Source organism: Xanthomonas sp. NCPPB 2250, from assembly GCF_056725265.1.
Map to the genome: position 1 here is coordinate 4,172,321 of NZ_CM161520.1, position 907,131 is coordinate 5,079,451.

A 907,131-nucleotide genomic window follows, 5' to 3' on the forward strand; every position below is an offset into this window, starting at 1 on the left:
GAAAGCGCGTCGCCACCGAACTTTTGCTGAGCTGCACGATCTGATCCAGCGGCGTGTGCGGCACGCCCTAGAAATTGATCGTGACCTGGACCAGAGAGCCGTTGGCCCAGTCGAAGCCGACCGCTGGCTTGCTGCCGACCGATTTCTCCAGGTCGGCAGCCACCCGCAAATGCGCGTACGCATTCATCACCGTGTCGACCGCACCGCATGCAGTGAACGCCAGCTACACCGGCGCGCAGAGCAAACGCGATGTCATCGTGCGCGCCAGGTCGGCCGACTACTGCGTCTTCGCCTTGTCCGCCGACGCCGCACGCGGCGGCGCCTGCTTCACGTAGCGATCGAACCACTCCAGCATTTCCGCCACCACGTCCTCGTTGGATTCGCGCGCGGTGTACCAGTGCGGTTCGAACGGCAGCAGCACCAGCCGCGCGGTGCCGCCGAGGCCGCGGATGGCCTGGAACATGCGCGGGGCCTGGGTGGTCTCGGTGCCGGGGTTGGCATCGTCCATGCCGTGCACCAGCAGCAGTGGTTCGTTGATCTTGTCGGCGTGGAAGAACGCCGAGGCCTGCGCGTACACCTCCGGCGCGGCCCAGAACGAACGCCGCTCGTTCTGGAAGCCGAACGGGGTCAGGGTCTTGTTGTAGCTGCCGCTGGTGGCCACGCCGGCGCGAAACAGGTCGGTGTGCGCCAGCAGGTTGGCCGCCATCAGCGCGCCGTGGCTGTGGCCGGTGACACCGATGCGGTCGCGGTCGACCACGCCCAGCGCCACCGCCTTGTCCACCGCCGCCTGCGCGTTCTCCACCAGCTGCTGCAGGTAAGTGTCATAGGCGGTCTTGGGATCGCCGACGATCGGGAACGCGGCATCGTCGATGATCGCGTAGCCGGCCAGCAGCAACAGTTGGTAGGAATGCAGGCGGGTGAAGTCGCGGTCGTTGGCGCCGCTGACCTGGCCGGCCTTGGAGGCATCGGCGTAGTCAAGCGGATAGGCGTAGAGGATCGCCGGCACGCGCGTGCCTTCCTTGTACCCGGGCGGCGTGTACAGGGTGAAGGACAGTTCCACGCCGTCCTTGCGCTTGTAGGTCACCAGACGCTTCTGGATCTGCCGCACCACCGGGGTCGGATCGGGGAAGCGGGTCACCGGCGCCAGGGTGGAGGCGACCACCGCCTCGCCTGCCGCCACGGCCGGCTGCGCCTGGCCCAGCGTGCGCAGGTAGACGTTGGGCGGGTCGCTCGGCGACTGCCGCCAGGTCAGCAAGCGGGTGGTGTCCTCGCCGGCAAACCCGGCGAAGGCCTCGTCGACATCGGCGCCGCTGCGGAACAGACGCTGGGTCTTGCCGCTGGCCAGGTCGTAGCGGTCCAGGAACGGCCGGTCGCCGGCCGGGGTCGCACCCTGCCCGCTCAGGAACAGTGCGCCGTTGTCCTCGCGCAGCACGTATTCGCCGTTGGCCAGGCGACGCAGCTCGGGCGTGCCGGGATCGGCGTACAGGTCGTCGGTGGACAGGTCGAACAGCACTCGCCCAGCGCTGCCGGGGCGGTCCGCATCCAGCAGCGTGGTGCGGCGCCAGTGGCGGTTCTCGTCGTACTCGTCCAGCAGCGCCTGCCCGCCCTGCGCGAACCAGCTCAGGCCGGCGTAGCGCTGGGTCACCTTGGCCAGCTCGCGCGGCTTGCCGGTGAACGGCGCCGACAGGGTCAGCAGCTTGTCGCGCGCAGGAACGCTCGTCTTCCAGTCGCCGCCGTCCATCGCCTCGGCCCAGACCAGGGTGGCCGGCTGATTGGCGCGCCAGCCGTAGGCGCGCGGCCCGGTGGGCACGCCGTGTACCGGCACGCGGTCGGCCACCGGCAGCTTCGCCAGCACCCGCTCGCTGCCGTCGGCCAGGTCCAGCACCGCCACGTCGTGGGCGAAGCGGCCGTAGGTGGTGACGTAGGAATACGGACGCTGCAGGCGCTCCACGCGCACGTGGCGGCCGTCCGGCGCACCGTCGACCACCGAGTACACCGCCGGCTTGCCGACCGTGCGCAGTTTGCCGCTGGCGGCGTCCACGGTGACCAACTGCGCCGTGGCGTAGTAGGTGAACTGGGCCTCGTCCTCGGGGCTGGACAGGGTGTCGCGGGCCTCGTAGGTGCTGCTCTCGCCCTTGCCGCGGATCGCTTCCTTGACCTCCGGCCCCGGCGGCACCGCCGCCTTCACCGGCGCCGGGCCCAGGTCCTGCGGTACCGCGCGCACCAGCAGCGTATCGCTGCCGCCCAGCCACTGGATCTCGCCGCCCAGTACCGGGTTGAGCTGCACGCCGTCGATGCGACGCACCGCGCCGGTGGCGACGTCGCCCAGCCACAGTTCGACGCGGTCGGCCGCGGTGTTGTTGAAGGCGAAGCGGCGCCCGTCCGGCGACCACACCGGCTGCGCCGGGCAGGCGCCGGCCGGCAGGGTCACCGCGGTCTGCTTGCCGCTGGCCACGTCGACCAGGCTGAAGCCGTCCAGGCAGGCGCGGATGCCGTAGCCGTTGGACATGTCGTGGCGGGCATGGGTGCGCGGTTCCACGCGCACCCCGGCCAGCTTCAGGTACGGCTCGGCGACGCGCGCGATCGGCGGGTAGGCCTGGCGCTCGACCAGCAGCAGGGTGTGCCCGGTCGGGTCCAGCCGCGGCGTCGGATTGAGCGGGGCGCGCATCACGCCCAGCAGCGGCTCGGGCGGTTGCCGGTAACCGCTGTCGGCGGTGGCGGCGTGGGCGGCGACGGGCAACGCACTGGCGAGCGCCAGCGCGCCGATCCAGCGGAACGGCATGAGCATGGTCGAAATCCCCTTTCGAATGACCCCGGCAACCTAGCACGGCCGCCGCGCCGCGGCCGAGCGCCGAAGGTCATGCCCTGCCCGCCAGCGCGCCGCGCTCAGGCCGGGCGCAGCGCCTGCTCGGCGGCCAGCGCCGCCGCCACGCTGGGACGCTGCGCGATGCGCGCCGCGTACGCCGCCAACGCCGGATGCGCGGCCAGCGACAGGGCGAACCGCGGCAGCCAGCCGAGCACGGTGAACAGATAGGCATCGGCCACGCCGAAGCGCTCGCCGAGCAGGTACGGCTGCGCGCACAGCGTGGCCTCGGCATGGGCATAGCGCTGCAGCAGGCGGGCGGCGACCGCGGCACGCCGCTCCGGCGCCAGCCCGGCATCGAACAGCGGCACGCTGCCGGCATGCAGTTCGCTGTTGATGAAGGCCAACCACTCGTACAGGCGATAGCGCGGCAAGGCGTCTGCGTCCGCGGGCGGCGCCAGTGCCGCCTGCGGGCAGCGGTCGGCCAGGTACAGCAGGATCGCCGGCCCTTCGGTCAACACCTGGCCGTCGTCCAGCTGCAGCGCGGCCACGTAGCCCTTGGGATTGAGCGCACGGAAGTCCTCGCCATCGGCGGTGCGCTTGCTGCGGTTGTCCACGTGCACCAGCCGGAACGGCAACTGCAGTTCGCGCAGCACGATGTGCGGCGCCAGTGAACACGCACCAGGAGCGGCGTAGAGATGCATCGAAATGGTCTCGCAGAGGCGCCGGACAGTCGGCGCGCGCAGTGTGCGCGGCACGGCGCCCTGCGGAGAAACAAGAATGTCAGGACGGGTCAGTAGCGCCGCTAATGGCCTCGCCCAGGAACCGGCGCAGTTGCAGCGCGGCCGGCGCCGCGTGTACAGCAGCGACCAGCGCGAAGCGGCGCTGCAGCCGCGGCTGCAACGGCAGCACCTGCACGCCGTCGCGCTCGGCCGGCAGCACCGACGCCGGCAGCAGGCTGGCGCCCGCGCCGTCGCGCACCAGCACCCAGGCGCTGGACCAGTCGCGCACCTGCAGGCGCAGGTCGGCGATCGCCAGCCCGGCGCGTTCGGCCAGGCGCTGCGCATGCAGCCAGCAGCCGCCGGTGGCCAGCACGAACGGCAGCGTCAGCAGTTCCGCCAGGGCGATGTCGCGCGCCTGCGGACGCGCCAGCGCCGGCGGCAGCACCGCCAGCCAGTCGTCCGTGCCGAACACCATGGCGTCGCGCTCCGGCGCCGGATCCAGCACCACGCCCAGGTCGACCGTCCCGGCCGCCAGCCAGGCTTCGACCTCCTCGTCGCTGCCTTCCAGCCAGACCACGCCCGTGTCCGGATGCGCCCGCTCGAACGCGCGCAGGCGCGGCGCCAGCCATGGCCGCGACGAGGCGAAGCCGGCGACCCGCAGCGAGGCCGCCCCCGGTGCACGCTGCGCCGTGGCCAGGGCCTGGATCTGCCCCAGCTCGGCCAGCATCGCCCGCGCATGTTCCAGCGCACGCGTCCCGAATGGGGTCGGCCGGATCCGCCCGCGCTCGCGCAGCAGCAGCGCCGTGCCCAGCACGTGCTCCATCTGCGCGATGGCCTGGCTGGCGCCGGACTGGGTGATGCCGCAGCGCGCGGCGCCGGCGCTGATGCTGCCGCATTCGACGACAGCGACGTACAGCCGCCAGTGGATCAGATTCATCATGTCGGGTTCCCCACAACGCGAAACGCCGGGCGGGGCCCGGCGTTCCGTGACGACGCGATCGCGTTGGCGATCAGCCCAGCAGGTGGGCCACGCCGCTGCGCTCTTCTTCCAGCTCGGCCAGGGTCTTGTCGACGTACTTCTTGCTGAAGTCGTCGATCGGCAGATCCTTGACGATGGTGTAGGCGCCGTTCTCGGTGGTGACCGGGAAACCGAAGATCACGCCTTCCGGGATGCCGTAGGAGCCGTCGGACGGCACGCCCATCGTCACCCACTTGCCGTTGCTGCCCAGCACCCAGTCGCGGACGTGGTCGATGGCGGCGTTGGCGGCCGAGGCGGCCGAGGACAGGCCGCGCGCTTCGATGATCGCCGCGCCGCGCTTGCCCACGGTCGGGATGAAGGTGCCGGCATTCCATTCCTGGTCGTTGATCGCATCGGCGATGGAGGCGCCGTCGGCGGTGGCGAAGCGGTAGTCCGGGTACATGGTCGGGCTGTGGTTGCCCCACACCACCAGCTTCTCGATGCCGCCGACCGGCTTGCCGAGCTTGAGCGACAGCTGGCTCAGCGCGCGGTTGTGGTCCAGGCGCAGCATGGCGGTGAAGTTCTTCGGGTTCAGGTCCGGCGCCGACTTCATGGCGATGTAGGCATTGGTGTTGGCCGGGTTGCCGACCACCAGCACCTTGACGTCGCGCTTGGCCACCTTGTTCAGCGCCGCGCCCTGCGCGGTGAAGATCTTGGCGTTCTCCAGCAGCAGGTCCTTGCGCTCCATGCCCGGGCCGCGCGGACGCGCGCCGACCAGCAGGGCGATGTCGGCGTCCTTGAACGCGACTTCGGCGTCGTCGGTACCGACCATGCCGGCCAGCAGCGGGAACGCGCAGTCTTCCAGCTCCATCATCACGCCCTTCAGCGCGGCCTGGGCCTTCTCCATCGGCAGTTCCAGCAACTGCAGGATCACCGGCTGGTCCTTGCCGAGCATTTCGCCGGAGGCGATGCGGAACAGCAGGGCATAACCGATCTGGCCGGCGGCGCCGGTCACGGCAACACGAACGGGTGCTTTCATGGGGGATTCCTCTGCTAAGAAAGTGGGTGGGGTGGATCAGTAGACGCGATAGCCCAGCGGCTGCAGGTGCAGGTCCAGGGCGGCGGTGTCGTAGCCTTCGACCACGTGCTGGCCGATCACGGTGATCGGCACGCCTTCCAGGCCCAGCGCGGCGGCGGCCTGGCGGCCGGCCTCCTGCTCCACGTCCAGGACCGTGTAGCGGACCTGGGCGCGGGCGAAATCGGCCTGTTGCCGGCGGCAGTAGCCGCACCAGTCGGCGGCAAGCATGACGATGCCGGCCTCGCCGGTCAGATGGCGCGGGTCGCCTGCGGCCAGTGCCGCCGACGGCGCCGTGGCCGCGCTGCGCCACCATGCATGCACGCCGCCGCCGATGGCGAGCAGCAGCAGGCACAACACAAGGGGGCGCATCGTCATCGGCGGTCGGGTGCGGCAATCAATCGGGAAAATGGTAGCACGCAGGCTCCGCGCGCCCGGCCGCAGGACCGGTCGCGCGGACAGCGCCGGATCAGGCGTCGAGGGTGCGGTTCCACTCGGCGACGCGGTCGGCCTTGGCCGCCAGCACCGCGTCGGCGTCGCCTTCGATGGTGATCTTGTTGATCACGTCGCCCTGGGCGACGCTGTCGACCACGTCCAGGCCCTCGAGCACCTTGCCGAACACGGTGTGCTTGCCGTCCAGCCACGGGGTGGCGGTGTGGGTGATGAAGAACTGGCTGCCGTTGGTGCTGGGGCCGGCGTTGGCCATGGACAGCACGCCGCGGTCGTGGCGCACGCCGTTGTTGGTCTCGTCCTCGAAGCGGTAGCCCGGGCCGCCGCGGCCGGAGCCTTCCGGGCAACCGCCCTGGATCATGAAGTCGGCGATCACGCGGTGGAAGTTCAGCCCGTCGTAGAAGCCGCGCTTGGCCAGGTTCACGAAGTTGGCCACGGTCAGCGGGGCCTTGTCGGGATACAGCTCGATCTTGATCGGGCCGCGGGCGGTGTCGAAATGGGCGATCAGGGACATGGGATTCCTTGGAAACGGGGGCGTCATGAGGGGCGCATAGGATACACGTCGCCTTGTTCAGGCTTTGCCCGCGCCCGCCGCCGGCGCCTGAATGCCCCCGCCCGGCCCACCGCCGCCGGCCGCCGGCAGGCGTCACGGGATCCGGGTATACTAGGTGGCTTCCTTTCCTTCCTTCTGGCGCCGGCTGGCCCCCTTTCGCATGTCCATCGAAAATCTTCGCAATATCGCCATCGTCGCCCACGTCGACCACGGCAAGACCACCCTCGTCGACTGCCTGCTGAAGCAGTCCGGCACCCTGTCCGAGCGCACGGTGCTGGCCGAGCGCGTGATGGACAGCAACGACCAGGAAAAGGAACGCGGCATCACCATCCTGGCCAAGAACACCGCCATCACCTGGCAGGGCAACCGCATCAACATCGTCGACACACCCGGACACGCCGACTTCGGCGGCGAAGTGGAGCGCGTGCTGTCGATGGTGGACACCGTGCTGATCCTGGTCGACGCGATGGACGGCCCGATGCCGCAGACCCGCTTCGTGACCCAGAAGGCGTTCGCGATGGGCTTCAAGCCGATCGTGGTGGTCAACAAGATCGACCGCCCCGGCGCGCGCCCGGACTGGGTGATCGACCAGGTGTTCGACCTGTTCGACAAGCTCGGCGCGACCAACGAGCAGCTCGACTTCCCGATCGTCTACACCTCGGCGCTGAACGGCTACGCCTCGCTGGACGACAGCGTGCGCGACGGCGACATGACCCCGCTGTACGAAGCGATCATGCAGCACGCGCCGAAGCCGGACGTGGATCCGGACGGCCCGTTCCAGATGCGCATCAGCCAGCTGGACTACAACAACTTCGTCGGCGTGATCGGCATCGGCCGCATCCAGCGCGGCGTGCTGAAGAAGAACATGCCGGTGGCGGTGATCGACCGCGAAGGCAAAAAGCGCCAGGGCAAGGTGCTGCAGGTGCTGGGCTTCCTGGGCCTGGAGCGGATCGAGCAGGACAGCGCGCAGGCCGGCGACATCGTCGCCATCTCCGGCATCCAGGAACTGACCATCTCCGACACCGTGTGTGCGCTGGAAGCCCCCGAGGCGCTGCCGCCGCTGACCGTGGACGAGCCGACCATCTCGATGACCTTCCAGGTCAACAACTCGCCGTTCGCCGGCAACAAGGACCTGTCCGGCGGCAAGTTCCTGACCAGCCGCCAGCTCAAGGACCGGCTGGAGCGCGAGACCGTGCACAACGTGGCGCTGAAGGTGCAGCAGCTGGAAGACGCCGACAAGTTCCTGGTCTCCGGCCGCGGCGAACTGCACCTGTCGGTGCTGATCGAGAACATGCGCCGTGAGGGCTTCGAGCTGGCCGTGTCGCGCCCGGAAGTCATCATCAAGGAGATCGACGGCAAGCTGATGGAGCCGGTCGAGCAGCTGGTGGTGGACATCGAGGAGCAGCACCAAGGCGGCGTGATGGAGAAGCTGGGCACCCGCAAGGGCCAGCTGAAGAACATGGAGCCGGACGGCAAGGGCCGCGTGCGCCTGGACTACATGATCCCGGCGCGTGGCCTGATCGGCTTCCAGAACGAGTTCCGCACCCTGACCCAGGGCTCGGGCCTGCTGTTCCACGTGTTCGACCACTACGGCCCGAAGGAACAGGGCGCCATCGCCAAGCGCCAGAACGGCGTGATGATCGCCAACGCGCCGGGCGCCACCCCCGCCTACGCGCTGGGCCCGCTGGAAGAGCGTGGCCGCCTGTTTGCCGCCGAAGGCGACAACGTGTATGAAGGGCAGCTGGTCGGCATCCACTCCAAGGACAACGACCTGACCGTCAACGCGATCAAGACCAAGCCGCTGACCAACATGCGCGCCTCGGGCAAGGACGATGCGATCAAGCTGACCCCGGCGATCAAGTACACGCTGGAGCAGGCGCTGGACTTCATCGAGGACGACGAACTGGTCGAAGTCACCCCGAAGGAGATCCGCTTGCGCAAGAAGCACCTGACCGAAAACGAGCGCAAGCGCGCCGGTCGCGCGGGCTAAGGGATAGCGTACGCCCATGGCCGCCGACAAGGCGTACAACCCGGATCCGCACGCGCATCCGGGTCTGCACCTGATCGCACTGCTGGAGGCCGGCAAGGGCCTGCTCGCGGTGCTGGCGGCCACGGGGCTGGAACTGATGGGTCCGGCCCCGCTGCGCGCGGGGGTAGACAAGCTGATCGTGCGCTTCAGCCTGGACCCGGACCACGGCGCCCTGCCCTCGCTGCTGACCATGATCAGCCCCGGCGCGGTGCACCTGGCCGCCGCCGGCATGCTCGCCTACGGCGTGCTGCACATCATCGAGGCCTGGGGCCTGTGGCGCGCCAAGGCCTGGGCCTCGCTGCTGGGCTGCATCTCCGCGGCGATCTACCTGCCGTTCGACGTCTACGCCATCGTGCGCCATCCCGGCTGGGCGTCGTGGGCGGTGCTGGCGATCAATCTTGCCGTGGTCGGCATCCTCGCCCGCGACCTGGTGCGGCGGCGGCGACATTCTCCGGCAGCCTAGCCGCACCCCGCGCCGCGGCGGTGCCGGCTTTCTTCAAGCGATACGCGCCTGCCAGTCACCGGTGGGAGCATTGGTGTTCCTGGCATTTGGCGGGCACCGCTGGCGGTCGCGCAGAGAATCCGTCCCACGCAGCATGACCATGCGGCAGCACCGCTCAGCGATCAGCGGGACGCGCGTGCCTCGCCCGCTGTCGCATTCACTGCCGGCGCCCCATCCTCCGCACCCGGCGAGCGCATCGCCTCCGAGTCGCTGGCGCGCACCGGCGGGTGCGATAGCCGCACTGGCTCCGGCGCCACTTCAGCGCGCAGCAGCGGCAAGGCGTAGGAATGCTCGCGCACCAGGAAATCCAGCATGCGTTCGCGCACGATGCAACGCAGGTCGAAGGCATCGCCGGAGTTGCGCGCACTGACCAGCAGGCGTACCTGGATCGTGCGCTCGCTGGTGTCGGTCACCTGGGTCACGCAGACCCGCCCGTCCCACAGCGGCTCGCTCTTGCAGATCCGCTCCAGCTCGGCGCGCACCTGCGCGATCGGCGTGCGGTAGTCCAGCCACAGGAACGCGGTGCCGAGCAGGTCGGCGCTGTTGCGCGTCCAGTTCTGGAACGGGTTCTCGATGAACCAGGTCAGCGGCACCACCATGCGCCGCTCGTCCCAGATCCGCACCACCACGTAGGAGCTGCCGATCTCCTCGATGCGGCCCCACTCGCCTTCGACGATGACCACGTCGTCGAGCCGGATCGGCTGGGTCAGCGCGATCTGCAGGCCGGCGATCAGGTTGCCGAACACCGGCTTGGCGGCGATACCGGCGACCAGGCCGATGATGCCGGCCGAGGCCAGCAAGGTGGTGCCGATCTGCCGCACCGCCGGGAAGGTCAGCAGCACGATCGAGGTGCCCACCAGGATGATCGTGCCCATCGCCACCCGCGCCAGCACCCGGGTCTGCGTCTGCACGCGGCGTGCGGTGAGGTTGTCCGCCACCTCGATCGGATGGCTGCGCAGGATCGCCGTTTCCAGCGCCGCCACGCCGCGCACCAGCAGCCAGGTCACGCAGCCGATCATGCCGATGTGCAACAGATGCTGCAGGTCGGTCAGCGCCTTCTCGTCCAGCGGCGTGGATTCGAGCGCGAAGCTGAGCATCAGCATCGGCAGCAGGAAGGCGACCGGCACGCTGATCAAGCGCACGATGCGCGCACGCCGGTAGTCGCGGCCGCGCATGCGCTGGGCGATGCGCAGCAACAGCCACCAGGCCAGGAAACCGAGAATCAGCGCGGCGCCGATCGGCACCGTATAGGCACGCCAGGGCACCCAGTGAAGATCGAGGGTCACGTTGCGCTCCTTTGTCGGGGGAGGAGTCGCGACAGTCTGGCAGTGCGGGGATTAGCGCGATGTCGAGCACGCGCGCTGCGGCGCCTGGCGATGACAGCCGCATGGCATACAGGCGCGCACTGCAAGCGCTTCCGAAAAGTGGCGCATGCGGCCGGCGACGCAAAGCCGGCGCGAGGTATCGCACGCAGCGAGGCCGCAGCCCTCAGGCCACGGCACGACGAGGCGCCGCACATGCGGCAGCGGCACGCGCCGCGGACTACACCAACCGACTACGCCAGCGGCGTGGCGACGTTGCGTCCGTTCTGCTTGCGCACGATCGCCATCGCGATCTCCAGCGACTGCTCGTAGTTCAGGCGCGGGTCGACGCTGGAACGATAGGCCCGCTCCAGGTCGCGCTCGGTGAGTTCGCGTGCGCCGCCGGTGCACTCGGTGACGTCCTCGCCGGTCAGCTCCAGATGCACGCCGCCCAGGCGGGTACCGGCCGCGGCGTGGATGTCGAACGACTGCTCCACCTCGCCCAGAACGTTCTGGTAGCGCCGGGTCTTGTAGCCGTTGCTGGTGCTTTCGGTGTTGCCGTGCATCGCATCGCACACCCACAGCACGCGGCGGCCGTCGCGCTTCACCGCGTCCAGCAGCGGCGGCAGCTTCTCGGCGATCTGCGCCGCGCCCATGCGGTGGATGAAGGTCAGCCGGCCGGGCTCGTCTTCCGGATTGAGCACGTCGATCAGGCGCAGCAACTGGTCCGGCTGCGCCGACGGCCCGACCTTGATCGCGATCGGATTGCGGATACCGCGGAAGTACTCCACATGCGCGCCGTCCAGCGCCGCGGTGCGCATGCCGATCCACGGATAGTGCGTACTGAGGTTGAACCAGCCCCACTGCCGCGGCACCTCGCGGGTCAGCGCTTCCTCGTAGGGCAGCAGCAAGGCCTCGTGCGAGGTGTAGAAATCGACGCGGTTGAGGTTGTACAGCTGCGCGCCGGACAGGGTCTCCATGAAGCGCACCGCATCGCCGATCGAGGCCACCATCTTCTGGTAGTCCTCGGCCAGCGGCGAGCAGCCGACCCAGCTCAGGTTCCAGTACTCGGGATGGTGCAGGTCGGCGAAGCCGCCGTCGATCAGCGCGCGCACGAAGTTCATGGTCATCGCCGAACGCGAGTGCGCGGTGATCATGCGCCGCGGGTCCGGCACCCGCGCCTGCGCGGTGAACTCCGGGCCGTTGACCACGTCGCCGCGGTAGCTGGGCAGGGTCACACCGTCGCGGGTCTCGGTATCGGCCGAGCGCGGCTTGGCGTACTGCCCGGCATAACGGCCGACCCGCACCACCGGCAGGCGCAGGCCGTGCACCAGCACCAGGCTCATCTGCAGCAGCACCTTGAGCCGGTTGGAGATGGTGCCGGATTCGCAATCGCTGAAGTTCTCCGCGCAATCGCCGCCCTGCAGCAAGAAGCGCTTGCCTTCCTGCGCCTCGGCCAACTGCTTCTTCAGCGCGAAGATCTCCCAGGAGGTCACCAGCGGCGGCAACTGCCGCAGTTCCGTCAGCGCGGTCTCCAGCGCCTGCAGGTCCGGATACACCGGCATCTGCAGCGCCGGCCTGTCACGCCAACTGGCAGGTGACCAGGACGACGAGGCGGATGCGGACACGGCGGCGGCGGACAGATTCATGAAAGGACTCCTTGGCAGTGTGCGATGTTCGCAGAGCCGGGGCGCGCCGCATAGCGCCGCACGCCGGTCACGCTGGCAGCGCCAGGACATGAACGGCAAGCAACATCGCGATGCCACCATGACTTCCGGCCTACGCCGGCGTTTTTGCGAAAGCACACTGTTATTAAGTAACAATTCCTTTCCATTCGGTCCACCTCGCCATGACACCTCGCCCCCTCTCCTCCGCCATCGCCCTGATCCTTCTGGTCGCCCCCGGCCTCGCCCTCGCTGCGGATGCGGCCGCCGACAGCAGCGCTGCCGCCGAGCCGACCGTCGATCTCGATCCGGTCACCGTCACCGCCAAGCTGGAAGCCGCGCGCAACGCGCTGTCGCCGGACATCGGCAGCAGCCAGTACGCGATCAGCGCCGAGGACATCGCGCGCCTGCCGCTGGGCGCCTCCACCCCGCTCAACCAGGTGCTGCTGCAGGCACCGGGCGTGGTCCAGGATTCCTATGGCGGCATCCATGTGCGCGGCGACCACGCCAACCTGCAGTACCGCATCAACGGCGTGATGATCCCCGAATCCATCTCCGGCTTCGGCCAGACCCTGGACCCGCGCACGATCAAGAACATCCGCCTGCTCGACGGCGCGCTGCCGGCGCAGTTCGGCGACCGCACCGCGGCGGTGGTCGACATCACCACCAAGAACGGCGTGGAACTGGGCAACGGCGGCAGCGTCGGCATCACCGGCGGCTCCTACGGCACGCTCAACCCCAACGCCTCGTGGTGGGGCAGCGACGGCCGCTTCAGCTGGTTCGCCAGCGGCAACTACCTGCAGAACCGCATCGGCATGGAAAACCCCACCGACAGCGACAACCCGATCCACGACAAGACCCACCAGGGCAAGGGCTTCGCCGACCTCAGCTACCTGCTGAACGAGAACACCCGGCTCAGCCTGCTGGTCGGCTACGCCAACAATCGCTTCCAGATCCCCAACAACCCGGGACAGACGCCGGCGTTCACCTACCAGGGCATCAGCACCTTCGATTCCTCTCAGCTCGACGAGAACCAGCGCGAGAACACCCGCTTCGGCACCCTGGTGCTGCAGGGCGCGCTCGGCGACACCAGCTACCAGCTGTCGGCCGGCCAGCGCTACAGCAGCGTCGCGTTCTCCCCGGACATCGCCGGCGACCTGATCTTCAACGGCATCGCCTCGCAGGTGCAGCGCGCCAACCGCGCCAGCACCCTGCAGGCCGACTTCTCCACGCCGTGGGGCAGCACCCACACCTTGCGCTATGGCGTGTACGGCAACTTCGAGCACGCCAACGCCAGCAACAACGCCTACGTGTTCCCGGCCAACGACGACGGCAGCCAGAGCAGCGACGTGCCGCTGTTCATCCCCGACGCCAGCCGCTTCCACGCCAGCACCTACGCGGTGTACCTGCAGGACGAGTGGCAGCCGAGCGACGCCTGGACCATCAACTACGGCGTGCGCGGCGACCGCTACAAGGCGTTCGGCACCACCGAGGGCCAGCTCAGCCCGCGCCTGGGCGTGGTCTGGCACGCCAGCGACAGCACCACCCTGCACGCCGGCTATGCGCGCTACTTCACCCCGCCGGCCACCGAGCTGATCTCCACCAGCGACATCGCCCTGTACGACGGCACCACCAACCAGCAGTCGGCGGCGGGCGGCCCGACCAAGCCGCTGAGCGAGCGCAGCGACTACTACGACCTGGGCATCTCGCAGATGGTCGGCGACCACCTGACCCTGGGCCTGGACACCTACTACCGCAAGGCCGATCGCCTGCAGGACGAAGGCCAGTTCGGCGCCGCCTACGTCTACTCCACCTTCAACTACCGCTACGGCCGCATCCGCGGCGCCGAGTTCAGCGCCGACTACAGCAACGGCCCGATCAACGCCTACTTCAACGCGGCCTACAGCAAGGCCATGGGCAAGCGGGTGATGACCAGCCTGTACAACTTCGACCCGGACGCGCTGGCCTACGCCTACGACCACTGGATCCACCTGGACCACGATCAGAAGCTGACCTCCTCCGGCGGCATCAACTACGCCTTGGCCGACGACAGCCGCATCGGCGCCGACTACCTGTTCGGCAGCGGCCTGCGCACCGACGCCGACGGCGTGCCCAATGGTGGCGAGCTGCCGGCGTACTTCCAGCTCAACCTCAGCGCCGGCCACGACTTCGCCCTGGCCAGCAGTCACCCGCTGCACGCACAGCTGGCCGTGCTCAACGTGCTCGACCGCCACTACCAGTTGCGCGACGGCGGCGGCATCGGCGTGTTCGCGCCGCAGTGGGCGCCGCGCCGCGGCGTCTACCTGAGCCTGCAGCAGGATTTCTGAGCAAGCACGCCCGACCCGCCTGCGGCGTGCCATCCGGCGCGCCGCAGGCCCGCTCAGCAGGACGTGACGAGCCCGGCATTGCCGCGGCCCGTCCGGCATCACAGCGAAGCCGCGCGCCGCGTCGTGGCCATGGCGTCGCCCCGCTCGAGGGAGGCGTGCCGCAGCCGCATCCCCGCGCTCCTGACCGCCACGACGCGTTGCCACGCATTCGTCCAGGCAGCCCCCCCCATGCGTCGACATCTGTTCGCCGCCGCCCTCGCGGCCGCGATCCTCATCCTCGCCGCACCGCCACCGGCACACGCCGAACGCGTCACCGACTTCCGAATGCCGGTGGTCGTGCAGGGTGTCGACTACGATCTCGCCGCCCGCGTGTATCGACCGACAGGCCCCGGCCCGTTCCCGCTGATCGTCATCCATCACGGCACACCGGCGGACAAGCGCAAGCTCGCCGACACCCGGCTTGGTTTCGCCCGCGCCGCGCGCTGGTTCGCCGCCCGCGGCTACATGGTGGTGCTGGCCTTGCGGCCTGGCTACGGCAGTTCCAGCGGCACCTACCTGGAAGGCGCCGGCAACTGCCACGACGTCGATTTCGTCGTCGCCGGGCGCAAGATCGCCGCGGCCGAGGCGGCGATCGTCGACGCCGCCGCACGCCTGCCCGGCGCGGACCCGCAGCGCATCGTCGTGGTCGGCCAGTCCGCCGGCGGCCTCGGCGCGGTGGCGCTGGCCGATGCGCCGCCGCCGGGCGTACGTGGCGTCATCAGCTTCGCTGGCGGACGCGGCAGCAATGGCAAGGAGGTCATCTGCGCGGGCGAGGACCGCCTGGTCGAGGCGGAGAAGACGCTGGGCGCAGCGAACACGCTGCCGCAGCTGTGGCTGTACGCCGAGAACGATCACTTCTTCCGGCGCGACCTGGCGCACCGCATGTACGCCGCCTACCGCGCCGGCTCGACGCCGCCGGTGACCTTCGTCGACCTGCCGCCGTTCGGCGACGATGGCCACAAGACCTTCGCCCAGGCCGACCCGTCGGTCTGGGCCGGGCCGGTGGCCGCTTTCCTCGCCCAGGTGCTCCCGCAGGCTACAAGCACGACGGCGCTGCCACAGGCCAGCGCGGCGCACTGAGGCACAGGGGGAATTACGGATCGCCAGCGGCGAGCGGCCAACCGGACGCTGCACGGATCGAATGGGCAACATCAGTGCGCGATGACGACATGCGCCACGCGCCCCTTTGCGCAGCCACCTCAGCCCACCTCAGCGCCCGGCGGGGTGCCGACGGTCGCCATCAGACCAGGCGATCGAGCGCGGCAGCAAGACGGTCAGATCAGCGTGCGCCGACGGCTCTTGAAGCCGCATACAGTGCGAACACCGCCAGCAGCACGAAGCAGATCAGGCACCACATCGGCATCGACAGGCCGAGGAAGCGCCAGTCGATGTTGCCGCAGTCGCCGGTGCCGGTCAGCACCCGGCGCAGCACTTCGAACGGCCCCATGGTCTCGCGCAGGAAGCTCAGCGGCGGGCCGCAGGACGCCATCGGGTCCGGAAACAACTGCACCGAGACGTGCTTGGTGGAGATGCCGGCGCCCACGAGCGCGGCAAGGAATGCCAGGACGCCATAGATCTTGCGCCCGCCGACGCTGCGCGGTCCGTGCAGGGCGCCGAGCAGGAACAGCACGCCCAGCGCCGCGAACGCGATGCGCTGGAAGATGCACAGCGGGCACGGCTCGATGCCGAGCTGCAGCTGCACGAAGATCGCATAGCCCAGCAGGCCGGCACAGATCAGAAAGCCGAGCAGGAACTGCGCGCGGAAACCCCAACGTAACGGATTCATCGGACTCGAACTCGCATCGACGATTCGCGCATTATCCGCGATCGTGCGCTCCATCACCATGTGTCATGGCGCTGTCGGCCGCCCCCAGCCCGCGCCGCGACCGCGCTCCACCCATCCCCAATCCCGCCTCCCCAATCCCCGCCCCAAAAACAAAAAGCCCGGACATGCCGGGCTTCTTGCTGCTGCAGGGGCGAACCGATTACTCGGCCACTTCCTCGGCCACGGCCGGGCGATCGACCAGCTCGACGTACGCCATCGGCGCGTTGTCGCCGGCACGGAAGCCGCACTTGAGGATGCGCAGGTAGCCACCCGGGCGCGCCTGGTAGCGCGGGCCCAGCGTGGTGAACAGGGTGCCGACCGCTTCCTTGTCGCGCAGGCGGGCGAACGCCAGGCGGCGGTTGGCGACGTTGTCGACCTTGGCCAGGGTGATCAGCGGCTCGGCGACGCGGCGCAGTTCCTTGGCCTTCGGCAGGGTGGTCTTGATCAGCTCGTGCTTGATCAGCGACGCCGCCATGTTCTTGAACATCGCTTCGCGGTGGGCGCTGGTGCGGCTGAACTTGCGGCCGGATTTCTGGTGACGCATGGGTTGGGATTCCTATGGAAGAGTGTGACTGTTGGAGATCGCTGTCGCCGTCGTGGCGTTGAAAGTGGACTGCGGATGGTCCGTGCCGGCCGTCCCTGACCGGGCGACGCCGCGGGCTTGGCGACCCGTCGACGTGGTGATGCGGATGAAGCGAACGACACGCGGCCGATGCCTTGCGGCACCGGCCGGATGCGCAATACTCAGCCGAGCATGCCGTGCTGGGCGACGCCGGCCGGCGGCCAGTTCTCCAGCTTCATGCCGAGCGACAGGCCACGCTGGGCCAGCACTTCCTTGATCTCGGTGAGCGACTTCTTGCCCAGGTTCGGGGTCTTGAGCAGCTCGACTTCGGTCTTCTGGATCAGATCGCCGATGTAGTAGATGCTCTCGGCCTTCAGGCAGTTGGCCGAACGCACGGTCAGTTCCAGATCGTCGATCGGACGCAGCAGCACCGGATCCACGCCGTTGCTGGCCGGCTTGGCCGCGCCACGGTCGCGATGGGTGAAGTCGCCGAACACCGACAGCTGGTCGCTGAGGATGTCGGCGGCGGTGCGCACGGCTTCCTCGGCATCAATCGTGCCGTTGGTTTCGATGTCCAGCACCAGCTTGTCCAGGTCGGTGCGCTGCTCGACGCGGGCCGATTCGACCGCGTAAGCGACGCGGCGCACCGGCGAGAACGAGGCGTCCAGAACCAGGCGACCGATGGTGCGGGTCTCTTCGTCCGGACGGCGGCGCGCGGCGGCCGGCTGATAGCCGAAGCCACGCTCGATCTTCAGACGCATGTTGATCGCCGTGTCCTTGGTCAGGTGGCAGATCACGTGGTCGTTGTTGAGGATCTCGACGTTGTGGTCGGTCTTGATGTCGGCGGCAGTGACCGTCCCCGGACCCTGCTTGGACAGCGACAGCGTGGCGCTGTCACCGGTATGCATGCGGATGGCCACGTCCTTGAGGTTCAGCAGGACTTCCAGCACGTCCTCCTGCAGCCCTTCGACCGTGGTGTACTCGTGCAGCACGCCGTCGATCTCGACTTCGGTGATCGCGAAGCCGGGAATCGAGGACAGCAGCACGCGACGCAGGGCGTTGCCCAGCGTATGCCCATACCCGCGCTCCAAGGGCTCGATCACGACCTTGGCGCGGTTGTCGGTAAGGCGTTCGATCTGCGGCCCACGCGGGCGCAGAACCTGGTTGGCGGTAACCGTCATGTTGCGGGTTCTCCTGACGAGCCTCCGTGGACCGGAGGCTCTCCGATGTGATTACTTCGAATACAACTCGACGATCAGCGCTTCGTTGATGTCGGCAGGCAGGTCCGCACGGTCCGGCACGGCCTTGAAGATGCCGCTGAACTTCTTCGAATCGACCTCGACCCACGACGGGTTCAGGTCGTGCGTTTCGGCAACGGTCAGCGCTTCCTGCACGCGAAGCTGCTTCTGCGCCTTTTCCGACAGGGCGATCGCGTCGCCGGCCTTGACCTGGTACGAGGCCAGGTTCACCGACTTGCCGTTGACCAGCACGCCACGGTGCGACACCAGCTGGCGCGCGGCCGGACGGGTGACGGCGAAGCCCATGCGGTAGACGACGTTGTCCAGGCGGGTTTCCAGCAGCTGCAGCAGGTTCTCGCCGGTGTTGCCCTTCTTGGTCGAGGCCTTCTTGTAGTAGTTGCGGAACTGACGCTCCAGCAGACCGTAGATACGCTTGACCTTCTGCTTCTCGCGCAGCTGGGTGGCGTAGTCGGACAGCTTGCCCTTGCGGGCGGTCGCGCCGTGCTGGCCGGGCTTCTGCTCCAGCTTGCACTTGGAGTCCAGCGCACGCGCCGGGCTCTTGAGGGAAAGATCGGCGCCTTCGCGGCGCGCGAGCTTACAGGTAGGACCGATATAACGAGCCATTTCTTATCGCTCCTTTAGACGCGACGCTTCTTCGGCGGACGGCACCCGTTGTGCGGGATCGGCGTCACGTCGATGATGTTGGTGATCTTGTATCCGACGTTGTTCAACGAACGGACGGCGGACTCGCGACCCGGACCCGGGCCCTTGATGCGCACTTCCAGCGACTTCACGCCGTAGTCGAGCGCAGCGCGCCCGGCCTTCTCGGCGGCCACCTGCGCCGCGAACGGCGTGGACTTGCGCGAACCGCGGAAACCGGCGCCACCGGAGGTCGCCCAGGACAACGCATTGCCCTGACGGTCGGTGATGGTCACGATGGTGTTGTTGAACGAAGCGTGGACGTGGGCGACGCCGTCGGTGACGACGCGCTTGATCTTCTTCTTGGTCTTTGCTGCTGCGGGCTTAGCCATGTCGGTCCCTTACTTCTTGATCGCCTTGCGCGGACCCTTGCGGGTGCGGGCGTTGGTACGGGTGCGCTGACCGCGCAGGGGCAGGCCACGACGGTGACGCAGGCCGCGGTAGCAGCCCAGGTCCATCAGTCGCTTGATGGCGATGCCGATTTCGCGACGCAGGTCGCCTTCGACGATGTACTTGCCGACTTCGAGACGCAGGCGCTCGATTTCCGGCTCGGACAGGTCGCGGATCTTGGTGGTCGAGGTCACGCCTGCGGCTTCGCAGACCTTCTTCGAACGGGTACGGCCGATGCCGTAGATGCTTTGCAACCCGACCCAGACGTGCTTCTGGGCTGGCAGGTTGACGCCTGCAATACGCGCCATGACGCGGTTCTCCAACTGAGTGATGGCCCGACGGCGCACCACGGCGCCATCCGGCAGGATGGATCAAAAAGTGAACTTGTAAGTCTAGCAAGGTCTCGGGTTACATGGAAGCCCGCGGAACCGCAAGGTTCCGCAAGCCCGGCATGGGGAGTGTGCCCATGCTCCGGCGCCGGACGTCGTTGGCGAGGCGATGTGTCCACCTTGCCGCCCGCGCTACTCCAGCGCAGGACCACCACGTCTCACCCGCGCACGAGACCGCTGCACGGGCCGCCCTTCAAGTCGGAAGACTGCGCCCGGGAGCCGGGGGCGTCTTCGCGGAAGGATTCAAACAGTATAGCAATCAACCGCGGGCAAAACCGCCGCCGCGCGAGCCACCCTTGAGGTTGGCCTTCTTCAACAGGCTCTCGTACTGGTGCGACATCAGGTGCGCCTGGATCTGCGCGATGAAGTCCATCACCACCACGACCGCGATCAGCAGCGAGGTGCCACCGAAGTGGAACGAGGTGCCGAGCTGGGCACGCATCACTTCCGGCAGCAGGCACACGATCACCAGGTATACGGAGCCGGCCGCGGTCAGGCGGGTCAGCACGCCGTCGACATAGTCGGCGGTGGCCTTGCCCGGACGGATGCCCGGAATCAGCGCGCCGGACTTCTTCAGGTTGTCCGCGGTTTCCTGCGAGTTGAACACCAGCGCGGTATAGAAGAACGCGAAGCCGATGATCAGCGCGGCGAACACGATCATGTGCACCGGCTCGCCCGGGCCCAGCGCGTTGGCGATGCGCTGCAGCCACATACCGAAAGTGCTGTTGGAAGCGGCCTGGCCCGACCACATCGACAGCGTCGCCGGGAAGGCGAGGATGCTCGAGGCGAAGATCGGCGGAATCACGCCGGCCATGTTGAGCTTCAACGGCAGGAACGAGGTCTGGTTCATGTACGCGTTGCGACCGCCCTGGCGGCGCGCGTAGTTCACCGTGATCCGTCGCTGCCCGCGCTCGACGAACACCACGAACAGGGTGAAGGCGAGAATGGTCAGGATGATCAGCAACAGCGAGATGAAGCTCATGTTGCCGTCGCGGTAGGCTTCCACGGTCTGGATCGCCGCCGCCGGCAGGCCGGCGACGATGCCGGCGAAGATGATCAGCGAGACGCCGTTGCCGATGCCGCGCTCGGTCACCTGCTCGCCGACCCACATCAGGAAGATGGTGCCGGCGGTCAACGCGATCACCGCGGTGAGCACGAAGCCCATGCCGGGCGCGTACACCACCGGCGCGCCGCCCGGTGCGGTCTGGTTCTGCAGCGCCAGAGCGATACTGCCGCCCTGCACCACCGCCAGCAGCACCGCGCCGATGCGCGAATACTGTGTGATCTTGCGCCGGCCCGACTCGCCTTCCTTCTGCATCGCCTTCAGCGACGGAAAGATGTGCGTGGCCAGCTGGATCACGATCGATGCCGAGATGTACGGCATCACGTTCAACGCGAAGATGCTGAAACGGTGCAGGGCGCCGCCCGAGAACATGTTGAACATGTCCACGATGCCGCCGCCCTGCGCCTGCATCAGCGCAAGCATGGCTTCGGGATTGACGCCCGGCACCGGCACGTAGCAGCCGATGCGATAGACGATCAATGCGCCGAGAACGAACAACAGGCGCTGGCGAAGTTCCGTGAACTTGCCGAGCCCGCCGCCGAGGTTACCCATGCCAGCCTGCGCCATCTGCGTGTTACTCCTGCACGCTGCCGCCGGCAGCTTCGATTGCCGCCTTGGCACCGGCGGTCGCCGCAACGCCCTTCAGCACGAACTTCTTGGTCAGTTCGCCCTTCAGGACCACCTTGGCCTTCTTCGCGGTGCTCGGGACCAGCTTCGCGGCGCGCAGCGCAGCGAAATCGATCTCGCCGGCCGGCAGGTTGTCGAGCTGGTAGGACAGCACTTCGGCAGTGTCCTTGGCCATCTTCGAACGGAAGCCGATCTTCGGCAGACGGCGCTGCATGGGGGTCTGGCCGCCTTCGAAGCCAGCCTTGATCTTGCCGCCGCCCTTGCGCGCGAACGAACCCTTGTGGCCGCGGCCGGCGGTCTTGCCGAGGCCGGAACCGATGCCGCGACCGACGCGGGTGCGCTCGGTACGCGCGCCCGGCGCGGGCTTCAGATCATTCAGATGCAAAGTCATGGTCGATTACTCCTCAACCTGGACGAGGTACTGAACCTTGTTGATCAGGCCGCGCACTTGCGGGCTGTCCTTCAGTTCGCGCACATCGTTGAGCTTGTTCAGGCCCAGGGCACGCACCGACAGGCGGTGACGCGACTGGGTACCACGCAGGCCGCGCACCAGGCGCACCTTGACGGTCTTGGTGGATTCATTAGCCATGGGTCAGATCCTCCACCTTCTTGCCGCGCTTGGCCGCGATGCGGGCCGGCGACTGCATGTCTTCCAGGCCGCGCAGGGTGGCGCGCACCAGGTTGATCGGGTTGCGCGAACCGACGGCCTTGGCCAGCACGTTCTTCACGCCCACCGCTTCCAGCACGGCGCGCATGGCACCGCCGGCGATCACGCCGGTACCTTCCGAGGCCGGCATCATGAACACGCGCGCCGCGCCGTGGCCGGACTTCACCGGGTGCCACAGGGTGCCGTTGTTCAGATCGATGTTGAGCATGCCCTTGCGCGCATACTCCATCGACTTCTGGATCGCGACCGGCACTTCGCGCGCCTTGCCGTAACCGAAGCCGATCTTGCCGTTGCCGTCGCCGACCACGGTCAGCGCGGTGAAGGTGAACTGGCGACCGCCCTTGACCGTCTTGCTGACGCGGTTGACCGCGACCAGCTTCTCGATCATGCCGTCGTCGACTTTCTCTTCGCGGTTGCGGTCGCGATCACGACCCCGCGGTGCACGCTGTTCTTCAGCCATTGTGATGTCCTTGATAGAGGAAAAGATTTACGGCTTCGTTGCCGCTTGTGGTTGTGGTCTGGAGCCGTGTTCCCCGGACGCGCGCAGAAGGCGCGCCAAGGTCCGATGCAGCCCGCATCGGCGGGACGGGCGCGGCTTCGCCGCACCCGCAAGGATCAGAACTGCAGGCCGCCTTCGCGCGCGGCGTCGGCCAGCGCCTTGATGCGGCCGTGGTAGCGGTAGCCCGAGCGGTCGAACGCGACCTTCTCGACGCCCGCGGCCTTGGCGCGCTCGGCGATCAGCTTGCCCACCTTGGCGGCGGCGTCGCTGTTCTTGCCGTTCTTCAGGCCGTCCTTGACGTCGGCCTGCAGGGTGTTCGCCGCGGCGAGCACCTTGGAGCCGTCGGCGGTGAAGACCTGCGCGTACAGGTGCTGGCCGGTGCGCAGCACCGACAGGCGGGCGACGCCGAGCTCGCGGATGTGGGCGCGGGTCGACTTGGCGCGACGCAGGCGGGCGATGTTCTTGTTGATGGTCATGTCTGTGTCCTAGGAAAGCTGAAGGAAGCGAGGCGTTCGTTCGGAAACCCGGCCCCGCAGGGCCGGAATCCTGATGGAAGCGCCGGGCTTAGGCCTTCTTGGCTTCCTTGCGAATGATGGCTTCACCGGCGTACTTCACACCCTTGCCCTTGTAGGGCTCCGGCGGACGGAAACCGCGGATCTTGGCGGCGACTTCGCCGACGCGCTGCTTGTCGGCGCCCTGCACCAGGATCTCGGTCTGGGTCGGCGCGGTCAGGGTGATGCCCTCCGGCGCGACGAACACGATCGGGTGCGAGAAACCGAGCGCCAGGCTCAGGTCCTTGCCCTGCATCGTGGCGCGGTAACCGACGCCCACCAGCTCGAGCTTGCGCTCGAAGCCCGCGGACACGCCCTGCACCATGTTCGCCAGGATGGCGCGGACGGTGCCGGTGATCGCGATGTGCGACGGATCGTTCGCCGACAGCGTGGCGACACCGTTTTCCTGCTTGATTTCGACGCCGGCCGGCTTGGCCAGCGACAGGGTGCCCTTCGGGCCCTTGACGCTGAACTGATCGGCCTGGACGGTGAGTTCGACGCCCTTCGGGAGGGTGATCGGCTTCTTGGCTACGCGGGACATGTGAGTGCTCCTTCCCTTAGGCCACGAAGCACAGGACTTCGCCACCGACGCCGGCCTGACGGGCCTGCGCATCGGTCATGATGCCCTTGGACGTGGAAATGATGGCAACGCCCAGACCGCCGAGAACCTTCGGCAGCTCGGTCTTGCCGCGATACTGGCGCAGACCCGAACGCGACACGCGCTTGAGCGTATCGATGACCGGACGGCCCTCGAAATACTTCAGCACGATTTCCAGTTCGGACTTGTTGTTCTCGATCGCGTTGACGCGCAGATCGCTGATGTAGCCTTCGGCCTTCAGCACTTCGGCGATCGCAACCTTGATCTTGGAGGACGGCATCTTCACCGTCGGCTTGCCAACCGCGGCCGCATTCTTGATGCGGACCAGCAGGTCGGCGATGGGATCAGTCATGCTCATGGTGTCTACCTTTGAGTGCACCGATATCCGCTTTCGCGAAAATCTTGTGTGGTGGAGCGGTGGAATGACGCAGGGGGTGAAGCGCGCAATCGCCGGAGGAATCCGCGGCGGCTGCCATACCCGTCCCTGCCGCGAGGCAAGGAGCGGGAGTATACGACAAAAAGTCCGACTTGCGTCGGACTCGTTGTTTGAACGACACGCGGGCGGCTACACCGCCCTGCCCGGCCCCGCGAACGGGACCGGTGCCGCTGGCATTACCAGCTTGCCTTGCGCAGGCCCGGAACGTCGCCGTTCATGGTCGCCTTGCGCAGCATGTTGCGGCCCAGGCCGAACTTGCCGTACACGCCACGCGGGCGGCCGGACAGTTCGCAACGGGTCCGCTGGCGGCTCGGCGACGAATCGCGCGGCAGCTTCTGCAGCTTGGTCACGGCCTCGGCCTTCTCGTCGTACGAGGCGGTGCCGGAGGCGATGATCTTCTTCAGCGCATCACGCTTGTCGGCGAACTTCTTCGCCAGCTTCTTGCGCTTGATGTCGCGGTTGACCATGGAGGTCTTTGCCATCTGTAAATCCTCGGGGTTCGAGAGTGGGGATGGAGATTTCCAGAACCCGGGATGTGGCGGGCGCAACGCCCTTCCATCCCGGATCCCGAATCCCGAATCCCGGCTGTCAATCAGTTACGGAACGGGAACTTGAACGCTTCGAGCAGCGCCTTGGCTTCGGCGTCGGTCTTGGCGGTGGTGGTGATGGCGATATCCATACCGCGGATCGCGTCGACGGCGTCGAAGTCGATTTCCGGGAAGATGATCTGCTCCTTCACGCCCATGTTGAAGTTGCCGCGGCCGTCGAACGAACGCCCCGAGACACCGCGGAAGTCGCGCACGCGCGGCAGCGAGATGTTGATCAGGCGGTCCAGGAACTCGTACATCTTGGCGCGACGCAGCGTGGTCTTGCAGCCGATCGGCCAACCATCGCGGATCTTGAACGACGCCACCGAGATGCGCGACTTGGTCACCACCGGCTTCTGGCCGGAGACCTTGGCCATGTCGGCAACGGCGTTTTCCAGGATCTTCTTGTTCGTCGCCGCCTCGCCCACGCCCATGTTCAGCGTGACCTTGACCAGCTTCGGCACTTCCATCGGATTGGTGTAACCGAACTTCTTCATCAGAGCCGGTACCACTTCTTCCTTGTAGATCTTTTCGAGACGGGAAGTCATTGTGTCATTCCTCAGGCGTCGAGCGCCTCACCGCTGGAGCGGAACACACGCAGTTTGCGTCCATCCTCCAGCACCTTGAAGCCAACGCGGTCGCCCTTGCCCGTCGCCGGGTTGACGATCGCCACGTTGGAAATATGGATCGACGCTTCGCGCTCGACCACGCCGCCGGCGACGCCCGCCTGCGGGTTCGGCTTGGTGTGGCGCTTGACGATGTTCGCGTTGGAGACGACCACGCGGTCGCCGTCGACGCGGACGACTTCGCCCTGCTTGCCCTTGTCCTTGCCGGTGGTGACGACGACCTGGTCGCCCTTCTTGATACGGTTAGCCATGTGTATGTCCTCCGCTCACAGCACTTCGGGAGCGAGCGAGACGATCTTCATGAACTTCTCGGACCGCAGCTCGCGGGTCACAGGCCCGAAGATGCGCGTGCCGATCGGCTCCTGCTTGTTGTTGAGCAACACCGCGGCGTTGCCGTCGAAGCGGATCAACGAACCGTCCGGACGACGCACACCCTTGCGGGTACGCACGACGACGGCGTCGTAGACTTCGCCCTTCTTGACCTTGCCGCGCGGGATCGCGTCCTTGACGGTGACCTTGATGATGTCGCCAATGTGCGCGTAGCGGCGCTTGGAGCCGCCGAGCACCTTGATGCACATCACTTCCTTGGCACCGGAATTGTCGGCGACGTCGAGGTAGCTCTGCATCTGGATCATGATTCAGATCTCCCTTATTCGGCCGCGCGGGTGACGATTTCCACCACCCGCCAGTTCTTGGTCTTGGACATCGGCGCAATCTCGGTCACGCGCACGACATCGCCTTCGTTGCAGGCGTTGTCGGCGTCGTGGGCGTGGAGCTTGGTCGAGCGCTTGATGTACTTGCCGTACAGCGCATGCTTGACCTGACGCTCCACCAGCACGGTGACGGTCTTGTCCATCTTGTTGCTGACCACACGGCCTTCGACCGTGCGCAGCGTCTTGCTTTCGTTATTGTCGCTCATCGCGGCCATCCTTACTTCGTGCTGCCGAGCAGGTGCTTGACGCGAGCGATCTCGCGGCGCACCCGGCGGGTTTCGTGAGTCTTCGGCAGCTGCCCGGTGACCTGCTGCATGCGCAGGGCGAACTGCTCCTTGCGCAGATCGGTCAGGTGGGCCTTCAGATCGTCGGCCGACTTCTCGCGGAGTTGTTTGATGTCCATCAGCGTACCGTCCGGGTCACGAAGGTGGTGGTCACCGAAAGCTTGGCAGCGGCCAGGCGGAACGCCTCGCGCGCGACATCTTCGCCGACGCCTTCGATTTCATAGATCATGCGACCGGGCTGGATCTGCGCGACCCAGTACTCGACGTTACCCTTACCGGAGCCCATTCGCACTTCGATCGGCTTCTTGGTGATCGGCTTGTCCGGGAACACGCGGATCCACATCTTGCCGCCGCGCTTGACGTAGCGGCTGATCGAGCGGCGCGCCGCTTCGATCTGGCGCGCGGTCAGCTGACCGTGCGCCGTGGCCTTCAGCCCGTACTCGCCGAAGCTGACGGCGTTTCCGCTCCACGCCAGGCCGTCGTTACGACCCTTGTGCATCTTGCGGTATTTGGTTCGCTTGGGTTGCAACATTGCCGTTACCTCGCTTCACGGGCCGGACGCGACGGACGGTCGCCACGGTCGCCGCGATCGTTACGATCGTTGCGCGGGGAATCGTCCTGCTTTTCCTGGCCAACCTGGGAGAAATCGAAGATCTCGCCCTTGTAGATCCAGACCTTGATGCCGATGATGCCGTAGGTCGTCTTGGCTTCAGCGAAGCCGTAGTCGATGTCGGCACGCAGCGTGTGCAGCGGCACGCGGCCCTCGCGGTACCACTCGGAACGGGCGATTTCCGCACCGTTCAGACGGCCGGCGACGTTGACCTTGATGCCCAGGGCACCCAGGCGCATCGCGTTGCCGACCGAGCGCTTCATCGCGCGGCGGAACATGATGCGACGCTCCAGCTGCTGCGCGATCGACTCGGCGACCAGCTGCGCATCCAGCTCCGGCTTGCGCACTTCGGTGACGTTGATGTGGGCGGGGACGCCCATCATCTCGCTCACTTCCTTGCGCAGCTTCTCGATGTCCTCACCGCGCTTGCCGATCACCACGCCCGGACGGGCGGTGTGGATCGTCACGCGCGCGGTCTTGGCCGGACGCTCGATCAGGATCTTGCTGATGCCCGCCTGCGCCAGCTTCTTGCGCAGCATTTCGCGGACCTTGAGGTCGGCTGCCAGGTAACCGGCAAACTCGGCCTTGTTGGCGTACCACTTGGAATTCCAGTCCTTGGCGATACCCAGGCGGATTCCGATCGGATGAACTTTATGACCCATCGTCTTTTCCTTTCCGCTTACTTGGCGGCGCCCACAACCACAGTGATGTGGCTGGTGCGCTTGAGGATGCGGGTACCGCGGCCTTTCGCCCGCGCCATGAAACGCTTCAGGGTCGGACCTTCATCAACCATGATGGTCTTGACCTTCAGCTCGTCGACATCCGCGCCTTGATTGTTCTCGGCATTGGCGATCGCCGACTCCACCACCTTCTTGATCAGGTGGGCAGCCTTCTTGTCCGAGAACTTCAGCAGGTTGACCGCCCGCTCGGCGGAAAGACCGCGCACCTGGTCAGCGACCAGGCGGGCCTTCTGCGGGGAGATGCGCGCGGTGCGCAGGATTGCTTTCGCTTCCATCGTCATCTCTCCTTACCGGCCCGACTTCTTGTCGCCACCGTGACCCTTGAAGGTCCGGGTGACGGCAAATTCGCCGAGCTTGTGACCGACCATGTTCTCGTTGACCAGCACCGGAACGTGGTTCTTGCCGTTATGCACGGCGATGGTGAAACCCACCATCTCCGGCAGGATCATCGAACGTCGCGACCAGGTCTTGATCGGACGCTTGCTGCCGGCCGCGGCCTCCACCTTCTTGACGAGGTGGTGATCGACGAACGGGCCCTTCTTGAGTGAACGTGCCATGGTCGATTAGCCCCTACGATCGCGGACGATGAATTGTTCGGTGCGCTTGTTATGGCGCGTCTTGTAACCCTTGGTCGGGACACCCCACGGGGTGACCGGATGCGGATTACCCTGACCGGCCTTCGCCTCACCACCACCGTGCGGGTGGTCGACCGGGTTCATGGCCGCACCGCGAACGGTCGGACGCACGCCGCGCCAGCGCTTCGCGCCCGCCTTGCCCAGCTTCTCGAGGTTGTGCTCGTCGTTGCCGACTTCGCCGATGGTGGCGCGGCACTCGGACGGCACCTTGCGCATTTCGCCGGAGCGCAGACGCAGGGTGGCGTAGATGCCTTCACGCGCGACCAGCTGCACCGCGGCGCCGGCGGCACGCGCGATCTGCGCGCCCTTGCCCGGCTTCAGCTCGATCCCATGGACGGTGGTACCGACCGGGATGTTGCGCAGCGGCAGGGTGTTGCCGGTCTTGATCGGCGCATCCGAACCCGCGATCACCTGATCGCCGGCCTTCAGGCCCTTCGGCGCGATGATGTAGCGGCGCTCGCCGTCGGCGTAGCACAGCAGGGCGATATGGGCGGTGCGGTTGGGATCGTATTCGATCCGCTCCACGCGCGCCGGGATACCTTCCTTGTTGCGCTTGAAGTCGATGACGCGGTAGTGCTGCTTGTGGCCACCGCCGACGTGGCGGGTGGTGATGCGGCCGTGGTGGTTACGACCACCGGACTTGCTCTGCTTTTCCACCAGTGCAGCGTGCGGGGCGCCCTTGTGCAGATCGGGCGTGACCACGCGCACGGCCGAACGACGGCCTGCGGAGGTGGGCTTGAATTTCATCAATGGCATGGGATGTACCTCAGGCCTTGGCCGTTACGTCGATGGACTGGCCTTCGGCCAGACGCACGTACGCCTTGCGCCAATCGCCGCGACGACCGCTGCGCGAACGGAAGGACTTGTTCTTGCCCTTGACGTTCAACACGTTGACCGACTCGACCTTGACGTCGAACAGCTGCTCGACCGCGGCCTTGACATCGGCCTTGGTGGCTTCGTTCGAAATCTCGAAGACGTACTGATTGGAGAGTTCCTGCAGGCGCGCGGTCTTTTCGGAGACACGCGGAGCGCGCAGCACGCTGAAGATTTTTTCGTTGCTGCTCATGCCAGCCACTCCTCGACCTTCTTGACCGCATCGGCGGTGATCACGACCGTATCGGCCCCGACCAGCGACACCGGATCCAGGCCCTGCACGTCGCGCACTTCCACGTAGGGAAGGTTGCGGGCGGACAGGTACAGATGCTCGGACGCTTCTTCGGTCACGATCAGCGGGCGCTTGCCCACTTCCAGACCCTTCAGCTTCTCGACCAGGCCCTTGGTCTTGCTGGCCTCGACGTCGAACGCGTCGACGACCATCAGGCGGCCCTGGCGGTTCAGTTCCGAGAGGATCGCGCAGATGGCCGCGCGGTACATCTTGCGGTTGACCTTCTGCTCGAAGCTGCGCGGCTTGGCCGCGAAGGTCACGCCACCGCCGACGAAGATCGGAGCGGTCAGCGCGCCGTGGCGAGCGCCACCGCCCTTCTGCTTCTTCGACTTCTTGGTGGTGCCGTTGACTTCCGAACGCGTCTTCTGCGCCTTGGTGCCGGCACGGCCGGCGTTGCGATAGGCGACGACGACCTGGTGAACCAGATCCTCGCTGAAATCGCGGCCGAACACGGCGTCGGAGACCGAGACCTTGTTGTTGCTACCCGTGATAACGAGTTCCATCGTCATCTCTCCTTATGCCTTGCTAGCCGGACGCACGATCACGTCGCCACCGGCAGCGCCAGGCACAGCGCCGCGAATGGCGATCAGGCCACGCTCGACGTCGACCTTGACCACTTCCAGATTCTGCGTGCTCTGCTGCACCGCGCCCATGTGGCCGGACATCTTCTTGCCCGGGAAAACGCGACCCGGGGTCTGGCGCTGACCCAGCGAACCCGGCGCGCGATGCGACAACGAGTTACCGTGGGTGGCATCGCCCATGCGGAAGTTGTGCCGCTTGATGGTGCCCTGGAAGCCCTTGCCCTTGGTGACGCCCTGGACGTCGACCTTCTGGCCGACGGCGAAGATGTCCGCCTTGATTTCGCCGCCGACGGCGAACTCGCCCAGCTGCGCGTCCTCGACGCGGAACTCCCACAGGCCGCGACCGGCTTCGACCTTCGCCTTGGCGAAATGGCCGGACGCCGGCTTGTTGACCAGCGCGGCGCGACGGGCGCCCACGGTGATCTGCACGGCGCTGTAGCCGTCGGCTTCGACGGTCTTGAGCTGGGTGATGCGGTTCGGGGTCGCTTCGATCAGGGTGACCGGGATGGAGCGGCCGTCTTCGGTGAAGACGCGGCTCATGCCGGCCTTGCGGCCCACGAAGCCCAACGAATACTTCTTCGTCATGGTCGTAGTCCTCAGGTCAACTTGATCTGGACATCGACGCCAGCCGCGAGCTCGAGCTTCATCAGCGCGTCCACGGTCTTGTCGTTGGGGTCGACGATGTCGAGCACGCGCTTGTGCGTGCGGGTCTCGTACTGGTCACGCGCGTCCTTGTCGACGTGCGGGGAAACGAGGATGGTGTAGCGTTCGATCTTGGTCGGCAGCGGGATCGGGCCACGCACTTGCGCGCCGGTCCGCTTGGCCGTCTCGACGATCTCGCTGGCCGAACGGTCGATCAAACGATGATCGAACGCCTTCAGCCGAATCCGGATCTTTTGGTCCGCCATGACGGTGGGTTCCTTCGTTAAAAGAGCGACGGGCAAGGCCTCTGGGATACCTGCCCCGGTTGTTTCCTGATGTCGTACCGCAGAGCATCCGGCTCGGCGGGGGCATTCCTCCGCCCCAAAAACTGGGGCAGACCAGTCGACCCGGCCTGCCCAGACGGAAAAGTATAATGCGCAGCTAGAGCAGCGTCAACAACCAAGGGCTGTTGAGTGCTCCATGCGACGCGACCTTCCCGGTCCTGCGAACACGAGCGGCGTCCTGCCTCTCTTTTCGCTGTCTTACCGGCGCCCTACCCAGGAACGCCGAGCCGCGCATTATAGCGACGACTTCACGCCTCCGCAACACCTCGCGACGACAAATCGCCAGCACGTTCGCCTGCCCAAAAACGACGAAGGGCCGGCGTGCGCCGACCCTTCGCGATGCCGGCGACCGAGGTCGCTGGCGATTCCAGCCGGCGGCCTTCGCCGCCGGAGGGCATTACTTGATGATCTTGGCCACCACGCCGGCGCCGACGGTACGGCCACCTTCGCGGATCGCGAAGCGCAGGCCTTCGTCCATCGCCACCGGGTTGATCAGCGTCACCACCATCTTGACGTTATCGCCCGGCATCACCATTTCCACGCCTTCCGGCAGCTGCACCGCACCGGTGATGTCGGTGGTGCGGAAGTAGAACTGCGGACGGTAGCCCTTGAAGAACGGAGTGTGACGGCCACCCTCGTCCTTCGACAGCACGTACACCTCGGCTTCGAACTCGGTGTGCGGCTTGATCGAACCCGGCTTGCACAGCACCTGGCCGCGCTCCACGTCGTCACGCTTGGTGCCGCGCAGCAGCAGGCCCGCGTTGTCGCCCGCCTGGCCCTGGTCCAGCAGCTTGCGGAACATTTCCACGCCGGTCACGGTGGTCTTCTGCGTCGCACGGATGCCGACGATTTCGATTTCGTCGCCCACCTTGATGATGCCGCGCTCGATACGGCCGGTCACCACGGTGCCGCGGCCCGAGATCGAGAACACGTCTTCCACCGGCATCAGGAACGGCTTGTCCACGTCGCGCTGCGGCTCCGGGATGAACGAGTCCAGCGCGTCCACCAGCTTCAGGATCGCCGGCACGCCGATCTCGCTCTGGTCGCCTTCCAGCGCCAGACGGGCCGAACCGTGGATGATCGGGGTGTCGTCGCCCGGGAAGTCGTACTTGCTCAGCAGCTCGCGCACTTCCATCTCGACCAGCTCGAGCAGCTCGGCGTCGTCGACCATGTCGGCCTTGTTCAGGAACACCACGATGTGCGGCACGCCGACCTGACGCGACAGCAGGATGTGCTCGCGGGTCTGCGGCATCGGGCCGTCAGCGGCCGAGCACACCAGGATCGCGCCGTCCATCTGCGCCGCACCGGTGATCATGTTCTTGACGTAGTCCGCGTGACCCGGGCAATCCACGTGCGCGTAGTGGCGCGTCGGGGATTCGTATTCCACGTGGGCGGTCGAGATCGTGATGCCGCGCGCCTTCTCTTCCGGCGCCGCGTCGATCGCGTCGTACGCCTTGAACTCGCCGCCGAAGCGCTCTGCGCCGATCTTGGTCAGCGCCGCGGTCAGCGTGGTCTTGCCGTGGTCGACGTGACCGATGGTGCCGACGTTGACGTGCGGCTTGGTGCGCTCGAACTTACCCTTTGCCATGTTTTCTCTGCCTCGTGATTCGTATTGGGGGAACAGAGAGCGGGATGCGGCGCGGACCTGGTCCGCCGCACGCATCCCGCCGCTCTAGTCTCAGCTCTTCTTGATGACCGCTTCGGCGATGTTGGCCGGCGCTTCGGCGTAGTGGTCGAACTCCATCGAGAAGGTGGCGCGACCCTGCGACATCGAGCGCAGCGTAGTGGCGTAGCCGAACATTTCGCCCAGCGGCACCATCGCGTTGATCACCTTGCCCGACGGGCTGTCGTCCTGGCCCTGCAGGATGCCGCGACGACGGCTGACGTCGCCCATCACATCGCCCAGGTAGTCTTCCGGCGTCACCACCTCGACCTTCATGATCGGCTCCAGCAGCACCGGGTTGGCCTTGTTGAAGCCTTCCTTGAAGCCCATCGAGCCGGCGATCTTGAACGCCATTTCCGAGGAGTCGACGTCGTGGTACGAACCGTCGATCAGGCGCACCTTGACGTCCACGATCGGGTAGCCGGCCATCACGCCGTTGGCCACCGCTTCCTGGATGCCCTTGTCCACCGCCGGGATGTATTCCTTCGGCACCACGCCACCGACGATCGCGTTCTCGAAGGTGTAGCCCAGGCCCCGCTCCTGCGGCTCGATCTCGAGCACGACATGGCCGTACTGGCCCTTACCGCCGGACTGACGCACGAACTTGCCTTCCTGCTTGACCGCCTTGCGGATGGTCTCGCGGTAGGCCACCTGCGGCTTGCCGACGTTGGCTTCGACGTTGAACTCGCGCTTCATGCGGTCGACCATGATTTCCAGGTGCAACTCGCCCATGCCGCGGATGATGGTCTGGCCGGATTCCTCGTCGGTGTTGACGCGGAACGAGGGATCTTCCTGCGCCAGACGGCTCAGCGCGATGCCCATCTTTTCCTGGTCCGACTTGGTCTTCGGCTCGACCGCCATCGAGATCACCGGCTCCGGGAACACCATGCGCTCCAGGATGATGATGTTGTCCTGCGCGCACAGCGTGTCGCCGGTGGTGACGTCCTTCAGGCCCACCGCCGCGGCGATGTCGCCCGCGCGCACTTCCTTGATCTCTTCGCGGTTGTTGGAGTGCATCTGCAGGATGCGACCCACGCGCTCCTTCTTCGACTTGACCGGGTTGTACACCTGGTCGCCGGAGTTCAGCGTGCCGGAGTAGACGCGGAAGAAGGTCAGCGAGCCCACGAACGGATCGGTCATGATCTTGAACGCCAGCGCCGAGAACGGCGCGGTGTCGGTGGCCGGACGGCTGTCTTCCTTGTCGTCCTCGTCGATGCCCTTGACCGGCGGACGGTCGCTGGGCGACGGCAGCAGCTGGATCACGCCGTCGAGCATCGCCTGCACGCCCTTGTTCTTGAACGCGGTACCGCAGTACACCGGCACCACTTCCACCTTCAGGGTGCGCTCGCGCAGGCCGTTGATGATCTCGGCTTCGGACAGGTCGCCCTCGTTGAGGTACTTGTCCATCAGGTCTTCGTTGGCTTCGGCGGCGGCCTCGACCATGAACGCACGCGCTTCGGTGGCCTTGTCGGCCAGGTGCGCGGGAATCTCGCGGTACTCGAACACGGTTCCCTGCGAGGCGGTATCCCAATGGACCGCCTTCATCTTGATCAGGTCGACCACGCCCTCGAAACCGTCTTCGGCGCCGATCGGCACCTGCATCGGCACCGGGTAGGCACCCAGACGCGACTTCAGCTGCTCGACGACCTTGTCGAAGTTGGCGCCGGTGCGGTCCATCTTGTTGACGAAGGCAAGGCGCGGCACCGCGTACTTGTTGGCCTGGCGCCACACGGTCTCGGACTGCGGCTGCACGCCACCGACCGCACACAGCACGAACACCGCGCCGTCGAGCACGCGCAGCGAACGCTCGACTTCGATGGTGAAGTCGACGTGCCCGGGGGTATCGATGATGTTGAAGCGGTGCTGCGGCAGCGACTTGTCCATGCCGCTCCAGAACGCCGTGGTGGCCGCGGAGGTGATGGTGATGCCGCGCTCCTGCTCCTGCTCCATCCAGTCCATCGTCGCGGCACCGTCATGCACCTCGCCGATCTTGTGGCTGACGCCGGTGTAGAACAGGATGCGTTCGGAGGTGGTGGTCTTGCCGGCATCGATGTGGGCCATGATGCCGAAATTGCGGTAACGCTCGATGGGAGTGGTACGGGCCACAGGGAGCCTCTCAAATTTCTTGGATTTCGGATGGCCGAACGCCGCCTTGCGGCGGCCTTCGGATTTGTGCCGCGCGCGACGGCGCAGCTAGCAGCACTTCTAGATAGTGCTGACGGGCCCCGTTTCCAAGGCCCGGAAGGTCACCAGCGGTAGTGCGCGAACGCCTTGTTCGCTTCCGCCATGCGGTGAGTCTCTTCGCGCTTCTTGATGGCGCCACCACGGTTTTCCGAGGCGTCGACCAGCTCGGCCGCCAGCTTGCGCGGCATCGAGTTCTCGCCGCGCTTGCGCGCCGAGTCGATCAGCCAGCGCATCGCCAGCGCCATGCGACGGGAGGAACGCACCTCGACCGGCACCTGGTAGGTGGCACCGCCGACGCGGCGCGACTTGACTTCGACCGCCGGAGCGACGTTGTCCAGCGCCTTCTGCACCAACTCGACCGCGTTGGGGTTCTTCTCGCCGATGACGTCCATCGCGCCGTAGACGATCTTTTCGGCAACCGACTTCTTGCCGCTCAGCATCACCATGTTGATGAAGCGGGCGATGGTCTCGCTCCCGTGCTTGGGATCCGGGAGAACGGCGCGCTGCGGCGTATTACCTTTACGTGACATGTGTGCTTCCCTTAGCTCTTCTTCGGACGCTTGGCGCCGTACTTGGAACGACCCTGGCGACGCTTGGCGACGCCGGCGGCATCGAGCGAACCGCGCACGGTGTGGTAGCGCACGCCCGGCAGATCCTTGACGCGACCGCCGCGGATCAGGACCACGGAGTGCTCCTGCAGGTTATGGCCTTCGCCACCGATGTAGCTGATGACCTCTTCCTGGTTGGTCAGGCGCACCTTGGCGACCTTACGCAGGGCCGAGTTCGGCTTCTTCGGGGTGGTGGTGTACACGCGCGTGCAGACGCCACGGCGCTGCGGGCACTTGTCCAGCGCCGGAGAGGCGCTCTTGTAGGTGGTCGCCTGCCGCGGCTTGCGGACCAGCTGGTTGATCGTCGCCATCAGTGGATTCTTCTGATTGAGGCCGTCGGGCCTGGATGCGTGAAAACGAAGGCAGGCCGAAGGACGGCCTGCCGAGACAGGAAAGTATAGCGGGCAAGTCAAAGCGCCGTCAACACAACGGAATTTTTACTTGCTGGCCCATCCGGGGCCGGAATACGGGGCGCTTCCGCTGCGCCCCCTTTCGCTTGGTAGACCGGCCCCGCGAGCGGGACCGGTCCGGCTTGCTGTTTTTACTCTTCGCTGCCCGCAGCCGCCGGCGCGGAGGTCTCGACCGCCGGCTCGGCGCTGCCGCCGGACAGGGTCTGCATCTCCGACTCGGTCAGGCCGCTGGCATTGCGGCGGCGCGTGTTGTGGTACGCCAGGCCGGTACCGGCCGGGATCAGGCGACCCACGATCACGTTTTCCTTCAGGCCGCGCAGCGTATCGCTGGTGCCGCGGACCGCCGCCTCGGTGAGGACGCGGGTGGTCTCCTGGAACGACGCGGCCGAGATGAACGATTCGGTCGCCAGCGAGGCCTTGGTGATGCCCAGCAGCACCGGCTCGTACTTGGCCGGCAGCTCGTTGCGGGTCACCAGGCGGGCGTTCTCCTCGATGACGCGCTGGCGCTCGGCCTGCTCGCCGTTGAGGAACTTGCTGTTGCCCTGGTCGGTGATCTCGACCTTGCGCAGCATCTGCCGGGTGATGACCTCGATGTGCTTGTCGTTGATCTTCACGCCCTGCAGGCGGTACACGTCCTGGATTTCCTTGACCAGGTACGCGGCCAGCGGCTCGACGCCCAGCAGACGCAGAATGTCCTGCGGGCTCGGCTCGCCGTCCACCACGGTTTCGCCCTTGGCCACGTGCTCGCCTTCGAACACGATGATCTGGCGGTACTTCGGGATCAGCTCTTCGTGCTCCGACCCGTCGGTGTCCTTGATGATCAGGCGCTGCTTGCCCTTGGTGTCCTTGCCGAAGCTGATGATGCCCGAACGCTCGGCCAGGATCGCCGGATCCTTCGGCTTGCGCGCCTCGAACAGGTCGGCCACGCGCGGCAGACCACCGGTGATGTCGCGGGTCTTGGACGCTTCCTGCGGGATCTTGGCGACCACGTCGCCCACGCCGACCGGCGCGCCGTCCTGCAGGTTGACGATCGAGCGCGGCGGCAGCAGGTACTGCGCCGGCAGATCGGTGCCCGGGATGGTCAGGTCGTTGCCCTTGCCGTCGACGATGCGCACGATCGGGCGCAGGTCCTTGGCCTGGGTGCCGCGACGCTTCGGATCGGTGATCTCGCGCGAGGCCAGGCCGGTCAGTTCGTCGGTCTTCTCGATGACGGTGACGCCGTCGATGAAGTCGATGAAGCGGATGAAACCGGCCACTTCCGACACGATCGGGTGGTTGTGCGGATCCCAGTTCGCCACCGACTGGCCGGCCTTGACGGCGTCGCCGTCCTTGGCGGTGATGGTGGCGCCGTACGGCAGCTTGTAGCGCTCGCGCTCGCGGCCGTGGCCGTCGAGCACCGACAGTTCGCCCGAACGCGACACCGCCACCAGCGAACCGTTGGCGTGCTCGACCGACTTGAGGTTGTTGAACTTGATCGAACCGGTGGTCTTGACCGTGATGTTGTCCACCGCCGCCGCACGCGAGGCCGCGCCGCCGATGTGGAAGGTACGCATGGTCAGCTGGGTACCCGGCTCGCCGATCGACTGCGCGGCGATGACGCCGACCGCTTCGCCGATGTTGACCAGGTGGCCACGGGCCAGGTCGCGGCCGTAGCAACGCGCGCACACGCCAAACGCCGATTCGCAGGTGATGGTCGAGCGGACCTTGACTGACTGCACGCCGGCCTCTTCCAGCTTGGCCACCCACTGCTCGTCGAGCAGGGTGTTGCGGGTGACGATCGGATCCTCGTCGTTGCCCGGCAGGAACACGTCCTCGGCCACCACGCGGCCGAGCACGCGGTCGCGCAAGGGCTCGACCACGTCGCCGCCTTCCACGATCGGGGTCATGGTCAGGCCGTCGGTGGTGCCGCAATCCGGCTCGGTGATCACCACGTCCTGCGCCACGTCGACCAGGCGACGGGTCAGGTAACCGGAGTTGGCGGTCTTCAGCGCGGTATCGGCCAGACCCTTACGGGCACCGTGGGTGGAGTTGAAGTACTCCTGCACGTTCAGGCCTTCGCGGAAGTTCGCCTTGATCGGCGTCTCGATGATCGAGCCGTCCGGGCGGGCCATCAGGCCGCGCATGCCGGCCAGCTGACGGATCTGCGCCTGCGAACCACGCGCGCCGGAGTCGGCCATGATGTACAGCGAGTTCATCGACTTCTGGTCGATGGTCTCGCCCTTGGCGTTGACCACCTTCTCGGTGCCGATGGTGTCCATCATCGCCTTGGCGATGCGCTCGTTGGTGCGCGACCAGATGTCCACGACCTTGTTGTAGCGCTCGCCGGCGGTGACCAGACCGGACTGGTACTGCTCCTGGATTTCCAGCACTTCCTGCTCGGCTTCGCCGAGGATGCCCTTCTTCTCCGACGGGATCAGCATGTCGTCGATGCCGATCGACACGCCGGCGCGGGTCGCGTAGGCGAAGCCGGTGTACATCAGCTTGTCGGCGAACACGACGCTGTCCTTCAGACCCAGCTGGCGGTAGCTGGAGTTGATCAGGCGGCTGATGTTCTTCTTGGTCAGCTCGGTGTTGGCCAGCGCGAACGGCAGGCCTTCCGGCAGGATCTCGGCCAGCAGCGCGCGCCCGATCGTGGTGTCCACGATCGAGGTCTTCTTGCTGCGGTTGCCTTCTTCGTCGATCACCGTCTCGGTGATGCGGACCTTGACCTTGGCGTGCAGTTCGACCGCACGGTTGTCGTAGGCGCGCTTCACTTCGGCGATGTTGGCGAACACCATGCCCTCGCCCTTCTTGTTCTCCAGGGCGCGGCTCATGTAGTACAGGCCCAGCACCACGTCCTGCGACGGCACGATGATCGGCTCGCCGTTGGCCGGCGACAGGATGTTGTTGGTGGACATCATCAGCGCGCGCGCTTCCAGCTGCGCTTCCAGCGACAGCGGCACGTGCACGGCCATCTGGTCACCGTCGAAGTCGGCGTTGAACGCGGTGCAGACCAGCGGGTGCAGCTGGATCGCCTTGCCTTCGATCAGCACCGGCTCGAACGCCTGGATACCCAGACGGTGCAGGGTCGGCGCACGGTTCAGCAGCACCGGGTGCTCGCGGATCACCTCTTCCAGGATGTCCCAGACTTCGGCTTCTTCGCGCTCGACCAGCTTCTTGGCGGCCTTGATGGTGGTGGCCAGGCCGCGACGCTGCAGCTTGGCGAACACGAACGGCTTGAACAGCTCCAGCGCCATCTTCTTCGGCAGGCCGCACTCGTGCAGACGCAGGGTCGGGCCGACCACGATCACCGAACGGCCGGAGTAGTCCACGCGCTTGCCGAGCAGGTTCTGACGGAACCGGCCCTGCTTGCCCTTGATCATGTCGGCCAGCGACTTCAGCGGGCGCTTGTTGGTGCCGGTGATGGCACGGCCGCGACGGCCGTTGTCCAGCAGCGCATCGACCGATTCCTGCAGCATGCGCTTTTCGTTGCGCACGATGATGTCCGGCGCGTTCAGCTCGAGCAGGCGGCGCAGGCGGTTGTTGCGGTTGATGACGCGGCGGTACAGGTCGTTCAGATCGGAGGTCGCGAAGCGGCCGCCGTCCAGCGGCACCAGCGGACGCAGATCCGGCGGCAGCACCGGCAGCACGGTCATCACCATCCACTCCGGACGGTTGCCGGACTCGATGAAGGCCTCGATCAGCTTGATGCGCTTGGTCAGACGCTTGAGCTTGGTTTCCGAACCGGTGCTGGCGATCTCTTCGCGCAGACGGGTCATTTCCGACTGCAGGTCGATGGTGCGCAGCAGTTCGTACACGGCCTCGGCGCCCATGGCGGCGTCGAAGTCGTCGCCGTGCTCCTGACGCGCGGTCAGGTACTGCTCTTCGGTCAGCAGCTGGCGGCGCTCCAGGGCGGTCAGGCCCGGCTCGGTCACCACGTAGGCTTCGAAGTACAGCACGCGCTCGATGTCGCGCAGGGTCATGTCCAGCATCAGGCCGATGCGCGACGGCAGCGACTTCAGGAACCAGATGTGCGCGACCGGCGAGGCCAGGTCGATGTGGCCCATGCGCTCGCGACGCACCTTGGCCAGGGTCACTTCGGTGCCGCACTTCTCGCAGACCACGCCACGGTGCTTCATGCGCTTGTACTTGCCGCACAGGCACTCGTAGTCCTTGATCGGGCCGAAGATGGCGGCGCAGAACAGGCCGTCGCGCTCGGGCTTGAAGGTACGGTAGTTGATGGTTTCCGGCTTCTTCACTTCGCCGAAGGACCACGAACGGATCAGGTCCGGCGAGGCCAGCGCGATCTTGATCGCGTCGAAGTCCAGCGTCTGGCGCTGCTGGTTGAAGAGGTTGAGCAGGTCTTTCATTTGATTTCTCCGGGAATCGGGAATAGCGAATAGGGAATCGTTGGAAGCGGAGAGTCGGGACAGGAAACGCGGGCGGCCTGTCGGCACACGCCCGGGCGGCTTCCTAGTCCCGACTCCTCATTCCCTGCCCTCAGTCTTCCAGTTCCATGTTGATCGCCAGCGAGCGGATTTCCTTCACCAGCACGTTGAAGGACTCCGGCATGCCGGCGACCATCTCGTGCTCGCCGTCGACGATGTTCTTGTACATCTGGTTGCGGCCCTGCACGTCGTCGGACTTCACCGTCAGCATTTCCTGCAGGGTGTAGGCCGCGCCGTAGGCTTCCAGCGCCCAGACTTCCATTTCGCCGAAGCGCTGGCCGCCGAACTGCGCCTTGCCGCCCAGCGGCTGCTGGGTGACCAGCGAGTACGGGCCGGTGGAGCGCGCGTGCATCTTGTCGTCGACCAGGTGGTTCAGCTTCAGCATGTGCATGTAGCCGACCGTGGTGTGGCGATCGAACGCCTCGCCGGTACGGCCGTCGTACAGCTGGGTCTGGCCGCTGATCGGCAGGTCGGCGAGCTCGAGCATGTGCTTGATCTCGGCCTCGGTCGCACCGTCGAACACCGGGGTGGCCATCGGCACGCCGTCGGTCAGGTTCTTCGACAACGCCAGCAGTTCCGCGTCGCTGAACTGGTCCAGGTCCACGCGGTCCTCGCCCAGCTTCTGGTCGTGGTTGTAGATCTGCGCCAGGAACTTGCGCAGGTCGGCCACCTTGGCCTGGGCCTCGAGCATGTTCTGGATCTTGCGACCCAGGCCCTTGGCGGCCCAGCCCAGGTGCACTTCCAGCACCTGACCGATGTTCATACGCGACGGCACGCCCAGCGGGTTCAGCACGATGTCCACGGTCTCGCCGTTGGCCATGTACGGCATGTCCTCGATCGGCTGGATCATCGACACGACACCCTTGTTGCCGTGGCGACCGGCCATCTTGTCGCCGGGCTGGATGCGGCGCTTCACCGCCAGGAACACCTTGACCATCTTCAGCACGCCCGGGGCGAGGTCGTCGCCGGCGGTGATCTTGCCGCGCTTGTCGGCGAAGCGACGCTCGAACTCCTTCTCGTGCGCCTGGATCTGCTTCTGCGCGCGCTCGATCGCCTCGGAGGCGTCCTCGTCCTTCATGCGCAGCGCGAACCAGTCGGACTTCTTCAGGCCGTCCAGGTAGGCGTCGCTGATGGTGTCGCCCTTCTTCAGGTTCGGACCGCCATTGGCGACCTTGCCGATCAGCTGGCCACGCAGACGCGCATAGATCGCGCTTTCCAGGATGCGGAACTGGTCGTCGAAGTCCTTCTTGACCCGCTTGATCTCGTTTTCCTCGATCTGGCGGGCGCGCTTGTCCTTCTCGATGCCGTCGCGGGTGAACACCTGCACGTCGATGACGGTGCCGTCCATGCCCGGCGGCACGCGCAACGAGCTGTCCTTCACGTCCGAGGCCTTCTCGCCGAAGATCGCGCGCAGCAGCTTCTCTTCCGGAGTCAGCTGGCTCTCGCCCTTCGGCGTGACCTTGCCGACCATGATGTCGCCGGCGCGCACTTCCGCACCGATGTACACCACGCCGCTCTCGTCCAGACGGTTCAGCGCCTGCTCGGACACGTTGGGGATGTCGGCGGAGATTTCCTCCGGTCCCAGCTTGGTGTCGCGCGCCACGCAGGTCAGTTCTTCGATGTGGATCGTGGTGTAGCGATCCTCTTCCACCACGCGCTCGGAGAGCAGGATGGAGTCTTCGAAGTTGTAGCCATTCCACGGCATGAACGCGATCAGCATGTTCTGGCCCAGGGCCAGTTCGCCGATGTCGGTCGAGGGGCCGTCGGCCAGCACGTCGCCGCGCGCGATCACGTCGCCCACGTTGACCAGCGGACGCTGGTTGATGCAGGTGTTCTGGTTGGAGCGGGTGTACTTGATCAGGTTGTAGATGTCGACGCCGGCGTCGGTGCCGCCGCCGATCTCGGCCTCGTTGACCTTGACCACGATACGGCCGGCGTCGATCTGCTCGATCACGCCGCCACGGCGGGCGTTCACGGTCACGCCCGAGTCGCGCGCCACGGCGCGCTCGATGCCGGTACCGACCAGCGGCTTCTGCGCACGCAGCGTCGGCACGGCCTGGCGCTGCATGTTCGCGCCCATCAGTGCGCGGTTGGCGTCGTCGTGCTCCAGGAACGGCACCAGCGCGGCCGCGATCGACACGGTCTGCATCGGCGACACGTCCATGAAGTGCACTTCCGCCGGCGGCTTCAGCAGCGACTCGCCCTGGTAGCGGCACGGCACGAACTGCTCGGTCAGGCGGCTCTTGGCATCGTGCAGCGCGTTGGCCTGGGCGATGACGTACTCGTTCTCTTCGATCGCCGACAGGTACTCGACTTCGTCGGTGATCTGGCCGTCCACGACCTTACGGTACGGCGTCTCGAGGAAGCCGTACTGGTTGGTGCGGGCATACACCGCCAGCGAGTTGATCAGGCCGATGTTCGGGCCTTCCGGGGTTTCGATGGTGCAGACGCGGCCGTAGTGGGTCGGATGCACGTCGCGCACTTCGAAGCCGGCGCGCTCGCGGGTCAGACCGCCCGGACCCAGCGCGGAGACGCGACGCTTGTGCGTCACTTCCGACAGCGGGTTGTTCTGGTCCATGAACTGCGACAGCTGCGAGGAGCCGAAGAACTCCTTGATCGCGGCGGCCACCGGCTTGGCGTTGATCAGTTCCTGCGGGGTCAGGCCTTCGGACTCGGCCATCGACAGACGCTCCTTGACCGCGCGCTCGACGCGGACCAGGCCCACGCGGAACACGTTCTCGGCCATTTCGCCGACCGAACGCACGCGACGGTTGCCCAGGTGGTCGATGTCGTCGACCACGCCGCGGCCGTTGCGGATCTCGGTCAGGACCTTGATCACGTCCAGGATGTCGGAGCTGTCGGCGTGCTCGGCGACCAGGCGCTTGGACTCCTCGTCGTTGCGCTCGCCGAAGTACTTCTTGTCGTACAGCACCGACTCGCCGGTGACTTCCTTGCGGCCGACACGGCGGTTGAACTTCATGCGGCCGACCGTCGACAGGTCGTAGCGCTCGAAGGTGAAGAACAGGTTGTGGAACAGGTTCTGCGCGGCGTCCTTGGTCGGCGGCTCGCCCGGACGCATCATGCGGTAGATCTCGACCAGCGCCTCGAGCTGGGTCTTGGTCGGATCGATGCGCAGGGTGTTGGACAGGTACGGACCGCGATCCAGGTCGTTGACCCACAGCGTGCCAACGGCGTCGACGCCGGCCTTGCGGAACGCGGTCAGCTGATCTTCGCTGATTTCGTCGTTGGCGCTGGCCAGCAGTTCGCCGGTCGAGGCATCGACCACGTCATGCGACAGGATGCGGCCGACCAGGTACTCGTCGGGCACGGCCAGCGCGGCGATGCCGGAGGCCTCGAGCTGCTTGACGTGGCGCGCGGTGATGCGCTTGCCGGCTTCGACGATGACCTTGTCGCCGTCGGCCAGGTCGAAGTTCAGGGTCTCGCCGCGCAGGCGCTCGGGCACCAGCTCCAGCTGCACGCCTTCCTTCGGGTCGATGTGGAAGGTGTTGATCTCGAAGAACTCGGACAGCATCTCCTCGTTCGAGTAGCCGAGCGCGCGCAGCAGGATCGACACCGGCAGCTTGCGGCGGCGGTCGATACGGGTGAACAGCGCGTCCTTCGGGTCGAACTCGAAGTCCAGCCAGGAGCCGCGATACGGGATGATGCGGGCGCTGTACAGCAGCTTGCCCGAGCTGTGGGTCTTGCCGCGGTCGTGGTCGAAGAACACGCCCGGCGAGCGGTGCAGCTGCGAGACGATGACGCGCTCGGTGCCGTTGACGATGAAGGTGCCGTTGTCGGTCATCAGCGGGATTTCGCCGAGGTAGACCTCCTGCTCCTTGACGTACTTGATCGCCTTGGTCGAGGACTCGCGATCGTAGATCACCAGGCGCACGGTCACGCGCAGCGGCGCGCCGTAGCTCATGCCGCGCTGGCGGCATTCACGCTCGTCGAACACCGGTTCGCCGAGCTTGTAGCCGACGTACTCCAGCGCCGCGTTGCCGCTGTAGCTGGAGATCGGGAACACCGATTTCAGGGCCGCGTGCAGGCCGTGGTCCGAACGCTTGTTCGGGTCGGTGTTCTCCTGCAGGAACTCGCGGTAGGAATCCACCTGGATGGCGAGCAGGAACGGCACTTCGAGAATCGAGCGCTGCTTGCCGAAGTCCTTGCGGATACGCTTCTTTTCGGTGAACGAATAAGACGTCATGAGGTATCACCTTGGCTGATGCGGGCCACGCGTCCGCGGCCCTGAGTGAACATAAATTGTCAGTTGGAAGTCGCTGGTATTGCCGGCACCAGCACGCCTTCTCCCGCTACTTCCAACTACCAACTCGATGAGAACGAGATTGGGGATGAGGGGATTCGGGATGGGTCGACGACCGCCTCTCGAATCTCCGATGCCGAATATCCAATCCCGGCATTGCAACAACGGCCAAAGGCCGGGGGCTTTCGCCCCCAGCCTTCAGTGCATCGCCTTGAACGGCTGGCGATGCAAGGGACTGCTTACTTGACTTCGACCTTCGCGCCAGCGGCTTCCAGGTCCTTCTTGAACTTGTCGGCGTCTTCCTTCGACACGGCTTCCTTCAGGACGCCGCCGGCCTCGGTGAGGTCCTTGGCTTCCTTCAGGCCCAGGCCGGTGATGGCGCGGACGGCCTTGATGACGTCGACCTTCTTGGCGCCGGCGTCGATCAGGATGACGTTGAACTCGGTCTGCTCTTCGACCGGCGCGGCGGCCACGGCCGGACCGGCAGCGGCGACCGGGGCGGCGGCGGAGACGCCGAACTTGTCTTCGATGGCCTTGACCAGCTCCATCACTTCCATGAGGGTCTTTTCGGCGATTGCGTCGACGATCTGCTCGTTAGACAGGGACATTGTGATTACCTTTGGAATTTTTTCTGGATGAGGTTCTAGTGAACCGTTTCAGGTGTCGCGAACTTAAGCCGTTTCGGCCGGGGCTTCCGCTTCGGCGTCGGCGGGCGCGGCGTCGCCGCCACCCTGCTTGTCGCCCACGGCCTTGACCGCACGGGCGAACATGCTCGCCGGCTCGGCCAGGACGCGTGCCAGCATGGCCAGCGCCTGCTCGCGGGTCGGCAGCGACGCCAACACCTCGAGATGAGCGGCCGGATACAGCTGACCACCCAGCGACACGACCTTGGCCTGCAGCTTGTCGTTACCCTTGGCGAATTCCTTGATCAGACGACCGGCAGCGCCGGGTTCTTCCGTCGAGAACGCATACAGCAGCGGACCGACCAGCGCGTCCTGGACGCACTCGTATTCGGTACCGGCAACGGCACGCGCGGCCAGGGTGTTCTTGACAACACGCAAGTACACACCGGTTTCGCGCGCCTTCTTGCGCATCGCGGTCATTTGCGAGACCGTGATGCCGGCGTACTCGGCAGCAACCAAGGAGTGGGCCTTCGCGGCGACGTCGGCCAGTTCGGCGACGACTTCTTGCTTCTGGGACAGATTGAGAGCCATTGCACTCCTCCGTTAAAGCCGGGAGTTGAAATGCGCGACCTGGGATGCGTCAGGAGCGATACCGCCGCTCTTGCCAATCCCCAATCCCGAATTCCGAATCCCTGCTTCAAACTTACTCCGCTCGCGGCTCCTGCCGCTTGCGGTCCTGGGCGGCCTCCATCCTGGATGCCGGGGATGCCGCATGGCATCCCAGTTGGTGGCCGTTCCAGACCTGGAGTGAGCGCGCCCGGAACACCGGGCTGGCCTGCACCAGAAAAACTCCAGAAAGGCGGCACCATCTACGCCGGCGCGTCCCCGAGGGGACTGGATTAAGCGATCCCGCTGTACCGACGGCGACTCCTTGCCGTGTCGAGCTTCCGTGCCCGTCGTCGGTGTGCGCAGACCGCGCCTGCGGTCTTTGACGGCTTCGCGTCGGGTTGCCCCGGGCGACGCCTTCAAAAGGGTGAAACCGGCGCCGCACCTCGCGGGCGGCGCCGTGTTGCGATTACTTCAGGGACAGCGACGCCTGATCGATGGTGACGCCCGGACCCATGGTCGAGCTCACCGAGATCTTCTGCAGGTAGGTGCCCTTCGAGGTCGCCGGCTTGGCCTTGACCAGGTCCAGCAGCAGCGCCTGCAGGTTGCTCTTCAGCGCGTCGTCTTCGAAGCTGGCCTTGCCGATGGTGCAGTGGATGATGCCGGCCTTGTCGGTGCGGTAGCGCACCTGGCCCGACTTGGCGTTCTTGACCGCTTCGGCCGGGTTGGCGGACACGGTGCCGACCTTGGGATTCGGCATCAGGCCGCGCGGGCCCAGCAGGGTGCCCAGCTTGCCGACGACGCGCATCGCGTCCGGGGTGGCGATGACCACGTCGTAGTTCAGGTCGCCGCCCTGCATCTTCTCGGCCAGGTCGTCCATGCCGACGGCTTCGGCACCGGCGGCCAGCGCCTCATCGGCCTTGGCGCCGGCGGGGGCGAACACCGCCACGCGCACGCTCTTGCCGGTACCGGCCGGCAGCACGGTGGAACCGCGCACCTGCTGGTCGGACTTCTTCGCGTCCACGCCCAGGCGCACGGCCACGTCGACGGCTTCGACGAACTTGGCCTTGCTGGTGGTCTTGACGATCTTCAGCGCTTCGTCGATCGAATACGCCTTGCCCGGCTGCACGGCAGCACGGATCGCTTTCTGTCGCTTGGTCTGTGCCATTGCTTAACCCTCCACCGTCAGGCCCATGCTGCGGGCGGAACCCGCAATCGTGCGTACCGCCGCTTCCAGCTCCGCCGCCGTCAGGTCGGCTTCCTTCGCCTTGGCGATCTCTTCGAGCTGCTTGCGGGTCACCTTGCCCACCTTCTCGGTGTTCGGGCGCTTGGAGCCGGAGCTGACGCCCGCGGCCTTCTTCAGCAGCACGCTGGCCGGGGTGCTCTTGGTGACGAAGGTGAAGGTACGGTCCGAATAGGCCGTGATGATGACCGGAGTCGGCAGGCCCGGCTCCAGCTTCTGCGTGGCGGCATTGAACGCCTTGCAGAATTCCATGATGTTCAGGCCACGCTGACCCAGCGCAGGACCGACCGGCGGCGAGGGGTTGGCCTGACCGGCCTTCACCTGCAGCTTGATGTAACCGACGACTTTCTTTGCCATTTTAGTGTCTCCGGGTGCTAGCGCCTAAACCGCAGGCTCCCCATCGCGACGGGAAAATCACGTGTCCCGCCATCACGTTTTTGAAGTGCGCAGAAAGCCGCCTCGCGGCGGCTTCCGTTCTGCCCGGCGGCTTGCCTGGACAGGGAGCCGCGCAGTATAGCAGAGATTTTGGCGCCCGGCGCAGCCGCGCCGGGGCGGGCTCAGGCCTTCTCGACCTGGCCGAATTCCAGCTCCACCGGGGTGGAACGGCCGAAGATCAGCACCGCCACGCGCAGGCGGCTCTTCTCGTAGTTGACTTCCTCGACCACGCCGTTGAAGTCGTTGAACGGACCGTCGGTGACGCGGACCATCTGGCCCGGCTCGAACAGCACCTTCGGACGCGGCTTCTCCACGCCATCCTGAACGCGCTGCAGGATCGCATCGGCCTCTTCGTCGCGGATCGGCAGCGGACGATCGGCGGTACCGCCGATGAAGCCCATCACCTTCGGCGTTTCCTTGACCAGGTGCCAGCTTTCGTTGTCGATGCGCGGAATGCCGCCTTCCTCGTGGGTCTCGATCTGGACCAGCACGTAACCCGGGAAGAACTTGCGCTCGGAACGGCGCTTCTGGCCGGAGCGCATCTCGATCACTTCCTCGGTGGGCACCAGCACGTCACCGAAGCGCTCCTGCATCTCGTCACGCGCAATACGGTCGCGCAGCGCTTGGGCCACGGACTTCTCGAAGCCTGAATAGGCGTGAACGACATACCAACGCTTCACTGCTGCACTCTCCTCAACGGCTCACGAACCACTGCATCAGCTTCTGGATCAGGAAATCGAACCCGCCCAGCAACAGACTCAGAATGATCACCACCACGATCACCACCCAGGTGGTGCGGATGGCTTCCTGGCGGGTCGGCCACACCACCTTGCGCAGTTCGAAACGGGATTCGGACAGGAACTCGCGGCCCTCGCGACCCTTGGCGGTCAGCAGGAACACCGCAGCACCGGCGACCAGGCCGGCCACCACCGCCAGTCCGCGCAGCGGACCGGACCAACTCCCCAGCTGTGCAGCACGGCTCGCATCGCCGAACCAGAACCAGACAAACAGGCCGGCGACCACCAGCAACGCAGCGATGACGTACTTGACGATATCGCCACCGACAGAGGCGGCGGGGCCTTTGGAATGCTCGATCTTGCTGTTCATCCGACTCTTGCTGCTATGCGACCGAGGTCACTGGATAGGGAGCGGCAGATTGGCACGCCAGGAGGGACTCGAACCCCCAACCTGCGGTTTTGGAGACCGCTGCTCTGCCAATTGAGCTACTGGCGTGTAGTAAGAACGACTGCACTTCCCTGAGACGGCGAAGGCGGACCGAAGGTTCCGGCCCGCCCTTCGCTGAACCCGACGGCCGTAGCCGCCTGCACCTCGTCGGATTCCGGCGACCGAGACCGCCATCCTGCCGTCGAGCCCGGCGGCCTTCGCCGCCGGAGGGCATTACTTGATGATCTTGGCCACCACGCCGGCGCCGACGGTACGGCCGCCTTCGCGGATCGCGAAGCGCAGGCCTTCATCCATCGCCACCGGGTTGATCAGCGTCACCACCATCTTGACGTTGTCGCCCGGCATCACCATCTCCACGCCTTCCGGCAGCTGCACCGCACCGGTGATGTCGGTGGTGCGGAAGTAGAACTGCGGACGGTAGCCCTTGAAGAACGGGGTGTGACGGCCGCCCTCGTCCTTCGACAGCACGTACACTTCGGCTTCGAAGTCGGTGTGCGGCTTGATCGAACCCGGCTTGCACAGCACCTGGCCGCGCTCCACGTCGTCACGCTTGGTGCCGCGCAGCAGCAGGCCCGCGTTGTCGCCCGCCTGGCCCTGGTCCAGCAGCTTGCGGAACATTTCCACGCCGGTCACGGTGGTCTTCTGCGTCGCACGGATGCCGACGATTTCGATTTCGTCGCCCACCTTGATGATGCCGCGCTCGATACGGCCGGTCACCACGGTGCCGCGGCCCGAGATCGAGAACACGTCTTCCACCGGCATCAGGAACGGCTTGTCCACGTCGCGCTGCGGCTCCGGGATGAACGAGTCCAGCGCGTCCACCAGCTTCAGGATCGCCGGCACGCCGATGTCGCTCTGGTCGCCTTCCAGCGCCAGACGGGCCGAACCGTGGATGATCGGGGTGTCGTCGCCCGGGAAGTCGTACTTGCTCAGCAGCTCGCGCACTTCCATCTCGACCAGCTCGAGCAGCTCGGCGTCGTCGACCATGTCGGCCTTGTTCAGGAACACCACGATGTGCGGCACGCCGACCTGACGCGACAGCAGGATGTGCTCGCGGGTCTGCGGCATCGGGCCGTCAGCGGCCGAGCACACCAGGATCGCGCCGTCCATCTGCGCCGCACCGGTGATCATGTTCTTGACGTAGTCCGCGTGACCCGGGCAATCCACGTGCGCGTAGTGGCGCGTCGGGGATTCGTATTCCACGTGGGCGGTCGAGATCGTGATGCCGCGCGCCTTCTCTTCCGGCGCCGCGTCGATCGCGTCGTACGCCTTGAACTCGCCGCCGAAGCGCTCTGCGCCGATCTTGGTCAGCGCCGCGGTCAGCGTGGTCTTGCCGTGGTCGACGTGACCGATGGTGCCGACGTTGACGTGCGGCTTGGTGCGCTCGAACTTACCCTTGGCCATGGCTGCTTCTTCTCGGTGATCGTAGAAAGATTTGACGACTGAATATGGTGCTCACGAAAGGAATCGAACCTTCGACCTCCTCCTTACCAAGGAGGTGCTCTACCGACTGAGCTACGTGAGCGTTGTTCTATTGTGACACAAGCGCGTTCAATGGAGCGGGAGACGGGAATCGAACCCGCACCATCAGCTTGGAAGGCTGAGGTTCTACCGTTGAACTACTCCCGCTACGGGATGCCGCACTGCCACAACAAAATAACTGGTGGAGGGAGGTGGATTCGAACCACCGAAGGCGTAAGCCAGCAGATTTACAGTCTGCCCCCGTTGGCCGCTTGGGTATCCCTCCAACTTACCCACTCGGAGCCGGCTGCGAAGCCGAAATCAGAGAGGGGTGAAACAGCCCGCTATTCTTCCCTGACATCCCCGCCTTGTCAACAGTATTTTGACGCGATGTCGCAGGAAATCGTCGTTGCTTGCGCGCGCCCGGCCAGGACACGCGCACGCATCAGACGTTGAAGCGGAAATGCAGGATATCGCCTTCCTGCACGCGGTACTCCTTGCCTTCCAGACGCAGGCGCCCGGCTTCCTTGGCACCGGCCTCACCCTTGTACTTGATGAAGTCGTCGTAGGCGATGGTTTCGGCGCGGATGAAGCCCTTCTCGAAGTCGGTGTGGATCACCGCCGCGGCCTGCGGCGCGGTCGAACCGGCCTTGACCGTCCAGGCGCGCACTTCCTTCACGCCGGCGGTGAAGTAGGTCTGCAGCCCCAGCAGGGTGTAGCCGGCGCGGATCACCCGGTTCAGACCCGGCTCGCTCAGGCCCAGATCGGCCAGGAACGCATCGCGGTCGGCGTCGTCCAGCTGCGACAGCTCTTCCTCGATCGCCGCCGACACCGGGACCACCTCGGCACCCTCGGCGGCGGCATGCGCGCGCACCGCATCCAGGTGCGGATTGTTCTCGAAGCCGTCTTCCAGCACGTTGGCGATGTACATCACCGGCTTGAGGGTGAGCAGGAACAGGTCGCGCACCAGCGCCTTCTCTTCCTCGTCCAGCCCGGCGTTGCGCCCGGCCTTGCCCTCGGCCAGCGCGGCCTGCAGCTTGGCCAGCACCGGCTTGCGCGCCGCCGCGTCCTTGTCGCCGCCCTTGGCCGAACGCTCGGCGCGGTTGAGCGCCTTCTCGACGCTGTCCAGGTCGGCCAGGGCCAGCTCGGTGTCGATGGTCTCGATGTCGGAGACCGGATCGACCTTGTTGTTCACGTGGATGATGTCGCCATGCTCGAAGCAGCGCACCACGTGGGTGATCGCATCGACCTCGCGGATGTGCGCCAGGAACTTGTTGCCCAGGCCCTCACCGCTGGCCGCACCGGCGACCAGGCCGGCGATGTCGACGAACTCGACCGCGGTCGGCACGACCTTCTGCGGATTGATGATCGCCGCCAGCGCGTTCAGGCGCGGATCCGGCACCGGCACCACGCCCACGTTCGGCTCGATGGTGCAGAACGGAAAGTTGGCCGCGGCGATGCCCGCCTTGGTCAGCGCATTGAACAGGGTCGACTTGCCGACGTTGGGCAGGCCGACGATGCCGCATTTGATGCCCATGTTTCAGATTCCGGGATTTGGGATTCGGGATTGGAGATTCGCCCAGCCGCGCGGCCGCGAATCCCCAATCCCCAATCACGCACCCCTGCTCGTATGCAACCGCTTCATCGCCTCGTTGAAATCGCCCTGCACGGCCAGAGGCAGCACGTCGATGGCATCGTCGATGGCGCGATCGATGAGCAACTGGTCGTCCTTGCCGGCGCGTCCCAGCACCCACGGCACCACCTTGTCCTTGTGGCCGGGATGGCCGATGCCGATGCGCAGGCGGTGGAAGCCGGCATGCCCGAGCAGGCGGATGGTATCGCGCAGTCCGTTCTGGCCGCCGTGGCCGCCGTCGAACTTGAGCCGCGCCGTGCCTGGCGCCAGGTCCAGCTCGTCATGCGCCAGCAGCGCCTGCGCCGGTTCGATCTTCCAGAAGCGCAAGGCGGCCGTGACCGACTTGCCGCTGAGATTCATGAAGGTGGCCGGCTTCAGCAGCCACACCGACTGCCCCGCGACCTCGACCCTGGCGGTCTCGCCGAACAGCTTGGCGTCCACGCTCCAGCGCGCGCCGGCCCGCTCGGCCAACGCGTCGACAAAACGAAACCCGGCGTTGTGCCGGGTGTTCGCGTGTTCGGCGCCGGGATTGCCCAGGCCGACGATCAGACGCAGACCAGTCATGCGCAATGCATCGCCGCGGCGCCCGGACCGATGGGCCGGACGCCGCGCAGGCGATTACTTGCCGTCCTTCTTGGCCGGCTCGGCGGCAGCCGCCGCGTCGGTGGCTTCCGGCTCTTCCTCGACACGGCCGTGCTTGGCGATGACCACCGCCACGTCGTGCTCCTTGCCCAGCTTCAGTTCCGGCAGCTCGACGCCGGCCGGCAGCTTCAGGTCGGACAGGTGGATCACGTCGCCGACCGACAGCGCGGCCAGGTCGACTTCGACGAACTCCGGCAGGTCCTTCGGCAGGCACACGACCTGGATTTCGTTCAGCTCGTGGGTGACGACCACTTCGGCCGACTTGCCGGCCGGGGACACGTCCTCGTTGATGAAGTGCAGCGGCACCGAGGCGTGCAGCGCCTCGTTGTCGTTCACGCGCTGGAAGTCGATGTGCATGATCAGCTGCTTGAACGGGTGACGCTGCATATCGCGCAGCAGCACCTTCTGCACGTCGCCGTTCAGGCTCAGGCTGAGGATGGACGAATAGAACCAGTCGTTCTGGCTGGCCAGCCAGACTTCGTTGTGGTCGAGCTGGATGTTGACCGGCTTCAGATCGCCACCGTAGACGATCGCCGGGATCAGGCCGTCGCGACGGAGGCGGCGGCTCGCACCCTTGCCCTCGACTTCGCGGCGCTGAACCTTGATTTCATGCGTGGTTGCCATTTGCGTTTACTACCTTGGTTGAATGAACCGCCTCGCGGCGGTTTTGATGACTCTTCCGCGACCAGAAGAGTCTGTGTGGAGCAGGGATTGGAGATTCGGGATTGGGGATTGGCCGAAGCGGCGCTGTTGCGAATCCCGAATTTCGAATCCCCAATCCCCGCCCTGAATCAGTCGACGTACAACGAACTCACCGACTCGCCGAAGGCGATGCGGCGGATGGTTTCGGCCAGCAGCTCGGCGACGCTGAGCTGGCGGATCTTGCCGCAGGCGCGGGCAGCCTCCGACAGCGGAATCGTGTCGGTGACCACCAGTTCGTCCAGCTGCGAATTGCTGATGTTGCTCACCGCCGGGCCGGACAGCACCGGGTGTGTGCAGTACGCGGCGACCTTCAGGGCGCCCCGCTCCTTCAGCGCGGCCGCGGCGGCGCACAGGGTGCCGGCGGTGTCGACGATGTCGTCGACCAGCACGCAGGTCTTGCCCTCGACGTCGCCGATGATGTTCATCACCGTGGACACGTTGGCGCGCGGACGGCGCTTGTCGATGATCGCCAGGTCCGCATCGTCCAGACGCTTGGCCACCGCGCGGGCGCGGACCACGCCGCCCACGTCCGGCGACACCACGATCAGGTTGTCGGTGCCGTAGGCGCGCCAGATGTCGGCCAGCAGCAGCGGCGAGGCGTAGACGTTGTCGACCGGGATGTCGAAGAAGCCCTGGATCTGGTCGGCGTGCAGGTCGACGGTCAGCACGCGGTCGGCATTGACCGCGCTGAACATCTTCGCCGCGACCTTGGCGGTGATCGGCACGCGCGAGGAGCGCATGCGCCGGTCCTGCCGCGAGTAGCCGAAGTACGGCACCACCGCGGTGACACTGGCGGCGCTGGCGCGCTTGAGCGCGTCGATGATCACCAGCAGCTCCATCAGATTCTCTGCGCTGGGCGCGCAGGTCGGCTGGATCACGAACACTTCCTGCCGGCGCACGTTCTCCTCGATCTCCACCTGCACTTCGCCGTCGGAGAAGCTGGAGACCATCGCCTTGCCGGGGCGCACGCCCAATTCGCGGCAGATGCTTTTGGCCAGGGGCTTGTTGGCGTTGCCGGAGAACACCAGCAGGTTGCGTTGGTCTTGCATGAGGGGTCTCTCGGGTGGCTGCAAAGAGCGTGTGGCGACGAAAAGAGGGTGAATCGGAACGCGAGGAGAAGCGATGCCTTTCCCGTTGAATCCCCGCACATGGACGTGCGGGCTCTTGCAGAGGGATCTGCATACCTAAATGGCAGGGGCGGTAGGATTCGAACCTACGAATGCCAGGATCAAAACCTGGTGCCTTGGGCCTCTTGGCGACGCCCCTGCGTAAACCTGTGTCAAGCCTCCAGCGCGTCGAGCAGCGGCGAACGCGGGACGCCACCTGCCACCCAGGCGCGCATCCCGTCCGGCAAGTCCGCCAGCGCGCGCACGGCGGCAGCGCGATCGGCGAACTCGACGAAACAACCGCTCCCCGACCCGGTCAGGCGTGGCGTGCCGATCCGAGCCAGCGCCTGGAACGTGGCCTGGACGGCCGGTTCGCGGCGAAGCAGGACCGGCTCGAACGCGTTGCCGAGCAGGAAACCTGAAACGAAGTCCGCTATTTTCGCGGGCGCAGCATCCCGCGTCAAATCCGGGGACTGAAACAGGGCCGCGGTGGGCACGTGCACCCCCGGATCGGCCAGCACATACCAGGCCGGCGGCAGGGTGATCGGGGTCAGTTGCTCGCCCACTCCCTCGGCCCAGGCGTCGCGCCCGCGCACGAACACCGGCACGTCCGCGCCCAGCGACAGGCCGAGGCCGGCCAGGGCGTCTTCGTCCAGCCCGGCGCCCCACAGGGCGTTCAGCGCCACCAGCGCGGTCGCCGCATCGGACGAACCGCCACCGAAGCCACCGCCCGCCGGAATGCGTTTTTCGACGCGGATATCCACACCTTGGGCGACATTCGCCACTTTTTGCAGCAGGCGCGCGGCCCGCACCAGCAGATCGTCGGCCTCGGCGACGCCGGCCACGGACGGACCGATCCGCGCCACCACCCCGTCCGCACGCGGCCGCAGGTGCACCGTGTCGCCCCAGTCCAGCAGGCGGAACACGGTCTGCAACTGGTGGTAGCCGTCCGGCCGGCGGCCGGTGATCTGCAGAAACAGGTTCAGCTTCGCCGGGGCCGGCCAGGACGACCAGCCCCCGTCGGTGCCCCCACTCATGGCGCAGGCACGGTCCAGGCGTCGACCAGCAGGCGCACCTTGGCGTCGCCGTTGCGCGCCTCGATGCGCCGCGGCAGCGCCGGACGGCCGTCGCTGGGCGGATACCAGTCCTGGAATTCGATGTCCCAGCCCATCTGCCGCAACGTATGCGGCCGGCCCTGCGCGTCGTAGTCGACCCGCTCCGGCGCCTGCGCGTCGGTCGCCACCAGCCCGCGCACCCAGTCGGGCAGCAGGTTGACCGGGATCTCCCAGCCGGTCGCCTCCAGCAGCAGCTGTTCGGCGTTCTCGCCATCGCGCGGACCGCCCTCCAGCCCCTCCAAGCGCCCGGCCTCGGAGTGGCTGTCGCCGGTCAGGCGCCAGCTCTGCCGGGTCACCGGCGCGCTGAGCTGCACCTCGTACTGGCGCTGCCGTTGCGCCCAGTCGATGCGGCCGCTGCCGCCGTTGCGCCCCTTGGTGATCGCCACCCGGCCCTGGAACGACCAGTCCGGATGCGCTTGAAGCCACTGCGCACGCGCGGCTTCGGCCTGCTGCGCAGCGGCGTCGGGGGCGGCGACGGCGACCGGCGACGGAGTGCGGGTCGGCAGCGCGCTGCAACCGGCCAGCAGCAGCCCGGCGGCCAGCGCCCAGGCGGTGCGCAGGCCGGCCGTCACGGCGCCACCTTGTCCAGGGCGCGGCGCAGCGCGCGATTCTCCGGATCGAGCTTGCGCGCCTCGTCGAAGTACTTGTTGGCCTCCTCGTGCTTGCCCTGCTCCCACAGCACCTGGCCGATGTGCGCGGCGATCTCCGGATCCTTAACCAGGCTCCAGGCACGGCGCAGTTGCACCAGCGCCTCCTGGGTCTTGCCGAGCCGGTACAGCACCCAGCCGTAGCTGTCGATGATCGCGGCATTGTCGGGATCGGCGGTGCGGGCGCGGTCGATCAGCTGCTGCGCCTCGCGATAGCGCTTGGTGCGGTCGGCCAGGGTGTAGCCGAGCGCGTTCAGCGCCGCCACGTTCTCCGGGTCGGTGACCAGGATCTTGCGCAGGTCGGCCTCGGCGCGGTCGATGCGGTCGCGACGCTCCCAGGACAGCCCACGCGCGTACAGCAGCGCGTTGTCGTCCGGATATGCGGCCAGGCCGCGTTCGAACACCTGCAGCTCGCCGGCGTCGTCGCCGCTGCGCTGGCGCAGTTCCGCCTCCAGCACGTAGGCATCGCGGCGCGCGGCATCGTCGGCCTCGGCATCGTCCTGCAGCGCGCGCGCCTCGGCGAAGGCCGCGTCCTTCTGGCCGAGCGCGTACAGCGCGCCGGCGGCGCGCAGCCGCGCCTCGCTACGCAGCGGGCCGCCCGGCACGCCGCGGTACCAGTCCACCGCTTCCTGATTGCGCTTGAGGAACTCTGCGATCTTGCCGAGCAGCAGGCGCCGCTCCGGATCCGGCCGGTCGGCGCCCTTGCGCAGCTCGTCGTACAGCGCAGTCAACGCCGCATTGTCCTGCAGCTTGGCCAGCATCGAGGCGCGCAGGCCGTAGTTCTGGGTGGTCTGCGGCCCCAGCGCCAGCACCCGCGCCGCGGCGGCGGTGTCGCCGGTGGCGTCGTAGGCATAGGCCAGCGCGGTGCGCAGTTCCGGGTCGCCGGACACCTTGGGCTCCACGCCCTGCAGCAACGCGCGCGCCTGTTCGGTCTTGCCCGCCTGCTGCAACTGCGTGGCATGCAGCAGCGCCACGCGCGGCTCCTGCGGGAAGCGCTTGACCAACTGGTCGACGATACGCTCGGCCAGCTTGGGCTGGTCCAGGCGCAGCGCCAGGCGTCCGAATTCCTGCCAGGCCTCGAGCTGGTCGGGGATGGCATTGGCGTCGAGCAACTGGTCCAGGGCCTTGGCCGCCACTTCCGGATCGCGGTTGCCGCTGACCAGGGCGATCAGGGCGAAGCGCCAGCCGCGCGGGTCCTTGTCGCGCAGCAAGGCCACCAGCAGGCTGCGCGCCTGGCGCAGGTTGCCGTTGCGCAGGGCCAGCGAGGCCTCGGCGCTGCGCATGGCCAGCGACTCCGGCGCGCGCTGCCGCCACAGCGCCAGCGCCTGGGCGGCGGCGGCGGTGTCGTTGGCCAGCATCGCGATGCGGGTGGCGCGCTCGGCCAGGCCGGCATCGCCGGGGCTGTCGTTGGCGGCCTGCAGGTACCAGCGCGAGGCGTCGGCCAGTTGCCCGGCCTGCAGGGCGAACTCGCCGGCCAGCACCGGGGTCATCACGCCCTGGGCGGGGCTCGGTGCCTTGGCCGCGGCCGGTGCGGCCACGGCGGCGATTGCGGACAGCAGCAGAATGGTACGGATGCGAATCAATGCGGGCATCGGAAGCGGCCGGGCCGTAAAATGGGGCCCTGAATGGCCAGCAGCTTATCGCAAGCAACTGAACAGATGACGTTGTGGGTGCTCGGATTGAACCACCAGACCGCGCCGGTCGACCTGCGCGAACGGGTGGCATTCGCCGGCGACGCATTGCCGCGCGCGCTGCAATCGCTGCGCGGGCTGCCCGACGTCGCCGAGGCGGCGCTGCTGTCCACCTGCAACCGCACCGAGCTGTACGCCATCGCCGGCGATGCGCAACATCTGGCCGACTGGCTGGATTCGCATGCCGCCGGCCTGCACGGCTATCTGTACCAGCATCAGGACGCGGACGCGGTGCGGCACCTGTTCCGGGTCGCCACCGGGCTGGACTCGATGGTGCTGGGCGAACCGCAGATCCTCGGCCAGGTGAAGGACGCCTGGTCGCTGGCGCGCGAGCACGGGGCGATGGGCAGCCGCCTGGACCGGCTGTTCCAGCAGACCTTCTCGGTGGCCAAGCGCGCGCGCACCGATACCCGGGTCGGCGCCAATCCGGTTTCGGTCGCCTCCACCGCGGTGCGCCTGGCGCAGAGCTCCTTCGCCCGGCTCAGCGAATCCACCGTGCTGCTGGTCGGCGCCGGCGAGACCATCGAGCTGGCCGCCAAGCATCTCAGCGAAGGCCGCGTGCGGCGCCTGCTGATCGCCAACCGCACCCTTGCCCACGCGCAGGAATTGGCCAGCCGCCACGGCGGCGTGGCGCTGCCGCTGAGCGAGCTGGAGCGCCACCTGCACGAGGCCGACGTGGTGTTCTCGGCCACCGCCGCGCGCGAGCCGGTGGTGACGCGGGCACAGGTCGAGCAGGCGCTGCGCGCGCGCAAGCACAAGCCGATGCTGCTGTTCGACCTGGCGGTGCCGCGCGACATCGAGGCCGGCGTGGCCGACCTGGCCGACGCCTACCTGTACACCGTCGACGACCTGGAGCGCGCGGTCGAGGACAACCGCCGCGGCCGCCGCGAGGCCGCCGAGGCGGCCGAGGCGATCATCGACCTGCAGGTCGTGCGCTACATGGAGGCGCTGCAGGCCAGCACCCGCCAGGCGCCGCTCAAGCGCCTGCGCGCGCACGGCGACAGCACCCGCGACGACGTGCTGGCCAAGGCGCGGCAGCAGTTGGCGCACGGCAAGCCTGCCGACGAGGTGCTGGAATTCCTCGCCAACACCCTGACCAACCGCCTGCTGCATCCGCCCACAGCCGCGCTGCGCGAGGCGGCGCTGCGCGGCGACGCCGACCTGGCCCGCGCCGCCGAGCGCCTGTTCCCGGAGAAGCCGGGCTATTTCCACCCCATTCTGAAGACCGATGACACCGACCCTGCGCCGTAAGCTGGAGGCGCTGGCCGAGCGTCGCGAAGAACTCGAACGCCTGCTGTCCGACCCCGAGGTGGTGAGCGACAACACCCGCTTCCGCGACTACTCGCGCGAGTTCGCGCAACTGGAGCCGGTCGCCGCCGCGCTGGCCGCCGAGGCCGCGGCCAAGGCCGACCTGGCCTCGGCCGAGGCGATGCGCGCCGATCCGGAACTGCGCGAACTGGCCGAGGAGGAAATCGCCGCCGCGCAGGCGCGCCTGGCCGAACTGGACGCGGAACTGGCGCTGCTGCTGGTGCCGCGCGATCCTCGTGACGACGGCAACCTGTTCCTGGAAGTGCGTGCCGGCACCGGCGGCGACGAGGCGGCGATCTTCGCCGGCGACCTGTTCCGCATGTATGCGCGCTATGCCGAGCGCCAGGGCTGGAAGGTGGAAGTGGAATCGGACAGCCCCGGCGAGCACGGCGGCTACAAGGAGGTCGTGGCGCGCATCGTCGGCCGCGGCGCCTACTCCAAACTCAAGTTCGAATCCGGCACGCACCGCGTGCAACGCGTGCCGGCGACCGAGTCGCAGGGCCGCATCCACACCTCCGCGGCGACGGTGGCGATCATTCCCGAGGCCGACGACGTGGAGGAGATCACGATCAACCCGGCCGACCTGAAGATCGACACCTTCCGCTCCTCCGGCGCCGGCGGCCAGCACGTCAACAAGACCGAGTCGGCGATCCGCATCACCCACGTGCCCAGCGGCGTGGTGGTGGAGTGCCAGACCGAGCGCAGCCAGCACGCCAACCGCGACAAGGCGCTGAAGCGGCTCAAGGCGCAGTTGCTGGAGGCCGAGCGCAGCAAGCAGGCTGCGGCCGAGGCGCAGGACCGCAAGCTGCAGGTCGGCAGCGGCGACCGCAGCCAGCGCATCCGCACCTACAACTTCCCGCAGGGCCGCATCACCGACCACCGCGTCGAGGGCCTGACGCTGTACGACCTGCCGAACGTGATCGAGGGCGACCTGGATGCGCTGATCGGACGGCTGAGCCACGAGCATCAGGTCGACGAACTGGCGCGCCTGAGCGACAGCCCGTGAGCGTGCGCGTGCGCCAGGCCGATGCGCACGACCTGCCGGCGCTGGCAGTGCTGTTCGACGCCTACCGGCAGTTCTACGGGCAGGCGCCGGATGCGGCGACCGCGCACGCGTTCCTGGCTGCGCGCCTGGCCAATGCCGAGTCGGTCGTGCTGCTGGCCGAGCGCGATGCGCAGGCCGCCGGCTTCGTGCAGTTGTATCCGTCCTTCTCTTCGGTGCGGGCGGCGCGGCTGTGGATCCTCAACGACCTGTACGTCGCCCCGGCGCACCGCCGCCATGGCGTGGCGCAGGCGCTGCTGCACGCCGCCGAGCGCCATGCCGCGGACGATGGCGCGGCGCGCATCGTGCTGGAGACGGCGCAGGACAATCTCGCCGCGCAAGCCCTGTACCGCGCCTGCGGCTGGCAGCAGGACCTGGGCGCGCAGCACTACGTCAAGGCGCTGGTGCCGTGAGCGTGCACCGCCCGCGATCGGTCGCGGCCGCCACGGCCGCATGAACGGCGGCGGCGCCGACGAACGCCTGCAACTGCAGGCCGCGGTGCGGCGCGATCCGCAGGATTTCCTGGCCTGGGTGATGCTCGCCGATGCCGAACTCGGCGCCGGCGCGGTGGCGGCCGGCGAACAGGCCGCCGTGCGCGCGCTGCAGTTGCGCCCGGGGCATCCGGAGGCGCTGGCGCGGCTGGGCCGGGTGCGCTGGACCCAGGGCCGTCATGCCGAAGCCGCGCAGGCATTGCGCGAGGCACTTCGGCAAGCGCCGCAGCACCCGGGCATCGCGGTGTGGCTGGGCCACGCCCTGGAAGACAATGGCGAGGCCGAAGCCGCGGCACAGGCCTATGCGCATGCGCACGCCTTGCTGCCGCAGGAACCGTCGATCGCCGCCTATCTGCTGAACTGGCGCCGCAAACTGTGCGACTGGCGCGGACTGGACGCGCTGTCGCAGCAGGTGCGCAGCGCGGTACGGCAAGGACACCCGGCGATCGAACCGTTCGCCTTTCTCAACGAGGACGCGGGCGCGGACGAACAACTGCGCTGCGCACGCAACCGTGCCCAGGCGCTGGCGCGCTCCCTCGCACCACTGCCCGCTGCGCAGGTGCGTGGCGATGGCCCGCTGCGCGTCGGCTTCCTGTCCAACGGCTTCGGCGCGCATCCGACCGGCCTGCTGACCGTCGCCCTGTTCGAGCACTTGCGCGCGCATGCGGACCTGCAGGTGCACCTGTTCGCGCTCAACGGCGACGACCGCAGCGCGCTCCGCGCGCGGCTGCAGGCGGCTGCACATGCCTGGCACGACGTGGCCGGGCAGCCGCATCGGCAGATCGCCCAGCGCATCCGCGATACCGGCATCGACCTGCTGTTCGATCTGCGCGGCTGGGGCGGCGGCGGCACGCCGGAAGTGCTGGCACTGCGCCCGGCGCCGGTGCAGGTGAACTGGCTGGCCTACCCCGGCACTTCCGGCGCCCCCTGGATCGACTACGTGGTCGGCGATGCCTACGCGTTGCCGCCGGCGCTGGCCGCGCACTACAGCGAGCGGGTGCTGCGGCTGCCGCGCGCGTTCCAGCCGTCCGACGACACCCGCCCTATCGGCACCCCGCCCACGCGCCGCGACTGCGGCCTGCCCGAGCACGGCACCGTGTTCTGCTGCTTCAACAACAGCTACAAGCTCGGCCCGCGCAGCATGGCGCGGATGCTGGAGGTGCTGCGGCAGGTGCCGGACAGCGTGCTGTGGCTGCTGTCCGGCCCGGGCCAGGCCGATGACCGGCTGCGTGCCACCGCCACGGCGGCCGGCGTGGCACCGACGCGCCTGCGCTTCATGCCCAAGCTGGCGCACCCGGACTATCTGGCGCGCTACCGACATGCCGACCTGTTCCTGGACACGCATCCGTACAACGCCCACACCACCGCCTCCGATGCCTTGTGGGCCGGCTGCCCGGTGCTGACCTGCCCCGGCAGCACCTTCGCCGCACGCGTGGCCGGCAGCCTCAACCATCACCTCGGCCTGGACGACATGAATGCCGCCGACGACGCAGCGTTCGTCGCCACCGCGGTGCGCCTGGGGCGCGATCCCGCGGCGCTGCAGACGCTGCGCGAGCGGCTGCAGGCGCGGCGCGCGGACAGCGGCCTGTTCGACATGCAAGGCTTCGCCGACGACTTCGCCGCGCTGCTGCGCGACACCGCTTCGCGCCATGGCTGGGACGGCGCGGCCTCGAACTGAGCGATCGCTCACGGATGCGCCACAAGGCCGCGGCGGCACCTCAAGCAACGGACGGCGTGGCGACATATCGCCTGTCAACGTCGCCACCCGCATCACCGCACGTACATCCGCATCGCAGCCTCCCGTCGCCGAGCGCGCTCGCGTCACAGCGCACGCGTGGTGTGGACGACCATCGCTGCAGGTCGCAGCTACGCGTCCAACGGCAGCCTGTGAAGCGCAGGTGCGCAGTCGCCAGCGTGCGAGTCGAGCTACCGAAGCGCTTGACCTCAAGCGAACTTGAGGTCCGACACTGCGCGCACGCTCCTCGTGCAGATCCCGCAATGTCGCTGCCGCTCCCGATTCCGACGCCCGCTCCTCCCGCCCCCGTGCACAGCATGCTGCTCGCCGAATCCCCCCTTCCGGATCGCGCCGCGCTGCTCGACTGCATGCGCGGCCTGTGCGACCACCGGCTGCATGCCCTGACCTGGATGGAATCGCTGGGCGACGCCCCCGACCTGCTGTACGCGCGCTGCTGCTGCGACGCGGCGCCAGCGCTGCATGGACTGCTGCGCGCACGCCTGCCGGCGCTGCGGCGGACGCTGCGGCGCTACCGGCGCATCCGCAGCGGCGTATCCGATCCGCACCGGGCAGCGTCCTGCGTGGTGATGACGCGGGTCCCGACCCGCAATGCAGCGCAGGCGCAGGGCCGCGCCGATACCGCCTTCGCCGCCCTGCAGGATGGCGCGCATGCGCTGCGCGGCCTGATCGCCGCGCACCTGTACCTGTCCGACGACGGCCGCACCCTGCTCGAATGCACCGAGTGGCACAGTGCGGAGGCACAGCGACGCGCCCTGCAGCGCGAACCCGAGCGCCTGCCGCTGGCCGCCGATCGTGCCGCCAGCGTCCGTCGCTTCCGGCCACGTACCGTGGTCCTGCCATGCGACGGCGCGACCCCGGCCCACCTCCACGCCTGAATCGACAGTCGCGCGCCAGCAACGTGCGCGGACGCGACTCCTAGCCCGAGGCCGCGGTTCCAGCGCGCGACCACCACGCCCAGGCGCACGCTTCGGCGGCCCGAAGCGCCCCATTGCCGTCGTCCACGACGACCCGCCAACCCCGCCGTAGCCGCGGCTGAAGCGCCGGGGCGTCCAGGCTGTACGCCGGCCGGGGGAGCCGCTAGGCTGCCGGCATGACCGCCAACGCCGACTTCATTGCCTTGAACCTGTGCGTGCTGACCGTCTCGGACACGCGCACCCTCGACCAGGACAGCTCCGGCGACTACCTGGTCGCCGCGCTCGGCGGCGTCGGCCATCGCCTGCACGCACGGGAACTGCTGCCGGACGACCGTTATCGGATGCGCGCCACGGTCTCGGCCTGGATCGCCGATCCGGAGGTGGACGGCATCCTGGTCACCGGCGGCACCGGCTTCACCGGCCGCGATTCCACGCCCGAGGCGCTGCTGCCGCTGCTGGATAAGCAGATGCCGGGCTTCGGCGAACTGTTCCGCGCGATCAGCGTCGAGGAGATCGGCACCTCCTCGCTGCAGTCGCGCGCCTTCGCCGGCCTGGCCAACGCCACCTTCCTGTTCTGCCTGCCCGGCTCCACCTCGGCCTGCCGCACGGCCTGGGAGCGGATCATCGCTGCGCAGCTGGACGCCCGCACCCGCCCCTGCAATCTGGCCACGCTGCGCCCGCGGCTGAAGGAATGAACTGGACTCCCGCATGCCCCTGGACACCACGTTGCGCCTGCTGGCCAAGGCCAGCGGCATGAGCGCCGCGGACATCGCCGCGGCCATCCCGCGCGCCGGCGCGGCCACGGTCAAGGCCTGGATGGCGGGCGAAAAGCTGCCCGGACGCGCCCAGCTCACCGCCCTGGCACGCACCTTCGGCGTCCCCGCCGGCGCGCTGCTCGGCGAACTGGCCAGCCAACTGGACCCGGCACGCACCCGCGGCGAACACGATCTGCTGCAGGCCTACCGCGCCCTCGACACCCGCCAGCAGGGCGCGCTGCTGGAAGTGGCGCGCAGCATGGCCGGCACCGGTACCCGCAAGCGGAGCAGCAAATGAGCCATCTCAAGCGCAAGCAGTACAAGGCCCTGATGCAGCCGCTGCAACTGGAACTGACCGCGATGGCGCAGGCGGTGCAGCACAGCGGCGAGCGCGTGCTGGTGCTGTTCGAAGGCCGCGACACCGCCGGCAAGGGCGGCGCGATCCAGGCCATCGCCGAACATCTGAACCCGCGCCAGTGCCGCGTGGTCGCCCTGCCCAAGCCGACCGACCGCGAAGCCACGCAATGGTATTTCCAGCGTCACATCGCGCATCTGCCGGCCGCCGGCGAGATCGTGCTGATGGACCGCAGCTGGTACAACCGCGCCGGCGTGGAGCGGGTCATGGGCTACTGCAGCGATGCCGAGTACCACGCCTTCCTGCGCCAGACTCCGCTATTCGAGCAGTTGCTGGTGGACGATGGCATCCGCCTGTTCAAGTACTGGCTGTGCGTGGACCAGGCGCAGCAGGAAAAGCGCTTCGCCGAGCGCCTGCACGACCCGTTGAAGGGCTGGAAGCTGTCGCCGGTGGACCTGAAGTCGCGCAGCCAGTACGCCGACTACACCCGCGCCCGCGAAGCGATGCTGGAAGCCACCCACCGCGACTACGCGCCGTGGACCCTGGTCGACTTCAACGACCAGAAGCGCGGCCGCCTGACCCTGATCCGGCACCTGCTCGACCAACTGCCGGAAACCCGCCTGCACGAACCGGACATGGACCTGCCGCCGCTGAAGCAGAAGCTGCACAAGGAAAAGTTCGGGCTGCTGCAGCCGATTCCGTCGTATGAGGCGGGGAGTGGGGATTAGGGGTTGGGGATTGGGGATTGGGTGAAGCCTGCGGCGCGCAGTCGTCGCCTTGCGACAGCACCTCGCTGGGCGCGTCCACCCACAGCCATTCCAGGGATAGTGCTTCGCGGCTGAAGCCGCTCCTACAGCGAAAGACGCCTGTTTGTTGGTGTACGAGCCGAGACCATCGCAGGAGCGGCTTCAGCCGCGACGAGCGAAGCCATCCCCTCCTCCCGTCGCGCAAGGCGTCGGGACTGAAGTCCCTCCCACAAGGACTGCGCTCCGTTCCGGACGCATCGGATGGAGGTCGGTTTAGCCGCGGCACCATCATCGTCAACCTTCCGGGTCGCGGCTGAAGCCGCTCCTACGGCAATTCGACAGTGATTCGACGGCAATCTGATGGCGACCTGATGGCGCTTCCGCACGCACGGAAGCGCGCCTTCCAATCCCCAATCCCGAATGCCCAATCCCGGGCGGCGGCGGCCACGCCGCCTAGCCCGACACCCTCACCCCGCCGCCTTCCCCTTGCCCTGCCCGGGCGCCGGGCCACCGGCGGCGGCGATCGCGGTTTCGATGTCGTGGGCGGTGACCGGCCCCAGGAACTGCTTGGCGAGCTTGCCATCGGGCGCGATCAGGTAGGTCATCGGCAGGCCGCGCGGGGTGGCGAAGTCGGCCGGCGGCGCATAGGTGTCGACGATGACGATCGGGTAGGCGACCGGGTGCTGCTTCAGGAACGCCTGCATCTCCGCCGGCTCGATGTCCTCGTAGGCCAGGCCCACCACCTCGATGTTGTCGCGCATCACGTGCAAGGCCGACAGTTCCGGCATCTCCTTCAGGCACGGCGCGCACCAGGTGGCCCAGAAGTTCACCACCACCCACTGCCCGCGGTGCGCGGCCAGGTCGTACTCGCGGCCATCCACCGCCTTCATCTTCAGGGTCGGCTCGGGGCGGGTCTCCTGCACCACGGACGGCCCGGCCGCCGGCGCGGCGGGCGCCTCCGGCGCTGCCGGGGCGGGCGGCGCCTTGGGCGCGGTGGACGACGCGGGGGTCGCGGCGCCGTCGGCCGGCTTGGGCGTGGGCTGGCGGTCGCATCCGGCCAGCAAGGCGGCGGCGGCGAACAGCGGGAACAGCAGGCGCATGGCGGTCATGCAAGGTCTCCAATCTCGGTGTAGAGGTCGCCGACGCGACGCTTGAGCACGTCGCGCAACGGCAGGCGCAGTTCGTCCAGCGCGCGGCACGCCGCCTGGCCCAGGGCGTCGTCGCGGCACGGCAGATAGGTCTCGACGACAGGGATGCGCAGCTGGCAATTCTCGTACAGCTCGGCCACCGGCACGTCGCTCAGGTCGCGGGCCAGCATCCAGTCGCCCTGCTCGGTTCGACTGAGCAGGCGGATGCGTTCCAGCTCGCACAGCAGTTCCTGCACCAGCGAATCGGTCAGCATCGGCTCCAGTTCCAGGAGTTGGTCCTCCTGCAGCCCCCTGCCCTGCCTGCGCGCCTGCGCGAAGCGGCCGAGCAGGCGCAGCAGGCCGTAGATCTCATAGCCGGCCGGCAGGCGCATCGAGGCCGGCTGGTAGCGGAAGGCGGCGATCGAAGACGACACCGAGGCGCCGAGCAAAATCGCGATCCAGCTCAGGTAGATCCACAGCAGGAAGATCGGCACGAACGCGACCGTGCCATAGATGCGCTGGTACGACTGGAAGCTGCCCAGGTACAGGCTCAGGCCCCACTTCACCAGTTCCAGCAGCAGCACCGCCAGCAGTGCACCCGGCACCGCATGGCGCAGCTTGACCGTGTGGTGCGGCACCACTCGGTACACCAGGGTGATGCAGACGAATTCGATCAGCACCGGCGCCACGCTCAGCACCACCTGCGCCAGCAGCCGGCCTTCGCTGGTCTTGAACAGCGGCAGCGCGAAGAACCGCGCCGACACCGCCAGCGAGGCCGCGGCCAGCAGCGCGCCCAGGGTCAGCACGGTCCAGTACACCAGGAAGCGGGTCAGCTGCGGCCGCGCCGAGACCACCCGCCAGATCTGGTTGAAGGTCTGCTCGACGCTGTTGAGGGTGATCAGCAGCGAGACCACCAGCGCGATCACGCCGGCGGTGGTCAGTTGTCCGGCGCTGGCCGAGAACTGCCGCAGGTAGGCCTCCACCGAGCGCGCCGCGGCCGGCACGAAGTTGGAGAAGATGTAGTCGCTGAGCTGGTCGCTCCACTTGTCGAACACCGGGAACGCCGACAGCACCCCGAACACCACCACCGCCAGCGGCACCAGCGCGAAGATGGTGGTGTAGGCCAGCGAGGCCGCGGCCTGGAATAGGCGGTCGTCGAGGAAGCGCCGCCACAGGAAGCCGGCGAAGCTGCGCATGCGCGCGCGGTCGCGCAGGCGATCGGCCCAGAGATTGACGGTGTCCAGCGGCTGCATCGGGCAAGGGTACCCGATGCGCATGGACGCCGGCATCGTCGATACTGGCGGTCGTTTCGATCCACGAGAGGGCCGCATGGCCGAGATTCTGGTCCTGTACTACAGCCGTGGCGGCTCGGTGGCGCGCCTGGCGCGGCAGATCGCGCGCGGCGTCGGCGAGGTGCCGGGCATGGCCGCGCGCCTGCGTACCGTGCCGCCGGTGGCGGCGGTCACCCAGACCAGCGCACCGCCGGTGCCCGACAGCGGCGCGCCGTACGTGGACGCCAGCGACCTGCGCGAGTGCGTGGGCCTGGCGCTGGGCAGCCCGACCCGCTTCGGCAACATGGCCGCGCCGGTCAAGCACTTCATCGACGGCCTCGGCGCCGACTGGGCCAGCGGCACGCTGGCCGGCAAGCCGGCGGCGGTGTTCACCTCGACCGCGTCGCTGCACGGCGGCCAGGAAGCCACCCTGCTGTCGATGCACCTGCCGCTGCTGCACCACGGCTGCCTGATCGTCGGCATTCCCTACACCGAACCGCTGCTCAGCAGCACCCGCAGCGGCGGCACGCCGTACGGCGCCAGCCACGTCGCCGGCGCGGAAGACGATCCGCAGCCCAGCGAGGAAGAAGCGCACCTGGCGCGCGCGCTCGGCCGGCGCCTGGCCGACATCGCGCAGCGACTGGCGGCGCCATGAGCGGCGGGCGCCTGCGGGTGGCGCTGGGGGCGACGCTGCTGGCGCTGGCGACACTGTTCGCGGCCTGGTTCCACGACGATCGCCACCGTCTGGCCGCCCTGCTGGTGTTCGCGCTGCCGCCGCTGCTGCTCGCCGTAGGCGTGCTGCGCGGCTCGGCAGTGGCACGATTCTGGAGCGGCGTCGGCGCGCTGCTGTGGTTCAGCCACGGCGTGATGACCGCCTGGAGCCACCCGCCACAGCGTGGCTACGGCTGGGCGGAACTGCTGCTGGCGCTGCTGGTGGTAGGCCTGTCCAGCGCCCCGGGCATCCGCGCACGCTTCGCCCGCCGCCGCGGCGCGGCCGGGCGCGACTGAGCGGCCGCCCCGCCGCGCCCGGTATCATGGACGGCCTGCGCGGCCACGGCCGCGCCCCGACATGCTTCTAGGAACGGCAATGGAAGAGCTCCTGATCGTCACCACCGGCGGCACGATCGACAAGATCTACTTCGACGACAAGTCCGACTACCAGATCGGCGACCCGCAGATCGGCCAGATCCTCAAGGAACTGGGCGTGACCTTCCGCTTCACGGTGATCCCGATCATCCGCAAGGATTCGCTGCACATCACCGACGAAGACCGCGAACTGATCCGCGCCACCATCGCCGCGCAGTCCGCACGCCATGTGCTGATCACCCACGGCACCGACTCGATGGTGCAGACCGGCAAGGTGCTGCAGGCGATCGAGGGCAAGACCATCGTGATGACCGGCGCGCTGAACCCGGCGCGCTTCCGCGGCTCCGACGCCGAGTTCAACATCGGCTGCGCGGTCGGCGCGGTGCAATCGCTGCCGGCCGGCGTCTACATCGCCATGAACGGGCGCATCTGGGACCCGCAGAAGGTGCGCAAGAACGTGGCGGCGAACCGCTTCGAAGCGGCCTGAGCGGCGACGATGTCCAAGGCCACGCGCGCAACCAAGGCGCTGGATGCGGCCGGCATCGTCTACCGGCTGCATCCCTACGACTACGAAGCCGAAGCCGGCGCCAAGGGCCTGCAGGCCGCACAGGCGCTGGGCCTGCCGCCGGAGCGGGTGCTGAAGAGCCTGATGGCCTGGGTCGACACGCGCGCGGTCTGCGTGGTGGTCCCGTCCGACCGCCGCGTGCAGTTGAAGAAACTGGCCGCCGCCGCGGGCGGCAAGGCGGCGCGGATGATGGAGGCCGCCGAGGCCGAGCGCCGCACCGGCTACAAGGTCGGCGGCATCAGTCCGCTGGGCCAGCAGCGGCCGGCGCCGGTGCTGATCGAGCAAACGGCACTGGGCGCAGGCAGCGTCTGGTTCAACGCCGGGCAGCGCGGCCTGCTGCTGGAAATGGAGGCCGCGCAGGTGCTCGACGCGCTGCAGGCGCGTGCCTGCGATCTGTGCGAGTGAGGCGCGTCAGTAACTCGCGGTCGCACTCACGCCCGCCACCGCGGTGATCGCCTTGATCCGCACGTAATAGAGCCCGGCCGGCAAGGTCAGCGTGCAGCGCTCGGTGGTCCCGGCGGCGACCGAGCGGCAACCGTATGCGGTATCGGTCGGCAGGGCGCCCGCGCGCAGGTACAGATCGGCATTGCCGCTGCCGCCGCTCAGGGCCAGGGTCAGCGCCGACGTGCCGGCGGGCACGGTGATCTGGTAGTACAGCGACGTTCCCGCCTTGAGCGACAGGTTTCCCAGCGGCACGCCACGCACCAGCGTCTGCGCCTTCACTGTCGCCGCCACCGCCGCCCCCGCATTGACCAGCCCTGCACCGCAGCCGGCGGTGCACGCCACCGGCAGCGGGCTGGCGGTGGCCTTCAGCCGCGCCTCCAGTACCGCCGGCGTCAGTGGATTCAGCGCTGCCGACAGCACCAGCGCGGCGACGCCGGCCACGTGCGGCGCCGCCATCGAGGTGCCGCTGTAGGACGCATACGCCGGCGCCCCCGGCCCCAGCGTGCCGGTATTAAGCGTGGACAGGATGCCCTGTCCGGGAGCGGCAATGTCCACGCCCGCCCCATAGTTGGAAAAACTGGCACGGGCGCCGGCGGAAGTGGTCGCGGCCACCGCGATCACGTTCGGACAGTTGGCGGGCACGCTGCCGGCGACATCGCTGCTGCTGTTGCCCGCAGCGACGACGACGCTGGTCCCGCGCGCAACCGCACTCGCGATCGCCCCTGCCATCGTCGGCGAACAGCTTCCGGCGGCACCCAGCGACAGATTGATGACCTGCGCCGGCGTCGGGTTGGCGGGAACGCCGGCGATGGCGCCGCCGGACGCCCAGACGATGGCGTCGGCGACATCGGAGAGATAACCACCGCATTTACCCAGCACGCGCACCGGCAGCAGCTTCGCGTTGAAGGCGACGCCGGCGACACCGGCGGCATTATTGGTGACCGCGGCGATGGTGCCGGCCACATGCGTGCCGTGCCAACTCGAACTCGCCGCCGGCGTACCGGCACCGCAGGTATTGGCGGGATAGCCATCGCCCGGATCGGCGGCGTCACGGTCGCGGCCGCCGCCATCGCCGGCCACCAGGGGATCGCTGATGAAGTCGTAGCCCGGCAACACGTTCGCGGCCAGATCCGGATGTGCGGTGATGCCGGTATCGAGCACTGCGACCACCACGCCCTTGCCCGTCGCCAGATCCCAGGCCGGGCGCACATTGATCGCCGCCGTACCGGTTCCGAACGCCCATTGTTGGGACAGGCCAGGATCGTTCGGGACCAGCAGGGGGCGCAACAGCATATCGACCTCCACGCGCGCGACGGCCGGATCGGCGGCCAGGCGCCGCATCAGCGTTTCCGCCTCGACGCGATCCAGGCTGCGATCGGCGGCAATGACGTCGGCACCGGTCGCCAGGCGCCGCAACGATGCCAGGCCGAGGGCACGGCCGCGCCGGGCCGGCAACATGCGTGCGGCCTCCGCCAGCGGTGCCGCGCGCGAGGCCAGCGCAGGCGCGGCGCCATCGCGATAGGTGACGATGAAACGCTGTGGATTCGGCGTCGTCGCCAGCGCCTGCAATCCGATCTCGCCGGCAGCGGCGGTGCCGGCGGCCGCCAGCAGCAAAAGGCACGCGGCGCTGCGGCGCCGAAGCACGCTGTACTTGAACATGAGACTCCCCCCCGAGCTGTACACATGGCGCAGTCGGCCGTCCACCGCGCAGGGTCGAACGTGGCGGCGCAGGCCGCGGCCACCGCGTACGCGACAGCCGCAGGACGGCCCTGCACTGCGGATAGCGGCAAGGCGCGGGTCGGGGAGAGGGCGCGAGCGGCGCAATGTGCAGATCTGTGATCGGCGACGAGCCCTGCTGCGGAGTGCATCAAGACGACCGGGCCAGGGCAGCCGGAAACGGACGCGGCACCAACAAAAAAGCCCCGCGCCGAAGCGCGGGGCGACCGAGAGTGGCGGCGGCGGCGTCCTGGCCGACCGCTGCGATCCGGCACCGGGAGGTGCGCGGCGGGCATGGCGCGGCCGCCGCGACGGAGTGCCTCAGTAGTCGGCCTTCAGGCTGACACCGGAGAACGTGCTGTACGCCTTCACCCGCACGTAGTAGGTGCCGGCCTGCGGGGAGTTGAAGGTGCAGCTCTCGTTGTTGCCGTTCTTGTACGGACGGCAGTCGTAGGCCGAATCGGTCGGCGCGCTGCCGAAGCGCACGTACAGGTCGGCATCGCCGCTGCCGCCGGAGGTGGTGACCACCAGGCTGCTGGCGCCGGACGGCACCTTGACCGTGTAGTTCAGCGAGGAGCCGCTGTTGGCGCTGAGGTTGGTGACCGCCACGCCGTCCTGCAGTTCGTTGCTGCTGCCGCCACCACCGCCACCACCGCTGCTGCCGCCGTTCAACGCTGCGGTGACCGCCGCGTTGGCGTCGAGCAGGCCGGCGCCGCAGCCCTGCGAGCAGGAGAAGCTGGCGGCGGTGTTCTTGATGGTGCTTTCCACCTGCGCCGGGGTCAGCGCGGTCGGCGCCACCGACTGCATCAGCGCGACCACGCCGGCCACGTGCGGGGTCGCCATCGAGGTGCCGTTGTACGAGGCGTAGCTCGGGTTGCCCGGGGTGGTGGTACCGTCGTTGAGCGTGGACAGGATGTTCGAGCCCGGCGCGGAGATGTCGATGCCCGCGCCGTAGTTCGAGTAACTGGCCTTGGCCCGCGACGAGGTGGTCGCCGCCACCGCGATCACGTTGTTGCAGTTGGCCGGCACCGAGCTGGACACGTTGGTCGAGCTGTTGCCCGCCGCCACCACCACCGTGGTGCCGCGGCTGACCGCGCCGTTGATGGCGTTCTGGTAGGTGCTCGAGCAGGTGCCGCTGCCGCCCAGCGACATGTTGATCACTTCGGCCGGGGTGGTATTGGTCGGCACGCCGCTGACGGTGCCGCCGGAGGCCCAGGTGATCGCATCGGCGATGTCGGAGGTGTAGCCGCCGCACTTGCCGAGCACGCGCACCGGCAGGATCTTGGCCTTGAACGCGGTGCCGGCCACGCCGGTGCCGTTGTTGGTGACCGCGGCGATGGTGCCGGCCACATGGGTGCCGTGCCAGCTGGAATTGGAGGCGGGCGAACCGGAGTAGCACTCGCCGGCAGCGGCCCAGTCGCCTTCGTCGGCCGGGTTGCTGTCGCGGCCGTTGCCGTCGCGCGCCGAATCCGCGTCGCTGATGAAGTCGTAGCCCTGCAGGACGTTGGCGTTGAGGTCCGGGTGGCTGGTGATGCCGGTGTCGATCACCGCCACGACCACGCCGTCGCCGCTGGCCTTGTCCCAGGCCGAGCGCACGTTGATGCCGGCATTGGTGGTGCCGAAGGCCCACTGGTCGCCCAGGCGCGGATCGTTCGGCGTCAGCGCGATGGTCATGCGCTGGTCGACCTCGACGTACTCGACGTTCGGGTCGGAGGCGATCTGCCGCATCAGCGTCTCGGCCTCGGCGCGGTCCAGCGGACGGCTGGCCTTGACCACTTCCGGACCCACCGCCAAGCGGCGCAGGCTGGTCAGGCCGAGCGCGCGGCCGTTCTTGGCCGGCAGCACGGCGGCGGCCGACTGCAGCGTCGCGCGCAGCGCCGCCGAAGGCGCCGCAGCGGCGGCGGACGCGCTGGAGATGCTGACCGGCGCGGCATCGCGGGTCTTGACGATGAAGCGCTGCACGGTCGGTTCGGAAGACAGGCCGGAGAGGTTCACGTCACCGGCGAAGGCTGGGGTGGCCAACAGCAGCGAGGTGAGAGCGGAGGCGCCAAGCACGACCAGCCACGGACGCTGGCGCGACCCACGATGCGACATTTCGGACATTCGGACTTCCTTTCGGTTGAGTAGCCGCCTGATGGCGGTGTTCCGCGCCGCACCGGTCCGGTCGAAACCTGAACCTGGCGTGCATTGCGAGCCCGGTCGGATGGCGTGTTACCGACCATTCATCGACGCTAGCTCAGTACAAGCGCGTATGGAGCAGGGTGTGACGGAAATCCGTTGTACAAAACGACGAAATGCAATCACCGTCGATGTCACAAAGAGAACTACACCTCATTTTTGCTGCAATGCAGCATGGAAAGACGCCAGACTTGGCAAATCAGGGGCAGATTTTTGGCTCCCGCGCGACACACGGGACAAGAAAAGGAGACAGTGGATACAGACGACAGAGGTCGCCTGCAGGGCGGCGCCACATCGGAACAGACACGGAATGTCCGGGGGGCGGACTCCCGGAGAGACGGGGAAGGCGCGGTGCGGAGGCGGGGCGGCGACACCTCGCACGCCCCCGGCTCACAGGTGCGGACCTCGCCTGCAATGGCCGACGCCACCATGTCGGACCATGCCCACCGGGCATGAGGTCCATTCGCCAGGGCGGCCGACAGCCGCCCCAGCGTTGGGCGTTCGGCTCAGCCCAGCCGCACCAGCCAGCCGTGGCGGTCGGCCACGCGGCCGTACTGGATGTCGGTGAGTTCCTGGCGCAGCGACAGCGTCACCGGGCCGGCGGGCGCGCTCAGGTCGCCGACCGCGAAGTCCTTGCCCTTGAGCTGGCCGATCGGGGTCACCACCGCGGCGGTGCCGCAGGCGAACACCTCGGCGATCTCGCCCGAGGCCAAGCCGTCGCGCCACTCGTCGATGCTGACCTGCCGCTCCACCACCTGCATGCCGCGGTCGCGGGCCAGTTGCAGGATGCTGTCGCGGGTGATGCCTTCCAGGATGCTGCCCGACAGCGCCGGGGTGACCAGGCTGCCGTCGCGCATCACCAGGAACACGTTCATGCCGCCCAGTTCCTCGATGTACTTGCCCTCGACCGGGTCGAGGAACAGCACCTGCGAGCAGCCCTGCGCCTGCGCCTGCTGCTGCGGCAGCAGCGAGGCGGCGTAGTTGCCGCCGCACTTGGCCGCGCCGGTGCCGCCCTTGGCGGCGCGCGCGTAGTCGGTGGACAGCCAGATCGCCACCGGCGCCACGCCCTTGGCGAAATAGGCACCGGCCGGACTGGCGATGACGTAGTAGCCGGCCTTCTGCGCGGCGCGCACTCCCAGGAACGCCTCGTTGGCGATCATGAACGGACGGAAATACAGGCTGGTCTCCGGCGCCGACGGCACCCACGCGGCATCTACCGCGATCAGCTGCCGCAGCGACTCCACGAACAGGTCCACCGGCAGCTCCGGCAGCGCCAGGCGCTGCGCCGAGCGCTGCAGGCGCTTGCCGTTGGCCTCAGGGCGGAAGGTCCAGATCGAGCCATCGGCATGGCGGTAGGCCTTGATGCCTTCGAAGATCTCCTGGCCGTAATGCAGCACCGAGGCGGCCGGGTCCAGCGCCAGCGGGCCGTAGGCGCGCACTTCGGCGTCGTGCCAGCCCTGCTCGCGGCTCCATTCGATGGCGACCATGTGGTCGGTGAAATAGTTGCCGAAGCCCGGCGCGGCGAGGATCTGCGCGCGCGCCTCGGCGCTGCGCGCGGCGGTGGACGGGGTCAGGCGGAACTGCGTGGACGGCTCGGTAGCGGACACCGGGAATTCCTGTGGTAGTCGAGGGATGGCCAGGGCCGCCGGGCGTGGCGGCCGCAGCGGCGACGCCCGATCCGGGCTCCGGCACGACGCACGGGGCGTCGCGCGCGGGTCAGAGCATGCCGGTTTCCAGGCGCGCGGCCTCGGACATCATATGCCGGCCCCACGGCGGATCGAACACCAGCTCGACGTCGGCCTCGGCGATGGTCGGGATCATTTCCAGCTTGCTGCGCACGTCGTCGACCAGGATCTCGCCCATGCCGCAGCCGGGCGCGGTCAGGGTCATCTTGACCTCGACGGTGCGCTGGCCATCCTCGCGCGCGTGCATGGTCACGTCGTAGATCAGGCCCAGATCGACGATGTTGAATGGGATCTCGGGATCGAAGCAGGTGCGCAACTGCTGCCAGATCAGGGCTTCGACCTGCTCGTCGCCGGCGTCCTCGGGCAGTTCCAGCCCCGGCGGCGGCTCCTTGCCGATGGCGTCGCCGTCCTTGCCGGCGATGCGGAACAGATTGCCCTCCACGAACACCGTGTAGCTACCGCCCAGGGCCTGGGTGATGTAGCCGTAGCTGCCGGCGGGCAGGGTCACCGCGTCGCCCTGCGGCACCATCACCGCGGCGCAATCGCGTTCGAATTGGACAGGTTCGCTGCTGCGTGAGTACATGGGGGCGATATGGGGACAGGCCCCGCCGGTGCAAGTCGTGCAGTTTATCCGAGTGCGCGGGGCGCGCGCCGGAAGTATCCTGTACGCCTTCTCCGGGAACATCGAATGCCGCCTTCCTCCACGCCGGCCAGGCCCTCGCACTGGCTGTGGCCTCTGTTGCTCGCCATGGGCTGTTTCACCGCGTTGATCGCCTGGTTGCTGGTGGCGCTGTCGCTGGGTCGCCAGGCCGGCTGGATGGCCGTGGTGGTGGCGCTGGAGATCGCCTGGATGCTGCGCCTGGGCAACCTGCCACGCGGCCCTCTGCGCATCGCCGTGGCGATGAGCGCCACGGTGCTGGTGATCGTCGCCGCCAACTGGGGCATCGCCGCTGCGCAGATGGGTGCGGGGCTGGGCCTGAACGTGTGGGATTCGTCGCTGAAGATGGGCGCCTACTACGCCTGGACCCTGACCCTGCTGGCCAACAGCCCCGGCGACCTGCTGTGGCTGTGCATCGGCGTGGCCACGGCGTATTTCAGCGCGCGCTGATCACGGCGCGAGCGCGGCGGACGCCGCTGGCGTGGCGCGGCCTGAGGGCATCCCGATCATCCGCCCTCGCGCTGAAGCGCATCGCTTTTTGTAGGAGCGGCTTCAGCCGCGATGGGCGTTACCGGTAACGTCTGGTCGCGGCTGAAGCCGCTCCTACGACGCCTGCTTTCGCGACGTCACCCCTGCCCTGCCATTCCGCCCGCAACGGCTCAATGCCCGCCGCCATCCAGCGCCTTCAGCTCGCTGACCAGCGCGCCGGCCGCCTCGGCACCATCGCCGTACAGCATGCGGGTGTTGTCGGCATAGAACAGCGCGTTCTCGATGCCGGCGAAGCCGGTGCCCTTGCCGCGCTTGATGACGATGACGTTCCTGGAATTGACCACGTCCAGGATCGGCATGCCGTAGATCGGGCTGGCCGGGTCGGTCTTGGCGACCGGGTTGACCACGTCGTTGGCACCGATCACCAGCGACACGTCGGTGCTGGCGAACTCGGGGTTGATGTCGTCCATGTCGGCGATCAGGTCGTAGGGCACGCCGGCCTCGGCCAGCAGCACGTTCATGTGCCCGGGCATGCGCCCGGCCACCGGATGGATCGCGAACTTGACCTTGACCCCGCGCTCGATCAGCCGCTGCGCCAGCTCCCAGATCTTGTGCTGCGCCTGCGCCACCGCCATGCCGTAACCGGGCACGATCACCACCCGTTCGGCGTAGGCCATCATCGCCGCCACGTCGCCGGCCTCGATCGGCTTCTGGCTGCCAGCGATCGCCTGCGCCTGGCCGCCGCCGCCGAAGTTGGAGAACAGCACGCCGCGGATCGGCCGGTTCATCGCCTTGGCCATCAGCCGGGTCAGCAGGATGCCGGCCGCGCCGACCATCATGCCGGCGATGATCAGCGCCTCGTTGCCGAGCACGTAGCCCTCGAAGGCCACCGCCAGGCCGGTGAAGGCGTTGTACAGCGAGATCACCACCGGCATGTCGGCGCCGCCGATCGGCAGCGTCATCAGCACGCCCAGGGCCAGCGCCAGCACGAAGAACAGCACGATCGCCAGCGGACTCAGGCTGATCGCGGCCCACGCGCCCACGCCCAGCATCGCCACGCACACCAGCAGGTTGAACGCCTGCTGCGCGGGGAACGTGACGCGCTTGTCCAGGCGCCCGTCGAGCTTGGCCCAGGCGACGATCGAACCGGACAGCGACACCGCACCGATCGCCGAGCCGATCACCGCCAGCGCCAGCGTGGTCGCATCCGGCTGGCGCGCGGCCAGCGCGGCGATCGCGGCCTCGCTCCAGTGCGTGGTATCGCGGCGCATCAGGAACGAGAAGCGCAGCAGCTCCACCGCACCGATCGCCGCCGCCGAGCCGCCGCCCATGCCGTTGTACAGCGCGACCATCTGCGGCATGTCGGTGATCGCCACCTTCTTGGCGGAGATCCACGCCGCGGCAGTACCGAGCACGATCGCCAGCACGATCAGCGGCAGGTTGTGCAGGCCCGGCAGCAGGAAGGTGGCGGCAGTCGCCAGCAGCATGCCGAAGCCGGCCCAGCGGATGCCGCTGCGCGCGGTCCTGGGCGAGGCCATGCGCTGCAGGCCGAGCAGGAACAGGGTGGCGGCGACCAGATAGCTGCTCTTGATCAGGATCGGCAACAGTTCCATCAGCACGCGTGCTCCGAAAAAGGACATCTGCCCGAGCGGCAGCAACTACGAGAGGACGCCCGGCGCGAGGCCGAGCAGTGCGAGCAGGACGGCCACGGCCAGCGCCGCGGCGGTGCGCCGAGGCCGCGCATTCAATCCTTCGCCTTGGTCTTGGAAGCGTCCGGCTTGCTGGACTTGAACATGTCCAGCATGCGCTCGGTCACCACATAGCCGCCGGCGGCATTGCCGGCGCCGAGCAGCACCGCGACGAAGCCGATGGCTTTCTCCAGGGTGGTGTCGGCATGCCCCAGCACCACCATCGCGCCGATCAGGACGATGCCGTGGATGAAGTTGGAACCGGACATCAGCGGGGTGTGCAGGATCACCGGCACCCGCGAGATGATCACATGCCCGGCGATGGCCGCTAGCATGAAGATGTACAAGGCCACGAACCCGTCGCTCATCGCACTGTTCTCCCGGGCGCCGCGCCCGTCCGCCGCATCATAACCGCGTGCTGAACCGCTGTGCGATGCCGTCATGCGGTTGCGCGGCGGGCGCGAGGCCCGGCCGGTCAACCACGCCCGCCACCGCGCGTTAACCACGGCATCCCCCTGCCGGAAGCTAAGCTGTGCTGGTGAGCACGCCCGCCCTCGCACCGCCATCGACCGATGCCGACACCGAACAGCGCCCGCTGCCGGCGTCGCTGGACGCGTTCCTGGCCGAGATCGGGCCGCGCGCGTTCCGCTTCGCCGAAGCCGGACTGCGTCAGCGCGAGGACGCGCTGGACGCGGTGCAGGACGCGATGATCAAGCTGCTGGCCTATCGCGAGCGCCCGGCGCAGGAATGGACGCCGCTGTTCTGGAGCATCCTGCGCCGGCGCATCATCGACCTGCAGCGCCGCCGCACCTTCCGCCTGCGCTTCTGGGCGCCGACCAGCGAGCGTGACGCGGACAGCCCGCCGGACTGGGCCGACGACGGCCCCAATCCGTCCGAGCAGCACGAGCGTCGGCAGACCCATGCGCGGCTGGTGACGGCGCTGCGCGCATTGCCGGCCCGGCAGCGCGAGGCCTTCACCCTGCGCGTACTGGAAGAGCTGGACGTGGCCACCACCGCACGCGCGATGGGCTGCTCGGAAGGCTCGGTAAAAACCCATCTGTCGCGCGCCCGCGAGGCGCTGCAGAAACATCTGGAGGACGTCCGATGACATCCGATCCCACCCGCCCGGCGGATTTCGACACGCAGATGCGCGCCGTCCACCAGGCCGGCTTGCAGGCCCTGCCCGCGCCGACCCTGGCGCGGCTGCGCGCCGCACGCCAGCAGGCCAGCCATGCGCACGCGGCGCCAAGCCGGCGCTGGGGCTGGCTGCTGGCGGCGGTCCCGGCGCTGCTCGGCGCGGCGCTGGGCGTGCACCTGCTGCTGCGCCCCGCACCATCGATGCCGACCACCACCGCCAGCGTCGCCACCGCCACTGCCACGACCGTGGCCACGACCGCCTCGGCGCGCGCCGGCGCGGCCACCGACAGCGACCAGGCCGCGACCGCGATGCTCGACGAAAATCCCGACCTGTACCTGTGGCTGGGCTCCGATACCTCGCTGGCAATGGAATGAACCCGATGACTCGCCTGATCCGTCTCTCCCTGGCGCTGGCGCTGCTGGCCGGCACTGCCGTCCCGGCGGCCTTCGCCGCCCCGCCCCCGCCCGGGCCGCCGCCACCGCCGAGCGCGGCCGACCGCGACGACGACTCCGGCCCGCCGCTGCCCGACTGGGAACACCTGAGCCCACAGCAGCGCGAGCTGCTGATCGCGCCCCTGCGCCAGCGCTGGAACGATGCCCCGCAGCAACGCCGACGCATGTTCGAGCACGCGCAGCGCTGGCAGTCGATGACCCCCGAGCAACGCGACCGCGCACGCAAGGGCGCCCGTCGCTACGAGGACATGACCCCGCAGCAGCGCGAGGAGGCGCGGGTGCTGTTCGAGCGCATGCGTACGCTGCCGCCGGACCAGCGCAAGGCGCTGCGCGACCGCTGGGAAGCAATGACGCCGGCGCAACGCGCCGCCTGGATCCGTGCCAATGCCGGCCCGGACAACCTGCCGCCGCCGGATGCTGCCAGGTAGGCGAAACGCGGCGCCGGTTCAAGCCTGATGCGCATGGCGCGCGCGCCCTCGCATCGTCGGGTGCTGCGCATGGAGTCCAGCGCCGCGGAAATCACCTCGTAGGCGCGGCTTCAGCCGCGACCGGGTTTACCGGGAAGGCTATCGCGGCTGAAGCCGCTCCTACGGAAGTCGCCCTCCGGTCGCGACGCGGCGTTTTGGGTAGCGCCCGTCGCGGCTGAAGCCGCTCTTACGCGGGCTCACCTTGCCAGCAGATCAGCGCCGCCCGAGCCGGCGCCCAACCATCGCGGCCGCACTCACGCCGTCCAGCGCGTCTTCGCCAACAGTTCGTCGTTCCAGTCGTAGGCGATCGCGCCGTCCTTCAGGAACAGAGCGACGAAGTTGTAGACGTTGCGCGCGTACATTTCGCTGGCATGCACCGCGCCCATGCTGGCCAGATCCAGCGGCCCGGCGATGGTCACGCCGGCGTGTTCGATGGTCTCGCCCGGGCGGGTCAGTTCGCAGTTGCCGCCGGTCTCGGCGGCCAGGTCCACCACCACGCTGCCCGGCTTCATCCCGGCGACCATCGCCGCGCTGAGGATCTTCGGTGCCGGCCGTCCCGGCACCGCGGCGGTGCACACCACCACGTCGATGCCCTTCAGGTGCTCGGCCAGGCGACGCTGCTGCTCCGCGCGTTCGTCGTCGGTGAGTTGCCGCGCGTAGCCGCCCTCGCCGGCGGCGCTGACCCCGAGATCGAGGAACTTGCCGCCCAGCGATTCGATCTGCTCGCGGGTTTCCGGGCGCACGTCGAAGCCCTCCACCTGCGCACCCAGGCGCTTGGCGGTGGCGATGGCCTGCAGGCCGGCCACGCCGGCGCCGACGATCAGCACCTTGGAGGGGCGGATGGTGCCGGCCGCGGTGGTCAGCATCGGGAAGAAACGCGGCGCCAGCTGCGCGGCGATCAGGGTCGCCTTGTAGCCGGCCATGCCGGCCTGCGAGCTGAGCACGTCCATCGCCTGCGCGCGGGTGGTGCGCGGCAGCCGTTCCAGCGGGAAGGCGACCAGTTGCCGCGCCTGCAGCGCCGCCGCGCGCGCCGGATCGGCCTGCGGCTGCAGGATGCCGACAACGCCGGCGCCCTCCTTGAGCTGCTGCAGCGCCACCGCCGGCAGCGGCTGCACGCACAGCACCAGATCCGCCTGCGCCGGGCTGTCGGCATCGGCCAGGCTGGCGCCGGCGGCCAGGTAGGCCGCATCGACGAAGCCGGCCGACACGCCGGCCTGCGGCTCGACCCGCACCTGCGCGCCCAGGGCGACCAGTTTCTTGACCGTCTCCGGCGTCGCCGCCACGCGGCGTTCGCCCTGCGCCGATTCCTTCACCACCAGCACCTGCACTGCCATGCGATTCCCCGTGCCTTGCCTGTCGTCCGCGCCGATCCTACAGCGTCCGCACGCCAGGTGGAGGCGTCGCGCACGCCAAGTGGGCACCGGCGACCGGGCGCGTCGGCGCCCACGACCCAAGGGCGCACGCCGCGCGCCGCGTCGGCGAAGGCGGGTTCTTCGCCGAGGCGGCCAGGGACATGGCCAGGTCGGGAAGGACATGGCTTGCGAGGAACACCTGCATCGCCGGAAAGCGCTTGCCAACGCGGGTCATGCATAGGAGCGGCTTCAGCCGCGACCGGCAGTCCGAGGAAACCGCGCCGCGGCGGAGGAAACCTCCTGATCCAGCCAAGGCCCACAGACCGGAAACGGCGTCAGCCGGGACGGGGGCTCCGAGTAACGCCCCTTGCGGCTGAAGCCGCTCCTACGGTCGCGATGGCATAGCGACCAACGGCCGCCAGAACGCATCGCTGGTGATGCGCTGACGCCGCCAGTACGCGCAGCCGAGCAACACGTGACACGCGCAACGCCACGGCAGCAATCGCCGGCGCCGCCGCGGTGCTCTCAGTGCAAGGTCGCGCTATGCGGATCGAGACGGTCGATGACGCCCTGCATGGCGCTGTCGAAGGCGCCGTCGTCGACGTGCGCGCGCAGCCGGCCCAGCCGCACCATCACCGCCAGTTCTTCCGGCGAGGCCACGCAGAAGCGCACGCCTCGGCGGTTGACGAACAGCAGCCGCGACGAGATCGGGCTCACCCACGACAGCTTGCCGGCCTGCATCTTGCCGTCGCGGTCGACGAAATCCAGCCAGGTGCCGATCTGCATCGTGCGGAAGCGGTCGGCATCGGCGTTGTCGAAATCGTCCATGGTCTGCGGCGGCGCCACGTCCACCGGTTGCGCCTCCTGCACCGGCGGCTGCGGCAGCGCCACCTGCGGCAGTTCCGGCAGCGGCCGCTCCAGTTCCGGGCGCAGCTCGGCCACCGCCTGCAGCGTGTCGTGCAGCGCGTCGATCGCGGCCGTGGCCGCCTCGGCATGCAGGCCGACGCTGGCGAAGACCCGCTGCAGCGCGCCCTGCCAGGCCTGCAGCCAGGGCTTGCCGACGATGTGCCGTTGCGCCTCGGCGGCTTCCTCGAGCAGGCCGTCGGCCAACGCCAGCGCATCGCGCACGCCGGGCCCGCCCTCGCCTTCGCGCAGCATCGCCATGGTCAGGTGGTGCTGCCACGGCTGGCGCAGGAAATCCTGCAGCGCCTGCGGCAATTGCCGGCCCTGCAGGCGCACCTGCAGTTCGGCCTCGGCGCGCTGCCGCGCCAGTTCCAGCTTCTCCTGGCCGCGCTGGGTCTCGGCGGCGCGGCGCTCGGCGATCTCGATGCGGCGGCGGTGCTGCACCAGGAAATCGCGGAATTCCTCCTCCAGGGTCAGGAAGATCGCCAGGTTCTCGTTGAACTCGGCCACCAGCCGGTCGATGATCTCCTCGACCTTGCCCATCAGCACGCGCTCGGCCTGGCTCTCGCCGGTGTTGCCCTCGCAGGCCTCCGCCAGCGAGTTGAGCAGGCGCCGCGCCGGATGGGTCTTCTGCACGAACATGCGCCGGTCCAGCAATGCGACCTTGACGAACGGCACCACCAACCGGCCGATCAGTTCGCGCGAGCGGCCCTCCAGGTCGCGCTCGTCAAGCATCACGTCGAACAGCATGCCGACCAGGTCGATCGCGTCCTCGTCGACCGGATCCAGCCGCGCATGCGCCGGGTCCACGCCGAACTGGGTGGCGTTGGACAGCACCTCGCTCTTGAGCCGCTGCGCCAGCGATTCGCTGTCGTCGCCGATCGCCGCGCGCAGCGTCGCGCTGGGCGTGGCCTGCAGCAGCGACAGCACCGACATCATCTCGCGCTGGCTCAGCGGGCGTTGCTGGCCGACCGCCGCGGTCGCCGCGGAGGTGGCGCTCTCGCGCGCGTTGCGGGTCTGCTGCAACAGTTCGTGCAGCGCCTCCAGCAACACGCCCTGGCTACCGCCGGGCAGGCGCGCCTCGCCGTCGTCGTAGCGCTCGCCGGCCTGCAGGCTGCCGCGGCGCTCGGCCCAGCGGTTCACGAAGCGGTTGGCCCAGGCCGGCGCGTAGTGTTCTTCGTCCTCGCCCAGCTCGGCACCGACGCCATCGGCGGCGGCGCCGGCCTCGCGCGGCGGGCGCTGCTCCGGCGGCGGTGGGCGCCGCGGCGGCGGCGGCGGTCGCGGCCGCGAGATCTCCGGCATGATCCCGGCCTGGGCGAGGCTGTCGTCCAGGTCCTGGTAGAGCTTGCCGACCCCGGCGGTGAAGTCGCGTTCGCACAGCTTGATCAGCACCAGCCGCACTTCAGGCGCCAGGTCGCTGGTGGAAAACGCGGCATGCACGGCCACGCCGATGTGCTCGGGGCCGATCGGGTTGGTGTCCGCGTCCAGCTCCAGGCCGCCGGCGATCCAGCCCAGGCGCCGGTCGATGCGGGTCAGCACCGGCTTCCATTCGCGCAGCAGCACGCTGGCGAGGTTGCGTACCGCCAGCCGCGATTCCAGCTCGTGTTCGGAGATCAGGCTCAAGCCCTGCCCATAGCCGGCCAGGGCGACTTCGGCCGAGAGCGGCGCGCCGGCCTCCAGCGCCTCCCAGGCGGTATGCAGCTGGGCGCGGAAGCGCGCGGCGATCTCGTCGCGACGACGGCGCAGCTCGCGCATGCCGTCGAGGAACAGCAACTGCGACGCGCCGGCACTCTCGGCGCGGTCGAACAGCACGTCGTCGAAATGCGCCAGCGCCGCGGCGAAGGCCTGGCCCAACACTGGCAGCATGCCCTCGCGCGCCTGCGTCAACAGGCGCGGGTCACGCGCCGGGTGTGCGTGCGGGCTGGGGCTGAAACTCATGCGCGACGGCTCCGCGCCATGGACGGCGCCAGATAGAAGGAAGGTGGAAGACGATCGGACGCGGCCCCTGTTTCCGCTCCTGCATGGTAGGCAAGGTGTCTGAACAGCGACCGTGATGCGCTGCGCATTTCCGGCTCCAGAACGTGACCTCGTGCAGGATCGTAGGCATGGAAGGCGTCACGACGGCGGCAATGCGGCATGAATACGGCACGCCCGTCGAGGTTCAGGCCGCCACCGCCACCCGTTCCAGGCGGTCGACCACGCCCTGCATGGCGCTGTAGAAGGCATCGTCGTCGCGATGCAGGCGCAGCCGGTCCAGCCGCGCCATCACTGCCAGCGCCTCGGCCGAGGCGACGCACAGCCGCCCGCCGCGGCGGTTGACGAACAGCAGGCGCGCCGAGATCGGGCTCACCCAGGTCAGTTTGCCGGGCTGCACACGGCCTTCGCGGTCGACGAAGTCCAGCCAGGTGCCCAGCGGCAGGGTGCGGAAGTAATCGGCGGTGATGTGGTCGAAATCGGTGGCCTGGGCCGGTTCCGGCAGTGCCGGCACGGTCTCGGCGGCGGGCGGCTCGGGCACGTCCACGCCCGTCGCGGGCAGCGCGGCCTGCAGCGGCCGCGCGTGCGCCAGGTCGTCCAGCGCGGTGTGCAGGGCCTGCCAGGCGGCTTCGGCCGCCGCCGCGTCCAGGCCGATGCTGGTCCACAGCCGGGTCAGCTCGGCATGCTGCGGCTGCAGCCACCCCTCCGCCGGTACCGCACCGTTCTGGGCCTGGCGGCACTGCGCCAGCACCGCGTCGCCCAGCGCCAGCGCCGCGGCGAGCGCGCTGCCCTGACCGTCGTCGCGCAAGGCCGACTGCTGCACGTACTGGCACCAGGACTGACGCAGGAAGGCCTCGATGGGAAGCGGCACGGTCAGGTCGTCGCCGGCCTGTTGCAGTAGATCGTGCAGCGCCTGCGCGGCGCGCTGCCGGGCGACCTCGCGGCGCTCCTCCGCCCGTTGCAGTTCGGCCGCGCGGCGCTCGGCGATCTCCACCCGGCGCCGATACTGCTCATAGGCGCTGCCGAACTCGGCCTCCAGCGCCAGGAACACCGCCAGGTGCTCGTCGAAATCGCGCACCACCCGCTCCACCGCCGCCTGCGCCTGCGCCAGCAGCGCCTGCTCCGGGCCGGTGCTGCCGGCATTGCCGTCGCAGGCGTCGGCCAGCAGGTTCAGCAGGCGGCGCGCCGGATGCCCGTCGCGCACGAACAGGCGCCCGTCGATCAGGGCCACCTTGGCCATCGGCACCAGCATCTGCCCCAGCAGCTCGCGCTGCGCGGGTTGCAGCACGCATTCCTCCAGCATCACGTCGAACAGCAGGCCGACCAGATCGAGGGTGTCGGCATCGGCGGGATCCAGGCAGGTGCTGGCCGGGTCCAGGCCGAGCGAGGCGCCGATACCGGCGATCTGCCGGCGCAGGCCCAGGGCCAGCGGGCCGCCGTGTTCGCCGACGACGGCGAATCCGGCCAACGGCATGGTCTGCAGCAACGACAGCACCGACAGCAGCTCGCGCGGCGACAGGCAGCGCCGGCCGTCGCCCGGGCCCGGCTCCGGCTGCGCCTCGTGCAGCAGCGCGCGCAGCGCCGGCGGCAGCACCTCCTGCTCGTTGCGCGCATGCGCGTCCAGGGCGCGCGCGGCGCGGCGCTGCGCCGCCGAGAGCGGCGCGGCGGTGTCCCAGTTCTCGAAGAAGCGGCTGATCCAGTCCGGCGCCGCCTCGTCCTCGCTCGCGCCCAGGCGCGGGATCGCACGACGGCGCGGGCGCCCGCTCGGCAGCGCGCGGGCGCGCGCGACCTCGTTCAGGCGCTGCTCCAGTTGCGCATACAGTTCGCCCACCCGCTCCTGCAGTTCCTGCTCGCAGATCTTGACGATCGCCAGTTGCACCTGCGGCGCCAGCACCAGCCCGTGCAGCGCCGCGTACACCGCCGCGCCCACGTGCTCGGGGCCGAACGGGTTGTTGTCGGCATCGATGCGCTGGCCGCCGGCGATGAAGCCGAGGAACCGGTTCAGCCGCATCAGCTCCGGTCGCCAGCGGTGCTGGATCGCGCCGGCCAGGTTGCGCACCGCCAGGCGCACGTCCAGTTCCTGTTCCGAGACCAGGCTGAGGTCGCCACGCTCGCGCGCCAGGCTGCGCTCCACCGACAGCGGACGGCCGGCTTCCAGCGCCTGCCAGGCCTGGGCCAGGTGCGCGCGGAAGCGCGCGGCGATCGGCTCGCGCTGCTGGCGAAGCAGCTGAATCGCCTCGAAATAGTCGTTCTGGGTCGGCCCGGCGCGCTCGGCCATGCGGAACAGCGCTTCGGCGAGCACATCCAGCACTTCGCCGAAGGCACCGGCGAGCGGAACCGACACCACATCCCGGACCTGATCGAGCAGATCCGCGTTGCGGCTGGGCGACAACTCTTCAGCGTATTCAGCAAGGGTCATGGCAGTGTGATACGCAGGCAGCAGTGAGACCGACGTCAATTCGGAAGCTAGCGGCAGATCAGCAACACAACGTGATTGTCCGTGTAACTGCGGCATCCGCTGCCGCCTGCGAGCGCCCGACTATAATTCCGCGCCCGCCCCACGGAATCGAGACTATGCGCACAATTCATTCGCTGCAAGCGCTGGATGCGCGCCGTTCAGTGCCATCCAAGCAACTGGGCGAGCCGGGACCGGACGCGGAGACGCTGCTGGCCATGCTGCAGTCGGCGGTCCGTGTCCCCGATCACGGAAAGCTGGTGCCGTTCCGCTTCCTGCGCATCGCCGGCCCGGCGCGCCAGGCCCTGGGCGACATCCTCGCCGCGCGCACCCAGCAGCGCGATCCCGGCGCGGCCCCGGCAGCGGTGGAGAAGGATCGCGAACGCTTCGCGCATGCGCCGGTGGTGATCGCGGTGATCGCCTGCCTGCAGCGCGGACACAAGGTGCCGGAAATCGAACAGTGGATGACGGCCGGTTCGGTGTGCTTCGCGCTGCTGCAGGCCGCGCAGGCCTACGGCTTCGGCGCGCAATGGCTGACCGGCTGGATGGCGTACGACGAAACGGTGTCCGCGCGGCTGGGCCTGGCCGAGCACGAGCACGTCGCCGGCTTCATCCACATCGGCACCGCCCGCCTCGATGCACCGGAGCGCGAGCGGCCGGATCCGCGCGCCCTGCTCAGCGACTGGACGCCGTGAACGCAGGGCTGCCCCTGTCGCGGCCGCTGTACCTGGTCGACGCCAGCCTGTACGTGTTCCGCGCCTGGCACTCGATTCCCGACGAGTTCCAGGACGCGCAGGGCTGGCCGACCAACGCGGTGCACGGCTTCGCCCGCTTCCTGCTCGACCTGCTCGAGCGCGAACGCCCGCAGCACATCGTGATCGCCTTCGACGAAGCGCTGGACAGCTGCTTCCGGCATCGCCTGTACGCCGCCTACAAGGCCAACCGCGCGCCGGCGCCGGACGCGCTGCGCCGCCAGTTCGCGCACTGCAAGGCGCTGTGCGCGGCGCTGGGCCTGGGCGTGCTGGCGCACCACGACTACGAGGCCGACGACCTGATCGGCAGCGCCCTGCACCGTGCGCGCGGCGACGGTTTCCACGGTGTGATCGTTTCCGCCGACAAGGATCTGTCGCAGTTGCTGCTGGAGTTCGACGAACAGTGGGACTACGGCCGCGGCCAGCGCTGGGGCGCGGCCGGGGTCAAGGCGCGCCACGGCGTGCATGCGCACCAGATCGCCGACTACCTGGCGCTGACCGGCGATGCGATCGACAACATTCCCGGCGTCACCGGCATCGGCGCCAAGTCGGCGGCGATCCTGCTGGCGCATTTCGGCGACCTGGACACGCTGCTGGCGCGGGTCGACGAAGTGGCGTTCCTGCGCCTGCGCGGCGCCGCGCAGATGGCCGTGCGCCTGCGCGAGCAGCGCGAGCACGCGCTGCTGTGGCGGCAGCTGACCACCATCGCCCTGGACGCGCCGCTGCACACGGCCGCACCGGGGTTCGCCCGCGGCGCGGCCGATGCCGACATGCTGCACGGCCTGTGCGAGGCGCTGCGCTTCGGGCCGCTGACCCGACGCCGGCTGCTGCAGGCGGCCGGCCTGGAGTTTGTGGCCGGCTGAGCGCTGGCCTTCGCCACGGGCAGGCGATACCGCTGCCCGAAGCAGGCACGCCCTCGCGCGCGCCGTGTCGGTTGCACCGTGCCGTCGCGACCGGTGCCGAGCGACTCGCGCGGCGCCAGCGACACCGGGCACGACCTGGCGCGCATCAAAAACACAACGCACGCTCTACACTGCACCGCATCGCCGGACCGCGCCGCGCGCGACCGCGCCTTCTTCCTCCGCTACCTGCGAGATGCCCATGCCCCGCCACGATTCCCCGCCCCGCGTCGTCTACGAAGGCAAATACCAGCGCATGGTCGTGCGCGGCACCTGGGAGTATTCCGAACGCGTGCATGCCGGCGGCCTGGCCGCGATCATCGTGGCGGTCACGCCGGACGACGAGGTGCTGTTCGTCGAACAGTTCCGCGTGCCGCTGCAGGCGCGCACCATCGAGATGCCGGCCGGACTGGTCGGCGACATCGATGCCGGCGAATCGATCGAAGTGTCGGCGGTGCGCGAACTGGAAGAGGAAACCGGCTGGACCGCCGAGCACGCCGAGGTGCTACTGATCGGCCCGACCTCGGCCGGCGCCAGCAACGAGAAGATCGCCTTCGTCCGTGCCAGCGGCCTGCGCAAGGTCGGCAACGGCGGCGGCGACGCCAGCGAGGACATCACCGTGCATTCGGTGCCGCGCACGCGCGCCGCCGCGTGGCTGGTGCAGAAGATGGGCGAAGGCTACGCACTGGATGCGAAGCTGTGGGCGGGGCTGTGGATGATCGAACACGAACTCGACGGCACGCCGCGTGGCTGAGGGTCTCAGCCACGCATTGCCGCCGCTGCTGGGCACGGACGACCCGGCGGTGTTCAGCGTCCATCGCCCACACGGCACCTCCCCGTTCGTACTGCTGGCGGACCACGCCGGCCAGGCGGTACCGCGCGCGCTGCACGGCCTCGGCCTGGCGCAGGCGGAACTGGATCGGCACATCGGCTGGGACATCGGGATCGCCGGCACCACCCGCGCGCTGTCCGCGCTGCTCGACACCTGGGCGATCGAACAGACCTATTCGCGGCTGCTGATCGACTGCAACCGCCCGCTCACCTCGCCGACGCTGATCCCGTCCGTCAGCGACAGAACCGTGGTGCCGGTCAACGCCGCATTGACGGCGGCGCAGCGGCAACAGCGCATCGACGCCGTGCATGCGCCCTACCACGCGCGTATCGCCGCCGAACTGGATGCGCGCCGCGCCGCCGCCCGGCCCACGGTGCTGGTGATGATGCACAGCTTCACCCCGGTGATGGACGGCGTGCCACGGCCCTGGCATGCCGGCGTGCTCTACCACCGCGACACCCGCTTCGCCCACGCGCTGCTGCAGGCGCTGCGCGCGGAAGACGACCTGCTGGTCGGCGACAACGCGCCGTACGCGGTCAGCGACAGCAGCGACTACGCGGTGCCCGTGCACGGCGAAGGCCGCGGCCTGCTACATGTGGAACTGGAGATTCGCCAGGACCTGATCGCCGATGCCGCCGGCCAACAGGTCTGGGCGCAGCGGCTGGCACGGATCTTCACCGCGCTGCAGCCGCGGTTGCTGGCGTTGGAATAGGCCGAGGCGGACGCAGGCCCGGCCGATCGGTCATGCCTCGCGCGGCGGAGAGGGTGCACGCCATGCGCATGCGGCCCGTCGCCCTATGCCAGCGTCGGCACCGGCATCCACGGAAACGCCTTATAGCCTCGTACTTGCAGCGGAGCGCCAAGCGCGGCGAACTCGGCCGCGATCGCCGCGGCACGGCGACGGTCCAATCCCTCGCCCAAGCTCAGCGGCCCAGCGCGACAGGCGGCCAACGCCTTGCCCACCGGCCAGTCCAGCAGGCGCGCGACCTGCTGTGCCACCGGCTTCACCCGTTCGGGCAGGCAGGTCGCAAGCAGCAGATCGAACGAGGCGAAGATGCCGGGGCCAACACCAACCGCGTGGGCCGCGTCCCAGGCGTCCTCGTCCGCCTCGCCCAGGGCTTCGTCCACGCCCTCGACCTGCAGGAACGCGTCGTGCTCGGCATAGTGGGCGAGCGCCTGCGCGTAGTCCTGCAGCGTCGACAGTGGGCACTGCCGCTTCTGCACGTCCAGCACGTCGGCGAACGTCGCCGGTTCCAGGTAGGGCGCCAGGCCAAGCGCGCGCGCCGCCGCGGGCACTGCGCCAGCGTCGTCGAACGCGGCAGCTTCGTCGGGCGGTAAACAGAAGCGCGCCTGCAGCGGATCCTCGCCTGTGGCATGCACCCAGCCGAACGCCTCATGCACATGGCCCTCGTCGTTGCAGGCGGCAAAGGCGTCCAGCGTCTCGCGCAGGGTCAACAGCGGCGTCATGTGTCGTCGGGCAGGCAGCACACGGCGGTGCAGTCTACGCCAGGCATGCAGGTACAGACGTGTGCGAGACCAGGGAGAGCCCTGCGGTCCCTCACCAGCCCCACCGCGTGCCCGCGATCGACAACGTATCTTCGCGCCGCGCCAAGCCGTTCGCGACCGGCAGTGGCGCCGGCACTGCGTTGCCGGCACCGCGGCAACGGCTTGGCATGCGTCGCGCGTGCACTACGCAATGCCTTGATTGCCGCATCAGGCGTCTGCCTTGCACTGCCCGCAGCGCCGCTCAGCATGCTGAAGCACGTGGTGCCGGTCTTCACGCCAAGCTGAGCGCGGCATGCGCACGCTCGGGCTTGACCGGTCCGCGCCGGAAACCCGCCCCGCATCGGACCCCACATGCTCATCCGCCTCGGTTACGAGATCCGCTACCGTTTCGCGCAGGCGACGCCGATGCTGGCGATGCTGGACATCCACGACAGTCGCCGCGACGACATCGTTGCCGCCACCGCCTTGCACAGCGTGCCGGCGCTGCCGTTGCACCGTTATCGCGATGGCTTCGGCAACCGCTGCACGCGCCTGCACGCGCCTGCCGGCGCGCTGACCCTGCGTGCCGACGCGGTGGTGCGCGACAGCGGGCTGCCGGACCAGTACCGCTACGACGCGGCACAGACCCCGGTGGACGCGTTGCCCGACGACACCCTGGTGTACCTGCTCGGCAGCCGCTACTGCGAGACCGACCTGCTCAGTGGCATGGCCTGGGAGCTGTTCGGCGGCACTCCGCCAGGCTGGGCACGGGTACAGGCGATCTGCGACTACGTGCATACGCGCATCGCCTTCGGCTATGCCCATGCCTGCGCCACCAAGAGCGCCGCGCAGGCGCTGCAGGAAGGGCGCGGCGTGTGCCGCGACTTCGCGCATGCGGCCATCGCGCTGTGCCGCTGCATGAACATCCCGGCGCGCTACTGCACCGGCTATCTGGGCGACATCGGCGTCCCGGTCTCGGACGAACCGATGGATTTTTCCGGCTGGTTCGAGGCCTTCCTCGACGGGCGCTGGTACACCTTCGATGCACGCCACAACCTGCCGCGCATCGGCCGGGTGCTGATCGCGCGCGGCCGCGACGCCGCCGACGTGGCGATCAGCACCACCTTCGGCGACAACGTGCTCGAATCGTTCGTGGTGTGGACCGACGAGACCATGCAGGCACAGCTCGACACGCGCCCCTCCGCGGAGGCCGGTGCCATCACCGCCGCCGGATGCGAACCGGGCGACGCGCTGGCCTGCTGAGTCATTGCAGTGGACGGTGCCGCCATGCGCAGCACCGTCGTTCCGTGAACCCGCGACGCAGCCCTGCGCGAACTCAGGCGAAGCCGTCGGTCGCGCGCACCAGCGCGTCGACGTTCTCCGGCTCGAACGCGGAATGGCCGGAGGCCGGGGTGATCTGCAGCGTCGCCTTCGGCCAGGCCTTGGCCAGGTCCCAGGCGTTGGCCAGCGGACAGACCACATCGTAGCGACCGTGCACGATCACCCCCGGGATGTCGGCGATGCGGTGCGCGTCGCGCAGCAACTGGTCCTCGACCTCGAAGAAACCGCCGTTGACGAAGTAGTGGTTCTCGATGCGGGCGAAGGCCAGCGCGAAGTGCGGGTCCTCGTGGCTGTCGACGAAATCGGCATCCACGTGCAGGAAGCTGGTCGCGCCTTCCCACACGCTCCAGGCCTTGGCCGCGGCCAGGCGGGTGGCCTCGTCGTCGCTGGTCAGGCGCCGGTGGAAAGCCGAGATCAGGTCGGCGCGCTCCACCGGCGGAATCGCCGCGACGTAGTGCTCCCACGCGTCCGGGAACAGGCGGCTGGCGCCTTCCTGGTAGAACCACTCCAGTTCCCAGCGACGCAGCATGAAGATGCCGCGCAGCACCAACTCGGTGACGCGCTCCGGATGCGTCTGCGCGTAGGCCAGCGCCAGGGTCGAGCCCCAGCTGCCGCCGAACACCTGCCAGCGGTCGATGCCCAGGTGCGTGCGCAGCCGCTCGATGTCGGCGACCAGGTCCCAGGTGGTGTTGTCGACCAGATCGGCATGCGGCGTGGAACGGCCGGAGCCGCGCTGGTCGAACAGCACGATGCGGTACTTGGCCGGATCGTGGAAGCGGCGCATCTTGGCGTTGCAGCCGCCGCCGGGACCGCCATGCAGCAACACCACTGGCTTGCCGTGCGGATTGCCGCACTGTTCGTAGGACAGGGTATGCCGTGCGTCCACCGGCAACATGCCGCTGTCGAACGGCTCGATCTCGGGATACAGCGTGCGCATGGCGACTCCTGCAGGAAAACCGCGATTCTACCCATGCGCGCCACTTGAGCGGCGCTGACCAGCAACGGCCGGCCGCGAACGGACCTGGTGCAGCGCCGATCGGCCAACCGGGGTCGGGATCAACCGATCGCCGGCGCGCCTCTGCCGCCAGGGGCGTCCTGCAACCGCTGCTGCGCTTCCATGGCCAGGTGCTGCGCGCGCTGCTGGTTGAACGCCTGCGCCTGCTGCACCGTCTCGTGCATCGGTGCAGCGGCCTGCGCCACGTCCGTGGCGGCGCGGAAGCCCGGCGTGGTGCCGGACACCCACAGCGTGTCGCCGGCCATCTGCACCCGGTCGATCTTGTCGGCGCTGGCGATGCCGGCCTGCTTGGCGCCGAGCATCGCCTGCGCGACATGCGCATCGCCGATCTGCGCCGGCACGTCCTTGCGGATGCGCGCGAACATGGCCTGATCGGACGCAGACAGCGCACCCAGGGTCTGCGCACGCTCATAGGTTTGTGCGGCCGACGGTGCCATGTGGGCTCCGGAGGCAGGCGTCGCCGCCGCCCCATGCGGATGCGCCGCTGCTGGCGCCTGCGGCTGCGCGGGCGCGGCGGCCGGCGCGCTGCGCTGGAACCACTGCCCGGGATGGGTCAGCGTGTCGTAGGCCTTGCCCGCCGCGTGCTTGGCGGCATCGATGCCCTGCGTGGCGGTCTGTCTTGCGGCTTCGTACGCGTGCGTACCAACCCGCGCGGCGCTGTCGGCCGCTTGCTTCGCCGCATCATAGGCACTGGTGGCCGCACGTCCAGCTTGCGCAACGCCTTCGGTCACTACGTGTTTGGACGCGTCGTAGGTCTGCGTGACAGTGCGCTCGACATGCTCCACACCGTTTATGACCACGTGCTTCGCCGCACCGTAGGTTTGAGTGGCCGCGCGCCCAACCTGCTCCGCGCCTTCAGTCACCACATGCTTCGCGGCGTCGTAGGTCTGGGTGGCGGCACGACCGACCTGCTGGGCGCCTTCGGTCACCACGTGCTTGGTTGCGTCGTAGGTTTGCGCCACCGCACGTTCGGCCCGGTCGATCCCATCGGAGACCGCCTGCTTGCCGAGCTGATACGTCTGCGTGGCGGTTTGCGCCGCGACCCGCGCGCCATCGTAGGCATCGACGATGTGATTGGCGACGTTGGCCACGCCCGCCTGGAAGCGAGGATCATGGATCCGCTCCACCACGGCGTCGGCAGCCGCATGCGCGCCTCGCTCCACGGCGCCTTTGGCCGATTCCAGCCCGCCGCCCACCCACCGCGCCGCCGCATCCGCACCTTGACCGTGCAGACGGGCGGCTTCGCCCACCACATGTCCAGCCAGCGGCGCAACCGGGATGAAGGGCGCGGTAAGGCGCCCGCCCTCCCGCGCCACGATCGCGATACGTTCGTCCAGCGCTTGCACGTAGCGACCGCCGGCGCGCACGGCATCGGCACCGTGTTGCAGGCCGTCGGCAATCCCGCGCACGGGCGCGCCACGCGCGATGGTGTCGCGAATGGCGGGATCGGCGTTGAGCACGAGGTACTCGTTGAGTTGCCGCCGCAGATTCGGCGACAGTTGGCCCTGCCCGTCGTTCCCGCGCATCTGCCGCAGCGACTCGGACAGTTCGGCGCGTGCGAAGGACACATCGCTGCCGAAGCGGTCGATGGCGTCCTTGTTCGCCGCGTAGCGCTGCGTCGCTTCCTGGAAACGCTGGGGTTGCAGGATATTGTCCGGACTGTCGCTGCTGAAGTGCTGCTGGCCGCCGTGGTCGCTCAGCCGCATCGCGATCAGCGCGTTTGGCGGCGCCGACCCGGGCGGCGCATCCAGGTAGCGGCCGGCCCGCAGGCTCTGGATGTCCTCTTCGCTGGCCAGCGACACCACCTTGCCGACATGCGGACTGGCCGCGCTCACCACGTCGCCGGCCATGCGGTAGTTGGTGAGCTGGAAGCCCGGCTGCGGCGGGCCATCGATCATGTCCGCCGCGCCGAAGCCGTTGTAGGTGGCACCGCGCAGGCCATATTTGGCGGCCTGGAGTTCCGCCAATGCGCCGCCCAGGGAGTGGCCGGCAGCGAATATCTGGGTTTTCGGGATGCCCTGCGCAGCCGCTTTGGCGATCATCTGCGCTGTAAACGCGTCGGCCGCAGACTTCTGCGCGTTGACGGTATCTCGCACCATCTTTGCATCGACGGCGATGTCCTGCAGCGTCGTCAACGCGTGGTCCGCTTTTTCCGAAACACTCTTACCTGAAAATAGACCAGGATCAGTACCTCGGTACGCGACAATAACATTGTGAGGCGACGCAACGCTTTGATACGCAGTTGCGTGAAAGCCGGTAGCCGGATCACTGGCATAGCCAAATATCTTATAACCCTGGCCATCTAGAGAAACATATCTATTGTTATCGCCCACATCACGCTGTGATCGGTTGGCATACGAGTCATTACTTGCATCAGCTAACGCTTGATCAATGACTTTCATGACTTGACTTCCTTAACAGTGATCGTCACTGGGAAATAAGCATCAGGGTCTTTAAGAACCTCGGGATCGTCAGACTGGAACTCTAGCGCACCATAGGGAACCAAAGCAGGATCCCCATAAGAACTATTCTTGAAATAGCTTTTCCCACCACCCTCGCGCAAGATTTTTTCCAACAACCCTCCCCAACCGAATTTCACACCCTTGCCAATCGCGCTAACACCCACACTTGTCACATCCCAGTGGCAAACCCCGAGATTGAAATAATCTTCATCCAGCAGGGCATCGCGATAAAAATATCCCTTCCATGTGTGGTCATCCACCTGGACCATAGGAATATCGAGCCCGGTGTTAGGCACATGCTGCTCGCCAAGAACTGGCATCATCGGCACACAATTCTTATTGATGACGTCATATCCAATGTAAGCACCCTTGAAAGAATCCCACGGTCCCGGCGCATTTGACGTGGCGATGACCTCGTAGCGCTTGATCGGATGCGGATTCAGATGCCCGGTCGCACCGTCGTTGCCAACATCGATACCTTTCGAACAACCGGCGGCGGTCGCGGCCAGGGGCATAATGGCGGCAGCGGCCAGGTGGTGCAGTTTCATCGTATCGTCCTCGGGGGGATAGGCCGCAGGCAGCGCGGCAGTGGGGTCTGGTGGCAATGGCAGTCTCGGCTTGCGCCAGGGCGCAATCGGCACCCCGCCACGCGGCAGCGCGCCGAGCCTGGCGTAGACGTCCGCATTGATGCTGCCCATGTCGCGCAGGAGTTGCGCATCGCGCATCGTGCGGGCGCGTGGACGATAGGGATTGTCGCTGTACGTGCTCTTTTCGTCGCTCATCGCGCCACCTCTCCTTTATCAAGACTCCAAGTTGCGACTGCGATCTTACTCGCTGGAAACCATGTCGCCACTGCCCATCGCGCAAAGGGTACAAGTGAGATCCTGACCCACATCCATGGCCCGGATTTTCCTGATGAATCGCCATCGGGCTCTGATACCGGCATGCGGCAGCGCCAGGTACTGGTTACATAACTGACTGGAAGCCTGTAGCTGAGCCACTGGAAAAGCCGAGAACCCAGTAGCGCCTCTCACCTGAATGCACCTGCTTCTTGCAGCGATATCGCTTCGAGGACGATTCACATACGCGTCGTTGGCCGCATCGGCAACCGCTTGATCAATCCCCTACACGGCTGGGCCTCCCTGACAGCGAGGGTGACAGAGAAATACGCGTCCGGATGCTGTAGCACTTCAGGATCAGCAGGATCGAAATCCTGTGCCCCGTAAGGGACCAGGGACTTATCCCCATGCGCGACCTTCTTGAAATACCTGGTCCCTCCACCTTCGCGCAGAATCTTCTCCATAGAGCCGCTCCACGCAAACCTTAGGCCCTGAGCAATCGCACTGGCGCTCACGCTCGTGACGTCCCAATGGCACACCCCAAGCTTGAAGTAATCCTCATCCTGCAGCGCATCACGGTAGAAATACCCCTTCCACGTATGGTCGTCTACGCGGGTCATCGGAACGTCGAGTCCGGTATTGGGGACTTGCTGTTGACCAATGAAGGGGATCATCGGAACGCACTTCTTATTGACGACGTCGTATCCGATGTAAGCGCCCTCGAACGCATCCCACGGCCCCGGCGCATGGGACGTGGCGATGACCTCGTAGCGTTTGGCCGGGTGCGGATTCAGATACCCGGTTGCGCCATCGTTGCCGACGTCGATGCCGTTGGAGCAGCCCGCGCCAGCCACGAGGATGGCAGCGACAGCGAGTGCGCGCAGGATTCTGAGACGGGGCCTGCGACGAGCGGTCACACCGGCAGGGATCCACGCACCCTCGGCATGCCGCGCACCCGTCTGTGCCACGGCGGGCGTGGGCGGTACGCGCATCGCATTCGAAAGGCGACTGAGGGTGAACATTGCGGGTCATCCATGTCCGGCATCGTTACCCACGCACCATACCCCGGCGCCGGCGGGTCAGGCCAGCGGCTGGCGCCCCAGCGTGACCCGATCGCGCGCTTCCAGGTCCTGGTGGGTCGCCGCCTCGGCGAAGCCGGCTGCCTCCAGCAGCGCGCGCACCGCCGCGCCCTGGTCCCAGCCGTGTTCCAGCAGCAGCCAGCCGCCGGGCAGCAGATGCGCCGGCGCATCGGCGACGATCCGGCGCAGGTCGTCCAGCCCATCGGGGCCGGACGCCAGCGCGCTGGCCGGTTCGTAGCGCAGGTCGCCCTGCTGCAGGTGCGGATCGCCGGCGGCGATATACGGCGGGTTGCTGGCGATCAGATCGAAGCGCTGGCCGGCCAGCGGCGCCAGCCAGGCACCATGGACGAAGGCGACGTTGCCCAGGCCGTGCGCGTGCGCATTGGCCTGCGCGACCGCCAGGGCGGCTGTACTGAGGTCGGTGGCCGTCACCTGCGCCTGCGGGCGCTCGCTGGCCAGGGCCAGGGCGATTGCGCCGCTGCCGGTGCCGAGGTCGGCGACGCGCCGGCCCGGCGTCGTGTCCAGCCGCTCCAGGGCCAGTTCCACCAGCCGCTCGGTATCCGCGCGCGGGATCAGCGTGGCCGGCCCGACCGCCAGGTCCAGGGTCCAGAAGCCACGGCGACCGGTCAGGTAGGCCACCGGCTCGCCCTGTACACGGCGGGCGAGCAGCGCCTGGAACCCGGCGACCACGCCATCGGGCAGCGGATCGCGGGCGTGCGCGAACAGCCACGCGCGGTCGCGTTGCAGGGCGTGCAGCAGCAAGGCTTCGGCATCGCCGCGCTCGACCTGGGTGCAGGCGTCGCGCAGCAGGGATTCGGGAGTAGGCGCATTCATCGCTGTCACGATGACGCAGCGAGTCTGGAAAAGCCAACGTGGTAGAACGGACCGACGCCCATGCGCCCTGGGCGGCTGATGCGCATTCGCGCGGCAGTGCAGCAAAGAGCCAGGCTTGGGAATCGATAGAGGAAACCTATCTATTCAATTCCATCAATCGATTTGAGGGATCTATCGGCGCCCCCTATCATGAGCCTCGTTCCATCCCCCGACCCCTATTGCAACCACGAGGAAACTCCATGTCGTCTTTGATCAACACCCAGGTCCAGCCGTTCAAGGCCAACGCCTACCGCAATGGCGAATTCATCGAAGTCACCGACGCGGACCTGAAGGGCAAGTGGTCGGTGCTGATCTTCATGCCGGCCGCCTTCACCTTCAACTGCCCGACCGAAGTGGAAGACGCCGCCGAGCATTACGCCGAGTTCCAGAAGATCGGCGCCGAGGTCTACATCGTCACCACCGACACCCATTTCTCGCACAAGGTGTGGCACGAGACCTCCCCGGCGGTGGGCAAGGCCCAGTTCCCGCTGGTCGGCGACCCGACCCACCAGCTGACCCGCGCCTTCGGCGTGCACATCGAAGAAGAAGGCCTGGCCCTGCGCGGCACCTTCGTGATCAACCCGGAAGGCGTGATCAAGACCCTCGAGATCCACGACAACGCCATCGCCCGCGACGTCACCGAGACCCTGCGCAAGCTCAAGGCCGCGCAGTTCGTCGCCTCGCACCCGGGCGAGGTGTGCCCGGCCAAGTGGAAGGAAGGCGAGAAGACCCTGAAGCCGTCGCTGGACCTGGTCGGCAAGATCTAAGCCGCCCGCGCTCCCATCTCCGCCTTGCGGCGGGGGTGGGGGTGAACCGCAGCCGGCATCGCGCGCCGGCGCCGGCTGCGGTTCATCCCTCCTCCCCTCTTCGCAGCGCGCTGCCCCGGCAGCGTGCCTCCCCCTCGCTTTGCCCAACGTCAGGAGTCCGCCATGTTGGATGCCGATCTGAAAACCCAGTTGAAGGCCTACCTGGAGCGGGTCGTCCGGCCCATCCACATCACCGCATCGGTGGACGATGGCGCCAAGTCGCGCGAGATGCTCGACCTGCTCGAGGACCTGGTGCTGCTGTCGGACAAGATCACGTTGGACGTGCACCGCGACAGCGGCGAGCGCGCGCCCTCGTTCGCGCTGAACAGCCCCGGCCAGGACATCCACCTGCGCTTCGCCGGCCTGCCGATGGGCCACGAGTTCACCTCGCTGGTGCTGGCGCTGCTGCAGGTCGGCGGCCACCCGTCCAAGGCCACCGCCGAGCTGATCGAGCAGGTGCGCAACCTGCCCGGCGAGTACCGCTTCGAAACCTACTTCTCGCTGTCCTGCCAGAACTGCCCGGACGTGGTGCAGGCGCTGAACCTGGCTGCGGTACTGAACCCGAACATCCAGCACGTGGCGATCGACGGTGCGCTGTTCCAGGACGAGGTCGAGGCGCGGCAGATCATGTCGGTGCCCACCGTCTACCTTAACGGCGAAGTCTTCGACCAAGGCCGCATGACCCTGGAGCAGATCGTGGCCCGGCTGGACACCGGCGCGGCCAAGCGCGATGCGGCGGCGATCGCGGCCAAGGCGCCGTTCGACGTGCTGGTGGTCGGCGGCGGTCCGGCCGGCGCGGCGGCGGCGATCTACGCTGCGCGCAAGGGCATCCGCACCGGCGTGGCAGCCGAGCGCTTCGGCGGCCAGGTGCTGGACACCATGGCGATCGAGAACTTCATCTCCGTGCAGGAGACCGAAGGCCCGAAGATGGCCGCGGCGCTGGAGCAGCACGTGCGCCAGTACGACGTGGACATCATGAACCTGCAGCGCGCCGAACAGCTGGTGCCGGCCGGCGCCGACGGCCTGGTCGAGGTCAAGCTGGCCAACGGCGCATCGCTGAAGAGCCGCACCGTGATCCTGTCCACCGGCGCGCGCTGGCGGCAGATGAACGTGCCCGGCGAAGACCAGTATCGCAACAAGGGCGTGGCCTATTGCCCGCACTGCGACGGCCCGCTGTTCAAGGGCAAGCGCGTGGCGGTGATCGGCGGCGGCAACTCCGGCGTGGAAGCGGCGATCGACCTGGCCGGCATCGTCAGCCATGTCACCCTGGTCGAGTTCGACAGCAAGCTGCGCGCCGACGAAGTCCTGCAGCGCAAGCTGCGCAGCCTGGGCAACGTCGACATCCTGGTCAACGCGCAGAGCACCGAGGTGCTCGGCGACGGCCAGAAGGTCACCGGCCTGGTCTACAAGGACCGCGTCGGCGGCGATGTGCATCGCGTGGCGCTGGAAGGCATCTTCGTGCAGATCGGGCTGCTGCCGAACACCGAGTGGCTGCAGGGCACGGTGGCGCTGTCGCCGCGCGGCGAGATCGTGGTCGACGACCGCGGCCAGACCTCGCTGCCCGGCGTGTTCGCCGCCGGCGACGCGACCACGGTGCCGTACAAGCAGATCATCATCGCCATGGGCGAAGGTTCCAAGGCGGCGCTGAGCGCGTTCGACCACCTGATCCGGCACAGCGCACCGGTCGCCAGCGGCAGCGTGGCCGAAGCGGCCTGACGCGCACCCGTCCCGCGCCGCTTCGCCGGCGCGGGACCAGGGCGTGCGGCCTCCACCGCGCGCGCCCATCTGTCTCGCCGCCATGCGCGCCACACGCTCTATGCTGTGACCCTGCGTCACCTCCCGCCGCTGCGTTCCGAGGAACCCGCTGATGAACCTGCGTGATCTGAAATACCTGGTGGCGCTGGCCGATCACAAGCATTTCGGGCGCGCCGCCGCGGCCTGCTTCGTCAGCCAGCCGACGCTGTCCACGCAGATCAAGAAGCTCGAGGACGAACTGGGCGTGCCGCTGGTGGAGCGCGCGCCGCGCAAGGTCATGCTGACCCCGGCCGGGCGCGAGGCCGCCAGCCGGGCGCGCGGCATCGTCGCCGAGATCGAGCAGATGAAGGAGGCGGCGCGGCGCAGCCAGGATCCGGAAGCCGGCACCGTGCGCCTGGGCATCTTCCCCACGCTCGGCCCGTATCTGCTGCCGCATGTGATCCCGCGCATCCGCGCGCGCTTCCCGCAGCTGGAACTGCTGCTGATCGAAGAGAAGAGCGACGTGTTGCTGACCCGCCTGCGCGAGGGCCGGCTGGACGCGGCGCTGCTGGCGCTGCCGCTGCACGACGAGCAATTGCATGCCGAATTCCTATTCGAGGAACCGTTCGTGCTGGCGGTGCCCGAGCAGCATCCGCTGGCGCGGCGGCCGACCCCGCTGACCATGGACGAACTGCACGCGCAACGCCTGCTGCTGCTCGAGGACGGGCACTGCCTGCGCGACCAGGCGCTGGACGTGTGCCACCTGTCCGGCGCGCTGGAGAAGGCCGAGTTCCAGGCCACCAGCCTGGAGACGCTGCGGCAGATGGTCGCCGCCAACGTCGGCGTGACCCTGCTGCCGCTGCTGGCGGTGCAGCCGCCGGTGGCCAACCCGCCGAACCTGCGCCTGCTGCCGTTCGCGCCCGACGGCGGGCCGAGCCGGCGCATCGCCATGCTGTGGCGGCGCAGTTCGGCGATGGGTGCGTTCCTGCAGCAACTGGCGCACCTGTTCGGTGCACTGCCCGAGGAGCTGTTCACGCTGCCGGCGCAGGCGTCGCTGCCGGACCAGGCGCCGCGCCAGGTGGCCTGAACAGGCCGACCGGCCGCGGCGTCGCATCGGCGCCGGCTTGCTTGCACAATGGGAACGGGGGCGGCGCGGTGCCGCCCCCGTTCGTTGTGCCATCCAACCGGAGCCTGTCCATGACCTCGCAACACCACAGCGGCCTGCCGCCATCGTTGATCGTCTCGAGCCGCGACCTCGCGCGCCTGGAAGCCCTGCTCGACTCCCCTGCCTTGCACCAGCACCCGGCCGCGCAAGCGCTGGGCGCAGAACTCGACCGCGCCACCGTGATGGCGCCCGACCAGATTCCCCCCGGCATCGTCACCATGCATTCCCGCGTGGAGTGCGAAGACGAACTGCACGGCGAACGCCATCAGCTGACCCTGGTCTATCCGCACGAAGCCGATGCCGCGCATGCGCGCATCTCGGTGCTGGCCCCGGTCGGCAGCGCCCTGCTCGGCCTGGCCGTGGGCCAGTCCATCGACTGGCAGGCGCCCGGCGGACGCCCGCTGCGCCTGCGCGTGACCGCGGTGCAGCGCACCGACGACGACGACGCGCCCGCAGCGCGTTAACGTGCGCGGCCCTATCCTTGTCCCCACTCGTTTCCGAGAGATACCGATGACCTCTTCCGCCCCCTCCAAGCTCGCCCAGTTGCGCGAGTTGTCCGTGGTCGTGGCCGATACCGGCGACTATGACGCGATCAAGCGGCTCAAGCCGGTGGACTGCACCACCAATCCGACCCTGGTGAAGAAGGCGCTGGACCTGCCGGTCTACGCCGACCTGATCGACGAGGCGCTGGCCTGGGCGCGCGGCCAGGACGGCGACCATGCCGCCCTGGTCGACGAGATCGCCGACCGCCTGACCATCGGCGTCGGCGCCAAGCTCAGCGCGCTGGTGCCCGGCCGCGTGTCCACCGAGGTGGATGCCGACCTGGCCCACGACACCGCCGCCACCATCGCCAAGGCGCACAAGTTCATCGCCATGTACGCCGAGCGCGGCATCCCCAAGGACCGCATCCTGATCAAGGTCGCCGCGACCTGGGAAGGCATCGAGGCGGCGCGGCAGCTGCAGCAGGACGGCATCGACTGCAACCTGACCCTGATCTTCAACCGCACCCAGGCGCTGGCCTGCGCGGAGGCCGGGGTGTTCCTGATCTCGCCGTTCGTCGGCCGCATCCTCGACTGGTACGTGGCCAAGGGCCAGACCCCGGCGACCATCGACGAGGATCCGGGCGTGCAGTTCGTGCGCGGCGTGTACGACGAGTTCAAGCGCCGCGGTTCGCAGACTGTGGTCATGGGCGCCTCGTTCCGTTCCACCGCGCAGATCGAGGCGCTGGCCGGCTGCGACCGCCTGACCATCTCGCCGGACCTGCTGGAGAAGCTCGACGCCGACCACGGCCCGCTGCCGCGCAAGCTCTCCCCCGGCCAGGCCGACGGCGCCAAGATCGAGCCGATCGACGCCAAGCGCTTCGCCGCCGACCTGGCCGCCGACCCGATGGCCACCGAGAAGCTGGCCGGCGGCATCGACACCTTCGCCAAGGACTTGCAGGCCCTGCGCGACACGATCCGGCACAAGCTGATCGGCTGAGTGTTGTGCCTGCACCCCAAGCGCGGTGACGCTGCGCTTGGGGTGCCGGGAATAGGGAAACGGGAATGGGGAATCGGGAAAAGCGAGTCCCCGTTTCTCTGCGTCTCCCGATCGATTCGATGACGTCTGCACGCAGTCGCACTGCGCGAGCGCGAAGGCGCACGCGCCCACAAACGCCGAAAACAGACGTAGGTGCGGCGGACATCACCTGCGGCGCTTTCGACACCGCGTTGGCGCGGCCACAACTTTTCCCGGGCTATGCTGCGCGCCCGAGTGCAGAGGCAAGGCAATGGCAACGATCGCAGTGGTGATGGTGGACGGCGTGGCGGACTGGGAGATCGGCACCATCCTGCCGGCGGCGCGGGCCTGGTTCGGCGACACGATCCAGATCGCCAGCATCGACGGCAAGCCCATCACCTCGATCGGCGGCCTGGAGCTGCACCCCACCTATGCGCTGTCGGACCTGGCGCCAGTGGACGCCGACCTGTGGCTGCTGCCCGGCAGCGATCGCTGGCAGGCCGGCGAGATTCCAGGACTGAGCGCACTGCTGCAGCAGCGCCTGGAGGCTGGCCGCGGCGTCGCGGCAATCTGCGGTGCGACCCTGGCGCTGGCCTACGCCGGCCTGCTTGATACCCGTCCGCACACCAGCAATTCCGAAGCCTTCCTGCGCGAGCACGCCGGCGTCTATGCCGGCAGCGCGTATTACCAGGAACGCCGCGTGGTCAGCGCCGGTGGGCTGATCACCGCCCCCGGCACCAGCCCGGTCAGCTTCGCCGAGGAATGCCTGCGCCTGCTGCACCCCGAACGCGAGGAGCAGATCGCGCAGATGCGGCAGATGTTCGCGGCCGAGTTCGTCTAGCGCGACCAGTGCCACCTGTCATGCAGACGGCGGCGGCAACGCATGACTACACTTGTCGTCACGCCGTGAAGTACGCCATCGGCGGCTGAGCGCGGCGTCGCGGTTGCCCCATGACTCGGGCGCCGCGCTCCCAGGTTCCCCAGCAGGGTGCTTCCACGACTTCGACAGGAGAAGGCGCATGCGCGGATGGATGACGCGTCGTTTGTTTTCGCTGGCGCTGGCCGCCGCCAGTATCACCGGCATGGCCGCCACGCCCACGCCGACCAAGGTCGCGATCCTGGGCGTGGAGCACGCGGCGCAACTGGTCTCCGAACGCGACCAGCCGGGCGTGCTCGCGGCGTTCCTGGAGCAACTCGCGCCGGACGCGATCTGTATCGAACGCCCGCCGGAGCAGGCGGCGCGCGGCGACTACTACGAATACACCTACGAGGTGCAGGGCGTGATCCTGCCGTACGCTGCGACGCATCCAGTCGCTCTCTGTCCGATCGACTGGATGCCGCCGGTGGAGGACGCCAGACTCGGCTTCGGCATGGATCTGGACACGCCGCTGGAACTGCGCCGCGCGCAGGGGTTCCAGGGCTTCCTGTCGTTCCCCGACAAGGCCGCCCTGCAGCGCGATTTCTTCGCGGCGGACGCGGCCGAGAACGTGGCCGCGGTGCGGAAGTGGGCGCAAACCCCGGCGCCGCGCGCCGACCAGGACCTGCCGCGGCGCCTGTATCTGTACCGCACCTTCCTGCAGGCCCAGCGCATCCGCGCCGCGGCGCTGGCACACCCGGGCAAGACCGTGCTGGTGGTGGTTGGCTATTTCCACAAGCCGGACCTGGAGGCGATCCTCGCGCACGACCCGGCGATCGCGCTCGTACAGCCGTCGACGCTGGGGCGCCCCACCGCGGACGCGGTCGCGCGCGCCAGCACCGCGTCACAGCGCGCGGCGATCCTGGCCTTCAACCTGCTCGGCACCCAGGCCGAGACCGGCAACGTCGACTGGGCATGGATGCGCCGCGTCCTGGAGACGTACGCGACCGAGGCGCCAGCCGCCGAAACGGCGCTGTTGCGGACGCGCCTGGCGCTGCTGAGCGGCCAGCTCGCACCGGCCGAAGCACGGCGGCGCTACGCACGGCTCGCCGAGGACACGCCGGTCGAACTGGCGTTCGGCTGGACCGGCGTGCAGGACCGCACCCGCGTGGATTCATTCTTCGATCCCTTCGGCAACCTGACGGTCCGCCAGCGCGCGACGCTGGAACTGGCACGGACCGACTACGCGCTCGGCCGCAGCCGCGACGGCGATGCGGCGGTCGCACGGCTCAAGGCCGACCTGTCGCCACGCAAGGCGCTGCAGTTGTCCGGCTATGCGGCACGGCTGCGGCCTGCCCCCGACAAACACGACACGGGCATCGCCAAGTAGGCAGGTGGCGCCGGCCGATGGGCGCTGCTGCGTCCCGGCGCGGTTCAGTCTCGTTTCTTGAGAGCGTGCCGTGGCTTCATGCGGCCGAGTTCAGTCCAGAGGCGCGTCATGTCACTCGTCGAGTTCGCAAGCCGCTACAGCAACCTCGCCGGCGTCATCGCAGCTGCCGGAGCCCTTCCCATGTTTTTTCTGAAATGGAGGACCGGCTTTCTCAGTCTCTCCGTGAAACGCACGCAACGCCTTTACGAGCTTTCCCTGGATGGTGCCTGGCGCACTGCGGATGCGGCTGCGTTGCAAATCGCGGTCGGCAATGCCATCGGCGGCAATCTCGACGGCGACGAAATCAGGATCGCGTTGGAACGCAGCAATGCGGCGAAGGTGCTGACTTACTGCAAAATGGCCAAAGGCATGATCGGGGTGTCGAACGACAAGTCGCACTTCGTGCCCAAAGGGATCTGGAAATCAGCCGGGAGCTATCGAAAAGGAGCCATTGCGCTATATGCGGCCGCATTCGTCCCCTGGTTGCTTGCACCGGCCGCCTTCAATCTCTTTGCGCCATCCAACCAGAGTGCTGGTGGGATTGCGCTGGCGATGTTGCTATCGACCCTCGTCCTGGCATGGCTCTCCGCGTGTGCGGAAGCCGCTTACCGTCTCACGAGCGACTTTGATCGGAGATACCCCAGGCTCCAGCCACTCCCAGCCAGCAAAGGACGGACGAGGGCAGCGCGCAAGAAACGTGCAGGCGCGCCGCAGCCGAGCGCGGGTCGGCCGCGGCGCAACCTCCGCGTTGAGACTCAGGCCTCCAACCCGATCGGACAACTCACTCCGGTCCCGCCCAGCCCGCAGTAGCCGCCCGGGTTCTTGGCCAGATACTGCTGGTGCTCGTCCTCGGCGTAGTAGAACGGCGGCGCCGGGAAGCGGATCTCGGTGGTGATGGGGCCATAGCCGGCGGCGTCCAGGCGCTGCTGATAAGCGTCGCGGCTGGCCAGCGCGGCGTCGTACTGCGCCTGGGTGGTGCAGTAGATCGCCGAGCGGTACTGGGTGCCGGTGTCGTTGCCCTGGCGCATGCCCTGGGTCGGGTCGTGGCTTTCCCAGAAGGTCTGCAGCAGCTGCTCGAAGCGCACGGCCTGCGGGTCGAACGCCACCAGCACCGCCTCGGTGTGGCCGGTCTGACCGGAGCACACTTCGCGATAGGTGGCATTGGGCGTCTCGCCGCCGGCATAGCCGACCGCGGTGCTGAACACACCAGGCAGCGACCAGAACTTGCGTTCTGCGCCCCAGAAACAGCCCAGGCCGAACTGCACCTGCTCCAGGCCGGCGAAGGCATCGCGCAAGGGATGGCCGTTGACGAAGTGACGGTTGTGCAGCGGCAGCGGCTGCGCGCGTCCCGGCAGGCTCTCGCCCGGGCGCGGCAGGCGCTGCTTGAAGGCACCGATTCCCAACATGGCATGGACTCCTGGCAGCGACGGCGATGCCTTGTGGATGGCGCTGCCGGAGTCCGCTTTCAAGTGCGCCCGGCCACCGCGGCGGCGGTGACGGACGCGACGTTCACTTCGCTGCGGCGCTGGCCGTGACCGTGGCCGCGGCGACCGGCTCCGGCATCGCCGAGCTGTGGTGGTTGATGATCAGCCAGCGACCGTCGCGCTTTTCGTAGACGAAGGTGTAGCGCGCCTGCACCTGGCGGGTGCTGCCGTCGGGATTGTTCAGGGTGAAGGTGTAGACGCCGGCGTCGACCGCGCTGTCGTCGTCGAGCAGCCGCACCTGGCGGTAGTTGATGGCGCCGCGCGGCTTGGCGGCGAGGAAGTGGCTGAAGTAGTCCTCGATCTCGGCGCGGCTGGCGCGGACCCGGTTGGACACCGTGGGCAGCAGCACGCCGTCGCGGGCGTACAGGTCGGCCACCCGCTGCGGATTGCCGGTGGCCAGCGCCGCGTTCCAGCGGTCGAACAGGCCGGCGATCTCGCGCTCGGCGCTGCTGGCCGGTGTCGCCGGCTGGCCGTCGTAGTGCATCGCCGGCGCGGCCAGCGCGGTGGAGGTGGTGGTCAGGCCCAGTGCCAGGGCGAACAGGATGCGACGCATGGGAAGTCTCCGCTTGCTGAGGGAATGCCGTCTCGGGGCGAAGCGAGTATCGGCAGCGGCGGCTTGCGCAACATCCGCTGGGCGGCATATCCTCGAATATGCCGTTCGGCATACGGAGACGCGCCCGTGCACAGTCCTTCCAATGCAGGCCAGTGGCGTGAGGCACTGCGCCGCGATGCCGCCGACGCCGCGCGCTGGCAGGCCGTGGCCGCCGCCGCCACGGCGCTGCGCGAGGCCGGCGATGCCGCGCAGGCCGCTGCGCACGTACTGGTACCCGCCAGCGCCCTGGTCGCGGCACCGCACGCCGCGGTGCTGGCGGTGCGCGGCGAGCGCTGCCTGGTACTGGCCAGCCAGGGCGATGCCTTGCCGCCGGGCGCCAGCGTCGCCGTCGAGGCGCCGGCCCATGCCTGGCGCCTGCGCGGCAATCCCGCTACCGAAGCCGGCGAACTGTGCCTGCCGATCGCCACGCTGGGCGTGCCGCTGGGCACGCTGTGCCTGGGCTGGGACGCGCGCACCGTGCCGGCGCCGGAGGACGTGCAGGCGCTGTCCGCGATCGCCGGGTTGCTGGCGCCGCTGGCGGCCGAACCGCCGCGTGCGCCGCGGCGGCGCAAACCGGCGCAGGCCGACCGCCTGGCCGTGCTCAGCGCGCGCGAACGGCAGGTGCTGGCGCTGCTGTCGCGCGGACTCACCAACGCCGCGCTCGGCGCCGAACTGGGCATCAGCGCCGGCACCGCCAAGGTCCACGTCGAGCGCATCCTGCACAAGCTGCAGGTGGCCGACCGCACCCAGGCCGCGGTGGTCGCGGTGCAGGCGGGGGTGGCGCTGTGAGGGCGCTGGCGCGGCGCTGGAACGACTGGCCGCTGACCCGCAAGAGCCTGGCGCTGGTGGCGCTGCCGCTGTTGCTGCTGGTGGCGGCGCTGGTGGCGATCTACAGCGTGGAGCGGCAGAACATCGCCGCCGAGAACGACGTGCGCCGCACCCTGCAGTTGCTCAGCGACCTGCATGAAGCGCATGCGTTGCTGGCAGAGACCGCCGCCGGCGTGCGCGGCTACCGGCTGGTGCGCCAGGACGCGTTCCTGACCCCGTACCGCGACGCCGAGCCGCGGCTGAAGACCGTGGTGCAGCGCCTGTCGCAACGCATCACCGACCCGCGCCAGGCGCAGCGCTTCGCCCGCATCCAGCCGCTGTTCGAGGAGAAGATGCAGGGCTGGCGGCGGCTGCTGGCGCCGGACCTGAGCCGCGAGGAAGAGATCCGCCAGTTGCGCGAGGGCAAGGTCACCCTCGACATCCTGCGCGCGGAGCTGCGCGAACTGCGCAACTACGAGACCGCGCAGCTGCAGGTGCGCACCGCCAAGGCGCAGGCGCTGCGCCAGCGCAACCTGCTGATCACCCTGTGCGCGGCGATGCTGGGCGGACTCGGCGCGGTGCTCGCGGTGGCCTGGTTCGCCTCGTCGCTGTCGCGACGCCTGCGCCAGCTCTCGGCCAATGCCGACCGCCTCGGCGACGGCCGGCCGCTGGCGCCGCAGGCACCGGCCGGCGACGAACTGGGCCAGGTCGCGCAACGCCTGCAGCAGGCCAGCACCCTGCTCGCCGCGCGCGCCGAGGAAGCGCAGTCGGCGCGCCGCGAGGCCGAGAGCGCCAACCGCGCCAAGACCGAATTCCTCTCGCGCAGCAGCCACGAACTGCGCACCCCGCTCAACGCCATCCTCGGCTACGCGCAGGTGCTGGAGATGGACCTGCCGGGCGCGGCGCAGCGCGACCACCTGCAGCACATCCTCGGCGCCGGCCGGCACCTGCTGGGACTGATCACCGAACTGCTGGACATCGCCCGCATCGAGGCCGACCAGCTCGACCTGAGCCCGCGCCCGGTGCCGGTGCATGCCGCACTGGAAGAGGCGCTGGGCCTGGTCGCACCGGAAGCGCAGGCGCGCGGCATCGTGCTGCGGCCGCCGCAGTTGCCGTCGGAGTGGACCGTGCGCGCCGACCCGCAGCGGCTGCGCCAGGTGCTGATCAACCTGCTGTCCAACGCGATCAAGTTCAACCGTCCGGGTGGCGCGGTGTGGGTGAGCGCGGTGCCCGAAGGCCAGTCACTGGCGCTGAGCGTGCACGACCAGGGCCACGGTCTGACGCCGGCGCAGGTGGAACGATTGTTCACACCGTTCGAGCGGCTCGGCGCCGAGCGCTCGGCGATCGAGGGCACCGGTCTGGGTCTGGCGCTGAGCAAGCGCCTGACCGAGGCGATGGGCGGGCGCATCGCCGTGGACAGCGGCCCGGACGGATCGCGCTTCACCATCGCGCTGCCGCTGGACCGCCCACAGGCGGCGGCACTGCCGGACCCGGCCGTGATGGCGACGACGGCGAGCGGGATCCAGCGCCAGTTGCTGAGCGTGGAGGACAACCCGTCCAACCAGGCGCTGATCCGCACCCTGGTCGAACGCCGCCCGCACTGGCGCCTGCACGAGGCCGCCAGCCTGGCGCAGGCGCGCGCGCATCTGCAGCAGGCCAAGCCCGACCTGATCCTGCTCGACCTGCACCTGAGCGACGGCAACGGCGAGGAACTGCTGCAGGCGCTGCGCGCGCAGCCGCACACCGCAGCGATCCCGGTGGTGGTGATCAGCGCCGATGCCACCGCGACCACGCTGGCGCGCGTGCAAGGCGAGCCGGTGTGCGCCTACCTGACCAAGCCGCTGGACGTGGCCGACTTCTTCTCCATTCTAGACCGACACCTCGCATGACCCGCAACGATGTCCTCGCCGCGCGCATCCTGATCGTCGACGACGAACCGGCCAACGTGCGCCTGCTGGAAGAACTGCTGCAGCGCGAAGGCTTCCGCCAGGTGGTGGCGACCACCGACCCGCAACGGGTGCTGGGCCTGGTCGCGGCGTTCGCGCCGGACCTGATCCTGCTCGACCTGATGATGCCGGAACTGGACGGCTACGCGATCCTGGAGCAACTGGCGCGGCTGGCCAGCCCGTCCAGCTTCCTGCCGGTGATCGTGCTCACCGCCGACCCCAGCCGCAGCGCCCGCCACCGCGCCCTCGGCCTGGGCGCCAAGGATTTCCTGACCAAGCCGCTGGACACCTTCGAAGTGGCCCTGCGCGTCTGGAACGTGGCCGAGACCGTGGTGCTGTTCAAGCGCCTGCGCGCGTTGGCCGTGGCGGATGCCGCGCCGCCGGGGTGGCTGACAGCCGGGATTGGGGATTAGGGATTGGGGATTGGGGATTGGGGATTCGCAACGGCAGCCCCCCGCTTTTGCCAATCCCCAATCCCGACTCCCCAATCCCGACTCCCCAATCCCAGCCCCCCAAACTACATCGCCCGCGTCACCTGCCCGCCCAGGCCCAGCGTCATCAGCACTTCCTGGGCCTTTTCCAGCAGTTCGTCGGCCACGCAGACCTGGACCACGCCGAACGGCAGTTCGCCGGCGCCGCCGAGCAGGGCCTCGCCGAACACGAAGGCGGTGATGCCGGCGTCCTCCAGCGCGTGCTTGGCCAGGTGCGCATCGATCAGGTGCTGGGCGCGGTAGGCGATCTGCATGGTCGGTCTCTCAACCGCGAGCCGCGGCCCCAGGTATGACCTGGAGCGAAGACGGGCAAAACAGGCCCGTATACGGGTACGCCGACCGAGAAGGACGCATGACGCCAAGGGCAAGACGGAACGCCGGCATGCGGGCTTCTCTTGGGTGAATTGTTCCGCAGCCTACGCGCCAGGACGGCCGCCGACCAGCCCGGCCAAGCTAAAGCAGCGCTTTACTTACTATAAACTTGCGCTTTACTTATTCTCCGACGCGCGCATGTCCGACACCCCCGCCACCGACGCCTCCGCCCCGGCCGAGAAGAAAGACTTCATCCGCCAGATCGTCCGCGAGGACCTGGCCAGCGGCAAGCACACGGCCATCCGCACCCGCTTCCCGCCCGAGCCCAACGGCTACCTGCACATCGGCCACGCCAAGGCGATCTGCCTGGACTTCGGCATCGCCGCCGAGTTCGCCGGGCGCTGCAACCTGCGCTTCGACGACACCAATCCGGCCAAGGAAGATCCCGAATTCGTCGCCGCGATCCAGGACGACGTGCGCTGGCTGGGCTTCGACTGGGCCGAGCTGCGCCACGCCTCGGACTATTTCGAGGTGTACTACCTGGCCGCCGAGAAGCTGATCCGCGACGGCCACGCCTTCGTCTGCGACCTCTCCGCCGAACAGGTGCGCGAGTACCGCGGCACCCTCACCGAGCCGGGCCGCGACTCGCCCTACCGCACCCGCAGCGTCGAGGAGAACCTGGACCTGTTCCGGCGCATGCGCGCCGGCGAGTTCCCGGACGGTGCGCGCACCCTGCGCGCCAAGATCGACATGAGCAGCGGCAACATCAACCTGCGCGACCCGGCGCTGTACCGGATCAAGCACGTCGAGCACCAGAACACCGGCAACGCCTGGCCGATCTACCCGATGTACGACTTCGCGCACTCGCTGGGCGATGCCGTGGAAGGCATCACCCACTCGCTGTGCACGCTGGAGTTCGAGGACCACCGCCCGCTGTACGACTGGTGCGTGGACAAGGTCGACCTGGCCGGCCACCCGGAACTGCTGCAGCCGCTGCTGGACAAGGGCCTGCCGCGCGAAGCGGCCAAGCCGCGGCAGATCGAGTTCTCGCGGCTCAACATCAACTACACGGTGATGAGCAAGCGCAAGCTGACCCAACTGGTGACCGAAGGCCTGGTCGACGGCTGGGACGACCCGCGCATGTACACCCTGCAGGGCCTGCGCCGCCGCGGCTACACGCCGGCCGCACTGCGCCTGCTGGTCGACCGCGTCGGCATCAGCAAGCAGAACTCGGTGATCGATTTCTCGGTGCTGGAAGGCTGCCTGCGCGAAGACCTGGACGCGCGCGCCGCGCGGCGCATGGCGGTGATCGAGCCGCTGAAGCTGGTGCTGAGCAACCTGCCGGAAGGCCACAGCGAAACGCTGACCTTCTCCAACCATCCCAAGGACGAAAGCTTCGGCACGCGCGAAGTGCCGTTCTCGCGCGAGCTGTGGATCGAGCGCGAGGATTTCGCCGAAGTCCCGCCCAAGGGCTGGAAGCGGCTGGTGCCGGGCGGCGAAGTGCGCCTGCGCGGCGCCGGCATCGCCCGCGTCGACGAGGTGATCAAGAACGCCGCCGGGCAGATCGTGGAACTGCGCGGCTGGCTCGACCCGGAATCGCGTCCGGGCATGGAAGGCGCCAACCGCAAGGTCAAGGGCACCATCCACTGGGTCAGCGCCGCGCACGCGGTGGAGGCGGAGATCCGCCTGTACGACCGCCTGTTCTCGGTGGAGAAGCCCGACGACGAGTCCGACGGCAAGACCTACCGCGACCACCTCAACCCCGACTCCAAGCGCAGCGTGCGCGGCTACGTCGAACCCGCCGCCGCACAGGCCGCGCCGGAGCAGGCGTTCCAGTTCGAGCGTACCGGCTATTTCGTCGCCGACCGCTACGACCACCGCGCCGACGCGCCTGTGTTCAACCGCAGCGTGACCCTGCGCGATACGTGGAGCGGCGGCCAGGGCGGCGCCTGACGCAGTGCGCGTGCGGTCCTTGCGGCCGCACGCGCCAGCGCCCCGTTGGCCAGCGCCGGCCGATACGGCACCAGGTCTCCGCACCGCATCGCCGGCACCCGCCGCGATAAAACGCTTGAAGCGTCTGTAGGAGCGGCTTCAGCCGCGAGGGGCCTTACCGGGAACCCAGGGTCGCGGCTGAAGCCGCTCCTACGACGACAGCGCCCCATCCGGCTGTTGCGAATCTCAAATTCCGAATCCCCAATCCCGGCCCTTCCCCCGCCACCAGCCGCGCGCTAGCGTAACGGGCATGTCCCCCGTCCCGTCCTTCAGCCTGCGCAGCTACGGCCGCGATGGAGCCGCCCATCAGCATGGCCACGTGCAACTGGTGCTGCCGCTGCACGGCACGCTGGAACTGGAAGTGGACGGCCGCGGCGGCTATCTGGACCGTTTCCGCGCCGCGGTGGTCGCGCCTCAGACGCGGCATGCGCAATCCGCGCTGGACGCCAACCGTTTCCTGGTCGTCGATTGCGCCGCCGATGCCTTCGGCGACGATGCGCTGGAGCGCCTGCGGCAGCAGCCCTTCCTCGACCTGCCGCCACCCTTGCAGGAGCTGCTCGCCGCGCAGGCGCCGCATCCCAACCTCGCGATGGCCCATGCCCAGGCCGGCGCCGCCGTGCTGGCCTGGCTGCAGGCAGACACCGCGCCGCGCGGCTGGCAGCGACTGCAGGCGCTGTGCCGATGCATCGAAGCCGCGCCCGGCCAGGACTGGCCGGTGCGGCGCATGGCGCAGCTGGCGCACCTGAGCCCGAGCCGCCTGCACGCGCTGTTTCGCGCCGCGCTGGGGCGCACGCCGCAGGACTGGGCGGCGGCGCGGCGGCTGGACTGGGTGCGCCGGCAACTGGCGCACGGCGACCGACCGATCTCATCGCTGGCCCAGGACAGCGGCTATGCCGACCAGAGCGCGCTGACCCGCGCGCTGAAGCGCAGCACCGGGCAGACCCCGGCCGCCTACCGCCGCCGCCATCGCCCGGCGCCAGGACAGGAGTCTGGGACAAGCCGGCGCCCGCCGTCGGCGGCATGCTGAGCGCAACGGCTGGAACGGAACCGGAACGCATGCGCGAACGTCTATGGGCAGGGGTCGGCAGCGGCATGGCCGCGGGCGCGCTGTGGGGCCTGGTGTTCCTGGCGCCGCAATTGCTGAGCGCCTTCTCGCCACTGCAACTGGCGGTCTCGCGCTACCTGGCCTACGGCGCCATCGCCGCGGTGGTGCTGCTGCGGCGCTGGCGCGCCGCGACCGCGCCGTTGGGCGCCGCCGAATGGTGGGCGCTGGTGCGGCTGAGCCTGCTCGGCAACATCGTCTACTACGTGCTGCTGGGCAGCGCCGTGCAGTGGGCCGGTGGCGCCGCCACCGCGCTGATCATCGGCCTGTTGCCGGCGGCGGTCACGGTGATCGGCTCGCGCGCGGCCGGCGCGGTGCGGTTGCGCCGGCTGGCCGCGCCCTGCGCGCTGTGCGTGCTCGGCGTGGCGCTGGTCGCGGTGCAGACCCTGGCCGTGGCGCGGCCGCACATTCCCGCCAGCCTCGGCCTGCGTGCGGCGGGACTGGCCTGTGCGGTCGGCGCGCTGGCGTGCTGGACCGCCTATTCGATCAAGAACGCGCGCTGGCTGCGGCGGCGCCCGGACCTGTCCGGCCGCGACTGGTCGCTGCTGACCGGCGTGGTCACCGGCGCGCTGGCCCTGACCCTGGCGCTGCCGGCCTTCGCCCTGGCCGGCACGGTCCATGCCGGCGCCGAGTGGATGCGCTTCTGGGGCATGGCGCTGGTGCTGGCGCTGTTCGCCTCGGTCATCGGCAACGCCTGCTGGAACCACGCCAGCCGGTTGCTGCCGCTGACCCTGGTCGGGCAGATGATCGTGTTCGAGACCGTGTTCGCGCTGCTGTACGGCTTTCTCTGGGAGCAGCGCTGGCCGACCGCGCTGGAGCTGCTGGCGATCGCCTGCCTGCTCGGCGGCGTCCTGTGGTGCACCCTGGTGCACGCGCGGCCGCAACCGGCTGCGCATGAAGCCAAGCCCGGTTAAGCCGCGCTGCCTAGACTGGCGCAGATCCTCCCCACGGGAATCGCGCCATGCATACCGTCCTGCGCCGTTGCAGTCCCGCCCTCGTCCTGGCCATCGCACTGGCCGGCTGCAGCAGCGCCTCCACCGCACCGTCCGACGCGACACCGGATTCGGCCGCCGCCACAAGCGCACCGGCGGCGACTGGCAAGTGCGACGCCGTCCCCGACCATGCCTACGACCTGCCGGCCGGGCGCTTCGATGAGGTGTCGCAGCAACTGGCCCACGCCACCGGCTGCATGGTCGTGTACCGCGATCCCGGCCTCGCCTCGTTGCCGGTCAACGCGGTGAAGGGACAGGTCAGCATCCGTCAGGCACTGCATCAGGCGCTGGACGGCACGGCACTTCGGATCGCACAGGAAAATGCCGACGCGATGACCGTCGTGCGCCGCTGACCCGGCGGCGGCGCGGTGGGTTGCTACCATGGCCGCACTCCACCGCACGGAAGATCGCCATGCCCCGCCATTTCGCGTCGTTGCTGTGCTCCCTGTGCCTGCTCGCCGGCATGCTGCTGTCCAGCGCCTGCGCGCGCAGCGAAACCGCCAAGCCGTCGGAGCCGACACCGGCGCCGGCACCCACGGCATCCGCGCCCGGCCTGCCGGTGAAGGTCGACAGCAGTTGCCGCACCGATGCCGACTGCACGGTCAAGAACGTCGGCAACTGCTGCGGGGCGATGCCGGCCTGCGTCAACCGCGACAGCCCCACCGATCCGCAGGGAGTGATGGCGCAATGCCAGGCCAGCGGGCGCATGAGCGTGTGCGGCTCGCGCGCGATCGCCGGCTGCTCCTGCGTGGCCGGACAATGCAGCGCGCGCCCCGCGCAAGCCGATACACTGCGCGCCCCCCAGCCTGCCGAACCCGTCCGCTGATGCTCTACGCGCAAGTCCACCTCACCCTGCCCGCCTGGATCCACGACGCGGTCGATCCGCAGGCCGTCTACGCCAGCGACGCCGACAAGGTCGCGCTGGCGGTGGAACTGTCGCGGCTGAACGTGGACGCCGGCAGCGGCGGCCCGTTCGGCGCGGCGGTGTTCGGCCCGGACCACCGCATCATCGCCGTCGGCGTGAACCGCGTGGTGCCGCAGACCACCTCGCTGGCGCACGCCGAGAACATGGCCTACATGCTGGCCCAGCAGCGCCTGCAGACGCCGCGGCTGAACGCAGTGCTGTCGCCGGTGACCCTGGCCACCTCCTCGCAGCCGTGCTGCCAGTGCTACGGCGCCACCATCTGGGCCGGGATCGACCGCCTGCTGATCGGCGCCAGCGCCGAGGACGTGATGGCGCTGACCCCGTTCGACGAAGGCCCGCTGCCGGCGGACTGGGTCGGCGAGTTGCAGCGCCGCGGCATCGAGGTGGTGCGCGGCCTGCACCGCGACGCCGCCTGCGCGGTGCTGCGCCGCTACGGCGAACTCGACAGCCCCCGCTACTGACCCCGCCGGAAGGCTTGCCCATGTCCTTCGAGAACGGCCCGCTGGTCCATGGCCTGCTGTGCTACTGCCGGCCCGGCTTCGAACCCGAGCTCGCGGCAGAACTCAACGCCCGCGCCGGCGAGGCCGGGCTGGCCGCCTACGCGCGCACCGAGCGCAACAGCGGCTACGCGCTGCTGCTCAGCGACACGGCGGTACCGGCGCAGGCGCTGCCCTGGCGCGAGCTGATCTTCGCCCGGCAGAAGCTGCAGTTGCTGGCCGAACTGCGCGAGCTGCCGGCCAGCGACCGCATCGCGCCGATCCTGCAGGCCCTGACCGGGCAGCCGCGCTTCGGCGACCTGTGGGTCGAACACCCGGACTCGGATGCCGGCAAACCGCTGTCGGGGCTGGCGCGCAGCTTCGGCAACGCGCTGCGCCCGGCGCTGCGCAAGGCCGGCCTGCTCAGCGACAAGCCGCAGCCGCGGCTGCCGCGCCTGCACGTGTGCTTCGTGACCGGCACCCACGCCCTGCTGGCGGTGGCCGACAGCGAGGACAGCGCGCCGTGGCCACTGGGCATCCCGCGCCTCAAGCTGCTGCCGGAAGCGCCCTCGCGCTCGGCCCTGAAACTGGAAGAAGCGCTACTGGCGCTGCTGACCCCGCACGAGCGCGAGACGCTGCTGCGCTCGGGCATGCGCGCCGCCGACCTCGGCGCCGCCCCGGGCGGCTGGACGTGGGTGCTGACCCGCCAGCACCTGCACGTGACCAGCGTGGACAACGGCCCGCTGCGCCAGCACGTACTCGACAGCGGCCTGGTCGACCACCTGCGCGCCGACGGCTTCCACTGGAAACCGCCGCAGCCGCTGGACTGGATGGTCTGCGACATGGTCGAGCAACCGCGCCGCGTCGCCGAGCGCATGGCCACCTGGTTCCGCGAGGGCTGGTGCCGGCACGCGATCTTCAATTTGAAGCTGCCGATGAAGAAGCGCTGGGACGAGACCCGGCTGTGCCTGGACCTGTTCGCCGAGCGTGCCGAGCGTCCGCTGCAGTTGCGCGCCAAACAGCTCTACCACGACCGCGAAGAGATCACGGTGCTGGCGATCCCGGGCTGAGCGGTCGCGCGTCCACATCCGGTGTTTCGTAGGGGCGGCTTCAGCCGCGATGGGTTTCCCGGGAAACCCATCGCGGCTGAAGCCGCTCCTACGACGAGCGCATTGGCTGCGCCACCGCTACAGCACGATCCGCGCCCCATCCTCCCGCGCCGAGCGCTGGATGGCCTCGACGATGCGGATGTCGCGCAGGCCTTCCTCGCCGGGCACGCGCAGCGGCGTGCCCTGCAGGATCGCCAGCGCGTCCTCGTCCATCTGCAGCGCCTGCTGGTGGCGCACCCGCGCACCGAACAGGCGGCCATCGCTGGCGCGGCCGCGCACGCCATCGTAGGCCTGGAACGGCGCCAGTTCGTACCAGCCATTCGCGCACTCGGCGCGCAGCAGGTTCATGGTGCGGCCGAAGCTGGCCGCGCAGGTGGCGGTCACCTCGTGCGGGAACTCCAGGGTGAAGTGCATGTGCTCGTCGACCTCGTCGAACAGCGCAGGCCGCTCCGTGGAACGCCGCGCGCTGACCGCCAGCGGCTCGGCGCCGGTCGTGTAGCGCGCCGCGTTGAGCGGGTACACGCCCATGTCGTACATCGCGCCGCCGCCGTATTCCGAGCGCAACCGCCATGGCCGCTGCGCCGGGTCGGTGTCGCCATAGCCGGCATAGCCCGCCTCCGCGCGCACGCGGCGCATCGCCCCGAACGGGCGCTCGCCGGCCAGGGCGATGACGCGCCGGGTATTGGGCTCGTGCTGCATGCGGTAGCCGATGCTCAGCCGCACCTTGTTGCGCGCGCAGGCCACGATCATCGCCTGCGCCTGCTCGGTGTGCATCGCCATCGGCTTCTCGCACCACACGTGCTTGCCGGCAGCGGCGGCACGGATGCTCAGCGGCGCGTGCAGGTGCGGCGGCGTGACCACGTAGACCACGTCGATGTCCGGGTTGTCGGCGATGCGCTCCAGGTCGTCGTAGCTGTAGACGTTGCGATCCGGGATGCGGTAGCGCGCCTGCCACGGCGGGATCTTCTGCGGCGAGCCGGTGACGATGCCAGCCAGGCGGCAGTGCCTGGTCAGGGTGAGCCCCGGCGCGAGACGGCTGCTGGCGTACTCGCCCAGGCCGACCAGGGCCACGCCCAGCGGCTTGCGGCGACGCGCCGGCGTGGCCGCCCATGCGGACGCTCCGAGCATGCCGGCGGCGGTGGCGGACAGGCCGGCCAGCAACAGGCGGCGGCGATTCGGCGAGGACGGCTCCATGCGCAACTCCGACCGGAAGGATGCTTCACCCTAACCGCTCGTGCGGCATCGGCACTGTGAGCGCTATCGCGCGATGCGTCGGGGCCTCTGGCACACTGCCGCCTCCGCTTTTCCCGGAGACGCCGATGCGCTGCCGCCCACTGCTCGCCGCCCTCGCCCTGCTGCTGGCTGCCCCGGCCGGGGCGCAGGAGACCCTGTTCCACGCCCGCGACCTGGTCGGCGATGGCGTGTTCACCGACAAGATCGAAGGGCCTGCGACCGGCCCCGACGGTGCGCTGTACGTGGTCAACTTCGCCCACGACGGCAGCATCGGCCGGGTCCAGCGCGATGCCGACGGCCACGCGCAGGCCAGCCTGTTCGTGGACCTCCCTGCCGGCAGCATCGGCAACGGCATCCGTTTCGATCGCCGCGGGCGCATGTACGTTGCGGACTACGGCCAGCACCGCATCCTGCGCATCGCCCTGCGCAGCAAGCGCATCGAGGTCTACGCCACGCTGCCGGGCGCGTTCCAGCCCAACGACATCGCGATGGCTCCAGACGGCACCCTGTATGCCAGCGACCCGGACTGGAAGCACGACGCCGGCCAGCTGTGGCGCATCGACCGCGACCGCAGCGCGCATCTGATCGAGACCGGCATGGGCACCACCAACGGCATCGAGGTCAGCCCCGACGGCAAGCGCCTGTACGTCAACGAGAGCGTGCAGCGGCGGATCTGGGTCTACGACCGTGCCGCCGACGGCGCCGTGTCCAACAAGCGGCTGTTCGCCAGCTTCGCCGACGCCGGGCTGGACGGCATGCGCTGCGACGTCGACGGCAACCTGTACGTGGCCCGCTACGACGCCGGCAAGGTGATCGTGCTGGCCCCCGACGGCACGCTGCTGCACGAGGTCGCGACCAAGGGCCGCAAGCCCACCAACCTGGCCTTCGGCGGCGCCGACGGACGCGATGTCGACGTGACCCTGCAGGACCGCGGCGCGATCGAAACCTTCCGCAGCGACCGTCCCGGCCGCGAGCACGGACGCTGATGGGATGCGTATCGCAGCGGCGTCTCAGCCCGCGCAATGGCCCCCTGGCATCCTGGCTGCACTGACTGGAGGGCCGCGCACATGCAGCCGATCGAACTGAACAACCCGGCCGGCTTCGCCGACGAATTCCTGCGCCTGACCCTGCTGCAGGGCTTCCAGTCGCTGACCAAGCGCGACCTGGAACTGCTGATCTTCGTGTTGCTGGAACGCGACGGCGCGATCTCGCGCAGCGATTCCAACAACGCGGTGGCGATGCGCCTGCGGGTGACCCCGGCCAAGGTCAAGGGCCTGCGCCGCGACGGCTATGCGCGCTGGCGTGCGCTGGTGCCGGAGGACAACGAGGCGGCGCTGCAGCGCATCGTCGCCACGGTGCTCACCGAGGACAACCTGCGCGCCGGGGCCAAGCACGTCAGCGAGCGCAGCAAGAAGGACGGCTTCCTGGCGATCCGCATCGAGCACCCCGACGACCAGCAGCGCTTCGAACAGGCCATCGTCGACGTCGGCGCCATGCCCGTGTACGAGCGCAACCGCGACGTGATGGCGGTGCGCTTCGACACGCTGCTGAAGATCGCCGAGCGCTGGGGCTACCTGCAGCCGGAGCCGGAGAAGGTGACGCACGAATTGCAGAAGCTGGCGCCCACCGCGGAAGAGGTCGCCGACCTGTTGAAGAAGGACCTGAGCAAGCTACGCTGGGAGGACGTGCGCCGCGCGCTCAACAGCCTCGGCGCCAAGGCCGTCGCCAGCACCGCCGAGGGCGGGCTGAAGGGCCTGTTGAAGCTCGCGTTTCCATTCATCCCCGGCTGAGCGCCGGGGCCGTCATTCCATCGCCACTCCGGAGTTTCGTCGTGTCCATGTCCTGCCGTTCCCTCGCCCTGCTCTGCTGCCTGTGCGCCTGCGCCGCGCCGGCCGCGGCGCAGAATCTCAACAGCACCTCCAGCGCCACCACCGAGCCGCTGCGCGACGTGCCGGTCAACGTGCGCGCACAGCCGCTCAGCAACGGCGTGGTGACCCACCAGGTGCAGTTGCCGGCCACGCCCGGCGAAGCGCAGGTGACCGTGCGCAGCATCCAGCCCGACCGCGTCGCCGGCAGCTACCGCATCGACTTCGAGGCGCTGGACACCGACCACGACGGCTACATCAGCCGTAGCGAAGCGCAGGCCAACCCGTCGCTGGCCGACGAGTTCGACGCGCTGGACACCACCCGCAGCGGCCGCCTCAGCCGCGCGCAATTGGCCGGCTGGCTGTAACCGCAAAACATGCGCCCGGCGCCGCCATGAAGGCGCCGGCGCACCCTCGGTCGTGTTGCAGGGCGCATTGGAAACGCTTGCTAAACAGCGCCGGCACGCAGATAGGAATGCCCGATTTTTTTAGCGTCGATTAATTCGGCCAGGCCTATGTTCTTGACTCCTTCCCAGCAACAGGAGTCGTGCCATGAACCGCATCGTTCCTCGTCTCGTCCCGTTCGCGTTCGCGCTGCTTGCCGCGCCGGCGCTGGCCATGGCGCAGTCGGCGCCGGACGAAGTGACCCTGCACCAGAACGGCCAGATCATCAATGTCACCTCGGTCGAACCGAACTCGATCGTCGGCGACTACCACATCGATTTCGCCAAGCTCGACCGCAACCATGACGGCTACATCAGCCGCGCCGAAGCCAAGGCCGACCCCACGCTGTACGCCGAGTTCGACGCCGTCGACGTGCACCACCACGGCCGCCTGAGCAAGGCCGACCTGGAAGGCTGGATGTCGACGTGACGCGACCCACGCGTCGACCGACCCGCACCCTTTCCACCACGCGCGCCGCCTGCGGCCTTCCCGCCGCACGCGGCGCGACTGTTTTCTGAAGCGACAACACCGCAAACACCGGCAACGCGAGCGCCGCAGCATCGCGCAACCGCATCAACGAAGCTGCCGCCACCATCACCGCTGCATCGACCCGATCTCCTCGCAGCGCATGTCTTTCCACCACGCCACCTCGCCGCTCGGCCTCGCCCGCCGCGCCGACGACAGCTACAGCGGTCCCTCCTGCAGCGGCGCATCCTGAACCCCGCCCCAGGGATCGTCCAGCAGATAGCGCGCCGCGACCGGCTGCGCCGCCGGCACCAGGGTGAGTCGGTAATACACCTCGTCGTCGCCTTCGCAGACTTCGTAGTACAGCGCGTAGTCGCCAGGCTGCAGCGCCAGGGTCACATCGAAGGCCTCGGCGGCGGACGCCACCTGCACTCGCGCGTCCGGATTCACCCGGAACGGCACCTGCATGCGCCGCTGCGCGCGCGGATCGGGTGCGAACGCCGCGGCCAGCACCAGGTGCACCTGCGCGCCGAACGCGTCCTCGGGCAACGGGTCGAACACCACGTAGTCGCGATGCAGGATCGCCCCCTGCTCCAGATTGCGCGGCCCCCAACGGCAGGCCGCTTCGTCGAAGGCGCGGGCGCGCAACTGCAGCTGGCTGTGGGAAATCAACAGATTCACGGCCTGTGTCGCGTCTTGCATCGTCATCCTCCATGGCAGGGACGCGGCCTGCGTGCTGCGCTTCGCGCCCTACCCTCACCCCAACTCGTCTCCGAGGGGAGAGGGGCTCAAGCAAACCAGCCGAAGCTGGCTCTTCCTTCTCCCTCCGGGAGAAGGCGCCCCGAAGGGGCGGATGAGGGTACGGGCGCCGCTCGGCGCGTGGTCAAATAATGCGGCCGCCGCGTCCGGCCGGAGCATGCACCTACACGCCGGAAGCGCGCTTCCAGAAACCGTGCATCAACAACGGCAGCTTGCCGGCCAGGCCCAGCAGCGGGCCGCGCAGCAGAGTGAGGTGCAGCTCGTCGTTGGAGAACAGCCGGTTGATCGCATCGAAACCGTAGGCGGCCACGGTGTTGTCGCTGCGGCGGCCGCGCGCCCAGCGCGCCAGCCGCTGCGGCGCCGCCCAGTCGACCCGCTGCGCCTGCGCCTGCCGCACCAGCGCCGCCAGCGCGGCGACGTCGCGCAGGCCCAGGTTGACGCCCTGCCCGGCCAGCGGATGCACCACGTGCGCGGCATCGCCCAGCACCAGCAGGCGGCCGCGCTGGTAGGCCTCCACCAGTTGCCGGCGCAGCGGGAAGCCCAGCCGCGGCGACAGCGCGCGCACCGTGCCCAGGCGGGCACCGAAGGCCTGGGTCAGTTCGGCGCCGAACGCCGCATCGTCCAGCGCCAGCACCCGCGCGGCCTCGGCCTCGGGCAGGGTCCACACGATCGAGCTGCGGCCGTCGGCGAACGGCAGGAACGCCAGCGGGCCGCCCGGCAGGAAACGCTGCCAGGCCGTGTCCTGGTGCGGCTGTTCGGTCTGCACGAAGGCGACCACGCCGCGCTGGCCGTAGTCGTGCGCCGGCGCGTCCAGCCCGGCCAGGCCGCGCACCGTGGACTCGGCGCCGTCGGCGGCGATCGCCAGCCGCGCGTCCAGGCGGCTGCCGTCGTCCAGGCGCAGGCGCGCACGCTCGGCCGACGGCTCCAGCGCCTCCACCCGCGCCGGGCAATGCACCTGCACGCCGGCGGCCGGCAGCGCTGCCCACAGTTGTTCGACCAGCAGGTTGTGTTCGACGATCCAGCCGAGCTGGTCGCGGCCCAGGGTGTCGGCGTCGAAGGCCAGCTCGCCACCGCCGCCGGCATCCCACACGCGCATGCGCCGGTACGCGCTGGCGCGGCGGGCGACGACCTGCGGCCACACGCCCAGGCCCTGCAGCAGCGCCGCGTTGTCCGGGGCGAAGGCGTAGACGCGCAGATCCGGCGTGTCCGCCGACCAGCGCGGCGGTTCGCGGCCCTCGACCAGCGCCACCGCCAGGCCTTCGCCGGCCAGGGCCAGCGCACAGGCCGCGCCGACCACGCCGCCGCCCACCACCACCACATCCAGCACACCGCGCCGGCTCATGCGCGCGTCTCCCGGCAAAGCTGCGGCACATCGCCGCGGAAGCCCATCGCGCCGCCGACCAGGAACGACTGCAGCGGCGCGGCCTGCGCCGCGGCCAGCAGACCCAGGCTGCGCAGCGGGCGCAGCAGCGGGGTCGGATTGGCGGTCAGCCGCGCCAGCCCGCCGGAGAACGTCACCGTGCGCTGGCGATCCTGCTCGCGGCGCTGCGCGTACTGCTGCAGCAGCGCCGGCGCGCCAGGGTCGGTGCCGTCGCGCTCGATCAGTTCGGCCAGGGTCAGCGCATCGCGCAGGCCCAGGTTGAAGCCCTGCGCGCCCAGCGGGTGCAAGGTCTGCGCGGCATTGCCCAGCAGCACCGCGCGCGCATCGGTCAGCCGCTCGGCCAGCACCTGCACGATCGGGTAGGCGCTGCGCTCGCCGCTGCCGAGCAGGCGGCCGACGCGCCAGCCCAGCGCGTCCTGCAGCCGCTGCAGCCAGGCACCCTCGTCCAGCGCCGCCACCGCATCGGCGTCCTCGGCGGCCACCGCGTGGATCGCGCCGTAATGGCGATCGCCGCGCGGCAACAAGGCGGTCGGGCCGTCGTCGCGGAAGCGCTCGTAGGCGGTGCCGTCGGGCTGGCGGCTGCCGCGTACCCGCGCCACGAACAGGGTCTGCTGGAAATCGTGGCGCGTTGCGGCGATGCCCAAGGCTTCGCGCACCGCGCTGGCGCTGCCATCGGCACCGACCAGCAGGCGCGTGTGCAGGACCTCCTCGCTGCCGTCGCGCAGGATGCGCAGGCGGCGCACGCCTTCCTCGGCGTCGGCCTCCAGCGCCACGAACTGCGCCGGGCGGTAGCGGGTCAGCCGCGTGGTCGCCGCCAGGCTGGCCTCCAGCGCCTCGCCGAAGTCGCGCGCGACGACCACCTGGCCGAAAGCCTCGCGTCCATAGTCGGCGGCTTCCAGCCGCACCCGGCCGAAATCGCCCGCGCGGCTGACGTGGATGCGGCGGATCGGTCCGGTCGGCGCGCGCAGCCGCTGCATCACCCCCAACGCGCCCAGCGCGTTGACCGTGGCGGCAGCGAAGCTGAGGTTGCGCTGGTCGAACACCGGCGGCAACGCGCCCGGCGGTGCGGCCTCGACCAGGCCCACGTCCACCCCCAGCCGGTCCAGGGCGATGGCCAGGCTGGCGCCGACCAGGCCGCCGCCGACGATCACTACGTCATGTCGTTTGCTCATCCGGCCATGATACGACCCGCACCCGTCTGCCCGGTGAGCGCCGCCGCCCAGTTGGCGTGCCGTGGCGGCAGCGGCGCACAGCGCTCGCGCGCGCCGCGCTTCCAGTAGAATCCGGGGTCTTACGTGCCCCGGTGCCCGCCGTCATGACGCCTTCCACCCACCGCCTCCCCGCCCTGCTGCTGTTGACCGCGCTGCTGGCCGCGACCCGCATCAACCACTTCGGGGCGATCCCGGACGCGTCGTGGGCGGTGTTCTTCGTCGGCGGCTTCTACCTGCGCAGTTGGACCCGCTGGGCGTTCCCGCTGCTGATGGCGCTGGCGGTGCTGGTCGACTACCTGGTCATCCGCGGCCAGGGCCTGGATTTCTGGCAGCACTACTGCGTGTCGCCGGCCTACTGGTGCCTGATCCCGGCCTATTTCGTGCTGTGGGCCGGCGGCGCCTGGCTGGCGCGGCGCTACCACGGTGCCGACTGGCGCGCGCTGGGCCTGGCCGCCGCCAGCCTGCTGGTCGCGGTGGCGCTGTGCCACCTGCTGGCGCAGGGCAGCTTCTACTGGGTCAGCCGCAGCGTGCCGAACCCGACCCTGGCCGGCTGGTGGCAGAACTACAGCGACTGGCTGCTGCCCTACCTGGGCAGCGCCAGCCTGTACGTGGCGCTGGCCGCAGCGATCCAGGTCGGCGTCGAACAACTGGCGCGGCTGGGCCAGCGCGGCCAGCCGGTCGGTCACTGACCGGGATGGGCAACCGTCTCTCCAAGATCTACACCCGCACCGGCGACGACGGCAGCACCGGCCTAGGCGACGGCAACCGGGTCGGCAAGGACTCGGCACGGGTCGCCGCCTACGGCACCGTGGACGAGGCCAACTCGGCGATCGGCGTGGTCCTGGCCTGCCCGCTGGCCGAGGACGTGCGGCAGTTGCTGACCGCGATCCAGCACCAGTTGTTCGATCTCGGCGGCGAGCTGTGCATCCCCGGCCACGCCGCGATCCATGCCGCCGACATCGACGCGCTGGAACGGCATCTGGACCGCTACAACGACACCCTGCCGCCGCTGCAGGACTTCATCCTGCCCGCCGGCGGCGAGGCCGCGGCACGCTGCCACCTGGCCCGCACCATCGTGCGCCGCGCCGAGCGCGAAACGGTGGCGCTGTCGCGCCAGGACGCGGTGCGGCCGGAAGCGGTGCGCTACCTCAACCGCCTTTCCGACCTGCTGTTCGTGCTGGCGCGAGTGCTGGCGCGGGCCGACGGCCACGGCGAAGTGCTGTGGCGCCACGACCGGCGCCAGGCCTGAGCCACGCCCGGGCCACGGCCGCGCATGCTGATCTACACCCATCCTGCCTGCCTGGGCCACGCGCCGGGACCGGAGCACCCGGAACGGCCGGAGCGCCTGGAGGCGGTGACCACCGCGCTGCGCGAGGCCTTTCCCGCGCTGGAATGGCGCGAGGCGCCGCTGGCCAAGCTCGGCGACCTGGCCCGGGTCCATGAGCGCGAGCTGATCGATCGCGTCCTGGCCGACCTCGACGGCCCGCAGATGCTCGACGTGGACACGGTGGTCTCGCCCGGCTCGCGCGCGGCCGCACTGCGTGCCGCCGGCGCCGGCGTCGCCGCGGTGGACGCGGTGATGCACGGTGTCACCGACACCGCATTCTGCGCGGTGCGCCCGCCAGGCCATCACGCCACCGCCGACACCGCGATGGGCTTCTGCCTGTTCAACAACGTGGCCGTGGCCGCCGCCCACGCCCGCGACGCGCATGGGCTGGAGCGGATCGCCATCGTCGATTTCGACGTGCACCACGGCAACGGCACCCAGGCGATCTTCGAGCGCGAGCCGAAGGTGCAGTACCTCAGCACCCACCAGTCCGGGCTGTTCCCGCACACCGGCGGAGTCCACGACCGCGGCGTCGGCAACCTGCACAACGCCTTGCTGCCACCGGGCAGCGGCGGTTTCCGCTTCCGCAACACCTGGGCCGACCAGATGCTGCCGCTGCTGGACGCGTTCAAGCCACAGCTGCTGCTGATCTCGGCCGGCTTCGACGCGCACATGCGCGACCCGCTGGCCGATCTGATGCTGGAGACCGAGGACTTCGGCTGGATCACCGCCGAACTGCGCGCGTTGGCGCAGCGGCACGCGCGCGGCCGGGTGGTGTCCCTGCTGGAAGGCGGCTACGACCTGCAGGCCCTGCACGAAGGCAGCGTCGCCCACGTCGACGCGCTGCGCTGAAGGTCCGCGCTCACCCGGCGGCGGCCGAGGCGCGGCACGCCCGGATCGAAACCCCGCCCCGGCAGGCCGATGAACCCCGTCCCCTGCCCCGGGGACGCCTTCATTGCCCCTATGCACGGGATGGGGCAAGCTAGCGACCGTTTTCGCCCGATACCTGACGCGCGTGCGCCGAACCCTTCGCCTGCTCCCTCTTCCGTTCAGTATCGCCCTCTGCCTGCCGGCGGTGGCGGCTGAAAAGCCGCCGAACTGGGGCCTGTGCCCGACCCCGGACGTGCTGCCCAAGTTCGACGATGCGCAGCAGCCGGATCCAAAGCTGGCGCAGAACCGCGAACAGCAGCCGACCAATATCGAAGGCGATCAGCTGTCGGGCACCACCACCATCCCCAACTACACCGGCAACGTCGCGCTCAAGCGCGGCGACCAGTTCATGGGCACGGACAGCCTGCGGGTGGACACCGAGACCGGCAACTACATTGCCGAGGGTCACGTGCGCTACCAGGATTCGTCGATCCGCATGATCGCCGACCGCGCCGAGGGCAATCAGGACACCGACACCCACAAGATCACCAACATCCGCTACCAGCTGCTGGCCCGCCGCGGCAACGGCAAGGCCGACTCGGTCGACCTGCAGGGTGCGCTGGGGCAGATGCATCGCTCCACCTACACCACCTGCGACCCCTCGCAGCGGGTGTGGGAGCTGCACGCGCCGGAAATCGACGTCGACAACGACGAAGGCTTCGGCACCGCGCGCAACGCGATCCTGAAGATCTACAACTTCCCGATCCTGTACGCGCCCTGGTTCAAGTTCCCGATCGACGATCGCCGCAGCAGCGGCTTCCTGTTCCCGGCGATCGGCATGTCCAGCCGCAACGGCTTCGACTACACCCAGCCGTACTACCTGAACCTGGCACCCAATTACGACGCCACCCTGTATCCGCGCTTCATGGCCCGCCGCGGCCTGATGCTGGGCAGCGAATTCCGCTATCTCTACGATGGCGGCAAAGGCGAACTACAGGCGGCCTACCTGCCGGACGACAAGCTGCGCGACAAGGATCGCGGCCGCTTCGGTTATCAGGGCTACCACAACATCAATTCGCAGTGGCAGGCGCGCGCCTCGCTGGCCTGGGTCAGCGACGAGCGCTACACCGAGGATTTCTCCAACCGCCTGCTCGGCAATGCGGTGTCCAACATCCAGAGCACGATCGGCGTCTACGGCACCGGCGAGACCTGGACCGCGGGCGTGATGGCTGATCGCTGGCAGTTGACCGACTACACCCTGACCGAGGATGCGCTGCCGTACAACCGCCAGCCGCGCGCCTTCTTCAACTGGGACCAGTCGTTCGGCAACTATTTCGAAGCCGGTCTGTACAGCGAAGCGGTGCGCTTCGTGCACGACGATATCCATCAGAAAACCACCGACGGCACCTACGAACGCACCGGGGTGGTCACCCCGCGCCCCGGCGGCAGCCGCCTGGACCTGAAGCCCTACATCTCCATGCCACTGGCCGGCGCCGCCTGGTTCCTCAAGCCGACCCTGGCCTGGCGCTATACCGCCTATCAGCTCGACAAGGATCTGGCGGCCACGCTCGGCGGCGACACCACGCCCTCGCGCAGCCTGCCGATCGCCACGGTCGATGCGGGTCTGTACTTTGACCGCGATACCAAATGGGGCAACACCAACTATCTGCAGACCCTGGAACCGCGACTGTTCTACCTGTACACGCCGTACCGCGACCAGAACGACCTGCCGATCTTCGACACCCGCGAGTTCACCTTCAGCTGGGGCCAGTTGTTCCGCGATTCGCGTTACACCGGCGCCGACCGTCAGAACGACGCCAACCAGCTGACCATGGCCCTGAGCTCGCGCCTGCTGCGCCAGGACGATGGCAAAGAGAAGTTGTCGGTCAGCCTCGGCCAGATCCTGTATTTCAGCGATTCGCGGGTCAGCCTGCCCAACAGCGACACCACGATCGAGCAGGGCAAGTCGGCCTGGGTGGCCGATGCCAACTACATGATCAACGACCGCTGGAACCTGGGCGCCACCTACCAGTGGGATCCCAAGTACCGGCGCAAGGACCTGGCCAGCTTCCGCGCGCGCTACCTGATGCCCGGCGACGGCATCGTCAATATCGCCTACCGCTACCGCCGCGATCTGCTGGAACAGGCCGACGTGTCGTTCCTGTACCCGATCAATCCGACCTGGAGCGTCGTTGGCCGGCATTACTACTCGCTGATGGACAAGAAGCCGCTGGAAAGCATCCTCGGCGTGCAGTGGGACAGCTGCTGCCTGGCGGTGCGGGCGTTGGCGCGGCGCTACGTGCGCAACCGCACCGGCGCACTGGATACCGCCTTCCAGATCGAGTTCGTGCTCAAGGGGCTGTCGTCCCTGGGCCAGGACACGGACCGCGTTCTGCGCCGTGCTATTCTCGGCTACAACCGCGACGACCTGTACTTGGTCCCGCCCAGCAACACCACGACCGATCCGGACGCTTACGATCCGAACCAGATTCCATGACCAAGACCCTTTCTGTTTTTCTCGCCGCCCTGGTGGCGATCGCCGGCGTGTCCGCTCCGGCCGCCGCGCAACAAACCCAACCGCTGGACCGCATCGCCGCGGTGGTCGACGAGGATGTCGTACTGCAGAGCGAGCTGGATCGCGCCGTGCGCAACGTGAAGGCGCAGTATGCCGGCCGCGAGGCGCAGCTGCCGCCGGATAACGTGCTGCAGCGGCAGGTGCTGGAGCGCCTGGTGCTGGTCAAGCTGCAGGTCGCGCGCGCCAACAGCACGGGCATCCGTGTCGGCGACGACGAACTGAACCGCGCCATCGCCAGCATCGCCCAGCAGAACGGCACCGACGTGGACGGCCTGCGCAAGAAGCTGGCCGCCGACGGCATGTCCTACACCGATTTCCGCAACTCGGTGCGCGACGAAATCACCGTGCAGCGCCTGCGCCAGAGCTTTGCGCAGAGCCGCATCAACGTCAGCGAGGCCGAAGTCGACGCGGCGCTGGCGCAGCAAGCCACCACCGGCACCCAGTACCACCTGGCGCACATCCTGGTCGGCCTGCCGGAAGGCGCCACCGCCGAGCAGATCAAGACCGCCCAAGGCAAGATCGACGGGGTCAAGAACCTGATCGACAAGGGCGAGATCGATTTCAACGCCGCGGCGGTGCGCTATTCCGACAGCCCCAACGCGCTGGAAGGCGGCGACCTGGGCTGGCGCAGCCTGGACGAGATCCCCAACGCGTTCGCGCAGCTGATCCGCGACATGAAGCCGGGCCAGGTCGCCGGCCCGCTGCGCGGCCCCAGCGGCTTCCAGTTGCTGAAGCTGGTCGAAGTGCGCGACGCCTCGGCCAATCCGGAAAAGAAGACGGTCACCGAGTACCACGCCCGCCACATCCTGATCCGGGTCAACGATGCGCAGCCCGACGCGGCCGCCAAGGCCAAGATCGAGACGCTGCGCGCACGCATCGCCGGCGGCGCCGACTTCCAGGCCGTGGCCAAGGAAGCGTCGGAAGACACCAACAGCCGCAGCCAGGGCGGCGATCTGGGCTGGTTCCCGGCCGACGCGTTCGGCCCGGACTTCGGCCAGCACGTCGCGAGCCTCCAGGACGGCCAGATTTCGCAGCCGTTCCGCACCGAGGCCGGCTGGCACATCGTGCAGCGCGTCGCCGAGCGCCAGACCGACGTGACCAGCGATACCCAGCGTGCCCAGGTCCGCGAGACCATCGGCCGCCGCAAGCTGGAAGAGGAATACAACCGCTTCCTGCAGGAAATGCGCGGCGAAGCCTACGTCGACCTGCGCGTGGGCAACACCGACGCCGCCACTGCGCCGGCGGCCACGCCCGCGCCGGCGCCCGCCGCCAAGCCCTGATCCATGCGCCCCTCGCTCGCGCTGGTGCCGGGCGAGCCGGGCGGGATCGGCCCGGAGCTGTGCGTGCGGCTGGCGCAACAGCCGCGCCACGACTGCCATCTCCTGGCCTTCGCCGATCCCGACACCTTGCGCGCCGCCGCGGCGGCGCTGTCACTGCCACTGCAGCTGCTGCCCGAATCCAGCCCCGCCCTCGCCCCTGGCGACCTGCGCCTGCGCACGGTCGCCAATGCCGCGCCCAGCCGCTTTGGCGCGACCGAACCGGCCAACGCGGCCGCGGTGATCGCCGCACTGACCCAGGCCGCCGATGCCTGCCTGAGCGGGGAACTGGACGGCGTGGTGACCGGCCCGGTCCATAAAGCGGCGATCAACGCCGGCGGCATCGCCTACACCGGCACCACCGAACTGCTGGCCCAACACGCCGGCCGCGAGGTGGTGATGATGCTGGCCAACGCCATCGTGCGCGTGGCCCTGGTCACCACCCATCTGCCGCTGCGCGCCGTCGCCGATGCGCTCACACCGGCCCTGCTGGAACGCAGCCTGCGCATCACCGAAGCCGCCTTGCGCAATGAGTTCGGCATCGCCACGCCGACCATCGCTGTGCTGGGGCTGAACCCGCATGCCGGCGAGGATGGTCACCTGGGTCTTGAGGAAATCGAGGTGATGCAGCCGGTGCTGGACGCCTTGCGCGCGGAGGGCATGCGCCTGCTCGGCCCGTTGCCGGCCGATACCGCGTTCCTGCCGCAGAAGCTGGCGACCGTGGACGCGGTGCTGGCTATGTACCACGACCAGGGGCTGCCGGTACTCAAGTACAGCGGCTTCGAGCAGGCGGTGAACCTGACCCTGGGCCTGCCCTATCCACGCGTGGCGGTCGACCACGGCACCGCACTGGAGCTGGCCGGCCGCGGCGTGGCCGACCCGTCCAGCCTGTTCGCTGCCACTGCGCTGTGCGCGCAACTGGCGGCGCGCCGCGCGCAGTCCTAGGCGCATCTCCGGGCGGCGTTCGGCATCTGCCGCAACCAGGGCACGCCCGGTGATGCCGGTCGCGGCTGAAGCCGCTCCTGCGTCACTGCAAGCGCGCGCCACCCCGCGCATGCCGATAAAATGCCCGCCATGACTTCCTCTTCCGGCTTCGGCGCCCCGGCCAAGAAATCCCTTGGCCAGCACTTCCTCAGCGACCGCCACTACATCGACAGCATCGTCCGCGCGGTCGATCCCAAGCCGGGCGACCGGCTGGTCGAGATCGGCCCCGGCCAGGGCGCGATCACCTTCCCGCTGCTGCGCCGGCATGGCCAGCTGACCGTGATCGAATTCGACCGCGACCTGATCGCGCCATTGACCGCGGCGGCCGCCGACGTCGGCGAACTGACCATCCTCAACCGCGACGTGCTGTCGGTGGATTTCGCCGCCCTGGCCGAGGGCGCGCGCATCCGCCTGGTCGGCAACCTGCCCTACAACATCTCCTCGCCGATCCTGTTCCATGCGCTGGACCACGCCGCGGCGATCGCCGACATGCACTTCATGCTGCAGAAGGAAGTGGTCGACCGCATGGCCGCCGACCCGGGCAGCAAGGTCTACGGCCGGCTCAGCGTGATGCTGCAGGCCTACTGCGAGGTGACCTCGCTGTTCGTGGTGCCGCCGGGCGCGTTCCAGCCGCCGCCGAAGGTGGATTCGGCGGTGGTGCGGCTGGTGCCGCGGCCGCCGCAGACGGTGGGCATCGCCGATCCCAAGCGCTTCGCCGACGTGGTCCGCGCCGCATTCGGACAGCGCCGCAAGACCCTGCGCAACGCCTTGAACGGTGTCTGCGATGCCGCGCAGTTCGAGGCCGCGGGCGTGCGTCCGGACGCGCGCGCCGAGCAGCTCGAGGTCGGCGACTTCGTGCGCCTGGCCAACCTGCCCCTGGCCTGACGCGCCTGCGCCGCTCCCGCGGCGCCGGGCGCTCCACGAGCATGGAGGCGTGGCATCGATGCCGGCACCGACACGCCTCAGAGCGGCATTTGGACATAGCGACGACGCCTTTGCCGTCTGCTAATAAGACGCGCGAACGTCGACCTCGCACGCCACGCTCAGCCTTCCCGCAAGCCGACCGCCCGCGGCGCGAAGCCGCTCCACGCGGCGCGCCTGGGCCGTGGACAAGGCCGCTGGCGCACGCCACCCGCTTCGCAACGCGAACCGCTCACGCATCTCGCCTCAAACGGCAAAACACGCTCTAAACTGTGGGGATGAACGATGACGCCCACTATCGGATCGAGGTCGAAGTGTCGCCCCGATTCCTCGACGACCAATCGGCGCCGGAGGACGGACGCTACACGTTCGCCTACACGATCCGCATCCACAACCGCGGCCGCGTCGCCGCGCGCCTGATCGCTCGCCACTGGGAGATCACCGACGGCAACGGCCGCATCGAACGCGTCGACGGCGACGGCGTGGTCGGCGAACAGCCGCGGCTGCGCCCGGGCGAGGATTTCCGCTACACCTCCGGGCTGGTACTGGAGACCGAGCACGGCACGATGCGCGGCCACTACGACATGGAAGCCGACGACGGCACCCATTTCATCGCCGCGATCGCGCCGTTCGTGCTGTCCGTCCCGCGGACCCTGCACTGATGGCGGTCTGGGCGATCGGCGACCTGCAGGGTTGCTACGACATCACCCAGCAGTTGCTGGAGAAGATCCGCTTCGATCCGGCGGTGGACCGGCTGTGGTTCTGCGGCGACCTGGTCAACCGCGGCGGGCAATCGCTGGAGACCCTGCGCCTGGTGCACTCGCTGCGCGAGCACAGCGTGGTGGTGCTGGGCAACCACGATCTGTCGCTGCTGGCGATCGGCGAGCGCAGCCCGGACGAACAGCGCAAGGTCAATCCGGACCTGCAGCGCATCGTGCTGGCCGAGGACCGCGACGAGCTGCTGACCTGGCTGCGCATGCAGAAGCTGCTGCACGCCGACCGCCAGCTCGGCTGGATGATGATCCACGCAGGGCTGGCGCCGAAGTGGACCACTGCGCTGGCCGAGAAGCACGCACGCGAGGTGGAGCAGCAACTGCACGGCAACGGCTACCGCAAGCTGTTCCGCAACATGTACGGCGACCGCCCGGCCTGGTCGCCGGGCCTGACCGGCTACGACCGTTCGCGCGCGATCATCAACCTGTTCACCCGCGCCCGCTACTGCACCCCCCGCGGGCGCATCGCGATCGAGGAAAAGGGCACGCCCGGCACCCAGGCGCAGGGTCTGTATCCGTGGTTCGAGGTACCGGGGCGGGTCGAGCGCGACCTGAAGATCGTCTGCGGGCACTGGTCGACGCTGGGCCTGACCATCACCCAGGGCGTGCACGCGATCGACACCGGCGCGGTCTGGGGCGGCAAACTCACCGCCCTGCGCCTGGACAGCGAAGACCTGCAGGTCGTGCAGGTCCCCGGCCGGCCGGTGCAGGGACCGCCGCCGGCAGCGCGCACCGGCACGCCGCGGCGGCGCAGCGCGCCGAACCGTGGACAACCGGCGCCGGCTGCATCTGCGCCCGAGCAGGAGTGAGGTCTCGCGCTACGTGTGATGTCGTAGGAGCGGCTTTAGCCGCGATGAGCTTCCCCGGTAACGCCCCGTCGCGGCTAAAGCCGCTCCTACGGCAATCCAGGCGGTTGCGCCGGCATCCGCCAGCCGCTGCTTACACCGCGCCAGCCCGGCGCCGGTAATCCACGAATTCGAAGGTGAGCGCATGCCGCGCATCCGCCGGATGCGCCTGCCGTGCGACCACCTCCCATTGCGCCGGATCGAACGCGGGGAAATGCGCATCGGCGCCGTCGACCACGGTGTCGACATGGGTCAGGTACAGCACCTCGGCCAACGGTAGGGTCAGGGCGAAGATGTCGCCACCGCCGATCACCGCCAGCTCCGTGGCGCCGACCTCGCGCGCAGCGTCGATCGCCGCCTGCAGCGACGCCACCGCCTGCATGTCCGCGAACGGCACCTGCCCCGAACGGGTCATCACCAGGTTCAAGCGCCCGGGCAGCGCGCGCCCGAGCGACTGCGCGGTCTTGCGCCCCATCAGCAGCGGCTTGCCCAGCGTCAGTGCCTTGAACCGCTTCAGATCGTCCGGCAAGCGCCACGGCAAGTCGTTGTCGCGACCGATCGCATTGGCCCGATCCAGCGCCGCGATCAAGGAAATCCGGGGCCCGGGACCCGGGACCCGGGACTCGTCGCTCCGCATCTGCTCAGATATCGCTGCTTGCGCTTCCCCCGGGTCCCGGGGCCCGGGTCCCGGGTCCCGACCCTTCATACCGCCACCGGCGCCTTGATCGCCGGGTGCGGGTCGTAGCCCTCGATGGCGATGTCGTCGTAGGTGAAGGCGAACAGGTCGGTGACCGCCGGGTTCAGCCGTAAACGCGGCAATGGCCGCGGCGTGCGCGCCAGTTGTTCGCGCGCCTGTTCGAAGTGGTTGGAGTACAGGTGCGCATCGCCTAGCGTGTGCACGAAATCGCCCACGCCCAGGCCGGTGGCCTGCGCCACCATGTGGGTCAGCAGCGCGTAGCTGGCGATGTTGAACGGCACGCCCAGGAAAATGTCGCCGCTGCGCTGGTACAGCTGGCAGCTGAGCTTGCCGTCGACCACGTAGAACTGGAACAGGCTGTGGCACGGCATCAGCGCCATCTGCGGCAGTTCGGCCACGTTCCAGGCGCTGATCACCAGCCGCCGCGAATCCGGATTGCGCTTGATCTCGTCCACCAGCCACTGCATCTGGTCGATCTCGCGACCGTCGGCACCGGTCCAGCGTCGCCACTGCTTGCCGTACACCGGGCCGAGTTCGCCCTGCGCGTCGGCCCACTCGTCCCAGATGCTGACCCTGTTGTCCTTGAGATAGGCGATGTTGGTCTCGCCTTTCAGGAACCACAGCAGCTCGTGCACGATCGAGCGCAGGTGCAGCTTCTTGGTGGTGACCAGCGGGAAGCCGTCGTTGAGATCGAAGCGCATCTGCCAGCCGAACACGCTGCGCGTGCCGGTGCCGGTGCGGTCGGATTTCTCCGCGCCGCGCTCCAGCACATGCTGCAGCAATTCCAGGTACTGCTTCACTTGCTCACCTCCGGCGGCGGCACCGGCTGCAGCACCGGCGCGCTGCGCGAGCGCCACAGCAGGAACAGGCCGAGCAGGATCAGCGGGATGCTCAACTGCTGGCCGCGGGTCAGCCAATGGAACGCCAGGTAGCCGAGTTGCGCATCCGGCACCCGCACGAACTCCACGGCGAAGCGGAACACACCGTACAGCAACGCGAACAAGCCGGACACCGCATAGCGCGCGCGCGGCTTCATCGAGAACGTCCACAGCACCACGAACATCACCAGCCCTTCCAACGCCGCTTCGTACAGCTGCGACGGATGGCGGGCATAACGATCGAGCAGGCCGGCGGCGTATTGCTGCTGCAGTTGCGCGGTACTCATCAGACTTTCCAATGCGGGGGCGTTGGCCACCCCGTCCTGCACCGGCGCGTGCGGGAAGATCACGCCCCAGCCGGCGTGGGTCAACTTGCCCCACAACTCGCCGCCGACGAAATTGCCGACGCGGCCGAAGCCCAGGCCCAGCGGCACCAGCGGCGCGATGAAATCGACGGTGTCGAAGACATGCAGGCGCGCCTTGCGCGTCCACCACAGGCAGGCCGCCAGCACGCCCAACAGGCCGCCGTGGAAGCTCATGCCGCCGTCCCACACCTTGAAGATCAGCAGCGGATTGGCCAGGAAATCGGACAGCGCGTAGAACAGCATGTAGCCGATGCGCCCGCCCAGCACCACGCCAAGCATCGCGTAGAACAGCAGGTCGGAGAAACCGTCTTCATTTACCCCGGGCAGGCGCCCGGCGCGGATGCGGCGGCGGCCCAGCCACCAGGCCGAGATGAACCCGGCCAGATACATCAGCCCGTACCAATGCACCTTCACCGGCCCGAACGAGAAGGCGATGGGATCGATCTGGTGGAGATAGGTCATGCGCAAGCGTCGGCCGGGGGCAAAGAGTGCCTATTCTGCCACTGACTCCGCTAGTTGCCGCGACTACGGACGGCGCAGCAGGGTGGCGCTTCATCTGCTGGCAGGCGCGCGCGTCTGCCACTGACTCCGCTCCTTGCCGCGACTGCGGACGGCGCGGCTGGGAGGCGCTTCATCTGCTGGCAGGCGCACGAACCTGCCGCCGACCGCCCCCAAGACAATATGCTCAGCCCAGACGCCACGTGCCCCTCGTTGCTTGTGGGAGCGGCCCATGTGGCCTCCAGGCCATCAGCTGCAACGAGCAGAGCCATCGGGTTCACTCCGGCGCTATCGCGTCGGGACTGAAGTCCCTCCCACAACACCACCCGTCGCACCCACGCAGGAGCGGCATCACCCTAATGTAGGAGCGGCTTCAGCCGCGACGAGCAGACCCATCAGGCTCCAACCCGACACTCTAGCGTCGGGACTGAAGTCCCTCCCACAACGCCACCGCATCCCACCGATGCAGGAGCAGCCATTGCCCCAATGTGGGAGCGGCTTCAGCCGCGACGAGCATAACCATCAGTCCCCAGCCCGCCACTATCGGATCATCGGATCGGGACTGAAGTCCTTCCACAACACCGCCACATCCCGCCGATGCAGGAGCAACCATCGCCCCAATGTGGGAGCGGCTTCAGCTGCGACGAGCAGAGCCATCAGGCTCCAGTCCGGCGCTATCGCATCGGGACTCAAGTCCCTCCTACAACGCCACCGCATCGTGCCAACTCACGAGCGGCCATCGCCCCATGTAGGAGCGGCTTCAGCCGCGACGAGCAAAGCCATCAGGCCCCAGCCCGGCGTTATCGCGCCGGGACTGAAGTCCCTCCCCCAACTCCGCCGTCTGTGCTTGCAGCGCAAACCCACCACGGCAGCACACTCAGTCCAGCACCCGCGGCAGGTTCGGCAATTCGTTCTCGCCCGGTTGGCCCGGCTGCGCCGGAAAGTGCGCGGCCAGCAACGCGGACACCGCGCCGACGCCGGCGATCACCGCCTGCTCGGGCTGGCCCGCGCGCATGTCGCGCTCGATCAGCGCACAGACCTGGCGCCATTGTGCGGCGTCCACCCGCCCGTGCAGTCCACGGTCGGCGACGATCTCGATGTGGTGATCGGCCAGCAGCAGATAGATCAGCACGCCGTTGTTGGCCTCGGTATCCCAGGTGCGCAACTGTGCGAACGCCTGTTCGGCGCGCAGCCGCGGCGCCATGCCGCGCAGCACCTGCGCCGGCGCCAGGCCCGATTCCACCGCGAACATCACCTGCCCGCGGTGCAAGCGCTCGCCCTCGGCGATCGCCGCGCCGATGCGCTCCAGGCTGGCCGCCGGGAACAGGCGCTGTGCGGACGGCGCGAACAGGTGCCGGAGCAGGCGCATCACCAGCTCCCCGAGGCGCCACCGCCTCCGGAACTGCCACCGCCACCGCCCCAGCCGCCGCCACCGAAGCCGCCTCCGCCGCCACCCCAACCACCGCCACCGCCGCCCCAGCCACCGCCGAAGCCGCCGCCACCCCAGCCGCCCCAACCGCCGCCGCCCGCCGAACGGCCCGGTGCGATTCCGACGAACAGGCCCAGCAGCAGGCCGATCGCGCCGGTCAGCGCACCGACCAACAGCGACAGGCTCAGCAGCAGGCCGACGCCGCCGCCGACCACGCCGCTCAGCACGCCGCGCACCGGGCGCGACAGCCGCGCGAACAGCACCTGCGCGATCAGCGCCGCGAACAGGCCGGCGAAGAACCCGAATCCCAGGCCGCCGCCGCGCGAGGCCGAGGCGTGCGCGCTGACCGGCGCCGGCAACGCCTCGCCGTCGATCAGCTTGACCAGCATCGCGGTCGCTTCGGAAATCCCGCCGCTGTAGTCGCCGGCGCGGAAGCGCGGCACCAGGTACTCCTGGATGATGCGGTTGGCGGTGGCGTCGGGAATCGCGCCTTCCAGGCCATAGCCGGGCTGGATGCGCACGCGCCGGTCGTTCTTGGCCACCACCAGCAGGACGCCGTCGTCAACGCCCTTGCGGCCGAGCTTCCACTGGTCGAACACGCGCTGGGTGTATTGCTCGATGCTCTCCGGCGCGGTGCTGGGCACCACCAGCACCTGCAGCTGGCTACCCTTGCGCTGCTGCAACTGCACCGCCTGCCGGTCCAGCTCCAGCCGCTGGTTCGGCGTCAGCGTGCCGGTGGTGTCGACAACCGGCGCATCCAGCGGCGGGATCGGCGCCTCGGCCTGCGCCCAGGCCAGCCAGGGCAGCAGCGCCAACAGCAGCGCCAGCCAGACGCCGGCGAGCCGGCGGCGAGATGCACGGCGAGCGGTGCCACGCGACGCCGCCGATGCGGCAGCGCACTCAGCCACCACCGATGTGGAACGCATGGTCACGCCGGCCCGCGGCGGCGCTTAGTGCGCCGGCGCCGGCTGTTGCGGCGCGGATGCCGGCTGGCCGCCGAAGTTCACCGCTGGCGCCTCGGAAATCTGCGCTTCGTTCTCCACCGAGAAGTTGGGCTTCTCCTTGTAGCCGAACATCTTGGCGGTGAGCACCTGCGGGAAGGACAGGATGTAGGTGTTGTAGTCCTGCACCGCCTGGATGTAGCGGCCGCGCGCCACGGTGATGCGGTTCTCGGTGCCTTCCAACTGCGCCTGCAGGTCGCGGAAAGCCTGGTCGGACTTGAGGTTCGGGTAGTTCTCGCTGACCACCAGCAGCCGCGACAGCGCGCTGGACAGCTGGCCCTGTGCCTGCTGGAACTGCTGCAGCGAGGCGGCGTCGTCGGCATTGACCTGCACCTGGCCGACGCGGGCGCGGGCGTTGGTCACGTCGGTCAGCACCTGCCGCTCCTGGTCGGCATAGCCCTTGACCGTGTTGACCAGGTTCGGCACCAGGTCGGCACGGCGCTTGTACTGGTTCAGCACTTCCGACCAGCCGGCCTTGACCGCCTGGTCCTTCTGCTGGATCGCGTTGTAGCCGCAGCCGGACAGCAACACCGCCAGCGCGGCCAGGAACAGGGAGCGGGACAACAGGCGCATGCGAATACTCCGGCGGATGACTGCGCGCAGCTTGCCACGCCGCCGGTGAAAACGCAGCCGACCTCAGTGGTGGCTCACCACTTGCCGGCGCCGGGCACCTGGTGCGCGGCCGCGCGGCGGCGCATCAGCAGGTTCAGCCACTCCACCAGCACCGAGAAGCCCATCGCCGCGTAGATGTAGGGCTTGGGCACGTGCACGTCCAGGCCGTCCAGGATCAGCACCACGCCGATCATCAGGATGAAGGCCAGCGCCAGCATCTTCACCGTCGGGTTGGCGTCGATGAAACGCCCCAGAGGGTTGGCCGCCAGCAGCATCACCGCCACCGCCAGCAGCACCGCGGCGATCATCACCGGGATGTGCTGGGCCATGCCCACCGCGGTGATCACCGAATCCAGCGAGAACACGATGTCGATCACCGCGATCTGCGCGATCACCATCCAGAACACGCCCGACGCCTTGCTGGTGGTGGGGTCTTCGTCCTCGCCGCCGGTGATCAGCTCGCGGATCTCCATGGTGCCCTTCACCAGCAGGAACAGGCCGCCGACGATCAGCACCAGGTCGCGGATCGAGATGCCCATGCCGGCGACACTGAACAGCTCGCCCTGCATGCGCGCCAGGAACGCCAGCGACACCAGCAGCGCGATGCGGGTCAGGCACGCCACCGCGATGCCGAACTTGCGCGCGGCCGGGCGCTGCGCTTCCGGCAGCTTGCCCACCGCGATGGAGATGAACACCAGGTTGTCGATGCCCAGCACGATCTCCAACGCACTCAGCGTCAACAGCGTCAGCCAGGTGTTGGGGTCGGCGAGAAACTCGAGGGCCATGGCGTCGGATCCTTTAACAGAAGAAGAAACGGGCGGCGATCACAGCAGGCGCGGCAGCAGGATCAGGCCCCAGCACAGCACCACGTTGGCCAGCATCACGAAGACCGCGGCCGAGCCCATGTCCTTGGCGCGGCCGGCCAGTTCGTGATGCTCAGGGCCGTAGCGCTCGATCACCGCTTCGATCGCCGAATTGAGCAGTTCCACCGCCAGCACCAGCAGCAGCGAGCCGATCATCAGCACCTGCTGCACGGGCCCCTGCCCCAGCCACAGCGCCAGCGGCGCCAGGATCAGGAACAGGCACACCTCCAGGCGGAACGAGGACTCGTGCAGCCAGGCCGCGCGCAGCCCCTGCCACGACCAGCGTGCCGCCATCAGCATGCGGCGCGGCCCACGCGGCAGATGCCCGAACTGGTCGGCCACGGCTCAGCCCCGCCCCAGGGAACGGGGACGCGACGACGACGGCCGGAAGGAATCGGTCATGGGCAAGGCGCAGCGGGATAGGCGGCAATTTTGCCACAAGCCCCGCGGCACCGCCGGCATTGCCACGGATTTGCCTGCATGCGGCGCCTGCGGCACCATCGCCGATCCCCTTGCTTCGAGGAGGCGTCATGTCCCGTTCGCCGCTGCGCGCACCGCTGCTCGCCCTGAGTCTGTTCAGCCTGTCCCTGCTCGGCCTGTCGCAGGCACTGGCGCTCACCCCTCCCCCGCCGCCCAGCGTGCCCGACCAGGTCTCCAATGCGGCCTGGGAAGAAGACATGGCGCGCTTCGCCAAGGACGATGCCGCGCATCCGGTCAAACCCGGTGGCGTGCTGTTCGTCGGCAGTTCCTCGATCCGCTTCTGGACCTCGCTGGCCACGGATTTTCCGGGCGTGCCGACGCTCAACCGCGGCTTCGGCGGCTCGGAGATCCGCGACAGCACCTGGTATGCCGACCGCATCGTGGTGCCGTACAAGCCGCGCCTGATCGTGTTCTACGCCGGCGACAACGACCTCAACAGCGGCCGCAGCCCGCAACAGGTGCGCGACGACTTCGTGGCCTTCGTGACCCGCGTGCATCGCGACCTGCCCAAGACCCGCATCGTCTATCTGTCGATCAAGCCCAGCCCCTCGCGCGCGGCGCTGATGCCGAAGATGGCCGAGGCCAACGCGCTGATCCGCAAGGCCGCCGCCGGCCTGAAGCAGGTGCAGTTCGTCGACGTGTACACGCCGATGCTGGGCGCCGACGGGCAGCCGCGCGCCGAGCTGTTCGGCCCGGACAAGCTGCACATGAACGCGGCCGGCTACGCGCTGTGGCGCGACACCCTGCGGCCCTACCTGAGCCCCTGACACGCCGATGAGCGGCCTTGCGCGCCTGCATGAAGACCGGGGGCGTGCCGGCGCGGCCAGCACGCGCCGGCAGTCGCGCGTCGCCGTCTCCGGCCTGGAGTAAGCCCGGATGCCCAGAGCCCTGGTCATCGAAGACGATGAAGTGACCGCCCGCGACATCGTCGCGGAACTCGGCGCGCACGGCTTCAGCGCCGACTGGATCGCCGACGGACGCGACGGCCTGCAGCGCGCGCTGGCCGATGGCTACGACATCATCACCCTCGACCGCATGCTGCCGGGCATGGATGGCATCGACGTGGTGTCCGAACTGCGCAAGCATGCGGTGCAGACGCCGGTGCTGATGATCAGCGCACTCTCCGAGGTGGACGAGCGCGTGCGCGGCCTCCGTGCGGGCGGCGACGACTACCTGACCAAGCCGTTCTCGCCCGACGAACTGGTCGCGCGCGCCGAAGTGCTGGTGCGCCGCCACCGCAGCGCGACCGCGCCCGAAACCCGCCTGCGCGTGGCGGACCTGGAACTCGACCTGGTCCGCCACAACGCCTTGCGCAACGGCCAGCCGCTGACCCTGCTGCCCACCGAGTTCCGCCTGCTCGAATTCCTGATGCGCAACGCCGGCCAGGTGGTGACGCGACAGATGATCTTCGAGCATGTCTGGGGCTTCCATTTCGATCCGGGCACCAACGTGATCGACGTCCACATCGGCCGCCTTCGCCGCAAGATCGACGGCAACGGCCAGCCGCCGCTCATCCGCACGATGCGCGGCTCGGGGTATGTCCTTGGTCCCGCTGAGTGACGCCTGGCGGTCGGCCACCTCGCGGCTGATCCTGATCTACGGGTCGCTGTTCGCGATCTGGTGCATCGTGCTGCTGGGCATCGTCCAGTGGGAGTCCACCCGCTACCTCTCGCACGTGATCGACCAGATGCTGGTCGCGCGCATCCATTACCTGGAACACACCGACCCCAGGCGCCTGGCCGACACGGTGGGCCAGGCCAACGCCATCGACATCCAGGGCTTCATGTGGGTCGGCCTGTTCGACCCGCAGGGACGCCGCATCGCGGGCAACATCGCCGAGGTGCCCCGGGACATGGCCGCCGATGGCAGCGTCGGCGTGGTCAACGCCACGCTGATCGGCAGCGGGCGCAGCGGCCAGACCCGGGCGCGCGGCATCGCCCGGCAACTCCCGGACGGCCGTCGCCTGGTCGTGGCGAAGGCCAGTACCGTGATCGACGGACTGACCGCGATCATCTACCGCGGACTGCTGTGGGGCCTGTCGTTGACCCTGCTGCCCGGCGTGCTCGGCGGCCTGCTCATCGCGCGCGGCCCGGCCCGACGCATCCGCGCCATCCAGCAGGCCATGCAACCCATCCACCGTGGCGATCTCAGCGTGCGCCTGCCGGTGTCCCGGCGCGGCGACGAGGTGGATCTGCTGGCGGCCACGGTGAACAGGACCCTGGGCGAGGTCGAGCGACTGCTCGGCGAAGTGAAGGGCGTCACCGACAACATCGCCCACGACTTGCGCACCCCGCTGACGCGCATGCGCACGCGCCTGCACCGGCTGCAGCAGCAGTTCGCCGACCGCCCGGAAGGCGCGCAGCTGGACGAATGCGTGGGCGAGATCGACACCGTGCTGACCCGTTTCCGCGCGCTGCTGCGCGTATCGGAACTGGAAGACCGCCAGCGCAGCGCCTGCTTCTCGACGATCGACCTTGCGCCTCTGCTGCACGAGGTCCACGCCTTCTACGCGCCCTTGGCCGAGGACCGCGGCCAGACCTTCGACCTCGCCCTGGAGCCGTTGCCGGCCGTGCACGGCGATCGGCACCTGTTGTTCGAGGCGCTGGCCAATCTGGTCAGCAATGCCATCAAGTTCACCCCCGACGGCGGGACGATCCATCTGCGCGCAGGCACCGACCAGGACGGCAACGCCCGTCTCGAGATCGCCGACAGCGGGCCCGGCATCGCCCCCGACGAGCGCCAGACCATCTTCCGCCGGTTCTACCGCGTCGACCAGACCCGCGCCAAGCCCGGCTGCGGGCTGGGCTTGGCGATCGTCAGCGCCATCGTGCGCCTGCACGGCTACACGCTGCAGGTGGGCGGCGACGCGCGCGGAGCGGTGTTCTCGCTGCTCTGCCCGCCCGCCGCGGCCGCGCCGTCTGCCGGCTGCGCGCCCCGCCCTGCCTGAAACGGGGCACACCCGGTCCGCGGTCGCACGCCTCTCTCCACCTGCCCCCGCGCGCGCCCCGGCAGCGCCGGACACACGGCTCGCGGCCCACGCCCCGACCTGCGTACAAGTCGTTGAACCATCGAGCGTTTGCGGCCCTGGGGCGGCTGTCTAAATAAATCTTAATGCGGCCAGCAAGCGCGCCGCAGGCAGAATTCGCCGCGACGCAACATTCGCGCACGGAACCACTCCTCCAATGATTGGCCTTGTCCGGATCGCACTGACGCGACCGTATACCTTCGTCGTCCTGGCCCTGCTGATCCTGATCGTGGGTCCGCTCGCCGCATTGCGCACGCCGACCGACATCTTCCCGGACATCAAGATCCCGGTGATCGCCGTGGTCTGGCAGTACAACGGCCTGCCGCCCGACCAGATGGCCGGCCGCGTCAGCTCGCCGTTCGAACGCGTGCTCACCACCACCGTGAACGACGTCGAGCACACCGAGGCCACGTCGATCCAGGGCTTCGGCATCATCAAGATCTTCTTCCAGCCCAACGTCGACATCCGCACCGCCAACGCGCAGGTCACTGCCGTGGCGCAGACCATGCTGCGGCAGTTGCCGCAAGGCACCACGCCGCCGCTGATCCTCAACTACAACGCCTCCACGGTGCCGATCATCCAGCTGGCGCTGTCCGGCAAAGGGCTCACCGAGCAGAACCTGGCCGACCTCGGCCTCAACATCATCCGTCCGCAGCTCACCTCGGTGGCCGGCGCGGCGATCCCGTATCCGTTCGGCGGCAAGACCCGCCAGGTGCAGATCGACATCGATCCGCCGGCGCTGCAGGCGCGCGGCCTCTCGGCGCAGGACGTGGCCAATGCGCTGGCGGCGCAGAACCTCATTACTCCGGTGGGCACGCAGAAGATCGGCAAGTACGAATACACGCTGCAGCTCAACAACGCACCGTCGGACATCCAGGAACTGGGCAACCTGCCGGTGAAGACGGTCGACGGCGCCACGGTGTTCATCCGCGACGTGGCGCATGTCCGCGACGGCGCGCCGCCGCAGACCAACATCGTGCACGTCAACGGCGACCGTTCGGTGCTGATGACGGTGATGAAGAACGGCTCGGCCTCGACGCTGGCGATCATCGCCGGCATCAAGGACCGGGTCGCGGCGATGAAGGAGGCGCTGCCGCCGGACCTGCGCATCGTTCCCATCGGCGACCAGTCGCTGTTCGTGAGCGGCGCGATCGAGGGCGTGGCGCGCGAAGGCGTGATCGCCGCGGCGCTGACCAGCCTGATGATCCTGCTGTTCCTCGGCAGCTGGCGTTCGACGCTGATCATCGCCATCTCGATCCCACTGGCGATCCTCGGCTCGATCGCCGCGCTGTCGGCGATCGGCGAGACGCTGAACATCATGACCCTGGGCGGTCTGGCGCTCGCCGTGGGCATCCTGGTGGACGACGCCACGGTGACCATCGAGAACATCAACTGGCACCTGGAACAGGGCAAGTCGGTGGAGACGGCGATCCTGGACGGTGCCTCGCAGATCGTGACGCCCGCCTTCGTCTCGCTGCTGTGCATCTGCATCGTGTTCGTGCCGATGTTCTTCCTGGAAGGCGTGGCGCGCTTCCTGTTCGTGCCGATGGCCGAAGCGGTGATGTTCGCGATGATCGCGTCCTTCCTCCTTTCGCGCACGCTGGTGCCGACCATGGCCAAGTACCTGTTGCGTCCGCATGCGCCGCATACCGACATGCACGGCGACGGCCATGGCCAGCCGCCGTCACGCAATCCGCTGGTGCGCCTCCAGCGCGGTTTCGAAAAGCGCTTCGAGCGGCTGCGCGCCGGCTACTACGCTCTGCTCGAGACCGCGCTGCTGCGCCGCAGGATGTTCGTGCCAGGCTTCATGCTGTGCGTGGCGCTGTCGTTCCTGCTGCTGCCGATGCTCGGCCGCAACTTCTTCCCGTCGGTGGATTCGGGCCAGATCCTGATGCACGTGCGCGCGCCGGTCGGCACCCGCGTCGAGGAAACCGCGCACCTGTTCGCCGACGTGACCGGCGCCGTGCGCAAGCTCATTCCGCCGCACGATCTGGCCGGCATCGTCGACAACATCGGCCTGTCGTCCTCGGGCATCAACAACGCCTACAACAACACCGGCACCATCGGCTCGCAGGACGGCGACATCCAGATCGCGCTGAGCGAAGGCCACGCGCCCACCGCCGACTACGTGCGCACGCTGCGCCAGACCTTGCCGCGGCAGTTCCCGTCGGTGGTGTTCTCGTTTCCGCCGGCCGACATCATCAGCCAGATCCTGAACTTCGGCGCGCCAGCACCGGTGGACCTGCAGATCCGCGGCCCGAACCTCGCCGCCAATTTCGCCTATGCCAACCGCCTGCTGCGCGAGATCCGCCGCGTCCCGGGCGTGGCGGACGCGCGCATCCAGCAATCGCAGTCCAGCCCCGGCTTCGCGGTGAACGTGGACCGCAGCCTCGCGCAACAGGTGGGCATCACCGAGCGCGACGTCACCAGCAGCCTGGGCGTCAACCTCGCCGGCTCCAGCCAGATCGCGCCGACGTTCTGGCTGAATCCGCAGAACGGCGTGTCCTATCCGATCGTGATGCAGACGCCGCAATACAGCCTCGACAGCCTGCCCGACCTGCAGAACGTGCCGATCAGCCCTAGCGCGGGCCAGGGCGGCGCGCAGAGCCTGGGCGGGCTGGCGACGCTGTCGCGGACCGCGACCAATGCGGTGGTCAGCCAGTACAACATCAATGCGACCGTGGACATCTTCGCCTCCCCGCAGGACCGCGACCTGGGCGCGGTCGCGGCCGACATCCAGAAGATCCTCGACGCCGACCAGAAGTTCCTGCCCAAGGGATCCAGCACGGTGCTGCTCGGCCAGGTGCAGACGATGAACAAGGCGTTCGCGGGCCTGATCTTCGGCCTGCTCGGCGCGATCGTGCTGATCTACCTGTTGATCGTGGTCAACTTCCAGTCGTGGAGCGATCCGTTCGTGATCGTGACCGCGTTGCCCGCGGCGATCGCCGGCATCGTCTGGATGCTGTTCGCCACGCACACCACCCTGTCGGTGCCCGCGCTCACCGGCGCGATCATGTGCATGGGCGTGGCCACCGCCAACTCGATCCTGGTGGTCAGCTTCTGCCGCGAGCGCCTCGCCGAGCACGGCGACGCGGCGAAAGCGGCGCTGGAAGGCGGCTTCGTGCGCTTCCGCCCTGTGCTCATGACCGCGTTGGCGATGATCATCGGCATGGCGCCGATGGCGCTGGGCCTGGGCGAAGGCGGCGAGCAGAACGCACCGCTGGGCCGGGCCGTCATCGGCGGCCTGATCTTCGCCACCGTCAGCACGCTGTTCTTCGTGCCGATCGTCTTCAGCCTCATCCACCGCCGTGGTTCCCAGCCGTCCTCGCCGACGGCACACGCCTCCGGAGCGTCCCCGCATGTCGCCTGATCTGTCGCCCCCCGTTTCGCCGCGCCGTCTCCGCCTGGCCGGCGTCATCGCCTTGATCGTGGTCCTGGCCATCGTCGTCGCCGGCATCGCCACGCGCGCCGGCGACGCGCAGCGGCTGCGCGCCTGGACCGACGACCAGGCGGTGCCGACGGTCACCGTGGTGGCCCCGGACACCGAGCAGGGCGCCGGCGTGCTCAACCTCCCCGGTCGCCTGGAAGCGTATGCCCGCGCGCCGATCTTCGCCCGGACCAGCGGCTACCTGAAATGGTGGAAAGCCGACATCGGCGCCAAGGTGAAGGCCGGCGACGTGCTCGCCGAGATCGAAACGCCCGACCTGGACCAGCAGTTGCTTCAGGCCAAGGCCGACCTGGCCAACGCCCGGGTCAACGCCGCCCTGGCCCAGACCACCGCCAAGCGCTGGCAGACCATGGGCCAGACCGAAGTGGTGTCGAAGCAGGCGGTGGACGAGAAGAACGGCGACTACGACGCCAAGCGCGCCCTTGCCCAGTCTGCACAGGCCAACCTCGAGCGCCTGGAAGCGTTGAAGGGCTTCGCCAGGCTGGTGGCGCCGTTCGACGGCACCGTCACCGCGCGCGAGACCGATGTCGGCGCGCTGATCAACGCCGGCGGCGGCGGCCAGGAACTGTTCGTCGTGTCGGACACGCACAAGCTGCGCATGTACGTGAACGTGCCGCAGAGCGATGCGCCGTCGGTGCGCGCCGGCAGCACGGTGACGCTGACCGTGCCGGAGTATCCGGGGCAGACCTTCAGCGGCGTCGTCGACAGCGCGTCGGGGGCGGTCAACGCCGCCTCGGGCACCACCCTGGTCCAGGTCGCCGTGGACAATCAGGACGGCCGGCTGATGCCGGGCGGCTACGCCAGCGTGCGCTTCGATCTGCCGGCCGACGCGAAGCTGGTGCGGGTCCCGGCCAGCGCGCTGGTGTTCGACGACAAAGGCCTGCGCGTGGCGGTGGTCGACGCGCACGACACGGTCGCCTTCAAGCCCGTGACCATCGCCCGCGACTTCGGCAAGACCGTGCAGCTCGGCTCGGGCATCGCCGCCGGCGACCGCCTGATCGAAAGCCCGCCGGACGGCCTGACCGACGGCGACAAGGTACGCATCAGCGCGCCGAAGGCGGATGGCGGACACGCCAAGGCGTGAATACGACCGGCCGGCGGCCTCCTGAAGAACGCCGGCCGTTGCGGTGCGTTGAGCCGGCACAGGCCAGCACCAGGTTGCCGGCCTGCGCCGACACGGACCTGCGACACGGACCTGCCGTCGCTCACGCCGCCGGGGCGAACCGCACTGTGGCGAGAATGCCGCCGCCCTCCGCGCTTTCCAGCGCGACCTGCCAACCGAAGCGCTCGCACAGCCGGCGCACGATCGACAGACCCAGCCCCGCCCCTTGCGGGCGCTCCGGCTCGGCGCGGAAGAACGGCTCGAAGGCGTGCCGCAAGGCGTCCTCGGACATGCCGATGCCGGTGTCGCGGATGCGGATGCGGTCGGCCTCGACCTCGACCTCGATGCGCCCGGCGTCGGTGTAGCTGCAGGCGTTGCGCAGCAGGTTGCTGACCACCACATGCAGCACGCGCGGCGGCGCATGCAGTGTCGCCGAGGCCAGCACGCGCACGCTCAGGGTCACCGGCTTGCCCACCAGCAGTTCGCGCGCGTTCTCGGCCTCGTAGGCGACCACGTCGGCGATCTCGAAGAGTTCGCTCTGCGGCACCACGTCCGCTTCCCGCGCCAGGATCAGGAAGGCGTCGATCACCGCCTCCATGTCGCGACCGGCGCGCTGGATCCGCTGCAAGCTGCGCTGCAGGCGCGGCGGCAGTTCCTGCTCGGTCATGGCGATGTCGGTGGCGACCCGGATCACCGTCAGCGGCGTGCGCAGTTCGTGGCTGGCATCGCGGGTGAAGTTGCGTTCGCGGGCGACGTGGTCGGTGACACGCAGGGCCAGCGCATGCAGGGCGGCGGCCAGTTGCCGCGCCTCGCCCTGTACGTCGGCCGGCAGGTTTTCCGGGGCCAGTTCGGCGGCGGCTGGATGCCGTGGATCCCAGCGCGACACCCGCCGCGCCAGCCAGTTCATCGGCGACAGCAAGCGCCGCGACACCCGCCAGGTCAGCCAGGCCACCACCAGCACCGCGATCAGGGTGAGCAACGTCGGCACCACGCCGAACCAGAACGCCAGCCGCTGCGCAGGTGCGCGGAGGAACACCAGGTACAGGCGCCCATTCTCGGTCTGATCGACCAGGACCATCTCGCCGCCGGGGCGATCTTCGTGCAGGCCGGGCGCCAGCCCGCGCAGGTCGGCAGGCACCGCCGCATCGGATTGCCCGGCCGGCACCAGATAACCGCGCAGGCTGTGGCTATTGGGCGGCGGCTGCTGCGGCAGTTGCGCGCGCAGGCGCCAGTAGTAGCGCGCCTCCTGCTTCAGGATCGAGCCGACCAGCGAGTGCTGCACGATCGCGACCGCCAGATAACTGGCAAGCGTGACCGCACAGCCCGCAAACACGATGCGGGCGATCAGGGCGAGGCGAAGTTTGCGCGGCAACCCGTGCGGCATACGGCATCCGTGATCGTTGCCGCGATTATAGGAAGGCCGATCGTGAGCCTTTCGTGCAAGCGGCCCCGTTCACCGGGGCCGCTGCGGGGTCCACGATCGGGCGTTGCCTCAGCTCATCGGCTGGGCGATGTCGGCGATGCGGTAGCCGGCGCTCTGCACGGTGTGCAGCAGCGGGCGGTCGAACGGCTTGTCGATGATCTTGCGCAGGTTGTACAGGTGGCTGCGCAGGGTGTCCGAGTCCGGCAGGCCATTGCCCCAGATCTCGCGCTCGATCTCCTGGCGGGTGACCACGCGCGGCGATTCGCGCATCAGGATGGTCAGCAGGCGCAGGCCGATCGGCGACAGCTGCAGTTCGGTGCCGGCGCGGGTGGCACGCATGCTCACCGGATCCAGCACCAGGTCGGCCACCTTCAGCACTTCCGAGCCGACCTGGCGGCGCTCGCGGCGGATCAGGGCACGCAGGCGGGCTTCCAGTTCCTGGATCGCGAACGGCTTGGTCAGGTAATCGTCGGCACCGAAGCCCAGGCCGGTGAGCTTGTCGTCGAGCGTGTCGCGCGCGGTCAGCATCAGCACCGGGGTCGACTTGCGCGCGTCGTTGCGAAGGCGGCGGCACACTTCGATGCCGTCCAGACGCGGCAGCATCAGGTCCAGCACCACCACGTCGTAGCTGTTCTCCGCCGCCAGGCGGTAGCCGTCCAGGCCATCGCAGGCGTAATCCACTTCGAACCCGCGGCCTTCCAGATACTCGCCGATCATCTCGGAAATATTGCGGTTGTCTTCCACGACCAGCACGAGCCCGGATGTTTCCTTGGTCTGACGCATAACGCTTCCTCAGTCTTCAGCTTTGTGAAACATGCCGGATGTGCGGTGGTGGCGGCGTGAAGACCGCTTCATCTGCCTGAGCAACAAAAAAACTACTGCGCGATCAATGGCTTGAGCTGAGGCCAGACATTGTCCAGCACCTTCGGCTGGGCCGCGGCCGTGGGGTGCAGGCCATCGCCCTGCATCAGCGACGGATTCAGCGCCACGCCCTCCAGCAGGAACGGCAGCAGGCCGGTCCGGTACTGCTTGGCCAGGTCCGCATAGACCGCGCGCAGGCGCTGCCGGTAGCCCGGTCCGTAGTTCGGCGGCACGTCGATGCCCAGCAACAGCACCTTCGCACCGGCGTCACGGCTCAGCACGATCATCTTCTCCAGGTTGCCACGTAGTTCGGCCGGGCTCAGCCCGCGCAATGCGTCGTTGCCGCCCAGTTCGATGACCACCACCGACGGCCGATGCTTCTGCAGCAGCGCCGGCAGGCGGGTCAGCGCGCCGGACGAGGTCTCGCCGCTGATGCTGGCATTGACCACCGCCGGTGGCGCCCGCATCTGTTGTTGCAGGCGCTTGTCCAGCAAGGCCACCCAGCCGGACTGCACCGGGATGTTGTGCGCCGCGCTGAGGCTGTCGCCGAGCACCAGCACCGGCCCCGTCGCACCTTTGGCACAGGCGATGGCGGGCAGCAGCACCCACCATGCCAGCAGCAGCCAGGCGCGGCGCATCCAGGCCCGCTTGCTTCTCGTCTCGTCGCCACGCATTGGAGATTCCCTCATCGACAGTCAGGCCCCCACGCTTCGCGCCAGCATCGCCATCGACGTACGCGATGTCGGCAAATCCGTCAGCGGACCGGAGGGTACGGTCCACATTCTCGACAAGGTCGGATTGACCATCGGTGAAGGCGACAGCGTCGCCATCGTCGGCGCCTCCGGCTCCGGCAAGACCACCCTGCTCGGCTTGCTGGCCGGCCTCGACCTGCCCACGCGCGGGGAGATCGTGCTAGCCGGGCAGTCGCTCAATGCGTTGGACGAGGAAGCGCGCGCCGCGCTGCGCGCGCGCGAGGTCGGCTTCGTCTTCCAGAGCTTTCACCTGCTGCCGTCGCTGACCGCGGCAGAAAACATCGCGCTGCCGCTGGAGTTGGCCGGACGCGAGGATCCGGCGCGGGTGCGCGAGGTGCTGGAAGCGGTCGGGCTGAGCGCGCGGGCGCGGCACTACCCGCGGCAACTGTCCGGCGGCGAGCAGCAGCGCGTGGCGCTGGCGCGCGCGTTCGTGGCGCGGCCGCGGATCCTGTTCGCCGACGAGCCCACCGGCAGCCTCGACCAGACCACCGGACAACAGATCAGCGACCTGCTGTTCGCGCTCAACGAAGGCAGCGACACCACCCTGGTGCTGGTCACCCACGACATGCGCCTGGCGCAGCGCTGCGAACACCGCTACCGGCTCGACGGTGGCCGCCTGCGCGCCGCCGACGCGGCGGATGCCGCATGAACGTGCTGCGCCACGCCGCGCGCGCACTGCGCCGCGAGCTGTTCGCCGGCGATCTGCTGACCGTGTTCGCCGCGCTGGTGCTCGGCGTGGCGGTGATGACCGCGGTCGGCACCCTGGTCGACCGGGTGACCCTGGCGCTGACCGGCAGCGCGGCTGAAGTGATCGGCGGCGACCTCGGCGTCAGCGGACGCCAGGACATCCCCGCCGCCTTCGCCGAGGAGGCGCAGCGGCGCGGCCTGCGCAGCACGCGCATGGTCAGTTTTCCCAGCGTGCTGTTCCATGGCGACGCCAGCCAGATGGCCAACATCAAGGCAGTGGGCGCGGGCTACCCGCTGCGCGGCGAGTTGCTGGTCGCGCGCGACACCGTCGGCGCCGGCAGCGAACGCGCCGGGCCGCCGCCGCGCGGCGAGGCCTATGCCGATCCGCGCCTGCTCGAAGCGCTGGGGCTGAAGCTCGGCGACGCGCTGGAGTTCGGCGCCGGCACGCTGCGCGTGACCCGGGTGCTGCGCGCCGAACCGGATGCCTCCGGCGAGCTGATGCAGTTGTCGCCGCCGCTGCTGGTCAACCGCGCCGACGTCGATGCCGCCGGCCTGCTCGGCCCCGGCAGCCGCGCCTCCTATCGACTGATGTTCGCCGGCGCGCCCGGCGAGATCGCCGCCCTGCGCGAATGGCTGGCGCCGCGCGCCAAGGCCTACCGCCTGGTCGGCATCGAGGACACCCAGCGCGGCGTGCGTGGCGCCTTCGACCGCGCCGGGCGCTTCCTGGCCCTGGCCGCGTTGCTGGCGGTGCTGCTGGCCGGCGTCGCCACCGCGCTGGCGGCCAACCGCTTCGCCCTGCGCCGCATCGACCAGGTCGCGGTCTTGCGCTGCCTCGGCGCGCGCCAACGCGACATCCTCGGTGCGCTGGCGGTGCAGTTGCTGCTGCTGGCGATCCCCGCCTGCGCGCTCGGCGTGGGCCTGGGCATGCTGGCCCAGGTCGGTCTGGTCGAAGCGCTGGGCAGCCTGATTCCCGACCGCCTGCCGCTGCCGCAGGCCACGCCGGCGCTGGCCGGCGCCGGCATCGGCCTGTTGCTGCTGCTCGGCTTCGGCCTGCCGCCGCTGCTGCGCCTGCGCGACGTGCCGCCGATGCGCGTGCTCAACCGCAGCTTCGCCGCGCTGCCGCCGACCTCGCTGCTGGTCTACGCCGCAGCCCTGGTCGCCACCGTGGTGCTGGCGGTGTATGCCACCGGCGACGGCGTGCTGGCGGCCTGGGTGCTGGGCGGCCTGACTCTGCTGGCGGCGCTGGCCGCGGCGGTCGGCGGCGTACTGCTGGCGGTGCTGCGGCGGCTGCAGGGGCGGCTGCGCGGACCGTGGAAACTGGGCCTGGCGGCGCTGACCCGGCGCCGCGCGCTGAGCGTGGTGCAACTGGTGGGCCTGTCGCTGTCGCTGTGCGCCCTGCTGTTGCTGGCGGTGATCGGCCCCGGCCTGCTCGGGCAGTGGCGCGACCGGCTGCCGGCGGACACGCCGAACTACTTCCTGATGAACATCCAGCCCGACCAGGCCGACCAGGTGCTCGGCACCTTGCGCACGCTCGGCGTCGCCGATGCGGCGGTGGAGCCGTTCAGTACCGGCAAGCTGGTGGCGATCAACGGCAAGCCGCCGCAGCGCCGCGAGCAGGGTCCGGACGACGATGGCGACGGCAGCGACCGGCCGATCAACTTCTCCTGGCGGCACGAGTTCCCCGCCGCCAACCGGCTGCTGTCCGGACGCTTCTGGGCCGCCGACAGCACCGCCGCCGAAGCCTCGGTGGAGGAAGGCTGGGCGCAGCGCTACGGGCTCAAGCTCGGCGACCGCATCACCCTGCTGCTCGGCGACCAGCAGCGCAGCTTCACCGTCACCAATGTGCGCAAGGCCGACTGGGATTCGTTCCGGGTCAACTTCTTCCTGCTGCTCAACGCCGGTGCGGTGCAGGATGCCCCGTACAACCTGATTTCCGCCTTCCATCTGCCGCGCGCCTCGGCCGCGCAACTGAGCGGGCTCAGCCGCGCCTATCCGAACGTGTCGCTGCTGGACATCGACGCGATCCTGCAGCGCGTGCGCGAGGTCATCGACCGCGTCGCCCAGGCGGTGCAACTGGTGATGGGCTTCAGCCTGCTGGCCGGCGCACTGGTGCTGCTGGCCGCCCTGCAGGCCACCGCCGGCGAGCGTCGTTACGACAGCGCAGTGCTGCGCACCCTGGGCGCGCGGCGCGGGCAATTGCGCGGCGCGGTGCTGGTGGAGTTCGGCGCGCTAGGCCTGCTCGCGGCCATCCTCGCGGTGGGCGCGGCGGCGATCATCGGCGTGGTGGTGGCCAAGCAGGCCTTCGACCTCGCGCTGTCGCCGCCGTGGCCGCCGCTGCTGCTCGGCGGCCTGGGCGGCGTGGCACTGAGCCTGCTCGCCGGCTGGTCGGGGACGCGCCGCATTCTGCGCACGCCGCCGGCGCTGGCCTTACGCGAGCAGTGAAGGAGCCGGGAGTGGGGAATCGGGATTTGGGATTGGAGGAGCGCGACATGTGATGCTGTCGCCGCCGGCGCTCGACGGCAGTCCGTGGCGACGATGGCCGCAACGCGTGTCGTGCCTCGGAAAGGTGTATCGAAAGGACGCGACACGCGCAAGAAAAAAGGGGAAGGCGCCATCCCGGCCGCCTTCCCCACCCTGGCTGTGTCGCCGGCGCTGTGCTCAGCGCGCGGCCGGTGCCGGCGCCGTCCATTGCGCGAACACCGCATCGAGTTGCGCATCGCTGACCGGCTTGCCCTGCTGCACCGCCTCGGCCTGGCCGAACAGCGGCACGATGATCGCCATGCCGTCGACCTTGGTCTTCAGCTGCACGCCCGGCGGCTTGCCGAGCAGGCCGTCCCAGCGCGCGCGCACCCTGGCCCAGTAGCCCTGGGTGGCCTTCCAGTAGGCGTAGGCCGGGGCGAAGTCGACGGCCGTGGTCTTGACGTAGTCGTTGAAGCCGAACTCGCGGGCGATGGCCTGCTGACTGCCATCGGGCTTGCGCAGCACCTTGGTGTTGAACTGCTCGTGGGTCCAGCCGGCCGGGGTCAGCGTGTGCCGGTTGATCACCGCCAGCGCGTTGTAGTCGCTGCGCTTGGTGTACTCGCGGCGCGGCAACGGGCGCCAGCTCAGGTCGCTGGTCCATGTCGGATGGCCATCGGCGTAGTCCCAGCGCCCGGTGCCGCAATAGCGCGGCGCGTCGCTGACCTCGTACACGCACTGGGTCCAGGCGCCACGGGTGGTCGCGGCGTCGAGCGGGCGCACCTGCCAGGTCTGGTCGGCGCTGAACTCGAAGCGCTGCGGCGCCTCGTAGATCCAGTCCTGGCGCCAGTGCTTGGTCACGTGGCCGCTCTTGGGCTCCACCAGCAGATGCTGCAGCACCACCTTGCGCGGACTGTCCTCGACCACGATCACCACTTCGTCGCCACCGCTGCGCATCGGTGCGGCGCGCACGTAGCCGGGTTGCAGCAGCACGGTCTCGTCGAAGGCGAACGCCACCGTGTACTCGCCCTGCATCGCCAGGATGCTGGCGCGGTCGCGTGCCGGATCGGCGGTTTCGGCATGGACGGGAAGGCTGCCGGCAAGCAGCAGGGCGCAGAACAGGGGCGAGGCTTTCATCATCGAGAGGTGTATAGGTAGTGACGGGAAACGAGGAGACGCCATCGACCGCTCACAACCGCAGCAGCGGCCACGGCCGGTCGGGATCGGGGCGCGGCGCAGGGCGTCCGGCGCGGGCGCAACAGCAGTCGTCGACCAGCACATCGCCCTCGGCCGCCTCCAGGCGCGCGATGCGGCGGGCGATGCTGGCACCGAGCGGCGACACGCCGGCGACGCTGGCCGCCAGCACGCCATCGGCCGCGTGCAGGCGCAGCGCCCGCGCATGCCAGCCATCGCCGCGCAGGCGGCCGGCAACGCGCCGCCACAGCCGTTCGGCGACGCCGCCATCGGCGGCATCCTGCGCCGCGGGCAACGCCGACAGCAGCATGTCCCAGGCGACGAAATCGCTGTCGGGCAGCAGGTACAGGCGCCAGCAGCATTGGTGTTGGCGGTCGTAGAAGCGCAGGCTCTCCAGCACGCCATCGCTGTCCACGTCCAGGTGCGCGGCCACGCTGCAGGCGTGGCGCCAGCCGATCAGTTCGGCGCCGGTGTGGGCGCGGTACAGGCACAACACCGTGCCCAGTGCGGCCAGCTGCGCCGGGCGCGGCAGCGGCGCGGCGATCCGCTCCGGGCCGGTACGCGCTGGCGCGGCCGTGCGCATGTGCGGCTACCAGTCCAGCGCCAGGCTGACCGAGACGTTGCGCCCTGCGCCGGTGTAGCGGTCGAGCACGCTGCTGCTGGCCAAGGTCGCGCCTGGCAGCATGTTCCAGTCGATGTAGCGGCGGTCGGCCAGGTTGAACACGCCCACGTCGAGCCGCGCACCTTCGGTGAAGTGCCAGTGCGCGAGCAAGTCCAGCGTCGCGTAGCCGGCCGGCGTGTAGTAGGTCGGCAGTTCCGGCCGGCGCTTCTTCGCCACCGCGGTAGCGACCAGTTGCGCGCCCCAGGTGCTGCGGTCGTAGCCCAGGCCGAGCACGCCGCGCAGCGGATCCACCGAATTGAGCGGCGTGCCGTCGGTGCGGTTGTCGCCGCGCGCATAGGCCGCGCTGGCCTGCAGCGACCAGCCGCTCCAGCGCGCATCGAGTGCGCCGAAGTCGATGCCGGCCTTGGCCTCCACGCCGCGGATGGTCACCCGATCGACGTTGCGCGATTGATACAGCATCAGGCCGTCGGCGTTGAAGCCGACGAAGCGGTAGGACTCGATGAAATCGCGGTAGGCGTTGCGGTAGGCGCTCAGGCCGACGTAGACGGCCGGACCGGCGTAGCGCACGCCCAACTCCGCGCCGCGGCTGGTCTCCGGCTTCAGGTCGGGATTGGCGATCGCGGTGTAGCCGATCAGCAGGTTGGTGAAGCCGATATTGACGTCGTTGTACGGAGGCGCGCGAAAGCCGTGCGCATAGTTGGCGTACAGCGACCAGGCGTCGTCCAGGCGCCAGATCGCGCCGAGCTTGGGCGAGACGTTGCGGTCACTGATCTTCTTCGCTGCCACGCCGGGATTGTCGGTGGCGAAGATCGCATCGACCTGCGGCGACAGCCGGTAGTAGTCGGCACGCAGCGCCGGGGTCAGGCTGAAGCGGCCATCGGCCAGCGCGATCTCGTCCTGCAGGTAGGCGCCGGCCTTGAGCGTCTCGGTGATCGGGAAGTCGCGGACCGGGAAGGTCTCCATGCCCACGGTCTTGCTGATCGCGCCGGTGCGCAGGTTCAGCGTGTGGCCGTCGCGCTTTTCGTGGGTGTCGGTGTGCGACAGATCGATGCCGTAGCTGATGTCGTGCACGACGCGCCCCTGATCGACCCGCTTGTGCAGATTCGCCTGCAGCCCGTACAGGCGCTGGTCGAAGTCGTGCTCCATGTGCCGCTGCGTGCCGTTGCTGCGGCGTTCGTCGGTGCGCTGCAGGCTCTGGCTGTCCTGGCGGTACAGCTGCCACTGCAGGTCGTCGGCGAGCAGCGTGTCGAGCTGGTCTGCCGCGTGTCCCAGCGACACGCGGGCGCGGGTCTGATGGTCGCGGCCGCGCTGCGAGAGGATGCTGGCGGTGACGTTGCTCAGCGCATCGATGCGCGAGTAGTCCTCGTTGCCTTCCACGGTCAGCGTCCAGCGCTGGTTGGCGCTGGGCGCGTAGACCAGCTTGCTGAGCAGGCTGCGGCCGTCGCTGCTGAGCGGATTGGGCGCGGTGCGGGCGGCGCCGATGCTGCGGTTGTCGCCCTGGGTTTCGCTTTCCTGGCCCTGGCGATGGCTGACCGCGGCCATGCCGCTCCAGCGCTCGCCGCCGAAGGCGACCAGCGCGCCGGCGAACAGTCCCTTCCACTCGCTCTCGTAGCCGAACTTCAGGCCCACGTAGCTGTCCTTGCCCGGCGCCAGGTAGTCGGCCGGATCCTTGGTGACGTAGGCGACCACGCCACCGAGCGCATCCGAACCGTACAGCGCGCTGGCCGGGCCGCGCACGATCTCCACGCGCTTGAGCGTGTCCATGTCGACGAAGTTGCGGTTGGCGTTGAGGTAGCTGCCGAAGCTGAAGGTGTCCGAGACCGGGATGCCATCGGTCTGGATCAGCACGCGGTTGCCGTCGAGACCGCGGATACGGATGCCACCGATGCCGCTGAAGCGGCCGCTGTTGCCGGTGGCGGACACGCCGGGCGTGTAGCGCAGCAGATCCTTCAGGTCATGAACCAACGTGCGGTCCATCTGTTCGCGATCGATCACGTCGACGCTGCCGGGCACGTCGACGATGGCGCGCTGGGTGCGTGTGGCGGTGACCTGCAGGCGATCGAAATCGCGGGTGGCGGCCGCCGCACTGGCGGCGTCGTCAGCGTCGGAGGCAGAGGCGGGTGCGGGAGCGGCATGCGCGCAGGCGGCCAGGGCCAGCCACAGCGCGCCGGTGAGCGGGGCGGTACGGAACATGGGGAGCATCGGTGGTCGCGTAAGACCCTCGACCGGCACGGCGCGGGGTCCGCGCCTGGCCGAGGGGGAGAGAAGGATCGCGACTGCGAGGCGGCCGCGGCCGGCGCGCAGGGGCGTCGGCCAGGTGGCGGCAGATCGAGCGGGGAGACCGGCCGCGCGCGGCGGCCGGAGGGCATTACTTGGTCAGGATCAGCTTGTCGTTGCTGGTGTGGCGCAGACGATAGACGCGGTCGCCGTGCTGGATCAGCACTTCGCGGCGGCCCTTGAGCAGCGCCTGGCTGCTGATGGTTTCTTCGGCCGGCACGGCGCGCGGCACGGTGCGCTCGCGCAGGCTCAGGGTCTCGGGGTGACGCAACAGCACGGGTTGAGCGGTCATGGTCGAACTCCATCCACGGGGTGCATCGAGATGATAATGATTCTCAATACTTAGTCAAGACCCATTCTCGCCCGATTCGATTCGCAATCCCGAATCGAAAATCCGACCACGAAAGATTCCAAAGATCGTTGCGCACCACCACCCTCGCCGCCGCGCCGCCGCTGCACTGCGGCGGCGCAAGCGCCTGCCGTCGTCAGCGGACCGCGGCGTCGACCCGCTCCCACCACGTCGCGTCGTCGCGCGCGGCCAGCTCCAGCGCGTCCAGGTTCTCCAGCAGCTGCGACACCCGGCTGGCACCGAGGATCACGGTGGAGACGTGCGGGTTGCGCAGGCACCAGGCGATCGCCAGCGACGCCGGCGCCACGCCCTCGGCCGCGGCCAGCGCGGTGAAGGCGCGCGCGCGCTCGATGCGGCGCTGCGCCGGCGGCCCGATCACTTCCTGCTGCAGCCAGGCGTTGCGCTCCTGGCCCAGCCGCGAGGCCGGATCGATGCCGTCGTTGTACTTGCCGGTGAGCAGGCCCGAGGCCAGCGGCGACCAGATGGTGGTGCCCAGGCCGAGTTCGGCGTACAGCGGCGCGTACTCCTGCTCCACGCGCGCGCGGTGCAGCAGGTTGTATTGCGGCTGTTCCATCGACGGCCCGTGCAGGCCCAGCGCGCGCGCCACCTGCGCCGCCTCGAGGATGCGCTCGGCCGGCCACTCGGAGGTGCCCCAGTACAGCACCTTGCCCTGGCGGATCAGCGCGTCCATCGCGCGCACGGTTTCCTCCACCGGCGTGTCCGGATCGGGGCGGTGGCAGTAGTACAGATCCAGATAGTCCACCCGCAAGCGCTTGAGCGCGGCATGGCAGGCGTCGGTGACGTGCTTGCGCGACAGCCCGCGCTGGGTCGGGCGCGGCGATTCCACGGCGCCGAAGTAGACCTTGCTGGACACGCAGAAGCCGTCGCGCGGCAGCCGCAGGTCGGCGATCACGTCGCCCATCACCTGCTCGGCGCGGCCGTGCGCATAGACCTCGGCGTTGTCGAAGAAATTGATGCCGTGGTCCCAGGCGGCGGCGATCAGGTTGCGCGCTTCGTCGCGGCCGGTCTGCCCGCCGAAGTTGATCCAGGCGCCGAACGACAGCGCCGACAGTTGCAGCCCGGTGGCACCGAGGCGACGGTATTGCATGGCAACTCCTCCTGCTGAACAAACCCGCGGCACGGCCGGGGTGGCCGCACAGTGTAGCGGCGCCGCCGCAAGGCCTGTCGGCATCGCCGCACCTGCGGCAGCGGGGCGCCCCGCTCTTCCGTATCCCCAATCCCCACTCCCGAATCCCCGACTGAACACCGCTCGCCTTGCCGGCCGTCACCCCCTGCACTAGGCTTCCCGTCTTTGGTCGGGGACCGGGGACGCAGATGGTCGAGGGATTGGGAAGGATCGGCTTCGGCCTGTTCGGTTTGGCGGTGTTGATCGGGATCACCTGGCTGTTCTCCAACAACCGCCGGGCGGTGGACTGGAAGCTGGTCGCGACCGGCCTGGTCCTGCAGATCGGGTTCGCCTCGCTGGTGCTGCTGGTCCCCGGCGGCCGCGAGGTGTTCGACTGGCTCGGCCAGGTGTTCGTGAAGGTGCTGAGCTTCGTCAACGAAGGCTCCAGCTTCATCTTCGGCAGCCTGCTCGACACCAAGACCTACGGCTTCATCTTCGCCTTCCAGGTGCTGCCGACCATCATCTTCTTCTCCGCGCTGATGGGCGTGCTGTACCACCTGGGGGTGATGCAGGCGGTGGTGCGGGTGATGGCCTGGGCGATCACCAAGGTGATGCGCGTGTCCGGCGCCGAGACCACCAGCGTCTGCGCCAGCGTGTTCATCGGCCAGACCGAGGCGCCGCTGACGGTGCGCCCGTACATCCCGCGCATGACCGAGTCCGAGCTGCTGACGATGATGATCGGCGGCATGGCGCACATCGCCGGCGGCGTGCTGGCGGCCTACGTGGGCATGCTCGGCGGCGGCGACCCGGCGCAGCAGGCGTTCTACGCCAAGCATCTGCTGGCGGCCAGCATCATGGCCGCGCCGGCGACGCTGGTGGTGGCCAAGCTGCTGATCCCGGAAACCGGCACGCCGCTGACCCGAGGCACGGTCAAGATGGAAGTGGAGAAGACCACCAGCAACGTGATCGACGCCGCCGCCGCCGGCGCCGGCGACGGCCTGCGCCTGGCGCTGAACATCGGCGCGATGCTGCTGGCGTTCATCGCCCTGATCGCGCTGGTCAACGCACCGCTGACCTGGCTCGGCGACGTCACCGGCCTGGCCGGCGCCATCGGCCGCCCGACCAACCTGTCCACCATCTTCGGCTACGTGCTGGCGCCGGTGGCCTGGGTGATCGGCACGCCGTGGCCGGATGCGACCACGGTCGGTTCGCTGATCGGCCAGAAGGTGGTCATCAACGAGTTCGTCGCGTATACCGAGCTGTCGCGTATCGTCCAGGGCCAGGTGCCGGGCGTGAGCCTGAGCGCGGAAGGCCGGCTGGTCGCCACCTACGCGCTGTGCGGCTTCGCCAACTTCAGCTCGATCGCGATCCAGATCGGCGGCATCGGCGGCCTGGCCCCCGAGCGCCGGCACGACCTGGCCCGCTTCGGCCTGCGTGCGGTGCTGGGCGGCTCGATCGCCACCTTCATGACCGCGACCATCGCCGGGGTGCTGTCGCACTTCGCCTGATCCGGTCGCGGCATCCGCCGCACCCGTCTTTCTTTTTTCCAGTTCCAGTCGAGAAGCAGTACATGCCTATGAGTTCGGTCATCGTCGTCGGTTCGTTCAATGTCGACCATGTGTGGCGTTGCGAGAATCTGCCCGCACCGGGGGCGACCATCGCCGGCCGCTACAGCACCGGCCCCGGCGGCAAGGGCTTCAACCAGGCGGTGGCGGCGGCACGCGCCGGCGCGCGGACCAGCTTCGTCTGCGCGCTCGGCGACGACGCCGGCGGCGCGATGGCGCGCGGCCTGGCCGCGCAGGACGGCATCGCCCTGGTCGCCGAGGCCAGCACCGAGCCGACCGGCACCGGCGGCATCTACGTCGACGGCCACGGCCGCAACACCATCGTCATCGGTGCCGGCGCCAACGCCGCGCTGAGCCTGGACTTCGTGCAGGCGCAGCGTCCGCTGCTGAGTTCGGCGCGGGTGCTGCTGGCGCAACTGGAATCGCCGATCGAGACCATCGAGGGCACCCTGGCGCTGGCCCGCGAGGCCGGCCTGACCACGGTGCTCAACGCCGCCCCGGCCAACGCGCAGACCAGCATCGGCCTGCTCAAGCTGGCCGACGTGCTGACCCCCAACGAAACCGAGTTCGCCGCCCTGCTCGCCCGCCATGTCGGCGTGCGCGTGGACGCCGACGACGTCGCCGCCACCGATGGCGGCAGCCTGCACGCGCTGTGCCGCAAGCTGCTGCCGGGCGGCACCGTGGTGGTGACGCTGGGCGCGGTCGGTGCGTTCATCTCGCACCCCGAGGAGCGCCTGCTCGGCGACACCCAGCCCTACTACCGGATCGGCGCCGAAACCGCACATACCGTGGACACCACCGGTGCCGGCGACGCCTTCAACGGCGCCCTGGTGGCGTCGCTGGCGCAGTCGCCGAACGCCGCGTTCGCCACCCACGTGCGCTTCGCCAACCACTATGCGGCGCGCTCCACCGAGGCCGAAGGCGCGGCGGCGTCGATGCCGCGGCTGACCCCGGACGCCGGCTGAGTCTGTGCGCGGCGGTGCGAACCGCCGCGTTTGCTGCGTTCCCCGACGACACTCCGCCGGCCGCCGTGCCGGCCGCATTCCGACAAGGCGTTCCCGATGCCCCGCTCGTCCCTGTTGCCGTTCGGCGCGCTGTGCGCGTTGCTGCTCCCGCTGTCCGCCGCCGCCGCACCGCGCTGCGACTGGAACAGCCTGGCCGCCGATGCCGACCGCGCCGCGGTGACCGTGTCCGCCGAGCGCCTGCAACAGGTCATCGCACCGCATTACGACGATGCCGAGCAGGAAGCAGGCGCCGCGCTGGCGCGCAGCCTGCTGCAGCGCGCACGGACGCCGCAGCAGCCCGGCAAGCTGGAAGGCCGCTGGAAGCTGCGCTCGATCCAGGTCGACCCACGCTTCGCCTATGCGTACCCGTTCTTCAAGGCCGAGATCCGCCGCGATCCCTGCGGCTACCACCTGAGCAAGACCAGCGGCTCGCAGCGCCGCAGCGGCACGCTGTATCCGCTGTCCGCCGGCAGCCATGAGCTGGCCTTCCTCGGCGCCAGCACGGTGAACAGCGAGCCGGAAGCGGCCTACGCGCCCGGCCATGTTTCCGACGGCACGCACGGCAACAGCGTCGGCCGCCTGGTCGCGCTGGGTCCGGACGAACTGCTGCTGATCCTGGACGGCAAGGACAACGGCTTCGAGCTGTACCAGCTGATCCGCTGACGGCCGCGCGGGACCGTGCGGAGCCTCCCGCCACGGGCGCCGGCGCCGCCCGGCCCGCCAGCGCATGCGCCCCGCTACACTACGCGCATGCGTATCGGCCCCTACACGATCGAACCGAAGGTGATCCTGGCACCGATGGCCGGGGTCACCGACAAGCCGTTCCGGCTGCTGTGCAAGCGGCTGGGCGCCGGCCTGGCCGTGTCGGAAATGACCATCTCCGATCCGCGCTTCTGGCAGACCCGCAAGTCGCTGCAGCGCATGGACCACGCCGGCGAGCCGGACCCGGTCAGCGTGCAGATCGCCGGCACCGAACCGCAGCAGCTGGCCGAGGCCGCTCGCTACAACGCCGACCACGGCGCGCAGCTGATCGACATCAACATGGGCTGCCCGGCGAAGAAGGTGTGCAACGCCTGGGCCGGCTCGGCGCTGATGCGCGACGAGGCGCTGGTGGCGCGCATCCTCAGCGCGGTGGTGAAGGCCTCGCCGGTGCCGGTGACGCTGAAGATCCGCACCGGCTGGGACTGCGACCACCGCAACGGCCCGGTCATCGCGCGCATCGCCGAGGACTGCGGCATCGCCGCGCTGGCGGTGCACGGGCGCACCCGCGACCAGCATTACAGCGGCCAGGCGGAGTACGCGACCATCGCCCAGATCAAGGCGATGCTGCGCATTCCGGTGATCGCCAACGGCGACATCGATTCGCCGCAGAAGGCCGCGCAGGTGCTGGCCGCGACCGGCGCCGATGCGGTGATGGTCGGGCGCGCGGCGCAGGGCCGGCCGTGGATCTTCGGCGAGATCGCGCACTACCTGGCCACCGGCGAACTGCAGCCGGCGCCGTCGCTGACGTTCGTCCGCGACACCCTGCTCGGCCACCTGCAGGCGCTGCACGCGTTCTACGGCGAGGCGCAGGGCGTGCGCATCGCGCGCAAGCACCTGGGCTGGTATGCCAAGGATCAACCCGAGAACGCCGCGTTCCGTGCCGTGGTCAACCGCGCCGAGAGCGCCCAGGCGCAACTGGCGCTGACCGCCGAGTACTTCGATGCGCTGATCGCCGGCGTGCCGCCGGCCTTGTCCGCCGCCGCCTGACGTCCTCTTCTCCCTGGAGCACCGCCATGGGCACGTCTCCCGAAACTCCGACCTATCTGCACGGCTATTCCGACACCGAACAGGCACGCCTGCTGAAACAGGCCCGGCTGCTCGAAGCCACCCTGTTCAACCAGATCGACTACACCGGCGCGCGGCGCCTGCTGGAAGTGGGCAGCGGCGTCGGCGCCCAGACCGAAGTCTTGTTGCGACGCTTCCCGGAGCTGCACGTCACCGGCATCGACCTGAGCGAGGCGCAACTGCAGGCCGCGCGCGACAACCTGCAGCGCATGCCCTGGTGCCAGGACCGCTACACGCTGCAGCAGGCCGACGCCGGCGACCTGCCGTTCCAGCCGCGCAGCTTCGATGCGGCGTTCCTGTGCTGGGTGCTGGAGCACGTGCCGTCGCCGGCGCGGGTGCTCAGCGAAGTGCGGCGGGTGCTGGCACCGGGGTCGCCGGTGTACGTGACCGAGGTGATGAACGCCTCGTTCCTGCTGCATCCGTACTCGCCGAACGTGTGGCGCTACTGGATGGCGTTCAACGACTTCCAGTACGACCACGGCGGCGACCCGTTCGTCGGCGCCAAGCTCGGCAACCTGCTGCTGGCCGGCGGTTATCGCGACGTCAGCACCGAGATCAAGACGCTGCACCTGGACAACCGCGAGCCGGCGCGGCGCAAGACCATGATCGGGTTCTGGGAGGAACTGTTGCTGTCTGCGGCCGAACGGCTGCTGCAGGCCGGCGCGGTGGATGAGGAGACCGTGGCCGGCATGCGCCGGGAAATGGCCCAGGTGCAGAGCGACCCGGACGCGGTGTTCTTCTATTCGTTCGTGCAGGCGCACGCGACGGTGTATTGAGTTGCTTTCATGGCGCTCACCGCGTCGCTGGCGCTTGCGCGCGCACCGGCGCGGACGATGCCGGCTCGGTCCAGATCCACTGCCACATGCGCTCCAGCGCTGTACCGATCTGCCCGACCTACCGGCGCCCTGTACGCCGCCTGCAGTTGCTGCGGCGGAATCGCCTCCCAGCCATCGCCCTGCTGTCGCACAGCGAAGTTGAAGTCGTAGCGCGACACTATTTTGCTGGCGCGGAGAAAAGCTTGCCTCAGACCCCTCCAGAAGCACAGGTCGGCGCCGCGCCTGCACGCCAGGCACAGTGGCGACACGCCCGCATTCTCCGCGTGCCTAATGAAGCAAGGCGTCCCATCGGGAACGCCTTTGTCGATGTCAGCCGCACTGCCTGAAGCAAGATGATGCGGCAGATTCTAGTCTGCGTAGAGCGGGAAATATCCCAGCACAGCGAGTGTGCTAAAGCTTGCATAGGAAGCGGCAGACGCAAATGCGGGGTCGCTCGTTGCGATATAGCCTCCCGCATCAGCCGCTGCGACCATCGCCCAGCCCAGATGGGGAGGCGCCGCCTGTCTCGATGTGGTGCCGGCCGCAAGTTTGAACCAGTAGCGTGCGGAGTGTCTGAGCACGCTCAGCCCGCCCAGTACCAGCGCACCGTTCTTCGACGTGGGATCGAGCCGTGCGATGGCTTCCCGTTCCAGTTCCTCGAATTGCACCGCCGCCGCATCCAGGCCGCCGGCGTTCTGCACGATCTGGTCCATGCGCACGATGAACGAGAATTCGTAGGCACTCAGCTGTTGGCGCAGCCCGGCCAGGTTCTCGGTCATCGGCCGGGCCGGATCGATGGCATCGATCATGGGCTTGCGCGTGGCGATGAAGCGCTCCCGCGGCATGCCGGGGTTGTAGCCGCACTTCTCGACCAGCACGGCCAGGGCCTCGTCGGGCGAGGCGTTGGTGTCCATCAGGCAGCCCAGGTACATGTTGTGCTGGATGCCCGCTTGGTCCATCGGGTTCTCGGCCGCCAGCACAGGGGCGGCGCCGACGGCACTGCCGACCAGGAGGGTGGCGATTGCGATAAAGAGTTTTTTCGTCATGCGTGTTCCCATGCAATGGATGGAGGGTGGCCCAGGTCTCCCGACGTTCCTGCGGAGGATCCAGGCAAGGCGATCACCACCGCACCGGCACACGGCGCGATGCGACCGTTTCAGGCTAGGCAGATCTGCGGCGACGCACGAGGACGAAACCGGGTCGCGACGGGAACGAACCGGGTCGAATGGGCGAATCGATGGCGCCGTCACCGCATCGCAAACGCGACGCTGGCTTGCGGCGGACACTCCATGATCGAGGAATCAATGCCTTGCGCCGATTCGTTCCCGATCCATCGCCGCGGATGCACTGGAATCGCGGCGTCGCTACAACGCGGCTGTTGCGCGCCTTGTGGTTAGGAAGCTCACTTACTCACCAGCGTCGCGCCGTCCATGCCGTCGTCGTCGCGGCCCTTCGAGCTTGCCGTTAGCCGTCCACAGCCGAGACACCCCACCCTGCCACCGGACTGCTGCCTGGAGCAGGATCACAAGCCGGAGGTGGTGACAACGTTCGATTTCAACCGGGAATCACCGCGGCAGCTGACGGCCACGTGCGGGGCAGCCGAGCACGAGAAGTATGCGCGTAAGTCGTGGCAGCCAATGCCGCTTCGTGCGACCTGGCGCCGGCAATGAAGGCGCCACGCTCCATTGCGCCACGCTCAACCCGCCGCGGCAGGCACCTGCGCGCTCACCGGCGCGGGCGATGCCGGCTCGGTCCAGATCCGTTGCCACATCCGCGCCAGCGCTGCACCAATCTGCCCACGTGCCACCGGCGCCCGGTACGCCGCCTGCAGCTGCCGCGGCGGCATCGCCGCCCAGCCGTCGCCCTGCTGTCGCGCCACCGCGAAATTGAAGTTGTAGTCCGGCTCCAGGCCCATGCGCAGGTCGCTGAGCACCAGTTCGCCGTCCTTGACCTGCGCGCGCATGAAGCCGCGGTTGAACCACGTCAGGCGCTGCACCGCCGGCAGCGCGCGCACCTGCGCCAGCGCCTGGGTGTTGGAAGGATAGCCCTGGAAGCGCATCGGCCCGTGGTCGGCGACCAGCGAGCGTTCGCCGATCACATAGCCGCTCGGGGTCATCGCCACCACCCGCCACAGCAGCGTGTTGAACGGCATCGGCACCGAGAAGCGCGGCGCCTGCGCCAGTCCCATCGCCGCCAGCGCGCGGTCGGCCTCGCGGTCGACCAGCTGCTTGGCCAGCAGCGACCAGCCCAGGTAGGTAGTGCTCAACAGCAGTCCGACCAGCAACGCCTGCTGCGCCACGCGCCGCGCGCGGGCGAACCAGGCGATGGCGCAGGCCAGCAGCAGCCACAGCGTGTAGGCAGGATCGATGATGAACACGCTCGACCACATCGTCGGCGATGGCCGCAGCGGCCACCACAGCTGCGTGCCGTAGACGGTGAACGCATCCAGCAGCGGGTGGGTGATCAGCGCCAGCTGGATCGCCCAGAACCAGCGCCGCGGCGCTTCGGCCACGCGTCCATGACCGAAGCGCCGGAACAGCCACCAGATCAGCCAGCCGAACAACGGCAGCACGAACAGCGAATGGCTGACGCTGCGATGCACCGTCATCAACGTGACGGGATCGCGGGTCAGCGGCAGAAGGATCAGCGAATCGAGGTCGGGCACGGTGCCGAGTGCGGCACCGGCGAGCAGTGCCGCGCGCCGATGCGCAGCTGGCGCGATGGCGGCGGCAATGGCACCGCCGAGGACGATCTGAGTAAGGGAATCCATCGGCCGATGCTAGCAGCGATGCGGGGATGGGTGCGTGGCCGTGGCAGTGGCGAAAGACCGTCGACGCCGCGCCTTGACGAACGGACTGGCGAACACGCTTTGCCTGCCTGCCACATAGAACAGGCAAGGCGCCCCACCGGGGACGCCTGCCCTTACTCCATGCGCCGTTTGATCAGCCGCTCACTTGAACCATCCGTGGACAACGTTGGAAACGGTTGCCGCCACGCCGATGTTGCTTGAGAGCGCATAGCCGACCACGTCCGAGCCGATGGTGGCAAACCACTTCCAGAAGCCCTTCTTCGAAGTAGCTCCGCCAGCCGCGGACTCCCCATGCTCGGCCGCATACTTGGACCAGTACTGCGTGGAGTGCCTGGCCACGCTAAGCGCGCCCAGGACAAGCGCGCCATTCTTCGACTTGGGGTCGAGCCGCGCGATGCCTTCCCGCTCCAGTTCCTCGAACTGCAACGCCGCCGCGTCGAAGTCTTCGGCGTTTTGCACGATCTGGTCCATCCGCTCGATGAACGAGTATTCGTAGGCACTCAGCTGCTGGCGCAGCCCGGCCAGGTTTTCGGTCATCGGCCGGGTCGGGTCGACCGCGTCGACGATGGGCTGCTGCGTGGCGACGAATCGTTCCAGCGGCACGCCGGGGGCATAGCCGCACTTCTTGACCAGCAGGGTCAGCGCGTCTTCGGCCGTGGCATTCAGGTCCATCAGGCAGCCCAGGTACATGTTGTGCTGGATGCCGGCCTGGTCCACCGGGTTTTCCGCCGCCAGCGCAGGGGCGCCGACGACACTGCCCGCCAGCAGAGCGGTTGCGACAAGGAGCTTCTTCTTCATGATGAGCGTTCTCTCGCGATATGGAAGGGATTGGAGATGGCTGGGGTTGCGTGCATCGCCCCCGGGGGATGTGGCCACCGCCGCATCGGCACTCGGTGCGATCCGGCGATTTCAGGCTAGGCAGGCCGCCGCCGCGGCACGAGGGCAAACCCGGGTCGCCACGGGAGCGAATCGGGTCGAATTGCCGGGGCCACGGCGCAGGCACGGCGGGCCGCGGGCGCGCGAGCCGGCAGCGCGGCGCGACGCCACCATCGGAGAATCAAGGCCTTAGCCGGATTTGTTCCCGGTCTATACCCGCGGATGCGCTGGCATCGGCCGCAGCCCAGCTCGTAGGCTGCGGGCTCTTCTTCTGCGCATTGCGAGGTTCCGATGCCCACCCACCGTTCCCTCTTCCATGCCGCCCTCGTCGCGGTGCTGCTTGCCCTACCCCTGGCCGCCCACGCCCACGACACCCTGCCGCCGGACTGGTGTCTAGAGGAGAGCCAGGAACCGGAAGTGGTGGTGAAATTCGATTTCGACGGCGAGCAATTGCGGCAGACGATGGACAAGTGCGGCGTGGTCGATAGCCACGAGCCGTACACCAATACGCTGAACACCATCGCCGCCTATTGCGAGGTGGTGGCGCCGTCGCGCTCGGCCAAGCCCATCGTGCTCGGCCCGACGACCTTCCTGTCACGGGACCACCACAGCGCCTACCGCATGGAGCAAGGCTTGAAGGGCGCCTGTGTGGTCTGCCCGGCCAAGCGCGGGCGCTGACGCACCATGCAGGCGCGCGCTCGCCTCAGGGCGGCCAATGATCGCCAGCAGCGGGGCCAGACACGCTCAGCCGAGCGCGTCCCGGCGGGTGTAGGCCAGCACCGTGTCGATCCTGGACTGCAGGGCGGCGCGCGCCTCTGCCGACAGCCCCTCGCAGTGCGCGAGGACGAAATAGGCCGAGCGCAGCACATCCCGCCAGCGCGGGTTGCTGGGCAATTTGGAGACCGCCAGGTAGCGCTCCATCGCCCGCGCGCGCAAGCGGCCATCGTCGATGTTCACGCGCCAGATCCGGCTGCGCTCGGCCAACTCCAGGCGGCCGGTCGCGGTGGCGCGCTCCCAGGTGTCGATGACCGCGAGCATCAGGTCGACCAGCGCGCGCCGGAAGGCATCGCGCAACGCAGGCGCGGCGGCCTCCGCTGGCGTGTGTTCGGCCTGCGCAGTCTCCGCCACCGCGCCACGGTCGCGTTCCTGCAGCGCGAGAACGACCAAACCATCGCCGCCGCGCCAGGGCGCGAAGGTCACAGCGAGCGGCGTGCCATGCCGTGCGACGATCTCCAGGCGCTGCGCGGCACTGTCCTCCATCCGCTCCAGCGCCGCCTGCAACGCCGGGCGGTCGCCCTCGGCAACGCAGGCGAACACCGGCTGCCCGACCGGTTCGGCGTCGTCCGCACCGCCGAGCAGCAGGCGGCCGGCACGATTGGTGGCCAGGACCTGGCCTTCGGCATCGAGCAGGCACAGCGCGTCTTCGCGGCTGTCGAGCAGGGTCTGCAGCAGGCTGCGATCCTCGGCCAGCGCATCCGCCTCGCGCCGATAGCGGGCCAGTTGCTCCTCGTGGCGGACCTGCCGTGCGGCTTGCAGCAGGCGCTCGCGCTGGCGGCGACGCTGCAGCCACAGCCACAGGCCGAGCGCGGCGGCGACGCCGGACACCAATGCCAGCCACAGCAGCAGCGTGCGTTGGCGCAGTTGGACCTGGCGCAGGCGGTTCTCGCTTTGCAGGGCGTCGATGGTGCGTTGCTTTTCGGCGGTGTCGAAGCGGATCCGCAGCCAGTCCAACTGGCGATCGTGCTGCGCACGGACCAGCGCCGCGGCCTCCGCGTTCGCACGCCGCAGCGTGGCGATGGCCGCCGCCGTATCGCCGCTGCTTTCCTGCAGCCGCGCCAACTCCTCCAGCAACGGCACCCGCACCGGATCGCCGCCGGCGGCTGCCGCCAGCGCCGCGCGCACGCGGGCCGCGGCGGCAGCCGCGTTGCCTTCGAGGCGGGCGGTCCGCGCCAGCTGCAACTGCAGCGCGGACGGCAGCGGCAGCGCCCATGCCTCGGCGAGCGCCAGCGCACTGGAACTCCAGCGCTGCGCCTGCGCGACGTCGCCGAGCGCCAATGCCGCGCGGATCAGGCCATCGTGCACACGCAGTTCGTACACGCGGCGGCCCTGCGCGCGGTACACGGCAAGCGCCTCCTGCAGCCAGGCCAGCGCCTGCGGCGTGTCGCCGCTGTCGAGCGCCAGCTCGGCCATGGTTTCCTGCACGTGCGCGGCCTCGATGGCGTCGCCCTGCGCGCGGTTGGCGGCAAGCGCATCGCGGTAGTAGCGCATCGCGGTGTCGGACTCGCGCAGTTCGCGATACACGTCGGCGATATTGGTCAGCACGGACGCAGAGACCGCACCGCGCGCGCGCTGGATGTCCAGGCTCAGCGTCAGGTTGCGCAGGGCACCGCGAAAATCCCCGAGCCGGCGTAACGCCGCACCGACGTTGTTCAGATCGCGCGCCTCGCCCATGCGGTCGTGCAGCGAGCGGGACAGCGTGGCCGCACACTCGAAGCGCGCCAGCGCCTGCGGCAGGCGTTCGCGGCGGAAATCGAGAATGCCGCGGCGGCGGGTGAGCTCGTAGCGCAAGCGCGCGGCGCCGGCATCGCCGAGGTTGGCCTGCGCGCAATCCAGCGCCTGCTCGGCGGCGTCGAAGCGGCCGCCATCGAGTTGCTGCTTGGCACGTGCGAACAATGCCTCGACCCGCGCATCGCCCGCCGAGTGCGGCGTCGACACGCCCGCCTGCTGCACACACAGCAGCGGATCGGGAAGCGGACGCGGCGCCGCGGGCTCCGCGCAGCCATAGATCGTGTTCTGCGCAATCGCGGCCGCGCTCGCCGCGAGCAGGACGCCCAGGCACGCCCATCGCAGGCATGTCCGCGGCCGCATGCCAGGCGCGGTGACGTTCGCCTGGACGGAATCGCCAGAAACGGCGGACCCGACCAAGCCGAACCACGTCCCCATGGATCTGCGCGACCGGCCGCACAACGCCTTCCCTGGTTTCACGGTCTCCACAACTCCAGAACGGAACGGGATGCGGCGCACGCACGCCGCAGCGACATGGATCAGCGTGACGCCCGGGCGCGAACGTGGGTTCCTGCCCGGGCATGCCGCGCCGACGCATCGCAGTAGACCCGATGCCACGGAAGCCGGGCAAGCGCGCGCGGTGGTGATGCACACCACACACGGATCATCGTGGAATAGCGGTCACACCGGGTTCTACGCTTCCGTCCAGTGCAGGGACGGCGGCGCCACGCCCGGGGCGATTCGCGACAAGGACAACCGCACGACGCGCAGGCACCGCAGCAGTCGAACGCGCCGATCAGCCAGTCACGCACCAGGCTGTGCAGCGCCGCCTGGCACGATCGGCTGATTCAGGCCGCGCGCGGCCAGACGTTCTCCTGCACCAGCCGCAGGCGCGTCGGCAGTTCGCGCAGCACGTCGCCGCGGTGCGAGAGCAGGCGCAGGGTGCCGTCGGCCTCTTCGGCGAGCGCGGTGAGGTTTTCGACCCAGTCGCCGTCGTTGGCGTAGACCAGGCCGTCGCGCTCGAACAGCCCGGCGCGGTGCACGTGGCCGCAGATCACTCCATCCAGGCCGCGGCGGCGCGCGTCGTCCAGACCGGCGGCGACGAAGCGCTCGATGTAGCGCTCGGCGGCGCTGCTCTGCCGCTTCAGGTAGTCGGCCAGCGACCAGTAGCGCATGCCCAGGCGGCGGCGCACGCGGTTGGTCAGCTGGTTGCCGGTGAGGATGCGGTAGTACAGCCAGTCGCCGAACTTCTCCTGCAGGCCGCCGAACTGGGTCACGCTGTCGTAGTCGTCGCCATGCACCACCAGCAGGCGGCGTCCGTCGGCGGTGGCGTGCACCGCGCGCCGGCGCACCTGCATCGCCGGCAGCGCCAGCCCGCAGAAGCGGCGGATCGGCCGGTCGTGGTTGCCGGGCACGTAGATCAGTTCGGTGCCGCCGCGGGCCAGCGCGTGCAGCGCATCGATCACGCGCTGGTGCGCCGCGCTCCACACCGCGCGGCGCTGCGCCATCCACCAGAAGTCGACGATGTCGCCGACCAGGTACAGCTGGTCGCAGCGCAGGCCGCCGAGGAAGTCGGCCAGCTCGCGTGCGTGGCAATGCGGCGCGCCCAGGTGCACATCGGAGACGAACACCGCGCGGCGCGGCGCCAGGCTGTTGAGCGGACTCATGCCACCACCTCTGCTTCGTTGCGGGGACGTTCGAGGTAGCGCGCGCGCTTCTTGCTGCGGATGCGCTGCAGGTCCAGCTCGATCAGGCCGTCGACGGCGTCGTTGAACGCGGGATCCACGCCGAAGGCGAGGAAGCGTGCACCACCGGGTTCGCACAGATCGGTGTACTGCTTGTAGAGCATCGGCACCGCCGCGCCCAGCGCGTCGAGGTTGCCCTTGAGCACCTTGAAGGCCGTGTCGGCGTCCAGTTCGTCGAACGCCGGCGGGGCTTCCGGATACGGGAACGGCCGCGCCGAGGCGGCTTCGCCACTGGCGTCGCCGTAGTAGCGGGCGTAGTAGGCCACGATCTGCTCGCGCGCCGCGTACGGCAACGCGGCGCTGATCGACACCGCGCCGAACAGGTAGCGCACCTGCGGATGGTCTTGGAGATAGGCGCCGATGCCCTGCCACAGGTAGTCGATGCTGCGACTGCCCCAGTAATCCGGCACCACGAAGCTACGGCCCAGTTCCATGCCCGCAGCGATGCGCGGCAGCATGCCCTCGCCGTAGCGGAACAGCTCGGCGGTGTAGAAGCCGGCCAGGCCGCGCTCGGCCAGCACCGGCGCACCGCGGGCGACGCGGTAGGCGCCGACCACGCGGGTGGCGGCGCCGTCCCACAGCACGATGTGCTCGTACCAGGTGTCGTAGTCGTCCAGGTCCAGGCGCCGGCCGGTGCCCTCGCCCACCGCGCGGAAGGTCAGCTCGCGCAGGCGGCCGATCTCGCGCAGCAGCGCCGAGCCGGCGCGCAGCCGGCCAACACGGATCTGCTTGCCGTCCAGGGTGTGGCCGAGGCTGCGCAAACCGGCCACTTCCACGGCCAGTTGCGCCGGATCCTCGGCGGCGACCAGCGCCTCCTCGCTCGGCGCGGCCTGCCCGCCGCTGCGGCCGAGCGCGTACAGCTCGCTGCGCAGGCGCCGCATCAACTCGGCTTCGGGCAGGTCCTGCGGCAGCGCGCGGGCGCGGCCCAGGCTGAGCGCGATGCGGCGCTCGCGGCGGGCGAACATCTCCCGCGCCAGCAGCGCGGTGCCGGCGGGCTTGAACAGCGCCGAAGCGCCGTAGAACAACGCCGAATTGCGTGCGTGGATGCGCACCGGCAGCACCGGCGCGGCGGTGCGCAGCGCGAAGCGCAGGAAGCCGCGGCGCCAGCGCCCGTCGGCGACGCCGCCCCAGCCCAGCCGCGAGACCTCGCCGGCCGGGAACACGATCACGCATTGCTCCTGCGCCAGCGCCTGCTCGATCGCCCGCACGCTGGCCGGCGACGGTGCGCCGCCGAGGATGCGCACCGGCAGCAGCAGCTCGCGCAGCCCTTCCAGCGCCCACAGGAAATCGTTGGCGACGATCTTCACGTCGCGCCGCACCTGGCCCACGCAGTCCAGCAGCGCCAGCGCATCCAGCGCCCCGGAAGGATGATTGGCGACGATCAGCAGGCGCCCGCGCGCCGGGATGCACTCGGCCGCGGTCGGTGCGACCACGTAGCGGGCCTGCAGGAAATCCAGACCGGCCTGGACCAGGGCGAAGCCGCGCAGGTCGCGGTTGGCCTCCAGGAACGCGTCCAGCGCGTCCAGTCCCGACCATTTCTGCAGGCCGCGCAGCAATGGCCGGACCAGCCGCGAGCGGCGTCCGGCAAACCAGTGCGGGTAGCGGTCCTGAAGACGGCGTTCGAGTGCGAGCACGGCAAGCCCCCTTGCTGACTGCGCACAGCTTCGGCCGCGGCGGCGACACCGATCTTGCAATCTGACTACGGCAAGGTGACGGGCGCACCATGGCGCGCCAACCGGTTAACCTTGGGCAACGTCCGCCCCGGGCAGCATGCACGCCGCCCGGCGCCCGTGTATCATTCGCCTCCATCTTTTCATCCGAATACAAGGATATAGCCGCGATGTCCAGCTATCTCTTCACCTCCGAGTCGGTCTCCGAAGGCCACCCGGACAAGATCGCCGATCAGATCTCCGATGCGGTGCTCGACGCGATCCTGACCCAGGACAAGCGCGCGCGCGTGGCCTGCGAAACGCTGGTCAAGACCGGCGTGGCGATCGTCGCCGGCGAAATCACCACCAGCGCCTGGATCGACCTGGAAGCGCTGACCCGCAAGGTGATCCTGGACATCGGCTACAACAGCTCCGACGTCGGCTTCGACGGCGAGACCTGCGGCGTGCTCAACCTGATCGGCAAGCAGTCGCCGGACATCAACCAGGGCGTGGACCGCAAGAAGCCGGAAGAACAGGGCGCCGGCGACCAGGGCCTGATGTTCGGCTACGCCACCCGCGAGACCGACAGCTTCATGCCGGCCGCCATCCACCTGTCGCACCGCCTGGTCGAACAGCAGGCCAAGGTGCGCAAGAAGAAGAACTCGCCGCTGGCGTGGCTACGCCCGGACGCCAAGAGCCAGGTCACCCTGCGCTACGAAGACGGCGTGGCCACCGCCATCGACGCGGTGGTGCTGTCCACCCAGCACGATCCGGACATCAAGCAGAAGCACCTGGTCGAGGCCGTGCGCGAGGAGATCCTCAAGCCGGTGCTGCCGGCCAAGTGGCTGCACAAGGGCACCAAGTTCCACATCAACCCGACCGGCAAGTTCGTGATCGGCGGGCCGGTGGGCGACTGCGGCCTGACCGGGCGCAAGATCATCGTCGACACCTACGGCGGCTGGGCGCGCCACGGTGGCGGCGCGTTCTCCGGCAAGGATCCGTCCAAGGTCGACCGCTCGGCCGCCTACGCCGCGCGCTACGTCGCCAAGAACGTGGTCGCGGCCGGGCTGGCCGACCGCTGCGAAGTGCAGGTCTCCTACGCCATCGGCGTGGCCGAGCCGACCTCGATCTCGGTCACCACCTTCGGCACCGGCAAGATCGCCGACGACAAGATCGAGAAGCTGATCCGCAAGCACTTCGACCTGCGTCCGTTCGGCATCATCCAGATGCTCGACCTGATCCACCCGATGTACCAGCAGACCGCCTCGTACGGCCATTTCGGCCGCACCCCGAAGGCCTTCACCTACACCGACGGCACCGGTGCCCAGCACCAGGCCACCGCGTTCTCGTGGGAGAAGACCGACCGCGCCGAGGCACTGCGCGCGGACGCCAAGCTGAAGTAAGCCGGACAGCCGCGCTTGCAAGAAAGAACGGGCCGCATTGCGGCCCGTTCTGCGTTTGGGGTGATGGGAGGTGCTGAACCGTCGACGCAGACGCTGTCGCGAATGCGCCATCGTAGGCCACCGCCTCCGTGACTGGGCGTCACGACGAACGCCTGTCGCGGCTGAAGCCGCTCCTACAGGATCAGCGGCGCATCGCTGTCGCCGCGAGCAAAGAACACGGCATCGCAATGCCGGGCAACGCGTCATCCATTCACGCGCCAGCACGCCGTCCGTCGTAGGAGCGGCTTCAGCCGCGACCTGTATTCCTTGGATGACCTGTCGCGGCTGAAGCCGCTCCTACAGGATCAGCGGCGCATCGCTGTCGCCGCGAGCAAGGACACGGCATCACAATGCCGGGCACACGTCATCCGTCCACGCGTCAGCACGCCGTCCGTCGTAGGAGCGGCTTCAGCCGCGACGGCATTCCCGGGAAGGCCTGTCGCGGCTGAAGCCGCTCCTACAGGATCAGCGACGCATCGCTGTCGCCGCGAGCAAAGGACACGGCATCGCAACGCCGGGCAACGCATCATCCATTCACGCATCAGCACGCTGTCCGTCGTAGGAGCGGCTTCAGCCGCGACGGGTATTCCTGGGATGGCCTGTCGCGGCTTAAGCCGCTCCTACGACGAGCAGACGAGCAGACGAGCAGACGAGCTTCGCGCCGGCTCAGCCGCGCCGCTGCAGCGCCGCCTGCAGCAGCGACTCGAACTTCGGCAGCGGACACAGCCCGGTCGCAGGGTCGCTGCAACCCGGAATCTGCAGCGTCTGCAGCAACGGCGGATGACGCAGGCTCAGCGGTGCCAACGTGCGCAACTGGTCCAGCGACTGCGCCTGGTAGCGCACACGCACGTAGCGCTGGCCATTGCGCGGGTCGCGCACCTGCTCCACCACCAGCGCGCCGCCGGGGGGCGCGTCGTCGCGACCGAAACCGGGCAGGTGGAAGTGCAGGTCGAGCAGGCCGCTGAGCGCGGCGATGTGGGTGTCGCTGGCGACCAGCACGCTCAGCCGCGGCGCGTCGGCCGCGCTCAGGGTGTCCAGCAGGCGGTGCGCCAGCGGCGCGCCCGCGCGTGCGGCCATGTACCGCGGCCGCGCATAGATCTCGAACAGCAAGGCGTGCAGTCGCGACACCGCGGCGATGCGCGCCGGCGTCGCGCGGCCCCAGCCGACCTGGTCCAGCGGCATGCCTTCGGCGTACTGCAGGATGAAGACCTCGGCCGTGCCGGAGGTCAGGTCCAGCGGTCCATGCAAGGCCAGGCTGCGCCCGTTCGCGCCCGGGGTCAGCGACGAGGGCATGTGCACGAAGTCGCAACGCTCCGCGCAGCCGAGGATCTTCTGCATGGTGCGCAGTTCGCGCGCATACGGCGCCAGTACCGCGCCCGGGCCGCCGGTCTGGCGCTGGATCGAGGCCACCGCGGCGGCGGCATCGAAGTCCACCGCGCCGGCTTCCACCGGGCGGAACAGCGGGTCGTCGCTGCCCTCGGCCTGGTGGCCGGCCTGCAGATGGCAGCCGGGCGCGAGGGTATCGGCGAGCAGCTCCGCACTGACGATGGTGCGCTGGTCGGTGTTGGCGTAGATGCTGACCGTGCCGTCGGCCGGGCAGCCCTGGGCCGGCAGCACGCCATCGCGCAGCAGCCATTGCCGGGTGTAGTCGCCGCTACGCTCCACCGCCGTGCGGCCATGCGCGGTGAGCAGGCTCGGCGGCGTGTCCCACACCGGCCAGGGCTGCGGCGCCAGCGCGGCGGCCGCGGCCTCGCCCGGCAACGGCGCGCGCACGCCATGGCGGAACAGCATCCAGACCTTTTCGACCTGCAGCGCGGGCGCGGGCGCTGTCTTCGGCGCCGGCCGCGCCTGCGCGCACAATGCCGTCACCAGCAGCACGACCCACAGCATCCAACGCGTACCTGTTCTCATCATCGTCCCCAACATGGAAAGTCTCACGGTGCGGTCGTGCCGCACGCGGCCGTGACCCGGTCGCAGCGCAGGCCCGTGGCGATGCCGAGCCAGTAGCCCAGCCGCTGCGGATCCGGCGCGCCGGCGTAGTAATCGGTGCTGATCCATTGCGCGCCGGCCTCCAGTGCCGCCTGTGCGCGGCGCCGGTCGTGCGCGCGCGCCTCGCGGCCGTCGGTATCGGCACGGGTGCGCACCACGAAGCCCTGCGTCACCAGCGCGCGGATCCGCGGCGCCTCGGCCAGCGGATCCTCGATCGACAGCACGGCCGCTTCCGGCTGGTCCGGCGCATACCAGCCGAACATCATGCGGCCGCGCAGCGATGGATGATCCTGTCGGTACAGCGCCTCGTGCTGCGGATTGCCGTCGAGCACGAACAGCATGCGGCCACGCGCCTGCGCCACCCGCGGCCAGGCATGCGCCAGCACCGCGTCGCGCAGGCTCGGCGCGTCGCCGCGCACGTCGTCGGGCACGATCAGGTGCGCGCGCCCGACCACCTCGACGATGTCGCGGTCCAGCGCGTCCAGAGCGTGCGCGTCGAACGCGGAACGGTGCGGCCACAAGCCCGGCACCGGATCGAAATCCACCGCATTGACCAGCACCACCAGCGGCGCATGCCGTGGGTGCGCGCGCGACCAGGCGGCGAGGATCGCCAGGCAGTCGCGGAAGCGCAGGCAATGGCTGGCGTAGTCCAGGCCCGGCTGGTGCAGGACCTTGGCGCCCGGTGCGCGCATCCTGGCGCGGGTCGTTGCATCTGCGCGCGCATACGGCGCGGCATACAGGCCGCCGCGCGGATCGGCGGCCACGTCGAGTTCGAGTTGCCGCAGCCCCAGCGCGAGCTGGGCCTGCAGCGAAGGATGGCCATAGGCCAGTGCCGGCCATTCGGCCGCGTCGTGCGCCTGCAGGCGCTGGCGCACCTGCGCGGTCGGTACCGGTCGATAGCTGTTGTGCGAGCCGAGCAGTTGCACCTGGTCCAGGCGCAAGCCGTCGATCGGCACCGTCGCCGGCGCCTCTGTCGACCACGCCATTCCCGGCAGGATCGTCAGCGCCAGCCAGACGAGCAGCAGCGCGCGGCCGACAACGCCCCACCCGCCGCACGGCACAAGGCCGTGCGGCGGGTGGCGACGTCCTGCGTGCGCAAGCGCCCGCTTCAGAACGTGTACTTCACGTTCAACAACGCGGTGCGGCCGGCATCGACGATGTCGGAGATCGCGGTGCTGTTGTGGCCCACGTGCGCCCAGTAGCTCAGGCGGTTGGTGAGGTTGGCCACCGACAGGTCGGCGCGCAGGTGCTCGTTGAAGGTGTAGCCCACGTGCAGGTCCACGCGCGTGATCGGCTTGACCCACAGGTCGTCCCAGGTGGCGCCGCGGTTGTAGTAGTCGTAGACCGAGACGTATTCGCCGGAATAGTGATAGGCCAGGTTCACCGACAGCGGGCCCTTCTCGTAGAAGAGCTCGGCGTTGGCCATCAGGTCGGGCGCGTTCTGGATGCGCTCGTCGTGGAAGCCGTCCATGCCCAGGTCGACCCGGGTGGTCTGGCGGGTGAGGTTGGCGCCGATGCCGAAGCCATCCAGCGGTGCCGGCATGCCCTGCAGGGTCTGCCGCACCGCGGCCTCGAAGCCGAGCACCTTGCCGTCGCCGCCGTTCTGCGGACGCACGTAGCGCACATTGCCGGCGCCGGTGCTGGTGCCGGCGTTGGCCGGATCCGAGCCGCTCTCGTAGATATAGTCGGTCAGGCGCTTGTAGTAGCCGGCCAGCATCGCGTGGCCACCGTGGCCGTTGTCCCACTCGCCGGACAGGTCGACGTTGAGCGACTTGATCGGCTTCAGGTCCGGATTGCCCTCGGTGATGACCGTGGTGCCGTCGCTGGAGACGTCGTAGTTGGCGCCGCCGCCGAGCTGCACCAGCGCCGGCCGGGTGTAGCTGGTCCACACCGAGGCGCGGTACACCGCATTGCCGTTGCCCGGGCGGTAGTTCAGGAACACGCTCGGCAGCGGCACGTCGTAGCTGGTGTGGTTGCTGCTGAAGAAGCCGGGCAGCTCGTTGCCGTTGGCGTCTTCGGGCATGGTCCAGAAGGTGTTGCGGATGCTGGTGTGCTCGAAGCGCACGCCCGGGATCACTTCCAGGTCGCCGGTGCGGAACGTGGCCATCGCATACGCCGAGGTCACCGCCTCGTCGCCACGCATGGTCGCGCAGTTCTGGTTATTGATCGCCAGGCTGCCGCAGGTGTCGAAGCTGGCCGCGGTCAGGTGCTGGGCGATCATCGTCTTCAGCCCGCCGTTGCTGAGCTTGACCGTCGGCCATGCGTACTTGCCCGGGTACACCGAGTCGTACTGGCCGACCACCAGGCCGGTGTCGCGCAGCAGGGTGCCGTCGGTGAACTTGCTGTTGGTCCAGTCGCGCGAGGTGAAGTCGCGGGAGCTGTCGACGTACTTCACGCCGAACTGGATGTTGCTCAGCGCGCCCTGGTCGAAGTCGTAGCGCACGTCGAACTTGGCGCCGCCCTTGGTCTGGCCGCTGTAGGACTTGGTCAACTGGCCGTAGCGACGCGCATACAGGCTGCCGATGTCGCTGGCCTGGGCCTGGATCGCCGGGGTCAGCAGCGGCTTGGGGAAGCCGTCGCCGTCGTAGCCGGAGAAGGTGCTGGCGCCGCCGTACGGGAACTGGGTGGAGGCGTACTGGTCCACGCGCGCGGAGATTTCCACGTGGTCCGGGCGATCGTTGTCGCCGTAGCTGTAGAACAGGTTCGGCGACAGCGTCCAGTTGCCCAGTTGCTTGTCGGCGCCGAACTGGAAGGTGGCCAAGTCCGCCACTTCCGGGTTGGTCTCGTACCAGTAGCGCACCGCCACGCGGTTGATCTGCGGCTGGTACACGCCGGTGGTGCCGATCTGCGCCAGGCTCACGTTGGCCGGCACCAGCTGGGTGTAGCCGGTGTTCTGCTCGGTCTTGGCGTAGGCGTAGGTGGCGCGCGCGTACAGCTGCAGGCTCGGGTCGACGTGCCAGTCGAAGGACACGTTGCCGCCGTAGCGCTTGGTGTCGCCGGCGGAATAGCCGATGTTGGCGCCGGTGGCCATCAGCAGGTCCTGCGGATCGTAGCCGGGCGCCGGCTGGCCGCTGGCCGTGGTGCGCGAGAAGTACTTCTTGCCCCAGTCGCCACGCGAGGCGGCGGCGTTGGCCACTTCGCTGTTCACGTAGTGGCGCTCGTCGTAGTACGCGCTGGTGTACACGCCGAACTGGTTGTCGGTGCCGAACTTGGCGTGGAATTCGCCGGCCGCGCCCTTGCCCAGGCCGTCGTCGCCATAGTCGCGCGCACGGCTTTCCATGCGCCCGCTGGCGGTGACGCTGCCGCCCATCGCTTCGCTGTAGTCGAAGCCGCTGGGGGTGCGGTAGTCGATGGTGCCGCCGATCGCGTCGCCGTCCATCGCCGCGGTGGAGGTCTTGTTCAACACGATGGTCTGCAGGCCCGACGGCGGCAGCAGGCTCAGCTGCACGCTGCGGCTGTAGGGCAGGCCCTGGGCCACGTTGACGCCGTTGATCAGGTTGACGTTGTACTCGGCGTTGAGGCCACGCACCGAGGCGAACATGCCCTCGCCGCGCGCGGCGCCGTCGACGCCGCCGAAGTACGACTGCCCGGTGTTGACCACGTTGACGCCCGGCAGCAGACCCAGCGCCTCGGCGATGTTGTGCACGGCGGTGTACTTCAGGTCTTCGGCCGACAGCACGTTGGCCGTGTTGGTCGCGGCCATCTGCATGTCCGCGGCGTTGTAGCGGGTGACGGCGACGGTGATCTTGTCCAGGGTCTTGGCGCTGGCGTCGGACGCGGTGGTCTGCGTCTCCTGCGCATCCTGCGCCTGGGCCAAGGCCATCGGCGCGACACCGAGCAACGCGGCGGCGATCGCCAGTGACAGGCGTTTCTGAAGATGGATCGAGTGCGACATGAAAAATCCGAACGTAGGCGCGGCCAACGGAACGGGCCGCAGGCCGGGCATGGAGGGGAGAGAGGCCGTGATCGTGTTCACGGCGGCGCGCATTGTTCGGGTTGGCGGCTGCAATTTCGTGACAACGATGTCATCGGAAACCATCGACGAACGATTCGACGCCTTTCCTGCGCAATTCGGCACAATTGAAACCATTCGCGGTGCCGTCTTGCCGCTGCGCCACCGATGGCAGCGCGACATCCTGACCGCTTCCGTCCATGCGGCGGCCAACGCTCCCGCACGCGATGCCTTACCCAGACCCTGGGGTGCATGAGGCGACGACGCAACCCAGCCGGCGCTCCACGACGAACGCACACAACCGCCCGTCGCGGGCAGCGTCACCGCGGCGCGGCGGCGTCCACCTGCAATTGCGCATGCAGGATGCGGCGGATCTCCAGGATCGCCTGCGGCGTCTCCTGCACGCTGTGGCCGGAGGTGATCACCAGTTCGGACACCGCGCCCGGCAGATGCGCGCTGCGGTACGGCACCAAGCCGTCGTCCGAGTCAGCCAGCGGCACCGCCGGATCGCGGCGGGCGATGATGGTGTGGTAGCGCACCGCCGACGAAATCGGCAGGTCCGCCGCCGCGCGCACGAACGGATCGGTGTCGCGCAGGTTGTCGATGCTGTTGGGCACGCGCACCGGCGCGCCGTCGGGGCCGTCGATCCCCTGCAGCAAGGTGTTCAAGCGATCGAGCAGCGTCACCGGCAGGCGCACCAGGCGCCCGGCCAGGCGGCCGAGGCGCCCTTCGGCGAAGGTGGTGCCGCGTTGCGGCGCGGCGATGAAGATGGCGCGGTCCACCTCCGGCAACGGCGCGAAGCGCAGCAGCGGCTGCAACTGCGCCAGCGCCTGCGGGTCCAGCGGGCGCCGGTCGCCGCGCGCGCCGATCAGGTCGTTCCACAGCGTGTCGCCGGAGTCGCTGACCAACAGGCGCCCGATCACCCCGCCCATGCTGTGGCCGATCAGGACCATGTGCTGCGACGCCAGCGCCTGCCCCTGCGGATCGAAATGGCGCAGGGTCTGCTGCAGCAGCGTCTCGATCTGCGCGCGGTTCCAGGCGATCGGCATGTTGGTCGGGTAGTAGACCTGCCAGATCTGGTAGTGGCGGCGCAGTTGTTCGTCGCCCATCAACTCGTTGGCGACGTTGACCCAGGCCTCCGGACTGCTGGCCAGGCCGTGCAGCATCAGGATGATGCGTCGGTCCGGATCGTATGGCTGCATCAGGTACAGATGCGGCTGGTCGATGCCATCCTCGCGGCCGAGCATGGAGCGCAGCGACTGCCGCGCGAAGCCGGCACGGGCCAGCCACAGGCCGTAGGCCGCAGTGAAGTTGGCCGCCAGCGGCAGGCGCTGGCCGTGCACCTCGACCTCGCCGTCGCGATACGGATCGTAGGGGGCGACCACCACGCTGCGGGTGTCCAGCACCTGCGCCAGGCTGTCGCCGTCGAAGCGCAGCAGCACCGTGGTCGGCGCATACGGCATCTCGCTGAACGCGGGAGCGTGCGGGTTTGGCGCGGCCTTGGCGGCCGCCGCCGCGGTCGGGTCGCCGACCTTGGACGGCGCGATCTCCGCGACCAGTTCGGCGCCGAAGCCGTCGCGGCGGTAGGTGCTGCGCAAGCCATCGAAGCGCAGCGTCGACGCCGGCAGCATCGCGTCCGGACGCGCCACGCCGCCGGGCAGGCGGAAGCTGCCCATGTCCGCGCGCACCTGCCACCCGGCCGTGCGCAGCGTGTCGTCGTCGTGCAACTCGCCGCTGGCGCTGCCGGCGCGCCAGCGCAGGAACAATTCGCCGACCACCTGCTGCACGGCGTAATTGTAGTAGTCGCGCACCTGGGTCTGCCGGTCCTCGAAGGCGCGCGCGCTGGCCGGGCGCTGGGTGTAGAACAGGTAGGCGTAAGCGTAGCGCGCGGCTTCCAGCCAGGCCTGCAGCGTCGCATCGTCCAGCGCCCTCGCCTGCCGCGGCGTACGCACATTGGCCGCATGCACCCACAGCTCCGACAGGGTCGCCAGCCGCCGCTCCTGGTCCAGCCCCTGCAGGGCGCGCAGCTGCGTGGCGCAGGCCGCAACGTCCGCCTCGCAAGTCTTGGGATCGAGCGCGAGCACGCGCAACGTCTCCAGACTGGCATCGCTGAGTTTGCCCGTGCTGAGCACGTCGCCGCGCTGGGTGGCGATGTAGTCGGCAGCGCTGCGCGACTGCACGCTGACCATGGCGCAGCCGCTGCCGAGCAGCAGCCCGACAGCCAGCAGCGCGGCGCCGGCGCACCGCGCAAGACGTGAGTACCGGGTCATGGCGCGACGGCGGGATCGTCGCCGGGAATGCCGGCGCGGATGCGCGTGGAGAAGTCGTCGCCAACGCCAGCCGCGCGCGCGCGGTCGCCGATGCGGCCGCGCGTGCGCAGCGTGGCCAGGCTGTAGCCGGGCACGAAGCCGTGCTGCGCATAGACGTAGGACGGCAGGTAGCCGGACAGCAGCAGGCGCACATCGAGCGGCAGCGCCGGATCGAGCTTGCGCGCCAGCTCGAACACGATGGTGGTGCAGTTGCTGGTGGCGGTGTTGTAGAACCGCGGCGTGCGCTGCAGTTGCTGCGCCCGCGCCACGTAGCCCAGGAACAACTGGCGCAGTTGCGCACGCGACAGGTTGAGCCGGTACAGATAGACGTCCTCGCCGCGCACGTTGCTGCGCACCGCCAGGATGTCGCGTTCGTCGGCGGCGACCATCACCTGCTCGAAATTGCGGAAGAACCCGGCCAGCGCCGAAAACGCCTCGCCGCGCTCCTTGCGGATCTCCAGCGAGAACACCACGCGACGGCCGTCGTCGAAGCCGAACGAGACCAGGGTGTGGGCGATCGCCGGCCCCATCCAGTACGACAGCGCCAGGTCCGCCGAGGCCAGCCGCTCCAGGTCGTAGCGGCGGGTCTCCCAGCGCGGGGTGTAGTCGTGGTCGCTGCGCCAGGCGAAATTGCGCACGTTGTGTAGGGTCACCACATGCCCGTCCACCTGCGGCTGCAGCAGTTGCGCGACATCGTCGGCCCAGTCGCGGTTCTGCTGCGGCTGCAGCGCCGACCAGCCCACCGCCATGCCGGCGCAGCCGACCGCGAACAGCAGCGGCAGCACGCGGTACTCGCGCGGATGCCGCAGGCCCCACAGCGCCGCGCCGCCCAAGGCGGCCCACAGCAGCGCCGAGCCGTAGCGCACCACCGCGCCGGTATGCGGCAGATAGCTCAGGAACAGCGCGCCCCACAGACTGGCGCCGAGCACCGCCAGCATCGCCAGCGCGCGCGCCAGCCGCCATGGCCAGGCGCGTCGACGCGCGGCGCCGTCGGCGCTCACAACCCGGCCGCCGCCGCGGGCGTGGCCAGGGCGTGGCACAGCAGGCGGCAACAACGCTGCGCCAGCGCCTTGCGTTCGGCCTCGTCGCTGCCGCGCTGGCAGGCGCCGAGCATGTCCATCGCCAGGGCCAGGTCCTGCTCGCCCAGGTCCGCGCGGCACAGGCCGGCGGCGATTGCGCGCTGCAGGTAAGGCAGCAGGATCGCCATCGCCCGCGTATGCGCCGCGGCGATCGTCGGATGCTCGCGCGGCATCGACCGCCAGTAGTCGGCCAGCGGCGCCGACATCGCGATGTGTTCGGCGACGTCGTACATCAGCAGGAACAGCCCGTCCGGCCGCGTGCCGATCTCGCGCGCGCAGCCCTCCAGGCCGTCGAGGCCGCGTTCCAGCAGGGCGGCCATCAGTTCGGTGCGGTCGGCGAAATGGCGGTACAGGGTGGCGCGGCCGAGCCCGGCGCGCTCCACCACCAGTTCCAGCGGCGCCAGCACGCCGTGCGCGCAGAACACCTCGTCGGCGGCGTCCAGCAACAGGCGGCGGCGGTGGGCGGTATCGGCTCGCATTTCCATGCGCGGCATTATCGGACAATTTTGTCCGCTTGCAAGCGGATCACGGTCGGCCGCCGCCGATCCCCGCCGGCGGCGCCCTGCAAGCACCGGGCTCAGCCGGTGTTCTGCACGCCCTGGGCGACGCCGTTGACGCAGGCCACCAGCGCCCGCAGCAGTTCCTCGTCCTCGCCGTCGGTGGCGCGCCAGCGCTGCAGCAGGTCCACCTGCAGCACGCTGATCGGATCGATGTAGGGATTGCGCAGGCGGATCGACAAGGCCAGGCGCGGATCGTGCTGCAGCAGCGACGACTGCCCGGTCAGCGCCTTCACCCAGCCCTTGGTCAGCGCCAGCTCGTCGCGGATGCGCGGGAAGAAACGTTCGTGCAGCGGCCCGGACAGCCGCGAGAACATCTCGGCGATGTTGAGGTCGCCCTTGGACAGGACCATGGCGATGTCGTCGAGGAAGGTGCGGAAGAACGGCCAGTCCGCCGCCATCGCGCGCAGCGCGTCCTCGTGGCCGTCGTCCACCGCCGCCTGCAGGCCGCTGCCCACGCCGTACCAGCCCGGGATCACCGCGCGCGCCTGGCTCCAGGCGAACACCCAGGGAATCGCCCGCAGGTTGGACAGCGCCGCATCCTGGCCGAGCCGCCGCGACGGCCGCGAGCCCAGGGTCATGCGCTCGATCACGTCGATCGGCGTGGCCAGGCGGAAATAGCGCATGAACTCGGCGTCGCCGACGAAGCCGCGGTACGCCTGGCTGCTGTGCTCGGCGACCAGGTCCATCACCGGCCGCCAGCCGGCCTCGCGCGCATCGGCCGCACGCGGGCGCAGGCTCGAGAGCAGCACCGCGCCGGTCATCTGCTCCAGCGAACGCAGCGCCAGCGCGCGGATGCCGTACTTGCGGTGGATCACCTCGCCCTGCTCGGTCACCCGCAGGCGCCCGTCGACGCTGCCGCGCGGCGCCGCCTCCAGCGCGCGCGTGGTCTTGCCGCCGCCGCGCACGATCGAGCCGCCGCGGCCGTGGAAGAAGGTCAGGCGGATGCCCAGTTCGGCCGCCGCCTCCAGCAGTTCCACCTGCGCGCGCTGCAGGCCCCAGCGCGAGGCGGCGATGCCGCCGTCCTTGCCGCTGTCGGAATAGCCGAGCATCACCATCTGCACGTCGTCGCGCGCGGCCAGGTGGCGGCGGTAGACCGGGTCGGCCAGCAGGTCGCGCAGGGTCGCGGTGCCGCCGCGCAGGTCGTCCACGGTCTCGAACAGCGGCACGATGTCCAGCGGCACCGCGCCGTCGGCGTCGACCAGGCCGCCGCGGCGCGCCAGCGCCAGCACGGTCAGCACGTCGGCGCGGTCGTGCGCCATCGAGATGATGTAGCTGCCCAGCGCATCGGCGCCGTGCCGCGCGCGCGCATCGGCGAGCGCGGCGAACACCGCGTCCAGCCGCGCATTGCCTTCGTCGTCGGCGGCGGGCAGGGTCTGCTCGCCGCCGGCATAGGGACCGAGCAGTTGCGCGCGCTCCTCCACCGCCCGCGCGTCCCAGTCCTGCGTGTCCAGCGCGGCGGCGACCGCGCGTGCATGCACGCTGGACTCCTGGCGCACATCCAGCCGCGCCAGGTGGAAGCCGAAGCTGCGCACCCGCCACAGCAGGCGCCGCACCGCGAACCAGCCGGCGTGCAGGCCCTTGTTGGCCTGCAGGCTGTCCAGGATCAACTGCAGGTCGCTTTCCAGTTCGGCCGGCGCGGCATAGGCGCCCGGCGCGTCGTCCAGCGTGGCCTGCAGGCGCGCGCGCATCAGGTCGTTGAGCAGGCGGTAGGGCATGTCGCCGTGGCGCGGCCGCGAACGCGCCGCGGCCTCCGGCAACAGTTGCCGGTAACGCTCCAGTTGCGCCAGCAGCGGCGCGCTGACCGCGACCAGGGTGGTCGATTGGCTGAGCAGGCTGGCGAGCTGCCACAGCTCCTTCTGATAGCGCTCCAGCACCGCACGCCGCTGCGCGTCGAGGGTGGCGGTGATGGTGGCGGCATCGACGTTGGGGTTGCCGTCCATGTCGCCGCCGACCCAGGTGCCGAAACGCAGCAGCCGCGGCAGGCTCAGCGCCTGGCCGTAGGTCTGCTCGATGGCGTGCTCCAGGGTCTCGTACATCACCGGGATCACCCGGTACAGCACCTGGGTCAGGTAGAAGCCGACGTGCTCGCGCTCGTCCTCCACGGTGGGACGCACCGGCGAGGAATCGGCGGTCTGCCACGAGGCGGTCAGCGCCATGCGGAAGCGCGCCGCGTCGGTGGCACGTTCGCCCGGAGTGCGCAGGCCGTCGAGGTTGTCGACCAGGCTGGCCACCATCAACTGTTCCTTCTCCAGCAGCGCGCGCCGCACCGCCTCGGTCGGATGCGCGGTGAACACCGGCTCCACGTCGATGCGCGGCAGCCAGTCGCGCAGTTCCTCGATGCCGACGCCCTGCGCCTTGAGCCGGCGCAAGGCGTCGAGCAGGCCGTCCGGCTGCGGCGTGTCGGCGCTGCTGCGCTGGTAGTCGCGGCGGCGGCGGATGCGGTGCACGCGCTCGGCGATGTTGACCACCTGGAAATACGTACTGAAGGCGCGCACCAGCGCTTCGGCATCGCGCGGCGCGCGGCCGGCGAGTTGCTCGCTCAGCGAGGACAGCGGCGCGGCGCGCTCGCGGCGCGCGATCGCGGTGGTGCGGATGCGTTCGATCTCGTCGAGGAACTGCGCCGAGACCTGTTCGGCGAGCAGGTCGCCCACCAGGGCGCCGAGGCGGCGCACGTCGTCGCGCAAGGGAAGGTCGGGGGTGGCGAAGACGATGCTGCTGCGGGACTCGTTCATCGGGAAACGCATGGCTCGGCAGTGGGGGCGCCGCAAGCCTAACCGAAAAGGGATCGCGTTCCCGTTGGCCGCGCGACGGTTTCAAAGCGAACCATTTGCACTGCACAGCAGCGCCCTGCGCCACGGCGGCACGCACGTGCCGCCGTGGCGCAGGCGCGGCTCAGCGCGGCGTGGCGCCTGCCGCAGCCGGCGCGGACCTCGGCGTGGGCGCAGGCCCCAGATAGGTGCGCAGCCAGCGCTCGCTCTCGGCCAGCATCTGCAGCACCGACTCGCGCGCGCGGTAGGCATGCGCCTCGTTGGGCAGCATCACCAGCCGCGCAGTGCCGCCGTTGCCCTTGATCGCCGCGTACATGCGCTCGCTCTGGATCGGGAAGGTGCCGGAGTTGTTGTCCTCGGCGCCGTGGATCAGCAGCAGCGGATCCTTGATCCGGTCGGCGTAGTTGAATGGCGACATCGCCTGGTACACCGGCTGCGCCTGCCAGTAGGTACGCTCCTCGGACTGGAAGCCGAACGGGGTCAGCGAGCGGTTGTAGGCGCCGCTGCGGGCGACGCCGGCCTTGAACAGGCGCGTGTGCGCGAGCAGGTTGGCGGTCATGAAGGCGCCGTAGGAATGCCCGCCGATGGCGATGCGGTTGCGGTCGGCGACGCCGCGCCGCACCACCTCGTCCACCGCCGCCTGCGCATCGGCGACCAGTTGCTCGACGTAGGTGTCGTTGGGTTCGCGCGCACCCTCGCCGACGATCGGCATCGACGGATCGTTGAGCACCGCGTAGCCCAGCGCCAGGAACGCCTGCGGCCCCCAGTAGCCGATCGCGTTGAAGCGGTACGGCGAATCGGTGACCTGGCTGGCGGCGTCGGCGGATTTGAACTCGCCCGGGTAGGCCCACATCAGCATCGGCAGCGCGCCATCGCGCTTGGCGTCGTAGCCCGGCGGCAGCAGCAGGGTCGCGGTCAGCTCCACGCCGTCCTTGCGCCGGTAGCGGATCTGCTCCTTATGCACGTCGCGCAACTGCGGCGTGGGATGAGTGAAGTGGGTCAGCGCCACCGGCTCCGCGTTCGCAGCGTCGAGCCGATAGAAATTGCGCGGCTCCTGCGGCGTCTCGCGGGTGATCAGCAGGCGCTGGCCGCTGGCGTCGAGCAAGGCCTGCGGCACCGCGTAGTACGGCGCCTGCGACTGGAACAGGCGCGTGCTTTGCCGCGTGTCCAGATCGTAGCGATCCAGGAACGGCCGATCGCCCTGCGGCGAGGCGCCTTCGCCGCGCAGGAACAGGCTGTGACCGTCGGCGGCGATCAACAGGCGCGGATTGCCGGCCGCATCGCGCTCCGTCACCGGCGTGCCCGGATCCGCGTAGCGGTCTTCCTGCGAACGCTCTACCAGCAGCTGCGGTGCCTGCGCGGGATGGTCCGGGGCCACACGCCATTGCCTGGTCTGGCGCGTCTTCCACCAGAACTCGTCGATCAGCGCCAGGTCGCCGCGGCCCCAGGCGATGCCGGCGAAGCGCGACTGCAGGCGCGCCAGCGTCACCGGCGGCGCGGTGAACGGCGCCGCCTGCATCAGCACCGCGTCGCGCACGGCCGCTTCGCGCGCCGGATCGCCGCCGTCCTGGGCCTCGGCCCAGACCAGGGTGGCCGGCGCGTCGCTGCGCCAATCGATGTCGCGCACGCCGGTGCGCACCGCATCGTTGCCGGTCGGCAGGCCTTCCACCAGCGGCAGCTGCGCCACCGTGTGCACCGGCTTGCCGGCGCGATCCAGCACCTCGATGGTGCGCGGGAAGCCACTGGCCGGCACCAGGTAGGAGAACGGCCGCTGCAGGCGCTGCACCAGCAGATAACGGCCGTCCGGCGACGGCGCCAGCGACAGATACAGGTCGGGGCTGGCGATGCGCTGCACCTGCCCGTCGACATCGACCAGCGCCGGCTGCGCGCGCAACTGGTAATCGAACTGGCGCGCGTCGGCCTCGTTCTTCAGCAGATCCTGGTAGGTGCGCAAGGCGGTGGCGCCGCCACCGGCGGTCTGCTGCACCGCCGGCCCGGTCGGCACCGCGTCGGACGGCGGCGCCGCGCCCTGCGCCTGCGGCTGCAGCAACACCAGCAGCTGGCGGCTGTCGGGCATCCACGCATAGCCCTCGCCGGACACCGTGTTGAGCCGCTCGGCGACCCGCCGCGCGCGCCGCGCGGCGATGTCCACCACCCACAGTTCGTTGGCGCCGCTGCGCGCGTCGACCCGGTTGAAGGCCAGATGCCGCTGGTCCGGCGCCCAGGCCATGCCGGCGATCGACAGCGGCGACGGCAGGCCCTCGATCTGCAGCTCGCTGCCGTCGGCGATGCGCAGCAGCCACAGCTTGTCGCCGAAGGCGAAGCGGCTCTGCGAGCGGGTGCGCGGATGGATGCGCAGCCCGGCCAGCTTGAGTTCCGGCTGCGCGACCTGGGCGATGCCGGGCAGCGCAGGCAACTGCAGCATCGCCGCCAGATCGCGCCGCGGGCTCAACGACAGCTGCGGCGGTCGCGGCGCATCGACGATGGCCTGCAGCGGTGCCGACGGCAGTTGGTAGCCGCTGTCGGCAGGATCGGCGGCGGGCGCCGCCGCGGGTGCCGGGGCCGCGTTGGCGGCGGCGCTGCCGGCCGCGGCCAGGGCCGCGCACAGCAGGCCGCAGACCGGCCTGGCGACACGGCGGCGCCTACGCACTGTGATCTGGTTCATCTCTCCCCTCTCCTTCGCATCGATCGAATCAGCGACGGTAGCAGGGCCGGCGCGGCCCGCCCCCTGTCGATGGTTGGGCTTGTGCCTGCCATCCCCCGCCCTGCCCCCCGCGTTCAAGCGCCACACGCGGCAGCCGCTATAATCGGTCACCCCTTGCGCCGAGGGGCGCTGCGACCGGATCGAGACCGGATTCCCCGTCTCCAGATCCGGCCAGGCTCGGCGCGAGGCTTGAGCGACAACGGCGCCCGGACTTCGCGAGTTTCTCGCCATTGACCGGAGCTTTATCGATGAACGCTGCACTCAAGAGCTTTTCCACCGAGGGCGACTACAAGGTCGCCGACATTTCCCTGGCCGATTGGGGCCGCAAGGAACTGGACATCGCCGAGCACGAGATGCCGGGCCTGATGTCGATCCGCCGCCAGTACGCCACCGCCAAGCCGCTGGCCGGCGTGCGCGTCACCGGCTCGCTGCACATGACCATCCAGACCGCGGTGCTGATCGAGACGCTGAAGGACATCGGCGCCGACGTGCGCTGGGCCTCGTGCAACATTTTCTCCACCCAGGACCACGCCGCCGCGGCGATCGCCGCCACGGGCACCCCCGTGTTCGCCTGGAAGGGCGAGACCCTGGAGGAATACTGGGACTGCACCCTCGACGCGCTGACCTTCACCCTGCCCGACGGCACCCAGACCGGCCCGGAGCTGGTGGTGGACGACGGCGGCGACGTGACCCTGCTGATCCACAAGGGCTATGAGCTGGAGAACGGCGCCAAGTGGGTCGACGAGCCGTCCTCCTCGCACGAGGAGCAGGTCATCAAGAACCTGCTCAAGCGCGTGGCGGTGGAGCGCCCCGGCTACTGGACCCGCGTGGTCAAGGACTGGAAGGGCGTCTCCGAAGAGACCACCACCGGCGTGCACCGCCTGTACCAGCTGGCCGAAGCCGGCACCCTGCTGATCCCGGCGATCAACGTCAACGACTCGGTGACCAAGAGCAAGTTCGACAACCTGTACGGCTGCCGCGAGTCGCTGGCCGACGGCCTCAAGCGCGCGATGGACGTGATGCTGGCCGGCAAGGTCGCGGTGGTGTGCGGCTACGGCGATGTCGGCAAGGGCTCGGCGCACAGCCTGCGTGCCTACGGCGCCCGCGTCATCGTCACCGAGATCGACCCGATCTGCGCGCTGCAGGCGGCGATGGAAGGCTTCGAGGTCAACACCGTCGAGGACACCCTCGGCCAGGCCGACATCTACGTCACCACCACCGGCAACAAGGACATCATCCGCATCGAGCACCTGACGCAGATGAAGGACCAGGCCATCGTCTGCAACATCGGCCACTTCGACAACGAGATCCAGGTCGAGGCGCTGTACAAGCTGCCGGGCGTGCAGAAGATCAACATCAAGCCGCAGGTGGACAAGTTCGTGCTGCCCAACGGCAACGCGATCTTCCTGCTGGCCGAAGGCCGCTTGGTCAACCTGGGCTGCGCCACCGGCCACCCCAGCTTCGTGATGTCCAACAGCTTCGCCAACCAGACCCTGGCGCAGATCGACCTGTGGCAGAACAAGGACAGCTACGAGAAGCAGGTGTACCGCCTGCCGAAGAAGCTGGACGAGGAAGTGGCGCGCCTGCACCTGGAGAAGATCGGCGTGAAGCTGACCAAGCTCACCGACGCGCAGGCCGCCTACCTGGGCGTGCCGGTCGACGGCCCGTTCAAGCCGGAGCACTACCGCTACTGAGCCGTTGGCAGGACATCGCCAGGCAGACAGGAACGGGCGCCGCGAGGCGCCCGTTTTTTTGTGCGATCAGCGCAGCAAGCGTGTGGGGGTGGAAGCGAGCTGGAAATTCGTACGGAGCGAAAAACCGCAGACGTCGCCACCTTGCGCCAATCCCTGCTGCAAGCGGCCTTTTCCGGCCAGTTGGCCGACGCGCCTGTCCAGCCAGGCATCTGTAACACACCTGTGCTACATTGATTCCAAGCCAATCGCCTGGAGCTCTCCATGAGCACTACCACCATCCGCCTGCCGGACGCGCTCAAGGCCCGCATCGCCAAGGCCGCGGAAGCGGCCGGCACCACGTCGCACAACTTCATCCTGGAAGCCATCGCCGAGAAGGCCGAGCTGGCCGAGCGGCGCGTCGACTTCCATGCCCAGGCCGATCAGCGCTGGGCCGAGTTCCTGGAAACGGGTGAGACCATTCCCTGGGACGAAGCGCGTGCCTATTTCAAGGCACTGGCCGCAGGAAAGCCCGCAAAGCGGCCGGTAGCGCGCAAGCTGGAAGACTGAGGTGACGCGCGTCCGCATCGCTCCCGGCGTGATCGAGGATCTGGAGCGGATCGCTGTGTATTTGCGCGACCACGAGAGCCAGCATGCCGAGGCGAGGACCGAGGAGATCGTCAGCGCGTTCGACGTGCTGGCGGGTAATCCCTTGATCGGCCGCCCGGTCCATGGAGACAACCGCGAACTGGTGATGGGCCGCGGCTCGCATGGGTATGTGGCGTTGTATCGCTATGTGGATGTGACCGATACGGTGATCGTGATGGCCATCCGCGCACAACGGGAGGCGGGCTATGCGCGCGGCGGATGAAACCGAGTCGACGTCCGCACCACCGCATCGACGAATGCCGGCAGGAGCATCGTGGATCGCCCTCGGGCCATCGCCAATTGATTGGTCCTAACCTCGCCCTCGACGGCAACCAGTGCGGCATCTCGCTGTCGGCGGATTAGATACTGAATGACCTTCGGCGGGTACCGCCGGCATGGACACCGACCCAAAGGCGACACGGTCCTGCCGATACCGATGCCGCAATTTGTAGATAGGACACCGTCATCCAACGCCTGCAACGGCACGATCTTCAGGCCGTGCACTCACTGGCCGGCACGTACACCGAGATCTGGATGCGGCTGCGCGCGTGGTACGGCGTGCGTGCCCAATCGCTCCAGCGCGCCTCCAGCCGCAGGCCGGCGATCTGCGCCATCAGGTCCAGCTCCGATGGCCACACGTAGCGGCGGCGCTCGCTGAAGATGCGCGTACCCGATTCGCCCAGCACCACCACGCGCTGGTCGATGCGCTGCTGCAGCGGATCGGGCTGCGAGCACACCAGCATCACCGCCGCACCGTCGCCATCGGTATCCGGCACGTCCAGCACCTGGCTGATCTTGCCACCACCGTCGAATACCTCTGCGCCTGGCACCGCGGTCTGGATCAGCAAGCGGCCGTCGGGCGCCAGGCAGCGCGCCGCGTTGACCATGCAACGCAACTGCTCGGCCTGGGTCAGCAGATACCCGAATGCCGCCACCGCATAGATCAGACCGAACGGCCCGGACACCGGCATGTCGGCGAAATCGGCGCAGACCAGGTGCAGGCGTTCGCTGCCGGGTTTGGCACGCAAGGCCTCGAGCATCGCCGGCGCGTTGTCGATGCCGGTGACCGGCACATCGCAGTGCGCGAGCGGCAGGCCGAGGCGGCCGGTACCGATGCCCAGTTCCAGCGTCGCACGGCCCGCGGCCAGCTCAGCGAGGACGCCGACGCACTGCTGGGTGACGGCGGCGGGCCAGCGATCGTAGAAACGGTCGTAGATCGCGGCCAGGCGATCGTACTCGTGGGTCACGGGCATCCGCAGCCACTCGTTGCCGAAGTGGCGCGACGATAGCACGCAGCGATGGCGACGCAATGGCCACACGTGCAGGACGACACCCTGCATGGCAGGCACGGCGATGCACTGCAATCGCGTGCGACACACGCCACGAGACTGCAGATGACACGCGTATTGCAGTTGGCCGCGCTTCAGTCTTTTGCTTGCGCCGCCGCATCCAAGCGAGGATGCTTTTTCCGCGCCTGCCACGCTGAGGCAGGCGCGACAATCGCAGCAGATCCCCCGCTCAATCAGGAGTATCGCCATGAAACGCCTTTTTGATTCGCTGTCGCGTTGGGTGCAGAGCCTCGGTGGCCGCAAGCTCGGCTACATCTACACCTACTGACCTTCCCCGCCACCGTCGCGTGGCATGACCGTGCGAGAGGGGGCGATCCGCCCCCTCTCGCAGCGCTTCTTTTCTCTCGGCCACGCGTCCCCGCTCGCCATGCGATACCTGCCAGCTTCCGCATCGCGGTGCGCCATCACGCGGATTCTCGCGTGACGGATGCGCACCGACTCCCACCCGGTCCACGCGGTCATTGGGCGTTTGGCAATCGGCGGGCCTTCGCTGCCGATCCACTGCAATTCCTGCAGCACTGCGCACGCGCGCATGGCGATGTGGTGCGGATCGCCGAGCGCACCTATCTGCTCGCAGCACCAACCGTGATCGCCACGGTGCTCGGCGACGACGGCAGCCTCTACGCCAAATCCGATCCGGATCCACGTGCGCGACGCGCTGCATTTCCGGCATCGGTGATGAACAGCGAGGGCGAGGCCTGGCGGCACAAGCGCCAGGCGCTGCAGCCCGCATTCCGCGCCGGCCTGGTGCGCGACTACGCCGGAAAGGCGGCCGCCGCCACACAGGCGCTGCTGCGATCGCGCGACGACATCGACAACGTGCACGACCTGCGCCTGACCATGACCGCGCTCTGCGCGCAACTGGGCGCCGGCTTCCTGCTCGGCGATGCGGCACACGCGCCGGCGCTGCTGCGGATGCTGCCGATGGTCGATGCGATCCTGCAGCAGACGCGCACGCCGTCCGCGGCGCCGGCGTGGTGGCCGAGTGCCGGCAAGCGCCGCCTGCGTGCCGCGCGCGGCGCACTGGACACCGCACTGACGCAGATCCTGGCGTCGCCACGTTCGCCTGACGCAGACGCCTCGGTGCTGGAGCTGCTGCGGCGCGACGCTCCGCAGGGCGACGATGATTGGTGCCGCGACGAAGCGGCGGCGATGCTGATGTCGGCGCTGGAGCCGATGGCGGCCGGCCTGACCTGGACGCTGTTGCTGCTGGCCCAGCATCCATCGATCGCGCAGGCCGTGGCGGAGGAAGCCGATGCCCTGCCCGGTATCGACGGCGCATCCGCCACGACCTGCGCCGACGCGCTCGTCGAACGCCTGCCGCTGACCCGCGCCTGCGTGAAGGAAGCCTTGCGCCTGTATCCGCCGGCGTGGATGACCGCACGCATCGCGCAACGCGACACCACGCTGGGCGGCTTCGCGGTGCCGCGCGGCACCCAGCTGATCGTCAGCCAGTGGGTGGTGCAGCGCGATCCGCGCCACTTCGCCGCGCCGGAGCGCTTCCTGCCGGCACGCTGGCTGGACCCGGCGCAGACACCGGCGCGCTACACCTACTTTCCGTTCGGCGGCGGTCCGCGCAGTTGCATCGGCAGCCAGTTGGCAATGGTGCAGATGACCGTGGTCGTGGCCGGCCTGTTGCGCGAGCGCACGCTGCACCTGGCGGCGGATGCGCGGCCGCGACCGTATCCGGCGCTGGTGCTGCGCCCACTCGATGTCCGCATCGCCTTGCGCCCGCGCACGACAGCCCCGCCCCGCCAGTCGCCCGCGATGGCGCCCTTCCCCCGCACACCGGAAACCCCGCATGGCTGATTCCGCCGTCTTCGCCAAGACCCGGGAATACTCCAACCGCTTTTTCGATTCCGCCGCCTGGAACGCACTGAACTTCCGCGACGGCGACATCGTCATCGCCAGCTACGCCAAGGCCGGCACCACCTGGCTGCAGCAGATCGTCGCGCAGTTGCTGTTCGAGGGCGCGGCGGATGTCGACGTGTCGGCGATCTCGCCGTGGCTGGACGGCGTGTACCCGGACCGCGCAAGCAAGCTCGCGCTGCTGCAGGCGCAGACCCACCGGCGCTTCATCAAGACGCATCTGCCGGCCGATGCGCTGATGGTCAGCGATCGCGCCAAGTACCTGTACATCGGCCGCGACGGCCGCGACATCGCGCTCAGCCTGTACGACCACCAGTGTGCGGTCAGCCAGGATGCGCAGGCGCGGCTGGATGCCGGCGCGGCCGAACCGGGCAAGCTGCGCGTGGTGCCGCCGCCGAGCCTGCCGGTGGATGCCTACGTGGCGCAGTGGCTGGCCCACGACGGCGCGCCGTTCTGGCCGTTCTGGGAAGGCGTGCGCAGCTGGTGGCAGCAGCGCGCGCAGCCGAACGTGCTGTTGGTGCACTACGCCGACCTGCTGCAGGATCTGCCCGCACAGGTACGCCGCATCGCCGCGTTCCTGGAGATTCCGGTGCGCGAGGCGGCCTGGGAGACCATCCTGGCGCACTGCCAATTCGGCTACATGCGCCAGCACGCCGCGCGCTACGTGCCACAGGGCGCCGGGCTGTGGCGCGAGGGCGGCAAGGCCTTCTTCAACCAGGGCCGCAGCGGCCGCTGGCGCACGCTGTTGCCGGCGACCGTCGCCGCCGACTACGAGGCGCGCGCGCAGGCCGAACTGGGCCGCGAGGCCGCGCAGTGGCTGGCGCAGGGCGCAGGAGCATCGGCATGAGCCTGCGCGTCATCGGCGCCGGCCTCGGCCGCACCGGCACCCTGTCGCTGAAGCTGGCGCTGGAACATCTGGGCCTGGGCCGCTGCTATCACGCCATGGAACTGGCCGCGCACCTGCGCCAAGCCTTGCCGCTGTGGGACGCGGCGATCGACGGGCAGGCGGACTGGGAGTCGCTGTTCGCCGGCTATACCGCCACCGTCGACTATCCCGGCTGCTGCTTCTGGCGCGAGCTGGTCGCGCGCTACCCGCAGGCCAAGGTGATCCTGACCGTGCGCGATGCCGATGCCTGGTTCGATTCGGTGCGCGGCACCATCTTCGCCAGCGACGGCAGCGTGCCGGCCCTGTTCGGCCCCGACGGCCAACGGCTGAGCCGGTTCCTGCGCCGCGGGTTCGCCACGCGCATCGACGATCGCGGCTTCATGACCGATTATTTTCATCGCTGGAACCAGGCCGTCATCGCCAGCGTGCCGGCGCAGCGCCTGCTGGTGCTCGACACCGACGCGCAGAGCGGCTGGGAGCCGCTGTGCACCTTCCTGGGCGTGCCGGCGCCGGCGCAGCCGTATCCGCGCGTGCATGCGCGCAACAGCGGCGACACGCAAGCGCGCCCGCTGCCCAGCGACCCGGCGCAACGCGAGCAACGCCTGCGCACCTACCTGGACCGGCTCGCCGTGGAGGCGTTCGCGCCACCCGCCGACGGCTGAGCGCGCGTCCGGCTACAGCGCGAAATTGCGCTTGATGGTGAACGACCAGGCGCCGTCGATCGGGTTGGAGACATGCACCCGGCCCTCGCCATCCGCCACGCCGGTGGTGTAGCGGCGATAGACGCCGGCGCTGTTCCAGGCGCGTGCGTAGCTCAGGCCGAACTCGGTGCCGCGCCAGGTGCGGCTCAGGCCCACGCGCGCGTCGGTCCAGCCGTAGTCGGCGAAGTTACGCACGTGCTGGTGGCCGGCGTGCACGCTGGCCTGCCAGTCCGCCGCCAGCGGCAGCGTGGCGTCCAGTGCCAGATAGCCGGAGCCGCGCGAGTGCCGGCCTCGGCCGACGCCCAGCGTGGCGCTGTTGTAGCCGAAGTAGTCGCGCGTCCAGGTGCTGGCGTAGGACAGTTCCAGCGTGCGCCAGTGCCCGGCGACGATGGCTTCGCCATAGTCGTAGCGGGTGCCGCTGGCGCTCATGCGTGCGCCGGGATAGGCGTAGTGGTAGACGCCGGCGCGCCAGCCCCAGTCGCCATGGCTGGCCGCATAGCCGGCATACACGTCCCACTCCACGTGCCCGCCTTCAATGAAGTACGAACTCACGCCCGACGCCCAGGTGCCGGCATACCAACCGCTGTCCGCGGCCACGTCCAGCCCGCCCTGCAACACCGGCCGCCCCCAGCTCTGCTCGAATCCGCGCGAAACGTAGTTCGAGGTCGCCGCCAGATTGGCGCTGGCGGTGCCGGCCCAGGCCGGTGCGGCGACGCCCAGCGCCACCAGCAACGCCACGGTGCGCACGGCACTCACGACACCAGCTCCAGCCGCGCCCGGCCCGGCATGGCCAGGCCGCCCGACGAAGGTGCCGCGAGCTTGAACAGCGCCACCGCGCGCTGCAGTTCCGCGGCCTGATCCTCCATCGCCCGCGCCGCCGCCGTGGCCTCCTCGACCAGCGCGGCATTCTGTTGGGTGGCTTCGTCCATCTGCACGATGGTCTTGCTCACCTGTTCGATACCGGCGCTCTGCTCCTGCGAGGCGGCGGCGATCTCGCTCATGATGTCGGTGACCCGGCGCACGCTGGCCACGACCTCGCGCATGGTGTCGCCGGCGCCGTTGACCAGCGCCGTGCCATCGTCGATCTTGCCGACGGAGGCGTCGATCAGGCCCTTGATCTCGTGCGCCGCGGTCGCCGAGCGCTGCGCCAGCGCGCGCACCTCGCTGGCCACCACCGCGAAACCGCGGCCCTGCTCGCCGGCGCGCGCCGCCTCCACCGCGGCGTTGAGCGCGAGGATGTTGGTCTGGAAGGCGATGCCGTCGATCACGCCGATGATCTCGGCCATCTTCTTCGATGCTTCGGCGATGCCGGACATGGTGTCCACCACCTGCTCGACCACCGCGCCGCCACGCGAGGCCACGCCCGCGGTGTCCTGCGCCAGGCGGTTGGCCTGGTGCGCATGCTCGGCGTTCTGCTTCACCGTCGAGGTCAGCTCCTCCATCGAGGCCGCGGTTTCTTCCAGATTGGCCGCCTGCTGCTCGGTGCGACGCGACAGGTCGTCGTTGCCGGCGGCGATCTCGCTGGCGGCGGAGTTGATCGCGGTGGTGGCCTGCTGGATGCGGCCGACGATGCCGGTCAGCTGTTCTACCGTGGCATTGGCATCGTCGCGCATCTGCGCGAATACGCCGTGGAATTCGCCGTGCATGCGCGCGGTGAGGTCGCCCTGGGCCACGGCACGCAACAGCGCCGACAAGGCCGAGAGGTTGCCTTCGGTCAGTTCCATCAGCCGGTTCAGCCCGACCACCATGCCGCGGAAGTCGTACTGGAAGCGCTCGGCGTCGCCGCGCCGGGAGAAGTCGCCGGAAGCCGCAGCCTGCGCCAGTTCGGTGATGGCCTGGTTGATCGCCTGCAGGCTGCGCTTGGTGGTGCGCATCGCCTCGGTGATCGCCGCCTTCTCGCCCGGCAGCGGTTCCATGTCCACCTGCATGTTGCCGATCGCGTACTGCGACATGACCTCGACCAGGCGCCGCTGCACGTCCACGTGCGCGGCCACCAGTGCGTTGGTGCCATGGACCATGCGCCCGTACTCGCCAGGGAAACGTTCGGCGTCCATCCGGTAGCTCATCTCGCCGGCGTCGTGGCGCTGCGCCATCTCCGCCTGCGCCTGCATCACCGCCTGCAACTGCGTCTGCATGCTGCCCATCGCGTCCAGCAACTGGCCCAGTTCGTCGTCGCGACGATGCCGGACCTGGCTGTCCAGGCGCCCGGCGGCGACCGCCGAAGACACGCGCACGGCCTCGGCCAGCGGGTCGAGCACCTGCCGGCGCAGCAGCAGGTACAGCGCGCCGCTCAGCAACAACGCCGAGAGCAGGCCGACCGCGGCGATGGTCCACAGCAGCGCACGCGCCTTGGCCATGACCAGCGCGTACGGCACCGAGATGCCCAGCGCGAACGCCTGCGGCGCGTCGCCTATCTTCAGCGGCACGAACACGTTCAACGCATCCTCGCCGTCGGTGCGGCGATGGTCGAACACCACCTGGCCCTTGGCCACGCGCGCCAGCATGTCCTTGGACCAGGCATCGCTGCGGGTCTTGCCGACCTGCTGCGGATCGCGGCTGGCCATCACCATGCCCAACGGCGACAGCAGGCTGGCATGGCCCTCGCCCATCGGCCGCAGCGCGGCGATGCGCTGCTGCAGGGTATCGAGGGTGAAGTCGACGGTGACCACGCCCAGGAAACGGCCGTTCTCCAGGATCGGCGTGGCCAGCGTGGTCATCAGTGTGTCCTTGCCGGCCACCGGGTAGTAGTAGGGCTCGATCACCACCGGCTTGAGCGTGTTGCGCGCCAGCAGGTACCAATCGCCGTCGCCGGGCTTCTCGTAGTCGCGCAGCGCCTCGCGCACCAGTTGGCCGTTCTGCCGCGACCACCAGGTCATGTAGCGGCCGGTGGCGTCGTGGCCCTCGGTGCCGACGAAGGCCTTGTCGTTGCCGTCGAACGCGTCCGGCTCCCACATGGTGCTGATGCCCAGCCACTGCGGATGCGCGTCGAGCTGGCTGCGCAGCACCGCGGTGGCGGTGGCGCGCGACAGGCCAGCGGCATGCTGCACGCGGAAGCTGTTGGCCAGCGCGTCGCTGGCGTCGAAGGCCACGCCGATTTCGCGCGAGACGCGCTGCGCCTCCACTTGCGCCAGGTTCTCGATGCTGGTGCGCGAGGTCGACAGCAGCGCATCGCTGCTGCGCCAATAGATGATCAGCGCGGTCAGGCCGAAGCAGGCCAGCGCGAGCAGGCCGGTACCGAGCATCAGGCGTTTGGCGACGCTGCCGCGACGGCGCTGCGGCGACGGAGTGGACATGACGACTTCCTTGGCAGGGGGGAGGGAATACGGTCGCGGGGAACGCCCCACGCGGCAGCCCGCCACGGTGCGCGGCGCGAGTGCGCCGTGTCCGCTGCCGATGACCTGCCCGAGGCGCCTTCCCCACCGGGTCACGATGCGCTGCCGGACATTGCGTCCTGGCGCCGCTGCATGGCGACCCACCCTCTCGCTATCGTCCCGCCGTCCGCAAACTTGATGGTCATTGCGCGTCATGCCGATGAACGGACAGGGCGTCGCGGCGAAAACGCGCGGCAGCGCGCAGTTCTGTTCAGCACTTGTGCGCCAGTGAACAAACACGTGCACGGATGCAGTGCGGTACGCCGGCGGCGGCAACGTGCAGGGATGCGTGAAGACGGCTGCGCGAATGCGTGACCACGTCCGGGGCGATCACGCCTGCGCGCGGTCACGTGCGGCGCACGCACAGCCGCCGCACGCCACCGCGATGCATGCCCGGCGAGGTCGCTGCGCGCGGACCGCGTCTGGCCGCGCTTAGGGCCGCCAGTTGGCGTTGTGCTCCCAGAACGCCACGCTGCGCCGATAGGCATCGCGATCCAGCGGCACGCCCGAGCCGCCCTCCTCGACGCCCAGCGCATTGCGCAGCATGGTGATCGGCGCCATCGGAATTTCCTGCGGCTCGGCGGTATACAGGCAACCGACCACGCCCCAGTCCGCCTCGATCGGCGCGCCCTCGTGCGCGAGCTGTTCGCGGCTGTAGAGGATCGGCAGCAGGTACTCGGCCACCGGCGGCTCGACCCCTTCGAACCAGCGCACCAGGACCGGCAGTTCTTCGCGGCTGCGCGCCTCGTAGCCCGAGCGCAGCAGGCGCCGGTTGGCGTCGGTGATCGGCACGGTCAGGCAGCGCGTCGAGGTCCAGTTGCGGTGCACGTGCAACTTGCAGAACGATGCGTAGCCGTCCAGCACCTGCAGCGGTGTGTGCGCGTTGAGGTGCTGCTCGAACTGTTCGGGCGTGCAGTCCTGGATCGCATTGCGGCGACCGTCGCGCGGGAACAGACGCGTGCGGGCAAACGGCGTGAGGACGATGGACATGGCGTGATGGCGAACGAGGGCGGACAAGCGTAGCGCGCGGCAGGGTCGGTGCCCACCGCCGCCGGGGTGTTCGGAAGTCCTACGTAGGAGCGGCTTCAGCCGCGATGGGCGTTACCGGTAAGGCATCGCGGCTGAAGCCGCTCCTACACGATCATGCGGCCCCTTGCGACGACGGATGCGCCAACGCGTAGTCGATCGCCGCGCGTACCGCCGCCACCTGCGCGGCGTTGCACTGCTCCGGCGTCGCGCTGGCGCTGTCCGGATACACCTCGGTGGTGGTGGTGTAGCGCGCGTCGGTGATGCCCGCACACAGCCCCAGCCGCTTCACCGGGTAGTTGATGACCCCCGGCGCCGCCAGCGGCGTGCCGATGAGTTCGCCGGCGGCATCGGCCGGCGCGATATGGGTGACCTGCGCGACCGCGGCCAGCACCGCCTGCTGGAACGCGGGCTGCGGGTTCTCGCTGTCGCCGACCAGGTAGAAACCGTCGGGAATGCCGCCCGGCGCGTAGGCGATGCCATCGCGCGCGGCCAGCGCCGGCCGGAACTCGGACTCGTCGCTGTCGGTGGTCTCGTGCAGGTCGATGTGCATGCGCACCTGATCGCGCAGCGGCGCGACCAGGCGCAGCAGCGCGGCCGATTCCTGCGCCGGGCTGTCGGCGCGGAACGAACGGTTGGGATCCAGCGCATCGGCGTTCCAGCGGTGGATGCGCTCGTACGCCCACGGGCTCACGCACGGCGCCACCAGCACGTTGGCGCGGCCGGCGTAGTCCCCGGCATGCTGCTGCGCGAACTGCAGCGCGCCGTGCACGCCGCTGGTCTCATAGCCATGCACGCCGCCGGTGACCAGCATGCACGGCAAGGCGTCGTCCCAGTTGCGGCTGCGCAAGGCCAGCAGCGGATAGCGCTCCTGCGCGTACACCAGTTCCCCGTACGCGACCACGTCCCATTGCCCGCGCAGGCCTTCGATGACAGCGACCACCTCGTCCTGGTAGCTGCGCCGGCGCGGCTGACCCGCCAGCCAGGCCGCCTTCTCGGCGGCGCCCCAGGGCACGCCGGGGGTTCCGATCGGATAGAAGGCTGCGCTGGTCATGGTGCGGCTCCGCGTCGACAGGTGAGGCCGGCGACTGTAGCAAAGCGCATGGGCCGCGATGCGACATGTGCCATGAATGCAGCGCGCACGGCGCTCCCACGCGGAAGCGGATGCCGATCCCGCTTTCGTGCGCTGTCGCCATGAATACGTATGTAGCGCGCGCATGTTGCGCCGCGATGCGCGCTTAGCATCCTCCCGCCGCACGCCAGCCCCGCGGCGACGTCATGCCCCTGTCCTGCAGGCGTCCCTGCCTGCGCCCACGCAACGAGGAGATCGAACGATGCGCGTCCCATCCGCTGCAAATCGTCTGCTGCACCTGCACCGCTGGCGCAGCCTGCTGGTCGGCCTGCTGCTGCTCCTGGCCACCGCCAGCGCCCAGGCCGACGTCATCCTGCATGCCTTCAACTGGCCCTACGCCACCGTGGAAGCGCGTGCCGCGCAGATCGCCGCCGCCGGCTACCGCAAGGTGCTGGTGGCGCCGGCCTACCGCTCGCAGGGCGACGCCTGGTGGGCCCGCTACCAGCCGCAGGACATGCGCCTGATCGACAACCCGCTCGGCGACACCGACGCCTTCGCCAGCATGGTGCAGGCGCTGAAGGCGGTGGGCGTGGAAACCTATGCCGACGTGGTGCTCAACCACATGGCCAACGAAGCAGCCACGCGCTCGGACCTGAACTACCCGGGCAGCGCGGTGCTCGGCCAGTACGCTGCCAATCCGCAGCGCTATGCGTCGCTGCGACTGTTCGGTGATCTCTCGCAGAATTTCCTCAGCGCCAACGATTTCGGCCCGGCGCAGTGCATCACCAACTACAACGATCCCTACCAGGTGCGCACCTACCGCATCTGCGGCGGCGGCAGCGATCCCGGCCTGCCGGATCTGGTCGGCAACGACTGGGTGGTGCAGCAGCAGCGCAACTACCTGCTGGCGCTGAAGGCGCTGGGCGTCACCGGTTTCCGCATCGATGCGGCCAAGCACATGACCTTCGATCATCTGAACAAGGTGCTCGATGCGCAGGTCCGCTCCGGCGTGCTGGTGTTCGGCGAGGTGATCACCGGCGGCGGCAGCGGCAATTCCGACTACGACCAGTTCCTGGCGCCATACCTGCAGGCCACCCCGCACGCCGCCTACGATTTCCCGCTGTTCAACTCGGTACGCAACGCCTTCGCCTACGGCGGCAGCATGGACCTGCTGGTGGATCCGGGCGCCTACGGCCAGGCGCTGCCCGGTGCGCGCGCGGTGACCTTCGCCATCACCCACGACATCCCCAACAACGCCGGTTTCCGTTACGCGATCATGGACCCGGTCGACGAGACCCTGGCCTACGCCTACCTGCTCGGCCGCGACGGCGGCGTGCCGATGGTGTACTCGGACAACAACGAGAGCGGCGACAACCGCTGGGTCAACGCCTACCAGCGCGACGACCTCAAGCGCATGGTCGGCTTCCACAACGCCGCGCAGGGCCGCGACATGCAGGTGCTGGCGCACGGTGCCTGCTACCTGCTGTTCCGCCGCGGCGACCTGGGTATCGTCGGCATCAACAAGTGCGGCAATACCGTCACCGCCGCGGTACCGATGAACGGCAGCGTGTTGCGCTGGAACGTCGACTACACCGATGCGCTGGGCTCCGGCAGCGTGGTGCGTATTTCCAGCGGCAGCTACACCTTCAGCCTACCGCCACGGCAGGCGCGGATGTGGAAGCGCTGAGCGTGCACATCCGGTCGGCGCGCCCGCGTAGGGCGCGTCGGCCTGGTGCCGACCGGGCCATGTGTGTGACGCGCCGGCGGCGCGACGCCGGCCGGGCCGCTCCAGCGGCCCGGCCATTTCTTGCATATCCATCCGGATGAAGAGATATAATCGGCACACCACCCGCTGCGTTGCGCCCATGACCGCCATCAGCTTCGAGTTCTATCCGCCCAAGACCGACGAGCAGCGCGCGCAGCTCGACCGCACCGCCGCGCGGCTGAAGGCCTACGCGCCGGAGTACGTTTCCTGCACCTTCGGCGCCGGCGGCTCGACCCTCAGCTACACCTCCGAGACCGTGCGCCACCTCAAGCAGCACCACCGTTTCGAGGCCGCGCCGCATCTGTCGTGCGTGGGCGGCAGCCGCGAGGAGATCCGCGAGTTGCTCAAGCTGTACCGCGCCATCGGCTGCCGCCGTCTGGTCGCACTGCGCGGCGACCTGCCGTCGGGCATGGGCCACCCCGGCGACCTGCGCTATGCCGCCGACCTGATCGCCTTCATCCGCGCCGAGCACGGCGACGCCTTCCACCTGGAAGTGGGCGCGTATCCGGAAACGCATCCGCAGGCCAACGATGCGCTCAGCGACCTGCGCCACTTCAAGGCCAAGGTCGATGCCGGCGCCGATGCCGCCATCACCCAGTACTTCTACAACGCCGACGCCTATTTCCACTTCGTCGACGCGGTCCGCAAGCTCGGCGTGCAGATCCCGATCGTGCCCGGCATCATGCCGATCTCCAACTTCAGCCAGCTGCGGCGTTTCTCCGAACAGTGCGGCGCGGAAATCCCGCGCTGGATCGGCAAGCGCATGCAAGCCTACGGCGACGATGCCGAGGCCATCCGCGAGTTCGGCGCCGACGTGGTCGCCGCCTTGTGCCAACGCCTGATCGACGGCGGCGCGCCAGCGCTGCATTTCTATACGCTCAACCTGGCCAAGCCGACCACCAGCGTGCTGGCGCGTCTGCGCGGCGACGTCGCCGCCGGCTGAGTGTCGCGGCCGCTCGGGATTCGGGATTCGGGAATGGCAACAGCAGCGCGAGGCCTCGCTTTGGCGAATCCCCAATCCCGAATCCCCAATCCCCGCTCGTAGGGCATTCGCTCCGCGGTCACGCCGGCTGCGGCTACCCTGCGGCGATGCGCCTGCTCCCGCCGATGCTGCTGCTCTTGTGCCTGTGGGGCCTCGCCACGCCCGCCGCCGCGCAACGGGTGAACCGTTGCACCGGGCCCGACGGCACCACCGTGTTCAGCGATCGCCGCTGCGAGGACGTCGGCGCGACCGACCGCCTGCCGCCACCGGTGGCGCCCGGCAACGTCGGCGGCAACGCCCGCGGCCTGGCGCCGCCGCAGTGCGTGCGCCGGCTGAGCGTGCTGGTCCAGCAGATCCGCAGCGCCGTGGACGCCCGCGACGTCAATCGGCTATCGGCACTGTACTGGTGGAACGGCGTTTCCGACGACGGCGCGCAACGCATCTTCGAGCGGCTGGAGGCGATCGTGCGCCGCCCCCTGGTCGCGATCGTGCCGGTGTTGCCGGACACCAGCGGAACCAACGCTCCCGCAGCCGACACGTCGTCGACAGCCGCCTCCGCGACAACGGCCACGTCGGCTGTGGCGGATGCCGACGGTGGCGAGGCGCCATCGCGTCCGCATCCGACCGGCCTGCGTCTGCAGCAGACCCTCGCCGGCAGCATCACCCCCGCCTCCACCGTGCTGGACTTGCGCCGGCAGTACGACTGCTTCTGGATCAGTTTCTGAGGAGCCGGGATTGGGGAATGGGGATTGGGGAATCGTAGGAGCGGCTTCAGCCGCGACCTGTCGGAGATCCGATGTCGCGGCTGAAGCCGCTCCCACAGGTGCGGCACCGGCCTCGTCGAAGGATCACTGTGGGAGGGACTTCAGTCCCGACGCATTGCGCCATCGGAAAGCACGCCACTTCTTCTGAGGAGCCGGGATTCGGGAATGGGGATTGGGGAATCGCAGCAGCGGCTTCCGCGTACGCGCCTCCCCCTCGCGCAGGAGCGGCTTCAGCCGCGACCTGTCGGAGATCCGATGTCGCGGCTGAAGCCGCTCCTACGGGTGCGGCGCCCGCCTCGTCGGAGGATCACTGTGGGAGGGACTTCAGTCCCGGCGCATTGCGCCATCGGAAAGCACGCCACTTCGCGTTTCGCGGCTGCATGACAGTTGACCAGGGGAAGCTGTTGCTGTCGCCCCACTCACGCCACATCGGCCGCCAGCGGCCACAGCCCGCGGATCGCGGCGATGCCCTGGCCGCCATGGCGGCGCGCCTCGGCCACTTGCGTGGGCGCCAGGCCGCCGATCGGGTAGATCGGCAGGGCGACCTGCTCGCGCAGGCGCTCGAACGCCTGCCAGCCCAGCGGCGCGGCGCCAGGATGGCTGGCGGTGGGGGCCAGCGGCCCGACCACAGCGAAATCGCAGCCGATGCGCTGCGCTGTCTGCAATTCTTCAACGGTATGACAGGACGCCGCCACGGCCTGCCCGGCCGGCAATGGGCGCGCCTGCCACTGCGGCAGCTGCTCCGCGCCCAGGTGCACGCCCACACCCAGTTCCTGCGCCAGCGCCACGTCGCGGTTGAGCAGCACCTGCGCGCCACGCGTCGCGCATAGCGCAGCGGCCGCCCGCGCCAGCGGCACCCACTGCTCGGCCGGCAGGCTGCGCGCACGCAGCTGCACGCGGCGCACGCCGGCGTCCAGCGCGCGCTCCAGCGCCGCCAACCAGGGGCCTGGCTCGGCCGGCTCCGGTGTCACCAGGTAGCAGGCGGGCTGGCGCAGCATCGCCACCACCGGCTGGTCGGCCGGCGGCATCGCGTAGCGGCCCAGCTTGTCGGCGCTCACCCAGGTCAGCGCCTGGCCCTCGCGGCCACGCGGCGTGCCCTTCCACGCCGCCACCTGGCGCACCTCCAGGCGCAGCCGCTTGTCCGGGTAGCGCTGCGGCACTTCCATCAGCCACTCGCCGACGACGGCCTCGATGCCCAGTTCCTCCTGCAACTCGCGCACCAGCGCCTGCTCCGAGGTCTCGCCGGGCTCGCGCTTGCCGCCAGGGAATTCCCACAGGCCGGCAAGGTCGCGGCCCTCGGTACGGCGGGTCAGCAGGATACGGCCGCGCGCATCGGTGATGACGCCGGCGACGACATGAATGGATCTGAGCGGTTCGGACATGGCGCAAGCTTGCCGTTTCCGGCGGCGCCAGCGCAATCAACCAGGGTCACATTGGCACCGATCGGCCATGGAGAGTGGCGCCCAGCGCATCCACGCTATCCCGGCTCAGACGAAGGCCGGGCGGCCGCGCGTCCTGAACGCAAGGGCAACTGCGCCAACGCAGAGCATCATTGGGAAAAGCCTCGAGCGCGCGCTTACCACATGCCAAATGCGTGACGCACCACCCTCGCTGCGCTTCTGCGGCGCGCATCGCATCGGTTGGCGGAACGTCCGCAGCCGCCACCCGCTCAGGCATCCAGGCCGTGGCCAATCCGCCACAGCACGCCGCCGGGATCATGCAGGGTGAAGTCGCGCATGCCCCAGGGACGGTCCTCGGGCGCGCCCAGGCGCGCGCCGTAACGGCCGACCAAGTCGGCCGCGTGCAGCCGCCGCCACCAGGCGTCGGCGTCCTCCACCCACAGATGCAGCACGAGGTTGTGCGCCAGGCCCGCGTGGTAGAAATCCTGCAGCAGGAACGCGCAGCGGTCCCCATGGCGGAAGCAGATCAGGCCCTCGCCGAGCGGCTCGGGCGCGAAGCCTACATCCGCATAGAACTGCGCCGATAGCGCGAAATCCTGCGCCGGCACGAAGACCTTCAGTTCCCGGCTGGGAGAGGCATCCAAGGCGATTTCTCCAAGGTGTTCGAGCAATCCATGACCGAGCATGCCACGTCGCGACGGCGCACACGCCAGCAAGAACGTGCGCGCACGCGACGCTCTGCCCAGGCCCGCGCCGTCACACGGCCACCCGCGCGCGACCGTCATCGTGCGGCCGGGCTTGGCAAACGCGCCCAGCCCTCACAGAGGCTGCGTCAGATAGCGCTGCAGCGTCTCTCCCAACACCCGCACTGCGCGCGGCCGAGTCAGGCCCCTAGCAGGAAATTCCAGCACGTAGCGCACCAAGGCGAAGCCCAGCATCTGCGAGGCGATCAATGCGGCGCGCGTTTCCGCCGCCGCGCCCGGCCCCAGGTAGCGCCGCACCGCCGTGCGCAGCTGCTTCTCGAAGATCTCGGTCATCCGCGCCTTCGCATCGGCATGGCTTACCGCCGCGCGCAGCAAGGCCACCAGTTGATGACCTGAGGGCGCGTCCTCCCAGACCGCGAAGAAATGCGCCGCCAGGCGTTCGCCCACCTCCTCGGCCGGGACGTCGCGCAGGTCGGGCAGGTGCAGGTCGAACTCCACCGCCGCCAGGAACAGCTGCTCCTTGCTGCCGTAGTAGCGGATCACCAGCGCGACGTTGGCCTGCGCCTGCGCCGCGATCTGGCGCACGGTGGCGCCGTCGTAGCCGTGCACGGCGAACAGCGCCCGCGCCGATTCGAGAATGCGGTCCTTGGTGGCCTGCGCACGTGTCACTGCAGCGTCCCTGGAGGAAACAGGCTCGGCGCCTGTAAACGGGAGTTTACTCCACGCCGGAAACGGCGCAGGATGTAAACACACGCTTACATGGGAAAGGCGATGAACGCCCACGCAGACATGCTGTCCACGGACGTCCTGATCGTGGGCGCCGGCCCCAGCGGGCTGGCGCTGCGCCTGGCCCTGGACCGCCTCGGGATCGCCTCGCTCCTGGTCGACCGGCATCCGGCGGGACTGAACACCTCGCGCGCCGCGGTGATCCATGCACGCACCCTGGAGGTGCTGGAACCGCTCGGCGTGGTGCCACGCCTGCTTGCGGCGGGCGTGCAGGCCACCCGGTTCCGCGTACGCGACGGCGACCGGATCCTGCTGCAGATCGGCTTCGACGACCTGCCCTCGGCGCATCGGTATGCGCTGATGTGCCCGCAGAACGCCACCGAGGCGATTCTGGGCGATGGGCTGGCGCAGGACTCCGCCACGGTGTGGCGGCCAGCACGCCTGCTGTCGTTCGCGCAGGCGGCCGACGGCATCAGCGCCGACCTGAAACTGCCGCAACAGCGCAGGCAGCAGGTGCGTGCGCAATGGATCGTCGGCTGCGACGGCGCCCACAGCGTGGTCCGCCACTACGCCGGGATCGCGTTCGAAGGCGGGGACTACACGGAGACCTTCGTGCTCGCCGATGTGCGCATGGCATGGCCGTTGCCGCGCGAGGAGGTCAGCCTGTTCTTCTCGCCGCAGGGCCTGATGGTGGCGGCGCCGCTGCCGGAACCCGACGGCGCAGCGGGCGATCGCCACCGGATCGTGGCGACAGCGACGGACGTGGTTGGGCCGCCGACGCTGTCGCAGGTGCAGGCCTTGCTCGATGCGCGCGGGCCGCGCGCCGCGCACGGTCGCATCGACGCGTTGCTGTGGAGTTCGGACTTCCATCTGCAGCACCGCGTGGCCGCGCAACTGCGACGAGGACGGGTCCTGCTGTGCGGCGACGCGGCGCACGTGCACAGCCCCGCCGGAGGCCAGGGCATGAATACCGGCATCCAGGACGCGATCGCCCTGGCGCCGGCGCTGCAGCAGGCGCTACGCCAGCACGATGCCCAGGCCCTGGACGCCTGGGCGACCCACCGCCACCGTATCGCCCGCGGCGTGGTGCGCATGACCGACGCGATGACGCGCGCGGCCACCGCCACCGGGCCGCTGGCGCGCAGCGTCCGCAACGGCCTGCTCGGCCTGATCGATCATGCGCCGCCGATCCAGCGCAGGCTGGCCGCGCGATTGGCCGAACTGGGCAACTGAGCGTCGATCGGCCGCTGCTCCGCAAGCGTGCGGGAGCAGCGGATCCGGGATGCCGGGGCCCCTAGAAAGGGGCCGACGGCCGCAGCGGCTACGCGCGTGCGCAGCCCTGCGTGGAGGCCAGGCTCAGCTTAGCTGGCCGTGGCAGTGCTTGTACTTCTTGCCGCTGCCGCAGGGGCACGGATCGTTGCGGCCGACCTTCGGCGCTTCGCGGGTCACCTGCGCCACGGTCGGCGCACCCGCCTCGCCGCGCTGCACCTGCTCGGCTTCCTCGTCGGCGCCGTAACCGCCGGCGTCCTGGTGCTGGAACTGGGCCTGGCGCAACTGCGCCTCCACCTGCTGACGCTCCTGCGCCTCCAGCGCGGCCACTTCCTCCTCGCTGCGGATGCGCACCCGCGCCAGCAGGGTGACCACTTCGCGCTTGGCGTGCTCCAGCATCTCCGAGAACAGCTCGAAGGCTTCCTTCTTGTATTCCTGCTTGGGCTGCTTCTGCGCGTAGCCGCGCAGGTGGATGCCCTGGCGCAGGTAGTCCATGCGCGCCAGATGCTCCTTCCAGCTCTGGTCGAGCACGGTGAGCATCACGTGCTTCTCCAGCGCGCGCATGGTCTCGCCGCCGATCGCCGATTCCTTCTCGCGGAAATGGCGGTCCACTTCCTCGCGTACCTTCTCGACGATGCCGTCCGCGTCCAGTTCCTCGTGGCGCTTGACCAGGTCGGTGATCGACAGCGACAGGCCGAGTTCGCTGGCCAGGGTGGCTTCCAGGCCGGGCAGGTCCCACTGGTCGTCCACCGAGTTCGGCGGCACGAAGCGCGAGACGATGTCGTAGATCACGTCGTCGCGGATGCCGTCGACGTTCTCCTTGACCGACTCGGCGTCCAGCAGTTCGTCGCGCTGGGCGTAGATCACCTTGCGCTGGTCGTTGTTGACGTCGTCGAAGTCGAGCAGGTTCTTGCGGATGTCGAAGTTGTGCGCCTCGACCTTGCGCTGCGCCTTCTCGATCTGCCGGCTGACCAGCTTGTCCTCGATGACGTCGTCTTCCTTCATGCCCATCATGCGCATCGCCTTCTGCACCCAGTCGGAGGCGAAGATGCGCATCAGGTTGTCTTCCAGCGACAGGTAGAACCGCGAGGAACCCGGGTCGCCCTGGCGGCCGGAACGGCCGCGCAGCTGGTTGTCGATACGCCGCGACTCGTGACGCTCGGTGCCGATGATGTGCAGGCCGCCAGCGGCCTTGACCGCGTCGTGGCGCTCCTGCCAGGCCGCCTTCAGGCGCGCGCGCGTTGCGTCGTCAAGCTCCTCGCCCAGCGCATGCAGTTCGGCTTCCAGCGAGCCGCCGAGCACGATGTCGGTACCGCGGCCGGCCATGTTGGTGGCGATGGTCACCGCGCCCGGCTGGCCGGCGTTGGCGACGATCTGCGCTTCGCGCTCGTGCTGCTTGGCGTTGAGCACCTCGTGCTTCACGCCCGCCTTGCGCAGGTGCTCGGACAGCATCTCCGAGGTCTCGATCGAGGTGGTACCGACCAGCACCGGCTGGCCGCGCTTGGCGCAGTCCTCGATGTCGGCCAGCACCGCGTTGAACTTGCCCTGGCGGTTGAGGAACACCTGGTCCGGCCAGTCCTTGCGGATGGTCGGGCGGTTGGTCGGAATAACCACCACTTCCAGGCCGTAGATGCTCTGGAACTCGTAGGCTTCGGTATCGGCCGTACCGGTCATGCCGGACAGCTTCTTGTACATGCGGAACAGGTTCTGGAAGGTGATGCTGGCCAGCGTCTGGTTCTCGCGCTGCACCGGCACGCCTTCCTTCGCTTCCACCGCCTGGTGCAGGCCGTCGGACCAGCGGCGGCCCGGCAGGGTGCGGCCGGTGAACTCGTCGACGATCACCACCTCGCCGTCGCGCACGATGTAGTCGACGTCGCGCTGGTAGATCGCGTGCGCACGCAGCGCCGCGTTGAGGTGGTGGACCACGCTCAGGTTCTGCGCGCCGTACAGGCGGTCTTCCTCGTCGGTGAGGATACCGGCGGCGCGCAGCAGTTCTTCGGCGTGCTCCATGCCCGCTTCGGACAGGTGCACCTGCTTGCCCTTCTCGTCGACCCAGAAGTCGCCCTCGCCCTCTTCGGACTCCTGCTTGACCAGTTGCGGCACGATGCGGTTGACGCGGATGTACAGCTCCGGCGATTCGTCGGCCGGGCCGGAGATGATCAGCGGGGTGCGCGCTTCGTCGATCAGGATCGAGTCGACCTCGTCGACGATGGCGTAGTTGAGGCCGCGCTGGAAGCGGTCGGCCTTGGACAGCGCCATGTTGTCGCGCAGGTAGTCGAAGCCGAATTCGTTGTTGGTGCCGTAGGTGATGTCGGCGGCGTAGGCGGCGTGCTTGTCGCTGTGCGGCATGCCCGGGTACACCACGCCCACGCTCAGGCCCAGCCAGTTGTACAGCTTGCCCATCTGCGCGGCGTCGCGGCGCGCCAGGTAGTCGTTGACGGTGACCACGTGCACGCCCTTGTCTTCCAGCGCGTTGAGGTACACCGGCAGCGTCGCGACCAGGGTCTTGCCCTCGCCGGTGCGCATTTCCGCGATCTTGCCCAGGTGCAGGACCATGCCGCCGATCAACTGCACGTCGTAGTGGCGCATGCCCAGCACGCGTCGGCTGGCCTCGCGGCACACCGCGAACGCTTCCGGCAGCACCTTGTCCAGGGTCTCGCCGCCGGCGATGCGCCCACGCAGTTCCGGGGTCTTGGCCTGCAGCTGCTCGTCGGAGAGCTGCTCCATCTCCGGCTCCAGCGCATTGATCTTGGCGACGATACGGTGGAGCTGGCGCAGTTGGCGCTCGTTGCGGCTACCGAAAACGCGAGTAAGCAGACTGTTGATCATTGAAGGAACCGGTTGGAAAGGAACGCCTCGACGGCCCGATCCCCAGGGAATCGACGGGCCGCAAACGAAACAGGGCGCGAGGCGCCCTGTCGATGGCAAAGCACATTGTAGCTTGGGGCGGCGCCCGGCGATTCAAGCGCCGGCACGCCAGCCCCCGCGCGGCTCAGCCACGGCCGCGGCGGCCCACCGGAATGGCGCCATCGCCGAGGAACTTGGCCGGGTTCACCACCACCCCGTCCTTCCAGACCTCGAAATGCACGTGGGCGCCGGTGGAACGGCCGGTGGAGCCGGCCTTGGCCACTTCCTGGCCGACCCGCACCAGGTCGCCGACCTTCACCGACAGCCGCGAATTGTGCGCGTAGCGGGTGACATAGCCGTTGCCGTGGTCGACCTCGACCACGTTGCCGTAGCCGCCGCGCACGCCGGAGTAGCTGACCACGCCGTCGGCCACCGCCAGCACCGGGTCGCCGACGTTGGCGTGGAAGTCGATGCCCTTGTGGTTGCCGGTGCCGCGGCCGAACGGATCGGCGCGGCCGCCGAAGGCCGAGGTGATGTAGCTGTTGCGGATCGGCATCCGCGAGGGCACCGCGTTCTGGTCCAGCTGGTGGTCGAACAGCAGCGATTCCAGCACCGACAGCTGCTGGCCGGAGGTGGCGAACTGCTGCTGCAGCCCGTCCAGTTCCTTGCCGAGCTGCTGCGCGGGCATGTCGTGGCTGGGTTCGTCGTCGCCGCCACCGACGCCGACCGGCTGGTCGAAATCGAACTCGCCGTCCTGCAGCTTGCCCATGCGGGTCAGGCGATCGCCGAGCGCGTTGAGCCGGGTCGCCTGCGCCTGCAGTTCGCCCAGCCGCGCCGCCAGGGCGTTGACCTGGGTCTGCGCGTCGCGGCGCACCTGCGCCAACTCCTGGTCCTGCCGCTCGAGCTTGGCGCGCAGTTGCGCCGAACCACCCCATCCGGCTGCGGCGCTGACGCCGATGCCGAGTACCATGCCGAGGCCGAGCACCGCACCGAGCGCGGCGAGGGGGCGACGATCGGCGAATTCGCGCAATCGCCACGGCAACGTCTTGACCCCCTTTTCACTGGAACGGATTACGATCTTCTTGAACGTCATATGAGTTTTCATGTCTAAGCGAAAGTCCGGCGAAGGCCATACCGCCACGCCGCAGCCGGCGCTGGACGCCGCACTGGCGGACAAGGCGGGCGACCCGTTGCGCCGCGCCTTGTGGCTCGACGCGCTGGACCGGCAGTTACGCCCCCATTTGCCGCCGAACCTGGCGCCCCGTTGCCGGTTGGCCAATGTGAACGGCGAACAGCTCGTTTTTCTCGTTGAGTCTCCGGTCTGGCACGCCCGGGTCAGGCTGGCCGAGGCCGACATCCTTGCTGCGGCCCGTTCCCTCGGGCTGAAAGCCACCAAAGTGACCGTCAAGACTGCGACTGCGCCCGCGCATTCCCCAATGCATCAGGCAAGAAGCACGCCAGCTCCGGTTTCTGCGGCCACGCACAAGGGACTGCGCGAGGCCCTGGCTTCCCTGCAGGACGTCGTCTCCGCGACGCCTGATGCGACCACGGGCTCCGACCGTGGCCGTCGACGTACGTAGACACGCACGCCGCGACCGACGCATCCTAGCGGGCGTCGGGCGCGAGGTCGTTACCGATTCGTTAAATCGGCGTTAAGGGGAGAAGAAGGAACGGCCGATTGCCGATTCCGTGATACCCACCCGGCCGTCATCGGGTTGAACGGTTCAGGCGTAAGCCGCCGCCCCGTAAGCCACCGGCGCCTGCTGCGCGGCGGATTCGAAGCTGACCCACTCCCACGCCGCCTGTTCGGCGAGCAGCGCGCGGACCAGCTTGTTGTTCAGCGCATGGCCGGACTTGTAGCCCTCGTAGGCGCCGAGGATGGCACCGCCGGCGAGGTACAGATCGCCGATCGCATCGAGGATCTTGTGGCGCACGAACTCGTCGGCGTAGCGCAGGCCGTCGTCGTTGAGCACGCGGAATTCGTCGAGCACGATGGCGTTGTCCATCGAACCGCCGAGGCCGAGATTGCGCTCGCGCATGTACTCCAGGTCGCGCATGAAGCCGAAGGTGCGCGCGCGGGAGATTTCCTTGATGTAGGCCATCGTCGAGAACTCGATCTCCTGGCGCGACTGCTTGGCCGGGATCATCGGGTGGTCGAACTGGATGGTGAAACCGAGCTTGTAGCCGCCGTCGTAGGGCACGAAACGGGCGATCTTGTCGCCGTCGCGCACTTCCACTTCGCGCTTGATGCGGATGAAGCGCTTGGCCTTGTCCTGCTCGACGATGCCCGCCGACTGCAGCAGGAACACGAACGGACCGGCCGAGCCGTCCATGATCGGCAGTTCGGCCGAGGACAGTTCGACGATGGCGTTGTCCACGCCGAGGCCGGCCATCGCCGACATCAGGTGCTCCACCGTCTGGATCTTGGCCTGGCCGCGGCTCAGGCCGGTGCACAGCGTGGTCTCGGTGACCAGTTCGGCATCGGCCGGCACGTCCACCGCCGGATCCAGGTCCACGCGTCGGAATACGATGCCGTGGTCGGCCGGTGCGGGGCGCAGGGTCATGTAGACCTTGTCGCCGCTGTGCAGGCCCACGCCGGTGGCGCGGATCGTGTTCTTGAGGGTGCGTTGCTGGGTCATGGCAGACAGTCTGGGAACGTCTGTTCGCACGGGAACTGAACAGACAACGAGAATATCACGCGTTTAGCTAAATTTTAACAAAGCGGTCACAGCATCCCATCGGTGCAACGCTGGCCCGTGCCGGCGTCGCGGTCGCAAAAACCTGCCGGGTCGCGGGGACCCGGCAGCAAGGGACACGGCGCGCCGACCAGGGAGGCGCTCCTGGACGGCGGTGTTGCGGGCCGGCGCGCGCGCCGGCCGATGATGCAGACCTCAGTCGGCCTGACGGCGCAGGAACGCCGGGATGTCCAGGTAGTCGCTCGGCAGGTCGGCCGCGGCCGGTGCCGGGGCGGACGCCGCGGTGCTCATCGACTCGCCGCTCGGACGACGCAGGCCCAGGCCCATCGCACCGCCGACCGCCTTGGACACGGCATCGCCGCCGTGCTCGAAGTCGCCGAACTCCGGCTGGCCGGTGGTGGCGTTGCGCACCAGCTTGATCGGCGCGCGCTGCTCCGGACGCTGCGACTGGCGCGACACCGCACGGTTCAGGCCGGTGGCGACCACGGTCACGCGCACTTCATCCTGCATGTCCGGATCCAGCACGGTGCCGACCACCACGGTGGCGTCCTCGGAGGAGAAGCCTTCGATGGTGCGGCCGATCTCGTCGAACTCGGCCATGGTGAAGTCCGGGCCGGCGGTGATGTTGACCAGGATGCCGTTGGCGCCGGCCAGGTTGACGTCGTCCAGCAGCGGGTTCTGGATCGCCGCTTCGGCAGCGGCCTGTGCGCGGTCGTCGCCGCGGGCCGAGCCGGTGCCCATCATCGCCAGGCCCATTTCCGACATCACGGTGCGCACGTCGGCGAAGTCGACGTTGATCAGGCCCGGACGCACGATCAGGTCGGCGATGCCCTGCACCGCGCCCTGCAGCACGTCGTTGGCGGCGCGGAACGCCTGGATCATGGTGGCGTTGCGGCCGAGCACGGTGATCAGCTTTTCATTCGGAATGGTGATCAGCGAGTCGCAGTGCTGGCTCAGTTCCTCGATGCCCTTCAGCGCCACCTGCATGCGGCGGCGGCCTTCGAACGGGAACGGCTTGGTGACCACGGCCACGGTCAGGATGCCCATTTCCTTGGCCAGCTGCGCCACCACCGGCGCGGCGCCGGTGCCGGTGCCGCCGCCCATGCCGGCGGTGATGAACACCATGTCCGCGCCCTGCAGCGCGTCCATGATGCGCTCGCGGTCTTCCAGCGCGGCCTGGCGGCCGACTTCCGGGTTCGCGCCCGCGCCCAGGCCCTTGGTGACGTTGGTGCCGAGCTGCAGCTGCAGCTTGGCGCCGCAGTTCTTGATCGCCTGCGAGTCGGTGTTGGCGGTGATGAACTCCACGCCGTCCACGCTGCTGCTGACCATGTGCGCGACCGCGTTGCCGCCGCCGCCGCCCACGCCAACGACCTTGATCACTGCATTGGGTGCCATCTTTTCAATCAGTTCGAAATGCGCCATGTCCGTTTCCTCTTTGAGCCGGGATTCGGGAGTGGGGATTGGGGATTCGGAGAACTCCGATCCTTTTTCCCACCTCTCCGTCCGGCGAGTGTTGTTGTTTGGATGCCGGGATTCGGGAGTCGGGAGTGGGGATTCGCAAAAGCGAACACCCAGTTCCGTGACCCTCTCCGCAGCGGAATCACCGCAAAAAAACTATCGCCTACCTACCTACCTACCGCTCTCCACTCTCTCTCTACCTACCGCTGTTGCTCCCACCAATCCCAAATCTCCAATCCCGAATCCCAGCTCCATCAGAATTCGCCGCGATACCAGTTCTTCAATTTCTTGAACAAGCTGCCGGCGCGGCCGGTCGGCAGCGACGGGCGGCGCGGGTGTTCGATCTGGCTGCCCATCAGCAGCAGGCCCACGCCGGTGGCGTGCACCGGATTGCCGACGACTTCGCCCAGGCCGGTGACGTGCTGTGGAATGCCCACGCGTACCGGCATCTGCACCATTTCCTCGGCCAGTTCGACCACGCCTTCCATCTTCGAGGCGCCGCCGGTCAGCACCATGCCGGCGCGCACCAGTTCCTCGAAGCCGGAGCGGCGCAGTTCCGCCTGCACCATCTCGAAGATCTCCTCGTAGCGGCCCTGCACCGCCTGCGCCAGCGAATGGCGCGGCATGCGCCGCGGCGGACGGTCGCCGACGCTCGGCACCTGGATGCTTTCCTCGGCGGTGGCCAGCTGCGCCAGCGCGCAGGCGTAGCGCACCTTGATCTGCTCGGCTTCCGGGGTCGGCGTGCGCAGCATGTGCGCGATGTCGTTGGTGACGTGGTCGCCGGCGATCGGCAGCGAGGCGGTGTGGCAGATCGCGCCCTGCACGAACACCGCCAGGTCGGTGGTGCCGGCGCCCATGTCCACCAGCACCACGCCCAGCTCGCGCTCGTCGGCGGTCAGCACCGCCACCGAGGACGCCAGCGAGGACAGGATCAGGTCGTCCACCTGCAGGCCGCAGCGCTGCACGCACTTGCTGATGTTGGCCGCGGCCGACTGCGCGCACACCACCAGGTGCGCATGCACCTCCAGGCGCACGCCGGTCATGCCGACCGGGTTGCGGATGCCTTCCTGCGAATCGTCCAGCACGTACTCGCGCGGGATCGCGTGGAGGATGCGCTGGTCGGCCGGGATCGCCACCGCCTTGGCCGCTTCAAGCACGCGGTCCAGGTCGTTCCAGGTCACCTCGCCGTCGCGGATCGGCACGATGCCCGGCGAGTTCTTGCACTGCACGTGGTTGCCGGAGATCGACGCGTACACCGAGCGGACCTCGCAGCCGGCCATCAGCTCGGCTTCCTCGATCGCGCGCTGGATCGACTGCACGGTGGATTCGATGTCCACCACCACGCCGCGCTTGAGCCCGCGCGATTCGTGCGAACCGATGCCGATCACCTCGATCGGGTTGCCGGGCGAGTATTCGCCGACCAGCGCGACGACCTTGGAGGTGCCGATGTCCAGTCCAACGATGAGGGATTTGTCGCCTTTGCGGTTCATGTCTTGGAGCCGGGAATAGTGAATCGGGAATGGGGAAGGGAGAAGAGCGGGCTCTCGCGATGGGATGGAGGGTCGGCCAGTGCCGCGTGCCGCGCGGGCTGGGCCGGCGCCGCGGGCTTCTTCTCCTTGCCCGGCTCCTTACTCGGCTCTTTGCTCTCGGGTACCCATGCCACGGTGAATCCGTTGGTGTAGCGAAGATCGGCGCGCGCCAGCGGCGGCTGGCCCGGCTGCAGCAATTGCGGCAGCACCCGGGCGAAGCGCTCCAGGCGCGCGCGCGCGTCGTCGCGGCCGACCACCACCTGCACGCCGTTGCCCAGCGCCAGCGACCAGCTGCCGCGCGCGTCCAGGGCAACGCCCTGCACCGGCAAGCCGACCGGCGCGAACAGCGCGCGCGAGCTGTTGTACAGCGCGACCACGTCGGCGGCCTTGGCGTCCGGGCCGGCCAGATGCGGCAGCGCCACGTCGCGCAGTTCGTTGGGCAGGGCGAAGATGCGCCCCTGCTCGGAGAGCATGCGGTCCGCACCCCAGCGTGCGAACGGGCGGTGTTCGACGACGCGCACTTCCAGCACGTCCGGCCAGCGCTTGCGCACCCGCGCGCTCTCGACCCACGGCAGGCGCTCGATCGCGTCCTGCGCATCCTGCAGGCGCACCGCGAAGAAGCCGCGGCGCGCGTACGGCAGTACCACCTGGCGCAACTGCTCGGCGGACACGCGCTTGAAGTCGCCACTGACCTGCAGCCGGCTCAGCGGCCAGCGCTCGGCCCCGACCCAGCCGTTGAGCACGGCCACGATCGGCAGCGCGACCAAGGCCAGCGCCAGCAGCCAGGCGAGGATGCGCAGGGAGGCGTTCATGGGCGCACCTTCCGGTGCGCGGGATTGGGGATTGGGGATTGGGGATTGGCGCAATGCGCGCAGCAGACCGCGCCGGCAGCGCGCAGCGCCGCTCCTGCGAATCCCCAATCCCGAATGCCCAATCCCGGCTTCACAGCGTCTGCTCCAGGATGCGCCAGCACAGGCCGGCGAAATCCACGCCGAGCTGCGCCGCGGCCTTGGGCACCAGCGAGTGGCTTGTCATGCCCGGCGCGGTGTTGACCTCGATCAGCTGCAGGCCGCGCACGCGGTCGCGCATCACGTCGACGCGACCCCAGCCGCTGCAACCGGCGGCGGTGAAGGCCTGCAGGGCGAGCTGGCGGATCTGGGTCTCGTCCTCCCCCTCCATGCCCGGGCACAGGTACTGGGTGTCCTCGGCGATGTACTTGGCGTGGTAGTCGTACCAGTCGCCGGCCGGCACGATGCGGATCGACGGCAGCGCGACGTCGCCGAGGATGCCGACGGTGTACTCCTCGCCCTGCACCATCTGCTCCATCAGCAGCTCGCCGTGGTAGTCGGCGGCGAAGGCGCGCACCGGCGCCAGGTCGGCCTCGGACAGCACGCGGAACACGCCGACGCTGGAGCCTTCGCAGGCGGGCTTGACGAACAGCGGGTAGCCCAGCGCGGCGGCGGCCGCAGCCAGGTCGGCCTGGGCGTCGATGCGGGCGAAGCCCGGAGTCGGCAGGCCGGCGGCGATCCACACCTGCTTGGTGCGGATCTTGTCCAGGGTCAGCGCGCTGCCGAGCACGTCGGGGCCGGTGAACGGCACCTGCAGCGCGCGCAGCAGGCCCTGCAGCACGCCGTTCTCGCCGTCGCCGCCGTGCAGGATGTTGAACACGCGGTCGACTTCGCCCGCGCGGATGCGCTCCAGCAACGCGGGAATGCCGTCCACCGGCTGCGCGTCGACGCCGCGGCTGCGCAGCGCCTCGAGCACGTTAGCGCCGGAGTTCAGCGACACCTCGCGCTCGCTGGAGCTGCCGCCCAGCAGCACGGCGACGCGGCCGAACGCGGCCGGATCGGTGACGCGCGGCGGCGGCAGGGTCTGCGCGCTCATGCGTCGGCTCCGCCGGCGAAGCCGTGCTGGGCGATGTGCTGGGCCACGTAGCCGATGTCGCCCGCGCCCATCATCAGCAACAGGTCGCCGTCCTGCAGGACGTCCGGCAGTACGCTGTCGAGTTCGCCGACCTGGCCGACCACCACCGGTTCGCTGCGGCCGCGCGCGCGGATCGCGCGCGCCAGCGAGCGTGCATCTGCCCCGGGGATCGGCGCCTCGCCGGCCGGGTAGACCTCGCTGAGCACCAGGGCGTCCACTTCCGACAGCACCGCGGCGAAGGCGTCGAACTGGTCGCGGGTGCGGCTGTAGCGATGCGGTTGGAACGCGACCACCAGGCGCTTGTCCGGCCACCCGCCGCGGGCGGCGGCGAACACCGCGGCCAGCTCGCGCGGATGGTGGCCGTAGTCGTCGACCACGCGCACGCGCGCGCCGCCGGCGGTGGTCACTTCGCCCAGGTCGTTGAAGCGGCGGCCGATGCCGGCGAAGCTCTGCAGCGCGCTGGCGATCGCCTCCGGGGCCACGCCGAGCTGCCAGCCGATGGCGGCGGCGGCGAGTGCGTTGAGCACGTTGTGGCGGCCCGGCAGTGCCAGGGTCACCGGGATGCTGCTGCCTTCCGGCAGGCGCAGGGTGAAGCGCATGCGCGGGCCGTCCTGGACCACGTCCTCGGCGCGCACGTCGGCGTTCTCGCTGAGGCCGTAGCTCATCACGTGGCGCGGCGTCTTCGCCGCCAGCGCGGCCACTTCCGGATCGTCGATGCACAGCACCGCCAGGCCGTAGAACGGCAGGCGCTGCAGGAACTCGGCGAACGCGGCCTGGACCCGAGCGAAGTCGTTGCCGTAGTTCTCCAGGTGATCGGCATCGATGTTGGTGATGACCGAGATCAGCGGGTTCAGGCGCAGGAAGCTGCCATCGCTCTCGTCGGCCTCGGCCACCAGCCACTGGCCGCCGCCGAGCTTGGCGTTGGCGCCGGCGGCGAGCAACTGGCCGCCGATCACGAAGGTCGGGTCCAGCCCGCCTTCGCTGAGCACCGCCGCGGCCAGGCTGGTGGTGGTGGTCTTGCCGTGGGTGCCGGCCACCGCGATGCCGCGGCGGAAGCGCATCAGTTCGGCCAGCATCGCCGCACGCGGCATGATCGGGATGCGCTGGCTGCGCGCCTCCATCAGTTCCGGGTTGTCCTCGCGGATCGCGCTGGACACCACCACGCAGTCGGTGCCGAGCACGTTGGCCGCCGAGTGCCCGCGCATCACCCGCGCACCGAGCTTGACCAGGCGCCGGGTAGCGGCGTTGTCGGCGTTGTCCGAACCGGAGACCTCATAGCCCAGGGTCAGCATGACCTCGGCGATGCCGCTCATGCCGGTGCCGCCGATGCCGACGAAGTGCACGCGCGGAAACGCGCGAACCAGATCGCCGGTGTCGTGGAGACGGCGGATCATTGGGCACCTCCTGCGGAGGTGCCGGGATTGGGCATTGGGGATTGGGGATTCGTGTCGCCGGCGGCCGGTTGCCGCAGCGCTGCACGTTGTACGGGTGTCTGCATGGTGTCCTGCTTGTGCTCCTGCTTTTTGCCAATCCCCAATCCCGAATCCCGACTCCCGGCTTCTTCGAGCACGATGTCCGCGATGCGCTCGGCCGCATCCGGCTTGGCCAGCTGGCGTGCGGCCTCGGCCATGGCCAGGCGCTGCGCGGGCTGTGCCAGCAGGTCGCGCAGCACGCGCTGCAGGTGGCCGGCCAGGGCGTCGTCCTGCTTCAGCAGCACGGCGGCGCCGCGCTCGACCAGGTATTCGGCGTTGCGGGTCTGGTGGTCGTCGACGGCGGCGGCGAACGGCACCAGCACGCTGCCGATGCCGACCGCGCACAACTCGGCCAGGGTCGAGGCGCCGGCGCGGCACACCACCAGGTCGGCCCAGGCGTAGGCGGCGGCCATGTCGCCGATGAAGGCTTCCACGCTGGCAGCGACGCCGGCATCGGCATAGGCGCGCGCGGCTTCCTCGCGCAGCGCTTCACCGCACTGGTGGCGCACCTCGACGGCCGTGCCGAGCGCGGCCAGCGCCTGCGGCAGCGCCTGGTTGAGCACGCGGGCGCCCTGGCTGCCGCCCAGCACCAGCAGCCGCGGCGCGCCGTGGCGCCCGGCCAGGCGCTGCGCCGGCGGCGCCAGCGCGGCGATCTCGGCGCGCACCGGGTTGCCCACCGCTTCCTCGCGCGTGGCGAAGCTGCCGGGGAAGCCGGTCAGCACGCGCCGTGCGACCCGCGCCAGCACCTTGTTGGTCAGGCCCGGCGCGCGATTCTGTTCGTGCACCAGCAGCGGCAGCTTGAGCAGGCGCGCGGCCAGGCCGCCGGGGCCGGCCGCGAAGCCGCCGAAGCTGATCACCGCGCGCGGCGCCCGCCGGCGCAGTACGAAGCCGGCGGCGCGCACCGCGCGCATCACCCGCACCGGCGCGCCGAACAGGGCCAGCGCACCCTTGCCGCGCAGTCCGCCGATCTCGATGGTGTCCAGCTCGATGCCGTGTTCCGGCACCAGCCGCGTTTCCATGCGCCCGGCCGCGCCCAGCCACACCACCGGCACGCCGCGCGCGCGCAGCACCTTGGCCACGGCCAGCGCGGGGAAGATGTGCCCGCCGGTACCGCCGGCGAGGATCATCACCGGTGCCGCGGAAGCAGAAGCAGAGACGGACGCCGAGGCGCTCATCCGAGCCTCCCGAAGGTGGGTTCGACGCGCGGTTGCATGCGGCTGGTGCCGCGCCCCGGGGCGCCGCCCTGGATCGCTGCGGCGACCGCGCTGGCGCTGGCCTCGCGCGCGGCGTGCAGGTCCTCGGCGTTGTCCACGGTCTGCTTGACCGGCATCGCCGCGTCGCTGCGCACCAGCGCCACCTGGCGCTCGGCGCGGTTGAGTTCGTAGGACACGCGCAGCAGCAGGCCCATCGCCACGCAGGTCATCAGCACGCTGGAACCGCCCGCGGAGATCAGCGGCAGGGTCAGGCCCTTGGTCGGCAGGATGCCCAGGTTCACGCCGACCGAGACGAAGCTCTGCAGGCTGATCCACAGGCCGATACCGAAGGCGATGTAGCCGGAGAAGTGGCGCTTCATTTCCACGCAGCGCATGCCCAGCCAGAACGCGCGGCCGACCAGCAGCGCGTACAGGGAAATAATCAGGCACACGCCGACGAAGCCGAGCTCCTCGGCGATGACCGAGAAGATGAAGTCGGTGTGCGCTTCCGGCAGGTAATTGAGCTTCTGCACCGAGCCGCCCAGGCCGACCCCGAACAGTTCGCCGCGGCCCACCGCCATCAGCGCGTTGGACAGCTGGTAGCCGGAGCCGAGCTGGTCGGCCCACGGATCGAGGAAGGAGGTGATGCGGCGCAGGCGGTACGGCTCGAGGATCGCGATGAAGGCGAACACCGGCAGGCCGATCACGATCGGCATCGACATGCGCGGCAGGTTCACTCCGCCCAGCACCAGCATGCCGGCAGTGATCGCCAGCAGCAACGTGGAGGAACCGAAGTCCGGCTGCAGCAGCAGCAGGCCGACCAGCGCCACCGCCACGCCCAGCGGCTTGAGCATCGCCGGCCAGGTGGCGTTGACCTCGTCGCGGAAGCGCACCAGGTAGCTGGACAGCCACACGATGTACAACACCTTCACCGCTTCCACGGTCTGGAAGCGCGAGATGCCCAGGTTGATCCAGCGCCGCGCACCGTTGACGGTGCTGCCCAGGCCCGGCACGAACACCACCAGCAGCAGGCCGAAGCAGGCCAGCAGCAGCAACTGGTTGTACTGCTCGATGTTCTTCAGTTCGGTGCGCATCGCCCAGATCGCCAGGCCGACACCGCCGGCCAGGAACAGCAGATGGCGGCTCAGGTAGTAGAACGGGCTGGTGGTCAGCTCGATCGAGCTGGAGCCGACCATGACCACGCCCAGCGACGCCAGCGCCACCGCGGCGCCGAGCAGCCACGGGTCGTAGCGGCCACCGATGGCCTCCAGGCGGGTCGCTTGGCGGGCGGGGTCGTTCATCAGCGCACCTTCAACGTGGCCAGGCCGACCAGCACCAGCACCACCGAAATGATCCAGAAGCGCACGATCACCCGCGGCTCCGGCCAGCCCTTCAGTTCGAAGTGGTGGTGGATCGGCGCCATGCGGAACACGCGCTTGCCGGTGAGCTTGAACGAGGCGACCTGGATCATCACCGACAGGGTCTCGATGACGAACACGCCGCCCATGATCACCAGCACCAGCTCCTGGCGCACGATCACCGCGATGGTGCCCAGCACCGCGCCCAGCGCCAGCGCGCCGATATCGCCCATGAACACCATCGCCGGGTAGGTGTTGAACCACAGGAAGCCCAGGCCCGCGCCGGCGATCGCCGCGCAGATGATGATCAACTCGCCGGCGCCGGGGATGGTCGGGATCTTCAGGTAGGCAGAGAACACCGCGTTGCCCGAGGCATAGGCGAACACGCCCAGCGCGCAGGCCACCAGCACCGTCGGCATGATCGCCAGGCCGTCCAGGCCGTCGGTCAGGTTGACCGCGTTGGAGAAGCCGACGATCCAGAAGTAGGCGATGGCGACGAAGCTGATCCCGGCCAGCGGCAGCGCGATCGACTTGAACATCGGGATGTAGAAGGTGATCGCCGCCGGCACGTCGGCGGTGTAGTACAGGAACAGGCCCGCGGCCAGGCCGAAGATCGACTGCAGCAGATACTTCCAGCGCGACTTCAGCCCGTTCGGGTCGCGGCGCACGATCTTGATCCAGTCGTCGTACCAGCCGATCACGCCGAACGCCAGCATCACCGCCAGCACCAGCCACACGTAGCGGTTGCGCAGGTCGCCCCACAGCAGCACCGACAGCAGCACGGTGAGCAGGATCAGCGAGCCGCCCATGGTCGGAGTGCCGGCCTTGGAGAAATGGGTCTGCGGGCCGTCCTGACGGATCGGCTGACCACCCTTGAACTGCGCCAGCTTGCGGATCACCGCCGGGCCCAGCCACAGCGACAGGAACAGCGAGGTCAGCGCCGCGAGGATGCCGCGGAAGGTCAGATAGCCGAACAGCCCGAACATGCTTTCGAGCTGCTGCAGCCAGCGGGCGAGTTCAAGCAGCATGCGGCGCCTCCTGTGCCTGGTTCAGCAGCGCACGCACCACGGTGTCCATGGCGCTGCCGCGCGAGCCCTTGACGAGGAGCGTGGCCGGGACCCGGGACCCGGGACCCGGGACCCGTGGGAGCGCGCCATCGGACGGCGCGCTGGTGTTGTCATGCATCGATTCGGTTTCCTGCTCTTGATCCTGCTGTTCCCGGGCCCCGGGTCCCGGGTCCCGGATCCCGGCGACTGCGGCCAGATCGCGCTGCAGCGCCTCGATCAGCGCCGCATGGCTGTCGAAGACGCGGCCGTTCTCGCCGAACGCCTGCGCGGCGTGGGCGCTGAGCGGGCCGAGCGCATACAGCCGGGTCAGCCCGGCATCGCGCGCGCGGCGCCCGCCGCTGGCGTGCAGCGCCTCGGCGCCGGCGCCGAGTTCGCGCATGTCGCCCAGCACCAGCCAGCGCTCGCCGCCGGCCGCGGCCAGGGCGTCGATCGCTGCGGCCAGCGAGCCAGGGTTGGCGTTGTAGCTGTCGTCGATCAGCACCGCGCCGTCGGGCAGCGTGTGGGTGATCTGCCGGCCCGGCACCGGCTGCACCTGCGCCAGGCCGGCGGCGATGCGCGCCGGTGCCACGTCCAGCGCCAGCGCCAGCGCGGCGGCGGCCAGCGCGTTCTGCAGGTTGTGCCGGCCCGGCAGCGGCAGCGTCGCCTCGACGTCGCCGCGCGGGGTGGTCAGTACGAACTGGGTGCGGTCGGCGGCCATGCGCACCTGCGCGGCACCGACCTCGGCGCCCGGCTGCAGGCCGAAGCGCAGCACCTGCGGCCGCGCCTCGCCGGTCGGCAGGCGCTGCTCGAACCACAGGCCGAAGGCGTCGTCGGCATTGATCACCGCGGTGCCGTCGGCCGGCAGCGCGGTGTAGATCGCGCCCTTGGTCTGCGCCACGCCGAGCAGGCTGCCCATGCGCTCCAGGTGTGCGGCGGCGATGTTGTTGACCAGCGAGACCTGCGGCGGCGCGATGTCGGTGAGATAGGCGATGTCGCCCGGCTTGCCGGCGCCCATCTCGTAGATCGCGTAGTCGGCGTCGTCCGGCGCCTCGATCACCGCCAGCGGCAGGCCGATCTCGTTGTTGCGGTTGCCGGGATTGGCGTAGACGCTGCCGCCGTCGATGCGGCAGGCATGCTGCAGGATCGCCAGCAGCAGCGCCTTGACGCTGGTCTTGCCGTTGCTGCCGGTGATCGCGGCCACGCGGGTGGCACGGCCACGCTGCATGCCGGCGGCGATCCGCGCCAGCGCCAGCTCGGTGTCGGCGGCGACGATCTGCGGCAGTTCGATCTGCGGCTGCACGCGCTCCACCAGCAAGGCGCTGGCACCGCGCGCGGCGGCGTCGGCGACGAAGGCATGGCCGTCGAAACGCTCGCCGCGCAGCGCCACGTACAGGCTGCCGGCGGCCAGGCTGCGGGTGTCGTGGCTGATCGCATCGATCGCCACGTCGTCGCCATGCAGCTCGGCACCGGCCCAGTGCGCGATCATCGACAACGGCAGGCGCTTCATCGGGCCGCCTCCGCCGCATGCGCGCGCAGGGCCTGCGCGGCGACCTCGGTGTCGTCGAACGGATGGCGCACGCCGGCGATCTCCTGGTACGGCTCGTGGCCCTTGCCGGCGATCAGCACGATGTCCTCGGCGCCGGCGTCGGCGACCGCCATGGCGATCGCCTGCGCGCGGTCGCGCTGCACCTGCACGGCCTGCATGCCGTCGAAGCCGGCCAGGATGTCGGCGACGATGCGGTCGCCGTCCTCGCCACGCGGGTTGTCGTCGGTGACCACCACGCGCTCGGCCAAGCGCTGCGCGATCGCCGCCATCTGCGGGCGCTTGCCGGTGTCGCGCTCGCCGCCGCAGCCGAACACGCAGATGATGCGGCCCTGCGCGTGCGCGCGCAGGCTCTGCAGCGCCTGTTCCAGCGCATCGGGGGTGTGTGCGTAGTCGACCACCACCAGCGGCTGTGCGCCGTTGCCGCCGAGCCGGTTCATGCGCCCGCGGATCGGCTGCAGTTGCGCCAGGGTGGCGGCGATGCGCACCGGCGCCACGTCCAGCGCGTGCAGCGCGCCGGCCACGGCCAACAGGTTGTCGACGTTGAAACGGCCCAGCAACGGCGACTGCAGCGGATGCCGCTCCTCGCCGATCGCCAGGGTGAAGCCGATGCCGCGCGCGTCCAGGCGCAGCGCCTCGGCGCGCACCTCGGCGCCGTCCTGGCCGCGCGAGCTGACCGCGATGCGGCGCAGCGCCGGATCCAGCGTGCCCAGCAGCTCGCGACCGAACGCATCGTCCAGGTTGACCACCGCCGACTTCAGCCCCGGCGTGGCGAACAGGCGCGCCTTGGCCGCGCCGTAGCTCGCCATGTCGCCGTGGTAGTCGAGATGGTCGCGGGTGAGATTGGTGAACACCGCCACGTCGAAATGCACCGCGTCCACGCGGCCCTGGTCGAGCGCGTGCGAGCTGACTTCCATCGCCACCGCCTGCGCGCCGGCGTCGCGCAGCTGCGCCAGCAGCGCGTGCAGCGGCAGCACCAGCGGCGTGGTGAAGCCGGTCGGCTGCACCTGCCCGTACAGGCCGGCGCCGAGGGTGCCGATGCTGCCGCTGCGCGTGCCCAGCAGGTGCCAGGCCTGCGCCAGCAGTTGCACGGTGGAGGTCTTGCCGTTGGTGCCGGTGACCCCGACCATGGTCATGGTCTGCGACGGATGGCCGTGGAACTGGTCGGCCATCGCGCCCATGCGCGCGCGCAGGCCCGGCACCGCGATCGCATCGGCCGGCGCCGGCAGCTCGGCCGGGGCCGGCGGGTCGTACAGCACCGCGACGGCGCCGTTGGCGCGCGCCTGTTCGACGAAGCCCAGGCCGTGCGCGCCGAACCCGGCGATCGCGACGAAGGCATCGCCCGGGCGCACCGCGCGGCTGTCCATGACCAGCCCGGACACCTGCACGTCGTGCGGCAGCGCCACACCCGGCAGCAGTTGCGACAGCGACATCGCGCGGGTCACTGGCGGGTCTCCTGCAGCGGGGCCGGCAACGCGGCCGGCGCCGGCGGCGCCACCGCGCGCGCGCTGGGCAGCGCGGCATCGACCTCTGCGGCAGCGTCGGGCACGGTGGCCGGATCCGGCTCCACCGGCACCGGCGGCGGCGCATGGCCGCTCTTGCCGGCGGCCTGCGCGGCCAGCCACGACTGGATGTCGTCCGGCGGCACGTCCATCAGCCGCAGCGCGCCTTCCATCACGTTGTGGAACACCGGCGCCGAGACCAGGCCGCCGTAGTACTTGGCGCCCTGCGGGTCGTTGATCACGATGACCGTGGCGAAACGCGGGTTGCTCGCCGGCACCAGGCCCGCGAACAGCGCGTTGTAGTGGCCGCGCTCGTAGCCGCCGGGGCCGGCCTTGCGCGCGGTACCGGTCTTGCCGGCGACGTGGTAGCCCAGGATCGCCGCGCCCTTGGCGCCGCCCTGGGTGACCACGGTCTCCATCATCGCCACCACTTCCTTGGAGATCGCCGGGTCCAGCACCTGCTTGCTGTCCTCGTGCTGGCCCTTGACGAAGGTCGGCGTGACCAGGCGCCCGCCGTTGCCCAGCGCGCAGTAGGCGCGGGCGATCTGCAGCGGCGTCACCGACAGGCCGTAGCCGTAGGACATGGTGGTCTTGGAGGCACCATTCCAGCGCCCAGGCGACGGGAACACGCCGGCCGATTCGCCGGGGAAGCCGCTGTGCGGGGAGCTGCCGTAGCCGTAGCTGTGGACCTGGTCGTAGAAGGTCTGGTCCGGCAGCTTGGCCGCGATCTTGGCCGCGCCGATGTTGGAGCTGCGGGTGATCACCCCGGTCACGGTCAGCACGCCGTTGTTGCGCGGCACGTCCTTGATCGTGAAACGGCCCACCGACATGTAGCCGGGGTTGGTGTCGATCAGCGTGTCCTTGGTCACCACCCCGGCCTTGAGCGCGGTGGAGATGGTCAGCGGCTTCATCGTCGAGCCCGGCTCGACCAGGTCGGTGACCGCGCGGTTGCGGCGCACGTCCGGGTTGACCCCGTTGACCGCATTGGGGTTGTAGGTCGGCAGGTTGACCATGGCCAGGATCTCGCCGGTGGCCACGTCCATGATCACGATCGAGCCGCCGGCGGCCTTGTTCTCCACCAGCGCGTTGCGCAGCTCCTTGTAGGCCAGGAACTGGATGCGGCGGTCGATGCTCAGGGTCAGGTCCTTGCCCGGCTGCGCCGGCTTGACCAGGTCGATGCTCTCGACGATCGCGCCCTTGCGGTCGCGGATCACCCGCTTGGCGCCCGGCTTGCCGCGCAGCCACGAATCGAACGCCAGCTCCAGCCCTTCCTGGCCGCGGTCGTCGATGTTGGTGAAGCCCAGCACATGCGCCATCGCTTCGCCCTGCGGGTAGAAGCGGCGGAATTCGCGCTGCGAGAACACGCCGGGGATGCCCAGCGCGACCACCGCATGCGCCTTGTCCGGATTGATCCGGCGCTTGAGGTACATGAACTCCTTGTCCGCCTTCTGCGAGAGCTTGGCGGTGAGTTCGTCGACCGGCAGCCCCAGCGCCTGCGCCAGCTGCGGGATGCGGTCCGGGCTGCGCAGCAGTTCCTGCGGATTGACCCAGATCGACTCCACCGGCGTGGACACCGCCAGCGGCTCGCCGTTGCGGTCGGTGATCATGCCGCGCGAGGTGGCGATCGGCAGCTCGCGCAGGTAGCGCGCCTCGCCCTGACGCTGGTAGAAATCGCTGTTGATCAGCTGCACGTAGGCCGCGCGGCCGATCAGGGTCACCGAGCACAGGCCCAGCGCCGCGCCGACCAGCACCAGGCGGCCGCGCAGGTTGAAGTTGCTGCGGGGGCGATTGCGGCCGCTCTTGTTCACGGACGCACCACCACGATGTCACCGGTCTCGGGGAACTTCATCCCCAGCCGCTCGCGCGCGACCTGGTCGACGCGATTGCTCTCCGCCCAGGTCGCCTGCTCCAGCTGCAGCCGGCCGAACTCGATGTTCAGCTCGTCGCGGTTGTGCTCCAGCCGCGACAGCTCCACGAACAACTGGCGATGGCGATGGCGCATGTACACCACCCCGATCGCCGAGGCGATGGTGCAGGCGAGCAGCACGATCAGCAGCAGCCGGCTCATTGGGCGTCTCCGTGCGGAGACGCCGGGATTGGGGATTCGGGATTGGGGATGCGGCGGGCGCTCTTCTCGAATCCCGAATCCCCACTCCCCAATCCCAGCTTCTCAGCCACCCGCAACACCGCGCTGCGCGCGCGCGGGTTCACCGCCAGTTCGTCGGCGTCGGCCTTGATCGCGCCGCCGTGCAAGCGCAGGGTCGGCACGAAGGTCGTGGCCTCCGGCAGGCGGCGGTTGCTCGGCGGGGCCTTGGCGTGGCGCTGCATGAACTGCTTGACGATGCGGTCTTCCAGCGAGTGGAAGCTGATCACCGCCAGGCGGCCGCCGGGCTTGAGCCGGGCCAGCGCCGCGTCCAGGCCGGTCTCCAGATCGGCCAGCTCGCGGTTGATGTGGATGCGGATCGCCTGGAAGCTGCGCGTGGCCGGATGGGTCTTGCTGTCGCCGCGCGGCATCACGCCGGCGATCAGCTCGGCCAGCTCGGCGGTGCGGGTCAGCGGCTGCTTCTCGCGGCGGGCGACGATGGCGCGGGCGATGCGCCGGCTCTGCCGCTCTTCGCCGTAGGTCCACAGCACGTCGGCGATCTCGCGCTCGTCGGCGCGCGCCAGCCACTGCGCCGCGCTCTCGCCGGCCTCCGGGTCCATGCGCATGTCCAGCGGGCCGTCCTTGCCGAAGGAAAAGCCGCGTTCGGCCACGTCCAGCTGCGGCGAGGACACGCCCAGGTCGAACAGCACCCCGTCCAGAGCAACGGCGGCGTCCCACTGGCCCAGTTCGGCGAAGCTGCCGCGATAGATGGACACGCGCGCGTCGCCGCCGAACGCATGTTCGGCTTCGGCGATCGCCTCGGGATCCTTGTCCATCACCAGCAGCCGGCCTCCTGGGCCGAGTTTGTGCAGCACCCCGCGCGCGTGTCCGCCACGCCCGAACGTGCCATCCAGATAGATTCCGTTTTCGATCACCTGCAGCCCGTCCAGGACCTGCGCGAACAACACCGGCACATGCGCCGCCGATGGTTGCGACACCGGGAGGTGACCGGCCTGCGCCTGTCCGCGCATCCGGACACCCCGACTCACAACTTCAGATCGAGCAATCCATCGCCCAGATCCTCGTCAGACAACGTCTGCTGGATCAGTGCGCGATGAGCCTGCTCGCTCCACAGTTCGAACTTGTCGCCCATGCCCAACAGCACGGCGCGCTTTTCAATGCCCACCGCGGCGCGATGGCTCGGCGGGATGGTGATGCGGGCGTTGGCGTCCAGCTCCAGCGCGGCCGACGAACCCACCAGCTTCTGCTGCAGGACCCGCACCACGCGCTGGGTGTTGGGCTTGGCCATGACGTCGTCACGGACCCGCTCCCACTCCTTCTCCGCATACAGCCACAGGCAGCCGGCCTCGAACGGGTTGTAGGTCAGCACCAGCCGATTGCCGCTCACGCGCGCGACGAGGTCGCGGTACGCGGTGGGAACCGCCATACGCCCCTTGTCGTCCACAGTGATTGCGGTCTCGCCCTGAAACACGACGCCTGCACCTTTCCGAATCCGCCTGGGCGGTCATTGAACCACGAAAAACCACAAAAAACCCGGTTTCCCCTCAAGTGCCCACCTTAGCAGCGCGCAACGGGTTGTCAACAACTTTGCGAGCGGTAAATCGCTAGCGGGATCAATGGTTTGCAACGATCTTTAGAGACTTGTTCAAGGCTTATCCACAAGTTACTGTTTCGTCTCAAATTTTGAGATTGAACGGAAATTCAGGCCTGTGTACGGGGCGTTAAGGCGGTCGTCACCAGCCGTCGACATGGCGCCCGGGCTCGCACCGCGTTGCGCAAGCGCGCACACTGCCGCGCATGTGTCTGGTCGTTCTCGCGCACGCTGCGCACCCGCGATGGCGCTTGCTGCTGGTCGGCAACCGCGACGAATTCCACGCCCGCCCGACCGCGCCGCTGCAGCGCTGGCCGGCCCCGGCGCAGCGCCTGCTGGCCGGGCGTGACCTGCGCTCCGGCGGCACCTGGGTGGGGCTGGACGCCGCCGGCCGCTGCGCCGTGGTCACCAACGTGCGCGACCCGCTGGCGTCGATGTCCGGCGCCTCGCGCGGCGCCCTGATCGCCGACTACCTGACCGGCACCGAGCCGGCCGCGGCCTTCGCCGACGCGCTGGCCGCGCGCGCCGACGCCTATCCGCCGTTCAACCTGCTGCTGGCCGATGCCGCCGGCGCCGCCTACGTCGGCAACCACCCGCCCGGCCGCAGCGCCCTGGTGCCCGGCGTGCATGGCATGTCCAACGGCGCACTGGACGCGCCCTGGCCCAAGACCCTGCGCCTGCGCGCGGCCGTGACCGCCTGGATCGCCGCCGGCGACGACGACCTGGCGCCACTGTGGCGCGCGCTGGCCGACGAGACCCTGGCCGACCCGGCCGACCTGCCCGACACCGGGGTCGGCGCGGACCTGGAACGGCGGCTGTCGCCGGCCTTCATCCGTGGCAGCGACTACGGCACCCGCGCCAGCACCATCGTCGCGGTGGACGCCGCCGGCCACGGCTGGATCCACGAGCGCCGGTTCGGCCCGGGCGGGGTGTTCCTGGGGGAAACTCGGCTGGAGAACCGGCAGGCGCGACTGGACGCCCGAGCGCCGTGACGCCTGCGCTCAGACGTACGACTGAGCCGCGGCTGCCACCGCACGCGAGGAAAGGCACGGACATGGCGCGCATGGTACGGCGGCGGCTCGGACGGCTGCAGTCTGGACTGAAGGGAGCCTCTGATGACGAGAGGCGCACGCGTAGGAGCGGCTTCAGCCGCGATGAGGCGCTCCCAGGATCGCCCGTCGCGGCTGAAGCCGCTCCTACGAGACAACCTGATCCTTGGCGATAGCAGGCGATTAGAGGCCCGTAAAGGGCTCTCATAGTCGAAGACCCGCTATGGCGCGTCATGGAAAGAAGAAAGTGGCGGAGCCGGCCGATAAGCCGGGTTCTGTCGTGGACAGTCATTCTTCTAGGCGCACCGTCACCGGTACGCTCAAGCAACCTACCCGGACCCGACGCGGGCCGCGCCATGAGGTCCCTATTTGGTCTTGCTCCAGGTGGGGTTTGCCGTGCCGGTCCGTTACCGGACTCGCGGTGCGCTCTTACCGCACCATTTCACCCTTACCGGCCTGCTTGCGCAGACGTAGGCGGTATCTTTCTGTTGCACTAGTCCGTCGGCTCGCGCCGCCCAGGCGTTACCTGGCACCTTGCCCTATGGAGCCCGGACTTTCCTCGGCATCCCCCCACACCGAAATGCGAGGGGATGACGCGACTGTCTGGCCGACTCCGCCGCGCGCATTGTCGCATGCCTATAGGAATAATTTCCCTATCGGCATAATTTCCAATGACCACCAAACGCCTGGACACGCCGACAAGCGCAACGTCTCAACCGCCGTACAACGCCTTGCGCGAAGCACCGGTCAGTTCGGCGGCAAGCTTGGCGGCGGTGGACGGCGGCAGGTGCTCGCTGAGCTTGGCGTAGACGCGGCGGCCTTCGGCCAGCTGCGCGTCGGCGTCGTCGCCGGCGCCCTGCACCATCAGCACGAACTCGCCCTTGCGCTGGTTGTCGTCGGCCTCGACCCGGGCGTGCAGGTCGGCCAGGGTGCCGTCGAGCACGGTCTCGAACAGCTTGGTCAGTTCGCGCGCCATCACCGCCGGGCGGGCGTCGCCGAAGGCGGCGCGGCAGTCGGCCAGGGACTCGGCGATGCGGTGCGAGGCTTCGTAGAACACCAGGGTGCGCGGCTCGCCGGCCAACCGCGCCAGGCGCTCGCGGCGCGCCGAGGCCTTGGCCGGCAGGAAGCCTTCGAAGGCGAAGCGGTCGCTGGGCAGGCCGGCCACGCTGAGCGCGGCGATCGCCGCGCAGGCGCCGGGCACCGGGCTGACCCGTACCCCGGCCGCGCGTGCCGCGCGCACCAGGCGGTAGCCGGGATCGCTGACCAGCGGGGTGCCGGCGTCGCTGACCAGGGCCAGCGACTGGCCCTCCAGCAGGCGCGCGACGATGCGCTGGGACAGCGCCTCCTCGTTGTGTTCGTGCAGCGCCAGCAGCGGCCGCTCGATGCCGAAGTGGGCCAGCAACTGGCCGCTGCGGCGGGTGTCCTCGGCGCAGATCGCCGCCACCGAGCGCAGCGTCTCCTGGGCGCGCGGCGTCAGGTCGGCGAGGTTGCCGATCGGCGTGGCGACGACATGCAGGGTTCCGGGCTGGGCGCTCATCTACGGCTTTCCATGGTCAAGGGTAGAATCGTAGCGGTTTTCCCCGGCGCGCCCGGCGTGCCCAGCCGAATGGACCAGAAATGAACAAGCGATTCGCAAGGATTTCCGCCCTGTCGCTGCTGGCGCTGCTCGTCGCCGGCTGCGCCACCACCAGCGTGACGCCGAGCGCTTCGCCGGCCCAATCGGCCGCGCTGGCGCTGCTGGACCAGGGCAAGCCGCGGGACGCGGCGCAGCAGCTCGAGGCGCAGGCCGCCGGCGCCACCGGCAGCGCCCGCAACCAGTTGCTGGGCGACGCCGCCTTCGCCTGGTACGAGGCCGGCGATACGGCCCGCGCGCGCAGCCTGCTGGCGCAGGTGCAGCCGCGGCAGTTGCCGCCGCTGAGCAAGGTGCGGGTGGCATTGGTGGAGGCCGAGCTGGCCCTGGCCGACCGCCAGCCGGCCAAGGCGCTACAGGCGCTGGGCAGCGATCCGCAGGCGGTGCCGCAGAACCTGCGCGCGCGCTGGCACCTGGCCCGTGCGCAGGCGCTGGAAGGCACCGGCGACGCCACCGCGGCGCTGGACGAACGCGCGCGCGCCGACAACGGCCTCAGCGGCCAGGCGCGCAGCGACAACCAGCGCGCCATCGTGCGCCAGCTGGCCACGCTCAACGATGCCACCCTGCAGGCGCGCGCCGCCGCGCTGCCGGCCGGCGACCCGCTGTACAACTTCGTCGGCCGCGCACTGCTCAGCCGCGGCCTGGCGCTGCCGCGTCCGTTCGACCGCGGCGAGCAGTGGGGCTTCGACACCAGCAAGCGGCCGCCGGCCGAACGCGACGGCTACCGCCCGCCGGCCAAGCTGGCGGTGCTGCTGCCGCTGAGCGGCAGCCTGGCCACCGCGGCCGCGCCGGTGCGCGACGGCCTGCTTGCCGGCTACTACGGCGAGACCCGGCGGCGTCCTGCGATCGACTTCATCGACACCACCGGCACCCCGGCCGGCGCGCTGGCCGCCTACCAGAAGGCGGTCGACGGCGGCGCCGACTTCGTGGTCGGCCCGCTCGGCCGCGACGAGGTGACCGCGCTGTTCGGACGCGACGCGCTGCCGGTGCCGGTGCTGGCGCTGAACCGCGGCACCCACGCGCCGCCGGGCGGCAGCGCCGGTTTCTCGCTGGCGCCGGAAGACGACGGCATCGCCGCCGCCGAATACCTGCTGGCGCACGAGCGCCACAACACCCTGGTGATCGGCAGCAACGACGACACCGGCCGCCGCGCGGTGGCCGCGTTCCGCGACCGCTTCAGCGAGCGCGGCGGCAAGGTCGCCGGCAGCGTCAGCGTGGCCGACACCCCGGGCGACATCGGCGCGCAACTGCGCAACGCCGGCGCCGCCGACTCGGTGCTGCTGGCGGTCAAGGGCAACACCGCCCGCGCGCTGGCGCCCCAACTGGCGCTGGCCGGTTTCGCCGGCAAGACCCGGGTGGCGACGTCGCAGTTGGTGCTGGGCACCGGCAAGCCCGAGGACGACCTGGTGCTGGACGGCATCGTCTACCCGAGCGAGCTGTGGAACGTGCGCGGCGTCGGCGGCCTGCCGGCGGCGACCAGCGTGGCCGACATGCTGCCGACCGCGCGCGGCCCGGCCGGTCGCCTTTTTGCATTCGGCTACGACGCCTGGCAGATCACCGCGTACCTGGAGAAGCTGGCGACCGGCAAGGACAGCGGCCTGCGCGGCGCCACCGGCGTGCTGCACCTGGACGGCTTCGGCAACATCGTGCGCACCCCGGCCTGGTCCACCTTCAGCGGCGGGCGCCCGACCCCGCTGCCCGATGGAAACTGAGCGGCGCCGACGCGGCAACGCGGTGGAAGCGGCGGCGCGCGCCGAACTGGAGCGCGCCGGCCTGCGCCTGATCGCCGCCAACGTCGCCTTCCGCGGCGGCGAGCTGGACCTGGTGATGCAGCAGGCGCAAAGCCTGGTGTTCGTCGAAGTGCGCTACCGGCGCAGCACCGCATTCGGTGGCGGCGCGGCCTCGGTCGACCTGCGCAAGCGCCGCCGCCTGCTGCTGGCGGCGCAACTGTTCCTGGCCGCGCATCCGCAGTACGCCAACTGGCCGTGCCGCTTCGACGTGGTCGAGGCCGAAGGCGATCCGCCGCGGCTGACCTGGCTGCGCGACGCCTTCCGCGCCGAGGATTGCTGAGGTGCCCAGCGTCTTCACCCACGCTGCGGTGCCGCTGGCACTGTGGGCCGCCGCCGACCGCGGGCGCATTTCCACCCGCCTGCTCGGCGCCGGCATCGTCGCGGCGATGCTGCCCGACGCCGACGTGCTCGGCTTCGCCCTGCACATCCCCTACGCCGACGCCTTCGGCCATCGCGGCGCCAGCCACTCGCTGTTGTTCGCCGCGGTACTGGGCGTGCTCGGCGCGCTGCTGCACCGGCCCCTGCGCGCCAGCGCGCTGCAGGCGGCCGTCTGGCTGTTCGTCTGCACCGCCTCGCATCCGCTGCTCGATGCGATGACCTCCGGCGGCCTCGGCGTGGCTCTGGCCTGGCCGTGGAGCGAACAGCGCTGGTTCGCGCCGTGGCGGCCGATCCGGGTCTCGCCGTTCGCCAACGGTTTCTTCAGCGCGCGCGGCATGGCCACGCTGTGGTCCGAACTACGCTGGGTGTGGCTGCCGCTGGCGCTGGCCGTGCTCACCTGGAAACTGCTGCAGCCGCCCTCGCCTTCCACTTCGTCGTCGCCACCTTCGCCATGACCACCGCCTTGCCCACCGCGCTCACCGACACCCTTTCCGCCCTGCTCGGCGCCGAGGGCTGGCGCACCGATGCCGACAGCCGCCGCAGCTATGGCGAGGACGATTCGCGGCGCTGGGCGCTGGCCGATGCGGTGGCGCTGCCGCAGACCCGCGAGCAGGTGCAGGCGATCGTGCGCGCCTGCCGCGCGCACCGCGTGCCGCTGGTGGCGCGCGGCGCCGGTACCGGCACCGCGGGCGCCGCGGTGCCGTTCGCCGGCGGCGTGGTGCTGTCGTTCGCGCGCATGAACCGCATCCTGCAGTTGCGCCCGGCCGACCGCTGCGCGGTGGTCGAACCCGGCGTGCTCAACGGCGACCTGCAGCAGGCCTTGGCGCCGCACGGGCTGTTCTGGCCGCCGGATCCGTCCAGTGCGGAGATCTGCAGCGTCGGCGGCAACCTCTCCACCAATGCCGGCGGACCGCGCGCGGTGAAGTACGGCGCCACCCGCGACAACGTGCTCGGCCTGGTCGCGGTGACCGGCACGGGCGAGTTGATCCGCTGCGGCGGCGCCTACACCAAGGACGCCACCGGCTACGACCTGACCCATCTGCTGGTCGGCAGCGAAGGCACCCTGGCGTTGATCGTGGAAGCGACGCTGAAGCTGTCGCCGCGACCGCTGGCGCAGGCCGGCCTGCGCGCGCTGTACCGCGACGCTGCCGCCGCCGCTGCCGCGGTGTCGCGGCTGATGGCGCAGCCGAGCACGCCGACCATGCTCGAGTTCATGGACCGCAGCGCGATCGCGCTGCTGCGCCGCAACGGCAGCGACGTGCCCGAGGCCGGCGCGATGCTGCTGATCGAGGCCGACGGCGACCACGACACCCTGCCCTACACGCTGCAGGCGTTGGGTGCGGCGGCCGAGGGCGACGGCCTGCTGGCGCTGGACGTGGCCGCCGACGGCAGCGCGCGCGACCGCCTGTGGGCCGCGCGCCGCGCGCTGTCGCCGGCGCTGCGCACGATCCGCCCGGGCAAGATCAACGAAGACGTGGTGGTGCCGGTGTCGCGCATCCCCGAGCTGGTCGCCGGCGTGGAAGCGCTGGCCGCCGAGTTCGACCTGCCGATCGTCGCCTTCGGCCATGCCGGCAACGGCAACCTGCACGTCAACATCATGTACGCGCCCGACGACGCCGCCGAAACCGCGCGCGCGCAGGCGGCGCTGCCGCGACTGTTCGCACTGGTGCTGTCGCTGGAAGGCACGCTGTCCGGCGAACACGGCATCGGCGTGGCCAAGCGCGACTACATGGACCAGGCCTTCAATGCCGCGACCCTTGACGCGATGCGCGCGATCAAGCGGGCGCTGGATCCGGATGGGATCCTCAATCCGGGGAAGGTGTTGCCGGAGACTTGATCGGATTCGGGATTCGGGATGACCAGCCTGGCGGCTGTTGAGAGCCGGGAATCGGGAATCGGGAATCGGGAATCGGGAATCGCAACAGCGTCTTTCGCGTGCTGATCCATTGCAACGTCGCCATGCGGCGGTGCCGTCGTAGATACCGTCTTACCCCCTAGCAGGCAAGGCCCCTTTTCGGATCGAACGCCGTGCCCGATTTGAGAACGCCGTAGGCCAGGTGCAGGAGCTTGCGCATGGCGGCGCACACGATCTGCTTGCCGGCTTTGCCGCGTTCGCTCAGCCGCTGTTTCAGCGCCCGGATGATCGGGTTGTGGGTCATGGCCACCAGGGCCGGCATGAACAGGCCCGCGCGCAGGCGGGACGAGCCGGTACGCGAGATGCAGACGTGGCCTTTGCGCTCGCCCGACTCCTGCAGGCACGGATTCAGGCCCGCGAAGGCGGTCACCGCCGAGGCATCGGCGAAGCGCCTCACATCGCCAAGCTCGGCCAGCATCAAGGCCGCGCTGGTGTCGGCAATGCCCTGGATGCTCACCAGCAGCTCGCGCTGCCCACGCAAGGTCGGATCCTGGTCGATATGGTCATCGATGGCCTGCTCGATCTGGGCGATGTGGTGTTGCAGATCGGCCAGATGGACCTGGATCGAGTCCTTCACCTGGGCCGGAGCGACGTCCAGCCGGTTGCGCTCCATCTGCAGCATCTGTTGCAGATCCTGGCGCCGGCGCACCAGCGCTTTAAGCTGCTTGAGCGCCGGCGGATCAGGGGACCAACGGCGTAACTGCTCGCGGTGACGCAGGGCATAGCTGGCGATCAGCTTGGCATCGCTGCGATCGGTCTTGACCCGGCTGAGTTGGCTGCGTGCGTACGCGGCCGTCTGTGCCGGGTTGAGCACGCACACCCGATAGCCTCGTGCGTGGAGGAACTCGGCCAGCGCCTGGTGGTAGGTGCCGGTGGCCTCCATGGCGATCCAGCTATCGGACTGGGCATGCGTCTGCAGCCATGCCTGCAGGGCCTGGAAGCCCTTGGCATCGTTGGACAACTTGGCCTTGGTACGGTGCTTGCCATTGGTCAGCTCGATGGCCACATCGAAACTGCGTTTGGCGACGTCGATGCCGATGACGGGAGACATGCGCGATTCCTCCATCGTGTCAGGGTCATGATCGGCGCTGGGCCCGGTCCTGCCTTGTCGATGCGAGTTCACGCCCGGGGGGGCGGACTCTGGATACCGTTCGGACACCCAAGGGCCAGCATGTGGAGGGCGGAGCCGATCTACGATGCAAGCTCGAAGCTTTAGGAGCGACTGGACCTCCCACACCTCCTCCGATGATCAGTCGGAAGACATGACGCCTGTTTAGGGGCGACATGTCCAGATACAAGGAGCGGCTTTAGCCGCGACGGGCATCACCGGTAAGACCACGGTCGCGGCTGAAGCCGCTCCTACGACGAACCAAGGCGATCGCGGCACACGCAATGGCATTGCGTCCGAGATGCGCTGTCGCTGTCGGCGACCGATGTGTGGCGCGACGGCGATGTGCACCCTGTGCCTGACGCCGCTGCCACGTGGCCTTCACGACAGCCATTCGGCAGGCGTGACCACGCTGACGTGATCGGCACCTTCGGCGAGCGTCGGCGCTTCGAACAGGCTGGCCACGGACTGGATCGCCGCCTCCGGCACCTGTTCGTCCGCTGGCCGCTGCAGATTCCGCGCGAGCGCAACCGGCAACGCGACCTTGATCCAGACGATCTCGATCCTGGCACCGGCCGCTTTCGCGATGGCGACGATCGGCGCGCGGTGCCGGGCACCCGGCAGCGCCGCGTCGAAATAGACGGTCCAGGGCCGCGCCGGTTGCCGCGCGATCCAGGTGGTCTTTCCCGCGCCCTGGAGACCGCACACGATCACGACAGTCCAGGCCACGGCAGGTTCGCACGAACCGGCAAGGATCGTCGTCAGGGCCTCGTGACTTTGCCGCCATGCGGCTTGGCTGCGTTCCGGCGTCCACACGCGACCACGTTCCGTTTGCAGGAAGTGATCCGGGTTGATCACGATGGGATGGGAGCGCACGGTCATCTGTTCTTTCGTTTATCGCGTTCCACCCGCTCCCAGGGCATGCGTTGCCGCCGTAGGAGCGGCTTTAGCCGCGACCGGGGCATTACCGGTGAAGCCATGTCGCGGCTAAAGCCGCTCCTACGCAGATCCAGGCGAGGCCGCCACGACAGATCACGCGGACGGACACTGCACGCCGATGAAGCGCAATCCCACGCCCGGCTCGGTGGCGATGTAGCGCGGGGCCACCGCGCTGTCGCCGAGTTTCTGCCGCAGCTTGCCGACCAGGATGCGCAGGTAGTGCGTGTCGTCCTGGTGGGTGGGGCCCCATAGTTCGCGCAGCAGTTGCGGCTGCGTCACCACGCGGCCGCTGTGCCGCAGCAGCAGGGCGAGCAGCGCGTACTCCTTGCGGCTGAGCGGCAGCGCCTCGCCTTCAAGACGCACTTCGCGCAGGCCCAGGTGGATGTGCAGGTGGCCATCGTCGAACACCGGCTCGGCCTCGCCAGCGACCGGCTGCATGCGCAGCAGCACGCGGATGCGCGCCATCAGTTCCTGCACGCCGAACGGCTTGGTCACGTAGTCGTTGGCGCCGGCGTCCAGCGCCTGCACCTTCTCGTCCTCGCCGGCCCGCACCGTCAGCATGATCACCGGCACCGACGACCATTGCCGCAGTTCGCGCAGCACGCTGTGCCCGTCCTGGTCGGGCAGGCCGATGTCCAGCACCACCAGTTCGGCGCCGTGCGCGGCCAGCTGCGCCAGGCCGGCAGCGCCGGTGTCGGCCTGCAGCACGCGGTAGCCCTGCGCGCGCAGGCTGATGTCGAGGAAACGGCGGATCTGCGGCTCGTCGTCGATGACCAGCACGCGCGGCGGCGGAATCGGATCGGCGTGGGACTCAGTCGGCATCGGGGCGGGACGGCGGCGCGGCGGGTTCGATGAGCGGCAGGGTAATGCGGATCGTGGTGCCGCGGCCATCGGGGCCGGGCAGCGCCTCGACGCTGCCGCCGTGCGCGCCGATCATGCCCTGGCAGATGGTCAGGCCCAGTCCGGTGCCGTGGCGGCCGCGGTCGCCGCGCTCGACGCTGTAGAACATGTCGAAGATGCGCGCGCGCTCGTCCTCGGGAATGCCCGGGCCGCGGTCGCTGATGTCGATGCGCAGGCGGCCCTCGACCATGCCCGCGGCCACGCGGATCGCCGCGTCCGCCGGCGAGAACTTGGCCGCGTTCTCCAGCACGTTGAAAATCGCCTGCTCGACCAGCGCCGGGTGCACCCACAGCGTCGGCAGGTCCGCGGCCAGGGCGATGTCCAGGCGCACCTGCGGCTGGTAGCGCTGCAGGCGCCGCGCGGCCGAGCCGATCAGTTCGTCCACGCCGATCCAGTCGCGGTTCAAGGTCAGCCCGGTGTGGCCGAGCCGGGTCATGTCCAGCAGGTTCTGGATGTAGCGGTCCAGGCGTTCGCCTTCCAGTTGGATCGTCTCGAGCAGGCTGCGGCGGTCGTCCGCATCCATCGCCTTGCCGTAGCTGGACAGGCTGCTGGCCGCCCCGATCATCGCCGCCAGCGGCGAGCGCAGGTCGTGCGAGACCGAGGACAGCAGGGCCGAGCGCAGCCGCTCGGTCTCGCCGCTGACCCGCGCGCTCTCCAGGTCGGCGACCAGCCGCGTGCGCAGCGCGGCCTGGCCGATGTCCTCGACCATCGCCTCGGCCAGGCGCTGCTGCTCCAGGCCCGGGCGCTGCACGCCGGCGCCGAAGCGCAACCCGACCACGCCGATGGTGCCGCGCTCGTGGCGCACCGGCAGGAACCACCAGCTCGCGCCGGCCAGCGTATCGGTGAAGCGACCGGTGGCCTGGCCGTGGCGCTGCGCCCAGTCGGCGGCGCTGCGGTCCACCGCGGCCATCGTCGGCGCGTAGTCGTCGGTGCCGTCATGCGCGCGCTCCAGCGGCTGCAGGCGCAGCCAGGCCTCGGCGTCGAGGGTGCCGGCGAGCGCGCGGCGCCCGGCCTCCAGCACCTGGCCGAGGTCGGCGGCGCTGGTCAGTTCGCGGCCCAGCCGCTGCAGTGCGGTGGTCTGCGCATTGACCGCGCGCAGCGCCAGCACCTGCATGCGCAGGCGCGAGGCCAGGCGTCCGGCGACCAGGGCGGCGACCAGGAACAGCAGCACCGTGACCACGCCCTGGCGCGCGCCGATCTGGAAGGTGAAACGCGGCTCGATGAAGAAGAAGTTGTAGCTGAAGAAGCTCAGCAGCGCCGCCAGCACCGCCGCGGTCATCCGCGTCTTCGACGCGACCATCACCACCGCGACGATGAACACCATCGACAGGTCGTCGATGCCGACCCAACTTTCGGCGATCCAGGCGACCACCACCGCCAGCGCCGAGGCCACCGTGGCGAACAGCAGGTCGTCGCGCGACAGCCAGTGCGCGGGGCTGCGCCAGCGCCGCCGCGCCCGCGCGCGCGCTTCCGGCGAACTGATGATCACCAGCTCGTAGTGCGCACCGCGTTGCAGCAGCTGCTGGGTCAGGGTGCGGTTGATCATGCGCGCCAGCGGGCGCTCGCGGGTGCGGCCCAGCACCAGCGTGGACACGCCGCTGCGCGCGGCATGGTCGAGCAAGGTGTCGGCGACGTTGGCGCCGTGCAGCAGCGCGGCCTCGCCGCCGAGCCGGCGCGCCAGCGCGAACGCGCGGTCGATCTCCAGTTGCCAGTCGGCCTCCGGCTGCGCCTGGGTCTGCACGGTGACCACCGTCCACGGCGCGCCGCGGCGCTCGGCCAGGCGCCGCGCCACCCGCACCAGGTAGTCGGACTGGCCGCGCCCGTCGATCGCCACCATCACCGTGCGCCGCAGCGCCACGCTGGTGCGGCCCTGCGCGGCCTGCACGTCGCGCAGATCGTTGTCGACGCGGTCGGCGGCGGTCTGCATCGCCAGCTCGCGCAGCGCGGCCAGGTTGGACGGCGAAAAGAACGCCTGCAACGCCTGCCCGGCCTGCTCGGGCAGGTAGACCTTGCCCTGCTGCAGGCGTTCGATCAGTTCGCGCGGCGGCAGGTCGACCAGCACGATGTCGCGCAAGCGGTCGAAGATCGCATCGGGCACGGTCTCGCTGACGCGCACGCCGGTGATGCGGTGGACCACGTCGTTGAGGCTTTCCAGGTGCTGGATGTTGACCGTGCTGTAGACGTCGATGCCGGCGTCGAGCAGTTCCTGCACGTCCTGCCAGCGCCGCTCGTGGCGGCTGCCCGGTGCGTTGCGATGGGCCAGTTCGTCCACCAGCACCAGCGGCGGGCGCATTGCCAGCAGCGCATCCAGGTCCATCTCGTCCAGCGTGCGGCCGCGGTACTCCAGGCGCCGCCGCGGCTGCACGGTGAGGCCTTCCAGCAGCGCCGCGGTCTCGGCGCGGCCGTGGGTCTCGACCACGCCGACCACCAGGTTGCTGCCTTGCTGCTGCAACTGCCGCGCACGCGACAGCATCGCGTAGGTCTTGCCGACCCCCGGCGCCGCGCCGAGGAACACGGTCAGGCGCCCGCCGCGCTCGCGCTGCAGTTCGCCGATCAGGGCATCGGCCTGTTGGGTGCGGGGGTCTGACATGGAAAGTGGCGGATGAGGTGAGGGTGCAGGTCGGGACCCGGGACCCGGGACCCGGGACCCGGGACCCGCGAAAGCGTAACAGCGCCGCTCCGATCTACCGCTGTTGCGGTTGCTATTGCTTTTCCCGGGCCCCGGGTCCCGGGTCCCGAGTCCCGGCCTCATCCAAGGCCAGATTCAGCGCCAACACATTCACCCGCGGCGCGCCGAGCACGCCGAACTGGCGCGGCTGGGTCTGCGCGGCGACCAGGGCGGCGACGCTCTGCGGCGGCAGGCCGCGCGCGGCGGCGACGCGCGCCACCTGAAGTTGCGCCGCGTCCACGCTGATGTCCGGGTCCATGCCGCTGCCGGACTGGGTGATCAGATCGTCCGGCACCTGCGCGGGGTCGATGCCTTCGCGCGCGGCCACGGCCTGGCGGGTGTCGTCCAGACGCTTGCGCAGGTCGGGGTTGCTACGCGCCTGGTTGCTGCCGGCCGCCGACATCGGATCGTACTTGGCGCCTGACGGACGCGGCTGGAAATAGCCGGCGGCGGCGAACGGCTGCGCCACCAGCGCCGAGCCGACCACGCGGCCATCGTGCGTGCGCAGGCTGCCGTTGGCCTGCTCGGGGAACAGCGCGCCGGCCAGCACGGTGGCCAGCAACGAGTACAGCGCCGCGGACGCGAGCACCAGCAGCGGCAGCACCAGCACGGCGCGCCAGCGCATCGGTTCGCGGAGGGAAACGGAAGACACGGTCATGGAGGTAATTCCGAAAGAGCGTGAGAATCGGCGCTGGGGTCAGCCCAGCGCCACCAGCAGCAGGTCGATGACCTTGATCCCGACGAACGGCAGCAGCACGCCGCCCACGCCGTAGATCAGCATGTTCCGGCGCAGCAGCGAGGTCGCCGAGGACGGGGTGAAGCGCACGCCGCGCAGGGCAAGCGGGATCAGTGCCGGGATCACCAGCGCGTTGAAGATCAGCGCCGCGAGCACCGCGTTGGTCGGGCTGGACAGGCGCATCACGTTCAGCGCGGCCATCTGCGGGATCGAGGCGGCGAACAGCGCCGGCAGGATCGCGAAGTACTTGGACACGTCGTTGGCCAGCGAAAAGGTGGTCAGCGCGCCGCGGGTGATCAGCTGCTGCTTGCCCACTTCCACCACCGCCAGCAGCTTGGCCGGATCCGAATCCAGATCGACCATGTTGCCGGCCTCCTTGGCCGCCTGGGTGCCGGAGTTCATCGCCAGGCCGACGTCGGCCTGGGCCAGCGCCGGCGCGTCGTTGGTGCCGTCGCCGACCATCGCCACCAGGCGTCCGCCGGCCTGCTCCTGGCGGATGCGCGCCAGCTTGTCCTCGGGCGTGGCTTCGGCGATGTAGTCGTCGACGCCGGCCTCGGCGGCGATGGCCGCCGCGGTGAGCGGGTTGTCGCCGGTGATCATCACCGTCTTGACGCCCATCGCGCGCAGCCGCGCGAACTTCTCGCGCACGCCGTGCTTGACCACGTCCGACAGCTCGACCACGCCCAGCACGTGCCGGCCCTCGGCCACCACCAGCGGCGTGGCGCCGCTGCGTGCGACCTGCTCGACGCGGCTCTTCAGCTCCGCCGGCACCTGCCCGCCCAGCGCGGTGACATGGCGGATCAGCGCATCGGCGGCGCCCTTGCGGATCGACCGCGGCGGCTGCATGCCGTTGGCCGGCAGGTCGACGCCGGACATGCGCGTCTGCGCGGTGAAGGCGACGAACTCGGCGCCCGCCGGATCGGCCGGCGGCAGGCCCTGCTCGCGCGCCAGGCGCACGATCGACTTGCCTTCCGGGGTCGGGTCGGCCAGCGACGACAGCATCGCCGCCTCGCGCAGCTGCGCCACGTCCACGCCGCTGAGCGCATGGAACACGGTGGCCTGGCGGTCGCCGTGGGTGATGGTGCCGGTCTTGTCCAGCAGCAGCACGTCGACGTCGCCGGCCACTTCCACCGCCTTGCCCGACTTGGCCAGCACGTTGGCCGACAGCGCGCGGTTCATGCCGGCGATGCCGATCGCCGGCAGCAACCCGCCGATGGTGGTCGGGATCAAGCACACCAGCAGCGCGATCAGCAGCAGCGGATCCACGTGCACGCCGACGAAGCCGGCGATCGCCGGCAGCGAGGCGACCACGATCAGGAAGGTCAGGGTCATCGCCGCCAGCAGCATGGTCAGCGCGATCTCGTTCGGCGTCTTCTGCCGGTTGGCGCCTTCCACCAGCGCGATCATCCTGTCCAGGAAACTGTGGCCGGGCTCGGCGGTGACCTTCACCAGGATCTCATCGGACAACACCTTGGTGCCGCCGATGACGCCGGAGCGATCGGTGCCGGCCTCGCGCAGCACCGGCGCGGATTCGCCGGTGACCGCGGCCTCGTTGATCGTGGCCAGGCCGTGCACGATCTCGCCATCGGCCGGGATCAGCTCGCCGGCCGACACCACCACCAGGTCGCCCGGGCGCAGTTCGGCGGCGGGCACGCTGGTCTCGCCGTCCAGCCGCACGCTGGCGACCCGGCGCGCCACCAGGTCCTTGCGCGCACGCCGCAGCGAGGCGGCCTGGCCGCGGCCGCGGGCCTCCGCCACCGCTTCGGCGAAATTGCCGAACAGCACGGTGACCAGCAGGATCGCGGTCACCGCCCAGCCGAAGCCGGCCGGGCCCTGGCCGGACACGGTGATCAGCGCCGACAGCAGCGTGCCGGCGAACACCACGGCCATCACCGGACTGCCCAGCAGGTGCCGCGGCGACAGCTTCAGCACGCTGTCGCGCAAGGCCGCGCGCAGCGCCGCGGCATCGAACAGCCCAGGCCGGCGCGCCGGCGAAGAGGCCACGGAAGTAGAAGGAAGCGGGGTGCTCATCGTCGTCGTCTCAGTGCGCGGCCAGGGTCAGGTGATCGGCGATCGGTCCCAACACCAAGGCCGGCGTGAATTGCAGAACGGTCAGGACCGCGATGACCGCGATCAGGGTCAGCGCGAAGGTCGGGGTTTCCACCTGCAGGCTGCCGCCGGTTTCCGGCGCCGCCCGCTTGCGCGCCAGTTGCGCGGCCACGATCAGCGGCACGATCAGCGCCGGATAGCGGCCCAGCAGCAGCACCACGGTGCAGCTCAGGTTCCACCACGGAATGCCGTCGCCCAGCCCCTCGAAGCCGGAGCCGTTGTTGGCGAAGGCCGAGGTGTACTCGTAGAACACCTGGCTGATGCCGTGGAAGCCGGGATTGGAGGTCGCCGAGATCGATGCCGGCAGGGCCAGGGTGATCGCGGTGAAGCCGAGCAGCACCAGCGGCTGCAGCAGGATCAGCAGCGCCAGCAGGCGCACCTCCGGCGCCTCGATCTTGCGTCCGAACAACTCCGGGGTGCGCCCGGTCATCAAGCCGGCCAGGAACACGCTCAGCAGCAGATACACCAGGAACTGCTGCAGGCCGCAACCGATGCCGCCCCAGATCGCGTTGATCAGCATGTTGACCATCGCCACGCCACCGGTCAGCGGCGCCAGCGAATCGTGCATGGCGTTGACCGAACCGTTGGAGGTCTGCGTGGTCAGCGACGACCAGGCCGCCGAGGCATCGACGCCGAAGCGCACCTCCTTGCCTTCCATCAGCGCGGCACTGCCGGGCGCGTGGCCTTCGGCCCACAGCGACACCGCGGTGGACGCCAGCGACATCACCAGCATGCTGCCGAACACCAGCGCGGTGAACTTGCGGCGCCCGGTGAACGGGCCGACCATGAACGCCACCGCCACCGGGATCAGCACGATGCCCAACATCTCCAGCAGGTTGGAGAACGGCGTGGGATTTTCCAGCGCCATCGCGCTGTTGGGGCCGTACCAGCCGCCGCCGTTGGTGCCGAGCTGCTTGATCGCCACCATCGCCGCGACCGGGCCGAGCGGGATCTTCTGCGTCTGCTGGCCGGCGCTGGCGTCCAGCGGCGTGGCGACCGGACCGGCCGCCAGCGTCGAAGGCACGCCCTGTTGGGTCAGCAGCAGCGTCCACAGCAGGCACAGCGGCAGCAGGAAACGCAGGGTCGGACGGATCACGTCGGCCCAGTAGTTGCCGAGATCGACCTCCTGCGCCGTCTCGCCGCCGCTCGCGGCCGCCTTGCGCGCCACATCCTGGCCACGCCCACCGAACAGGCCGCGCAGCGTCGCCGCGACCAGCGCCAGGCCCATCATCGGGGTGATGAACTGCAGGCCGACCACGCCCACCGCCTGCGACAGGTACGACAGCTGCGCCTGGCCCGAGTAGTGCTGCTGATTGGTGTTGGTCAGGAACGAGACCATGGTGTGCAGGGCCACGTCCCAGCGCATGTTGGGCACCGCATCCGGATTGAACGGCAGCCAGGCCTGGGTCACGAACAGCGCGAACACCAGCACGCCCAGTACCAGGTTGCTGGCCAGGAACGCGCCGGCATAGGCGCGCCAGTGCATGCCGCGCGCCGGGTCGGTGCCGAGCAGGCGGTACAGCGGGCGTTCGATCCAGCCGAACAGCGCGTCGCCGCGCATCGGCGCCCCGCGCATCACCTTGGCCAGGTACAGGCCCAGCGGCCATCCCAGCAGCAGCGCGAGCGCATAGACAAGCAATGTATCGATCATGGAAGTGGCACTCGGCTCAGAAATCTTCGGGGCGCAGGATCACGTACAGCAGGTAACCGGCCGCGACGATCACCGCCACGCCGCAAACGAACGAAAGCCAACCGCTCATGGTCTCAACTCCGAAACAAAGGGACGGCCCGCCGCACGGCAGGCCGCAATCGCGTGGGAACACCGCCGCCGTACGCGGCCTGCGCACGGAGGCAGAAGGGAAGCGCAACATGGCGACGCACGCCGGGTCGGACAGGCCTTCTGGCCCAGGCCGGCATTATCGAAGCCGTCGCCATAAACTCTCCGTGGCGAAGCCGCGCGGCACGCATAAATTCTGCGTAAAACCGCGCGACGCAGGCGCGTGCGCCACGTCTGCCGGCGCCTCGCCGCCGCCTGCACGGCAGCGCGCGACGACCTCAGTAATGCAGGATCGCGTCGATCAACGCCGTCGCCTGGTGGTTGCGGCGCCCGCCGTCGTAGGCGGCGAAGTCGTAGGCGTGCTCGTAGCGCAGCTCCGGGCGGATCTCCAGGTCCTGCGACACCCAGTGGGTCAGGCCGATGGTGTGGCTGGAGTAGCGCGTGGCGAACCCGGTGCGCTGGCCGTCGTGGTCGTTCACGAACTCGTTGCGGATCGCCAGCATGTCCGAGGCGCCGAGCTGGATGTTGACGTAGTTGACGATGGCGTCGGCGGTGCTGCGCCCCAGCGGGAAGTCCGGCGCCTCGCCCAGCGCATAGCCCGGGCGCCCGGTCGGCGCGTGCGACTGCGACGGATCGGTGGCCAGCGCCTGGTCGCGCACGTAGATATGGTAGGCCTCGGTGAGCATATGCACCTTCGGCGAGAAGCGGTGGCCCCAGGTCAGCACGAACTCCTGCAGGTTGTTGTAGGTCTGCGCGGCGTTGTTGTACGACTCCACGCAGGGATACAGCATGTCGTCGTTGCTCCTGGAGACCCAGCGCAGGCAGGCCTGCCCGCTCGGGCGGCTGGTCGCGTCCCAGATCGCCGAATCGTCGCCGCCATGCACGCCGAGCTGCAGCGTCCACTGGTCGTTGAGCTTGGTGGTGGTGAGGATGCCCATGTTGGTATAGGCATCGACCGTGTACAGGATCGAATGGGTCAGCAGGTAGTTGTTCGGCGAGAACTGCGCTTCGATGTCCGGCAGGGACAGGTAGCGGCCGACCGTGACCAGCATGCCCTGCGCCACCGACGGCAGGTACAGGTCCACGTGCGCGATCATCGGATCGTTGCCGTAGATCTTGCCGTTGAGCGCGCTGTTGGACTGCGGATGGTGCAGCAGCTGGTCGCTGGTGACGCCCTTCATCGTGGTGTAGTGGTAGTCGTAGCCGTACAGGTCGTCCAGGTGGAAGCCCCAGTCGACATGGTCGGTCTGCACCGTGTCCGGCACGCGCTGCAGGCGGATCAGCGCCTGGTTGAACTCGCCGCGATTGGGCCGCGTGGAGTAGGACAGCGGATAGTTGCTGCGCGAGGACGTGCTGGCGTTGAGCGAGGGATTGATCCAGCCGTACAGCTCGATGCGGTTGCGCTGCATCCACTGCCCCACGCGCGTGCACGCCAACGCCTTCTCGACCGGGTACTGCGCGTTCTCGTTGGGCACGCCGACCGGGTAGTCCACCGCGCCGAGCTGCCATTCGGCCGACGGGAACGGCGGCGAGGAGAACGGCGACGCCAGGCCGCGACGCGCCGGCGTCGGCGCATCGGGATCGGCCGGTTGCGCATCCTCGCGATAGGCCGAGGCCAGGCGCGAGAAAAAGCCATTGGAACAGTCGGCGCTGCGCGCCGGCGGCGGCGTGGCGGCTTGCTGCGCCGCTGTCGGCATCGCATCGGAAACCGGCGCCGCCAAGTCAGCGGCAGCGGCGGGGCCAGCGCACAGCACGGCCACGGACAGGAACAGGGGGTGGAGCTTCATGGACATCGGGTTCTCGGCTCGCAAGGAGCCGTCCTTCTTTGGGTGGAGGGAGGCAACGACAGCGCGACGCGTTACGCGCACGCGCGATCGCTGGCGATGCGCTCGGCGGCGCATCGCGGCAAGGGCGTTGGAATACGGCGCCGCGGCGGCGGCGTCAGCGGGTCAATGCGCTTGCAGCGAACGCGCGCGACTGTGTGGGGGTGGATGCTGCAACGCGCTGCAGCAACCATGGAGGCGTCGCGCCGCGCGCGGCGTGTCGCGTCGCCTGGTACGGAGGCCAGATTGTTGCGCCGTCGCCGGATGCGATACGCCGCGTCCGTACACGCCCGTTGCGGGCAGCGACACGCTCAAGATTGCAGCCATCGATTCCACGCAAACACCCCTGTCGTCAGCGCGAAAAGTATAGGAATCGCCGAATATCTTCGTTGCAAAGCGCGCGCCGGTTCGAATAAAAGCTGCGTAAATTCGCGCGCGAAATGGAAGTGGCGTGCGCGCTATGTGGCGATGCGTGGTGCCGTACCCTCATCCGCCCCTGCGGGGCACCTTCTCCCGATGGGAGAAGGGAAAGGCCAAAGCCCCTCTCCCATCGGGAGAGGGGTTGGGGTGATGGTCCGGCAAGCGAAGCGCTGTGCTGATCCAACTACACAAGGCTGCGCCCGCACCCTCATCCGCCCCTGCGGGGCACCTTCTCCCGAGGGGAGAAGGGAGAGGCCAAAGCCCCTCTCCCATCGGGAGAGGGGTTGGGGTGAGGGTCCGGCAAGCGAAGCGCTGCGCTGATCCAACTGCACGAGGCTGCGCCCGTACCCTCATCCGCCCCTGCGGGACACCTTCTCCCGGAGGGAGAAGGGAGAGGCCAAAGCCCCTCTCCCGCCGGGAGAGGGGTTGGGGTGAGGGTCCGGCAAGCGAAGCGCTGCGCTGATCCAATTGCATGAGGCTGCGCCCGTACCCTCATCCGCCCCTTCGGGGCACCTTCTCCCGGGGGAGAAGGGAAACGCCGCACTACCTCAATGCAGCGGCACGCTAAGGAACGACGGCGTCGCCGCCGGCGAGCTGAAGCTCACGGTGCCGCCGAAACGGCTGGCCGAGGTGTAGCGCGGATCGGTGGTGTCCACCACCAGCACCAGGCGGCGGCCGGCCGGGATCTCGACCGCGGTCGCCTGCAGCGCCAGGTCGAGCGTCACTGGCGTGCCCGGGGTCGCGTTGCGCAGGGTGTACGGCACATGGCTCAGCAACTGCGCCGAACCCGCGCCGTCCATGCTGTAGAGATAGGCGAACAGCGACACGTTGGACTGGCTCGGGGTCACGGTCAGCCGCAGCGACGGCGCGCCGGCCAAGCGCTTGTCGCTGGACAGCACCGGGCCGCTCCACACCGCGGCGCCGGCGCGGCTGACCAGCGGGATCGAGGTGGTCACCGGCTGGCCGAAGCCCTGCAGCAGGCCACTGACCATCACCACGCCGGAATCGGCCAGGGTCGGCACGCCGGTGGCGATGCGGTAGTTCCAGCCGCTGCTGTTGCCGCTGGTCAGCGATCCGGTCGGCAACAACAGGCCGCTGGGGCCGGTCAGGCCGTAGCGGGTGGCGCCGGCCTGGACGCTGTTCCAATCGGCATAACTGAGCCAGGTGCCGCCGAGGGTCGACAGCTGCACCGGCGCTTCACGGTCCACGCCGTTGTCGCGGCCCTTCAGGTAGCGGTCGAACCAGCGCGTGGCCTCGGTATACACCTGGTTCGGCAGGCCCAGGGCGCCCGGCAGTTCGGCAGTGGCGTGGTCGCCCTGGCTGAACATCAGATGCTTGGGCACGCTGAGCCGGTTGTAGAGGTTGATGTACTGGTTCGGCGGGAACAGGCCGTCGTTGAACGCATTGGCCAGCAGCACCGCCGGGCCGTTGCGGTTGAGCGCCTGCACCTCGTTGATCACTCCGCGTTCGGCCGCCTTGGGCAGGAAGCCCTGCACCGCGCCGTCGTAGTCGCCCACCGCCACGTGCGCGGTGATCTGCGCCAGGTCCGGACCGGGCCGGCCGGTGGCGACACCGGCGGCGACCAGCAGTCCCACACCCTGCTGGCTCACGGTGCTGTTGGCGTACAGCGAGGCCTGCAGGTCGGCCCAGCCGCTGAGCGCGGCCACCGCCTTGATGCGTGGGTCGCGCGCGGCGGCGAGCAGGCTGGTGCCGGCGCCGTAGGAGATGCCCGAGACGCCGATCGCCTTGGCGTCGGCCGGGGTGTTGGCCAGCGCCCAGTCGATCACCGCGCTGACGTCCTCCACCGTCGGTGCCCCGGCGATGTCGATCAGCCCCTGCGAATCCCAGAAGCCGCGCGAGGTGTAGCTGACCACCACGTAGCCGTCGTTGGCCAGTTCGCTGGCGCGGCCCACGTATTCCAGGTTTGGCAGCGACCAGCTGGCCGGCATCACCACCAGCGGGAACGGTCCTGGTCCCTGCCCTTGCGGCACCAGCACGAGCGCACCGAGCTTGGTGCCGTCGAAACTGGGAATGCTCTGGTACTGCTTGCTGAAGCCGGCCGCGGCCGCGGCGGCGGAGAACACCAGCAGCATCGCGCCGAGGGCGATGCGACGTGACACGGACATACGCATGGACTGCCTCCCAAGCGGCGCCGGACCGGAATGGCCGGCTGCCGGAACGGTACTGCCAGAACGGTGACAAGGGCTCGACACGGGGCCGGGCAGGCGGACCGTACCACCGGGTACGGGCGATATTCACGCCGCAGTGCGGCACGGTATGGAAGGGCGATTGGAAGGGGCGGTCGACGCTGGCGGGCGCCCCACACAGAATGGCCCCGTGGCCGGCGACCGGCGCGCGCTTCAGGCCGCGCGGGTCAACTCAGAAAATGCTGGTAGCCGCTTCGCGGCGGCTGCCACCGCTGGCCGTCGGCATCGCGCACCGCGATGCCATTGCCGGCGACGATGCGCCCGATCGGCGTCGCCGTCACGCCGAGCGCGTGCACGATCGCCGCGCGCTGCGCCGGGGCGGCGGTGAAGCACAGCTCGTAGTCGTCGCCGCCGCCCAGTTGCCAGGCGTGCACCTGCGCAGGGTCCGCGTCGGCCGGGGCCGCGACCGCCGGCAGCGCGGCCAGCTCGAGTTCGGCGCCGACGCCGCTGCGCGCGCAGATGTGCTCCAGGTCGGCCAGCAGGCCGTCGGAGACGTCCACGCAGGCCCGCGCCAGGCCGCGCAGGCACAGGCCCATTTGGACCCGCGGCGTCGGCCGCAGCAGGCGTTGGCGCAGGCGTTCGTGCACGGGATCGGCGGCCGGCGCGGTCACGTCCAGCCGGCCGGCCTGCCACAGCGCCAGCGCCGCGGCCGCCTCGCCCGGCTGGCCGGTCACCCAGACCTCGTCGCCCGGCTGCGCGGCATCGCGGCGCAGCGCCATCGTCGCCGGCACGCTGCCGATCGCGGTCACCGACAAGGCCAGCGGCCCGCGCGTGGTGTCGCCGCCGGCCAGGCCGATGCCGTGCGCATCGGCCAGGGCGAAGAAACCCTCGGCGAACGCATCGACCCAGCCCATGTCGACCTGCGGCAGCGACAGCGACAAGGTGCACCAGCGCGGCTGCGCCCCCATCGCCGCCAGGTCCGACAGATTCACCGCCAGCGTCTTCCAGCCGATGTCGGCGGCCGCGGTTTCGGCCGGGAAATGCACCCCGGCATTGAGCGTATCGGTGGTGATCGCCAGCAACTCCCCCGGCGGCGGCAGCAGCAACGCTGCGTCGTCACCGATGCCCAGCGGCAGGTCGTCCCGCGCCCGACTGCGTGCGCGCAGGCGCTCGATCAGATCGAATTCGGGCATTGGGGGGCCGGGAGTGGGGATTCGGGAGTGGGGATTGGCAAAAGCGCGTCCGCGGACGGGAATGCCGCTCTTGCGAATCCCCAATCCCGAATGCCCAATCCCGCGCCGTCAGGCGCCGCCGCCACCCGACTCCACCGCGCGCCATTCAAGCGCGGCGCGGTCCAGGACGCCGTTGACGTAGGTGTGGCCGTGTTCGGAGCCGAAGCGCTTGGCGGTCTCGATGGCTTCGTTGATCACCACGCGGTACGGCACGTCCATGCGGTGCAGCAGTTCGTAGGCGGCCAGGCGCAGCACCGCGCGCTCGATCGCGTCCACTTCCTCGACCGTGCGGTCCAGGTAGCCGACCAGTGCCGCGTCCAGTTCGGCGCGGTGCTTGAGCACGCCTTCGACCAGGTTCTCGAAGTACACCAGGTCGGCGATCTCGTGCGCCTGCTCGTGCGCGAACTGCGCGATCACGTGCTGGGCGTTGCCGCCGGAAATCTGCCAGGCGTAGATCGCCTGCAGCGCACGCCGGCGCGCGCGCGAACGCAGGACCGGATCGACGCCGTCGCGGCGTGGGTGGTGCTTGTGGCCAGCGGGTTTGTTCACGGCAGCAGCTCCAGCAGGTTGACCATCTCCAGCGCGCTCAGCGCCGCTTCCTCGCCCTTGTTGCCATGGCTGCCGCCGGCACGCGCCTCGGCGTCCTCGACCTGCTCCACGGCGAGCACGCCGTTGAGCACCGGGATGCGGAAATCCAGCGACACCCGCAGCAGGCCCTCGGCGCAGCCGTCGGCGACGTGTTCGTAGTGGCGGGTGTCGCCACGGATCACACAGCCCAGCGCGATGATCGCGGCATGCTTGCCGGCCGCGGCCAGGCGGGCGGCGACCAGGGGCAGCTCCCACGCGCCCGGCACCCGGATCACGTCCACCGCGTCCTCGGCGATGCCGTTGCCGGCCAGGCTCTGCCGCGCACCGGCGACCAGCACGTCGGTGATACGGGCGTTCCAGCGGCTGGCGATGATCGCGAAACGCGCCGACTCGGGAGTGCGGAGGTCGCCTTCGTAATGGGACATGGCGGTGGCAGCTTGAGGGGGTGGGAGAGTTTAGCAGGCAGGGAGGCCGGGACCCGGGCGAGCGAGAACAACCGCTCGCCCAGAGCGGATCCGGCGCCGGGATCACGCTTTGCCCAATCCCGAATCCCGATTCCCCACTCCCTGCCCCACCTCTACATGCTCCACCACCTCCAGCCCGAACCCGGCCAACCCGATCTGCCGGCGCGGCGTGCCGAGCACGCGCAGCTTGCCCAGGCCCAGGTCGGCCAGGATCTGGCTGCCGGCGCCGTTGCGCCGCCACTGGCCCACGTCCTTGCCGTGCGCCGCCTCCGGCTGCGCGCGCAGCCGCGCCAGCAAGGCGTCGCTGTCGCGCGGCGCCGACAGCACCACCATCACCCCGCGCTCGGCGGCGGCGATCGCGCGCAGCGCATCGCTGGCGGCCACGCCGAAATCGTCGCGGCGCCAGTGCAGCAGGTCGGCCAGCGGGTTCTCCACCTGCACCCGCACCAGGGTCGGCGTGTCGGCATCCGGGGTGCCGCGGACCAGCGCGAAGTGCAGGTCGTGGGCGATACGGTCGCGGTAGGTGACCAGGGTGAAGCCGCCGAACTCGGTCTCGATCGGCCGCTCGTCGATGCGTTCGACGGTGTGCTCGGTGGCCAGACGGTAGGCGATCAGATCGGCGATCGAGCCCATCTTCAGGCCGTGGGTGCGGGCGAACGCCTCCAGTTGCGGACGCCGCGCCATGCTGCCGTCGGGATTGAGCACTTCCACCAGCACGCCGGCCGGCTCCAGCCCCGCCAGCATCGGCAGGTCGCTGGCGGCCTCGGTGTGGCCGGCGCGGGTCAGCACCCCGCCCGGCTGGGCGATCAGCGGGAAGATGTGGCCGGGCTGGCTGAGGTCGTGCGGCTTGGCGTCCGGCTTGACCGCGGTGCGCACGGTGTGGGCGCGGTCGTAGGCGGAGATGCCGGTGGTGACGCCCTCGGCGGCCTCGATGCTGACGGTGAAGTTGGTATGGAACTGCGCGGTGTTGCGCTGGACCATCGGCGCCAGGCCCAGCTGCGCGCAGCGCTCGCGGGTCAGCGACAGGCACACCAGGCCGCGCGCGTGGGTGACCATGAAATTGATGTCCGAGGGCTTGACCAGCTCGGCGGCCATGATCAGGTCGCCCTCGTTCTCGCGGTCCTCGTCGTCGACGATGACCACCATGCGGCCGGCGCGGAGTTCTTCCAGCAGCTCGGGGACGGAGGCGAAATTCAGGCTCGGGGTAACGGAAGGCGACATGCGGGGACTCGCGGAAAGACGGAAGGTGCCGCGCGCGCCGCAGGCAGCGGCGCAGCGTGGCGGATAGGCAGAAGGCCGGACGCGGCCAGGATCAGTCCTGGCGGCCCTGCAGCAGGCGTTCGACGTAGCGCGCGACCAGGTCGATCTCCAGGTTCACCGCCGCGCCGACGGCGGTCTGCGCGAACGCGGTGTGCGCCACGGTGTGCGGGATCAGCGCGACCTCGAAGCCCTCCACGTCGACCTCGTTGACGGTGAGGCTGACCCCGTCCACGCAGATCGAACCCTTCTTGGCGATGTAGCGCAGCAGCGCCGCCGGTGCGGCGAAGCGCCAGCGCTGCGCGCGCGCGTCGTCGTGGATCGACAACACCTCACCGAGCCCGTCGACGTGGCCGCTGACCAGGTGCCCGCCGAGGCGGTCGCTGGGGCGCATCGCCCGCTCCAGGTTCAGGATCGCGCCCTCGGCCAGGCGGCCGAGCGTGGTCAGCGCCAGGGTCTCGGTGGAGGCGTCGGCCTGGAACGAGGCCGCGTCGAAGGCGACCACGGTCAGGCACACGCCGTTGACCGCGATGCTCTCGCCTAGGCGCACGTCGGCGAACGGCAGGCTGCCGGTGGCGAAGGTGAAGCGGAGATCGCCGCCCTGCGGCTGGCGTGCGGCGAGATGGCCGACGCCTTCGATGATTCCGGTGAACATAGCTACGTTTCTCGCAATGGGGTGAGCGAAAAACGCCACAAGGCAAACAGGCACGTGCACAGCCGCAAGGCTGCGCGAAGGCCGTCTTCTTTCATCCGGACTATACCGTCGGCTCCGGCATCGCACCGGATCTGCTGACCTTCCCGATTCGGCGCGTCGCGCCTGCGCCGGGAAGCGCTCGCGGGCTCGTGCGCGAACGCACCTACCGCCGGTGGGGAATCGCACCCCGCCCTGAAGACGTTTGTGGTCGCCGGCGAACCGGCCTGGGCATTCTAGCAGGCGCGGCCGCAGCGGCCGCCCGGTACAGCGCGCCACCGGTGGGACAAAGCGTCGCGGCGCACACGGCAACCTTGCGCGCGGCGGCGCGCATCACCGGCGATGCTCAGGGCGAGGCCGCTCCCGCGCTGGCGGCGGCCGCCGGCAGCAGCAGCAGCAGGCGCAGGTCGTCGCCGAGCTGGCGCACGTCCTGCAACTGCAGCGGTACGCGCTGCGCCATGGTCTCGATGCCGAGCCCGGCCAGCAGCGGACGCGCGGTATCGCCCAATAGGAGCGGCGCCATGTACACCAGCACCTCGTCGACCAGGCCGGCGCGCAGCAGTGCGCCGCTCAGCGTCGCCCCGGCCTCGACCTGGACCTCGTTGATGCCGCGCTCGCCGAGCAGGCGCAGCGCCGCGTGCAGGTCGCAGCGGCCGTCGTGCAGCGGCACGGTGGCGAATGTCGCGTGATCCAGCGCCGGTGGCACGCAGTCCGGCGCATGCAGGTACAGGGTCGGCGCGCTGCCGTCGCGGACCTTGGCCTGCGCCAGGCTGCGCAGCGATGCGTCCAGCACCACGCGCAGCGGCGGGGCCACCTCGATCGCCGCGTCCAGGCGCACGGTCAGCGCCGGATCGTCGGCCAGCACGGTCCCGGCGCCGGTGAGGATGGCGCCGGCGCGGGCGCGCCAGTGCTGCACGTCCTGGCGCGCCGCCGCGCCGGTGATCCATTTCGACTCGCCGCTAGCGAGCGCGGTGCGCCCGTCCAGGCTGGCGCCGAGCTTGATCCGCAACCACGGCCGGCCGCGCTCGACCCGCGACAGGAAACCGCGATTGAGCGCGCGTGCCTGCGTGTCCATCAGGCCCGCCTGCACCGCGATGCCGGCCTCTCGCAGCAGCGCGAAGCCGCCGCCGTTGACCTGCGGGAACGGATCGGCCATCGCCGCCACCACCCGCGTCACCCCGGCCTCGATCAGCGCCAGCGCGCACGGCGGGGTGCGGCCGTAGTGCGCGCACGGTTCCAGGGTCACGTAGGCCGTGGCGCCGCGCGCATGCTCGCCGGCGGCGCGCAGCGCGAACACCTCCGCATGCGGTCCGCCGGCGCGCTGGTGGAAGCCCTCGCCGACCACTGCGCCGTCGCGCACGATCACGCAGCCGACCATCGGGTTGGGCCGCGTGGTGTAGGCGCCGCGCTCGGCCAGGCGCAGGGCCTGCGCCATCCAGCGATGGTCGTCGGCGGAGAAGCCGGGGACGGCGTCGGCGCTCATGCGGATGCGGTGGCAGCGCTGACGTCGCGGCGCATCACCACGATCTGCAGCAACCCCAGCGGCAGGTCGGCATGGCGCTGCCAGCCCAGGCGCTCGTAGAACGGCACCAGCACCGGTTCGCAGTACAGGTACAGCCACTGCACGCCGAAGCGCGCGGCAGCCTGCACGCAGTGCGCGACCAGGGCGGCGCCGACGCCGGCACCGCGTGCCTGCGGCCGCACGTACAGCGTCGCCAGCCACGGCGAAAACTGGCGGATGCGCGCGTCGTCGTTCTGCAGCAGGCTCACCGATCCCAGCCAGTCCTCGCCGTCCAGGGCGATCCAGCTGGTGGGGATGCGGCGGTCGTCGCGATGGCTGCGCAGGTCGGCCTCGGCCTCCACCACGTTCCACTCCGGCAGCAGCGGGCCGAACGCCTGCAGATGCTCCCGCGCCAGCGCGGGGATGTGCTGCGCCGCCTCGGCCAGACAGACGATGCGCATGCGCTCAGCGCTTGCCGGTCTTGTCGCCCGGCTTGGCCGCGCGCACCAGGTCCAGCAGCGGCAACTGCTCGCTGCCCACCGGCAATTCGCGCTCAAGCTTTTCGATCTCCTCGCGGAAATCGGCCACGTCCTGGAAGCTGCGGTACACCGAAGCGAAGCGCACGTAGCCGACGTGGTCGAGCTTGCGCAGCTCGGCCATCACGTACTCGCCGACCCGGATCGAGGGCAGTTCGCGCTCGCCGGACATGCGCAACTGGTGCACCACCGCGCGCACCGCCGCTTCGATCTGCTCCTCGGCCACCGGCCGCTTCTGCAGCGCGCGGTCGAAGCTTGTGCGCAGCTTGCGCGCATCGAACGCCTCGCGCCCGCCGTCGCTCTTGATCACCGTCGGCAGCTTGAGTTCGATCGTCTCCAGCGTGCTGAAGCGCTCGCCGCAGGCCTCGCACTCGCGACGCCGGCGGATCGTCGCGCCGTCCTCGGACACGCGCGAATCGATCACCCGGGTATCGGTGTGCTGGCAGAAGGGGCAGTGCATCAGGGGCTGGGATTGGGGATTGGGGATTGGGGATTGGAAAAGGCGCGCGCCTCAGGACAGGAGCTTACGCCCCATCCCGAATCCCGACTCCCCAATCCCCGCCGCTCAGCCATACACCGGATACTTGCGGCACTGCGCGGTCACCGCGTCGCGCACGCGCGCCAGCACCGTGTCGTCGGCAGGGGCGTCGAGCACGTCGGCGATCCAGTTGGCCAGGTCGACGCAGTCCTGTTCCTGGTAGCCGCGGGTGGTGATCGCCGGGGTGCCCAGGCGCAGGCCCGAGGTCACGAACGGCGAGCGCGGGTCGTTGGGCACCGAGTTCTTGTTGACGGTGATGTGGGCCTTGCCCAGCGCCGCTTCCGCGTCCTTGCCGGAGACGTCGCGGCCGATCATGTCCACCAGCATCAGGTGGTTCTCGGTGCCGCCGGAGACGATCTTGTAGCCGCGCGCGATCAGGGTCTTGGCCATGGCCTGCGCGTTCTTCACCACCTGCTGCTGGTAGCTGGTGAATTCCGGCTCCAGCGCTTCCTTGAACGCCACCGCCTTGGCCGCGATCACGTGCATCAGCGGGCCGCCCTGGATGCCGGGGAAGACGATCGACTGCAGCTTCTTGGACAGGTCCTCGAGCTTGTCGCCGGCGCCGGCGGCACTGGCGACGATGATGCCGCCACGCGGGCCGCGCAGGGTCTTGTGGGTGGTGGAGGTGACCACGTGCGCGTGCGGCAGCGGGGTCGGATAGACGCCGGCGGCGACCAGGCCGGCCACGTGCGCCATGTCCACGAAGAAGTAGGCACCGACCTTGTCGGCGATGGCGCGGAAGCGCGCCCAGTCGATCACCTGCGAGTAGGCGGAGAAGCCCGCCACCACCATCTTCGGCTTGTGCTCCACGGCCAGCCGCTCGACTTCGTCATAGTCGATCAGGCCCTGGTCGTTGACGCCGTACTGCACGGCGTTGAACAGCTTGCCGGAGGCGTTGACCTTGGCGCCGTGGGTCAGGTGGCCGCCGTGCGCCAGCGACATGCCGAGGATGGTGTCGCCCGGCTGCAGCAGCGCGAAGTACACCGCCTGGTTGGCCTGCGAGCCGCTGTGCGGCTGCACGTTGGCGTAGTCGGCACCGAACAGTTGCTTGACCCGGTCGATGGCCAGCTGCTCGGCGACGTCGACGAATTCGCAACCGCCGTAGTAGCGCTTGCCCGGGTAGCCTTCGGCGTACTTGTTGGTCAGCTGGCTGCCCTGCGCTTCCATGACCAGCGGGCTGCAGTAGTTCTCGCTGGCGATCAGCTCGACGTGGTCTTCCTGGCGGCCGGCTTCGGCGGCGATGGCGCGGGCCAGGTCGGGGTCGTAGGTTTCGATGCGGGCGTCGCGCGGGAACATCGGGTCTCCGGGGGCATGGACAGAAGGCAGACGACTAGTTTAAGCCCCGCGCGCGGCCGAGGGCGAACCAAAACGCAGACGGCCTCCCGAAGGAGGCCGTCTGGCGATGCCGCAGCAGGGCTCAGCGGCCGCTGAGCACCAGGTCGGCGATGATGCCGGTGGCGATGGCGACCAGCAGCAGGTTGCCGGTGTCGTCGCGCACCCAGCGATAGCCATATGGCGGGCGCCGGACCTGGTAGCGGTCGTAGTCGTAGACCACGTAGTTCGGGCCGTAGTAGCGTTGGCCGCGCGCCCAGCGCGGCGGACCCGGGCGGTAGTAGACGACGTCGGGGCCGTTGCGATAGCCGTCGCGGTAGCCGCGGTCGTAGGCGCGACGGGCGTCGCGGCGGTCGCGCTCACGGTCGCGCCAGTAGCGCTCGCGATCGGCGTCGCGGTAGCCGCGGTCGTACCAGCCATGGTCGCGCGGACCCGGCCCCGGCGGCGGGGGCGGCGGTCCCGGAGGACCCGGCGGGCCCCAGCCAGGGCCGGGACCCGGACCGCCCGGACCCCAGGCGAATGCGGATGGCGCCATGAAACCCAGCGCCAGCGCGGACGAGAGGGCGATTGTGGCAATGCGTTTCATGTTCATGGCAACTCCGTCACGTGGTGTGGCGGTTGCATTTAGGCCGTTTTCGTCTGAACCGTCTCCTGCTGGAATCGGTTACGTATTCAGCTTCACGGATCGGGCTAGGAAAGCGTTCATCCAGCGGCATTTCCGGCCTGCGCGTGCAGGCGCAACAGCGCCGCCTGCGCCGTGTCATCGGCTGGCAAATAGACCACCAGGCGGTTGCCGTTGCGCGGCGCCGACCACCAGTTGACCTGCTGCAGGCGCAGTTCGCCTTCCTGCGGATGGCGGAAGCGCTTGAGCTGGTTCTCCACGCCGCGCACCTCGCGCCGCTGCCGCCACAACGCGTCGAATTCGGGCGAGGCCGCGCGGTAGCGCGCCAGCAGCGCTTCCCATTCCGGCTCGCCCAGGTGTTCGGCCATCGCCGCGCGCAGCAACGCCACCATGTGCTGCAGCACCTCCTGCCGATCGAGCAGCGCGTCGCGCCAGCGCGGGTTGGTGAAGGCCTGATAGACGCAGTTGCGGTCGGCGTCCGCCAGGTCGGCCAGGGTCACGCCCATCAGCCGCTCGAAGGCCGGGTTGGCGCCGAGGATGTCGAAGCGCGGGGTCTGCAGCATCGCCGGCCACGGGCCGAGCTGGTCCAGCAGCATACGCGCGGTGCCGGTCAGGCGTTGGCACGGCGGCGGCGCCAGGGCGGTCGTGCCGCCCACGCCGGCCAGCGCCAGCACGTGCGCGGTTTCGACCTCCGAACACTGCAGGGCGCGGGCGATGGCGGTCAGCACGCGCGCCGAGGCGCGGACCGGGCGCCCCTGTTCCAGCCAGGTGTACCAGGTCACGCCGACATCGGCGAGCAAGGCCACTTCCTCGCGGCGCAGGCCGGGGGTACGGCGCCTGCCGCCGCGCGGCAGCGCCAGGCGGGCGGGGTCCAGGCTTTCGCGGCGCGCGCGCAGGAAGGCGCCCAGCGCCCGGGCGCGCTCGCTGGCCAGGGCCGGGCCCGACGCAGCAGGCGCGGCCGCCCGCTCCGGCTTGGAGGTGGAATGCGCGAGGTCCAGTTGCATCGTCTTCTCCGCTTTTTGCTGTCCGCCAGTGCCCAACGACGACGCGTCGACAGGTGGCGCACGCGTGTCTGCCACGCCGCCGGAGACGGCGCCCCACGCGACCGTCCGGGACACCAGGGAGGCAGCGCCAGTACCAGGATAAATGAGTCCTTGTACCAGTTTATCGACTCACCATACTGCGCGCCATGACCACGCCCTCCCCCGCCATGCCCGCCACCGCCCCCACCCTGAGCCACCGCGGCCTCGGCATCCTGCTGATCGGGCAGATGCTGCCGCTGATCGATTTCTCCATCCTCAATGTCGCACTCGGCTCGATCGCCCACACGCTGCACGCGTCGGCGACCCAGCTGGAGCTGATCGTGGCCGTCTACGGCGTCGCCTTCGCGGTGGGCCTGGCGGCGGGCGGCCGGCTCGGCGACAACCTCGGGCGGCGCCGCGTGTTCGGTGCCGGCGTGCTGCTGTTCGGCCTGGCCTCGTTGCTGTGCGGGGTGGCCGGCTCGGTCCCGGCCCTGCTGGCCGGCCGCATCCTGCAGGGCCTGGGCGCGGCGCTGGCGGTGCCGCAGATCCTGGCCACCATCCACGTCAGCCTGCACGGCAAGGCGCACGCGCGGGCACTGGCGCTGTACGGCTCGCTGGGCGGCATCGCCTTCGTCATCGGCCAGGTGCTGGGCGGCTCGCTGGTCAGCGCGAACATCGCCGGCTCCGGCTGGCGCAGCGTGTTCCTGATCAACCTGCCGTTCTGCCTGCTGGCGCTGTCGTCCCTCCGCGCCGTGCCGGAGACCCGCGCGGCGCAGCGGATGCCGCCCGACCTGGCCGGCGCCGGGCTGCTGGGGCTGTTCCTGGCCTGCCTGCTGCTGCCGCTGGCGCTGGGCCCTGCCCTGCACTGGCCGCCGGCATGCCTGGCCGTGCTGGCCGCCTGCCTGCCGCTGCTGGCGGCGCTGACCCGGGTCGAACTGTGGCAGGAACGCCGTGGGCGGACGCCGTTGCTGCCGCCGGCCTTGCTGCGGCTGCCCAGCGTGCGCTTCGCGCTGCTGGTAGGCGGGGTGTTCTTCACCTGCTGGAGCGGTTTCATGTTCGTGCTGGCGCTGACCCTGCAGACCGGCGCCGGCCTGTCGCCGCTGCACTCCGGCAATGCCTTCCTGGTGATGGGCGTGGCCTACTTCGCCTCCGCGCTGGTCAGCGCCCGCGTGGCGGCGCGCTGCGGCCCGGTGCCGACGCTGCTGCTGGGCTGCCTGGTGCAGATGCTAGGCCTGCTGGGGCTGGCCTGGACGCTGCACGCCGTGTGGCCGCATCCGGGCGTGGGCAACCTGGCCCCGGCGACCGCGCTGATCGGCGCCGGCCAGGCCTGGATCGTGGCCAGCTTCTATCGCATCGGCTTGTCGCAGGTCCCCACCGCGCATGCCGGCGCGGGCAGCGCCATGCTCTCCACCATCCTGCAGGCGGCCATGGGCCTGGGCCCGGCGGCGCTGGGCGCGATATACGCCCACGCCCGCGGCGGCGGCCGCCTGGCCGCGATGCAGGCGGCGCTGACCAGCGAGTGGCTGGCGATGCTGCTGCTGGTGATCTGCGCGCTGCTCTATCTGCGCCGACAGCGCCGCGCAGGGGCCTCGTCCACGGCGAGCGCTGCGGTGCTGCCGCCGATCGCCGAGTAGGCCGCGCGGCACCGCCCGCGCGTCTGCCGCCGCGACCGCGCGGCAACGAATGCCGGCGGCCGTCCGGCTATAATCCGCCATCCCTTTCGACGCCCTCCGGCCGCCGGCCGGCGGGCGCCCTGCGCCTTTGGAGCCGCCATGTCGCAATACATCTACACCATGAACCGGGTCAGCAAGACCGTGCCGCCCAAGCGCCAGATCATCAAGGACATCTCGCTGTCGTTCTTCCCCGGCGCCAAGATCGGCCTGCTCGGCCTCAACGGCGCCGGCAAGTCCACCGTGCTGAAGATCATGGCTGGCGTGGATACCGATTTCGAAGGCGAGGCGCGCCCGCAGCCCGGCACCAAGGTCGGCTACCTGGCGCAGGAGCCGGAGCTGGACCCGAACAAGACCGTGCGCGAGTCGGTCGAGGAAGGCGTGGGCGAAGTGCTGCAGGCGCAGGCCGCGCTGGAAGCGGTGTACGCCGCCTATGCCGAGGAAGGCGCCGATTTCGACGCGCTGGCCAAGGAACAGGAGCGCCTGGAGGCGATCCTGGCCGCCGGCGACGCGCATACCCTGGAGAACCAGCTCGACGTGGCCGCCGACGCGCTGCGGCTGCCGCCGTGGGACGCCAAGATCGCCAACCTGTCCGGCGGCGAGAAGCGCCGCGTGGCGCTGTGCCGGCTGCTGCTGCAGAAGCCGGACATGCTGCTGCTCGACGAACCGACCAACCACCTCGATGCCGAATCGGTGGAGTGGCTGGAGCAGTTCCTGGCGCGCTACACCGGCACCGTGGTCGCGGTCACCCATGATCGCTACTTCCTCGACAACGCCGCCGAGTGGATCCTGGAACTGGACCGCGGCCGCGGCATTCCGTGGAAGGGCAACTACACCGAGTGGCTGATGCAGAAGGACGAGCGCCTGAAGCAGGAAGAGAACCAGGAGAAGGCGCGGCAGAAGGCGATCCAGAAGGAACTGGAGTGGGCCCGGCAGAACGCCAAGGGCGGCCGCTCCAAGGGCAAGGCGCGTCTGGCGCGCCTGGACGAGCTGCAGTCGGTGGACTACCAGAAGCGCAACGAGACCAACGAAATCTTCATCCCGCCGGGCGAGCGCCTGGGCAACTCGGTGATGGAGTTCAAGAACGTCTCCAAGAAGTTCGGCGACCGCCTGCTGATCGACAACCTGTCGATGATCATCCCGCCGGGCGCCATCGTCGGCATCATCGGCCCCAACGGCGCCGGCAAGTCGACCCTGTTCAAGATGATCACCGGGCAGGAGAAGCCGGATTCGGGCGAGATCGTGGTCGGCCCGACCGTGCAGCTGTCGTACGTGGACCAGAGCCGCGACAAGCTGGAAGGCAACCACAACGTCTTCCAGGAAATCGCCGGCGGCCTGGACATCCTCAACATCAACGGTGTGGAGATCCAGTCGCGCGCCTATATCGGCCGCTTCAACTTCAAGGGCCAGGACCAGCAGAAGATGGTCGGTTCGCTATCCGGTGGCGAGCGCGGCCGCCTGCACATGGCCAAGACCCTGCTGCAGGGCGGCAACGTGCTGCTGCTCGACGAACCGTCCAACGACCTGGACATCGAAACCCTGCGCGCGCTGGAAGACGCGCTGCTGGAGTTCCCGGGCAACACCTTCGTGATCTCGCACGATCGCTGGTTCCTGGACCGCATCGCCACCCACATCCTCGCCTTCGAGGGCGACTCGCACGTGGAGTTCTTCCAGGGCAACTACCGCGAGTACGAGGAAGACAAGAAGCGCCGCCTCGGCGACGACGCCGGCCCCAAGCGCCTGCGTTTCAAGGCGCTGAAGTAAGCCGCAGCGTGTTTTTCGCAACACCCGCCACGGCCCGCCTCGCGCGGGCCGTGTGCGTTTTGGGCGTTGGCTGCTATCAGCGCGGTCGTAGGAGCGGCTTTAGCCGCGACCGGGCATTACCGGTAACGCCCGGTCGCGGCTAAAGCCGCTCCTACGAAACGCACTTCGATCCCGGCGCTACAGCTCGTACGACAGCACGTCCTCGAAACCGAACCTGTCGAAGTCGCGGATGCGCGAGGGATACAGGCGGCCGATCAGGTGATCGTGCTCGTGCTGCACCACGCGGGCGTGGAAACCTTCTGCGTCCCGCTGCAGCGGGGTGCCGTCCGGCAGCACGCCGCGGTAGCGGATGTGCCGGTAGCGCGGAATCACCGCGCGCAGCCCGGGAATGGACAGGCAGCCCTCCCAGCCGTCCTCCAGTTCGTCGGACAGCGGTTCGATCTCCACGTTGGCAAGCGCGGTGCGCGGCACCGGTGGCGCGTCCGGGTAGCGCGCGCTGCGCTCGAAGCCGAACACCATCAGTTGCAGGTCTACCGCGATCTGCGGCGCGGCCAGGCCGACGCCGCGCGCGGCGTCCATGGTCTCGAACATGTCGGCCACCAGCGCATGCAGTTGCGCGCTGTCGAAATCGGTGACCGGCGGCGCCTGGCGCAACAGACGCGGGTCGCCCATGCGGATGATGTCGCGGATCATGTGCGGACTCCTGGCAGCGGGGAATGGCCGCGATTATCCGCCGTGGCGGCGACGCGTGCAGCGCGGGCTGCGATGTCCCGTGCCCCAGCGACGGTCTGCAGCGGTGCGATATCTGCATCCCGGCAAAGCGCCGACACAACGTCGTAGGAGCGGCTTCAGCCGCGACAGGTGTTCCCATGAAACCTGTCGCGGCTGAAGCCGCTCCTACGACGGGAGCAGCGCGCCTGCCGCGCCCTACTCCGGCACGTACGGCGAGGCCAGCACCTGCGGGCGGCGGCCGAGGCCGGCGCCGAGCCGGTCGAGCACGAAGCGCACGTAGAGGTTGGTGCTGAACTGGGTGTAGTCGCGGGCGTTGTTGAACAGCAGGCGGCCGCCCAGGAACAGTTGCGGGGCGATCTGCCATTCGGCCGCGCCGGCGATGTTGTAGGACATGCCGGTCTTGCTCTGCCCGGCATAGACCGGCGCGACGTAGCGGTCGGTCAGGCCCAGCAGCGCGGCCAGCGAGGCGGCATCGTAGGCGGCCTGCTGCATCTGCGCGCTGGTCGGGAAGTACGGGCTGTCGTCGCTGCGGAAATGCTGCACGCCGACGCTGGCGTCCACGCTCCAGTTGACCGTGCGCCCGGCGGTGCGGCCGCTCCAGTGCACCGGGAAGCCCAGGTCCACGTAGTCCTGCGGGCTGAAATAGCCGCCCTGGCCATAGGTGTAGCCGCCCAGGTTCTTGTCGTACTGCATCGCGGTCAGGTTGAGGCCGGCGGTCAGCGACTGGTTCTCGGTGTCCAGCGCGTGCACGTACACGCCCAGGTCGACCTGACGGTGGTCGTTGCTGGCGACGTTGCGGCCGACCAGGCGGTCGGCACTGACGCTGGCGTAGCCGCCGAGCAGGCCGTTGTCCAGGGTGGCCGACAGGCGCAGGCCGTTGCTGGTCACGCCGCCCCAGCCGAGTCCGGCGCGACCGTCGTCGACACCGCCGAAGGACAGCAGGCTGTCGCTGACCGCGCGGCGGAACACCTGGCCGGAATAGGTGAGATTGTCGCCGGCCTGGCCGCGGTAACCGACGCCACCGACGATGCGGCGCTCGGGGAAGCCGACCGGGGTGCTGCCCAGGTCGGCGCTGAAGCCGCCGTTCTTGTAGGTCACCGCCATGCCGACGCCGCGCGCGTCCTGGTCCATGCGCCGCGCCCCGTTGCCGTTGGCGGCCATGGTGTACAGCGCTTGGCTGAAGCCGGCCGGGGTCAGCGCCGCGGCGGTGGGGTTGACGGCGAGGTTGCGGAAGCGGGCGATGTCGGCGGCGCTGAGGTCGGCGCTGCGCGAGGCGTCGCCGAGGATGGCGCTGGCCAGCGTGCCGATCGCGGTGTCGGCGGCGGTGTTGCCGAGCAGGAACGCCGACAGCGGCTCGGCGTACAGCGCCTGCAGCGCCGCCGCCTCGCGCTGCGCGTTGGTCAGCGCCGGGTCGGTGTCGTTGAACAGCTTGTTGTACAGCCCGGTGTTGACCGCGTAGGTGCGCAGCGCGTTGCGGGTGGCGTTGCTGTTGCCTTCGGTGAGCAGCAGTTGGTACAGGTCGCTGCCGACCAGGCTGTCGATCGGCGTGCGGTCGGCGGCCAGGGCATCGCCCATCGCCGCGGCCGGGCCGGCGCCGAAACGGCTGGCGGTGGCGTAGCCGGTGCCGAGCGTGCCGGCGTCGAGCAGGGTCGGGGTGACGTCGACCTGCAGCTTGCCCTCGCCCACCGCGAACTCGCCGTGCAGCGGCACTTCCAGATCGCGCAGCCGGCCCAGGCCGGCTTCGCCGTCGCGGGCGCGGTAGCTGGCGCCGGTGGCGAGGCTGTCGCTGTTCTCGGCCTGCACCTCGCGCAGCTCGTCGAGCACGGTTGAACCGCCGCCGGCGCTGGCCGGCGCGGCCGGCTGGCGCAGGGACGCGCGCGGCGCCGCGACCAGCAGTCCGTCGTCGGGCAGGTCGCGCGGCACGCTGCGGGCGGTGCTGCGCTGGCCCGGCACCGGCAACGCGGCCAGGGCCACGCCGACGGCGATGGCGCTGGCCGGCGGCGGCAGGTCGTCGCCGGCGGCCACGGCTGGCGCGGACGCCGGCAGCGCGGACGCCGCGTAGGCCGGGCTCGGCACGCCGCCGCCGAGGCGGTCGGACACCACCGCGGCGCTGCGCGGCATGCGTCCGTTCATGCCGGCGAACGGATTGAGCGGGCGCCCGGCGGCGGCGTAGGACGCCGGGCCGTTGGCGGCCGGCAGGCCGTTGTCGTACTGGCCCGATTCGCGCGCCTGCGCCGCCAGTGCGGCACGGAAGTAGCTCTCGGCCTTGCGGTTCTTGCCGGCGCTGCGATACACGCGACCGGCGGCGCCGAGCACCTGCGGCGAATCCGGCGCCTGCGCCAGCGCGCGCTGCAGGTAGTCCTCGGCGCTGTGCAGGTCGCGCAGCGCGGCGGCGGTATTGGCCGCGGCGATCAAGGTATCCAGGTCGTTGGGCGACTGCTGCAGTTGCTGCTGGTACAGCACCAGCGCCTGGCGCTGGTCGCCGGCGGCGGCGTACAGCCGCGCCAGCGCGGCCACCGCCTGCGGATCCTGGTTCTGCTGCGCCAGCAGCGGCGCCAGCGCGTCGTAGGCGGCTTCGAGGTTGCCGAGTTCGCGCAGGGCATCGACCTGGCGCAACACGTAGCCGCTGCGCAGCGCCTGGTAGCGGCGCTGCTGCTCGGCGCTCATCTCGCTGTCGCGCAGCTGGCGCAGGGTCGCGGCCAGTTCCGCGTCCTGGTGCGCGCGCAGCAGCACGCCGGCGTATTGCAGGCGCGCCTCGGTGGAGGGGTTCTGCGCGACCAGGCGCTGCGCCAGGGTCAGCGCGCGCTGGTTGCTGCCGATGTCGGCATAGGCGCCTGCCATCGCCGCCAGCAGTGCCGGCTGTTCCAGCGCGTCGCCCAGCGCGGCCTCGGTGCGGCCCAGCAGCAACTGCGCTTCGCCGCCGCGGCCCTGCTGCTGCAGCAGGCGTGCCGTGGCCGCCTGCTGTTCGACCCAGGCGGTGTTGCGCAGCGCGCTCATCTCGGCGGTGCGGGCATTGGCCGGGATGCGTTCCAGGCTGGCGTAGGCGCTGGCCCAGTCGCCGCGTTCCTGCGCCAGCAGCGCATTGGCGTACAGCGCCTCGGGCATGTCGCCGTGCACCGCGAGCAGGCCGTCCATGACGCTGCGCGCCTGGTCCGGACGCCCGGCCTGCTGGTACAGGCGCGCCAGGTCCAGCCGCACCCACGGATCGCCCGGGTTGTCGACCATCGCCTTCTCCAGCTCGCTCTGCGCGGTGACGGTGTCGCCGGCCTCCAGCGCCTGCTGCGCGCGGGCGCGCTGCAGGTTGGCTTTCAGCGCGGACTCGCCGCCGGCCTGCTGGCGCTGCGCCGGGCTGAGCCTGGCGAACAGCGCATTGGCCTCGTTGGCGCGGCCCTGGCGGCTGTACAGGGCGATCAGGCCCTGCAGCGCGCCGGCGTCGTCGGCATGCAGGCGCAGCGCCTCGCGGTAGCTCTTTTCGGCGGCGGCGGCATCGCTGGCCGACTGCAGGTCGCCGAGCAACGCGTAGCCGGCGGCCTCCTCGGGCTTGAGCTTGACCGCCTGCTGGACCAGGCGCAGCGCAGCGTCGGTGTCGCCGCGGGTGCGTGCGGCCTGCGCCTGCTGCAGTTGCAGCCAGTAGCGCGCGCTGTCCAGCGCGCTGCGCCACTTGCCGTTGGCGGCCGCCGCCGGGCGCAGCAGTTCCTGCGCTTCGCCGAAGCGCTGCTGGCGCAGCCGCACCGAGCCCAGCCCGCCGAGCGCCTCGGCATCGCGCGGACGCGCGCGCAGCACCTGCGCGAAGCGCTGTTCGGCCAGCGCCAGGTTGCCGGCGTTGAGCGCCTTGAAGCCGTCGCCCAGCTGTTCGCCGGCCGGATCGCCGCCGCCTTGCGCGCGGCGCTCCTGCAGTTGCGCGGCCTTCTTGGCGACCTCGGCATCGTTCGGATTGGCGGCCAGGAACGCCTGGTACAGCGGCGCATCGGCGGGGCCGGCATTGAGCCACAGCAGCGCCTGGCGCCAGCCGGCACGCGCGGGACCGGCGACATCGGCGCGCTTGCTCAGCGCGGCAAGCTGGGCGATGCCCTCGCGCCGCGACGGTTCGCGGTAGGTCTGCACCTGCGCCAGCGCCAGCGCCGCGGCGGTGTTGTCCGGCTGCGCGGCGGCCAGGCGGCGCAGGCCGTCGCGTGCGCCGTCCCAGCCCTGCGGGGTGCCGGCCAGCGCCTGGTAGTACTCCAGCGCCAGCGAGTCCGGCGGGCCCTTGCCGTCGAACAGCGCCTGGTAGGCGCGCACCGCGTCCACGTAACGGCCGGCGGCGGCGGCGCGGCGCGCGTTGCGCAGGTCGACGTTGTCGCCGGTGCCGCCGATCGACATGGCCAGGCGCTGGGTCTGCGGCGCCTGCGGATGCGCCTTCTGCAATTGCGCCAGGCGCTTGCGCGCGTCGGTCTGGCGGCCCTGCGCCAGATCGATCTGGGCCAGGCCGAGCAGTGCGTCGGGCTGGTTCGGGTCGACCCGCAGCAGCTTGCGCCAGGCATCGGCGGCGAGGTCGTCGCGGCCCTGGTCGTGCCAGTAGTTGCCCTGGCTGACCAGTTGCTGGGTGGCGTCGGCGTTCTGCGCGTGCGCGCTGCCGGCGAGCAGGCACAGATCGATCATGCCGGCCAGGTACAGGGGTTTGAGGTTCATGCGGAGCATTGGGTTCTCCAGGCGGGCTGCAGCGCGCCGTCTGCGGAAAAGCGGTAGCGGTTGTCGAGCCAGGCGCGTCCGAACAGGATCAGCACCCGGTCGTAGTAGGGAAGCCGCGCCGCGGCGGCGTCGCCGGGCGCGGGAATGCGTTGCGCCTGCGCCTTGAGCAGCGCCGGTTCGCGCAACGCGCTCAGGTACGGCAGCAGGGCCGCGGCGAAGCCGGGCGGCGCCTGGCCGCTGCCGACGCCCTGGCGGGTGTCGATCTTCTCGTCGAGGCGGCCCTGCGCGCGCAGTTGCTGCAGCGGACCGGAGAGGTCGTCGAGCAGCGCCTTGCGCAGCGGATCGGCGGCATCGAGCATGCCGGCCCACAAGTACACGCGGATGGCGTCGTAGCTGCCGATCGCGCCCTTGTCCGGGTCGACGCCGAACGCGCGGCCGTCCCAGGCGGTCCAGTCCGGCGCGAAGCCGACCGGTGCGCTGTCGCGCAGCATCCGTGCGCTGCGCGTGGCCAGGCCGGCCCACGGCCCCTTCGGATCGACCGCGGCGAAGCGCCGCAGCAACTGCAGCGGCAGGTAGCTGGGGTTGAGCGTCCAGCGCTGCGGCGCGACGAAACCCTTGGCCGCCGGCAGCAGCATGCTGCCGAACCCGGGCAGCTCGGCCAGCTCGGTGCGTCGCACCAGCGCCAGCATCTGCAGGCCGGCCTGGGTGTAGCCGGGCCGTTGCCACAGGCGCCCGGCCTCCAGCAGCACGTAGGCGATCCACAGGTCGGCGTCGCTGGCGCTGTTGCCGTCGAGCACGCGCCAGCTGCCGTCGCTGGCGCGGCCCCACAGCCAGGCCGGCAACACCTGCTGCGGGCGGCCGCCGCACAGGTTGTGCCGGGTCCAGCCGAGCACGCGCTCGAACAGCACCTGGTCGTTGGCCACCAGCGCGAAGAACAGCGCGTAGGACTGGCCTTCGGAGGTGCTGCGCTGGTCGGCGTGCTGGAAATCGATCACCCGTCCGCTGGCATCGAGGTGCTTGCCGACGAACGCGGTCCACTCGCGCCACGGCGCGCAGGCCGGCGCCGCCGCCAGCGCGGCGCGCGCCGGCGGCAGCAGCGTCGCCGCAGCGGCGGCAAGCAGGCCGCCGAGCAGGCGCCGGCGTTGGCCGGTGTGTCCGTTCACTGCCCTGCCTGCAGCCGCGCCGCCGAATGCCGGCGCAGCACCACGCGCGCGGCCAGCGCCAGCAACACGCTCAGCAGCACCACCGCCAGGCCCAGCAGCAGCGGATGCTGCGAGAAGTACCAGCGCGCCCAGGTCGGCAGCGGCAGGTGGCCGACATAGTAGGTCTGGTTGCCGGCCAGACTGCGCACCTTGCCCTTCTGCAGCAGCACCACGCTGCCCTGGAAGTCCTTCAGCGTGGCCGGCTCCAGCCAGGCGTCGAAGAAGTCCTCGACGCTGGCCGGGTCCTCGGCCAGCAGCGCGACCACGCTGCGTCCGGCCTTCAGCGGCGACTGGAAGCCCATCAGCACCACGTCGCCGGGCGCCGGCTTCACCGCCACCTCGGCGGTGGTCGGCAGGTCGGTGCGGCGCGCATCGAACGACAGGAAGCCGGGCAGCTTGTCCAGCACCCAGTCGCTCATCGCAAAGCGCCGCCCGCTGGCGCCGTCGCCGATCGGCAGCGCCGCGCTCCAGCGCTGGAACAGCGGTTGCGAGCGCAGGCTGCCGAACACCAGCAGGTCGCTGTCGGCGTGCTTGTCGACCTCGGCGGCGTGGATCAGGGTCACCCGCAGCGCCGGGTAGCCGGTGGACGCGCCGAGCCGGCCGAGCAGGGTCAGCAGGTTGGCCATGTCCTGGTCGCCGATCTCGTCCGGCACCACCACGGTGGACTCGGACAGGTCGGCCAGGCGCGTGAACGGGAAGCCGGCATTGCCGAACGCGGCCAGGTTCGGCATCGCCATGTAGTGATGGAACGAGCGCAGGTCCACGCTGGAATCGGCGTCGATCGCGCCGGACACATCGGGGAAGGTGTTCTTGCACGCTTCCGCCTGCGGGCGGTCGAAGAAGAAGTGGAAGCGCAGCTGGCTGTTGGCCGAGAACGGCCCGGTCGGCAGCAGCAGTTTCTGCTCCACCGGCATCGCCCCCTTGGGCGAGAGTTCGTGCCACCAGCGCAGCGGCAACGACTCGGCATAGGCGTGGCCGTTGAGCGGCAGCGTGGTGACGAAGGCATCGTTGATGCTGACGTTGAGCGCCGACTTGTTCTGCGTTTCCGGCACCGTGTAGCGATACCGCAGATTGACCGGGATGCCGTCGCGCTGCCACACGAACAGATCCGGCGGCAGCTGCAGGCCGACCCGGATCAGGTCGGGGTGGTAGCCACTGACGTTCAACTGCGCGGTCTGCGCGACCAGATCGCCGAAGCGCACCGGCGTGTCGCCGGAGATCCAGTTGGGCGCGTCGTAGGGCTTGCGCGGCTGCGCCGGCTTGAGTTCGCCGATGCGCGCCACCGGGCCGTTGAACGGCGTGCCCAGGCTCAGCGCGGTGGCGGCCTGCCGCAGGTCGTTGTCGTCGCGGCCCAGCACCAGCAGCAGCTTGCCGGTGGCATCGCGCGGGTTGGTGATCATCGCCAGGGTCGGGCCGGCGATCTCGCTCAGGCCGGCCTGGGTCGCGGCCAGTTCCGCCGGCAGGGTGGCGGCGGTGGCGAACAGCACCGCGTTGCCGGTGGCCGGCACGTCGCCGATGGCCACGCCGAACGACGCGCCGCGGTAGCCGGCCTGCGCACCGAACCAGGAGGCGACGATGCCGGCGCTGCGCAGCGTGGCCAGGTCCGGGCGCTGCGGGAACACGAACGGCAGTTCCAGGCGGCGCGTATCGCGCTTGTCGTAGAACGGCACCGGCAGCAGCGCCAGGTCGTTGCGCAGCACCAGCGGGGTGGCGGTCAGCGACAGACGCGTGGACGGATCGATGTTGGCCCACAGGCTGGTGTGGTCCGGGTCCTCGCAATCGCGGGTGTAGTGGCCGATCAGCTGCAGGTTGAGCCGGTTGTAGTCGCTGATCAGGCGCGGATCGATCGGCACGTCGCTCTGCTGCAGCTTGCCGGCGTTCTCGCGGCTGACCGGCAGGGTCGCCACGGTGACGCCGTTGACGCTGACCTTCAGGTGCGACAGGTCCGGCAGCAGCGCCGGCGAGTAGCTGTAGACCAGGTGCAGATTCGCCGCCTGCACCACTTCGTCGGTGCGGGTGCTGAAGGCGATGCCGGCGCTGCCCTGGATGCCGCGCAGGGTCATCTCGTAGTCCACGCCGAGTTGCTTGAGCGTGGCCGAGCGCTCGCGTTCGGCCGGAGACGGCAGTGGCGTGGCGGTCGCGGCGGCGGCCGGCGCCGGTGCGGTGGCGGGAAGGGTCGGCTCCTGGGCCAGGGCGAGGCCGGACAGGACCGTGAGACAGCATGCAGCCAGGGCGGGTAGACGCATCGACGGCAACCGGAAAGAAGGGAAAGAAAGGAAGGAACGCAGCACAGCGGGACGGCGGATCACGGCGCAGCCTCCTCGCCGGCGGTGCGGCCGCGCCAGCCGCTGCGCGCGCTGCTGGCGACGTGCTGGCCGAGGCGCTTGAAGCCGCGCATGCTGGCCGCGAACACGCGGCCCAGCGACACCCAGAAGCGGTCGCGGTCATGGCGGCCCCACTGCGACACCCAGATGTCGGCACGGGCGAAGGTGCAGGCCACCAGCCAGCGCTCCTGCTCGATCGACATCGGCCGGAACTGGATGCTGATTTCGCCGTCGCGGTCGTGGCGCACCATCGCCGGCAGGCGCTTGGAGCTGCCGCGCTGCGGCAGCGCGATCTCCACCGGCAGGTCCGGCTCCACCGGCACCGGCTCGAGCAGGCGCAGCGCCATGCCGCCGGTGGAGAAGTTGACCGTGCGGCAGGCCAGTTCGCGGCCATCGGCCAGGTGCAGAGTGGCCGGGATATCCAGCGGCACGCGGTGCGAGCGGCGCACCTGGCGCATCTCGCTGGCGGTGGCGATGGTGGCGCCGAGCAACAGCACGTTGTAGGCGGTCCACGCCAGGTTGAACCAGATCGTCTGCGCCTCGCCGCCGGGCTGCACGCTGAGCAGGCGCATCACGCCCGCAGCCAGGCCGGCCAGGTTCAGCACCAGCAGGAACAGGTAGGGCTTGGCGATCTGCCCGTCGAAGTAGCTGCGCGGCACCAGGCCACCCTTGGGGGTGACGTTGAACTTGCCGAGCTTGGGATTGAACAGCGCCACCAGCGTCGGGCGCAGGATGTACCAGGCCAGGGTGGTCTCGTAGACCTCGTTCCACAGCAGGTGGCGGAACTTGCCCTGAGTCCGCAGGTTGGTCAGGTTGGCCTGCAGGATGTGCGGCAGCGCATAGGCCAGGATCATCAGCGCCGAGGCATGGATCACGTGCGCGCCGAAGAACAGGAACGCCAGCGGCGCGGTCAGGTAGACGATGCGCGGCAGCCCGTAGAAAAAGTGCAGCATCGCATTGGCGTAGCACAGCCGCTGCGACAGGCGCAGGCCCTTGCCCAGCAGCGGGTTGTCCAGCCGCGCGATCTGCGCCATGCCGCGCGCCCAGCGGATGCGCTGGGCGACGTGGCCGGACAGGCTCTCGGTGGCCAGGCCGGCGGCCTGCGGCACCGCGATGTAGGCGCTGCGGTAGCCGCGGCGGTGCAGCTTGAGCGCGGTGTGCGCGTCCTCGGTGACGGTCTCCACCGCCACCCCGCCCACTTCCTCCAGCGGCTTGCGCTTGATCACCGTGCACGAGCCGCAGAAGAAGGTGGCGTCCCACTGGTCGTTGCCGTCCTGCAGCAGGCCGTAGAACAGCTCGCCCTCGTTGGGCACCTTGCCGTGGTTGCCGAGATTGCGCTCGAACGGATCGGCGGAGAAGAAGTAGTGCGGCATCTGCACCACCGCCAGCTTGGCGTCGCGCAGGAACCAGCCCATCGCCACCTGCAGGAACGAGCGCGTGGGGATGTGGTCGCAGTCGAAGATCGCCACGTACTCGCCGCTGGACTTCTTCAGCGCCGCGTTGATGTTGCCGGCCTTGGCGTGGAGGTTGTTGGTGCGGGTGACGTAGTGGATGCCGACCTGCGCGCAGAACGCGCGGAACTCCTCGCGGCGGCCGTCGTCGAGCAGGTAGATGTTGAGCTTGTCGGCCGGCCAGTCCATCACGCTGGCGGCGAGGATGGTCGAGCGCACCACCGACAGCGGTTCGTTGTAGGTGGGAATGAACAGGTCGACGCTGGGCCATTCGCGCTGGTCGGCCGGCAGCGGCAGCGGCCGCCGGTTCAGCGGCCACAGCACCTGGAAGTAGCCCAGCGCCAGGATCACGAACGCATACAGTTCGGCCAGCAGCAGGCCCAGGCCCAGGCTCAGGTCGACCGGGCTGCTCATGCCCACGGTCTGGGTCAGGCGCCACCAGATGTAGCGCGAGGACACCGCCAGCGACAGCGCCATCATCACCAGGATCGCCAGGCGGCTGCCGCTGCGCCGCAGCAGCATGGCCGCGGCGAACACCACCAGCGAGAACAGCAGTTGCTGCGGCACATCCATCGGGATGGCGACGACGAAGACCAGCAACACGGCGCCCAGCAGCCACAGCGACCAGTTGGCCAGAACATGCAGCGGGCGCGCGGCATGCGACGCGGAGGCAGCGCTCATCGGCGATTCCTAACAAAGGGGGAGGAGGTCGGCGCGCGGTCTTCCCCACCGCGCGGCGACAGCAAACAGGTGCGGCGCCCGCAGGCGCCGCATGGCATCAACGATTCAAAAAGCGCTTGAGCGGGCCGCCCGGCGCCGGCACCGCGGCCTCGCGGCCGACCTCGAGCAGGCGCTGGAACAGCTGCTGCAACGGCGTGCCGGTCGCGGTGCCGGTGAAGGCGGCCGACACAGGCGCCGCCGGTGCGGCGGGCGCCATCGGCAATGGCGCAGCCGGCGACGGCGCGGCCGGCCTGGTCTCGACCGCGGCGCGCACCACCGACAGCACCGGCGCCGGTGCGGGAGCCGCAGGCGGCGGAGAGGCGGCGGGCGGCTCCGCGGCGCTGAGCCGGTCGGCGGAAAAATCCTGGTAGGCGGTGGCGCCACTGCTGCCGAGCTTGGCGAACAGGCTGGAGACGTCGTCGCCGGTTTCGGCACCCGTCTGCTTGGACTTCTTGGACATGACGCCCCTCATGACGATCTGAAAATAGTCGGTCGCTGCCGCCGCGCTCAGCCGGCCCTGGCCAGCACGAAGCGGCGCAGGTCTTCGTGTCCGGACGACAACGCACGCACGCCCAGGCCGGCCGACATCCCTACCTGCACGAACCATGCCTGATACACCCCTTCCAGGAAGCCGTCGGCGCCGCCGGCCTGCCCGGCCAGGCCGATGTGCAGCGGCGAGCCGGCGTGCAGCAGTTCGACGCGGTCGGCGTGCTCCTCGAAGCGCGCATAGCCCCACTCCAGCCGGTCCCAGACGCGGTTCACCGCGTCCTCCAGCTCCTGCAGGGTGGTGCAGGCGCCGACCGGGTGTTCGGCGGCGAAGCGACGGCCGATGCGCGCCATCAGCAGGGCCAGGTCCTCGGCGCCCAGCTCCGCGGCGAACTCCTCGGCCAGCGCGCGCAGAAAGCCGCGCCACTGCCGCGAACAGGCATGGGTGCGGTAATGGGTCTGCAACGCGTGAGCGCTCATCGAGGAAGTCTCTGGGCAGGGACGGAACGACAACGGCGTAGCGGGTGTGGCGCCCCGGGCCGACCGTTACCGGCCGTCACTATTGCGACACAGTTCTCACTTTGCGATGCAGTGTATCTCACTCTTTCTTCACCGCAAAGTCCTGATGCGCCGAACTGCGACCCTTGCCCACCCGCTCCGGGACCGGCGCTGGGTCGGCACCGGCAGGGCCGCCCCAGACTCAGTGCCGCTCCTCGGCCGGCACCTGGAACACCTGCCGCAGGTAGGCCAGATAGGCCGGGGCGTCGCACAGCGTCTTGCCGGGCGAGTCGCTGAGCTTGGCCACCGGCTGGCCGTTGCAGCGGACCATCTTGATCACGATCTGCAGCGGCACCAGGCCCAGATCGTTGGTCAGGTGCGTGCCGACGCCGAACGCCAGCATGCAGCGGTCGCGGAAATGCGTGTACAGCCGCATCACCTTGTCGATGTCCAGGCCATCGCTGAACACCAGGATCTTGCTGCGCGGATCCACCCGATGCCGCTGCAGGTGCGCTAGCACCCGCTCGCCCCATTCGAACGGATCGCCGGAATCGTGGCGCATGCCGTCGAACAGCTTGCAGAAGTACAGATCGAAATCGCGCAGGAACGCATCCAGGCCGACCACGTCCGACAGCGCGATGCCGAGATCGCCACGGTACTCGCGCGCCCACGACTCCAGCGCCGCCGCCTGCGAATCGCGCAGCCGCGGCCCCAGCGCCTGGAACGCCTGCAGGTATTCGTGCGCCATCGTGCCCAGCGGGGTCAGCCCGTAGCGGCGGGCGAAGTACACGTTGCTGGTGCCGACGAACTGCTTGCCCAGGGTCTGCTGCAGCACCGGCAGCAGTTCGCCGTGCCAGGCGCGCGAGTAGCGGCGGCGGGTGCCGTAGTCGGCGATGGCGCAGTTGTCGTAGCCCGGGGTGTCGCGCAGCAGCGCGATCTTGGCCTGCAGCCGGCGCAGGCCTTCGGCATGGTCGGCGCCGCCGGCATGGCGGAACCACACCTCGTTGACGATCGCCAGCAGCGGCACCTCGAACAGGATGGTGTGCAGCCACGGCCCACGGATATGCAGCTCGATCTCCCCGGGCACGCTGGCCGAGGCCTGCAGTTGCAGGTACTTGCGGTCCAGGTGGAACAGCGCCAGGAAATCGACGAAGTCCGGCTTAATGAACCGCATCGCGCGCAGGTAGTCCAGCTCGTCCTCACGGAAGCGCAGCGCACACAGCGCGTCGATCTCCGCCGAGATCTGCGGCAGGTACTGCGCCAGGTCGATGCCCGGGGTGCGGCACTTGAAGCGGTATTCCACCTGTGCACCGGGATGCTGATGCAGCACCGCCTGCATCATGGTGAACTTGTAGAGGTCGGTGTCCAGCAGCGAGTCGATGATCATCCGCCGATTATGCGCTCGCTGCGTTGCGGCGCCGTTGTCGCCCTTCGCAAAAGCAGTCATTGCAGTCGCCACCGCATCGCCAGACCTGCTCTGGCTCCTGCTATTGCTATTGCTATTGCTTTTTGCTTTACCGACCCCCTCAGCGCGGCAGCCACGGCGGGCGAATACCCGAAGGGCGGCGCGCAGGATGCGCGTCGTTTTTCGCCGGCACATGGATGTGCCGTCGAAAAATGCCCGTCGTGGCTGCGGACCCGGAGCGCGTAGCGCGCAGGGCGCGCTGCGGGGTGTGCTTTCTTTTGGTTACTTTTCTTTGCACAAGCAAAGAAAAGTGACTCGCCCGTAGGGCGAAAGCATTTGTCTTTGCGTTAGCTTGTGCTTGAGCTTCGTTTAAATCGCAAAAGCAGCTTCAAACAGGACAGGCATATCGATTACGTTGGTCGCGGCTGAAGCCACTCCTACAAGAAACGCGATGTCCCGCTGAGTAGTGAAAAATTGCGTTATTGGAAGTGTCCTGCAGCCGCCACCGCGAATGAAGGCCATGCACCATGCGTCCCTCAGCGCTTGAGCACCGCCTGCGCCGGCTTGTGCTGCACGGTGAAATCGCTGTCGCGCGCGCCGCCGGCGTCCGGATCGGTGTACCAGCACCACAGCGCGATGCCGGCGATGCGCGGCTGCGCGTCGAGCACCTCGCGCCACTCGCGCAGCACCTGCGCCTGCAACGCGGTGTCGACCTCGGCGCTGCGCTGCTCCGGGCTTTCCCAGGGCGCGGCGAGGCTGCCGCGCGCCGAGCGCAGGCCCAGCTCGGCCACCCACACCGGCCGGCCGCTGCGCTCGCCCAGCGCCTGCACCCGCGCCGCCGCCGCACGCATCTGCGCGCGCCGTTGCTCGGGCGCGGCGGCCAGCGCCGGATACAGGCTGGTGCCGACGAAATCGAAACGGTCCCAGTAGCCGAAGCGTTCGGCCTGCTCCAGGCCGTCGGCGACATAGCCGATCGGGCCGCGATAGACCTGGCGCACCGCCGCCAGCAGCGCCGGCCACTGCGGCGCGTCCTGCAACTGGCGCAGTTCGGTGCCGACGATCAGCGCGCTGGCGCGCTCGTCGGCGGCGACTTGGGCCAGTTGCAGCAGCGCGCGCCGGTAGGCGGCGAACCAGGCGTCGCGATCGGCCGGCGCGGCCTCGCCGGCCCAGTGCCCGGGAATCCACAGATGCACCTTCAGCACCGGCTGCAGGCCGGCGGCGCGCATCTGCCGCAATCCGGCGCGGACCAGCGCCGGGCTGCTGTCGCTGCCCAGCACCGGGGTCGAAGACTGCGGCGACGCCTGCCAGACGAAGGCCACCAGCAACGCGCGCGTGGCACCGGCATCGGCCAGTTGCCGCAGCGACTGCTGTGCCGCCGCGCTGCCCCACGGCGCCTGCGGCGACACCTTGACGTTGGCGCCCATCCACGGCGGCGGCGCCGCACTGCAGCCGCCGGCGCTCAGCGCCAGCAGCAGTGCGGTCAGCAGTCTCACGGCGATTGGCGCCATACCCGGTAGATGCCCTGGTGGTAGACCAGACTGTAGCCCGGCAAGCCCTGCTGCCACAGCTGCGGGAAGCGTCGGTTGAGGCTGTCCAGCGCGCCGGTCTGGCTGGCCGGGTCGCTGACCACCACTTGCGCCGGCATCCGCCGCGGATCGACCAGCGCCTGCTTGAAGCGCGGGTCGAACGGCAGGATCAGTTGCTTGGCGTCGCCGCGCGCGACGATCACCGGATAGCTGGCGCGGTCGTCCAGCAGGGTCGGCAGCCGCGCCTCGGCCAGCCACGCGCCCAAGTGCGCAGCGTCGGCATGGCGCGGCGGCGCCGGTGCCTGCAGCGCGGCGATCCAGTCGCGGGTGGTGGAGGTCGCGGTGCGGGCGATCACCCAGCCGCTGGACACCGCGCCGGCCAGCAGCAGCGCCAGGCCCAGCCAACGCGCGTTGCGGCGCAGGTCGCCCAGCACCAGCGCCACCGGCACCAGCAGCAGGGCCAGGAAGTCCAGCGGCTGCGCCGTGAAACGCGCCCAGGTGGCCAGCGTACCGGCGCCGATCACGGTGGCGGCGGCGGCCAGCACGCTGCGCCAGGTGTCGCTGTCGCGGGTGTGGCGCAGCAACAGCAACAGCGGCGCGCTGACCACCCCGGCCAGCAGCAGCCACAGCGGCGGCCACCACGGCTGCGCCGCGGCCTGCTGCAGCCACGGCTGCAGCGCCGCCTGCGCCGAGATGCCGCGGAAGGCGGACGTGGCGTCGCGCACGAACAGCAGCGGGTCGCCGAAGAACATGTAGTTGAGGTACATCCACGCCCCCACCGCGAACAGGAAAGGCAGGTAGCACACCAGGTAGAACGCCAGCGGCGCCTGCCGCATCAGGCGCGGCGGCGCGATCAGGAACAGCCACGGTGCCAGCGCCACCGCCAGGAAGCAGGCACGCTCGTCGACGAAGAACAGCAGGCACAGGCTCGCCGCCAGGCGCAGGTAGGCGAAGGCTTCCGGATCGTCGCGGAAGTGGCGCAGCGCGCGCGCGGCCACGTAGAACACCAGCAGGCCCAGACCCTGGTTGTTGCCGGACAGGGTCGGCCACAGGAAGAACGGCTGGATCACCACCCCTGCACTGAGCGCCCAGGCCCAACCGCGGCCCAGGCCGGCGGCGATGTCGCGCCACAGCAGGGTCACCAGCGTCGCCCCGGCCAGCACATCGACCAGGTACGGCAGCAGCGGCGTGGACAGGCCCGGCAGGCCGCCGATCAGCACACCCAGGTACAGCGAGGCCTGCGCGTACAGGAACCCCAGGTACTCGATGCGGAAACCGGCCGCGTCGCGCAACAGCAGCAGCTTGGCGTACTGCGCCATCGCGTCGTCGCTCATGTAGCCGTGCGCGAGCAGCCGGTGGCACAGCAGCGCCAGCAGCGCCGCGGTGAACACGAACACCACGGTGCCGCGCGCGCGCCGCGGCGCGTCAGTCGTCGAGCGCGGCGCGGCGCTCTTCGGCCATGTGCTTGCTGATGCCATGGGTGGTCTTTTCCCAGTAGAACGGGTTGCGGATGAGCTGCCACAGGCCCTTGTAGGCGGCGATGGACTGCAGCAGCCAGTACAGCGGCACGGTCAGCGCGTAGGGCGCCAGGCGGAAGTAGTCGCGCTTGAACGCCGCCACCAGGGTCATGTAGATCAGGAAGCCATTACCGAGCAGCAGGTTGAGCAGGCTCAGGTACAGCAGCGCCGGCGGGAAGAACGGATCGAAGAATTTCGAGCCCACCGCCAGCCATAGCCCGTAGCTCAGCCACATCAGCGGCGCGGCCAGCGCGGTGAAGAAGGTGCCGCCGACGAACAGCTGGAAGCCCCAGAACCCGCGCACGCCGGTGGAGCGGTACAGCTGCACCGGGTCGCGCATGTGCACCAGCCAGGTCTGCATGTAGCCCTTGAGCCAGCGCGAGCGCTGCCGGATCCAGTTGGGGATGCTGACGTTGGCCTCTTCGAACGTGGTCGAGTTGACCACGCTGACCCGGTAGCCCTGCTGGGTCAGACGCACGCCCAGGTCGGCGTCCTCGGTGACGTTGTACGGATCCCAGGCATGGACCTTGCGCAGGATGTCCAGGCGGAAGTGGTTGGAGGTGCCGCCGAGCGGAATCGGGATGCGCAGGGTCTCCAGCGCCGGCAGGTAGAAGTCGAACCACAACGTGTATTCCAGCGTGAACATGCGCGTGAGCCAGTTCTCGTCGGCGTTGTAGTAGTTCAGCCGCGCCTGGATGCAGGCCACGTCGGCCGGCGACTTGCGGAACGCGGCGACCACGCGCTTGAGCTGGTCCGGCTCCGGCTTGTCCTCGGCGTCGTAGATGGTGAGCATCTGCCCGCGGGCGAAGCGCAGCGCGTAGTTGCAGGCCTTGGGCTTGGTCTTGGGCTGCGACGGCGGTACCCGGATGATCTCGAAGAACGCCTCCAGGCCCAGCGCCTTGGCCGCCTCGATGGTCTCGGTGTCGTCGGCCTCCAGCACCAGCTTCACGTCCAGCTTGGAGGTGGGGTAGTCGAGCCGGCGCAGCGCGTTGGCCAGGATCGGCAGCACGTCCGGCTCCTTGTACATCGGCACCAGCACCGTGTAGACCGGCAGGTCCTCGTCGCCGAGCGCGGCCACTTCCTCGTCGCTGACCTTGATGTCGATGCGGCGCCGCGCACCGCGCCAGGCCAGTACCAGCTTCAGCCCGAAGGTGGCCAGGAACGCCACCGCGATCAGCGTGTTGAGCGCGATCAGGGTGACCAGCGGCCACAGCGCCAGCGCCGCGGCCAGCACCACCGTGAGCGCCACCAGGAACACCGACTGCGCGCGGGTGATCACCTGCCGCGCCGAGTGTTCCGGCGCGTGTTCGGCCAGCAGGTTCAGCGCGTCGTGGGTGAGCTGCGCGTCGGCGTGCTGCTGCAGGCTCCAGACGATGTCGAACTTGGAGGTGCCGACGAAGCGCACCTGCTCGCCGTAGGTGGCGCGGGCCCAGGCGAAGGTCTCCGGGCCGGGATCGGCCACCGCCAGCACCAGCTGGCCGTCCTCCTCGCGCCACGGCAGCACCAGGCGCTGCGCGTAGTCGGCCAGCCGCTCCGGCTGGAACAGCGCCGGGTCGATCGGCTGCTTGAGCAGGTTGGCGAAGTGCAGCCCGAAGTGCTGCGCCAGCACCGTGTAGAAGCGCAGCGGCGCGACCCCGCGCTGGGCCAGCACCACGTCGCCCAGCCGCGAGCGCCAGCGCGACTGCAGGGCCAGCGCGTTCTGCAGTTGCGGCGGATCGATCACCCCAGCGGCGACCAGCGCCTCGCCGATCGGCGCCTGCAGGCCGCCCTCGGTGGGCAGCCGCCCGAGCCGGCCAGGCACGCTCGCCTCGGCGGCGACGCTCTCGTGTTCGCCGGACACGGCTAGAACCGCCACCAGGCGGCGACGAACGGGCCGCCCGCACCGCCGGTGTTGCGCCCGGCCACCGGCTGCTGGTAACCGAGCTGCAGCTGCGTGCCGCCGGGCAACGTGTACAGCACCGAGGCCTGCAGCTTGCTGAAATCGAAGTTGTTGCCGCGGATCGGCGTGTTGTCGCCGGGCGCGTAGATCCGGTTCGGGCCCTTGCCGTTGCCCAGGCTCTGGATCACGTTGAACTCGCCGATCAGCATCCAGCGCGGCGCCAGCGCCACGCCGCTGGACACGTCCAGCCGCGCTTCGTCGGAGGCGTCGCCGCCACGCAGGCGCACCGCCGTCCCCAGGTCGACATAGCCGTCGTGCTCGCCCAGGCGATAGCCGCGGCCGACGCTGTAGCGCAGCTCGGCGCCGTAGTCGCCCTGGCCCAGCGCCGGCCGCTCACCGTCGCGCTGGCGCGCGTAGCCGGGCACTAAGGCCAGCACCTGCAGCGCGCCCTGCCAGGGACCGTCGGCGCCATCCGGGTCGAGCCGGTAGCGCAGGCCGATTTCCTGGTCCGACCAGCCGCTGCTGTGGCGGTCGCCGTAGCCGCTGTCGTTGCGGTAGCCGACCTTGCTGAAATAGAAGTTGCCGACCAGGGTCAGGTCCGAGCTCAGCGCGTATTCGCCGTAGAGGTTGAGCTGGTCCTGGCGGCTGCGCCCGGCATCGGGGAAGTTGCCGGACTGGCCGTGGCTGTTGAACACCGCGCCGCCATCGGTATGGCTGGCCTTGAGGATCACCAACCCGTGGCCGGCCTCGTCGACCCAGGCGCTGGCGCCGCAGGGGCCGGCCGCCAGCGCGAGCAGCGCCAGCGACAGCCGCGCGCGGCGCGCAGATCGGGCGTGGCCGGCAGCGGGCACGGGCACAGCGGGCGCGCAGGCGCGCGCGTGGGTGCGCGGACGCACACCGTCGAAATCATGCATGGTTGAGTTCCTGGTGGGGTTCCCCCGAACCGGAAAGCAGGCGCGGTCCAGGAGAGATCGGCGGAACACGTCATTTGTTAAGTGACGTACTTCCCAATATAGCGAATTTATGTTGCTATGCCGCACGCGCGCACAACGCGGCCGATTTCGTTCAGCCTGGGCGCCGCCAGCACAGCCGGGCGAAGGTGACCCAGGCATGCAGCCAGATCACCGCCCACACCGCCGCGCGCACCGGCCAGGCCCGGGTCGGCGCCTCGAACTTGCGGAAGTAACGCCACAGGCCGCGGTGCTTGTGCCACTCGACGAACCACGGGCGTTTGCGGCTGGACACGCCGCGCACGTGCAGCACGTGCAGGCGGTTCAGCACCGCCACCGCGGCCCCCGCCTGGCGCACCCGGCGGCACAGGTCCAGGTCCTCGGCGTGCAGCCGATAGCCGGCGTCCCAGCCGCCGATGCGGGTGAACAGCGCGCGCGGCAGCAGCATCAGCGCGCCGGACAGCGCCGGCACCGGCTGCAGCGGCTGCGCCGGGTCGGCCGCCAGCGCCAGCCGCGAGCCGGCCAGCGGATGCCGCAGCATTGCCGCGAAGTCCGGGTCGCGGCGGCGTACCGCGGCGTCGGCGCGGCCGTGTTCGTCGACCTGCTCCACGCCCAGCAGCGCCTCGCCGAGCGCGGCGGCCTGCGCGCGCAACTGGGCCAGGGTATCGGGCTCGACCATCAGGTCGGGATTGACGAAGGCCAGCCACGGCGCGTCGCTGGCCGCCGCGCCCTGGTTGCAGGCGGTGGCGAAGCCGGGGTTGTCGGGATTGGCGATGAAACGGACCCGCACATCGTCCAGCGCGTGCCGCTGCACCACGGCGAGCGTGTCGTCGCGCGAGGCGTTGTCGACCACCCGGATCTGTGCCACCTCGGCCGCCGCGCGCAGCCGCTGCAGACAGGCATCGATGGTGCTGCCGCTCTCGTAGGTCACCACCACCACGGCTATCTGCTGTTCGCTCATCCGCCGATTATCCCGCATGTCTCCCGCATGCGCCGCTCGCCACGCGCACGGCGGGCATGGCGGCGGCGGCGATTGCCGCGCATACTCTGCGCCCCGTGCGTTGCGCGGCCGCTCGCGGCCCCGTGCGTTCGGGAGACGGAGCGATCCGTGTCCTCTCCTTCGCCCAGTGCAGATGCCGGTCAGCGTTGTTCCCTGTCCCAGGCTGCCGCCCCACCCCGCAGACCGCGCGCGCCGCATGAGCACGCGCGCATGCCGAGACGCCGGCGGCGCCACCGTCCCCGCTCCCGATCGTGCGACCGGGCCCTGCCCCAGGCTTCCCCGCTTCTGGTCTAGACCAATCACCCACAAGAGCCGCGCTGTGGTGCATGGCACGCCCGGCCTGCGGCTGGCATGGCGCGCCGGGTCGCGCCGGCACCGCGAGGCGCGCGCATGAGCGCCCGCCACCAGATGCACGGCATGGGCACGCAGACCGTGGCGGCCGACTGGCCGCCGCTGTCCGATGGCGAGGTGGAAGCGCTGCTGCAGCAGTACGCCCTGCCCGGCCGCCTGCACGCGTTGCGCTGGCACAGTCCGCGCCCGTTCTCGGCGGCGGCGGAGGTCGAGACCGCCGCCGGCACGCTGTTCGTCAAGCGCCACCATCGCCGCGTGCGCGACCTGCACGCGCTGGGCGAGGAGCATGCCTTCATCGCGCAGCTACGCGCGCGGGGCGTGCCGGTACCGGAGGTGCTGCGCGACCGCGACGGCGCCAGCGCGGTGCGGCGTGGCCACTGGACCTACGAGGTGATGCGCGCCGGCGCGGGCGAGGACCGCTACCGCGAGGCGATGTCGTGGACACCGTTCGCCGACACCGCGCATGCCGCCGCCGCCGGCCGCGCGCTGGCCGCGCTGCACCGTGCCGCGGCCGGCTACGCCGCGCCGCCGCGCAGCACCACCGTGCTGGTCGCCAACCTGCGCCTGTTCACCCAGCCGCAGCCGTTGCAGGCGCTGGAACACGACCTGGCACGGCGCCCGGCGCTGGCCGCATGGCTGCAGCAGCGCGACTGGCAGGGCGACCTGCGCGCGCAGCTGCTGCCCTGGCACGCGCAGGCCTGGCCGCTGCTGCAGGCACCGCCGCCGGCGCTGTGGACGCACGGCGACTGGCACGCCTCCAACCTGCTGTGGCGCGGCCACGGCGCCGCCAGCACGGTCAGCGCGGTGTTCGATTTCGGTCTCGCTGACCGCAGCTTCGCCCTGTTCGACCTGGCCACCGCGATCGAGCGCAACCTGATCCCGTGGCTGCAGTTGGACGACGGCGGCAGCGCGGTCGCCGATCTCGACCAGCTCGATGCGCTGCTGCACGGCTACGCCGCGCTGCTGCCGCTGGACGCAGCGCAACTGCGCCTGCTGGCCGCACTGCTGCCGCTGGTGCATGCCGATTTCGCGCTCAGCGAGATCGAGTACTTCGCCGGCATCACCGGCTCGGACGCGCATGCCGAGATCGCCTACCGCCGCTACCTGCTCGGCCACGCCGCCTGGTTCGGCCAGGGCGAAGGCCAGCGCCTGCTGCGGCACCTGCAGCGGCGCGCGGCGGCCGCGCCATGAACCGTCGCAGCGACACCGTCACGCCCGCCGGCCGCGCACTGCGCGGCTGCGCCTCTTCCCTCTTCCGTTTCGTTTCCCCGAGGTCGTTCCGCATGCTTCCCACCCGCCGCTTCCCCGCCCCGCACGCCCTCGCGCTGGCCCTGGCCATCGCCCTGCCGCTGCCGGCCCTGGCCGCCGACGCTGCGCCGGCGCCCGCCAGCACGCAGACCCCGGTCGAACTGGACGCGGTCAACGTGCAGGGCCGCCAGCCGCACGACCGCAGCAGCCTGAGCGGCTACGGCGACGCGCCGCTGCTGGATACGCCGATGGCGATCGACACCATCGACCGCACGCAGCTGGCCGACCGCCAGGTGCGCGTGCTCAGCGAGGTGCTGCGCGCCGACGCCGCGGTCGGCGACAGCTACGCGCCGATCGGCTACTACGAGAACTTCCTGGTCCGCGGCTATTCGCTGGATGCGGCCAACAGCTACCGCATCAACGGCCTGACCATCGCCGGCGAACAGAACGTGGCGCTGGAGAACAAGGAGCAGGTGCAGGTGCTCAAGGGTCTGTCCGGCGTGCTGTCCGGCATCACCACCCCGGCCGGCGTGATCGACTACCAGACCAAGCGCCCGCAGCACGTGCGCAGCCTGATGCTGAACGGCGACGACGACGGCAGCCGCGGCGCGGCGGTGGACCTTGGCGACTGGTTCGGCAGCGAGCGCCAGTTCGGCCTGCGCGTCAATGCTGCGCACGAGACGCTGCGCAGCTATGTCGATCACGCCGACGGCCACCGCAACTTCCTGTCGCTGGCAGCGGACTGGAACATCGACCCGCAATCGACCCTGCAACTGGACGTGGAGTACCAGGACCGCCAGCAGCGCTCGGTGCCGGGTTACCAGTTGCTCGGCGGCACGCAGGTGCCGAGCGGGGTGTCCGTGCATCGCCTGCTCGCCTACCAGCCGTGGTCCAAGCCGGTCGGCATCGAGGCGCTGAATGCGCAGGCGCGCTACGAGTATCGCTTCAGCGACGCCTGGCATCTGCAGGTGGCCGCCTCGCACAGCCGTGCACTGATCGACGACTACTCCAGCTTCGCCTGGGGCTGCTACGGCGCGGCCAGTTGCGCCGGCGACGCGGTACCCAACCACTTCAGCCGCGAGGGCGACTACGACATCTACGACTACCGCAGCCCCGCCGACAGCCGCCGCAACGACGAACTGCAGGCGATCGCCAGCGGCAGCGCCAGCACCGGCGTGCTGCAGCACCAGTTCCAGGTCGGCATCGATTACCTGCATCGCACCATCGACCGGCACGGTTCGATCAACGAGATGATCGGCAGCGGCAACATCGACGCCGATCCGCCGCTGCTGTCGCCTGCCGACGCCGTGCTCGGCCCCAAGCGCCGGCGCCTGGACAGCGCGCAGACCGCGCTGCTTGCCAGCGACCGCATCGGCATCGGCGAGGCCTGGCAATTGCTGCTGGGCGCACGCCAGGTGCGCTACGACGAACGCGCCTGGGACCGCGACGGCAGCCTGACCCGGCGCACGCGCCGCTCGGTGTTTCTGCCGCAGGCGGCGCTGCTGTTCAAGCTGCAGCCGTCGCTGTCGCTGTACGCCAGCTTCGCCAAGGGCCTGGCCCCGGGCGGCACCGCGCCGTGGTTCGCCAGCAACGCCGACAGCATCCTCGCCCCCACCAGCGCCTACCAGCGCGAGGCCGGCATGAAATACGAGCGCGATGGCGTGACCCTGGGCGCGGCGCTGTTCGACATGCGCCAGGCCAACCAGTACGCGCAACCGCAGGCCGACGGCAGTTTCCTGTTCGTGCAGCAGGGCCGCCTGCACAACCGCGGCATCGAACTGTCCGCCGCCGGCACGCTGGGCGCCGGCCTGCACCTGCAGGCCAGCGTCGCCGGCATCCGCGCGCGCGCCGAGGACACGGGCACGCCCGGCGACGAAGGCCACCAGGCACTGAACGTGCCACGGCTGCGCGCCAGCGCCCAGGCCACCTGGGACGTGCCCGGCGTGAACGGCCTGGCGCTGCTGGGCGGCGCGCAGTACAGCGGCGCCAAGTACGCCGACCGCAGCGGCCAGGTCGCCGTCGGCGGTTACAGCGTCTACACCCTCGGCGCCCGCTACGCCACCCGGCTGGGCGCGGTGCCGACCACGCTGCGACTGAGCGTGGACAACCTCACCGACAAGCGCTACTGGCGCGACGTCGGCGCCTACGAAGGCGACGACTATCTGTTCCTTGGCGCGCCGCGGACGGCGCGGCTGGCGCTGCAGTTCGATTTTTGAGGAGCGGGGATTGGGGAGTCGGGATTCGGGATTGGGTGAGGAGCTGGGAATGGGGAATGGGGATTCGGGATTGGTAAAAGCCAAAAGCGGGACATGGCGCGTCACTGGTGTAGGAGCGGCTTCAGCCGCGACACGCTACTGCTGACGGGTCGCGGCTGAAGCCGCTCCTACAGCACCTACGATCCGATGCGTTTTCAGTATCCCAATCCGGATGCACTGATCCACGATGACTCGAACGTCAGCTATGCCGAAGACCAGGGTAGGAGCGGCTTCAGCCGCGATGGGCTTTCCCGGTAACGCCTGTCGCGGCTGAAGCCGCTCCTACAAAAAAGCGCGCAATGCTGCGCACTCGCGAACTGCCCATCCCGAATCCCCACTCCCCAATCCCGGCCTCCCGACCATGTCCCCGCTCGAACTGCTCGCCGTACTGATCAACGTCCTGGGTGTATGGCTGACCGCGCGGCGGGTGCGTTGGTGCTGGCCGGTCAACGTGGTGGCGGTGCTGCTGTACGCGTGGCTGTTCTATCAGTGGAAGCTGTATTCGGACATGCTGCTGCAGGGCCTGTACGTGGTGCTGCAGGGCTACGGCTGGTGGCGCTGGAGCAACGGGCTGGGCGACGACGGCAAGGTCCAGGTCGGGCCGCTGCCGTGGGGCGAAGGCCTGCGTTCGCTGCTGGTCGGCGCCGTCGGCGCGGCGCTGCTGGGCTGGTGGATGCACCGGCATACCGATGCGGCGCTGCCGTGGCTGGACGCGGCGTTGTCGGCGTTCAGCGTGGTCGCCAGCGTGTGGGCCGCGCGCAAGCGCATCGCCAACTGGGGCCTGTGGATCGTGCTGGACTGCGTCTACGTCGGCGTGTTCGTGTACAAGGGGTTGTATCCCACTGCCGCGCTGTACGCCGGGTTCGTGGTGCTGGCGGTGTATGGCCTGCGCCTGTGGCAGGCGGATCTGCGCCGCGCGCAAGCCGTCACCTGACACGCCACACTCTCTTTGCTGCCTGGCGGCACAGCGCGTGCCGTCGTCAACTCGATGGAATGGCGCGCAGCAGCCGCACGCGCATCACGCGAACATCAGACGCCCGCATCGTCCGCGTGCCTGCCGGCAGCGTAGTCTTGTCAGCCACGCTTCGCCACGCCCTGGATTTCGCATGCACTTCGCCACCGCCGCCGGCTTCGCCCAACGCATCGCCGATGCGCTGCTGGCGCGCATCGCCGCCGGCGAATGGCGGGCGGACCAACGCCTGCCGGTGGAGCGCGAACTGGCCGCGCTGTTCGGCTGCACCCGCATCACCTTGCGCGAGGCGCTGCAGCAACTGGAATCGGACGGGCACATCTATCGCGAGAACCGCCGCGGCTGGTTCGTCAGCGCGCCGCGGGTGCGCCATGACCCCAACAGCATCGCCGGGTTCATGCAGTACGTAGCCGCGCAGGGCGGCGTACCGCGCACCGAACTGCTCGCTGCGCAGCGCCAGCCGGCCGGCCCGGCGCTCGCCCGGCACCTGCACCTGGACGATCCCGATGCCGAGGTGTTCGTGCTGCGCCGCCGCCGCTGGATCGGACGGCGCGCCGTGCTGCTGGAGACCAATGCGATCCTCGCCGCGTGGGCGCCGCGCCTGCTCGACCACGACCTGGCCGGCTCGTTGAGCACGGTGCTGACCCAGCGCCTGGGCTTGCGGCAGGCGCGCAGCCGGCTGTCGATGTATCCGGCCACGCTCGATGCCGAGCAGGCGGTGCTGCTGCAATCCACCGCCGGCACGCCCTGCTTCCGTCTGCAACGCGTCAGCTACGATCCCGACGGACGTGCCGTGGAATTCGACATCGAATCCTGGCGCCACGATGTGCTGGAAGTGTCGGTGGATGTCTACGCGCCGCCGGAATGAGTCTGGCCTTGTTCGCTATCGCGACGCGAGGCGGAGAGGCAGCAGACCACACACGCTCCCACCCAGGACCCAGCAGCGACGCCGCTGGGTCTGGCCGCGATGTCGGCCGTGACCGGCTGCCGCGCCAGCCGACGGTTCGGGAAGCAACGCTCCAACAACCCCAGAACAGGCGCACGTCGGCAATCCTCGCCTCACCACCAGAACCATAGACGATGGTCGCCCTTGCCGATTGCGTAGTCCCCCTGCCCCTTCGCAATGCCGGCGATGCCTTCCCGCAACGCCGCAAGCCACGCCGAGCCGACCTCGAGTGCAGCCGGCGCTGCGTCTACGGGAAAAGACCAGTGATCGTCGGTCGTGGACAGCGTGAGGCGCAGTTTCTCCGGCGCCACCCAAGCGGCGAGCCCGCGCCGGTTGTTCGGCACGCCAAGTTCGGCCTTGCTCGGTGCAGTGACGAGAAGCGTGCGGGAACCGGCGCCGTCGGCAGCCAAGGCGTCCAGCAACGCCAGCAGGGACTGGCATCCAGCTGGATCTGCGTTGAGATGCCAGCCGGGATAATTGCGCTCGTTCTCGAGATAGCGCCACAGCGAGATGCGGCCGGATTGGGTCCAACGATGCGAAAGCCGCAGATCAGGCAGCGACTGGCTACGCATCGAACAGCGCGCGTTGCGGATCCGGCGGCGGCAGCGTGTCGTACAGGCGCTGCAGTTCCTCGCGACAGGCACGCAGCGGATCGTGCATCAGGAAGCCGGCCAGGCGCGCATGCCAGGCCGGCCAGCGCGTGGCCAGCGCGTCCATGTCGCCATCGGCGGCGCGGCCTTCGCCACTGCAGGCGACATGCGCGGTCTCGCACAGCACGTTGCGCCAGCCGAGCCCGGCCATGCGCAGCGACAGATCGGTTAGCGCCGCATACCACGAACCATAGCTGCTGGCGTCCAGCCCGCCGGCGCGCTGCCGCGCCACGCCACGCAGCACCACCGCATGGCACACCGCCGACGGCAGTTCCGGATGCAGCGGCGGCAAGGCCGCGCAGGCCCGTGCCAGGCGCTCGGGATCCTCGGGCAGCGGATTGATCTCGCCCAGTCGCGGCCACGCGCAGGCTTCGCCGGCATTGCTCCACGGCGTGGCGCTGGCGATGGCCGCGTCGCGCGCCAGACAGGCGCTCAACTGCAGCAACCAGCCCGGCCCGGGCTGCGCATCTGCCGCCAGCACCGCCACGTCGGCGTCGCCGCAGGCACGCAGCATCTCGTCCACATGTGCGACCTCGCCGAGCATGCGTGGCCGCCGCGTGTAGTCGGCCTGCAGGCGCGTGCGCGCCAGCCAGGCCTCGATCATCCGAATGCCGCGCGGGCCGGCCTGCGCATCGTCGGCCAGCCACACGCGAGTGCCGTCCGGGGTGTTCGCTTCCAACGCGCCCAGGCAGGCGTCCAGCGCGACATCGTCGACGCCGACCGGGATAAGAACTATCGGAAGCACGAAAAGCTGCAAGCCACAAAAAATCCGTCCCAATCACATATCCATCCAAACATAACATCAATGCGGTTACTAACTTCACCCCCGATCCTTCACGTGGATCGAGAGTGAAGTACATCAGCTGATGACTATGGCTGAACGGAGCTAACACTTTTCTTGCAATCAACAACCGCGCTAGCCATCCAACTTTGCAGATTCGGGTTAGGCTTCCAAGTATTATAACTCTTCAACACGCATTGAGAATAACTCTCAGCCCTAGCAGCAGCCTCAGCACGCATTACCGCAACATCGATAGCCTTACTTTCATCCGACAACCCTATATCGAGCTGCCAGTCAGTCGCCCCGGAAAAAGTAAACACAACCACCACCGGAATGAATTGACCGGGCTTTGAGCAATTTACGGTTGCTGAAGCAGCATAATAAGTATTGCGCGGCTGATAGCTGTAACCCGACAGGGTGCAATTGCCGTAACTCTCTGCCCATGCGGTATTAATAGCATTTACAGCAGCTCGCTCAACCGCCTTGGCCGGCGTATTACCATAAACCGAATCGGAAGCGCCGTTAAAAGTCCTGGGAATGACCACCTCACCCAAGGCCGGGAAGGAAGCAAAGAATCCAAAAGCAAGCAGACCAAATAAATTTCCATAAGAAACCTTCATAAAATCTCCTTTTTTAGTCAGACCCCCCGGCTGAGACATTATCCCATTACAAATCTCGTTTCAACCATAATTACAATCCCGATGAATTTTTTCCAAGTTCGAGATATGTCAACTTATTCGAAGCAGTACGGAGGATATGCCGGCAATCAACAACAAGCATGCCAACCCACCTATTCGAGGTGGTTATAAGCATGATTGAGCCAACTACTGACACGTTCTAACGAGCGTCCGCATCATGTGTCCAATGCGGAGCACCCGCGAATTGCTGAAAAAGCACGCATGACAGCGTAGTGCGGGGAGCCTTCCTACGATTGGAGGTCAGCGGGCCGATGCAGCCAAATACCATTTTGAAACACAAGTCATGCAAGGAAATGGTCGCCCAACATCCAGTTCAGACGATCATTACAACGCGCACAGGCGCCATCAGAGCGCTTACTATTAGACCTTTCTTATCACTGGAAGATACTTGCCCTACATAAAAACAGGCCTATCCGGCTCAAGAGCGCTGCCAAGAAAACGACCGCATCCCCACGTATGAGCCTAGCGAAGCGCTAGGCATTTTCCCTCAGCAAGCGTGGCATGCATTAAGCACCAAACCATCGGCGCAGATCGGCAGTAGCAGAGCGGGAATTCCCCCCATACCTACTGCTTACTGCTTACTACTTGCCGCGTGTCGCTGGCAGCGGCTGCATAGCCTTGAACTTCTGTCCGTATTCGTCGGTAAGATTGCGTGCTTCCTGCGGGTTGCGCACGATCGACGGCGTGATCAACACGATCACTTCCTGCCGGTTTGTGTCCTGGGTCTTCTGCCCGAACAGCGCACCGACAACCGGCAGCTTGCTCAGGTACGGCACGCCATTGCTGCCGTCGGTGGTGCTGTCGTTGATCAGGCCCGCCAACATGATCGTATCGCCGCTCTGCACCGCCGCCTCGGTCTTGACCCGGCGCGTGTTGATCGGCACGTTGCAGGCGGTGCTGGTACCGGCGCTGTTGCCGCAGTTGGTCGACGCCGCACCAGGCGAGCTGACCTCCTGCACGATGTCCAGGAACACCATGCCGTCCTTGGTCACCCGCGGACGCACCTTCAGGATTACGCCGGTATCGAGGTAGTTCACCGACGAGTAGGTAGTGCCGGTGCCCAGGCCGGTGTCGACGCTGACCGAGTTGATCGGGATGCGCGTACCCACGTTAAGCGTGGCCTCGGCATTGTTGCGCACGAAGACCGATGGCGTCTGCAGCAACTTGACGTCGGTGACTTCGTCCAACGCCGTGATTACCGCCGCTGCGTTCTTGCCGAGGAAGGTCCAGCCCAGGCCACTGCTGCCGGTGATGGCGCCGGCGATATCGCCCCAGATCTTGCGGCCGGCCGCGCTGGGCAAATTCGCACCACCGCCGCTGAAGCCGATGTTGTTGGCAGTGGACGACGCATTCACCGCCTGCTCGAAGTACCAGTTGACGCCGTACTTGAGCTGACCCTTCAAGTTGACCTCGGCCACCTGCGCCTCGATATGCACCTGCATCGGCATCACGTCGAGCTTCTCAACCACGTCGCGGATCGAGCGCCAGGCCTGCGGGGTCGAGCGCACCAGCAGGGTGTTGGTTTCTTCCACCGCCGACACGCCGACCTTGTCGCCCTGCACTTCCAGGGTCACGCTGCCGTTGCCGGACGTGCGCGGGGACAGTTGCAGGCTGCCACTACCCAAGCCGCCGCTGCTGCCGGACGAGCTGCTGCCGCCCGACAGGCTGTCGCTGCTGCTGCCGCTGCTGCCCAGACTGCTGCCACCCAGGCTGCTGTCGCTGCCGTTGAAGCCGCCCAGGCCGCCGCCGTTCAACTGGCTCATCTGCGAGCCCGGCATCAGCGAGGCGTTGGAGTCGCCGCGGTTGCCGCCGCCGGCGCCGAACACTTCGGCCAGGCGGTCGGCCAGATCCTTGGCCTTGATGTACTTGAGTTCGTAGGAGAACAGCCGCGCGCCGCCGCCGGCGCTGTCGATGCGATCCAGCCATTCCTGGATCTGGTCCAGGTAGCGCGCCTGCGGGGTGATCACCAGCACCGCGTTGGCGTTCTCCAGCGGCATGAAGCGGAACATGCCGGCGCTGGGGGTCTTGCTGTTCTCGCCGAACACCTTCTCCAGGTCGGCCGCCACCTGTTCGGCCTTGCCCGACTGGATCGGGAACACGCCCACCGACATGCCCGACAGCCAGTCGACGTCGAAGATCTGCACGGTGCGCAGGTAGTTCTCCAGCTCGGCGCGGGTGCCGCCCAGGGTGATGACGTTGCGCGAGCCGTCGATGCCGACGATGGCGTTCGGCCGCGCGTACGGCTCCAGCACCTTCTTCATCTCGCTGGCGGAGATGTACTTCAGCGGCACCACCCGCACCTCGAAGCCGCGCGCGTTGGCCGGCGAAGCCGTGCTCGGCGCCACCGTGCCGGCCAGGGCCTGGTCGGCGGGGACGATGTTGTAGCGGCCGCCGCTGTAGACCATGCGTGCGTTGTTCCAGCCCAGCACCATCTCCAGCAGGTTCAGCGCCTGCGCCGGCGACACCGGCTTGGGCGTGGCCAGGGTCACCGTGCCCTGCACGCCCGGCGCGATCACGTAGTTCTGCCCGAGCATGTCGCCGAGGATGGCCTTGACCACCGCCTGCAGCGATTCGCCCTCGAAGTTGAAGGTGGCGCTGCCGCTGCTGGCGTTGCCCAGCGAGGGCGCCGGCGCCGCGGCGGCCGCGGAATTGATCATGGTGCCGCTGCCGCGGCGGATCACCGGGGTGGCGCGCTCGGGCAAGGCATTGGGATCGGCCGGGCCGCCCTGGCCGTCGGTCTGGGTACTGCCGGCCGCGCCCACCTGGGGGTTGATCGCGGCGCCGCGACGGATGTCCGGCGAGGGCGTGGTGGCGCAGCCGGCCACCAGGCCGATGGCGAGGAACAGGGAAAACAGACGCGGCGTCATGCGATCACTCTTCAAGGGTTCTGACCTGAGGGGTTGTTCTGGCGCTGTTGCTGCAATTGCCGACGGCGCGCTTCGATCCGCTCGCGGATGGCCTGCAACTGCTCCGACGACGGAGCCGGCGACGACGGCTGAGGGGCGCTCGGGGTCGGCGCCTGGTTCGGCGCCGGGTTGGGGGTGGACTGGTTCGGCGGGCGCGGCGCGGTCGCGTTGGCCTGGCCGTTGGGCGCGGACGCCGGCGGCGGCATCTGCCCCTGCGCAGCGGCACGCGCGGCCTGGCCGAGCACGGTCGGCGGCTGCCCGCCCTTGCCGTCGAACACCTTCAATTCCAGGGTCTGGGTGCCGCCGCTGCCGCTGACCGTGGCCTGGCGCGGCGCCAGCGACAGCAGCCGCCAGCCCTGCACGGCGTCGCCACCTTCCTGCAGGCGCAGCGATTCGCCCTGCTCGGTGGTCAGCGTCGCCATCTTGAAGCCGTCGGTGAGCAGCACGCCGGTCAGGCGCACGTTGGGCGCGGCGGACTGGCCGCTGTCGGCACTGAGGAAGAACGGATGCGGGCGGCGATCCTCGGCGAATACCGGCCGCGCGGCGATCTCCCCGTATTGCGAGAAATCGCCCAGGCGCTGCGTGGACGCCGCGGGCAGGCCAGGCAGCCGCTGCAGCATCGACGGATCGTCGGGCAGCGGCGCCACGCGTTCGCCGAGCCCGCCCAGGCCCAGCGCCCAGATCAGCAGGCCCCACAGCGCCAGCGTGCCCAGCCACACGGTACGCAGGCCCATCGCTTCAATTCGCATGGCGGCCCTCCACCTGTTGCGGCAGGTCCGCGGGCGCGGCATTCGCGGCGCCGGGCGCACCTGGCGGGTTGGTCGCGCTGGGGGTGGCCGGCGGCGGCGACGGCACGGCGGCCGGCTCGCTCGGGCCGGCGCCGGCGGAACCGCCGGCATTCATCACCGGCGTGGCCGCGGCGGGGGCCGCCGTTGCCGACGGATCCGGCGTGGCGGACGCCGCCGGCGGCGCCGGCATCGCGTTCGGACGCAGGTAGCCGGCCAGTTCGAAGGCCACGTCCAGGCCGTTGCCGCTCTCGCCCGGCGAGAGCTGGTAGCGCTGCGCCATCACGTTGAGATTGTCGATGAACAGCGCCGGCGTGCCGCTTTCCAGCGCATGCAGCACGGCGGCCAGTTCCGGCGTGCCGCAGCGCAGGCGCACCTGCACCGCGACGCGGGTGAAGCGGTCGCTGCGGTTGTCGGCGGCCAGCGGCGAGCGGTTGCTGATCGCGCAGCTGCGGTTGCCGGGGCTGGCCGTGGCCACCGCGCTTTCCAGGCGCTGCACCAGGCCGGCCGAGGCCAGTTCGGCCGAGGTCTCGCGCAGGAAGCCCGGGCGCGTGGCCAGTTCGCGCTGCGCCTGCTGCAGCCGTTGCGCCACCTGCGGCGCCTGCTGCAACTGCATGCGCACGCGCAGTTCGCGCTGGCGCAGTTCCTGGATCTGCGCATCGACCTCGCGCATCGGCACGGTCCACCACGGATGCACCAGCACCAGGTAGCCCAGCGCCAGCGCCGCCAGCAGCAGCCCCAGCGCCAGCCAGCGATCGCGCTTATCGACCTGCACCGGCATCGGCGGCCTCCTTGCGCTTGGTCCCGGCCAGCTCGGCGGTGAGGGTGAAACGGTCGCGGTGGCTGCCCGGGTCGGCCTGCAGCACGCCGGTCAGCGACGGCGTGCGCCACAGCGGCGAGCCTTCCAGCCGCCCGACCAGCGACGAGGCTTCGCTGCTGAGGCCGATCAACTGCAACTGGTTGCCCTCGATCGAGAACTTCTCCAGATAGGTGCCCTCCGGCAGGCGCTTGCTCAGTTCGTTCCACACCTCGACCGAGGCCGGGCGCTCGGCGCGCAACTGGTCGAAGAACGCGGCACCTTCGACCAGGTCGACCAGTTGCTGGCGCTGCGCGGCGACCGCGCGCGCGCGCTGCGCGCCGCTGTCCACCTGGGTGCGCAGGTGCTCCAGCGCATCGCGGCGGTTGTCCAGCAACTGCCAGCCGGCCGCGCACAGCGCCAGCAGCGCGGTGACGGCGAGGATCGCGTTCCAGCGCCGCATCGGGTCGGCGCGGCGGTGGCGCTGTTCCTGCGGCAGCAGGTTCACCCCCAGCGGCGCGCCATCGCTGCCGGCGACGTCGATGCCGGCCAGGGTCGGGCGCAGCGCGCCGGCGCTGGCCTGCAGGTCGTCCAGCACGCGGCGCGGGGCCACCACCAGTTCGGCGTCGAGCTGGGCGTCGTCGCGGCGGCCGTCGGCGCGCACGTCGTAGATCACCTGGTCGGCCTGGAACGGGGTCTGCCGGTCGATCTCGAACTTCACCACCTCGCGCAGGTGCTCGGCGGCCGCCGCCGGCAGGCGCAACCGGCGTTGCAGCGCGGCCTCGGCCGGCAACAGCCACACCCGCGGCAGCGCCGCCAGGCGCGGCCCCAGCAGCGCCTCCAGTTCGTCGGGCAGCAGCGGCCACGGCAGCGCCAGCGGCGCGCCCAGTTCGGACTCGACCTGCCGCGCCAGCATCAGCTGCTCGCCCTCGCGCCACAGCAGCAGCCGCGCCTGCGACCAGCCCAGCTGCAGCTGCCAGCGCGGCGGCAGCCACGCCATCAGCGAGCGCTGCCACCAGGCCAGCAGCCCGCCCGCACCGGGGGCGATGCGTACGCCAAGTTTGTCCATCGTGTCGCGCCACGCCGTCATCGCACCGTCGTTCCTTCTTCCCAACGCAACACAGTGTAGGCGGAGCCCGGCAGCGCCGACGAGCCTGGGCGCACCACCGCACGCAACACGCCCTCGCGGCCATTGCCCAGCCGCGCCCGGCTTTCGATGCTGTAGGTGCCGCCACCGCCCATGCCGACCATGCCGAGCTGGGTCTGGTCGGTACGTTCGCGCTGCGCCAGCACCTGCTGCGCGTCCAGGCCGAGCGCGGTCAGCACCGGCCCCGGCGCGAAGTCCGGCGTCGGCCGCGACACCCCACCGTACAGGGTCAGGTTGGGCAGCAGCTTGGCGTACAGCTCCGGGTCCATCCCCAGCACCAGCTGCAGCTCGGCCAGGCTTTCGAACGGCGCATCCTTGGCGCCGTAGGGCAGACCGGCGGCGGCATAGTCCGGATCCTCGGCGCCGTTGGGCTGGGTCAGGTTGTCGGGATCGCGCCAGTCCACGATCGCCGCGGCGATGCGCTCGGCGCGCTGCGGATCCTCGCCGACCGCGCGCACCAGCGCCGCCAGCAGTTGCGCATCGGCCATGTTCAGATCGACCTTGCCGCTCTCGTCGGTGACCCGCAGGTCGACCGTGGCGCCTTCGTACTGCCAGCGGTAGCGGCGCCCGTCGGCACGCCAGCCCGGCTGCGTGGCGGTGCCGGCGAGCCGGGTCAGCGCGTATTCCAGGCCGGCGCGGGCGCGTTCCTGCGCCTCGGCTCCGTCGCCGAGCACCTTGCCCTGCAGGTTCTCGGTGCGCGCGGTCAGCGCGAAGGCGCCGATCAGCGCGGTCAGCAGCGCGATCAGCCACAGCACCAGCACCAGCGCCGCGCCGCGGTTGCGATGTGCCGCGCTCACTGCCGCATCTCCGCGCCGCCGGCCTGGCGCAGCGCCACCACCAGCGGCGGCCACGCCGTGCCGTCGCCGCTGCGCAGTTCGATCGAGACCAGCAGCGGCAGCGTGTCGGTGCGCTCCCAGCGCTCCTGCCAGGGGCCGATGGTGCCGCGCTCCGGGTCCAGGCCACGGTAGCGGAAGCGCACCTCGCGCAGGTCGCGCGCCAGCGGCTCGGGCGGGCGCGGCGGGGTCTCGGCCAGTTGCTTGCCGGCCTGCACCTGCACCAGCGCGATCGCCAGTTGCCGATGGTCGCCGTCGCCGCTGACGCGCAGGTCGTGCAGATAGGGGCCGCCGCGGCCAAGGTACTCGGGCAGATCGGCCACGAATTGCATACGCTGCGGTTCGCCGACGAAGCGCACCGGCTGCAGGGTATGCGTGTCGATGTCCAGCGGCAGCGATTGCGCGCCACTCAGGCGCCGGCGCAGGAAGCCCTCGACCGCGCGCATGCGTTCGCTGCGTCCGGCGATCGCCTCGCCGCGGCCGCTGATCGCCATCGCCGAGCGCAGCGTGGCGAAGGCCAGGGTCAGGCCGCCGACCAGCAGCACCGTGGCCAGCAGCACTTCGATCAGGGTGAAGCCGCGCGCGGTGGCGCGGTGCGGCGCGCGCGCGCTCATTGCGGCACCCCGTTGCCTTGCGGGGCGACCAGGCGCAGGGTCTTCCACTGCAGCGCCTGCGCCGGCGTATCGCCCCAGCGCACCTGCAGGGTCAGTTGCAGCAAGGTCGGCGCGCCGGGCGTCACCGCGGCATCGGGCGGCCGCCGTGGGTCGGCGTAGGGCGCCACGTCCAGGGTCCAGCGATAGCGGCCCTGGTCCAGGGTGCCCTGACTGCGTCCCGGCTGCAGCGGCTGCTCCACGCCCTGCGCCGCCAGCAGCGACTGCGCGTACAGGGTGGCGCGGCTCAACTGGTCGGCACGCTGCACCTGGCGCGCGGCGCCGGACAGCGAGCCCAGCAGCAGGGTCAGCGCCAGCGCCAGCAGCGCGAACGCCACGATCACCTCGATCAGGGTGTAGCCGCGCTGGCGGTTCATGGGCCCGCCTGGTCCGGTGCGCGCCCGACCGTGACCTCGCCGGTCAGCCAGGTCACGTCGACGCGCCAGCGCGCCTGGCGCGCCTGCAGGTCGATGCGCCCGCCGGTGGAGGCGCCGTCCTCGAAGAACTGGATCGCGCCCTCGCCGTCGCGGCGCTGCGCCTGGCGCGCACCGGTGAAGCGGATCGTCAGCGACGGCGGGATCTCGCCGTGGCGGCCGTTGGGCGCCTGCCAGCGATGCGCCTGCGGATCGATCAGGAAGCGCTGCGGCTGGCCGCTGGCGATCGCCTGGGCGCGGGTGTAGCGCAGTTGCGAGGCGATCTCCTTGGCCGCCGAGCGCAGGCGCATGCCGTCGATGCCGCCGGTCAGCACCGAGGCCGCCAGCAGCGCGGCGATCGCGATCAGGCCCACCACCAGCAGCATCTCCAGCAGCGACACGCCGCGCATGCGCGCACGCGCGGCCGGCGCGCACGCCGGCACGCCGAAGCGCAGCGCGCCGGCAGGGGCCCGGATCACGGCGCCGGATCACTCGTACTTGATGTCGGCGTCGTAACTGCTGCCGCCGGGCTGGCCGTCCTTGCCCAGGCTGATCAGGTCGAACGGCCGGCCTTCGCCGGGCACCTTGTATTCGATCGGGTGGCCCCAGGGGTCGTTCAGTTCGGCCGGCTTGGCGTACGGACCGAGCCAGCCGCTGACGCCGCCCGGCGCGGTGACCAGGTCGTCGAGCTTGGACGGCAGCTTGCCGGTGTCGAGCTGGTAGTTGTCGACCTTGCCGGCCAGGGTCTGGATCTGCGACTTGGCCAGGTTGGCCTTGCCACGGTCGGCGCCACCGAGCACGCGGCTGCCGACCAGGGTCAGCACCGCGCCGATCAGCACGATGACGATGATGATTTCCAGCAGGCTCATGCCCGCCTGGCGTGCGGCGGACGGGGAACGGGTCAGGGAGCGGCGAAGAGTGCGCATTGCATCGGATCCTTGCGGTGGAAGACCTATGTAGCCGAACACGGTGACGATGGCAGCCGGTGCCGGCCGGCGGTACAGCGGCGCGTCACGCACGCCGTCACACCGGGCGGTGGAGGATCCGCGCCGCGCGCACGCATGGCCGCGGCCGGCGCGCGCGGCACCGCTGGCAATGGGACAGGGGCGGCGGCGGAAGGTTCCCGCCTAGGAACGCGCGGCGTCACAGTCCGCGAGGGTCGCCCGCGGCCCGGCAGAGACCGGGCGTTCGGCGCCCCATGCACCGTGGCGCGCCGCGCGGACGCACCAGGCAAGGTCGCTGCCGTCCATGGCGTCGCATTGCCGGCGCCGGATAGACAGGCCCGGCCATCCATGGCCGGGCGTTCGGCCATGCGCGAACCTTCGGTTCGCAAGCGCATGGCCTCCTTCGATTCATTGATCCGCTGCGCCAGACGCACGCGCTGCCATCCGTGGCGCAGCACGACGAGCGCCGGAACCACCGGCCCGGCCGTCCCTGGCCAGGCGTTCGGCGCCACATGCGCCATGGCGCATAAGCGTGGTGCCTCACCCAATCGCATTGGTCAGGTCGTAGAGGGGGACGAGGACGGAGATGATCACCAGGCCGACCACCGAGGCCAGGACCAGGGTGATCGCCGGCACCATCGCCGCCAGCAGGCGGTCGATGGCCTGGGCGGTCTCCTGCTCGAAGGTGTCGGCGGTCTTCAGCAACATGATGTCGAGCGCGCCCGATTCCTCGCCGACCTGGATCATCTGCAGCGCCAGGCGCGGGAAGCGCTTGCCCTTGGACAGCGACGCCGACAGCCCATGGCCGTTCTTGACGTCGTCGGCGGCGGCGCCGACGTCCGCCGTGAGCGCCAGGTTCGACAGCACGTTGCGGGAGATGCCCAGCGCCGCCAGCAGCGGCACGCCGTTGCGCAGCAGGGTGCCGAGGGTGCGGGTCAGGCGCGCGGTCTCCAGCCGCGAAATCAGCACGCCGACGAAGCGCTGGCGCAGCAGCCAGGCGTCGAAGCTGGCACGGAACGCGGGGTCGCGGCGCTTGCGGTCCACCGCCAGGAGGGTCACGCCCGGCACCACCAGCAGCACGATCCACCAGTCGCGCACGAACAGGCCCACGCTCAGCACCGCCTGGGTGAACCACGGCAGGGCCACGTCCAGGCTCTCGTACATCTGCGCGAACTGCGGCACCACGTAGCCGAGCAGGAACAGCAGCGCGCAGCCGACCACGCTGACCAGGATCGCCGGATAGATCAGCGCGTTGATCACCCGCCCGCGCAGTTCGCGGCTGCGCTCCAGGTATTCGGCCAGGCGCTGCAAGGTGTCGTGCAGGCTGCCGCCGGCCTCGCCGGCGCGCACCATGTTGATGTACAGGCGCGAGAACAGCCCGTGCTGGCGCTCCAGCGCGGTGGACAGCGGCGCACCGCCGCGCACCGCGTCGCGGATGTCGCCCACGGTGCGCTTGGAACGTTCGTCCTCGGGCAGCTCGAGCAGGATCGACAGCGCGCGGTCCAGCGGCTGGCCGGCGCCGAGCAGGGTCGCCAGCTGCTGGGTGAACTGCACCAGCGCCGCGCCGTCGAATGGCTTGGGCCGGAACAGCCCGCGCAGCGAGGTGCCGCCGCCCTCGGCGGCGAGCCGGGCCTGCATCGGCATGTGCCCCTGCTCCTGCAGGCGCAGCGCAACCTCCGCCTCGCTGGCGGCTTCCATCTGCCCTTCCAGGACCTCGCCGTGCGAGTCCAGGGCCTTGTAGCGATAGAGGGGCATCAGGGCTGGAGCTGGGACTGGAGAATGGGGAATCGGGAAGGGGAGCGCGCATCGCGCGCGGCCCGTGCCTTTTCGAACACGGAATGCCCGCGCATGGCGAAGCAACAGGCTGCCATCGCCGGAGCGCACGCCGCGCGCATCAGGTTTCCTCCGTCACGCGCAGCACTTCCTCGATCGTGGTCTGGCCGCTGAGCGCCTTGGCCAGGCCGTCCTCGTACATGGTGCGCATGCCGGCCTCGCGCGCCAGTTGCTCGATCTCGCCCATGCCGGCGTGGCGCATCACCGCGCGCCGCAGCACGTCGTTCATCACCAGGAATTCCATGATCGTGGTGCGGCCGACGTAGCCGGTCGGCGCGATCGCCGAGGGCCGCGGGCGGTACAGGAAGATCTCGCCCTCCGGCTGCAGCCGGCGCAGTTCGAACTTCTCGATTTCCTCCGGCGAGGCCGCGTAGCGCTCGGCATGGGTCGGCTCCAGCCGCCGCACCAGGCGCTGAGCCAGGATGCCGTTGATGGTGGAGGTCAGCAGGTAGTCCTCCACGCCCATGTCGAGCAGGCGGGTGATGCCGCCAGCGGCGTTGTTGGTGTGCAGGGTCGACAGCACCAGGTGGCCGGTCAGCGCGGACTGGATGGCGATGCGCGCCGTCTCCAGGTCGCGCATTTCGCCGATCATGATGATGTCCGGATCCTGGCGCACGATGCTGCGCAGCGCGTGCGAGAAATCCAGGCCGATCTGCGGCTTGGCCTGGATCTGATTGATGCCCTCGATCTGGTATTCGACCGGGTCCTCGACGGTGATGATCTTGACGTCGGCGGTGTTGAGCTGGCTCAGCGCGGTGTACAGCGTGGTGGTCTTGCCCGAGCCGGTGGGGCCGGTGACCAGCAGGATGCCGTGCGGCTGCTCCAGCACCTTGCGGAACTGCGGCAGGAACGCGTCGGTGAAGCCGAGCCGGTGGAAGTCGAACACCACGGTCTCGCGGTCGAGCAGGCGCATCACCACGCTCTCGCCGTGCGCGGTGGGCACGGTGCTCACGCGCAGGTCCAGTTCCTTGCCCTGCACCCGCAGCATGATGCGGCCGTCCTGCGGCAGGCGGCGCTCGGCGATGTTGAGCTTGGCCATGATCTTGACGCGGCTGATCACCGCCGCGGTCAGGTTGGCCGGCGGGCTCTCGCCGTCGATCAGCACGCCGTCCACGCGGTAGCGCACCTTGAGCCGGCTCTCGAACGGTTCGATGTGGATGTCCGAGGCGCGCAGTTCCACCGCGCGCTGGATCACCAGGTTGACCAGGCGGATCACCGGCGCCTCGGACGCCAGGTCGCGCAGGTGCTCGATGTCGTCGGCGGCGACGCTGTCGCCGTCGGCGGTTTCCACGATCGCGCCCATCGCGCTGCGGCCCTGGCCGAACCAGCGCTCGATCAGGTCGTCGATCTCCGAGCGCAGGCCGACCCGCGGCAGCACCTGCAGGCCGGTGGCCAGGCGCACCGCGTCGGCGGCGTAGGCGTCGTGCGGATCGGCCATCCACAGTTCCAGCACGCCGTCGCGCTCGCCGAGCGGACACACATGGAACTGCTTGAGGAAGCGCAGCGACAGCGGCTGCGCCTCGGGCAGGCTCTCCGGCGCGGTCGCCGGCAGCTGCTTGGCGTCGAGCAGGGGCAGGCCCAGGACTTCGGCGCTGAGCTCGGCATGGTCGCGCTCGGAGACCAGGCCCAGGCGCGCCAGCAGCGCCAGCAGGCTGCCGCCGGACTCGCGCTGCAATTGCCGCGCGCGCGCCAGGTCGCCGTCCTTGAGCCGGCCCTTGGCCAGCAACGCCGCGATGATGCGGGTTTCGGGCGTCTCCACGGCGACGGCAGTGTCCTTCACGAGCGCATTCACGCGATCCCTCCCAGATGACCGTGCGACTTTAGCAGTTCGGCATGACCCGACGCCGAATCCGGCGCACTCCCCCACCGCTGTCTACCGGGCGGCCAGCGGACCGGCACCGGCAGGCCCGTCGCGGTCATCGGGCTGACATCCTGGCAGGACATGCTGGGCAGCCGCGTTGCGCGCCGCAGCGGTCGCGGAGTGGGCCGGCACGGCGCTGCCCCCAGACGCAGGAAACCCGGCCGGAGCCGGGTTTCCTGGAACCGCATGGCGCTTCCCTGCGCCGCGTACGCTTACTGGCGCGCGACCAGGCTGACGCCGTTGTAGGTGCTCTCGCCGACCAGCTTGATGTAGTAGGTGCCGGCCTGCGGCGCGGTGAAGCGCACCGTCTCGTTGTTGCCCGGACGGGTCGACTTGGCGTCGGCGTTGCCGGTGCCCGGCTCCTTGCCGAAGCTCACATACAGCGACACATTGCCGCTGCCGCCGTAGGTGAGGAAGCTCAGCACCGCACCGGCCTTGGCCTCGAAGCTGTACAGCGCCTCGTTGCCCGCGGCACCGGCCAGGCCCGCCACCGCCACCTTGTTGGTCAGCGCGGTCGCCGGCGGCGCGCACTGCTCGGTGGCCGGATCGCACGGCTCTTCCAGCGCCTTGGCCAGGGCGGCCTTGGCGTCGACGATGCCGGTGCCGATCGGGGTGCTGGACGGGATCGACACCGGGAACGGACGCGCGGTCTGCTTGAGCAGCGTTTCCAGCGCCGCCGGGGTCAGCGGCGCCTTGCCCGCGGCGATCAGCGCGCTCTGCACCAGCGCGGCCACCGCAGCCACGTGCGGCGAGGCCATCGAGGTGCCGCCCAGGCCCATGTAGGTGTAGTTGCCGGAGGTCGGCGTGGTCGCGCCGCTGTAGCCGTTCTGCCAGATGTAGCCGCCCGGGTTGCCGTCGACGCTGCCGCCGCCGCCCGGACCGGACAGGTCCACCTTGGCGCCGAAGTTGGAGTAGTAGGTGATGCCGCCGGTGATGCGGGTGGCGCCGACCGCGATCACGTTGTCGCAGCTGGCCGGGCTGAAGTTGGCGGCATTGGCGGTGTTGTTGCCGGCGGCCACCACCACCGTGGTGCCGCGCGACACCGCGCCGTTGATCGCTTCCTGGGTGGCGCTGTCGCAGGCGCCGCCGCCGCCCAGGCTCATGTTGATGATCTCGGCCGGGTTCTGGTTGGCCGGCACGCCGGACACGGTGCCACCCGAGGCCCAGATGATGGCGTCGGCGATGTCGGAGGTGTAGCCGCCGCACTTGCCGAGCACGCGCACCGGCAGCACGGTGGCGTTGGGCGCCACGCCGGCCATGCCGACGCCGTTGTTGGTGGCTTCGGCGACGGTACCGGCGACATGGCTGCCGTGCCAGGAGCTGTCGTCGGCGACGGAGCCGGCGTAGCACTCGTTGTCGTTCTCGACCCAGTCGCCGTAGTCCAGCGCGCCCGGCACGCGGGCGTCGGTCGGACGCCGCGAGACCTCCTTATCGGAGATGAAGTCGTAGCCCTGCAGCAGGTTCACCGCCACGTCCGGGTGGTTCGGCAGGATGCCGGTGTCGAGCACCGCGACCACCACGCCATCGCCCTTGGACACGTCCCACGCGGCCGGCGCATTGATGCCGCCGGTGGCGTTGCTGTAGTGCCACTGGTACTGCGCGTACAGCGGATCGTTGGGCACGAATTGCGGCTGCACCTGCGTCTTGGCCCGCAGCACGTCGACCGGCCGCAGCTTGGCGTCGACCTGCGCGTACTTCACCGTCGGGTCGGCGGCGATCTCCGCCACCACCTTGTCCAGGTCGGCCTTGCTCAGCTTGCCGGTCAGGCGGATCAGGTCCGCGCCGATCCCCAGGGTCCGCACATACTCGGCGCGCACGCTGGCCGCGGCCGCGCGCGAAATGCCGTTGCTGCCGCCGAGGCTGGCGCGGCCCACCGCCGACTGCACCGTCGACAGCTTGGCGCTGCGGTCGCTGGCCGCGGCGGTGCCGGCGTTGTAGCGCACCAGGATGCGGTTGGAGGTCACCGCATCGGCCGGCGCGGACCTGCCCGGTTCCTTGACCGGCAGCGGCGCCGAGGCGCTGGCCGCGATCGCGCTCGAGGCTCCCAGCGACATCGCCAGCATGGCGGCTGCGATGGCATTGATACGAAGGTTTTGCTTGTCGATCACGTTGACGTCCTCTTCAAAGTTTCGTGGATCAGGCGACAGTTGCGGCCGTAAAACTCCCTTTTTCCGAATCCGTTGGCCGGCCCAGCCAAGGTCCTGTGGTCTGCCCCCTCAGGCCATTGCGTGGCGGACGGCGGCACGCGCCGCCGTCCGCGATGGATCACCAGCCGAAACCGGCACCGATGCCGATGGAGCTGTCGTCGCTGCTGAAGGCACCGCCGATGGTCACCGTGGCGCGGTCGCTGAAGGCACGCTGGTAGCCCACCGACAGCGCCGACTCGCCGTTCTGGAAGCCGATGCCGGCACCGACCCGGTTCTGGGTGCGGATGCCCGCGGCGCTGGTGGCCATGTTGAGCATGGCCGCGCTCATCGCGCCCTGGCGGTCGATGCGGCGGTCCTGGTCGCGCAACCGCGCATCGACGTCGCCGCGCAGCACCTCGAAGCTGTCGGCCATGGTGCCGAAGCGCGCATCGGTGTACGACTTGGCGGTGGCCACGCCGTTGTCGAGCTGGCTCTTGTTGACCGCATCGGTGGCCTGGGTGCCGGCGGCGACGTTGGCGAGCTGGCGCTCGTTGCCGGCGCTGCCGATCGAGACCGTCTGCGCACGATCGGCCACCGAACCCTGCCCCAGGGCGACCGCCCCCTGCGCGGTGGCGCTGGCGCCCTGGCCGAGGGCGGTACCCGAAGCCGCGCTGACGCTGGCGCCCTCGCCCATCGCCACCGCGTTGGTCGCCACCGCCGCGATGTGGCTGTTGGCGCCCACCGCGGTGCTGCCGTCGGCATTGACCTTGGCGTTGCTGCCGATCGCGGTGTCGTTGGGGCCGTGCGCGTAGGCGCTGCCACCGATGGCGGTACCGGTGACGTCGTTGGCGCGCGCGGCGGTCCCCACCGCCGTGGCGCTGGAGGCAACCGCCGTGCTTTCGCCGACCTGCGCGGTGCCGATGCTGCCGGACACCGGCGTCGCCGCCGCGGTTGCAGCGGTCGCGGCCGACGCCGCAGGCGCCGCTTCGGTGGCCTGCGCGGCCACCGCACTGGCGCCGACCATGCGCGCGCTGCGTGCCGCGGTGGCGCTGCCGCCGGTGCGCGCATCCAGTTCGCTGACCTTGCCGTCCAGCGCCGCCAGCGCCGCGCCGACGTTGTTGTAGCTGGCGCCCTGGATCACGTACGTCGGCGCCACGAACAGGCCCTGCGCGCCGAGTCCGGCACCGCCACCCAGGAACGTGGCCATGTTGCTCAGCGACTGGTACAGCTGGCCGCCGTTGATCGCCTCGGTGCTGCCGGCGGCGACGCTGCCGGCGGTCAGGTTGACGATGCGCCGGGTCGCCGGGCCGCCGCGGCCGTTGCCGCTGCCCAGCGACACGGTGTCGGCCTCGTACACCCGCGAGCCGGCACCGAGCGCCACCGCGTTGTCCGCCGAGACGCCGGCATTGGCACCGAGCGCGACGCCGTTGCTGCCGCTGTTGCGGACGAAGCTGTTGTAGCCCATCGCCACGCCGTTCTCGCCGATCGCATTGGTCTGCAGGCCGATCGCGGTGCTGCGCGCACCGGTCGCCGAGCTGCCGGCACCGCTGGCGGTGGCACCTGCGCCAGCGGCGACGCTGCCCACGCCCAGCGCGGAACTGCGCAGGCCGCTGGCGGTGGCGCCGGCACCGGCCGCGGTGCTGTCCACGCCGCTGGCGCTGGCCACCGCGGTGCCGGAGCTCTGGAAGCGCGCGCTGGTGTCGCCAGCCGCGGTGGCTACCGCGTCCAGCTGCGCCTTGTTCACCGCATCGGTTGCGTTGACCGCGGCACCGACGTTGGTGATGCGGCGCGTCGCCGGCGCGGTGACGCCGTTGCCGCCGCCCACCGACACCACGTTGGCTTCGCTGGTGCGCGCGCCCGAACCCAGGGCGACGCTGCCGGCGCCGCTGGCCGAGGCGTTGATGCCCAGCGCCGTGGCGTTGGTGCCGCCGTAGGCGAAGGCGTTCTGACCGATCGCGGTGCCGCCCTGCGCCGTGGCCCAGGCGAACTGGCCGACCGAGGTGGTCTGCGCCGCGGTGGCCCAGGCCGAGGCACCGAGCGCGGTCGCATCCTCGCCGGTGGCGCGGGCGCTGTAGCCCAGCGCCGCGGCATAGGCGCCGGACGCGGTGCTGCCCCAACCCAGCGCCGAGGCGTAGTTGCCCGCCGCCGCCGCGCCGTAGCCGAACGCGCTGGTGCGGGTGCCGCTGGCGGTGCTGAAGGCGCCGACCGCGGTGCTGTAGTCGCTGCCGGCCGTGGCCTTGTAGCCATCGGCGGTGGCCTGCAGTCCGCTGGCGACGGCACCGGCGCCGCTGGCGCTGCTGAACGTGCCGCTGGCCTGCGCACCTGCGCCCAGCGCGGTGGCGCCGGCGGCGCTGGCGGTGGTGGTGCCGTCGAGCAGCACGTTGCCGGACGCGTCGGTGTAGTACAGCGAGCCGCCGATCGCGGTGCTGGACTCGCCGGTGGCGGTGGCGTTGTAGCCGGACGCGGTGGCGTAGCGGGCACCCGCGAGCGCGCCGCTGCCGAAGGCCGAGGCACCGGTGCCGTAGGCGTTGCTGGCTTCGCCGGCGGCGGTGGCGTAATTGCCCTCCACGTAGCTGCCGACATCGTCGGCCGGGTCGCTGCCGCCGCTGGCCTTGAACTGCTTGCCGGTGGCGTCGGCGGACTGCTTCACCTCGTTCAATTGCGCGACGTTGACCGCATCGGTGGCCTCGGTACCGGCGGCGACGCTGGTGATCTGCCGCTCCTTGCCGGCGCTGCCCACCGACACGGTGTTGTCGCGCGACGCCTCGGAGTTCGCGCCCAGGGCCACGCTGTTGACGCCGGACGCATAGGCGCCGTAGCCGAACGCGCTGGCGCTGTCGGCGCTGGCATAGCTGAGGCTGCCGAGCGCGCTGCTGAAGTCGGCGGTGGCACCGGCGCCGGCGCCGAACGCCGCGCTGTTGGCGCCCGAGGCCTCGGCCGGGATCAGGCCGAAGAACGAGGTGCCGCCGACCGCCACGCTCTCCTCGCCGGAGGCCACGCTGTACTCGCCCACCGCCACGCTGCCGCTGCCGGACGCGGTGGAGGACACGCCGACCGCGGTGCCGTAGCTGCCGGAGGCCAGCGCGCCATAGCCCAGTGCCGAGGACAGATAGCCGGTGGCCTCGCTGTAGCCGCCCAGCGCGGTGGCGCCGGTGCCCGACGCGGTGCTGCGGAAACCGGTCGCCGTGGCCTGGTTGTCAGAGGCCACCGCTTCGTTGCCGGTGGCGGTGGCATAGGTGCCGCTGGCCTGCGCGCCGGCGCCGCTGGCGGTGGCGCCGATCTCGCTGGCCTGGGCGTTGCTGCCGATGGCGATGCTGTTCTCGCCCGACGCCTGGCTGGTGTTGCCCAGCGCAACCGCATCGACGCCGCTGGACACGGCGTTGAAACCGATCGCGGTCGCCCCGGCGGCCACGGCATTGGCGCCGCCGCCGAGCGCGGTGGCGCCGTCGGCGGTGGCATTGGCCGCCTCGCCGGCGGCCAGCGCGTTGTCGCCGTCGACCAGGGCGCCGGCATCGCTGTCGGCACTGCCGCTGGCCTGGAAGTACTTGCTGGTGGCCGCCGCCGCCTGCTTCACCGCATCCAGCTGCGCGACGTTGACCGCATCGGTGGCCTCGGTGCCGGCAGCGACGTTGGTGATCTGCCGCTCCTGCCCGGCACTGCCCACCGACACGCTGTAGGCGCGGTCGGCGACCGCCCCGGCACCCAGCGCCACCGCATTGACGGCGGTGGCCTCGCTGCCGGCGCCGAGGCTGATCGCGCTTTCCGCGTCGGCCACGGTGTTGGTGCCGATGGCGATGGTGTTGACCTGGTTGCCCAGCGCCTGGAAGCCCATCGCCACGCTGTAGTTGCCGTAGCCGAACGCGCCGCGACCGACCGCGGTGGCGCTCAGGCCCGGCGCCCAGCTGTTGAAGCCGATCGAGGTGGCGCCGCTGCCGCTGGCCCACGCCCCGGTACCGAACGCCGAGGCGTTGGCGCCGGTGGCCCAGGCCGAGGTACCGAACGCCGAGGCGCCATCGGCCGTCGCCCAGGCATAGGCGCCGACCGCACTGGCGTCTTCGCCGCTGGCCCAGGCGTTGTCGCCCTGCGCCAGGCTGTAGTTGCCGGTCGCACGCGCCTTGTAGCCGCCGGCGGTGCTGTGGTCGCCGGTGGCCTGCGCACCGTAGCCGGTGGCGGTGGCGACGCTGCCCGTCGCCTGCGCGCCCGCGCCGAGCGCGGTGGCGTTCTCGCCGGCATTGGCGCCGACCAACACCGGCTTGCCGTCGGCATCGACGATCGGCTGGTTGTACTGGTCGTAGGCCTGGCCGCGGCCGCCGATGGCGGTGCCGCCGGTGCCGCTGGCGCTGCTGCCGTTGCCCAGCGCCACCGCGTCGTCGCCCATCGCCGCCGCGCCGCTGCCGAACGCCGCCGCGCCGCTGCCGTAGGCATTGGCCGCATCGCCGGCGGCCAGCGCGCCTTCGCCGTCGGCATAGGCGCCGACCGTGCCGCCGCCGCTGTGGGCGAAGAACTTGGAGGTACTTTCGGCGGTGGCGCGCACCGCATCCAGCTGCGCGAGGTTGACCGCATCGGTGGACTGCGTGCCCGCGGCGACATTGACGACCTGCCGCTCGCTGCCGGCATCGCCGACCGAGACCGTGTTGGCCCGGCGCGCCACCGCGTTGGCGCCCAGCGCCACGCTGTCGGCCGCAAACGCGGTGCTGTAGTAGCCGAGCGCGGTGCTGTTGGCGCCGCTGGCCCAGGACTGCGCGCCCAGCGCGCTGGCATGGTCGCCCGGCGCATAGGCGAAGTAGCCCAGCGCGGTGCTCTGCAGGCCCGAGGCCTCGGTCATGCTGCCGTTGGCGGTGGACTCGTCGCCCGAGGCGATCGCGCCGGCACCGAACGCAGCGGCATTGGCACCGCTGGCCTGGGTCTGCACGAACAGGCCCAGTCCCGGAATCAGGTCGGCCGGACCGCCGACCGCGACGCTGCTGGTGCCGGTGGCCGCGCTCTGCGTGCCGACCGCCGTGGCGTAGTCGCCGGTGGCGTTGGCCACCGCGCCGAAGGCCGACGCCTGCGCGCCGCCGGCGTAGGCGCCCACGCCCACCGCCGAGGCGGCGAAACCGCTGGCATCGGCGCTGGCGCCCAGCGCGGTACCGCCGACCCCGGCGCTGGTGGCGCCGGTATCCACCGCCACGCCGCTCTTGGTGATCAGCGGCTCGCCGTTGGCGTCCACCGCCACCCCGCCGACCGCCACCGCCGCCGACCCGGTGGCCTGCGCGTTGGTGCCGAAGGCGGCGCTGTTCTGCCCGGCGGCCACCGCGCCGCTGCCGACTGCGGTCGCCCCGCTGTTGAGCGCATCGGCGCCGGCGCCGAGCGCGGTGCTGCCGTTGCCGATGGCATTGGCGGCCTCGCCGGCGGCGAGCGCGTCGTCGCCTTCGACGTAGGCGCCGGCATCGCTGTTGCCGGCGCTGGCCTGCAGGTACTTGCCGGCCTCCTGCAACTGCGCCACGTTGACCGCGTCGGTGGCTTCGGTGCCCGCGGCGACGCTGGTGATCTGCCGGGTCAGGCCGTTGCCGACATCGCCGACCGACACGCTGTTGTCGCGCGCGGCGTAGGAATGCGCGCCAAGCGCGACCGCATTGGTCGGCGCCTGGTTGCGCGCATCGTCCAGCCAGGTGCTGACCCGCGCGCCGTAGCCGATCGCGGTGGCATCGCTGCCGTTGGCCTGGCTGTCGGTGCCGAGCGCGGTGCCGTTGCTGTGGTAGGTCGACGTCACCGCACGTGCGCCCAACGCGACGCTGTCGGCATTCCAGGCGATGGCCTTGTAACCCAGCGCGATGCCGCTGTCGCCGGAGGCCAGCGCATAGCTGCCCAACGACACCGTGCGCGGCGCGAACGAACCGGCGCTGTGGCCGATGGCGACCGAATCGACGTTGCCCGGCAGGTTCGGGAACACGTTGGCGTTGTAGCCCAGCGCGATCGCGTAGTCGGACTGGCTCTGCGCGCCGGCGCCCAGCGCGATGCCGCCGACGCCGGTGGCGGCGGCGATGCCCACGCTGTTGCCGGCGCTGGCCGCGGCGGTGCTGACGCCGCCCACGGCGACGCTGTCGGTGCCGCTGGCCAGCGCGTTCATGCCCATCGCCACCGCACTGGTGGCGGTGGCGCGCGCGCCGATGCCCATCGCAGTGGCGTAGTCGCCTGCGGCGCGGGAGCTGTAGCCCACCGCCGTGCCCAGTTCGCCGGCCACTTCCGACAGCCCGCCGACCGCGGTGGCGCCGTCGTTGAAGGTCTGCGCGTGGTAGCCCAGCGCGGTGCTCTGCACACCGCCGGCCGAGGTGCCGGTGCCGACCGCGGTGGTCAGCGGATCCAGCGCCTGCGCGCCGCCGCCGACCGCGGTGGCGGCCACGCCCAGGGCCTGGGTGGTCTGCTCGCGGCTGCCGACGATGAAACCGTTCTCGTCGTACTCGTACACCGTCGCGGTGCTGCCGATGGCCGTGGCCGAGGTGCCGACCGCCGTGGCATCGGTGCCGACCGCACTGGCATGGGCGCCGCTGGCGACCGCGCCGCTGCCCAGCGCCGAGGCGCCGAGGCCGGCGGCGGTGCTGGTGGACCCCACGGCGGTGGTGTAGTCGCCATCGGCCAGCGCATCGGCGCCGGCGGCGGTGGCCTGCTGGCCCTGCGCCAGCGCGGTGCCGTCGCCGCTGCCGGCGAACAGCCGCGCAGTGCCGTCGGCCACCTGCTTGACCGCGTCGAGCTGGTCCAGGTTCACCGCATCGGTGCCTTCGGTGCCGGCGGCGACGTTGGCGATCTGCCGCTCCTTGCCGGCCGTGCCGACCGAGACGGTGTCGGCGCGATCGGCGACCGATCCCTGGCCGAGCGCGACGCTGCCGCTGGCCGCGGCCTTGGCGCCGTAGCCCAGCGCGGTGGAATCGTCGGCCTGCGCCCAGGACGCGGCGCCGAACGCGGCGCTGGAGGCGCCGTCGGCCGAACTCAACCAGCCGACCGAGGTGGAGAAGTCGCCATTGGCCCAGGCGCCGGCGCCGAATGCGCTGCCGCCCTCGCCCTGCGCCTCGGTGGTGAACAGGCCGAGCACGCTGCCGCCGACGGCGGTGCTGGACGCCCCGCTGGCCAGGCTCGAATAGCCCAGCGCCACGGCATTGCCGCCGCTGGCGTTGGCGCCGTAGCCGACCGCGGACGCGAAGTCGCCGCCGGCCTGGCTGAAGCCGCCGTTGGCGGTCGCGGCCAGCCCGGTGGCGGCGGCGGAGAAACCGGTGGCGGTGCTCTGCAGGCCGTCGGCGCGCGCCGCCGTGCCCAGTGCGGTGGAGAACGCGCCATTGGCCTGCGCGCCGGCGCCGAACGCGCTGGCGCCCTGCTCGGCCGCCGTGGTGGTGCCTTCCAGCAGCACCTCGCCGTTGTCGTCGACGATCGACAACGCGCCGCCGACCGCCGTTGCCGAGGCGCCGACGGCGGTGGCGTTGCTGCCGACCGCAGTGGCGTTGCCGCCGAGCGTGGTGGCGCCGCTGCCCAGTGCGCTGGCGCCGTTGCCGATGGCGTTGGCGCCTTCGCCGGCGGCGATCGCATTGGCGCCCTCGACGTAGGCGCCGGCATCGCTGGCGTCGCTGCCGCTGGACTGGAAATACTTGGCGGTGGTGTCGGCGGTCTGCCTGACCGCGTCGAGCTGCGCCACGTTGACCGCATCGGTGGCCTCGGTGCCGGCGGCCACGTGGGTGATCTGGCGCTCGCCGCCGGCCTTGCCGACCGAGACGCTGTCGTCGCGGTCCGCCACCGCATCGGCGCCCAGCGCCACGCTGTTGCGCCCCTGCGCGACCGCGCTGTTGCCCAGCGCGGTGCTGTTGAAGCCGCTGGCGCTGGAGAAGCCGCCGACCGCGGTGGCGTATTCGCCGGTCGCGTCGGCCGCCACGCCGACCGCGGCGCTGGCCGCGCCGGAGGCGATGCTCTCGGCGCCGAGCGCGGTCGCGCCGTCGCCGCTGGCGGTGCTGTAGTAGCCGAGCGCGCTGGCCTCCACGCCGCTGGCGTCGCTGAGGGTGCCGCTGGCCACGCTGCCGTCGCCGCTGGCGTTGCTGGCCGCGCCGGTCGCGGTGCTCTGCGCGCCGCTGGCGTTGCTCTCGGCACCGACCGCGGTGGCGTAGTCGCCGCTGGCGCTGGCGTTGTCGCCGATCTGCAGGGCCTGCGCCTGGGCGCTGGTGGGCAGGACGCCGGCGCCCAGCGCCATCGCGATCGCGCCGGCCAGAGCCAGGCCGTGTGCGCGTGCGGCGCGGCGGTCGCGGACGACGGCCCCGCGCGCATCGCCGCTGGCCAGTTCCGATGCCACGACCCACATCCCCAGTGCGTTGTTCCAGACCTTGCGATAAATCCGATTCATCGACGACTGCTCCTCAATTCGGCTGGTTTTTGGTCAAAAAGCCACCCTCGCCCGGCGTTCCGGCCGGCCGATCCCCTGTCGGTTTTTTGGTGCCGCACGTCCCTTACCGGGACGCGAGAGGCTCACGCCTGTCGCTGCTCGGAGCTGTAGATGAACCGAGGTGGAATGCGGAACTGACCCGAGTGTTAACTCGGCCTCTCGAGTACGTCAAGTTTTTGACTTAATGCGACACATGTCGTGACACAGACCGCGAATTCAGTCTGATTTCGTTAAATTTTCGATAAATATCAATGAAAACAACCAACTCGCGCCAATTTTTCGGCACACACCTTGCCAGTCTTGACACATCGCGCTTCGGGCGATTTCGTTTCCTGTCAAGGACTTGACGCAATCAGGTGGTACAGGCGCGAAAGCGCGTCCAGGCATGCTGGGTGACGGCTCCAGACGGCTGCGCATGGCGCCGATTGCGCGAAATGGGGGTGAGTGGTCGCGCAGCGGAGCGACTTGGGCGACCTGAGCGCCGGACGACAGGTGGAGGCTGCCGCGATGGGGCTACGCAGCGGGGAACACTATCCGCGGGAGGAGCACGCACCATGCGCCTGCAAGCGGCGGCGAATGGCATCGGCGCACGTGCGGTACTGCCATGACGGCACCGCGCAAGGCGCGACGCAGCACGATGTCCCGTAGGAGCGGCTTCAGCCGCGACCGCGCACGGTCAGCTCATGCGAAAGCGGGATGCGCCGAGGAAACCCACTCGACACACAGAAAAAATCGACGGCATCGGCCCGTCAAACCGCCGGCTCGACCGGCCTCGACGCGTTGCTGCGTCGGGACTGAAGTCCCTCCCACATGGGACACAGCGACGCGCGATTCGGCGCATGCGCCACGTCACCAATCCCGGCACTGCATTCTGCATCCCGCAGCGATGGCAGCGCGGCAGACCCTCGATCAACGCAGCCGGCAGCGCCGGCCCGAACATCGCGGCAGCAGGCGCTGCCGACGGCGCCCTGGCTGGCCCCATCGCCAGCACGCGATCAGGTCGCAGAACACGTCACCGTCGGAAGCCCACCAGGCAGGCGCGTCGCCATCGCGGCGAGCGCGCCAGGGGCGTGCTTCAGCCCACCCACACCCGCGCATTGCGGAACATGCGCAGCCACGGCGCCTCGTCCGGCCACTCGGCCGGATGCCAGCTGAGGTTGAGCGAGCGCAGGGTACGTTCCGGATGCGGCATCAGGATGGTCACCCGGCCGTCGTCGCTGGTCAGGCCGGTGATGCCGTCGGGCGAGCCGTTCGGGTTCAGCGGGTACTGCGTGGCGACGGCGCCATGGCCATCGACGAAGCGCAATGCCACGCGCGCGGCGGCCTGGTCGACGGCAGTGTCGAACTCGGCGCGGCCTTCGCCGTGCGCCACCGCCACCGGGATCCGCGAGCCGGCCATGCCGCGCAGGAAGATCGACGGCGATTCCACCACTTCCAGCAGGCTGGTGCGCGCCTCGAACTGCTCGCTGCGGTTGCGCAGGAAGCGCGGCCAATGTTCGGCACCGGGGATGATGTCCTTGAGCTGGCTGAGCATCTGGCAGCCGTTGCACACGCCCAGGGCGAAGGTGTCCGGACGCGCGAAGAACGCGGCGAAGGCATCGCGCAGCGCCGGCCGCTCCAGGATCGAGGTGGCCCAGCCGCGGCCGGCACCCAGCACGTCGCCGTAGCTGAAGCCGCCGCAGGCGGCCAGGCCGACGAAGTCGGCCAAGTCCACGCGGCCGCCGATCAAATCGCTCATGTGCACGTCGAAGGCGCGGAAGCCGGCGCGCTCGAACGCATTGGCCATCTCGATCTGGCCGTTGACGCCCTGCTCGCGCAGGATCGCCACCTTCGGCCGCTGGCCGCTGGCGACGAACGGCGCGGCGATGTCCTCGGCCGGGTCGAAGGCCAGTTTCGGCTTCAGCCCGGGCGCGGCGAAATCGCGCGCCAGCGCGCGTTCCTCGGCGGCGCTGTCGGGGTTGTCGCGCAGCGTCTGCATCGCGTGGGTCACCGACCACCAGGCATCGAACAACTCGTCCCAACGCCATTCGGCCAGGGTCTTGCCGCCCAGGCCCACGCGTACCGCCGCAGCAGTGCTGGGGCGGGCGATGCGCTGCGCACACTCGGTCAGCGCATGGCGCTCGACCAGATCCGCGAACGCGGCGCGGTCTTCCTTGGCGACCTGCACCACCGCACCGAGTTCCTCGTTGAACAGGCTGCGGAACGGATCGTCGCCCCAGGCATCGAGAGTGATGTCCAGGCCCTGCCGCGAGGCGAACGCCATCTCGCACAGCGCGGCGAACGCGCCGCCATCGCTGCGGTCGTGATAGGCCAGCAGCAGGCCGGCCTCGCGCGCATCGCGGATCATCTCGAAGAACGCGCGCAGCCGCTGCGGATCGTCCAGGTCCGGCACCGCACCGCCGAACGCCGGCAGCGCACCGTCGCCATGCACCTGCGCCAGCACCGAACCGCCCAGGCGCTGCTTGCCGCCGCCCAGCCCGATCAGCCACAGCTCGCTCTCGGCCTCGCGCGCCAGCAACGGCGTCAACTGCGCCCGCGCATCGGCGACCGGCGCGAAGGCGGAGACGATGAGGGAGACAGGCGAGACGGATTTGTGGGTGGCGGCGGGACCCGGGACCCGGGACCGGGGACCAGGAACAGCGGCGCCGTCGGCAGCCGCAGATTTAGCGTCCCAAGGCGCAGCATCCTGCTTTTGCCGTTGCTCTTGCTCCTCCCGGGTCCCGGGTCCCGGGTCCCGGGTCCCGGCCAAACTCCACTGCGCCTGCATCGACAGCGAGTCCTTGCCCACCGGGATGCTCAGGTCCAGCTGCGGGCACAGTTCCATGCCCACCGCCTTGACCGCGGCGTAAAGGCGCGCGTCCTCGCCGTCGTGGTTGGCCGCGGCCATCCAGTTCGCCGACAGCTTGACCTGGTCCAGCGCCTGCACCGGCGCCGCGCACAGGTTGGTGATGGCTTCGCCCACCGCCATCCGCGCGGCCGCGGCGGCGTCGAGCAGGGCCAGCGGGGTGCGCTCGCCGATCGCCATCGCTTCGCCGGCGTGGGTGTCGAAGCCGGCCAAAGTGATCGCGCAATCGGCCAGCGGCAACTGCCAGGGACCGATCATCTGCTCGCGCGCGGTCAGGCCGCCGACGCTGCGGTCGCCGATGGTGACCAGGAAGCTCTTCGCCGCCACGGTCGGATGGGCCAGCACGCGCAGCCCGGCCTCGCGCAGGTCCAGCGCCTCGGTGTCCAGCTCCGGCCAGCGCGGTGCCGGCGGCTGCCGGGCGTCGCGGTGCATCTTCGGCGGCTTGCCGAAGAGGACGTCCATGGGCAGATCGATGGGGTGCTGGTCGGGATCCGGGACCCGGGACCCGGGACCCGGAACGGCAGAAGTAGCGACCGGCCCTTGCTGTTGCTCTTCCCGGGCCCCGGGTCCCGGGTCCCGGGTCCCGAGCACCCCGTAGCCCACCACCAACCGCTCCTCGGCGGTCGCCACACCCACCGCGGCAAACGGGCAGCGCTCGCGTTCGCAGATCGCGGCGAATTCGGCCAGGCGCGCCTGCGGCACGCCGAGCACGTAGCGCTCCTGCGATTCGTTGCACCACAGCTGCATCGGCGACAGCGACGGGTCGTCGCTGGGCACGCGGTCCAGGTCGATGAGGCCGCCTACGTTGGAATCGTGCAGCAGTTCGGGAATGGCGTTGGACAGGCCGCCGGCGCCGACGTCGTGGAACCAGCGGATCGGGTTGTCCGAGCCCAGCGCGACGCAGCGGTCGATGACCTCCTGCACGCGCCGCTCCATCTCCGGGTTGTCGCGCTGCACGCTGGCGAAATCCAGGTCCTCGGCACTGTCGCCGGAGGCCACCGAACTGGCCGCGCCGCCGCCCAGGCCGATCAGCATCGCCGGGCCGCCGAGCACGATCACCGCATCGCCGGGCTGCAGCGGGATCTTCTCCACCTGCACGCGGTCGATCGCGCCCAGGCCGCCGGCCAGCATGATCGGCTTGTCGTAGGCGCGGGTCAGGTCCTGCGTCTCCGGCAGCTCGAAGCTGCGGAAATAGCCGAGCAGGTTGGGCCGGCCGAATTCGTTGTTGAACGCGGCGCCGCCGAGCGGGCCGTCCAGCATGATCTCCAGCGCCGGGGCCATGCGCGGATTGAGTGGACGCGCGCCCTCCCACGGCTGCGGCAGGCTGGGAATGCGCAGGTGCGAGACGCTGAAGCCGGTCAGGCCGGCCTTGGGCTTGCCGCCGCGGCCGGTGGCGCCCTCGTCGCGGATCTCGCCGCCGGCGCCGGTGGAGGCGCCCGGGAACGGCGCGATCGCGGTCGGGTGGTTGTGGGTCTCGACCTTGATGCAGAACGCCGACGGCGTCACCGCCTCGCTGCGGTATTCGCCGCTGGCCGGATCCGGGCGGTAGCGCGCGGCCGGATGGCCTTCCACCACCGCCGCGTTGTCGCTGTACGCGCTGAGCGTGTGCTGCGGGGTCTGCTGGTGGGTGTGCTTGATCATCCGGAACAGCGAGCGGTCCTGCTCCTTGCCGTCGATGGTCCAGCTGGCGTTGAAGATCTTGTGCCGGCAGTGCTCGGAATTGGCCTGCGCGAACATCATCAGTTCCACGTCGGCCGGATCGCGGCCGAGCTCGCCGAAGCGCTGGCGCAGGTAGTCGATCTCGTCCTGGGCCAGGGCCAGGCCCAGGCGTGCATTGGCCGCTTCCAATGCATCCAGCGGGATGCGCTCGACCTCGCCGCGCGCCGGCGCCTGGAACAGCGCCTGCGCCTGCGCGGCGCCGTCCAGCAGCGACTGCGTCATCGGGTCGTGCAGCAGCTTGGCCAGCGCGGCCTGGTCGGCCGCCGCCTCGGGCCAGCCGGCCAGGTCCAGGCGGGTACCGCGCTCGACCCGGCGGATCGCCAGGCCGGCACCGCGGACCAGCTCGGTGGCCTTGCTCGACCACGGCGAGCGCGTGCCCAGCCGCGGCACCACGTAGCGCGAGCAGGTGCCCGCTTCGGCCGGCGCCGGTGCGTCCTGCGCCTGCAGGATGCGGCGGGCCGCGACCAGGTCCAGTTGCCCGGCGTCGTCGCCGTCGAGGAAGTACACGTGCCAGGCGCCGACGATGCGCACGCCGGGAACGAGGGACTGCAGGCGGGTTTCGAGCCGAGCGCGACGGAACGGCGAAAGGGCGGAAGCGCCCTCGAGGACGATCATGTCCGGGGAACCGTGTGAGGAAACGGGCTGGCTATTGTAAGCCGGGATTGGGGATTCGGGATTTGGGATTGGTAAAAGCGGTGTTCCGCGCACGGACGCCCATCAGGCAACGCCATGTAGATGGCCTGCCCGTGGCGGGGTCGTGGGATCGGGCACGGCGCGGCAATGGCGCGTGCCGGGTGCGCCGCTCGCCATGAGGACGCGCTGACCGCGTCCTGATCGCAGTAGAAGTGGGAATCAGGAGCCCGAAACCGCACGCAGAGCGTCTGCTCAAAGGAATTCGCCGCAGCAGCGCTCCAGCGAATCCCCAATCCCGAATGCCGAATCCCAGCGCGCCAGCGCTCAGCGGCTCCCGCCCGCCTTCGTCGCTTCCGCCGCGCGCTTGTCCAGCGCCTCGCGCATCTTGGCCGGGGGCAGGTAGCCGCCGATCTGGGTGCCGTCCGGGGCGAAGATCGCCGGGGTGCCGTTGACGCCCAGGCGCTGGCCCAGGTTGTACTGCATGGTCACCGGGTTCTTGCAGTTGGCCGCGCCGGGCACCTTGCCGCTGCTCTTGGCCTCGGTCAGTGCCTGCTTCTTGTCCGCCGCACACCACACCGCGACCATGTCCTTGTAGTCCTGGCTGCCCAGGCCCATGCGCGGGTACGCCAGGTACTCCACGGCGATGCCCTGCTTGTTGAGCTCGCCGATCTCGCTGTGCAGCTTGCGGCAGTAGCCGCATTCGATATCGGTGAACACGCTGATGGTGTATTTGGGATTGGCCGGGGCGAACACGATGCGGTCGGCACGTGGCGCCGATTCCAGCAGCTTGCGGCGGTAGCTCAGCAGGCCTTCGCTGGAGGCGAACTGCTTTTCCTGGATGTCGAACGGCTGCGCCTGGAACAGATAGCGGCCGTCGTCGGAGACGTACAGCACCTGCCCGCCGACCACCACTTCGCGGAAGCCGGGGAACGGCGCGGCGCCGATGTAGTCGGGCTTGAAGTTGGGATCGAGCTGCAGCAGCGCCGAGCGTACGCGCTGCTCGCCCGGTGCGCCGCTGGCGGCGGGAGCGGCCTTGGCCGACGCGGCGCCGGGCGCCGGGGAGGTGGACTGTGCGCAGGCGGAGAGCGAAGCCGCGCCCAGCAGCGCGCAGAGAGCAAAACGGAGCATTGGCGATCCATGAGGGCTGCGAATCGCCCGATTGTCGCACACCCCCCGGCACGCTCCATGTAGACAGGCTGAGCGGCGCGCGCACGCGCCGCGGCGGCGCTCAGCCGCGCGGATGATGCTTGCGATGCAGGCTCTGCAGGTGCTCGCGCGCCACCAGCGTGTAGATCTGGGTGGTGGACAGGGAACTGTGGCCGAGCAGCATCTGCAGCGCGCGCAGGTCGGCGCCGCGGTTGAGCAGATGCGTGGCGAAGCTGTGGCGCAGGCCGTGCGGGCTGATCCGGGCAGGATCGATTCCGGCCACCGCCGCATAGCGTTTGACCAGCGCCCAGAACTGCTGGCGGGTCAGCGCGCGCCGTGCGGCATCGATGAACAGCGGCACCACGCCATCGCTGGCCGGCACCGCCTGCCCGGCCGCCAGCGCCGGGCGGGCGCTGTCCAGATAGCGCTGCAGCCAGTGCTGCGATTCCTCGCCCAGCGGCACCAGCCGCTCCTTGCTGCCCTTGCCGGTGACCCGCAGCACGCCCTGGCGCAGATTGACCGCGTTGGCCGGCAGGTTCACCAGTTCGCTGACGCGCAAGCCGGCGGCGTACATCAGCTCGAGCATGGCGCGGTCGCGCAGACCTGCCGGCGCGGTCGCGTCCGGCGCCGCCAGCAGCGCATCGATCTGGCTCTCGGCCAGCGCCTTGGGCAGCGAACGCGGCAGCCGCGGCGGTTCCAGCAACGCGGTCGGATCGTCGCTACGCTCGCCGCGGCGCACGCGCAGGGCGAAGAACGCGCGCAGCGACGACAGCCAGCGCGCATTGCTGCGCGGCGAATAGCCCAGTTCGGTACGCCATGCCAGGTAATCGAACAGCGCCTGCCGATCGGCACCGGCCAGCCCGCCGCCGGCACCGTCGCGCCAGCGCGCGAAACCCTCCAGGTCGCGGCGGTAGCTGTCCAGGCTCTGCCGCGCCAACCCCTGCTCGGCCCAGGCCGCATCCAGGAACTGCTGGATCGCCGCCGCATCGGCCTCGCGCAGCGGCGCGAGCCGTTGCGTCTGCTGGCGGCGTTCGGCGGGGGAATGCAGGGAGGGCATTTTCGGGATTGGGGATTGGGGATTGGGGATTGGGAATCGGGGATTCGGGATTCGGGATTCGGGAAAGCCTAGCGGCTTTGCCCGGGGGCGCAAGGTCGATGTGGGCGGGACGAGCGCAGGGCGGCACATGTCCGAGCCGCGCGCAACGCAGTCCACCGCAAAGCGCGCGACTGGCTCTAAGCTGTACCGATGAGCGCACCGCCTCCCGCTTCCGCCCCCCGTCCACGCGCGCTGCTGCTGTGGCGGCTGCTGGCATTGTTCTACGACGCCTGGCCTGTGCTGGCGCTGTGGTTCGTGGTCTCGGCGCTGTTCACCCTCGGCTACACGCTGGAAGGCCATGCGCCGCGCGAGAACATCGCCCCGTTCAGTACCCTGCAGTGGCTGCTGTGGCTGTGTTGCTGGGTGGTGGCCGGCCTGTACGCGACGCTGAGTTGGCGTCGCGGTGGCCAGACCCTGGGCATGCGTCCATGGCGGCTGCGCCTGCACGGCGCCGACGGCAACGCGCCAGGCTGGGGCGCGCTGTGGCGGCGCTACCTGGTCGGCACGGTGTCGTTGCTGCTGGGCGGGTTGGGGTTCTGGTGGGCGCTGGTCGATCGGGAGCGGTTGACGTGGCACGACCGTGCCAGCCGCACCTGTTTAACGCGATTACCAAAAGCCAAGCCCTGACCGCAGCACATGGGCGCGCGGCGGCGCGCCAACCACTCCTGCCACATCGGGACCACTGCGGCGCGGCACGACAGGGCCAGCGGCACCTATCTGACACGATTGCCCAAAGCCAAGCCCTGACCGCAGCACATGGGCGCGCGGCGGCGCGCCAACCACTCCTGCCACATCGGGACCACTGCGGCGCGGCACGACAGGGCCAGCGGCACCTATCTGACACGATTGCCCAAAGCCAAGCCCTGACCGCAGCACATGGGCGCGCGGCGGCGCGCCAACCACTCCTGCCACATCGGGACCACTGCGGCGCGGCACGACCGTGCCAGCGGTACCTATCTCATGTCGATGGACGCATCGTCGAACGGAAGCGCATATGGCGAATCCAGCACGACATCGACGCCGATCGGCAAGCACGAGAACGCCGAACAGCATCACCCCCCATCAGCATGCCTGCGCGCCGATGCGGCCCTGCGCGAGGCGACCACACCACCGATCCACCGCTCCAAGGACCGACCCAGCCAGTAGCTCGCCCAGAACATGGGCAGCAACACCAGCACGTATGCGACGACCCTCGGCAACCGCTCCAACCATGGCAACAGGTCGAGCATCGCCAGCGGAAGGGTGATTGGAACGAACGGCAGTTGCCGCAACCCTGCCTGGAGATGGCCATCGACCTGCAGATTGCTCGCCATCCAGCGGCAGCCAACGATCACCGCCGCATACAGTAGGCAGAACACCAGGCCAGTGGTGCTCGGACGCCGCATCGCTAACTGCTGCGCTTGCGGAACAGCAACCAGGACACGGTGAGCATCACCAGCGGCGGCAAGGCGTAGGCGATGCGGTAGTCGAACTTCAGGGCGCCGGCCATGCGGCCGAAGAACAGCTGCAGCAGCCAGAACACCAGGGCGAACAGGATGCCCAGGAACAGGCGCTTGCCCATGCCGCCGCTGCGCAGCGCGCCGAACGCGAACGGGATCGCAGCGAAGCACAGCGCCAGCACATTCAGCGGATAGAACCAGCGGCTCCAGTACTGGTCCTCGTAGTCGCGCGCGTCCAGGCCATTGCGGCGGCGGTACTCGATGCTGGTGTGCAGGTCGCGCGCCGACAGGTTGCGCGGCTTGGCCAGGCCCGAGGCCAGCGCCTTCGCATCCAGTTGCGATTGCCATGGCAGGCTGTCGAACTTCTCGCGCTGCACCGAGCGTTCGGCGAAGGTGTCGCGGTAGGCCTGCTTGAGGGTCCAACTGCTATGACGATGCTCGGCGATGGCGGCGTGGGTCAACGACGCCAGCCGGCCGCTCTCGTCCAGCGTGTACAGGCGCACGTCGCGCAGCTCCAGCCAGGTGCCGCCGCCGTCCTCCAGGTGCTCTTCGCCGGCCTGGGCATTGAGGAAGGTGTTGCCCTCGCGCGCCCACAGCCCGGAATAGCGGGCCATGCTCATGTCGCCGTTGTACTTGGCGTTGGCCTTGATCGCGTCGGCCTGGTTCTGCGCCCACGGCGCCAGGGTCTCGCCGTTGACCACCATGACCAAGGTCAGCACCGCCATGGTCGACGCCGCCGCCAGGCTCAGCCGGCGCCGCGACAGGCCCAGCGCGCGCAGCGCGGTCAGTTCGGAGGTGGCGGCGAGTTGGCCCAGGCCCATCAGCACGCCGATCACCGCGCCGGTGGGGAACAGGGTGTAGGCGCGGCGCGGCACCGTATAGGCCACGAAGGCGGCGGCATGGCCCAGGCTGTAGCTGCCCGTGCCGATGACCTTGAACTCGTTGGACAGGGCCATGATCACGTCCAGGCCCAGCAGCACCGCCCAGGTCAGCAGCACCGTGCCGAGCACGGCGCGGCCCACGTACACATCGTGCAGGTTCGGACGCAGCCTCATGCCGGCTGCCTCCGCGGCCGCGACAGCCGGCCATCGCGCAGGTACATCCACACCGCCAGCGCCAGCAACGGCAGGGTCAGCCACCACAGGCCGAGCGCGCGCGGCAGCTTCTCGGTGCTCAGCCACTGGGTGCCGAGGAACATCAGGTTGGTGCCGACCAGGTAGGCCAGGAACGCCAGCATGATCCGGCCATAGCGCTGCTGCCGCGGCGAACTGCGCGACAGCGGCAGGGTCAGCAGGGCGAACGCCAGCGCCAGCAGCGGCGGCGCCAGGCGCGCATGCAGCTGCGCATTGGCCTGCGGGCGCGGATCGCCGATCAGCTTGGCGGTGGGCAGCAGTTCGGGGTCATCGTCCTTGCGCGCGGCGTTGCGGTCGGGCAGCGCCACGTCATTGCTGACGAAACGCATCATCCGGTAGTCCAGCCCGTCGCCGGCCAGCGGGCCCTCGACCCGGTAGCCGTCCTCCAGGCGCAGGTAGCGGTCGGCCTTGCCCTCGAAGAACATGGCGCCGCGCTGCGCGGTGACCACGTCGAGGCGGCCGTCCTTCTGCCGCTGCATGAACACCTTGCTGAGCTTGGTGCCATCCCCGGACAGAGTGCTGATGTAGACGATGCCGCCGTCGGACAGCGGAGTGAAGCGCCCAGCCTCCAGCCCGGCCATCAGCAGGCTGTGGTTGGCCTCGTCGATCAGCCGGTCGGAGGTGCGGTCGGCCCAGGGGCCCAGCCACAGCGAGCACATGCCGACCAGGGTCACCACCGGGATCACCAGCATCAGGATCGGCCGCAGCAGGCGCCGCGGGCCCACGCCGATGGCGGTGATCACCGCCATCTCCGAGTCGCGGTACAGGCGCGCCAGCGCCAGCAGCAGGCCCAGCATCAGCGCCAGCGGCAGGATCAGCGGCAGGTACACCACGAACTGCAGGCCCAGCTGTGAAAACAACAACTTGGCCGGGATGCGGCCATCGGCGATGTTGCCCAGGATGTCCACCAGCACACCACCGACGCTGACCACCAGCAGCACGATCAGGGTGGCCGAGAAGCTCTGGACGAAATCGCGCAGCAGGTATCGATCGAGCTTCGGCATGGGGGTGGGTTGATTTAAACTCTCGGATTCGTTCGCGGCTGCCCCAGCCTATCCGACTGGGGGTAAAGAGTCCGCGATTGTACGGATTTGCCAACGGAATCTGATCAATGGCCCTGGAATTCACCCTGAACCACGACGCCCCGGCCACCGCGGCGTTCGACTGCATCGTCGTCGGCGTGTTCGCCGACAAGCGCCTGTCCCCGGCCGCCCAGGCCCTGGACGCGGCCAGCGGCGGACGCCTGACCGCGCTGGCCGAGCGCGGCGACGTCAGCGGCAAGACCGGCGCCACCGCCCTGCTCCACGACCTGCCCGGCGTGCAGGCGCCGCGCGTGCTGGCGGTGGGCCTGGGCGACGCCACCAAGTTCGGCGTGCCGCAGTACCTGAAGGCGGTCGGCGACGCCGCGCGCGCGCTCAAGAGCGGGCCGGCGGCCAGCGCGCTGCTGACCCTGAGCGAGCTGGAGGTGAAGGGCCGCGACCAGGCCTGGGCGATCCGCCAGGCGGTGATCGCCAGCGACCACGCCTGCTACCGCTACACCGCCACCCTCGGCAAGAAGAAGCCCGACGACAGCGGCCTCGCCCGCCTGGCCGTGCACGGCGACGACACCACCGCGCTGGCCCAGGGCGAGGCGATCGCCGCCGGCGTGAAATTCGCCCGCGAACTGGGCAACCTGCCGCCGAACCTGTGCACCCCGGCCTACCTGGCCGAGACCGCCGCCGCCTTCGCCCGGGGCGTGGACGGCGCCGAGGCCGAGATTCTCGACGAGACGCAGATGCAGGAACTGGGCATGGGCTCGCTGCTGGCGGTGGCGCGCGGCTCGGCCAACCGCCCGCGGCTGCTGGTGCTGAAGTGGAATGGTGGCGGCGACGCCCAGCCCTACGTGCTGGTCGGCAAGGGCATCACCTTCGACACCGGCGGCGTCAACCTGAAGACCCAGGGCGGCATCGAGGAGATGAAGTACGACATGTGCGGTGGCGCCAACGTCATCGGCACCTTCGTCGCCGCCGCGACCGCGCGCCTGCCGCTGAACCTGGTGGTGGTGGTGCCGGCGGTGGAGAACGCGATCGACGGCAACGCCTACCGCCCATCGGACGTGATCACCAGCATGTCCGGCAAGACCATCGAGGTCGGCAACACCGACGCCGAGGGCCGTCTGATCCTGTGCGACGCGCTGACCTACGCCGAGCGCTTCAAGCCGGCGGCGCTGATCGACGTGGCCACCCTCACCGGCGCCTGCATGGTCGCCCTCGGCCACCAGACCGCCGGCCTGATGAGCAAGCACGACGACCTGGCCGCCGAACTGCTGGCCGCCGGCGAGCACGTGTTCGACCGCGCCTGGCGCCTGCCGCTGTGGGACGAGTACCAGGGCCTGCTGGATTCCAGCTTCGCCGACGTCTACAACATCGGCGGCCGCTGGGCCGGCGCGATCACCGCCGGCTGCTTCCTGTCGCGCTTCACCGAAGGCCAGCGCTGGGCGCACCTGGACATCGCCGGCGTCGCCAGCGACGAAGGCAAGCGCGGCATGGCCACCGGCCGGCCGGTGGGCCTGCTGTCGCAGTGGTTGCTCGACCGCGCCGCAGGCGGCGCGGCGTGATTGGGGAGTCGGGATTGGGGATTCGTGAAAGGCGCCGCAGCGCTCCCTTTCCGCGCCCCCTGCTCCGGCAGGCGACCGTGATCCGCGGTTGCCAATCCCCAATCCCCACCAACGAATCCCAGCCCTGATGCGCGCCGACTTCTACCTGATCGCCAAGCCGCGGTTCCTCAACGAACCGCTGCGGCTGGTGTGCGAACTGGCGCGCAAGGCCAACGACGCCAACCTGTGGACGCTGGTGCTGGCGCGCGACATGGCCCAGGCCGAAGAACTGGACGAGTTGCTGTGGGCGTTCGATGCCGACGCCTACATCCCGCACCAGATCGCCGACGCCGATGCCGACGAAGAAGAGGCGCAGGTGCTGATCGTCCCGCCCGGTGTCGATGCGCCGGAACGGCCGCTGGTGATCAACCTGCGCGATGCGCCCTACCTGGGCGCCTGCGACCGCGTCCTCGAAGTGGTGCCGGCCGACCCGTCCGCGCGCGACCCGCTGCGCGAGCGCTGGAAGCAGTACAAGGCGCAGGGCTACGCGGTCAGCAAGCACGATATGTGAAGCGCCGGGAGTGGGGATTCGGGATTCGGGATGAGTCCCCGCCCCGCTCCCTCATCGGCACCGCACGGCAAGACATCCCGAATCACCAATCCCCAATCCCGGCTTCTCCATGACCACCCTCGCCTCCAGCTACGATCCCAAGTCCTTCGAATCGCGCCTGTACGCGCAATGGGAAGCGTCCGGTTACTTCGCGCCGTCCGGGCAGGGCACGCCGTACACGGTGCTGCTGCCGCCGCCGAACGTGACCGGCACGCTGCACATGGGCCACGCCTTCCAGCAGACGCTGATGGATGCGCTGGTGCGCTACCACCGCATGCGCGGTTTCGACACGCTGTGGCAGGTCGGCAGCGACCACGCCGGCATCGCCACCGAGATGGTGGTGTCGCGCAACCTGACCCTGGAAGGCAAGGGCGAGACCCGCGATTCGCTGGGCCGCGACGGCTTCATCGCCAAGGTCTGGGAGTGGAAGCAGCACTCCGGCGACACCATCGAGCGGCAGATGCGCCGCCTCGGCACCTCGGCCGACTGGTCGCGCAGCACCTTCACCATGGATCCGCAGCCGTCGGCGGCGGTGATCGAGGCCTTCGTGCGCTGGCACGAACAGGGCCTGATCTACCGCGGCCAGCGCCTGGTCAACTGGGACCCGGTGCTGAAGACCGCGATCTCCGACCTGGAAGTGGAGAACGTCGAGGAAGACGGCTTCCTGTGGTCGATCGCCTACACGCTGGACGACGGCGCCAGCTACGAGCACGTCGAGCACGACGCCGACGGCAACGAGACCCTGCGCGAGACCCGCGACTACCTGGTGGTCGCCACCACCCGCCCGGAGACCCTGCTCGGCGATACCGCAGTGATGGTGCACCCGGAGGATACGCGCTACGCGCACCTGATCGGCAAGACGGTGACGCTGCCGCTGACCGGCCGCCGCGTACCGGTGATCGGCGACGACTACGTGGACCGCGCGTTCGGCACCGGCGTGGTCAAGGTGACGCCGGCGCACGACTTCAACGACTACCAGGTCGGCGTGCGGCATGGGTTGCCGATGATCAACCTGTTCACGCAGACCGCTGCGCTCAACGACAGCGTCCCGGAAAAATACCGCGGTCTGGACCGCTACGACGCGCGCAAGGCGGTGCTGGCCGATCTGGAAGACCTCGGCATCCTGGTCGAGACCAAGCCGCACAAGCTGCAGGTGCCGCGCGGCGATCGCACCGGCCAGGTGATCGAGCCGTACCTCACCGACCAGTGGTTCGTGAAAATGGACGCGCTGGCCAAGCGCGGCCTGGAGCTGGTCGAGTCCGGGCAGATCCAGTTCGTGCCGCCGAACTGGATCAACACCTATCGCCACTGGATGGAGAACATCCAGGACTGGTGCATCAGCCGTCAGCTATGGTGGGGCCATCGCATTCCGGCCTGGTTCGACTACACGGGCGAAGCACACGTCGGGCGTAGCGAGGCTGAAGTGCGCGAGAAGCTCACGCACAAGATCAGCGAGTGCCAAAAGCGCATCATCCAGGCGGCGCTCGATCAGCGCACCGACGACGATGCATCGGCCGAAAAAGCGCATCTTGAGAAAATTCTAGAGAGTGGATTCACCCAGGACAGCGACGTGCTGGAAACCTGGTTCTCCTCGCAGCTGTGGCCGTTCGCGACCATGGGCTGGCCGGAGCCACAGGCGATGGCCGAGCGCGGCTTCGACCGCTACCTGCCGTCGAGCGTGCTGGTGACCGGCTTCGACATCATCTTCTTCTGGGTGGCGCGCATGATCATGGCCACCGACAGCTTCACCGGCAAGGTGCCGTTCCGCGACGTCTACATCACCGGCCTGATTCGCGACAAGGACGGGCAGAAGATGTCCAAGTCCAAGGGCAACGTACTCGACCCGCTGGACATAATCGACGGCATCAGCATCGAGGACCTGGTCGCCAAGCGCACCACCGGGCTGATGCAGCCGCGCATGGCCGAGAAGATCGAGAAGGCCACGCGCAAGGAATTCCCCGAGGGCATCATCGCCCACGGCGCCGACGCGCTGCGCTTCACCATCGCCGCGCTGGCCGGCCACGGCCGCGACATCAAGTTCGACCTGGGCCGCGCCGAGGGCTACAAGAACTTCTGCAACAAGCTGTGGAATGCCAGCCGCTTCGTGCTGATGAACACGCCGGGCGGGGAGTCGGGAGTCGGGATTCGGGAATCGCAAGAGCCGGTCACCGATGCAGAGAAGTGGATCCTGCTGCGATTGCAGGCGGTCACGGCCGAGGCGCAGGCGCAGTTCGCCGCGTACCGCTTCGACCTGCTCGCGCAATGCCTGTACGAATTCGTCTGGAACGAGTTCTGCGACTGGTTCCTGGAACTGGCCAAGCCGGCGCTGAGCGGCGACGACGCGGTCGCTGCCGACAGCACCCGCCACACCCTGCTGCACGTGCTGGAAACCCTGCTGCGCCTGCTGCACCCGCTGACCCCGTTCCTTACCGAGGAGCTGTGGCAGCAGGTGGCGCCGCGCCTGGGCATCGCCGCGCCGACCATCTCGCTGCAGCCGTACCCGGACGCGGCGGTGATGGACGTGGCCGCCTACGCCGGCGCCGCGGCCGACGTGGAATGGCTGAAGGCGATGGTGTCGGCGCTGCGCCGCGTGCGCAGCGAACTGCAGGTGGCGCCGTCGCGGCAGGTGCCGCTGCTGCTGCAGGGTGGCCAGGCACAGGACCGTGCGCGCGTCGAGCGGTTCGCCGCGCAGTTGCGCTTCCTGCTCAAGCTCGAGGCCATCCAGTGGCTGGACGACGGCGCACCGGTGCCGGCCGCGGCCACCGCGATCGTCGGCGAACTGACGCTGCTGGTGCCGCTGGAAGGCCTGGTCGACCTGGATGCCGAACGCCTGCGTCTGGACAAGGAAATCGCCCGTGTCGCGTCCGAGAAGGACAAGAGCGAGGCCAAGCTGGCCAAGTTCACCGACAAGGTGCCGGCCGCGGTGATCGAACAGGAACGCCAGCGCCTGGCCGACTGGAGCGCACAACTGGACGGACTGCGCGCGCAGCGCGCCAAGCTGTAGCGCAACGCCGGTTGCAGGAGCGGCTTCAGCCGCGACCGCGGTCTGTAACGGGTCGCGGCTGAAGCCGCTCCTACAACACGAGCACGAGCTCGCTGCAAAAGTGCAGGCGTCCTGCACATTGGAGACGACGCGATTCAGCCGCGATGCCGCACCGTCAGGCATCGCGACCAACGCTCCAATTCCCTTACGCCATCGACTGGCGAAGCGACGACACTCAGCACACCACTACCCCGCCGCCCGGCCTTCCAGGCGGCGGCGTAGCGACATCCTCAGAGCTTGCCCGCGCCCGCCTTGGCCTTGACGTCCGCGGCCACCTTGTTCGCCGGCAACAGCGAATAGGTGTACGGCGGGGTCCAGCCGATGTTGTTGTTCCAGGAACATGTCAGCGCCTGGCCGTTGAGCAGCGAGCCGAAATCGCGGTAGACGCTGCCGCCGTAGTCGGCCGCGATCTTGTCGCAGCTGCTCACGCCGCTGATGTCGAAGACGTTGTTCTCGGAGAAGATCTTCGATTCCTTGCCGACGCCGTGCGCATAGGAGAACGGATACACCGAATTGCTGGTGCTGCCCACGTGGTAGTTGTTGTACAGGTGCACCTGGCCGAAACGCACCCGCGGCGCGCGCGCGGAGATGTTCTCGAACAGGGTGTTGTGGATGGTCACCTTGAGCTTGCCGCTGTCGGTGCTGGAGGCGCTGTCGCTGGAGCCGATCAGGTTGTTCTTCTCGTGCGACTTGAACACCGAGTACGACACGGTGACGTAGTTGGCGCCTTTCTTGATGTCCAGCGCGCCGTCGTGGTGCTGCTTGGGGCGGCCGTTGGCGGTGCCGTTCTGGTCGTCGGTGCGGCGCCCGTCGGTGAAGGTCACGTGGTCCACCCACACGTTGCTGGCGCCCTCGATGGTCATGCCGTCGTATTCGGAATTCCAGTTGCCGGCGCTGCCGTCGTTCGGATCCCACACCGGTTGCGGATCCCATGGATTCTCGATGGTCAGGTTGCGCACGATCACGTCGTTGGCCTTGACGTAGAAGTAGCCCTCGCGGATCTCGGCGTTGCTGCCGACGCCGATCAGCGTGGTCTTGGTGGGCACGTCAAGGCGCGCGCGGCTCTTCATGTCCGCGGTGGTGCTGTACGGCGTGCCTTCGCTGATGTCGATGATGCCGTTGACCTTGATGATGCGGCCGTTGCTGCCGGCGCTGGCCTTCAGCGCGGCCTTCAGCTGTGCCGCGGTGCTGACGCTGTAGACGTCGGCCGCGGCGGCCTTGGAACCGCCCTTGGTACCGCCGTTCTGCGTGGCCCAGCCGGTGCTGGCGACCTCCAGGCTGGCGTCGGCATGGGCGGTGCCGGCGAGGCCGGCCAGGCACAGGGCCAGGCCGAACGTGCGCAGCGGCGAGCGTGGCGATGAAGCGATGAGGGACTGCGTGGTCATCCTGGAAACCTCGTGAGCGTGCGTGGTTTGGACGCAGGCGCGCGCGCTCCGCAGCAGCGGAATGCACGGCGACGCCTGCGCGATCGCTGTCCCCTCGGACAACTGCGGGTCATGCCTTCGTGGGAGGCAGGCGCCGAAGAGGCGCGCACTGTAGGGAGCGCGTGGCGCGTGTAAAGAGGCGATGGAGAAACGCACGATCCAACCGCACGATGTGTGAGCCGCGTCGCACGAATCGCCCGCGCGCGCCAGGGCGCCGCGACGCCATCGCTGCGGGACAACAACGCTGTCCCACCGACAGAAGGCGACATTGCGGAAGCTGCCTGCGACGGCACGAAAGCACAAGGAAAACCACAACAGTCAGGTGGCGACGCGCACCCGTCATCGCCGATCGACGCACAGCACGCAGGTGCGATTGCCGCAACGAATACTGCCGGCGCCGCCGCCGACCGCCTGCAGCGGCATCGCCAGGATCAGGTCGCGGGGCGCATGCGGCGCGGCGCCGCCGCACCGGCCGGGAGCAGGCCAGCACCACCTACACCGGCGCTTGCACCGACGCCTTCCGCGCCCAGGCAGCAGCACTCGAACGAAACCGCACGCCGCCCGCGGCGGACGCGCAGGAGCTCAGGACATGCCGTCGAAGAACAGCTCGATCGCCATCACCAGCGCGTCCTCGCGGCCATTCGCGGCCGGGTAGTAGCGCGGGCGCCGGCCGATCTCGTTGAAGCCTTCGCTGTGGTAGAGCGCGATCGCATTGGGATTGGACGGCCGCACTTCCAGGAACACCCGGCGCGCGCCGAGATCGACGCCGTACTTGATCAGTGCGCGCAGCAGCAGCCGGCCGTAGCCGCGCGACTGCCGCTCCGGCGCCACGCAGACGTTGAGGATGTGCGCCTCGTCGGCGGCGACGCTGATCACGCCGTAGCCGACGATCGTGCCCTCCTCCACCAGCACCCAGCCCGGGTAACCGGCCTGCAGGCAGTCGCGGAAGATGCCGCGGGTCCAGGGGAACGGATAGGCGCGGCGCTCGATCTCCATCACCGCGTCCAGATCGGCCTCGCGCAAGGCGCGCAGCGTGGCCGTGGGCGCCGATGCCGACCCCAGTGCGCTCATCGCGGCGCCCGCTTGCGCAGCGCGCGCAACTGCGGCCACAGCGCGCGCTTGGCCGCCGCATTGCCGCGCAGTTCGTCCAGCGGCCAGGTCGCCATCAGCGCCTGCGTGGCCGGATCGTTGGGATTGAGGCCGGAGGCGCGCAGCAGGGCGATCTGCAGGCGGTCGGGCAGGCGCAGCCCGACCCGGCGCGCACCTGCCGCAGGGACCGCACGCACGGAATCCGGCTGCACCACCGGTGCCGGTGGTGCCGGCGTCCGTCGCCGTTCCGGTGCGTCGCCGGCCGGCATGTCGGCGGCATGGCCGCCACGCGGCGGCGCCGATGCCGATGGCGCGCGCTGCACCGGCGGCGCCGGCTCGGTCGCCGGCGACGGGATGGGCTCGGGCTCGACCACGGCCGCGGCATCCACGTACACGGTGTGGCCCAGCGCCTGCAGCCAGCCCACCTGCTCGGCCGACCACAACGGCGCATGCATGGACGCGGGCTCGCTCATGCCGCGTCCGGCACCTTGCGCCAGCGCCGCCACAGCCACAGGCAGGGGCCGGACAGCGCGTACAGCACGCCGATCGCCAGCAGCGCCCGGGCCAGGTCGATGACCAGCACCGCCAGCACGATCGGCGCCAGCACCAGCATCAGGAACGGCACCCGATCGGTGCGCGGCCCCTTCTCGCCACTGCCCTTGAAGCTCCAGAAGCGGATGCGGCTGACCATCAGCAGCGCCGCGGTCACGGTCAGGCCCAGCGCCACGTAGCGCAGCTGTTCGCCGTCCCAGCCCAGCGAGCCGTCGGCGAAGGACCACACGAAGGCCATCATCAGCCCGGCCGCGGCCGGGCTGGCCAGGCCCACGAACCAGCGCTTGTCGACCGTGCCGACCTGGGTGTTGAAGCGGGCCAGGCGCAGCGCGGCGCAGGCCGCGTACAGGAACGCCGCCGACCAGCCGACCCGGCCCAGCATGCTGCCGTCGAACTTCAGCGCCGACAGCGACCAGTGGTACATCACCAGCGCCGGCGCCATGCCGAAGCTGACCAGGTCGGCCAGCGAGTCGTACTGCACGCCGAATTCGCTGCTGGTGCCGGTCAGCCGCGCCACGCGCCCGTCCAGCCCGTCCATCACCGCAGCCACGAACACCGCCACGCTGGCGTGCACGAACTGGCCGTTGGCGGCGGCGATGATGGCGTAGAAACCGGAGAACAGGCCGGCGGTGGTGAACAGGTTCGGCAGCAGGTAGATGGTGCGCGAACGGGGGGGCGGTCGGGATGGGTCCATCCCGCCAGTCTAATCGACTTGCCAGGCCCGTCGGCGGGTGCTGCAATCGGCGCCCCCCCCGCGCCCTGGAGACCGAGATGCGCGCCCTGCCCCGGTTTTGCTGCCTGCCGCTGCTCGCCGTCAGCGGCATGCTCGGCGCCACCACCCTGTACCAATGGAAGGACGCGCAGGGCGTTACCCACTATGCCGAGACCCCGCCCCCCGGCGGCAAGTACCAGGTGCGCAAGGTCGACACCCGTGGCGACGCCCCGGCCGAGACGCCCGAGGCGGCCCCGGCCGAGAACGCCAAGTGCCTGACCGCGCGCAAGAACCTGGACATCCTCGACAAGCCCGGCAAGATCACCACCGACAGCGATGGCGACGGCAAGCCGGACGGGGAACTGGACGAATCCCAGCGCGGCGCGCAGAAGGCCCTGGCCGAGGCCGCGATCAAGGCCTACTGCACCCCGGCCGCCGCACCCGCCAAGTAAGCCGAACGCGCGCGGCCGGCCGCGGGCGATGCCCGCAGCGCCGGCAATGACTGGCAAAATGGGCGACCCGCCGTCTGCGAAGCCCCTCGATGCGCCTTTCCCAGTTCCACCTGCACACCACCAAGGAAACCCCGGCCGACGCCGAACTGGTCAGCCACCAGCTGATGCTGCGCGCGGGCATGATCCGCAAGCTCGCCTCCGGCCTGTACACCTGGTCGCCGCTGGGCCTGCGCGTGCTGCGCAAGGTGGAAGCGGTGGTGCGCGAGGAAATGAACCGCGCCGGCGCGGTGGAAGTGCTGTTCCCGACCATCCAGCCGCGCGAGCTGTGGGACGCCACCGGGCGCTGGAGCAAGTTCGGCGGGCTGATGCTGCGCATGCAGGACCGCAAGGAACAGGACTACTGCTACAGCCCGACCGCCGAAGAGGCCGCCGCCGATTTCGCGCGGCAGGAGCTGAGCAGCTACAAGCAGTTGCCGGTCAACTTCTACCAGATCCAGACCAAGTTCCGCGACGAGATCCGCCCGCGCTTCGGGGTGATGCGCGCGCGCGAGTTCCTGATGAAGGACGCCTACTCGTTCCACATCAGCGACGAGGACCTGGCGCGCGAGTACGAGAACATGAAGGCGGCCTACACCCGCATCTTCACCCGCCTGGGGCTGCAGTTCCGCGCGGTGCAGGCCGATTCCGGCGACATCGGCGGCGACGCCTCGCAGGAATTCCACGTGCTGGCCGCCTCCGGCGAGGATTCGCTGGCCTTCTCCACCGGCTCGGACTACGCGGCCAACGTCGAAGCCGCCGTCGCCGCGGCGCCGGCCCCGCGCCCGGCGGCGAGCGAGGAACTGCGCAAGGTCGCCACGCCCACCCAGAAGACCTGCGAGGCGGTGGCCGAGCTGCTCGGCCTGCCGCTGCAGCGCACGGTCAAGTCGGTGGCGGTGATGGCCGGCGAGACCTTCGTGCTGGCGCTGGTGCGCGGCGACCACACGGTCAACGAGATCAAGCTGGGCAAGGTCGCCGGCCTGGCCGGCTACCGCATGGCCAGCGAGGCCGAGATCCTCGCGCACCTGGGCAGCGAACCGGGCTTCCTCGGCCCGCTGGGTCCGCGCCAGCCGATCCGCGTGGTCGCCGATCGCGATGTGGCGGCGCTGGCCGACTTCGTGGTCGGCGCCAACGAGCGCGGCTTCCATCTGGCCGGGGTCAACTGGGGCCGCGACCTGCCGGAACCGGACGCCGTGGCCGATCTGCGCAACGTGGTCGAGGGCGAGCGTGCCCACGACGGCGGCGAGATCCGCCTGGCCCGCGGCATCGAGGTCGGCCATGTGTTCCAGCTCGGCCGCCAGTACGCGCAGGCGCTGGACGCCACCGTGGTGGACGAGAACGGCAAGACCGTGACGCTGGCGATGGGCTGCTACGGCATCGGCATTTCCCGCATCGTCGCTGCGGCGATCGAGCAGAACCACGACGACGCCGGCATCCGCTGGCCGCAGCCGATGGCGCCGTGGACGGTGGCGGTGTGCGTGATCAATCCCAAGCGCGATCCGGCGGTCGACGCTGCCGGCGAAGCGCTGCTGTCGGAGCTGCAGCAAACCGGGCTGGATGCCGTGCTGGACGACCGCGGCCTGCGCCCCGGCGCGATGTTCGCCGATATCGAATTGATCGGCGTTCCGCATCGGGTGGTGGTCTCGGAGCGGGGCCTGGCCGCCGGCACCTTCGAATATCGCGCGCGCAGCGGCGGCGATGCCGAACACCTGGATCGAAGCACCTTGCTGGCACGCCTGCAGGCATGACGAAAGGGCCGGGAGGATATCCCGGCCCTTTTTCTTTACGCCGCCGTCACGCCTTATGGGGGAAACCAGGCGGGTATCGGCGCAATTGAATACGCCCGGCATGGATCCATAAGGACATATTCCAACGGCATTGCGACTGGAAATACCCGGCGCGAATAAGCCGGATATTTGTCAAGGCGATTCCGCATCATTATGATTCTGCGCTGCCAGGGAATGGCGGAAGGCCACCACCCATTTTCCGGAGTAAAGATGACCATCGATCTCAGCGGCCTGTCGGCCAAGCAATTGGGCGCGCTCATCAAGACCGCCAAGAAGCAGCAGTCCATCGTCGCCAAGCGCACTCCCATCGCCAAGGTCCGCACCCAGCTGACCCGCCTGGCCAAGAGCCACGGCTACAGCATCGAGGAAGTCTTCGGCGGTGGCGCCGCTGCCCCGCGCGGCCGCAAGGCCGGCAAGCCGGGTCCGAAGCCGGGCCGCAAACTGGGCAAGGTTCCGCCGAAATACCGCAATCCCGCCAATGCCGCCGAAACCTGGACCGGCCGTGGCAAGCAGCCGCGCTGGCTGGCCGATCTGGTCGCCAAGGGCAAGAAGGTCGACGATTTCCTGATCGCCGGCGGCGCCGCCAAATCCGCCGCGCCGGCCAAGAAAACCGCCAAGAAGGCGGTCAAGCGCGTCGCCAAGAAGGCCAGCAAGAGCGCTGCGCCGAAGGCCTGATCCGCCACGGCACCGCAGTCGAAACGCCGGCGCATGCCGGCGTTTTTTATACCGCATTCAAAGATTCTTGCGCGCCGGTACCAACAGATTGCCGAACAGCAGGCCGGCGACCAGCGCCATCACGATATTGGTCACCGTCAGCAGCGCCGATTGCCCGCCGAGCACGTCCTGCTGCTGGACCAGGGTCAACAGCCCGCGCAGGCTGGCACTCCCGGGCACCAGCATGATGATGCCCGGCAACCGGACCAGCGCGCCCGGCCGGTGCACGATGCGTCCGAACAGATTGCCGGCCGCGGTCAACACCATCGCCGACAGGAAGATGCCGACCGGGCTGCCCCAGGCGTCGCCGGCGAAGCGCGCGATCGCGTAGCCGGCCACCGAGGCCGCCATCACGAACGGATAATCGCGCAGGCTGGCCTTGAACAGCAGTGCGAACGCGTAGGCGGCGACCAGCAGCGAGGCCCATTCCACCCAGCCGTGCTGCGGCCGCGACGCCCGCACCATCGGCTCCAGGCCCAGCAGTTGCGCCAGGGTCACCGCGATCACCGCGCCGACGGTCAGCTTGACGATGGTGGTGACCGCGCCGGCGAAGCGCGCCGTGCCCGAGACCCAGTGCTGGCTGGTGAGTTCGTTGACCGCATTGGTCAGCGCCATACCCGGCAGCAGCACCACCAGCGAGGCGATGATCACCGTATTGAGATTCAGCGGCGCCACGAAACTGGCCACCAGGGTCGCGACGAAACCGGCCAGCAACGCCGCCAGCGCGTCGTTGGCTTCCTTGGTCGCCGGGCGCTTGTCGGTGAGCTGGGTGAGCACGCCGATCAGCAGGCCGATCGCGGTGGCGGTGGCGATATCCAGCCACGGCAGGCGCCACAGCCCGGCCACGCCGGCCGCGGCCAGGCCGAAGCCGAGCACCTGCATCGCCATCCAGCGCCGCCCCGGCGGCTGGTCCAGCTGGCGCAGCGCGGTGTGACCCTGGGCCACGCTCATGCGCCCGCTGGCCACGTCGTCGGCGATGCGGTCGGCGACGCTGAGCTTGTGCAGGTCGTTGTCGCCGGGCGCCAGCCGCACCACGCGGGTGATGTCGCTGGAGCCGATCGCCTTGGTCGGGTCGCTGAAGCTGAGGATCAGCCCGGTCGGGTTGGACCAGGGTTCGCAGTCCAGGTCCAGTTGCTGCGCCAGCGCCACCACCGCCGCCTCCAGCCGCTGCGCGGTGGTGCCGTAGGTGTGCAGTCGCCCGGCGATGTCGGAGACGAAGGCGATGCGCTGCGCGTAGGTCGCGTTGGCGGAGGGACTGACGGTGGGAGCGGCGGGCATGTCGGCTAGTATGGCGCGAACGCCGCGCCCGGCCACCCCGTCGCGATCACCACATCTGCAACACGGGCGAAACAGGTATGCTCGCGCACCGGACGCCCCCATGATCGAACCGCAACCGCCCAAACTCAGCCAGGACGACCGAGACCCCTCGCGGGTGCGGCTGACCGGCAGTTGGACCCTGGCCACGGCGCTGGCGTCCTCGGAAGTGCTGCGCGGCATGCCGGCCGGCATCACCGGCATCGATGCCAGCGGCATCGGCCAGCTGGATTCGGCCGGGGTGCTGCAACTGATGCGCTACGCCACCCGCAACGGCATCGCCCACGAGGCGCTGGATTTCCGCCAGGACCACCGCGCACTGGTCTCCACCATCGAGGACGTGGCCGACGACCGCCCCAAGCGCAAGCGAGACTACGGCTTCGCCGCGGCGCTGGAACGCCTGGGCTACGCGGTGCACCGCAACGGCAAGGAAATCGTCGCCCTGGTCGGCTTCCTCGGCGAGACCCTGGTCAAGCTGCTGCGGCTGCTGCACGCGCCGCGCCGGTTCCGCCTGACCGCCACCGTGCACCACATGGAGCAGGTCGGCCTGGACGCGGTGCCGCTGGTGGCGCTGCTGTCGTATCTGGTCGGCGCGGTGATCGCCTTCCTCGGCTCCACGATCCTGCGCGACTTCGGCGCCGAGATCTACGTGGTGGAGCTGGTCAGCATCGCTTTCCTGCGCGAGTTCGCGGTGCTGCTGACCGCGATCGTGCTGGCCGGGCGCACCGCCAGCGCCTTCACCGCGCAGATCGGCGCGATGAAGGCGCGCGAAGAGGTCGACGCGATCCAGACCCTGGGCCTGGACCCGATGGACCTGCTGGTGATCCCGCGGCTGGTCGCGCTGCTGCTGATGCTGCCGCTGCTGACCTTCGTGGCGATGATCGCCGGCCTGGCCGGCGGCGTCACCGTCGGCGCCTTCGACCTGGGCATCCCGCCGCAGATGTACCTGGCGCGCATGCACGACACCATCCAGATCCGGCACATGCTGGTGGGCCTGTCCAAGGCGCCGATCTTCGCCATCGTGATCGGCCTGATCGGCTGCCTGGAGGGACTGCGCGTGGAAGGCACCGCGCAGTCCGTCGGCGAGCGCACCACCTCCAGCGTGGTGCAGACGATCTCGCTGGTGATCATCATCGACGCGATCGCCGCGCTGTGGTTCATGAACATGGGGTGGTGATGGAGCCGGGATTCGGAATTCGGGATTGGGGATTGGTTGAAGCCGGGCGCTGCGCGCCGGGACGGGAGCGGTTGCTTTGACCAATCCCGAATCCCCACTCCCGAATCCCGAACTGGCCATCTCGGTGCGCGGCCTGGTCAATCGCTTCGGCACCCAGACCGTGCACGAGGAGCTGGACCTGGACGTGCGCCGCGGCGAGATCCTCGGCGTGGTCGGCGGGTCGGGCACCGGCAAGTCGGTGCTGATGCGCACCATCCTCGGCCTGCGCGAGCCCGATGCCGGCAAGATCCAGGTGCTCGGCGTGGATACCGATTCCGGCCGCCGCGCCGATCGCCTGCACGTGGAACGCAATACCGGCGTGCTGTTCCAGGACGGCGCGCTGTTCTCCTCGCTGACCGTCGGCGAGAACGTGCAGGTGCCGCTGAAGGAGCATTTCGGCGAACTGCCCGACAGCTGGCACTACGAGCTGGCGCTGCTGAAGGTGAAGCTGGCCGGCCTGCCCGCCGATGCGCTGAACAAGCTGCCCTCGCAGCTGTCCGGCGGCATGCGCAAGCGCGCCGGGCTGGCGCGTGCGCTGGCGCTGGATCCGCCACTGTTGTTCCTGGACGAGCCCACCGCTGGGCTGGACCCGATCGGCGCGGCCGCCTTCGACCGGCTGATCCGCACCCTACAGGAAGCGCTGGGCCTGACCGTGTTCCTCATCACCCACGATCTGGACACCTTGTACGCTATCTGCGACCGCGTGGCGGTGCTGGCCGACCGCAAGGTCATCGCCAACGCGCCGCTGGCCGAGATCGAGCAAGTGGACCATCCGTGGATCCAAGAGTATTTCCACGGCCCGCGCGCCCGCGCCGCGCGCGATGCCAAGACCGCCTGGACCGAGACCCCCTGAGCCCATGGAAACCAAAGCCAATTACGTGCTGATCGGCGCCTTCACCATCGTGGTGGGGATCGCGCTGCTGCTGTTCGGACTCTGGGCCGCCAAGTACTCCTCCGACCGCACCTGGCAGGAATACCGCGTGGTGTTCCGCGAGGCGGTGACCGGCCTGTCGGTCGGCAGCCCGGTGCAGTACAACGGCATCGCGGTGGGCTCCATCACCGAGCTGACCCTGGCGCCGAACGATCCGCGCCAGGTGGTGGCCCGGGTCCGGGTCAACTCGACCACGCCGATCAAGAGCGACACCCGCGCCAAGCTGGGCATCACCAGCCTGACCGGCCCGTCGATCATCCAGCTCTCCGGCGGCACCCCGGAAGCGCCGGCGCTGACCTCGATCGACAACAGCGATGCACCGATCATCCAGACCACGCCCTCGGCGCTGCAGAACATCACCGACACCGCCAACCGCATCGTCGAGCGCCTGGACGAAGTGCTCAGCGACCGCAACGTCGCCAGCATCACCGCCACCCTGCACAACCTGGAGACCATCAGCGGCGGCCTGGCCGACCGCGACCAGGGCATGCAGTCGCTGATCGTCAGCGCGCGCGACGCCGCGCGCAATCTGGACACCACGCTCAAGACCACCAACGGCACCATCCAGCGCCTGGACCAGAACCTGGTGCAGCAGCTGCCGCCGATCCTCAACAAGCTGGAGGACACGCTGAGCAAGCTGGATTCGGCCGCGGGCAATGCCGACAAGATCCTTGGCGAGAACCGCTCGGCGATCAACAGCTTCGCCAACGACGGCCTCGGCCAGCTCGGCCCGACCCTGACCGAACTGCGCGGCCTGATCCGCGACCTGCGCCGGGTCAGCGACCGCCTGGACAACAACCCCGCGCGCTACCTGCTCGGCCGCGACGCCCCGAAGGAGTTCAAACCCAAATGAAGCCGATGCGCGCCTTCCTCCTGCTCGCCGTGCCGGCCCTGCTGCTGGCCGGCTGCTCGCTGCCCGGCGGCAACAAGGAGCCGGTGACGATCTACGCGCCGGACGTGCGGGTCACCGCCGACCCGGCCTGGCCGCAGGTGAGCTGGCAACTGGCGCTGACCAAGCCCAGCGCCGCGCGCGTGGTCGACAGTTCGCGCATCGCGGTGCGGCCGACGCCCGACGAACTGCAGGTATACGGCGGCGTCAGCTGGGCGCAGCCGGCCACCGACATGCTCGAGGACATGCTGCTGCGCGCGTTCGAGGATTCCGGACGCATACCGGGCGTGGCCCGGCTCGGCACCGGCATCCGCGCCGACTACAAGCTGCTGCTGGACCTGCGCCGTTTCGAATCGGACTACGCCGGGCGTGCGGTGCCGTCGGCGACAATCGAGCTCAACGCCAAGCTGCTGTACAGCGCCGACCAGCGCGTGGTCGCCTCGCGCACCTTCCTGGTGACCGAACCCGCCGCCGGCACCGCCGAATCGCAGGTGGTCGACGCCTTCGGCCAGGCCATGTCGCAACTCGGCCACGACGTGGTCGGCTGGACCCTGCAGCAGGGCCAGGCCGATGCGGCGACCGCGCTGGCCCCCAGCGTGCCGCCGCCGGCCAGCCCGAAGCCGCCGCGGCGCTGATTGACTCCCCTCTCCCACCGGGAGAGGGGCTGGGGGTGAGGGTACGGCGGCCGCAAAGCCGTCTTCCCCAGACACCTCCCTAGCCATCCGACCCTCATCCGCCCCTTCGGGGCACCTTCTCCCGGAGGGAGAAGGGATCATGGCGTCGCTCCCCTCTCCCACCGGGAGAGGGGTCGGGGGTGAGGGTGCGGCGGCCAGGGAGCCATCTCCTCCAGACGCTTCCCTTGCAACTCGCACCCTCATCCGCCCCTTCGGGGCACCTTCCCCCAAAAAGGGGGCCGTGGTCCCGGAGGGAGAAGGGATCACAGCTTCGCTCCCCTCTCCCACCGGGAGAGGGGTCAGGGGTGAGGGTGCGGCAGCCAGGGAGCCATCTCCTCCAGACGCTTCCCTGGCAACTCGCACACTCATCGCCCCTTCGGGGCACCTTCTGCCGGAGGGAGAAGGGATGCGCCATCACACGATCTTGCGGAAGGTCAGGTTGATCCGCTCCCCCACCGGCCTGGCCGTGCGCGGCAGCGCATGCCGGTACAGGCGTTGGGTCTCGCCCGCCATCAGCAGCAGCCCGCCGGAGGTCAGTTCCAGCGCCTGGCGCAGTGCCGGCTCCTGACGATGGCGCAGCACGAAGCGACGCGTCGCACCCAGGCTCAGCGAGGCGATCACCGGCATCGGGCCGAGTTCGCGCTCGTCGTCGCTGTGCCAGCCCATGGCGTCGCGGCCGTCGCGGTAACGGTTGGCGAGCACGCTGTTGAACGCCACCCCGGTCTCGGCCGCCAAGCGCGCGCGCAGCGGCAGCAGCGCCTCTGGCCACGGATGTGGCGCGAAGCGGGTGCCGGAATAGCGGTAGCTGGCGTCGGCATCGCCGATCCAGCAGCTCAGCCGCGGCGAATCGACCAGCTTGCCGAACAGGCGGATCCGGTGCACCTCCCATGGCACGTCCCGCAACAACTGCGCGCACAGCGCCGCCGCCGCGGCCGGGTCCAGCCACTCGGGATACCAGCGCAGATCGGCGCCAGGCAGGTCCAGTTCCATCGCACCACGCTAGCATGCCGGCCACCACCATACGCCGGCGTGCGGAATTTGCCCCTTCACGCGCAAACCCTGAAAATGCAGGCAGCCAGAACGAGCCAAACGGGAGCGGAGCAGATGACGGGAACCGAGGGCGGCGCCAATGCGCCGGAGCCAGTGGAGCGCGACGTCATGGAATACGACGTCGTCACCGTCGGCGCAGGCCCGGCCGGGTTGGCGTTCGCGATCCGGCTCAAGCAGCTCAACCCCGACATCTCGGTCTGCGTGATCGAGAAGGCCAGCACCATCGGCGCGCACATCCTGTCCGGCGCGGTGATCGAACCGGCGCCGCTGGACGCGCTGCTGCCGGGCTGGCGCGAAAACCCGCCGCCGATCTGCGTGCCGGCGGCCGAGGACGAGTTCTGGTACCTGAGCAAGGACGGCGGGCACAAGTTCCCGATGGTGCCGCCGGGCATGCGCAACCATGGCAACTTCATCGTCAGCCTCGGCGCGATGTGCGCCTGGCTGGCGCCGCAGGCCGAGGCGCTGGGCGTGGAGATCTACCCGGGCTTCGCCGCCGCGGAGACCCTGCACGCCGAGGACGGCACGGTGCTGGGCGTGCGCATCGGCGACATGGGCGTGGCCAAGGACGGATCGCACAAGCCCGGCTACACCGCCGGCATCGACATCCGCGCCAAGGTCACGGTGCTGGCCGAAGGCGCGCGCGGGCATCTGACCAAGCGCCTGATCGCGCGCTTTGCGCTCGACGCCGGCCACGATCCGCAGGCCTTCTCGATCGGCATCAAGGAACTGTGGCAGTTGCCCGAGGGCCGCGTCAGCCCCGGCAAGATCGTGCACACCCTGGGTTGGCCGGCCGACAGCAAGACCTATGGCGGCAGCTTCCTGTACCACCTGGAGAACAACCAGGTGGCGCTGGGCTACGTCAGCGGCCTGGACTACCACGATCCCGAATACCGTCCGTGGGAAGCCTTCCAGCAGTGGAAGAACCACCCGATGATGAAGGCGCTGCTGGACGGCGGCACCATCCTCTCGGCCGGTGCACGCGCCATCGCCAGCGGCGGCTGGCAGTCGCTGCCCAAGGTGGAGATGCCCGGCGCGCTGCTGATCGGCGATACCGCCGGCCTGCTCAACGTGCCCAAGATCAAGGGCACCCACCAGGCGATCCGCAGCGGCATGCTCGCCGCCGAACACCTCGCTGCCGGTGCCGCGCTGGACCCGGCCGGCTTCGACGCGCGCCTGCGCAACTCGGAAGTGATGGCCGAGCTCCGCCAGGTGCGCAACATCAAGCCCGGCTTCAAGAAGGGGCTGTGGTTCGGCCTGCTCAACGGTGCCTGGGAGACCCTGGTCAAGGGCGCCTCGCCGTGGACGCTGAAGGTCGGCGCCGACTGGAAGAGCCTGGACCGGCTGGGCGAGCACGAGCAGCCCAAGCGCGACTACGTGCAGCGCGAGCTGGCCCCGCGGGACCGCCTGCAGGGCGTGTACTTCGCCGCCACTGAGCACGACGAGGACCAGCCGGTGCACCTGCACGTGCTCGATCCGCAGATCTGCGTGACCCGCTGCACCGAGGAATACGGCAACCCCTGCACGCGCTTCTGCCCGGCGGCGGTGTACGAGATCGTCGACGACGCGGCCGGCAAGCGCCTGCAGATCAACGCCGCCAACTGCGTGCACTGCAAGACCTGCGACATCAAGGATCCCTACGCGATCATCAACTGGGTGACGCCGGAAGGCGGCTCCGGGCCGAATTACCAGAACCTGTGAGCGGTCACCGGATGAGCGACTCCGTGTCGGCACGCCTGCGGGCAGGCATGTACCGCCTGTTGCGCATCGTCTTCCGGGCGATGCCGATCTCCGAAGGCGTGCGCGACCGATGGCGCAACTGGTTTCTCGATAGATACGCGAACTGGGTGCCGGAGGCGCCCAGAGGGCGCGTCGCGAGCGTCGGGAGCATGGCCCTGCGCCCTCTGCATCGCGCCGATGAAGCGGCGATCGGTCATGTGCCTTACCAGAAGGGCGTGCTGCCGTCGCCGCTGCCGGCGACCCTGGTCGCGTTCTATCTCCCGCAGTTCCATGCGATTCCGGAGAACGACGCATGGTGGGGCAAGGGCTTCACCGAGTGGCGCAACGTCAGCCGCGCCCTTCCGCAGTTCTATGGACACATGCAGCCACGGATCCCGGCTGATCTTGGGTTCTACAATCTGCGCGATCGCGAGGTGATGCGGCAGCAGGCGCAACTCGCCTCCGAGTATGGGATCGGCGCCTTCTGTTTCTATTTTTATTGGTTCGCAGGAACGACCCTGCTCGAGGACCCCATCCGCAACTGGCGCGATGACACGACCATTTCCTTGCCCTACTGCCTGTGCTGGGCCAACGAGAACTGGGCACGCCGGTGGGACGGCCGCAATACCGACATCCTGATCGAGCAGCAACACAGCGACGCAGACGATCTGGCCTTCATCGCGCACTTGGCCACCTATCTCGCCGACCCTCGCTACTTGCGCATCGACGGCAAGCCGCTGGTGCTGGTCTATCGTCCCAATCTGATGCCGGACCCGAAGGCAACGGCGTCGCGTTGGCGCGCGTGGTGCGCAGCCAATGGGATCGGCGAGATCCATCTTGCGTACGTCCAGGGGTTCGAGCGTCCCGATCCGCGCGATATCGGCTTTGATGCTGCCGTGGAGTTTCCGCCCAATATGAGTGCGCCGCCCTCGGTGGCTGGCGCACAGTTGTTGATCAATCCGGATTTTGCCGGGGAGGTGCTGGACTGGCGCGTCCTGGCGACCGAGATGGCAGCCAGGCCGTTGCAGGACTATCCGCTCTATCCCTGCGTCAATCCCGGCTGGGATAACGAGCCCCGCCGCTCCGGAAAGGGCCGCGTGTATCTCCATGCCTCCCCGCGCGGCTACGGGACATGGCTGTCGCAGACCATCCATGACCGGCTTGCGCCCGTTCCGACTGCGCAGCGCATGGTGTTCGTCAATGCTTGGAACGAATGGGCCGAAGGTGCCGTCCTGGAACCGGATGCGCGCCTGGGCCACGCATGGCTGGAAGCGACTCGCCGCGCATTGCAACCAAAGCGCCCCGCAAACGAACGCCCGCACGTCGTCATCCATGCCTGGTATGTCGATGTTCTGGAAGAATTACTGGCGCAGCTGCGCGAGGCGGCGTTCGACCACCAGCTCATCGTGACGACGACGGAACGCAACCTCGCCGGCGTCAACCTCGCCCTCAAACAACAGGGGATGGAGGCCGAGGTCGTGGTCCACGACAACCATGGCCGCGACATCCTGCCGTTCCTGCGCATCGCCGATCGCCTGCTCGATGCCGGTGTATCACTGGTGCTGAAGCTGCACACCAAACGCTCGGTGCATCGCCAGGATGGCGATCAATGGCGGCGCGAGATGGTGGGCAGCCTCCTCGACCGCGACCGGGTCAAGGCGATCGTGGAGGCCTTCCAGCAGCGTCCGGATCTCGGCCTGGTGGCCCCGGAAGGGCATCTCCAGCCCCTGAGCTTCTACTGGGGCGCAAACGAGCAGGCCGTGCGCGCCCTGGCCACGCGCATGGGTCTGGCGCAACCGGACATCGAGACCGCGGTCTTTGCAGGCGGCAGCATGTTCTGGGTGCGCCTGCAGGCGATTCAGCCCATTTTGGACTGCCACCTGCAGGCCGGCGAATTCGAGAAAGAGGCGGGACAGGTGGACGGCACCTTGGCGCACGCCATCGAGCGCCTGTTCAGTCTCTCCACGGTGGATCGGGGCTACGCCGTGACCAGCGCCGCCTCCCTCGTGGGGGCCGAGGACGCGTCCGCCGGCCCCTACAGGTACGCGCGCAGAGGCTAGATCACCCGGCCCGGATCGAGAACGGCACGCCGGTCTTGGCGACCAGTTCGGCCTCGTCCACGCCCTCGGCGGTTTCCACCAGCACCAGGCCGCTGTCGGTGACGTCGAACACGGCCAGGTCGGTGATGATGCGGTCGACCACGCCGACGCCGGTCAGCGGCAGGTCGCAGGCCGGTAGGATCTTGTGGCTGCCGTCCTTGGCCACGTGTTCCATCAGCACGACCACGCGCTTGACCCCGGCCACCAGGTCCATCGCGCCACCCATGCCCTTGACCATCTTGCCGGGCACCATCCAGTTGGCCAGGTCGCCCTTCTCGCTCACCTGCATCGCGCCGAGGATGGCCAGGTCGATATGGCCACCGCGGATCATCGCGAAGGAATCGTGGCTGCCGAAGTAGCTGGCGCCGGCGCGGGCGGTGACGGTCTGCTTGCCGGCGTTGATCAGGTCGGCGTCGACCTCGTCCTCGGTCGGGAACGGGCCGATGCCGAGCAGGCCGTTCTCCGACTGCAGCCACACGTCCACGCCCTCGGGAATGTGGTTGGCGACCAGGGTCGGCAGGCCGATGCCCAGATTCACGTAGGCGCCGTCGGTGAGTTCGCGGGCGGCGCGCTGCGCCATGTCGTCGCGGGTCCAGGCCATGTCAGGCGTCCTTCTGGCGCAGGGTGCGCTGTTCGATGCGTTTTTCGGGATGCGGGTTGTGCACGATGCGGTCGACGTAGATGCCGGGCAGGTGCACCTGGTCCGGATCCAGGCTGCCGGTCTCCACGACCTCCTCGACCTCGGCGATGCAGAGCTTGCCGGCCATTGCGCAGGCCGGGTTGAAGTTGCGCGCGGTCTTGCGGAACACCAGGTTGCCGGCGGCATCGGCCTTCCAGGCCTTGACCAGGGCCACGTCGGCGTGCAGCGCGGTCTCCAGCACGTAGTGCTTGCCGTCGAATTCGCGGGTCTCCTTGCCCTCGGCCACCACCGTGCCGTAGCCGGTGGCGGTGAAGAACGCGGGGATGCCGGCACCGCCGGCGCGCAAGCGCTCGGCCAGGGTGCCCTGCGGGTTGAATTCCAGCTCCAGTTCGCCGGCCAGGTACTGGCGCTCGAACTCCTTGTTCTCGCCGACGTAGGACGAAATCATCTTGCGGATCTGCCGCGTCGCCAGCAGCTGGCCCAGGCCGAAGCCATCGACGCCGGCATTGTTGGAGATCACCGTGAGGCCACCGACGCCGCTGTCGCGCAAGGCCGCGATCAAGGCCTCGGGAATGCCGCACAGGCCGAACCCGCCGACCGCCAGGGTCTGCCCGTCCGCCACCACGTCGGTCAGCGCCGTGGCCGCATCGGGGAAAAGCTTGCCGCGCCGCCCGCTCACAGGGGTAGAGGTGTCGCCCATTCGCCAGCTCCGCATTGGAATGTAGACAGCTAGTTTAGCCGCTCGGGGACTGCGACCCCCGCCGCACCGCCGCAACGACCGATTAAGCGCCGTAACGTTACACTCGGGTTTCCCCCAACTAGGACCCTCTTCCATGTCGCTTCCCGCATTCAAGGCCTACGACATCCGCGGTCGCGTACCCGACGAACTGAACGAGGACTTGGCGCGCCGCATCGGCGTGGCGCTGGCGGGGCAATTGGACAGCGGTCCGGTGGTGGTCGGCCATGACGTGCGCCTGGCCAGCCAGGGGCTGCAGGACGCGCTGTCGGCCGGCCTGCGCGCCAGCGGCCGCGAGGTCATCGACATCGGCCTGTGCGGCACCGAGGAAGTGTATTTCCAGACCGACCACCTGCAGGCCGCCGGCGGCGTGATGGTCACCGCCAGCCACAATCCGATGGACTACAACGGCATGAAGCTGGTGCGCGAGAACGCGCGCCCGATCAGTTCCGACACCGGCCTGTTCGCGATCCGCGACACCGTCGTCGCCGATACCACGGCGGCCGCCGAGCCGACCGCCGCCGAGCATCACCGCCCGGACAAGAGCGCCTACATCGAACACCTGCTCAGCTATGTCGACCGCGCCACGCTGAAGCCGCTGAAGCTGGTGGTCAACGCCGGCAACGGCGGCGCCGGCGCCATCGTCGATCTGCTGGCGCCGCACCTGCCGTTCGAGTTCGTGCGCGTCTTCCACGAGCCGGACGGCCACTTCCCCAACGGCATTCCCAACCCGCTGCTGCCGGAGAACCGCGCCGCCACCGCCAACGCGGTCAAGCAGCACGGCGCCGACTTCGGTATCGCCTGGGACGGCGACTTCGACCGCTGCTTCTTCTTCGATGCCGACGGCCGCTTCATCGAGGGCTACTACCTGGTGGGCCTGCTGGCGCAGGCGATCCTGGCCAAGCAGCCGGGCGGCAAGGTCGTGCACGACCCGCGCCTGACCTGGAACACCATCGAACAGGTCGAAGAAGCCGGCGGCATCCCGGTGCTGTGCAAGAGCGGCCATGCCTTCATCAAGGAGAAGATGCGCAGCGAGAACGCCGTGTACGGCGGCGAGATGAGCGCGCACCACTATTTCCGCGAATTCGCCTACGCCGACTCGGGGATGATCCCGTGGCTGCTGATCGCCGAGCTGGTGTCGCAGTCCGGCCGCTCGCTGGCCGACCTGGTCGAGGCGCGCATGCAGAAGTTCCCGTGCAGCGGCGAGATCAACTTCAAGGTCGCCGACGCCAAGGCGGCGGTAGCACGGGTGATGGAGCACTTCGCCTCGCATGCGCCGACGCTGGACTACACCGACGGCGTCAGCGCCGAATTCGCCGACTGGCGTTTCAACCTGCGCAGTTCCAACACCGAGCCGCTGCTGCGCCTGAACGTGGAAACCCGCGGCGACGCGGCGCTGCTGGAGCAGCGCACCCAGGAGATCTCCGAGCTGCTGCGCGGCTGATCCCACCACCCTCCCCCTAGACGCACTATGGAGTTCCATCGCCCATGAGCGACGTCCTTCCCATCATCCTGTCCGGCGGCTCCGGCACGCGCCTGTGGCCGTTGTCGCGCGAGTCGTATCCGAAGCAGTTCCTGCCGCTGGTCGGCGAACAGAGCATGCTGCAGGCCACCTGGCAGCGAGCGGCCCCGGTCGCGGCGCATGCCCCCATCGTGGTCGCCAACGAGGAACACCGCTTCGTCGCGGCCGAGCAATTGCAGCAGATCGGCGTGAAGCCGCATGCGATCCTGCTCGAACCCAAGGGCCGCAACACCGCGCCGGCGATCGCCGTGGCGGCGCTGGAGGCCGCGCGCGATGGCGCCGATCCGCTGTTGCTGGTCCTGCCCTCCGACCACGTGATCGGCGACGAGGCGGCCTTCCAGGCGGCGGTACGCGTGGCCGCCGTTGCGGCCGAGCAAGGCAAGCTGGTGACGTTCGGGATCAAGCCGACCGCCCCGGAAACCGGCTACGGCTACATCAAGGCCGCCGCTGGCGACGGCGCGCGCCCAGTGGAACGCTTCGTCGAAAAGCCCGACCTGGCCACTGCGAAAAGCTATCTTGCCTCCGGCGAGTACTACTGGAACAGCGGCATGTTCCTGTTCCGCGCCTCGCGCTACCTGGAAGAGCTGCGCAAGTTCCAGCCCGCCATCGCCGATGCCTGCACCAGCGCCTGGCAGGCCGCCAAGCGCGATGCCGACTTCACCCGCCTGGACAAGGACGCCTTCGCCGCCAGCCCCTCCGACTCCATCGACTACGCGGTGATGGAGAAGACCGCCGACGCGGTGGTGGTGCCGCTGGACGCCAAGTGGAGCGACGTCGGTTCGTGGTCGGCACTGCTGGACGTGTCGCCACAGGACGCCAACGGCAACGCCCACCACGGCGACGTGATCGAGATCGATTGCCGCAACACCTACGCCTACGGCTCGCGCCTGATCGCGATGGTGGGCCTGCAGGACGTGGTAGTGGTGGAGACCGACGACGCGGTACTGGTCGGCCACCGCGAACGCATCCAGGAAGTGAAGGACATCGTCGGCAGGATCAAGGCCAACGGCCGTTCCGAAGCCACCTGGCACCGCAAGGTGTACCGCCCGTGGGGCGCCTACGATTCGATCGACAACGGCCAGCGCTTCCAGGTCAAGCGCATCACGGTCAAGCCCGGCGCCACGCTGAGCCTGCAGATGCATCACCATCGTGCCGAGCACTGGATCGTGGTCAGCGGCACCGCCGAGGTCACCCGTGGCGACGAGGTGCTGCTGCTCACCGAGAACCAGAGCACCTACATCCCGCTCGGGGTGACGCATCGCTTGAAGAACCCCGGCAAGCTGCCGCTGGAGCTGATCGAAGTGCAGTCGGGCAGCTACCTGGGCGAGGACGACATCGTGCGCTTCGAGGACACCTACGGGCGCACCTGAGTCCGGCATCCGCCGCAAACGCAAAGAGCCGGGCACCGCCCGGCTCTTTGTTTTTCGGCTGCGTGGCGTTCTACCGTGTAAGCCGGATCAGGCGGCCGGCGCTGCCTTGGCGAGTTCAGCGATCACCTGGCGCAGGCCATCGCGCCACTGCGGCAGTTCCAGCGCGAAATCGCGCTGCAGGCGCGACACATCCAGGCGCGAATACGCCGGGCGCTTGGCCGGGGTCGGATACTCCGCGGTGGTGATCGGCAGCACCAGCGGCGCGCGCGGCAACAAGCCCGCCGCCACCGCCTCGGCAAAGATCGCCTCGGCGAAGCCGTGCCAGGTGGTCTCGCCGGCCGCGGTCAGGTGCCAGGTGCCGGACGGCAGCGTCGCGCGCTGGGACAGCACGCGCGCGGTGACATCGGCGATCAGGGCCGCCGGGGTCGGCGTGCCGACCTGATCGGCGACCACCCGCAGTTCGTCGCGGTCGGCGCCGACGCGCAGCATGGTGCGCAGGAAATTGTTCCCGTGCGCGGCATACACCCAGGCGGTACGGAAAATCAGGTGCTGCGCACCGGACGCGCGGATCGCCTGCTCGCCGGCCAGCTTGGTGACGCCGTACACTCCCAGCGGCGCGGTGGGCGCATCCTCGGGATAGGGTTGCGTGCCCTGCCCGTCGAACACGTAGTCGGTGGAGTAATGCACCAGCGGCACGCCATGCGCCGCGCACCAGGCAGCGATCGCCGCCGGCGAGTCGGCATTGGCGCGGTGCGCCGCCTCGGCGTCCTGCTCGGCGCGATCGACCGCGGTGTAGGCCGCGGCGTTGACCACCGCCGATGGCCGCAGCCGGTCCAGCAGCGCGACCAGGGTCTGCGGCTGGTCGAAATCGGCGCGCTCGCAGGCGCTGCCGTCGGGCAACTGGCCGCTGCGCGTGGTCGCGACCACCGGCCCCTGCCCGGCCAGCGCCCGCAGCAGTTCCTGCCCGACCTGGCCGTTGCCGCCGAAGACCAGCATGCTCATGGCTGGTAGACCGGCAGACGCTCGACCGGGATGTCGGCGAGGAACGGCGCAACCGCGTCCTTGCCCGACAGCACCGGCTCGCTGATCGGCCAGTCCACGCCGATCGCGGCGTCGTCCCAGCGCACGCCAGCATCGGCTTCCTTGACGTATACGTCGGTGCACAGATAGCTGAATACCGCCCGCTCCGACAGCACGGCAAACCCGTGGGCGAAGCCTTCCGGAATCCAGAACTGCTTCTTGTTCTCCGCGCTCAGCACCACCGCAGCCCAACGGCCGAAGTGCGGCGAGCCATGGCGGATGTCGACGGCGACGTCGTATACCTCGCCCTCCAGCACGCCGACCAGCTTGCCCTGGGGCCGCGGCCACTGGTAATGCAGGCCACGCAGCACGCCCTTGGCCGAGGTGGAGACATTGCTCTGCACGAACTTGGTGGGCAGCCCGTGCTCGCCGAAACGCGCGGCGTTCCAGGTCTCGAAGAAATAGCCACGCGCGTCGCCGAACACCGCCGGCTCGATCGCCACGCAGCCAGGCAGCTTGGTTTCAATCACTTTCACGGAACAGTTCCTCGTACAGCCAGTTCATGCAGGTAGTTGCCATAAGCGTTCTTACGCAACGGAGCGGCAAGTTTCTCCAGTTGCACCGCATCGATCCATCCATTCCCGAATGCGATCTCTTCCGGGCAGCAGACCTGTAGGCCCTGCCGCGACTGGATGGTCTCGATGAAATTACACGCTTCGTGCAGCGACTGGTGGGTGCCGGTATCCAGCCATGCATAGCCGCGACCCAGCGCTTCCAGATGCAGTTCGCCGGCTTCCAGGTAACGGCGATTGAGATCGGTGATCTCCAGTTCGCCGCGCGGCGAGGGCTTCAGTTCCGCGGCATGGTCGCTGGCCCGGCCATCGTAGAAATACAGGCCGGTGACGGCGTAGTGGGAGCGAGGCTTGGCCGGCTTTTCCTCAATGTCGATGACCTTGCCGGACGCATCGAACTCGGCCACGCCGTAGCGCTCGGGGTCGTTGACCCAGTAGCCGAACACGGTGGCGCCCTGTTGCCGCGCATCGGCACGCTGCAGGGTCTCGGTCAGACCATGGCCGTGGAAGATGTTGTCGCCCAGCACCAGGCAGCTCGGCTTGCCGGCGACGAAGTCGCGGCCGATCAGGTAGGCCTGGGCGAGCCCGTCCGGGCTCGGCTGCACCGCGTACTGGATGTCCATGCCCCACTGCGCGCCATCGCCCAGCAGCGCCTGGAACAGCGCCTGCTCGTGCGGGGTATTGATGATCAGCACCTCGCGGATGCCGGCCAGCATCAGTACGCTGAGCGGGTAGTAGATCATCGGCTTGTCGTACACCGGTAGCAGTTGCTTGCTGACGCCCTTGGTGATCGGGTACAGCCGCGTGCCGGAGCCGCCAGCGAGGATGATGCCCTTGCGTTGTGTCATGAGGTATTTCCTGGTGAAGTCCGCGCGCGCATGGGCGGACTCTTGCGAGGGACTGCCGTTATGCCGCGGTACCGATGCGTTCCAGCCGATAGCTGCCGTCGAGCACGCCCTGCACCCAGTCCTGGTGGCTCAGGTACCAGTCCACGGTGAGCGCGATGCCGTGTTCGAAGGTGTACTGCGGCTCCCAGCCCAGTTCGTTCTTCAGCTTGGACGCATCGATGGCGTAGCGGCGGTCGTGGCCGGGCCGATCGGCGACGTAGGTGATCTGGCTGGCGCGCGGCTTGCCGTCCTCGCGCGGACGCCGCGCGTCCAGCAGCGCGCAGATCGCCTGCACCACCTCGATGTTCTGCTTCTCCGAATTGCCGCCGACGTTGTAGGTCTCGCCGACCTTGCCCTTGGCCAGCACGGTGCGGATCGCCTCGCAGTGGTCGCCGACGAACAGCCAGTCGCGCACCTGCTTGCCGTCGCCGTACACCGGCAGCGGCTCGCCGGCCAGCGCCTTGGCGATCACCAGCGGGATGAGCTTTTCGGGGAAGTGGTACGGGCCGTAGTTGTTGGAGCAGTTGGTGGTCAGCACCGGCAGGCCGTAGGTGTGGTGGAACGCGCGCACCAGGTGGTCGGACGCGGCCTTGGACGCCGAATACGGCGAGTTCGGCGCATACGGCGTGGTTTCGCTGAACTTGCCGGTCTCGCCGAGCGTGCCGTAGACCTCGTCGGTGGACACGTGCAGGAAGCGGAACGCGTCGCGGCGGTCCTCCGGCAGCGCCTTCCAGTGATCGCGCACCGACTCCAGCAGACCGAGGGTGCCGACCACGTTGGTCTGGATGAAGGCACCGGGCCCGTCGATAGAGCGATCCACGTGGCTTTCGGCGGCAAAATTGACCACGGCGTCGGGCTGGTGCTCGGCGAGCAGGCGGCCCACCAGATCGCGATCGCCGATATCGCCGTGCACGAACACATGGTCCGGGTTGCCATCCAGCGACGCCAGCGTGTTCAGGTTCCCGGCATAGGTCAGCGCGTCCAGGTTGATCACACGGATGCCGCGCGCCACCGCCTCGAGCACGAAATTACCGCCGATGAAACCGGCACCGCCGGTCACGAGCCAAGTCGCCACTGTGTGTCTCTCCTGATTCGGCGCCGTCGGCGCCTGATATTCAAACCACACAGGATATACGCTTTGTATGAACCGGTCGTGGTCGCCGCATGCGGCGACCACGACCCGCCGAATGGCCCACCATACGCCCTCGCATGGTCCCCCGCGCCCGGTTAGAATCCTCCGACTGCCCCGTGCCAGCCGCCGCGGCCGGGCCTTCCCGCACTGCTGAAGGATCTCGTACACGATGAAAATCCTCGTCGCCTACAAGCGCGTGGTGGACTACAACGTCCGCATCCAGGTCAAGCCGGACGGCTCCGGCGTGGTCACCGAGGGCGTCAAGCTCTCCGCCAACCCGTTCGACGAAATCGCCTTGGAAGAGGCGCTGCGCCTGCGCGACGCCGGCATCGCCAGCGAGGTGGTGGTCGCCACCATCGCCCCGGCCGACGCCGCCGCGCACCTGCGCAACGGCCTGGCGATGGGCGCCAACCGCGCCATCCACGTGGTCGCCGACGCGGCGATCCAGCCGCTGACCGCCGCGCGCACCCTGCTCAAGCTGGTCGAGCAGGAGCAGCCGGACCTGGTCATCCTGGGCAAGCAGGCGATCGACGACGACGCCAACCAGACCGGGCAGATGCTGGCCACGCTGTGGGGCCGGCCGCAGGCGACCTTCGCCGGCAAGTTGGTGGTGGCCGACGGCAAGGCCACGGTGACCCGCGAGGTCGACGCCGGCCTGGAGACCCTGGAAGTGGACCTGCCGGCGGTGGTCACCACCGACCTGCGCCTGAACGAGCCGCGCTTCATCAAGCTGCCGGACATCATGAAGGCCAAGAGCAAGCCGCTGCAGACGCTGGCCTTCGCCGATCTGGGCGTGGAGGCCAACGACAGCCTCACCACCACCCACTACGCCCCGCCGGCCAAGCGCAGCCGCGGCGTGATGGTCAAGGATGCCGCCGAACTGGTGGCCGCACTCAAGCAAAAGGGGTTGCTGTAATGGCCAAGATCCTCGTCATCGCCGAACATCTCAACGGGCAGCTCAACGCCGCCACCGCCAAGTGCGTCAGCGCCGCGCAGGCGCTGTCGGCCGAGGCCATCGACATCGTGGTGCTGGCTTCCGATCCGGCCGCGGTGGCCGCCCAGGCCGCGCAGATCGCGGGTGTCGCCCGCGTCCTCACCGTCGCCAACCCCGCCAACGAGCACGCCATCGCGCAGGTGCTGGGACCGCAGATCGCCGCCCTGGCGACCGGCTACACCCACGTGTTCGGCCCCTCCACCACGTTCGGCAAGGACCTGATGCCGGTGGTGGCCGCCCTGCTCGGCGTCAACCAGATCTCCGACCTGATGGCCGTGGACGGCGACTACGCGTTCAAGCGTCCGATCTACGCCGGCAACGCCATCATCAGCGTGCAGGCCCCGGCCGACCAGATCGTGGTAGCCACCGTGCGCATCGCCTCCTGGCCGGAAGCGGCGCAGGGCGACAGCGCGGTGGTCGAAGCGGCCAGCGTGGACGCGACGCTGCCGAGCCACACCCGCTTCGTCGGCCTGGCCGCGGGCAAGTCCGATCGCCCCGACCTGCAGAGCGCCAAGCGCGTGGTTTCCGGCGGCCGCGGTGTCGGCTCGGCGGAGAATTTCCAGATCGTCTACCAACTCGCCGACAAGCTAGGCGCGGCGGTCGGCGCCTCGCGCGCGGCGGTCGACGCCGGCTACGTCCCCAATGAGCTGCAGGTCGGCCAGACCGGCAAGATCATCGCGCCGGAGCTGTATGTGGCGATCGGCATTTCCGGCGCCATCCAGCACCTGACCGGCATCAAGGACGCCGGCACCATCGTCGCGATCAACAAGGACCCGGAATCGCCGATCTTCGAGATCGCCGATATCGGCCTCGTCGGCGACCTGTTCACGGTGTTGCCGGAACTGGAAAAACTGACGTAGGCTTTCTGCGCCCGCTTTAACAAGCGGGCGCTATGCATCTGCATTGCACGGCGCCGATTCCCAAACCAAATGCGCGATGAACACTGACTAACGAGTTGGGTGCCCGCCAATGTGTTTCAGTACTCTACGGCGAGCACACCAGCCACTACCGCAGTAGACTAATGGGTCGCCCATACACAGCTTGATGATGGAACCCTACTCCGGCTCCCCGAGCTACCTAGTTAAAAGTCTTCTTACGAATCGCAAGCTTACCGTCGCACTGACCGCGCGAGAGATTTCAGCACGATATAGAGGCTCTCTTCTCGGCCTTACTTGGACATTGGTCCAGCCGATATTCATGCTTGCAATCTACACATTCGTTTTCAGCGAAGTTTTTAAAGCAAGATGGCCAGGTGGTAGCGGAACCCGGACAGAGTTTGCGCTAGTCTTATTCAGTGGACTATTAGTGTTCAACTTCTTCTCTGATGTATTTAACAGGGCGCCGCAACTCATCATAAGCAATTCAAACTATGTCAAAAAGGTAGTTTTTCCTCTTGAAATCCTGCCCGTTGTTAGCATGCTAACCTCGCTATTTAGCCTGACTATCAATCTCGCAGTATGGCTAGTATTTTATATAATTTCCTACGGCCCGCCCCCAATGACGGCGCTATTATTACCCATGGTCATATTACCAGCCCTGCTATTCATGACGGGATTGGGGTGGCTCTTATCAGCACTTGGCGTATTCCTGCGAGATACCACTCAGATCACTGCAATCATTACCACTGCGGTAATGTTCTTGACCCCAATTTTTTACCCTATCGACGCCATACCTGCATCGCTACGCCCATTTCTTAACGTAAACCCTTTGGCGCCGGTCATTGCCCAGATGCGCGACGTTCTCATCTGGGGCCATGCATTAGATCCCATTGAATATATGCTTTGCTTGACAATATCACTTCTGGTCTTCGTTGCCGGATTTGCATTCTTCCAGAAGACAAGAAAGGGATTTTCAGATGTGCTCTGACGTAGCAATCGAAGTGGAAGATCTTGGCAAGTGCTTCAATGTCTACGACAAGCCGATTCATCGCCTGAAGCAAATGCTTTGGCGCAATCACCGACGATACTACCGAGAATTCTGGGCACTCCGCAGGGTGAACTTCTCGATCAAACGCGGCGAGACGGTCGGCATCATCGGACGTAATGGTTCTGGAAAATCAACACTCCTTCAAATGATTTGTGGAACTTTAACGCCAACCGAAGGAAATATTGCAGTAAATGGTCGCATTGCAGCTTTGCTAGAGCTTGGGGCAGGCTTTAATCCGGAATTTTCAGGCCGGGAAAATGTTTATCTTGCTGCCTCGCTATATGGATTAGAAAAAGAAACCATCACTGCCCGACTGAATTCTATAGCCGCATTCGCTGACATCGGCGAATTTATTGAGCAGCCTGTCAAATCGTACTCAAGCGGAATGTATGTCCGCCTTGCATTTGCAGTGATTGCCCATGTCGATGCTGACATACTCGTGATCGACGAAGCTCTCAGCGTTGGAGATGCATTCTTCCAGCAAAAGTGCATGCGCTTTCTTTCCAACTTCCAAAGAGAGGGCGGTACGCTGCTATTCGTCAGTCATGACATGGGAGCCGTAAATGCATTGTGTAAATCAGCCGTTCTCCTACGCCGCAATAAGTCCGAGTATAGCTGCGATACGGGAAGTGCAAAAGACATCTCTGCGCTTTATCTCAGAGATTTGTACACTGATCGCACGACCTCGACAGTAATAAATAGCTCTTCATCGAAGGAAGGGGCTTACGACAGCAAAAACATTGAGCCCACTCGTTTTCATGTCAGTCCATTTCGCGCGGAGGCTGATGGTTTCGGTGCCGGCGGCGCCTCTATTGAATCAGTAGTTATCAGCGACATCCAAGGCGCGCCACTTGCGGAATTCGACTCCTTAACGGACGTCCGCCTAGTTATTACATGTCGAACCAGAAAGCCATTGATGTATCCGGCGATTGGATTCATGCTTAAAGACCGGAAAGGGCAATATATTCTAGCGGAAAGCTCAGACAGCTATCTTAGGGAAGACGCAATAAGCGTAGAGGAAAATTCGCTTATCTCCGCAACATTTCAAATGCGATTCCCCCGTCTTGTACGCGGAGAGTACAGTATCGATGTCGCTTTAGCAGAAGGCCCCGGAGAAGATCATATTCAGCACCACTGGCTGCACGATGTGGTTTTACTGACCGCAATAAATACGCAGTTAGTGCATGGGATATCTGGCGCACAGCCGCTATCCGTAGCGTTTCACTCTAGGCGAGATGAGTGATTATCAAAAACCCCTAATCTCAATCGTCAATTTCCGCCACCGCAATAGGGCTACCCTACCCCGTAGCAACCATACGGGGCAGAGACCACAATACCCTCAAACGTCGGCGTTTACCCCTATCGGGCATAACGACTAGACAACATCTCCAGCTTTGCCAGACTTATCATATTTCCCGCAAACGCTACACGCATAGCTACACGCAAGTAGAATCCTGCTCTTTTCCAACGAAAAAGAGTAGGATTTTTGCTTAAGAGTGCCTAAAAGCGCACCAGGCCACCATCAGACTGATTTAGACGCTTTTGGCTTTAATTTCAGGGCTGGCTGCTCTATAAAATGCCACGAAATCCAAGCCAGCGCAGCAGTAATTGACAGCGCGAGGATCAGACTCCCTGAAAAAGAAATACTTTTACCAAAAGCCCATATTAATGTCTGCTGGACCGGAAAAGCATAAATATATATTCCGTAGGACATATCTCCAAAACGACCGAACCGCCTAACCACGGGAAATGATGCATTACCCATCACCACAAAAATGAACGGAGTTAGCAGAAAGGCGGCTATCAATTGGTGATTGTATTTTATCAAAAAAAGTGAACAGATTAAGATAATAAGAAAAGTAACCAGCGCGCGCCCCCAATTCAACCAAATCCCTCGGAAGTAATGCAAAAGCACTCCAGAGAAGAAAAAGGTAGCAAATTCGATTTCATGGATTCTTCCACCCCCAGCTTTAAAGACAGCCTCAGCGTCATGATAGACGTAGTAATAAAAAGCCAATGCCGTAGTAAGGAGCAAAAGCAGCCAGCGGAAGCGCAACACCCCAATTAACCCCAGTAGAGCAAGATAGCCATAGCAGTGAACTTCAATTGGAATGGTCCAAAGCACCCCGTTTGGGATGTAAGGCACCGGACTATTGGGAAAAACCCCTTGTAGAAATGGCTGAACTTGAAAAAGAAGAGTAGCAAAATACTTCCAAGTTAAATCATTGGAAAAATATTCTCTGAGCGGCAACGTCGTAACGATTGGCCCCAATATGAGGGCGCATAATACCAACGCACAGAGCATACCCGGCCAAATTCGCAACAAACGGCGAGAAGCGAAGCGCAGCAAATTGGGATCGCGCTCCCAACTCTGCGCAACCAAAAAACCGCTAATTGAGAAGAAAATAAAGACCCCATAGCCACCTAGCGTCTGAAACTGAAGCACCAATGGCTCTGGCAATCCAGATAAAGCAAAATGGTGGCTAACTAATACACAAAGTGCAGCAAAAATACGAACAAAATCAAAATTGTTAGTGCGATGCGTCAGCTCAGCTCCGATCATGGCTCATACCCGCTCTGGATAGTTGCTTGTTCGGCTCACAGCAACGCTGCTGAACTCGGATTTTAGGGCGCTTGCAAACGCGCCTGAATCAAAAAGATTCAAAGCATTAGGCTCTCTATCAAAAAATTTCCGGATTCCTTGCCCGATATCTTTACGACCCAACTTTAGATCGAGCCGAAAGCCCCTGAACACCGCCTGCACGCTATCGTTAGCGCCATCAGGGGAAAGAAGAATATTGACCTCATCCTCGTTTTTGCGATCACGAGCAATCCAACCAACATCAATTGAGTATCCGAATTGCCGCCCAGCGCTCCGTATTATTTGAGAAATTGCATCATCGTGCGCACGAGCAAGAACCCCAGAATGCACAAAGGCTCCCACTTGATTACGAAACTGCGGGTATCTCAAGTCGATAATCGCCTCATTCGCAGGAACAGTAGTTGAGTCCGACGATACCAAGCCCGCATCAAGATTAGAACCGCGCCCATGATGAAAAACAAAAGTCCCTGGCGCCAGAGCAATGCGATAACCAGCAGCAAGACTGCGCAGACTCCAGTCGGTTTCTTCGCAGTAACCGCGACCGAAACAAGGGTCCATAATACCGACTTTACGTATCACCTCGGTGGGGATAAGGATACAGAAAGAAATGCCCGCCGGGATGTCCATAACAGCGTCGCCAAAATGGCCTGCAAGGCTTGCGTGAATCCAGTCAACCACTCCTTGATCATGGAGAAACAGATTGGGATCTTGGTTGGGCAACGAATAGAGCGAAACATTGTTGGACCAAGCGGTCACCGAACCGACATTCTTTTGACGCGACGCCTGCAGCATCTGGCCCATCAGCTCGCGCGGATAGAGCACATCCGAGTTGCTAATAACCACGTAATCGTAGCCGTGCTTGACAGCAGTCAGCATACCAAGGTTGACGTTACGCGGAATACCTAGATTGCGTGGAGTTCGATAGTAAATCGCGCCTCGAAGATCACAGAACGCTGAAAGTTCTTCGCTCCAACCCGGCTCTGGACTAGCGTCATCAAGAACCAATACATCGATTTCAGCATCACGCTGGTCCAATCGCAATGCACTTTCGATAGCGGCGGGAACAAAAGCTCGACCGTTATAGACGGTGATGCAATGTAGAATTCGTGGCCGACTCATTATAGACACCGCCGCAATTTGTGACTAAAAATTGCCGCAAACCTCACTAGACGCGAGGAACGAATCTGCGCATATCGATTATGCACATCTTCATAGTCTCCAAAATTAACTGTTGACTGCGGGATAGAAATTCCACCGATTCGCAATCTTTCCAACTCAGAGCGAGTCTGAATAAGCTCACGACTCATTGAAGTCAAGCGTGAAGTTAGATCCATTACCCGAGCATTAGCGACCTCAAAATCTATCAGCGCCTGCTCCAAGGAAATTTTATCAATATCAGTAGAATTCATGTTTCGACCTATTAATGTATTAAGCGCGCGGGGGAGCCGCGAGCGTCTGGCGGTATGCTAAAGTTAGATCAGCAGCAGTCGTAGCCCACACCAAATGGTTTCCGCTAGCAAGAACATGCTTAACATTCTTTGCGGCTTGGTCAGGCTCTTGTAATAGCTGATGACAATAATCTGCCATATGCAGTGGATCCCAATCTTGAGGCAGTTCCGGCGAGTCAATCAACTCTTTGAGCGGACCAAAACTCACGTGGGCGGTAGGCGTCCCCATCGACGCAGCTTCAAAAGGAACCAGTCCAAAGCCCTCTGCGGAAGTAGGATATAGCACGATGCTCGCATGACGCAGCAGCCAATTCCTGACGGCACTGCTGACGTCAGGCAGCACCACCAAATAGTCCTCGTCCGCGTCCCTTCTTGCGATCGCCTCTTCCTGCCTAGATGCTCCCTTGGCAACGACAGCACCAGCCATGACTAAAGCAATGTTGTGTCCACGTCGACGCAGCTCTTTCCAGGTGCGTATAGCTAAATCGCGATTCTTGTGACTATAACTCGCCCCTAGCACAAGCAAAAATTGCGCTGCAACAAGACCCTTTTCGACTAAGGCTCTGGGCATTTGCTCCACATCGCCAGCAACCAAGTGGTCACCGCCATTCTTGACTACATGAATGCGCTGCAACTCTACAGCCAGCCGCTCATCCAGAATAGATTCACGGGTATCGTCAGAGATTGCGACAATGGCATCAGAAAAGCGTGCAGCAGCTTCAATATTGTTTCGATACTCCAGCCACCGATGCCCACTCTCATGATAACTACCAACACGGTAGGCGATAAGATCTTGAAGGGTAATTACGATACGTTTGGACAGCTCTCGCCAGCGGCCCCAGGGAATCGACCGGTCTGGTTGAAAGGGACGATGCAGGATATCGACTTGCTCCGCCCCCTTGAACATCAGATCGCTAGCATCGCAAATGGCAAGTTTGGACTGCAAGAGCAAGTCGCGCGCATATCCCGGCAACATCGCATTGGGCGTGGCGAGTACAACTCGACTTACATCATCGCGTTTAAGCAAAGAGCGTACAAGCGCCAAAGTCTGCACCTGCGTTCCCATCTCCATCGGCCCCAAGCAAGAACCATCTATGAGAACACGCAGACCTTGAACCTTGCTACGCGCAACGTCAAGCGCAATACCTAATGCGCTCGCCTGTGAAGATCTAATATGATCGTGCAATGCGGGGAAACAGCTATCGCGTACATGCAGACGTTGCCGTGATCGATGCTCGTCACTTGCCTCGATGGGCGCTCCGTTACTGGTCCATTGCCCTGTCACATACGACCCCGCGTCCAAGACGTGTCTAAAGCCCCTGCGCCCGGTTCGCAACGCGAACTCGGCGAGAGCCTCAGAGGGATTGGAATCACTATCAGGATCAAATCCACCAACGGCCTTTATCACTCTCGCATTGACCAACACTACCGGTCCCATCGGAACCTGCAGCGAAACTGGGCCACTGTCTGGTTGCACATCGCGAAGCTTCTCACACACTTCGGACTCATCCAAACTTGGAATTCCGTGTGGTGTAGGTGAATTACGGTATGGGAAACTCAGGGCACCGGCGGCATTCGAAAGAAACGATACAGTAGCAATCCGCTGATCTCTTCTTATCCATTCCAAAGCACGATCCAGTAGCTCGGCAGGCACAACCGCGGGCGATACGGCCACCACAAGAGCTTCAGGCGAAGACTCTTTACTCATGATGCCAGCGACTGCAGCTGACAATGTCCATGCCGAATTTAATCGCGCTTTGCTACCAGCAAAATCCCGTCCCGCACTGACATTATCCCAAGCCACGATCTCACAACTAGCGCTACCCTGCAGATTCAACAAAGACCGCACTGAATCTAGCCAGTCACGAGTTGCGTTAGTGATGACTGCTAATGAAACTACTTTGTCTCTCGCTATATTCAAATTATCGCCAGGCGAACTCATGCATAACCTCGCGCAATTAGCCACTCACCGACACGGCGCGCACCTTCCTCAAAGCTAATACGAGCCCGCACATCTAGAGCCTTTTCGAGTGGCGCCGCATCTGCGACAGCCCAACGCACATCGCCATCGCGGAACTTCCCACTAACCTGAGGCTCTGGGGCATTATGCATGGCTGCGATCGCTTTAGCCGCGTCGGCAATGGTTGTTACAACGCCGCTGCCAACATCAAGTGTACGGATATTGGATGGCGGCCTACGCAGACCAGCAACAAGCGCACTAACAACGTCATCAATAAAAACGAAATCACGGCCGATATTGCCGTCTTCATAGATATCCAGACGCTGCAACTTTCGAGCTAACCTATGGAAAAGTGTGATGATACCGGTATAGGCATTAAACGGCGACTGGCCTGGACCGTAAACGTTTTGCAAGCGAAAAATGGAGAGAGGAACCTGCATGGCGCCACACCAAGCCGAAAGGACATGCTCTTGCGCAAGCTTAGTGCCGCCGTACACGCTAGTCGGGTTAGGAAACACAATGTCTGCGCGATGCGAAATAGGCGAGACAGGACCAGTGTCAGAAGGGGAAACGGGGTCCCATTGAGAGCGCGCCAACACCTCATGCGAACGAGCAGGCGGATAGAAAGTTCGGCCATTTCCGTCGCGCCAGGCCCCCTCACCATAAACAGCTCGGCTAGAAGCCAGCAGAATATGTTCAGGCACCAAGCCGCGAGCAGAAAAAGCGTCCAGCATCACGGTGGTTCCAACTACATTCACATGCGCGTGTCGGGTCGCTTCAACCAACGATTGGCCAGTACCAGTTTCTGCAGCAAGATGCACAACGATTGCAGGTTGCCAGTTTTGGAGAACTTGGCTCCAAGTGTCTGGTTCGGTGATGTCTCCAACTAAAAGATGCACGGATTCATCAAGTGCCTCGGGACGGCGTGGCTCGACATGAATCTGGGGGTGTAGATTATCGACTGCAACTACCGGCAAACCGAACTCTCGAAGTTGACTAGAAATCGCGCACCCAATGAATCCGGCACCGCCGGTGACAATTACTGCTTTTTGCATCTTCAGATTCCCATATTAAATTCATCGCACTCAAGTGCGAACTAGCAGCAGATTTGCCTGTGCCATTGGACCAGCCGAACTGCAATAACGGAGTATTTCCGTATTGCTTTCCTCACTTAACTGACCATCTCGAATGAGCAGAACTCGCATACCCAAAGAACGATAGACATCGAGCACCACTTCTGGATCAAAATGATCAGCAATGGCTAGATCCGGACTAAACTCCACAACAATGCGAATACTGGGAGACCTGCGAATGACACCGACCATCCCACGTATGACATCCAGTTCTGCGCCCTGCACATCGATCTTCACGACACTTGCCACAAGGTCGGGGTACAGCTCATCCAGACTTACTAGAGGCGCGACGGTATTTGCAACATCCTCCTCCACACCTCGCGTGTCCCCTAGATTGTTCGTGGCTGTCTCTAGTGCAACAGTCCCACGCTTGGAACCAAGCGCACATGAATGCAGCTGAATTCGCGAGCCGTATTTCCATGTATTCAGCGCAAGGACATCATAAATGAGGGGATGCGGCTCAAATGCAAAAGTCCGTAAATCATGAAACCGCTCAGATAGCAGACACGAAAAGTAACCGATGTTTGCACCGATATCGACAAAGACACCCTGCTCCTGACTGGCGCAGCAATCGAACAAAACCTTGGCGACGTCAATGTCCCAGCGCCCACTATTACGGGCATATTCTCGCATCACCTTGTCTGCCAAGGGAAACCAGAGCTCCCCTGCATCAGTTGCAACGCGCTCAAGTGGCCAGCCATTGACGCCTCGCGGCACCATGCAAACACTGGCTTTTGTATTTAAAGAGGTATATTGCACTGATTGCTCCTAGTAGCGATCACAAAGCGCTGTCTAACAGCATAGAAAGTCACAGCTGGATTTCCAGAGCCCACTCCAGATCCCCGCGCAAATCCCCCACATCCTCCACCCCCACGCTCAACCGCACCAGCGCATCGCTGATGCCGAGCTGCTCGCGGCGCGCGACCGGCACCGAAGCATGGGTCATCACCGCAGGATGGTTGACCAGGCTCTCCACGCCGCCCAGGGATTCGGCCAGGGTGAACAGGCGGGTGCGTTCGCAGAAGCGCTTGGCCGCGTCGAAGCCGCCCTTGAGCACGATCGAGACGATGCCGCCGTAGCCGCTCATCTGCCGGCCGGCCAGGGCATGCTGCGGGTGCGAGGGCAGGCCCGGGTAGATCACCTTCTCCACCGCCGGGTGCGTCTCCAGCCACTGCGCCAGGGCCAGGGCGTTGTCGCAGTGCGCGCGCATGCGCAGCGGCAGGGTCTTCAAGCCGCGAAGTGCCAGGAAGCTGTCGAACGGGCCCTGCACGCCGCCCACCGAGTTCTGCAGGAAGGCCAGTTGTTCGGCCAGTTCGGCGTTGTCGCCGACCACGGCCATGCCGCCGACCATGTCCGAGTGGCCGTTGAGGTACTTGGTCGCCGAATGCACCACGATGTCCGCACCCAGCGCCAGCGGCCGCTGCAGCAGCGGCGAGGCGAAGGTGTTGTCGACCACCACCAGCAGGCCGTGCTTGCGCGCGATCGCGGCGATCGCGGCGATATCGACGATCTTCAGCATCGGATTGGTCGGGGTTTCGATCCAGACCATTTTGGTGGTCGGGCGGATCGCCGCCTCGAACGCGGCCGGGTCGGTCAGGTCGACGAAGCCGAACTCCAGCGCGGCAGTGCGCTTGCGCACGCGCTCGAACAGTCGGTAGCTGCCGCCGTACAGGTCGTCCATGGCGATGACGTGGCTGCCGCTGTCCAGCAACTCGATCACCGTGGCCGTCGCCGCCATGCCCGAGGCGAAGGCGAAGCCGCGGCTGCCGCCTTCCAGGGCCGCCACGCAGCGCTCGTAGGCGAAGCGGGTCGGGTTGTGGGTGCGCGAGTACTCGAAGCCCTGGTGTTCGCCGGGGCTGGACTGGGCGTAGGTGGAGGTCGCGTAGATCGGCGGCATCACCGCGCCGGTGGACGGGTCCGGGTGCTGTCCGCCATGGATGGCCAGGGTCGCCAGCGCCAGCGCGGGGCCGTCGCCATGGGGGTTCGACGTGTTGTCCGTCATGTGGGGTTACCGGAAAAGGGGCGTGATTCTAGCAGTGCGGTCTGAACGGCCCCATGCAGCACGGGGCCGTGCCGGGCGCAGGGATTACTGCACCCGGCGGCGCAGGTAGTTGAGCAGGTCGATGCGGGTGATCAGGCCGAGGAAGGCGCCCTCGTTCATCACGATGGCGACCTGGCCGCGGTCGAACACTGGCAGCAGGGCCTCGATCGGCGATTTGACGTCCAGCCGGTCGAGCTTGCTGACCATGGCCGTGGCCACGGGGTCGCGGAACCGCGCTTCATCGCCGTATACATGCAACAAGACATCGCTTTCGTCGACGATGCCGACCAATTGATCGCCTTCCATGACCGGCAGCTGCGACACGTCGTACAGCTTCATGCGCTGGTAGGCGGTGGTGAGCAGGTCCTTGGGGCCGACCACCACCGTGTCGCGCTGGCTGTAGGGGCGCAGGATCAGGTCGCGCAGGTCGCCGTGCTGCGGGCGCTCCAGGAAGCCGTTGTCCAGCATCCAGTAGTCGTTGTACATCTTCGACAGGTACTTGTTGCCGGTGTCGCAGACGAACACCAGCACGCGCTTGGGCTCGGTCTGTTCGCGGCAGTACTTCAGCGCCGCCGCCAGCAGGGTGCCGGTGGAGGAGCCGCCAAGGATGCCCTCCTTGGCCAGCAGTTCCCGCGCGGTGTGGAAGCTCTCGGCGTCACTGATCGAATAGGCCTTCCTGACCCGGGTGAAATCGGAGATCGCCGGCAGGAAATCCTCGCCGATGCCCTCCACCAGCCAGCTGCCGGACTTCTCGCTGACCGTGCCCTGCTCGATGTATTCGGTCAGGATCGAACCGACCGGGTCGGCCAGCACCAGCTCGGTGTGCGGCGAGGCGGCGGCGAAGGCGCGCGACAGGCCGGTCATGGTGCCGGAGCTGCCGCAGCCGAACACGATCGCGTCCAGCCGGTCGTCCATCTGCCGCAGGATCTCCGGGCCGGTGCCGAACTCGTGCGCGGCCGGGTTGTCGGGATTGCCGAACTGGTTGATGAAGTAGGCCCCCGGAGTCTCGGCGGCGACGCGCGCGGCCAGGTCCTGGTAGTACTCGGGGTGGCCCTTGGCCACGTCCGAGCGGGTCAGCACCACCTCGGCGCCCATCGCCTTGAGGTTGAAGATCTTCTCCCGGCTCATCTTGTCCGGAACCACCAGGATCAGCTTGTAGCCCTTCTGCTGGGCGACCAGGGCCAGGCCGATCCCGGTGTTGCCGGCGGTGCCCTCGACCAGCACCGCGCCGGGCTTGAGGTCGCCGCGGCGCTCGGCCGCCTCGATCATCGACAGGCCGATCCGATCCTTGATCGAGCCGCCGGGATTGGCGCTCTCCAGCTTCAGGTACAGCTCGCACACCCCGGTGTCGAGCTTGCTGGCCTTGACGATGGGGGTGTCGCCGATCAGGTCGAGTACGGAGGAGTGAATGGCCATCGGGTCCGAATGCGTCGCGCCGCGGCAGCGGCTGGACCGGGCATTATCCGCGCTCGGGGGTGGAAAGTCAGAGAATGCGCGCGGCAGGGACGAAAAAAGCCGCGGTCGCGGCTTTCGGAGGGAATGACGCGGACGGTGGCAAGCCGACGAGGAGGCCAGCCACCGCCCGCGACAAGAGGGAATAGTACGGTCAGTGCGGCTTCTGCTCGTAAAGGCGCAGCAGCTTTTCCTTGGCGGCGAGCTTTTCGCGCTTCATCTGCGCCAGGGTGACATCGTCGATCGGCAGCACGCCGAGCTCGGCGTCCATGCACTTCTTGTCCAAGGTCTTGTGGCGCTGGTAGAGCTGCTTGAACTCCGGATCGGACTTGATCAACGCGTCGATTTCGGTCTGCGGTTGCCCTTCGAACATAGGAATAGCCTCCTTCAGCTAGAAACAAGAACGCCCCGGCCGCTGCGGCACGGGGCGTTGCCTGGGAGCGGAAGCGCGCGAGCCGCCGGCTGCACCGCTGCAACGCCTGGAACGACGGTTCCCGGGACGTCGGACTGCGGTGCGCGCCACTGCGTCATCGGCTCGAACTCCTCCGTTGGCACCAGGCGGCGGGAGTGCCACCTGGAGTACCGACCCTACGCCTCCCCACCGTCGCGGACAAGAGAAGCAGGCCCGCTTTGCCGCATTCAGTTGCTCGGCGCTCAGGCCCAGGGAAAAACCCCGTTAAACCGCCTGCACAGGGCGCCGTCCGACCTTAGGGCGCGATCACGACGTCGGCCGAGCGGGCCTTGGTCGAGGCCCCCTTCTTGCCGACCGCCTGCACCCGGTTGGCGGCGACGCCGCCGCCGACCAGGGCCGCGCGCAGGGCATCGGCGCGCTTCTGCGCCACCCCGGCGTCGGTGTCGTAGGCCTCGATCCGCACCTTGCCCTTGCTGATCTGCAGGTACTGCGACAGGGCCTTGGCCTGGTTGGTGGCGTCGCCTGACAGCGCGGCCTTGCCGGCGCCGAAGGCCGCGCCGGAGAAGGTGAAGACCTCGCCGCGCGTCTCGAAGCGCGAGGCCGGCAGCTTGGTGCCGGCGACCAGCTCGGCCTCCTCGCGCGCCAGCTTGGCCGACTTCTGCTGCGCGGCGCTGAGCTTGGCGGTCTGCTGCCCGGCGACGCTGGCCAGGGCCGCATCCGCATCTGCCCGCGCGGCCTGCTCGGCCTCGGCGGCCTGACGCAGGCTCTCGGCCTCCTCGGCCTGGATCTGCGCCTGCACGCGCAGGCGCTCGGCCTCCTGCCGGGCGCGCGCGGCCTCGCGGCGGCTGGCCTCGATCAGCAGGTCGCTGCGGGTCTTCTCCAACTGGTCGACCTGGCGTCGGGCGATCTCGGCGCGTGCCATGGTTTCGGCGATCTCGACCCGACGCTCGGCCAGGTAGCGCGCGTCGTCGCGCTCCTTGCGCTTGGCGTTGGCGAAGTTGGCCACCGCCTGCTGCGCCTGCAGGCGCTCGTAGGCGGCGACATCGGCGTTGAGCGGATCGGCCTGCAGCGCCACCAGGCGCTGGTTGAGCACGGCCAGTTCCGGGTCGTCGGCGGCCATCGCGCCCAGCGGCGCCAGCAGCAGGGCCAGCAGGGCCAGGCGGCGCATTCCGTGCAGGGCGCGGCTCATGGGCGGCCCTCCCCGGTGCCCAGGGTCTGTTGCAGCTGGGCCACCTCGGCCTGGCGCTGCTTCAACTGTGCATTGGCCACCGCCTCCTCGCTGCGCGCGCGCGCCAGGTCGGCATCGGCCGCCACGCGCAGGGCCAACTGCGGTGCGGTCTTGCGCTGGCGGCGGTCGAGCGCGGCCTGTTGCGCCTGTTCCAGGCCCTGGCGGGCACTGGCCAGCAGGTCCGGCGCGTACTGGTCGGCATCGGCCTGGACCGCACGCTGCACCGCCTGCTGCGCGGACAGCAGCTCCGGCGAAGCCACCTGGGCGAACGCGGCCGGCGCGGCGAACAACGCCAATGCGCAGGCCATCACATACTGCTGACAACGGAAGTGTGCGAAGCTAGTTTTCATCTAGGGGGGCCGTGGACGGAGACGTCGGTCACGGCCATTGTCGGAAGCCTGTGGCGCGCTTGCAACGGGCGATTGCGGATCGTTGGGGAACCATTGCGCATGGATATCGGCTATTTCCTGAAGCTGATGACCGAAAAGAACGCCTCGGACATGTTCCTGACCACGGGAGCACCGGTCTATATCAAGATCGAAGGCAAGCTGTACCCGCTCGGCGCCACCGGCCTGCCGCCGGGCATGGTCAAGAAGATCGCCTACTCGTTGATGGACGAGGGCCAGGTGCCGCAGTTCGAGCGGGAGCTGGAATTGAACATGGCCATCGCCCTGCAGGACGCCGGGCGTTTCCGCGTCAACGTGTTCAAGCAGCGCGGCGAGGTCGGCATGGTGATCCGCGCGATCCGCAGCAAGATTCCCAGCATCGAGGAACTGCACCTGCCGCAGGTGCTCAAGGACGTGATCATGACCCCGCGCGGGCTGGTCCTGGTGGTCGGCTCCACCGGCTCGGGCAAGTCCACCTCGCTGGCGTCGATGATCGACTACCGCAACAGCACCACCACCGGGCACATCCTCACCATCGAGGATCCGATCGAATACCTGCACAAGCACAAGCTGTCCATCGTCAACCAGCGCGAGGTCGGCCTGGACACCCACGCCTTCCACAACGCACTGAAGAACGCGATGCGCGAGGCGCCGGACGTGATCCTGATCGGCGAGATCCTGGACGCGGAAACCATGGAGGCGGCCATCGCCTTCGCCGAGACCGGACATCTGTGCCTGGCCACCCTGCACTCCAACAACGCCGACCAGACCATCGAGCGTATCCTCAACTTCTTCCCCGAGAGCGCGCACAAGAACGTGCTGATGAACCTGTCGCTGAACCTGCGCGCGGTGATCTCGCAGCGCCTGGTCAAGGACAACACCGGCCGCCGCCGGCCGGCCTCGGAAGTGCTGCTGAACACGCCGATGATCCGCGACCTGCTGCGCCGCGGCCAGGTCCACGAGATCAAGCAGGCGATGGAGGAGTCGCTGGAGGAAGGCATGGAGACCTTCGACCAGTGCCTGTTCCGCATGGTCAAGCAGGGCCAGATCGAGCAGGAGGAAGCGCTGCGCGCGGCCGATTCGCGCGACGGCCTGGCCCTGAAGTTCCGCCTGTCCGAAGGCGGCAGCGGCGAGCACGATCCCTACGCCGACTACGACAGCGGCCCCAGCGCCGCGCCGCGGATCACTCACGGCTTCGTCTGAAGCCTCGCCGTGTTGTCGTAGGAGCGGCTTCGGCCGCGACCGGGTTTTGCACCTCGTTGGTCGCGGTGAGCCATGGCAACGGTGGGGCCTGGACCATCGCAGACCGCTGCCGAGACGTCCTGCCGCGACCAGCGCCCCCACGCACCTGCGCGCCAGGTGCGGCCCCGCGCTCTGCAGGGAGCGGCTTCAGGGCAGTTCTAATAACGACGAAGACCATTTGTAGGAGCGGCTTCAGCCGCGACGGGCGTTACCGGGAATGCCCGTCGCGGCTGAAGCCGCTCCTACAATCGCGGCGATACATCATGCCGAACCGCGGCAATACCGCGTTATTCGAGGCGCCCTTCAGGCGCTATGAAGGAAGCAGCGATTCATCCAGCAAACTGCAGTCGGGACTGAAGTCCCTCCCACAGTGCACACAGTGAGTTCGCCGCACGCTCCTGTGGGAGCGACTTCAGTCGCGACGCGCGAAGACCGGAACGTCCGACGAGTTGCCGTTTGCCGTCGGGACTGAAGTCCCTCCTACAGTCTCATGCTCATCGATGCGGCAGGGAGGGCGGCGGAGGCCGACCGCGCATCAGTGGCGCCCGGTCGCGGCTGAAGCCGCTCCTACGAGGCAGCAGGACGCGCCGCGCATCGGGTACGACACAGCGGGGTTCACTGCGCGTCGGGCTGGTTTTCCGGGCGCGCCGCGTCGAATGCCGGCAGCGCCAGGCAGGCAAGTTCGATCCGCTCCAGGGTCGGGTAGACCTGCAGATCCACGCCGAAGCGGCGCGCGTTGTAGAGCTGCGGCACCAGGCAGCAGTCGGCCAGGCCCGGCTGCTCGCCATGGCAGAAGCGTCCGGTGTCGGGCGACTCGGCCAGCAACTGCTCCAGCGCATCGAAGCCGGTCTGCATCCAGTGCCGCATCCACTCTTCGCGCTCGGGTTGCGGCACGTTCCAGGCGCTCTCGAAGAACTGCGTCACGCGCAGGTTGTTGAGCGGGTGGATGTCGCAGGCGATCAGCTGCGCCAGGCCGCGTACGCGGGCGCGATCGATCGGCGCGTCCGGCAGCAGCGGCGGCTCCGGCCAGCGCTCGTCCAGGTACTCCAGGATCGCCAGCGACTGGCGGATCGGCTGGCCTTCGTGGCACAGGGTCGGCACCAGTTCCTGCGGGTTCAACCGCGCATATTCCGGCGAATGCTGCTGCCCGCCGTCGCGCACCAGATGCACCGGCAGCGACTGGTAGGCCAGGCGCTTGAGCTCCAGCCCGATGCGCACCCGGTATGCGGCGCTGGAGCGCCAGTAGGTGTAAAGCTGCAGTGCCTCGTCCATGCCCGCCTCCGTCTGCGCAGTCGACAACGATACCGGTGGACACCGGCGGCGCGGCGCCGCCGGTCGCCCCGGCAGCGCCGCCGGCCGGGTCAGGGCAGCGGTGCTTGCTCGATGCGCTGCTCGATCGCGCCGAAGATGCTCACTCCATCACGGTCCAGCATCTCGATCCGCACCACGTCGCCGAAGGACATGTACGGCGTGCTCGGCTTGCCGTCGCGCAGGGTTTCCACGGTGCGCTGTTCGGCGAAGCAGGAGGCGCCGCGCGTGGTGTCCTGGTTGGCGATGGTGCCCGAGCCGACCACCGCGCCCGCCGCTAGGGGCCGGGTCTTGGCCGCATGGGCGACCAGCTGCGCGAAATCGAACTGCATGTCCTCGCCGGCTTCCGGCGCGCCGAACCAGGCGCCGTTGATGTGGGTCAGCAGCGGCAGGTGCACCTTGTTGCCCTGCCAGGCCTCGCCCAGTTCGTCGGGGGTGACGAACACCGGCGACAGCGCCGAACGCGGCTTGGACTGCACGAAGCCGAAGCCCTTGGCCAGTTCCGGCGGAATCAGGTTGCGCAGCGACACGTCGTTGACCAGGCCGATCAACTGGATGTGCGCGGCAGCCTGCGCCGGGCTGACCGCCATCGGCACGTCGTCGGTGACCACCACGATCTCGGCTTCCAGGTCGATCCCGTAGTCCTCGCTGACCACCTTGACCGCATCGCGCGGGCCGTAGAAGCCGGCGCTGACCGCCTGGTACATCAGCGGGTCGGTGTAGAAGCTCTCCGGCACCTCGGCGCCGCGCGCGCGGCGCACGCGCTCGACGTGCGGCAGGTAGGCGCTGCCGTCGAGGAACTCGTAGGCGCGCGGCAGCGGTGCCGCCAGCGCGGCCATGTCCAGGTCGAAATGGCCGTCGGCGCTGCCGTCGTTGAGCGACTCGGACAGCGCGTTCAGGCGCGGGGCGAGGTTGCTCCAGTCCTCCAGCGCGCGCTGCAGGGTCGGTGCGATGCCGGTGGCGCGCACGGCGCGGGTCAGATCGCGGGACACGACGATCAGGGTGCCGTCGCGACCGCCTTCCTTCAGGGAACCTAGCTTCATGTCCGTCCAGTGCTGGGGGGCTGAGCCGGCGATTGTACGGCTAGACGCCGGCTTGGTTTCAACTGAAACGGACCCGCATTTTGTGCAGCGCGCCAATTCAGGTACACTGCGCGGGTCTGCATGCGGCCGTCCGTTTCCCTCAGGGATCGCCGGCGAGGCCAGGATCGCAACGATCCGACTCGCCCGCCCCGCCCGACGCCTTTCGTGGTGCCGACGAACCCCAGCCTCGCGCTGTGGGTTGATCCACCCTCTCGCAGCGCGGTTCACGGGAACGCTCCGAGCCTCACCTACTTGCGTCTGCGCGCCGGGTCCGTCCCGGCGTCGGCGCGTTATCCGGAGCATTCTCATGTCGTTCGAATCCCTGGGCCTTGCGCCCTTCCTGCTGCGCGCGCTGGCCGAGCAGGGCTACGAAACCCCCACCCCGATCCAGGCGCAGGCCATTCCCGTCGCCCTGGAAGGCCATGACCTGATGGCCGGCGCGCAGACCGGCACCGGCAAGACCGCCGCGTTCGGCCTGCCGCTGCTGCAGCACCTGGGCACCTCGCCGCAGCCGGTGGGCACCGGCCCGCGCAAGCCGCGCGCGCTGATCCTGACCCCGACCCGCGAACTGGCCACCCAGGTCCACGACAGCCTGCGCGGCTACAGCAAGTACCTGCGCATTCCCAGCACCACCATCTACGGCGGCGTGGGCATGGGCAACCAGCTCGACGCGCTGCGCCGCGGCGTGGACCTGCTGATCGCCTGCCCGGGCCGCCTGCTCGACCACCTCGAGCGCCGCAGCGTGGACCTGTCGGGCATCGAGATCCTGGTGCTGGACGAGGCCGACCGCATGCTCGACATGGGCTTCCTGCCGTCGATCAAGCGCATCCTCGCCAAGCTGCCCAAGCAGAACCGGCAGACCCTGCTGTTCTCGGCCACCTTCGAGGAAGGCATCAAGCAGCTGGCCCGCGAGTTCATGCACGACCCGCAGGAAATCCAGGCCACCCCGAGCAACACCGTGGCCGACACCATCACCCACCGCGTGCATCCGGTGGACGGTGCGCGCAAGCGCGAACTGCTGCTGCACCTGCTGGCCGCCGACTCGCGCAAGCAGACCCTGGTGTTCGCCCGCACCAAGCACGGTGCCGACAAGCTGACCATGTTCCTGGACAAGTCCGGGCTGAAGACCGCGGCGATCCACGGCAACAAGAGCCAGGGCCAGCGCCTGCGCGCATTGAGCGACTTCAAGGCCGGCCGCATCACCGTGCTGGTGGCGACCGACATCGCCGCGCGCGGCATCGACATCGACCAGTTGCCCAAGGTCATCAACTACGACCTGCCGATGGTCGCCGAGGACTACGTGCACCGCATCGGCCGCACCGGCCGCAACGGTTCGACCGGCGAGGCAATCTCGCTGGTGGCGCAGGACGAGGCCAAGCTGCTGCGCGCGATCGCACGCATGCTCAAGCGCGAGATGGACATCCGCGACGTGCCGGGCTTCGAGCCGGTCACGCCGATCCGCTGGGGCAACAACAATCCGCCGGACGAGCGTCCGGGCGGCCAGCGTCCGCCGCGTCGCGGCAGCCACGCCCGTCGCGGCCATGGCGATGCACCGGCGCACGCACATGCGCACGCCGGCAGCAAGAAGCCCGGCGGCAGCCACGCCGACGGCGCCCGTCGCCAGGGCCAGGGCCGCCGCCACGGCAACGGCGGCGGCAACCGCCCCGCCGCGCCGCACTGATCCGTCCGCGGCCACGCGCTGCGCACGCACTCAGGCCGCCCTTCGGGGCGGCCTTTTTTGTCCGCTCCACCCGGCATCGCGCATGTCGCGACGCCCTGCCGCACGACGGCGCCATCGTCGTCGCGCGGCACCGGCAGCCCGCCATGCCGCTCCACCCCTGACCGTACAATGCTCCCCATGGATATCTTCAAAGTCTTCACTCTCGAAGCCGCGCACCGTCTGCCCAACGTGCCGCCCGGCCACAAGTGCGCGCGCCTGCACGGGCATTCGTTCCGCATCGAGCTGCACATCAGCGGCGAACCCGGCGCCGAGAGCGGCTGGGTCATGGATTTCGGCGACATCAAGGCGGCGTTCCGCCCGCTCTACGACCAGCTCGACCACCATTACCTCAACGACATCGAGGGCCTGGACAACCCCACCAGCGAGCGTCTGGCGGTGTGGATCTGGGACCGGCTCAAGCCGGCGTTGCCGCTGCTGAGCGAAGTGGTGGTGCACGAGACCTGCACCTCCGGCTGTCGCTATCGCGGGCCGGGCTGAGCAAGGCTGGGATTGGGGAGTGGGGAATCGGGAATCGCAAGGGCGGCACTGCGACGGCTGAGGGGTTAATGAGGCTGGCCGGCTGTGCGGGGCGCGCGCATTGGCGCTTGCCAGAGACGCAGAGACGCCCAGCGAGAGCGGGGGAAATTGCGCCAAGCCTTTGATCCGAAAGGCAGCTTGAACGAATCCTGAGCGGCTTCAGAAAATTTTGTTGCATCGCAGCAGAATGGGCGTATGTTGCACTGCAACAGCAGTCGGCATTCCAACGGAGTTGCATGATGTCCGCTCAATTCAACGATCAGTTCAGCAGCTACACCCAGCAGTTCGCCGCCGCCGCGGCGCGTGCCAACCGCCTGGCGCTGGAGAGCGCCGAGAGCGTGTTCGGCGTGCAGTTGAAGACCTTTGAGAAGAACGTGTCGGCCACCACCGGCTTCCTCGGCGAACTGACCGAGGCGCGCGATCTGGGCACCGTGCAGGCGCTGTGGCCCAAGGGCCTGCAGATCGCCCGCGACAACTTCGAGCGGCTGGCCACGGCCAACCAGGAAGTGTTCGGCCTGGGCCTGAAGGCCTCCGAGGCCATCGGCCAGCTCGCCAAGCACCAGTTCGAAGCGGCGACCGAACAGGCCGCGCCGAAGGCGAAGCCCGCCGCCAAGTAACACCCGTTTTCGACGTCGCTGCGGTTCGCCGCCCGACGCACGCTCGGTCTGCATGGGTCCCTCCCCCCGTGCAACCCAAGGCCCGGTAGATCCCTCCCTCTACCGGGCCTTTTTTATGGGCGGGATTTGGGAGTGGGGATTCGGATTGGTCGATCGCGTGCGTCCCGGCGTTCCTGGCTTTCCTGATGAGAGCGGCTTCAGCTCCGATGCGTTGCCGGAAACCGGTAGATCGCTTCTTCGAGCGGGCTTCTCCGTGCGCTTGCTTCGGGAGTGAAACCCGGCATTCGGGATCAGCCCATCTTGCGGATCCGGGACGTGCTGCTTTTGTGGGAGGGCTTCAGCCCCGACGCCTCAGCAAAGACGCGTGGGACTGAAGTCCCTCCCACAAAAGCCGGCAGCGCAGTGCCACCGGCAGTCGATCAGCCGGGCGACATGTCCGCCCACAGCTGCAGTTCCGCCGCCAACTGCTCGGCCTGCGGTTGCGGCCGGTACGGCAGGCGCCCCCAGCATGGCATCGGCAACCGCGCGCGCAGCATCGCCATGTTGTCGTCGATGCGCTCCATCGCCGGGTCGATCTCGTTGCCGATCCAGCCGATGCACGGCAGGCCATCGGCGGCGATCGCCGCGGCGCTGAGCCGGGCATGGTTGAGGCAGCCCAGGCGCAGGCCGACCACCAGCACCACCGGCAGTTCCAGCGCGCGCGCCAGATCGGCCTGATCCAGCGTCGCCGACAGCGGCGCCGCCCAGCCGCCCACGCCTTCCACCACCACCACGTCGGCCTGCGTGCGCAGGCGTGCGAACGCCGCCGTGATCGGCGCCAGTTCCAGTTGCACACCGGCATCGGCGGCGGCCAGTTCCGGCGCCAGCGGCAGCGGCAGCGCGTAGGGATTGAGATCGTCATAGGCCGGCCGCGGCGCGCTCGCATCCTGCAGCGCCAGGGCGTCTTCGTTGCGCCAGCCGTCGGCCTCGCGCGTGCAGCCGCTGGCCACCGGCTTCATGCCCACCGCACGCTGGCCGCGCGCACGCAGGGCGTGCAGCAGCGCGGTGCTGGCGATGGTCTTGCCGATGCCGGTATCGGTGCCGGTGACGTAGAAGGCGGGAACAGCCATGCGAAATCCTGTCGGTTGGCCGGCGGGACGCGCGGCGGCGCGCAGGATAGCCGGGTGCATCGCGCGCGTCAGCCGCTGCGGTGCCGGCGGACGCAGCGCGCTGCTAGACTCGCGCGATGTTCGCCTCGTCCTCGCTCACCGGCAGCAAGCCGGAACAGTACGCCCAGTTGCTCGACCAGGCCCGTGCCCTGGTCGCCGGGGAGCCCGACCGCATCGCCAATGCCGCCAACCTGGCCGCGCTGGTGTACCACGCGCTGCCGCGGCTGAACTGGGTCGGCTTCTACTTCTACGACGGCAAGGAACTGGTGGTCGGCCCGTTCCAGGGCCTGCCCGCCTGCGTGCGCATCCCGCTGCACAAGGGCGTGTGCGGCGCGGCCGCCAGCAGCGGCCAGACCCAGCGCATCGACGACGTGGAGGCGTTCCCCGGGCATATCGCCTGCGATGCGGCCTCGCGGTCGGAACTGGTGGTGCCGCTGCTGCGCGACAGTGCGCTGGTCGGCGTGTTCGACCTGGACAGCCCCGACCTGGCCCGCTTCGACGCCGACGACCAGCGCGGCCTGGAAGCGATCGCGCAAGTCTTCGTCGACAGCCTGCGATGAGCACCACCAAACTGCGCAACATCGGTCCCAAGAGCGCGGCCTGGCTGCGCCAGGTCGGCGTGCGCACGCAGCAGGACCTGGAGGCGGCCGGCGCGGTCGGCGCCTTCGTCAAGGTCAAGCGCGCCGGCTTCAAGCCCAGCCTCAACCTGCTGTATTCGCTGGAAGGCGCGCTCAGCGGCTGCCACTGGCAGGAACTGTCCGAGGCACGCCGCGCGCAGTTGCTGGGCGAGCTGGAAACCGCGACGGCAGCGCTGCCGGCGCAGCGCGGCCTGCCGGTCGCCGGGCCGGTGGCGACCACGCATTTCGACCGCGACGACACGCGCGTCGACGACGCTGCCGACGACGCCTACGCGCACGACACGCACGACACGCCGATGGGCGACCAGCACGGCGACGACGACAGCCACGGCACTCACGCCGACTAAGCCGCGCAGCCAGCGGCGATCGCGTACAATCGCGCCGCTTCAAGGTGACCCACCGGCTCCGGCCAGCGGGTTGAAACGGGAAGCCGGTGCGTCTTGCGACAAGGCCGGCGCTGCCCCCGCAACGGTAAGCGATCCGCGCTGACGACCTGCGCCACTGTGCCTCGGCATGGGAAGGCGTCGCAGCCGGGAGGTCCGCCTCCCCGATCGCGAGCCCGGAGACCGGCCTTGCAGTTCACTGGTTGCGATGCGGAGGGCGTCGCGGCGTGCCGCGCCGTGTCCGGCGCCGTCCGCTTGCACCTTCCGTTCGCGACTCCCTTGCCGTCACAGCGCGCAGCCGCGCGCCGGAGTTGCCACCCATGTCGTCCCGCCTGCTTTCGGTCGCGATCGCGTCCGCCCTGTCCCTGCCCGCGCTGGCCCACGCCGCCGATGCCGCCACCGACCTCGACCAGGTCCTGGTCACCGCCACCCGCACCCAGATCTCGGTGGAGGACAGCGTGGTCCCGGCGCAGGTCATCGACCGTGCCGAGATCGAGCGCAGCCAGGCCACCTCGCTGGCGCAGCTGCTGCAGGGCCGCGCCGGCATCGGCCTCTCCAACCAGGGCGGCCTGGGCAAGCTGACCACGCTGAACCTGCGCGGCAGCGAGTCGGACCACGTGCTGGTGCTGGTGGACGGCGTGCGCATCGGCTCGGCCAGCGCCGGCCTGGCCGCGTTCCAGGACCTGCCGCTGAGCCAGATCGAACGCATCGAGATCGTGCGCGGCCCGCGCTCGAGCCTGTACGGCTCCGACGCGATCGGCGGCGTCATCCAGATCTTCACCCGCCGTGGCGGCCAGGGCTTCCAGCAGAACCTGAGCCTGGGCGGCGGCAGCCACGGCCTGCGCGAGGCCGGCGCCGGCTTCAGCAACCGCGGCGAGCGCGGCTGGCTGGCCGTGCAGGGCGGCTACCAGAAGACCGACGGCATCAACGCCTGCAACGGCTCGGCCACGCTGTTCGCCGGCTGCTTCGTCGACCAGCCCGACCGCGACGGCTACCGCAACGTCTCGCTGAGCGCGCGCGGCGGCTACGCGCTGACCGACACGCTGCGCGTCGAAGGCCAGGCGCTGAACATCGACAGCCGCAACGAGTACGACGGCGACGCGCTGTTCGCCGGCAACGAGGCCGACAACACCCAGCAGGTGTTCAGCGGCATGCTCGACTGGACCCCGTCCGATCGCCTGCACCTGGCCGCGCAACTGGGCCGCAACGTCGACGACGCCGACAGCTACTACCGTGCGCCGGGCGCACGCACCCGCAGCTTCGTCAGCACCTTCGACAGCCGCCGCGACACCGCGGCGCTGCAGGGCGATATCACCCTGGCCGAAGGCCACCTGCTCAGCGTCGGCAGCGACTGGCAGCGCGAGCACGTCGCCAGCAGCACCGCCTTCGACGTCGACAGCCGCGACAACACCGGCGTGTTCGCCGAGTACCAGGGCCGCTTCGGCGCGCAGCAGGTGCAGGCCAGCGTGCGCAGCGACGACAACGAGCAGTTCGGCGAGCACACCACCGGCAGCCTCGGCTGGGGCCTGGCGTTGGCGCACGGCCTCAAGCTCACCGCCAGCGTCGGCACCGGCTTCAAGGCGCCGACCTTCAACGACCTGTACTACCCGTTCGCCGGCAACCCGGACTTGAAGCCTGAGCGCTCCAAGAGCGGCAACCTCGGCATTGCGCAGTACGCCGACAGCTGGAACTGGACATTCAACGCCTACGAGACCCGGGTCAAGGACCTGATCTCCTACGACGCGGTCAGCTTCCTGCCGGTCAACGTGGACGAGGCGCGCATCCGCGGTGCCGAACTGACCGGCTATGCGCTGCTGGCCGGTTGGGAGCTGTCGGCGCAGCTGAGCCACACCGACCCGCGCAACCGCAGCGACGGCGACAACCGCGACAACTGGCTGGCGCGCCGCGCGCAGAACACCGCGCGCCTGGACGTGGACCGCGGCATCGGCCCGGTCAAGCTCGGCGTCAGCGTCTTCGGCAGCGGCCACCGCTTCGACGACGCGGCCAACCGCGTGCGCCTGGCCGGCTACGGCACCGTCGACCTGCGCGCGGAGTACGCGTTCACCCCGGACTGGACGCTGCAGGCCAAGGCCAGCAACGTGTTCGATCGCGACTACCAGACGGTGAACTGGTACAACCAGCCGGGCCGCGAATACGCGCTGACCCTGCGCTACGCGCCGGCAGCGCGCTGAGCCGGCGTCCCGCGCTGCGCCGATGGCGTGGCGCGGGACGACAGCGCGGACATCACGCGTCTTTTTTTGTAGGAGCGGCATGTGCGAACACACTGGATGTAGATGCGTGCAGTCTCGAAAGCACGCAGGCGCGATGCATCGCGCAGTTGGGCGCCCGCAATGCGGGCCGTTGGCTGTCGAACGCAAACACCCGCCCCCGTGTTCATGCATCGCGGCGCAAACCTGACAGTTCAGCGACCGCTACGCGCCCGGACCCTCACCCCAACCCCTCTCCCGGGGGGAGAGGGGCTTACTGCATCCTGCGCTGTAGGAGCGGCTTCAGCCGCGACGGGCGTTCTCGGGAACGCCGTCGCGGCTGAAGCCGCTCCTACAAGCGCATCCCGATCTTTGCGATGCTTGGGCCGCCGTCGTATCAGCGCAGCTGCAGCAGCTCGCGCAAATCCTCCATCAGCAACACCACATCGGCCGTTGCCAGATCCAGATCGCGCGGATAACCGTAACGTACCAGCGCCACCGGCATGCCGGCGGCGTACCCGGCCTGCAGGTCGGTCCCCGAATCGCCGACCATCAGGCAGCGCGCCGGCGGCTGCGCAAACTGCTGCGCCAGATGCAGCAACGGCGCCGGGCTGGGCTTGCGCTCGGGCAGGCTGTCGCCGCCGAGCACCGCAGAGAACAGATCGGCCACGCCCAGATGGCGCAACAGCGGCGGCACCATCGCCGACGGCTTGTTGGTGCACAGCGCCAGCGTCACCCCATCCGCATGCAACTGCGTCAGCGCCTCGGCCGCGCCGGGATACAGCCGCGGACTGCGCAACAGGCATTCGGCGTAGTGACGCATGAAGGTCGGCATCACCGTCTCGAGCGGTGTGGCGTCGCCGGCGTGCTGCCAGGCGATTTCGACCAGCTTACGCACGCCTTCGCCGATCCAGCCGAGCACGGTCGGCTCCGGCACGCGCGGCAGGCCGAAGTCGGCCAGGGTACGGTTCAGCGCCTCGGCGATGTCGGCGCCGCTGTCGACCAGGGTGCCGTCCAGGTCGAACACCACCAATGCATACGGAAACGTCATGTTGTGCCCAACACAGGGGAATAAGTACGTATTGTAGGTGGCGTAAGCTCGTATACGGTTGCGACACGCGCGCGTGGGCGCGGTGCGTGCGCTGCCTTCGCTGGCACGCGATTGCGACCACGCCATGCCCGCTGCGGCAGCGCCGTGACGGCGACCGAGCGCGCGAACCACGCTCACGCGATCCATCCCGGCCCGAGTCACCCGCTCGATCCCTGCGCTCGCGCGCGCGACACCCGAGAACATCACCGGTTGGCGATCCCCACCCATGTTCCAATCCGCGCATCCGTGAGGACGCGACCAGGTCGATCCGCGTGCCAGAGGATGAAGTCGCTGTTGCAACCCGAGCAGCATACCCCTGTGGGAGGGACTTCAGTCCCGACGCGGGAGCGACGGCCAGGTTCTCGGCCTGCACGCACATCCCCTGGTTGTTTCAACACACGCACACGCGAGAGTGTGCGACCGTTTACGCGGTGCTTGCTGACCGCCTAGATGCGCTTTCAATCCACGCCTCCGCAAGGGCGCGACACAAACCCGCCGTCGCCGCACCGTAGCCCCACGTATTTCAATCCACGCACCGCTCAGGGCGCGGCGATAGAGGGTACGACAGTCTCCGGGGGCACACGTTCCCATCCCATCAGCCGGGAAGACAGACTCCCAGGCAACGCCACCACCTCAACCGAACAAGCGCCCCTGTGCCTGTCCCGGCTCGCGCTCGTGGAAACCGGACAGGCCGACGCCGACCAGGCGGTAGCGGGTGGACGTCGGCAGGTCGACGCGCTCGCGCAGCGCCAGGGCGATGTCGATCAAGGACTGCAGCGAGTCGGGCGGCTGCTCCGGGGTGAAGCTGCGGGTGAGGATGCGGAACTGCGCGGTCTTCAGCTTCAGCACCACGGTGCGCGCGATGCGCTCGGTGCGGCGGGTGGCGTTCCAGGTCTTTTCCGCCAGTTGCCGGATCGCCGGCTCCAGTGCGTCCAGCGCCAGGTCTTCGGCGAAGGTGTCCTCGGAGGAGATCGACTGCACCGGCTGGTCCGATTCCACCGGGCGTTCGTCGATGCCGCGCGCGCGCTGGTACAGGCGCAGGCCGAAGCTGCCGAAACGGGCTTCCAGTTCGGCCTCGCTGCGCGCGCGCAGGTCGCCGACGGTGGCGATGCCCAGTTCCGCCAGCTTGGCCTCCATCACCTTGCCCACGCCGGGCACCTTGTTCACCGGCAATGGCGTCAGGAACGCTTCCACGCGATGCGGGCGGATCACGAACTGGCCGTCGGGTTTGCGCCAGTCCGAGGCGATCTTGGCCAGGAACTTGTTCGGTGCGATGCCGGCCGAGGCGGTCAGTTCGGTTTCGGCGCGGATCTGCGCGCGGATGGTCTGGGCGATCTCGGTGGCGGTGCGCAACTCGCCCTTGGGCTCGGTGACGTCCAGGTAGGCCTCGTCCAGCGACAGCGGCTCGATCAGGTCGGTGTGGCGCTGGAAGATCTCGCGCACCTGCCGCGACACCGCCTTGTAGCGGGCGAAATCCGGCGGCACGAAGATCGCGTCCGGACACAGCCGCTCGGCGCGCAGCGCCGGCATCGCCGAGCGCACGCCGAACACCCGCGCCTCGTAGGAGGCGGCGCACACCACCGAGCGCATGCCGCGCCAGGCCACCACCACCGGCTTGCCACGCAGCGCCGGATCGTCACGCTGCTCCACGGACGCGTAGAACGCGTCCATGTCGACGTGAATGATCTTGCGCATCGACCCCATACCCTACGCCTGCGAACGGTGTCCGCATGATAAGCCCCGCGCTGCGCACGGACTGAGAATGCGCGCCTTGATCCGGCGCAGTGCGCATGGCATCGCGACTGCCGACACTACGCGTGCGTACGGATAAAACGTTTGATTGAACGCGCGAAGCTCATGCACTCTTGCGCGCCTCGACTGTCTCGCCTGGGAATGTTCCGCTCATGAGTCGTCTGTCCTCCTATTCGCGCGAGCAATTGCTCGCCAGCGCACGCGGCGAGTTGTTCGGCGCCGATGCCGGGCGCCTGCCCAACGATCCGATGCTGATGTTCGACCGCATCGTCGCCATCGACGAGACCGGCGGCGCGCACGGCAAGGGCGTGATCCGCGCCGAACTGGATATCCGCCCGGACCTGTGGTTCTTCGGCTGCCATTTCATCGGCGATCCGGTGATGCCCGGCTGCCTGGGCCTGGATGCGATGTGGCAGCTGACCGGCTTCTTCCTGACCTGGCTGGGCGCACCCGGCCGCGGCCGCGCGCTGGGCGTGGGCGAAGTGAAGTTCACCGGGCAGGTGCTGCCCACCGCCAAGCGGGTGGTGTACGAGATCGACATCAGCCGGGTGATCAACCGCAAGCTGGTGATGGCGGTGGCCGACGGCCGCATGTCGGTGGACGGGCGCGAGATCTATACCGCCAAGGACATGCGCGTGGGCCTGTTCACTTCGACGGAGGCGTTCTGATGCGGCGCGTGGCAATTACCGGAATGGGCATCACGTCGTGCCTGGGCAACGATCTGGACAGCGTGTCACGCGCCTTGCGCGAAGGCCGCGCCGGCATCCGCCATAACCCGCAGGCGGTCGAGGCCGGCCTGCGCAGCCAGATCGGCGGCGATGTGCAACTGGACCTGGACGCGGCGATCGACCGCAAGCTCAAGCGCTTCATGGGCGACGCCTCGGCCTACGCCTACCTGGCGCTGCGCGATGCGCTGGCCGATGCCGGCCTGGACGAGGCGGCGATCAGCGACCCGCGGATCGGCCTGATCGCCGGCTCCGGCGGCGGTTCCAGCCACTGGCAGGTGGAAGCGGCGGACCTGCTGCGCAACCGCGGCGTGCGCAAGGTCGGCCCGTACATGGTGCCGCGCACGATGTGCTCGGCGGTGTCGGCGAGCCTGGCCACCGCGTTCAAGATCAAGGGCGTCAGCTACTCGCTGTCGGCCGCGTGCGCGACCTCGGCGCACTGCATCGGCGCGGCGGCGGACCTGATCCGCCATGGCCAGCAGGACGTGATGTTCGCCGGCGGCGGCGAAGAGCTGGACTGGACCATGAGCCTGATGTTCGACGCCATGGGCGCGCTGTCCACCGGCTTCAACGACACGCCGGCGGTGGCCTCGCGGCCCTACGACGCCGCGCGCGACGGCTTCGTCATCGCCGGCGGCGGCGGCATGCTGGTGCTGGAGGACTACGAGCGCGCGGTGGCACGCGGCGCGCGCATCCATGCCGAGCTGGTCGGCTACGGCGTGACCTCCGACGGCGCCGACATGGTCGCCCCGTCCGGCGAAGGCGCGGTGCGCTGCATGCGCATGGCGCTGCAGGGCGTGGACGCGCCGATCGACTATCTCAACACCCACGGTACCTCGACGCCGCTGGGCGACGTCACCGAGCTGGACGCGGTGCGTGCGGTGTTCGGCGACGCGGTGCCGCCGCTGTCCTCGACCAAGGCGCTGTCCGGGCATTCGCTGGGCGCGGCCAGCGTGCACGAGGCGATCTACTGCCTGCTGATGCTGCGCGACGGCTTCATCGCCGGCTCGGCCAACATCGACACGCTGGATCCGCGCGCCGAGGGCTTCCCGATCGTGCGCGAAAGCCGCGATGCCGCGCTGCGCACGGTGATGTCCAACAGCTTCGGCTTCGGCGGCACCAACGCCGCGCTGGTGTTCGCCAAGGCCTGAATGAGGCGATGCGCGTACGCTGCCAACAGCGGCAGCGTACCGCGCGTCAGCGCTCCAGTTGCCTGACGTCGCGACGCCCGGCGTCGTCGTCCTTGTGCGCTTCCGGCTTGGTTGGTGCCGCTGAAGGAGGGGACGGTGGCGGTGTGGCTGGAGGCGGTGGAGGTGGAGGTGGAGGCGAACTCGGCTTCGGCGGATGCCGCTCGACCCATTGGATCGTCGCCGGCGACGGCGGCCAGGACGGCGATGCCGACGGCGCGGAGGCAGACGGCAGCACCGGTTGCAGTCCCATCGATTCGCGCAGGCGACGGTCGTCGTCCTGGCGTTGCAGTTCCTTCGCCAGTTCCTTGTTGTAGCGGGGATTGAGCGCGTCCGGCGGCGGGATCTGATGCATCCGCTCGCCCGGCGGCGTCCATGCCGGCGTGGCGCTCACGGCCTCGGACGCGGACGCCTGCGGTGGAGGGGGCGCCCGCCATTGCGGCGCCAACTGCCGCTGCAGCGGTGCCGGGATCTGCGCTGGGCCAGCGGCAGTCGCCGCGCTTTCCAGCGGGCGGTAACGCGCGCGTTCGCGCGCCCACGGCTGACCGCGATAGTGCGTGTCCCAGTAGCGGTCCAGCGCGAAGCCGACCGTGGGCACGCCGAGCGAGGCGCCGGGCGCGACGCCCTGCCCCTGCTCGTGAAAGTCGATTGCACCAGCCGGCAGCCAGCCGCGTTTCCCGCGCCAGCTGACATCGCACCAGGCCCAGTCCCGTGTGCAGCCGTGCACCTGCAACGCATCGTCGGTGGTCGGCGTGGCCACGCGCGGATACTCCGGCGCCGGGCCGGCGCGCAGGCTGGCGCCGATGCGCACCGTGCCGCTGCCGTCCTGCGCCAATGCCGGCGCGACCATGCTCAACAGCAACGGCGTCCACCACCCTGCGCGCTTCATGCGGTCCTCCTTGTGCGGTGCGGCGGTGTCCTGCGCCGCGATCGCGGCGGCGAAGATCGCCTGCCGCTGTGCTGTGTTCTAGCACAGAGGAGCGGGGATTCGGGATTGGGGATTCGGGATGACCAGCCTGCGGCTGTTGGAAGCCGGGATTGGGGATTGGGGATTCGAGAACGGGAACGGAGTCGTTCTGCACGGAACAACATCGCTATCAAGCGATCTGATGAACGTGGCCGCCTTCCGATGAAGAAGGTCGCTGCTTTTTTTGTGGGAGGGGCTTCAGCCCCGACGAGCGTTCCCGGGAAAGCCCGTCGGGGCTGAAGCCCCTCCCACAACATCCTTGCAACTGCCCGGAACCCGCGAAAATCCCGAATCCCTGCTTTCAACAGCCGCAGGCTGTCATCCCGAATCACGAATCACGAATCCCAGTTCCCCGCTTACCCCGCCATGCCGCTGTGCCGCAGCAGCGCCTCCAGTTCCGGCGCGCGGCCGCGGAAGGCGGTGAAGTTCTCCAGCGCCGGGCGGCTGCCTCCGCGCGAGAGGATCTCGCGCAGGAAGCGCGCGCCGGTGGCAGGCAACTGGTCGGGCGCTTCCTCGAACGCCGCGTAGGCGTCGGCGCTGAGCACCTCGGCCCACTTGTAGCTGTAGTAGCCGGCCGCGTAGCCGCCGGCGAAGATGTGGCTGAACTGGTGCGGGAAGCGGTTCCACGCCGGCGGCCGGTTCACCGCCACGGTATCGCGCACGCGCTCGAGCAACTGCAGCACGCTGTCGGCCTGCGCATCGAAGTCGTGGTGCAACTGCATGTCGAACAGCGCGAACTCGAGCTGGCGCACGGTGAACATGCCGCTCTGGTAGTTCTTCGCCGCCAGCATCTTGTCGAACAGTGCGCGCGGCAGCGGTTCGCCGCTGTCCACGTGCGCGGTCATCGCCTGCAGGCGCGGCCATTCCCAGCAGAAGTTCTCCATGAACTGGCTGGGCAGCTCCACCGCGTCCCACTCCACGCCGTTGATGCCGGCCACACCTAGTTCGCCGACCTGGGTCAGCAACTGGTGCAGGCCGTGGCCCATCTCGTGGAACAGGGTGGTGACTTCGTTGTGGGTGAAGGTGGCCGGCTTGCCGTCGCTGCCTCGGCCGAAGTTGCACACCAGGTACACCAGCGGGGTCTGCACACCGTCGGCGCGCTCGCGGCGGTTGCGGCAATCGTCCATCCAGGCGCCGCCGCGCTTGCCTTCGCGTGCGTACAGGTCCAGGTAGAACTGCCCGACCAGTCGCCCCTGCGCGTCGCTGAGGCGGAAGAAGCGCACGTCCGGATGCCACACCGGCGCGCTGTCGGCCTCCACACGCAAGCCGTACAGGTCGTGGATCAGGCCGAACAGGCCGTCCAGCACCTTGGGCTCGGTGAAGTAGCGCTTCACTTCCTGCTCGGAGAAGCTGTAGCGCGCCTGCTTGAGCTTTTCGCCGGCATAGGCCAGATCCCAGGCTTCCAGCGTGTCCAGGCCCAGGTGCTCGCGCGCGAAGGCTTCCAGCTCGGCGCGGTCGCGCTGCGCGTAGGGCTTGGCGCGTGCGGCCAGGTCGTGCAGGAAGTCCAGCACCTGTGCGGGATCCTGCGCCATCTTCGTCGCCAGCGAATACTCGGCGTAGCTGGCGAAGCCGAGCAGCGCCGCCAGTTCGCCGCGCAGGGCGAGGATGCGGCCGATCGCCGCGCTGTTGTCCAGCGCAGCATCGCCGAACTCCGAGGCGCGGATCGCGTTGGCGCGGTACAGCGTCTCGCGCAGCGCACGGTCCTCGGCGTACATCTGCACCGGCAGGTAGCACGGCATCTGCAGGGTCAGCTTCCAGCCCGCCTGGCCGTCGCGCTCGGCCGCCGCGCGCGCGGCGGCGATGCTGTCCTCGGGCAGGCCGGCCAGGCGCGCCGGGTCGTCGATCGGCAGCGACCAGGCGTCGGTGGCATCGAGCACGTTCTGCGAGAACTTGGCCGACAGCGCCGACAGTTCTTCCTGGATCGCAGCGAAGCGCTGCTTGTCGGCCTCGCCCAGTTCGGCGCCGCCCAGGCGGAAATCGCGCAGCGCGTTGTCCAGCACCTTGCGCTGCGCCGGGCCGAGCGCGGCCGCCTCCGGCGATTGCGCCAGCGTGCGGTACTGCGCGAACAGCGCCAGGTTCTGCCCCAGCGCGCTGGAAAAGCGCGTCACCTTGGGCAGGTTGGCGTTGTAGGCCTCACGCAGCGCCGGCGTGTTGACCACCGCCTGCAGGTGACTCACCTGGCCCCAGGCGCGCCACAGGCGCTCGGCGGCGTCGTCCAACGGCGCCACGAAGCTGTCCCAGCGCACCGGCGCCACCGTCTCGGCGGCGGCCACGGCGGCCTCGGCCTGCGCCAGCAGCGTGTCGATCGCCGGGCCGATGTGCTCGGGCTGGATCGCATCGAAGCGCGGCAGGCCGGAAAAATCGAGCAGGGGATTGGTCATCGCGGAAGTCTCGGTCACGGAAGGAAGGCCGGCGGCGCCGGTCATGGCAGTGAGATGGCGGTCAGTCCAGCGCAGCACAAGGCAGCGGCGGCAGGCCGGCGCCGGCGACCGCCGCGGCCAGCTGCGCATCGGCCTGGTCCACGTCGATGCCGTGCTCGGCGTACCACTGCGGCCGGTAGTAGCTGTGCCCGTAGCGCTCGCCGCTGTCGCACAGGATGGTGACGATGGCGCCGCTGCGGCCCTGCTCGCGCATGCGCGTGGCCGCCTGCAGCACGCCGACGAAGTTGGTGCCGGTGGAGCCGCCCACGCGCCGGCCCAGGCGCGCGCTGACGTAGCGCATCGCCGCCAGGCTCAGCGCATCGGGCACCTTGACCATCGCATCCACGCAACTCGGGATGAAGCTCGGCTCCACTCGCGGCCGGCCGATGCCTTCGATGCGCGAGCCGCCGGTGCTTTCCAGGCCGGCGTAGTCGCGCCCGGCCAGGGCCTCGCGGTAGCCGTCGAAGAACAGCGACACCTCCGGATCCGCGCACAGGATGCGGGTGGGATGGCGCCGGTAGCGCACGTAGCGGCCAAGCGTGGCCGCGGTGCCGCCGGTGCCGGGGCTGCACACGATCCAGGCCGGGATCGGATGCGGCTCCTCCTGCATCTGCCGGAAGATCGACTCGGCGATGTTGTTGTTGGCGCGCCAGTCGGTGGCGCGTTCGGCGTAGAGGAACTGGTCCATGAAGTGGCCGCCGGTCTCGCGCGCCAGTTGCACCGAATCGGCATGCAGGTCGCAGGCGCGCCCGACCAGGTGGCAGCGCCCGCCCTGGAACTCGATCGCGGCGATCTTCTCCGGCGAGGTCGTCGCCGGCATCACCGCGATGAACGGCAGCCCCAGCAGGCGCGCGAAATACGCCTCGGACACCGCGGTGGAACCGCTGGAGGCCTCGATCACCGGCCGCCCCTCGCGCAGCCAGCCGTTGGCCAGCGCGTACAGGAACAGCGAGCGCGCCAGGCGGTGCTTGAGGCTGCCGGTGGGATGGCTGGACTCGTCCTTGAAGTACAGGTCGATGCCGGGGAAACCGGGCAGGTCCAGCGGGATCAGGTGGGTGTCGGCCGAGCGGTTGAAGTCGGCTTCGATCTTCTGGATGGCGGCGGCCACCCAAGCGCGATGGGTCATGGCGGTGCGGGAGCGGAGAAATCGCGCCCACGATACACGCCCGGCCACGCGCCCGGGCCATGCGCGACAGCGGCCGCCACGCCGGCGTTCACCCGGCGTGGCGCGGCGTCGAAGCGGCGCTCAGCCGGCGTGGCGCGGCGTCGAAGCGGCGCTCAGCCGGCGGCCACGCTGAAGCCGGCGTCGGCGATCGCCTGCTCCAGCGCGGCCACGTCGATGCGCGCGGGGTCGTAGTCGACGCCGACGCGCCCGCCTTCCAGCATCACCGTGCTGGCGGCCACGCCCGGGCAGGCGTCCAGTACCCGCTGCAGCCGTGCGCTGCAGCCGCCGCAGCTCATGCCGTGGACGACGAGATCGAGATGTTGCATGTCATGCTCCAAAGTGAAGAAATCGCACGCGCGCTCACTGCGCACGCCAGCGATTCAGCAGCAGCGCGTTGCCCAGCACCGAGACCGAACTCAGCGCCATCGCCGCGCCGGCGATCACCGGGTTGAGCAGGCCGAACGCGGCCAGCGGGATGCCCAGGCCGTTGAAGACGAAGGCGAAGAACAGGTTCTGGCGGATCTTGCGCACCGTCGCCGCGGACAGGTCGATGGCGGCGGCGACGCCGGCCAGGTCGCCGTGCATCAGCACCACGTCGGCCGCCTCGATGGCAATGTCCGAACCGCTGCCGATGGCGAAACTGACGTCGGCCGCAGCCAGCGCCGGGGCATCGTTGATGCCGTCGCCGACCATGCCCACGCGTGCGCCCGGCACCGCCTGCAACTGGCGCACATGCGCGGCCTTGTCCTGCGGCAGCACCTCGGCCTGCACCTGCTCGATGCCGAGCCGCGCGGCCACCGCCTGCGCCGCGTGGCGGTTGTCGCCGCTGAGCATGGTTACCGCGATGCCGCGCGCCTGCAGCAGGGCCACCGCCTCGGCGGCGTCCTCGCGCAGCGGATCGGCGATGGCGATGTAGCCGGTCACGGCACCGTCCACCGCCACCCCGACCACGCTCTGGCCCTGCGCCTGTGCCGCCTCGGCCTGGCGGCGCAGGGTCGCGTCGGCCGGCACAGCGACCAGGCCATCGAGCCACGCCAGCGCGCCCAGCGCGACCTCGCGCCCGTCCACGCGGCCGCGCACGCCCTGCCCCGGCAGCGTCTGCACCGCCTCGGCCAACGGCGCCGGCGCGGCCGCGCGCACGCCCAGGTCGGCGGCGCGCTGCACGATGGCGCGCGCCAGCGGATGCGCCGAGCCGGTCTCCAGCGCCGCGGCCAGGCGCAACAGCGGCGCGGCCTCGGCCGCGTCGGCGACCAGCACCGCGGTCACCTGCGGCTGGCCCAAGGTCAGGGTGCCGGTCTTGTCGACCACCAGCGCGGTCAGCGCGCGGGCGCGTTCCAGCACCTCGGCGTCGCGGATCAGGATGCCGGCGCGGGCGCCGACGCCGGTGCCGACCATGATCGCGGTCGGCGTGGCCAAGCCCAGCGCGCACGGGCAGGCGATCACCAGCACCGCCACCGCGTGCACCAGGGCGTCGGCGAAGCTGCCGCCCAGCGCCCAGGTCGCGCCCAGGGTGATGGCGGCGATGGCGAGCACCGCCGGCACGAACACCGCGGCGATACGGTCGACCAGGCGCTGGATCGGCGCGCGCGAGCCTTGCGCGGCATCGACCATGCGCACGATCTGCGCCAGCAATGTGTCCGCGCCGACCCCGGTGGCGCGCGCGCGCAACAGGCCAAGCTGGTTGACCGTGGCCGCATGCAGACGGCTGCCCGGCGCCTTGGCCACCGGCATCGCCTCGCCGGAGAGCATCGCCTCGTCCACGCTGGAATGACCCTCGAGCACCTCGCCATCGACCGGCACGCGCTCGCCCGCGGCGACCACGAACACGTCGCCGACCGCCAGTTCCGCCGCATCCACCTCCACGATGACGCCGTCGCGCTCGACCCGCGCGGTGGTCGGCGCCAGGTCGAGCAGCGCGCGCACCGCCGCGGTGGTGCGGCGCTTGGCGCGCGCTTCGAGCAGGCGCCCGAGCAGCACCAGGGTGATGACGCTGGTGCTGGCCTCGAAGTACACGTGCTGGCCGTGCAGGCCGGCCACGGTGACCACCGCGCTGTACAGATAGGCCATGCCGGTGCCCAGCGCGACCAGCACGTCCATGTTGGCGCTGCCGTTGCGCAGCGCGCGGTAGCCGGCGCGGTAGAAGCGCGCGCCGATCCAGCACTGCACCGGCGTGGCCAGCAGCAACTGCAGCCAGCGTGGCAGCGGCTCGGCATGCGCACCGCGCAAGGCGTCGCCATCCAGCATGCCGAGCATCTGCCCCCAGAACGGCAGGGTCAGCAGCACCGCCGCGGCGAACAGGCCCAGCTCGCGCCGCCACGCACGTTGCTCGTCGCGCTCGCGCTCGGCCAGTTGCGCCGGATCCATGGCCTGCGCGATGCGCGCGCCGAACCCGGCACGGGCGATCCGCGCGATCAACTCCGCCGGCGCGACCGTGCCCGGCACGATCTCCACTCGCGCCTTGGCCGAGGCCAGGTTGGCGTGGCCGGCGAGCACGCCAGGGGTCTTCGCCAGCACGGCGTCGATCGCCGCCACGCAGGAGGCGCAGTGCAGGCCGCTGAGCTCCAGCGTCAGGGTCTCGGTGGGGACGCTGTAGCCGGCCTGCTGGATGCGCTGCAACAGCGTCGGCAGGTCCACCTGCTGCGGGTCGTAGTCGACCTGCACGCGCGCGCCGGCGTAGCTGGCCTGCGCCGATACATCGGGCAGGCGGGCGAGCGCCTTCTCCACACCAGCCGCGCAGGCGGCGCAGGTCATGCCCTGCACCGGCAAGGTCAGCGAAGCGGTGGCCGGGTGCGTGCTCATCGCGACGGCTCGCCGGCGGCATCGCCGCGGATGTCGCCCAGGATCGGGCAGGCGTCCGGCGCGCCGCGGCCGGGGCACTCCTCGACCAGCGCCGCCAGGGTGTCGCGCATCTCGGTCAGCTCGGCGATGCGCCGGTCCAGCGCCTGCAGGCGCGCGCTGGCGCGCTGCTTGATGCCCTCCACGCCGTGCACGCGATCGTCCTGCAACGCCAGCAACTCGCCGATCTCCTCCAGCGAAAAGCCCAGTTCCTTGGCGCGGCGAATGAAGCGCACCCGCTGCACCGCCGCAATGTCGTACTCGCGGTAGCCGGAGGCGCGGCGCGGGGCGGGCGGCAGCAGGCCCTGGCGCTCGTAGTAGCGCACGGTGTCGATGGCGACGTCGGCCTGGCGGGCGAGCGCGCCGATGGTGAAGCGGGCGGTGGCGGGGTCGGATCGCATGCGCACACCCTACTCCCTGGAGTCGGGTCCAGAGTCAAGCCTTGCCGCATGGCGGTCGCTTGCCGCGCACGCCGGCTTCGGTATCCTCTTGTTCCTTCTGCCGCCACGCCCTGCCTGTCCGTGCCGACCTTTGCCGTCCTGCTGCGCCTGCTGCTGTGCCTGAGCCTGCTGCTCAACGGCACCGCGGCCGCCATGGCGATGCCGGGCATGGCGACGCACGGCACCTCGACGCACGGCACGGCGGCCCCGGTCGCCAGCGCGGCGCCGGCGCATGCGGCGATGCCCTGCCACGACGCGCCGCCACCGCCGCCGGCGGATCACGACGGCCACTGCCACGACCATGCCGGCAAGCACGGTGGCTGCGGCGGGATGGCCGGCTGCCAATGCCCGCACGCGCAGCCGCTGCCGGCCCTGCTGGCGATGCCGCTGGCACTGCCGCGCATGCCGCGCACCCTCGTCGCCACTGCTTCCCAGACCGCGCACGGTGCGCCCGGCCTGCCGCGGCTGGAACGTCCTCCCAGCGCCTGAGCGCGCGCGGCCGCCTGTTGGGCGGCCTCCTGGCGGCAGCCCACTGGCGCTGCCGCGTCCGTGCCTGCAGCGTCCTTCGGCGCTGCGCGGCGCATCGCATCCGCTTACGGACATCGCACATGAACCCATCTTCCTCCGGCCTGCCGGCGCTGCCGTCGCGGCGCCGCTTCGTCACCGGGCTGGCGCTGGGCGCCGCCGCCGGCCTCACCGGGCTGCCGCTGCGCAGCGCCCACGCCAGCGCGCTCGCCCGCAACGGCGCCGCGCCCTACGTGCTGCACGGCACCGACCTGGACCTGAGCATCGGCAGCACCCGCGTCAACTTCACCGGGCGCGAGCGCCCCGCCATCGCCGTCAACGGCAGCGTGCCGGCGCCGCTGCTGCGCTGGCGCGAAGGCGATACCGTCACCATCCGCGTGGCCAACCGCCTGCCCGGCCACACCCAGACCTCGGTGCACTGGCACGGCCTGCTGCTGCCGGCCAACATGGACGGCGTGCCGGGCATGAGCTTCGACGGCATCTACCCGGGCGAGACCTACCAGTACCGCTTCGCCCTGCGCCAGTCCGGGACCTACTGGTACCACAGCCACTCGCTGCACCAGGAGCAGGCCGGGCTGTACGGCGCCATCGTGATCGACCCACGCGAGCCGCCGCCGTACCGCTACGACCGCGAGCACGTGCTGCTGCTGTCGGACTGGACCGACCTGGACCCGGCGGCGCTGTTCCGGCGGCTCAAGCAGATGCCGTCCTACGACAACCTGTACCAGCGCACCGTCGGCGATTTCCTGCGCGACGCGCGCGAGGACGGGCTGCGCGCCACCCTCGCCGACCGCGGCATGTGGGGGCGCATGCGGATGACGCCGAGCGACCTGTCCGACGTCAACGGCAACACCTACACCTACCTGCTCAACGGCATGACCCCGGCCGGCAACTGGACCGGGCTGTTCCGTCCCGGCGAGAAGGTGCTGCTGCGCTTCATCAACGCCTCCAGCATGAGCTACTTCGACGTGCGCATCCCCGGGCTGAAGATGACCGTGGTCGCCGCCGACGGCCAGTACGTGCATCCGGTGAGCGTGGACGAGTTCCGCATCGCCGCGGCCGAGACCTTCGATGTGCTGGTCGAACCCAGCGGCCAGGACGCCTACACGGTGTTCGCGCAGGACATGGGCCGCACCGGCCATGCGCGCGGCACGCTCGCAGTGCGCGAAGGACTGCAGGCACCGGTGCCGGCGAACGATCCGCGTCCGCTGCTGCGCATGCAGGACATGGGCCACGCGATGGCCGGCCACGCCGGCATGGAGCACGGCGCAGGCATGGCCATGCACGGCATGGAGGGCGGTTGCGGCGCGAACATGCACATGGCCGGCATGCCGGGCATGGAGCATGCTGCGCACGCTGCCACCGCACCTGCGCATCCACGCAGCGAACGCGGCAATCCGCTGGTGGACATGCAGTCCTCCGCCACCGCGCCACGGCTGGACGACCCGGGCATCGGCCTGCGCGACAACGGCCGCCGCGTGCTGAGCTACGCCGACCTGCACAGCCTGTTCGAGGACCCGGACGGACGCGAGCCGGGACGCGAGATCCAGCTGCACCTGACCGGCAACATGGAGAAGTTCGCCTGGTCCTTCGACGGCATTCCCTTCGCCAGCGCCGAACCGCTGCGGCTCAACTATGGCGAGCGCCTGCGCATCGTGCTGGTCAACGACACGATGATGCAGCACCCGATCCACCTGCACGGCATGTGGAGCGACGTGGAGGATGCGGCCGGCCGCTTCCAGGTGCGCAAGCACACCGTGGACATGCCGCCGGGCACGCGCCGCAGCTACCGCGTGCGCGCCGATGCGCTGGGCCGCTGGGCCTACCACTGCCACCTGCTCTACCACATGGACGGCGGCATGATGCGCGAAGTGCGGGTGGACGCATGAGCCGCTCACGTCTCGCCCCACTCGCCCAGGCCATCGGCATGGCGCTGCTGTTGGCGCACGCCGTGGCGCAAGCGCAGCATGCCCCCACGGCCGACACCGACGGCGGCGACGCACCTACTACCGCGCCCTGCGCCTGCCCGGCACCCGCTGCCACCATACCCATGGCGGGCGCTGCGGAGGCATCGCAGCCCGACACGGCAATGCACGGCGCCATGGACCACGCAGCCATGGGGCATGCCGCGCCCGCGCCGGCCATGCAAGACACGCCTGCGGCAGAGCACGCCGACGCCATGTCGCACGCGCACATGGACCACGCCACGATGGACCACGCGGCCACGCCGGCGTCGCAGGTCGATCACCGCGAACACGCGCATCACGCACACACCGTCACGGATCACGACGGCATGGACCATGCGATGCCCACCGCACCTGCCCCAGCGGTGAGCGCGTGCCAGTATCCTGCGAGCGCCGACACCTCGCTGCCACGCGAGCCGATCCCGCCGATCACCGCCGCCGATCGCGCGGCCGCGTTCCCGGTGCTGCGTGACCACGGTATGGCGCACGGCGCAGCGCGTATCGGCTACCTGCTGATCGATCGCCTGGAGGGCTGGGACAACGCCCACGGCAGCGGCCAGGCCTGGGAGGCGCGCGGCTGGTACGGCGGCGACATCGACCGGCTGTGGCTGCGCAGCGACGGCGAGCGCGAGGGCGGCCGCACCACGGCGTCTTCGCTGGAACTGGCCTACGGCCACGCGATCTCGCCCTGGTGGGACGTGCTGATCGGCGGCAGGCAGACATTCGCGGCGGGCCGCGCGCGGACATCGGCCGCGTTCGGCTTGCAAGGCATGGCGCCGTACAAGTTCGAGGTCTCGGCCATGCTCTACGTCGGCGATAGCGGCCATGCCAGCCTGCACCTGGAAGGCGCGTACGACGTGCTGCTGACCAATCGCCTGATCCTGCAGCCAAGGCTGGAAGCGGAACTGGCCGCGCGCAACGATCCGGCGCATCGCACCGGCAGCGGCCTGACCACCGTGGAGGGCGGGTTGCGCCTGCGCTACGAGGTCACCCGCCAGTTCGCGCCGTATGTCGGCGTGGAGCACGTGCGCAGCTTCGGCGACACCGCCGACCTGCGCCGCGCCGACGGCGAGGCGGCGCGCGAGACGCGCTGGGTCGCCGGCCTGCGGGTCTGGTTCTGAGCCGCGGCGGCGCGCCGCAGTACATGGCAAACGGCGGCGCAGAAGACGCGCCGCCTTGGCGAAACGCGGCGCCGCCGCTAGATCGGCGTTCGCGGTGCGTCAGTTACATGTACGCCTATACCACCATCCAGGCACGGCCAACGAAGACGTGCCTTCGTAGGAGCGGCTTCAACCGCGAGGGGCGTTACCGGGAAAGCCCGTCGCGGCTGAAGCCGCTCCTACGAGACGCTGCACCGCCCTTGGATGCCGACATCAAGCACGGACGCTACAGGCGCTGCACGCACCTCTTCACCGCTTACGCGTGCAGCGCCGCCTGCAACGCCGCCACCTCGTGCCGCGGCGGACGCAGCGCCCCCAGTGTGCGGACCAGCTCACGGTAGCTGCGCGCGAGTTGCCCGAACAGGCTGGCGTCGCTGTCGCGGGTCTCGGCGACTTCGGCATAGGCGCCGCGGCCGAGATCGATGAAGTAGTCCACGCTGACACGACGTCGCGCCGCCACGCCGGGGAACAGCCCGGCGATCAGCAGGCAACCGTCACCGACCTCGCGCAACGCGTCGGCGCGCGCACGCCCCACCTGCTCCTGCGCATGCAGCCAGGCCAGCGCCTGGATGCGCGCCAGCAGCTGCGCATCGCGCTGGTAGCGCAGCAGCACGAACACCAGATAGTGCTCGCGCGATTCGTCCAGCGGCCGGCCCAGGCGCTGCCCGGCCTCGTGCACCAGCGCCTGCCACAGCTCGGCCGGCGCCCCCTGTCTGAAAGACTCGTACATGCGTCCTCCTGCGTGGTGGGAACCCTCGCAGGAAGCTTATGCATAACCCGGGCCAGTGCGCTGGCAGCCGGCCATGGCGTCTGCCAAGCCAGCGGTGCGGCGCCTTACTCCACCGTCACCGACTTGGCCAGGTTGCGCGGCTTGTCCACGTCGGTGCCGCGCGCCAGCGCGGTGTGGTAGGCCAGCAACTGCACCGGCACGGTGTGCAGCACCGGGCTGAGCACGCCGGCATGGCGTGGCGTGCGGATCACGTGCACGCCCTCGGATTCGCTGAAGTTGCTGTCCTGGTCGGCGAACACGAACAGTTCGCCGCCGCGCGCGCGCACTTCCTGCATGTTCGACTTCACCTTCTCCAGCAAGGTGTCGTTGGGCGCGATCACCACCACCGGCATGTTGGCGTCGACCAGCGCCAGCGGGCCGTGCTTGAGCTCGCCCGCCGGATAGCCCTCGGCGTGGATGTAGGTGATCTCCTTGAGCTTGAGCGCGCCTTCCAGGGCGATCGGGTAATGCAGGCCACGGCCGAGGAACAGCGCGTTGTGCTTGTCGGCGAAGCGCTCGGCCCACACCGCGATCTGCGGTTCCAGGTTGAGCACGTGCTGCACGCTGCCGGGCAGGTAGCGCAGCTGCTCCAGGTACTCGGCCTCCTGCTCGGCGCTCAGCCGCCCGCGGCGCTTGGCCAGCACGCAGGTGAGCTGGAACAGCGCCGCCAGCTGGGTGGTGAAGGCCTTGGTCGAGGCCACCCCGACCTCGGCGCCGGCGCGGGTGTACAGCACCATCGCGCTGGCGCGCGGGATCGCGCTCTCGGGCACGTTGCAGATCGACAGGGTCTTGGTATGGCCCAGCGCCTTGGCGTACTTGAGCGCCTCCATCGTGTCCAGGGTTTCGCCGGACTGGGAGATGGTCACGATCAGCTGCCGCGGATTGGCGCAGGCATCGCGGTAGCGGTACTCGCTGGCGATCTCCACGCTGCACGGCAGCCCGGCGATGCCCTCGATCCAGTAGCGCGCGGTCAGCCCGGCGTAGTAGCTGGTGCCGCAGGCCAGGATCTGCACGCCATCCACGTCGGCCAGCAGCGCCTCGGCCTTGCTGCCGAACAGCGTGGTGTCGAACCCGCCGGCGTCGAACAGCGCCTCCAGCGTGTCGGCCAGCGCGCGCGGCTGCTCGTGGATCTCCTTCTGCATGAAGTGGCGGTACGGGCCCAGTTCCAGCGAGGCCAGCGACACGTCGGACACGTGCGGCTCGCGCTGCACCGGCTGGTCCTGCGCGTCGTACACCTGCACGCCGTCGCGGCGCAGCTCGGCGGTGTCGCCCTCTTCCAGGAAGATCACCCGGCGCGTGGCCTGGATCACCGCCGAGACGTCGGAGGCGATGAAGTTCTCGCCCTCGCCCAGGCCGATCAGCAGCGGGCACCCCATGCGCGCGCACACCAGCAGGTCCGGGCGCGACTTGCTCACCGCGGCCACGGCATAGGCGCCGGTCAGTTCCTTCACCGCCGCCTGCAGCGCGCCGAGCAGGTCGCGGCCCTGTGCGATGTAGTGGTGGATCAGGTGGGCAATGACCTCGGTGTCGGTCTGCGACTCGAACACGTAGCCCAGCGCGGTCAGGCGCTCGCGCTGCTGTTCGTGGTTCTCGATGATGCCGTTGTGGACCAGCGCCAGGTCGCCGTGGCTGACGTGCGGGTGCGCATTGGCCTCGGTGACGCCGCCGTGGGTCGCCCAGCGGGTGTGGCCGATGCCCAGCGGCGCGTGCAGGCCCTCGGCCAGCGCGGCGCTCTCGGTCTCGGACACGCGGCCGGTGCGGCGCACGCGGCGTACCTGTCCGTCGGCGATGGCGGCGATGCCGGCCGAGTCGTAGCCCCGGTATTCCAGGCGCTTGAGCCCCTCGATCAGGACCGGAACCACATCGCGATCCGCGATCGCACCGACGATACCGCACATAGCCACGCCCTTCGCCGAAAAGTCCGCCATTCTAGCGAAGTCCGCTGAATGTCTCGCCGCTGTCCGCTGCCGGACACAGGGCGTGTCACCCATTCCCGAGCATGCCGCGCCCCAGTGTCCGCGAACGTGTCCGCGGACACCCGGACACCTGTCCGCGCCGTCCGTCCCCATGCAATTCAATGGCTTGCAGTTGGCACGCATCGTGCTGTGAAGTCCCCATCCTCACCGCTGCGACCGTCCGATGATCCGTGACACCTCCGCCCAGGACCAGGTTCTCGCCCGCCCCCGTTCCGCGGCCTGGCGCCGCTGGCTGTGGCCCGGGCTGATCGCCGCGCTGGTGCTGCTGGGCATCGCCTTCGCCGCACGCGGCTGGATCGCCGGCAGCCGCTCGTTCGACGCACAGCGGGTGCGCATCGCCACGGTGACCCGCGGCGATCTGGTCCGCGATATCTCCGCCGACGGCCGCCTGATCGCCGCCAACAGCCCCACCCTGTACGCGATCTCCGGCGGCACCGTGACCCTGAAGGTGGTCGCCGGCGACGTGGTCAAGCAGGGCCAGGAACTGGCCGAGATCGACAGCCCGGAGCTGCGCAGCAAGCTCGCTCAGGAAGAAGCCACCCTGGCCGGCCTGCAGGCCGAGGCCGGTCGTGCCGACCTGGACGCGACCCTGGCCCGCGCCAACGCCAGCAAGCTGATCGACCAGGCACAGATCGAGCGGCAGGCCGCCAGCCGCGACCTGGAGCGCTACCAGCGCGGCTATGAAGGCGGCGCGGTGCCGGCGGTGGAGCTGGCCAAGGCCCAGGACACCCTGAAGAAGGCCGACATCGCGATGAGCCATGCGCAGAAGGATTCGGGCCTGCAGGCGCAGGGCGCCTCGCTGGACGCGCGCAACAAGCGCCTGCTCGCCGAGCGCCAGCGCGCGGTGGTGGCCGAGGTGCAGCGCCAGGTCGACCTGCTGACCCTGCGCTCGCCGTTCGACGGCCAGGTCGGCCAGGTGCAGGTCTCGCAGCACACCAACGTCGCCGCCAACGCGCCGGTGCTGAGCGTGGTCGACCTGTCCAAGTTCGAACTGGAGATCAAGGTGCCGGAAAGCTTCGCCCGCGACCTGGCGATCGGCATGCCGGCGCAGTTGACCAGCGGTGCCGGCGAACCCTTCGCCGGCGCGATCTCGGCGGTGTCGCCGGAAGTGGTCAACGGCGAGGTCAACGCGCGCATCCGCTTCACCGACAAGCAGCCGCCGGGCCTGCGCCAGAGCCAGCGCATGAGCGCGCGGGTGCTGCTGGATACCCGCAAGAACGTGCTCAAGCTCGAGCGCGGCCCATTCGTCGAACAGTCCGGCGGCCGCTACGCCTACGTCATGGACGGCGACTCGGCGGTGCGCCGCCCGGTCGAACTCGGCGTCACCAGCCTGGGCGAAGTCGAAGTGCGCTCGGGCCTGCAGCCGGGCGACCGGGTCGTGGTCTCCGGCAGCGACCTGTTCGGCGATGCGCCGCAGGTGACGGTGCATTAGGAGCCGGGATTGGGGATTCGGGAATGGGGATTCGTCAGTCCCTCTCGTTTTCCTCTCCTGGCCGCTGCTTTCGACTCTCGACATCCCCAATCCCCAATCCCCGCTCCACCAGCACAGGAACTCACGCCATGCTCGAAATGCGCTCCGTCTCCAAGGTCTTCCGCACCGAACAGGTCGAGACGCATGCGTTGCGCTCGCTGGACCTGCATGTCCGCGAGGGCGAGTTCGTCGCCGTCACCGGGCCGTCGGGTTCGGGCAAGACCACCTTCCTCAACATCGCGGGGTTGCTGGAGACGTTCACCAGCGGCCAGTACCTGCTCGATGGCCAGGACGTCAGCAACCTCAACGACGATGCGCGCTCGCGCATGCGCAACCAGAAGATCGGCTTCATCTTCCAGGGCTTCAACCTGATCCCCGACCTCAACCTGTTCGACAACGTCGACGTGCCGCTGCGCTACCGCGGCATGGGCGCGGCCGAGCGCAAGCAGCGCATCGAGGAAGCGCTGAGCCGGGTCGGGCTGGGCTCGCGCATGAAGCACTATCCGTCCGAACTGTCCGGCGGCCAGCAGCAGCGCGCGGCGATCGCCCGCGCCCTGGCCGGCAGCCCGCGCCTGCTGCTGGCCGACGAACCGACCGGCAACCTCGACTCGCAGATGGCGCGCGGGGTGATGGAACTGCTGGAGGAGATCAACGCGCAGGGCTCGACCATCGTCATGGTCACCCACGACCCGGAACTGGCCGCGCGCGCGCAGCGCAACGTGCACATCGTCGACGGCCAGGCCACCGACCTGCAGCGCGAGCCGGTGCTGGTGCACGGCGGCCACGGCACCACGGCCACGCCCTGACCGGCACGGCGACGGCGCGGAGACCGACATGCTCGGCTATTACTTCCAGCAAGCGTGGCGCAGCCTGCGCCGCAGCCCGGTGCTCACCGCGTTGATGGTGCTGTCCATCGCCGTGGGCATCGGCGCGGCGATGACCACGCTGACGGTGATGCGGCTGCTGTCCGGCGATCCCTTGCCCGGGCGCAGCCAGCAGATCTTCTTCGCGCAACTCGATCCGCGCCCCAGCAACGGCGCCAACCAGAAGCCGTACGACAAGCTCGACTACCCCTCGGCCATGGACCTGTGGACGCGCGGGCGCGCCGACCGCCAGGCCATGGTCGCCGAGAGCGAGATCAAGGTGCACGCGGCGGACGGCGCGACCCCGCCGTTCATGACCCAGTTGCTGATGACCCAGGCCGATTTCTTCCCGATGTTCCAGGTGCCGTTCGCCTACGGCAGCGGCTGGCGCGCGCGCGACGACCAGGACCGGGCGCGGGTGGCGGTGATCTCGTCCGACCTCAACGCCAAGCTGTTCCAGGGCCGCAACAGCGTCGGCCGCAGCCTGCTGGTGCGCGGCACGGCGGTGCGCATCGTCGGCGTGCTGGCACCGTGGCGGCCGTCGCCGCTGTTCTACACGCTGGCCGGCGGCAGCTTCGCCCATGGCGATACCGCCAGCTTCTACGGACGGCCGCAGGACGTGTTCATGCCGCTGTCCAGCAGCCTGGAGGTCAACGACGGCCACATCCAGCCGTGGACCTGCTTCAGCAAGCCCGAGGCCAACCTGGACCTGCGCAGCGCGCCGTGCGTGTGGCTGCAGTTGTGGGTGCAGCTGGACACGCCGGCCAAGGTCGCCGACTACCGCCGGCTGCTGACCGACTACGCCGCGCAGCAGCACGCCGCCGGGCGCATCGGCCGCGCCGACACCGCGCGCCTGCTGTCCCTGCCGCAATGGCTGGACCATAACCGCGTGGTGCCGGGCGACGTGCGCCTGCAGAGTTGGCTGGCGCTGGCGTTCCTGGGCCTGTGCCTGTTCAACAGCGTCGGCCTGCTGCTGGCCAAGTTCCTGCGCCGCGGCGGCGAGATCGGCGTGCGTCGCGCGCTGGGGGCGTCGCGCCGCGCGATCTTCGCGCAGTGCCTGACCGAGGCCAGCGTGATCGGCCTGCTCGGCGGCGCCGGCGGCTGGCTGCTGACCCTGCTGGGCCTGTGGAGCGTGCGCCAGCAGCCCACCGCCTACGCCGACTTGGCGCATCTGGATCCGACGACGTTCGCCGGCACCTTCGCACTGGCGATCGCCTGCAGCCTTGCCGCCGGCCTGTTCCCTGCCCTGCGCGCCAGCCGTATCGCGCCGGCCATGCAACTCAAGAGTCTGTAACCGGGGCGCACGACGATGCACATCACTCCCATCCTCAGCGCGCTGTCGCGCCATCGCATCGCCGCCGCGCTGATCGCGCTGGAAGTGGCGCTGGCCTGCGCCGTGCTGTGCAACGCCTTCTTCCTGATCGGCAATCGCCTGGAGCTGGTGCACCTGCGCAGCGGCATCGACGAATCCGCGCTGGGCCTGGTGTCGCTGTCCGGCTGCGACGGCTGCAACGCCGCCGACGTCAACGCCCGCGCGCTGGATGCGGTGCGCCGCACGCCCGGCGTGCGCGCGGCCGGCGCCGTCAACACCGTCCCGTTCGCGCCGCCGGTGTTCAACAATGGACTGTGCCTGGACCAGGACTGCACCCAGGTCGGCGGCGTGCCGCACTTCTACATGGTCAGCCCGGGCGCCGTCGCCGCGCTGGCGCTGCAGCCGGACAGCGGCCGCACCTTCGGCGAGGCCGACTACCAGCCGCTCGACAACGGCATCCCGACCGCGGCCGGCGTGTGGATCACGCGGGCGCTGGCCGCGCACCTGTGGCCGGGCCAGGATCCGCTGGGCAAGGAATTCTGGGCCGGCGGCCACTTCCGCGTGATCGGCACGCTGGAGCACCTGGCGCGCCCCGATCCGGGCCGCAGCGAGGATGGCGTGATCGGCAGCGACTGGTCGGTGGTGATCCCGGTGCGCGAGGCCGCGCAGTCCGGCACCTATGTGCTGCGCGCCGATCCGCGCGAGGTGCCGCGGGTGTTGGCGCAGGCCCGCGCCGCGGTGGCACGGGCGGTGCCCGAGGCGGTGCTGGACAACGCCAACAGCAAGCCGCTGGACGACCTGCGCCAGACGTATTTCCAGAGCGACCGCGCGATGACCGGGCTGCTGGTCGCGATCATCGTCGCGATGCTGCTGGTGACCGCGCTGGGCATCGTCGGCCTGGCCAGTTTCTGGGTGCAGCAGCGCACCAAGCAGATCGGCATCCGCCGCGCGCTCGGCGCCACCCGCCGCGACATCCTGCGCTACTTCCAGACCGAGAATCTGCTGCTGGTCGGCGCCGGCGTGGCCCTGGGCATGTTGCTGGCCTACGGCGGCAACGTGCTGCTGATGCGGGTCTTCGAACTGGAACGGTTGCCGGCCAGCTACCTGCCGGTCGGCGCGCTGCTGCTGTGCGCGCTGGGCCAGCTCGCCGTCCTCGGCCCGGCGCTGCGCGCCGCCGCCGTCGCCCCCGCCATCGCCACCCGCAGCGCCTGATCCGGAGCCCGCATGTTCGCTTACTACCTTCGCCTGGCGCTGCGCAGCTTCGGCCGCAACCGCATCCTCACCGGGCTGATGGTGCTGGCCGTGGCGCTGGGCATCGGCGCGTCGATGACCATGCTGACGGTGCTGCACACGCTCTCCGGCGACCCGCTGCCCGGGCACAGCGCCACGCTGTTCCATCCGCAGCTGGATCCGCGTCCGCGCAACCTGCCCAGCGCCGACCCCGAGCCGCCGGACGAGCTGACCTGGCAGGACGCCACCGCGCTGTATCGGGCGCAGGCGGCGCCGGCGCAGACCATGACCAGCGCGAACTGGCTGCCGGTGCGCCAGACCGTGCCCAACAGCCCCTTGCGCATGCTCACCACCCGCGCCGCCACCGCCGACCTGTTCGGCATGTTCGGCATGCGCTTCCTCTACGGCAGCGGCTGGAGCCATCGCGACGATACCCAGCGCGCGCCGGTGGTGGTGCTGAGCCGCAAGCTCAACGACGCGTTGTTCGGCGGCGCCGACAGCGTCGGCAAGACCCTGACCATCGCCACCCGCCCGTTCCGGGTGATCGGGGTGATCGACGCCTGGGATGCGCAGCCGCGCTTCTACGACCTCAACTCCGGCGCGTACACGCCGCCGGAAGCGCTGTACATGCCGTTCGAGACCTGGCTGGACCTGCCGCAGGACTATGGCTACGGGCCGATGCAGTGCTGGGGCAAGGATGGCGAGGCCGGCCTGCACGACCCCAAGGCCGCGCAATGCACCTGGGTGCAGTACTGGGCGCGGCTGGACACGCCGGAGCAGGTGCGGCGCTATCGCGCGGCGCTGGACGCCTACAGCGCGCAGCAGCGCCAGCTCGGCCGCTTCGAACGCGCCCCCAACACCCGCCTGCGCGGCCTGGTCGACTGGCTGGACTACAAGCGGGTGGTGCCGGCCACGGTGCGCATGCAGACCTGGATCGCCTTCGGCGTGCTGCTGGTGTGCCTGCTCAATGCAGTGGGCCTGCTGGTCGCCAAGTTCATGCGCAAGGCCGGCGAGATCGGCGTGCGCCGCGCGCTCGGCGCCAGCCGCCGCGCGGTGTTCGCGCAGTGCCTGGCCGAATCGGCGCTGATCGGCTGCCTGGGCGGCCTGCTCGGCATCCCGCTGACCTGGATCGGCCTGTGGCTGGTGCGCCAGCAACCGGTGGCGTACGCGCAGCAGGCGCATGCCGATCCCGCGATCCTCGGCATCGCCCTGGCCGTGGCCACGCTCTCGGCGCTGGCCGCCGGCCTGTGGCCGGCCTGGCGCGCCTCGCGCATCGCCCCCGCCCTGCAGGTGAAATCGCTATGACCCCGCTGCCTCCCGTGCGTCCCATCCTGTCCGCATTGGGCAGCCATCGCGCCGCGGTGGTGCTGATGGCGCTGCAGATCGCCCTGACCCTGGCGGTGCTGTGCAACCTGGTGTTCATCATCGCCCGCACCTACCAGCGCGTGCAGACCCCGACCGGGGTGATGGAACAGGACATCGGCCTGATCCAGAGCATCAGCGTGGTCGGCGAGCCGGGCAGCGTCAGCAGCGTCGGCCGCAGCCTGGACATCCTGCAGGCGGTGCCCGGCGTCGAAGCGGCGGCGTTCGGCACGCCGCCGCTGTGGGGCCCGACGCAGGCGCAATTGTTCCTGCAGCCGCAGGCTACGCAAGCGGTCGCCCGTGCGCGCCTGTTTCTCGGCAGCCAGGGCCTGAACCGCACGCTGGGCATCCGCATCGTCGCCGGTCGCGACCTACGCGACGCGGAGCTGACCGGCGCCTCGGACCTGTTCGGTGCGCCGCCGGAGATCGAGCGGCGCCTGCCGGCCCTGATCACGCCCTCGCTGGCCGCCAAACTGTTCCCCGGCGCGTCGCCGCTGGGGCGCACCCTCTACACCAGCACCTTCAACCAGCAGGTGCGCCTGGACATCGTCGGGGTGATGGCGCCGGTGCGCGGCGACATCACCGGCCACGACGACGATGCCGATGCGCTGCTCACCGAGATCCGCATCGGCAGCGAAGGCTGGGGCGGCGGCTACCTGATCCGCAGCACGCCCGGGCAACTGGCGCAGGTGCTGCCGCGCGCGGCGGCGGCGATGCAGCGCGCCAACCCCACCTACGTGCAGCAGCGCGTGGCCACCATGCAGGAACTGCGGACCGAGTACTTCAAGAGCGACAGCGCGGTGGCGCGGATGCTGCTGGCGATCATCCTGATCCTGCTCACCGTCACCGCGCTGGGCATCGGCGGGCTGGCCAGCTTCTGGGTGCAACAGCGCACCCGGCAGATCGGCATCCGCCGCGCGCTCGGCGCCACCCGCGGCGACATCCTGCGCTACTTCCAGCTGGAAAACCTGCTGATCGTCGGCGGCGGCGCGCTGCTCGGCGCCGTGCTCGCCTACGTCATGAACCAGTGGCTGATGCAGCGCTTCGAACTGGAGCGGCTGTCCTCGCCCACCGTCCTGACCGGCATCGTCGCGGTGTGGCTGCTCGGCCAGTGCGCCGTGCTCGGCCCCGCCCTGCGCGCCGCCGCCGTCCCGCCCGCCACCGCCACCCGCAGCGCCTGACCCCGGAGTTCCCATGTTCGGCTACTACGTCCGCCTCGCCTTGCGCAGCTTCCGCCGCAACAAGGTCCTCACCGCACTGATGGTGCTGGCCATCGCCCTGGGGATCGGCGCCAGCATGACCACGCTGACCGTGTTCTACGTGCTCTCCGGCGACCCGATCCCGCAGAAGAGCGACCGCCTGTTCTACGTGCAGGTGGATGCGCAGCCCAAGTCCGGCTACCAGCCGGGCGAGGAACCGGATTCGCAGAACACCCGTTTCGATGCCGAGGCCCTGCTGCGCGAGAAGCGCGCCAAGCGCCAGGCGCTGATGACCGGCGGCAGCGTGGCGATCGAGCCGACCAAGAGCGGCCTGAAACCGTTCAAGTCGGAAGTGCGCTTCACCTCCGCGGACTTCTTCCCGATGTTCGACACGCCGTTCCTGTACGGCCACGGCTGGACCGGCACCGAAGACGAGCGCCACGACCGCGTGGTGGTCATCAGCCGAAAGCTCAACGAGAAGCTGTTCGATGGCGCCGACAGCGTCGGCCGCGAACTGCGCATGGACCAGAACACCTTCCGCATCGTCGGCGTGCTCGACGCCTGGGAGGTCAAGCCGCGCTTCTACGACGTCACCAACACCTATGGCGCGGACGAACAGGCCTATCTGCCGTTCACGGTGGCGATGGACCTGAAGATGGACCGCAACGGCAGCATGAACTGCTTCGGCGACAGCAACGGCGACCAGACCGCACTCAATGCGCCCTGCACCTGGGTGCAGTACTGGGTGGAACTGGAAAGCCCGGCGCAGGCCGCCGACTACAAGGCCTACCTGGAGAACTATTCGGCCCAGCAGCGCGCCGCAGGCCGCTTCCAGCGCCCCAACAACGTGCGCCTGCGCAACGTCATGCAGTGGCTGGACCACAACGAAGTGGTGCCCGGCGACGTGCGCCTGCAGCTGTGGCTGGCGATGGGCTTCCTGCTGGTGTGCCTGCTCAACACCGTCGGCCTGCTGCTGGCCAAGTTCCTGCGCCGCAGCGGCGAGATCGGCGTGCGCCGCGCGCTGGGCGCCTCGCGCGGGGCGATCTTCGCGCAATGCTTAGTGGAAGCAGGCGCCATCGGCCTGGCCGGCGGCGTGGCCGGTCTCGGATTGGCCACGCTCGGGCTGTGGGCGGTCCGCCAGCAGCCGGCCAGCTACGCCAAGCTGGCGCACCTGGATCCGAGCATGCTGGCGCTGACCTTCGCCATGGCGGTAGGTGCCAGCCTGCTCGCCGGCCTGTTGCCGTCGTGGCGCGCCATCCAGGTGGCGCCCGCCCTGCAACTCAAGTCCTGATCCTGCGCGCCCTGCGCCTTCCACGCATTCTCACAAGGTCATCGCCATGGATATCCGCCCCATCCTGTCCACCCTGCGCCGGCACAAGACCGCCGCCGCGCTGATCGTGCTGGAGATCGCCCTGGCCTGCGCGATCGTGTGCAACGCGCTGTTCCTGATCGGCAACCGCATCGAGACCCTTCACCGGCCCAGCGGCATCGCCGAGTCGGAACTGGTGACGATCTCGCTGGGCGGCATCGGCCAGCAGGTCAACGCCGCCGCGCGCACCCGCGAGGACCTGGCCGCCTTGCGCGCGGTGCCCGGCGTGCGCAACGCCACGCTGCTCAACCAAGTGCCGTTCGTGCACTACTCCTGGAACACCAGCCTGTCGCTGACCCCGGACCAGGAGCGACCCACCCTGAACGCGGCGCAGTACATGGCCGAGGAAGGCACGCTGAAGACCCTGGGCCTGAAGCTGGTGGCCGGACGCGATTTCGCGCCCGACGAGTACATGGATCTGGAAGCGGCGCAGACCGACAAGCGGATCCAGGAGAAAGGCACCGCCATCATCCTCAACCGCGCCACCGCGGAAAAGATGTTCCCGGGGCAGAACGCGCTGGGCAAGACCGTGTACACCGGGCCGGTGGGCGCCCGCGTGGTCGGCATCGTCGAGACCCTGGCGCGGCCCACCGCCGCCAGCGGCCTGGCCGAGATCGACTACGCGATGCTGCTGCCGTTTCGCCTGAGCTACACCGACGGCCTGTACGTGCTGCGCGTCACCGACCCGGCGCGGCGCCAGGAAGTGCTGAACGCGGCGACGGCGGCCTTGATGAAGGTCGACAGCAGCCGGCTGGTGCTCAAGCAGCAGACCTACAGCGAGATCCGCGACGCCTACTTCCAGGGTGACCGCGCGATGGTGTGGCTGCTCGGCGCGGTGTGCGTGGCGTTGCTGGTGGTCACCGCGCTGGGCATCGTCGGCCTGGCCAGCTTCTGGGTGCAGCAGCGTACCAAGCAGATCGGCATCCGCCGTGCGCTCGGCGCCACCCGCGGGCAGATCCTGCGCTACTTCCAGACCGAGAACTTCCTGCTGGCCAGCACCGGCATCGTGCTCGGCATGCTGCTGGCCTACGCCATCAACCAGTGGCTGATGGGCAAGTACGAATTGCCGCGGCTGCCGCTGTCCTACCTGCCGATCGGCGCGGTGGCGCTGTGGCTGCTCGGCCAGCTGGCGGTGTTCGCGCCGGCGCGCCGCGCCGCCGACGTGCCGCCGGCCGTCGCCACCCGCAGCACCTGATCCATCCCCTTGGCCGGCTCCGGCCGGCCTTTTTTATCGAGCGCGCCATGCCCCGCAACCATCGTCCACTGCCGTCCTCCGGTCGCCTGCGCCACGCGCCTGCGTGGCCGCGGCCGTGCCCGATCGGCCAGGCGGCGCCGGTGCGGCGCGGCCGTTGAGCGTCGCGGTCATGGCACTGGGCCCGATGCTCTCGACGCTGTCCCGGCACCGCACCGCGGCGACGCTGATCGTGCTGGAGATCGCGCTGGCCTGCGCGATCGTCTGCAACGCGCTGTTCCTGATCGGCAACCGCATCGCGACCCTGCGCAGCGCCAGCGGCGTCGCCGAAGCGGAACTGGTGACGATCGCCCTCGGCGGCATCGGCCGGCAGGTCGACGCGGCGGCACGCACCCGCGAAGACCTGGCCGCGTTGCGCGCGCTGCCCGGCGTGCGCAACGCCACCGTCGTCAACCAAATGCCGTTCGGGGACGCCGCGTGGAACGTCGGCCTGAATCTGACCCCTGACCAGGAATGGCCCACGCTCAATGCAGCGCAGTACAAGGCCGAGGAGGCAACGCTGCGCACGCTGGGCCTGCGCCTGATCGCCGGGCGCGATTTCCGCGCCGACGAATACCTGGACCTGGACGCCCTGCGCAACGACGAGCGCCTGCGCAACGCCGGCGGCGCGGTCATCCTCAACCGGGCGGCGGCGGAAAAGATGTTCCCCGGACAGAACGCGCTGGGCAGGACCGTCTACCGCGGCACCGTGCCGGCGCAGGTGGTCGGCATCGTCGACGCCCTGGCCCGCCCCAACCCGGACCTGGTCGGCCCGGCGCAGGCGCCCTACGCATTGCTGATTCCGCTGCGCATGCCCTACACCGACGGGCTGTACGTGCTGCGCGTGCGCGACCCGGCGCAACGCCAGGTCGTGCTCGCCGCGGCGACCGCGGCGCTGATGCAGGTGGACGGCAGCCGGCTGGTGCTCGAGCAGCAGACCTACAGCGAGATCCGCGACGCCTACTTCCAGGGCGACCGCACCATGGTGTGGCTGCTCGGCGCGGTGTGCGTGGCGTTGCTGGTGGTCACCGCGCTGGGCATCGTCGGCCTGGCCAGTTTCTGGGTGCAGCAACGCACCCGGCAGATCGGCATCCGCCGCGCCCTCGGCGCCACCCGCAGCCAGATCCTGCGCGACTTCCAGGCCGAGAATTTCCTGCTGACCAGCGCCGGCATCGCGCTGGGCATGCTGCTGGCGTACGCGATCAACCAGTGGCTGATGGGCCGGTACGAACTGCCGCGGCTGCCGCTGTCCTACCTGCCACTCGGCGCGGCGACGCTGTGGCTGCTCGGCCAGTGCGCGGTGCTCGCACCGGCGCGGCGCGCGGCGGCGGTGCCGCCGGCCGTGGCCACCCGCAGCCTCTGATCCCGTCCTTCCATCGCCCGCCACCGCCCCCTTCTCCAGGACGCCACGATGTTCGGCTACTACTGCAAACTGGCGCTGCACAGCTTCCGCCGCAACCGGCTGCTCACCGCCCTGATGGTGCTGGCGATCGCGGTCGGCATTGGCGCGTCGATGACCACGCTCACCGTGTTCCATGTGCTGGCGGCCGATCCCATCCCTGGCAAGAGCGCGCAACTGTTCAACGTCGAACTCAACGTCGAACCCGACGACCGTTACGATCCGAACGACACCGACCCGCAGCAACTGACCCGCCACGATGCCGAGACGCTGCTGCGCGACCGGCGCGGCGACCGCCAGGCGATGATGTCGGCCGGCAGCGTGACGGTGGTGCCGGCGCAACCGCAGCTGACGCCGTTCGGCGCCGAAGCGCGCTACACCAGTGCCGACTTCTTTCCGATGTTCGCCGTGCCGATGCGCTACGGCCACGCCTGGACCGCGGACGACGATGCCCGGCGCGCACGTGTCGCGGTGATCTCGCGGCGGCTCAATACCCAGCTGTTCGGCGACGTGGACAGTGTCGGCCGCCAGCTCCAGCTCGGCGATGCCGTGCTGCGGGTGGTCGGGGTGATCGACGTCTGGGACATGAACCCGCGCTTCTACGATCTCACCAACAACGAGTATGGCGACAGCGAGGACGTGTTCGTGCCGTTCTCCACCGCACGCGACCTGGACCTGGACGTCAGCGGCTCGATGTCATGCTGGGGCGACCATGCCGGCAACAGGACCAGCGCGAACGCCCCCTGCGCCTGGATCCAGTACTGGGTGGAACTGGACAGCCCCGGCAAGCGCGCCGCCTACCTGGACGCGCTGCAGGCCTATGCGCAGCAGCAACGCGACGCCGGCCGCTTCCGCCATCCGCCGGACATCCACCTCAGCGACGTGATGACCTGGCTGGACCGCAACCACGCCGTGCCCTCCGACGTGCGCCTGCAGGTGTGGCTGGCGCTGGCGTTCCTGGGCATCTGCCTGCTCAACACCGCCGGGCTGATGCTGGCCAAGTTCCTGCGCCAAAGCGGCGAGATCGGCGTGCGCCGCGCGCTGGGCGCCTCGCGCCGCGCGATCTTCGCCCAGCACCTGGTCGAAGTGGCGGCGATCGGCGCGGTCGGCGGCAGCGCCGGCCTGTTGCTGGCCTGGATCGGCACCTGGCTGGTGCGGCAGCAGCCGTCCACCTACGCCGCGCTGGCGCACATGGATGGCCGCATGCTGCTGCTCGCGCTGGCGTTGAGCCTCGGCAGCGCCCTGCTCGCCGGCCTGCTGCCGGCATGGCAGGCGATGCGCGTGCCCACCGCCCTGCAGCTCAAGTCGCAATGACGCGCCACGCGCGCCCCTCTTCGCCAGGAACTCCCGCCGTGTCCCTCCATCCCATTCTCTCCAGTCTGCGCAAGCACCGCGTCGCGGCCAGCCTGATCGTGCTGGAAATCGCCTTCAGCTGCGCCGTGGTCTGCAATGCGCTGTTCCTGATCGATCAGCGGCTCGAGCGCATGCAGCGGCCCAGCGGCGTCGCCGAGCAGGAGCTGGTGCAGCTGCGCAGCCGCAGCGTGGTCAGCGACGGCAATGGCGCAGCGCAGACCCGGGCCGACCTGGACGCGCTGCGACGCATCCCGGGTGTGCGCGACGCCAGCATCATCAACCAGGCGCTGTTCGGCGATTCGCTCGGCTACAGCGGCGTGTCGCTCAGCCCGGATCAGGAACGCAGCACCCTGCACGCGGTGCAGTACTTCGGCGACGCACGGCTGCTCGACACCCTGGGCTTGCACCTGGTCGCAGGGCGCCGCTTCGCGGACGACGAGTTCATCGACGACGCGCAACTGCGCGATCCGGTGGCCAAGCGCATCCCGCCTTCGGTCATCCTCAGCCAATCGCTGGCGCAACGCCTGTTCCCCGGCCAGAACGCGGTGGGCCGCACCATCTACGTCTACGGCGAACACCGCATCGTCGGCGTGGTGCAGCGCCTGGTGCAACCCCGCGAAGGCGGGACCACCGGCCACTACGAAGACACGATGCTGTTCCCGGTGAACGTTCCCTACGATCACGGCACCTATCTGCTGCGCGTACGCGACCCGGCACAGCGCGAGGCGGTGTTGCGGCAAGCCAAGGCGACGCTGGCGCAACACGGTCCACGGCGCATGGTGAAAGGCGCCCGGACCTTGCAGCAGGCACGCGCGGCCTATTACCGCGACGACCAGGCGATGGCCTGGCTGCTGGTCGGCGTGAGCGTGGCGCTGCTGCTGGTCACCGCCCTGGGCATCGTCGGCCTGACCAGTTTCTGGGTGCAGCAGCGCACCAAGCAGATCGGCATCCGCCGCGCGCTCGGTGCCACCTGCACGCAGATCCTGCGGCATTTCCAGCTGGAGAATTTCCTGCTCGCCAGCACCGGCATCGTGCTCGGCATGCTGCTGGCCTACGCCGCCAACCTGTACCTGATGAGCGCCTACGAACTGCCGCGGCTGCCGCTGTGGTACCTGCCGGTCGGCGCGGTGGTGCTGTGGCTGCTCGGCCAGCTCGCGGTGCTGCCGCCCGCACGTCGCGCCGCGGCGGTGCCGCCGGCGGTGGCCACCCGCAGTGTCTGAGCGAACGCGGCCACCGTCCAAACGAGGAGAGGCAGGATGCTGAACCATTATCTTTTGCTGGCCTGGCGCAGCCTGCGGCGCACGCCGATCGCCACCGCGCTGATGGTGCTGGCGATCGGCCTGGGCATCGGCGCGAGCATGACCATGCTGACGGTGCTGCACGTGATGTCGCGCGACCCGCTGCCGGACAGGAGCGGTGCGCTCTACACCCCGCATCTGGATCCGTTGCCGGCCAGCTATCCCGAAAACCAGGAGTGGAGCGATCCGGCCGACAACCTTACCTGGCCAGACGCAATGGCGCTGCTGCGCGCCGCACCCGCCACGCCGCAGGCGGCGATGGCCGGGGGGCAAGCGTTGCTATGGCTACCGCGCGGCGCCCAAGCGCCGCTCGACCTGAGCGGCCGCTATGCCAGCGCCGGGTTCTTTGCCCTGTTCGGCATCCCGTTGCAGCGCGGACACGGCTGGAGCACACAGGACGACCAGAACCACGCTCGCGTCATCGTGCTGAGCCGCACCCTGGCCAATACTCTGTTCGGCGCGCGCGATCCGATCGGCCAGCGGGTAGCGCTCGGGGGAAAGCGCATCGGCTTCGAGGTGATCGGCGTGACCGGCGATTGGGATCCGCAACCGCTGTTCTACGCCGACCCGGGCAGCAAGGGCAGCTTCGGCCAGCGCGACGATTTCTTCCTGCCCCTGTCGACCGCGATGGAACTGGCACTGGACGTCAACAGCAACATCAGCAGCTGGAACAGCTTCAACGGCAACGACGCGGCGCGATTCAAGGATCCGTCGACAAGCTGGCTGCAGTTCTGGGTGCGCCTGGACACGCCGCAGCAGGTCGCCGCCTACCAGCGCTTGCTCTACGACTACGCCGCGACACAGCACGCCAGCGGACGCTTCCAGCGCCCGCCGCAGCGTGCACGCCTGTATGCGTTGATGGAGTGGCTGCGCCACCTGCGGATGGTGCCCGACGATGTGCGCCTGCAGACGCTGCTGGCGCTGGGCTTCCTGTGGATCTGCCTGGTCAACGTAATCGCCTTGCTACTGGCGAAATTCCTGCGTCGCGGCGGCGAGATCGGCGTGCGACGCGCGCTCGGCGCCCGCCGCAGCCACGTGTTCCTGCAGTTCGGCAGCGAAGCCGCGCTGATCGGGCTGCTCGGTGGCGCCGTGGGCATCGCGATCGCCGAGTTGGGTCTGTGGAGCGTGCGCCAGCGCCCGGACGACTACGCCAGGCTGGCGCGGATGGACATGCAGATGCTGCTCGCCACCGTGGCACTTGCGGTGATTGCCGCGCTGCTGGCGGGTCTGCTGCCCGCATGGCGGGCCAGCCGGATCAACCCCGCCCTGCAGATCAAGGACCTGACATGAATCTGCCGATCCGCCCCATCCTCTCCAGCCTGCAGCATCACCGCCTGACCGCCGCGCTGCTGGCCCTGCAGGTCGCACTGACCTGCGCCTTCGTCGCCAACGCCGTGTTCCTGATCGGTGGGCGCATCGAACGTCTGCGGGTCTCCAGCGGCTTGCCCGAGGAAGAACTGGCGCTGATCTCGGTTCGCGGCGTCCAGAGCGATGGCAATGCGCTGGCCCAGCAGCAATCCGATCTGCGGGCGTTGCGCAGCATTCCCGGTGTCACCGCGGCCGCCGCGATCGGCTTCAGCCTGCCACTGTCCGGCGGCGCCAACGACTATGGCGGTTGCCCCGACCGGCAGACGCTGGACCGCGCGATGGCGCAGCATTCGATGGACAATACAGGGTGCATCCAGGCCACGTATTACTCCGGCTCGCAAGGTTTCGTGCAGGCCATGGGCGCGCACCTGATCGCTGGCCGCGACTTCCGTGCCGACGAATATTCCACCGCCACGCCAAGCGCCGTGATTGTCACCCGCACGCTGGCGCAGCAACTATGGCCAGGTCAACCTGCGGTCGGCAAAACGCTATACGGAGGAGGCCAGGGTGCCATTGTCGTCGGCGTCGTCGACGATCTGCTGCGCACGACGCTGCGAGGCGCAGCGGTCGACCATCTGGCCGCGCTGTCGCCGCAGCTTCCCGCGGGCAACCAGGTGCAATACCTGTTGCGCAGCGCGCCGCAGGACCGCGAACGGGTCCTGGCCGCGGCGGCCGGCGCGCTGGTACAGGCAGGGCCGCTGCGGCTGATTCCGCTCGAAGGGCGCCGCAGCTACGCCCAGCTGCGGCAGCGCTATTTCCAGCGCGATGCCACCATGATCGGGTTGCTGCTCGCGGCGACCACGGGCCTGTTGTTCGTGACCGCCCTGGGCATCGGCGGGCTGGCCAGTTTCTGGGTGCAGCAACGCACGCGCCAGATCGGCATCCGCCGCGCCATCGGCGCGACCCGTCGCGACATCCTGCGCCATTTCCAGACCGAAAACCTGCTGATCGTGAGCGCCGGCAGCGCCGTGGGCATGGTGCTGGCGTTGCTGCTCAATCAAGCGCTGTTGCAGCGTTACGATCTGCCACGCCTGCCGCTGGGCTACCTGCCGACCGTCGCTGCGGTGCTCTTGCTGCTCGGCCAGCTGGCGATCCTGGCGCCCGCACGTCGCGCCGCGGCGGTGCCGCCGGCGGTGGCCACCCGCAGTGTCTGAGCCGCCGATGCACGCAGGCACGACAAGCCGCGCGCGGGCTGCGATGATGCCGCCTGGTCCGTTTTTCTCCGCCGGCGTGTCCCGCCGCGCCCAAGGTGCACGATGCCCTGCCTGCTGATCATCGACGACAACCCCGCGGTCGCCACCGCGCTGGAAGTGCTGTTCTCCCTGCACGACATCGACACCGTCCATGCCGACAGCCCGCAGGCCGGCCTGCAGCGGCTGAGCGAGGGCGACATCGACCTGGTCCTGCAGGACATGAACTTCACCGCCGACACCACCTCCGGCGAGGAAGGCGTCGCCCTGTTCGAGGCGATCCGCACGCGCCATCCGGATCTGCCGGTGATCCTGCTGACCGCCTGGACCCAGCTCAGCAGCGCGGTGGAACTGGTCAAGGCCGGCGCCGCCGACTACCTGGCCAAGCCCTGGGACGACCGCAAGCTGCTGACCACGGTCAACAACCTGCTGGAACTGTCCGAGACCCGCCGCGAACTGGAGCGCCGCCGCGACGGCGAACGCCGCCATCGCCAGCAGCTGGCGCAGCGCTACGACCTGTGCGGCGCGGTGTTCGCCGACCCCGCCAGCGAGCGCGCGATCGCCCTGGCCTGCCAGGTGGCGCGCTCGGAACTGCCGGTGCTGATCACCGGGCCCAACGGCAGCGGCAAGGAGAAGATCGCGCAGATCATCCAGGCCAACTCCTCGGTGCGGCGCGGCCCGTTCGTGGCCCTCAATTGCGGCGCGATCCCGGCCGAACTGATCGAGGCCGAGCTGTTCGGCGCCGAGGCAGGCGCCTACACCGGCGCCAACAAGGTGCGCGAGGGCAAGTTCGAGGCCGCCGACGGCGGCACCCTGTTCCTGGACGAGATCGGCAACCTGTCGCTGGCCGGGCAGATGAAGCTGCTGCGGGTGCTGGAGACCGGCCGGTTCGAGCGGCTCGGCTCCAACCGCGAGCGGCAGGTCAAGGTGCGGGTGATCAGCGCCACCAATGCCGACCTGACCGCGATGATCCGCGACGGCAGCTTCCGCGAGGACCTGTACTACCGGCTCAACGCGGTGGAACTGTCGCTGCCGGCGCTGGCCGAGCGCCCCGGCGACATCGTGCCGCTGGCCGAACACTTCCTCTCCGGCGACAAGCCGCTGTCGGCTGGCGCCTGCCAGGCGCTGCAGCGCCACGCCTGGCCCGGCAACGTGCGCGAACTGCGCAACGTGGTGCAGCGCGCCGAACTGCTGGCCGGCGGTGCGCAGATCGAGGCCGCCGACCTCAACCTGCCCAAGCCCGCAGCGCCGCGCACGGCCGCCGCCGCCGAACCCGACCGCGAACGCATCGTGGCGGAACTGGGCCGCGCGCATGGCGTCATCGCCCAGGCCGCCGCGGAGCTGGGCATGAGCCGGCAGGCGCTGTACCGGCGCATGGACCGCTACGGCATCCCGCGCGAATGAAACTGCGCCGCTCCTTCACCGTCATGCTGTTCCTGCGCCTGCTGCCGGTGCTGGCGCTGGCCGCCGCCCTGCCGTGGCTGCTGGCCTACTGGATGGACCGCGGCTGGGAAGTGGTGACGGCCTCGGCGCTGGCCCTGCTGCTGTTGATGTGGTGGACATTGCGTCGTGCCACCGCGCCGATGCGCTCGCTGTTCCGCGCCCTGGCCGGCACCGTCAGCAGCTACCGCGACGGCGAGTACAACTTCGGCGTGCACTGGCGCGGCGACGACGAACTCGGCGAGATGGTCGCCGCGCATGCGCAACTGGGCGAGATCCTGCGCGAACAGCGCCAGGGCCTGGCGCAGCGCGAGCTGATGCTCGACACCATGGTGCAGAACACCCCGGTGGCGATGCTGCTCACCTCCAAGGGCGGCGACGGCCTGCGCCGCGTGGTGTTCTCCAACCTGGCCGCGCGCAAGCTGCTGCACAGCGGCTGGAAGCTGGAAGGACAACGCCTGGACGATCTGCTGCTGGGCGTGCCGGCGCCGCTGCGCGAGGCGATCTCGCGCGGCGGCGACAGTCTGTTCGCCATCGAAGGCAGCGACGAGGATCCGGAGGAGGAGCAGATCTACCACCTGTCGCAGCGCCGCTTCCATCTCAACGGCCGCCCGCACGAACTGCTGCTGATCCGCCTGCTCACCGCCGAACTGCGCCGCCAGGAAGTGCACACCTGGAAGAAGGTGATCCGGGTGATCAGCCACGAACTCAACAACTCGCTGGCGCCGATCGCCTCGCTGGCGCACTCCGGCGCCGAGCTGGTGCGGCGGCAGAAGGTGGAGCGGCTGGAAGAGGTGTTCGGCACCATCGAGGAACGCGCGCGGCACCTGGAGGGCTTCATCCGCGGCTACGCGCGCTTCGCCAAGCTGCCGCAGCCGCAACTGCAGACGGTGCACTGGGCGCAGTTCCTGGCCGGGCTGCAGCAGCAGATTCCGTTCGCGCTGGACCTGGAGTCGCCGGACCTGCACAGCCGGGTCGACCCGGCGCAACTGCAGCAGGCGCTGCTCAACCTGGTCAAGAACGCACACGAATCCCTGCCCGAGGGGCAGACGCCGGCCGACGGCGTGCGCGTGCGCGTGTCCACCCGCCCGGACTGGCTGCGCCTGGAAGTGCTGGACCGCGGCAGCGGCATGAACGAGGCGGTGCTGCACAACGCGTTGATGCCGTTCTACTCGACCAAGCGCAACGGCACCGGCCTGGGCCTGGCCCTGACCCGCGAGATCGTCGAAGCCCACGGCGGCCGCCTGTCGCTGCACAACCGCGACGAAGGCGGGCTGTGCGTGACGGTGCAGTTGCCGCAGGGGGAGCGGGGCTGATTGTTTTTGGAGCCGGGATTGGGGAGTTGGGATTTGGGATTGGAAAGCTGACGCCCGGGACTGGGACCCGGAACCCGGAACCCGTAGAGCGTCATCGCGGATGAGGCGAGCCTTGTGGCTGCTGGGGAAGATCCAGTTCGCAACGAGGGCCGCCACTGTGGGTCTGGGCGCGCACGACGCGTTCGATGCTGCGCCACGGCCGATGGCCAAGTGCGCGATCACCCTACGATGACAAGCATGCATTCCTCGACCGTTGGTTCGACGCCGGTCTTGTCGATGAAGCGACCAAGGCCGGCGCGAGGGACGCGTTGGACGTGCACGACGTCCGCTCGGCCCCGTGCAACGCTACGCCCGCGACCGAGGGCGCCGACTGCCGTGCGTCAGCGCGATGGCAGCGGACAACGCATCGCCACCCGCAGGTGCATCGGGAAACCGAGCGCGGCTTCCTGTCGCCAGGTCGCGCGCAACTGTGGTCGCCACTGCGCAGGCGGCAGCTCGACGAAACCCTCGCTGGCGTAGAACGGCGCATTCCACGGCACGTCGCGCAAGGTGGTCAGCAGCATGCATTGGAAGCCAGCAACTGCCGCGGCCGCGCGCGCATGCCGCAGCAACGCCCGACCATGGCCGCGGCGTCCGTAGCGCGGATCCACGTCCATCTGCTGCACATGGAAACCGTCGTCCAGGCACCCGCCGAGCAGATAGCCGACGCAACGTTCGTCCTCGTCCAGCGCCACCCATAGCTGCTCGCGCGTCAGTCCGGCGCGCAGCGCCTCCGCATCCAGTCCGTGCGCCGCGAACACGGCCTGCGCCGGATGTCCCTGCAGCAGGGCGCCGGCGCGCCGCTCGATCTCCGGCAATCGCGCCAACTCCTGCTCGCGCGCCAGACGGATGCTTCCGGCCATGCCTCAGTCGCGCTTGCCCGGGCGTTTCCAGCCTTCGACGGTTTCCTGGCGTACGCGCGCCACGCTCAGCTTGCCGGCCGGCGCGCCGCGGGTGATCACCGAGCCGGCGCCGATGGTGGCGCCGTCGCCGATCTCCAGCGGCGCCACCAGCGCGCTGTTGGAGCCGACGAACACGCCATCGCCGATCACCGTCTGCGACTTGTTGACGCCGTCGTAGTTGCAGGTGATCACCCCGGCGCCGACGTTGACGCCGCTGCCGATGGTCGCGTCGCCGAGGTAGGTCAGGTGATTGGCCTTGCTGCCGACGCCCAGCACCGCCTTCTTGGTCTCGACGAAGTTGCCGATGTGCACGCCGTCCGCCAGCACCGTGCCCGGGCGCAGCCGCGCGAACGGGCCGATCTGCACCGCACCCTCGGCGACCACGCCTTCCAGGTCGCAATGCGCACGCACCTCGGTACCCGGCCCCAGCACCACGTCCTTCAAGCGCACGAACGGGCCGATGCTGACGCCGTCGCCCAGTTCCACCTCGCCTTCCAGGATCACGTTGGCGTCGATGCGCACGTCGTGGCCGGCGCGCACGCGGCCGCGCTGGTCCAGGCGGTTCGGGTCGATCAGTTGCACGCCCTGCTCGCACAGTGCACGCGCGGCGCGCAACTGCCAGGCGCGTTCCAGTTGCGCCAGCTGCCACGGATCGTTGGCGCCCTCGGCCTCGATCGGATCGGCCACCAGCACCATTTCCGCCGGGGTGAATTCGGCGGTGGCGGCGGCGAACACATCGGTGAGGTAGTACTCGCGCTGCGCGTTGTCGTTGCGCAACTGCGCCAGCCAGCGCTTCAGCGCGGTGGACTCGGCGGTGACGATGCCGGTGTTGATGGTGCGGATACGCCGCTGCTCGTCGTCGGCGTCCTTCTGCTCGACGATCGCCGCGACCTTGCCGGCGGCATCGCGCACGATGCGGCCGTAGCCAGCGGGATCTTCCGGCTCGGCCACCAGCACCGCGACGCGACCGGGCGCATGCAGCAGGCGGGTCAGGGTCTCGGCGCGGATCAGCGGCACGTCGCCGTACAGCACCAGCACCGTAGCGGCATCGGGCACGGCCGCCATCGCCTGCTGCACCGCGTGGCCGGTGCCCAGCTGTTGCGCCTGCTCGGCCCACAGCAGGTCCGGCTGGTCGGCGAAGGCCGCGAGCACCGCCTCGCCGCCGTGGCCATGGACGATGTGGATCGCATCCGGCTGCAGTTGGCGCGCGGTCTCGATCACATGCGCCAGCATCGGCCGGCCGGCGATCGGCTGCAGCACCTTGGGCTTGACCGACTTCATCCGCTTGCCCGCGCCGGCGGCGAGGATCACGACGTGCAGGGGCAGACTCATGGGGCGGTTCCGTTGCGGGTGGACGACGAATTCTAGAGGCTGCCGGCCACGCCTGCCGTCACGAATGCGCCACACGCGGCAGGCTGCACATCGGCGCCGCAGGCGCTAGCATGCGCGATCGTCTTCTCCTGCGGATGTTCATGAGTCTCCTACGCCAGGGCAGCCAGTTCCTGCTGATCGGCCTGCTGCAATTGCTGGTCGACTGGAGCGTGTTCGTCGCCGCCACCGCGGCCGGCATGCCGACGGTCCCGGGCAACGTGCTGGGCCGCGTCTGCGGCGCCCTGCTCGGGTTCTGGCTCAACGGCCGCATCACCTTCGCCAACGACGACGCCGCGCGCCTGGGCTGGCGCCGCTTCGGCCGCTTCATGGCGATGTGGATCGTGCTCACCGCGCTCAGCACCTGGCTGGTGGCGCTGTGCGCCCACGCCCTGGGCCTGCGCCTGGCCTGGCTGGCCAAACCGCTGGTCGAGGGCATGCTGGCGGTGGTGTCGTTCTTCCTGGGCCGGCAGTTGGTCTACCGGTAACGCTGGCGGCACGGCAGGCGGGCGGCACGCTGTGCGCGATCGGCGCTGGCTGTCGGGGCTGAAGCCCCTCCCACAAAGACTTAGCGGATGCCGGGAACATCCCGGTGGGAGCGACTTCAGTCGCGGCGAGCGAAGCCCGGGCAACGGGATACTCCCCCTCTCGCGAGCGAGAGGAGCCGGCTTCGACATCTGCGCGGCTGGACGCCCCTCTCACAGAAGACCAATCAGATACAGCAAGCGTTCCCAGATGAGCGACTCCAGGTCGCCTCTAATCCCTGCTTCCGCCCAGAACCACGTTGCACCGCAGGAGCGGCTTCAGCCGCGACCGGGCGCTACCGGTAGAGCTTGTCGCGGCTGAAGCCGCTCCTACGAGTGCGCCGGCTACTTCCATGAGGGGCACCCGCCGCGAAGAGCGAAGTCCGGACAGCGATCGGCCTCAACGGCTGTCGGGACTGAAGCCCCTCCCACAAAGACTTAGCGGATGCCGGGAACATCCCTGTGGGAGCGACTTCAGTCGCGACGAGCGAGGCCTAGACGGCCACGCAGATCGGCCTGCAGAGCGCCAGAACGGTTCCAGCGCCGCGTCGGGCGCAGCCAGCACATCGCTGGCCCCCGCTACCGCCAACTCAGTGGCAGAAATCGCCCAGGCTGCGCACCAGCGCGGTGCGGTGCAGCTGGTCCAACTGCCAGCGCAGCGCATAGGCCTCGGCCGCGCGCGCGGTCGTCACCGGGCAATCCGGGGCCTGACGCACCGCGGCGCTGGCCTGCAGCGCATCCAGCATCTCGCCCTGCAGCTGGTCCAGGCGCGCGCGCAGCGCGGTCAGGTCCGGGCGCGGGCTGTTGGGCGCGCGGCCGTGCAGGTGCCAGCGCGACAGCAGTTCGTACTGCACCAGCTTGTTGGATTCGATCTGCATGCCGAAGAAGCGCGCCGCATCGTCCGGATCCACGCCGTGGGCCGGCGCCTGATCGCGCACGCTCGCCAGCACCGCGGCCTCGCGCGTGGCGTCCAGCACCGGCTTGCCGCTGTCCCACTTGCTCAGCGCCACCTGGTCGCCGATCGCATTGCGCTCGACGATGCGATCCAGCAGCGGCTCCAACGGGGTGGCGCTGCGTGCGGGCAATGCGCATCCCATCAACAGGGCGCCGGCCAGCACGGCGGTCAGCGCATGCATGCAGGGACGAGGAACGGAAGCGGACAGGCTCATCTCGGTTCTCCGGTAACCGTCTGCGGGTGGGGGATGGACCGCAGATCGGGCGGCCATCTTGCCGCAGTCCACCGACCGCGCGATGACCGCACCCGCGTCTTGTCGCGTGACAGCGCGGCCGAGTCAGCGACCAGCAAGCCAGCGCCGTGCGCTGCGTCGCAGTCCAACTCAATCGCGGGCCGCGCCGCAGGAATGCGATCTTCACGGCGGCCCAATGCGCCTGCGCGTCACAGAGTGCGGCAAGCCGGGTGCGCGAGATGATCCCCCACATGCACGCGGAGGCAGCGTGCGAAGGAGCCCCATCTCCCAGACACGACAACGCCGGCAAACGCCGGCGTCGTCGTCGCGCATGCGGCCATGCGGCCGCGGGGCGGTGAACTCAGTGCTTGAGGTTCTTGCGCAGGCGCTCCAGCGCCTGCAACTGCGCGGTGACCTCGGCCAGCTTGGCCTGCGCCTCGGCCACGTCCATGCCTTCGCCGCGGTTGGCGAGCAGGCGCTCGGCTTCTTCCTTGGCCTTGCGCACCGACGCTTCGTCGATGTCCTGCGCGCGGATCGCGGTGTCGGCCAGGATCGTCACCACCTGCGGCTGCACCTCGAGGATGCCGCCGGAAATGGCGAAATCCAGCTGCTCGCCGCTCGGGGTGGTCACCACCACCTTGCCGGGCTTGAGCCGGGTGATCAACGGCGCATGCTTGGGCGCGATGCCCAGCTCGCCCAGCTCGCCGGTCGCGACCACCAGGGTGGCGTCGCCGTGGTAGATCTCATGCTCGGCGCTGACGATGTCGCAACGGATGGTGCTCATGGTTACCTCGCTGGCGCGAGGCGGGATTGGGGAGTCGGGATTGGGGATTGGCCCAAGCGGTCGAGCCGCTTCGTCCTCACACCCACTCCCTTGTCCTCGATGCCGCCTTGCGAATCCCTAATCCCGAATGCCGAATCCCGGCTCTTACGCCTTCTCGGCCATCTTCTTGGCCTTCTCGACCGCTTCCTCGATGCCGCCGACCATGTAGAAGGCCTGCTCCGGCAGGTGGTCGTACTCGCCGTCGACGATGGCCTTGAAGCCGCGGATGGTGTCCTTCAGCGACACGTACTTGCCCGGCGAGCCGGTGAACACCTCGGCCACGTGGAACGGCTGGCTGAAGAAGCGCTCGATCTTGCGCGCGCGCGACACGGCCTGCTTGTCCTCTTCGGACAGTTCGTCCATGCCCAGGATCGCGATGATGTCCTTCAGTTCCTTGTACTTCTGCAAGGTGGACTGCACGCGGCGGGCGGTGTCGTAGTGCTCGTGGCCGATCACGTTCGGGTCCAGCTGGCGGCTGGTCGAATCCAGCGGATCCACCGCCGGGTAGATACCCAGCGAGGCGATGTTACGCGACAGCACGACGGTGGCGTCGAGGTGGGCGAAGGTGGTCGCCGGCGACGGGTCGGTCAGGTCGTCCGCGGGCACGTACACGGCCTGGATCGAGGTGATCGAGCCGGACTTGGTCGAGGTGATGCGCTCCTGCAGCACGCCCATTTCCTCGGCCAGGGTCGGCTGGTAGCCCACCGCCGACGGCATGCGGCCCAGCAGCGCCGACACTTCGGTACCGGCCAGGGTGTAGCGGTAGATGTTGTCGACGAACAGCAGCACGTCCTTGCCCTTGCCCGAGGCGTCCTTCTCGTCGCGGAAGTACTCGGCCATGGTCAGGCCGGTCAGCGCGACGCGCAGGCGGTTGCCCGGCGGCTCGTTCATCTGGCCGTACACCATCGCCACCTTGTCCAGGACGTTGGAGTCCTTCATCTCGTGGTAGAAGTCGTTGCCCTCGCGGGTACGCTCGCCCACGCCGGCGAACACGGACAGACCCGAGTGCGCCTTGGCGATGTTGTTGATCAGCTCCATCATGTTGACGGTCTTGCCGACGCCGGCGCCGCCGAACAGGCCGACCTTGCCGCCCTTGGCGAACGGGCACATCAGGTCGATGACCTTGATGCCGGTTTCCAGCAGCTCGGTGGCCGAGGACTGGTCTTCGTAGGTCGGCGCCGCGCGGTGGATTTCCCAATGGTCGGTGGCCTGCACGTCGCCGGCCTCGTCGATCGGACGCCCCAGCACGTCCATGATGCGGCCCAGCGTGCCGGCGCCGACCGGCACCGAGATCGCACGGCCGGTGTTGGTGGCGACCAGGTTGCGCTTGAGGCCGTCGGTGGAGCCGAGGGCGATCGTACGCACGACGCCGTCGCCCAACTGCTGCTGCACTTCCAGCGTGATGGCGGTGCCGTCGACCTTCAGTGCGTCGTACACCTTCGGCACATCGGCACGCGCGAATTCGACGTCGACGACCGCGCCGATGATCTGAACGATCTTGCCCTGACTCATTTTGCTGCTCCGGTTAGCTTTAGTTCTGTCCGGATGGCCTGCGCCATCCCATGGATTTCGTGAGTGGGGATTCGCGATTCGGGATTCGCAAAAGCGCGCTGCGCTGCTCTTGCCGACCCGACTCTCCAATCCCCAATCCCGGCACTACACGGCCGCTGCGCCGCCGACGATTTCGGAAATTTCCTGGGTGATCGCAGCCTGACGCGCCTTGTTGTAGACCAACTGCAAGGTGCTGATCAGCTTGCTGGCGTTGTCGCTGGCCGCCTTCATCGCGACCATGCGCGCCGCATGCTCGGACGCCACGTTCTCCAGCACCGCCTGGTACACCAGCGACTCGATGTAACGCGTCATCACGTGCTCGAGCACGCTCGCGGCATCGGGTTCGTACAGGTAGTCCCAGTCGTGGTGCGCGACCTGGCTCTCGGCCGCCGGCAGCGGCAGCAGCTGGTCGAAGCTGGCCTTCTGCGTCATCGTGTTGACGAAGCGGTTGTAGACCAGATACACGCGGTCCAGCTTGCCTTCGGTGAACGCATCCAACATCACCTTGATCACGCCGATCAACTGCTCCAGCTGCGGCAGGTCGCCGAGGTGGCTGACGCTGCCGACCATGTCCACCTTGAGCCGGCGGAAGAACACCGAGGCCTTCTGGCCGATGGTGACCACGTCCACGCCCGCGCCCTGGTCCTGCCACTGGCGCACTTCGCCCAGCATCTTGCGGAACAGGTTGTTGTTCAGGCCGCCGGCCAGGCCGCGATCGGAGGAGATCACGATGTAGCCGACGCGCTTGACCGACTCGCGCTGCACCAGGAACGGATGCGTGTAATCGGTGCTGGCCTGCGCCAGATGCCCGATCACCTGCTTCATCGCCTGCGCGTACGGACGCGAGGTCTTCATCCGATCCTGCGCCTTGCGGATCTTGGAAGCCGAGACCATCTCGAGCGCGCGCGTCACCTTGCGGGTGTTCTGCACGCTCTTGATCTTGGATTTGATTTCGCGTCCGCCTGCCATGCTCTCGCTCGCTCCGCTCGTGGGATTCGGGATTGGGGATTGGGGATTCGCTAACGCTCCCAAACCCACCTCACCTACAAACCCAAATACCTGACTCTTGAGATCCGTAACGGTGATTGGGGATCGGCAGATCCCCTGTACCACCGCTCTTACGAATCCCGAATGCCCAATCCCGAATCCCGGCTCTTTACCAGCTACCGGTGGTCTTGAACTCGCCGATGCCCTTCTTGAACGCGGCCTCGATGTCGCCGTTCCAGTCGCCGGTGTCGTTGACCTTGGCGATCAGCTCGCCCTGGGTGTTGGCGAAGTGGGCATGCAGGCCCTCTTCGAACGCCAGCAGCTTGTTGACCGGCACGTCGTCGAGGTAGCCCTCGTTGACCGCGTAGATCGACAGCGCCTGGTTGGCGATGGACATCGGCATGTACTGCTTCTGCTTCATCAGCTCGGTGACGCGCTGGCCGCGCTCGAGCTGCTTGCGGGTGGCTTCGTCCAGGTCCGAGGCGAACTGCGCGAACGCCGCCAGCTCGCGGTACTGCGCCAGCGAGATGCGGATGCCGCCGGAGAGCTTCTTGATGATCTTGGTCTGCGCGGCGCCGCCGACGCGCGACACCGAGATACCGGCGTTCACCGCCGGGCGGATGCCGGCGTTGAACAGGTCGGTTTCCAGGAAGATCTGGCCGTCGGTGATCGAGATCACGTTGGTCGGCACGAACGCGGACACGTCGCCGGCCTGGGTCTCGATGATCGGCAGCGCGGTCAGCGAACCGGTCTTGCCCTTGACCTCGCCCTTGGTGAACTGCTCCACGTACTCCTCGGACACGCGCGCGGCGCGCTCCAGCAGGCGGCTGTGCAGGTAGAACACGTCGCCCGGGTAGGCTTCGCGGCCCGGCGGGCGCTTCAGCAGCAGCGAGATCTGGCGGTAGGCCACGGCCTGCTTGGACAGATCGTCGTACACGATCAGCGCGTCTTCGCCGCGGTCCATGAAGTACTCGCCCATGGTGCAACCGGCGTAGGCGCTGATGTACTGCATCGCCGCCGATTCGGAGGCGGTCGCGGCGACCACGATGGTGTGCGCCAGCGCGCCGTTCTCTTCCAGCTTGCGCACGATGTTGGCGACGGTCGAGGCCTTCTGCCCGATCGCCACGTACACGCACTTGATGCCGGTGTTCTTCTGGTTGATCACCGCGTCGATGGCCAGCGCGGTCTTGCCGGTCTGGCGGTCGCCGATGACCAGCTCGCGCTGGCCGCGGCCGATCGGGATCATCGCGTCGACCGACTTGTAGCCGGTCTGCACCGGCTGGTCGACCGACTTGCGCCAGATCACGCCCGGCGCCACGCGCTCCACCGGCGCGGTCTGGCTGGTGCCCAGCGGGCCCTTGCCGTCGATCGGCTCGCCCAGCGCGTTGACCACGCGGCCCAGCAGTTCCTTGCCGACCGGCACTTCCAGGATGCGGCCGGTGGTCTTGGCCACGTCGCCTTCGCGCAGGTTCTCGTAGTCGCCGAGCACCACGGCGCCGACCGAGTCGCGCTCCAGGTTCAGCGCCAGGGCGTAAGTGTCGTTCGGCAGTTCGATCATTTCGCCCTGCATCACGTCGGCCAGGCCGAAGATGCGCACGATGCCGTCGGACACGCTGGTGACCGTGCCTTCGTTGCGCGACTCCGCGGCCAGCTTGACCTGCTCGATGCGGTTCTTGATCAGTTCGCTGATTTCGGAGGGGTTGAGCGTGGTTGCCATCTTGGTTTCCTTCGGATCGTCCATCGCGCAGCGGCGGATGGCGACGTGTGGTTAGCTTCTTTGAGAATCGGGAATGGGGAATCGGGAATCGCGGGTGGCGTCGCCGCCGGGCCGGGTTCTCTCCTCTCTATTCGCCATTCCCGTTTCTTAGTGGGCCAGTGCGGATTGCAGACGCGACAGCTTGCCTTTCAACGAACCGTCGATGACCACGTCGCCGGCATCGATCACCGCGCCGCCGATCAGCGAAGCGTCCACCGCCGTGGTGATCTCGACCTCGCGGCCGAAGCGCTGCTTCAGCGCCACCTTCAGCGAGGCCACCTCGGCATCGCTCAGCGCCGTCGCGGAGGTCACGTTGGCCTGCACCACGCGCTCGGCCTCGGCCCGCAGCTGGTCGTACAGCCCGGCGATCTCCGGCAGCAGCGGCAGCCGCTGGCCTTCGGCCAGCAGGCTCAGGAAGCGCTGGTACTGCTCGTCGGCCGCTTCCGGCGCCAGCAGCGACACCGCCTGCTCCCGCTGCAGCAGCGGGTTGTGCAGCAGCGCGGCCACGCGCGGATCGGCGGCGACCTGGGCGGAGAACGCCAGCGCCTGCGACCAGGGCGCGAGCTTGCCGGCGTCGCTGGCCGCGGCGAACGCGGCGCGAGCGTAGGGACGCGCCAGTGTGAGGGCCTGGCTCATCTCAGATCTCCGCCGCCAGCTCGTCGAGCAGCGCCTTGTGGGCGTTGGCGTCGATTTCGCGCTTGAGCAGCTTCTCGGCGCCGCTCACCGCCAGCAGCGACACCTGGCGACGCAGGTCTTCGCGCGCGCGGTTGGCCGCGGCGTCGATCTCGGCCTGGGCCAGTTCCTTCTGCCGGTTGGCTTCGACGATCGCCTCGTGCTTGGCCGCCTCGACGATCTGGTTGGCGCGCGCATGGGCCTGATCGATGATCTCGTTGGCCTTGATGCGGGCGTCCTTCAACGCTTCGTTGACCTTTTCCTGCGCCTGCGCCAGATCCTTCTGACTGCGATCGGCGGCGGCCAGGCCTTCGGCGATCTTCTGTTGGCGCTCTTCGATGGCCTGCATCAGCGGCGGCCAGATCTTGGTCGCGACGATCCAGATCAGACCGGCGAACGCCAGCGCCTGGGCAAAGAGGGTGAGACCGATATTCATGGGGTACGCTCAGCCAATGGTGACGGGGTGGACGCGCCGCCAGCACGGCGACGCGTCCGAACCTTCATCCGTAGCGGCGGCCGCCGATGGCGACCGCACGCCGGTACGACGGGATCAACCGCCCTGCGGCAGACGCGCGACGAACTCGCCGATCATCGGGTTGGCGAACGCGAACAGCAGGCCGACCGCGACGCTGATGATGAACGCGGCGTCGATCAGGCCGGCGGTGATGAACATGCGGACCTGCAGCACCGGGATCAGTTCCGGCTGGCGCGCGGCCGATTCCAGGAACTTGCCGGCCATGATGGCCAGACCGAGGCCGGCGCCCAGCGCGGCCAGGCCGATCATGATGCCGACGGCGAGGACGGTGGAGCTCTGGACTTGGGCGAGGTTGGTCAGGACGGCGAAGTACATGGTTTTCTCCAGGAACAAAGTTGCTTGAGGATGGTGAATCGAACGAAGGGTTGCTTAGAACGCGTGAAACAGAAACGTCAGTGGCTGTCTTCCGCCAGGCTCAGGTACACGATGGACAGCATCATGAAAATGAACGCCTGCAGCGGAATCACCAGCAGGTGGAACAGCATCCAGCCGAAGCCGAACGCGCCGCCGGCCAGCGCACCGAGGATGCCGGCACCGCCCAGCACCCAGATCAGCAGGAACACGATCTCGCCGCCGAACATGTTGCCGAACAGTCGCATCGCCAGCGACACCGGCTTGCTCAGCCATTCGACGATATTGAGGATCAGGTTGAACGGCAGCATCCACTTGCCGAACGGCGCGGTGAGGAATTCCTTGGTCATCCCGCCCACGCCCTTGGAGCGCAGCGAGAAGAACAGCATCAGGAAGAACACGCTGATCGACATGCCCAGGGTTGCATTGACGTCGGCGGTCGGCACCGGCTTCCAGAAATGCACGCCAAGCAGTTCCAGCGGCTTGGCGATGAAGTCCGCCGGGACCATCTTGATGAGGTTCATCATCAGGATCCAGAAGAACAGGGTGATCGCGATCGGGGTCACCAGCTTGCTGGTGCCGTGGTAGGTGTCCTTGGCCTGGCGGTCGACGAACTCCAGCATGATTTCCACGAACGCCTGCCACTTGCCGGGCACGCCCGCGGTGGCCTTGCGCGTGGCCAGCCAGAAACCGAACACCATCAACAGGCCCATCAGCAGCGACATCACCAGGGTGTCGACATGCAATTGCCAGAACCCGCCTTCCTGCACCTGGAAGGTGAGGTTCTTGAGGTGGTGCTGGATGTAGGAGGTAGGGGTTAGTGCCTCGCCCGCCATGAGTCCTGAGCCTTTTCTTGATTCGATCAACGCCTGGCCAGAGCCAGAACCTGGAACATCAGCCCGACGGCGATACCCGCCAACAGGGCCAGAGGAGGCAACCGCCACCAGGCAAAGCCCAGCGCCAGCACCGCGAACACCAACACCCACTTCAGCACCATGGCCACGATCAACCGCGCCAGCGCCGAACCTGCCGCCTGCACGCCGCCATTGAGCGCGGTGCGTGCTGCCAGCCATCCCCCTGCCACGGTCGCCAGCCCGGTTGCGGCGGCGCCCATCGCGTATTTCGGTCCCAGCAGCAGGAACAGCAGGGACACCACGGCCACCGCCACCAGCGGGTAAATCGCTGCGCGCAGCATCAGCCGCCGACCCGCATCAACGGAGTTCAGCACAGAAAATCCTGCAATTGGTGGTGGATTGAGGACGTCTTCGCGTCCGTCGAGCCGCGGAATTATAGCAATGGGACAATTTGCGAGACAACCGCCAGGGGTCCTGACCGCGTCCGAATGCCCATCCGCCCGTAGACGATAACACGGCCACCGCCCGCCGCCGGCGCCGAATGCGGCGTTGCAGCACGCCTTGGCGGAGGAACTTTCTGTCCACTGCGCTGTCTGATCGGACAGGGACTGCGCCCATCCTCGTCGGCCCACAGCGCAGACCCACCGAGCCCCGGTCCTCCCGGGGCTCTTTTCGTTGCGCGTTCTGGGACGGGCGTGGCGGCCCGGGCCACCATACTTTCACGAATGGTGGACGCAAATTTAAGGATAGTGACGGCACGCGGTGGCCCTGCCACCGACGCCCCATCCAAAAAAATCCCAAGACGACGGAGCTTGTCCCCCATGAAACACTTGCTTGCCCTGGCACTGCCGTGCGCGCTCGCCGCCGCTTATGCGCTGCCCGCCCACGCCGAAGACGGCGACGACCGCTTCACCCTGCGCGTCGGCGCGATGAACGTGGACAACGACAACACCCTGCGCGGCAACGCCGTGATCAACGGCAACGCCATTTCCGGCTCGCAGGACTTCAATTTCGGCGGCAAGGAATGGGAGCCGCGCGTGGACGGCGTGTTCCGCCTCAGCACCCGCCAGCGCCTGATCTTCGACTACTTCAAGTTCGACAAGGACCGCCGCGAAGAGCTGGGCCAGGACGTCAGCCTGGGCGGCGTGACCGTGCCGTCGGGCAGCTTCGTCAAGGGCGAGCTGAAGTACCAGGTGGCCAGCCTGGTGTACGACTACTCGGTGATCGACAACCCGCAGTTCAGCATGGGCCTGCAGATCGGTGCCGAGTGGGCCAAGGTGCAGTCCAATGCCTACGCCGACCTGGGCCCGGTCTACACCGGCACGTTCCTGGACGAGAGCGAGGACGGCGCCGCGCCGGTGGTCGGCGTGCGCTTCACCGCGCATCCGAGCGAGCACTGGCTGTTCAACATCCAGGGTCAGTACCTCAACACCAAGTGGGGCGACTTCGGCGACTACGATGGCGACCTGAGCCGCGCCAACGCCATCGTCGAGTACCGCTTCACCCGCAACTTCGGCATCTTCGCCGGCTACGACTGGTTCAAGCTGGACGTGGACCGCAAGCGCGACAACGCCAGCGTCGGCCTGAAGCAGGAGTTCAAGGGCCCGGTCGCGGGCGTGACCTTCGCGTTCTGATTGTTTTGGGACCCGGGACCCGGGACCCGGGACCCGCGAGGAGCGTCATGCAGAACCCCGCAGCGATGCGGGGTTCTGTCGTTTAACGGCGGGTATCTTGCAGACGGCCGACGCGGCGGCAGTCACATGGCCGCAGCCAACACACGCTCAGGGTGGCTTGGTCGCTCCCGCCACCAGCAGATGCTGGTGCGTCGTGCAGTAGCACTCGTCGTACCAGCCGTAGTGCGGATCGGTGCAGATCGCATGCTGCACCGTCGCCGGCAGCGCCGCCATGTCGCTGCGCAAGTCGCGCTTCAGCGACACGAAGACCGAGCCCGGATGCGGCCAGTCGGTCCGGCGCGGCGGCTCGGCGATGCGGTTGCCGCTGGCCAGTTCGCGCTGCAGCAGCGCCTGCAGTTCGGGACATAGGGTGCCCTGCCCCACGGCGACCTCCATGCATGGATTCACCACGGCCGCGACCGCGCCGCACGCAGCGGCACGGTCGCGCCGGGCGGCGTCACTTCTTCTTGGGGATGTACAGGTCGGTGATGGTGCCGTCGTAGACCTCGGCGCTCATGCCGACCGACTCGCTCAGGGTCGGATGCGCGTGGATGGTGTGGCCGATGTCCTCGGCCTCCGCGCCCATCTCGATCGCCAGGCCGATCTCGGCCAGCAGGTCGCCGGCATGCACGCCGACGATCGCGCCGCCGATGATGCGGTGCGTCTCCTCGTCGAAGATCAGCTTGGTGAAGCCCTCGGTGCGGCCGATGCCGATGGCGCGGCCGCTGGCCGCCCACGGGAACTTGGCCACGCCGACCTTCAGCCCCTTGGCCTTGGCCTCGGTCTCGGTGACGCCGACCCAGGCGATCTCCGGGTTGGTGTAGGCCACCGACGGGATCACCCGCGCCACCCACTCCTTCTTCTCGCCGGCGGCCACTTCCGCGGCCAGCTTGCCCTCGTGGGTGGCCTTGTGCGCCAGCATCGGGTTACCGACGATGTCGCCGATGGCGAAGATGTGCGGCACGTTGGTGCGCATCTGCCGGTCGACCGGAATGAAGCCGCGCTCGGTGACGTTGATGCCGGCCTTGTCGGCGCCGATCTTCTTGCCGTTGGGCGCGCGGCCCACCGCGACCAGCACGCGGTCGTAGGTGGTGGCGGCCAGCGCCGGCGTCTCGCCCGCGGTGGCGGCCTCGAAGGTCACGGTGATGCCCTTCTTGTCGGCCTTGACCTCGGCCGCCTTGGTCTTGAGATGGACCTCCACGCCCTGCTTCTTCAAGCGGTCGGCCAGCGGCTTGACCAGGTCCTTGTCGGCGCCGGGCATCAGCTGGTCCATGAACTCGACCACGGTGACCTTGCTGCCCAGCGCGCTGTACACGGTGGCCATTTCCAGGCCGATGATGCCGCCGCCGACCACCAGCAGGGTCTTGGGGATCTCCTGCAGTTCCAGCGCGTCGGTGGAGTCCATCACCCGCTTGTCGTCCCACGGGAAATTCGGCAGCTTCACCGCCTGCGAGCCGGCGGCGACGATGCAGTGCTCGAAACGCAGCAACTGGGTCTTGCCGTCCGCGCCGACGATCTCCAGCTCGTTGGCCGAGACGAAGCTGGCCACGCCGGTGACGGTGCGCACCTTGCGCTGCTTGGCCATGCTGGCGAGGCCACCGGTGAGCTTGCCGACCACCTTTTCCTTGTACTCGCGCAGCTTGTCCAGGGTGATCTTCGGCTTGCCGAAGTCCACGCCGAAATCGCCGGCATGGGCGACTTCGTCGATCACCGCGGCCGCATGCAGCAGCGCCTTGGACGGAATGCAGCCGACGTTGAGGCAGACGCCGCCGAGGCTGGCGTAGCGCTCGATCAGCACCGTGTCCAGGCCCAGGTCGGCGGCACGGAATGCGGCGGTGTAGCCGCCGGGACCGGCGCCGAGCACCACCATCTTGCATTCGATGTCGGCGGGCTTGCCGCTGGACAGCGCCGGCTTGGGCGCCGGCGGCTCGGCCGGCGCGCGGTGCGACGGCGCCACCGGCGGCTTGCTGGCCGGTACCTCGACCGGGGCCGCGGCAGGCGCGGCTGCGGCGCCGTCGGCGGTCTCCAGCAGCGCGATCACCGCGCCCTCGGACAGGGTGTCGCCGAGCTTGACCTTCAGCTCCTTGATCACGCCGGCGGCCGCGGACGGCACTTCCAGCGTGGCCTTGTCCGACTCCAGCGTCACCAGGCCCTGGTCCTTCTTCACCGTGTCGCCGACGGCGACCAGCACCTCGATGACCGGAACGTCGCTGTAGTCGCCGATATCCGGGACCTTGACCTCAATGACCGCCATGCAGCTTCTCCTGTGGCCCATCGCCGCGGCGGTGGGCGTTTGCAGTTCGTCGGCGCGACCGCGCAGACAGGCGGCGCGCGCAGGTGGGGGAAAACCGGCACCGCGACGGACGCGGCGCCGTGACGACAGGGCTTACAGCAGCACGCGGCGCATGTCCGCCAGCACCTGGCTCAGGTAGGTGGTGAAGCGCGCGGCGGCGGCGCCGTCGATGACGCGGTGGTCGTAGCTCAGCGACAGCGGCAGCAGCAGCTTGGGCGCGAATTCCTTGCCGTTCCAGACCGGCTGGATCGAGGACTTGGACACGCCCAGGATCGCCACTTCCGGCGCATTGACGATCGGGGTGAAGGCGGTGCCGCCGATGCCGCCGAGCGAGCTGATCGAGAAGCAGCCGCCGCTCATGTCGGCCGGGCCCAGCTTGCCGTCGCGCGCCTTCTTGGCCAGCTCGCCGCTCTCGCGCGCCAGCTCCACCACGCCTTTCTTGTCCACGTCGCGGATCACCGGCACCACCAGCCCGTTCGGGGTGTCGGCGGCGAAGCCGATGTGGAAGTACTTCTTCAGGGTCAGGTTCTCGCCGCTGGCATCGAGCGAGGCGTTGAACTCGGGGAACTGCTTCAGCGCCGCGGCGCTGGCCTTGAGCAGGAAGGCGAGCATGGTCAGCTTGATGCCGGCCTTCTCGTTCTCCTTGTTCAGCGCCACGCGCAGGGCTTCCAGGTCGGTGATGTCGGCCTGCTCGAACTGGGTGACGTGCGGGATCATCGCCCAGTTGCGCGCCAGGTTGGCACCGGAAATCTTCTTGATGCGCGACAGCGGCTTGACCTCGACCTCGCCGAACTTGGCGAAGTCCACCTTCGGCCACGGCAGCAGGTTCAGGCCATTGCCGCCCGCGGCGGGCGCGGCACCGGCGGCCGCCGGCGCGGCGCCGGACAGCGCCGCCTTGACGTAGCGCTGCACGTCGTCCTTGCTGATGCGGCCACCCTGCTCCGAGCCGCTGACCTGGAACAGGTCCACGCCGAGTTCGCGGGCGAACACGCGTACCGCCGGGCTCGCATAGGGCACCTTCTGCGGCAGCACGCTGTCGGCGTCGAACGCCACCGGCGGGCTGCTCTGGGTGGCGGACGGCGCGGCGGCCTTGGCCGGCGCCGTGGCCTGGACCTGGGCGATCTCGCGCTGGGCCAGCTTGTCCGGCGCGGACGAGGCCGGCACCGGCTCCACGCCGCCGCCGGTCTCGGCGCTGGGCTGCACCACGGACGCGGCCGGCGCGTCGGCATCGCTGCCGGCCACTTCGATCAGCGCCACCACCTTGCCCTCGGACAGGCTGTCGCCGACCTTGACCTTGAGTTCCTTGACCACGCCGGCCACCGACGAGGGCACTTCCATCGTCGCCTTGTCCGACTCCAGGGTGACCAGGCCCTGGTCCTTCTTGACCGTGTCGCCGACCGCGACCAGCACCTCGATCACCGGCACGTCGCTGTAGTCGCCGATGTCCGGCACCCGCGCCTCGACCACGCCGGTCGCCGCAGCCGCGGCGGGCGCCGGCTTGACCGCGTTCTGCGCGGGCGCGGCGGCCGGAGCGGCGGCCTGCTGGGCCGGCGCAGGCGTGGCCTTGGCGGCCGCAGGCGCGGCGGGTGCGGCACTGGCGCCGCCCTCGGCCACTTCGATCAGCGCCACCACCTTGCCCTCGGACAGGTTGTCGCCGACCTTGATCTTGATCTCCTTGACCACGCCGGCGAACGGCGACGGCACTTCCATCGTCGCCTTGTCCGATTCCAGGGTGACCAGGCTCTGGTCCTTCTTCACCGTGTCGCCGACGGCCACCAGCACTTCGATTACCGGGACGTCGCTGTAGTCACCGATATCGGGGACAAGTGCTTCCTTGATTTCGGCCATGCGGGGAACTCCGGCAACTAATGAGGGGGAAACCCCTATTGTGGCGGCCCGCAGCCGCAGCGCCAACCTTTGGCGGGCAAAAAAGCCCGATCGCCTGCGTGGGCCGCCGCTGCCGGCGGACAGTACGCCGGCGCATGTTGCGCGGCCGCCATCGGTGCGCCGCCTTCACGGGGCCACGGCTAGGCTCGCCGCAGATTTCCGGAGGGCGGGCATGCGGATCCTGGTGCTGTTGATGGCGTTGGCGATGCCGCTGGTCGCCTGGTTCTCGCAACGTAGCGCGTTCGGCCCGACCAACGGCGCCATCTCCGACCGCTACCCGACCCTGATCGTCGCCGCCGGCTACGCCTTCGCGATCTGGGGTGTGATCTTCCTGCTCGACCTGGCCTTCGGCCTGTGGCAATCCAGCGCGCGGCGCCGTCGCGTCAGCGCGCTGGCGCAGGTGCGGGCGCCGGCGGCGCTGGGCTTCGCGCTGACGGCGGCGTGGATGCCGGTGTTCTCGCAGCAGCACTTTCTGTTGGCGCTGGCGGTGATCTGGACCGCGCTGGCGGCGATGCTGCTGGCCGCGCTGCGACTGTCGCGCGACCCTGCCCCCGAATCCGGCCAGACCCTGTGGGCCTGGCTGCCGCTGTCGCTGCACGCCGGCTGGCTGTCGCTGGCGGCATTCCTGAACACCGCGCAGGTGATCGTGGCCTACCGCTGGCTCTCGACCGAGCGGATGCTGCCGTGGAGCCTGGTGCTGTTCGCGCTGGCGGCGATGCTGCTGCTGGGCATGAACCGGGCCATGCGCGGCAACCTCGCCTACGCGGCGGCGGCGCTGTGGGCGCTGGCCGCGGTCTACGTCAAACAGGCCGCCAGCACGCTGGCCGGTGCGCAGACCGCGGCATGGGTAGCGCTGTCGCTGGCCGTCGTGCTGACGCTGCAGACCCTGTGGCTGCGCCTGCGTGCGCGGCGCTGATCGAGCGGCGCAACGTCGACCTGTTGTCGCCTTATCGCCACGCAGCGCGCTCTCGTAGGAGCGGCTTCAGCCGCGACAGCGTTGTCGGGACAGCCGCGTCGCGGCTGAAGCCGCTCCTACGCGCATGTGCCGCCTGCGGGATTAAAGGCGCCGTTCAATCGCCGGCCGTTGGCGCACGCAGCCACTGCTGCAGCGGCGACCACGCCTGCAGCAGCCGCGGCCAGGCGAACGCGGCATTGGCCGGGCTGCTGGACGGCAGCGCCAGCAGCACCAGCGGCGGATCGCGCAGCGGCAGTCGCGGCTGCACGAAGCGTGCGAACGCCTGCGCCGCCGCCGCGCCATTGCAGGCGATGGCGCGCAGCTGCGGCAACTGCGCGATGCGCTCGGGCAAGGCGTTGGGGATTTCGCTGCCGCGCACGATCGCCGCGTCCAGGCTGCCGCGGCGTCGGCACTGGCCGATCACATCCCACAGGCCCACGCCGGCCGCGTGCAGCGCCTGCATGCGCGCTTCGGCGTCCAGTGCCGCATCGACGCCGCAGAGCGCGGCCATCAGCGGCCAGAACCGATTGCGTGGATGCGCGTAGTAACGCGCCTGCTGCAACGATGCCGCACCGGGCATGGAGCCGAGCACAAGCACGCGGCAATCGTCGCGAATCTGCGCGGGCAGGCCCTGCAACAGCGGCTGCGTCGTCACGTCGCGCGCACCTGGATGAACAGCCAAAAGTCTTAAAACCTCGTTATTTCAAGCATCGGGCGCAAGTGCCTGAACATCGCCTGCATTCGTCCGGCGAGGGTCGGCGACGATTCATCTTCTCATCGATACGGTGTGCGCGCCCACTCCCGTGGCCCCACAAGAAAAAGATGAGGAGATACCCCATGCGGTCCATTCAGATCCTGAGCCTGGCTGTCGTGTCCGCCCTTGCGTTTGCGCCCGCCGCATTCGCACAGGATGCCGATACCGCTTCCGGCAAGCACTTCTCCGTCGTCGGCAGCGCGACCCTGCTCGACCCGCATTCCAAGCCGGCGGCCGGCCTCGACGTCGATGGCGGCCCGGCGCCGACCATCAGCGCCAGCTGGCTGATCGACGACAACTGGGCGGTCGAACTGTGGGGCGCTGCCGACAAGTTCAACCACCGCGTCAAGGCCGACGGCATCGGCAAGGTCGGTACCGTCGAGCAGCAGCCGATCGCGCTGAGCGGCCAGTACCACTTCGGCCAGGCGGACAACGTGTTCCGTCCGTTCGTCGGCGTCGGTTACTACGAGTCCAACTTCAGCAACGAGAAGCTGGCTGGCCTGAACCCGGACCAGCACATCAGCCTGGACACCGCCAAGGGCGCCATCGGCACCGTCGGCGTGGACATGAACATCAACTCCACCTGGTTCGCCCGTGCCGATGCGCGCTACATGCACTCGCGTCCGGAGCTGAAGGTGGCCGGCGAAGGCACCGGCGAAGACCTGAAGCTGGATCCGTGGCTGTTCAGCTTCGGCGTCGGCGCGCGCTTCTAAGCGTTCCGTCTCCAGCGTTTGCGCAAACGGGCCCGCAAGGGCCCGTTTGTTTTTGTACGTGCGCTGGATCGCGCGCGCGACCAGCGGAGACCGCATTGCGCGTGCACGCGTGCGCGCCCGCCTTCAGCGCGGCGAGCGATCGAATCCGCGGTAGCGGTCGAAACGGCGCAGGCGCCGCCGCAGCAGCCAGGCGTAGGCGCAGGCATAGCCGAGCAGCATGGCCGCGGCGGCCAGCAGACTGGCATGGCTCATCCAGCCCTCGGTCGGCCACGCCGCACCATCGACCAGACTGCGCCAGCCCTGCCACAGCCCGGCACCGATGCGTACCGCCACCAGCGCGGTCAGGCCCAAGACCAACCACAGGTTCGGTGTGTAGTGCAGCCCATGCGGCAACGGCTCGAAGCGGGTGGCGACGATGCCGAGCGCGCCCAGCAGCACGCCGATGCCCCAGCCGGCCAGCGCATGCGTGGCCGCACCGGGCCACCAGCGCGCGGCGATCAGGGCGAAGACCAACAACACCACGCTGGACAGCAGCGCCGACCACAGCTGCACCGCGACCAGCCAACCGCGCGCCTGACGCCGCGCCGTGCCCACGCGGAACCGCTGCAGCAGCGACAGCGGCAACAGCACCGCGGTCACCGCCAGCGCGATCACGATCGCCAGCGGAATGGCCAGCAGCAGCGGCATGCGCGTGGCCCGATCAGAACGCCGGCAGTACCGCACCCTGGTACTTGCGCTGGATGAAGGCCTTCACTTCCGGGCTGGTCAGCGCCTTGGCCAGCTTCTGCACGCGCGGGTCGTCCTTGTTGTCGCGACGCGCGACCAGGAAGTTCACGTACGGCGAATCCTTGCTTTCGATCGCCAGCGCGTCGCGGGTCGGGTTGAGGCCGGCGTCGAGCGCGTAGTTGGTGTTGATCAGCGCCAGGTCGACCTGGTCCAGCACCCGCGGCAGCATCGCCGAGTCCAGCTCGCGGAACTTCAGCTGCTTGGGATTGGCGACGATGTCGCGCTGGGTGGACAGCGCATTGCTCGGGTCCTTGAGCTTGATGACCCCGGCCTTGTCCAGCAGGATCAGCGCACGGCTGTTGTTGCTGGGATCGTTGGGGATCACCACGTCGGCGCCCTGCGGCAGCGCGTCCAGCGACTTGTAGCGGCGCGAGTAGGCGCCGAACGGCTCGATGTGCACGCCGACCACGGTCACCAGATCGCTCTTGCGGTCGCGGTTGTAGGCCTGCAGGTAGGGCTCGGTCTGGAAGTAGTTCACGTCGATCTGCTTCTGCACCACCTGGTCGTTGGGCTGCACGTAGTCGTTGAACACGCGCACGTCCAGGGTCACGCCCTGCTGCTCCAGCATCGGCTTGACCACCTCCAGGATCTCGGCGTGCGGCACCGCAGTGGCGGCGACGCTGAGATGGTCGCTGGCGGCGCCGGCATCGGGCTTGCCGCAGCCGCCGAGGGCGAGCACGGCGCTGGCGAGCAGGAGGCGGAACGGGAATCGGGTCATGGCAGGTATCCGGGGAAACGGGGGGAGTGGAGGAGCGCGACCCGCGGCCGCGATGCGTGCACGCTAGCAGACGGCCGTGCAGGCGGGGCGATCCATGCGCGCAGGAGCGGCTTGAGCCGCGACCGCTCCACCGGTGGGGGCGCGCGCTGAAGCCGTTGCTACCGCGGCACGCAGGACATCAACGTCGGCTGTAGTGCGCGACCATGCGGTCGCCGAGCATCTGCAGCGCCTGCACCAGCAACAGCAGGATCACCACGGTCACCAGGGCCACGTCGGCATGCGAGCGCTGGTAGCCGTCGCGGTAGGCCAGGTCGCCGAGGCCGCCGGAGCCGATGGCGCCGCCCATGGCGGTGAAGCCGATCAGGGCGATGGTGGTCACCGTGGCGCCGGCGATCAGGCCCGGCCGCGCTTCCGGCAGCAGTACCCGCGTCACCAGTTGCCAGGTGGTCGCGCCCATCGCCAGGCTGGCCTCGACCACGCCGCGGTCCACTTCGCGCAGTGCGGTCTCCACCAGCCGCGCGTAGAACGGCGCCGCGCCCACCACCAGCGGCAGGATCGCGCCGCGCACGCCCAGCGAAGTGCCCATCGCCCACAGCGTCAGCGGGATCATCGCGATCATCAGGATGATGAAGGGCACCGAGCGCAGCACGTTGATCACCAGCGCCAGGCCGCCGTACAGCAGCGGCTTCTGGTGGGTCTGGCGCGGGCCGGTGAGGAACAGCAGCACGCCCAGCGGCAGGCCGATCAGCAGGGTCAGCGGCAGCGAACCGCCGAGCATCAGCAGCGTGTCGACGGTGGCCCGTCCGATCTCGCTCCACTTGCCGGCATCGAGATTGCGGAAGAAGCCGGCGGCGGCGGTGGCGATCGGACTCATCGGCGCAGCTCCTGCACATGCACGCCGGCGGCGACGAAGGCGGCCTGCGCCGCATCCATGTCGCCGCCGACCAGGGCCACGGTGAGTTGGCCGTAAGGGGTGTCCTTGATCCGGTCGATGCGCCCGGACAGGATGTTGTAGTCCACCGCGGTGGCGCGGGCGATGCGCCCGAGCAGCGGCGCGTAGGTGTCGGTGCCGAGGAAGGTCAGACGCAGGATGCGCCCGTCCACCGCGGTGAAATCGCGGTACAGCTCGGCCTCGTCGACGTGCTCGGCCTCGGAGACGAAGCGCTTGGTGGTCGGATGCTGCGGATGCAGGAACACCTCGGTGACCGGCCCGCTCTCGACCAGATGCCCGGCATCGAGCACCGCCACGCGGTCGCAGACGCGGCGGATCACTTCCATCTCGTGGGTGATCAGCACAATGGTCAGGCCCAGCTCGCGGTTGATCTGCGCCAGCAGCGCCAGCACCGAGGCGGTGGTCTGCGGGTCCAGCGCGCTGGTGGCCTCGTCGCACAGCAGGATCCGCGGGCGCGTGGCCAGGGCGCGGGCGATGCCGACGCGCTGCTTCTGCCCGCCCGACAGCTGCGCCGGGTACTTGCCCGCATGCGCGGCCAGCCCCACACGTTCCAGCAGCTCGGCCACCCGTGCATCGATCTCCGCGCGCGGCGTGCCGGCCAGTTCCAGCGGGAATGCGACGTTGCCGGCGACCGTGCGCGAGGACAACAGGTTGAAGTGCTGGAAGATCATGCCCACGCGCTGGCGCAGCGTGCGCAGCCCGGCGCGATCCAGCGCGGTGACGTCTTCGCCGTCGATGATCAGGCGCCCGCCGCTGGGCTCTTCGAGCCGGTTGATCAGCCGGATCAGGGTCGACTTGCCGGCGCCGGAATGGCCGATGATGCCGAACACCTCGCCGGCCTCGATGCGCAGGTCGAGCGGATGCAGCGCCACGACCGGCTGGCCGGCGACGGAATAGGACTTGTGCAGGCGCTCGAACTGGATCAACGCGCGGGACCGGCAGCGACGGGGGGCGCAAAGCCTAGCAGGCCAGGATGGCGTGCGTTATTCCATTCGATTCTAACGTCGGCGCGCATCGCGGGGCCGGCTAGGGCCGCGCCTGCGGCGGCGGATGCGCCACCGCGCGGATCCGCTCGCGGTGAAGCAGGTACAGGCCGCTGGCGACGATGATCGCCCCGCCCACCCAGGTCCAGGCGTCGGGCAGCTTGCGCCACAGCAGCCAGTCCCAGGGGATCACCCACAACAGGCCGCTGTACTCCAGCGGCGCGACCAGCGAGGCGTCGCCACGACGGAACGCCTGGGTCAGCGCCACCTGGCCCAGCGCCCCGGCCAGGCCCATGCCGGCGATCCAGCCGGTGTCGGCCGGGCGCAGCGGGGTCCAGTCCGGGAGCGCCAACGCGCCGGCGCCCAGCGCCATGATCAGCAGGAACCACACCACCAGCGACTGCGACGTATCGGTGCGCGCCAGCAGGCTGACCAGCACCGAGGCGACCGCGTAGGCGATGGCCGCCAGCAGCACCATCAGCCCCGGCAGCGAGACGAAGCCGTCCATGCCGGGGCGCAGCACCACCAGCACGCCGACCAGGCCGACGCCGATCGCCGCCCAGCGCCGCGGCCCCACGTATTCGCCGAGCAGCGGCACCGACAGCGCCGCCACCAGCAGCGGCGCGACGAAGTAGATGGTGTAGGCGGTGGACAGCGGCAGGCTGCGCAAGGCCCAGGCGAAGCAGCCGATCATGGCGATGCCGAGCACGCCGCGCAGCAGGTGCAAGCCCCAGCGCACCGGCCAGATCGCGCGCGGCCCGGCGCTGGCCAGCACCCACACCAGCACGAACGGCAGCGAGGCCCCACCGCGCAACGCCGCGACCTGCAGCGCCGGATAGTGCGTGCTGAGCTGCTTCATGGACGCATCCATCAGCGAAAAGAACGCGACCGCGGCGATCATCCACGCAGCGGCGGCAGCATTGGAACGGGAGTTGGGCATCGGCGCATTATCGCCGCGATCGGTGGTGTGCGTGGTACCGAAGGCCATCGCGTCGGACTGAAGTCCCTCCCTCATGGCTCCAGCCCCGGCTGCAGCGGCTGACACAGCCTTCTGTGAGAGCGGCTTCAAGACATCGCCTGATCACCTGCTTTTCTCCGCGCATAGCGCTGTCTCGCAGGAGCAGCTCTTGTCCCCTTTTGCGGGATTAGCCGCGACAGGGCCTTCCTGTAACAGCAGTCGCGGCTAAAGCCGCTCCTACGACGGCGCCTGACGTGTCGGCGCAGGGCACTTCTGCGAATCCCCAATCCCGAATCTCCGCCCCATGCACGACCCGCACGTCTTACGATAGGCATCTTTACCGAGGACTTGCCCATGCCTTCCTTCGATATCGTGTCCGAAGTCGACAAGCACGAACTGACCAATGCCGTCGACCAGGCCAACCGCGAGCTGTCGACGCGCTTCGACTTCAAGGGCGTCGACGCCAAGTTCGAGCTGGACGACCAGGTCATCACCCAGTCCGCGCCCAGCGATTTCCAGGTCAAGCAGATGACCGACATCCTGCGCGCGCGCCTGCTGGCCCGCGGCATCGATGTGCGCTGCCTGGAGTTCGGCGACGTGGAGACCAACCTCGCCGGCGCGCGGCAGAAGATCACGGTCAAGCAGGGCATCGAGCAGAAGCTGGGCAAGAAGATCGTGGCCACGCTCAAGGAAGCCAAGCTCAAGGTGGAGGCGCAGATCAACGGCGACAAGCTGCGGGTCAGCGGCAAGAAGCGCGACGACCTGCAGGACGCGATCGCGCTGCTGAAGAAGAACGATTTCGAGCTGCCGCTGCAGTTCGACAATTTCCGCGACTGAGGCCGCCGCGCCGCAGGGTTATAGGCGGTGCGCAGGCTGGACGATCGCCACGGCCGCCGCCGTGGCGACTGCGGCCCTCAGCCGGCGATCCGCAGGATCGGCTTGAGGGTGACGCCGCTGTGGCTGTCGGCCGCCGCTTCGTTGATCTGCGCCAATGGGTAGAACTTCACCAGCTTGTCGAACGGGAACCGGCCCTGCTGGTAGAGCGTCACCAATTGCGGAATGAACACCTGCGGCACACTGTCGCCCTCGACAATGCCGCGGATGCTGCGTCCGCCCAGCAGCAGGTTGTTGACGTCGAACTCGGCCTTGGTGCCGAGCTTGGGCGCGCCGACCACGCCGATCGTGCCGAGCCCGCCCAGCGCCTCGATGCCTAGCGCCAGCACCTGCGGGCGCCCGGTGGATTCGAGCGCGAAATCGGCGCCGCCGCCGGTGATCGCGCGCACCGCCTCGACCAGGTCGCCCTCGCGGCTGTCGATCGTGTGCGTGGCGCCGAGTTCCTTAGCCAGTTCCAGCCGCGACGGCACCACGTCCACGGCGACGATGCAGGTGGCGCCGGCCACCCGCGCCGCCATCACCGCGCTGAGCCCGACCGCGCCGGCACCGAACGCCACGAAGCTGCTGCCGGGACGCACCTTCAGGGCGTTGATCACTGCGCCGGCGCCGGTCTGGATGCCGCAGCCGAGCGGGCCGAGCAGTTCCAGCGGCGCATCGGCCGGCACCTTGATCGCGTTGTTCTCGCGCGCCAGCGCATAGGTCGCAAACGAGGACTGGGCGAAGAAGTGGTCGTGCAGCGGCTGTCCCTGCAGGTCCTCGATGGCGGTGTGGCCATGCGCGTCGCCGCCGCCGAAATTGCGCGGATAGAACTCCTTGCAGTAGGCGCCATGGCCGCCGTCGCACGGGTCGCAGTGGCCGCAGGCGCCATAGGTCAGCACCACGTGGTCGCCGACCTGCAGCGCCTTGACGTTGGGGCCGAGCGCCTCGACCACGCCGGCGCCTTCGTGGCCGAGCACCGCCGGCAGCGGCACCGGATAGTACTGGTCGCGCACGATCAGGTCGGTATGGCACAGGCCGGTGGCCACCACCCGCACCAGCACCTCGTCGTCCTGCGGCGCGCGGATGCGCGCCTGCTCGATACTGAAAGGTTGTTGCGGCGCGCGCGCCACCGCCACGGTGATCTGGCGCATGTTGTCGGTTGTTGCGTTCATCGGACTGTCTCCTGGGATCAAAGCGGATAGGCGGGCGCTGCGCCCTTGACGGTCAGCCATTGCCATTGGGTGAATTCCTCCCAGTTGGCGGGGCCGCCGATGCTGCTGCCGTTGCCCGACGCGCCGACGCCGCCGAACGGATTGATGACCTCGTCGTTGACGGTCTGGTCGTTGATGTGCAGCAGGCCCGTGCGCAACTGCTCGCCCAGCGCCAGCGCGCGGCCCACATCGGCCGACAGCACCGCCATCGACAGGCCGTACTCGGTGTCGTTGGCCAGGGCCACGGCCTCGGCGTCGGTGTCGAACGGCACCACCACCGCGACCGGGGCGAAGATCTCCTCGCGGAACGCCGGGTTATCGGGCCCCACGTCGCTGAGCACGGTGGGCTCGAAGAAGAGGTCGCGGTAGCCGCCACCGGCGGCGACGGTGGCGCCGGCCTCGCGCGCGGCGGCGACCATCGCCGCGGCGTGGTCGCGCTGGGTCGCATTGATCAGGGGCCCGAGCGCGACCTGGCCGCTGGCCGGATCGCCGACGCTGAGGCTGTTGGCCTTGGCGACCAGCCGCTCCACGAACTGTGGGTAGAGCGCACGCTGCACCAGCACGCGGCCGGTGGACATGCAGATCTGGCCCTGGTGCAGGTAGACGCCCCAGGTGGTGTTGGCGATCGCCAGGTCCAGGTCGGCATCGTCGAGCACGATCAACGAATTCTTGCCGCCCAGCTCCAGCGACACCTTCTTCAGGTGTCGGCTGGCCGCCTCGCCGACCTTGCGCCCGGCCGCGGTGGAGCCGGTGAACTGGATCATCGCCACGTGCGGGTCGGCGGTCAGCGCCGCGCCGGCGGTACCGTCGCCGGGCAGCACGTGCAGCACGCCGGCCGGCAAGCCGGCCAGCTCGAACAGTCGCGCGATGACCACCCCGCCGCACACCGCGGTGCGCGGATCGGGCTTGAGCACCACCGCGTTGCCCAGGGCCAGCGCCGGCGCCACCGCGCGCATGGCCAGGTAAAGCGGGAAGTTGAAGGGCGCGATGACCCCGACCACGCCGAGCGGACGCCGCCGCGCCAGGCTCAGCCGCCCGGGCGTGGACGGCAGCACCTCGCCGGCGCTGCGCGACGGCAGCGCCGCCGCCTCGTGCAGCGCCGTCGCGCACAGGGTCGCCTCGAAGCCTGCCTTGCCCTGGGTGGACCCGCTCTCGCGCACGATCCAGCCGGCGATCTCCGGCAGGGACTGTTCGGCCAACTGGGCGGCCTTGCGCAGCACCTGGGCGCGCTGCGCATAGGGGGCCGCGGCCCAGGCGCGCTGTGCCTGCGCGGCGGCGGCCGCGGCCGCAGCGATCTGCGCCGGGCCGGCCAAGCCGATCCGCCCCAACACCCGACCGGTGGCCGGCTCGATCGCCTCGGCGCCGTCGGCCGCCGTCTGCCATTGGCCGTCGAACAAGGCTCCCTGCCAGAAATCGCCCTGCAATAATCCGTTGTCGCTCATCGCTGTTTCCTCTTGGTATCCATCGCCTGGAATCGGCGCGGCGCCCGCCGCGCCGACCGAATCGTCATGCCAGCCGCGCGCGCAAGAACGCGCCGGCCTGTTCAATCGCCTGCACTGCCGCCGGCAGTACGCCGGCCATCTCGACGAAGCCGTGCACCATGCCCGGCAGCTCGACGTACTCCACCTCCCCGCCGGCCGCGCGCAGGGCGTCGGCGTAGCGGCGGCCGTCGTCGCGCAGCACATCGCATGCACCGGCATAGATCAGTGCCGGCGGTAGACCGCATAGGTCCGATGCGCGCAGCGGCGAGAGCCGCGGATCGTGGGTGTCGAAGCCAGCCACGAACGCATTCGACAGTGCCTGCATCGCCGCCAGCGTCAGCGGCGGCACCGCGCCGTTCTCACGCCGTGACGGGAACTCACTCGCCGCTGGCGACAGGTCGGTGGACGGGTAGAACAGCACCTGCGCGCGCAGCGCCACATCGCCGCGGAGTTGCTGGCAGGCCACCGCCGCCAGGCTGCCGCCCGCGCTGTCCCCGGCCACCGCCAGGCGCTGCGCGTCCAGGCCCAGTTCGCCGGCATGCGCGGCCAGCCAGCGGATCGCCGCGACCACGTCCTGCGGACCGGCCGGCGCCGGATGTTCCGGCGCCAGGCGGTAGCCCACGCTGACCACCGTGCAGCCGGCCGCGAGCGCCAGCCGTCGGCAGACCTTGTCATGACTGTCCAGGCCACCAACGGTCCAGCCGCCGCCATGCAGGTAGACGATGGCCGCCTGCGCGACGGGCGCCGTCGCCGCCGGCAGGTACGAGCGCAGCGGGATCGGTCCGGCCGGGCCGTCGGCGACGAGGTCGCGGACCTGTGCCACCGGCAGCGCCTCGCCGCCCAGCAGCCCGCCGATCTGCTGGTAGGCCTGGCGCATCGCCGGAATCGGCAGCGTTTCCAGCGCCGGTGCGCCGCTGGCGGCCATGCCGGCGACTACCGCCAGCACGTCCGGCGCCAGCCGCGAAGGATCGAATGGGTCTACTTGCTGCATTGCATGGCTCCGCGATGGGGATTGGGGATGAATGCGTCTCCATGCCGACGGCGTGCCGGCCGGCATCGGACGGGAACGGCGGCGGCGCTGCGCATCACGGCGATCCGGCCGCCACGACCGCGTGCGCACCAGCGCTATCGCGCATCAGGCGCATCGCTTGCGCCGCCTCCGCGGCCAGGTCGTGTTGCCAGATCCAGTCGAAACGCGTGGCCAGCGTCCGCGCCAGGGCATCGCTGTCGGCGCCGACCCGGCCATCGCGCAGTTCGTACAGGGCGCCCGTCTCGCGCGAGGTGCGCTGCACGCGGCAGGCGCGCGGGCGCCGCACCTGGTCGTAGGCCTGGAGCAGCGCGGGCAGATCGGCGCGGCGCAGCGTCGGCGCGCCCAGCAGATGCGCCAGCAAATGCGCATCCTCCAGGCCCTGGCCCGCACCGGCGCCCTGGTGCGGCAACATCGCATGGGCGGCATCGCCGACCAGCGCGATGCGGCCGTGCGCGTACGCCGGTAGCTCCGGCAGATCGTGCAGCGCCCAGTGGGTTGGCGCGTCGATGCACTGCAGCAGCGTGCGCGCCGCGATGCCCCAGTCGGCGAACGCCTGCAGCATCTCGCGGCGGCTGGCCTCGCGCACCCATGCCTGGCCGGCCGGCCACGACGGCGCCGCGGCGGCACGCTCGGAAACGAACGCCACCACGTTGATCAGGCGCCCGTGCTTGACCGGAAAGGTCAGGATGTGGGCATCCGGGCCCAGGTACATCTGCGGCACGTCCGCCAGCCGGGTGTCTACGCCTTGCACAGCGAACGCCGCGCGCAGGCGCGCGCTGTCGATCAGGCCGCGGTAGGCACAGGTGCCGCTGAAGCGCGGCACGACCGCGGCGTGGCCCAGCGCCTGCAGCAACGGACCGCGCAAGCGGGACTTGATGCCGTCGGCGACGAGCAGCAGGTCGCCGCAGTAGCTGTCGCCGTCGGCGAAGCGGACCCGGACCGTGTCGGCGTCCTGCTCGACACACTCGGTACGCTTGCCGAAGCGGGCCAGTCCGGGAGGCAGGCGCGCGGCCAGCGCGTCGAGGAAATCGGCGCGATGCGCCGAGGACTGCCCCACCCCGGGCGCGCAGGTGACGCCGATCGGCCGCGCGTCCTCGCCATGGCGCCATTCGAACCAGACGTCCTGCCACGGCGGCGCGGTGCGGTCGGCGAGTTCGGCGTAGGTGGTCGCGATCCCCAGCCCGGCGAGCGCGCGCACCGCGTTGGGGCCGAACGAGATCCCCGCGCCGATCTCGCCGAAGGCCGGTGCCGCTTCGAACAATTGCACGTCGAGATGGCGATGCCGGCACAGGCCAAGGGCCAGGCCGACCCCGGCGATGCCGCCGCCGACGATGCCGATGCGCAAGGGAGAGGCAGTCGCGTGCATGGTGACTCCAGGATTCGGTCGCCGCCGACGGGATCTCCCGACGGCCGTGCGGAGGGGCGGACGCGAACGGGGCGCCGTCCGCGCGCAGCCGGGCTCAGCCCTGGTCGCCGCCTCCCACGGGGAGGACCGTACCGGTGATGTAGGAGGCCTCGTCCGAGGCCAGGAACAGGATCGCCGCGGCCTGCTCGTCGAGCGTGCCGTAGCGCTTCATCAGGCTCGACTCGAGCGTCTGCGCGACGATCTGCCGATACCACGCCTGCTCCTGCGCGCTCTGCGGGTCGGGATTGCGCGGCACGCGCCGCGGCGGCGCCTCGGTGCCGCCGGGGGCAACCGCGTTGACGCGGATGCCATGCCCGGCATGCTCGAACGCCAGGCACGCGGTCAACGCATTGACCCCGCCCTTGGCCGCGCCGTAGGGAACGCGGTGGATGCTGCGGGTGGCGATGGAGGAGACATTGACGATGGCCCCGCCGCCCTGCTCGATCAGGTAGGGCAGCACCGCGCGGCATCCCCACAGCGCGGGAAACAGCGAGCGCCGCACCTCGGCCTCGATCTGCTCCGGCGCGTAGGCCTGGAACGGCTGCGCCCAGATGGTGCCGCCAACGTTGTTGACCAGTACGTCAATGCGGCCCATCCGCGACTGCGCGAAGGCCATGGCACGTACGTTCTCCGCGTAGTGCTCCAGGTCGGCCGCCAGCGTGGCGACCTCGGCGGGCGCCAGCGCCTGTTCCAGCTCGGCCACGTGTTCGGCGCGATCCACCAGCACAAGCCGCGCGCCCTCGGCGGCGGCGCGCTCGGCCACGCGCCGGCCGATGCCCTGGGCCGCGCCGGTGACGACCACCACCTTGCCCGCGAAACGCGCGCTCACGCGGCCCGCTCCTGCACCGGCGCGGCCGCGTTGGGGGTGAACTTCTCATAGTGGAAGTTGGCCGGGACCAGGCCGATCTCGCGCAAGTGTGCACGCACCGCCTCCACCATCGGCGGCGGACCGCACAGGTAGACTTCCACGTCGCCGCCATGCAACGCATGCGGCGGCAGATGCTCGGTGACGTAGCCGGTGCGCGGGTGGCCGGCGGCCGGGTCGACCACGCAGGTGTCGAAGCTGAACCAGTCCAGTCGCTCGGCGAGCGCCTGCAGCCGATCGAGCAGGACCAGGTCCGCGCCACGGGTGACGCCGTACATCAAGTACACCGGGTGCGCGCAGCCGCTGGCCTCCAGGTGCGCCAGCATCGACAGGAACGGCGCCAGGCCGGTGCCGCCAGCCAGCATCAGCAGCGGCCGCGTCACCTCGCGCAGATAGAAGCTGCCCAGCGGGCCGCTCAGTTCCAACTCCTGCCCCGGGCTGGCCGCGTCCAGGTAGGCGCTCATCAGGCCGCCGGGCACACGCCTGATCAGGAACGTCAGCATGGGCGCGCCCGGCGCGGAACTGAAGGAGAACGCGCGCGTCTGTCCACTACCGGGCACCGCGATGTTGACGTACTGGCCGGGCAGGAAGGCGGGCACGTCGCCGACCGGTTCCAGGGTCAGCTCCAGCGCCGCGTCGGCGTGCGCGACCACCGCCGTCACCGCCGCCTGGAAGCGCACGCTGCCGGTCTTGCACGCGACCGACGTCGCCGGCACCGCCAGCGTGCAATCGGAGCGGGGCAGCATCTGGCAGGTCAGCACCAGACCGGCGACGGCCTCGTCGGCGCCGAGCGCGTCCTCGATGTAGTCCTCGCCCAGTTCGTAGCGCCCGCTTTCGGCGCGGCACTTGCACGTACCGCAGACGCCGTCGGCGCAATCCATCGGCAGGTTGATCCGCTGGCGGAAAGCGGCATCGAGCACTTTCTCACCGTCGTTGCAATCGATGAAACGGGTGACCCCGTCCTCGAAGTTCAGCGCGATGCGGTAGGACATGGCGTTTGCTCGCGGTTGCATGCCGGTCAGACGTGGTAGACGTCGACGACCTGGCGGATGTAGTCGTTCTTCAGCACGATCGTCTTGCGCGCGATGCGCAATTGGTCGCCATCCGTGCGCAGGGTCAGCAGCATCGTGCCGAAGAACTGGTCGGTGACCTTGTAGCGGTGGCTGAGGGTGTGGAAGTTGTAGCGGACCTCCAGCTCCTGCCCGCGGTCGGCCAGCACCTCGACATTGGCCACGCTGTGGCTGGTGCGCGGCTCCGGCGTGGACGCGCCGGAGCGCTCGGTCTTGATCCGGAACACGCGGTCTTCCAGCCCGGAGCGGTCGGCGTAGTAGATCAGCGAGATCTGCGACTGCGGATCCTCGGTGAGCTGGTCGTCGTCGTCCCAGGCCGGCATCCAGTAGGTCACGTCCTCGGCGTACAGCGTCAGCCATTCGTCCCACTGGCGGTCGTCGAGCAGGCGCGCCTCGCGGTACAGGAACGCGCAGATGGTCTGGTAGTCCGCGTTCATGGGGCCGGCGCCGCGTGTTCGCGCGCCAGTGCCTGGCGCATCACCGAGGCCCAGTACTCGTGCTGGCGCACGAACAGGCCCTCGTCCTCGCTGCGCTCGCCGGACAGCAAGGGCGACAGCCCCATCCGCCGCGCGTTTTCGTCCGGCCCCTCGATCCACAGCGGCGCACCGCGGCTGAGGTCGTTCCAGGGCGCCGCGCTGGCGGCGTAGCCGGCCTGGCAGGCACGGAATTCCTCCAGGTCGTCGGCGGTGCCCATGCCCGAAACGTTGAAGAAATCCTCGTACTGGCGGATGCGGGTGGCGCGGTCGCGTGCGCTCTCGCCCTTGGGCGCGAAGCAGAAGATGCTGACCTCGGTCTTGTCCACGCTGATCGGCCGGGTGACGCGAATCTGGGTGGAGAACTGGTCCATCAGGAAAAGGTTCGGATACAGGCACAGGTTGCGGGTCTGCTCGACGATGAAGCCGGCGCGGTCGGCGCCGAGCCGCTGCGCGAGCTCCTCGCGCCGGCCGTACACCGGGCGCACCTCCGGATTCATGGCCTTGGTCCACAACAGCAGGTGCCCATTCTCGAAGCCGTAGACGCCGGCCACGCTCTTGCTCCAGCCGCCGGCGTCCACCGCCTGGGTGCCGTCCTGCTTGCGCCGGCTCATGGTCGCCGCGTAGTTCCAGTGCACGGTGCTGACGTGATAGCCGTCGCAGCCGTTCTCCATCTGCAGCTTCCAGTTGCCGTCGTAGATGTAGGACGAGTTGCCGCGCAGCACCTCCAGCCCGTCCGGCGCCTGGTCGGCGATCTGGTCGACGATCAGCCGCGCCTGACCCAGGAACTGCTCCAGCGGCGCGACATCCTCGCGCAGGCTGCCGAACAGGAAACCGCGGTAGCTCTCGAAGCGCGGCACGTACTTGAGATCGTGGCGACCGTCCTGGCCGAACTGCGGCGGATACTGGGTCGTCTTCTCGTCCTTGACCTTGAGCAGCCTGCCGGTATTGGAGAAGGTCCAGCCATGGAACGGACAGGTGAAGCTGCCCTTGTTGCCGTGCTTGCGCCGGCACAGCATCGCGCCGCGGTGCGCGCACGCATTGATCACCGCGTGCAGCTGTCCGCTCTTGTCGCGGGTGATCACCACCGGCTGGCGGCCGATGTAGGTCGTGTAGTAGTCGTTGGCGTTGGGGATCTGGCTCTCGTGCGCCAGATAGACCCAGTTGCCCTCGAAGATGTGCTTCATCTCCAGCTCGAACAGGTCGGCGTTGGTGAAGATGTCGCGGCGGCAGCGGAACCTGCCTTCGGCATGGTCGTCCTGCACGGCGCTGGCGAGCAGGTCGCCGAGCGCGGTCGCTTTGTCGATCACGGCGGACATATGGCGTTGTCTCCTGGGGGAAGGCGGCGGCCGTGCGCGCTGGCAGGCCGCCGCGACGACGACGGTCGCGGTTGGCGCAGCAGACGCTAGGCGGCGGCGCGGCGGCGCAGCGGGTTGGCCTGGTTGTCGACGCCGTCGACAAGTTCGGTGAGGCGGAAGTCGAAACGGATCTCGGCGAACGGGCCGTCCACGCCATTGGCGGCGATGCTGGCCTGGTCGCTGTGCTCGACGATCGCCGGCACCAGGCCGTCGCGGGTGGCGTAGGCGAAGTCGTCGTCGACCAGCGGGTCGCCGGCGATGTTGATCTGCGTGGTCAGCTTGCGGTGGCCGTCGGCACCGATGAAGAAGTGGATGTGCGCCGGACGCTGGCCATGCCGGCCGAGCGCGAACAGCAGGCGTTCGGTCGGGCTGCCCGGCGGCACGCCGTAGCCCTTGGGCACGATGCTCTGGAAGCGGTAGCGGCCCTGGGCATCGGCGATGATCGTGCGGCGCATGTTGAACGGCGCCTGCTTGCCGGTGGGGTCGAAGTGCGAATAGAAGCCGCGGGTGTCGCAGTGCCAGACCTCGACGCTGGCGCCGGGCAACGGACGGCCGTCGGCGCCGTACACGGTGCCATGCATGATCAGCGGATGGCCGTTTTCGTCGCTGCCGTCGTCGAGCCGGGCGAAGCCGTGCGCCACCGGCGCGCCGGCCACGTACAGCGGTCCTTCGATGGTCCGCGGCGTCGGATTGTCGATGCCCAGTTGCGCGTCGATGGCGTCCAGGCGCAGATCCAGGAAGTGGTCCAGGCCCAGCCCGGGCGAGATCAGCCCGGCCTGCCCGGCCGCGCCCAGGTCGTTGAGCCAGGCGATCGCGCTCCAGTACTCGTCGGGCGTGACATCCAGATCGTCGATGGCCTTGAACAGGTCCGACAGCACGCGATGCACGATCCGTTTCACGCGCGCGTCGCCGGCCGTCTGCTCCAGGCCGCTGACCGTGCGCAGGAACGCCTGCACCTCCGGGGTCTCGAAAATCTTGACGCTCATCGTCTGGTTCCTTCTCTGCTCATGGTTGCGTTGGCTGCCTTGAGACGTTCCCCTCCCGAGGGAGCGCCCGTGGTGCGGGACTAGCGATCGTCCTCGTGCAGCGACGAGGGATGGCGGCACAGCGGGGTGACCGCGATGCGCATGTAGGGGAACAACGGCAGCGACAGCAGCAGCGCGTGCAGCTCGGCGTTGTCGGCCACGTCGAAGATGCTGACGTTGGCGTACTGCCCGACCACCCGCCAGATGTGGCGCCACTGGCCGCTGCGCTGCAACTGCTGGAAACGCGCCTTTTCGTCGCGCTTGAGCTGTTCTGCACGCTCGGGCGGCATGTCGCCGGGCAGGTTCACTTCCATGCTCACGTGGAACAACATGTTCATTCCTCCACGCCGGCAGCCACCGGCATCACGATGCGGCGGCGGTCGCGGCGCAGCGCGTCCACCCGTGCCTCGTCCAGGGCGATGCCCAGGCCTGGTCCGCACGGCAAGTGCAGTTGGAAATCCTCGTAGCGCAGCGGCTCGGCGAGGATCTCCTCGGTCAGCAACAAGGGACCGAACAGCTCGGTGCCCCATTGCAGGTTGGCGAAGGTGGCGAAGGCATGGGCCGAAGCGATGGTGCCGATCGCCCCTTCCAGCATCGTCCCGCCGTACAGGCCGATGCCGGCGGCATCGGCGATCGCCGCGACCTTCTGCGCGGCGTACAGGCCGCCGGACTGCTCGATCTTCACGGCGAACACGTCGGCCGCGCCGCGTCGCGCCGCCTCGAAGGCGCTTTCCGGGCCGCTCAGCATCTCGTCGGCCATCAACGCGATCGGGAAGCGGCGCATCAGCCGCCGCATCGACGCCAGCGACGCCACCGGCTGCTCCACCAGTTCGCAGCCGGCATCGGCCAGCGCGGGCAGCGCACGCACCGCCTCGGTCTCGCTCCAGGCCATGTTCACGTCCACGCGCACCGCGGCGCGCGCGCCCAGCGCACGCTTGATCGCGGCCACGTGCGCCACGTCTTCGGCCACCGCTCGCGTGCCGATCTTCAGCTTGAACACGTTGTGCCTGCGCGCGTCGAGCATGCGCTCGGCCTCGTCGATGTCGCGCGCGGTGTCGCCGGAGGCCAGGGTCCACGCCACCGGCAGGCGCTGGCGCTGGCGCCCGCCGAGCAGTTCGGACACAGGCAGTCCGACCCGCTTGCCCTGCGCGTCCAGCAGCGCGGTCTCGATCGCGCACTTGGCGAAATGGTTGCCCTTGACCATGCTGCCGACACGCTGCATCAGCGCCTGCACCGCACTGGCATCGGCACCGACCAGCAGCGGCGCGATGTAGCGGTCAATCGCCAGCTGCATCCCCTCCGGGCTCTCCGCGCCGTAGGCCAGCCCGGCGATGGTGGTGCCCTCGCCCAGCCCGACAATGCCGTCGCTGCAATGCACGCGTACCAGCATCAGGGTCTGTCCGCGCATGGTCGCCATCGACAGGCGATGCGGGCGGATCGTGGGCAGGTCGAGCAGGAGCGTCTCGACACGGTCGATGTTCGGGGCGATGGCGGCGTGGTCGCGTGGCATGGCGCCGATTCTTGGCCTGTACGCGCCGCGCCGTCCAAGACTGAATGCGGCACCATTCCATACCTTGAAGCTATAGTATGGCGGCAAGCCCCGGTTTTACTGGGATATTGCGGCACAGCATGCCCTGAACGGCATACTCGATTTTCTCCAACGCGACGTGCCTCCCATGGATCTGCGCCAACTCCGCTATTTCGTCGCCGTCGCCCGCGAGCGCAACTTCACCCGCGCCGCCGAGACCCTGCACATCGCCCAGCCGCCGCTGAGCCGGCAGATCCAGCAGATCGAGCAGCAACTGGGCGTGCCGCTGCTGGTGCGGCATAGTCGGCCGTTGCGGCTGACCGACGCCGGGCGGCTGTTCTACGAGGAAGCGCTGCAGGTGCTCGGCCGGGTCGAGCAGATGACCGAGGCCGCACGCCGGCTGGGCCGCAGCGAGCGCCGCGTGGCCTCGATCGGTTTCGTCGCCTCCACCCTGTACGGCGGCCTGCCCACCGTGGTGCGACGCCTGCGCCAGGCGCGCCCCGACCTGGAGGTGCGTCTGGTCGAACTGATGTCCGGCCAGCAGGTGGAAGCGCTCAAGGAGGGCCGCATCGACCTGGGCTTCGGCCGCGTGCGCAGCAGCGACCAGCATGTGGAGCGCCTGGTGCTGCGCGAGGAACGCCTGGTGGCCGCGATCCCGATGGCGCACCCGCTGGCTGCGCAGGACACGCCGCTGGCGCCGGCGGCGCTGGCCGGGCAGCGCCTGCTGCTGTATCCCAACCATCCGCGCCCCAGCTTCGCCGACCAAGTGCTGTCGCTGCTGCAGGACCATGGCGTGCACCCCAGCGAACTGCAGGAAGTGCGCGAACTGCAGACCGCATTGGGCCTGGTCGCCGCCGAAAGCGGCATCTGCCTGGTTCCGGCCTCGGCGCGGTTCATGCGCAACGACCTGCGCTACCGCCTGATCGACGACGAACACGCGACCTCGCCGATCATCATGAGCTATCGCCGCAACGACGACTCCGGCCTGGTGGAACTGACCAAGCAGCTGATCCGCGACATGTATGCCGAACACCCGCCATGGCTGGACATCTCCTACAACCGCTGGCACGCGCCCTAGGGCGTGTCACGCATCCGGCATACACTTGCGCCACGCGCGCGCACCTGTTCAGGCGCACGCGATTCCTTACGCACACGCCGACGCCATGGACCCCACGCCTTCCGCCACTCCCGATCCGCTCGCACTCACCCGCCGCTGGCTGGAACGCGCGGTGATCGGCCTGAACCTGTGCCCCTTCGCCAAGGCGGTGCACGTCAAGCAGCAGATCCGCTACGTGCTCAGCGACGCCAGTACGCCCGAGGCGCTGCTCGAACAACTGGCCGAAGAACTGGTGCTGCTGCGCGACACCCCGGCCGAGCAGATCGACACCACGCTGATCGTGCACCCGGACGTGCTGCAGGATTTCCTCGATTACAACGATTTCCTCGACAACGCCGACGCCGCGGTCGAGGCGCTGGATCTGCAGGGGATCCTGCAGGTGGCCAGCTTCCATCCGCAGTACCAGTTCGCCGGCACCGCGCCGGACGACATCGGCAACTACACCAACCGCGCGCCCTACCCCACCCTGCACCTGCTGCGCGAGGACAGCGTGGAACGCGCAGTGGCCGCGTTCCCGGACGCGGACGTGATCGTCGAGCGCAATCTGCAGACCCTGGAGAAACTGGGGCTGGAGGGCTGGCAGCGGGCGGTTGAGAGTCGGGATTCGTGATTGGGGATTGGGGATTCGTAGAAGCGGGATTTGCGACGGTGCGTGGCGCCACGCGTTTTTGCCAATCCCTAATCCCGACTCCCTAATCCCGGCCCTCGAACAGCACCGCCACGTCCGCCGCCTCCAGCACCCGCCACTGCCCCGAGGGCAGATCGTCCAGGCCGAAGCCGCCGATGCGGCTGCGGTGCAGCGCGGCCACGTGGTTGCCGACGGCGGCGAACATGCGCCGCACCTGGTGGTAGCGACCTTCGTGCAGGGCCACGCGCACCTGGCGCGGCCCCAGCGTCTCCAGTTGCACCGGCAGCAGCGGCGTGGTCTCGCCGTCGAGCATCAACGTGCCGCTGGCGAACTGCGCGGCCTCGTCGCCGCGCAGATCCTCGGCCAGGGTGGCCTCGTAGACCTTGGCCAGCCGCGCCTTGGGCGAGACGATGCGATGCAGCAGCGCGCCGTCGTCGGTCATCAGCAGCAGGCCGCTGGTGTCGCGGTCCAGCCGCCCGACCGTGGACAGCAGCGGCGAGCGCAGGCGGAAGCGCGGCGGCAGCAGGTCGTAGACGATGCGTCCCGGATCCTTGGTCGAGCAGGTGTAGCCGACCGGCTTGTGCAGCGCCAGGATCAGCCCGGGCGGCGGGTCCAGCGGCTCGCCGTCGACCCGGATCGCCGCGTGCGGCACCTGGTCGTCGGCATACAGCACCTCGCCCTCGGCGTCGGTGATGCGGCCCTCGCGGAACATCAGCGCCACCTGCTTGCGGCTGCCGTAGCCCAGGTTTGCCAGGTGCTTGACCAGCTTCATCGGCGCGCTCCAGCGCGGCTACGCACCGCGTGGATCAGCTTGAAGCCGTCGCGGGTGGCAAGCACCTCGGTGTCGCCGAAACTGGCATCGAGCACCGCCTCGTAGGGCAGATGCCGGTTGGCGACCAGGAACAGCCGCCCGCCGGGCGCCAGCGCCTGCGCGGCCACGGCGATGAAGCGCCGGCCGATGTCCGGCCGCTCCATCCGCCCCGGCGCATGGAACGGCGGATTGCTGACGATGACGTCGTACTGCCCCGGCAGTCCGGTGGTCACGTCGTGCCAGTGGAAGCCCAGCGTCGGGCCGGCCGGTGCCTGCGCCAGATTCGCGCGCGCCAGCGCCAGCGCGCGTGCGTCGGCCTCGAACAGATCCAGCGCGGTCAGTTGCGGGCAGCGCGCCAGCAGTTCGGCCGACAGGTAGCCGTAGCCGGCGCCGAGATCGGCGGCACGGCCGCGCAGGTCGGCGGGCAGGTGCTCGGCCAGCAGCGCCGAGGCCGGGTCGATGCGATCCCAGGCGAACACGCCCGGGCGGCTGCGGAAGCGCCCGTCCAGGATCGGCCGCACCGCATCCAGCTTCGCCCAGCGCTGCTGCAGCGCGGCGTCGTGGCCGCCCTGCAGCGGCGCGGTCCAGTACACCCGGCAGTGGTGCTTGGTCAGCTTGCCGCCGAGTCCGGCCAGTTGCTGCAGGTCGTCCTCGCCGGAGCGCGCGCCCTCGTTGTTGGCCTGGCAGGCCACCACCACGCCGCCCGGCGCGGCCAGCGCCACGGCGCGCGCCAGCAGCGCCCGTGCTTCCTCGCGCTGGCGCGGCGGCAGCACCAGCACCAGCGCGTAGCCGCCGGCGTCGGCGGCGCCGTCCTGCTCGGCGCGCACGGTCCAGCCGCCCTGCTGCAGCGCGCTGGCGAACGGCCGGTAGTCCTGCTCGCAGACCAGTTGCGGCGGCTGCGCGTGCTGGCGCAGCGCCCAGCCGTCGCGGGCGCGCAGGAACAGCACCTTGCCGGCAGGCCAGCGCAGCACGCCCTGGGCGAACGGCAGGAACAGGGTGTCGAGGGGGGCGTCTTGCGCAGCCGGCATCGGGCGTGAGTCATCGGAACAGGGACGCGTATTCTACCGGCAGTGCGCCGCGACCCCGGTTTTGCGCGAATCCAACGCATCATTGATGTTCCGGCAACATCGCCGCGCCTAGGCTGCAAGGCACCCAATGACCGGAGAGGCAGCATGCGCGCAGTGTTCATCGGCGGCGTCGTCGACAACAGCGAAGTGGACCTGGATGGCAGCCAGCCGCCGTTGCACTACCCGGAGAACACCGGCACCGGGCGCCCGCGCTACCGCCTGCACCAGCGCGGCGCACGCGACGACGGCAGCGTGGTCTACGCCGTCTACGCCGCCCCGGAGCTGGGCGATACCGAAGTGGAGCGCGTCTTCAACGAACGCGGCTACGCCCGCCGTTTCGGTGTGGAGCCGGCGCCTGTGGAGCACTGACGCCGGGCTTTCGGCTCGACCAATCAAACGTGCAGGAGCGGCGTCGGCCGCAACCGGGCCTTGCCAGGCGCATCCCGGTCGCGGCTGAAGCCGCTCCTGCACGCGTCATCAGAGATCGATTTGCCTTCGCGCCCACTCGCGCGATTTTCAACTGCAGCAAATCAGGCCGACTTCCAGGAAGCGGCTGCGGCCGTGGTTTTCTCTGTAAAGCCCGTCGCGGCTGAAGCCGCTCCTACGGGTGCCTGCGCATGTTTTTCGAAGCACGCGGCCGCGCGCAATGAGACGCGCGATGCAGCAGTCCTGGGGGCACGTGTCACACCTTCCGCGATGGCCTTTTGTAGGAGCGGCTTCAGCCGCGATCGGGCTTCACCATGAAGCCCACGCCGCAGCCATCGATCCCGCATCGCGACCATGAACCCCGCGCCGCGGCCGAAGCCGCTCCTACGAAGCCGCTCCTACGATGCGTGCGGAAACATGCGGCTAATCCAAATCCGGCCAGTCACTTTCCCGGCTTCGGCGTCACCCGCCACACCACATTGCCGACGTCGTCGGCGACCAGCAATGCACCGGGCTTGTCCACCGCCACGCCGACCGGGCGGCCCTGCGCGCGGCCCTCGGCGTCGAGGAAGCCGGTCAGCACGTCCTGCGGCTTGCCGCTGGGCTTGCCGTTGACGAAGGGCACGTAGATCACCTTGTAGCCCGACGGCGGGTCGCGATTCCAGGAGCCGTGCTGGCCGATGAAGGCGCCGCCGCGGTAGGGCTGCGGCAGCAGCGCACCCTCGTAGAAGGCCAGGCCCAGCGAGGCGGTATGCGCGCCCAGCGCGTAGTCCGGCTTGATCGCGCTGGCCACCATCTCCGGGTTCTGCGGCTGCACGCGCTCGTCCACGTGCTGGCCGTAGTAGCTGTACGGCCAGCCGTAGAAGCCGCCCTCGCGCACCGAGGTCAGATAATCCGGCACCAGGTCGCTACCGATCTCGTCGCGTTCGTTGACCACGGTCCACAGCGTGTCGGTGCCGGGCTGCCAGGCCAGGCCGACCGGATTGCGCAGGCCGCTGGCGAACACCCGGGTGGCGCCGCTGGCGGCGTCCACTTCCAGGATCGCGGCGCGGTTCAGTTCCTGCTCCATGCCGTTCTCGGCGACGTTGCTGTTGGAGCCGACGCCCACGTACAGCTTCTTGCCGTCGCGGCTGGCCAGCAGGCTCTTGGTCCAGTGGTGATTGATGCCGCCGGGCAGGTTGGCGACGAAGCTCGGCGCGGCGGTGATCTGGGTGTCGCCGTCCTTGTACGGGAAGCTCACCAGGGCATCGGCATTGGCGATGTACAGGCGGTCGCCGACCAGGGCCATGCCGAACGGCGAATACAGGCCCTTGAGGAACTGCGTGCGCACCTCGGCGACGCCGTCGCCGTCGGCATCGCGCAGCAGGGTGATGCGGTTGGCGCTGGGCACGGCGGCGCCGGCCTTGGCCATCATCGCGCCCTGGATCTTGTCGCGCAGGCCGCTGCTTTCCTTTTCCGGTGCCGGCGGCTCGGCGGTCTCGGCGACCAGCACATCGCCGTTGGGCAGCACGTACAGCCAGCGCGGATGGTCCAGGTCGCGGGCGAAGGCCTGCACCGCCAGGTCGGCGGCCGGCACCGGCGCGGCGCCATCGGCCCAGCGCTTGACCTCGGCGACCTTGACCGTGGGGATCATGCGCTTGACCGGATCGGGCAACACCGGATCCGGTCCCATGCCCTCCTCGATGGAGTGCTTGGCGGTGTCGCCGCAGGCGGCGAGCAGGGCGGCACTGAGCGCACACAACACCCAACGGGCGCGAATCGGCGAAGACATGGCCATGTGTCTTGGATATCCGGGAACACGGGGGAACGCCGATGATGCACAGCCCCGCCACGAAAAAAGTGAAAGATGCGTCAAGAGGCGTCGCCGCGCGGATCGGTGTCCCAGGGCCGCGCCGGCAGCTGGCGCACGCTGCGGATTTCGTCCAGCCACAGGTAGCGGTGCTGGGCCGGATCGTCGAGGTCGTCGATGCGCACCTGCGCATTGCTGCCCTCGTTGCCATCGGCGTCGCGGAACTGCTGGATGCTGGGCCGTACCGACACGGTGCCGAAGCACACGCTGCCGTCGTTCAATTCGATGCGCACATGCGCCTGCCCGGGCAGTTGCGGGATCAACGCTTCCAGCGCCTGGATCTGCGCCTGGTCGGTGTGGATACGCTCAGCAAACTGGGTCATCGGCGGACTCCTGAGGGGGAACCGCAGCACCCTAGCGCCGGCCGCGTGAGCCGGCGGGCAAGACCGCGCTAACGCTGTCGCGCGAAGCGCACCGCAGACACCAACTGCGCCACGCTGTACGGCTTGGCCAGGTGTTCCTGGAAGCCGGACTGCAGCGCGCGCTGGCGATCGTCGGCACGCGCCAGCGCAGTCACCGCGACCGCCGGCAGGTCGTCCGCGCCCAGGCCCATGTTCTCGCGCACGGTGCGGATGAGCCCGTAGCCATCCATGCCCGGCATGCCGATGTCGGTGACCATCACGTCGATCGCCGCATGGCCGCCGCCGTCGAGCACCTCCAGCGCCTCGCTGGCCGAGCCCACCGCGACCACCTCCGCGCCCTGTTCCTCGAGCAGGCGCCGCAGGTAGTCGAGCATGTCCGGCTGGTCTTCCACCGCCAACAGGCGCACGCCCTTGAGCGAATACGCCTCGACCACCTGTTCGGCCATCGCGAACGCGCGCACTTCGCGCAGCGGGCGCGAGCCCGGCGCATCGCGGTGCAGCGGCAGGCGCACGGTGAACACCGAGCCGCAGCCGCGACCTTCGCTGGCCGCACTGATCTGGCCACCATGCATTTCCACCAGTTGCTGCACGATCGCCAGGCCCAGGCCGAGGCCGCCGTGCAGACGCGTGGTGGTGCTGTCGGCCTGGCGGAAGCGCCCGAACAGATGCGGCAGGAACTCCGGCGGAATGCCGTCGCCGGAATCGCGCACCGCCACGCTGACGTGCTCGCCATCGTCGTCGAGCGCGATCGCCAGGGCGATGCGCCCGTGCGCGGGCGTGAACTTGATCGCATTGGACAGCAGGTTCCAGAACACCTGCTGCAGGCGCGTGGCGTCGCCCAGCACCATGCACGGCTGCGACGGCGCCTGCAGGGTCAGCGCCTGGTCCTTGCCTTCGGCCACCGGCTCCTGCGCGCGCATCGCCTCGCGCACCTGCTCGGCCAGGTCCAGCGCCTCCACTTCCAGCTGCACCTTGCCCAGCAGCATGCTGCTGAGATCGAGCATGTCCGAGATCAGCCGCTGCTGCGCGCGCGCGCTGCTGGCGATCACCGACAGGCCCTTGCTGCTCGGGTCGCCCGGCGGCAGCCGCTGCAGCAGCAGGTCGCTCCAGCCGAGGATGGTGGTCAGCGGCGTGCGCAGTTCGTGCGACAGCGTCGCCAGGAACTCGTCCTTCAGCCGCGCCATGCTCTCGGCGGCGTTGCGTGCGCTGCGCTCGGATTCCAGCAGTTGCTCGCGCGCCAGTTCGATGTCGCGGCGTTCGGTGACGTCCGGGCTGCTGCCGGCCAGGCCGATGAACTGGCCCTCGGCGGAATAGCGCGGCACCGCGGTCATTTCCACCCAGCGCCACTCGCCGTCGTGGCGGCGCGCGCGCACCAGCGCGCGCAGGTTGCGCTGGTCGTGCAGCGCGTTGCGCAACTCGTACGCGAACACGCCCACGTCTTCCGGATGCAGCACGTCGCCCCAGCCCGGGCGCGCAGCATCGGTGTCCAGGTCGATGCCGAAGAATTCGGCATAGGCGGTGTTGGTGAAGCGCAGTTCGCCCTGGGCGTCCAGCACCCACACCGGCATCGGCAGGCCCTCGGCCAGCGCGCTGAAGCGCGCCTCGCTCTCGGCGAGGTCGCGCTCCACCCGCTTGCGCTCGGTGATATCGAGGAACTGTATGGCGACCAGGCGATGCTCGGGCGCGCCGACGCGGAACGCATCCACGGTCCACCATCGGCCCAGCGGGGTGGAAAAATTCTCGAACTTGGCCGAGCGCCCGCTCAGCGCCACCTCGCCATACAGCCGGAACCAATGTTCCTCATGGGTCGGCGCCAGTTCGCGCATGCGTCGACCGAGCGCATCGTGTATGCCGGTTTCGCGCTCGAACGCCTGATTGACCTCCAGGAAGACGTAGTCCACCGCGCGCTGGGCATCGTCGAACAACACCTGGATCACGCAAAAACCAGAATCGATCTTGTCGAAGATTTCGCGGTAATGCAGATTCGTCGCCTGCGCGAGCGGAGACGCGGGGGTGTCGGGACTGGCATGCATGACGGACTAGCTCTGGAAGCGGCCTACGGCAACGGATGAAGACGGTAACCGGCATCCGCGGCGCAACAACAAGGCGCCAGGAGCGGCAAGGCGTAAACCCCCATCTTGTTAAGCCACTCCGCCGCCGTCAAGCCAGCGCCTGTACCGCTCCTGCCCGAACGCGGTCACCAGAAGAACGCGATCACCAGCACGATGCCCAGCAGCGACAGGCCGATGCCGGCGAGCACCATCCACTGGGTCAGGCGCGCGCTGCGCAAGGCCTGCTCTTCCAGCCAGCGCTCGGCTTCCTCGCGCCACGGCGGCGGCGGCGAGGATGCCAGCAACTGCTGCACGCGCGCCGGCCCCAGCTGCCGGCATTGCCGGCGGCATTCTTCGGGGACCACGGATCGCTCGGGTGCGCTGACGACGGACATGACAACGTTCCTGAATTGCTCAGCCGAGCGTGAAACGCGGTGCGTCGCCGGCGAGCTCGTGCTCCACCGCCATCCGCGCCAGGCGGGTGTAGTTGGCGCGCGGGCCGGCGCCGCGGCCGACGATCAGGCCCAGGTATTCCAGCCCGGTCCACACACGCGCCTTCCACTCCACGCCGTCTTCGGCCAGCACCAGGGTCAGCGTGTAGCGGAAGCTCTGTCCCTGCGGGCTGCGATAGTGGTAGCTGGGCGGGAACTGCACGGCCACGTCCTGCGCCTCGCCGAGCGAGACCAGGTAGCGCCGCAGCAGATGGCGCACGTCGTCGCCGGGGTTGAGCCGCAACTGCCGCGCCGCCTCGTCCAGGTTGGCCTGGTGCTCGACGAACGCCGCCGCGCCGCTGGCCGGGCTGTGGCCGTGGCGCTTGGCCCAGTCGATGAATTGCAGGCGCACATCGCTGCCGGTGTGGGCCTGGTGGAACAACGGCGTCTTCATGCGATCCCCGCATCCTCCGAGTGGCATCCATGCTCGCGCGCGCACCGTGAAGCAGGCGGCGAGGCGATGTGAGCCGCCCGTCACGCCGGAGCGGATGAATCGGCGGTCAACGGTCGTCGCCGCACGCCTCGCCGCGATTGCGGGCACGCCGGCACAGGCACACACTGGGCGCACGCCTCCTGGAGATCCGCCATGAAGATCCGCTATGCCTGGACGGCGCTGGCGCTTGCCTGCCTGTGGGCGGGCGGCGCCTCCGCCGAGATCCGCAACGTCACCGACCCGCAGGCGCCGCGCAGCCTCGTCAGCGACGGCCCGGTACAGGTCAGCTGGGCCGACCCGTCCACCTTCAGCGAACTGCGGCAGAGCCGCAATCGCTGGGAAGCCGAACGCGGCGACTGGGTACAGGACCTGGCCGCCTACCTGCAGAAGCAGGCCGCCAAGCAACTGCAGCCCGGGCAGCGCCTGGACATCAAGCTGACCGACATCAAGCGCGCCGGCGACTTCGAGCCGTGGCACGGCCCGAACTGGAACGACGTGCGGGTGATGCGCGACCTGTACCCGCCGCGGATCAGCCTCGACTTCACCCTGTACGGCGCCGATGGCCAAGTGATCGCGCAGGGCCAGCCGAAACTGATGGACCCCAGCTACCTGTACAACAGCTCGGTCGGCCTGAGCACCGATCCGCTGCGCTACGAAAAGCGCATGCTCGACGACTGGCTGCGCCGCCAGTTCCGCAACAAGGACAGCGCAGTCGCCGAGCGCTGAGGCCGCACGCGCGGCGCCGGCATCGCGCCGGCGCCGTCAGCCATGGATCAACCGCCGAGATAGGTGCGCGGCGCGCGCTTGAGGCCGCACAGCAAGCGGTAGGCGCTGGAACTGCAGCGCCCGGCCAGCGCGTCGATGCGCGGCTGTTCGCCCCACAACTGCACCTCGCTGCCGAGTCCGGCCTGCGGGTGGTCGGTCAGGTCCACGGTCAGCATGTCCATCGACACGCGCCCGATCAGTGCGCCGGGCGCGCCGTCGATCAGCACCGGCGTGCCGTTGGGCGCGAACTGCGGATAGCCGTCGGCATAGCCGATCGCCACCACGCCGACCCGGGTCGGGCGCGCCGCGACGAAGCGCGCGCCGTAGCCAACCGGCTCGCCCGGCGCGATAGTGCGCACCGAGATGACCCTGGACTGCAGGGTCATCACCGGACGCAGCTGGCCGGGCAGCGTGGCCGCGGCGGCGAACGGGTCGGCACCGTACAGCATCAGCCCCGGACGCCCCCAGTCGTTGCGCAACTCCGACCAGCCGAGCAGGGCCGGCGAGTTGCACAGGCTGGTCTCGCCGGCCAGGCCGGCGGTGGCCTGGCGGAACACCTCCACCTGCTCGCGGGTGCGTGCGCTGTCCAGTTCGTCGGCGCGGGCGAAGTGGCTCATCAGCACCAGCCGCTCGACCTGCGGCAGCGCGCTCAGGCGCGCGTGCGCGGCGCGGAATTCCTCCGGCGCCAGGCCGAGCCGGTGCATGCCGCTGTCCAGCTTCAGCCACAGGCACAGCGGCTGCGGCGCGGCGAAGGCGGCGATCGCCTCCACCTGCCAGGACGAGGCCACCGCGCACCACAGCCGGTGTTCGGCGACCAGCGGCAGTTCGTCGGCGTCGAAGATGCCTTCCAGCAGCAGGATCGGCGCGGCGATGCCGGCCTGGCGCAGTTCCAGCGCCTCCTCGATGCAGGCCACCGCGAAGCCATCGGCCTCGCCATCCAGCGCGCGCGCGCAGGCCACCGCGCCGTGCCCGTAGGCATCGGCCTTGACCACCGCCAGCGCTTTGCCGCCGCTCAGCCGGCGGGCCAGGCGGTAGTTGTGGCGCAGCGCGTCGAGATCGATCAATGCACGGGCTGGGCGCACGCGACGGCCTCGGCGACGGACGCGGCGGAACCGCGGGAATAACGGAAGATGTCCAGGCCCTCGCCGCTGATCTGCGGCTGCCGCGAGACCATCAGGTCGGCCAGATAGCGGCCCGAGCCACAGGCCATGGTCCAGCCCAGCGTGCCGTGGCCGGTGTTGAGGAACAGGTTGCGGTAGCCGGTGGCGCCGACCACCGGCGTGCCGTCCGGGGTAGCCGGGCGCAGCCCGGTCCAGAACTCGGCCGCGGCCAGGTCGCCGCCGCGTGGGTACAGGTCGTTGACCACCTTCTCCAGGGTGGCGCGGCGCCGTGCCGGCCGCGACAGGTCGAACCCGGCCAGTTCGGCCATGCCACCGACGCGGATGCGCGCGTCGAAGCGGGTGATCGCCACCTTGTAGCTCTCGTCGAGGATGGTGGAGGTCGGCGCCAGCGCCGCGTCGCGGATCGGCAGGGTCAACGAATAGCCCTTCAGCGGATACACCGGCAGGCGGATACCCAGCGGCGCCAGCAGGCCCGGCGAATAGCTGCCCAGCGCGACCACGTAGCGGTCGGCCCGCTCCACCCGCCCGCCGATGCGCACGCCATCGATGCGGTCGCCATCGGCCTGCAGCGCCTCGATGGTTTCGCCCTGGCGGAACTGCACGCCCGCCGCGGCGGCCATCGCCGCCAGGCGCTGGGTGAACAGGCGGCAGTCGCCGGTCTGGTCGTTGGGCAGGCGCAGCGCGCCGACCAGGGTCGCCGGTGCGCTGGCCAGGGCCGGCTCGACCCGGGCGATGCCGGCGCGGTCCAGCAGCTCGTAGGGCACGCCGTACTCGCGCAGCACCTCGATGTCCTTGGCCGCGCCGTCCAGTTGTTGCTGGGTGCGGAACAACTGGGTGGTGCCGAGCTGGCGGCCTTCGTAGGCGATGCCGGTCTCGGCACGCAGCTGGTCCAGGCAGTCGCGGCTGTACTCGGACAGGCGCACCATCCGCGCCTTGTTGATCGCATAGCGCTCGGCGGTGCAGTTGCGCAGCATCTGCGCCAGCCACAGGTACTGCTGCAGATCGGCGGTCGGCCTGATCGCCAGCGGCGCATGGCGCTGGAACAGCCATTTCAGCGCCTTCAGCGGCACCCCGGGCGCCGCCCACGGCGAGGCGTAGCCGGGCGAGACCTGGCCGGCATTGGCATAACTGGTCTCCAGCCCGGCCGCCGGCTGGCGGTCGACCACCGTCACCTCGCAGCCGCTGCGGGCCAGATACCACGCCGTGGCCGTGCCGATCACACCGCTGCCGAGAACCAGAACCCGCATGCGCCTACTCCGTTCGGATCAATTCCCTGGCTGGATGGCGCCAGGGCAGAAGTTCGGTGCAGTATAGGCAGCGCAACCCAGGATTTTCCCCTGACTTCTGCCGGCCTGGCAGGCCAAACCCCTGAGACCGCCCCGCATGGCCGCACGCCTCCGCGAACTGGACAAGATCGACCGCAAGATCCTGCGCATCCTGCAGCAGGAAGGGCGCATCTCCTTCACCGAACTGGGCGAGCGGGTGGGCCTGTCCACCACCCCGTGCACCGAGCGGGTGCGCCGGCTGGAACGCGACGGCGCCATCACCGGCTACTACGCGCGGCTGGACCCGCATTACCTCAAGGCCAGCCTGCTGGTGTTCGTGGAGATCAGCCTGGCCTACAAGTCCGGCGACATCTTCGAGGAATTCCGCCGCGCCGCGCTGAAGCTGCCCAACGTGCTCGAATGCCACCTGGTCTCGGGCGACTTCGATTACCTGCTCAAGGCGCGCATCAGCGAGATGGCGTCCTACCGCAAGCTGCTGGGCAGCACCCTGCTGACCCTGCCGCACGTGCGCGAGTCCAAGAGCTACATCGTGATGGAGGAAGTGAAGGAAACGCTCAGCCTGCCGATCGCCGACTGAGCGTTCCGCGCGAGGGGCGGGTCAGGAGACCAGCAGCTTCTCGAGGTCGTCGCGCGAGGAATTGGCGTGGTTCTTGGCCAGTTCGGCCACCACCCGCTTCTGGACCTCCTTGTGCAGCAGCGGCCGCAACTGGCCCAGCGTGTGCGGGTCGGCGACCAGCATCAGGTGCTCGACATCGCCGCGCAACGCGTCCTGGTACAGGCGCTCGGCGATCTGACGCACGAACCCGGCTTCATCCATGGTCATCGGCCGGTCGCCGTCCTCCACGCCCTCGATCGGCGTCGGGTTCAGCACTTCGGTCTGCTCCAGCAGCGCGGTCTCGCCCGCCAGATTGACCCGGAACAGGCGCGCGCTGGTGCGGTCGGCGACGACGATCAGGGTGTTGTCGGGAAGCTTGCTCATCGGTTCTCCTGCGAAACATGGCGCCGCGGCAATCGCGGCCGGTGCGCCAGTCTAGGAACCGATTCGTGAGGATGGCGGCCACGCGGCGTTCGCCGCGCGTTCGCCGCCGGAGCGCAGGCGCTCAGTCCTGGATGCGGACCCCATCGCCGCTGGGCACGGTGTCGTAGTAACGGCCGGTGCGGGTATCCAGCGCGCGGTTCGGCCCCACCTGCATCGCCCCGGGCACCAGCTGGCCGCGGCGGTCGTAGAGGCGGACCGGGCGGCGTGCGGACGGGTCGGCGACCGCGGCGGCCGGGACCGCCGGACTGGCCGGGCGCGTGTGCCGGGTCTTTCCTTGCGGCCGGTCGTCCAGGCTGGAGGGCACCGGCGCGGCCTTGGGAGCGGTCGTCGAGGCCGGCGGACGCTCGTCGAGACGGCTGGCCACCGCGGGCGCCGGCGGCGGCGCGGACTGCAGGGTGTTGGCGTCGCGATTGCCGGCCGGTGCGCCGGGGACTGGCTGGAGACGCTGCGCGGCGGCGAGCGCCGGCACGAGCAGGGCGATGGCAACGCAGGGCAGCAGGCGCTTCACGGTGGCTCCGTCGACGGGCCGGAAGAGAGCGTTCCACGCTAGCGCATCGCCAACGCCGCGTCGACGCGGCGCGGCGCGCTTGATCCACCCCGTACAGCCCTCATGTTGTTTTCCCCTCTTCCAGCCACGGGCCCCGCCATGAGCCGATTCGACCTCACGCCTCCCACCGCTGCCGAGCGCGAGCAGTTGATCGGCGGACTGAACGCGGAGGAACGCCGGGTGCTGCTGCAGCACGGCACCGAAGCGCCGTTCTGCGGCGTGTTCCTGGACAACAAGCTGGAGGGCGTCTACACCTGCCGGCTGTGCGGGCTGCCGCTGTTCCGCTCCAGCGCCAAGTTCGATTCCGGCACCGGCTGGCCGAGCTTCTTCGCGCCCTACCACCCCGACCACGTGCGCGAGATACGCGACACCAGCCACGGCATGATCCGCACCGAGATCGTCTGCGCCCGCTGCGACAGCCATCTCGGCCACGTGTTTCCGGACGGCCCGCCGCCGAGCGGAGAGCGCCACTGCCTGAATTCGGTGTCGCTGCAGTTCACCGAACAGGGCCAGGCGCTGCCCAACCCGCTGCACCGCGGCGGCGGCGAGACCGAACCGGCCTGATCCCGGCGCAGCCGCGCCGCCACAGGGAGACCACCGGTATGCGTACCTCGTCGCTTCCCCTTTTGTTCCTGCCGCTGGCCCTGGCCGCCTGCCAGCGCAGCCCCACCCCGCCCGCGCAGGCGGCACCCGCGGCGGCGGCCTCCCCGGCTGCCGCGCCGGGCCTGCAGGCCGATGCCCTGCCCATGCAGTGGCGCTGCGGCGAGGAACTGGTGCAGGCGGCCGCCGATCCGGCGCGCGAGCGCCTGGCCCTGCAGGTGCGCGGCACCCGCCTGGACATGCAGCGCACCGATGCCGGCGGCGCCACCGGCGCGCGCTACACCGACGCCCTGGGCAATACCTTCCGGCAGTCGCAGCCGGACCAGGCCACGCTGACCTTGGCCGGCCTGGGCGAGACCCTCAAATGCGTCCGCCACGACAGCGGCATGACCGGCTGAAGACCGGCGCGGGGGCGGCCGCCGCCAAAACCCGGCACAGTTCACACCTTCAGAATGGCGCGGCGGGGCCGACATCTAGAGCGTCCCCGCTCCGGCCCGCAGGCTGCCCCGCCATGCTCATCATCGTTGGCTTCATCGTCGTCATCATCAGCGTGGTCGGCGGCTACGTGCTGTCGCACGGCAAACTCGGTGCGCTGTGGCAGCCCTACGAGCTGATGATCATCGGTGGCGCGGCGCTGGGCGCGTTCCTGGTCAGCACCCCGGGCAAGATCGTCAAGGCGACGCTCTCCGGCGTGCTGGGCGTGTTCAAGGGCCCGCAGTACAAGGCCGACGACTACCGCAGCACCCTGACCCTGATCTACGAACTGCTGAACAAGGCGCGCCGCGACGGCTTCATGGCCCTGGAAGACCACGTCGAGCGCCCGGCCGACAGCGCGATCTTCGGCAACTACCCGAAGGTGCTGGCCGACCACCACCTGCTCGACTTCATCACCGACTGCCTGCGCCTGATGATCGGCAGCAACATCGAGCCGCACGAGCTGGAACCGCTGCTGGAGCTGGAGCTGGAGAAGCACCACCACGAGGCGATGGCGCCGGCGCATGCGCTGAGCAAGGTGTCCGACGGCCTGCCCGGCTTCGGCATCGTCGCCGCGGTGCTGGGCATCGTCATCACCATGGGCTCGATCGGCGGCCCGATCGAGGAGATCGGCCACCACGTCGGCGCGGCGCTGGTCGGCACCTTCCTCGGCATCCTGCTGGCCTACGGCTTCGTCGCGCCGCTGTCGGCGGCGATGGAAGCGCGCGCCGAGCAGGACAGCCGCATCTTCGAATCGGTGAAGACCGCGCTGCTGGCCTGCCTGCGCGGCTACAACCCGAAGATCGCCCTCGAATTCGCGCGCAAGACCCTGCCGACCGACGTGCGGCCGAGCTTCGCCGACTTCGAATCGCATCTGAAGACGATCAAGTAACGCGGTCATGGCCGAGACCAAGTCCACCGTCGTCATCCGCCGGGTCAAGAAGGTCCAGGGCGGCGGCCACCACGGCGGCGCGTGGAAGGTGGCCTATGCCGACTTCGTCACCGCGATGATGGCGTTCTTCCTGGTGCTGTGGCTGGTCGCGGCCACCACCAAGGAACAGCGCGCGGCGATCGCCGAATACTTCCGCAACCCCAGCCCGCTGGCCGGCAAGAGCCCGGCGCCGAGCCCCGGCATGGCCGGTCCCGGCGGCGCCAGCACCTCGATGATCAAGCTCGGCGGCGCCGGCGAGATGCAGCGCGGCAACAACAAGGATCCGTTCGGCAGCAAGAGCCTGAAGGGCGACGACAACAGCAAGAGCAGCCAGCGCGAGAAGGAAAAGGAGCGCCTGGAAACGCTGATGCAGGAGCTGAAGCAGGCCATCGACAAGAGCCAGGCGCTGGAGCCGTTCAAAGACCAGCTGCTGCTGGACCTGACCCCGGACGGCCTGCGCATCCAGATCGTGGACAAGGAAAACCGGCCGATGTTCGACCTCGGCAGCGCGGTGCTCAAGCCCTACACCCGCGGCATCCTCCACGAGCTGTCCGGCTTCATCAACCAGGTGCCCAACCACATCAGCATCACCGGCCACACCGACGTCACCCAGTACAGCGGCAAGAACGGCTACAGCAACTGGGAGCTGAGCGCGGACCGCGCCAACGCGGCGCGCCGCGAGCTGGTCGCCGGCGGCATGGGCGAGGACAAGGTCTCGCGCGTGGTCGGGCTGTCCTCGTCGGTGCTGTTCGACAAGCAGGTGCCGAACAATCCGATCAACCGCCGCATCAGCATCGTGGTGATGACCAAGGATGCCGAGGACGCCGCCACCGCCGACGGCGACCATAGCGTCGCCCTGGGCACGGTGCAGCCCGACGCCGACACCAAGGTGCCGGACCTGAGCGCCGCAGCGACGGAAGCGGCCGCCACGCCGGCCGCCGGCAAGGGCGAGCCCGCGGCGGCGCCTGCCACCAGCAACGGCGCTGCCCCGGCGGCGCCGGCCGCGACGCCGGGCAAGGCCTCGGTGCAGATCGCCGAGCCGCGCACGACCTCGCCGGAAGCCGCGGCCGCCGCCGCGCGCGATGCCTTGCGCAGTATCAACGGCAGCGCACCGGTGGCGAGCACCGCCGCTCCCGACGGGACCCCGGCAGCGACCAACACGCGCTGACCGCGGCGCCACCGCGCGCGCCGCCCGCGGCCGCGCAGGCGCGGGCGACGACCGCGCCGCACCGGCCCGGCGGGACCGCACACGGCGCGGCGCTTACAATGGCCGCCACTTCGCCAACGAGACCGCCGTGTCCAAGCAATCCAAAGCCAAGCGCGACAAGCGCAAGAAGCAGCAGTCGCCGCGCCCCTTCGCCCGCCTGGGCCGCGAGCAGCCCATCGCCAACCACGCCGTGCTGCAGAACGAGAGCGGCCGCGTGCTGGCCGCGATCGGCCTGCAGGGTCGCCAGTGGTTGCTGTCGGTCGGTGGCCAGACCATGGGCAATGCCGACAATCCGGTGCCGATGCTGGCGATGCTCAAGCACCTGGCCAACCTGCAGGAGCAGGAAGGCAACACCATCACCCTGGACTACTCCGCGCAGCTGCAGCAGATGATCGACGCGCTGGCGGCCGAGGCCGGCCAGACCCCGGCCGAGTACTTGGACGCGCTGGTCGCCGAATTCGCGGCGGGCGACGGCGCGGCAGAGGATGCAGCCGAGGACGAGACCGACGCCGACGCCGACGCCGAGAAGACGACGAGCGATGCCGGCCCGGCGAAGGCCGACGGCAGCGAGGCGACGGACGCCGACGGCACGCACAAGCCGGCCTGACCGGACCCGATGGCGGTCTACATCGACGATGCGGTGCATCCCTGGCGCGGCCAGCGCTGGGGCCACCTGCTCGCCGACACGCTGGACGAACTGCACGCCATGGCGGCGCGGCTGGGCATTCCCCGCCGCGCCTTCCAGAACAAGCTCAGCGGCGCGCACTACGACGTGCCCGCCGCCCTGCGCGACGACGCGATCCGCCTGGGCGCGGTGCCGGTCTCGCGGCACAGCGATCGCGAGTTGATGAAAGCCTTGATCCGCAATGCACGTGCACAGGCGCGCGGCGAGGCGCCGTGAACGGTGCCGCCACGTCCGCCGCCACGCTTCGCGTAGGAGCGGCTTCAGCCGCGATGCGCGTTCCCGGGAACGCCTGTCGCGGCTGAAGCCGCTCCTGCGACAGGGCGGCGGGCGTGACCACGTCCGCCTAGAACGGATCGCTGCCCGGGCGCAGTTCGATGTCCAGCAGCGCGGCCAGGCGCCGCATGTCCTCGTCGTCGCGGCTGAGCGCCATCCACCCGGCGTACGCATCGCCCTCGGTATCCCAGCACCAGAGGGTGTAGCCGTGTTCGCGCAGACGGTCGTACGCCACGTTCAGCAGCGCCGGCACGTCATGGCTGTCGAGGAAGTCCTCGTCGTCCACGTCGCCGCCCCAATCGATGCGCAGGTTCCAGCGCGTCGCCAGTTCGTCGATCGCGCCGATCAGCGACTCGGTGTCCTTCCAGTCCACGTAGAAGCCGGCACTCCAGTCGATGGCATCCTTCAGCGTCCACAACCAGCCGTCGTCCTCTTCGCCCTCGTGCTCGGCGCGCGCTTCGCGGAACGCGTTGAACTGACGCAGCGCGCTTTCCTCGTCGCCGGGATTGATCAGCAGCAGCAGGTTCCAGATCAGTCCTTGCTGGGTATCCGGATCGTCGTCGAGCTCGTCGTGCAGATCGTCGGGATCGTCGTAGTCGGTGCTGTTGTCGGGCATGGCGTGAGCCGGCGGATGGAAGGGGAGGTGCAAGTGTGCCGTGCCCGCCGCGGCGACGGAAGCGCGCGGAACTCGGCAACGGCGCCGCGGACGTTTATCCTTCGCAGCCCGGAAGACGGCGCTGTCCGCCGCCACGCGAAGCCACCACGATGTCCGACACGCCCCCCGACCGCCTGGCGGTCAGCCCGCAGAGCCCTTTCCACGATGCCGAGACGCTGTCGCGCGGCGTCGGCATCCGCTTCAACGGCGTGGAGCGCGACAACGTCGAGGAGTACTCGATCAGCGAAGGCTGGATCCGCGTCCAGGTCGGCAAGGCGCGCGACCGCCGCGGCAACCCGATGACCATGAAGGTCAAGGGCACGGTCGAAGCCTTCTGGCTCGACGCCAAGTAAGCGCGACCGCCGGCAGGCGCCGCGCCTGCCGGCATACTGCGGCCCCGGCGCCGCGCCTCAGGGCTTGAGCCGGTAGCCGCTGCGGAAGATCGCCCACACCACGCCCAGGCACAGCGCCAGGAACGCCAGGGTCATGCCCAGGCTGACCGCGATGTGCACGTCGGCCTTGCCGTAGAACGCCCAGCGGAAGCCGCTGACCAGGTACACCACCGGGTTGAACAGGCTGATCTTCTGCCACAGCGGCGGCAGCATGTTGATCGAGTAGAAACTGCCGCCGAGGAAGGTCAGCGGCGTGATCACCATCAGCGGGATCACCTGCAGCTTCTCGAACCCGTCGGCCCACACGCCGATGATGAAGCCGAACAGGCTGAAGGTCAGCGCGGTCAGCACCAGGAAGCCGAACATCCACAGCGGATGCGCGATCTCGTACGGCACGAAGGCGCGTGCGGTGAGCAGGATCAGCAGGCCCAGCAGCACCGACTTGCTCGCCGCCGCGCCGACGTAGCCGATCACCACCTCCCACCACGCCACCGGCGCCGACAGCACCTCGTAGATGGTGCCGGCCCAGCGCGGCATGTAGATGCCGAACGAGGCATTGGAGATGCTTTCGCTGAGCAGCGACAGCATCACCAGCCCGGGGATGATGTAGGCGCCGTAGCTGATGCCGTCGATGGCGCCCATGCGCGAACCGATCGCCGCGCCGAACACCACGAAGTACAGCGAGGTCGACAGCACCGGCGAGGCGATGGACTGGGTCAGCGTGCGGAAGGTGCGCGCCATCTCGAAGCGGTAGATCGCGGCGATCGCGTGCAGGTTCATGCGCGCGCCTCCGCGCCGGCAGCAGCTGGCCGCACCAGGTTGACGAAGATCTCCTCCAGCGAACTCTCGCTGGACTGCAGATCCTTGATCTCCACGCCCTGCGCCTCCAGTTGCCGCAGCAGCGGGCCGATGCCGGTCTGCGCGGCCTGCGCGTCGTAGGTGTAGGTCAGTGTCGTGCCGTCGGCGGACAGCTCCAATGGCTGCGCCGCCAGCGCCGGCGGCAACGCGTGCAGCGGTGCCTGCAGGGTCAGCGCCAGTTGCTTCTTGCCGAGCTTGCGCATCAGCGTGCGCTTGTCCTCCACCAGCACCAGTTCGCCGCGATTGACCACGCCGACGCGGTCGGCCATGTCCTCGGCCTCCTCGATGTAGTGCGTGGTCAGGATGATGGTGGTGCCCTGCTCGCGCAGGCGCCGCACCATCTGCCACATGTCGTGGCGCAGCTCCACGTCGACCCCGGCGGTGGGTTCGTCCAGGAACAGGATGGACGGCTCGTGCGCCAGCGCCTTGGCGATCAGCACGCGCCGCTTCATGCCGCCGGACAGGGTGGAGATGCGGCTGCCGCGCTTGTCCCACAGCGACAGTTCGCGCAGCACCCGCTCCAGGTGCGCGTCGTCGCGCGGCTTGCCGAACAGGCCGCGGCTGAAGCGCACTGTCGCCCACACCGTCTCGAACGCATCGGTGGCCAGTTCCTGCGGCACCAGGCCGATCTTGCCGCGCGCGGCGCGGTAGTCGCGCACGATATCGTGGCCGTCGGCCAGCACCCGGCCGCTGCTGGGATTGACCAGCCCGCAGATGATGCTGATCAGCGTGGTCTTGCCGGCACCGTTGGGGCCGAGCAGGGCGAAGATCTCGCCGCGATGGATCTCCAGGTCGATGCCCTTGAGCGCCTGGAACCCCCCGGCGTAGGTCTTGGTGAGCTGTTGCACGGAAATGATCGGCGACACGGGAACTCCCTGGGCGCGCGGCGGCTGCGGAAACGGCTCCCAGGGTAGAAGCCGGCTCGTGATGGATAAATCCCGATCCGGCGGAAGCACTCTCCCGCGTGCGGGACAGTGCGTCGGCCGGTGCCTGCAAACGCAGGGCAACATGACCGTCTTGGCCGTGGACGCCTGGTTAGCGTTGTCCGGTGTCGACGTCGCCGACGGCCGGTCGCGCAGGGCGCGGCCACGGCAGCACGCGCCAGCCGAAGTTGACCCCGGCCGCCGCCAGCAGGATCAGCAGCGCCCCGAGCACCTGCGTCCACGCCAGCGACTGCCCGAAGGCGATGCGATCGACCGCGATCGCCACCACCGGATAGATGAACGACAGCGCCCCGATCATCGCGGTGGGCAGCTTCTGGATGGCGCCGTACAGCAGCACGTACATCACCCCGGTATTGACCACGCCGAGCACGACCAGGTCCAGCCACTGGCCGGGACGGGCAGGCAAGGCATCGAAGTGCACGAACGGCGCCAGCAACACGATGCCGATGCCCAGTTGCAGCAGCGCGAGCAAGTGCGGCGGCGTGCCTTTCAGGTGCTTGGTGACGATCGACGACACCGCGTACAGAAACGCGGCGCCGAGCGCCAGGGCGACGCCCTGCAGGTACTCGCCCGGCACCGCGAGCACCGCCGGCGCGATGCGCACCACACCCACCAGGCCGACGAAGGCCACCGCCAGCCACGCCACGGTCGAGGCGCTGATGCGCTCGCGGAACACGAGTGCGCCGAGCCCGACCAGCATGAACGGCTGCGTGTTGTAGACCGCGGTGGCCATCGAGATCGAGGCGCGGCCATAGGCGGCGAACAGCAGCAGCCAGTTCCCCACGATGGCGATCCCGCCGAGCAGCACCAGCGCCAGCATCCGCGGCGAGAACGCCTTGCGCCGCAACAGGCCCAGCGCCGCGCAGAAGACGAGCAGGGTGGCCGCGCCGAACAGGCAGCGGAAAAACACCACGTTGAGCGGCGACTGCCCCGACGACACCACCAGCCAGCCGATCGTGCCGGACATGAGCATGGCCACGACCATCTCGGCCGCACCACGGCGAATTTCATTGGAGGCCATCCCGGTTCCTTTCGATGCTGCGAACAGCAGCCATTGTAGAAATGGGGATTCCGCGAAAACATGCCTAAACTTAGGCTCACTACGGAATTCACCTAAGAAAGGAAGGTCGCCGTGCAAAACCGCCTTTCCCCTCCTGCCATCGCCCCGCTCGACGCGACCGACCGCGCCATCCTCGCCGCGCTGGCGCAGGATGCGCGCATGGCGACCAGCGAACTGGCCCGGCAGATCGGCCTGTCGGCCCCGGCAACCGCCGACCGCGTGCGCCGGCTGCAGCACCAGGGCGTGATCGCCGGATTCACGGTCGAGCTCGATCCGCGCGCGCTGGGCTACACCTTGCAGGCCATCGTGCGGGTCAAACCGCTGCCCGGGCAGTTGCACCTGGTGGAGGAACTGCTGCAGCGCATCCCGGAGTTCGTCGAGTGCGACAAGGTGACCGGCGAAGACTGCTTCATCTGCCGACTGTACCTGCGCAACATCGAGCACCTGGACAGCATCCTGGCAAAAGTCACCGATCGCGCCGAAACCAACTCCGCCATCGTGAAGTCGACCCCGGTCCGCAGGCGACTGCCGCCGCTGGTCGAGGACGCCTAGCGCGATGCGCTAGTCGCGGCGAAGGCCGGGACCCGGGACCCGGGACCCGGGACCCGGGACCCGCAAAAGCCTAGCAGCGACTCGTTGTCTACGATCAGTTGCCGTCACATTTCGCAGGTAGCAACGCGTCCGGCCTGCGAAGCCCGCTTTTCCGGGTCCCGGGTCCTGGGTCCCGGGTCCCGGGTCTCCGGCCCCGGCCTTTCAGCTCTTCCGCCGCGCCTCCAGCAGATCCAGATTGCGGATCAGCCGGCGCGCGATCTCGTCGGAGATCTTGCGCTGGCGCGTCAGCTTGAACAGCTCCTGGCGTTCGGCCTGCAGGCCGGCGTGGCGCAGCTGGCGCAGCACCGCGTCCAGGCGCCGCGCCTCCTCCGGATCGCTCTCCATCGCCTCGCCGTGGTCGAGATGGCGCTGGTACAGCGCGCTGACCCGGTTGGCGGCCTCGTTGTAGAGGTCGGCGTGCTCGCTGTCCTGCACCAGCCGCTGGCGCAGCTTCTCCACCGCCGCCAGCGCCGCGCGCGAGGACTCGCGCCGGGCCAGGTCCTCTTCCCGCTGGTCGTTGGGCTCTTCCGGCAGCTCCAGGCCGCGCAGCAGCCGCGGCAGCCCGATGCTGGCGACCAGCAGCGAGGTGACGATCACCGCGCTGGCCAGGAAGATCGCCAGGTCGCGCGCGGGGAACGCGGCGCCGCTGGGCAGGGCCAGCGGCAGGGTCAGCACGCCGGCCAGGGTGATCGCGCCGCGCACGCCGGCCAGCGAGGTCGCCACCACGATCCGCCACGGCGGGCTCTGCCGGTCCTCGCCGCGGCGGCGCGCCTTGAGCAGGGTCCAGCGCAGCGACAGCCACACCCACAGGAAGCGCAGCAACAGCAGGCCGACATAGATCGCCAGCGCATAGGCGGGCAGCCACCACGGGTTCAGGTGTCCGGCTTCGTCCATGTTGTGCATGGCGCCCTGCACGATGCCGGGCAACTGCTCGCCGAGCAGCACGAACATGATGCCGTTGAGGGTGAACTGCACCATGTCCCACACCGCCGAGCGCTGCACGCGCATGCTGCCCGGGGCGCGGCCGCTCAGTTCCACGTAGCTCATGGCGATGCCGGCGGCGACCGCGGCGAGGATGCCCGAGGCGTTGATCGCCTCGGCCAGCAGGTAGGCGGCGAACGGCAGCAGCAGGTTGACCAGGATCGCCGCGCCCGGCTCCTCGCCGACCTGGCGCCACACCCAGCGCTGCGCCAGGCTGGTGCCGACCACCACCGCGATGCCGGCGGCCACGCCGACCAGCGCCACCCACAGGAAGGTCAGCGAGGCGTCGGCCAGCGAGAACGTGCCGGTGATCGCCGCGGCCACCGCGAACTGGAAGCAGACCAGGCCGGACGCGTCGTTGAGCAGCGACTCGCCTTCCAGGATGTGCATCAGCCGCTTGGGGATCGGTGCGCGCGCCGCGATCGAGGACACCGCGATCGGATCGGTGGGCGACACCACCGCGGCCAGCGCGAACGCCACCGCCAGCGGCATGGTCGGGATCATCCAGTGGATCAGGAAGCCGGCGCCGATCACGGTGAATACCACCAGGCCCAGCGCCAGCTCCAGGATCACGCCCTTGTCGCGGAACAGGCCCTGCTTGGGGATGCGCCAGCCGTCCAGGAACAGCAGCGGCGGCAGGAACAGCAGGAAGAACAGTTCCGGCTCCAGCGCGTAGCCCTTCTTGAACACGCCGGCGATGATCGCGCCCAGGCCGATCTGCACCAGCGGCAACGGCAGCGAGAACGGCAGTACGCGCACCAGGTAGCCGCTGGCCACCACGGCCAGCAACATCGCCAACACCACTTCGATCGAATGCATGCTCGTCCGGACGGCAGCGCCACGCCGGCGGCGCCGCCCATGAATGGGGGAGCCTGCAAGCAAAGCGCACCACGGCGGCGATGTCCAGTAGGGCGCGCCGGCGTCCACGCTACTATCCGGCCACAGAGCCGGTGGCGGACACCGGCGCCTCTTCGCCGGAGACCGCATGCTCACCATCCAGGAACTCAATCGTTTCATCGACGAACACGCGGCGGAAGGCAGCATTCCGCGGATCTGGGACCTGATCGGCGAGCACTTCGTCCAGGCCCAGGCCGGCCTGCCGGCCGAGCACGCGATGGAGCGGCGCGAGCTGTCCTTCCACGACCATGTGCGGCTGCTGGGCTATCTGTGCCTGCTGCTGGAGGGCGTGCCGGGCGACCTGGTGGAGATCGGGGTGTGGAAGGGCAAGTCGCTGGTGCTGATGAACGAGGTCTGCGGGCGCGAGCGCCGGGTGATCGGCATGGACCCGTTCGCGTTGCCGAACCAGTTCGAGGAGTTCAACCACTATCGGCAGCAGTTGCTGCCCAATGCGCGCTTCATCCGCGGCTATTCGGAGTTCTGCGCCGAGCACTTCTACGCCATGGAGCCAAAGGTGGCACTGTTGCACATCGACGGCGGCCACACCGGGCGCAACGTACTGCTGGACTTCCTGCTGTACGGGCCGAGCGTGGTGTCCGGCGGATTCGTGGTGTTCGACGACTACGGCGACTGGGAATACTCGCCGGAGGTCGGTCCCGCGGTGGACCTGCTGCGCGCCGCCGGCTACTTCGGCGACTTCCATGTGCTCGGCTGCGCCCACGGCTTCGAGAACAGCTACGTGCTGCAGCGCCGCTGAGCCGGCGCGCCTTGGCCCTCCAGCGCGTGCCGGCAGCGGAAAGCGGCGTTCAGAGAACGCCATCGAGCGGATGATCCCGGCCGACCAACAAGACAAGCACTTCGAACACACCGATCATCGATCCCGGACGCTAACCCGACAGCAATCAGGGTGAGAACCTCGCCGCGCGTCAGAAGCTGCAGCCGCGCTTCAACATAACGGCATGGCAGATATCATGCCGCCAATTCATCGCCGAGGCGGCCGCCCATGAACAACACAACCGCCAAATGGCGCAACCATGAATATCTGGCGAGCATCATCGACAGCCTTGATTCGATCGCGGCTGGACGACCGATCATTCGCGACGCTGATCTTTCCGGCATCACCATCGGTCCATCTGCCATCCTGGAGCAGTTAAAAGCCGCAAATCTCTTCGCATCGAGGATCAGCAACACCGACCTGTCTTACTCGAAAATATCCGGAAGTGCGAACGACAGTTTCTTCATGAATGTCAGCTTCGAAAGTGCCAGCTTGAACGGAGCCCTTTTGTGCAGATCGGAAATAAAAAACTGCAAATTTTCAAAAAGCAAGCTTGTGATCAACATGGATGATGCGATCTGCGAAAAAACCGATTTCGTCAAAGCCAGGTTTACCGGTGGAACTTGCGGAATGGAGTACGGTGGCCGCCGGGTAAAATTCATGAACTGCGATTTCACCGATGCTGTCTTTGACAGAGTCGAATTCAGAGCATCGACGTTCATCAACTGCATCTTTGCCGATGCGAAATTCAAGAAATGCGACTTGCGTGGCGCCAAGTTTGAGGCTGACGTTCTGCCACTGGCAGCCCAGTTTGAGGATATGGACATCCCTTCTCAGTGTCGGTGATCTCGTCAACGCAGGCCGAAGATAACGCACCGCCTGCACTCGGCTAGACCATTCGCCACAGCGCTGCCCGGCCTTGCAACTGCACCACCGTGCGACAGGGCGCTCGCCTGATCCTCCCTGGATGCGAGCGGCGGTACCCGCCAGCTCCTCTGTTCAGCATTATCTGGACGGCGTGATGCAACCGTGCCGGCGCAGGGCGCGTAAAGACAGGTGCACGGCCGACTGGCCGCGCATCCCTTTCAAGGAGCAAGCCCATGAAGATCCACTTGCTGTCCCTGGCCCTCGCCGGCCTCGTCTCCCTGCCCGCCATGGCCGCCCCCGGCCAGGCCGCGATGCACGACCACGCCGCGATGAGCGAAGCCAAGCCGAATCCGATGGTCGGCGGCGCACCGATGTACGCCACCAAGGACATCATCGACAACGCGGTCAACTCCAAGGATCACACCACCCTGGTTGCCGCGGTCAAGGCCGCCGGCCTGGTGGACACGCTGAAGGGCGCAGGCCCGTTCACGGTGTTCGCGCCGACCAATGCCGCCTTCGCCGCGTTGCCGGCCGGCACGGTCGACACCCTGCTCAAGCCGGAGAACAAGGAAAAGCTGACCCAGGTGCTGACCTACCACGTGGTCCCCGGCAAGCTCGATGCGGCGGCGCTGCTGGCGCAGATCAAGGCCGGCGGCGGCAGCGCCAAGCTGACCACCGTGCAGGGCGAAACGCTGATCGCCAAGACCCGCGGCGGCAAGGTCACGCTCACCGACAGCAAGGGCAACACCGCGCACGTCACCACCGCCGACGTGATGCAGAGCAATGGCGTGATCCACGTGGTGGACAAGGTTTTGATGCCGTAAGCACGCGTCGGGGGGTGCATTGGCATCGCGGGGGCGGCTACGGCCGTCCCCGTTTTGCACGCCCATGCAGCCAACGGCGATCGCGCGCCACGCCGACAACCACCGGACCACCCGCACGAACCGTCAGTCGCCGGCAGCGCCTGCGTGCGGCATCGGCACCTGCGCTGCCAGCACACGCAAGTCGTGCACGAAGCCTTGATAGGCGGTCTCGCCCGCCTCGCCGCCGCGCTGGCGCAGCACCCACGACGGATGCACGGTGGCCAGCGCGCGGGTGCCGTCGTCCAGCGACTGCCATTGCCCACGCTGGGCCATCAGCTTGAAGCCGCTCCCCAGCACCGCGCGCGCCGCGGTCGCGCCCAGGCACAGCACGATACGCGGACGCACCCGCGCCAGTTCGCCGGCCAGCCACATCCGGCAGGCCTCGACATGGGCACGCTCGGGATTGCGGTGCAGCCGCGCCTTGCCGCGCTGCTCGAAGCGAAAATGCTTGACCGCGTTGGTGACGTACAGGCCTGCACGTTCGACACCCAGCTCCTGCAGCGCGCGGTCGAACAAGCGCCCGGCCGGGCCGACGAAGGGACGCCCGCTCAGGTCCTCCTCGTCGCCGGGCTGCTCGCCCACCACCATCACCGCGGCATCCTGCGGACCTTCGCCGAACACGGTCTGGGTCGCCGGCTGCCACAGCGGACAACGGCGGCAGTCACGCGCCGCCGCGCGCAGCGCGTCGAGACTGTCGTCGGCGGCCACCACCGGCGCCGGTGCCGGCGCGGGAATGCGCCGCCGCACCGGTTCGGGCGCGCGCTCGGCCATCTCGCGCACGCGCTGCCCCGCATCGCGGATGAGCGTCGGCAGCAGCTGCGCCTCCGGCAGATGCTTCCAGTACTTCTGCGGCATCTCCTGGCGCATCATCGTCGGATTGAGCCGCGCCGGATTGAAGATGTTGGCGTAGTAGGTGCGCCACAGCGTGTCCTGCGCGTCGTCGGCCGGCGCATCGGCACGCTGCGCGCCGGCGCCGAACTGCAGCGTCTCGCCGTCCCAGCGCACGCTGCGGTACGGGGTGAGGATCGCCCAGCGCATGCCGGCGAAGCGCCGCGCGAAGAACGGCGCCACCCGATCGACGATGTGGTGCTCCGGCTCGAACCAGGCGATGTACGCCTCCTGCTCGCCCGGCACCTCACGGAAGCGCACGAACGCCTTCATCTTGTGGCTGTCGCGGCGCACCGCCTGCGCCCATTGCTGTGCGCGGTGCACATCGGCATCGGTGACCCGCTGCAGCAGCGCGCGCTCGCCGCCGGCGATGCGCCACAGCAGCCGGTACAGCAGCGCATGCCGCTGCGGATCGCGATGGCACAGCACCACGCCGGCCAGCGCCAGGAACTCGGCCGACACCCGCGGCGGCGGCACCTGCGCCGGCAGCGTCGCGACGTCGGTGCCGACCAGCAGGCCGCCCTGCGCGTCGCCGTCCCAGGCCAGCGTCTCCGGCGCCACCTGCGCGCACCACGCCGCCCGCGCCACCGCCCGCCACGCTTCCAGGCTCCACGGTGGCACCACCTCAGCCTGGAACACGGCCCGCTCGCTGCATCGCTCCGGCGCGCCGAACGCAACAGACCGTGCCCATCGGGTCAATCAAACAAGCCACCCTGCCGCGGTGCCGGCGCCAGTTGCGCACGCAGCCGCTGCGGATCGTCCAGCCGCTGCCGCGGATGGTGATCGAGCACACTGACGAATGGCAGCAACTTCTTCAGCGGCACCCGCAACCGCGCCAGATCCTCGACCCGCAGCCGCGCATGCCGCCTTGCCAGCAGCAAACGCTCGACGTTGCGGGTGCCCAGCCCCGGCACGCGCAACAACAACTCGCGCGCGGCGGTGTTGAGATCCACCGGGAAGCGTTCGGGGTTGCGCAGCGCCCAGGCCAGCTTGGGGTCCACGTCCAGATCGAGCATGCCGCTGGTGGTGGGCGGGGCGATCTCCTCCACCGAGAAGTCGTAGAACCGCAGCAGCCAGTCGGCCTGGTACAGGCGGTGCTCGCGCTGCAACGGCGGCGCCTGCAGCGGCAGCTTGCTGGAGGCGTCGGGAATCGGACTGAACGCGGAGTAGTAGACCCGGCGCAGGCGATAGTTGCCGTAGAGATTGTGGCTGGTATGCAGGATCGCGCGATCGTCGGCGCCATCGGCGCCGACGATCATCTGCGTGCTCTGCCCGGCCGGGGCGAAGCGCGGCGGCTTGGCGCGGACGCGGGTTTCGGCCTTGCGCGCCTCCTTGCTCTCCTCGATGCGCCAGCGCAGCTCGCCCATCGCCGCCCGGATGCCGCCGACGTTCTTCTCCGGCGCCAATTGCGCCAGACCGCCTTCCGTCGGCAGTTCGACGTTGATGCTGAGTCGGTCGGCGTAACGGCCGGCGGCGGCGAGCAGTTCCGGCGCCGCGTCGGGAATGGTCTTGAGATGGATGTAGCCGGCGAAGCGGTGCTCCTCGCGCAGCTGCCGCGCCACTTCCACCAGTTGCTCCATGGTGTAGTCGCTGTTGCGGATGATGCCGCTGGAGAGGAACAGGCCTTCGATGTAGTTGCGTTTGTAGAAATCCAGGGTCAGCTTGACCACTTCGGCCGGGGTGAAGCGCGCGCGGCGCACGTTGCTGGACACGCGGTTGACGCAGTACGCGCAGTCGAACACGCAGAAGTTGGTCAGCAGGATCTTCAGCAGCGACACGCAGCGCCCGTCGGGCGTGTACGAATGGCAGATGCCCATGCCCTCGGTGCTGCCGATGCCGCCGCTGCGCAGCGAATGGCGCTTGTCGGCGCCGCTGGAGGCGCAGGACGCGTCGTACTTGGCCGCGTCGGCGAGCACGGCGAGTTTTTCGAGGGTATTCACCGGCCGACGATGCCGGGTCCGCGTCTCAAACGGTGAGACGCGGATGCGCTGCGACCTTCACCGCGATGAATCGCTCAGGTCGACCTCCTGGCGTTCAGGCCGCCGCACGCGCCGCGGCGCCGTCGAAGCGGTAGATGTCCATCGCCAGCAGGCCGGCGTCGATCCCCGCATCGATGCGCTGCGCGCCCAGTCCCTCCGCCCCGGCCGCGCCCATCGCCACGTAGATCGGCAGCCAGTGCTCGTCGGTGGGATGCGCGCGCGCGGCGAACGGCGCCTGCCGGCGGTAGTCGAGCATCGCCGGCACGTCGTCGCGGCGCAACGCCTGCTCGGTCCATTCGATGAACGGACGCACGTAGGGCACTTCCTTGCCCTCGGCGTAGCGACCGAAGTCGTGCAGGTTGTGGGTGATGCTGCCCGAGCCGATCACCAGCACACCGTCCTCGCGCAGCGGCGCCAGTGCGCGGCCCAGCGCCAGGTGGTGTTCCGGCCCGAGTTCCGGCTGGATCGACAGCGGCACCACCGGGATGTCGGCCTGCGGGTAGAGCAGCGACAGCGGCACCCACACGCCGTGGTCCAGCCCGCGACGCTCGTCCAGCACCGGCGCCAGCCCGGCCTGCGCCAGCAGCTCGGCGACCTGCTGGGCCACGGCCGGGGCGCCCGGCGCCGGGTACTGCATCGCGTACAGCGCCTGCGGGAAGCCGCCGAAGTCGTGGATGGTCTGCGGCTGCGCCGCGGCGCCGACCAGCGGCCGCCGGCCCAGCCAGTGCGCCGACGCCAGCACGATGGCGCGCGGCCGCGGCAGCGTCGCCGCCAGTTCGGCCAGCCGTGTGCCGACCAGGCCGGGCTGCAGCGCGGTCATCGGCGAACCGTGCGAGATGTACAGGGAAGGCAAACGTGCCATGGCAGGTCTCCACACAGGAAAGGGGGCGCCGCGCTCAGCGCGTGCGCAATGCGAATCGGCCGTCGCCGATCAGGAACAGCACCACGAGCGCCAGCGCCCAGAACGCCGGGTACTCCCAGCCGCCCCCGGGATTGGCGAAGCCGAAGCCGTTGGCGCCATGCACGCTGACGATGGTGCCCAGCAGCAGCGGGATGCCGAGCAGTCCAACCCAGCGCGCGTACAGGCCGAGCAACAATGCCGCGGCGATGACGAATTCCAGTGTCATCGCCACATAGGCCAGTGCGCCGGGCAAACCGAGCGAAACGAAGTAGGCGGCGGTGCCGGCCGGGCTGAACACCAGCAGCTTGGTCAGCGCATGCGCCAGGAACAGCACGCCCAGCGCCAGGCGCAGCAGGGTGGCGCCGTAGGGCGCCAGGCGGGACACGGGAGCGGACATGAACGATCTCCGATGGGAAGGGACCCGCACAGGCTATTCCCAGCGCCACCACGAATAAATTATCGTGATTTCGGGAATTAATTTCAGGATCCGCAACAATGGATACGCTCGACGCGATGCGCGTGTTCGTCGCCGTAGTCGACCGCAACGGCTTCAACGCCGCGGCCGAGGCACTCGGCATGTCCACCGCCAGCGTCACCCGCCAGGTGGCGTGGCTGGAAAAGCGGCTCGGCCTGCGCCTGCTCAACCGCACCACCCGCCGGGTCAGCCCGAGCAGCGTCGGCGCGGCGTATTACCAGCGCTGCCAGTTGCTGCTGGCCGAGTTCGACGACATGGAGGCGGCCGTCGGCGAGCAGGCGCTGACGCCCTCCGGCACGCTGCGGATCAACGCGCCCTTCAGCTTCGCCATCGCCCGGCTGGGGCCACGCCTGGCCGGCTATCGCGCGCGCTATCCGCAGGTGATGCTGGACCTGTCGCTGTCGGACCGGCTGGTGGACATCGTCGAGGAAGGCTACGACATGGCGATCCGCATCACCCGCCAGGTCACCCCGACCCTGATCGCGCGCAAGCTCGGCGAGGTGCCGGCGTGTCTGTGCGCCTCGCCGGCCTACCTGGCGCGGGCCGGCGTGCCGCGCCTGCCCGCCGACCTCGCCGGGCACGAGCTCCTGAGCTACAGCTATGCGCCGATCGCCGACGAGCTCGCCCTGCAAGGTCCCGACGGCGAGACCCGGGTGCGCATCCAGGGCGGGCTGCGGGCCAACAGCGGCGACGTGCTGCGCGAAGCCGCCGTCGCCGGCATGGGCATCGTCCTGCAGCCGGACTTCATCGCGGAAAAGGAACTGGAGGACGGCCGCCTGGTGCGGGTGCTGCCCGAGTACGGGATCGGGCCGATCGGCGTCTACGCGGTGTACGCCAGCCGCAGCCACCTGGCGCCGAAGGTGCGCAGCTTCATCGATTACCTGGTCGAAGTGGGCATCGACCGCACGATGCGCTCCCCGGCCGAGAGCTGAACCGCGGCGCGCGGACCGGACACAACATCCCGCCGATGGCGCTGATCGCGGCCGCCGCGCATGCGCACAATGCCAGCGCTTTTCCCCCTCACCCTCAGGAGTCCGCTTATGAGCAAGATCGCGATCGTCTACTTCAGCGGCTACGGCCACACCGTCAAGCAGGCCGAGGCCGTGCACGCCGGCGCCGCCAGCGTCGGCGAGGCCACGCTGTACCGCATCGACCAGGACGGCAACCTGCCCGACGGCGCCTGGGAGGCCATCGGCCAGGCCGACGCCATCGTCTACGGCAGCCCGACCTACATGGGCGGCCCGGCCTGGCAGTTCAAGAAATTCGCCGACGCCAGCTCCAAGCCGTGGTTCTCGCAGGCCTGGAAGGACAAGATCGCCGCCGGCTTCACCAACTCGGCCTCGGTCAACGGCGACAAGTTCGCCACCATCGAATACTTCTGGACCCTGGCCCAGCAGCACGGCCAGATCTGGGTCGGCACCGGCCTGCTGCCGTCCAACACCAAGGCGCACGGCCCCGACGACGTGAACTGGACCGCCGGCTCCGGCGGTGCGCTGGCGATCTCGCCGTCCGACGCCTCGCCGGACGAGGCGCCGCGCAGCGGCGACCTGGAAACCGCGCGCCTGCTCGGCAAGCGCGTGGCCGAGTTCGCGGCCAAGCTCAAGGGCTGAGTCCGGCGGTGCCGCCCGCAAAGGGCGGCACCCTCATCGCGATCGCGGCGGTCTCCGGGCGATGCGATGCCCCTGCGGCGCCCGGCCTTGCCGGTCGGGCGCGTCTTCGAGGGGACAATGCCCTCGCGCTGCGGCGCTGCCGCGTGTTCTCTGCATCCCGATCTCGCCATGCGCCGGCCCTCGGCCAGCACCGTCGCGCTACGCCGGGCCGCCCACCGCATGCGCCGCGCGCAGATGGTCGATGAACACGCGCAGCTTCGGCGGCAGGTGTTCGCGCGCCGGGTAGTAGATGTGCCAGCCGGCGAACGGCGCGTGCCAGTCGTCCAGCACCTGCTGCAAGCGGCCGGCGGCGACGTCGGCGGCCACCTGCCACTCGAACGCCTGGCCCAGGCCCAGACCGCGGCGCGCGGCGTCCAGGCCGACCGCGGTGTCGTTGACCACCAGCCGCCCGCTGACTTCGACCAGGAAATCGTGGCCGTCGCGGGTGAACTCCCAGGCCTGCAGGCGGCCGTCGGTGCGCCGCCAGCGGATGCAGTCGTGCGCGGCCAGTTCGGCCGGCGTGCGCGGTACTCCGTGCGCAGCGAAGTACGCCGGCGCGGCCACCACCGTCTGCCGCTGCGGCGGTCCCAGCGGCACCGCGATCATGTCGCGCGCCAGGCTCTCGCCCAGGCGGATGCCGGCGTCGAAGCCGCCGGCGACGATGTCGGCCAGGGTCCGGTCCGAATACAACTCCACGCTGACCTCGGGATAGCGCGCGAGGAACGCCGGCAGCTGCGGGCACACCAGTTGCTCGGCGGCCACCAGCGGCAGGTTGATGCGCAGCGTGCCGGCCGGGCGGTCGCGCAGGAAATCCAGGTCGGCGAAGGCCGCGTCGATCTGCGCCAGGCCCGGCGCTACCCGCTGCAGGAAGCGCTCGCCATGCTCGCTCAGGCCGACCCGGCGGGTGGTGCGGTTGAGCAGGCGTGCGCCCAGCTGCGCCTCCAGCGCGCGCAACGTCTGCGACAGCGCCGACGGCGAGACGCCCAGCTCGGCGGCGGCGCGGGTGAAGCTGCCATGGTGGGCGACGCGGACGAAGGCGACGACGGCGGACAGCGGCGGTGGACGGTGCATGGCGAGTGGGCGGCAGTGGAAGGACGGACGCGGCAGGCGCGCCCGCCATTGTTTAGCACACCTTCAAAGCACATGCGGATTACCCGGATTTATCCGTGGCGACGCGGCGCCTACAGTGCCCGCACCCCACCTGGAGACCGCTGCGATGGCACTCGATCACTACCGCCTGCTCGGCCGTTCCGGCCTGCGCGTCAGCCCGCTGTGCCTGGGCACCATGACCTTCGGTGCCGACTGGGGATGGGGCGCGGACGAAGCCGAGGCACGCCGGCTGTTCGACCTGTATGTCGATGCCGGCGGCAACTTCCTCGACACCGCCAACATCTACACCAACGGCAGCGCCGAGACCCTGCTCGGGCGCTTCGTCGCCGGCCGCCGCGACCGCCTGGTGATCGCCAGCAAGTTCGCGCTCAATCCCTTCCCCGGCGACCCCAACGGCGGTGGCAACCACCGCAAGGCGCTGCTGCGCTCGGTCGACGCCAGCCTGGCGCGGCTGGGCACCGATTATCTGGATGTGCTGTACCTGCACGCCTGGGACGGCACCACCGGCATCGACGAAGTCATGCGCGGTTTCGACGACCTGGTGCGCGCCGGCAAGATCCTCTACGCCGGCATCTCCGACACGCCGGCCTGGCAGGTGGCGCGCATGCAGACCCTGGCCGACCTGCGCGGCTGGACGCCGTTCGTCGCCCTGCAGATCGAATACTCGCTGGCGCAGCGCACGGTCGAGCGCGAGCTGGTGCCGATGGCCGAGGCGCTGGGCATGTCGGTGCTGGCCTGGTCGCCGCTGGCGATGGGCGTGCTCACCGGCAAGTACGGTGCCGCCGATCTGGCGCGGGTGCGCGCGGCCGCCTCCGGCGGCGCGCAGGTCGATGGCGTGGGCCGCGCCGAGGTCGCGCATTCGCAACGCACCTTCAACGAGCATGCGCTGGCGGTGGCCGAGACGGTGGTGGCGCTGGCCGCCGAATTGCGGCGCTCGCCGGCGCAGGTGGCGCTGGCCTGGCTGCTGGCACGCGGGGCGATGCCGATCGTCGGCGCACGCAGCGTGGCGCAACTGCAGGACAACCTGGGCGCGCTGACCCTGCACCTGGATGCCGAAGCGCTGCAGCGGCTGGATGCCGCCAGCGCGATCGAACTGGGCTTCCCGCACGACTTCCTGGCCTCGCCGAATCCGCAGGCCTTGCTCAGCGGCGGCACCCGCATCCAGCCGCGCTGAGCGCGGCGACCCTCCCCCTCGCGCACGAGCACCGTCGCATGGCATCCACCACGACCACATTGCCGAGCAACATGACCCTGGCCGAGGCCGAAGCGGCCGGCATCGCGCAGATCGCCGCGCTGATGGGTCCGCAGCAGGGCGCGGCGATCCGCGCCCTGGCCGACGACGCGGACACCGCGCTGAGCGGCCGCGGCGCCGCCATCGCCTTCGCCGAGATCTACCGCGCCGACAGCGCGCTGGACCTGAAGACCCGCGAACTGGTCACGGTGGCGGTACTGGCCAGCCTCGGCCATGCGGAACCGCAGTTGCGCCTGCACCTGCGCGCCGCGCAGGCGGCAGGCGCCAGCCGTGCGGAGATCTTCGCCGTGCTCGACCAGTTGTACGCCTACGTCGGCTTCCCCACCGCGCTCAACGCCCTGGCCGTCGCCCGCGACACGCTGGGCCCGTCCTCACCCTGAGCGAACCGCCCGGCGGCCACGCTTTCCCTCCCCTCCCCCTCAGGAGCATCCTCCATGCAAACCCGCACCCTCGGCCGCAACGGCCCCCGCGTCTCCGCCCTCGGCCTCGGCTGCATGGGCATGAGCGCGTTCTACGGCGGCCGCAGCGACGACGCCGCCTCGATCGCGGTCATCCATGCCGCGATCGAGCACGGCGTCAGCCTCATCGACACCGCCGACATGTACGGCCCGCACACCAACGAAGTGCTGGTCGGCAAGGCGCTGGCCGGGCGCCGCGACCAGGTCGTGCTGGCGACCAAGTTCGGCATCAAGCTCGACCCCAACGACCCGGCCGCGCGCGGCATCGACGGCCGCCCGGAATACGTGCAGTCAGCCTGCGAGGCCAGCCTGCGCCGACTCGGCGTGGACCACATCGACCTGTACTACCAGCACCGGGTGGATCCGAACGTGCCGATCGAGGACACGGTCGGGGCGATGGCGCGGCTGGTGGAACAGGGCAAGGTGCGTTTCCTCGGCCTGTCCGAGGCCGCCGCCGCCACCATCCGCCGCGCGCACGCGGTGCACCCGATCACCGCGCTGCAGAGCGAGTATTCGCTGTGGTCGCGCGATCCGGAACACGACGGCGTGCTGGACACGGTGCGCGAGCTGGGCATCGGCTTCGTGCCGTACTCGCCGCTGGGCCGCGGCTTCCTGACCGGCGCGATCCGTTCGCCGGAGGACTTCGAGGCCGACGACTACCGGCGCCATTCGCCGCGCTTCCAGGGCGAGAACTTCGACCGCAACCTGCAACTGGTGGAGCGGGTACGCGAACTGGCGCAGGCCAAGGGCGTGACCCCGGGCCAGTTGGCGCTGGCCTGGGTGCTGGCGCAGGGCGAGGACCTGGTGCCGATCCCGGGCACCAAGCGCCTAGCCTACCTGGAGGAAAACCTGGGCGCGCTGCAGGTGAAGCTGAGCGCCGAGGAGCTGGCGCAGATCGAGGCGATCTTCCCCGCCGATGCCGCCGCCGGCCATCGCTACCCCGCCGCCTCGCGCGGCGCGCTGCAGGGCTGAACCGCGCCCCCGGCCGCGGCGCGGGTCGATTGCCCGCGCCGCGCCGGCCCCGCATGATGCGGGGGTGATCTCCTTCATCGTCCCCGCGCACGACGAAGCCGCCCTGATCGGCGACACGCTGGCCTCGCTGCATGTCGCCGCCCAGGCGCTGCGGCTGGACTGCGAGACGCTGGTGGTCGCCGATGCCTGCCGCGACGCTACCGCCGAGATCGCGCGCCGGCACGGCGCGCAGGTGCTGGAGGTGGAACTGCGGCACATCGCCGCCGTGCGCAATGCCGGCGCCGCCGCCAGCCACGGCCGCCATCTGCTGTTCGTCGATGCCGACACCCGGGTCAACACTCCGCTGCTGGCCGCGGCGCTGCGCGCGCTCGGCACCGGTGCGGTCGGCGGCGGCGCGCAGGTGCGCCTGCTCGGCGACATCGCCTGGCACGAACGCCTGGCCCAGGCGCTGTTCGGCTGGCTGTTCCGCTGCACCGGCATCGCCCCCGGCTGCTTCCTGTTCTGCACGCGCAGTGCCTTCGTCGCCGCCGGCGGCTTCGACGAGCGCTACTACGCGGGCGAAGACGTGGCGCTGAGCCGCGCACTGGCGCGGCAGGGACGCTTCGTGATCCTGCGCGAGCCGGTGCACACCTCCGACCGCAAGCTGCGCAGCTTCAGCAAGCGCGAGCACCTGGGACTGCTGCTGCAGTTGCTGCGCCGCGGCCGCAGCCTGCTGCGCTCGCGCGACGGCCTCGGCTTCTGGTACGGGCAGCGCCGCGGCCGTTAGGACGCGCTGCCCATTTCCGCACAGGTTGGGTTGGGTCGGCAACGCGGTTGCGGCCGACGCGGACGACTTCCTACTCTCTGCAAATGCGCGAGAACAGCAACCTGGACATCAGGAACGCGGCGATGGCGGACCGGCAGGCGATCGTGGCGCTGATGGCGGCGCTGGACTATGCCGGAACCGAGGATTTCATCGAGGCCCGCCTGGCGCAGCTCCTGGCGCATCCGGACGCGGCCTTGCTGGTGGCCGCCGCAGGGGACGACGTCCTGGGTGTGTTGTCGCTGCACTTTCTGCCGCAGCTGGCATTGGCCGGCGACATCTGCCGCATCAGCTATTTCTGCGTCGACGATCGTGCGCGCGGCGCCGGGGTGGGACAGCGTTTGCTGGCAGAGGGCGAGGCGCTGGCGCGGCAGCGCGGCTGCGACCGTCTGGAGGTGCACTGCCACAGCCGGCGGGAACGGGCGCACGCCTTCTATCGGCGGGAAGGCTTTGTCGAAGCGCCCAAGTATTTCGCCAGGTCGCTGCGCGACTGAGCACTGTCTGAGGTTGCCAGCCGCAGACAGCGGCGCGATCTTCGCAAGGGCGGTTGCCGGCGCCGCGGCGCTGGCAGTACGCTGCGCGCCCCTTGTGCGAGCTTTACGGATGAGCGTCCACACCAGCAGGCCCATCGCGGTGCGCATCCTCGGCACGGGCGAGTATCTGCCCGTGCAGCAGGTGCCGGCGGAGACCTTCGACCGGCGCTGGGACAAGCCCGCCGGCTGGACCCTGCGGCATACCGGAGTCGCCACGCGGCATTATGCGGGCGCCGACGAGCCGGCCACCTTCATGGGCGAACGCGCCGCGCATGCGGCGCTGCAGGCGGCGCAGTTGCAGGCGCACGAGCTCGATTGCGTGATCAGCGCCTGCAGCCTGATGGAACAGGCGATCCCGTGCAGCGCCGCGCTGCTGCATGCACGGCTGGGCCTGCAGGCCAGCGGCATTCCGGCCTTCGACATCAACGCCACCTGCCTGAGCTTCATCGCCGCGCTCGACCTGGCCGCCTGCGCGATCGCCGCCGGCCGCTACCGCCGCGTGCTGATCGTCGCCAGCGAGATCGCCAGCGTCGGCCTCAACCCGGACGATGCGGACACCGCGCCGCTGTTCGGCGACGGCGCCGCCGCGGTGGTCGTCGGCGCCGACAGCGGCGACAGCGGTTCGCAATTGCTGGCGGCGCGGCTGGAAACCTACTCCGAAGGCATCGACCACTGCCGCGTGCGCGCCGGCGGCACCCGTCTGCGCCTGGACCACGGCGTCGAGGCGCTGCGCGCCGGTTCGCAATTCGAAATGAACGGCCGCGCCACCTATCGCCTCGCCGCGGCGAAGTTGCCCGGCTTCCTGCAGCGGCTGCTGACGCAGGCCGGGGTCGAGTTGACGCAGTTGCAGCGGATCGTGCCGCACCAGGCCAGCGCCAAGGCGCTGCGTCACCTGCGCATCGCGCTGGGGCTGGCGCCGGATGCGCTGATCGAGGTGATCGGCCATCGCGGCAACCAGATGGCGGCCTCCATCCCGGGTGCGCTGCACCAGGCGATCCACAGCGGCCGCATCGTCCGCGGCGACCTGATCGGCCTGGTCGGCTCCGGCGCCGGGCTGGCGTTCGGCGGCGCGGTGTTGCGCTACTGACATGGCACGCGTCCTGGTCACCGGCGCGTCCGGCTTCATCGGCGCCTACATCGTGCGCGCCCTGGCCGACGCCGGCGTAGCGGTGCGCGCCAGCGGCCGCGACGCCGCCAAACTGGCGGCCTTCGCCGGCGATCCGCGCATCGAAATCGTGCCCGCCGAGCTGTGTCGCGACGACCTGGCGCCGTTGCTGCATGGCTGCGATGCGGTGATCCACTGCGCTGCGTTGTCGGCACCGTGGGCCAGCGCCGACACCTTCCGCCTGGCCAACGTGGTCGCCACCGAACGCCTGCTCGCCGCCGCGCTGGCCGCGCGCGTGCGCCGCTTCGTGCACTTCAGTTCGCCGAGCATCTACTTCCGCTTCGCCGATCAATACCAGATCACCGAAGACTTCACCCCGCCGGCGCGCTGGATCGGCGGCTATCCGCAGACCAAGTGGGAAGCCGAGGAAAAGGTGCGCGCCGCCGCCGCGGCCGGACTGCCGGCGGTGGTGCTGCGCCCGCGCGCGGTGTTCGGCCATGGCGACAACGCGATCGTGCCGCGCCTGCTGGCGGTGGCGCAGCGCGGCTGGTTCCCGCTGGTCAATGGCGGCCGCGCGATGATCGATGTGTGCTGCGTGGAGAACGCGGTGGCCGCGGCGCTGGCTGCGCTGCGCGCCGAGCACATCGGCGATGGTCGCGCCTACAACATCAGCAACGGCGTGCCGATCGCGGTGCGCGACCTGCTGACCGAACTGTTCGCGGTGCTGCGCCTGCGCGTGCGGCTGCTGTCGGTGCCGCGCGGACCGGCGCTGGCACTGGCCACGCTCGGCGAGCAGATCGCGCTGCGCCGTCGCGGGCAGCCGGAGCCGCGGCTCAGCCGCTACGGCATCGGCGTGCTCGGCTATTCGCAGACGCTGGACATCGGCCGCGCGCGCCGCGAACTCGGCTATGCGCCGGTGCTGTCGACCGAGGCCGGACTGGCCGCGCTGGGGCGGCCATGAGCGCCCCCCGGCTGCGCTGGCGGCTGTACGAGTCCGGCCACTGCACGCACCCCGAACGCGCCACGCGCCGCGGCGCGCCGCTGGCGCCGTGCCCGTTCCCGGCGCTGGCGGCGCTGCTGCAGCACCCGCAGCAGGGCGACCTGTTGTTCGACACCGGCTACGCCCGCCACTTCTTCGACGCCACCGCGCGCTTTCCCGAACGCCTGTACCGCTGGCTGACTCCCGTGCAATTGGCACCCGGGCAATCGCTGCGCGAACAACTCGCCCGCGACGGCGTGGAACCGGACCGCATCGGCTGGATCGTGCTGTCGCACTTCCATGGCGACCACGTCGGCGGTGTCGCCGATTTTCCGCAGGCGCGCCTGGCCTGCGCGCAGCAGGCCTGGGACGACCTGCAGCGCCGCGGCCGGCTGGCCGCGCTGCGCGAAGGTTTCCTGCCGGCCCTGCTGCACGGCGCGCGCCCGCGCATGCACTGGATCGAGGCGCTGCCCGCGGCGCTGCCGCCCGCCGCACTGCGCGACTTCGGCACGCCGCGCGATCTGTTCGGCGACGCCAGCGTGCTGCTGGTGCCGCTGCCCGGGCATGCGCCCGGCCACTACGGCCTGTGGTTCGAGGACGCGCACGGCCCGGTGTTCCTGATCGCCGACGCGGCCTGGTCCAGCGCCGCGCTCGCCGACGGCACGCCACCGCCGGCCCTGGTCACCCGCCTGCTCGGCGAGCATCGCGTGTATCGCGACACCCTGGCGCGGCTGCATGCGCTGCGCCAGGCCGAGCCGGGCCTGCGGCTGGTGCCCTCGCATTGTCGGCAATGGCGGCCGGCGCCGGCGGAGCACGCGCATGGCTGAGGCCCCCGGCGTGCTGATCACCGGCGCACGCGCGCCGGTCGCGCTGGACCTGGCGCGCCGTTTCGCCGCGCAGGGGTGGCGGGTGCACCTGGCCGACAGCGTCGCCAGCCGCATCTCCGGCTGGTCGCGCGCGGTGGCCGCGCATCACCGCGTCGCGCCCGCACGCGATGCGCCGCGCGCCTGGCTGGCCGATCTCAACGGCGTGCTCGCCCGCCAGCGCATCGACGTGCTGGTGCCGACCTGCGAGGAAGTGTTCTACCTGGCCCGCTACCGCCGCGCGCTGCCGGCGCAGTTGCACCTGCCGCTGCACGACTTCGACACGCTGCGCACGCTGCACAGCAAGTACGCCTTCATGGAACTGGCGCGCGGCCTGGACAGCACCATCGACGTGCCCGCCAGCGTGCGCGTGCGCAACCTGGCGCAGGCGCGCGAATGGGCCGGCAACGCGCCGCTGGTGTTGAAACCGGAATTCTCGCGCTTCGGCGTACATGTCCGGCTCTATCCGGAGGGTGTGACCGCCGACGCCACGCCGCTGCCCACGCAGGGCGACTGGGTCGCGCAGCACTACTGCGCCGGCGAGGAGCGCTGCTCGTATGCGCTGGCGCGCGACGGCGTGCTGCTGGCGCATGCGGTGTACCGCCCGCGCTACCGCCTGCGGCGCAGTTCCAGCTACTACTTCGATGCCGCACCGGATCCGCGGATCGAGCGCTTCACCGCGCAACTGGTGCGGGCGCTGCGCTTCACTGGGCAAATTTCCTTCGACTGGATGGTCTCCGCGCAAGGGCGCTGCAGCGTGATCGAATGCAATCCGCGCGCGACCAGCGGCCTGCACCTGTTCGCCGCGACCGATCCGCTGGTGGCCTTGCTGAGCGGCGACGCGGGCGAAGCGCAGGCGCCGCTGCGCCCGGCCGACGACCGCGCGGCGATGCTGGGCATGCTGATGCTGGGCGTGGCGCTGCCGGCGGCACTGGGCCAGGGCCGGCTGCGGCAGTGGCGCCATGATTACGCACGCGCCGAGGACGTCCTGGCGCCGCGCGGCGACCGCTGGCCATTGGCCGGCACGCTGTGCGACCTGGGCAGCCATGCGCGGTTGGCGCTGGCGCAGCGCTGCAGCGTGCGCGAGGCCGCCACCCGCGATACCGAATGGGACGGCGAGGCGCTGCCGCCGCCATGAGCGCCGACAGCGCCGACGCGGCGGCCGCCGACTACGCCGCGCAGCTGCAGCGTTTCGCCGCGCTGCATGCCGGCGGCGAGGCGCAGCAGCTGGCCGACAACGCGCACGCGCGCATCGAGGTGCTGCAGGCCGGCGCACTGGCACTGCCGGTGACGGTCGGCGAACGCCACCCGGGCAACGCCTGGGTGTGCTCGCCGCACACCACCTATGCCGACTACGCCGCCGAGGAAGCCGCGCGGCTGTTGCCGGGCGCGTTGGCCGCGCCGGTACGCGGCCTGTGCGGCGGCATCGGTGCCTGGCTGGACTGGGCACGGATCGACCGTGCGGTCACCCTCAACAACTGGCTGCTGTCCACCAACCTGTACCCGCCGCTGCCGCCGAGCGGCTTGCGCACGCTGCTGGATGCCGCACGCACGCGCTGGCCCGACCACGCGCTGTGGTTCCGCTCGCTCAACGCGGTGGACACGCCGCAGTGGCTGCACGCGCTGCAGGCCGAAGGCTTCACCCTGATCGCCAGCCGCCAGGTGTATCTGTACGAGGACTGGCCGCAACTGCTGCGCCATCGCGACCTGGCCCGCGACCTCAAGCTGGTCGAGCGCCGCGACCTGCAGCGCTGCGGCAACGACGCCATCGGCGAGGCCGACTATCCGCGCATCGCCGCGCTGTATGCGCAGCTGTATCTGGAGAAATATTCGCACTGCAATCCGGCCTACCACGCCGGCTTCCTGCGTGCCTGGCACCGCGCCGGGCTGCTGCGCTTCGACGGCTTCCGCGACGGCGACGGGCAACTGGTCTGCATCACCGGCCTGTTCGGCATCGGCGGCACCGTCACCGCCCCGATCGTCGGCTACGACCTGCACCTGCCGCAGCGGCTGGCGCTGTACCGCACCCTTACCGCCTGCGGGATCGACCATGCGCGACGGTATGGCCAGCGCCTCAACCAGAGCGCCGGCGCGGCCAGCTTCAAGCGCCAGCGCGGCGGCATGCCGGTCATCGAGTACAGCGCGGTCGATGCGCGCCACCTGCCGCTGCGGCGACGCCAGCCGATCGCCGCGCTCGGCGCCCTGACCCGGCGCATCGGTGTCCCGCTGATGCGCAAGTACCGGCTGTGAGGCCAGGCAGCGCCACGCCCGAAGGCGGACCGTAATCGTTTTCAACGTCGATCGCGCATGCCGCGTCGGCTGTCCGACGCTGGCACTGGCATATACTTTGCTGCATCTGCGACACCTCATCGCCGCTGCGGCCCGGAACATCTGTGGAATGGATTGCGCATCTGGCCCATGCCGGCACCTTGCTGATCGTCAACGCATTGCTCGCGGCGGTGTCCTCGGCGATGTTCCTGGCGCTGTACGTCACCGGCCGCAAGGAACGGCACGCGCGCAGCCTGTTGCTGCTGACGCTGAGCTACGGCGTGTTCACCCTGGGCTTCGGCACCCTGCTGGCGCCGGCCTGGCACTACATGGAAGTCTGGGTCGCGCCCGCCGGCAACGTCACCCTCGACGTGGCCACCGCGCTGACACTGGTGGCGGTAAACGCCTACCTGCGACGCCCGCTGCTGCAGTGGACATTGCTGGTCCCGATCGCGCTGCTCTGCGCGCTGGAACTCTACAGCCTGCACTACACAGGCCTCGATCACCGCATCATGGTGATCTTCGGCGGCCTGGTGCGCGGCATGCTGACCCTGGCCACCGCGGTGGCGTTGTGGCGCCACGCCGACAGCACCGTACGCACGCCGGCGCGCTTCACGGCCGTCTTCCATTTCCTGTGGGCCGGCATGGTCGGGCTGCGGGTGGTCTGGTGGGCCGTCCATCCCGACGTCGATACCAGCTACGACCCGACCACCAACTTCGGCCTGCTCTCGCGCATCGTGCTGACCGCCAGCATCACCCCCGGCTTCCTGTGGATGCTGACCCGCGAAATGAACGCGGAACTGCGGCGGCACGCCTCGCAGGATCCGCTCACCGGGGTGACCAACCGCCGGGTGATGTGGGAGCGCGGCGAGGCGGCGACCCTCGATGCCGCACGCAAGCGGGCGTCGATCGCGGTGCTGATGATCGACGTGGACCATTTCAAGGCGATCAACGACCGCTTCGGCCATGCGGTCGGCGACCAGGTGCTGGTCGCCATCGCGCAGACCCTGACGCAGCACATCCGCATGCCGGACCTGCTGGCGCGCATCGGCGGCGAGGAGTTCATGGTGCTGATTCCGCAGGGCGACGAGGCGTCGGTGCGCGATCTCGCCGAGCGCCTGCGGCGGCGCATCGAGCAGCAACAGATCGATGCCGCGCCGGAGGCGCCGCTGGTGTGCACGGTGAGCATCGGCTACTGCCTGTCGCCCGGGGCGCAGGCGTCCTGGCAGACCCTGGTGCTGGCCGCCGACCAGGCGCTGTACGCGGCCAAGCGCGCCGGCCGCAACCGGGTCGCCGGCACCACCATCGCATGAACGCGCGCGGCGCGCGGCACACCATGCGCGTGGCACGGGCGGCATGAGCGCCTGGCATCCGTCCCTGTACCGGCAGTGGTTCGCCGTCGCGCCCGCCACGGCGTTGCGGCGCCAGCCGCTGGCGGTGTCGGTGATGGACCGGCATGCGGCGATCGCGCGTTGTGCCGACGACAGCCTGCTGGCGCTGGAGGATCGCTGCCCGCACCGGCACGCCCCGCTGTCGGCCGGCTGCGTCACCGGCGACGGCCTGTCCTGCCCCTATCACGGCTGGCGCTTCGACCGCACCGGCGCGCTGCGCGAGATCCCCGGCCTGCCGCCCGGGCAGGCGCCGCCGGCGGTGCGGGTGCGCGCCTTCGCCGCGCGCGAGCACGACGGCCTGATCTGGCTGCGTCCCGATCCCGAGGGCGCGGACACACCGTCGCAGCTGGTGCAGGCGCTGCAGCCGTCGACGCGGCGCTTCCTGTGGCGCACGCGCTGGGAGGCGCACGTGGTCGATGCGCTGGAGAACTTCCTGGACCCGCTGCACACCCATCTGCTGCATCCGGGGCTGGTGCGGCGTGGCGGCGCGCGCACCGCCATGCGCGCCGAGCTGCGCCACACCGACGAAGGCTTCCACGTCGACTACCGCGGCGCCGCGGCGCAGAGCGGCTGGCTGTACCGGCTGTTCGAGTCGCCGCGCATCCTGGAGCGCGCGCATTTCGCCGGCCCCGGCAGCGCGCAGATCGAGTACCGCTACGCGCGCGGCGGCCGCGTGCGGATCAGCCTGCACTTCACCCCGCTCGACGCGCGCAGCACCGACGTCTTCGCCAGCCTGCACGTGGAGGGGCGCTGGGCGCCGGCGTGGGCGGTGCGGCTGCTGGTGTGGCCGCTGCTGCGCCGGGTCGGCGAACAGGACCGGCGCATGCTCGCGCTGCAGTCGCGCAACCTGCAGCGCTATCCGGGCGCGCGCGGCGCCTCCACCGCGCTGGACCTGGTGCGCGAACCGCTGCGGCGTTACTGGGACGGCGAGCCGCTGCCGGCAGCGGGCAGCGGCCACGACGTGGAACTCATGCTGTGACCGCGCCGAGCCGCTGCAGCACGTCTGCCAGCGGGGCCGGACGCCCGAGCAGATAGCCCTGCACGCCGCCGCAGCCGTGCGCGCGCAACCAGCGCAGCTGCGCCTCGGTTTCCACGCCCTCGGCGACCACGTCCAGCCCCAGGCAATGCCCCAGGGTCAGCAGCGCCTGGCAGATCGAGGCGTTGCGTGGATCGCGGTCCACCTCGGCGACGAAGCTGCGATCGATCTTCAGCGTGTCCAGCGGCAGGTCGCGCAGGTACGCCATGCTGGAGAAGCCGGTGCCGACGTCGTCCAGCGCCACGCGCACGCCCAGCGCGCGCAGTTGCCGCAGCACGTCGCCGGCCTGCTGTGGCTGCCGCATCAGGCTGCTCTCGGTGAGCTCCAACTGCAGGCCGTTGGCGGCCAGCCCGGCTTCGGCGCAGGCCTGCACCAGGTCGGCGACCAGGTCGCCGTCGAAGAACTGCAGCGCCGACACGTTCACCGCCACCGGCAGGTCCGGCCATCCGTGGTCGATCAGGGCGCGGCGCGCCCGCGCCGCCGCGCGCATCACCCAGCGCCCCAGCGGCAGGATCAGCCCGGTGTCCTCGCACAACTGGATGAACGCATCCGGCGCGATGAAACCGCCATCGCGCTGCGGCCAGCGGATCAGGGCTTCCAGTTCGCGCGGCGCGCCGCTGACCGCGTCCATGATCGGCTGGAAATACAGCTCGAACTCCTGGCGCTCGATCGCCTGCTGGATGCGCCCGGCCAGGCGCAGGCGTTCGCCGGTCCGCGCCGCCATGACGCGATCGAAGCGCACCAGGCTGCGGCCCTCTGCCTGTGCCGCATGCGCGGCCTGCGCGGCGCTGCCGATCGCCTCGTCGGCATCGGCGGCATCGTCCGGACACAGCGCCACGCCGATGTGCGCCTGCAGCTGCTGAGCGAATTCGCCGCCCTGCACCGGTGCGTACAGCGCCTCCTGCAGCGCCTGTAAGGCCAACGGCAGGGCCTGCGGGTCCAGGATCGCCAGTACGAAGTCCTGCGCCGGCTGGTGCGCGCTCAGCCCGAAGCGCTCGCCGAGCGCGCGGATGCGTTCGGCCACCGCGCTGCGCACCGCGTCGCCGGCGGCGCGGCCGAGGGTGTCGCCGATCAGGGCCAGGCCACGCACCTGCACATAGGCGATGGCGTAGCCGCCACGCTGCGCGCTCAGGGCTTCGGCCAGCGCCCGCGGCTTGAGCAGGCCGGTGCTGAATTCATGGCGCGCGAGATAGGCCAGCTCGCGTTCGTGGGCCAGGCGCTCGGTGACGTCCTCGGCCAGGATCAGCCGCGCCGGCACCCCGCCGAACTCCAGGTCGACGCTGTGGATGCACACCGACAGCAGGCTGCCGTCCTTGCGCCGATGCGTCCACACGCTTGGCGCGTCGAAGCCCTCGCGCGGTTTGCGCACGTCCTGCAGCAGCCGCGCCGCGTCCTCCGACGGGCGCAGATCGCGCAGGTCCATCGCCAGGAATTCCTCGCGGCTGTAGCCGTACTGGCGCACCGCGGCCTGGTTCACTTCCAGGAAGCGCAGGCTGTCCACGGAGAACACCCAGTACGGCAACGGATTGCGGTCGAACACCAGGCGGAACTGGCGCTCGGCATCGAGCAGCCGCGCCTGTGCCGCCACCCGGTCGCTGACATCCTGCACTGCGCCGGTCATGCACACGCCCTCGCGGGTGTGCACCAGCGCGCCGCGCGCAGCCAGCCAGCGCAGACGTCCATCGGGCAGGTGCATGCGGTAGACGGTGTTGTACTCCGCGCGGCCCTGCGCCGCGTCCTCGTACAACTGCGACACCCGTGCGCGATCCTCGTCGTGGATCCCCGCCAGGAACGCCTCGATGGGCAGTTGCATGCGCTGCAGGCCGAACATCGCGCCGGTCGGTTCGGACAGGCGCAGCACGCGCCGCGCGATGTCGACGCGCCAGGTGCCGATGCCGCCCATGCCGTGCGCCAGGCGCAGATCCTCGTCGCCACGCCGCAGGCGCTGCAGCAGGTGGCGCTGGCGACGCTCGGCGCGGCGCAGGCTGACCAGCAGATAGGCCAGGCCGAGCAGGTACAGCACGTACACCAGCACCGCCGCCGCGACGAACCACCACCAGCCGGACAGCGTCTCGCGCAGCCCCACCCCGGCCACCGCCAGCAACGGATACGCACTGCCGCCGCTCAGCGCCAGGATCCGCGGTGTCCCGTCGAAGACATCGCGGCGTACCCCCAGGGCGCCGCCGTGCGGCATCGGCTGCGCCAGCGCGATCGGCAGGCGTGGCTGGCCGGCCGCGAGCGGGCGGCTGGCGGCCAGCAGCATGCCCTGCGCGTCGGTCAGGGCGACGATACCGTCGCGCCCGCTGTCGGTGCCCTGCACGATGCGTTGCAACGCGGCCACCCGCCATTGCGCCTCGACCCAGCCATCGCTCCCCCACGGGACCGCCACGCGCACCACCGACGCGCCATCGGCCAGGCGCACTGGCGGACTCACGCAGACCCGGTCGCCGCAGCGCGCGCGCGGCATCCATGCGCGCAGTTGCGGATCGCCCGTGCCGCCGAAGCGGCGTTGGCCCTGCACATCCAGCAGGGCCACGTCGCGCAGTTCCGGGTGCCGCGCCTGCAGGCCGTGCAGCGAGGCGGCGATCAGCTCGGGCGCCCGCACCGGCGTCTCCGCCAGCAGCGCCTGCGCGCTCAGGCCCTCGCCATGCAGGGCCTGGCCGAGATTGTCCAGTTGCAACTGCAGCAGGCGGTCGCTGCCGGTGGCCAGGGCCAGGCTCTGCCGCTGCGCTGCGGCCAGGCGGTTGTGGCGGTCCTGCGCCAGCACCAGCACCAGGCCGGCGGCCAGCAGCACCGCCAGCGCCAGGCCCCAGGTCGCGATCGCCCGCAACGGCGCGCGCGTGACGCGCCGCAGGCTGTGCCGAAAGCGACGGTCACGCTTCCTGTCGGCGAGCGGGTTCGGCGGCATCGAGGGTCGGGAGTGCGGCGTAGATGCTGGATACAGCGGCCTGGGATCGGCGATCTTGACCGTCCGTGACGCGATACTGCGTTCAGCGATGCGGATAAATCATTCAGTCCGCTGCGGCCACTGCGCCAGTGCCTGTGTCGTCAGCCCCACCCGCCGGCACGCCCGCGCGGCGATGCCATCGTGCAGTGCCACCCGGAACAGTGGCGCCACCTGCTGCAGCAACCAGGCCGGCACGGTCGGGCCGGTGCGCTGCAGCCGTGCCTGCCGCAGCAGGGCGCTGGCCCATGGCGGCAGCAAGGCCGCGCCGGCGCCCAGGAACAGTTCGCGCGACAGCCCCGGCGCCGGCACCGGCAGACGCAGGCCGGACAGCACCGCCAGCACCTCGCGCGAGCGCGCATCCACCCGCAGCAGCGGCCGCTGCCGCGCGAAATAGTCCAGCACCGCCGCCTCGCTGGCCGGGACGTCGCGTGCGCCCAGCGCTTCGGCGACGCGCCGGCCTTCGTCGTAATAGCGGTCGGCGATCGCCGTCGGCACCGCGCGGCAGTAGCGGCGGTAGCCCTGCAGGAAACCGTAGGCCTCGGTCACGTGGACCCAGGTCAGCAGCGCCGGATCGTCGGCGGCGTAGGCGCGTCCGTCGGGCGTGTGGCCGCGCACCCGCGTGTGGATCGCACGCACACGGGCGATCTGGCGCTGCGCCGCGTCGGTGGGCGCGTAGCTGGTGGCGGCGACGAACTGGGTGGTGCGGCGCAGCCGCCCGACCAGATCCTCGCGGAAGTTGGAATGGTCGTAGACCCCGGCCAGCGCCAGCGGATGCAGGGTCTGCAGCAGCAGCGCACACAGCCCGCCCGCCAGCATCCCGGGAAACTCGGCATGGATGCGCCAGGTGACGCTGTCCGGACCGAACAGGCCCACATCGCCGAGCGGCTGGTCGTAGTCGATGGCGTCGCGCTCGCGCGGGAATGCGCCCAGCACCCAGCGGCGGATCTGCGCGGTGGCCGGAGCGGAGAGGGTGCGTAGCAGCGGGGGCATGCGCCGATGGTAGCGAAAGCGGCGCGAGCGCCGTGCGATGGCGTATGGCGCGCCGCGGCTGCGCGGCATGTGCGACCGCAGCATGCACTTTGCGGCCGCTGTGCTAGAAAGAAGCTGCCTCAAGATCGCCAACCGACGTTCCGCGTCCGTCACCGCATCTGCAAGGAGCCCGTCATGCTCGCTCTGTTCAAAGGCTTGGGATTGCTGCTCGAGGACAACGCGCTGCACCAGCGCTCGTTTCCCGAACAGGTCGCGCACTGGCAGCACAAGAGCGAGGCGCAGATCCGCGAAGAGGTCGCCTTGCTGGCCAAGGCCAAGCAGCAGTGGCTGGTGGCCTCGATCATCGGCTGGCAGGCGATCTCGCTGATCCTGCTCGGCGTGATCACCGCGCAGTTGTGGCAGCACGACTACCACCTGACCTTCTCGCGCATCGTCATCGTGGTCACCTCGTGGGTGGCGATCCTGTTCGTGATCTGGTTCATCGCCAATATGTTCGACCGCACCGCCGGCTTCGAGCGCTGGCTCACCGCGTTCAACAGCCGCGAACCGCTGTCGGCCGATGCCGACACCGTGGAATGCGTGGCCGACGCGTTGAACATGGCGCGCAAGTACCCGGAGATCCTCGCCTACAAGCGCGAGGTGGTGGCCAACCGCGAACTGCGCCACGAGGACATCCGGATCATGCGCGAGATGGGCCGCATCCGCCTGCATGCCGAACTGGTCGCCTCGCTGATCCAGTTCGAAGGCACCCCGCCCGGCGGCCAGCCCGGCGTGTTCCGCGTCGCCGGCTGAAGTCCGCCGCACACGCATCTCACGCGCGCCGTCTGCGACAGACGGCGCGCCGCCGATCCGACATCACGCGCGGGTGCGACACGGGCGCAACCCGCGCACCGTCGGTCTCGATCCGCGCGCCCGACGGCGTGTTCGCTCAAGTCCCCGCGATCGCCGCAAGGGCGCAACGCCACGGCGATGCCAGCCCCCAGTCAAACCGCACCCACCCGGCGCAGCCCGGCGTCGGCCGACCGCAATGGACACAGGGCATTCCCAACGCCCGTTTCGCGAAATATAATCATTCTCGATTAGAACTTTCGCCCCACGGTCTCGATGACACTGCATCCCCTTTCGTGCGCCTGCCTGCTGGGCATGGCGCTGTCCCTGCCTGCGCACGCCGCCACCGCCTCGGACGCCGACAGCGGCGCCGATGCCGCACAGGCGACCGCCCTGCCCACGGTGCAGGTGCGCGCCGATGCGCAGAGCGGCTTCCGCGCCACCGGACCGGTGCAGGCCGACAAGTCGGATGCGCCGCTGGCGCAGACGCCGTTCTCGATCACCGTGGTGCCGCGCGCGCTGCTGGACAGCCAGCAGGCGCGCACCCTGTCCGATGCCCTGCACAACGTCTCCGGGGTGGTCGCCAACACCTACGGCCGGCGCGGCTGGGACGACCTGATCATCCGCGGCCAGACCGCCTCCGACGCCTTGTTCGTCGACGGCCTGCGCACCGCCGACAGCAACCGTGTGGCCGAGCAGTTGTTCGGCGTGCAGCAGGTGGAGGTGCTGAAGGGCCCGGCCTCGCTGCTGTACGGGCAGGTGCTGCCCGGCGGCCTGGTCAACATGATCAGCAAGCGCCCCGGCGCCGAGCCGATGCGGCGGGTCGACCTGGGCGTGGGCAGCGACGGCCTGCGCCAGGGCAGCGTCGATCTCAACCAGCCGCTGGCGGCCGACGGCAAGGTCGCACTGCGCCTAAACGCGCTGGCGATGAACAGCGACGACCCGACCGACCACGTGTACTTCCGCAGCCGCTGGATCGCGCCGTCGCTGTCGCTGGACCTGGGCCCGCGCACCGACTTCGTGCTGCTGACCAGCTACCAGGAACGCGACTACATCCGCCAGCAGGGCCTGCCGTGGGAAGGCAGCGCCGAACCCAACCGCAACGGCAGGATCGACCGCGCGCTGTTCACCGGCGAACCCGGGCAGCGGCCGTACCACAGCCACCAGAGCCGGATCGGCTACGCGCTCGATCACCGCTTCGACAACGGCTGGAGCCTGCACCACGCCGCACGCTGGCAGAGCTTCGGCCTGGACGGCTTCCTGATCGCCAACAACGGCCTGGCCGCCAACCTGCGCACCCTGCGCCGTACCGCCACCCAGCAACAGTTCGACGGGCGCACCTGGGTGCAGGACACCTACCTGCAGGGCGGCTTCGCCACGGGCACCTGGCAGCACACCGTCACCGCCGGCCTGGACGCGTTCAAGACCTGGGAATGGAACGTGCAGTCGACCTGCCGCGTCGGCACTCTCGACGTGTACGCACCGGTCTACGGCAGCGCCGTGACCTGCCCGGCCCGCCCGACCCGCGACAACCTCAGCGTGGTGACCTCGGGCGGCCTGTACCTGCGCGACCGCATCCAGTTCGCGCCCGACTGGCAACTGCTGCTGGGCCTGCGCCACGATCGCAGCCGCAATCGCAGCGAGGACCGGCTGGCCGGCAGCGACACGCGCAACGACAACAGTGCCACGACGGGTTCGGCAGCGCTGATGTTCGACGCCGGTGGCGGGCTGCGCCCGTATGTCAGCGTCGCCACCTCGTTCTATCCCAACGTCGGCGTCGATGCGCAGGGCGCGCAGTTCGATCCCGAACGCGGCCGCCAGGTGGAACTGGGCCTCAAGATGGAAGTCGGCAGCGGCACCAGCCTGAGCATGGCGCTGTACGACCTGCGCCGGCGCAATGTGCTGCAGACCGATCCGTTCAACGACGGCTACAGCATCGCCGTGGGCGAACAGCGCAGCCGCGGCCTGGAGCTCAACGCCGCCGCCGACCTGGGCAACGGGTTGAGCCTGTTCGGCGGCTACGCCTACACCGATGCGGTGGTCACCGACGACGGTGGCCAGCGCGTCAGCAGCGTCGGCAGCCGCCTGAACAACGTGCCGCGGCACAGCGGGTCGCTGTGGCTGCAGTACACCGCCCACGGCGCGGCCGACGGCTGGAGCGTCAGCGGCGGCGCCCGCGCAGAAGGTGAGAAGACCGCCTACGGCCATCGCATTCCCGGCTACCTGGTGTTCGATGCCGGCCTGGGCTACCGCCAGGGCCATTGGCGCTACGCGCTGAACCTGAAGAACGCCTTCGACCGCGACTACTTCACCGGCGGCCTGCAGCGCGCCGTGGCCCTGGGCGATCCACGCACGCTGCTGTTCTCGGTGGGCGTGGATTACTGAGCGGGCGCGCGTCGTTGCGCACGACGCGACCCCGTTCGTGCCAGCGTGGTGCCGGATAGGGGGACAGCGTCCTGGGGGAGCGACGTCGGTCGCGACGCGGGATGCCATCCGGTAGTTGCGTTGCAGAGGCGTCGGGACTGAAGTCCCTCCCACAACGGCAGCGATCCGATTGCGACAGTCGGATGCAAGGGTGGATGCGGCGATGCGACGCGATGCGTCGGTCGACCTCGCATCCGGGTCGCGGCTGAAGCCGCTCCTACGGTGTCCAGTGTCGAATTGCAGCGAGGCGTGCTGTAGGAGCGGCTTCAGCCGCGACGCATGACCTCGTCCGACGGCTCTGCGGCAATGCCTCTCAACGGCTGCAGCCGCAACGCGCGACGTCCGACAGCTCCGCGGTAATGCCCGTGTGGGAGCGACTTCGGTCGCGACGCAAGACGCCATCCGGGAGTTCCATTGCAGACGCGTCGGGACTGAAGTCCCTCCCACAACAGCCGCGGCCATCGTGACATCGCTGGATGTGTCGGAAGATCGTATCGACCAGCCGTTCGCTATCGCTCCTCACTCCCGCCCGCAGGTCGAGGCCGTTGCATCCGACACCACGCACTGCCGGAAATCGCCCGGCAGCCCGGCGATCTCGCGGCGCTGGCCGACCGCCAGATCGAAGGCCTGCAGCACGCGCGGATTGCACGCAGTGCCATCGCCGCCGCTGGCCTGCGGCGATGCCGTGCAGGCCGCATAGACCTGGTAGTGGCAGCGCCCGCTGCGGCTGTCGATGCAGCGGAACGTGGCCAGACCACCGCGATACGTGGTGCGGCTGAAGAGCAGCGGCACGCCGCGTTCGCTGGCCTGCACCACCGTCTCGCGGTGGGCGCCCATCGACAGGTCGAGATCGGCATGTCCCTGGCAGCCGAACAGGCCGAGCAGGCACGACCACAGCACGGAGAGCAGACGCATGGTGGAGATTCCTTGTTCCAGTGCGAAGCGGGGGACTGCGCGGCTACATGCCGCGGAACAGGCTCATGTAGGGTTGGCTGACGGTCAGGACCTCGTCGCGGTGGCGCAGCTTCAGCCGGCCCTTGCCGGTGTCGTCGCGCACCACCGAGGCCACCGCCTTGAGGTTGACGATGGTGGAGCGGTGGATCTGCCGGAACGCCGCCGGATCGAGCACGTCCAGCAGCTCGCGCAAGGAGGTGCGCAGCACCGCCTCGCCATCGCGGGTGAGCACCGTGGTGTACTTGCTGTCGGCCTGGAAATACAGCACGTCGTCGAGCAGGATCAGCCGCGTCTCGCGGCCGCTGCTGGCGGTGACCCAGGCCAGCGGTGGCGGCGCCGACGGCGCGACCGGGCGCTGCTGCAGGCGCTGCAGCAGCGCGTCGAGCACCGCCGGATCCGGCCCCTGCGCCGCCCGTGCCTGCAGCCGCTGCACCGTGGCCTGCAGACGCTCGCGCACGATCGGCTTGAGCAGGTAGTCCACCGCGCCGTGCTCGAACGCATCGATGGCGTACTGGTCGTAGGCAGTGACGAACACCACCTGCGTGTGCGGGCTCAGTTCGCCCAGCGCACGCGCCACCTCGATGCCGCTCAGCCCGGGCATGCGGATGTCCAGGAACGCCACCTGCGGGCGCAGCTCGGCCAACCGCTCCAGCGCGCTGGCGCCGTCCTCGCACTCGGCGACGATGCGCAACTCCGGCCACACCTCGCCCAGCAGCGCAACCAGCGCATCGCGCAACAGGGTTTCGTCCTCGGCGACGATCGCGTCAGTCATGGTGCGCTCCCGTGTGCGTCGCCACCGGCGCCGGCAGTGGCGGCGGTGGCGGCGTCGTCCCCGCCGGCCACGGCAGGGTGATGGTGGCGGCCACGCCGCTGGGGAAGTTGGAGACGATGGCGAAGCTCGCCGCGCCGGCATAGGTGAGGCGCAAGCGCTCGCGCAGGTTCTTCAGGCCGATGCCGGTGCCGCTGGACTGGGTGTTGAAGCCCAGGCCGTCGTCGGCCACGGTCAGGGTGACGTGATCGTCGACCGCGCGCGCCAGGATCCAGATGGTGCCGCCACCGGGCTTGGGTTCCAGGCCGTGCTTGATCGCGTTCTCCACCAGCGTCTGCAGCATCATCGACGGCAGCGGCAGCGTCTTCATCGTCTCCGGCACCTGCACCTGCAGTTGCAGGCGTGCGCCCATGCGGATGCGCAGGATCTCCAGGTAGGCCTGGGTCCGCTCGAGCTCGTCGCCGAGCGAGCTCATCGCGTCCTCGGTGCTGGGCAGCGAGCGCCGCAGGTACTGGATCAGATAGCCCAGCATCAGGTCGGCGCGCGGCGGATCGGTCCGCGCCAGCACCTGTGCGCTGGCCAGCGTGTTGTAGAGGAAATGCGGCTCGACCTGCGCGTGCAACAGGTTCAGCCGCGCCACGGTCAGCTCCTGCTCGGTGGCGGCCTGTGTGGCGGCGGCCTGCTCGTCGCGGCGCAGCTCGGCCACGCGCCGCGCCAGCGCACGACCCAAGGCTTCGGCGTTCTCGTAGTTGCTGCCCTCGTCGACCGCGAACAGGTCGATCCAGGCGCTGGCATCCGGCTCCAGCAGCAGGGTCAGGCTGCTGGTGCCGGTGCCCGGGGTCACCGTCGCCACCACCTGGTTGCGCTTGACCGCGAAGCGCGCGGCCAGGTTCCAGCGCGACGGCGGGCGGCCGTTGTACGGATCGATGCGGCGCACCTTGGCGCGCACCTGCAGGCTGTCCAGCGTGCTTTCCACTTCCTCCACCCGCGGCAGTTCGCGCACCGCCGCATCCAGCAGCGCGAACGCCTCATGGGTGTCCAGCGGGATCTCGATCTGGCGCCGCTGGCGGCTGGCCAGGGTGCCCCAGTCCAGGCGCCCGGCGATCAGCCAGACCTTGCGCAGGTGGGTGATGCCGGCGATCAGCGCCGACAGCATCAACAGCATCGCCAACAGGCCGAACAGCCAGCCCGGCCCGGAATTCATGCCGTAGAACAACCCGGCCCAGACGAAGGCGGCGACAACCACCGCCACTGCCCAGGCGCACAACAGGCGAACGAGGAAGAACAGGCTGGCGAGCATGGCGGCCGGGGACTGGGAAGTTCCGGCGAGGATAGCCGCGGCGTCGCACGGCGCCAGCGGCGTGCGACGAAACCGCCGCTGGCGAGGATGGGACCGGGCCTTGGCAGGACGAAACCGCAGCCCAGCCGCACGCAGAGGCGGCGGCGCCATTCCAGGCGACAGCGCGCCCTACAGCCGGCTCACGCTGCGGATGCGGATCTCCGCGCTGTCCACGCCGTGGCGTTGCGCCGCCTGCGCGCGCAGGCGGCACAGCAACCGCTCCGGGTCCAGCGGCGCGGGCTCGGCCCAGGTGTGCGCCAGGGTGCCCCAGGCCACGCGCTGGCCGAAGCTGTAGGCCTCGTAGTCGGCCAGGTAGTGGCGCGCGCGCTCAGGTGCCGACGTGGACATCGCCTTCGTAGCCGTTGCAGCCCAGGTGTTCGAGCGCGATCGACAGTGCCAGCGCGTAGCCCTGCGCGCAGTAGCCGCCGACTTGGCCCAGACGCTGCCCCGACGCCGCACACAGGCAGGCTTCGCGGCGATCGCTGGCATCGTCGTGCACTTCCACGTAAGGCCGGCGCAGGTGCGCCACCGCGTCGGCGGTGATGGCGCTGTCCGAGCACGCGCCCGGATCCAGCAACAGCATCTCCACCCCGGCCTGGTCGGCCTGGGCCAGCGCCTGCAGCAGTTCGCGCTCGCTGGCGCAGCCGCGCACCGCCAGGGTCTTGCCGGCGCGGCCGGCATGGGCGAGCAATTGCCGCATCACCGGCGGGGCGATGCGGGCCGGGCGGCCGCGATGGCCGGCCACGCAGTCCGGGCCACGGAGCAACAGGATCGACATGGCGGCGCCCTCAGTTGGCCAGCGCCGCGCGCGCGCCGAGCCGGCGCTGCGCCACGCCCAGGGCGATGGCGTAGCTGTCGGCGAGCCCACCGTTGGCGATCACCGTCAGCAACGGCATGTGCCGCGGATGCAGCAGCGGTTCCAGCGCCTGCGCGCTGGCATCGTGCACCTCGATGTACGGATGGCCCAGCGCGTCCAGCGCCGCGCACAGCTGCGCGCCGTGGTCGGCCAGCTCCGACGCCGGCAACTCGCCGGAATCCAGCAGCACCAGCTCGGTGTCGTCGCACGCGCCTTGCCGCAGCCGCGCCACGATCTGCGCGGCATCGGCACAGGCCACCGGCACCACCTGCGCGGCATGGGAAGCGGCCAGACACTGCGCCGCGGCGATGGCCGACGCATCGCGATGCGGGCCCTGGATCAGCAGAATCGACATGGAACACATCCAACGGAAAGGACGTGGCGCAGTCTGCGCGCGCGCCGCGTAAGCGTTCCATGCCGATGGAGGGCGTGGGGCGTAAAGTCTTTGTAAGGCCGGGACCCGGGACCCGGGACCCGGGACCGGGGACCCGGGAGAACGGAAGTCGGAAAGCCTTGGATCGCAGCAGAGCGCTTTTCGGGTCCCGGGACCCGGGTCCCGAGTCCCGGCTTTATGCGATCATCCCCCGCTTCCCGCCGCCGCCGGACCCGCCATGACCCAAACCGCCCTGCGCCGCGATGTCGGCCCGTTCGCCCTGATGCTGACCGGCCTCGGTTCGATCATCGGTTCCGGTTGGCTGTTCGGCGCCTGGCGCGCCGCCGGGCTGGCCGGCCCCGGTGCGATCTGGGCCTGGGTGCTGGGCGCGGCGATCGTCACCACCATCGCACTGGCCTATGCCGAACTGGGCGCGATGTTCCCCGAGTCCGGCGGCATGGTCCGCTACAGCCACTATTCGCACGGTTCGCTGGTCGGCTTCATCGCCGGCTGGGCCAACTGGATCGCGATCGTGTCGGTGATCCCGGTCGAGGCCGAGGCCTCGGTGCAGTACATGGCGTCCTGGCCGTGGCAGTGGGCGCAGGATCTGTACGTGCAGCAGCCCGGCGGCGCCGGTGAGCTGTCGGTGCCCGGCCTGTGCATCGCCGCGGTGCTGGTGCTGGTGTACTTCCTGCTGAACTTCTGGAGCGTGAAGCTGTTCGCGCGCTCCAACAGCCTGATCACCGTGTTCAAGCTGGTGGTGCCGGCGCTGACCGGCGTGGCGTTGATCGCCAGCGGCTTCCACAGCGAGAACTTCAGCGTCGGCCTGCACGGCGGCAGCCACACCATCGACTTCGCCGCGGTGCTCACCGCGGTGGCCACCGCCGGCATCGTGTTCAGCTTCAACGGCTTCCAGAGTCCGGTGAATCTGGCCGGCGAGGCGCGCAATCCCGGGCGCAGCATCCCGTTCGCGGTGCTGGGCTCGATCGCGCTGGCCACGGTGGTCTACGTGCTGCTGCAGGTCGCCTACCTGGGCGCGGTGCCGCCGGACCTGCTGGCCAAGGCCGGCTGGCACGGCATCGACTTCCGCTCGCCGTTCGCGCAGCTGGCGATCATCGTCAACCTGCACTGGCTGGCGATGCTGCTGTACGTGGACGCCTTCGTCAGCCCCAGCGGCACCGGCATCACCTACACCGCCACCACCGCGCGGATGATCTACGGCATGGAGCGCAACGGCACCATGCCCAAGGTGCTGGGCCGGATCCATCCGACCTGGGGCGTGCCGCGCCCGGCGATGTTCTTCAACCTGCTGGTGTCCTACCTGTTCCTGTTCTTCTTCCGCGGCTGGGGCACGCTGGCGGCGGTGATCTCGGTGGCGACGATCATTTCCTACCTCACCGGCCCGATCAGCGCCATGGCGCTGCGCAAGCATGCGCCGGAGATGCACCGCCCGCTGCGCATCGCCGGCCTGCCGGTGCTGGCCGCCGCCGCCTTCGTGCTGGCCACCGAACTGCTGTACTGGGCGCGCTGGCCGCTGACCGGCGAGATCATCCTGCTGATGCTGGTCGCCCTGCCGGTGTACGCCTACTACCAGCAGCGCGACGGCTGGAAGGATTTCCGCCGGCACCTGCGCGGCGCCAGCTGGCTGATCGCCTATCTGCCGACCATCGCCCTGCTGTCGTGGGCCGGCAGCACCACCTTCGGCGGCCACGGTTACCTGTCCTACGGGCCGGACCTGGTGGTGGTCGGCGTGGTCGCGCTGGGCTTCTACTTCTGGGGCGTGCGCGCCGGCTGGCGCACGCCGTCGCTGCAGCAAGCCAGCGGCGGCTGAGCCGCGGCGGCGCTCAGCCGCCGCGCAAGGCCTGAAATGCGCGCGACAGCAGCGCGGCGCCGACGAAACCAGCCAGGGCGCACAGGCCGACGGCAATGACGCCCTGGTGGAACGGGGCGTAACGTCTGTCGAACACGGCCAGTACCGCGGCGATGCAAAGGGCCGAGCTGCCGGCCCCGATCAGGCCGATGCGCAGATGCGCGCGCCAGCCGCGCAGGCGTGACCAGGCACGCGCAGCGAACAGACCGGTCAGCAGCGCCGGCAAGGCACCGAAGACATAGGAAAACAGCGCCATCAGCAGGAGCAGCTGCAGCGCAGTGGCGAAGCTACCGTCCTCCCCCCAGATCATCGCAACGACCACCGGCAGCCCGACCACCAGGGTGCCCAGCGGCGGGCCGACGAACAGGAAGGCCAGCACCACTCCAATGCCGATCAGCCAACGCGGCAGCGGGTCGTTGCCCGCGTCCACGTCGACCGGATCGGCGGTTTCAGCGCGCACGCCCGCCGGCGGATCCGCAGCCGCCTGCGGCGCAGGCGGCACTGGGGCGTGGCTCACTTGGCGGGCGCGGCCTGGCGCTGCGCGGCGCTGGCGTCGCGGGTGGCGCGGAACTCGGAGTCGCGGCTCCAGTTCGGCCACTGCGTCGAATTGGCCAGTTCCTCGCCCAGCGTGTACAGCACCTGCATGTCGCGCGCGGCGCCAGCGAAGGTCCAGTTCGGCTGCCACTCGTCGCCGGGCTGGTGGTAGCGCTTGGCGGTGTAGTCGTCCGAAGCGGCCTTGCCGGCCGCCACGCCGCCGTCCACCCAGTCCTGGCCGGCGGCGAAGGACAGCGCCGGCACGCCGCGCTTGGCGAAGGAGAAGTGATCCGAGCGGAAGAAGTAGCCGGCTTCCGGCTTCGGATCGGGCGTGTAGCGCAGGTCCCAGCCCTTGGCCACGCGCTTGAGGTCGTCGAGCAGTTCCAGCTTGGCGGTGCCGTAGATGCCGAAATCGCGCGAGGGCCCGAACGGGCTCATGCCGTCCATGTTGATCACCGCCACCGTGCGCGCCAGCGGGTACAGCGGCTTGGAGGCGTAGTACTCCGAACCGAGCAGGCCCTTCTCCTCGGCGGTGACCGCCATGAACACCACCGAGCGCTGCGGCGCCGGGCCCTTGGCGAAGGCGCGGGCCAGTTCCAGCAGCGCGGCGACGCCGCTGGCATTGTCCAGCGCGCCGTTGAAGATGCGGTCGCCCTTGGCGTCGGGTGCGCCCACGCCCAGGTGATCCCAGTGCGCGGTGTAGATGAGGGTGTCGTCCGGCTGGGTCTTGCCGGGCAGCCGCGCGACCACGTTGCGCGAGGTGATCACCTCCGACTTCACCGCGTAGTCGGCGTACAGGCGCTCGCCCTTCAGCTCCACCGGCTTGAAGTCGCGCGATTGCGCCTGCTTCTTCAGCGCATCGAAATTCAGCCCGGCGCGCTTGAACAGGTCCACCGCCAGATCGCGCTGGATCCAGCCCTCCAGCTCCGGATGCACCGTCTTGGGATCGTCGCGGACCACGTCGAACATGCTGTTGGTGTTGGAGTTGGCCACGGTGGCCCAGCCGTAGGAGGCCGGTGCGGTCTCGTGCACGATCAGCACGCCGGCCGCGCCCTGCCGCGCGCCTTCCTCGAACTTGTAGGTCCAGCGGCCGTAGTAGGTCATGCCCTTGCCGTCGAACGCGCCCTTGCCGGTCTCGAAGTCGGGGTCGTTGATCAGCACCACCGCGATCTTGCCCTTCAGGTCCACGCCCTTGAAGTCGTCCCAGCCGCGCTCGGGCGCCTTGACGCCGTAGCCGACGAACACCAGCGGCGCGCCGTCCAGGGTCACCTGGCTGCTGCCGTCGAGCGCGGCGCGCACGGCGATCTGCTGACCCTGGGTCAGGGCCTGGCGCTGGTCGCCGCTGGCGATGGCCAGTTGCGGGGTACCGACGATGTCGGCGCGGCGCAGCGGCACCGCCTGGGTCCACAGGCGCTTGCCGTCGCGCAGGTCGCCGCCCGGCTGCAGGCCGGCCGCCTGGAACTGCGCGCTCAGATAGGCCACGGTCTTCTCCTCGCCCGCCGAGCCCGGGGCGCGGCCCTCGTAGGCGTCGGAGGCCAGCGTCTTGACGTCGGCGGACAAGCGCTTGGTGTCGAAGGTCGGTGCGGGCGGCGGTGCCGCCAGGCTGGCGCCGGACAGCGCAAGAGCCAGCAGGCTCACGATCGGTCGTTTCACGGAGTTCCCTCGGCAGACACAAAGAACCCCGAGTGTAGCGGCGCGGCCAGGCGATCGGCAGGGTCCGGGGCCCCTCGGGCGCGCGCGGTCCTTCGAGCGCTGATGTCCTGGGGCGCGCCATCATCTCCGCGCATGCCGCGTGCCGCTGCGCGTGGGCGTGGCAGGGACGCGCGAGGAAATGGACGCTCGCCCGGGACTTCCGTGGCTGGAGCCCGCGGGCCGGCTGGCGCCCCCATCGCTGCCCCAGGCCAGCACCGGCCGGACCGCGACAGCGCTCAGCGTCCGCGCAGCCGGTCCAGCGCCAGCGAGAGCAGCAGGGCGCCGACGCCCCCGGCAAGCACGCAAGATCCCAGCCAGCTGCCGGGCTCGCGGAACGCGTCGCGATGGCTGTTGATCCAGGCGATGAGCGCACCGACGCAGACGGCCGACATGCCGGCACCGATCACCCCCACCAGCAGATGCGCGCGCCAGCCACGCAGGCGGGGCCAGGCATAGGCGGCGAACAGGCCGGTCAACAGCCCCGGCAACGCGCCGAAGATGCAGGACATCAGCGCCATGAGCAGGAGAAGCGGCAGCGCATCGCCGAAGCCGCCGGGCTGCCCCCACGTCCAGGAAAACGCCAACGGCAGACCGACGACCAGCGTGCCCAGGGGCGGCCCGACGATCGCGAACGCCAGCGCCACGCCGCTGCGGACCAGCCAGCCTGGCGCCGCCGCGGTGTCCGCCGGGGCGACAGCCGTAGCGTCGCCCCTCCGTGCCGCCGCGGCCCCGGGCGCAACTGCCGGGGCAGGCGCCGGCGCTGCGGACGGCGGCAGCGGATCGCGACTCACGCGCGCCGCCCTGCGCCCACGCCGCGGCGCGCACGGAAGGCGGAATCGGGGCGCCAATGCGGCCACTGCACCGCGAAGGACAGGTCTGGGCGTTGCACGAAGATCCCCTCGGCAGGCATGAGCGGCCGAGTGTAGCGAGGCGGCCGCGGGACCGGCACGGGCCGGGCACCCGCCAGACGTGCGCTGTCGCAAAAATTTATTGTGATAAACCGCTCAAATACGAACCTGAACATGCTCTAATGCCGCGCTCGCGCATCACGGGGCCGCGCCGATCGGTGGCCCACGCCGATCCGCGTGCCCCTCCCGGCTTCCACCCGAGCCGGGCGCGGCGTCCGTTGCCCCCACCCTCATCTGGGCCGCTCCGACTGCGGGGCCGGCCCGCTTCCGGAGACCTGCAGAGATGTCGATGTCCCCTCTCACCCGCATCACCCGTTGCGTGCTGGCCGCCGCGCTGCTGGCCGCCAGCGGTTCGGCCTGGAGTTACGCCGTCAGCAAAGGCACGGTGGTGGACGACCGCGGCAACGCAGTGCAACTGCGCGGCGTCAACTGGTTCGGTTTCGAAGGCAGCGCGCACACCGTGCATGGCCTGTGGGCGCGCAACTGGAAGGACATGATCACGCAGATGCAGGGCCTGGGCTTCAACGCCGTTCGCCTGCCGTTCTGCCCGCAGACCCTGCGCGGCGTCGCGCCGACCAGCATCGACTACGGCCGCAACCCGGACCTGCAGGGCTTGAATTCGCTGCAGGTGCTGGACAAGGTGATCAACGAGTTCAGCAGCCGCGGCATGTACGTGCTGCTGGACCACCACTCGCCCGATTGCCAGGGCATCTCCGAGCTCTGGTACACCGACTCCTACAGCGAGCAGCAGTGGCTCAGCGACCTGACGTTCGTGGCCAAGCGCTACGCGTCGGTGCCGGGCGTGATCGGCATCGACCTGAAGAACGAGCCGAACGGCCGCAACACCTGGGGCACCGGCAACCTCAAGACCGACTGGAACAAGGCGGTCGAGCGCGCCTCGGCGGCGGTGCTGAAGGTGGCGCCGAAGTGGCTGATCGTGGTCGAGGGCATCACCGACAACCCCACCTGCTCCAGCAGCTATGGCTACTGGTGGGGCGGCAACCTGGAACCGCTGACCTGCACCAAGCTCAACGTGCCGGCCAATCGCCTGCTGCTGTCCCCGCACGTGTACGGCCCCGACGTGAACTGGCAGCCCTACTTCGGCGACAGCAGCTTCCCGGCCAACATGCCGGCGATCTGGGAGCGCCAGTTCGGCCAGCTGACCCAGCGCGGCTACGCCATGATGATCGGCGAGTTCGGCGGCAACGAAGGCCGCAACCAGGCGCAGGACCCGATCCTGCAGAAGGCGCTGATCGACTACCTGATCAAGAAGAACATCCGCAGCGGTTTCTACTGGGCCTGGAACCCGAACAGCCGCGACACCGGCGGCGTGCTCGACGACGACTGGACCACCGTGCGCAGCGAGAAGATGGTCGGGCTGAAGCGGCTGTGGGGCGACACCAGCGGCACCACGCCGACACCCACTCCGACGCCCACGCCCACCCCGGAGCCGACCCCGACGCCGACCCCCACGCCGACCCCGGCCCCGGGCAGCGCCAGCTTCAGCACCAAGGTCATCGTCGACAGCGACTGGAACGCCGGCTACTGCGAACGCGTGCAGGTGACCAACAGCGGCAGCGCCACCGGCAACTGGGCGGTCACCCTGTCCATCAGCGGCACCGTCAACAACCTGTGGAACGCCACCTGGACGCAGTCGGGCACCACGCTCAGCGCCAGCGGCGTGGACTGGAACAAGACCCTGGCCCCCGGCGCCACCGCCGAGTTCGGGTTCTGCGCCGCCCGCTGAAGACGGCGCCATCGCCCCGCGCAGCGCGCGGGGCCCAACCTCAACGGCAGCGTCCCACGACGCTGCCGTTGGCGTTTTCGCCAGGCGATGGCGCGCCCGTGGACATCACCACAGCACCTGCGCGCAATCCGTGGACAAGCCCGTCTTCTGCAACGGCAGTCACGGCCGCCACGGCGGACACTGCCGATCATCGCCGCCAGGTATCCGTCCCCCTTTGGCCGACGCACTCCGCACCGGCCACCCTCGGAGCATCGCGATGAACCGGTCCCTGCATTCCCGCATTACCCGCTGCCTGCTGGCCGCGGCGCTCGTGGTCGCCAGCGGCTCGGCCTGGAGCTATGCCATCCAGCAGGGCAAGGTGGTGGACGACGCCGGCAATGCCGTGCAATTGCGCGGCGTCAACTGGTTCGGTTTCGAGACCTCGCAGCACACCGTGCACGGCCTGTGGGCGCGCAACTGGAAGGACATGATCACGCAGATGCAGGGCCTGGGCTTCAACGCCGTGCGCCTGCCGTTCTGCCCGCAGACGCTGCAGGCGGTATCGCCCGGCAGCATCGACTACAGCCGCAATCCGGACCTGCAGGGCCTGAACTCGCTGCAGCTGCTCGACAAGGTGATCAACGAACTCAGCAGCCGCGGCATGTACGTGCTGCTCGACCACCACACCCCGGACTGCAACGCGATCTCCGAACTCTGGTACACCGGCAGCTACAGCGAGCAGCAATGGCTGAATGATCTGAGCTTCGTCGCCAAGCGCTACGCGTCGGTGCCGGGGGTGATCGGCCTGGACCTGAAGAACGAGCCGCACGGCGCCGCCACCTGGGGCAGCGGCAATGCCGCCACCGACTGGAACAAGGCCGCCGAACGCGCGTCGGCGGTGGTGCTGAACGCGGCGCCGAACTGGCTGATCGTGGTCGAGGGCATTTCCAACACGTCCACCTGCTCCAGCGACACCGCCCACTTCTGGGGCGAGAACCTGGAACCGCTGGCCTGCACCCCGCTGGCCATCCCGGCCAACCGCCTGCTGCTCGCCCCGCACGTGTACGGACCGGACGTCTACATGCAGCCGTACTTCAGCGCGTCCAACTTCCCGGCCAACATGCCGGCGATCTGGGAGCAGCACTTCGGCCAGTTCGCCCAGGCCGGCCACGCGCTGCTGCTGGGCGAGTTCGGCGGCAAGTACGGCCAGGGCAACCCGCTGGACGTGCAGTGGCAGAACGCGCTGGTCGACTACCTGATCGGCAAGGGCATCCACAGCGGCTTCTACTGGTCGTGGAACCCGAACAGCGGCGACACCGGCGGCATCCTCAACGACGACTGGAGCACGGTCCGCAACGACAAGGTGACCCTGCTGAAGAAGCTGTGGGACGGCGCCGGCAGCAGCACTGGCGGTGGCGGCGGCAACGGCGGTGGTAACGGCGGTGGCAATGGTGGAGGCGGTGGTGGTGGCAACGGCGGCGGCACCACGCCCACGCCGCCGCCGTCCGGCAGCAGCTTCAGCACCAAGGTCCTGGTCGACAGCGACTGGAACGCCGGCTACTGCAACCGCGTGCAGGTGACCAACACCGGCGGCAGCAGTGGCGAGTGGACCGCCACGCTGTCGATCAGCGGCACCGTCAACAACTTGTGGAACGCCAGCTGGACGCAATCTGGCACCACGCTCAGCGCCAGCGGCGTGGACTGGAACAAGACCCTGGCCCCCGGCGCCACTGCCGAGTTCGGCTTCTGCGCCGCGCGCTGAGCGCGCCGCCGCGTCCCTGACGCCACCCGCACGGCCCTTCCCCCGGGCGGGCCGTACGCGAGGCCGGCCGCCCACGCCGTGCCGCGCGGTGTGCCATCAGTCACGTTCCCGCGGCCGCCGCCGCCCCTCTATGCTGGCGCACTGTCCACACTCAGGCCCGGCCCATGCTCCGTCCCTTGTCGCTGTTGATCTCCAGCATCCTCACCCTCGGCACCGGCGCCGCCCTGGTCGCCGCGCCGTCGGCCCTGGCCGCCGCCACGCCGGGCCAGGCGACCGCGCCGGAGATCGCCTACACCCGCTTCACCCTGCCCAACGGCCTGACCGTGGTGGTGCACGAGGACCACAAGGCGCCGGTGGTGGCGGTGAGCATCTGGTACCACATCGGCTCGGGCGACGAGCCGGCCGGCAAGACCGGCTTCGCGCACCTGTTCGAGCACCTGATGTTCTCCGGCTCGGAGAACCACAAGGGCACCTACTTCCAGCCGTTCGAGAAGGTCGGCGCCACCGACATGAACGGCACCACCTGGTTCGACCGCACCAACTACTTCGAGACCGTACCGACCACCGCGCTGGACACCGCGCTGTGGATGGAATCGGACCGCATGGGCCACCTGCTCGGCGCGATCGGCCAGAAGGAACTGGACACCCAGCGCGGCGTGGTCCAGAACGAGAAGCGCCAGGGCCAGAACCGCCCCTACGGCCGCGTCGACGAGAACATCCTGGCCAACATCTTCCCGGCCAACCATCCGTACCAGCACGACACCATCGGCTCGATGGCCGACCTCGACGCGGCCTCGCTGGACGACGTCAAGCAGTGGTTCCACGACAACTACGGCGCCGCCAACACCACCTTGGTGCTGGCAGGCGACATCACCGTGGCGCAGGCCAAGGCCAAGGCCGAGCAGTACTTCGGCGACATCCCCGCCGGCCGCCCGGTGCCGCGCCAGCAGCCGTGGATCACCCCGCTGGCCAAGCAGACCCGCGGCGTGCAGCACGACCACGTCGCGCAGCCGCGCATCTACCGCACCTGGGTCGCGCCGCAACTGGGCACCGACGACGCGGTGCTGCTGGACCTGGCCACCACCGTGCTCGGCGGCGGCAAGACCAGCCGCCTGTACCAGCGCCTGGTCTACCGCGACAAGCTGGCCGACGACGTCTCCGCCGGCCTGCAGTCGTTCGCGCTGGCCAGCCAGCTGCAGATCACCGCCGACGTGAAGGAAGGCGTGGACCCGGCCAAGGTCGAGGCCGCCATCGCCGACGAACTGCAGAAGTTTCTGGCCGAAGGCCCCACCGCCGACGAACTGCAGCGTGCGCAGGTCGGCTACCGCGCCGGCTTCGTGCGCGGCCTGGAGAAGGTCGGCGGCTTCGGCGGCAAGGCCACGGTGCTGGCCGAGGGCCAGGTCTACCGCAACGATCCGGGCGCCTACAAGAAGGACCTGCAGCGCGCGCAGGACGCCACCGTCGCCAGCGTGCGCAAGGCCGCCGACACCTGGTTCGGCAAGGGCGACTACCTGCTGACCGTGCTGCCGGCGCCGGAAGGCTTCGATCCGGCGGCCGAGGACAAGGCGGTCAAGCCGCTGCCGGCGGCCCCGGGCAAGCCCGCGCCGAAGGTGCCGGCCAAGGGCAACTACAGCGTCGGCAAGTCGCAGGTGGACCGCGCGGCCGGCGTGCCGGAAACCAGCCAGTTCCCGAGCCTGAGCTTCCCGCAGCTGCAGCGCGGCAAGCTCAAGAACGGCATCGAGGTGGTGCTGGCCGAGCGCCACACCATCCCGGTCACGCAGATCCAGATGCTGTTCGATGCCGGTTACGCGACCGACCGCGGCAGCAAGCTCGGCACCGCCAACTTCACCGCGGCGCTGATGAACGAGAGCACCCGCAACCTGGATTCGGTGGACGTGGCGCAGCGCCGCCAGCGCCTGGGCGCGATGACCAGCGTGTCCTGCGAACTGGACAGCTGCGACGCCTCGCTCAACGCGCTCAACGACCAGCTGGCGCCGTCGCTGGAGCTGTTCGCCGACATCGTGCGCAACCCGGCGTTCAAGGCCGACGACATCGAGCGCATCCGCGGCCAGTGGCTGGCCTCGATCGCGCAGGAGAAGACCCAGCCGCAGGGCCTGGCACTGCGCACCCTGCCGCCGCTGCTGTACGGCCCCAGCCATCCGTACGGCGTGCCGCTCACCGGCACTGGCACCGAGGCGGCGATCAAGAGCCTGACCGCTGGCGATCTGAGCGCGTTCCAGAACAACTGGCTGCGTCCGGACAACGTGCGCATCCTGGTCGCTGGCGACACCACCCTGGCCAAGATCATCCCGCAGCTGGATGCCGCGTTCGGCGACTGGCAGGCCCCGGCCGGCAAGCGCCCGACCAAGACCCTGCCGCAGGTGGCCGCGCAGCCCAAGCCGCGCGTGTTCCTGATCAACCGCGACGACGCCCCGCAGTCGCTGATCCTGGCCGGCCTGCTGGCGCCCTCGACCAAGGCGCCGAACAACCTGGCGATCGGCGTGGCCAACGGCGCCTTCGGCGGCACCTTCACCTCGCGACTGAACATGAACCTGCGCGAGGACAAGCGCTGGGCCTACGGCGCCAACAGCTTCATGATCGACGCGATCGGCCAGCGCCCGTTCCTGTTCTTCGCCCCGGTGCAGACCGACAAGACCGCCGAATCGGCCGCCGAGATCCTCAAGGAAGCCAAGGCCGTGGTCGGCGACAAGCCGCTGACCGCCGCCGAGATCGCCAAGATCAAGGAACAGCGCGTGCGCGCCCTGCCGGGCAGCTTCGAGACCACCGGTGCGGTGCTCGGCGCGATGGAAGGCATCGTCCAGTACGGCCGCCCGGACGACTACGTGCAGACGCTGAAGACGCGCCTGGAAGCGGTCGACCAGCCGGCGGCGGAAGCGGCGATCAAGGAGATCGTGGCGCCGCAGGCGATGACCTGGGTCATCGTCGGCGACCTCAAGCAGATCGAGGCGCCGGTGCGTGCGCTGAAGCTGGGCGAGGTGCAGGTGCTGGACAGCGACGGCCAGCCGGTCAAGGCGAAGGCCGCGGCCAAGCAGTAACGCCGCACACGCATGGCGGATCTGCCCCGCCATGCGCCACGCGCCGGCGCCAGCATGAGGCGTCGGCGCCATCGCAACGCGTCGCCCTCGCAACATGCGACATGCGACATGCGACGACAGTGAACGCGCAGGCTGCGCTCCGGCGCAGCCTGCAGGCGTCCACCTTCCCTGGCATGCGCACGGGTCGCGGATGGATCGCCAAGGCGGCGCGCCGCGCCTGTCCTTCACGGCTCCTGGTCGCAACGCTTGGTATCCGACAGGCCTGTCCTCGCCTGCCACCGCCGATGCCGACCGCTTCTGCCCGCCGCGTCGCCGCTTCCCGCATCCGCGTCGGCTGCGCCGGCTGGTCGATCGCCAGCACGCAGCGCGGCCTGGTCGGCGATGGCGCCAGCCAGTTGGCGCGCTATGCCACCCGCTTCGACGCGGTTGAGATCAATTCCACGTTCTACCGCACCCACCGCGCCAGCACCTACCAGCGCTGGGCCGACAGCGTGCCGACGCATTTCCGCTTCTCGGCCAAACTGCCACGCACCATCACCCACGACGCGCGCCTGTCCCGCGTCACGCCGCTGCTGCAGACCTTCCTCGACGAGGTCGGCCATCTCGGCGACAGGCTCGGCTGCCTGCTGGTGCAACTGCCGCCGAGCCTGGCCTTCGATGCGCGCACCGCCGCCACCTTCTTCGCGATGCTGCGGCGCCGCTGGCACGGCGGCATCGCCTGCGAACCGCGCCACGCCAGCTGGTTCGACGCACGCGCCGAGGCGCTGTGGCAGCGCCACCACATCGCGCGCGTGGCCGCCGACCCGGCCCTGACTGCCACCGCCGCGCAGCCGGCAGGCGCGGCGGCGCCGGCCTACTGGCGCTGGCACGGCGCACCACGCCGCTACTACAGCGACTACGCCGACGACACGCTGCGCGGCCTGGCCGAGCGCGTCGTCGCCGCCACGCCACGCACGGGCGAAGCCTGGGTGATCTTCGACAACACCGCGCTCGGCCACGCCCTCGACAACGCCGCCACGCTGCAGACGCAGCTGCGCGCGCTCGGCGCCGGTGCCGCCGGCTGATCGCCGACGTGTCGTAATCCGGCACTTGGCGTGCACCGCGTCACGCTTGCGCGCTTGTCCACGCGACGTCGCCGCGCCCTGCGGTATGGTGCTGCGCCTCGCGATTCGCGCCAGACCCGACGCCGCCCATGACCGATGAAGCCCAGCGCCAGCGTGTCCTCGACAGCTACCGCATCGTCGACAGCCTGCCCGAGGCCGCCTACCAGGACATCGTGCAGATCGCCGCCACGCTGTGCGACACGCCGATCGCGCTGCTGTCGCTGCTGGACCGCGACCGGCAGTGGTTCAAGGCCCGGCTCGGCCTGGAGCTGCCGCAGACCGAGCGCAGCCAGGCGGTGTGCGATCACGCGATCCGTGAACCCGAGCAGCTGCTGGAAGTGCCCGACCTCGCCGACGACCCGCGTTTCGCCAATATCTCGGTGGTCCGCGGCGACACCGGCGCGCGTTTCTATGCCGGCATGCCGCTGGTGACCGACGACGGCGTCGCACTGGGCACGGTCTGCGTGCTGGACACCGCACCGCGCCAACTCAGCGATGCGCAGCGCGACGGCCTGCGCGCCCTCGCGCGCACCACCATGCGCCTGCTCGACGAACGCCGCAACGCCCTGCAGCGCGAACGCGAGGCGATCCTGCAGGCGCATCCCGCCGCCAGCGTGGACGCCGCCACCGATGGCCGCTACCGGGTAGTGATCCTGGAAGTGCAGGAACTGGCCGCACTGGCCGAGCGGCAGAGCGAACGCCTGCTGGGCAGCAGCCTGCAGCAACTGGATCGCACCCTGGCCAGCTACGTGCACGACGGCGGCGCCGATACCGTGGACCGCGCCACCGAGCACGCCGAGTTCATCGTCATGCTGCACGGCGCCGATGCCGAACAGAAGCTGCGCGGCCTGCGCGAGATCGCCGCGCGGCAGCAGGCGCTCGGGCTGACTGTGCTGGTCGGCGACGCCCAGGCCGCACGGGCGGACGAGCCGATCGGACAGGTGTTCCTGCGCGCCGAAGCCGCGCTCAGCGCGGAGAAGGACCGCCAGCGGCCGCAGGCGCCCTGACCTGCGCGGCGCGCGCCGCCGCGCGCTGGACGGCAGCTCCCCCGCTCTGACGCGGGCGGGGCCGAGTCGTCCCCCCACCCAGGCGGGCAGTCCCCAAGCTGCCCCGCCGACCGAGAGCCAAGCCCAACCAGCGGCCCCGTTCTTGCATGCCCCCAGGCGTTGCGGTCCCTCACCGGTGCGAGCCGGGCGGCGCGCGGCCGCCAGGGCAGGATCGGGCGGGCCACGTACCGGATCCGGCCGCGCCCCCGTCTCCGCTTCGGTCGTTTACCATGCCGCACGCATCCTGCTCTGGACCCGACATGAGCCATGCCGCTCCTCCCTGTTGCACCCCGCTGCTGAGCCTGTCGCTCGGCCTGTTGCTCGGCACCGCCGATACCGCCATGGCGGAGGCCGCGCCGGCGACCACGCTGACCGCCCCGGCACCGCCGCCGCAGACGCCCGACCTGGCCTACCCGGAACTGTTCCAGGCGGTGCAGCAGCAGGAACTGTTCGACGACCAGAAGCACTTCGTCGATGCGTTGCCGCTGCGCGACCCGGCGCTGATCAACGCCGACTATCTGGCGCAGCGCCAGCAGCCGGGTTTCGACCTGCGCCGTTTCGTCGCCGCCAACTTCGAGGAATCCGGCCCGGTGCAGACCGAGGCGATCCGCCAGGACACCGGCCTGCGCGAGCACATCGACGCGCTGTGGCCGCTGCTGGTGCGCCGCCAGGTCGACGTGCCGGCCTACAGCAGCCTGCTGTCGCTGCCGCACCCGTACGTGGTGCCGGGCGGGCGCTTCCGCGAGGTCTACTACTGGGATTCCTACTTCACCATGCTCGGCCTGGGGGAGAGCGGCGAACACGAACGCAGCCGGCAGATGCTGGACAACTTCGCCTACCTGATCGACACCTACGGGCACATCCCCAACGGCAACCGCACCTACTACCTGAGCCGCTCGCAGCCGCCGTTCTTCTCGCACATGGTGCAGTTGCAGGCCAAGGTGGAGGGCGATGCCGCCTACGCGCGCTACCTGCCGCAGTTGCAGAAGGAATACGCGTACTGGATGGAAGGCGCGCAGACCCTGGCCCCGGGCAGCGCGCATGCGCACGTGGTGCGGCTGGCCGACGGCAGCCTGCTCAACCGCTATTGGGACGCCCGCGACACGCCGCGCCCGGAAGCCTGGCTGCACGACGTGCGTACCGCCGCCGAGGCCAAGGACCGCCCCGCCGCCGAGGTCTACCGCGACCTGCGCGCCGGCGCCGAGAGCGGCTGGGACTATTCCAGCCGCTGGCTCGGCGACCGCAAGACCCTGGCCAGCATCCGCACCACCGCCATCGTCCCGGTCGACCTGAACAGCCTGCTCTACCACCTGGAGAGCACCCTGGCCCTGGCCTGCGCCAAGACCCCCGGCGCGGCCGGCTGCGATACCGACTATGCGGCCCTGGCCAGCGCGCGCAAGACCGCGATCGACAAGCACCTGTGGAGCGACGCCGGCTACTACGCCGACTACGACTGGCAGCAGCGCCGGCTGCGCGACCAGGTCACCGCGGCGGCGCTGTACCCGCTGTTCGTCGGGGTCGCCTCGCCGGCACGGGCCAAGCGCAGCGCCGACACCGTGCAGGCGCAGTTGCTGCGCCCCGGTGGCGTGGCGACCACGCGCCTGCACACCGGCCAGCAGTGGGACGAGCCCAACGGCTGGGCGCCGCTGCAGTGGATCGCCGTGGACGGCCTGCGCCGCTACGGCCAGGACGCGCTGGCGCAGCGCATCGGCAGCCGCTTCCTGGCGCGGGTGCAGGCGCTGTTCGCGCAGCAGCACAAGCTGGTGGAGAAGTACGGCGTGGACGCGCAGGCCAAGGGCGGCGGCGGCGGCGAGTACGCGCTGCAGGACGGCTTCGGCTGGACCAACGGCGTGACCCTGTTGCTGCTGGATCTGTACGCGGCACCGGCCGCGGCGCCGACAGCCCCGCACGCGCAAGCGACGGCCGAAGCCGAGGCGGAGGCCGTCGCGCTCTGAGCCGCCGCGGGCGGCACCGCGGCCACGCCGCGTCCGCCTGCGCCCCCGGCGACGCCGACGGTGGGCGTAGCCGCTATTGTGCCGGCGTCTCCACGGCCATCCCCATCGCAATGCGGTAGCGCTGGTACAGCGCCATCACCTTGTCGATGTACTCGCGGGTTTCCGCGTACGGCGGCACGCCGCCGTAACGCGCCACCGTGCCGATGCCGGCGTTGTAGGCCGCCGCGGCCAGCACCCGATCGCCGGCGTAGCGGCGCAGCAACGCACGCATGTAGCGGGCGCCGCCATCGATGGACTGGTCGGCCGCGAACGGATCGCGCACGCCGTACTCCCTGGCGACCTCGGGCAACAGTTGCATCACCCCCTGCGCGCCCTTGGGCGAGACCGCGGCGGCATCGAAGCCGCTCTCGGCATGCGCGATCGCGCGCAGCCACGGCTCGTCGACCCCGGTGGCGCGCGCCGCGGCGCGGAACTGCTTGGCATGCGCGTGCAGTTGCGGCGCCCCGAGCTTGCCCAGTCCGGGATGCGCCACCTCTCCCGGCGGCGTGACCGCGGTAAAGCGCAGGTACGGGCGCGAGCCGGGCAGGTTGCGCGTGGAGTAGACCAATTGCCCGTCCTGCTCGCGCTCGTACAGGGTGCCGCTGAACACGCCGAGGTTGCCCCACAGGTTGGGCGTGGCGATCGCCGCATCGTCCAGTTCCTTGGGGGTGCAGCGCGAACCCGGTTCCGGCGCCGTGGCCAGGCTGACCGTGCCGTCGCGCACGCAGCGGTACACCGTGCGCGCAGACGCGCTGGCGGCGACGCCACAGCACAGCAGCAGGCACAGCGCGGCACGGGCAAACCGCATCGGCGACACGCTCGGACAGGATGGGCGCGCATCATCGCCCAGCGCGCGTCGAGGCGAGTGATGGCGGGTTCGGCACGCTGCCCGACAGCTCCCTTCCTCGTAGGAGCGGCTTCAGCCGCGACCACGGCTTCCCTGCGACGCCATCGCGGCTGAAGCCGCTCCAACGGCAGTCCGCAACACGCTGGCTGGGTGCACTGTGGGAGGGACTTCAGTCCCGACGGCTGCCAAGGTCGAATTACCCAGCTACGGCGCGCACGCCGCCAGCTTCTGATCGGCGTACCACAGCGCGCGCCGTGCCAGGTCGTAGGCGCTGTCGGCCTCGCGCGGCAGCAGTTGCTGCGCGCGGATCGGGTCGGCGCCCCTGGCCATGGCGGTTTCCACCTGCAGCAACGCATCCAGATGTTGCTGCACCGGCGCCAGCAGGCGCGCGCGCTGCGCCGCCGGGCAGGCGCCGCGGCGTTGCTGCAGGTCGGCCAGGGCCTGGCGAATCCGCCGGCTGGCTTCGCCATCCAACCCGGGCGCCTTTTCGAAGGCGATCGGCGCGGCCTTGTAGGCATCGCCGGTGGCCTCGCTGCCGAGGTCGCTGGCGCGCTCGTGCAGCGCCGGGTTGAAACGCACGTCCGGCGGCGGCCGCGCCACCGCCGACTGATGGGTGTTCTTCGGCAACAGCTGCTTGATCGCCCGGTCGATGCCCTGCACGGCGACGTCGCCGAGGGTGCCGTCGCTGGCCCAGTCCTTGTCGAAACGGGTCGACCGGTAGTCGATCGGGTTGGGTCGTTCGAGCAGGCGCTTGGACTTGGCCACGTCGCGCGGATTGAGCGTGCCCGGCGGCGTGCCCTGCGCCTGCGCGAACGGATCCACCGCCACCCCATCCGGCAGACGCGGATGGCCATCGCCGGTGTACAGCGTCGCCGCCATGCCGGTCGCGGCCGCGGCGGGCGCGGTCGGCGGCTGCGAGGACGAAGCCGGCGGCGCGGCCGCACCGCGCGGCGGCCGTGTCCCGGCCGGCATGCGCGTAGCCACGGCCGGCGCTCGCGCGGACGCCGTCGGCGGGTCCGGAACGCGCTGCGCGGTCTGCCGCGGCAGGAACACCAGGCGCAGCGCGTCCTCCGCCACGGCACGCGGCGGGGCCGACGGCGTGCCCCACAGCAGGCGTCCCAGCAAGGCCAGGATCATCGCCGTCGCCAGTGCCGCCCACAGATGCAGCCATCGGTCTTGCGCAGGGAGGGGGGTCACGACGGTAGAGGATCCATGGGCAGGCGAAGGCGAATGTGGGGGACGGACCAGTACAGCGTGCCGCGAGTTCCGTTGCCGCCGCGTGCCGCCACGCGCGGCGAGCGGCAACATCGCGTCACCGGCGCCCGCCCGGTGCACGCAAGGCCTTGTCGCGCCAGGGATTGCGTCGGCGCATGCGCAAAACGGCTAAGGTGACGCGCACCGTCGGCGCGACAGCCGGCGTACAGCCAACGGGCACCGCCGCCCACCCTGCCGCAGGAGAACCGCATGATCCGACGCCTGGCCGCCGGCCTGCTCGGCGCCGTACTGGCGCTGCCCGCGCACGCCGCCCCCTCGCACCTGGACAGCGTCCTGCAACGCGGCCTGCTGCGCGTGTGCACCACCGGCGACTACGCGCCCTACAGCCGCCTGCGCAGCGACGGCACCTACGAAGGCATCGACATCGCCCTGGCGCAATCGCTGGCCGACAGCCTGGAGGTCAAGCTGCAGTGGGTGCCCACGCGCTGGCCGACCCTGCTGCCGGACCTGCTGGCCGACCGCTGCGATATCGCCGTCGGCGGCATCTCGGTGTCGCTGCCGCGGCAGCGCCAGGCCTGGTTCAGTGCGGTGCTGGAGGTCGACGGCAAGATCCCGCTGGTGCGCTGCGCCGACCGCACGCGCTACCGCACCATCGCCCAGATCGATCGTCCCGAGGTGCGGGTGATCGAACCGCGCGGCGGCACCAACGAGGCGTTCGCCCGCCGCGAACTGCCGCATGCGCAACTACTCCTGTCCGACGACAACCCCGCCATCTTCCGCGACCTGCGCGAGGGTCGTGCCGACGTCATGATCACCGACGCCTCCGAAGCGCGCTTTCAGCAGCGCCAGGTGCCCGGCCTGTGCGCAGTGGCGCCGGAGCAGCCGCTGCAGTACAGCGAGAAAGCGTTCCTGCTGCCGCGCGACGACATGGCCTGGAAGGCCTACGTCGACCAATGGTTGCATTTGAGCAAGGCCAGCGGCGCCTATGCGCGGATCGTGGCCGCGTGGCTGGGCGATCCGGAGACGACGCGCTAGGCCTCCCGCTTGCCCGCGCGCAGCCGCTATGCTGCCGCGGCCGGCGGCGTTCGCCGCGGCATGGGGATTCAACAAGGAGAGAGCATGAAACCGCAATGGAAAACGCTCGCGCTGGTGAGCGTGATGTTGCTGGCCGCCGGATGCGCGACCAACAGCGTGGTGCACCAGAGCTACAAGGCGACCACCGCCGAAACCTACTGGTACCAACTCACCGGCAACGACGACACCGACGCCGAGAGCCTGGCCATGTTCCGCCGCCAGCTCGACACGCAACTGGACGCGGCGCACCTGCACGGCGCGCAGGGCCAGGCCAATGCGCGCAAGATGACCATCGTCATCGATCATTACTACATGCGCAGCAACGGCGCGCGCTTCTGGGCCGGCATCATGGCTGGGCGCGACAAGATCAAGAGCCGCGTCACCGTCGCCGATGCCAACGGCAAGACCGCCGCGCAGTTCGACGTGGAATCGACCAACAGCACCGCCTGGGGCACCTCCGAAGGCCTGATCGAGCGCCACGCGCAGGAGATCGTCGCGCGGCTCAAGCAACTGCAGTAGTGCGTGCCGCCCGTGCAGGACCGCAGCGGTCCCGCAAGGGCGCCGTCGCAAGAGGCCGCGCTGTCTGCAGCGCCCCTCGCATCATCTGATCCCACGACACGCACGCCGGATGCAGCTTTCTCCGTAGGAGCGGCTTCAGCCGCGACGAAGCGTTCCCGGTAAAGCCCGTCGCGGCTGAAGCCGCTCCTACAGGACACGCTTCGAATTGATGCGAAATGCGCTGTCGTCGATCACGCAGCAGCACGTCAGATGCGCAAGGCGACCCACGCAGTACCAGTACCGCTCAGCCGGCCAGACCCAGCTGCTCGGCCAGGTCGCTGCGCGGCGAACGCCCGTACAGCCGGCTGTATTCGCGACTGAACTGCGACGGGCTCTGGTAGCCGACGCGGTAACCGGCCGCGCCCACGTCCATGCGCTCGACCACCATCAGCCGCCGCGCCTCGCGCAGGCGCAATTGCTTCTGGTACTGCAGCGGCGTCATCGCCGCGACTGCGCTGAGATGGTGATGCAGCGAGGACACGCTCATGTTGACCTGGCGCGCCAGGTCCTCGATCCGCAGCGGTTCGGCGTAGTGCTGGCGCAGCCAGGCGATGGCCTTGGCGATGCGGTTGCTCGGGCTGTCCTCCTGGGCGATGCGCAGCAGGTTCGGCCCGCACGGCCCGACCAGCAGGCGATACAGGATCTCCTGCTCGATCAGCGGCGCCATCGCGGCGATGTCGGCCGGACGTTCCAGCAGCCGCAGCATGCGCAGCGTCGCGTCCAGCAGGTCCGGGCAGGCGGTGTTGACCGAGACCCCACGCGGGCGCTCGGCGCCCACCTGCGGTGGCAACGGAATGCGCTCGAGCAACTCGCGCAGCCGGTCCGGCCGGATCGACATGCCCACGCCCAGCAGCGGCTGTTCCGGGCTCGCCTGGGTGATGCGCGAGACCACCGGCAGATCCAGCGTCACCAGCAGAAAGGTGCCCACGCCGTAGCGGTATTCCTCGTTGCCCAGGGTCAGGCATTTCTCGCCCTGCAACACCAGCGCGAAGACGGGCCATTGCGCGGTATGCGTCTTCGGCGACGGCGCGGAGCGGTAGGAACAGAAGAAGCCCTCGATGGCGGTGTCGTGGTCGCCATCGGGCGTGGCCAATCGGGCAACCAGGGCGGCCATTTCCTGGTAACGGTGGGCGAGCGCGGTCATCGGCAAGGGCGCCGTAGCGTGCGGAGGAGGAAGGCAAGCTTGCACGATGCTGCGCCGGCACGGACCACGGCGCGACGCGGCTTGCAGGATCGTACAAGAATTCCGTTGGATCGCGCTAACGCGCCCGCGGCGCGGGCCAGCATCCTGTGTCGGCCGGTTCCCGCACCGGCGCCGTCCCGGAACGCCCGCCCCCGCCCGCCTGTTCCGGCCGTTCGGCCCTGTCCCTTCCCCCATGCCCCTCGTCGCGCTGCCGCATCGCCGCCAGCGTGCCATGCGGGCGATGCAGACCGCAGGAGAGACCGATGCATCCCCATACCGAAGCCCTGGAAATCGCCACCTTCCGCCTGCTGGACTGCACCTGGCGCACCTTCCTGCGCGCCAATGCCGAAGTCGATGCGTGGCTGCAGCGCCAGCCCGGTTTCCGCTCGCGGCGCATCGCCCGTCGCCGCGACGGCAGCGTGGTCGACATGGTGCTGTGGGACAGCGTCGCGCACGGCACCGCCTCGGCGCGACGGCTGATGCGCGAACTGCAGGGCGCGGCGATCCACGCCCTGATCGATCCGGACACGGTGTCGTGGGACATCGCCGCGGTGCAGCACGTCAGCGGCGAGGAAAGCGATGCGGAAGAGCATGCCGCCGAGGCCGACAGCCTCGCCGCGTGATCCTATGCCGCAAGCGTTGCGCGCGGCCGGCTCAGACCCAGCCGCGACGGCGGAACCACGCTAGCGGCAACAGCATACTCAGCGCGATCACGCCCAACGCCCAGTAGTAGGCGTCGTGCCATTTCAGCTCGGGCATGTGCGCGAAGTTCATGCCCCAGATGCCGACCAGCACCGTCGGCGGGATGCCCACCACCGAAGCCACCGCCATCACCTTCATCACGTTGTTCTGGTCGACGTTGATCATGCCCAGCACGCTGTCGAGCAGGAACTCGATGCGGTCGTTCAACTGCTGCTCGAACTCGCTCAGCGTGACCAGGTCCTTGTGCAGCAGGCCGATGCGCTTGGCCGCGTCCTCGCCGAACCAATCCGGCGCGGCATCATCCAGATAGGTGGCCAAGCGCAGCAAGCCGTGGCCGGCGTTGTGCATGCCGCCCAGGCGCCGCCCCATGTCGCCGACGTCGTGCAGCATCCGCTCCAGGTGCCGCGACTTGTGCCGCGCATGCGGCCGGTCGAACGCCACCCGCGTGGTCTCGGTGATCTGCGCTTCCAGCGCCTCCAGGCGATCGGCCAGGCGCCCGACCAATTGATCGAGCAGGCGCAGCAGCAGGTCGTCGCTGCTGCGGCAGGGGCTGTGCTGCAGTTGCGCGGCCACTGCATCCAGCGAGGCCATCGGCTGCTCGCGCTGGGTCACCAGCACCCGCGGCGACACCGCAAACCCGAGCGGCGCGGTCGGACCGTCCTCGTCCTGGTAGCGCGGCACGTTGAGGAACAGCACCTCGCCCTCCACCCGCACCCGGCTGCTGAACTCGATCTCGCCGATGGCCGCACGCGTCGGCACCGCGAAGCCCACCTTCTGGTCGACCTCGGCCAGGTCCGCCTCGCTCGGCCGGCACAGGTCCACCCAGCACACCGGCGTGTCGGAGGTGCCGCCGAGGCGATGGATGGTGATCATCGGGACTGGCTCGCGCAGGAAAGGCCGCGAGCATCCGTCAGTGCGCGCGGAGCGTCAACGCCCGCCGCGCGCACCGGTTCAGGCACTGCGCCGCTTCAACGCGTAGCCCACGCCCAGCAGCAGGAACCACACCGGACTGGCGAACAGCGCCTGACGGGTATCGGCCTGCAGGGTCAGCAGCGCCAGCACGAAGGCGAAGAACGCCAGGCACACGTAGCACATGACCACACCGCCGGGCATCTTGAACGCGGAGGCCGCGTGCAGCTGCGGGCGCTTGCGCCGGTAGGCGATGTAGGCGCACAGGATCAGCGACCAGACGAACATGAACAGCACCGCGGCCAGCGTGGTGACCAGGGTGAAGGCGGTGACCAGGTTCGGGATCAGGTACATCAGCACGGTGCCGCCGAGCAGGCAGGCGCAGGAGAACAGCAGCCCGCGCGCCGGCACCGCCGCGCGCGAGAGCCGGGCGAAGCCGCGCGGCGCGTGGCGCTCCTCGGCCAGGCCGTAGAGCATGCGGCTAGTGGAGAAGATGCCGCTGTTGGCCGAGGAGGTGGCCGAGGTCAGCACCACGAAGTTGATCAGGCTGGCGGCGGCCGGCACGCCGGCCAGCACGAACAGCTCCACGAACGGACTCTTGCCCGGCACCACCTCGCGCCACGGCGTCACCGCCATGATCGCGACCAGCGCCAGCACGTAGAACACCAGGATGCGCACCGGAATCGAGTTGATCGCCTTGGGCAGATTGCGGCGCGGGTCGGCGGTCTCGGCGGCGGTGGTGCCGACCAGCTCGATGCCGACGAAGGCGAACACCGCGATCTGGAAGCCGGCGAAGAAACCGCCCAGCCCCATCGGGAACATGCCGCCGTCGTTCCACAGGTTGGCCAGCGAGGCCACGTGCCCGGACGGCGACTGGAAGCCCCAGGCGACCAGGCCGGCGCCGGTGAGGATCAGCGCGCAGATCGCCACGATCTTGATCAGCGCGAACCAGAATTCCATTTCGCCGAACAGCTTCACCGTCACCAGGTTCAGCCCCAGCAGCAACAGCACGCACAGCATCGCCGGGATCCACGGCGCCAGCGTCGGGAACCAGAACTGCGCGTAGGCGGCGATCGCGATCACGTCGGCGATGGCGGTGATGATCCAGCAGAACCAGTAGGTCCAGCCGCAGAAGAACCCGGCCCATGGCCCCAGCAGATCGGTGGAGAAGTCGATGAACGACTTGTACTCCAGGTTCGACAGCAGCAGCTCGCCCATCGCGCGCATCACGAAGAACAGCATCACGCCGATGATCAGGTATACGAACAGGATCGACGGCCCGGCCAGGCTGATGGTCTTGCCCGAGCCCATGAACAGGCCGGTGCCGATCGCCCCGCCGATCGCGATCAACTGCAGGTGGCGGTTGGACAGGCTGCGCTGCAGGTGGTCGGGCTGGGCGGACGGATCGGTCATGGGCGCAGGCCATCGCGAGGGATTAGCCTGCAAACATAGAAGATGGCGGCAGCGCGCGCCAGCCACGCGTGACATGGGTGGCGGCCACGGCGGTGCGGACGCCGCCGCAGGCCGCCGGGACGCCCGGTGCCGCCGACTCAGGCCAGCGCGCCGCCCTGCCCGATCGCGACGAAGCTGAAATCGCGGTCGGACTGGTTGCCGCCACCATCGCCGGTCTTCAGCAGCACCTGGCCCGCGTCCAGGCGGATGATCACCGCGTTGTCGCAGGTGCTGCCGTCGCCCGGATAGATCTGGGTGACCGAGACGCCGTCCAGCGCCTGGAACGGCGGCTGGAAGCTCACCAGGTAGTGGCCGGTGCTCACATGCGCCACCGTGTACCCCGCGCCGTTGCGGACCGCACCGTCCGCGCCGACCACGCCTGCCACCACCCGCACGCCCGCCGCGCCCGCATGGGCGGCGGCGTCGAGCAACTGCCCCATCGCATTGTTCGTCATGCCGTTCTCCGATCTTGATAAGGAAAGTCCGATGGCGCGGCGACCGCAGCGTCCTCGCGGCCACGGCGCCTGCATTGCCTCGTCCGTGAACGGGCAGGATCGCCGCGCTGCGCGCGCGGCCGTATCGGCGTTTTCCTGATCGGCGCCGGTGCGGCGACCGAGATCGGCTCAGGCCGCGGCGCTCACACCAATTTGGTGCGCCGCCACCACCGCGTGACCTTCTCTTCGCGCACCAGGGTGAACAGCCCGGCGCCCAGGATCAGCGCGATGCCCACCGCCATCGGCCAGTCCAGGTGATCGTGGAACAGCCAGTAGCCGAAGCCGATCGCCCACAGCATCTGGCTGTACTGGGTCGGCGCCACCGCGCTGATCGGCGCCGAGCGCGAGGCGTACATCATGAAGATCGCGGCCAGACCGGCGAGCAGGCCGTAGCCGGCCAGCAGGATCCACTGCTGCCAGGTCGGCCAGACGAAGGTCGGCAGCATCAGCAGGCCACCCATCAGCAGCGGACCGAGCACGCCGGCACCGTACAGGGTCAGGCGCTTCTCGCCGGGCCCGGCCATGCGCAGGCTGATCACCGACACCGCGCCCACCAGCCCGCAGACGATCGCCGCGACATGGCCCTGGCCCAGGTGCCGGAAGCCCGGCCGCAGCACCACCAGCACGCCGATGAAGCCGACGATCACCGCCAGCCAGCGCCGCCAGCGCACCTCTTCCTTGAGCAGCAGCACCGACAGCACGGTGACGAAGATCGGCATCAGGAAGATCAGCGCGAACGCCTCGGCCATCGGCAGCAAGGTGAAGGCCGTGACCGCGGACAGATTGCCGGCCGCGCCGGTGAACGCGCGCAGCAGCCAGATGCTCGGCCGCTGCGCCACCACCACCTCGCGCCAGCGATCGCCCGGCTTCTTCAGGAACGGCAGCGCGGCGAGCATCAACAGCGCACCGAAGAACACCACCTCGTAGGCCGGCAGCGACCCCTCCAGCCCCTTCACGAAGGCGTCGCTGATCGAATAGGCGGCATAACAGGCGAAACCGAGCAGCACACCCTTGAGCATCATGAGCCTCTTGCGATCGAACGACGGCCCACACCGGGCACACGGGAACTAGCGCACATTATGCGGTGGAACGGAAGCAGCGACCGCGCGAACCGTCCAAGACACAACAAATTCTTAAGCAATGCGTTGCTATAAGCCTCAGCGCAACCAAGGGTGCGCCCGCGGTTGCATCCAGGGAGCGGGAGTTGCCTCCGTGTCAGGACGACGCGAATCCAAGACCGCCTCGTCGGCCTCCCTGCTGCCTTGAACCCAATCGCAACGCGTCCGTTGCATGCAGCCAGAGACCGCCCGATGCCATCACTGCCACGTTGTCTGCCTTTCCTCCTTGCGGCAAGCCTGATCGGCTGCCAGCCGTCCGCGCAAACCGCACCGGCCGACCACGCCGCCGACGGCGGCACGGACTCGCCCTCCCCTGCTCCAGCGACCACCAAGGCGCCCGCTTCGCCGGCGGCGTCGCTTTCAGGGGAGGCATCCCTGCAACCCTTGCTCAAGCCGGGAGACCAGATCCTCGCCTTCAAACAGCACGACCTGACCGGCAACGGCGGGACCGATGCCGTCGCCATCGTCCGCCACGCCAATGCCGATACGTCAGGCAATACCTGCGAGCTGTTGGTCCTGCAACAGGCGAATGCGGCATGGAACGTGGCCGACCGTAGCCCGCAAGCGGTCGACTGCCTCTACAACGATGTGGCGCGCAACGCGAAGCGCCTGGACGACAACCTGAGCCTGAAGCCGCAGGAAATCGTCTACGTCAACCAGCAGACCCGCAGCAATGTCACCTACACGTTGAAATACGACCCGGGCAAGAAAGCCTGGTATCTGGCGGAAGCGAGCAGCACGGCACCTGCAGAGAATCCGCAGAGCGGCGCGATGGACGTCTTCCGCGGAACCGCCAGCTATCCGGCGGACTTCGCATGGACCCCGATCTCGCAGATCGATCCAGAAAAACTGCAGGACGCCATGGACAAGCACCGCGCCGTCGTCCAGTAATCCGATTCCAAGGAGAGAACCATGCCCCGTTTCAACGAAAGCTCGGCACTGCTGCTGAAGACCGCGGTCGATTCCGGCATCACCTCGCCCACGGAACTGGCCAACCTGATGGGAAACGCCGCCGTCGAAACCGGCCACTTTCGGCGCATGCACGAGAACCTCGGCTATACCTCGGCCGACAGCGTGATCGCCGCGGTCTCCTCGGCCGATGACCGCTTCACCCGCAAGCAGGTGGAGGACGCCGTCGCCAGCCGCGATCCGCAGCGCATTGCCACCGTGATGTACGAAAACCGCGCCGATCTCGGCAATACCGAACCCGGCGACGGCTGGCGGTTTCATGGCCGCGGCTATCTGCAGTACACCGGCCGTGACAACTACGAGCGCTACGGCCAGCGCTTCAATGTCGATCTCGCCAAGAACCCGGACCTGGCGGCCGAACCGCAGACGGCGGCCAATCTGGCGGTGGCCTACTGGCGGGATCGCGTGCCGGAGAACCTGCGCGACAACGCCCGTGCAGCGGGCCGCATCATCAATGGTGGCGACAACGGTGCCAACGAACGCGTGCAGGCCGCGAACCAATGGGCCCAGACCATCACGCCCGAGCTGGTCGCCGACATCCAGAGCGGCAAGGTCTCGCTGCAGCAGTTGGCCAGCATGGGTGGGGATGAGCGCAATCAGCAAACCCGGGCACTGCAGGAACAGTTGGCTGAACTTGGCTACCGTGGCGCCGACGGCAAGCCGTTGAAGCCGGATGGCGACTTCGGACGCAATACGCGCCATGCCCTGAAAGAGTTCCAGCGCGCGCATGGCCTGGATGACGATGCCGTCGTCGGACGCGACACACGGACGGCCCTGGCCGAGGCCAAGCGTTCGCCGCTGGTCTCCGAAGCTACGCACGCCGACCATCCGTTCTTCAACGCGTTGCGCGAACGCATGCCCCGCGCCACCGACGCGCAAGTCGCGCACACCTTGCAGGCGGCCAAGGCAGAGGGCATCCAGGGCCCGCAGGAACTGCAGACGGTCACGGTGCAGGACAAGGTTGCGTTCGTCGCCGGCAACACACCAGGATTTCGTGCGCGTGTCGATCTGGAACAGGCGCCGACGCTGCAGGAAAGTACCCGCCAGGTGGATGCGCAGAATCAGCAGCGCGATCAAGCATTGCAGCAGCCGGCCCCGCAACAGGAACCTGCGCAGGCACGCGGTGGCATGGCGCATTGAACGAAGCTGCCGCGTTGCTCGCGCAGCGCGCGGCACCTCGGTCCCGGTGGGATTTGCACCGGAGAGCAAAGCGCTTCTTCCGGAGTAGCGCTTTGGTCCGGCACCGCAATCCTGCCGATGCGTTTTGCACGTAGCGACGGCGAATGCGGCGCTTGCCCGTCGCAGTCATCCCCTCTCGGCGCCGCGTCGGTTACGATGCGCTCCCGCATCCGAGCCCCGTGCCGCGCCGTGGCGCCGGCAGATCCCACGTGACCCGCTATTCCGGCCCCCTGCTCACCCGTCCGCTCGCCGCCGCGCTGCTCGCCGCGCGCGATGCCGGCGCCACCACCTGGTCCGGTTCGCTCGACCTGGAGCGCAGCCAGGGCCAGGCACTGCTCGGTGCCGACCGCTGGCAGTGGCAGGGGCGCGCGTATCCGTATCCAGGCAAGCTCAAGGACCGCACGCTCTATTACTGGGATGGCGAGGCGTTCGAAGCGGTGTCGCGCTTCGGCGGCGCACTGATCAAGCTGGTGCCGACCGAGTGGGGCGCGCCGACCTTCGAGATCGACGGCATCAAGATGCTGCCCAGCGCACAGCTGTCGCCGTTCGAGGACGCGCGGCGCAAGGTGGCGCTGGTGGAACCGCGCGGCAAGCAGGTGCTCGATACCTGCGGCGGCCTCGGCTATTTCGCCGCCTGCGCACTGGAAGCGGGCGTGGCGCGGCTGCACTCGTTCGAGAAGAACGCCGACGTGCTGTGGCTGCGCACGCTCAATCCGTGGTCGCCGGATCCGGCCGCCAGCGACGGCCGCCTGCAGCTGACCCATGGCGATGTCGGCGCCGCCATCGGCGGCATCGCCGACGCGTCGATGGACGCGATCCTGCACGACCCGCCACGCTTCGGCATCGCCGGCGAACTCTACGCGCAGACCTTCTACGACCAGCTCGCGCGGGTGCTGCGCCGCGGTGGCCGGCTGTTCCACTACACCGGCAGCCCGAACAAGCTCACCAGCGGCCGCGACGTGCCGCGCGAAGTAGCCAAGCGCCTGGAGAAAGCCGGCTTCGCCGCGCAACTGGCGCTGGACGGGGTGCTGGCCACGCGCCGCTGAGGCGAGATCGCCTGCACCGCGTCAGATCGACGCCAGCAGGTGCTCGCGCAACCAGCGGTGCGCGGGATCGCGATGCACGCGCTCGTGCCAGAGCATGGCCATCTCGTAGCCGGGCAGCTCCAGCGGCGGCGCGCACACCCGCAAGCCGGGCTGGTCGCGCACCAGGCGCTCGGGCAGCATCGCCACCAGGTCGCTGCGTTGGAGCGCGGCGACCACGAACTGGAAGTGCGGCACCGACAGCACCACACGGCGCTGCAGGCCATGCGCGCGCAAGGCCGCATCGGTGACGCCGCTGAAACCACCGCCGTCGGGCGAGACGATGACGTGTTCGAGCGAGCAGAACTGCGCCAGGCTCGGCCGCCGCCGCAACCGCGGATGACCGGCCCGACCGACCAGCACGTAGTGTTCGGCGAACAGCGTGCGCCGGCGCAGGCCGGGCGGCGCGTCGGCGACGGTGTGCAGGGCCAGGTCGATCTGGCCCTGTTCGGCCTGCTGCGCGATCGTCGGCGGCGTCAACTGCAGCACCGCCAATTGGGTGCCTGGCGCCACCCGGCGCAAAGCGGCGATCGCCGGCAGCAGCACGGTGGAGGCGCCGTAGTCGCTGGCCGCCACCCGCCACAAGGTCTGCGCGCGCGCCGGATCGAACGGCGCGTCCGGCGCCACCGCCTGCTGCAGCGCCTGCAAGGCCTCGCGCAACGGGACGCGCAGCGCTTCGGCGCGTGCGGTGGGGCGCATGCCGCGCGGTCCCGGCAGCAGCAGCGGATCGCCCAGCGCCTCGCGCAGCTTGGCCAGGTGCACGCTAACCGACGGCTGCGACAGATGCAGGCGCGCCGCCGCGCGGGTCACGTTGTGCGTGCCGAGCAACGTGTCCAGGGTCAGCAGCAGATTGAGATCCAGGCGCCGCAGATCAACCATGGCAATAGCGACTATCAAGGTAATTCATTTCCACTATAGCGAAGCGCGGCCTAGCGTGGAGACCTTCCCTCACCGAGAACCCGCATGAACGTCCTGCTGGTCTATGCCCATCCCGAACCCACCTCGCTCAATGGCGCGCTCAAGCAGGTGGCGGTGCAGCGCCTGCAGGACGCCGGCCACCAGGTCCAGGTCTCGGATCTGTACGCAATGGAGTGGAAAACCGCCGTCGACGCCCATGACAGCCTGGACGGTGCCGCGGAAGCGCGCTTCGATCCTTCGCGCGACTCGCAGCGCGCCTTCGCCAGCGGCCGCCAGCGCGCGGACATCGCCGCCGAGCAGGACAAGCTGCGCTGGGCCGACGCGCTGCTGCTGCAGTTCCCGCTGTGGTGGTTCTCGATGCCGGCCATCCTCAAGGGCTGGGTGGACCGGGTGTATGCCTGCGGCTTCGCCTATGGGGTCGGCGAACACTCCGACACGCACTGGGGCGATCGCTATGGCGAAGGCACGCTGGCCGGCAAGCGCGCGATGCTGATCGTCACCGCTGGCGGCTGGGAATCGCACTACGCGCCGCGCGGCATCAACGGGCCGATCGACGACCTGCTGTTCCCGATCCAGCACGGCATCCTGCATTACCCCGGGTTCGACGTGCTGCCGCCGTTCGTGGTCTACCGCAGCGGCCGCATGGATGCGGCGCGTTTCGCGCAGACCAGTGCTGCCCTGGGCGAGCGCCTGGATGCGTTGTTCAGCGCCGCGCCGATCGCCTTTCGCAAGCAGAATCACGGCGACTACGCGATTCCGGCGCTGACGCTGCGGGAGGAGTTCGCGCCCGGCCGCAGCGGCTTCGGCATCCATGTGCTCGACGCGGACGCGCAAGCGACAACGATCTCCGACCACACAGCATCGACGCCGGCGATGTAGGCGCGGTGCCGACAGCGCACCTGTAGGATGCAGGCGACCGCCACTCCGTTGGAACCGCCGCGCCGATGCCAACCGCCGTCTTCGTCCGCCTGATCGCCGTGTGCAGCGCCGCCCTGCTCGGCGCCTGCGCCACGCAGGCGCCGCGTATGCCCGAGCGCACACCCAGCGAGGTCAAGGCCGACATCGCCCGGCGTATCCCGGGCACGGTACCCGACCGCCGCGGCTGGGCCGACGACGTCTACGTGGCCCTGGCCTCGCAGAGGCTGGGCACTAATGCCGAGAACATCTGTGCGGTCCTTGCGGTGATCGAACAGGAATCGACCTACCAGACCAACCCACCAGTGCCGGGACTGGGCAAGATCGCGCGGGCGGAGCTGCAGCGGCGCGCAGCGGCGGTGCATGTGCCGGCGTTCGCGCTGGATGCGGCACTCACGCTGCGCGGGCCCGATGGACGCAGCTATGCCGAGCGCCTGGCTGCCGCGCGCACCGAACAGGATCTCAGCACGATTTTCGAGGACATCGCCGGCAGCGTGCCGCTGGGCCAGCGCCTGTTCGGCGATCTCAACCCGGTGCACACGGCCGGACCGATGCAGGTGAGCATCGCCTTCGCGCAGGCGCACACCGACGGCTACCCATACCCGCTGGACGACGGCGTGCGCCACGCGGTGTTCAGCCGCCGCGGCGGCATCTGGTTCGGCACCCGCCACCTGCTCGGCTACCCGAACGCGGCGGCAATGCTGTACCGCTTCGCCGACTTCAATGCCGGCTGGTACGCCAGCCGCAATGCCGCGTTCCAGGCTGCGCTGGCGCGCGCCAGCGGCATCTCGCTCGCCCTCGATGGCGATCTGCTGACGCCCGGCGCCGACCTCGACGCCCCCGGTGCCACCGAGCGCGCCGCACGCAGCCTGGCCACGCCGTTGGGCATGGACGCGCGCACAATCCGCCGCGAACTGCAGCGGGGCAGCGATGCGGATTTCGCCGACAGCCCGCTGTATCGCCAGGTGTTCGCGCTGGCCGACCGCGATGCCGGCAAGCCGCTGCCACGCGCCGTGCTGCCGGGCATTGCCCTGGAAAGCCCGAAGATCACCCGCAAGCTCACCACCGCCTGGTTCGCGCAGCGCGTGGCCGAGCGCTGGCAGCGTTGCCTGGCCAAGTGATGGCCGCGGCGATCCGCCGGCCCAACGCTACTTCGGCTTGCGCAACGCCATCAGCGCCCAGCCCGTGGCGATGGCCAGCGCCAGCAACACGAGGCAGAGCACGCTGTCCCAGGCGATCGAGAACCAGTAGTGGCCTGGATCGGTCGCCAGCAGATAGATCCGTTTCGGCCCGGCTCTCGGGACGCTGATGTACACGCCGCTCTGCAGCGCTTTCGCCAGCAGGTACAGCTTCATCGCAGCGCTCGCCACCATGACCGCCGCCATCAACACCAATACCGGCCGTTCCAGACGCGCGACCAGCCGCTGCAGGCGCGTGGGTGTCGGCATTGGCGGAGGTGGTCGTCGTTGGCGTTTGCCCATGGCGTCCTCGCCTGCGCTAGGCACTTCAGTCTAGAGCGATGCCGAAGAACGCTGGCACAACGCGCGCAGCGCACACCGCGACGCGCCTCGCCTGCGCCGCAGCGCCAGCATTAGCCCACCGCGCGCTGCCCTGGCGCGCCGAGCAGGCCGATCCGGCGAAACCACAGTTCCAGCGGCACCGTGACCAGCGGCGGCAACGCCGCCAGCAAACTCAGTGCCCACGCCCACCAGGGCCAACGCAGGCGCAGCGCCGCGAGCAGGCTGGCGGCCACGTACAGCAGGAACGCCGCGCCATGCAGGCGGCCGAACAGCCACACGCCCAGCTCGGTGGTCTGGGTGCCGTACTTCAGCAGCATGCCGAGCAACAGGCCGGCCCAGGTCAGGCCTTCGAACACGGCGGCAGCGGCGAACAGCCGGCCCACCGGCGACAACGGACGGGAAGAAGACAAGGACACACGCGACTCCAGTGAGGGAACGAGGCCGCGACGCGATGGCGGCGGCGACGCCCGCTGGCAGGTGCATTGTAGGGCGTGTCTTCGCGGTTGGCGCACGGGCGCGACGCGGACGTCGGCGCTGCCCGTGCGCACCAACCGCATCGATCCGTCACTGCATCGCCAGCGGTGCGCCGCAGCGCACCGCGGCAGTCATCAGCGACGCTGTTCCAGCACCGCCACGTCGTCGGGCGCCAGCTGCACAGTGTCGCCGCTCGGCGTCGGCCCCAGCAGCGAACGCATCGCCGCCGGCAGCCGTACGGCGTGCGCGGCGGTGCCATGGTTGATCAATACCACAATGCGCCGCGCGCCATCGCTGCGCACGCCCACTTCCACGTCGTCCGGCGCATCGGCCAGCGGCGCCTGCACCCCGGCATCGCGCAGCCAGTCGCCGGTGAGGCGATCCAGGGTGGCGTCGTCGAACCAGCCGCCGACATAGCTGATGCGGCCCTTGCCGACGCGCCGGGTTAGCAGCGCCGGCGCACCGTCCAGCCACCCGTTGGCGGAGCCGTACTGCAACGGCGCGGTGGTGTCGGCGGCGGTGGCCTGCAGCTGCTCGGCCCAGATTTTGGCGCTGCCGTCGGCGCCCGCACCGACCAGCGGGATCGGCTTGTCCAACGCGTAGAACTGTTCCACGCGCCCACCAAGCAAGGTCGCGAGCGGGCCGGGCTGGCGCTGCGGATGCAGGCCGTTGTCGCTGTTCTTCATGCCGCTGCGCGGCCCCAGGACCAGATGCCCGCCGTGTTCGACGTAGGCCTTCAACCGCTGCGCCTGCGCCTCGGTCAGCACGTTCAGCGCCGGCGCCACCACCAGCTTGTAGCGCTGCAGCGGCGCCATCGCCGAGATCACGTCCACCACCTGCGCCTGCTGCCGCAGCGGACGGTAGAAGCTCTTCATCTGCACGACCGGATCGAAGTCGGCCGCGTGTTTCTGGAAGCCGATCGCCCAGCGGCTGTCGAAGTCGTTGATCAGCGCCACCTGCGCCTGCGGCGTGGTGCCGGCCAGCGCCGGACCGGCCTTGGCGAACTCGGCGCCGACCTGCTGGATCTCCGCATACACCGGCACCGGCTCACCATCGGCACCGACCAGGGTGCCGTGGTACTCCTCCTGCCCGTTGGGCGCCGCGCGCCACTGCCAGTACGACACCGCATCGGCGCCATGCGCTACCGCCTGCCAGGCCATCGCCCGCACTTGGCCCTTGCGCAGCGCCACGTTGGTCGCGCGCCAGTTGACGAAGCCCGGCTGGGTTTCCATCACCCAGTAGTTGCGCTGCTTGTAGCCGCGGGTCAGATCGTGGCGGGCGGCATTGTCCACCCAGTCGTAGCGCTCGCCGGCGACGTAGTCATCCCAGGCGGCGATGTCGAGCACGCCGTGCACGGTGTAGGCATCGAAACCGGCGAACCAGCCCATGGTGTTGGTGGTGATGAACTGGCGCGGATCGGCATGCGGGCGGATCGCGTCGATCTGGTTGCGCGAGTAGTCGGTCCAGGTGTCGCTGACGAAACGCTTCCACTCCAGCAACAGCGCCGGATTCTCCTCGTCCTCGCGCACCGGGATCTGCGCGAAATCGTTATAGGTCTGGCTCCAGTACGCCGTGGCCCAGCGCTGGTTGAGCGCGTCGATGTTGCCGTACTTGTGCTGCAGCCAGGCGTGAAACTGCGCCTTGGCCTCGGGATCGAACGAGGACTGCGCGTACTCGTTGTCCAGTTGCCAGCCGACCACGTGCGGGTTGTGCCCGTAGCGCTGCGCCATCTGCTCGGCGATGGCATGCGCGAAGCGCCGGTAGCGGGCGCTGGCGAAGGAGAACTGCTGGCGATTGCCATGCTCGTCACGCACGCCGTCCTGGCTGATCCGCAGGGTGTCGGGATAGGCCTGGGTCAGCCACGCCGGCGGCGCCGCGGTCGGCGTGCCCAGCACCACCACCATGCCATGCCGCGCGGCGGCGGCGATGGCACGATCCATCCAGTCGAAGTCGTACTGCCCCTCGTGCGGCTCCATCCGGCTCCAGGCGAACTCGCCGATTCGCACCACGCGCACGTGCGCCGCCTGCATCAGCGCCAGGTCGTGCTCCCACTGCGCCTCCGGCCATTGCTCCGGATACCAGGCCACGCCCAGCAACAGCGGCGGGGCGTCGCGATAACGGGTGGCCTGCGCCTGCGCCAGCGGCGGCAGGCAGCACACGATCAGCAGCATCGCGGCGAACAGCGCAACGCTGCAGCGTTGCGGAACACGGAACAGTGGCATGCGCAACATCCTTCGCGAGAGGAGATGCCGGCATGTCCCCTGCGTCCTGCCGGCGCCTGCATTGTGCGCAGTTTTGCAGTGCGCGCACTTGTGCATCTTGCGGCGTTTGCGCGCGCAACTGCGCACAATCCGCAGGCGTCTCCTCGCTGCGCAGCGGCGCAAGCACCCGCGCTGCATCGCGTCATCCGGCGCGGCATGCGCGCCGTACGGATTGAGGACACGGTTGCGCTCGCCTTGCGCCACCGGTCTCACTTGCCCGCTTTGGACGATGGCGACATTGAAATGGTCATCTGCGCTGGCTAGCGTCACGCCTCCCCCACCGTTGGACACATCATGAAGACCCCCCGCTTGCTCGGCACCTTGCTCGCCGCGGCCGCCACGCTGTTCTCGGCAGGCGCCGCCCTGGCACAGACCGTCACCGTCAATCCGTCCGAAGTCCACCAGACCATCCAGGGCTTCGGCGGCATGAACGGCGCCGGCTGGATCGCCGATCTCACCCCGGCCCAGGTCGACCTGGCGTTCGGCAGCGACACCGGACAGATCGGCCTGTCGATCATGCGCATGCGCATCGATCCGTCCAGCTCCGGCTGGAGCCAGCAGGTGCCGTCGGCGGTACGCGCCCGCGCGCACGGCGCGGTGCTGCTGGCCACGCCGTGGTCGGCACCGGCCTACATGAAGTCGAACAACAACCTCAACAACGGCGGCAAGCTGCTGCCGCAGTACTACGACGCCTACGCCAAGCACCTGCTGGATTTCACCGCCTACATGGACAGCAAGGGCGCGCCGATCTACGCCCTGTCGCTGCAGAACGAGCCGGACTGGCATCCGGACTACGAGTCGGGCGACTGGAACGGCACCGACTTCCTCAACTTCATCAGCGCGCAGGGCGCGAAGTTCGGCAAGTTCAAGCTGCTCGCCGCCGAGTCGCTTGGCTTCAACCCCGCGCTGACCGACCCGGTGCTCAACAGCAGCGCCGCCCAGTACCTGTCCATCGTCGGCGGGCACCTGTATGGCGTACAGCCCAAGGACTACCCGCTGGCGCGCAGCAAGGGCAAGCAGCTGTGGATGACCGAGCACTACACCGACAACACCGACGGCAACGCCTGGCCGTCCGCGCTCGGCGTGGGCAGCGAACTGCACAACAGCATGCTGGCCAATTACAGCGGCTACATCTGGTGGTACATCCGCCGCAGCTACGGACTGATCGCCGAGAACGGCACGGTGAGCAAGCGCGGCTACGTGATGTCGCAATACGCGCGCTTCGTGCGCCCGGGTTCGGTGCGCATCGGCGCCACCGCCGCGCCGTATAGCGACGTCGCGGTCAGCGCCTACAAGACCCCGGGCGGCAAGCTGGTCCTGGTGGCGGTCAACACCGGCACCCAGCATCGGCAGATCACCGTGCGCGTGCCGGCCGGCAGCGCCAGCGCGTTCACCAAGTACAGCACCTCTTCCAGTATCAACGTCGGCTACGGCGGCAAGTACAGCGTCGCCTCCGGCCAGACCGCGATCTATGTCGACCCGCAGAGCGTGGCGACGCTGGTCGGCGAGTGACCTGCGCGATGGCTTGAGTCGGCGGTATCGACCCGCGGCAGCCGAGCGCTGCCGCGGGTTGGTTCTACCTGCTGCCTAATTGTGTCGTCGCGGCGCCACGCCTTGCGCGTCGGCACCGCGGTACGCGCCAGCAATCAGCCCAGCTTGGCCAGGAACGCCAGCAAGGCCTGATTGAACTCCTCGGCATGACTGGTGTTGCAGCCATGCGGCGCATCCTTCAGCAGCACCACGTCGCTGCCGGCGATGGCGCGGTGCGTGCGCTGGCCCGAGCCTTCGTACGGCACCGTGGCGTCGGCATCGCCGTGCAGCACCAGGGTCGGCACGTCGACCTTCTTGATGTCCTCGCGGAAATCGGTGGTGCCGAACGCCTGCATGCAGCCCAGCGCCGCGGTCTGGTCGCTCTGCAGGCACAGCGCAATCGCTTCCTGACGCTGCGCCTCGCTGACCTTCAGCGTGCCGTTGGCGCTGAAGAAGCCGCGGGTGAAGTCATCGAAAAAGGCCTCGCGCGAGGCCTTCAGTCCCTGCTCCATCTCCTGCGCCTGCTCCTTGCTCAACGGCCCTTCCGGGTTGTCGTCGGTCTTGAGCATGTACGGCGGCACCGCGGAAGCGAACACCACGCCGGCCAGCTTTTCGGTTCCATGCCTCGCCACATAGCGCGCCACCTCGCCGCCGCCCATCGAGAAGCCGACCAGCACCGCATCGCGCAGTTGCTTGTCCTCGAGGATGCCAGCCAGATCGTCGGCCAGGGTGTCGTACTCGTAGCCGTCGGCCGGCTTCTCGGAACGGCCGAAGCCGCGGCGGTCGTAGGCGATGACCCGGTAACCGGCCTGCTGCAGCGGCCCGACCTGGTCCTTCCACGCCTCGGCCGACAGCGGCCAACCGTGGATCAGGATCACCGGACGACCGGCACCGCCGGTATCTTCGACATGCAGGCGGACGCGTGCGTTGGTTGCAGCCATGGGCAAGACCTCGTGGTGGGAAGTCGCCGCAGCTTCCACTGTCGTATGTCCGGCCCGCGTGAGTGCCGTGTGTCGGGGCGTTTAACGCAGTGAGAGGGCGCTCAACCTATCCGCGGCACGGCGCGGGTCAGCTGCGCCAGCGCATCCCGCGCGATGTTGTGGAATGCCGCAGACATGTGCGCGCCCTCGATGACGCGCTCCCAGAACGTCACCGCCATGCCGGCCGCTGCGCGCCAGTCGTCGCGCTGGTCCGGTGTCGGCAACGGCACCACATAGGCGCGCTCCACCACCTCGCCGCTGGCCGCAGGACGGAACGCCATCGGCAACATGTCGTAGATCGGCGCCAAGGCCAGCGGCAAGGCATCGTCCAGCATCAGACCCGCGTTGCCCAGATGCATGTCGTTGTTGCCGATCAGTGCGCCGAACCAACCGCACACACGCAGGCGCTGCGCATCTGCGTCGCTCAGCCAGCCTTCGCGCTGCAGTTGCGGTGCGAACGACCACCAGTCGATGCGCCCATGGCCGAAGTAGGCCGCATCCAACGCGGCCAGCGAGACGAAGCCGCGCCGTCCCAGCACAGGCGTGCGGTCGAACCGCGTCGATTGCAGGAACACGCGACCGTCGCTCTCGAGGAGTTCGCTCTCGGCGGCGGCGATGCCGTGCGCACGCAGGACGTCGCTGGCCAGGTGCTCACACCGCAGCAGGTCGCTCCAACGCTGCGCGGCCGGCGTGCCGGCACGCTCGCTGAACTTGACGATGACCGCTGTGTAGCCGCCTTCCGTGTGCAGGATTGCGGTGAACTTCGGTTGTTCGCCTCCTGCCGACGAGCCCACCGCCTCGCCACGCAAGACGGCATCGGCGCGCTGCGGATAATGCTGGGATCGCTGCGCCTTCTCCAGCGCATCAGCCGGCTGCAGGGCGGACTGTTGCGCACGCTGCAAAGCGAACTCACCCATGACCAGGTCGCCGGGCTGATCGTCGCCATGCCGCAGCAACGACAGGACGACATCGTCAGGCTGCCAGCGCTGCAGATCCTGCGGCGCGCCGATGTCTTCGGCGACGCGCCGTGCGAATGCACGGCCGAGGAAGCCTTGCGGACGCTGATCGTCCAGGAACCACGGCAGCCCCGGGAACACGCCATCGGCGAATTCACCATGCATCAGGACCGGTCGCGCGTTCTGCGGAACGAACAGAAATCCATCGCCGTGCATGGCATGGAGATCGCCAAGCGTCTCGGCGCGACCGTCAGGACGCAGACGGAACAGCGGCCAGCGCCGACCTGCCCGGCCCAGCGTGCGGCTGAGCGCATAGCGCGTGGCACGTGCCTTGCCGATTCGTAGCACCTGATCGCCGGCGGCGCTGAGCAGACGCGAGACCGTCGACTGGCTGACACCGAGCGCCGCTGCAATACGAGGCGCCGTCGCCGTCCCCTCATGGCGCAGAAGGGCAATCAGATCGCGTAGCCGGGCCTCGCTCATTCCCGGATTGAATAGATTTATGAATAGATAGTCAAGAGAACTAGACTTGTAAGCAGCTGTCTTATTTGACCATTACCTCGACACCGGTCTGCTGGTGACTGCTTTTTTGAATAGATACTTGAAGCAATGGATAGTCGGCCTTCCGAACCTGAGGCGAGCGCCCTGCAGGCGCTCGCCTGACCGATCCGGCAGAAGTGCAAGCGACGAGGCTACGTCCAGTTGTCGTTGCCGAAGTCGCCGTCGTCCTGGAAGTCCTGGCCCATGTCCTGCTGCGGCGTGTCGTCGTAGTAGTTGTTGGTGATGTTCTCGACCACGGTTTCCTGCGGCGCGCCGCCGCCGAACAGGCCGCCGCCGTGGTGGCCGCCCAGCAGGCTTTCCACGCCCTCGAAGAGGAACATGCCGCCGGCCACGCCGGCCGCCGTGGTGGCCGCGGTGCTGAGGAAGCTGGGGCCACGCGCGGCGGCCGGTGCCGGCGTCGGCTCCGCGGCCGCGGCACCGCCACCGAACCAGCGCTCGCGCCAGCCGGGCGCGCCGGCCCCCGCGACGCCTGCGGCGGCAGGCGCTGGCGGCAACGGCGGCGGCGCCGCGTTGAAGCCCTGGCCCAGGAAGCTGGCCGGCGGCGGCGGGGGCGTGGCCGCCTGCTGCAGCTGCGCGATCTGCGCCTTGGCGGCCTCCAGCGCGTGCTCCAGCAGCAGGGTGCGCTGCACCAGCAGATACGCGGCATCGGGTTGATCGGCCAGGCGCGCGTGGATCAACGCGTCGGCCTGCGGATCTTTGGCCACCCCGCCGGCGCTGCGCAGGCGCGCCAGGAAGTCTTCGAGAAGCTGCTGTTCTTGCGGAGTCATACCCGTACCTGGATGCGATGACCGGCCCAGTGCCGGCACGGCACGGTATGGGCATCGCCCGGCGCAGGCCAAGGGTGCATCCGAGCTCCGGTGTATCGGCATTCATCAATCGCACGCGCCAGAACAACCAGACCGGTTGCCGCACTGGCGAACTCCGACATTCTTCCGACAACGCGCGCCATGTACGCCCCAATCCAAGCGCAGACGCCCTGACTATTCCTCGTCGATGTCCGAACTGCAGGAGGACGTCGCATGCGGCAGCCGCGCCGCCCACATGTTGTCGATCAGGTTCGGATACGGACGGCCGTTCTCATCGGCCCGCTGTCGCGCGGCCGCCTTCTGCGAAGGCGACAAAGGCTGACTGCGCTGACCGCGCGGATTCGGCTTCTTCCACGGAGGCGTCTTGGACGAGGGCATGGGCGTCAGGATGAGCGGAGAGGCGCCATCGTGATCTCGCCACGCGTGCGTGGATGGTGAAGGCCTGCCGGGACGCGCCGGCAGTTGCACGCCTGCGCTACTCCGAATCCACCCCAGCCAGCGCGAACACCCACCGCGGCACCACAGGTTCGCCGGCATAGAAGCCCTTCGGCTTGCCCTCGGCCATCGCCCAGCGGTGCAGCCAGCTGATGCCGCCGGGGCCGGTGTAGCCCTCGGCATGGGTGTAGGCCGGATCGCGCAGCGCCTCCTCCAGGCCGATGAACGCGTAGCCGCGACGGCGCGTGGCCGCGACCAGATCCGGGAAGGCGGCGGCATTGAGCGCGTTGGCGTGCATCAACCACACCTGCGGGATACGGCGGCCGAACAGCGCCTGCGATTCGCGCTCGAAAAAATCCAGCTTGTTGAGCATGTACGGCACGTAGCCCTTGCGCAGGCGCAGCAGCAGTGCATCGCGGGCCGGGCCTGGCGGCTCGTCCAGCACATGCGCGTAGGCGAACGCCCATACCCACTCGCCACTATCCACGGTAACCGGCGCAATGCGGTAGCCGTGCGCAGCCAGGAACGCGTTGACAGCCTCGCGATCGGCGACGCTGCGGCCGGTCGCCAGGTACGGATGACGGAACCACTGCAGCGATTGGCCACGTTCGGCGAGCAACGGCCGCAAGGTCCGCTCGCCACGGACGATCGCGTCCTCGTACGCCGGCACGCCCACCTGATGCAGGTTCACGTGGCCGTAGGTGTGGTTGCCCAGCGCATAACCGGCGTCCAGCCAATCGCGCAGCATCGCCACGCGCTGCGGCTGCACCTGGCCGTCCTGCTCCAGCTTGTCCTCGTTGACGAAGCCGACGATGGGCACCTGCGCCTGCCGCAGCGAGGCCATCAACTGCGCATGCAGCGCCGGCAACTGGGCAGGCGGCGTCTGCTCGATGCGCTGCCACGGCAGGTCGTCGATGGTCACCGCAATGCGGCGGGTGTCGTCCTGGGCCTGGGCGAATGCGGCGACGCACAGCAGGGCCGGCAGCAGCAGGCGGCGAAGCAGTTTCATCGAACGCCCTCGGGAGTTGGGACGCCAGTCTATACGGATCGTCGCCACCGCCGACATGGCACCATGTGCAAGATCCGTACCCGCGCGGCGACACAACATCAGGAAACGACGGAATGAGGAAAGCGCTTTGGCTGATCTGGACGTGCCTGCTGCTCGCCGGGTGCACGAACACGGCGCAGGCACCCGCGGCAGCGGCGGCAACAAAGGAGGCCAGCGCGCAACCGGTGCCACCTCCCGCACGCGCAGTAGCGACGCAGGTCGGCGGTCAGCGCGGCAGCGGTGCGCCGTACGAACTGGTCGGGACCGAGATGTGGGATGTCCCCGATCCCGTGTCCGGCCGCACCTATCAGGTGTTCGTGGCGCTGCCTGCCGGCTATTCCGACCATCCCGAGCGGCGCTACCCGGTGCTGTACGCCACCGACGCCGACTATGCGTTTCCGGTGGCGCGGCAGATCGCGCGGCGCTTGAACGGCGAAGGACCGGCTATCGAGGACTTCATCCTGGTCGGCTTGTCGTATGCACTCGGCGATGAGCCGATGCCGAGCCGGCGCCGCGACTACACGCCCACCACCGAGGCCGGCGATGTTGCGGCCGCCGGTGCCACTCACGGAGGTTCCAGCACCTACATTGCCTACTTGCGCGATCAGGTGCTGCCCTTCGTCGCGCATCGCTACCGCACCGATGAAGCCCGACGCCTGTTCCTTGGCCATTCGTACGGCGGCCTGCTCGGCACGCAGATTCTTCTGAACACGCCAGAATTATTCTCTGGCTACATTCTGGGCAGCCCGTCGTACTGGTTCGGCGCGCATGCCATGCGCGCCGAGGAAACGCGCTTCGCCTCCAGTCACCGCGATCTGCCGGCACAGGTCTACATGTATGTCGGCGAGTACGAACAGCGCCGCTACGGCAAGCGCTACGACATGGTGACCGACGCGCAGCAGATGGTGCAGACCTTGCGTGGGCGGCACTATCCGTCGCTGCGCCTGCAACTGGATGTGCTCGCCGACGAGGATCACCTGAGTGTGGCGCCACGTGGACTCACCCATGGCTTGAAGTTCCTGCTCGGTGTTCCGCCGCAGTGAGTGTGGCGCCCATGCCGCTGGCTGGGCGCATGCCGCATCTCCACGGATGGCTTTGTCGCGGCTGAAGCCGCTCCTACAGGTGCGCGCAGGCCGCTGTCGAAGGTCTACTAAAGCTACGCCTCCATTGAGCGACGCGTTGTTCGCGGCGGTTTACTGTAGGCGCGGCGTAACGGCCGCTCAATACTTCAGCGCGTCCGCCGTCGGCGCCAATGGTGCGAAGCGTGCGCCGCTGAAGTCGTGCAGCAACCGGAAGGCCTGCGCACCCCGCTGCGCCACCTCGCCGAAGTCGCTCTTGCGCAGGCGATACAGCCCGCCATGGCGCGCGAACACCAGGTCGCCGCCGTCCCAATCGGCCCAGTCGCTGCCCGGCAAGTCGACCAGCACGTTGCCATCGCGGTCCAGCACCCGGTGATCCAGGCCGTACCACGCATGATTGTCCTGGCCGACCGCATGCAGCAGCGACTGCAGGCGGCGGCCATTGGCGCCCGACTTCTCGCGCACGCGAGGGCGGCGGAAGCGAAACAGCGTGCCGCTGCGCAGCCCGCCACGTTCGCCCTCGCCGTCATCGCGCAGCTGCCAGCCGGCGCGTTCGCGCAACACGCCATCGATCGGCTCGTCCTCGCCGCCCCCCGAATGCGTGCCGAACGGCCGCACCTGCAGATGGTGCGGCAACTGGAAGCCGCTCGGCATCGGGAAGGGATCGCGCGCGTCGCGGGGCCGATGGTTCAACAACAAGGTCCGCTCGTCCTCGAACATCCCGCCGCCACCCCAGCTGTCGCCCTTCGGCCACAGCGCCAGCGCGGTGAAGAACGGCGGCCGCGACAAGGCCGTCCAGGTGCCGAAAGCGCCGCGTTGCTTGGAGGCGAAGTACACCAGCAGCCGCCCCGACGGCGACAGATCGCAGCGCCGTTCGTAGATGCGGCCCTTGAACCACTGCCCGTGCACGAAGGTGTCGTCGCGCAGATCCCAGTGGATCAGCTGCACCTGCTTGCTCGGCCCGCGGCGGAAGATCACGCCGGTGCGGGCGTCGCGTGCCAACAGGGCGAACAGGCGCGTTGCCGGCGGGCGCTGCGACACTGGGAACGGGGCGGGCTCCATCTGCGGATCTCCTCGCAGGACAGGGCCGTCACAGTGGCAGACCCGCGGCACGGCGACAACCGCTGCCGCGCGCCGTAGCGCCAACGTGCAGCGTGCGACCGAGCGGCATGCGGCGGGCCAAGCTCGCCTGTAAAGCGGTGCTACTTGGCGATCACCGACGTCCCCGACGGCACCATGTAGCAGGCCTGCGCCTTGGCACAGGCTTCGGCATTGATCTCGGCGATCTGGCTGGCCAGGTACTGCTCCGGGGTCAGGCCCATGCGGTTGCGGTAGGCGTTGTCCGCATCAGCCTTGGCCACCTGCTCCTGCTCGCGCTGGCGCTCGGCGGTGGTGGCTTCCACCAGGGTCTTGACGCGTTGCTGCTGCGCGGCGGTCAGGTTCATCTGCTGCAGCACGTCGGGATTGGGGCGGGCGCGGCCGAGGGTGATGTTCTGGATCTGGATCGGCAGGCCCTGCTCCTTGACCAGGGCGCGCACGTTCTCGGTGACCGAGTCGTCGATCTTCCGCGCCGTGTCCGGGTCGCTCATCATCCGGGTCATGTCGTAGCGCTTGACCTGGTCGCGCACGATCGCCGCGTACTGGCTGGCGACGTTGTTCTTGAACCAGTCCTGGCCGAAGCCGGACAGCAGACGCGCCGGCGCGGTGATGCGGTATTGGATCTGCGTGGAAAAGTCCAACAGGATGTTGTCGCTGGACGAGAAGTCGTCGAACGCCACCTGCACCGTCTGCGGCGTGGTATCCACGTACACCGCCGACGTCGTCATCCACGTGTAGGTGCGGCCGGGATCGCGCACGTCGTCCAGGCGGATGCCGCCCTTGCCGAACAGCAACGGCTTGTCCACCAGCACCGCCTGCTGCCCCGGATCGGGCGAGACCACGGTGCAGCCGCACAGCAAGGCCGCCATGGCGGCGGCCAGCATGGAAAGTTTCATCGATGTCCCCTGAAGGACGGCGCCGCGCGCCGTCGTGTGCGGGGGATGCTAGCGCATCGTGGGGGTGCAAGACATCTGCTTGTCTGCTGGCGCCAGCCAGGCGCCACTCCTCTCGCGCCGCGTCCTGCGCCCAAGGCTGACGCCGGCGTGCTGAAGCCCAGAAGACGTCAGGCTCAGTGCTTCGAACTGGCAGGCGCTATCGCGCGGCACTGTGCGATCAACGCCTCACCGGCGGGGCTTTCCCTCGTCATAGGAAGATCGCCGAAGGCCTGGAGCACCTCAGTGCGCACACGCTCGGCGCTCTCGGATGAATCGACAAGATGCGGGTCGTCCGACGCCATGCCGAAGCCCGGCAGCGCAGAAGGCTCCAGATGTCCCAATGCCACCAGTTGCCCGCACAGCCCGTAGTGGTAGGCGGCGTATTCGTTCCCAGCCAGCGACACGTCGCCAGCGGCGAACATGCCCACGTGGAAGCTCTCGTGCGCCACCAGATCGGCGATGTTGGCCAGCGTCGCCTCTTCGCTCTGCAGCACCGGGGCGACTAGGACGAGCTTCGGCCCTCTGCCCACCCTGTAGAAGGTCGCCTGGTAGTCCACCCGGCTGGGCACGACGAGCAACGTGATGGCGATGTTCTGAACGTGCGACTGGGCGCTGACCAACGCGAGCGCCTCGGAGGCGACGCGGCAGATCCGCTCAGGCGCGCGCTCCAGTCCCTTGGCAAAGGCCACCTTGATGCGGCGATCGCTGCAGACGATGCGCTTTTCGAAGTGCACGAGCTGCGCGCGCCCCTGCGTCGCGACCTGAGAACGTGTCAGGAACAGGCCCATCCCATTGATGGCGCTGTGCTTGTTCATTCCCTCGACCGAGATGTGTGGTGCATCTGCCGCTAGCGCTTGCGTGCAGATGAGTGCCATCCAGAAGCATTGCAGGGCCAGCAGACCCGTCCATCTGCACCTGCGCACGTTGTGCTGCAACCCAATGACCGAATCAACGCGCACCGAAATCCGCTCTCTGAGCGCGTGGCCTAGAGGCCGCTGCTGCCCAGCGCCCTGTGGCCCTGATGATGCAGCGGGAAGGATGAGCATAGGCAACCTGTCGATCCGGCAGGGCATCTACATCACGTCCGAGTAATCGCCGATCTGATTGCAGATCTCCACGGGTGGCTCGGCCAACTCCACCAACCGGCGCTTGCGGGACGCTGTGTCGTTCTTCGGCGACGCGATGCGATACAGCAGATACAAGCGACCCTGCACCTGCCAAAGACCAAACGTAGAGAGCTCGGAGAACTGGTACGCCGTGTCGTCCAGCCGATGTGCAGTGAAGTTGCACTCGGCGTAGCTGCCCGCCCCACAACTGGCATCGAGCGACCGCAAACCGCCCGTTCCTCGCAGGTCGAAATGATAGGTCACCCCCACCTCGTTCCCTATGATGGTTGGCGTGATCTGCTGCGCAGGCAACGCTCCCCCACTATCCCAATCGGTGGTTTGAGTACAGACAGCATCTCTAGCGCCTGTGGCCAAGACGTCATTGATAGAGACGTTGGCGCATCCAGCCAAGGAGAAGGCGATCAGTCCCAACCACCACCGCACTCTCGCCACTTTGCCCAAAGCATTCGCTCCCTCATTATCGCCAGCCTGCCACGGGCCATCGTCAGGCGTGCGCCTATTTCGCCTTTCTCGTGAAGGCGATCAACAGTTCCGATCCGGCTTCCTCCAGGGCACCGACGTTACCCTCGAAGCGGACGGACACCCGGTATCGGCCGGGCGGCGTGTCCCGTATAAAAGCCATGTCCAATTCGCGGTAGGTGACATTCGGAGCAATCAACCCCGCCGCTTCCATCGTTGTGACGTCCGCATCTGCCGCGAAGATACGTGGCACATGCCCATCGCGGCCCAAGGCCACGACTCGATATTCGGTACGCCCTATTTCTTCGCTCCGCTGCAATACCACCGGCTGCTCGCCTGTCTCTGTCAATCGATAGAGGTGCAACTGAGCGGTCACGCCGGCATCGCGCAGGCGATCGACCTTGGCCGCTGCAGCCTCCCCTTCTGCAGCAGCGACCCGCAATCCGATGAAGATCGGCGGCTCAGGATCATCCTCCTGGGGAGGAACAGCGAAATCGAGTGTGATGGTATCAGACAGGAGTTGCGGACTGAGCTTCCTGACTAGCGGCACGGTCGTCCTCGCTATAGGCACCTCCTTGCGATGGAGCGCCTGGGTGGACGCCACTGATTGAGCCGATTCGGGCTGGCATGCTGTCAGTTGCAACGTCGCGGCGATGAAGACCATGCAAAGCGCTTGCTTCGATTTCGCCATGAAATTCATCTCGATGCTTACTTCATGGAAGCGCGGAACTGCACTCTCATGCTAGCGCAGGGACGCTGCTTGCTTCGGGCCAAGGAATTGTCAGGGCTGGTCGGGCCAATCTTCTTGATCCATGCATTCTTGATCGAAAGGCACATCCTTCCCTGCGGCACTCGGATGAAGCGCAACGTCGCGCCGATAACCGGAACCATACTTCCGATAGCGAACAAGCAGTCCATTTTGTAGCCGGAACCGATCTTCTGGCCCTGAGAACGCGGGGCATGCGGCGTAGCTTTTTCCTCCATCTTCGCTGCAGTAGCGGATATACAACGTGCCCCCGCGTACTTCCCCCTGCAATTGCCCATCATTGCCGTGCGCGTTGGTTCCCTCGCTCCAATCTCCGGTGACGCGATCGCCATGCTGCCGCAGATGCAGGCCCAGATAATGGCCCAAGTCGCATCTCTTGGCATAGCCCCACTCGCCTGAGAATGTAGTGGACTTCCTTGCGTAAGCCGAGCCGGCACTTGAGGTCATCAATCCCATCGCCACTAACAAGGCGACCAGGCACAAGCGCGGCATGCGTCGATATTGCTTAACCATCGATCACTCCTTGAGCATGGACTGCGGCTCATAGGCAGCGAAGATAGCAACGGAGTTCACGGCGCTCCACCGGCCTCCCACCAGATATCCACCCGCAGGCCAGCCTGCGCAGGGGCACACCGACTTGACGCGTAGCCGCATCGCGCGTTAAAGAGCAGCAGGGAAGACAGGATCGGCGAAAGGATATGGCGAAAACACGTCCTCTGAAGATGACCTGGCTGGTCTGCGCCGCGATCGCCACGCTGTCCACGGCGGCCTGTTCCGCACAACCGCCGGCCGCTGCACCCAAACCAGCGGCTCGCAATGAGCACCCTGCCGTAGCGGCGCACCAAGTCGCGCCCGACAATCCACTGCAGCCGGGCGAATACATCACTGACAAGGGATGGGGTCGCCTACTGATCAAGCAGCAGAACGGAGCATTGACCTTCTCCCTGGAAAGCACCACGGGGGAAGACGTGTGCGAGCTTAATGGCGCCATAGAAGGACACACCGGCATCGCCAAGGGGGAAAAGGGCCAACCCAACTGCCAGGTGAAGTTCGCCAATACGCCGCAGGGCATTGATGTAGCAGCCGCCACGCCCGCCGAATGCAAGACCTTCTGCGGCTACAACGGGGATTTCGAGGCCCCCTACCTGCGGGTCAAGGATGGCTGCGGCCGGGACGAGTTGGACCGCACACGGACGACCTTCAAGCGTCTATATGACGCGAAAGACTACAAGGCGGCGCTCGCCATCTTGTCGCCAGTCGTGCCGAATTGCCTGCCTACGCTGGAATGGGAAGACGAAGGCGCCATTCGTAACGATCTAGCCATCACCCAGTACAAGAATGGCCTGTATGCGCAGTGCCTGGCCACACTCGACAAGTATGCTGAGGACGCCGCAAAGGACGACGATGCGGCCGTGGAAGGATGGACACCAATGCTGGCAGACCGCTACCTGGCGATCGTGCGCGCAGCGAGAACCAACATCGGCTTGTGCCGCAAAGGCGCAACGAAGAAGTAGTCCCCAACGCGAGGGAGTGTCATGGCAGAAGGGAATGAGGGCACCACGCCGCCGCCGGCGACCACACTGACGGATTCGGAGCTGCGGGCACTGGCCTACTTTGGCGTGGGCATTGGATCGGAAGGAGGCGATAGCGGGAAGAACGTCTCCTATCAACTCTCCTTCGCCGGCAATGTTCGCAACGGGGTGATGACCCCAGTAGGAAACAGCGGCTATTCCATCGGCACCTTGCAAACGGATTTGGGCCAGCACCCCGAGGTGGCCGCGTCCTTAGTGGAGGCCTATCAGACCTGGGCGAGCAGAACCCATCCGGATTGGGTGCTCACCGAAGCGCAGCAAACCCAAACAGCCAGCGACCTCGGTCGCAACGGGCGCACGATCACGGCCCAGCAAGGTCGGGCCTTGGACGCGACAGTCAAATCGCACCTGGACACCTTCCTCACTTCGGATGCGGGCCTCACCTACGTCCACGAGCGTGACACTGCCCAGGTCAACTTGTTGATGCGGCCCGGTAGCGGGGTCAACCAGCTCCGAGAGACAGCGCTCTACCAAGGCGCGACACTGGACGAGCAGGCCAAACTGGCCACCATCGTGCTGAAGCTGGAGAACCAAGGCGGGGAGCGCTATTACCCAAGGATTATCGACGGCATCAGCAAAGGAACGATCACCAGCGCGGAAGACGCCCAAACGGTCGTCAATGGATTTCTGCCCAATCGTGGTGGGCGAAGCCGAACCGAGCCCGATTACATCGAGACCGGCGCTGCGCACGCTCTTGAGGCGACAGATGTCTTCAACGCCTTGCGCAATGCGGATGCGCACAGCCCGCTACATCAACCATGGCAGAACGTATTAGCCAATCCACTGGTCAACCCCACGCAGACAGGGCAGGACGCAGCAAGGCCGAATCTCAACGCGGAGTACACGACGGTCAAAAACCTGTTCCTGCAGAAGAGCAATGCCCCTGCGCTGATCGAAGCGTTAGACCAAGGCGGAGCCTACGGCTACAACGTCCCTGATCGTCAGGGGCGTCCCCGGCCGCAGTCCACCAGCCTGTACGCCTCGGGCGACGACTTCGTCGTGATGGATGGGAACGGAGTGGGGAAGGCCTATATCGGCGGCGCTTGGAGCGACGTGAATCGTGCGGACCTCACGCGCGTCAATAACCGAGACGGCACCGTCGATCTCAACATCAACCGCAACGGCGCAACCGATCGGCTGCTCCACCTGGATCCGAACGCACCGGTCTTGCGTCCGCCGCAACCAGCAACGGGCCCGGTCGATCAGGCACCACCCACACCTGTGCAGCAGGCGCCGCTCCCGGGGACGGGAGAGCGCGGTGGTCAACGACAAGGTGCCATTGAATCCAGCCCAGCGCCACTATTGCCGACAGACCTGCGCGATCCCGCGCATCCCGGAAACGCGGCATTTCAGCGCACACTCGGCGAGGTCCACCGCATGGAAGATGGGCAAAGCATTCCGCATGGACCGCACAGCGAGAAGGTAGCCGCTGCACTGCTGGTAGAAGCGGAACGAAGCAAGCAAGGCATCACCAACGTCGAGATGCGAGCCGATGGCCAGGTGCAGGGGGTCGCGCGCTACAACGCCTTCGAATCCGAGAAACGTGTGAATGTGGATCCGCAAAGCGCTCAGTCGGGAAGCATGGAAACCTATGCCGCGCAGTGGTCACAAGCGCGCTCGTCCCATTACGCCAGCAACGCACCAGCGGCCGAGCGAACGCCCGAGCAAAGCCAGGCATTGGCGCTGCTACCGCCCGAGGATCGGCAGATGTTTGACAAGATCCGAGGCGCGACACCCGCCCATCTTTCGGACGACGTGGTGGCAAAGGCGCTTTATGCAGCGAAGCAGGATGGCATAGCGGACGCTTCCAAGATTGATAGTGTGCACATGTTGGGAGACCGTCTTGTGGTGAACGGGACGACGCCCGGCTTCCGTGGCGTGGTGGAAGTTTCACAACCATCGCCGCCACTGCTGGAAACCGCGCAGCAAACATTGGCACTCAACCAACAACAGGCGATCGCGCAGCAACAGGATGAAACTCAACGGCAGCAGCGGGCGCAGGACACAGCTACCAGAACGGTGTGAGCGACATACGCTGAGCGCGGTCGCATCGTCGGTAAAGCTCCAATTGCACTGGCGGCACAGCCGCGGGACCGTCTGGAAACTTGTCCTTCGTGTCCGCGCTAAAATCGGTTCGCATAGTGACGACCACTCGGTTCTGCATGGCTGAACGGCTCGGATGACACCTCTGACCGACGCACAAGCGTTGGGATAGTTCGCAGGAACTACAAGCGACCACAGTATGGCGACGCCACTGCCGCCTCAGCGAAGGGCTTTCAGGCAGAACTGCTGCATCGCTTCGCCTTCTTGCGATGCTTTGGTCACCGCACCATTGCGCAAGAACGGCATCAACTCTTTCGTCACCGCAAGACCCACGGTATTGGATGTCGCGACACTTTCCGAGACGCCTTTGACGTGGGGAGCGAGGGCAATCGAAGGTAGATCCTTGCTCCGCACCCATCCCAGTGCCTGCAGTTGCGTGCATGCGCCCATCGTGTAAGCCAGGCGTTCTTCCTCTTGCATCTCAGACGTCGCGCCGCTGAGGCCACGCAGCAGGTGAAATGTTTCGTGTGCCGTCGTGGAGATGACATTCGCGGCAGTCAGGTCACTGTCCTTGTCTAGTGCAAATGCATAGCGCGCGCTTGCGCTGGCCGCCGTCGCCAGCGATGACGTGCGGGCAATGAGCTGCCGACCGGGAGTGACCAGATCCACGGTCAGCTTCAACTCCACGCCAGGCAATTTTGAAGATGCGACGGCGTACTGCAGTGCCGCCAGCACTGCGGCGCAGCCGGGTGCAGCATAGGGCTCCGCACCTTCCTCTTGTCGCAGGTCGACGTGCAGCTTTCCGCTGCGACATTCGTCGAGAACAGTGAACTTTCCGGCAGCGCGCGAGCTACCAGGCAACACGCTCACCGTCCTGACCACGAACACCGGTCCAAACTTCGATACCGCCGTCGCGTGCGCGCCCTCTTTGGCAATTAAATTGGCGGGTGGCACCTGAATGGAGGTGCAGGCCGTCAGCAAGGAAAGCGCCATCGCTAGAGCAGTGGCGCGTGTTGGATATCGTTTCATTCGATGTCGGATCAATGCAGCCGCCCGCCGCTTGCGGACTGTGCGGTCGACTCCAGCGCATAGACCGCCCGCTCTTCGCGGACGTAGTTCGACGGTGGTTCGGGCAGCGGCTGGTGTGCGATCTGCAGCAGCAGTTCCCGCACGTCGTTCGCTGCAGCGCAGAGCGTGGTGCCCACTTCCGGCAGCGTCTGGCCAGCATGCTCGGCCGTATCGCCGGCCGCCACTATCTGGGCGTTGGCCGAGACGGTCTCGGCCAGCTGCATGAGCCTGTCGATCTGCTGCTGCGTCACGCGGAACGTGCCACTGCCGGCGTCCGGCGCTGCCTGGACAGTGGAATCGGGCCAGGTGCCGCGCGTCGTGTCGGTCCACTGGGCGGGATAGGACAGCGCGTCCAGCACCAGGTCTACTTGCTCGGCCAACAGTTCCAGGCAGAGCGCCAGTTCGCCCATGCGCACCTTGGGTTCGGCGGCGCGCTCCTCGGCCTGCGTGCGTGGCTGTGCCAGCCGGACCAGGAAGCGCACGTGATCGCGCAGCTTCGCCAGGCGGAACTGGCTGTCCTCCGGCAGGAAATAGCCGGGCATGTCGTCGTCGTCCAAACGGTCGTGCGCCATCGTTGCCTCCTCGCTCCATGAAGGGGGCCGTCCGCCACGCATGGCGGACGGGTAGTCGGGAGGTTCGAAACCGCTAAGAGCCGGCGGGCGTATTTCCCCGAAGGGTGTTGTATTAGCCGCCCTCCCGACGCAGGCATCGCGTCGGCTTGCACCCGAACTCCGGGCACAAAAAACCCACCGGTTTATCGGAGGTGGGTACCGCTCTTAGAGGAGTTTCGACGCTCCTTATTGATGAGCGTGCAGCCCGAGCTGCAACCTGTCAAGTCTTATAAAAGCTGTTGTCTACGAGTGGATGGAGCCCACTACAGATATCGGCCCAACTTGTCCACCATCACAGAACCAAGACCTGTTAACTTTAGCTACCTGTAAGGAGCCGGCGGACAAGCGAGCCAGGTGTAATGGATTCAGGAACAACAACAAGGGAAGCCGTGAGCCCATTCTTAAAGTGGGCTGGTGGCAAGCGCTGGTTCGTCTATCAACACGGAGCTATTTTTCCGAAGCACTATCGTCGCTATTTTGAGCCATTCCTGGGTGGCGGAGCAGTGTTTTTTTACCTCCAACCGCATGACGCGGTGCTCAACGATCTAAATCCCGACCTGATCGCAGCATATCAAGCAGTCAGGGATAACTGGGTTGGCTTGAAGAAAAGCTTATCTTTTCATCAACGCGCACATGATCTGAGTGAAGATCACTACTACGAGACCAGAGCGCGCAAGCCCAAAAAGCTTGTGCCACGCGCTTCTCGGATGATCTACCTCAATCGAACTTGTTTCAACGGCATTTACCGCGTCAACAAGAGTGGTGAGTTCAACGTCCCACGCGGAAGCAAGGACGCCGTCTTGATGGAAACCGATGACTTCAAAACATTGTCAAAACTACTCTCTAAAGCAGAACTACGTCTTGGCGACTTTGAAAAGATCATCGACGAGGCAGGCGAGGACGATCTGATTTTTGCAGACCCGCCATATACAGTTCGACATAACTTAAACGGCTTTATTAAATACAACGAAGTGCTTTTTTCTTGGACGGACCAAGAGCGGCTAGCTCTGGCTCTTAAGCGTGCAGCAGCACGAGGCGCCAAGATTGTAGCCACCAATGCAAACCACCACTCTGTCCGTTCACTTTATTCGAGCTGGGACTTTTTGACACGCTCCGTTTCCAGATTCTCACAAATATCAGCGGACGGCGCCAGCAGGCGTCGTTTTGAAGAAATAATTATTACCTCAAATATCTAAAGGATTGCGTATGGCAACGCTTGGAAGCTTGATCCACACCTCTGCAACCCAAGGCAATCCAATAGATGCCCTTCGTAGCTTCCTGGAAGCGGAAGAAAATAATGAAAAGGCAAAACTAGTCGCCAAAATGCGCTTTGTCGGCTACGTCCTCGACTTAGGATTCGACGCCGCGAAGATCATTACCAGTGATCCATATAAATTGGCAGTGGGAGGGATTCCCCGCGGCTCGTTTCTAATTATGACTCCAATCAACGCCGCCGGCGCGCCAGCGCACTTCACACTTTTGCGGGTTACAGGAGTTTCGCCTACACCACTAAGTAATCAGGTCCAGCAGACCTACTTCGAACTCCACAAGAAATCCATGCCTGAGCTCGATGTTTGGACACAAAGCGAGCTTCAGTGGGGGGCTTTAGATTGCGACGTATTGGGCATGTTTTATGCTGACCCGACCGCGATGCAGAAGCTAGCCTACTCAGGCGATGTCAACAATGTTGTAAGCGCTCATCGCTACAAAGTCTTTGCTCCAGACGAAGCACTGCTTAAAGTTATCGTCAATGGCATGGTTAAGCCTGAAGACCAGGTGGAGATCGGTGCGTTGAGAACGATGGAATGCGGCCTCTCAAGCGCAGGAGCATCTCGCATCCCAGTTGTGATCTCTATGAGGGACTTTAAGGGTTGCCGAACAGCAATGTTTGGCAAGACCCGTTTGGGAAAGTCCAATGTAGTCAAACTCATCGCCAAGGGAATGCTAGACGCAACCGCCAATGATCCATCAGTGGGTCAGCTGATCTTCGACATCAACGGTGAGTACGCCAACGACAACCCGCAGGACGGGAACAAGTCGTTGCGCTCTTCCAACGCGGACCGATGCGAGGTCTACGCGTTAACTAGCCGCCCTGAGACGCCTTCTAAGCCTCTGCGACTCAATTTCTTCGAACAAACTGAATCTGCAATTCAAATCCTAGGCTCGATGTTATCGCAAGACAACAACACCTCGCACTATGTTAAGGGCTTTGCCAGCACCAATCTTCCATCCATTGAGGCAATCAAGGCGCTTCCGGATGGAGAAAAGACCAGGCCCATTCGAAAGATTCAGATGTTCTGGGCAATCCTTATCAAAGCGGGCTTTGAAATAGACGAAAAAAGACTGCGCGCCCTTGGGCTAACGTCGAGAAATGCCAAACACTTCGACCCCCATTTCAACAAAGAGCTACGAGAAGCCGCGTATACGGCTGTCAATGGCAGCCCTACGCTTCCATTGATTGATTCACCTGACATGTTGAAATCGGAGCTAGAGGTGATTGCCCAGTTCCGGCGTGAAAACCCTAATGATCAAAATTTAACCTCAAAATCATCAAAAAGGGCGATGTTTGATCCAGATGACATTGCTTTATTGGAATTCTTGAACCCTGGAGCCGGCCGAACTGGACCAAGTATGTTGCGTGCTTACAAGCAATTCCACTCAGCGCATGCGGGGGATTTCATTAACGATATCCTCGATCTTTTGGACAAGGGTCTAACAGTAATCCTTGATCTAGGTAACGCCACAGATGAAATAAGGCGTTATTTCGCCGACATGCTTTCGAAGGCTGTGTTTGCTCACCAAGAGAAGAAATTTGTAAGCAACGCATTGGCAGGTAACTTTGTACAGCTTTATTTCGAAGAAGCGCACAACCTGTTCCCACCTGATGCAAAAGATCTGACGGGTGTCTACGCAAGGTTCGCCAAAGAAGGTGCGAAGTTCCATATCGGCATGGTGTACTCCACTCAATCACCCTCGACGATCAACAAAGATCTTCTAGCGCAGACTGAGAATTTCTTTGTAGGCCACCTATCCAGCCAAGATGAAGCAAAAGCGTTGGGGCGCGTCCAAATCGCGTTTTCTGGTATTGAGCAAGATATTTTACGTGCCAAAACGCCAGGCTACATGCGGATGCTGACTATGTCACATAGATTCATAATCCCCGTCCAAGCGAACAAATTCGAGGCGGTCTAAAATGCCTTACAGTGCCGGAACAAGGCTGCCTTTTGAAGCTGCTTCAAAGCTCGGTCACTTGGCGGTTGTCCAAAGCGACTGGGTTAGAGAGCTTGTAAAGGATTTTGAGAGCGCTGACTCCCAAGAATTTGATCCTGCCAGATCACTTTGGCAAGATATTGATGTGGGAAATGCCAGTCCATTGCGGGGAGTGTGGGCAGTCGATGGCTCTTTTGTAGCGGTTCGCTCAGAGCAAAGACCCCCCAAAGAAGTGGCGTTTGTAAAGACAGCTCTGCTATTAATTGACAGAAGCAAGCTAGATTCGATTGATAAAGAAAATCCACATCCTTTACTTCTTCAGGACGTACTGCGCAATAGCGCGATTTATCACTCGACAGTTTTCCCGCTAAAGAATGTGCGCACCACACTTGGCAGCAACTATGATGCTATTAGACATATTGTGCGTGACTCTTTCAGGATCGATGAATCAGGCGCTTTTTATGAAACACTGAAATGGTTGATATATAAAAAATGGTCCACAAGCGCCTCGTGTTCTCCAGCCTTCGAATGCCCACACTGTCACACGGTAATAGCCAACGGGCTTTCCCATGACAGTGACGAAGGCTATTGCCCAACGTGTGGAAAGCTGGTTTTTGCCTCAGATCTACTAGGATTTCATTTGGACATGGATGAAGAAAGCGCACCAGATTCGGTGGCTTCTTCTTACATGCTAGTAATGGAACATTTGATGCTCTTCACTGCAATCCGCGTGGCATGGAATCACACAGATAAGTCACTTATAGGCGAGACTCTTTTCATTAAGGACGGACCTCTTTCACTGCGAAGCCAGTACTCCAAACTGGTTCCCAATATCCGAGAATTCCTCGAGTTCGCAAAGCGGTCCGGCCGCTTTGTTCATATTATAGGCCAAGAAAAGACCGGGGCATTTGTCGATCACCTTCAATCAATCGTTCATCATGCCAAGCCTCACTCTCGCGAAGAACTCGGATCGTTCGCCGTGCTTGATCATGATTATGTGCGGCGCGAGGTTTATCGATCGCCAGACCTATCCAACCCCTACGGAAAACGAACGAACTGGGGCGAAAAAATCTTTGTAAAATTAGACCCAGCAATGTTCATGGTGCTTAACATCCCCACAGGAAGCTATATCGACATGGGTGATCGGCCGGACGCGACCGATTTGATTGGACTTCATCGCATCCTGGCTACACTTCCTTCAATAACAAGTCACAAGTTTGAAGGGGCGCTCTTCCCTATTGAGCTGGCAAATGGCATCGCCTCTATGTCCAGCTATCCGTCCGCCTCCATCTTGGGAAAGTTCCTAGAAAGCCAAACCTCCAAATCAAAATAGTTACACCAAAGCCAATAATAACTAAACGCTAGATCAGCATAATTTTATCCATCATCAAATCCCAACTCGAGGTGACTCGGGGTTTTTGAGATGCGCTGTATCAATCGAAGAATGAGCTCTCGCGTTGCTATTGCGTCACCCAGTGCAGTATGGCGATTTCGCTCCTCGATATTGATCGAGAAGTAGTCAAACGCCCCATCTGACGTCGTTGCCCAGTGAGGAATCTCGCCCGCCATGGCCAATGCCATTAGTAACGTATGCGTGTCGAACGTCCTATGAGAAACGCCGCGAATACCTGATGCTCCAGCAGCACGAGCTAGCTTATGCAAAAAATATCGGTCAAAAGAAATATTGTGCCCTGCTAGAACTACTGGCTCACCACCAAAAAGCTCAAAGATATATTCTTCAATAGACTTCAGCAAGTCAGAGGGCCGCATCGCACGGCGGCTCCATGAATCCCTATACTTACTAAACTCTCGCGCAGCATATTCTGACCATACCGCCGTGTCCGGGACAAGCACATACCCATCAAGGAGCCGCCGACCATCCAACGGAACAAACGCAAAGCTGACAATATCATGAATAAAGACGTCTGGACCCGTTGTCTCAGTATCCACCACCAACAAATTTACTCTATCGACTCTCACGAGACCTCTTGATCATAAAAACTTCAGTGATTATTGAATTTCCAAACAATTTCCAATTATATTGGTAACTGTCGGAGAATCCATAGATAAGAACTAGAGCAGCCGGAATAGAGGAAATCAGAGGAAACCATTTAGGCTGACCAAATCCGCATATAAAAGCCAATGGCGCTGACGCCACAACGCAACTCAGACTGAGCCAGAACCATACCACTGCTGCAGTGGTAAGAGATCTATGGAGGGTGTATTTATTTTGATAAGTGGATACCAAAGAAGTCTGAAGATTAGCTGACAGATATGCCTTCGCCACAGGATAAAACTGCGTCCATTTGGCTTCAGCGCTCAAGCCAAACAGCCCTTTTGCTTCATCTAAAAGAGGATTCAAAAAGGAATCATATGAATCGACAGCCTTGGGCACAGAAAACCTCAAACAAGATACAACTCTGGCCACCCAAGTGATTTCCTTTGGGCTTGACTTTGGCGAGCGCGAGAACCAATGCAGCAAATGACCGAGAAAATAGACAGCGACTGCAATCCCAAATAATAAGCCCACGCGAATTTCGTTATTCAGTACCCGCATGAAGTCAGTCATGCCATTTACCGTCGCCTCTGGCAAAAATCCAAAAGTTACTAATTCGGCGATTGGGCCGGCGCACCACCATGCGAACACGAGCATTAACAGCATGATTAGGCCTGGGATAAAAATCCCCCATAACTCATAACCCAGGTTAGTCAACTTCGAAAGAATAGCGTCCAACTCTCTTCCCCAAAGAAGAAGGGCGGCCTAAGCCGCCCTCGCCATCAAACCCCAACCGGATTCGCCTTCTCAGGATCAATCTTGTACTGCTTGATCGCCCGAGCCACATCCTTGCCGGTCATCTTCCCATCCTTCGCCAGTGCCGCAATGGCGGCATGCGCGATGTAGTACCGATCCACTTCGAAGAACCGGCGCAGGTTGGCACGCGTGTCCGAACGACCGAAGCCATCGGTACCCAGCACGGTGTAGTGCATCGGCACGAAGGCGCGGATCTGGTCGGCGAAGGCGCGCACGTAGTCGGTGGCGGCGATGGCCGGGCCCTGGCGGCCTTCCAGCAGCTGGGTCACATACGGCTTGCGCTGTTCGCCCTCCGGGTGCAGGCGGTTCCAGCGCTCGGCGTCGAAGCCGTCGCGGCGCAGTTCGTTGAAGCTGGGGCAGGACCAGATGTCGGCGGTGACGCCGAAATCCTTGTCCAGCAGTTCGGCGGCGGCGATGGCTTCGCGCAGGATGGTGCCCGAGCCCAGCAGCTGCACACGCAGTTCGCCCTTCTTGGGCTTGCCGGCGTCCTTGAGCAGGTACATGCCCTTGATGATGCCGTCTTCCGCGCCCGCCGGCATTTCCGGGTGGGCGTAGTTCTCGTTCATCAGGGTGATGTAGTAGTACTCGTCCACCTGCTCCTGCATCATCCGCTGGATGCCGTACTGCATGACCACGGTGACTTCGTAGCCGAAGGTGGGGTCGTAGCTGCGCACGTTGGGGATGGAGCCGGCGATGACCTGGCTGAAGCCGTCTTCGTGCTGCAGGCCTTCACCGTTGAGCGTGGTGCGGCCGGCGGTGCCGCCGAGCAGGAAGCCGCGGGTGCGCATGTCCGCCGCCTGCCAGGCGATGTCGCCCACGCGCTGGAAGCCGAACATGGAGTAGTAGATGTAGAACGGCAGCATCGGCACGTTGCTGACCGAGTAGCTGGTGCCGGCGGCCATCCACGAGGAGATGGCGCCCGGCTCGCTGATGCCCTGCTGCAGCACCTGGCCGGACTGGTCCTCGCGGTAGAACATCAGCTGGTCGGCGTCCACCGGCTTGTACTTCTGGCCGAACGGGGCGTAGATGCCGATCTGCCGGAACATGCCTTCCATGCCGAAGGTACGGGCTTCGTCGGCCACGATCGGCACGATGCGCGGGCCCAGTTCCTTGTCGCGCAGGGCGATGTTGAGGCTCTGCACGAAGGCCATGGTGGTGGAGTAGGTGCGCTCGCCGCTGTCCTTGAGCAGGCGCTCGAACTTGTCCAGGCCCGGGGCCGGGATGGACAGGTCGGCCTTGCGGCGGCGCTGCGGCAGGTAGCCGCCCATCGCGGCGCGACGCTCCTGCAGGTACTGCACTTCCGGCGAGTCCGGGCCGGGGTGGTAAAACGGCACCTGCTCGGCGTCGGCCAGCTGCTTGTCGCTGAGCGGGATGTTGAAGCGGTCGCGGAACGCACGCACGGCGTCGTCGTCCAGCTTCTTGGTCTGGTGGGTGGGGTTCAGCGCCTCGCCGGCCGAGCCCATGCCGTAGCCCTTGACGGTCTTGGCCAGGATCACGGTGGGCATGCCCTTGGTGTTCACCGCCTGGTGGTAGGCGGCGTAGACCTTGTGCGGATCGTGGCCGCCGCGGTTCAGGCGCCAGATGTCGTCGTCGGACAGGCCGGCGACCATGGCGGCGGTCTCCGGGTACTTGCCGAAGAAGTTGGCGCGGGTATAGGCGCCGCCGAAGGCCTTGCAGTTCTGGTACTCGCCGTCGACGGTTTCCATCATCAACTTCTTGAGGACGCCGTTGGTGTCCTTGGCCAGCAGGGCATCCCAGTAGCCGCCCCACAGCAGCTTGATGACGTTCCAGCCGCCGCCGCGGAACACGCCTTCCAGCTCCTGGATGATCTTGCCGTTGCCGCGCACCGGGCCGTCCAGGCGCTGCAGGTTGCAGTTGACCACGAAGATCAGGTTGTCCAGGCCTTCGCGACCGGCCAGGGCGATGGCGCCCAGGGTCTCGGGCTCGTCGCTCTCGCCGTCGCCGATGAAGCACCACACCTTGCGGTCGGACTTCTCGATCAGGCCGCGGTGCTCGAGGTACTTCATGAACTGCGCCTGGTAGATGGCGCTGAGCGGGCCCAGGCCCATCGACACGGTGGGGGTCTGCCAGAAGTCCGGCATCAGCCACGGGTGCGGATAGGAGGAGATGCCCTGCCCGTCCACTTCCATGCGGAAGTTGTTGAGCTGGTCTTCGCTGATGCGGCCTTCCAGGAAGGCGCGGGCGTAGATGCCGGGGGAGCTGTGGCCCTGGATGTACAGCAGGTCGCCGGGGTGCTTGTCCGAGGGCGCGCGCCAGAAGTGGTTGAAGCCCACGTCGTACAGGGTGGCGCTGGAGGCGAAGGAGGCGATGTGGCCGCCCAGGTCGCCCGGCTTGCGGTTGGCGCGGACCACGGTGGCCATCGCGTTCCAGCGGATGATCGAGCGGATCTTCCACTCGATGGCCGCATCGCCCGGGCTCTTGGCCTCGTTGGCGGGGGCGATGGTGTTGACGTACTCGGTGGTCGGCGAGAACGGCAGGTAGGCGCCGGAACGACGGGTCAGCTCGACCATGTCCTCCAGCAGCTGATGCGCGCGCTCGGGGCCTGCGACATCGATGACGGCCTTGAGCGATTCGATCCACTCCTGGGTTTCAGTGGGGTTCGGATCGTTCTGCAGCACCTCGTTCAACCAGTTCATAACGCTCCCGTAGGTCGCACGCACGCGCGCGATGGCATGTGTTTTCTCGAAGCCTGCAAGTGTAGCGCAACCGCCTCTCAGGACCTCGTACGCCAGCGTATGGAACGGACTGTCACATTGGCCCGGGACACCCTGCGGGACAGCCGCCACGGCCGCTGCGCCGGGCGGCCGCGGCTGCGCTTATGATCGGGCTCCAGGCCCCCGTGGAGCGCCGCCATCGCCCTTGCCTCGTCAGCGCAGGACGCCTCCGCGGTCGCCTGGCGGCACAGCCTGCGCACGCGCCTGCTGCTGTGGGGCAGCCTGCTGCAGGTGGCGCTGCTGCTGGGCCTGGCCCTGCTGTTCTACGTGGGGGCGCGCGAGGTGATGGTGCGCAACGCGCGCGAGGAGGTGGCCGGGCTGACCCAGCAGACCGCGCGCAGCCTGGACGCCACGCTGGGCTCGGTGCAGGTGAGCGGGCGCACCCTGGCCGCCGCCGCGAGCGGGCTGGGCCGGCAGCCGTTCAACCTGCGCAACCTGCTGCAGGCCACGCTGCAGGGCGACCCGGACATCGCCGGCGCCTTGCTGGTGATCGAGCCGGGCGCGCTGAAGGGCGACGACCGCGGCTTCGCCTGGCACCTGCGGCGCACCGCCACCGGGGTGCTGGAGCAGCCGGTGGAGGCGCTGGGCTTCGACGCGCGCAGCATGCCCTGGTACCGGCGCACACTCGCCACGCCGGCGCCATGGTGGTCCGAGCCGTACAGCGACGCCAACAGCGGCGGTGCCTTCCTCACTACCTACAACCTGCCGCTGCGCCTGCCCGGCGACGGCCCGCAGGCGCCGGCGATCGGCATGGTCAGCGTGGACGTGCCGCTGCAGCGCCTGCAGGCCATCGTCGCCGAGCTGCCGGCCAACAGCGGGCTGCAGCCGATGCTGCTGTCGCCGGACGGGCTGTTCGTGCTGCACCCGGACCCGGCGCTGCGCTTCCGCCGCACCCTGGAGGCGCACGTGGCGCGCGCGCGGCCGGACCTTTCGCCGCTGGCGCAGGCGGCCGATACCCACAGGCCGGTGCGCTTCGAGCACACCGCGCCGGACGGCACCCGCTACCTCACCCAGAGCGCAGCGGTGGGCGACACCGGCTGGACCTTCGCGCTGAGCGTGTCGGAGGACTACATCCTGGCCGGACTGGACCGCATCGTGCTGTGGGGCGCGCTGGCCGGCGCCGCCGCGCTGGCGCTATGGCTGTGGCTGCTGCATCGCTACACGGTGCGGCTGGTACGGCCGATCGAGGACCTGACCGACTCGGCGCTGCACTTCAGCCAGGGCGCGTTCGACTATCCGCTGCGCCACATCGAGCGCGCGGACGAAGTGGGGGTGATGGCGCGCGCCTTCGACAGCGCGCGCGGCTCGATCAAGCGCCAGCTGGACGAGATCGCCTCGTTGGCGCAGGCGCGGCAGCGCATGCAGAGCGAGCTGTCGATCGCGCGCGACATCCAGCAGGCGATGCTGCCGGTGGGGCGCACCTTCGACAGCGCCCACAAGCATCTGGAGACGCATGCGCTGCTGGAACCGGCGGAAATGGTCGGCGGCGACTTCTACCAGTTCTTCGAGACCGAGCCGGGGCTGCTGTGGTTCGTGGTCGGCGACGTGTCCGACAAGGGCGTGCCGGCGGCGCTGTTCATGGCGCGGGCGATGACGGTGCTGGAGATCGCCGCGCGCCGGCACACGCGCCCGGACGCGATCCTGATCGCGGCCTCGCAGCGGCTGGTGGAAGGCAACGAGCCGTGCATGTTCGCCACCGTGCTGTGCGGGCTGATCGACGTGCACAGCGGCGACTACTGGCTGTCCAGTGCCGGCCACGAGCCACCGCTGCTGCTCGGCGCGGACGGCCACGCGAAACTGCTGCCGCTGGAATCCGGCCCGCCGCTGGGGCTGGAGCCGCAGTCGCGCTACCCGGTGGTGCAGGGGCGCCTGGCCGCCGGCGCCACCCTGCTCAGCTACACCGACGGCATCACCGAGGCGATGGATGCGCAGGAGCGGCCGTACGGCGAGGCCAGGCTGCTGGCGGCGCTGCAGCCCGGCGCCGACGCACAGGCGCAATGCGCCGCGGTGCTGGCCGACGTGCAGGCGTTCACCGCGCCGGCACCGCAGTCCGACGACATTACCCTGCTGGCGATCCGGCTGCGCCAGGATCCGGCACGGGAGACGACACGATGATGCTGCGATGGCAGATGGAACCGGCAATCGACGCACTGGCGCAGTTGAGCGACAGCATGGAGGCGGCGCTGCTGCGCCACGGCGTGAGCGGCGAGCAGGTGAGCCGCACCCGGCTGATCGTCGAGGAGTTGGCCTGCAACACCCTGGAACACGGCCACCTGCGCCGTGAGCCGCTGCCGGTGGACGTGATCCTGCACCTGCTGCACGACGCGTTGGTGCTGGAGTTCCACGACAGCGGCCCGGCCTTCGACCCGCGCACGGCACCGGTGCCGGACCTGGACGCGGACATCGCCGAGCGCCCGATCGGCGGCCTCGGCCTGCACCTGGTGCAGCAACTCGCCGATCGCCTGGAATACCGCCACGACGGCGGCCGCAACGTCGTGCGCATCGTCCTGCTGCAGCCCGCCGATCCATCCCTTCAGGAGTCGCCCGCATGACCACGTTGAGCCTGCAGATCGATCCGGCGCAGGACAAGCGCCAACGCATCACCCTGAGCGGGCGCCTGGACACCCACACCTACCAAGCCCTGGACGAGGCGCTGGCGCCGCTGCTGGCCACGCCGCTGACCACCCTGGTGCTGGACCTGTCGCACCTGGACTACATCAGCAGCGCCGGCATCCGCTCGATCTTCAAGGCGCGCAAGGTGTTGGCCGCGCGCGACGGCCGGGTGCTGGTGGTGAACCCGCAACCGCAGATCCGCAAAGTGTTCGACGTGGTCAAGGCGGTGCCGTTGAACGAGATCTTTACCTCGGTGCAGGAACTGGACGAGTACCTGGACGAGATGCAGCGGCGGGTGCTGGAGCAGGCGCGTGGGGGGTGAGGCAGGCGTTTGTTCGGTAGATCCGCGACGCTGCGTTTCTTTGCTTTTTCGTAGGAGCGGCTTTAGCCGCGACAGGCGTCACCGGTAACACCCGTCGCGGCTGAAGCCGCTCCTACAAGGGTGCTGCCGGCTGGCATACACCTGCGCAATGCACTCTTGCTCTGGCGCCGACATACACCAGAGACGGTATCCCACGCGACGCAGGCGTTGGACGACTCCCTGGGTGAGATGCAACAGCGACATCAGAACAGGGGAGCGGCACGGCATGCGATCGCCATCGCAACCGCCTCCTGTAGGAGCGGCTTCAGCCGCGATGGCTTGACCGAGAAAGCCCGTCGCGGCTGAAGCCGCCCCTGCGACAGGCACTGCGACCCAAGCAACTGATGCGCCCGCCTGCTGCGGAACCGGCGCCAGGCTCGCCTGCGCGCTGGGCGGCGCGCCCCACGAACGCCGTCGCCTGAATGCACTCCCACGTGCCGTGCTCTACCCAGCACCAACCCCGCTTGCCGGCCACCCAACTTCGATATATCGTTTCCGCACCTGATTCGACATATCGAAATGCCACGACCCCATGCCCCCGGCCCGCACCCCGCGCACCGCCTGTTCGAAGAGGACCGGGCCGGGCGCGGCCGTGGCGCACGCGGCCCCCGACCGCTCGGCCACGGCGACCTGCGGCTGTTGCTGCTGGCGATGATCGAGACCCAGCCGCGCCACGGCTACGAGCTGATCCGCGCGGTCGCCGGGCTATTCCATGGCCTGTACACGCCCAGCGCCGGCACGGTCTACCCGACCCTGGCGCAACTGGAAGCGCAGGGCCTGGTACAGGCCGATGCCGACGCCACCCGCAAGCGCTATGCGATCACCGAGGCCGGCCAGGCCTTCGTGCAGGCCGAGCGCGCACAGGTGGACGCGGCGCTGCAGCGCACCCAGCACAGCGCGCGCGCCCTGGTGCGCGCCAACGTGCCGGCGCCGGTGCGCGAGGCGATGCGCCGCATCAAGCACGGCCTGTTGGCGCGGCACGGGCGCTGGGATCCGGACGAGATCGAACGCGTCGCCGCGCTGTTGCAGGCCGCCGCCGACGGCATGGATGGCACTCCCACCTGACTTCCCTTTCCAGCCAGCACGCGGACACCTGCGCTTTCGGCAACCGCGCGCGCGCCAATTCCCTTCCCCACTTTTCGAGGATTCCCATGGCGACCCACGAACACCGCCTGCTGCGCCACCCGCTGCGCCTGCGTCATCTGCAGGTGCTGCGCACGCAACCGCTGACCCCACACATGCGCCGCATCGTCGTCGGCGGCCCCGAGCTGGACGGCTTCGTCAGCGCCGGGCCGGACGACCACGTCAAGCTGTTCTTCCCCAATCCCGAAGGCGCGTTCGTGCTGCCGACGATGACCGAGCACGGCCCGGTGTATCCGGCCGACGCGCTGCCCTCGCCCGCCCGCGACTACACCCCGCGCCACTACGATGCCGACGCGCAGGAACTGACCCTGGACTTCGTGCTGCATGGCGATGGCCCCGCCTGCCGCTGGGCGGCGCAGGCCGACCCGGGCGATGCGCTGGTGGTCGGCGGGCCGCGCGGCTCGTTCGTCGCCGCCGACGATTTCGATGCGTACGTGCTGATCGGCGACGAGACCGCGCTGCCGGCGATCGGCCGCTGGCTGGAAACCCTGCCGGCCGACGCGGAAGTCGACGCGCTGATCGAGATCCCCGGCTACGCCGACCGGCAGGCGCTGGACTGCGACGCCGAGCTGCGCATCACCTGGCTGGAACGCAACGGCGTGGACGCGCGCAGCAGCCAGTTGCTGGAAGGCGCGCTGCGCGACTTCGACCCGCCCGACGGCGACGCGTTCTACTGGATCGCCTGCGAATCGGCACGCGCGCGGATGATGCGCAAGTTCGTCGAAGGCCACCTGGGCGTGCCCAAGGAGTGGATCCGCGCGACGGGGTATTGGAAGGCGGGTGGCGAACATGACGAATAACGCACGGGGTGCGGTGCGCCAAGCTCGAAGTGCGACGCCCTTCGGGCTGGAACAGCGCTGATGCACGGCCGTAGACACAGCACACTTATGTGAATTTCATCACAGTATACTGGTGCTTCGCATTTTACAAAGCCGCCTACCCATCGATGGATCTCGAGAGGCGGCTTGCACATGGACAAGGCATTTCACGAGATCGATCCCCGCGGCATTACGCTGAACCCGGACGGATCGATCAACTTCGCCAACCATCGATTGCGCGCCGCGGCGATCGCTTCCGCGAAATCGGGATCGATTCGCCCGATGAGCGAAAATGCCGGAACGTGCACCAACTCCGGCACCTGCTCCTCCACGAATTACACCTGCAACAACACCGGCGACTGTTCCAAAGCGTCCAATGTCGGCTCTTGTCGCGTCGGCGGCCAGCCCTCGCCAACCGGTTGAGGCACGTCGATGCTGAGCGAGGCCACCATCGCCGAGGCGCTTTCTCCGCGCATCCTGTCTCTCATCCTTTTGCCGACCGAAAAATGTAATTTCCGCTGCACCTATTGCTATGAAGACTTTGCAATAGGACGTATGCAGCCGAGCGTGGTCAGCGGCATCAAGGCGCTGATCTCCCATCGCGTACCGCACCTGGATCGACTCAACATCTCTTGGTTCGGCGGGGAGCCACTGCTGGCGCGCGATGTCGTCCTGGAGATCGGCCAACACGCAAACGCAGTGTGCGCACAACATGGCGTTGCGTTCAGTGCCGGATTTACCACCAATGGCTACCTGCTGGAGCCGGCGCTCCTGCAAAGGTTGACTGAACTCCAGCACCGCGAGTTCCAGATCACGCTGGACGGCGATGCGGAATGGCACGACAGGACACGGATCACCGCCAACAAGGGCGCCACGTTCGAGAAAATATGGTCGAACCTCATTGCCTACCGCTCGCTGGCGGCGAACTTCGCCATCTCGCTGCGGCTGCACCTGCACCAGGACAACATCGAATCGGTACGACGCCTCTATGTCAGCCTGCATCGTGAGCTGCTCGACGATCCACGGTTCTCGGTCTACTTCCACAAGGTCTCGAATCTGAGCGCAGGCGGCACGATCGAAGAAAAGGTGTTACCGCGAGACCGCTACCTGGAAGCCATCGCCTATATCACCGCGTGCACGGAACATCCGCCCAAGGACCAGCGTCCGATTTCGGAAGAGCACCTGGATGGGTATATCTGTTATGCCGCAAAGCCAAATTCCCTGATGATTCGCGCCAACGGGAAGATCGGCAAGTGCACCGTCGCGCTCAACGATGATCGCAACGACCTCGGGCGCCTCCACGCTGACGGCACCATCGACATCGAAAACGACAAGCTGCGTCGCTGGATGAGCGGATTCTCCGATCTCTCCGAGCAAACACTTGGTTGCCCGCTTTCCACCTTGGCAAGCACCTGAGATGCATCCCAATGCCAATCCGCATAGACCCAGACAAGATATCGCTAGGCAAGAATGCAGAAGTGCTGTTCGACGGATCAGAGGCGTCTACCGCCGCTGCAGTCGAAGCGCTGGCAACACGGCGCTTTGGCACGCTGGCCACCAACGAAGTCTGCAATGGCACCAATCCGGCGTGCACGAACACGAAGGACTGCTCGTTAGGGAGCAACACCAACTGCACTAACAAAGGTTCCTGCATCACCCCCAACCCTGGCCCAGGCCAGGGCTGACGTGCAACCACCAGGTGGATCGCCATGACAACGCACACGAACGATAGCCGCCGCAACTTCCTCTTCGGCACCGCTGCGACTGCAATTGCTGCGATGATTCCTGTCGCTGCTGCATCTGCGGCGGCAACCGGTGCCAGCGCTCCGAAGACGGCGTCTGCCGTCGGCCGCGCGCTCCCCGAAACGCAAACCTTCGCGGTGCACGTCCTCGGCGACCTGCGCCAGCCGTCGACCGACCTGCAGTTGATCCCCGGCCAGCTCTCCGAGCCACTGGCGCTCAAGGGCAATGGCACCTATCGGGTGAAGATCAGCCCGACCGATATCACCACGCGCTTCGGACCGATCTACCGGCTCACCCTGGCCGATGCGCAGGGCACACCGCTGGAGGAGATGAACATCGGCAGCGACACTACCGCCACCTTCAGCCGCTACGGCGTGCAGGTCTATGCGCTGTCGATCGAACAGGCGATGTAGGAGCACGTCAAATACGTGCTTTACCGCGGCTCAGCACGACATGCCGTTGTGCTGTTGTAGGAGCTGCTTCAGCCGCGACAGGCACGTCGGCCCCACGCGTCGCGGCTGAAGCCGCTCCTACAGTGCGCTTGTCATCGCAAATGAAGGTTCCCGCAAGCCGTTCCTGTCGCGAGACACCGAGCGACCCCGGAAACACAAACGCCCGCCGAATGGCGGGCGTTTGCATTGCAGCGGACGGCAGCGCACGAAGCGCCGCCGCACGCGCACGCGGGCTTACTTGGCCGCGTTCAAGGTCGCTTCGGTGGTGATGCGGATCTTCACCTCGTCGCTGACGTTCGGCACGTAGGCGCCCAGGCCGAAGTCGCTGCGCTTGACCGTGGTGGTGGCATCGAAGCCCAGCGCCGGCACCTTCTTCATCGGGTGCGGACCGGCACCGTTGAGGGTCACCGCCAGCACCACCGGCTTGGTCGTGCCCTTGATGGTCAGGTCGCCGGCGACGGTCAGCTTGTTGCCGCCGGCCGAGGTCACCTTGGTGCTCTTGAAGGTGGCGGTCGGGAACTTGGCGGCGTCGAAGAAGTCGCCGCTCTTCAGGTGCTCGTCGAACTTGGCGGTGAAGCTGTTGAGGCCGGACAGCGGCAGGGTCACGTTGACGCTGGACTTGCTCACGTCCTGCGCGTTGTAGACCAGGGTGCCGTCGACGTCGCCGAAGTGCGCGGACGGGTTGGAGAAGCCGAAGTGGCTCCACTGCACCAGCACGTCGGTGTGGGCCGGGTCGAGCGTGTAGGTGCCGGAGACGCCCTTGGCGGCGGCAGCGGCGGCGGCCGGCGCGGCGAAGGCGCTGGTGGCCGGCTGGGCGACGACGACGGCCAGGGCCATGGCGAGCGGGAGCAGCAGTTTGCGGGTCTTGGTCATGGTGGAACTCCTTGGAGGGGTGATGGGACGAAACTGCGGCAGGCGCGGGCCTGCGGTGGGACACGAAAGCAAAACGCGCGCGCTCACTCGATGCGCGCGGCCTCGTCGAAACTCAGCCGCGGCAGGCGCGGGAACAGGCCGCTGGGATCGCCGTAGCCGAGGTTGACCAGGAAGTTGGATTTGATCGCAGTGCCTGCGAAGAACGCGGCATCGACCTTGGCGTTGTCGAAGCCGGACATGGGACCGGCATCCAGGCCCAGCGCGCGCGCGGCCAGGATCAGGTAGGCGCCCTGCAGCGAGCCGTTGCGGAACGCGCCTTCGCTGCGGCCCTCGCGCGGGCCGTCGAACCAGCTCTTGGCGTCGGTGTGCGGGAACAGGTACGGCAGCTTCTCGTGGAAGTCCTCGTCGTGGGCGACGATCACCGTGACCGGGGCGGCCAGGGTCTTGGCCAGGTTGCCTTCGGACAGCGCCGGCTTGAGCTTTTCCTTGGCCTGCGGCGAGGTGACGAAGACGAAGCGTGCCGGGCTGCCGTTGGCCGCGGTCGGGCCCCACTTCACCAGGTCGTACAGGGCGCGCAGGGTGTCTTCGCCGACCGGCTTGTCCAGGAACGCGTTCTGGGTACGCGCGGTACGGAACAACTGGTCGAGGGCGGCGTCGTGCAAGGCGTCGGACATGCGGGAAGTTCCTTGATCGAGGGAAGCGCCGGGAGGCCGGTGGGGCCGTCCCGATGCGAGGCGGCCAGTGTAGAGTGGCACGATTGTCGCAACACCCAGCCGCGATGCAACGGATTACTACCAAACGTGAAACGATCGGACGCGACCTGGGCGATTAGCGATGGCCGCGCCGGCAACGCCCGCCAGGCCGAGGCGCTGGCCGCCGCGTTGGCGCTTCCGGCCGCAACACCGATCCAGCCGCAGTTGCTGCAGCCGCACATGCCCTGGCGCTGGCTGGCGCCGCGCTGGCTGCCGGGCGCCCGGCATGCCTATGGCACGACCTTCGCCGAGGCGCTGCGGCAGCCGCCGCCGCTGGCCGTGGGCTGCGGCCGCCAGGCGGCACTGGCGACGCGGCTGCTGCGCACGCGCGGCAGCCAGGTGGTGCAGATTCTGGATCCACGACTGGACCCGCGACACTGGGACGTGGTGGTGGTGCCGGAACACGATCGCCTGCGCGGCGCCAATGTGCTGACCCTGCTCGGCAGCCTGCATCCGATCGACGATGCCTGGCTGGCCGCAGGACGCGCCGCATTTCCTGCGCTTGGCGCGCTACCCTCGCCGCGCATCGGTCTGTTGGTTGGCGGCCCGTCGGGCCTGGCGCCATGGAGCGAAGCGCAGGCACAGGCTGCCTTCGCCGACATCGCCGCACAGTTGCGCGCGCACGGCGGCAGCCTCCTCGCCAGCGCATCGCGGCGCACGCCGCCCGCGGTGGCCGCGGCCTTGCGTCGTACGTTCGCCGATGTGCCGGGCGTCGTGTGGTGCGGCGCGGACGACGGCGCCAATCCCTATGCCGGCCTGCTCGGCTGGGCCCAGCGCCTCGTGTGCACGCCGGACTCGGTGAACCTGCTGTCGGAAGCCTGCGCCACGCGCGTGCCGGTGCAGGTGCTGATGCCGGAGACGGCACGTGGCCGCGCCCTGGATTTTCATCGCGCCCTGCAGGCACGTGGACGGCTGCTGCCTGCAGACAATGCCGGCGACGCGCACGCCACCGGCATCGAACCACTACGCGAAACCGCGCGGGTGGCCGCGCTGATCCGCGACCGCTTGGCGCTGGCCTGATCGGCCGCCGTGCCGGCGTCGCTGCCACGACGCCGACACGGCAACCGGGCCCAACGCGTTACGGGTTGCTCGGCGAACGCGGCACGCCGGCCGGCGCCGCATCCAGCGCACCGATCAGCAACCGCACCACCGGCGTGCCCAGGCCGACCGTGTAGTTGTACTTGCCCTTGATCGGCTGATTGTTGTCGACCACGCCGTTGTAGCCGGGGATGCCGCGATGCAGCGCCTCCGGCCCATTGGCGGCCAGGCGGTACAGGTAATCGTTGAGATTGCCCTGACGCCCCTGCTTCTCCACCAGCAGCGCGACCGCGCTGGCGAATTCCGGCGCGGCGACGCTGGTGCCGATCACCGCCGAGATGCCGCCCTTGAAGTAGGTGGCCACCGAGCTGTCGCCCTCCCGGCACGGCTGCGTCGCAATCCCCGGGCAGCCGCCGACCAGCATGCCGATGTCCGGCAGCGCGCGCATGGACGTGCGCGTCCCGCCGAGCGCACGCAACTGGTAGGCCGGACGCTGGAACAGGGTGCTGACGCCGCCGCCGGCGCCCCAGTAGCCGCCGGCCAGGTTCGCGCCGAAGCCGTAGTAATCCGCGGTCTCCAGCGGATCGCCGTAGGCGCTTTCGCTCTTGTAGCCGGATTCCAGGCTGCCCTTCTTGTAGGCGGTGAGCAGGTTGCCGCCGCCGACCGCAGTCACGTGCGGGCTGGCCGCCGGGTGTTCGACGCCGGCGACGAAGCGGCCGTCCTTGTGGTCGACCGCGTACTGCGTGTCGGCGCAGTCCAGGCCAGCGTTGTCGCCGCTGGAGGCGACGAAGGTGATGCCCTGCGCGTTGCCCTGCTTGAACACCGCATCGTAGGGACGCAGCAGCGAGGTGAAATCCTTGCCGCCGTTGTAGGCCGCGGTGTAGTACAGCTCGCAGCCGCCGAACGAGGAGCTGACCACGTCGGCCTGGTTGTCCTGCACGATCTGCCGGTAGCCGGCCAGCACCGAGGCGTCGCTCAGGTCCGGGATCACGTACAGCAGCACGTGCGCGCCCGGCGCGCCGCCCAGCGCCATCTCCACATCGAGCGCGGCCTCACTCGCCGCGGCGTCATTGCCGTCCTGCAGGCCCGGCTTGGCGCCGGCCACGTAGTGGCGCGCGTACAGGGTCGGGTCGGCGTGGTTGGCGGCGTAGCGGCTGAAGTTTTCGTGGTCGAACATCGCCTTGATGTCCGAATCCAGCACGTCGCTGCTGATCAGGATGGCGATGGTGCTGCCGCTGCCGTCGAGCCGGCGCTGCTGCCCGGCCGCGCCGGTGGTGGCCTGGTAGGACGGATAGCCGTAGGCCTGCTTGAGATCGTTGTACCAATAGGTGGTACCGCCGGCGCCGTAGCGGTTGGCGGGATTCCTGGTGGCCGCGCGCTGCCAGTTGACGTGCATCGGCGGCACACCGCGGGTCAGGCCGGTCACCGTCGCACCGCTGTCGCGCAGCACGGCGGGCAACTGCAAGGGCGCGGCGGCGGCGAGGTGGGCCTGGCTGCCCTGCTGGACCTCCGCGGTCAGCGGCACCGCGAACAAGCGCTCGACGTTGTTCGCGCTCGCACTGACATGCAGGGTGTTGCCCTGCTCGGTGACGTTCATGTGCGCGGCCTGCAGCGCGGCACGCACCTGCGCGACCTGCGCCGGTGCCGGCGCGAAGCGGCGCTGGAACTCGGCCGGCGTCAGCCAATGGTGATACTGCGGGGAGACCGGATCCTGGATGTCGGCCAGCAATGCGTCCAGGCCAGCCTGATCGCGCAACGGCAGGTGCACGTCGAAGTTGACCGGCGCCGCGCGCAGCGTTGCGGTCATCGCCGCGATGGAGGCGTCGGGCACGGCATTGGCGGTGCCGAGCGCGCACAGCAGGGAAGCGGACAACACGGCAGCCAGCAATGGCCGACGGCGGATGCGATCAAGCATGGGCGTCTCTCCGGGGGTAGAGCGGGTGGACGAGGCCATCGCGGCCTCGCGGTTGGAAATCGATTGCCCCTCTGCTTTCGGGACGGGAGTTGGGGGTGAGGGTGCGGCGCGCGAAGTGCACGCGTGGTTCGTTGCTGCGAGGCTTCGCCCGCACCCTCATCCGCCCCTGCGGGGCACCTTCTCCCGGGGGGAGAAGGGAAGCGCCGAGCCCCTCTCCCACCGGGAGAGGGGTTGGGGTGAGGGTACGGAGCGCGCAGCGCGTGCGTGGTTCGTTGCTGCGAGGCTGCGCCCGTACCCTCATCCGCCCCTGCGGGGCACCTTCTCCCGGGGGGAGAAGGGAAGCGCCTGGCCCCTCTCCCACCGGGAGAGGGGTTGGGGTGAGGGTACGGCGCGCGCAGCGCGTGCGTGGTTCGTTGCTGCGAGGCTGCGCCCTTACCCTCATCCGCCCCTGCGGGACACCTTCTCCCGCAGGGAGAAGGGAAGCGCCTGGCCCCTCTCCCGCCGGGAGAGGGGTTGGGGTGAGGGTACGGCGCGCGCAGCGCGTGCGTGGTTCGTTGCTGCGAGGCTTCGCCCGGACCCTCATCCGCCCCTGCGGGGCACCTTCTCCCGGGGGGAGAAGGGAAGCGCTGAGCCCCTCTCCCACCGGGAGAGGGGTTGGGGTGAGGGTACGGCGCGCGCAGACCTGTCGAGGCGAGGACCCAACAGCGCACGCGAGCGACGCGAGGGCACTGTGCTTCCTGCTCATGTCTGCACGCATCGGCACGTCGTCGGGCTTGGGCGAGGCGTGATCATTGAGGAGGAACGCACTACAAAACTTTGACGGCCGACGCCGTTTTCGACTTTGGAAACAGCATGTTTCGCCGGGTTTCCGACACACACGCTTACATGTGTTCACCACTCGTCATGCATGGCAACTGACGACACTCTGTATCGAATTGATGTCGACACGCGCGTGCCACGCCGCTTCTTCCGCGATGGCGCACGATGGCGCACCTGCAGTCATCGCGCGCCCGGCAGCTGCGACACGAACGCCATGCCGCAGGACCGCTGCATGACAACCGCAACGCCGATGACGCCAACCTGCAACGTCGCTGTCGCATCGTGTGCGCACTTCCTTTACGAATCCCCCTTGCGCATGCCTCTCCATTCCCTGCTGAGCACGGCGATCCTCGCCGCCCTGTTGTCGCCCTTCGCCGCCACCGCTGCGGAGCCCGCCGCCGATGGCGCCGCGTCCGACGTGCAGCAACTCGATGCGGTGTCGGTGATCGGCCAGGGCGAGACTCGCCAGGTGCAGCGCATCACCGCGCAGGACGTGGCGGTGCTGCCGCCGGGCACCAGCATCCAGAAGCTGCTCAACCGCATTCCCGGCGTCAACGTGCAGTCCAACGACGCCTTCGGCGCCAACGAGGAATCGCAGACGATCAGCCTGCGCGGCTTCAACGGCGTGCGCCTGGGCTACACCCTCGACGGTCTGCCGCTGGGCGACAACGCCTACGGCAACTACAACGGCCTGAACATCAGCCGCGCGCTGATCGCCGAGAACTTCGGCGGCGTGGAGCTGGCCTCGGGCATCGGCAGCCTGGGCACCGCGTCCACCAGCAACCTCGGCGGCACGGTGCAGTACTACTCCGACGATCCGTCCACCGAGGTCGGCGTGCGCCTGGCGCAGACCGTGGGCTCGGACAGCAACCGCCGTACCTACCTGCGCCTGGATACCGGCGAGCACAACGGCTTCTCCGCCTACCTGTCCGGCATCTACGCCGACGCCGACATGTGGGCGCCGCCGGGCTCGCCGACCCACACCGCGCAGTTCAACGGCAAGGGCGTGTACCAGTTCGAAGGCGGCAAGATCACCGCCTTCGTCGACACCTCGCGTACCTCGCAGGCCGACTACGCGTACCTGTCCAAGAGCGGCCTGCACCGCGGCCTGGGCTGGGACTGGAACCTGTATGCGCCGGACTGGCAGCGTGCGCTGGCCGCGGCCTATTGCGCCCCGGCCACGCGCAACCCCAGCCGTTGCGGCTACAGCGGCGGCGTGGACAACATCGACGACGCCTACTACCAGAGCCGCGCGCTGCGCAACGACGACCTGTACTACCTGGCCGGCGACTTCCAGCCGTCCGATGCGGTGAGCGTGCACACCCAGGTCTACCACCACGAGAACGAAGGCCAGGGCCACTGGTGGTCGCCGGGCCAGCCGTCCTACCCGGGCACGCCGCAGGCGCTGCCGATCTCGATCCGCAGCACCAACTACACCATCAACCGCACCGGCGGCATCGCCTCGCTGGGCTGGGACATCGGCCCGCACCACCTGGAAGCGGGCGTGTGGTACGAGCGCAACAAGCACCACGTGGAGCGCAACTTCTACTGGATCGACGGCCCGATCGACGACGACATCTTCCTGAGCAACCCGAACCGCCGGCTGTTCTCGCAGGACTACGTCATCACCACCAAGCAGGCCTATGTGCAGGGCACCTTCAAGCTGCTCGACGAGCGCCTGACCCTGGACATCGGCGCCAAGAGCCCGCACACCACGATGACCGCGCGCGAGACCCCGGGGATCGCGGTGGAAGCGCCGGTGGCCAACGGCGAGCTGAAGGCCAGCAAGGCGCTGCTGCCGCAGGCCGGCCTGAGCTACCGCCTGGCCGAGGGCCAGGAAGTGTTCGCCTCCTACGCCGAGAACATCGCCGCGTTCCAGGGCGGCGGCGCCGGTGGCCCGCTGCTGGTGACCCAGGCCTCGTTCGACGCCAGCGTCGGCGCGCTGCAGCCGGAGAAGTCCAAGACCTTCGAAGCCGGCTACCGTCTGGTGCGCGACCAGTTCGAGGCTTCGCTGGTCGGCTACGACGTCACCTTCGACAACCGCCTGCTCTCGCTCAACCCCTGCCCGAGCATCCAGCAGGGCACCAGCCCGGCGTGCACCACGCGCTTCTTCAACGTCGGCTCGGTGAGCAGCCGCGGCGGCGAGCTGACCTTCATCTGGAAGCCGACCGCGCACCTGCAGTGGTACAACTCGGCCTCGATCAACCGCTCCACCTACGACGACAACTACGTGCAGAACGGCGTGGTCATCCCCACCGCCGGCAAGTCCACCGTGGACACACCCAAGCGCATGTTCGCCAGCGAACTCAGCTGGACCTGGAACGGCTGGAACGCCAACCTGCGCGGCAAGTACACCGGCCAGCGCTACTACACCTACACCAACGACCAGGGCTTCGGCGGCTACACCTCGTTCGATGCCGGCGCCGGCTACGATTTCGGGGCGGTGTCGTTCCTGCGGGATCTGAAGTTGTCGTTGAACGTCACCAACCTCACCGACAAGCGCTACGCCTCCAACCTCACCGCCTTCAGCAACAGCGACCCGAACGGCCGCTCGCTGGCCTTCCACGCCAGCGCGCCGCGGCAGGCGTTCCTGACCCTGGACGCGCGCTTCTGAGCACGTCCATCCTGTCCGCCCCTCGAACCGGAACGCATGCGATGATCCGATCCACCTCCTGGTTGTTGGGATGCGCGATGGCCGTGTTGGCGACCAACGCGGCGGCCGCACCGGCCGCCGCACCGGGCGAGCACAAGCCGCTGGTGATCGGCCACCGCGGCGCCAGTGCGTTGCGCCCCGAGCACACCCTGGCGTCCTACGCCAAGGCCATCGCCGACGGCGCCGATTTCATCGAGCCGGACCTGGTCTCGACCAAGGACGGCGTGCTGGTGGCCCGCCACGAAAACGAGATCGGCGGCACCACCGACGTGGCCGCGCATCCGGAGTTCGCCGCGCGCAAGACCGTCAAGCAGATCGACGGGCAGCGCGTGGAAGGCTGGTTCACCGAAGACTTCACCCTGGCCGAGCTGAAGACCCTGCGTGCGCGCGAGCGCCTGCCGCAACTGCGCGGCACCGCCTTCGACGGGCAGTTCCAGGTGCCGACCATGGACGAGATCATCGACTTCACCGCGGCCGAGTCGGCCACGCGCGGGCGCCCGATCGGGCTGATCCCGGAGATCAAGCACGGCACCTACTTCCGCGGGCTGGGCCTGGCGATGGAAGACAAGCTGGTCGCCACGCTCGATGCGCATGCCTACACGCGCAAGGCGCCAGTGGTGATCCAGTCGTTCGAGATCGGCAACCTGGAATCTCTGCACGGCAAGCTCGGCGACACCCATCCGAACGTGCGCCTGGTGCAATTGCTGGGCGATCCCAAGGAGCGCCCGGGCGACCAGTTGCGCGACGGCCCGACCTACGCGCAGATGGGCAGCGCGCAGGGCCTGCGCGCGATCGCCAAGTATGCGCAGCTGGTCAGCCCCAACCTGCGCGCGATCGTGCCGGTGACCGCCGACGGCGCCCTGGCCGCGCCCACGGCCTTCGTCGCCGACGCACATGCGGCCGGCCTGCAGGTGATTCCGTACACGTTCCGGCCGGAGAACTATTTCCTGCCCAAGCAGTTGCAGGACGCGCGCGACCCGGCCGCGGTGAACGCCGCCGGCAGCATGAAGGAAATGCGCGCGCTGATCGATGCCGGCATCGATGGCTTCTTCACCGACGACCCGGCGGTGGGCCGCGCCGCGGTGGACGGGACGGCGCCGCCGGCGCGGTGAGGCCGGGAGTGGGGATTGGGGATTGGGGAATCGCAAAAGCGGTCCCCAGCGAGGAGTCCCATTTGTAGGAGCGGCTTCAGCCGCGACGCGTGGAAGTAGTGAAAGCTCAGTGCGAGGCGGGCGGGTCATCGGTCTGGACTGAAGTCCCTCCCACAATGCAGCCTCCCTGCAGTGCCGGTGCGGTGGAGCCGGGATTGGGGAATCGCAACAGCGGCTCCCATCGTGGGGTTCCCCCGGTAGGAGCGGCTTCAGCCGCGACCACGCGAGAGCGGGAAACGCCCTGTCGCGGCTGAAGCCGCTCCTACGCCGCGCGGGGGCGTTGAGATCGTCCACACGCCCGGCATTGGTCATCGCGCGTCCGGGCCGCGATAATGCGCGCCCGCCGCTCCTGCCCCGATCGCCGTGCCTTCCGTCGCCGCTCCCTCGCCCACTTTCGCCGCGCTGACTCCGCGCGCGTTGCTGCTGTCCGTGCTGGCGATGGGCGCGGTGGTGCTGCTGTCGAACGTGCTGGTGCAGTTCCCGATCAACGACTGGCTGACCTGGGGCGCCTTCAGCTATCCGGTGGCGTTTCTGGTCAGCAACCTGATCAATCGGCGCTTCGGCCCGCGCGCGGCGCGGCGGGTGGCCTGGTGCGGGTTCGCGCTGGCGGTGCTGCTGTCGATCTGGATCGCCACCCCGCGCATCGCCGCGGCCTCGTGCCTGGCCTTCATCGCCGCGCAATTGCTGGACATCACCGTGTTCGACCGACTGCGCCGTGGGCGCTGGTGGCGCGCGCCGATCGTCGCCACCACCTGCAGCGCGACGCTGGACACCACGATCTTCTGGTCGATCGCCTTCGCCGGCTCGACGCTGCCCTGGCTGAGCTGGGCCGCGGGCGACCTGGCGGTGAAGCTGGGCATCGGCGTGTGCCTGCTGGCGCCGTTCCGCGCGCTGCTGTGGCGGATGGCGCCGACGCGCTGACGGCTGCGCCGCGCTTCGCGCAGGCGCGGCTTCACAAGCGGCCGCGGCAGACGTTGAACAGGCCATCGGCGGCGCACGTCCTGTGCGCCGCGCCTGCGACGAGACCATGCCCATGCCGCACGACGTCACCCCCGCCCTCGCACTGAGTGCGCTCAACGCCACCCTGGCGCAACTGCAGCCGGCCGGCACAGCGCTGGCCACGCTGACCAGTCCCGCCGTCTCCAACCCGGCGTGGTCGTGCAACGCCTTCGCCCCGCTGATGCTGGAAATGGTGCTGCTGCGCCGCGACCGGCCCTTGCGCACCACGCCGTACCTGGCGGACGCGGCGTTGCCGACGTTCGCCGATGGCGACTTCGTCAACATCGTGCTGCTGGGCGATCCATCGCAGTTGATCCACAACGTCAACATCCTGGTGAATGGCGAGCGGATCTACCTGTTCCAGGCCTACCTCGGGCAGGTCGTGGACCTGGTGCGGGTGTTCGACTCCATGACCTTTTATGCGCTGTGGCACGACCTGTGCGCCGGTCGCGCCGGCCTGTGGAAGCACGCCTACCAGGCATTGTTCGGGGTGGATCCGGACCAGGTGGTGGACACCGATCCCGACACGGCCTGGTTCCAGTCGCAGTACGTCAGCGTGTAGCGATCGCACCACTGCGGCGCGGGGCGGCATGCCAGCGGCGGCGCGTTTGCGGATGCAGCGCGGCAGCGTGCACAGGCTCCCCGGGGATTGCAGACAGCGCCGGTGACGCGTTTTCTGCCGCAGTTTGGTAAGACACGCGTTGCCGGAAACGCGTGTCGCCGCCGCCATCGCACGTGCACGCCTGCGCCTGCACCTGCCGTCCGGAAGGAAGGTGCGCATCCGCTGCCAACAAGGACCGCGCTAGTGCGTCGCGTCGCCGTCCGCGCGGCCGTCGACGAACACCAGCTCCAGCGCGGCCGCGGCAGCGCGAATCGCCGCACGCGCCGCGGCGATCTCGACCGTGGGCGCGGTCAGGCGCGGACGCCGGTCCAGCGTGCAGGCCAGGCCGGCCTCCACCAGCGTGGCATGCGCGGCATGCAGGCTCGCCGCGATGGGCGGCGGCAACCAGCCGCTGTGCGCCAGCGCGTCGATCAGTGCCGGGGTGTCGCGCGGCGCCAGCAGCGCCGGCTGCTGCGCGGCACCGAGCAGCACGCCGGCCTGCACCAGGAATTCCAGGTCGACCAGGCCGCCGGCGCCCTGCTTGAGGTCGAAGCGCGCGGCATCGCTGCGGTCGAGTTCGGCGCGCATGCGCGCACGCATCTTGCGCACTTCCTCGCGCAGGGACGCGGCCTCGCGCGGGCGCGCCAGGGTCTGCGCGCGCACTTGCTCGAACTGCTGCAACAGCGGCGCATCGCCGGCCACGCCGCGCGCGCGCACCAGCGCCTGGTGTTCCCAGGTCCAGGCGCGCTCGCGCTGGTACTCGCGGTAGCTGGCCAGCGACGACACCAGCGCGCCCTTGCCGCCGTCCGGGCGCAGGCGCACGTCGATGTCGTACAGGCGGCCGCCGCCGGTGACCGCGCCGAGCAACGCGATCACCTTCTGCGCCAGCCGCGCGAACCAGCGGCCGCTCTCCATCGGCCGCGGCCCGGCCGATGCTTCAACGCCCGGCGGGTGGTCGTACAGGAACACCAGATCCAGGTCCGAGCCGATGCCCAGTTCCACGCCGCCCAGGCTGCCGTAGCCGACGATGGCGAAACTGCCGCCAGGCACTTCGCCATGCGCGGCGACCAGATCGGCACGCGCCAGGCGCAGCACGGTCACGACCACCGCCTCGGCCAGCTGCGCCAGTTGCCGAGCGCTGTCGAGCGCGGGCTGGCGTCGATCCAGCGTCGCCAGGGCGATGCGGAAACTCAGCGCCTGGCGCGCTTCGTTGAGGCCGCGCAGGGCCGCTTCCGGATCGTCGCCGGCGGTGGCGACCGCGGCATCGCACAGCCGCTGCATCGCCGCCTGGTCCGGCATCGGGCCGTCCACGCGGCTGTCGAGCAGTTCGTCCAGCAGCAGCGGGTGCGCGGCCAGCCGTTCGGACAGGAACGCGCTGCGCGCCAGCACGTCGACCAGCCGCGCCAGCGCGCTGGGCTGTTCGTCGAGCAGGGCCAGGTAGCTGGCGCGGCGCAGGATCGCCTGCAGCAGGCCGAGCACACGGTGCAGGGCGGCATCGGCCTGCGCCGAGCGCGCCGCGGCATGCAGCAGCGCCGGCAACACCCGGTCCAGGCGCGCGCGTGCGGCATCGGAGAGCGTGCGCACGCCCAGCGACTGCACGAAGCCGCGCAAGGCCTGGTCGGCGCCGTCAGGGTCTGCGAAACCAGCCTCGCGCAGCACCTGCGCCTGGCCACCGTCGGGCAGGCCGCGCCAGTAGTCGGCCAGCGCATCAGGCGCCAGCACGCGCTCGCGCGGCGCCAGCAGTTCGGCGAACTCGGCGGCGACGCGGTCGCGCTGGAGTTGCAGCGCCGCGTGCAGCGCGGCCCAGTCGGCATAACCAAGGCCGAAGGCGATGCGCGCGCGGTCCAGCGGATCCTCGGGCAGCGCATGGGTCTGCGCATCGCGCAGCATCTGCAGGCGATTCTCCACCCGACGCAGGAAGCGATACGCCTGCGCCAGCGCGGCGCCGTCCTCGGCGGCGACCTGGCCGGCGGCGACCAGCGCCTGCAGCGCCGGCAACAGGCGGCGCTCGCGCAGCGCAGGTTCGCGACCGCCGCGGATCAACTGCAGCGACTGCACCAGGAACTCGATCTCGCGGATGCCGCCGGCGCCGCGCTTGATGTCGTCCAGGCGGTCGTGGCGCGCGACTTCGGCGGTGATCGCCGCCTTCATCTCGCGCAGGCCGTCCAGCGCGGTGTAGTCGAGATAGCGCCGGTACACGAACGGGCGCAGCGCCTGCAGCCACTCCTCGCCGGCGGCGATGTCGCCGGCCACCGCACGCGCCTTCAGCCAGGCATAACGCTCCCAGTCGCGGCCTTCGCGCTGGAAGTACTGATCCATGCCGGCGAACGACAGCGCCACCCGGCCAGCCGTGCCGAACGGACGCAGGCGCAGATCCACGCGATACGCGAAGCCGTCGGCGGTGGTGTCGTCGAGCAGCCGCGCCAGGCGCTGGCCGAGCCGCGCGAAGTATTCCTCGGCGGCGAGCGCACGCGCACCGTCGGATTCGCCGCCCTGCGGGTAGGCGTAGACCAGGTCCACATCGGAGGAGAAATTCAGTTCGCCGCCACCGAGCTTGCCCAGGCCGAACACCACCAGCCGCTGCACGCTGCCGTCGGCGGCACGCACCACGCCGTGGCGCGCGGCGAACTCGCCCTCCAGCGCCTGCAGCGCCAGCGCCAGGCAGTCCTCGGCCAAGCGCGTGCTGCCGGCCAGCGTCGCATCGACATCGTCCAGGCCCAGCACGTCGCGCCACACCAGCCGCGCCGAGGCGGCCGCACGGTAGCGGCGCAACTGCGCCGGCCATGCGGCGGGCTGCGCCGGATCCAGTTGCGGCAGCGGCAACGGCGGCGGATCCGGCTGCGTCAGGTGCGCGAGCAAGGAGGGCTGCCGGCACAGCGTGTCGAGCAGGAAATCGCTGGCCAGCAGCGCGCGCGCCAGCGCGGACTCGAAACCGGGGGAAGACGGCCATGGCTGCGCGGCCACGGCCTGGCGCAGGCGCGCCAGGCTGCGTTCGAGGGTGGGCTGCAGGGCGTCGGGAACGGCGGCGGAAGCGTTGGACATCGGGCGATTCTGGCATCCCGGGCGTTCAGGCACATCCAACACAGCAAGAATCGCCATTGCGTTGCAGGAGCGGCTTCAGCCGCGACGGGCGTTCCCGGTAACGCCCCGCCGCGGCTGAAGCCGCTCCTACAGGTGCCTCTGCCATCGCCGTGCAAGCGCTCGGCATCGCGCGCCCATTGCAGCTGCGATCCGCTCAACGCGACACGTCGCAATTCGCCTATACGCCTTCGCAACCACGTCGCCGCACGCGCCAGGCATTGCCGCAAATCAACGCAATACACAGCGTTTCACGCCACGTTCGCCGCGTTTCGCGGACCATGCCGCCCGGCCGAATCGGGCGATGGTGTATCATGCGCCCCCTCGACGGAGCCTCGCGTTATCCCGCGCCGCCCGCTCCGTCTCTTCGATCCCGCAGCGCCGTGGTGTTGACGCGGCCATCCGGGATCGTGCCCCCGCAGACCAGTGCGGCGCCTCTTGCGCCCTTCCGTCTTGCTTTGCCCTGCCCTGTGCGGGCCGGGGGTCATCACCTCACCGTTCCAGGACAGGAGAAGACATGTCGGAGTTCCACGCCCATTTCGGATGGTTCAAGCGCCGTCGCCAGTTGCGGGTGGAAGAAGTCACCGTGGTCGACAAGCCCATGCTCAAGCGGGCGGTCGGCGCGGCGGCGCTGGGCAACGCGATGGAATGGTTCGACTTCGGCGTGTACGGCTATCTCGCCGTGACCCTGGGCCATGTGTTCTTCCCCAGCACCAACCCCACCGCGCAGTTGATCGCCACGTTCGCGACCTTCACCGTCGCGTTCCTGGTGCGCCCGCTGGGCGGACTGGTGTTCGGCCCGCTGGGCGACCGCTACGGCCGGCAGAAAGTGCTGGCCGCGACCATGATCCTGATGGCGCTGGGCACGTTCTCGATCGGCCTGATCCCCTCCTACGAGCGCATCGGCATCTGGGCGCCGATCCTGTTGCTGGTGGCGCGGCTGGTGCAGGGCTTTTCCACCGGCGGCGAGTACGGCGGCGCGGCGACCTTCATCGCCGAGTACTCGACCGACCGCAACCGCGGCTTCATGAGCAGTTGGCTGGAGTTCGGCACGCTGGCCGGCTACATCGCCGGCGCGGCCACGGTGACCGCGCTGCATGTCGCGTTGAGCGATACGCAGATGCGCGACTGGGGCTGGCGCGTGCCGTTCCTGATCGCCGGCCCGCTGGGTCTGCTCGGTCTGTACATGCGCATGAAGCTGGAGGAAACCCCGGCATTCCAGGCCTATGCCGAGCAAGCCGAAAAGCGCGAGCACGACGCGCCCGGCCTGGGCGCGCTGTTCCGCATCCACTGGCCGCAGCTGCTCAAGTGCGTGGGCCTGGTGCTGGTGTTCAACGTCACCGACTACATGCTGCTGACCTACATGCCCAGCTATCTCAGCGTCACCATGGGCTATGCCGAGAGCAAGGGCCTGCTGCTGATCATCATCGTGATGCTGGTGATGATGCCGCTCAACGTGGTCGGCGGCGTGTTCAGCGATCGCCTGGGCCGCAGGCCGATGGTGATCGGCGCGTGCATCGCGCTGCTGGTGCTGGCGGTGCCGTGCCTGCTGCTGATCGGCACCGGCAACGACTGGCTGATCTTCCTCGGCCTGATGCTGCTGGGCGTGGCGCTGGTGTGCTTCACTAGCTCGATGCCGTCGACCTTGCCGGCGCTGTTCTACACCCCGGTGCGCTACAGCGCGCTGTCGATCGCCTTCAACGTGTCGGTGTCGCTGTTCGGCGGCACCACGCCGCTGGTCACCGCGTGGCTGGTCGAGCGCACCGGCGATCCGCTGGTGCCGGCGTACTACCTGATGGGCGCGGCGGTGGTGGGCATCGCGACGATGGTCTTCGTGCGCGAAACCGCCGGCCTGCCACTGCGCGGCTCGCCGCCGGCGGTGGCCAGCGAGGCCGAGGCGCATGCGCTGCTGCGCAGCGACGAACCGCTGACCGTGGATCCGACCCGGCCGGAACTGCCGGCGTCGCCGGAACCGCCGTCGCAGGCCATGCCGACCTGACGCGATCGCGGTCGCCACGCGCTGCGCCGCAAGACCCACGCGGCCAGTGCGGATCCCGGGCGCGCGACGCGTTCATGCCATTGCAGTGAACGACTGGGATCGATATCCCAGACCATGCCGTCGCCGCGTCTCCGCGGCCGGCTGGATCCGGAAAACAGGCAATAAAAAAGCCCGCTTGCAGCGAACTGCCAGCGGGCTTTGCTCCCTCCCCCACGTCGGGATGCAGGGCGATCTTGGGCGCTTTTTTTGGACATTGCACGCTGCACTGCAAAACGATACTGGGCAGTACATTCTGCGTGGGCGGGAATGGGGGACGGGAATGGGGAATAGATAAAGCGGGGGATACGCGCGTTGCATGCTTTCGCATGCGGGCGTGGCGCGGCGCACAGCGCATCTACCCGCAGCCAGCGAAGCACGCCCAACGCGATCGCTGTCGCGCTAAGGCGATGCCGCCGGTGCCGGCGCCTCCGGCAGCCATGCCGGTTGCTTGTCGTACCACTCGCGTGCGCCGAGCAGATGCCATTGCCGTTGTTCGCCGCGCAAGGCCACGCCGACGCCGAGCACGCCCCAACGCGCATACAGATCGCCCTGGGTGCCGGCGTCGCCGACGCGCAGGCGCGCGCGCAAGGCCACGCGTTCGTTCTCCGCCGCGACCCGATCCAGCCACAGCGCGTCCTTGCGCCAGCGCAGCTGTCCGCTGGCCTGCAGTTGTCCGGCATCGGCCAGCTTCAGCAACCACGCCGGCGCATCGCTGTGCTGCGCGAACACCGCCAGCACCGGGCCGGCGTCGCGCATCTGCATCTGCACCTGCGCATCGGCCTGCACCGGCGCCGCCGCGGCGATGCGTCCCTGCGGAATCCGCAGCGTCGCCCACCAATCGCCCTGCTTGGGTTGGGCGCCGTAGCGCACGCCCTGCAGGCGCAGGGTGCTGCCGCTCAGATCGAAGCGCTTGTCCTGCAGTTCGGCGCGGCGCAGCCGCGCGTCCAGGTCGAGATCGCCGGCCAGTTCCAGGCCCGCGGTCTGCAGCCGCGCCTGGCGACCGAGCACGCGCACGGTGCCCTGCCCGACCTGGCCGGACGCGTCCAGCTGCAGGTCGCCGCTGAGCCGGCCGTCGCCGCCGAGGACGCGCACCTGCGCCGCCGGCAGGTAACGGTTGTATGCGCGCAGGTCGGGCACGCGCGCGTCGGCGAAGCGCAGCCGTGCCTGCAAGGAATCGCGCAAGGTGGCCAGCGCGCCGTCGCCCTGCAGGTCCAGTTGCAGGTTCTCGCCTTCGACGAAGCTGGCCTTGGGCGCGTCCAGCGGCGCCAGCGCGAAGCGGCGCATGCGCACGTCCAATCGCGTGCGCGGCTGTTCGGCGCTGCCGACGATGCGCCCAACCGCCTGCGCCTTGCCGCTCAGGCGCACGCGCATGATCTCCGCCACCGCCTGCACGTCGGGCACGTCGAGACGGCTGCCGGGCTGCAGCGCGCCCTGCCGCAGCTGCAGATCGGCGGCGACGTCGCCGCCGCCATCGAGCTGGAACCAGGGCTTGCGCACCAGCAGGTCGCTGATCCAGTTCAACGATTCGAAATGCCAGCGCCCCTGCACGCGGCCGGAGGTGCGCGGCAGCAGCGCCGCCAGGTCGGCGAACGGCACCTGGCGTCCGGCGATGCGCAGATCGGCATCGAGCATGCTGCGTGGATCGACCTTGCCGGGCAGGCGCGCGCGGGCGTGGATGTCCTCGCCCTCCACGTCCAGCAGCAGCGTCAGCACGCCGCGATCGGTAGCGCCGACGCCGGCATGCAGCGGCACCCGCCAGTTGAGCGTACTGCCGGGCTGCAACGCGCCGCGCAGCAGGTGCAGATCGGCCTGCACATGGCCCAGCCCGGGTTCGGTGCTGAGTTTGGTGGTGTCGCCGGCGGTGTCGATGCGCAGGGCCACGCTGCGGCCGTGCATGCGCAGCGCCAGGTCGGTGATGCCCAGCTTGCGCAGTCCCGGCGCCTGCGCGCGGTAGTGGCGCGGGAACGAGAAGCGCGCGTCCAGCGTGGCCTGGTCGGCGATCTGGCGCTTGCCGTAGCGTACGCTGGCATCCTCGAACACGATCTGCGAGCGGAACAGTTCCGACGGGCCGCCACGCAGCTGCTTGAGGAAGCCGACGGTGCCGTGGCCCTTGCCCTCGATCGCAAAATCGCCGAAGCGCGCACGGCGCAGCGTGCCGCTGTGGATCGCATCGAAGCGCAGGGTCCAGCCCTGGTCGCTCGGCGGCGGTGGCGGGATCATGTCGTCGACGCGGTCCATCTCGCCGATTACGTTCACCGCTTCCATCCACGGCAGGCGCACCTCGCGATGCAGCAACGGCAGCAGCGCGATGCGCGCGCTGGCGCGGTCGGCACGCACCTGCCAGACATTGCGCTGCACATGGCCGCGCATGCGCACGTTCCAGGCGGTGATGAAGCCGGGCAGCACGGTGACGGCCGGCCCGGTGTGCATGCGGAACTTCTCCGGCTTGCGGTTGGTGGCCAGGTCGAACAGCGGCGTGTTGAGGAACACGTTGCCGGCCAGCAGGTACAGCAGGTAGGCGATCAACAGGCCGCGCAGGAACAGGCGCCAGCCGCGCGGCAGACGCCGGTAGCGAGCATGGACGGCGGTCAGTGGGCGGGCGGAGAGCGGCACCGCCGCACTATCGCCGTGGCGCGGCGTGGAGCGCGTGAAAGCGGCAGTGGAACGCACACGGCACTGCGCTGGCTGCATGCGCGCTGCGTCCTGTCATCACTAGGCAGACCCACCAGGAGAAGGGAGAAACCAGCGCCCCTCTGCCACCGGGAGAGGGGTTGGGGTGAGGGTCGGGCGCGCAAAGCGCCGCACACATCGCACAGACCATGGCTTGGGTGCATCGCGTGGCGCCCGCCTGCACCGCCGTGCGACAGGCGCAGAAAGTGAGGACGCACCCCAGCGCGGGCCCCGGCCCGATCCGCGATAATTGCCCTCCCCTTCCCACGCCATGGTCGCCGCATGTCCGCCGAACGCATCCTCCATCCCCGCCTGCGCGAACGCATCGTCAGCGCCGAGGCCGCGGCGGCGTTGATCCAGCCCGGCGAGACGGTGGCGATGAGCGGCTTCACCGGCTCCGGCTATCCCAAGGCGGTACCGATGGCGCTGGCGCAGCGCATCGAGGCGGCGCACCTGCAGGGCCAGTCGTTCAAGATCCAGCTGATGACCGGCGCCTCCACCGCGCCGGAGCTGGACGGCGCGCTGGCCAAGGCCGACGGCATCGCCCTGCGCATGCCGTTCCAGTCCGACCCGGACGCGCGCCAGCGCATCAACGCCGGCACGCTGGACTACATCGACATCCACCTCAGCCACGTCGCCCAGCACGTGTGGTTCGGCTTCTACGGCGAGATCGACACCGCGGTGGTGGAAGTGTCCGGCATTCGCGAAGACGGCAGCCTGATCCCGTCGACCTCGGTCGGCAACAACAAGACCTGGCTGGACCTGGCCAAGAAGGTGATCGTCGAGGTCAACGACTGGCAGCCGGCCGGCATCGACGGCATGCACGACGTGTACTACGGCACCGCGTTGCCACCGCACCGCAAGCCGATCCCGCTGCTGCACGCCGACGACCGTATCGGCGAGCCGTCGCTGCGCTGCGACCCGGACAAGATCGTGGCGGTGGTGCGCACCCACGGCCCCGACCGCAACAGCCCGTTCACCCCGGCCGACGCCACCAGCCAGCGCATCGCCGAGCACCTGATCGCGTTCTTCCAGCACGAGGTCGGCAAGGGCCGGCTGCCGCCCAACCTGCTGCCGCTGCAGTCCGGCGTGGGCAACATCCCCAACGCGGTGCTGGCGGGGCTGGCCAGCAGCGGCTTCCGCGACCTCAGCGCGTTCACCGAGGTCATCCAGGACGGCATGCTCGACCTGCTGCGCAGCGGCGTGCTCAAGGTCGCCTCGTGCACCGGCTTCGCGCTGAGCCCGGAGGCCAACGAGGAATTCAAGCGCAACATCGATTTCTATCGCGAGCGCATCATCCTGCGCACGCAGGAGATCTCCAACCATCCGGAACTGGTGCGGCGGCTGGGCTGCATCGGCATGAACGGCATGATCGAAGCCGACCTGTACGGCAACGTCAATTCCACCCACGTGATGGGCAGCCGCATCATGAACGGCATCGGCGGCTCCGGCGACTTCGCCCGCAACGGCTTCCTGTCGATCTTCCTCAGCCCCAGCACGGCGAAGAACGGCAGCATCTCCTCGATCGTGCCGATGGTCAGCCATGTCGATCACACCGAGCACGACGTGTCCATCATCGTCACCGAGCACGGCCTGGCCGACCTGCGCGGCCTGCCGCCGCGGCAGCGCGCGCAGCAGTTGCTCGCGCACTGCGTGGACCCGAGCTACCGCGCGCAACTTCAGGACTATTTCGACCGCGCCCTGCACGCCAGCTACGGCAAGCACACCCCGCACCTGCTGCCCGAGGCGCTGTCCTGGCACCAGCGCTGGCTGGACACCGGGACGATGCACGCGGGCGGATGAGCGGCGCCGGCAGCGGGTATCCTGCGCCGATGCTGACCACCCTGGCGGTTTCCTCCTATCGTTCCCTGCGCGAGCTGGTGCTGCCGCTGGCGGGGCTGACCCTGATCACCGGCGCCAACGGCAGCGGCAAGTCCAACGTCTATCGCGCGCTGCGCCTACTCGCCGACACCGCCCAGGGCGGGGTGATCGCCGCGCTGGCCCGCGAAGGCGGCTTGCCGTCGGCGCTGTGGGCCGGCCCGGAGACGCTCAGCCGCGCGGTCCGGCGCGGCGATCACCCCGTCCAGGGCACGACGCGGCAGCAGGCCGTCGGGCTGAAGCTGGGCTACGCCAGCGACGCGTTCGGCTATGCCATCGACCTGGGCCTGCCGATGCCGTCGGCGTCGGCCTTCGGGCTGGATCCGCAGATCAAGCGCGAATGCATCTGGGCCGGCCCCTGGCTGCGCCAGTCCAACCTGCTGGTGGACCGCAACGGGCCGGCGGTGCGCCTGCGCACCCAGGACGACGGCTGGACCGACGCCGGCGCCGGCATCGCCAGTTTCGACAGCGTGCTGGCGCAGTTCTCCGATCCGCGCGCGGCACCGGAGATGCATGCGGTGCGCGAGAACATTCGCCGTTGGCGCTTCTACGACCACTTCCGCACCGACGCCGCGGCACCGGCACGCATGCCGCAGATCGGCACGCACACGCCGGTGCTGAGCAACGACGGCGCCGACCTCGCCGCCGCCCTGCAGACCATCCTGGAGATCGGCGACGCCGACGGCCTGCATGCGGCGGTGGACGATGCCTTTCCCGGCGCGAGGCTGACGATCGAGGTGCATGCCGGGCGCTTCGACCTGGCGATGCACCAGCACGGCCTGCTGCGGCCGCTGTCGGCGGCCGAATTGTCCGACGGTACCTTGCGCTACCTGCTGTGGATCGCCGCCCTGCTGAGCCCGCGCCCGCCGGAACTGCTGGTGCTCAACGAACCGGAAGCGAGCCTGCATCCCGACCTGCTGCCGGCGCTGGCGCGGCTGATCGGCAGCGCCGCGCGGCAGGCGCAGATCCTCGTGGTCTCGCATGCCAGCCGGCTGATCGCGGCACTGGAGCAGCAGCCCGATTGCCTGCACCACCTGCTGATCAAGGAACACGGCCAGACCGACGTCGCCGGCCTGCGCGCGCTCGATCGGCCGGCGTGGCATTGGCCCAGCCGCTGAGGCGGGGCATCCAAAATCCGCGCAAATGTGCGGCAACGTCGTAGGAGCGGCTTCAGCCGCGACGGGCGTTACCGGTCACGCCTCTCGCGGCTGAAGCCGCTCCTATAACACCGCTGCAGATTCGGCGGTCGCTTGCAGGTCGTCGGCGCGAGGTGCGGACTCGGGCGCGGCCAGGAACGCCAGCTTGCGGCCGCGCGGCAAGCGCTTGAGTGCGTATTCGGCGCGCGAGGCGGCGGCGCGGTCGGGGTAGGCGCGGCTGGCCAGCAGCCGTACCGGCGGGTTGGCGCGGGTGTACTTGGCGCCGGCGCCGCGCAGGTGCGCCTGGAAGCGGGCCTGCAGGTCCGGGGTGATGCCGGCGTAGTAGCTGCCGTTGCGGCATTCGAGCAGATACAGGAACCAGGGCGAGTCGGCAGGCATGCAGGCATTATCGACACGGTGGCCGGTTTCGCCAGCAGCGGCGTCCGCACATGCGCGCATGCGATCTCGGGCATCACCTATTGGTCAGACCCCGATGTCGGCCAACGCTGTGCTGGCGGCATCGACCAGTTGCCGGCCTTCGGTGGTCAGCTTGAGCCCACACGCATGGCGCTGGAACAGCGTGACGCCGGGCAGGGCCTGGTGCGTCGGGCACCGGCAGGCGATCGCCGATGCCCAAGCCCACCAACTCGCAGCTTGTCCATTCCATCGCGCCACGGCCATGCCGTCGCGCTGAACCGGCGACAACAGGTCTTAATGCCCGGCCAACACCTTGCCAGCCGCTGCCACACACCGGCATACCGTGGTCATCGGATGGGCGGATAACGTCATCACCGGCACGCAGCCGTCGATACCGAAGCTCTCTCCCTTCGCATTCGGCGGCGCGTCCGGCCCCTCTTCCGGGCCTCCCCCGCCCCCCCACGCACGCAGCCGGTCAGGCTGCGTGCGTTTCTCCCAACAGCGCCTTCAGGCCGCCTGCGCCACACGCGCCTGACGCCGCGCGCGCACCGCCTGCGCCAGCCGCTCCAGCACCTGCACCGAGCTGTCCCAGTCGATGCAGCCGTCGGTGATGCTCTGGCCGTAGACCAGCGGCTGGCCGGCGACTAGGTCCTGGCGGCCACCGCGCAGGTGGCTCTCGACCATCGCGCCGACGATGCGGGTCTGCCCGGCCTCGAGCTGGCGGGCGATGTCCTCGATCACCTTGGGCTGGTTGTCCGGGTTCTTGCCACTGTTGGCGTGGCTGGCGTCGACCATCAGCCGCGCCGGCAGGCCGGCCTTCTCCAGCACCTGCGCCGCCGCGGCGACGCTTTCGGCGTCGTAGTTGGGCTGGGTGCCGCCGCGCAGGATCACGTGGCAATCGGGATTGCCGGCCGTGGCCGCCACCGCGGTCTGCCCGTCCTTGGTGACCGCCAGGAAATGGTGCGGATGCGAGGCCGCGCCAACCGCATCGACCGCGATCTTGACGTCGCCGCTGGTGCCGTTCTTGAAGCCCACCGGGCACGACAGGCCGGACGCCATCTCGCGGTGCACCTGGCTCTCGGTGGTGCGCGCGCCGATCGCGCCCCAGGCCACCAGGTCGGCGATGTACTGCGGCGAGATGATGTCGAGGAACTCCACGCCGGCCGGCAGACCCAGGCGGTTGATGTCGCGCAGCAGGCCGCGCGCCAGGCGCAGGCCCTTGTTGATGTCGAAGCTGCCGTCGAGGTTGGGGTCGTTGATCAGGCCCTTCCAGCCGACCGTGGTGCGCGGCTTCTCGAAGTACACCCGCATCACGATCTCCAGCGCATCGCCGTAGGTCTCACGCAGCGGGCGCAGGCGCTGCGCGTACTCCATCGCCGCGACCGGGTCGTGGATCGAGCAGGGGCCGATCACCACCGCCAGGCGGTCGTCGCGGCCGTGCAGGATCTCGTGCAGCGCCGCACGCGCGGCGGCGACGGTCTGCGAGGCCTCCTCGTCGCAGGGCAGCAGCGCCTGCAGTTGGGAGGGCGGGGTCAGCGGTTCGATCTTGCGGATGCGCAGATCGTCGGTGTGCGGGGCCATGTGCGTGTCTCGTCGGGGGGCTGGGTGGGGGCCAGATCCGGCGGCATGAAAAAAGCCGCCAGGTTCGCTGGCGGCTTTCGGGATTGCGGCTGAAGTGTCCTTCAGGGTGAACGCGATCCTTCCTCCGCCAGCGGCATCGGAAAACCGTAATACCAAAAGTAAAAGCTGCGGCAGGAAGCGTTCATGGGACGTAGTGATAGCACAGGGTTTGCGGCAGCGCCACAGTTGCTGATGCAACAAACGTGGGATTGGTGCGTCGGGATTCGGGATTCGAAAAAGCGGTTCGACGTGGCGGAAAGGCTATGCGGTCGCCGTCATCGAATAGGAGCGGTTGATGCACGCGTTCTTGCGTGGCGCTTCGCGCTCGGACCCTCACCCCAACCCCTCTCCCGGTGGGAGAGGGGCTAGCCACTTCCCTTCTCCCATCGGGACCATGGCCCCCTTTTCGGGGGAAGGTGCCCCGCAGGGGCGGATGAGGGTGCGACAGCAAGCGATCCAATCTCCACAGGCACACGCCCATACATTCCTGCGAGGCGCTGCGCGTCCCGGACCCTCACCCCAACCCCTCTCCCGATGAGAGAGGGGCTACTGCGCTTCCCTTCTCCCATCGGAAGAAGGTGCCCCGCACGGGCGGATGAGGGTGCGGCAGCAAGCGATCCAATCTCCGTAAGCACACGCCCATGCGTTCCTGCGTGGCGCTGCATGCTCCGGACCCTCACCCCAACCCCTCTCCCGGAGGGAGAGGGGCTACTGCGCATCCCGAATCCCCACTCCCGACTCCCAGCCCCTCAGAAATCCAGCACATACTCCATCGCCACCTCGCGGCCGATCGCGTCGTACAGGGTGGTGTTGTAGAACTGGTAGCCGTAGTAGCGCTCCTTGTTGTCGTAGCCCACGGTATTGAGCACGTTGTTGATGTACAGGTTGACCTTCATCTTCGGGGCGATGCGGTAGCCGGCGGTGAGGTTCCAGTACAGCGCCGGGCCGACGCGACCGAAGTAGCGGGTGGTGCTCTCGCCGAAGTGGCGATTGCCGCTGTCGGTGACGCGGCAGGCGTCGGAGGGGCTGGGTTGGTAGCCGTCGTCGAAGCGGGTGCAGGTGCCCCAGTTCACCGCCTGGGTGGAGCCGAAGCGCTTGGCATAGAGAGTGAGATCCAGCGGGCCGCCGTTCTCCCAGTGCACGCTGCCGCGCAGCTTGCTGCGGATCTTCTGGTCGCGCAGGTTCTTGTCGTCGTCGGTGCGGTAGGTCTGCTCGTGGTAGCCGATCAGGTTGTTGTAATCCAGGGCGACACTGAAGTTGCCCCAGCGCGCGGTGTTGAAGCGGTACTTCAACGAGGCATCGACGCCGGACACGTGCATCTGCGCGATGTTGATCGGCCCCTGCTCGATGCCGGTGACGCGGCCAGCGGCATCGCGCGACACGCGCGAGAGGATGCGCGCGCAGTACTCGGCGCCGCCGGGATTGACCCACACGCCGCCGGCGGTGGTCAGGCCGGTGCGGCAGCCGGCTTCGGCGCTGAGCACCTCGTCGCGGTTGAGGTCCTTGATCATGTCCTGCAAGCGGATCCGGTAGTAGTCCGCGGTGAGCGACAGGCCCTCGGCGATGTCCCAGACAAAGCCGGCGGTGACCGAGCGGCCATGCTCCGATTCCAGGTCCGGGGTGCCGCGGCGGTTGACCTGCATCAGGTAGAACACGTCGCTGTTCTCGGCGCTGCAGCCGCCGGTGAGGTAATAGCCCTTCTGGATGCAGCGGTACTGGTCGATCACAGTCTGCTGGGTGGAACTGGGTTCGCCGAGCACGTAGTGCATGTCCGGGGCGCGGAAACTGGTGGCGACGCTGCCGCGCAGCAGCAGCGTGCTCAGCGGCCGCCACTCCAGGCCGGCGCTCCAGGTGGTGTCGCGCTGGGTGCCGATCGCCGCGCCGAGGTCGCTGCCGTAGGCGCGGTAGTCGCCGTAGCGGTCGTGGCGTGCGGCCAGGCTGGCGTTGAGTGAGGACAACAGCGGCACGTCGAACTCGATGCCGCCGGAATAACGCAGGCGCTCGCCGCCGCCGTAGTCGACCACGTCCAGCGGATAGCAGGTGTTGGCACAGGGATCCGGTGACAGCCGGTAGCCCTGCTTGGCCACTTCGCCGACCGCGGCGAACTTGATCGGCCCGGCCCAGCCCTGCAGCAGCTCGCCGGTGATGTTGGCGCTGGCCTGGTTGACCCAGGAATCGGCACGGTTGTGCGCCTTCACCGCCAGGTCGTTGTACTGCGCGCCGGTCAGCGGCTGGTACCAGCGCGACTCGTCCAGGTCGTAGATCGGCGTGCCGTCGGCGGTGCTGCCCAGTTGCGGGCCGAGGAAATAGGCGGTGGCCTTCTGCGTGTCCACGGTGCGCACGTATTCGTCGACGGTGTAGCGCGCGCGGCCCACCGCCACTTCCCAGTCGAAGCGATCGGCGAGGCGGCCCTTGAGGCCGGCGCTCAGGTCCCAGGACAGTTCCTTGGTGGTGTTGGCCAGGTTCTTCCAGCCGCCGGATTCGAAGCGGGTGAGCTGGCGGATCGCGTACAGGTCGCGGTCGCTGCCGGTGTCGTGGAACGGGCCGAGGTAGACGTAGGGCGGGTCGTAGGTCCAGTAGCCGAGGCTCTTGGTCGTGGACAGCGTGCTCCAGGCCTGCACGCCGTTGTCGAAATCGAAGGTGCCGTACAGATAGGCCGAGCCGCTGTCGCCGCCGCTGGCGGCCAGCCAGTCGGCGTAGTCGTGGGCCATGCCGCAGTAGCCGCCGAGGTTGCGCACGGTATCGCTGTTGTAGTCGTAGCTCAGCCGCTGCGCGTCGACGAACTGGCCGCCGAAGCGCGCGCAGGTGCCGCTGGGCGGCGCCAGGCGCGTGTTGTTGCCGGCGTCGACCAGGCTCAGGCCGGTGAACGGATTGAAGCCGTACTTGCGCGCCTGCGCGGTCCAGTTGCTGTAGGACTCGTCGTCCTGGTCGTCCATCTTCGGTCGCTCGCCGACCGACAGCGGATCGCGCCGGGTCCACTGCAGCGCGTAGGTCAGGTTCCACTTGTCGCCACTGCGGCCGCCGACCCAGGACAGGTCGACCACGTCGCGCCCGCCGGCGGTGGCGGTGCCGCCGCGCAGGCGCACCTGGTTGCCCTCGTAGCCCTGCTTGAGGATCACGTTGATCACGCCGGCGACCGCATCCGAACCGTAGATGGCCGAGGCGCCGCCGGTGAGGATCTCGATGCGCTCCACCGCCGCGGAGGGGATATTGGCGTAGTTGGCGAAGTTGCTCTCGCCGGCGTAGGGCTGCGGGTAATCGGCGACGCGGTGGCCGTTGACCAGCAGCAGCGTGCGCCCGGGGCCGAGGTCGCGCAGGCTCACCGGCGAGGCATTGGGCGTGTGCGAGCCGTACTTGGTGTCGGCCTCGACGCTGCCCTGCTGGTTGAGCGTACTGAGCACGTCGTAGACGGTGAGAAAGCCTTCCTGCTGGATCTGCTGCGCACTGATCGTCAGCACCGGCTCGGCGCCCTCCACTTCCGAGCGCTTGATCCGCGAGCCGGTCACCACGACCTGGCCAAGGTCGGTGGTGGCGGCCTTGGGCGTGGCGGTGTCGGCGTCCTGCGCGCGCGCCTCAGCAGCGCCGTACAGCGCCAGCACGATGCCGAACGCAAGCGTGGTGGATGAGCGAAGTGGCATGCGATGTCCCCGGCGGCGGATGGAAGCAGCGCCGTGCGCGCACGACGTGCGGTGTCCCCTTCGCTGCGCCGCGCCCACGACCGTGCCGCGCATGCCGCAGGCACGCGCCACCCTGCGCCGGCCGCGACGCAAACAAAAGGACGAACATGCGGGCGTGCAGATCCCCTGCGCCCGTGAGTTTCTAACCTGCATGGCGCTGACAGCACTGTCAACACGCTGCCATGCATCGCTCGTAGACGTTTTTTGGTTGTGCGCGATTCGTTGCAATGCACGCGGATTCCCGCCGCATCGTCGCAGCGGGACCGCGTGTGGCGCCGCTCAGCTGGACGGCAGCGCCAGCGCCGCCTGGCGGCCGCTGGCGAACGGACCATGCACCGCCAGCACCGTGTCCGACTCGTCGCTGTTGTCGGTGACCACGATGCGGTACTGCGCGCCGCCCGGCGCGACCCGTACCACGACGTGGCCATTGGTGCTGGTCATCTCGCGGATACGCTTGTTGGCGACCACGTTCTCCGGCTTCATCGCGGTGGCGTAGATGTCGCGCGGGCCCGGGTACAACCGCTCGCTGAGCATGTTCTCCAGCGGCGACACCGATGGGTGCGCCGAGTCGTTGGTGAGGATGACGAACGCGCGCGGACGCAGCGCGCGCACGCAGGCCGGGCCCATCGCATCCGCATACGCATGATGGTTGGCCACCGCCACGTCGACCGCGCCGACCATCTGCGCCACCGGCGTTTCCACGTCGCGCCAGGGATCGTCGCCGTAGTAGTTGATGCTGTTGGAGAGGTCGCCGCCGCTGTAGTAGGTGAAGGCGCCGTAGTGCAGGCGCAGCGCGGCCGAGCACTGGTTCTCGGTCGGCACGGCGCCTGGCGGAAACAGGGCGCGCGTGCGTTCGCCATCGCCGGTCCACAGCTCGCCGTTGACCACCAGGTTGCGGATGGCGAAGTCCGGGTACGCGGCGGCATCGCGATGCAACCGCAACTGGTCGGCGGCGCCGGCACGGAAGCGTTCGACCCGTGCGCCAATCGCGCGCTGCTGCTCGATGAAGGCGCGGTAGTTGCGCTGGTTGGGATCGTCCAGCGCTTGCGGATACGCATAGTCCGGGTAGCCGCGATCCAGGTAGCGACGGATCGGCAGCAATTGCGCCACGTCGGTCACGCCGGTCAGGGCGTAGTGCCCACCCGGCGCCAGCGGCGTGTCCGGCAGGCATTCGCCCATGTGGTCGCGGTGGAAGTGGGTGAGCACGAAGTCGTCGAGTTCGTGGCGGCCGGCCTGCGCCAGATGGCGGTGCGCATAGCGGCCGACCCACTCGCCCGGGCGGCGGCTGGCGTTGGGCAACTCGTCGATCAGGTACTTGTCCAGGCCGTCGATGGCGCCGGCGTCGATCATCATCGCGGTGCCGTCGGGGCACACGATCAGGGTCGCGTTGCCGCGGCCGGTGCCGATGTGGTGGATGTCGAGCATGCCCGGGGTCCAGCCGCCGAGCGGTTCGCGGATGCGATCGACGGATGCGGCAGGGGTGGCCGCGGCGCGCTGCGCCCACCCCGGCAGTGGCAACATGCCGGCGGCGAGCGCCGTGCCGAGGCCACCGAGGAAGCGGCGGCGCGTAAGGTGCGAAGAAGGCATCGAAGGGTCCTGGCAGATCAAGGAAAGCGGCAGGCGTGGCGTCGCCGCGCGCTGGCGGCGACGCACGCATGGCGCAGGGCGTGGTTCACCAGGCCCATTGCAGCGAGGCGACGTAGCTGCGGCCGAAGATCGGCCGACCCACGGTCGCGTCCGCCTGCACCAGGTCGCCGGACACGCCGGGCGCGCGCGCATTGCCTTCGGTGAGACCATGCGCATCGGTGACGTTGGTGCACAGCAGTTGCGCACTGAGGTTGGCGTCGAGCTGCAGATGCAGGCCGAGGTCCAGCGTGCGATAGGCCGGCAGCACGCTGGCGTTGGTGAAGTCCTGGAAGCGTCGACCGATGCCGAACCAGGTCGCGTAGGCGCGCGCTTCCACCTCGCCGACCTGGAAGCGGTAGCTCGGCTGCAGCGACCAGCTGTACTTGGGTACGCGCGGGATCTCGTTGTCGACCAGGGAAGCGCCGGACAGCCCGCTGAAGGTGTCGGCGCCGCTGATGCGCGGGTCCTGCAGCGTCACCGAACCGGTCAGCTCGAGGCCGTCCAGCGGCCGCCACGTACCCTCGAATTCCACGCCCTTGGTGCGCGTGTCGATCAGCAGCGGCACGTTGACCAGCAGGCCACTGGCATTGGCGACGTAGGTGCTGGAATTGAGCGACTTGAAGTCGCTGTAGAAGCCGATCAACACCAGCTCCAGCGGCCGCGAGGCGTACTTCACCCCGAGTTCGGCCTGGCGGATCGGCGTCACCGGCGTGGCGCGGCCGTCGGGCATGCGTCCACCGATGCCGGCGACCACGTTGCCCCATTGCTCGCTCAGCCGCGGGAAGCTGAAGCTCTCGGTGTAGCGGGCGAAGGCATTGACCGGGTCGGCGATCTTGTAGGAGGCGCCGAGCGTCCACGAGGTGCCGGCCATGTCCTTGCTGTAGGGCACGCTGCCGACCAGGCCGGTGACCGTGCGCGCGGCCAGCGGGCCGCTGCCGGCGATGGTCTGGGTGCCGATCACACCGCGGTTGCCTTCCTCGCGCCGCCACACCCGGCGGATGCCGGCGTCCACCTGCCAGGCGTCGTCCAGCTTCCAGGTATCGGCCGCGTACAGCGCGGTGGCGGTGCCGTGGCTGTCGCCGATCAGGTCGCCGCTGCCGTACGCGGTGAAGCCGTTCTCGGTCAGGCTGCCCAGCACCTGCCCGGCGGCGTTCAGCGCCTGGATATCCAGCGCGTCGGGATTGCTCTTCACGTCGGTCAGCAGTGCGTTGCCGAGTTGCGCCTGGCGCAGCGTGAAACGGCTGACGCTCAGGCCCATGGTGATGTCGTGGCTGCCGCCGCCGGCCAGGTCGAACAGCCGGCCCAGGCGCAGGTCGTTGACGAGGTCGCTGTAGTGGGTCTGCGTGCTGGACCAGGTGTTGATCATCGCCAGGCCGGCGGTGGAGGCCGGATCGAACGGCGTGTTGCTGCCGGCCAGCACGTAGCGCAGCGACGCAGTGCCCGGGAAGGCCGCGCGCGCCGCGCCCAGCCGCGAGGCGAGCAGCGCCGCCGCATCGGTCGGCGCGCCGTTGAACAGCGCATTGAAACCGACGTCGCCGTTGACGTAGCGCGCCCTGTCACTCAGTCGCCAGCCGTTGGCGAATTCGGTGTCGCCGCCGATGGTCAGGGTGCGCGTGACCGGATGCACGCCATCGGCCAGGTCGCGCGTCTCCACGCCGTTGCCGCCAGCGCCGTCGAGGGTGCGGAAGGCGACGTGGCGGAAGCTGGCGCTGTTGAGCGTGCCGGTGCCCGGATCGATCAGCGCGCTCAGCGACTGGCCATTGCGCGGGTCGGCCAGCGGGATCGCGCTGTAGAACACGCCGCGGTCGTTGAGATACTTGAAGTCGGCGAAGATCTTGCCGAAATCGAACTTGTAGGTGCCGCCGACCTTGAACTGCCCGCCCTGGTTGCCGTTGCCGAAGCCCGGATCGCGCAGGCCGTCGCTCTGTCGGTAGAAGCCGCTGACCGCGTACTGCAGCGCGTCGTTGCCCTTGACCGGACCGGACGCCACGCCGTCGATGCGGGCCAGCGCATCGGCGCCGCCGGTCAGCTTGACTGCGCCGCTGGGCGTGTCGGTGCCGTGGTTGGTGATGAAATTGAGCACGCCGCCGGATGCATTGTTGCTGTAGATCGGCGCGGTACCGCCGCGCACCACTTCGGCATCGGTGGTGCCCAGGTCGAGTCGGTAGACCTCGTCGATCTGCAGTTGCCGCTCGTAGTTGGATTCGAACAGCGGCAGGCCGTCCTCGAGCACGTCGAGCAGACGGAAGCCGGACCACGGCAGGCCGCGGATCACCACGTTCTCGCCACCGGCCTCGCCGCCGGAGTTCTCCACGGTCACGCCCGGCACCGAGCGCAGCAGGTCGACCACGCTGCGCGGCGCCTGCCGCGCGATCGCCTCGGCGCCGACCGTGGACACCGCGTACGGCGCCAGGAACTTCGGCTGCTGGGTGGCGGTGCCGGTGACCACCACCCGGTCCAGGTCGATCGCATCGGCGGCGGCCGGCGCGGGCGCGGCGGCGCTGGCCGCGGGCATCACGGTGGCCTGCACGATCACCGTGTCGCCGTCCAGGCGGAAGCCCAGGTCGGTGCCGCGCAGCAGGCCGCTGAGCGCCTGCCGCGGGTCGCCGGCGACGCTGCCGCCGGGGCTGCGCTTGTCGCGCAGCAGCGCCGGATCGGCGATCACCTGCAGGCCGGTGGCACGCGAGAACGCGGCCAGGGTGGCGCCGAGGTCGCCGGGCGGCAGGGTCGCGGCGGCCGGCGTCGCGGCGGCGGCCGACGGTGCGATGGCGGGCAGCGCCACCAGCACCGCCAGGGCAGCGGCCAGCGCGGTGGCGCGCGGAGAACGGAGGGCACAACGGAAGGAGCGGCGGGGCGGCATGAGCAAGGTCGTCGTCGGGTCGCCAACGTGGCGTGGCAAAGGACAAAGACGCCGCAACGCGCCGATCCCGACAGGGGATTGCATGAATTTTTTGTGACGCGTCGCAGCACCGCACGGTCGCGTGGCAGGCGAACCGGCCGCGTGGACAGGCGCCGCGCGCCGTCGCGCGGCCGTTCGCTCCAGCGTCATCGCGCATGCGCGAACAGCGCCCGCCCGCCGGCCGCTTCGCCTTCGCGTGCACCACCGCGTTGCCCCGACGCTGCCGGCGACGGCGCCAGACCCGGCACGTCGCGCCTGCCCGCGTACGCAACACCGAGACAGCGACGGCGCCTACTGCGGCGCGGCGGCGTGTTCCACGCGGATGCCGTCGGCGCGCTGCTGCAGTTGCAGCGGATACAGCTGCGCCAGATGCATGAGGGTCTGCTCCGGCCGGTCCAGGCGGAAGCGCCCGGACACCTGCAGCGCACCCAGCGCCGGATCGGCGAGCACGATCGGCTGCGGCGAGCGCCGATTGAGCCGCTCGATCAGCCGCGCCAGCGGAATGCCGGCGGTCTGCAGCCAGCCCTCGCGCCAGTCGCCGGCCTGCGGATCGAAGCGCGTCAACGCGCCCAGGCCGGTGCCGGCCGTGTCGATGCGCATGCCGGCTGCCAGCACCTGGTGCGCGGCGCCGTTGTCGATCTCCACCCGCCCCGAATACACCGACAGCTCGCTGGTGGCGCCATCGCGCGCCAGGTTGAACACGGTGCCCAGCACCTGCACCCGCGCCGGGCCCAGATTCACCTGGAACGGGCGCTGCGGATCGTGGGCGACGTCGAAGAACACCTCGCCGCGCTCCAGCGCCACCTCGCGCCGCTGCGCGCGCAGTTGCACGCGGACCCGGCTGGCACCGTTGAGGGTGAGCACGCTGCCATCGTCCAGGCGCAGCACCCGGGTCTGTCCGGGCGCGGTCGTGGCCACGATCGGTGCCGGATCCGGGCGCAGCCGCGGCCACAACAGCACCGCCAGCAGCGCCAGGCCGGCCGCCAAGGCCGCCAGCGGCCGCCAGCCGCGACGGCGCGGACGCTGTGCCACGGGCACCGGCGCAGCGCCGGCAGACGCTGCCACCGCGCGTGGAGCGGGCACGCGGGCGGCGGCCGGCGCAACGGTGGCCACGGCCGGCGCGTCCGTCGGCGCGGCGTAGGCGGCCAGCGCCTCCAGCAGCGCCGCATCGTGGGCCAGCGCCCACAACGCATCGAACGCGGCGCGGTGCGCCGGATCGGCTGCCAGCCACTCGGCCAGGCCCGCTGGATCGCCACCCGCCGTGGCCAGGGCGCGCGCGACCCAGTCGGCCGCGGCGTCCTGCACCGCGTCATCGGCGGCGGCGTTGCCCTGCCTCATGCCGCGTCCTCCGGGCCACGCCGACCCGCCGCGGGCGGCGGCGCCGCGTCGCCACGCGCCACCGTCTCCTGCAGCCAGCGCAGGCCGCGGCTGACATGCTTCTCCACCGCCGCCTCGCTCAGGCCCAGCGCCTCGCCGATCTCGCGGTAGCCCTGCCCGCGCAGGCGGCTGCGCACGAACACCTCGCGGCGCAGCGGCGGCATGCCCTGCAGCGCGCGGGCGAAGGTCTCCACGCGTTGCCGCTGCATCGCCGCCTCCTCCACGCCCGGCGCCGGGCTGGGCACTTCGTCGTCGATGGGCTCGGTGCGCTGGCGCTGGCGCCGGCGCAGGTGGTCGTGCAGCAGGTTCAGGGCGATCGCCCTGGCCAGCGCGGCCAGGTCGGTGACCGCGTGGTCGCGTGCGTACACGACCACGCGCAGGAAGGTCTCCTGCACCAGGTCCTCGGCCAGCGACCAGTCGCCGGTGCGGCGGAACAGGAAGCGCTGCAACGCCGGCCGGTGCTGGTCCAGCCGATGCGGATCGAGTTGGCAGACCGGGGCGACCATGACCGCTCGCAGAGGCTGGGCGAGCGCAGCTTATAGCGCATCGGCATGCCACCGCGATGACCGGCATGCGGTGCGGCCGCCGCCGGCGCGCGCGCAAAACGCGCACAAAAAAAGAGCCCCGCATCGCTGCGGGGCTCCTTTCGACTGCGTGGAACAGGTCGGCCGAGGCCGGCTGGATCAGAAATCCATGCCGCCCATGCCGCCCATGCCGCCACCCATGCCACCCGGGGCGGCCGGCTCTTCCTTCTTCGGGGCCTCGGCCACCATCGCTTCGGTGGTGATCATCAGGCCGGCGATCGAGGCGGCGTTCTGCAGCGCCGAACGGGTCACCTTGGTCGGATCCAGGATGCCGAACTCGACCATGTCGCCGAACTCGCCGTTGGCGGCGTTGTAGCCGAAGTTGCCGCTGCCTTCCTTGACCTTGTTGAGGATCACGGACGGCTCTTCGCCGGCGTTGGTGACGATCTCGCGCAGCGGCGCTTCCATCGCGCGCAGCGCGATCTGGATGCCGTGGGTCTGATCTTCATTGGCGCCCTTCAGCTCGCCGATCGCGCTCAGCGCGCGCACCAGCGCCACGCCGCCGCCCGGGACCACGCCTTCTTCCACCGCCGCACGGGTCGCGTGCAGGGCGTCTTCGACGCGCGCCTTCTTTTCCTTCATCTCGATCTCGGTCGAGGCACCGACCTTGATCACCGCCACGCCGCCGGCCAGCTTGGCCACGCGCTCCTGCAGCTTCTCGCGATCGTAGTCCGACGAGGTCTCTTCGATCTGCGCCTTGATCTGCTTGATGCGCGACTCGATCGCCGAGGTGTCGCCGGCGCCGTCGATGATGGTGGTGTTCTCCTTGGAGACCTGCACCTTCTTGGCGCGGCCCAGATCCTTGATGGTCGCCTTCTCCAGCGCCAGGCCCACTTCCTCGGAGATCACGGTGCCGCCGGTCAGCACGGCCATGTCTTCCAGCATCGCCTTGCGACGGTCGCCGAAGCCCGGGGCCTTGACCGCCACGACCTTGACGATGCCGCGGATGGTGTTGACCACCAGGGTCGCCAGCGCCTCGCCTTCCACTTCCTCGGCGACGATCAGCAGCGGCTTGCCGGCCTTGGCCACGCCTTCCAGCACCGGCAGCAGGTCACGCACGTTGGAGATCTTCTTGTCGTGCAGCAGCACGAACGGGTCGTCCAGGTCGGCCTGCTGGCTCTGCTGGTTGTTGATGAAGTACGGCGACAGGTAGCCGCGATCGAACTGCATGCCCTCGACCACGTCCAGCTCGTTCTCCAGGCCCGAGCCTTCCTCGACCGTGATCACGCCTTCCTTGCCGACCTTCTTCATCGCGTCGGCGATGATGTTGCCGATCGACTCGTCGGAGTTGGCGGAGATGGTGCCGACCTGGGCGATGGCCTTGTCGTCGGCGGTGGGCTTGCTGATCTTCTTCAGCTCGGCCACGGCGGCCACGACGGCCTTGTCGATGCCGCGCTTGAGGTCCATCGGGTTCATGCCGGCGGCGACCGCCTTGGAACCTTCGCGGATCAGCGCCTGCGCCAGCACGGTGGCGGTGGTGGTGCCGTCGCCGGCGTTGTCGGAGGTCTTGGACGCGACTTCCTTCACCATCTGCGCGCCCATGTTCTCGAACTTGTCGGCCAGTTCGATTTCCTTGGCGACGGAGACGCCGTCCTTGGTGATGGTCGGCGCGCCGAAGCTCTTCTCGAGCACGACGTTGCGGCCCTTCGGGCCCAGGGTGGCCTTGACGGCATTGGCGAGGATGTTGACGCCGCGCACCATGCGCGAACGGGCGTCTTCACCGAAACGGATATCTTTGGCAGCCATGTGTGTTGCTCCGGGATTCGTGATTGGGGATTAGGGATTCGCTAAAGCGGGGAGTCGGGTCTGGATCCTGGATCGCGCGGCGCCTGGCGCCTTTGCCAATTCCGAATCCCGATTCCCGAATCCCGCGATCGGGGGCTTCAGCCCACGATCGCCAGAACGTCGTCTTCGCGCAGCACCTTGTACTCGACGCCTTCGGCCTTGTAGCTGGAACCGGCGTACTGGCCGTAGATGACCTTGTCGCCGACCTTCAGCGCCGGGGCGCGCACGCTGCCGTTGTCCAGCGGCTTGCCGGCGCCGACGGCCACGACTTCACCCTTGGTGGACTTTTCCTTGGCCGAATCCGGGATCACGATGCCGCCGGCGGAGATTTCGTCGGCTTCGATCGGCTTGACTACGACGCGGTCGTGAAGCGGCTTGATGCTCATTGAGTGAGACCTCTTAAGTGATTGATTGGTCTAGGAAAGGCCGGCGATGTTAGCACTCGCCCATGACGACTGCCAGCAACGCTCGCGAAAAAACCCGGTAGCGCCGGGATGCGCTTGATGTAGTGCCGTGGCCGGGGCTTTCAAGGGCGGGAGGCAAAAAATTTTTGCCGGGAACGTGCATTCGGTGGCAAGCAGTGACCGAATCCCGTCACAGTGTCACAGAGGCAGGCTAGGCTGAGCGCGGACCCAGGGGGGGATCCGTCACCAAAAGGAGTTGTCGATGAAGCCATCCGCCGTTGCGCTGCCGCTGGCCTGTTTGCTCGCCCTTGCCGGGCCGGCCCAGGCCGCCGTATTCATCAATGAATTGCATTACGACGATGCCACCGCCGCCGGCGACACCGGCGAAGGCGTGGAGATCGTCGCCACCGCCGGGGAGAGCCTGAGCGGCTACCGCGTCTACCTGTACAACGGCAGCAACCCGGGGTCGGCCACCGTCTACGCCAACAGCGCGGTGCCGGCCGGCAACCTGGTCAGCTGCGGCGGGCAGGTGCGCATCGCCACCGTCAGCTACGCCAGCAACGGCATCCAGAACGGGCCCAACGACGGCCTGGCGCTAGTCGACGGCAACGGTAAGGTGGTGCAGTTCCTCAGCTACGAGGGCGCCATCACCGGCGGCGGCGGCCCCGCCGCGGGCATGACCAGCCAGAACCTGCCGGTCAGCGAGAGCAACAGCACCCCGGCCGGCACCTCGCTGCAGCTGCGCGGCAACGGCAGTGCCGCGGCCGACTTCAGCTGGAGCGACAGCGCCACCAGCACCTTCGGCGCCTGCAACAACGGCCAGACCTTCGCCGGCGGTGGCGGCAGCAACGCCGCGCCGACGGTGACCGCCACCACCCCGACCCAGGGCGCCACCGACTTCCCCGCCGCCGGCGACCTGGCGGTGACCTTCAGCGAGGCGGTGAGCCTGGCCAGCGGCGCGTTCGGCCTGAGCTGCCAGCAGTCCGGCAGCGTGGCGCTGACCTATCCCAGCAGCGGCACCCAGTTCTCCCTGTCCACCAACACCGCGCTGAAGGCCGGCGAGAGCTGCACCCTGAGCATCGTCGCCGCACGCGTGAGCGATGCCGACGGCGCACATCCGGCGCAGGATCGCAGCGTCGCCTTCAACGTCGCCAGCGGCTCGGGCGGCGGCGGCAATGGCGCCGGCACCTACTATTCGCGGGTCAACACCTCCAGCCCCAGCCAGCTGCGCTGCTCGCTGCACGAGACGATCAAGGGCCACACCGTCTATCCGTACAGCAGCAGCTCCGGCACCGACACCTGGGCCATCCTGGAGATCGCCGACGAGGATCCGAACAACAGCCAGCGCGTCCTCGACGCCTACCGCAACCGCAGCTATGCCAAGGGCACCGACCGGGCCGGCAGCGGCAGCGGCCTGAAGTACAACCGCGAGCACAGCTGGCCGAACTCGCTGGGCTTCGGCACCTCCACCGGCAACAAGGGCCTGCCCTACGCGCCGTACACCGACACCCACATGCTGTACCTGACCGACGCCACCTGGAACGCCGACCGCGGCAACAAGCCCTACGCCAAGTGCGACAGCAACTGCGGCGAGCGCGCCACCGAGGCCAATGCCGGCTTCGGCGGCGGCAGCGGCCGCTACCCGGGCAATTCCAACTGGGTGCGCACCCCGGACGGCAACAGCGGCACCTTCGAGGTGTGGGACCACCGCAAGGGCGACATGGCACGTGCGGTGATGTACATGGCGATCCGCTATGAGGGTGGCGTGGATGCCAAGACCGGCCAGTCCGAGCCGGACCTGGAGCTGACCGACGACCGCAGCAAGATCGTCAAGACCTCGTCCTCGCCGGCCTACATGGGCCTGCTGTCGACCCTGATCGCATGGAGCCAGCAGGATCCGCCGGACGACGCCGAGCGCGCCCGCAACGAGGTGATCTACAGCTTCCAGGGCAACCGCAACCCGTTCATCGACCACCCGGAGTGGGCGACCTCGTCGCTGTTCACCTCGGCCAAGCCGGCCAGCTGCCAGTTGCTCAACTGAGCCGTGTTGACTCGCCCGCTGCATCTGCAGCGGGCGGGGATGATCCGCCATTCGGCTGCTGAAAAGCCGGGATTCGGGATTGGGGATTCAGAGCGGCGCCGGCTTTCCCCACGGGCGCCGCCAAAGCGCGGCCGGCATCCCTATACTGTCGGCCGCATGTCCGCGCCCGCCCTCCGCTTGCTGCTCAGCACCTGCCCCGATCCGGCCAGCGCCGCGCGGGTCGCCCAGGCGCTGGTCGACGAACGCCTGGCCGCCTGCGTCAGCCGCCTGCCCGGCGTGCAGTCCACCTACCGCTGGCAAGGCGAGGTGGAACAGGGCGAGGAAGTGCTGCTGCTGATCAAGACCGCCGCCGACCGCCTGCCCGCATTGCGGCAGCGGCTGTGCGCGTTGCACCCCTACGAGGTTCCCGAACTGGTCGAACTCGAGGTTGCCGGCGGCCTGCCGGCCTACCTGCAGTGGGTGCATGCCGAAACCCGTGAGGAACCGTAAGCCAATGACCCTGCTGCACCGCCTCGCCGCCCTGTGCCTGCTGGCCGTGGCCGCCTTCCCCGCCCTGGCGATCAGCGAAAAGGACCTGCTGCCGGTGGACCAGGCCTTCGCGCTGAGCGCACAGGCGCCCGAACGCGGCCGCATCGCGCTGCACTGGGACATCGCCAAGGGCTACTACCTGTACCGGCACCGCATCGCGGTGAAGGTGATCGGCGGCTTCAAGCCGAACCCGACCCTGCAGTTGCCGGCCGGCCACAAGAAGACCGACCCGTATTTCGGCGAGGTGGAGACCTACCGCGACGAACTGAACGCGGTGCAGAGCGGCGTCGCCGATCCCGGCACCAGCCGCGTGCAGTTGGAGGTGCGCTACCAGGGCTGCGCCGATGCCGGCGTGTGCTATCCGCCGCAGAAGCGCCTGCTCGAGGTCACCCTGCCGGCCGCCACGGCCGCCACCGATCCCGCGCCGGCACTGCCGCCACCGGCCGCGACGGGCGGGCTGCCGGGCAGCGGCCCGGGCGCAGGCAACGGCGCCAAGCCACTGTTCGGTCCCGGCCCCGGCGCCGCGGCGGTGCAGGGCCTGCCGCTGCCCTCGGACCAGGCGTTCCAGTTCGAAGCCATCGTCGGCGACGGCAACACTCTGCTGCTGCGCTTCACCCCGGCGCCCGGCTACTACCTGTATCGCGACCGCACCGCGCTGGCGCTGGAGGGTGCGCCCGGCATCCGCACCGGCATGCCGCGCTGGCCCAAGGGCAGCTCGCACCAGGACGAACACTTCGGCAACGTGGTGGTGTACTTCGACCAGACCGAGGTCACCGTGCCGCTGCAGCGCCAGCGCGCCGACGCCACCGCCGCGACCCTGGTGGCGACCTTCCAGGGCTGCCAGACCGACGGCATCTGCTACCCGCCGATGACCCGGCGGGTGAAGCTGGCGCTGCCCAAGGGCACCGTCACCCCGGCCGACCAGGCCGAGGTCAGCCCGCTGCTGGTGACGCCGCTGGACAGCCGCCAGGCCGACGCCAACGACGCGGCCGCGGCCACGGCCGCCGACGCCCTGCCGGCGACGCCGGACGCCTCGGCGCACAACGCCGCGCGCAGCGCCGCACCGCCGCCGGCCACGCAGAACCTGCTGTGGATCCTGCTGCTGGCGCTCGGCGGCGGCCTGCTGCTGAACCTGCTGCCGTGCGTGCTGCCGATCCTGTCGCTGAAGGTGCTGGGCCTGGCGCAGAGCGGCGAGAGCCGCGGCCGCGCCCGCAGCCATGCGCTGTGGTACACGCTGGGCGTGCTCGCCTCCTTCGCCGTGGTCGGCGGCATCGCCGTGGCCGCACGCCTGCTGTGGGGCTTCCAGCTGCAGCGCCCGGGCTTCGTCGCGGTGCTGGTGTACCTGATGTTCGTGGTCGGGCTGAGCCTGTCGGGGGTGTTCACCCTCAGCGCCAACCTCGGCGGCGTCGGCCAGTCGCTGTCCACGCGCAGCGGCCCGGTCGGCGACTTCTTCACCGGCGTGCTGGCCTGCGTGGTGTCCAGCGCCTGCATCGGCCCGTTCATGGGCCCGGCGCTGGGCTATGCGCTGACCGCGCCGCCGGCGATGGCGATGCTGGTGTTCCTGACCCTGGGCCTGGGCCTGGCGCTGCCGTTCCTGCTGATCGGCTTCGTGCCATCGCTGGCCAGGCGCCTGCCCAAGCCCGGCGCCTGGATGGAGACGCTCAAGCAGGTGCTGGCGTTCCCGATGTACCTGAGCGCGATCTGGCTGCTGTGGGTGCTGGGCAAGCAGCGCGGCGTGGACGCGGTGGCGCTGCTGCTGATCGGCGCCACCCTGCTGGCGCTGGGCCTGTGGTGGTTCGAGCGCGCGCGCTGGCGCGACCACAAGACCGGCATGCGCCTGGCCGCCGTGCTGCTGCTGGCCGCCCTGCTGCCGGCCTGGGGCGTGACCCGGCTGCCGCCGCCCAGCGCCAGCGTCGAGCGCAACACCGTGGCGTACTCGCCGCAGATGCTCGACCGCCTGCGCACCGACAACCGCGTGGTGTTCGTCAACATGACCGCCGACTGGTGCGTCACCTGCAAGGCCAACGAACGCAACGTGTTCGACAGCGACGCCTTCCGCGACACCATCAAGCGGGTGGACGCGGTGTACATGAAGGGCGACTGGACCAACGAGAATCCGCGCATCAGCGCCTTCCTCGCCGAGCACAAGGCGGTGGGCGTGCCGCTGTACGTGGTCTACGGCCCCGGCGCACCGCCGACGGTGCTGCCGCCGGTGTTGAGCCAGGCGGTGGTCGAGGACGCCCTGCTGCGCGCCGCGCGATGACCCCCGCCAGCGCGCGCCTGCTGGCGGTCGCCGCGGTGGCGGCGGTGCTCGGCGTGGCGGCGGCGCACTGGTGGGAACGGCGGACGCCGGCTGTGGCCTCGGCCGCGCAGGCACCGGTCAGCGGTCCTGCCGCTGCGGCCCCGGTGGCCGCAGCGCGCCCGGGCGATCTGGCCCCGGCGCTGCGCCTGCCCACGCTCGACGGCGGCCACCTGACCCTGGCGCAGTTCCGCGGCCGGCCGCTGCTGGTCAACGTCTGGGCAAGCTGGTGCGAGCCGTGCGTGCGCGAGATGCCGGAACTTGACCGGCTGGCCCGCGCGCAGCCGGCCGACGGCCTGCAGGTGCTGGGCATCGCCCTGGACCGTGCCGAGGACGTGCGCGCCTTCCTGCAGCGGGTGCCGATCGGCTACCCGATCGCGCTGGAGACCCCGGGCCCGGCCGACGCCAGCGTGCGCCTGGGCGACACCCAGGGCCTGCTGCCGTACAGCGTGCTGATCGACGCCGACGGCCGCATCGTCAAGCAGAAGCTCGGCCCGTTCGCGCCGGGCGAGGTCGAGGGCTGGGTGGGCGATGCGCATCCGTCGCGTTAACGCGCCGCCTCTCCGCCCCTTCTCGTAGGAGCGGCTTCAGCCGCGACAGCCATTCGCACGCATGCGTCTTGGCTGAAGGCTCGAGCCACGCTGGAGACACCCGTGCGGCAGAGACGTCGGCCCCGACGCCGCGCTCTTCCCCGGTAACGCCCGTCGCGGCTGAAGCCGCTCCTACAGGACAGCGCGAACGCACGCGGTAGCTGTGGCGGCGGCGCTAGAACGCCTGCCGCTGCCACGCTTCGCCAACACTGCCATTCCCGGCCCGCACCTGCGCCAGCGTCGCCAGCTCCTCGGCCAGGCGCTGCGCGGCGGTGCGCAGTTCCGGCACCGCGGTGATCTCCCACAGCACGCCACGCAGCAGCGGCCCCAGACAATACAGCCCGGCGACCGGATGGCCGCTGCCGTCGCGCACCCGCAGGCGCTCGTCCACCTGCAGCCCCAGGCCCAACGGATCGGCCTGCAGCAGGCCGGCGTCGCGCATCGTGGCGACCAGCGGATGGCTGGTGCGGGCGACGTCGGTGTCCAGCCCGGTGGCGCGGATCAACACGTCGAAGTCCTCGGTGCGCGCGTTGCTGCTGGCGCGATCGCGGATCACCGCTTCCACCGCGGTCTCGCCCAGCCGCGCGCGCAGCAGGCGCCCGGCGCGGATGCGCAGCTGGCCCTGCGCCTGCAGTTGCGCCAGCGCGGCCGCCGCGGCCGGCGCCAGTCGATGCCGCGCCGCTTCCCAGTACGGCCGCAGGTGGCGCAGGAAGCGGGCGCGCGCCGCCGGCGCCAAGCCTTGCCAGAACGGCTGCAGGTGCGGACGCAGCGCATCCACCACGCAGCGCCAGTCCTCCACCACCGTGGTCAGTTGCCGCAGGCTGCGCACCAGACCGCGCAGGTCGTGGCTGCGCAGCGCCTGCACGACGCTGGGCGGCAGGCTCACCGGCGCGCCCGGCAGCGCCAGGTGCGCCTGTGGCGCCAGGCCGCGCCGCGACAGCGCGGTGATCGGGCCGCGGTGTCCGCGCCGGCGCAGGGTCAGGGCCACATCGGCCATGGTCAGGCCGGTGCCGACCAGCAACAGCCGCGCCTGCGGTGGCACCTCGTCCAGCACGCCGTCCTGCCACGGCCACCCGATGTAGCGGCGATGCACCGCCAGGCGCGGGCCGATGCCCGGCAGCGCCGCCGGCGGCAGCGCACCGATCGCCAGCACCACCACGTCGGCGACCACGGCCTCGCCATTGGCCAGGAACAGGCGGAAGCCGTCGGGATCGCGCTCCACCGCCACCGCCTCCTCGCTCACCCGCGCCACCTCGACCGGCGACGTCGCCAGCGCGTCGTCCAGGTGCTGCTGCAGGTAGCGGCCGTACAGCAGCCGCGGCAGGAACTGCAGGCGTTGCGCGGCATCCAGCTGCAGGGCGTCGGCGAAGCCACCCGGATCCTGCGGGTCCACGCCCAGGTCCTTGGCGCGCACGTTCAACACGTGTTCCGGCCGCGCCGCACCGTAGGCGATGCCGCGACCGTAGGTGTCGGCCACGCCGACCAGGGTGATGTGGCGGGCGGCGCCCTGCCTGGCCAGCGTCGCGGCCAGCACGTTGCCGCAGAATCCTGCGCCGATGATCGCAATTCGCATGGCTCGCACCTTGGCCGGTCGGGCGTTCTTTGTGCCCGGGATGCCCGCCGGAGGTGTAAACCCTCGGTTAATGCGTGCGCCGATCGCCATGGCGATGCGGCATCAGCACATGGGCGATGCCCATGAGTCAGGCCGCGCGGCGATCCGCAAGGCCAAGCCGAAGGCTGCTGGCGCCGCGGCAGACACGCAAGCGCTCGGCCGGCATGTACCGATGGCGCGACCTCGCGGCTCGCGGTTGCGGCCTCCTCGCGCGGCGTCGCCGCGGGGGATCAAGCTCCGCGCGTTATCGCCGGCAACGACGCCGCCCGCCCGCCGCCTTGCGCTTGCGTCGGACACCGCACGGGCCGGATCGGCAACGTGCCGCGCCGGACCTGGCGTCGGCCGCGCAACAGGTGGGCCGTCGGCAAGGAGCGCCGTGGCGCGCCGATCCGGCCCAGCACGCCGCCGCTAACGCGCCGGCGGACGCTGCACCAGGCCGGGCGCATCGGCGACGAAGGTGTCGAGCACGCCGTCGGCGACCTTGACCGGGCCGCCGAAGCGGGTGGCGCCGGGGATGGACGGGATCGCCGCGGCCTGCGCGGCGAGTTGCCCGGCGGTGGCGAAGGCCTGCCCGGCCGCCGGATCGCCGGCCAGCGCCTGGTTCAGCCCGTCCACGCTCAGGCGCAGCGCGCGCCCCCACACTGCGGTCGCATCCAGCCAGGGCGCCGCCTCGGCCACGAACGCGCCGGTGGCGGTGCCGGCACGGATCCGCTGCGGTGCCGCCGCCAGGTCGTCGGCCGCCTGGCCCAGCGCGGCCAGCGCCGCGGTGCGGGCGGCCGGATCGCCATCGGCCAGCGCGTCGCGGGCTGCGTCGATCAGCGCCTTGAGTCGCGGCGCCTGCGGCTGCCAGGGTAGATGCCCGAAGGTCGGCGCCAGGTGCTGGGTGTCGAAGAAGGTCAGCAGCGCGTCGGCGACCTGCGCATCGCCGCCGGCCAGGTCGCGCGCGGCCGCGCGCCAGGTGCGTTGCGCGTCGTAGCCGCGGTCGTTCCAGGCGAAGGCGAGCAACCCGGCCACTGCCGGCCGGCTGGCCACTTCCTGGTTCATCGGGTTGGACACGATGCCGCTCAGCTCCGTCGACAGCCCGGCCTGGCGGCGGTCGTACGGCGCCAGCAGCAGGCGCCCGGCGGTCTCGGCGAAGTCGTTGACCGGGTAGTTGTCCCACAGCAGCGTCTTGCGCCCGAACGCCTTGGTCGCGTTCTTCGCATCGCTGACCGAGATCGAGGCCGGGACCACGTCGGTGCCGGTCCACTGCACCACCACGCGCGGGTCCAACGCCTGCCGCAAGGTCGCCTTGTACGGCGACTCGGTGACGTTGAAGTACTCGGTCGGCACCATGATCAGCGCGCCGTGGCCGGCCGCGGCGATGTCCGCCTGCACCGCGTTGAGCAGCCGCGCCTGCGCGGTGGCCGCGGCCTGCTCGCCGGCCGGGCCGAACGCGGTGGCGTCGCCGGGGCAGTTCCACTTGGTGTATTCGATGTCGTCGAAGGCGATGTAGAAGCTGCGCACGCCGCGCGCGCGCAGCGCGGCGAACTTGCGCCGGATCGCCTGCAGGTCGGCCGCGTCGCTGTAGCAGATCGACGGACCCGGCGAGAGCGCGTAGACAAAGTTGATGTGCTCGCGGTTGGCCACCGCGGCCAGCTTGCCCAGCGCCGCCAGCGTGGCGGCCGGGTACGGCGCACGCCAGCGATCACGCGCGAACACGTCGTCCTTGGGGCTGTAGATGTAGGTGTTGGCCTTGAACCGCGCCAGGAACGCCAGGTGCGCGGCGCGCTCGGCCATGCTCCACGGCTTGCCGTAGAAGCCCTCGATCGTGCCGCGCACCGGCATCGCCGGCGCGTCGGTCACCGCCACCGCGGCGATGCGCCCGTGCGCGACCAGCTGCCGGAAGGTCTGCGCCGCGTGGTACAGGCCGGCGTCGTCGCGGCCGGCCAGCACGATCAACGTGCCCTGGCCGCTGGCCATGCTGCCCAGCGCATAGCCTTCCGCGCGCTCCGGCACGTCCAGGTCAATCGCGGCCAGCGCGTCGCGCACCGGCGCCGCGTCGACGGTGCCGAGCACCACCGACACCGCCTGCGGGTCGCGCGGCAGCGCGCTGGCGCGGCGGATGCGGGAGACCCCGGCCTCGCGCAGCACCGTACGCACCAGCGCCTCGCTGGCCGGATCGGGCGTGCCGGCCTGCACCAGCACCACCGACGGCCCCAGCGCCAACTCCGGCCCGAGCAGGCGCAGCGCGGTCGGCGCCGGGTACACCGCCGGCAGCGTCGCCGGCGCCGCCGCCACTGCCGGCGCAGCGCTCGCCCCGGCCAGCAGCGCGAACGCCAGGATGGAGCGGCCAAGGCCGCAACGGCCAGCACGATCGGTTCGCATGCGCCCACTCCCTGATTGGTATTTCAGTGATTTTCGAATGGTATATACCACTTTCGGCAGCGTCGCCACGCCCCGGCACCAGCGCCTGCAATGCAGGCGTCCCATGCTGCAGCGACACTTGCGTGCCGCGCGCGGGATGCGACATAAAACGTAAGCGCCAGCGCTCGCCGCCGCGCGCCGCCGATGCCCATCGTCCCCGCCGCAAACACGCCGCGGCCGGGCGGCAGAATCAAACATTTGTTTAAAACACCCGCAACTTCGCCGAACTGGACAGCAATGCCGGCTTCGCGCAGACTGCCGCCCTTTCCGCTGCTTTGTTCCCGATGGCGCGACTGCTGCTGCTGCATGGCCCCAACCTCAACCTGCTCGGCACCCGCGAGCCGGGCGTGTACGGCCATGCCACCCTGGCGCAGATCGATGCCGCGCTGCAGGCCCAGGCCAGCGCCGCCGGCCACGCGCTGGAGAGCCTGCAGTCCAACGCCGAGCACGTGCTGGTGGACCGGGTGCAGGCCGCGCGCGGCGACGGCACCGCCTTCATCCTGATCAACCCGGCCGCCTTCACCCATACCTCGGTGGCGCTGCGCGACGCGTTGGCGGCGGTGGCGATCCCGTTCATCGAGATCCACCTGTCCAACCCGCACAGCCGCGAGCCGTTCCGCCACCACAGCTATTTCAGCGACCACGCGGTCGGCGTGGTCTGCGGCTTCGGCGCCGACAGCTACCGCTATGCGATGGACGCGGCACTGACCCGGCTGGGAGCGGCCGCATGAACCGCCTCCACGCCTGCCGCCGCGCCGCAACGGCGCCGCACACCCCCGTCTGAGTCCCCGGGCCGCGCGCCCGGTCTTTTTCAAAGTCACCTCACGAGGCCGTTATGGATCTCCGCAAAATCAAGAAGCTGATCGACCTGCTGGAAGAATCGAATCTCGCCGAGATCGAGATCAAGGAAGGCGAGGAAAGCGTGCGCCTGGCGCGCACCCCCAAGGGCATGACCGCCAGCGCGCCGCAGTACGTGGCCGCCGCCCCCGCGGCCGCGCCGGCCGCGGCCGCGCCGATGCCGATGAGCTCGCCCACCGAAGCCTCCACCGGCGGCAGCGCCAAGCCCGGCAACGCCCTGCCCGAGGGCCACGTGCTGCGCGCGCCGATGGTCGGCACCTTCTACACCTCGCCGTCGCCGGACAAGCCCGCCTTCGTCAGCGTCGGCCAGGCGGTCAAGGCCGGCGAGACCCTGGCGATCATCGAGGCGATGAAGATGTTCAACCCGATCGAAGCCGACGTCTCCGGCACCATCGTCGCGATCCTGGGCGAAAGCGGCCAGCCGGTGGAGTTTGATCAGCCGTTGTTTGTGATTGGCTGAGACGCTGGGATTGGGGAATCGTGATTCGGGATTCGCAACAGCGGCCGCACGAGCGCCTGGACGTCTGGCGCGACGCGATGGCGCTGGTCGAAGCGACCTACCGGCTCACCCAGGATTTCCCGGATGCCGAACGCTTCGGACTGACGGCCCAGATGCGGCGCGCCGCGATCAGCGTTCCCTCCAACATCGCGGAGGGTGCCGCGCGGCGCTCCACCGCCGAATACCTGCGCTATCTGTCGATGGCGCGAGGCTCGCTGGCGGAGTTGGATACGCAACTGCAGATCGCGATACGGCTGCAATTCTGTGCGACCGACGCGGCAACCCATGATCTCTTGAACCGCACGTTCTCCAGGCTCAACGCATTGATCCGCACGCTGGACGATTCGCGACACCTGCGCGATGCCGGCGCCCTTTACGAATCCCCAATCCCGAATCCCGAATCCCATGCTCGATAAAGTCGTCATCGCCAATCGCGGCGAAATCGCGCTGCGCATCCTGCGCGCGTGCCATACGCTCGGCATCCGCACGGTCGCGGTGCATTCCACCGTGGACCGCAACCTCAAGCACGTGGCCATGGCCGACGAGTCGGTGTGCATCGGCCCGGCGCCCTCGTCGGAGAGCTACCTCAACATCCCGGCGCTGATCGCCGCGGCCGAGGTCACCGACGCCCAGGCCATCCACCCCGGCTACGGCTTCCTGTCGGAGAACGCCGACTTCGCCGAGCGCGTGGAGCAGTCCGGCTTCATCTTCATCGGGCCCAAGGCCGACACCATCCGCCTGATGGGCGACAAGGTCGAGGCGATCCGCGCGATGAAGGCCGCCGGCGTGCCGTGCGTGCCCGGCTCGGGCGGCCCGCTGGGCGAGGATATCGTCGCCAACACCAAGATCGCCCGCGAGATCGGCTATCCGGTGATCATCAAGGCCGCCGGCGGCGGCGGCGGCCGCGGCATGCGCGTGGTGCACTCGGAGGCCGCGCTGAAGGCCGCGATCGAGACCACCAAGTCCGAGGCCAAGGCCGCCTTCAGCAACGACCAGGTGTACATGGAGAAGTTCCTGGAGAACCCGCGCCACGTGGAGATCCAGGTGCTGGCCGACGGCCAGGGCAACGCCATCCACCTGGGCGAGCGCGACTGCTCGATGCAGCGCCGCCACCAGAAGGTGGTGGAGGAAGCGCCGGCACCGGGCATCACCGAGGAACTGCGCAACGAGATCGGCAAGGTCTGCGTGGACGCCTGCATCCGCATCGGCTACCGCGGCGCCGGCACCTTCGAGTTCCTGTTCGAGAACGGCCGCTTCTACTTCATCGAAATGAACACGCGCATCCAGGTGGAGCACCCGGTCACCGAGCGCATCACCGGCATCGACCTGGTCTGCGAGCAGCTGCGCATCGCCGCCGGGCACAAACTCAGCATCAAGCAGAAGGACATCGTCCTGCGCGGCCATGCGATCGAGTGCCGCATCAACGCCGAGGACCCGGAAACCTTCATGCCCAACCCGGGCCTGATCACCGGCTTCCACCCGCCCGGCGGCCCCGGCGTGCGCGTGGATACGCACATCTACAGCGGCTACAAGGTGCCGCCGAACTACGACTCGATGATCGGCAAGCTGATCGTGCACGGCCCCGACCGCGAGACCGCGATCGCGCGCATGCGCGTGGCGCTGAGCGAGATGGTGGTGGACGGCATCAAGACCAACATCCCGCTGCAGCAGCGGATCATGCGCGACAAGGGCTTCCAGGCCGGCGGCCAGAACATCCACTACCTGGAAAAGCGTTTGGCCGAGCGCAAGAACAAGTCGATCGCGTTGTAGGAGAGGCCGGGATTCGGGATTCGGGATTCGAGATGACCTGCCTGCGGCTGTTGAACGCTGGGATTCGCAAGGCGGAGTTCGGGTCCTGATCCGTTCCTGGTGATGGCGGCAGGGCCGTGAGCCGCCCTCGGCTGTCGCCGATGCGTTTGCGGGGTGCCGGAGACGCACCCCGGTACTCGCTTGTCCCGCGGCGGCATCGCCAGCGCGTCCTGCATCAGCGCCTGACGTAGCGGCTGGGCGATTCGCCTGTGTGGCGACTGAAGGCGACGCTGAAGCTGCTGGTGGAGCCGTAACCGACGCGCTGCGCCACGTCGGCCACGCTCGCCCCATCCCGCCGCAGCAGGTCCTTCGCCACCTGCATGCGCCAGGCCAGCACGTACGCCATCGGCGCCACGCCGACGGTGCGGGTGAAGCGCTCGAAGAAGGTCGAGCGCGACAGCGCCGCCACCCGGGCCAGTTCGCCGACGGTCCAGGCGTGATCGATGCGGGCGTGGATCTGCGTGAGCGCCGGCGCCAGCCGTGCGTCGCCCAGGCCGCGCAGCAGGCCCGGCGGCGCATTGCCCGCACTGGTCCAGCGCATGGCCTCGACCAGCAGCATCTGCACCAACCGCGACAACATGTAGTCGTTGCCCGGTTTCCTGTCCTGGTACTCCTCGCCCACCATCCGCACCAGGTGCATCAGGCGGCCTGCGCCCTGCACATGCACCACCGCCGGCAATAGCGAGACCAGCAGCCCGGCATTGGCGCTGTCGAACAGGAAGGCGCCGCCCAAGGCCAGCATGTCCGGCGCACCGCCCTGCTCGCCGTGGCGCAACTCGCCTTGCCCGCCCGCAACGACCTGCGGATCGATGAACACCGGCGGCGCCGGCAAGACGCCGGACAGGGTGAACGCCGGCGTGGTCGGCAACAGCACGAAGTCCCCCGCCCCGATCGCGATCGGCGGGTGTCCGTCCACCGCCAGCACCGCACCGCCCTCCAGGACGATGCAGAACCCCGGTTGCCCGTACGCGGCATAGCGCACCGCCCAGCGCCCCTTGCCGCTGATCAGGTTGGCGAACACTGCTCTGGGGTGGAGCAGGCGCACGACATCGGAGAGCGGATCGTGCATTTCGGACGACGACTAAAGCGAAGCGGATTCTCGATTATCGATCATCCGGGTTCCCGCGCCTATCGTGTCCTCCCGAATCCCCCACTCCTGGAGAACGCAATGAAGACCGTCCTGATCACCGGCTGTTCCTCCGGCTACGGCCTGGAAACCGCGCGCCAGTTCCTGTCGCAAGGCTGGAACGTCGTCGCCAGCATGCGCCAGCCGCAGCAGGGGCTGCTGCCAGAGTCGCCGCAACTGCGCCTGCTGGCGCTGGACGTGACCGATGCCGACAGCATCGCGCACGCGCTGGCGGCCACCGGCCCGATCGACGCACTGGTCAACAACGCCGGCATCGGTCTGTTCGGCGCGTTCGAGGCCACGCCGATGGCGACCGTGCGCGCGGTGTTCGAGACCAATACCTTCGGCACGATGGCGTTGTGCCAGGCGGTGATTCCGCAGTTCCGCCAGCAACGCGCCGGCGTCATCGTCAACGTGACCTCCAGCGCCACGCTGGCGCCGTTCCCGCTGGTCGCGGCATACACGGCCAGCAAGACCGCGATCCAGGGCTTCACCGCGTCGCTGGCGCACGAACTCGCGGCGTTCGACGTGCGGGTCAAGTTGGTGGAACCCGGCTACGGGCCGTCCACCCGCTTCACCGCCAATGGGCAGCAGCGCATGCAGGGGCTGATCCCGGACGCCTATGCGCCCTTCGCCGACGAGGTGTTTGCGCGCCTGGGCCAACCGGCAGCGGTGACCACGCCCAGCGAAGTGGCCCAGGCGATCTGGGACGCCGCCAACGACGCCAGCGACCGGTTGCATTACCCCGCCGGCGCCGACGCCCTGGCACTGTCCGCGCAACCCCAGCCGCACCGGGCGCCCGCCACACAGCGCTGATCTCCCAATCGCGACGACCTCACAGGATCCGGGAACCCGCTCTTGCGATTCCCCATTCCCGGTTCCCCACTCCCGGCTACTTCCCCTGCTGGGTTCCCGCCACCGGCTCCACGCCCAGGCTCGAGGTCGGGCTGACGATCATCACCGTCTCGGTGGAGCCGTCCGGCCAGACGATCTGGAAGGTGCTGCCCGGGGCCAGGGTGGAGAACGGCATGCCGCTGTTTGCGCGGTAGATCGCCGCCACCTGCGCGGCGCCGGCGCGGCGCACGTCCGGCGCGGCGTGCGCGGTGGTCAGTTCGACCTTGGACAGGCCGCGGTAGCGCTGCTCGGCGGTGTCGATCAGCAACAGGCCCGCCGCCGCCGCCGAATAGGCGACGAAGGCCAGGACCCAGAACCAGAATTTGGCGCCGTGCAGCCATCGCCGGTAATTCATGAGCCTGCTCCCTTGCTGTCCACCAATCGATTGACCATGTCGTTCATCGTGTCCGTGCCTTGCCGCGGCACCGCGGCGTCGTAAACAAAACTGCTGAAGTCCTGGGTGGGGTCGCGCGAGCAGATCCCGCCGTTGGCGCAATAGCGGGTCATCAACTCGCTGTCCGGGCCGCAATCCAATCCCAGCCTGCAGGCGGCCAACTGCCAGGCCAATTCGGAAAACTGGGTGCCGGCCACGCGCCCGTCCAGGCTGTCGTCGCCGCTGGCGGCCAGGCCCATCGCCGGCGACAGCGCCACGTAGGCATCGGGATCGCCGGAGGCGCGCACCCGCGCGACCAGATCGCGCTTGTACTCGGCGCCGGCATGCAACGGCTGGCCCAGCGCCAGCAGCGCCGCTTCGGCGGCCAGGTTGCCGCCGCGCGCAGCCTGTATGCGCTGGGCGACGATGGCCTGGCGGGTCAGGCCGTCGCCGGGCGCGAACCCGGCGCAGCGGCGGCCGACGCGGGCGCGCGCCTGCACCATCTGCGCGGAGGTCGGCAGGCGCGCGTCGGCGATCGCGCGGGTATCGGCCCCGTAGCCGACCGGGTCCATCGCATAGCCGGCGCAGTAGTCGTAGATGCGGCTGAGCCGCCAGGACGCCTCGGGGTCGCCGTGCGCGGCGGCGATCGACAGTTGCTGCGCGGCGCGATAGAGGTCGGCGCCGCGTTCGCCCTCGGCGTCCCCACGCCGGCGCCCTGGCGTGGACGCCGGCAGCGACGTGGTGGCCGACGCGACAGGCGCAGGGGCGGCAGCGGCCGCCACCGCGGTCGCCGGCACGGACGCCGCCGGTGCAGCCGGCAGCGACAGCACGCGATAGGCGACCACGCCCAGCAACAGCGCGGCGGGCGCCAGCAACAGCCAGGTTGGACGGGACACGACGGGCATGCGCGAAAGAGCCGGACAACGGGCAGAAGCGCAGCCGGACCCCCTGTCGCCCGGCCGCTGCGAGCCGGCAGTCTACCCCAGGCCACGGCCGCGGCATGCGCCAAATGCGGGCGGCGGCACCGGTGCACGGACGCGCGGAGCGGCGGCACGGACGAACGGCAGACGGCGGCGGTCGTGGCACCACGCCGCAGTCCCGGTCTTGGCATCGCCTGACGGCGTTGTCGGATCCTTTCAGCCGGCCGGCGCAGGCGGGCTGGACAGGGGCCGGCCGCATCGCATCCCCGACAGCGGTTCCCGCGGTCCTGTCGGCGGGCGGGCGCCGGCCGCGCGGGAATACGGCCGGACACGATGACGCTCCGGCCCTCTCGGCGAACCGCGGCAGCGGCGCGACGCCGCGCACACCCTCGCGTGGGCGCATTGCGAACACGGCCGTCTGGACGTGGGGCGTGCGTCACCCGCCGACACGCACGCCCTGCTCCGCTTCGCCGGCCAGACAGCCTCCAGCGCGAAGCCCGCCGCCCGTCTAAGATGCGCGCTTCCCCTCGTTGCCCCACCGACCGATGCCGTTCCTCGAACTGACCCTGCGCTGCACCGACGCCACCCAGCCCCGCTACGAGACCGCGCTGGAGGATGTCGGCGCGCTGGCGGTGACCCTGCTCGATGCCGACGCCGACACCAGCAACGAACGCGCGATCCTGGAACCGGGCGTGGGCGAAACCCCGCTGTGGGGCACGCTGGTCCTCACCGCGCTGTTCCCCGAGGAGCAGGACGCGCTGGTGCTGCTGGCCGCGCTGGAGGCGTTCGACCCCGGACTGGACTGGACCCAGGCCACGTTCCGCAAGGTCGACGACCAGGACTGGGAACGGGCCTGGCTGGACCAGTTCCAGCCGATGCGCTTCGGCGCGCGCACCTTCATCGTGCCGTGGAACCACGACCTGCCGGAGGACGCCAGCGGCGCCGATGCCGCCGTGGTGCGCCTGGACCCGGGCCTGGCGTTCGGCTCCGGCACCCACCCGACCACCGCGCTGTGCCTGCGCTGGCTGGACGCGCTGGCCACCGACGGCGTCCTGGCGCAGGCGCGCGTACTCGATTTCGGCTGCGGCTCGGGGATCCTGGCGCTGGCTGCGCTGAAGCTGGGCGCCGCCGCCGCGGTGGGCGTGGACAACGACCCGCAGGCGCTGCTGGCCAGCCACGACAACGCCGAACGCAACGCCGTGGGCGAGCGCTTGGCGGTGTACCTGCCCGCCGACGAACCGGCGGCCACCTATCCGGTGGTGGTGGCCAACATCCTCGCCTCGGCGCTGGACGCGCTGGCGCCGACCCTGGCCGCGCGCGTGGCCCCAGGCGGGCGCATCGCCCTGTCCGGCATCCTGCACGGCCAGGAACAGGAGCTGCTGCAGCGTTACGCGCCGTGGTTCACCCAGTTGCGCACCGAGCAGGACGGCGACTGGATGCGCATCGACGGCGTGCGCCGGGACTGAACCGGGGTACGGCCACGCCCGGGCGCGGCCCACCGCAAGACCAGCCGGCCCATTGCGCTAGAGACAGTATCGCTAACATTTAACTGATGGACAGCGCTGCGAACCAAGCGCAGCGGCCGGCGCGGCTATATCTCGCCTCCCCTGCGGAGGTGCGTGTGAACAGCAAGCTGTACGAACGGGTGCGCGAAGCGCGCAAGCTCACCGGCCTCACCCAGGAGGCCCTGGCGCTGGACCTGGGCGTGACCCGCAGCGCCGTGGCGCAGTGGGAAATGGCCGAAGGCACCGCGCCGGCGCTGGAGCACCTGATCGCCCTGGCCCGCCGCAGCGGGCTGCACTTCGAGTACCTGGCCACCGGCCGTGGCGAGCGCGTGTTCGGCGAACCGATGGCGGTGGACGCCGCGGCCATCGGCGAGTTGCCCAGCCACTACCAGTTCACCGACCAGCAACTGCGCCTGCTGGAGCGCTTCGACAACCTGAGCCCGCGCCAGCGCGCCGGCTTGCTGGACCTGCTCGACACCCGCAAGTCGCGCTGAGCACGCCGCGGGACCCTCGCTCCGTAGAGCGTCCAGCGCTGACGAAGGCCACGATCCACCGGCAGCGCACTGCAGATCCAGCCGGCGCGTGCTTGAATACGGCTCTCGCCGTCGTCGCCCGCGCGCATGCCCGATCGCACCCCGCCCCGCCCCAGCCTCGCCACCTTGCTGCGTCAGCCCGATCCGTCCGCCACACAGGGCGAGACCCCGGTCGCGCCGGCGGCGGGCGGTGACGCGCCGGCAACCGCGACGCCGCTGACCGACACCGCAGCGCCGCCCGTCGCGCCGAGCGTCTCGCCAGCGTCTGCGAACGTGAAGCCGGCCGAGGACGAGGGCGACGCGGTCCACGCCGCACCTGACGCGGGCGACCTGGAAGCGCTGCCGCCCGCGTCGGCGACGGACCCCGCACTGGCACCGGCCACGGCCGCGACTCCCGCGACCGCCCCCACCTCGCCAGTGTCCGCCGCCGCCGCGCCCAGCTTCCTGCATGGTCCGCGCGAACGCCGCCCGGTGCTGCGTGCCGCGCCCTGGCAGTGGATCGCACTGGCCGGGCTGGGCCTGCTGCTGGCGCTGCAGATCCTGATCGCCGATCGCCAGCGCCTGGGCACCGACGCGCGCTGGCGGCCATGGGTGGCGGGGGTCTGCCAGGTCCTGCGCTGCAGCGTGCCGGCCTGGCGCGAGCCGGCCGCCTTCACCATGCTCAGCCGCGAGGTGCGGCCGTTGCCCGGCCATGCCGGCACCCTGCAGGTGCAGGCGACCTTCCGCAACGATGCGCGCTGGGCGCAGGCCTGGCCGCTGCTGCAACTGTCGCTGGCCGACGCCGACGGCCGCACCATCGGCAGCCGCGTGCTGCGCCCGCAGGAGTACCTGGGCCGCGCACGGCCGGACAGCGCCACACTGGCGCCGGGACAGAGCGCACAGATCGCGTTCCAGGTGCGCGAACCGGCCGCCGAGACTGCGGCATTCAGTTTCGATTTCCACTGAGAACGCTGCGTTCGGGCACTACGCCATGGCAGCGGCGCAGGCCACGCGCTAGACTCGTCCCCCCGCGCCGGCCCTCCTGCCGTCCGGCGCCGCTGTCATCCGGGGATCCGTCGAACTTGAACGCCGCCACCACTCGTCCTGACTCCAGTCGCGGCGCGCCGAAGCCGCCGCTGCGCGAACACGTGGCGCAATCGGTCCGCCGCTACCTGCGCGACCTCGACGGCTGCGACGCCGACGACGTGTACGAGATCGTGCTGCGCGAGATGGAGATCCCGTTGTTCGTGGAAGTGCTCAACCATTGCGAAGGCAACCAGAGCCGCGCCGCCGCGCTGCTGGGCATCCACCGCGCCACCCTGCGCAAGAAGCTCAAGGAATACGGGCTGGCCTGAGTGAAGCCGGGATTGGGGATTCGGGATTCGGGATGACCAGCCTGCGGCTGGTGAAAAGCTGGGAAGCGGGAAGCGGGAAGCGGGAAGCGGGAAGCGGGAAGCGGGAAGCAGCGTGCTGTCCTGCATGACTTGACTGTCAAGCGATCCGACACACACGGCAACCCAGCTTGTAGCGCCGGTACATCGCCCTCGTAGGAGCGGCTTCAGCCGCGACGCCTGAAACCCGCCCAGGCGATAGCGAACGCACTACCGCGGCGAAGAAACCACCGAACGCCGAACCGCGCGCCTCGCTACTGTGGGAGGGGCTTCAGCCCCGACGCGACACTGTCTGAAGATGCGGGTACGGAAGCCATGCTGTCCTCATGCGCGATCAGTCGCGATGCGCTCTCGGTAAAGCATCGCGGCTGAAGCCGCTCCTACGCAGGCGCAACACGCGCACCGCGCGACGCTCCAACCAATCCCCAATCCCCAATCCCACCATCCCCACTCCCCGCCCCTCACACCCATCCATAGCGGATCAGGTGGAAGAACACCGGCGCCGCAAAACACACCGAGTCCAAGCGATCGAGCACCCCGCCGTGGCCTTCGATCATGTGGCCCCAGTCCTTGATGCCGCGGTCGCGCTTGATCGCCGACATCACCAGGCCGCCGAAGAAGCCCATCAGGTTGGCGACCAGCGCCAGCGCGAACGCCTGCAGCGGCGAGAACGGGGTGATCCACCACAGCGCCGCGCCCAGCAGGCTGGCCGAGAGGATGCCGCCGACGAAGCCTTCCACGGTCTTGGACGGCGACAGCTTGGGCGCGATCAGGTGCCGGCCCAGCAGCTTGCCCCACACGTACTGCAGCACGTCGGAGGACTGCACCACGATCACCAGGAACGCGAACAGCAGCAGGTTGCGGTCCTCGTAGCCGGGAATGCGCAGGTTCAGCAGCGCCGGCACGTGCGAGATGCAGAACACGCTGATCATCAGCCCCCACTGCACCTTGGCGGTGCGCTCCAGGTAGCGCGTGGTGTCGCCGCCGATGGTGGACAGGATCGGCAGCACCAGGAACGCGTAGACCGGGATCAGCAGCGTGTACAGGCCGTACCAGTCGCTCCACACCAGCCAGTACTGCCACGGCAGCACCACGTAGAACGCGGCCAGCAGCGCGTAGTAGTCGCCGCGCCGGGTGGGCGTGAGGGTGATGAACTCGCGCAGCGCGAACAGCGACACCAGCGCGAACAGCACGATCACGCCCAACCGGCCGAAGGCGAACGCCAGCGCCACCACCGCCGCCATCACCCACCAGGCGCGGATCCGCGCCACCAGGTTGTCCAGCACCGCACTGGGCCGTTCGCGCGCGCGCCAGCGCAGGGTCTCGGCGATCAGCGTGGCCACCACCAGCACCGTGGCGATGCCCAGGAACAGCCACACCGTCTGTTGCCGCAGCGAGGATTGCTGCAGGTGTTCGCTCAGCGCGATCGGATTCATCGGGCGGCCTCCGCCTGCTCCGGCGCCAGCGCCAACAAGGCCGCGCGCGCGCGATCGAGGAACGCCTGCTTGTCCTCGCCGGCGCCCAGCCGCAGCGGTTCGCCGAAGGTGGTGGTGCACAGCAACGGCAACGGCAGCCATTTGCCCTTGGGCATCACCCGCTTGAGGTTGTCGATCCACACCGGCACGAACTCCAGTTCCGGACGCTGCCGCGCCAGGTGATAGAGACCGCTCTTGAACGGCAGCAGCCCCTCCTCGGTATTGCGGGTACCTTCGGGAAACAGGATCAGCGAGCCGCCGCCGTCGACCGCCTCGCACAGGCAGGCGATCGGATCGCGCTGGCGCTGCTGCGGATCGCGCTCGATCAGCACACCGTTGAACACCGCGTGGATCAGGTAGCGGCGCAACGCGTCGCGCTGCCAGTAGTCGGCCGCCGCCACCGGCCGCACCTCGCGTCGCAGCGCTGCCGGCAACGACGACCAGATCAGCACGAAATCGCCGTGGCTGGCGTGGTTGCCGTAGTACACGCGGCGCTCGCTGGACGGCATGCAGCCGCGCCACAGCGCACGTGCGCCGGTGAGCAGACGGATCGCGGCACTGCAGCCGCGGGCGATCAGACGGGCGATCATTTCCACTCCAGTTCGCGCACGATGGCGCGCACGCGAATCACGATGGTCAGGGCGGCGGCGGCGATCAGCAGCGCCAGCGCCACGGCAAGAAGCATGTAGGCCAGTGTGGCGTGCTGCAGCAGCAATGCAGCGGCCGCCGCCAACGCGGCCAGCGACAGCCAATGCATGCGCTGCACGCGCGCCATCGGCCCCTGCAACGGTTCGCGCACCGCGCAGGCCAGGCCGAGCATGCGCACGTAGGCGGTGCCCACGCACACCAGCGCAGCGGCCCAGCCCAGTTCCGCGCCGATGCCCAGCACCGGCTGCAGGCCATAGCCCACGCCCAGGCACACCGCCACGTCCGACAACCGGTCCGGCGCCTCGTTGTACACCGCACCGGCACGGCCGATCATCTGCGCCTGCTGCGCCAGCAGCCCGTCCAGGCGGTTGCACAGCAGCCGCGCCTGCAGCGCCAGCGCCGCCAGCACCAGCAGGGCGGCGGCATTGACCGGCGGCTCGCGCCAGGCCAGGGCGAACATCAGCGCGGCCAGCACCGCGCACGCCAGTCCAGTCCAGGACACGCCGTTGGGCGTGGCCCCGCGCGCGCGCAAGGCCAGCCCCAGGCGCGCCCGCCATTGCGCCCTCCGCGCCTGCCAGGTCGAAGCGGCCATCAGTCGCCGCCTCCACAGCCGCCGCAGCCACCACCGCCGCAACTGCTGCCGCCCCCATCGCTGCTGCCGCCACCGCCACCGCAACTGCTGGTCGAAGCGCTACAGCCAGCACCGTTGGGCAGCGGCGAACGCAAAGCGTGGTAATCGGCCCAGGGCGTGGTCATCAGCACACTGGTGCCGGCCAGGGCCAGCGGCAGCGCGAGATGCGAACCGGGCGCCAGCGAGGGCGCGGCGACGCCGTCGCGCCAGGCCGCATCGCGCTCGGCCAGCAGCGCGTCGCCGGCGACGCTGCGCCGTGGCGGCGTGAGCAGGAAGCCGAGCGCAACGACCGCGACCACCACCATCGCCGCCACCAGGAAGCCGATCGGACGCTGCAACTGCAGGCCGATCCGCACCTTCATCACGCCCAGGGTCCACAGCGCCAGCAACGGCGCGGCGCCGAACAGGCGGGCGCTCAGCGCCTGCCCGTGGCCCAGCCACAGCCCCTTGGCGACCAGTGCCCGCCGCAGCGGCGCGGCATCGCGCTGCAATGCGGCCAGCGCCTGCTGCAACTGCGGGTGCGCGCGCACGATCGCGAGCGCGCGTTGCAGCGCAGGTGGTACCGCGACCGTGGTGGACTGCAGCCGCGCCTGGCGGCGCACGTGCGGCTCCGCCTGCAGGCGCACCGCGCCGGCCGCCAGCAGCAGGGCCAGCTGCTGGTCGGCGACGCGCTCGCTGCCGCCGGCCAAATACGCCAGTTCGGTGGCGTCGAGCGGCGCGTCGAGCGCCGCGCGGCGCAGTCCGCGCACCGCCAGGCGCAGGCGCGCGCCCAGGCTCCAGGCCAGGCCGATGCCGGCCAGGAACAGCAGCAGGAACGGCGGTCCGGGCCAGTGCAGCGGCGAGTGCGGGCCGTTGCCCTGCCATAGCACCGCGAACAGCAGCGCCACGCCCAACATCCAGCCCCACAGGGCGATGCCGCCGCGCGTGGCCGCGGTGCGGCGCGTGCGCGCCTGGCGCATTGCCGGCGCGGGCGGCCGCGTGCCCGCCGGCGCCGGCCAGCACGCCGTTGGCGGCTCGCCGAAGTAGTGCCGGTACTGCGCCAGGGTGGCCGCGTACTGGGCCTGGAAGCGCGCGGCGTCGGCCGGGTCGCCGCGCCCTGGATGGTGGTGCAGGGTGCGGCGCAGGACCTGCGGACAGAACCGCTGCCAGTACTCGCGGGTGTCGGTGAGATGCGCGTGCCAAGCCTGGTCGACCAGCGGACTCGGCGTGATCTCCTCGCCGGCGACGCAGGCCAGGAAGCAGAAACGCCGGTACTCTTCGACAAGTTGCGTGGCCAGCGCCGGCGACACGCCCGCCTCCTCGGCGACGCGACGCTCGAACGCCGCCAACGCCGTCTCGCCCTCGCCGAAGCCGTCGGCCTGCAGACGCTGCCACAAGGCCGCGTGGTTGGGATCGGCCGCGGCCGGCCGCAGCGGCGTGGACGTCGGCGTCATCGCATCGCCTCCCAGCCGGCCGGCGCCATGCACAGCGCCAGCACCAAGGCCAGCACCTGCAAGGCGAAGCACAGCAGCTGCCGCCGCAGCAGGCGGCGCATGCCCTGCCAGCGCGCCAGCCATTCGCGCGGCGGCGGCAGCGTGCGCAACAGGCCCAGCCGCTGCAGGGCCGCGTCCAGGTCGGCGCCGGCGCGTTGCAGGTCCGGTTCGGCCAGCACCGCTTCAAGCAGCGCCACGTCCAGGCCAACCCGCGCCGCCCAGTAGCGCTGCAACAGGCCCGCCAACGCGGCGACGCCGCACCAGACCACCGCAAGCAGCGCGCCGCCGCTGGCGTACCACGCCGCCAGCGCCACCGTCACCGCGAGCAACAGCAGCGACAGCCGATCCAGCGGCGCCCCCTGGCGCAGCATCGCCGCCATCGTGCGCAGTTCCAGCGGCGTGCTCATGCCGGCAGCTCCTGCGCCTGCAGTGGCGCCGGCGGTGCAGTGCAGGCGGCGGCGATGGCGGCACGCTGCGCCGGTCCCAGCACGATGCGTGGCGCGCGGGTCCGCAACAGCGCCAGCGCGTCGTCCAGCGTGGCGGCACGGCCGCTGCGCAGCAGCCAGGTGGCGACCGCGGCCGCGCTGCGCGAATAGCCCAGCGCACAGCAGGCCAGCACCGCGCCATGCGTGCGCGCCGTCGCGATCGCGTCGGCGGCCGCGCGCAAGGCCGCCGCCGGGGGCGCCACCAGGTCCAGCATCGGCACCACGCGGTCGTGCGCCTGCGCCGGGCGCAACGACAGTTCCGCGCTGACGTCGACCACCGCGGCGAAGCGCGTGCGCTCGCCGCGGCCGGGCATGCGCCCGAGCCAGACGCCGTCGGCGATCTCGCGCGGCGCCGGATCGCGCCAGGTCCAGGCACGCGAGTTGAGCCAGGCGGCGGCCAGGTACGGCGCGTACAGCCAGCGCGCGGCCAGGCTCAGGCGGCCGTCGTCGCGTTTCTGCAGGCCCAGCGGGCCGAGCAGCGCGTAACTGAGCGCCACCAGCAGCAGCGACAGCGCCGGCCACAGCAGCCACCAGCCGGCGCCACCGAGCGCGCGTGCGGCGGCCACGCAGGCCGCGCTGCCGAGCAGGTACAGCGCAGCCAGGCGCCAACGCCGCGGATCGCGCGCCGGTGCCGCGGCGCGCCACGGCGCAGCGATGCGCTCCGGCCACAGCCATACGCACAGCCAGCCGGCGGCCAGGCCGGTGGGCACGTCGAGGAAATGATGCTGGTAGGTGGTCAGCACCGACAGCCCGATCAGCGCGAACCAGCCGTGCAGGGCCAGCCGCGCCAGCCCGTGCAGGTGCTGCGCATAGCGCACCCACAGCACCACCAGCAGCACGATGTGCAGCGACGGCGCCTGGTTGAACGGCTTGTCGAAGCCGAGCAGCACCGCGAACAGCCAGCCGAACACGCCCTCGGTCGGCGGCCGCTCGAAACTGAAGCGCAGCGGCCACAGCAGGAAGCAGCCCACCGCCAGCACCTGCGCGGTGAGCAGGCGCCGCGCATGCGTGTCCAGTTCGGCGCGCGTGCGGCAGACGAAGAACGAGATCGCGTAGAACAGGTCGATCGACCAGTACGGGACGATGGTCCACGGCCAGAACGGGATCTGGGTTTCCCAGGCGAACGGCAGCGACGGCACGGCGGCGCGACGCGCGGCCAGCGTGTTGGCCAGGCCGTAGCTGAGGAAGAAGAACGGCCCCAGCAGCGCCAGCCAGGCCAGCGCCCGCCGCCACGGCCGCGCGGCCGCGGCGCTCATGGCGCGATCCGCTGCGCCAGCGACACGGTGAAGATGCCCCATTCGTCGATGCGCTGCTCCAGCTTGCGGAAGCCGGCCGCGCGCACCAGTTCGTCCATCTCCTGCTGGGTGCGCCGGCGCATCACCCAGGCCGCGCCGCCGCGGTGGCTGGTCAGCGCGCGGGCGATGAATTCCAGCTGCGGATGCCAGGGCTGGCCGGTGTAGGCCAGGTAGCCGCCCGGTTCCACCGCCGCGGCCACGCCCTGCAGCGAGCGCAGCACCTGGTCGTTGTCCGGGAACAGTTCGTACAGGCCGGATACCACCGCCAGGGTCGGCCGCGGCTGCAGCGCGGCTAGCGCGTCGCGGTCGAAGGCATCGCCCTGCTCGAAGCGGGCGATGTCGGTGGCGCCGAGCGTGGCGATCAGCGCGCGGCCCTGCGCCACGTTCAAGGGGCTGAAATCGCGCAGCAGGATCGCGTCGGCGCGCTGGCTGCCGCCGGCCAGCGCTTCGAGCACGTAGCGGCCGTGGCCGGCGGCGATATCCAGCGCGCGCACCGGCAGGCCGGCGGCACGCAGCCGCTGCATCGCCAGGCCCAGCAGCTCATGCAGATGCTGGCGACGCACGCGGATGCCGCGCCAGCCGATCGCATCCAGGTAGTTGCGGTCGATCATCCGCCCCAGCGGGCCGCGCCCGGCAGCCTGGTCGCGGTAGATGTAGTCCAGCGTGCTGCCGGAATCGAAACCGGTCTGCAGGCCGAGGGCGATGCCTTCGGAGAGCTGCCCGCCCAGGCGCAGGCCGGCGCGCACGCCGCGCCAGCGCAGGTCCTGCAGGCTGTAGCGTTCCGGCGGCCAGGCCAGGCGCTCGGCTTCCTCGAAGGTCGGCCCGCGGCGGTGCGCGTGGCGCAGGCTGGGCAGTGCCGGTTCCTCGGCGAAGCGCTCGCGCACGAAGCGACGGATCTGCGCCAGCGCCGGCGCGCGATCGCGCTCGCCCAGCGTGTCGTGGAAGAAACCGGGCAGCAGGTGGCGCTCCTTCACCGGCGAGGACAGGCGCTCGTAGAAGCGGTCCTGCGGGCCGCGGTGCACCACGAAATCGCTGCCGGACACCAGCAGCTGCACCGGCACGGTGATCGCCTGCGCATCGCCGACCACGCGGTCGGCCGCCGCGTACAGCCCCAACAACACCCGCACCGAGATCGGCCGGGTGATCAGCGGATCGTTGCGATAGCTTTCGACCCGCGCCGGATCGTGGGTCAGCCACTGCGGCTTGACGTAGCTGTTGACGAAGAAGTTGCCGCGCAGCTTCTGCATCAGGGCCAGCCCGGGCCGCGCGAACGGCACGTACAGCTTGACCTTGAACGCCGGCGAGGCCAGCACCAGCGCGCGCAGCGGCGGCGCGTAGTCGTGCACCCAGGTGCTGGCGACCACCGCGCCCACGCTCTGCGCCACCACCACGATGTCCTGCACGGCGATGCCGTGGACCTCGCCGATGTGCGCGACGAAGCGGTCCAGGTCGCGCACCAGCGCCGGGAAGCCGGGCGCGTCGCCGCGCGCGCCGGGCGAGCGGCCGTTGCCGCGCGCATCCCAGGCGAACAGCGCGCACTCGTCCAGGCCCAGTTCCTCGGCCAGGTGCATGACCCGCCCGGAATGCTCGTGGCCACGGTGCAGCAGCACCACCGCCCGCGGCGGCGCCGCCGGCGTCGTGGCCGGCCAATGCCGGTAGAACACTCGTGTGCCGTCGAAACTGGCGAATTCGCTTTCGTTGACCTGCCGCATCCGTTGCCGATTCCCTGTCTGCCATGAATCCATTGGGTTCCCGCGGCCACGACGGCCGCACCCGCTCAGTCGCGCGCGTCCGCTTCGCGCAGTCCGGCCGCGACGCGGCGCACCGTCGTCGACACGCACAGGAACGCCACCACCCCAGCGAAGCCATTGACGGCTGGTGCGCCGGGCAACCCGCAGGCCAACAGCAGCCCCAGCACGCCGACGCAGAAGGCGCGGTCGCTCTTGCCCATCGGCCCATCGTAACGGCGGCTGGCGCCGACCATCAGCCCCAGCACCCCGGCATACTCGGTCAGCGCCGCGGTCAGCACCATCAGCCACACCCAGCCGCCCATTACGCCCGGCACGCTCAGCAGGCTCAGGTACAGCGCCGCATCGGCGATCACGTCGCATAGTTCGTTGAGGTAGGCGCCCAGCCGCGACTGCTGGCCGAACTCGCGCGCCAGCATGCCGTCCACCGCGTTCAAGGCCATCCGCAGCAGCATCCACAGCGGCAGCAGCGCGTACCACAGCGGCTGCGCCGCGCCTTGCGCGTACACCACCGCGGCGACCAGCAGCGACACCAGCGCCGCGGCCGCCGTCACCTGGTTGGCGGTGACGCCAAGCCGGTCCAGCACGCGCACGCCCGGCCGCAGCAGGTCCTGGAAACGTCCTTTGAGGGCATAGATCGACACGCGCGTGGTCCTGACGGCGAGGGCGGGGGCGGCGACAGCCTAGTGCATCGCAGTGGCTGCGCGCGCGGCCGAAGCCACGGCGCAGGTGTTCTGCACGGTCCGCGCGCGGCGCCACGGCGGGGCGCGCGCACCGTGTGCCGGCACCGCCGCGCACGCGATCCGCCGGCCCGTGGGCACGGCCGGCCGGGCGTCGGCGGGCCTCAGCGCCTACAATGGCGGCCCGTTCCGCTGCCCCCGCCCTGCCCCATGTCCTCCGATTTCCTGCCCGTGCGCCGGGCGCTGCTGTCCGTTTCCGACAAGACCGGCCTGATCGACCTGGCCCGCGCGCTGGCCGCGCGCAACGTCGAACTGCTGTCCACCGGCGGCACCGCCAAGGCCCTGCGCGAGGCCGGGCTGGGGGTGAAGGACGTGTCCGAACTGACCGGCTTCCCGGAAATGATGGACGGCCGGGTCAAGACCCTGCACCCGCTGGTGCACGGCGGCCTGCTCGGCCGCGCCGGCACCGACGATGCGGTGATGGCCGAGCACGGCATCGCCGCGATCGACCTGCTGGTGCTCAACCTGTATCCGTTCGAGGCGGTCACCGCGAAGGCCGACTGCACGCTCGCCGACGCTGTGGAGAACATCGACATCGGCGGCCCGGCGATGCTGCGCTCGGCGGCCAAGAACTTCGCCCGCGTGGCCGTGGCCACCGACCCGGCGCAGTACGCCGAACTGCTGGCCGAACTGGAGGCCAACGACGGCCGGCTGTCGGCGGCCAAGCGCTTCGCCCTGGCCGTGGCCGCGTTCAACCGCGTCGCCCAGTACGACGCGGCGATCAGCAACTACCTGTCCGCGGTCACCGCCAGCGATGCCGCGGTGCCGACGCGCAGCGCGTTCCCGGCGCAGATGAACTCCAGCTTCGTCAAGGTGATGGAACTGCGCTACGGCGAGAACCCGCACCAGCAGGCCGCGTTCTACCGCGACCTCTTCCCCACGCCCGGCACCCTGGCCACCTTCACCCAGCTGCAGGGCAAGGAGCTGTCCTACAACAACATCGCCGACAGCGATGCGGCCTGGGAATGCGTGCGCCAGTTCGACGCGCCGGCCTGCGTCATCGTCAAGCACGCCAACCCGTGCGGCGTGGCGGTCGGCGCCGGCTGCGGCGATGCCTACGAACTGGCCTACGCCACCGACCCGACCAGCGCCTTCGGCGGCATCATCGCCTTCAACCGCACGCTGGACGCGGCCACCGCGCAGGCGATCCTGGACCGCCAGTTCGTCGAAGTGCTGATCGCCCCCGACTACGACGACGCCGCGCTGGAGTACGCCAAGAAGAAGGCCAATGTGCGCGTGCTGCGCATCCCCGCCGGCGACGGCGCCTACGGCATCGACAGCAAGCGGGTCGGCTCCGGCATCCTGCTGCAGACCAGCGACGCCCACGTGGTGCCGCGCGATGCGCTGAAGGTGGTGACCCGGCTGGCGCCGACCGAGGCGCAGTTCGACGACCTGCTGTTCGCGTGGAAGGTGGCCAAGTACGTCAAGTCCAACGCCATCGTCTATGCCAAGGACCACCGCACCATCGGCGTCGGCGCCGGGCAGATGAGCCGGGTGTACTCGGCGCGCATCGCCGGGATCAAGGCCACCGACGCCGGCCTGGCCGTGGAAGGCTCGGTGATGGCTTCCGATGCGTTCTTCCCGTTCCGCGACGGCATCGACGCGGCCGCCGCGGCCGGCATCAAGGCGGTGATCCAGCCGGGCGGTTCGATGCGCGACGCCGAGGTGATCGCCGCGGCCGACGAGCACGGCATCGCCATGGTGTTCACCGGCGTGCGCCACTTCCGCCACTGAGGTCTGCAGCGATGCGCCTGTCCGCTGTCGTGCCGCGTCCGCTCGCCGTGCTGGCCGTGGCCGTCGCCCTCGTGCTGGGCGGTTGCACGCCGGCCGCGCCCCCCGCGCCCAGCGCCGCACCTGCGGGCGCGCCCGCCAGCGCCGCCGCGCCCGCGCACGTCAGCCGCACCGCGCGCCTGCAGACGTTCCTGCAGCAACGCTACGGCAGCGCCGCGACGCTGGCCGGGCATTGGCCGGGGCAATGGACCCAGGGGGGCGATAGCCATGCGGTGGACTGGCAGGTCTGCGCCGAACAGCCGGTGGTCACCGGCGACGGCTGGCAGCAGTTGCTGGCGGTGTGCGGCGCGCTGCGCGACGCCGGCCACCCCGAACCGGGCACCATCGACTTCTACGTGCTGCGCCCGGAGGGCCAGGGCTTCGCCGTCGCCGCCGAGCGCACCGGCGGCACCTACGGCAGCCAGGGCCAGCCCGGCGAGGTCGGCATCGTCCGCGCCGGCAGCGATTTCTACGGGTTCCGCGTGGAAGACGGCTGGTTCGGCCAGGGCTACGCGCTGCAGTCGCAGACCCTGATCCTGCCCGGCCCCAAGGGCCTGGTGGACGCAGGCAGCGTGCGCAGCCACATCGACAACAGCGCCGCCGCCGACTGCGATGCCGCCGATGCGGCCGCGGACTGCAAGGCCGGCCAGTTCGCCATCGACTTCGCCCTGCGCTTCGACGACCGCGACCACGCGGCCCGCGTCTGGCCGCTGCTGATCGAGGAAACCGGCACGGAGTGCGGCCAGCGCCCGGTGCAGCGCAGCCACCGCTTCGCGCTGGACGCGAAGACCTGGACCTACCATTTCCCCGAGGCGCTGCAGCGCGAAGGCTGCACGTGAGGCGCGCGCGCCGTCACGACCCGGCGGCAATGACCTCGCGATTCGCAAGGAGTGCTTCGAGCACGCTTCCTGTAATTGGGATTTTTACAATGCGCGTCCGTTGATTGCTCCCGAGAGATGTTTAGCTTGTCTAGTCAGACCTTCGCGGGAACTGGCAATGGCAGGAAATCGCAAACTTCGCTGTACCGATCGTCGGGGCAATCCCACAGAAACTACTGAAAGCCTGCGCAAGCTCGAAATCTGGCTAGGCTTCCTCTTCAAGTTGGCGCTTCTCCTCTTTCTTGGAATGGACAATTCAACACCATGAAACTGCTCGTCATCGGCTCCGGCGGCCGCGAACACGCCCTGGCCTGGAAGCTGGCCCAGTCCCCCCGTGTCGACGAAGTGCTGGTGGCGCCCGGCAATGCCGGCACCGCCGGCGAGGCCAAGTGCCGCAACGTGCCGGTCAAGGTCAACGACCTCGACGGGCTGCTGGCGCTGGCCCGGGACGAAGGCGTGGCGCTGACCGTGGTCGGCCCGGAAGTGCCGCTGGTGCTGGGCGTGGTCGACCGCTTCCGCGCCGCCGGGCTGCGCATCTTCGGCCCCAGCGCCGCCGCCGCGCAGCTGGAAGGCAGCAAGGCCTACGCCAAGGATTTCCTGCAGCGCCACGGCATTCCCACCGCGTTCTACGCCGTACACACCGAGGTCGAGACCGCGCTGGCCTACGTCCGCGACAAGGGCGCGCCGATCGTGATCAAGGCCGACGGCCTGGCCGCCGGCAAGGGCGTGATCGTGGCGATGTCGCTGGACGAGGCCGAGGCCGCGGTACGCGACATGCTGTCCGGCAACGCCTTCGGCGACGCCGGTGCGCGCGTGGTGATCGAGGAATTCCTCGACGGCGAGGAAGCCAGCTTCATCTCCATGGTCGACGGCTACACCGCGCTGCCGATGGCCACCAGCCAGGACCACAAGCGCGTCGGCGACGGCGACACCGGCCCCAACACCGGCGGCATGGGCGCGTACTCGCCGGCGCCGGTGGTGACGCCGGAGGTACACGCGCGGGTGATGCGCGAGGTGGTCGAGCCGACCGTGCGCGGCATGCGCGACGACGGCGTGCCGTTCACCGGTTTCCTCTACGCCGGGCTGATGATCGACGCCAGCGGCGCGCCGAAGGTGATCGAGTTCAACGTGCGCTTCGGCGACCCGGAAACGCAGCCGGTGATGCTGCGCCTGCAGTCGGACCTGCTCGACCTGCTCGAGGCCGCGCTCGACGAACGCCTGCACGCCACCGAGGCGCAGTGGGATCCGCGCCCGTCGCTGGGCGTGGTGCTGGCGGCGGCGCCGTATCCGGAAACCCCGGTCACCGGCGAAGCGATCACCGGCCTGGACACGGTGCCGGCCAACGCCAAGGTGTTCCATGCCGGCACCACGCTGGACGCGCAGGGCCGCGTGCTCAGCGCCGGCGGCCGCGTGCTGTGCGTGGCGGCGCTGGGCGACAGCGTGGCCGAGGCGCAGCGGCACGCCTACACCGGCGTGGAGCGGATTCACTGGGCCAGCGAATTCCACCGCCGCGACATCGGCTGGCGTGCGATCGCGCGCGAGCAGGGGGCGTAGCACGTCGCCACGGGCAGGAGCGGCTTCAGCCGCGACGAGCGAAGCCCAAAGCACGGCTGACACCCTCGCTCGTCGGGACTGAAGTCCCTCCCACAAGGCACCCGATCCACTCCCTGTAGGAGCGGCTTCAGCCGCGACGAACGAAGCCCAAAGCCGGCTGACACTACCCGGCGTCGGGACTGAAGTCCCTCCCACAAGGACACCGATCCACTCCCTGTAGGAGCGGCTTCAGCCGCGACGAGCGAAGCCCAAAACCGGCTGACGCTCTCCGGCGTCGGGACTGAAGTCCCTCCCACAAGGACACCCGATCCACTCCCTGTAGGACCGGCTTCAGCCGCGACAGGGGCATGGCCGGGAACGCCGGTCGCGGCTGAAGCCGCTCCTGCGAATGCGCCCACGCACTCTCCATCGGGCCTGCGCTAGCCTGGATCCTCTACCGCTTCGCGCATGCCCATGGCCCTCTCCCCCACCCTCCGCACCCGCTTCCGCGCGCTCGCCGCGCAGACCGATGGCATCGACACTGCGGCCTACGCCGCCTGCGGCAAGGATCCGCTCGATCCCATCATCGGCCTGGGCCGCCGCGATGCGAAGGTGTGCATCCTCGGTCGCGACCCGGGCCGCAGCGAGGTGGAGCACGGCGAACCCTTCGTCGGCAGCGGCGGCCAACTGGTGCGCAAAGCGCTGTACCGACACCTGCACCACGGCGACGAGATGCCCGATTTCGCCGCCGGGCTCGAGGCCGGCCGCGTCGCCTTCTGGCTCAACACCGTGCCGTACAAGCCGGTGGGCAACAAGGCCTGGTCGATGCCGGTGAAGCGGCGCTTCCACTCGCTGATGCGGCGCCTGCTGCTCGAACAGTGGCGCGGCGATGCCATCCTCACCCTCGGCCGCGAGGCCTTCCTGTGGTTCGGCATCGACCAGCCGCGCGAGGTGCGTGCGGCGCTGGAGGCGTTCTGGGCGCGCGAGGACCGCTTCCAGGCGCAGACCAAGGTCGAGCTGCACAGCGAGGACGGCCGCCGCAGCCGCCGCGTGGTGCTGCACCCGCTGCCGCACCCCTCGCCACTCAATCAGACCTGGTACAAGCGCTTCCCGGCACTGCTGGACGCCCGGCTGCGGCAACTGGGGGTCTGAGCGCCCGCGTGCATCCACCCTCTTGAGGGGGATCGCATACAGCGACGGTGCGCTATCGTGTGGCGGTGCCGACCCCCTCGATCGAAACCCGCCTGAGCCGCCTGTGGGCCCATGAAAAGGCCAGCTACGGGCTGCGCGTGTTCATCGCGCTGGCGGTGGCGATGGGCGTGTGCTGGCACCAGCAGCAACTGGAGGCGCTGCCGGCGATCTTCCTGGGCACCATCGCCAGCGCCATCGCCGAAACCGACGACAACTGGCTGGGCCGGATCAAGTCGGTGCTGCTGTCGCTGCTGTGTTTCGCCGCCGCCGCCGCCGCGGTGGTATTGCTGTTCCCGTATCCGTGGCCGTTCGCGGCCGGCCTGGCGCTGTCCACCTTCGCCCTGACCCTGCTCGGCGCGCTCGGCGAACGCTACGCCTCCATCGCCCAGGCCACGGTGGCGCTGGCGATCTACGCGATGATTGGCCTGGACCACGGCACCCAGAACGGCCATGTCGGCGGCAACGCCTGGCACGGCGTGGCCTTGCTGCTGCTCGGCGCCGGCTGGTACGCGGTACTGTCGGTGCTGTGGACGGTGCTGTTCGCCAACCGGCCGGTACGCGAGCGGCTGTCGCGGCTGTACCTGGAGCTGGGCCGCTACCTGCGGCTCAAGGCGGCCCTGTTCGAGCCGGTGCGGCAGAGCGACCTGCACGCGCGGCGGCTGGCGCTGGCCGAGCAGAACGCGCAGGTGGTGGCCGCGCTCAACGCGGCCAAGACCGCGATCATCAGCCGCTTCGGCCGCTCCGGCCGGCCCGGCGTGCAGTCGGGCCTGTATTTCCGCCTGTACTACATGGCGCAGGACTTCCACGAGCGCGCCAGTTCCTCGCACTACCCGTACGAGGCGCTGACCGACGCGTTCTTCCACAGCGACGTGCTGTACCGCTGCCAGCGCCTGCTGGCCCTGCAGGGCAAGGCCTGCGCGGCGCTGGGCGAGGCGATCCGGCTGCGCCAGCCGTTCGACTACGGCGAGCAGACCCAGCAGGCCACCACCGACCTGCGCGAGTCGCTGGATTTCCTGCATGTCCGCGCCGACCCACGGCAGGCGCGGCTGCTCGGCTCGCTGGAATTGCTGGTGACCAACCTGCACAGCATCGAGCGGCGCCTGGCCGAGGCCGCGCAGTCGGACACCACCAGCGACACCCTCGACACCCGCCTGCGCGACTCCTCGCCGCACACCCTGCGCGAGATGCTGCGGCGCCTGGGCCAGCAGCTCACGCCCGGCTCGGTGCTGTTCCGGCACGGCCTGCGCATGGCCATCGCGCTGGTGGTGGGCTACGCCATCATGCAGTCGATCCACGCCAGCAACGGCTACTGGATCCTGCTGACCACCGCCTTCGTGTGCCGGCCCAACTACGGCGCCACCCGCCTGCGCCTGGCCCAGCGCATCGCCGGCACCCTGATCGGCCTGGGCGCGGCGTGGGCGCTGATGCAGCTGTTCCCCGGCACCGAGCTGCAGCTGCTGTTCGCCCTGCTCGGCACGCTGGTGTTCTTCGTCACCCGCACCGACCGCTACATGCTCGCCACCGCGGCGATCACGGTGATGGCGCTGTTCTGCTTCAACCTGATCGGCGACGGTTTCATGCTGATCTGGCCGCGCCTGCTCGACACCCTGATCGGCTGCGCGATCGCCGCCGCCGCCTCGTTCCTGATCCTGCCGGACTGGCAGGGCCGGCGCCTCAACCAGGTGCTGGCGACCGTGCTGTCCAGCAGCGCGCGCTACCTGGCGCAGGTGCTGGAGCAGTACCGCAGCGGCATGCGCGACGACCTGCCCTACCGCATCGCCCGCCGCGACATGCACAACGCCGACGCCGCGCTGTCGGTGGCGCTGTCGAACATGCTACGCGAGCCCGGCCGCTACCGCCGCAACCTGGATGCCGGCTTCCGCTTCCTGGCCCTGTCCAACACCCTGCTCGGCTATCTGTCGGCGCTGGGCGCGCACCGTGCGGCGCTGGCCGGCGAGACCGATCCGGACATCGCCCGCGCCGGCGACTACCTGCCGCAGGCGCTGGGTGCGCTGGCCGACGCGCTGGCCGAGCGGCGCGCGCTGCCGGCCGCCGACGAGGCGGCCGAGATCGCGCTGGCCGAGGCGCTGGAGCGCGAGGACGGCATCGACGAGGCCAAGCGCCGGCTGGTGCGCAACCAGCTCGCGCTGACCCTGCGCCTGCTGCCCAAGCTGCGCGACGCCGCGCAGGCGGTCACTGCCGCGACGGTGCCGCCGGCGCCTGCGCCGGCGCTTGCCGCGCCGGCCGCACGCTGATGCCCATCCACAGCAGCGCCACCACCGCCAGCGCCACACCGCCGAGCGCCACCCCGCGCCAGCCGGCGTAGGCGTAGGCCGCGGTGCCGAGGCTGGACCCGATCGCACCACCGATGAAATAGCAGGTGACGTAGGCCGAGGTGATGCGGTTGCGCGCGGCCGGATCCAGCTGGTAGATCACGCTCTGGTTGCCGATGTGCACGCCCTGCACCGCCACGTCCAGCAGCACCACCCCGGCGATCAGCAACCACAGCGAGTGCGGCGCGCCGAGCAGCAACAGCCACGACAGCAACAGCATGACCAGGCCGCCCCAGCCGACCAGATGGCCCGCGCCGCGGTCGGACAGCTTGCCGGAGAGGTTCGCGGCGAACGCGCCGGCCGCGCCGATCAGCCCGAACAACCCGATGGTCGCGGTGCCGTAGCGGTAGTCCGGGCCGGACAGCAGGAACGCCAGCGTGGTCCAGAACATGCTGAAGCCGGCGAAGAGCAGCCCGCCCAGCACCGAGCGTGCGCGCAGCACCGGCTCGTCGCGCAGCAGCGCCAGCACCGAACCGATCAGGTGCGGATAGGACAGGTGCGGATTGCCCGGGTGCCGCGGCAGGCCGCGCCACAACAGGCCCGAAGCCACCAGGATCAGCGCCGCCGCGACCCAGTACACGGTGTGCCAGCCGCCGATCCCGGCCAGCAGGCCGGAGGCCGTGCGCGCCAGCAGGATGCCCAGCAGCAACCCGCTCATCACCGTGCCGATGACCCGGCCGCGCTCGTGCGGCGCGGCCAGGGTCGCGGCGAACGGCACCAGGATCTGCGCCGCCACCGAACTCAGGCCGGTGATCAGGGTGCCGAGCAGCAGCAACGCGAAGCTGTGCGCCATCGCACTGACCAGCAGACCGACCGCGCTGAGCGCGTACAGGCCGACGATCAGGCTGCGGCGCTCGAAGCGGTCGCCCAGCGGTACCAGGAACAGCAGGCCCGCCGCATAGGCCAGCTGCGCGGTGGTGACCACCGCACCGGCGCGGCGCACGTCGATGGCGAAGGTCTGAGCCAGCACCTCCAGCAGCGGCTGCGCGTAGTAGTTGCTGGCCACCGCCAGGCCGGTGGCGGTGGCCATCAGCAGCACCAGGCCGCGGCGCATCGGCGGATGCGAAGTCGTTTCCATGGACGGACACCGGATCGTGGGGAGGGGCGCAGTCTGTGGCGGCGGCAACGATCGTTCAAACGCATTTTTTTCACCACTGCCATCTGTTTTTGAGATAGCGTGATTCCGGCGCCGACAGGCCGGCCGCTTCGCCAGCGCCGCTGCTTCGAACGCAGGCGGCGTCCGGACTGGAGCGCAGCCGCAGCACCGCCCTCGCTCCGAAGGAACCCGCACCATGCCCAGCACCGACATCGCCGAGGCGCTGCACCAGCACGGGTATGCGGTGGTCCGTGGGTTCCTGGGCGACGGCGACATTCCCGACAGCCTGCTGCGCTTCCTGGAAGGCGCCGAGAAGTTCCACGACGGCGTGATCGGCGACCTGCCGGCGGCGGACATGCAGCGCATCCAGGCGCGCATCGCCGCGACAGTGCCGGCGGTGGCCGCGGCCATGGGCCTGGCGATCGCCGTCGACCGCTTCGGCTACTGCGCCATCCGCATCCGCGAAAGCCATGCCGCGCCGAGCCTGCGCCTGCCGTTCGACCAGCACCGCGATCCGAAGACCGCGCCGGGCGGCGCGCTCAACTGGCACCTGGACCACTTCAGCTATTTCCTGCATGGCGACCACCGCAACTACCTGATCTGCTACATGCCGGTGCGCAAGCCCGATGCCGGCCTGGCCAACGTGGCCATCGTCGCCGACGACGTGGTCGCGCGCCTGGATCCGCAGCTGCACCAGCGCATCCAGGGCCGCGGCGCGCTGCGCTTCCGCTGCGTGGAAGCCGACACGCTGGACTGGTTCCGGCTGCGTTTCCCGGGCCAGGCCCTCGCCATCGGCGACTGGTATGCGATCGAGGACCTGCACGACGCCAGCCCCGGCTGGAAGATCGGCTTCGACCTGGAAGCGCACAAGGTGGTGCCGCACCTCGCGGTCGGCGACCTGCTGATCATGCGCGCCGACGTCATCCACCGCACCCACGACGCCGGCTGCGACCGCATCTCGGTGCGCTGCGACGCCTTGCCCGCACGGGCGCCGCGGCTCGACACGCTGCGCGGCCTGCTCGGCATCACCCTGCGCTACCCGCTCATGAGCCGTAAGCGCCGCTACAACATCCGCCTGTGGCTGCGCCAGCAATGGCGCAAGCGGCTGGGGCGTTCGGCATGAGGCGGGCACTGCGACAGACGGCGCGTGGCGCATGCAGCCCCGGCGCGGATCGGCTGCGGCATCGCCACGGCGCGCGCCAGGCTGCGCCATGCTGACCCTGCGCCAACTCGAATTCGCCGTCGCCGTCGCCGAGGAAGGCAGCTTCACCGCGGCCGCGCGCCGCTGCCACACCGTGCAGTCGGCGCTGAGCCACCAGATCGCCAAGATCGAGCAGGCGCTGGGTGCGCGCCTGTTCGAGCGCGGCGCGCGCCACGTGCGGGCCACCGCCGCCGGCGAGGTGTTCCTGCACAACGCGCGCGCCACCCTGCGCGCCGCCGAACGCCTGCACGAGGAAATGGCGCAGACCCTGGGCACGGTGCGCGGCCGCCTGCAGATCGGGCAGATCTCCTCGTTGAACGCGGTGCAGGTACCGGCGGTGCTGCGCCGCTTCCGCGAGGCGCACAGCGCGGTGGACGTGCACCTGCGCACCGGCATGAGCGATGCGCTGCTGCTGGAACTGGGCGAAGGCCGGCTCGACGTGGCCCTGGTCGGGGTCGGCCCGCACGTGGCGCTGCCGCCGCAACACCTGCTGCTGCACGAGGAACCGCTGGCGCTGATCGCCGCACCCGGCAACCGCTTCGCCGCGCGCCGCCAGGTCTCCCTGCGCGACCTGGAAGACGCGCCGATGGCCGGGCTGATCCCCGGCGCCGGCGTGCGCGGGATCATCGACCGCGCCTTCGCCGCCGCCGGCCTGCGCCAGCGCCTGCAGTACGAGGTCACCCACGCAGACCTGCAGCGGCAACTGGTGGCCGAGGACCTGGGCCTGGCGGTGGTGCCGCAGACCATGGCCACCGGCATGCACGGTGTGGCGACGGTGGCATTGCGCGAGCGCTTCCGCTTCCTCACCTACGCCGTGTGGCGGCCGGATCCGACACCCGCCGCACGCGCCTTCATCGCCCTGCTGCGCGCCCAGCGCGACGCCCTGCAGGCCGCCGCCGACAGCGCCAGCACCGGCCGCCGCGCGCCGCGCCTGCGCGCGCGGTGAACCTGCTAGGCTGCGCGCGTTCGCAAAGGAGCCTGCATGTCCGCCCACAGCCAGTTCGCCCTGCTGCGGCAACGCCGCTTTCTGCCGTTCTTCGTGGTCCAGTCGCTGGGCGCGTTCAACGACAACGTGTACCGGCAGGCGATCATCGGCCTGCTGTTCTACCTGGGCGTGACCCCGGAGCAGCGCACGCTGTACACCAACCTGGCGCCGGCACTGTTCATCCTGCCGTACTTCCTGTTCTCCTCGCTGGCCGGGCAGATCGCCGAGAAGCTGGAGAAGTCGAGGCTGGTGGTCATCACCACCACGATGGAGATCGGCATCATGTCGCTGGCCGCGGTCGGCTTCCTGACCGAGAACATGGCGGTGCTGCTGGTAGCGCTGTTCTGCACCGGCCTGCAGTCGACCCTGTTCGGCCCGGTGAAGTACTCGATCCTGCCCTCGGTGCTCAAACCGGAGGAACTGACCGGCGGCAACGGCCTGGTCGAGATGGGCACTTCGATCTCGATCCTGTGCGGCATGATCCTGGGCGGGCTGATCTTCCAGATCGCCGGCAGCCACGGGCCGGTGGCCGCCGCCACCGCGGTGGTCGCGCTGGCGGTCACCGGCAACCTGATGGCGCGCTGCATCCCCAAGGTCGACGCCGGCGCACCCGAGCTGAAGATCAACTGGAACCCGCTGCCGGAATCGCTGGCGATCATGCGTCTGACCCGGCGTCAGCTGGCGGTGCGCAACGCCGTGCTCGGCGTGTCCTGGTTCTGGTTCGTCGGCACCGTGCTCACCGCGCAGCTGCCGACCTATGCCGAACTCAACCTGGGCGGCGCGCAGGACCTGTACATCTTCGCCCTGGCGCTGTTCTCGATCGGCACCGGCACCGGCTCGCTGCTGTGCGAGAAGCTGTCCGGGCGCACCGTCGAGATCGGCCTGGTGCCGCTGGGCGCGTTCGGCATCAGCGCCTTCATGCTCGACCTGTACTTCGCCCGGCCAGGCGCCGCGCTGCAGACCGGCCTGGGCATCGGCCAGTTCGTCCACCAGGCCGGCAGCTGGCGGATCATGCTCGACCTGGTCGGCATCGGTCTGTGCACCGGCCTGTTCGTGGTGCCGCTGTTCGCGCTGATCCAGAGCCGCACGCCGAAGGCGGAACTGTCGCGCGTCATCGCCGGGCTCAACATCCAGAACTCGCTGTTCATCGTGCTGGCCGCGATGATCGGCATCGCCCTGCAGATGCAGCAGTTGCACCTGTTCGGCGTGCGCATCCCGATGCCCGGGCTGAGCATCCCGCAGGTGTTCCTGGCGCTGGCCATCGCCAACGCGGTGGTGGCGATCTGGATCTTCAGCATCGTGCCCGAGTTCCTGATGCGCTTCCTCAGCTGGGTGATGGTGCGCACCCTGTACCGGCTGCGCCTGCACGGCATCGAGCGCCACGTGCCCGACGAGGGCGCGGCGCTGATCGTGTGCAACCACGTCAGCTACATGGACGCGCTGGTGCTGGCCGCGGCGATCCCGCGACCGGTGCGTTTCGTCATGTACTACCGCATCTTCAACATTCCGGTGATGCGCTGGATCTTCCGCACCGCCAAGGCGATCCCGATCGCCGGGGCGCGCGAGGATCCCGAGCTGATGCAGCGCGCGTTCGACGCCATCGACGCCGCGCTGGCCGAGGGCGAGCTGGTGTGCATCTTCCCCGAGGGCGCGCTGACCAAGGACGGCGAGATCGCCGCGTTCAAGTCCGGCGTGGAGAAGATCCTGGCCCGGCGCGCGGTGCCGGTGGTACCGATGGCGCTGCGCAACATGTGGACCAGCATGTGGAGCAAGCGCGATTCGCGGCTGCGGCGCATGCGCGTGCCGCGGCGCTTCCGCGCCCACATCGAGGTGATCGCCGATGCGCCGGTGGCCGGGGCCCAGGCCACCGCCGAGACGCTGGAGGCGCAGGTGAGAAGGCTGCGTGGCGATGCCGCCTGAGTGCGGTGCAGGTGCCCTGGGCACGCGCTTCGGGTAAATTAACCCCAGGGGAGACGCCTCAGGCGGTGGCGTCCAGTGCGAAGGACCGAACGGACAGTGAACCAGCCCGAACCACCAGCAGCGCCCAACGCGGGCGTCTATGTGCCCAACAACATGGTCTGGGCGATCCTGTCCACGCTGTTCTGCTGCCTGCCGCTGGGCATCGTCTCCATCGTCTACGCCGCGCAGGTGGATGGCCGCCGCGCTGCCGGCGACATCGAGGGCGCGCGCGCCGCCGCACGCAAGGCCGGCTGGTGGGCACTCGCGTCGCCGATCCTGGTCGTCGTGTGGATCTTCGTGGCCGTCCTGCTGGAGGCGATCGGCAGCCTGGCCGGCAACTGACCCCCACCGTTTCCCGTTCCACCACCCAACCACCGGAGTAACACGGATGAATACCACCGCACCGCAAGTGTCCAACAACCTCGTCTGGGCGATCCTGACCACGCTGTTCTGCTGTCTGCCGCTGGGCATCGTGTCCATCGTCTACGCCTCGCAGGTCAACACCAAGCTCGCCGCGGGCGATGTGGCCGGTGCGCGCGATTCGTCGGACAAGGCCAAGAAGTGGGCGATCTACTCGGCGGCGACCTCGGTGGTGCTGATCGTGCTGTACCTGATCTTCATCTTCGCCCTGGGCGGCCTGGGCATGATGCAGCAGTCGTCCATGTCCTGAGCACCGCGGCCGCCGTCGCCTGCGACGGCGGCCGACCACGCGACCGTCCGCCTGCCATGTCCCTTCAGCGCCTGCAGTCCCTGCCCCGCTGGCTGCCGCTGGTCGCACTGAGCGGCGCCGCGGTGGTGGCCACCGTGGTGCTGCGTCGGGTCGATCCCAATGTCCCCGGCAATCCGCTGCCGGGCTGCCCGTTCCGCGCCCTCACCGGCCTGTACTGCCCCGGCTGCGGCAGCACCCGCTGCCTGCACGCGCTGGTGCACCTGGACCTGGCCCATGCCTGGACCAGCAATCCCCTGCTGGTGGTGGCGCTGCCGCTGCTGGCGATCATGGCGCTCAACGCCGCCGGCCTGCGCCTGCGCCCGCTCGCGCCGCTGCTGAAGATCCTCGCCGACCCGCGATTGTGGCTATGGGTACTGCTCGGCTATGCGCTGCTGCGCAATCTGCCCTGGTATCCCTTCACGCTGCTCGCGCCGCACTGACGACCCGCCACCTCCGCACCGCAGCGACTCGTCTAGACTCACCGACTGCCGTGCACCACCCATCAAGGAGATCCACATGAGTACCGTCAGCCCCGTCGCGCCCCCGCCGCCTCCCGCCTCCGGCGTCCCCGGTCCGGTCCCCAACCACCTGGCCTGGGCGATCATCTCGACGGTGCTCGGCTTCTGCCTGTGCTGCCCGGCGCTGATCACCGGCATCGTCGCCATCGTGTTCTCCAGCAAGGTCAACGGCCTGCTCAACCAGGGCGACCTGGAAGGCGCGCGCCGCGCTTCCAACACCGCCAAGACCTGGTGCTGGGTGACCACCGCACTGGCCATCATCGGCCTGCTGATCAATGCCGTCATGGTCGCCACCGGCGGCATGCAGAGCTACATGGACTACATGCAGCAGATCCAGCACGCGAGCTGATCGGCATGCGCGCCTGGCAACAACGGGCGTGCCTGGGCGCCGCCGCCGCATTCGCAGCCGGCGGCGCCACGCTGTTGTACCGCTTCGATCCCAATGCCGCGAACAACCCGTTCGCACCGTGCATGTTCCACGCGCTCACCGGCTACTACTGCCCGGGCTGCGGCATGACCCGTGCCCTGCATGCACTGGTGCACCTGGACCTGGTCGGCGCGTTCGCGATGAATCCCGGCGCGATGCTGGGCCTGGCCCTGCTGCCGGGCCTGATCGCCTGGAAGGCCGGCTGGCGCGCGGCCTGGTTCGCGCCAGTCGTGAGCGTGGTCTCGCGGCCGAATTTCTGGCTGGTCGCGCTGCCGGGCTACTGGATCGCGCGCAACCTGCCGTGGTTCCCGTTCACCCTGCTGGCGCCGCACTAGCCGGCCCGCCGCATCCGCCTCTTCGTGTCGGGTAGCAGGCTGGCACCTGCCAACACGGCTGATGGGCAGCTCTCATCACGTCGGGACGCGTCCCGTAGGAGCGGCTTCAGCCGCGAAGAGCGTTCCCGGTAAGCGCGTCGCGGCTGCAGCCGCTCCTGCGCGCCAACGTCATGCGTGGCAGAAGCAGGTTGTCAGAGATGACCTGATGTCGAGAGCGGCCTCAGCTGACCCAGCCGGCAATCACCAGCAGCGCCAGCAGCACCAGCCACAGCAGCAGCACCCGCCACACCTGGCTCATCGCATCGCGCAGTTCGGGCAGGCGCCGCAGCGCCGGCACCACCATGCCCGCGTCGCTGTAGTCGTGCGCCTCGGCATCGAGTTCGCCGCGCACGCTGGCACAGGCCACCGGCCCGAGGAAGCCGGTGTCCAGTTGCCACCGCTTGCCGCCGGCGGCGCGCCAGGCGCCGAACACCGCCTCGAAATTGCCGACCAGGGCCAGCGAGAAGGTCATCAGGTGCGCCACCGGCCATTCCAGCGCCGCCAGCAACGCGCGCGCGCCAGCGGCGGTCGTCGGCGGCAGCCGCGAGGCATAGGGGCCGACCGCGGCCAGCGCCAGCAGCCGATAACCCAGCGCACCGAACGGCCCCAGCAACAGGAACCAGAACAGCACCGCGAACCAGCGCCGCAGCGCGCTGACCGCCACCGCCTCGACCAGCCCGGCCGGATCCTCACGCAGCGGCCCGCCATCGGCCTGCAGTTGCGCCACCGCCAGGCGTCGCGCACTGGCGTCATCGGCGTCGATGATCGCCTCGACGTCGGTGTCCAGGTCGCGCGGGCCCCAGGTGAAGGCCAGCACCACGATCCCGAACAGCAGGGTCAGCAGGCCCAGGTGCGGCGCCGCCAGCAGCCACTGCAGCAGGCCGACCAGCAGCAGCGGCGGCAGCAGCGCCAGCGCGATGCCGTAGCGGCCGCGCCAGGCGCTGCCCTCGCCGGCATGCGTGTCCAGCCAGCTCAGCCAGTCGCCGAAGGCGTCGAAGCGGCGCAACGAGGCCACCATGCCGGGCGCGACATGGCCCAGCACCAGGGCGACGATCACAGCGACGAGGGTCGTGAACATGCAGGTCCTCCGGGACCGTTCTGAAGCGGGTGCGCGGAACGTGCCGGCGCGGTCAGGCCGGCGCGCCGTGCCGGTACCAATCCTCGATCAGCGCGCGGGCGATGGAGATGCGCGGCGGCAGGCGCAGGCCGTGCCCATCATCGGCACTGTCGCCCTGCGCCGCCAGGCGCGCCAGCGCGGCGCCGACCTCCTCGCGCTCGAACCAGCGCGCGTCTTCCAGTTCGCCGTCGACCTGCGGCGTGTCCGCCTCCGCCTGCGCACTGAAACCCAGCATCAGCGCGCCAGGAAACGGCCACGGCTGCGCGCCGTAGTAGCGGCAGCTGCCGGGCCGCACCCGCACCTGGGTCTCTTCGGCCACCTCGCGCGCTACCGTCTGTTCCAGCGATTCGCCCGGCTCGACGAAGCCGGCGATCACCGAGTAGCGCCGCGCCGGCCAGCTCGCCTGGCGCCCCAGCAGCAGGCGCCGGCCATCGCTGACCGCCACGATCACCGCCGGATCCACTCGCGGATAGTGTTCGCTGGCGCACTGCGTGCAGACGCCAAGGAAGCCGCCGCGCTGCAACGCGATGGTGCCGCCGCACACGCCGCAGAAGCGCGTGCGCGATTGCCAGTGCAGCATCGCGCGGGCGTAGGCGAACAGGCCCGCCTCCGGCGCCGGCCATTCGGCCGCGGCGCGGCGCAGGTCGATGCGCTGCGGCGGCGCCAGCGCCTGCGGCAGCGCGTCGGCGGCCAGCGCGAACCAGGCCTGGTCCTGGTCCAGGCCGAGGAAGATGGCCTGCTCGGCCAGCGCGCCCAGGGCGGCGGCGCTGGCGATCAGCGGGCGTCCGTCGGCATCGGCATGCGCCTGGCCATCGGCTTCCAGCACCAGCACCCGGGCCTGTTCCCAGGCCTGGCGCAGCGCGGCCGGGTCGTTGCGTACGGCATCGGCACGGTCGATCGCAGGACCGGCGAAGGCGAAAGAGGCAGGCGTCGGATCGGACATGCGCCGCAGGGTGCAGGCAAACCGTGCGTCCCGCAAGCCGCAGCGTGTCTACACGCTGAAGCTGCTGCCGCACCCGCAGGTGGTCTTGGCGTTGGGATTGCGGATCACGAACTGCGCTCCGTGCAGGCCTTCGCTGTAATCCACTTCCGCGCCCATCAGGTACTGCAGGCTGAGCGGGTCGACCAGCAGGGTGACCTGGTCGGTCTGCACCGCCAGATCGTCCTCGGCGCGGTTCTCGTCGAACTCGAAGCCGTACTGGAAGCCGGAACAGCCGCCGCCCTGGATGTAGACGCGCAGCGCCAGCGCGTCGTTGCCTTCCTCGCGGATCAGCTCGCGCACCTTGGCCGCGGCGGCCGCGGTGAAGTTCAACGGCCGGTCCAGGGACTGGTAGTCGGGCGTGGGCGCGGCGCCGGGCAGGGAGACGAGAGTGCTCATGGCGGGAGAATGGGGACGGCCGGCGCCCGAATCAAGCCTCGGCGGTGAACGCGCGCGGCGGCTCGGCGTCGCCGGCGGCCTCGCGGTGCGCTTCCGGCGGCGCCAGCGCGGCGAGGGTGCCGGCGTGGATCAGGCGCCCGGTCAGCTGCGCGCCGGCGTTCATCTCCACCACTTGGTAGTGCACGTTGCCCTGCACCCGCGCCTTCGACGCCAGTTCCACGCGCTCGGCGGCATGCACGTCGCCGATCAGCTGGCCGTTGATGATCACCACCGGCGCGCGCACCTCGCCCTCGATGCTGCCGTGCTCGGACAGGGTCAGCGTGGCCGGCGCGCCGTCTTCGGCCACGACCTTGCCGAGGATGCGCCCTTCCACGTAGAGGCCGCCGCTGAACACCAGGTCGCCGCGGATCACCACCTGCGCGCCGATCAGCGTATCGACCACGGTCTGGCCGCTGTTGCGGCTGTTCTTGTTCCCAAACATAGGCTGATTATTCCCCTTTGCCGTTACCGGCCAATGTCCAATCGAAGGTCTGGCTGACCGGCGCCCCGCCGCCGCTCAATGCCACCCGCACCCGTTGCGGGGTGAAGCCCTTGGGCAGGATCACGCTGCCGTCCAGTTGCTGGAAGTAGCGGAACGAGTAGTCCTGCCCGGGCACACCGGTCTTCTGGTGCAGTTCGTCCCAGCCGACGCTGGTCAGTTTGCCGCCGCGCACGCCTTCCACGGTCAGCCGCAGCTGCCCCTGGCTGATCGCGCCGCGGTTGAGGTTCTGGGTCAGCACCACGTTGTAGCGCCAGGTGCCGCCGGCCTCGGCGGAGAACTCCACCGAATGCACGCTCAGTCCCTTGCGCTGACTGGTCGCGCCGACCAGGCGCTCGTAGAACGCCACGTCGGCACGCAGCCCGGCGATCTCCTCGTCGCGCTCGGCCAGCGAACTCTGCACCTCGTTGTTGGCGGCGCGGCTGATCTGGTCGGAACGGGCCAGGGTCGCCTGGCGCTGGTTGAGCGTCTCGATCTGCCGCTGCTGCGCCTGCAGGTTGCGTTCGGCCTCACGCAACTGCGCGCTGACCGCACCGAGCCGCGGCGCGGCCTGGCGACTGGCCAGCCACCAGGTCAGGGCCAGCGACAGCAGCCACAGCCCGGCGAGCAGCAACCACAGCCCGCGGCCACGGCGGGGCGCGGCGCCATTGGCCACGATCTGGAAACGGGGAACGGGTCGGTTCATGCGCGCTGCCGCGCCACCGAGGCGGCGCCGGCGTCGATCCTCGCGGGTCGGCCTGCTGGGCCACCTAGTGTAAGCCACCCTCCTGAGCGGCGCCGGACTGCGCGGCCGGCCCGCGCCGCGGGCTGGCCTTCGTGGCGGGCTTGGCCGATAGTGGCCGGCATCCGTGCAGTTGCAGGAGCGCCTGCCATGACCGACGCCCATCTCTTCGTAATCGGCATCCTGCTGGCCTGGCTGGCCGGCATCCGCGTCTACCTGACCGTGTTCGGCATCGGCCTGGCCGGCCTGCTCGGCTGGCTGGAGCTGCCGCCGGCGCTGCAGGCGACGCAGTCGTGGTGGGTGCTCGGCACCTCCGGCGCGCTGGCGCTGGCCGAGTTCTTCGCCGACAAGATCCCCGGCGTGGATTCGGTGTGGGACCTGCTGCAGACCCTGACCCGGATTCCGGCCGGCGCCTTCCTGGCCGCGGCCACGCTTTCGCCCGACGGCCAGCTGAGCGCCGGCGCGCTGGCCACTGGCGCGGGCGTGGCGCTGACCAGCCACGCGCTCAAGGCCGGCACCCGCGCCCTGCTCAACACCTCGCCGGAGCCGGCCAGCAACTGGATCGCCTCGCTGGCCGAGGATTCGGTGGTGATCGCCGCGCTGGCCCTGGCCCTCGCGCACCCGTGGCTGGCGCTGGCCGTCGTGCTGGCCGCGAGCGCGCTCGGCGCGTTGCTGGTGTGGTGGACATGGCGCCTGCTGTGGCGGGGCATGCGCCGCCTGTTGGCCTCGCCCACGGCACCGGCCGGCAACCCCTCGCAGCCCGGCGCACAGCCATCGTGAACTTCGTCGCATAATTGGACGCGCCCCAGGAACCAGACGCGATGCCCGCCAACGACACCGCTCCGCTTTCCCATCGCGAGGACGCGCGCGCGCGCCATGTCCGCGCCGAGACTCCGCCGCCGCATTACTGGCGGCGCTGGGTCGGCGATGCGGAGCGCGCGGCGTCCGCCGATCCCGCCGCCGGTGACGGCATGGCCGCTCCTGCGCCCACCGAACTGGCGGCAGCCGCCACGCCGCTGGCCGCCAGCGAGCACGACGACGGCACCAGCGACGCCAACAAGGCCGCCTTCGTGGTCGCCGACGCCGCCTCCGATCCCGCCGCACAGGCCGCGGCCGCGCCGTACCGCGTGCTGATCGTCGAGGACGACCGCGCGCAGGCGCTGTTTGCGCAGAGCGTGCTGCATGGCGCCGGCATGCATGCGCAGGTGCAGATGCAGGCCGAAGGCGTGCAGCAGGCCATCGTCGACTACCGGCCGGACCTGATCCTGATGGACCTGCACATGCCGGGACTGGACGGCATGCGCCTGACTGCGCTGATCCGCCAGCAGCCGCAGCACCAGCTGCTACCGATCGTGTTCCTGTCCGGCGACGCCGATCCGGAGCTGGAATACGAAGTGCTCGACAGCGGCGCCGACGACTTCCTGACCAAGCCGATCCGGCCGCGGCACCTGATCGCCGCGGTCTCCAACCGCATCCGCCGCGCCCGCCAGCAGGCCCAGCAAGGCCACGCCGAGGCGGTGCCGCTGAACAATCCCGAGACCGGCCTGCCGACCCGCGCCCACGTGCTGCAGTTGCTGGACACGACGCTGCGCGCACGCCGCCCCGGCAGCCTGTACTTCATCGAGATCGCCAGCGCGCTCGGCCTGCGCGAACGCTATGGCTACGCCGCGTTCGAGCGGCTGATGGTGCAGGCCGGGCGCCGCCTGGCCGGCATCACCGCGCCGCAGCCGCTGGCGCGGCTCAACGACAACAGCTTCCTGCTGCTGGCCGACGACGCCGATGCCGACGCGCAGCGGCAACGCGCGCAGAGCCTGCGCGACACCCTGTCCGGCCACGCCTTCCCGTTGCGCGAGGACGAGGCGCTGCACCTGCGCTGCGCGATCGGCTACGCCGACTTCGGCCATGGCTTCGAGGACGCCGGCAGCGCGCTCGAAGCGGTCGAACGCACCGCGCTGCAGGCGCGGCTGCATCCGCAGAGCATCGCCGCCTACGTGCCGCCGCGCACGGACGAGGACCTGCAGCGCATCGCGATGCTGGAGGGACAACTGGAGCCGGCCTACCAGCCGATCGTCGCCGTCGCCGGCGGCGACATCGCCCAGTACCAGGTCCTGCTGCGCCTGCGCCAGCGCGACGGCAGCCTGCTCTCGGCCGGCCAGGTGCTGCCGGCCGCCGAGGCCGGCGGACGCCTCGCCGACCTCGACCAGCAGGTGCTGGACCACGCGCTGGGCCTGCTGCATCTGTACCAGCACGCCACTCCGCCGCTGCGCCTGTTCGTCTCGCAGTCCACGCGCACGCTGGCGCGCACCGCCTTCGCCGAATGGCTGATCGACACCATCGGCCGGCGCGGCGTCACCGGCACCTCGCTGGTGATCGACCTGCGCCTGGACGATGCGCTGGTCCACACCGCCACGCTGCAGCAGTTCTGCGCACGGCTGATGCCGCTGGGCGTGCAGTTCTGCATCAGCCAGTTCGAACCGGGCGCCGAGGCCGAAGCGCTACTGGCGCATCTGCCGCTGGGTTATCTGCGCCTGTCGGCACGCTTCGCCGACGCGCATGCCGATCCCGAACTGCGCGACCAGCTGCGCGCCACCATCGACCTGGCGCACCGCGCCGGCCTGCTGATCATCGGCCAGCAGATCGAACAGGCGCAGGCCGCGGCCGCGATGTGGATGGGCGGGGTCGACTTCATCCAGGGCAACCTGGTGCAGTCGGTCGGCGACCAGCTGAACTTCGACTTCCAGAACGCGGTGCTCTAACCATGTCCGACCGCAGACGTCGGCCCGTTCCGCGGCCGGCGACCTTCGCCGCGGCGCTCGCCGTCGCCGGCACCTTGCTGGCACTGCCGCCGCTGGCGCTGCCGTTGCCGCCGCTGTGGCATTGGCTGGCGCCGCTGTGCATGGCCGCCGCCGCGGCGCTGGCCACCCTGGCTGGCTGCCGCGCGCGCCAGCAGATCGAACGCCTGGATGCGGCGCTGGCGCGTGCCGCGCTGGCCGAGTCCGAGCGCAACGCCCTGCAGCACGACGTGCACGTGCGCGAACGGCTGGAACAGGAACTGCTGCAGGCCAAGCAGGCCGCCGAGGCCGCCGTGCTGGCCAAGGGCGAGTTCCTGGCGACGATGAGCCACGAAATCCGCACCCCGCTCAACGGCATCATCCCGATGCTGGAACTGATCGGGCGCGGACCGCTCGGCCTGGACCAGCGCGAGATGCTGCGCGCGGCCAACACCTCCTCGCTGCAACTGCTGCGCATCGTCGACGACATCCTGGACTACTCCAAGCTGGAAGCGAACCGGCTGGAGCTGGAGATCACCACCTTCAACCTGCGCGAACTGCTCGACGGCGTGCTGGAGCTGATGCAGCGCGCAGCCGAGGCCAAGGGCCTGCGCATGGCGCTGCAACTGGACCCAGCGGTGCGCCTGCCGGTGCGCGGCGATCCGGTGCGCCTGCGCCAGGTGCTGAGCAACCTGCTCGGCAACGCGGTCAAGTTCACCGCGCGCGGCGGCATCGACCTGGGCGTGCGCCGGCTCGGCAAGACCCCGGCACAGCACCTGCTGCGCTTCGAGGTACGCGACACCGGCATCGGCATCAGCGCCGAGCGCCAGGAGCATCTGTTCCAGGCGTTCACGCAAGCCGACGCCTCCACCACCCGCCTGTACGGCGGCACCGGGCTGGGCCTGACCATCTGCAAGCGCATCGTCGAGCTGATGGGCGGACGCATCGGCGTGGCGTCGCGGCAGGGCCAGGGCGCCACGTTCTGGTTCGAGATCCCGCTGCTGAAGGTGATCGGCGACCTGCCGCAGAATCCGGGCGGCCTGCCGCGGCTGCATGCGCTGCTGGTCGGCGCCGACCAGCGCCTGCAGCAGCGCCTGGGCGTGCTGCTGCCGAACTGGGGCGTGCAGGTGAGCAAGGTCGATTCGACCCAGGAGGCGCTGGAGCGGCTGCGCGGCAACGGCAGTGGCAGTGGCGTGCGCCCGACCTACGATCTGGTGATCGGCGACCTGGACGGCCTGCGGCAGAGCGCGCGCGCCCTGCAACGCGCGGTGGCGCGCCTGCCGGCGCCGCAGACCGCGCGGCTGATCTGGCTGTACGGCGAGACCGACATTCCCGAGGAAATCCGCGCGCATGGCGCGCTGCTGTCGCGTCAGGCCGCCGACATCGACCTGCGCAGCATGCTGGCGCTGGCCCCGGCGACGCCGAGCCTGGCCAGCGACACCACTGGCGATGGCGCCGACACCGCCGACGCGTTCTACCACGATGCCTTCGCGACGGACGTCATGGACGCGCCCGCACCGGCCCGCGCCGCGGAACCGACGACCGTCGTGGCCGACGCGCCGCCGCCGCGCAGCGGCTACCGCCTGCTGCTGGTCGAGGACAATCCGGTCAACCTGATGGTGGCGCGGCGGCTGCTGGAATCGCTCGGCCACCACGCCGACAGCGTCGAGGACGGCGCCGCCGCATTGGCCCAGTTGTCGCGGCAGCCGTACGACCTGGTGATGATGGACTGCCAGATGCCGGTGCTGGACGGCTACGCCGCTACCCGGCAGTGGCGCCAGCGCGAGGCCGATGCGTCGCGGCCGCGCCTGCCGATCGTGGCGATGACCGCCAATGCGATGGCCGGCGACCGCCAGCGCTGCCTCGATGCCGGCATGGACGATTACCTGTCCAAGCCGCTCGACCGCACGCGGCTGGAGGACTGCCTGCAGCGCTGGCTGCCGCTGCAGCCGGCGGCCGCGCCGGAAGCGGATGCAGCCGCGGACGGGTCCGCTGCGATCGCCAGCGGGCCAGCGGCGGATGCGCTCGCCGACGCGATGCATGTCGAACCGCAGGACAGCCGCCACACCACCATGCACACGGCTGACGCTGCCACGGCATCCAGGCCCATCACCACATCGACCGCCTCGATGCCATCGCCCGATCACGCCACTCTCGACGTCCCCCCGGCAGCGCCTGCGCAGGAACAAGACGTGGCATCGCACGGCGCCACCGCAACGTCGGCGCCGCCGCTCGCCGCGCCGGAGGCAGACGATCCGGAACCGCCATCAGCGGTGCCGGCGCCGGTGCTGGATATCGCGGTGCTCGACGAGTTGCGCGAGGTCATCGGCTCGGCCAGCGTGGCGCAGATCGTCGAACTGTTCCTGGCCGATGCGCCGCTGCTGATCCAGCGCCTGGAACAGGCTGCGGCGACGGCGCAGAGCGACGCGCTGCGCGAGGCCGCGCACACGCTGAAGTCCTCGGCCGCCAACCTCGGCGCGCTGGCGCTGTCGGCGGCGGCGCTGCGCATCGAGTCGGGCGTGCGCACCGGCACGCTGGATCGCCCCGTGGTCGCGGTCGCCCTGGTGATCGCCGAGTTCGCGCGCGCGCGCCTGGCGCTGAACGGCTACCGCGCCAGTGTCCGCGACACCACCGAACCCGCCGCACCCTAGCGCGGTATCGCACTACGGCGCGTCTGCAGGCGACACGAGCGCCCGCAAAGCCCCGACCACAGTGCATCGAAGACGCAGACGCACGGCCTGCTGCTTTTCTCGTAGGAGCGGCTTCAGCCGCGACAGGACGTTATCGGTGACGCCATCGCGGCTGAAGCCGCTCCTACAGCACGGTGGCGCTGTGCATGAAGCCGTCGTGGTGCAGCATGGCCTTCGCCAAAGCGCATGCTCCGCGTGCAATCGCGCGCAGAGGACGCGCGAGATTCAGCAGCAAAGTATTGCAGTTGATCCGCACAGGTAGGTCTCGCTGCGCTTGCGCCGTACCGCCACAGTCGCCGCCTGCCCGGTGCGTGCAGAAACGGCTCAGTCGCGACGATCCCCATCAACGCGTCGCGGCTGAAGCCGCTCCCACAAGAGAGCAACATCGTGCGATGCCGTCCGCATGGCCTCGCGCAGGAGCGGCATGTGCTGCTGTTCTGGATCAGCGGCGACTTTCGGCCTGCAACGCGTCGTGGCAGAAGCCGTTTCAACAGAAAGTGCAACGCCACACGATGCGGATGCCATGTCGTCACCATGGATGCGCGCAGAAGCAGCGTGTCCCGCTGCGCGGGATCAGCGGCGACCTTCCGCCCGCCACGCGTCGCGGCTGAAGCCGCTCCTACACGTGCCTGTCAGCGCTATCCCGGAGCGCAGCGCGAACAACATCCTGCGCGGCGCGGACACAGGCCAGCGCCGCGGCGTCATGCGTCGACGACTCAGTCGTCGAGCTTGGTCAGCAGGTAGTTCGGCTCGCCGATCCGGTCGATCAGGTCGAGCTGGGTTTCCAGCCAGTCGATGTGCTCTTCTTCCGATTCCAGGATGTCGGCCAGCAACTGGCGGCTGACGTAGTCCTGGATCGATTCGGCGTAGGCGATGCCTTCGCGCAGGGTGACCGTGCCGTCCTGCTCCAGCGCCAGGTCGCACTCGAGGATTTCCTTGGGGTTCTCGCCGATGCGCAGCTTGCCCAGCGCCTGGAAGTTGGGGAGCCCCTCGAGGAAGAGGATGCGGTCCGCCAGCTTGTCGGCGTGCTTCATCTCGTCGATGGATTCCTTGTACTCGTGCTCGGCCAGTTCCTTCAGGCCCCAGTTCTTCAGCATCTTGGCGTGCAGGAAGTACTGGTTGATCGCGGTCAGCTCGTTGTAGAGGACCTTGTTGAGGAACTCGATGACTTTGCTGTCGCCCTTCATTGCATCGCTCGCGTAAGCCGGAAAGCGCAGACTCTAGCGAATCGCGCCGCGACGTGAAGGAACGCGAATCGTGATCATCCCGCGCTGCAGCGCGGCGACGGCCTCAGGCGGCGCGGGCCAGGCCGCCCAGCACCGGCAACGGCAGCTCGCGGCTCAGCGCGCGCTCCAGCAGGTCGCCGGCCATGTCCAGACAGGAGCCGCAGGTGGCGCCGCAGCCCGTGCGCATGGTCAGTTCGGACACGGTGCGGCAGCCGGCTTCGGCGGCTTCGCGGATCTGGCGATCGGTGACCCCATTGCAGATGCAGACGTACACGGCGGGCTTGGCGGCGGACGGCGCGGACTGCGCCTGGCGCCCATTCAAACCAAAGTGAGAATGGTTGTCAATTCCGCCCGTTAATCGTTATTAATCCGCGCCGCCCAGGGCCCGCCGCGCTTGCGTGGACGCTTGCGCGGCCGCTCGTGGCCCGCCGTATTGCCCGGCAGCCAGGCCTCCTGGGCCAGGGTCGGCATGGCGCGGATGCCGGCGCCGGCGATGGTCTGCGCCAGCGGCGCCAGGTGGCGCAGCGCCCGCGCGTAGACCCCGCGCTTGAAAAGGACGACGTGCTCCACCGGGTACCAGAAATCGACCCAGCGCCAGTGATCGAACTCCGGCGTCTCGGTCAGTTCCAGGTTCAGCTGGCTCTCGTCGCACTGCATCCGCAACAGGAACCAGACCTGCTTCTGGCCGATGCAGACCTGGCGTTCGTTGCGGCGGATGGCCCGGCTGGGCAGGCGATAGCGCAGCCAACCGGGGGTGGCGCCGAGCACTTCCACATGCTCGGGCAACAGCCCGGTTTCTTCGCGCAACTCGCGGTACATGGCCTCCACCGGGGTCTCGTCGGTGTTCATGCCGCCTTGCGGGAACTGCCAGCCGTCCCGGCGCACACGGCGTGCCCAGAACACCTGACCATCCGGCCGCATCAGCACGATGCCTACGTTCGGTCGATAGCCGTCCGGATCGATCACGATGCGGACTCCTGAAAAATCTACTGGCTCCGACTCTGCCATGGCTGCGGCCGGGCCACAAGCAGCGCAGAAACCCGTTGACAGCCGCCCGCTTCTCCATAAGAATTGGCGGTTCACCAGGGCTATGTAGCTCAGCCGGTTAGAGCACAGCACTCATAATGCTGGGGTCGGTGGTTCGAGTCCACCCATAGCCACCATGGTGTGTACGCCCAAGGCGTGCGATACTTGCAGTCCACATTGCCCCGTCGCCAAGCGGTAAGGCACCTGACTCTGACTCAGGCATTCGGTGGTTCGAATCCATCCGGGGCAGCCAAACACACAAAAAAGGCCGATCGAAAGATCGGCCTTTTTTGTGTGTTTGGCTGCGGGTTCGCGCAGGCGCGCAGCGCCTGCGCCCCACGCCTTGCTGCGCAAGGCGTGGGCCCCGGCCTTCCGCCTCCACATCCCCGCGCCTGTCGGCGCGCCCCCTTGGACTCCAAGGGGGCTACTCCACCAGATGGGATGCGAGTCGCCGGAAACCGGGGCGGCCCGGATGAATTGCCATCGGAGACAGCCCGCCAGCAGGACGCGCGACCTGGAAGCCTGGATAACAAGATCCAGCGGCGAACCCGGACCTCCGAACAGGCCGGCGATCACCCGCGCACCGCACGCAGATGCAGCGAGGCTGATCCGCGACAATTGCTGGCGCATCGGCCGACGCACCCACCAACCCAAAACGACAAAAGCCCGGCCGAAGCCGGGCTTTTGCTTGGTCCCCAGCAGGCTCCCGAGGGAACCCACGCCAGGCGCGGTGGATCAGCGCTTGGAGAACTGGGTGGCGCGACGGGCCTTGTGCAGACCGACCTTCTTACGCTCGACTTCGCGGGCGTCGCGGGTCATGAAGCCGGCCTTGCGCAGCTCGGTCTTCAGGGTTTCGTCGTACTCGACCAGCGCACGGGCAATGCCCAGACGGATCGCACCGGCCTGGCCGGTGGTGCCGCCGCCGCTGGCGGTGACCAGGATGTCGAAACTCTCGGTGTTCTTGGTCAGTTCCAGCGGCTGGCGCACGATCATGCGCGCAGTCTCGCGACCGAAGAACTCGTCCAGCGGACGGCCGTTGACGGAGATGTTGCCGGTGCCCTTGCGCAGGAACACGCGGGCGGTGGAGGACTTGCGGCGGCCAGTGCCGTAGTTTTGCGAAATCGCCATGATTAGATATCCAGAACCTGCGGCTGCTGAGCGGCGTGCGGATGCTCCGCACCGGAATAGACCTTGAGCTTGCGGTACATCGCGCGGCCCAGCGGGCCCTTGGGCAGCATGCCCTTGACCGCGATTTCGATCACGCGCTCCGGGTGGCGCTCCAGCGCCTGCTCCAGGCTCTCGGTCTTCAGGTTGCCGATGTAGCCGGTGAAGCGGTGGTACTTCTTGTCCTTGAGCTTGTTGCCGGTGACGACGATCTTCTCGGCGTTGATCACCACCAGGTAATCGCCGGTATCGACGTGCGGGGTGTAGACCGGCTTGTGCTTGCCGCGCAGGCGGCGGGCCAGTTCGGTGGAAAGCCGGCCCAGCGTTTTGCCGGCGGCGTCGACGAGATACCAGTCGCGCTGGACGGTCTCGGACTTAGCAGTGAAGGTGCTCATGATCAGACTCGGTTGGTCGGGCGGATTCCTGCAGCGAACGGCCGGAACTTTGCCACGCGTTGTGAATTGCAAAAACGCAAGAGACGAAATTCTACGTGGCCAGGCCGCCGCGCGCAAGTCCGCCCCTGACCCGCGGTGCCAGGGTCGGCGGCGCGCTTGGCAGCACACCGGCCGGCGGCGAAAATCGGGGACGCCACCGCTTCCGGGCTTCCCCCATGACCGCCAGCCGCCAGCATTCCCCGCTCGATCGCGCCCTGGTCGAGGCCCAGCGCGCGCTGGAGACCGTGTTCGGCGACCCGCCGGCGCAGCGTCCCTACCCCGCCGCGGCCACCGCCGACGTGGTGCTGGCGCCGGACGAGCGCCGCCACGCCGCCGGCCTGATGCGCATCAACCACGTCGGCGAAGTCTGCGCGCAGGGCCTGTACTTCGGCCAGGCCGCGGTCGCGCGCGATCCGGCCACGCGTGCGCACCTGCTGGAGGCGGCGCAGGAAGAGACCGACCACCTGGCCTGGTGCGCGGCACGGCTGCGCGAACTGGACAGCCGCCCCAGCCTGTTCAATCCGCTGTGGTACGCCGGCAGCTACGCGATCGGCACCCTGGCCGGGCTGCGCGGCGACGGCTGGAACCTGGGCTTCGTGGTCGAGACCGAGCGCCAGGTCGAGGCGCACCTGGACGAACACCTGCAGACCCTGCCGCCGGCGGACCTGCGCAGCCGCGACGTGCTGACAGTGATGAAGGCCGACGAGGCCCGCCACGCCGAGCATGCCGAACAGGCCGGGGCGCGGCGCCTGCCGCCGCCGATCCCCTCGGTCATGGCCGCCGCCTCGCGGCTGATGAAGGCCGTCGCCTATCGGCTGTAGCCGCCCGCCGGTCGGGCCGACGCCACCCCGGCTGGCATTGCCGGGCCGATCGCGTTAAAGTGAACGAACGCTGACTGATTCCACGTCGGCGCACGCCGTTCCGGCTGCGGTATCGCCATGTGCCGCAGCCACCGATGTACCCGTGCCGAGCCGCGCCCGTGTGCGCTCCGCCTGCAGACTGTCATGCCCGCATCCTCGCCCCATCTGCCATCGCCCCGGACCCGCTGGTTGTCGCGCCTGCTGTTCGCGACCCTGTTCGCGATCGGCGGCGGCGCCCTGCTGCAGCACCTGCTCGGCGACTACCGCCAGGCCAGCGCGATCCTGCGCGACCATTCCGTCGCCACCGTCCCGGTGATCGCCGACGGCGCCTTCGGCGTGCAGACCGAGCCACTGGTGCGCTACCGCTTCCACTATGTGTTCGAGAGCAAGGGCCGCCTGCACAGCGGCGCCTTCGAGGCCAGCGGCGCGGAGGCCGCGCCCTTGCTGCTGGATGGCGCCACGGTCGAGATCGCCTACGCCAATGCCGATCCCGCACGCTTCGGGCGCCTGGACCAGCTGCAGCACGCCGGCAACCTCGGCAGCGTGTTCACCCGCGCGCTGATCGCGCTGTCGATCGCCGCCCTGCTGGCGGTGGTCGCGCACCGGCTGCTGATCGGCCGGGTGCTGACCCGGCGCCGCATCGCCGCCGCCTGAGGCCACGCTCGCGCGGGCTGCGCTCAGTGCCCGACCAGCTTCAGGCCGATCACCCCGACCACGATCAGGCCGATGCAGGCCAGCCGCGCCGGCGAGGCGCTGTCGCCGAACAGGGCGATGCCGAGCACCGCCGTGCCCAGCGCACCGATCCCGGTCCAGATCGCATAGGCGGTGCCCAGCGGGATGTGCTTGAGCGCCTGGGTCAGCAGCCACAGGCTCAGGCCCGCACCGGCCAGGGTCGCCACGGTCGGCCACGGCCGGGTGAAGCCTTCGCTGTACTTCAGGCCGAGGGCGAAACCGATCTCGAACAGACCGGCGAGCAGCACGTAGATCCAGGGCATTGTCTTTCTCCGTAGACAAATGAAAACGAAAACGGCCCGATGTCTGCACATCGGGCCGCCGTCGGCAGGGGTCGCAGCGCGCGCTGCGGGCGGGCCGTCCCGCCGGTGTGGAGCGCTTACTCGGACAGGTTGCGCCCGTGGAACAGCTCCTCGATCTCGCGCTTGAGCAGCGCCTCGATGCGCATGCGCTCCTTGAACGAGAGGTTCTTGGCCTTTTCCTCGAACAGGTACTGGTCCAGGTCGAAGTCCTTCAGGTGCATCTTGGTGTGGAAGATGTTCTCCTGATAGACGTTGACGTCGAACATCTCGTAGCGCGACTTGACGTTCTTGGCCAGGAAGTTCTGGATCGAGTTGATCTTGTGGTCGATGTAGTGCTTCTTGCCCTTCACGTCGCGGGTGAAGCCGCGCACGCGGTAGTCCATGATCACGATGTCCGATTCCAGGCTCTCGATCAGGTAATTGAGGGCCTTCAGCGGCGAAATCACGCCGCAGGTGGCGACATCGATGTCGGCGCGGAACGTGGCGATACCGTGCTGCGGATGGGTTTCCGGGTAGGTATGGACGGTGATGTGGCTCTTGTCCATGTGCGCGACCACGGCATCGGAAATGATCTCCTTGCCCGCCGCCTTCTTGTCGATGACCGGCTCCTCGGAGATCAGGATCGTCACCGAGGCGCCCTGCGGATCGTAGTCCTGGCGCGCGATGTTGAGGATGTTGGCGCCGATGATCTCGGCCACATCGGTGAGGATCTGGGTCAGGCGATCGGCGTCGTACTGCTCGTCGATGTACTCGATGTAGCGCTGGCGCTCCTCTTCGGAGATCGCGTAGCAGACGTCGTAGATGTTGAAGCTCAACGCCTTGGTGAGGTTGTTGAAACCTTGCAGCCTCAGGCGAGGCAACGGCTTGACCACGGCGTGGATCCTCTGGAAGTGGGTCGGGGGGAAAGCCAATCAATTATGAGCCAAATGGCCGCGCTGCGAAACGTGGCGTCCGTCTCTTGTTTGCCGCCGCGAACGCGTCCCGTTAAGCTTCGGGAATTACGCCGTAGCGAAGCCGCCATGAGCCCCGGAAACACATCCACTGCAGCACCTGTGCGCATCGCTCCAAGTCCTTTGACGTTGGACACCGCCACCATCGACCGCTTCCTGGCCCACAGCCACCGTCGCCGCTATCCGGCGCGGACGGACGTGTTCAGGCCAGGCGATCCGGCCGGCACCCTGTACTACGTCGTCAGCGGCTCGGTCAGCATCATCGCCGAGGAAGATGACGACCGCGAGTTGGTGCTGGGCTATTTCGGCAGCGGCGAGTTCGTCGGCGAGATGGGCCTGTTCATCGAGTCCGACCAGCGCGAGGTGATCCTGCGCACCCGTACACCCTGCGAACTGGCCGAGATCAGCTACGAGCGCCTGCACCAGCTGTTCCTGGGCTCGCTGTCGTCCGATGCGCCGCGGGTGCTGTACGCGATCGGCGTGCAGCTGTCCAAGCGCCTGCTGGACACCTCGCGCAAGGCCAGCCGCCTGGCGTTCCTGGACGTGACCGACCGCATCGTGCGCACCCTGCACGACCTGGCCCAGGAGCCGGAGGCGATGAGCCACCCGCAGGGCATGCAGTTGCGCGTGTCGCGGCAGGAACTGGCGCGACTGGTCGGCTGCTCGCGCGAGATGGCCGGCCGCGTGCTGAAGAAGCTGCAGGTCGACGGCATCCTGCACGCCCGCGGCAAGACCGTGGTGCTGTACGGCGCGCGCTGACCGCCATGGGTCGATAGGCCCGGCACGATGGTGCTGAGCGAGACCTTCTACTGGTTCGTGCTGGTCGGCCTGGCCGCCCAGCTGGTGGACGGCGCGCTGGGCATGGCCTTCGGCCTGGTCTCGTCCTCGGTCCTGCTGAGCCTGGGCCTGCCGCCGGCGGTGGTCAGCGCCAGCGTGCACAGCGCCGAGGTGTTCACCACCGGCGCCTCGGGCCTGTCGCACCTGGCCCTGGGCAACGTGGACAAGCGGCTGTTCCTGCGCCTGGCGCTGCCGGGCATGGTCGGCGGGGTCGCCGGCGCCTACGTGCTGACCCAGTTGCCGGGCGAGCTGATCCGCCCCTTCGTCTATCTGTATCTGCTGGCCCTGGCGGTGCTGATCCTGTTGCGCGCGGCCGGCCGTGCGCTGCCGCGCCGCGAGGTGCGGCGGGTGCCGCTGCTGGGCTTCGTCGCCGGCCTGCTGGACGCCAGCGGCGGCGGTGGCTGGGGCCCGGTGGCGACCTCGACCCTGCTTGCCCATGGCGGCCAGGCCCGCACCACCATCGGCACGGTCAACGCCGCCGAGTTCCTGGTGACGCTGTCGATCTCGCTGACCTTCCTGCTGACCATGGGCCTGCAGCACCTGGACATCGTGCTCGGCCTGCTGGTCGGCGGCATGCTCGCCGCGCCGCTGGCGGCGCTGCTGGTCAAGCGCGTGCGCGAGCGTTGGGTGCTGGTGGCGGTGGGCCTGCTGGTGCTGGGCATCAGCCTGTATCAGGTGGGCGGGGCGCTGTATCGGTGGGTGGGCTGACGCCCGGGATTTGGGATTTGGGATTGGGGATTCGCAAAGGCGGCGTCCTCGGCGCCTGAGGCATCTGCTCTGGTCAGCTGATCTGCGGTCAGGCCGCGTTTGCTTTTGCCGGGGCGGGCCGCGCGATGATCGCGGGCGGACGCTGCCACCGATGGCTGTGCGTCGCGCCACTCCCCTGCCCCGCGAGACCGCCATGCACCGTGCCCTTCCGCTCCTCCTGGCCTTGCTGTGCCTGGCGCTGCCGGCGCCGCGCGCGCAGGCCGACGACGCCTTCGCCCGGCTCGGGCGCGGGGTCAACATCCTCGGCTACGACCCGCTGTGGAACGACCCGGCGAAGGCGCGCTTCCGCCCGCCGCTGTACCGCACGATCCGCGACGGCGGCTTCCGTACGGTCCGGGTCAACCTGCAGGCCTTCGCGCACATGGACGCGGACAACCGACTCGACCCGACCTGGCTGAAGACGCTGGACACGGTGGTCGACCAGGCCACCGCGGCGGGCCTGAACGTGATCCTGGACGAACACGACTTCCACCCCTGCGCCGCCGATGCCGCGCTGTGCCGGACCAGGCTGCTGGCGTTCTGGAGCCAGGTCGCCCCGCGCTACCGCCACGCGCCGCCCTCGGTGCTGTTCGAGATCCTCAACGAGCCCAATGGCCAGATGACCAGCGCGGTGTGGAACGACCTGCTGCGCGATGCGCTGCAGATCATCCGCCGCGACAACCCGACCCGCACGGTGGTGGTGGGCCCGGGCAACAGCAATTCCTTCACCGCGCTCGACAGCTTGCGCCTGCCCGAGGACGATGCGCACCTGCTGGTCACCGTGCACTACTACAACCCGTTCCGCTTCACCCACCAGGGCGCGCCGTGGGCGCCTGCGGACATCCGCGACCACACCGGCGTGACCTGGGGCAGCGCAGCCGACCGGACCAAGCTGTATGGCGAGTTCGACCGCATCGCGGCCTGGGCCAAGGCGCATCATCGGCAAGTGCTGCTGGGCGAATTCGGCGCCTACGAGCAGGCACCGCCGGCCGATCGCCTGGCCTGGACGGTGGCGGTGGTCAACGCCGCCGAGAAGCGCCATTTCGCCTGGGCCTACTGGGAGTTCGAGGGCAGCTTCGGTGCCTACGACATCGACCGCGGCCAGTGGGTCGCGCCGCTGCACCATGCCTTGGTCGGGAGCGACAGCGCTTACGCCAAATCCGGTGGCTGATGCCCGCAGGCGGTCTCGCCGCACGCGCGAGCGGCGATGACCCTGCACGGTTGCCGGCGCCGCGGTGCCGGATGCGCAGCAGCGCGCGCGGCGGCGTGCCCTACTGGGAGCCGACGACCTCGCCGGCGCGATCGCGGCAGCCCCAGTTGAGGATCGGCGTGCCGGACGGCAGCAGCCGGCGGAACACCGCCACCGCGCCGTGCTTGGGATTGACCACCACCGGCGCGGCCGCGGCCTGCAGCAGCGGCAGGTCTGCGGTGCTGTCGGAATAGGCCATGGCGATCTCGCCGTAGCCCAGTTCGCGCAGCATGCGCATCTTTTCCTCGTTGTGGCAGTGACGCGTGGCGGTGACCGCGCCCAGCCGCGGGCCGATCAGGCTGCCGACCACCGGCACGTCCTGGTGCGCGACGAAGCCGAGGATGGCGCGCGCCAGTTCCGGCGGCGCACCGGTGGCGACCACCACGCGATCGCCGGCGTCGCGGTGCCGGGCGAACACGTCCAACGCCTGCGGCAGCAGCCGCTGGCGGATCTGCGCCTGATGCTGCAGCACGTACTGATCGATGATGCGGTTGAACTCGCGCGCGCGGCGCAGGCCGAAGCTGGCGATCCAGACGTAGCCGGAGATGCCGGTGCGGCGGGTCGGCAGCATCGCCACCAGCGGCCCCAGCAATGGAGTGGCCAGCACCGCGGCGGCCAGGCGCAGCGGATTGCGCTTGATCAGCCAGGCGAACAGGTGGCTGCCGGAGTCGCCGTCGTACAGCGTGTGGTCGAAATCGAACACCACCAGCGGCGCATCGGCGCGCGGCAGCGGATACGGACTGGCGTCCTGCCCGCTCATGCCGCGAAGAACAGCTGGCGCAGCGCCTCGCCCGGTTCCTCGGCGCGCATGAACGTCTCGCCGACCAGGAACGCGTGCACGCCGGCGCCGCGCATCAGCGCCACGTCGTCCGGGCCGAGGATGCCGCTTTCGGTGACCAGCAGGCGGTCGCGCGGCACCGCGTCCTGCATCGACAAGGTGGTCTGCAGCGACACCTCGAAGGTACGCAGGTTGCGGTTGTTGATGCCGATCAGCGGCGCCGGCACCTGCAGCGCGCGCTCCAGTTCGTCGATGTCGTGCACTTCCACCAGCACGTCCATGCCCAGCTGCAGGGCCAGCGACGACAGTTCGGCCAGTTGCAGGTCGTCCAGCGCGGCCACGATCAGCAGGATGCAGTCGGCACCGAGCGTGCGCGCCTCGTACACCTGGTACGGATCGATGGTGAAATCCTTGCGCAGCACCGGCAGGGTGCAGGCATCGCGCGCCTGCTGCAGATAGCGGTCGTGGCCCTGGAAGAAGTCCTCGTCGGTCAGCACCGACAGGCAGGCGGCGCCGCCGAATTCGTAGCTGACCGCGATGTCGGCCGGGTGGAAGTCCGGCCGGATCACGCCCTTGGACGGGCTGGCCTTCTTGACCTCGGCGATCACCGCCGGATCGCCGTTGGCGATGGCGGCCTGCAGCGCGCGGGCGAAGCCGCGGGTGGGCGGCATGGCCTCGGCGCGAGCGACCAGCTCGGCCAGTGGCACGCGCGCGCTGCGCTCGGCGATCTCGTCGGCCTTGCGCGCGAGGATGGTGCGGAGAATGTCGCTGCTCATGCGGTGGGAATCCTGGGGGATGGCCGGATTATCGGCGATGTGGGGTAAAGAAGGGATCGGGACCCGGGACCCGGGACCCGCAACAGCCTGGGCCGCCATTCAAGTAGTGCAACCGACGACATGCCCGAGTCGAGACGAGGGGCCGCAGATCGGCGACGCCCTGCGCTTACCGGGTCCCGGGTCCCGGGTCCCGGGCCCCGACCAGGCCCTGCGTACAGGCCACATACGCCTCCAGCTTCGCCCGCGCACGCCCATCGGCAATAGCAGCACGGGCCAGGACGATGCCGGCGCCGATGTCCTCGGCCAGGCCAGCCACGTACAGTGCCGCGCCGGCGTTGAAGGCGACGATGTCCAGCGCCGGACCCGGCACGTTGTCGAGCACGGCGCGCAGCATCGCCATCGACTCGGCGGCGTCGGCGACCTTGAGGTTGCGGCTGGCCGACATGGCGATGCCGAAGTCCTCCGGGTGCACCTCGTACTCGCGGACCTGGCCGTCGCGCAGCTCGCCGACCAAGGTGCCGGCGCCGAGCGAGAGCTCGTCCATATCGTCGCGGCCCCACACCACCAGCGCGCGCTCGGCGCCCAGTTCCTGCAGCACGCGCGCCTGGATGCCGACCAGGTCGGGATGGAACACGCCCATCAGGATGTTCGGTGCGCCGGCCGGATTGGTCAGCGGGCCGAGGATGTTGAAGATGGTGCGCACGCCCATCTCGCGCCGCACCGGCGCCACCACCTTCATCGCCGGGTGGTGCACCGGGGCGTACATGAAGCCGATGCCGGTCGCCGCCAACGCCTGCGCCACCTGCTCGGGCTGCAGCTCGATCGCCGCGCCCAGCGCCTCCAGCGCGTCGGCGCTGCCGGACTTGGAGGAGACGCTGCGGTTGCCGTGCTTGGCCACCTTGGCGCCGGCCGCCGCGGCCACGAACATCGCGCAGGTGGAGATGTTGAAGGTGTGCGAGCCGTCGCCGCCGGTGCCGACGATGTCGACCATGTGGGTGCGGTCGACGACCGGCACGGTGCGCGAGAACTCGCGCATCACCACCGCCGCACCGGCGATCTCACCCACCGTTTCCTTCTTGACCCGCAAGCCGGTGAGGATGGCCGCGGTCATCATCGGCGACACCTCCCCGCGCATGATCTGCCGCATCAGCCCGACCATCTCGTCATGGAAGATCTCGCGGTGCTCGATGGTGCGTTGCAGGGCTTGCTGGGGGGTGATGGTCATGGCGAAGACGGTCTGCGGTTAGGCGAATGAGGAAAAGGCGGCGCGGGTCAGCGCGGAGGCGTCGGCCGCGACATGCGCAGGCGCCCTTGCGCCAGCACTTCGAAGTAGTCGGCCGGGCCACCGGCGCGCAGCAGGGTGGCGACCGCGGCCGGGTCGTAGATGCCGTCGTGCAGGGCGTGCTCGGCGATGTGCACGCCGATCACCTCACCCAGCACCAGCCAGGTCTGGATCGGCTCGCCGCGTGCGCTTTGCAGCGGCAGCAACTGGCTGAGCCGGCACTCGAAGCTGACCGGGCTGGCGGCCACCCGCGGCGCGCCGATCAGGCGCGAGGGCGCGGCAACGAGGCCGGCCAGGGCGAACTCGTCGACCTCCGGCGCCACCGCGGCGGAACTGGCGTTCATCGCCTCGGCCAGCGGCCGCGTGGCCAGGTTCCAGGTGAACTCGCCCGTGGCCTCGATGTTGCGCACGCTGTCCTTCCAGCCGATGCTGGCGAAACCGACGATCGGCGGCACGTAGTTGAAGGCGTTGAAGAAGCTGTAGGGCGCCAGGTTGGCGACGCCATCGGCGCTGCGCGAACCGATCCAGCCGATCGGCCGCGGCCCGACGATGGCGTTGAACGGGTCGTGCGGCAAGCCGTGGCCGTTGGCCGGCTCGTAGAAATGGAAGGCGTCGGTGCGCTCGTGCATCGGCAGGGTCCGGCAGTGGCGGAAGGCGGGCGGCGCCGGCGCGGCGCGCTCAGCGCTCCAGGAAGTTCTTCAGCAAGGCATGGCCATGCTCGGTGAGGATGGACTCGGGATGGAACTGCACCCCCTCGACCGGGAACTGGCGATGGCGCAGGCCCATGATCTCCTCCACCGAGCCGTCGTCGTGTTCGGTCCACGCCGTCACCTCCAGGCAGTCGGGCAGCGTGGTCTTCTCCACCACCAGCGAGTGGTAGCGGGTGGCCTCGTAGCGGTCCGGCAGGCCGGCGAACACACCGCGGCCTTCGTGGCGGATGCGCGAGGTCTTGCCGTGCATGATGGTGCCGGCACGCACCACCTGCCCGCCGTAGACCTGGCCGATGCTCTGGTGGCCAAGGCACACGCCCAGGATCGGGATGCGCTGGCCCAGCCGCTCGATCAGTTGCAGCGACACGCCAGCTTCGTTCGGCGTGCACGGCCCCGGCGAGATGACGATGCGCTCGGGCGCCAGGCGCTCGATCTCGTCCACGCTGAGTGCGTCGTTGCGCACCACCTTGACCTCGGCGCCGAGCGCCTGCAGGTACTGCACGAGGTTGTAGGTAAAGCTGTCGTAGTTATCCAGCATCAGCAGCATGGCGAAGGACTCATTGCGCGATCAGGAAGACCGCATAGACGTTTTCGGAAAGGGTAAGGGTGCCGGCTTCGAGGGATTCGACGATCGCGCCGACGTCGCTAGCTGGCGCCGGTGGCTCTGGAGAGGAGACGAAGCCGGCGCGGGCGTTGCGCGCGGCTGGCCAGGTACCTGCCTGGATACCATAGGAAAAGCTAGGCGCGACATCGGAGATGGTGTAGAGCCCCTGGATACGCACGCCATAAGCCTTGGCAAGCCCGTCTGCCGAAACACGGGTCTGCTCGGCGGCTTCCCGCTTCAGCTGCATACGTATCTCGTCCTCCTTGCTGTAGGAAGTCTGGATTCCAGACAATTCGACCTCACGGCTGGTCTTGAATCCGCTGAGGAACTGGCGCGCATCGTCGAGCGATCGGAACGTTGCACCAATGCTGCGCTTGACCTCGGTACCCTCGAACTCCTGAGTTCCCCCTTGCGGCGAGAAGCGATACGAGGGTTGGATCTGCAAAGAGGAGGCCATGATGCTGTCCTGCAAAGCACGGTTTCTTTTCAGTGCTGAAAGAATCTGCTCCGCCGATGCCTGGATTCGCTTGCGAGCAAGGTCGGGCTGCATATCCATGGCGCGCAGGTTGATGCGTAGCGAGAACCTGTCCGGCACCACCTCACGCTGCGCCTCGCCCTTCACCAACAAATGCGGCTGCGACGGCAGGCTGTTGACCTGCGCGCTGGCGATGGCCGGCAAGGCCAGCACCGCGGCAAAGGCCCAGGCGACAAGCGTACGAATGTTCATCTTCCTCTCCTTGGCGGAATGTCAGCCGGCCGCACGCAGCGTGCCTGGCTGGATCAGCGCAGCGAAATCCGCGATCAACGTATCGACCGCCGCGTCCTGCGTCGCCCACGAGGTCACGAAGCGGATCACCCAGCGGCCATCGCTCAGCACCTGCCAGCGCTCGAAGTCGTAGCGCTGCGCCAGCGTCTCGACCGCGGCGGCAGGCAGGATCACGAACAACTGGTTGGTCGGCGAATCCGAGGCGAACTCAGCGCCGGCCGCGGCCAGTCCCTCGCGCAGCCGCGCGGCCATGCGGTTGGCGTACGCGGCGAGCTCGTAGAACAGCCCATCCTCGAACAGCGCGGCGAACTGGGTGCCCAGTACCATGCCCTTGGCCAGCAGCGCACCGCGCTGCTTGAGCAGATAGCGGAAATCCGCTTTCAACCCGTGGTTGAGGATCACCAGCGCCTCGCCGAGCAGCGCGCCGTTCTTGGTGCCGCCGATATAGAACGCATCGGTCAGCGCGGCGACATCGGCCAGCGTCAGGTCGTTGCCTTCGGCGGTGAGCGCGCTGCCGATGCGCGCGCCGTCCAGGAACAACAGCAGGCCATGCGCGTTGCAGAACGCGCGCAAGGCCTGCAGTTCGTGCTTGCGGTAAATCGTGCCGACTTCGGTGGTGTTGGACACGTAGACCAGCCGCGGCTGCACCAGGTGCTCGTTACCGTGCTCGGCCAGCAGCGGCGCGATCCGCTCCGGCGTGAGCCGGCCGTCGGCCGCCTCCACGGTGAGCACCTTGTGGCCGGTGGCCTCGATCGCGCCGGTCTCGTGGGTGGCGATGTGGCCGCAGGCGGCGGCGATCGCCGCCTGGTGCGGGCGCAGGAACGCGGCGATGGCGGTGAGGTTGGTCTGGGTGCCGCCGACCAGCAGGTGCACGTCGGCGTCGGCGCAGCCGATCTCGGCACGGATCAGCTGCGCAGCGCGCGCGCTGTGCCGGTCCAGGCCATAGCCGGCGTTCTGCTCGGCGCTGGCCGCAGCCAGCGCGGCAAGCAGGCGCGGATGCGCACCTTCGCTGTAGTCGTTGCGGAAGCCGATCCGCGGCGATGCGGCGGCGTTCACAGCCCCTTCGCCGCTTCGGCGACCGCACGGAACAGCGCGCGGCCCTTGTTCATCGTCTCGTCCCATTCGGTCTGCGGATCGGAGTCGTAGACGATGCCGGCACCGGCCTGCACGTGCAGGCGGCCGTGCTTGATCACCGCGGTGCGGATGGCGATGGCGGTATCGGCGTCGCCGTGCCAGCCGAGGTAGCCGATGCTGCCGGCGTAGACGTTGCGCTTGATCGGCTCCAGCTCGCGGATGACTTCCAATGCGCGGATCTTCGGCGCGCCGCTGACGGTGCCGGCGGGGAAGGTGGCGCGCAGCACGTCGGCGTAGCTGAGGCCGGGCAACAGGGTGCCAGTGACTTCGCTGACGATGTGCATGACGTGGCTGTAGCGCTCGATCACGAAGCGCTCGCCGACCGCGACGCTGCCGGCCTGCGAGACCCGGCCGGCATCGTTGCGGCCCAGGTCGATCAGCATCAGGTGTTCGGCGCGCTCCTTCGGATCGGCGAGCAGTTCCGCCTCCAGCGCCTGGTCCTCTTCCGGGGTCTTGCCGCGCGGACGGGTGCCGGCGATCGGGCGCACGGTGACCTGGCCGTTTTCCAGCCGCACCAGGATCTCCGGCGAGGAGCCGACCACCTGGGTGTCGCCGACGTCGAGGAAGTACATGTACGGCGACGGATTCAGCGCGCGCAGCGCGCGGTACACGTCCACCGGGCGCGCGGTGAACGGCACGCTCAGGCGCTGGCTCAGCACCACCTGGAAGATATCGCCGGCGCGGATGTAGTCCTTGGATTTCTCCACCGCGGCGATGAAGCCCTCGCGAGTGAAACCGGAGACGAAGTCGCTCTCGTCCAGCACATCGCGCGCCAGCGGCGCGGGGTAGCCGGCACCGGGCTGGCGCAGGGTGGTGGTGAGCGCATCCAGGCGCGCCTGCGCGCGCTCCCAGGCATCGGCCTCGGCCGGGTCGGCATGCACGATCAGGTAAAGGCGGCCCTTGAGGTTGTCGAAGACCGCCACTTCCTCGGACAGCATCAGCAGGATGTCAGGCGTGTCCAGTTCGTCGTGGGCGACGGCGCCGGCCAGGCGCGGCTCGATGTAGCCGATGCATTCGAAGCCGAACCAGCCGACCAGGCCGCCGGTGAAGCCAGGCACGCCCGCCAGCTTGGGCACCACGTGCTGGGCGCGCAGCGCCTCGACCTCGGCGAAGGGATCGGCGACCTCGCGGCGCTCGATCAGCTCGCCATGGTCGCGCACCTCCAGGGTGTGCCCACGGAAGGTGTACACACGGCGCACCGGCAGGCCGATGATCGAGTAGCGCCCGAAGCGTTCGCCGCCTTCGACCGATTCGAACAGATAGGTGTGCGGGGCGTCGGCGAGCTTGAGATAGACCGACAGCGGTGTGTCCAGGTCGGACAGCACTTCGCGGACGACGGGGATGCGGGTGTGACCTTCAGCGGCGTAGCGCTGGAACTGCTCGCGGGTAATCAAGACGGCTTTCCTTCCGGGACTCGGTGACAGGGCGGACGACGGCTGCAGGCCACCATCGCCACGCACGGCGAGCGGAAGTGAAGGAAAGCGGGGTCGTCAGGCTGGACACGGCGGCTACTTTACCGCAACTGCGGCGACTGGCAACGGTTGCAGGCGCGACCAATCGATCGCGGTGCGGAAGCGGTCGGCGAGGGTGTCGCGTCGGGACTGAAGTCCCTCCCACACCGGGAACACTTGCCTTGGTGCGGTGTGCGGAGTCCAAGGTGGGCGCTCTGTCATCGCATGCGCGTCCACGATCGAATCGATCATCGCCACACCGCCTGTCGTAGGAGCGGCTTTAGCCGCGACGGGCATTACCGGGAATGCCTGTCGCGGCTAAACCCGCTCCTACGAGGGCAACGCGACAGCAACACGAGCGCAGATGGATGGCGGGCGCCGCGAGCCTGCTGGCGTCAGCGCGCCCGCAGCAACGGCGACTCGGGCGGCAGGTGCATGCGCAGGCGCCCGGGCACGCAGTCGATGCGGAAGTGGCGCGAGGTTTCCGGCTCGCCGTCCAGGTTCAGGGTCAGCGGCTGCGCCGCCTCGATCCGCAGCCACGGCAGGCGCGCGCGCACCGCTACCCGCTCCAGCGCGGCCTGCTTGCCGGACGTGACCAGGGTGCCCAGGGTCGCGGCGACCTCGCCGGTCAACTCCGGCACCAGGGTCAGGTCGAGCAGGCCGTCGTCGAGCAGCGCCTCCGGGCACAGCACCTGGCCACCGCCGGCCTGGCGGCCGTTGCCCAGGCCGAGCGCAATGAAATCGCGCTCCCAGGAAAACTCCGGCCCTTCGAAGCGCGCCCGGATCGGATCGATCCGGCCCAGCCGGCTCATGCCGGTGACCAGGTAGGCCAGCCCGCCGAGCATCTTCTTCAGGCCTTCATCGGTCTCCACCGTGACCTGGGTGCCGAAGCCGCCGCTGGCGACGTTGGCGCACCAGTGCGGGCCGTGCTCGGCCTCGATGCGCAGCAGGTCGATCGGCAGCGCCGGCGTGCTGGCGATCAGCTCCAGTGCCTCCAGCGGCGGCAGCGGGATGCCGGTCGCGGTGGCGAAATCGTTGGCCGTGCCCAGCGCCACCAGCCCCAAGGCCGGCAGCGCGTCGCCCGTCTCCTGGCGATGCGCCAGCGCCGTGGCGACCTCGCTGAGGGTGCCGTCGCCACCGGCGGCGACGATGCACGCAGCACCGTCGGCCACCGCTTCGGCCACGTAGCGCTCGGCATCGCCCTGCTCCCAGGTGACCCGCACCTGCAGCGCCACGCCGCGCGTACGCATGGCCATGACCGCCTCGCGCAACGCCTCGTCGCCGGCCGACTTGCCGTTGAGGATCAGACGCCAATGCGCTGCAGCCATGCGAACCATCCCGGGGTGAGGCGCCCACGCTAACGGGCGCGGCATGCGCGATGCGTGAATCCAAGGCGTGTGCGCTGTCATACGCACGTCACCGGGGATCCGGAACATGGAAGGCCATAGCAAGGAAGACGGATGGAGGCAGGATCAGCCTCCGATTTCTCTCCCAGGGGCCGCACCGGCGACGGTGCGGTTCTTTTATTTGGACGCCCGCCGCCGCTCAGCCGGCCGCGAACCGGGCCAGCGCCTCGCCCTGCAGCCGGTACACGGTCCACTCGTCCTGCGCGCGGGCGCCGACCGCTTCGTAGAAGTCGATGGCCGGCTGGTTCCAGTCCAGCACCGACCATTCGAAGCGGCCGCAGCCCTCGGCCACCGCCTGCCGCGCCAGGTGCTGCAGCAACGCCTTGCCGGCGCCCACGCCGCGGTGCGCCGGGTCCACGTACAGGTCTTCCAGGTACAGGCCGTTGCGGCCGAGCCAGGTGGAGTAGTTGTAGAAGTACACCGCGTAGCCGATCGGCTGGCCGTCGGCCTCGCAGATCAGCGCCTGGGCGCGGGCGTCGGCGCCGAACAGGCTGGCGCGCAGGCCGGCCTCGTCGGTCTGCACCGCGTCCTCGGCGCGCTCGTAGCGGGCCAGGTCGCGGATCAGGCGCAGGATCAGCGCCGCGTCGTCGGCCACTGCCGGGCGGATGTGCAGCGCCGCCATCTCAGCGCCCCGCCACCGCGGCGCGCATCTGCGTGATCACCTGGGCGTAGTCCGGCGCATTGAAGATGGCCGAGCCGGCGACGAAGGTGTCGGCGCCAGCGGCGGCGATCGCGGCGATGTTGTCCGGCTTGACCCCGCCATCGATCTCCAGCCGGATGGGCTTGCCGCTGGCGTCGATGCGGGCGCGGATCGCGCGCAGCTTGTCCAGCGCCGAGGGAATGAAGGCCTGGCCGCCGAAGCCCGGGTTGACCGACATCACCAGCACCAGGTCCAGGTCGTCCAGCACCCAATCGAGGATGTCCACCGGGGTGGCCGGGTTGAGCACCAGGCCGGCCTTGCAGCCGTGCGACTTGATCAGCTGGATGCTGCGGTGCACGTGGCGGCTGGCCTCGGGATGGAAGCTGATGATGCTGGCGCCGGCCTCGGCGAAATCCGGGATCAGCCGGTCCACCGGCTCGACCATCAGGTGCACGTCGATCGGCGCGGTGACGCCGTGCTTGCGCAGCGCCTGGCAGACCATCGGGCCGATGGTCAGGTTCGGCACGTAATGGTTGTCCATCACGTCGAAGTGGATCCAGTCGGCGCCGGCGTGCAGCACGGCATCCACTTCCTCACCGAGGCGGGCGAAATCGGCGGACAGGATGGACGGGGAGATGATGCAGTCGGACATGGCGGGATCTCAGCGCTTGCGCAGGGTGCGGATACGGTCGTAGGCCGTGTTGAGCTGGCTGGCCTTCTTCTCGGCGCGGGCGCGCAGCTCGGGGCTGGCGCTGGCGACCTTGTCGGGGTGGTACTGGGACATCAGCCGGCGATAGGCCAGTTCGATCTCGGCGTCGGTGGCGTCGCGGGTCAGGCCCAGTTCCCGGTAGGGATCCTCGCGCTGTGACAGCTTGAACCAGTCGGCGTCGAAGGCATGCCCGATCAGCAGCCCGATCAACGCGCCCAGCACCGGCGTGGGCCGCAGCAGCAGGGCCCCGGCGATGGCGCCGAGCAGTTTTCCGTACCAGGGCATGGGGCAAGGGCGGGCGCGGCGTCAGGGCCGGCCATTTTACGGCACAGCGGGGCATTCCGGCCGTACACTACGCGGCCCGCCGTCCGCCGCGGGCCCGCCGGGTCCCGGGACGGTCGCCATTGCGAAGTCCGTAGGAGTGCCTGTGTCCACCACGCTGTTGCAATCCGATCTGCCCGGCCTGCCCTTGCGCCACCGCGGCAAAGTCCGCGACGTGTTCGATATTCCCCGCGAGCGCCTGCCGGCCGACGCGCCGCCCGGCGATTACCTGCTGATGGTCGCCACCGACCGCCTCTCCGCCTTCGACGTGGTGCTGCCCGACCCGATCCCCGGCAAGGGCGAGATGCTGTGCCAGGTCTCCAACTTCTGGTTCAAGAAGACCGAGCACCTGATGCCCAACCACCTCACCGGCATCGACGTGGCCGCGGTGCTGCCCGAGGGCGTGGACACCGCCCTGTACGCCAAGCGCGCGGTGGTGACCCGCAAGCTCAAGCCGGTGCCGGTGGAGGCCATCGCCCGCGGCTACCTGATCGGCAGCGGCTGGAAGGACTACCAGCGCACCGGCAAGGTCAGCGGCATCGAACTGCCCGACGGCCTGCGCCAGGCCGAGAAGCTGGCCGAACCGATCTTCACCCCGTCGACCAAGGCCGCCGTCGGCGACCACGACGAGAACATCGACTTCGACGCCATGGTCAAGACCGTGGGCGCCGAACTGGCCGAGCGCGTGCGCGACGCCACCCTGCGCATCTACCGCTTCGCCGCCGACTTCGCCGCCGAGCGCGGCATCCTGCTCGCCGACACCAAGTTCGAGTTCGGCACCGACGCCGACGGGCGCCTGTACATCATGGACGAGATGCTGACCCCGGACTCCTCGCGCTACTGGCCGGCCGACCAGTACGAGGTCGGGACCAGTCCGCCGAGCTACGACAAGCAGTTCGTGCGCGACTACCTGGAGACGCTGGACTGGGGCAAGACCGCGCCCGGCCCGCGCCTGCCGCAGGAGGTAATCGACCGTACCCGCGCCAAGTACGCCGAGGCGCTGCAGCGGCTGGCGGGGATTTCGGTCGACTGAGTGCGCGGCCGCGCGCCGGATGCCCGGCGCGTCACGGGTGGTCGCGGACGGCGGCCACCTTGCGGGCACCCATCGCCATGCCCGCCGCTTCACGACCCGGAGAATCCTGGCCGGCTAGACTCCGGCACGCACGCGAGCGGTCGTGCGTGCGACTTGATCAGGAGGATCCGTTGGCTAGTTCGCCCCCGCTTTTTGCATCCCTGGTGCTTTTCATGGCGCTGGCAGCCTGCAGCCCTAGGCAGACCGACGCGTCGACAACTGCGAGCCCCGCCGCTGACGCTTCCGCTCGCACTGCATCTTCGGACGAGGCCACCCCCGTTCGCGCGTCCACCACATCACAGACGGCCCACCAGGATGACGGCGTTGCAGCACTGGCCGGGTCCTTGCACCTTCGTTGTGAGAATGCGGCCAAAGGTAAAGGCTGCGTAGCGGGCAACATGGACGCTGGCGATTTCTACGACGTCGACGTGTCTCCACGCTGTGGCGCAGACGGAAACTTCGCAGGCGTGGCCGAACGCAACGCGACACTTCTGGATGCCTTACCCGTCACCGGCAGCAAGGTGCAGGTCACCGCCAAGCTTTCAGATGGACAGTTCGTCTGCATTCTGGCGACCGCGCATGCGGGTCAACAGGCAGCCTACTACTACGTGGCCGCCATCCCTCCCGCCGGCGTCGTCGCATGCAACGGCAAGCCCATTTGCAATCAGTATGGCGAGCGCCCAATCGACTTCGTGACTCAGCGCAAACAGGGCAAACACTGCACCATTGCAGACAATGCGCGTCCCGAAGGCGATTGTGCGCAAGGATGGATCGAACCGCGGAAGCTGGATGTGTTCTCGAACGGACTGTGATCCTTTCGCCACGCTCCTGACAGCCCTAACGCTGGCTGCCGGCAGAACCCCGACAATGTCCCGCTTCGGCTTCACGACACGATGATCCTGGTGAACTAAGATCACCCGCCCGAAGGGCGATTGCCCGCCCGACCCGATCAGGAGGATCCGTTGGCTATCGCACGCCCCATTCTGACGTCTCTGGCATTGGCCGCGGCCCTGGTCGCGTGCAAGGCGCAAACTGCTGACTCCACGGTCGCCGCGGCGACAGCCGCCCCCGCGCAGGCCGCGCCCGCCGCAGCCGCCCCGCGTTGCCAGGATGCCGATTTCGACGCCTTCCTCAAGCGCTTCAGCGCCGACATCGCGGTCCAGGAAAAGGCCACCGCGAACCCATTGACGATGATCCACATCGACCCGGACGCGCAGCCGGAGCCAGCACCGGTGACCCGCAACGTGCCGTTGGCCGAGGTCGAATGGCCGGTGATCCCTAATCTGGAGGCCGCTCGCAAGGGCGGGCGCGAGGTCGTGGTAACGCAGAACGCCGGGGGCCGGCAGGTCATGGTGCGCACCCCCGATACCGGCGACCAGCAGGTCTACCAGTTCGCGCAGAAGCCTTGTTGGACGCTGGTGAAGGTCGACGATCAGGCGTTGTAGTCGCGGCCCCAGGAGACCCGCATGGATGCTTCTTCGCCAGCGCAGCGCCGTCCCACCTATCGCGCCACAAGCGTCCGCCGCCTATCCAACACTCGCGCCCAGAAACTGCGGAGCAGGACGTATATGCCCGCCTCACTGGGTGGAAATCGAACCTAAAAGAGGAATTCGCGTGCATTTCCTGAAATTGTCTTCGCCTCTCCTCGCCCTGGCATTGGCAGCCTGCGGAGGTGCACCCGCGGATGGCAAGCCTGCAGACATGCGAGACACCCAGCAGCTGCCCCCTTCCCCTAGTCAACAAAACCAGGGGCAGAACGCCACCGCCAACCAGCAAGGGAGTGCTCCTGTGCAAAATGTCGCATCCTTCGTTCCTGCTGGCATGGAAGCCGTGGACACGCTCCGGGGCGACCTCACCGGCACCGGTCGGTCAGATGCATTACTGGTCGTTTCCCCTCCATCGTCCGCTGGCGAGAAGTTGGGTCAGGGCGCACCAAGAACAGTGATCCTGCTGACCCAGGATGAACGTGGAGAGCTGCACAAGGCCGCGGAGAATGCGCATATCGTCCCATGCGCGAACTGCGGCGGCATGGCCGGCGATCCTTATGCGTTTTCTCGGATCGAGAAAGGGCAATTCACCATCTCCATCTCCGGCGGCTCGCGCGAGCGCTGGGCTGACGACTTCACTTTCCGCTATGCGCCTGACAGCAAAACCTGGCTGCTGGACAAGGTGGTACGCGAACTCACCGATACGCAATCCGAACAACACAAGCAATTGGAACTGACGGCCAAAGATTTCGGGCAGGTGGCATTCGCGGATTTCGACCCCGCCAAGCTACCCAAGGTCGCCCCACTGGAAGAGGACGCACCAGACAAGAATTAAAGGGAAGTAATGGTTTCCGCGGACATGGATGGTCCGTTTATCACGTTGCTGAGAAATGAGGAGCTACACCATGGCAACAGACAGAGAGAACCAGATGCTCCGCGCGGCCTACGCGGCCGGCATCACCCAGCCCAGGGAACTGGCGAATTTCATGGCGCAGGTGGGCCATGAATCCGGCGGACTTTCCAGGCTTGAGGAAAGCTTCAATTACACGAAGGGAATCGGGCAGATCTCCGCCAATGTGCGTTCTGCTTTGCGCGAAGGTCCGGAGGCACTGGAAAGCGCGCGTATCGAGGCACTCAGGGGACGCCCGGAACGGCTCGGCGAACTCATGTACGGCAATCGCCGGGATCTTGGCAACGATCAGCCGGGAGACGGTTATCTCTATCACGGCCGTGGCTACATGCAATTGACCGGCAAGGCGCAGTACCGCGCGGCTGGCGAGGCGTTGGGGCTGGACTTGGTCAATCGGCCAGAACTGGCATCTCAGCCCGAGAACGCCTCGCGCATCGCCACTTGGTACTGGCAGCAGAAAGTTCCCGAGGAGCAGCGCAACAGCGTCCAAAACGCGGGTGCCACCATCAACGGCGCCAACCCACCGAACGGCCTGGCGGATCGCGAGAGGCGTTTCGAACACTGGCAACGAACGCTGACACCCGAGTTGATGCAGAACCTGGCAGCGGGACGGCTGGGTGAGCCTGTGGCTGCACCCACGCAGGGCCATCGGCCGGCGACCGCCAACGTCGGGGCGTCTCACAGCAACTTCCAGCAGACCATGGAACGCATGCTGCCGAGCCAGGGCAAGGTCGATCCGCACATCACCGGACACTATGGCGAACAGCGTGCCCGTGGCCCGCACGGGGGCACCGATTTCAACTACGAAGGCGGCCAGACCGGCATCAACCGGCAGCACCCGACGGTGCACGCGCCGATCTCCGGTACGGTGACCTTCTCCGGCGGCCAGTACGGCACGGTGAAGATCCGTGACGCGCAAGGCAACTCGCACGAAATCCTGCATCTGGACTCACGCTCGGTGAAAGAAGGCGATACCGTGCGCGCCGGCGATCCGATCGGCACCATGGGCGGACGCGGCCCGAATGGGGCGAGCCAGTACGCGCAGCACGTGCATTACCAGATGCACGATGCGAGCGGGAAAGCCGTCAGCCCGGAGACGTGGTGGAACCGCGGTCAGCAGGTCGACGCGCATGGCCGCGATCAGGCACAGCATGGCAACGGCACGCTGCGCCAGGGCGACCACGGTCAGGAGGTGCGCGAGTTGCAGCAGCACCTCAACCGCCTTGGCATCCGCGACGCGCAAGGCCGCCCGCTGGCCGAGGACGGGCGCTTCGGCGACAACACCCACGAAGCAGTGACGGCCCTGCAGAAACAGCGCGGCCTCACCCAGGACGGCATCGTCGGCCGCGACACTCGGGCCGGGCTGGCGGCCGCCGAGCAGGCGCAGGCCAAGCCGACGAAAGGTCCGCAACTCGGCGAGCCGGGGCATCCGGATACGCCGCTGTACGACAAGATGCGCACGGAGGCCGACCGCGCCGCCAAGCAGGCCGATCCGCAACACGCCAAGCTGTCGAACGAAGCCGTGGCCAACCTGACGCTGCAGGCCAAGCAGGCCGGGATCGACCACCCGGACAAGCTGAAGGAAGTCAGCATGCGTGGTGAAACGGCCTTCGTCGCCGGCACCACGCCGGGCTTCCGTGCGGTGGTGGATCTGCAGCAGCAAGCACCGCCGCTGGAGCAGACCAGCGCGCAACTGGCTCGCCAGTCCGCGCAGCAGCAGGAGTCGGTGCAGCGGGAGCAGCAGCAGGAGTCGAACAAGAGCCTGGCGCGCGCCTGAGTCGCCAAGCCGTGGCGGGGCGATCGTGCCGACAGCGCGATCGCCCCCGATCGGCGACGCCGCCGCTTGCGTGCGGCGATTGGTCACACGCTGTCTGACGCATTCCAGACGCCAGTCGTCGAAACGCAAAAAAGCGTCTCTCATGCCTGCCTCCGGCTCGATCGAGCCGGCTGCAAGTTGCACCTGTAGGAGCGGCTTCAGCCGCGACGGGGCGTCCCCCGTGAGGCCCGTCGCGGCTGAAGCCGCTCCTACGAGACGCTTCCCGAAGTTTTAGAAGCCCGACACGCCGCGCGGTGTCTCCGCATCGCCGCCGCGATGGCGCTATGCTGGAGCGGTTCCTGGGAGGGAAGATGGATACCACCGCCTACGCGCGCCCGATCGACCGCTATTTCGCCAGCTATTCCGACGATCACCGCAATGCCGCCAACCAGCGCATCCACGTGGTCGCGGTGCCGGCGATCCTGTGGTCGGTGGTGGCCCTGCTGTGGTGCATCCCGGTCGGCGGCACCTTGTTCCAGAGCGGGCTGTGGGCGGCGCTGGGCATGTTCGCGGCGTGGATGTACTACAACCGCCTGTCGCGCCCGCTGGGCTACGGCATGCTGGCGGCGTTCTTCTTCTGCGGCTGCCTGTGCCGGCTGCTGGAAGCGCACCTGGGCCTGCAGGGGCTGCTGTGGCTGGCGATCGGCGTGTTCGTGGTGGCCTGGATCGCGCAGTTCATCGGACACGCGCTGGAAGGCCACCGCCCAAGCTTCCTCACCGACCTGACCTATCTGCTGATCGGCCCGGCCTGGGTGCTGGCCAAGCTGTACCGGCGCATGCACTGGCGCTACTGAGCGCGGCCACCCACGCAGCGACCCAGCGCAGGCGCGCACGGACGCTGCCCAAATCCAGGATCCCTCGTCCACCGCGGCGCCTGCGCGCCCTCCACACCCAGCTGGCGAGTGGGCGACGTTGCGTCAGCCCGGCGTCGCCGCGTCGCCAAGGTCCAGGCCCAACATCGCCGCATCCGGCGCGAAGGCGCGCGGCGCGTAGCCGAAATCCTGCTGCGCCGGCTGCAGATCGAACGCCAGGTCCTCGCGCATGCGCTGCAGCGCGGCGCGGTTCATGCCTTGCAGGCGGCCACAGGCGTGGGCCAGCGTCAGCGCCAACGCGAACGCTGCATGCGGCAGCGATAGCAACCGCGCCGGCGGCCGCAGCGCGGCCAGCACCCGCCGCACCATCTCGCGGTAGGTCAGCGTCTCGCCGCCGCCGAGGGCGTAGCTGCGTCCGTGCGTGGCCGGCTGCGCCAGCACCGCCAGCGCCGCGTCGGCCAGGTCCTGCACGTGCACCGGCTGGCGCAGGCCGCTGGCGCTGCGCGGCAGCACGAACCAGCCGGTGCGCCGCGCCAGTGCCGCGATCGCGCTGAGAGTGCGGTCGCGGCCGGCGCCGTAGACCAGGGTCGGCCGCAACACCGTCGCCGCCGCGCCGCGTTCGGCGGCCACCGCGAACACGATGGCTTCGGCCTCGCGCAGGCGCCGGGCGACGTCGCGTTCGGCGGCGTCCAGCGAGTCGCGCTTGACCTCCAGGCTGGTGGAGCCGAAGGCGACCACACGCGCGGCGGCGACCGGGGCGCGCCGATACCAGTCGGCGAAGGCGTCCAGCGGCCCGCAACTGAACACCACGTCGGCCGCCACCGGGGGCGCCTGCAGCGCGCTGAGTTCGCCGGCATGCCAGTGCAGGCCGGGGCGCGCCGCGCGCGCCTGCCGGGAGTAGGCATGCACCTCCCACCCGTCGGCCAGCAGGCGGTGCAGCAGGCGCTCGCCGATCTGGCCGCTACCGCCGAACACCAGCACGATGCGCGGTGGCGCGACGGTCGTCGGAGAAGCGGAGGCAGCGGCGAGCGAATCGGTCATCGACACAGGATAGTGCGTGCGCCGCCGTTTGCGGCTGGAATCACGCGGCATCCGCACGCTGCACGGCATGCAACGGTTGGTGGAGGCGGACAAGGCGACGCGTGGCGCGGACACACGCAGCCGCCAACGATCGCCAAGCGCACCGGCGACCTGGCACGGGCCGCACGCACCAGCCCCCAAATGGAGAGCGACGCGCGATGCGCTGCAGAACCCGCTCACCCATGGCGATGCTTGCGCCACACGCAAAGCGCGCGCCGCGTGGCGCGCGTGGCGTGTGGCGCATCGCGCAGCGCCAACGTTCGATCGCCCTCATCCCTTCCGCACTCGCAAGCGCATCACCTGCCCGCGGCTATGCTGTCGGCATGACCGTGCACGCCTTCCGTTCCCGCGCCGGCCACCGCCGTGACGCGCCTGTTACACTCGGGCTCCTGCTCGCGAATCTCGTATTCCCTGCATGATCCCAGCCCTCGACCTCCTGCTGGCCTTGCCGTTTCTGATGGCGGCGGCCGTCGTCGCCCTGCGCCACCGCTCGCGCGCCACCCTGGCCTGGGCCGCGGCGCTGGCGCCGTTGGCGGGCCTGGCGGTGCTCGGCGCGCTGACGCCCACGGTGCTCGACGGCGGCATCGTCCGTGCCGACCACGCCTGGCTGCCGCAGATCGGCCTGCAGTTCTCGCTGCGCCTGGACGGACTGGCCTGGATGTTCGCCGGCCTGGTGCTGGCGATCGGCGCGCTGGTGGTGATGTACGCGCACTACTACCTGAGTGCACGCGAGAACGCGGCGCGCTTCTACGCCTGCCTGCTGCTGTTCATGGGCGCGATGCTGGGCATGGTGATCGCCGGCAACCTGCTGCTGCTGATGGTGTTCTGGGAACTGACCAGCATCAGTTCGTTCCTGCTGATCGGCTTCTGGTCGCACCGCCAGGACGCGCGCGACGGCGCGCGCATGGCCCTGGTGATCACCGGCGGCGGTGGCCTGGCGCTGCTCGGCGGCGTGCTGCTGCTGGGGCGCATCGTCGGCAGCTACCAGCTTGACGCGGTGCTCGCCGCCGGCGACGTGATCCGCGCCAGCCCACTGTATCCATGGGCGCTGGGGCTGATCCTGCTCGGCATCTTTACCAAGAGCGCGCAGTTCCCGTTCCATTTCTGGCTGCCGCACGCGATGGCCGCGCCCACCCCGGTGTCGGCGTACCTGCACTCGGCGACGATGGTGAAGGCCGGCGTGTTCCTGCTGGCGCGGCTGCATCCGGCGCTGGCCGGCAGCGACCTGTTCTTCTACACGGTCAGCGGCATCGGCGCGATCACCCTGCTCACCGGCGCCTGGTTCGCGATCTTCCAGCACGACCTCAAGGGCCTGCTGGCGTATTCGACGATCTCGCACCTGGGCCTGATCACCATGCTGTTCGGGCTGTCCACGCCGATGGCGGTGGTGGCCGGCGTGTTCCACATCCTCAACCACGCGGTGTTCAAGGCCTCGCTGTTCATGGCCGCCGGCATCATCGACCACGAAACCCATACCCGCGACATGCGCCGGCTCGGCAACCTGCGCCGCTGGATGCCGATCACCAGCGCGCTGGCGATCACCGCCTCGCTGTCGATGGCCGGCATCCCGCTGCTCAACGGCTTCCTGTCCAAGGAGATGTTCTTCGCCGAGGCACTGGGTGCCGACGGCCCGGCGGCGATGCGCGTGTTCACCGCGACCTCTGCACTGCTGGCCGGCGTGTTCGGCGTGGCCTACAGCCTGCGCTTCGTCTACGAGACGTTCTTCGGCAAGGGCCCGCGCGACCTGCAGACGATGCCGCACGAGCCGCCGCGCTGGATGAAGATTCCGGTGGAGATCCTGGTGCTGGTGTGCGTGGCGGTCGGCATCGTGCCGGCGCTGACCGTGGCGCCGGTGCTGCGCAGCGCCGCCGGCGCGATCCTCGGCAACGCCCTGCCCGACTACAGCCTGGCCGTCTGGCACGGCTGGAACGCACCGCTGGCGATGAGCATCGCCGGCGTGGTCGGCGGCGTCGCGCTGTATTTCGGGCTGCGCCGGCTGACCGCGCTGTACACCGAGGTGCGCCGCTCGCTGGGCAAGCGCGTGTTCCACTGGCACGTGCAGACCCTGTTCGGCGTGGCCGCCCGCTTTACCCGCTTGCTCGCCAACGGCAGCCTGCAGCGCAGCCTGCGCTGGCTGGTGCTGGCCGCGGTGGTCGTCGTGGCCGCGCCGCTGCTGCACGCGCCGCCGCTGTGGCAGCAGTGGCCGGCGCCGCAGGGGATGCCGCTGCTGGGCTGGGGCCTGTGGCTGCTGATCCTCAGTTGCGCGCTGTCCACGCTGTTCCTGTACCAGCAGCGGCTGCTGGCGGTGCTGGTGCTGGGCGGCAGCGGGCTGGGCGTGAGCCTGGTGTTCGTGTTCCTGTCGGCGCCGGACCTGGCGCTGACCCAGTTGCTGGTGGAAATGGTGACCCTGGTGCTGATGCTGCTGGGCATGAACTACCTGCCCAAGGCCTCGCCGCCGGAGCCGCGGCGCTGGCGCCGCTGGCGCGACGCGGCCCTGGCGATCGTCGCCGGCGGCGGCATGGCGCTGCTGGCGTATTCGGTGATGACCCGGCCGGCGACGACGATGGCCGGTGAACTGCTGCAGCGCGCGCTGCCGGAAGCCTACGGCCGCAACGTGGTCAACGTGATCCTGGTGGACTTCCGCGGCTTCGATACCTTCGGCGAGATCACCGTGTTCGGCATCGCCGCGCTGGTGGTGCACGCGCTGCTGCGGCGCGCGCGGATGGCGCCGGAGAAGGTGATGCCCGGGCCGCCGATCAAGCTGCCGGTCCCGGCCGACCTGGCGCAGCTGATGTTCCCGCTGACCCTGACCGTGTCGATCTTCCTGTTCCTGCGCGGCCACAACGCGCCCGGCGGCGGCTTCATCGCCGGGCTGGTGCTGGCCGTGCCGTTGCTGATGCAGTACGTGATCCAGAGCGCGGCCTCGGTGGAATCGCGCTTCGGCTTCGACTACATCCGCTGCATCGGCCTGGGCCTGCTGCTGGCCACGCTCGGCGGCATGGCCTCGATGCTGTTCGGGGTGCCGTTCCTGACCAGCGGCCATCTGGATCTGCAGTTGCCGCTGATCGGCACGGTCCCGCTGGCCAGCGCGCTGGTCTTCGATACCGGCGTGTACCTGGTGGTGTTCGGCGGCACCATGCTGACGCTGTCGATGATGGGCACGATCAAGCCCTCGCGCACCCGCGATTCGCAGCGCGGGCAGATCGACCCGGCGCGGCGTTCGCCCATCACCGGGGAGATGCACTGATGGAACTGGCACTGGCGAGCGCGATCGGCGTGCTGACCGCGGTGGGGGTGTACCTGCTGCTGCGCGCGCGCAGCTTCGACGTGATCCTGGGCATGACCGTGCTGTCCTACGCCACCAACCTGCTGATCTTCGCCGGCGGCCGGCTGGTGCAGGGCAAGGCGCCGGTGCTGCGCGACGGCATCGCCCCGACCCTGGCCGAGCACGCCGACCCGCTGCCGCAGGCGCTGGTGCTGACCGCGATCGTGATCGCCTTTGCGATGACCGCGGTGAGCATCGTGCTGGCCATGCGCAGCCGCGGCGACAACCACAGCGACCACGTCGATGCGCGCCCGGACCGCGACCCCGCCGATGGGGAGGCGCCATGACCCATCTGTTGATCCTGCCGATCCTGATCCCGTTGCTCGGCGCGGCGCTGTCGCTGTTCGCCGAGCACCGCCGCTACGGCCGCAAGGTGCGCCGCGCAGTGGCCTGGACCGCGATGACGGCGCTGGCCGCGGCGGTGCTGGCGCTGTGCGTGCAAGTGAGCGACGGTCAGGTCCATGCCTACCTGCTCGGCGACTGGCCCTCGCGGCTGGGCATCGTGCTGATGGCCGACCGCCTGTCGGCATGGATGCTGGCGACCACCACCCTGCTCGCCGGCGCGTGCCTGCTGCACGCCTGCGCCGGTTGGGACCGGCGCGCGCCGCATTTCCATGCGCTGTTCCAGTTCCAGTTGGTCGGCCTCAACGGCGCGTTCCTGACCGGCGACGTGTTCAACCTGTTCGTGTTCTTCGAGGTGATGCTGATCGCCTCCTACGGCCTGCTGCTCAGCGGCGGGCGCAGCCTGCGCCTGCGCGTGGGCTTCCACTACGTGGTGTTCAACGTCACCTCCTCCACCGTGTTCCTGATCGCGCTGGGCCTGCTGTACGCGCTGCTAGGCTCGTTGAATATGGCCGAGCTGTCGCAGCGCGTGGCGCAGGCGCCGCCGCAGAACGTGGCGCTGATCAAGGCCGCGTTCGGCCTGTTGCTGCTGGTGTTCTGCGCCAAGGCCGCACTGCTGCCGCTGTACCTGTGGCTGCCGGAAACCTATGCGCGCGCGCCGGCGGCGGTGGCGGCGCTGTTCGTGATCATGACCAAGGTCGGCCTGTACGCGGTGCTGCGGGTGAGCACGCTGATCCTCGGCAGCCAGGCGCAGGCGCTGGACGGCTATGGCCGCGACTGGCTGCTGTGGCTGGGCCTGGCGACGCTGCTGCTGGCCGCGCTGGGCGTGCTGGCGGCGGTGCGCCTGCGGGTGCTGATCGGCTACCTGGTAATCGTGTCGGCGGCCACGCTGTTCGTGGCCTTCGCCCTGGATGCGCCGGGCACGCTCGGCGCCGGGCTCTACTACCTGGCGCACAGCAGCTTCGTCGCCGCGGCGTTGTTCATGATCGCCGACCTGATCCGGCGCCGCCGCGGCGGCGCCAGCGACCGCAAGGAGATCATCGCGCCGCTGCCGGGCAAGACCGTGCCCGGTGTGCTGTTCCTGATCGCGGCGATCTCGGTGGCCGGGCTGCCGCCGCTGTCCGGTTTCCTGGCCAAGGTCGCGATCCTCAGCGCGACGCCGGGCGGGCTGACCGCACCGGTGTGGGCGGCGGTGCTGCTCAGCAGCCTGATGGTGATCATGGGCCTGACCCGCGGCGGCGTGCGCCTGTTCTGGCGCGTGCCCGGCGACCAGGACACGGCCGAGGACGGCACCGTGGAGCTGCCGCGCCCGGCACCGCGCAAGGCGCCGGCGCGGCCGCTGGAAACCGCCGCCACCGTGCTGCTGCTCGGCTACGGCGTGGCGATGACCGTGGCCGCCGGGCCGCTGCTGCGCTACAGCGAGGATGCCGCCGCACAACTGCTGCGCCCGGCCGACTACACCACCCAGCTGCGCGGCACCGCGCCGATCCTGCGGGAGCCCTGACATGTCCGCCCGTCCCTGGTCGCGCCGCCTGTTCCCGTCCTGGCCGCTGAGCCTGACCGTCACCGCCTTCTGGCTGCTGATGAGCGACAGCTTCAGTCTCGGCCAGGTGCTGCTGGGCGCGGTGCTGGGCGTGGCGGTGCCGCTGTTCGCCGCGCGCCTGGACCGCGAGTTCGCGCGCATCGGCTCGCTGCGCCCGGTGCCGAAGATGCTGTGCGTGGCGGCCTGGGACATCGTGCGCTCCAACGTGGTGGTGGCGCTGCAGGTGCTCGGCCCGGAGAAACGCATCCACCCCGGCTTCATCTGGGTGCCGCTGGACATCGCCAACATCCACGGCATCGCCGCCCTGACCAGCATGATCACCCTGACCCCGGGCACGGTGTCGGCGGCGCTGTCGGACGACCGCAAGTACCTGCTGGTGCACGTGCTGCACCTGGACGATGCCGAGACCGTGATCCGGCAGATCAAGACGCGCTACGAAGCGCCGTTGATGGAGATCTTCCCATGACCAGCCACATGTTCATCGAGACCACGATCGTCGTGTGCATGCACGTGGTGGCGCTGGCGATGCTGCTGGCGCTGTGGCGGCTGCTGCGCGGGCCGACCGTACCCGACCGCATCCTGGCGCTGGACACGCTGTCGGTGACCGCGATCGCCGAGCTGATGCTGTTCGGCATGTACCTGGATTCGCCGGTGTATTTCGAGGCGGCGCTGATCATCGCCATGCTCGGCTTCGGCAGCACCGTGGTGCTGAGCAAGTTCGTGCTGCGCCGGGACATCGTCGAATGATCGGCGTGCTGCAGGTCGGCCTGTCGCTGCTGCTGATCGTCGGCTGCTTCTTCATCCTGGTCGGCGCGCTGGGGCTGGTGAAGCTGTCGGACTTCTTCAAGCGCCTGCACGCACCGACCAAGGCCAGCACCCTGGGCGTGGGCTGCGTGCTGCTGGCCTCGGTCGGCTACCACCTGTTCCTGGGCCAGGACCCGCAGCCGCGCGAGTTGCTGATCACCGCATTCCTGTTCATCACCGCGCCGATCAGTGCGCACATGATGGCCAAGGCGGCGCTGTCGCTGATGCTGGAACAGCGCCCGCAGGTGCCGGGCAGCGACCACGCCGACCAGGAAGGCCTGCCGCCGCCGGAGCAGCCGGACGGGCCGTAGCGCATCGGGTACCTCGTAGGAGCGGCTTCAGCCGCGATGGGGCGTTCCCGGTAAAGCCTCGTCGCGGCTGAAGCCGCTCCTACGACCGAGGCCAGCCGCTTTTTCCAATCCCCAATCCCCAATCCCGAATCCCCACTCCCGGCCCTCAAGCCAGCAACGCCAGCTCCAGTCCCACCCACGCCAGGAACGCCACCAGCAGCACCGCACCTTCGCCGCGACTCAAGCGCATGTCGCCGCGCAGCATCGGGTACAGCACCACTGCCAGCGCGATCGCCGCCGGCAGTTCCAGGCGCACGAAGGACGCCGGCAACGGCAGCGGCCGCAGCGCGGCCATGCCGCCGATCACCACCAGGAGATTGAACAGGCTCGAGCCCAGCACATGGCCGACCACCATGTCGCCCTGGCCCCGGCGCGCTGCGGCCACCGCGGCGGCCGCTTCCGGCAGCGCGGTGCCGATCGCCACCGGCAGCAGGCCGACCAGCAGCGGCGACAGGCCCCAGGCCGCACCCAGCCGCGGCGCGTGTTCCACCACCAGGTTGGCGCCGGCGTTCAACAGCACGAGGGCGATCAGCAGGCGCAGCAGATTCAGCACCAGCCCGGTGCGGGTCACCGCGTAGCCGGACACGCCGAGCTGGCGCGCGGCCGGTTCATGCCGCGCGCGCAGCAGCAGGAAGGCGACCACGCCGACGAAGGCCAGCAGCAGCGCCACGCCCTCAGCGCGCGAGATCGCGCCATCCAGGCCGAAGCCGATCAGCGCCAGCGTCGCCAGGGTCAGCAGCACCAGCAGTGGCGGCAGCAGGCGCGTGCGCAGCAGCAGCGGCGCCGCCAGCGCGGCCAGGCCCAGGGTCAGGCCGAGATTGGCCAGGTTGCTGCCGATCGCGTTGCCCAACGCCAGGTCCTGCGCGCCGGCGGCGTAGGCGCGCGCGTTGACCGCCAGTTCCGGCAGCGAGGTGCCGAAGGCCACCAGCAGCAAGCCGGCCACGAACGGCGAGGCGCCGCAGCGCTGCGCCAGGCCGGAGGCCGCCTTCACGATCGAGTCCCCGCCCAGCGCCAGGAACGCCAGCCCCAACAGCACCAACCCGATCGCACCGGCCATCGCCGACTCCCTGCCCGCAAGATGCGACGATTCTATGCGCAGCGCCGATGACGCCGCCGTGGTCGTGCCTGCCCGGCCATGGCGCGCTGCGACGGCCAGTCCCGCGCGCAGCCCGCCGCCACTGCACTGCGTTCATGCCCGACCGTGTCTGCTAGCGCCTGCCGCGCGCCCGACCGCGTCCCTCCCCTCGCCTTCGCCACAGGAGCCGCCCCATGTCCCGTCCCGATCCCACGCCGCCGCCGCGGCGGCCCTGGCTGGCGCTGGCCGGCATCGCCGCGATCGCCGCGGCACTCGCCGCCGCCTTCGCCTGGAGCGCCGGTTGGCTCGGCGGCCCGCAGCGGCTGACCGCGCAGCGCATGACCGACGCCATCGAAGCCGGCGGCCCGCCGCATCCGGGCTTCCGCCGTGCGCACAGCAAGGGCGTATGCGTCAGCGGCCATTTCGAGGGCAACGGCCAGGGCAGCGCGCTGTCTTCGGCACGGGTGTTCGCGCAATCCTCGGTGCCGGTGCTGGGCCGCCTGTCGATCGGCGGCGGCGACCCGCATGGTGCCGACGGCGCCGCCCGCGTGCGCAGCATGGCGCTGCAGTTGCGCAGCGACGACGGCCAGGAATGGCGCACGGCGATGAACAGCTTCCCGTTCTTCGTGGTCGCCAGCACCGAGGGCTTCATGGCGCAGACGCTGGCCGCGCGGCCGGATCCGGCCACCGGCAAGCCGGACCCGGCGAAGATGGCGGCGTTCCTGCAGCGCTATCCGGAAGCGAAGAAGTTCCAGGAGTGGGCCAAGACCGCACCATGGTCCAACAGCTGGGCCAACACCCAGTACAACGGCGTCAACGCGTTCCGCTTCACCGCCGCCGATGGCAGCACGCATGCGGTGCGCTGGTCGATGCGCCCGCAGACCCCGTTCGCGCCGCTGTCGGCCGAGCAACGCGCCAAGGCCGACGCCGACTTCCTCAGCGAAGACCTGCAGGCGCGGCTGGCGCGCGGTCCGCTGCGCTGGGACCTGGTGCTGACCGTGGCCGCACCCGGCGACCCGGTCGACGATCCCTCGCAGCCGTGGCCGCAGGACCGCCAGCAGGTGGTCGCCGGCACCCTGGTGCTGGACCATGCCGAGCCGCAGGCCACCGGGCCGTGCCGCGACCTCAACTACGATCCGCTGATCCTGCCGCACGGCATCGCCGGCTCCGACGATCCGATCCTCGCCGCGCGCTCGGCGGTGTACTCGCAGTCCTTCAATCGCCGCGAGCGCGAGATCGCCCGCGACCAGGCGCCCGATGCGACCGGGAAGCCGCACGGAGGTGCGCAATGAACCGCGACGACCGTTCCGCGCACTTCAACCTGCTCGCGCGCGTGCTGCACTGGCTGATGGCGGCGATGATCCTGACCATGCTGTTCGTCGGCGTGGGCATGGTCGCCTCGGTGTCGCAGCGGCCCTGGCTGCTGGACCTGCATCGCCCGCTGGGCATCGCCATCCTGTTGCTGGTGCTGGTGCGCCTGGGCAACCGCCTGCGGCACCGGCCGCCGCCGCTGCCGGCCGACCTGCCGCGCTGGCAGAAAGCGGCCGCGCATGCCTCGCATTGGCTGCTGTACGCGCTGATGCTGGCGATGCCGCTGCTCGGCTGGTCGATGCTCTCGGCCGGCGGCTACCCGATCGTGCTGTGGCCGGGCGTGCAGTTGCCGCCGATCGCCCCGCACAGCCCGGCGCTGTACGCCTGGCTGCGCAGCGCGCACGGCTGGCTGGCCTACCTGCTGTTCGCCACGGTGCTGGCACACCTGTGCGCGGCGCTGTTCCATGCCTGGGTGCGCCGCGACGGCGTGTTCTCGAGCATGGCGCGCGGCGCGGCGGCGCCTGCCGTGCGCCGCGACGAGACGTAGTCCAGCCCACGGCACGCACGCGCGGCGCCGCGTTCGCTGCCGCGCATGCGCGCAGCGCCGCAGCGCCGCTGGCCTCTGCACCCGCAGGCGCGGGATCGCACTGCATCCGCGCCGCGCCACGCGTTTGTGTCTGCGCCGACATGGTCGCGGCCCCGGGCCGCCGTTACACTTGTCGGCGGACGGGCGCGCCCGTCCGCCCCTGTTTCCCGCGCACCGGTCGTTCCCCCGGGGAATCCGGCGCCGCGACCGCGCCAGCCAGCGCCGTTGTTTCGCAGCCCGCCACGCCGGCCTGCGAGTCCGCGCGCCAAGCCAGCTCACCCTCGATCGTCGTCCGGCGCCGCATCCGCGCCGGCGATGGCCCTGCCTGCTGCCTTGGAGTCCGCGATGTCCCGTGTTGCCCCCACCCGTCGTTTCCCGCGCCGTTCGGCCCTGGCCGTGGCCTGCCTGCTGGCCGCCATGCCGGCCTTCGCGGCGACACCGGCCGCGTCTGCTGCCGACAGCGCCGAGGACACCGAACGCGACGTCACCACCCTCGACAAGATCAGCGTCAAGGGCGAGCGCGCCGAGGGCTACAGCGTGCGCAAGACCAGCGCTGGCACCCGCTTCGAACTGGCGCCGCGGGAGATCCCGCAGTCGGTGAGCATCATCAGCCACCAGCGCATCGAGGATCAGGGCCTGGACGACATCATCGACGTGCTGGAGAACACCACCGGCGTGTCCAGCACGCGCTCGGACAGCGAACGCTTCGAGTTCTATGCGCGCGGCTTCTACATCGACAACTACCAGTTCGACGGCATCCCGACCACGATGGTGCAGAACTGGAGCTACGGCGATTCGGCGCTGGACCTGGCGCTGTACGACCGCGTGGAAGTGGTGCGCGGCGCCACCGGCCTGCTCACCGGCGCCGGCAATCCTTCGGCCTCGGTCAACCTGATCCGCAAGCACGCCGACAGCGCCGAACTGACCGGCAGCGTCACCGTCAGCGCCGGCAGCTGGGGCCGCACGCGCTCCACGGTCGACGTCACCACCCCGCTCAACGCCAGCGGCACGGTGCGCGCCCGGGTGATCGGCAGCTACCTGGATACCGATTCGTACGTGCAGCGCTATAGCCAGCGCAAGTCGCTGGGCTATGCGGTGATCGATGCCGACCTGACCCCGGACACGCAGCTGAGCGTGGGCTACGACTACCAGAACAAGCAGTCCGACGGCGTCACCTGGGGCGGCTTCCCGCTGTGGTACGCCGACGGCAGCCGCACCGACTATCCGCGCTGGTTCAACCCGGCCGCGGACTGGACGTTCTGGGACACCACCAGCAAGCGCGCCTTCGCCACCCTGCAGCACGCCTTCGGCAACGGCTGGCAGCTCAAGCTCAACGCCACCCACGACCAGACCGACGTCACCGACAAGCTGTTCTACCCGTACTACACGATCTACGGCTTCGACCGGCAGACCGGCGCCGGCGTGGTGCCGTATTCGGGCTACTACATCACCGGACGCAAGGTCGACGGCCTGGACGCCTACGCCGAAGGCCCGTTCCAGCTGGCCGGACGCGAGCACGAATTGATGGCCGGGCTCAGCTACAACCGCCGCCGCTACGTGAACACCGGCGCCTTCGACTTCCCCGCGCCGCTGCCGAGCTACCTGGGATGGACCGGCGCCTATCCGGAACCGGCCTGGTCGCCGCTCAGCGAGTTCAGCCGCGGCACCGTCACCCAGAAGGCCGGCTATGCGGCGGCGCGGCTGTCGCTGGCCGATCCGCTGAAGCTGATCGTGGGCGCGCGTTACACCGACTGGAAGGTGGACGGCGCCGAAAGCGGAGTGGGCTACGTGCTGCACCAGGAGAAGACCACGCCCTATGCCGGCCTGGTGTACACACTGGACGACGTCTGGTCGGTCTACGCCAGCTACACCGACATCTTCCAGCCGCAGACCGCACGCACCGCCAGCGGCGCCTACCTGGACCCGGTGATCGGCAAGAGCTACGAGGCCGGCATCAAGGGCGCCTGGTTCGACGACCGCCTCAACGCCGCGCTGTCGGTGTTCCGCATCGACCAGGACAACGTCGCCCAGGCCACCAGCGGATTCGTGCAGGGCACCACCGAGACCGCCTATGTCGCCGCGCAGGGCACGGTCAGCCGCGGTTTCGAACTCGAGCTCAACGGCGAGCTGGCGCCGGGCTGGAACGCCACCTTCGGCGCCTCGCGCTACGTGGCCAAGGACGTCGCCGGCGCCGACATCAACAGCCAGCTGCCGCAGACCACGCTCAAGCTCTACAGCAGCTACACCCCGCGCAGCCCGAGCGACCTGACCGTCGGCGGCGGCGTCAATTGGCAGAACCGCATCTACTACGTCGATGCCACCTACGGCCGCTTCGCGCAGAGCGGCTACGCGCTGGTCAGTGCCTTCGCGCGCTACCGCCTGTCGCCGGCCTCCTCGGTGCAGCTCAACCTCAACAACCTGCTGGAAAAGCGCTACTACGCGCAGATCTACGGCTACGGCGCCTGGGGCGAACCGCGCAACGGCACGCTGAGCTTCAGCTGGTCGTTCTGAGCCGGCAGGCCGCCCCCGGACACTGACACGCCGCAGGCGCGCGACCGCGGCACTGCCTGCACGGGGATGGAGGCGCCCTAGGCCTCGGCGATGCGCAGCGGCGCGTCGCCGGCGGCAGCGACCCGGTTGCGGCCGCTGCGCTTGCCGCGGTACAGCGCCGCATCCGCGCAGCGCAGCAGTTCCTCGGTGCTGCGGCCGTGGTCCGGATAGGCGGCCACGCCGATCGATACGGTCACCGGCGGCAGCGCCTGGCCCTGGTGCTGCACCTGCAGGTTCGCCACCGCGGCGCGGATCTGCTCGGCGCGGCGCTGCGCCACGTCGGCGGCGGCGCCCGGCAGGATCACCGTGAACTCCTCGCCACCGTAGCGGCAGGCGATGTCCTCCGGCCGCACCAGCCCGGCCAGCAACTGGCCGAACGCGGCCAGCAAGGCATCGCCGCCGGCGTGGCCGAGGCGGTCGTTGAGCGCCTTGAAGTGGTCCAGGTCCAGCATCATCAGCGCCAGCGGCTGGTCGCGCCGCTCGCAGCGCGCCAGTTCGCGCAGCAGCGATTCTTCCAGATAGCGGCGGTTGTACAGCCCGGTCAACGGATCGCGGATCGACTGCAGGCGCAGACGCTGGCGCAGCTGCAGGTTGTGCAGCGCCATCGCCAGTTGCTCCGCCACCACCTCGACCAGGGGCAGGCGTTCGAGCACGGCCGGATCGCGGCTGGACAGGTGGATCAGCCCGAGCGGCTCGCCCTGCACCATCATCGGCACGCAGGTGCCATGCCGTGCCACGCCGGCGGCGTGCGCGCAGGCCGGCGCGGCGCCGGGCCGCTGGATCTGGGTGGCGCGGCGGCGCAGGCCTTCGCAGCCACTCAGCGACAGCGACGGCGCGCACACCGCATCCTCGCCCCAGTGCGCGACACAGACCGCCTGCTCGCCCGCCGCATCGGTGCAGTACACGCTGCAGCCGGCATCGCCGAGCAGGCGCTCCAGCGCCTGCCGCGCGACCTCCACCGCCTCGTCCTGCTGCACGCAGCTCTGCAGTCCGCGGCTGCAGCGGTTGAGCGTGCGCAGATCCTGTTCGGTGCGCTGCATCTGCTGCACGGTGCCCACCAGCAGCGCATTGGCATGGTGACCGCGCTGCTCGGCCTGGCTGCGGCGGCCGATCTCGCGGCGCAGCAGCAAGTACAGGCCCAGGGTCAGCGCACACACCGTGGGGATGCCGATCACCGCCAGCCGGCGCAGCAGGTCGGCGTTGGCGGCGGTGGAGCGGGCGCTGCTGGCCAGCGCCGCGCGCTCGCTGCGCACCAGGCTGTCGGTGCTGCGCCGGATCGCCTGCGACATCAGGCGGCCCTGGCGGGCGCGCTCCGGGTCCGGCTTGCGCATGCCTGCCGCCCTGCCCTGGAAGCGGGCCACGGCAAGCGCGCTGTCGCGCATGCGCGCCTCGATCTGCGCCTGGACCTCCTGCAGCCGCTGCTGCTGCGCGGGGTTGCCCTGCAGCAGCGTGGCCAGTTCCTGCAGCCGCGGCGGCAGCGCGCGCTGGCACGCCCGGAAATCGGCCAGGTGTTCGCGGCTGTCCAGCAGCAGGAAGCCGCGCAGCGAGGCATCGCAGTCGGCGAGGTTGAGCTGCAGGCCGTTGATCTCGGCAATGACCCGGTGGCTGCGCTGCACCGCGGCCGCATCGGCGAGAAAGCGCTCGCTGCCCACCAGCACGCCGCCACTGATGCCCAACAGCAGCAGCAGGGCCAGCGGCACGCCATAGCGGTTGATCGTGGTGGAGGGCATGGCGTCGGCCAATGGGAGGAAGGAAGGCCGCGCGCGCCCTGCACTGCGCTGCGCAGTCAAGCGCAGGGGACCATGCAAGTTTCAGGCCGAACCACACGCCGCGTCACAGCCAGCCCTTCTGCCGGGCCAGCCGCGCCGCCTCGATGCGGTTGCCGACCCCGAGCTTGCCGATCGCCTCGGACAGGTAGTTGCGCACCGTGCCCGACGACAGCCCCAGCTGCGTGGCGATGTCGCCGGCCGAGGCGCCCTCGCCGGCCAGGCGCAGCACCTGGCGCTCGCGGTCGTTGAGCGGGTCGGCCTCGGACCAGGCTTCCAGCGCCAGTTCCGGGTCGATCGCGCGGCCGCCGCGGTGCACCTGGCGGATCGCCTCGATCAGCCGCTGCGGCGGCGCATCCTTGAGCAGGTAGCCGCCGACCCCGGCGTCCAGGGCGCGGCGCAGGAAGCCGGGGCGGGCGAAAGTGGTGACGATGATGACGCGCACCGGCAGTTGCTGGCGCTGGATGCGCTGGGCCAGCTCCAGGCCGCTGAGGCCGGGCATCTCGATGTCGGTGACCAGCAGGTCCGGCGCATGCGCCTGCAGCGCGCGCCAGGCGGCTTCGCCGTCGGCCGCGCTGGCGACCAGGTCGAGATCCGCTTCCAGGCCCAGCAGTGCGCCCAGCGCACCGCGCACCATTGCCTGGTCCTCCGCCAGCACTAAACGAATCACGGCACCCCCCGGTCCTTGTCGGCCCATTGTAGTGCCCGGGCCGGGCCGGCGCTCAGCCGAGCGCGGCGTCCTGGTCCACCGGGGACTGCATCCGCGCCGCCGGCGCGGCGTCCGGCATCGCCGCCTCGACCCGTGGCAACGGCGCGGCGGCGACCAGGCAGGTGCCCAGGCCGCGCTCGGAGGCGATGCGCAGGCTGCCGCCCACCGCCTCCAGCCGCTCGCGCATGCTGCTCAGCCCGGTGCCCGGCTGCAGCGCGCCGCCGCGGCCGTCGTCGCGCAGTTCCAGCAGGGCCTGGCCGCGCTCGCACCACAGGCGCAGCTGCGCGTGGCTGGCACGCGCGTGGCGCTGGATGTTGGTGGCGGCCTCGCGCAGCACCAGCGCGAACACCGTCTCCAGTTGCGGGCACGGCGGCAAGGCCTCGACCTGGTAGCGGAAGGTCACCCCCGACGACTCCAGCAGCAGCTTGGCCGAGGCGATCTCCGCCGCCATCTGCGCCGCGCGGATGCCGCTGACCGCACGCCGCACCTGGCCCAGCGCCTCGCGTGCGACCTGGCCCACTTCCTCCATCTCGCGCTGCGCCGCGGCGGCGTCGTGCGCGAGCAGGCGCGTGGCCAGGTCCGACTTCAGCGCCACCAGCGACAACGTGTGGCCGAGCAGGTCGTGCAGGTCGCGACCGATGCGCTCGCGCTCGGCCACCGCCGCCAGGCGCCGCACTTCCTCGTGGCTCAGGCGCAGCTGCGCCTCGCCGCGCGCACGGCGCTCGAAGCTGATGTTCATCAGCCCCACCGACAGGCCGACCACCATCGCGCTGACCATGTACAGCGGCGACCAGCCGCGCATCGTCCAGGCCAATGCGAACGAGGCCAGCACCAGCAGCATCGCCGCCACCGCCCGCTTCGGCTCGAAGCAGAACGCCAGGAAGGCGCAGGCATAGATGATGTAGCACTGCGCGCCGGGGTTGTACGGCAGCACCACGAACGCCAGCGCCGCCATGCCGGCCACGCACCAGGGCAGGTAGCGCCGGTGGCGGTAGTAGGCCACGTAGTACAAGGCCAGGAACATCAGATAGCTGGCCAGCGTCGGCGGGAACCAGTTGCGGAAGTAGTACGGTTCGTAGAGTGGAGTGACGAACAGCCAGATCGACCACACCAGCGACAGCCACACGAACCAGTGGGTGCTGGACTTGGCCGAGCTCCAGCCGATGCGGCGGGCGATCAGCGAGTCGGGCGAGGCGTGCAGCAAGGCGATCACGTCGGGCTCCCAGGGCGGCACGGCCGCCGCAGCGCATAGCTTAGCGAAGGCACCGGCGCGCGAAACCGCGCGGCGACGCCGGGATCGGCACGGCGCGCCATCAGCCGCGGCGCAGGCGCCGCTGCGCCAGTGCGTAGAACACCACCGTCACCGCCAGCAGCGCGATGACATGGCCGGCACTGCCGTGGCCGTCGCCCTGCCCGACCACGCGCAGCGCCAACTGGCCCAGGTGATAGGACGGCCACAGCGGCGCCAGCGTGGTCAGCCACGCCGGCAGCAGCTGCAGCGGGATCCACAGCCCCGACAGGAACGCCATCGGCAGGTAGATCAGGTTGACCAGCGCCGGTGCGCCGCTGCCGCCGGCATAGGCGCCCAGCGCCAGCCCGATCGCGCAGAACGGCAGCGCGCCCAGCACGTCCACCAGCAGCAGCCCGATCCGCTGCGCCGGCGTCAGCATCACCCCGCCGAGCAGCGCGGCCAGCGCCTGCAGCAATACGCCGATCGCCAGCGCGAACGCCATTGCCAGCGCAGTGCGTGCCAGCAGCAGCGCCAGCGGCGGCACCGGCATCGCCCGCTTCAGCGCGAGCAGGCCGCGCTCGCGATCCAGGGCCAGGCCGACGCCGAACCCGAACAGGGCCGGCGCCATCACCCCGAATACGCTGTAGCTGGCCATCAGGTACACCGCCGCGTCGTGGCGCCCATGATTGAGCAGCACCCCGAACAGCAGGTAGAACAGCGGCGGGAACAGCAGCGTGGGCAAGGCGAACGACGGCGTGCGCAGCCAGCGCAGCACCTCGTAGCGGATCTCGCGCAGCAGCAGCGCGCCCTGGTCGCGCAACGACCAGACGGCCGCCGGGGAAGACACGGAAAGATCGATCGGGTTCATGCGGCCTCCGCACGGGTGATGGCAAGAAAGGCATCGGCGAGGCCGGCGCGGCGGACTTCCAGCGCCGTCAGCGCCGGGTCGCTGGCGAGCAACCGCGCCACCACCGGTTCGGCCGGCTCGGCGACCACCTCCAGCACGCCGTCGCGGCTCTCGGCGCGGCACACCTGCGGCCACTGCGCCACCTGCGCCGCCGGCAACGCGCTGCGGCAGCGGATGGTGCATTGTTCGAAGCGTGCGCGCAGCTCGGCGACGCTGCCCTCGGCGATCAGCGTGCCGCGCTGCAGCACCGCCACCCGGTCGGCCAGCGCCTCGGCCTCTTCCAGATAGTGTGTGGTCAGCAGCACCGCGCAGCCGTCGGCGACCAGTTCGCGGATCGCCCGCCACAGGCCCTGCCGCGCCTCGATGTCCAGGCCGGTGCTGGGTTCGTCCAGGAACAGCACCCGCGGCCGCCCGCAGATCGCCATCGCGAACTGCACGCGGCGCTGCTGGCCGCCGGACAGCTGGCCGTAGCGGCGTGCCATCAAGCCATCCAGCCCGGCCAGCGCCACGCAGTCGGCGACGCTGCGCGGCTGCGGGTAGTAGCCGCGCGCCTGCAGCAGCAGTTCGCCCACGCGCAGGGTGTCCGGCAGCCCGGCGGTCTGCAGCATCGCCCCGGCCTGGCGGCGTGCCGCCAGCGCCCGCGGATCCTGCCCGCACAGGCGGACACTGCCGGCGTCCGGCGTCTGCAGCCCGAGCAGCAGGCTCACCGCGGTGCTCTTGCCGGCGCCGTTGGCGCCCAGCAGCGCCAGCAACTGGCCGGGCCGCAGCTGCAGGTCGACGCCGTCGAGCGCGACCAGCGTCCCGTAGTGCTTGTGGACGCCCCTGAGCTGCGCCAGCGGCAACGCATCGTGATCGGGCATGGGACACTCCGGTGGTGGCAGGGAGTGCCTAGGCTGCGCCGCGGCGGAGTCGCCGCCCAGTGCGGCGCGTCAGCTGCAGTGGATGACATCTGTCACTGGCAGCCCCGGCACGATTGCCGCATGCTGCGATCCACGCCGAGGGGCGGCGTTCTCCCGCTACAGCGCATCGCAGAAAGTGACTTCCGGCCATGCCCACGGCGGCCGGCGGCTCGCATACTGCAGCGCGCCGACCGTTTCGTTCAAGGACACGATGAGTACTTCCTCCGACCTGCTCAAGGAACTCCGTATCGACCGCAAGGCGCCGCCGAGCGAGCCGCCGTCGCGGCGCGGGCTGTGGATCGCCGTGGTGCTGCTGGTGGTGCTGCTCGCCCTGGGCGCCGGCGCCTGGTGGCTGTTCGGCCGCAGCAAGCCGCTGGAGGTGCGCACCGCCGCGGTGGTGGCGATCGCCCCCGGCAGCAGCAGCGCCTCGGTGCTGGACGCCAGCGGCTATGTGGTGGCGCGGCGCATGGCCACGGTCTCGGCCAAGATCACCGGCAAGGTCCGCGAGGTGCGCATCGAGGAAGGCATGCGCGTGGAGGAAGGCCAGGTGATGGCGACGCTGGATCCGATCGACGCCAACGCGCAACGGGTGCTGTCGGCCTCGCAGCTGGAGGCGGCGCGCAGCCTGGTCGCCAACATGCAGGCGCAGGTGCGCCAGGCCGATGCCGACGCGCAGCGGCTGCAGACCCTGGCCGGCCAGCAACTGGTCTCGCGCTCGCAGTACGAGCAGGCCGTGGCGCAGCGCGATGCCCTGCGCGCGCAGCTACAGAACGCGCAACGCAATGTGTCTGTGGCCGGCAACCAGCTGTCGATCTCCGACCTCAACGTCGACAACACCATCGTGCGTGCGCCGTTCTCCGGCGTGGTCACCGCCAAGGCGGCGCAGCCGGGCGAGATCGTCTCGCCGCTGTCGGCCGGCGGCGGCTTCACCCGCACCGGCATCGGCACCATCGTCGACATGGATTCGCTGGAGATCGAGGTCGAGGTGGGCGAGTCCTACATCGGCCGGGTCAAGCCGGGCATGCCGGTGGAGGCCACGCTCAATGCCTATCCGGACTGGAAGATCCCGGCCGAGGTGATCGCGATTATCCCCTCCGCCGACCGCGGCAAGGCGACGGTGAAGGTGCGCGTAGCGCTGAAGCAGAAGGACGCGCGCATCGTGCCGGAGATGGGCGTGCGGGTCAGCTTTCTGGAGGCGCCGCAGCCGCAGGCGCAGAACACGCCGCAGGGCGTGCGGGTACCGGGCGCGGCGATCGTCAAGCGTGAGGGCCAGGACGTGGCGTTCGCGGTCAAGGAGGACAACACGGTCGAGCAGCGCGCGCTGAAGACCGGCATCGCTCTGGGCGACGACCGCCAGGTGCTGTCCGGCCTGGCCGCGGGCGACACGGTGGTGCTGGATCCGCCTGAGGCTTTGCATGCCGGCATGCAGGTGAAGACGGCAGAGGCCGCTGCGCAGTAGCGCAACGCACGAGGGCGCACTGCGCGCTGCACCAGCGCCTCGACATCGCAGCTGTCTGATGCAGTCAGTTCCAGCTGCGCCTGCCGCAGTCGAACCGCTCAAGCTCCAGTTGTTGCATTTGCTGTTGAAGTGCTTGTTTCTGCTTCCCGATCCCCGTGATGCAGTTGCCATGGGGAAACGAGTACCCGATTGACGCCGTTGCTGTTGCTTCTGCCGTTGCTTCTGCTGTTGCTTCACCGCCGTTGCCGTTGTTCTTGCTTTTGATTTACCGGGTTCCCTTCCGCAGCGGCGGATGGACCGGGGAAAAACCCGAAGGGCGGCGCACATGGATGTGCGCCGTTCGCGGCAGGGGCAGGATGCCCCTTCCGCGAATCCCCGGTGCATCCGCGGACCCGGAGCGCGCAGCGCGGAGGGCGCAAGGCAGGGCGCGCTTTCTTTTGGTTACCTTTTCTTTGCGCGAGCAAAGAAAAGTAACTCGCCCGAAAGGGCGAAAGCCTTTGCTGTTGCTTGAAGTTTGCGTGTCAGGCGAGAAGGTCTGTAGGAGCGGCTTTAGCCGCGACCCACATGATTGGTAGTGCCTGTCGCGGCTGTGACCGCTCCTACACGATTCAATCAAGAGCAAAGCTTTCGCCTTGCGGCGAGTTACTTTTCTTTGCTTGTGCAAAGAAAAGTAACCAAAAGAAAGCACACCCTGCCTTCGCGCCCTCCGCGCTAACGCGCTCCGGGTCCGCGTCCAGCCCGGGGATCCGCGGAAGGGGCATCCTGCCCCTGCCGCGGACGGCGTACATCCATGTACGCCGCCCCTTCGGGGTTTTTCCCCGCACTGGCCGCCGCTTCGGAAGGGAACCCGGCAAATCAAAAGCAAGAACAACAGCAACAGCAGAATCAACAGCAACAGCAGCAACTGCACTTGCAATTGCAACCGCAACCGCAACCGCAACCGCAACCGCAAAAATAATCCTCTCGCCGCCATCGGCGACCGCATCGCCTCCACCTCGTCCACCGCCAGGAACACCACCATGTCCACCCTCGTCACCCTGCGCAACGTCACCAAGACCTACCAGCGCGGCCCCGAGAAAGTCCAGGTCCTGCACGGAATCGACCTGGATATCGCCCGTGGCGACTTCGTCGCCCTGATGGGGCCGTCCGGCTCCGGCAAGACCACCCTGCTCAACCTGATCGGCGGGCTGGATTCGCCCAGCGGCGGCGAGATCGAGATCGAAGGGCAGCGCATCGACCGCATGAGCGGCGGGCAGCTCGCCACCTGGCGCAGCCACCACGTCGGCTTCGTGTTCCAGTTCTACAACCTGATGCCGATGCTCACCGCGCAGAAGAACGTCGAACTGCCGCTGCTGCTTACCTCGCTCAGCGCCGCCCAGCGCAAGCGCAATGCCGAGATCGCATTGACCCTGGTCGGCCTGGCCGAGCGCCGCAACCACAAGCCCAGCGAACTGTCCGGCGGTCAGCAGCAGCGCGTGGCCATCGCCCGCGCCATCGTGTCCGATCCCACCTTCCTGATCTGCGACGAACCCACCGGCGACCTCGACCGGCGCTCGGCCGAGGACGTGCTGGGCCTGCTGCAGGAACTCAACCGCAGCCACGGCAAGACCATCGTCATGGTCACCCACGATCCCAAGGCCGCCGAGTACGCCACCCACACCGTGCACCTGGACAAGGGCGAGCTGGCCGACGCGCCGGCCGCGCACTGAGCGAGGCGATGCCATGAAGTATTTTTCGTTGATCTGCGCGCAACTGTTCCGCAGCAAGACGCGGACAGTGCTGACCCTGTTCTCGGTGATCGTCGCGTTCCTGCTGTTCGGCCTGCTCGACTCGGTGCGCGTCGCGTTCACCGCCGGCGGCTCGGTGGAGGGCGTCAACCGCCTGGTCGTGGCCTCGCGCCTGTCGATCACCCAGTCGCTGCCGGTGCGCCTGGAAGCGCAGATCCGCAGCGTGCCGGGCGTGCGCGACGTGACCTATGCGATGTGGTTCGGCGGCATCTACAAGGATCCCAAGGATTTCTTCCCCAACTTCTCGGTGGCGCCGAACTTCTTCGACGTGTACAGCGAATACGAGATGCCGCCGGAGCAGCTCAAGGCCTTCCGCGACACCCGCACCGGTGCGGCGGTGGGCGAAGCGCTGGCGAAGAAGAACGGCTGGAAGGTCGGCGACGTGATCCCGCTGCAGGCCACCATCTTCCCGCGCGGCGGCAGCAACGACTGGCCGCTGGAACTGAAGGCGATCTTCCGCGCCAAGGACCGCGCCAACGTGCAGGCGGAGAACCAGTTGATGATGAACTGGAAATACTTCGACGAGAGCAACGACTACATCAAGGGCAAGGTCAGCTGGTACACGGTGCGGCTGGACAACCCCGAGCACGCCTCGCGCGTGGCGCAGGCGATCGATGCGCTGTCGGCCAACTCCGACCACGAGACCAAGTCGCAGACCGAGTCGGCGTTCCAGCAGGCCTTCGTCAAGCAGTTCGCCGACATCGGCCTGATCGTCACCTCGATCATGGGCGCGGTGTTCTTCACCCTGGTGCTGCTGACCGGCAACACCATGGCACAGGCGGTGCGCGAACGCATCCCGGAACTGGCCACGCTCAAGACCCTGGGGTTCCAGGACCGCACGGTGCTGACCCTGGTGATCGTCGAGTCGGTGCTGCTGATCGTGCTCGGCGGCCTGCTCGGCATGGCGCTGGCGGCGGCGGCGATCCCGGTGCTGGCCAGCGCCAGCCGCGGCGCGCTGCCGGTGCACGCGGTGCCGGCGCAGACCTGGCTGATCGGCGTGGCACTGATGCTGGTCATCGGCGTGGTGGTCGGCCTGCTGCCGGCGCTGCGCGCGCAGCGGCTGAAGATCGTCGACGCCCTGGCCGGGCGCTGAGCCCGCCCCTTCTCTCCAGCACAGCGATGCCACGGACGGCGACGCAGACCCGAGGAACAACGCAATGAAGATGCAATGGTTATGGAATGTCCTGGCGATCGCGGCGCTGGCGCTCGGCCTGGGAATCTGGATCGCCCTGCCCTGGTTCCTGGTGCTGGCGCTGGTGGCGGTGCTCGCCGTGCTGCTGCTGGCCACCCGCAGCGGCCGGCTGTCGCTGGCCGCCGCGCGCATCGGCATCGCCAGCCTGCCGCAGCGCTGGGGCGCCAGTTCGGTGATCGTGGTCGGCATCGCCGGCGTGGTCGGCGTGCTGGTGGCGATGCTGGCGATGGGCCAGGGCTTCCAGGCGACCCTGGACAGCACCGGCGACGACACCACGGCCATCGTCCTGCGCGGCGGCTCGCAGGCCGAGACCAACTCGGTCATCACCCGCGACCAGGTGCCCTTGATCGCCAGCCTGGCCGGCGTGGCGCGCGGCACCGACAACCGCCCGCTGGTCTCGCCGGAGTTGTCGCAGGTGGTGAACCTGCAGTCCAAGTCCGACGGCACCGACGTCAACGCGCAGTTCCGCGGCGTCGGCGAGCAGGGCTGGGCGGTGCACGACAAGGTCAAGATTCTGCAGGGCCGTCGCTTCCAACCGGGCCTGCGCGAGATCGTGGTCGGCAAGGGCGCGCAATCGCAGTTCCGCGGCCTGCAGCTCGGCCAGACCCTGACCCTGGGCAACCAGGCCTGGACCGTGGTCGGCGTGTTCGCCAGCGGCGATGCGCACGACTCGGAGCTGTGGACCGACACCCAGACCCTGGCTACCACCTACAACCGCAGCGCCTACCAGTCGATCAGCGTGCGCACCCAGGGCCAGGACGGCTTCCGCCAGTTCAAGGCGGCGATGGACGCCGACCCGCGGCTGAAGCTGGACGTGTTCACCACCCGCGAGTACTACCGCAAGCAGGGCGGCAACCTCAGCAAGGTGCTGGAGGTGCTGGGCACCTTCATCGGCACCATCATGGCGATCGGCGCGGTGTTCGGCGCGCTCAACACCATGTACGCGGCGGTCGCCACCCGTGCCCGCGAGATCGCCACGATGCGCGCGCTGGGCTTCCGCGGGTTGCCGGTGGTGGTGGCGGTGATGCTGGAGACCATGCTGCTGGCGCTGCTCGGCGGGGTGCTGGGCGGGCTGATCGCCTGGGCGATCTTCAACGGCTACAGCGTCTCCACCCTGGGCAGCAACTTCAGCCAGGTGGTGTTCCAGTTCAAGGTGTCGCCGCCGCTGCTGTGGACCGGGCTGAAGTGGGCGCTGGGCATCGGCCTGGTCGGCGGCCTGTTCCCGGCGCTGCGCGCGGCGCGGCTGCCGATCACCACCGCCCTGCGCGCGCTGTAGCGCCAGGGCTGAACGCGCCGGGCCGGGACCAGTGTCCCGGCCCGGCCCAATGGCGGCTGACGCGTCATCGTTCCGTCATCGAAACGCGGTAGAACGGCCGCCGCCGAGGCGCTAGCCTGCGCGGCCATTTGGTTCCACGCCGCCACGCCCATGTCCTCGCGCCTGCGCCTGCTGCTCGTCCTCTGCGCCAGCCTGTGGCTGAGCGCCTGCTCCTCCACCTCGCTCAGCGACCGCCTGGTCGCGCCGGGCGGCGTGTCGCCGCTGATGGACGAGGAGCGCATCCAGAGCCTGCTGGCGACCCTGCCCAACCGCAGCGGCCACGTGGTGGTGCCGGGCGGCATCCCGATCTTCTGGCGCGCCATCGACCCGGGCGACTACCACATGCGCTATCGCTACGAGCACGCCGGCCGCGACGCCAGCGGCCACGAGCATGCCGACTTCGCCATGGACGTGGGCACCCCGGCGCCCGCCTCGCACATGGCCCCGCGCGGCACCGTGGTGCTGCTGCACGGCTGGATGATGGACGGCGACTCGCTGCTGCCGTGGTCGCTGGACCTGGCCCAGGCCGGCTACCGCAGCATCAGCATCGACCTGCGCAACCACGGCCGCTCCGGCGGCGGCCCGGCCGGCTACGGCACCCGCGAGTCCGACGACGTGGTCGCGGTGATCCGCGCCCTGCGCGCCAGCGGCGAGGTGCAGGGCCCGGTGTACCTGTTCGGCGTGTCCTACGGCGCGGCCACCGCGCTGTTCGCCGCACAGAAGCTCGGCGACCAGGTCGACGGCGTGGTCGCGATGGAGTCGTTCGCCAACGCCGGCCGCGGCATCCGCGACATGATCCCGCACATGCTCGCCAGCCGCCCGCGCGGCTGGATGGCCAGCGCGGCGATGGACCTGGCACGCTGGCGCTACGGCGGGCAGAACCTGGACGCGGTGATCGCCAACGCCAACCAGCGCCTGGCGCTGAACCTGGACCAGGTCGACGTCACCGCCGCCGCGCGCGCCGCACCGGCCTGCGTGCTGCTGCTGCACGGCAGCGCCGACCAGCACATCCCGGTGGCGCACGGCCGCCTGCTGGCGCTGGACGCCCCGCGCGCGCACTACCTGGAGATGCCCGGCGAGAACCACCTGAGCCTGCCGATGCGGCTGGACCTGCTGGCGCCGACCGTGGAGGACTGGTTCGCCGACCTGCAGTCGCCGAGCCACGGCGGCCGCTGCCCGCAGCCGCTGCCGCCGCGCGCGGACCCCGAGCTGCAGTTGACCGGCGGGCCGGCTGCGAGCGGTAGCCGCGGATGAGCCGGGATTAGGGAGTCGGGATTGGGGATTCGTAACAGCGACTGCGCTGGCGATCTGCCACTTTCAGGGAACGGCGCCGGCTCTTGCCAATCCCGAATCCCTACTCCCCAATCCCCGCTCGCCGCCACACGCCGGACCGCCACAGGCTCTCACCGGCGAACAACAGCAATCCGATCCAGATCGCGGCGAAGCCGATCGCCTTGCCGGCGTCGAACGGCTCGCGGAAGAACCACACGCCCAGCAGCAACTGCAGGCTCGGCGCGATGTACTGCAGCAGCCCCACCAGCGACAGCGGGATGCGCCGCACGCCGTAGGCGAAACCGATCAGCGGCACCGCGGTGACCACGCCGCCGAATGCCAGCAGCAGGTCGTTGCGCCAGCCCCACGCACCGGCGAAGCCGCCGCCGTGGCCGGCTTCGCCCCACAGCACGAAGCCCAGCGCCGGCAGGAACAGGTACAGGCTCTCCACGCCCAGCCCGGCCACCGCATCCACCTGCACCAGCTTGCGCAGCAGGCCGTACAGCCCGAACGAGCCGGCCAGGCCCAGCGCGATCCACGGCAGCGTGCCGGCGTCGACGGTCAGCCAGGCCACGCCCAGCGCGGCGCAGGCCACCGCCAGCCACTGCAGCGGGCGCAGCCGCTCATGCAGCACCAGCACCCCGAGCAGCACGTTGACCAGCGGATTGATGAAGTAGCCCAGGCTGGTCTCGATCACATGGCCGGCATTGACCGCCCAGATATAGAGGCCCCAGTTGAAGGCGATCGCCAGGCTGCTCAGCGCCAGCGTGGCCAGCGCGCGCGGCTGCGCGGCGATGCGCCGCCACCACTGCAGGCGTGCGCTGTACACCAGCCAGGCCACCACTAGCAGCGTGCTCCAGACGATGCGGTGGGCGATGATGTGCGGCGACGGCACCGCCTGCAGCAGGTGCCAGTACACCGGCACCACGCCCCACAGCGCGAAGGTCGCCGCGGTGATCCACAGGCCACGCCGGGCCTCCTGCGCGGCGACCGCGGTCATCGCCGGGTCCTCGCCACGGTGATCACCACCACGCCGGCCAGGATCACCGCCATCGCACCGAAATCGCTGGCGCTGAAGCGTTCGCTGCCGAGCCAGCTGCCCAGCGCCACCGCGATCACCGGATTGACGTAGGCATAGCTGCCGGCCAGCGCCGGGCGAACGTTCTGCAGCAGCCACACGTAGGCGGTGAAGGCGATGATCGAGCCGAACACGCACAGGTAGGCCACCGCCAGCATCCCCTGCGCACTCGGCAGGGTGTGCAGGCGTTCGCCGCTGAGCAGGCCGATCGCCACCAGCATGATCCCGCCGCACAGCATCTGCCCGGCGGCGGCCATGAACGGCATCGGCAGATCGCGCCCGCGCGACCACACCGAGCCGAACGCCCAGCCGACCGGCGCGATCAACAGCAGCACCAGGCCCAACGGGCTGGCATTGAGGCTGCTGCCGGCGTTGAGCCACACCACGCCGGCGAAGCCGACCACGATCCCCAACCATTCGCCGCGGCTGGCATGATGGCCGCGCAGCGTGCCGAACAGCGCCATCCACAGCGGCACCGAGGCCACCGCCACCGCCGCCAGCCCCGAGGACACCTGCCGCTCGGCCAGCACCACCAGGCCGTTGCCGCAGACCAGCATGAGCGCGCCGAGCATGGCCAGCGGCCGCCACTGCGCGCGCGTGGGCGCGGCCACCCCGCGCCAGCGCAGCACCGCGTACAGCACGCTGCCGGCGATCACGAAGCGCGTGCCGGAGACCACGCTCAACGGCGGCGCGCCGCCTTCCAGGGCGAAGCGGATCGCCAGATAGGTCGAGCCCCAGACGACATAGACCAGGAACAGGGCGAGAACGACGAAGCCGCCGCGCGCAGGCGCAGCGGCGACAGGAGCGGAAGGCATCGGACGGCGCCAGAGACAGCGGGGGCGCTATTCTAGAGCACCTGGTCTGCGCGCAAGCCCTCTCGCCTGCGCGCGGCGCGCTGCCGCGGCGTACAGACCACTCGTCGAGAAAGGAGTCGTGGATGACATCACACCGCACCTGGCTCGCGCTGCCCTTGCTGGCGGCGCTCGGCAGCAACAGCGCGGCACGCCCGCCTGCCGGCCCCTGGGACTTGAACGGACATCAATTGCTGGAAGCCCCGCTGGACGGCTCGCTGGCAGACGACCTGGGCCCGCAGCAACCGCAGGAACTGCGGGTCATGGTGTCTTCGCGCACGGCGGCGGCCTACATGCTCGGCATCGCGGCCGGCAGCGAGGGCGCGCAGTGGTGCCGACCGGCCGGCCAGTCCGGTCCACCGGATGTGCAGGCCCTGGTCGCCGATCTCGGCGCGCTGCCCGACGCACGCCTGGACGAGCGCGCCAGCGACCTGGTCGTGCAGGCCTTGGCCAAACGGTATCCCTGCAAACCGGCCAAGCCACGCCGCCCATCGCGCTGAGGGCGCCGCCTGCCTCAAGGTCGCGTCGGCGCCACGAGGCAGTGATGAGCCGCTGGCGCGACGACGCGTCGGATGCCGCACGGGCATCCGCACCGGCACCGCAGCCACCGCCAGCGGCGCCCGGCGCTCCACCGTCATCACCAGGCCGCGGTGCTGCAGGTCCGCATGGGCGCGCCAACAGCCAGACCAGCAGCGCGCAGGAGATGAAGGATCTCAACCAAGTCGCGTCAGCTGCCGCCACTGTGCATGGCCGACCCGCGCCGCGCTCTAGCCGAAGAAACGAGATCGGCCTCGCGCAAGGAGTGTGCTGCTCCATGCAGTTCTGACCCCTGAAGTTTCCACCGATCAGCCGACGTCCATGACAGCGCAACTGCAGCCCGTTCCGGCGCTCCGCAGCCCCCGAAAAACCTAAGAGACGGTTCAGCCGCACGGGCGTATCTGTACGCACACACACCTGCTCGCTGCGCACCGCCATGGCCATCGATACCGCACTGTCGCCGCTCGGCCCCGTCACTCCCTACGGCGCGTCGCCCTATGGCTTTTCCGCAGCGAGTGCCTCCAGCGGTTCGGCTCAAGCCGGCAACCCGATCGTGGCCAGCACCGATCAGGCCGCAGTGCAGCAGGCGGTGGAATTGTCCGGCGAGGCCTCGGTGATCTTCAGCCTAGGCGGCCTCGCGGGAACCACGCCGGCCGACACGGGCCTGACCTACAACGCGGCCGGGCTGTTCAACAGCATCGTCAGCGCCGGCCCGACCGATGCGGCCTCGGCCTCGTCTGCCGGCAGCTCCACCTCGACGACAGGCGCGTCGACCTCGTCCACCGGCACGTCGTCCTCGACCGGCACCGCGCCCTACCCCACCCTCGACCAGGCCACCCAGACATACGACCAGGGCCTGCTCGGCACCATCACCGCGCCGCCGTCGACCCCGGGCCTGTACAACGCCTCCGGCGTCTTCAGCAGCCAGGGCCTGACCCCGCAGCTGTCGTCGCTGCTGCAGTCCAATCCCAGCCTCAGCGGCACGGTCACCGGCGACCTGCTCAACCAGGGCATCGTCGGCGGGTTGATCGACACCACTGCCTGAGCAACGCTGCATGGTCGCCTTGCGACGCCCTCATGCGCCTGGCCCGGTAGAACCGGTTTCAGTGCACTTCTAGCGCGCGCTTTTCGCAGCCTTGCCGAACACCGCGCTGTTCTCTCGTAGGAGCGGCTTCAGCCGCGAAAAGCATTACCGATAACGCCCCGTCGCGGCTGAAGCCGCTCCTACGCGTGGCCTTGCGCCGCCAGCGAAGATCCCCTTCTTCCGCGACACCAGCGCAACCGCGCGTGTCGCCGGCAACGGCTCCGGCTGCGCAGCCAACCTGCTCTGATGGCACTCGCATGTCGCTCGGCCGGCGTCGCTCAGCCCGGCATCGCCGGACCACAGGCCTCGGAGGAATCGCTGTTCGCCGGCAAGGCATGCCGCTCCAAGGCATCGGCGTCGCCGCCCGCGTCGCCGGCCAGCGCATCGTTGGCCGCCTGTGCCGCACCTCCCATGAACAGGGAAGCGGACAGCAGCAACATGCGCATCGGGTTCACGGTCACGACCTGGCAACAAGCGGGCCGCACAGTGTAGAGAATGGCGTCGTGCCGAGACAGCACGGCGACGCCTTCGCGTGCGCGAAACCGGCCGCCGTTCAGCGCGCGGGACGATCCAGCCAGCAGGCCAGGCCCTGCGCATTGAGCTCGATGTCCATGTGCAGCACGCGCTCCACGCCGGCATCGTCCAGCGGACAGCCATGCAGCCGGGCCCGCTCCAGATACAGCGCGGTCAGCGCCGCGACCAGGCAGCGATGGCGGTCGGAACGGCCGTCGCAGCCGCGCGCGATCGCCACCATCGCCTCCAGTTGCTCCAGCAGTTCCGCCGCCAGCGTCTCGGCGCCCTCCACCGTGCCGTAGTGGGTCAGATACAGCGTCTGCGGCGCGTAGCCGAGCATGCGCTGGATCGAGGCCTGCATCGCTTCCGGCTCGAACTGCACCGGCGACGAGGTCGGGATCGCGAACGCGCCGCGCACGCTGTCCAGCTCGCGGTAGGACAGGCCGAAGGTATCGCCGCTGAACCAGCTGCGGCTGCGGGCGTCCCACACGCACAGGTGATGGCGGGCGTGCCCCGGGGTGTCGATGCACAGCAGCTCGCGCCCGGCCAGCGACAGGCGATGGCCGTCCTCGGCCACCACCACGCGCTCCGCCGGCACCGGTACGATGCTGCCGTAGCTGCGCGCCATCTCCGCCTCGCCGTACACCGCGGTGGCGCCAGCGATCAGCCGCGCCGGATCGATCATGTGCGGCGCACCGCGCGGATGCACCAGCAGGCGCGCGTTCGGCAGGCGCTGCAGCAGCGCACCCGCACCGCCGGCATGGTCCAGGTGCACGTGGGTGAGGATCAGCCAGTCCACGTCGGCCGGCGCCAGACCGGCGTGCGCCAGGGCGTCCAGCAGCACCGGCACGGCATGGCTGGTGCCGCAGTCGACGAAGGCGCCGCGCCCGTTCTCCACGATCAGGTAGGCAGCATCGAACTGCGCGCGCTGGAAGCCGGTATCGACGAGATGGATGCTGGGATCGCGTGGCATGGCGCAGAAGCGTGGCTGGGCGAGGCTCCATTCTAGGCGGTATGGAGGATGCTGCCAGTGCCGGGCGGCAAGGACCGGATGAGGACGAATAACGGAAACGCCGGAGACCCGACAGCCCACTGTGGGAGGGACTTCAGTCCCGACTGCCTGCGGCCGGCAAACACACGCGCTTCGGATGTCGCACCAGGACGCGTCGTATGCCTTGTAGGACATTGTAGGAGCGGCTTCAGCCGCGACGCTTTGCCGTTGCGGCGTCGCGGCTGAAGCCGTTCCTACGAAGGACCGCCGTGCGAGCGCTCAGCCCGCCTCGCGCAAGCGCTCCAGCGCCGCCAGCACCGTCTCGGCCGGTGCCTCCAGGGTTACCGGCGCCGCCTGCAGCGCGTCGGCCTGTGCGGCCTGCTTGAGCGCGGCGATGGTCTGCCCGGCATCGCGCGGCGAGGCAAAGCCGCCGCTCTGCAACAGCAGCACGCCCTCGCCATCGAGCAGCTTGAAGTAGAACTGGCCATCGGCTTCGCGGTACTGCTTGAAGCTCGGCAGCGCCTGCTTGGCGGTCGCCGCTTCGGTGCCGTCATCGGCCTGCGCCGACAGATCGCGCAGGCCCACCGCGTGCCGCAGCTCGGCCAGGAACGGGATCGCATAGCGCTCGCGCAGGCGCTGCGCGTTGTCGCGCAGGATCGCCTCGATGTCCTGCGGACGCGCCATCAGCGCCTCGTAGCGCACCCGCATCGGCGCGATCTCGGCATCGATGCGTTCGAACAGCTGCTGCTTGGCCTCGCCCCAGCCGATGCCGGCGGCGAACGCCTGCGCGAACGCGGCCGTCTCCTCGGCGCTGGCGAAGGCCTGGTACAGCTGGAACAGCGCCGAACCCTCGGTCTCCTTCGGCTCGCCCGGCGCGCGCGAATCGGTGACGATGGCGAACACCCGCTTCTTCAGCTCCTCGCGCGGGGCGAACAGCGGAATGGTGTTGTCGTAGCTCTTGCTCATCTTGCGCCCGTCCAACCCGGGCAGCGTCGCCACCTGCTCGTCGATCAGCGCGTCGGGCAGCACGAAGTGCTCGCGGCCGTAGACGTGGTTGAAGCGCTGCGCGAAATCGCGCGCCATCTCGATGTGCTGGATCTGGTCGCGGCCCACCGGCACCTGCTGCGCCTTGAACAGCAGGATGTCGGCGGCCATCAGCACCGGATACATGAACAGGCCGGCGGTGACCCCGGCATCGTCGTCCTCGCCGTCGGCGCGGTTCTTGTCCACCGCGGCCTTGTAGGCGTGCGCGCGATTGAGGATGCCCTTGCCGGCGACGCAGGTCAGGAACCAGGTCAGCTCGTTGGTCTCCGGCACGTCCGACTGGCGGTAGAACCACACCTGCGCCGGATCCAGCCCCGCCGCCAGCCAGGTCGCCGCGATCTCCAGAGTCGAGCGCTGGGTCCGCGCCGGGTCCTGCGCCTTGATCAGGCTGTGCAGGTCGGCCAGGAAGAAGAAACTCTCGATGCCGGGACGCCGGCTGGCCTGCAGCGCGGGACGGATGGCGCCGACGTAGTTGCCCAGGTGCGGCGTGCCGGAGGTGGTGATGCCGGTGAGAACGCGGGTGGTCATGCGGAATGGACGGTCAGGGGGAAACCCGGCGAGTTTACCCGCTGCGCGACAACCCCGTTCCGGCGCGTGGTGCGTTCAATCCGGCGTCCCCGTCCTGGAGTCGCCGCCATGCACGTTCCCGCTCCTTCCCTGCCCCGCCGTTCCCGTTCCCTCGCCGTGCTCGCTTTCGCGCTGCTGTGCATCGGCGGGCTGTGCGGCTTTCGTCCATGGCCGTCGCCGCCGACATCGGCGCCGGCGGTGCAGCTCCAAGTGATCGATCGCGATGCCGGCGACGACCCGCTGCCCGCGCATGCCTGGCGCGGCGAGCGCTGGATCGCCGCCACGCCCGGCCACCGCTACGCGCTGCGCCTGACCAACCTGACCGGGGCGCGGGTGTTGGTGGTGCTGTCGGTGGACGGCGTCAACGCGGTCAGTGGCCAGACCGCGGCCAGCGACCAGCGCGGCTATGTGCTGGCGCCGTGGCAACAAACCGAGATCGCCGGGTGGCGCAAATCGTCCGAGGACGTGGCGCAGTTCGTGTTCACCGACCTGGAGGACAGCTATGCCGCACGCACCGGGCGCCCGCGCAACGTCGGCGTGATCGGCATGGCGGTGTTCGACGAAGCGCGGGCATGGCCCGATACTGCCTTGGGGGACGCAGATGTAGACGCCGAGAGAGCTGCCAACGCAGCAGCGCGCGCGGCAACGCCCGGCGTCCCGGCGCCGGACGCGACGCCTGCACCGGCAGCGGCCGCCGACATGCCGCAACGCAGTGCGGCCGCGCCCCTCGCGGCGGCACCGTCCGCGGACGCACGGGCGTATGCGCGCGAAGGCACCTCCGCTGCCCGCGTGCAGCAGCGCCTGGGCACCGGCCACGGCGCGCGCGAATGGTCGCCTTCGCGCGTCACCGAATTCGAGCGCGCCAGCGACGTGCCGATGCAACGGACCGAGCTGCGCTACGACAGCCGCGCACGACTGATCGCACGCGGCGTGCTGCCGCGGAACCTGCCGCCGCGGCGCGTAGCGGTTGCGCCAAGCGCGTTTCCCGGCGACTACGTGCCCGATCCGCCGGAGCGCTGAGCTTTCCGCGCACCCAAACAGCACGGGCCGCAACGCGGCCCGTGTCGACGACGCTGCGGCGGTGTGCGCCTCAGTCGTGGTACTCCTTGCCCAGGCTGTCGCGGAACGCGTGCACTTCCTTCTCGGCGCGATCGCGCGCCCAGCCGTAGCGCTCCTGCAGCTTGCCGGCCAGGTACTGGGTATTGCCCTCGGCGACGTCGAAGTCGTCGTCGGTGAGGTCGCCCCACTGCGCCTTGATCTTGCCCTTGAGCTGGGTCCACTTGCCGGCAATGATGTCTTTGTTCATGGCATCTCTCGTGATGTGTAAGCGGCGCCGTACGCCGCCCGCGCAGCATCGCGCGGCCCGCGTCGTGGACCGATCAATGCAGCGTCAGCAACGCATGAGCATCGTGAACCGTTACGCCGTGGGTCGGCAGCCGCGCAAAAAAAAAACGGGCCGGCAAGCCGACCCGTTTCTGGTCACCGAGACGAGGCTCAGTTCTTGGCGGCGTCTTCGACCTTCTCGCCCGCCTTCTGCACGTCCTTGCCGGCACCGGCAACGGTGTTGCAACCGGCCAGCAGGCCCACCGAGAACATCGCCAGCAGCATCCACGCAAACGTACGCTTCATAGGTTCACTCCTTCATGGTCATGGAACGCGGCCACCGAGGCCGCGCGAAACTCGCGGATCGGTCGTTCGCAGGGGCGCGCCGCCGCCGTGATCGACCGATGCGCTCAGCACTTGCCCGCGCTGCAATCCTGCGCCTTGTCTTCCACCTTCTCGCCCGCCTTCTGCATGTCCTTGCCGGCGCCGGCAACGGTGTTGCAGCCGGTCAGCACGCCAGCGCAGAACAGGGTCAGCATCAACAGGGTGGTCAGTCGCTTCATCGTGGTGGTCCTCGGCAATCGCAGGTGGTCGGGGTGGGCGGCGATAGGCGTCGCCGCGCTACCGTCTGGCGGTGAATCTGCCGTCACGACTGTGGATTTCACGTGAATGAACCGGCGACCCATTCAGGGTAGGCCCGCGTCGCTCAGTCCCGCATCAGCGTCGATTTGCCGAACAGGCTCTCCACCAGGTCCACGGCCAGCTCCGCGGTCAGGTTGCGGTGGTCCAGCACCGGATTCAGCTCCACGATGTCCAGCGAGGCCATGCGCCCGCTGTCGGCGATCATCTCCATCACCAGCTGCGCCTCGCGGTAGTTGGGGCCGCCGGGCACGGTGGTGCCGACACCCGGGGCGATGCTGGGATCGAGGAAATCCACGTCGAAGCTGACGTGCAGATGGGTGTCGGCGTCGAGCCCGTCCAGCGCCGCCTCCATGGTCCGCTTCATGCCCATCTCGTCGATGTAGCGCATGTCGTACACGTCGACGCGGTGCTGCTTGATCAGCCGCTTCTCGTCCGGGTCGACCGAGCGGATGCCGATCTGCCGCACCTGCTCCGGGCGCAGCGCCGGCGCGCTGCCGCCGAGCTCGGTCAGCGCCTGCGGCCCCAGCCCGCACAGGCAGGCCACCGGCATGCCGTGCACGTTGCCCGACGGCGTGACCTCGCTGGTGTTGAAGTCCGAATGCGCGTCCAGCCACAGCACGCGCAGCTTGCGGCCCTGCTCGCGGCAGTACCGCGCCACCGCGGTGATCGAACCGATGCCCAGGCAATGGTCGCCGCCGAGCACGATCGGCATGCGCCCGGCGCGCAGCTCGGCATAGCTGGCCTCCATCAGCGCGCGGTTCCAGGCGACCACTTCGTCCAGGTGGCGATAGCCGTCGACCGGCGCCTGCCAGGGATTGCGCGGGCCGTCGATGTTGCCGATGTCGCGCACCTCGACACCACGATTGGCCAGCGCCTCATGCAGGCCGGCGATGCGTAGCGCCTCCGGTCCCATGCGCGCACCACGATGACCCGCACCGATGTCGGTAGGCACGCCGATCAGGGACACCGGCAGAAAGGACGACTTCATGCGCATACGCTCCAGCCAAAAAAGTGCCCCAGTCTAGCGGGACCGGCATGTCACGACTCGCCGCGTCGCAGCAGTGCGGCATGCACATCGCGCCGGCCAAAGGCGTGCGGTTGGACACCCGCGGCGCTGGCTGGCTAAGCTGCTCCACCGTTTCTGGAGATCGCCTTGGAAAAGCCCTTGGTCGTGATCCTGGAGGCCGCGTTCGCCGGGTTCACGTTCCTTCCCTGGTTCGCGTGGGCGCACAACAGCTTGAATCCCACGCTGATCCTGCACGCGGACCACGTGGAGTACCGTGTCCTGCGCACGCGCACCCGCCCGTACCGTGAGATCGCCAGGGTGGACTATCGGAAGGCGTGGGGAACCGAGAACGTCGTGCTGGAGCTCCAGGGAGCGAAGACGACCTTCATCGCGAACACCGGGCTGCTCCGGCGCACCAGAGAGGCCATCGCCTTCTTGCAGCGGCAGGGTTGTCCGCTTTCCGCGCGCGCGCAGTCCTTGCTCATGCCGCGAAGCGCGTAGCGCAGCTCGCGACAGCACGCGGCGATCCAACCATGCTTCGGTTGAGCGACTGTTGCCTCGCGAGTCTGCTGCTGCATGCTTGCCATCCGCCACGCCACCACACTGCTCGCGTGACGCGCAGTTGCTCCCTGCTCGACTGGATGTGCGTGAGGGCACGCGACAGAAAGCAAAAACCCGCTGTTTCAGCGGGTTGATGGCGCAGCGCGGACATCTGCGGATGCCGGCTGAGCGAAGATGGTGCCGCTTATCCGAATCGAACGGATGACCTACTGTTTACAAGACAGTTGCTCTACCGACTGAGCTAAAGCGGCAAGATGGAAGACGCCCGCGGGCGGGCCCGGGGCAGTCTACCTGCTGGCGCGGGCCTCGACACGCCCTATGGCCGCGGCGCCGTGCAGGGGCAGGCGCGGCATTCTAGCGCAGCGTGGCGCAGTCCACGGTGCGCTGCCGCGCGGCGCCGAGCTGGCGGCGCAGGGTCGCGGCCTGCACCGCGGAGTCGGCACGCAGGTCCAGCCACCAGCGCGACTGGCCGCTGCCGCCGCTGGGGATCAGGTCGGCGTTGAAGCCGGCACGGGCCAGTTCCTGGCGGCGGCGCTCGGCCCCCTCGCGGCTGCGGTACTGACCCAGGGCGATGGCATTGCCGGCATCGCCCTGGCGCAATGGGTAATAGTCGCGGATGCCGGCGGCGACGATGCGCTCGGTGGCCTGTTTGAGGCCGTCTTCGCCGCCGATGGTCGGCAGGATCACGCGGAAGCTGGTGGCGTCGCTGTCGGCGGCCTCGCGCAGGCGCGGACGCGGCGCTCCCGGGGACAGCGCGGCGACGGCGGCCTGCGCCGCGTCGCGGTCCGGGTACGGCCCTACGCTCAGGCACACCGCCGCGTCGGCGGCCGGCGCTGCTGCAGGCTCGGCCTGGGCCTGGGTGGGAGCGGGCGCAGGGGCGGCGGCAAGTTGCGTGGGCGCGGTTTCGGGCGCGACGCTCGTGGGAGCCGCGGGTGCGCTGGCCGGTGCCTGGGCGGAGTCGGCCGCGTCGGCGGCGACGGCGCTGTCCTGCGCCTCGTCAGGCGCGGCAGCCGGCGTGGGCGGCGCAGCAGCCGGCGCCGGCGCTTCATTGACCAGTTGCAGCGTCGCCACCCCGGCCGGCACGGCCGGCATCGGCACGGCTGGCGGGGTCGGCGGCTGCATCGCCCACCACACCGCGACGCCGAGGTTGAGGATGGTCAGGACGACGAGCAGGGCGCGAACGAGCATGGCCGAATTCTAGAGCGTGCGATGCAGCTTGGGAGAGACAGTGAGGTCTGGGTTGGAGACGGCTGCATCGACGCGACGTCCGCCTCCGTCACGCCGCGCCGCATCGCGGCCGCCTGCGCCGGCCCGCTCAGGCGGCACCGGCACCGGCACCGGCCACGGCGTGCGCCTGCGCCCACAGCGCCAGTCCGTCCAGAACCAAGGCGGGGCGCTGCTCGGCCGACGGCAGTGCGTGCAACAACGGCGGCACGCCACCGCCGTGCAGCAGCAGCCGCGGGCGGCGTCCGAGCAAGGCCTCGCCCTGCTGCAGGCTGCGTTCGATCAGCGCCACCGCCGCGCCGTCGCAGCCGGAGGCCAGCGCGTCGGCGGTGTCGGCGGCGAACTCGTGGTAGTCGCCGCCCTCGGCCGGCAGCTGCGCCGCCTTCTGCTGCAGCGCCTGGCGCATCACGGTCGGCGACGGTGCGATGCGGCCGCCACGATGCAGGCCGTCGCGATCGAGCAGGTCCACGGTCAGCGCCGTTCCCACACCCACCACCAGCACATCGCCGCCGCCATGGGCGGCGAGCAGGGCCAGGAACCGGTCCACGCCGAAGGCCTGCGGTCGCGCATAGGCGATCCGCACCCCGGCGCAGGCGGCCTCGGTGCGCACCACCTGCACCTGCGCGAAGCGACTGCGCAACGCCTCCAGCACGGTGGCGGTCAGGGCCGGCGCGGCGACGCTGGCAACGTAGGCGGTGCCACCCTGCGGCAGCGCCGCGACCGCCGCCGCGTCCATCGCCTCGGCGCCATGCGGCCAGGCCTGCACCGCGCCCACCTGCCCGTATTCCAGCGCGGCGAACTTGAAGCGCGAATTGCCCAGGTCGAACAGCCAGTCGCTCATGCCGGCCTCACGCTGACGTCGCCCGCATGCACCGGCTGCTCGCCGTCGGCGAACGCCACCCGCAGCGCGCCGTCCTCGGCCAGCCCCAGGGCCGTACCTTCGCGCACCTGGCCGCCATCGTCGATGCGCACCGCGCGTCCGGCCAGCAGATCCAGCGCGGCGTAGCGCGGCAGGAACGGCGCCAGTCCCTCCGCATCGAACAGCGCCAGCGCCGGCAGCAGTTGCGACAGCACCGCCGCGGCGACCGCGTTGCGCGACACCGCGCCGCCGGCCAGCCGGGTCAGGTCGGTCCACGGCTGGTCGATGTCCGCGGCAGTGGCCGCCGGCATCGCCACGTTCAGGCCGAGGCCGATCACCGCCCTCGCCGGTCCGGCGAACTCGCCGCCGCCTTCCACCAGCAGGCCGCCCAGCTTGTGCCCGTCGGCCAGCAGGTCGTTCGGCCACTTCAGCCCGACCGTGGCGAATCCGGCCGCACGCAGGGCTTCGGCCACGGCCACGCCGGCCGCCAGGCTCAAGCCGCCCAGCCGGCCCAGCCCACCCTGGAAGCTGCGCGCCACCGACAGGTACAGATGCGCCGCCAGCGGCGACGCCCAGACCCGGCCACGGCGGCCACGGCCGCCGGTCTGGCGCTCGGCCAGCAGGACCTCGCTGCCCTGCGCCGGTGCCGGCCGCTGCAGCAGGGTGGTGTTGCTGGAGACCAGGCTCCAGGCGATCTCCAGCCCGGCCAGCTCGGCGCCCGCCGGTGCGCTCAGTCCGGCCCGGATCGCCGCGGCGTCGAGCAGTTCCAGTGGCCGTGCCAGGCCATAGCCCTCGCCGGCCCGGCCCTCGATCTCCACCCCGGCCGCGCGCAGCGCCTGAATGCGCTTCCACACCGCCGCCCGGGTCAGCCCGCAGGCGCGCGCCAGGGCATCGCCGGACAGGGGCCCCTTGCTGAGCCTGGCCAACAGTTCGCGCTCGTCCAACGCCGGTTCCATCGCCTCGTTCCGCCCCTGGGCGTGCAGTGGCGCGCCCTCGTGAACCGAAAAGTATGCGGCAACGTACCCCGGGCGCCCAGGGCCGGGGCCCTGCATTGGGTGAAAACCGCGTTAGAATCGGGATTCACCGCCGCTCGCCCTGGATGCCGACGATGCGCCGTTCCCTGCCCTGCCTGCTCCTGTTGCTGCTGCCACTCGCCGCCGCCCACGCGTCGAACGTGCTGGCGGAGAAGCCGCACACCGACTGCACCTACGGCGACGCGGCCGATGCCGACAGCACGCCGACGCGTCCGCCCGCGGCGCTGCATGCGCCTGCCTCCACCGGCAAGCCGGCCTCGACCACCACGGGCGGCGGCAGCGACAGCGACCTGGTGCCGCGCATGCGCATGCCGAAGTGGCACAGCTTCCTGCCGGGGATGTTCCGCTGATCCCACGCTGGCTGCGCGGGCTGTGGTCGAAACCCGCCGCCATCGATGACGCCACCTGGCAGGCCGTGCGCCGCGACTGCGCCTGGGTCGCCGCCCTGGATGCGCCGCGCGAACAGCGCCTGCGTGCGCTGGCCAGTGAATTCCTGCATCGTAAGACCATCTCGCCGCTGGGCGGCCTGCAGCTGGATGCCCGGCAGTGCGGCCTGCTCGCCGCGCTGTGCTGCCTGCCGCTGCTGGAGTACGGCAGCGAGGGCATGCGCGGCTGGTCGCAATTGCTGGTCTACCCGGACGCGTTCCGCGTGCAGCGCAGCCATGTCGACGCGGCCGGCGTGCTGCACGAGTGGGAAGACGAACTGATCGGCGAATCCTGGGACAGCGGCCCGTTGATCCTGTCCTGGGCCGACGTGCAGGCCGACCTGGACGATCCGCGTGCCGGCTACTGCGTGGCGGTGCACGAAATGGCGCACAAGCTTGACGTGCTCGACGGCGCCCTGGACGGCACACCGCTGCTGCCGCGCACGTGGCAGCGGCAATGGGCCGACGATTTCCAGCGCAGCTACGACACCTTCTGTGCGCGCGTGGAGCGCGGCCGCGCCAGCGAGATCGACGCTTACGCCGCCGAAGCGCCGGAAGAGTTCTTCGCCGTGGTCAGCGAATATCACTTCTCCGCGCCGCAGCGGCTGGAGCGCGAAATGCCCGAGGTCGCCGCGCATTTGGCTCGGTTCTACGGGCCGTCGCCGTTCGCTGCGGCCTGAACCGCGCACGCCTCTGGCGGGACTGTGTCAGTGACAGGGAGTGGTCTCCGCCGCAATGAAGTAAGGGATACGGCAAGCGGAGCGCGGAAGGCGTCGGGACTGAAGTCCCTCCCACAGTGCACCCATCATGCCGACCGCGCGCGCCTATGGGGGCGACTTCAGGACACCTCCAACAACGCATGATTTGCCACGCATCGGCGTGATACATCGTCGCGATTGTAGGAGCGGCTTCAGCCGCGATAGGCGTTACCGGGAATGCTCATCGCGGCTGAAGCCGCTCCTACAACTTGGCTTCCAAGGTTGTTGGAGCTGCCATGAAGCCACAACGAACGACGTTCGGAATTTCACCCGTTCGAAAGGGGACGGCTAAACACCTGCCATGCGCGCACGGGCTTGGCGCACGTCCCTTGTAAGAGCGGACTCCAGCCACCCATCGCGGGGCGTGACGCGGCGATCCGTGGCAAAGCCTCAGACCAACTTCAAATCCCGCGCATGCGCCTGCGGGAACACCTTCTGCAGTTGCGTCGGCGACAGGCCCCACATGCGGCCGAGCAGGCCGGCGAACATGTCGCGGTAGTTGGTCAGCACCGGATAGTCGCGGTCCTGGAACAGCTTGTCCTTGCTCACCGCCACCTGCTCGCCGGCGATGCGGCCGCCGTTGACCCCGCCGCCCAGCACCCAGTACGTGGTGCCGTGGCCGTGGTCGGTGCCCTTGTCGCCGTTCTCGCGGAAGGTGCGGCCGAACTCGGACAGCACCACCACCACGGTGTTGCGCCACTCCGGTCCCAATGCCTCGGCATAGGCCGACAGCCCCTCGGACAGGTTGGCCAGGTTGTTGGCCAACGCACCATCGGTGCTGCCCTGGTTGACGTGCGTGTCCCAGCCGCCGACGTCGACGAAACCGAGCCGGTAGCGCTCGCGCATCAGCGTGGCGATACGGCGGGTCTCGTCGGCGAAGGTGCGCGCGCTGGCGGCACCGCGGTTGGCCTGCTGCATCTCGTCGCGCAAGGCCTGCGAGATCTGCTGGCGCAGCGCCAGGCCGTCGTGCGCGGCGCTGGCCAACTGGGTGCCGTGGTACATGCCGGCGAGGATGTCGGCCTGGCGCTGATCGAAGGCCGGGGTCGGATTGCGCTTGAGCGAGAGATTGGGGATGTCGCCGCCGCCCTGGAAGCTCAGCGGCAGCGAATCGGTGAAGGCGATCGACGGCGTACCGGTGGCCACCTGCGACAACCGCGCCAGGAAGCCGGTGCGGTAGTCGCTGCGCTGCCCGGCCGGTTGCCCGGCCTCGATGCTGTCCTGGGTCTCGAAGTGGCTGCGCGACAGGTCGTCAGTGCCGGCGAAGGGCACGAACGCCAGCTGCTTGTCGTTCCACAGCGGCATCAGCGTGTCGCGCAGTCGCGGGTTCAGGCCCCACTGCGTGTCCAGCGCGATGGCACTGTTCGGATTGGCCGGATCCGGCCTGGCGATGGCCAGGCTCGGCCGCGAGGCGTAGTAGAAATCGCTCGCGTACGGGACCAGCAGGTTGTTGCAGTCGTAGCCGCCGCGCAGGAACACCACCAACAGGCGCGGCGATGGCGCGGGCGCGGCGAACAGGCGCCCGGCGAACGGCAGGCTGGCCGCGGCGGCGGCGGACGCGAGCAGGAAGCGGCGACGGTGCATGGCGGATCTCCGTGCGGCGAAGGCCGCGGTCAGCGGTAATTGAAATCGGGCGAGGCCAGCAGGTAGCCGTTCCACTCCTGCTGCGAGCGCGCCTGCGCCAGCGCCTGGCGCGTGGCGTCGCTCAGTTGCGGCTCGATCGCGTGGTAGTACAGCGGCGTACTCAGTTGCGGGAAGCCGCCGCGTTGCTGCCCGTCGACGGTGAACAGCTGGGTGTTGCCGTTGCCGATCGCACGCGCGATCTCGAAGCGCTGCGCCATCTGCCCGGAGCTGTTCCAGGCACTGGACTGCAGCGACCAGCCATCGGGCGTGATCCGCCCGAAGCTCGGCTCGCCCATCTGGTTCAACCAGCCCAGCAACGGCTGCGGATTGACGATGGTCTGCCCGTCGTAGGCCAGGCGCAGCGCCGAGACCAGGAAGCGGTACGGATCCTTGAACTTATGCGGCACGCCGGCCGCCATCTCCGGCGCGGTGAACATCACCTGCAGCACCGCCGCGATGTCGCCGTCGCTACGCTGGAACGTGCGCGCCATCTTCTCCACCAGCGCCGGCGGCGGATCGTCGGCGACAAAGTATTCGGCCAGCTGCCGCGAGATGAACTGCGCGCATGCCGGCTGACGCACGATCAACTGCACCGCGCGCTCGACCTCGTCGAAGCCGCCGCCGGCGATGCGCTGGCCGAGTAGGGTCTTGTCGCCCGGTTCGTGCCGCGCCGGATTGAACTCGAACGCGCCGCGACGCACATACTGCCCCTGCAGCGCCGGCGGCAGCTTCGGCGGGCCGTCGCGGTCGACCGGCGCGATGCCGACGCCGGTGAGGATCAGCGCCAGTTGCTGCACGTCCTTCTGCGTGTAGCCTGCGTTGACGCCGAGGGTGTGCAGTTCCATCAACTCGCGCGCGTAGTTCTCGTTGACCTTGCCTTTGGCGTTCTGCGCGTTGTCCAGGTACTCCAGCATCGCCGGACTCTCCAGCGTCGCCATCACCAGGTCGGAGAACTTGCCCAGCGCGTGCGGGCGGATCGCGTTGTCGGCGTAGTCGGCCACGGTCCAGTGCAGCCGGCCCTTGTCGGCGAACACGCTGAAATGGTTGAGCCAGAACCACACCATCTGCTCGCGCAGCTGATCCGGCGCGTAGATGGAACGCAGCAGTTGCGCCTGGCGTGCCTGGTTCAGCAGCAGATCGCCGCGCTGCTGCGCCGCCTTCTTTGCCGCGACCTTGGCATCGCCATCCGGCATCGCCTTGATCGCCTGCTGTGCGGCGGCTTGCTGCTTGAGCAGTTCCTGGACCGGCGTGTGCAGCGCGGCGTAGCCGTCCAGTTGCGCGCGCACCGGCGCCGGCAGGGCGGCATCGCCACCGTCGGCCTGCAGTTGCTCGCGCAGGAAGCGCTTGCGGCCATCGCGTTCGAACTGCGCCACGCTGGCGCTGTCCAGGCCGGTGGTCATCGACTGCAGCCAGCGCGCATCGTCGCGCTTGAGCACCTTGTCGGTGGCAGCGATGGCGCCGACGGTGAACAGCACCAGCAGCAACGACAGCAGCAGCCGCTGGGTATTGCGCAGCGCGCGCCGGCCGCGCACGCGCAGACGCGTGGCTGCAGGACGATGCCGGGATGCGGACATGCGGGGCTCCTGGACGAAAAGCGGCGTGAAGACCGGCGCAGTATCGCCAGCTGTGCGCCAGTCGCGTTAAGCCTCTGTCGGAAACCTCCCGGTCATTTGCACGGGATTCACCTGCTGCTGCACTGCAGCGCGCAGGCAGAGACTCGATTGGCGCGGGTAGCCGCTGCGCAGCGCGATGCCGGTCCCAGACCAGCACAGGAGCGCGCGGTTGGGCTTACAACCCCGGCGGCAGGGTGACCAGGAAGCGGGCGCCGCCCAGTTCCTCGGAACGGCTGACCTGCAGCTCGCCGCGGTAGCCCTTGACCAGGTCCTGCACGATCGCCAGGCCGATGCCGTGGCCATGCACGCGCTCGTCGCCACGCACGCCGCGCTGCAGGATGTGGGCGACCTCTTCCGGCGCGATGCCCGGACCATCGTCCTCCACCGCGATGATCAGGCCGGCGCGACGACTGCCGGCGGCCGGCTCCGGCCGCACGCTCAGCAGCACCCGCCGGCGCGCCCACTTGAAGGCGTTCTCCAGCAGGTTGCCGAGCAGCTCCTGCAGGTCGCCGGGCTCGCCGTGGAAGCGCGCGCTCGGCTCGATATCGAACTCGCACAGCACGCCCTTGGTCGCATAGACCTTCTCCAGGCCGCGCACGATCTCCTCGGCGTTGGGCTCGATCGGCAACGGCGCGGCGAACAGCTTGTGGCCGCTGGAGGCGGCGCGCGCCAGCTGGTAGGACACCAGGTTGTTCATGCGCCGCAGCTGCACGTCCAGCTCTTCGCGCAGCTCCGGCCCCTGCGCGCCGCTGTCGAGCTGGGTGCGCAATACCGCCAGCGGGGTCTTCAGGCTGTGCGCCAGGTCGGCCAGGGTGTTGCGCTGGCGGTCCAGGTTCTCGCGCTCGCTCTCGATGAAGGCGTTGATGCTGTCGGTCAGCGGTTCCAGTTCGCGCGGATGGCGATCGCCCATACGCACCGCTTCGCCGCGCTGCACCTTGGTCAGTTCGTTGATCACCCGGCGCAGCGGGCGCAGGCTCCATTGCAGGATGAAGGCCTGCAGTACCAGCAGGATCAGGCCGGCGCCACCGAGGTTGAACCACACCCGGCCGCGGAACACGCGCAGCTGCGCGCCCAGCGCGCGGGTGTCCTCCATGATGTAGATGGTGACCGGGGTTTCCTTGTCGTGGCGCACGTAGGCCAGGCCGATCCCGTAGCGATAGACCTCGCCTTCACTGCCGTCGATCTGGGTCATCGGCCAGGGCCCGTCGAAGGTTTCCTGGCGCGGCTCGAGCATGCCGCCCTTGGGCGGCAGCGGCCCCTCACTGGACATCGAGATCCAGCGCTCGTTGGGCAACTCGATCTGCGCGTACAGGCCGCTGCCGGGCCGGTCGAAATGCGGGTCCGGCGACGACTTGTCGTTGTTGATGTACAGCGAACCGTCGCGGGCGACGTCGATGTTGTTGGCGTACGCGGTGGCGTAGCTCTTCAGGCGCTCGCGCAGGTTGCTCAGCGCGGTGTCGGCGAAGGCCTGGTCCAGCGCGTAACCCGCGGCGGCGAGGAACGCCAGCAGGCTGAGGCTGGCGGCGAGCAGCTGGCGCGCCTGCAAGGAACGCGGGCGCCAGCGCTTGTACCACCTGGGTCGTGCCGCCACGCGGTCGCTTCCTCGGTGTGCTCGCCGGCGCCTGCGATCAGCCTTCGGTGCGCGGAATCGCGAACCGGTAGCCGCGGCCGCGCACGGTCTCGATCGGCTTCAACTCGCCGTCCGGGTCCAGCTTCTTGCGCAGGCGGCCGATGAAGACCTCCAGCACATTGGAGTCGCGGTCGAAATCCTGCTGATAGATGTGCTCGGTCAGGTCGGCCTTGGAGACCAGTTCGCCGGCATGCATCATCAGATACTCGAGCACCTTGTACTCGTAGCTGGTCAGGTCGACGTTGCTGCCGCTGACGCTGACGGTCTGCGCCGCCAGGTCCAGCGCAACCGGACCGCATTCCAGGGTCGGCTTGCTCCAGCCGGCGGCGCGGCGCAGCAGCGCATTGACGCGCGCCAGCAGCTCTTCGACGTGGAACGGCTTGACCAGGTAGTCGTCGGCGCCCTGCTTGAGGCCTTCGACCTTGTCCTGCCAGCTGGAACGCGCGGTCAGGATCAGCACCGGGAACTTCTTGCCTTCGTCGCGCAGCGCCTTGATCAGTTCCATGCCCGACATCTTCGGCAGGCCGAGATCGATGATGCCCACGTCGAAGGGCACTTCGCGGCCCATATACAGGCCTTCCTCGCCGTCCTGCGCCGCATCCACCGCAAAGCCTTCGCGCTTCAGGCGAGCGGCCAGGGTCTCTCGCAGCGGAGCTTCGTCTTCGACCAGAAGGATACGCATAACTCTCCCTAGTAACTTACAGGTGGCCGATGGCCGGGGCGGTGTGTGGAACCTGAACCGAACTATCCGGACTCACGGGTGATCGTCGCGTGGTGGCTCGGGAGGCTCGCCCGACCGCGGCGCCCGCGGCGGTACCGCACGGCCAGGTTGCGGATCGTCCATGTAGCGTACCCGCCCACGGCCGTCCATGTACTTGACGCGGTTGATGTCGCGGCCATCGAACGGCACGCGCTCTGCGCCGAGGATCTGCCCGCCGGTGGAGCGCTGCACCCGACGCACCGCGTCGGACAGCGAACTGCCGCCATAGTCCCGATTGCGCCCCGCATCGCGCTCCGGCGGCGCCATCACCCCCGGCATGGGCGGCTGCTGCGCACGGCCATGGCCAGCCGCGACCGACGCCAGCGCGAGCGCGAACACAGCGGCGAAGCGGTAGTGGCGGGAAGCGGGAGAAGTCACGACGGGCATCCTAACGGACTGATCGGAAACGTTCAAAACTTGTGAAGCGCGACACCTCGCGGGAACGAAGACGACCTCGAGAAATCGAGGCAAATTCTTGATTTTTCGGGGTGAATCCGGTCTGAACTTTTCCGGACGCCCCCGGTAGCATTCAGTCAAATGAACCTGCCGAAGGCCGATGCAAGGGCCGCGCCAGGGGTCTGGAGAGGCCCTTCGGCAGGTGCTTCGCGGCGTCTCCACAGGACCAGAGACTAGCTCCAGGAACCTGAACGAAATCCCTGAACGACGCGCGGAAGACGGCGGCGTGGCAGTCATCGATCGAGACGCCGCATGGGTCGGCGCCCGCTTGGCGATGAGAGCGATCAGGTCATCGATGCGAAAGGTGCCCCGCACCACGCGGCTGCGCCCCGCGGATCACGCTGCCGCGCGTGCCGCCCCGTCGGTGACCGCCAGCGCCCGCTCCAGCAGCGCCCAGTCCGCGCCCGGCCGGTGCGCGCCTTCGCTGAGCACCTGGCGGAAGGCGCGGCCGCCGGGCTGGCCGTGGAACAGGCCGAGCAGGTGCCGGGTGATGTGCTTGAGCGCCAGGCCCTCGGCCAGGCGGGCCTCGACGTAAGGACGCAGCGCCCGCAACAGCTCCGCACGCGAGCGCAATGCGGCACCAGTGATGGCCGCGTCCAGCCGGTGCAGGACGTAGGGGTCGTGGTAGGCGGCGCGGCCCAGCATCACCCCGTCCACCGCCTGCAACTGCGCCTGCGCCGTCTCCACCGCGGCCAGGCCGCCGTTGAGCACCACCTGCAGCTGCGGCCGCTCGCGCTTGAGCCGGTGCGCCCAGTCGTAGCGCAGCGGCGGCACCTCGCGGTTCTCCTTCGGCGACAGGCCCTGCAGCCAGGCATTGCGCGCATGCACCACGAACAGCCCGCAGCCGGCCGCGGCAACCTGGTCGATAAAGGCCAGGAACACCGCGTAGTCGTCGTCCTGGTCCACACCCAGCCGGCACTTCACCGTCACCGGGATGTCCACTGCCGCGACCATCGCCGCCACGCACTCGGCGACCAGCGCCGGCTCGCGCATCAGGCAGGCACCGAAGCGCCCGGCCTGCACCCGGTCTGACGGGCAGCCGCAATTGAGGTTGATCTCGTCGTAGCCCCAGTCCTGGCCGATCCGCGCCGCCTGCGCCAGCAGCGCCGGCTCGCTGCCGCCGAGCTGCAGGGCCAGCGGATGCTCGGACGCATCGAAATCCAGCAACCGTGCGCGATCGCCCAGCACCACCGCATTGGCGTGCACCATCTCGGTGTACAGCCGCGCCGACGGCGCCAGCAGCCGATGGAAGACCCGGCAATGGCGGTCGGTCCAGTCCATCATCGGCGCAACGGACAGGCGCAGCGAGGCGGCATAGCGCGCGGGGAGATCGGCGGCGGGGAGCGGAAGCGTCATCGGCACGGCGGACGGGCGCCGCCGGCATTCGCCGCAGCGCCAAGTCATTGGCTTAGGGATCAATAGCTTACACGTTCGCCATGAACGCTGCCGATGCCAACCTGCGGAGGGCGAAAGCGCAGCCGGATCGACTGCGCTTTTCGCCGCGCCTGCTACTTGCGCAGGTAGAGCGTCTTGTCGCCGAAGTCGATCACCGCACCGGCCTTGGTCAGGAAATCCGCTCCCAGCATACCGCCGAGGGCCTCGCCGTCCGGACGCGTCTGGCTCGCGTAGGCGTAAATATCCTCGAGGGTGGCATCGTTCACCGGCTTGGAGGACCAGGTGCCGATGTGCACGACGACCGGCTTTTTGGTCCGGTAGACGACGAGCCGCGCGCCTCTCGGCCCCGAGGCGTTCCCGTAGACGCCGCCCTTCTCCACGCCGGCCAGTTGCGCGAACGCGGGATCGATGACGGCGTTGCCGACGGTGCTGACGATCATCGAGCGCTCTGCCCGCCCAAGCGTCGCTCTGACGACGTAGCGGTTGGCCTTCTCGTCGAACTGCATGGGCAGCGCCGCATAGCCCGCGCCCAGCAGGCGCGTGCGCAAGCTGGAGGTCTGGGTTGCGTCGGGATTCACCAGAACGCGCTTGCCGGGATAGTCCAGGACCACGCGGTTCGCGCGGAGCCAGCCGACGCCCAGCATGCCCACGTCGGCGTCGGGTTCCGGCGTCTCGAAGACCGACACCGGCACGTTGGTCACGGTGGCGTCGCCGATGGTGAGGCGATCCAGGACGCCCTCGTCGCGGCCGAGCGCACTGACCTTGCCGGGTGCCTCGATGCCGAACGCACCCTGGTGGCGCAGGTCCCTGACGCCGACCTGGGTGGCGATGCGATGAATCACCTGGACATACAGCGACGCGTTCGCGTGCACCATCATCTTGCTGGGGTGACCGTTCAACTGCACGTCGATGATCGGGCGCGTGGCGTCGCCGATCGTCGCGGTGGAAAAGGGCACCGTCGCGGAAGTGGCCGCACTAGGACCCGGCGGGCCGATCGGATCGGCGGACACGGCACCTGCAGCAAGTGCGAGCCCGAGCAGTAAGGCGCGCAACGACGAACGGAACGGCGGGATTCTGGACATCCAGGTTGACCTTGGTGAAGGGAATGGCGGGGTAACGCAAACCACCGGCAAGCCTTGCGGCGTCTGCGTCAGGTGACGCGTTCGAGTCTATCCGGGAAACACGGCCCGCGAGCGACAATGTGGTTGCCGTCGCAAACCGCACGTGCTTTCCGCCACCCCGCGCCATCACTCGGCGAGGCGGCAGGAAATGCCAAGCCGGCTTGAGCTACATCCCTCGCCCGGATCGTGCGCTGCCTGCCGCCACTTGGCGGGCGAACGGGCGCGCGCCAACACCCTTGACCGCCCGCCGCATCCGGCCTATCGTGCGCTCGCCGAAGGTATTCATCGCTTCATTCGGATGAAGGGATGAATTTAAACGGGAATCCGGTGACGGCCGGCGCCGCAAGCGCCTGCCCATTCCGGAGCTGCCCCGCAGCGGTGAATGGAAACGACCTCCGTCAATGGCACTGGGCCGGCGCATGCCGGCCTGGGAAGCGACGGACAGTAGGTGCGCAGCCGGCACGGTGCGCGTGTCCATCAGCCCGAATACCGGCCCCGGCCGGAGGACCGTGCGTCCTCCGATTCGACCTGGCGCCTCCGCGGGGAGGTGGCCGGACCGCGACCCGGTCTTGCGCCGCGCCGCGCCGTCCGCCTGCCCGCGCGGTACCGGTTCGCCCGCGGGGGCGAAGGTCGCTGGCGTGGCGGGCGGTCCGTGCGAACGGGACGCGCGGCGCGCGGTTCCTTCGTTCCTCAATGCCCTTGAACGCAATGAGGAAACGCAACATGACGATCGTGACCAACCTGGGCTTCCCGCGCATCGGTGCGCGGCGCGAGCTCAAGCAGGCGCTGGAACGCTACTGGCGCCGCGACATCGATGGCGCGCAACTGCAGGACACCGCACGCGACCTGCGCCTGCGCCACTGGCAGCTGCAACGCGAGGCCGGGGTGGACGTGCCGCCCAGCAACGAGTTCAGCCTGTACGACGCGATGCTCGACACCGCGTTCCTGTTCGATGCGATCCCGCAACGCTACCGCGCGCTGGCCGATGCCGATCCGTTGGCCGGCTACTTCGCGATGGCGCGCGGCACCCAGGAAAACGGCCTGGATCTGCACGCGCTGGAAATGACCAAGTGGTTCGACACCAACTACCACTACCTGGTGCCGGAGCTGGCGCGGCGCCAGCACTTCCGCCTGCGTGGCGACAAGCCGGTGGTGGAGTTCCTGGAAGCCAAGGCGCAGGGCATCCAGACCCGGCCGGTGCTGATCGGGCCGGTGACCTTCCTGGCGCTGTCCAAGACCGTGGACGGCAGCGACCGCTGGGCGCTGCTGGACAGCCTGCTGCCGGTGTACGCCGAACTGCTGCAGCGCCTGCATGCGGCCGGCGCCGGCTGGGTGCAACTGGACGAGCCGGCGCTGGTGCTGGACCTGGACGAGGCCGCGCGCGCCGCCTATCGCCGCGCCTATGATTTCCTTGCGCAGGCGCCGCGGCCGAAGCTGCTGCTGACCAGCTATTTCGGCGAACTGGGCGACAACCTCGACCTGGCGATGGCGCTGCCGGTGGACGGCGTGCACGTGGACCTGGTGCGCGGCGTGGCGCAACTGGACGCGGTGCTGCAGGCCCTGCCGGCCGGGCGCGTGCTCTCCGCCGGCCTGGTCAACGGCCGCAACGTGTGGCGCACGCCGCTGGACAACGCGCTGACCCTGGCCCGCTATGCCGCCGGCCACGTCGGCCGCGAGCGGCTGTGGCTGGCGCCGTCGTGCTCGCTGCTGCACGTGCCGGTGGATCTGCAGCAGGAGACCAGGCTGGACCGCGAACTGGTCGGCTGGCTGGCCTTCGCCAGGCAGAAGCTGCAGGAACTGCGCACCCTGGCCGATGCGCTGGACGACCAGCCGCAGGCGCAGGCGGGACTGGATGCGGCGCGCGATGCGCTGGCCAGCCGCCGCGCCTCCGCACGCGTGCATCGCCCCGAGGTGGCGCGGCGGGTAGAGGCGCTGACCGACGACGCCGGCCGCCGGCAGTCGCCGTATGCGCAGCGCCGCCAGGCGCAGCAGGCGGCGTTGCGGCTGCCGCTGTATCCGACCACCACGATCGGCTCGTTCCCGCAGACCGAGCAGGTGCGGCAGGCGCGCGCGCAGCACAAGGCCGGCAAGCTCGACGATGCCGCCTACGACGCGTTCCTGGCCGCCGAGACCGAACGCTGCGTGCGTGCGCAGGAGCAACTGGGCCTGGACGTGCTGGTGCACGGCGAGTTCGAGCGCAACGACATGGTCGAATACTTCGGCGAACAGCTCGACGGCTTCGCCTTCACCCGCCACGGCTGGGTGCAGAGCTACGGCTCGCGTTGCGTGAAGCCGCCGATCATCTACGGCGACGTGCAGCGCCCGGCGCCGATGACGCTGCGCTGGACCACCTACGCGCAGTCGCTGACCGAGCGGCCGATGAAGGGCATGCTGACCGGGCCGGTGACGGTGCTGCAGTGGTCGTTCGTGCGCGACGACCAGGAGCGTGCGCAGACCTGCCGGCAGATCGCGCTGGCGCTGCGCGACGAAGTGCGCGACCTGGAGGCGGCCGGCATCGGCGTGATCCAGATCGACGAGCCGGCGATCCGCGAAGGCCTGCCGCTGCGCCGCGCCGACTGGCAGGCGTATCTGGACTGGGCGGTGCAGAGCTTCCGCATCGCCGCGGCCGGGGTGCGCGATGCCACGCAGATCCACACCCACATGTGCTACTCGGAGTTCAACGACATCATCGAGGCGGTGGCGGCGATGGACGCGGACGTGATCTCGATCGAGACCTCGCGCTCGCGCATGGAACTGCTCGATGCCTTCGTGCGCTTCCGCTACCCGAATGCGATCGGGCCGGGCGTGTACGACATCCACTCGCCGCGCGTGCCGAGCACGCAGGAGATGGTGGCGTTGCTGGAGAAGGCGCGTGCGGTGCTGGATCCGCAGCAACTGTGGGTCAATCCGGATTGCGGGCTGAAGACCCGCGGCTGGGCGGAAACGCGCAGCGCCCTGGAAGCGATGGTCGCCGCGGCGCGGCAGTTGCGCGCGCAGCAGGCGCAGGCGGCGTGACATGGCGTTGCCCGGCGCCGCGCGCGCCGGGCAACGCAGCGCTCCAGGCATGTCCGGCATCCCAGTTCGGCGTGCATTGCTGCATTGCGTCTTTGTCCGGCAATGTGCGCTGGCTATAACCGCAGGCGAACGCGTGGCGAGGGGGCGCTGCGTCCTCGCCGACGTGCTGCCGGCGGTGCATCTGCGCCGCGGTCTTCGGTATGCGCGTGGGCTCTCAGCACCGCCAGGGAGAGCGCGTCATGCCGAAGCTGTCGAAACTGTCCGCCGTCTGCGTCCTGTATCTCGTCGTCCCCGCCGCCGCGCTGCACGCGGCCGAGCTGATTCCCAAACAACTGGCCGGACCGCCGGAGGAGTTCGCGCAGATGCGCGCGCCCGCCCCGGCGGAAGCGGCGATCCTGTCCAAGAGCGCGTTGCTGCCGGTGGAGTTCTCCGCCGCACGCAGCAGTGGTCCGGCGCAGTGGCACACCACCCTGCCGGTGGAGAACGGCAAGCTGCGCTTCGTGGTGCTGTCCGGCGACCACGATTGGCAGCCGCGGCTGAGCGCACCGGCCACGGCCAGCGCACGCATGGGCACCACCGCCGCGACGCCGATGCTCGCGCCCAGCGCCAAGGCCACCCAACTGGGCGCCGGCGGCGCCGCGCTGCCGGCCCGCGAGTACCGCGTGGACAGCGCCGCCAATGGCGACTGGACCCTGACCCTGCAAGCCGACGGCAGCAGCGCGGCGCAGCGTGGCTATGTGCTGATGGAGGGCGATCCGCGCACGCAACTGGCGTCCTACCCCAGCGACCGCGCGCAACTGCAACGTGGCCAGCGCATCGGCCTGACCGCCCTGCTCGGCGGCATCGATGCGCAGGGCGGCGTGTCGCTGGCGCGCAGCGCCGGCAGCGGCCGCATCGACACCGCGCAGCTGCGCGTGATCGCGCCGGACGGCTCGGTCAGCCAGTGGCCGATGGCCGACGACGGCCGCCACGGCGACGGTGCCGCAGGCGACGGCGTGTATGCCGGCGACTTCCCGGCGACCGCCATCGGCACCTACATCGCGCAGGTGGTGGTGCACGGCCACGACGCCGGCGGCCAGGCCTTCGTGCGCACCAGCGAGCACGTGCTGCCAGTGCTGGACACCACCTTGCGCATCAATGCCGATGCGGTCGCCGCCAGCGCCCAGCCCGGCACCCGCCTCATCCTGCCGATCCCGGTGCGCATCGGCGGCGGCCAGGCGCCGGCGCACTACCGCGTGCTCGGCGAACTGTGGGGCACCGGTCGCGACGGCAGCGCGGTGCCGGTGGCCTGGCTCGGCGGCATGCTCGCGCCGCAGGACGGACGCCTGCCGCTAAGCGTGGACGAACGCTGGATCGCCCGCGCCGGCGCGCGTGCGCCGTTCACCCTGCGCAACCTGCGCGTGGAGGATCCGGACAACTTCGTGCCGCTGGCCACGCGCGCGACGCTGCCGCTGACCCTGCCGGCACTGCGCCGCAGCAGCGTGGCGCGCAGCACCGGCGCGATCGACGAGAGCATGCGCATGGGCGAGCGTCCGGCGCAGCTGAGCGCCGCCACCACCGACATGCAGGCACAGGCCACCGGCAAGCGCCTGGTGCTGGTGCACGGTTATTGCTCGGGCGGGGTGTGGCCGGTGGCGCAGTTCAGCAACGCCTCCGCGTTCCTGGACATCAACCAGAACCGCAGCAACGACCAGTTCGCGCAGCGCCTGGCGCAGTTCGGCAGCCAGTGGAACTCGTTCGGCACGGTGGCGCACAGCCAGGGCGGCATGGCCGCGCTGCACCTGTACGTGTACTACTGGAGCGGCCTGGACAACGCCAGCGGCGGGCGGGTGATGCAGTCGGTGGGTACGCCCTACCAGGGCACCAACCTGGCCGGCATCCTGGCCACGGTGGGCTCGTGGTTCGGCGTGGGCTGCGGCACCAACAACGACCTCACCTACGACGGCGCCAAGGCCTGGCTGGCCGGCATCCCCAACTCGGCGCGGGCGCTGGTGAACTATTACACCACCTCCTTCGCCAAGACCAACTGGTACACCAACGACTACTGCAATGCGGCCTCGGACCTGGTGCTGAGCGACCCGGAGGACGGCACCGTGGAGCAGGTCAACGGCCAGCTGCCCGGCGGCGTCAACCGCGGCCACACCACCGGCCAGTGCCACACCACCGGCATGCGCGATCCGGCGCAGTACCTGGACGCCAGCCGCAACGCGACGATGAACGCCAACGCGGCGCGTTGAGGGCTGGGAATGGGGAATCGGGAATGGGGAGTCGGCAGAGCAAACGCCGCGCTGCGGCTGCTGATGGTCCCCTTCCCTATTCCCGGCCCCATTCCCTGCTTCATCGGAAATGCCACCGTACAGTGACTGGAGAGCGGCGATGATCGTCGATGCTGACGGTCGGCGCCGCGACCATGGATTAGGGCAAGCGGGTGCTTAGCCGCCGTTGCTGTTGCTGTTGCTGTTGCTGCTCCCGATTCCCGAATCCCCATTCCCCGCCTCACCGAAACACGACCGTGCGATGTCCGTTGAGCAGGATGCGATGCTCGACGTGGCGACGCACGGCGCGGGCCAGTACCTGCGATTCGGTATCGCTGCCCAGGCGCACCAGTTCGCGCGGGGTCATGGCGTGGTCCACGCGGGCCACGTCCTGCTCGATGATCGGACCTTCGTCCAGGTCGCCGGTGACGTAGTGCGCGGTGGCACCGATGATCTTGACCCCGCGCGCGTGCGCCTGGTGGTACGGCTGCGCGCCCTTGAAGCTGGGCAGGAAGCTGTGGTGGATGTTGATCGCGCGTCCGGCCAGCGCCGCGCACAGCGTCGGCGACAGGATCTGCATGTAGCGGGCCAGCACCACCAGGTCGATGCGTTCGCGTTCGACCAGCGCCAGCAGCTGCGCTTCCTGTTCGGCGCGGTTGGCGGCACTCACCGGCAGGTGGTGGAACGGCACGCCGTAGGAGCCGGCCAGCGCGGCGAAGTCGGGATGGTTGGAGGCCACGGCGGCGATATCCACCCGCAACTGCCGGCTGTGCGCGCGGAACAGCAGATCGTTGAGGCAATGGCCCTGCTTGCTGACCAGCACCAGCAGGCGCGCACGGCGGCGCGCGTCGTGCAGTTGCCAGTCCATCGCGTAGTCGGCGGCCAGCGGCTCCAATTGCAGCTTCACCGCGGCGACGATGCCGTCGGCGGGTACGTCGAAGTGCACGCGCAGGAAGAAACGGCCGCTTTCCTCGTCGCCAAACTGCTGCGCATCGAGGATGTTGCAGCCGTGCTCGAACAGCAGGCCGCTGACGCGGAAGACGATGCCGGTACGGTCCGGGCAGGACAGGGTCAGGATGTAGTCGGGGCGCATCTGTCGATGATAGGGGAAAGGCGGGGATTCGGGAATCGGGAATCGGGAATCGGGAATCGGGACAGTCCACCTCTGGAACGTGGTGAGGCAACTGTCATGCAACGACGGCGGACGAAGTCCGCTGTGCATCCGATCCTGCACGGCGTCGGGACTGAAGTTCCTCCCACAGTGCAGTCCCTGACCGTGCCGGTGCTGCAGTGTGGGCGCGGCCTCAACCAGGACGGTGAGAAGAGGCCACGCCATCCAGCCGGAGCCGGCTTTTCCTTCTCCCTCCGGGAGAAGGTGCCCCGAAGGGGCGGATGAGGGATCGGGCGCAGCCTCGTGCAGTCGAAACACCGCATGCGCTACGCGCCCGTACCCTCACCCCAACCCCTCTCCCGGGGGGAGAGGGGCTAAGAGCCATCCAGCCGAGGCCGGCTTCTCCTTCTCCCCTCGAGACCATGGCCCCCTTTTTGGGGGAAGGTGCCCCGAAGGGGCGGATGAGGGTCCGGGCGCAGCCTCGTGCAGTCGAAACATTGCGTGCGCTGCGCGTCCGGACCCTCACCCCAACCCCTCTCCCGGAGGGAGAGGGGCTCAGCCCTCCTTACACGGAAACAGGGTCGCAGCTGACGTCGCACCCAGGACGTTGCTCACTCGCCTGCACTCACTCCGGACGCAAGCGCAGCGCCAGGCGGCGGTTGACCTTTTCCAGGCGCGCCAGCGAATCCTCCACCGACATGCCGACCGCTTCGTGGGTGGTGATGTGCGCGCGCAGGTGCGCCGGATCGTCCAGGTCGCCGCGCACCAGGAACACGTTCTCGCCATCCTCCACGTCGCCGATCTCGCGGCTGAGCACCACGTGGTCGACCTGGTCGAAACCGTATTCCTTAGCCAGCGGCAGCAGTCGCGCCACCATCCGCTCGCTGATCGCGTCCGGCGCGCGCCCACAGGCAGCGTCCAGCGCGTGCACGCCCTCGCGGATCTGCGCGTACAGGAGATGGTCCGGATGCTCCGGGTGATCGGGCCCGGGCACGGGCTCGCGCACCACCGCGCGCGGCGGCTGGATCGGGGCTCTGTCGCCGGGATCGGACGAATTCGGACTCATGGCATCCTCCTGTGATGCGCCAGCAAATCGCCGCACCTTAGCGGCAAGCGCGCGCCAGGCTCAAGCGGGTGCGCAGTGTGCGGCATGCGCCGCCAAGGCCCGCTGAAGATCCGTCGGCGCTTCAGCTCTGGCCAGCGCGGCGCGCGGCGACCTTGGCCAGTGCCGCCCAGTCGAGGTCGCCGTCGCCGTGCGCGATCGCCTCGATGAAGGCATCGCGCAGCACCCCCGCCAGCGGCATCGGCACGTGCCGGGTCTCGCCGGCGTTCAGCGCCAGGCGCACGTCCTTCAGGCCCAGCGTGGCCTTGAAGCCGGCCGGGCTGTAGCGCTGTTCGGCGATCATGCCGCCGTAGGTCTGGTAGGCCGGTGCGGCGAACACGGTGCTGGTGAGCATGTCGAGGAAATCGGCCGCCTCCACGCCATGCCCGCGCACCAGTGCCGACGCCTCGGCCATGGTGCCGATGGCGCTGGCCAGGCACAGGTTGGCGGCGAGCTTGACCGCGTTGGCCTGTTCCGGCGCGGTGCCGAAGTACCAGGTCTTGCGCCCGATGACGTCGAGCAGGGGCTGCACCCGAGCCAGCGCCGCGGCGTCGCCGGCGGCGAGCAGGTTGAGCTGGCCGGCCGCGGCCACCTCCACCCGCCCCAGCACCGGCATCGCCAGGTAGGCGACGCTGCGCTCGGCATGCAGCGCGTGCAGTTCGCGCGCCAGCGCCACCGAAATCGTGGCCATGTTGACGTGCACGCTGCCCGCGGTGAGCGCGTCCAGCGCACCGCGATCGAGCAGGGTCTCGCGCACCGCGGTGTCGTCGGCCAGCATCGAGAACAGCACCGGCCCGCGCACCGCGTCGGCCGGTTGCGCGGCCTGCTGCGCGCCGGCCTCGAGCAGGGGCTGCGCCGCCGCGGCGCTGCGGTTCCACACCGTCAACGCATGGCCGGCGCGCAGCAGGTTGAGCGCGATCGGCTGGCCCATCGTGCCCAGGCCGAGAAATCCAATCGTCGTCATTGCATGCTCCCTGGAGGAATCGAAATGGAGGCCGCCATCGGTACGCGCGGCGCGTGCCGGTCAGGCGTCGAACACGCCGCGCGCCGCATGCGGCTCGCAACGCAGGTATTGCGGCGACGGGCGCAGCCGCGCGCCCAGCGCGGCGGCCGCGTGCCACGGCCAGCGCGGATCGTAGAGGATGCCGCGGGCCAGCGCGATGGCATCGGCACGGTCCTCGGCGAGGATGGCCTCGGCCTGCTGCGGCTCGGTGATCAGGCCCACTGCGATCACCGGCATGCGCACCGCGCGGTGCAGCGCCTCGGCCAGCGGCACCTGGTAGCCGGGCGCCACCGGAATGCGCTGGCGCCGATCGAGCCCGCCGCTGGACACGTGCAGATAATCGCAGCCCTGCGCCTGCAGCGCCTGCGCCAGCACCTCGCTCTGCGCCAGATCCCATCCGCCGTCGACCCAGTCGGTGGCGGAGATGCGCACGCCCACCGCGATGCCAGGCGCCACGGCTGCGCGTACCGCCGCATGCACGCGCAGCAGCAGGCGCATGCGGTTCTCCAGGCTGCCGCCATAGGCATCGGTGCGCTGGTTGCTCAGCGGCGACAGGAACTGGTGCAGCAGGTAGCCGTGTGCGGCGTGCAGTTCGATCAGCGCAAAGCCGAGTCGCTCGGCGCGCCGCGCCGACGCCACGAACGCCTCGACGATGGCGTCGATGCCGGCCAGGTCCAGCGCCTGCGGCGGCGGGCCGTCGGCGGCGAATGCCTGCGCCGACGGCGCCACCGTCTGCCAGCCGTTCGGCTGCTCGGGCGCGATCGCGCCGCCGCCGTCCCAGGGCTTGTGCGTGGATGCCTTGCGCCCGGCATGCGCGAGCTGGATGCCCAGCGGCATCGGCGACCAGCGCCGCACCGAACGCAACACCGTGGCCAGCGCCGCCTCGGTGGCGTCGTCCCACAGGCCCAGGTCGGCGTAGCTGATGCGCCCGCGCGGCTCCACCGCGGTCGCCTCCAGGATCAGCAGCCCGGCGCCGGACTGCGCCAATTGCCCGAGATGCTGCGTGTGCCAGTCGCTGGCACGGCCGTCCTCGGCGGAGTACTGGCACATCGGTGCGATCACGATGCGGTTGGACAACGACAACGGCCCCAGCGCGAGGGGCGAGAACAAGTGACTCACGATGCGGATCCATGGAGACGCCGCGCGCGGCGCGGCAAGCGGCCATTGCACTCCTGCCATGCGGCGCGATCAACCACTGCCGATGGATCAGTTCGTGCCGGGATTCGGAACGCGCGCCGCCGCCGGCAGCAGGAAGGACAGCGCCTGCGCGCACGGCTGCTCCAGCTTCAGGCTCAGCAGGTCGTCGCCGCGGGTGCGGCCCAGGTTGACCGCGGCGATCGGCAGGCAGGCCTTGGCCGCGGCCTGCACGAAGCGGAAGCCGGAATAGACCATCAGCGACGAACCCACCACCAGCACCGCGTCGGCGCGCTGCAGATGCGCGAAGGCGCTGGCCACGCGCTCGCGCGGCACGTTCTCGCCGAAGAACACCACGTCCGGCTTCAGCACGCCACCGCAGTGCGTGCAGGCCGGCACCACGAAGCTGGCGAAATCCTCGCCCTCCAGATCGGCATCGCCGTCGGGCGCCGGCGCGGCCTGCAACGTCGCCCACTGCGGATTGTGCTGCAGCAGGTGCTGCTGGAACGCCTCGCGCGGCATGCGCCGCTCGCAGCCCATGCAGCGCACCACGTCCAGGCGCCCGTGCAGGTCGATGGTGGCGCGGCTGCCGGCGGCCTGGTGCAGGCCATCCACGTTCTGGGTCAGCAGCACTTCGACCTGGCCGCGCGCTTCCAGCTGCGCCAGCGCGGCGTGGGTGGGATTGGGCCGGGCATGGCCGAAGCGCGGCCAGCCAAGCAGGCTGCGCGCCCAGTAGCGTTGCCGCGTCGCCAGTTCGCCCATGAACGCCTGGTAGGTCACCGGCTGCGCACGTTTCCAGTCGCCGGCGGCGTCGCGGTAGTCGGGAATGCCCGAGTCGGTGCTGCAGCCGGCGCCGGTCAGCACGAACAGGCGCCGATGGCGGTCGACGAACGCTTCCAGCGCGGACGCCGCCGGCGGTGGTGACGCGGCATGATCCTGCAGCAACTGCGACATCGTGAAGGTCTCGGAGTGGTGGAGGCGCACGCGACCACGGCGTGTCGGCTTCCTATCTAGGGGGTGGGCGGCGGCAACGCAAGCCCTGGCCGCCACGGCCGCTGAAGCGTTGCCGCGCGCATTGAAAGCCCGCTGGAAACTGGCTACTGTCCAGGGCGCGGCAGGATGCTCGGCGTTCACGGCACCCTGCAGGCCGCACGCCGCCTCCGTGAGGAATGCCGTCCCTTCGCCGATTCCGTCTCGTGAGCCGCGTTTCCGATCCCACCCCGTCCCCGCTCGCCGCTGCCGCCAACGCCCCACTGCGGGTGGCGTTGCTGGAGGACGACGATGTGCTGCGCGACCGCGTGTTGCTGCCGGGCCTGCAGCGGCACGGCTTCGAGGTCACGCCGCTGCGCACCGCGCAGGCGCTGTGGGCGGCGCTGGAGGCACAGCGTTTCGACCTGATCGTGCTCGACATCGGCCTGCCCGACAGCGACGGCTTCACCCTGACCCAGCAACTGCAGGAACGTCGCCCCGGCATGGGCATCGTCATCCTCAGCGGCCGCGGCGAACAGCCGGATCTGGTGCGCGGGCTGGTCCAGGGCGCGGATGCGTACCTGATCAAGCCGGTGCAGATCGAGATCCTCGCCGCCACCTTGTTCAGCGTGGCCCGGCGCATGCTGCGGCCGAGCGCGCCGGCCAGCGAGGAGTGGCAACTGCAGGACGACGGCTGGTGCCTGTTCGCGCCGGACGGGCAGGCGGTGCCGTTGACCGCGTCCGAACGCAAGGTGCTGCAGAGCCTGTGGCAGGCGCGCGGACGCCTGGTCAGCCGCGATGCGTTGATCGGCATGCTCGGCGGCAATGCCGGGCTGGAGATCGATCCGCACCGGCTGGACGCGTTGCTGCATCGATTGCGGCAGAAGGTGCAGGAACGCACCGGCAGCGCGCTGCCATTGCGCGCGGTGCGCGGCGAAGGCTATCTGCTCATGCCGCAGGAGCGCTGAGCCCGGCCAGCGGCAGGCGCAGCACGAAGCAGGTGCCGGCGCCGGGCGCGCTGCGCACCTGCAGGCTGCCCTGCGCCTGTTGCGCCATCTCGAACGCCACCGCCAGACCCAGCCCGGTGCCCTGCCCGGCAGGCTTGGTGGTGAAGAACGGCTCGAAGATCTGCCGTTGCACAGCCTCGCTCATGCCCACGCCGGTGTCGGCGATGGCGATGGCGACGGCCTCGCCATCGCGGCGCAACTGCAGCGAAAAGCAGCCGCCGCCGGGCATCGCATCGCGTGCGTTGGCGGCGAAGTTGAGCAGCGCCAGATCGAAGCGGCTGCGATCCAGGAACACCGGCGCCGCTTCGGTGGCCAGATCCAGGCGCACCTGTACCGCGGCACCGAACAGTTGTCGCAGCATCGGCTGCAGGCTGCGCAGCGCTTCGCCGGCATCGAAGCGCTCGGGCACGCTCGCCTCGCGGCGACTGAAGCTCAGCAGCTTGCGGCTGACCGCCACGCCGCGATGCGCGGCCAGAGCCACGCCTTCCAGTGCATCGGCCAGCACCAGCGCATCGCGCGGCGGGTGATAGTCCAGTTCGTGCACGCAATGGCGTTGCTCGGTGTAGCCGAGGATCGCACTGAGGATGTTGTTGAAGTCGTGCGACACGCCGCTGGCCAGCTGCTCCACCAGCTCGATCTTCTGCAGATGCAGCAGGCGTTGCTGCGCCAGGGTGCGTTCGCGCATCTCCACGCGCAGGCGCGCGGCGCTGCGCCGCGCACGCCACAGGCTCTCGCGCAGCGCGGCGACGGTGCGATCCAGCACCAGGGTGATCATCAGGTAGCTCAGCGCCAGCGAGGGCAGGTTCTGGAACGGGCTGCGCGTGCCGCGCGGGTCCTGGCCCCAGGGACTTTCCATGCCCAGCCAGAAGATCAGTGGGATGCACAGGTACACCAGCCACAGTGCGCGGCGCCCGATCACCAGCGCGGCCAGGGTCAGCATCATCATCGGGTACGGATCGAAGGCCTGCAGCTGGTAGCCGAACGCCAGGTTGGCGGCGACCGCCGAGCACAGCACCACCGCGATGAACGCGGCGGCGGCCTGTTTCAGCAGGCCGCGGCGGATCATCCAGACCCCGCCCCAGGCGGCGGCAGCGATCGCCGCATCGGTGCCCACGTCGACCGCCAGCTGCATCGTGCTCATCTCGATGCGCGGTGCGGTCAGCAGGTGGTAGAGCTTGTTGAGCGGGATCTCGCTGCCCAGGAACACGAACAGCACCTGCAGCGCGGGCGCGTTGCGCCGGTCGAGCGGATCGGCGATCGGCACCCGGCGCAGCCACAACGAGAGGCGCCGCCACAGCCGCGCGGCAAGCGCGACCGGCGCAGAGTGCGCACCCCATCTCACCCAGGCTCCCATGACGGTGAGTCTACCGTGAGGGAGACGTGAATTTACGTGCATTGAAGGGGGCTGGGCTTGCGGCCTTAATCGGGCCTGACTCGTTGTCGGGACGACGCTCCCGGCCCCAGCCCGGAATCGACCATGCCTCTTCTGCCCAATGCCCTGCGCGCCGCCGTGCGCCCGCTGTCGTCGTCCTCGTCCATCCTGCCGCAGGCCTCTGACGGTCTGTTGACCGCCGCGTTGCTGCTCGCGCTGAGCCTGCCCTCGAGCGCCTTCGCGGTCACTGCCACGGCACCGACCGCGGCGACCCAGCCGCCATCGCAGGCGCCGCAGGGTGACGCCGCTGCCACGGCCACCCCCACCGAGACGGACAGCGCCGACGCCGACGCGGCGCCGCAGGACGCCACCACCCAGGACGTGCAGCCCGGCACCCAGAACACCACCCACTACTTCCTGGCCGAAGGCTTGAACGACGGCAGCGACTACGCCAGCGCCGCCGGCCTGCGCGCGGTGGCGATGGGTGCACGCGCCGACGCCTCCGGCGCCTTCGCCATCGCGATCGGCCACCACACCGTCGCCTCCGACAGCGCCGCCATCGCCATGGGCGACGGCGCGGTCGCCAGCGGCACCTCGGCGATCGCGATCGGCGGCAGCTTCTTCGGCAGCACCTACGGCGACTCGGCCGGCGCGCAGAGTACCGGCTTCGGCTCCCTGGCCCTGGGCACGGCCGCCACCGCAACCGCTGACAGTGCCAGCGCGCTGGGCTGGAACACCAGCGCCAGTGGCTCCGGCGCCACCGCAGTGGGTGCCACCGCGTCGGCCAGCGCCAACTACGCCACCGCCAGCGGCTCCTCGTCCAGCGCCAGCGCCGAGCAGGCCAGCGCGTTCGGCTATGCCGCCAATGCCAGCGGCACCGGCGCCGTCGCCAACGGCGGCTACAGCGTCGCCTCCGGCTTCTTCGGCGTGGCGATGGGCTACACCGCCACCGCCAGCGGCGACGGCGGCATCGCGATCGGCGACAGCGCCTCGGCGGCCGGCCAGCAGAGCGTGGCGATCGGCGCCAGCAATGCGGGCGTGCCGGCGCAATCCAACGGACTGGGCGCGGTCACCGTCGGCGCCGGCGCCTGGGCGCTGTCCGACTACGGCACCGCGCTGGGCTTCGACAGCCATGCCGACGCGGACTACAGCATGGCGCTGGGCGCCTCCGCGCTGGCAACCAGCACCAATGCGCTGGCGGTAGGCGCCAGCTCCTTCGCCGACGGGCAGGACGCCAGCGCCTTCGGCGCCATCGCCAGCGCCAATGCCGCCGGCGCCACCGCGCTCGGCAGCGGCGCCTCCGCACTGACCGCGGGCAGCGTCGCGCTGGGCTACAACAGCGCCGCCACCGGCGCCAACAGCGTGGCCATCGGCGCCGGTTCGATGGCCGACCGCGACAACGCGGTCGCCTTCGGCAACGACGGTGCGCTGCGCCAGCTCACCTACATCGCCGCCGGCACCGCCGACACCGATGCGGTCAACGTGCTGCAGTTGCGCAGCATCGCCAGCGCGCTCGGCGCCGGCAGCGCGGTCGGCGGCGATGGCAGCTTCAGCGGCGGCAGCTACCTGATCCAGGGGCGCAGCTACGGCACGGTCGGCTCGGCGCTGTCGGCGCTGGATGGCGCACTGTCGGCGCTGGACACCCGGGTCGGCAGCGGCGCCGGCGGCGTGGCGGTGGGCGGCGGCGGCACCGGCGGCCCCAGCGTCGGCGCCGGCACTAATGCCGTGGCGGTGGGCGCCCAGGCCACCGCCAACGGCCAGAACGGCACGGCGATCGGTTCCAACGCGCTGGCCTACGGCCCCAACGACACGGCGCTGGGCGGCAACGCACAGGTCAACGCCGACGGCAGTACCGCGGTCGGCGCCAACGCCAGCATCAGCGCCAATGCCACCAACGCGGTGGCGGTCGGCGAAAGCGCCACGGTCACGGCCGCCTCCGGCACCGCCGTCGGCCAGGGCGCGTCGGTCTCGGCGAACAATGCCGTGGCGATCGGCCGCGGCTCCTCCGCCACGCGCGCCAATACCGTCTCGGTCGGCAGCGCCGGCAACGAACGCCAGATCAGCAACGTCGCCGCCGGCAGCGCGGCCACCGATGCGGTCAACGTCGCGCAGATGCAGGCCGGCGACAGCGCCACCCTGAGCAGCGCCAACGCCTACACCGACAGCCGCATGGCCGGCTGGGACGACAACCTGACCAAGCTGCGCACCGACACCGACCAGCGCTTCCAGCACCTGGACCGGCGCATCGACCGGATGGGCGCGGTCAGCGCCGCCTATGCCGGCATGGCGGTCAACACCTCCGGCCTGGCCGGGGCCAACCGCATCGGCGTCGGCGTCGGCTCGCAGGGCGGCGAAAGCGCGCTGGCGGTGGGCTACCAGCGCGCGATCGGCAACCGCGCCAGCGTCTCGCTCGGCGGCGCCTTCTCCGGCAGCGAGAAGAGCGTGTCCGCCGGTGCCGGCTTCAGCTGGTGACACGGCCGCAGGTGCCGCCCCTTCCTTGATTTCCACGCCTTCGTCGATCTTCGCAGAGACACCGCCATGACCCACGCCACCCCGCTTTCCCGCAACCTGCTCGCCCTGTCGCTGGGCCTGGCCCTCGCCGGCACCGCGCAGGCGCAGACCGCCCCGCGCTTCTCGGTCCTGACCCAGGCCGCGCCCGGGCAATCCACCGTCTACGACGGCCTGATCGTGACCTACCGCGACGGCAGCAGCGCCGTCCACGACACGCGCGCCGCCAGCGCCACGCTGAACCAGATCATGGCCGCGCGCAGCACCGCCAGCACCTGGACCAGCACCTACCGGCAGACCGCCCCGGCCTTGAACCGGGTACGTCGCCTCGCCATCGGCGCCGACCTGGTGCGGCCCAGCCGCGCGCTGACGCCATCGCAGCTGCAGACGCTGATCGCCAGCCTGAAGGCCGACCCCGCAATCGCGCACGTGGAGCCCAACCTGGTGCTCAAGCCGGTACGCAGCGCCGCGCAGGCCACGGCCAGCGCGGCAAGCGCACCGAACGATCCCGGCTACGCCGTGCAGTGGCACCTGCGCACGCCCGATGGCCACCTGGAAACGCTGGCGCCGGAGACCACCGGCTATCCCAACCGTGGCGGCATCGATCTGTTGCCGGCCTGGCAATACGGCACCGGCCAGGGCGTGGTAGTGGCGGTGATCGATACCGGCATCACCGCGCATCCGGACCTGGATACCTCGCTTGCCAGCGCCGGCTATGACTTCATCAGCGATGCGCTGATGTCAGGCCGCGCCAGCAACGGGCGCGTCGCGGGAGGCTGGGACACCGGCGACTGGACCACCGACGACAAGTACCTGGTCGCCAACGGCGGCTGTGCGCAACCGCAGGAACAGACCGACAGTTCCTGGCACGGCACCCATGTCGCCGGCACCATCGCCATGCGCACCAACAACGGCATCGGCATGGCCGGGATCGCGCCGGACGCGAAGATCCTGCCGATCCGCGCGCTCGGCCATTGCGGCGGCACCACCGCCGACATCGCCGATGCCATCGTCTGGGCCTCCGGCGGCCACGTCGACGGCGTGCCGGACAATACCAACCCCGCCGAGGTGATCAACATGAGCCTGGGCGGCGGCGGCGCCTGCGCGCAGGATTCGGTCACCGCCAATGCCATCGCCAGCGCCATCGCGCGCGGCAGCGTGGTGGTGGTGGCCGCGGGCAACGACAACGCCGACGCCGCGGGCTATTCGCCGGCCAGTTGCCCGGGCGTCATCAACGTCGCCGCCACCGGCATCACCGGCGGTCGCGCCTACTATTCCAACTTCGGCAATACCATCACCCTATCCGCGCCCGGCGGCGGCGTGTACGCCAACGATGCATCCAGCGGCGCGGGATCGGTGCGCACCGGCCTGGTCTGGTCCACCCTCAACAACGGCACCCATGGTCCGGACCAGCCGGCTTACGCCGGCTACGCGGGCACATCCATGGCCTCGCCGCACGTGGCCGGCGTGGTCGCGCTGGCGATCAGCGCGGCGATCAACGCCGGCCGGCCGGTGCCGACGACCGCGCAGATGCGCGACATCCTGACCCAGACCTCCAACGTGTTCCCGGTGAAGCCGACGCTGCGCATCGGCGCCGGCATCCTCAATGCCGGCAAGGCGGTCGCGCGCGCTGCAGGCGCCAGCGGCGGCGGCGAGGAAGCCACCGCCACGACCATCACGCGCGGCACGCAGAGCCGGCTGTCCGCCGCTGCGGGCCAGGGGCCGCTGTACCGCCTGGATGTCCCGGCCAACGCACGCAACCTGCAACTGCGCACCCTGAGCGGTAGCGGCCAGCTGCGGCTGTACGTACGTGCGGTGCGCGCACCCAGCGCCGACGGCAGCGATGCCGACTACAGCTCGGTGCGCAACGGCACCACGCAGAACGTGCAGATGGCACTGCCGGCGACCGGCAGCTACTTCTTCCGCCTGGTCGGCGGCAGCGGCGGCTACGCCAACGTGACCCTGTCGGTGAGCTACACGGAGTGACCGAACGCCACGGGCGCTGCCGCGGCGGCACCCGTGTTCACGACGGGTTGGCGACCTCGATCAGGTTGCCGTCCGGATCGCGGAAGTACAGCGACAGGATCGGTCCGCGGGCGCCGGTGCGTTGCACCGGCCCGTCCTCGATCGGCACGGCGGCAGCGCGCAGTTCCTCGGCCACCTGCGCCAGCGGCGTGGCGGTGAGAAAGCACAGATCGGCCGAACCCGGCGTCGGCACCCGCGCCTTCGGGTCGAACTCGCGGCCATGCCGATGCAGGTTGATCTTCTGCGCGCCGAACGCCAGCGCCTTGCGGCCTTCGCCGAAGGTCACCACGCGCATGCCCAGCACCCGCGCATAGAACGCACACGTCGCCTCAATGTCGGCGACGGTGAGGACCAGATGGTCGAGATGGTCGATCTGCATTACGGAATGCTCGTTGGAGGGCGGCTCACTCGCCGCGCGGCGGATGCGGCCCGAAGCGGCCGTAGGGGCGGCTGTCGTCGGCGCCGCGGCGCAACACCTGCGCGGCGACCAGGCCGATGCCCAGCAACACCAGGCAGCAGGCGACCAGTGCGTTCCAGCCGCCGTGCTGCCACGCCGCGCCGCTGAGCGACCCGATCACGCTGGCGCCGGCGTAGTACGCCAGCAGGTACAGCGAGGCGGCATGGCCCTTGAACTGCCCGCCAAGGCGCCCGACCCAGGCGCTGGCCGCCGAATGCGCGACGAAGAAGCCGATGGTCAGCAGCACGATGCCGGCGATGACCGGCACCAGCGCATGCGCCAGGGTCAGCGCCACGCCCAGCGCCGCGGTGGCGATGCCGGCCAGCACCACCGGGCCGCGACCGAACCGGTCCGAGGCGGCGCCGGCGACCGAGGACGATACGATGCCGAACACGTAGGCGCTGAAGATCATGCCGAGCTGGCTCTGGCTCAGCCCGAACTCCGGCCCGCCCAGGCGGAAGCCGGCGTAGTTGTAGACGCTGACGAACACGCCCATCGCCAGGAACGGGATCGCGAACAGCCACGGCAGGTGGCGATCGCGCAGATGCCCGCCCCAGGCGCGCAGGTGGAAGCGCAGATTCACTCCCTGGCGGCGCACGAAGTGCCGCGACGGCGGCAGCAGCAGCACGAAGCCGACCGCGGCCAGCAGATCCACCGCGCTCAGCGTGGCCAGCGCGGTGCGCCAGTCGAAGTGGTCGGTGAGCATGCTCATGCCGATGCGGCCGACCATGCCGCCGAACGCATTGCCGGCCACGTACAGCCCGGTCGCCGCGCCGAGCCGGCTCGCCGGCAGTTCCTCGGCCAGGTACACCATCGCCACCGCCGGCACGCCGCCCAGGGCGATGCCGGACAGCGCGCGCACCACCACCAGCGCGCCCCAGTGCGGCAGGTAGGAGGCGAGCAGGTTGAGCAGCGCCGCCAACGCGATCGACACGAACATCAGCCCGCGCCGGCCCAGCGTTTCCGACACCGCGCCAGCGCAGAAGATCGCGATCGCCAGGCCGCCGGTGGCCAGCGACAGCGGCAGCGAACTGGCCGCCGCGCTGAGGCCGAACTCGCGGGCGAACTCGGGCAGCAGCGGCTGCACGCTGTACAGCAGCGAGAAGGTGGCGAAGCCGGCCAGGAACAGCGCCAGGCGGATGCGCAACAGCGGCGCATCGTCCACGGCGTGCACCGGCGGGCATTGGCTGGAGGCGTTCACGGTGTGGGTCGCGGCGGGAGACGGATGGCCAGTATTCGCCTGCCGCCACCCGGCGTCCAATATATGATCGACCCACTCTCCATATGTTCTGGATATGACATGGAATTGCGCCACCTGCGCTACTTCCTGGCCGTGGCCGAGGCCGGGCACTTCACCCGCGCCGCCGCGCAGCTGGGCATCCAGCAACCGCCGCTGAGCCAGCAGATCCGTGCGCTGGAAGAGGAACTGGGCACACCGTTGTTCGTGCGCACGCCGCGCGGCGCCGAGCTCACCGATGCCGGCCGCGCCTTCCGCACCGAAGCCCGGCGCGTGCTCGCCGACCTGGAACGCGCCGGCGATGCCGCGCGCCGCGCCGCACGCGGCGAGAGCGGTGTGCTGCGGCTCGGCTTCACCGCCTCGGCCGCGTTCAACCCGATCGTACCGACCCTGGTGCGCGGCTTCCGCCGCGGCTGGCCGGCGGTGACGCTGGCGCTGGAGGAGACCAACACCGCCGGCCTGCTCGCCGCACTGCTGCAGGGGCGGCTGGATGCGGCCTTCATCCGCTACAGCGTGGCCACGCCCTCGGAACTGCAGTTGCTCAAGCTGCCCGACGAACCGATGAAGATCGCGGTGCCGGCGGCGCACCGCCTGGCCAAGCGCAAGCGCGCACCGCTGTCGGCGCTGGCAGGCGAACCCTTCATCCTGTTCCCGCGCAGCTTCGGCACCAGCCTGTACGACGAGATCCTCGACGCCTGCCGTCAGGCCGGCTTCGAACTGAAGATCGAACAGGAAGCGCCGCAGATGTCGTCCATCGTCAACCTGGTGGCCGCCGAACTGGGCGTGTCGGTGGTCCCCGCCTCGACCGCGCAGGTGCAGTTGCCCGGCGTGCGCTACCTGGACATCGAAGGCCGCGTGCCGATGGCGCGCCTGGCCCTGGCCGCGCTGCCGGCCACCGCGCAGGCGATGCCGATCGTGCGCCACCTATGGCAGCTGGCGCAGGGTCATGCGGCGGGCAGGCGCGGGTAGGGGGGCTGCACTCCCCTAGCGGCAATGTAGGAGCGGCTTTAGCCGCGACGGGCTTCACCGATAGAGCTTATCGCTGCTAAAGCTCACTTGTGCGGCTGTGCTTGTCCGACGTGTAAATCAAGCAGCAACAGCAATAGCAATAGCAACGGCTTTCGCCTTGCGGCGAGTTACTTTTCTTTGCTCGCGCAAAGAAAAGTAACCAAAAGAAAGCGCGCCCTGCCTACGCGCCCTCCGCGCTTCGCGCTCCGGGTCCGCGTCCATCCCGGGGATCCGCGGAAGGGGCATCCTGCCCCTGCCGCGGACGGCGCACGTCCATGTGCGCCGCCCCTTCGGGGTTTTTCCCCGACCTGGCCGCCGCTTCGGAAGGGAACCCGGTAAGTCAAAAGCCGAAGCAACAGCAAAGGCCGAAGCGACTGCCGCTGCAGCGCACACCCCCGTCATTCCAGTGTCCGCCAGCGAATGCGCTCCGCTTTGTAGCCCATGTCGGCTGTTGATCGTGGTGGACACGCAACGACGCTGGTTTTCGAAGAAGCTGCAGGCGCGGTTGTGCGTGGCGTGCAGGTGGCTGTGCCGGCGTGTGCCCAGCTCAGGCGCATCACCATTGCAATGCCGTATGTATGCGCTCCGCAATAGCTTTTGCTATTGATGTTGCGTTGGCTTTTGACTTACTGGGTTCCCTTCCGCAGCAGCGGATGGGCCGGGGAAAAACCCGAAGGGCGGCGCACATGGATGTGCGCCGTTCGCGGCAGGGGCAGGATGCCCCTTCCGCGAATCCCCGGTGCATCCGCGGACCCGGAGCGCGTAGCGCGGAGGGCGCAAGGCAGGGCGCGCTTTCTTTTGGTTACCTTTTCTTTGCGCGAGCAAAGAAGTACTTCTCAGCAGCCGAAGGCTGATCAAAGTAACTCGCCGCAAGGCGAAAGCCTTTGCTTTTTGCTTAAAGCTTTCGTGTCGGACAAGAAGAACCGTAGGAGCGGCTTCAGCCGCGACAGCCTCTATCGGGAAAGCCCGTCGCGGCTAAAGCCGCTCCTACGAGGAACGCGGCGCGCTCAACCCAGATGCGTGCGCACCGCTTCGTCGATCTTGGCCGGCGGCACGAAGCCGGGCACCCGCGCCACTTCCTCGCCCTGGCGGAACAGCATCAGCGTCGGCGTCTGGCGCAGGCCCTGCGCGCGGAAGAACTCCTCACCCACGTCTTCCATCTTCACCTTGAGCAGGGTCACACCCTGCGCACTCTCGCCCTCGGCGAAACGCTCCAGCGACTTGTCGAGCATGCGGCAGCCGGGGCAGTTGTCCTTGTTGAAATCGGCCAGCACGCGCGGGTGCGCGGCGAGCGCATCGGCGAACTGTTCGGCACTGGAAACGGTGATGGTGGTGAGCATGGAACGAAACCTTGTCTGATGTCGGAAGAAGCCCGGCGTGCGATGAGGACACCGGCGATGCCAGAAAAACGGATGAACGACGACGGCGTCAGCCGCTGCCATGCAGCGGCAACACCCTCGCAGCGAAGCCCGCCGCGCCCGCGGAAGCGGGCTCGGCAGCGGCCACCGGTACATCGCCTGCCGATGACGCGCGCGCCGCGCGCAACGCCAGCACCTGCGCGCACCACGCGTCGATCGCCGCGTTGTCGCGGTCGCCATGCGGCATCTGCTCGATCTCCAGTCGCGGATAAGCGCTGTCGAAGAACCGCGCGATGCGCTTGACCGCCCCGCAGTAGTACTCCAGCCCCCACTGCGTCTCACCGGTGCCGAACGCCGCCACCTCGATCGTCTTGCCGGTGGCCTCGACCAGCTCGGCGATGTAACGCTTCATCTCCGACGGCGTGCGCCCGGCGTTGTCGCTCCAACTGCCGAGCAGATGCAGATCGAAGTCCGCCGCGCGCGCGGCGTCGCCGAGCGCACCCTGCAGCGTCTGCAGATCGGTGTGGATCCAGATCACTTCATGCCCCGCCGCCTCGCACTGCGCATGCACGCGGCGGGCAACGTCGCGGGTATTGCCGCTGAGCGAAGCGTAGGCGAGCAGGATACGCATGGGGCGGGGATTCGGGAGTGGGGATTCGGGATTCGTCAGAGCAGGATGGCGGTGCTTCACCAATCCCGAATGCCTAATCCCCAATCCCGGCCCTTCAAAGATCGTCGAAGCCGTTGTCCGAGTTGGTCTTCTTGTAGCTGGCGTTGCGCATCTCGAAGAAGTCGGTCTTGGTCTCGGTGAAGTTGTCGGCGTAGGCCTTGATCCACGGCATCACGTTGTCGCTGGCGCCGCTGTACAGCTTCTCGATGCCGAGCATGCCGGACATCTTGTTGGCGCGGTACTTCACGTACTGGATCATCTCGTCCACGTCGATGCCCTCGATGCCGTCGAGCACTTCCGAGGACCACTCGGTCTCCAGGCGGATCGCGTGCTCGAAGGCCTGATGCACGTAGTCGGTCAGTTCGTTGGTCTGCAGCTCGGCGTTCTCGCCGATGATGGCGCGGATCAGCTCGCTGATGAACTTGGTGTGGGCCAGCTCGTCGCGGTTGATGAAGCTGATGATCTTGCCGGTGCCGGTCATGCGGTTCTGCCGCACCAGGTTGTAGAAATACGCGAAGCCGGAATAGAAGTTGATGCCTTCCAGGATCGAGGACTGGATCAGCGAGCGCAGCAGGGTCTCTGCGGTCTTCTCGCGCATGAAGTCGTCGTAGGCCTGCATGATCGGCTGGTTGCGCGCGATGATGGTCGGATGCGTGCGGGCGATCTCGAACACGCGGTTCTGGTCGGCCAGGCCGGCGATCGAGGCCAGCACATACGAGTAGCTCTCGTTGTGGATCACTTCCTGCTGGCCGATGATCGCGGCGTTGGCGTGCGCAGCCGGGTCGGTGATGTATTCGGCGACGTTGTAGATGAAGCGCGTCTGCGGCGAATCCAGCGTGGCCAGCAGGCCGATGATCGAGTCGTAGGCGTTCTTCTCGCGCGCCGACAGCTCCCCGTACTGCTTGGCATCGCCCTTCATGTCCACTTCGTCGGGGATCCAGAAGTTGGTCGACAGTTCCTTGTACGCCCGGTAGAAGGACGGGTACGGGATGTCGTTCCAGTTGAGGATGCCGCTGGTGGTGCCGTTGATGATGCCGGTGGAGCGGTTGGGGTGCAGCGGTTCGAGGATCTTGATGCGGTCGAGCGCGATGGCCATGGATTTGCTTCGGTAGTCGGTGAACGGCGCCGACGGGCGGCGCGGGAATGCGGGATGCGCGCGGCAGGACCGGCCTGCCGCGCGGCGCGGGCGTCAGACGCCGGCGATCAGCTCGAGCACCACTCGCACTCGCTGATGTCGATGTCGTTGGAACGCACGTAGTAGGTGGTCTTCAGGCCTTCCTTCCACGCGGTCATGTGCAGGTCCAGCAGGGTGCTGGCGCGGATGCCGCTGGGCACGTAGAAGTTGAAGCTGATCGACTGGTCGACGTGGCGCTGGCGGCGCGCGTTCTGGCGCACGCTGGCGAACTGGTCGACCTTGTAGGCGCCCTTCTCGTAGTACGGATAGGTGTCCACGGTCAGCCCCGGCGCCACCACCGGACGGCGGAAGTCCTTCTTCTCTTCGTAGTAGAACGCGCTGTAGATCGGGTCGATCGACGCGGTGGAGCCGGCGATCTGCGCGGTGCTCATGTTCGGCGCCACCGCCACCATCCAGGCGTTGCGCACGCCGTGCACGCTCACCTGCGCGGCCAGTTCCTGCCACTCGGCGCTGTCGTAGCCGCGCTTGCTGAAGTACTCGCCGTTCTGCCAGTCGCTGCCCTTGAACACCTTGTACGCGCCCTTCTCCTTGGCCAGCGCCAGGCTCGCCTGGATGGTCAGGTAGTTGATGCGCTCGTACAGCGAATCGCTGTACGCCTCGGCGTCCGGCGAATTCCAGTCGATGCCCTTCTGCGCCAGCAGGTGGTGCCAGCCGAAGGTGCCCAGGCCGATCGCGCGGTACTTCTGGTTGGTGATGGTGGCCTGCGGCACCGGCAGCTCGTTGAGGTCGATGACGTTGTCGAGCATGCGCACCTGGACGCGGATCAGCCGCTCCAGGATGTCCGGCGACAGCAGGTCCGGCTGCGCGGTGACCGCGCGGCCCAGGTTCACCGAGGACAGGTTGCACACGACGAAGTCGCCGGCCTGCTTGGTGGTGACGATCTGGTCGCCGCTGATCATCTCCTGGATGACCCGCGTCGGGCTCATGTTCTGCAGGATCTCGGTGCACAGGTTGCTGGAATACACCATGCCCTGGTGCTTGTTCGGGTTCATGCGATTGACTTCGTCGCGATAGAACATGAACGGGTTGCCGGTCTCCAGCTGGCTGACCATGATCCGCTTGAACATGTCGATGGCCTTGACCACCTTGCGGCCGATGCGCTCGTCGGCCACCACTTCCTCGTACTTGGCGCGGAAGCTGCCTTCGCCGCGCTTCTCGTCGAAGAAGTCCTGCAGGTACCAGCCCTTGACCTCCTTCACCTCGTGCGGGTCGAACAGGTACCACTCGCCGCGGCGCTCCACCGCTTCCATGAAGATGTCCGGCACGCACACCGCAGTGAACACGTCGTGCGCGCGCAGGCGCTGGTCGCCGTTGTTCAGGCGCAGGTCCAGGAACGCCTCGATGTCGCGGTGCCAGATGTCCAGGTACACGGCGATGGCGCCCTTGCGCTGGCCGAGCTGGTCCACCGACACGGCGGTGTTGTTGAGCTGCTTGATCCACGGCACGACGCCGCCGCTGGAGTTCTTCACGCCGCGAATCGCCGAGCCGGACGAACGCACGTAGCCCAGGTAGGCGCCGACGCCGCCGCCGTGCTTGGACACGCGCGCCACGTCGGTGTTGGAGTCGTAGATGCCCTGCAGGCTGTCGTCGACGGTGTCGATGAAGCAGCTCGACAGCTGCCCGCCGATCTTGCCGGCGTTGGCCAGGGTCGGGGTAGCCACGGTCATGTAAAGGTTGGACAGCGCCCAGTAGGCCTCGCCCACCAGCTGCATGCGGCGCTCGCGCGGCTTCTCGTCCTGCATCAGGTACAGGGCGATGGTCAGCCAGCGCTCCTGCGGCAGTTCGTAGACCTTGCGCGAGTTGTCGGTGGCCAGGTAGCGCGTGGCCAACAGGTACAGGCCGTTGTAGGCGAACAGCTTGTCGCGCTCCGGATCGATCATGCGGCCGGCTTCGGCCAGTTCGTCCTTGGAGTAGTTCTTGAGGATGTCGATCGAGTACACGCCGCGGTCGGCCAGGCTTTCCTGCAGGCCGACGTAGGAGCCGTACTTCTCGCCGGCATCGTAGAAACGGTTCTTGCTGGCGCGCTTGTACAGGCGGTCCAGGTACAGGCGCGCGGCGAAGTACTCCCACTCCGGCGTGGCGATGTCCACGCGCGACTCGGCCTCGCGGATCAGGTAGTCGACCATGTCGTCGGCCGACAGGCTTTCCTTCTTCTCGATGAAGGCGAAGGCCTTGCGCTCGTAGTCGCTCACGTCCAGCTGCGGGAACTCGGCGTGGATCCGGTCCAGGGTGCGTTGCAGGCGCGAGCGGTCGAAGGCCATGCGGCGGTTGCCGCCGTCCTTGACGATCCAGGTCACGGCGCGCTGGTCGTTGCTCGGCTCGCTGCTGGCCGGCTCCGGCTGGGCAGTGGCGGCAGCGGTCGTGGGGTCGACGGCGGCGTCGACGGACGCGGTGGCCGGCAGGCTGTGGGTCTGGCTCATGAAGGTCTCCAAGCGTGGTGCACGCGGCCGCCCGACCCTCGCAGGCAGCTGTCCGACCGGGTCGCAGGTGGGCAGGCGGTGTCGCGAAGACTGCAAACGGCGCAGGCACCGGGCCTGCGGGCGGTCATCGCTGCACCGACCCTCTCCCCCCGGAGAGCGCGCGGTCGGCGCCGCGCGGTGTGCTTCGCGCGGCTGTCGGCAGGTCTTCGGGCTGATGGGCAACGGCCGTGGCCGGTTCCTAGCCCGTCGCTTCCCAAGGCGGGCGCCTCAGTGCGGATGACGGGTTCGTTCCCAATTACCGCTGCGGGGCAGCGCCGGAGTTGGCGTTGGCACGCCGCACCGGCTTCCCTTTTGATCCCGCGGCTTGGGGCCGCCGGAACCGACCACCCCAAGATAGTGGGGTCGGCCGACGACGTCAACGCTAAATGTAGGTGGAATTACGAAAACCTAAGCCTGGCAACGGTTTGCCGATGGCAGCCGATTCCGGCCCCGTCGCGGCAGCCATTCGTGGCCGTGACGGGGCCGTGAAGCCGGCCGCGGACAGGGGCATTTCTGCCCCCGAACATTCCGACCCGCGCCCTCGCCTACGGCCGGCACGGCACCACGGTGCCGCTCGCATCGGTGCAGGTGCCGGTGTGGACGACGCTGCCGTCCTGCACGCTGGTGCTGCCCTGGTAGCTGCCCTGCGTGCCATCGACGCTGCTCTGGCGGCTGCCGCTGAGCGTGCCGTCGGCGGCCCGGGCCAGGCTGCCGCTGCTGCTCGCGCTGGCACCGTCGGCGCGCTGGACGCTGGCACTGCCCTGGCGGCTGGCGCTGCCGTCGGCGTTGCGCTCGGCGCTGCCCTGGCGCGTGGCGCTGCCGCCGGCGGCGGCCGTGCGGGTAGCGGCGCTGCGCGCGCTGGCGTTGCCCTGGCCGTCGGCCTGCCATTGGCGGGCGCGCTGCACGCTGCCGTGGGCGCCGCTGGCGCTGGCCTGCATGGCGGCGTGGCGGGCGCCATCGGTGCCGCCGGCGGTGCGCGTGCGGGTGTGTTCGCGTGCCGGTGCGCTGGGCGCGACCAGGACGCCGGCGGCCAGCGCCAGCAGCAAGGGAGTGATGCGACGGGACAGCGACATGGCGTTCTCCGGTGACGGCAGCGGCGTGCTGCCGAGCGTCACCGTAGCCATGGCGCCGGCGCCGCGGGCGCCGCATCGGCCAGCAAATGTTGCCGAACGCCGCGGCGGAAACATCCGCTTACAGTTGCGCCGCGGCGGCCGTTGCCGCGGGGCCGCGGCGCAGCCGATAGTGGCGTCCATGGACGATGCCGCGCCCGCTCCCCGCCTGCTGCTGGTCGACGACGACGACCGCCTGCGCGCCCTGCTGTGCCGCTACCTGGAGACCCAGGGCTTCGCGGTCAAGGCGGTGGCCGACGGCGTGCAGCTGCAGCAGGCGCTGGCGCGCGGCCACTACGACCTGGTGGTGCTGGACCTGATGCTGCCCGGCGAGAACGGCCTGGAGATCTGCCGGCGCCTGCGCGGCCAGGGCGACGCCACCCCGATCGTGATGCTGACCGCCAAGGGCGACGAGATCGACCGCATTGTCGGCCTGGAGATCGGCGCCGACGACTACCTGCCCAAGCCGGTCAACCCGCGCGAACTGCTGGCGCGGATCCGGGCGGTGCTGCGGCGCACCCGCCCGGGCGGGGCCGGCGCGCCGCAACCGGAGGGCGGCGAGATCGGCTTCGGCCGCTTCCGCCTGCACCTGGGCCGGCGCGAGCTGCGCCGCGATGGCGAACCGCTGAAGCTGACCACCGCCGAGTTCGCGGTGCTGTCGGTGCTGCTGCGGCACCCGCAGCAGCCGCTGAGCCGCGACCGCCTGTCCAGCCTGGCGCACGGCCGCGAACACGAGCCGCTGGGGCGCAGCATCGACGTGATCGTCGCGCGGCTGCGCAAGCTGCTGGAGGACGACGTGCGCACGCCGCGGCTGATCCAGACCGTGTGGGGCGTGGGCTACGTGTACGTGCCGCCGGAGCCGCAGTCATGAGCGCGCCCGCCTCCCGCGCCAGCGGCTGGCCGCGCAGCCTGTTCGGGCAACTGGCGCTGGTGATCGCGCTGGTGCTGGCCGGCGCCGGCCTGCTGGCGCTGCTGCTCGGCCGCGAACTGGCATTGCGGCCGGCAGCGCAGCAGCAACTGCGCATGCTGCACGGCTTCGCCAATGTCGCCGAGGCGCTGCAGCGCTCGCCGGCCGCCGCGGCGCTGGCGCCGGCGTTGCGCGAGGCCGGGCTGCAACTGCGCAGCGCGCCGCCCACGGCCAGCGCCGCCGGCCCGCTGGCCGACGCGATGCAGCGCCGCGCGGCCGACCAGCTCGGCCCCGGGCGCGCGCTACGCCGTGACGCCGACGGCACCCTGTGGCTGCAACTGGCCACGCCGACCCCGCTGTGGGTGGCGTTTTCCAGCCAGCCGCGCGGGCACGGCCTGCGCCGGTTCTCGGTGGCGATGCTGGCCGGCTGCGCGATGCTGGTCTGGCTGGCCGCTGCGCTGGTCGCGCGGCGCCTGGTGCGGCCACTGCGACAACTGGCGCAGGCCGCGCCGCACCTGGTCCGCGGCGAACAGGCCGCACCGATCGCCACCGGCGGTCCGCGCGAAGTCGCCGCGCTGGCGCAGGCGCTCACCGAGGCCAGCGCCGACGTGCGCCACGCCGCGGCCGAGCGTGCGCTGCTGCTGGCCGGCATCTCCCACGACCTGCGCACCCCGCTGACCCGGCTGCAGTACGCGCTGGCGCTGCTGCCGCAGGTGGAGCCGGAACTGCGCGAAGGCATGGAGCGCGACATCGGCGAGATCGACGCGATCCTGGCGCAGTTCATCGCCTACGCCCGCGACGGCCGCGACGAACCGGCCGTGGCGCTGGACCTGGTCGACCTCTGCCGGCAGGCGCTGGGCGCGGCGCAGCCCGGCTGGGAGGCCGTCCTGCCCGCGCAGGCGCCGATGCACGGACGGCCGCTGGCGCTGCAGCGCGCGCTCGGCAACCTCATCGGCAACGCCGAACGGCATGGCGCCGCGCCGTTCCAGCTGCGCCTGCACGGCGACGGCGGCGATGGCTGGCGCATCGAGGTGCGCGACCACGGTCCCGGGCTGGATCCGGCGCTGGCCGCGCGCGCGCCGCAGCCGTTCGTGCACGGCGGCCACGGCGGCAGCGGACTGGGCCTGGCGATCGTCGAGCGGGTGGCACGCCAGCATCGCGGCCAGTTGCTGCTGCAGCCCATCGCCCCACACGGCCTGTGCGCCGTCCTGCACCTGCGCCCGGCCTGAACCGGCGCGCGCCGGCGCCTGCAGCGGCCGGCGCACGCCACGCCCCTCCTCGCCGTTCTTCATGGAGTGATCCGCATGCGCCTGTCCCGCCCCTCGCCCACCCACGGCCTGCTCGCCTTGGTGCTGCTGCTGCCGTTGCTCGCCGCCCCCGTCCACGCCCAGGACGGGCGCCTGCGCGCCCGCCTGCTGCAGCGCCTGGCCGCGCGCGACGGCGCCGACAGTGCACGTGGGCCACTGCCCGCCGGCGCGCAGGTGCTGCGCGACGTCGCCTACGGCCAGGACCCGGCGCAGCGCATGGACGTGTACCTGCCGGCCGGCGCGCGCCAGGCGCCGCTGATCGTGATGGTGCACGGCGGCGGCTGGGCCGACGGCGACAAGGACAACCCTGGCGTGGCCGCCAACAAGGTCGCGCACTGGCTGCCGCAGGGCCATGCGCTGGTATCGGTGAACTACCGCCTGCTGCCGCAGGCCACGCCGCTCGAGCAGGCAGAAGACGTGGCGCGCGCGGTCGCGCGGATCCAGCAACTGGCGCCGCAGTGGGGCGCCGACCCGGCGCGACTGGTGTTGATGGGCCACTCGGCCGGCGCGCATCTGGTGAGCCTGCTGGACCTGTCGCCGGACCTGCTGGCGCAGGCCGGGGCGCGCCGCCCGCTGGGCACGGTGGCGCTGGACAGTGCGGCGATGGACGTGGAGCAGGTGATGCAGCAGCGGCATCTGCCGCTGTACGACCGCGCCTTCGGCAGCGACCACGGCGACTGGATCGCCGCCTCGCCGTACCACGTCATGGGCGCGAGCGCGCCGCCGCTGCTGGCGGTGTGCTCCAGCCGCCGTGCCGACGCCTGCGCGCAGGCGCGCCATCTGGCCGCCAAGGCCAACGGCCGCGGCATCCGCGTCGAGGTGCTGCCGCAGGACGCCAGCCACGCCGAGATCAACCGCGACCTGGGCCTGCCCTCGGCCTATACCGCGGCGGTGGACGCGTTCCTGCATACGCTGCGCTGAGCGCCGCGCGTGGTTCCTGCAGCCGGCAACGCGCTCAGGCCACCATGCACTGCTGCAGCAGCAACGGCAGCGCCACCGCCGCGCTGTCGCGCCAGTGCAGATCCGCGCGCGCCGACAGCGCGCTGGGTTCGGGATTGATCTCGACCACGCAGGCGCCGCGCTCCTTGGCCTGTAGCGGCAGGCTGGCGGCCGGATAGACCAGGCCGGAACTGCCGATCACCAGCACCAGGTCGGCGGCGTCGGCGGCGCTCTGCGCGCGCGCCCACTCCGCCGCCGGCAGCGCCTCGCCGAACCACACCACGCCCGGGCGCACCGTGCCGCCGCAGGCCGCGCACACCGGCGGCGCCAGGCGCTGGCTGGGCGAGTGCACGTCCACCGGCGGCAGCAGCCCGCGCCAGGGCTGGCCGCAGTCGCTGCAGCGCAGCGCCGACAAGCGGCCATGCACGTGCGCGGCGACCTCGCTGCCGGCGCGTTGGTGCAGGTCGTCCACGTTCTGGGTCACCAGGGTGGTGTGGCGGACCTCGGCCAGACGCGCCAGCGCCAGGTGCCCGGCGTGCGGTTGCGCCTGCGCCACGATCGCCATGCGCCAGCGGTACCAGCCCCAGACCAGCGCCGGGTCCGCGCGCCAGGCGTCCTCGGTGGCCAGTTGCTCGGGATCGAAGCGCGACCACAGGCTGTCGTCCTGGCCACGAAAGGTCGGCACCCCGCTCTCGGCGGACATGCCGGCACCGGTCAGCACCAGCAGACGGCGCGCGCCCTGCAGGAAGGCGGCGACGGTCTCGGCGTTGTAGGCGGAACTGAGCATGGCGCGCTCGATTTGATCGAGCTCACACTATTGCACCCCCGCGGGGTGGTCTCAATGTGCGTGGCAACACGCGCGGCGCCCACAACGCGAACGGGCAGCCAGTGGCCGCCCGTCGTGTGTCGCCCTGGACCGGCGCAGGCGCCGGCCCGGACATCGCGCTGGCTCAGTCGAGCACGACCAGCTTGACGTCGATGTTGCCGCGGGTGGCGTTGGAGTACGGGCACACCTGGTGCGCCTTCTCCACCAGCGATTCCAGCGTCGCACGCTCCAGGCCCGGCGCGGCGATGCGCAGTTCCACGGCGATGCCGAAGCCGCCCGGGATCTGACCGATGCCGACGTGGCCCTCGATGCTCGTCTCGGCCGGCAGCGCCACCTTCTCCTGCCCGGCGACGAACTTCAGTGCACCGATGAAGCAGGCCGAGTAGCCGGCCGCGAACAGCTGTTCCGGGTTGGTGCCGTCGCCGCCTGCGCCGCCCAGCTCGCGCGGGGTCGACAGCTTGACGTCCAGTGCCTTGTCAGGGGTGGCGGCGCGGCCGTCGCGGCCCCCGGTGGCGGTGGCAGTGGCGGTGTAGGCGATGGTGGTCGGTGAAGCCATGGTGGTTCTCCTTGGAGGGCGGCGTCGTGGCGCCAGGGGTGTAGGGGGTTGGGTGATCGGGGAAGGGAATTGCTCAGGCCGCGGCCTGCAGCTTGCCGCGGACCTCTTCCAGGTCGTGCTTGAGCCGGGTCAGTTGCTGCAGGTCGCAGGCGACCGCGCACAGCACGCCTTCCGGCACCGCCTGCGCGCGTGCGCGCAGGGCCTGGCCGTCGGCGGTCAGCGCGATCAGCACGCGGCGCTCGTCCTCGGCGGCGCGACTGCGGGTCAGCAGGCCGACCGCCTCCAGGCGCTTGAGCAACGGGGTCAGCGTGGCCGAATCCAGGAACAGCTTCTCGCCGATGTCCGAGACGCTGCGCTGGTCCTGCTCCCACAGCACCAGCATCACCAGGTACTGCGGGTAGGTCAGGCCGAGGTCGCGCAGCAGCCCACGGTAGAGCTTGTGCATCGCCAGGTTGGCCGAATACAGCGCGAAGCACAGCTGGGTGTCCAGCTTCAGCAGGGCGGTGGCGTCGGGGGAAGTGGTGCGGTCCATGGGCGCTACATTACATAGTGCGCGATTTAATAGCAAGCGATATTTATCGCTCCACCCGACTCCTGGCTGAAGCGGGCGCCGCCCTCCCCTCGCGCGGCCAGCGGCGCAGGACGACGCTGCGCGCAACTCGAGGAGCTTCCGCATGCGCGCATCGTTCCTGCTGCTGGCCGCGCTCGGCGCTGCCCCCGCGGCGTCCAAGGCCGTGCCCAATACACTTCCCGATGGCCCGGTGCTGGTCGGTGCCGGCGCCGACGCGCTGGCCCGCGAAACCCGTCGCCAGTGCCCCGGTGTGCCGACCGATCGGCTCACCCCGGCCGATCTGCTCGATGCCGAGGAGACCTTTCGCGATGGCGTGTCGGCGGCGCAGCGCCAGGCCATGGACCGGCAGTTGCCGCAGGACGGCGCGTCCGGGCCGGCCCGCTGCGCGCACAGCGCAGGCGGCGCCGGTTGCCCGGCGGCCGCCTATCTGGAAGAGATCGCCGGCGCGGGCCTGATGCCGCGCTTCGTCGCCGGGCTGTGTGCGCCCGGCGCGGTGCGCTGAGCGCGCGCCGCGGACATCGGCTCTGCGCTCAGACCCGGTGCGCCGCCGCCAGGTACTCGGCGCTCTGCATCTCGATCAGCCGCGAGGCGGTACGCTCGAACGCACCGGCCAGGCGCTCGCCGGTGTACAGCAGCGGCGGCGGATCCTGCGCGGTGCAGACCAGGTTGACGTGGCGGTCGTACAGTTCGTCGATCAGGTTGACGAAGCGCCGCGCCGCGTCCTCGTTCATGCGGTCGAAGTGCGGGATGCCGCCGAGCAGCACGGTGGTGAACTCGTGCGCGATCTCGATGTAGTCGCTGGGACCGCGCGGGCCTTCGCACAAGGCGACGAAATCGAACCAGACGATGCTCTTGCCGCGCGCGCGCACCGGGATCTTGCGCCCTTCCAGTTCGATGTTGCCGCGGCGCGCCTCGGCATTGCCGGTCAGCGCGCTCCAGCGCTCGCCCAGCCAGGCGTCGCTGTCCTCGGCCAGCGGCGCGCGGTACACCGGCGAACGGGTCAGCGCGCGCATGCGGTAGTCCTCGGTGCCCTCGGCGTACAGCTCCACGCAATAGGTCTGCAGCAGGCCGATCGCCGGCAGGAAGCTCTCGCGCTGCAGGCCGTTGAGGTACAGGTTCTGCGGCGCGGTGTTGGAGGTGGTGACCAGGGTCACGCCCTCGGCGAACAGGCGCTCGAGCAGGCGCGACAGCAGCATCGCGTCGCCGATGTCGGTGACGAAGAACTCGTCCAGCACCAGCACGCGCAGCCGGCTGCGCCACTCCTGCGCGATCTTCGCCAGCGGATCGCTCTGCCCGGCGTGTTCGCGCAGGCGCTCGTGCACGCCGCGCATGAAGCGATGGAAATGCGTGCGGTACTTCCGCGCGATCGGCAGACCGTCGTAGAACAGATCGACCAGGAAGGTCTTGCCGCGGCCGACCCCGCCCCAGAAGTACAGGCCGCGTACCGGCTCGGGCTTCTTCCAGAACGCCGACAGCCGGTCCAGCCAGCCCTCCTGGTCGCCGTCCACGATCGCGGTATGGATGCGGTCCAGTTCGGCCAGCGCCGCGTGCTGGGCCGGATCGTCGCGCCAGTCGCCGCGCGCCACGCCCTCGGCGTAGCGCTGCGACGGCAATGCCGCCGCGCTCACGCCTGTGCCGCCGGCAGCCAGGCCTTGACCGCGTGCTGCAGGGCACCGCGCAGGTCGATCAGCTTGCGATGGAAGAAGTGGCTGGTGTCGGGCATGCGCACCAGTTCCAGCTGCGCCTCCAGGGTCTCCAGCCAGTCGTACACGGCCTGCGGATCGACGATCTCGTCGGCCTCGCCCTGGATCACCAGCCACTGCGGCGGCGGCGCCATGCCGGAAAAATCCCAGCGCCCGGCCGGCGGCGCGATCGAGATCAGCACCTGCGGCTGCAACGCGGCGCTGGCGCGCAGCGAGACGTAGGCACCGAAGCTGAAACCGGCCAGCCACAGCGCGTCGTGCGGACGCTGATCGCGCACCCAGGCGGCCACCGCGGCCAGGTCCTGCTGCTCGCCGTCGCCGTGGTCGAAGCTGCCGGCGGACGCGCCGACGCTGCGGAAGTTGAAGCGCACCACGCGCACGCCCAGCTCGCGCAGCGCGCGCGCGACCATGGTCACCACCTTGTTGTGCATGCTGCCGCCCTCGGTGGACAGCGGATGACAGACGATGGCGGTGACCGGCAGCGCGGCGACGTCGGCGTCGGGCAGATCGACCGCGGCCTCGATCGGACCGGCGGGGCCTTGCAGCGTCAGTGCGCCGGAAGCGGTGGGGAAAGCGGGAGAGGTCATGCGGTCATAATACCGGGGCTGGGTCGCGGCCACATGCCGAAGCGGTGCACGCAGCGTTCTTTTTCCTCCCGATCCGGATCCTGCGTGTGGTCTTCGTCCTGTTGAGTGTGGTGTGCAGCGTGCTGGTCTCGGCGCTGCTGAAGCTGGCGCCGCAGCGGCGCATCGACCTGGCCCAGGCGGTGACCTGGAACTACCTGGCGGCGCTGCTGCTGTGCGCCGCCCTGCTGCAGCCGCCGCTGGCCGCACTGGGCGATGCGCACACGCCGTGGGCGGCGCTGCTGGCGCTGGGCGTGCTGCTGCCGAGCCTGTTCCTGGTGCTGGGCCGCGCGGTGGCCAGCGCCGGCATCGTGCGCACCGACGCGGCCCAGCGGCTGTCGCTGCTGCTGTCGCTGGCGGCGGCCTTCCTCTGGTTCGGCGAACGCGCCAACGACGCCAAGCTGGCCGGCCTGGCGCTGGGCCTGCTGGCGATCGCCGGCATCGTGCAGCGGCCGCAGGCGGCCGCGCACAGCACCGCACGCACCGCGCCGTGGCTGCTGCTGGTGTGGGTCGGCTTCGCCGCGATCGACGTGCTGCTCAAGCGCATCGCCCAGGCCGGCACGCCGTTCGCCGCCTCGCTGCTGGTCGCCTTCGCGCTGGCCTTCGTGCTGCTGCTGGGCGTGCAACTGTGGCGCCACCTGCGCGGCACCGCCCCGTTGGCCTGGCGCAACCTCGGCGCCGGCCTGCTGCTGGGCGCGATCAACTTCGGCAACATCCTGTTCTACGTGCGCGCGCACCAGGCCCTGCCGGACAGCCCTGCCAGCGTGTTCGCGGCGATGAACCTGGGCGTGATCGGCCTGGGCACCCTGCTCGGCATCGCCGTGTTCGGCGAACGCACCAACCGCTGGAACCGCCTCGGCCTGCTGCTGGCGGTACCGGCGATCGTCCTGATCGCGATGGGCGCGCGCGGCTAGTCCGCAGCGCGCCTGCGTATCGACGCGCGACTTCCGAATCCACCCGCCTCAGCGCATCCAGGCTGGAGACGGACAGCCACAAATCGGGCAACGGTACCTGGATCGCGGAGAATCGCCGTGGCGCAGGCTGCCGAGCCTCAGCGCCCGCAGCCCGCTTTTACGATTCCCGATTCCCCAATCCCGATTCCCGGCTCTCAGCGCCTCCACACCGGAAACGGATCCTCCAAGCCCTGCCACACCACCGGCCCCTGCCGCAGTTCGGCATCGTCGAGCAGGCAGGCATCGAGTTCGGCACGCACCCGCGCCTCGTCCAGGCCGACGCCGATCACCGCCAGTTCCTGGCGGCGATCGCCCCACAGCGGATGCCACATCGCCCGCAGCGCCGCGTACTCGCGCGCATCGCCGACCTCCTCGGCCTGCGGCGGCGGCGCATTCCAGCACGCGGTCTGCTGGCGCTGCCAGCCGAGCTCGGTGTACGGCAGCGGCGATGGCGGCAGCGCCAGCGGCGTGTCCAGCAGGCCGCGGTCCACGCGCTCGCGCGCCGCGTACCAGAAGCCGGCGGCCTGGGTCTGGGTGGCAGCGCCGACGATGGACAGTTCGCCGACCCAGTCCATGCGGCTGGCCAGCCAGAAGAAGCCCTTGCTGCGGATCACGTCGCGCAGGCCGCGTTGCGCCAGTCGCGCGAAGCGCAGCGGATGGAACGGCCGGCGCGCGCGATAGACGAAGCTTTCGATGCCGAACTGCTCGGTCTCCGGCGCATGCTCGCCGCGCAGCGCCTGCATCCAGCCCGGCGCCAGTTGCGCGCGCACGAAGTCGAAGCGGCCGGTATCCAACACCAACTCCAGCGGCACGTCGCCACGGCTGGCCTCGACGATGCGCGCATCGCGGTTGAGCGCGCGCAGCACCGCGCGGGTGCGGTCCAGGGTGGCCGCATCGGCCAGGTCGGCCTTGCTGATGACGATCACGTCGGCGAACTCGATCTGCTCCACCAACAGGTTGACCAGCCCGCGATCGTCGTCGTCCCCGGCCTGCAGGCCGCGGTCGGCCAGGCGCTCGGCCGAGCCGAAGTCGCGCAGGAAGCTGACCCCGTCGACCACGGTGAGCATGGTGTCCAGGCGCGCGACGTCGGCCAGGCCGCGGCCGTCGGCATCGCGCACGGCGAAGGTGGCCGCCACCGGCATCGGCTCGGAGATGCCGGTGGATTCGATCAACAGGTAGTCGTAGCGCCCGCTCTCGGCCAGGCGCTGCACCTCCTGGCGCAGGTCGTCGCGCAGGGTGCAGCAGATGCAGCCGTTGCTGAATTCGACCAGGGTCTCCTCGGTGCGGCTGAGCGCGGCGCCGCCGTCGCGGATCAGCGCCGCGTCGATGTTGACCTCGCTCATGTCGTTGACGATCACCGCCACCCGGCGCCCATCGCGGTTGTGCAGCACGCGGTTGAGCAAGGTGGTCTTGCCGGCGCCAAGGAAGCCGGACAGCACGGTGACGGGGAGGCGGCGATCGGAAACGGCAGCGTTGGACATGGCGGGCATCGGCGCGGAGGCGTGGCGGGCTGGAAATGTTACTATATAACATTTGATGCATTGGAGTGGACGTCCATGAAATCCCTGCCGCAATCCTTCTTCGACGCCTCGGCGATGGTGTTGTCCGGGCTGTGCCTGCTGCACTGCCTGGCGTTGCCGTTGCTGGCCGCGGCGCTGCCGTTGTTCGGCGTCTGGGCCGAGGCCGAGTGGGTGCACGTGGTGTTCGTGGCGATCGCCGCGCCGTTGGCGGGGCTGGCGCTGTGGCGCGGGCACCGGCGCGACGCGCTGCCCTGGCCGCTGTGGACGCTGGCGGCGCTGGGCCTGCTCGGTCTGCTGGCCGGCGCCTTCGGGATTCCCGACGAGGCCAGCGAGACCGCGATGACGGTGAGCGGCAGCCTGGCGTTGGCCAGTGCGCATCTGTGGAACTGGCGCCGGCACCGGCAGCGCTGCCGGCATTGAGTCCGGGCGCACGCGCACGCTATGTCGCATGGCGCATGACGTGCGGTCGCCGAACGGCAACATGATCAAGACACGGTTTGCTGTGGCTGTCGCCTTGGCAGTTGCCGTTGCCGTTGCCGTCGCTGTTGCTGTTGCTGTTGCTGCGCCTTGGCGGTTGCCGTTGTTGTTGCTTAGCTTTGGCTCTTGTTTTTGATTTACCGGGTTCCCTTCCGAAGCGGCGGCCATCGCGGGGAAAAACCCGAAGGGCGGCGTACATGGATGTACGCCGTCCGCGGCAGGGGCAGGATGCCCCTTCCGCGGATCCCCGTGATGGACGCGGACCCGGAGCGCGTTAGCGCGGAGGGCGCGAGGCAGGGTGTGCTTTCTTTTGGTTACTTTTCTTTGCACAAGCAAAGAAAAGTAACTCGCCGCAAGGCGAAAGCTTTGCTCTTGTACTTGCTCTTGCACTTGCTGCTACTGCGGCGGCCGCTGGATTGTAGGAGCGGCTTACGCCGCGACATGCATGACCGATTACGTTGGTCGCGGCTGAAGCCGCTCCTACAGATCTTCTCGCTTGACACACAAACTTCGAGCAACAGCAAAGGCTTTCGCCCTTTCGGGCGAGTTACTTTTCTTTGCTCGCGCAAAGAAAAGTAACCAAAAGAAAGCGCGCCCTGCCTTGCGCCCTCCGCGCTGCGCGCTCCGGGTCCGCGGATGCACCGGGGATTCGCGGAAGGGGCATCCTGCCCCTGCCGCGAATCCCCGGTCCATCCGCCGCTGCGGAAGGGAACCCGGTAAGTCAAAAGCCAAAGCAACGGCAACAGCAACAGCAACAGCAACAGCAACAGCTGATGCTGCCGTACTTCTTAACCGGCGAAACACCACATCTCACAGCTTCGGTCAGCACCACGACACATCGTGCGGCCAGCGCACGATGGACAGAAGCAACGCTCAAGAGATGGCAGTGAAGCGTAAAACCGGACGCTCACCACGACCGGCCTGAAACACAGCACACCTACTTACGATAGACCGTCGTGCGCCTCGCGGAGCCTCCAGCAGGAATGTCCCGCACATCGAGGACGGGAAAAGTAGGCCGACGACCGGCTTTTCCGATTCCCCATTCCCGTCTTCCCACTCCCACCCCTACAGATCAAACCCCAGCAACAACGGATCGTGATCGGAACTACGCCACGGGCCCGGCAGATCGCGCTCGCGATAGCCGTCGCTGTCGGGCAGGTCGGCGTTGACGTGCCATTCGGCGGCGCCGCGCAACCGCGCTGCCAGCGCCGGGCTCAGCAAGGCGTGGTCGAGGCGGCCGCTGAGGCCGCGGTAGACGAAGCTGTAGGGCTGCGCGGCATGCGCCTCCTGCAGCGCGTCGCGCCAGCCGGCGTCGCGCAGCAGGCGCAGCGGGTCTTCCATCGCGTAAGCGTTGAAATCGCCCAGCAGCACACTGGATGTGCTGCCGGTGCCGGTGGGATCGCTGCGCAGCCAGGCGTCCAGGCGCCGCGCCGACTCGGTGCGGGTCGCGTTCCAGCAGCCCTGGCCGTCGCCGCGATCGGCGTCGGCGCCAGTGGCTTCGCCGCAGCCCTTCGACTTGAAGTGGTTGGCCACCACCACGAACGGGGCGCCGTTGCCGTGGCGGAAGGCCTGCGCCAGCGGCACCCGGCTGTGCTCGGCGAACGGCCCGCCTTCCAGCACCGCCGGCTTGCCGACCGGGCTCACCCGCGAGGCGCGGTAGATCAGCCCGACCCGGATCGGGTTGTCGCCGGGGCCGCGCCCGGCGTCGACGAAGCGCCAGTCGCCGCCGCCGGCATTGAGCGCGTCGACCAGGCTGGCGATCGCCGAGGTCGGCCCGTAACCGTCGTTCTCCAGTTCCATCAGTGCGGCGACGTCGGCCTGCAGCGGGCGGATCGTCGCCACCAGCTTGCGCAGCTGCGCCTGGAATTCGGCCGCCGTGCGCGCGCCACGCAGGGTCGGGAAACCGCCGCCACGGCCGTCGCCGTTGAAGAAGTTCTCCAGGTTGAAGGCGGCGATGCGCAAGGTGCCGTCGACCTGCGGCGGCGCCGGTTCCTGCGGCGGCGTCAGCTGCAGCGCCGCGGTCGGGTACAGCCGTGCCACGCCATCGATCACCCCGCCGACGATGCCCTCCACGTCCTGGACCGTGCTGCCCGCGCGCGGCGGTGCAGCGGCGCTCCCCAGATAGTCCGGAAGTTTTGCCGTTGCCGTTGCCGAAGTCGGCGTCGGCGTCGGCGTCGGCGCACCGAGCGTGCCCAGCCGCAGCCCGCGCCGCGCGTTGTCGGCCACCACCGCCGCCTGCTCTGCGCTGCCGGGCGTGGCCACTTCGCTGGGCTGCCACAGGCGTCCGCCGAAGGCCACGCCCAGTTCGCCGGTCTTGCCCAGCGCGTCGTTGTCGACCACGGTCAGTGGCGCGGCGATGCGCACGCGCATGCCGGCCAGCGCCGACCAGTCGGCCGGCGCCGCGTCGAGCACCTGCAGCGGCAAGGGCTGCGCCCGTGCCAGCACGGTATGCCCCTGCTCCAGCACGCTGCGCCCGACGAAGGCGGTGCCGGCCTTGGCCGACGCGGCGGCCTGCGGCGCCAGCTCGCCCCAGACCCGCACGCGGTCGCCCGGGGCCAGGCTGCGCTCGGCATCGCCGCGCACCAGCAGCGCGTCGGCGGTCAGCGGATCGTCGTCGCCGGCGTCCTGCACCAGGTAACCGCTGCCGCCGGCCTCCACCCGCGCGGTGACCACGCCTTCGAACACCACGCCCTGCGCCTGCGGCCCCGGGCGCAACTGCCCGATCGGCAGCAGCGTCGGCGGCGTCAGCGCCTGCGCGGCGGGGGCTGCGACCAGCAGCAACAACGACAACAACGATGGCGGCGGCATGCGCATGCGATCACTCTCCTTGTTTGCGCCGGCACGCGACGGGCGCGGAAACGAATGCGCCGCCCGAAGGCGGCGCAGTGGCGTGCGGGAGGCGCAAGGTTACTTCAGGTTGGCCAGCATCCAGTCCACGGTGGCGTGGATCTGCTCCTCGGTCAGCCCGGGATTGCCGCCCTTCGGCGGCATGATGCCGCCGTCGGGGCCGGTGTAGCCCTCGATGGCGTGCTTGTAGAGCGTCTCCTTGCCCTGCGCGATGCGCTTGTCCCAGTGCGCGTGGTCCAGCGTCGGCGCCTTGCCCACGCCGGTGGTGTGGCAGGCGGTGCACAGGTTGTTGAAGATGGTCTTGCCGTCGGTGGTGCCGCCGTAGGCCGCCTGCGCCGAGGCCTTGGCCAGCGCCGCCGCCTGTGCCGCCGCTTGCGCCGCGGCACCGGTGCTGCCGGCGTAGACCGCGCCGACCGGGGCGATGCGCTCCTCGGTGCGCTTGAGCGCCACCGGCGACACCTCCGGCGGGATGGCCCGCTGCAGGTAATGCGCGAACACGATCAGGCCGAGGGTGATCAGCACCAGCAGGCCGATCACCATCGAGAAGCGCTTGAGAAATTCGAGGTCGTAATTCCGCACATCACACCCCTTTGGCACGTGGTAATCCGGACCACCGCTACGCGACCGAGTATAGCCAGCGTTTGCGCCGCGCGGCACGCCAGGATGGCCCGGAATCGCAGGCGATGCGTGCTGCATCGCAGCAGTTCGGCGCAGGCGGCGTGCTAAGTCGCGCTCAGGCGCTGCCCACCGCGCGCAGGCAGAACCCGCACACCGCCTCGACCAGGCGCTCGCTGTCGCGCGGGCCGTCGCGGCTGGGCGCGGTCGGGCCGACCAGGGCCTCGGTGTAGGCGCCGACCAGGCACGCGGCCGCCGCCTCCAGGTCCTGCGCGGGGAACTCGCCCGCGGCCACGCCCTCGGCCAGGATGCCCTTGAACACGTCGCCGAGCAGGCGCCGGCAGCGGATGCGCTCGGCGTCCACCTCCGGCTCCACCGGCTCGGCGATGAAGGCGTAGGCCAGCCCGGGGCCGGCCAGGGCGCGGCGCACGAACGAGGCGATGGCGTCGCGCAGGCGCTGCGCGGCCGGTGCCGGCGCGGCGGCGATGGCGCGCAGGATGGTCAGCTCGTGCTCCACCGCCGCGGTCAGCACCTCCACGAACAGTTCGGCCTTGGACGGAAAATGCCGGTAGATCAGCCCGGTGGAGACCCCGGCCTCGGCCGCCACCGCGGTCACCGGGGCGCCACGGAAGCCGTCGGCGGCGATCAGCCGGCGCGCCGCCAGCAGGATGCGCTGGCGGTTGCCGGCGAGGCGTTCTTCCATCAGGGCGGAGCGTTTGTAGGCCATGGCGTGGTTCTAAGTTCAATTAATGAATTTCTGTTCACTTCTTTGCCGTTCCCGGCTACGCTGGGCGCTCTATCCCGGCGCGGGTCCGATTCTAGGCGCCGCCGGCCACCCGCCATTCCCGGAGTTGCCGCCATGCTGATGCCGTCGTTGAATTTCGAGTTGGGCGAGGAGGTCGACCTGCTGCGCGACAGCGTCGCCGCCTTCGCCGCGCGCGAGATCGCGCCGCTGGCCGAGCAGGCCGACCGCGACAACGCCTTCCCCGCGCCGCTGTGGCGCAAGCTCGGCGAACAGGGCCTGCTCGGCCTCACCGTCGAGGAAGAGTACGGCGGCAGCGCGATGGGCTACCTGGCGCACGTGGTGGCGATGGAGGAGATCTCGCGCGCCTGCGGCGCGATCGGCTTGTCCTACGGCGCGCATTCGAACCTGTGCGTGAACCAGTTGCGCAAGAACGCCAGCCCGGCGCAGAAGGCGCGCTACCTGCCGAAGCTGTGCAGCGGCGAGCACGTCGGCGCGCTGGCGATGAGCGAGCCCGGCGCCGGCTCGGACGTGGTGTCGATGAAGCTTCGCGCCGAGGCCCGCGGCGACCGCTACGTGCTCAACGGCAACAAGATGTGGATCACCAACGGCCCCGACGCCGACGTGCTGGTGGTCTACGCCAAGACCGACCCGAGCGGCGGCGCGCGCGGCATCACCGCGTTCGTGGTCGAGAAGGGCATGCCCGGCTTCAGCACCGCGCAGAAGCTGGACAAGCTGGGCATGCGCGGCTCCAACACCTGCGAACTGGTGTTCCAGGACTGCGAGGTGCCGGCCGAGAACGTGCTGGGCGAGGTCGGCGGCGGCGTGCGCGTGCTGATGTCCGGCCTGGACTACGAGCGCGTGGTGCTGTCCGGCGGGCCGCTGGGGCTGATGGCCGCGGCGCTGGACGTGGTGCTGCCCTACGTGCACGAGCGCCGCCAGTTCGGCGAGCCGATCGGCAGCTTCCAGCTGATGCAGGGCAAGCTGGCCGACATGTACGTGGGCCTCAACGCCTGCCGCGCCTACGTGTACGCGGTGGCGCGCGCCTGCGACGCCGGCCGCACCACCCGCCAGGACGCCGCCGGTGCGATCCTCTACGCCGCCGAGAAGGCGACCTGGCTGACCGGCCAGGCGATCCAGGTGCTGGGCGGCAACGGCTACATCAACGACTACCCGACCGGGCGCCTGTGGCGCGACGCCAAGCTCTACGAGATCGGCGCGGGCACCTCGGAGATCCGGCGCATGCTGATCGGCCGCGAATTGTTCGAGCGGACCAAGTGATGCCGTGCGGGTGGGGCGTCGGCCTGAAGGCCGTTCCGACGTCACCGCGTCGGGGCTGATCCCGCAAAAGGGGACAAGAGCCCCTCCCACATCAGCAGCCTTCCCTTCCTTTCTTTCCACGGCCCAGCCATGAGCGCGATCCAGACCCAGTTGCAACCCGGCAGCGACGCCTTCGCCGCCAATGCCGCCGCGCTGCGCGCGGTGGTCGACGACCTGCACGCCACCCAGGCGCGCATCGCCCTGGGCGGCAGCGAGGCCGCCCGCGCCAAGCACCAGGCGCGCGGCAAGCTGCTGGTGCGCGAACGCATCGATGCCCTGCTCGACCCGGGCAGCGCGTTCCTGGAGATCGCGCCGCTGGCGGCGCTGGGCCTGTACGACGACGAGGTACCGTGCGCCGGCGTGGTCGCCGGCATCGGCCGCGTCTCCGGCGTGGAGTGCGTGATCGTCGCCAACGACGCCACGGTCAAGGGCGGCACCTACTACCCGATCACGGTGAAGAAACACCTGCGCGCGCAGGAGATCGCCCAGCAGAACCGCCTGCCGTGCATCTATCTGGTCGACTCCGGCGGCGCGTTCCTGCCGCTGCAGGACGAGGTGTTTCCCGACCGCGACCACTTCGGCCGGATCTTCTACAACCAGGCCAACCTGTCGGCGCAGGGCATCGCCCAGATCGCCTGCGTGATGGGCTCGTGCACCGCCGGCGGCGCCTACGTGCCGGCGATGAGCGACGAGACGGTGATCGTGCGCGAGCAGGGCACCATCTTCCTCGGCGGTCCGCCGCTGGTGAAGGCCGCCACCGGCGAGGACGTCAGCGCCGAGGACCTGGGCGGCGCCGACGTGCACACGCGCATCTCCGGCGTCGCCGACCACTTCGCCGACAACGACCTGCAGGCGCTGGCGCGGGTGCGCGCGATCGTCGCCCAGCTCAACTGGCGCAAGCCGCCCCCCGCGTTGGCGCTGCGCACGCCGGAGCCGCCGCTGTATCCGGCCGAGGAACTGTACGGGGTGATCCCGGCCGACCCGCGCAAGCCGTTCGACGTGCGCGAGGTGATCGCGCGGGTGGTCGACGGCTCGCGCTTCGACGAGTTCAAGGCGCGCTACGGCACCACCTTGGTCACCGGCTTCGCGCACATCCACGGCTATCCGGTCGGCATCGTCGCCAACAACGGCATCCTGTTCTCCGAGTCGGCGCTGAAGGGCGCGCACTTCATCGAGCTGTGCGCGCAGCGCGGCATCCCGCTGGTGTTCCTGCAGAACATCACCGGCTTCATGGTCGGCCGCAAGTACGAACACGGTGGCATCGCCAAGGACGGCGCCAAGCTGGTGATGGCGGTGGCCTGCGCCAAGGTGCCCAAGTTCACGGTGGTGATCGGCGGCTCGTTCGGCGCCGGCAACTACGGCATGTGCGGGCGCGCGTATTCGCCGAACTTCCTGTGGATGTGGCCGAACGCGCGCATCGGGGTGATGGGCGGCGAGCAGGCGGCGAGCGTGCTGGCAACGGTACGCCGCGACGGCATCGCGGCCAAGGGCGGGCAGTGGTCGGACGACGAGGAGGCGGCGTTCAAGGCGCCGATCCGTGAGCAGTTCGAGCGGCAGGGCCATCCTTACTACGCCAGTGCGCGGCTGTGGGACGACGGGGTGATCGATCCGGCGCAGACGCGGCGGGTGTTGGGGCTGGGGTTGTCGGCAGCGCTGAACGCGCCGGCGGAGCCGAGCCGGTTCGGGGTGTTCCGGATGTGAGTGGGCGCATGCGCTCGCGGTGGCAGACGCGTTCGTGCCGGGATCGGCGGTGGTCACGCAGGTGGTCGCTGGCGATGCCGGCGCTAGTGTGCCCGGCTGTGGACTCCACGACCGGCTCCGCGGACGCGCTCGCTGCGACGGCCTCCGCTTTTGCTGCTGCTTTTGCTCCTGCTTTTGCTTTTGCTCCTGCTTTTGCTTTTGCTCCTGCATTTGCTCTTGCTCTGCCTTTGACTTACCGGGTCCCCTCGGCGCGGCAGCCGCGGCGGGGAAAAACCCGAAGGGCGGCGCACATGGATGTGCGCCGTTCGCGGCAGGGGCAGGATGCCCCTTCCGCGAATCCCCGTCGTGGCTGCGGACCCGGAGCGCGAAGCGCGGAGGGCGCGCTGCGGGGTGTGCTTTCTTTTGGTTACTTTTCTTTGCACAAGCAAAGAAAAGTGACTCGCCGCCAGGCGAAAGCTTTGCTCTTGCATTTGCTGCTACGGCGGTGGCCGCTGAATCGTAGGAGCGGCTTTAGCCGCGACAGCGAGAGTCCGTTCTGTCTGTCGCGGCTAAAGCCGCTCCTACAGCTCTTCTCGTCCGACAGACAAACTTCAATCAACAGCAGTAGCGACAGCAAAAGCTTTAAAGGCTTTCGCCCTTGCGGGCGAGTTACTTTTCTTTGCTCGCGCAAAGAAAAGGTAACCAAAAGAAAGCGCGCCCTGCCTCGCGCCCTCCGCGCTGCGCGCTCCGGGTCCGCGTCCAGCCCGGGGATCCGCGGAAGGGGCATCCTGCCCCTGCCGCGGACGGCGCACGTCCATGTGCGCCGCCCCTTCGGGGTTTTTCCCCGTGCTGGCCGCCGCTTCGGAAGGGAACCCGGTAAATCAAAAGCCGGAGCAACAGCCAAAGCACAATAAGAGCAACAGCAACTGCAACGACAGCGGCCGGCACCTCGCATACAGCAGCCTACGTCTCGCACAACTCCTCGCTCAGCAACCGCAACACCCCTGACCCAATTTCCAGGCACCCGACCATGGCCACCCCCGACCTGCCGACCTTCGACAAGATCCTCATCGCCAATCGCGGCGAGATCGCCTGCCGGGTGATCGCCACCTGCCGCAAGCTCGGCATCGCCACCGTGGCCGTGTACTCCGATGCCGACCGCGATGCCCGCCACGTGCGCCTGGCCGACGAGGCCGTGCACATCGGCGCCGCGCCGGCGCGCGAGAGCTACCTGCGCGGCGAGCGCATCCTCGAGGCCGCGCAACACAGCGGGGCGCAGGCCATCCATCCCGGCTACGGCTTCCTGTCCGAGAACGCCGAGTTCGCCGAGGCCTGCGCCGCGCGCGGGCTGGTGTTCATCGGGCCGCCGCCGGCGGCGATCCGCGCCATGGGCGACAAGAGTGCGGCCAAGGCGCTGATGCAGGCCGCCGGGGTGCCGCTGACGCCGGGTTACCACGGCGAGCAGCAGGATGCGGATTTCCTGCGCACACAGGCCGCGGCCATCGGCTACCCCGTGCTGATCAAGGCCAGCGCCGGTGGTGGCGGCAAGGGCATGCGCCGGGTCGATCGCGATGAGGACTTCGCCGCCGCGCTCGCCGCCTGCCAGCGCGAGGCGCAGGCCGCGTTCGGCAATGCGCACGTGCTGGTGGAGAAGTATGTGCTGCGGCCGCGGCACATCGAGATCCAGGTGTTCGGCGACACGCACGGCGAACTGGTCTACCTGTTCGAACGCGACTGCTCGGTGCAACGCCGCCACCAGAAGGTGCTGGAGGAAGCCCCCGCGCCAGGCATGGACACGGCGCGACGTGCGGCGATGGGCCAGGCCGCGGTGGAGGCGGCGCGTGCGGTGGGCTACGTCGGCGCCGGCACCGTGGAGTTCATCGTCGCGCCGGATGGTGCGTTCTACTTCATGGAAATGAATACCCGCCTGCAGGTAGAGCATCCGGTCACCGAGTGCATTACCGGCACCGACCTGGTGGAGTGGCAGTTGCGCGTAGCCGCCGGGCAGCCACTGCCGCAGCGCCAGCACGAACTGGCGATCCGCGGCCATGCGCTGGAAGCGCGGCTGTACGCCGAAGACCCGGCGCGCGGCTTCCTGCCCTCGATCGGCACGCTGCAGCACCTGCGCCTGCCCGCCGTCGATGCGCATACCCGGGTCGATGCCGGCGTCGAGCAGGGCGACGTGATCGGCCCGCACTACGATCCGATGATCGCCAAGCTGATCGTCTGGGACGTGACCCGCGAGCGCGCGCTGCGGCGCATGCAGGCGGCGCTGGCCGCCTGCCAGGTGGTCGGCGTGTCGACCAATGCCGCGTTCCTGCAACGCCTGGTCGGCACCACCGCGTTCGCGCAGGCGGACCTGGACACCGCGCTGATCGAGCGCGAGCACGCCGCCCTGTTCGACACCCCTGACCCGACCACCGACGCGCTGTGGGGCCTGGCGGCGCTGGCCTGGCAACTGCACGAGCACGCGCCAGCGGCGCAGACTGCCGATCCGCACTCGCCGTGGGATCTGCGCGACGGCTGGCGGCTGGGCGCGACGGCGCCGCGTGCGCTGACCCTGCAGCACGGCGAGACGCAACGCACGCTGCAGCTGACCGCGCATGCCGGCGGCTGGCGGATCCACGCCGCGCCGGCGCAGGACGGGCTCGAGGCGAGCGGCCGGTTGCGCGACGGGCGCCTGTCCGCGTTCCTCGGCACGCAACGGCTGCAGGCCGATGCGGTGTTCGCCGGCACGCAGATGCACCTGTTCGTCGACGGCCACGGCTATCTGTTCGAACGCCACGACCCGGTCGCCGATGCCGACCAGCCGGCGGTGGAAAGCGGCGGCCTGACCGCGCCGATGCCGGGGCGCATCGTCGCCCTGCTGGTGGCGCCCGGCACACAGGTAAGCCGGGGCACGCCGCTGCTGGTGCTGGAGGCGATGAAGATGGAGCACACCCTGCAGGCGCCGGCCGACGGCACCGTGCACGGCTTCCGCGTGCGCGAGGGCGAGTTGGTCGGCGACGGCGTGGCGCTGCTGGACTTCGAAGCGACCTGAGCGCCGATGCCCGCCAAGCCGCGGTCGCCAAGGCCGCGGCTTGGCGTCACACTCGGCGCTGGTCCATCGTCCTGCCCGTGCCATGAAACTCACCGCCCACGTTCTCGACGGCCATACCCTCGACGTGCGCCCTGCGCCGCGCGAGCGGCCGTGGATGGACCAGACCGCCGAGCGCTACGCCTACCGCTGCCTGCCGCTGGACATCGCCAATGCGCATGGCTGGGAACTGTTGTGCCAGAGCGCGTTCGAGGCCGAGTGGAACGGCGGCAACGCGCTCGACGACCTGCGCGTGCAGCCGGCGCCGGGCACGCACGCGCCGGCGGTCAGCCACTTCGGCTACGGCGTGCTGACCTTCCACGTGCCGTGCCTGTTCCGCACCGAGGCCGGCGTGGACCTGTACGTCACCGCGCCGGTGAATCGGCCCAAGGACGGCATCGCCGGGCTCACCGGGCTGATCGAGACCGACTGGAGTCCGTACACCTTCACCATGAACTGGCAGTTCACCCGGCCCGGCCGGGTCCGGTTCGAGGCCGGCGAGCCGTTCTGCCACTTCTTCCCGGTGCAGCGACGGGTGCTGGCCGAGACCGAGCCGCGCTGGCAGCCGCTGTCGCAGACGCCGGAGCTGGAGCGCGAGCACCAGGCGTGGATGCGCAGCCGTGGCCAGTTCCTGCACGACCTGGAACAGCCCGATTCCAATGCCAGCCGCGAAGGCTGGCAGCGCAGTTATTTCCGCGGACCGGCGCCGGGGCAGTGCCCGGCCGGCGTGGAGCACCGGGTGAAACTGCGGCTGGCGCCGTTCACCCGCAGCGACGACGCGGAGTGACTCCGGCTCAGCGCGCGTGGCGCTGGCGCACGCGGGTAGACAGGCGGAACACGCCGTAGGCCAGCAGCATGCCCAGGATCCCGGCCACGGCATGCGCCCAGTCGAATACGCGCGGGCCGATGCCGCCGACCTGGTCGCCCCACAGGTTGAACAGCACCAGGACGATAGCGGTCAGTCCCAGGCCGGCCAGGAACGCGGCGCGGTTGGCGCCCAGCGCGTAGAACAGGAACGGCAGGCCCAGCCCGACCAGGAAGTGCACCGGGAAGAAGTACACCGAACCGTACGGGCGCAGCAGCGACCAGACGATGGCGGTGAAGACCGCGACGAAGGCAAACAGACCCAGCGACAGGGCGCGGGTCTTGGCGGGGGAAAGACGTGGCTCGGTCATGCGTCACCTGCAGGCAATCGGCGACCGTAACGGAGTCCGTATCACGGCTCGGTCAAGGCCTCGCGTTGCCCACGCGGCTGCAGGCACTCAACGCGAGGCTCGGCACCACTGCCGCTCGCACGGCACGCCGTCGTGGTTGCCGTCCATCTCCACACCCGGGCAGTGCTGCAGGAAATACACCGCTTCGTCGCACGAGGTCATCTGCGCGCAGTGCGTGCGGCCGTCGCAGCGAAAGGCGGGCGCCGGCGCCATCGCCGACGCAGTGGGCGCGGTGGCCGCTGACGACACCGGCACCGACGGCGCCGTAGAGCTTGCCTGCGGTGCCGCCACGAAGCGCAGCGCCGCGTACGCCGCGATCGCGAGCACCGCCAGCAGCATCAGCACGCCGAGCCAGAGACCGCGACGCGGACGCGGTGCCGCACGCTTGGGCGATGCCGGTGCCCGACCAGGACGCATCACCCGCAAGGCCCGCGGCCGTCCCTGCGCGTCGTGCTCCAGGTCGAAGGAGATCAGTTCGCCCACCCGCGGGGGAACGCCGTCGGCAGGAAACGCCGCGCGTTGCACCTCGGCTTCGGTCTCGCGATGGGCAAGGCGCACGCGGCCACAGCCGCGCTCCTCGTTCCACTGAATCAAGGTCCCGTGCGTGCGCATGGCGTCACCGCAAGAAAGTGCATCGCCGCGGTGGACGCCGCCGTGCCCGGTGCGTCCACCGTCCCCACCGCGCCTGCTCCCGCCAGGCGCGGCCCCGCGTGCAGCATGCCATGGCTGTGGCCTGCGTGCCGACCGGCCACCTGCTGCAGGCGCGGTCTCGCGACGGCCGGCAAGCCACGCGCCGCGGCGTCGCCGGCGGTCGCAACTGTCTACCACTGGCCGCGCCGCGCTCGCTAGAGTCCGAAGCGTCGAGCAACGCCGACGCCCGCTCCCACGCGGGGTTGGCGATCGACGCGCAACCCGGCATCGCGGCCGCCGCATGGCGCCGCCCCCGCAGCATTCGTCCCCCGATGCTGCCCTGCCGGGCCCGCGCGTTTCCCCCACGCTCGACGCGACAACAATCTTCAGCGCAGTTGCCTTCCACACGGGGTCAGGAGAGCGACATGGACACGTCTTCGGTCCGCTAGGCCGTTTCACGCATCTACAGCAGCGCCGCCGCGTCTCCACGGTGGCGGTGGATGCTGCACCTCCCATCGCGTCTCTCGCTTCGTCTGCGCGCGCAGGCGGGTGCGTACGCCCGTGCCTGCATGTGGCCCTGGCGCGACGGGCCTCCTTCCATCGCGGCCGCGCAGCAGCGCGGGCGTGCGGCCGGTCCGGGGCCAGGGGATGTCCGGACACAGGACGCGGCATCGCCCGCACGCACCGACGCACACGACCGGAGGTCCATCATGCAACTGCCCCATCCGCGCATTCTCGCCATCGCCACCGTGCTGACCCTTGCCAGCGGCGCCGCCTCCGCCGGGCGCTTTCCGGATTTCGGCTACGCGCCGCCCTCCACCTACAAAGGGCCGCTGTTCCAGCTCAGCCAGGACTATCCGCAGCAACCGCCCAGCGGCCCGTTGCCGGCGTTCTTCCAGAAGCTGCCCAAGCCGCTGAGCAACAACTTCGAAGCCTGGCGCGGCTACGCCGATGCAGTGAAGGCCTACTGCCTGGAAGGCAACGTCGAAAGCGACTGGTACGTGCAGAACAACAAGGTGCGGCGCTGGTACCACGCGCCCTGGCAGCACTATGGCCCGCTCGGACGCGAAGGCGTGCATGGGCTGACCAAGGAGGCGCAGATCCAGGTCAAGCAACTGGCGCCGACCCAGCTCACCACCGGCCAGACCTTCGCGGTCGGCATCTACAACGATGTCGGCGCCTACACTTTCGGCCAGGTGTGGAAGGATCCGCAGAACCCGGACCCGAGCTTCACCACCAAGCCCAACACCTTCCGCGACGGCACCGTGGTGTGCAAGGCGCTGTTCGCCGACGTGAACCTGAGCCAGGTGCCGTTCCTGCAGAACCCGGTGCTGTGGAACGCCTGGGTCACCAACAGCTTCAAGTCCGCCGATCGCGCGTTCAAGCAGGTGGCGCTGATCCAGATGGACTTCGCCGTGCGCGACAGCCGCGTGCCCGGCACCGGCTGGATCTTCGGCACCTTCCAGTACAACGGCGCGGTCAGCGGCAAGCCCGGCTGGCAGAACCTGGTGCCGGTGGGCGTGATGTGGGGCAACGATCCGCAGAACACCGGCGACGACTACACCAACAAGCAGCCGACCCAGACCCGGATCAATCCGCGCATCCTGCAGTCGGCGATCAATGCCAGGCCGGAACTGCCGCCGACCCACCTGGGCTGGAACGGCCGCCTCAACGGCCCGGTGGACAATCCGATCAGCTCCTGCATGAGCTGCCACATGACCGCCGAGTCGCCGCAGCTCTCGCCGATGAACCCGACCTTCCAGGCGCCGGACAAGGTGCCGCCGGTCGGCTCCAAGGAATGGATGCGCTGGTTCCAGAACATCCCCGCCGGGCAGCCCTTCGACGCGGCGGCCAAGAGCACCGACTACAGCCTGCAGCTGGCCGGCGGCATCGCCAACTTCTACGACTGGAAGTGCACCCAGGACGGCGTGTTCGTCAGCGGCGGCAACCTGTGCGAGCAGAGCAAGACCTCGCTGAAGCTGATGCGCTCCACCACGCCACCGCCGACCGTGTATCCGGTCGAGCGCGGGCTGAGCAACCAGGACCTGGAGTAAGCACCGCAACGCCGTGCCTGCCGCGTGCCGTCCGACGGCACCGGCAGGCACGGCCTGCGCAGAGCGCGGCGAAAGGCGCAGATATGCCTGACGTCAGGCGTACTGGCGCCTGCGCTCGCTCAGCCGATCTGCTGGCCGACCCACCAGGTCGTGCCGCCGGCGTCGCGGAAGCCGCCACGCCGGTCCGGATCGTCCTTCTGCACCGGCGCCGGCACCGCGGTGGCACCGGCAGCCAGCGCACGCTGGTAGGTCGCATCCACATCGCGCACGTAGACGTGCACATGCGCCGGCACCGCCGGCCAACCCTCGACCGCATCGCAGAACATCACCACGGTGTCGTCGATGCGCACCTCGCCGTGGGCGAGCAGGCCACCCTCGCCGGGAATCTGCCGCAAGGGTTCGGCGTCGAACACCGCGACCAGGAACGCGATGGTGCGCTGCGCACCATCGACGATGAGATACGGCGAGACCGAGGTGTAGCGCTCTGGCTTGAACGACATGAAGAACTCCTGAAGTCGAGTGTTGCAGGCAGGTCGACGTGTGCGGTGGTGAAGCGCCTCATGCAACGTGCGGTGTGCCGGGAAGCCAGCGCGCCGCGGCGCACCGCCGCGCTCACAGCGCGCACGTGCTGAGCCGCGCGGCCAGGGTAAAGGGAACCGTACCCAGGTCGTCCAGGCCTTCGACATCGAACGCATACGCGCCCTTGACCACGAGCGTCAGTTGCCCGTCGCGCGAAAGATTGAAGGTCAGCGTGTCGACATCGACCGGGTGGTGCGCGCCGGCCACATACAGCGAGCCGTCGATGTAGCCGTCCTGCGGGTTGCGCGGGAAGTCGAAGCGCTGGCCGGCCAGCTCGCCGAGCCTGAGCGACGGCAGCGCGATGCCGTCCAGGCGGATCGCGGTGTCCACGATCTCGCCGGCGTGCAGGAACGGGCGCAGCAGGATCTCCAGCGAGGCGGCGCCCGGGAGGCCGGACAGGATCGCGTGGCGCGGCTTCAATGCGCTGGGCGAGAACGTCGACATCGCGGCGCCGTCCTCAGTGCTGCGCCACCGGCAACACCACGTCCATCAGCGTGGCGTCGTCCGGATCCGGCGTGGCCTTGAAGCCGAGCTGCCGGCACATCGCCAGCATGGTGCGGTTCTCGCGCAACACCTGGCCTTCGACCACCTTGAGGCCGAGCCAGCCGGCGTACTCGATCATGATCCGCATCAACTGCCAGCCGATGCCGTGGCCCTTGAGGTCGGAGCGGATCAGGATGCCGTACTCGCCGCGGTCGTAATCGGCATCGGCATGCAGGCGCACCGCGCCGAGCATGTCGCCGCTGCGCGGCTCGATCGCCACCAGCGCGATCGAGCGCGCGTAGTCGAGCTGGGTCAAGCGCGCGATGAATTCGTGGCTGAAATGCTTGACCGCCTGGAAGAAGCGCAGGCGCAGGTCCTCGTCGGTGACGCGGGCGAAGAAGCTGCGGAACAGCGCGTCGTCCTCCGGCCGCACCGGGCGCACGAACGCGGCGCTGCCGTCGTTGAGCACGATGCGCCGTTCCCACTCCTTGGGATACGGGAAGATCGCGAAGCGCGGATGGCCGCGGCCCTTGTGCAGGCGCCGCGACGGCGCCACCGCCACCCGCGCGTCGACCGCGATCACGCCGTCGCGGTCGGCCAGCAGCGGATTGATGTCCAGTTCGCGGATCTCCGGCAGGTCGGCGGCCAGCTGCGCGAGCTTGACCAGCACCATCGCCACCGCACGCTCGTCGGCGGCCGGCACGTCGCGGTAGGCCTTGAGGATGCGGCTGACGCGCGTGCGGCCGATCAGTTCGTGGGCCAGGCGCAGGTCCAGCGGCGGCAGCGCCAGCGCCTTGTCGTCGATCACCTCCACCGCGGTGCCGCCGCGGCCGAACACGATCACCGGGCCGAAGGTCGGATCGTCGGCGATGCCGGCGATCAGCTCGCGCGCCTTCGGCCGCAGCAGCGAAGGCTGCACCAGCACGCCGTCGATGCGCGCGTCCGGACGCGCGGCGCGTGCGCGGGCGAGGATGCCCTCGGCGGCGTCGCGTACCGCCTCCACGCTGACCAGGTTGAGGCGCACGCCGTCCACGTCGGACTTGTGCGGGATGTCGGCCGAATGGATCTTCACCGCCACCGCCGAGCCCTGCGCCAGCATCGGCGCGGCCACCTGCGCCGCGGCCTCGGCATCGGCGGCGTGCGCCACCGGCGCAGTGGGGATGCCGTAGGCGGCCAGCAGCCGCGTGGTCGCCAGCGGGTCCAGCCAGGTCTGCCCGGCGGCCAGCGCCGCGTCGACGATGCCGCGCGCGGCGGCGGCGTCGAAGGCGAAATCGTCGGGCAGGCTCGGCGGCGTCTCCATCAACGCCGCCTGCGCCTCGCGGTAGCGCACCAGGTGCATGAAGCCGCGCACCGCGTCCGCCTCGGTGGCGTAGGTGGGGATGCGCGCAGCGTTGAGCGTGGCGGTGGCGCTCTCGTCGTTGCCCAGCCACACCGCGAACACCGGCTTGTCGCGGTGATGGCGCGGGCGCTGGCCGAGGATGCGGGTCAATGCCTGCGCCGCCTCGGCCGAGGAGGTGAACGCGGTCGGCACGTTAACTACCAGCACCGCGTCGTTCTCCGGATCCTCCAGCAGCGCACCGGCGGCGGCGGCGTAGCGTTCGCCGTCGGCGTCCACCACGATGTCCACCGGATTGCGATGCGACCATTCCTGCGGCAGCGCCGCGTCCAGTTGCTGCTGGATGGGCGCCGACAGCGCCGCCAGGGTGCCGCCGAGATCGGCCAGCGTATCCACCGCCAGGCGGCCGACGCCGCCGCCGTTGCTGAGGATGGCCAGGCGCCGGCCGGGAAAGGTGCTGAGCCGGCCCAGCGTCTCCGCCGCGGCGAACAGTTCGTCCAGCGCGCGCACCCGCAGCAGGCCGGCGCGGGCGAACGCGGCGCCGTACACCGCATCGGAACTGGCCAGCGCCTGCACGTGGGTGTCGGCGTTGGGATCGATGCGCAGCTGCCGGCCCGACTTCACCACCACCACTGGCTTGGCGCGGGCGGCGGCACGCGCGGCGGACATGAACTTGCGCGCGTCGCGGATGTGTTCGACGTAGAGCAGGATCGCGCGGGTGCGGTAGTCGGTGGCGAAGTAGTCGAGCAGGTCGGCGAAGTCCACGTCCAGCGCGTCGCCCAGCGAGACCACGGCCGAGAAGCCGACCGCGCGCGCCACGCCCCACTCCACCAGCGCCGCGGCGATGGCGCTGGATTCGGAGATCAGCGCCAGGTCGCCCGGCTGCGGGCAGTGTGCGGCGATGCTGGCGTTGAGCCGCGCATGCGGCGCGATCACGCCCAGGCAGTGCGGGCCGAGGATGCGCAGGCCCTTGGCGCGCGCGGCGCTTTCCACCCGCGCCGCGGCCGACCCCGGTCCGCTGCCGAGCCCGGCGGTGAGGATGATCGCCGCGGCGACGCCGCGCCGGGCGGCGATCGACACGATGCGCGGCACCATCCGCGCCGGCGCGGTGATCACCACCAGGTCCGGCACCCAGGGCAGGTCGGTGAGGCGGCGCACCGTGGGCACGCCATCGATCTCGCGGTAGCGCGGGCTGACCCAGCCGATCTGCCCGGGAAACCCGGCCGCGCGCAGGCTGCGCACCACCGCCCGCCCGGCCGAACGCTCGCGCGGGCTACCGCCGACGATGGCGACCGAAGCGGGGCGGAACACGGACTGCAGGTGATAGGTGCTCATGGCGACGGCGGAGGCGAGCGAATGCGCTAACGGTACACGGCTGGCCGCTGCGCGGGGATGATCCGGGTCATCGAGTCGGTGATGTCGACCCTGTCGCGCCTGGCTGCGACAGGGTGCATTGTCGAGATTCCGGCATCCGCGCGTCGGGGCTGAAGCCCCTCCCACAAGGACTCCAGTCGGCCGCCCGGTGCTCATCGCTCACGTGTGCTGCTGGGTCAGGAGCGGCATCGCCGGCAGGCCTCCTTGCGGAGGCGCTTCAGGACACCTCGAATCCCCTTTTCTGCGACGCATCGCGCTGTCTGGTAGGAGCGGCTTCAGCCGCGACCGTGCCTTACCGGTAACGCCTCGTCGCGGCTGAAGCCGCTCCTACGGGTGTGCGTTCGTGCTTGCTCGAGGCGCGCTTCAGGCGCGACGCGACCAAGCCTCAGGCCCACAAGTACAGCGCCCTGATCGGGCTGCCGTCCCCTCCCCGACCGCAAGGCCAGCACCGCCCCCCGGTCCGTCCCCAACCTCTCGAGTTCGCGAAGCCAGCGAACACCACCCACACGCCCCGGGTCAGCACCCGGTCGCATTGGCGGCCGCATAATGCGGCGATGGAGACGACTCGTGCATAGCGGCGGCCTGGAACTGGCGCTGGTGCTGCTGCTGGCCGCGGTGATCGCGGTGCCGGTGTTCAAGCGCCTGGGCCTGGGCGCGGTGCTGGCCTACCTGGCCGCGGGCGTGGTGCTGGGGCCGGACGGGCTGGGCTTCGTGCAGGACACCGAGCGGATCCTCAACGCCGCCGAGATCGGCGTGGTGATGCTGCTGTTCCTGATCGGCCTGGAACTGTCGCCGGCGCGCTTGAAGGTGATGCGGCATGCGGTGTTCGGCGCCGGCAGCGCCCAGGTCGCGCTGACCGCGCTGCCGCTGGGCGCGCTGGCGCTGTGCATGGGCCTGAACTGGAAGAGCGCGCTGGTGATCGGCCTGGCGCTGGCGCTGTCCTCCACCGCGGTGGGCCTGCAACTGCTGGCCGAGCGCAAGGCGCTCAACAGCGACTACGGCCGGCTCGGCTTCGCCATCCTGCTGTTCCAGGACCTGATCGCGATCCCGCTGCTGGCCGCGGTGCCGCTGCTCGGCGGCGCCAAGAACGACACCCTGACCTGGACGGAAGTGGGCCAGGCGCTGGGCGCGCTGGCGCTGGTGGTGCTGTGCGGGCGCTTCGTGCTGCGCCACCTGTTCCGCACCGTGGCGCGCACGCGCATGCCCGAGGTGTTCACCGCCAGCGCGCTGCTGGTGGTGCTGGGCAACGCCTGGTTCCTGCAGAAGGCCGGGCTCAGCCCCAGCCTGGGCGCGTTCCTGGCCGGCGTGCTGCTGGCCGATTCGGAATTCCGCCACGAGCTGGAGGCGCAGATCGAGCCGTTCCAGGGCCTGCTGCTGGGCGTGTTCTTCATCGCCGTGGGCATGGGCATCGACCTGGACCGCATCGTCGCCGAGCCGTGGCTGATCGCCGGGGCCGTCGCCACATTGCTGCTGGTCAAGTTCGCGCTGCTGGCCGGCATCGGCCGCGTGCTGCGCCTGCCCTGGCGCAGTGCGCTGCTGCTGGGCAGCCTGCTGTGGCTGGGCGGCGAGTTCGCCTTCGTGGTGTTCACCGAGGCGCAGCGCGTGCGCCTGCTCGACGACGCCACCCACGACCGGCTGGTCGCGGTGGTCGGCGTATCCATGGCGCTGACGCCGCTGCTGCTGATCGGCATGCAGCGCCTGCTCGGCGCCAGCGAGGCCGGCAAGGGCAAGCAGCCGCCACCGCCGGCGGCGCAGTACGACACGGTGGACACGCAGCGCGCGCAGGTCCTGATCGCCGGCATGGGCCGCTTCGGCCAGATCGTGGCGCGCCTGCTGACCGCGCAGCGCATCCCGTTCGTGGCGCTGGAACACAATCCGGACACGGTGGAGGACCTGCGCCGCTTCGGCAACCAGCTCTACTACGGCGACCCCAGCCGCCCGGACCTGCTGCGCGCGGCCGGCAGCGACGGCATCCGCATCTTCGTGGTGGCGATGGACGACCCGGAGACCAACATCAAGACCACGCGGCTGATCCGCCGGCTCTACCCCACCGCCAAGGTGCTGGCGCGCGCGCGCAACCGCCAGCACGCCTGGCGGCTGATGGATCTGGGCGCCGAGCCGTTCCGCGAAGTGTTCGCCTCCAGCCTGGAGCTGAGCGAGCAGGTGCTGCTCGGCCTGGGCCTGGATGCGGCGACCGCGCGCGACCGCATCGCCCGTTTCCGCGAGCACGACACGCAACTGCTGCGCGCCCAGCACCTGGTCTACGACGACGATGCGGCGGTGGTGCAGACCGCGCGTGCGGCGCGCGCCGACCTGACCAAGCTATTCGAGGCCGACGTCAACGATCCGACGGCGGGGCCGGCGGAGACGACAGGCGCGGGGCAGCCGCGCGGTTGAGGCGGGCGGTTCGGATGCTGCGGCCGGAGCCGCACGGCCAACGGTCTCGCAGGCGTGCGCTGCGTGATGTGCGCTCGTCGCTGCCAACCGCGGTGGTCACGTCGGGCATGTCATCGTCGCGCTCGACGGAGCGCGATTGGATACTGACTAATCGCCCAGCAGCGCACCGACTACAGCGTGGTGCACGTGAAGGGCACCTCAAACAACGCGTCATTGCCGCGGCTCGGCACGATGTATCGCCGCGATTGTAGGAGCGGCTTCAGCCGCGACAGGCATCACCGGGAATGCCCGTCGCGGCTGAAGCCGCTCCTACGAGGGAATTCGACGGCTTCCGCCGCGGTGACGCGGCTGCTGGGCGGCGATGATAGGGACGACGGAAGTGGGCACTGGCATGCCGACACGAAGGCTGATGCCGGGTGCACTCGCTGTCCATTGTGGGAGGGGCTTCAGCCCCGACTGCTGGATCCAGCCGCCATGCATCCGCCCGCCTTTTCATGGAGGCATCTCCCCGAACACTGGCGCGCTCACGCCAGCGCCCGGGGCAGCGCTCAGCGTTTGCGCGCGGGACGCTTCGCGGTGCCGCTGGCCGCGCGCTTGACGGTTTTCTTCGCGGCGCTCTTGGCGGCCTTCTTGGCCGCCGGCGTCTTCGCCGGCGCCGGGGCAGTCTTGCGCTTGGTCGACTTGCCTGGCTTCGCCGAAGCCGAGGCATCGCCCGCCTTGGCCCCGCCACGCTTCGGCGCCGGCGTCACCGGCCGGGTCTCGGTGGTGGCGGTGGCTTCGGGCGGGCGCCGCGGCGGCGGACGGCGCCCGGCGGTCAGGGTGCGCCAGGTGTGGCCGCCGTTGAGCGCCAGCAGCGCATCGGCGGCGGCCGGGCCGGCACTGCCGGCCGGGTACTGCGGGGTCTCGTCGGCCGAGGTCTGCCAGGCGTCGAGGATCGGCTGCACGATGGTCCAGGCCGCCTCGACCATGGTCGCGTCCTGGAACAAGCCGGCCTCGCCGTGCATGCAGTCCTGCAGCAGGCGTTCGTAGCCCACCGTGTATTCCTTGGGGAACCAGTCGCGGTAGCGGAAGTCCATGCGCACCGGCGCCAGGCTGACCCGCGCGCCCGGGCGCTTGACGTCGAACTGCAGCGAGATGCCCTCGTCGGGCTGGATGTGCAGCACCAGCCAGTCGGGGCCGTAGCCGCCGATCTCGGCGCTGCGCAGCGGCGCCAGCGGCGCCGGCTTGAAGCGGATCGCGATCTCGGTGGTGCGCTCGCGCAGGCGCTTGCCGGTGCGCAGGTAGAACGGCACGCCGGCCCAGCGCCAGGTGTCGACCTGCAGCTTCATCGCCACATAGGTCTCGGTGTTGGAATCCGGCGGCACCGTGTCTTCCTCGCGGTAGCCCGGCACCGCGTTGCGGCCGATCGCGCCGGCCGCGTACTGGCCACGCACCACGTCGGCCGGACTCAGCGGCCGCACCGCCTCGATCACCTCGGCGCGCCGGCGCAGCATCGCCGCCGGGGTGAACGCGGCCGGCGGTTCCATGGCGATCATCGCCAGCAACTGGAACAGGTGGTTGGGCACCATGTCGCGCAGGCAGCCGGTGGGGTCGTAGAAACCGCCGCGGCCTTCCACGCCGATGGTCTCGGCCGCGGTGATCTGCACGTGATCGATGCGGTCGCGGTTCCACACCGGCTCGAACAGGCCGTTGGCGAAGCGGAAGGCGAGGATGTTCTGCACCGTTTCCTTGCCGAGGAAATGGTCGATGCGGAACACCTGGTCCTCGTCGAGCACGCGGCCGACGATGGCGTTGAGCTCGCGCGCGCTCTGCAGGTCGTGGCCGAACGGCTTCTCCACGATCACCCGGCGCCAGCCGCCGTCGGCGCTCTGCTTGACCAGGCCGGCCGCCCCCAGCTGCTCGATCACCGGGGCGAAGAAACGCGCTGCGGTGGCGAGGTAGAACAGCACGTTGCCGCCGGTGCGGTACTGCGCGCCGATCTTCTCCAGCAGCGCGCCCAGGCTGCGATAGGTGCCGGCATCGTTGAAGTCGCCGCGCAGGTAGTGCAGGCGCGAACGCAGCCAGCCCCATACCTCCTCGTCCAGGCCATCGGCCTTGAACTCGGCGTCGCGGTCGGCCATCAGCCCGCGCATCGCATCGCCGAGCATGCGCCGCCACGCCACTTCGCTGACCGCGCCGTGGTCCACGCCGATCACCGCGAATTCCTCGGGCAGCGCACCGCTGTGGCGCAGGTTGTACAGCGCCGGCAGCACCAGACGCCGGGTCAGGTCGCCGCGGGCGCCGAACACCACGATCAGGCAGGGAGGAGTGGTCTGGGAAGCATCGCTCATGGATGGGTGTCCTGTTCGCCGATCAAGCCATGCAGGCGCAGCGCCGCGTGGACCAGCGCCACGTGCGAATAGCCCTGCGGGAAATTGCCGAGCATGCGGCCGCTGCGCGGGTCGTACTCCTCGGCCAGCAGGCCGACGTCGTTGCACAGCCCGAGCAGGCGCTCGAACAGCGTGCGCGCCTGTTCGCGGCGGCCGAGCAGCGTGTAGTTCTCCACCAGCCAGAAGCTGCAGGCGATGAAGGTGCCCTCGCCGGCCGGCAGGCCATCGCCGCTGGCGTCGTCGGCGCGGTAGCGCTCGACCAGGCCATCGATGCTCAGGTGTTCGGCGATGGCATCGGCGGTGGCGGCCACGCGCGGATCGTCCGGCGGCAGGAAGCCGACCAGCGGGATCAGCAGGGTCGCCGCATCCAGCCGCTCGCTGCCGTAGCTCTGCACGAAGTAGCCGTCGCGGTGCACGCCCTGCGCCAGCACCTGCGCATGGATCTCGTCGGCCAGCGCGCGCCAGTGCGCGCGTTGCGCGGCATCGGCGTCGGTGACGCCGTCGCGCGCGCCGCAGTCGAACGCCAGCCACGCCATCACCTTGGAATGCACGAAGTGCTGGCGCTTGTCGCGGATCTCCCAGATGCCCTCGTCCGGTTCGCGCCAGCGCTGCTCCAGCTCCTCGAGCAGCTGCCGCGCCAGCGAGCGGCCATGCACCGCCGAGGCCATTCCCTCGTGGTGGCCGCGGTGGAACGCGGCGATCACCTCGCCATAGACGTCGAGCTGGAACTGGCCGACCGCGGCATTGCCCACGCGCACCGGCGAGGCGCCTTCGTAGCCGGGCAGCCAGTCCACCTGCCATTCGGACATGCGCCGTTCGCCGCCGATGCCGTACAGCGCCTGCAACTGGTCCGGCGACCCGGCCACGGTGCGCTGCAGCCAGCCATGGAACGCGGCGGCCTCGTCGAAATAGCCGGCCGAGCGCAATGCGGTCAGGGTGAACACCGCATCCCGCAGCCAGCAGAAGCGGTAGTCCCAATTGCGCTCGCCGCCCAGGCGCTCGGGCAGCGAGGTGGTCGGTGCGGCGACGATCGCACCGGTGGGCAGGTAACTCAGGCCCTTCAGCACCACCAGCGAGCGCCGCACCGCCTCGGTCCACGGGCCGGCATGCAGGCAGCGGTGCGACCAGCCGTGCCAGAACGCTTCGGTCTGCGCCAGCGCCTGCTCCGGCGCCAGCAACGGCGGCAGCTCCAGGTGCGAGGCGCCGTGGCTGAGCACGAACCAGGTGCTTTCGCCGGCCTCCAGCACGAACTCTGCCTCGGTGGCGAAGCCGTGGCCGTGCATGGCCTGCGGGCTGCGCAGCGCGATCTGGTCCGGCCCGGCCACCGCCTGCAGGCCGCCATCGATCTGCGACACCCAGGGAATGGTGCGGCCGTAGTTGAAGCGCAGCTGCAGCTGCATGCGCAGCGGCACCCGGCCCTGCAGGCCGCGCACGATCCGCACCACGTGGTTGTGCATCACCTCGTCGTGGCTGGCGACCATGAAGTCGAGCAGCGCCACCGCGCCGGTGTCGGTCTCGAACCGCGTCTCCAGCACCAGGCTGCCGTCGCGGTAGGCACGGGTGCTGGTGAAGTCGCCTTGCGGCGCGATCGCCCAGCGGCCGTGGTCGGGTTCGCCGAGCAGGGCGGCGAACAAGGCATCGGAATCGAAGCGCGGCAGACACAGCCAGTCGATCGAGCCACGACGGTCCACCAGAGCCGCGCTGCGGCAGTTGCCGAGCATGGCGTAGTCTTCGATTCGCGAGGCCATCGTGGGCGCCGGGGCGGAGGAGCGGCGAGTCTGCCAGCGCCGGTGTTTGCGTCGCGTAATCGCCGCGCGGCACCGTTCAGGCGCGCGCAAGCGGCCGGCTGCGGCTACACTGCGGCTGCGCATGACTTCCGATCCCGCTGCCGCCGCCCTGCGCACTCTGGTCCTGGAGGACGATCCGATACTGCGCGATCGCATCCTGGTGCCGGGCCTGCGCCGTTTCGGCTTCGCCGCCGACGGCTGCGGCACCGGCGCGGAACTGCAGCAGCGGGTGCAGCGCGAGGGCGCCGAGATCGTGGTGCTGGATGTCGGCCTGCCCGACACCGACGGCTTCACCCTGGCCGGCGCGCTGCGCCTGCAATACCCGGACCTCGGCATCGTCATGCTGACCAGCCTGGGCCAGACCGAGGACCGCATCCGCGGCCTGACCGGCGGCGCCGACGCCTATCTGTCCAAGCCGGTGGAAATCGACCTGCTGGCCGCGACCCTGCACAGCCTGGCGCGGCGCGTGAGCGGGCGCCCGCCTGCGGCGCCGGCGCGCGGGCGCTGGCAGGTGAGCGAGGACGGCTGGTGCCTGCTGTCGCCCACCGGCGCCGCCGCCGCGCTGACCGGCAGCGAACGCCGGCTGTGCCTGCGCCTGCTCGAACAACCGGGCCTGCTGGTGGCGCGCGAGGCCTTGATCGCCGCACTCACCGATCGCGTGTACGACTTCGACGCGCACCGCCTGGATTCGATGGTGCACCGCCTGCGCAGCAAGGTGCAGCGCCGCTGCGGCGAGCCGCTGCCGCTGGCCGCGGTGCACGGCAAGGGCTACATCTTCGATCCCGCCGGCTGACCCGCCACTCGCCATCGCGCGCCGCGTGGCGCGGGCAGCCGCGGCAGGCCAAGCCTACGCCGGCACCGAGGCTGGCACTGCATCGGCGTGCGGCAGCACGATGCGGAAGCGCGTGCCCACGCCCACCGTGCTGTGCACCTGGATCCGGCCGCCGGCGCGCACCACCAGGTCGCGCACCACCGCCAGGCCCAGCCCGGTGCCGCTGTCGGCGGGCTTGGTGCTGTAGAACGGCTCGAACACCTGCGCGGCCACCTCCGCCGGCATGCCGTGGCCGTCGTCGGCGACCTCGATGACGGTGCCGTCGTCCTCGCTGGAGACGGCGATGTCGAAATGGCCGCGGTCGGCGATCGCGTCGCGGCTGTTGGAGGCCAGGTTCAGCAGCATCAGGTCGAACTGGCTGCGCTCGAAACGGATCGGCGCCGGCGCCGCAGGCAGCGCGCAGCGCAGCACGATCCGCGCCTCCAGCAGCTGCCGCAGCATCGGCTGCAAGGCCTCCACCGCGGCCGCGGCGTCGAAGCGTTCGACATGCTCGGCGTCGCGGCGGCTGAAGCGCAGCAGCCGGCGCACGATGGTCATGCCGCGCTCGGCCGATGCCTCCACCGCCGCCAGGCTGTCCTCCAGCTGCGCGATGCGCTGCGCGTCGCTGGCCAGGTCGTCGTCGTGGCGCGCGGCGGCGAAGCCGGACATCACCGCCAGGATGTTGTTGAAGTCGTGGGCCAGGCCGCTGGCCATGCGCTCGGTGATCTCGCGTTTCTGCGCGTGGATCAGCTGGGTCTGTGCGCGTTCGCGTTCCTGCATCTCCTGCTGCAGGCGCTGGCCGCGCGCGTTGGATTCGCGCAGGCTCTCGCGCAACGCTTCGGTGGTGCGATCCAGCAGCAGCGCCACCAGCAGGTAACTGAATAACACCGGCAACACGTTGAAGAGCGCCTGCGCCGGCGCGCCGGCCAGTTCGGCCAAGGCGTCGCGGCCCACGCCGACGCCGAGCATCAGCAGCAAGGCGACGAAGGTGACCCACAGCGCGCGGCGCCCCAGCACCAACCCGGCCAGGATCAGCACCAGCATCTGCGCCAGTTGATCCGGCAACTGCCGCTGGAAGCCGTGGATGGCGGCGTTGACCAGCAACGAGCCGAGCATCGCCCCGAGCAGCAGCCGCACGCCGCCGCGCAGGGCGCCATGGCGCACGCGCACGAAACCGATCGCCGCGCACACCCCGATCAGCAGACTCATGGTCAACGAAATCAGCATCCCCGGCGGCAGTGGCTGCCCACGCAGCTGCGGCCAGGCCAGCACCACCGCCACCACGATCGTGGCGGGAATGGTCACCGCCAGGAACAGCAGCAGCAACTGGATCACCCGCGCATTGCGCCGATCCACCTCGTCCACCAGCGGCGCGCGGCCCAGCCAGTTCCAGAACGCCTTCGCCATGCCGCCGTGCTCCATTCCCGTTCAGTGAGAATCCGATGATGATCATGCGAGAACTTGCAGGTGACAAGCCGGTGACGGCGGGCCTAAGTTCGCATGACGGAACACGCCCGGGGACGACGGCGCTGCTCCCAGACCACTCCTGACCGATGCGGAGGCGCACGCGCGCCGCCGACGTCACCTTCTGCCCTGCCGTTTTTCAGCCCGAGATCGCCATGAACGCATGCTCTTCCCTGCGCGGCACCGCCGCCCGTCATCCGATTCCCCGCGCGTACAGCACCCTGGCCCTGGCCTGTGCGCTGTGCCTGACTTCGACGGCGATGGCGCAGACGCCCACCACTCCGACCGCGACAGCCGCCAGCGCCCAGCCCGCCGCCGGCACCGACGCCACGGCCAGCGACGCCAGCGCGACCCCGGCCGCGACCACCTACGACCCCAGCGTCTACTTCAAGGCCACCGGCAGCGCCGACAGCAACGCCGGCGCCGAGGCCGACGGCGACGAAGCGCTGGCCGCCGGCGAGGCCGCCTCGGCGGTGGGGACCGGCACCATCGCGCTCGGCGGCGGTGCGGTCAGCTATGCCAATCACGCGGTGGCGGTGGGCCACAACAGCCTGGCCACCGAAATCTCCACCACCGCCGTCGGCGGCATGCTCGACCTGGATTTCTCCTACAAGCCCAACGGCGTGGTGATCCTGCAGCAGACTTCCGCCACCGGCGTGGCCGCCACCGCACTGGGCGCCGGTGCCCAGGCCAGCGGCCAGTACAACGTGGCGACCGGCGCCGGCGCGATCGCCAGCGACCGCTCCAGCGTCGCCGTCGGCGGCATCGTCGACGTGGGCGAGGAGATGAATCCGGGCTTCGGCGCCGAAGGCACCCAGTTGCAGGCCACCCAGGCCACCGGCCCGCTGTCCACCGCGCTGGGCGGCGGCGCGCTGGCCACCGCCTACAGTTCAACCGCGGTCGGCGCCCTGTCCGAAGCCAGCGCCAACCGCACCGTCGCCGTGGGCACCACCGCGGTGGCCAACCAGTACGCCGCCGTGGCGGTGGGCGCGCAGAGCACGGCCACTGCCGAATGGGCGAGCGCCTTCGGCAACGGCGCACGCGCCTGGGGCACCCACAGCGTGGCGGTCGGCGCCAGCGCGTTCGCGCAGAGCGACGACGGCACGGCGGTGGGCCCGGCGGCGTTCGCCGGCGGTGTCGGCGCCACCGCGCTCGGCAACGGCTCCTGGGCCGGCGGCACCCGCAGCCTGGCCCTGGGCGGCGGAATGGTGTGGAACGGCAACTTCTTCCTCGATACCCCGGTGCTGTTCTACGACAGCATCGCCATCGGCACCAAGTCCGATGTGTTCGGCGACCAGTCGATCGCGATCGGCCCCGGCGCGCGGGTCGGCAACTCGCAGTTCGTCAACGACAAGCAGACCATCACCAACAACAGCGTGGCGCTGGGCGCCGGCTCGGTCGCCGAACGCGACAACACCGTGTCCATCGGCGCGGCGGGCGCCGAGCGCCAGCTCACCAACCTGGCCGCCGGCACCATGGACACCGACGCGGTCAACCTGGCGCAGCTGCGCAACGTCGCCGCCGCGTTCGGCGCCGGCAGCGTGGTCGACGCCAACGGCACCCTGATCGGCGGCAATTACCTGGTGCAGGGCAGCCACTACACCGACCTGGGCTCGGCGATGGGCGCGCTCGACACCGCCCTGACCGGCTTCGGCAACCGCCTGAACACCATCGGCGGTTCCGGCGGCATCAGCGTCGGCGGCGGCGACGGTGCGGCGAGCGCGCCCAGCACCGGCGCCGGCACCAATGCCGTGGCCGTGGGTTCCGGGGCCACCGCCAACGGCAACAACGGCCTGGCGATGGGCGCGCAGGCGCTGGCCTATGGCCCCAACGACACCGCCATCGGCGGCAACGCCACGGTCAATGCCGACGGCAGTACGGCGGTCGGCGCCAACGCCCGCGTCGCCGCGGTGGCGACCAATGCGGTCGCGCTCGGCGAGAGCGCCAATGCCTCGGCCGCCTCGGCCACCGCGCTCGGCCAGGGCGCCTCGGCCAGCGCCGCCAATTCGGTGGCGCTGGGCCAGGGCTCGGTCGCCAACCGCGCCAACACGGTCTCGGTGGGCAGCGCCGGCAACGAACGCCAGGTCGCCAACGTCGCCGCCGGCAGCGCCGACACCGACGCGGTCAACGTGGCGCAGATGCGCGCCGGCAACAGCGCCACCCTGAGCAGCGCCAACGCCTACACCAACACCCGCATCACCGCGCTGGACGACAGCTTCAACCAGTTGCGCACCGACACCGAGCATCGCCTCGACGGCATGGACCGGCGCATGGACCGGCTCGGTGCGATGAGCGCGGCGATGCTCAACATGGCGGTCAACGCCGCCGGTACGCAGAGCCCGCGCGGGCGCGTGTCGGTCGGCGCCGGCTTCCAGGGCGGGCAGCAGGCGCTGTCGGTCGGCTACGCCCGCAAGATCGGCGCACGCGCCTCGTTCAGCCTGGGCGGCGCCTTCAGCAGCGGCGAGTCCTCGGCCGGCATCGGCGTGGGCATCGATCTGTGACGTCACGCGGCGCCGCGCGCGCCGCCGTTTTCTTCTTCTCACCTCTCTTTCCAGGATCTGCAGATGATGTCTTCCAATACGCTCGCCGCTGCCCTCGCCGCCGTCCTGTTCGCCGGTGGCGCGCAGGCGGCCTCTCCCACCATCGGCCTGGGCGGTGTGCAAGGTCCGGTGCCGCAATCGGCCAGCGCCAACGACCTGGGCCAGCGCTTCATCGTCAAGACCCGTGACGGCGGCAGCCAGGCGCGCAGCCTGCTGGCCACCACCCTCAGCAGCGCGGTGGCGCGCAGCGGCATGCAGCGCGCGCAGATCGGCAGCAACGGCCTGACGCTGCGCAGCGCCGTCAGCGCCAAGGTGCTGCGCGACATGGCGGTGCCGGGCTGGCATGTGGTGCAGACCTCGCGCCACCTCAGCGACAGCGAGCGCACCGCCTTCATCAACGAGCTGAAGGCCGATCCGTCGGTGGTGTCGGTGCAGGTCGATCGGCTGTACCGGCGCCTGGACGAGGCCAGCGTGCGCCTGCCGGCCGCCATCGCGGCCGCCGCCTCCACCACCCCCAACGATCCCGCCTACGCCAAGCTGCAGTGGAACTTCCACGACCCGGTCGGCGGGGTCAACGCCGAAGCCGCCTGGACCCGCTCCACCGGCAAGGGCGTGGTGGTGGCGGTAGTCGATACCGGCGTGGTCAAGGACAACCCGGACCTGGCCGCCAACGTGCTGCCCGGCTACGACATGATCACCGACCACCGCGTTTCGCGCCGCGACACGGACGGTCGCGTGGCCGGCGGCTACGACCTGGGCGACTGGGTGGAAGCCGACTACTGCACCGCACTGGGCGCGTCCGGCAATGCGCCGGAGCCGAGTTCGTGGCATGGCAGCCATGTGTCCGGCACCATCGCCCAGGTCACCAACAACAACCTGGCCACGGCCGGCCTGGCCTACGACGCCAAGATCGTGCCGGTGCGCGTGCTCGGCTCCTGCGGCGGCTTCGGCAGCGACATCGCCGACGGCATGCTGTGGGCCGCGGGCCTGCCGGTGGCCGGCCTGCCGACCAACCCGAACCCGGCCGAGGTGATCAACATGAGCCTGGGCAGCGGCGCGCCGGACAGCTGCCCGCAGATCTACCAGGACGCGATCGACCAGATCAACGCCAAGGGCACGATCATCGTGGTCGCCGCCGGCAACTCCAACGCCAACGCCGCCACCTACACCATGTCGTCCTGCAACGGCGTCATCAGCGTCGGCGCCTCGCGGGTGAACGGCGGCCGCGCCAGCTACTCCAATTACGGCACGCGCGTGGACATCGCCGCGCCGGGCGGTGGCGGCGACGTCGACGGCAACCCGAACGGCTACATCTTCCAGGTGATCAACGGCGGCACCCAGAGCCCGACCGGCGACTGGCAGATCGGCGGCATGGCCGGCACCTCGATGGCCTCCCCGCACGTGGCCGCGGCGGTGGCGATGGTGCAGAGCGTGGCCAAGACGCCCTTCAGCTGGACCGGCATGCGCGACCTGCTGCGCGCCAGCGCGCGACCGTTCCCGGTGGCGATCCCCACCACCACGCCGATCGGCGCCGGCATCCTGGACATCGACATGCTGCTGCAGATGGCCACCACCCCGCCGTGCGATCCGTCGGACAGCAGCTGCGTGCCGCCGACCAAGACCCTGGTCAACAAGGTGGAGATGCGCGGCATCGGCAGCCAGGGCGGCGATGCGCTGTACAGCTTCCAGGCCGCGGCCGGCACGGTGGTCAGCTTCATGACCTTCGGCGGCACCGGCAACGTGGCGATGTACGTGTCGGCGGGCAAGACGCCGACCAGCAGCAGCTACGACGCGCGCTCCACACGTGCCGGCACCACCCAGGCGGTGCGCCTCACCCCGTCCAGCGCCACGACCTACTACGTGCGGCTGAGCGGCAGCTACAGCGGCCTGACCCTGGTCGGGCGGCAGTAACGCCCGATCGCGCGGCGGCGCCGTTCGCCGCCGCGCAACGTGCGCGGGAGGAAGACCTCCCGCAGCGGTTCCGAAAGCAGCGACGTACCGACCATGACGCAATTCGCCCACCTTCCGGCGGGGTTTTTTTGCTTGGCGGTGCACGGCGATGCCGCGCGATGCCGCAAGCCCCTCTCCCACCGGGAGAGGGGTTGGGGTGAGGGTCCGGCACCAGGCGCGGTGCAATGGGCGACACGAGGCTACGCCCTACCCTCATCCGGCCCTCCGGGCCACCTTCTCCCGGTGGGAGAAGGAAAAAAGCTAGCGGCTTTCGCGCAGGAACCGCGCCATCGACGACACCCCCGGCAGCGCCGACCGGACACGTGCACGGGAGGAGCGCCTCCCACCGCGATTCCGAACGCATCGACGTGCCTACCATGACGCAATTCGCCCGCCTTCCGGCGGGCATTTTTTTGCTGGATGGTGCACGGCGGTGCGGCGCGAGACCGCAAGCCCCTCTCCCACCGGGAGAGGGGTTGGGGTGAGGGTGCGGCACGAGGCGCGGTGCAATGGGCGAGGCGAGGCGGCGCCCGACCCTCATCCGGCCCTCCGGGCCACCTTCTCCCGGTGGGAGAAGGAAAAACGCTAGCGGCTCTCGCGCAGGAACCGCGCCATCGACGACACCCCCGGCAGCGCCGGCTGGAACTGTCCGGCGACGTCGACGAAGCCGCGCATCACCGCGATCTCGCGCGGGGTGCGGTTCAAGGTATCGCGCAGTTCCGGATCGGCGCCGGCGCGCAGCAGGCGCTGCACCAGCAGCGGCAGGCCGTGCAGCGCGGCCAGGTGCAGCGGGCCGAAGCCGCGCGGATCCTGCACCTCCAGGCTGACCTCCTCGTCGAGCAGGCGCTCGACGCCGGCCAGCACCACCGGCTCCTCGCAGGCCGTGCCCGGTTCGGCGCGCGCGCCCAGCAGCAACAGCAACGGCGTGACCCCGCCGGCGGAACCGCGGTCGGCCTCGGCGCCGGCCAGCAGCAGCGTGTCCAGCAGGGCCAGCAGGCGCGACTTGTCGCGCGCGGTGAACCCGTACAGCGCGGCGCAGTGCAGCGGGGCCAGTTGCTGGGCGTCGCCGGCATGCACGTCGGCACCGGCGGCCAGCAGCCGCGCGGCGATGTCCGGCAGACCCAGCGCGCAGGCCAGCATCAGCACGGTGACCCCGCCCGGCAGGCGGTGTTCGATCTGCGCGCCGGCCTGCAGCAAGGCCGCGACGATCTCGGTCTGGCGCATGCTCACCGCCGCCGACAGCGGCGTGGCGCCGCTGGCCGCGGCGTGCTGCAGATCGGCGCCGCGCGAGAGCAACAGTTTCACCGCCTCGGCATGGCCGCCGCCGGCGGCGCGCAGCAACGCGGTGCAGCCCTGCGCGTCCACCGCATCCACCGGCAGGCCGAGGTCGATCAGCCGGCGGATCGCCTCGGCGTCGCCGACCATCGCCGCGGCCGGCACGTCGGCCTCGCGCAGCGGGCGCCGCGGCAGCGGCCAGGTGCGCCAGTCCAGCCAGTCGGCCAGGTCGCGGCGACCGCTGGCCAGGGCCACGCCGAGTGGGGTCTGGCCGTCGGCGGCGCGCGCGTCCGGCGAGGCGCCCTGCTGGATCAGCAGTTTCAGCGAGGCCTCGCGGCCCAGCGCGGCGGCCAGGTGCAGCGCGGTCATGCCGTGGCTGTCGCGCGCCTCGCGGTCGGCACCGCGCTCGAGCAATTGCAACTGCAGCCGCAGCCAGCCCAGCCGCACCGCCAGCGACAGCGGCGGATCGCCAGCCGGCGACGGCGCGAACGGATCGGCGCCGCGCTCCAGCAGTTCCAGGGCGAACTGTTCCAGCGCGCGCGAGGCGTGATCGTGCTGCGCGCAGGCGGCGAGCAGCCGGGTCAGGCCGCCGCGGCCGGCCGGCGACACGCCGTGGCGCAGCATCGCCTGCAGGCTGGGCACCGCCTCCACGCCGCGCGAGAGCAGCGCGAACATCGGGGTGTCGCCGCAGGCATCGAGCACCTCCGGCTCGGCGCCATGCGCCAGCAGCCAGTCCACCGCCTGCGCGTTCAACGCCAGCGGCGGCTCGTGCAGCAGCGCGCCCAGTTCCTCCGCCGCGCACAGCCGCGCCAGCGCGGCCAGGCCGTCGCGCGGCTGGCCCAGTTGCAGGCCTTCGCGCAGCAGTTCCAGCGGCGGCCGGTCGGGCAGTCCGGCCGGGCCGGTCTCGCCCTGGCCGTCGCTGACCGCGGCCGGCAGCGGATAGTCCGGGTCCAGCGCGGACACGATCGCCCAGCGCCCGGCCTCTGCGGCCAGGTCGACGGCGCGGCGGCCGCTCTGGTCCGGCAGCGCCGGCGCCACGCCCAGCTCCAGCAGGCGCCGGATCAGCCCGGGGGCGACGTGGTCGGCGGTGCAGGCCAGCAGGATCGCGTTGCGGCCATCGGCATCGACCGCGACCAGGTCCGGCTTGTGCGGCAGCAGCCGTTCCAGCACCGCCACGCGACCGTAGCGGGCGGCTTCCAGCCACGGCGTGCGGCCCAGCGCGTCGCGCGCTTCCAGGTTGGCGCCGGCGCCGAGCAGGGCCTGCACGATCTCCACGTGGCCGGCCTGCGCCGCCTCGTGCAGCGCGCTGCGGCGCTGGCGATCGCGCGCGTCGACCCGCGCCTTGTGCTTGAGCAGCAACTGCACGCCGGCCGGATCGTCTTCCTCGGTGCCGGCCGCGGCCAGCAGCACCGGACTGGCCTCGGCCGGCTCCGGCTTGGCGCCGCGTTCGAGCAGGAACTTGGCCATGCGCCAGTTGCCGACCTGGCAGGCCACCGCCAGCGGGGTCAGGCCGTCGCGGTTGGCCGCGTCCAGTTCGGCGGCGGCGTCGCGCAGCAGCGCGGCCACGCCCGGGTCGGAGCTGCGTGCGGCGTGATGCAGCGGGGTGTTGCCGTCGCCGTCGCTGGCGCGCGGGTCGGCGCCGTTGGCGAGCAGGGTCATCACCGCCTCCGGGCGGCCATGCCAGCTGTCGCGGGTGGCGGCCAGCAGCGGGGTCATGCCCAGGTGCGGGCGATTGACGTCGACCCCGCGCACGATCAGTTCGCGCAGCAGGCGCAGGTCCGGCAGCACCGCGGCCAGCACCGGCAGGCTGCGCTGGTCGCGCCACTCGGCGGCGGGCAGCGCATGCGGATCGGCGCCGGCCTGCAGCAGTTGCAGCGCGCGATCGACACGGCCACCGCGGGCGGCGTCGTACAGCGCCGCATGCAGTTCGTCCTGCGCCGGCGGCGGCTCGTCCGCGCGCGGCGCGGCGGTGGCGCTGAGTTCGGCGAACAGGTCGGCGGAGGACACCGGCGGGGTCAGCGTCTGCGGCGGCGCCACCCGTTGCAGGCCGGCGTGCAGCAGCGGCGACAGCAGCGCATAGGCCAGCGCCAGCGGCCAGCGTGCGGCCTCGGCGAGCAGCCCCGGCCAAGCCAGCACCACGCCGAGCCCGGCCAGCACCAATACCAGCGCGGCCACCGCCAGCCCGCGCCAGGCCTGCACGTCCTGCTGCGCCAGCGCCTGCCAGCGCGCACCCAGCGGGCCGCCCTCGGCATCGCTGCCGTGCCACAGCGGCCAGGTCCGCCACAGCCCGAGCAGCGCGGCACTGGCGGCCACGCTCAGCGCCAGCGCGGCGGCCAGGCTGCCGCTGTCGTGCAGCGCCGCCAGCGGCCAGGCCACCAGCACCGCGACCAGCGCCATGCCGCCGGCCCACAGCACCAGCAGCGGCGCCGCCGCGCCGACCAGGTCGCGCGCGGCGCGCGGACGCGGCCGGCTGCCACGGTGCCAGGACAACGCCAGCGCGAAGGCCGGTTGCGCCAGCCAGGCGCCCAGGGCGGCGGCCAGCGGGCCGATTCCGGCGGCCAGCGCCAGCACCGCGCCCAGGGCGGCGGCGAGCATCGGCGCACGCGCGCGGAGGAAAGAGTCAGTCATCGTGTCGATCGGTGGTGCCGGGCAGAGACGGCGGCAATTGCAGATGGAAGCCGCAGCCGGCGAGGTTGGCGCGCACCGCGGCCGGATCGGCGCGGGCCAGCGTACGTTCGGCGGTCAACGCCACCTCGAGCACGAACGCCAGCGGCTGCAGCGACGCCAGCAGCGCCGGCGGCAGACGGCCGAAGTCGTCGCGGGCGGCGAGATACAGATAGGTGTCCGGCTTGCGTCGGCTTTTGTAGACGTAGGCTTGCATGCCCGTGGCGTGCGCCTGGCGTGGAAAGGCAAGCGATTGTGGAGGAAATGCGCCAGCGGCGAAAGCGCACGCCGGCCCTGCGCTGAACGGATCCGGGCGCGGGCGCTATTCACGTTCGCGTCGCCGGTGTTTCACGGCATGACCGAATGCGTCGATATACTGCGGTGATTGTCCTTGTATGGAATACCGCGTGACCGAAGCGTCCCCGTCGCCCCGCATGGCCCCGGTGGCCATCCGCGCCTACACCGCGACCAACGCGCTCGGCAGCGGACTGCAGGCCCAGGCCGCGGCGCTGCGCGAGGGCCGCAGCGGCCTGCGCCGCAACGACTTCGGTCCGCAACCGCTGGAATGCTGGATCGGCCGGGTGGACGCGCTGGAAACCGCCGCGCTGCCGGAGGCCCTGGCCGCGTGGGAATGCCGCAACAATCGCCTGGCCTGGCTCGCCCTGCAACAGGACGGCATGGCCGCCGCCGTGGCCGCCGCGGCGCAACGCCACGGCGCCGAGCGGGTGGCGGTGGTGATGGGCACCTCCACCTCCAGCATCGGCGCCAGCGAGGAGGCCTACACCCGGCTCGAGCACGACGCGGACGGCCCGCGCATGCCCGCCGACCTGGACCGGCCGATCGTGCACACCCCGCATTCGCTCGGCGATTTCGTGCGCGCCGCCACCGGCCTGCGCGGCCCGTGCATCACCGTCGCCACCGCCTGCTCCTCCAGCGCCAAGGTGTTCGCCCAGGCCGCGCGGCTGATCGCCGCCGGCGTGGTCGATGCGGCCCTGGTCGGCGGCGTGGACACGCTGTGTGGCAGCGTGCTGTTCGGCTTCAACTCGCTGCAGGTGGTGTCACCGGAGCCGTGCCGGCCGTTCGACGTGCGCCGGGTCGGGCTGTCGCTGGGCGAGGCCGGCGGCTACGCGCTGCTGGAACGCGCCGATGCCGCCGACGCGCCGCCGGCGCAGGCGCTGCTGTGCGGCTATGGCGAATCCAGCGACGCCCACCACATGTCCGCGCCGCATCCGCAGGGGCTGGGCGCCGGCCTGGCGATGCGCGGCGCGCTGCAGCGCGCCGGCGTGGACCCGGCCGAGGTCGGGTATCTCAACCTGCACGGCACCGCGACCCCGGCCAACGACAGCGTCGAGGCCGCCGCGGTGGCGGCATTGTTTCCGCCGACCCTGCACGCCAGTTCGACCAAGGCCTGGACCGGGCACACGCTCGGCGCCGCCGGCATCGTCGAGTCGGTGTTCGCGCTGCTGGCGCTGCGCGACGGCCTGTTGCCCGGCACCCTCAACAGCGAACTGCCCGACCCCGCCTGCGGCCCGCAGATCCGCTTCGCCACCGCCCATGCACAGGTCCGCTACGCGATGAACAACTCCTTCGGCTTCGGCGGCAACAACTGCTCGCTGCTGTTCGGCCGCGCATGAGCACGCCCATGCTGAGCGCCACGATCGAAGGCATCGGGTTCTGGGCGCCCGGCCTGCCCGGGTGGGCGGTCGCGCAGGCCTTCGCACGCGGCGACGGCGCGCTGCTGGAGACGCCGGCGCGGCCCTCGCCGCAACTGCTGGCGCCCAACGAGCGCCGCCGCGCGCCGGACACGGTGGCGGTGTCGCTGGACGCGGCGCTGGCCGCCTGCCAGGACGCCGGCCGCGACCCGGCCACGCTGTCGTCGGTGTTCACCTCCACCCACGGCGACCTGGCGATCACCGACTACATGTGCACCACCCTGGCCAGCGAGCCGCTGTCGGTGTCGCCGACCAAGTTCCACAACTCGGTGCACAACGCCGCCGCCGGCTACTGGACCATCGGCGCCGGCGCCACCGCCGCGGCGACCGCGATCAGCGCGCACAGCGGCAGTTTCGCGCAGGGCCTGCTGGAAGCGCTGTCGCAATTGGCCGCAGGCGAAGAGGCGGTGCTGCTGGTCGGCTACGACAGCCGCTCGGTGGGCGCACTGGGCCGCATCGCGCGCAGCGAGGGCCTGCTCGGCGGTGCGCTGGTGCTGAGCGCCGGCGCGCGCGACGGCAAGCCGCAGTTGCAGGTGCAGCTGCGCGACGGCAGCGCACCGGTCGGCGACGGCGCGCTGGCGCGGCATGCCGCGGGCAACGCGATGGCGCCGATGCTGCCGCTGTTCGACGCGCTGGCGCTGGGCGGCAGCGGCTGCGTGCTCGATGCCGGCGGCGGCCGCTGCCTGCAGGTGGAGCTGCGCGCATGAGCCGCACGCCGCTGAGCGCCGCCGACGCGGCGATCCTGATTCCGGCCCTCAACGAACGGCTGCGCATCCGCGAGGTGGTCAGCGACGCGCTGGCGCACTGCCCGCGGGTGATCGTGGTCGACGACGGCTCCGACGACGGCACCAGCGACTGCATCGCCGACCTGCCGGTGACTCTGCTGCGCCATCCGCAACGCCGCGGCAAGGGCGCGGCGTTGCGCAGCGGCTTCGCCGAGGCGCAGCGCCAGGGTGCGCGCGCGGTGATGACCATGGACGGCGACGGCCAGCACAGCGCCGCCGACTTCCCGCGGCTGCTGGCCGCGGCCAACCGCCATCCCGGCTGCGTGATCGTCGGCGCGCGCCTGCGCAAGCGCGCCAGCCAGCCGCCGATCCGCCGCATCGGCAACGATTTCGGCGACTGGGGCATCGCCTGGGGCTGCGGCTTCCGCCTGGTCGACAGCCAGAGCGGCCAGCGCCTGTACCCGCAGTCGGTCTACACCCTGCCCGACGTGCCCGGCGAAGGCTTCGTGTTCGAGGCGCAGCTGCTGATCTCGGCCGCACGCCAGGCCGGCGCACGGGTGGTGGCGGTGCCGATCGAGACCCGCTACGCCAACCAGACCCCCGGCACGTTCCGCAAGAGCCACTTCCGGCTGGTGCGCGATCTGTGGAAGATCACCTCGCACGTGATCGTGCAGGTGTGGAGCTACGGGCACGTGGTACGCGAGTACCGGCGCACCCGCGCCAACCCGGTGCTGATCGACGACGTCGACGGCACCCTCGACACGGCCCCCCTGGCCGTCGCCAAGGAAAAGACGACATGAAGGCAGCGCAGGCGGATGTGGCGATTCTGGGCGGCGGACTGGCCGGACTGACCCTGGCGCTGCAGTTGCGCCAGCGCGACCCGCAGCTGCGCATCCGCGTGCTGGAACGGCGCGCCCACCCGGTGCGCGAGGCCGCGTTCAAGGTCGGCGAGTCCTCGGTGGAGATCGGTGCGCATTACTTCGCCGACGTGCTGGGCCTGCGCGAGCACCTGGATGCCGAACAGATCCGCAAGTTCGGCTTCCGCTTCTTCTTCTCCGACGGGCGCGCCGACATCGACCAGTGCACCGAGCTGGGGGTGAGCCAGTTGCTGCCCACTCCGTCGTGGCAGATCGACCGCGGCCGCTTCGAGAACTTCCTCGGGCAGCGCGCGCGCGCGATGGGCGTGGAGTTCCTCGACGGCAGCACGGTGCGCGGCGTCGATTTGGCCGAGGACGACGGCGACCACTGCGTGCGCTACAGCCGCGACGGCGCCGAGGCCAGCCTGCAGGCGCGCTGGGTGATCGACGCCAGCGGCCGCGCCGGCCTGCTCAAGCGCAAGCTCGGCCTGGCCCAGGACAACGCGCACCAGGCCAACGCGGTGTGGTGGCGGGTGGACGGGCTGGTCGATCCCAACGGCTGGTCGCAGGACAGTGCCTGGCTGCAGCGCTGCACGCCGCCGGACCGCTGGCGCTCGACCAACCACATGTGCGGCCCCGGCTACTGGTTCTGGCTGATCCCGCTGTCCTCCGGCGCGCATTCGCTGGGCATCGTCTGCGATGCCGCGATGCATCCGCTGGAGACCATGAACACCCACGCCAAGGCGATGGACTGGCTGCGCACGCACCAGCCGCAGGTGGCCAGCACGCTGGAGCGCAGCGAGCACACGGTGCAGGATTTCCTGTTCCTGCGCGACTTCTCCTACGGCTGCAAGCAGGTGTTCTCGGCGCAGCGCTGGGCGCTGACCGGCGAGGCCGGCGTGTTCCTGGACCCGTTCTATTCGCCGGGCAGCGACTTCATCGCCATCAGCAACACCTACATCTGCGAACTGATCGGGCGCGAGCGCGCCGGGCGCGACATCGCGCCCTACGCCGAGCTGTACCAGCAGCTGTATTTCTCGTTCTACGAGAACACCCTGACCCTCTACCAGGACCAGTACCCGCTGTTCGGCGACGCCCAGGTGATGCCGGTCAAGGTGATCTGGGACTACACCTACTACTGGTCGCTGCTGGCGCCGCTGTACTGCACCGACCGCATCGCCGACCTGGCCGTGCTGGGCCTGCTGCGCCCGGCGCTGCAGCAGGCCAGCGCGCTCAACCTGGGCATGCAGGCGCTGCTGCGCGACTGGGGCGCGGCCAACCGCGCGCAGGCGGCGGCGGTGGCCGACGGACGCCTGCTGGACCAGTACCTGATCGGCTGGTTCCACGAACTCAACCGCGCCCTGAGCGACCGGCTGGACGACGCCGCCTTCGTCGCCCGCCTGCACGGCAACGTCGCGCGCATGGCGGAACTGGCCGGGGAGATCCTGGCGCGCGCCCGCCAGCAGCATCCCACGCTGGCCGACCACGGCCTGCTGGACGCCTGCCGCGACGCGGCGACGCCGCTGCCGGTCCTGTCGCCGGCCTGGTACGCGGACGCCGCCTGATCCACGCGCAGGGCCGTGCCGCCCTGCAACAACGCGCGCCTCGCTTCCACGCCGCGAGGCGCCCGGCGAGCGCGCAATTGCGCGGCACGCGTCACATGGGGCGAATATCGCCCGCGCATTCGGGTTTTCGCACGCACGACGGTTGACGCCTTGCCGCCACCGGCGCGACACAGGCCCGCCGCGCCCGGCGCGTCCTCCAGGAGAACTCCATGCGCTCCACGCTGCTCGCCTTGGCCCTGCCGCTGGCCGCTCTCGCCGCCTCCTCCACCGCCCATGCGCAGACGACCGCGCGCGCACCGGCCACCCCGGCACCGCTGCAACAGTCGTGCGACGCGCTGGCGAGCCGGCTCGCCTATCCCGGCACCCGCTTCACCGCGGTGCGCAGCGTCGCCGCCGGCGCCCTGCAGGTGGCCGGCCAGCCGATCGGCGCGCATTGCCAGGTCACCGGCCTGATGCACGAGCGCGTCGGCACGGACGGCCAGTCCTATGCGATCGGCTTCGAGATGCGCCTGCCGGCGGCATGGAACGGGCGCTTCTTCTACCAGGCCAACGGCGGCCTGGACGGCAACGTGGTGCCCGCGCTCGGCGACATCGGCGGCGGCGGCCAGCGCGACAACCCGCTGCGCATGGGCTTTGCGGTCATCAGTTCCGATGCCGGACACAGCAACGCGCAGAACCCGCTGTTCGGCCGCGATCCGCAGGCGCGCCTGGACTACGGCTACCAGGCGGTGCAGGCGCTGACGCCGATGGCCAAGCGCGTGGTGCAGATCGCCTACGGCAAGGCGCCGGACTACAGCTACTTCGGCGGCTGCTCCAACGGCGGCCGCCACGGCATGGTCGCCGCCGCGCGCGACGCGCAGGACTACGACGGCATCCTGGTCGGCGACCCCGGGTTCCACCTGCCCAAGGCGGCGATCGCGGACCTGGCCGCGGCCCAGCAACTGGCGGCCCTGGCAGGCGGCAGCGACACGCGCAGCGGCCTGACCGCCGCCGAGCGCAGCCTGGTGGCCGAGCGCATCGTCGCCACCTGCGATGCGCTGGACGGCGTGCGCGACGGCATGGTGCAGGACGTGCTCGCCTGCCAGCGCCGCTTCGACCTGAACCGCGACGTCGCCACCTGCGGCAGCGCCGGGCGCACCGGCCAATGCCTGACCCCGGCGCAGAAGCGGGCGCTCGGCGCCATCCACGCCGGCGTGCGCAACAGCGCCGGCACGCCGCTGTACGCGCCCTTCCCCTACGACCCGGGCATCGCCAGCGGCGACTGGGCCGGCTGGCGGCAGGACGCCTCGCTGACCCTGGTGCCCGGCTCGGTGGCCTTCGGCTTCGTCACCCCGCCGGAGGACCCGGCGGTGCTGCAGGACCTCAAGCGCTACGCGCTGCAGTTCGACATGGACCGCGACGCGCCGAAGATCTTCGCCACGTCCGGCGCCTTTGGCGAATCCGCCTGGGCGTACATGACCCCGCCGAACGAGACCCAGCTGACCTCGCTGAAGAAGCGCGGCGGCAAGCTGCTGATCTACCACGGCACCGGCGACGGCATCTTCTCCTTCGCCGATACCGCGGCCTGGTACGACCGCCTGCGCACCGCCGATGCCGATGCCGCCAGCTACGCACGCCTGTTCGCGGTGCCGGCGATGGCCCATTGCGCCGGCGGACCGGCCACCGACCAGTTCGACGCGCTGACCCCGCTGGTGGCCTGGGTCGAGCAGGGCCAGGCGCCGGCCGCGATCGTCGCCAGCGCACGCGGCAGCGGCAGCGCCGCGCCCAACAACGAGGTGCCGGCCAGCTGGAGCAGCCAGCGCAGCCGCCCGCTGTGCCCGTACCCGCAGGTGGCGCGCTACGTCGGCGGCGACGTGGAGGCGGCGTCCAGCTTCGTCTGCCGCTGAGGGCGAACCGCCGTTGCGCCGCCGGTGTGGCGGCGCGACCAGCGCAGCGTCGTCAGCCCATGCCGCCGTTGATGCCGATGACCTGGCCGTTGATGTAGGCGGCCGCGTCCGAGCACAGGAACGCGACCAGCGCGGCCACTTCCTCCGGCTTGCCCGGGCGTCCGGCCGGAACCATCTGCTTGATCGCCTCCGGCGGGAACGCGCTCTCGGCCATCGCGCCCTGGATCACGCCCGGCGCGACCACGTTGACGCTGATGCCGCGGCTGGCCATTTCCCGCGCCAGCGACATGCTGGCGCCGTGCAGCGCCGCCTTGGCCGCGGCGTAGTTGGTCTGCCCGCGGTTGCCCAGCACCGCCGACACCGAGGACACGCTGACGATGCGGCCCCAGCGCGTGCGCGCCATCGGCAGCAGCAGCGGCTGGGTGACGTGGAAGAAGCCGTGCAGCGAGACGTCGATGACCCTGTGCCACTGCGCCGCGCTCATGCCCGCCATCGGCGCGTCGTCGTGGATGCCGGCGTTGTTGACCAGCACCTGGATCGGGCCGGCTTCCAGCAGCGTCGCCAGCGCCTGCGCGCTGACCTCGGCGTCGGCCACGTCGAACGCCACCGCCTCGGCGCTGCCACCAGCGGCGACGATCGCCTCCACCACCGCCACGGCGCGCGCGACGTTGGCATTGGCGTGCACGATCACGTGCAGGCCCTGCGCGGCCAGGGCACGGCAGATCGCGCCACCGAGATCGCCGCTGCCGCCGGTGACCAGGGCGCGGCGCGGTGCGGGGGATGCAGACATCGGGAATCCTCGGTCGCAATGAAGATGGGCCGTCATCCTAACGGTTCATCCGCGCGCCCGTAGGCGCGGTTTCAGCCGCGACGACGTGCAGGGAATACGCGGCGCGGCTGAAACGCACCGCCGATCACCACGGGACGTCTTTTTGTAGGAGCGGCTTCAGCCGCGATGGGCATTACCGGGGCGCGGCCCTCGCCCAGCGGTTGCCCCGGCATGCACGACGCGGGTACAGGGAGTTGCATTGCGTTGCCCGGGCGCACTGTGGGAGGGACTTCAGTCCCGACGCCCTCCAAGGTCGGGTCCTCGCAGACTGCGTTCGTCGCCACTGCAGGGCCGTCGACGCCACGCGGTCACGCCGCGCCCAGCATCACCGTCGCGCGACCCTCGGCCAGCAACTGCCCGGCATGGGTGATGCGGAAGGCGTACTGCTGGCTGTCCTCGGCCTGCAGCAGCACCTCGGCCTCGCCTTCGATCGGCCCGGCCAGGTCCTGCAGTTCGCTGACATGCAACTGCACCCCGCGCAGCGCCACCAGCATGCCCGGCCGCACCGGCGTGCCCGCGGCGCGACCGAGCAGGCCGCCGTGCACCGCCATCGCCTGCGCGCCGTACTCGCACAGGTGCAGCGCGTGCAGTCGGCCGCCGCTGCGCAGCGGATGCGCGGCCTGGCGATGCGCGCCGCTGCGCAGCAGCACGCGCTGCGCGTCCCAGGCGGCCACCTCGTCCCACAGGCACATCCGGCCCTGGTGCGGCACCAGCGCGGCGATCGCGTCGCGTCCGTGCAAGGGCTCAGTGTGCATGGCGGCTCTCCCGGGCCTCGCTGGTGGTCTCGCGCGAAATCAGCAGCGCCAGCACGAAATTGAACAGCACGCCCAGCGCCACGGTGCTGCCGATCGCGCGCAGCACCGGGATGCTGGAGGCGGCCAGCAGCGCGAACACCAGCAGGGTCATCAGGCTGCACACGATCAGCGCATGCAGGGTGCGCAACTGGTCGGCGCGGTCGTCGCCGGCGTGGTCGAAGAACAGCGCGTAGTCCAGGCCCAGGCCGGCGGCCAGGATCAGCGCGATCAGGTGGAACAGGTTCAGCTCGACCCCGCAGCCGCGCAGGATCGCCAGGATCAGCAGCGTGGTCAGCGCCATCGGCAGCAGCACGCGCACGATCCGCCGCGGCGTGCGCAGCGCGATCGCCACGGTCAGCGCCAGCAGCACCGCGGCCACGCCGAGCGCGGCGAGCACGCGGCCGCGGTAGGCGGCGACCAGCGATTCGGAGGCGTCCTTCAGGTCCAGCAGTTGCGCGCCGCTGCCCTGCACCGCGCGCGCCAGCTGCGCCGGATCGCGCAGCCCGGTCAGCGACACCAGCGCGGTGGCGCGGTCCGGACGCTCCAGCAGCAGGCCGCCGACGGGCGTGGCCAGCGGCGTGCCGCGCAGCGCACGCGCGGTCAGCAGCGGCGCCGTGCGCGCGGCCTGCAGGTCGGCCAGGAACGGCGCGAAGGCGTCGGCACGGAACGGCGTGGCGGCGACCGCGGCGGCGGTGATCGCCTGCGCCTGCGCCGGATCGGGCAAGGCGGCCTGGCGTCGGCGCTGGGTGGCGGCGCTGGGCAGGTAGCGCGCGGCCATGTCGTAGCCGGCCAGTTCGCCCTGCGCCACCAGCGCGTCCAGGCGCGGGCGCAGGCGTTCGGACGCGGCCAGCGCGGCATCGGCGGAGGCGGCCGGCAGCGCCAGCACGTAACGCACGTCCGGCGCGCCCAGTTCCTGGCGCAGGTGCGCGTCGCGGGCCAGGCCGTCGGCCGGCACCGGGGTCAGCTTGGACAGGTCGTTCTGCCAGAACGGGCCCGGCGCGAACACGATGACCGCGGCCGCCAGCAGGGCCAGCGGCACCAGCGACCAGCGCGGCCGTGGCAGCCGCGCGATGCCGCGCCACAGCCGCTCCAGCATCGGCGAATCCGCATGGTCGCGCGGCGAGGGATCGATCAGCGCCGGCAGCAGCAGGCGCGTGGTCAGCGCGGCCACCAGCAGGCCGGCGATGGTGAACACCGCCAACTGGCGCAGGCCGTCCACGCCGGAGAACAGGAAGGTGACGTAGGCGATGCAGGTGGAGACCACGCCGGTGGCCAGCGTCGGCCACAGATGGCGCGCGTTCTCGCGCGGATCCAGGCCCGGGCGCTGGTGGCTGAACAGATGGATCGGGTAGTCCTGGACCACGCCGATCAGGGTGAAGCCGAACGCCACGGTGATGCCGTGCACGCCATCGAACAGCAGCGCCACCGCGCCCAGCCCGGCCAGGCCGGCGCTGGCCAGCGGCAGCACGCCCAGCACCGGGATCTTCCAGCTGCGGTAGGCGACCAGCAGCAACACGATCAGCCCCACCGTATCCAGAGTGCCGATCCACTGCGCCTCGTTCTGGGTGCGCCCGCCGATCTCCACCGAGAACGCGCCGGGGCCGGTCAGGGTCAGCTTGCTGCTGGTGCCGGCGCTGACCTTGGCGAAGGCGGCGTGGATCGCATCGACCGCGCGTTGCTGACCGGTGGGGTCGAAGCCGGCGGCACGGGTCTGCGCGACCAGCAGCGCGTCCTTGCCGGCGCGGTCGAACCACACCCCGTCGCGCTGCTGCGGGCCGCCGGCCGGCTGCAGGCTCTCGGCCAGGTGCAGCACTTCCAGGGTCGGATCGCGCGGCAACAACGGCTCCACCATCGCCGCCGCCGGCGAGCCAAGGTCCTGCAGCCGCGCCTGCAGCGCATCGCGCAGGGTCGGCGCATCCAGCGGTCTGGCGTCGAAGCTGTCGCTGAGCAGGTAGCGGTACGGCAACAGGCGCGGCGGGATCGCGTCCAGGCCGGCATCGGCACCATTGGCGACCAGTTCGAACACGTCGTGCTGCGCGGCCAGTTCGGCATGCAGCGCCTGCGATTGCTTGGCCAGCGTGGCCGGATCGGCCCCGGACAGCGACATCAGCAGCAGCCGCGAGCCGGGGCCCTCGCCGAGCTCGTCGAGCAGCAGCTTTTGCGCCGGGGTGCGGGCTTCCGGCATGAATTTGCGCAAGTCCCCCGACACCTGCAGCGCATTGCCCAGCCAGATCCCGGCCACGGTCAGCAGCGCCAGCCACAGCAGCGCCAGCGAGATGCGCATCTTCGAACTGAGAGCACGCTTCATCGCCGCGTCCCCACGTCTGCCTGCACCGCGCGATCAGCCGCCGCGCGCGCAGCCGTCGGGCCGGCAGCACGCTGCCGGCGGGCGCCTCGTGCGGGGATCACGCCGCGTCGCCGTGGCACAGCGCGGTCAGCGCAGCGCCGTCGGCGAGGGTGCCGGCGGCCTGCGCAGCACCGGCCAGCAGGGTGCGCTGGACGTCGCCCTTGGCCGGGGTGGTCTCGATGCAGCGCAGTTCGGCGCCACGGCCGTACAGGCGCAGGCTGCGCACGTGCGCGGCCACGGCCGGGTCCTTGGGCTGCAGCTGCAGCTGCCAGCGCTCGCGGGTGCCGCTGCTGCTGATGCTGTACTGCTGCTGCAGCAGTGCGCGGTCGCCGGACAGCAGCGCGCCGAAGCCGCTCTGCAGGCCTGCCAGTTCCGGCACCCGCGCCAGCGAGAAGCGCCGCGGCGGCTTGCCGTCGCGCTCCAGCGTGGCTTCGCCGCCGCGCAGGGTGGTGGTCTCGTGGTACGGCGCGGTGACCTCGCGCACCAGGGTCTGCGCGTCCGGGCGGCGGTACTCGCCCTGCACCCGCAGCGGCGCCTTCAGCAGCGCCGAGCCGCGCAGTTCGACGAAGGCGGTGCTGACCGGCGCCGGCCGCGCCAGCTTCTGCAGGATCCAGTCGGCGTCCGGCAACTCAGGCGATGCGGCGCTCAGCGGTGCGGCGCTGCACAGCAGTATCAGCATCCACGGCAAGGTGCGGCGCATCGGCATGGCGGTTGTTCCAGAAGTCGTAGAAGTTGAACCAGTTGTAGGGCGCGGAGCGGGTGTAATGCTCCAGCCTGGCGGCGTAATCGCGGATGAGCGCGGCCAGCACCGGCGCACGTTGCCGGCGCGGCAGGTCCAGGCCTTCGCTGAAGGTCTCGAACACCAGCTCGTAGCGGTTGCCGCCGCGGTACAGCCCGAATGCCAGCACCACCGGCACCTTGAGCGCGGCGGCGATCAACCACGGCGAGGTCGGGAACATGGCGCCCTGGCCGATGAAGGCGGCCGGCAGCGCCGGATCCTCCGGGCGCGGCCGGTCCACCAGCAGCGCGACCAGCGCGCCCTCGTCGGTGGCCTGCTTGATCGCCATGACGATGGAGGTGCTGTCCATGCCCGCGTCGATGATGTTGGCGGCCAGTTGCGGGTTCAGCGCGCCCAGCAGTTCGGTCATCGCCGGGTTGTGCGCCTTGTCCAGCACCACCTTGACCTGCACGTCCGGGCGCTCGGTGGCCAGCACCCGCAGCGCGTCGAAGCTGCCCAGGTGCGAGCCGAAGATCAGCACGCCGCGGCCGCGGTCCATCTGCGTGTGCAACTGGTCCAGGCCGCGGATCTGCACCCGGAACCGGTGCATCTGCCCGCACAGCATGAACACCCGGTCGAGAATGGTGGAGGCGAAGGTGTGGATGTGCCGGGCCACCTCCAGCAGCGTGGCCGGGCGGTCGAACACGCGGCTCAGGTAATGCCGCGAATCGCGCCGCTCCGGGCCGCGCACCAGCAGGAAGTACAGGGTGATCGGGTACAGCAGCAGGCGCCCGACGGCGCGGCCGCCATAACGGGCGATGCTGCGGATCAGCCACAGGGCGAAGCGGCCGCCGCCTTCCGGGCGCTGCTTCCAGCCGGCGCTCACGGCGCCGCCTCGGCGTTCAGCTCGCCGCTGACCAGCAGGTCCTCGCCGCGCAGCACGCGGAAGCGCCAGCGCGGCGCGGCACCGTCCAGTTCCACCCGCGCCGGCTGGCCGGGCAGCAGCGGCTGCAGGAACTTCACCTGCGGCAGGCGCAGCGGCGCGCGCGCGCCGTGCGCCGCCTCGACGGCCTGCAGCACGTGGTCCAGCACCACGACGCCGGGCACCACCGGGCGGCCCGGGAAGTGGCCGGGCAGGCTGGGATGATCATGCGGTACGACGAATTGCATACGGGCGACTCATATCCTGGGTTCGAGCATGGCACGGACGGCCTGGTGCGCGCGCTGGGTCACTTCCTGGCGGTTCAGCGGGCCGTCCTCGCCGTTCACCCGGATCGGCGTGCCGATCCGCACCCGGATGACGCCGGGCCGGACCCGGAACAGGCTGGTCGGCGGCAGCACCTTGCCCGCCCCGTCCAGCGCCACCGGCACCACGTCCACCCCAGCGTCGATCGCGGCCTGCAGCAACCCGGCCTTGAACTCGGCCAGCGCGCCGCTGCGGCTGCGGGTGCCTTCCGGGAACAGGCACAGGTCCTCGCCACGGCGCAGCAACGCCGCCGCCTCGCGCCGCATCATCGCCCCGGCGCGGCGGCTGTCGCGGTCCAGGAACAGCATGCCGGTCGCGCGCGCATACCAGTTCACGAACGGCACCTTCAGCATCTCGTCCTTGAGCAGGAAGCGCAGCGGCACCGGCAGCGCCATGAACAGCGCGCAGATGTCGATGATCGACTGGTGGTTGCTGACGAACAGGTGGTTGCGCGACCAGTCCACCCGCTCCTGGCCCTCCACCTCCAGCCGTGCCCCGGCGCCGAACAGCAGCACCGGCGCCCAGAACCGCGCGCCCATGCGCAGCGGCAGGCGCGGCCCGGTCAGCCACAGCAGCACCAACGCGACGACGATGCCCAGCGCGGTGTGCGCCAGGGTAAATGCCAGCTGCAGGGTGTTCCACACGGCCCAGGCCATGCGCGAGGGCATCCCTGCCTGCGGCAACTTGCTGTTTTCCTTGATGATCTGCACGACCCTTGCGTCCCCTGCACTGCGCGCGTCAGCGCAACAGATCGCGCCAAAAAACCGGCCCCAGCCGCGCCAGCCGGTGCAGGAAGTCGGGCAGATTACGGTAGGGACGCTGCGGAAACCAGCGCCCGCGCAGCAGGTACTCGCCGACGAAGAAGCCGCCGATGACCCCGTAGCCCAGCAGATTGGCGAACAGCGAGGCGCGCGCATCGCTGATCGGCAGCGGCGCGGCCAGGCCCAGCTGCGCCAGCACCCCGCTGGGCTGCGCGCACAGCGCCAGCACCAAGTTGAGCAGGGTCAGCCCGACCAGCAGCAGGGTCCAGGCCAGGGTCAGGCGACGGGTGTAGCGCAGTTGCTCCGGGGTGATCGGCATGCCGGCCTGCCGGTACAGGGCCTCGACGATGCGGGTGATCAGCGGCGTGCGCCCGCGCTGCAGGCTGCGCCCGAAGAACCAGGCCACCCAGGCGGTGAACAGCACCGGCGGCGCGGCCAGCAGCAGCAGTGCGTGCGGCGAGCGCCACAGCGGCACCAGCGCCGCCGTCGCGGCGATGGCCAGCGCCCAGGCCCAGGGCCGCCAGCGCGCCATCGGCTCCACCAGCACCATCAGCACCAGCGCCGCGCCGGCCAGCACCGCCAGGTCCGGGCGGTGCGCGGCATTGGCCCAGTGCGCCAGTGGCGAGTAGGCCAGCGCCAGCAGCACGCCCAGGGCCAGCGCCCAGGGCGCGGCGTCGGCCGGCTCAGCTGGTCTTGTTGGCTTCGACATGCGCCGACAGCGCGCGCAGCGAGGCGAAGATGCGGCGGTTCTCGTCGTTGTCCGAGCGCAGCTGGAAGCCGTAGCGCTTGCTGATCGCCAGCGCCAGTTCCAGGGCGTCGATCGAGTCCAGCCCCAGGCCGGTATTGAACAGCGGCGCCTCCGGATCGATGTCGCCGGGCTGGACGTCTTCCAGGTTCAGGCTCTCGACCAGCAGCTCGGCCAGTTCACGTTCGGCGGCGGTTTGCGAAGACATCCAGGGGCTTCCAGGCGAAAGGACGGGTGCGACAAGATGGTGCATCGGGCGCTGCGGCGCAACCATCGGCCCGCGAACGGCACGCTATCATGCCGTTTCGCCCCGCCGTTGCGCCCGCAGGTTCCCTCAGGATGACGTCCGCCGCTGTTGCTTCCCCTCCCCCCACCGCACGCGACGCCGCGGCAGACACGCCCGACGTGCTGGTGATCGGCGGGGGGCCGGCCGGCTGCGCGGCGGCGATCGTGCTAGCGCAACGCGGCTGGCGGGTGACCGTGCTGGAAAAGGACCACCATCCGCGCTTCCACATCGGCGAATCGCTGCTGCCGATGAACATGCCGATCCTGCAGCGGCTGGGCGTGCTCGACCAGGTGCGGGCGATCGGCGTGCTCAAGCTCGGCGCCGATTTCCCCAACGATGCCGGCGGCTACAACACCTTCCGCTTCGCGCACGCGCTGGGCGCGCAGTCCGACTTCGCGCTGCAGGTGCCGCGCGCCGACTTCGACCGGGTGCTGTTCGCGCAGGCGCGTGCGGTCGGCGCCGACGTGCACGAGGGCGTCCGCGTCGAAGCGGTGCAGCTGGACGGCGAGGCGCCGACGGTGCAGGCGCGCGGCGCCGACGGTGTGCGCCACTACCGGCCGCGCTACCTGATCGACGCCAGCGGCCGCGACACCTTCCTCGGCAACAAGCTCAAGCTCAAGCGCGCCAATCCGCGGCACCAGTCGGCGGCGCTGTTCAGCCATTTCCGCGGGGTGGCGCGGCGCCCCGGCGAGGACGCCGGCAACATCAGCATCTATCGCCACGCGCACGGCTGGATGTGGCTGATCCCGCTGCCCGACGACGTGATGAGCGTGGGCGCGGTGTGCGACCCGGAGTACATGAAGACCCGCCAGGGCTGCGACAGCGAGACCTTCCTGCTGCGCACGCTGGCGCTGAATCCGGACGTGGTGGCGCGCATGGCCGGCGCGCAGCGCGTGGCGCCGGTGCACGCCACCGGCAACTACGCCTACGAATGCACGCGCATGAGCGGGCCGCGCTGGCTGATGCTCGGCGACGCCTACGCCTTCGTCGACCCGATGTTCTCCTCCGGCGTGTACCTGGCCATGCACAGCGCCGAGCGTGGCGCGTCCGTGGTCGACGCGGCGCTGCGCGACCCGGCCAGCGAGGCGCGGCTGCAGCGGCGCCTGCAACGGCACCTGCGCGGCGGCCTGGACGAGTTCAAGTGGTTCATCTACCGCTTCACCTCGCCGACCATGCGCGAGCTGTTCGCGCAACCGCGCAACGTGCTGCAGGTGGAACAGGCGGTGGTGGCGATGCTCGCCGGCGACGTCTTCGACAACCGTGCGGTACTGCGCCGCCTGCGGGTGTTCCGTGCCATCTATGCGCTGTCCGCAGTGGCGATGCTGCCGCGGGCATGGCGCGCCTGGCGCCACCGCCGCCGCCAGGCCCGCGAATCGTTCCACGGCGACACCTTGCACGGAGAAACACCATGAGCCGCCCGCACCTGCAGTTTCCGCACCACACGCAGGGCCATCCGCAGTTGCAGGTGGACTACGTCGCCGAGACCGATCCGGGCCGGTTGCTGGACGAGGACCGGGTGCTGGCGGTATTCGGCTTCGGCGAGACCGCGCCCTACCACGACGACCCGCGCTACCTGCGCGTGCCGCTGCAGCCGCACGGCCCGCGCATGCTCGAGGTATGGCGCACCGATGCCCCGGTGCACAGCGGCCGCGACGGCGCCATCGCCTGGGCCAGCGACGGCCGCCTGCAGTTCGGCGTCATCGAGATCGACGAGCGCCAGGTCGACCTGGACATCGAGGAAGCCGCCGCGCTCGCCTACGCGCAGATCAGCGCCTTCGTCGCCGGCAGTGCCACGCCGCGCCTGCTGCGCATCTGGAACTACCTCGACGCGATCACCCTGGGCAGCGGCGACCGCGAGCGCTACCGGCGCTTCTGCGTCGGCCGTGCGCGCGGACTGGGCGATTTCGACGCCACCCAACTGCCCGCGGCGACCGCGGTCGGCCGCTGCGACGACGCGCGGGTGATGCAGATCTACTGGCTGGCCGCCGCGCAGGCCGGCACCCCGCTGGAGAACCCGCGCCAGGTCAGCGCCTACCGCTACCCGCGCCAGTACGGCCCGCAGCCGCCCAGCTTCGCCCGCGCCATGCTGCCGCCGGCCGGCAGCGACATGCCGCTGCTGCTGTCGGGCACCGCCAGCGTGGTCGGCCACGCCTCCATGCATCAGGGCCAGTTGCTGGCGCAGCTGGAGGAAACCTTCGCCAACTTCGATGCCCTGCTGGCCGCCGCGCGCGAACACGCCCCGGACCTGCCACCGCAGTTCGGCGACGGCACCCGCCTCAAGGTCTACGTGCGCGAGCCCGGCGACCTGCCGCTGGTCGCCGATGCCCTCGACGCCCGCTTCGGCGACCGCGTCCCGCGCCTGCTGCTGCACGCGGTGATCTGCCGCGACGAACTGGCGGTGGAGATCGACGGCGTCCATGGTTGAGCGGCGACGCAAGATCGTCCTGGTGTCCGGCGCCCCCGGCGCCGGCAAGACCACGCTGGCGGTACCGTTGGCGGCGCACCTGGGCTTTCCGCTGTTCTGCAAGGATTTCATCAAGGAGACGCTGACCGACGCCCTGAGCGATGGCGGCGGCGATCTCGCCGCATCGCGCCGTCTCGGCGGCGCAGCGATGGAGGTCCTTTGGTCGCTGGCACAGCGCAGTCCGCACGCGGTATTGGAAGCCAACTTCCGGCCCGGCAGCGACTACGAACGCGGCAGGATCGCCGCACTGGAGGCGAGGCTAGTGGAAGTCCATTGCCACTGCGGCCATGACGAGACCCTGCGCCGCTTCCGCGCGCGCGCCGCGACGGGCAGGCAGCATGCGGCGCACCCCCTGCGGGAACTGCCGCCCGACCTGCTTGCCGACTATCCCGGCCCGATCGGCCTGGGGACGGTGATCGACGTGGACACCCGCATGCCGGTGGATCTGCAGCACCTGTTTGCGCAAGTCGCCGCCGCGCTTTCCTGAGCGGGTACCGACACCGCCGCTGCTGCGACGGTTGCGCCCTTGCGGCGCGCTGTCCCTGGGCTTGCGCCCAAGTGCGGTCTGTGTGGGACGGATGCCGTTTCGCTGCTTGCCCGGCGCAAATCACGTTGGACGCCGGACGTGGCAGAGCAAGCGCGTATGCGTCGATGTTTCGCACCGCTGCCTTCCACGCATGGTCATCCCATCTCGCCGGCCACGCAGTGGCGACATGCTCTAACGCGTCGGCGCGGCCAGGTTACGGTCCAATTCCGGATGTATGCTGCGCTGCTGCTCCTGCCCCAGCGCCTGATTGGCCAGCGCCAGTTTCTGGTCCGACTGTTCCACGGGCGTGGCCAACGCCTGTGCCACCGGAACGACCGCGCGCTTCATCGCCGGGTCGTCCAGTGCGCCCTGCACGGCGATCAGGTTGCCTGTTTTCCCCAGCAGCACGTGGTCGACCCGCTCCAACGCGTTGCCCGCCAGCGAATAGCCCGCCGCGCCCGGATACATGTCGCGATTGTCCTTGCAGGCCGCCAGCAGGCTGCGGCTGAGCCGCTCGCTGTCGTGGTCGTAGGCCTTGCCCAGGTCTGCGTCGACCCTGCGCATGCCTGCGCGGATCTGTTCCAGCAACGCGTGATCCGGATGCCCCGGTAGCGAGGGATCGTCGCTCCGGTGCGCCTCGGCGCCTTGCGCGGGAGGCGTTGACGGTTCGGGCAACCCGTTGGCCAGGGGCGACATGTGCCGATGGGTGTCGGCGGTGTGCTGCAGCAGTCCCGCGACCGGCGGCTGCGTGCTGGTGTCGAAGTACGGCAGAGGACGCCGATCCCTGCCCAGATCCAGCCCGTTCTCTTCCAGCAACGATTCACGCAGATGCAGTCGCGACAGGTTCAGCGCGATCTGCGGGGTGTCGTTGCCAGGTTGGGGCGGATGGCTTGCTCGCTCCTTCTGTGCGATGAACGAGATCGAATTGGCTGCGTAGTAGTTGGGATAGTCAGAGTTTCCGAGCGCGCCCAGGCCACCCGGGCTTCTAGGCAGCTTATCGAAGTAGTTCTGCCCCATTGCCTCCAGATTGCCCGGGGTTGGACTAAGCGTCAGATCGCTATCGATGCTCAAGCTCTGCTTCAGCTCATAGGACAAACCGCGCGGCCCGCTCTTGACCTCAATAAAGTCAGCCATTCGACCTGGCTGCTCGCGATAGATGTCTTGAAGCGATGGATGGGGATTGACTGCTTTCACCCTGCTTACGACAGCGTTCCATCCCGCAATTTCTGCTCCAGCCTCATCTCGCCGGTGCTGAGACAATAAAGTGTTGAGAGGCTCGGTATAGTCGCGAGGCTCTGACTGGTGCCGCGCAATGTGCTTCACCGCGTCATGGAAAGCTTCGCGCGCTTGCGCAGTGTCAGCGGCATTGAAACCGTGTTGCAGCTCGTGCCCCAACACGAATGTCAGCTCACCGGCAGCGGGCAACCTGCCTCCAGGCAGCGCCGTGAGTCGTGCCAGGGGAATCCGCATGGACTGCGTCTGAGGCTCGTACTCACCGCCAGCATTCGGATTGGTCAGTGGCACGATCTGCTTCAGGTACTGTCGCTCAACTGCCGCGTTGAACTGATCTACCAATGCAGGAGAAGCATTGACGATCGCCCGCAAATTATCCGCTTGCTCTCGAGTGACGCCAGGTTGGGTAGAAAATGCCGAAATGATAGTTTCAGCTTGTGGACTGAGCCCCGCCATGTTGCTCTCCTGCGATCAAGTGACAACGATCGTCCTGACGCAGGAACGACCGCTGCCTGTGTCCGATGTCCACACATGCTCACCTTCGGGATAGACCTCCACATGCATTCCCGGACGATCAAAAGAGTCGTACAGAAGCCGACCATTCAGCAGATTCGGCTGCCCTGGGGCCGGCTGCGGAGGCGAATCGAAATTATGCTGACGGGCAAATCCCATTTCTTCCAACTGATGAGTGAATTGATCGAAGTCGAGTTGGCAGATATCCCCCATTTGCGGCGAAGCGCCTGAGACGACCGGATTGAATCCGAAGTCCAAACGGGGAGGAACGGCACGCATATCGACCTCAAAGCCATGAGCCCACTCCGGGCTTACCTGCTCCCCAAATCCATAACGGTCCACGCCGTTCTCCCCACGCTCGACCGCCACCCCCATCACCTCACGCAAGCGCTCCGGCGTGAATTCGGCGACGCTCCTGCTGGTCCGGATCAAGGTCAGCAATCGGCTGAGCATCTGCTCGGCGCTCAGCTTGGGCGACACGGACGCGGCGGCCTGATCGGCGGCGCCGGACGAGGGGGACGAGGTCATGGCGGGAGATTCCTTGGCAGGAGGCGCAACGGCAGGCGTCCGCGCGGGCGCATGGGTGCAGGCCCCGCACAGCAGCGAGGCGATCAGGACGAGAGAAGCCCGATGGGGCATGCGGCACATCCTTGCGGCGCGAAGCGATGGGCGCAGTATACGAACACCAACGTATGGGGTTGCAAGCCGCTCCCAGCCACACCGCGCGGCGGACGACAGCGCACTGCGCTGCGCAAATCTTGCCACGCTGGCGCCTGGTCGATGGGCGCTAGGCCAGCGCCCTACCGGCAGAGCCTCAGTCCTCGCGACCCGCCGCCAACAACGCCAGCATGCGATCGCGCGGCAGCTTGCCGGTCTCGTTGCGCGGCAGGGCGTCGAGCAGGCGCAGGCGGCGCGGCAGGAACACCGGATCCAGCTCGCGGCGCAGGGCGGCGAGAATCGTGGCCTCGTCCAGGGTCGGTGCCACCACCACCGCGGCGATGCGGCCCACCGCCTGGCCCGGTTCCGGATCCAGTTGCAACATCGCGCCGTCGACCACGCCCGGCAGGGCCAGCAGGCGCCGGGTGAGGTCGGCCAGCGAGGCGCGTTTGCCGGCGATCTCCAGCAGGTCGGCCTGGCGCCCGCGCACCTGGAAACGGCCGTCGGCATCCACTTCCATCAGGTCGGCCAGCAGCACCGGCTGCGGCAGATGCGGCGCGTGCACCAGGGTGCCGTCCGGCTGCGGCGCCACGCGCACGCCGGGCAGCGGCGTCCACGGCACTTCGCAGGCGGTGCGACGGCTGGCGAACACGCAGGTTTCGGTGGAGCCGAACATCTCGCGCACCTCGCCGCCGAAGCGCGCCTCGGCGGCGGCGGCCAGTTCCTGCGCCAACGGCGCGGTGGCCGAGACGATGCCGGCCAGCGGCGGCAGGACGACACCGGATTCGACCAGCGCGCGCAGATGCACCGGCGTGGTCACCAGCAGCCGCGGCGCCGGCAGTTGCGCCAGCGCGCGCGCCACGTCCTCGGGAAAGAACGGCCGCCCGGCGTGCACCGCCAGCGGCGTCACCAGCGGCAGCAGGATCGACAGCTCCATGCCGTACATGTGCTGCGGCGGCACCGTGGCCACCACCTGCGGCACCGCCGTGTCCGGCCATAGCCCGACCAGCGCCAGCAGGTCCTGGCGGGTGCTGGTGAGGAAGCTGCCCCAAGTCTTGGGATTGGGCTTGGGCGCGCCGGTGCTGCCGGAGGTGAAGCCGATCGCCACCAGCGCGTCGTCGGCCAGCTGCGGCATCGGCCCGTCCAGCGACGGCAGCGCGTCCGGCAACTGCCAGTGGCGCGGCGGCGGCTCGGCCAGCGCCTGGTCGCCCAGGCAATAGCAGTCGGCATGGGTGCGCTGTACCTCGGCCACCACCGCCGGCGCGCGCGAGGACGGCAGCAGGGAGGTCTGCCCGCGCAGCGCCACCGCACAAAACGCGACCATGAAGCGATAGCGGTCCTCGCACAGGTTCAGCGCGTGCCGGCCGGCCGGCAGCACCGCGGCCAGGCCGCGCACGTGGCCGAGGAAGGTGGCCAGGTCGATGTGTTCGCCGTTGGCGAAGGCCAGCGGGCGCCGCGCGTCGCCGACGGCAAGCGGATGCAACAGGGGCGCGGCGGGAATCTCGGAGGAAACGGCGGACATGCGGGGCGGCGGCTCGGGCGGGCGATGACCCGCACGGCGCGGGAGCCGGTAGCTTGGCCGCCACCGCCGCCGCTGGCAAGCCGGCCGCCCGCCGCGGCGGCCGCCGTCAGTGGCGGTAGCCGGTGTCGGCGGTGATCTTGCCGCGGAACACCCGGTACGACCACGCGGTGTAGCCCAGGATCACCGGCAGCAGCACCGCCAGCCCGGCCAGCACGAAGCCCTGCGAAGACGGCGGCGAGGCCGCTTCCCAGATGGTCAGCCCGGGCGGCACGATGTTCGGCCAGATGCCCATCACCAGGCCGAAGAAGCCGAGCACGAAGAAGCACAGGGTCAGCACGAACGGACGCGCATCGCGGCCCTGGGCCATCGCCGCACGCCACAGCGCCACCGCGTTGATCAGCACCAGCAGCGGCACCGGCGACAACCACCAGAAATTCCCGTCGTGGAACCAGCGCGCCATGATCCGCGAGTCCAGGAACGGCAGCCAGGCGCTGACCAGGCCCATGAACACCACCACCACCAGCACCAGCGGCCGGGTCAGGGTGCGGGCGATGCGCTGCATCGCGCCCTCGGTCTTGAGGATCAGCCAACTGCCGCCGAGCAGCGCATAGCCGAACACCACCGCCGCGCCGGTGAGCATCGAGAACGGGCTGAACCAGCCCAGCACGCCGCCCAGGTACTTGCCGTCCTGCAGCGGCATGCCTTCCACCAGCGCGCCCAGGATCACCCCCTGCCAGAACGCCGCGCACAGCGAACCCAGCGCGAACGCCCAGCCCCACAGGTACTTGGAGGTGCGCGCCTTGAAGCGGAACTCGAAGGCCACGCCGCGGAACACCAGCGCGATCAGCATCAGCAGCACCGGCAGGTACAGCGCCGACAGCACGATCGCGTAGGCCTTGGGGAAGGCCGCCAGCAGGCCGGCGCCGCCGAGCACCAGCCAGGTCTCGTTGCCGTCCCAGATCGGCGCGGCGGTGTTCATCATCAGGTCGAGCTGGTCCTCGTCCTCGGCGAACGGCGCCAGGATGCCCAGGCCGAGCACGAAGCCGTCCAGCAGCACGTACATCAGCACGCCAAAGCCGATCACGCCGAACCAGATCACCGGCAATACGGTCGCCATGTCCATCAGCGGGTCTCCTCGATGTCGTCGTCGGCCGCCGACAGCGGCCGCGCCGGGGTCTTGTCGCCCTCCTGCATGCGCGGCGCCGGCTCGTGCGGCAGCGGCCCATGGCGCAGCATGCGCAGGATGTACCAACTGCCGAAGCCGAACACCAGCGCGTAGGCGAGCACGTACACGCTCAGCGAGATCCACACCATCGCCGGGCTGAGCGTCGGGCTGATCGCGTCGCGGGTATGCAGCAGGCCATAGATCACGTATGGCTGGCGCCCGATCTCGGTGACGAACCAGCCGGCGACCAGCGCCACGAACCCGGCCGGCAGCATCGCGTTCCACGCCAGGTGCAGCGCGCGCCTGCGCAGCAGCGTGCCGCGCCACCAGAAGAACAGCGACACCAGCGCCAACAACAGCATCGCCATGCCCAGCCCGACCATCACCCGGAACGCGTAGAACACCGGCTTCACCGGCGGCCGCTCGTCCGCCGGCACCGCGGTCAGCGGGGTGATCTCGCCATCCAGCGTATGGGTCAGGATCACGCTGCCCAGGCGCGGAATGGTCACTTCGTAGTCGTTGCGCTCGGCGGCCTCGTTCGGCACCGCGAACACCACCAGCGGCACGCCCTGCCCCGGCGCCTCGCCGTGCCAGTGCCCCTCCATCGCCGCCACCTTAATCGGCTGGTGCTCGAGCGTATTCAGGCCATGCGCATCGCCGGCGGCGATCTGCAGCGGCAGCGCGATCGCGGCGAAGGCGACCGCCAGCTTGAGCATGCGCCCGGCCGCATCCAGATGCTCGCCGCGACGCAGGTACCAGCCGCTGACCCCGCCGATCACGAAGCAGGTGGTGATGAATGCGGCCAGCACCATGTGCGTGAGCCGGTACGGGAACGAGGGATTGAAGATCACCTCGCGCCAGTTGGCGGGGTGGAACACGCCCTCGACCACGGCGTAGCCGGCCGGCGTCTGCAGCCAGCTGTTGGCCGAGAGGATCCAGAAGGTGGAGATCAGCGTGCCGATGGCGACCAGGCAGGTGGCCAGGAAATGCAGCTTTTCCGGCACCTTGTGCCAGCCGAACAGCATCACCCCCAGGAACGAGGCCTCCAGGAAGAACGCGGTCAGCACCTCGTAGCTGAGCAGCGGACCAAGGATGTTGCCGGCCCGTTCGCTGAGCACCGCCCAGTTGGTGCCGAACTGGAAGCTCATCACGATGCCGCTGACCACGCCCATGCCGAAGGACACGGCGAAGATCTTCAGCCAGAAGAAGTACAGATCGCGCCACACGGTGTCGCGGGTGCGCAGCCAGCGCCACTCCAGGAACGCCAACCAGCTCGACAGGCCGATGGTGAAGGCCGGGAACAGCACGTGGAAACTGATGACGAATCCGAACTGGATACGTGACAGCAGCAGGGCGTCCATGGGTAGCGCCTGAGGCAGCGGAAACGATGCCTATTGTTGGTGCAGCGCGGCGAAATGGGATGTGACGGTTTGTCGCAGCGGCGTCCGGCGCGACGTTATGGCTCTGCCCGCCGGACCAACGGCGCCCCGGCGGATCGGCGCCCGGCGAGCAAGGTGCGCAGAACGTCTGCATCGGCGTCGCAGCGCGCGCATGCAGGGCGTCATCAGGTGCTACGGCCCCAAGGTCGCATCAGGGAGCGCCACCAATGCCGGCGCTCCAACCAGCCTCAAAAGAAAGAACTGACGATATTCACCACCGGAATCGACAGCAATACCGACACGGTCCAAAGGAGAAAGCGCTTTTGGTCGGCTCGCAAGGCATCCAGGCGCGCACTACCCGTCGATCCAGCACTGAACAACCAGTTGATTGCACGGAAATCGTTGATGCCTTCCCCCTTCAGGAATGGCACATAGGTCAGATAGGCGTCGAGCGCCGGGTTCACCTGTGCAATCGCACGCGACAATCGCATTCGCCGTTGGATACCCAGCACAGCCAGGCTGCACAGCGCCAGCGCGGTATAGACGCCGGATACCACACTGGGGCGCGCCAGATGCAGGACCAGCACGACGGCGACGCCAGCCAGTAAGGCCAGCCAGATGATCCAAAGAAATCGCGTTTTCAATGTCCCCCCATGACGACCATGCATCAAGGCAGATGGCCGCAGGGCCGCAACACGCCAAACCTGCCCTGTGTGTTTCACATCATGAGCCTCACCACGCGCAGTGCCAAGACGTCTCAGGATGCGACGCCCGCGGAACGCATGAAGTGGCACGGTCACGGCGGACAAGTGCCTTCAGCAGGGTCGGCATCGCTGCCAAGGCCTCATCACTCACCCTCACGTGGCATCGCCATGACGGGACGGAGCTGCAGGATCCCCGTGAAGCCCCCGCCCATGACCGATGGCGCAATCGCCACAACCCTGGCGGCTGCTACGCTTGCGGTTTGCCGTTCGCCCGGAAGTCCAGATGCGTCGTCTCGCCCTGAGCGCTGTTGTGTTGCTGTCCCTGTCCTGCCTGCCGCCGCTGGCCGCGGCCCAGGATGCCGCCGCCCCGCTGACCATCGAGCAGGCCATGGCCGATCCGGACTGGATCGGGCCGCCGGTCGAGGACGCCTGGTGGGCCTGGGACGGGCACCAGGTGCAGTACCAGCTCAAGCGCACCGGCAGCCCGGTGCGCGACACCTACCGCCAGGGCGTCGACGGCGGCGCCGCGCAGCGGGTCGAGGACGCGCAGCGCAGCACCCTGGACGCGGCCAACCCGGTCTACGACGCACGCCGCCAGCGCATGCTGTTCGTGCGCAACGGCGACGTGTTCCTGCGCGACCTGCGCAGCGGTGCGCTGACCCAGCTGACCCGCAGCAACCAGGCCGCCGCGCGGCCGCAGTTCACCACCGATGGCGGCGCGCTGTGGCGGGTCGGCAACGACTGGTACCGCTGGAGCCCCGGCGGCGGCGTGCAGCAGGCCGCAGTGCTCAAGGCCGAGCGCGATCCCGATGCCGCGCCCAAGCCCGACGTGCTGCGCGACCAGCAGCTGCGCACGCTGGAGACCCTGGCCCGCGACCGCGCCCAGCGCGAGCTGCTGCGCCAGCAGGAGCAGGCCTGGCGCCGCGCCGACAGCAGCCGCGCGCCGGCGCCGGTGTACCTGGGCGACGACGTGGTGGTCGACGACAGTGCGCTGTCGCCGGATGGCCGCCACCTGCTGGTGGTGACCCATGCCAAGGGCGCCGAGGAAGGCCGCGACAGCAAGATGCCCAAGTACGTGACCGAATCCGGCTACGCCGAGTTCCAGGAAGCGCGCACCCTGGTCGGGCGCAATTCGCCGGTGGCGCAGACCCTGTGGCTGGTCGATGCGGTGGCCGGCAGCGCGCGCAAGCTCGACCTGTCGGTGCTGCCCGGCATCGGCACCGATCCGCTGGCGGCGCTACGCAAGGCCGCCAAGCAGGAGCCGCTGCAGGGTCCGCGCGCGGTGCGCGTGGAAACCGACGGCGACGGCAGCGGCGCCTCGATGCACTGGAGCGAGGACGGCCGCAACGTCGCCGTGCTGCTGCGGGCGGTGGACAACAAGGATCGCTGGATCGCCAGCGTCGACCTGGACAAGGCGGTGCTGCAGCCGCGCCACCGCCTGACCGACCCGGCCTGGATCAACTGGAGCTTCAACGATTTCGGCTGGATGCCGGACAACCAGACGCTGTGGCTGCTGTCCGAGCAGTCCGGCTATTCGCACCTGTACACCCAGCGCGGCAACGAGAAGCCGCGCCAGCGCACTTCCGGCAAGTGGGAAGTGTCCGCGCCGGTGGTCAGCGCCGACGGCCAAGGCTTCCTGTTCCTGTGCAACCGCAAGTGGCCGGGCGACTACGAGGTGTGCAAGCTCGACCTGCGCAACGACAGCGTCGCCGAGCTGACGTCGCTGGACGGCGTGGAGGACTTCGCGCTGTCGCCGGACGGCCAGCAACTGCTGGTACACTACTCCGGCCCCTACCTGCCGCCGCAACTGGCGGTGCTGCCGGCCGCCGGCGGCAACGCGCGCGTGCTCACCGATACCCGCAGCGCCGCGTTCAAGGCGCGGCAGTGGGTGCAGCCGCAGTTCGTGCAGGTGCCGTCCAAGCACGGCGCCGGCACCGTCTGGGGCAAGTACTACGGTCCGGCGCAGCCGGAGCCGGGCAAGCGCTATCCGGTGGTGATGTTCGTGCACGGCGCCGGCTACCTGCAGAACGTGTCGGCGCGCTACACCCCGTACTTCCGCGAGCAGATGTTCCACAACCTGCTGGTGCAGAAGGGCTACATCGTGCTGGACCTGGACTACCGCGCCAGCGCCGGCTACGGCCGCGACTGGCGCACCGCGATCTACCGCGACATGGGCCACCCGGAACTGGAGGACTATCTGGACGGCCTGGACTGGCTGGTCGACAGCAAGCAGGGCGACCGTGGCCGCGCCGGCATCTACGGCGGTTCCTACGGCGGCTTCATGACCTACATGGCGCTGTTCCGCAGCCCCGGCACGTTCAAGGCCGGCGCCGCGCTGCGCCCGGTGGCCGACTGGAGCCAGTACAACCACGAGTACACCTCCAACATCCTCAACACCCCGGACCTGGACCCGGAGGCCTACCGCACCTCCTCGCCGATCGAATACGCCAGCGGCCTGCGCGACCACCTGCTGATCGCCCACGGCATGGTCGACGACAACGTGTTCTTCAAGGACTCGGTGGACATGACCCAGAAGCTGATCGAGCTGCACAAGGACAACTGGGAGATCGCGCCGTACCCGCTGGAGAAGCACGGCTTCACCCGCGCCGACTCCTGGCTGGACGAGTACAAGCGCATCCTCAAGCTGTTCGAGCGCGAGCTGCGCTGAGCCGAGTGCGCGCCGAGGTGCCTGCCGTCGACGTGCGGCAGGCGCCGGGGAGCCGCCGCGCGGTGGCCGCAGACACCGCCAACCTCCTGCGTCCGCCATGCATCGCGCCGCTCCTTAGGAGTCAACCGTCGTGCAGCCGCGACGCGCGACGTGGTGAGCCTTCCGATGGCGCAATGCGTCGGGACTGAAGTCCCTCCCACAGTGCACCCGGCGGGCTCGCCGCAAGCCCCTGTGGGAGCGACTTCAGTCGCGACGAGGCTTTCCCGGTAAGGCCCGTCGCGGCTGAATCCGCTTCTACGCGAGCGCCCGCAGCCAAGCCGTCCGGCATCGGCACGACCTTAGAGCCCCACCGGATCGACCGCGCCCTGACCAGAGACCGCGCACCGGCACAGGCGCCCCCCTCGCCCGCCATGCCGGCTTGCGCCCTGCTCCGCCATCCCTATCCTTGCCGGACTACCGCCGGTGCGGCGCCGCCAGCGCCGCCCCGCCCCGAAGGACCGCCGATGTCGCCTCCGCCGCTGCCCCGCCCTGCCGCCCGCAACCAGAATATCGATGCGATGGCCAAGCTCTCGCTGCTGATCGGGGTGCTGTCGCTGCTGTACTCGCTGGGCCAGGCGCTACTGCTACTGACGCTGCCGGACGGGGCGATCGAGGGCGTGCTGCGCGAGGCCGGGCTGCCGTTGCCGCCGCTGCTGCAGTGGTGCGTCGCCCATGCGCTGGCGCTGTCCTGGCTGTCGGCGCTGCTGTCGGCGGGCCTGTGCGCGGCGTCGTGGGCGCTGCTGCAGCGGCGCGACTGGGCGCGGCGGGCCTTCATCGTGTTCCTCGTGGTCACCGCCGTAGCCAACTTCGCGGTGCTGCCGCTGCTGTGGCAACTGCTCGACCTGCTGCAGGCCTGGGCGCCGCAGCACGCCTTCGACCCGCAGCAACTCCAGCACGACCTGGCGCTGGGCCGGATCACGCTCATGGTCAGCGGCGCGCTGACCGCCCTGGTCTTCGCCGGCCTGCACGGCTGGCTGGTCTACCAGTTGTGCCGCCCCGCGCTCCGCGCCGAGTTCCGCCGCTGACGCAGACCGACCGGCCCGCGCAGTCCGGGCAGCGCGCCGCAGACGCCTGACACAGCCAGCTTCTAGAATGGCGGCATGCATACCTTCGACCGAGTTCGCGACTATCTCACTGGCCTGCAAGACCGCATCTGCGCTGCGGTCGAGGCCGCCGACGGCCAGGCCCGTTTCGCCGAAGACCTGTGGCAGCGCGCGGAGGGCGGCGGCGGCCGCACCCGCATCCTGCGCGACGGCGCGCTGTTCGAGCAGGCCGGCATCGGCTTCTCGGACGTCGCCGGCACCCGCCTGCCGCCCTCGGCCAGCGCCAACCGCCCGGAACTGGCAGGCGCCTCGTGGCGCGCGGTCGGCGTGTCGCTGGTGTTCCACCCGCTCAGCCCGTACATCCCCACCACCCACGCCAACGTGCGTTACTTCGAGGCGCAGCGCGACGGCGCCACCGTGGCCTGGTGGTTCGGCGGCGGTTTCGACCTGACCCCGTACTACCCGTTCGACGAGGATGCCCGCCACTGGCACCAGACCGCGCACGACCTGTGCGCGCCCTTTGGCGAAGACCGCTATGCGGCGCACAAGCGCTGGTGCGACGAGTACTTCTTCCTCAAGCATCGCAACGAGACCCGCGGCGTCGGCGGCCTGTTCTTCGACGACCTGCATGCCGATTTCGAGCGCGACTTCGCCTACCAGCGCGCGGTCGGCGACGGCTTCCTCGATGCCTACCTGCCGATCGTGGAACGCCGCCGCGGCCTGCCCTGGGGCGAGCGCGAGCGCGAGTTCCAGCTGTACCGGCGCGGCCGCTACGTCGAATTCAACCTGGTCTACGACCGCGGCACCCTGTTCGGCCTGCAGAGCGGCGGCCGCAGCGAGAGCATCCTGATGAGCCTGCCGCCGCGGGTGCGCTGGGAGTACGGTTTCCAGCCCGAACCGGGCAGCGCCGAGGCGCGCCTGGCCGAGTACCTGGTCCCGCGCGAATGGCTGGCATGAGCGCGCCGGCACGCACCGCCGTGCTGGGCCGCGAGGACAAGCGCGCCATCGCCGAACAACTGCAGGCCTACCTGCGCACCGAGTTGCAGCAGCAGGTCGGCGCGTTCGAGGCCGAATTCCTGCTCGACTTCGTCGCCGAGCGCATCGGCGCGCATTACTACAACCGCGGCCTGGACGATGCCCGCGCGCTGCTGGCCACGCAGCTGGACACCCTGGACGACGCGCTCTACCAACTGCAACAGCCCACCGACGCGCGTCGCTGAGCCGGGTCGCGCGCGCCACCAGCGCGGCATCACGAACGTGCGGGCATAAAAAAGCCCCGCGGACCAGGGGGAGGTCGGCGGGGCCAGGGAACGGAGACTTGGGGAGGAGTCGCCGTTCCTGGATCTGCTCCAGGGGATGGGAGGAGATCCGCGACAGGTATTGCGCCTGTCGAGGGATATAAGAACATTCCCCACCTTGCTCGTTCGTGAAGATTTAAGTTAAAAATTTGTCAGATTAAGGACGGATTCATTCCCAAAACTCCGTACAAATAAACCGCGTCAAAATTCCGTTCAATCAAAGCGATCCTGCACGCCCCAGGGTGTGACGCCAGTAGGAATTTTGCGGCGAGTCGCGCCCGATGGGGTCAAAAAACCAACGCGAATGGGATAGCGAAAATCGCTGGCGAGATAATCCTTCGGAAAACCCATTGCGATATACGGCGTGCATGCGCATGCGATGTCTACGCAAGACACCGCAGCGCCAGGCCGGGTCCCGGGTGCATGCCCGGAACCCGGGCGCTCAATGCGCCTCGTCCCAGTTGTCGCCCACCCCGCTGTCCACCACCAGCGGCACCTTCAGTTCCGCCGCGGCGGACATGCGCCCGGTCACTTCCGGCAGCAAGGTGTCGACGAAGTCGGCATCGGCCTCGAACACCAGTTCGTCGTGCACCTGCAGGATCATCAACGCGCGGTCGCGGTGGTCCTGCAGCCAGGCATCCACGCCGACCATGGCGCGCTTGATGATGTCGGCGGCGGTGCCCTGCATCGGCGCATTGATCGCCGCACGCTCGGCACCGGCACGCAGGCCCTGCTGGCGGGCGTTGATGTCGTTCAGGTACAGGCGGCGGCCGAACAGGGTCTCCACGTAGCCCTGGGTGCGCGCCTGCTCGCGCATGCGCTCCATGAAGTCGCGCACGCCCGGATAGCGGCTGAAGTACAGCGCCACGTAGTCCTGGGCCTCGCCGCGGCCGATGCCCAGGTTGCGGGCCAGGCCGAACGCGCTCATGCCGTACATCAGGCCGAAGTTGATCGCCTTGGCGGCGCGGCGCTCGTTGCCGGTGACCTCTTCGAGCGTGCGCCCGAACACCTCGGCGGCGGTGGCGCGGTGCACGTCCACGCCGCTGCCGAAGGCGCGCAGCAGGCCCGGGTCCTCGGACAGGTGGGCCATGATCCGCAGCTCGATCTGCGAATAGTCGCAGGCGATCAGCTTGCGCCCGGGCGGGGCGACGAAGGCGCGGCGGATGCGGCGGCCGTCGTCGGTGCGGATCGGGATGTTCTGCAGGTTGGGATCGGAGGAGGACAGGCGCCCGGTGGCGGCGCCGGCCTGGTGGTAGCTGGTGTGCACGCGACCGGTGTCGGGGTTGACCATCTCCGGCAGCTTGTCGGTGTAGGTGCTGCGCAGCTTGGCCAGGCCGCGGTACTCCAGGATCACCCGCGGCAGCTCGTGCTGGTCGGCGATCGCCTCCAGCGCCTCCTCGTTGGTGCTGGGCTGGCCCTTGGGGGTCTTCAGCACCGCCGGCAGCTTCAGTTCGTCGAACAGCACCGCCTGCAGCTGCTTGGGCGAGTCCATGTTGAAGCTGCGCCCGGCCAGTTCGGTGGCCTTCTGCTGCGCGGCCAGCATGCGCTGGCTCAGCTCCTGGCTCTGCTTGCGCAGCTCGGCGATGTCCACGCACACGCCGTTGGCCTCGACCCGCGCCAGCACCGGCACCAGCGGCATCTCGATCTCGCGGTAGACCCGCGCCAGCGCCGGCTCGGCGTCCAGCTGCGCCGACAGCGTGCGGTGCAGGCGCAGGGTGATGTCGGCGTCCTCGGCGGCGTAGCCGGTGGCATCGTCGATGGCCACCTGCGAGAACGCGATCTGCTTGGCGCCCTTGCCGGCGACGTCCTCGTACTTGACCGTGTCGTAGCCCAGGTAGCGCCGGGCCAGCGAGTCCATATCGTGGCGGCTGGCGGTGGAATTGAGCACGAAGCTCTCCAGCATGGTGTCGTCGGCGTAGCCGCGCACGTCCACGCCGTGGCGGCGCAGCACGTGCAGGTCGTACTTGCCGTGCTGGCCGACCTTGGGCTTGGCCGGGTCCTCCAGCAGTGGCTTGAGCATCTCCAGCGCCAGCGCGCGATCCAGTTGCACCGGCGCGCCCGGGTAGTCGTGGCCCAGCGGCAGGTAGTCGGCGCGGCCCGGCTCGGTGGCGAAGCTGAGCCCGACCAGGTTGGCGCGCATCGCGTCCAGCGCGTCGGTCTCGGTGTCGAAGGCGAAGCCGTCGGCGGCGCGCAGGCGCACCAGCAGTGCTTCGAACGCCTCGGGTGTGGTCACCGCGGTGTAGTCGCCCTTGGCGGCCAGCGCCGGGTCCAGCGCCGTATCGGCGGCCGGCGCTGCGGCCCGGGCGTAACCGGCTGCGGTGCCGCGCAGGCTGGGCGTGGCCTCGCTGGCGGTCTCCGGTGCGGCCACGCCGCCGTCCAGGTCACGCAGCGCCTGGGTGAAGCCGTAGCGCTGATACAGGCCGCGCAGCTGCTCCGGCTCCTGTTCGCGCAGGCCCAGGGTGCGCGGCCCGCCGGCCAGCGCCACGTCGGTCTTGATGGTGACCAGTGCGCGGTTCAGCGGCAGGCGCTGCAGCGCCGCGCGCAGGTTGTCGCCGATCTTGCCCTTGATGGCGTCGGCATGGGCGATCACCCCGTCCAGGGAGCCATACTCGGCCAGCCACTTGGCCGCGGTCTTGGGCCCGCACTTCTCCACCCCGGGCACGTTGTCGATGGCGTCGCCCATCAGTGCCAGCAGGTCGACGATCTGGTGCGGCCAGACCCCGAACTTCTCCATCACCGCCGCGTCCGAATCCATGCGGCTGCCGCTCATGGTGTTGACCAGTTGCACGCCGGGGCGCACCAGCTGGGCGAAATCCTTGTCGCCGGTGGAGATGGTGACGTCCAGGCCGTCGCCGGCGCCCTGCAGGGCCAGCGTGCCGATCACATCGTCGGCCTCGACCCCGTCCTGGCGCAGGATGGTGATGCCCAGCGCATGCACGATCTGGCACATCGGCTCGACCTGCGCGCGCAGCTCGTCGGGCATCGGCGGCCGGTTGGCCTTGTACAGCGGGTACAGGTCGTCGCGGAAGGTCTTGCCCGGCGCGTCGACCACGAAGGCGACGTACTCGGGGCGCTCCTTGAGGGTGGCGCGCAACATGTTGACCACGCCGAACAGCGCGCCGGTGGGCTCGCCGGCGGCATTGGTCAGCGGCGGAAGCGCGTGGAACGCGCGATACAGGTAACTGGACCCGTCGATCAGGACTAATCGGCTCATCGGCCAATTCTACGCTGCCGCGTGTAGCCCCTCTCCCACCGGGAGAGGGGTTGGGGTGAGGGTCCGGCGCGAAGCGACGCGCTGACTTGGTCCACGCCGCTGCGCCCATACCCTCATCCGCCCCTGCGGGGCACCTTCTCCCGAGGGGAGAAGGGAGAAGCCAAAGCCCCTCTCCCACCGGGAGAGGGGTTGGGGTGAGGGTGCGACGCGAAGCGACGCGCTGGCTTGGTCCACGCCGCTGCGCCCGTACCCTCATCCGCCCCTGCGGGGCACCTTCTCCCGAGGGGAGAAGGAAGAGCCAAAGCCCCTCTCCCATCGGGAGAGGGGTTGGGGTGAGGGTACGGCGCAAGCGACGCGCCGGCTTGGTCCACGAGGCTGCGCCCGCACCCTCATCCGCCCCTGCGGGGCACCTTCTCCCGATGGGAGAAGGGAGAAGCCGTAGCCCCTCTCCCACCGGGAGAGGGGTTGGGGTGAGGGTACGGCGCGCAGCGACACGCCAACCTGATCCACTGAGCAGCCATCCGCCCGCGCCATTCCCACACCGCATGCAGACACTCGGCGCATACTCTGCGCATGTCCTGCCCGTGGAGAACACCGCAATGAAAGCCCTGATCCTGATCCCGCTGTTGCTGCTGGCGGGCTGCGCCTCCACTGGCCTCGGCCCGGACGGCGCGCCGATGGACGTGCGCGGCGCGGAAACGACCCAGCGCAAGATGGACAACGGCGACACCGTCGACGAGTACCGCGTGGGCGGCCAGCTGCGCATGGTCAAGGTGACCCCGGCGCGCGGCCCGGCCTACTACCTGTACGACCGCAACGGCGACGGCCACATGGAAGTGGATGGCAGCAAGGACAATGTGTCGCCGGTATACTGGAAGCTGTATAGCTGGTGATGTCGGGCCCGGCGCGCCGTCCAACGGCGGCGCGCGCGAGCGTGAGCGCATCTTCCCGATCTGCCAGACGGACGGATGCACGCGCGTGCCGGCTGGCAGCCCCTGTCGCGGCGTCGCCCCTCGGCGCAGCCGCGTGACAGGCCGAAGCGTCGCGGCAAAGCGATAAGTCGCTCCCACCAGTGGCCGGATGCCGGCCTCGAACGTGTTCGGCACCGCGCCGACGCCGGCGCGGGCCGGTCAGCGCCTCAGCGGATCACCAGCACCGGCACCTGGCTGTTGGCGAGCACTTCCGCGGTCTGGCTGCCGAGCAGGACCCGGCTCATGCCGCGGCGGCCGTGCGAGGTCATCACGATCAAGTCGCTGTTGCAGGCCACGGCCATGTCGATGATGCCCTCGGCGGCGTAGCGGTCGAGCACGTGGCGACCGTGCGCGGTCACCCCGGTGGCCGCGGCCGCGGCCAGCGCCGGTGCCAGGATCTTCTGCGCGCCGGCTTCGCGATCCTCACGGTATTCGGGGCTGGCCTCGTAGCCCACGCTCCAGCCCATCGCGTCGTACATGCCCATCGCCCAGGGCTCGGACACGGTGACGATATCCACCTCCGCGCCGAGCTCGGCGGCCAGCGCCAACCCCTGCTGCAGACCCTTGGCGGACAACTCGGAACCATCGATGGCGATCAGGATGCGCTGGTACATGGCGGTGCTCCGGTAACGCCGCGCGTGGCGGCCAGGAAAGCATTGCACACCCGATGCGCGGCGCCTGCCTTGACCCGGATCAAATTCAGTCGCTGTGCGGCTTCAGCAGGCGTGCCGGATTGCCGGCCACGCGCGCACCAGCCGGCACGTCGCGGGTGACCACGCTGCCGGCGCCGATCACCGCGTCGTCGCCGATGGTCACGCCAGGCAGCACGATCGCGCCGCCGCCGATCCAGACGTTGCGCCCGATCGTCAGCGGCCGTCCCAGCTCCAACCCTTCGGCACGCTGCGCGGCATCGCGCGGGTGATCGGCGGCATAGAGTTGCACCGCCGGCCCGATCTGGGTGCCAGCGCCGATGTGCACCGGCGCCACGTCCAGGATCACGCAGTTGAAGTTGAGGAACACGTCCTCACCGAGATGGATGTTGTAGCCGTAGTCGCAATGGAACGGTGGCCGCACCACCGCGCCACGTCCGACGGAGCCCAATCCTTCGATCAGCAGTGCGTGCCGCCGCGCCGGCGGCTCGCCCAGCGCCGCGTTGTAGCGCTGCATCCAGGCGCTGGCCGCGTCCTGCTCGGCCTGCAGCTGTGCGTCGCTGGGCCGATACGGTTCGCCGGCCAGCATCTTCTCTTTCTCGCTTCGCATCCTGCCCTCCCAGGCATCGGTCGATGCCGCCATGATCGCATCGCACTGCGTGACGACCGACGTGCGCCGCCACTGGGTCGTCACACACAGGCGGCTGCAGCTGCGTCGTGACCTGCACGCTACGCCGCATTCACCGTCTGGCAACGCACACGCATCCGATCATCGAACGCCCGTGCCGGCGCATTCCAGCCCGCGTGGGCTCTCTCCCAGACAAAGGCGGTGCGCGATGTCCGAGCATGTGGAAGCAGGTCAGATGGTGTTCGTCGCCGACGGCGAGGTCGGTGTGGGTGCGGTGCGCGAGGTGCGCGACGGTGGCGCAGCGTTCGTCGTCAACATCGAGAATGGCGGCGATTTCGTGGTGCCGTCGAGCGCGGTGCGCGACGTGCATTTCGGCAAGGTGATCCTGGCGGTGGAGCGGCTGCCAGAGCCGCTGCGCGAGGCGCTGCGGCATCCGCATGCCGCGGAACTGCCGACGTCGACCTATGCCGCCAGCGATCCGAACGACGGGGCGCTGAAGGACTAGCCGCGCGGCGACACGTGCGCGGTGGCGTATAGGCGATCGACTGCGCCGCCCTGGCATCGTCGGCCACGGTCGGTGCCTGTAAACGGCATACCCTGGCCTGGATGCCTGCATCCTCGATCAAGACACCGGTTCATCGAGCGCGTCATCGCGAGCTCCATCACCGCGCGTCGCGGCTGAAGCCGCTCCCACAAGGCCAAGGTCGGCATCGCGGATGGCCTCCCCGTCTGCGCGATCCGGGCGATCCGATCGCCCACCGGCGCCGCGATGGCCACTGCGAACCAGGAACACCCCAGTCGCTGGCGATGGAACAAGTCGCCAAGGTCATCATTGCGCCCTGCACCCCGATCGCCACGAGCCACACGGCTCCCGCATGAACGGCATCGCTTGGCATTCCTAGGCCAGACAGACACGGTACGCCAGCGACGGCGGCAGGTGCTAACGTTCCGCGTTTCCGCACCCATCCCGCCTTTCGGAGCCGCGCATGTCCGCCACCGCTTTCCCCGCCTCCCGTTGCGCCCGCCGGGCGCTGGTCCTCGGCATCGGCCTGGCGCTCGCCGGCGCCGCGCAGGCGCAGGTGGTGCGCACGCCGGACGTGCCGGCACCGCAGGACACGCCCTACCCCGGCACCCTGACCCTGCAGGTGGACGCCGGCGACGTGCGCCAGGGCATCTACCGGGTGCACGAGACCATCCCGGTCAGCGCCAGGCGGCTAACCCTGCAATACCCGCAGTGGATCCCCGGCGACCATTCGCCGAGCGGGCCGGTGGCGATGCTGGCCGGCCTCACCCTGACCGCCAACGGCAAGCCGCTGCCGTGGCGCCGCGACACCTTCGACGTGTACAGCTTCCACGTCGACGTGCCGCAGGGCGTAAGCGCGATCGATGCCAGCTTCCAGTACCTGTCGCCGCGCGACGACGGCTTCGAGATGACCGACAAGATGCTGCAGCTGGAGTGGAACAAGGTGGCGCTGTACCCGGCCGGCCACGACACCCGCGGCATCACTGTGGCGCCGAGCGTGACCCTGCCGGCCGGCTGGGAATTCGGCACCGCGCTGGAGACCGCCAGCCGCGACGGCGCCACCACCACCTTCAAGCCGGTGGACTTCACCACCCTGGTCGACTCGCCGATCTACGCCGGGCGCTACTTCAAGCGCGTGGACCTGACCCCGGCCGGCGGCGCGCCGGTGCATCTGGACGTGGTCGCCGACGCACCGCGGTTCCTGGACATCAGCGCCGAGCAGTTGCAGGCGCACCGCAACCTGCCGCTGCAGGCGATCAAGCTGTTCGGCTCGCATCACTACGCGCACTACGACTTCCTGTTCTCGTTGTCGGACGTGCTCGGCGGCAACGGCCTGGAGCACCACCAGTCCAGCGAGAACGGGCTGGGCGCCGACTACTTCAGCGCCTGGAACGAGAACGCGCCGGACCGCGATCTGCTGGCGCACGAGTACACGCACTCGTGGAACGGCAAGTTCCGGCGCCCCGCCGACCTGTGGACACCGACCTTCAACGTGCCGATGGGCGACTCGCTGCTGTGGGTCTACGAGGGCCAGACCCAGTACTGGGGCTATGTGCTGACCGCCCGCGCCGGGATGTGGACGCCGCAGCAGTTCCGCGACGCGCTGGCGATGACCGCGGCCAACTACGACCGCAACCGCGCCGGCTTCCGCTGGCGCTCGCTGGAGGACACCACCAACGACCCCACCGCCGCGCACCGGTCCCCGCTGCCCTACCGCAGCTGGCAGATGAGCGAGGACTACTACAGCGGCGGACAGATGGTGTGGCTGGCGGTGGACGCCAAGCTGCGCGCGATCAGCGGCGGGCGCAAGTCGCTGGACGACGTGGCCAAGGCGTTCTTCGGCGTCGACGACGGCAGCTTCGCGGTCAAGACCTATACCTTCGACGACGTCATCGCCGCGCTCGACGGCGTGGTTCACTACGACTGGGCCGACTACATCAACCGGCGCGTGTACCAGGTGGATCCGCCGCTGCTGGAAGGCCTGCAGGCCAGCGGCTGGAAGCTGGTGTACACCGACCAGCCCAGCGAATTCGAGAAGCAGTACGACGGCCGCCACCAGTCGGCGCGGCACCGCTACAACTTCGCCTGGTCGATCGGCCTGGTGATGAACGACGACGCCAGCATCAATGACGTGCTGTGGGATGGCCCGGCGTTCAAGGCCGGGGTCAGCAGCGGCGCCACGGTGCTTGCGGTCAACGGCCAGGACTATTCGCGCGACACGCTCAAGCAGGCGATCGCCGACGCCAAGGGCGGCAGCGCGCCGATCGTGCTGACGCTCAAGTACCAGGGCGGCGTGCGCGACGTGCTGGTGAACTATCACGACGGCCTGCAGTATCCGCACCTGGTGCGGGTCGAGGGCACGCCGGACTACCTGAGCAAGATCATCGCCGCACGGCGCTGAGCCGACGCCCGCCGCCGCTGCGGTCAACGCAGCGGCGGCAGGTGCGCGACGCGACACCGTCACGCGCCGCACGCGGATGCCGACGACAATGGCAGGCGGAGTTTCCGCCCCGTCCCGTCCCGGCATGCCTGCGATCGAGTTGCTGACCATCAATGCGCACATGGGCTTCAGCGTGCTGAAGCGGCGCTTCATGCTGCCGGAACTGCGCGCGGCGATCCGCGCCCTGCCCGCGGACCTGGTGTTCCTGCAGGAAGTGCTGGGCGAGCATCAGCTGCATGCCGGCCGTCACGCCGACTGGCCGGCGCAGAGCCAGTACGAATTTCTCGCCGATGCGCTTTGGCCGCAGTTCGCCTATGGCCGCAATGCGGTGTATCCGCATGGACACCACGGCAACGCGCTGCTGTCGCGCTTCCCGATCGCCTCCTTCGTCAACCGCGACGTCTCCATCGCCGGCCACGAGCACCGCGGGCTGCTGCATGCGGTGCTGGAGATCCCGGGACATGCGCTGGCGGTGCATGCGATCTGCGTGCACCTGGGCCTGCGCGAGGCGCACCGGCGTCGGCAGATCGGCCTGCTCGGCGCGCTGATCGCCGAACTGCCGGCGCAGGCACCGCTGATCGTCGCCGGCGACTTCAACGACTGGCGCCAGCGCGGGCATCCGCTGTTGCAGCGACACGGCCTGACCGAGGCCTTCGCGTACCTGCACGGGCGCGTGGCGCGCAGCTTCCCGGCACGCTGGCCGCTGCTGCCGCTGGACCGCATCTACCTGCGCAACGTGCGCATCGAGGCCGCCCGGGTGTTGACCGGCCGCCCATGGTCGCACCTGTCCGACCACGCTCCGCTGCACGCCAGGATCGTGCTGTGAGCCGTGCAGCGAACCGCGACACGCGCTGGCGCCAGGGCCACCGCCTGCAGTTGCTGGAGAACGGCGATGCATATTTCCCACGCGCCTTCGCCGCGATCGACGCAGCCCGGCACGAGGTGCTGCTGGAGACCTTCATCTGGTTCGAGGACAAGGTCGGCCTGGCGCTGAAGGACCACCTGGTCGCCGCCGCGCGCCGCGGCGTGCGCGTACACCTGCTGGTGGACGCGTTCGGCTCGCCGGATCTCTCGCCCGGGTTCGTGCGCGAACTGACCGAAGCCGGCGCCGAGCTGCGCCTGTTCGACCAGCAGCCGACCCTGCTCGGCGTGCGCCTGAACGTGTTCCGGCGCATGCACCGCAAGCTGCTGGTGGTGGACGGGCGGATCGGCATGATCGGCGGCATCAACTGGTCGGCTGATCACCTCGCCGATTTCGGCCCGGAGGCGAAACAGGACTACGCGGTGGAGGTACACGGCCCGGTAGTGGCGGACATGGTCGCGTTCGTGCGGCAGACACTGGTCACCCACGGCACCGGCGCGGGCTGGGTGCCGCAGGCTCAGGTCGATGTGCGCCCGGCCGGCGAGGCCGAGGTGTGCTTCCTGCCACGCGACAACGCCGGCCGTTCGCGCAGCATCGAGCGCGCCTACCGGCAGGCGTTCCGCAGCGCCCGGCACGAGATCGTGGTCGCCAACGCCTACTTCTTCCCCGGCTACGGCTTCTTGCGCGACCTGTGCGCCGCCGCCCGCCGCGGCGTGGCGGTGAAGCTGATCTTCCAGGGCCAGCCGGACACGCCGCTGGCGCTGTTCGCCGCACGCGCGCTGTACCGGCATCTGGTCGATGCCGGCGTGCACATTTTCGAGTACTGCGAGCGCCCGTTCCATGGCAAGGTCGCGGTGATCGACGGCCACTGGAGCACGGTGGGATCGAGCAACCTGGATCCGCTAAGCCTGGCGCTGAACCTGGAAGCCAACCTGGTGATCCGCGATGCCGCCTTTGCGCGCGACCTGCACGGGCGCCTGCAACGGCTGATGCAACAGCACTGCCGCGAGGTCGTACCGGCGCAGGTGCCGCGCGGGCGCTTCTGGCAACCGCTGCTGCGGCCGCTGCTGTTCCACCTGCTGCGCAACGTGCCGCAGTGGGCCAGCCGACTGCCCAAGCGCACGCCGCGCACCGCCGTGCTGCGGCGCAGGCGGCACGCGCCATGAGCCGACCGCGCAAACGCTGGCGCGTGCTGCGTCGTTTCGCCTATCTGGCCTTCCTGGTGCTGGTGGCGGTCCTGCTGGTGCGCGCCGCGCGCACCGTGGACTGGGCGCAGGTCGGCACGACCCTGGCCGGCTACGGTATCGGCACCCTGGCCGCCGCCGCAGGCCTGAGCCTGGCCAGCTACGTGCTGTATGCCGGCTACGACCTGGCCGCGCGACGTTACGCGGCGCATGCGGTGCCGACGCCGCGGGTCATGGCGATCGCGGACATCGCCTACGCCTTCAGCCTGAATGTCGGCGCGCTGATCGGCGGCACCGCGATCCGCTACCGCCTGTACGGACGCGCCGGGCTGGGCCTGGCGACGATCAGCCGCGTGGTCGGCTTCGCCATCGCCACCAACTGGATGGGCTATCTGCTGCTGACCGGCGTGCTGTTGCTCAGCGGCCGCCTGCGCACGCCGGCGCAGTGGCCGCTGAGCGGCGCGGTGCTGCCATGGGTCGGCGCCGCCATGCTGGGCTTGGTGGTGGCCTACCTGATCGCCTGCCAGCGCGCGCATGGCCGCACGCTGCAGGTGCGCGGCCACGTGCTGCACCTGCCGCCGTTGCCGCTGGCCCTGCTGCAACTCGGCCTGGGCACCGGCAACTGGGCGCTGATGGGCGCCCTGCTGTACGTGCTGATGCCGGCCGGCGTGGACTACACGTCGGTGCTCGGCGCACTGCTGGCGGCGGCCGTGGCCACCGCCATTGCGCACGTGCCGGCCGGCATCGGCGTCCTGGAAGCGGTGGTGCTGCCGCTGCTGGGGTCGCAGGCGCCACAAGCGGAACTGCTGGCGGCGCTGCTGGCCTATCGCGCCTTCTACTACCTCGGCCCGTTGCTGCTCGCCTGTGCGGGCTACGCGGTGCTGGAGGCGCGGAGACAGCGCGGTGATCGGGGCGCTGCGCGCACCGACAGTCCACCGGGTTAGCAGCGCCGTCGCCCGATCATCGGCGCAAGCGAGCGGCCAGACGGCCGCACGTACGCGGAGCTACCCGGCATGCCGCCAGCGCCGTGGCTACAACACCGTCAGATTGGCATACGCCATCACCAGCCACTTGGCTCCGGCCTCGTCGAACTGCACCTGCACGCGGGCGTGGGCGCCACTGCCTTCGTAGTCGATGACCACGCCGCCGCCGAACTTGGGGTGCTGCACGTTGGCGCCGAGCTTGATCGCCGGCGCCTCGATCACGCTGTGCCCCATGCTGCGCGGCGCGCCCAGCGAGGCGCTGCGCGACACCTGCACCTTCGGCCGCACTTCGTGCAGCAGCTCGCGCGGGATCTCGCGCAGGAAGCGCGAGGGCACGTTGTAGTTGTCCTGGCCGTGGATGCGCCGCGACTCGGCATAGCTCAGCACCAGCTTGTGGCGGGCACGGGTGATGCCGACATAGGCCAGGCGCCGCTCTTCCTCCAGGCGTCCGCTCTCTTCCAGCGAACGCGCGCTGGGGAACAGGCCATCTTCCATGCCGGCCAGGAACACGATCGGGAACTCCAGGCCCTTGGCCGAGTGCAGGGTCATCAACTGCACGCCCTCCTCGCCGGCCTGGGCCTGACCTTCGCCGGCCTCCAGCGAGGCATAGGCCAGGAACGCGACCAGTTCGGTCATCGCCTGGCGGCCCTCGTCGGCGTCCTCGTCGCCGTCGGCGCGGACGAAGCGCGAGGCCACCGACACCAGTTCGTCGAGGTTGTCGGTGCGCGATTCCGAATCCAGCCCGCCGCGGCTCTCCTTGCTCCAGTGCTCGCGCAGGGTGGAGCGCGCCAGCACCTGGTCGATCTGTTCGGGCAGCGGCAGCCCGGCCACGTCCAGGGCCAGTTGTTCGATCAGGCCCAGGAACTGGCCCAGCGCGTTGCGCGCGCGTGCGGCCAGGTCGCCGCCCTGCTGCGCGGCCTGTTGCGCCGCCGCCCACAGCGACAGCGACTGCGCGCGTGCCAGGCGCCGTACCTCGTCGAGGGTGCGGTCGCCGATGCCACGCGCCGGCGTGTTCACCGCGCGCTCGAACGCCGCATCGTCGGCGCGGTTGGCGACCAGGCGCAGGTAGGCCAGGGTGTCCTTGATTTCGGCGCGCTCGAAGAAGCGCATGCCGCCATAGACCCGGTACGGCACCTGTTCGGCGATCAGCGCCTCTTCGAACGCGCGCGACTGCGCGTTGCTGCGGTAAAGCACCGCCGCCTCGCTGTAGCTGCCGCCGTCGCGCACCCACTGCCGCACGCGCTCGACCACGTAGCGCGCCTCGTCCACCTCGTTGTAGGCCGCGTACAGGTCGATCGGCTCGCCGTCGCCCGAATCGGTCCACAGCTGCTTGCCGATGCGGTCGGGGTTGTGCGCGATCACCGCGTTGGCGGCGTTGAGGATGTTGGCGCTGGAGCGATAGTTCTGCTCCAGGCGGATGGTCTGCGCGCTGGGGAAATCGGTGAGGAAGCGCTGCACGTTCTCGACCTTGGCGCCGCGCCAGCCGTAGATCGCCTGGTCGTCGTCGCCGACCACGAACACGTGGCCGCTGTCGCCGGCGAGCACGCGCACGAACGCGTACTGGATGGCGTTGGTGTCCTGGAACTCGTCGACCAGGATCTCGCCGAAGCGGGCGCGGTAGTGCGCCAGCAGCGCCGGGGTGTCGCGCAGCAGCTCGTGCGCGCGCAGCAGCAGTTCGGCGAAGTCGACCAGGCCGGCGCGGTCGCAGCGCTCCTGGTACAGCGCGTAGGCGTTGCGCAGGGTGGTGACCCACTCGTCGCGCGGCTCCGGCTGGATGTGCTGCGCGCGGCGGCCCTCGTCCTTCTGCTGGTTGATCCACCACACGATCTGCTTGGGCGGGAACTTGCCCTCGTCCAGCTCCAGCTGCTGCACCACGCGCTTGACCAGTCGCAACTGGTCGTCGGCGTCGAGCACCTGGAAGCTCTCGGGCAGCTTCGCATCCTGCCAATGCAGGCGCAGCAGGCGGTGCGCCAGGCCGTGGAAGGTGCCGATCCACATGCCGCGGCTGCCGTTGCGCAACTGCAGGTCGGCGCGGTGGCGCATCTCGCCCGCAGCCTTGTTGGTGAAGGTGACCGCCAGAATGCCGTGCACCGGCACGCCATGCACCTGGTGCAACCAGGCGATGCGATGGGTGAGCACGCGCGTCTTGCCGGAGCCGGCGCCGGCCAGGACCAGGTAGTGGCCGGGCGCGGCGGAAACGGCCTCGCGCTGGGCGGGGTTCAGATCGTCGAGCAAATGAGAGACATCCACCCGCGCATTTTAGCCGGTGCAGCGGCGCAGCGGCTGCGACAGCGCGCGCCGCCGAGCAGGCGATGTGGCGTCAATCGGTGCAGAACAACCGTTCAGCGAGGAAATCCACGAACACGCGCAGCTTCGGCGACAGCTGCCGACGCGACGGCCACACCACGAAGAACGCGCCGCCATCGGCCATGTACGCGTCCAGCACCGGCTGCAGGCGGCCGTCGGCCAATGCATCCTGCGCCAGGAACGCGGGCATGCAGGCGATGCCCAGGCCGGCGATCGCCGCGGCGCGCACCGCTTCCATGTTGTTGCAGGTGAGCACCGCCGGCGGCAGCGGCACCGGTTCGGCCAGCGGCCAGTCCTGCGGCTTGCCGGTATCGGGAACGCGGAACAGCACGCCATCGTGCGCGGCCAGCTGAGCCGGGGTCTGCGGCACGCCGCGGCGGCGCAAGTAGTCCGGCGCCGCGCACAGGCGGAAACGGAACGGCCCCAGGCGCCGCGCCAGCAGCCGCGAGTCGGCCTGCACGCCGCTGCGGATCACCGCGTCCAGGCCGTGTTCGAGCAGATCGACCACGCGGTCGTCGAACTCCAGGTCCAGTTCCACGTCCGGATAGCGCTGGCGGAACTCGGGCAGCAGCGGCACCAGGAAGCGGTAGCCGATGGTCGGCAGGCCGACCCGCAGCCACCCGCGCGGCGCCTGCCGGGTCTGCGCCAGCGCGTCCTCGGCCTCGCGCAGGTCGGCCAACACGCGCTGGCAATGCTCCAGGAACAACGCGCCCTCGGCAGTCAGCGCGATGCGCCGGGTGGTCCGCTGCAGCAGACGTACGCCGAGCTCGCGCTCCAGTGCGGCCACGCTCTTGCCCACCGCCGAGGCCGAGATGCCGAGCACGCGCCCGGCGCCGACGAAGCTGCGCTGTTCGGCGGCACGGACGAAGGCGACGATGCCGGTGAGGCGGTCCATACTGGGATATTAGAGCGTTCTGTTCCGCAAAGTGCGGATGATCGCGGCCTTTTTCGCGGATTGCCGCCCCTGTATCTCTAGTGGCGTCCCAGCCTCCGCCGCAAGAGTCGCTCCGATGACCTCCGCTTCGACCTCCCGCTCCACCCCCCTGCCGCGCCGTGGCGCCGCCCTGGCCGCGGTGTGCCTGGCCGCCCTGGCGCTGCCACTGAACTTCTCCGGCGGCGCCGTCGCCACCCCGGCGATCGGCGCGGCCCTGGGCGGCAGCGCACTGGCACTGGCCTGGATCACCAACGCCTTCATGCTCAGCTTCGGCAGCCTGCTGCTGGCCGCCGGTGCGCTGGCCGACCGGCATGGACGCCGTCGTGTGTTCCTCAGAGGCCTGGCGCTGTTCGCCACGGCCAGCCTGGGCGTGGCTGTGGCCGGCTCGGTCGCGGCGATCGACCTGTGGCGGGCGCTGCAGGGCGTCGGTGCCGCCGCCGCGCTCGCCGCCGGCACCGCAGCGCTGGCGCAGTTGTATACCGGCGCGGCGCGCACGCGCGCGTTCAGCCTGCTCGGCACCACCTTCGGCACCGGCCTGGCGTTCGGCCCGCTGGCCGCCGGCGCCCTGAGCGAATGGCTGGGCTGGCGCGCGATCTTCTTCGGCGTGGCCGCGGTCGCGGCGCTGGCGTGGGCGTTGGCCGCGCGCTGGCTGCCGGCCTCGCGCGATCCGGCCGCCGGTCCACCCGACCGCGCCGGCGCGCTGTGCTTCAGCGCGGCGCTGGCGCTGTTCACCGCCGGCCTGATCCAGGGCCCGCACAGTGGCTGGGGCAGCGTCGTGACGCTGGCCCTGCTCGGTGCCGCGGCCCTGTTGCTGCTCGCCTTCGTGTGGATCGAACGGCACCGCCGCCATCCGCTGCTGGACCTGAGCCTGTTCCGCTACCGGCGCTTCGTCGGCGTGCAGTTGCTGCCGGTCGCCACCTGCACCAGCTACGTGGTGCTGCTGGTGCTGCTGCCGCTGCGCATGATCGGCGTGGATGGCGCGCCTGCCGCCAGTGCCGGCCTGACGCTGCTGGCGTTGTCGGCGCCGATGCTGCTGGTGCCGAGCCTGGCCGCCGCACTGGCGCAGCGCATCGCCCCGGCCTGGCTGTCCGCGTTGGGGTTGGCGGCGGCCGCGGCCGGCCTGTGCTGGCTGGGCGCGCGGCCGCCGGCGCAGGCGCTGCCGGCGCTGCTGTTGATCGGCGCCGGCACCGGCCTGCCCTGGGGACTGATGGATGCGCTGTCGGTCAGCGTGGTGCCGACCGAACGCGCCGGCATGGCCGCCGGCCTGTTCGGCACCTTGCGCGTGGCCGGCGAAGGCATCGCCCTGGCCAGCGTGGCGGCCCTGCTGGCCGCGTTGCTGCAGGTGCGGCTGGCCACGGTCGCGCCGCTGCTGCCGCACGCGGTCCTGGCGGACACCGCGCAGCGGCTGGTCGCCGGCGATCTGTCTGCATCCACGCAGGACGGCGCGCTGTCCGCGGCGCAACTGCGCCTGGCCTACGCCGCGGCCTTCGGCACGCTCACCCGGGTGCTGGCGGCGATCACCGCGCTGGCGGCGATCGCGATCTGCGTGCTGCTCGGGCGCACGCCGCAGGACGCGGTGGAGGGGAGCCGCTGATCGCAGCCGGTGACGCACATGTAGGAGCGGCTTCAGCCGCGACAAGTGTGGCCGGCAATGCCCCGTCGCGGCTGAAGCCGCTCCTACGAGGTCACACGTCGGCCCGCCGCCGCAAACGCGCGCGATGTGAGGAACCCAAATTTCGGCCGCGCCGCACCGCACCGCACCGCACCGGATCGCGGCGGAGGCATGCGCCGCGGCGGTGCTCAATGCACGGCGGACACCGGCAGCTCCAGCGCCAGCAGCGCCTGCGCGGTCTGCTGTGCCTGCACCCGCAGTTCGGGGATCGCCAGGCTTTCCCACAGGCTGCCGATGCGCAGGCTGCCGAGCACGCGGATGCGCGGCGTGGCCTGGCCGTCAGCATCGAGCAGCGCGCCATCGGCGGCGCTGCCCACGCCGATGCCGTGCGGCCCGGGCTGTGCATGGCCGCAGCCAAGCAACTGGTGCAGCAGCGGATTGCGCATGGTCTGTGCGCGCAGTTCCACGCCGGTGGCATTGATCACGCAGTGCGCGTCGAGCTGCAGCGGCGCGCCGTCGGCGCCCATGCCGTTGACCTGCACGCAGGCGCCGACCGGGAACACCGTGTCCAGCCGCGCGCGGTGCAGGCGCAACTGGCCGACCCGGCGCATCGCCTGCAATTGCGCGAAGACCGGCGCAGCGATGCGATGCCGGTGCACATCCCAGTAGCGCACCACGTGGCGCAGGAAGCGGCGCTGCTCGGTCACCGACAGCGACTGCCACAGCGCCTGGCTCAGCGGCCGCACCCGGTCCATCACGCTCTGCCAGGGCTGGCCCTGCGCCTGCGCCGCGGCGGCATGGCGGCGCAGCGCGCGCACGCGCTGGCGCAGCGGCATCGCCAGCAGCGCCTGCGCATCGAAGTCGGCCGGCGCGCCATGTGCGGCATGCGGCAACGGCAGCAGCGCGTGCCGCGAGACCACGTGCACCGAGCCGCGGTGCGCATTGGCCAGCAGAGTCAGCACGCTGTCGGCCATGCTCAGGCCGGAGCCGACGATGCAGACCGTGGCCTCGCGCGGAATCGCCTGCAGCTGCGCGTAGTCCCAGGCCTCGATCCGCGACGGCGCGTCGAGACTGGGGGCACCGCGCGCCGGCAGCGGACGCAGGCTGTTGCCCAGCGCCAGCACGGTGGCGCCAGCGTGCAGCTGTCCACCCTCGTGCAATTGCAGAATCTGACCGCCGGTCGGCTGCGGATGCAGCGCCAGCACCCGCGCCTGGCGCCATTGCAGGCGCGCCGGCCCGGCGGCCTGCGCCTGCCGCAGGCGCGCGCGCAGATAGGCGGCGTAATGGCGACGTTGCACATAGGCCTCGGCCAGTGCGGCGCGCGACAGCTGCGGATACAGCGCCTGCTGCTGCAGCCAGTCGAGGAAGTCGTCGGGCGCCTCGGCGAAGGCGCTCATGCGCCCGGCCGTCACGTTCAACAGGTGTTCGGCGCAGGGCGTCGCATAGGCCACGCCCTGCGCCAGCGCCGGCTGCGATTCGATCAGTTGCACGCGCAGCGCGGTGCCGGCCTGACGCAGCAACTGCAACGCGACCAGCACGCCGGCCGCTCCGCCGCCGACGATGGCGATGTCGCAGTCGTCGTCGGCCGGTTCGCTGGGCACAAGCTCATTCATGCCGCGATTGTAAGGGAAGCCCCCACCGACCCGGTCCGCGGCTGAGAACCGTCGCGCATGTGCCGGCGCCGATCGCGCATGAGCGCGTCATGCGCCTGTCATCGGCGTGCGTCACATCAGCGCATCGGCCAGGCGCGCGATGCCTTCGCGGCTGCGCCGCCAGGCCGGCCGCTTGCGCCAGTCCTGCAGCGTCAGCACCCGCGCATCGGCCAGGTAGTCGGCCTCCACCGCGCGCAGCCGCTGCACCACCGCGGCGCTGTAGCACAGCATGCCGACCTCGGCGTTCAACGCGAACGAGCGGATATCCAGGTTGATCGACCCGACCAGGGCGATGCCTTCGTCCACGCTCAGGTGCTTGGCATGCAGGAAGCACGGCCGGTACAGCGCGATCTTGACCCCGCTGCGCAGCAGTTCGTCGTAATAGGCCTCCTGCGCCCAGGCGGTGAGCCGCTGGTTGTTGCTCTCGGACACGATCAACTGCACGTCCACCCCGGACAGCGCGGCGATGCGCAGCGCGCTGAGCGTGGCCTCGTCCGGCACGAAGTACGGCGTGACCATGACGATGCGCCGCCGTGCCAGATGGATCAGCGCGTTGACCGTGTCGCGCGCGTTCTCGAACGGGTACGCCGGCCCGCTGGGCAACAGCTGCGCGGCGACGCCGCCGCCGTGGATGGAGGCGGGCGCGACCACGCTCAGGCGTTGCCCGGTCTCGATGAACCAGTCGCTGGCGAACACCGCTTCCAGGTGCGCCACCACCGGCCCCTGCACCCGCGCCACCAACTCGCGGTTGGGATGGCCGGGCACGAACTGCGGCTCGGCCAGGTTCTGCGAACCGATGTAGCCGACACGGTTGTCGATCACCGCGATCTTGCGGTGGTTGCGCAGGTCCATGCGGCCGCTGCGGCGCCAGCGCAGCCCGCCCGGCAGCAGCGCCTGCACCTCGACCCCGGCCGCGTGCAGGCGCTTGCGGTAGCGGCGCAGGCCACGACGGCCGCCGCGCGCATCCAGCAGCAGCCGGCAGCGTACGCCGCGTGCGGCGGCGCGCAGCAGCGCCGCGCTCACCGCATCGCCGACCGCGTCGTCGAACATCAGGTAGTACAGCAGGTGCACGCGCTCGACCGCCGCGTCGATATCGTCGATCAGCGCCTGCAGCGAGGCCGCGTAGCGGTCGAGCAATTCCACGCTGTTGCCGTGGGTCGGCATGAAGTCGCCCTGGCGCTCGACCAGCGGCACCACTTCGGCGACCACGGTGTCGGCCGGCGGCGCCCAGCGCAGCGCGGTCAGCGGCACCTGCTGCTCGCGGATCACCTGCGAGGCCAGCGCCTGTCGGCGGATGCGCTCGCGCGAGAGCCAGGGGTGGCCGAGCAACAGGTACAGCGGCAACCCCAGCAACGGCACGAAGCCCACCAGCAGCAGCCAGCTGCGCGCCGCGCCGGGCGTGGTGCGGGTGGGGATCCACAACAGCGCCACCAGCCGGATCAACCAGTCCAGCGCCAGCAGCCACGTGCCTTCCAACCAGACCGGCAGCATCGCGATCCTCGCAACCCAGGTCGCCCGATTCTGCGGACTGCGCCGGCAAACGCAACCATGGCCGTAGCGGCGGCGGGGTTTTCCATCCCCCAGACGTACGAAACCCGCCTTGCGGCGGGTTCCGTGTGCAGCGTGAGCAGCGATCCGAGGATCAGCCGATCACTTGATCTTGCCTTCCTTGTACAGGACGTGCTTGCGCACGACCGGATCGTACTTGAGGAATTCCATCTTCCCCGGGGTGTTCTTCTTGTTCTTGTCCGTGGTGTAGAAGTGGCCGGTACCGGCCGAGGAAATCATACGGACCTTATCGCGCTTGCCTGCCATGATGCTCTACTCCTCAGACCTTTTCGCCGCGCGCACGCAGCTCAGCCAGAACGCTGTCGATGCCGTTCTTGTCGATGGTGCGCAGCGCGTGCGCGGAAACCTTCAGCTTGACCCAGCGGTTCTCGCTGGCGACCCAGAAGCGGCGCTCGTGCAGGTTGGGCAGGAAGCGACGACGGGTTCTGTTGTTGGCGTGGGAGACGTTGTTACCCGTCTGCACACGCTTGCCGGACACTTGGCATACGCGGGACATTGCGCACCTCGATAGTAGTTTGAGTCGCCCATAGCCTGGGAGACGGCGGCCCCGGCAGCCCTGCGGCCACCACGCGACGTGGGAAATCAAGCGGTTACGCTGGAAGAGGCCGGCCGGAGATCGCGCATCCGGCCGCCGTTCCGACCGGAGCCGGGCACAGCGAGCCGCGCATTATGCAGGCGATCAAGGACTTGTGCAAGTTGTCCACAGGCGGCCTGGCCGACTTGAACGGCCGGGGCGGCACGTGCGGCCTCGCACGCCGCTGGCGATGGTCGGCGCCGACACCGACTAGACCGGCTCCGCGGGGCCCAGCACCTCCACCGCCCACTCGATGAACGCGCGCAGCCGCTGGCTCATGTGCCGGTTGGGCGCGAACATCAGGTGCATCGGCATCGGAGGCAGCTGCCAATCCTGCAGCAGCGGTCGCAGCGTGCCCTCGGCCACGTGCGATGCTGCCATGTAGGACGGCAACACGACCACGCCCAACCCCGCCAGGCCGGCGGCCAGGTAGGCGTTGCCGTCGTCGAAGCCCACCTGGTAGCGGCCCTGCACCTCGCACTGCTCCTCGCCGCGCCGCGCCTGGAAACTGCGCGCGCGGCCGCTGCGCGGGCTGAGGAAGCCCACCGTGTGATGCGTCGGCCCGTCCAGGGCGCGCGGATGGTCGGGCACGCCGTGCCGGTGCAGGTACGCCGGGCTGGCGTGGAAGCCCAGCGGCAGACTGGCCAGCGGCCGCGCCACCAGCGCCGGATCGGCCGGCACGCCGCCGCGGATCACGCAGTCGACCTGGTCGGCGATCACGTCGACCTCGCGGTCGCTCACGCCCACGTCGAGCTGGATCTGCGGGTAGCGGGCATGGAAGTCGGGCAACGCCGGCACCAGCCGCAATCGCGCATACGGGCCTGGCACGTCGATGCGCAGGCGCCCGCGCGGTGCCGCCGCGGCGCTGCCCAGGCCGGCCTCCACCTCTTCCAGCTCGGCCAGCAGGCGGGCGATGCGCGGGTAGTAGGCGGCCCCGTCGGCGGTGACGCTGACCCGCCGGGTGGTGCGGTGGAGCAGGCGCAGCCGCAGGTGCGCCTCCAGCTGCTGCACCAGCTGGGTCACGCTGGTGCGGCTGAGCTGCAGGGTATGCGCGGCGCGGGTGAAGCTGCCGGTCTCGACCACCCGCGCGAAGGCCCGCATCGCCTCGAATCGGTCCATCGGCCGCCCCGCGATTGTTTGGAATCCACAATCAATCTAGATGGATCATTGCGGTTTATCCAGACAACGCCGCCGGCCACGATGGCGACTCCGGCACGCGCAGTGCGCTGCCCCCTGTCTGGAGCATCCCCATGTCCCATCGCGATGTCGTCTTTCCCGCCGGCCGCCAGGCGCTGTACGCGCGCAACCGCTATTCGCCGGCGATCCGCTGCAATGGCTTGCTGTTCGTCTCCGGCCAGGTCGGCAGCCGCGAGGACGGCTCGCCCGAGCCGGAGTTCGCCGCGCAGGTGCGCCGCGCCTTCGACAACCTCAACGCGGTGCTGGCCGCCGCCGGCTGCACGTTCGACGACGTGATCGACGTGACCGTGTTCGTGGTCGACCCGGAACGGAACTTCGCCACCGCCTGGGCGATCGTGCCCGAGTACTGGGGCGAGGCGCCGCATCCCACGCTGACCGGCATCGGCGTGACCTGGCTGTACGGCTTCCAGTTCGAGATCAAGGTGATCGCGAAGCTGCCCTGAGCATGCGACAGCGCGCGGCGCGTTGATATTGTGTCCGCGCCGAAGCGCTTGTTAGTCTGCCGGCCTCATGCGCCGCCTGTTCCGTCCACTGCGTACCTCCCTGCTGATGCTGCTGCTGGCGGCGTTCGTGGCCGTGCCGGTGGCCGATGCGCTGGCCTGCGCGCTGGAGCCGGAATCGGCCGACGCCGTGCACGCGCCCGCCGCGGCGCATGCCGATGGCGAGGACAGCGACGGCAAGCATGCCGGCGCCTGCAGCCACAACCATTGCCACCACTCGAATCTGAGCCTGCCGGCGAGCGCCCTGGCCGTGTTCGGCGCGCCGCGGCCGGCGCGCTGGATGCAGGCCGTCGACGCCTCTCCTGCGGGCGTCGTCCAGGACGGATTGAAGCGCCCGCCCAGAGCGTGAGTTGAGCGTGTCCCGCGATCGCGGGTTTCCGTTTCCCTCATCTCTGGAATTTCTTCATGTCGACTCCGACACGTCGGCCGCCGCGCGCGGCCGGGCGGGTCGTCGCCGTGCTGCTGGGCCTGGCCCCGGCCGCGCTGGCGATGGCGCAGACCGCCCCTTCGTACGACACCTTGCTGCAACGCCTCGACCAACTGCCCGGCAGCCGGGCGGGCACGGCGCTGGCCGAGGCCGCCGACGCCCGCGCCGCGCAGGCGCGGGCGCTGCCCAACCCCACCCTGTCCTGGTCCGCCGAAGACGCCGCCGGCAGCGGTGCCTATGCCGGCATGGGCAAGGCGCAGACCGTCCTGACCCTGTCGCAACCGCTGGAGCTGTGGGGCCAACGCGGTGCGCGCCTCCGTGCGGCCCGCGCCGACGCCGACGCGGCCGCCCTGCGCGGCACGCAGAGCCGCAGCGAGGCCGCCAGCGAGCTGGCGTCGGCCTACGCGCTGGCCGAACGCGCGCTGCGCCGCTACGCGCTGGCCGAGGAAGCGCTGGGCCTGATCCGCGACGATGCGGCCGCCGTCGACGCGATGGTCGCGCAGGGCCGCGAGCCGCGACTGCGCGCGGTGCAGGCGCGCAGCGAAGTGGCCGATGCCACCGCGGCGCTGGACGAAGCGCAGGCGTTCCGCGACGCGGCGCTGGCGCGCCTGGCGGCGATCGCCCTGCTGGAAACGCCGGTGCAGTCCCTCGATGGCAGCCTGCTCGACCGCATGCCGCCATCGCCGCGCGCGACCGAGGCGACAGTGCTGCCGGTGCGCATCGCCGCCGCGGAAGCCGACGCTGCTGATCGCCAGGTCGAGGTGGAGCGCAAGCGCGCCCTGCCCGACCTGAGCCTGACCGCCGCGCAGAGGCGGTTCCGCGAAGACCGCGCCCACGCCTACATGCTCGGCGTCAGCCTCAGCCTGCCGCTGTTCGATCGCAACCGCGGCGGCATCCGTGCCGCCAGCGCCGAACAGCGCGCGGCCGAGGCGCGCCTGGAGCAACAACGTCGCACCAGTGCCGCCGACCGCCTGTCCGCGCTGGCCACGCTGAAGGCCGCCGGCAGCCGCACGCGCGCCGCCGACGACGGCGTGGCGGCGGCGCAGGAGGCCTACCGCCTGGCCCGCATCGGCGTCGACGCCGGTCGCATCACGCAACTGGAACTGCGCAGCACCCGCGCTGCGCTCATCGCCGCGCGCAGCAGTGCCGTGGACGCGCGCCTGGCGCGCGTCGCGGCGGAAATCGAGCTGGCCCGCCTGGAAGGGCGCGCGCCGTTCATGGAGGCCCAATGAACCTGTCCCGTCCGATCTCCCTTGCCGCCAGCCTGCTGCTGGCACTCCTGCTGGCACTCCTGCTGGCCGCCTGCACCGGCGACAAGCAGGCCATCCCGGCAGCCGACGCCGCGCACGGCGATGATGCCGGGCACCAGGGCGCAGCACACATGCCAGCGGCCAGGACCGTGGCCAACGCCGAAACCGGCGACGTGGTACGGCTGACGCCGCAACAGATCGCCGCCTCCGGCCTGGACGTGGTCGCGGTCGGCCGCGGCGGCGGCGCCTCGGTGCGCCTGGCCGGGCGGGTCGAACCGGCGGTGGGCGCGCGCGCCTCGGTCGCCTCGACGGTGACCGGCCGGGTCGAGCGCGTGCTGGTCGCGCCCGGCGCCGCGGTGCAAGCGCAGCAGCCGCTGGCCATCGTGGTCAGCGGCGAGGCCGCGGTGTTCCGCGCCAATGCGCTGGCCGCCGCGGCCGAGGCCAAGGCGGCCGGCCTGGCGCATGCCCGCGACCGCGCCCTGGTCGCGCAGGGCGTGGTCGCCCGCCAGGAGCTGGAAACCTCGCACGCGCGGGCACTGGCGGCGCAGGCGCAGGCTGCCGCCGCGCAGGCCCAGGCCGCCGCCAACGGCACACCGGATGCCAGCGGCCGCGTGCGCGTCGTCAGCCCGGTGGCCGGCATCGTCGGCAACGTGCAGGTCACGCCCGGCAGCGTGGTCGCCGCCGGCAGCGTGGTGGCCGAGGTCGCCGATCCGGCGATGAACGAACTGGTGTTCAGCGCACCGCCGGCGCTGGCGGCGCAGGTCGCGCCCGGCATGCCGCTGGAGGTGCGCGGTGCGGGCGGCAGCTTCGCCGCCAGGGTCACGGCGGCGGCGGCCGACCTGCGCCAGCAGGGCGGCGCCGCGGTGATCCGCGCGATGCCGGTCGCTGCGCCCTTGCCGCCGGCCGGCTCGCCGGTGTCGGCGGTGCTGGTCGCCGACGGCCAGGACAGCGCGCTCAGCGTCCCCGCCGATGCGGTGCAGAGCGTCGAGGGCCGCAACGCGGTGTTCGTGGCGGTCGCTGGCGGCTTCAAGGCGCAGCCGGTGCTGGTCGGGCGGCGCGCCGGTGACCGCATCGAGATCCTCGGCGGACTGCGCGGCGACGAACGCATCGTCGGCACCAACGCCTTCCTGCTCAAGGCCGAACTGGCCAAGGGCGACGCCGACCACGGCCACTGAGGAGGCGACCATGTTCAAGCTGATCATCGACACCGCCGTGCGCCACCGCTGGCTGGTAGTGGCCCTGGCAGCGCTGCTCGCCGCCGTGGGCCTGTTCCAGTTGGGCAGGCTGCCGATCGACGCGGTACCGGACATCACCAACCGCCAGGTGCAACTCAACACGGTGGCGCCGGCCCTGACTCCGGAACAGATCGAGCGGCAGGTGACCTACCCGCTGGAAACCGCGCTGGCCGGCATCCCCGGCCTGACCGCGACCCGCTCGCTGTCGCGCAACGGCTTTTCGCAGGTCACCGCGATCTTCACCGATGCGACCGACGTCTACTTCGCGCGCCAGCAGGTGGCCGAACGCATCCGCGCGGCCGTGGACGACCTGCCGGAGGGTGCATCGCCGCAACTGTCGCCGGTCACCACCGGCCTGGGCGAGGTGCTGATGTGGACGGTGGACTTCACCGCCTTCGACCCGGCCAGGCTGGCCCGGCCTGGCGCGGCGGGCTGGCAGGCCGGCGCGGTCTACCGCACGCCGGAAGGCGAACTGCTGCGCACGCCGCAGGAGCGCGCCACCTATCTGCGCACCGTGCAGGACTGGATCATCGCGCCGCAGATGCGCGCCAGCCCGGGACTGGCCGGCGTGGATACGGTCGGCGGCTACGTCAAGGAATACGGTGTGCATCCGGACACTGCCAGACTGGCCGCGCACGGCCTGGGCCTGGCCGACCTGGTCACCGCCCTGCAGCGCGCCAACGTGCAGGCCGGCGCCGGGTTCGTGCAGCGTGCCGGCGAAGGCCTGGTGGTGCGCGCCGACGGCCTGGCCCTGAGTGCCGACGATCTCGCACAGGCGCCTGTGGCCACCCGCAACGGCATGGTGGTGCGCGTGGCCGACGTGGCCGAGGTCGCGCCGAGCCGGGCGCCACGCCTGGGCGCGGCCAGCCGCAACGGCCACGAGGCGGTGCTGGGAACCGCGCTGATGCTCGCTGGCGGCAACAGCCGCACCGTGGCGCAGGCGGCGGCCGCGCGGCTGGCGCAGGTGAACGCGTCGCTGCCGCCGGACATCGTCGCGGCGCCGGTGCTGGACCGCAGCGTGCTGGTCAACGCGACCATCGGGACCGTGGCCAGGAACCTCACCGAGGGCGCGCTGCTGGTGGTGGTGATCCTGTTCCTGCTGCTGGGCAACCTGCGCGCGGCTGCGATCACCGCGCTGGTGATTCCCTTGTCGTTCCTGTTCGCGGTGATCGGCATGCACCGCTTCGGCATCAGCGGCAACCTGATGAGCCTGGGCGCGCTGGACTTCGGCATCCTGGTGGACGGGGCGGTGATCGTGATCGAAGCGACCCTGCTGTTGCTCGGCCAGCGCCGCGCCGCGCTGGGCCGCGGACTGACCGCCGCCGAGCGCCTGGGCGTGGCCGCCGAGGCGGCGCGCAGGATGGCGCGGCCGGCGGCCTTCGGCCAGTTGATCATCCTGCTGGTGTTCGCGCCGATCCTCACCCTGGAGGGCGTGGAGGGCAAGACGTTCCAGCCGATGGCGGCCACCTTCATGCTGGCCCTGGTCGGCGCGTTCCTGTTTTCCTTCACCTTCGTGCCGGCGATGGCGGCGCTGCTGGTGCGCGAGCCGAAGCTGCAGGACGACGCGACGCATGCGACCGACGACGCACACGAAACGCGGCTGCTCCGCGCACTGCGCACGCGCATCGCACCGGCGATCCGCGCGGCCGTCGCGCATCCGCGCACGGTCGCCGCCGGCGCGGTGGCGATGCTGCTGGCGGGCATCGGCGCGTTCGCGCTGCTGGGCCGCGAGTTCATGCCGACGCTGGACGAAGGCAACGTGGCGATGCAGGCCCTGCGTGTGCCGTCCACCTCGCTGGAACAGTCGCTGACGATGCAGCTGGCGCTGGAACAGGCCATCGCCACGCAGCCGGAAGTGGCGACCGTGTTCTCGCGGACCGGCACCGCCGAGGCGGCGATCGACCCGATGCCGACCAACATCTCGGACAGCGTCATCGTGCTCAAGCCGCGCAAGCACTGGCCCGATCCGGCGCTGGACAAGGAGCGACTGGTGGCCCGCCTGGAAGCGCTGGCGGGGCAGCAGCTCGGCAACAGCTTCGAGTTCAGCCAACCGATCGAACTGCGCTTCAACGAACTGATCTCCGGCGTGCGCACCGACCTGGCGGTGATGATCTTCGGCGACGACTTCGGCCAGTTGCGGAAGGTGGCCGAGCAGGTCGCCTCGACGCTGCGCGCAGTGGAAGGGGCGGCCGACGTGCGGGTGGAGCAGATCTCCGGCCTGCCCACGCTCGACGTGACCATCGACCACATGGCGGCGGCGCAGGTCGGGCTGAGCGCGGCGGACGTGAGCGACGCGCTGGCCACCGGCATCGGCGGCCGCGCCGCCGGCAAGATCTTCGAGGGCGACCGTCGCTTCGACGTGGTCGTGCGGATGGACGATGCCGCGCGCAACGATCCGGACCAGTTGGCCGCGCTGCCGATCGCCACCCCGACCGGGCAGGTGATTCCGCTGTCGTCGGTGGCGCGTATCGCCGTCAGCGAGGGGCCGAACCAGATCAGTCGCGACAACGGCAGCCGCCGCTTGGTGGTGCAGGCCAACGTGCGCGGCCGCGACCTGGGCGGCTTCGTCGCCGCGGCGCAGTCGGCGGTGGCCGAGGTGGCGCTGCCGCCGGGCGCCTACCTGCGCTGGGGCGGGCAGTTCGAGAACCTGCAGCGTGCCGAGCGGCGGCTGGCGACCGTGGTGCCGGTGGTGTTCCTGCTGATCGGCGGCCTGCTGTTCATGGCCCTGCGCAGCGTCAAGGAAGCGGTGCTGGTGTTCGGTTGCGTACCGCTGGCGCTGGTCGGCGGCCTGCTCGCCCTGCTGTTGCGTGGCATGCCGTTCTCGGTGTCGGCCGCGGTGGGCTTCATCGCCGTCTCCGGCGTGGCCACCTTGAACGGCCTGGTGCTGATGCAGGCGATCCGCGAGCGCCTGGAGGCCGGCGACCTGCCGCTGCAGGCGGCGATCGACGGCGCGGGCAGCCGCATCCGCGCGGTGTTGACCACCGCGTTGGTGGCGATCGTCGGCTTCATTCCGATGGCGATCGCCAGCGGCTCCGGTGCGGAGGTGCAGAAGCCGCTGGCGACGGTGGTCATCGGGGGGCTGATCACCGCCACCGCCCTGACCCTGCTGGTGCTGCCGACCTTCGCCGCGCGCATCGCCGGGCCGCGCGTGGCGGGCTGATCCGGCACAGGCCGGCGCGCTTCTCGCGGGAAGCGGCGCCGGCCCGCGCGGTGGCGGTCAGGCCTTCTTCTTGCGCGCGGCGATGTAGGCGCGGATCTGCTGCTGCAGCACCGGCAGCGGCACCGAGCCCTGCTGCAGCACCGCGTCGTGGAAGGACTTGATGTCGAAGTCCGGGCCGAGTTCGCGCTCGGCCTCGGCGCGCAGGTCGAGGATGGTCAGCTCGCCGAGCTTGTAGCTCAGCGCCTGACCCGGCCAGGAGATGTAGCGGTCGACCTCGGTGGTGACCTCGTGCTCGCTGAGCGCGGTGCGCTCGCGCAGGTAGGCCTGCGCCTGCGCGCGGGTCCAGCCCTTGTGGTGCACGCCGGTGTCGATCACCAGGCGGCAGGCGCGCCACATCTCGTAGCTGAGCCGGCCGAAGTCCTCGTAGGGCGTGGCGTAGATGCCCATCTCCTTGCCCAGCTTCTCGGTGTACAGCGCCCAGCCCTCGCCGTAGGCGGAGATGTAGTTCTCGCGGCGGAACGCCGGCTGCGCGCCCTGTTCCTCGGCCAGCGCACCTTGCAGCGAATGGCCCGGCGAGGATTCGTGCAGGGTCAGCGCCGGCAGGTTATACAGCGGCCGCGACGGCAGATCGTAGGTGTTGAGCCAGTAGGTGCCGACGCCGCCACGGCCGGCGGTCCAGAACGGGGCGATGTCCGCCGGCACCGGCACGATGGTGAAGCGCCCGCGCGGCAGCGTGCCGATGAACTTGCCGACCTCCCCGTCCACGCGCTTGGCGATCCACGCGGCGCGGTCGAGCAGCTCCTGCGGGGTCTTCACGTAGAACTGCGGATCGGTGCGCAGGAACTGCAGGAACGCCGGGAAGGTCTTCTGCCCGGCCGGCGCCTGGAAGCCGACCTGCTGGATGATCGCGTCCATCTCCTTCTGGATCCGCGCCACCTCGCGCAGGCCGAGCTGGTGGATCTGCTCGGGGTCCATGTCCAGCGTGGTGTACTCGCGGATCTGCTGGCGGTAGTAGGCCTTGCCGTCGGGCAGCGCTTCGGCGGCGAGCGTGGTGCGCGCCTGCGGCATGTACTCCTGGCGGTAGAAGGTGAGCAGCTGCGCATAGGCCGGGATCACCTTGTCGCGCAGCGCGGCCTGCGCCTGCGCGCGCAGCTGCGCCTGCTCGGCGGTGGGAATCTGCGCCGGCATCTGCTTGAACGGCGTGTACAGCACCGCCGCGGTCGGATCCTTCAGATCGGCCACGGTGGCGATGGCGCCATCGCGGCCGTCGAGCACCGCGCGCGGCACGCTGAAGCCGCGCTTGAGCCCGGCGCGCATGTTGTCGGTCTGCTGCGCGAAGTAGCGCGGCACGTCCTCCAGCCGCGCGATGTAGGCGCGGTACTCGTCGGGCGTGCGCAGGTTGCGCCGGGCCATGAACGCCAGGTCCGACCAGAACGCGCTGTCGGAATTGAACGGCATCTCGTAGGCGCGCAGCCGCACGGAGGCGGCCAGGTTCTCCACCTGCGGCCGGTACACCGCCAGGTTGACCTGGTTCTCCGGCGAGAGCTGGGCCGCATCGAGCGTGTCCAGCTGCCGCAGCACGTCCTCCCACACCTTCAGGCGCGCCGCCTGCGCCGCCGCGCCGACGTCGGGCAGATGCCGGTTGTCGCCGCTGCTGTCGCTGTCCTCGTCGGCCTGGCCGAGCTGCGCCTGGCGCCAGGCCCACTCCTTCTCGTAGATGGCCTGGAAGCGCGCATCGGCGGCGCTGGCGTTGGCCGTGGCCGGCGCTGCGCTGGGCGACGCCGACGACGGCGGTGCGGCCAGTGCGGGCGTGGCCACGGCGAACGCGATCAGCAGGGAAATGGCCAGCGGGGTCTTGGCGAGCATGGGCATGGGCGGCACACGGCGGGAACGGACCGTCGATGATCGCATCACCGCCCGGCCTGGCGGGTGGGCCGGAAGTCCTGTGTGGGATCATGCAGGGAACGGAAACGCAGCTCGTGGCGGTTTTATCGGGCTACAACCGCGAGGACAGTAGCTCAGGTCTAGCTAAGCTCTGGCTCTGGCTCTGGCTCTGGCTCTTGATGTTGATCTTGCTCTGGCTCTGGCTCTGGCTCTGGCTCTGCTCCTGTTCCTGCTCTGGCTGCGGCTGCGGCTGCGGCTGCGCAGGATTGCTCCCATTGTGGGAGGGACTTCAGTCCCGACGCGCGGTCGCTCCGCCTGCTACAGCATCCAGCAGCAACTGCAGCCATTGCACCGGTCGCAGGCCTGCTGGTCCCGACATCGACCATGCGACCGCAAGCCTCAACGTCTGTCTGCACGGCATCACGCCGTCGCACCTGCACCCGAGCATGATGTCGCGCACGGCGCGGTCGCGGCCGGACACAGCCAAACCGCATCCCAGTACGGGTAGTCGCCGACGCGGCGCACCAGACCGGCGCGCAACGGGTTGGCGACGATGTAGCGCGCTGCCGGCAGCAACTGCCGCGCGTCGCGCAGTGCACGATCATGAAACCCCTCCATCCACACGGCGCCGCCGCGGCCCCGCGCATGATTGGCCGCCCTTGCGGCGCGGCCCTTGGCGTCGCGCACGACGGTTGGCAGGGCAGCACCGCACTCGAGCATGACCAGCCCATGCCAGTGATCGGGCATCAGCACCCAGCACAGAAGCTGCGCGCCGGCCCAGGTATCGGCATGGCCCAGGCAAGACGCGGCTGCCCACGCGCAGCGCCAGTCCTCGAACAGGCGCTGGCGCTGCCAGGTCACTGTGGTGACCAGATAGATGCGGCCGGTCTCGCTGCAGCGCCCGGCACGCAGCGCGCGGTAACCTCGGGGAGTTCTGCTGTGCATGCCGCCAGGGTTGCAGGGCGGATCATGCGGGACCATCGGGGATCGACCGGTACAGGCATAGGGAAACGTACGGGCGCAGCGTCAGACATTGCGGTACTCGCCACTGGTGCAACGGCGAGCTGGACCAGCGAGGCGTGGAAGATTCACGCGTCGGGACTGAAGTCCCTCCCACAGTGGCGGGTCGCGATCGGAGGGTGTTACGCGCCGCCTGCGATCATGCGCCGCCTGCAATCGCGCGCAGCGGCACCGCACTCAATGCGAGGCGCGGTCGCGGTGCCAGCCGCGGTGCTTGATGTCCAGGTACAGGCTGTAGAAGGCGGTGAAGGCGGGGAACAGGTTCTGCAGCACACCCACCGAGTCCTGCTTGGCCGAGAACATGAAGTAGCTCAGGGTCATCAGGCTGCCGACCACGCTCATGTACCAGAACAAGCGCGGGATCACCGGCTTGCCGGCGCGCTTGGAGGCGACGAACTGCACCAGCCAGCGTCCGCCGAACATCAGCGCGCCGACATAGCCGATCAGCTTCCAGCCGGTGACGTGCAGCCCGGTCCAGTACAGTGCCTGGATCGGTTCGTTGAGGAAATGCGCGTCCATCTCAGCGCTCCTGCACCGCGGTGCGGCGGCTGCGCGCGATCAGCCAGGCCACGCCGCGCAGGTCGCGGATACCGACCAGGGCGCGGTTGAGGTTGTTGTACTTGGAGACGCCGGAGGTGCGGTGGCGATGGTTCACCGGCACGCTCAGGGTCTGCCAGCCGGCGCGCTGCATCAGCGCCGGCAGGTAGCGGTGCATGTGGTCGAAGTACGGCAGGTCCAGGAACGCCTCGCGCTCGAACAGCTTGATGCCGCAGCCGGTGTCCGGGGTGTCGTCGCGCAGCATGCGCGCGCGGATCGCGTTGGCCCACTTCGACGCCCAGCGCTTGCTGCCCGAATCCTGCCGCGACACCCGCCAGCCGGCAAACAGCTTGACCAGCGGCTCGGCGGCCTGACGTGCGGCCAGCAGCTTGGGGATGTCGGCCGGATCGTTCTGGCCGTCGCCGTCCAGGGTGGCGATCCACAACCCGCGCGCGGCCTTGACGCCGTTGCGCACCGCGGTGCTCTGCCCGCTCTGGCTGACGTGGTGCAGCACGCGCAGCTCGGGGGTGGACGCCTTCAGCCCTTCGAGCACCGAGAGGGTGTCGTCGCGCGAATGGTCGTCGACATAGACGATCTCGAAATCGATCGTGCCGCGCAGCGCGGCGACGATCTCGGCGACCAGCGGCGGCACGTTGTCGCGCTCGTTGAACACCGGGACGACGACGGAGAGGGAAAGCTGGCTCATGGATTCGGCAGGGCTGGGCGCGGGGGCGCGTGGGGAAAAAGCGGGGCATTGTGCCGCGGACCGATGATCCGCGGATGAAGCGTCAGGCGGCGGCGCCGAAGTACTCCCGGCACCAGGCCACCACCTGCGGCAGGCCGACCTCGATCGGGGTGCTCGGATCGAAGCCGAACGCGGCGTGGGCCCGCGCAGTATCGGCCATCGTCTCGATCATGTCGCCCGGCTGCATCGGCCGATACTGTTTTTCGGCGCTGCGCCCGGCGGCGGCCTCGATCACCGCGATGAAGCGCTCCAGTTCCACCGGGGTGTGGTTGCCGAGGTTGAACACGCGGTGCGGCACCGCCTCGGTGGAGGGGTGATCGAGTGCGCCGAGCACGCCGGCGACGATGTCGGCGACGAAGGTGAAGTCGCGGCGCATGCGGCCGTGGTTGAACACCTCGATCGGGCGCCCGGCCAGCACCGCGCGGCTGAACAGCAGCGGCGCCATGTCCGGGCGGCCCCAGGGACCGTACACGGTGAAGAAGCGCAGCCCGGTGGCGCGCAGGCCGTACAGCTGCGCATAGGTGTGCGCCATCAGCTCGTTGGCGGCCTTGGTCGCCGCGTACAGCGAGCGCGGCTGGTCGATGCGCTGGTCCTCGGAGAACGGCGGCGTCGCCGAATCGCCGTACACCGAGCTGCTGGACGCATAGACCAGATGCTCCACGCCGCGGTGCCGGCACAGCTCCAGCATGTTGACGAAGCCGACCAGGTTGCTGTCGACGTAGGCATAGGGGTTCTGCAGCGAATAGCGCACCCCGGCCTGCGCGGCCAGGTGCACCACGCGGGTCGGCTGCACCTCGTCGAACAGCGCGGCCAGGCCGTCGCGGTCGGTCAGGTCCAGGGTGCGGATGTCCGCGTTCGCGCACAGCGCGGCGACGCGGTCGCGCTTGAGCTGCGGGTCGTAGTAGTCGTTGTAGTTGTCCAGGCCCACCACCAGTTGCCCGGCGGCGCGCAGCGCACGGACGGTGTGGGCACCGATGAAGCCGGCGGCGCCGGTGACGAGGATGGGCATGGCGAAAGTCCTGGAAAGCGTGGAACGGCGTGCGCGGTATGTGGATCGGAACGGCAGGTCAGAACAGCCCGAAGCGCTTGCGGGCGACGTTGGGCCGGGCGGGATCGATCACGTCCTGCAGGCCCTTGGCGTCGAAGCGGTCCATCAGCGCCTCGGCGCCCTTCTTCAGCTTGAGCGCCATCTCTTCCGGATACAGCGGCACCAGGGTCATGAACACGATGGTCTTGTCGGCATCGACGACCAGTTCCCCAAACGCCTCGGGCGTGCTCACCGGCGGCAGCACGATCGCCCCGTCGAAGCCGACGCCGGGCGCGTACGGCTCGGCCGGCTGACCGTTGGGCACGGTGTGGCCGAAGCCCAGCCAGGTGTCGTACTTGTGCGGCAGCCGCGCCAGGGTCTTGAGCAGGCGCACCGGCCAGTAATGGCGTTCGTCCTGGAAGTCGTCCTGGGTGATCGGCCAGTCGGGCGGCAGGGTCAGCATCAGCTCCATGAAGCGCGGTGCCCCCACGCCCTCGGGCACGGCCATCGGCAGGTCGCTCATCCCCGAGGTCACCAGCCGCAGATACGGCACCTCGTCGGTGGCGGGCACCACGTGCACATCCAGGTGCACGGTGTCGGAGATGATCTCGTGCAGCACGCCGGCGACCGGCCCCAGGTGGCGTTCGATGTGCGCGCCGATCTGTTCGATGCAAGACTCGCCGCGCGCCGGCGTGAACGGTTTTTCCTCGCGGTGCTGCAGGATCGGGCTGCCGCCCGGGCTGATCTGCGTGTCCTCGTTGCTCATGCAATGCTCCGGTTGCTGGCCAGCGCCGCGGCGCGCGGCCTCAGCGCAGGGTCAGCGGCGCGTCCTTGGCCAGCGCCGCCTTGCGCTCCTTGCTGAACTCCCACCACGGGCGCGGCGTCTCGCCCTGCATGAAGCGCACGATCGACAGGAACACGTCGATCACGCAGTGGTCGTGCACCACCCCGGTGCGCAGGCACAGCTGTGCGTACATATCGTACGGATCGCGGCCCTGCAGATGCGCCGGCACGCGGATGCCGATCAGGCGCAGGTCCTTCTCGCAGGCCGGACCGACGTTGGGCAGGTCGGTCAGGCGCAGCAGGTGGTGACGGTCGACCTTGCTGGGATGCATGGCGGAGGCGGTCCTGGCGGACGCGGGCGGCGGCGCTCAGGCCTGCCGCGGGCGCAGTTTCTCGAGCACGCCGTCCAGCGTGTCCAGGTCGGTGTAGTGGATCACCAGCTTGCCCTTGCCGCCGCGGCCGTGGGCGATGGACACCTTGGTCCCCAGCGACTCGGACAGCTCGGTTTCCAGCGAGGCGATGTCGGCCTGCGGCGCGGTACGCGCCGGCTTGGCCTTGCGATTGCTCGGCACCTTGCCGGCGGCGAACTGCTGCGCACGGTGCTCGACCTCGCGCACCGACCAGCCCTGGTCGGCGGCATCGGAGGCCAGGCGGCTGGCCAACTCCGGCGACAGCGTCAGCAGCGCGCGCGCATGGCCCATCTCCAGGCGCCGCGCTTCCAGCAGCGCGCGGATCGCCGGCGGCAGTTCCAGCAGGCGCAGCAGGTTGGACACCGACGCGCGCGAGCGGCCCACCGCCTCGGCGGCCTCGGCGTGGGTCAGCGAGAACTCGTCGATCAGCCGCTGCAGCGCCTGCGCCTCTTCCAGCGGGTTGAGATCCTCGCGCTGGATGTTTTCGATCAGCGCCATGGCGATGACGGTGCGGTCGTCCAGCTCGCGCACCACCACCGGCACCTCGCTGAGGCCGGCCAGCTGCGAGGCGCGCCAGCGGCGTTCGCCGGCGACGATCTCGAAGCTGCCCGGCGCCAGTTCGCGGGCGACGATCGGCTGGATCACGCCCTGCGCCTTGATCGACTCGGCCAGCTCCTGCAGCTTGGCCTCGTCCATCTCCTGACGCGGCTGGTACTTGCCCGGCTGCAGCTGCCCGACCGGCAGGCGGCGCAGGCTCTCGCCCGGCTGCAGCTCGGCGGTCGGTGCCGGCGCGGCCGCGCCCTTCGGCCCCAGCAGCGCTTCCAGGCCACGGCCGAGGCCGCGCTTCTTCGCTCCGAGGGCGGGGGGCTTGGCGCTCATCAGATGGTCTCCATGGCCGGCATCGGCCGATTGCGTTCGTTGCGGCGGCGCACGATCTCGCCGGCCAGTCCCAGATAGGCGACGCCGCCGCGCGAGGTGCGGTCGTAGCCGACGATGCTCTGGCCATGGCTGGGCGCCTCGGCCAGGCGCACGTTGCGCGGCACGATGGTGCGGAACACCTTGTCGCCGAAGTGGTTGGTCAGCTCCGCCGACACCGCGTTGGCCAGGTTGTTGCGCACGTCGAACATGGTCCGCAGCACGCCCTCGATCTCCAGCGCCGGATTCAGCTCGGCGCGCAGCGCCTCGATGGTCTCCAGCAGCGCGGTCAGCCCTTCCAGCGCGTAGTACTCGCACTGCATCGGCACGATCACCGAATCGGCGGCGGTCAGCGCGTTCAGGGTCAACAGCGACAGCGCCGGCGGGCAGTCGATGAGGATGAAGTCGTAGGCCTCGCGCAGCGGCGCCAGCGCGGTCTTCAGCCGCTGCTCGCGCGCCGGCTGGTCCATCAGCTGGATCTCGGCGGCGGTGAGATCGATATTGCCCGGCAGCAGGTCGAAGCCCTCGGGCGCGGTCACCCGGATCTGTTCGGCGCTGCTCTCGCCGAGCAGCACGTCGCAGGTGGAGGCAGCCAGCTCGCGCTTGTCGATGCCGCTGCCCATCGTCGCATTGCCCTGCGAGTCCAGGTCCACCAGCAGCACGCGCTGCGACTGCCGCGCCAGCGACGCGGCCAGGTTGACCGCGGTGGTGGTCTTGCCGACGCCGCCCTTCTGGTTGGCGATGGCGATGATGCGGGCCATGCGGGAGCCTCGTCGGCGATGGGGTGGGACCGGGCATTATGCGGTCACAGCCCCCCTGGCGGAAATCGGGGCCGGCCGCGGCTGGCGCTCAACCGCGCTCGACCACCACCAGGTGGCGGTCGGCGCCCAGGCCGGGGACCTGCAGCGGGTGCACCGTCGGCGCCACCCAGCCCGGCGGCAGCGCGGCGATCTCCTCGTCCGGGCGCACGCCCTTCATCGCCAGCAGGCGCCCGCCCGGGCGCAGCAGGTGGCCGCCGACGGCGACGATCCCGGCCAGGGTGTCCAGCGCGCGCGCGGTCAGCAGGTCGTAGGCGCCGGCCTCGTCCAGCGCCTCGGCGCGCGACTCGGCCACCCGCGCGTTGTCCAGGCGCAGCTGGCGCACCGCCTCGCGCAGGAACCGCGCCTTCTTGCCGTTGCTTTCGACCAGGGTCACCCGCAGCTGCGGCCGCGCGATCGCCAGCGGAATGCCGGGCAGTCCCGGACCGGTGCCCAGGTCGGCCAGCGCGCCCTCCTGGGCGAACGGCTGCATCGCCAGCGAATCCAGCAGATGGCGGGTCACCATCTCGTGCGGGTCGCGGATCGCGGTCAGGTTGTAGGTGCGGTTCCAGCGCGTCAGCAGCGCCAGATAGGCCAGCAGCGGCGGCGCCAGCGCGGCCGCGTCCAGGCCCTGCGCGTGCAGGCCCTGCTCGAGCGCGACGCGGACGGAATCGGGAAGAGAGGCATCGGTCATCGGCGGATTATCGCAGGTGCCGCCGCTGCCCGAAGCGCGCTGCGCTAAGGCGAGGCCTCGACCGGCGCATCCGCGCACCACGCCAGCGCCGCCCGATAGCCGGGCGCGGCCTCCCATTCGTGCAGGTGCCAGGCCTCGGCCGTGCCCAGACCCGGGTCGCACCAGACCAGGCGCAGCGCGCCGCCGGCGTCCTCGGCAAAGCGCAGCCGGTGCAGGCCGAAGGCGATGCCGTGGCCATGCGCCTTGAGCAGCGCTTCCTTGGCGCACCACAGGCGGAAGAACAGCGCCTCGCGCGCCGGCGCCGCCAGCGCGGCCAGCAGCGCGACCTCGTCCGGATGGAAGAAGCGCTGCGCCAGTTCCAGCAGGCGCGGCCGTGGCCGCTGGCGCTCGATGTCGACCCCCAGCCGCACGTGCGCAGCCACCGCCACCAGCAGGTAGTCGCCGCTGTGGCTCCAACCGGTGTCCACGTGCGCCAGCGGTGCATGCAGGCCGGGCCGGCCGCGGGCGTCGCGGCGCAGCGGCAATTGCGCCGCCGGCACCGCCAGTTCGCCGGCCAGCAGGCGCCGCGCCTGCGCCTCGCCGGAGGTCCGCGGCGGATGCGGGCGCAGCCACAGCGCCACCGGGCCGAGGCGCCAGTCCGGCGGTTCGGCGCCGTCGGCCACGGGCGGCATCGGCGCGCTCACGCCGCGCCCACAAAGCGCAATGGCCGCTGCGCGGCAGGGCCGACGCTATACGGCCGCTTCACGGCGGCGCTCCTTAAATGACGCCCACCCCACCGCTCCTGGTGCGGGCCGAACCGAGGAGTCTGACGCATGGGCATCATCATCTGGTTGATCGTCGGCGGCATCGTGGGCTGGCTGGCCAGCATCATCATGCGCCGTGACGCACAGCAGGGCATCATTCTGAACATCGTGGTCGGCATCGTCGGCGCGCTGATCGCCGGCTGGCTGTTCGGCGGCGGCATCAACCAGGCGATCACCCTGTGGACGTTCCTGTACTCGTTGATCGGCGCCATCATCCTGCTGGCGATCGTCAACCTGTTCACCCGCGGCCGCGCGCGCTGACACAGCGCCCTCGCCGCTTGCGCAAACGCCCGGTTCGCCGGGCGTTTTGCGTTTGCGGCCCCGCTCACGGCGCAGCGCGGTCGGCCGGATGGCGCACGCCGTCCTCGACCGGCACCGCAATGGCCAGTGCATACGGGTCCACGCCCTCCAGGCAACCGACGTTGTAGCCGTACAGGCTGGGATCGGAGCGGCGCCGGTGATGCGTGTAGATCCCGCAGGTGCCGCAGAAGTAGTGCTGCGCGGTATGCGTGTGGAACTGGTACAGGCGCAGCGCCTGCTCGCCCTGGCGGACGTGCAGGGCCGCCAGCGGCACCGAGGCGACGATGGCGCCGCGGCGCCGGCACAGCGAGCAGTTGCAGCGGCGCGGGTCGACGATGCCCTGCGGCAGCTCCAGGTCGATCTGCACCGCACCGCAGTGGCAGCTGAGCCGGTGCAGCGGCGCGATGGCGGTATCGCCGACCTTGTCGATGCAGCGGCGCACGTGGCGCTCGCTCATGCCGCCGGCTCCAGCTCGACCCAGGCCGGCGCGTGATCGCTGGGGCGGTCCCAGCTGCGCGGTTCGCGGTCGATGCCGGCACCGCGGGTGCGCGCCTTCAGCGCCTCGGACACCAGGGTCAGGTCGATGCGCAGCCCCAGGTCGCGGCGGAAGCCGGCCTGGCGGTAATCCCACCAGCTGAAGATGCCGCCGTCGGCATGGTGCAGGCGGAAGCCGTCATGCAGGCCCAGATCGAGCAGCTTGTGCAGGGCGCCGCGCTCGGCGGTGGAAGTGAGGATGTGGTTGTCGCTCCACACCAGCGGGTCGTGCACGTCGCGCGCGTCCGGGGCGATGTTGAAGTCGCCCAGCACCACCAGCCGCGGATGCCGCTGCAGCTCGTCGGCCAGCCAGGCGTGCACCGCCTCCAGCCAGCGCAGCTTGTAGGCGTACTTGTCGGTGCCCACGTCCTGGCCGTTGACCACGTACAGATTGACGATGCGCAGGTCGCCGATGGTGGCGGCGATGGCGCGCTTCTGCTCGTCCTCCAGGCCCGGTACGCCGATCTGCACGTCGCCGATCGGCAGGCGCGACAGGATCGCCACGCCGTTGTAGGTCTTCTGCCCGGCGAACACGCTGCGGTAGCCGGCCTCGGCCAGCGCCGTGTCGGGAAACTTGTGGTCCTCCAGCTTGGTCTCCTGGATCCCGACCACGTCCGGCGCGAACGCGGCCAGCCACTGTTGCAGGTGCGGCAGGCGCACGTTGAGCGAGTTGACGTTCCAGCTGGCGATCTTCAAGGGAAATCCGGGACGGGGAAGCCGGCCGCTATTCTGACCGCAGCCGCCGCGGCGGCCAAACCGCGGGCACCAGGCCGTTCAGCGCCGCGCGCAGCACTGCGCGAACAGCGCCGGCGCCAGGCTCAGCGCCTGCTGGCGCTGCGCCTCGTTCAAGCCGTCGAGCAGCTCCTCGGCACCGAGCGCCTGTTCCGGCGGCGGAAACGGCCGCTCCGGCGCCTGCCGCGCGGCCAGTTGCCAGGCCGCGGCGTACGGCGGATCGGCCACTGCCAGCCACGGCGCGCGCAGCAGTTGCGCTAAGGCGTCGATCGACATGCGGTCGCCGTGCAGCGCGCGGTCTTCCAGTTGCGTCACCACGTCCTCGGCATCGCGCTCGTCGGCGGCCGACAGCGGAGCGCGTTGCCCTTCCGCGTCGACGCTGCCGGCGCGCGCGACCAACTGCGCCACGCGCTGTGCCAGCAACTGGCGTTGCGCATCGGCATCGCCGCGCGCGGCCGCACTGCGCAGCATCGCCTCGATCTGCGCGGCATCGAGTCCGGCAACGCCGCGACAGGCCGCGAGACGTTGCCGTTCGGCCGCCCGGCGTGCCGCGGCGGCTGCGGCGTCCTCGGCGTCTGCGCCCGGCAGCACCGCCGGGCGGGACGGCGGCGCTTGCGCGCGTTGCCGGCAATCCAGCGCCAACAGCGCGATGTCGGTCAGACGCCGCGCCTCGCTGGTGCCGGCCGCCAGCGCTGCGTCGGGCGGGGTGGTCGCGGAGATCGGCGGTGGCGACGTTGCCGCTGAGCGCGGTAGCGCCGCTGCCTGCACCTTGCTCGCGGCAACCGCGGGTGCGGCCGTCGGCGGCATCAGCTTCGCCGCGAGCGCGAACGCGACCAGCACCACCGCGCCACCGAACCAATGCAGCGGACGCCGCATCGCCACCATGCTCAGTGCGCCGCGGCCGTGTAGGCGTCGCGATCGAACGCCATCGGCTGCGCCTGGCGCAGGCGCTGCATGGCGTCGGCCGCGGCCTGCTCGCGCAATTGCAGGTCGATCTGCCCGCGCACCGCGTCGAAGCGCGCCGCGGTCTTCGCATCCAGGCGGATCAAGTGGTAGCCGTCAGGGCCGCGCACTGGCGCGGAGACCTGCTCCACCGCGAGCCGGCGGATCGGCGCGTCGAAGGCGTCGGCCAGGTAGCGGCCGAAGGTCGGCGACAGCTGTCCGCCCTCGCCGGCGGTGGCGGTGTCGTCGGACTCGCGCATCGCCAGCGTGGCGAAGTCGGCGCCGCCGTCGAGCTGGCGCTTGAGCACCTCGGCACGCTGCAAGGCCTGCGCCTCGGTCAGCGTATGCCCACTGCGCGGCCCGCCCTGCGGATGCAGGGCGACGAACAGATGGCGCAGGTGGTATTCGGTGTAGTCGTCCGGATGCGCGGCGAACTGCCGGCGCAGCATCGCCTCGTCGATGTGTGCGTCGGCGCTGAGCCGTGCCTGCGCGGCCTCGGCCAGGATCGCGTCGGCGGCGCGGCGCAGGCGCGCGGCCACCACCGGGTCGTCCTGCAGGTGCTGCTGCCGGGCCTGGTCGAGCAGGATGGCGCGGTCGGCGAAACGGCGCACCACCGAGTCATCGTCGATGCCGGCAGCACCACGCGTGGCATCGCCGGCCAGGGCGCGGTACTCGCTGGCGGTGAACTGCTGCGCGCCGACGCGCAGCACCACCGGGTCGGCGGTGGCGGGCTCGGCGGCCGGCGCCGCCAGGGCGGCGAACGCGGCCAGCGCGCAGGTGACCAGGGTGATGGACCTGGCCACGGCGGATGTGGCGAAAGACAGGGACATGCGCTTCTCCAGGAGAGGGCGGCACGCGACGCCGGAGCGCCACGGCCACAAAAGGCGGCCGACGCAGGGCCGGCCGCCAGGACATGCAAGGACTCAGTCGTGCTTGCCGCGTGCCTTCAGGTACGCGATCGCCGCCTTCGGGTCGTCGGTGGTGATCAGGCTGAACGCCTCCTGGTTGACGATGAAGTTGAGATCGCCACGGTTGTCGGCGGTGTCGCGGCCACCGGAGTAGGAGAAGTACAGGTCCGACAGCTGATAGCAGCACGCGCCGCTGTTCTGGTAGAACTTCCCGGCCAGCGGGCTGTCCGGAATCGCCTGGAACACGCCCACGCGCACGCCGCGCTCGCGCACGCGGTCGGCCTGGCCCTGCAGCAGGCCACCGAGCTGCTTGACGTTGATCTCCATCGCCTCCTTGGTATCGCTCCAGGCCGATATGGCGTTGTCGACATTGATCTTGGTCAGCATGTTGGTGGTGAACACCGGAATGCCGACCATGCTGGTGGTGTCGGCGCGGAACGCCGAGCGGCTCGGGTACAGGGTGGCATTGACCTTGGCGGCGACGAAGTTGGACGCACCCACCGAGAACGCGGCATCGGCCGCGCGCGACACCGCACGCACCGAGGCGGCGTCCTTGATGTCGAACACGATGGGCGTCTTCAGGCCATGCGCCTTGAAGTAGGAGAACAGCTCATCCACGCGCGGCACGTGGTAGCCGGTGGTGGTGCGGCGGTCGGGGGTCAGCAGGAACAGGCCGCTGACCACCGACCACGGGGTCACGGTGATCGACGGGTTGTAGCCCTGGTTGCTCATCGGGTCGTACTTGGTTTCGCCGGCACGGCTGGTCCACACGTTGGTGGTGCGACCGAGGTTCCAGTCGTGCAGCACCACCGGCACGCCGTCGCTGGTCATCTTGATGTCCAGCTCCACGCCGTCCATGCACTGGTCGTTGGCCAGCTGCAGCGCACCGCGCGAGTTTTCCGGCATGTCGGGGAAGTTGCCGTACTTGCCCCACAGACCGCGGTGGGCCAGCACGACGGTGTCGCCGCTGCTGTCGCCGAACAGGATGTTGCTCATCTTGGTACCGACGGTGTCGTTGCAGTTGGCCATGGCCAGTTGCGGCACGACGGCCAGGACCGCCAGGGCGGCGAGCGCGCGGCAGGCGCGCGCCAGGGGCGAGGGAACGAATGCGATCTTCATTGGGCTGCGTCCGGTTCTGAAGGAAAGGGGGAGACACGGGGGACGAGCGCCGGTCAGGTCGACGCATGGCGGCATCTCGTGTGTTGCGCTCCGCACGGACGTCTCGCGCAGGAGCCTGAGCCGCCGTGATCGGCGGCGGCGTCGGGCGAGAACCTAATAACTTACTGTGAATTATTTATTTCCGGGGTGCGACCCGGCGTTGGACTGTGGACTGCGCCGCGATTTGGGGCCGTGGGTGCGGTGCGGTGCGTCCCGGTGGCGGGATCGGTCGGACCACATCTGTGGGGGCGACCGACGCTTGCACAGCCCGTCCGGGTCTGGGCCCAGGCTTGGCTGCATCGGAGGGCTTCACCGGTCGCGGCTGAAGCACGCCTCTATTGATCGCTTCCTTGGCGAGACACGCATTTCCCTTGTAGGAGCGGCTTCAGCCGCGACGCGTTACCGGTAAAGCCTCGCGGCTGAAGCCGCTCCTACACGCGCGTGCCTCCTACCGCCACGCCATGCACGCGCGCCCTGGACGTCGGCTACGCCCCGCTCACCGCACCAGGAACGAAAGCATGCGCGCGATCCGCGCGTACGGCGGCTTCAGCAGGTCGCTGCCGGCGCGGCGCGACTGCCACAGGATCGGCAGCGCCTTGCTGAAGGCGTCGAAGCCGGCGCGGCCGTGGTAGGCGCCCATGCCGCTGGGGCCGATGCCGCCGAACGGCAGCGCGTTGGCGGCGAAATGCAGCAGGCTGTCGTTGACGGTGACGCCGCCGGCGATGGTGGCGTGCAGGATCGTCTCGATCCGCGCGCGGTCGTGGCTGAAGGGATACAGCGCCAGCGGCCGGTCGCGGCTGTTGATCTCGGCGATGGCCGCGTCCAGGGAGCGGTAGCTGCGCACCGGCAGGATCGGGCCGAAGATCTCCTCCTGCATGAGCAGCGCGTCGTCGCCCGGCTGCAGCACCAGCGTGGGCACGATCAGCCGCTCGCGCTCGGCGCGCTCGCGCGCCACGGTGGCCAGTTCGATGACCTCCAGCCCGCGCGCGCGGGCATCGTCCAGGTAGCCACGCAGGCGCCGGTACTGGCCCTCGTTGACGATGCGGGTGTAGTCCTCGGCGCTGGCGAAATCGCCGTAGCGCGCCAGCACCTGCGCACGCAGCGCCTGCACCAGCGCCGCCTCGCGACCGGCGTCGACCAGCACGTAGTCCGGGGCGATGCAGGTCTGCCCGGCGTTGAACCACTTGCCGGTGGCCAGGCGCGCGGCGGCCTGCTCCAGCGGGTAGTCGGCGCAGACGATGGCCGGCGACTTGCCGCCCAGTTCCAGGGTCAGCGGGGTCAGGTTGGGGGCGGCGGCGGCCATCACCTTGCGGCCGACCGCGGTGGAGCCGGTGAACACCAGGTGGTCCAGCGGCAGCGCGGCGAACGCCGACGCCACCTCGGCACCGCCCAGCGCCACCGCCACCCGCTGCGGCGGGAACACCTCGGCCAGCAGCGACTGCAGGAACTGCGCGCTGCGCGGGGTGTGCTCGGAGGGTTTCAGGTAGACGTGGTTGCCGGCAGCGATCGCGGTAGCCAGCGGGATCAGCGCCAGGTTGACCGGGTAGTTCCAGGGCGCGATCACCCCGACCACGCCGACCGGCACCGGCCGCACTTCCGCACGCGCCGGCCATAGCCGCCAGCCGGCGCCGACCCGCTGCGGACGCATCCAGCGCTTCAGATGGCGCAGCAGGTGATCGATCTCGCCGAGCACGGTCATGCCGTCGGCGATCAGCGATTCGTGGCGCGAGCGGTGGCCGAAGTCGGCGGCGATGGCATCGGCCATCTCCGGCAACCGCCGCTTCAGCGCCGCGCGCAGCCGCAGCAGGTCCTCGCGGCGCTGCGCCCGCTCCGGCTTGGCCGACTGCCAGGCCGCGCGCAGGCGCTGCAGGGTGACTGGCAGGGCGGCCAGCGGCGTGTCGGTGGAAGCGGCATCGGCAACGGAGGTCGGCATGAGCGCACTATACGACGGCGATTGCGTTGCCTGTCGGCAGCCCGGCGATCGGGCGTCAGGACGAAAGGAGGCCTCCCGGCAGCGGCTTTTGCCGCGCGTCAACCGAACGCCCGCATCTCCGTAGGAGCGGCTTCAGCCGCGACAACCGTTCCCGATGGAGCCACTCGCGGCTGAAGCCGCTCCTACCGTGTGCTTTGCTTCGGCCCGCGATGCTGGCGCGGTTCTCGTTGTGGGAGGGACTTCAGTCCCGACCCGATGGCGCCAGACACGCGAGAAGCTGCGCTTGAACTACGCCGGCTCTTCCAGCAACCACGCCTGCAACTGCGCCAGCGAGGCGACCTGGTGGTGCGGCACGACGCCCTCCGGGGCGGCGGCGCCGTGCGCATTGAACCAACAGGTGTGCAGGCCCGCGGCCAGGCCGCCGGCGATGTCCGCCTGCGGGTTGTCGCCGACCATCAGCACCTGCGCCGGCGGCGGATCGCCGAGTTGCGCCAGCGCGTGCGCGAAGATCCCCGGGTGCGGCTTGGCCACACCCACCACCTCGGAAATGGCGATGACCTCGAAGCGGTCGTGCAGCCCGGTACGCTGCAGGCGCGCGTTCTGCAGCGCGCCGAAGCCGTTGGTGACCAGGCCCAGGCGGGCGCGCCCGCGCAGCGCGTCGAGCAGCTCCACCGCACCGTCCAGCGGCGCACACAGCTCGGCCATCGCCGCCAGGAACGCCGTGTTCAAGGTTTCCGGCGCGGTCTGCAGGCGCTGCGCCCAGTCGGCGAAACGGCGCTGCTGCAATTGCAGCGCGGTGATCGCACCGTTCTGATACTGCACCCACAGCGGCCGGTTGCACGCCGTGTAGTCAGCGTACTCCGCTTCGCCGAACTGCACGCCATAGCCGGCGAACATGCGCTGCAGGCCGGCGAAGGCATCGAAGTGGAACAGGGTGTCGTCGGCGTCGAACAGGATCCAGCGGTAGCGCATGCGTTGGCACGACGAAGGCAGCGGGCGCTCATGGTAACGCCGCCTCACCGCATAGACGACGACGCCGGCCCGAAGGCCGGCGTCGCGTGCGGCGTTGGCCGCGTCCTGCTAGGCGCGCACGCTCAGTGACCGGACCCGCGCGAGGCACCCAACCCGGTTTCGGCGCGGATCTGCTGCGCCTTGAACGCGGCGCGTTCCTTGCCGGCCTGCGCGCTGCGGTCCAGCACCGAGAACAGCCAGATGCCGACGAAGCCGATGGTCACCGAGAACAGCGCGGGCGAGGTGTACGGGAACGGCGCCGAACCGGTCGGGTTGCCTAAAGTGTCCACCCACACCGACGGCGACAGCACCGTCAGCACCAGCGAGGAGATCAGGCCCAGGAAACCGCCGATCACCGCGCCGCGGGTGGTGCAGTCCTTCCACAGCAACGACAGGATCAGCACCGGGAAGTTGGCCGAGGCAGCGATGGCGAAGGCCAGCGACACCATGAAGGCCACGTTCTGCTTCTCGAACACGATGCCCAGCAGCACCGCGATCACGCCCAGCGCGATGGTGGTGACGCGCGACACCTTCAGCTCCGAGCCCGGGGCCGGATTGCCGTTCTTGATCACCGTGGCGTACAGGTCGTGGGACACCGCCGAGGCGCCGGACAGGGTCAGGCCGGCGACCACCGCCAGGATGGTGGCGAAGGCCACCGCGGAGATGAAGCCCATGAACACGTTGCCGCCCACCGCGTTGCCGACCAGCACCGCCGCCATGTTGGCCGCACCCTTGCCGCCGTGGATGGTGCCGGTGGCGACGTCGGCGAACTGCGGGTTGGTCAGCACCAGGGCGATGGCGCCGAAGCCGATGATGAAGATCAGGATGTAGAAGTAGCCGATCCAGGTGGTGGCCCACAGCACCGACTTGCGCGCCTGCTTGGCATCGGGGACGGTGAAGAAGCGCATCAGGATGTGCGGCAGGCCGGCGGTGCCGAACATCAGCGCCATGCCGAAGGAGATCGCCGAGATCGGATCCTTGACGAAGCCGCCCGGGCCCATGATCGACAGGCCGGCGCTGGCCGCCTCTTCCGGCGAGGCGCCGCCATTGGCCGCCACCGCGGTCTTCACCCGCACGCCCTCGGCGAACAGCGCCTCGAAGCTGAAGTTGAAGTGCCACATGATCGCCACGGCCATGAAGGTCACGCCGGTCAGCAGCAGCACCGCTTTGATGATCTGCACCCAGGTGGTGGCGGTCATGCCGCCGAACAGCACGTAGACCATCATCAGCACGCCGACCAGGCTCACCGCCACCCAGTAGTCCAGGCCGAACAGCAGCTTGATCAGCGCACCGGCGCCGACCATCTGCGCGATCAGGTAGAACAGCACCACCACCAGCGTGCCGGAGGCGGCGAAGCTGCGGATCGCGGTCGGCGCGAAGCGGTAGCCGGCCACGTCGGCGAAGGTGTACTTGCCGAGGTTGCGCAGGCGCTCGGCCATCAGGAAGGTCAGGATCGGCCAGCCGACCAGGAAGCCGATGGCGTAGATCAGGCCGTCGTAGCCGTTGGTCATCACCGCCGCGGTGATGCCCAGGAACGAGGCCGCCGACATGTAGTCGCCTGCGATCGCCAGGCCGTTCTGGAAGCCGGTGATGCCGCCGCCGGCGGTGTAGAAGTCCGACGCCGAGCGGGTCTTCTTCGCCGCCCACTTGGTGATCCACAGCGTGCCGGCGACGAAGAAGGCGAACATGCCGATCGCCACCCAGTTGGTCGGCTGCTTGTCGGTCTGGCCGACATCGCCGCCGGCGGCCAGGGCCACGCCGGCCGGCAGCAGCGCGGCCAGCAGCAGCAGAAGGAAGCGCAGGTGCTTGCTCATTGGCGGGCGTCCTCGAGGATGGCGGCGGTCAGCTGGTCGTACACGGTGTTGGCGCGACGCACGTAGATCGCGGTGATGGCGATGGTGAAGACCATCACCCCGATCGCGATCGGGATGCCGATGGTGGTGACGCCGCTGCCCATCGGCTGGGCGAGGAACGCCTTGTCGAAGGCGATCAGGCCGATGAAGCCGAAATAGGCCAGCAGCATCAGGACGGTCAGCGTCCAGCCCAGCGCGTTGCGCTGGCGCTTGAGCGCGTGGTACTTCGGATTGGCGTCGATCTTGGCGATCAGCGCGTCGTTGGAGAGGGTCATGTGGTGCCTCCGGGGTAGTGACCGCAGCGCGGATCAGAAGCTGTACTTGGTGGTGAACTGCAGGCGGGTGATGTCGCCCTTGGCGCCGCTTTCGATCTCGCGCTTGCCGTACATCAGCTCGGCGCCGATATCGACCTTGGGCAACGGCGAGTAGAAGACGTTGCCGCGGATGCTCTGCACACTCTTGGTCACGGCCAGGCCGGTGCGCGCGGTGTCGTTGTCGTAGTCGCTGCGCGCGTAGATCAGGTTGGTGCGCAGCTTGGGCGAGAACGCGTGGCGCCAGCCGACGTAGCCGGCGACTACCCCGACCGTGTCCAGGTCGCGGTCGGCGGCGTCGTACACCGCGTTCTGGGCGATGCCCAGGCCGATGTAGCGGCCGATGCCTTCGCCGCCGGTGAGCTGGTAGAACAGGCTGTCGCTGTCGCTGGCCACCCACTTGCCGCCCAGGGTCAGCCCGCCCGAGGCCTTGCTGGCATCGGCGCCGGTGGCGCGGTTGTCGACCTTCTGCTGGCCGACCACGCCGGCGACGCCGAAGCTGCCCCAGTCGCCCTTCCAGCCGTAGCGCACGGTCAGGTCCGGCAGCGCGCCGCGGTCGGAACTGGCGGTGCTGACCACGCCGGCCGCGCTGCGCGTGTACAGGGTGGTCTCCGGGTTCTCCAGGGCGATGCTGAAGCCGCCGTTGGTGTAGCGCAGCTGCGCCTGGCGCACGAACACCACGCCGTCGGTGGGGCCGATGAAGTCGGCCGCTTCCGGCAGCGCAGCCGGGTCCATGAAGTTGGACCAGGTCTGGCCGGCCAGCCAGTGGTTCCAGTACATGTAGGCGTGACGCAGGGTGGCGCCGTAGGTGTTGGTGGCGGTCTGAGTGCCCAGCGCATTGCCGAAGAAGTCCAGTTCCACCAGCGCGCCGGCCTTGTTGCCGCCTTCGGTCACGCTGTCCACGCCGAAGTTGATCCGCGAGAACTTGGCGTGGGCGTTGTAGTCGGTACCGGACTTGGCGCCGCCCACCGGGGTCTGCCCGGGCAGGTACAGCGCGCGGCCGGTGGCGTCGTCGGCGAGCTGGCCGTCACCGGTGCGGGTGGCCAGGAAATCGGCCTTGATGAAGCCGCCGACCTTGAAGGTGGTGCCAGGCGTGGCGCCCGGGGTGATGGTGGTGACCTGGATCGGCGCCTTGCCGGCCGGCGGCGCCGGGGGTGCAGGCGGCGGCGCGGCCTGGGTCGAGCGGACCGCGGCGACCTCGGTCTGGGTCTGCGCGATCTGCCCCTGCTGCTGTTGCTGCGCGGACAGCAGTTGCTGCACCTGCCGCTCCAGCTCGGCCACGCGGGTCTCCAGCGCCTGCTCGCGCGCCGAGGGTTTGCCTTGGGCGAAGGCCGCGCCAGGCGCGACCAGGGCCACCAACAGCGCGGCCGCCAACGGGCGACGCGCCAGGGATGCGATGCGGTTGCTCATTACTCCCTCCCGAATAATGGATGGCCGCACGCATGCGCACGGCCGTAGCCCAGCGTGCGCGACCGCACCGGCCGCGCCTATTGGCCATTAGTCGAACGTCGGCTGAGTTACGACCATCGTCTAAGGCCCGGCGCGTGTGCGCTTAACGCCGGATGCGGCACACTGCGCGTTGACGCGCCGCCGCATGCGGCGCCCCGTTCAATGCAGAGGGAACCATGGCCGATCTCTACCCCGTCGATCCGCAGTTCGCCGCCCGTGCGCGGGTCGACAAGACCCAGTACCAGACCCAATACACGCAATCGGTGGAACAGCCGGAGGCGTTCTGGGGCAAGGTGGCCGAGCGCCTGGACTGGTTCAAGAAGCCGACCCGGATCAAGGACGTCAGCTTCGCCCTGGACGACTTCCACATCCGCTGGTTCGACGACGGCGAACTCAACGCCAGCGTCAACTGCCTGGACCGGCAACTGGCCACCCGCGGCGACAAGACCGCGCTGCTGTTCGAGCCGGACAGCCCGGACGCGCCGTCCTACCGCGTCACCTATCGCGAGCTGTACGAGCGCGTGTGCCGGCTCGGCAACGCGCTGCGCGCGCTGGGCGTGCGCAAGGGCGACCGCGTCACCATCTATCTGCCGATGATCCCCGACGCGGCGGTGGCGATGCTGGCCTGCGCGCGCATCGGCGCGATCCACTCGGTGGTGTTCGGCGGCTTCGCGCCCAACTCGATCGCCGACCGCGTGATCGACTGCGGCAGCAAGCTGATCATCACCGCCGACGAAGGCCTGCGCGGCGGCAAGAAGATCCCGCTCAAGGCGAACGTGGACGCGGCGCTGAAGCTGCCCGGCACCACCAGCGTGGAGACCGTGCTGGTGGTACGCCACACCGGCGGCGCGGTGGACATGCAGGCCCCGCGCGACCGCTGGTTCCACGACGTGGTCGACACCCAGGCGGCCGAGTGCGAACCCGAGCGCATGAACGCCGAGGACCCGCTGTTCATCCTCTACACCTCCGGCTCCACCGGCAAGCCCAAGGGCGTGCTGCACACCACCGCCGGCTACCTGCTGTACGCGGCCTACACCCACGAAACCGTGTTCGACCTGCGCGAGGACGACATCTACTGGTGCACCGCCGACGTGGGCTGGGTCACCGGCCACAGCTACATCGTCTACGGGCCGCTGGCCAACGGCGCCACCGCGCTGATGTTCGAAGGCGTGCCCAACTACCCGAGCGTGTCGCGCTTCTGGGAAGTCATCGATAAGCACCAGGTGACGATCTTCTACACCGCCCCGACTGCGATCCGCGCGCTGATGCGCGAGGGCGAGGCGCCGGTGAAGAAGACCGCGCGCACGAGCCTGCGCCTGCTCGGCAGCGTCGGCGAGCCGATCAATCCGGAGGCCTGGCGCTGGTACTACGACGTGGTCGGCGACGGCCGCTGCCCGATCGTGGACACCTGGTGGCAGACCGAGACCGGCGGCATCCTGATCACCCCGCTGGCCGGCGCCATCGACCTCAAGCCCGGCTCGGCGACGCTGCCGTTCTTCGGCGTGCAGCCGGCGCTGGTCAGCGCCGACGGCGAGATCCTGGAAGGCGCCACCGAGGGCAACCTGGTGCTGCGCGATTCCTGGCCGGGGCAGATGCGCACCGTCTACGGCGACCACCAGCGCTTCATCGACACCTATTTCCGCACCTACCCGGGCAGCTATTTCACCGGCGATGGCTGCCGCCGCGATGCCGACGGCTACTACTGGATCACCGGCCGCGTCGACGACGTCATCAACGTCTCCGGCCACCGCATCGGCACCGCCGAAGTGGAGAGCGCACTGGTCTCCCACCCGAAGGTCGCCGAAGCGGCGGTGGTCGGCTTCCCGCACGACATCAAGGGCCAGGGCATCTACGCCTACGTGACCCTGGTCGCCGAAGAGCAGCCGAGCGAGGCCCTGCACAAGGAACTGGTGGCCTGGGTGCGCAAGGAGATCGGCCCGATCGCCGCCCCCGACCACCTGCAGTGGGCGCCTGGCCTGCCCAAGACCCGCTCGGGCAAGATCATGCGCCGCATCCTGCGCAAGATCGCCGAGAACGCCCCCGACCAGCTCGGCGACACCTCGACCCTGGCCGATCCGTCGGTGGTGGATTCGTTGGTGAACGAGCGGTTGACGCGCTGACGCGCGTCGGGATTCGGGAGTCGGGATTGGGGATTCGCCAAAGCGGCTTCCCTTCCCGCTCTCGTTTTCCGCACGACGCCGCGCCCTTGCTGTTGCGAATCCCGAATCCCCACTCCCGAATCCCCGCCCCATGCCCACCCTGCTGATCGCCGACGACCATCCTCTGTTCCGCGAGGCGCTGCGTGGGGCGGTGCAGCGGGTGATGCCGGGGGTGCAGTTGTACGAGGCCGACAGCGTCGAGGCGCTGTACGCGCTGGCCGATCGCCATGCCGATGCCGATCTGCTGCTGATGGATCTCAACATGCCCGGCGCGCAGGGCTTCAGCGCGCTGGTGCACATGCGCGCGCTGCATCCGCAGTTGCCGGTGGTGGTGGTGTCCGCGCGCGAGGAGCCGACGGTGATGCGGCGCGCGCTGGACCACGGCGCGTTCGGCTTCATTCCCAAGTCGGCCGACTCGGACACCATCGGCCTGGCGCTGGGCACGGTGCTGGACGGCGAACACTGGGCGCCGCCGGAAGCGCACAACGTACCGCCCACCGACCGCGCCGAACGCGAGGTCGGGCAGCGCCTGCGCGAACTGACGCCGCAGCAGTTCCGGGTGCTGCAGATGCTCGGTGCCGGCAGCCTCAACAAGCAGATCGCCTACGACCTGGGCGTGTCCGAAGCCACCATCAAGGCACACGTCACCGCGATCCTGCGCAAGCTCGGCGTCACCAACCGCACCCAGGCGGTGCTGCTGGCCGGCAAGCTGGCCATCGACAGCGACGCCATAGTGCTGCCGCCGGAAGAGGACTGAGCCGCGGCGGCGCCTGTCAAAGGCGCGAGCGGTACGGGTGCGGCGCTTGCGCGTCCGTTGCCCGAGCGCACACGGCGCGCTGGGTGCCCCGTTGTGGGAGGGACTTCAGGGCATCCCTAACAGCGACGAAGGCCATTTGCAGGAGCGGCTTCAGCCGCGACGGACGTTACCGGGAATGCCCGTCGCGGCTGAAGCCGCTCCTGCAATCGAGACAGGACATCATGCCGAGCCGCGGCAATAACGCGTTATCAGGGGTGTCCTTCAGTCCCGCCGCGCAGCGGCGATGCGTCGGTTGCTGCATGCGGGAACAAGGAGACGAGTCCGTGGCGCTGTCCTGAAGGAGCGCGCACATTCGCCCGCTCGCGCTCCACGGCTGAGCGCCACCGCAGGCAACGACATGGGCAGAGAGGCGAGCATCCTCCGCGTCTCCAGCGCATTTGCCGTATGCCGCAGAGCCATCGCCGATATAGCCGCAGCTATCAAGATAAGCTGCAGGTTCGCGTGCGTTCCAGGGATGTTCGCCGCAGTTGGCCGCTGTTAGACTGCGCGTCCCCTTGGGGAGTAGCCTGCTGTCCGACCTGCGCGGACAGCGCCCGTATCAACAGACTCGGCCGATGCGCCGTGGTACGGGCAGCCAGTTCGGTTGGCGAGACCAGCGGCGAGTGCGCAAGGCGAAGGCCGGGCGCGCGCGCTCGTCGTTGTCGCCTGTCCCGGTACGGTCCCCCATGTCGTTTCTCTCGATTCTCCTGCTCGGCATCGCCATGTCGACCGACGCCTTCGCCGCCGCCGTCGGCAAGGGCGCGGCGATGCAACGCCCGCGCTGGGCCGACGCGCTGCGTGCCGGCCTGATCTTCGGCTGCATCGAGGCACTGACCCCGGCGCTGGGCTGGGTACTCGGCCAGGCCGCGTCCAAGTACGTGGTCGCCTTCGACCACTGGATCGCCTTCGGCCTGCTCGGCGCACTGGGCGTGCACATGATCGTCGCCGGCCTCAAGCCGGAGTCCGACACGCCCGAGGAGGCCGCGCCCAAGCGCCACGGCTTCTGGAACCTGGCCGCCACCGGCTTCGCCACCAGCATCGACGCGATGGCGGTCGGCGTCGGCCTGGCCTTCCTCGACGTGAACATCGTTGAGGTCGCGGCGATCATCGGCCTGTGCACGCTGACCATGGTCACCCTGGGCATCATGCTCGGCCGCGCGCTGGGCGCGCTCGCCGGCAAGCGCGCGGAGATCGTCGGCGGCGCCCTGCTGATCGCGATCGGCAGCACCATCCTGTTCGAGCATCTGCATGGTGCAGGTTGAGCGACCTGGCGCTGGTGCGGCCGGGATCGGCGATTCGGGAGTGGGGACGTGCAGCGACGTGCGCGCCCATCCCACACTGACGGCGTCTTGGGTCAGGCCGGCTTGGCGGTGAATTCGAGATAGGTGGACAGGATGTACTTGTCGCCGCTGCGCGGCGGCAGCCCGGCGTGCAGGAACATCCTGTAAGGCGGGAAGATCAGCAGGCGCTCCGGCGTAATGCCAGGCATCGACCGTGAGAATGCGTCATTGGCGAGGCCACGCCGCCGCCATTGCAATGGCATTGCGCCGCGCCACCCATGGAATTGGGTGACGCGGCGCAATCAACTTTCATCAGTTCTGTGGGAAGAATCCGTAAATCGTCGTTACGCCACCAGAATCCGCGAAGCTTTCGACGAAGCTGGCAACATCGCCTTTCATTGACGCTTCCGCCTGCGCCCTCGCAGGAACGGCTCTGACATCCGAATCCCGCTCGACACCCCCATCGATCAAGTCATTGAAAGAGGTGACCGGAAGATTCTTGATCGTGTAGTAGTGGTCGACAAGAAGATAGCCACCAGGTGTCTGCGTGTACTTCTCGATCTGGACTTGATTGCCGACCTTGACAGGTCCCCAACCGTTACTACTTGCTGCGGATGCGTAGGCACTAAGCGCGATCTTCACGTAGCCCAGCACGGCGTCCGTATTTTTCGCCACAGCGCAGTCGGCGCATTGGATGAAGATTTCATCGACCCTGTCGGTGACGACGGTTGCGCTTGCGCCGAACGATGCGGCGGACAGAACTACTCCCAACAGACCATATGCAAATTTCATGAGCTAAATCCTTGCCGTTGAAATTAAAGAAAGTACCGAGGAATTCCCCACAAGCAAAAAAGCAGACAACAGAACACCACACCTGGAATCGGCGCCCCATGAAGGGGCGCCAACGCCATTTCCCTTACAACAAACCCTTACGCATTAGAACTTGTACGTAGCACGCATCCAGTAGTAGCGGCCGAGCGTGTCGTAGGTGCTCACGTCGGTGTTCGCGTTCAAAACGTTGTTCTGGTACATCATCGGCGGCTGCTTGTTGGTCAGGTTGTCCACGCCCAGATCCAGGCGCAGGTTGGCCCCGGCCATGTCGTAGCCCACCTGCAGGTTGTGGTACATGTAGCTGCCGTAGTCCAATACCACGCCCTTGAACTGGGCGTCGGCGGACATGTTCTGGCTCAGGTCGCCGCTGCCGACCTGCATCTTGCCGATCCAGCGGGTGGTCCAGCTCGCATCCCAGTTGCCCAGCTTCCAGCCGACCAGGGCGTGCGCACGCCAGTGCGCGTAGTTGCCGTAGGACGAGTTGTAGCGTCCGGCCATGTGCACCACCGTATCCCCGGTGTCGATGTCGTAGCGGTGCAGGTAGGTGCTGTCAACGGCCACGGTGAACTTGCCGTAGTCGGTGTCGGGCAGCGCGTAGCTCGCGCCCAGGTCGATGCCCTGGGTGTTGAGCTTGCCGATGTTGACCACAGGCGTCTGGATGTGGTCGATGTTGCCGGCGCTGACGGTACCGGCAGCGTAACGGTGGATGTAGCTGCAGTACGGGCTGTTGTCATCGTTGTAGCAGAGGTCGGCCACGGTCTGCGCGGAGATCGGCTGGATCAGGTCGTTGAGCTTGACCTTCCACCAGTCGAGATTGACCGACAGGCCCGGCACGTACTCGGGGCTGTAGACCAGACCGTAGTCGAACGAGGTGCCCTTCTCCGGCTTGAGCT

At 69.4% G+C, this 907,131-nt stretch carries 802 protein-coding genes, 8 tRNA genes, 1 other RNA gene, 1 pseudogene and 5 riboswitches (1 of these 817 running past the window's edge); of the genes and pseudogenes, 328 read left to right on the forward strand and 484 right to left on the reverse strand.

The window, feature by feature from the left end; translation table 11 throughout:
- Positions 1-277: 277 nt before the first annotated feature.
- The 6 genes from AC1PMG_RS16840 to AC1PMG_RS16865 all read right to left on the reverse strand — a co-directional run bounded on the left by AC1PMG_RS16840 (position 278) and on the right by AC1PMG_RS16865 (position 6,522).
- Positions 278-2,788: a S9 family peptidase gene (locus tag AC1PMG_RS16840; protein ID WP_481109632.1), complete on the reverse strand. Its 2,511-nt coding sequence runs from the start codon at positions 2,786-2,788 to the stop codon at positions 278-280.
- A 98-nt stretch (positions 2,789-2,886) separates the two neighbouring features.
- Positions 2,887-3,507, reverse strand: a complete 621-nt coding sequence (gene gstA / locus AC1PMG_RS16845) for a glutathione transferase GstA (protein ID WP_481109633.1) — start codon at positions 3,505-3,507, stop codon at positions 2,887-2,889.
- 79 nt (positions 3,508-3,586) lie between these two features.
- Complete coding sequence (locus AC1PMG_RS16850) at positions 3,587-4,465, reverse strand: LysR family transcriptional regulator (RefSeq protein WP_481109634.1); 879 nt, start codon at positions 4,463-4,465, stop codon at positions 3,587-3,589.
- Between the two features lie 70 nt (positions 4,466-4,535).
- Positions 4,536-5,522, reverse strand: a complete 987-nt coding sequence (locus tag AC1PMG_RS16855; protein ID WP_152182218.1) for a malate dehydrogenase — start codon at positions 5,520-5,522, stop codon at positions 4,536-4,538.
- Between the two features lie 36 nt (positions 5,523-5,558).
- Positions 5,559-5,936: a glutaredoxin family protein gene (locus AC1PMG_RS16860; RefSeq protein ID WP_267081931.1), complete on the reverse strand. Its 378-nt coding sequence runs from the start codon at positions 5,934-5,936 to the stop codon at positions 5,559-5,561.
- Between the two features lie 91 nt (positions 5,937-6,027).
- Positions 6,028-6,522: a peptidylprolyl isomerase gene (locus tag AC1PMG_RS16865; RefSeq protein ID WP_048490063.1), complete on the reverse strand. Its 495-nt coding sequence runs from the start codon at positions 6,520-6,522 to the stop codon at positions 6,028-6,030.
- Positions 6,523-6,721: 199 nt separating this feature from the next.
- Here AC1PMG_RS16865 and typA point away from each other — a divergent pair, with 199 nt between their 5' ends.
- Together typA and AC1PMG_RS16875 are read left to right on the forward strand one after the other, a co-directional pair.
- Positions 6,722-8,551, forward strand: a complete 1,830-nt coding sequence (gene typA, locus AC1PMG_RS16870) for a translational GTPase TypA (RefSeq protein ID WP_160959243.1) — start codon at positions 6,722-6,724, stop codon at positions 8,549-8,551.
- A 16-nt stretch (positions 8,552-8,567) separates the two neighbouring features.
- Entirely contained in the window at positions 8,568-9,053 is a 486-nt protein-coding gene (locus tag AC1PMG_RS16875; RefSeq protein WP_481109635.1) for a DUF2127 domain-containing protein, read from the forward strand.
- A 161-nt stretch (positions 9,054-9,214) separates the two neighbouring features.
- On the opposite strand, the gene AC1PMG_RS16880 is transcribed toward AC1PMG_RS16875, so the two are convergent.
- Both AC1PMG_RS16880 and AC1PMG_RS16885 read right to left on the reverse strand, forming a co-directional pair.
- Positions 9,215-10,378, reverse strand: coding sequence for a mechanosensitive ion channel family protein (locus AC1PMG_RS16880; RefSeq protein ID WP_481109636.1), 1,164 nt, complete (start codon positions 10,376-10,378; stop codon positions 9,215-9,217).
- A gap of 269 nt (positions 10,379-10,647) precedes the next feature.
- Positions 10,648-12,042, reverse strand: coding sequence for a class II 3-deoxy-7-phosphoheptulonate synthase (locus AC1PMG_RS16885; protein WP_481109637.1), 1,395 nt, complete (start codon positions 12,040-12,042; stop codon positions 10,648-10,650).
- A 200-nt stretch (positions 12,043-12,242) separates the two neighbouring features.
- Here AC1PMG_RS16885 and AC1PMG_RS16890 point away from each other — a divergent pair, with 200 nt between their 5' ends.
- Together AC1PMG_RS16890 and AC1PMG_RS16895 are read left to right on the forward strand one after the other, a co-directional pair.
- A complete protein-coding gene (locus AC1PMG_RS16890) occupies positions 12,243-14,384 on the forward strand; it encodes a TonB-dependent receptor (RefSeq protein WP_481109638.1) in 2,142 nt (713 codons plus the stop codon).
- Between the two features lie 228 nt (positions 14,385-14,612).
- Complete coding sequence (locus tag AC1PMG_RS16895; protein WP_481109639.1) at positions 14,613-15,503, forward strand: alpha/beta hydrolase family protein; 891 nt, start codon at positions 14,613-14,615, stop codon at positions 15,501-15,503.
- Between the two features lie 199 nt (positions 15,504-15,702).
- On the opposite strand, the gene AC1PMG_RS16900 is transcribed toward AC1PMG_RS16895, so the two are convergent.
- From AC1PMG_RS16900 to AC1PMG_RS17160, 53 genes are all read right to left on the reverse strand, one after another.
- Positions 15,703-16,209 (reverse strand): disulfide bond formation protein B, encoded by a 507-nt coding sequence (locus AC1PMG_RS16900; protein ID WP_481109640.1) that lies wholly within the window; start codon positions 16,207-16,209, stop codon positions 15,703-15,705.
- 199 nt (positions 16,210-16,408) lie between these two features.
- Positions 16,409-16,792, reverse strand: a complete 384-nt coding sequence (gene rplQ / locus AC1PMG_RS16905; protein WP_010340456.1) for a 50S ribosomal protein L17 — start codon at positions 16,790-16,792, stop codon at positions 16,409-16,411.
- Between the two features lie 200 nt (positions 16,793-16,992).
- Positions 16,993-17,991, reverse strand: coding sequence for a DNA-directed RNA polymerase subunit alpha (locus AC1PMG_RS16910; protein WP_010340455.1), 999 nt, complete (start codon positions 17,989-17,991; stop codon positions 16,993-16,995).
- Positions 17,992-18,042: 51 nt separating this feature from the next.
- A complete protein-coding gene (rpsD, locus tag AC1PMG_RS16915) occupies positions 18,043-18,672 on the reverse strand; it encodes a 30S ribosomal protein S4 (RefSeq protein ID WP_010340454.1) in 630 nt (209 codons plus the stop codon).
- 14 nt (positions 18,673-18,686) lie between these two features.
- Complete coding sequence (rpsK, locus tag AC1PMG_RS16920) at positions 18,687-19,079, reverse strand: 30S ribosomal protein S11 (RefSeq protein WP_003470632.1); 393 nt, start codon at positions 19,077-19,079, stop codon at positions 18,687-18,689.
- A 9-nt stretch (positions 19,080-19,088) separates the two neighbouring features.
- Positions 19,089-19,445: a 30S ribosomal protein S13 gene (gene rpsM, locus AC1PMG_RS16925; protein WP_010340453.1), complete on the reverse strand. Its 357-nt coding sequence runs from the start codon at positions 19,443-19,445 to the stop codon at positions 19,089-19,091.
- A 340-nt stretch (positions 19,446-19,785) separates the two neighbouring features.
- On the reverse strand, positions 19,786-21,156 hold the full coding sequence (secY, locus tag AC1PMG_RS16930; protein WP_295935124.1) for a preprotein translocase subunit SecY: 1,371 nt from the start codon (positions 21,154-21,156) through the stop codon (positions 19,786-19,788).
- Between the two features lie 7 nt (positions 21,157-21,163).
- Positions 21,164-21,607 (reverse strand): 50S ribosomal protein L15, encoded by a 444-nt coding sequence (rplO, locus tag AC1PMG_RS16935; RefSeq protein WP_010340451.1) that lies wholly within the window; start codon positions 21,605-21,607, stop codon positions 21,164-21,166.
- Positions 21,608-21,613: 6 nt separating this feature from the next.
- Positions 21,614-21,805 carry a 50S ribosomal protein L30 gene (rpmD, locus tag AC1PMG_RS16940; RefSeq protein ID WP_010340450.1) on the reverse strand — a complete coding sequence of 64 codons (192 nt, stop codon included), beginning with the start codon at positions 21,803-21,805 and terminating at the stop codon, positions 21,614-21,616.
- Positions 21,798-22,343, reverse strand: a complete 546-nt coding sequence (gene rpsE, locus AC1PMG_RS16945; protein WP_010340449.1) for a 30S ribosomal protein S5 — start codon at positions 22,341-22,343, stop codon at positions 21,798-21,800. Before rpsE ends, rpmD begins: the two co-directional genes overlap by 8 nt.
- Positions 22,344-22,498: 155 nt before the next feature.
- Complete coding sequence (gene rplR, locus AC1PMG_RS16950; RefSeq protein ID WP_160967017.1) at positions 22,499-22,858, reverse strand: 50S ribosomal protein L18; 360 nt, start codon at positions 22,856-22,858, stop codon at positions 22,499-22,501.
- A gap of 88 nt (positions 22,859-22,946) precedes the next feature.
- Entirely contained in the window at positions 22,947-23,474 is a 528-nt protein-coding gene (rplF, locus tag AC1PMG_RS16955) for a 50S ribosomal protein L6 (RefSeq protein WP_295935123.1), read from the reverse strand.
- A 16-nt stretch (positions 23,475-23,490) separates the two neighbouring features.
- A complete protein-coding gene (gene rpsH, locus AC1PMG_RS16960) occupies positions 23,491-23,889 on the reverse strand; it encodes a 30S ribosomal protein S8 (RefSeq protein ID WP_010340446.1) in 399 nt (132 codons plus the stop codon).
- 254 nt (positions 23,890-24,143) lie between these two features.
- Entirely contained in the window at positions 24,144-24,449 is a 306-nt protein-coding gene (gene rpsN, locus AC1PMG_RS16965) for a 30S ribosomal protein S14 (RefSeq protein ID WP_010341607.1), read from the reverse strand.
- A gap of 110 nt (positions 24,450-24,559) precedes the next feature.
- Positions 24,560-25,102, reverse strand: coding sequence for a 50S ribosomal protein L5 (gene rplE, locus AC1PMG_RS16970; protein WP_010341606.1), 543 nt, complete (start codon positions 25,100-25,102; stop codon positions 24,560-24,562).
- An 11-nt stretch (positions 25,103-25,113) separates the two neighbouring features.
- Positions 25,114-25,431 (reverse strand): 50S ribosomal protein L24, encoded by a 318-nt coding sequence (gene rplX / locus AC1PMG_RS16975; RefSeq protein ID WP_043093029.1) that lies wholly within the window; start codon positions 25,429-25,431, stop codon positions 25,114-25,116.
- A gap of 15 nt (positions 25,432-25,446) precedes the next feature.
- Entirely contained in the window at positions 25,447-25,815 is a 369-nt protein-coding gene (gene rplN / locus AC1PMG_RS16980; protein WP_003486699.1) for a 50S ribosomal protein L14, read from the reverse strand.
- Between the two features lie 14 nt (positions 25,816-25,829).
- Positions 25,830-26,099, reverse strand: coding sequence for a 30S ribosomal protein S17 (gene rpsQ / locus AC1PMG_RS16985; RefSeq protein WP_010341599.1), 270 nt, complete (start codon positions 26,097-26,099; stop codon positions 25,830-25,832).
- Positions 26,100-26,110: 11 nt separating this feature from the next.
- Positions 26,111-26,296 carry a 50S ribosomal protein L29 gene (gene rpmC, locus AC1PMG_RS16990; protein ID WP_010341597.1) on the reverse strand — a complete coding sequence of 62 codons (186 nt, stop codon included), beginning with the start codon at positions 26,294-26,296 and terminating at the stop codon, positions 26,111-26,113.
- A complete protein-coding gene (rplP, locus tag AC1PMG_RS16995; protein WP_003470657.1) occupies positions 26,296-26,709 on the reverse strand; it encodes a 50S ribosomal protein L16 in 414 nt (137 codons plus the stop codon). The genes rpmC and rplP overlap by 1 nt, the downstream gene beginning before the upstream one ends.
- 5 nt (positions 26,710-26,714) lie before the next feature.
- Positions 26,715-27,449 (reverse strand): 30S ribosomal protein S3, encoded by a 735-nt coding sequence (rpsC, locus tag AC1PMG_RS17000; RefSeq protein ID WP_010341595.1) that lies wholly within the window; start codon positions 27,447-27,449, stop codon positions 26,715-26,717.
- A gap of 17 nt (positions 27,450-27,466) precedes the next feature.
- On the reverse strand, positions 27,467-27,802 hold the full coding sequence (gene rplV / locus AC1PMG_RS17005; protein WP_003470663.1) for a 50S ribosomal protein L22: 336 nt from the start codon (positions 27,800-27,802) through the stop codon (positions 27,467-27,469).
- 12 nt (positions 27,803-27,814) lie between these two features.
- Positions 27,815-28,084: a 30S ribosomal protein S19 gene (rpsS, locus tag AC1PMG_RS17010; protein WP_010341594.1), complete on the reverse strand. Its 270-nt coding sequence runs from the start codon at positions 28,082-28,084 to the stop codon at positions 27,815-27,817.
- A gap of 6 nt (positions 28,085-28,090) precedes the next feature.
- Positions 28,091-28,918 carry a 50S ribosomal protein L2 gene (gene rplB / locus AC1PMG_RS17015; protein WP_010341593.1) on the reverse strand — a complete coding sequence of 276 codons (828 nt, stop codon included), beginning with the start codon at positions 28,916-28,918 and terminating at the stop codon, positions 28,091-28,093.
- 10 nt (positions 28,919-28,928) lie between these two features.
- Complete coding sequence (gene rplW, locus AC1PMG_RS17020; RefSeq protein WP_010341592.1) at positions 28,929-29,228, reverse strand: 50S ribosomal protein L23; 300 nt, start codon at positions 29,226-29,228, stop codon at positions 28,929-28,931.
- On the reverse strand, positions 29,225-29,830 hold the full coding sequence (gene rplD, locus AC1PMG_RS17025) for a 50S ribosomal protein L4 (RefSeq protein WP_010341591.1): 606 nt from the start codon (positions 29,828-29,830) through the stop codon (positions 29,225-29,227). The genes rplW and rplD overlap by 4 nt, the downstream gene beginning before the upstream one ends.
- Positions 29,831-29,842: 12 nt before the next feature.
- On the reverse strand, positions 29,843-30,493 hold the full coding sequence (rplC, locus tag AC1PMG_RS17030; protein WP_010341590.1) for a 50S ribosomal protein L3: 651 nt from the start codon (positions 30,491-30,493) through the stop codon (positions 29,843-29,845).
- An 11-nt stretch (positions 30,494-30,504) separates the two neighbouring features.
- Complete coding sequence (gene rpsJ, locus AC1PMG_RS17035) at positions 30,505-30,816, reverse strand: 30S ribosomal protein S10 (RefSeq protein WP_010341589.1); 312 nt, start codon at positions 30,814-30,816, stop codon at positions 30,505-30,507.
- A gap of 475 nt (positions 30,817-31,291) precedes the next feature.
- Complete coding sequence (gene tuf / locus AC1PMG_RS17040) at positions 31,292-32,482, reverse strand: elongation factor Tu (protein WP_043093035.1); 1,191 nt, start codon at positions 32,480-32,482, stop codon at positions 31,292-31,294.
- 90 nt (positions 32,483-32,572) lie between these two features.
- Positions 32,573-34,663 carry an elongation factor G gene (gene fusA, locus AC1PMG_RS17045; RefSeq protein WP_209249504.1) on the reverse strand — a complete coding sequence of 697 codons (2,091 nt, stop codon included), beginning with the start codon at positions 34,661-34,663 and terminating at the stop codon, positions 32,573-32,575.
- A 140-nt stretch (positions 34,664-34,803) separates the two neighbouring features.
- The gene (gene rpsG / locus AC1PMG_RS17050; protein WP_048490049.1) at positions 34,804-35,271 is read right to left on the reverse strand and encodes a 30S ribosomal protein S7; all 468 of its coding nucleotides are present in this window, start codon (positions 35,269-35,271) and stop codon (positions 34,804-34,806) included.
- A gap of 11 nt (positions 35,272-35,282) precedes the next feature.
- A complete protein-coding gene (gene rpsL / locus AC1PMG_RS17055; RefSeq protein WP_160967003.1) occupies positions 35,283-35,660 on the reverse strand; it encodes a 30S ribosomal protein S12 in 378 nt (125 codons plus the stop codon).
- A 230-nt stretch (positions 35,661-35,890) separates the two neighbouring features.
- On the reverse strand, positions 35,891-40,108 hold the full coding sequence (gene rpoC / locus AC1PMG_RS17060; protein ID WP_342073871.1) for a DNA-directed RNA polymerase subunit beta': 4,218 nt from the start codon (positions 40,106-40,108) through the stop codon (positions 35,891-35,893).
- Positions 40,109-40,238: 130 nt separating this feature from the next.
- Positions 40,239-44,390: a DNA-directed RNA polymerase subunit beta gene (rpoB, locus tag AC1PMG_RS17065; RefSeq protein WP_017908393.1), complete on the reverse strand. Its 4,152-nt coding sequence runs from the start codon at positions 44,388-44,390 to the stop codon at positions 40,239-40,241.
- Positions 44,391-44,686: 296 nt separating this feature from the next.
- Entirely contained in the window at positions 44,687-45,055 is a 369-nt protein-coding gene (gene rplL / locus AC1PMG_RS17070; RefSeq protein WP_010341338.1) for a 50S ribosomal protein L7/L12, read from the reverse strand.
- A 63-nt stretch (positions 45,056-45,118) separates the two neighbouring features.
- On the reverse strand, positions 45,119-45,661 hold the full coding sequence (gene rplJ / locus AC1PMG_RS17075; protein ID WP_010341340.1) for a 50S ribosomal protein L10: 543 nt from the start codon (positions 45,659-45,661) through the stop codon (positions 45,119-45,121).
- Between the two features lie 484 nt (positions 45,662-46,145).
- Positions 46,146-46,844 carry a 50S ribosomal protein L1 gene (rplA, locus tag AC1PMG_RS17080; protein ID WP_048490044.1) on the reverse strand — a complete coding sequence of 233 codons (699 nt, stop codon included), beginning with the start codon at positions 46,842-46,844 and terminating at the stop codon, positions 46,146-46,148.
- Positions 46,845-46,847: 3 nt separating this feature from the next.
- On the reverse strand, positions 46,848-47,276 hold the full coding sequence (gene rplK / locus AC1PMG_RS17085; protein WP_010341342.1) for a 50S ribosomal protein L11: 429 nt from the start codon (positions 47,274-47,276) through the stop codon (positions 46,848-46,850).
- 200 nt (positions 47,277-47,476) lie between these two features.
- The gene (nusG, locus tag AC1PMG_RS17090) at positions 47,477-48,034 is read right to left on the reverse strand and encodes a transcription termination/antitermination protein NusG (RefSeq protein ID WP_267095795.1); all 558 of its coding nucleotides are present in this window, start codon (positions 48,032-48,034) and stop codon (positions 47,477-47,479) included.
- Between the two features lie 13 nt (positions 48,035-48,047).
- Positions 48,048-48,461 carry a preprotein translocase subunit SecE gene (gene secE / locus AC1PMG_RS17095; RefSeq protein WP_017908390.1) on the reverse strand — a complete coding sequence of 138 codons (414 nt, stop codon included), beginning with the start codon at positions 48,459-48,461 and terminating at the stop codon, positions 48,048-48,050.
- A 50-nt stretch (positions 48,462-48,511) separates the two neighbouring features.
- Positions 48,512-48,587, reverse strand: a tRNA-Trp gene (locus tag AC1PMG_RS17100).
- Between the two features lie 165 nt (positions 48,588-48,752).
- Positions 48,753-49,943 carry an elongation factor Tu gene (gene tuf / locus AC1PMG_RS17105; RefSeq protein WP_342073872.1) on the reverse strand — a complete coding sequence of 397 codons (1,191 nt, stop codon included), beginning with the start codon at positions 49,941-49,943 and terminating at the stop codon, positions 48,753-48,755.
- Between the two features lie 45 nt (positions 49,944-49,988).
- A tRNA-Thr gene (locus AC1PMG_RS17110) sits at positions 49,989-50,064 on the reverse strand.
- Positions 50,065-50,094: 30 nt separating this feature from the next.
- Positions 50,095-50,168, reverse strand: a tRNA-Gly gene (locus AC1PMG_RS17115).
- Positions 50,169-50,200: 32 nt separating this feature from the next.
- Positions 50,201-50,286: transfer RNA gene (locus AC1PMG_RS17120), tRNA-Tyr, on the reverse strand.
- A 159-nt stretch (positions 50,287-50,445) separates the two neighbouring features.
- Complete coding sequence (gene ychF, locus AC1PMG_RS17125; protein WP_010341267.1) at positions 50,446-51,537, reverse strand: redox-regulated ATPase YchF; 1,092 nt, start codon at positions 51,535-51,537, stop codon at positions 50,446-50,448.
- A 75-nt stretch (positions 51,538-51,612) separates the two neighbouring features.
- A complete protein-coding gene (pth, locus tag AC1PMG_RS17130) occupies positions 51,613-52,197 on the reverse strand; it encodes an aminoacyl-tRNA hydrolase (protein ID WP_481109641.1) in 585 nt (194 codons plus the stop codon).
- A gap of 54 nt (positions 52,198-52,251) precedes the next feature.
- Positions 52,252-52,899, reverse strand: coding sequence for a 50S ribosomal protein L25/general stress protein Ctc (locus AC1PMG_RS17135; protein ID WP_017907366.1), 648 nt, complete (start codon positions 52,897-52,899; stop codon positions 52,252-52,254).
- Between the two features lie 167 nt (positions 52,900-53,066).
- Entirely contained in the window at positions 53,067-54,026 is a 960-nt protein-coding gene (locus tag AC1PMG_RS17140) for a ribose-phosphate diphosphokinase (RefSeq protein ID WP_017911658.1), read from the reverse strand.
- Positions 54,027-54,166: 140 nt separating this feature from the next.
- Positions 54,167-54,243, reverse strand: a tRNA-Gln gene (locus tag AC1PMG_RS17145).
- 13 nt (positions 54,244-54,256) lie between these two features.
- Positions 54,257-55,120, reverse strand: a complete 864-nt coding sequence (ispE, locus tag AC1PMG_RS17150) for a 4-(cytidine 5'-diphospho)-2-C-methyl-D-erythritol kinase (protein WP_481109642.1) — start codon at positions 55,118-55,120, stop codon at positions 54,257-54,259.
- Positions 55,117-55,770, reverse strand: a complete 654-nt coding sequence (lolB, locus tag AC1PMG_RS17155; protein ID WP_481109643.1) for a lipoprotein insertase outer membrane protein LolB — start codon at positions 55,768-55,770, stop codon at positions 55,117-55,119. Before lolB ends, ispE begins: the two co-directional genes overlap by 4 nt.
- Complete coding sequence (locus tag AC1PMG_RS17160; protein WP_481109644.1) at positions 55,767-57,437, reverse strand: tetratricopeptide repeat protein; 1,671 nt, start codon at positions 57,435-57,437, stop codon at positions 55,767-55,769. Before AC1PMG_RS17160 ends, lolB begins: the two co-directional genes overlap by 4 nt.
- Before the next feature lie 66 nt (positions 57,438-57,503).
- Between AC1PMG_RS17160 and hemA the strand changes: the two genes are divergently transcribed.
- The 8 genes from hemA (at position 57,504) to ppk2 (ending at position 64,885) form a co-directional block, all read left to right on the forward strand.
- A complete protein-coding gene (hemA, locus tag AC1PMG_RS17165; protein WP_481109645.1) occupies positions 57,504-58,787 on the forward strand; it encodes a glutamyl-tRNA reductase in 1,284 nt (427 codons plus the stop codon).
- Positions 58,765-59,850: a peptide chain release factor 1 gene (gene prfA / locus AC1PMG_RS17170; RefSeq protein ID WP_481099960.1), complete on the forward strand. Its 1,086-nt coding sequence runs from the start codon at positions 58,765-58,767 to the stop codon at positions 59,848-59,850. Before hemA ends, prfA begins: the two co-directional genes overlap by 23 nt.
- Positions 59,847-60,299 carry an N-acetyltransferase family protein gene (locus AC1PMG_RS17175; protein WP_481109646.1) on the forward strand — a complete coding sequence of 151 codons (453 nt, stop codon included), beginning with the start codon at positions 59,847-59,849 and terminating at the stop codon, positions 60,297-60,299. The genes prfA and AC1PMG_RS17175 overlap by 4 nt, the downstream gene beginning before the upstream one ends.
- A 40-nt stretch (positions 60,300-60,339) precedes the next feature.
- Positions 60,340-62,055, forward strand: coding sequence for an O-linked N-acetylglucosamine transferase, SPINDLY family protein (locus tag AC1PMG_RS17180; RefSeq protein ID WP_481109647.1), 1,716 nt, complete (start codon positions 60,340-60,342; stop codon positions 62,053-62,055).
- Between the two features lie 320 nt (positions 62,056-62,375).
- Positions 62,376-63,008, forward strand: a complete 633-nt coding sequence (locus AC1PMG_RS17185; protein WP_481109648.1) for a hypothetical protein — start codon at positions 62,376-62,378, stop codon at positions 63,006-63,008.
- A 215-nt stretch (positions 63,009-63,223) separates the two neighbouring features.
- Positions 63,224-63,742, forward strand: a complete 519-nt coding sequence (gene moaB, locus AC1PMG_RS17190; RefSeq protein WP_342073860.1) for a molybdenum cofactor biosynthesis protein B — start codon at positions 63,224-63,226, stop codon at positions 63,740-63,742.
- Between the two features lie 13 nt (positions 63,743-63,755).
- Positions 63,756-64,100, forward strand: coding sequence for a helix-turn-helix domain-containing protein (locus AC1PMG_RS17195; RefSeq protein WP_017911650.1), 345 nt, complete (start codon positions 63,756-63,758; stop codon positions 64,098-64,100).
- A complete protein-coding gene (gene ppk2 / locus AC1PMG_RS17200) occupies positions 64,097-64,885 on the forward strand; it encodes a polyphosphate kinase 2 (RefSeq protein ID WP_481109649.1) in 789 nt (262 codons plus the stop codon). Before AC1PMG_RS17195 ends, ppk2 begins: the two co-directional genes overlap by 4 nt.
- A 485-nt stretch (positions 64,886-65,370) precedes the next feature.
- Here ppk2 and AC1PMG_RS17205 read toward each other — a convergent pair whose 3' ends face one another.
- The gene (locus AC1PMG_RS17205; RefSeq protein WP_342073858.1) at positions 65,371-66,012 is read right to left on the reverse strand and encodes a TlpA family protein disulfide reductase; all 642 of its coding nucleotides are present in this window, start codon (positions 66,010-66,012) and stop codon (positions 65,371-65,373) included.
- Positions 66,009-67,283, reverse strand: coding sequence for a YihY family inner membrane protein (locus AC1PMG_RS17210; RefSeq protein WP_342073924.1), 1,275 nt, complete (start codon positions 67,281-67,283; stop codon positions 66,009-66,011). The genes AC1PMG_RS17205 and AC1PMG_RS17210 overlap by 4 nt, the downstream gene beginning before the upstream one ends.
- Before the next feature lie 76 nt (positions 67,284-67,359).
- Between AC1PMG_RS17210 and wrbA the strand changes: the two genes are divergently transcribed.
- The 4 genes from wrbA (at position 67,360) to ybaK (ending at position 69,357) form a co-directional block, all read left to right on the forward strand.
- Positions 67,360-67,956 (forward strand): NAD(P)H:quinone oxidoreductase, encoded by a 597-nt coding sequence (gene wrbA, locus AC1PMG_RS17215; protein WP_481109650.1) that lies wholly within the window; start codon positions 67,360-67,362, stop codon positions 67,954-67,956.
- Positions 67,953-68,309, forward strand: coding sequence for a DUF2069 domain-containing protein (locus AC1PMG_RS17220; RefSeq protein ID WP_481109651.1), 357 nt, complete (start codon positions 67,953-67,955; stop codon positions 68,307-68,309). The genes wrbA and AC1PMG_RS17220 overlap by 4 nt, the downstream gene beginning before the upstream one ends.
- Positions 68,310-68,388: 79 nt before the next feature.
- The gene (locus AC1PMG_RS17225) at positions 68,389-68,874 is read left to right on the forward strand and encodes an asparaginase domain-containing protein (RefSeq protein ID WP_017909075.1); all 486 of its coding nucleotides are present in this window, start codon (positions 68,389-68,391) and stop codon (positions 68,872-68,874) included.
- A 9-nt stretch (positions 68,875-68,883) separates the two neighbouring features.
- Positions 68,884-69,357, forward strand: a complete 474-nt coding sequence (gene ybaK / locus AC1PMG_RS17230) for a Cys-tRNA(Pro) deacylase (protein ID WP_150410381.1) — start codon at positions 68,884-68,886, stop codon at positions 69,355-69,357.
- Between the two features lie 6 nt (positions 69,358-69,363).
- On the opposite strand, the gene AC1PMG_RS17235 is transcribed toward ybaK, so the two are convergent.
- From AC1PMG_RS17235 to sufT, 4 genes are all read right to left on the reverse strand, one after another.
- A complete protein-coding gene (locus AC1PMG_RS17235; protein ID WP_481109652.1) occupies positions 69,364-71,055 on the reverse strand; it encodes a S8 family peptidase in 1,692 nt (563 codons plus the stop codon).
- 378 nt (positions 71,056-71,433) lie between these two features.
- Entirely contained in the window at positions 71,434-73,206 is a 1,773-nt protein-coding gene (locus AC1PMG_RS17240) for a S8 family peptidase (protein ID WP_481111698.1), read from the reverse strand.
- Positions 73,207-73,796: 590 nt separating this feature from the next.
- Positions 73,797-74,897: a branched-chain amino acid aminotransferase gene (locus AC1PMG_RS17245; protein WP_481109653.1), complete on the reverse strand. Its 1,101-nt coding sequence runs from the start codon at positions 74,895-74,897 to the stop codon at positions 73,797-73,799.
- Between the two features lie 109 nt (positions 74,898-75,006).
- On the reverse strand, positions 75,007-75,558 hold the full coding sequence (gene sufT, locus AC1PMG_RS17250; RefSeq protein ID WP_017909071.1) for a putative Fe-S cluster assembly protein SufT: 552 nt from the start codon (positions 75,556-75,558) through the stop codon (positions 75,007-75,009).
- A 105-nt stretch (positions 75,559-75,663) separates the two neighbouring features.
- Between sufT and AC1PMG_RS17255 the strand changes: the two genes are divergently transcribed.
- On the forward strand, positions 75,664-76,083 hold the full coding sequence (locus AC1PMG_RS17255; RefSeq protein WP_481109654.1) for a hypothetical protein: 420 nt from the start codon (positions 75,664-75,666) through the stop codon (positions 76,081-76,083).
- A gap of 209 nt (positions 76,084-76,292) precedes the next feature.
- Here AC1PMG_RS17255 and AC1PMG_RS17260 read toward each other — a convergent pair whose 3' ends face one another.
- Both AC1PMG_RS17260 and AC1PMG_RS17265 read right to left on the reverse strand, forming a co-directional pair.
- Positions 76,293-77,735: an NAD(P)(+) transhydrogenase (Re/Si-specific) subunit beta gene (locus AC1PMG_RS17260; RefSeq protein ID WP_481109655.1), complete on the reverse strand. Its 1,443-nt coding sequence runs from the start codon at positions 77,733-77,735 to the stop codon at positions 76,293-76,295.
- Between the two features lie 131 nt (positions 77,736-77,866).
- Complete coding sequence (locus tag AC1PMG_RS17265) at positions 77,867-78,178, reverse strand: NAD(P) transhydrogenase subunit alpha part 2 (protein ID WP_017909519.1); 312 nt, start codon at positions 78,176-78,178, stop codon at positions 77,867-77,869.
- 164 nt (positions 78,179-78,342) lie between these two features.
- Between AC1PMG_RS17265 and AC1PMG_RS17270 the strand changes: the two genes are divergently transcribed.
- From AC1PMG_RS17270 to AC1PMG_RS17280, 3 genes are read left to right on the forward strand one after another with little or no spacing between them, the layout of a single operon-like run.
- Positions 78,343-78,918 (forward strand): RNA polymerase sigma factor, encoded by a 576-nt coding sequence (locus tag AC1PMG_RS17270; protein WP_017909518.1) that lies wholly within the window; start codon positions 78,343-78,345, stop codon positions 78,916-78,918.
- Complete coding sequence (locus tag AC1PMG_RS17275) at positions 78,915-79,322, forward strand: hypothetical protein (RefSeq protein WP_481109656.1); 408 nt, start codon at positions 78,915-78,917, stop codon at positions 79,320-79,322. The genes AC1PMG_RS17270 and AC1PMG_RS17275 overlap by 4 nt, the downstream gene beginning before the upstream one ends.
- A 5-nt stretch (positions 79,323-79,327) precedes the next feature.
- A complete protein-coding gene (locus tag AC1PMG_RS17280; RefSeq protein ID WP_481109657.1) occupies positions 79,328-79,828 on the forward strand; it encodes a DUF3106 domain-containing protein in 501 nt (166 codons plus the stop codon).
- A gap of 293 nt (positions 79,829-80,121) precedes the next feature.
- On the opposite strand, the gene AC1PMG_RS17285 is transcribed toward AC1PMG_RS17280, so the two are convergent.
- From AC1PMG_RS17285 to AC1PMG_RS17295, 3 genes are all read right to left on the reverse strand, one after another.
- Positions 80,122-81,201 (reverse strand): NAD(P) transhydrogenase subunit alpha, encoded by a 1,080-nt coding sequence (locus AC1PMG_RS17285; protein ID WP_150410384.1) that lies wholly within the window; start codon positions 81,199-81,201, stop codon positions 80,122-80,124.
- A 543-nt stretch (positions 81,202-81,744) separates the two neighbouring features.
- Positions 81,745-84,060: a DUF1631 domain-containing protein gene (locus AC1PMG_RS17290; RefSeq protein WP_481109658.1), complete on the reverse strand. Its 2,316-nt coding sequence runs from the start codon at positions 84,058-84,060 to the stop codon at positions 81,745-81,747.
- Positions 84,061-84,283: 223 nt separating this feature from the next.
- Positions 84,284-86,515 carry a DUF1631 family protein gene (locus tag AC1PMG_RS17295; protein ID WP_481109659.1) on the reverse strand — a complete coding sequence of 744 codons (2,232 nt, stop codon included), beginning with the start codon at positions 86,513-86,515 and terminating at the stop codon, positions 84,284-84,286.
- Between the two features lie 155 nt (positions 86,516-86,670).
- Between AC1PMG_RS17295 and AC1PMG_RS17300 the strand changes: the two genes are divergently transcribed.
- From AC1PMG_RS17300 to AC1PMG_RS17315, 4 genes are all read left to right on the forward strand, one after another.
- Entirely contained in the window at positions 86,671-87,246 is a 576-nt protein-coding gene (locus AC1PMG_RS17300; protein WP_342073847.1) for a nitroreductase family protein, read from the forward strand.
- Complete coding sequence (locus tag AC1PMG_RS17305) at positions 87,243-88,166, forward strand: 5'-3' exonuclease (protein ID WP_017909233.1); 924 nt, start codon at positions 87,243-87,245, stop codon at positions 88,164-88,166. The genes AC1PMG_RS17300 and AC1PMG_RS17305 overlap by 4 nt, the downstream gene beginning before the upstream one ends.
- 238 nt (positions 88,167-88,404) lie before the next feature.
- Complete coding sequence (locus AC1PMG_RS17310; protein WP_017909232.1) at positions 88,405-88,956, forward strand: NUDIX hydrolase; 552 nt, start codon at positions 88,405-88,407, stop codon at positions 88,954-88,956.
- The gene (locus tag AC1PMG_RS17315; RefSeq protein ID WP_481109660.1) at positions 88,949-89,746 is read left to right on the forward strand and encodes an N-formylglutamate amidohydrolase; all 798 of its coding nucleotides are present in this window, start codon (positions 88,949-88,951) and stop codon (positions 89,744-89,746) included. The genes AC1PMG_RS17310 and AC1PMG_RS17315 overlap by 8 nt, the downstream gene beginning before the upstream one ends.
- A gap of 83 nt (positions 89,747-89,829) precedes the next feature.
- Here AC1PMG_RS17315 and AC1PMG_RS17320 read toward each other — a convergent pair whose 3' ends face one another.
- Positions 89,830-90,501, reverse strand: a complete 672-nt coding sequence (locus tag AC1PMG_RS17320) for a DUF7716 domain-containing protein (protein WP_481109661.1) — start codon at positions 90,499-90,501, stop codon at positions 89,830-89,832.
- A gap of 390 nt (positions 90,502-90,891) precedes the next feature.
- On the opposite strand from AC1PMG_RS17320, the gene AC1PMG_RS17325 reads away from it, so the two are divergent.
- Complete coding sequence (locus AC1PMG_RS17325; protein ID WP_481109662.1) at positions 90,892-91,782, forward strand: transglutaminase-like domain-containing protein; 891 nt, start codon at positions 90,892-90,894, stop codon at positions 91,780-91,782.
- Positions 91,783-91,855: 73 nt separating this feature from the next.
- Here AC1PMG_RS17325 and pip read toward each other — a convergent pair whose 3' ends face one another.
- The 5 genes from pip to prmC form a co-directional block, all read right to left on the reverse strand.
- Positions 91,856-92,797 carry a prolyl aminopeptidase gene (gene pip / locus AC1PMG_RS17330; protein WP_342073844.1) on the reverse strand — a complete coding sequence of 314 codons (942 nt, stop codon included), beginning with the start codon at positions 92,795-92,797 and terminating at the stop codon, positions 91,856-91,858.
- Between the two features lie 119 nt (positions 92,798-92,916).
- Positions 92,917-95,277, reverse strand: a complete 2,361-nt coding sequence (locus AC1PMG_RS17335; protein WP_481109663.1) for a lipase family protein — start codon at positions 95,275-95,277, stop codon at positions 92,917-92,919.
- Positions 95,274-96,119, reverse strand: coding sequence for a hypothetical protein (locus AC1PMG_RS17340; protein ID WP_481109664.1), 846 nt, complete (start codon positions 96,117-96,119; stop codon positions 95,274-95,276). The genes AC1PMG_RS17335 and AC1PMG_RS17340 overlap by 4 nt, the downstream gene beginning before the upstream one ends.
- A gap of 296 nt (positions 96,120-96,415) precedes the next feature.
- Complete coding sequence (locus AC1PMG_RS17345) at positions 96,416-97,198, reverse strand: hypothetical protein (protein WP_481109665.1); 783 nt, start codon at positions 97,196-97,198, stop codon at positions 96,416-96,418.
- Positions 97,199-97,255: 57 nt separating this feature from the next.
- Positions 97,256-98,089, reverse strand: a complete 834-nt coding sequence (gene prmC, locus AC1PMG_RS17350; protein WP_481109666.1) for a peptide chain release factor N(5)-glutamine methyltransferase — start codon at positions 98,087-98,089, stop codon at positions 97,256-97,258.
- A 239-nt stretch (positions 98,090-98,328) separates the two neighbouring features.
- Here prmC and ahpC point away from each other — a divergent pair, with 239 nt between their 5' ends.
- The 8 genes from ahpC to AC1PMG_RS17390 all read left to right on the forward strand — a co-directional run bounded on the left by ahpC (position 98,329) and on the right by AC1PMG_RS17390 (position 106,425).
- The gene (ahpC, locus tag AC1PMG_RS17355; protein WP_010341941.1) at positions 98,329-98,895 is read left to right on the forward strand and encodes an alkyl hydroperoxide reductase subunit C; all 567 of its coding nucleotides are present in this window, start codon (positions 98,329-98,331) and stop codon (positions 98,893-98,895) included.
- Between the two features lie 162 nt (positions 98,896-99,057).
- Positions 99,058-100,650, forward strand: a complete 1,593-nt coding sequence (gene ahpF, locus AC1PMG_RS17360; RefSeq protein ID WP_481109667.1) for an alkyl hydroperoxide reductase subunit F — start codon at positions 99,058-99,060, stop codon at positions 100,648-100,650.
- A 151-nt stretch (positions 100,651-100,801) separates the two neighbouring features.
- Positions 100,802-101,755, forward strand: coding sequence for a LysR substrate-binding domain-containing protein (locus AC1PMG_RS17365; protein WP_017911310.1), 954 nt, complete (start codon positions 100,802-100,804; stop codon positions 101,753-101,755).
- A 110-nt stretch (positions 101,756-101,865) separates the two neighbouring features.
- Complete coding sequence (rnk, locus tag AC1PMG_RS17370) at positions 101,866-102,297, forward strand: nucleoside diphosphate kinase regulator (protein WP_481109668.1); 432 nt, start codon at positions 101,866-101,868, stop codon at positions 102,295-102,297.
- Between the two features lie 46 nt (positions 102,298-102,343).
- Complete coding sequence (tal, locus tag AC1PMG_RS17375) at positions 102,344-103,312, forward strand: transaldolase (RefSeq protein WP_481109669.1); 969 nt, start codon at positions 102,344-102,346, stop codon at positions 103,310-103,312.
- Positions 103,313-103,601: 289 nt separating this feature from the next.
- Positions 103,602-104,171 carry a type 1 glutamine amidotransferase family protein gene (locus AC1PMG_RS17380; protein WP_481109670.1) on the forward strand — a complete coding sequence of 190 codons (570 nt, stop codon included), beginning with the start codon at positions 103,602-103,604 and terminating at the stop codon, positions 104,169-104,171.
- Positions 104,172-104,349: 178 nt separating this feature from the next.
- Positions 104,350-105,576, forward strand: coding sequence for a hypothetical protein (locus AC1PMG_RS17385; protein ID WP_481109671.1), 1,227 nt, complete (start codon positions 104,350-104,352; stop codon positions 105,574-105,576).
- Positions 105,577-105,684: 108 nt separating this feature from the next.
- Positions 105,685-106,425, forward strand: coding sequence for a hypothetical protein (locus AC1PMG_RS17390; RefSeq protein WP_481109672.1), 741 nt, complete (start codon positions 105,685-105,687; stop codon positions 106,423-106,425).
- Here the strand turns inward: AC1PMG_RS17390 and msrA are convergent.
- Both msrA and AC1PMG_RS17400 read right to left on the reverse strand, forming a co-directional pair.
- Complete coding sequence (gene msrA / locus AC1PMG_RS17395) at positions 106,371-107,021, reverse strand: peptide-methionine (S)-S-oxide reductase MsrA (RefSeq protein ID WP_048490006.1); 651 nt, start codon at positions 107,019-107,021, stop codon at positions 106,371-106,373. The two genes, AC1PMG_RS17390 and msrA, sit on opposite strands and share 55 nt — an antisense overlap.
- A 103-nt stretch (positions 107,022-107,124) precedes the next feature.
- Entirely contained in the window at positions 107,125-107,652 is a 528-nt protein-coding gene (locus AC1PMG_RS17400) for an SgcJ/EcaC family oxidoreductase (RefSeq protein ID WP_481109673.1), read from the reverse strand.
- Between the two features lie 126 nt (positions 107,653-107,778).
- On the opposite strand from AC1PMG_RS17400, the gene AC1PMG_RS17405 reads away from it, so the two are divergent.
- Genes AC1PMG_RS17405 through AC1PMG_RS17415 form a run of 3 tightly spaced genes read left to right on the forward strand, consistent with a single transcriptional unit; the run spans position 107,779 to position 110,857 of the window.
- Entirely contained in the window at positions 107,779-108,480 is a 702-nt protein-coding gene (locus AC1PMG_RS17405; protein ID WP_481109674.1) for a helix-turn-helix transcriptional regulator, read from the forward strand.
- A complete protein-coding gene (locus AC1PMG_RS17410) occupies positions 108,477-110,387 on the forward strand; it encodes an ATP-binding protein (RefSeq protein ID WP_481109675.1) in 1,911 nt (636 codons plus the stop codon). Before AC1PMG_RS17405 ends, AC1PMG_RS17410 begins: the two co-directional genes overlap by 4 nt.
- The gene (locus AC1PMG_RS17415; RefSeq protein WP_342073834.1) at positions 110,384-110,857 is read left to right on the forward strand and encodes a response regulator; all 474 of its coding nucleotides are present in this window, start codon (positions 110,384-110,386) and stop codon (positions 110,855-110,857) included. Before AC1PMG_RS17410 ends, AC1PMG_RS17415 begins: the two co-directional genes overlap by 4 nt.
- A 104-nt stretch (positions 110,858-110,961) precedes the next feature.
- Here the strand turns inward: AC1PMG_RS17415 and AC1PMG_RS17420 are convergent, their stop codons facing one another.
- A complete protein-coding gene (locus AC1PMG_RS17420) occupies positions 110,962-111,189 on the reverse strand; it encodes a putative signal transducing protein (protein ID WP_017912582.1) in 228 nt (75 codons plus the stop codon).
- A 256-nt stretch (positions 111,190-111,445) separates the two neighbouring features.
- Here AC1PMG_RS17420 and AC1PMG_RS17425 point away from each other — a divergent pair, with 256 nt between their 5' ends.
- The 7 genes from AC1PMG_RS17425 to rlmM all read left to right on the forward strand — a co-directional run bounded on the left by AC1PMG_RS17425 (position 111,446) and on the right by rlmM (position 117,804).
- Positions 111,446-113,200, forward strand: a complete 1,755-nt coding sequence (locus AC1PMG_RS17425) for a glutamine--tRNA ligase/YqeY domain fusion protein (protein WP_481109676.1) — start codon at positions 111,446-111,448, stop codon at positions 113,198-113,200.
- A 289-nt stretch (positions 113,201-113,489) separates the two neighbouring features.
- Positions 113,490-114,266 carry a helix-turn-helix transcriptional regulator gene (locus tag AC1PMG_RS17430; RefSeq protein ID WP_481109677.1) on the forward strand — a complete coding sequence of 259 codons (777 nt, stop codon included), beginning with the start codon at positions 113,490-113,492 and terminating at the stop codon, positions 114,264-114,266.
- 29 nt (positions 114,267-114,295) lie between these two features.
- Positions 114,296-115,255 (forward strand): DMT family transporter, encoded by a 960-nt coding sequence (locus tag AC1PMG_RS17435; protein ID WP_481109678.1) that lies wholly within the window; start codon positions 114,296-114,298, stop codon positions 115,253-115,255.
- A gap of 47 nt (positions 115,256-115,302) precedes the next feature.
- A complete protein-coding gene (locus tag AC1PMG_RS17440; RefSeq protein ID WP_481109679.1) occupies positions 115,303-115,686 on the forward strand; it encodes an STN domain-containing protein in 384 nt (127 codons plus the stop codon).
- A 59-nt stretch (positions 115,687-115,745) separates the two neighbouring features.
- Entirely contained in the window at positions 115,746-116,159 is a 414-nt protein-coding gene (locus AC1PMG_RS17445) for a hypothetical protein (protein ID WP_481109680.1), read from the forward strand.
- Positions 116,159-116,719, forward strand: a complete 561-nt coding sequence (locus tag AC1PMG_RS17450; RefSeq protein WP_010340017.1) for a nucleoside deaminase — start codon at positions 116,159-116,161, stop codon at positions 116,717-116,719. Before AC1PMG_RS17445 ends, AC1PMG_RS17450 begins: the two co-directional genes overlap by 1 nt.
- A 20-nt stretch (positions 116,720-116,739) precedes the next feature.
- Positions 116,740-117,804 carry a 23S rRNA (cytidine(2498)-2'-O)-methyltransferase RlmM gene (rlmM, locus tag AC1PMG_RS17455; RefSeq protein ID WP_481109681.1) on the forward strand — a complete coding sequence of 355 codons (1,065 nt, stop codon included), beginning with the start codon at positions 116,740-116,742 and terminating at the stop codon, positions 117,802-117,804.
- A gap of 117 nt (positions 117,805-117,921) precedes the next feature.
- Here rlmM and AC1PMG_RS17460 read toward each other — a convergent pair whose 3' ends face one another.
- Complete coding sequence (locus AC1PMG_RS17460) at positions 117,922-118,971, reverse strand: Gfo/Idh/MocA family protein (RefSeq protein ID WP_481111699.1); 1,050 nt, start codon at positions 118,969-118,971, stop codon at positions 117,922-117,924.
- A 191-nt stretch (positions 118,972-119,162) separates the two neighbouring features.
- Here AC1PMG_RS17460 and AC1PMG_RS17465 point away from each other — a divergent pair, with 191 nt between their 5' ends.
- The 4 genes from AC1PMG_RS17465 (at position 119,163) to AC1PMG_RS17480 (ending at position 121,814) form a co-directional block, all read left to right on the forward strand.
- Complete coding sequence (locus AC1PMG_RS17465; RefSeq protein ID WP_481109682.1) at positions 119,163-120,062, forward strand: SMP-30/gluconolactonase/LRE family protein; 900 nt, start codon at positions 119,163-119,165, stop codon at positions 120,060-120,062.
- An 81-nt stretch (positions 120,063-120,143) separates the two neighbouring features.
- Complete coding sequence (locus AC1PMG_RS17470) at positions 120,144-120,866, forward strand: hypothetical protein (RefSeq protein ID WP_342073130.1); 723 nt, start codon at positions 120,144-120,146, stop codon at positions 120,864-120,866.
- Between the two features lie 47 nt (positions 120,867-120,913).
- On the forward strand, positions 120,914-121,309 hold the full coding sequence (locus AC1PMG_RS17475; protein ID WP_342073129.1) for an EF-hand domain-containing protein: 396 nt from the start codon (positions 120,914-120,916) through the stop codon (positions 121,307-121,309).
- 184 nt (positions 121,310-121,493) lie between these two features.
- Positions 121,494-121,814, forward strand: a complete 321-nt coding sequence (locus AC1PMG_RS17480) for an EF-hand domain-containing protein (protein ID WP_010340011.1) — start codon at positions 121,494-121,496, stop codon at positions 121,812-121,814.
- Between the two features lie 255 nt (positions 121,815-122,069).
- Here the strand turns inward: AC1PMG_RS17480 and comJ are convergent, their stop codons facing one another.
- The 3 genes from comJ to ubiH all read right to left on the reverse strand — a co-directional run bounded on the left by comJ (position 122,070) and on the right by ubiH (position 125,162).
- Entirely contained in the window at positions 122,070-122,552 is a 483-nt protein-coding gene (gene comJ / locus AC1PMG_RS17485) for a competence protein ComJ (RefSeq protein ID WP_481109683.1), read from the reverse strand.
- A 220-nt stretch (positions 122,553-122,772) separates the two neighbouring features.
- Entirely contained in the window at positions 122,773-123,951 is a 1,179-nt protein-coding gene (locus AC1PMG_RS17490) for a UbiH/UbiF family hydroxylase (protein ID WP_481109684.1), read from the reverse strand.
- Positions 123,948-125,162, reverse strand: a complete 1,215-nt coding sequence (ubiH, locus tag AC1PMG_RS17495) for a 2-octaprenyl-6-methoxyphenyl hydroxylase (RefSeq protein ID WP_481109685.1) — start codon at positions 125,160-125,162, stop codon at positions 123,948-123,950. The genes AC1PMG_RS17490 and ubiH overlap by 4 nt, the downstream gene beginning before the upstream one ends.
- A 143-nt stretch (positions 125,163-125,305) precedes the next feature.
- Between ubiH and AC1PMG_RS17500 the strand changes: the two genes are divergently transcribed.
- The 9 genes from AC1PMG_RS17500 (at position 125,306) to AC1PMG_RS17540 (ending at position 134,776) form a co-directional block, all read left to right on the forward strand.
- On the forward strand, positions 125,306-125,890 hold the full coding sequence (locus AC1PMG_RS17500; protein WP_481109686.1) for a hypothetical protein: 585 nt from the start codon (positions 125,306-125,308) through the stop codon (positions 125,888-125,890).
- Positions 125,891-125,895: 5 nt separating this feature from the next.
- On the forward strand, positions 125,896-126,450 hold the full coding sequence (locus tag AC1PMG_RS17505) for a cob(I)yrinic acid a,c-diamide adenosyltransferase (protein ID WP_010340006.1): 555 nt from the start codon (positions 125,896-125,898) through the stop codon (positions 126,448-126,450).
- Between the two features lie 24 nt (positions 126,451-126,474).
- Entirely contained in the window at positions 126,475-127,380 is a 906-nt protein-coding gene (locus AC1PMG_RS17510) for a histone deacetylase family protein (protein ID WP_481109687.1), read from the forward strand.
- A 163-nt stretch (positions 127,381-127,543) separates the two neighbouring features.
- Entirely contained in the window at positions 127,544-129,895 is a 2,352-nt protein-coding gene (gene lptD / locus AC1PMG_RS17515; RefSeq protein WP_481109688.1) for an LPS-assembly protein LptD, read from the forward strand.
- Entirely contained in the window at positions 129,892-131,253 is a 1,362-nt protein-coding gene (locus AC1PMG_RS17520; protein WP_342073121.1) for a peptidylprolyl isomerase, read from the forward strand. The genes lptD and AC1PMG_RS17520 overlap by 4 nt, the downstream gene beginning before the upstream one ends.
- A 3-nt stretch (positions 131,254-131,256) precedes the next feature.
- Positions 131,257-132,234: a 4-hydroxythreonine-4-phosphate dehydrogenase PdxA gene (gene pdxA / locus AC1PMG_RS17525; RefSeq protein ID WP_481109689.1), complete on the forward strand. Its 978-nt coding sequence runs from the start codon at positions 131,257-131,259 to the stop codon at positions 132,232-132,234.
- A 129-nt stretch (positions 132,235-132,363) separates the two neighbouring features.
- Complete coding sequence (rsmA, locus tag AC1PMG_RS17530) at positions 132,364-133,158, forward strand: 16S rRNA (adenine(1518)-N(6)/adenine(1519)-N(6))-dimethyltransferase RsmA (protein WP_481109690.1); 795 nt, start codon at positions 132,364-132,366, stop codon at positions 133,156-133,158.
- Positions 133,159-133,472: 314 nt separating this feature from the next.
- Positions 133,473-133,856, forward strand: coding sequence for a Co2+/Mg2+ efflux protein ApaG (gene apaG, locus AC1PMG_RS17535; RefSeq protein ID WP_481109691.1), 384 nt, complete (start codon positions 133,473-133,475; stop codon positions 133,854-133,856).
- Positions 133,856-134,776: a symmetrical bis(5'-nucleosyl)-tetraphosphatase gene (locus AC1PMG_RS17540; RefSeq protein WP_481109692.1), complete on the forward strand. Its 921-nt coding sequence runs from the start codon at positions 133,856-133,858 to the stop codon at positions 134,774-134,776. The genes apaG and AC1PMG_RS17540 overlap by 1 nt, the downstream gene beginning before the upstream one ends.
- A gap of 130 nt (positions 134,777-134,906) precedes the next feature.
- Here the strand turns inward: AC1PMG_RS17540 and AC1PMG_RS17545 are convergent, their stop codons facing one another.
- From AC1PMG_RS17545 to AC1PMG_RS17580, 8 genes are all read right to left on the reverse strand, one after another.
- On the reverse strand, positions 134,907-135,449 hold the full coding sequence (locus AC1PMG_RS17545) for a dihydrofolate reductase (protein WP_481109693.1): 543 nt from the start codon (positions 135,447-135,449) through the stop codon (positions 134,907-134,909).
- Positions 135,450-135,514: 65 nt separating this feature from the next.
- Entirely contained in the window at positions 135,515-136,309 is a 795-nt protein-coding gene (locus AC1PMG_RS17550) for a thymidylate synthase (RefSeq protein ID WP_481109694.1), read from the reverse strand.
- Complete coding sequence (gene lgt / locus AC1PMG_RS17555) at positions 136,306-137,214, reverse strand: prolipoprotein diacylglyceryl transferase (RefSeq protein ID WP_481109695.1); 909 nt, start codon at positions 137,212-137,214, stop codon at positions 136,306-136,308. The genes AC1PMG_RS17550 and lgt overlap by 4 nt, the downstream gene beginning before the upstream one ends.
- Before the next feature lie 913 nt (positions 137,215-138,127).
- Positions 138,128-138,619 (reverse strand): TPM domain-containing protein, encoded by a 492-nt coding sequence (locus AC1PMG_RS17560; RefSeq protein WP_481109696.1) that lies wholly within the window; start codon positions 138,617-138,619, stop codon positions 138,128-138,130.
- Positions 138,619-139,605, reverse strand: a complete 987-nt coding sequence (locus AC1PMG_RS17565) for a TPM domain-containing protein (protein ID WP_481109697.1) — start codon at positions 139,603-139,605, stop codon at positions 138,619-138,621. Before AC1PMG_RS17565 ends, AC1PMG_RS17560 begins: the two co-directional genes overlap by 1 nt.
- Before the next feature lie 24 nt (positions 139,606-139,629).
- Complete coding sequence (locus tag AC1PMG_RS17570; RefSeq protein ID WP_481109698.1) at positions 139,630-140,253, reverse strand: LemA family protein; 624 nt, start codon at positions 140,251-140,253, stop codon at positions 139,630-139,632.
- Positions 140,254-140,327: 74 nt separating this feature from the next.
- The gene (locus AC1PMG_RS17575; protein ID WP_010342213.1) at positions 140,328-141,077 is read right to left on the reverse strand and encodes a TerC family protein; all 750 of its coding nucleotides are present in this window, start codon (positions 141,075-141,077) and stop codon (positions 140,328-140,330) included.
- A 39-nt stretch (positions 141,078-141,116) separates the two neighbouring features.
- Positions 141,117-141,497 (reverse strand): diacylglycerol kinase, encoded by a 381-nt coding sequence (locus AC1PMG_RS17580; protein ID WP_010342212.1) that lies wholly within the window; start codon positions 141,495-141,497, stop codon positions 141,117-141,119.
- Between the two features lie 188 nt (positions 141,498-141,685).
- Here AC1PMG_RS17580 and AC1PMG_RS17585 point away from each other — a divergent pair, with 188 nt between their 5' ends.
- The 5 genes from AC1PMG_RS17585 (at position 141,686) to AC1PMG_RS17605 (ending at position 149,192) form a co-directional block, all read left to right on the forward strand.
- Positions 141,686-142,402, forward strand: a complete 717-nt coding sequence (locus tag AC1PMG_RS17585; protein ID WP_481109699.1) for an SGNH/GDSL hydrolase family protein — start codon at positions 141,686-141,688, stop codon at positions 142,400-142,402.
- A gap of 109 nt (positions 142,403-142,511) precedes the next feature.
- Positions 142,512-143,195, forward strand: a complete 684-nt coding sequence (locus AC1PMG_RS17590) for a response regulator transcription factor (RefSeq protein ID WP_010342210.1) — start codon at positions 142,512-142,514, stop codon at positions 143,193-143,195.
- Positions 143,173-144,582, forward strand: a complete 1,410-nt coding sequence (locus AC1PMG_RS17595; protein ID WP_481109700.1) for a HAMP domain-containing sensor histidine kinase — start codon at positions 143,173-143,175, stop codon at positions 144,580-144,582. Before AC1PMG_RS17590 ends, AC1PMG_RS17595 begins: the two co-directional genes overlap by 23 nt.
- A 235-nt stretch (positions 144,583-144,817) precedes the next feature.
- Positions 144,818-148,030, forward strand: a complete 3,213-nt coding sequence (locus AC1PMG_RS17600; protein WP_481109701.1) for an efflux RND transporter permease subunit — start codon at positions 144,818-144,820, stop codon at positions 148,028-148,030.
- Positions 148,020-149,192 carry an efflux RND transporter periplasmic adaptor subunit gene (locus AC1PMG_RS17605; protein WP_481109702.1) on the forward strand — a complete coding sequence of 391 codons (1,173 nt, stop codon included), beginning with the start codon at positions 148,020-148,022 and terminating at the stop codon, positions 149,190-149,192. Before AC1PMG_RS17600 ends, AC1PMG_RS17605 begins: the two co-directional genes overlap by 11 nt.
- A gap of 121 nt (positions 149,193-149,313) precedes the next feature.
- Here AC1PMG_RS17605 and AC1PMG_RS17610 read toward each other — a convergent pair whose 3' ends face one another.
- The 3 genes from AC1PMG_RS17610 to AC1PMG_RS17620 all read right to left on the reverse strand — a co-directional run bounded on the left by AC1PMG_RS17610 (position 149,314) and on the right by AC1PMG_RS17620 (position 152,183).
- Positions 149,314-150,594 (reverse strand): sensor histidine kinase, encoded by a 1,281-nt coding sequence (locus AC1PMG_RS17610; protein WP_481109703.1) that lies wholly within the window; start codon positions 150,592-150,594, stop codon positions 149,314-149,316.
- A gap of 108 nt (positions 150,595-150,702) precedes the next feature.
- Positions 150,703-151,416, reverse strand: a complete 714-nt coding sequence (locus AC1PMG_RS17615) for a response regulator transcription factor (RefSeq protein ID WP_003481607.1) — start codon at positions 151,414-151,416, stop codon at positions 150,703-150,705.
- 92 nt (positions 151,417-151,508) lie between these two features.
- Positions 151,509-152,183 carry an arylesterase gene (locus tag AC1PMG_RS17620; RefSeq protein ID WP_081616517.1) on the reverse strand — a complete coding sequence of 225 codons (675 nt, stop codon included), beginning with the start codon at positions 152,181-152,183 and terminating at the stop codon, positions 151,509-151,511.
- Positions 152,184-152,292: 109 nt separating this feature from the next.
- Here AC1PMG_RS17620 and AC1PMG_RS17625 point away from each other — a divergent pair, with 109 nt between their 5' ends.
- Together AC1PMG_RS17625 and AC1PMG_RS17630 are read left to right on the forward strand one after the other, a co-directional pair.
- Positions 152,293-152,895 (forward strand): ABC transporter ATP-binding protein, encoded by a 603-nt coding sequence (locus tag AC1PMG_RS17625; protein WP_481109704.1) that lies wholly within the window; start codon positions 152,293-152,295, stop codon positions 152,893-152,895.
- Positions 152,892-155,375, forward strand: coding sequence for an ABC transporter permease (locus AC1PMG_RS17630; protein WP_481109705.1), 2,484 nt, complete (start codon positions 152,892-152,894; stop codon positions 155,373-155,375). The genes AC1PMG_RS17625 and AC1PMG_RS17630 overlap by 4 nt, the downstream gene beginning before the upstream one ends.
- 216 nt (positions 155,376-155,591) lie before the next feature.
- Here the strand turns inward: AC1PMG_RS17630 and AC1PMG_RS17635 are convergent, their stop codons facing one another.
- The 5 genes from AC1PMG_RS17635 to AC1PMG_RS17655 all read right to left on the reverse strand — a co-directional run bounded on the left by AC1PMG_RS17635 (position 155,592) and on the right by AC1PMG_RS17655 (position 160,940).
- Positions 155,592-156,530, reverse strand: a complete 939-nt coding sequence (locus AC1PMG_RS17635; RefSeq protein WP_481109706.1) for a DUF6607 family protein — start codon at positions 156,528-156,530, stop codon at positions 155,592-155,594.
- A 49-nt stretch (positions 156,531-156,579) separates the two neighbouring features.
- Positions 156,580-157,167, reverse strand: coding sequence for a Hemin transport protein (locus AC1PMG_RS17640; protein WP_267093524.1), 588 nt, complete (start codon positions 157,165-157,167; stop codon positions 156,580-156,582).
- 6 nt (positions 157,168-157,173) lie between these two features.
- The gene (locus AC1PMG_RS17645) at positions 157,174-159,399 is read right to left on the reverse strand and encodes a TonB-dependent hemoglobin/transferrin/lactoferrin family receptor (protein WP_481109707.1); all 2,226 of its coding nucleotides are present in this window, start codon (positions 159,397-159,399) and stop codon (positions 157,174-157,176) included.
- Positions 159,400-159,574: 175 nt separating this feature from the next.
- Positions 159,575-159,775, reverse strand: coding sequence for a hemin uptake protein HemP (gene hemP, locus AC1PMG_RS17650; protein ID WP_017907561.1), 201 nt, complete (start codon positions 159,773-159,775; stop codon positions 159,575-159,577).
- A gap of 193 nt (positions 159,776-159,968) precedes the next feature.
- On the reverse strand, positions 159,969-160,940 hold the full coding sequence (locus AC1PMG_RS17655) for an aldo/keto reductase (RefSeq protein ID WP_481109708.1): 972 nt from the start codon (positions 160,938-160,940) through the stop codon (positions 159,969-159,971).
- A 227-nt stretch (positions 160,941-161,167) separates the two neighbouring features.
- On the opposite strand from AC1PMG_RS17655, the gene AC1PMG_RS17660 reads away from it, so the two are divergent.
- The 5 genes from AC1PMG_RS17660 to AC1PMG_RS17680 all read left to right on the forward strand — a co-directional run bounded on the left by AC1PMG_RS17660 (position 161,168) and on the right by AC1PMG_RS17680 (position 166,130).
- Positions 161,168-162,466, forward strand: coding sequence for a NupC/NupG family nucleoside CNT transporter (locus AC1PMG_RS17660; protein ID WP_209030631.1), 1,299 nt, complete (start codon positions 161,168-161,170; stop codon positions 162,464-162,466).
- A 68-nt stretch (positions 162,467-162,534) separates the two neighbouring features.
- Entirely contained in the window at positions 162,535-163,488 is a 954-nt protein-coding gene (locus AC1PMG_RS17665) for a ribokinase (RefSeq protein ID WP_481109709.1), read from the forward strand.
- A gap of 96 nt (positions 163,489-163,584) precedes the next feature.
- Positions 163,585-164,190 (forward strand): DUF4893 domain-containing protein, encoded by a 606-nt coding sequence (locus AC1PMG_RS17670; protein WP_481109710.1) that lies wholly within the window; start codon positions 163,585-163,587, stop codon positions 164,188-164,190.
- A gap of 87 nt (positions 164,191-164,277) precedes the next feature.
- Positions 164,278-165,276, forward strand: coding sequence for a tRNA dihydrouridine synthase DusB (dusB, locus tag AC1PMG_RS17675; RefSeq protein ID WP_481109711.1), 999 nt, complete (start codon positions 164,278-164,280; stop codon positions 165,274-165,276).
- A 26-nt stretch (positions 165,277-165,302) separates the two neighbouring features.
- Positions 165,303-166,130 carry a class I SAM-dependent methyltransferase gene (locus AC1PMG_RS17680; protein ID WP_152180365.1) on the forward strand — a complete coding sequence of 276 codons (828 nt, stop codon included), beginning with the start codon at positions 165,303-165,305 and terminating at the stop codon, positions 166,128-166,130.
- Positions 166,131-166,537: 407 nt separating this feature from the next.
- On the opposite strand, the gene AC1PMG_RS17685 is transcribed toward AC1PMG_RS17680, so the two are convergent.
- The 3 genes from AC1PMG_RS17685 to AC1PMG_RS17695 all read right to left on the reverse strand — a co-directional run bounded on the left by AC1PMG_RS17685 (position 166,538) and on the right by AC1PMG_RS17695 (position 169,776).
- Positions 166,538-167,215, reverse strand: coding sequence for a hypothetical protein (locus AC1PMG_RS17685; RefSeq protein WP_342073098.1), 678 nt, complete (start codon positions 167,213-167,215; stop codon positions 166,538-166,540).
- A 650-nt stretch (positions 167,216-167,865) separates the two neighbouring features.
- The gene (locus AC1PMG_RS17690; protein ID WP_481109712.1) at positions 167,866-168,939 is read right to left on the reverse strand and encodes a metal-dependent hydrolase; all 1,074 of its coding nucleotides are present in this window, start codon (positions 168,937-168,939) and stop codon (positions 167,866-167,868) included.
- A 180-nt stretch (positions 168,940-169,119) separates the two neighbouring features.
- Positions 169,120-169,776, reverse strand: coding sequence for a hypothetical protein (locus tag AC1PMG_RS17695; RefSeq protein WP_342073096.1), 657 nt, complete (start codon positions 169,774-169,776; stop codon positions 169,120-169,122).
- A 369-nt stretch (positions 169,777-170,145) separates the two neighbouring features.
- On the opposite strand from AC1PMG_RS17695, the gene AC1PMG_RS17700 reads away from it, so the two are divergent.
- Positions 170,146-170,532 (forward strand): hypothetical protein, encoded by a 387-nt coding sequence (locus AC1PMG_RS17700; protein WP_342073095.1) that lies wholly within the window; start codon positions 170,146-170,148, stop codon positions 170,530-170,532.
- A 66-nt stretch (positions 170,533-170,598) separates the two neighbouring features.
- On the opposite strand, the gene AC1PMG_RS17705 is transcribed toward AC1PMG_RS17700, so the two are convergent.
- The 3 genes from AC1PMG_RS17705 to olsF all read right to left on the reverse strand — a co-directional run bounded on the left by AC1PMG_RS17705 (position 170,599) and on the right by olsF (position 175,738).
- Positions 170,599-172,569, reverse strand: coding sequence for a tetratricopeptide repeat protein (locus AC1PMG_RS17705; protein WP_481109713.1), 1,971 nt, complete (start codon positions 172,567-172,569; stop codon positions 170,599-170,601).
- Positions 172,570-173,207: 638 nt separating this feature from the next.
- A complete protein-coding gene (locus AC1PMG_RS17710) occupies positions 173,208-174,026 on the reverse strand; it encodes a UDP-2,3-diacylglucosamine diphosphatase (RefSeq protein WP_342073092.1) in 819 nt (272 codons plus the stop codon).
- The gene (gene olsF / locus AC1PMG_RS17715; protein WP_267086368.1) at positions 174,023-175,738 is read right to left on the reverse strand and encodes a bifunctional ornithine lipid synthase OlsF; all 1,716 of its coding nucleotides are present in this window, start codon (positions 175,736-175,738) and stop codon (positions 174,023-174,025) included. Before olsF ends, AC1PMG_RS17710 begins: the two co-directional genes overlap by 4 nt.
- A gap of 206 nt (positions 175,739-175,944) precedes the next feature.
- Here olsF and metK point away from each other — a divergent pair, with 206 nt between their 5' ends.
- Entirely contained in the window at positions 175,945-177,156 is a 1,212-nt protein-coding gene (gene metK, locus AC1PMG_RS17720; protein WP_010342184.1) for a methionine adenosyltransferase, read from the forward strand.
- A 705-nt stretch (positions 177,157-177,861) separates the two neighbouring features.
- On the opposite strand, the gene AC1PMG_RS17725 is transcribed toward metK, so the two are convergent.
- The 3 genes from AC1PMG_RS17725 to AC1PMG_RS17735 all read right to left on the reverse strand — a co-directional run bounded on the left by AC1PMG_RS17725 (position 177,862) and on the right by AC1PMG_RS17735 (position 183,007).
- Positions 177,862-179,085 (reverse strand): histidine-type phosphatase, encoded by a 1,224-nt coding sequence (locus tag AC1PMG_RS17725; RefSeq protein WP_481109714.1) that lies wholly within the window; start codon positions 179,083-179,085, stop codon positions 177,862-177,864.
- A 44-nt stretch (positions 179,086-179,129) separates the two neighbouring features.
- On the reverse strand, positions 179,130-180,170 hold the full coding sequence (locus AC1PMG_RS17730) for a Ca2+-dependent phosphoinositide-specific phospholipase C (RefSeq protein ID WP_481109715.1): 1,041 nt from the start codon (positions 180,168-180,170) through the stop codon (positions 179,130-179,132).
- 122 nt (positions 180,171-180,292) lie between these two features.
- Positions 180,293-183,007, reverse strand: coding sequence for a TonB-dependent receptor (locus tag AC1PMG_RS17735; RefSeq protein WP_481111700.1), 2,715 nt, complete (start codon positions 183,005-183,007; stop codon positions 180,293-180,295).
- Between the two features lie 70 nt (positions 183,008-183,077).
- On the opposite strand from AC1PMG_RS17735, the gene AC1PMG_RS17740 reads away from it, so the two are divergent.
- On the forward strand, positions 183,078-183,392 hold the full coding sequence (locus AC1PMG_RS17740; RefSeq protein ID WP_481109716.1) for a hypothetical protein: 315 nt from the start codon (positions 183,078-183,080) through the stop codon (positions 183,390-183,392).
- A gap of 64 nt (positions 183,393-183,456) precedes the next feature.
- Here AC1PMG_RS17740 and AC1PMG_RS17745 read toward each other — a convergent pair whose 3' ends face one another.
- From AC1PMG_RS17745 to AC1PMG_RS17765, 5 genes are all read right to left on the reverse strand, one after another.
- Positions 183,457-185,406 carry a lipase family alpha/beta hydrolase gene (locus tag AC1PMG_RS17745; RefSeq protein WP_481109717.1) on the reverse strand — a complete coding sequence of 650 codons (1,950 nt, stop codon included), beginning with the start codon at positions 185,404-185,406 and terminating at the stop codon, positions 183,457-183,459.
- A complete protein-coding gene (locus tag AC1PMG_RS17750) occupies positions 185,403-186,383 on the reverse strand; it encodes an Lnb N-terminal periplasmic domain-containing protein (RefSeq protein ID WP_481111701.1) in 981 nt (326 codons plus the stop codon). Before AC1PMG_RS17750 ends, AC1PMG_RS17745 begins: the two co-directional genes overlap by 4 nt.
- A gap of 59 nt (positions 186,384-186,442) precedes the next feature.
- Complete coding sequence (locus AC1PMG_RS17755; protein WP_481109718.1) at positions 186,443-187,018, reverse strand: TetR/AcrR family transcriptional regulator; 576 nt, start codon at positions 187,016-187,018, stop codon at positions 186,443-186,445.
- 83 nt (positions 187,019-187,101) lie between these two features.
- Complete coding sequence (gene ppc / locus AC1PMG_RS17760; RefSeq protein ID WP_481109719.1) at positions 187,102-189,816, reverse strand: phosphoenolpyruvate carboxylase; 2,715 nt, start codon at positions 189,814-189,816, stop codon at positions 187,102-187,104.
- A 160-nt stretch (positions 189,817-189,976) separates the two neighbouring features.
- The gene (locus tag AC1PMG_RS17765) at positions 189,977-192,517 is read right to left on the reverse strand and encodes a S9 family peptidase (RefSeq protein ID WP_481109720.1); all 2,541 of its coding nucleotides are present in this window, start codon (positions 192,515-192,517) and stop codon (positions 189,977-189,979) included.
- Positions 192,518-192,671: 154 nt separating this feature from the next.
- Positions 192,672-192,771: riboswitch (S-adenosyl-L-homocysteine riboswitch) on the forward strand.
- Positions 192,772-192,804: 33 nt separating this feature from the next.
- Between AC1PMG_RS17765 and ahcY the strand changes: the two genes are divergently transcribed.
- From ahcY to AC1PMG_RS17780, 3 genes are all read left to right on the forward strand, one after another.
- Complete coding sequence (ahcY, locus tag AC1PMG_RS17770; protein ID WP_152235560.1) at positions 192,805-194,250, forward strand: adenosylhomocysteinase; 1,446 nt, start codon at positions 192,805-192,807, stop codon at positions 194,248-194,250.
- A gap of 261 nt (positions 194,251-194,511) precedes the next feature.
- Positions 194,512-194,796 (forward strand): ribbon-helix-helix protein, CopG family, encoded by a 285-nt coding sequence (locus AC1PMG_RS17775; RefSeq protein ID WP_481109721.1) that lies wholly within the window; start codon positions 194,512-194,514, stop codon positions 194,794-194,796.
- Between the two features lies 1 nt (position 194,797).
- Entirely contained in the window at positions 194,798-195,097 is a 300-nt protein-coding gene (locus AC1PMG_RS17780) for a type II toxin-antitoxin system RelE/ParE family toxin (RefSeq protein WP_481109722.1), read from the forward strand.
- A 268-nt stretch (positions 195,098-195,365) separates the two neighbouring features.
- Here the strand turns inward: AC1PMG_RS17780 and AC1PMG_RS17785 are convergent, their stop codons facing one another.
- Positions 195,366-196,127 carry a class I SAM-dependent DNA methyltransferase gene (locus AC1PMG_RS17785; protein WP_481109723.1) on the reverse strand — a complete coding sequence of 254 codons (762 nt, stop codon included), beginning with the start codon at positions 196,125-196,127 and terminating at the stop codon, positions 195,366-195,368.
- A gap of 597 nt (positions 196,128-196,724) precedes the next feature.
- Here AC1PMG_RS17785 and AC1PMG_RS17790 point away from each other — a divergent pair.
- From AC1PMG_RS17790 to AC1PMG_RS17800, 3 genes are read left to right on the forward strand one after another with little or no spacing between them, the layout of a single operon-like run.
- Positions 196,725-198,032 carry a cytochrome P450 gene (locus AC1PMG_RS17790; protein ID WP_481111702.1) on the forward strand — a complete coding sequence of 436 codons (1,308 nt, stop codon included), beginning with the start codon at positions 196,725-196,727 and terminating at the stop codon, positions 198,030-198,032.
- Complete coding sequence (locus AC1PMG_RS17795; protein ID WP_481109724.1) at positions 198,025-198,939, forward strand: sulfotransferase domain-containing protein; 915 nt, start codon at positions 198,025-198,027, stop codon at positions 198,937-198,939. The genes AC1PMG_RS17790 and AC1PMG_RS17795 overlap by 8 nt, the downstream gene beginning before the upstream one ends.
- Positions 198,936-199,640, forward strand: coding sequence for a sulfotransferase family protein (locus AC1PMG_RS17800; RefSeq protein WP_481109725.1), 705 nt, complete (start codon positions 198,936-198,938; stop codon positions 199,638-199,640). Before AC1PMG_RS17795 ends, AC1PMG_RS17800 begins: the two co-directional genes overlap by 4 nt.
- A 12-nt stretch (positions 199,641-199,652) precedes the next feature.
- Here the strand turns inward: AC1PMG_RS17800 and AC1PMG_RS17805 are convergent, their stop codons facing one another.
- From AC1PMG_RS17805 to AC1PMG_RS17820, 4 genes are all read right to left on the reverse strand, one after another.
- Positions 199,653-200,435: a TorF family putative porin gene (locus AC1PMG_RS17805; protein ID WP_481109726.1), complete on the reverse strand. Its 783-nt coding sequence runs from the start codon at positions 200,433-200,435 to the stop codon at positions 199,653-199,655.
- Positions 200,432-202,972, reverse strand: coding sequence for a methyl-accepting chemotaxis protein (locus tag AC1PMG_RS17810; RefSeq protein WP_481109727.1), 2,541 nt, complete (start codon positions 202,970-202,972; stop codon positions 200,432-200,434). Before AC1PMG_RS17810 ends, AC1PMG_RS17805 begins: the two co-directional genes overlap by 4 nt.
- Positions 202,973-203,482: 510 nt before the next feature.
- A complete protein-coding gene (locus AC1PMG_RS17815) occupies positions 203,483-204,040 on the reverse strand; it encodes a DUF3228 family protein (protein WP_481109728.1) in 558 nt (185 codons plus the stop codon).
- Positions 204,041-204,191: 151 nt separating this feature from the next.
- Complete coding sequence (locus AC1PMG_RS17820) at positions 204,192-205,130, reverse strand: M14 family metallopeptidase (protein WP_481109729.1); 939 nt, start codon at positions 205,128-205,130, stop codon at positions 204,192-204,194.
- A gap of 334 nt (positions 205,131-205,464) precedes the next feature.
- Here AC1PMG_RS17820 and AC1PMG_RS17825 point away from each other — a divergent pair, with 334 nt between their 5' ends.
- The 3 genes from AC1PMG_RS17825 to AC1PMG_RS17835 all read left to right on the forward strand — a co-directional run bounded on the left by AC1PMG_RS17825 (position 205,465) and on the right by AC1PMG_RS17835 (position 208,620).
- Positions 205,465-206,835, forward strand: coding sequence for an alpha-amylase family protein (locus tag AC1PMG_RS17825; protein WP_481111703.1), 1,371 nt, complete (start codon positions 205,465-205,467; stop codon positions 206,833-206,835).
- Positions 206,836-207,013: 178 nt separating this feature from the next.
- Entirely contained in the window at positions 207,014-207,856 is an 843-nt protein-coding gene (gene metF, locus AC1PMG_RS17830) for a methylenetetrahydrofolate reductase [NAD(P)H] (protein WP_481109730.1), read from the forward strand.
- Positions 207,857-208,002: 146 nt separating this feature from the next.
- Positions 208,003-208,620, forward strand: coding sequence for a DUF4124 domain-containing protein (locus tag AC1PMG_RS17835; RefSeq protein WP_481109731.1), 618 nt, complete (start codon positions 208,003-208,005; stop codon positions 208,618-208,620).
- Positions 208,621-209,078: 458 nt separating this feature from the next.
- Here the strand turns inward: AC1PMG_RS17835 and AC1PMG_RS17840 are convergent, their stop codons facing one another.
- From AC1PMG_RS17840 to AC1PMG_RS17850, 3 genes are all read right to left on the reverse strand, one after another.
- Complete coding sequence (locus tag AC1PMG_RS17840) at positions 209,079-210,041, reverse strand: Nudix family hydrolase (RefSeq protein WP_481109732.1); 963 nt, start codon at positions 210,039-210,041, stop codon at positions 209,079-209,081.
- 287 nt (positions 210,042-210,328) lie between these two features.
- Positions 210,329-210,703: a VOC family protein gene (locus AC1PMG_RS17845; protein ID WP_481109733.1), complete on the reverse strand. Its 375-nt coding sequence runs from the start codon at positions 210,701-210,703 to the stop codon at positions 210,329-210,331.
- A 174-nt stretch (positions 210,704-210,877) separates the two neighbouring features.
- Positions 210,878-211,432: a TetR/AcrR family transcriptional regulator gene (locus AC1PMG_RS17850; RefSeq protein ID WP_481109734.1), complete on the reverse strand. Its 555-nt coding sequence runs from the start codon at positions 211,430-211,432 to the stop codon at positions 210,878-210,880.
- Positions 211,433-211,534: 102 nt separating this feature from the next.
- Here AC1PMG_RS17850 and AC1PMG_RS17855 point away from each other — a divergent pair, with 102 nt between their 5' ends.
- On the forward strand, positions 211,535-212,722 hold the full coding sequence (locus AC1PMG_RS17855; protein ID WP_481109735.1) for an FAD-dependent oxidoreductase: 1,188 nt from the start codon (positions 211,535-211,537) through the stop codon (positions 212,720-212,722).
- 123 nt (positions 212,723-212,845) lie between these two features.
- Here the strand turns inward: AC1PMG_RS17855 and secA are convergent, their stop codons facing one another.
- Positions 212,846-215,587 carry a preprotein translocase subunit SecA gene (secA, locus tag AC1PMG_RS17860; protein ID WP_017909647.1) on the reverse strand — a complete coding sequence of 914 codons (2,742 nt, stop codon included), beginning with the start codon at positions 215,585-215,587 and terminating at the stop codon, positions 212,846-212,848.
- A 163-nt stretch (positions 215,588-215,750) separates the two neighbouring features.
- Complete coding sequence (locus AC1PMG_RS17865) at positions 215,751-216,698, reverse strand: peptidoglycan DD-metalloendopeptidase family protein (RefSeq protein WP_160957445.1); 948 nt, start codon at positions 216,696-216,698, stop codon at positions 215,751-215,753.
- Between the two features lie 10 nt (positions 216,699-216,708).
- Here AC1PMG_RS17865 and AC1PMG_RS17870 point away from each other — a divergent pair, with 10 nt between their 5' ends.
- The gene (locus AC1PMG_RS17870; RefSeq protein WP_148827893.1) at positions 216,709-217,185 is read left to right on the forward strand and encodes a DciA family protein; all 477 of its coding nucleotides are present in this window, start codon (positions 216,709-216,711) and stop codon (positions 217,183-217,185) included.
- 144 nt (positions 217,186-217,329) lie between these two features.
- Here the strand turns inward: AC1PMG_RS17870 and lpxC are convergent, their stop codons facing one another.
- The 15 genes from lpxC to AC1PMG_RS17945 form a co-directional block, all read right to left on the reverse strand.
- Positions 217,330-218,244, reverse strand: a complete 915-nt coding sequence (gene lpxC / locus AC1PMG_RS17875) for a UDP-3-O-acyl-N-acetylglucosamine deacetylase (RefSeq protein ID WP_010340119.1) — start codon at positions 218,242-218,244, stop codon at positions 217,330-217,332.
- Positions 218,245-218,496: 252 nt separating this feature from the next.
- On the reverse strand, positions 218,497-219,723 hold the full coding sequence (ftsZ, locus tag AC1PMG_RS17880; protein WP_017912957.1) for a cell division protein FtsZ: 1,227 nt from the start codon (positions 219,721-219,723) through the stop codon (positions 218,497-218,499).
- Between the two features lie 290 nt (positions 219,724-220,013).
- Complete coding sequence (gene ftsA, locus AC1PMG_RS17885; protein ID WP_481109736.1) at positions 220,014-221,249, reverse strand: cell division protein FtsA; 1,236 nt, start codon at positions 221,247-221,249, stop codon at positions 220,014-220,016.
- Positions 221,246-222,100: a cell division protein FtsQ/DivIB gene (locus AC1PMG_RS17890; protein ID WP_342073068.1), complete on the reverse strand. Its 855-nt coding sequence runs from the start codon at positions 222,098-222,100 to the stop codon at positions 221,246-221,248. Before AC1PMG_RS17890 ends, ftsA begins: the two co-directional genes overlap by 4 nt.
- A gap of 130 nt (positions 222,101-222,230) precedes the next feature.
- Positions 222,231-223,172 carry a D-alanine--D-alanine ligase gene (locus tag AC1PMG_RS17895; protein WP_481109737.1) on the reverse strand — a complete coding sequence of 314 codons (942 nt, stop codon included), beginning with the start codon at positions 223,170-223,172 and terminating at the stop codon, positions 222,231-222,233.
- A complete protein-coding gene (murC, locus tag AC1PMG_RS17900; protein ID WP_010340124.1) occupies positions 223,169-224,605 on the reverse strand; it encodes a UDP-N-acetylmuramate--L-alanine ligase in 1,437 nt (478 codons plus the stop codon). The genes AC1PMG_RS17895 and murC overlap by 4 nt, the downstream gene beginning before the upstream one ends.
- The gene (gene murG, locus AC1PMG_RS17905; protein WP_481109738.1) at positions 224,602-225,858 is read right to left on the reverse strand and encodes an undecaprenyldiphospho-muramoylpentapeptide beta-N-acetylglucosaminyltransferase; all 1,257 of its coding nucleotides are present in this window, start codon (positions 225,856-225,858) and stop codon (positions 224,602-224,604) included. Before murG ends, murC begins: the two co-directional genes overlap by 4 nt.
- Entirely contained in the window at positions 225,855-227,177 is a 1,323-nt protein-coding gene (ftsW, locus tag AC1PMG_RS17910) for a putative lipid II flippase FtsW (RefSeq protein WP_043093180.1), read from the reverse strand. The genes murG and ftsW overlap by 4 nt, the downstream gene beginning before the upstream one ends.
- Complete coding sequence (mraY, locus tag AC1PMG_RS17915; RefSeq protein WP_010344435.1) at positions 227,177-228,262, reverse strand: phospho-N-acetylmuramoyl-pentapeptide-transferase; 1,086 nt, start codon at positions 228,260-228,262, stop codon at positions 227,177-227,179. Before mraY ends, ftsW begins: the two co-directional genes overlap by 1 nt.
- Positions 228,252-229,787 carry a UDP-N-acetylmuramoyl-tripeptide--D-alanyl-D-alanine ligase gene (locus AC1PMG_RS17920; RefSeq protein ID WP_481109739.1) on the reverse strand — a complete coding sequence of 512 codons (1,536 nt, stop codon included), beginning with the start codon at positions 229,785-229,787 and terminating at the stop codon, positions 228,252-228,254. The genes mraY and AC1PMG_RS17920 overlap by 11 nt, the downstream gene beginning before the upstream one ends.
- Positions 229,784-231,256, reverse strand: coding sequence for a UDP-N-acetylmuramoyl-L-alanyl-D-glutamate--2,6-diaminopimelate ligase (locus tag AC1PMG_RS17925; RefSeq protein ID WP_481111704.1), 1,473 nt, complete (start codon positions 231,254-231,256; stop codon positions 229,784-229,786). The genes AC1PMG_RS17920 and AC1PMG_RS17925 overlap by 4 nt, the downstream gene beginning before the upstream one ends.
- 8 nt (positions 231,257-231,264) lie before the next feature.
- A complete protein-coding gene (locus AC1PMG_RS17930) occupies positions 231,265-233,133 on the reverse strand; it encodes a peptidoglycan D,D-transpeptidase FtsI family protein (RefSeq protein WP_481109740.1) in 1,869 nt (622 codons plus the stop codon).
- Complete coding sequence (gene ftsL / locus AC1PMG_RS17935) at positions 233,130-233,393, reverse strand: cell division protein FtsL (RefSeq protein WP_009576670.1); 264 nt, start codon at positions 233,391-233,393, stop codon at positions 233,130-233,132. The genes AC1PMG_RS17930 and ftsL overlap by 4 nt, the downstream gene beginning before the upstream one ends.
- Entirely contained in the window at positions 233,390-234,439 is a 1,050-nt protein-coding gene (gene rsmH / locus AC1PMG_RS17940; protein WP_481111705.1) for a 16S rRNA (cytosine(1402)-N(4))-methyltransferase RsmH, read from the reverse strand. Before rsmH ends, ftsL begins: the two co-directional genes overlap by 4 nt.
- 14 nt (positions 234,440-234,453) lie before the next feature.
- Positions 234,454-234,855: a division/cell wall cluster transcriptional repressor MraZ gene (locus AC1PMG_RS17945; protein WP_010344444.1), complete on the reverse strand. Its 402-nt coding sequence runs from the start codon at positions 234,853-234,855 to the stop codon at positions 234,454-234,456.
- Between the two features lie 371 nt (positions 234,856-235,226).
- On the opposite strand from AC1PMG_RS17945, the gene AC1PMG_RS17950 reads away from it, so the two are divergent.
- Positions 235,227-236,012, forward strand: a complete 786-nt coding sequence (locus tag AC1PMG_RS17950; protein ID WP_481109741.1) for an NRDE family protein — start codon at positions 235,227-235,229, stop codon at positions 236,010-236,012.
- A gap of 305 nt (positions 236,013-236,317) precedes the next feature.
- On the opposite strand, the gene rnpB is transcribed toward AC1PMG_RS17950, so the two are convergent.
- An RNA gene (rnpB, locus tag AC1PMG_RS17955) (RNase P RNA component class A) lies at positions 236,318-236,684 on the reverse strand.
- Between the two features lie 97 nt (positions 236,685-236,781).
- Positions 236,782-237,606 carry a 16S rRNA (cytidine(1402)-2'-O)-methyltransferase gene (gene rsmI, locus AC1PMG_RS17960; protein WP_017914495.1) on the reverse strand — a complete coding sequence of 275 codons (825 nt, stop codon included), beginning with the start codon at positions 237,604-237,606 and terminating at the stop codon, positions 236,782-236,784.
- An 80-nt stretch (positions 237,607-237,686) separates the two neighbouring features.
- On the opposite strand from rsmI, the gene AC1PMG_RS17965 reads away from it, so the two are divergent.
- Genes AC1PMG_RS17965 through AC1PMG_RS17980 form a run of 4 tightly spaced genes read left to right on the forward strand, consistent with a single transcriptional unit; the run spans position 237,687 to position 241,704 of the window.
- Positions 237,687-239,411 (forward strand): penicillin-binding protein activator, encoded by a 1,725-nt coding sequence (locus AC1PMG_RS17965; protein ID WP_267097141.1) that lies wholly within the window; start codon positions 237,687-237,689, stop codon positions 239,409-239,411.
- The gene (locus AC1PMG_RS17970; protein ID WP_017914048.1) at positions 239,401-239,769 is read left to right on the forward strand and encodes a YraN family protein; all 369 of its coding nucleotides are present in this window, start codon (positions 239,401-239,403) and stop codon (positions 239,767-239,769) included. Before AC1PMG_RS17965 ends, AC1PMG_RS17970 begins: the two co-directional genes overlap by 11 nt.
- A gap of 1 nt (position 239,770) precedes the next feature.
- Complete coding sequence (locus AC1PMG_RS17975; protein ID WP_481109742.1) at positions 239,771-240,322, forward strand: metal-dependent hydrolase; 552 nt, start codon at positions 239,771-239,773, stop codon at positions 240,320-240,322.
- On the forward strand, positions 240,319-241,704 hold the full coding sequence (locus AC1PMG_RS17980; RefSeq protein WP_481109743.1) for an FAD-binding oxidoreductase: 1,386 nt from the start codon (positions 240,319-240,321) through the stop codon (positions 241,702-241,704). The genes AC1PMG_RS17975 and AC1PMG_RS17980 overlap by 4 nt, the downstream gene beginning before the upstream one ends.
- Before the next feature lie 157 nt (positions 241,705-241,861).
- Here the strand turns inward: AC1PMG_RS17980 and AC1PMG_RS17985 are convergent, their stop codons facing one another.
- The 21 genes from AC1PMG_RS17985 to AC1PMG_RS18085 all read right to left on the reverse strand — a co-directional run bounded on the left by AC1PMG_RS17985 (position 241,862) and on the right by AC1PMG_RS18085 (position 266,174).
- The gene (locus tag AC1PMG_RS17985) at positions 241,862-242,833 is read right to left on the reverse strand and encodes an IS110 family RNA-guided transposase (protein ID WP_481109034.1); all 972 of its coding nucleotides are present in this window, start codon (positions 242,831-242,833) and stop codon (positions 241,862-241,864) included.
- A gap of 438 nt (positions 242,834-243,271) precedes the next feature.
- Positions 243,272-243,772, reverse strand: a complete 501-nt coding sequence (locus tag AC1PMG_RS17990; protein WP_481109744.1) for an AAA family ATPase — start codon at positions 243,770-243,772, stop codon at positions 243,272-243,274.
- Positions 243,773-243,922: 150 nt separating this feature from the next.
- Positions 243,923-244,651 (reverse strand): response regulator, encoded by a 729-nt coding sequence (locus AC1PMG_RS17995; protein WP_017909182.1) that lies wholly within the window; start codon positions 244,649-244,651, stop codon positions 243,923-243,925.
- Entirely contained in the window at positions 244,641-247,319 is a 2,679-nt protein-coding gene (locus tag AC1PMG_RS18000) for an ATP-binding protein (RefSeq protein ID WP_481109745.1), read from the reverse strand. The genes AC1PMG_RS17995 and AC1PMG_RS18000 overlap by 11 nt, the downstream gene beginning before the upstream one ends.
- Positions 247,320-247,431: 112 nt before the next feature.
- Positions 247,432-248,055 (reverse strand): potassium-transporting ATPase subunit KdpC, encoded by a 624-nt coding sequence (gene kdpC / locus AC1PMG_RS18005; protein WP_481109746.1) that lies wholly within the window; start codon positions 248,053-248,055, stop codon positions 247,432-247,434.
- 39 nt (positions 248,056-248,094) lie between these two features.
- Positions 248,095-250,164 (reverse strand): potassium-transporting ATPase subunit KdpB, encoded by a 2,070-nt coding sequence (gene kdpB, locus AC1PMG_RS18010; RefSeq protein WP_481109747.1) that lies wholly within the window; start codon positions 250,162-250,164, stop codon positions 248,095-248,097.
- A 10-nt stretch (positions 250,165-250,174) separates the two neighbouring features.
- On the reverse strand, positions 250,175-251,893 hold the full coding sequence (gene kdpA, locus AC1PMG_RS18015) for a potassium-transporting ATPase subunit KdpA (RefSeq protein WP_481109748.1): 1,719 nt from the start codon (positions 251,891-251,893) through the stop codon (positions 250,175-250,177).
- 16 nt (positions 251,894-251,909) lie between these two features.
- Positions 251,910-252,002 (reverse strand): potassium-transporting ATPase subunit F, encoded by a 93-nt coding sequence (locus tag AC1PMG_RS18020; protein ID WP_010341961.1) that lies wholly within the window; start codon positions 252,000-252,002, stop codon positions 251,910-251,912.
- A gap of 295 nt (positions 252,003-252,297) precedes the next feature.
- Positions 252,298-253,812: an outer membrane beta-barrel protein gene (locus AC1PMG_RS18025; protein ID WP_481109749.1), complete on the reverse strand. Its 1,515-nt coding sequence runs from the start codon at positions 253,810-253,812 to the stop codon at positions 252,298-252,300.
- Positions 253,813-254,810: 998 nt separating this feature from the next.
- The gene (locus tag AC1PMG_RS18030; RefSeq protein ID WP_481109750.1) at positions 254,811-256,394 is read right to left on the reverse strand and encodes a CocE/NonD family hydrolase; all 1,584 of its coding nucleotides are present in this window, start codon (positions 256,392-256,394) and stop codon (positions 254,811-254,813) included.
- Between the two features lie 242 nt (positions 256,395-256,636).
- Entirely contained in the window at positions 256,637-257,602 is a 966-nt protein-coding gene (gene thiL / locus AC1PMG_RS18035) for a thiamine-phosphate kinase (protein ID WP_481109751.1), read from the reverse strand.
- Positions 257,603-257,710: 108 nt separating this feature from the next.
- Positions 257,711-258,190 carry a transcription antitermination factor NusB gene (nusB, locus tag AC1PMG_RS18040; protein WP_342073051.1) on the reverse strand — a complete coding sequence of 160 codons (480 nt, stop codon included), beginning with the start codon at positions 258,188-258,190 and terminating at the stop codon, positions 257,711-257,713.
- Positions 258,187-258,654 (reverse strand): 6,7-dimethyl-8-ribityllumazine synthase, encoded by a 468-nt coding sequence (ribH, locus tag AC1PMG_RS18045; protein WP_048490538.1) that lies wholly within the window; start codon positions 258,652-258,654, stop codon positions 258,187-258,189. Before ribH ends, nusB begins: the two co-directional genes overlap by 4 nt.
- Before the next feature lie 102 nt (positions 258,655-258,756).
- Complete coding sequence (gene ribB, locus AC1PMG_RS18050) at positions 258,757-259,890, reverse strand: 3,4-dihydroxy-2-butanone-4-phosphate synthase (protein ID WP_342073136.1); 1,134 nt, start codon at positions 259,888-259,890, stop codon at positions 258,757-258,759.
- Between the two features lie 115 nt (positions 259,891-260,005).
- Positions 260,006-260,605 (reverse strand): riboflavin synthase, encoded by a 600-nt coding sequence (locus AC1PMG_RS18055; RefSeq protein WP_481109752.1) that lies wholly within the window; start codon positions 260,603-260,605, stop codon positions 260,006-260,008.
- 79 nt (positions 260,606-260,684) lie between these two features.
- Positions 260,685-260,848: riboswitch (FMN riboswitch) on the reverse strand.
- Positions 260,849-260,987: 139 nt separating this feature from the next.
- The gene (gene ribD / locus AC1PMG_RS18060) at positions 260,988-262,124 is read right to left on the reverse strand and encodes a bifunctional diaminohydroxyphosphoribosylaminopyrimidine deaminase/5-amino-6-(5-phosphoribosylamino)uracil reductase RibD (protein WP_481109753.1); all 1,137 of its coding nucleotides are present in this window, start codon (positions 262,122-262,124) and stop codon (positions 260,988-260,990) included.
- Positions 262,121-262,603: a GNAT family N-acetyltransferase gene (locus tag AC1PMG_RS18065; protein WP_481109754.1), complete on the reverse strand. Its 483-nt coding sequence runs from the start codon at positions 262,601-262,603 to the stop codon at positions 262,121-262,123. The genes ribD and AC1PMG_RS18065 overlap by 4 nt, the downstream gene beginning before the upstream one ends.
- Positions 262,604-262,607: 4 nt before the next feature.
- Complete coding sequence (nrdR, locus tag AC1PMG_RS18070; protein WP_010340907.1) at positions 262,608-263,138, reverse strand: transcriptional regulator NrdR; 531 nt, start codon at positions 263,136-263,138, stop codon at positions 262,608-262,610.
- Between the two features lie 105 nt (positions 263,139-263,243).
- Positions 263,244-264,512, reverse strand: coding sequence for a serine hydroxymethyltransferase (glyA, locus tag AC1PMG_RS18075; protein WP_153751571.1), 1,269 nt, complete (start codon positions 264,510-264,512; stop codon positions 263,244-263,246).
- 121 nt (positions 264,513-264,633) lie between these two features.
- The gene (locus AC1PMG_RS18080; protein ID WP_295909234.1) at positions 264,634-265,140 is read right to left on the reverse strand and encodes an RcnB family protein; all 507 of its coding nucleotides are present in this window, start codon (positions 265,138-265,140) and stop codon (positions 264,634-264,636) included.
- A gap of 110 nt (positions 265,141-265,250) precedes the next feature.
- Positions 265,251-266,174, reverse strand: coding sequence for a helix-turn-helix transcriptional regulator (locus AC1PMG_RS18085; RefSeq protein WP_481109755.1), 924 nt, complete (start codon positions 266,172-266,174; stop codon positions 265,251-265,253).
- 185 nt (positions 266,175-266,359) lie between these two features.
- Here AC1PMG_RS18085 and AC1PMG_RS18090 point away from each other — a divergent pair, with 185 nt between their 5' ends.
- Together AC1PMG_RS18090 and ettA are read left to right on the forward strand one after the other, a co-directional pair.
- Positions 266,360-267,826, forward strand: a complete 1,467-nt coding sequence (locus tag AC1PMG_RS18090) for an MFS transporter (protein WP_481109756.1) — start codon at positions 266,360-266,362, stop codon at positions 267,824-267,826.
- A gap of 138 nt (positions 267,827-267,964) precedes the next feature.
- Complete coding sequence (ettA, locus tag AC1PMG_RS18095) at positions 267,965-269,626, forward strand: energy-dependent translational throttle protein EttA (RefSeq protein WP_342073042.1); 1,662 nt, start codon at positions 267,965-267,967, stop codon at positions 269,624-269,626.
- A 177-nt stretch (positions 269,627-269,803) separates the two neighbouring features.
- On the opposite strand, the gene AC1PMG_RS18100 is transcribed toward ettA, so the two are convergent.
- The 13 genes from AC1PMG_RS18100 to AC1PMG_RS18160 form a co-directional block, all read right to left on the reverse strand.
- The gene (locus tag AC1PMG_RS18100) at positions 269,804-270,319 is read right to left on the reverse strand and encodes a peptide deformylase (RefSeq protein WP_342073041.1); all 516 of its coding nucleotides are present in this window, start codon (positions 270,317-270,319) and stop codon (positions 269,804-269,806) included.
- Between the two features lie 234 nt (positions 270,320-270,553).
- Entirely contained in the window at positions 270,554-275,035 is a 4,482-nt protein-coding gene (locus AC1PMG_RS18105; protein ID WP_481109757.1) for a cellulose synthase subunit BcsC-related outer membrane protein, read from the reverse strand.
- Entirely contained in the window at positions 275,023-276,189 is a 1,167-nt protein-coding gene (gene bcsZ, locus AC1PMG_RS18110) for a cellulose synthase complex periplasmic endoglucanase BcsZ (protein WP_481109758.1), read from the reverse strand. The genes AC1PMG_RS18105 and bcsZ overlap by 13 nt, the downstream gene beginning before the upstream one ends.
- Positions 276,186-278,474 carry a cellulose biosynthesis cyclic di-GMP-binding regulatory protein BcsB gene (bcsB, locus tag AC1PMG_RS18115; protein ID WP_481109759.1) on the reverse strand — a complete coding sequence of 763 codons (2,289 nt, stop codon included), beginning with the start codon at positions 278,472-278,474 and terminating at the stop codon, positions 276,186-276,188. Before bcsB ends, bcsZ begins: the two co-directional genes overlap by 4 nt.
- 59 nt (positions 278,475-278,533) lie before the next feature.
- Positions 278,534-280,684, reverse strand: a complete 2,151-nt coding sequence (bcsA, locus tag AC1PMG_RS18120; protein WP_342073037.1) for a UDP-forming cellulose synthase catalytic subunit — start codon at positions 280,682-280,684, stop codon at positions 278,534-278,536.
- A gap of 97 nt (positions 280,685-280,781) precedes the next feature.
- A complete protein-coding gene (locus tag AC1PMG_RS18125) occupies positions 280,782-281,183 on the reverse strand; it encodes a hypothetical protein (RefSeq protein ID WP_481109760.1) in 402 nt (133 codons plus the stop codon).
- 47 nt (positions 281,184-281,230) lie between these two features.
- Positions 281,231-281,689: a cellulose biosynthesis protein BcsD gene (gene bcsD / locus AC1PMG_RS18130; protein ID WP_342073035.1), complete on the reverse strand. Its 459-nt coding sequence runs from the start codon at positions 281,687-281,689 to the stop codon at positions 281,231-281,233.
- 220 nt (positions 281,690-281,909) lie between these two features.
- A complete protein-coding gene (gene pncB / locus AC1PMG_RS18135) occupies positions 281,910-283,094 on the reverse strand; it encodes a nicotinate phosphoribosyltransferase (protein ID WP_481109761.1) in 1,185 nt (394 codons plus the stop codon).
- A 554-nt stretch (positions 283,095-283,648) separates the two neighbouring features.
- Positions 283,649-284,620: a glycoside hydrolase family 113 gene (locus AC1PMG_RS18140; protein ID WP_481109762.1), complete on the reverse strand. Its 972-nt coding sequence runs from the start codon at positions 284,618-284,620 to the stop codon at positions 283,649-283,651.
- Positions 284,602-286,116, reverse strand: a complete 1,515-nt coding sequence (locus tag AC1PMG_RS18145) for a hypothetical protein (protein WP_481109763.1) — start codon at positions 286,114-286,116, stop codon at positions 284,602-284,604. The genes AC1PMG_RS18140 and AC1PMG_RS18145 overlap by 19 nt, the downstream gene beginning before the upstream one ends.
- Positions 286,064-287,995, reverse strand: a complete 1,932-nt coding sequence (locus AC1PMG_RS18150) for a glycosyltransferase family 2 protein (RefSeq protein ID WP_481109764.1) — start codon at positions 287,993-287,995, stop codon at positions 286,064-286,066. The genes AC1PMG_RS18145 and AC1PMG_RS18150 overlap by 53 nt, the downstream gene beginning before the upstream one ends.
- A gap of 2 nt (positions 287,996-287,997) precedes the next feature.
- A complete protein-coding gene (locus AC1PMG_RS18155; protein WP_481109765.1) occupies positions 287,998-288,948 on the reverse strand; it encodes a hypothetical protein in 951 nt (316 codons plus the stop codon).
- Positions 288,949-289,099: 151 nt separating this feature from the next.
- The gene (locus AC1PMG_RS18160) at positions 289,100-289,945 is read right to left on the reverse strand and encodes a glycosyltransferase family 2 protein (RefSeq protein ID WP_481109766.1); all 846 of its coding nucleotides are present in this window, start codon (positions 289,943-289,945) and stop codon (positions 289,100-289,102) included.
- A 429-nt stretch (positions 289,946-290,374) separates the two neighbouring features.
- On the opposite strand from AC1PMG_RS18160, the gene AC1PMG_RS18165 reads away from it, so the two are divergent.
- The 4 genes from AC1PMG_RS18165 (at position 290,375) to AC1PMG_RS18180 (ending at position 295,676) form a co-directional block, all read left to right on the forward strand.
- Complete coding sequence (locus AC1PMG_RS18165) at positions 290,375-291,526, forward strand: phosphotransferase enzyme family protein (RefSeq protein WP_481109767.1); 1,152 nt, start codon at positions 290,375-290,377, stop codon at positions 291,524-291,526.
- A 92-nt stretch (positions 291,527-291,618) separates the two neighbouring features.
- Entirely contained in the window at positions 291,619-293,799 is a 2,181-nt protein-coding gene (locus AC1PMG_RS18170; protein WP_481109768.1) for a TonB-dependent siderophore receptor, read from the forward strand.
- A gap of 400 nt (positions 293,800-294,199) precedes the next feature.
- The gene (gene pnuC, locus AC1PMG_RS18175; RefSeq protein WP_481109769.1) at positions 294,200-294,772 is read left to right on the forward strand and encodes a nicotinamide riboside transporter PnuC; all 573 of its coding nucleotides are present in this window, start codon (positions 294,200-294,202) and stop codon (positions 294,770-294,772) included.
- Between the two features lie 172 nt (positions 294,773-294,944).
- Positions 294,945-295,676, forward strand: a complete 732-nt coding sequence (locus AC1PMG_RS18180; protein WP_295942408.1) for a UTRA domain-containing protein — start codon at positions 294,945-294,947, stop codon at positions 295,674-295,676.
- Between the two features lie 191 nt (positions 295,677-295,867).
- On the opposite strand, the gene AC1PMG_RS18185 is transcribed toward AC1PMG_RS18180, so the two are convergent.
- From AC1PMG_RS18185 to xerD, 19 genes and pseudogenes are all read right to left on the reverse strand, one after another.
- A complete protein-coding gene (locus tag AC1PMG_RS18185; protein ID WP_481109770.1) occupies positions 295,868-296,326 on the reverse strand; it encodes a hypothetical protein in 459 nt (152 codons plus the stop codon).
- Positions 296,319-297,149, reverse strand: a complete 831-nt coding sequence (locus AC1PMG_RS18190; protein ID WP_481109771.1) for a glycosyltransferase — start codon at positions 297,147-297,149, stop codon at positions 296,319-296,321. The genes AC1PMG_RS18185 and AC1PMG_RS18190 overlap by 8 nt, the downstream gene beginning before the upstream one ends.
- Positions 297,150-297,274: 125 nt before the next feature.
- A complete protein-coding gene (locus AC1PMG_RS18195) occupies positions 297,275-297,805 on the reverse strand; it encodes a hypothetical protein (protein WP_481109772.1) in 531 nt (176 codons plus the stop codon).
- Between the two features lie 659 nt (positions 297,806-298,464).
- On the reverse strand, positions 298,465-300,750 hold the full coding sequence (gspD, locus tag AC1PMG_RS18200) for a type II secretion system secretin GspD (protein ID WP_481109773.1): 2,286 nt from the start codon (positions 300,748-300,750) through the stop codon (positions 298,465-298,467).
- A gap of 11 nt (positions 300,751-300,761) precedes the next feature.
- The gene (xpsN, locus tag AC1PMG_RS18205; RefSeq protein WP_481109774.1) at positions 300,762-301,538 is read right to left on the reverse strand and encodes a type II secretion system protein XpsN; all 777 of its coding nucleotides are present in this window, start codon (positions 301,536-301,538) and stop codon (positions 300,762-300,764) included.
- 172 nt (positions 301,539-301,710) lie between these two features.
- Positions 301,711-302,355 (reverse strand): annotated as a pseudogene (gene gspM, locus AC1PMG_RS18210) (type II secretion system protein GspM); the annotation flags it as partial.
- A complete protein-coding gene (locus AC1PMG_RS18215) occupies positions 302,336-303,460 on the reverse strand; it encodes a PilN domain-containing protein (protein ID WP_481109775.1) in 1,125 nt (374 codons plus the stop codon). The gene AC1PMG_RS18215 and the pseudogene gspM, both read right to left, overlap by 20 nt.
- On the reverse strand, positions 303,457-304,314 hold the full coding sequence (locus tag AC1PMG_RS18220) for a type II secretion system minor pseudopilin (protein WP_481109776.1): 858 nt from the start codon (positions 304,312-304,314) through the stop codon (positions 303,457-303,459). The genes AC1PMG_RS18215 and AC1PMG_RS18220 overlap by 4 nt, the downstream gene beginning before the upstream one ends.
- The gene (locus AC1PMG_RS18225) at positions 304,311-304,964 is read right to left on the reverse strand and encodes a type II secretion system protein J (protein ID WP_481109777.1); all 654 of its coding nucleotides are present in this window, start codon (positions 304,962-304,964) and stop codon (positions 304,311-304,313) included. The genes AC1PMG_RS18220 and AC1PMG_RS18225 overlap by 4 nt, the downstream gene beginning before the upstream one ends.
- Positions 304,961-305,377, reverse strand: a complete 417-nt coding sequence (gene xpsI / locus AC1PMG_RS18230) for a type II secretion system protein XpsI (protein WP_017913116.1) — start codon at positions 305,375-305,377, stop codon at positions 304,961-304,963. Before xpsI ends, AC1PMG_RS18225 begins: the two co-directional genes overlap by 4 nt.
- Positions 305,374-305,823: a type II secretion system protein XpsH gene (gene xpsH, locus AC1PMG_RS18235; RefSeq protein WP_043082891.1), complete on the reverse strand. Its 450-nt coding sequence runs from the start codon at positions 305,821-305,823 to the stop codon at positions 305,374-305,376. Before xpsH ends, xpsI begins: the two co-directional genes overlap by 4 nt.
- Positions 305,824-305,901: 78 nt before the next feature.
- A complete protein-coding gene (gspG, locus tag AC1PMG_RS18240) occupies positions 305,902-306,339 on the reverse strand; it encodes a type II secretion system major pseudopilin GspG (RefSeq protein ID WP_026143220.1) in 438 nt (145 codons plus the stop codon).
- Between the two features lie 558 nt (positions 306,340-306,897).
- Positions 306,898-308,112: a type II secretion system protein XpsF gene (xpsF, locus tag AC1PMG_RS18245; protein WP_160970274.1), complete on the reverse strand. Its 1,215-nt coding sequence runs from the start codon at positions 308,110-308,112 to the stop codon at positions 306,898-306,900.
- Positions 308,113-308,251: 139 nt separating this feature from the next.
- Positions 308,252-309,982: a type II secretion system ATPase GspE gene (gspE, locus tag AC1PMG_RS18250; protein ID WP_017908692.1), complete on the reverse strand. Its 1,731-nt coding sequence runs from the start codon at positions 309,980-309,982 to the stop codon at positions 308,252-308,254.
- A 281-nt stretch (positions 309,983-310,263) separates the two neighbouring features.
- Complete coding sequence (locus AC1PMG_RS18255) at positions 310,264-312,159, reverse strand: S8 family peptidase (protein WP_481109778.1); 1,896 nt, start codon at positions 312,157-312,159, stop codon at positions 310,264-310,266.
- A 157-nt stretch (positions 312,160-312,316) separates the two neighbouring features.
- On the reverse strand, positions 312,317-320,536 hold the full coding sequence (locus tag AC1PMG_RS18260; protein ID WP_481109779.1) for an ESPR-type extended signal peptide-containing protein: 8,220 nt from the start codon (positions 320,534-320,536) through the stop codon (positions 312,317-312,319).
- A gap of 1,114 nt (positions 320,537-321,650) precedes the next feature.
- Positions 321,651-325,754 carry a phosphoribosylformylglycinamidine synthase gene (gene purL, locus AC1PMG_RS18265; RefSeq protein WP_481109780.1) on the reverse strand — a complete coding sequence of 1,368 codons (4,104 nt, stop codon included), beginning with the start codon at positions 325,752-325,754 and terminating at the stop codon, positions 321,651-321,653.
- Positions 325,755-326,096: 342 nt separating this feature from the next.
- Positions 326,097-326,900: a DsbC family protein gene (locus AC1PMG_RS18270; protein WP_481109781.1), complete on the reverse strand. Its 804-nt coding sequence runs from the start codon at positions 326,898-326,900 to the stop codon at positions 326,097-326,099.
- 100 nt (positions 326,901-327,000) lie between these two features.
- Complete coding sequence (xerD, locus tag AC1PMG_RS18275) at positions 327,001-327,975, reverse strand: site-specific tyrosine recombinase XerD (RefSeq protein WP_267100354.1); 975 nt, start codon at positions 327,973-327,975, stop codon at positions 327,001-327,003.
- 189 nt (positions 327,976-328,164) lie between these two features.
- Here xerD and AC1PMG_RS18280 point away from each other — a divergent pair, with 189 nt between their 5' ends.
- Positions 328,165-328,641, forward strand: coding sequence for an RDD family protein (locus AC1PMG_RS18280; protein WP_481109782.1), 477 nt, complete (start codon positions 328,165-328,167; stop codon positions 328,639-328,641).
- 425 nt (positions 328,642-329,066) lie between these two features.
- On the opposite strand, the gene AC1PMG_RS18285 is transcribed toward AC1PMG_RS18280, so the two are convergent.
- The 3 genes from AC1PMG_RS18285 to lptF are packed head-to-tail and all read right to left on the reverse strand — an operon-like array spanning position 329,067 to position 331,590.
- On the reverse strand, positions 329,067-329,399 hold the full coding sequence (locus tag AC1PMG_RS18285; protein WP_481109783.1) for a hypothetical protein: 333 nt from the start codon (positions 329,397-329,399) through the stop codon (positions 329,067-329,069).
- 2 nt (positions 329,400-329,401) lie between these two features.
- Positions 329,402-330,508 carry an LPS export ABC transporter permease LptG gene (gene lptG / locus AC1PMG_RS18290; RefSeq protein WP_481109784.1) on the reverse strand — a complete coding sequence of 369 codons (1,107 nt, stop codon included), beginning with the start codon at positions 330,506-330,508 and terminating at the stop codon, positions 329,402-329,404.
- Positions 330,505-331,590 (reverse strand): LPS export ABC transporter permease LptF, encoded by a 1,086-nt coding sequence (gene lptF / locus AC1PMG_RS18295; RefSeq protein ID WP_017911112.1) that lies wholly within the window; start codon positions 331,588-331,590, stop codon positions 330,505-330,507. Before lptF ends, lptG begins: the two co-directional genes overlap by 4 nt.
- Positions 331,591-331,697: 107 nt before the next feature.
- Here lptF and AC1PMG_RS18300 point away from each other — a divergent pair, with 107 nt between their 5' ends.
- From AC1PMG_RS18300 to AC1PMG_RS18310, 3 genes are all read left to right on the forward strand, one after another.
- Positions 331,698-333,182, forward strand: coding sequence for a leucyl aminopeptidase (locus AC1PMG_RS18300; RefSeq protein WP_481109785.1), 1,485 nt, complete (start codon positions 331,698-331,700; stop codon positions 333,180-333,182).
- 124 nt (positions 333,183-333,306) lie between these two features.
- Positions 333,307-333,732, forward strand: coding sequence for a DNA polymerase III subunit chi (locus AC1PMG_RS18305; RefSeq protein WP_043090908.1), 426 nt, complete (start codon positions 333,307-333,309; stop codon positions 333,730-333,732).
- A gap of 109 nt (positions 333,733-333,841) precedes the next feature.
- Positions 333,842-336,775 (forward strand): valine--tRNA ligase, encoded by a 2,934-nt coding sequence (locus AC1PMG_RS18310; protein WP_481109786.1) that lies wholly within the window; start codon positions 333,842-333,844, stop codon positions 336,773-336,775.
- Between the two features lie 269 nt (positions 336,776-337,044).
- Here the strand turns inward: AC1PMG_RS18310 and AC1PMG_RS18315 are convergent, their stop codons facing one another.
- The 4 genes from AC1PMG_RS18315 to pssA form a co-directional block, all read right to left on the reverse strand.
- On the reverse strand, positions 337,045-338,199 hold the full coding sequence (locus tag AC1PMG_RS18315) for a pectate lyase family protein (RefSeq protein WP_017912559.1): 1,155 nt from the start codon (positions 338,197-338,199) through the stop codon (positions 337,045-337,047).
- Positions 338,200-338,820: 621 nt separating this feature from the next.
- On the reverse strand, positions 338,821-339,309 hold the full coding sequence (rimI, locus tag AC1PMG_RS18320; RefSeq protein WP_017907927.1) for a ribosomal protein S18-alanine N-acetyltransferase: 489 nt from the start codon (positions 339,307-339,309) through the stop codon (positions 338,821-338,823).
- The gene (locus AC1PMG_RS18325) at positions 339,306-339,782 is read right to left on the reverse strand and encodes an alanine acetyltransferase (RefSeq protein ID WP_481111706.1); all 477 of its coding nucleotides are present in this window, start codon (positions 339,780-339,782) and stop codon (positions 339,306-339,308) included. Before AC1PMG_RS18325 ends, rimI begins: the two co-directional genes overlap by 4 nt.
- A gap of 14 nt (positions 339,783-339,796) precedes the next feature.
- Complete coding sequence (gene pssA, locus AC1PMG_RS18330; protein ID WP_017913906.1) at positions 339,797-340,573, reverse strand: CDP-diacylglycerol--serine O-phosphatidyltransferase; 777 nt, start codon at positions 340,571-340,573, stop codon at positions 339,797-339,799.
- 77 nt (positions 340,574-340,650) lie between these two features.
- Here pssA and AC1PMG_RS18335 point away from each other — a divergent pair, with 77 nt between their 5' ends.
- From AC1PMG_RS18335 to AC1PMG_RS18345, 3 genes are all read left to right on the forward strand, one after another.
- Positions 340,651-341,043 (forward strand): DUF4124 domain-containing protein, encoded by a 393-nt coding sequence (locus tag AC1PMG_RS18335; protein WP_481109787.1) that lies wholly within the window; start codon positions 340,651-340,653, stop codon positions 341,041-341,043.
- 89 nt (positions 341,044-341,132) lie between these two features.
- The gene (locus AC1PMG_RS18340; protein WP_342073010.1) at positions 341,133-342,827 is read left to right on the forward strand and encodes a proline--tRNA ligase; all 1,695 of its coding nucleotides are present in this window, start codon (positions 341,133-341,135) and stop codon (positions 342,825-342,827) included.
- Between the two features lie 249 nt (positions 342,828-343,076).
- Entirely contained in the window at positions 343,077-343,541 is a 465-nt protein-coding gene (locus AC1PMG_RS18345; protein WP_017914622.1) for an H-NS histone family protein, read from the forward strand.
- 57 nt (positions 343,542-343,598) lie between these two features.
- On the opposite strand, the gene AC1PMG_RS18350 is transcribed toward AC1PMG_RS18345, so the two are convergent.
- Complete coding sequence (locus AC1PMG_RS18350) at positions 343,599-344,858, reverse strand: threonine/serine exporter family protein (protein ID WP_043093281.1); 1,260 nt, start codon at positions 344,856-344,858, stop codon at positions 343,599-343,601.
- Positions 344,859-344,958: 100 nt separating this feature from the next.
- Between AC1PMG_RS18350 and AC1PMG_RS18355 the strand changes: the two genes are divergently transcribed.
- From AC1PMG_RS18355 to AC1PMG_RS18370, 4 genes are all read left to right on the forward strand, one after another.
- Positions 344,959-346,071 carry an ABC transporter permease gene (locus AC1PMG_RS18355; protein ID WP_481109788.1) on the forward strand — a complete coding sequence of 371 codons (1,113 nt, stop codon included), beginning with the start codon at positions 344,959-344,961 and terminating at the stop codon, positions 346,069-346,071.
- A 76-nt stretch (positions 346,072-346,147) separates the two neighbouring features.
- Positions 346,148-346,963 (forward strand): ABC transporter ATP-binding protein, encoded by an 816-nt coding sequence (locus tag AC1PMG_RS18360; RefSeq protein ID WP_481109789.1) that lies wholly within the window; start codon positions 346,148-346,150, stop codon positions 346,961-346,963.
- 4 nt (positions 346,964-346,967) lie between these two features.
- Positions 346,968-347,894 (forward strand): MlaD family protein, encoded by a 927-nt coding sequence (locus AC1PMG_RS18365; protein WP_295936670.1) that lies wholly within the window; start codon positions 346,968-346,970, stop codon positions 347,892-347,894.
- Positions 347,891-348,565, forward strand: coding sequence for an ABC-type transport auxiliary lipoprotein family protein (locus AC1PMG_RS18370; RefSeq protein ID WP_481109790.1), 675 nt, complete (start codon positions 347,891-347,893; stop codon positions 348,563-348,565). Before AC1PMG_RS18365 ends, AC1PMG_RS18370 begins: the two co-directional genes overlap by 4 nt.
- 453 nt (positions 348,566-349,018) lie before the next feature.
- Here the strand turns inward: AC1PMG_RS18370 and AC1PMG_RS18375 are convergent, their stop codons facing one another.
- Entirely contained in the window at positions 349,019-349,594 is a 576-nt protein-coding gene (locus tag AC1PMG_RS18375; protein WP_481109791.1) for an alpha-ketoglutarate-dependent dioxygenase AlkB family protein, read from the reverse strand.
- A 114-nt stretch (positions 349,595-349,708) separates the two neighbouring features.
- Here AC1PMG_RS18375 and AC1PMG_RS18380 point away from each other — a divergent pair, with 114 nt between their 5' ends.
- Positions 349,709-351,352, forward strand: a complete 1,644-nt coding sequence (locus AC1PMG_RS18380; protein ID WP_481109792.1) for an electron transfer flavoprotein-ubiquinone oxidoreductase — start codon at positions 349,709-349,711, stop codon at positions 351,350-351,352.
- An 11-nt stretch (positions 351,353-351,363) separates the two neighbouring features.
- Positions 351,364-353,430 carry a glycoside hydrolase family 99-like domain-containing protein gene (locus AC1PMG_RS18385; protein WP_481109793.1) on the forward strand — a complete coding sequence of 689 codons (2,067 nt, stop codon included), beginning with the start codon at positions 351,364-351,366 and terminating at the stop codon, positions 353,428-353,430.
- Between the two features lies 1 nt (position 353,431).
- Here the strand turns inward: AC1PMG_RS18385 and AC1PMG_RS18390 are convergent, their stop codons facing one another.
- Both AC1PMG_RS18390 and AC1PMG_RS18395 read right to left on the reverse strand, forming a co-directional pair.
- Positions 353,432-354,070: a CoA transferase subunit B gene (locus AC1PMG_RS18390; protein WP_267085167.1), complete on the reverse strand. Its 639-nt coding sequence runs from the start codon at positions 354,068-354,070 to the stop codon at positions 353,432-353,434.
- Position 354,071: 1 nt separating this feature from the next.
- Complete coding sequence (locus AC1PMG_RS18395; protein WP_481109794.1) at positions 354,072-354,809, reverse strand: CoA transferase subunit A; 738 nt, start codon at positions 354,807-354,809, stop codon at positions 354,072-354,074.
- A 133-nt stretch (positions 354,810-354,942) separates the two neighbouring features.
- On the opposite strand from AC1PMG_RS18395, the gene AC1PMG_RS18400 reads away from it, so the two are divergent.
- Together AC1PMG_RS18400 and AC1PMG_RS18405 are read left to right on the forward strand one after the other, a co-directional pair.
- Complete coding sequence (locus tag AC1PMG_RS18400) at positions 354,943-356,289, forward strand: phosphohexomutase domain-containing protein (RefSeq protein ID WP_481109795.1); 1,347 nt, start codon at positions 354,943-354,945, stop codon at positions 356,287-356,289.
- A 44-nt stretch (positions 356,290-356,333) separates the two neighbouring features.
- Positions 356,334-357,737 carry a mannose-1-phosphate guanylyltransferase/mannose-6-phosphate isomerase gene (locus AC1PMG_RS18405; RefSeq protein WP_481109796.1) on the forward strand — a complete coding sequence of 468 codons (1,404 nt, stop codon included), beginning with the start codon at positions 356,334-356,336 and terminating at the stop codon, positions 357,735-357,737.
- An 87-nt stretch (positions 357,738-357,824) separates the two neighbouring features.
- On the opposite strand, the gene rfbD is transcribed toward AC1PMG_RS18405, so the two are convergent.
- The 4 genes from rfbD to rfbB are packed head-to-tail and all read right to left on the reverse strand — an operon-like array spanning position 357,825 to position 361,291.
- Positions 357,825-358,739, reverse strand: a complete 915-nt coding sequence (gene rfbD / locus AC1PMG_RS18410) for a dTDP-4-dehydrorhamnose reductase (RefSeq protein WP_481109797.1) — start codon at positions 358,737-358,739, stop codon at positions 357,825-357,827.
- Positions 358,736-359,293, reverse strand: coding sequence for a dTDP-4-dehydrorhamnose 3,5-epimerase (gene rfbC, locus AC1PMG_RS18415; RefSeq protein ID WP_481109798.1), 558 nt, complete (start codon positions 359,291-359,293; stop codon positions 358,736-358,738). Before rfbC ends, rfbD begins: the two co-directional genes overlap by 4 nt.
- On the reverse strand, positions 359,290-360,177 hold the full coding sequence (gene rfbA / locus AC1PMG_RS18420; protein WP_481109799.1) for a glucose-1-phosphate thymidylyltransferase RfbA: 888 nt from the start codon (positions 360,175-360,177) through the stop codon (positions 359,290-359,292). Before rfbA ends, rfbC begins: the two co-directional genes overlap by 4 nt.
- 58 nt (positions 360,178-360,235) lie before the next feature.
- Entirely contained in the window at positions 360,236-361,291 is a 1,056-nt protein-coding gene (rfbB, locus tag AC1PMG_RS18425; protein WP_279362452.1) for a dTDP-glucose 4,6-dehydratase, read from the reverse strand.
- A 226-nt stretch (positions 361,292-361,517) separates the two neighbouring features.
- On the opposite strand from rfbB, the gene AC1PMG_RS18430 reads away from it, so the two are divergent.
- The 4 genes from AC1PMG_RS18430 to AC1PMG_RS18445 all read left to right on the forward strand — a co-directional run bounded on the left by AC1PMG_RS18430 (position 361,518) and on the right by AC1PMG_RS18445 (position 365,511).
- Complete coding sequence (locus AC1PMG_RS18430) at positions 361,518-362,264, forward strand: electron transfer flavoprotein subunit beta/FixA family protein (protein WP_010340209.1); 747 nt, start codon at positions 361,518-361,520, stop codon at positions 362,262-362,264.
- Positions 362,264-363,202, forward strand: a complete 939-nt coding sequence (locus AC1PMG_RS18435) for an electron transfer flavoprotein subunit alpha/FixB family protein (RefSeq protein WP_481109800.1) — start codon at positions 362,264-362,266, stop codon at positions 363,200-363,202. Before AC1PMG_RS18430 ends, AC1PMG_RS18435 begins: the two co-directional genes overlap by 1 nt.
- A 187-nt stretch (positions 363,203-363,389) precedes the next feature.
- Positions 363,390-364,208: an ABC transporter permease gene (locus AC1PMG_RS18440; RefSeq protein WP_481109801.1), complete on the forward strand. Its 819-nt coding sequence runs from the start codon at positions 363,390-363,392 to the stop codon at positions 364,206-364,208.
- Positions 364,198-365,511 carry an ABC transporter ATP-binding protein gene (locus AC1PMG_RS18445; protein ID WP_481109802.1) on the forward strand — a complete coding sequence of 438 codons (1,314 nt, stop codon included), beginning with the start codon at positions 364,198-364,200 and terminating at the stop codon, positions 365,509-365,511. Before AC1PMG_RS18440 ends, AC1PMG_RS18445 begins: the two co-directional genes overlap by 11 nt.
- 279 nt (positions 365,512-365,790) lie before the next feature.
- On the opposite strand, the gene AC1PMG_RS18450 is transcribed toward AC1PMG_RS18445, so the two are convergent.
- The 10 genes from AC1PMG_RS18450 to AC1PMG_RS18495 form a co-directional block, all read right to left on the reverse strand.
- Entirely contained in the window at positions 365,791-366,831 is a 1,041-nt protein-coding gene (locus AC1PMG_RS18450; protein ID WP_481109803.1) for an acyltransferase family protein, read from the reverse strand.
- Positions 366,832-366,834: 3 nt separating this feature from the next.
- Complete coding sequence (locus AC1PMG_RS18455) at positions 366,835-367,989, reverse strand: glycosyltransferase family 2 protein (protein ID WP_481109804.1); 1,155 nt, start codon at positions 367,987-367,989, stop codon at positions 366,835-366,837.
- Positions 367,990-368,298: 309 nt separating this feature from the next.
- On the reverse strand, positions 368,299-370,260 hold the full coding sequence (locus AC1PMG_RS18460) for a glycosyltransferase (RefSeq protein WP_481109805.1): 1,962 nt from the start codon (positions 370,258-370,260) through the stop codon (positions 368,299-368,301).
- Positions 370,257-371,333: an NAD-dependent epimerase/dehydratase family protein gene (locus tag AC1PMG_RS18465; protein ID WP_481109806.1), complete on the reverse strand. Its 1,077-nt coding sequence runs from the start codon at positions 371,331-371,333 to the stop codon at positions 370,257-370,259. Before AC1PMG_RS18465 ends, AC1PMG_RS18460 begins: the two co-directional genes overlap by 4 nt.
- Positions 371,334-371,363: 30 nt before the next feature.
- The gene (locus AC1PMG_RS18470; protein WP_481109807.1) at positions 371,364-372,170 is read right to left on the reverse strand and encodes an FkbM family methyltransferase; all 807 of its coding nucleotides are present in this window, start codon (positions 372,168-372,170) and stop codon (positions 371,364-371,366) included.
- A 49-nt stretch (positions 372,171-372,219) separates the two neighbouring features.
- Positions 372,220-373,413, reverse strand: a complete 1,194-nt coding sequence (locus tag AC1PMG_RS18475) for a cystathionine gamma-synthase (protein ID WP_481109808.1) — start codon at positions 373,411-373,413, stop codon at positions 372,220-372,222.
- An 84-nt stretch (positions 373,414-373,497) separates the two neighbouring features.
- Positions 373,498-374,868, reverse strand: coding sequence for a pyridoxal-phosphate dependent enzyme (locus tag AC1PMG_RS18480; protein ID WP_481109809.1), 1,371 nt, complete (start codon positions 374,866-374,868; stop codon positions 373,498-373,500).
- A 190-nt stretch (positions 374,869-375,058) separates the two neighbouring features.
- Complete coding sequence (locus tag AC1PMG_RS18485) at positions 375,059-375,277, reverse strand: HP1242/YdcH family protein (protein ID WP_010340228.1); 219 nt, start codon at positions 375,275-375,277, stop codon at positions 375,059-375,061.
- Between the two features lie 334 nt (positions 375,278-375,611).
- Positions 375,612-376,484 carry a hypothetical protein gene (locus AC1PMG_RS18490; RefSeq protein ID WP_481111707.1) on the reverse strand — a complete coding sequence of 291 codons (873 nt, stop codon included), beginning with the start codon at positions 376,482-376,484 and terminating at the stop codon, positions 375,612-375,614.
- A 17-nt stretch (positions 376,485-376,501) separates the two neighbouring features.
- Positions 376,502-376,894: a DUF4398 domain-containing protein gene (locus AC1PMG_RS18495; RefSeq protein ID WP_026144112.1), complete on the reverse strand. Its 393-nt coding sequence runs from the start codon at positions 376,892-376,894 to the stop codon at positions 376,502-376,504.
- Between the two features lie 99 nt (positions 376,895-376,993).
- On the opposite strand from AC1PMG_RS18495, the gene AC1PMG_RS18500 reads away from it, so the two are divergent.
- Entirely contained in the window at positions 376,994-378,133 is a 1,140-nt protein-coding gene (locus AC1PMG_RS18500; protein ID WP_342072978.1) for a PilT/PilU family type 4a pilus ATPase, read from the forward strand.
- 654 nt (positions 378,134-378,787) lie between these two features.
- On the opposite strand, the gene maiA is transcribed toward AC1PMG_RS18500, so the two are convergent.
- On the reverse strand, positions 378,788-379,444 hold the full coding sequence (gene maiA / locus AC1PMG_RS18505) for a maleylacetoacetate isomerase (RefSeq protein WP_481109810.1): 657 nt from the start codon (positions 379,442-379,444) through the stop codon (positions 378,788-378,790).
- A gap of 89 nt (positions 379,445-379,533) precedes the next feature.
- Complete coding sequence (locus AC1PMG_RS18510; RefSeq protein ID WP_481109811.1) at positions 379,534-380,523, reverse strand: fumarylacetoacetate hydrolase family protein; 990 nt, start codon at positions 380,521-380,523, stop codon at positions 379,534-379,536.
- A 346-nt stretch (positions 380,524-380,869) separates the two neighbouring features.
- On the opposite strand from AC1PMG_RS18510, the gene AC1PMG_RS18515 reads away from it, so the two are divergent.
- The 3 genes from AC1PMG_RS18515 to AC1PMG_RS18525 all read left to right on the forward strand — a co-directional run bounded on the left by AC1PMG_RS18515 (position 380,870) and on the right by AC1PMG_RS18525 (position 383,436).
- A complete protein-coding gene (locus AC1PMG_RS18515; RefSeq protein WP_481109812.1) occupies positions 380,870-382,243 on the forward strand; it encodes a DEAD/DEAH box helicase in 1,374 nt (457 codons plus the stop codon).
- A gap of 177 nt (positions 382,244-382,420) precedes the next feature.
- Positions 382,421-382,780 carry a 6-carboxytetrahydropterin synthase QueD gene (gene queD / locus AC1PMG_RS18520; protein WP_481109813.1) on the forward strand — a complete coding sequence of 120 codons (360 nt, stop codon included), beginning with the start codon at positions 382,421-382,423 and terminating at the stop codon, positions 382,778-382,780.
- A gap of 278 nt (positions 382,781-383,058) precedes the next feature.
- Positions 383,059-383,436: a phasin family protein gene (locus AC1PMG_RS18525; protein ID WP_026143664.1), complete on the forward strand. Its 378-nt coding sequence runs from the start codon at positions 383,059-383,061 to the stop codon at positions 383,434-383,436.
- Between the two features lie 419 nt (positions 383,437-383,855).
- On the opposite strand, the gene bioD is transcribed toward AC1PMG_RS18525, so the two are convergent.
- Complete coding sequence (gene bioD / locus AC1PMG_RS18530) at positions 383,856-384,545, reverse strand: dethiobiotin synthase (protein ID WP_481109814.1); 690 nt, start codon at positions 384,543-384,545, stop codon at positions 383,856-383,858.
- Between the two features lie 116 nt (positions 384,546-384,661).
- On the opposite strand from bioD, the gene AC1PMG_RS18535 reads away from it, so the two are divergent.
- From AC1PMG_RS18535 to btuB, 3 genes are all read left to right on the forward strand, one after another.
- A complete protein-coding gene (locus AC1PMG_RS18535; protein WP_017912553.1) occupies positions 384,662-385,144 on the forward strand; it encodes a GAF domain-containing protein in 483 nt (160 codons plus the stop codon).
- Positions 385,141-385,569 (forward strand): TfoX/Sxy family protein, encoded by a 429-nt coding sequence (locus AC1PMG_RS18540; protein WP_481109815.1) that lies wholly within the window; start codon positions 385,141-385,143, stop codon positions 385,567-385,569. The genes AC1PMG_RS18535 and AC1PMG_RS18540 overlap by 4 nt, the downstream gene beginning before the upstream one ends.
- Positions 385,570-385,594: 25 nt before the next feature.
- Positions 385,595-385,811: riboswitch (cobalamin riboswitch) on the forward strand.
- A 114-nt stretch (positions 385,812-385,925) separates the two neighbouring features.
- Positions 385,926-387,797 (forward strand): TonB-dependent vitamin B12 receptor, encoded by a 1,872-nt coding sequence (gene btuB, locus AC1PMG_RS18545; protein WP_481109816.1) that lies wholly within the window; start codon positions 385,926-385,928, stop codon positions 387,795-387,797.
- A 412-nt stretch (positions 387,798-388,209) separates the two neighbouring features.
- Here the strand turns inward: btuB and gph are convergent, their stop codons facing one another.
- Both gph and dinB read right to left on the reverse strand, forming a co-directional pair.
- A complete protein-coding gene (gene gph / locus AC1PMG_RS18550; protein ID WP_481109817.1) occupies positions 388,210-388,863 on the reverse strand; it encodes a phosphoglycolate phosphatase in 654 nt (217 codons plus the stop codon).
- Positions 388,864-389,535: 672 nt separating this feature from the next.
- The gene (gene dinB / locus AC1PMG_RS18555; RefSeq protein WP_481109818.1) at positions 389,536-390,606 is read right to left on the reverse strand and encodes a DNA polymerase IV; all 1,071 of its coding nucleotides are present in this window, start codon (positions 390,604-390,606) and stop codon (positions 389,536-389,538) included.
- 200 nt (positions 390,607-390,806) lie between these two features.
- On the opposite strand from dinB, the gene fabA reads away from it, so the two are divergent.
- Positions 390,807-391,322 (forward strand): 3-hydroxyacyl-[acyl-carrier-protein] dehydratase FabA, encoded by a 516-nt coding sequence (fabA, locus tag AC1PMG_RS18560; protein WP_481109819.1) that lies wholly within the window; start codon positions 390,807-390,809, stop codon positions 391,320-391,322.
- Entirely contained in the window at positions 391,322-392,530 is a 1,209-nt protein-coding gene (gene fabB, locus AC1PMG_RS18565) for a beta-ketoacyl-ACP synthase I (RefSeq protein WP_481109820.1), read from the forward strand. Before fabA ends, fabB begins: the two co-directional genes overlap by 1 nt.
- Positions 392,531-392,576: 46 nt before the next feature.
- On the opposite strand, the gene AC1PMG_RS18570 is transcribed toward fabB, so the two are convergent.
- The 6 genes from AC1PMG_RS18570 to AC1PMG_RS18595 form a co-directional block, all read right to left on the reverse strand.
- Complete coding sequence (locus tag AC1PMG_RS18570; RefSeq protein WP_481109821.1) at positions 392,577-393,455, reverse strand: SH3 domain-containing protein; 879 nt, start codon at positions 393,453-393,455, stop codon at positions 392,577-392,579.
- 434 nt (positions 393,456-393,889) lie between these two features.
- Complete coding sequence (locus AC1PMG_RS18575; RefSeq protein ID WP_481109822.1) at positions 393,890-395,914, reverse strand: M3 family metallopeptidase; 2,025 nt, start codon at positions 395,912-395,914, stop codon at positions 393,890-393,892.
- A 61-nt stretch (positions 395,915-395,975) separates the two neighbouring features.
- Positions 395,976-397,079: a PLP-dependent cysteine synthase family protein gene (locus tag AC1PMG_RS18580; RefSeq protein WP_267097214.1), complete on the reverse strand. Its 1,104-nt coding sequence runs from the start codon at positions 397,077-397,079 to the stop codon at positions 395,976-395,978.
- A 152-nt stretch (positions 397,080-397,231) separates the two neighbouring features.
- On the reverse strand, positions 397,232-397,444 hold the full coding sequence (locus AC1PMG_RS18585; protein ID WP_481109823.1) for a heavy-metal-associated domain-containing protein: 213 nt from the start codon (positions 397,442-397,444) through the stop codon (positions 397,232-397,234).
- A 34-nt stretch (positions 397,445-397,478) separates the two neighbouring features.
- Positions 397,479-399,917, reverse strand: a complete 2,439-nt coding sequence (locus AC1PMG_RS18590) for a heavy metal translocating P-type ATPase (RefSeq protein ID WP_481109824.1) — start codon at positions 399,915-399,917, stop codon at positions 397,479-397,481.
- Positions 399,914-400,354: a heavy metal-responsive transcriptional regulator gene (locus AC1PMG_RS18595; RefSeq protein ID WP_481109825.1), complete on the reverse strand. Its 441-nt coding sequence runs from the start codon at positions 400,352-400,354 to the stop codon at positions 399,914-399,916. Before AC1PMG_RS18595 ends, AC1PMG_RS18590 begins: the two co-directional genes overlap by 4 nt.
- Before the next feature lie 120 nt (positions 400,355-400,474).
- On the opposite strand from AC1PMG_RS18595, the gene AC1PMG_RS18600 reads away from it, so the two are divergent.
- The 3 genes from AC1PMG_RS18600 to AC1PMG_RS18610 all read left to right on the forward strand — a co-directional run bounded on the left by AC1PMG_RS18600 (position 400,475) and on the right by AC1PMG_RS18610 (position 404,003).
- Positions 400,475-400,882 (forward strand): CopL family metal-binding regulatory protein, encoded by a 408-nt coding sequence (locus tag AC1PMG_RS18600; RefSeq protein ID WP_481109826.1) that lies wholly within the window; start codon positions 400,475-400,477, stop codon positions 400,880-400,882.
- Positions 400,883-401,001: 119 nt separating this feature from the next.
- Entirely contained in the window at positions 401,002-402,807 is a 1,806-nt protein-coding gene (locus AC1PMG_RS18605; protein ID WP_481109827.1) for a copper resistance system multicopper oxidase, read from the forward strand.
- Positions 402,804-404,003, forward strand: coding sequence for a copper resistance protein B (locus tag AC1PMG_RS18610; protein WP_481109828.1), 1,200 nt, complete (start codon positions 402,804-402,806; stop codon positions 404,001-404,003). The genes AC1PMG_RS18605 and AC1PMG_RS18610 overlap by 4 nt, the downstream gene beginning before the upstream one ends.
- Positions 404,004-404,298: 295 nt before the next feature.
- Here AC1PMG_RS18610 and AC1PMG_RS18615 read toward each other — a convergent pair whose 3' ends face one another.
- A complete protein-coding gene (locus tag AC1PMG_RS18615) occupies positions 404,299-404,772 on the reverse strand; it encodes a hypothetical protein (RefSeq protein ID WP_481109829.1) in 474 nt (157 codons plus the stop codon).
- Between the two features lie 104 nt (positions 404,773-404,876).
- Entirely contained in the window at positions 404,877-406,709 is a 1,833-nt protein-coding gene (glmS, locus tag AC1PMG_RS18620) for a glutamine--fructose-6-phosphate transaminase (isomerizing) (RefSeq protein ID WP_043093370.1), read from the reverse strand.
- A 241-nt stretch (positions 406,710-406,950) separates the two neighbouring features.
- Between glmS and AC1PMG_RS18625 the strand changes: the two genes are divergently transcribed.
- The 15 genes from AC1PMG_RS18625 (at position 406,951) to AC1PMG_RS18695 (ending at position 426,188) form a co-directional block, all read left to right on the forward strand.
- Positions 406,951-408,219: an efflux RND transporter periplasmic adaptor subunit gene (locus AC1PMG_RS18625; protein WP_017910318.1), complete on the forward strand. Its 1,269-nt coding sequence runs from the start codon at positions 406,951-406,953 to the stop codon at positions 408,217-408,219.
- Positions 408,220-408,347: 128 nt separating this feature from the next.
- Positions 408,348-409,064: an ABC transporter ATP-binding protein gene (locus AC1PMG_RS18630; RefSeq protein ID WP_152240310.1), complete on the forward strand. Its 717-nt coding sequence runs from the start codon at positions 408,348-408,350 to the stop codon at positions 409,062-409,064.
- Positions 409,065-409,092: 28 nt separating this feature from the next.
- On the forward strand, positions 409,093-410,415 hold the full coding sequence (locus AC1PMG_RS18635) for an ABC transporter permease (protein WP_481109830.1): 1,323 nt from the start codon (positions 409,093-409,095) through the stop codon (positions 410,413-410,415).
- A gap of 15 nt (positions 410,416-410,430) precedes the next feature.
- Positions 410,431-411,645: an ABC transporter permease gene (locus tag AC1PMG_RS18640; protein ID WP_481109831.1), complete on the forward strand. Its 1,215-nt coding sequence runs from the start codon at positions 410,431-410,433 to the stop codon at positions 411,643-411,645.
- A 12-nt stretch (positions 411,646-411,657) separates the two neighbouring features.
- Positions 411,658-412,968, forward strand: coding sequence for an ABC transporter permease (locus AC1PMG_RS18645; RefSeq protein ID WP_481109832.1), 1,311 nt, complete (start codon positions 411,658-411,660; stop codon positions 412,966-412,968).
- Positions 412,965-414,206 (forward strand): ABC transporter permease, encoded by a 1,242-nt coding sequence (locus AC1PMG_RS18650; protein ID WP_342074036.1) that lies wholly within the window; start codon positions 412,965-412,967, stop codon positions 414,204-414,206. The genes AC1PMG_RS18645 and AC1PMG_RS18650 overlap by 4 nt, the downstream gene beginning before the upstream one ends.
- Before the next feature lie 13 nt (positions 414,207-414,219).
- Positions 414,220-415,515, forward strand: a complete 1,296-nt coding sequence (locus tag AC1PMG_RS18655) for an ABC transporter permease (RefSeq protein WP_481109833.1) — start codon at positions 414,220-414,222, stop codon at positions 415,513-415,515.
- 46 nt (positions 415,516-415,561) lie between these two features.
- Positions 415,562-416,788, forward strand: a complete 1,227-nt coding sequence (locus AC1PMG_RS18660; protein ID WP_152236491.1) for an ABC transporter permease — start codon at positions 415,562-415,564, stop codon at positions 416,786-416,788.
- Between the two features lie 169 nt (positions 416,789-416,957).
- Positions 416,958-418,187, forward strand: a complete 1,230-nt coding sequence (locus tag AC1PMG_RS18665; protein WP_481109834.1) for an ABC transporter permease — start codon at positions 416,958-416,960, stop codon at positions 418,185-418,187.
- Positions 418,188-418,235: 48 nt separating this feature from the next.
- Entirely contained in the window at positions 418,236-419,537 is a 1,302-nt protein-coding gene (locus AC1PMG_RS18670; protein ID WP_481109835.1) for an ABC transporter permease, read from the forward strand.
- Positions 419,538-419,575: 38 nt separating this feature from the next.
- The gene (locus tag AC1PMG_RS18675; RefSeq protein ID WP_342074033.1) at positions 419,576-420,796 is read left to right on the forward strand and encodes an ABC transporter permease; all 1,221 of its coding nucleotides are present in this window, start codon (positions 419,576-419,578) and stop codon (positions 420,794-420,796) included.
- A 36-nt stretch (positions 420,797-420,832) separates the two neighbouring features.
- A complete protein-coding gene (locus AC1PMG_RS18680) occupies positions 420,833-422,164 on the forward strand; it encodes an ABC transporter permease (protein WP_481109836.1) in 1,332 nt (443 codons plus the stop codon).
- The gene (locus tag AC1PMG_RS18685) at positions 422,161-423,396 is read left to right on the forward strand and encodes an ABC transporter permease (RefSeq protein WP_481109837.1); all 1,236 of its coding nucleotides are present in this window, start codon (positions 422,161-422,163) and stop codon (positions 423,394-423,396) included. Before AC1PMG_RS18680 ends, AC1PMG_RS18685 begins: the two co-directional genes overlap by 4 nt.
- 102 nt (positions 423,397-423,498) lie before the next feature.
- Positions 423,499-424,836, forward strand: a complete 1,338-nt coding sequence (locus AC1PMG_RS18690; protein ID WP_481109838.1) for a sigma-54-dependent transcriptional regulator — start codon at positions 423,499-423,501, stop codon at positions 424,834-424,836.
- On the forward strand, positions 424,833-426,188 hold the full coding sequence (locus AC1PMG_RS18695) for a sensor histidine kinase (RefSeq protein WP_017916671.1): 1,356 nt from the start codon (positions 424,833-424,835) through the stop codon (positions 426,186-426,188). Before AC1PMG_RS18690 ends, AC1PMG_RS18695 begins: the two co-directional genes overlap by 4 nt.
- 380 nt (positions 426,189-426,568) lie before the next feature.
- Here the strand turns inward: AC1PMG_RS18695 and AC1PMG_RS18700 are convergent, their stop codons facing one another.
- Positions 426,569-427,090 carry a GNAT family N-acetyltransferase gene (locus AC1PMG_RS18700; protein WP_481109839.1) on the reverse strand — a complete coding sequence of 174 codons (522 nt, stop codon included), beginning with the start codon at positions 427,088-427,090 and terminating at the stop codon, positions 426,569-426,571.
- Between the two features lie 3 nt (positions 427,091-427,093).
- The gene (gene glmU, locus AC1PMG_RS18705; protein ID WP_481109840.1) at positions 427,094-428,461 is read right to left on the reverse strand and encodes a bifunctional UDP-N-acetylglucosamine diphosphorylase/glucosamine-1-phosphate N-acetyltransferase GlmU; all 1,368 of its coding nucleotides are present in this window, start codon (positions 428,459-428,461) and stop codon (positions 427,094-427,096) included.
- Positions 428,462-428,601: 140 nt separating this feature from the next.
- On the opposite strand from glmU, the gene AC1PMG_RS18710 reads away from it, so the two are divergent.
- Positions 428,602-428,985, forward strand: a complete 384-nt coding sequence (locus tag AC1PMG_RS18710; protein ID WP_481109841.1) for a GtrA family protein — start codon at positions 428,602-428,604, stop codon at positions 428,983-428,985.
- Positions 428,986-429,611: 626 nt separating this feature from the next.
- Here the strand turns inward: AC1PMG_RS18710 and AC1PMG_RS18715 are convergent.
- The 10 genes from AC1PMG_RS18715 to AC1PMG_RS18760 form a co-directional block, all read right to left on the reverse strand.
- Positions 429,612-430,157 carry a chorismate mutase gene (locus AC1PMG_RS18715; RefSeq protein WP_481111708.1) on the reverse strand — a complete coding sequence of 182 codons (546 nt, stop codon included), beginning with the start codon at positions 430,155-430,157 and terminating at the stop codon, positions 429,612-429,614.
- A gap of 412 nt (positions 430,158-430,569) precedes the next feature.
- Complete coding sequence (locus AC1PMG_RS18720) at positions 430,570-430,992, reverse strand: F0F1 ATP synthase subunit epsilon (protein WP_019796279.1); 423 nt, start codon at positions 430,990-430,992, stop codon at positions 430,570-430,572.
- A gap of 144 nt (positions 430,993-431,136) precedes the next feature.
- Complete coding sequence (atpD, locus tag AC1PMG_RS18725; RefSeq protein WP_017910295.1) at positions 431,137-432,543, reverse strand: F0F1 ATP synthase subunit beta; 1,407 nt, start codon at positions 432,541-432,543, stop codon at positions 431,137-431,139.
- A gap of 144 nt (positions 432,544-432,687) precedes the next feature.
- The gene (gene atpG, locus AC1PMG_RS18730; RefSeq protein WP_342074030.1) at positions 432,688-433,551 is read right to left on the reverse strand and encodes a F0F1 ATP synthase subunit gamma; all 864 of its coding nucleotides are present in this window, start codon (positions 433,549-433,551) and stop codon (positions 432,688-432,690) included.
- 187 nt (positions 433,552-433,738) lie between these two features.
- Positions 433,739-435,286, reverse strand: a complete 1,548-nt coding sequence (gene atpA, locus AC1PMG_RS18735; RefSeq protein WP_026143773.1) for a F0F1 ATP synthase subunit alpha — start codon at positions 435,284-435,286, stop codon at positions 433,739-433,741.
- 147 nt (positions 435,287-435,433) lie between these two features.
- Entirely contained in the window at positions 435,434-435,961 is a 528-nt protein-coding gene (locus AC1PMG_RS18740; RefSeq protein WP_017910292.1) for a F0F1 ATP synthase subunit delta, read from the reverse strand.
- Position 435,962: 1 nt separating this feature from the next.
- Complete coding sequence (locus AC1PMG_RS18745) at positions 435,963-436,433, reverse strand: F0F1 ATP synthase subunit B (protein ID WP_017910291.1); 471 nt, start codon at positions 436,431-436,433, stop codon at positions 435,963-435,965.
- A gap of 114 nt (positions 436,434-436,547) precedes the next feature.
- Entirely contained in the window at positions 436,548-436,847 is a 300-nt protein-coding gene (gene atpE / locus AC1PMG_RS18750) for a F0F1 ATP synthase subunit C (RefSeq protein WP_010340497.1), read from the reverse strand.
- 77 nt (positions 436,848-436,924) lie between these two features.
- Positions 436,925-437,719, reverse strand: coding sequence for a F0F1 ATP synthase subunit A (gene atpB, locus AC1PMG_RS18755; protein WP_481109842.1), 795 nt, complete (start codon positions 437,717-437,719; stop codon positions 436,925-436,927).
- Positions 437,720-437,745: 26 nt separating this feature from the next.
- A complete protein-coding gene (locus AC1PMG_RS18760; RefSeq protein ID WP_026143249.1) occupies positions 437,746-438,111 on the reverse strand; it encodes an ATP synthase subunit I in 366 nt (121 codons plus the stop codon).
- Between the two features lie 447 nt (positions 438,112-438,558).
- Here AC1PMG_RS18760 and AC1PMG_RS18765 point away from each other — a divergent pair, with 447 nt between their 5' ends.
- On the forward strand, positions 438,559-439,371 hold the full coding sequence (locus AC1PMG_RS18765) for a porin family protein (protein WP_160962364.1): 813 nt from the start codon (positions 438,559-438,561) through the stop codon (positions 439,369-439,371).
- Between the two features lie 147 nt (positions 439,372-439,518).
- On the opposite strand, the gene AC1PMG_RS18770 is transcribed toward AC1PMG_RS18765, so the two are convergent.
- From AC1PMG_RS18770 to aceF, 3 genes are all read right to left on the reverse strand, one after another.
- Positions 439,519-439,806 (reverse strand): hypothetical protein, encoded by a 288-nt coding sequence (locus AC1PMG_RS18770; protein ID WP_481109843.1) that lies wholly within the window; start codon positions 439,804-439,806, stop codon positions 439,519-439,521.
- Between the two features lie 61 nt (positions 439,807-439,867).
- Entirely contained in the window at positions 439,868-441,664 is a 1,797-nt protein-coding gene (gene lpdA / locus AC1PMG_RS18775; RefSeq protein ID WP_481109844.1) for a dihydrolipoyl dehydrogenase, read from the reverse strand.
- Between the two features lie 132 nt (positions 441,665-441,796).
- Positions 441,797-443,551 carry a dihydrolipoyllysine-residue acetyltransferase gene (gene aceF, locus AC1PMG_RS18780; RefSeq protein WP_481109845.1) on the reverse strand — a complete coding sequence of 585 codons (1,755 nt, stop codon included), beginning with the start codon at positions 443,549-443,551 and terminating at the stop codon, positions 441,797-441,799.
- A 211-nt stretch (positions 443,552-443,762) separates the two neighbouring features.
- Between aceF and AC1PMG_RS18785 the strand changes: the two genes are divergently transcribed.
- Positions 443,763-444,506 carry a hypothetical protein gene (locus tag AC1PMG_RS18785; RefSeq protein ID WP_481109846.1) on the forward strand — a complete coding sequence of 248 codons (744 nt, stop codon included), beginning with the start codon at positions 443,763-443,765 and terminating at the stop codon, positions 444,504-444,506.
- Between the two features lie 154 nt (positions 444,507-444,660).
- Here AC1PMG_RS18785 and AC1PMG_RS18790 read toward each other — a convergent pair whose 3' ends face one another.
- Positions 444,661-445,200 (reverse strand): DNA-deoxyinosine glycosylase, encoded by a 540-nt coding sequence (locus AC1PMG_RS18790; RefSeq protein WP_481109847.1) that lies wholly within the window; start codon positions 445,198-445,200, stop codon positions 444,661-444,663.
- Between the two features lie 182 nt (positions 445,201-445,382).
- Here AC1PMG_RS18790 and AC1PMG_RS18795 point away from each other — a divergent pair, with 182 nt between their 5' ends.
- Positions 445,383-446,012, forward strand: a complete 630-nt coding sequence (locus tag AC1PMG_RS18795; RefSeq protein WP_017907486.1) for an OmpW/AlkL family protein — start codon at positions 445,383-445,385, stop codon at positions 446,010-446,012.
- Between the two features lie 123 nt (positions 446,013-446,135).
- Here AC1PMG_RS18795 and AC1PMG_RS18800 read toward each other — a convergent pair whose 3' ends face one another.
- The 5 genes from AC1PMG_RS18800 to AC1PMG_RS18820 form a co-directional block, all read right to left on the reverse strand.
- On the reverse strand, positions 446,136-446,699 hold the full coding sequence (locus AC1PMG_RS18800; RefSeq protein WP_481109848.1) for a DUF1453 domain-containing protein: 564 nt from the start codon (positions 446,697-446,699) through the stop codon (positions 446,136-446,138).
- Between the two features lie 13 nt (positions 446,700-446,712).
- Positions 446,713-447,516 (reverse strand): MetQ/NlpA family ABC transporter substrate-binding protein, encoded by an 804-nt coding sequence (locus AC1PMG_RS18805; RefSeq protein ID WP_481109849.1) that lies wholly within the window; start codon positions 447,514-447,516, stop codon positions 446,713-446,715.
- Positions 447,517-447,694: 178 nt separating this feature from the next.
- Positions 447,695-448,390, reverse strand: coding sequence for a methionine ABC transporter permease (locus AC1PMG_RS18810; RefSeq protein ID WP_481109850.1), 696 nt, complete (start codon positions 448,388-448,390; stop codon positions 447,695-447,697).
- Positions 448,387-449,394 (reverse strand): methionine ABC transporter ATP-binding protein, encoded by a 1,008-nt coding sequence (locus tag AC1PMG_RS18815; RefSeq protein ID WP_048492334.1) that lies wholly within the window; start codon positions 449,392-449,394, stop codon positions 448,387-448,389. The genes AC1PMG_RS18810 and AC1PMG_RS18815 overlap by 4 nt, the downstream gene beginning before the upstream one ends.
- A 100-nt stretch (positions 449,395-449,494) precedes the next feature.
- Positions 449,495-450,352 carry a DMT family transporter gene (locus tag AC1PMG_RS18820; protein WP_481111709.1) on the reverse strand — a complete coding sequence of 286 codons (858 nt, stop codon included), beginning with the start codon at positions 450,350-450,352 and terminating at the stop codon, positions 449,495-449,497.
- On the opposite strand from AC1PMG_RS18820, the gene AC1PMG_RS18825 reads away from it, so the two are divergent.
- Together AC1PMG_RS18825 and AC1PMG_RS18830 are read left to right on the forward strand one after the other, a co-directional pair.
- Positions 450,309-450,452, forward strand: coding sequence for a hypothetical protein (locus AC1PMG_RS18825; protein ID WP_481111736.1), 144 nt, complete (start codon positions 450,309-450,311; stop codon positions 450,450-450,452). The genes AC1PMG_RS18820 and AC1PMG_RS18825 overlap by 44 nt on opposite strands.
- Before the next feature lie 311 nt (positions 450,453-450,763).
- Positions 450,764-451,246: a YajQ family cyclic di-GMP-binding protein gene (locus tag AC1PMG_RS18830; RefSeq protein ID WP_481109851.1), complete on the forward strand. Its 483-nt coding sequence runs from the start codon at positions 450,764-450,766 to the stop codon at positions 451,244-451,246.
- A gap of 77 nt (positions 451,247-451,323) precedes the next feature.
- Here the strand turns inward: AC1PMG_RS18830 and AC1PMG_RS18835 are convergent, their stop codons facing one another.
- From AC1PMG_RS18835 to AC1PMG_RS18885, 11 genes are all read right to left on the reverse strand, one after another.
- The gene (locus AC1PMG_RS18835; RefSeq protein ID WP_481109852.1) at positions 451,324-452,454 is read right to left on the reverse strand and encodes an NAD(P)-dependent alcohol dehydrogenase; all 1,131 of its coding nucleotides are present in this window, start codon (positions 452,452-452,454) and stop codon (positions 451,324-451,326) included.
- Between the two features lie 17 nt (positions 452,455-452,471).
- Positions 452,472-453,935 carry a benzaldehyde dehydrogenase gene (locus AC1PMG_RS18840; RefSeq protein WP_481109853.1) on the reverse strand — a complete coding sequence of 488 codons (1,464 nt, stop codon included), beginning with the start codon at positions 453,933-453,935 and terminating at the stop codon, positions 452,472-452,474.
- A gap of 64 nt (positions 453,936-453,999) precedes the next feature.
- Positions 454,000-454,965 (reverse strand): alpha/beta hydrolase, encoded by a 966-nt coding sequence (locus AC1PMG_RS18845; protein WP_481109854.1) that lies wholly within the window; start codon positions 454,963-454,965, stop codon positions 454,000-454,002.
- A gap of 94 nt (positions 454,966-455,059) precedes the next feature.
- Complete coding sequence (gene salA, locus AC1PMG_RS18850; RefSeq protein WP_481109855.1) at positions 455,060-456,370, reverse strand: salicylate 1-monooxygenase; 1,311 nt, start codon at positions 456,368-456,370, stop codon at positions 455,060-455,062.
- Between the two features lie 94 nt (positions 456,371-456,464).
- The gene (locus AC1PMG_RS18855; RefSeq protein ID WP_295925089.1) at positions 456,465-457,238 is read right to left on the reverse strand and encodes a 1,6-dihydroxycyclohexa-2,4-diene-1-carboxylate dehydrogenase; all 774 of its coding nucleotides are present in this window, start codon (positions 457,236-457,238) and stop codon (positions 456,465-456,467) included.
- Positions 457,235-458,266 carry a benzoate 1,2-dioxygenase electron transfer component BenC gene (gene benC, locus AC1PMG_RS18860; protein WP_481109856.1) on the reverse strand — a complete coding sequence of 344 codons (1,032 nt, stop codon included), beginning with the start codon at positions 458,264-458,266 and terminating at the stop codon, positions 457,235-457,237. Before benC ends, AC1PMG_RS18855 begins: the two co-directional genes overlap by 4 nt.
- A gap of 26 nt (positions 458,267-458,292) precedes the next feature.
- Positions 458,293-458,781: a benzoate 1,2-dioxygenase small subunit gene (gene benB / locus AC1PMG_RS18865; RefSeq protein ID WP_481109857.1), complete on the reverse strand. Its 489-nt coding sequence runs from the start codon at positions 458,779-458,781 to the stop codon at positions 458,293-458,295.
- Positions 458,778-460,136 (reverse strand): Rieske 2Fe-2S domain-containing protein, encoded by a 1,359-nt coding sequence (locus tag AC1PMG_RS18870; protein ID WP_481109858.1) that lies wholly within the window; start codon positions 460,134-460,136, stop codon positions 458,778-458,780. The genes benB and AC1PMG_RS18870 overlap by 4 nt, the downstream gene beginning before the upstream one ends.
- Before the next feature lie 86 nt (positions 460,137-460,222).
- Positions 460,223-461,161 (reverse strand): catechol 1,2-dioxygenase, encoded by a 939-nt coding sequence (gene catA / locus AC1PMG_RS18875; RefSeq protein ID WP_481109859.1) that lies wholly within the window; start codon positions 461,159-461,161, stop codon positions 460,223-460,225.
- 80 nt (positions 461,162-461,241) lie between these two features.
- A complete protein-coding gene (gene catC / locus AC1PMG_RS18880) occupies positions 461,242-461,538 on the reverse strand; it encodes a muconolactone Delta-isomerase (protein WP_481109860.1) in 297 nt (98 codons plus the stop codon).
- Positions 461,535-462,710 (reverse strand): muconate/chloromuconate family cycloisomerase, encoded by a 1,176-nt coding sequence (locus AC1PMG_RS18885; RefSeq protein ID WP_481109861.1) that lies wholly within the window; start codon positions 462,708-462,710, stop codon positions 461,535-461,537. The genes catC and AC1PMG_RS18885 overlap by 4 nt, the downstream gene beginning before the upstream one ends.
- Positions 462,711-462,876: 166 nt before the next feature.
- On the opposite strand from AC1PMG_RS18885, the gene AC1PMG_RS18890 reads away from it, so the two are divergent.
- Together AC1PMG_RS18890 and AC1PMG_RS18895 are read left to right on the forward strand one after the other, a co-directional pair.
- The gene (locus AC1PMG_RS18890) at positions 462,877-463,806 is read left to right on the forward strand and encodes a LysR family transcriptional regulator (protein ID WP_481109862.1); all 930 of its coding nucleotides are present in this window, start codon (positions 462,877-462,879) and stop codon (positions 463,804-463,806) included.
- Between the two features lie 85 nt (positions 463,807-463,891).
- On the forward strand, positions 463,892-464,455 hold the full coding sequence (locus AC1PMG_RS18895) for a DUF1415 domain-containing protein (RefSeq protein WP_481109863.1): 564 nt from the start codon (positions 463,892-463,894) through the stop codon (positions 464,453-464,455).
- Positions 464,456-464,537: 82 nt separating this feature from the next.
- Here AC1PMG_RS18895 and AC1PMG_RS18900 read toward each other — a convergent pair whose 3' ends face one another.
- Positions 464,538-465,245: a pseudouridine synthase gene (locus AC1PMG_RS18900; protein ID WP_267094901.1), complete on the reverse strand. Its 708-nt coding sequence runs from the start codon at positions 465,243-465,245 to the stop codon at positions 464,538-464,540.
- Positions 465,242-466,312, reverse strand: coding sequence for a class I SAM-dependent methyltransferase (locus AC1PMG_RS18905; protein ID WP_481109864.1), 1,071 nt, complete (start codon positions 466,310-466,312; stop codon positions 465,242-465,244). Before AC1PMG_RS18905 ends, AC1PMG_RS18900 begins: the two co-directional genes overlap by 4 nt.
- Positions 466,313-466,456: 144 nt before the next feature.
- Here AC1PMG_RS18905 and AC1PMG_RS18910 point away from each other — a divergent pair, with 144 nt between their 5' ends.
- Positions 466,457-466,720, forward strand: a complete 264-nt coding sequence (locus AC1PMG_RS18910; RefSeq protein ID WP_017908770.1) for a hypothetical protein — start codon at positions 466,457-466,459, stop codon at positions 466,718-466,720.
- A 499-nt stretch (positions 466,721-467,219) separates the two neighbouring features.
- On the opposite strand, the gene AC1PMG_RS18915 is transcribed toward AC1PMG_RS18910, so the two are convergent.
- From AC1PMG_RS18915 to AC1PMG_RS18935, 5 genes are all read right to left on the reverse strand, one after another.
- A complete protein-coding gene (locus AC1PMG_RS18915; protein WP_481109865.1) occupies positions 467,220-468,554 on the reverse strand; it encodes a PQQ-dependent sugar dehydrogenase in 1,335 nt (444 codons plus the stop codon).
- Between the two features lie 74 nt (positions 468,555-468,628).
- A complete protein-coding gene (locus AC1PMG_RS18920) occupies positions 468,629-468,949 on the reverse strand; it encodes a DUF3247 family protein (RefSeq protein WP_481109866.1) in 321 nt (106 codons plus the stop codon).
- Between the two features lie 68 nt (positions 468,950-469,017).
- Positions 469,018-471,021: a PAS domain-containing hybrid sensor histidine kinase/response regulator gene (locus tag AC1PMG_RS18925; protein ID WP_481109867.1), complete on the reverse strand. Its 2,004-nt coding sequence runs from the start codon at positions 471,019-471,021 to the stop codon at positions 469,018-469,020.
- 164 nt (positions 471,022-471,185) lie between these two features.
- On the reverse strand, positions 471,186-471,434 hold the full coding sequence (locus AC1PMG_RS18930) for a hypothetical protein (RefSeq protein ID WP_481109868.1): 249 nt from the start codon (positions 471,432-471,434) through the stop codon (positions 471,186-471,188).
- Between the two features lie 19 nt (positions 471,435-471,453).
- Positions 471,454-471,924, reverse strand: coding sequence for a hypothetical protein (locus AC1PMG_RS18935; RefSeq protein WP_017914945.1), 471 nt, complete (start codon positions 471,922-471,924; stop codon positions 471,454-471,456).
- A 192-nt stretch (positions 471,925-472,116) separates the two neighbouring features.
- On the opposite strand from AC1PMG_RS18935, the gene AC1PMG_RS18940 reads away from it, so the two are divergent.
- Positions 472,117-472,689 (forward strand): DUF3016 domain-containing protein, encoded by a 573-nt coding sequence (locus tag AC1PMG_RS18940; protein ID WP_150411046.1) that lies wholly within the window; start codon positions 472,117-472,119, stop codon positions 472,687-472,689.
- 47 nt (positions 472,690-472,736) lie between these two features.
- Here the strand turns inward: AC1PMG_RS18940 and alr are convergent, their stop codons facing one another.
- Together alr and AC1PMG_RS18950 are read right to left on the reverse strand one after the other, a co-directional pair.
- Positions 472,737-473,810 (reverse strand): alanine racemase, encoded by a 1,074-nt coding sequence (gene alr / locus AC1PMG_RS18945; RefSeq protein WP_481109869.1) that lies wholly within the window; start codon positions 473,808-473,810, stop codon positions 472,737-472,739.
- Positions 473,789-475,096, reverse strand: coding sequence for a D-amino acid dehydrogenase (locus AC1PMG_RS18950; RefSeq protein WP_481109870.1), 1,308 nt, complete (start codon positions 475,094-475,096; stop codon positions 473,789-473,791). Before AC1PMG_RS18950 ends, alr begins: the two co-directional genes overlap by 22 nt.
- Before the next feature lie 136 nt (positions 475,097-475,232).
- Between AC1PMG_RS18950 and AC1PMG_RS18955 the strand changes: the two genes are divergently transcribed.
- Positions 475,233-475,712: an Lrp/AsnC ligand binding domain-containing protein gene (locus AC1PMG_RS18955; protein WP_017908762.1), complete on the forward strand. Its 480-nt coding sequence runs from the start codon at positions 475,233-475,235 to the stop codon at positions 475,710-475,712.
- A 21-nt stretch (positions 475,713-475,733) separates the two neighbouring features.
- Here the strand turns inward: AC1PMG_RS18955 and AC1PMG_RS18960 are convergent, their stop codons facing one another.
- A complete protein-coding gene (locus AC1PMG_RS18960) occupies positions 475,734-476,114 on the reverse strand; it encodes a baeRF12 domain-containing protein (protein WP_017914941.1) in 381 nt (126 codons plus the stop codon).
- A gap of 121 nt (positions 476,115-476,235) precedes the next feature.
- Positions 476,236-476,682, reverse strand: coding sequence for a hypothetical protein (locus tag AC1PMG_RS18965; protein ID WP_481109871.1), 447 nt, complete (start codon positions 476,680-476,682; stop codon positions 476,236-476,238).
- Positions 476,683-476,820: 138 nt separating this feature from the next.
- Here AC1PMG_RS18965 and msrB point away from each other — a divergent pair, with 138 nt between their 5' ends.
- From msrB to AC1PMG_RS18995, 6 genes are all read left to right on the forward strand, one after another.
- On the forward strand, positions 476,821-477,285 hold the full coding sequence (gene msrB / locus AC1PMG_RS18970; RefSeq protein WP_481109872.1) for a peptide-methionine (R)-S-oxide reductase MsrB: 465 nt from the start codon (positions 476,821-476,823) through the stop codon (positions 477,283-477,285).
- Positions 477,286-477,323: 38 nt separating this feature from the next.
- Complete coding sequence (locus tag AC1PMG_RS18975) at positions 477,324-477,719, forward strand: hypothetical protein (RefSeq protein WP_481109873.1); 396 nt, start codon at positions 477,324-477,326, stop codon at positions 477,717-477,719.
- 113 nt (positions 477,720-477,832) lie between these two features.
- Complete coding sequence (motA, locus tag AC1PMG_RS18980; protein ID WP_017908926.1) at positions 477,833-478,687, forward strand: flagellar motor stator protein MotA; 855 nt, start codon at positions 477,833-477,835, stop codon at positions 478,685-478,687.
- A gap of 7 nt (positions 478,688-478,694) precedes the next feature.
- Positions 478,695-479,894, forward strand: a complete 1,200-nt coding sequence (gene motB, locus AC1PMG_RS18985) for a flagellar motor protein MotB (protein WP_481109874.1) — start codon at positions 478,695-478,697, stop codon at positions 479,892-479,894.
- Between the two features lie 127 nt (positions 479,895-480,021).
- Positions 480,022-480,540, forward strand: a complete 519-nt coding sequence (locus AC1PMG_RS18990) for a hypothetical protein (RefSeq protein ID WP_481109875.1) — start codon at positions 480,022-480,024, stop codon at positions 480,538-480,540.
- A 9-nt stretch (positions 480,541-480,549) separates the two neighbouring features.
- On the forward strand, positions 480,550-480,834 hold the full coding sequence (locus AC1PMG_RS18995) for a DUF4031 domain-containing protein (RefSeq protein ID WP_481109876.1): 285 nt from the start codon (positions 480,550-480,552) through the stop codon (positions 480,832-480,834).
- Positions 480,835-480,961: 127 nt separating this feature from the next.
- Here the strand turns inward: AC1PMG_RS18995 and AC1PMG_RS19000 are convergent, their stop codons facing one another.
- Entirely contained in the window at positions 480,962-481,507 is a 546-nt protein-coding gene (locus AC1PMG_RS19000) for a DUF6630 family protein (protein WP_017907656.1), read from the reverse strand.
- 149 nt (positions 481,508-481,656) lie between these two features.
- Between AC1PMG_RS19000 and AC1PMG_RS19005 the strand changes: the two genes are divergently transcribed.
- The gene (locus tag AC1PMG_RS19005; protein WP_010343635.1) at positions 481,657-481,899 is read left to right on the forward strand and encodes a DUF3297 family protein; all 243 of its coding nucleotides are present in this window, start codon (positions 481,657-481,659) and stop codon (positions 481,897-481,899) included.
- 57 nt (positions 481,900-481,956) lie between these two features.
- Here the strand turns inward: AC1PMG_RS19005 and AC1PMG_RS19010 are convergent, their stop codons facing one another.
- The 3 genes from AC1PMG_RS19010 to AC1PMG_RS19020 all read right to left on the reverse strand — a co-directional run bounded on the left by AC1PMG_RS19010 (position 481,957) and on the right by AC1PMG_RS19020 (position 484,761).
- Positions 481,957-482,718: an ABC transporter permease gene (locus AC1PMG_RS19010; protein WP_017907655.1), complete on the reverse strand. Its 762-nt coding sequence runs from the start codon at positions 482,716-482,718 to the stop codon at positions 481,957-481,959.
- Positions 482,715-483,662 carry an ABC transporter ATP-binding protein gene (locus AC1PMG_RS19015; protein WP_342074004.1) on the reverse strand — a complete coding sequence of 316 codons (948 nt, stop codon included), beginning with the start codon at positions 483,660-483,662 and terminating at the stop codon, positions 482,715-482,717. The genes AC1PMG_RS19010 and AC1PMG_RS19015 overlap by 4 nt, the downstream gene beginning before the upstream one ends.
- Positions 483,663-483,831: 169 nt before the next feature.
- On the reverse strand, positions 483,832-484,761 hold the full coding sequence (locus tag AC1PMG_RS19020) for a DMT family transporter (protein ID WP_481109877.1): 930 nt from the start codon (positions 484,759-484,761) through the stop codon (positions 483,832-483,834).
- A gap of 111 nt (positions 484,762-484,872) precedes the next feature.
- Here AC1PMG_RS19020 and AC1PMG_RS19025 point away from each other — a divergent pair, with 111 nt between their 5' ends.
- Positions 484,873-485,352, forward strand: a complete 480-nt coding sequence (locus AC1PMG_RS19025; protein ID WP_481109878.1) for an Lrp/AsnC family transcriptional regulator — start codon at positions 484,873-484,875, stop codon at positions 485,350-485,352.
- 201 nt (positions 485,353-485,553) lie between these two features.
- On the opposite strand, the gene AC1PMG_RS19030 is transcribed toward AC1PMG_RS19025, so the two are convergent.
- Positions 485,554-487,191 (reverse strand): Na+/H+ antiporter, encoded by a 1,638-nt coding sequence (locus AC1PMG_RS19030; protein ID WP_342074001.1) that lies wholly within the window; start codon positions 487,189-487,191, stop codon positions 485,554-485,556.
- Positions 487,192-487,357: 166 nt separating this feature from the next.
- Between AC1PMG_RS19030 and AC1PMG_RS19035 the strand changes: the two genes are divergently transcribed.
- The 3 genes from AC1PMG_RS19035 to AC1PMG_RS19045 all read left to right on the forward strand — a co-directional run bounded on the left by AC1PMG_RS19035 (position 487,358) and on the right by AC1PMG_RS19045 (position 489,735).
- Entirely contained in the window at positions 487,358-488,026 is a 669-nt protein-coding gene (locus AC1PMG_RS19035) for a class I SAM-dependent methyltransferase (protein ID WP_481109879.1), read from the forward strand.
- Between the two features lie 246 nt (positions 488,027-488,272).
- Positions 488,273-488,890, forward strand: a complete 618-nt coding sequence (locus tag AC1PMG_RS19040) for a pentapeptide repeat-containing protein (protein ID WP_481109880.1) — start codon at positions 488,273-488,275, stop codon at positions 488,888-488,890.
- A 254-nt stretch (positions 488,891-489,144) separates the two neighbouring features.
- Positions 489,145-489,735, forward strand: coding sequence for a fasciclin domain-containing protein (locus AC1PMG_RS19045; RefSeq protein ID WP_342073999.1), 591 nt, complete (start codon positions 489,145-489,147; stop codon positions 489,733-489,735).
- 123 nt (positions 489,736-489,858) lie between these two features.
- Here the strand turns inward: AC1PMG_RS19045 and AC1PMG_RS19050 are convergent, their stop codons facing one another.
- The 4 genes from AC1PMG_RS19050 to AC1PMG_RS19065 form a co-directional block, all read right to left on the reverse strand.
- Positions 489,859-491,301 (reverse strand): UdgX family uracil-DNA binding protein, encoded by a 1,443-nt coding sequence (locus AC1PMG_RS19050; RefSeq protein ID WP_481109881.1) that lies wholly within the window; start codon positions 491,299-491,301, stop codon positions 489,859-489,861.
- Between the two features lie 56 nt (positions 491,302-491,357).
- A complete protein-coding gene (locus AC1PMG_RS19055; protein ID WP_481109882.1) occupies positions 491,358-492,602 on the reverse strand; it encodes a putative DNA modification/repair radical SAM protein in 1,245 nt (414 codons plus the stop codon).
- Positions 492,603-492,696: 94 nt separating this feature from the next.
- Positions 492,697-493,503, reverse strand: a complete 807-nt coding sequence (locus AC1PMG_RS19060; protein ID WP_342073996.1) for a DODA-type extradiol aromatic ring-opening family dioxygenase — start codon at positions 493,501-493,503, stop codon at positions 492,697-492,699.
- A 34-nt stretch (positions 493,504-493,537) separates the two neighbouring features.
- Positions 493,538-493,939, reverse strand: coding sequence for a DoxX family protein (locus tag AC1PMG_RS19065; protein WP_342073995.1), 402 nt, complete (start codon positions 493,937-493,939; stop codon positions 493,538-493,540).
- A gap of 98 nt (positions 493,940-494,037) precedes the next feature.
- Here AC1PMG_RS19065 and AC1PMG_RS19070 point away from each other — a divergent pair, with 98 nt between their 5' ends.
- Both AC1PMG_RS19070 and AC1PMG_RS19075 read left to right on the forward strand, forming a co-directional pair.
- On the forward strand, positions 494,038-494,949 hold the full coding sequence (locus tag AC1PMG_RS19070; protein WP_342073994.1) for a LysR family transcriptional regulator: 912 nt from the start codon (positions 494,038-494,040) through the stop codon (positions 494,947-494,949).
- 108 nt (positions 494,950-495,057) lie between these two features.
- The gene (locus tag AC1PMG_RS19075; protein ID WP_152235744.1) at positions 495,058-495,627 is read left to right on the forward strand and encodes a flavodoxin family protein; all 570 of its coding nucleotides are present in this window, start codon (positions 495,058-495,060) and stop codon (positions 495,625-495,627) included.
- A 198-nt stretch (positions 495,628-495,825) separates the two neighbouring features.
- Here the strand turns inward: AC1PMG_RS19075 and AC1PMG_RS19080 are convergent, their stop codons facing one another.
- A complete protein-coding gene (locus AC1PMG_RS19080) occupies positions 495,826-496,737 on the reverse strand; it encodes a LysR family transcriptional regulator (RefSeq protein ID WP_267112718.1) in 912 nt (303 codons plus the stop codon).
- A 145-nt stretch (positions 496,738-496,882) separates the two neighbouring features.
- Between AC1PMG_RS19080 and AC1PMG_RS19085 the strand changes: the two genes are divergently transcribed.
- From AC1PMG_RS19085 to AC1PMG_RS19140, 12 genes are all read left to right on the forward strand, one after another.
- The gene (locus AC1PMG_RS19085; RefSeq protein WP_481109883.1) at positions 496,883-497,950 is read left to right on the forward strand and encodes an aldo/keto reductase; all 1,068 of its coding nucleotides are present in this window, start codon (positions 496,883-496,885) and stop codon (positions 497,948-497,950) included.
- Between the two features lie 38 nt (positions 497,951-497,988).
- Positions 497,989-498,408: a carboxymuconolactone decarboxylase family protein gene (locus AC1PMG_RS19090; protein WP_481109884.1), complete on the forward strand. Its 420-nt coding sequence runs from the start codon at positions 497,989-497,991 to the stop codon at positions 498,406-498,408.
- A gap of 54 nt (positions 498,409-498,462) precedes the next feature.
- Complete coding sequence (locus AC1PMG_RS19095; RefSeq protein WP_150411032.1) at positions 498,463-499,458, forward strand: aldo/keto reductase; 996 nt, start codon at positions 498,463-498,465, stop codon at positions 499,456-499,458.
- Between the two features lie 64 nt (positions 499,459-499,522).
- Complete coding sequence (locus tag AC1PMG_RS19100) at positions 499,523-500,224, forward strand: glycosyltransferase (RefSeq protein ID WP_481109885.1); 702 nt, start codon at positions 499,523-499,525, stop codon at positions 500,222-500,224.
- An 83-nt stretch (positions 500,225-500,307) separates the two neighbouring features.
- The gene (locus AC1PMG_RS19105) at positions 500,308-500,754 is read left to right on the forward strand and encodes an N-acetyltransferase family protein (RefSeq protein WP_481109886.1); all 447 of its coding nucleotides are present in this window, start codon (positions 500,308-500,310) and stop codon (positions 500,752-500,754) included.
- Between the two features lie 109 nt (positions 500,755-500,863).
- Positions 500,864-501,880, forward strand: a complete 1,017-nt coding sequence (locus AC1PMG_RS19110) for a 3-oxoacyl-[acyl-carrier-protein] synthase III C-terminal domain-containing protein (protein WP_481109887.1) — start codon at positions 500,864-500,866, stop codon at positions 501,878-501,880.
- A 1-nt stretch (position 501,881) separates the two neighbouring features.
- Positions 501,882-502,859 carry an NAD-dependent epimerase/dehydratase family protein gene (locus AC1PMG_RS19115; RefSeq protein ID WP_481109888.1) on the forward strand — a complete coding sequence of 326 codons (978 nt, stop codon included), beginning with the start codon at positions 501,882-501,884 and terminating at the stop codon, positions 502,857-502,859.
- Positions 502,856-503,704 carry an MBL fold metallo-hydrolase gene (locus AC1PMG_RS19120; protein ID WP_481109889.1) on the forward strand — a complete coding sequence of 283 codons (849 nt, stop codon included), beginning with the start codon at positions 502,856-502,858 and terminating at the stop codon, positions 503,702-503,704. The genes AC1PMG_RS19115 and AC1PMG_RS19120 overlap by 4 nt, the downstream gene beginning before the upstream one ends.
- A complete protein-coding gene (locus tag AC1PMG_RS19125; RefSeq protein WP_481109890.1) occupies positions 503,697-504,878 on the forward strand; it encodes an ATP-grasp domain-containing protein in 1,182 nt (393 codons plus the stop codon). Before AC1PMG_RS19120 ends, AC1PMG_RS19125 begins: the two co-directional genes overlap by 8 nt.
- Complete coding sequence (locus AC1PMG_RS19130) at positions 504,875-505,990, forward strand: hypothetical protein (RefSeq protein ID WP_481109891.1); 1,116 nt, start codon at positions 504,875-504,877, stop codon at positions 505,988-505,990. Before AC1PMG_RS19125 ends, AC1PMG_RS19130 begins: the two co-directional genes overlap by 4 nt.
- A gap of 143 nt (positions 505,991-506,133) precedes the next feature.
- Positions 506,134-507,321, forward strand: a complete 1,188-nt coding sequence (locus AC1PMG_RS19135; protein WP_481109892.1) for a GGDEF domain-containing protein — start codon at positions 506,134-506,136, stop codon at positions 507,319-507,321.
- A 43-nt stretch (positions 507,322-507,364) separates the two neighbouring features.
- Entirely contained in the window at positions 507,365-508,378 is a 1,014-nt protein-coding gene (locus AC1PMG_RS19140) for a Rieske 2Fe-2S domain-containing protein (RefSeq protein WP_481109893.1), read from the forward strand.
- Here AC1PMG_RS19140 and AC1PMG_RS19145 read toward each other — a convergent pair.
- On the reverse strand, positions 508,368-511,265 hold the full coding sequence (locus tag AC1PMG_RS19145; protein ID WP_481109894.1) for a bifunctional diguanylate cyclase/phosphodiesterase: 2,898 nt from the start codon (positions 511,263-511,265) through the stop codon (positions 508,368-508,370). The two genes, AC1PMG_RS19140 and AC1PMG_RS19145, sit on opposite strands and share 11 nt — an antisense overlap.
- 177 nt (positions 511,266-511,442) lie before the next feature.
- The gene (locus tag AC1PMG_RS19150; RefSeq protein WP_481109895.1) at positions 511,443-512,372 is read right to left on the reverse strand and encodes an oxygenase MpaB family protein; all 930 of its coding nucleotides are present in this window, start codon (positions 512,370-512,372) and stop codon (positions 511,443-511,445) included.
- A gap of 174 nt (positions 512,373-512,546) precedes the next feature.
- On the opposite strand from AC1PMG_RS19150, the gene AC1PMG_RS19155 reads away from it, so the two are divergent.
- Positions 512,547-513,164: a hypothetical protein gene (locus AC1PMG_RS19155; RefSeq protein WP_026143828.1), complete on the forward strand. Its 618-nt coding sequence runs from the start codon at positions 512,547-512,549 to the stop codon at positions 513,162-513,164.
- Positions 513,165-513,476: 312 nt separating this feature from the next.
- Positions 513,477-515,585 (forward strand): TonB-dependent siderophore receptor, encoded by a 2,109-nt coding sequence (locus AC1PMG_RS19160; protein WP_481109896.1) that lies wholly within the window; start codon positions 513,477-513,479, stop codon positions 515,583-515,585.
- 558 nt (positions 515,586-516,143) lie between these two features.
- On the opposite strand, the gene AC1PMG_RS19165 is transcribed toward AC1PMG_RS19160, so the two are convergent.
- The 6 genes from AC1PMG_RS19165 to AC1PMG_RS19190 all read right to left on the reverse strand — a co-directional run bounded on the left by AC1PMG_RS19165 (position 516,144) and on the right by AC1PMG_RS19190 (position 519,897).
- Complete coding sequence (locus tag AC1PMG_RS19165; RefSeq protein ID WP_481109897.1) at positions 516,144-516,539, reverse strand: hypothetical protein; 396 nt, start codon at positions 516,537-516,539, stop codon at positions 516,144-516,146.
- 43 nt (positions 516,540-516,582) lie between these two features.
- Positions 516,583-517,350 (reverse strand): LytR/AlgR family response regulator transcription factor, encoded by a 768-nt coding sequence (locus AC1PMG_RS19170; RefSeq protein ID WP_017908516.1) that lies wholly within the window; start codon positions 517,348-517,350, stop codon positions 516,583-516,585.
- Positions 517,343-518,647, reverse strand: coding sequence for a sensor histidine kinase (locus tag AC1PMG_RS19175; protein WP_017913866.1), 1,305 nt, complete (start codon positions 518,645-518,647; stop codon positions 517,343-517,345). The genes AC1PMG_RS19170 and AC1PMG_RS19175 overlap by 8 nt, the downstream gene beginning before the upstream one ends.
- A 168-nt stretch (positions 518,648-518,815) precedes the next feature.
- Positions 518,816-519,034 carry a hypothetical protein gene (locus tag AC1PMG_RS19180; RefSeq protein WP_267087372.1) on the reverse strand — a complete coding sequence of 73 codons (219 nt, stop codon included), beginning with the start codon at positions 519,032-519,034 and terminating at the stop codon, positions 518,816-518,818.
- Positions 519,015-519,464 (reverse strand): type II 3-dehydroquinate dehydratase, encoded by a 450-nt coding sequence (locus AC1PMG_RS19185; protein ID WP_152182479.1) that lies wholly within the window; start codon positions 519,462-519,464, stop codon positions 519,015-519,017. Before AC1PMG_RS19185 ends, AC1PMG_RS19180 begins: the two co-directional genes overlap by 20 nt.
- 10 nt (positions 519,465-519,474) lie before the next feature.
- Complete coding sequence (locus AC1PMG_RS19190) at positions 519,475-519,897, reverse strand: hypothetical protein (RefSeq protein ID WP_481109898.1); 423 nt, start codon at positions 519,895-519,897, stop codon at positions 519,475-519,477.
- 256 nt (positions 519,898-520,153) lie between these two features.
- On the opposite strand from AC1PMG_RS19190, the gene AC1PMG_RS19195 reads away from it, so the two are divergent.
- On the forward strand, positions 520,154-521,746 hold the full coding sequence (locus AC1PMG_RS19195) for an APC family permease (RefSeq protein WP_017908520.1): 1,593 nt from the start codon (positions 520,154-520,156) through the stop codon (positions 521,744-521,746).
- 13 nt (positions 521,747-521,759) lie between these two features.
- Here AC1PMG_RS19195 and AC1PMG_RS19200 read toward each other — a convergent pair whose 3' ends face one another.
- From AC1PMG_RS19200 to AC1PMG_RS19210, 3 genes are all read right to left on the reverse strand, one after another.
- A complete protein-coding gene (locus AC1PMG_RS19200; protein ID WP_481109899.1) occupies positions 521,760-522,245 on the reverse strand; it encodes a hypothetical protein in 486 nt (161 codons plus the stop codon).
- A gap of 53 nt (positions 522,246-522,298) precedes the next feature.
- Positions 522,299-523,972, reverse strand: a complete 1,674-nt coding sequence (locus tag AC1PMG_RS19205) for a M28 family metallopeptidase (RefSeq protein ID WP_481109900.1) — start codon at positions 523,970-523,972, stop codon at positions 522,299-522,301.
- 275 nt (positions 523,973-524,247) lie between these two features.
- The gene (locus AC1PMG_RS19210) at positions 524,248-524,655 is read right to left on the reverse strand and encodes a hypothetical protein (RefSeq protein ID WP_481109901.1); all 408 of its coding nucleotides are present in this window, start codon (positions 524,653-524,655) and stop codon (positions 524,248-524,250) included.
- A 553-nt stretch (positions 524,656-525,208) separates the two neighbouring features.
- Here AC1PMG_RS19210 and AC1PMG_RS19215 point away from each other — a divergent pair.
- The 6 genes from AC1PMG_RS19215 to treA all read left to right on the forward strand — a co-directional run bounded on the left by AC1PMG_RS19215 (position 525,209) and on the right by treA (position 535,567).
- Complete coding sequence (locus AC1PMG_RS19215; protein ID WP_481111710.1) at positions 525,209-526,666, forward strand: cellulase family glycosylhydrolase; 1,458 nt, start codon at positions 525,209-525,211, stop codon at positions 526,664-526,666.
- 256 nt (positions 526,667-526,922) lie between these two features.
- Entirely contained in the window at positions 526,923-528,407 is a 1,485-nt protein-coding gene (locus AC1PMG_RS19220; RefSeq protein WP_481109902.1) for a cellulase family glycosylhydrolase, read from the forward strand.
- Positions 528,408-528,571: 164 nt separating this feature from the next.
- On the forward strand, positions 528,572-531,463 hold the full coding sequence (locus AC1PMG_RS19225; protein ID WP_481109903.1) for a M16 family metallopeptidase: 2,892 nt from the start codon (positions 528,572-528,574) through the stop codon (positions 531,461-531,463).
- Between the two features lie 284 nt (positions 531,464-531,747).
- Positions 531,748-532,527, forward strand: a complete 780-nt coding sequence (locus AC1PMG_RS19230; protein WP_481109904.1) for a DUF72 domain-containing protein — start codon at positions 531,748-531,750, stop codon at positions 532,525-532,527.
- A gap of 128 nt (positions 532,528-532,655) precedes the next feature.
- Positions 532,656-533,573, forward strand: coding sequence for a GAF domain-containing protein (locus tag AC1PMG_RS19235; RefSeq protein ID WP_481109905.1), 918 nt, complete (start codon positions 532,656-532,658; stop codon positions 533,571-533,573).
- 299 nt (positions 533,574-533,872) lie between these two features.
- Complete coding sequence (gene treA, locus AC1PMG_RS19240) at positions 533,873-535,567, forward strand: alpha,alpha-trehalase TreA (protein ID WP_481109906.1); 1,695 nt, start codon at positions 533,873-533,875, stop codon at positions 535,565-535,567.
- A gap of 73 nt (positions 535,568-535,640) precedes the next feature.
- Here the strand turns inward: treA and AC1PMG_RS19245 are convergent, their stop codons facing one another.
- Positions 535,641-536,414, reverse strand: coding sequence for a lytic transglycosylase domain-containing protein (locus AC1PMG_RS19245; protein ID WP_481109907.1), 774 nt, complete (start codon positions 536,412-536,414; stop codon positions 535,641-535,643).
- A 243-nt stretch (positions 536,415-536,657) separates the two neighbouring features.
- Positions 536,658-537,590, reverse strand: coding sequence for a hypothetical protein (locus tag AC1PMG_RS19250; protein WP_481111711.1), 933 nt, complete (start codon positions 537,588-537,590; stop codon positions 536,658-536,660).
- A gap of 327 nt (positions 537,591-537,917) precedes the next feature.
- Here AC1PMG_RS19250 and AC1PMG_RS19255 point away from each other — a divergent pair, with 327 nt between their 5' ends.
- Both AC1PMG_RS19255 and AC1PMG_RS19260 read left to right on the forward strand, forming a co-directional pair.
- Positions 537,918-538,703: a transporter substrate-binding domain-containing protein gene (locus tag AC1PMG_RS19255; protein ID WP_481109908.1), complete on the forward strand. Its 786-nt coding sequence runs from the start codon at positions 537,918-537,920 to the stop codon at positions 538,701-538,703.
- A gap of 84 nt (positions 538,704-538,787) precedes the next feature.
- Positions 538,788-539,261, forward strand: a complete 474-nt coding sequence (locus AC1PMG_RS19260; protein WP_481109909.1) for a DUF4410 domain-containing protein — start codon at positions 538,788-538,790, stop codon at positions 539,259-539,261.
- Between the two features lie 283 nt (positions 539,262-539,544).
- Here AC1PMG_RS19260 and AC1PMG_RS19265 read toward each other — a convergent pair whose 3' ends face one another.
- A complete protein-coding gene (locus AC1PMG_RS19265; RefSeq protein ID WP_481109910.1) occupies positions 539,545-540,444 on the reverse strand; it encodes an AraC family transcriptional regulator in 900 nt (299 codons plus the stop codon).
- Positions 540,445-540,746: 302 nt separating this feature from the next.
- Here AC1PMG_RS19265 and AC1PMG_RS19270 point away from each other — a divergent pair, with 302 nt between their 5' ends.
- Complete coding sequence (locus AC1PMG_RS19270) at positions 540,747-541,106, forward strand: hypothetical protein (RefSeq protein ID WP_481109911.1); 360 nt, start codon at positions 540,747-540,749, stop codon at positions 541,104-541,106.
- A 31-nt stretch (positions 541,107-541,137) separates the two neighbouring features.
- On the opposite strand, the gene AC1PMG_RS19275 is transcribed toward AC1PMG_RS19270, so the two are convergent.
- The 4 genes from AC1PMG_RS19275 to AC1PMG_RS19290 form a co-directional block, all read right to left on the reverse strand.
- Positions 541,138-542,058 carry a CorA family divalent cation transporter gene (locus AC1PMG_RS19275; RefSeq protein WP_342073960.1) on the reverse strand — a complete coding sequence of 307 codons (921 nt, stop codon included), beginning with the start codon at positions 542,056-542,058 and terminating at the stop codon, positions 541,138-541,140.
- Between the two features lie 78 nt (positions 542,059-542,136).
- Complete coding sequence (cycA, locus tag AC1PMG_RS19280; protein WP_010340292.1) at positions 542,137-543,507, reverse strand: D-serine/D-alanine/glycine transporter; 1,371 nt, start codon at positions 543,505-543,507, stop codon at positions 542,137-542,139.
- Between the two features lie 137 nt (positions 543,508-543,644).
- On the reverse strand, positions 543,645-544,001 hold the full coding sequence (locus AC1PMG_RS19285) for a hypothetical protein (protein WP_152237325.1): 357 nt from the start codon (positions 543,999-544,001) through the stop codon (positions 543,645-543,647).
- Positions 544,002-544,183: 182 nt separating this feature from the next.
- Entirely contained in the window at positions 544,184-545,059 is an 876-nt protein-coding gene (locus tag AC1PMG_RS19290) for a DMT family transporter (RefSeq protein ID WP_026143535.1), read from the reverse strand.
- A gap of 291 nt (positions 545,060-545,350) precedes the next feature.
- On the opposite strand from AC1PMG_RS19290, the gene AC1PMG_RS19295 reads away from it, so the two are divergent.
- From AC1PMG_RS19295 to AC1PMG_RS19305, 3 genes are all read left to right on the forward strand, one after another.
- Entirely contained in the window at positions 545,351-546,049 is a 699-nt protein-coding gene (locus AC1PMG_RS19295; protein ID WP_481109912.1) for a hypothetical protein, read from the forward strand.
- Between the two features lie 21 nt (positions 546,050-546,070).
- Complete coding sequence (locus AC1PMG_RS19300; RefSeq protein WP_481109913.1) at positions 546,071-547,267, forward strand: peptidoglycan-binding protein; 1,197 nt, start codon at positions 546,071-546,073, stop codon at positions 547,265-547,267.
- Between the two features lie 248 nt (positions 547,268-547,515).
- Entirely contained in the window at positions 547,516-548,352 is an 837-nt protein-coding gene (locus tag AC1PMG_RS19305; protein ID WP_481109914.1) for a class I SAM-dependent methyltransferase, read from the forward strand.
- A gap of 21 nt (positions 548,353-548,373) precedes the next feature.
- On the opposite strand, the gene AC1PMG_RS19310 is transcribed toward AC1PMG_RS19305, so the two are convergent.
- On the reverse strand, positions 548,374-549,267 hold the full coding sequence (locus AC1PMG_RS19310; RefSeq protein WP_481109915.1) for a LysR family transcriptional regulator: 894 nt from the start codon (positions 549,265-549,267) through the stop codon (positions 548,374-548,376).
- An 84-nt stretch (positions 549,268-549,351) separates the two neighbouring features.
- Between AC1PMG_RS19310 and AC1PMG_RS19315 the strand changes: the two genes are divergently transcribed.
- Both AC1PMG_RS19315 and AC1PMG_RS19320 read left to right on the forward strand, forming a co-directional pair.
- Positions 549,352-550,185 (forward strand): NAD(P)H-dependent oxidoreductase, encoded by an 834-nt coding sequence (locus AC1PMG_RS19315; protein ID WP_481109916.1) that lies wholly within the window; start codon positions 549,352-549,354, stop codon positions 550,183-550,185.
- A 65-nt stretch (positions 550,186-550,250) separates the two neighbouring features.
- Positions 550,251-551,342, forward strand: coding sequence for a DUF1615 domain-containing protein (locus tag AC1PMG_RS19320; protein ID WP_481109917.1), 1,092 nt, complete (start codon positions 550,251-550,253; stop codon positions 551,340-551,342).
- A gap of 27 nt (positions 551,343-551,369) precedes the next feature.
- On the opposite strand, the gene AC1PMG_RS19325 is transcribed toward AC1PMG_RS19320, so the two are convergent.
- From AC1PMG_RS19325 to AC1PMG_RS19335, 3 genes are all read right to left on the reverse strand, one after another.
- Positions 551,370-551,702, reverse strand: coding sequence for a hypothetical protein (locus AC1PMG_RS19325; protein ID WP_481109918.1), 333 nt, complete (start codon positions 551,700-551,702; stop codon positions 551,370-551,372).
- Between the two features lie 110 nt (positions 551,703-551,812).
- Positions 551,813-552,151, reverse strand: coding sequence for a DUF3817 domain-containing protein (locus AC1PMG_RS19330; protein ID WP_481109919.1), 339 nt, complete (start codon positions 552,149-552,151; stop codon positions 551,813-551,815).
- A 198-nt stretch (positions 552,152-552,349) separates the two neighbouring features.
- The gene (locus tag AC1PMG_RS19335; protein ID WP_481109920.1) at positions 552,350-554,437 is read right to left on the reverse strand and encodes a beta-galactosidase; all 2,088 of its coding nucleotides are present in this window, start codon (positions 554,435-554,437) and stop codon (positions 552,350-552,352) included.
- 330 nt (positions 554,438-554,767) lie between these two features.
- Between AC1PMG_RS19335 and AC1PMG_RS19340 the strand changes: the two genes are divergently transcribed.
- Complete coding sequence (locus tag AC1PMG_RS19340; protein WP_481111712.1) at positions 554,768-555,988, forward strand: glycoside hydrolase family 30 beta sandwich domain-containing protein; 1,221 nt, start codon at positions 554,768-554,770, stop codon at positions 555,986-555,988.
- 134 nt (positions 555,989-556,122) lie between these two features.
- Here the strand turns inward: AC1PMG_RS19340 and AC1PMG_RS19345 are convergent, their stop codons facing one another.
- From AC1PMG_RS19345 to AC1PMG_RS19365, 5 genes are all read right to left on the reverse strand, one after another.
- Complete coding sequence (locus AC1PMG_RS19345; protein WP_481109921.1) at positions 556,123-556,947, reverse strand: alpha/beta fold hydrolase; 825 nt, start codon at positions 556,945-556,947, stop codon at positions 556,123-556,125.
- Positions 556,948-557,048: 101 nt separating this feature from the next.
- Positions 557,049-558,425, reverse strand: coding sequence for a type II toxin-antitoxin system HipA family toxin YjjJ (gene yjjJ / locus AC1PMG_RS19350; protein WP_481109922.1), 1,377 nt, complete (start codon positions 558,423-558,425; stop codon positions 557,049-557,051).
- A 209-nt stretch (positions 558,426-558,634) separates the two neighbouring features.
- The gene (locus AC1PMG_RS19355) at positions 558,635-559,270 is read right to left on the reverse strand and encodes a DUF2076 family protein (RefSeq protein ID WP_267082139.1); all 636 of its coding nucleotides are present in this window, start codon (positions 559,268-559,270) and stop codon (positions 558,635-558,637) included.
- A 213-nt stretch (positions 559,271-559,483) separates the two neighbouring features.
- Complete coding sequence (locus AC1PMG_RS19360; RefSeq protein ID WP_481109923.1) at positions 559,484-559,687, reverse strand: hypothetical protein; 204 nt, start codon at positions 559,685-559,687, stop codon at positions 559,484-559,486.
- A 97-nt stretch (positions 559,688-559,784) separates the two neighbouring features.
- The gene (locus tag AC1PMG_RS19365; RefSeq protein WP_481109924.1) at positions 559,785-560,753 is read right to left on the reverse strand and encodes a polysaccharide deacetylase family protein; all 969 of its coding nucleotides are present in this window, start codon (positions 560,751-560,753) and stop codon (positions 559,785-559,787) included.
- A 113-nt stretch (positions 560,754-560,866) separates the two neighbouring features.
- On the opposite strand from AC1PMG_RS19365, the gene AC1PMG_RS19370 reads away from it, so the two are divergent.
- Positions 560,867-561,835, forward strand: coding sequence for an alpha/beta hydrolase (locus tag AC1PMG_RS19370; RefSeq protein WP_481111713.1), 969 nt, complete (start codon positions 560,867-560,869; stop codon positions 561,833-561,835).
- A 177-nt stretch (positions 561,836-562,012) separates the two neighbouring features.
- Here the strand turns inward: AC1PMG_RS19370 and AC1PMG_RS19375 are convergent, their stop codons facing one another.
- The 6 genes from AC1PMG_RS19375 to AC1PMG_RS19400 form a co-directional block, all read right to left on the reverse strand.
- Positions 562,013-562,933 (reverse strand): hypothetical protein, encoded by a 921-nt coding sequence (locus tag AC1PMG_RS19375; protein WP_481109925.1) that lies wholly within the window; start codon positions 562,931-562,933, stop codon positions 562,013-562,015.
- Between the two features lie 140 nt (positions 562,934-563,073).
- The gene (locus tag AC1PMG_RS19380) at positions 563,074-563,853 is read right to left on the reverse strand and encodes an SPFH domain-containing protein (RefSeq protein WP_481111714.1); all 780 of its coding nucleotides are present in this window, start codon (positions 563,851-563,853) and stop codon (positions 563,074-563,076) included.
- A 185-nt stretch (positions 563,854-564,038) separates the two neighbouring features.
- Positions 564,039-564,719, reverse strand: a complete 681-nt coding sequence (locus AC1PMG_RS19385) for a hypothetical protein (RefSeq protein ID WP_481109926.1) — start codon at positions 564,717-564,719, stop codon at positions 564,039-564,041.
- Positions 564,720-564,977: 258 nt separating this feature from the next.
- The gene (locus AC1PMG_RS19390) at positions 564,978-565,274 is read right to left on the reverse strand and encodes a hypothetical protein (protein WP_481109927.1); all 297 of its coding nucleotides are present in this window, start codon (positions 565,272-565,274) and stop codon (positions 564,978-564,980) included.
- Between the two features lie 253 nt (positions 565,275-565,527).
- A complete protein-coding gene (locus AC1PMG_RS19395) occupies positions 565,528-566,190 on the reverse strand; it encodes a hypothetical protein (protein WP_481109928.1) in 663 nt (220 codons plus the stop codon).
- Between the two features lie 81 nt (positions 566,191-566,271).
- On the reverse strand, positions 566,272-566,769 hold the full coding sequence (locus AC1PMG_RS19400; protein WP_481109929.1) for a hypothetical protein: 498 nt from the start codon (positions 566,767-566,769) through the stop codon (positions 566,272-566,274).
- A 209-nt stretch (positions 566,770-566,978) separates the two neighbouring features.
- On the opposite strand from AC1PMG_RS19400, the gene AC1PMG_RS19405 reads away from it, so the two are divergent.
- Both AC1PMG_RS19405 and AC1PMG_RS19410 read left to right on the forward strand, forming a co-directional pair.
- The gene (locus AC1PMG_RS19405) at positions 566,979-567,770 is read left to right on the forward strand and encodes a hypothetical protein (protein WP_481109930.1); all 792 of its coding nucleotides are present in this window, start codon (positions 566,979-566,981) and stop codon (positions 567,768-567,770) included.
- A 21-nt stretch (positions 567,771-567,791) separates the two neighbouring features.
- A complete protein-coding gene (locus AC1PMG_RS19410) occupies positions 567,792-569,873 on the forward strand; it encodes an XVIPCD domain-containing protein (RefSeq protein ID WP_481109931.1) in 2,082 nt (693 codons plus the stop codon).
- Positions 569,874-570,110: 237 nt separating this feature from the next.
- On the opposite strand, the gene AC1PMG_RS19415 is transcribed toward AC1PMG_RS19410, so the two are convergent.
- Together AC1PMG_RS19415 and AC1PMG_RS19420 are read right to left on the reverse strand one after the other, a co-directional pair.
- Entirely contained in the window at positions 570,111-570,884 is a 774-nt protein-coding gene (locus tag AC1PMG_RS19415) for a hypothetical protein (RefSeq protein WP_481109932.1), read from the reverse strand.
- 47 nt (positions 570,885-570,931) lie between these two features.
- Positions 570,932-571,531 (reverse strand): XAC0095 family protein, encoded by a 600-nt coding sequence (locus AC1PMG_RS19420; RefSeq protein ID WP_481109933.1) that lies wholly within the window; start codon positions 571,529-571,531, stop codon positions 570,932-570,934.
- Between the two features lie 398 nt (positions 571,532-571,929).
- Here AC1PMG_RS19420 and AC1PMG_RS19425 point away from each other — a divergent pair, with 398 nt between their 5' ends.
- Genes AC1PMG_RS19425 through AC1PMG_RS19435 form a run of 3 tightly spaced genes read left to right on the forward strand, consistent with a single transcriptional unit; the run spans position 571,930 to position 576,113 of the window.
- Complete coding sequence (locus AC1PMG_RS19425; protein ID WP_481109934.1) at positions 571,930-572,766, forward strand: DNA adenine methylase; 837 nt, start codon at positions 571,930-571,932, stop codon at positions 572,764-572,766.
- Between the two features lie 10 nt (positions 572,767-572,776).
- Positions 572,777-574,762, forward strand: a complete 1,986-nt coding sequence (locus AC1PMG_RS19430; RefSeq protein ID WP_481109935.1) for an ATP-binding protein — start codon at positions 572,777-572,779, stop codon at positions 574,760-574,762.
- 1 nt (position 574,763) lies between these two features.
- Positions 574,764-576,113, forward strand: a complete 1,350-nt coding sequence (locus AC1PMG_RS19435) for a hypothetical protein (protein ID WP_481109936.1) — start codon at positions 574,764-574,766, stop codon at positions 576,111-576,113.
- A 44-nt stretch (positions 576,114-576,157) separates the two neighbouring features.
- Here the strand turns inward: AC1PMG_RS19435 and AC1PMG_RS19440 are convergent, their stop codons facing one another.
- The 3 genes from AC1PMG_RS19440 to aceE are packed head-to-tail and all read right to left on the reverse strand — an operon-like array spanning position 576,158 to position 580,249.
- Complete coding sequence (locus tag AC1PMG_RS19440) at positions 576,158-576,760, reverse strand: 3'-5' exonuclease (protein WP_481109937.1); 603 nt, start codon at positions 576,758-576,760, stop codon at positions 576,158-576,160.
- Positions 576,747-577,514 (reverse strand): hypothetical protein, encoded by a 768-nt coding sequence (locus tag AC1PMG_RS19445; RefSeq protein ID WP_481109938.1) that lies wholly within the window; start codon positions 577,512-577,514, stop codon positions 576,747-576,749. Before AC1PMG_RS19445 ends, AC1PMG_RS19440 begins: the two co-directional genes overlap by 14 nt.
- A 44-nt stretch (positions 577,515-577,558) precedes the next feature.
- Complete coding sequence (aceE, locus tag AC1PMG_RS19450; RefSeq protein WP_481109939.1) at positions 577,559-580,249, reverse strand: pyruvate dehydrogenase (acetyl-transferring), homodimeric type; 2,691 nt, start codon at positions 580,247-580,249, stop codon at positions 577,559-577,561.
- Positions 580,250-580,465: 216 nt separating this feature from the next.
- Here aceE and AC1PMG_RS19455 point away from each other — a divergent pair, with 216 nt between their 5' ends.
- The 8 genes from AC1PMG_RS19455 to AC1PMG_RS19490 all read left to right on the forward strand — a co-directional run bounded on the left by AC1PMG_RS19455 (position 580,466) and on the right by AC1PMG_RS19490 (position 587,418).
- Positions 580,466-582,442 (forward strand): SpoIIE family protein phosphatase, encoded by a 1,977-nt coding sequence (locus tag AC1PMG_RS19455; RefSeq protein ID WP_481111715.1) that lies wholly within the window; start codon positions 580,466-580,468, stop codon positions 582,440-582,442.
- Positions 582,439-582,879 (forward strand): ATP-binding protein, encoded by a 441-nt coding sequence (locus AC1PMG_RS19460; RefSeq protein WP_342073930.1) that lies wholly within the window; start codon positions 582,439-582,441, stop codon positions 582,877-582,879. The genes AC1PMG_RS19455 and AC1PMG_RS19460 overlap by 4 nt, the downstream gene beginning before the upstream one ends.
- Positions 582,876-583,262 (forward strand): STAS domain-containing protein, encoded by a 387-nt coding sequence (locus AC1PMG_RS19465; RefSeq protein WP_481109940.1) that lies wholly within the window; start codon positions 582,876-582,878, stop codon positions 583,260-583,262. The genes AC1PMG_RS19460 and AC1PMG_RS19465 overlap by 4 nt, the downstream gene beginning before the upstream one ends.
- A gap of 558 nt (positions 583,263-583,820) precedes the next feature.
- A complete protein-coding gene (locus tag AC1PMG_RS19470) occupies positions 583,821-584,366 on the forward strand; it encodes a PadR family transcriptional regulator (RefSeq protein ID WP_481109941.1) in 546 nt (181 codons plus the stop codon).
- An 86-nt stretch (positions 584,367-584,452) separates the two neighbouring features.
- A complete protein-coding gene (locus AC1PMG_RS19475; RefSeq protein WP_481109942.1) occupies positions 584,453-585,244 on the forward strand; it encodes a siderophore-interacting protein in 792 nt (263 codons plus the stop codon).
- A gap of 171 nt (positions 585,245-585,415) precedes the next feature.
- On the forward strand, positions 585,416-585,685 hold the full coding sequence (locus AC1PMG_RS19480; protein ID WP_481109943.1) for a hypothetical protein: 270 nt from the start codon (positions 585,416-585,418) through the stop codon (positions 585,683-585,685).
- Positions 585,686-585,694: 9 nt separating this feature from the next.
- A complete protein-coding gene (locus AC1PMG_RS19485) occupies positions 585,695-586,678 on the forward strand; it encodes a radical SAM protein (RefSeq protein WP_481109944.1) in 984 nt (327 codons plus the stop codon).
- Positions 586,679-586,971: 293 nt separating this feature from the next.
- Positions 586,972-587,418 carry a hypothetical protein gene (locus tag AC1PMG_RS19490; RefSeq protein WP_481109945.1) on the forward strand — a complete coding sequence of 149 codons (447 nt, stop codon included), beginning with the start codon at positions 586,972-586,974 and terminating at the stop codon, positions 587,416-587,418.
- A 273-nt stretch (positions 587,419-587,691) separates the two neighbouring features.
- On the opposite strand, the gene AC1PMG_RS19495 is transcribed toward AC1PMG_RS19490, so the two are convergent.
- Positions 587,692-588,330, reverse strand: coding sequence for a YceI family protein (locus AC1PMG_RS19495; RefSeq protein ID WP_209247935.1), 639 nt, complete (start codon positions 588,328-588,330; stop codon positions 587,692-587,694).
- Between the two features lie 83 nt (positions 588,331-588,413).
- Positions 588,414-589,004 (reverse strand): malonic semialdehyde reductase, encoded by a 591-nt coding sequence (locus tag AC1PMG_RS19500; protein ID WP_160946181.1) that lies wholly within the window; start codon positions 589,002-589,004, stop codon positions 588,414-588,416.
- 126 nt (positions 589,005-589,130) lie between these two features.
- Here AC1PMG_RS19500 and AC1PMG_RS19505 point away from each other — a divergent pair, with 126 nt between their 5' ends.
- Positions 589,131-590,102 (forward strand): mitochondrial fission ELM1 family protein, encoded by a 972-nt coding sequence (locus tag AC1PMG_RS19505; protein WP_481109946.1) that lies wholly within the window; start codon positions 589,131-589,133, stop codon positions 590,100-590,102.
- A 58-nt stretch (positions 590,103-590,160) separates the two neighbouring features.
- Here the strand turns inward: AC1PMG_RS19505 and AC1PMG_RS19510 are convergent, their stop codons facing one another.
- Entirely contained in the window at positions 590,161-592,035 is a 1,875-nt protein-coding gene (locus AC1PMG_RS19510) for a S53 family peptidase (RefSeq protein WP_481109947.1), read from the reverse strand.
- 1,135 nt (positions 592,036-593,170) lie between these two features.
- On the opposite strand from AC1PMG_RS19510, the gene AC1PMG_RS19515 reads away from it, so the two are divergent.
- From AC1PMG_RS19515 to AC1PMG_RS19530, 4 genes are all read left to right on the forward strand, one after another.
- Positions 593,171-595,468: a TonB-dependent receptor gene (locus AC1PMG_RS19515; protein ID WP_481109948.1), complete on the forward strand. Its 2,298-nt coding sequence runs from the start codon at positions 593,171-593,173 to the stop codon at positions 595,466-595,468.
- A 77-nt stretch (positions 595,469-595,545) separates the two neighbouring features.
- Entirely contained in the window at positions 595,546-596,619 is a 1,074-nt protein-coding gene (locus AC1PMG_RS19520) for a glycerophosphodiester phosphodiesterase (RefSeq protein WP_481111716.1), read from the forward strand.
- Between the two features lie 402 nt (positions 596,620-597,021).
- Complete coding sequence (locus AC1PMG_RS19525; protein WP_160959463.1) at positions 597,022-597,579, forward strand: queuosine precursor transporter; 558 nt, start codon at positions 597,022-597,024, stop codon at positions 597,577-597,579.
- Between the two features lie 112 nt (positions 597,580-597,691).
- The gene (locus tag AC1PMG_RS19530; protein ID WP_481109949.1) at positions 597,692-598,219 is read left to right on the forward strand and encodes a hypothetical protein; all 528 of its coding nucleotides are present in this window, start codon (positions 597,692-597,694) and stop codon (positions 598,217-598,219) included.
- Positions 598,220-598,459: 240 nt separating this feature from the next.
- Here the strand turns inward: AC1PMG_RS19530 and glnE are convergent, their stop codons facing one another.
- Complete coding sequence (gene glnE, locus AC1PMG_RS19535) at positions 598,460-601,300, reverse strand: bifunctional [glutamate--ammonia ligase]-adenylyl-L-tyrosine phosphorylase/[glutamate--ammonia-ligase] adenylyltransferase (protein WP_481109950.1); 2,841 nt, start codon at positions 601,298-601,300, stop codon at positions 598,460-598,462.
- Between the two features lie 553 nt (positions 601,301-601,853).
- Between glnE and proP the strand changes: the two genes are divergently transcribed.
- On the forward strand, positions 601,854-603,335 hold the full coding sequence (proP, locus tag AC1PMG_RS19540) for a glycine betaine/L-proline transporter ProP (RefSeq protein WP_481109951.1): 1,482 nt from the start codon (positions 601,854-601,856) through the stop codon (positions 603,333-603,335).
- 438 nt (positions 603,336-603,773) lie between these two features.
- On the opposite strand, the gene AC1PMG_RS19545 is transcribed toward proP, so the two are convergent.
- On the reverse strand, positions 603,774-605,966 hold the full coding sequence (locus tag AC1PMG_RS19545; RefSeq protein WP_481111717.1) for an AsmA family protein: 2,193 nt from the start codon (positions 605,964-605,966) through the stop codon (positions 603,774-603,776).
- Between the two features lie 360 nt (positions 605,967-606,326).
- On the opposite strand from AC1PMG_RS19545, the gene AC1PMG_RS19550 reads away from it, so the two are divergent.
- Positions 606,327-607,847 carry an acetyl-CoA hydrolase/transferase family protein gene (locus AC1PMG_RS19550; RefSeq protein WP_481109952.1) on the forward strand — a complete coding sequence of 507 codons (1,521 nt, stop codon included), beginning with the start codon at positions 606,327-606,329 and terminating at the stop codon, positions 607,845-607,847.
- 29 nt (positions 607,848-607,876) lie between these two features.
- Positions 607,877-609,040, forward strand: a complete 1,164-nt coding sequence (locus AC1PMG_RS19555; RefSeq protein WP_481111718.1) for an AAA family ATPase — start codon at positions 607,877-607,879, stop codon at positions 609,038-609,040.
- A gap of 102 nt (positions 609,041-609,142) precedes the next feature.
- On the opposite strand, the gene AC1PMG_RS19560 is transcribed toward AC1PMG_RS19555, so the two are convergent.
- The 9 genes from AC1PMG_RS19560 to AC1PMG_RS19600 form a co-directional block, all read right to left on the reverse strand.
- A complete protein-coding gene (locus AC1PMG_RS19560; protein ID WP_481109953.1) occupies positions 609,143-609,457 on the reverse strand; it encodes a GIY-YIG nuclease family protein in 315 nt (104 codons plus the stop codon).
- Between the two features lie 525 nt (positions 609,458-609,982).
- Positions 609,983-611,056: a 3-deoxy-7-phosphoheptulonate synthase gene (locus tag AC1PMG_RS19565; RefSeq protein ID WP_481109954.1), complete on the reverse strand. Its 1,074-nt coding sequence runs from the start codon at positions 611,054-611,056 to the stop codon at positions 609,983-609,985.
- A gap of 788 nt (positions 611,057-611,844) precedes the next feature.
- The gene (locus AC1PMG_RS19570) at positions 611,845-614,733 is read right to left on the reverse strand and encodes a TonB-dependent receptor plug domain-containing protein (protein WP_481109955.1); all 2,889 of its coding nucleotides are present in this window, start codon (positions 614,731-614,733) and stop codon (positions 611,845-611,847) included.
- A 318-nt stretch (positions 614,734-615,051) separates the two neighbouring features.
- Positions 615,052-616,359, reverse strand: coding sequence for a ComEC/Rec2 family competence protein (locus AC1PMG_RS19575; protein ID WP_481109956.1), 1,308 nt, complete (start codon positions 616,357-616,359; stop codon positions 615,052-615,054).
- A gap of 85 nt (positions 616,360-616,444) precedes the next feature.
- A complete protein-coding gene (locus tag AC1PMG_RS19580; protein WP_481109957.1) occupies positions 616,445-619,258 on the reverse strand; it encodes a TonB-dependent receptor domain-containing protein in 2,814 nt (937 codons plus the stop codon).
- 330 nt (positions 619,259-619,588) lie between these two features.
- Positions 619,589-620,635 (reverse strand): FecR family protein, encoded by a 1,047-nt coding sequence (locus AC1PMG_RS19585; RefSeq protein WP_481109958.1) that lies wholly within the window; start codon positions 620,633-620,635, stop codon positions 619,589-619,591.
- Entirely contained in the window at positions 620,632-621,180 is a 549-nt protein-coding gene (locus AC1PMG_RS19590; RefSeq protein WP_481109959.1) for an RNA polymerase sigma factor, read from the reverse strand. The genes AC1PMG_RS19585 and AC1PMG_RS19590 overlap by 4 nt, the downstream gene beginning before the upstream one ends.
- 177 nt (positions 621,181-621,357) lie before the next feature.
- Positions 621,358-623,004 carry a chaperonin GroEL gene (gene groL, locus AC1PMG_RS19595; protein ID WP_010340980.1) on the reverse strand — a complete coding sequence of 549 codons (1,647 nt, stop codon included), beginning with the start codon at positions 623,002-623,004 and terminating at the stop codon, positions 621,358-621,360.
- A 137-nt stretch (positions 623,005-623,141) separates the two neighbouring features.
- Entirely contained in the window at positions 623,142-623,429 is a 288-nt protein-coding gene (locus tag AC1PMG_RS19600; protein ID WP_010340979.1) for a co-chaperone GroES, read from the reverse strand.
- A 280-nt stretch (positions 623,430-623,709) separates the two neighbouring features.
- On the opposite strand from AC1PMG_RS19600, the gene AC1PMG_RS19605 reads away from it, so the two are divergent.
- The 4 genes from AC1PMG_RS19605 to AC1PMG_RS19620 all read left to right on the forward strand — a co-directional run bounded on the left by AC1PMG_RS19605 (position 623,710) and on the right by AC1PMG_RS19620 (position 628,866).
- Complete coding sequence (locus tag AC1PMG_RS19605) at positions 623,710-625,488, forward strand: endonuclease (RefSeq protein ID WP_342074257.1); 1,779 nt, start codon at positions 623,710-623,712, stop codon at positions 625,486-625,488.
- 156 nt (positions 625,489-625,644) lie between these two features.
- Positions 625,645-625,977, forward strand: a complete 333-nt coding sequence (gene cutA / locus AC1PMG_RS19610; RefSeq protein WP_017907317.1) for a divalent-cation tolerance protein CutA — start codon at positions 625,645-625,647, stop codon at positions 625,975-625,977.
- Between the two features lie 4 nt (positions 625,978-625,981).
- Entirely contained in the window at positions 625,982-628,279 is a 2,298-nt protein-coding gene (locus AC1PMG_RS19615; protein WP_481109960.1) for a protein-disulfide reductase DsbD family protein, read from the forward strand.
- Entirely contained in the window at positions 628,276-628,866 is a 591-nt protein-coding gene (locus AC1PMG_RS19620) for a TlpA family protein disulfide reductase (RefSeq protein ID WP_481109961.1), read from the forward strand. The genes AC1PMG_RS19615 and AC1PMG_RS19620 overlap by 4 nt, the downstream gene beginning before the upstream one ends.
- Positions 628,867-629,080: 214 nt before the next feature.
- Here the strand turns inward: AC1PMG_RS19620 and AC1PMG_RS19625 are convergent, their stop codons facing one another.
- Both AC1PMG_RS19625 and AC1PMG_RS19630 read right to left on the reverse strand, forming a co-directional pair.
- Positions 629,081-630,478, reverse strand: a complete 1,398-nt coding sequence (locus AC1PMG_RS19625) for an FAD/NAD(P)-binding protein (protein ID WP_342074260.1) — start codon at positions 630,476-630,478, stop codon at positions 629,081-629,083.
- A 447-nt stretch (positions 630,479-630,925) separates the two neighbouring features.
- On the reverse strand, positions 630,926-632,884 hold the full coding sequence (locus AC1PMG_RS19630; protein ID WP_481109962.1) for a glycoside hydrolase family 84 protein: 1,959 nt from the start codon (positions 632,882-632,884) through the stop codon (positions 630,926-630,928).
- A gap of 323 nt (positions 632,885-633,207) precedes the next feature.
- On the opposite strand from AC1PMG_RS19630, the gene aroQ reads away from it, so the two are divergent.
- The 4 genes from aroQ to accC all read left to right on the forward strand — a co-directional run bounded on the left by aroQ (position 633,208) and on the right by accC (position 636,050).
- Positions 633,208-633,654, forward strand: coding sequence for a type II 3-dehydroquinate dehydratase (gene aroQ / locus AC1PMG_RS19635; protein ID WP_148827978.1), 447 nt, complete (start codon positions 633,208-633,210; stop codon positions 633,652-633,654).
- A 104-nt stretch (positions 633,655-633,758) separates the two neighbouring features.
- Positions 633,759-634,241 (forward strand): acetyl-CoA carboxylase biotin carboxyl carrier protein, encoded by a 483-nt coding sequence (accB, locus tag AC1PMG_RS19640; RefSeq protein ID WP_481109963.1) that lies wholly within the window; start codon positions 633,759-633,761, stop codon positions 634,239-634,241.
- 20 nt (positions 634,242-634,261) lie between these two features.
- Positions 634,262-634,696 (forward strand): four helix bundle protein, encoded by a 435-nt coding sequence (locus AC1PMG_RS19645; protein WP_481109964.1) that lies wholly within the window; start codon positions 634,262-634,264, stop codon positions 634,694-634,696.
- Positions 634,686-636,050 (forward strand): acetyl-CoA carboxylase biotin carboxylase subunit, encoded by a 1,365-nt coding sequence (accC, locus tag AC1PMG_RS19650; protein ID WP_048489337.1) that lies wholly within the window; start codon positions 634,686-634,688, stop codon positions 636,048-636,050. Before AC1PMG_RS19645 ends, accC begins: the two co-directional genes overlap by 11 nt.
- A gap of 214 nt (positions 636,051-636,264) precedes the next feature.
- Here the strand turns inward: accC and AC1PMG_RS19655 are convergent, their stop codons facing one another.
- Positions 636,265-637,158, reverse strand: coding sequence for an AraC family transcriptional regulator (locus tag AC1PMG_RS19655; protein WP_481109965.1), 894 nt, complete (start codon positions 637,156-637,158; stop codon positions 636,265-636,267).
- 99 nt (positions 637,159-637,257) lie between these two features.
- Here AC1PMG_RS19655 and AC1PMG_RS19660 point away from each other — a divergent pair, with 99 nt between their 5' ends.
- Entirely contained in the window at positions 637,258-638,031 is a 774-nt protein-coding gene (locus tag AC1PMG_RS19660) for an SDR family oxidoreductase (protein WP_481109966.1), read from the forward strand.
- 76 nt (positions 638,032-638,107) lie between these two features.
- Here AC1PMG_RS19660 and AC1PMG_RS19665 read toward each other — a convergent pair whose 3' ends face one another.
- Both AC1PMG_RS19665 and AC1PMG_RS19670 read right to left on the reverse strand, forming a co-directional pair.
- On the reverse strand, positions 638,108-638,464 hold the full coding sequence (locus AC1PMG_RS19665; RefSeq protein WP_017911500.1) for a hypothetical protein: 357 nt from the start codon (positions 638,462-638,464) through the stop codon (positions 638,108-638,110).
- Positions 638,461-639,387, reverse strand: coding sequence for a hypothetical protein (locus tag AC1PMG_RS19670; RefSeq protein WP_481109967.1), 927 nt, complete (start codon positions 639,385-639,387; stop codon positions 638,461-638,463). Before AC1PMG_RS19670 ends, AC1PMG_RS19665 begins: the two co-directional genes overlap by 4 nt.
- A 560-nt stretch (positions 639,388-639,947) precedes the next feature.
- On the opposite strand from AC1PMG_RS19670, the gene prmA reads away from it, so the two are divergent.
- The 4 genes from prmA (at position 639,948) to fis (ending at position 642,774) form a co-directional block, all read left to right on the forward strand.
- On the forward strand, positions 639,948-640,868 hold the full coding sequence (gene prmA, locus AC1PMG_RS19675; RefSeq protein WP_481109968.1) for a 50S ribosomal protein L11 methyltransferase: 921 nt from the start codon (positions 639,948-639,950) through the stop codon (positions 640,866-640,868).
- A gap of 86 nt (positions 640,869-640,954) precedes the next feature.
- Positions 640,955-641,401 carry a helix-turn-helix transcriptional regulator gene (locus tag AC1PMG_RS19680; RefSeq protein WP_481109969.1) on the forward strand — a complete coding sequence of 149 codons (447 nt, stop codon included), beginning with the start codon at positions 640,955-640,957 and terminating at the stop codon, positions 641,399-641,401.
- Between the two features lie 126 nt (positions 641,402-641,527).
- Positions 641,528-642,385, forward strand: a complete 858-nt coding sequence (locus AC1PMG_RS19685) for a DUF3426 domain-containing protein (protein ID WP_481109970.1) — start codon at positions 641,528-641,530, stop codon at positions 642,383-642,385.
- Between the two features lie 116 nt (positions 642,386-642,501).
- A complete protein-coding gene (fis, locus tag AC1PMG_RS19690; RefSeq protein WP_010343856.1) occupies positions 642,502-642,774 on the forward strand; it encodes a DNA-binding transcriptional regulator Fis in 273 nt (90 codons plus the stop codon).
- A gap of 497 nt (positions 642,775-643,271) precedes the next feature.
- Here fis and AC1PMG_RS19695 read toward each other — a convergent pair whose 3' ends face one another.
- From AC1PMG_RS19695 to AC1PMG_RS19730, 8 genes are all read right to left on the reverse strand, one after another.
- The gene (locus AC1PMG_RS19695) at positions 643,272-644,246 is read right to left on the reverse strand and encodes a phosphatidate cytidylyltransferase (protein WP_481109971.1); all 975 of its coding nucleotides are present in this window, start codon (positions 644,244-644,246) and stop codon (positions 643,272-643,274) included.
- Positions 644,243-644,875, reverse strand: a complete 633-nt coding sequence (locus AC1PMG_RS19700) for a lysophospholipid acyltransferase family protein (protein WP_017909397.1) — start codon at positions 644,873-644,875, stop codon at positions 644,243-644,245. Before AC1PMG_RS19700 ends, AC1PMG_RS19695 begins: the two co-directional genes overlap by 4 nt.
- Positions 644,872-645,525 (reverse strand): CDP-alcohol phosphatidyltransferase family protein, encoded by a 654-nt coding sequence (locus AC1PMG_RS19705; RefSeq protein WP_481109972.1) that lies wholly within the window; start codon positions 645,523-645,525, stop codon positions 644,872-644,874. Before AC1PMG_RS19705 ends, AC1PMG_RS19700 begins: the two co-directional genes overlap by 4 nt.
- On the reverse strand, positions 645,525-646,997 hold the full coding sequence (locus AC1PMG_RS19710) for a TIGR04222 domain-containing membrane protein (protein ID WP_481109973.1): 1,473 nt from the start codon (positions 646,995-646,997) through the stop codon (positions 645,525-645,527). Before AC1PMG_RS19710 ends, AC1PMG_RS19705 begins: the two co-directional genes overlap by 1 nt.
- Entirely contained in the window at positions 646,994-647,443 is a 450-nt protein-coding gene (locus AC1PMG_RS19715) for a hypothetical protein (protein ID WP_481109974.1), read from the reverse strand. Before AC1PMG_RS19715 ends, AC1PMG_RS19710 begins: the two co-directional genes overlap by 4 nt.
- A complete protein-coding gene (locus AC1PMG_RS19720; protein ID WP_481109975.1) occupies positions 647,440-648,777 on the reverse strand; it encodes a phosphatase PAP2/dual specificity phosphatase family protein in 1,338 nt (445 codons plus the stop codon). Before AC1PMG_RS19720 ends, AC1PMG_RS19715 begins: the two co-directional genes overlap by 4 nt.
- Positions 648,774-650,528 carry a bifunctional alpha/beta hydrolase/class I SAM-dependent methyltransferase gene (locus AC1PMG_RS19725; RefSeq protein WP_481109976.1) on the reverse strand — a complete coding sequence of 585 codons (1,755 nt, stop codon included), beginning with the start codon at positions 650,526-650,528 and terminating at the stop codon, positions 648,774-648,776. The genes AC1PMG_RS19720 and AC1PMG_RS19725 overlap by 4 nt, the downstream gene beginning before the upstream one ends.
- A 65-nt stretch (positions 650,529-650,593) precedes the next feature.
- Positions 650,594-651,208, reverse strand: a complete 615-nt coding sequence (locus tag AC1PMG_RS19730; RefSeq protein ID WP_481109977.1) for a CDP-alcohol phosphatidyltransferase family protein — start codon at positions 651,206-651,208, stop codon at positions 650,594-650,596.
- Between the two features lie 246 nt (positions 651,209-651,454).
- Here AC1PMG_RS19730 and purH point away from each other — a divergent pair, with 246 nt between their 5' ends.
- From purH to yccS, 5 genes are all read left to right on the forward strand, one after another.
- The gene (gene purH / locus AC1PMG_RS19735; RefSeq protein ID WP_481109978.1) at positions 651,455-653,038 is read left to right on the forward strand and encodes a bifunctional phosphoribosylaminoimidazolecarboxamide formyltransferase/IMP cyclohydrolase; all 1,584 of its coding nucleotides are present in this window, start codon (positions 651,455-651,457) and stop codon (positions 653,036-653,038) included.
- Positions 653,039-653,049: 11 nt separating this feature from the next.
- Positions 653,050-653,913: a hypothetical protein gene (locus AC1PMG_RS19740; protein ID WP_481109979.1), complete on the forward strand. Its 864-nt coding sequence runs from the start codon at positions 653,050-653,052 to the stop codon at positions 653,911-653,913.
- 303 nt (positions 653,914-654,216) lie between these two features.
- Positions 654,217-655,506 carry a phosphoribosylamine--glycine ligase gene (gene purD, locus AC1PMG_RS19745; protein WP_481109980.1) on the forward strand — a complete coding sequence of 430 codons (1,290 nt, stop codon included), beginning with the start codon at positions 654,217-654,219 and terminating at the stop codon, positions 655,504-655,506.
- Positions 655,507-655,959: 453 nt separating this feature from the next.
- Positions 655,960-656,637 (forward strand): uracil-DNA glycosylase family protein, encoded by a 678-nt coding sequence (locus AC1PMG_RS19750; protein ID WP_481109981.1) that lies wholly within the window; start codon positions 655,960-655,962, stop codon positions 656,635-656,637.
- 65 nt (positions 656,638-656,702) lie between these two features.
- Positions 656,703-658,931 carry a YccS family putative transporter gene (gene yccS, locus AC1PMG_RS19755; RefSeq protein ID WP_481111719.1) on the forward strand — a complete coding sequence of 743 codons (2,229 nt, stop codon included), beginning with the start codon at positions 656,703-656,705 and terminating at the stop codon, positions 658,929-658,931.
- On the opposite strand, the gene AC1PMG_RS19760 is transcribed toward yccS, so the two are convergent.
- Positions 658,870-660,087 (reverse strand): MFS transporter, encoded by a 1,218-nt coding sequence (locus tag AC1PMG_RS19760; RefSeq protein ID WP_481109982.1) that lies wholly within the window; start codon positions 660,085-660,087, stop codon positions 658,870-658,872. The two genes, yccS and AC1PMG_RS19760, sit on opposite strands and share 62 nt — an antisense overlap.
- A 214-nt stretch (positions 660,088-660,301) precedes the next feature.
- Here AC1PMG_RS19760 and AC1PMG_RS19765 point away from each other — a divergent pair, with 214 nt between their 5' ends.
- From AC1PMG_RS19765 to AC1PMG_RS19800, 8 genes are all read left to right on the forward strand, one after another.
- Positions 660,302-661,228: a hypothetical protein gene (locus AC1PMG_RS19765; RefSeq protein WP_481109983.1), complete on the forward strand. Its 927-nt coding sequence runs from the start codon at positions 660,302-660,304 to the stop codon at positions 661,226-661,228.
- An 88-nt stretch (positions 661,229-661,316) separates the two neighbouring features.
- Positions 661,317-662,252, forward strand: coding sequence for a LysR family transcriptional regulator (locus tag AC1PMG_RS19770; RefSeq protein ID WP_394686619.1), 936 nt, complete (start codon positions 661,317-661,319; stop codon positions 662,250-662,252).
- Between the two features lie 36 nt (positions 662,253-662,288).
- On the forward strand, positions 662,289-664,211 hold the full coding sequence (locus AC1PMG_RS19775; protein WP_481109984.1) for an MFS transporter: 1,923 nt from the start codon (positions 662,289-662,291) through the stop codon (positions 664,209-664,211).
- A gap of 96 nt (positions 664,212-664,307) precedes the next feature.
- Complete coding sequence (locus tag AC1PMG_RS19780) at positions 664,308-664,592, forward strand: CD225/dispanin family protein (protein WP_429001990.1); 285 nt, start codon at positions 664,308-664,310, stop codon at positions 664,590-664,592.
- A gap of 46 nt (positions 664,593-664,638) precedes the next feature.
- Positions 664,639-664,920 (forward strand): CD225/dispanin family protein, encoded by a 282-nt coding sequence (locus AC1PMG_RS19785; RefSeq protein ID WP_043093563.1) that lies wholly within the window; start codon positions 664,639-664,641, stop codon positions 664,918-664,920.
- Between the two features lie 56 nt (positions 664,921-664,976).
- Entirely contained in the window at positions 664,977-665,399 is a 423-nt protein-coding gene (locus AC1PMG_RS19790; RefSeq protein ID WP_017912539.1) for a DUF2752 domain-containing protein, read from the forward strand.
- 76 nt (positions 665,400-665,475) lie between these two features.
- On the forward strand, positions 665,476-665,826 hold the full coding sequence (locus AC1PMG_RS19795) for a CD225/dispanin family protein (protein ID WP_017912540.1): 351 nt from the start codon (positions 665,476-665,478) through the stop codon (positions 665,824-665,826).
- Positions 665,827-665,831: 5 nt separating this feature from the next.
- Positions 665,832-666,239: a DUF2752 domain-containing protein gene (locus AC1PMG_RS19800; RefSeq protein WP_481109985.1), complete on the forward strand. Its 408-nt coding sequence runs from the start codon at positions 665,832-665,834 to the stop codon at positions 666,237-666,239.
- Positions 666,240-666,459: 220 nt separating this feature from the next.
- Here AC1PMG_RS19800 and AC1PMG_RS19805 read toward each other — a convergent pair whose 3' ends face one another.
- Genes AC1PMG_RS19805 through AC1PMG_RS19825 form a run of 5 tightly spaced genes read right to left on the reverse strand, consistent with a single transcriptional unit; the run spans position 666,460 to position 669,996 of the window.
- Entirely contained in the window at positions 666,460-667,356 is an 897-nt protein-coding gene (locus AC1PMG_RS19805) for a hypothetical protein (protein ID WP_481109986.1), read from the reverse strand.
- A 52-nt stretch (positions 667,357-667,408) separates the two neighbouring features.
- The gene (gene nudC / locus AC1PMG_RS19810) at positions 667,409-668,338 is read right to left on the reverse strand and encodes an NAD(+) diphosphatase (protein WP_043093567.1); all 930 of its coding nucleotides are present in this window, start codon (positions 668,336-668,338) and stop codon (positions 667,409-667,411) included.
- Between the two features lie 48 nt (positions 668,339-668,386).
- On the reverse strand, positions 668,387-668,773 hold the full coding sequence (erpA, locus tag AC1PMG_RS19815; RefSeq protein WP_017908990.1) for an iron-sulfur cluster insertion protein ErpA: 387 nt from the start codon (positions 668,771-668,773) through the stop codon (positions 668,387-668,389).
- A 31-nt stretch (positions 668,774-668,804) separates the two neighbouring features.
- A complete protein-coding gene (locus AC1PMG_RS19820) occupies positions 668,805-669,254 on the reverse strand; it encodes a bactofilin family protein (protein ID WP_481109987.1) in 450 nt (149 codons plus the stop codon).
- A gap of 7 nt (positions 669,255-669,261) precedes the next feature.
- Positions 669,262-669,996, reverse strand: a complete 735-nt coding sequence (locus AC1PMG_RS19825; protein ID WP_043093568.1) for a DUF6776 family protein — start codon at positions 669,994-669,996, stop codon at positions 669,262-669,264.
- Positions 669,997-670,182: 186 nt separating this feature from the next.
- On the opposite strand from AC1PMG_RS19825, the gene AC1PMG_RS19830 reads away from it, so the two are divergent.
- From AC1PMG_RS19830 to AC1PMG_RS19840, 3 genes are read left to right on the forward strand one after another with little or no spacing between them, the layout of a single operon-like run.
- Positions 670,183-670,812 carry a DUF4126 domain-containing protein gene (locus AC1PMG_RS19830; protein ID WP_481109988.1) on the forward strand — a complete coding sequence of 210 codons (630 nt, stop codon included), beginning with the start codon at positions 670,183-670,185 and terminating at the stop codon, positions 670,810-670,812.
- Positions 670,813-670,853: 41 nt separating this feature from the next.
- Entirely contained in the window at positions 670,854-672,788 is a 1,935-nt protein-coding gene (locus AC1PMG_RS19835) for an EAL domain-containing protein (RefSeq protein WP_481109989.1), read from the forward strand.
- Between the two features lie 2 nt (positions 672,789-672,790).
- Complete coding sequence (locus tag AC1PMG_RS19840) at positions 672,791-675,454, forward strand: hybrid sensor histidine kinase/response regulator (protein ID WP_481109990.1); 2,664 nt, start codon at positions 672,791-672,793, stop codon at positions 675,452-675,454.
- 755 nt (positions 675,455-676,209) lie between these two features.
- Here AC1PMG_RS19840 and bfr read toward each other — a convergent pair.
- The 3 genes from bfr to AC1PMG_RS19855 form a co-directional block, all read right to left on the reverse strand.
- Entirely contained in the window at positions 676,210-676,680 is a 471-nt protein-coding gene (gene bfr, locus AC1PMG_RS19845; protein WP_017910327.1) for a bacterioferritin, read from the reverse strand.
- 103 nt (positions 676,681-676,783) lie between these two features.
- Positions 676,784-676,993 carry a (2Fe-2S)-binding protein gene (locus AC1PMG_RS19850; RefSeq protein ID WP_481109991.1) on the reverse strand — a complete coding sequence of 70 codons (210 nt, stop codon included), beginning with the start codon at positions 676,991-676,993 and terminating at the stop codon, positions 676,784-676,786.
- An 80-nt stretch (positions 676,994-677,073) separates the two neighbouring features.
- Complete coding sequence (locus AC1PMG_RS19855; RefSeq protein WP_010341422.1) at positions 677,074-677,685, reverse strand: RNA pyrophosphohydrolase; 612 nt, start codon at positions 677,683-677,685, stop codon at positions 677,074-677,076.
- Positions 677,686-677,805: 120 nt separating this feature from the next.
- Here AC1PMG_RS19855 and AC1PMG_RS19860 point away from each other — a divergent pair.
- Together AC1PMG_RS19860 and AC1PMG_RS19865 are read left to right on the forward strand one after the other, a co-directional pair.
- Positions 677,806-677,882: transfer RNA gene (locus AC1PMG_RS19860), tRNA-Met, on the forward strand.
- A gap of 41 nt (positions 677,883-677,923) precedes the next feature.
- Positions 677,924-677,998: transfer RNA gene (locus AC1PMG_RS19865), tRNA-Gln, on the forward strand.
- 482 nt (positions 677,999-678,480) lie between these two features.
- On the opposite strand, the gene rpsI is transcribed toward AC1PMG_RS19865, so the two are convergent.
- A complete protein-coding gene (gene rpsI / locus AC1PMG_RS19870) occupies positions 678,481-678,873 on the reverse strand; it encodes a 30S ribosomal protein S9 (protein ID WP_342074295.1) in 393 nt (130 codons plus the stop codon).
- 2 nt (positions 678,874-678,875) lie between these two features.
- A complete protein-coding gene (rplM, locus tag AC1PMG_RS19875; RefSeq protein ID WP_010341420.1) occupies positions 678,876-679,304 on the reverse strand; it encodes a 50S ribosomal protein L13 in 429 nt (142 codons plus the stop codon).
- A gap of 215 nt (positions 679,305-679,519) precedes the next feature.
- Here rplM and coq7 point away from each other — a divergent pair, with 215 nt between their 5' ends.
- Together coq7 and AC1PMG_RS19885 are read left to right on the forward strand one after the other, a co-directional pair.
- The gene (gene coq7 / locus AC1PMG_RS19880) at positions 679,520-680,164 is read left to right on the forward strand and encodes a 2-polyprenyl-3-methyl-6-methoxy-1,4-benzoquinone monooxygenase (RefSeq protein ID WP_481109992.1); all 645 of its coding nucleotides are present in this window, start codon (positions 679,520-679,522) and stop codon (positions 680,162-680,164) included.
- Positions 680,165-680,347: 183 nt separating this feature from the next.
- Positions 680,348-680,857: a hypothetical protein gene (locus AC1PMG_RS19885; RefSeq protein ID WP_481109993.1), complete on the forward strand. Its 510-nt coding sequence runs from the start codon at positions 680,348-680,350 to the stop codon at positions 680,855-680,857.
- A gap of 23 nt (positions 680,858-680,880) precedes the next feature.
- On the opposite strand, the gene AC1PMG_RS19890 is transcribed toward AC1PMG_RS19885, so the two are convergent.
- Together AC1PMG_RS19890 and speD are read right to left on the reverse strand one after the other, a co-directional pair.
- Entirely contained in the window at positions 680,881-681,198 is a 318-nt protein-coding gene (locus tag AC1PMG_RS19890) for a DMT family transporter (protein WP_481109994.1), read from the reverse strand.
- 116 nt (positions 681,199-681,314) lie between these two features.
- Entirely contained in the window at positions 681,315-682,109 is a 795-nt protein-coding gene (gene speD / locus AC1PMG_RS19895) for an adenosylmethionine decarboxylase (RefSeq protein WP_017910332.1), read from the reverse strand.
- Positions 682,110-682,256: 147 nt separating this feature from the next.
- Here speD and crp point away from each other — a divergent pair, with 147 nt between their 5' ends.
- The 3 genes from crp (at position 682,257) to AC1PMG_RS19910 (ending at position 684,942) form a co-directional block, all read left to right on the forward strand.
- A complete protein-coding gene (gene crp / locus AC1PMG_RS19900) occupies positions 682,257-682,946 on the forward strand; it encodes a cAMP-activated global transcriptional regulator CRP (protein ID WP_010341415.1) in 690 nt (229 codons plus the stop codon).
- A gap of 27 nt (positions 682,947-682,973) precedes the next feature.
- Positions 682,974-683,732 (forward strand): sulfite exporter TauE/SafE family protein, encoded by a 759-nt coding sequence (locus tag AC1PMG_RS19905; protein ID WP_342074296.1) that lies wholly within the window; start codon positions 682,974-682,976, stop codon positions 683,730-683,732.
- 193 nt (positions 683,733-683,925) lie between these two features.
- Positions 683,926-684,942, forward strand: coding sequence for a glycoside hydrolase family 5 protein (locus tag AC1PMG_RS19910; RefSeq protein ID WP_481109995.1), 1,017 nt, complete (start codon positions 683,926-683,928; stop codon positions 684,940-684,942).
- 100 nt (positions 684,943-685,042) lie between these two features.
- Here AC1PMG_RS19910 and AC1PMG_RS19915 read toward each other — a convergent pair whose 3' ends face one another.
- The 12 genes from AC1PMG_RS19915 to AC1PMG_RS19970 all read right to left on the reverse strand — a co-directional run bounded on the left by AC1PMG_RS19915 (position 685,043) and on the right by AC1PMG_RS19970 (position 695,561).
- Positions 685,043-685,780: a haloacid dehalogenase-like hydrolase gene (locus AC1PMG_RS19915; protein ID WP_481109996.1), complete on the reverse strand. Its 738-nt coding sequence runs from the start codon at positions 685,778-685,780 to the stop codon at positions 685,043-685,045.
- Positions 685,777-686,574: an indole-3-glycerol phosphate synthase TrpC gene (trpC, locus tag AC1PMG_RS19920; RefSeq protein ID WP_481109997.1), complete on the reverse strand. Its 798-nt coding sequence runs from the start codon at positions 686,572-686,574 to the stop codon at positions 685,777-685,779. Before trpC ends, AC1PMG_RS19915 begins: the two co-directional genes overlap by 4 nt.
- A 166-nt stretch (positions 686,575-686,740) precedes the next feature.
- Entirely contained in the window at positions 686,741-687,799 is a 1,059-nt protein-coding gene (gene trpD, locus AC1PMG_RS19925; RefSeq protein WP_481109998.1) for an anthranilate phosphoribosyltransferase, read from the reverse strand.
- 47 nt (positions 687,800-687,846) lie between these two features.
- A complete protein-coding gene (locus AC1PMG_RS19930; protein WP_481109999.1) occupies positions 687,847-688,485 on the reverse strand; it encodes a flavin reductase family protein in 639 nt (212 codons plus the stop codon).
- A 49-nt stretch (positions 688,486-688,534) separates the two neighbouring features.
- The gene (locus tag AC1PMG_RS19935) at positions 688,535-689,113 is read right to left on the reverse strand and encodes an anthranilate synthase component II (protein ID WP_295931169.1); all 579 of its coding nucleotides are present in this window, start codon (positions 689,111-689,113) and stop codon (positions 688,535-688,537) included.
- Between the two features lie 10 nt (positions 689,114-689,123).
- Positions 689,124-689,891: an SIMPL domain-containing protein gene (locus AC1PMG_RS19940; protein ID WP_481111720.1), complete on the reverse strand. Its 768-nt coding sequence runs from the start codon at positions 689,889-689,891 to the stop codon at positions 689,124-689,126.
- A gap of 27 nt (positions 689,892-689,918) precedes the next feature.
- On the reverse strand, positions 689,919-690,992 hold the full coding sequence (locus AC1PMG_RS19945) for a threonine aldolase family protein (protein WP_481110000.1): 1,074 nt from the start codon (positions 690,990-690,992) through the stop codon (positions 689,919-689,921).
- Positions 690,989-692,464, reverse strand: coding sequence for an anthranilate synthase component I (trpE, locus tag AC1PMG_RS19950; RefSeq protein ID WP_481110001.1), 1,476 nt, complete (start codon positions 692,462-692,464; stop codon positions 690,989-690,991). The genes AC1PMG_RS19945 and trpE overlap by 4 nt, the downstream gene beginning before the upstream one ends.
- A gap of 452 nt (positions 692,465-692,916) precedes the next feature.
- Positions 692,917-693,849: a lipid kinase YegS gene (gene yegS, locus AC1PMG_RS19955; protein WP_481110002.1), complete on the reverse strand. Its 933-nt coding sequence runs from the start codon at positions 693,847-693,849 to the stop codon at positions 692,917-692,919.
- Positions 693,850-694,066: 217 nt separating this feature from the next.
- Positions 694,067-694,549: a GNAT family N-acetyltransferase gene (locus tag AC1PMG_RS19960; protein WP_017910180.1), complete on the reverse strand. Its 483-nt coding sequence runs from the start codon at positions 694,547-694,549 to the stop codon at positions 694,067-694,069.
- Between the two features lies 1 nt (position 694,550).
- Positions 694,551-695,219, reverse strand: coding sequence for a ribulose-phosphate 3-epimerase (gene rpe / locus AC1PMG_RS19965; RefSeq protein WP_481110003.1), 669 nt, complete (start codon positions 695,217-695,219; stop codon positions 694,551-694,553).
- 9 nt (positions 695,220-695,228) lie between these two features.
- On the reverse strand, positions 695,229-695,561 hold the full coding sequence (locus AC1PMG_RS19970; protein ID WP_010341396.1) for a J domain-containing protein: 333 nt from the start codon (positions 695,559-695,561) through the stop codon (positions 695,229-695,231).
- 142 nt (positions 695,562-695,703) lie between these two features.
- On the opposite strand from AC1PMG_RS19970, the gene AC1PMG_RS19975 reads away from it, so the two are divergent.
- From AC1PMG_RS19975 to AC1PMG_RS20000, 6 genes are all read left to right on the forward strand, one after another.
- A complete protein-coding gene (locus AC1PMG_RS19975) occupies positions 695,704-696,630 on the forward strand; it encodes a phosphoribosylaminoimidazolesuccinocarboxamide synthase (RefSeq protein WP_267095121.1) in 927 nt (308 codons plus the stop codon).
- A gap of 212 nt (positions 696,631-696,842) precedes the next feature.
- On the forward strand, positions 696,843-697,481 hold the full coding sequence (locus AC1PMG_RS19980) for a hypothetical protein (protein WP_481110004.1): 639 nt from the start codon (positions 696,843-696,845) through the stop codon (positions 697,479-697,481).
- 150 nt (positions 697,482-697,631) lie between these two features.
- Positions 697,632-698,114 carry a hypothetical protein gene (locus tag AC1PMG_RS19985; RefSeq protein WP_481110005.1) on the forward strand — a complete coding sequence of 161 codons (483 nt, stop codon included), beginning with the start codon at positions 697,632-697,634 and terminating at the stop codon, positions 698,112-698,114.
- A 376-nt stretch (positions 698,115-698,490) separates the two neighbouring features.
- Positions 698,491-698,991: a hypothetical protein gene (locus tag AC1PMG_RS19990; RefSeq protein ID WP_481111721.1), complete on the forward strand. Its 501-nt coding sequence runs from the start codon at positions 698,491-698,493 to the stop codon at positions 698,989-698,991.
- A gap of 70 nt (positions 698,992-699,061) precedes the next feature.
- Positions 699,062-700,843, forward strand: coding sequence for a peptidoglycan-binding protein (locus tag AC1PMG_RS19995; protein ID WP_481110006.1), 1,782 nt, complete (start codon positions 699,062-699,064; stop codon positions 700,841-700,843).
- Between the two features lie 350 nt (positions 700,844-701,193).
- Positions 701,194-701,676, forward strand: coding sequence for an Mpo1 family 2-hydroxy fatty acid dioxygenase (locus AC1PMG_RS20000; protein WP_010341389.1), 483 nt, complete (start codon positions 701,194-701,196; stop codon positions 701,674-701,676).
- A 123-nt stretch (positions 701,677-701,799) separates the two neighbouring features.
- Here AC1PMG_RS20000 and AC1PMG_RS20005 read toward each other — a convergent pair whose 3' ends face one another.
- Positions 701,800-702,735, reverse strand: a complete 936-nt coding sequence (locus tag AC1PMG_RS20005; RefSeq protein ID WP_481110007.1) for an NAD-dependent epimerase/dehydratase family protein — start codon at positions 702,733-702,735, stop codon at positions 701,800-701,802.
- Between the two features lie 454 nt (positions 702,736-703,189).
- Between AC1PMG_RS20005 and AC1PMG_RS20010 the strand changes: the two genes are divergently transcribed.
- From AC1PMG_RS20010 to AC1PMG_RS20035, 6 genes are read left to right on the forward strand one after another with little or no spacing between them, the layout of a single operon-like run.
- The gene (locus tag AC1PMG_RS20010; RefSeq protein ID WP_481110008.1) at positions 703,190-706,021 is read left to right on the forward strand and encodes a monovalent cation/H+ antiporter subunit A; all 2,832 of its coding nucleotides are present in this window, start codon (positions 703,190-703,192) and stop codon (positions 706,019-706,021) included.
- On the forward strand, positions 706,021-706,386 hold the full coding sequence (locus tag AC1PMG_RS20015) for a Na+/H+ antiporter subunit C (protein ID WP_148829977.1): 366 nt from the start codon (positions 706,021-706,023) through the stop codon (positions 706,384-706,386). Before AC1PMG_RS20010 ends, AC1PMG_RS20015 begins: the two co-directional genes overlap by 1 nt.
- Positions 706,383-707,945 carry a monovalent cation/H+ antiporter subunit D gene (locus AC1PMG_RS20020; protein ID WP_481110009.1) on the forward strand — a complete coding sequence of 521 codons (1,563 nt, stop codon included), beginning with the start codon at positions 706,383-706,385 and terminating at the stop codon, positions 707,943-707,945. The genes AC1PMG_RS20015 and AC1PMG_RS20020 overlap by 4 nt, the downstream gene beginning before the upstream one ends.
- A gap of 1 nt (position 707,946) precedes the next feature.
- Positions 707,947-708,450: a Na+/H+ antiporter subunit E gene (locus tag AC1PMG_RS20025; protein ID WP_010341382.1), complete on the forward strand. Its 504-nt coding sequence runs from the start codon at positions 707,947-707,949 to the stop codon at positions 708,448-708,450.
- Complete coding sequence (locus tag AC1PMG_RS20030; RefSeq protein WP_017908201.1) at positions 708,447-708,731, forward strand: K+/H+ antiporter subunit F; 285 nt, start codon at positions 708,447-708,449, stop codon at positions 708,729-708,731. Before AC1PMG_RS20025 ends, AC1PMG_RS20030 begins: the two co-directional genes overlap by 4 nt.
- The gene (locus AC1PMG_RS20035) at positions 708,728-709,099 is read left to right on the forward strand and encodes a Na+/H+ antiporter subunit G (RefSeq protein WP_342074317.1); all 372 of its coding nucleotides are present in this window, start codon (positions 708,728-708,730) and stop codon (positions 709,097-709,099) included. Before AC1PMG_RS20030 ends, AC1PMG_RS20035 begins: the two co-directional genes overlap by 4 nt.
- A 145-nt stretch (positions 709,100-709,244) precedes the next feature.
- Here AC1PMG_RS20035 and AC1PMG_RS20040 read toward each other — a convergent pair whose 3' ends face one another.
- Positions 709,245-710,195, reverse strand: coding sequence for a calcium/sodium antiporter (locus AC1PMG_RS20040; RefSeq protein ID WP_267105977.1), 951 nt, complete (start codon positions 710,193-710,195; stop codon positions 709,245-709,247).
- Positions 710,196-710,407: 212 nt separating this feature from the next.
- On the opposite strand from AC1PMG_RS20040, the gene AC1PMG_RS20045 reads away from it, so the two are divergent.
- From AC1PMG_RS20045 to fhuE, 3 genes are all read left to right on the forward strand, one after another.
- A complete protein-coding gene (locus tag AC1PMG_RS20045) occupies positions 710,408-711,505 on the forward strand; it encodes a catalase family peroxidase (protein WP_481110010.1) in 1,098 nt (365 codons plus the stop codon).
- Positions 711,502-712,071, forward strand: a complete 570-nt coding sequence (locus tag AC1PMG_RS20050) for a cytochrome b (RefSeq protein WP_481110011.1) — start codon at positions 711,502-711,504, stop codon at positions 712,069-712,071. Before AC1PMG_RS20045 ends, AC1PMG_RS20050 begins: the two co-directional genes overlap by 4 nt.
- 384 nt (positions 712,072-712,455) lie before the next feature.
- Positions 712,456-714,621, forward strand: a complete 2,166-nt coding sequence (gene fhuE, locus AC1PMG_RS20055) for a ferric-rhodotorulic acid/ferric-coprogen receptor FhuE (RefSeq protein ID WP_481110012.1) — start codon at positions 712,456-712,458, stop codon at positions 714,619-714,621.
- 77 nt (positions 714,622-714,698) lie between these two features.
- Here fhuE and AC1PMG_RS20060 read toward each other — a convergent pair whose 3' ends face one another.
- From AC1PMG_RS20060 to AC1PMG_RS20080, 5 genes are all read right to left on the reverse strand, one after another.
- A complete protein-coding gene (locus AC1PMG_RS20060; RefSeq protein ID WP_481110013.1) occupies positions 714,699-716,390 on the reverse strand; it encodes a sensor domain-containing diguanylate cyclase in 1,692 nt (563 codons plus the stop codon).
- A 103-nt stretch (positions 716,391-716,493) separates the two neighbouring features.
- A complete protein-coding gene (locus tag AC1PMG_RS20065) occupies positions 716,494-717,096 on the reverse strand; it encodes a response regulator transcription factor (RefSeq protein ID WP_026143841.1) in 603 nt (200 codons plus the stop codon).
- A 52-nt stretch (positions 717,097-717,148) separates the two neighbouring features.
- The gene (locus AC1PMG_RS20070) at positions 717,149-718,348 is read right to left on the reverse strand and encodes a sensor histidine kinase (RefSeq protein ID WP_481110014.1); all 1,200 of its coding nucleotides are present in this window, start codon (positions 718,346-718,348) and stop codon (positions 717,149-717,151) included.
- 100 nt (positions 718,349-718,448) lie between these two features.
- A complete protein-coding gene (locus tag AC1PMG_RS20075) occupies positions 718,449-719,234 on the reverse strand; it encodes an ABC transporter permease (protein ID WP_481110015.1) in 786 nt (261 codons plus the stop codon).
- Positions 719,231-720,133 (reverse strand): ABC transporter ATP-binding protein, encoded by a 903-nt coding sequence (locus AC1PMG_RS20080; RefSeq protein WP_481110016.1) that lies wholly within the window; start codon positions 720,131-720,133, stop codon positions 719,231-719,233. Before AC1PMG_RS20080 ends, AC1PMG_RS20075 begins: the two co-directional genes overlap by 4 nt.
- Positions 720,134-720,383: 250 nt before the next feature.
- Here AC1PMG_RS20080 and AC1PMG_RS20085 point away from each other — a divergent pair, with 250 nt between their 5' ends.
- The 6 genes from AC1PMG_RS20085 to AC1PMG_RS20110 all read left to right on the forward strand — a co-directional run bounded on the left by AC1PMG_RS20085 (position 720,384) and on the right by AC1PMG_RS20110 (position 727,179).
- Positions 720,384-721,631 carry an efflux RND transporter periplasmic adaptor subunit gene (locus AC1PMG_RS20085; protein ID WP_481110017.1) on the forward strand — a complete coding sequence of 416 codons (1,248 nt, stop codon included), beginning with the start codon at positions 720,384-720,386 and terminating at the stop codon, positions 721,629-721,631.
- Positions 721,632-722,421: 790 nt separating this feature from the next.
- Positions 722,422-722,589, forward strand: coding sequence for a hypothetical protein (locus AC1PMG_RS20090; protein ID WP_481110018.1), 168 nt, complete (start codon positions 722,422-722,424; stop codon positions 722,587-722,589).
- 61 nt (positions 722,590-722,650) lie between these two features.
- Positions 722,651-723,340 carry an ABC transporter ATP-binding protein gene (locus AC1PMG_RS20095; RefSeq protein WP_017908954.1) on the forward strand — a complete coding sequence of 230 codons (690 nt, stop codon included), beginning with the start codon at positions 722,651-722,653 and terminating at the stop codon, positions 723,338-723,340.
- 13 nt (positions 723,341-723,353) lie between these two features.
- On the forward strand, positions 723,354-724,511 hold the full coding sequence (locus AC1PMG_RS20100; RefSeq protein ID WP_481110019.1) for an ABC transporter permease: 1,158 nt from the start codon (positions 723,354-723,356) through the stop codon (positions 724,509-724,511).
- A gap of 64 nt (positions 724,512-724,575) precedes the next feature.
- Positions 724,576-725,886: an ABC transporter permease gene (locus AC1PMG_RS20105; RefSeq protein WP_481110020.1), complete on the forward strand. Its 1,311-nt coding sequence runs from the start codon at positions 724,576-724,578 to the stop codon at positions 725,884-725,886.
- A 150-nt stretch (positions 725,887-726,036) separates the two neighbouring features.
- Positions 726,037-727,179: an alpha/beta fold hydrolase gene (locus tag AC1PMG_RS20110; protein ID WP_267083912.1), complete on the forward strand. Its 1,143-nt coding sequence runs from the start codon at positions 726,037-726,039 to the stop codon at positions 727,177-727,179.
- A gap of 100 nt (positions 727,180-727,279) precedes the next feature.
- On the opposite strand, the gene rarD is transcribed toward AC1PMG_RS20110, so the two are convergent.
- On the reverse strand, positions 727,280-728,197 hold the full coding sequence (rarD, locus tag AC1PMG_RS20115; RefSeq protein ID WP_043093605.1) for an EamA family transporter RarD: 918 nt from the start codon (positions 728,195-728,197) through the stop codon (positions 727,280-727,282).
- Positions 728,194-729,090, reverse strand: a complete 897-nt coding sequence (gene yedA, locus AC1PMG_RS20120; RefSeq protein ID WP_481110021.1) for a drug/metabolite exporter YedA — start codon at positions 729,088-729,090, stop codon at positions 728,194-728,196. The genes rarD and yedA overlap by 4 nt, the downstream gene beginning before the upstream one ends.
- A gap of 122 nt (positions 729,091-729,212) precedes the next feature.
- On the opposite strand from yedA, the gene AC1PMG_RS20125 reads away from it, so the two are divergent.
- Positions 729,213-729,626: a Rap1a/Tai family immunity protein gene (locus tag AC1PMG_RS20125; RefSeq protein ID WP_017908948.1), complete on the forward strand. Its 414-nt coding sequence runs from the start codon at positions 729,213-729,215 to the stop codon at positions 729,624-729,626.
- Between the two features lie 473 nt (positions 729,627-730,099).
- Positions 730,100-730,708, forward strand: a complete 609-nt coding sequence (locus tag AC1PMG_RS20130; RefSeq protein WP_481110022.1) for a hypothetical protein — start codon at positions 730,100-730,102, stop codon at positions 730,706-730,708.
- Positions 730,709-731,025: 317 nt separating this feature from the next.
- On the opposite strand, the gene AC1PMG_RS20135 is transcribed toward AC1PMG_RS20130, so the two are convergent.
- The 3 genes from AC1PMG_RS20135 to AC1PMG_RS20145 form a co-directional block, all read right to left on the reverse strand.
- A complete protein-coding gene (locus AC1PMG_RS20135; RefSeq protein WP_481111722.1) occupies positions 731,026-731,193 on the reverse strand; it encodes a peptidase in 168 nt (55 codons plus the stop codon).
- Between the two features lie 107 nt (positions 731,194-731,300).
- Complete coding sequence (locus tag AC1PMG_RS20140) at positions 731,301-732,233, reverse strand: MBL fold metallo-hydrolase (RefSeq protein WP_481110023.1); 933 nt, start codon at positions 732,231-732,233, stop codon at positions 731,301-731,303.
- A gap of 297 nt (positions 732,234-732,530) precedes the next feature.
- A complete protein-coding gene (locus tag AC1PMG_RS20145; protein ID WP_481110024.1) occupies positions 732,531-733,823 on the reverse strand; it encodes a tryptophan--tRNA ligase in 1,293 nt (430 codons plus the stop codon).
- Between the two features lie 108 nt (positions 733,824-733,931).
- Here AC1PMG_RS20145 and AC1PMG_RS20150 point away from each other — a divergent pair, with 108 nt between their 5' ends.
- Complete coding sequence (locus AC1PMG_RS20150) at positions 733,932-734,882, forward strand: hypothetical protein (RefSeq protein WP_481110025.1); 951 nt, start codon at positions 733,932-733,934, stop codon at positions 734,880-734,882.
- Positions 734,883-734,952: 70 nt separating this feature from the next.
- Here AC1PMG_RS20150 and AC1PMG_RS20155 read toward each other — a convergent pair whose 3' ends face one another.
- The 4 genes from AC1PMG_RS20155 to rocF form a co-directional block, all read right to left on the reverse strand.
- Complete coding sequence (locus tag AC1PMG_RS20155) at positions 734,953-735,168, reverse strand: CsbD family protein (RefSeq protein ID WP_010341025.1); 216 nt, start codon at positions 735,166-735,168, stop codon at positions 734,953-734,955.
- A gap of 188 nt (positions 735,169-735,356) precedes the next feature.
- Positions 735,357-735,491 carry an entericidin A/B family lipoprotein gene (locus AC1PMG_RS20160; RefSeq protein ID WP_160966335.1) on the reverse strand — a complete coding sequence of 45 codons (135 nt, stop codon included), beginning with the start codon at positions 735,489-735,491 and terminating at the stop codon, positions 735,357-735,359.
- 104 nt (positions 735,492-735,595) lie between these two features.
- Complete coding sequence (locus AC1PMG_RS20165; protein WP_010341023.1) at positions 735,596-735,748, reverse strand: entericidin A/B family lipoprotein; 153 nt, start codon at positions 735,746-735,748, stop codon at positions 735,596-735,598.
- Positions 735,749-735,891: 143 nt separating this feature from the next.
- On the reverse strand, positions 735,892-736,815 hold the full coding sequence (gene rocF / locus AC1PMG_RS20170) for an arginase (protein WP_026144365.1): 924 nt from the start codon (positions 736,813-736,815) through the stop codon (positions 735,892-735,894).
- A gap of 165 nt (positions 736,816-736,980) precedes the next feature.
- Between rocF and AC1PMG_RS20175 the strand changes: the two genes are divergently transcribed.
- Positions 736,981-737,334 carry a hypothetical protein gene (locus AC1PMG_RS20175; RefSeq protein WP_481110026.1) on the forward strand — a complete coding sequence of 118 codons (354 nt, stop codon included), beginning with the start codon at positions 736,981-736,983 and terminating at the stop codon, positions 737,332-737,334.
- A 235-nt stretch (positions 737,335-737,569) separates the two neighbouring features.
- Here AC1PMG_RS20175 and AC1PMG_RS20180 read toward each other — a convergent pair.
- The 4 genes from AC1PMG_RS20180 to birA all read right to left on the reverse strand — a co-directional run bounded on the left by AC1PMG_RS20180 (position 737,570) and on the right by birA (position 740,421).
- Positions 737,570-737,645, reverse strand: a tRNA-Thr gene (locus AC1PMG_RS20180).
- 103 nt (positions 737,646-737,748) lie between these two features.
- A complete protein-coding gene (locus AC1PMG_RS20185) occupies positions 737,749-738,582 on the reverse strand; it encodes an SPOR domain-containing protein (RefSeq protein WP_481110027.1) in 834 nt (277 codons plus the stop codon).
- Positions 738,583-738,709: 127 nt separating this feature from the next.
- A complete protein-coding gene (locus tag AC1PMG_RS20190; RefSeq protein WP_481110028.1) occupies positions 738,710-739,459 on the reverse strand; it encodes a type III pantothenate kinase in 750 nt (249 codons plus the stop codon).
- A complete protein-coding gene (birA, locus tag AC1PMG_RS20195) occupies positions 739,456-740,421 on the reverse strand; it encodes a bifunctional biotin--[acetyl-CoA-carboxylase] ligase/biotin operon repressor BirA (RefSeq protein WP_481111723.1) in 966 nt (321 codons plus the stop codon). Before birA ends, AC1PMG_RS20190 begins: the two co-directional genes overlap by 4 nt.
- A 155-nt stretch (positions 740,422-740,576) precedes the next feature.
- Between birA and AC1PMG_RS20200 the strand changes: the two genes are divergently transcribed.
- Positions 740,577-740,861, forward strand: coding sequence for a hypothetical protein (locus AC1PMG_RS20200; protein ID WP_017917075.1), 285 nt, complete (start codon positions 740,577-740,579; stop codon positions 740,859-740,861).
- Positions 740,828-741,616: a M90 family metallopeptidase gene (locus AC1PMG_RS20205; protein ID WP_481110029.1), complete on the forward strand. Its 789-nt coding sequence runs from the start codon at positions 740,828-740,830 to the stop codon at positions 741,614-741,616. The genes AC1PMG_RS20200 and AC1PMG_RS20205 overlap by 34 nt, the downstream gene beginning before the upstream one ends.
- A gap of 468 nt (positions 741,617-742,084) precedes the next feature.
- On the opposite strand, the gene AC1PMG_RS20210 is transcribed toward AC1PMG_RS20205, so the two are convergent.
- From AC1PMG_RS20210 to AC1PMG_RS20240, 7 genes are all read right to left on the reverse strand, one after another.
- The gene (locus tag AC1PMG_RS20210; protein WP_481110030.1) at positions 742,085-743,275 is read right to left on the reverse strand and encodes a DUF1501 domain-containing protein; all 1,191 of its coding nucleotides are present in this window, start codon (positions 743,273-743,275) and stop codon (positions 742,085-742,087) included.
- A 29-nt stretch (positions 743,276-743,304) separates the two neighbouring features.
- Positions 743,305-744,888 (reverse strand): DUF1800 domain-containing protein, encoded by a 1,584-nt coding sequence (locus AC1PMG_RS20215; RefSeq protein WP_481110031.1) that lies wholly within the window; start codon positions 744,886-744,888, stop codon positions 743,305-743,307.
- Between the two features lie 214 nt (positions 744,889-745,102).
- A complete protein-coding gene (locus AC1PMG_RS20220; RefSeq protein WP_267106009.1) occupies positions 745,103-746,473 on the reverse strand; it encodes an ATP-binding protein in 1,371 nt (456 codons plus the stop codon).
- A gap of 82 nt (positions 746,474-746,555) precedes the next feature.
- On the reverse strand, positions 746,556-747,239 hold the full coding sequence (locus AC1PMG_RS20225; RefSeq protein WP_003469280.1) for a response regulator transcription factor: 684 nt from the start codon (positions 747,237-747,239) through the stop codon (positions 746,556-746,558).
- Positions 747,240-747,311: 72 nt separating this feature from the next.
- The gene (locus AC1PMG_RS20230; protein ID WP_481110032.1) at positions 747,312-747,695 is read right to left on the reverse strand and encodes a PepSY domain-containing protein; all 384 of its coding nucleotides are present in this window, start codon (positions 747,693-747,695) and stop codon (positions 747,312-747,314) included.
- 414 nt (positions 747,696-748,109) lie between these two features.
- Positions 748,110-749,129, reverse strand: coding sequence for a tRNA dihydrouridine(20/20a) synthase DusA (gene dusA / locus AC1PMG_RS20235; protein ID WP_481110033.1), 1,020 nt, complete (start codon positions 749,127-749,129; stop codon positions 748,110-748,112).
- 152 nt (positions 749,130-749,281) lie between these two features.
- Positions 749,282-750,250 (reverse strand): hypothetical protein, encoded by a 969-nt coding sequence (locus AC1PMG_RS20240; RefSeq protein WP_481110034.1) that lies wholly within the window; start codon positions 750,248-750,250, stop codon positions 749,282-749,284.
- Between the two features lie 297 nt (positions 750,251-750,547).
- Positions 750,548-750,801, forward strand: a riboswitch (cobalamin riboswitch).
- Positions 750,802-751,012: 211 nt separating this feature from the next.
- Here AC1PMG_RS20240 and metE point away from each other — a divergent pair.
- Both metE and AC1PMG_RS20250 read left to right on the forward strand, forming a co-directional pair.
- Positions 751,013-753,304, forward strand: a complete 2,292-nt coding sequence (gene metE, locus AC1PMG_RS20245; protein ID WP_481110035.1) for a 5-methyltetrahydropteroyltriglutamate--homocysteine S-methyltransferase — start codon at positions 751,013-751,015, stop codon at positions 753,302-753,304.
- Between the two features lie 239 nt (positions 753,305-753,543).
- Positions 753,544-755,541 carry a choice-of-anchor X domain-containing protein gene (locus tag AC1PMG_RS20250; RefSeq protein WP_481110036.1) on the forward strand — a complete coding sequence of 666 codons (1,998 nt, stop codon included), beginning with the start codon at positions 753,544-753,546 and terminating at the stop codon, positions 755,539-755,541.
- Between the two features lie 259 nt (positions 755,542-755,800).
- Here the strand turns inward: AC1PMG_RS20250 and purU are convergent, their stop codons facing one another.
- From purU to AC1PMG_RS20275, 5 genes are all read right to left on the reverse strand, one after another.
- Positions 755,801-756,652 (reverse strand): formyltetrahydrofolate deformylase, encoded by an 852-nt coding sequence (purU, locus tag AC1PMG_RS20255; protein WP_017911840.1) that lies wholly within the window; start codon positions 756,650-756,652, stop codon positions 755,801-755,803.
- A 643-nt stretch (positions 756,653-757,295) separates the two neighbouring features.
- Positions 757,296-757,736: an XVIPCD domain-containing protein gene (locus tag AC1PMG_RS20260; RefSeq protein WP_017908683.1), complete on the reverse strand. Its 441-nt coding sequence runs from the start codon at positions 757,734-757,736 to the stop codon at positions 757,296-757,298.
- Positions 757,737-757,857: 121 nt separating this feature from the next.
- A complete protein-coding gene (locus tag AC1PMG_RS20265; protein ID WP_481110037.1) occupies positions 757,858-758,736 on the reverse strand; it encodes an NAD(P)-dependent oxidoreductase in 879 nt (292 codons plus the stop codon).
- A gap of 60 nt (positions 758,737-758,796) precedes the next feature.
- The gene (locus AC1PMG_RS20270; RefSeq protein ID WP_481110038.1) at positions 758,797-759,954 is read right to left on the reverse strand and encodes an NADH:flavin oxidoreductase/NADH oxidase; all 1,158 of its coding nucleotides are present in this window, start codon (positions 759,952-759,954) and stop codon (positions 758,797-758,799) included.
- Positions 759,955-759,981: 27 nt separating this feature from the next.
- The gene (locus AC1PMG_RS20275; RefSeq protein WP_481110039.1) at positions 759,982-760,863 is read right to left on the reverse strand and encodes an NAD-dependent protein deacetylase; all 882 of its coding nucleotides are present in this window, start codon (positions 760,861-760,863) and stop codon (positions 759,982-759,984) included.
- Positions 760,864-761,105: 242 nt separating this feature from the next.
- On the opposite strand from AC1PMG_RS20275, the gene AC1PMG_RS20280 reads away from it, so the two are divergent.
- The gene (locus AC1PMG_RS20280) at positions 761,106-761,846 is read left to right on the forward strand and encodes a response regulator transcription factor (protein ID WP_043084845.1); all 741 of its coding nucleotides are present in this window, start codon (positions 761,106-761,108) and stop codon (positions 761,844-761,846) included.
- On the opposite strand, the gene AC1PMG_RS20285 is transcribed toward AC1PMG_RS20280, so the two are convergent.
- A complete protein-coding gene (locus AC1PMG_RS20285; RefSeq protein ID WP_481110040.1) occupies positions 761,827-763,227 on the reverse strand; it encodes a sensor histidine kinase in 1,401 nt (466 codons plus the stop codon). The genes AC1PMG_RS20280 and AC1PMG_RS20285 overlap by 20 nt on opposite strands.
- Before the next feature lie 135 nt (positions 763,228-763,362).
- On the opposite strand from AC1PMG_RS20285, the gene AC1PMG_RS20290 reads away from it, so the two are divergent.
- Together AC1PMG_RS20290 and AC1PMG_RS20295 are read left to right on the forward strand one after the other, a co-directional pair.
- Positions 763,363-765,729 (forward strand): YadA family autotransporter adhesin, encoded by a 2,367-nt coding sequence (locus AC1PMG_RS20290; RefSeq protein WP_481110041.1) that lies wholly within the window; start codon positions 763,363-763,365, stop codon positions 765,727-765,729.
- 66 nt (positions 765,730-765,795) lie between these two features.
- Entirely contained in the window at positions 765,796-767,751 is a 1,956-nt protein-coding gene (locus AC1PMG_RS20295) for a S8 family serine peptidase (RefSeq protein WP_481110042.1), read from the forward strand.
- A gap of 37 nt (positions 767,752-767,788) precedes the next feature.
- Here the strand turns inward: AC1PMG_RS20295 and AC1PMG_RS20300 are convergent, their stop codons facing one another.
- Together AC1PMG_RS20300 and AC1PMG_RS20305 are read right to left on the reverse strand one after the other, a co-directional pair.
- Complete coding sequence (locus AC1PMG_RS20300; RefSeq protein WP_481110043.1) at positions 767,789-768,169, reverse strand: VOC family protein; 381 nt, start codon at positions 768,167-768,169, stop codon at positions 767,789-767,791.
- Between the two features lie 25 nt (positions 768,170-768,194).
- The gene (locus AC1PMG_RS20305; RefSeq protein WP_048489192.1) at positions 768,195-769,448 is read right to left on the reverse strand and encodes an MFS transporter; all 1,254 of its coding nucleotides are present in this window, start codon (positions 769,446-769,448) and stop codon (positions 768,195-768,197) included.
- A 99-nt stretch (positions 769,449-769,547) separates the two neighbouring features.
- Between AC1PMG_RS20305 and AC1PMG_RS20310 the strand changes: the two genes are divergently transcribed.
- Complete coding sequence (locus tag AC1PMG_RS20310) at positions 769,548-770,453, forward strand: LysR family transcriptional regulator (RefSeq protein ID WP_209245012.1); 906 nt, start codon at positions 769,548-769,550, stop codon at positions 770,451-770,453.
- A gap of 1,046 nt (positions 770,454-771,499) precedes the next feature.
- Here AC1PMG_RS20310 and AC1PMG_RS20315 read toward each other — a convergent pair.
- The 5 genes from AC1PMG_RS20315 to AC1PMG_RS20335 all read right to left on the reverse strand — a co-directional run bounded on the left by AC1PMG_RS20315 (position 771,500) and on the right by AC1PMG_RS20335 (position 777,247).
- Positions 771,500-771,832 carry a thioredoxin family protein gene (locus AC1PMG_RS20315; protein WP_017911175.1) on the reverse strand — a complete coding sequence of 111 codons (333 nt, stop codon included), beginning with the start codon at positions 771,830-771,832 and terminating at the stop codon, positions 771,500-771,502.
- Positions 771,833-771,920: 88 nt separating this feature from the next.
- Positions 771,921-772,481, reverse strand: coding sequence for a flavodoxin (locus tag AC1PMG_RS20320; RefSeq protein ID WP_481111724.1), 561 nt, complete (start codon positions 772,479-772,481; stop codon positions 771,921-771,923).
- A 94-nt stretch (positions 772,482-772,575) separates the two neighbouring features.
- The gene (locus AC1PMG_RS20325; RefSeq protein ID WP_010340146.1) at positions 772,576-773,616 is read right to left on the reverse strand and encodes a ribonucleotide-diphosphate reductase subunit beta; all 1,041 of its coding nucleotides are present in this window, start codon (positions 773,614-773,616) and stop codon (positions 772,576-772,578) included.
- A gap of 107 nt (positions 773,617-773,723) precedes the next feature.
- Positions 773,724-776,135 (reverse strand): ribonucleoside-diphosphate reductase subunit alpha, encoded by a 2,412-nt coding sequence (locus AC1PMG_RS20330; RefSeq protein ID WP_481110044.1) that lies wholly within the window; start codon positions 776,133-776,135, stop codon positions 773,724-773,726.
- A 180-nt stretch (positions 776,136-776,315) separates the two neighbouring features.
- A riboswitch (cobalamin riboswitch) is annotated at positions 776,316-776,534 on the reverse strand.
- 185 nt (positions 776,535-776,719) lie between these two features.
- Entirely contained in the window at positions 776,720-777,247 is a 528-nt protein-coding gene (locus AC1PMG_RS20335) for a hypothetical protein (RefSeq protein WP_481110045.1), read from the reverse strand.
- 178 nt (positions 777,248-777,425) lie between these two features.
- Here AC1PMG_RS20335 and ompR point away from each other — a divergent pair, with 178 nt between their 5' ends.
- The 3 genes from ompR (at position 777,426) to AC1PMG_RS20350 (ending at position 780,418) form a co-directional block, all read left to right on the forward strand.
- Complete coding sequence (gene ompR, locus AC1PMG_RS20340) at positions 777,426-778,154, forward strand: osmolarity response regulator transcription factor OmpR (RefSeq protein ID WP_481110046.1); 729 nt, start codon at positions 777,426-777,428, stop codon at positions 778,152-778,154.
- The gene (locus tag AC1PMG_RS20345; RefSeq protein WP_481110047.1) at positions 778,151-779,419 is read left to right on the forward strand and encodes an ATP-binding protein; all 1,269 of its coding nucleotides are present in this window, start codon (positions 778,151-778,153) and stop codon (positions 779,417-779,419) included. The genes ompR and AC1PMG_RS20345 overlap by 4 nt, the downstream gene beginning before the upstream one ends.
- Before the next feature lie 75 nt (positions 779,420-779,494).
- Positions 779,495-780,418 carry an alpha/beta hydrolase gene (locus tag AC1PMG_RS20350; RefSeq protein ID WP_481110048.1) on the forward strand — a complete coding sequence of 308 codons (924 nt, stop codon included), beginning with the start codon at positions 779,495-779,497 and terminating at the stop codon, positions 780,416-780,418.
- Between the two features lie 34 nt (positions 780,419-780,452).
- Here AC1PMG_RS20350 and AC1PMG_RS20355 read toward each other — a convergent pair whose 3' ends face one another.
- From AC1PMG_RS20355 to AC1PMG_RS20365, 3 genes are all read right to left on the reverse strand, one after another.
- Entirely contained in the window at positions 780,453-781,223 is a 771-nt protein-coding gene (locus AC1PMG_RS20355) for an SIR2 family NAD-dependent protein deacylase (protein WP_481110049.1), read from the reverse strand.
- A gap of 163 nt (positions 781,224-781,386) precedes the next feature.
- A complete protein-coding gene (locus AC1PMG_RS20360; RefSeq protein WP_017908249.1) occupies positions 781,387-781,818 on the reverse strand; it encodes an organic hydroperoxide resistance protein in 432 nt (143 codons plus the stop codon).
- 73 nt (positions 781,819-781,891) lie between these two features.
- A complete protein-coding gene (locus AC1PMG_RS20365) occupies positions 781,892-782,350 on the reverse strand; it encodes a MarR family winged helix-turn-helix transcriptional regulator (protein WP_481110050.1) in 459 nt (152 codons plus the stop codon).
- Between the two features lie 142 nt (positions 782,351-782,492).
- Between AC1PMG_RS20365 and AC1PMG_RS20370 the strand changes: the two genes are divergently transcribed.
- Entirely contained in the window at positions 782,493-782,891 is a 399-nt protein-coding gene (locus AC1PMG_RS20370; protein WP_481110051.1) for a hypothetical protein, read from the forward strand.
- Between the two features lie 28 nt (positions 782,892-782,919).
- On the opposite strand, the gene zapE is transcribed toward AC1PMG_RS20370, so the two are convergent.
- Together zapE and AC1PMG_RS20380 are read right to left on the reverse strand one after the other, a co-directional pair.
- Positions 782,920-784,017, reverse strand: a complete 1,098-nt coding sequence (gene zapE / locus AC1PMG_RS20375) for a cell division protein ZapE (RefSeq protein WP_017911914.1) — start codon at positions 784,015-784,017, stop codon at positions 782,920-782,922.
- On the reverse strand, positions 784,014-784,679 hold the full coding sequence (locus tag AC1PMG_RS20380; RefSeq protein ID WP_481110052.1) for an alpha/beta hydrolase: 666 nt from the start codon (positions 784,677-784,679) through the stop codon (positions 784,014-784,016). The genes zapE and AC1PMG_RS20380 overlap by 4 nt, the downstream gene beginning before the upstream one ends.
- Positions 784,680-784,765: 86 nt before the next feature.
- Here AC1PMG_RS20380 and AC1PMG_RS20385 point away from each other — a divergent pair, with 86 nt between their 5' ends.
- Positions 784,766-785,629 carry an EamA family transporter gene (locus tag AC1PMG_RS20385; protein WP_481110053.1) on the forward strand — a complete coding sequence of 288 codons (864 nt, stop codon included), beginning with the start codon at positions 784,766-784,768 and terminating at the stop codon, positions 785,627-785,629.
- A 194-nt stretch (positions 785,630-785,823) separates the two neighbouring features.
- Here AC1PMG_RS20385 and AC1PMG_RS20390 read toward each other — a convergent pair whose 3' ends face one another.
- Entirely contained in the window at positions 785,824-787,149 is a 1,326-nt protein-coding gene (locus tag AC1PMG_RS20390) for a GTP-binding protein (RefSeq protein ID WP_342074742.1), read from the reverse strand.
- A gap of 75 nt (positions 787,150-787,224) precedes the next feature.
- Between AC1PMG_RS20390 and AC1PMG_RS20395 the strand changes: the two genes are divergently transcribed.
- Positions 787,225-787,608, forward strand: a complete 384-nt coding sequence (locus AC1PMG_RS20395; RefSeq protein ID WP_481110054.1) for a MerC domain-containing protein — start codon at positions 787,225-787,227, stop codon at positions 787,606-787,608.
- A gap of 61 nt (positions 787,609-787,669) precedes the next feature.
- Positions 787,670-787,801 (forward strand): hypothetical protein, encoded by a 132-nt coding sequence (locus AC1PMG_RS20400; protein WP_481110055.1) that lies wholly within the window; start codon positions 787,670-787,672, stop codon positions 787,799-787,801.
- 929 nt (positions 787,802-788,730) lie between these two features.
- Here the strand turns inward: AC1PMG_RS20400 and AC1PMG_RS20405 are convergent.
- From AC1PMG_RS20405 to AC1PMG_RS20415, 3 genes are all read right to left on the reverse strand, one after another.
- On the reverse strand, positions 788,731-790,479 hold the full coding sequence (locus tag AC1PMG_RS20405; protein WP_481110056.1) for an ExeM/NucH family extracellular endonuclease: 1,749 nt from the start codon (positions 790,477-790,479) through the stop codon (positions 788,731-788,733).
- A 93-nt stretch (positions 790,480-790,572) separates the two neighbouring features.
- Positions 790,573-791,091, reverse strand: coding sequence for a c-type cytochrome (locus AC1PMG_RS20410; protein WP_017915253.1), 519 nt, complete (start codon positions 791,089-791,091; stop codon positions 790,573-790,575).
- A gap of 154 nt (positions 791,092-791,245) precedes the next feature.
- The gene (locus AC1PMG_RS20415; protein ID WP_148829676.1) at positions 791,246-791,854 is read right to left on the reverse strand and encodes a TetR/AcrR family transcriptional regulator; all 609 of its coding nucleotides are present in this window, start codon (positions 791,852-791,854) and stop codon (positions 791,246-791,248) included.
- Positions 791,855-791,986: 132 nt separating this feature from the next.
- Here AC1PMG_RS20415 and AC1PMG_RS20420 point away from each other — a divergent pair, with 132 nt between their 5' ends.
- From AC1PMG_RS20420 to AC1PMG_RS20435, 4 genes are all read left to right on the forward strand, one after another.
- Positions 791,987-793,150, forward strand: coding sequence for an isovaleryl-CoA dehydrogenase (locus AC1PMG_RS20420; protein ID WP_010341368.1), 1,164 nt, complete (start codon positions 791,987-791,989; stop codon positions 793,148-793,150).
- 129 nt (positions 793,151-793,279) lie between these two features.
- A complete protein-coding gene (locus tag AC1PMG_RS20425) occupies positions 793,280-794,890 on the forward strand; it encodes a carboxyl transferase domain-containing protein (RefSeq protein WP_481110057.1) in 1,611 nt (536 codons plus the stop codon).
- A 1,009-nt stretch (positions 794,891-795,899) separates the two neighbouring features.
- A complete protein-coding gene (locus AC1PMG_RS20430; RefSeq protein WP_481110058.1) occupies positions 795,900-797,909 on the forward strand; it encodes an acetyl/propionyl/methylcrotonyl-CoA carboxylase subunit alpha in 2,010 nt (669 codons plus the stop codon).
- Between the two features lie 82 nt (positions 797,910-797,991).
- Positions 797,992-798,732, forward strand: coding sequence for a DUF6065 family protein (locus AC1PMG_RS20435; RefSeq protein WP_481110059.1), 741 nt, complete (start codon positions 797,992-797,994; stop codon positions 798,730-798,732).
- 7 nt (positions 798,733-798,739) lie between these two features.
- Here the strand turns inward: AC1PMG_RS20435 and AC1PMG_RS20440 are convergent, their stop codons facing one another.
- Positions 798,740-799,120, reverse strand: coding sequence for a hypothetical protein (locus tag AC1PMG_RS20440; RefSeq protein ID WP_481110060.1), 381 nt, complete (start codon positions 799,118-799,120; stop codon positions 798,740-798,742).
- A gap of 87 nt (positions 799,121-799,207) precedes the next feature.
- On the reverse strand, positions 799,208-799,771 hold the full coding sequence (locus AC1PMG_RS20445) for an excalibur calcium-binding domain-containing protein (protein WP_481110061.1): 564 nt from the start codon (positions 799,769-799,771) through the stop codon (positions 799,208-799,210).
- Positions 799,772-800,499: 728 nt separating this feature from the next.
- On the opposite strand from AC1PMG_RS20445, the gene AC1PMG_RS20450 reads away from it, so the two are divergent.
- Positions 800,500-801,843 (forward strand): hypothetical protein, encoded by a 1,344-nt coding sequence (locus AC1PMG_RS20450; RefSeq protein WP_481110062.1) that lies wholly within the window; start codon positions 800,500-800,502, stop codon positions 801,841-801,843.
- 119 nt (positions 801,844-801,962) lie between these two features.
- On the opposite strand, the gene AC1PMG_RS20455 is transcribed toward AC1PMG_RS20450, so the two are convergent.
- The 3 genes from AC1PMG_RS20455 to AC1PMG_RS20465 form a co-directional block, all read right to left on the reverse strand.
- Complete coding sequence (locus AC1PMG_RS20455; RefSeq protein WP_481110063.1) at positions 801,963-802,343, reverse strand: VOC family protein; 381 nt, start codon at positions 802,341-802,343, stop codon at positions 801,963-801,965.
- Positions 802,344-802,455: 112 nt separating this feature from the next.
- Positions 802,456-802,866, reverse strand: a complete 411-nt coding sequence (locus AC1PMG_RS20460; RefSeq protein WP_481110064.1) for a hypothetical protein — start codon at positions 802,864-802,866, stop codon at positions 802,456-802,458.
- Positions 802,867-802,879: 13 nt separating this feature from the next.
- Positions 802,880-805,576, reverse strand: coding sequence for a bifunctional acetate--CoA ligase family protein/GNAT family N-acetyltransferase (locus AC1PMG_RS20465; RefSeq protein ID WP_295924372.1), 2,697 nt, complete (start codon positions 805,574-805,576; stop codon positions 802,880-802,882).
- A gap of 606 nt (positions 805,577-806,182) precedes the next feature.
- Here AC1PMG_RS20465 and AC1PMG_RS20470 point away from each other — a divergent pair.
- Positions 806,183-808,012, forward strand: coding sequence for a monovalent cation:proton antiporter-2 (CPA2) family protein (locus tag AC1PMG_RS20470; RefSeq protein WP_481110065.1), 1,830 nt, complete (start codon positions 806,183-806,185; stop codon positions 808,010-808,012).
- Between the two features lie 548 nt (positions 808,013-808,560).
- On the opposite strand, the gene zwf is transcribed toward AC1PMG_RS20470, so the two are convergent.
- The gene (gene zwf, locus AC1PMG_RS20475) at positions 808,561-810,342 is read right to left on the reverse strand and encodes a glucose-6-phosphate dehydrogenase (RefSeq protein WP_481110066.1); all 1,782 of its coding nucleotides are present in this window, start codon (positions 810,340-810,342) and stop codon (positions 808,561-808,563) included.
- Positions 810,339-812,129 (reverse strand): glycoside hydrolase family 15 protein, encoded by a 1,791-nt coding sequence (locus tag AC1PMG_RS20480; RefSeq protein ID WP_481110067.1) that lies wholly within the window; start codon positions 812,127-812,129, stop codon positions 810,339-810,341. The genes zwf and AC1PMG_RS20480 overlap by 4 nt, the downstream gene beginning before the upstream one ends.
- 121 nt (positions 812,130-812,250) lie before the next feature.
- Here AC1PMG_RS20480 and AC1PMG_RS20485 point away from each other — a divergent pair, with 121 nt between their 5' ends.
- Positions 812,251-812,961: a response regulator transcription factor gene (locus tag AC1PMG_RS20485; RefSeq protein ID WP_017915915.1), complete on the forward strand. Its 711-nt coding sequence runs from the start codon at positions 812,251-812,253 to the stop codon at positions 812,959-812,961.
- Positions 812,962-813,015: 54 nt separating this feature from the next.
- On the opposite strand, the gene AC1PMG_RS20490 is transcribed toward AC1PMG_RS20485, so the two are convergent.
- Positions 813,016-814,386, reverse strand: a complete 1,371-nt coding sequence (locus tag AC1PMG_RS20490; RefSeq protein WP_481110068.1) for a sensor histidine kinase — start codon at positions 814,384-814,386, stop codon at positions 813,016-813,018.
- Positions 814,387-814,598: 212 nt separating this feature from the next.
- On the opposite strand from AC1PMG_RS20490, the gene AC1PMG_RS20495 reads away from it, so the two are divergent.
- Together AC1PMG_RS20495 and AC1PMG_RS20500 are read left to right on the forward strand one after the other, a co-directional pair.
- On the forward strand, positions 814,599-816,944 hold the full coding sequence (locus tag AC1PMG_RS20495) for a YadA family autotransporter adhesin (protein ID WP_481110069.1): 2,346 nt from the start codon (positions 814,599-814,601) through the stop codon (positions 816,942-816,944).
- 63 nt (positions 816,945-817,007) lie between these two features.
- Positions 817,008-818,894 carry a S8 family serine peptidase gene (locus AC1PMG_RS20500; RefSeq protein ID WP_481110070.1) on the forward strand — a complete coding sequence of 629 codons (1,887 nt, stop codon included), beginning with the start codon at positions 817,008-817,010 and terminating at the stop codon, positions 818,892-818,894.
- A 624-nt stretch (positions 818,895-819,518) separates the two neighbouring features.
- Here AC1PMG_RS20500 and AC1PMG_RS20505 read toward each other — a convergent pair.
- Together AC1PMG_RS20505 and AC1PMG_RS20510 are read right to left on the reverse strand one after the other, a co-directional pair.
- Positions 819,519-822,836 carry an ankyrin repeat domain-containing protein gene (locus tag AC1PMG_RS20505; RefSeq protein ID WP_481110071.1) on the reverse strand — a complete coding sequence of 1,106 codons (3,318 nt, stop codon included), beginning with the start codon at positions 822,834-822,836 and terminating at the stop codon, positions 819,519-819,521.
- Positions 822,829-823,089: a YcgL domain-containing protein gene (locus AC1PMG_RS20510; protein ID WP_481110072.1), complete on the reverse strand. Its 261-nt coding sequence runs from the start codon at positions 823,087-823,089 to the stop codon at positions 822,829-822,831. Before AC1PMG_RS20510 ends, AC1PMG_RS20505 begins: the two co-directional genes overlap by 8 nt.
- A gap of 217 nt (positions 823,090-823,306) precedes the next feature.
- Here AC1PMG_RS20510 and AC1PMG_RS20515 point away from each other — a divergent pair, with 217 nt between their 5' ends.
- From AC1PMG_RS20515 to AC1PMG_RS20535, 5 genes are all read left to right on the forward strand, one after another.
- Positions 823,307-824,506 (forward strand): beta-ketoacyl-[acyl-carrier-protein] synthase family protein, encoded by a 1,200-nt coding sequence (locus tag AC1PMG_RS20515; protein WP_481111725.1) that lies wholly within the window; start codon positions 823,307-823,309, stop codon positions 824,504-824,506.
- A gap of 8 nt (positions 824,507-824,514) precedes the next feature.
- The gene (locus tag AC1PMG_RS20520) at positions 824,515-825,291 is read left to right on the forward strand and encodes a beta-ketoacyl synthase chain length factor (protein WP_481111726.1); all 777 of its coding nucleotides are present in this window, start codon (positions 824,515-824,517) and stop codon (positions 825,289-825,291) included.
- Positions 825,288-826,109, forward strand: a complete 822-nt coding sequence (locus AC1PMG_RS20525) for a glycosyltransferase family 2 protein (protein WP_481110073.1) — start codon at positions 825,288-825,290, stop codon at positions 826,107-826,109. Before AC1PMG_RS20520 ends, AC1PMG_RS20525 begins: the two co-directional genes overlap by 4 nt.
- Positions 826,106-827,731, forward strand: a complete 1,626-nt coding sequence (locus AC1PMG_RS20530) for an NAD(P)/FAD-dependent oxidoreductase (RefSeq protein WP_481110074.1) — start codon at positions 826,106-826,108, stop codon at positions 827,729-827,731. Before AC1PMG_RS20525 ends, AC1PMG_RS20530 begins: the two co-directional genes overlap by 4 nt.
- A gap of 209 nt (positions 827,732-827,940) precedes the next feature.
- Entirely contained in the window at positions 827,941-829,617 is a 1,677-nt protein-coding gene (locus tag AC1PMG_RS20535; RefSeq protein ID WP_481110075.1) for a tannase/feruloyl esterase family alpha/beta hydrolase, read from the forward strand.
- Between the two features lie 52 nt (positions 829,618-829,669).
- Here AC1PMG_RS20535 and fabG read toward each other — a convergent pair whose 3' ends face one another.
- The 9 genes from fabG to xanC all read right to left on the reverse strand — a co-directional run bounded on the left by fabG (position 829,670) and on the right by xanC (position 837,265).
- A complete protein-coding gene (gene fabG / locus AC1PMG_RS20540; RefSeq protein ID WP_481110076.1) occupies positions 829,670-830,407 on the reverse strand; it encodes a 3-oxoacyl-ACP reductase FabG in 738 nt (245 codons plus the stop codon).
- A 347-nt stretch (positions 830,408-830,754) separates the two neighbouring features.
- Positions 830,755-831,186, reverse strand: a complete 432-nt coding sequence (locus AC1PMG_RS20545) for a hotdog family protein (RefSeq protein WP_481111727.1) — start codon at positions 831,184-831,186, stop codon at positions 830,755-830,757.
- A gap of 4 nt (positions 831,187-831,190) precedes the next feature.
- The gene (locus AC1PMG_RS20550) at positions 831,191-833,548 is read right to left on the reverse strand and encodes an MMPL family transporter (RefSeq protein ID WP_481110077.1); all 2,358 of its coding nucleotides are present in this window, start codon (positions 833,546-833,548) and stop codon (positions 831,191-831,193) included.
- Positions 833,549-833,645: 97 nt separating this feature from the next.
- The gene (locus AC1PMG_RS20555; protein WP_481110078.1) at positions 833,646-834,293 is read right to left on the reverse strand and encodes a LolA-related protein; all 648 of its coding nucleotides are present in this window, start codon (positions 834,291-834,293) and stop codon (positions 833,646-833,648) included.
- Entirely contained in the window at positions 834,217-835,191 is a 975-nt protein-coding gene (locus AC1PMG_RS20560; protein ID WP_320741080.1) for an LpxL/LpxP family acyltransferase, read from the reverse strand. Before AC1PMG_RS20560 ends, AC1PMG_RS20555 begins: the two co-directional genes overlap by 77 nt.
- Entirely contained in the window at positions 835,188-835,475 is a 288-nt protein-coding gene (locus AC1PMG_RS20565) for an ApeI family dehydratase (protein ID WP_342073684.1), read from the reverse strand. Before AC1PMG_RS20565 ends, AC1PMG_RS20560 begins: the two co-directional genes overlap by 4 nt.
- A gap of 9 nt (positions 835,476-835,484) precedes the next feature.
- Positions 835,485-836,234, reverse strand: a complete 750-nt coding sequence (locus tag AC1PMG_RS20570; protein WP_481111728.1) for a lysophospholipid acyltransferase family protein — start codon at positions 836,232-836,234, stop codon at positions 835,485-835,487.
- A 55-nt stretch (positions 836,235-836,289) separates the two neighbouring features.
- Positions 836,290-837,021, reverse strand: a complete 732-nt coding sequence (locus AC1PMG_RS20575; protein ID WP_481110079.1) for a COG4648 family protein — start codon at positions 837,019-837,021, stop codon at positions 836,290-836,292.
- Entirely contained in the window at positions 836,996-837,265 is a 270-nt protein-coding gene (xanC, locus tag AC1PMG_RS20580) for a xanthomonadin biosynthesis acyl carrier protein XanC (protein ID WP_003470209.1), read from the reverse strand. The genes AC1PMG_RS20575 and xanC overlap by 26 nt, the downstream gene beginning before the upstream one ends.
- A 131-nt stretch (positions 837,266-837,396) precedes the next feature.
- On the opposite strand from xanC, the gene AC1PMG_RS20585 reads away from it, so the two are divergent.
- The 3 genes from AC1PMG_RS20585 (at position 837,397) to AC1PMG_RS20595 (ending at position 840,294) form a co-directional block, all read left to right on the forward strand.
- A complete protein-coding gene (locus AC1PMG_RS20585) occupies positions 837,397-838,755 on the forward strand; it encodes an NAD(P)/FAD-dependent oxidoreductase (protein ID WP_481110080.1) in 1,359 nt (452 codons plus the stop codon).
- Entirely contained in the window at positions 838,752-839,768 is a 1,017-nt protein-coding gene (locus AC1PMG_RS20590) for a chorismate transformation FkbO/Hyg5 family protein (protein ID WP_481110081.1), read from the forward strand. The genes AC1PMG_RS20585 and AC1PMG_RS20590 overlap by 4 nt, the downstream gene beginning before the upstream one ends.
- Positions 839,769-839,835: 67 nt before the next feature.
- Positions 839,836-840,294, forward strand: a complete 459-nt coding sequence (locus AC1PMG_RS20595; RefSeq protein ID WP_481110082.1) for a P-loop nucleotide/nucleoside kinase family protein — start codon at positions 839,836-839,838, stop codon at positions 840,292-840,294.
- A 231-nt stretch (positions 840,295-840,525) separates the two neighbouring features.
- Here the strand turns inward: AC1PMG_RS20595 and AC1PMG_RS20600 are convergent, their stop codons facing one another.
- From AC1PMG_RS20600 to AC1PMG_RS20625, 6 genes are all read right to left on the reverse strand, one after another.
- On the reverse strand, positions 840,526-842,022 hold the full coding sequence (locus AC1PMG_RS20600) for an XVIPCD domain-containing protein (protein ID WP_481110083.1): 1,497 nt from the start codon (positions 842,020-842,022) through the stop codon (positions 840,526-840,528).
- Between the two features lie 15 nt (positions 842,023-842,037).
- Positions 842,038-842,607, reverse strand: coding sequence for a hypothetical protein (locus tag AC1PMG_RS20605; protein ID WP_481110084.1), 570 nt, complete (start codon positions 842,605-842,607; stop codon positions 842,038-842,040).
- Positions 842,608-842,893: 286 nt separating this feature from the next.
- Positions 842,894-844,258 carry an AMP-binding protein gene (locus AC1PMG_RS20610; protein ID WP_481110085.1) on the reverse strand — a complete coding sequence of 455 codons (1,365 nt, stop codon included), beginning with the start codon at positions 844,256-844,258 and terminating at the stop codon, positions 842,894-842,896.
- 106 nt (positions 844,259-844,364) lie between these two features.
- Positions 844,365-845,381: a cytochrome d ubiquinol oxidase subunit II gene (gene cydB / locus AC1PMG_RS20615; protein ID WP_481110086.1), complete on the reverse strand. Its 1,017-nt coding sequence runs from the start codon at positions 845,379-845,381 to the stop codon at positions 844,365-844,367.
- A complete protein-coding gene (locus AC1PMG_RS20620) occupies positions 845,381-846,784 on the reverse strand; it encodes a cytochrome ubiquinol oxidase subunit I (protein ID WP_481110087.1) in 1,404 nt (467 codons plus the stop codon). The genes cydB and AC1PMG_RS20620 overlap by 1 nt, the downstream gene beginning before the upstream one ends.
- A 266-nt stretch (positions 846,785-847,050) precedes the next feature.
- Positions 847,051-847,611, reverse strand: a complete 561-nt coding sequence (locus AC1PMG_RS20625; protein WP_481110088.1) for a hypothetical protein — start codon at positions 847,609-847,611, stop codon at positions 847,051-847,053.
- 178 nt (positions 847,612-847,789) lie between these two features.
- Between AC1PMG_RS20625 and AC1PMG_RS20630 the strand changes: the two genes are divergently transcribed.
- From AC1PMG_RS20630 to AC1PMG_RS20645, 4 genes are all read left to right on the forward strand, one after another.
- On the forward strand, positions 847,790-850,174 hold the full coding sequence (locus AC1PMG_RS20630; protein WP_481110089.1) for a S9 family peptidase: 2,385 nt from the start codon (positions 847,790-847,792) through the stop codon (positions 850,172-850,174).
- Between the two features lie 503 nt (positions 850,175-850,677).
- A complete protein-coding gene (locus tag AC1PMG_RS20635) occupies positions 850,678-851,238 on the forward strand; it encodes a hypothetical protein (RefSeq protein ID WP_481110090.1) in 561 nt (186 codons plus the stop codon).
- A 75-nt stretch (positions 851,239-851,313) separates the two neighbouring features.
- Complete coding sequence (gene hemF / locus AC1PMG_RS20640; RefSeq protein ID WP_150411374.1) at positions 851,314-852,213, forward strand: oxygen-dependent coproporphyrinogen oxidase; 900 nt, start codon at positions 851,314-851,316, stop codon at positions 852,211-852,213.
- Positions 852,210-852,476 carry a DUF2164 domain-containing protein gene (locus tag AC1PMG_RS20645; RefSeq protein ID WP_017914139.1) on the forward strand — a complete coding sequence of 89 codons (267 nt, stop codon included), beginning with the start codon at positions 852,210-852,212 and terminating at the stop codon, positions 852,474-852,476. Before hemF ends, AC1PMG_RS20645 begins: the two co-directional genes overlap by 4 nt.
- 520 nt (positions 852,477-852,996) lie before the next feature.
- Here AC1PMG_RS20645 and polA read toward each other — a convergent pair.
- A complete protein-coding gene (polA, locus tag AC1PMG_RS20650; RefSeq protein ID WP_481110091.1) occupies positions 852,997-855,768 on the reverse strand; it encodes a DNA polymerase I in 2,772 nt (923 codons plus the stop codon).
- 599 nt (positions 855,769-856,367) lie between these two features.
- On the opposite strand from polA, the gene AC1PMG_RS20655 reads away from it, so the two are divergent.
- Positions 856,368-856,661, forward strand: coding sequence for a DUF2782 domain-containing protein (locus AC1PMG_RS20655; RefSeq protein WP_254459595.1), 294 nt, complete (start codon positions 856,368-856,370; stop codon positions 856,659-856,661).
- Positions 856,662-856,906: 245 nt separating this feature from the next.
- Here the strand turns inward: AC1PMG_RS20655 and AC1PMG_RS20660 are convergent, their stop codons facing one another.
- Complete coding sequence (locus AC1PMG_RS20660; RefSeq protein ID WP_481110092.1) at positions 856,907-857,353, reverse strand: universal stress protein; 447 nt, start codon at positions 857,351-857,353, stop codon at positions 856,907-856,909.
- 85 nt (positions 857,354-857,438) lie between these two features.
- Positions 857,439-857,999, reverse strand: coding sequence for a sugar O-acetyltransferase (locus AC1PMG_RS20665; RefSeq protein ID WP_481110093.1), 561 nt, complete (start codon positions 857,997-857,999; stop codon positions 857,439-857,441).
- Positions 858,000-858,225: 226 nt separating this feature from the next.
- Between AC1PMG_RS20665 and AC1PMG_RS20670 the strand changes: the two genes are divergently transcribed.
- From AC1PMG_RS20670 to AC1PMG_RS20690, 5 genes are all read left to right on the forward strand, one after another.
- Positions 858,226-858,522 (forward strand): hypothetical protein, encoded by a 297-nt coding sequence (locus tag AC1PMG_RS20670; RefSeq protein WP_481110094.1) that lies wholly within the window; start codon positions 858,226-858,228, stop codon positions 858,520-858,522.
- Positions 858,523-859,003: 481 nt separating this feature from the next.
- The gene (locus AC1PMG_RS20675) at positions 859,004-860,941 is read left to right on the forward strand and encodes a M61 family metallopeptidase (RefSeq protein WP_481110095.1); all 1,938 of its coding nucleotides are present in this window, start codon (positions 859,004-859,006) and stop codon (positions 860,939-860,941) included.
- Between the two features lie 124 nt (positions 860,942-861,065).
- Positions 861,066-861,806: an endonuclease/exonuclease/phosphatase family protein gene (locus AC1PMG_RS20680; RefSeq protein ID WP_481110096.1), complete on the forward strand. Its 741-nt coding sequence runs from the start codon at positions 861,066-861,068 to the stop codon at positions 861,804-861,806.
- The gene (gene clsB / locus AC1PMG_RS20685) at positions 861,803-863,008 is read left to right on the forward strand and encodes a cardiolipin synthase ClsB (RefSeq protein WP_481110097.1); all 1,206 of its coding nucleotides are present in this window, start codon (positions 861,803-861,805) and stop codon (positions 863,006-863,008) included. Before AC1PMG_RS20680 ends, clsB begins: the two co-directional genes overlap by 4 nt.
- Positions 863,005-863,970: a lysylphosphatidylglycerol synthase domain-containing protein gene (locus AC1PMG_RS20690; protein WP_481110098.1), complete on the forward strand. Its 966-nt coding sequence runs from the start codon at positions 863,005-863,007 to the stop codon at positions 863,968-863,970. Before clsB ends, AC1PMG_RS20690 begins: the two co-directional genes overlap by 4 nt.
- 87 nt (positions 863,971-864,057) lie before the next feature.
- Here AC1PMG_RS20690 and uvrD read toward each other — a convergent pair whose 3' ends face one another.
- Positions 864,058-866,259 (reverse strand): DNA helicase II, encoded by a 2,202-nt coding sequence (gene uvrD, locus AC1PMG_RS20695; protein WP_481110099.1) that lies wholly within the window; start codon positions 866,257-866,259, stop codon positions 864,058-864,060.
- Positions 866,260-866,329: 70 nt separating this feature from the next.
- Complete coding sequence (locus AC1PMG_RS20700; RefSeq protein WP_481110100.1) at positions 866,330-867,211, reverse strand: LysR family transcriptional regulator; 882 nt, start codon at positions 867,209-867,211, stop codon at positions 866,330-866,332.
- A 115-nt stretch (positions 867,212-867,326) separates the two neighbouring features.
- On the opposite strand from AC1PMG_RS20700, the gene AC1PMG_RS20705 reads away from it, so the two are divergent.
- Positions 867,327-868,844, forward strand: coding sequence for an MFS transporter (locus tag AC1PMG_RS20705; RefSeq protein ID WP_481110101.1), 1,518 nt, complete (start codon positions 867,327-867,329; stop codon positions 868,842-868,844).
- Positions 868,845-869,050: 206 nt separating this feature from the next.
- Here the strand turns inward: AC1PMG_RS20705 and AC1PMG_RS20710 are convergent, their stop codons facing one another.
- From AC1PMG_RS20710 to AC1PMG_RS20730, 5 genes are all read right to left on the reverse strand, one after another.
- Positions 869,051-870,475, reverse strand: a complete 1,425-nt coding sequence (locus tag AC1PMG_RS20710; RefSeq protein WP_481110102.1) for an FAD/NAD(P)-binding protein — start codon at positions 870,473-870,475, stop codon at positions 869,051-869,053.
- 111 nt (positions 870,476-870,586) lie between these two features.
- On the reverse strand, positions 870,587-872,005 hold the full coding sequence (gene cls, locus AC1PMG_RS20715; protein ID WP_481110103.1) for a cardiolipin synthase: 1,419 nt from the start codon (positions 872,003-872,005) through the stop codon (positions 870,587-870,589).
- 159 nt (positions 872,006-872,164) lie between these two features.
- Positions 872,165-872,332, reverse strand: coding sequence for a 50S ribosomal protein L33 (gene rpmG / locus AC1PMG_RS20720; RefSeq protein WP_169411268.1), 168 nt, complete (start codon positions 872,330-872,332; stop codon positions 872,165-872,167).
- A gap of 10 nt (positions 872,333-872,342) precedes the next feature.
- The gene (gene rpmB / locus AC1PMG_RS20725) at positions 872,343-872,579 is read right to left on the reverse strand and encodes a 50S ribosomal protein L28 (protein WP_160969509.1); all 237 of its coding nucleotides are present in this window, start codon (positions 872,577-872,579) and stop codon (positions 872,343-872,345) included.
- 288 nt (positions 872,580-872,867) lie between these two features.
- Entirely contained in the window at positions 872,868-873,776 is a 909-nt protein-coding gene (locus AC1PMG_RS20730; RefSeq protein WP_481110104.1) for a LysR family transcriptional regulator, read from the reverse strand.
- 131 nt (positions 873,777-873,907) lie between these two features.
- Between AC1PMG_RS20730 and AC1PMG_RS20735 the strand changes: the two genes are divergently transcribed.
- From AC1PMG_RS20735 to AC1PMG_RS20755, 5 genes are all read left to right on the forward strand, one after another.
- The gene (locus AC1PMG_RS20735; RefSeq protein WP_342073658.1) at positions 873,908-874,297 is read left to right on the forward strand and encodes a RidA family protein; all 390 of its coding nucleotides are present in this window, start codon (positions 873,908-873,910) and stop codon (positions 874,295-874,297) included.
- A 67-nt stretch (positions 874,298-874,364) separates the two neighbouring features.
- Positions 874,365-874,703, forward strand: coding sequence for a hypothetical protein (locus AC1PMG_RS20740; protein WP_481110105.1), 339 nt, complete (start codon positions 874,365-874,367; stop codon positions 874,701-874,703).
- 56 nt (positions 874,704-874,759) lie between these two features.
- Entirely contained in the window at positions 874,760-876,013 is a 1,254-nt protein-coding gene (locus AC1PMG_RS20745) for a TolC family protein (RefSeq protein ID WP_481110106.1), read from the forward strand.
- The gene (locus AC1PMG_RS20750) at positions 876,010-877,206 is read left to right on the forward strand and encodes an efflux RND transporter periplasmic adaptor subunit (RefSeq protein WP_481110107.1); all 1,197 of its coding nucleotides are present in this window, start codon (positions 876,010-876,012) and stop codon (positions 877,204-877,206) included. The genes AC1PMG_RS20745 and AC1PMG_RS20750 overlap by 4 nt, the downstream gene beginning before the upstream one ends.
- A gap of 10 nt (positions 877,207-877,216) precedes the next feature.
- Positions 877,217-880,426 carry an efflux RND transporter permease subunit gene (locus tag AC1PMG_RS20755; RefSeq protein WP_481110108.1) on the forward strand — a complete coding sequence of 1,070 codons (3,210 nt, stop codon included), beginning with the start codon at positions 877,217-877,219 and terminating at the stop codon, positions 880,424-880,426.
- 57 nt (positions 880,427-880,483) lie between these two features.
- Here the strand turns inward: AC1PMG_RS20755 and AC1PMG_RS20760 are convergent, their stop codons facing one another.
- From AC1PMG_RS20760 to AC1PMG_RS20810, 11 genes are all read right to left on the reverse strand, one after another.
- Positions 880,484-882,292, reverse strand: coding sequence for a DUF885 domain-containing protein (locus AC1PMG_RS20760; RefSeq protein ID WP_481111729.1), 1,809 nt, complete (start codon positions 882,290-882,292; stop codon positions 880,484-880,486).
- A gap of 438 nt (positions 882,293-882,730) precedes the next feature.
- Entirely contained in the window at positions 882,731-883,255 is a 525-nt protein-coding gene (locus AC1PMG_RS20765) for an REP-associated tyrosine transposase (protein ID WP_481110109.1), read from the reverse strand.
- Positions 883,256-883,507: 252 nt separating this feature from the next.
- On the reverse strand, positions 883,508-883,849 hold the full coding sequence (locus tag AC1PMG_RS20770; protein WP_152181456.1) for a lipid-A-disaccharide synthase N-terminal domain-containing protein: 342 nt from the start codon (positions 883,847-883,849) through the stop codon (positions 883,508-883,510).
- Position 883,850: 1 nt separating this feature from the next.
- A complete protein-coding gene (locus AC1PMG_RS20775) occupies positions 883,851-884,573 on the reverse strand; it encodes a glycosyltransferase family 2 protein (RefSeq protein WP_481110110.1) in 723 nt (240 codons plus the stop codon).
- Positions 884,574-884,655: 82 nt separating this feature from the next.
- Positions 884,656-885,621: an NAD-dependent epimerase/dehydratase family protein gene (locus AC1PMG_RS20780; protein WP_342073650.1), complete on the reverse strand. Its 966-nt coding sequence runs from the start codon at positions 885,619-885,621 to the stop codon at positions 884,656-884,658.
- A gap of 58 nt (positions 885,622-885,679) precedes the next feature.
- Positions 885,680-886,405: a suppressor of fused domain protein gene (locus tag AC1PMG_RS20785; RefSeq protein ID WP_481110111.1), complete on the reverse strand. Its 726-nt coding sequence runs from the start codon at positions 886,403-886,405 to the stop codon at positions 885,680-885,682.
- A gap of 40 nt (positions 886,406-886,445) precedes the next feature.
- The gene (locus tag AC1PMG_RS20790; protein WP_017908743.1) at positions 886,446-886,754 is read right to left on the reverse strand and encodes a helix-hairpin-helix domain-containing protein; all 309 of its coding nucleotides are present in this window, start codon (positions 886,752-886,754) and stop codon (positions 886,446-886,448) included.
- A 36-nt stretch (positions 886,755-886,790) separates the two neighbouring features.
- Positions 886,791-887,711 (reverse strand): ParB/RepB/Spo0J family partition protein, encoded by a 921-nt coding sequence (locus AC1PMG_RS20795; protein ID WP_017908742.1) that lies wholly within the window; start codon positions 887,709-887,711, stop codon positions 886,791-886,793.
- Complete coding sequence (locus tag AC1PMG_RS20800; protein WP_017913880.1) at positions 887,711-888,508, reverse strand: ParA family protein; 798 nt, start codon at positions 888,506-888,508, stop codon at positions 887,711-887,713. The genes AC1PMG_RS20795 and AC1PMG_RS20800 overlap by 1 nt, the downstream gene beginning before the upstream one ends.
- 88 nt (positions 888,509-888,596) lie before the next feature.
- Positions 888,597-889,238, reverse strand: a complete 642-nt coding sequence (rsmG, locus tag AC1PMG_RS20805) for a 16S rRNA (guanine(527)-N(7))-methyltransferase RsmG (protein WP_043093832.1) — start codon at positions 889,236-889,238, stop codon at positions 888,597-888,599.
- 44 nt (positions 889,239-889,282) lie between these two features.
- Positions 889,283-889,909 (reverse strand): 4'-phosphopantetheinyl transferase family protein, encoded by a 627-nt coding sequence (locus AC1PMG_RS20810; RefSeq protein WP_481110112.1) that lies wholly within the window; start codon positions 889,907-889,909, stop codon positions 889,283-889,285.
- A 141-nt stretch (positions 889,910-890,050) separates the two neighbouring features.
- On the opposite strand from AC1PMG_RS20810, the gene AC1PMG_RS20815 reads away from it, so the two are divergent.
- Positions 890,051-890,302 carry a GlsB/YeaQ/YmgE family stress response membrane protein gene (locus AC1PMG_RS20815; RefSeq protein ID WP_017908994.1) on the forward strand — a complete coding sequence of 84 codons (252 nt, stop codon included), beginning with the start codon at positions 890,051-890,053 and terminating at the stop codon, positions 890,300-890,302.
- 64 nt (positions 890,303-890,366) lie between these two features.
- Here AC1PMG_RS20815 and AC1PMG_RS20820 read toward each other — a convergent pair whose 3' ends face one another.
- The 10 genes from AC1PMG_RS20820 to AC1PMG_RS20865 all read right to left on the reverse strand — a co-directional run bounded on the left by AC1PMG_RS20820 (position 890,367) and on the right by AC1PMG_RS20865 (position 901,133).
- Entirely contained in the window at positions 890,367-890,798 is a 432-nt protein-coding gene (locus AC1PMG_RS20820; protein WP_017911661.1) for a GFA family protein, read from the reverse strand.
- Positions 890,795-891,571 (reverse strand): exodeoxyribonuclease III, encoded by a 777-nt coding sequence (gene xth, locus AC1PMG_RS20825; protein WP_481110113.1) that lies wholly within the window; start codon positions 891,569-891,571, stop codon positions 890,795-890,797. Before xth ends, AC1PMG_RS20820 begins: the two co-directional genes overlap by 4 nt.
- A gap of 78 nt (positions 891,572-891,649) precedes the next feature.
- Entirely contained in the window at positions 891,650-892,483 is an 834-nt protein-coding gene (locus AC1PMG_RS20830; RefSeq protein WP_481110114.1) for a hypothetical protein, read from the reverse strand.
- Positions 892,484-892,494: 11 nt separating this feature from the next.
- Positions 892,495-893,379 carry a peptidylprolyl isomerase gene (locus AC1PMG_RS20835; protein WP_481110115.1) on the reverse strand — a complete coding sequence of 295 codons (885 nt, stop codon included), beginning with the start codon at positions 893,377-893,379 and terminating at the stop codon, positions 892,495-892,497.
- 93 nt (positions 893,380-893,472) lie between these two features.
- Positions 893,473-894,576 (reverse strand): glycerophosphodiester phosphodiesterase family protein, encoded by a 1,104-nt coding sequence (locus AC1PMG_RS20840; protein ID WP_342073642.1) that lies wholly within the window; start codon positions 894,574-894,576, stop codon positions 893,473-893,475.
- Between the two features lie 535 nt (positions 894,577-895,111).
- A complete protein-coding gene (locus AC1PMG_RS20845) occupies positions 895,112-896,548 on the reverse strand; it encodes a coniferyl aldehyde dehydrogenase (protein ID WP_481110116.1) in 1,437 nt (478 codons plus the stop codon).
- A 288-nt stretch (positions 896,549-896,836) separates the two neighbouring features.
- On the reverse strand, positions 896,837-897,520 hold the full coding sequence (gene yjjG / locus AC1PMG_RS20850; protein WP_481110117.1) for a pyrimidine 5'-nucleotidase: 684 nt from the start codon (positions 897,518-897,520) through the stop codon (positions 896,837-896,839).
- Between the two features lie 122 nt (positions 897,521-897,642).
- On the reverse strand, positions 897,643-899,373 hold the full coding sequence (locus tag AC1PMG_RS20855; RefSeq protein WP_481110118.1) for a cation acetate symporter: 1,731 nt from the start codon (positions 899,371-899,373) through the stop codon (positions 897,643-897,645).
- Positions 899,370-899,687, reverse strand: a complete 318-nt coding sequence (locus AC1PMG_RS20860; RefSeq protein WP_481110119.1) for a DUF485 domain-containing protein — start codon at positions 899,685-899,687, stop codon at positions 899,370-899,372. Before AC1PMG_RS20860 ends, AC1PMG_RS20855 begins: the two co-directional genes overlap by 4 nt.
- 33 nt (positions 899,688-899,720) lie before the next feature.
- Positions 899,721-901,133 (reverse strand): DcaP family trimeric outer membrane transporter, encoded by a 1,413-nt coding sequence (locus AC1PMG_RS20865; protein WP_481110120.1) that lies wholly within the window; start codon positions 901,131-901,133, stop codon positions 899,721-899,723.
- 215 nt (positions 901,134-901,348) lie between these two features.
- On the opposite strand from AC1PMG_RS20865, the gene acs reads away from it, so the two are divergent.
- The 3 genes from acs to mntP all read left to right on the forward strand — a co-directional run bounded on the left by acs (position 901,349) and on the right by mntP (position 905,389).
- Positions 901,349-903,292 carry an acetate--CoA ligase gene (gene acs, locus AC1PMG_RS20870; protein ID WP_481110121.1) on the forward strand — a complete coding sequence of 648 codons (1,944 nt, stop codon included), beginning with the start codon at positions 901,349-901,351 and terminating at the stop codon, positions 903,290-903,292.
- Positions 903,293-903,422: 130 nt separating this feature from the next.
- Entirely contained in the window at positions 903,423-904,088 is a 666-nt protein-coding gene (locus AC1PMG_RS20875) for a response regulator transcription factor (RefSeq protein ID WP_010342764.1), read from the forward strand.
- Between the two features lie 725 nt (positions 904,089-904,813).
- A complete protein-coding gene (gene mntP / locus AC1PMG_RS20880; RefSeq protein WP_017908356.1) occupies positions 904,814-905,389 on the forward strand; it encodes a manganese efflux pump MntP in 576 nt (191 codons plus the stop codon).
- 92 nt (positions 905,390-905,481) lie between these two features.
- Here the strand turns inward: mntP and AC1PMG_RS20885 are convergent, their stop codons facing one another.
- The 3 genes from AC1PMG_RS20885 to AC1PMG_RS20895 all read right to left on the reverse strand — a co-directional run.
- Positions 905,482-905,616, reverse strand: a complete 135-nt coding sequence (locus tag AC1PMG_RS20885) for a hypothetical protein (protein WP_481110122.1) — start codon at positions 905,614-905,616, stop codon at positions 905,482-905,484.
- Between the two features lie 103 nt (positions 905,617-905,719).
- Positions 905,720-906,199: a hypothetical protein gene (locus tag AC1PMG_RS20890; protein WP_150409502.1), complete on the reverse strand. Its 480-nt coding sequence runs from the start codon at positions 906,197-906,199 to the stop codon at positions 905,720-905,722.
- A gap of 144 nt (positions 906,200-906,343) precedes the next feature.
- Positions 906,344-907,131, reverse strand: the 3' end of a protein-coding gene (locus AC1PMG_RS20895; RefSeq protein ID WP_481110123.1) for a TonB-dependent receptor. The gene runs 1,924 nt beyond the window's last position; only the last 788 of its 2,712 coding nucleotides appear in the window; its start codon lies beyond the right edge, outside the window; the stop codon is at positions 906,344-906,346.

What these genes read in the sequence shown, in the direction of transcription:
- AC1PMG_RS16840 (WP_481109632.1), bottom strand. Translation starts at nt 2,788, where the DNA reads ATGCTCATGCCGTTCCGCTGGATCGGCGCGCTGGCGCTCGCCAGTGCG.
- gstA (WP_481109633.1), bottom strand. Translation starts at nt 3,507, where the DNA reads ATGCATCTCTACGCCGCTCCTGGTGCGTGTTCACTGGCGCCGCACATC.
- AC1PMG_RS16850 (WP_481109634.1), bottom strand. Translation starts at nt 4,465, where the DNA reads ATGATGAATCTGATCCACTGGCGGCTGTACGTCGCTGTCGTCGAATGC.
- AC1PMG_RS16855 (WP_152182218.1), bottom strand. Translation starts at nt 5,522, where the DNA reads ATGAAAGCACCCGTTCGTGTTGCCGTGACCGGCGCCGCCGGCCAGATC.
- AC1PMG_RS16860 (WP_267081931.1), bottom strand. Translation starts at nt 5,936, where the DNA reads ATGACGATGCGCCCCCTTGTGTTGTGCCTGCTGCTGCTCGCCATCGGC.
- AC1PMG_RS16865 (WP_048490063.1), bottom strand. Translation starts at nt 6,522, where the DNA reads ATGTCCCTGATCGCCCATTTCGACACCGCCCGCGGCCCGATCAAGATC.
- typA (WP_160959243.1), top strand. Translation starts at nt 6,722, where the DNA reads ATGTCCATCGAAAATCTTCGCAATATCGCCATCGTCGCCCACGTCGAC.
- AC1PMG_RS16875 (WP_481109635.1), top strand. Translation starts at nt 8,568, where the DNA reads ATGGCCGCCGACAAGGCGTACAACCCGGATCCGCACGCGCATCCGGGT.
- AC1PMG_RS16885 (WP_481109637.1), bottom strand. Translation starts at nt 12,042, where the DNA reads ATGAATCTGTCCGCCGCCGCCGTGTCCGCATCCGCCTCGTCGTCCTGG.
- AC1PMG_RS16890 (WP_481109638.1), top strand. Translation starts at nt 12,243, where the DNA reads ATGACACCTCGCCCCCTCTCCTCCGCCATCGCCCTGATCCTTCTGGTC.
- AC1PMG_RS16895 (WP_481109639.1), top strand. Translation starts at nt 14,613, where the DNA reads ATGCGTCGACATCTGTTCGCCGCCGCCCTCGCGGCCGCGATCCTCATC.
- AC1PMG_RS16900 (WP_481109640.1), bottom strand. Translation starts at nt 16,209, where the DNA reads ATGAATCCGTTACGTTGGGGTTTCCGCGCGCAGTTCCTGCTCGGCTTT.
- rplQ (WP_010340456.1), bottom strand. Translation starts at nt 16,792, where the DNA reads ATGCGTCACCAGAAATCCGGCCGCAAGTTCAGCCGCACCAGCGCCCAC.
- AC1PMG_RS16910 (WP_010340455.1), bottom strand. Translation starts at nt 17,991, where the DNA reads ATGACGGTTACCGCCAACCAGGTTCTGCGCCCGCGTGGGCCGCAGATC.
- rpsD (WP_010340454.1), bottom strand. Translation starts at nt 18,672, where the DNA reads ATGGCTCGTTATATCGGTCCTACCTGTAAGCTCGCGCGCCGCGAAGGC.
- rpsK (WP_003470632.1), bottom strand. Translation starts at nt 19,079, where the DNA reads ATGGCTAAGCCCGCAGCAGCAAAGACCAAGAAGAAGATCAAGCGCGTC.
- rpsM (WP_010340453.1), bottom strand. Translation starts at nt 19,445, where the DNA reads ATGGCGCGTATTGCAGGCGTCAACCTGCCAGCCCAGAAGCACGTCTGG.
- secY (WP_295935124.1), bottom strand. Translation starts at nt 21,156, where the DNA reads ATGGCGCAGGCTGGCATGGGTAACCTCGGCGGCGGGCTCGGCAAGTTC.
- rplO (WP_010340451.1), bottom strand. Translation starts at nt 21,607, where the DNA reads ATGACTTTGCATCTGAATGATCTGAAGCCCGCGCCGGGCGCGCGTACC.
- rpmD (WP_010340450.1), bottom strand. Translation starts at nt 21,805, where the DNA reads ATGGCTAATGAATCCACCAAGACCGTCAAGGTGCGCCTGGTGCGCGGC.
- rpsE (WP_010340449.1), bottom strand. Translation starts at nt 22,343, where the DNA reads ATGGCTGAAGAACAGCGTGCACCGCGGGGTCGTGATCGCGACCGCAAC.
- rplR (WP_160967017.1), bottom strand. Translation starts at nt 22,858, where the DNA reads ATGACCATCAACAAGAACATCGCCCGCCTGCGTCGCGCCAAGTCGACC.
- rplF (WP_295935123.1), bottom strand. Translation starts at nt 23,474, where the DNA reads ATGTCCCGCGTAGCCAAGAAGCCGATCACCCTCCCGAAGGGCGTCGAA.
- rpsH (WP_010340446.1), bottom strand. Translation starts at nt 23,889, where the DNA reads ATGAGCATGACTGATCCCATCGCCGACCTGCTGGTCCGCATCAAGAAT.
- rpsN (WP_010341607.1), bottom strand. Translation starts at nt 24,449, where the DNA reads ATGGCAAAGACCTCCATGGTCAACCGCGACATCAAGCGCAAGAAGCTG.
- rplE (WP_010341606.1), bottom strand. Translation starts at nt 25,102, where the DNA reads ATGACTTCCCGTCTCGAAAAGATCTACAAGGAAGAAGTGGTACCGGCT.
- rplX (WP_043093029.1), bottom strand. Translation starts at nt 25,431, where the DNA reads ATGGCTAACCGTATCAAGAAGGGCGACCAGGTCGTCGTCACCACCGGC.
- rplN (WP_003486699.1), bottom strand. Translation starts at nt 25,815, where the DNA reads ATGATCCAGATGCAGAGCTACCTCGACGTCGCCGACAATTCCGGTGCC.
- rpsQ (WP_010341599.1), bottom strand. Translation starts at nt 26,099, where the DNA reads ATGAGCGACAATAACGAAAGCAAGACGCTGCGCACGGTCGAAGGCCGT.
- rpmC (WP_010341597.1), bottom strand. Translation starts at nt 26,296, where the DNA reads ATGGACATCAAACAACTCCGCGAGAAGTCGGCCGACGATCTGAAGGCC.
- rplP (WP_003470657.1), bottom strand. Translation starts at nt 26,709, where the DNA reads ATGTTGCAACCCAAGCGAACCAAATACCGCAAGATGCACAAGGGTCGT.
- rpsC (WP_010341595.1), bottom strand. Translation starts at nt 27,449, where the DNA reads ATGGGTCATAAAGTTCATCCGATCGGAATCCGCCTGGGTATCGCCAAG.
- rplV (WP_003470663.1), bottom strand. Translation starts at nt 27,802, where the DNA reads ATGGAAGCGAAAGCAATCCTGCGCACCGCGCGCATCTCCCCGCAGAAG.
- rpsS (WP_010341594.1), bottom strand. Translation starts at nt 28,084, where the DNA reads ATGGCACGTTCACTCAAGAAGGGCCCGTTCGTCGATCACCACCTCGTC.
- rplB (WP_010341593.1), bottom strand. Translation starts at nt 28,918, where the DNA reads ATGCCATTGATGAAATTCAAGCCCACCTCCGCAGGCCGTCGTTCGGCC.
- rplW (WP_010341592.1), bottom strand. Translation starts at nt 29,228, where the DNA reads ATGAGCAGCAACGAAAAAATCTTCAGCGTGCTGCGCGCTCCGCGTGTC.
- rplD (WP_010341591.1), bottom strand. Translation starts at nt 29,830, where the DNA reads ATGGAACTCGTTATCACGGGTAGCAACAACAAGGTCTCGGTCTCCGAC.
- rplC (WP_010341590.1), bottom strand. Translation starts at nt 30,493, where the DNA reads ATGACGAAGAAGTATTCGTTGGGCTTCGTGGGCCGCAAGGCCGGCATG.
- rpsJ (WP_010341589.1), bottom strand. Translation starts at nt 30,816, where the DNA reads ATGGCGGACCAAAAGATCCGGATTCGGCTGAAGGCGTTCGATCATCGT.
- tuf (WP_043093035.1), bottom strand. Translation starts at nt 32,482, where the DNA reads ATGGCAAAGGGTAAGTTCGAGCGCACCAAGCCGCACGTCAACGTCGGC.
- rpsG (WP_048490049.1), bottom strand. Translation starts at nt 35,271, where the DNA reads ATGTCACGTAAAGGTAATACGCCGCAGCGCGCCGTTCTCCCGGATCCC.
- rpsL (WP_160967003.1), bottom strand. Translation starts at nt 35,660, where the DNA reads ATGGCGACGATCAACCAGCTGGTCCGCAAGCCGCGGCAGGCGACCACC.
- rpoC (WP_342073871.1), bottom strand. Translation starts at nt 40,108, where the DNA reads ATGAAAGACCTGCTCAACCTCTTCAACCAGCAGCGCCAGACGCTGGAC.
- rpoB (WP_017908393.1), bottom strand. Translation starts at nt 44,390, where the DNA reads ATGACGTCTTATTCGTTCACCGAAAAGAAGCGTATCCGCAAGGACTTC.
- rplL (WP_010341338.1), bottom strand. Translation starts at nt 45,055, where the DNA reads ATGTCCCTGTCTAACGAGCAGATCGTCGACGCAATCGCCGAAAAGACC.
- rplJ (WP_010341340.1), bottom strand. Translation starts at nt 45,661, where the DNA reads ATGGCTCTCAATCTGTCCCAGAAGCAAGAAGTCGTCGCCGAACTGGCC.
- rplA (WP_048490044.1), bottom strand. Translation starts at nt 46,844, where the DNA reads ATGGCACAGACCAAGCGACAGAAAGCGATCCGTGCTGCCGTGCAGCCG.
- rplK (WP_010341342.1), bottom strand. Translation starts at nt 47,276, where the DNA reads ATGGCAAAGAAAGTCGTCGGTTACATCAAGCTGCAGGTGAAGGCCGGT.
- secE (WP_017908390.1), bottom strand. Translation starts at nt 48,461, where the DNA reads ATGAACAGCAAGATCGAGCATTCCAAAGGCCCCGCCGCCTCTGTCGGT.
- tuf (WP_342073872.1), bottom strand. Translation starts at nt 49,943, where the DNA reads ATGGCCAAGGGTAAGTTCGAGCGCACCAAGCCGCACGTCAACGTCGGC.
- ychF (WP_010341267.1), bottom strand. Translation starts at nt 51,537, where the DNA reads ATGGGCATCAAATGCGGCATCGTCGGCCTGCCCAACGTCGGCAAGTCG.
- pth (WP_481109641.1), bottom strand. Translation starts at nt 52,197, where the DNA reads ATGACTGGTCTGCGTCTGATCGTCGGCCTGGGCAATCCCGGCGCCGAA.
- AC1PMG_RS17135 (WP_017907366.1), bottom strand. Translation starts at nt 52,899, where the DNA reads ATGGCAACCACGCATGAAATCAAGGTTCAGCGCCGCGAAGTCGAGGGC.
- AC1PMG_RS17140 (WP_017911658.1), bottom strand. Translation starts at nt 54,026, where the DNA reads ATGCAAGACCAACGCAACCTGCTGGTGTTCTCCGGCAACGCCAACAAG.
- ispE (WP_481109642.1), bottom strand. Translation starts at nt 55,120, where the DNA reads ATGAGTGGGGGCACCGACGGGGGCTGGTCGTCCTGGCCGGCCCCGGCG.
- AC1PMG_RS17160 (WP_481109644.1), bottom strand. Translation starts at nt 57,437, where the DNA reads ATGCCCGCATTGATTCGCATCCGTACCATTCTGCTGCTGTCCGCAATC.
- hemA (WP_481109645.1), top strand. Translation starts at nt 57,504, where the DNA reads ATGACGTTGTGGGTGCTCGGATTGAACCACCAGACCGCGCCGGTCGAC.
- prfA (WP_481099960.1), top strand. Translation starts at nt 58,765, where the DNA reads ATGACACCGACCCTGCGCCGTAAGCTGGAGGCGCTGGCCGAGCGTCGC.
- AC1PMG_RS17180 (WP_481109647.1), top strand. Translation starts at nt 60,340, where the DNA reads ATGAACGGCGGCGGCGCCGACGAACGCCTGCAACTGCAGGCCGCGGTG.
- AC1PMG_RS17185 (WP_481109648.1), top strand. Translation starts at nt 62,376, where the DNA reads ATGTCGCTGCCGCTCCCGATTCCGACGCCCGCTCCTCCCGCCCCCGTG.
- moaB (WP_342073860.1), top strand. Translation starts at nt 63,224, where the DNA reads ATGACCGCCAACGCCGACTTCATTGCCTTGAACCTGTGCGTGCTGACC.
- AC1PMG_RS17195 (WP_017911650.1), top strand. Translation starts at nt 63,756, where the DNA reads ATGCCCCTGGACACCACGTTGCGCCTGCTGGCCAAGGCCAGCGGCATG.
- ppk2 (WP_481109649.1), top strand. Translation starts at nt 64,097, where the DNA reads ATGAGCCATCTCAAGCGCAAGCAGTACAAGGCCCTGATGCAGCCGCTG.
- AC1PMG_RS17205 (WP_342073858.1), bottom strand. Translation starts at nt 66,012, where the DNA reads ATGACCGCCATGCGCCTGCTGTTCCCGCTGTTCGCCGCCGCCGCCTTG.
- AC1PMG_RS17210 (WP_342073924.1), bottom strand. Translation starts at nt 67,283, where the DNA reads ATGCAGCCGCTGGACACCGTCAATCTCTGGGCCGATCGCCTGCGCGAC.
- wrbA (WP_481109650.1), top strand. Translation starts at nt 67,360, where the DNA reads ATGGCCGAGATTCTGGTCCTGTACTACAGCCGTGGCGGCTCGGTGGCG.
- AC1PMG_RS17220 (WP_481109651.1), top strand. Translation starts at nt 67,953, where the DNA reads ATGAGCGGCGGGCGCCTGCGGGTGGCGCTGGGGGCGACGCTGCTGGCG.
- AC1PMG_RS17225 (WP_017909075.1), top strand. Translation starts at nt 68,389, where the DNA reads ATGGAAGAGCTCCTGATCGTCACCACCGGCGGCACGATCGACAAGATC.
- ybaK (WP_150410381.1), top strand. Translation starts at nt 68,884, where the DNA reads ATGTCCAAGGCCACGCGCGCAACCAAGGCGCTGGATGCGGCCGGCATC.
- AC1PMG_RS17235 (WP_481109652.1), bottom strand. Translation starts at nt 71,055, where the DNA reads ATGTTCAAGTACAGCGTGCTTCGGCGCCGCAGCGCCGCGTGCCTTTTG.
- AC1PMG_RS17240 (WP_481111698.1), bottom strand. Translation starts at nt 73,206, where the DNA reads ATGTCGCATCGTGGGTCGCGCCAGCGTCCGTGGCTGGTCGTGCTTGGC.
- sufT (WP_017909071.1), bottom strand. Translation starts at nt 75,558, where the DNA reads ATGTACTCACGCAGCAGCGAACCTGTCCAATTCGAACGCGATTGCGCC.
- AC1PMG_RS17255 (WP_481109654.1), top strand. Translation starts at nt 75,664, where the DNA reads ATGCCGCCTTCCTCCACGCCGGCCAGGCCCTCGCACTGGCTGTGGCCT.
- AC1PMG_RS17260 (WP_481109655.1), bottom strand. Translation starts at nt 77,735, where the DNA reads ATGGAACTGTTGCCGATCCTGATCAAGAGCAGCTATCTGGTCGCCGCC.
- AC1PMG_RS17265 (WP_017909519.1), bottom strand. Translation starts at nt 78,178, where the DNA reads ATGAGCGACGGGTTCGTGGCCTTGTACATCTTCATGCTAGCGGCCATC.
- AC1PMG_RS17275 (WP_481109656.1), top strand. Translation starts at nt 78,915, where the DNA reads ATGACATCCGATCCCACCCGCCCGGCGGATTTCGACACGCAGATGCGC.
- AC1PMG_RS17280 (WP_481109657.1), top strand. Translation starts at nt 79,328, where the DNA reads ATGACTCGCCTGATCCGTCTCTCCCTGGCGCTGGCGCTGCTGGCCGGC.
- AC1PMG_RS17285 (WP_150410384.1), bottom strand. Translation starts at nt 81,201, where the DNA reads ATGGCAGTGCAGGTGCTGGTGGTGAAGGAATCGGCGCAGGGCGAACGC.
- AC1PMG_RS17290 (WP_481109658.1), bottom strand. Translation starts at nt 84,060, where the DNA reads ATGAGTTTCAGCCCCAGCCCGCACGCACACCCGGCGCGTGACCCGCGC.
- AC1PMG_RS17295 (WP_481109659.1), bottom strand. Translation starts at nt 86,515, where the DNA reads ATGACCCTTGCTGAATACGCTGAAGAGTTGTCGCCCAGCCGCAACGCG.
- AC1PMG_RS17300 (WP_342073847.1), top strand. Translation starts at nt 86,671, where the DNA reads ATGCGCACAATTCATTCGCTGCAAGCGCTGGATGCGCGCCGTTCAGTG.
- AC1PMG_RS17310 (WP_017909232.1), top strand. Translation starts at nt 88,405, where the DNA reads ATGCCCCGCCACGATTCCCCGCCCCGCGTCGTCTACGAAGGCAAATAC.
- AC1PMG_RS17320 (WP_481109661.1), bottom strand. Translation starts at nt 90,501, where the DNA reads ATGACGCCGCTGTTGACCCTGCGCGAGACGCTGGACGCCTTTGCCGCC.
- AC1PMG_RS17325 (WP_481109662.1), top strand. Translation starts at nt 90,892, where the DNA reads ATGCTCATCCGCCTCGGTTACGAGATCCGCTACCGTTTCGCGCAGGCG.
- pip (WP_342073844.1), bottom strand. Translation starts at nt 92,797, where the DNA reads ATGCGCACGCTGTATCCCGAGATCGAGCCGTTCGACAGCGGCATGTTG.
- AC1PMG_RS17335 (WP_481109663.1), bottom strand. Translation starts at nt 95,277, where the DNA reads ATGAAAGTCATTGATCAAGCGTTAGCTGATGCAAGTAATGACTCGTAT.
- AC1PMG_RS17340 (WP_481109664.1), bottom strand. Translation starts at nt 96,119, where the DNA reads ATGAGCGACGAAAAGAGCACGTACAGCGACAATCCCTATCGTCCACGC.
- AC1PMG_RS17345 (WP_481109665.1), bottom strand. Translation starts at nt 97,198, where the DNA reads ATGTTCACCCTCAGTCGCCTTTCGAATGCGATGCGCGTACCGCCCACG.
- prmC (WP_481109666.1), bottom strand. Translation starts at nt 98,089, where the DNA reads ATGAATGCGCCTACTCCCGAATCCCTGCTGCGCGACGCCTGCACCCAG.
- ahpC (WP_010341941.1), top strand. Translation starts at nt 98,329, where the DNA reads ATGTCGTCTTTGATCAACACCCAGGTCCAGCCGTTCAAGGCCAACGCC.
- ahpF (WP_481109667.1), top strand. Translation starts at nt 99,058, where the DNA reads ATGTTGGATGCCGATCTGAAAACCCAGTTGAAGGCCTACCTGGAGCGG.
- AC1PMG_RS17365 (WP_017911310.1), top strand. Translation starts at nt 100,802, where the DNA reads ATGAACCTGCGTGATCTGAAATACCTGGTGGCGCTGGCCGATCACAAG.
- rnk (WP_481109668.1), top strand. Translation starts at nt 101,866, where the DNA reads ATGACCTCGCAACACCACAGCGGCCTGCCGCCATCGTTGATCGTCTCG.
- tal (WP_481109669.1), top strand. Translation starts at nt 102,344, where the DNA reads ATGACCTCTTCCGCCCCCTCCAAGCTCGCCCAGTTGCGCGAGTTGTCC.
- AC1PMG_RS17380 (WP_481109670.1), top strand. Translation starts at nt 103,602, where the DNA reads ATGGCAACGATCGCAGTGGTGATGGTGGACGGCGTGGCGGACTGGGAG.
- AC1PMG_RS17385 (WP_481109671.1), top strand. Translation starts at nt 104,350, where the DNA reads ATGCGCGGATGGATGACGCGTCGTTTGTTTTCGCTGGCGCTGGCCGCC.
- AC1PMG_RS17390 (WP_481109672.1), top strand. Translation starts at nt 105,685, where the DNA reads ATGTCACTCGTCGAGTTCGCAAGCCGCTACAGCAACCTCGCCGGCGTC.
- msrA (WP_048490006.1), bottom strand. Translation starts at nt 107,021, where the DNA reads ATGTTGGGAATCGGTGCCTTCAAGCAGCGCCTGCCGCGCCCGGGCGAG.
- AC1PMG_RS17400 (WP_481109673.1), bottom strand. Translation starts at nt 107,652, where the DNA reads ATGCGTCGCATCCTGTTCGCCCTGGCACTGGGCCTGACCACCACCTCC.
- AC1PMG_RS17415 (WP_342073834.1), top strand. Translation starts at nt 110,384, where the DNA reads ATGACCCGCAACGATGTCCTCGCCGCGCGCATCCTGATCGTCGACGAC.
- AC1PMG_RS17420 (WP_017912582.1), bottom strand. Translation starts at nt 111,189, where the DNA reads ATGCAGATCGCCTACCGCGCCCAGCACCTGATCGATGCGCACCTGGCC.
- AC1PMG_RS17425 (WP_481109676.1), top strand. Translation starts at nt 111,446, where the DNA reads ATGTCCGACACCCCCGCCACCGACGCCTCCGCCCCGGCCGAGAAGAAA.
- AC1PMG_RS17430 (WP_481109677.1), top strand. Translation starts at nt 113,490, where the DNA reads ATGTCCCCCGTCCCGTCCTTCAGCCTGCGCAGCTACGGCCGCGATGGA.
- AC1PMG_RS17435 (WP_481109678.1), top strand. Translation starts at nt 114,296, where the DNA reads ATGCGCGAACGTCTATGGGCAGGGGTCGGCAGCGGCATGGCCGCGGGC.
- AC1PMG_RS17440 (WP_481109679.1), top strand. Translation starts at nt 115,303, where the DNA reads ATGCATACCGTCCTGCGCCGTTGCAGTCCCGCCCTCGTCCTGGCCATC.
- AC1PMG_RS17445 (WP_481109680.1), top strand. Translation starts at nt 115,746, where the DNA reads ATGCCCCGCCATTTCGCGTCGTTGCTGTGCTCCCTGTGCCTGCTCGCC.
- AC1PMG_RS17450 (WP_010340017.1), top strand. Translation starts at nt 116,159, where the DNA reads ATGCTCTACGCGCAAGTCCACCTCACCCTGCCCGCCTGGATCCACGAC.
- rlmM (WP_481109681.1), top strand. Translation starts at nt 116,740, where the DNA reads ATGTCCTTCGAGAACGGCCCGCTGGTCCATGGCCTGCTGTGCTACTGC.
- AC1PMG_RS17460 (WP_481111699.1), bottom strand. Translation starts at nt 118,971, where the DNA reads ATGCTCGGAGCGTCCGCATGGGCGGCCACGCCGGCGCGTCGCCGCAAG.
- AC1PMG_RS17465 (WP_481109682.1), top strand. Translation starts at nt 119,163, where the DNA reads ATGCGCTGCCGCCCACTGCTCGCCGCCCTCGCCCTGCTGCTGGCTGCC.
- AC1PMG_RS17470 (WP_342073130.1), top strand. Translation starts at nt 120,144, where the DNA reads ATGCAGCCGATCGAACTGAACAACCCGGCCGGCTTCGCCGACGAATTC.
- AC1PMG_RS17475 (WP_342073129.1), top strand. Translation starts at nt 120,914, where the DNA reads ATGTCCTGCCGTTCCCTCGCCCTGCTCTGCTGCCTGTGCGCCTGCGCC.
- AC1PMG_RS17480 (WP_010340011.1), top strand. Translation starts at nt 121,494, where the DNA reads ATGAACCGCATCGTTCCTCGTCTCGTCCCGTTCGCGTTCGCGCTGCTT.
- comJ (WP_481109683.1), bottom strand. Translation starts at nt 122,552, where the DNA reads ATGCAAGACGCGACACAGGCCGTGAATCTGTTGATTTCCCACAGCCAG.
- AC1PMG_RS17490 (WP_481109684.1), bottom strand. Translation starts at nt 123,951, where the DNA reads ATGAGCCGGCGCGGTGTGCTGGATGTGGTGGTGGTGGGCGGCGGCGTG.
- ubiH (WP_481109685.1), bottom strand. Translation starts at nt 125,162, where the DNA reads ATGAGCAAACGACATGACGTAGTGATCGTCGGCGGCGGCCTGGTCGGC.
- AC1PMG_RS17500 (WP_481109686.1), top strand. Translation starts at nt 125,306, where the DNA reads ATGACGCCTTCCACCCACCGCCTCCCCGCCCTGCTGCTGTTGACCGCG.
- AC1PMG_RS17505 (WP_010340006.1), top strand. Translation starts at nt 125,896, where the DNA reads ATGGGCAACCGTCTCTCCAAGATCTACACCCGCACCGGCGACGACGGC.
- AC1PMG_RS17510 (WP_481109687.1), top strand. Translation starts at nt 126,475, where the DNA reads ATGCTGATCTACACCCATCCTGCCTGCCTGGGCCACGCGCCGGGACCG.
- AC1PMG_RS17520 (WP_342073121.1), top strand. Translation starts at nt 129,892, where the DNA reads ATGACCAAGACCCTTTCTGTTTTTCTCGCCGCCCTGGTGGCGATCGCC.
- pdxA (WP_481109689.1), top strand. Translation starts at nt 131,257, where the DNA reads ATGCGCCCCTCGCTCGCGCTGGTGCCGGGCGAGCCGGGCGGGATCGGC.
- rsmA (WP_481109690.1), top strand. Translation starts at nt 132,364, where the DNA reads ATGACTTCCTCTTCCGGCTTCGGCGCCCCGGCCAAGAAATCCCTTGGC.
- apaG (WP_481109691.1), top strand. Translation starts at nt 133,473, where the DNA reads ATGAACGATGACGCCCACTATCGGATCGAGGTCGAAGTGTCGCCCCGA.
- AC1PMG_RS17540 (WP_481109692.1), top strand. Translation starts at nt 133,856, where the DNA reads ATGGCGGTCTGGGCGATCGGCGACCTGCAGGGTTGCTACGACATCACC.
- AC1PMG_RS17545 (WP_481109693.1), bottom strand. Translation starts at nt 135,449, where the DNA reads ATGCGGAGCGACGAGTCCCGGGTCCCGGGTCCCGGGCCCCGGATTTCC.
- lgt (WP_481109695.1), bottom strand. Translation starts at nt 137,214, where the DNA reads ATGACCTATCTCCACCAGATCGATCCCATCGCCTTCTCGTTCGGGCCG.
- AC1PMG_RS17560 (WP_481109696.1), bottom strand. Translation starts at nt 138,619, where the DNA reads ATGCGCCTGCTCCGGCACCTGTTCGCGCCGTCCGCACAGCGCCTGTTC.
- AC1PMG_RS17565 (WP_481109697.1), bottom strand. Translation starts at nt 139,605, where the DNA reads ATGCGTTCCACATCGGTGGTGGCTGAGTGCGCTGCCGCATCGGCGGCG.
- AC1PMG_RS17570 (WP_481109698.1), bottom strand. Translation starts at nt 140,253, where the DNA reads ATGCGCCTGTTGTCCCGCTCCCTGTTCCTGGCCGCGCTGGCGGTGTTG.
- AC1PMG_RS17575 (WP_010342213.1), bottom strand. Translation starts at nt 141,077, where the DNA reads ATGGCCCTCGAGTTTCTCGCCGACCCCAACACCTGGCTGACGCTGTTG.
- AC1PMG_RS17585 (WP_481109699.1), top strand. Translation starts at nt 141,686, where the DNA reads ATGTCCCGTTCGCCGCTGCGCGCACCGCTGCTCGCCCTGAGTCTGTTC.
- AC1PMG_RS17590 (WP_010342210.1), top strand. Translation starts at nt 142,512, where the DNA reads ATGCCCAGAGCCCTGGTCATCGAAGACGATGAAGTGACCGCCCGCGAC.
- AC1PMG_RS17595 (WP_481109700.1), top strand. Translation starts at nt 143,173, where the DNA reads ATGTCCTTGGTCCCGCTGAGTGACGCCTGGCGGTCGGCCACCTCGCGG.
- AC1PMG_RS17600 (WP_481109701.1), top strand. Translation starts at nt 144,818, where the DNA reads ATGATTGGCCTTGTCCGGATCGCACTGACGCGACCGTATACCTTCGTC.
- AC1PMG_RS17605 (WP_481109702.1), top strand. Translation starts at nt 148,020, where the DNA reads ATGTCGCCTGATCTGTCGCCCCCCGTTTCGCCGCGCCGTCTCCGCCTG.
- AC1PMG_RS17610 (WP_481109703.1), bottom strand. Translation starts at nt 150,594, where the DNA reads ATGCCGCACGGGTTGCCGCGCAAACTTCGCCTCGCCCTGATCGCCCGC.
- AC1PMG_RS17615 (WP_003481607.1), bottom strand. Translation starts at nt 151,416, where the DNA reads ATGCGTCAGACCAAGGAAACATCCGGGCTCGTGCTGGTCGTGGAAGAC.
- AC1PMG_RS17620 (WP_081616517.1), bottom strand. Translation starts at nt 152,183, where the DNA reads ATGAGGGAATCTCCAATGCGTGGCGACGAGACGAGAAGCAAGCGGGCC.
- AC1PMG_RS17630 (WP_481109705.1), top strand. Translation starts at nt 152,892, where the DNA reads ATGAACGTGCTGCGCCACGCCGCGCGCGCACTGCGCCGCGAGCTGTTC.
- AC1PMG_RS17635 (WP_481109706.1), bottom strand. Translation starts at nt 156,530, where the DNA reads ATGATGAAAGCCTCGCCCCTGTTCTGCGCCCTGCTGCTTGCCGGCAGC.
- AC1PMG_RS17640 (WP_267093524.1), bottom strand. Translation starts at nt 157,167, where the DNA reads ATGCGCACGGCCGCGCCAGCGCGTACCGGCCCGGAGCGGATCGCCGCG.
- AC1PMG_RS17645 (WP_481109707.1), bottom strand. Translation starts at nt 159,399, where the DNA reads ATGTTCCGTACCGCCCCGCTCACCGGCGCGCTGTGGCTGGCCCTGGCC.
- hemP (WP_017907561.1), bottom strand. Translation starts at nt 159,775, where the DNA reads ATGACCGCTCAACCCGTGCTGTTGCGTCACCCCGAGACCCTGAGCCTG.
- AC1PMG_RS17655 (WP_481109708.1), bottom strand. Translation starts at nt 160,940, where the DNA reads ATGCAATACCGTCGCCTCGGTGCCACCGGGCTGCAACTGTCGGCGCTG.
- AC1PMG_RS17660 (WP_209030631.1), top strand. Translation starts at nt 161,168, where the DNA reads ATGGTCGAGGGATTGGGAAGGATCGGCTTCGGCCTGTTCGGTTTGGCG.
- AC1PMG_RS17665 (WP_481109709.1), top strand. Translation starts at nt 162,535, where the DNA reads ATGAGTTCGGTCATCGTCGTCGGTTCGTTCAATGTCGACCATGTGTGG.
- AC1PMG_RS17670 (WP_481109710.1), top strand. Translation starts at nt 163,585, where the DNA reads ATGCCCCGCTCGTCCCTGTTGCCGTTCGGCGCGCTGTGCGCGTTGCTG.
- dusB (WP_481109711.1), top strand. Translation starts at nt 164,278, where the DNA reads ATGCGTATCGGCCCCTACACGATCGAACCGAAGGTGATCCTGGCACCG.
- AC1PMG_RS17680 (WP_152180365.1), top strand. Translation starts at nt 165,303, where the DNA reads ATGGGCACGTCTCCCGAAACTCCGACCTATCTGCACGGCTATTCCGAC.
- AC1PMG_RS17685 (WP_342073098.1), bottom strand. Translation starts at nt 167,215, where the DNA reads ATGACGAAAAAACTCTTTATCGCAATCGCCACCCTCCTGGTCGGCAGT.
- AC1PMG_RS17690 (WP_481109712.1), bottom strand. Translation starts at nt 168,939, where the DNA reads ATGGATTCCCTTACTCAGATCGTCCTCGGCGGTGCCATTGCCGCCGCC.
- AC1PMG_RS17695 (WP_342073096.1), bottom strand. Translation starts at nt 169,776, where the DNA reads ATGAAGAAGAAGCTCCTTGTCGCAACCGCTCTGCTGGCGGGCAGTGTC.
- AC1PMG_RS17700 (WP_342073095.1), top strand. Translation starts at nt 170,146, where the DNA reads ATGCCCACCCACCGTTCCCTCTTCCATGCCGCCCTCGTCGCGGTGCTG.
- AC1PMG_RS17710 (WP_342073092.1), bottom strand. Translation starts at nt 174,026, where the DNA reads ATGAGTCCGCTCAACAGCCTGGCGCCGCGCCGCGCGGTGTTCGTCTCC.
- metK (WP_010342184.1), top strand. Translation starts at nt 175,945, where the DNA reads ATGTCCAGCTATCTCTTCACCTCCGAGTCGGTCTCCGAAGGCCACCCG.
- AC1PMG_RS17725 (WP_481109714.1), bottom strand. Translation starts at nt 179,085, where the DNA reads ATGCTGTGGGTCGTGCTGCTGGTGACGGCATTGTGCGCGCAGGCGCGG.
- AC1PMG_RS17730 (WP_481109715.1), bottom strand. Translation starts at nt 180,170, where the DNA reads ATGGCGTGGTCGACAGAGGCGCCGGCGACGGTGCCGATCGACGGCTTG.
- AC1PMG_RS17735 (WP_481111700.1), bottom strand. Translation starts at nt 183,007, where the DNA reads ATGGCCTTGGCCCAGGCGCAGGATGCGCAGGAGACGCAGACCACCGCG.
- AC1PMG_RS17740 (WP_481109716.1), top strand. Translation starts at nt 183,078, where the DNA reads ATGAAAAATCCGAACGTAGGCGCGGCCAACGGAACGGGCCGCAGGCCG.
- AC1PMG_RS17745 (WP_481109717.1), bottom strand. Translation starts at nt 185,406, where the DNA reads ATGACCCGGTACTCACGTCTTGCGCGGTGCGCCGGCGCCGCGCTGCTG.
- AC1PMG_RS17750 (WP_481111701.1), bottom strand. Translation starts at nt 186,383, where the DNA reads ATGCTGGCGGTGCTCGGCGCCAGTCTGTGGGGCGCGCTGTTCCTGAGC.
- AC1PMG_RS17755 (WP_481109718.1), bottom strand. Translation starts at nt 187,018, where the DNA reads ATGCCGCGCATGGAAATGCGAGCCGATACCGCCCACCGCCGCCGCCTG.
- ppc (WP_481109719.1), bottom strand. Translation starts at nt 189,816, where the DNA reads ATGAACGAGTCCCGCAGCAGCATCGTCTTCGCCACCCCCGACCTTCCC.
- AC1PMG_RS17765 (WP_481109720.1), bottom strand. Translation starts at nt 192,517, where the DNA reads ATGAACCAGATCACAGTGCGTAGGCGCCGCCGTGTCGCCAGGCCGGTC.
- ahcY (WP_152235560.1), top strand. Translation starts at nt 192,805, where the DNA reads ATGAACGCTGCACTCAAGAGCTTTTCCACCGAGGGCGACTACAAGGTC.
- AC1PMG_RS17775 (WP_481109721.1), top strand. Translation starts at nt 194,512, where the DNA reads ATGAGCACTACCACCATCCGCCTGCCGGACGCGCTCAAGGCCCGCATC.
- AC1PMG_RS17785 (WP_481109723.1), bottom strand. Translation starts at nt 196,127, where the DNA reads ATGCCCGTGACCCACGAGTACGATCGCCTGGCCGCGATCTACGACCGT.
- AC1PMG_RS17795 (WP_481109724.1), top strand. Translation starts at nt 198,025, where the DNA reads ATGGCTGATTCCGCCGTCTTCGCCAAGACCCGGGAATACTCCAACCGC.
- AC1PMG_RS17800 (WP_481109725.1), top strand. Translation starts at nt 198,936, where the DNA reads ATGAGCCTGCGCGTCATCGGCGCCGGCCTCGGCCGCACCGGCACCCTG.
- AC1PMG_RS17810 (WP_481109727.1), bottom strand. Translation starts at nt 202,972, where the DNA reads ATGTCCACTCCGTCGCCGCAGCGCCGTCGCGGCAGCGTCGCCAAACGC.
- AC1PMG_RS17815 (WP_481109728.1), bottom strand. Translation starts at nt 204,040, where the DNA reads ATGTCCATCGTCCTCACGCCGTTTGCCCGCACGCGTCTGTTCCCGCGC.
- AC1PMG_RS17820 (WP_481109729.1), bottom strand. Translation starts at nt 205,130, where the DNA reads ATGACCAGCGCAGCCTTCTATCCGATCGGAACCCCCGGCGTGCCCTGG.
- metF (WP_481109730.1), top strand. Translation starts at nt 207,014, where the DNA reads ATGACCGCCATCAGCTTCGAGTTCTATCCGCCCAAGACCGACGAGCAG.
- AC1PMG_RS17835 (WP_481109731.1), top strand. Translation starts at nt 208,003, where the DNA reads ATGCGCCTGCTCCCGCCGATGCTGCTGCTCTTGTGCCTGTGGGGCCTC.
- AC1PMG_RS17840 (WP_481109732.1), bottom strand. Translation starts at nt 210,041, where the DNA reads ATGTCCGAACCGCTCAGATCCATTCATGTCGTCGCCGGCGTCATCACC.
- AC1PMG_RS17855 (WP_481109735.1), top strand. Translation starts at nt 211,535, where the DNA reads ATGAACGCCCACGCAGACATGCTGTCCACGGACGTCCTGATCGTGGGC.
- secA (WP_017909647.1), bottom strand. Translation starts at nt 215,587, where the DNA reads ATGATCAACAGTCTGCTTACTCGCGTTTTCGGTAGCCGCAACGAGCGC.
- AC1PMG_RS17865 (WP_160957445.1), bottom strand. Translation starts at nt 216,698, where the DNA reads ATGACGTTCAAGAAGATCGTAATCCGTTCCAGTGAAAAGGGGGTCAAG.
- AC1PMG_RS17870 (WP_148827893.1), top strand. Translation starts at nt 216,709, where the DNA reads ATGTCTAAGCGAAAGTCCGGCGAAGGCCATACCGCCACGCCGCAGCCG.
- lpxC (WP_010340119.1), bottom strand. Translation starts at nt 218,244, where the DNA reads ATGACCCAGCAACGCACCCTCAAGAACACGATCCGCGCCACCGGCGTG.
- ftsZ (WP_017912957.1), bottom strand. Translation starts at nt 219,723, where the DNA reads ATGGCGCATTTCGAACTGATTGAAAAGATGGCACCCAATGCAGTGATC.
- ftsA (WP_481109736.1), bottom strand. Translation starts at nt 221,249, where the DNA reads ATGAACCGCAAAGGCGACAAATCCCTCATCGTTGGACTGGACATCGGC.
- AC1PMG_RS17890 (WP_342073068.1), bottom strand. Translation starts at nt 222,100, where the DNA reads ATGAACGCCTCCCTGCGCATCCTCGCCTGGCTGCTGGCGCTGGCCTTG.
- AC1PMG_RS17895 (WP_481109737.1), bottom strand. Translation starts at nt 223,172, where the DNA reads ATGAGCGCGCAGACCCTGCCGCCGCCGCGCGTCACCGATCCGGCCGCG.
- murC (WP_010340124.1), bottom strand. Translation starts at nt 224,605, where the DNA reads ATGATCCGCCGTCTCCACGACACCGGCGATCTGGTTCGCGCGTTTCCG.
- murG (WP_481109738.1), bottom strand. Translation starts at nt 225,858, where the DNA reads ATGAGCGCCTCGGCGTCCGTCTCTGCTTCTGCTTCCGCGGCACCGGTG.
- ftsW (WP_043093180.1), bottom strand. Translation starts at nt 227,177, where the DNA reads ATGAACGACCCCGCCCGCCAAGCGACCCGCCTGGAGGCCATCGGTGGC.
- mraY (WP_010344435.1), bottom strand. Translation starts at nt 228,262, where the DNA reads ATGCTGCTTGAACTCGCCCGCTGGCTGCAGCAGCTCGAAAGCATGTTC.
- AC1PMG_RS17920 (WP_481109739.1), bottom strand. Translation starts at nt 229,787, where the DNA reads ATGAAGCGCCTGCCGTTGTCGATGATCGCGCACTGGGCCGGTGCCGAG.
- AC1PMG_RS17925 (WP_481111704.1), bottom strand. Translation starts at nt 231,256, where the DNA reads ATGTCGCTGTCGCAACTGCTGCCGGGTGTGGCGCTGCCGCACGACGTG.
- ftsL (WP_009576670.1), bottom strand. Translation starts at nt 233,393, where the DNA reads ATGAGCCGGCTGCTGCTGATCGTGCTGCTCGCCTGCACCATCGCCTCG.
- rsmH (WP_481111705.1), bottom strand. Translation starts at nt 234,439, where the DNA reads ATGCGCGGACAGGCGCAGGCCGGTCACCTCCCGGTGTCGCAACCATCG.
- AC1PMG_RS17945 (WP_010344444.1), bottom strand. Translation starts at nt 234,855, where the DNA reads ATGGCGGTTCCCACCGCGTACCGCGACCTCGTCGCGCGCGTGAGCGGC.
- AC1PMG_RS17950 (WP_481109741.1), top strand. Translation starts at nt 235,227, where the DNA reads ATGTGTCTGGTCGTTCTCGCGCACGCTGCGCACCCGCGATGGCGCTTG.
- rsmI (WP_017914495.1), bottom strand. Translation starts at nt 237,606, where the DNA reads ATGAGCGCCCAGCCCGGAACCCTGCATGTCGTCGCCACGCCGATCGGC.
- AC1PMG_RS17965 (WP_267097141.1), top strand. Translation starts at nt 237,687, where the DNA reads ATGAACAAGCGATTCGCAAGGATTTCCGCCCTGTCGCTGCTGGCGCTG.
- AC1PMG_RS17970 (WP_017914048.1), top strand. Translation starts at nt 239,401, where the DNA reads ATGGAAACTGAGCGGCGCCGACGCGGCAACGCGGTGGAAGCGGCGGCG.
- AC1PMG_RS17980 (WP_481109743.1), top strand. Translation starts at nt 240,319, where the DNA reads ATGACCACCGCCTTGCCCACCGCGCTCACCGACACCCTTTCCGCCCTG.
- AC1PMG_RS17985 (WP_481109034.1), bottom strand. Translation starts at nt 242,833, where the DNA reads ATGTCTCCCGTCATCGGCATCGACGTCGCCAAACGCAGTTTCGATGTG.
- AC1PMG_RS17990 (WP_481109744.1), bottom strand. Translation starts at nt 243,772, where the DNA reads ATGACCGTGCGCTCCCATCCCATCGTGATCAACCCGGATCACTTCCTG.
- AC1PMG_RS17995 (WP_017909182.1), bottom strand. Translation starts at nt 244,651, where the DNA reads ATGCCGACTGAGTCCCACGCCGATCCGATTCCGCCGCCGCGCGTGCTG.
- AC1PMG_RS18000 (WP_481109745.1), bottom strand. Translation starts at nt 247,319, where the DNA reads ATGTCAGACCCCCGCACCCAACAGGCCGATGCCCTGATCGGCGAACTG.
- kdpC (WP_481109746.1), bottom strand. Translation starts at nt 248,055, where the DNA reads ATGACCGTGTCTTCCGTTTCCCTCCGCGAACCGATGCGCTGGCGCGCC.
- kdpB (WP_481109747.1), bottom strand. Translation starts at nt 250,164, where the DNA reads ATGAGCACCCCGCTTCCTTCTACTTCCGTGGCCTCTTCGCCGGCGCGC.
- kdpA (WP_481109748.1), bottom strand. Translation starts at nt 251,893, where the DNA reads ATGATCGATACATTGCTTGTCTATGCGCTCGCGCTGCTGCTGGGATGG.
- AC1PMG_RS18020 (WP_010341961.1), bottom strand. Translation starts at nt 252,002, where the DNA reads ATGAGCGGTTGGCTTTCGTTCGTTTGCGGCGTGGCGGTGATCGTCGCG.
- AC1PMG_RS18025 (WP_481109749.1), bottom strand. Translation starts at nt 253,812, where the DNA reads ATGTCCATGAAGCTCCACCCCCTGTTCCTGTCCGTGGCCGTGCTGTGC.
- AC1PMG_RS18030 (WP_481109750.1), bottom strand. Translation starts at nt 256,394, where the DNA reads ATGCGTATGTCCGTGTCACGTCGCATCGCCCTCGGCGCGATGCTGCTG.
- thiL (WP_481109751.1), bottom strand. Translation starts at nt 257,602, where the DNA reads ATGCCCGAATTCGATCTGATCGAGCGCCTGCGCGCACGCAGTCGGGCG.
- ribH (WP_048490538.1), bottom strand. Translation starts at nt 258,654, where the DNA reads ATGTCCCATTACGAAGGCGACCTCCGCACTCCCGAGTCGGCGCGTTTC.
- AC1PMG_RS18055 (WP_481109752.1), bottom strand. Translation starts at nt 260,605, where the DNA reads ATGTTCACCGGAATCATCGAAGGCGTCGGCCATCTCGCCGCACGCCAG.
- ribD (WP_481109753.1), bottom strand. Translation starts at nt 262,124, where the DNA reads ATGAGCGCCGACGCCGTCCCCGGCTTCTCCGCCGACGACCATCGCTGG.
- AC1PMG_RS18065 (WP_481109754.1), bottom strand. Translation starts at nt 262,603, where the DNA reads ATGCGCATCGTCTGTCTGGCCGAGGCGGCGCAGCACATCCCCGCGCTG.
- nrdR (WP_010340907.1), bottom strand. Translation starts at nt 263,138, where the DNA reads ATGCACTGCCCCTTCTGCCAGCACACCGATACCCGGGTGATCGATTCG.
- glyA (WP_153751571.1), bottom strand. Translation starts at nt 264,512, where the DNA reads ATGTTCCCGCGCGACGCCCGCATCGAAACCTACGACCCCGACCTGGCC.
- AC1PMG_RS18080 (WP_295909234.1), bottom strand. Translation starts at nt 265,140, where the DNA reads ATGAACATGAAACGCATTGCCACAATCGCCCTCTCGTCCGCGCTGGCG.
- AC1PMG_RS18085 (WP_481109755.1), bottom strand. Translation starts at nt 266,174, where the DNA reads ATGCAACTGGACCTCGCGCATTCCACCTCCAAGCCGGAGCGGGCGGCC.
- AC1PMG_RS18090 (WP_481109756.1), top strand. Translation starts at nt 266,360, where the DNA reads ATGACCACGCCCTCCCCCGCCATGCCCGCCACCGCCCCCACCCTGAGC.
- ettA (WP_342073042.1), top strand. Translation starts at nt 267,965, where the DNA reads ATGTCGCAATACATCTACACCATGAACCGGGTCAGCAAGACCGTGCCG.
- AC1PMG_RS18100 (WP_342073041.1), bottom strand. Translation starts at nt 270,319, where the DNA reads ATGATCCGCGACATCATCCGCATGGGCGACCCGCGTCTGTTGCGCCAG.
- AC1PMG_RS18105 (WP_481109757.1), bottom strand. Translation starts at nt 275,035, where the DNA reads ATGCTCCGCATGAACCTCAAACCCCTGTACCTGGCCGGCATGATCGAT.
- bcsB (WP_481109759.1), bottom strand. Translation starts at nt 278,474, where the DNA reads ATGCGTCTACCCGCCCTGGCTGCATGCTGTCTCACGGTCCTGTCCGGC.
- bcsA (WP_342073037.1), bottom strand. Translation starts at nt 280,684, where the DNA reads ATGAGCGCTGCCTCCGCGTCGCATGCCGCGCGCCCGCTGCATGTTCTG.
- AC1PMG_RS18125 (WP_481109760.1), bottom strand. Translation starts at nt 281,183, where the DNA reads ATGTCCAAGAAGTCCAAGCAGACGGGTGCCGAAACCGGCGACGACGTC.
- bcsD (WP_342073035.1), bottom strand. Translation starts at nt 281,689, where the DNA reads ATGAGCGCTCACGCGTTGCAGACCCATTACCGCACCCATGCCTGTTCG.
- pncB (WP_481109761.1), bottom strand. Translation starts at nt 283,094, where the DNA reads ATGATCATCGACTCGCTGCTGGACACCGACCTCTACAAGTTCACCATG.
- AC1PMG_RS18140 (WP_481109762.1), bottom strand. Translation starts at nt 284,620, where the DNA reads ATGGCGCCAATCGCCGTGAGACTGCTGACCGCACTGCTGCTGGCGCTG.
- AC1PMG_RS18145 (WP_481109763.1), bottom strand. Translation starts at nt 286,116, where the DNA reads ATGGCATCAGCAAGCACATGGCCGAAGAGCGCCGCGCCGCGCTCGACG.
- AC1PMG_RS18155 (WP_481109765.1), bottom strand. Translation starts at nt 288,948, where the DNA reads ATGCATGATTTCGACGGTGTGCGTCCGCGCACCCACGCGCGCGCCTGC.
- AC1PMG_RS18160 (WP_481109766.1), bottom strand. Translation starts at nt 289,945, where the DNA reads ATGAGCGAACAGCAGATAGCCGTGGTGGTGGTGACCTACGAGAGCGGC.
- AC1PMG_RS18165 (WP_481109767.1), top strand. Translation starts at nt 290,375, where the DNA reads ATGAGCGCCCGCCACCAGATGCACGGCATGGGCACGCAGACCGTGGCG.
- AC1PMG_RS18170 (WP_481109768.1), top strand. Translation starts at nt 291,619, where the DNA reads ATGCTTCCCACCCGCCGCTTCCCCGCCCCGCACGCCCTCGCGCTGGCC.
- pnuC (WP_481109769.1), top strand. Translation starts at nt 294,200, where the DNA reads ATGTCCCCGCTCGAACTGCTCGCCGTACTGATCAACGTCCTGGGTGTA.
- AC1PMG_RS18180 (WP_295942408.1), top strand. Translation starts at nt 294,945, where the DNA reads ATGCACTTCGCCACCGCCGCCGGCTTCGCCCAACGCATCGCCGATGCG.
- AC1PMG_RS18185 (WP_481109770.1), bottom strand. Translation starts at nt 296,326, where the DNA reads ATGCGTAGCCAGTCGCTGCCTGATCTGCGGCTTTCGCATCGTTGGACC.
- AC1PMG_RS18195 (WP_481109772.1), bottom strand. Translation starts at nt 297,805, where the DNA reads ATGAAGGTTTCTTATGGAAATTTATTTGGTCTGCTTGCTTTTGGATTC.
- gspD (WP_481109773.1), bottom strand. Translation starts at nt 300,750, where the DNA reads ATGACGCCGCGTCTGTTTTCCCTGTTCCTCGCCATCGGCCTGGTGGCC.
- xpsN (WP_481109774.1), bottom strand. Translation starts at nt 301,538, where the DNA reads ATGCGAATTGAAGCGATGGGCCTGCGTACCGTGTGGCTGGGCACGCTG.
- AC1PMG_RS18215 (WP_481109775.1), bottom strand. Translation starts at nt 303,460, where the DNA reads ATGACGGCGTGGCGCGACACGATGGACAAACTTGGCGTACGCATCGCC.
- AC1PMG_RS18225 (WP_481109777.1), bottom strand. Translation starts at nt 304,964, where the DNA reads ATGAGCGCGCGCGCGCCGCACCGCGCCACCGCGCGCGGCTTCACCCTG.
- xpsI (WP_017913116.1), bottom strand. Translation starts at nt 305,377, where the DNA reads ATGAACCGCCAGCGCGGCTACACCCTGATCGAGGTGATCGTGGCGTTC.
- xpsH (WP_043082891.1), bottom strand. Translation starts at nt 305,823, where the DNA reads ATGCGCGGCGTGTCGCTGCTGGAGATGCTGCTGGTGGTGGGCCTGATC.
- gspG (WP_026143220.1), bottom strand. Translation starts at nt 306,339, where the DNA reads ATGCGCACTCTTCGCCGCTCCCTGACCCGTTCCCCGTCCGCCGCACGC.
- xpsF (WP_160970274.1), bottom strand. Translation starts at nt 308,112, where the DNA reads ATGCCCCTCTATCGCTACAAGGCCCTGGACTCGCACGGCGAGGTCCTG.
- AC1PMG_RS18260 (WP_481109779.1), bottom strand. Translation starts at nt 320,536, where the DNA reads ATGAATCGGATTTATCGCAAGGTCTGGAACAACGCACTGGGGATGTGG.
- purL (WP_481109780.1), bottom strand. Translation starts at nt 325,754, where the DNA reads ATGATCGTCCTCGAGGGCGCTTCCGCCCTTTCGCCGTTCCGTCGCGCT.
- AC1PMG_RS18270 (WP_481109781.1), bottom strand. Translation starts at nt 326,900, where the DNA reads ATGCTCCGTTTTGCTCTCTGCGCGCTGCTGGGCGCGGCTTCGCTCTCC.
- xerD (WP_267100354.1), bottom strand. Translation starts at nt 327,975, where the DNA reads ATGCCCTCCCTGCATTCCCCCGCCGAACGCCGCCAGCAGACGCAACGG.
- AC1PMG_RS18280 (WP_481109782.1), top strand. Translation starts at nt 328,165, where the DNA reads ATGAGCGCACCGCCTCCCGCTTCCGCCCCCCGTCCACGCGCGCTGCTG.
- AC1PMG_RS18285 (WP_481109783.1), bottom strand. Translation starts at nt 329,399, where the DNA reads ATGCGGCGTCCGAGCACCACTGGCCTGGTGTTCTGCCTACTGTATGCG.
- lptG (WP_481109784.1), bottom strand. Translation starts at nt 330,508, where the DNA reads ATGAGGCTGCGTCCGAACCTGCACGATGTGTACGTGGGCCGCGCCGTG.
- lptF (WP_017911112.1), bottom strand. Translation starts at nt 331,590, where the DNA reads ATGCCGAAGCTCGATCGATACCTGCTGCGCGATTTCGTCCAGAGCTTC.
- AC1PMG_RS18300 (WP_481109785.1), top strand. Translation starts at nt 331,698, where the DNA reads ATGGCCCTGGAATTCACCCTGAACCACGACGCCCCGGCCACCGCGGCG.
- AC1PMG_RS18310 (WP_481109786.1), top strand. Translation starts at nt 333,842, where the DNA reads ATGACCACCCTCGCCTCCAGCTACGATCCCAAGTCCTTCGAATCGCGC.
- AC1PMG_RS18315 (WP_017912559.1), bottom strand. Translation starts at nt 338,199, where the DNA reads ATGACCACGCAGTCCCTCATCGCTTCATCGCCACGCTCGCCGCTGCGC.
- rimI (WP_017907927.1), bottom strand. Translation starts at nt 339,309, where the DNA reads ATGAGCGCACTGGGGTCGGCATCGGCGCCCACGGCCACGCTGCGCGCC.
- AC1PMG_RS18325 (WP_481111706.1), bottom strand. Translation starts at nt 339,782, where the DNA reads ATGCATGCGCCGTTGTGGTCGGCCGAGCAGGTGGGCTGGCTGCAGGCG.
- pssA (WP_017913906.1), bottom strand. Translation starts at nt 340,573, where the DNA reads ATGGACCCATCCCGACCGCCCCCCCGTTCGCGCACCATCTACCTGCTG.
- AC1PMG_RS18335 (WP_481109787.1), top strand. Translation starts at nt 340,651, where the DNA reads ATGCGCGCCCTGCCCCGGTTTTGCTGCCTGCCGCTGCTCGCCGTCAGC.
- AC1PMG_RS18340 (WP_342073010.1), top strand. Translation starts at nt 341,133, where the DNA reads ATGCGCCTTTCCCAGTTCCACCTGCACACCACCAAGGAAACCCCGGCC.
- AC1PMG_RS18345 (WP_017914622.1), top strand. Translation starts at nt 343,077, where the DNA reads ATGACCATCGATCTCAGCGGCCTGTCGGCCAAGCAATTGGGCGCGCTC.
- AC1PMG_RS18350 (WP_043093281.1), bottom strand. Translation starts at nt 344,858, where the DNA reads ATGCCCGCCGCTCCCACCGTCAGTCCCTCCGCCAACGCGACCTACGCG.
- AC1PMG_RS18355 (WP_481109788.1), top strand. Translation starts at nt 344,959, where the DNA reads ATGATCGAACCGCAACCGCCCAAACTCAGCCAGGACGACCGAGACCCC.
- AC1PMG_RS18365 (WP_295936670.1), top strand. Translation starts at nt 346,968, where the DNA reads ATGGAAACCAAAGCCAATTACGTGCTGATCGGCGCCTTCACCATCGTG.
- AC1PMG_RS18370 (WP_481109790.1), top strand. Translation starts at nt 347,891, where the DNA reads ATGAAGCCGATGCGCGCCTTCCTCCTGCTCGCCGTGCCGGCCCTGCTG.
- AC1PMG_RS18375 (WP_481109791.1), bottom strand. Translation starts at nt 349,594, where the DNA reads ATGGAACTGGACCTGCCTGGCGCCGATCTGCGCTGGTATCCCGAGTGG.
- AC1PMG_RS18380 (WP_481109792.1), top strand. Translation starts at nt 349,709, where the DNA reads ATGACGGGAACCGAGGGCGGCGCCAATGCGCCGGAGCCAGTGGAGCGC.
- AC1PMG_RS18385 (WP_481109793.1), top strand. Translation starts at nt 351,364, where the DNA reads ATGAGCGACTCCGTGTCGGCACGCCTGCGGGCAGGCATGTACCGCCTG.
- AC1PMG_RS18390 (WP_267085167.1), bottom strand. Translation starts at nt 354,070, where the DNA reads ATGGCCTGGACCCGCGACGACATGGCGCAGCGCGCCGCCCGCGAACTC.
- AC1PMG_RS18395 (WP_481109794.1), bottom strand. Translation starts at nt 354,809, where the DNA reads ATGGGCGACACCTCTACCCCTGTGAGCGGGCGGCGCGGCAAGCTTTTC.
- AC1PMG_RS18400 (WP_481109795.1), top strand. Translation starts at nt 354,943, where the DNA reads ATGTCGCTTCCCGCATTCAAGGCCTACGACATCCGCGGTCGCGTACCC.
- AC1PMG_RS18405 (WP_481109796.1), top strand. Translation starts at nt 356,334, where the DNA reads ATGAGCGACGTCCTTCCCATCATCCTGTCCGGCGGCTCCGGCACGCGC.
- rfbD (WP_481109797.1), bottom strand. Translation starts at nt 358,739, where the DNA reads ATGAGCATGCTGGTCTTCGGCGGCAACGGCCAGGTCGGGCAGGAACTG.
- rfbA (WP_481109799.1), bottom strand. Translation starts at nt 360,177, where the DNA reads ATGACACAACGCAAGGGCATCATCCTCGCTGGCGGCTCCGGCACGCGG.
- AC1PMG_RS18430 (WP_010340209.1), top strand. Translation starts at nt 361,518, where the DNA reads ATGAAAATCCTCGTCGCCTACAAGCGCGTGGTGGACTACAACGTCCGC.
- AC1PMG_RS18435 (WP_481109800.1), top strand. Translation starts at nt 362,264, where the DNA reads ATGGCCAAGATCCTCGTCATCGCCGAACATCTCAACGGGCAGCTCAAC.
- AC1PMG_RS18440 (WP_481109801.1), top strand. Translation starts at nt 363,390, where the DNA reads ATGGAACCCTACTCCGGCTCCCCGAGCTACCTAGTTAAAAGTCTTCTT.
- AC1PMG_RS18445 (WP_481109802.1), top strand. Translation starts at nt 364,198, where the DNA reads ATGTGCTCTGACGTAGCAATCGAAGTGGAAGATCTTGGCAAGTGCTTC.
- AC1PMG_RS18450 (WP_481109803.1), bottom strand. Translation starts at nt 366,831, where the DNA reads ATGATCGGAGCTGAGCTGACGCATCGCACTAACAATTTTGATTTTGTT.
- AC1PMG_RS18455 (WP_481109804.1), bottom strand. Translation starts at nt 367,989, where the DNA reads ATGAGTCGGCCACGAATTCTACATTGCATCACCGTCTATAACGGTCGA.
- AC1PMG_RS18460 (WP_481109805.1), bottom strand. Translation starts at nt 370,260, where the DNA reads ATGAGTTCGCCTGGCGATAATTTGAATATAGCGAGAGACAAAGTAGTT.
- AC1PMG_RS18465 (WP_481109806.1), bottom strand. Translation starts at nt 371,333, where the DNA reads ATGCAAAAAGCAGTAATTGTCACCGGCGGTGCCGGATTCATTGGGTGC.
- AC1PMG_RS18475 (WP_481109808.1), bottom strand. Translation starts at nt 373,413, where the DNA reads ATGACGGACAACACGTCGAACCCCCATGGCGACGGCCCCGCGCTGGCG.
- AC1PMG_RS18480 (WP_481109809.1), bottom strand. Translation starts at nt 374,868, where the DNA reads ATGGCCATTCACTCCTCCGTACTCGACCTGATCGGCGACACCCCCATC.
- AC1PMG_RS18485 (WP_010340228.1), bottom strand. Translation starts at nt 375,277, where the DNA reads ATGTTCGAAGGGCAACCGCAGACCGAAATCGACGCGTTGATCAAGTCC.
- AC1PMG_RS18490 (WP_481111707.1), bottom strand. Translation starts at nt 376,484, where the DNA reads ATGCGCCGCCTGGCCCTGCTGGCCCTGCTGCTGGCGCCGCTGGGCGCG.
- AC1PMG_RS18495 (WP_026144112.1), bottom strand. Translation starts at nt 376,894, where the DNA reads ATGAAAACTAGCTTCGCACACTTCCGTTGTCAGCAGTATGTGATGGCC.
- AC1PMG_RS18500 (WP_342072978.1), top strand. Translation starts at nt 376,994, where the DNA reads ATGGATATCGGCTATTTCCTGAAGCTGATGACCGAAAAGAACGCCTCG.
- maiA (WP_481109810.1), bottom strand. Translation starts at nt 379,444, where the DNA reads ATGGACGAGGCACTGCAGCTTTACACCTACTGGCGCTCCAGCGCCGCA.
- AC1PMG_RS18510 (WP_481109811.1), bottom strand. Translation starts at nt 380,523, where the DNA reads ATGAAGCTAGGTTCCCTGAAGGAAGGCGGTCGCGACGGCACCCTGATC.
- AC1PMG_RS18515 (WP_481109812.1), top strand. Translation starts at nt 380,870, where the DNA reads ATGTCGTTCGAATCCCTGGGCCTTGCGCCCTTCCTGCTGCGCGCGCTG.
- queD (WP_481109813.1), top strand. Translation starts at nt 382,421, where the DNA reads ATGGATATCTTCAAAGTCTTCACTCTCGAAGCCGCGCACCGTCTGCCC.
- AC1PMG_RS18525 (WP_026143664.1), top strand. Translation starts at nt 383,059, where the DNA reads ATGTCCGCTCAATTCAACGATCAGTTCAGCAGCTACACCCAGCAGTTC.
- bioD (WP_481109814.1), bottom strand. Translation starts at nt 384,545, where the DNA reads ATGGCTGTTCCCGCCTTCTACGTCACCGGCACCGATACCGGCATCGGC.
- AC1PMG_RS18535 (WP_017912553.1), top strand. Translation starts at nt 384,662, where the DNA reads ATGTTCGCCTCGTCCTCGCTCACCGGCAGCAAGCCGGAACAGTACGCC.
- AC1PMG_RS18540 (WP_481109815.1), top strand. Translation starts at nt 385,141, where the DNA reads ATGAGCACCACCAAACTGCGCAACATCGGTCCCAAGAGCGCGGCCTGG.
- btuB (WP_481109816.1), top strand. Translation starts at nt 385,926, where the DNA reads ATGTCGTCCCGCCTGCTTTCGGTCGCGATCGCGTCCGCCCTGTCCCTG.
- gph (WP_481109817.1), bottom strand. Translation starts at nt 388,863, where the DNA reads ATGACGTTTCCGTATGCATTGGTGGTGTTCGACCTGGACGGCACCCTG.
- dinB (WP_481109818.1), bottom strand. Translation starts at nt 390,606, where the DNA reads ATGGGGTCGATGCGCAAGATCATTCACGTCGACATGGACGCGTTCTAC.
- fabA (WP_481109819.1), top strand. Translation starts at nt 390,807, where the DNA reads ATGAGTCGTCTGTCCTCCTATTCGCGCGAGCAATTGCTCGCCAGCGCA.
- fabB (WP_481109820.1), top strand. Translation starts at nt 391,322, where the DNA reads ATGCGGCGCGTGGCAATTACCGGAATGGGCATCACGTCGTGCCTGGGC.
- AC1PMG_RS18570 (WP_481109821.1), bottom strand. Translation starts at nt 393,455, where the DNA reads ATGAAGCGCGCAGGGTGGTGGACGCCGTTGCTGTTGAGCATGGTCGCG.
- AC1PMG_RS18575 (WP_481109822.1), bottom strand. Translation starts at nt 395,914, where the DNA reads ATGACCAATCCCCTGCTCGATTTTTCCGGCCTGCCGCGCTTCGATGCG.
- AC1PMG_RS18580 (WP_267097214.1), bottom strand. Translation starts at nt 397,079, where the DNA reads ATGACCCATCGCGCTTGGGTGGCCGCCGCCATCCAGAAGATCGAAGCC.
- AC1PMG_RS18585 (WP_481109823.1), bottom strand. Translation starts at nt 397,444, where the DNA reads ATGCAACATCTCGATCTCGTCGTCCACGGCATGAGCTGCGGCGGCTGC.
- AC1PMG_RS18590 (WP_481109824.1), bottom strand. Translation starts at nt 399,917, where the DNA reads ATGAGCACGCACCCGGCCACCGCTTCGCTGACCTTGCCGGTGCAGGGC.
- AC1PMG_RS18595 (WP_481109825.1), bottom strand. Translation starts at nt 400,354, where the DNA reads ATGCGATCCGACCCCGCCACCGCCCGCTTCACCATCGGCGCGCTCGCC.
- AC1PMG_RS18605 (WP_481109827.1), top strand. Translation starts at nt 401,002, where the DNA reads ATGAACCCATCTTCCTCCGGCCTGCCGGCGCTGCCGTCGCGGCGCCGC.
- AC1PMG_RS18610 (WP_481109828.1), top strand. Translation starts at nt 402,804, where the DNA reads ATGAGCCGCTCACGTCTCGCCCCACTCGCCCAGGCCATCGGCATGGCG.
- AC1PMG_RS18615 (WP_481109829.1), bottom strand. Translation starts at nt 404,772, where the DNA reads ATGTACGAGTCTTTCAGACAGGGGGCGCCGGCCGAGCTGTGGCAGGCG.
- glmS (WP_043093370.1), bottom strand. Translation starts at nt 406,709, where the DNA reads ATGTGCGGTATCGTCGGTGCGATCGCGGATCGCGATGTGGTTCCGGTC.
- AC1PMG_RS18625 (WP_017910318.1), top strand. Translation starts at nt 406,951, where the DNA reads ATGATCCGTGACACCTCCGCCCAGGACCAGGTTCTCGCCCGCCCCCGT.
- AC1PMG_RS18630 (WP_152240310.1), top strand. Translation starts at nt 408,348, where the DNA reads ATGCTCGAAATGCGCTCCGTCTCCAAGGTCTTCCGCACCGAACAGGTC.
- AC1PMG_RS18635 (WP_481109830.1), top strand. Translation starts at nt 409,093, where the DNA reads ATGCTCGGCTATTACTTCCAGCAAGCGTGGCGCAGCCTGCGCCGCAGC.
- AC1PMG_RS18640 (WP_481109831.1), top strand. Translation starts at nt 410,431, where the DNA reads ATGCACATCACTCCCATCCTCAGCGCGCTGTCGCGCCATCGCATCGCC.
- AC1PMG_RS18645 (WP_481109832.1), top strand. Translation starts at nt 411,658, where the DNA reads ATGTTCGCTTACTACCTTCGCCTGGCGCTGCGCAGCTTCGGCCGCAAC.
- AC1PMG_RS18650 (WP_342074036.1), top strand. Translation starts at nt 412,965, where the DNA reads ATGACCCCGCTGCCTCCCGTGCGTCCCATCCTGTCCGCATTGGGCAGC.
- AC1PMG_RS18655 (WP_481109833.1), top strand. Translation starts at nt 414,220, where the DNA reads ATGTTCGGCTACTACGTCCGCCTCGCCTTGCGCAGCTTCCGCCGCAAC.
- AC1PMG_RS18660 (WP_152236491.1), top strand. Translation starts at nt 415,562, where the DNA reads ATGGATATCCGCCCCATCCTGTCCACCCTGCGCCGGCACAAGACCGCC.
- AC1PMG_RS18665 (WP_481109834.1), top strand. Translation starts at nt 416,958, where the DNA reads ATGGCACTGGGCCCGATGCTCTCGACGCTGTCCCGGCACCGCACCGCG.
- AC1PMG_RS18670 (WP_481109835.1), top strand. Translation starts at nt 418,236, where the DNA reads ATGTTCGGCTACTACTGCAAACTGGCGCTGCACAGCTTCCGCCGCAAC.
- AC1PMG_RS18680 (WP_481109836.1), top strand. Translation starts at nt 420,833, where the DNA reads ATGCTGAACCATTATCTTTTGCTGGCCTGGCGCAGCCTGCGGCGCACG.
- AC1PMG_RS18685 (WP_481109837.1), top strand. Translation starts at nt 422,161, where the DNA reads ATGAATCTGCCGATCCGCCCCATCCTCTCCAGCCTGCAGCATCACCGC.
- AC1PMG_RS18690 (WP_481109838.1), top strand. Translation starts at nt 423,499, where the DNA reads ATGCCCTGCCTGCTGATCATCGACGACAACCCCGCGGTCGCCACCGCG.
- AC1PMG_RS18695 (WP_017916671.1), top strand. Translation starts at nt 424,833, where the DNA reads ATGAAACTGCGCCGCTCCTTCACCGTCATGCTGTTCCTGCGCCTGCTG.
- AC1PMG_RS18700 (WP_481109839.1), bottom strand. Translation starts at nt 427,090, where the DNA reads ATGGCCGGAAGCATCCGTCTGGCGCGCGAGCAGGAGTTGGCGCGATTG.
- glmU (WP_481109840.1), bottom strand. Translation starts at nt 428,461, where the DNA reads ATGAGTCTGCCCCTGCACGTCGTGATCCTCGCCGCCGGCGCGGGCAAG.
- AC1PMG_RS18710 (WP_481109841.1), top strand. Translation starts at nt 428,602, where the DNA reads ATGAGTCTCCTACGCCAGGGCAGCCAGTTCCTGCTGATCGGCCTGCTG.
- AC1PMG_RS18715 (WP_481111708.1), bottom strand. Translation starts at nt 430,157, where the DNA reads ATGCATGCGCTGACCGCCGTGCTGGCCGGCGCCCTGTTGATGGGATGC.
- AC1PMG_RS18720 (WP_019796279.1), bottom strand. Translation starts at nt 430,992, where the DNA reads ATGAGCACCATCCGTTGCGACATCGTCAGCGCCGAGCATGAGATCTAC.
- atpD (WP_017910295.1), bottom strand. Translation starts at nt 432,543, where the DNA reads ATGAGTCAGGGCAAGATCGTTCAGATCATCGGCGCGGTCGTCGACGTC.
- atpG (WP_342074030.1), bottom strand. Translation starts at nt 433,551, where the DNA reads ATGGCAGGCGGACGCGAAATCAAATCCAAGATCAAGAGCGTGCAGAAC.
- atpA (WP_026143773.1), bottom strand. Translation starts at nt 435,286, where the DNA reads ATGGCAACCACGCTCAACCCCTCCGAAATCAGCGAACTGATCAAGAAC.
- AC1PMG_RS18740 (WP_017910292.1), bottom strand. Translation starts at nt 435,961, where the DNA reads ATGAGCCAGGCCCTCACACTGGCGCGTCCCTACGCTCGCGCCGCGTTC.
- AC1PMG_RS18745 (WP_017910291.1), bottom strand. Translation starts at nt 436,433, where the DNA reads ATGAATATCGGTCTCACCCTCTTTGCCCAGGCGCTGGCGTTCGCCGGT.
- atpE (WP_010340497.1), bottom strand. Translation starts at nt 436,847, where the DNA reads ATGTACTTCGCCGTCCTGACCAACCTCGCCCAAGTCCAGAGCTCCACC.
- atpB (WP_481109842.1), bottom strand. Translation starts at nt 437,719, where the DNA reads ATGGCGGGCGAGGCACTAACCCCTACCTCCTACATCCAGCACCACCTC.
- AC1PMG_RS18765 (WP_160962364.1), top strand. Translation starts at nt 438,559, where the DNA reads ATGAAACACTTGCTTGCCCTGGCACTGCCGTGCGCGCTCGCCGCCGCT.
- AC1PMG_RS18770 (WP_481109843.1), bottom strand. Translation starts at nt 439,806, where the DNA reads ATGGAGGTCGCCGTGGGGCAGGGCACCCTATGTCCCGAACTGCAGGCG.
- lpdA (WP_481109844.1), bottom strand. Translation starts at nt 441,664, where the DNA reads ATGGCGGTCATTGAGGTCAAGGTCCCGGATATCGGCGACTACAGCGAC.
- aceF (WP_481109845.1), bottom strand. Translation starts at nt 443,551, where the DNA reads ATGGCCGAAATCAAGGAAGCACTTGTCCCCGATATCGGTGACTACAGC.
- AC1PMG_RS18785 (WP_481109846.1), top strand. Translation starts at nt 443,763, where the DNA reads ATGCGGATCCTGGTGCTGTTGATGGCGTTGGCGATGCCGCTGGTCGCC.
- AC1PMG_RS18795 (WP_017907486.1), top strand. Translation starts at nt 445,383, where the DNA reads ATGCGGTCCATTCAGATCCTGAGCCTGGCTGTCGTGTCCGCCCTTGCG.
- AC1PMG_RS18800 (WP_481109848.1), bottom strand. Translation starts at nt 446,699, where the DNA reads ATGCCGCTGCTGCTGGCCATTCCGCTGGCGATCGTGATCGCGCTGGCG.
- AC1PMG_RS18805 (WP_481109849.1), bottom strand. Translation starts at nt 447,516, where the DNA reads ATGACCCGATTCCCGTTCCGCCTCCTGCTCGCCAGCGCCGTGCTCGCC.
- AC1PMG_RS18810 (WP_481109850.1), bottom strand. Translation starts at nt 448,390, where the DNA reads ATGAGTCCGATCGCCACCGCCGCCGCCGGCTTCTTCCGCAATCTCGAT.
- AC1PMG_RS18825 (WP_481111736.1), top strand. Translation starts at nt 450,309, where the DNA reads ATGGACGCATCCATCAGCGAAAAGAACGCGACCGCGGCGATCATCCAC.
- AC1PMG_RS18820 (WP_481111709.1), bottom strand. Translation starts at nt 450,352, where the DNA reads ATGATCGCCGCGGTCGCGTTCTTTTCGCTGATGGATGCGTCCATGAAG.
- AC1PMG_RS18830 (WP_481109851.1), top strand. Translation starts at nt 450,764, where the DNA reads ATGCCTTCCTTCGATATCGTGTCCGAAGTCGACAAGCACGAACTGACC.
- AC1PMG_RS18835 (WP_481109852.1), bottom strand. Translation starts at nt 452,454, where the DNA reads ATGAACGCAACAACCGACAACATGCGCCAGATCACCGTGGCGGTGGCG.
- AC1PMG_RS18840 (WP_481109853.1), bottom strand. Translation starts at nt 453,935, where the DNA reads ATGAGCGACAACGGATTATTGCAGGGCGATTTCTGGCAGGGAGCCTTG.
- AC1PMG_RS18845 (WP_481109854.1), bottom strand. Translation starts at nt 454,965, where the DNA reads ATGCAGCAAGTAGACCCATTCGATCCTTCGCGGCTGGCGCCGGACGTG.
- salA (WP_481109855.1), bottom strand. Translation starts at nt 456,370, where the DNA reads ATGCACGCGACTGCCTCTCCCTTGCGCATCGGCATCGTCGGCGGCGGC.
- benC (WP_481109856.1), bottom strand. Translation starts at nt 458,266, where the DNA reads ATGTCCTACCGCATCGCGCTGAACTTCGAGGACGGGGTCACCCGTTTC.
- benB (WP_481109857.1), bottom strand. Translation starts at nt 458,781, where the DNA reads ATGAACGCGGACTACCAGACCATCTGCGCGTTCCTGTACCGCGAGGCG.
- AC1PMG_RS18870 (WP_481109858.1), bottom strand. Translation starts at nt 460,136, where the DNA reads ATGTCCGCCGTGATCGACAAAGCGACCGCGCTCGGCGACCTGCTCGCC.
- catA (WP_481109859.1), bottom strand. Translation starts at nt 461,161, where the DNA reads ATGAGCGTCAAGATTTTCGAGACCCCGGAGGTGCAGGCGTTCCTGCGC.
- catC (WP_481109860.1), bottom strand. Translation starts at nt 461,538, where the DNA reads ATGAACATGTTGTTCCACGTGAGCATGGAAGTGAACCTGCCCGGCGAC.
- AC1PMG_RS18885 (WP_481109861.1), bottom strand. Translation starts at nt 462,710, where the DNA reads ATGCCACGCGACCACGCCGCCATCGCCCCGAACATCGACCGTGTCGAG.
- AC1PMG_RS18890 (WP_481109862.1), top strand. Translation starts at nt 462,877, where the DNA reads ATGGATCTGCGCCAACTCCGCTATTTCGTCGCCGTCGCCCGCGAGCGC.
- AC1PMG_RS18895 (WP_481109863.1), top strand. Translation starts at nt 463,892, where the DNA reads ATGGACCCCACGCCTTCCGCCACTCCCGATCCGCTCGCACTCACCCGC.
- AC1PMG_RS18900 (WP_267094901.1), bottom strand. Translation starts at nt 465,245, where the DNA reads ATGAAGCTGGTCAAGCACCTGGCAAACCTGGGCTACGGCAGCCGCAAG.
- AC1PMG_RS18905 (WP_481109864.1), bottom strand. Translation starts at nt 466,312, where the DNA reads ATGCCGGCTGCGCAAGACGCCCCCCTCGACACCCTGTTCCTGCCGTTC.
- AC1PMG_RS18910 (WP_017908770.1), top strand. Translation starts at nt 466,457, where the DNA reads ATGCGCGCAGTGTTCATCGGCGGCGTCGTCGACAACAGCGAAGTGGAC.
- AC1PMG_RS18915 (WP_481109865.1), bottom strand. Translation starts at nt 468,554, where the DNA reads ATGGCCATGTCTTCGCCGATTCGCGCCCGTTGGGTGTTGTGTGCGCTC.
- AC1PMG_RS18920 (WP_481109866.1), bottom strand. Translation starts at nt 468,949, where the DNA reads ATGACCCAGTTTGCTGAGCGTATCCACACCGACCAGGCGCAGATCCAG.
- AC1PMG_RS18925 (WP_481109867.1), bottom strand. Translation starts at nt 471,021, where the DNA reads ATGCATGCCAGTCCCGACACCCCCGCGTCTCCGCTCGCGCAGGCGACG.
- AC1PMG_RS18930 (WP_481109868.1), bottom strand. Translation starts at nt 471,434, where the DNA reads ATGTCCGTCGTCAGCGCACCCGAGCGATCCGTGGTCCCCGAAGAATGC.
- AC1PMG_RS18935 (WP_017914945.1), bottom strand. Translation starts at nt 471,924, where the DNA reads ATGAAGACGCCGTTGTTCCACCAGGCCCACACCGGCAGCGATGTGCGC.
- AC1PMG_RS18940 (WP_150411046.1), top strand. Translation starts at nt 472,117, where the DNA reads ATGAAGATCCGCTATGCCTGGACGGCGCTGGCGCTTGCCTGCCTGTGG.
- AC1PMG_RS18950 (WP_481109870.1), bottom strand. Translation starts at nt 475,096, where the DNA reads ATGCGGGTTCTGGTTCTCGGCAGCGGTGTGATCGGCACGGCCACGGCG.
- AC1PMG_RS18955 (WP_017908762.1), top strand. Translation starts at nt 475,233, where the DNA reads ATGGCCGCACGCCTCCGCGAACTGGACAAGATCGACCGCAAGATCCTG.
- AC1PMG_RS18960 (WP_017914941.1), bottom strand. Translation starts at nt 476,114, where the DNA reads ATGAGCAAGCTTCCCGACAACACCCTGATCGTCGTCGCCGACCGCACC.
- msrB (WP_481109872.1), top strand. Translation starts at nt 476,821, where the DNA reads ATGAGCCGATTCGACCTCACGCCTCCCACCGCTGCCGAGCGCGAGCAG.
- AC1PMG_RS18975 (WP_481109873.1), top strand. Translation starts at nt 477,324, where the DNA reads ATGCGTACCTCGTCGCTTCCCCTTTTGTTCCTGCCGCTGGCCCTGGCC.
- motA (WP_017908926.1), top strand. Translation starts at nt 477,833, where the DNA reads ATGCTCATCATCGTTGGCTTCATCGTCGTCATCATCAGCGTGGTCGGC.
- motB (WP_481109874.1), top strand. Translation starts at nt 478,695, where the DNA reads ATGGCCGAGACCAAGTCCACCGTCGTCATCCGCCGGGTCAAGAAGGTC.
- AC1PMG_RS18995 (WP_481109876.1), top strand. Translation starts at nt 480,550, where the DNA reads ATGGCGGTCTACATCGACGATGCGGTGCATCCCTGGCGCGGCCAGCGC.
- AC1PMG_RS19000 (WP_017907656.1), bottom strand. Translation starts at nt 481,507, where the DNA reads ATGCCCGACAACAGCACCGACTACGACGATCCCGACGATCTGCACGAC.
- AC1PMG_RS19005 (WP_010343635.1), top strand. Translation starts at nt 481,657, where the DNA reads ATGTCCGACACGCCCCCCGACCGCCTGGCGGTCAGCCCGCAGAGCCCT.
- AC1PMG_RS19010 (WP_017907655.1), bottom strand. Translation starts at nt 482,718, where the DNA reads ATGAACCTGCACGCGATCGCCGCGATCTACCGCTTCGAGATGGCGCGC.
- AC1PMG_RS19020 (WP_481109877.1), bottom strand. Translation starts at nt 484,761, where the DNA reads ATGGCCTCCAATGAAATTCGCCGTGGTGCGGCCGAGATGGTCGTGGCC.
- AC1PMG_RS19030 (WP_342074001.1), bottom strand. Translation starts at nt 487,191, where the DNA reads ATGCATTCGATCGAAGTGGTGTTGGCGATGTTGCTGGCCGTGGTGGCC.
- AC1PMG_RS19035 (WP_481109879.1), top strand. Translation starts at nt 487,358, where the DNA reads ATGCTCACCATCCAGGAACTCAATCGTTTCATCGACGAACACGCGGCG.
- AC1PMG_RS19040 (WP_481109880.1), top strand. Translation starts at nt 488,273, where the DNA reads ATGAACAACACAACCGCCAAATGGCGCAACCATGAATATCTGGCGAGC.
- AC1PMG_RS19045 (WP_342073999.1), top strand. Translation starts at nt 489,145, where the DNA reads ATGAAGATCCACTTGCTGTCCCTGGCCCTCGCCGGCCTCGTCTCCCTG.
- AC1PMG_RS19060 (WP_342073996.1), bottom strand. Translation starts at nt 493,503, where the DNA reads ATGGCACGTTTGCCTTCCCTGTACATCTCGCACGGTTCGCCGATGACC.
- AC1PMG_RS19065 (WP_342073995.1), bottom strand. Translation starts at nt 493,939, where the DNA reads ATGTCCGCTCCCGTGTCCCGCCTGGCGCCCTACGGCGCCACCCTGCTG.
- AC1PMG_RS19070 (WP_342073994.1), top strand. Translation starts at nt 494,038, where the DNA reads ATGGATACGCTCGACGCGATGCGCGTGTTCGTCGCCGTAGTCGACCGC.
- AC1PMG_RS19075 (WP_152235744.1), top strand. Translation starts at nt 495,058, where the DNA reads ATGAGCAAGATCGCGATCGTCTACTTCAGCGGCTACGGCCACACCGTC.
- AC1PMG_RS19080 (WP_267112718.1), bottom strand. Translation starts at nt 496,737, where the DNA reads ATGCACCGTCCACCGCCGCTGTCCGCCGTCGTCGCCTTCGTCCGCGTC.
- AC1PMG_RS19085 (WP_481109883.1), top strand. Translation starts at nt 496,883, where the DNA reads ATGGCACTCGATCACTACCGCCTGCTCGGCCGTTCCGGCCTGCGCGTC.
- AC1PMG_RS19090 (WP_481109884.1), top strand. Translation starts at nt 497,989, where the DNA reads ATGGCATCCACCACGACCACATTGCCGAGCAACATGACCCTGGCCGAG.
- AC1PMG_RS19095 (WP_150411032.1), top strand. Translation starts at nt 498,463, where the DNA reads ATGCAAACCCGCACCCTCGGCCGCAACGGCCCCCGCGTCTCCGCCCTC.
- AC1PMG_RS19105 (WP_481109886.1), top strand. Translation starts at nt 500,308, where the DNA reads ATGCGCGAGAACAGCAACCTGGACATCAGGAACGCGGCGATGGCGGAC.
- AC1PMG_RS19110 (WP_481109887.1), top strand. Translation starts at nt 500,864, where the DNA reads ATGAGCGTCCACACCAGCAGGCCCATCGCGGTGCGCATCCTCGGCACG.
- AC1PMG_RS19115 (WP_481109888.1), top strand. Translation starts at nt 501,882, where the DNA reads ATGGCACGCGTCCTGGTCACCGGCGCGTCCGGCTTCATCGGCGCCTAC.
- AC1PMG_RS19120 (WP_481109889.1), top strand. Translation starts at nt 502,856, where the DNA reads ATGAGCGCCCCCCGGCTGCGCTGGCGGCTGTACGAGTCCGGCCACTGC.
- AC1PMG_RS19125 (WP_481109890.1), top strand. Translation starts at nt 503,697, where the DNA reads ATGGCTGAGGCCCCCGGCGTGCTGATCACCGGCGCACGCGCGCCGGTC.
- AC1PMG_RS19130 (WP_481109891.1), top strand. Translation starts at nt 504,875, where the DNA reads ATGAGCGCCGACAGCGCCGACGCGGCGGCCGCCGACTACGCCGCGCAG.
- AC1PMG_RS19140 (WP_481109893.1), top strand. Translation starts at nt 507,365, where the DNA reads ATGAGCGCCTGGCATCCGTCCCTGTACCGGCAGTGGTTCGCCGTCGCG.
- AC1PMG_RS19150 (WP_481109895.1), bottom strand. Translation starts at nt 512,372, where the DNA reads ATGCCCCCGCTGCTACGCACCCTCTCCGCTCCGGCCACCGCGCAGATC.
- AC1PMG_RS19155 (WP_026143828.1), top strand. Translation starts at nt 512,547, where the DNA reads ATGCTCGCTCTGTTCAAAGGCTTGGGATTGCTGCTCGAGGACAACGCG.
- AC1PMG_RS19160 (WP_481109896.1), top strand. Translation starts at nt 513,477, where the DNA reads ATGACACTGCATCCCCTTTCGTGCGCCTGCCTGCTGGGCATGGCGCTG.
- AC1PMG_RS19165 (WP_481109897.1), bottom strand. Translation starts at nt 516,539, where the DNA reads ATGCGTCTGCTCTCCGTGCTGTGGTCGTGCCTGCTCGGCCTGTTCGGC.
- AC1PMG_RS19170 (WP_017908516.1), bottom strand. Translation starts at nt 517,350, where the DNA reads ATGACTGACGCGATCGTCGCCGAGGACGAAACCCTGTTGCGCGATGCG.
- AC1PMG_RS19175 (WP_017913866.1), bottom strand. Translation starts at nt 518,647, where the DNA reads ATGCTCGCCAGCCTGTTCTTCCTCGTTCGCCTGTTGTGCGCCTGGGCA.
- AC1PMG_RS19180 (WP_267087372.1), bottom strand. Translation starts at nt 519,034, where the DNA reads ATGTCCACGTCGGCACCTGAGCGCGCGCGCCACTACCTGGCCGACTAC.
- AC1PMG_RS19185 (WP_152182479.1), bottom strand. Translation starts at nt 519,464, where the DNA reads ATGTCGATCCTGTTGCTCCGTGGCCCGGACTGCGTGGCCGGCCATCGC.
- AC1PMG_RS19190 (WP_481109898.1), bottom strand. Translation starts at nt 519,897, where the DNA reads ATGTCGATTCTGCTGATCCAGGGCCCGCATCGCGATGCGTCGGCCATC.
- AC1PMG_RS19195 (WP_017908520.1), top strand. Translation starts at nt 520,154, where the DNA reads ATGACCCAAACCGCCCTGCGCCGCGATGTCGGCCCGTTCGCCCTGATG.
- AC1PMG_RS19215 (WP_481111710.1), top strand. Translation starts at nt 525,209, where the DNA reads ATGTCCCCTCTCACCCGCATCACCCGTTGCGTGCTGGCCGCCGCGCTG.
- AC1PMG_RS19220 (WP_481109902.1), top strand. Translation starts at nt 526,923, where the DNA reads ATGAACCGGTCCCTGCATTCCCGCATTACCCGCTGCCTGCTGGCCGCG.
- AC1PMG_RS19225 (WP_481109903.1), top strand. Translation starts at nt 528,572, where the DNA reads ATGCTCCGTCCCTTGTCGCTGTTGATCTCCAGCATCCTCACCCTCGGC.
- AC1PMG_RS19230 (WP_481109904.1), top strand. Translation starts at nt 531,748, where the DNA reads ATGCCGACCGCTTCTGCCCGCCGCGTCGCCGCTTCCCGCATCCGCGTC.
- AC1PMG_RS19235 (WP_481109905.1), top strand. Translation starts at nt 532,656, where the DNA reads ATGACCGATGAAGCCCAGCGCCAGCGTGTCCTCGACAGCTACCGCATC.
- treA (WP_481109906.1), top strand. Translation starts at nt 533,873, where the DNA reads ATGAGCCATGCCGCTCCTCCCTGTTGCACCCCGCTGCTGAGCCTGTCG.
- AC1PMG_RS19245 (WP_481109907.1), bottom strand. Translation starts at nt 536,414, where the DNA reads ATGCGGTTTGCCCGTGCCGCGCTGTGCCTGCTGCTGTGCTGTGGCGTC.
- AC1PMG_RS19250 (WP_481111711.1), bottom strand. Translation starts at nt 537,590, where the DNA reads ATGATCCTGGCCTTGCTGGGACGCCTGCTGTGGGGCACGCCGTCGGCC.
- AC1PMG_RS19255 (WP_481109908.1), top strand. Translation starts at nt 537,918, where the DNA reads ATGATCCGACGCCTGGCCGCCGGCCTGCTCGGCGCCGTACTGGCGCTG.
- AC1PMG_RS19260 (WP_481109909.1), top strand. Translation starts at nt 538,788, where the DNA reads ATGAAACCGCAATGGAAAACGCTCGCGCTGGTGAGCGTGATGTTGCTG.
- AC1PMG_RS19265 (WP_481109910.1), bottom strand. Translation starts at nt 540,444, where the DNA reads ATGACCGCGCTCGCCCACCGTTACCAGGAAATGGCCGCCCTGGTTGCC.
- AC1PMG_RS19270 (WP_481109911.1), top strand. Translation starts at nt 540,747, where the DNA reads ATGCATCCCCATACCGAAGCCCTGGAAATCGCCACCTTCCGCCTGCTG.
- AC1PMG_RS19275 (WP_342073960.1), bottom strand. Translation starts at nt 542,058, where the DNA reads ATGATCACCATCCATCGCCTCGGCGGCACCTCCGACACGCCGGTGTGC.
- cycA (WP_010340292.1), bottom strand. Translation starts at nt 543,507, where the DNA reads ATGACCGATCCGTCCGCCCAGCCCGACCACCTGCAGCGCAGCCTGTCC.
- AC1PMG_RS19285 (WP_152237325.1), bottom strand. Translation starts at nt 544,001, where the DNA reads ATGACGAACAATGCGATGGGGCAGTTGCTCGACGCCGCCGCCCATGCG.
- AC1PMG_RS19290 (WP_026143535.1), bottom strand. Translation starts at nt 545,059, where the DNA reads ATGCTCAAGGGTGTGCTGCTCGGTTTCGCCTGTTATGCCGCCTATTCG.
- AC1PMG_RS19295 (WP_481109912.1), top strand. Translation starts at nt 545,351, where the DNA reads ATGCCATCACTGCCACGTTGTCTGCCTTTCCTCCTTGCGGCAAGCCTG.
- AC1PMG_RS19300 (WP_481109913.1), top strand. Translation starts at nt 546,071, where the DNA reads ATGCCCCGTTTCAACGAAAGCTCGGCACTGCTGCTGAAGACCGCGGTC.
- AC1PMG_RS19310 (WP_481109915.1), bottom strand. Translation starts at nt 549,267, where the DNA reads ATGGTTGATCTGCGGCGCCTGGATCTCAATCTGCTGCTGACCCTGGAC.
- AC1PMG_RS19315 (WP_481109916.1), top strand. Translation starts at nt 549,352, where the DNA reads ATGAACGTCCTGCTGGTCTATGCCCATCCCGAACCCACCTCGCTCAAT.
- AC1PMG_RS19320 (WP_481109917.1), top strand. Translation starts at nt 550,251, where the DNA reads ATGCCAACCGCCGTCTTCGTCCGCCTGATCGCCGTGTGCAGCGCCGCC.
- AC1PMG_RS19325 (WP_481109918.1), bottom strand. Translation starts at nt 551,702, where the DNA reads ATGGGCAAACGCCAACGACGACCACCTCCGCCAATGCCGACACCCACG.
- AC1PMG_RS19335 (WP_481109920.1), bottom strand. Translation starts at nt 554,437, where the DNA reads ATGCCACTGTTCCGTGTTCCGCAACGCTGCAGCGTTGCGCTGTTCGCC.
- AC1PMG_RS19345 (WP_481109921.1), bottom strand. Translation starts at nt 556,947, where the DNA reads ATGGCTGCAACCAACGCACGCGTCCGCCTGCATGTCGAAGATACCGGC.
- yjjJ (WP_481109922.1), bottom strand. Translation starts at nt 558,425, where the DNA reads ATGAGCGAGGCCCGGCTACGCGATCTGATTGCCCTTCTGCGCCATGAG.
- AC1PMG_RS19355 (WP_267082139.1), bottom strand. Translation starts at nt 559,270, where the DNA reads ATGACTCCGCAAGAACAGCAGCTTCTCGAAGACTTCCTGGCGCGCCTG.
- AC1PMG_RS19360 (WP_481109923.1), bottom strand. Translation starts at nt 559,687, where the DNA reads ATGCCCTCGTCCAAGACGCCTCCGTGGAAGAAGCCGAATCCGCGCGGT.
- AC1PMG_RS19365 (WP_481109924.1), bottom strand. Translation starts at nt 560,753, where the DNA reads ATGAAACTGCTTCGCCGCCTGCTGCTGCCGGCCCTGCTGTGCGTCGCC.
- AC1PMG_RS19370 (WP_481111713.1), top strand. Translation starts at nt 560,867, where the DNA reads ATGAGGAAAGCGCTTTGGCTGATCTGGACGTGCCTGCTGCTCGCCGGG.
- AC1PMG_RS19375 (WP_481109925.1), bottom strand. Translation starts at nt 562,933, where the DNA reads ATGGAGCCCGCCCCGTTCCCAGTGTCGCAGCGCCCGCCGGCAACGCGC.
- AC1PMG_RS19380 (WP_481111714.1), bottom strand. Translation starts at nt 563,853, where the DNA reads ATGCTGGCCGCCGCCATGGCGGCCTTGCTGTGCGGCTGCACCGTGGTC.
- AC1PMG_RS19385 (WP_481109926.1), bottom strand. Translation starts at nt 564,719, where the DNA reads ATGAACAAGCACAGCGCCATCAATGGGATGGGCCTGTTCCTGACACGT.
- AC1PMG_RS19395 (WP_481109928.1), bottom strand. Translation starts at nt 566,190, where the DNA reads ATGAATTTCATGGCGAAATCGAAGCAAGCGCTTTGCATGGTCTTCATC.
- AC1PMG_RS19400 (WP_481109929.1), bottom strand. Translation starts at nt 566,769, where the DNA reads ATGGTTAAGCAATATCGACGCATGCCGCGCTTGTGCCTGGTCGCCTTG.
- AC1PMG_RS19405 (WP_481109930.1), top strand. Translation starts at nt 566,979, where the DNA reads ATGACCTGGCTGGTCTGCGCCGCGATCGCCACGCTGTCCACGGCGGCC.
- AC1PMG_RS19410 (WP_481109931.1), top strand. Translation starts at nt 567,792, where the DNA reads ATGGCAGAAGGGAATGAGGGCACCACGCCGCCGCCGGCGACCACACTG.
- AC1PMG_RS19415 (WP_481109932.1), bottom strand. Translation starts at nt 570,884, where the DNA reads ATGGCGCTTTCCTTGCTGACGGCCTGCACCTCCATTCAGGTGCCACCC.
- AC1PMG_RS19420 (WP_481109933.1), bottom strand. Translation starts at nt 571,531, where the DNA reads ATGGCGCACGACCGTTTGGACGACGACGACATGCCCGGCTATTTCCTG.
- AC1PMG_RS19425 (WP_481109934.1), top strand. Translation starts at nt 571,930, where the DNA reads ATGGATTCAGGAACAACAACAAGGGAAGCCGTGAGCCCATTCTTAAAG.
- AC1PMG_RS19430 (WP_481109935.1), top strand. Translation starts at nt 572,777, where the DNA reads ATGGCAACGCTTGGAAGCTTGATCCACACCTCTGCAACCCAAGGCAAT.
- AC1PMG_RS19435 (WP_481109936.1), top strand. Translation starts at nt 574,764, where the DNA reads ATGCCTTACAGTGCCGGAACAAGGCTGCCTTTTGAAGCTGCTTCAAAG.
- aceE (WP_481109939.1), bottom strand. Translation starts at nt 580,249, where the DNA reads ATGAACTGGTTGAACGAGGTGCTGCAGAACGATCCGAACCCCACTGAA.
- AC1PMG_RS19460 (WP_342073930.1), top strand. Translation starts at nt 582,439, where the DNA reads ATGATGCTGCGATGGCAGATGGAACCGGCAATCGACGCACTGGCGCAG.
- AC1PMG_RS19465 (WP_481109940.1), top strand. Translation starts at nt 582,876, where the DNA reads ATGACCACGTTGAGCCTGCAGATCGATCCGGCGCAGGACAAGCGCCAA.
- AC1PMG_RS19470 (WP_481109941.1), top strand. Translation starts at nt 583,821, where the DNA reads ATGCCACGACCCCATGCCCCCGGCCCGCACCCCGCGCACCGCCTGTTC.
- AC1PMG_RS19475 (WP_481109942.1), top strand. Translation starts at nt 584,453, where the DNA reads ATGGCGACCCACGAACACCGCCTGCTGCGCCACCCGCTGCGCCTGCGT.
- AC1PMG_RS19480 (WP_481109943.1), top strand. Translation starts at nt 585,416, where the DNA reads ATGGACAAGGCATTTCACGAGATCGATCCCCGCGGCATTACGCTGAAC.
- AC1PMG_RS19485 (WP_481109944.1), top strand. Translation starts at nt 585,695, where the DNA reads ATGCTGAGCGAGGCCACCATCGCCGAGGCGCTTTCTCCGCGCATCCTG.
- AC1PMG_RS19490 (WP_481109945.1), top strand. Translation starts at nt 586,972, where the DNA reads ATGACAACGCACACGAACGATAGCCGCCGCAACTTCCTCTTCGGCACC.
- AC1PMG_RS19495 (WP_209247935.1), bottom strand. Translation starts at nt 588,330, where the DNA reads ATGACCAAGACCCGCAAACTGCTGCTCCCGCTCGCCATGGCCCTGGCC.
- AC1PMG_RS19500 (WP_160946181.1), bottom strand. Translation starts at nt 589,004, where the DNA reads ATGTCCGACGCCTTGCACGACGCCGCCCTCGACCAGTTGTTCCGTACC.
- AC1PMG_RS19510 (WP_481109947.1), bottom strand. Translation starts at nt 592,035, where the DNA reads ATGCTTGATCGCATCCGCCGTCGGCCATTGCTGGCTGCCGTGTTGTCC.
- AC1PMG_RS19515 (WP_481109948.1), top strand. Translation starts at nt 593,171, where the DNA reads ATGCCTCTCCATTCCCTGCTGAGCACGGCGATCCTCGCCGCCCTGTTG.
- AC1PMG_RS19520 (WP_481111716.1), top strand. Translation starts at nt 595,546, where the DNA reads ATGGCCGTGTTGGCGACCAACGCGGCGGCCGCACCGGCCGCCGCACCG.
- AC1PMG_RS19530 (WP_481109949.1), top strand. Translation starts at nt 597,692, where the DNA reads ATGCCGCACGACGTCACCCCCGCCCTCGCACTGAGTGCGCTCAACGCC.
- glnE (WP_481109950.1), bottom strand. Translation starts at nt 601,300, where the DNA reads ATGTCCAACGCTTCCGCCGCCGTTCCCGACGCCCTGCAGCCCACCCTC.
- proP (WP_481109951.1), top strand. Translation starts at nt 601,854, where the DNA reads ATGTCGGAGTTCCACGCCCATTTCGGATGGTTCAAGCGCCGTCGCCAG.
- AC1PMG_RS19550 (WP_481109952.1), top strand. Translation starts at nt 606,327, where the DNA reads ATGTCCGCCGAACGCATCCTCCATCCCCGCCTGCGCGAACGCATCGTC.
- AC1PMG_RS19555 (WP_481111718.1), top strand. Translation starts at nt 607,877, where the DNA reads ATGCTGACCACCCTGGCGGTTTCCTCCTATCGTTCCCTGCGCGAGCTG.
- AC1PMG_RS19560 (WP_481109953.1), bottom strand. Translation starts at nt 609,457, where the DNA reads ATGCCTGCCGACTCGCCCTGGTTCCTGTATCTGCTCGAATGCCGCAAC.
- AC1PMG_RS19565 (WP_481109954.1), bottom strand. Translation starts at nt 611,056, where the DNA reads ATGGCCCCGCACACCGACGATCTGCGCATCCGCAAGATCGAACCGCTG.
- AC1PMG_RS19570 (WP_481109955.1), bottom strand. Translation starts at nt 614,733, where the DNA reads ATGCCACTTCGCTCATCCACCACGCTTGCGTTCGGCATCGTGCTGGCG.
- AC1PMG_RS19575 (WP_481109956.1), bottom strand. Translation starts at nt 616,359, where the DNA reads ATGCCTTCTTCGCACCTTACGCGCCGCCGCTTCCTCGGTGGCCTCGGC.
- AC1PMG_RS19580 (WP_481109957.1), bottom strand. Translation starts at nt 619,258, where the DNA reads ATGCCGCCCCGCCGCTCCTTCCGTTGTGCCCTCCGTTCTCCGCGCGCC.
- AC1PMG_RS19585 (WP_481109958.1), bottom strand. Translation starts at nt 620,635, where the DNA reads ATGAGGCAGGGCAACGCCGCCGCCGATGACGCGGTGCAGGACGCCGCG.
- AC1PMG_RS19590 (WP_481109959.1), bottom strand. Translation starts at nt 621,180, where the DNA reads ATGGTCGCCCCGGTCTGCCAACTCGATCCGCATCGGCTGGACCAGCAC.
- groL (WP_010340980.1), bottom strand. Translation starts at nt 623,004, where the DNA reads ATGGCTGCCAAAGATATCCGTTTCGGTGAAGACGCCCGTTCGCGCATG.
- AC1PMG_RS19600 (WP_010340979.1), bottom strand. Translation starts at nt 623,429, where the DNA reads ATGAGCATCAAGCCGCTTCACGACCGCGTCGTAGTCAAGCCGATCGAA.
- AC1PMG_RS19605 (WP_342074257.1), top strand. Translation starts at nt 623,710, where the DNA reads ATGAAGCCATCCGCCGTTGCGCTGCCGCTGGCCTGTTTGCTCGCCCTT.
- cutA (WP_017907317.1), top strand. Translation starts at nt 625,645, where the DNA reads ATGTCCGCGCCCGCCCTCCGCTTGCTGCTCAGCACCTGCCCCGATCCG.
- AC1PMG_RS19615 (WP_481109960.1), top strand. Translation starts at nt 625,982, where the DNA reads ATGACCCTGCTGCACCGCCTCGCCGCCCTGTGCCTGCTGGCCGTGGCC.
- AC1PMG_RS19620 (WP_481109961.1), top strand. Translation starts at nt 628,276, where the DNA reads ATGACCCCCGCCAGCGCGCGCCTGCTGGCGGTCGCCGCGGTGGCGGCG.
- AC1PMG_RS19625 (WP_342074260.1), bottom strand. Translation starts at nt 630,478, where the DNA reads ATGCGAATTGCGATCATCGGCGCAGGATTCTGCGGCAACGTGCTGGCC.
- AC1PMG_RS19630 (WP_481109962.1), bottom strand. Translation starts at nt 632,884, where the DNA reads ATGCGAACCGATCGTGCTGGCCGTTGCGGCCTTGGCCGCTCCATCCTG.
- aroQ (WP_148827978.1), top strand. Translation starts at nt 633,208, where the DNA reads ATGGCGCGACTGCTGCTGCTGCATGGCCCCAACCTCAACCTGCTCGGC.
- accB (WP_481109963.1), top strand. Translation starts at nt 633,759, where the DNA reads ATGGATCTCCGCAAAATCAAGAAGCTGATCGACCTGCTGGAAGAATCG.
- accC (WP_048489337.1), top strand. Translation starts at nt 634,686, where the DNA reads ATGCTCGATAAAGTCGTCATCGCCAATCGCGGCGAAATCGCGCTGCGC.
- AC1PMG_RS19655 (WP_481109965.1), bottom strand. Translation starts at nt 637,158, where the DNA reads ATGCACGATCCGCTCTCCGATGTCGTGCGCCTGCTCCACCCCAGAGCA.
- AC1PMG_RS19660 (WP_481109966.1), top strand. Translation starts at nt 637,258, where the DNA reads ATGAAGACCGTCCTGATCACCGGCTGTTCCTCCGGCTACGGCCTGGAA.
- AC1PMG_RS19665 (WP_017911500.1), bottom strand. Translation starts at nt 638,464, where the DNA reads ATGAATTACCGGCGATGGCTGCACGGCGCCAAATTCTGGTTCTGGGTC.
- AC1PMG_RS19670 (WP_481109967.1), bottom strand. Translation starts at nt 639,387, where the DNA reads ATGCCCGTCGTGTCCCGTCCAACCTGGCTGTTGCTGGCGCCCGCCGCG.
- prmA (WP_481109968.1), top strand. Translation starts at nt 639,948, where the DNA reads ATGCCGTTCCTCGAACTGACCCTGCGCTGCACCGACGCCACCCAGCCC.
- AC1PMG_RS19680 (WP_481109969.1), top strand. Translation starts at nt 640,955, where the DNA reads ATGGACAGCGCTGCGAACCAAGCGCAGCGGCCGGCGCGGCTATATCTC.
- AC1PMG_RS19685 (WP_481109970.1), top strand. Translation starts at nt 641,528, where the DNA reads ATGCCCGATCGCACCCCGCCCCGCCCCAGCCTCGCCACCTTGCTGCGT.
- AC1PMG_RS19695 (WP_481109971.1), bottom strand. Translation starts at nt 644,246, where the DNA reads ATGAATCCGATCGCGCTGAGCGAACACCTGCAGCAATCCTCGCTGCGG.
- AC1PMG_RS19700 (WP_017909397.1), bottom strand. Translation starts at nt 644,875, where the DNA reads ATGATCGCCCGTCTGATCGCCCGCGGCTGCAGTGCCGCGATCCGTCTG.
- AC1PMG_RS19705 (WP_481109972.1), bottom strand. Translation starts at nt 645,525, where the DNA reads ATGGCCGCTTCGACCTGGCAGGCGCGGAGGGCGCAATGGCGGGCGCGC.
- AC1PMG_RS19710 (WP_481109973.1), bottom strand. Translation starts at nt 646,997, where the DNA reads ATGACGCCGACGTCCACGCCGCTGCGGCCGGCCGCGGCCGATCCCAAC.
- AC1PMG_RS19715 (WP_481109974.1), bottom strand. Translation starts at nt 647,443, where the DNA reads ATGAGCACGCCGCTGGAACTGCGCACGATGGCGGCGATGCTGCGCCAG.
- AC1PMG_RS19720 (WP_481109975.1), bottom strand. Translation starts at nt 648,777, where the DNA reads ATGAGCGCCGCGGCCGCGCGGCCGTGGCGGCGGGCGCTGGCCTGGCTG.
- AC1PMG_RS19725 (WP_481109976.1), bottom strand. Translation starts at nt 650,528, where the DNA reads ATGCGGCAGGTCAACGAAAGCGAATTCGCCAGTTTCGACGGCACACGA.
- purH (WP_481109978.1), top strand. Translation starts at nt 651,455, where the DNA reads ATGTCCTCCGATTTCCTGCCCGTGCGCCGGGCGCTGCTGTCCGTTTCC.
- AC1PMG_RS19740 (WP_481109979.1), top strand. Translation starts at nt 653,050, where the DNA reads ATGCGCCTGTCCGCTGTCGTGCCGCGTCCGCTCGCCGTGCTGGCCGTG.
- purD (WP_481109980.1), top strand. Translation starts at nt 654,217, where the DNA reads ATGAAACTGCTCGTCATCGGCTCCGGCGGCCGCGAACACGCCCTGGCC.
- AC1PMG_RS19750 (WP_481109981.1), top strand. Translation starts at nt 655,960, where the DNA reads ATGGCCCTCTCCCCCACCCTCCGCACCCGCTTCCGCGCGCTCGCCGCG.
- AC1PMG_RS19760 (WP_481109982.1), bottom strand. Translation starts at nt 660,087, where the DNA reads ATGGAAACGACTTCGCATCCGCCGATGCGCCGCGGCCTGGTGCTGCTG.
- AC1PMG_RS19765 (WP_481109983.1), top strand. Translation starts at nt 660,302, where the DNA reads ATGCCCAGCACCGACATCGCCGAGGCGCTGCACCAGCACGGGTATGCG.
- AC1PMG_RS19770 (WP_394686619.1), top strand. Translation starts at nt 661,317, where the DNA reads ATGCTGACCCTGCGCCAACTCGAATTCGCCGTCGCCGTCGCCGAGGAA.
- AC1PMG_RS19775 (WP_481109984.1), top strand. Translation starts at nt 662,289, where the DNA reads ATGTCCGCCCACAGCCAGTTCGCCCTGCTGCGGCAACGCCGCTTTCTG.
- AC1PMG_RS19785 (WP_043093563.1), top strand. Translation starts at nt 664,639, where the DNA reads ATGAATACCACCGCACCGCAAGTGTCCAACAACCTCGTCTGGGCGATC.
- AC1PMG_RS19790 (WP_017912539.1), top strand. Translation starts at nt 664,977, where the DNA reads ATGTCCCTTCAGCGCCTGCAGTCCCTGCCCCGCTGGCTGCCGCTGGTC.
- AC1PMG_RS19795 (WP_017912540.1), top strand. Translation starts at nt 665,476, where the DNA reads ATGAGTACCGTCAGCCCCGTCGCGCCCCCGCCGCCTCCCGCCTCCGGC.
- AC1PMG_RS19800 (WP_481109985.1), top strand. Translation starts at nt 665,832, where the DNA reads ATGCGCGCCTGGCAACAACGGGCGTGCCTGGGCGCCGCCGCCGCATTC.
- AC1PMG_RS19805 (WP_481109986.1), bottom strand. Translation starts at nt 667,356, where the DNA reads ATGTTCACGACCCTCGTCGCTGTGATCGTCGCCCTGGTGCTGGGCCAT.
- nudC (WP_043093567.1), bottom strand. Translation starts at nt 668,338, where the DNA reads ATGTCCGATCCGACGCCTGCCTCTTTCGCCTTCGCCGGTCCTGCGATC.
- erpA (WP_017908990.1), bottom strand. Translation starts at nt 668,773, where the DNA reads ATGAGCACTCTCGTCTCCCTGCCCGGCGCCGCGCCCACGCCCGACTAC.
- AC1PMG_RS19820 (WP_481109987.1), bottom strand. Translation starts at nt 669,254, where the DNA reads ATGTTTGGGAACAAGAACAGCCGCAACAGCGGCCAGACCGTGGTCGAT.
- AC1PMG_RS19825 (WP_043093568.1), bottom strand. Translation starts at nt 669,996, where the DNA reads ATGAACCGACCCGTTCCCCGTTTCCAGATCGTGGCCAATGGCGCCGCG.
- AC1PMG_RS19830 (WP_481109988.1), top strand. Translation starts at nt 670,183, where the DNA reads ATGACCGACGCCCATCTCTTCGTAATCGGCATCCTGCTGGCCTGGCTG.
- AC1PMG_RS19835 (WP_481109989.1), top strand. Translation starts at nt 670,854, where the DNA reads ATGCCCGCCAACGACACCGCTCCGCTTTCCCATCGCGAGGACGCGCGC.
- AC1PMG_RS19840 (WP_481109990.1), top strand. Translation starts at nt 672,791, where the DNA reads ATGTCCGACCGCAGACGTCGGCCCGTTCCGCGGCCGGCGACCTTCGCC.
- bfr (WP_017910327.1), bottom strand. Translation starts at nt 676,680, where the DNA reads ATGAAGGGCGACAGCAAAGTCATCGAGTTCCTCAACAAGGTCCTCTAC.
- rpsI (WP_342074295.1), bottom strand. Translation starts at nt 678,873, where the DNA reads ATGGCGATTTCGCAAAACTACGGCACTGGCCGCCGCAAGTCCTCCACC.
- rplM (WP_010341420.1), bottom strand. Translation starts at nt 679,304, where the DNA reads ATGAGCACCTTCACTGCTAAGTCCGAGACCGTCCAGCGCGACTGGTAT.
- coq7 (WP_481109992.1), top strand. Translation starts at nt 679,520, where the DNA reads ATGACCGCCAGCCGCCAGCATTCCCCGCTCGATCGCGCCCTGGTCGAG.
- AC1PMG_RS19885 (WP_481109993.1), top strand. Translation starts at nt 680,348, where the DNA reads ATGCCCGCATCCTCGCCCCATCTGCCATCGCCCCGGACCCGCTGGTTG.
- AC1PMG_RS19890 (WP_481109994.1), bottom strand. Translation starts at nt 681,198, where the DNA reads ATGCCCTGGATCTACGTGCTGCTCGCCGGTCTGTTCGAGATCGGTTTC.
- crp (WP_010341415.1), top strand. Translation starts at nt 682,257, where the DNA reads ATGAGCCCCGGAAACACATCCACTGCAGCACCTGTGCGCATCGCTCCA.
- AC1PMG_RS19905 (WP_342074296.1), top strand. Translation starts at nt 682,974, where the DNA reads ATGGTGCTGAGCGAGACCTTCTACTGGTTCGTGCTGGTCGGCCTGGCC.
- AC1PMG_RS19910 (WP_481109995.1), top strand. Translation starts at nt 683,926, where the DNA reads ATGCACCGTGCCCTTCCGCTCCTCCTGGCCTTGCTGTGCCTGGCGCTG.
- AC1PMG_RS19915 (WP_481109996.1), bottom strand. Translation starts at nt 685,780, where the DNA reads ATGAGCGGGCAGGACGCCAGTCCGTATCCGCTGCCGCGCGCCGATGCG.
- trpC (WP_481109997.1), bottom strand. Translation starts at nt 686,574, where the DNA reads ATGAGCAGCGACATTCTCCGCACCATCCTCGCGCGCAAGGCCGACGAG.
- trpD (WP_481109998.1), bottom strand. Translation starts at nt 687,799, where the DNA reads ATGACCATCACCCCCCAGCAAGCCCTGCAACGCACCATCGAGCACCGC.
- AC1PMG_RS19930 (WP_481109999.1), bottom strand. Translation starts at nt 688,485, where the DNA reads ATGCACGAGCGCACCGACGCCTTCCATTTCTACGAGCCGGCCAACGGC.
- AC1PMG_RS19935 (WP_295931169.1), bottom strand. Translation starts at nt 689,113, where the DNA reads ATGCTGCTGATGCTGGATAACTACGACAGCTTTACCTACAACCTCGTG.
- yegS (WP_481110002.1), bottom strand. Translation starts at nt 693,849, where the DNA reads ATGGCTGCAGCGCATTGGCGTCTGATCCTCAACGGCAAGTCGGCCGGC.
- AC1PMG_RS19960 (WP_017910180.1), bottom strand. Translation starts at nt 694,549, where the DNA reads ATGGCGGCGCTGCACATCCGCCCGGCAGTGGCCGACGACGCGGCGCTG.
- rpe (WP_481110003.1), bottom strand. Translation starts at nt 695,219, where the DNA reads ATGTCCGACTGCATCATCTCCCCGTCCATCCTGTCCGCCGATTTCGCC.
- AC1PMG_RS19970 (WP_010341396.1), bottom strand. Translation starts at nt 695,561, where the DNA reads ATGCCCTGGTACGGAAAACTGCTCGGCGCCATCGCCGGGGCCCTGCTG.
- AC1PMG_RS19980 (WP_481110004.1), top strand. Translation starts at nt 696,843, where the DNA reads ATGGCGCTGGCAGCCTGCAGCCCTAGGCAGACCGACGCGTCGACAACT.
- AC1PMG_RS19990 (WP_481111721.1), top strand. Translation starts at nt 698,491, where the DNA reads ATGGAAGCCGTGGACACGCTCCGGGGCGACCTCACCGGCACCGGTCGG.
- AC1PMG_RS19995 (WP_481110006.1), top strand. Translation starts at nt 699,062, where the DNA reads ATGGCAACAGACAGAGAGAACCAGATGCTCCGCGCGGCCTACGCGGCC.
- AC1PMG_RS20000 (WP_010341389.1), top strand. Translation starts at nt 701,194, where the DNA reads ATGGATACCACCGCCTACGCGCGCCCGATCGACCGCTATTTCGCCAGC.
- AC1PMG_RS20005 (WP_481110007.1), bottom strand. Translation starts at nt 702,735, where the DNA reads ATGACCGATTCGCTCGCCGCTGCCTCCGCTTCTCCGACGACCGTCGCG.
- AC1PMG_RS20010 (WP_481110008.1), top strand. Translation starts at nt 703,190, where the DNA reads ATGATCCCAGCCCTCGACCTCCTGCTGGCCTTGCCGTTTCTGATGGCG.
- AC1PMG_RS20015 (WP_148829977.1), top strand. Translation starts at nt 706,021, where the DNA reads ATGGAACTGGCACTGGCGAGCGCGATCGGCGTGCTGACCGCGGTGGGG.
- AC1PMG_RS20020 (WP_481110009.1), top strand. Translation starts at nt 706,383, where the DNA reads ATGACCCATCTGTTGATCCTGCCGATCCTGATCCCGTTGCTCGGCGCG.
- AC1PMG_RS20025 (WP_010341382.1), top strand. Translation starts at nt 707,947, where the DNA reads ATGTCCGCCCGTCCCTGGTCGCGCCGCCTGTTCCCGTCCTGGCCGCTG.
- AC1PMG_RS20030 (WP_017908201.1), top strand. Translation starts at nt 708,447, where the DNA reads ATGACCAGCCACATGTTCATCGAGACCACGATCGTCGTGTGCATGCAC.
- AC1PMG_RS20035 (WP_342074317.1), top strand. Translation starts at nt 708,728, where the DNA reads ATGATCGGCGTGCTGCAGGTCGGCCTGTCGCTGCTGCTGATCGTCGGC.
- AC1PMG_RS20040 (WP_267105977.1), bottom strand. Translation starts at nt 710,195, where the DNA reads ATGGCCGGTGCGATCGGGTTGGTGCTGTTGGGGCTGGCGTTCCTGGCG.
- AC1PMG_RS20045 (WP_481110010.1), top strand. Translation starts at nt 710,408, where the DNA reads ATGTCCCGTCCCGATCCCACGCCGCCGCCGCGGCGGCCCTGGCTGGCG.
- AC1PMG_RS20050 (WP_481110011.1), top strand. Translation starts at nt 711,502, where the DNA reads ATGAACCGCGACGACCGTTCCGCGCACTTCAACCTGCTCGCGCGCGTG.
- fhuE (WP_481110012.1), top strand. Translation starts at nt 712,456, where the DNA reads ATGTCCCGTGTTGCCCCCACCCGTCGTTTCCCGCGCCGTTCGGCCCTG.
- AC1PMG_RS20060 (WP_481110013.1), bottom strand. Translation starts at nt 716,390, where the DNA reads ATGCCCTCCACCACGATCAACCGCTATGGCGTGCCGCTGGCCCTGCTG.
- AC1PMG_RS20075 (WP_481110015.1), bottom strand. Translation starts at nt 719,234, where the DNA reads ATGAACCCGATCGATCTTTCCGTGTCTTCCCCGGCGGCCGTCTGGTCG.
- AC1PMG_RS20080 (WP_481110016.1), bottom strand. Translation starts at nt 720,133, where the DNA reads ATGCCCGATCACGATGCGTTGCCGCTGGCGCAGCTCAGGGGCGTCCAC.
- AC1PMG_RS20085 (WP_481110017.1), top strand. Translation starts at nt 720,384, where the DNA reads ATGAGTACTTCCTCCGACCTGCTCAAGGAACTCCGTATCGACCGCAAG.
- AC1PMG_RS20090 (WP_481110018.1), top strand. Translation starts at nt 722,422, where the DNA reads ATGTACGCCGCCCCTTCGGGGTTTTTCCCCGCACTGGCCGCCGCTTCG.
- AC1PMG_RS20095 (WP_017908954.1), top strand. Translation starts at nt 722,651, where the DNA reads ATGTCCACCCTCGTCACCCTGCGCAACGTCACCAAGACCTACCAGCGC.
- AC1PMG_RS20100 (WP_481110019.1), top strand. Translation starts at nt 723,354, where the DNA reads ATGAAGTATTTTTCGTTGATCTGCGCGCAACTGTTCCGCAGCAAGACG.
- AC1PMG_RS20105 (WP_481110020.1), top strand. Translation starts at nt 724,576, where the DNA reads ATGAAGATGCAATGGTTATGGAATGTCCTGGCGATCGCGGCGCTGGCG.
- AC1PMG_RS20110 (WP_267083912.1), top strand. Translation starts at nt 726,037, where the DNA reads ATGTCCTCGCGCCTGCGCCTGCTGCTCGTCCTCTGCGCCAGCCTGTGG.
- rarD (WP_043093605.1), bottom strand. Translation starts at nt 728,197, where the DNA reads ATGACCGCGGTCGCCGCGCAGGAGGCCCGGCGTGGCCTGTGGATCACC.
- yedA (WP_481110021.1), bottom strand. Translation starts at nt 729,090, where the DNA reads ATGCCTTCCGCTCCTGTCGCCGCTGCGCCTGCGCGCGGCGGCTTCGTC.
- AC1PMG_RS20125 (WP_017908948.1), top strand. Translation starts at nt 729,213, where the DNA reads ATGACATCACACCGCACCTGGCTCGCGCTGCCCTTGCTGGCGGCGCTC.
- AC1PMG_RS20130 (WP_481110022.1), top strand. Translation starts at nt 730,100, where the DNA reads ATGGCCATCGATACCGCACTGTCGCCGCTCGGCCCCGTCACTCCCTAC.
- AC1PMG_RS20135 (WP_481111722.1), bottom strand. Translation starts at nt 731,193, where the DNA reads ATGCGCATGTTGCTGCTGTCCGCTTCCCTGTTCATGGGAGGTGCGGCA.
- AC1PMG_RS20140 (WP_481110023.1), bottom strand. Translation starts at nt 732,233, where the DNA reads ATGCCACGCGATCCCAGCATCCATCTCGTCGATACCGGCTTCCAGCGC.
- AC1PMG_RS20145 (WP_481110024.1), bottom strand. Translation starts at nt 733,823, where the DNA reads ATGACCACCCGCGTTCTCACCGGCATCACCACCTCCGGCACGCCGCAC.
- AC1PMG_RS20150 (WP_481110025.1), top strand. Translation starts at nt 733,932, where the DNA reads ATGCACGTTCCCGCTCCTTCCCTGCCCCGCCGTTCCCGTTCCCTCGCC.
- AC1PMG_RS20155 (WP_010341025.1), bottom strand. Translation starts at nt 735,168, where the DNA reads ATGAACAAAGACATCATTGCCGGCAAGTGGACCCAGCTCAAGGGCAAG.
- AC1PMG_RS20160 (WP_160966335.1), bottom strand. Translation starts at nt 735,491, where the DNA reads ATGAAGCGTACGTTTGCGTGGATGCTGCTGGCGATGTTCTCGGTGGGC.
- AC1PMG_RS20165 (WP_010341023.1), bottom strand. Translation starts at nt 735,748, where the DNA reads ATGAAGCGACTGACCACCCTGTTGATGCTGACCCTGTTCTGCGCTGGC.
- rocF (WP_026144365.1), bottom strand. Translation starts at nt 736,815, where the DNA reads ATGAAGTCGTCCTTTCTGCCGGTGTCCCTGATCGGCGTGCCTACCGAC.
- AC1PMG_RS20185 (WP_481110027.1), bottom strand. Translation starts at nt 738,582, where the DNA reads ATGCTCGTTCGCGCCCTGCTCGTCGTCCTGACCATCCTCAACCTCGGC.
- AC1PMG_RS20190 (WP_481110028.1), bottom strand. Translation starts at nt 739,459, where the DNA reads ATGAGCGACTGGCTGTTCGACCTGGGCAATTCGCGCTTCAAGTTCGCC.
- AC1PMG_RS20200 (WP_017917075.1), top strand. Translation starts at nt 740,577, where the DNA reads ATGCCGACGATGCGCCGTTCCCTGCCCTGCCTGCTCCTGTTGCTGCTG.
- AC1PMG_RS20210 (WP_481110030.1), bottom strand. Translation starts at nt 743,275, where the DNA reads ATGCACCGTCGCCGCTTCCTGCTCGCGTCCGCCGCCGCCGCGGCCAGC.
- AC1PMG_RS20215 (WP_481110031.1), bottom strand. Translation starts at nt 744,888, where the DNA reads ATGTCCGCATCCCGGCATCGTCCTGCAGCCACGCGTCTGCGCGTGCGC.
- AC1PMG_RS20225 (WP_003469280.1), bottom strand. Translation starts at nt 747,239, where the DNA reads ATGCGTATCCTTCTGGTCGAAGACGAAGCTCCGCTGCGAGAGACCCTG.
- dusA (WP_481110033.1), bottom strand. Translation starts at nt 749,129, where the DNA reads ATGACGCTTCCGCTCCCCGCCGCCGATCTCCCCGCGCGCTATGCCGCC.
- AC1PMG_RS20240 (WP_481110034.1), bottom strand. Translation starts at nt 750,250, where the DNA reads ATGTCCAGAATCCCGCCGTTCCGTTCGTCGTTGCGCGCCTTACTGCTC.
- metE (WP_481110035.1), top strand. Translation starts at nt 751,013, where the DNA reads ATGACGATCGTGACCAACCTGGGCTTCCCGCGCATCGGTGCGCGGCGC.
- AC1PMG_RS20250 (WP_481110036.1), top strand. Translation starts at nt 753,544, where the DNA reads ATGCCGAAGCTGTCGAAACTGTCCGCCGTCTGCGTCCTGTATCTCGTC.
- purU (WP_017911840.1), bottom strand. Translation starts at nt 756,652, where the DNA reads ATGCGCCCCGACTACATCCTGACCCTGTCCTGCCCGGACCGTACCGGC.
- AC1PMG_RS20260 (WP_017908683.1), bottom strand. Translation starts at nt 757,736, where the DNA reads ATGAGTCCGAATTCGTCCGATCCCGGCGACAGAGCCCCGATCCAGCCG.
- AC1PMG_RS20265 (WP_481110037.1), bottom strand. Translation starts at nt 758,736, where the DNA reads ATGACGACGATTGGATTTCTCGGCCTGGGCACGATGGGCCAGCCGATC.
- AC1PMG_RS20270 (WP_481110038.1), bottom strand. Translation starts at nt 759,954, where the DNA reads ATGGCAGGAGTGCAATGGCCGCTTGCCGCGCCGCGCGCGGCGTCTCCA.
- AC1PMG_RS20275 (WP_481110039.1), bottom strand. Translation starts at nt 760,863, where the DNA reads ATGTCGCAGTTGCTGCAGGATCATGCCGCGTCACCACCGCCGGCGGCG.
- AC1PMG_RS20290 (WP_481110041.1), top strand. Translation starts at nt 763,363, where the DNA reads ATGCCTCTTCTGCCCAATGCCCTGCGCGCCGCCGTGCGCCCGCTGTCG.
- AC1PMG_RS20295 (WP_481110042.1), top strand. Translation starts at nt 765,796, where the DNA reads ATGACCCACGCCACCCCGCTTTCCCGCAACCTGCTCGCCCTGTCGCTG.
- AC1PMG_RS20300 (WP_481110043.1), bottom strand. Translation starts at nt 768,169, where the DNA reads ATGCAGATCGACCATCTCGACCATCTGGTCCTCACCGTCGCCGACATT.
- AC1PMG_RS20310 (WP_209245012.1), top strand. Translation starts at nt 769,548, where the DNA reads ATGGAATTGCGCCACCTGCGCTACTTCCTGGCCGTGGCCGAGGCCGGG.
- AC1PMG_RS20315 (WP_017911175.1), bottom strand. Translation starts at nt 771,832, where the DNA reads ATGCTCACCACCATCACCGTTTCCAGTGCCGAACAGTTCGCCGATGCG.
- AC1PMG_RS20320 (WP_481111724.1), bottom strand. Translation starts at nt 772,481, where the DNA reads ATGCGTATCCTGCTCGCCTACGCTTCGCTCAGCGGCAATACCCGCGAC.
- AC1PMG_RS20325 (WP_010340146.1), bottom strand. Translation starts at nt 773,616, where the DNA reads ATGGCCATCGCGCTCGACCGCATCAAGATCCTCGAACCGCTGCACCCC.
- AC1PMG_RS20330 (WP_481110044.1), bottom strand. Translation starts at nt 776,135, where the DNA reads ATGAGCCAGACCCACAGCCTGCCGGCCACCGCGTCCGTCGACGCCGCC.
- AC1PMG_RS20335 (WP_481110045.1), bottom strand. Translation starts at nt 777,247, where the DNA reads ATGTCGCTGTCCCGTCGCATCACTCCCTTGCTGCTGGCGCTGGCCGCC.
- ompR (WP_481110046.1), top strand. Translation starts at nt 777,426, where the DNA reads ATGGACGATGCCGCGCCCGCTCCCCGCCTGCTGCTGGTCGACGACGAC.
- AC1PMG_RS20345 (WP_481110047.1), top strand. Translation starts at nt 778,151, where the DNA reads ATGAGCGCGCCCGCCTCCCGCGCCAGCGGCTGGCCGCGCAGCCTGTTC.
- AC1PMG_RS20350 (WP_481110048.1), top strand. Translation starts at nt 779,495, where the DNA reads ATGCGCCTGTCCCGCCCCTCGCCCACCCACGGCCTGCTCGCCTTGGTG.
- AC1PMG_RS20355 (WP_481110049.1), bottom strand. Translation starts at nt 781,223, where the DNA reads ATGCTCAGTTCCGCCTACAACGCCGAGACCGTCGCCGCCTTCCTGCAG.
- AC1PMG_RS20360 (WP_017908249.1), bottom strand. Translation starts at nt 781,818, where the DNA reads ATGGCTTCACCGACCACCATCGCCTACACCGCCACTGCCACCGCCACC.
- AC1PMG_RS20365 (WP_481110050.1), bottom strand. Translation starts at nt 782,350, where the DNA reads ATGGACCGCACCACTTCCCCCGACGCCACCGCCCTGCTGAAGCTGGAC.
- AC1PMG_RS20370 (WP_481110051.1), top strand. Translation starts at nt 782,493, where the DNA reads ATGCGCGCATCGTTCCTGCTGCTGGCCGCGCTCGGCGCTGCCCCCGCG.
- AC1PMG_RS20380 (WP_481110052.1), bottom strand. Translation starts at nt 784,679, where the DNA reads ATGACCTCTCCCGCTTTCCCCACCGCTTCCGGCGCACTGACGCTGCAA.
- AC1PMG_RS20390 (WP_342074742.1), bottom strand. Translation starts at nt 787,149, where the DNA reads ATGTCCAACGCTGCCGTTTCCGATCGCCGCCTCCCCGTCACCGTGCTG.
- AC1PMG_RS20395 (WP_481110054.1), top strand. Translation starts at nt 787,225, where the DNA reads ATGAAATCCCTGCCGCAATCCTTCTTCGACGCCTCGGCGATGGTGTTG.
- AC1PMG_RS20400 (WP_481110055.1), top strand. Translation starts at nt 787,670, where the DNA reads ATGATCAAGACACGGTTTGCTGTGGCTGTCGCCTTGGCAGTTGCCGTT.
- AC1PMG_RS20405 (WP_481110056.1), bottom strand. Translation starts at nt 790,479, where the DNA reads ATGCGCATGCCGCCGCCATCGTTGTTGTCGTTGTTGCTGCTGGTCGCA.
- AC1PMG_RS20415 (WP_148829676.1), bottom strand. Translation starts at nt 791,854, where the DNA reads ATGGCCTACAAACGCTCCGCCCTGATGGAAGAACGCCTCGCCGGCAAC.
- AC1PMG_RS20420 (WP_010341368.1), top strand. Translation starts at nt 791,987, where the DNA reads ATGCTGATGCCGTCGTTGAATTTCGAGTTGGGCGAGGAGGTCGACCTG.
- AC1PMG_RS20425 (WP_481110057.1), top strand. Translation starts at nt 793,280, where the DNA reads ATGAGCGCGATCCAGACCCAGTTGCAACCCGGCAGCGACGCCTTCGCC.
- AC1PMG_RS20430 (WP_481110058.1), top strand. Translation starts at nt 795,900, where the DNA reads ATGGCCACCCCCGACCTGCCGACCTTCGACAAGATCCTCATCGCCAAT.
- AC1PMG_RS20435 (WP_481110059.1), top strand. Translation starts at nt 797,992, where the DNA reads ATGAAACTCACCGCCCACGTTCTCGACGGCCATACCCTCGACGTGCGC.
- AC1PMG_RS20440 (WP_481110060.1), bottom strand. Translation starts at nt 799,120, where the DNA reads ATGACCGAGCCACGTCTTTCCCCCGCCAAGACCCGCGCCCTGTCGCTG.
- AC1PMG_RS20445 (WP_481110061.1), bottom strand. Translation starts at nt 799,771, where the DNA reads ATGCGCACGCACGGGACCTTGATTCAGTGGAACGAGGAGCGCGGCTGT.
- AC1PMG_RS20450 (WP_481110062.1), top strand. Translation starts at nt 800,500, where the DNA reads ATGCAACTGCCCCATCCGCGCATTCTCGCCATCGCCACCGTGCTGACC.
- AC1PMG_RS20455 (WP_481110063.1), bottom strand. Translation starts at nt 802,343, where the DNA reads ATGTCGTTCAAGCCAGAGCGCTACACCTCGGTCTCGCCGTATCTCATC.
- AC1PMG_RS20460 (WP_481110064.1), bottom strand. Translation starts at nt 802,866, where the DNA reads ATGTCGACGTTCTCGCCCAGCGCATTGAAGCCGCGCCACGCGATCCTG.
- AC1PMG_RS20465 (WP_295924372.1), bottom strand. Translation starts at nt 805,576, where the DNA reads ATGAGCACCTATCACCTGCAGTCCGTGTTCCGCCCCGCTTCGGTCGCC.
- zwf (WP_481110066.1), bottom strand. Translation starts at nt 810,342, where the DNA reads ATGAGCGATGCTTCCCAGACCACTCCTCCCTGCCTGATCGTGGTGTTC.
- AC1PMG_RS20480 (WP_481110067.1), bottom strand. Translation starts at nt 812,129, where the DNA reads ATGGCCTCGCGAATCGAAGACTACGCCATGCTCGGCAACTGCCGCAGC.
- AC1PMG_RS20485 (WP_017915915.1), top strand. Translation starts at nt 812,251, where the DNA reads ATGACTTCCGATCCCGCTGCCGCCGCCCTGCGCACTCTGGTCCTGGAG.
- AC1PMG_RS20490 (WP_481110068.1), bottom strand. Translation starts at nt 814,386, where the DNA reads ATGGCGAAGGCGTTCTGGAACTGGCTGGGCCGCGCGCCGCTGGTGGAC.
- AC1PMG_RS20495 (WP_481110069.1), top strand. Translation starts at nt 814,599, where the DNA reads ATGAACGCATGCTCTTCCCTGCGCGGCACCGCCGCCCGTCATCCGATT.
- AC1PMG_RS20500 (WP_481110070.1), top strand. Translation starts at nt 817,008, where the DNA reads ATGATGTCTTCCAATACGCTCGCCGCTGCCCTCGCCGCCGTCCTGTTC.
- AC1PMG_RS20505 (WP_481110071.1), bottom strand. Translation starts at nt 822,836, where the DNA reads ATGACTGACTCTTTCCTCCGCGCGCGTGCGCCGATGCTCGCCGCCGCC.
- AC1PMG_RS20510 (WP_481110072.1), bottom strand. Translation starts at nt 823,089, where the DNA reads ATGCAAGCCTACGTCTACAAAAGCCGACGCAAGCCGGACACCTATCTG.
- AC1PMG_RS20515 (WP_481111725.1), top strand. Translation starts at nt 823,307, where the DNA reads ATGGCCCCGGTGGCCATCCGCGCCTACACCGCGACCAACGCGCTCGGC.
- AC1PMG_RS20520 (WP_481111726.1), top strand. Translation starts at nt 824,515, where the DNA reads ATGCTGAGCGCCACGATCGAAGGCATCGGGTTCTGGGCGCCCGGCCTG.
- AC1PMG_RS20525 (WP_481110073.1), top strand. Translation starts at nt 825,288, where the DNA reads ATGAGCCGCACGCCGCTGAGCGCCGCCGACGCGGCGATCCTGATTCCG.
- AC1PMG_RS20530 (WP_481110074.1), top strand. Translation starts at nt 826,106, where the DNA reads ATGAAGGCAGCGCAGGCGGATGTGGCGATTCTGGGCGGCGGACTGGCC.
- AC1PMG_RS20535 (WP_481110075.1), top strand. Translation starts at nt 827,941, where the DNA reads ATGCGCTCCACGCTGCTCGCCTTGGCCCTGCCGCTGGCCGCTCTCGCC.
- fabG (WP_481110076.1), bottom strand. Translation starts at nt 830,407, where the DNA reads ATGTCTGCATCCCCCGCACCGCGCCGCGCCCTGGTCACCGGCGGCAGC.
- AC1PMG_RS20550 (WP_481110077.1), bottom strand. Translation starts at nt 833,548, where the DNA reads ATGAAGCGTGCTCTCAGTTCGAAGATGCGCATCTCGCTGGCGCTGCTG.
- AC1PMG_RS20555 (WP_481110078.1), bottom strand. Translation starts at nt 834,293, where the DNA reads ATGCCGATGCGCCGCACCTTGCCGTGGATGCTGATACTGCTGTGCAGC.
- AC1PMG_RS20565 (WP_342073684.1), bottom strand. Translation starts at nt 835,475, where the DNA reads ATGCAATTCGTCGTACCGCATGATCATCCCAGCCTGCCCGGCCACTTC.
- AC1PMG_RS20575 (WP_481110079.1), bottom strand. Translation starts at nt 837,021, where the DNA reads ATGTCGAAGCCAACAAGACCAGCTGAGCCGGCCGACGCCGCGCCCTGG.
- xanC (WP_003470209.1), bottom strand. Translation starts at nt 837,265, where the DNA reads ATGTCTTCGCAAACCGCCGCCGAACGTGAACTGGCCGAGCTGCTGGTC.
- AC1PMG_RS20585 (WP_481110080.1), top strand. Translation starts at nt 837,397, where the DNA reads ATGACGTCCGCCGCTGTTGCTTCCCCTCCCCCCACCGCACGCGACGCC.
- AC1PMG_RS20590 (WP_481110081.1), top strand. Translation starts at nt 838,752, where the DNA reads ATGAGCCGCCCGCACCTGCAGTTTCCGCACCACACGCAGGGCCATCCG.
- AC1PMG_RS20600 (WP_481110083.1), bottom strand. Translation starts at nt 842,022, where the DNA reads ATGGCGGGGCTCAGTCCACAAGCTGAAACTATCATTTCGGCATTTTCT.
- AC1PMG_RS20605 (WP_481110084.1), bottom strand. Translation starts at nt 842,607, where the DNA reads ATGACCTCGTCCCCCTCGTCCGGCGCCGCCGATCAGGCCGCCGCGTCC.
- AC1PMG_RS20610 (WP_481110085.1), bottom strand. Translation starts at nt 844,258, where the DNA reads ATGTCCGCCGTTTCCTCCGAGATTCCCGCCGCGCCCCTGTTGCATCCG.
- cydB (WP_481110086.1), bottom strand. Translation starts at nt 845,381, where the DNA reads ATGGACATGGCGACCGTATTGCCGGTGATCTGGTTCGGCGTGATCGGC.
- AC1PMG_RS20620 (WP_481110087.1), bottom strand. Translation starts at nt 846,784, where the DNA reads ATGGACGCCCTGCTGCTGTCACGTATCCAGTTCGGATTCGTCATCAGT.
- AC1PMG_RS20630 (WP_481110089.1), top strand. Translation starts at nt 847,790, where the DNA reads ATGCGTCGTCTCGCCCTGAGCGCTGTTGTGTTGCTGTCCCTGTCCTGC.
- AC1PMG_RS20635 (WP_481110090.1), top strand. Translation starts at nt 850,678, where the DNA reads ATGTCGCCTCCGCCGCTGCCCCGCCCTGCCGCCCGCAACCAGAATATC.
- hemF (WP_150411374.1), top strand. Translation starts at nt 851,314, where the DNA reads ATGCATACCTTCGACCGAGTTCGCGACTATCTCACTGGCCTGCAAGAC.
- AC1PMG_RS20645 (WP_017914139.1), top strand. Translation starts at nt 852,210, where the DNA reads ATGAGCGCGCCGGCACGCACCGCCGTGCTGGGCCGCGAGGACAAGCGC.
- polA (WP_481110091.1), bottom strand. Translation starts at nt 855,768, where the DNA reads ATGAGCCGATTAGTCCTGATCGACGGGTCCAGTTACCTGTATCGCGCG.
- AC1PMG_RS20655 (WP_254459595.1), top strand. Translation starts at nt 856,368, where the DNA reads ATGAAAGCCCTGATCCTGATCCCGCTGTTGCTGCTGGCGGGCTGCGCC.
- AC1PMG_RS20660 (WP_481110092.1), bottom strand. Translation starts at nt 857,353, where the DNA reads ATGTACCAGCGCATCCTGATCGCCATCGATGGTTCCGAGTTGTCCGCC.
- AC1PMG_RS20665 (WP_481110093.1), bottom strand. Translation starts at nt 857,999, where the DNA reads ATGCGAAGCGAGAAAGAGAAGATGCTGGCCGGCGAACCGTATCGGCCC.
- AC1PMG_RS20670 (WP_481110094.1), top strand. Translation starts at nt 858,226, where the DNA reads ATGTCCGAGCATGTGGAAGCAGGTCAGATGGTGTTCGTCGCCGACGGC.
- AC1PMG_RS20675 (WP_481110095.1), top strand. Translation starts at nt 859,004, where the DNA reads ATGTCCGCCACCGCTTTCCCCGCCTCCCGTTGCGCCCGCCGGGCGCTG.
- AC1PMG_RS20680 (WP_481110096.1), top strand. Translation starts at nt 861,066, where the DNA reads ATGCCTGCGATCGAGTTGCTGACCATCAATGCGCACATGGGCTTCAGC.
- AC1PMG_RS20690 (WP_481110098.1), top strand. Translation starts at nt 863,005, where the DNA reads ATGAGCCGACCGCGCAAACGCTGGCGCGTGCTGCGTCGTTTCGCCTAT.
- AC1PMG_RS20700 (WP_481110100.1), bottom strand. Translation starts at nt 867,211, where the DNA reads ATGGACCGCCTCACCGGCATCGTCGCCTTCGTCCGTGCCGCCGAACAG.
- AC1PMG_RS20705 (WP_481110101.1), top strand. Translation starts at nt 867,327, where the DNA reads ATGACCTCCGCTTCGACCTCCCGCTCCACCCCCCTGCCGCGCCGTGGC.
- AC1PMG_RS20710 (WP_481110102.1), bottom strand. Translation starts at nt 870,475, where the DNA reads ATGAATGAGCTTGTGCCCAGCGAACCGGCCGACGACGACTGCGACATC.
- cls (WP_481110103.1), bottom strand. Translation starts at nt 872,005, where the DNA reads ATGCTGCCGGTCTGGTTGGAAGGCACGTGGCTGCTGGCGCTGGACTGG.
- rpmB (WP_160969509.1), bottom strand. Translation starts at nt 872,579, where the DNA reads ATGTCCCGCGTATGCCAAGTGTCCGGCAAGCGTGTGCAGACGGGTAAC.
- AC1PMG_RS20730 (WP_481110104.1), bottom strand. Translation starts at nt 873,776, where the DNA reads ATGGACCGATTCGAGGCGATGCGGGCCTTCGCGCGGGTGGTCGAGACC.
- AC1PMG_RS20735 (WP_342073658.1), top strand. Translation starts at nt 873,908, where the DNA reads ATGTCCCATCGCGATGTCGTCTTTCCCGCCGGCCGCCAGGCGCTGTAC.
- AC1PMG_RS20740 (WP_481110105.1), top strand. Translation starts at nt 874,365, where the DNA reads ATGCGCCGCCTGTTCCGTCCACTGCGTACCTCCCTGCTGATGCTGCTG.
- AC1PMG_RS20745 (WP_481110106.1), top strand. Translation starts at nt 874,760, where the DNA reads ATGTCGACTCCGACACGTCGGCCGCCGCGCGCGGCCGGGCGGGTCGTC.
- AC1PMG_RS20750 (WP_481110107.1), top strand. Translation starts at nt 876,010, where the DNA reads ATGAACCTGTCCCGTCCGATCTCCCTTGCCGCCAGCCTGCTGCTGGCA.
- AC1PMG_RS20755 (WP_481110108.1), top strand. Translation starts at nt 877,217, where the DNA reads ATGTTCAAGCTGATCATCGACACCGCCGTGCGCCACCGCTGGCTGGTA.
- AC1PMG_RS20760 (WP_481111729.1), bottom strand. Translation starts at nt 882,292, where the DNA reads ATGCTCGCCAAGACCCCGCTGGCCATTTCCCTGCTGATCGCGTTCGCC.
- AC1PMG_RS20765 (WP_481110109.1), bottom strand. Translation starts at nt 883,255, where the DNA reads ATGCACAGCAGAACTCCCCGAGGTTACCGCGCGCTGCGTGCCGGGCGC.
- AC1PMG_RS20770 (WP_152181456.1), bottom strand. Translation starts at nt 883,849, where the DNA reads ATGGACGCGCATTTCCTCAACGAACCGATCCAGGCACTGTACTGGACC.
- AC1PMG_RS20775 (WP_481110110.1), bottom strand. Translation starts at nt 884,573, where the DNA reads ATGAGCCAGCTTTCCCTCTCCGTCGTCGTCCCGGTGTTCAACGAGCGC.
- AC1PMG_RS20780 (WP_342073650.1), bottom strand. Translation starts at nt 885,621, where the DNA reads ATGCCCATCCTCGTCACCGGCGCCGCCGGCTTCATCGGTGCCCACACC.
- AC1PMG_RS20785 (WP_481110111.1), bottom strand. Translation starts at nt 886,405, where the DNA reads ATGAGCAACGAGGACACGCAGATCAGCCCGGGCGGCAGCCCGATCCTG.
- AC1PMG_RS20790 (WP_017908743.1), bottom strand. Translation starts at nt 886,754, where the DNA reads ATGCATCCCAGCAAGGTCGACCGTCACCACCTGCTGCGCCTGACCGAC.
- AC1PMG_RS20795 (WP_017908742.1), bottom strand. Translation starts at nt 887,711, where the DNA reads ATGAGCGCCAAGCCCCCCGCCCTCGGAGCGAAGAAGCGCGGCCTCGGC.
- AC1PMG_RS20800 (WP_017913880.1), bottom strand. Translation starts at nt 888,508, where the DNA reads ATGGCCCGCATCATCGCCATCGCCAACCAGAAGGGCGGCGTCGGCAAG.
- rsmG (WP_043093832.1), bottom strand. Translation starts at nt 889,238, where the DNA reads ATGACCGATGCCTCTCTTCCCGATTCCGTCCGCGTCGCGCTCGAGCAG.
- AC1PMG_RS20810 (WP_481110112.1), bottom strand. Translation starts at nt 889,909, where the DNA reads ATGCCGCCCGTGGCCGACGGCGCCGAACCGCCGGACTGGCGCCTCGGC.
- AC1PMG_RS20815 (WP_017908994.1), top strand. Translation starts at nt 890,051, where the DNA reads ATGGGCATCATCATCTGGTTGATCGTCGGCGGCATCGTGGGCTGGCTG.
- AC1PMG_RS20820 (WP_017911661.1), bottom strand. Translation starts at nt 890,798, where the DNA reads ATGAGCGAGCGCCACGTGCGCCGCTGCATCGACAAGGTCGGCGATACC.
- AC1PMG_RS20830 (WP_481110114.1), bottom strand. Translation starts at nt 892,483, where the DNA reads ATGCGGCGTCCGCTGCATTGGTTCGGTGGCGCGGTGGTGCTGGTCGCG.
- AC1PMG_RS20835 (WP_481110115.1), bottom strand. Translation starts at nt 893,379, where the DNA reads ATGTCCCTGTCTTTCGCCACATCCGCCGTGGCCAGGTCCATCACCCTG.
- AC1PMG_RS20840 (WP_342073642.1), bottom strand. Translation starts at nt 894,576, where the DNA reads ATGAAGATCGCATTCGTTCCCTCGCCCCTGGCGCGCGCCTGCCGCGCG.
- AC1PMG_RS20845 (WP_481110116.1), bottom strand. Translation starts at nt 896,548, where the DNA reads ATGCCGACCTCCGTTGCCGATGCCGCTTCCACCGACACGCCGCTGGCC.
- yjjG (WP_481110117.1), bottom strand. Translation starts at nt 897,520, where the DNA reads ATGCGCTACCGCTGGATCCTGTTCGACGCCGACGACACCCTGTTCCAC.
- AC1PMG_RS20855 (WP_481110118.1), bottom strand. Translation starts at nt 899,373, where the DNA reads ATGAGCAAGCACCTGCGCTTCCTTCTGCTGCTGCTGGCCGCGCTGCTG.
- AC1PMG_RS20860 (WP_481110119.1), bottom strand. Translation starts at nt 899,687, where the DNA reads ATGACCCTCTCCAACGACGCGCTGATCGCCAAGATCGACGCCAATCCG.
- AC1PMG_RS20865 (WP_481110120.1), bottom strand. Translation starts at nt 901,133, where the DNA reads ATGAGCAACCGCATCGCATCCCTGGCGCGTCGCCCGTTGGCGGCCGCG.
- acs (WP_481110121.1), top strand. Translation starts at nt 901,349, where the DNA reads ATGGCCGATCTCTACCCCGTCGATCCGCAGTTCGCCGCCCGTGCGCGG.
- AC1PMG_RS20875 (WP_010342764.1), top strand. Translation starts at nt 903,423, where the DNA reads ATGCCCACCCTGCTGATCGCCGACGACCATCCTCTGTTCCGCGAGGCG.
- mntP (WP_017908356.1), top strand. Translation starts at nt 904,814, where the DNA reads ATGTCGTTTCTCTCGATTCTCCTGCTCGGCATCGCCATGTCGACCGAC.
- AC1PMG_RS20885 (WP_481110122.1), bottom strand. Translation starts at nt 905,616, where the DNA reads ATGCCTGGCATTACGCCGGAGCGCCTGCTGATCTTCCCGCCTTACAGG.
- AC1PMG_RS20890 (WP_150409502.1), bottom strand. Translation starts at nt 906,199, where the DNA reads ATGAAATTTGCATATGGTCTGTTGGGAGTAGTTCTGTCCGCCGCATCG.